At 35.6% G+C, this 798,405-nt stretch carries 766 protein-coding genes, 1 tRNA gene, 1 other RNA gene, 23 pseudogenes, 5 riboswitches and 8 other annotated features (1 of these 804 cut by a window edge); of the genes and pseudogenes, 611 read left to right on the forward strand and 180 right to left on the reverse strand.

The window, feature by feature from the left end:
- From AAFN87_RS01135 to AAFN87_RS01205, 15 genes and pseudogenes are all read left to right on the forward strand, one after another.
- Positions 1 to 348 carry the 3' portion of a succinate dehydrogenase cytochrome b558 subunit gene (locus AAFN87_RS01135; protein ID WP_347789152.1) on the forward strand. It extends 267 nt beyond the left edge of the window, so 348 of the gene's 615 nt are visible here — the last part of the coding sequence; its start codon lies off the left edge, out of view; it ends in the stop codon at positions 346 to 348.
- A gap of 71 nt (positions 349 to 419) precedes the next feature.
- Entirely contained in the window at positions 420 to 2,177 is a 1,758-nt protein-coding gene (gene sdhA / locus AAFN87_RS01140; protein ID WP_347789153.1) for a succinate dehydrogenase flavoprotein subunit, read from the forward strand.
- Between the two features lie 2 nt (positions 2,178 to 2,179).
- Positions 2,180 to 2,959 carry a succinate dehydrogenase iron-sulfur subunit gene (gene sdhB / locus AAFN87_RS01145; RefSeq protein WP_347789154.1) on the forward strand — a complete coding sequence of 260 codons (780 nt, stop codon included), beginning with the start codon at positions 2,180 to 2,182 and terminating at the stop codon, positions 2,957 to 2,959.
- A 162-nt stretch (positions 2,960 to 3,121) separates the two neighbouring features.
- Complete coding sequence (locus AAFN87_RS01150) at positions 3,122 to 3,568, forward strand: acyl-CoA thioesterase (RefSeq protein WP_347789155.1); 447 nt, start codon at positions 3,122 to 3,124, stop codon at positions 3,566 to 3,568.
- Between the two features lie 70 nt (positions 3,569 to 3,638).
- The gene (locus tag AAFN87_RS01155) at positions 3,639 to 3,866 is read left to right on the forward strand and encodes a helix-turn-helix domain-containing protein (protein ID WP_347789156.1); all 228 of its coding nucleotides are present in this window, start codon (positions 3,639 to 3,641) and stop codon (positions 3,864 to 3,866) included.
- Positions 3,867 to 3,934: 68 nt separating this feature from the next.
- Positions 3,935 to 4,378, forward strand: a complete 444-nt coding sequence (locus AAFN87_RS01160) for a MarR family winged helix-turn-helix transcriptional regulator (protein ID WP_347789157.1) — start codon at positions 3,935 to 3,937, stop codon at positions 4,376 to 4,378.
- A 16-nt stretch (positions 4,379 to 4,394) separates the two neighbouring features.
- Positions 4,395 to 5,189, forward strand: coding sequence for a glutamate racemase (gene racE, locus AAFN87_RS01165; RefSeq protein WP_347789158.1), 795 nt, complete (start codon positions 4,395 to 4,397; stop codon positions 5,187 to 5,189).
- Positions 5,190 to 5,310: 121 nt separating this feature from the next.
- Positions 5,311 to 6,066 (forward strand): ribonuclease PH, encoded by a 756-nt coding sequence (gene rph, locus AAFN87_RS01170; RefSeq protein ID WP_347789159.1) that lies wholly within the window; start codon positions 5,311 to 5,313, stop codon positions 6,064 to 6,066.
- Position 6,067: 1 nt separating this feature from the next.
- A complete protein-coding gene (locus AAFN87_RS01175; RefSeq protein WP_347789160.1) occupies positions 6,068 to 6,658 on the forward strand; it encodes an XTP/dITP diphosphatase in 591 nt (196 codons plus the stop codon).
- Positions 6,659 to 6,671: 13 nt separating this feature from the next.
- Positions 6,672 to 7,175 carry a metallophosphoesterase gene (locus AAFN87_RS01180; protein WP_347789161.1) on the forward strand — a complete coding sequence of 168 codons (504 nt, stop codon included), beginning with the start codon at positions 6,672 to 6,674 and terminating at the stop codon, positions 7,173 to 7,175.
- 178 nt (positions 7,176 to 7,353) lie between these two features.
- A tRNA-Arg gene (locus AAFN87_RS01185) sits at positions 7,354 to 7,427 on the forward strand.
- 155 nt (positions 7,428 to 7,582) lie between these two features.
- Positions 7,583 to 7,834: pseudogene (locus tag AAFN87_RS01190) on the forward strand (hypothetical protein); the annotation flags it as partial.
- An 863-nt stretch (positions 7,835 to 8,697) separates the two neighbouring features.
- The gene (locus AAFN87_RS01195) at positions 8,698 to 9,516 is read left to right on the forward strand and encodes a sugar nucleotide-binding protein (RefSeq protein WP_347789162.1); all 819 of its coding nucleotides are present in this window, start codon (positions 8,698 to 8,700) and stop codon (positions 9,514 to 9,516) included.
- A 467-nt stretch (positions 9,517 to 9,983) separates the two neighbouring features.
- The gene (locus tag AAFN87_RS01200) at positions 9,984 to 10,847 is read left to right on the forward strand and encodes an AraC family transcriptional regulator (RefSeq protein WP_347789163.1); all 864 of its coding nucleotides are present in this window, start codon (positions 9,984 to 9,986) and stop codon (positions 10,845 to 10,847) included.
- Positions 10,848 to 11,071: 224 nt separating this feature from the next.
- Entirely contained in the window at positions 11,072 to 12,940 is a 1,869-nt protein-coding gene (locus AAFN87_RS01205) for an LTA synthase family protein (RefSeq protein ID WP_347789164.1), read from the forward strand.
- A gap of 308 nt (positions 12,941 to 13,248) precedes the next feature.
- On the opposite strand, the gene AAFN87_RS01210 is transcribed toward AAFN87_RS01205, so the two are convergent.
- From AAFN87_RS01210 to AAFN87_RS01220, 3 genes are read right to left on the reverse strand one after another with little or no spacing between them, the layout of a single operon-like run.
- Entirely contained in the window at positions 13,249 to 14,352 is a 1,104-nt protein-coding gene (locus tag AAFN87_RS01210; protein ID WP_347789165.1) for an ABC transporter permease subunit, read from the reverse strand.
- Positions 14,349 to 15,230 (reverse strand): ABC transporter ATP-binding protein, encoded by an 882-nt coding sequence (locus tag AAFN87_RS01215; protein ID WP_347789166.1) that lies wholly within the window; start codon positions 15,228 to 15,230, stop codon positions 14,349 to 14,351. The genes AAFN87_RS01210 and AAFN87_RS01215 overlap by 4 nt, the downstream gene beginning before the upstream one ends.
- Positions 15,227 to 16,489: an ABC transporter permease gene (locus tag AAFN87_RS01220; protein WP_347789167.1), complete on the reverse strand. Its 1,263-nt coding sequence runs from the start codon at positions 16,487 to 16,489 to the stop codon at positions 15,227 to 15,229. Before AAFN87_RS01220 ends, AAFN87_RS01215 begins: the two co-directional genes overlap by 4 nt.
- 240 nt (positions 16,490 to 16,729) lie before the next feature.
- Here AAFN87_RS01220 and AAFN87_RS01225 point away from each other — a divergent pair, with 240 nt between their 5' ends.
- Entirely contained in the window at positions 16,730 to 17,254 is a 525-nt protein-coding gene (locus AAFN87_RS01225) for a hypothetical protein (RefSeq protein ID WP_347789168.1), read from the forward strand.
- Positions 17,255 to 17,315: 61 nt separating this feature from the next.
- Here the strand turns inward: AAFN87_RS01225 and AAFN87_RS01230 are convergent, their stop codons facing one another.
- Positions 17,316 to 17,633 carry a hypothetical protein gene (locus AAFN87_RS01230; RefSeq protein ID WP_347789169.1) on the reverse strand — a complete coding sequence of 106 codons (318 nt, stop codon included), beginning with the start codon at positions 17,631 to 17,633 and terminating at the stop codon, positions 17,316 to 17,318.
- Between the two features lie 397 nt (positions 17,634 to 18,030).
- On the opposite strand from AAFN87_RS01230, the gene AAFN87_RS01235 reads away from it, so the two are divergent.
- The 4 genes from AAFN87_RS01235 to AAFN87_RS01250 are packed head-to-tail and all read left to right on the forward strand — an operon-like array spanning position 18,031 to position 21,978.
- A complete protein-coding gene (locus tag AAFN87_RS01235; protein ID WP_481886426.1) occupies positions 18,031 to 18,930 on the forward strand; it encodes a polyprenyl synthetase family protein in 900 nt (299 codons plus the stop codon).
- A gap of 9 nt (positions 18,931 to 18,939) precedes the next feature.
- The gene (comX, locus tag AAFN87_RS01240; protein ID WP_347789171.1) at positions 18,940 to 19,101 is read left to right on the forward strand and encodes a competence pheromone ComX; all 162 of its coding nucleotides are present in this window, start codon (positions 18,940 to 18,942) and stop codon (positions 19,099 to 19,101) included.
- Positions 19,098 to 21,386, forward strand: coding sequence for an ATP-binding protein (locus AAFN87_RS01245; protein ID WP_347789936.1), 2,289 nt, complete (start codon positions 19,098 to 19,100; stop codon positions 21,384 to 21,386). Before comX ends, AAFN87_RS01245 begins: the two co-directional genes overlap by 4 nt.
- Positions 21,355 to 21,978: a response regulator transcription factor gene (locus AAFN87_RS01250; RefSeq protein WP_347789172.1), complete on the forward strand. Its 624-nt coding sequence runs from the start codon at positions 21,355 to 21,357 to the stop codon at positions 21,976 to 21,978. Before AAFN87_RS01245 ends, AAFN87_RS01250 begins: the two co-directional genes overlap by 32 nt.
- Before the next feature lie 40 nt (positions 21,979 to 22,018).
- On the opposite strand, the gene ku is transcribed toward AAFN87_RS01250, so the two are convergent.
- On the reverse strand, positions 22,019 to 22,846 hold the full coding sequence (gene ku, locus AAFN87_RS01255; protein ID WP_347789173.1) for a non-homologous end joining protein Ku: 828 nt from the start codon (positions 22,844 to 22,846) through the stop codon (positions 22,019 to 22,021).
- A gap of 112 nt (positions 22,847 to 22,958) precedes the next feature.
- Between ku and AAFN87_RS01260 the strand changes: the two genes are divergently transcribed.
- The 7 genes from AAFN87_RS01260 (at position 22,959) to AAFN87_RS01290 (ending at position 29,399) form a co-directional block, all read left to right on the forward strand.
- The gene (locus AAFN87_RS01260) at positions 22,959 to 24,794 is read left to right on the forward strand and encodes a DNA ligase D (RefSeq protein WP_347789174.1); all 1,836 of its coding nucleotides are present in this window, start codon (positions 22,959 to 22,961) and stop codon (positions 24,792 to 24,794) included.
- 64 nt (positions 24,795 to 24,858) lie between these two features.
- Positions 24,859 to 25,284, forward strand: coding sequence for a VOC family protein (locus tag AAFN87_RS01265; RefSeq protein WP_347789175.1), 426 nt, complete (start codon positions 24,859 to 24,861; stop codon positions 25,282 to 25,284).
- Positions 25,281 to 25,658 (forward strand): VOC family protein, encoded by a 378-nt coding sequence (locus AAFN87_RS01270; RefSeq protein ID WP_347789176.1) that lies wholly within the window; start codon positions 25,281 to 25,283, stop codon positions 25,656 to 25,658. The genes AAFN87_RS01265 and AAFN87_RS01270 overlap by 4 nt, the downstream gene beginning before the upstream one ends.
- Positions 25,659 to 25,907: 249 nt before the next feature.
- On the forward strand, positions 25,908 to 26,513 hold the full coding sequence (locus AAFN87_RS01275; protein WP_347789177.1) for a DUF5052 family protein: 606 nt from the start codon (positions 25,908 to 25,910) through the stop codon (positions 26,511 to 26,513).
- A gap of 324 nt (positions 26,514 to 26,837) precedes the next feature.
- Positions 26,838 to 27,362 (forward strand): D-glycero-alpha-D-manno-heptose-1,7-bisphosphate 7-phosphatase, encoded by a 525-nt coding sequence (locus tag AAFN87_RS01280; protein WP_347789178.1) that lies wholly within the window; start codon positions 26,838 to 26,840, stop codon positions 27,360 to 27,362.
- Between the two features lie 52 nt (positions 27,363 to 27,414).
- A complete protein-coding gene (locus AAFN87_RS01285) occupies positions 27,415 to 28,881 on the forward strand; it encodes a protein adenylyltransferase SelO (RefSeq protein ID WP_347789179.1) in 1,467 nt (488 codons plus the stop codon).
- Between the two features lie 371 nt (positions 28,882 to 29,252).
- The gene (locus AAFN87_RS01290) at positions 29,253 to 29,399 is read left to right on the forward strand and encodes a DUF2639 domain-containing protein (protein WP_347789180.1); all 147 of its coding nucleotides are present in this window, start codon (positions 29,253 to 29,255) and stop codon (positions 29,397 to 29,399) included.
- A 122-nt stretch (positions 29,400 to 29,521) separates the two neighbouring features.
- On the opposite strand, the gene AAFN87_RS01295 is transcribed toward AAFN87_RS01290, so the two are convergent.
- Both AAFN87_RS01295 and AAFN87_RS01300 read right to left on the reverse strand, forming a co-directional pair.
- The gene (locus tag AAFN87_RS01295) at positions 29,522 to 30,145 is read right to left on the reverse strand and encodes a hypothetical protein (protein ID WP_347789181.1); all 624 of its coding nucleotides are present in this window, start codon (positions 30,143 to 30,145) and stop codon (positions 29,522 to 29,524) included.
- 291 nt (positions 30,146 to 30,436) lie between these two features.
- Positions 30,437 to 31,078 (reverse strand): hypothetical protein, encoded by a 642-nt coding sequence (locus AAFN87_RS01300; protein ID WP_347789937.1) that lies wholly within the window; start codon positions 31,076 to 31,078, stop codon positions 30,437 to 30,439.
- 203 nt (positions 31,079 to 31,281) lie between these two features.
- On the opposite strand from AAFN87_RS01300, the gene AAFN87_RS01305 reads away from it, so the two are divergent.
- The 3 genes from AAFN87_RS01305 to AAFN87_RS01315 are packed head-to-tail and all read left to right on the forward strand — an operon-like array spanning position 31,282 to position 35,018.
- Positions 31,282 to 32,442: an endospore germination permease gene (locus AAFN87_RS01305; protein WP_347789182.1), complete on the forward strand. Its 1,161-nt coding sequence runs from the start codon at positions 31,282 to 31,284 to the stop codon at positions 32,440 to 32,442.
- The gene (locus tag AAFN87_RS01310; protein WP_347789183.1) at positions 32,418 to 33,863 is read left to right on the forward strand and encodes a spore germination protein; all 1,446 of its coding nucleotides are present in this window, start codon (positions 32,418 to 32,420) and stop codon (positions 33,861 to 33,863) included. Before AAFN87_RS01305 ends, AAFN87_RS01310 begins: the two co-directional genes overlap by 25 nt.
- A gap of 3 nt (positions 33,864 to 33,866) precedes the next feature.
- Entirely contained in the window at positions 33,867 to 35,018 is a 1,152-nt protein-coding gene (locus AAFN87_RS01315) for a Ger(x)C family spore germination protein (RefSeq protein WP_347789184.1), read from the forward strand.
- A gap of 74 nt (positions 35,019 to 35,092) precedes the next feature.
- On the opposite strand, the gene AAFN87_RS01320 is transcribed toward AAFN87_RS01315, so the two are convergent.
- Entirely contained in the window at positions 35,093 to 35,962 is an 870-nt protein-coding gene (locus tag AAFN87_RS01320) for a helix-turn-helix domain-containing protein (protein WP_347789185.1), read from the reverse strand.
- Between the two features lie 858 nt (positions 35,963 to 36,820).
- Here AAFN87_RS01320 and AAFN87_RS01325 point away from each other — a divergent pair.
- The 15 genes from AAFN87_RS01325 to AAFN87_RS01395 all read left to right on the forward strand — a co-directional run bounded on the left by AAFN87_RS01325 (position 36,821) and on the right by AAFN87_RS01395 (position 49,753).
- Positions 36,821 to 37,291 (forward strand): flavin reductase family protein, encoded by a 471-nt coding sequence (locus AAFN87_RS01325; protein WP_347789186.1) that lies wholly within the window; start codon positions 36,821 to 36,823, stop codon positions 37,289 to 37,291.
- 23 nt (positions 37,292 to 37,314) lie between these two features.
- Positions 37,315 to 38,790, forward strand: a complete 1,476-nt coding sequence (locus tag AAFN87_RS01330) for a 4-hydroxyphenylacetate 3-hydroxylase family protein (RefSeq protein WP_347789187.1) — start codon at positions 37,315 to 37,317, stop codon at positions 38,788 to 38,790.
- A gap of 24 nt (positions 38,791 to 38,814) precedes the next feature.
- The gene (locus AAFN87_RS01335; RefSeq protein ID WP_347789188.1) at positions 38,815 to 39,567 is read left to right on the forward strand and encodes an IclR family transcriptional regulator; all 753 of its coding nucleotides are present in this window, start codon (positions 38,815 to 38,817) and stop codon (positions 39,565 to 39,567) included.
- A 19-nt stretch (positions 39,568 to 39,586) separates the two neighbouring features.
- Entirely contained in the window at positions 39,587 to 40,141 is a 555-nt protein-coding gene (locus AAFN87_RS01340) for a 3-hydroxyanthranilate 3,4-dioxygenase (protein WP_347789189.1), read from the forward strand.
- The gene (locus tag AAFN87_RS01345) at positions 40,132 to 41,163 is read left to right on the forward strand and encodes an amidohydrolase family protein (protein ID WP_347789190.1); all 1,032 of its coding nucleotides are present in this window, start codon (positions 40,132 to 40,134) and stop codon (positions 41,161 to 41,163) included. Before AAFN87_RS01340 ends, AAFN87_RS01345 begins: the two co-directional genes overlap by 10 nt.
- Positions 41,138 to 41,599, forward strand: a complete 462-nt coding sequence (locus tag AAFN87_RS01350; RefSeq protein WP_481886427.1) for a RidA family protein — start codon at positions 41,138 to 41,140, stop codon at positions 41,597 to 41,599. Before AAFN87_RS01345 ends, AAFN87_RS01350 begins: the two co-directional genes overlap by 26 nt.
- 90 nt (positions 41,600 to 41,689) lie before the next feature.
- Positions 41,690 to 43,156 carry an aldehyde dehydrogenase gene (locus AAFN87_RS01355; RefSeq protein WP_347789191.1) on the forward strand — a complete coding sequence of 489 codons (1,467 nt, stop codon included), beginning with the start codon at positions 41,690 to 41,692 and terminating at the stop codon, positions 43,154 to 43,156.
- Positions 43,157 to 43,170: 14 nt separating this feature from the next.
- Positions 43,171 to 43,950 carry a 2-keto-4-pentenoate hydratase gene (locus tag AAFN87_RS01360; RefSeq protein ID WP_347789192.1) on the forward strand — a complete coding sequence of 260 codons (780 nt, stop codon included), beginning with the start codon at positions 43,171 to 43,173 and terminating at the stop codon, positions 43,948 to 43,950.
- 14 nt (positions 43,951 to 43,964) lie between these two features.
- Entirely contained in the window at positions 43,965 to 44,852 is an 888-nt protein-coding gene (locus AAFN87_RS01365; protein ID WP_347789193.1) for an acetaldehyde dehydrogenase (acetylating), read from the forward strand.
- Positions 44,852 to 45,862 (forward strand): 4-hydroxy-2-oxovalerate aldolase, encoded by a 1,011-nt coding sequence (dmpG, locus tag AAFN87_RS01370; protein WP_347789939.1) that lies wholly within the window; start codon positions 44,852 to 44,854, stop codon positions 45,860 to 45,862. The genes AAFN87_RS01365 and dmpG overlap by 1 nt, the downstream gene beginning before the upstream one ends.
- Positions 45,862 to 46,632 carry a 2-keto-4-pentenoate hydratase gene (locus AAFN87_RS01375; protein WP_347789194.1) on the forward strand — a complete coding sequence of 257 codons (771 nt, stop codon included), beginning with the start codon at positions 45,862 to 45,864 and terminating at the stop codon, positions 46,630 to 46,632. Before dmpG ends, AAFN87_RS01375 begins: the two co-directional genes overlap by 1 nt.
- 13 nt (positions 46,633 to 46,645) lie before the next feature.
- On the forward strand, positions 46,646 to 46,843 hold the full coding sequence (locus AAFN87_RS01380; RefSeq protein ID WP_347789195.1) for a 4-oxalocrotonate tautomerase: 198 nt from the start codon (positions 46,646 to 46,648) through the stop codon (positions 46,841 to 46,843).
- A 17-nt stretch (positions 46,844 to 46,860) separates the two neighbouring features.
- A complete protein-coding gene (locus AAFN87_RS01385) occupies positions 46,861 to 47,931 on the forward strand; it encodes a TRAP transporter substrate-binding protein (protein ID WP_347789196.1) in 1,071 nt (356 codons plus the stop codon).
- Positions 47,932 to 47,951: 20 nt separating this feature from the next.
- Positions 47,952 to 48,476, forward strand: coding sequence for a TRAP transporter small permease (locus AAFN87_RS01390; protein ID WP_347789197.1), 525 nt, complete (start codon positions 47,952 to 47,954; stop codon positions 48,474 to 48,476).
- A complete protein-coding gene (locus AAFN87_RS01395) occupies positions 48,473 to 49,753 on the forward strand; it encodes a TRAP transporter large permease (RefSeq protein ID WP_347789198.1) in 1,281 nt (426 codons plus the stop codon). Before AAFN87_RS01390 ends, AAFN87_RS01395 begins: the two co-directional genes overlap by 4 nt.
- Before the next feature lie 263 nt (positions 49,754 to 50,016).
- Here the strand turns inward: AAFN87_RS01395 and AAFN87_RS19990 are convergent, their stop codons facing one another.
- The gene (locus tag AAFN87_RS19990; protein WP_481886428.1) at positions 50,017 to 50,394 is read right to left on the reverse strand and encodes a CotD family spore coat protein; all 378 of its coding nucleotides are present in this window, start codon (positions 50,392 to 50,394) and stop codon (positions 50,017 to 50,019) included.
- Positions 50,395 to 50,682: 288 nt separating this feature from the next.
- Between AAFN87_RS19990 and AAFN87_RS01405 the strand changes: the two genes are divergently transcribed.
- Complete coding sequence (locus AAFN87_RS01405; RefSeq protein ID WP_347789199.1) at positions 50,683 to 52,272, forward strand: FAD-dependent oxidoreductase; 1,590 nt, start codon at positions 50,683 to 50,685, stop codon at positions 52,270 to 52,272.
- A 21-nt stretch (positions 52,273 to 52,293) separates the two neighbouring features.
- Here AAFN87_RS01405 and AAFN87_RS01410 read toward each other — a convergent pair whose 3' ends face one another.
- Positions 52,294 to 52,554 (reverse strand): hypothetical protein, encoded by a 261-nt coding sequence (locus AAFN87_RS01410; RefSeq protein ID WP_347789200.1) that lies wholly within the window; start codon positions 52,552 to 52,554, stop codon positions 52,294 to 52,296.
- A gap of 419 nt (positions 52,555 to 52,973) precedes the next feature.
- On the opposite strand from AAFN87_RS01410, the gene AAFN87_RS01415 reads away from it, so the two are divergent.
- The 5 genes from AAFN87_RS01415 to AAFN87_RS01435 all read left to right on the forward strand — a co-directional run bounded on the left by AAFN87_RS01415 (position 52,974) and on the right by AAFN87_RS01435 (position 57,115).
- A complete protein-coding gene (locus AAFN87_RS01415; RefSeq protein WP_347789201.1) occupies positions 52,974 to 53,621 on the forward strand; it encodes a YdeI/OmpD-associated family protein in 648 nt (215 codons plus the stop codon).
- Positions 53,618 to 54,055 (forward strand): DUF1801 domain-containing protein, encoded by a 438-nt coding sequence (locus tag AAFN87_RS01420; protein WP_347789202.1) that lies wholly within the window; start codon positions 53,618 to 53,620, stop codon positions 54,053 to 54,055. Before AAFN87_RS01415 ends, AAFN87_RS01420 begins: the two co-directional genes overlap by 4 nt.
- Positions 54,052 to 54,597, forward strand: coding sequence for a glycerol-3-phosphate acyltransferase (locus AAFN87_RS01425; protein ID WP_347789941.1), 546 nt, complete (start codon positions 54,052 to 54,054; stop codon positions 54,595 to 54,597). Before AAFN87_RS01420 ends, AAFN87_RS01425 begins: the two co-directional genes overlap by 4 nt.
- A gap of 1 nt (position 54,598) precedes the next feature.
- On the forward strand, positions 54,599 to 56,128 hold the full coding sequence (locus tag AAFN87_RS01430; protein WP_347789203.1) for a GNAT family N-acetyltransferase: 1,530 nt from the start codon (positions 54,599 to 54,601) through the stop codon (positions 56,126 to 56,128).
- A gap of 102 nt (positions 56,129 to 56,230) precedes the next feature.
- On the forward strand, positions 56,231 to 57,115 hold the full coding sequence (locus AAFN87_RS01435; protein WP_347789204.1) for a DUF6612 family protein: 885 nt from the start codon (positions 56,231 to 56,233) through the stop codon (positions 57,113 to 57,115).
- Here the strand turns inward: AAFN87_RS01435 and AAFN87_RS01440 are convergent.
- Complete coding sequence (locus tag AAFN87_RS01440) at positions 57,108 to 57,569, reverse strand: hypothetical protein (protein WP_347789205.1); 462 nt, start codon at positions 57,567 to 57,569, stop codon at positions 57,108 to 57,110. The genes AAFN87_RS01435 and AAFN87_RS01440 overlap by 8 nt on opposite strands.
- A 291-nt stretch (positions 57,570 to 57,860) precedes the next feature.
- On the opposite strand from AAFN87_RS01440, the gene AAFN87_RS01445 reads away from it, so the two are divergent.
- Positions 57,861 to 58,334 carry an NUDIX hydrolase gene (locus AAFN87_RS01445; protein WP_347789206.1) on the forward strand — a complete coding sequence of 158 codons (474 nt, stop codon included), beginning with the start codon at positions 57,861 to 57,863 and terminating at the stop codon, positions 58,332 to 58,334.
- 68 nt (positions 58,335 to 58,402) lie between these two features.
- Here the strand turns inward: AAFN87_RS01445 and proC (AAFN87_RS01450) are convergent, their stop codons facing one another.
- Positions 58,403 to 59,200 carry a pyrroline-5-carboxylate reductase gene (proC, locus tag AAFN87_RS01450; RefSeq protein WP_347789207.1) on the reverse strand — a complete coding sequence of 266 codons (798 nt, stop codon included), beginning with the start codon at positions 59,198 to 59,200 and terminating at the stop codon, positions 58,403 to 58,405.
- A gap of 753 nt (positions 59,201 to 59,953) precedes the next feature.
- Between proC (AAFN87_RS01450) and AAFN87_RS01455 the strand changes: the two genes are divergently transcribed.
- From AAFN87_RS01455 to AAFN87_RS01530, 16 genes are all read left to right on the forward strand, one after another.
- Positions 59,954 to 60,940 (forward strand): tetratricopeptide repeat protein, encoded by a 987-nt coding sequence (locus tag AAFN87_RS01455; RefSeq protein ID WP_347789208.1) that lies wholly within the window; start codon positions 59,954 to 59,956, stop codon positions 60,938 to 60,940.
- A gap of 106 nt (positions 60,941 to 61,046) precedes the next feature.
- Positions 61,047 to 62,333: a trigger factor gene (gene tig, locus AAFN87_RS01460; protein ID WP_347789209.1), complete on the forward strand. Its 1,287-nt coding sequence runs from the start codon at positions 61,047 to 61,049 to the stop codon at positions 62,331 to 62,333.
- A 182-nt stretch (positions 62,334 to 62,515) separates the two neighbouring features.
- A complete protein-coding gene (gene clpX, locus AAFN87_RS01465) occupies positions 62,516 to 63,784 on the forward strand; it encodes an ATP-dependent protease ATP-binding subunit ClpX (protein ID WP_347789210.1) in 1,269 nt (422 codons plus the stop codon).
- Between the two features lie 184 nt (positions 63,785 to 63,968).
- Positions 63,969 to 66,305, forward strand: coding sequence for an endopeptidase La (lon, locus tag AAFN87_RS01470; RefSeq protein ID WP_347789942.1), 2,337 nt, complete (start codon positions 63,969 to 63,971; stop codon positions 66,303 to 66,305).
- Between the two features lie 4 nt (positions 66,306 to 66,309).
- Positions 66,310 to 66,891, forward strand: a complete 582-nt coding sequence (gene yihA, locus AAFN87_RS01475) for a ribosome biogenesis GTP-binding protein YihA/YsxC (RefSeq protein WP_347789211.1) — start codon at positions 66,310 to 66,312, stop codon at positions 66,889 to 66,891.
- 145 nt (positions 66,892 to 67,036) lie between these two features.
- Positions 67,037 to 67,210, forward strand: coding sequence for a YjfB family protein (locus tag AAFN87_RS01480; RefSeq protein ID WP_347789212.1), 174 nt, complete (start codon positions 67,037 to 67,039; stop codon positions 67,208 to 67,210).
- Between the two features lie 104 nt (positions 67,211 to 67,314).
- Entirely contained in the window at positions 67,315 to 68,982 is a 1,668-nt protein-coding gene (locus AAFN87_RS01485; RefSeq protein WP_347789213.1) for a hypothetical protein, read from the forward strand.
- A 75-nt stretch (positions 68,983 to 69,057) separates the two neighbouring features.
- On the forward strand, positions 69,058 to 70,491 hold the full coding sequence (locus AAFN87_RS01490) for an S-layer homology domain-containing protein (protein WP_347789214.1): 1,434 nt from the start codon (positions 69,058 to 69,060) through the stop codon (positions 70,489 to 70,491).
- Between the two features lie 14 nt (positions 70,492 to 70,505).
- Positions 70,506 to 73,502, forward strand: coding sequence for a VWA domain-containing protein (locus AAFN87_RS01495; protein ID WP_347789215.1), 2,997 nt, complete (start codon positions 70,506 to 70,508; stop codon positions 73,500 to 73,502).
- A 504-nt stretch (positions 73,503 to 74,006) separates the two neighbouring features.
- Positions 74,007 to 75,353: a glutamyl-tRNA reductase gene (gene hemA / locus AAFN87_RS01500; RefSeq protein ID WP_347789216.1), complete on the forward strand. Its 1,347-nt coding sequence runs from the start codon at positions 74,007 to 74,009 to the stop codon at positions 75,351 to 75,353.
- Positions 75,354 to 75,555: 202 nt separating this feature from the next.
- Positions 75,556 to 76,383: a cytochrome c biogenesis protein gene (locus AAFN87_RS01505; RefSeq protein WP_347789217.1), complete on the forward strand. Its 828-nt coding sequence runs from the start codon at positions 75,556 to 75,558 to the stop codon at positions 76,381 to 76,383.
- Positions 76,384 to 76,402: 19 nt separating this feature from the next.
- Positions 76,403 to 77,332 carry a hydroxymethylbilane synthase gene (gene hemC, locus AAFN87_RS01510; protein WP_347789218.1) on the forward strand — a complete coding sequence of 310 codons (930 nt, stop codon included), beginning with the start codon at positions 76,403 to 76,405 and terminating at the stop codon, positions 77,330 to 77,332.
- Positions 77,325 to 78,071 (forward strand): uroporphyrinogen-III synthase, encoded by a 747-nt coding sequence (locus AAFN87_RS01515; RefSeq protein WP_347789219.1) that lies wholly within the window; start codon positions 77,325 to 77,327, stop codon positions 78,069 to 78,071. The genes hemC and AAFN87_RS01515 overlap by 8 nt, the downstream gene beginning before the upstream one ends.
- A gap of 2 nt (positions 78,072 to 78,073) precedes the next feature.
- The gene (hemB, locus tag AAFN87_RS01520; protein ID WP_347789220.1) at positions 78,074 to 79,054 is read left to right on the forward strand and encodes a porphobilinogen synthase; all 981 of its coding nucleotides are present in this window, start codon (positions 78,074 to 78,076) and stop codon (positions 79,052 to 79,054) included.
- A gap of 1 nt (position 79,055) precedes the next feature.
- Positions 79,056 to 80,345, forward strand: coding sequence for a glutamate-1-semialdehyde 2,1-aminomutase (gene hemL, locus AAFN87_RS01525; protein WP_347789221.1), 1,290 nt, complete (start codon positions 79,056 to 79,058; stop codon positions 80,343 to 80,345).
- Positions 80,346 to 80,697: 352 nt separating this feature from the next.
- Positions 80,698 to 81,423 carry a hypothetical protein gene (locus tag AAFN87_RS01530; RefSeq protein WP_347789222.1) on the forward strand — a complete coding sequence of 242 codons (726 nt, stop codon included), beginning with the start codon at positions 80,698 to 80,700 and terminating at the stop codon, positions 81,421 to 81,423.
- Here AAFN87_RS01530 and AAFN87_RS01535 read toward each other — a convergent pair.
- Positions 81,403 to 81,597, reverse strand: coding sequence for a hypothetical protein (locus tag AAFN87_RS01535; RefSeq protein ID WP_347789223.1), 195 nt, complete (start codon positions 81,595 to 81,597; stop codon positions 81,403 to 81,405). The two genes, AAFN87_RS01530 and AAFN87_RS01535, sit on opposite strands and share 21 nt — an antisense overlap.
- Before the next feature lie 77 nt (positions 81,598 to 81,674).
- Positions 81,675 to 81,958: a binding site (T-box leader), on the forward strand.
- Positions 81,959 to 82,163: 205 nt separating this feature from the next.
- Here AAFN87_RS01535 and AAFN87_RS01540 point away from each other — a divergent pair.
- From AAFN87_RS01540 to AAFN87_RS01650, 23 genes are all read left to right on the forward strand, one after another.
- The gene (locus tag AAFN87_RS01540; protein ID WP_347789224.1) at positions 82,164 to 84,815 is read left to right on the forward strand and encodes a valine--tRNA ligase; all 2,652 of its coding nucleotides are present in this window, start codon (positions 82,164 to 82,166) and stop codon (positions 84,813 to 84,815) included.
- A gap of 55 nt (positions 84,816 to 84,870) precedes the next feature.
- On the forward strand, positions 84,871 to 86,139 hold the full coding sequence (locus AAFN87_RS01545; RefSeq protein WP_347789225.1) for a bifunctional folylpolyglutamate synthase/dihydrofolate synthase: 1,269 nt from the start codon (positions 84,871 to 84,873) through the stop codon (positions 86,137 to 86,139).
- Entirely contained in the window at positions 86,136 to 87,386 is a 1,251-nt protein-coding gene (locus tag AAFN87_RS01550) for a bifunctional folylpolyglutamate synthase/dihydrofolate synthase (protein WP_347789226.1), read from the forward strand. The genes AAFN87_RS01545 and AAFN87_RS01550 overlap by 4 nt, the downstream gene beginning before the upstream one ends.
- Before the next feature lie 93 nt (positions 87,387 to 87,479).
- A complete protein-coding gene (locus tag AAFN87_RS01555) occupies positions 87,480 to 89,162 on the forward strand; it encodes a sensor domain-containing diguanylate cyclase (RefSeq protein ID WP_347789227.1) in 1,683 nt (560 codons plus the stop codon).
- Positions 89,163 to 89,525: 363 nt separating this feature from the next.
- The gene (locus AAFN87_RS01560; RefSeq protein WP_347789228.1) at positions 89,526 to 90,149 is read left to right on the forward strand and encodes a hypothetical protein; all 624 of its coding nucleotides are present in this window, start codon (positions 89,526 to 89,528) and stop codon (positions 90,147 to 90,149) included.
- A 96-nt stretch (positions 90,150 to 90,245) separates the two neighbouring features.
- Entirely contained in the window at positions 90,246 to 90,833 is a 588-nt protein-coding gene (locus tag AAFN87_RS01565; protein WP_347789229.1) for a Maf family protein, read from the forward strand.
- A gap of 21 nt (positions 90,834 to 90,854) precedes the next feature.
- Positions 90,855 to 91,547 carry a RadC family protein gene (gene radC / locus AAFN87_RS01570; protein WP_347789943.1) on the forward strand — a complete coding sequence of 231 codons (693 nt, stop codon included), beginning with the start codon at positions 90,855 to 90,857 and terminating at the stop codon, positions 91,545 to 91,547.
- A 302-nt stretch (positions 91,548 to 91,849) separates the two neighbouring features.
- Positions 91,850 to 92,869 carry a rod shape-determining protein gene (locus AAFN87_RS01575; protein WP_347789230.1) on the forward strand — a complete coding sequence of 340 codons (1,020 nt, stop codon included), beginning with the start codon at positions 91,850 to 91,852 and terminating at the stop codon, positions 92,867 to 92,869.
- A gap of 12 nt (positions 92,870 to 92,881) precedes the next feature.
- A complete protein-coding gene (gene mreC / locus AAFN87_RS01580; protein ID WP_347789231.1) occupies positions 92,882 to 93,793 on the forward strand; it encodes a rod shape-determining protein MreC in 912 nt (303 codons plus the stop codon).
- Positions 93,793 to 94,320, forward strand: a complete 528-nt coding sequence (gene mreD, locus AAFN87_RS01585; protein ID WP_347789232.1) for a rod shape-determining protein MreD — start codon at positions 93,793 to 93,795, stop codon at positions 94,318 to 94,320. The genes mreC and mreD overlap by 1 nt, the downstream gene beginning before the upstream one ends.
- Positions 94,321 to 94,352: 32 nt before the next feature.
- Entirely contained in the window at positions 94,353 to 95,021 is a 669-nt protein-coding gene (minC, locus tag AAFN87_RS01590; RefSeq protein WP_347789233.1) for a septum site-determining protein MinC, read from the forward strand.
- Between the two features lies 1 nt (position 95,022).
- A complete protein-coding gene (gene minD / locus AAFN87_RS01595) occupies positions 95,023 to 95,820 on the forward strand; it encodes a septum site-determining protein MinD (protein WP_347789234.1) in 798 nt (265 codons plus the stop codon).
- Between the two features lie 78 nt (positions 95,821 to 95,898).
- The gene (locus AAFN87_RS01600) at positions 95,899 to 96,435 is read left to right on the forward strand and encodes a hypothetical protein (protein ID WP_347789235.1); all 537 of its coding nucleotides are present in this window, start codon (positions 95,899 to 95,901) and stop codon (positions 96,433 to 96,435) included.
- A complete protein-coding gene (locus AAFN87_RS01605; protein ID WP_347789236.1) occupies positions 96,436 to 97,047 on the forward strand; it encodes a site-2 protease family protein in 612 nt (203 codons plus the stop codon).
- Positions 97,048 to 97,087: 40 nt separating this feature from the next.
- Positions 97,088 to 97,177 (forward strand) — a sequence feature (ribosomal protein L21 leader region).
- 14 nt (positions 97,178 to 97,191) lie between these two features.
- A complete protein-coding gene (gene rplU / locus AAFN87_RS01610; RefSeq protein WP_347789237.1) occupies positions 97,192 to 97,500 on the forward strand; it encodes a 50S ribosomal protein L21 in 309 nt (102 codons plus the stop codon).
- 19 nt (positions 97,501 to 97,519) lie between these two features.
- Positions 97,520 to 97,876: a ribosomal-processing cysteine protease Prp gene (locus AAFN87_RS01615; protein ID WP_347789238.1), complete on the forward strand. Its 357-nt coding sequence runs from the start codon at positions 97,520 to 97,522 to the stop codon at positions 97,874 to 97,876.
- On the forward strand, positions 97,873 to 98,172 hold the full coding sequence (gene rpmA, locus AAFN87_RS01620; RefSeq protein ID WP_347789239.1) for a 50S ribosomal protein L27: 300 nt from the start codon (positions 97,873 to 97,875) through the stop codon (positions 98,170 to 98,172). The genes AAFN87_RS01615 and rpmA overlap by 4 nt, the downstream gene beginning before the upstream one ends.
- 166 nt (positions 98,173 to 98,338) lie before the next feature.
- Positions 98,339 to 98,863 carry a Spo0B domain-containing protein gene (locus tag AAFN87_RS01625; protein ID WP_347789240.1) on the forward strand — a complete coding sequence of 175 codons (525 nt, stop codon included), beginning with the start codon at positions 98,339 to 98,341 and terminating at the stop codon, positions 98,861 to 98,863.
- A gap of 5 nt (positions 98,864 to 98,868) precedes the next feature.
- Entirely contained in the window at positions 98,869 to 100,158 is a 1,290-nt protein-coding gene (obgE, locus tag AAFN87_RS01630; protein WP_347789241.1) for a GTPase ObgE, read from the forward strand.
- 17 nt (positions 100,159 to 100,175) lie between these two features.
- The gene (locus AAFN87_RS01635) at positions 100,176 to 100,631 is read left to right on the forward strand and encodes an ACT domain-containing protein (protein ID WP_347789242.1); all 456 of its coding nucleotides are present in this window, start codon (positions 100,176 to 100,178) and stop codon (positions 100,629 to 100,631) included.
- Positions 100,632 to 100,858: 227 nt separating this feature from the next.
- Positions 100,859 to 101,728 (forward strand): prephenate dehydratase, encoded by an 870-nt coding sequence (gene pheA, locus AAFN87_RS01640; RefSeq protein WP_347789243.1) that lies wholly within the window; start codon positions 100,859 to 100,861, stop codon positions 101,726 to 101,728.
- 1 nt (position 101,729) lies between these two features.
- Positions 101,730 to 102,122 (forward strand): thiol-disulfide oxidoreductase DCC family protein, encoded by a 393-nt coding sequence (locus AAFN87_RS01645; protein WP_347789244.1) that lies wholly within the window; start codon positions 101,730 to 101,732, stop codon positions 102,120 to 102,122.
- A gap of 158 nt (positions 102,123 to 102,280) precedes the next feature.
- Positions 102,281 to 104,212: a GTP-binding protein gene (locus AAFN87_RS01650; protein ID WP_347789245.1), complete on the forward strand. Its 1,932-nt coding sequence runs from the start codon at positions 102,281 to 102,283 to the stop codon at positions 104,210 to 104,212.
- 122 nt (positions 104,213 to 104,334) lie between these two features.
- Here the strand turns inward: AAFN87_RS01650 and AAFN87_RS01655 are convergent, their stop codons facing one another.
- The 3 genes from AAFN87_RS01655 to AAFN87_RS01665 form a co-directional block, all read right to left on the reverse strand.
- The gene (locus tag AAFN87_RS01655) at positions 104,335 to 105,213 is read right to left on the reverse strand and encodes a hypothetical protein (protein WP_347789246.1); all 879 of its coding nucleotides are present in this window, start codon (positions 105,211 to 105,213) and stop codon (positions 104,335 to 104,337) included.
- On the reverse strand, positions 105,213 to 105,752 hold the full coding sequence (locus AAFN87_RS01660) for a sigma-70 family RNA polymerase sigma factor (RefSeq protein WP_347789247.1): 540 nt from the start codon (positions 105,750 to 105,752) through the stop codon (positions 105,213 to 105,215). The genes AAFN87_RS01655 and AAFN87_RS01660 overlap by 1 nt, the downstream gene beginning before the upstream one ends.
- 97 nt (positions 105,753 to 105,849) lie before the next feature.
- Positions 105,850 to 106,380, reverse strand: a complete 531-nt coding sequence (locus AAFN87_RS01665) for a transcription repressor NadR (RefSeq protein WP_347789248.1) — start codon at positions 106,378 to 106,380, stop codon at positions 105,850 to 105,852.
- Positions 106,381 to 106,518: 138 nt separating this feature from the next.
- Here AAFN87_RS01665 and AAFN87_RS01670 point away from each other — a divergent pair, with 138 nt between their 5' ends.
- The 8 genes from AAFN87_RS01670 to AAFN87_RS01705 all read left to right on the forward strand — a co-directional run bounded on the left by AAFN87_RS01670 (position 106,519) and on the right by AAFN87_RS01705 (position 113,824).
- Positions 106,519 to 107,724, forward strand: coding sequence for a LysM peptidoglycan-binding domain-containing protein (locus tag AAFN87_RS01670; protein ID WP_347789249.1), 1,206 nt, complete (start codon positions 106,519 to 106,521; stop codon positions 107,722 to 107,724).
- A gap of 1 nt (position 107,725) precedes the next feature.
- Positions 107,726 to 108,556 (forward strand): phosphotransferase, encoded by an 831-nt coding sequence (locus AAFN87_RS01675; protein WP_347789250.1) that lies wholly within the window; start codon positions 107,726 to 107,728, stop codon positions 108,554 to 108,556.
- 229 nt (positions 108,557 to 108,785) lie between these two features.
- Positions 108,786 to 109,406: a Holliday junction branch migration protein RuvA gene (gene ruvA / locus AAFN87_RS01680; RefSeq protein WP_347789251.1), complete on the forward strand. Its 621-nt coding sequence runs from the start codon at positions 108,786 to 108,788 to the stop codon at positions 109,404 to 109,406.
- 18 nt (positions 109,407 to 109,424) lie between these two features.
- On the forward strand, positions 109,425 to 110,426 hold the full coding sequence (ruvB, locus tag AAFN87_RS01685; RefSeq protein ID WP_347789252.1) for a Holliday junction branch migration DNA helicase RuvB: 1,002 nt from the start codon (positions 109,425 to 109,427) through the stop codon (positions 110,424 to 110,426).
- A 17-nt stretch (positions 110,427 to 110,443) separates the two neighbouring features.
- Positions 110,444 to 111,481, forward strand: a complete 1,038-nt coding sequence (gene queA / locus AAFN87_RS01690) for a tRNA preQ1(34) S-adenosylmethionine ribosyltransferase-isomerase QueA (RefSeq protein ID WP_347789253.1) — start codon at positions 110,444 to 110,446, stop codon at positions 111,479 to 111,481.
- A gap of 27 nt (positions 111,482 to 111,508) precedes the next feature.
- Positions 111,509 to 112,654, forward strand: a complete 1,146-nt coding sequence (gene tgt, locus AAFN87_RS01695) for a tRNA guanosine(34) transglycosylase Tgt (protein WP_347789254.1) — start codon at positions 111,509 to 111,511, stop codon at positions 112,652 to 112,654.
- A 126-nt stretch (positions 112,655 to 112,780) separates the two neighbouring features.
- Positions 112,781 to 113,041, forward strand: a complete 261-nt coding sequence (yajC, locus tag AAFN87_RS01700; RefSeq protein ID WP_347789255.1) for a preprotein translocase subunit YajC — start codon at positions 112,781 to 112,783, stop codon at positions 113,039 to 113,041.
- Between the two features lie 141 nt (positions 113,042 to 113,182).
- Positions 113,183 to 113,824, forward strand: a complete 642-nt coding sequence (locus AAFN87_RS01705) for a DUF421 domain-containing protein (protein ID WP_347789256.1) — start codon at positions 113,183 to 113,185, stop codon at positions 113,822 to 113,824.
- Here the strand turns inward: AAFN87_RS01705 and AAFN87_RS01710 are convergent.
- Entirely contained in the window at positions 113,804 to 115,297 is a 1,494-nt protein-coding gene (locus tag AAFN87_RS01710; RefSeq protein ID WP_347789257.1) for a putative polysaccharide biosynthesis protein, read from the reverse strand. The two genes, AAFN87_RS01705 and AAFN87_RS01710, sit on opposite strands and share 21 nt — an antisense overlap.
- A gap of 95 nt (positions 115,298 to 115,392) precedes the next feature.
- Between AAFN87_RS01710 and AAFN87_RS01715 the strand changes: the two genes are divergently transcribed.
- The 7 genes from AAFN87_RS01715 (at position 115,393) to dtd (ending at position 124,500) form a co-directional block, all read left to right on the forward strand.
- Positions 115,393 to 115,701, forward strand: coding sequence for a post-transcriptional regulator (locus AAFN87_RS01715; protein WP_347789258.1), 309 nt, complete (start codon positions 115,393 to 115,395; stop codon positions 115,699 to 115,701).
- 284 nt (positions 115,702 to 115,985) lie between these two features.
- Complete coding sequence (secDF, locus tag AAFN87_RS01720; RefSeq protein WP_347789259.1) at positions 115,986 to 118,253, forward strand: protein translocase subunit SecDF; 2,268 nt, start codon at positions 115,986 to 115,988, stop codon at positions 118,251 to 118,253.
- 114 nt (positions 118,254 to 118,367) lie between these two features.
- The gene (locus AAFN87_RS01725; RefSeq protein WP_347789260.1) at positions 118,368 to 118,748 is read left to right on the forward strand and encodes a LapA family protein; all 381 of its coding nucleotides are present in this window, start codon (positions 118,368 to 118,370) and stop codon (positions 118,746 to 118,748) included.
- 75 nt (positions 118,749 to 118,823) lie between these two features.
- Positions 118,824 to 121,136 carry a single-stranded-DNA-specific exonuclease RecJ gene (recJ, locus tag AAFN87_RS01730; RefSeq protein ID WP_347789261.1) on the forward strand — a complete coding sequence of 771 codons (2,313 nt, stop codon included), beginning with the start codon at positions 118,824 to 118,826 and terminating at the stop codon, positions 121,134 to 121,136.
- A 26-nt stretch (positions 121,137 to 121,162) separates the two neighbouring features.
- Positions 121,163 to 121,675 (forward strand): adenine phosphoribosyltransferase, encoded by a 513-nt coding sequence (locus tag AAFN87_RS01735; protein ID WP_347789262.1) that lies wholly within the window; start codon positions 121,163 to 121,165, stop codon positions 121,673 to 121,675.
- Positions 121,676 to 121,845: 170 nt separating this feature from the next.
- On the forward strand, positions 121,846 to 124,041 hold the full coding sequence (locus tag AAFN87_RS01740) for a RelA/SpoT family protein (protein WP_347789263.1): 2,196 nt from the start codon (positions 121,846 to 121,848) through the stop codon (positions 124,039 to 124,041).
- An 18-nt stretch (positions 124,042 to 124,059) separates the two neighbouring features.
- Positions 124,060 to 124,500, forward strand: coding sequence for a D-aminoacyl-tRNA deacylase (gene dtd, locus AAFN87_RS01745; RefSeq protein WP_347789264.1), 441 nt, complete (start codon positions 124,060 to 124,062; stop codon positions 124,498 to 124,500).
- A gap of 151 nt (positions 124,501 to 124,651) precedes the next feature.
- On the opposite strand, the gene AAFN87_RS01750 is transcribed toward dtd, so the two are convergent.
- A complete protein-coding gene (locus tag AAFN87_RS01750; RefSeq protein WP_347789265.1) occupies positions 124,652 to 126,235 on the reverse strand; it encodes an N-acetylmuramoyl-L-alanine amidase family protein in 1,584 nt (527 codons plus the stop codon).
- Between the two features lie 208 nt (positions 126,236 to 126,443).
- Positions 126,444 to 126,682, forward strand: a binding site (T-box leader).
- A gap of 85 nt (positions 126,683 to 126,767) precedes the next feature.
- On the opposite strand from AAFN87_RS01750, the gene hisS reads away from it, so the two are divergent.
- The 21 genes and pseudogenes from hisS to AAFN87_RS01850 all read left to right on the forward strand — a co-directional run bounded on the left by hisS (position 126,768) and on the right by AAFN87_RS01850 (position 146,245).
- Positions 126,768 to 128,036, forward strand: coding sequence for a histidine--tRNA ligase (gene hisS / locus AAFN87_RS01755; RefSeq protein ID WP_347789266.1), 1,269 nt, complete (start codon positions 126,768 to 126,770; stop codon positions 128,034 to 128,036).
- Positions 128,037 to 128,061: 25 nt separating this feature from the next.
- Positions 128,062 to 129,834, forward strand: a complete 1,773-nt coding sequence (gene aspS, locus AAFN87_RS01760; protein WP_347789267.1) for an aspartate--tRNA ligase — start codon at positions 128,062 to 128,064, stop codon at positions 129,832 to 129,834.
- Between the two features lie 861 nt (positions 129,835 to 130,695).
- A non-coding RNA gene (gene ssrS, locus AAFN87_RS01765) (6S RNA) lies at positions 130,696 to 130,890 on the forward strand.
- A 238-nt stretch (positions 130,891 to 131,128) separates the two neighbouring features.
- Entirely contained in the window at positions 131,129 to 131,851 is a 723-nt protein-coding gene (locus AAFN87_RS01770; protein WP_347789268.1) for a GntR family transcriptional regulator, read from the forward strand.
- A 141-nt stretch (positions 131,852 to 131,992) separates the two neighbouring features.
- Positions 131,993 to 132,262 (forward strand): HPr family phosphocarrier protein, encoded by a 270-nt coding sequence (locus AAFN87_RS01775; RefSeq protein WP_347789269.1) that lies wholly within the window; start codon positions 131,993 to 131,995, stop codon positions 132,260 to 132,262.
- A complete protein-coding gene (gene ptsP, locus AAFN87_RS01780) occupies positions 132,256 to 133,968 on the forward strand; it encodes a phosphoenolpyruvate--protein phosphotransferase (RefSeq protein ID WP_347789270.1) in 1,713 nt (570 codons plus the stop codon). The genes AAFN87_RS01775 and ptsP overlap by 7 nt, the downstream gene beginning before the upstream one ends.
- A gap of 50 nt (positions 133,969 to 134,018) precedes the next feature.
- Complete coding sequence (locus AAFN87_RS01785; RefSeq protein WP_347789271.1) at positions 134,019 to 135,194, forward strand: GNAT family N-acetyltransferase; 1,176 nt, start codon at positions 134,019 to 134,021, stop codon at positions 135,192 to 135,194.
- A gap of 274 nt (positions 135,195 to 135,468) precedes the next feature.
- Positions 135,469 to 135,780: a PTS sugar transporter subunit IIB gene (locus AAFN87_RS01790; RefSeq protein ID WP_347789272.1), complete on the forward strand. Its 312-nt coding sequence runs from the start codon at positions 135,469 to 135,471 to the stop codon at positions 135,778 to 135,780.
- A 14-nt stretch (positions 135,781 to 135,794) separates the two neighbouring features.
- Positions 135,795 to 136,115, forward strand: coding sequence for a PTS lactose/cellobiose transporter subunit IIA (locus tag AAFN87_RS01795; protein ID WP_347789273.1), 321 nt, complete (start codon positions 135,795 to 135,797; stop codon positions 136,113 to 136,115).
- Positions 136,116 to 136,366: 251 nt separating this feature from the next.
- Positions 136,367 to 137,653 carry a PTS sugar transporter subunit IIC gene (locus tag AAFN87_RS01800; RefSeq protein ID WP_481886429.1) on the forward strand — a complete coding sequence of 429 codons (1,287 nt, stop codon included), beginning with the start codon at positions 136,367 to 136,369 and terminating at the stop codon, positions 137,651 to 137,653.
- A gap of 28 nt (positions 137,654 to 137,681) precedes the next feature.
- Positions 137,682 to 138,767 carry a DUF871 domain-containing protein gene (locus tag AAFN87_RS01805; RefSeq protein ID WP_347789275.1) on the forward strand — a complete coding sequence of 362 codons (1,086 nt, stop codon included), beginning with the start codon at positions 137,682 to 137,684 and terminating at the stop codon, positions 138,765 to 138,767.
- 250 nt (positions 138,768 to 139,017) lie between these two features.
- Positions 139,018 to 139,779 (forward strand): tRNA threonylcarbamoyladenosine dehydratase, encoded by a 762-nt coding sequence (locus AAFN87_RS01810; RefSeq protein ID WP_347789276.1) that lies wholly within the window; start codon positions 139,018 to 139,020, stop codon positions 139,777 to 139,779.
- Between the two features lie 342 nt (positions 139,780 to 140,121).
- Positions 140,122 to 140,526, forward strand: coding sequence for a hypothetical protein (locus tag AAFN87_RS01815; RefSeq protein ID WP_347789277.1), 405 nt, complete (start codon positions 140,122 to 140,124; stop codon positions 140,524 to 140,526).
- A 214-nt stretch (positions 140,527 to 140,740) separates the two neighbouring features.
- Positions 140,741 to 141,235, forward strand: coding sequence for a hypothetical protein (locus AAFN87_RS01820; protein WP_347789278.1), 495 nt, complete (start codon positions 140,741 to 140,743; stop codon positions 141,233 to 141,235).
- 190 nt (positions 141,236 to 141,425) lie between these two features.
- A complete protein-coding gene (locus AAFN87_RS01825) occupies positions 141,426 to 141,875 on the forward strand; it encodes an NUDIX hydrolase (protein ID WP_347789279.1) in 450 nt (149 codons plus the stop codon).
- Between the two features lie 33 nt (positions 141,876 to 141,908).
- The gene (locus tag AAFN87_RS01830) at positions 141,909 to 142,529 is read left to right on the forward strand and encodes a histidine phosphatase family protein (protein ID WP_347789280.1); all 621 of its coding nucleotides are present in this window, start codon (positions 141,909 to 141,911) and stop codon (positions 142,527 to 142,529) included.
- Positions 142,530 to 142,550: 21 nt separating this feature from the next.
- The gene (locus AAFN87_RS01835; RefSeq protein ID WP_347789281.1) at positions 142,551 to 143,075 is read left to right on the forward strand and encodes a GrpB family protein; all 525 of its coding nucleotides are present in this window, start codon (positions 142,551 to 142,553) and stop codon (positions 143,073 to 143,075) included.
- Positions 143,076 to 143,199: 124 nt separating this feature from the next.
- A complete protein-coding gene (locus AAFN87_RS01840; protein WP_347789282.1) occupies positions 143,200 to 143,862 on the forward strand; it encodes an HAD family hydrolase in 663 nt (220 codons plus the stop codon).
- A gap of 36 nt (positions 143,863 to 143,898) precedes the next feature.
- On the forward strand, positions 143,899 to 144,417 hold the full coding sequence (locus AAFN87_RS01845) for a GNAT family N-acetyltransferase (RefSeq protein WP_347789283.1): 519 nt from the start codon (positions 143,899 to 143,901) through the stop codon (positions 144,415 to 144,417).
- Between the two features lie 102 nt (positions 144,418 to 144,519).
- Positions 144,520 to 144,644: pseudogene (locus AAFN87_RS19995) on the forward strand (IS91 family transposase); the annotation flags it as partial.
- Between the two features lie 407 nt (positions 144,645 to 145,051).
- A complete protein-coding gene (locus AAFN87_RS01850; RefSeq protein ID WP_347789944.1) occupies positions 145,052 to 146,245 on the forward strand; it encodes a NupC/NupG family nucleoside CNT transporter in 1,194 nt (397 codons plus the stop codon).
- A 195-nt stretch (positions 146,246 to 146,440) separates the two neighbouring features.
- Here AAFN87_RS01850 and AAFN87_RS01855 read toward each other — a convergent pair whose 3' ends face one another.
- On the reverse strand, positions 146,441 to 147,730 hold the full coding sequence (locus AAFN87_RS01855; RefSeq protein ID WP_347789284.1) for a replication-associated recombination protein A: 1,290 nt from the start codon (positions 147,728 to 147,730) through the stop codon (positions 146,441 to 146,443).
- Between the two features lie 314 nt (positions 147,731 to 148,044).
- On the opposite strand from AAFN87_RS01855, the gene AAFN87_RS01860 reads away from it, so the two are divergent.
- Positions 148,045 to 148,467 carry a hypothetical protein gene (locus AAFN87_RS01860; protein WP_347789285.1) on the forward strand — a complete coding sequence of 141 codons (423 nt, stop codon included), beginning with the start codon at positions 148,045 to 148,047 and terminating at the stop codon, positions 148,465 to 148,467.
- Positions 148,468 to 148,619: 152 nt separating this feature from the next.
- Here the strand turns inward: AAFN87_RS01860 and AAFN87_RS20000 are convergent, their stop codons facing one another.
- Positions 148,620 to 148,934 (reverse strand): DUF7010 family protein, encoded by a 315-nt coding sequence (locus AAFN87_RS20000; RefSeq protein WP_481886444.1) that lies wholly within the window; start codon positions 148,932 to 148,934, stop codon positions 148,620 to 148,622.
- A 200-nt stretch (positions 148,935 to 149,134) separates the two neighbouring features.
- On the opposite strand from AAFN87_RS20000, the gene cymR reads away from it, so the two are divergent.
- From cymR to AAFN87_RS01880, 4 genes are all read left to right on the forward strand, one after another.
- On the forward strand, positions 149,135 to 149,557 hold the full coding sequence (gene cymR / locus AAFN87_RS01865; protein ID WP_347789286.1) for a cysteine metabolism transcriptional regulator CymR: 423 nt from the start codon (positions 149,135 to 149,137) through the stop codon (positions 149,555 to 149,557).
- 13 nt (positions 149,558 to 149,570) lie between these two features.
- Complete coding sequence (locus tag AAFN87_RS01870) at positions 149,571 to 150,713, forward strand: cysteine desulfurase family protein (RefSeq protein ID WP_347789287.1); 1,143 nt, start codon at positions 149,571 to 149,573, stop codon at positions 150,711 to 150,713.
- A 60-nt stretch (positions 150,714 to 150,773) separates the two neighbouring features.
- Positions 150,774 to 151,895, forward strand: a complete 1,122-nt coding sequence (gene mnmA, locus AAFN87_RS01875) for a tRNA 2-thiouridine(34) synthase MnmA (RefSeq protein ID WP_347789288.1) — start codon at positions 150,774 to 150,776, stop codon at positions 151,893 to 151,895.
- Between the two features lie 83 nt (positions 151,896 to 151,978).
- Positions 151,979 to 152,638 carry a tetratricopeptide repeat protein gene (locus AAFN87_RS01880; RefSeq protein WP_347789289.1) on the forward strand — a complete coding sequence of 220 codons (660 nt, stop codon included), beginning with the start codon at positions 151,979 to 151,981 and terminating at the stop codon, positions 152,636 to 152,638.
- A gap of 66 nt (positions 152,639 to 152,704) precedes the next feature.
- Here the strand turns inward: AAFN87_RS01880 and AAFN87_RS01885 are convergent, their stop codons facing one another.
- The 5 genes from AAFN87_RS01885 to hisA form a co-directional block, all read right to left on the reverse strand.
- Entirely contained in the window at positions 152,705 to 153,073 is a 369-nt protein-coding gene (locus tag AAFN87_RS01885) for a cupin (protein ID WP_347789290.1), read from the reverse strand.
- Entirely contained in the window at positions 153,070 to 153,612 is a 543-nt protein-coding gene (locus tag AAFN87_RS01890; protein WP_347789291.1) for a GrpB family protein, read from the reverse strand. Before AAFN87_RS01890 ends, AAFN87_RS01885 begins: the two co-directional genes overlap by 4 nt.
- A 245-nt stretch (positions 153,613 to 153,857) precedes the next feature.
- The gene (locus AAFN87_RS01895; protein ID WP_347789292.1) at positions 153,858 to 154,523 is read right to left on the reverse strand and encodes an HAD family hydrolase; all 666 of its coding nucleotides are present in this window, start codon (positions 154,521 to 154,523) and stop codon (positions 153,858 to 153,860) included.
- Positions 154,524 to 154,829: 306 nt separating this feature from the next.
- Complete coding sequence (locus AAFN87_RS01900; RefSeq protein ID WP_347789293.1) at positions 154,830 to 155,117, reverse strand: hypothetical protein; 288 nt, start codon at positions 155,115 to 155,117, stop codon at positions 154,830 to 154,832.
- An 18-nt stretch (positions 155,118 to 155,135) separates the two neighbouring features.
- Positions 155,136 to 155,891, reverse strand: coding sequence for a phosphoribosylformimino-5-aminoimidazole carboxamide ribotide isomerase (gene hisA, locus AAFN87_RS01905; RefSeq protein ID WP_347789294.1), 756 nt, complete (start codon positions 155,889 to 155,891; stop codon positions 155,136 to 155,138).
- 158 nt (positions 155,892 to 156,049) lie between these two features.
- On the opposite strand from hisA, the gene recD2 reads away from it, so the two are divergent.
- From recD2 to mtnN, 15 genes are all read left to right on the forward strand, one after another.
- A complete protein-coding gene (recD2, locus tag AAFN87_RS01910) occupies positions 156,050 to 158,518 on the forward strand; it encodes an SF1B family DNA helicase RecD2 (RefSeq protein ID WP_347789295.1) in 2,469 nt (822 codons plus the stop codon).
- 240 nt (positions 158,519 to 158,758) lie between these two features.
- Positions 158,759 to 160,795 carry a bifunctional diguanylate cyclase/phosphodiesterase gene (locus AAFN87_RS01915; RefSeq protein ID WP_347789296.1) on the forward strand — a complete coding sequence of 679 codons (2,037 nt, stop codon included), beginning with the start codon at positions 158,759 to 158,761 and terminating at the stop codon, positions 160,793 to 160,795.
- Positions 160,796 to 160,867: 72 nt separating this feature from the next.
- Positions 160,868 to 161,099, forward strand: a binding site (T-box leader).
- A gap of 77 nt (positions 161,100 to 161,176) precedes the next feature.
- Positions 161,177 to 163,837 carry an alanine--tRNA ligase gene (gene alaS, locus AAFN87_RS01920; protein WP_347789297.1) on the forward strand — a complete coding sequence of 887 codons (2,661 nt, stop codon included), beginning with the start codon at positions 161,177 to 161,179 and terminating at the stop codon, positions 163,835 to 163,837.
- A 197-nt stretch (positions 163,838 to 164,034) separates the two neighbouring features.
- The gene (locus tag AAFN87_RS01925; RefSeq protein WP_347789298.1) at positions 164,035 to 164,307 is read left to right on the forward strand and encodes an IreB family regulatory phosphoprotein; all 273 of its coding nucleotides are present in this window, start codon (positions 164,035 to 164,037) and stop codon (positions 164,305 to 164,307) included.
- Complete coding sequence (gene ruvX / locus AAFN87_RS01930; protein ID WP_347789299.1) at positions 164,304 to 164,720, forward strand: Holliday junction resolvase RuvX; 417 nt, start codon at positions 164,304 to 164,306, stop codon at positions 164,718 to 164,720. The genes AAFN87_RS01925 and ruvX overlap by 4 nt, the downstream gene beginning before the upstream one ends.
- A gap of 268 nt (positions 164,721 to 164,988) precedes the next feature.
- Complete coding sequence (locus AAFN87_RS01935; protein WP_347789300.1) at positions 164,989 to 165,285, forward strand: DUF1292 domain-containing protein; 297 nt, start codon at positions 164,989 to 164,991, stop codon at positions 165,283 to 165,285.
- Between the two features lie 81 nt (positions 165,286 to 165,366).
- On the forward strand, positions 165,367 to 165,885 hold the full coding sequence (locus AAFN87_RS01940; protein ID WP_347789301.1) for a DUF1292 domain-containing protein: 519 nt from the start codon (positions 165,367 to 165,369) through the stop codon (positions 165,883 to 165,885).
- A gap of 779 nt (positions 165,886 to 166,664) precedes the next feature.
- Complete coding sequence (mltG, locus tag AAFN87_RS01945) at positions 166,665 to 167,783, forward strand: endolytic transglycosylase MltG (protein ID WP_347789302.1); 1,119 nt, start codon at positions 166,665 to 166,667, stop codon at positions 167,781 to 167,783.
- A gap of 339 nt (positions 167,784 to 168,122) precedes the next feature.
- Positions 168,123 to 168,755 (forward strand): O-methyltransferase, encoded by a 633-nt coding sequence (locus AAFN87_RS01950; RefSeq protein WP_347789303.1) that lies wholly within the window; start codon positions 168,123 to 168,125, stop codon positions 168,753 to 168,755.
- 5 nt (positions 168,756 to 168,760) lie between these two features.
- Positions 168,761 to 169,693 (forward strand): peptidase U32 family protein, encoded by a 933-nt coding sequence (locus AAFN87_RS01955; RefSeq protein WP_347789304.1) that lies wholly within the window; start codon positions 168,761 to 168,763, stop codon positions 169,691 to 169,693.
- Positions 169,694 to 169,709: 16 nt separating this feature from the next.
- Positions 169,710 to 170,987 (forward strand): peptidase U32 family protein, encoded by a 1,278-nt coding sequence (locus AAFN87_RS01960; RefSeq protein WP_347789305.1) that lies wholly within the window; start codon positions 169,710 to 169,712, stop codon positions 170,985 to 170,987.
- Positions 170,988 to 171,623, forward strand: coding sequence for a uridine kinase (udk, locus tag AAFN87_RS01965; protein ID WP_347789306.1), 636 nt, complete (start codon positions 170,988 to 170,990; stop codon positions 171,621 to 171,623).
- Positions 171,624 to 171,880: 257 nt separating this feature from the next.
- Positions 171,881 to 172,369, forward strand: a complete 489-nt coding sequence (gene greA / locus AAFN87_RS01970) for a transcription elongation factor GreA (RefSeq protein ID WP_347789307.1) — start codon at positions 171,881 to 171,883, stop codon at positions 172,367 to 172,369.
- Between the two features lie 109 nt (positions 172,370 to 172,478).
- The gene (locus tag AAFN87_RS01975) at positions 172,479 to 173,150 is read left to right on the forward strand and encodes a YrrS family protein (RefSeq protein WP_347789308.1); all 672 of its coding nucleotides are present in this window, start codon (positions 172,479 to 172,481) and stop codon (positions 173,148 to 173,150) included.
- A gap of 72 nt (positions 173,151 to 173,222) precedes the next feature.
- Positions 173,223 to 173,915 carry a 5'-methylthioadenosine/S-adenosylhomocysteine nucleosidase gene (gene mtnN / locus AAFN87_RS01980; RefSeq protein WP_347789309.1) on the forward strand — a complete coding sequence of 231 codons (693 nt, stop codon included), beginning with the start codon at positions 173,223 to 173,225 and terminating at the stop codon, positions 173,913 to 173,915.
- A 350-nt stretch (positions 173,916 to 174,265) separates the two neighbouring features.
- Here the strand turns inward: mtnN and sigK are convergent, their stop codons facing one another.
- Together sigK and pssA are read right to left on the reverse strand one after the other, a co-directional pair.
- Positions 174,266 to 174,967, reverse strand: a complete 702-nt coding sequence (sigK, locus tag AAFN87_RS01985; protein ID WP_347789310.1) for an RNA polymerase sporulation sigma factor SigK — start codon at positions 174,965 to 174,967, stop codon at positions 174,266 to 174,268.
- 108 nt (positions 174,968 to 175,075) lie between these two features.
- Positions 175,076 to 175,615 (reverse strand): CDP-diacylglycerol--serine O-phosphatidyltransferase, encoded by a 540-nt coding sequence (pssA, locus tag AAFN87_RS01990; protein ID WP_347789311.1) that lies wholly within the window; start codon positions 175,613 to 175,615, stop codon positions 175,076 to 175,078.
- Between the two features lie 139 nt (positions 175,616 to 175,754).
- Between pssA and AAFN87_RS01995 the strand changes: the two genes are divergently transcribed.
- The 12 genes from AAFN87_RS01995 (at position 175,755) to AAFN87_RS02050 (ending at position 185,359) form a co-directional block, all read left to right on the forward strand.
- Complete coding sequence (locus AAFN87_RS01995) at positions 175,755 to 176,537, forward strand: phosphatidylserine decarboxylase (protein ID WP_347789312.1); 783 nt, start codon at positions 175,755 to 175,757, stop codon at positions 176,535 to 176,537.
- A 31-nt stretch (positions 176,538 to 176,568) separates the two neighbouring features.
- Positions 176,569 to 177,090, forward strand: coding sequence for a YqeG family HAD IIIA-type phosphatase (locus tag AAFN87_RS02000; protein WP_347789313.1), 522 nt, complete (start codon positions 176,569 to 176,571; stop codon positions 177,088 to 177,090).
- Positions 177,087 to 178,190 carry a ribosome biogenesis GTPase YqeH gene (yqeH, locus tag AAFN87_RS02005; protein ID WP_347789314.1) on the forward strand — a complete coding sequence of 368 codons (1,104 nt, stop codon included), beginning with the start codon at positions 177,087 to 177,089 and terminating at the stop codon, positions 178,188 to 178,190. The genes AAFN87_RS02000 and yqeH overlap by 4 nt, the downstream gene beginning before the upstream one ends.
- Positions 178,191 to 178,337: 147 nt before the next feature.
- Complete coding sequence (gene aroE / locus AAFN87_RS02010; RefSeq protein ID WP_347789315.1) at positions 178,338 to 179,162, forward strand: shikimate dehydrogenase; 825 nt, start codon at positions 178,338 to 178,340, stop codon at positions 179,160 to 179,162.
- 33 nt (positions 179,163 to 179,195) lie between these two features.
- The gene (yhbY, locus tag AAFN87_RS02015) at positions 179,196 to 179,501 is read left to right on the forward strand and encodes a ribosome assembly RNA-binding protein YhbY (protein WP_347789316.1); all 306 of its coding nucleotides are present in this window, start codon (positions 179,196 to 179,198) and stop codon (positions 179,499 to 179,501) included.
- A gap of 11 nt (positions 179,502 to 179,512) precedes the next feature.
- Positions 179,513 to 180,103, forward strand: a complete 591-nt coding sequence (locus AAFN87_RS02020) for a nicotinate-nucleotide adenylyltransferase (RefSeq protein WP_347789317.1) — start codon at positions 179,513 to 179,515, stop codon at positions 180,101 to 180,103.
- A complete protein-coding gene (yqeK, locus tag AAFN87_RS02025; protein ID WP_347789318.1) occupies positions 180,072 to 180,632 on the forward strand; it encodes a bis(5'-nucleosyl)-tetraphosphatase (symmetrical) YqeK in 561 nt (186 codons plus the stop codon). Before AAFN87_RS02020 ends, yqeK begins: the two co-directional genes overlap by 32 nt.
- Before the next feature lie 6 nt (positions 180,633 to 180,638).
- Entirely contained in the window at positions 180,639 to 180,989 is a 351-nt protein-coding gene (rsfS, locus tag AAFN87_RS02030; protein ID WP_347789319.1) for a ribosome silencing factor, read from the forward strand.
- A complete protein-coding gene (locus tag AAFN87_RS02035; RefSeq protein WP_347789320.1) occupies positions 180,982 to 181,719 on the forward strand; it encodes a class I SAM-dependent DNA methyltransferase in 738 nt (245 codons plus the stop codon). Before rsfS ends, AAFN87_RS02035 begins: the two co-directional genes overlap by 8 nt.
- Before the next feature lie 81 nt (positions 181,720 to 181,800).
- Positions 181,801 to 182,418: a helix-hairpin-helix domain-containing protein gene (locus AAFN87_RS02040; protein ID WP_347789321.1), complete on the forward strand. Its 618-nt coding sequence runs from the start codon at positions 181,801 to 181,803 to the stop codon at positions 182,416 to 182,418.
- An 81-nt stretch (positions 182,419 to 182,499) separates the two neighbouring features.
- Positions 182,500 to 183,075, forward strand: coding sequence for a ComE operon protein 2 (locus tag AAFN87_RS02045; RefSeq protein ID WP_347789322.1), 576 nt, complete (start codon positions 182,500 to 182,502; stop codon positions 183,073 to 183,075).
- On the forward strand, positions 183,053 to 185,359 hold the full coding sequence (locus AAFN87_RS02050; RefSeq protein WP_347789323.1) for a DNA internalization-related competence protein ComEC/Rec2: 2,307 nt from the start codon (positions 183,053 to 183,055) through the stop codon (positions 185,357 to 185,359). The genes AAFN87_RS02045 and AAFN87_RS02050 overlap by 23 nt, the downstream gene beginning before the upstream one ends.
- Before the next feature lie 50 nt (positions 185,360 to 185,409).
- Here the strand turns inward: AAFN87_RS02050 and AAFN87_RS02055 are convergent, their stop codons facing one another.
- On the reverse strand, positions 185,410 to 185,580 hold the full coding sequence (locus AAFN87_RS02055; protein WP_347789324.1) for a YqzM family protein: 171 nt from the start codon (positions 185,578 to 185,580) through the stop codon (positions 185,410 to 185,412).
- Between the two features lie 172 nt (positions 185,581 to 185,752).
- On the opposite strand from AAFN87_RS02055, the gene holA reads away from it, so the two are divergent.
- Complete coding sequence (gene holA, locus AAFN87_RS02060) at positions 185,753 to 186,763, forward strand: DNA polymerase III subunit delta (protein WP_347789325.1); 1,011 nt, start codon at positions 185,753 to 185,755, stop codon at positions 186,761 to 186,763.
- A 485-nt stretch (positions 186,764 to 187,248) separates the two neighbouring features.
- On the opposite strand, the gene rpsT is transcribed toward holA, so the two are convergent.
- Entirely contained in the window at positions 187,249 to 187,497 is a 249-nt protein-coding gene (rpsT, locus tag AAFN87_RS02065) for a 30S ribosomal protein S20 (RefSeq protein ID WP_347789326.1), read from the reverse strand.
- Between the two features lie 161 nt (positions 187,498 to 187,658).
- On the opposite strand from rpsT, the gene gpr reads away from it, so the two are divergent.
- From gpr to lepA, 4 genes are all read left to right on the forward strand, one after another.
- Positions 187,659 to 188,675 carry a GPR endopeptidase gene (gpr, locus tag AAFN87_RS02070; RefSeq protein WP_347789327.1) on the forward strand — a complete coding sequence of 339 codons (1,017 nt, stop codon included), beginning with the start codon at positions 187,659 to 187,661 and terminating at the stop codon, positions 188,673 to 188,675.
- A gap of 55 nt (positions 188,676 to 188,730) precedes the next feature.
- Positions 188,731 to 189,552 carry a stage II sporulation protein P gene (gene spoIIP, locus AAFN87_RS02075; RefSeq protein WP_347789328.1) on the forward strand — a complete coding sequence of 274 codons (822 nt, stop codon included), beginning with the start codon at positions 188,731 to 188,733 and terminating at the stop codon, positions 189,550 to 189,552.
- Between the two features lie 383 nt (positions 189,553 to 189,935).
- On the forward strand, positions 189,936 to 192,815 hold the full coding sequence (locus tag AAFN87_RS02080; RefSeq protein WP_347789329.1) for a hypothetical protein: 2,880 nt from the start codon (positions 189,936 to 189,938) through the stop codon (positions 192,813 to 192,815).
- A gap of 655 nt (positions 192,816 to 193,470) precedes the next feature.
- Positions 193,471 to 195,297: a translation elongation factor 4 gene (gene lepA / locus AAFN87_RS02085; RefSeq protein WP_347789330.1), complete on the forward strand. Its 1,827-nt coding sequence runs from the start codon at positions 193,471 to 193,473 to the stop codon at positions 195,295 to 195,297.
- A gap of 314 nt (positions 195,298 to 195,611) precedes the next feature.
- On the opposite strand, the gene AAFN87_RS02090 is transcribed toward lepA, so the two are convergent.
- The gene (locus AAFN87_RS02090; RefSeq protein WP_347789331.1) at positions 195,612 to 196,523 is read right to left on the reverse strand and encodes a LysR family transcriptional regulator; all 912 of its coding nucleotides are present in this window, start codon (positions 196,521 to 196,523) and stop codon (positions 195,612 to 195,614) included.
- A gap of 189 nt (positions 196,524 to 196,712) precedes the next feature.
- Here AAFN87_RS02090 and AAFN87_RS02095 point away from each other — a divergent pair, with 189 nt between their 5' ends.
- From AAFN87_RS02095 to mtaB, 11 genes are all read left to right on the forward strand, one after another.
- The gene (locus AAFN87_RS02095; RefSeq protein WP_347789332.1) at positions 196,713 to 197,951 is read left to right on the forward strand and encodes an MFS transporter; all 1,239 of its coding nucleotides are present in this window, start codon (positions 196,713 to 196,715) and stop codon (positions 197,949 to 197,951) included.
- A 211-nt stretch (positions 197,952 to 198,162) separates the two neighbouring features.
- Positions 198,163 to 199,464 (forward strand): NCS2 family permease, encoded by a 1,302-nt coding sequence (locus AAFN87_RS02100; protein ID WP_347789333.1) that lies wholly within the window; start codon positions 198,163 to 198,165, stop codon positions 199,462 to 199,464.
- Between the two features lie 533 nt (positions 199,465 to 199,997).
- The gene (locus AAFN87_RS02105; RefSeq protein ID WP_347789334.1) at positions 199,998 to 200,327 is read left to right on the forward strand and encodes a geranylgeranyl pyrophosphate synthase; all 330 of its coding nucleotides are present in this window, start codon (positions 199,998 to 200,000) and stop codon (positions 200,325 to 200,327) included.
- 128 nt (positions 200,328 to 200,455) lie between these two features.
- Positions 200,456 to 201,601: a radical SAM family heme chaperone HemW gene (gene hemW, locus AAFN87_RS02110; RefSeq protein WP_347789335.1), complete on the forward strand. Its 1,146-nt coding sequence runs from the start codon at positions 200,456 to 200,458 to the stop codon at positions 201,599 to 201,601.
- An 89-nt stretch (positions 201,602 to 201,690) separates the two neighbouring features.
- Positions 201,691 to 202,710 carry a heat-inducible transcriptional repressor HrcA gene (gene hrcA / locus AAFN87_RS02115; protein ID WP_347789336.1) on the forward strand — a complete coding sequence of 340 codons (1,020 nt, stop codon included), beginning with the start codon at positions 201,691 to 201,693 and terminating at the stop codon, positions 202,708 to 202,710.
- Between the two features lie 22 nt (positions 202,711 to 202,732).
- Entirely contained in the window at positions 202,733 to 203,323 is a 591-nt protein-coding gene (grpE, locus tag AAFN87_RS02120; protein ID WP_347789337.1) for a nucleotide exchange factor GrpE, read from the forward strand.
- Between the two features lie 78 nt (positions 203,324 to 203,401).
- On the forward strand, positions 203,402 to 205,237 hold the full coding sequence (dnaK, locus tag AAFN87_RS02125) for a molecular chaperone DnaK (RefSeq protein ID WP_347789338.1): 1,836 nt from the start codon (positions 203,402 to 203,404) through the stop codon (positions 205,235 to 205,237).
- A gap of 250 nt (positions 205,238 to 205,487) precedes the next feature.
- Positions 205,488 to 206,609: a molecular chaperone DnaJ gene (gene dnaJ / locus AAFN87_RS02130; protein ID WP_347789339.1), complete on the forward strand. Its 1,122-nt coding sequence runs from the start codon at positions 205,488 to 205,490 to the stop codon at positions 206,607 to 206,609.
- Between the two features lie 18 nt (positions 206,610 to 206,627).
- Entirely contained in the window at positions 206,628 to 207,569 is a 942-nt protein-coding gene (gene prmA / locus AAFN87_RS02135) for a 50S ribosomal protein L11 methyltransferase (protein ID WP_347789945.1), read from the forward strand.
- Between the two features lie 67 nt (positions 207,570 to 207,636).
- Positions 207,637 to 208,380, forward strand: coding sequence for a 16S rRNA (uracil(1498)-N(3))-methyltransferase (locus tag AAFN87_RS02140; protein ID WP_347789340.1), 744 nt, complete (start codon positions 207,637 to 207,639; stop codon positions 208,378 to 208,380).
- 16 nt (positions 208,381 to 208,396) lie between these two features.
- Positions 208,397 to 209,731, forward strand: coding sequence for a tRNA (N(6)-L-threonylcarbamoyladenosine(37)-C(2))-methylthiotransferase MtaB (mtaB, locus tag AAFN87_RS02145; RefSeq protein WP_347789341.1), 1,335 nt, complete (start codon positions 208,397 to 208,399; stop codon positions 209,729 to 209,731).
- Positions 209,732 to 209,866: 135 nt separating this feature from the next.
- Here the strand turns inward: mtaB and AAFN87_RS02150 are convergent, their stop codons facing one another.
- Positions 209,867 to 210,163 carry an excalibur calcium-binding domain-containing protein gene (locus tag AAFN87_RS02150; RefSeq protein WP_347789342.1) on the reverse strand — a complete coding sequence of 99 codons (297 nt, stop codon included), beginning with the start codon at positions 210,161 to 210,163 and terminating at the stop codon, positions 209,867 to 209,869.
- A gap of 297 nt (positions 210,164 to 210,460) precedes the next feature.
- On the opposite strand from AAFN87_RS02150, the gene deoC reads away from it, so the two are divergent.
- From deoC to AAFN87_RS02260, 22 genes are all read left to right on the forward strand, one after another.
- Positions 210,461 to 211,129, forward strand: coding sequence for a deoxyribose-phosphate aldolase (deoC, locus tag AAFN87_RS02155; RefSeq protein ID WP_347789343.1), 669 nt, complete (start codon positions 210,461 to 210,463; stop codon positions 211,127 to 211,129).
- A gap of 111 nt (positions 211,130 to 211,240) precedes the next feature.
- Positions 211,241 to 211,414: a 30S ribosomal protein S21 gene (gene rpsU / locus AAFN87_RS02160; protein WP_004227078.1), complete on the forward strand. Its 174-nt coding sequence runs from the start codon at positions 211,241 to 211,243 to the stop codon at positions 211,412 to 211,414.
- A 489-nt stretch (positions 211,415 to 211,903) separates the two neighbouring features.
- Positions 211,904 to 213,235, forward strand: coding sequence for an NfeD family protein (locus tag AAFN87_RS02165; RefSeq protein WP_347789344.1), 1,332 nt, complete (start codon positions 211,904 to 211,906; stop codon positions 213,233 to 213,235).
- Between the two features lie 3 nt (positions 213,236 to 213,238).
- Positions 213,239 to 214,240 carry a flotillin-like protein FloA gene (gene floA / locus AAFN87_RS02170; protein WP_347789345.1) on the forward strand — a complete coding sequence of 334 codons (1,002 nt, stop codon included), beginning with the start codon at positions 213,239 to 213,241 and terminating at the stop codon, positions 214,238 to 214,240.
- Positions 214,241 to 214,275: 35 nt separating this feature from the next.
- Positions 214,276 to 214,746, forward strand: coding sequence for a hypothetical protein (locus AAFN87_RS02175; protein ID WP_347789346.1), 471 nt, complete (start codon positions 214,276 to 214,278; stop codon positions 214,744 to 214,746).
- 57 nt (positions 214,747 to 214,803) lie between these two features.
- On the forward strand, positions 214,804 to 215,037 hold the full coding sequence (locus tag AAFN87_RS02180) for a hypothetical protein (RefSeq protein WP_347789347.1): 234 nt from the start codon (positions 214,804 to 214,806) through the stop codon (positions 215,035 to 215,037).
- Positions 215,030 to 216,136, forward strand: coding sequence for a sporulation protein YqfD (locus tag AAFN87_RS02185; RefSeq protein ID WP_347789348.1), 1,107 nt, complete (start codon positions 215,030 to 215,032; stop codon positions 216,134 to 216,136). Before AAFN87_RS02180 ends, AAFN87_RS02185 begins: the two co-directional genes overlap by 8 nt.
- Before the next feature lie 2 nt (positions 216,137 to 216,138).
- Entirely contained in the window at positions 216,139 to 217,098 is a 960-nt protein-coding gene (locus AAFN87_RS02190) for a PhoH family protein (RefSeq protein ID WP_347789349.1), read from the forward strand.
- Between the two features lie 269 nt (positions 217,099 to 217,367).
- The gene (locus AAFN87_RS02195) at positions 217,368 to 219,530 is read left to right on the forward strand and encodes an HD family phosphohydrolase (RefSeq protein ID WP_347789350.1); all 2,163 of its coding nucleotides are present in this window, start codon (positions 217,368 to 217,370) and stop codon (positions 219,528 to 219,530) included.
- Between the two features lie 17 nt (positions 219,531 to 219,547).
- Positions 219,548 to 220,036 carry an rRNA maturation RNase YbeY gene (gene ybeY / locus AAFN87_RS02200; protein ID WP_347789351.1) on the forward strand — a complete coding sequence of 163 codons (489 nt, stop codon included), beginning with the start codon at positions 219,548 to 219,550 and terminating at the stop codon, positions 220,034 to 220,036.
- A complete protein-coding gene (locus tag AAFN87_RS02205; RefSeq protein ID WP_347789352.1) occupies positions 220,023 to 220,373 on the forward strand; it encodes a diacylglycerol kinase family protein in 351 nt (116 codons plus the stop codon). The genes ybeY and AAFN87_RS02205 overlap by 14 nt, the downstream gene beginning before the upstream one ends.
- A 31-nt stretch (positions 220,374 to 220,404) precedes the next feature.
- Positions 220,405 to 220,815, forward strand: coding sequence for a cytidine deaminase (locus tag AAFN87_RS02210; RefSeq protein ID WP_481886430.1), 411 nt, complete (start codon positions 220,405 to 220,407; stop codon positions 220,813 to 220,815).
- On the forward strand, positions 220,799 to 221,716 hold the full coding sequence (gene era, locus AAFN87_RS02215; protein WP_347789353.1) for a GTPase Era: 918 nt from the start codon (positions 220,799 to 220,801) through the stop codon (positions 221,714 to 221,716). The genes AAFN87_RS02210 and era overlap by 17 nt, the downstream gene beginning before the upstream one ends.
- A 379-nt stretch (positions 221,717 to 222,095) precedes the next feature.
- Positions 222,096 to 222,872 (forward strand): DNA repair protein RecO, encoded by a 777-nt coding sequence (recO, locus tag AAFN87_RS02220; RefSeq protein WP_347789354.1) that lies wholly within the window; start codon positions 222,096 to 222,098, stop codon positions 222,870 to 222,872.
- Positions 222,873 to 223,120: 248 nt separating this feature from the next.
- Positions 223,121 to 224,266, forward strand: a complete 1,146-nt coding sequence (locus tag AAFN87_RS02225) for an acyl-CoA dehydrogenase family protein (protein WP_347789355.1) — start codon at positions 223,121 to 223,123, stop codon at positions 224,264 to 224,266.
- A complete protein-coding gene (locus AAFN87_RS02230; RefSeq protein WP_347789356.1) occupies positions 224,263 to 225,336 on the forward strand; it encodes an acyl-CoA dehydrogenase family protein in 1,074 nt (357 codons plus the stop codon). The genes AAFN87_RS02225 and AAFN87_RS02230 overlap by 4 nt, the downstream gene beginning before the upstream one ends.
- The gene (locus AAFN87_RS02235) at positions 225,337 to 226,143 is read left to right on the forward strand and encodes an enoyl-CoA hydratase/isomerase family protein (RefSeq protein WP_347789357.1); all 807 of its coding nucleotides are present in this window, start codon (positions 225,337 to 225,339) and stop codon (positions 226,141 to 226,143) included.
- Between the two features lie 11 nt (positions 226,144 to 226,154).
- Positions 226,155 to 227,117 carry a TAXI family TRAP transporter solute-binding subunit gene (locus AAFN87_RS02240; RefSeq protein ID WP_347789358.1) on the forward strand — a complete coding sequence of 321 codons (963 nt, stop codon included), beginning with the start codon at positions 226,155 to 226,157 and terminating at the stop codon, positions 227,115 to 227,117.
- Between the two features lie 33 nt (positions 227,118 to 227,150).
- Complete coding sequence (locus tag AAFN87_RS02245; RefSeq protein WP_347789359.1) at positions 227,151 to 229,124, forward strand: TRAP transporter permease; 1,974 nt, start codon at positions 227,151 to 227,153, stop codon at positions 229,122 to 229,124.
- Positions 229,124 to 230,266, forward strand: a complete 1,143-nt coding sequence (locus AAFN87_RS02250) for a CaiB/BaiF CoA transferase family protein (protein ID WP_347789360.1) — start codon at positions 229,124 to 229,126, stop codon at positions 230,264 to 230,266. Before AAFN87_RS02245 ends, AAFN87_RS02250 begins: the two co-directional genes overlap by 1 nt.
- 76 nt (positions 230,267 to 230,342) lie before the next feature.
- Positions 230,343 to 231,113 carry an IclR family transcriptional regulator gene (locus AAFN87_RS02255; protein WP_347789361.1) on the forward strand — a complete coding sequence of 257 codons (771 nt, stop codon included), beginning with the start codon at positions 230,343 to 230,345 and terminating at the stop codon, positions 231,111 to 231,113.
- A gap of 194 nt (positions 231,114 to 231,307) precedes the next feature.
- A complete protein-coding gene (locus tag AAFN87_RS02260) occupies positions 231,308 to 232,060 on the forward strand; it encodes a GNAT family N-acetyltransferase (RefSeq protein WP_347789362.1) in 753 nt (250 codons plus the stop codon).
- A gap of 120 nt (positions 232,061 to 232,180) precedes the next feature.
- Here the strand turns inward: AAFN87_RS02260 and AAFN87_RS02265 are convergent, their stop codons facing one another.
- Genes AAFN87_RS02265 through AAFN87_RS02275 form a run of 3 tightly spaced genes read right to left on the reverse strand, consistent with a single transcriptional unit; the run spans position 232,181 to position 234,410 of the window.
- Positions 232,181 to 233,464 (reverse strand): FtsW/RodA/SpoVE family cell cycle protein, encoded by a 1,284-nt coding sequence (locus tag AAFN87_RS02265; protein ID WP_347789363.1) that lies wholly within the window; start codon positions 233,462 to 233,464, stop codon positions 232,181 to 232,183.
- The gene (locus AAFN87_RS02270) at positions 233,461 to 233,874 is read right to left on the reverse strand and encodes a PadR family transcriptional regulator (RefSeq protein ID WP_347789364.1); all 414 of its coding nucleotides are present in this window, start codon (positions 233,872 to 233,874) and stop codon (positions 233,461 to 233,463) included. The genes AAFN87_RS02265 and AAFN87_RS02270 overlap by 4 nt, the downstream gene beginning before the upstream one ends.
- Complete coding sequence (locus tag AAFN87_RS02275) at positions 233,859 to 234,410, reverse strand: sigma-70 family RNA polymerase sigma factor (protein ID WP_347789365.1); 552 nt, start codon at positions 234,408 to 234,410, stop codon at positions 233,859 to 233,861. The genes AAFN87_RS02270 and AAFN87_RS02275 overlap by 16 nt, the downstream gene beginning before the upstream one ends.
- A gap of 276 nt (positions 234,411 to 234,686) precedes the next feature.
- On the opposite strand from AAFN87_RS02275, the gene AAFN87_RS02280 reads away from it, so the two are divergent.
- Positions 234,687 to 235,151: a GNAT family N-acetyltransferase gene (locus AAFN87_RS02280; RefSeq protein WP_347789366.1), complete on the forward strand. Its 465-nt coding sequence runs from the start codon at positions 234,687 to 234,689 to the stop codon at positions 235,149 to 235,151.
- A gap of 353 nt (positions 235,152 to 235,504) precedes the next feature.
- The gene (locus tag AAFN87_RS02285; protein ID WP_481886431.1) at positions 235,505 to 235,702 is read left to right on the forward strand and encodes an N-acetyltransferase; all 198 of its coding nucleotides are present in this window, start codon (positions 235,505 to 235,507) and stop codon (positions 235,700 to 235,702) included.
- Positions 235,703 to 235,798: 96 nt separating this feature from the next.
- Here the strand turns inward: AAFN87_RS02285 and AAFN87_RS02290 are convergent, their stop codons facing one another.
- On the reverse strand, positions 235,799 to 236,407 hold the full coding sequence (locus AAFN87_RS02290; RefSeq protein WP_347789367.1) for a flavin reductase family protein: 609 nt from the start codon (positions 236,405 to 236,407) through the stop codon (positions 235,799 to 235,801).
- A gap of 15 nt (positions 236,408 to 236,422) precedes the next feature.
- Entirely contained in the window at positions 236,423 to 236,887 is a 465-nt protein-coding gene (locus AAFN87_RS02295) for a hypothetical protein (protein WP_347789368.1), read from the reverse strand.
- 295 nt (positions 236,888 to 237,182) lie between these two features.
- Here AAFN87_RS02295 and AAFN87_RS02300 point away from each other — a divergent pair, with 295 nt between their 5' ends.
- The 6 genes from AAFN87_RS02300 to AAFN87_RS02325 all read left to right on the forward strand — a co-directional run bounded on the left by AAFN87_RS02300 (position 237,183) and on the right by AAFN87_RS02325 (position 242,025).
- A complete protein-coding gene (locus AAFN87_RS02300) occupies positions 237,183 to 237,323 on the forward strand; it encodes a hypothetical protein (RefSeq protein ID WP_347789369.1) in 141 nt (46 codons plus the stop codon).
- A complete protein-coding gene (locus AAFN87_RS02305) occupies positions 237,316 to 237,906 on the forward strand; it encodes a dienelactone hydrolase family protein (protein WP_347789370.1) in 591 nt (196 codons plus the stop codon). Before AAFN87_RS02300 ends, AAFN87_RS02305 begins: the two co-directional genes overlap by 8 nt.
- Positions 237,907 to 238,353: 447 nt before the next feature.
- The gene (locus AAFN87_RS02310) at positions 238,354 to 239,619 is read left to right on the forward strand and encodes an MFS transporter (protein WP_347789371.1); all 1,266 of its coding nucleotides are present in this window, start codon (positions 238,354 to 238,356) and stop codon (positions 239,617 to 239,619) included.
- Positions 239,620 to 240,137: 518 nt separating this feature from the next.
- Positions 240,138 to 241,010 carry a serine/threonine-protein kinase gene (locus AAFN87_RS02315; RefSeq protein WP_347789372.1) on the forward strand — a complete coding sequence of 291 codons (873 nt, stop codon included), beginning with the start codon at positions 240,138 to 240,140 and terminating at the stop codon, positions 241,008 to 241,010.
- Between the two features lie 60 nt (positions 241,011 to 241,070).
- The gene (locus tag AAFN87_RS02320) at positions 241,071 to 241,487 is read left to right on the forward strand and encodes a flavoprotein (protein ID WP_347789373.1); all 417 of its coding nucleotides are present in this window, start codon (positions 241,071 to 241,073) and stop codon (positions 241,485 to 241,487) included.
- 49 nt (positions 241,488 to 241,536) lie between these two features.
- Positions 241,537 to 242,025 carry an NUDIX hydrolase gene (locus AAFN87_RS02325; RefSeq protein ID WP_347789374.1) on the forward strand — a complete coding sequence of 163 codons (489 nt, stop codon included), beginning with the start codon at positions 241,537 to 241,539 and terminating at the stop codon, positions 242,023 to 242,025.
- 300 nt (positions 242,026 to 242,325) lie between these two features.
- Here the strand turns inward: AAFN87_RS02325 and AAFN87_RS02330 are convergent, their stop codons facing one another.
- Positions 242,326 to 243,714, reverse strand: coding sequence for a glycine--tRNA ligase (locus AAFN87_RS02330; protein WP_347789375.1), 1,389 nt, complete (start codon positions 243,712 to 243,714; stop codon positions 242,326 to 242,328).
- Between the two features lie 377 nt (positions 243,715 to 244,091).
- On the opposite strand from AAFN87_RS02330, the gene ccpN reads away from it, so the two are divergent.
- From ccpN to AAFN87_RS02390, 12 genes are all read left to right on the forward strand, one after another.
- Positions 244,092 to 244,730 (forward strand): transcriptional regulator CcpN, encoded by a 639-nt coding sequence (gene ccpN / locus AAFN87_RS02335; protein WP_347789376.1) that lies wholly within the window; start codon positions 244,092 to 244,094, stop codon positions 244,728 to 244,730.
- Between the two features lie 9 nt (positions 244,731 to 244,739).
- The gene (locus AAFN87_RS02340) at positions 244,740 to 245,552 is read left to right on the forward strand and encodes a pyruvate, water dikinase regulatory protein (RefSeq protein ID WP_347789377.1); all 813 of its coding nucleotides are present in this window, start codon (positions 244,740 to 244,742) and stop codon (positions 245,550 to 245,552) included.
- A 210-nt stretch (positions 245,553 to 245,762) separates the two neighbouring features.
- Positions 245,763 to 247,583, forward strand: a complete 1,821-nt coding sequence (gene dnaG, locus AAFN87_RS02345) for a DNA primase (RefSeq protein ID WP_347789378.1) — start codon at positions 245,763 to 245,765, stop codon at positions 247,581 to 247,583.
- A gap of 32 nt (positions 247,584 to 247,615) precedes the next feature.
- The gene (rpoD, locus tag AAFN87_RS02350; RefSeq protein WP_347789379.1) at positions 247,616 to 248,743 is read left to right on the forward strand and encodes an RNA polymerase sigma factor RpoD; all 1,128 of its coding nucleotides are present in this window, start codon (positions 247,616 to 247,618) and stop codon (positions 248,741 to 248,743) included.
- Between the two features lie 153 nt (positions 248,744 to 248,896).
- Positions 248,897 to 249,454, forward strand: coding sequence for a hypothetical protein (locus tag AAFN87_RS02355; RefSeq protein ID WP_347789380.1), 558 nt, complete (start codon positions 248,897 to 248,899; stop codon positions 249,452 to 249,454).
- A gap of 461 nt (positions 249,455 to 249,915) precedes the next feature.
- A complete protein-coding gene (locus AAFN87_RS02360; protein ID WP_347789381.1) occupies positions 249,916 to 251,058 on the forward strand; it encodes an acyl-CoA dehydrogenase family protein in 1,143 nt (380 codons plus the stop codon).
- Between the two features lie 143 nt (positions 251,059 to 251,201).
- Positions 251,202 to 251,546 (forward strand): cytochrome c550, encoded by a 345-nt coding sequence (cccA, locus tag AAFN87_RS02365; RefSeq protein ID WP_347789382.1) that lies wholly within the window; start codon positions 251,202 to 251,204, stop codon positions 251,544 to 251,546.
- Positions 251,547 to 251,636: 90 nt separating this feature from the next.
- Positions 251,637 to 252,335: a tRNA (adenine(22)-N(1))-methyltransferase gene (locus tag AAFN87_RS02370; protein WP_347789383.1), complete on the forward strand. Its 699-nt coding sequence runs from the start codon at positions 251,637 to 251,639 to the stop codon at positions 252,333 to 252,335.
- Positions 252,332 to 253,453 (forward strand): Nif3-like dinuclear metal center hexameric protein, encoded by a 1,122-nt coding sequence (locus AAFN87_RS02375; RefSeq protein ID WP_347789384.1) that lies wholly within the window; start codon positions 252,332 to 252,334, stop codon positions 253,451 to 253,453. Before AAFN87_RS02370 ends, AAFN87_RS02375 begins: the two co-directional genes overlap by 4 nt.
- Before the next feature lie 47 nt (positions 253,454 to 253,500).
- Entirely contained in the window at positions 253,501 to 253,704 is a 204-nt protein-coding gene (locus tag AAFN87_RS02380) for a hypothetical protein (RefSeq protein WP_347789385.1), read from the forward strand.
- 333 nt (positions 253,705 to 254,037) lie between these two features.
- The gene (locus tag AAFN87_RS02385) at positions 254,038 to 254,250 is read left to right on the forward strand and encodes a helix-turn-helix transcriptional regulator (RefSeq protein ID WP_347789386.1); all 213 of its coding nucleotides are present in this window, start codon (positions 254,038 to 254,040) and stop codon (positions 254,248 to 254,250) included.
- Positions 254,247 to 254,645, forward strand: coding sequence for a hypothetical protein (locus AAFN87_RS02390; RefSeq protein WP_347789387.1), 399 nt, complete (start codon positions 254,247 to 254,249; stop codon positions 254,643 to 254,645). The genes AAFN87_RS02385 and AAFN87_RS02390 overlap by 4 nt, the downstream gene beginning before the upstream one ends.
- Positions 254,646 to 254,837: 192 nt before the next feature.
- Here AAFN87_RS02390 and AAFN87_RS02395 read toward each other — a convergent pair whose 3' ends face one another.
- The 3 genes from AAFN87_RS02395 to AAFN87_RS02405 all read right to left on the reverse strand — a co-directional run bounded on the left by AAFN87_RS02395 (position 254,838) and on the right by AAFN87_RS02405 (position 256,531).
- Entirely contained in the window at positions 254,838 to 255,335 is a 498-nt protein-coding gene (locus AAFN87_RS02395; protein ID WP_347789388.1) for an LURP-one-related/scramblase family protein, read from the reverse strand.
- 104 nt (positions 255,336 to 255,439) lie between these two features.
- Positions 255,440 to 256,015: a DUF402 domain-containing protein gene (locus AAFN87_RS02400; protein ID WP_347789389.1), complete on the reverse strand. Its 576-nt coding sequence runs from the start codon at positions 256,013 to 256,015 to the stop codon at positions 255,440 to 255,442.
- A gap of 9 nt (positions 256,016 to 256,024) precedes the next feature.
- Positions 256,025 to 256,531 carry an NUDIX domain-containing protein gene (locus tag AAFN87_RS02405; RefSeq protein WP_347789390.1) on the reverse strand — a complete coding sequence of 169 codons (507 nt, stop codon included), beginning with the start codon at positions 256,529 to 256,531 and terminating at the stop codon, positions 256,025 to 256,027.
- Positions 256,532 to 256,732: 201 nt separating this feature from the next.
- Here AAFN87_RS02405 and AAFN87_RS02410 point away from each other — a divergent pair, with 201 nt between their 5' ends.
- The 4 genes from AAFN87_RS02410 to AAFN87_RS02425 all read left to right on the forward strand — a co-directional run bounded on the left by AAFN87_RS02410 (position 256,733) and on the right by AAFN87_RS02425 (position 260,004).
- Entirely contained in the window at positions 256,733 to 257,239 is a 507-nt protein-coding gene (locus tag AAFN87_RS02410; protein ID WP_347789391.1) for a sigma-70 family RNA polymerase sigma factor, read from the forward strand.
- Positions 257,236 to 258,558 (forward strand): DUF4179 domain-containing protein, encoded by a 1,323-nt coding sequence (locus AAFN87_RS02415; protein WP_347789392.1) that lies wholly within the window; start codon positions 257,236 to 257,238, stop codon positions 258,556 to 258,558. Before AAFN87_RS02410 ends, AAFN87_RS02415 begins: the two co-directional genes overlap by 4 nt.
- 313 nt (positions 258,559 to 258,871) lie before the next feature.
- Entirely contained in the window at positions 258,872 to 259,249 is a 378-nt protein-coding gene (locus AAFN87_RS02420; RefSeq protein WP_347789393.1) for an SET domain-containing protein, read from the forward strand.
- A gap of 551 nt (positions 259,250 to 259,800) precedes the next feature.
- The gene (locus tag AAFN87_RS02425) at positions 259,801 to 260,004 is read left to right on the forward strand and encodes a cold-shock protein (protein WP_172772242.1); all 204 of its coding nucleotides are present in this window, start codon (positions 259,801 to 259,803) and stop codon (positions 260,002 to 260,004) included.
- Positions 260,005 to 261,341: 1,337 nt separating this feature from the next.
- Here the strand turns inward: AAFN87_RS02425 and AAFN87_RS02430 are convergent.
- Positions 261,342 to 261,545 (reverse strand): cold-shock protein, encoded by a 204-nt coding sequence (locus AAFN87_RS02430; RefSeq protein ID WP_172772242.1) that lies wholly within the window; start codon positions 261,543 to 261,545, stop codon positions 261,342 to 261,344.
- Between the two features lie 573 nt (positions 261,546 to 262,118).
- Complete coding sequence (locus tag AAFN87_RS02435) at positions 262,119 to 262,400, reverse strand: hypothetical protein (RefSeq protein ID WP_347789394.1); 282 nt, start codon at positions 262,398 to 262,400, stop codon at positions 262,119 to 262,121.
- Between the two features lie 480 nt (positions 262,401 to 262,880).
- Here AAFN87_RS02435 and AAFN87_RS02440 point away from each other — a divergent pair, with 480 nt between their 5' ends.
- Positions 262,881 to 263,111 (forward strand): helix-turn-helix transcriptional regulator, encoded by a 231-nt coding sequence (locus tag AAFN87_RS02440; protein WP_347789395.1) that lies wholly within the window; start codon positions 262,881 to 262,883, stop codon positions 263,109 to 263,111.
- The gene (locus AAFN87_RS02445; RefSeq protein WP_347789396.1) at positions 263,111 to 263,413 is read left to right on the forward strand and encodes a hypothetical protein; all 303 of its coding nucleotides are present in this window, start codon (positions 263,111 to 263,113) and stop codon (positions 263,411 to 263,413) included. Before AAFN87_RS02440 ends, AAFN87_RS02445 begins: the two co-directional genes overlap by 1 nt.
- Positions 263,414 to 263,686: 273 nt before the next feature.
- On the opposite strand, the gene AAFN87_RS02450 is transcribed toward AAFN87_RS02445, so the two are convergent.
- Together AAFN87_RS02450 and AAFN87_RS02455 are read right to left on the reverse strand one after the other, a co-directional pair.
- Positions 263,687 to 263,866 carry a hypothetical protein gene (locus tag AAFN87_RS02450; RefSeq protein WP_347789397.1) on the reverse strand — a complete coding sequence of 60 codons (180 nt, stop codon included), beginning with the start codon at positions 263,864 to 263,866 and terminating at the stop codon, positions 263,687 to 263,689.
- Between the two features lie 211 nt (positions 263,867 to 264,077).
- A pseudogene (locus AAFN87_RS02455) lies at positions 264,078 to 264,443 on the reverse strand (IS1595 family transposase); the annotation flags it as partial.
- Positions 264,444 to 264,463: 20 nt separating this feature from the next.
- On the opposite strand from AAFN87_RS02455, the gene AAFN87_RS02460 reads away from it, so the two are divergent.
- The 11 genes from AAFN87_RS02460 (at position 264,464) to AAFN87_RS02510 (ending at position 274,412) form a co-directional block, all read left to right on the forward strand.
- Positions 264,464 to 264,823 carry a 5-methylcytosine restriction system specificity protein McrC gene (locus tag AAFN87_RS02460; RefSeq protein ID WP_347789947.1) on the forward strand — a complete coding sequence of 120 codons (360 nt, stop codon included), beginning with the start codon at positions 264,464 to 264,466 and terminating at the stop codon, positions 264,821 to 264,823.
- Between the two features lie 191 nt (positions 264,824 to 265,014).
- A complete protein-coding gene (locus AAFN87_RS02465) occupies positions 265,015 to 266,481 on the forward strand; it encodes a transglutaminase domain-containing protein (protein ID WP_347789398.1) in 1,467 nt (488 codons plus the stop codon).
- A 417-nt stretch (positions 266,482 to 266,898) separates the two neighbouring features.
- Positions 266,899 to 267,459: an HAD-IIIA family hydrolase gene (locus AAFN87_RS02470; RefSeq protein WP_347789948.1), complete on the forward strand. Its 561-nt coding sequence runs from the start codon at positions 266,899 to 266,901 to the stop codon at positions 267,457 to 267,459.
- Between the two features lie 14 nt (positions 267,460 to 267,473).
- Entirely contained in the window at positions 267,474 to 267,812 is a 339-nt protein-coding gene (locus AAFN87_RS02475) for a cupin domain-containing protein (protein WP_347789399.1), read from the forward strand.
- 128 nt (positions 267,813 to 267,940) lie between these two features.
- A complete protein-coding gene (locus AAFN87_RS02480) occupies positions 267,941 to 269,686 on the forward strand; it encodes a glycoside hydrolase family 35 protein (RefSeq protein WP_347789400.1) in 1,746 nt (581 codons plus the stop codon).
- 226 nt (positions 269,687 to 269,912) lie between these two features.
- On the forward strand, positions 269,913 to 270,116 hold the full coding sequence (locus AAFN87_RS02485) for a hypothetical protein (protein WP_347789401.1): 204 nt from the start codon (positions 269,913 to 269,915) through the stop codon (positions 270,114 to 270,116).
- A gap of 87 nt (positions 270,117 to 270,203) precedes the next feature.
- Complete coding sequence (locus AAFN87_RS02490; protein ID WP_347789402.1) at positions 270,204 to 271,070, forward strand: arylamine N-acetyltransferase family protein; 867 nt, start codon at positions 270,204 to 270,206, stop codon at positions 271,068 to 271,070.
- Between the two features lie 66 nt (positions 271,071 to 271,136).
- Positions 271,137 to 271,895, forward strand: a complete 759-nt coding sequence (locus AAFN87_RS02495) for a class I SAM-dependent DNA methyltransferase (protein ID WP_347789403.1) — start codon at positions 271,137 to 271,139, stop codon at positions 271,893 to 271,895.
- Positions 271,896 to 271,962: 67 nt separating this feature from the next.
- Positions 271,963 to 272,289: a MazG nucleotide pyrophosphohydrolase domain-containing protein gene (locus AAFN87_RS02500; RefSeq protein ID WP_347789404.1), complete on the forward strand. Its 327-nt coding sequence runs from the start codon at positions 271,963 to 271,965 to the stop codon at positions 272,287 to 272,289.
- 409 nt (positions 272,290 to 272,698) lie between these two features.
- Positions 272,699 to 273,241, forward strand: a complete 543-nt coding sequence (locus tag AAFN87_RS02505; protein WP_347789405.1) for an RNA polymerase sigma factor — start codon at positions 272,699 to 272,701, stop codon at positions 273,239 to 273,241.
- Positions 273,231 to 274,412 carry an anti-sigma factor family protein gene (locus AAFN87_RS02510; RefSeq protein ID WP_347789406.1) on the forward strand — a complete coding sequence of 394 codons (1,182 nt, stop codon included), beginning with the start codon at positions 273,231 to 273,233 and terminating at the stop codon, positions 274,410 to 274,412. Before AAFN87_RS02505 ends, AAFN87_RS02510 begins: the two co-directional genes overlap by 11 nt.
- Before the next feature lie 387 nt (positions 274,413 to 274,799).
- Here the strand turns inward: AAFN87_RS02510 and AAFN87_RS02515 are convergent, their stop codons facing one another.
- Together AAFN87_RS02515 and AAFN87_RS02520 are read right to left on the reverse strand one after the other, a co-directional pair.
- Positions 274,800 to 275,084 carry a hypothetical protein gene (locus tag AAFN87_RS02515; protein WP_347789407.1) on the reverse strand — a complete coding sequence of 95 codons (285 nt, stop codon included), beginning with the start codon at positions 275,082 to 275,084 and terminating at the stop codon, positions 274,800 to 274,802.
- Between the two features lie 72 nt (positions 275,085 to 275,156).
- Positions 275,157 to 275,915, reverse strand: coding sequence for a GNAT family N-acetyltransferase (locus AAFN87_RS02520; protein ID WP_347789408.1), 759 nt, complete (start codon positions 275,913 to 275,915; stop codon positions 275,157 to 275,159).
- A 148-nt stretch (positions 275,916 to 276,063) separates the two neighbouring features.
- Here AAFN87_RS02520 and AAFN87_RS02525 point away from each other — a divergent pair, with 148 nt between their 5' ends.
- The 4 genes from AAFN87_RS02525 (at position 276,064) to AAFN87_RS02540 (ending at position 278,676) form a co-directional block, all read left to right on the forward strand.
- Positions 276,064 to 276,798: an HAD-IIB family hydrolase gene (locus AAFN87_RS02525; RefSeq protein ID WP_347789409.1), complete on the forward strand. Its 735-nt coding sequence runs from the start codon at positions 276,064 to 276,066 to the stop codon at positions 276,796 to 276,798.
- 186 nt (positions 276,799 to 276,984) lie between these two features.
- A complete protein-coding gene (locus tag AAFN87_RS02530; RefSeq protein WP_347789949.1) occupies positions 276,985 to 277,554 on the forward strand; it encodes an AAA family ATPase in 570 nt (189 codons plus the stop codon).
- A 254-nt stretch (positions 277,555 to 277,808) separates the two neighbouring features.
- A complete protein-coding gene (locus AAFN87_RS02535; RefSeq protein WP_347789410.1) occupies positions 277,809 to 278,294 on the forward strand; it encodes a tetratricopeptide repeat protein in 486 nt (161 codons plus the stop codon).
- A gap of 202 nt (positions 278,295 to 278,496) precedes the next feature.
- A complete protein-coding gene (locus AAFN87_RS02540; protein ID WP_347789411.1) occupies positions 278,497 to 278,676 on the forward strand; it encodes a hypothetical protein in 180 nt (59 codons plus the stop codon).
- Between the two features lie 383 nt (positions 278,677 to 279,059).
- Here the strand turns inward: AAFN87_RS02540 and AAFN87_RS02545 are convergent, their stop codons facing one another.
- The 3 genes from AAFN87_RS02545 to AAFN87_RS02555 all read right to left on the reverse strand — a co-directional run bounded on the left by AAFN87_RS02545 (position 279,060) and on the right by AAFN87_RS02555 (position 280,543).
- A complete protein-coding gene (locus tag AAFN87_RS02545; RefSeq protein ID WP_347789412.1) occupies positions 279,060 to 279,341 on the reverse strand; it encodes a hypothetical protein in 282 nt (93 codons plus the stop codon).
- Positions 279,338 to 280,006 carry a hypothetical protein gene (locus AAFN87_RS02550; protein WP_347789413.1) on the reverse strand — a complete coding sequence of 223 codons (669 nt, stop codon included), beginning with the start codon at positions 280,004 to 280,006 and terminating at the stop codon, positions 279,338 to 279,340. Before AAFN87_RS02550 ends, AAFN87_RS02545 begins: the two co-directional genes overlap by 4 nt.
- A 132-nt stretch (positions 280,007 to 280,138) precedes the next feature.
- Entirely contained in the window at positions 280,139 to 280,543 is a 405-nt protein-coding gene (locus tag AAFN87_RS02555; protein WP_347789414.1) for a MarR family transcriptional regulator, read from the reverse strand.
- 143 nt (positions 280,544 to 280,686) lie between these two features.
- Positions 280,687 to 280,944 (forward strand) — a binding site (T-box leader).
- A gap of 26 nt (positions 280,945 to 280,970) precedes the next feature.
- On the opposite strand from AAFN87_RS02555, the gene AAFN87_RS02560 reads away from it, so the two are divergent.
- Together AAFN87_RS02560 and AAFN87_RS02565 are read left to right on the forward strand one after the other, a co-directional pair.
- The gene (locus AAFN87_RS02560; protein WP_347789415.1) at positions 280,971 to 282,176 is read left to right on the forward strand and encodes an MFS transporter; all 1,206 of its coding nucleotides are present in this window, start codon (positions 280,971 to 280,973) and stop codon (positions 282,174 to 282,176) included.
- Between the two features lie 22 nt (positions 282,177 to 282,198).
- Positions 282,199 to 283,053: a LysR family transcriptional regulator gene (locus AAFN87_RS02565; protein WP_347789416.1), complete on the forward strand. Its 855-nt coding sequence runs from the start codon at positions 282,199 to 282,201 to the stop codon at positions 283,051 to 283,053.
- Between the two features lie 345 nt (positions 283,054 to 283,398).
- On the opposite strand, the gene AAFN87_RS02570 is transcribed toward AAFN87_RS02565, so the two are convergent.
- The 4 genes from AAFN87_RS02570 to AAFN87_RS02585 form a co-directional block, all read right to left on the reverse strand.
- Complete coding sequence (locus tag AAFN87_RS02570) at positions 283,399 to 284,151, reverse strand: class I SAM-dependent methyltransferase (RefSeq protein ID WP_347789417.1); 753 nt, start codon at positions 284,149 to 284,151, stop codon at positions 283,399 to 283,401.
- 255 nt (positions 284,152 to 284,406) lie between these two features.
- On the reverse strand, positions 284,407 to 284,985 hold the full coding sequence (locus AAFN87_RS02575; protein ID WP_347789418.1) for a YitT family protein: 579 nt from the start codon (positions 284,983 to 284,985) through the stop codon (positions 284,407 to 284,409).
- Positions 284,986 to 285,258: 273 nt separating this feature from the next.
- The gene (dctA, locus tag AAFN87_RS02580; protein WP_347789419.1) at positions 285,259 to 286,509 is read right to left on the reverse strand and encodes a C4-dicarboxylate transporter DctA; all 1,251 of its coding nucleotides are present in this window, start codon (positions 286,507 to 286,509) and stop codon (positions 285,259 to 285,261) included.
- Between the two features lie 262 nt (positions 286,510 to 286,771).
- Positions 286,772 to 287,824: a DctP family TRAP transporter solute-binding subunit gene (locus AAFN87_RS02585; protein ID WP_347789420.1), complete on the reverse strand. Its 1,053-nt coding sequence runs from the start codon at positions 287,822 to 287,824 to the stop codon at positions 286,772 to 286,774.
- A 63-nt stretch (positions 287,825 to 287,887) separates the two neighbouring features.
- Between AAFN87_RS02585 and AAFN87_RS02590 the strand changes: the two genes are divergently transcribed.
- Positions 287,888 to 289,486, forward strand: a complete 1,599-nt coding sequence (locus tag AAFN87_RS02590; RefSeq protein ID WP_347789421.1) for an ATP-binding protein — start codon at positions 287,888 to 287,890, stop codon at positions 289,484 to 289,486.
- A 10-nt stretch (positions 289,487 to 289,496) separates the two neighbouring features.
- Positions 289,497 to 290,195 (forward strand): response regulator, encoded by a 699-nt coding sequence (locus AAFN87_RS02595; RefSeq protein ID WP_347789422.1) that lies wholly within the window; start codon positions 289,497 to 289,499, stop codon positions 290,193 to 290,195.
- 247 nt (positions 290,196 to 290,442) lie between these two features.
- On the opposite strand, the gene AAFN87_RS20005 is transcribed toward AAFN87_RS02595, so the two are convergent.
- The 4 genes from AAFN87_RS20005 to vrrA all read right to left on the reverse strand — a co-directional run bounded on the left by AAFN87_RS20005 (position 290,443) and on the right by vrrA (position 293,216).
- On the reverse strand, positions 290,443 to 290,997 hold the full coding sequence (locus AAFN87_RS20005) for an ISL3 family transposase (protein WP_481886432.1): 555 nt from the start codon (positions 290,995 to 290,997) through the stop codon (positions 290,443 to 290,445).
- 59 nt (positions 290,998 to 291,056) lie between these two features.
- Positions 291,057 to 291,464: a helix-turn-helix domain-containing protein gene (locus tag AAFN87_RS20010; protein ID WP_481886433.1), complete on the reverse strand. Its 408-nt coding sequence runs from the start codon at positions 291,462 to 291,464 to the stop codon at positions 291,057 to 291,059.
- Between the two features lie 148 nt (positions 291,465 to 291,612).
- Positions 291,613 to 292,581, reverse strand: a complete 969-nt coding sequence (locus AAFN87_RS02605; RefSeq protein ID WP_347789423.1) for a 4-hydroxy-3-methylbut-2-enyl diphosphate reductase — start codon at positions 292,579 to 292,581, stop codon at positions 291,613 to 291,615.
- 68 nt (positions 292,582 to 292,649) lie between these two features.
- Positions 292,650 to 293,216 (reverse strand): VrrA/YqfQ family protein, encoded by a 567-nt coding sequence (vrrA, locus tag AAFN87_RS02610; RefSeq protein WP_347789424.1) that lies wholly within the window; start codon positions 293,214 to 293,216, stop codon positions 292,650 to 292,652.
- A gap of 232 nt (positions 293,217 to 293,448) precedes the next feature.
- Here vrrA and AAFN87_RS02615 point away from each other — a divergent pair, with 232 nt between their 5' ends.
- The 3 genes from AAFN87_RS02615 (at position 293,449) to dacB (ending at position 297,230) form a co-directional block, all read left to right on the forward strand.
- Positions 293,449 to 294,750 (forward strand): DEAD/DEAH box helicase, encoded by a 1,302-nt coding sequence (locus tag AAFN87_RS02615; RefSeq protein ID WP_347789425.1) that lies wholly within the window; start codon positions 293,449 to 293,451, stop codon positions 294,748 to 294,750.
- A gap of 12 nt (positions 294,751 to 294,762) precedes the next feature.
- Positions 294,763 to 295,647 carry a deoxyribonuclease IV gene (locus AAFN87_RS02620; RefSeq protein ID WP_347789426.1) on the forward strand — a complete coding sequence of 295 codons (885 nt, stop codon included), beginning with the start codon at positions 294,763 to 294,765 and terminating at the stop codon, positions 295,645 to 295,647.
- A gap of 158 nt (positions 295,648 to 295,805) precedes the next feature.
- The gene (gene dacB, locus AAFN87_RS02625) at positions 295,806 to 297,230 is read left to right on the forward strand and encodes a D-alanyl-D-alanine carboxypeptidase/D-alanyl-D-alanine endopeptidase (RefSeq protein WP_347789427.1); all 1,425 of its coding nucleotides are present in this window, start codon (positions 295,806 to 295,808) and stop codon (positions 297,228 to 297,230) included.
- A 236-nt stretch (positions 297,231 to 297,466) separates the two neighbouring features.
- Here dacB and AAFN87_RS02630 read toward each other — a convergent pair whose 3' ends face one another.
- The gene (locus AAFN87_RS02630) at positions 297,467 to 297,706 is read right to left on the reverse strand and encodes a hypothetical protein (protein ID WP_347789428.1); all 240 of its coding nucleotides are present in this window, start codon (positions 297,704 to 297,706) and stop codon (positions 297,467 to 297,469) included.
- Between the two features lie 102 nt (positions 297,707 to 297,808).
- On the opposite strand from AAFN87_RS02630, the gene AAFN87_RS02635 reads away from it, so the two are divergent.
- The 13 genes from AAFN87_RS02635 to AAFN87_RS02695 all read left to right on the forward strand — a co-directional run bounded on the left by AAFN87_RS02635 (position 297,809) and on the right by AAFN87_RS02695 (position 309,076).
- Entirely contained in the window at positions 297,809 to 298,555 is a 747-nt protein-coding gene (locus tag AAFN87_RS02635) for a metal ABC transporter ATP-binding protein (protein ID WP_347789429.1), read from the forward strand.
- A gap of 12 nt (positions 298,556 to 298,567) precedes the next feature.
- Positions 298,568 to 299,425 (forward strand): metal ABC transporter permease, encoded by an 858-nt coding sequence (locus tag AAFN87_RS02640; RefSeq protein WP_347789430.1) that lies wholly within the window; start codon positions 298,568 to 298,570, stop codon positions 299,423 to 299,425.
- A 5-nt stretch (positions 299,426 to 299,430) separates the two neighbouring features.
- The gene (locus AAFN87_RS02645; RefSeq protein ID WP_347789431.1) at positions 299,431 to 299,847 is read left to right on the forward strand and encodes a Fur family transcriptional regulator; all 417 of its coding nucleotides are present in this window, start codon (positions 299,431 to 299,433) and stop codon (positions 299,845 to 299,847) included.
- Between the two features lie 157 nt (positions 299,848 to 300,004).
- Positions 300,005 to 300,197: riboswitch (cobalamin riboswitch) on the forward strand.
- A 146-nt stretch (positions 300,198 to 300,343) separates the two neighbouring features.
- A complete protein-coding gene (locus AAFN87_RS02650; RefSeq protein WP_347789432.1) occupies positions 300,344 to 300,889 on the forward strand; it encodes a hypothetical protein in 546 nt (181 codons plus the stop codon).
- Positions 300,886 to 301,845, forward strand: a complete 960-nt coding sequence (locus AAFN87_RS02655) for an ABC transporter substrate-binding protein (protein ID WP_347789433.1) — start codon at positions 300,886 to 300,888, stop codon at positions 301,843 to 301,845. Before AAFN87_RS02650 ends, AAFN87_RS02655 begins: the two co-directional genes overlap by 4 nt.
- A 73-nt stretch (positions 301,846 to 301,918) precedes the next feature.
- Positions 301,919 to 302,470, forward strand: coding sequence for a bifunctional adenosylcobinamide kinase/adenosylcobinamide-phosphate guanylyltransferase (locus tag AAFN87_RS02660; protein WP_347789950.1), 552 nt, complete (start codon positions 301,919 to 301,921; stop codon positions 302,468 to 302,470).
- Positions 302,471 to 302,477: 7 nt separating this feature from the next.
- Complete coding sequence (gene cobS / locus AAFN87_RS02665; RefSeq protein WP_347789434.1) at positions 302,478 to 303,248, forward strand: adenosylcobinamide-GDP ribazoletransferase; 771 nt, start codon at positions 302,478 to 302,480, stop codon at positions 303,246 to 303,248.
- A complete protein-coding gene (locus AAFN87_RS02670) occupies positions 303,221 to 303,811 on the forward strand; it encodes a histidine phosphatase family protein (RefSeq protein WP_347789435.1) in 591 nt (196 codons plus the stop codon). The genes cobS and AAFN87_RS02670 overlap by 28 nt, the downstream gene beginning before the upstream one ends.
- Positions 303,763 to 304,170, forward strand: a complete 408-nt coding sequence (locus AAFN87_RS02675) for a bifunctional adenosylcobinamide kinase/adenosylcobinamide-phosphate guanylyltransferase (protein ID WP_347789436.1) — start codon at positions 303,763 to 303,765, stop codon at positions 304,168 to 304,170. The genes AAFN87_RS02670 and AAFN87_RS02675 overlap by 49 nt, the downstream gene beginning before the upstream one ends.
- Positions 304,171 to 304,172: 2 nt before the next feature.
- The gene (locus AAFN87_RS02680) at positions 304,173 to 304,670 is read left to right on the forward strand and encodes an ECF transporter S component (RefSeq protein ID WP_347789437.1); all 498 of its coding nucleotides are present in this window, start codon (positions 304,173 to 304,175) and stop codon (positions 304,668 to 304,670) included.
- Positions 304,667 to 305,347 carry a hypothetical protein gene (locus AAFN87_RS02685; RefSeq protein WP_347789438.1) on the forward strand — a complete coding sequence of 227 codons (681 nt, stop codon included), beginning with the start codon at positions 304,667 to 304,669 and terminating at the stop codon, positions 305,345 to 305,347. The genes AAFN87_RS02680 and AAFN87_RS02685 overlap by 4 nt, the downstream gene beginning before the upstream one ends.
- A gap of 164 nt (positions 305,348 to 305,511) precedes the next feature.
- Positions 305,512 to 305,688: riboswitch (cobalamin riboswitch) on the forward strand.
- A gap of 126 nt (positions 305,689 to 305,814) precedes the next feature.
- Complete coding sequence (locus AAFN87_RS02690) at positions 305,815 to 308,025, forward strand: ribonucleoside-diphosphate reductase subunit alpha (protein ID WP_481886434.1); 2,211 nt, start codon at positions 305,815 to 305,817, stop codon at positions 308,023 to 308,025.
- Between the two features lie 13 nt (positions 308,026 to 308,038).
- Positions 308,039 to 309,076 (forward strand): ribonucleotide-diphosphate reductase subunit beta, encoded by a 1,038-nt coding sequence (locus AAFN87_RS02695; protein WP_347789440.1) that lies wholly within the window; start codon positions 308,039 to 308,041, stop codon positions 309,074 to 309,076.
- Positions 309,077 to 309,190: 114 nt separating this feature from the next.
- On the opposite strand, the gene AAFN87_RS02700 is transcribed toward AAFN87_RS02695, so the two are convergent.
- On the reverse strand, positions 309,191 to 309,721 hold the full coding sequence (locus AAFN87_RS02700) for a hypothetical protein (RefSeq protein ID WP_347789441.1): 531 nt from the start codon (positions 309,719 to 309,721) through the stop codon (positions 309,191 to 309,193).
- Between the two features lie 79 nt (positions 309,722 to 309,800).
- Positions 309,801 to 310,289: a hypothetical protein gene (locus AAFN87_RS02705; protein WP_347789442.1), complete on the reverse strand. Its 489-nt coding sequence runs from the start codon at positions 310,287 to 310,289 to the stop codon at positions 309,801 to 309,803.
- A gap of 150 nt (positions 310,290 to 310,439) precedes the next feature.
- Here AAFN87_RS02705 and AAFN87_RS02710 point away from each other — a divergent pair, with 150 nt between their 5' ends.
- On the forward strand, positions 310,440 to 311,060 hold the full coding sequence (locus AAFN87_RS02710) for a DUF3298 and DUF4163 domain-containing protein (protein WP_347789443.1): 621 nt from the start codon (positions 310,440 to 310,442) through the stop codon (positions 311,058 to 311,060).
- 743 nt (positions 311,061 to 311,803) lie between these two features.
- Here AAFN87_RS02710 and AAFN87_RS02715 read toward each other — a convergent pair.
- From AAFN87_RS02715 to pgeF, 3 genes are all read right to left on the reverse strand, one after another.
- Positions 311,804 to 312,796 carry an HAAS signaling domain-containing protein gene (locus AAFN87_RS02715; RefSeq protein WP_347789444.1) on the reverse strand — a complete coding sequence of 331 codons (993 nt, stop codon included), beginning with the start codon at positions 312,794 to 312,796 and terminating at the stop codon, positions 311,804 to 311,806.
- Positions 312,783 to 313,130 carry a PadR family transcriptional regulator gene (locus AAFN87_RS02720; RefSeq protein ID WP_347789445.1) on the reverse strand — a complete coding sequence of 116 codons (348 nt, stop codon included), beginning with the start codon at positions 313,128 to 313,130 and terminating at the stop codon, positions 312,783 to 312,785. The genes AAFN87_RS02715 and AAFN87_RS02720 overlap by 14 nt, the downstream gene beginning before the upstream one ends.
- A 139-nt stretch (positions 313,131 to 313,269) precedes the next feature.
- Complete coding sequence (gene pgeF, locus AAFN87_RS02725) at positions 313,270 to 314,016, reverse strand: peptidoglycan editing factor PgeF (protein ID WP_347789446.1); 747 nt, start codon at positions 314,014 to 314,016, stop codon at positions 313,270 to 313,272.
- A gap of 288 nt (positions 314,017 to 314,304) precedes the next feature.
- Between pgeF and AAFN87_RS02730 the strand changes: the two genes are divergently transcribed.
- Positions 314,305 to 314,628 (forward strand): heme oxygenase, encoded by a 324-nt coding sequence (locus tag AAFN87_RS02730; protein ID WP_347789447.1) that lies wholly within the window; start codon positions 314,305 to 314,307, stop codon positions 314,626 to 314,628.
- 355 nt (positions 314,629 to 314,983) lie between these two features.
- Here AAFN87_RS02730 and AAFN87_RS02735 read toward each other — a convergent pair whose 3' ends face one another.
- Positions 314,984 to 315,589, reverse strand: a complete 606-nt coding sequence (locus tag AAFN87_RS02735) for a hypothetical protein (protein ID WP_347789448.1) — start codon at positions 315,587 to 315,589, stop codon at positions 314,984 to 314,986.
- 223 nt (positions 315,590 to 315,812) lie between these two features.
- Here AAFN87_RS02735 and AAFN87_RS02740 point away from each other — a divergent pair, with 223 nt between their 5' ends.
- Positions 315,813 to 316,502, forward strand: a complete 690-nt coding sequence (locus AAFN87_RS02740) for an O-linked GlcNAc transferase (protein ID WP_347789449.1) — start codon at positions 315,813 to 315,815, stop codon at positions 316,500 to 316,502.
- A 159-nt stretch (positions 316,503 to 316,661) separates the two neighbouring features.
- Here the strand turns inward: AAFN87_RS02740 and AAFN87_RS02745 are convergent, their stop codons facing one another.
- Complete coding sequence (locus tag AAFN87_RS02745) at positions 316,662 to 317,147, reverse strand: HPP family protein (RefSeq protein ID WP_347789951.1); 486 nt, start codon at positions 317,145 to 317,147, stop codon at positions 316,662 to 316,664.
- Positions 317,148 to 317,410: 263 nt separating this feature from the next.
- Here AAFN87_RS02745 and AAFN87_RS02750 point away from each other — a divergent pair, with 263 nt between their 5' ends.
- Positions 317,411 to 317,971, forward strand: a complete 561-nt coding sequence (locus AAFN87_RS02750; protein ID WP_347789450.1) for a DNA helicase — start codon at positions 317,411 to 317,413, stop codon at positions 317,969 to 317,971.
- Between the two features lie 11 nt (positions 317,972 to 317,982).
- Positions 317,983 to 318,630 (forward strand): alpha/beta hydrolase, encoded by a 648-nt coding sequence (locus AAFN87_RS02755; RefSeq protein ID WP_347789451.1) that lies wholly within the window; start codon positions 317,983 to 317,985, stop codon positions 318,628 to 318,630.
- A gap of 217 nt (positions 318,631 to 318,847) precedes the next feature.
- Here AAFN87_RS02755 and AAFN87_RS02760 read toward each other — a convergent pair whose 3' ends face one another.
- The 3 genes from AAFN87_RS02760 to AAFN87_RS02770 all read right to left on the reverse strand — a co-directional run bounded on the left by AAFN87_RS02760 (position 318,848) and on the right by AAFN87_RS02770 (position 320,418).
- Positions 318,848 to 319,090, reverse strand: a complete 243-nt coding sequence (locus AAFN87_RS02760) for a hypothetical protein (RefSeq protein WP_347789452.1) — start codon at positions 319,088 to 319,090, stop codon at positions 318,848 to 318,850.
- A gap of 195 nt (positions 319,091 to 319,285) precedes the next feature.
- On the reverse strand, positions 319,286 to 319,729 hold the full coding sequence (locus tag AAFN87_RS02765) for a helix-turn-helix transcriptional regulator (RefSeq protein ID WP_347789453.1): 444 nt from the start codon (positions 319,727 to 319,729) through the stop codon (positions 319,286 to 319,288).
- Between the two features lie 191 nt (positions 319,730 to 319,920).
- Positions 319,921 to 320,418: a 23S rRNA methyltransferase gene (locus tag AAFN87_RS02770; protein ID WP_347789454.1), complete on the reverse strand. Its 498-nt coding sequence runs from the start codon at positions 320,416 to 320,418 to the stop codon at positions 319,921 to 319,923.
- A 254-nt stretch (positions 320,419 to 320,672) separates the two neighbouring features.
- Between AAFN87_RS02770 and AAFN87_RS02775 the strand changes: the two genes are divergently transcribed.
- The gene (locus AAFN87_RS02775) at positions 320,673 to 320,801 is read left to right on the forward strand and encodes a hypothetical protein (protein ID WP_347789455.1); all 129 of its coding nucleotides are present in this window, start codon (positions 320,673 to 320,675) and stop codon (positions 320,799 to 320,801) included.
- Positions 320,802 to 320,883: 82 nt separating this feature from the next.
- Here the strand turns inward: AAFN87_RS02775 and AAFN87_RS02780 are convergent, their stop codons facing one another.
- The 4 genes from AAFN87_RS02780 to AAFN87_RS02795 all read right to left on the reverse strand — a co-directional run bounded on the left by AAFN87_RS02780 (position 320,884) and on the right by AAFN87_RS02795 (position 323,567).
- Entirely contained in the window at positions 320,884 to 321,459 is a 576-nt protein-coding gene (locus AAFN87_RS02780) for a 5' nucleotidase, NT5C type (RefSeq protein WP_347789456.1), read from the reverse strand.
- Between the two features lie 9 nt (positions 321,460 to 321,468).
- A complete protein-coding gene (gene ispG, locus AAFN87_RS02785; protein ID WP_347789457.1) occupies positions 321,469 to 322,581 on the reverse strand; it encodes a flavodoxin-dependent (E)-4-hydroxy-3-methylbut-2-enyl-diphosphate synthase in 1,113 nt (370 codons plus the stop codon).
- Positions 322,582 to 322,676: 95 nt separating this feature from the next.
- On the reverse strand, positions 322,677 to 323,009 hold the full coding sequence (locus AAFN87_RS02790; RefSeq protein WP_347789458.1) for a hypothetical protein: 333 nt from the start codon (positions 323,007 to 323,009) through the stop codon (positions 322,677 to 322,679).
- Positions 323,010 to 323,060: 51 nt separating this feature from the next.
- The gene (locus AAFN87_RS02795; protein ID WP_347789459.1) at positions 323,061 to 323,567 is read right to left on the reverse strand and encodes a DUF1189 family protein; all 507 of its coding nucleotides are present in this window, start codon (positions 323,565 to 323,567) and stop codon (positions 323,061 to 323,063) included.
- A gap of 159 nt (positions 323,568 to 323,726) precedes the next feature.
- On the opposite strand from AAFN87_RS02795, the gene AAFN87_RS02800 reads away from it, so the two are divergent.
- The 5 genes and pseudogenes from AAFN87_RS02800 (at position 323,727) to AAFN87_RS02815 (ending at position 327,447) form a co-directional block, all read left to right on the forward strand.
- Entirely contained in the window at positions 323,727 to 324,203 is a 477-nt protein-coding gene (locus AAFN87_RS02800) for a DUF456 domain-containing protein (protein ID WP_347789460.1), read from the forward strand.
- A gap of 190 nt (positions 324,204 to 324,393) precedes the next feature.
- A complete protein-coding gene (locus AAFN87_RS02805) occupies positions 324,394 to 324,999 on the forward strand; it encodes a superoxide dismutase (RefSeq protein WP_347789461.1) in 606 nt (201 codons plus the stop codon).
- A 202-nt stretch (positions 325,000 to 325,201) separates the two neighbouring features.
- Entirely contained in the window at positions 325,202 to 325,945 is a 744-nt protein-coding gene (locus tag AAFN87_RS02810) for an amidohydrolase family protein (protein WP_347789462.1), read from the forward strand.
- 16 nt (positions 325,946 to 325,961) lie between these two features.
- Positions 325,962 to 326,123: pseudogene (locus tag AAFN87_RS20015) on the forward strand (DUF6526 family protein); the annotation flags it as partial.
- Between the two features lie 34 nt (positions 326,124 to 326,157).
- Complete coding sequence (locus AAFN87_RS02815) at positions 326,158 to 327,447, forward strand: MFS transporter (protein ID WP_347789463.1); 1,290 nt, start codon at positions 326,158 to 326,160, stop codon at positions 327,445 to 327,447.
- 169 nt (positions 327,448 to 327,616) lie between these two features.
- On the opposite strand, the gene crcB (AAFN87_RS02820) is transcribed toward AAFN87_RS02815, so the two are convergent.
- The gene (gene crcB, locus AAFN87_RS02820; protein WP_347789464.1) at positions 327,617 to 327,952 is read right to left on the reverse strand and encodes a fluoride efflux transporter CrcB; all 336 of its coding nucleotides are present in this window, start codon (positions 327,950 to 327,952) and stop codon (positions 327,617 to 327,619) included.
- Positions 327,949 to 328,311 carry a fluoride efflux transporter CrcB gene (crcB, locus tag AAFN87_RS02825; RefSeq protein ID WP_347789465.1) on the reverse strand — a complete coding sequence of 121 codons (363 nt, stop codon included), beginning with the start codon at positions 328,309 to 328,311 and terminating at the stop codon, positions 327,949 to 327,951. Before crcB (AAFN87_RS02825) ends, crcB (AAFN87_RS02820) begins: the two co-directional genes overlap by 4 nt.
- Positions 328,312 to 328,616: 305 nt before the next feature.
- On the opposite strand from crcB (AAFN87_RS02825), the gene AAFN87_RS02830 reads away from it, so the two are divergent.
- From AAFN87_RS02830 to phoU, 7 genes are all read left to right on the forward strand, one after another.
- Complete coding sequence (locus AAFN87_RS02830) at positions 328,617 to 330,818, forward strand: penicillin-binding transpeptidase domain-containing protein (protein ID WP_347789466.1); 2,202 nt, start codon at positions 328,617 to 328,619, stop codon at positions 330,816 to 330,818.
- Positions 330,819 to 331,138: 320 nt separating this feature from the next.
- Positions 331,139 to 331,552: a response regulator gene (locus tag AAFN87_RS02835; RefSeq protein ID WP_347789467.1), complete on the forward strand. Its 414-nt coding sequence runs from the start codon at positions 331,139 to 331,141 to the stop codon at positions 331,550 to 331,552.
- A gap of 326 nt (positions 331,553 to 331,878) precedes the next feature.
- The gene (locus tag AAFN87_RS02840; RefSeq protein WP_347789468.1) at positions 331,879 to 332,847 is read left to right on the forward strand and encodes a PstS family phosphate ABC transporter substrate-binding protein; all 969 of its coding nucleotides are present in this window, start codon (positions 331,879 to 331,881) and stop codon (positions 332,845 to 332,847) included.
- A gap of 62 nt (positions 332,848 to 332,909) precedes the next feature.
- Positions 332,910 to 333,851, forward strand: coding sequence for a phosphate ABC transporter permease subunit PstC (gene pstC, locus AAFN87_RS02845; RefSeq protein WP_347789469.1), 942 nt, complete (start codon positions 332,910 to 332,912; stop codon positions 333,849 to 333,851).
- Between the two features lies 1 nt (position 333,852).
- Positions 333,853 to 334,731, forward strand: a complete 879-nt coding sequence (pstA, locus tag AAFN87_RS02850; protein ID WP_347789470.1) for a phosphate ABC transporter permease PstA — start codon at positions 333,853 to 333,855, stop codon at positions 334,729 to 334,731.
- A 12-nt stretch (positions 334,732 to 334,743) separates the two neighbouring features.
- Entirely contained in the window at positions 334,744 to 335,571 is an 828-nt protein-coding gene (gene pstB / locus AAFN87_RS02855) for a phosphate ABC transporter ATP-binding protein PstB (RefSeq protein ID WP_347789471.1), read from the forward strand.
- A gap of 13 nt (positions 335,572 to 335,584) precedes the next feature.
- Positions 335,585 to 336,244 carry a phosphate signaling complex protein PhoU gene (gene phoU / locus AAFN87_RS02860; RefSeq protein WP_347789472.1) on the forward strand — a complete coding sequence of 220 codons (660 nt, stop codon included), beginning with the start codon at positions 335,585 to 335,587 and terminating at the stop codon, positions 336,242 to 336,244.
- A gap of 372 nt (positions 336,245 to 336,616) precedes the next feature.
- Here phoU and AAFN87_RS02865 read toward each other — a convergent pair whose 3' ends face one another.
- Positions 336,617 to 338,176, reverse strand: a complete 1,560-nt coding sequence (locus AAFN87_RS02865) for an amidohydrolase (RefSeq protein WP_347789473.1) — start codon at positions 338,174 to 338,176, stop codon at positions 336,617 to 336,619.
- A 252-nt stretch (positions 338,177 to 338,428) separates the two neighbouring features.
- Here AAFN87_RS02865 and AAFN87_RS02870 point away from each other — a divergent pair, with 252 nt between their 5' ends.
- From AAFN87_RS02870 to AAFN87_RS02895, 6 genes and pseudogenes are all read left to right on the forward strand, one after another.
- Positions 338,429 to 339,169 carry a hypothetical protein gene (locus AAFN87_RS02870; RefSeq protein WP_347789474.1) on the forward strand — a complete coding sequence of 247 codons (741 nt, stop codon included), beginning with the start codon at positions 338,429 to 338,431 and terminating at the stop codon, positions 339,167 to 339,169.
- 49 nt (positions 339,170 to 339,218) lie between these two features.
- Positions 339,219 to 339,418: a binding site (T-box leader), on the forward strand.
- A 52-nt stretch (positions 339,419 to 339,470) separates the two neighbouring features.
- The gene (trpE, locus tag AAFN87_RS02875) at positions 339,471 to 340,841 is read left to right on the forward strand and encodes an anthranilate synthase component I (protein ID WP_347789475.1); all 1,371 of its coding nucleotides are present in this window, start codon (positions 339,471 to 339,473) and stop codon (positions 340,839 to 340,841) included.
- A pseudogene (locus AAFN87_RS02880) lies at positions 340,838 to 341,433 on the forward strand (aminodeoxychorismate/anthranilate synthase component II). Before trpE ends, AAFN87_RS02880 begins: the two are co-directional and overlap by 4 nt.
- Positions 341,434 to 341,589: 156 nt before the next feature.
- Positions 341,590 to 341,961, forward strand: a complete 372-nt coding sequence (locus AAFN87_RS02885) for a carboxymuconolactone decarboxylase family protein (RefSeq protein WP_347789952.1) — start codon at positions 341,590 to 341,592, stop codon at positions 341,959 to 341,961.
- Positions 341,962 to 342,175: 214 nt separating this feature from the next.
- On the forward strand, positions 342,176 to 342,712 hold the full coding sequence (locus AAFN87_RS02890) for a hypothetical protein (protein ID WP_347789476.1): 537 nt from the start codon (positions 342,176 to 342,178) through the stop codon (positions 342,710 to 342,712).
- A 155-nt stretch (positions 342,713 to 342,867) separates the two neighbouring features.
- Positions 342,868 to 343,296: a universal stress protein gene (locus AAFN87_RS02895; RefSeq protein ID WP_347789477.1), complete on the forward strand. Its 429-nt coding sequence runs from the start codon at positions 342,868 to 342,870 to the stop codon at positions 343,294 to 343,296.
- A gap of 182 nt (positions 343,297 to 343,478) precedes the next feature.
- On the opposite strand, the gene AAFN87_RS02900 is transcribed toward AAFN87_RS02895, so the two are convergent.
- Together AAFN87_RS02900 and AAFN87_RS02905 are read right to left on the reverse strand one after the other, a co-directional pair.
- Positions 343,479 to 343,949 (reverse strand): glutathione peroxidase, encoded by a 471-nt coding sequence (locus tag AAFN87_RS02900; RefSeq protein ID WP_347789478.1) that lies wholly within the window; start codon positions 343,947 to 343,949, stop codon positions 343,479 to 343,481.
- Positions 343,946 to 344,392, reverse strand: a complete 447-nt coding sequence (locus AAFN87_RS02905) for a MarR family winged helix-turn-helix transcriptional regulator (RefSeq protein WP_347789479.1) — start codon at positions 344,390 to 344,392, stop codon at positions 343,946 to 343,948. Before AAFN87_RS02905 ends, AAFN87_RS02900 begins: the two co-directional genes overlap by 4 nt.
- A 256-nt stretch (positions 344,393 to 344,648) precedes the next feature.
- On the opposite strand from AAFN87_RS02905, the gene AAFN87_RS02910 reads away from it, so the two are divergent.
- Positions 344,649 to 345,497 carry a DegV family protein gene (locus AAFN87_RS02910; protein ID WP_347789480.1) on the forward strand — a complete coding sequence of 283 codons (849 nt, stop codon included), beginning with the start codon at positions 344,649 to 344,651 and terminating at the stop codon, positions 345,495 to 345,497.
- A gap of 23 nt (positions 345,498 to 345,520) precedes the next feature.
- On the opposite strand, the gene AAFN87_RS02915 is transcribed toward AAFN87_RS02910, so the two are convergent.
- Entirely contained in the window at positions 345,521 to 346,735 is a 1,215-nt protein-coding gene (locus tag AAFN87_RS02915; RefSeq protein WP_347789481.1) for an MFS transporter, read from the reverse strand.
- A 135-nt stretch (positions 346,736 to 346,870) separates the two neighbouring features.
- On the opposite strand from AAFN87_RS02915, the gene AAFN87_RS02920 reads away from it, so the two are divergent.
- Complete coding sequence (locus AAFN87_RS02920; protein WP_347789482.1) at positions 346,871 to 347,749, forward strand: LysR family transcriptional regulator; 879 nt, start codon at positions 346,871 to 346,873, stop codon at positions 347,747 to 347,749.
- 121 nt (positions 347,750 to 347,870) lie between these two features.
- On the opposite strand, the gene AAFN87_RS02925 is transcribed toward AAFN87_RS02920, so the two are convergent.
- Positions 347,871 to 348,371: a hypothetical protein gene (locus tag AAFN87_RS02925; RefSeq protein WP_347789483.1), complete on the reverse strand. Its 501-nt coding sequence runs from the start codon at positions 348,369 to 348,371 to the stop codon at positions 347,871 to 347,873.
- A complete protein-coding gene (locus AAFN87_RS02930) occupies positions 348,371 to 348,802 on the reverse strand; it encodes a hypothetical protein (protein ID WP_347789484.1) in 432 nt (143 codons plus the stop codon). Before AAFN87_RS02930 ends, AAFN87_RS02925 begins: the two co-directional genes overlap by 1 nt.
- A gap of 161 nt (positions 348,803 to 348,963) precedes the next feature.
- Between AAFN87_RS02930 and rpmG the strand changes: the two genes are divergently transcribed.
- The 4 genes from rpmG (at position 348,964) to AAFN87_RS02950 (ending at position 352,253) form a co-directional block, all read left to right on the forward strand.
- Positions 348,964 to 349,113: a 50S ribosomal protein L33 gene (gene rpmG / locus AAFN87_RS02935; protein WP_008408521.1), complete on the forward strand. Its 150-nt coding sequence runs from the start codon at positions 348,964 to 348,966 to the stop codon at positions 349,111 to 349,113.
- Positions 349,114 to 349,181: 68 nt separating this feature from the next.
- Entirely contained in the window at positions 349,182 to 349,760 is a 579-nt protein-coding gene (locus tag AAFN87_RS02940; RefSeq protein WP_347789485.1) for a 5-formyltetrahydrofolate cyclo-ligase, read from the forward strand.
- Positions 349,761 to 349,765: 5 nt separating this feature from the next.
- Positions 349,766 to 349,966, forward strand: a complete 201-nt coding sequence (locus tag AAFN87_RS02945; protein WP_347789486.1) for a YqgQ family protein — start codon at positions 349,766 to 349,768, stop codon at positions 349,964 to 349,966.
- A gap of 391 nt (positions 349,967 to 350,357) precedes the next feature.
- Positions 350,358 to 352,253, forward strand: a complete 1,896-nt coding sequence (locus AAFN87_RS02950) for an LTA synthase family protein (RefSeq protein WP_347789487.1) — start codon at positions 350,358 to 350,360, stop codon at positions 352,251 to 352,253.
- Between the two features lie 173 nt (positions 352,254 to 352,426).
- On the opposite strand, the gene AAFN87_RS02955 is transcribed toward AAFN87_RS02950, so the two are convergent.
- Positions 352,427 to 352,606: a DUF2759 domain-containing protein gene (locus tag AAFN87_RS02955; protein WP_066163721.1), complete on the reverse strand. Its 180-nt coding sequence runs from the start codon at positions 352,604 to 352,606 to the stop codon at positions 352,427 to 352,429.
- A 167-nt stretch (positions 352,607 to 352,773) separates the two neighbouring features.
- Between AAFN87_RS02955 and AAFN87_RS02960 the strand changes: the two genes are divergently transcribed.
- Complete coding sequence (locus AAFN87_RS02960) at positions 352,774 to 353,418, forward strand: MBL fold metallo-hydrolase (RefSeq protein WP_347789488.1); 645 nt, start codon at positions 352,774 to 352,776, stop codon at positions 353,416 to 353,418.
- A gap of 206 nt (positions 353,419 to 353,624) precedes the next feature.
- Here AAFN87_RS02960 and AAFN87_RS02965 read toward each other — a convergent pair whose 3' ends face one another.
- Together AAFN87_RS02965 and AAFN87_RS02970 are read right to left on the reverse strand one after the other, a co-directional pair.
- On the reverse strand, positions 353,625 to 353,864 hold the full coding sequence (locus tag AAFN87_RS02965) for a DUF2626 family protein (protein WP_347789489.1): 240 nt from the start codon (positions 353,862 to 353,864) through the stop codon (positions 353,625 to 353,627).
- Positions 353,865 to 353,985: 121 nt separating this feature from the next.
- Positions 353,986 to 354,699: a helix-turn-helix transcriptional regulator gene (locus AAFN87_RS02970; RefSeq protein ID WP_481886436.1), complete on the reverse strand. Its 714-nt coding sequence runs from the start codon at positions 354,697 to 354,699 to the stop codon at positions 353,986 to 353,988.
- A gap of 286 nt (positions 354,700 to 354,985) precedes the next feature.
- Between AAFN87_RS02970 and comGA the strand changes: the two genes are divergently transcribed.
- The 10 genes from comGA to gcvPB all read left to right on the forward strand — a co-directional run bounded on the left by comGA (position 354,986) and on the right by gcvPB (position 363,594).
- Positions 354,986 to 355,996 (forward strand): competence type IV pilus ATPase ComGA, encoded by a 1,011-nt coding sequence (comGA, locus tag AAFN87_RS02975; protein WP_347789491.1) that lies wholly within the window; start codon positions 354,986 to 354,988, stop codon positions 355,994 to 355,996.
- A complete protein-coding gene (gene comGB / locus AAFN87_RS02980; RefSeq protein ID WP_347789492.1) occupies positions 355,977 to 357,047 on the forward strand; it encodes a competence type IV pilus assembly protein ComGB in 1,071 nt (356 codons plus the stop codon). The genes comGA and comGB overlap by 20 nt, the downstream gene beginning before the upstream one ends.
- A gap of 11 nt (positions 357,048 to 357,058) precedes the next feature.
- Positions 357,059 to 357,373 (forward strand): competence type IV pilus major pilin ComGC, encoded by a 315-nt coding sequence (gene comGC, locus AAFN87_RS02985; RefSeq protein ID WP_347789493.1) that lies wholly within the window; start codon positions 357,059 to 357,061, stop codon positions 357,371 to 357,373.
- On the forward strand, positions 357,370 to 357,807 hold the full coding sequence (gene comGD, locus AAFN87_RS02990) for a competence type IV pilus minor pilin ComGD (RefSeq protein WP_347789495.1): 438 nt from the start codon (positions 357,370 to 357,372) through the stop codon (positions 357,805 to 357,807). The genes comGC and comGD overlap by 4 nt, the downstream gene beginning before the upstream one ends.
- Positions 357,797 to 358,099 carry a hypothetical protein gene (locus AAFN87_RS02995; protein WP_347789497.1) on the forward strand — a complete coding sequence of 101 codons (303 nt, stop codon included), beginning with the start codon at positions 357,797 to 357,799 and terminating at the stop codon, positions 358,097 to 358,099. The genes comGD and AAFN87_RS02995 overlap by 11 nt, the downstream gene beginning before the upstream one ends.
- Positions 358,084 to 358,530: a competence type IV pilus minor pilin ComGF gene (locus AAFN87_RS03000; RefSeq protein WP_347789498.1), complete on the forward strand. Its 447-nt coding sequence runs from the start codon at positions 358,084 to 358,086 to the stop codon at positions 358,528 to 358,530. Before AAFN87_RS02995 ends, AAFN87_RS03000 begins: the two co-directional genes overlap by 16 nt.
- 195 nt (positions 358,531 to 358,725) lie before the next feature.
- Complete coding sequence (locus AAFN87_RS03005; protein ID WP_347789500.1) at positions 358,726 to 359,238, forward strand: shikimate kinase; 513 nt, start codon at positions 358,726 to 358,728, stop codon at positions 359,236 to 359,238.
- Positions 359,239 to 359,415: 177 nt separating this feature from the next.
- Positions 359,416 to 359,508, forward strand: a riboswitch (glycine riboswitch).
- A gap of 165 nt (positions 359,509 to 359,673) precedes the next feature.
- Positions 359,674 to 360,774 (forward strand): glycine cleavage system aminomethyltransferase GcvT, encoded by a 1,101-nt coding sequence (gcvT, locus tag AAFN87_RS03010; protein WP_347789501.1) that lies wholly within the window; start codon positions 359,674 to 359,676, stop codon positions 360,772 to 360,774.
- Positions 360,775 to 360,794: 20 nt separating this feature from the next.
- The gene (gcvPA, locus tag AAFN87_RS03015; protein WP_347789502.1) at positions 360,795 to 362,141 is read left to right on the forward strand and encodes an aminomethyl-transferring glycine dehydrogenase subunit GcvPA; all 1,347 of its coding nucleotides are present in this window, start codon (positions 360,795 to 360,797) and stop codon (positions 362,139 to 362,141) included.
- The gene (gene gcvPB, locus AAFN87_RS03020; RefSeq protein ID WP_347789503.1) at positions 362,134 to 363,594 is read left to right on the forward strand and encodes an aminomethyl-transferring glycine dehydrogenase subunit GcvPB; all 1,461 of its coding nucleotides are present in this window, start codon (positions 362,134 to 362,136) and stop codon (positions 363,592 to 363,594) included. Before gcvPA ends, gcvPB begins: the two co-directional genes overlap by 8 nt.
- A gap of 243 nt (positions 363,595 to 363,837) precedes the next feature.
- Here gcvPB and AAFN87_RS03025 read toward each other — a convergent pair whose 3' ends face one another.
- Positions 363,838 to 364,221: a rhodanese-like domain-containing protein gene (locus AAFN87_RS03025; RefSeq protein WP_347789504.1), complete on the reverse strand. Its 384-nt coding sequence runs from the start codon at positions 364,219 to 364,221 to the stop codon at positions 363,838 to 363,840.
- A 101-nt stretch (positions 364,222 to 364,322) separates the two neighbouring features.
- Between AAFN87_RS03025 and AAFN87_RS03030 the strand changes: the two genes are divergently transcribed.
- The 9 genes from AAFN87_RS03030 to AAFN87_RS03070 all read left to right on the forward strand — a co-directional run bounded on the left by AAFN87_RS03030 (position 364,323) and on the right by AAFN87_RS03070 (position 373,663).
- Positions 364,323 to 365,153 carry a lipoate--protein ligase family protein gene (locus AAFN87_RS03030; RefSeq protein ID WP_347789506.1) on the forward strand — a complete coding sequence of 277 codons (831 nt, stop codon included), beginning with the start codon at positions 364,323 to 364,325 and terminating at the stop codon, positions 365,151 to 365,153.
- A 260-nt stretch (positions 365,154 to 365,413) separates the two neighbouring features.
- The gene (locus AAFN87_RS03035) at positions 365,414 to 367,981 is read left to right on the forward strand and encodes a vitamin B12-dependent ribonucleotide reductase (RefSeq protein ID WP_347789508.1); all 2,568 of its coding nucleotides are present in this window, start codon (positions 365,414 to 365,416) and stop codon (positions 367,979 to 367,981) included.
- A gap of 476 nt (positions 367,982 to 368,457) precedes the next feature.
- Positions 368,458 to 368,940, forward strand: coding sequence for a DUF2975 domain-containing protein (locus AAFN87_RS03040; RefSeq protein WP_347789509.1), 483 nt, complete (start codon positions 368,458 to 368,460; stop codon positions 368,938 to 368,940).
- An 11-nt stretch (positions 368,941 to 368,951) separates the two neighbouring features.
- The gene (locus AAFN87_RS03045) at positions 368,952 to 369,167 is read left to right on the forward strand and encodes a helix-turn-helix domain-containing protein (RefSeq protein WP_347789511.1); all 216 of its coding nucleotides are present in this window, start codon (positions 368,952 to 368,954) and stop codon (positions 369,165 to 369,167) included.
- 48 nt (positions 369,168 to 369,215) lie between these two features.
- Positions 369,216 to 370,463: a DUF4153 domain-containing protein gene (locus tag AAFN87_RS03050; protein ID WP_347789512.1), complete on the forward strand. Its 1,248-nt coding sequence runs from the start codon at positions 369,216 to 369,218 to the stop codon at positions 370,461 to 370,463.
- A gap of 531 nt (positions 370,464 to 370,994) precedes the next feature.
- Positions 370,995 to 371,792, forward strand: a complete 798-nt coding sequence (locus AAFN87_RS03055; RefSeq protein ID WP_347789514.1) for a phosphotransferase — start codon at positions 370,995 to 370,997, stop codon at positions 371,790 to 371,792.
- Positions 371,793 to 372,018: 226 nt separating this feature from the next.
- Complete coding sequence (locus AAFN87_RS03060; protein WP_347789516.1) at positions 372,019 to 372,510, forward strand: RNA polymerase sigma factor; 492 nt, start codon at positions 372,019 to 372,021, stop codon at positions 372,508 to 372,510.
- A gap of 4 nt (positions 372,511 to 372,514) precedes the next feature.
- The gene (locus tag AAFN87_RS03065) at positions 372,515 to 372,997 is read left to right on the forward strand and encodes a hypothetical protein (RefSeq protein ID WP_347789518.1); all 483 of its coding nucleotides are present in this window, start codon (positions 372,515 to 372,517) and stop codon (positions 372,995 to 372,997) included.
- A gap of 18 nt (positions 372,998 to 373,015) precedes the next feature.
- Entirely contained in the window at positions 373,016 to 373,663 is a 648-nt protein-coding gene (locus AAFN87_RS03070) for a YesK family protein (RefSeq protein ID WP_347789520.1), read from the forward strand.
- A gap of 311 nt (positions 373,664 to 373,974) precedes the next feature.
- On the opposite strand, the gene AAFN87_RS03075 is transcribed toward AAFN87_RS03070, so the two are convergent.
- Complete coding sequence (locus tag AAFN87_RS03075) at positions 373,975 to 374,778, reverse strand: MerR family DNA-binding transcriptional regulator (protein WP_347789953.1); 804 nt, start codon at positions 374,776 to 374,778, stop codon at positions 373,975 to 373,977.
- A 131-nt stretch (positions 374,779 to 374,909) separates the two neighbouring features.
- Between AAFN87_RS03075 and AAFN87_RS03080 the strand changes: the two genes are divergently transcribed.
- A complete protein-coding gene (locus AAFN87_RS03080; protein WP_347789521.1) occupies positions 374,910 to 375,542 on the forward strand; it encodes a GNAT family N-acetyltransferase in 633 nt (210 codons plus the stop codon).
- Positions 375,543 to 375,671: 129 nt separating this feature from the next.
- Here AAFN87_RS03080 and AAFN87_RS03085 read toward each other — a convergent pair whose 3' ends face one another.
- Positions 375,672 to 376,442 (reverse strand): TSUP family transporter, encoded by a 771-nt coding sequence (locus tag AAFN87_RS03085; protein ID WP_347789523.1) that lies wholly within the window; start codon positions 376,440 to 376,442, stop codon positions 375,672 to 375,674.
- Between the two features lie 142 nt (positions 376,443 to 376,584).
- Here AAFN87_RS03085 and AAFN87_RS03090 point away from each other — a divergent pair, with 142 nt between their 5' ends.
- From AAFN87_RS03090 to AAFN87_RS03100, 3 genes are all read left to right on the forward strand, one after another.
- The gene (locus tag AAFN87_RS03090; protein ID WP_347789525.1) at positions 376,585 to 376,953 is read left to right on the forward strand and encodes a DUF4181 domain-containing protein; all 369 of its coding nucleotides are present in this window, start codon (positions 376,585 to 376,587) and stop codon (positions 376,951 to 376,953) included.
- 138 nt (positions 376,954 to 377,091) lie between these two features.
- The gene (locus AAFN87_RS03095; protein ID WP_347789526.1) at positions 377,092 to 377,607 is read left to right on the forward strand and encodes an RNA polymerase sigma factor; all 516 of its coding nucleotides are present in this window, start codon (positions 377,092 to 377,094) and stop codon (positions 377,605 to 377,607) included.
- Entirely contained in the window at positions 377,567 to 378,433 is an 867-nt protein-coding gene (locus tag AAFN87_RS03100) for a hypothetical protein (protein WP_347789528.1), read from the forward strand. The genes AAFN87_RS03095 and AAFN87_RS03100 overlap by 41 nt, the downstream gene beginning before the upstream one ends.
- Before the next feature lie 176 nt (positions 378,434 to 378,609).
- Here AAFN87_RS03100 and AAFN87_RS03105 read toward each other — a convergent pair whose 3' ends face one another.
- The gene (locus AAFN87_RS03105; RefSeq protein ID WP_347789530.1) at positions 378,610 to 379,548 is read right to left on the reverse strand and encodes a DUF1385 domain-containing protein; all 939 of its coding nucleotides are present in this window, start codon (positions 379,546 to 379,548) and stop codon (positions 378,610 to 378,612) included.
- A gap of 131 nt (positions 379,549 to 379,679) precedes the next feature.
- Between AAFN87_RS03105 and AAFN87_RS03110 the strand changes: the two genes are divergently transcribed.
- The 12 genes from AAFN87_RS03110 (at position 379,680) to accC (ending at position 388,428) form a co-directional block, all read left to right on the forward strand.
- A complete protein-coding gene (locus AAFN87_RS03110) occupies positions 379,680 to 380,129 on the forward strand; it encodes a hypothetical protein (protein ID WP_347789532.1) in 450 nt (149 codons plus the stop codon).
- Positions 380,130 to 380,162: 33 nt separating this feature from the next.
- The gene (aroQ, locus tag AAFN87_RS03115) at positions 380,163 to 380,591 is read left to right on the forward strand and encodes a type II 3-dehydroquinate dehydratase (RefSeq protein ID WP_347789534.1); all 429 of its coding nucleotides are present in this window, start codon (positions 380,163 to 380,165) and stop codon (positions 380,589 to 380,591) included.
- 24 nt (positions 380,592 to 380,615) lie between these two features.
- Positions 380,616 to 381,674, forward strand: a complete 1,059-nt coding sequence (locus AAFN87_RS03120; RefSeq protein WP_347789536.1) for a M24 family metallopeptidase — start codon at positions 380,616 to 380,618, stop codon at positions 381,672 to 381,674.
- Positions 381,675 to 381,689: 15 nt separating this feature from the next.
- Positions 381,690 to 382,247, forward strand: a complete 558-nt coding sequence (efp, locus tag AAFN87_RS03125; protein WP_347789538.1) for an elongation factor P — start codon at positions 381,690 to 381,692, stop codon at positions 382,245 to 382,247.
- 261 nt (positions 382,248 to 382,508) lie between these two features.
- Positions 382,509 to 383,528: an NAD(P)H-dependent flavin oxidoreductase gene (locus AAFN87_RS03130; protein WP_347789540.1), complete on the forward strand. Its 1,020-nt coding sequence runs from the start codon at positions 382,509 to 382,511 to the stop codon at positions 383,526 to 383,528.
- Positions 383,529 to 383,765: 237 nt separating this feature from the next.
- The gene (locus tag AAFN87_RS03135; protein WP_347789541.1) at positions 383,766 to 383,975 is read left to right on the forward strand and encodes a stage III sporulation protein AC; all 210 of its coding nucleotides are present in this window, start codon (positions 383,766 to 383,768) and stop codon (positions 383,973 to 383,975) included.
- A 3-nt stretch (positions 383,976 to 383,978) separates the two neighbouring features.
- On the forward strand, positions 383,979 to 384,356 hold the full coding sequence (locus tag AAFN87_RS03140; protein ID WP_347789543.1) for a pyruvate formate-lyase: 378 nt from the start codon (positions 383,979 to 383,981) through the stop codon (positions 384,354 to 384,356).
- Positions 384,357 to 385,268, forward strand: coding sequence for a stage III sporulation protein AE (locus AAFN87_RS03145; protein WP_347789545.1), 912 nt, complete (start codon positions 384,357 to 384,359; stop codon positions 385,266 to 385,268).
- 191 nt (positions 385,269 to 385,459) lie between these two features.
- Complete coding sequence (locus AAFN87_RS03150; protein WP_347789547.1) at positions 385,460 to 385,834, forward strand: hypothetical protein; 375 nt, start codon at positions 385,460 to 385,462, stop codon at positions 385,832 to 385,834.
- The gene (locus tag AAFN87_RS03155; RefSeq protein WP_347789549.1) at positions 385,831 to 386,364 is read left to right on the forward strand and encodes a SpoIIIAH-like family protein; all 534 of its coding nucleotides are present in this window, start codon (positions 385,831 to 385,833) and stop codon (positions 386,362 to 386,364) included. Before AAFN87_RS03150 ends, AAFN87_RS03155 begins: the two co-directional genes overlap by 4 nt.
- A 194-nt stretch (positions 386,365 to 386,558) precedes the next feature.
- Positions 386,559 to 387,053, forward strand: a complete 495-nt coding sequence (gene accB, locus AAFN87_RS03160; protein ID WP_347789550.1) for an acetyl-CoA carboxylase biotin carboxyl carrier protein — start codon at positions 386,559 to 386,561, stop codon at positions 387,051 to 387,053.
- A 13-nt stretch (positions 387,054 to 387,066) separates the two neighbouring features.
- Positions 387,067 to 388,428 carry an acetyl-CoA carboxylase biotin carboxylase subunit gene (gene accC, locus AAFN87_RS03165; protein WP_347789551.1) on the forward strand — a complete coding sequence of 454 codons (1,362 nt, stop codon included), beginning with the start codon at positions 387,067 to 387,069 and terminating at the stop codon, positions 388,426 to 388,428.
- A 759-nt stretch (positions 388,429 to 389,187) separates the two neighbouring features.
- On the opposite strand, the gene AAFN87_RS03170 is transcribed toward accC, so the two are convergent.
- Entirely contained in the window at positions 389,188 to 389,430 is a 243-nt protein-coding gene (locus AAFN87_RS03170; protein ID WP_347789552.1) for a hypothetical protein, read from the reverse strand.
- A gap of 513 nt (positions 389,431 to 389,943) precedes the next feature.
- A complete protein-coding gene (locus AAFN87_RS03175) occupies positions 389,944 to 391,071 on the reverse strand; it encodes a DUF4261 domain-containing protein (protein ID WP_347789554.1) in 1,128 nt (375 codons plus the stop codon).
- Positions 391,072 to 391,424: 353 nt separating this feature from the next.
- On the opposite strand from AAFN87_RS03175, the gene AAFN87_RS03180 reads away from it, so the two are divergent.
- From AAFN87_RS03180 to AAFN87_RS03200, 5 genes are all read left to right on the forward strand, one after another.
- A complete protein-coding gene (locus tag AAFN87_RS03180) occupies positions 391,425 to 393,467 on the forward strand; it encodes a S9 family peptidase (protein WP_347789556.1) in 2,043 nt (680 codons plus the stop codon).
- Between the two features lie 332 nt (positions 393,468 to 393,799).
- Positions 393,800 to 395,026, forward strand: a complete 1,227-nt coding sequence (locus AAFN87_RS03185; protein ID WP_347789558.1) for a WG repeat-containing protein — start codon at positions 393,800 to 393,802, stop codon at positions 395,024 to 395,026.
- 257 nt (positions 395,027 to 395,283) lie between these two features.
- Positions 395,284 to 395,733: a hypothetical protein gene (locus tag AAFN87_RS03190; RefSeq protein ID WP_347789559.1), complete on the forward strand. Its 450-nt coding sequence runs from the start codon at positions 395,284 to 395,286 to the stop codon at positions 395,731 to 395,733.
- Between the two features lie 131 nt (positions 395,734 to 395,864).
- Entirely contained in the window at positions 395,865 to 396,146 is a 282-nt protein-coding gene (locus tag AAFN87_RS03195) for a hypothetical protein (RefSeq protein WP_347789560.1), read from the forward strand.
- A 404-nt stretch (positions 396,147 to 396,550) separates the two neighbouring features.
- Positions 396,551 to 397,036 carry a DUF4825 domain-containing protein gene (locus AAFN87_RS03200; protein WP_347789562.1) on the forward strand — a complete coding sequence of 162 codons (486 nt, stop codon included), beginning with the start codon at positions 396,551 to 396,553 and terminating at the stop codon, positions 397,034 to 397,036.
- A 176-nt stretch (positions 397,037 to 397,212) separates the two neighbouring features.
- Here the strand turns inward: AAFN87_RS03200 and AAFN87_RS03205 are convergent, their stop codons facing one another.
- Genes AAFN87_RS03205 through AAFN87_RS03215 form a run of 3 tightly spaced genes read right to left on the reverse strand, consistent with a single transcriptional unit; the run spans position 397,213 to position 398,909 of the window.
- Positions 397,213 to 397,614: an alpha/beta fold hydrolase gene (locus tag AAFN87_RS03205; protein ID WP_347789564.1), complete on the reverse strand. Its 402-nt coding sequence runs from the start codon at positions 397,612 to 397,614 to the stop codon at positions 397,213 to 397,215.
- A gap of 33 nt (positions 397,615 to 397,647) precedes the next feature.
- Positions 397,648 to 398,289 (reverse strand): alpha/beta fold hydrolase, encoded by a 642-nt coding sequence (locus AAFN87_RS03210; protein WP_347789566.1) that lies wholly within the window; start codon positions 398,287 to 398,289, stop codon positions 397,648 to 397,650.
- Between the two features lie 17 nt (positions 398,290 to 398,306).
- Positions 398,307 to 398,909 (reverse strand): TetR/AcrR family transcriptional regulator, encoded by a 603-nt coding sequence (locus AAFN87_RS03215; protein ID WP_347789568.1) that lies wholly within the window; start codon positions 398,907 to 398,909, stop codon positions 398,307 to 398,309.
- 591 nt (positions 398,910 to 399,500) lie between these two features.
- Between AAFN87_RS03215 and AAFN87_RS03220 the strand changes: the two genes are divergently transcribed.
- The 7 genes from AAFN87_RS03220 to AAFN87_RS03250 all read left to right on the forward strand — a co-directional run bounded on the left by AAFN87_RS03220 (position 399,501) and on the right by AAFN87_RS03250 (position 404,728).
- Positions 399,501 to 400,451: a DNA/RNA non-specific endonuclease gene (locus AAFN87_RS03220; protein ID WP_347789570.1), complete on the forward strand. Its 951-nt coding sequence runs from the start codon at positions 399,501 to 399,503 to the stop codon at positions 400,449 to 400,451.
- Positions 400,452 to 400,919: 468 nt separating this feature from the next.
- The gene (locus tag AAFN87_RS03225; protein ID WP_347789572.1) at positions 400,920 to 401,540 is read left to right on the forward strand and encodes a hypothetical protein; all 621 of its coding nucleotides are present in this window, start codon (positions 400,920 to 400,922) and stop codon (positions 401,538 to 401,540) included.
- A gap of 358 nt (positions 401,541 to 401,898) precedes the next feature.
- Positions 401,899 to 402,222, forward strand: coding sequence for a hypothetical protein (locus tag AAFN87_RS03230; RefSeq protein WP_347789574.1), 324 nt, complete (start codon positions 401,899 to 401,901; stop codon positions 402,220 to 402,222).
- A 71-nt stretch (positions 402,223 to 402,293) separates the two neighbouring features.
- The gene (locus AAFN87_RS03235; RefSeq protein ID WP_347789576.1) at positions 402,294 to 402,728 is read left to right on the forward strand and encodes an SgcJ/EcaC family oxidoreductase; all 435 of its coding nucleotides are present in this window, start codon (positions 402,294 to 402,296) and stop codon (positions 402,726 to 402,728) included.
- 145 nt (positions 402,729 to 402,873) lie between these two features.
- Positions 402,874 to 403,269 carry a hypothetical protein gene (locus AAFN87_RS03240; RefSeq protein ID WP_347789578.1) on the forward strand — a complete coding sequence of 132 codons (396 nt, stop codon included), beginning with the start codon at positions 402,874 to 402,876 and terminating at the stop codon, positions 403,267 to 403,269.
- A gap of 339 nt (positions 403,270 to 403,608) precedes the next feature.
- Entirely contained in the window at positions 403,609 to 404,100 is a 492-nt protein-coding gene (locus AAFN87_RS03245; protein ID WP_347789580.1) for a hypothetical protein, read from the forward strand.
- 199 nt (positions 404,101 to 404,299) lie between these two features.
- Positions 404,300 to 404,728, forward strand: a complete 429-nt coding sequence (locus tag AAFN87_RS03250) for a hypothetical protein (protein WP_347789582.1) — start codon at positions 404,300 to 404,302, stop codon at positions 404,726 to 404,728.
- Between the two features lie 156 nt (positions 404,729 to 404,884).
- Here the strand turns inward: AAFN87_RS03250 and AAFN87_RS03255 are convergent.
- A pseudogene (locus tag AAFN87_RS03255) lies at positions 404,885 to 406,122 on the reverse strand (IS110 family RNA-guided transposase).
- A gap of 478 nt (positions 406,123 to 406,600) precedes the next feature.
- On the opposite strand from AAFN87_RS03255, the gene AAFN87_RS03260 reads away from it, so the two are divergent.
- Together AAFN87_RS03260 and AAFN87_RS03265 are read left to right on the forward strand one after the other, a co-directional pair.
- Positions 406,601 to 407,293, forward strand: coding sequence for an ABC transporter ATP-binding protein (locus AAFN87_RS03260; RefSeq protein WP_347789584.1), 693 nt, complete (start codon positions 406,601 to 406,603; stop codon positions 407,291 to 407,293).
- A complete protein-coding gene (locus AAFN87_RS03265) occupies positions 407,290 to 411,492 on the forward strand; it encodes an ABC transporter permease (RefSeq protein WP_347789586.1) in 4,203 nt (1,400 codons plus the stop codon). The genes AAFN87_RS03260 and AAFN87_RS03265 overlap by 4 nt, the downstream gene beginning before the upstream one ends.
- Before the next feature lie 133 nt (positions 411,493 to 411,625).
- On the opposite strand, the pseudogene AAFN87_RS03270 reads toward AAFN87_RS03265, so the two are convergent.
- Positions 411,626 to 411,892 (reverse strand): annotated as a pseudogene (locus AAFN87_RS03270) (DUF3888 domain-containing protein); the annotation flags it as partial.
- 208 nt (positions 411,893 to 412,100) lie between these two features.
- Here AAFN87_RS03270 and AAFN87_RS03275 point away from each other — a divergent pair.
- The 5 genes from AAFN87_RS03275 to glpK all read left to right on the forward strand — a co-directional run bounded on the left by AAFN87_RS03275 (position 412,101) and on the right by glpK (position 417,134).
- Entirely contained in the window at positions 412,101 to 412,430 is a 330-nt protein-coding gene (locus AAFN87_RS03275; RefSeq protein ID WP_347789590.1) for a hypothetical protein, read from the forward strand.
- Positions 412,431 to 412,655: 225 nt separating this feature from the next.
- The gene (locus AAFN87_RS03280) at positions 412,656 to 413,060 is read left to right on the forward strand and encodes an Asp23/Gls24 family envelope stress response protein (RefSeq protein ID WP_347789592.1); all 405 of its coding nucleotides are present in this window, start codon (positions 412,656 to 412,658) and stop codon (positions 413,058 to 413,060) included.
- Between the two features lie 122 nt (positions 413,061 to 413,182).
- Complete coding sequence (locus AAFN87_RS03285) at positions 413,183 to 414,817, forward strand: glycerol-3-phosphate dehydrogenase/oxidase (RefSeq protein WP_347789594.1); 1,635 nt, start codon at positions 413,183 to 413,185, stop codon at positions 414,815 to 414,817.
- A gap of 15 nt (positions 414,818 to 414,832) precedes the next feature.
- Positions 414,833 to 415,630, forward strand: a complete 798-nt coding sequence (locus AAFN87_RS03290) for an MIP/aquaporin family protein (RefSeq protein ID WP_347789596.1) — start codon at positions 414,833 to 414,835, stop codon at positions 415,628 to 415,630.
- Between the two features lie 13 nt (positions 415,631 to 415,643).
- The gene (gene glpK, locus AAFN87_RS03295) at positions 415,644 to 417,134 is read left to right on the forward strand and encodes a glycerol kinase GlpK (RefSeq protein ID WP_347789598.1); all 1,491 of its coding nucleotides are present in this window, start codon (positions 415,644 to 415,646) and stop codon (positions 417,132 to 417,134) included.
- 133 nt (positions 417,135 to 417,267) lie between these two features.
- Here glpK and AAFN87_RS03300 read toward each other — a convergent pair whose 3' ends face one another.
- Both AAFN87_RS03300 and AAFN87_RS03305 read right to left on the reverse strand, forming a co-directional pair.
- A complete protein-coding gene (locus AAFN87_RS03300) occupies positions 417,268 to 417,552 on the reverse strand; it encodes a hypothetical protein (RefSeq protein ID WP_347789600.1) in 285 nt (94 codons plus the stop codon).
- Between the two features lie 395 nt (positions 417,553 to 417,947).
- Entirely contained in the window at positions 417,948 to 418,298 is a 351-nt protein-coding gene (locus AAFN87_RS03305) for a DUF6176 family protein (RefSeq protein ID WP_347789602.1), read from the reverse strand.
- 347 nt (positions 418,299 to 418,645) lie between these two features.
- Here AAFN87_RS03305 and AAFN87_RS03310 point away from each other — a divergent pair, with 347 nt between their 5' ends.
- The 3 genes from AAFN87_RS03310 (at position 418,646) to AAFN87_RS03320 (ending at position 421,394) form a co-directional block, all read left to right on the forward strand.
- Complete coding sequence (locus AAFN87_RS03310; protein ID WP_347789603.1) at positions 418,646 to 419,434, forward strand: MBL fold metallo-hydrolase; 789 nt, start codon at positions 418,646 to 418,648, stop codon at positions 419,432 to 419,434.
- A gap of 233 nt (positions 419,435 to 419,667) precedes the next feature.
- Positions 419,668 to 419,988, forward strand: coding sequence for an NUDIX domain-containing protein (locus tag AAFN87_RS03315; protein WP_347789604.1), 321 nt, complete (start codon positions 419,668 to 419,670; stop codon positions 419,986 to 419,988).
- Positions 419,989 to 420,689: 701 nt separating this feature from the next.
- On the forward strand, positions 420,690 to 421,394 hold the full coding sequence (locus AAFN87_RS03320; protein WP_347789605.1) for a class I SAM-dependent methyltransferase: 705 nt from the start codon (positions 420,690 to 420,692) through the stop codon (positions 421,392 to 421,394).
- A gap of 228 nt (positions 421,395 to 421,622) precedes the next feature.
- Here the strand turns inward: AAFN87_RS03320 and AAFN87_RS03325 are convergent, their stop codons facing one another.
- A complete protein-coding gene (locus AAFN87_RS03325) occupies positions 421,623 to 422,681 on the reverse strand; it encodes an ATP synthase beta subunit C-terminal domain-containing protein (protein WP_347789606.1) in 1,059 nt (352 codons plus the stop codon).
- Between the two features lie 442 nt (positions 422,682 to 423,123).
- Here AAFN87_RS03325 and AAFN87_RS03330 point away from each other — a divergent pair, with 442 nt between their 5' ends.
- The gene (locus tag AAFN87_RS03330) at positions 423,124 to 423,456 is read left to right on the forward strand and encodes an ArsR/SmtB family transcription factor (protein ID WP_347789607.1); all 333 of its coding nucleotides are present in this window, start codon (positions 423,124 to 423,126) and stop codon (positions 423,454 to 423,456) included.
- 4 nt (positions 423,457 to 423,460) lie between these two features.
- Positions 423,461 to 423,703, forward strand: a complete 243-nt coding sequence (locus AAFN87_RS03335; RefSeq protein ID WP_347789608.1) for a hypothetical protein — start codon at positions 423,461 to 423,463, stop codon at positions 423,701 to 423,703.
- 235 nt (positions 423,704 to 423,938) lie between these two features.
- Here the strand turns inward: AAFN87_RS03335 and AAFN87_RS03340 are convergent, their stop codons facing one another.
- Positions 423,939 to 424,247 (reverse strand): YfzA family protein, encoded by a 309-nt coding sequence (locus AAFN87_RS03340; RefSeq protein WP_347789609.1) that lies wholly within the window; start codon positions 424,245 to 424,247, stop codon positions 423,939 to 423,941.
- A 332-nt stretch (positions 424,248 to 424,579) separates the two neighbouring features.
- Entirely contained in the window at positions 424,580 to 424,978 is a 399-nt protein-coding gene (locus AAFN87_RS03345) for a hypothetical protein (RefSeq protein WP_347789610.1), read from the reverse strand.
- A gap of 118 nt (positions 424,979 to 425,096) precedes the next feature.
- Here AAFN87_RS03345 and AAFN87_RS03350 point away from each other — a divergent pair, with 118 nt between their 5' ends.
- The 10 genes from AAFN87_RS03350 (at position 425,097) to AAFN87_RS03395 (ending at position 437,341) form a co-directional block, all read left to right on the forward strand.
- Positions 425,097 to 428,249: an AfsR/SARP family transcriptional regulator gene (locus AAFN87_RS03350; RefSeq protein ID WP_347789611.1), complete on the forward strand. Its 3,153-nt coding sequence runs from the start codon at positions 425,097 to 425,099 to the stop codon at positions 428,247 to 428,249.
- A gap of 203 nt (positions 428,250 to 428,452) precedes the next feature.
- Positions 428,453 to 429,691 carry a substrate-binding domain-containing protein gene (locus tag AAFN87_RS03355; RefSeq protein ID WP_347789612.1) on the forward strand — a complete coding sequence of 413 codons (1,239 nt, stop codon included), beginning with the start codon at positions 428,453 to 428,455 and terminating at the stop codon, positions 429,689 to 429,691.
- Positions 429,692 to 429,780: 89 nt separating this feature from the next.
- Positions 429,781 to 430,539, forward strand: a complete 759-nt coding sequence (locus AAFN87_RS03360) for an ABC transporter ATP-binding protein (protein WP_347789613.1) — start codon at positions 429,781 to 429,783, stop codon at positions 430,537 to 430,539.
- A complete protein-coding gene (locus AAFN87_RS03365) occupies positions 430,532 to 431,239 on the forward strand; it encodes an ABC transporter ATP-binding protein (RefSeq protein WP_347789614.1) in 708 nt (235 codons plus the stop codon). The genes AAFN87_RS03360 and AAFN87_RS03365 overlap by 8 nt, the downstream gene beginning before the upstream one ends.
- A 13-nt stretch (positions 431,240 to 431,252) precedes the next feature.
- Positions 431,253 to 432,116, forward strand: coding sequence for a branched-chain amino acid ABC transporter permease (locus tag AAFN87_RS03370; protein WP_347789615.1), 864 nt, complete (start codon positions 431,253 to 431,255; stop codon positions 432,114 to 432,116).
- Positions 432,117 to 432,122: 6 nt separating this feature from the next.
- Positions 432,123 to 433,148 (forward strand): branched-chain amino acid ABC transporter permease, encoded by a 1,026-nt coding sequence (locus AAFN87_RS03375; RefSeq protein WP_347789616.1) that lies wholly within the window; start codon positions 432,123 to 432,125, stop codon positions 433,146 to 433,148.
- A complete protein-coding gene (locus tag AAFN87_RS03380; protein WP_347789617.1) occupies positions 433,145 to 434,161 on the forward strand; it encodes a 3-oxoacyl-ACP synthase in 1,017 nt (338 codons plus the stop codon). Before AAFN87_RS03375 ends, AAFN87_RS03380 begins: the two co-directional genes overlap by 4 nt.
- The gene (gene phaZ, locus AAFN87_RS03385; protein ID WP_347789618.1) at positions 434,161 to 435,069 is read left to right on the forward strand and encodes an intracellular short-chain-length polyhydroxyalkanoate depolymerase; all 909 of its coding nucleotides are present in this window, start codon (positions 434,161 to 434,163) and stop codon (positions 435,067 to 435,069) included. The genes AAFN87_RS03380 and phaZ overlap by 1 nt, the downstream gene beginning before the upstream one ends.
- 39 nt (positions 435,070 to 435,108) lie before the next feature.
- Positions 435,109 to 435,840 carry a 3-oxoacyl-ACP reductase FabG gene (fabG, locus tag AAFN87_RS03390; protein WP_347789619.1) on the forward strand — a complete coding sequence of 244 codons (732 nt, stop codon included), beginning with the start codon at positions 435,109 to 435,111 and terminating at the stop codon, positions 435,838 to 435,840.
- A gap of 16 nt (positions 435,841 to 435,856) precedes the next feature.
- Positions 435,857 to 437,341: a class I adenylate-forming enzyme family protein gene (locus AAFN87_RS03395; RefSeq protein ID WP_347789620.1), complete on the forward strand. Its 1,485-nt coding sequence runs from the start codon at positions 435,857 to 435,859 to the stop codon at positions 437,339 to 437,341.
- A gap of 59 nt (positions 437,342 to 437,400) precedes the next feature.
- Here AAFN87_RS03395 and AAFN87_RS03400 read toward each other — a convergent pair whose 3' ends face one another.
- A complete protein-coding gene (locus tag AAFN87_RS03400; RefSeq protein WP_347789621.1) occupies positions 437,401 to 438,027 on the reverse strand; it encodes a hypothetical protein in 627 nt (208 codons plus the stop codon).
- 290 nt (positions 438,028 to 438,317) lie between these two features.
- Here AAFN87_RS03400 and AAFN87_RS03405 point away from each other — a divergent pair, with 290 nt between their 5' ends.
- The 15 genes from AAFN87_RS03405 (at position 438,318) to spo0A (ending at position 452,582) form a co-directional block, all read left to right on the forward strand.
- Positions 438,318 to 438,509 carry a hypothetical protein gene (locus tag AAFN87_RS03405; RefSeq protein ID WP_347789622.1) on the forward strand — a complete coding sequence of 64 codons (192 nt, stop codon included), beginning with the start codon at positions 438,318 to 438,320 and terminating at the stop codon, positions 438,507 to 438,509.
- Positions 438,510 to 439,069: 560 nt separating this feature from the next.
- Complete coding sequence (locus AAFN87_RS03410; protein ID WP_347789623.1) at positions 439,070 to 439,354, forward strand: CD3324 family protein; 285 nt, start codon at positions 439,070 to 439,072, stop codon at positions 439,352 to 439,354.
- A 142-nt stretch (positions 439,355 to 439,496) separates the two neighbouring features.
- On the forward strand, positions 439,497 to 439,928 hold the full coding sequence (locus AAFN87_RS03415; RefSeq protein WP_347789624.1) for a GNAT family N-acetyltransferase: 432 nt from the start codon (positions 439,497 to 439,499) through the stop codon (positions 439,926 to 439,928).
- 36 nt (positions 439,929 to 439,964) lie between these two features.
- Positions 439,965 to 440,543: a GNAT family N-acetyltransferase gene (locus AAFN87_RS03420; protein WP_481886445.1), complete on the forward strand. Its 579-nt coding sequence runs from the start codon at positions 439,965 to 439,967 to the stop codon at positions 440,541 to 440,543.
- Between the two features lie 824 nt (positions 440,544 to 441,367).
- Positions 441,368 to 441,751 carry a transcription antitermination factor NusB gene (nusB, locus tag AAFN87_RS03425; RefSeq protein ID WP_347789626.1) on the forward strand — a complete coding sequence of 128 codons (384 nt, stop codon included), beginning with the start codon at positions 441,368 to 441,370 and terminating at the stop codon, positions 441,749 to 441,751.
- 26 nt (positions 441,752 to 441,777) lie between these two features.
- Positions 441,778 to 442,638 (forward strand): bifunctional methylenetetrahydrofolate dehydrogenase/methenyltetrahydrofolate cyclohydrolase FolD, encoded by an 861-nt coding sequence (gene folD / locus AAFN87_RS03430; RefSeq protein WP_347789627.1) that lies wholly within the window; start codon positions 441,778 to 441,780, stop codon positions 442,636 to 442,638.
- Between the two features lie 105 nt (positions 442,639 to 442,743).
- Positions 442,744 to 444,096 carry an exodeoxyribonuclease VII large subunit gene (gene xseA, locus AAFN87_RS03435; protein WP_347789954.1) on the forward strand — a complete coding sequence of 451 codons (1,353 nt, stop codon included), beginning with the start codon at positions 442,744 to 442,746 and terminating at the stop codon, positions 444,094 to 444,096.
- A gap of 3 nt (positions 444,097 to 444,099) precedes the next feature.
- A complete protein-coding gene (gene xseB, locus AAFN87_RS03440) occupies positions 444,100 to 444,327 on the forward strand; it encodes an exodeoxyribonuclease VII small subunit (RefSeq protein WP_347789628.1) in 228 nt (75 codons plus the stop codon).
- Entirely contained in the window at positions 444,328 to 445,206 is an 879-nt protein-coding gene (locus tag AAFN87_RS03445) for a polyprenyl synthetase family protein (protein ID WP_347789629.1), read from the forward strand.
- 91 nt (positions 445,207 to 445,297) lie between these two features.
- Positions 445,298 to 447,199, forward strand: coding sequence for a 1-deoxy-D-xylulose-5-phosphate synthase (gene dxs, locus AAFN87_RS03450; protein WP_347789630.1), 1,902 nt, complete (start codon positions 445,298 to 445,300; stop codon positions 447,197 to 447,199).
- Positions 447,196 to 448,014, forward strand: coding sequence for a TlyA family RNA methyltransferase (locus AAFN87_RS03455; protein WP_347789631.1), 819 nt, complete (start codon positions 447,196 to 447,198; stop codon positions 448,012 to 448,014). Before dxs ends, AAFN87_RS03455 begins: the two co-directional genes overlap by 4 nt.
- Positions 448,015 to 448,243: 229 nt before the next feature.
- Complete coding sequence (gene ahrC / locus AAFN87_RS03460) at positions 448,244 to 448,693, forward strand: transcriptional regulator AhrC/ArgR (protein WP_347789632.1); 450 nt, start codon at positions 448,244 to 448,246, stop codon at positions 448,691 to 448,693.
- A 13-nt stretch (positions 448,694 to 448,706) separates the two neighbouring features.
- Positions 448,707 to 450,398, forward strand: a complete 1,692-nt coding sequence (gene recN, locus AAFN87_RS03465; RefSeq protein ID WP_347789633.1) for a DNA repair protein RecN — start codon at positions 448,707 to 448,709, stop codon at positions 450,396 to 450,398.
- 185 nt (positions 450,399 to 450,583) lie between these two features.
- Complete coding sequence (locus AAFN87_RS03470; protein WP_347789634.1) at positions 450,584 to 451,513, forward strand: SpoIVB peptidase S55 domain-containing protein; 930 nt, start codon at positions 450,584 to 450,586, stop codon at positions 451,511 to 451,513.
- A 262-nt stretch (positions 451,514 to 451,775) separates the two neighbouring features.
- Positions 451,776 to 452,582 carry a sporulation transcription factor Spo0A gene (gene spo0A / locus AAFN87_RS03475; protein WP_347789635.1) on the forward strand — a complete coding sequence of 269 codons (807 nt, stop codon included), beginning with the start codon at positions 451,776 to 451,778 and terminating at the stop codon, positions 452,580 to 452,582.
- Positions 452,583 to 453,418: 836 nt separating this feature from the next.
- Here the strand turns inward: spo0A and AAFN87_RS03480 are convergent.
- Entirely contained in the window at positions 453,419 to 453,868 is a 450-nt protein-coding gene (locus AAFN87_RS03480) for a GNAT family N-acetyltransferase (protein WP_347789636.1), read from the reverse strand.
- 349 nt (positions 453,869 to 454,217) lie between these two features.
- On the opposite strand from AAFN87_RS03480, the gene AAFN87_RS03485 reads away from it, so the two are divergent.
- Positions 454,218 to 455,789: a DUF342 domain-containing protein gene (locus AAFN87_RS03485; protein ID WP_347789637.1), complete on the forward strand. Its 1,572-nt coding sequence runs from the start codon at positions 454,218 to 454,220 to the stop codon at positions 455,787 to 455,789.
- A gap of 207 nt (positions 455,790 to 455,996) precedes the next feature.
- Here the strand turns inward: AAFN87_RS03485 and AAFN87_RS03490 are convergent, their stop codons facing one another.
- Positions 455,997 to 456,230 carry a DUF2627 domain-containing protein gene (locus tag AAFN87_RS03490; protein WP_347789638.1) on the reverse strand — a complete coding sequence of 78 codons (234 nt, stop codon included), beginning with the start codon at positions 456,228 to 456,230 and terminating at the stop codon, positions 455,997 to 455,999.
- Between the two features lie 289 nt (positions 456,231 to 456,519).
- Between AAFN87_RS03490 and AAFN87_RS03495 the strand changes: the two genes are divergently transcribed.
- From AAFN87_RS03495 to AAFN87_RS03540, 10 genes are all read left to right on the forward strand, one after another.
- The gene (locus tag AAFN87_RS03495) at positions 456,520 to 457,614 is read left to right on the forward strand and encodes a Glu/Leu/Phe/Val family dehydrogenase (protein ID WP_347789639.1); all 1,095 of its coding nucleotides are present in this window, start codon (positions 456,520 to 456,522) and stop codon (positions 457,612 to 457,614) included.
- A 63-nt stretch (positions 457,615 to 457,677) separates the two neighbouring features.
- Entirely contained in the window at positions 457,678 to 459,099 is a 1,422-nt protein-coding gene (gene lpdA / locus AAFN87_RS03500) for a dihydrolipoyl dehydrogenase (RefSeq protein ID WP_347789640.1), read from the forward strand.
- 27 nt (positions 459,100 to 459,126) lie between these two features.
- Positions 459,127 to 460,125 carry a thiamine pyrophosphate-dependent dehydrogenase E1 component subunit alpha gene (locus AAFN87_RS03505; RefSeq protein WP_347789641.1) on the forward strand — a complete coding sequence of 333 codons (999 nt, stop codon included), beginning with the start codon at positions 459,127 to 459,129 and terminating at the stop codon, positions 460,123 to 460,125.
- Positions 460,125 to 461,108, forward strand: a complete 984-nt coding sequence (locus tag AAFN87_RS03510) for an alpha-ketoacid dehydrogenase subunit beta (RefSeq protein WP_347789642.1) — start codon at positions 460,125 to 460,127, stop codon at positions 461,106 to 461,108. The genes AAFN87_RS03505 and AAFN87_RS03510 overlap by 1 nt, the downstream gene beginning before the upstream one ends.
- Before the next feature lie 12 nt (positions 461,109 to 461,120).
- The gene (locus AAFN87_RS03515) at positions 461,121 to 462,437 is read left to right on the forward strand and encodes a dihydrolipoamide acetyltransferase family protein (protein ID WP_347789643.1); all 1,317 of its coding nucleotides are present in this window, start codon (positions 461,121 to 461,123) and stop codon (positions 462,435 to 462,437) included.
- Between the two features lie 118 nt (positions 462,438 to 462,555).
- Positions 462,556 to 464,244: a methylmalonyl-CoA mutase family protein gene (locus AAFN87_RS03520; RefSeq protein WP_347789644.1), complete on the forward strand. Its 1,689-nt coding sequence runs from the start codon at positions 462,556 to 462,558 to the stop codon at positions 464,242 to 464,244.
- Positions 464,241 to 466,388 carry a methylmalonyl-CoA mutase gene (scpA, locus tag AAFN87_RS03525; RefSeq protein ID WP_347789645.1) on the forward strand — a complete coding sequence of 716 codons (2,148 nt, stop codon included), beginning with the start codon at positions 464,241 to 464,243 and terminating at the stop codon, positions 466,386 to 466,388. The genes AAFN87_RS03520 and scpA overlap by 4 nt, the downstream gene beginning before the upstream one ends.
- Entirely contained in the window at positions 466,388 to 467,473 is a 1,086-nt protein-coding gene (gene meaB, locus AAFN87_RS03530) for a methylmalonyl Co-A mutase-associated GTPase MeaB (RefSeq protein WP_347789646.1), read from the forward strand. The genes scpA and meaB overlap by 1 nt, the downstream gene beginning before the upstream one ends.
- 99 nt (positions 467,474 to 467,572) lie before the next feature.
- Positions 467,573 to 468,013 carry a BrxA/BrxB family bacilliredoxin gene (locus AAFN87_RS03535; RefSeq protein ID WP_347789647.1) on the forward strand — a complete coding sequence of 147 codons (441 nt, stop codon included), beginning with the start codon at positions 467,573 to 467,575 and terminating at the stop codon, positions 468,011 to 468,013.
- Positions 468,014 to 468,076: 63 nt separating this feature from the next.
- Entirely contained in the window at positions 468,077 to 469,072 is a 996-nt protein-coding gene (locus AAFN87_RS03540; RefSeq protein WP_347789648.1) for an aromatic acid exporter family protein, read from the forward strand.
- Here AAFN87_RS03540 and prli42 read toward each other — a convergent pair.
- A complete protein-coding gene (gene prli42 / locus AAFN87_RS03545; protein ID WP_347789649.1) occupies positions 469,069 to 469,164 on the reverse strand; it encodes a stressosome-associated protein Prli42 in 96 nt (31 codons plus the stop codon). The genes AAFN87_RS03540 and prli42 overlap by 4 nt on opposite strands.
- 100 nt (positions 469,165 to 469,264) lie before the next feature.
- On the opposite strand from prli42, the gene mce reads away from it, so the two are divergent.
- The 7 genes from mce to AAFN87_RS03580 all read left to right on the forward strand — a co-directional run bounded on the left by mce (position 469,265) and on the right by AAFN87_RS03580 (position 475,563).
- The gene (mce, locus tag AAFN87_RS03550; protein ID WP_347789650.1) at positions 469,265 to 469,675 is read left to right on the forward strand and encodes a methylmalonyl-CoA epimerase; all 411 of its coding nucleotides are present in this window, start codon (positions 469,265 to 469,267) and stop codon (positions 469,673 to 469,675) included.
- A gap of 2 nt (positions 469,676 to 469,677) precedes the next feature.
- Positions 469,678 to 471,237, forward strand: coding sequence for an acyl-CoA carboxylase subunit beta (locus AAFN87_RS03555; RefSeq protein ID WP_347789651.1), 1,560 nt, complete (start codon positions 469,678 to 469,680; stop codon positions 471,235 to 471,237).
- A gap of 281 nt (positions 471,238 to 471,518) precedes the next feature.
- A complete protein-coding gene (locus AAFN87_RS03560; protein WP_347789652.1) occupies positions 471,519 to 471,974 on the forward strand; it encodes an AraC family transcriptional regulator in 456 nt (151 codons plus the stop codon).
- A gap of 111 nt (positions 471,975 to 472,085) precedes the next feature.
- A complete protein-coding gene (locus AAFN87_RS03565) occupies positions 472,086 to 472,598 on the forward strand; it encodes a cysteine hydrolase family protein (RefSeq protein ID WP_347789653.1) in 513 nt (170 codons plus the stop codon).
- A gap of 322 nt (positions 472,599 to 472,920) precedes the next feature.
- Positions 472,921 to 473,898: a hypothetical protein gene (locus AAFN87_RS03570; RefSeq protein WP_347789654.1), complete on the forward strand. Its 978-nt coding sequence runs from the start codon at positions 472,921 to 472,923 to the stop codon at positions 473,896 to 473,898.
- Between the two features lie 50 nt (positions 473,899 to 473,948).
- A complete protein-coding gene (locus AAFN87_RS03575; RefSeq protein WP_347789655.1) occupies positions 473,949 to 475,058 on the forward strand; it encodes a M20/M25/M40 family metallo-hydrolase in 1,110 nt (369 codons plus the stop codon).
- A 22-nt stretch (positions 475,059 to 475,080) separates the two neighbouring features.
- Positions 475,081 to 475,563: a chemotaxis protein CheW gene (locus AAFN87_RS03580; RefSeq protein ID WP_347789656.1), complete on the forward strand. Its 483-nt coding sequence runs from the start codon at positions 475,081 to 475,083 to the stop codon at positions 475,561 to 475,563.
- A gap of 88 nt (positions 475,564 to 475,651) precedes the next feature.
- Here AAFN87_RS03580 and AAFN87_RS03585 read toward each other — a convergent pair whose 3' ends face one another.
- Entirely contained in the window at positions 475,652 to 476,281 is a 630-nt protein-coding gene (locus AAFN87_RS03585) for a TetR/AcrR family transcriptional regulator (protein WP_347789657.1), read from the reverse strand.
- Between the two features lie 128 nt (positions 476,282 to 476,409).
- Between AAFN87_RS03585 and AAFN87_RS03590 the strand changes: the two genes are divergently transcribed.
- Entirely contained in the window at positions 476,410 to 477,159 is a 750-nt protein-coding gene (locus AAFN87_RS03590; protein ID WP_347789658.1) for an SDR family NAD(P)-dependent oxidoreductase, read from the forward strand.
- A 315-nt stretch (positions 477,160 to 477,474) separates the two neighbouring features.
- Positions 477,475 to 477,774 (forward strand): hypothetical protein, encoded by a 300-nt coding sequence (locus AAFN87_RS03595; protein WP_347789659.1) that lies wholly within the window; start codon positions 477,475 to 477,477, stop codon positions 477,772 to 477,774.
- Between the two features lie 234 nt (positions 477,775 to 478,008).
- On the opposite strand, the gene AAFN87_RS03600 is transcribed toward AAFN87_RS03595, so the two are convergent.
- On the reverse strand, positions 478,009 to 478,656 hold the full coding sequence (locus tag AAFN87_RS03600; protein WP_347789660.1) for a VTT domain-containing protein: 648 nt from the start codon (positions 478,654 to 478,656) through the stop codon (positions 478,009 to 478,011).
- Positions 478,657 to 478,807: 151 nt separating this feature from the next.
- On the opposite strand from AAFN87_RS03600, the gene AAFN87_RS03605 reads away from it, so the two are divergent.
- The 5 genes from AAFN87_RS03605 to AAFN87_RS03625 all read left to right on the forward strand — a co-directional run bounded on the left by AAFN87_RS03605 (position 478,808) and on the right by AAFN87_RS03625 (position 483,023).
- On the forward strand, positions 478,808 to 479,314 hold the full coding sequence (locus tag AAFN87_RS03605; RefSeq protein ID WP_347789661.1) for a DUF1648 domain-containing protein: 507 nt from the start codon (positions 478,808 to 478,810) through the stop codon (positions 479,312 to 479,314).
- Positions 479,315 to 479,569: 255 nt separating this feature from the next.
- Positions 479,570 to 480,133 carry a DUF6609 family protein gene (locus tag AAFN87_RS03610; RefSeq protein WP_347789662.1) on the forward strand — a complete coding sequence of 188 codons (564 nt, stop codon included), beginning with the start codon at positions 479,570 to 479,572 and terminating at the stop codon, positions 480,131 to 480,133.
- A 666-nt stretch (positions 480,134 to 480,799) separates the two neighbouring features.
- Positions 480,800 to 481,654 carry a hypothetical protein gene (locus AAFN87_RS03615; protein ID WP_347789663.1) on the forward strand — a complete coding sequence of 285 codons (855 nt, stop codon included), beginning with the start codon at positions 480,800 to 480,802 and terminating at the stop codon, positions 481,652 to 481,654.
- Positions 481,655 to 481,701: 47 nt separating this feature from the next.
- Entirely contained in the window at positions 481,702 to 482,025 is a 324-nt protein-coding gene (locus tag AAFN87_RS03620) for a pyrophosphohydrolase domain-containing protein (RefSeq protein ID WP_347789664.1), read from the forward strand.
- A 2-nt stretch (positions 482,026 to 482,027) separates the two neighbouring features.
- Entirely contained in the window at positions 482,028 to 483,023 is a 996-nt protein-coding gene (locus AAFN87_RS03625) for an HNH endonuclease (protein WP_347789665.1), read from the forward strand.
- Between the two features lie 228 nt (positions 483,024 to 483,251).
- On the opposite strand, the gene AAFN87_RS03630 is transcribed toward AAFN87_RS03625, so the two are convergent.
- Positions 483,252 to 484,322, reverse strand: a complete 1,071-nt coding sequence (locus AAFN87_RS03630; protein ID WP_347789666.1) for an NERD domain-containing protein — start codon at positions 484,320 to 484,322, stop codon at positions 483,252 to 483,254.
- Between the two features lie 405 nt (positions 484,323 to 484,727).
- Between AAFN87_RS03630 and AAFN87_RS03635 the strand changes: the two genes are divergently transcribed.
- From AAFN87_RS03635 to AAFN87_RS03655, 5 genes are all read left to right on the forward strand, one after another.
- On the forward strand, positions 484,728 to 485,405 hold the full coding sequence (locus tag AAFN87_RS03635; protein WP_347789667.1) for a response regulator transcription factor: 678 nt from the start codon (positions 484,728 to 484,730) through the stop codon (positions 485,403 to 485,405).
- 81 nt (positions 485,406 to 485,486) lie between these two features.
- Positions 485,487 to 486,410 carry an ABC transporter ATP-binding protein gene (locus tag AAFN87_RS03640; RefSeq protein ID WP_347789668.1) on the forward strand — a complete coding sequence of 308 codons (924 nt, stop codon included), beginning with the start codon at positions 485,487 to 485,489 and terminating at the stop codon, positions 486,408 to 486,410.
- A complete protein-coding gene (locus AAFN87_RS03645; RefSeq protein WP_347789669.1) occupies positions 486,403 to 487,185 on the forward strand; it encodes a hypothetical protein in 783 nt (260 codons plus the stop codon). The genes AAFN87_RS03640 and AAFN87_RS03645 overlap by 8 nt, the downstream gene beginning before the upstream one ends.
- 13 nt (positions 487,186 to 487,198) lie before the next feature.
- Positions 487,199 to 488,077, forward strand: coding sequence for a sensor histidine kinase (locus AAFN87_RS03650; protein WP_347789670.1), 879 nt, complete (start codon positions 487,199 to 487,201; stop codon positions 488,075 to 488,077).
- Between the two features lie 138 nt (positions 488,078 to 488,215).
- Positions 488,216 to 488,692, forward strand: a complete 477-nt coding sequence (locus AAFN87_RS03655) for a nucleoside 2-deoxyribosyltransferase (protein ID WP_347789671.1) — start codon at positions 488,216 to 488,218, stop codon at positions 488,690 to 488,692.
- Between the two features lie 233 nt (positions 488,693 to 488,925).
- Here AAFN87_RS03655 and AAFN87_RS03660 read toward each other — a convergent pair whose 3' ends face one another.
- The 4 genes from AAFN87_RS03660 to AAFN87_RS03675 form a co-directional block, all read right to left on the reverse strand.
- Positions 488,926 to 490,254 (reverse strand): MATE family efflux transporter, encoded by a 1,329-nt coding sequence (locus AAFN87_RS03660; RefSeq protein ID WP_347789672.1) that lies wholly within the window; start codon positions 490,252 to 490,254, stop codon positions 488,926 to 488,928.
- Positions 490,255 to 490,610: 356 nt separating this feature from the next.
- On the reverse strand, positions 490,611 to 491,423 hold the full coding sequence (locus tag AAFN87_RS03665; protein WP_347789673.1) for a PP2C family serine/threonine-protein phosphatase: 813 nt from the start codon (positions 491,421 to 491,423) through the stop codon (positions 490,611 to 490,613).
- Complete coding sequence (locus tag AAFN87_RS03670; protein ID WP_347789674.1) at positions 491,416 to 491,868, reverse strand: HIT family protein; 453 nt, start codon at positions 491,866 to 491,868, stop codon at positions 491,416 to 491,418. Before AAFN87_RS03670 ends, AAFN87_RS03665 begins: the two co-directional genes overlap by 8 nt.
- Positions 491,869 to 492,460: 592 nt before the next feature.
- Positions 492,461 to 492,865: a pyrimidine dimer DNA glycosylase/endonuclease V gene (locus AAFN87_RS03675; protein WP_347789675.1), complete on the reverse strand. Its 405-nt coding sequence runs from the start codon at positions 492,863 to 492,865 to the stop codon at positions 492,461 to 492,463.
- A 94-nt stretch (positions 492,866 to 492,959) separates the two neighbouring features.
- On the opposite strand from AAFN87_RS03675, the gene AAFN87_RS03680 reads away from it, so the two are divergent.
- The 5 genes and pseudogenes from AAFN87_RS03680 to AAFN87_RS03700 form a co-directional block, all read left to right on the forward strand.
- Complete coding sequence (locus AAFN87_RS03680) at positions 492,960 to 493,838, forward strand: GNAT family N-acetyltransferase (RefSeq protein WP_347789676.1); 879 nt, start codon at positions 492,960 to 492,962, stop codon at positions 493,836 to 493,838.
- A 63-nt stretch (positions 493,839 to 493,901) separates the two neighbouring features.
- On the forward strand, positions 493,902 to 494,867 hold the full coding sequence (locus tag AAFN87_RS03685; protein WP_347789677.1) for a DUF4003 family protein: 966 nt from the start codon (positions 493,902 to 493,904) through the stop codon (positions 494,865 to 494,867).
- Between the two features lie 105 nt (positions 494,868 to 494,972).
- Complete coding sequence (locus AAFN87_RS03690) at positions 494,973 to 495,446, forward strand: DinB family protein (protein ID WP_347789678.1); 474 nt, start codon at positions 494,973 to 494,975, stop codon at positions 495,444 to 495,446.
- A gap of 48 nt (positions 495,447 to 495,494) precedes the next feature.
- The gene (locus tag AAFN87_RS03695) at positions 495,495 to 495,938 is read left to right on the forward strand and encodes a GNAT family N-acetyltransferase (protein ID WP_347789679.1); all 444 of its coding nucleotides are present in this window, start codon (positions 495,495 to 495,497) and stop codon (positions 495,936 to 495,938) included.
- Between the two features lie 110 nt (positions 495,939 to 496,048).
- Positions 496,049 to 496,255, forward strand: a pseudogene (locus tag AAFN87_RS03700) (aldehyde dehydrogenase family protein); the annotation flags it as partial.
- A 222-nt stretch (positions 496,256 to 496,477) separates the two neighbouring features.
- Here AAFN87_RS03700 and AAFN87_RS03705 read toward each other — a convergent pair.
- On the reverse strand, positions 496,478 to 496,930 hold the full coding sequence (locus AAFN87_RS03705) for a GNAT family N-acetyltransferase (RefSeq protein WP_347789680.1): 453 nt from the start codon (positions 496,928 to 496,930) through the stop codon (positions 496,478 to 496,480).
- 82 nt (positions 496,931 to 497,012) lie between these two features.
- Here AAFN87_RS03705 and AAFN87_RS03710 point away from each other — a divergent pair, with 82 nt between their 5' ends.
- Complete coding sequence (locus tag AAFN87_RS03710; protein WP_347789681.1) at positions 497,013 to 497,849, forward strand: MerR family transcriptional regulator; 837 nt, start codon at positions 497,013 to 497,015, stop codon at positions 497,847 to 497,849.
- A 70-nt stretch (positions 497,850 to 497,919) separates the two neighbouring features.
- On the opposite strand, the gene AAFN87_RS03715 is transcribed toward AAFN87_RS03710, so the two are convergent.
- Entirely contained in the window at positions 497,920 to 498,849 is a 930-nt protein-coding gene (locus AAFN87_RS03715; RefSeq protein ID WP_347789682.1) for an alpha/beta hydrolase, read from the reverse strand.
- Positions 498,846 to 499,466, reverse strand: a complete 621-nt coding sequence (locus AAFN87_RS03720) for a YesL family protein (RefSeq protein WP_347789683.1) — start codon at positions 499,464 to 499,466, stop codon at positions 498,846 to 498,848. The genes AAFN87_RS03715 and AAFN87_RS03720 overlap by 4 nt, the downstream gene beginning before the upstream one ends.
- A 224-nt stretch (positions 499,467 to 499,690) precedes the next feature.
- Here AAFN87_RS03720 and AAFN87_RS03725 point away from each other — a divergent pair, with 224 nt between their 5' ends.
- The 4 genes from AAFN87_RS03725 to AAFN87_RS03740 are packed head-to-tail and all read left to right on the forward strand — an operon-like array spanning position 499,691 to position 503,663.
- Positions 499,691 to 500,992 (forward strand): sugar ABC transporter substrate-binding protein, encoded by a 1,302-nt coding sequence (locus AAFN87_RS03725; protein ID WP_347789684.1) that lies wholly within the window; start codon positions 499,691 to 499,693, stop codon positions 500,990 to 500,992.
- A gap of 53 nt (positions 500,993 to 501,045) precedes the next feature.
- Positions 501,046 to 501,978 carry a carbohydrate ABC transporter permease gene (locus tag AAFN87_RS03730; RefSeq protein ID WP_481886446.1) on the forward strand — a complete coding sequence of 311 codons (933 nt, stop codon included), beginning with the start codon at positions 501,046 to 501,048 and terminating at the stop codon, positions 501,976 to 501,978.
- A 27-nt stretch (positions 501,979 to 502,005) separates the two neighbouring features.
- A complete protein-coding gene (locus AAFN87_RS03735) occupies positions 502,006 to 502,809 on the forward strand; it encodes a carbohydrate ABC transporter permease (protein ID WP_347789686.1) in 804 nt (267 codons plus the stop codon).
- A gap of 2 nt (positions 502,810 to 502,811) precedes the next feature.
- Entirely contained in the window at positions 502,812 to 503,663 is an 852-nt protein-coding gene (locus tag AAFN87_RS03740) for a Gfo/Idh/MocA family protein (RefSeq protein WP_347789687.1), read from the forward strand.
- Here the strand turns inward: AAFN87_RS03740 and AAFN87_RS03745 are convergent.
- Positions 503,660 to 505,000, reverse strand: a complete 1,341-nt coding sequence (locus AAFN87_RS03745) for a hypothetical protein (RefSeq protein WP_347789688.1) — start codon at positions 504,998 to 505,000, stop codon at positions 503,660 to 503,662. The genes AAFN87_RS03740 and AAFN87_RS03745 overlap by 4 nt on opposite strands.
- A gap of 108 nt (positions 505,001 to 505,108) precedes the next feature.
- On the opposite strand from AAFN87_RS03745, the gene AAFN87_RS03750 reads away from it, so the two are divergent.
- The 6 genes from AAFN87_RS03750 to AAFN87_RS03775 are packed head-to-tail and all read left to right on the forward strand — an operon-like array spanning position 505,109 to position 510,884.
- Positions 505,109 to 506,125 carry an NAD-dependent epimerase/dehydratase family protein gene (locus AAFN87_RS03750; protein ID WP_347789689.1) on the forward strand — a complete coding sequence of 339 codons (1,017 nt, stop codon included), beginning with the start codon at positions 505,109 to 505,111 and terminating at the stop codon, positions 506,123 to 506,125.
- Positions 506,125 to 507,180: a dihydrodipicolinate synthase family protein gene (locus AAFN87_RS03755; RefSeq protein WP_347789690.1), complete on the forward strand. Its 1,056-nt coding sequence runs from the start codon at positions 506,125 to 506,127 to the stop codon at positions 507,178 to 507,180. The genes AAFN87_RS03750 and AAFN87_RS03755 overlap by 1 nt, the downstream gene beginning before the upstream one ends.
- The gene (locus AAFN87_RS03760) at positions 507,180 to 508,181 is read left to right on the forward strand and encodes a zinc-dependent alcohol dehydrogenase (protein WP_347789691.1); all 1,002 of its coding nucleotides are present in this window, start codon (positions 507,180 to 507,182) and stop codon (positions 508,179 to 508,181) included. The genes AAFN87_RS03755 and AAFN87_RS03760 overlap by 1 nt, the downstream gene beginning before the upstream one ends.
- 17 nt (positions 508,182 to 508,198) lie before the next feature.
- The gene (locus AAFN87_RS03765) at positions 508,199 to 509,251 is read left to right on the forward strand and encodes a Gfo/Idh/MocA family protein (protein WP_347789692.1); all 1,053 of its coding nucleotides are present in this window, start codon (positions 508,199 to 508,201) and stop codon (positions 509,249 to 509,251) included.
- A 14-nt stretch (positions 509,252 to 509,265) separates the two neighbouring features.
- Complete coding sequence (locus AAFN87_RS03770; protein ID WP_347789693.1) at positions 509,266 to 509,913, forward strand: hypothetical protein; 648 nt, start codon at positions 509,266 to 509,268, stop codon at positions 509,911 to 509,913.
- On the forward strand, positions 509,910 to 510,884 hold the full coding sequence (locus AAFN87_RS03775; protein WP_347789694.1) for a Gfo/Idh/MocA family protein: 975 nt from the start codon (positions 509,910 to 509,912) through the stop codon (positions 510,882 to 510,884). Before AAFN87_RS03770 ends, AAFN87_RS03775 begins: the two co-directional genes overlap by 4 nt.
- A 39-nt stretch (positions 510,885 to 510,923) precedes the next feature.
- Here the strand turns inward: AAFN87_RS03775 and AAFN87_RS03780 are convergent, their stop codons facing one another.
- The gene (locus AAFN87_RS03780; RefSeq protein WP_347789695.1) at positions 510,924 to 511,517 is read right to left on the reverse strand and encodes a hypothetical protein; all 594 of its coding nucleotides are present in this window, start codon (positions 511,515 to 511,517) and stop codon (positions 510,924 to 510,926) included.
- Between the two features lie 95 nt (positions 511,518 to 511,612).
- Here AAFN87_RS03780 and AAFN87_RS03785 point away from each other — a divergent pair, with 95 nt between their 5' ends.
- The 3 genes from AAFN87_RS03785 to AAFN87_RS03795 are packed head-to-tail and all read left to right on the forward strand — an operon-like array spanning position 511,613 to position 515,198.
- Positions 511,613 to 513,316: a hypothetical protein gene (locus AAFN87_RS03785; RefSeq protein ID WP_347789696.1), complete on the forward strand. Its 1,704-nt coding sequence runs from the start codon at positions 511,613 to 511,615 to the stop codon at positions 513,314 to 513,316.
- Between the two features lie 33 nt (positions 513,317 to 513,349).
- Positions 513,350 to 514,309: a GNAT family N-acetyltransferase gene (locus AAFN87_RS03790; protein WP_347789697.1), complete on the forward strand. Its 960-nt coding sequence runs from the start codon at positions 513,350 to 513,352 to the stop codon at positions 514,307 to 514,309.
- Between the two features lie 10 nt (positions 514,310 to 514,319).
- Positions 514,320 to 515,198: an ROK family protein gene (locus tag AAFN87_RS03795; protein WP_347789698.1), complete on the forward strand. Its 879-nt coding sequence runs from the start codon at positions 514,320 to 514,322 to the stop codon at positions 515,196 to 515,198.
- A 42-nt stretch (positions 515,199 to 515,240) separates the two neighbouring features.
- Here AAFN87_RS03795 and AAFN87_RS03800 read toward each other — a convergent pair whose 3' ends face one another.
- Together AAFN87_RS03800 and AAFN87_RS03805 are read right to left on the reverse strand one after the other, a co-directional pair.
- Positions 515,241 to 516,338 carry an ABC transporter ATP-binding protein gene (locus AAFN87_RS03800; RefSeq protein ID WP_481886437.1) on the reverse strand — a complete coding sequence of 366 codons (1,098 nt, stop codon included), beginning with the start codon at positions 516,336 to 516,338 and terminating at the stop codon, positions 515,241 to 515,243.
- Between the two features lie 124 nt (positions 516,339 to 516,462).
- A complete protein-coding gene (locus AAFN87_RS03805) occupies positions 516,463 to 517,317 on the reverse strand; it encodes a PucR family transcriptional regulator (RefSeq protein WP_347789699.1) in 855 nt (284 codons plus the stop codon).
- A gap of 75 nt (positions 517,318 to 517,392) precedes the next feature.
- Between AAFN87_RS03805 and nagA the strand changes: the two genes are divergently transcribed.
- The 9 genes from nagA to AAFN87_RS03850 all read left to right on the forward strand — a co-directional run bounded on the left by nagA (position 517,393) and on the right by AAFN87_RS03850 (position 529,008).
- Positions 517,393 to 518,538: an N-acetylglucosamine-6-phosphate deacetylase gene (nagA, locus tag AAFN87_RS03810; protein WP_347789700.1), complete on the forward strand. Its 1,146-nt coding sequence runs from the start codon at positions 517,393 to 517,395 to the stop codon at positions 518,536 to 518,538.
- A gap of 51 nt (positions 518,539 to 518,589) precedes the next feature.
- Entirely contained in the window at positions 518,590 to 520,158 is a 1,569-nt protein-coding gene (locus AAFN87_RS03815; RefSeq protein ID WP_347789701.1) for a sensor domain-containing diguanylate cyclase, read from the forward strand.
- A 747-nt stretch (positions 520,159 to 520,905) separates the two neighbouring features.
- Positions 520,906 to 521,415, forward strand: a complete 510-nt coding sequence (locus tag AAFN87_RS03820) for a P-loop NTPase family protein (protein WP_347789702.1) — start codon at positions 520,906 to 520,908, stop codon at positions 521,413 to 521,415.
- A 225-nt stretch (positions 521,416 to 521,640) separates the two neighbouring features.
- A riboswitch (glycine riboswitch) is annotated at positions 521,641 to 521,718 on the forward strand.
- A 186-nt stretch (positions 521,719 to 521,904) separates the two neighbouring features.
- Entirely contained in the window at positions 521,905 to 523,248 is a 1,344-nt protein-coding gene (locus tag AAFN87_RS03825) for an amino acid permease (protein ID WP_347789703.1), read from the forward strand.
- A 296-nt stretch (positions 523,249 to 523,544) separates the two neighbouring features.
- The gene (locus AAFN87_RS03830) at positions 523,545 to 524,138 is read left to right on the forward strand and encodes a hypothetical protein (RefSeq protein ID WP_347789704.1); all 594 of its coding nucleotides are present in this window, start codon (positions 523,545 to 523,547) and stop codon (positions 524,136 to 524,138) included.
- Between the two features lie 172 nt (positions 524,139 to 524,310).
- The gene (locus AAFN87_RS03835) at positions 524,311 to 525,543 is read left to right on the forward strand and encodes a DNA polymerase IV (RefSeq protein WP_347789705.1); all 1,233 of its coding nucleotides are present in this window, start codon (positions 524,311 to 524,313) and stop codon (positions 525,541 to 525,543) included.
- A gap of 14 nt (positions 525,544 to 525,557) precedes the next feature.
- Positions 525,558 to 526,499: a ribonuclease Z gene (rnz, locus tag AAFN87_RS03840; RefSeq protein WP_347789706.1), complete on the forward strand. Its 942-nt coding sequence runs from the start codon at positions 525,558 to 525,560 to the stop codon at positions 526,497 to 526,499.
- 184 nt (positions 526,500 to 526,683) lie between these two features.
- Positions 526,684 to 528,672, forward strand: a complete 1,989-nt coding sequence (locus tag AAFN87_RS03845) for a methyl-accepting chemotaxis protein (RefSeq protein WP_347789707.1) — start codon at positions 526,684 to 526,686, stop codon at positions 528,670 to 528,672.
- Positions 528,673 to 528,777: 105 nt separating this feature from the next.
- Entirely contained in the window at positions 528,778 to 529,008 is a 231-nt protein-coding gene (locus tag AAFN87_RS03850) for an acyl-phosphate glycerol 3-phosphate acyltransferase (RefSeq protein ID WP_347789708.1), read from the forward strand.
- Between the two features lie 71 nt (positions 529,009 to 529,079).
- Here the strand turns inward: AAFN87_RS03850 and AAFN87_RS03855 are convergent, their stop codons facing one another.
- From AAFN87_RS03855 to proC (AAFN87_RS03865), 3 genes are read right to left on the reverse strand one after another with little or no spacing between them, the layout of a single operon-like run.
- On the reverse strand, positions 529,080 to 529,985 hold the full coding sequence (locus tag AAFN87_RS03855) for a transglutaminase domain-containing protein (protein WP_347789709.1): 906 nt from the start codon (positions 529,983 to 529,985) through the stop codon (positions 529,080 to 529,082).
- Positions 529,986 to 529,997: 12 nt separating this feature from the next.
- A complete protein-coding gene (namA, locus tag AAFN87_RS03860) occupies positions 529,998 to 531,011 on the reverse strand; it encodes an NADPH dehydrogenase NamA (RefSeq protein WP_347789710.1) in 1,014 nt (337 codons plus the stop codon).
- Positions 531,012 to 531,026: 15 nt separating this feature from the next.
- A complete protein-coding gene (proC, locus tag AAFN87_RS03865) occupies positions 531,027 to 531,833 on the reverse strand; it encodes a pyrroline-5-carboxylate reductase (RefSeq protein ID WP_347789711.1) in 807 nt (268 codons plus the stop codon).
- A gap of 40 nt (positions 531,834 to 531,873) precedes the next feature.
- Positions 531,874 to 532,082, reverse strand: a binding site (T-box leader).
- 127 nt (positions 532,083 to 532,209) lie between these two features.
- Here proC (AAFN87_RS03865) and AAFN87_RS03870 point away from each other — a divergent pair.
- Together AAFN87_RS03870 and AAFN87_RS03875 are read left to right on the forward strand one after the other, a co-directional pair.
- Positions 532,210 to 533,151: an MBL fold metallo-hydrolase gene (locus AAFN87_RS03870; RefSeq protein WP_347789712.1), complete on the forward strand. Its 942-nt coding sequence runs from the start codon at positions 532,210 to 532,212 to the stop codon at positions 533,149 to 533,151.
- Between the two features lie 9 nt (positions 533,152 to 533,160).
- A complete protein-coding gene (locus tag AAFN87_RS03875) occupies positions 533,161 to 533,568 on the forward strand; it encodes a hypothetical protein (protein WP_347789713.1) in 408 nt (135 codons plus the stop codon).
- Positions 533,569 to 534,141: 573 nt separating this feature from the next.
- On the opposite strand, the gene AAFN87_RS03880 is transcribed toward AAFN87_RS03875, so the two are convergent.
- Both AAFN87_RS03880 and AAFN87_RS03885 read right to left on the reverse strand, forming a co-directional pair.
- Complete coding sequence (locus AAFN87_RS03880; RefSeq protein ID WP_347789714.1) at positions 534,142 to 534,606, reverse strand: site-2 protease family protein; 465 nt, start codon at positions 534,604 to 534,606, stop codon at positions 534,142 to 534,144.
- Positions 534,607 to 535,404: 798 nt separating this feature from the next.
- Positions 535,405 to 535,800, reverse strand: a pseudogene (locus AAFN87_RS03885) (insertion element protein); the annotation flags it as partial.
- 199 nt (positions 535,801 to 535,999) lie between these two features.
- On the opposite strand from AAFN87_RS03885, the gene AAFN87_RS03890 reads away from it, so the two are divergent.
- The 4 genes from AAFN87_RS03890 to argH all read left to right on the forward strand — a co-directional run bounded on the left by AAFN87_RS03890 (position 536,000) and on the right by argH (position 540,274).
- Complete coding sequence (locus tag AAFN87_RS03890) at positions 536,000 to 536,452, forward strand: RrF2 family transcriptional regulator (RefSeq protein ID WP_347789715.1); 453 nt, start codon at positions 536,000 to 536,002, stop codon at positions 536,450 to 536,452.
- A 266-nt stretch (positions 536,453 to 536,718) separates the two neighbouring features.
- Positions 536,719 to 537,468 carry an SDR family NAD(P)-dependent oxidoreductase gene (locus tag AAFN87_RS03895; RefSeq protein WP_347789716.1) on the forward strand — a complete coding sequence of 250 codons (750 nt, stop codon included), beginning with the start codon at positions 536,719 to 536,721 and terminating at the stop codon, positions 537,466 to 537,468.
- A 175-nt stretch (positions 537,469 to 537,643) separates the two neighbouring features.
- Positions 537,644 to 538,834, forward strand: coding sequence for an argininosuccinate synthase (locus AAFN87_RS03900; RefSeq protein WP_347789717.1), 1,191 nt, complete (start codon positions 537,644 to 537,646; stop codon positions 538,832 to 538,834).
- 66 nt (positions 538,835 to 538,900) lie between these two features.
- On the forward strand, positions 538,901 to 540,274 hold the full coding sequence (gene argH / locus AAFN87_RS03905) for an argininosuccinate lyase (protein ID WP_347789718.1): 1,374 nt from the start codon (positions 538,901 to 538,903) through the stop codon (positions 540,272 to 540,274).
- Positions 540,275 to 540,596: 322 nt separating this feature from the next.
- Here the strand turns inward: argH and AAFN87_RS03910 are convergent, their stop codons facing one another.
- Together AAFN87_RS03910 and AAFN87_RS03915 are read right to left on the reverse strand one after the other, a co-directional pair.
- Positions 540,597 to 541,535, reverse strand: coding sequence for a nuclease-related domain-containing protein (locus AAFN87_RS03910; RefSeq protein ID WP_347789719.1), 939 nt, complete (start codon positions 541,533 to 541,535; stop codon positions 540,597 to 540,599).
- A 156-nt stretch (positions 541,536 to 541,691) separates the two neighbouring features.
- Positions 541,692 to 542,426: a glucose 1-dehydrogenase gene (locus AAFN87_RS03915; RefSeq protein ID WP_347789720.1), complete on the reverse strand. Its 735-nt coding sequence runs from the start codon at positions 542,424 to 542,426 to the stop codon at positions 541,692 to 541,694.
- Positions 542,427 to 542,996: 570 nt separating this feature from the next.
- Between AAFN87_RS03915 and AAFN87_RS03920 the strand changes: the two genes are divergently transcribed.
- From AAFN87_RS03920 to AAFN87_RS03930, 4 genes are all read left to right on the forward strand, one after another.
- Positions 542,997 to 543,878: a hypothetical protein gene (locus AAFN87_RS03920; protein WP_347789721.1), complete on the forward strand. Its 882-nt coding sequence runs from the start codon at positions 542,997 to 542,999 to the stop codon at positions 543,876 to 543,878.
- A gap of 181 nt (positions 543,879 to 544,059) precedes the next feature.
- Positions 544,060 to 545,220 (forward strand): toxic anion resistance protein, encoded by a 1,161-nt coding sequence (locus AAFN87_RS03925; RefSeq protein WP_347789722.1) that lies wholly within the window; start codon positions 544,060 to 544,062, stop codon positions 545,218 to 545,220.
- Complete coding sequence (locus tag AAFN87_RS20020; protein ID WP_481886438.1) at positions 545,221 to 545,412, forward strand: alpha/beta hydrolase fold domain-containing protein; 192 nt, start codon at positions 545,221 to 545,223, stop codon at positions 545,410 to 545,412.
- 174 nt (positions 545,413 to 545,586) lie between these two features.
- Positions 545,587 to 545,982, forward strand: a complete 396-nt coding sequence (locus AAFN87_RS03930; RefSeq protein WP_347789723.1) for a hypothetical protein — start codon at positions 545,587 to 545,589, stop codon at positions 545,980 to 545,982.
- A gap of 38 nt (positions 545,983 to 546,020) precedes the next feature.
- Here the strand turns inward: AAFN87_RS03930 and AAFN87_RS03935 are convergent, their stop codons facing one another.
- Positions 546,021 to 546,398 carry a hypothetical protein gene (locus tag AAFN87_RS03935; protein ID WP_347789724.1) on the reverse strand — a complete coding sequence of 126 codons (378 nt, stop codon included), beginning with the start codon at positions 546,396 to 546,398 and terminating at the stop codon, positions 546,021 to 546,023.
- A gap of 191 nt (positions 546,399 to 546,589) precedes the next feature.
- Between AAFN87_RS03935 and AAFN87_RS03940 the strand changes: the two genes are divergently transcribed.
- From AAFN87_RS03940 to AAFN87_RS04010, 15 genes and pseudogenes are all read left to right on the forward strand, one after another.
- Entirely contained in the window at positions 546,590 to 547,492 is a 903-nt protein-coding gene (locus AAFN87_RS03940; RefSeq protein WP_347789725.1) for a DMT family transporter, read from the forward strand.
- Positions 547,493 to 548,083 (forward strand): pyroglutamyl-peptidase I, encoded by a 591-nt coding sequence (locus AAFN87_RS03945; RefSeq protein ID WP_347789726.1) that lies wholly within the window; start codon positions 547,493 to 547,495, stop codon positions 548,081 to 548,083.
- Positions 548,084 to 548,182: 99 nt separating this feature from the next.
- Complete coding sequence (locus AAFN87_RS03950) at positions 548,183 to 548,899, forward strand: N-acetylmuramoyl-L-alanine amidase (RefSeq protein ID WP_347789727.1); 717 nt, start codon at positions 548,183 to 548,185, stop codon at positions 548,897 to 548,899.
- A gap of 416 nt (positions 548,900 to 549,315) precedes the next feature.
- Complete coding sequence (locus AAFN87_RS03955) at positions 549,316 to 549,489, forward strand: hypothetical protein (RefSeq protein WP_347789728.1); 174 nt, start codon at positions 549,316 to 549,318, stop codon at positions 549,487 to 549,489.
- 617 nt (positions 549,490 to 550,106) lie between these two features.
- A complete protein-coding gene (locus tag AAFN87_RS03960) occupies positions 550,107 to 551,003 on the forward strand; it encodes an ABC transporter ATP-binding protein (protein WP_347789729.1) in 897 nt (298 codons plus the stop codon).
- A complete protein-coding gene (locus AAFN87_RS03965) occupies positions 550,996 to 552,228 on the forward strand; it encodes an ABC transporter permease (protein ID WP_347789730.1) in 1,233 nt (410 codons plus the stop codon). The genes AAFN87_RS03960 and AAFN87_RS03965 overlap by 8 nt, the downstream gene beginning before the upstream one ends.
- Positions 552,229 to 552,577: 349 nt before the next feature.
- Positions 552,578 to 552,868, forward strand: a pseudogene (locus tag AAFN87_RS03970) (hypothetical protein); the annotation flags it as partial.
- 258 nt (positions 552,869 to 553,126) lie between these two features.
- Complete coding sequence (locus tag AAFN87_RS03975; protein ID WP_347789731.1) at positions 553,127 to 554,878, forward strand: ABC transporter transmembrane domain-containing protein; 1,752 nt, start codon at positions 553,127 to 553,129, stop codon at positions 554,876 to 554,878.
- A gap of 1 nt (position 554,879) precedes the next feature.
- Complete coding sequence (locus AAFN87_RS03980; protein ID WP_347789732.1) at positions 554,880 to 556,667, forward strand: ABC transporter ATP-binding protein; 1,788 nt, start codon at positions 554,880 to 554,882, stop codon at positions 556,665 to 556,667.
- A gap of 510 nt (positions 556,668 to 557,177) precedes the next feature.
- Positions 557,178 to 557,375: riboswitch (cobalamin riboswitch) on the forward strand.
- Positions 557,376 to 557,543: 168 nt separating this feature from the next.
- Positions 557,544 to 562,157 (forward strand): S-layer homology domain-containing protein, encoded by a 4,614-nt coding sequence (locus tag AAFN87_RS03985; RefSeq protein ID WP_347789733.1) that lies wholly within the window; start codon positions 557,544 to 557,546, stop codon positions 562,155 to 562,157.
- A gap of 69 nt (positions 562,158 to 562,226) precedes the next feature.
- Positions 562,227 to 563,786: an S-layer homology domain-containing protein gene (locus AAFN87_RS03990; protein ID WP_347789734.1), complete on the forward strand. Its 1,560-nt coding sequence runs from the start codon at positions 562,227 to 562,229 to the stop codon at positions 563,784 to 563,786.
- Positions 563,786 to 564,688: a DUF4430 domain-containing protein gene (locus AAFN87_RS03995; RefSeq protein ID WP_347789735.1), complete on the forward strand. Its 903-nt coding sequence runs from the start codon at positions 563,786 to 563,788 to the stop codon at positions 564,686 to 564,688. The genes AAFN87_RS03990 and AAFN87_RS03995 overlap by 1 nt, the downstream gene beginning before the upstream one ends.
- A complete protein-coding gene (locus AAFN87_RS04000) occupies positions 564,688 to 565,569 on the forward strand; it encodes an energy-coupling factor transporter transmembrane component T (protein WP_347789736.1) in 882 nt (293 codons plus the stop codon). Before AAFN87_RS03995 ends, AAFN87_RS04000 begins: the two co-directional genes overlap by 1 nt.
- Positions 565,542 to 567,188, forward strand: coding sequence for an ABC transporter ATP-binding protein (locus AAFN87_RS04005; RefSeq protein WP_347789737.1), 1,647 nt, complete (start codon positions 565,542 to 565,544; stop codon positions 567,186 to 567,188). The genes AAFN87_RS04000 and AAFN87_RS04005 overlap by 28 nt, the downstream gene beginning before the upstream one ends.
- On the forward strand, positions 567,173 to 567,868 hold the full coding sequence (locus tag AAFN87_RS04010; RefSeq protein WP_347789738.1) for an ECF transporter S component: 696 nt from the start codon (positions 567,173 to 567,175) through the stop codon (positions 567,866 to 567,868). The genes AAFN87_RS04005 and AAFN87_RS04010 overlap by 16 nt, the downstream gene beginning before the upstream one ends.
- A 683-nt stretch (positions 567,869 to 568,551) precedes the next feature.
- On the opposite strand, the gene AAFN87_RS04015 is transcribed toward AAFN87_RS04010, so the two are convergent.
- The gene (locus AAFN87_RS04015) at positions 568,552 to 569,259 is read right to left on the reverse strand and encodes a Dph6-related ATP pyrophosphatase (RefSeq protein WP_347789739.1); all 708 of its coding nucleotides are present in this window, start codon (positions 569,257 to 569,259) and stop codon (positions 568,552 to 568,554) included.
- 438 nt (positions 569,260 to 569,697) lie between these two features.
- Entirely contained in the window at positions 569,698 to 569,910 is a 213-nt protein-coding gene (locus AAFN87_RS04020; protein ID WP_347789740.1) for a hypothetical protein, read from the reverse strand.
- Between the two features lie 127 nt (positions 569,911 to 570,037).
- Between AAFN87_RS04020 and AAFN87_RS04025 the strand changes: the two genes are divergently transcribed.
- From AAFN87_RS04025 to AAFN87_RS04070, 10 genes are all read left to right on the forward strand, one after another.
- A complete protein-coding gene (locus tag AAFN87_RS04025; RefSeq protein ID WP_347789741.1) occupies positions 570,038 to 570,403 on the forward strand; it encodes a DUF5412 family protein in 366 nt (121 codons plus the stop codon).
- A 161-nt stretch (positions 570,404 to 570,564) separates the two neighbouring features.
- The gene (locus tag AAFN87_RS04030) at positions 570,565 to 570,894 is read left to right on the forward strand and encodes a DUF3889 domain-containing protein (RefSeq protein ID WP_347789742.1); all 330 of its coding nucleotides are present in this window, start codon (positions 570,565 to 570,567) and stop codon (positions 570,892 to 570,894) included.
- Between the two features lie 165 nt (positions 570,895 to 571,059).
- The gene (locus tag AAFN87_RS04035) at positions 571,060 to 571,815 is read left to right on the forward strand and encodes a hypothetical protein (RefSeq protein ID WP_347789743.1); all 756 of its coding nucleotides are present in this window, start codon (positions 571,060 to 571,062) and stop codon (positions 571,813 to 571,815) included.
- Positions 571,816 to 571,965: 150 nt separating this feature from the next.
- Complete coding sequence (gene rarD, locus AAFN87_RS04040) at positions 571,966 to 572,877, forward strand: EamA family transporter RarD (protein WP_347789744.1); 912 nt, start codon at positions 571,966 to 571,968, stop codon at positions 572,875 to 572,877.
- A 74-nt stretch (positions 572,878 to 572,951) separates the two neighbouring features.
- The gene (locus AAFN87_RS04045; protein WP_347789745.1) at positions 572,952 to 573,581 is read left to right on the forward strand and encodes a GIY-YIG nuclease family protein; all 630 of its coding nucleotides are present in this window, start codon (positions 572,952 to 572,954) and stop codon (positions 573,579 to 573,581) included.
- A gap of 96 nt (positions 573,582 to 573,677) precedes the next feature.
- Positions 573,678 to 574,055 (forward strand): hypothetical protein, encoded by a 378-nt coding sequence (locus AAFN87_RS04050; RefSeq protein ID WP_347789746.1) that lies wholly within the window; start codon positions 573,678 to 573,680, stop codon positions 574,053 to 574,055.
- Between the two features lie 174 nt (positions 574,056 to 574,229).
- Positions 574,230 to 574,940 carry a cytochrome c biogenesis CcdA family protein gene (locus tag AAFN87_RS04055; RefSeq protein WP_347789747.1) on the forward strand — a complete coding sequence of 237 codons (711 nt, stop codon included), beginning with the start codon at positions 574,230 to 574,232 and terminating at the stop codon, positions 574,938 to 574,940.
- Between the two features lie 60 nt (positions 574,941 to 575,000).
- Entirely contained in the window at positions 575,001 to 575,372 is a 372-nt protein-coding gene (locus AAFN87_RS04060) for a response regulator (RefSeq protein ID WP_347789748.1), read from the forward strand.
- 24 nt (positions 575,373 to 575,396) lie between these two features.
- Positions 575,397 to 575,879 (forward strand): CcdC family protein, encoded by a 483-nt coding sequence (locus AAFN87_RS04065; protein WP_347789749.1) that lies wholly within the window; start codon positions 575,397 to 575,399, stop codon positions 575,877 to 575,879.
- A 340-nt stretch (positions 575,880 to 576,219) separates the two neighbouring features.
- On the forward strand, positions 576,220 to 576,429 hold the full coding sequence (locus AAFN87_RS04070) for a hypothetical protein (protein ID WP_347789750.1): 210 nt from the start codon (positions 576,220 to 576,222) through the stop codon (positions 576,427 to 576,429).
- A gap of 223 nt (positions 576,430 to 576,652) precedes the next feature.
- On the opposite strand, the gene AAFN87_RS04075 is transcribed toward AAFN87_RS04070, so the two are convergent.
- The 3 genes and pseudogenes from AAFN87_RS04075 to AAFN87_RS04085 form a co-directional block, all read right to left on the reverse strand.
- Complete coding sequence (locus tag AAFN87_RS04075; RefSeq protein WP_347789751.1) at positions 576,653 to 577,039, reverse strand: rhodanese-like domain-containing protein; 387 nt, start codon at positions 577,037 to 577,039, stop codon at positions 576,653 to 576,655.
- 2 nt (positions 577,040 to 577,041) lie between these two features.
- A complete protein-coding gene (locus AAFN87_RS04080; RefSeq protein WP_347789752.1) occupies positions 577,042 to 577,470 on the reverse strand; it encodes a MarR family winged helix-turn-helix transcriptional regulator in 429 nt (142 codons plus the stop codon).
- Positions 577,471 to 577,625: 155 nt separating this feature from the next.
- A pseudogene (locus AAFN87_RS04085) lies at positions 577,626 to 578,242 on the reverse strand (transposase).
- Between the two features lie 176 nt (positions 578,243 to 578,418).
- On the opposite strand from AAFN87_RS04085, the gene AAFN87_RS04090 reads away from it, so the two are divergent.
- Complete coding sequence (locus AAFN87_RS04090) at positions 578,419 to 579,285, forward strand: alpha/beta fold hydrolase (protein WP_347789753.1); 867 nt, start codon at positions 578,419 to 578,421, stop codon at positions 579,283 to 579,285.
- 841 nt (positions 579,286 to 580,126) lie between these two features.
- Here AAFN87_RS04090 and AAFN87_RS04095 read toward each other — a convergent pair.
- Positions 580,127 to 580,354, reverse strand: coding sequence for a hypothetical protein (locus AAFN87_RS04095; protein ID WP_347789754.1), 228 nt, complete (start codon positions 580,352 to 580,354; stop codon positions 580,127 to 580,129).
- Positions 580,355 to 580,699: 345 nt separating this feature from the next.
- On the opposite strand from AAFN87_RS04095, the gene AAFN87_RS04100 reads away from it, so the two are divergent.
- The 7 genes from AAFN87_RS04100 to AAFN87_RS04130 all read left to right on the forward strand — a co-directional run bounded on the left by AAFN87_RS04100 (position 580,700) and on the right by AAFN87_RS04130 (position 585,816).
- Positions 580,700 to 581,401, forward strand: a complete 702-nt coding sequence (locus AAFN87_RS04100; RefSeq protein WP_347789755.1) for a hypothetical protein — start codon at positions 580,700 to 580,702, stop codon at positions 581,399 to 581,401.
- Between the two features lie 96 nt (positions 581,402 to 581,497).
- Entirely contained in the window at positions 581,498 to 582,037 is a 540-nt protein-coding gene (locus AAFN87_RS04105) for a DUF1572 domain-containing protein (RefSeq protein WP_347789756.1), read from the forward strand.
- Between the two features lie 205 nt (positions 582,038 to 582,242).
- Positions 582,243 to 582,788, forward strand: coding sequence for a lipoprotein (locus AAFN87_RS04110; protein WP_347789757.1), 546 nt, complete (start codon positions 582,243 to 582,245; stop codon positions 582,786 to 582,788).
- 127 nt (positions 582,789 to 582,915) lie between these two features.
- The gene (locus AAFN87_RS04115) at positions 582,916 to 583,611 is read left to right on the forward strand and encodes a Type 1 glutamine amidotransferase-like domain-containing protein (RefSeq protein ID WP_347789758.1); all 696 of its coding nucleotides are present in this window, start codon (positions 582,916 to 582,918) and stop codon (positions 583,609 to 583,611) included.
- A 42-nt stretch (positions 583,612 to 583,653) separates the two neighbouring features.
- Complete coding sequence (locus AAFN87_RS04120; RefSeq protein ID WP_347789759.1) at positions 583,654 to 584,334, forward strand: NIF family HAD-type phosphatase; 681 nt, start codon at positions 583,654 to 583,656, stop codon at positions 584,332 to 584,334.
- Between the two features lie 359 nt (positions 584,335 to 584,693).
- On the forward strand, positions 584,694 to 585,413 hold the full coding sequence (locus AAFN87_RS04125) for a nucleotidyltransferase domain-containing protein (RefSeq protein ID WP_347789760.1): 720 nt from the start codon (positions 584,694 to 584,696) through the stop codon (positions 585,411 to 585,413).
- A gap of 103 nt (positions 585,414 to 585,516) precedes the next feature.
- Positions 585,517 to 585,816: a hypothetical protein gene (locus tag AAFN87_RS04130; protein ID WP_347789761.1), complete on the forward strand. Its 300-nt coding sequence runs from the start codon at positions 585,517 to 585,519 to the stop codon at positions 585,814 to 585,816.
- A gap of 68 nt (positions 585,817 to 585,884) precedes the next feature.
- Here AAFN87_RS04130 and AAFN87_RS04135 read toward each other — a convergent pair whose 3' ends face one another.
- The gene (locus AAFN87_RS04135) at positions 585,885 to 586,247 is read right to left on the reverse strand and encodes a hypothetical protein (RefSeq protein WP_347789762.1); all 363 of its coding nucleotides are present in this window, start codon (positions 586,245 to 586,247) and stop codon (positions 585,885 to 585,887) included.
- A 187-nt stretch (positions 586,248 to 586,434) separates the two neighbouring features.
- Between AAFN87_RS04135 and AAFN87_RS04140 the strand changes: the two genes are divergently transcribed.
- Positions 586,435 to 587,166, forward strand: coding sequence for a DUF5694 domain-containing protein (locus tag AAFN87_RS04140; protein ID WP_347789763.1), 732 nt, complete (start codon positions 586,435 to 586,437; stop codon positions 587,164 to 587,166).
- Between the two features lie 195 nt (positions 587,167 to 587,361).
- Here AAFN87_RS04140 and AAFN87_RS04145 read toward each other — a convergent pair whose 3' ends face one another.
- On the reverse strand, positions 587,362 to 587,796 hold the full coding sequence (locus tag AAFN87_RS04145) for a DUF2621 domain-containing protein (RefSeq protein ID WP_347789764.1): 435 nt from the start codon (positions 587,794 to 587,796) through the stop codon (positions 587,362 to 587,364).
- Positions 587,797 to 587,918: 122 nt separating this feature from the next.
- On the opposite strand from AAFN87_RS04145, the gene AAFN87_RS04150 reads away from it, so the two are divergent.
- The 4 genes from AAFN87_RS04150 (at position 587,919) to AAFN87_RS04165 (ending at position 589,338) form a co-directional block, all read left to right on the forward strand.
- Positions 587,919 to 588,140 carry a DUF1659 domain-containing protein gene (locus AAFN87_RS04150; RefSeq protein ID WP_347789765.1) on the forward strand — a complete coding sequence of 74 codons (222 nt, stop codon included), beginning with the start codon at positions 587,919 to 587,921 and terminating at the stop codon, positions 588,138 to 588,140.
- Positions 588,141 to 588,172: 32 nt separating this feature from the next.
- A complete protein-coding gene (locus AAFN87_RS04155) occupies positions 588,173 to 588,391 on the forward strand; it encodes a DUF2922 domain-containing protein (RefSeq protein WP_347789766.1) in 219 nt (72 codons plus the stop codon).
- Between the two features lie 59 nt (positions 588,392 to 588,450).
- A complete protein-coding gene (locus AAFN87_RS04160) occupies positions 588,451 to 588,585 on the forward strand; it encodes a YvrJ family protein (RefSeq protein WP_347789767.1) in 135 nt (44 codons plus the stop codon).
- A gap of 138 nt (positions 588,586 to 588,723) precedes the next feature.
- The gene (locus tag AAFN87_RS04165; protein ID WP_347789768.1) at positions 588,724 to 589,338 is read left to right on the forward strand and encodes an SCO family protein; all 615 of its coding nucleotides are present in this window, start codon (positions 588,724 to 588,726) and stop codon (positions 589,336 to 589,338) included.
- A 172-nt stretch (positions 589,339 to 589,510) separates the two neighbouring features.
- On the opposite strand, the gene AAFN87_RS04170 is transcribed toward AAFN87_RS04165, so the two are convergent.
- The 3 genes from AAFN87_RS04170 to mscL all read right to left on the reverse strand — a co-directional run bounded on the left by AAFN87_RS04170 (position 589,511) and on the right by mscL (position 592,498).
- Positions 589,511 to 590,668 carry an aminotransferase class I/II-fold pyridoxal phosphate-dependent enzyme gene (locus AAFN87_RS04170; protein ID WP_347789769.1) on the reverse strand — a complete coding sequence of 386 codons (1,158 nt, stop codon included), beginning with the start codon at positions 590,666 to 590,668 and terminating at the stop codon, positions 589,511 to 589,513.
- Entirely contained in the window at positions 590,669 to 591,784 is a 1,116-nt protein-coding gene (locus AAFN87_RS04175; RefSeq protein WP_347789770.1) for a methionine biosynthesis PLP-dependent protein, read from the reverse strand.
- 330 nt (positions 591,785 to 592,114) lie between these two features.
- Positions 592,115 to 592,498, reverse strand: coding sequence for a large conductance mechanosensitive channel protein MscL (gene mscL / locus AAFN87_RS04180; RefSeq protein WP_347789771.1), 384 nt, complete (start codon positions 592,496 to 592,498; stop codon positions 592,115 to 592,117).
- 138 nt (positions 592,499 to 592,636) lie between these two features.
- Between mscL and AAFN87_RS04185 the strand changes: the two genes are divergently transcribed.
- On the forward strand, positions 592,637 to 593,356 hold the full coding sequence (locus AAFN87_RS04185) for a lytic transglycosylase domain-containing protein (protein WP_347789772.1): 720 nt from the start codon (positions 592,637 to 592,639) through the stop codon (positions 593,354 to 593,356).
- A 23-nt stretch (positions 593,357 to 593,379) separates the two neighbouring features.
- Here the strand turns inward: AAFN87_RS04185 and AAFN87_RS04190 are convergent, their stop codons facing one another.
- Positions 593,380 to 593,637: a GlsB/YeaQ/YmgE family stress response membrane protein gene (locus tag AAFN87_RS04190; protein ID WP_347789773.1), complete on the reverse strand. Its 258-nt coding sequence runs from the start codon at positions 593,635 to 593,637 to the stop codon at positions 593,380 to 593,382.
- A 106-nt stretch (positions 593,638 to 593,743) separates the two neighbouring features.
- Positions 593,744 to 594,286, reverse strand: coding sequence for a cysteine hydrolase family protein (locus AAFN87_RS04195; protein ID WP_347789774.1), 543 nt, complete (start codon positions 594,284 to 594,286; stop codon positions 593,744 to 593,746).
- 333 nt (positions 594,287 to 594,619) lie between these two features.
- Here AAFN87_RS04195 and AAFN87_RS04200 point away from each other — a divergent pair, with 333 nt between their 5' ends.
- The 19 genes and pseudogenes from AAFN87_RS04200 to AAFN87_RS04290 all read left to right on the forward strand — a co-directional run bounded on the left by AAFN87_RS04200 (position 594,620) and on the right by AAFN87_RS04290 (position 615,966).
- Positions 594,620 to 595,798 carry an alanine racemase gene (locus AAFN87_RS04200; RefSeq protein ID WP_347789775.1) on the forward strand — a complete coding sequence of 393 codons (1,179 nt, stop codon included), beginning with the start codon at positions 594,620 to 594,622 and terminating at the stop codon, positions 595,796 to 595,798.
- The gene (locus AAFN87_RS04205; protein ID WP_347789776.1) at positions 595,786 to 597,102 is read left to right on the forward strand and encodes a D-arabinono-1,4-lactone oxidase; all 1,317 of its coding nucleotides are present in this window, start codon (positions 595,786 to 595,788) and stop codon (positions 597,100 to 597,102) included. Before AAFN87_RS04200 ends, AAFN87_RS04205 begins: the two co-directional genes overlap by 13 nt.
- A 318-nt stretch (positions 597,103 to 597,420) precedes the next feature.
- Complete coding sequence (gene ilvD, locus AAFN87_RS04210; protein ID WP_347789777.1) at positions 597,421 to 599,091, forward strand: dihydroxy-acid dehydratase; 1,671 nt, start codon at positions 597,421 to 597,423, stop codon at positions 599,089 to 599,091.
- Between the two features lie 377 nt (positions 599,092 to 599,468).
- The gene (ilvB, locus tag AAFN87_RS04215) at positions 599,469 to 601,217 is read left to right on the forward strand and encodes a biosynthetic-type acetolactate synthase large subunit (protein ID WP_347789778.1); all 1,749 of its coding nucleotides are present in this window, start codon (positions 599,469 to 599,471) and stop codon (positions 601,215 to 601,217) included.
- Complete coding sequence (ilvN, locus tag AAFN87_RS04220) at positions 601,214 to 601,726, forward strand: acetolactate synthase small subunit (protein ID WP_347789779.1); 513 nt, start codon at positions 601,214 to 601,216, stop codon at positions 601,724 to 601,726. Before ilvB ends, ilvN begins: the two co-directional genes overlap by 4 nt.
- 58 nt (positions 601,727 to 601,784) lie before the next feature.
- Positions 601,785 to 602,798: a ketol-acid reductoisomerase gene (gene ilvC / locus AAFN87_RS04225; RefSeq protein WP_347789780.1), complete on the forward strand. Its 1,014-nt coding sequence runs from the start codon at positions 601,785 to 601,787 to the stop codon at positions 602,796 to 602,798.
- A gap of 2 nt (positions 602,799 to 602,800) precedes the next feature.
- Entirely contained in the window at positions 602,801 to 604,342 is a 1,542-nt protein-coding gene (locus AAFN87_RS04230; protein WP_347789781.1) for a 2-isopropylmalate synthase, read from the forward strand.
- Positions 604,343 to 604,429: 87 nt separating this feature from the next.
- The gene (leuB, locus tag AAFN87_RS04235; RefSeq protein WP_347789782.1) at positions 604,430 to 605,530 is read left to right on the forward strand and encodes a 3-isopropylmalate dehydrogenase; all 1,101 of its coding nucleotides are present in this window, start codon (positions 604,430 to 604,432) and stop codon (positions 605,528 to 605,530) included.
- Between the two features lie 16 nt (positions 605,531 to 605,546).
- Complete coding sequence (gene leuC / locus AAFN87_RS04240) at positions 605,547 to 606,953, forward strand: 3-isopropylmalate dehydratase large subunit (protein ID WP_347789783.1); 1,407 nt, start codon at positions 605,547 to 605,549, stop codon at positions 606,951 to 606,953.
- Positions 606,954 to 606,966: 13 nt separating this feature from the next.
- The gene (gene leuD, locus AAFN87_RS04245) at positions 606,967 to 607,557 is read left to right on the forward strand and encodes a 3-isopropylmalate dehydratase small subunit (RefSeq protein WP_347789784.1); all 591 of its coding nucleotides are present in this window, start codon (positions 606,967 to 606,969) and stop codon (positions 607,555 to 607,557) included.
- Positions 607,558 to 607,930: 373 nt separating this feature from the next.
- Complete coding sequence (locus AAFN87_RS04250) at positions 607,931 to 608,419, forward strand: NUDIX hydrolase (protein ID WP_347789785.1); 489 nt, start codon at positions 607,931 to 607,933, stop codon at positions 608,417 to 608,419.
- Between the two features lie 73 nt (positions 608,420 to 608,492).
- The gene (locus AAFN87_RS04255) at positions 608,493 to 608,939 is read left to right on the forward strand and encodes a hypothetical protein (protein ID WP_347789786.1); all 447 of its coding nucleotides are present in this window, start codon (positions 608,493 to 608,495) and stop codon (positions 608,937 to 608,939) included.
- A gap of 234 nt (positions 608,940 to 609,173) precedes the next feature.
- A complete protein-coding gene (locus tag AAFN87_RS04260) occupies positions 609,174 to 609,614 on the forward strand; it encodes an NUDIX hydrolase (RefSeq protein ID WP_347789787.1) in 441 nt (146 codons plus the stop codon).
- Positions 609,615 to 609,975: 361 nt separating this feature from the next.
- Positions 609,976 to 611,310 carry an amidohydrolase family protein gene (locus AAFN87_RS04265; protein ID WP_347789788.1) on the forward strand — a complete coding sequence of 445 codons (1,335 nt, stop codon included), beginning with the start codon at positions 609,976 to 609,978 and terminating at the stop codon, positions 611,308 to 611,310.
- A gap of 385 nt (positions 611,311 to 611,695) precedes the next feature.
- A complete protein-coding gene (locus tag AAFN87_RS04270) occupies positions 611,696 to 613,552 on the forward strand; it encodes an MFS transporter (RefSeq protein ID WP_347789789.1) in 1,857 nt (618 codons plus the stop codon).
- 195 nt (positions 613,553 to 613,747) lie between these two features.
- Positions 613,748 to 614,362: a YqeB family protein gene (locus tag AAFN87_RS04275; RefSeq protein ID WP_347789790.1), complete on the forward strand. Its 615-nt coding sequence runs from the start codon at positions 613,748 to 613,750 to the stop codon at positions 614,360 to 614,362.
- A gap of 249 nt (positions 614,363 to 614,611) precedes the next feature.
- Entirely contained in the window at positions 614,612 to 615,142 is a 531-nt protein-coding gene (locus AAFN87_RS04280; RefSeq protein ID WP_347789791.1) for a ClbS/DfsB family four-helix bundle protein, read from the forward strand.
- 172 nt (positions 615,143 to 615,314) lie between these two features.
- A pseudogene (locus tag AAFN87_RS04285) lies at positions 615,315 to 615,410 on the forward strand (GNAT family N-acetyltransferase); the annotation flags it as partial.
- 64 nt (positions 615,411 to 615,474) lie between these two features.
- On the forward strand, positions 615,475 to 615,966 hold the full coding sequence (locus tag AAFN87_RS04290; RefSeq protein ID WP_347789792.1) for a GNAT family N-acetyltransferase: 492 nt from the start codon (positions 615,475 to 615,477) through the stop codon (positions 615,964 to 615,966).
- A gap of 404 nt (positions 615,967 to 616,370) precedes the next feature.
- Here AAFN87_RS04290 and AAFN87_RS04295 read toward each other — a convergent pair whose 3' ends face one another.
- Positions 616,371 to 617,276: a DUF4261 domain-containing protein gene (locus AAFN87_RS04295; protein WP_347789793.1), complete on the reverse strand. Its 906-nt coding sequence runs from the start codon at positions 617,274 to 617,276 to the stop codon at positions 616,371 to 616,373.
- A gap of 1,044 nt (positions 617,277 to 618,320) precedes the next feature.
- On the opposite strand from AAFN87_RS04295, the gene AAFN87_RS04300 reads away from it, so the two are divergent.
- Together AAFN87_RS04300 and AAFN87_RS04305 are read left to right on the forward strand one after the other, a co-directional pair.
- Positions 618,321 to 618,845, forward strand: coding sequence for an SMI1/KNR4 family protein (locus AAFN87_RS04300; RefSeq protein WP_347789794.1), 525 nt, complete (start codon positions 618,321 to 618,323; stop codon positions 618,843 to 618,845).
- Between the two features lie 169 nt (positions 618,846 to 619,014).
- A complete protein-coding gene (locus AAFN87_RS04305) occupies positions 619,015 to 619,623 on the forward strand; it encodes a uridine kinase family protein (protein ID WP_347789795.1) in 609 nt (202 codons plus the stop codon).
- 177 nt (positions 619,624 to 619,800) lie between these two features.
- Here the strand turns inward: AAFN87_RS04305 and AAFN87_RS04310 are convergent, their stop codons facing one another.
- The gene (locus AAFN87_RS04310) at positions 619,801 to 621,024 is read right to left on the reverse strand and encodes a NupC/NupG family nucleoside CNT transporter (RefSeq protein WP_347789796.1); all 1,224 of its coding nucleotides are present in this window, start codon (positions 621,022 to 621,024) and stop codon (positions 619,801 to 619,803) included.
- Between the two features lie 571 nt (positions 621,025 to 621,595).
- Here AAFN87_RS04310 and AAFN87_RS04315 point away from each other — a divergent pair.
- The 4 genes from AAFN87_RS04315 to AAFN87_RS04330 all read left to right on the forward strand — a co-directional run bounded on the left by AAFN87_RS04315 (position 621,596) and on the right by AAFN87_RS04330 (position 624,684).
- Positions 621,596 to 622,117, forward strand: coding sequence for a sigma-70 family RNA polymerase sigma factor (locus AAFN87_RS04315; RefSeq protein ID WP_347789797.1), 522 nt, complete (start codon positions 621,596 to 621,598; stop codon positions 622,115 to 622,117).
- Positions 622,110 to 623,477, forward strand: coding sequence for a DUF4179 domain-containing protein (locus AAFN87_RS04320; RefSeq protein WP_347789798.1), 1,368 nt, complete (start codon positions 622,110 to 622,112; stop codon positions 623,475 to 623,477). The genes AAFN87_RS04315 and AAFN87_RS04320 overlap by 8 nt, the downstream gene beginning before the upstream one ends.
- 248 nt (positions 623,478 to 623,725) lie before the next feature.
- Positions 623,726 to 624,088: a hypothetical protein gene (locus tag AAFN87_RS04325; RefSeq protein WP_347789799.1), complete on the forward strand. Its 363-nt coding sequence runs from the start codon at positions 623,726 to 623,728 to the stop codon at positions 624,086 to 624,088.
- Positions 624,089 to 624,324: 236 nt separating this feature from the next.
- Positions 624,325 to 624,684: a hypothetical protein gene (locus AAFN87_RS04330; RefSeq protein ID WP_347789800.1), complete on the forward strand. Its 360-nt coding sequence runs from the start codon at positions 624,325 to 624,327 to the stop codon at positions 624,682 to 624,684.
- A gap of 213 nt (positions 624,685 to 624,897) precedes the next feature.
- On the opposite strand, the pseudogene AAFN87_RS04335 reads toward AAFN87_RS04330, so the two are convergent.
- Positions 624,898 to 625,211: pseudogene (locus tag AAFN87_RS04335) on the reverse strand (transposase); the annotation flags it as partial.
- A 486-nt stretch (positions 625,212 to 625,697) separates the two neighbouring features.
- Between AAFN87_RS04335 and AAFN87_RS04340 the strand changes: the two are divergent.
- Positions 625,698 to 626,246 (forward strand): GNAT family N-acetyltransferase, encoded by a 549-nt coding sequence (locus AAFN87_RS04340; protein ID WP_347789801.1) that lies wholly within the window; start codon positions 625,698 to 625,700, stop codon positions 626,244 to 626,246.
- A 207-nt stretch (positions 626,247 to 626,453) separates the two neighbouring features.
- Here AAFN87_RS04340 and AAFN87_RS04345 read toward each other — a convergent pair whose 3' ends face one another.
- The 4 genes from AAFN87_RS04345 to asnB form a co-directional block, all read right to left on the reverse strand.
- Positions 626,454 to 626,870 (reverse strand): universal stress protein, encoded by a 417-nt coding sequence (locus tag AAFN87_RS04345; RefSeq protein ID WP_347789802.1) that lies wholly within the window; start codon positions 626,868 to 626,870, stop codon positions 626,454 to 626,456.
- Between the two features lie 13 nt (positions 626,871 to 626,883).
- Positions 626,884 to 628,299, reverse strand: coding sequence for a SulP family inorganic anion transporter (locus tag AAFN87_RS04350; RefSeq protein WP_347789803.1), 1,416 nt, complete (start codon positions 628,297 to 628,299; stop codon positions 626,884 to 626,886).
- Positions 628,300 to 628,389: 90 nt separating this feature from the next.
- A complete protein-coding gene (locus AAFN87_RS04355) occupies positions 628,390 to 629,388 on the reverse strand; it encodes a C39 family peptidase (RefSeq protein WP_347789804.1) in 999 nt (332 codons plus the stop codon).
- A 16-nt stretch (positions 629,389 to 629,404) separates the two neighbouring features.
- On the reverse strand, positions 629,405 to 631,231 hold the full coding sequence (asnB, locus tag AAFN87_RS04360) for an asparagine synthase (glutamine-hydrolyzing) (protein WP_347789805.1): 1,827 nt from the start codon (positions 631,229 to 631,231) through the stop codon (positions 629,405 to 629,407).
- 482 nt (positions 631,232 to 631,713) lie between these two features.
- On the opposite strand from asnB, the gene AAFN87_RS04365 reads away from it, so the two are divergent.
- On the forward strand, positions 631,714 to 633,552 hold the full coding sequence (locus AAFN87_RS04365; RefSeq protein WP_347789806.1) for a dynamin family protein: 1,839 nt from the start codon (positions 631,714 to 631,716) through the stop codon (positions 633,550 to 633,552).
- Positions 633,553 to 633,741: 189 nt separating this feature from the next.
- Positions 633,742 to 634,686, forward strand: coding sequence for a hypothetical protein (locus AAFN87_RS04370; RefSeq protein ID WP_347789807.1), 945 nt, complete (start codon positions 633,742 to 633,744; stop codon positions 634,684 to 634,686).
- Between the two features lie 213 nt (positions 634,687 to 634,899).
- Here AAFN87_RS04370 and AAFN87_RS04375 read toward each other — a convergent pair whose 3' ends face one another.
- Positions 634,900 to 636,192, reverse strand: a complete 1,293-nt coding sequence (locus tag AAFN87_RS04375) for an MFS transporter (RefSeq protein ID WP_347789808.1) — start codon at positions 636,190 to 636,192, stop codon at positions 634,900 to 634,902.
- Between the two features lie 193 nt (positions 636,193 to 636,385).
- Here AAFN87_RS04375 and AAFN87_RS04380 point away from each other — a divergent pair, with 193 nt between their 5' ends.
- Positions 636,386 to 637,633, forward strand: coding sequence for a helix-turn-helix domain-containing protein (locus AAFN87_RS04380; RefSeq protein WP_347789809.1), 1,248 nt, complete (start codon positions 636,386 to 636,388; stop codon positions 637,631 to 637,633).
- 37 nt (positions 637,634 to 637,670) lie between these two features.
- Here AAFN87_RS04380 and yfkAB read toward each other — a convergent pair whose 3' ends face one another.
- Positions 637,671 to 638,774, reverse strand: a complete 1,104-nt coding sequence (gene yfkAB / locus AAFN87_RS04385) for a radical SAM/CxCxxxxC motif protein YfkAB (protein ID WP_347789810.1) — start codon at positions 638,772 to 638,774, stop codon at positions 637,671 to 637,673.
- 348 nt (positions 638,775 to 639,122) lie between these two features.
- Positions 639,123 to 641,060: a right-handed parallel beta-helix repeat-containing protein gene (locus tag AAFN87_RS04390; RefSeq protein WP_347789811.1), complete on the reverse strand. Its 1,938-nt coding sequence runs from the start codon at positions 641,058 to 641,060 to the stop codon at positions 639,123 to 639,125.
- Positions 641,061 to 641,315: 255 nt separating this feature from the next.
- Between AAFN87_RS04390 and AAFN87_RS04395 the strand changes: the two genes are divergently transcribed.
- The 6 genes from AAFN87_RS04395 to AAFN87_RS04420 all read left to right on the forward strand — a co-directional run bounded on the left by AAFN87_RS04395 (position 641,316) and on the right by AAFN87_RS04420 (position 652,634).
- Complete coding sequence (locus AAFN87_RS04395; protein WP_347789812.1) at positions 641,316 to 642,146, forward strand: DUF2785 domain-containing protein; 831 nt, start codon at positions 641,316 to 641,318, stop codon at positions 642,144 to 642,146.
- 313 nt (positions 642,147 to 642,459) lie between these two features.
- Positions 642,460 to 645,165 carry an aconitate hydratase AcnA gene (gene acnA, locus AAFN87_RS04400; protein ID WP_347789813.1) on the forward strand — a complete coding sequence of 902 codons (2,706 nt, stop codon included), beginning with the start codon at positions 642,460 to 642,462 and terminating at the stop codon, positions 645,163 to 645,165.
- A gap of 405 nt (positions 645,166 to 645,570) precedes the next feature.
- Complete coding sequence (locus AAFN87_RS04405) at positions 645,571 to 647,772, forward strand: 5'-nucleotidase C-terminal domain-containing protein (RefSeq protein ID WP_347789814.1); 2,202 nt, start codon at positions 645,571 to 645,573, stop codon at positions 647,770 to 647,772.
- A 324-nt stretch (positions 647,773 to 648,096) separates the two neighbouring features.
- On the forward strand, positions 648,097 to 650,325 hold the full coding sequence (locus tag AAFN87_RS04410; RefSeq protein ID WP_347789815.1) for a 5'-nucleotidase C-terminal domain-containing protein: 2,229 nt from the start codon (positions 648,097 to 648,099) through the stop codon (positions 650,323 to 650,325).
- A gap of 208 nt (positions 650,326 to 650,533) precedes the next feature.
- Positions 650,534 to 652,219, forward strand: a complete 1,686-nt coding sequence (locus AAFN87_RS04415) for a methyl-accepting chemotaxis protein (RefSeq protein WP_347789816.1) — start codon at positions 650,534 to 650,536, stop codon at positions 652,217 to 652,219.
- Between the two features lie 160 nt (positions 652,220 to 652,379).
- On the forward strand, positions 652,380 to 652,634 hold the full coding sequence (locus tag AAFN87_RS04420; RefSeq protein WP_347789817.1) for a hypothetical protein: 255 nt from the start codon (positions 652,380 to 652,382) through the stop codon (positions 652,632 to 652,634).
- A gap of 64 nt (positions 652,635 to 652,698) precedes the next feature.
- Here AAFN87_RS04420 and AAFN87_RS04425 read toward each other — a convergent pair whose 3' ends face one another.
- Entirely contained in the window at positions 652,699 to 652,992 is a 294-nt protein-coding gene (locus AAFN87_RS04425) for a YxcD family protein (RefSeq protein ID WP_347789818.1), read from the reverse strand.
- The gene (locus tag AAFN87_RS04430; protein WP_347789819.1) at positions 652,980 to 653,450 is read right to left on the reverse strand and encodes a hypothetical protein; all 471 of its coding nucleotides are present in this window, start codon (positions 653,448 to 653,450) and stop codon (positions 652,980 to 652,982) included. Before AAFN87_RS04430 ends, AAFN87_RS04425 begins: the two co-directional genes overlap by 13 nt.
- Before the next feature lie 391 nt (positions 653,451 to 653,841).
- Between AAFN87_RS04430 and AAFN87_RS04435 the strand changes: the two genes are divergently transcribed.
- From AAFN87_RS04435 to AAFN87_RS04450, 4 genes are all read left to right on the forward strand, one after another.
- Positions 653,842 to 654,822, forward strand: coding sequence for a diaminopimelate dehydrogenase (locus AAFN87_RS04435; RefSeq protein ID WP_347789820.1), 981 nt, complete (start codon positions 653,842 to 653,844; stop codon positions 654,820 to 654,822).
- 127 nt (positions 654,823 to 654,949) lie between these two features.
- A complete protein-coding gene (locus AAFN87_RS04440; RefSeq protein WP_481886439.1) occupies positions 654,950 to 655,210 on the forward strand; it encodes a YhdT family protein in 261 nt (86 codons plus the stop codon).
- Positions 655,210 to 656,655 (forward strand): sodium/pantothenate symporter, encoded by a 1,446-nt coding sequence (gene panF / locus AAFN87_RS04445; RefSeq protein WP_347789956.1) that lies wholly within the window; start codon positions 655,210 to 655,212, stop codon positions 656,653 to 656,655. Before AAFN87_RS04440 ends, panF begins: the two co-directional genes overlap by 1 nt.
- Before the next feature lie 529 nt (positions 656,656 to 657,184).
- Positions 657,185 to 657,637, forward strand: coding sequence for an NUDIX hydrolase (locus AAFN87_RS04450; RefSeq protein WP_347789822.1), 453 nt, complete (start codon positions 657,185 to 657,187; stop codon positions 657,635 to 657,637).
- Between the two features lie 70 nt (positions 657,638 to 657,707).
- Here AAFN87_RS04450 and AAFN87_RS04455 read toward each other — a convergent pair whose 3' ends face one another.
- On the reverse strand, positions 657,708 to 658,208 hold the full coding sequence (locus AAFN87_RS04455) for a hypothetical protein (protein WP_347789823.1): 501 nt from the start codon (positions 658,206 to 658,208) through the stop codon (positions 657,708 to 657,710).
- Positions 658,209 to 658,659: 451 nt separating this feature from the next.
- Positions 658,660 to 658,877, forward strand: a binding site (T-box leader).
- Positions 658,878 to 659,075: 198 nt separating this feature from the next.
- On the opposite strand from AAFN87_RS04455, the gene argS reads away from it, so the two are divergent.
- The 3 genes from argS (at position 659,076) to AAFN87_RS04470 (ending at position 662,164) form a co-directional block, all read left to right on the forward strand.
- On the forward strand, positions 659,076 to 660,749 hold the full coding sequence (gene argS / locus AAFN87_RS04460) for an arginine--tRNA ligase (RefSeq protein ID WP_347789824.1): 1,674 nt from the start codon (positions 659,076 to 659,078) through the stop codon (positions 660,747 to 660,749).
- 223 nt (positions 660,750 to 660,972) lie between these two features.
- Entirely contained in the window at positions 660,973 to 661,377 is a 405-nt protein-coding gene (locus AAFN87_RS04465; protein ID WP_347789825.1) for an NUDIX hydrolase, read from the forward strand.
- Between the two features lie 73 nt (positions 661,378 to 661,450).
- Positions 661,451 to 662,164, forward strand: coding sequence for a metallophosphoesterase family protein (locus tag AAFN87_RS04470; protein ID WP_347789826.1), 714 nt, complete (start codon positions 661,451 to 661,453; stop codon positions 662,162 to 662,164).
- Between the two features lie 204 nt (positions 662,165 to 662,368).
- Here AAFN87_RS04470 and AAFN87_RS04475 read toward each other — a convergent pair whose 3' ends face one another.
- On the reverse strand, positions 662,369 to 663,160 hold the full coding sequence (locus AAFN87_RS04475) for a DUF2935 domain-containing protein (protein ID WP_347789957.1): 792 nt from the start codon (positions 663,158 to 663,160) through the stop codon (positions 662,369 to 662,371).
- Between the two features lie 125 nt (positions 663,161 to 663,285).
- Here AAFN87_RS04475 and AAFN87_RS04480 point away from each other — a divergent pair, with 125 nt between their 5' ends.
- Complete coding sequence (locus AAFN87_RS04480; protein WP_347789827.1) at positions 663,286 to 663,699, forward strand: NUDIX hydrolase; 414 nt, start codon at positions 663,286 to 663,288, stop codon at positions 663,697 to 663,699.
- 15 nt (positions 663,700 to 663,714) lie between these two features.
- Here AAFN87_RS04480 and AAFN87_RS04485 read toward each other — a convergent pair whose 3' ends face one another.
- Entirely contained in the window at positions 663,715 to 663,978 is a 264-nt protein-coding gene (locus AAFN87_RS04485) for a YqhV family protein (protein WP_347789828.1), read from the reverse strand.
- A gap of 132 nt (positions 663,979 to 664,110) precedes the next feature.
- On the opposite strand from AAFN87_RS04485, the gene corA reads away from it, so the two are divergent.
- Together corA and AAFN87_RS04495 are read left to right on the forward strand one after the other, a co-directional pair.
- Positions 664,111 to 665,067, forward strand: coding sequence for a magnesium/cobalt transporter CorA (corA, locus tag AAFN87_RS04490; RefSeq protein WP_347789829.1), 957 nt, complete (start codon positions 664,111 to 664,113; stop codon positions 665,065 to 665,067).
- An 85-nt stretch (positions 665,068 to 665,152) separates the two neighbouring features.
- Positions 665,153 to 665,626, forward strand: a complete 474-nt coding sequence (locus tag AAFN87_RS04495; protein ID WP_347789830.1) for a hypothetical protein — start codon at positions 665,153 to 665,155, stop codon at positions 665,624 to 665,626.
- Between the two features lie 121 nt (positions 665,627 to 665,747).
- Here AAFN87_RS04495 and AAFN87_RS04500 read toward each other — a convergent pair whose 3' ends face one another.
- A complete protein-coding gene (locus tag AAFN87_RS04500) occupies positions 665,748 to 666,128 on the reverse strand; it encodes a nucleotide excision repair endonuclease (RefSeq protein WP_347789831.1) in 381 nt (126 codons plus the stop codon).
- Between the two features lie 395 nt (positions 666,129 to 666,523).
- Between AAFN87_RS04500 and AAFN87_RS04505 the strand changes: the two genes are divergently transcribed.
- On the forward strand, positions 666,524 to 667,078 hold the full coding sequence (locus AAFN87_RS04505; RefSeq protein ID WP_347789832.1) for a GNAT family N-acetyltransferase: 555 nt from the start codon (positions 666,524 to 666,526) through the stop codon (positions 667,076 to 667,078).
- A 767-nt stretch (positions 667,079 to 667,845) separates the two neighbouring features.
- Here AAFN87_RS04505 and AAFN87_RS04510 read toward each other — a convergent pair.
- The 5 genes from AAFN87_RS04510 to AAFN87_RS04530 all read right to left on the reverse strand — a co-directional run bounded on the left by AAFN87_RS04510 (position 667,846) and on the right by AAFN87_RS04530 (position 672,919).
- Positions 667,846 to 668,829, reverse strand: coding sequence for a C40 family peptidase (locus AAFN87_RS04510; RefSeq protein WP_347789833.1), 984 nt, complete (start codon positions 668,827 to 668,829; stop codon positions 667,846 to 667,848).
- 105 nt (positions 668,830 to 668,934) lie between these two features.
- Positions 668,935 to 669,096 carry a hypothetical protein gene (locus tag AAFN87_RS04515; protein ID WP_347789964.1) on the reverse strand — a complete coding sequence of 54 codons (162 nt, stop codon included), beginning with the start codon at positions 669,094 to 669,096 and terminating at the stop codon, positions 668,935 to 668,937.
- 347 nt (positions 669,097 to 669,443) lie between these two features.
- Entirely contained in the window at positions 669,444 to 670,475 is a 1,032-nt protein-coding gene (locus AAFN87_RS04520; RefSeq protein WP_347789834.1) for a sensor histidine kinase, read from the reverse strand.
- The gene (locus AAFN87_RS04525; protein WP_347789835.1) at positions 670,475 to 671,149 is read right to left on the reverse strand and encodes a response regulator transcription factor; all 675 of its coding nucleotides are present in this window, start codon (positions 671,147 to 671,149) and stop codon (positions 670,475 to 670,477) included. Before AAFN87_RS04525 ends, AAFN87_RS04520 begins: the two co-directional genes overlap by 1 nt.
- Positions 671,150 to 671,173: 24 nt before the next feature.
- Positions 671,174 to 672,919, reverse strand: a complete 1,746-nt coding sequence (locus tag AAFN87_RS04530; RefSeq protein ID WP_481886440.1) for an ABC transporter ATP-binding protein — start codon at positions 672,917 to 672,919, stop codon at positions 671,174 to 671,176.
- Positions 672,920 to 673,167: 248 nt separating this feature from the next.
- Between AAFN87_RS04530 and AAFN87_RS04535 the strand changes: the two genes are divergently transcribed.
- The 3 genes from AAFN87_RS04535 to AAFN87_RS04545 all read left to right on the forward strand — a co-directional run bounded on the left by AAFN87_RS04535 (position 673,168) and on the right by AAFN87_RS04545 (position 676,384).
- On the forward strand, positions 673,168 to 673,746 hold the full coding sequence (locus AAFN87_RS04535) for a hypothetical protein (protein WP_481886441.1): 579 nt from the start codon (positions 673,168 to 673,170) through the stop codon (positions 673,744 to 673,746).
- A 348-nt stretch (positions 673,747 to 674,094) separates the two neighbouring features.
- Positions 674,095 to 675,234 carry a glycerate kinase gene (locus AAFN87_RS04540; protein WP_347789837.1) on the forward strand — a complete coding sequence of 380 codons (1,140 nt, stop codon included), beginning with the start codon at positions 674,095 to 674,097 and terminating at the stop codon, positions 675,232 to 675,234.
- A gap of 16 nt (positions 675,235 to 675,250) precedes the next feature.
- Positions 675,251 to 676,384: a 2-keto-3-deoxygluconate permease gene (locus AAFN87_RS04545; RefSeq protein ID WP_347789838.1), complete on the forward strand. Its 1,134-nt coding sequence runs from the start codon at positions 675,251 to 675,253 to the stop codon at positions 676,382 to 676,384.
- Between the two features lie 76 nt (positions 676,385 to 676,460).
- Here the strand turns inward: AAFN87_RS04545 and AAFN87_RS04550 are convergent, their stop codons facing one another.
- A complete protein-coding gene (locus AAFN87_RS04550; protein ID WP_347789839.1) occupies positions 676,461 to 677,540 on the reverse strand; it encodes a CdaR family transcriptional regulator in 1,080 nt (359 codons plus the stop codon).
- A gap of 264 nt (positions 677,541 to 677,804) precedes the next feature.
- Between AAFN87_RS04550 and AAFN87_RS04555 the strand changes: the two genes are divergently transcribed.
- The 4 genes and pseudogenes from AAFN87_RS04555 to AAFN87_RS04570 form a co-directional block, all read left to right on the forward strand.
- A complete protein-coding gene (locus AAFN87_RS04555) occupies positions 677,805 to 678,356 on the forward strand; it encodes a uridine kinase family protein (protein WP_347789840.1) in 552 nt (183 codons plus the stop codon).
- On the forward strand, positions 678,353 to 678,889 hold the full coding sequence (locus AAFN87_RS04560) for an ECF transporter S component (protein ID WP_347789841.1): 537 nt from the start codon (positions 678,353 to 678,355) through the stop codon (positions 678,887 to 678,889). Before AAFN87_RS04555 ends, AAFN87_RS04560 begins: the two co-directional genes overlap by 4 nt.
- A 13-nt stretch (positions 678,890 to 678,902) precedes the next feature.
- On the forward strand, positions 678,903 to 680,165 hold the full coding sequence (larA, locus tag AAFN87_RS04565) for a nickel-dependent lactate racemase (RefSeq protein ID WP_347789842.1): 1,263 nt from the start codon (positions 678,903 to 678,905) through the stop codon (positions 680,163 to 680,165).
- A gap of 384 nt (positions 680,166 to 680,549) precedes the next feature.
- A pseudogene (locus AAFN87_RS04570) lies at positions 680,550 to 680,696 on the forward strand (IS5/IS1182 family transposase); the annotation flags it as partial.
- 23 nt (positions 680,697 to 680,719) lie between these two features.
- Here the strand turns inward: AAFN87_RS04570 and AAFN87_RS04575 are convergent.
- Both AAFN87_RS04575 and AAFN87_RS04580 read right to left on the reverse strand, forming a co-directional pair.
- A complete protein-coding gene (locus AAFN87_RS04575) occupies positions 680,720 to 681,208 on the reverse strand; it encodes a 3-isopropylmalate dehydratase small subunit (protein WP_347789843.1) in 489 nt (162 codons plus the stop codon).
- Positions 681,205 to 682,458, reverse strand: a complete 1,254-nt coding sequence (locus AAFN87_RS04580; protein WP_347789844.1) for a 3-isopropylmalate dehydratase large subunit — start codon at positions 682,456 to 682,458, stop codon at positions 681,205 to 681,207. The genes AAFN87_RS04575 and AAFN87_RS04580 overlap by 4 nt, the downstream gene beginning before the upstream one ends.
- Positions 682,459 to 682,725: 267 nt before the next feature.
- On the opposite strand from AAFN87_RS04580, the gene AAFN87_RS04585 reads away from it, so the two are divergent.
- The 11 genes from AAFN87_RS04585 to AAFN87_RS04635 all read left to right on the forward strand — a co-directional run bounded on the left by AAFN87_RS04585 (position 682,726) and on the right by AAFN87_RS04635 (position 694,145).
- Positions 682,726 to 683,433 (forward strand): isochorismatase family protein, encoded by a 708-nt coding sequence (locus AAFN87_RS04585; RefSeq protein ID WP_347789845.1) that lies wholly within the window; start codon positions 682,726 to 682,728, stop codon positions 683,431 to 683,433.
- Between the two features lie 27 nt (positions 683,434 to 683,460).
- Complete coding sequence (locus tag AAFN87_RS04590; RefSeq protein ID WP_347789846.1) at positions 683,461 to 684,843, forward strand: dihydroorotase; 1,383 nt, start codon at positions 683,461 to 683,463, stop codon at positions 684,841 to 684,843.
- A 12-nt stretch (positions 684,844 to 684,855) separates the two neighbouring features.
- The gene (locus tag AAFN87_RS04595; protein ID WP_347789847.1) at positions 684,856 to 685,605 is read left to right on the forward strand and encodes a DUF4437 domain-containing protein; all 750 of its coding nucleotides are present in this window, start codon (positions 684,856 to 684,858) and stop codon (positions 685,603 to 685,605) included.
- Positions 685,606 to 685,665: 60 nt separating this feature from the next.
- Positions 685,666 to 686,715, forward strand: coding sequence for a DUF1838 family protein (locus tag AAFN87_RS04600; protein WP_347789848.1), 1,050 nt, complete (start codon positions 685,666 to 685,668; stop codon positions 686,713 to 686,715).
- Positions 686,716 to 686,812: 97 nt separating this feature from the next.
- The gene (locus AAFN87_RS04605) at positions 686,813 to 688,051 is read left to right on the forward strand and encodes an MFS transporter (RefSeq protein WP_347789849.1); all 1,239 of its coding nucleotides are present in this window, start codon (positions 686,813 to 686,815) and stop codon (positions 688,049 to 688,051) included.
- A gap of 30 nt (positions 688,052 to 688,081) precedes the next feature.
- Entirely contained in the window at positions 688,082 to 689,149 is a 1,068-nt protein-coding gene (locus AAFN87_RS04610; RefSeq protein ID WP_347789850.1) for a nitrilase-related carbon-nitrogen hydrolase, read from the forward strand.
- A complete protein-coding gene (locus tag AAFN87_RS04615; RefSeq protein WP_347789851.1) occupies positions 689,146 to 690,558 on the forward strand; it encodes an aldehyde dehydrogenase family protein in 1,413 nt (470 codons plus the stop codon). Before AAFN87_RS04610 ends, AAFN87_RS04615 begins: the two co-directional genes overlap by 4 nt.
- Before the next feature lie 35 nt (positions 690,559 to 690,593).
- The gene (locus tag AAFN87_RS04620) at positions 690,594 to 691,037 is read left to right on the forward strand and encodes a DUF3598 family protein (RefSeq protein ID WP_347789852.1); all 444 of its coding nucleotides are present in this window, start codon (positions 690,594 to 690,596) and stop codon (positions 691,035 to 691,037) included.
- 149 nt (positions 691,038 to 691,186) lie between these two features.
- Complete coding sequence (locus tag AAFN87_RS04625) at positions 691,187 to 691,933, forward strand: IclR family transcriptional regulator (RefSeq protein ID WP_347789853.1); 747 nt, start codon at positions 691,187 to 691,189, stop codon at positions 691,931 to 691,933.
- A 39-nt stretch (positions 691,934 to 691,972) separates the two neighbouring features.
- Positions 691,973 to 693,190: a CaiB/BaiF CoA transferase family protein gene (locus tag AAFN87_RS04630; protein WP_347789854.1), complete on the forward strand. Its 1,218-nt coding sequence runs from the start codon at positions 691,973 to 691,975 to the stop codon at positions 693,188 to 693,190.
- 16 nt (positions 693,191 to 693,206) lie between these two features.
- On the forward strand, positions 693,207 to 694,145 hold the full coding sequence (locus AAFN87_RS04635; RefSeq protein WP_347789855.1) for a hydroxymethylglutaryl-CoA lyase: 939 nt from the start codon (positions 693,207 to 693,209) through the stop codon (positions 694,143 to 694,145).
- 190 nt (positions 694,146 to 694,335) lie between these two features.
- Here the strand turns inward: AAFN87_RS04635 and AAFN87_RS04640 are convergent, their stop codons facing one another.
- Positions 694,336 to 695,202, reverse strand: a complete 867-nt coding sequence (locus tag AAFN87_RS04640; RefSeq protein ID WP_347789856.1) for an MBL fold metallo-hydrolase — start codon at positions 695,200 to 695,202, stop codon at positions 694,336 to 694,338.
- On the reverse strand, positions 695,202 to 696,608 hold the full coding sequence (gene nhaC / locus AAFN87_RS04645) for a Na+/H+ antiporter NhaC (protein ID WP_347789857.1): 1,407 nt from the start codon (positions 696,606 to 696,608) through the stop codon (positions 695,202 to 695,204). Before nhaC ends, AAFN87_RS04640 begins: the two co-directional genes overlap by 1 nt.
- Before the next feature lie 875 nt (positions 696,609 to 697,483).
- Here nhaC and AAFN87_RS04650 point away from each other — a divergent pair.
- From AAFN87_RS04650 to AAFN87_RS04680, 7 genes and pseudogenes are all read left to right on the forward strand, one after another.
- Positions 697,484 to 698,188: an SAM-dependent methyltransferase gene (locus AAFN87_RS04650; RefSeq protein WP_347789858.1), complete on the forward strand. Its 705-nt coding sequence runs from the start codon at positions 697,484 to 697,486 to the stop codon at positions 698,186 to 698,188.
- Between the two features lie 120 nt (positions 698,189 to 698,308).
- Positions 698,309 to 698,783 (forward strand): annotated as a pseudogene (locus tag AAFN87_RS04655) (DinB family protein).
- Positions 698,784 to 698,860: 77 nt separating this feature from the next.
- Positions 698,861 to 699,847: a phosphotransferase gene (locus tag AAFN87_RS04660; protein ID WP_347789859.1), complete on the forward strand. Its 987-nt coding sequence runs from the start codon at positions 698,861 to 698,863 to the stop codon at positions 699,845 to 699,847.
- Between the two features lie 146 nt (positions 699,848 to 699,993).
- Positions 699,994 to 700,515, forward strand: coding sequence for an NUDIX domain-containing protein (locus AAFN87_RS04665; protein WP_347789860.1), 522 nt, complete (start codon positions 699,994 to 699,996; stop codon positions 700,513 to 700,515).
- A 626-nt stretch (positions 700,516 to 701,141) separates the two neighbouring features.
- Positions 701,142 to 702,413: a RidA family protein gene (locus AAFN87_RS04670; protein WP_347789861.1), complete on the forward strand. Its 1,272-nt coding sequence runs from the start codon at positions 701,142 to 701,144 to the stop codon at positions 702,411 to 702,413.
- Between the two features lie 343 nt (positions 702,414 to 702,756).
- Complete coding sequence (locus AAFN87_RS04675; protein ID WP_347789862.1) at positions 702,757 to 703,434, forward strand: response regulator transcription factor; 678 nt, start codon at positions 702,757 to 702,759, stop codon at positions 703,432 to 703,434.
- Positions 703,422 to 704,900, forward strand: coding sequence for a HAMP domain-containing sensor histidine kinase (locus AAFN87_RS04680; RefSeq protein WP_347789863.1), 1,479 nt, complete (start codon positions 703,422 to 703,424; stop codon positions 704,898 to 704,900). Before AAFN87_RS04675 ends, AAFN87_RS04680 begins: the two co-directional genes overlap by 13 nt.
- A gap of 136 nt (positions 704,901 to 705,036) precedes the next feature.
- On the opposite strand, the gene AAFN87_RS04685 is transcribed toward AAFN87_RS04680, so the two are convergent.
- The 3 genes from AAFN87_RS04685 to AAFN87_RS04695 form a co-directional block, all read right to left on the reverse strand.
- On the reverse strand, positions 705,037 to 705,819 hold the full coding sequence (locus AAFN87_RS04685) for an ABC transporter permease (RefSeq protein ID WP_347789864.1): 783 nt from the start codon (positions 705,817 to 705,819) through the stop codon (positions 705,037 to 705,039).
- A 14-nt stretch (positions 705,820 to 705,833) separates the two neighbouring features.
- A complete protein-coding gene (locus tag AAFN87_RS04690; protein ID WP_347789865.1) occupies positions 705,834 to 706,661 on the reverse strand; it encodes an ABC transporter permease in 828 nt (275 codons plus the stop codon).
- A 76-nt stretch (positions 706,662 to 706,737) separates the two neighbouring features.
- Positions 706,738 to 707,460 (reverse strand): ABC transporter ATP-binding protein, encoded by a 723-nt coding sequence (locus AAFN87_RS04695; protein WP_347789959.1) that lies wholly within the window; start codon positions 707,458 to 707,460, stop codon positions 706,738 to 706,740.
- 150 nt (positions 707,461 to 707,610) lie between these two features.
- Here AAFN87_RS04695 and AAFN87_RS04700 point away from each other — a divergent pair.
- The 4 genes and pseudogenes from AAFN87_RS04700 to bsh all read left to right on the forward strand — a co-directional run.
- A pseudogene (locus AAFN87_RS04700) lies at positions 707,611 to 707,803 on the forward strand (cysteine hydrolase family protein); the annotation flags it as partial.
- A 389-nt stretch (positions 707,804 to 708,192) separates the two neighbouring features.
- The gene (locus AAFN87_RS20025) at positions 708,193 to 708,333 is read left to right on the forward strand and encodes a linear amide C-N hydrolase (protein ID WP_481886447.1); all 141 of its coding nucleotides are present in this window, start codon (positions 708,193 to 708,195) and stop codon (positions 708,331 to 708,333) included.
- Between the two features lie 260 nt (positions 708,334 to 708,593).
- Complete coding sequence (locus AAFN87_RS04710) at positions 708,594 to 708,746, forward strand: hypothetical protein (protein ID WP_347789866.1); 153 nt, start codon at positions 708,594 to 708,596, stop codon at positions 708,744 to 708,746.
- A 491-nt stretch (positions 708,747 to 709,237) separates the two neighbouring features.
- Positions 709,238 to 710,227, forward strand: coding sequence for a choloylglycine hydrolase (bsh, locus tag AAFN87_RS04715; protein ID WP_347789960.1), 990 nt, complete (start codon positions 709,238 to 709,240; stop codon positions 710,225 to 710,227).
- A gap of 581 nt (positions 710,228 to 710,808) precedes the next feature.
- Here bsh and AAFN87_RS04720 read toward each other — a convergent pair.
- Positions 710,809 to 711,543: an ABC transporter ATP-binding protein gene (locus AAFN87_RS04720; RefSeq protein WP_347789867.1), complete on the reverse strand. Its 735-nt coding sequence runs from the start codon at positions 711,541 to 711,543 to the stop codon at positions 710,809 to 710,811.
- Positions 711,536 to 711,835: pseudogene (locus AAFN87_RS04725) on the reverse strand (ABC transporter ATP-binding protein C-terminal domain-containing protein); the annotation flags it as partial. The gene AAFN87_RS04720 and the pseudogene AAFN87_RS04725, both read right to left, overlap by 8 nt.
- A 22-nt stretch (positions 711,836 to 711,857) precedes the next feature.
- On the opposite strand from AAFN87_RS04725, the gene AAFN87_RS04730 reads away from it, so the two are divergent.
- The 9 genes from AAFN87_RS04730 to AAFN87_RS04770 all read left to right on the forward strand — a co-directional run bounded on the left by AAFN87_RS04730 (position 711,858) and on the right by AAFN87_RS04770 (position 722,502).
- Positions 711,858 to 712,295 carry a condensation domain-containing protein gene (locus tag AAFN87_RS04730; protein ID WP_347789961.1) on the forward strand — a complete coding sequence of 146 codons (438 nt, stop codon included), beginning with the start codon at positions 711,858 to 711,860 and terminating at the stop codon, positions 712,293 to 712,295.
- Entirely contained in the window at positions 712,219 to 714,303 is a 2,085-nt protein-coding gene (locus AAFN87_RS04735) for a non-ribosomal peptide synthetase (RefSeq protein ID WP_347789868.1), read from the forward strand. Before AAFN87_RS04730 ends, AAFN87_RS04735 begins: the two co-directional genes overlap by 77 nt.
- A gap of 50 nt (positions 714,304 to 714,353) precedes the next feature.
- Positions 714,354 to 715,427, forward strand: a complete 1,074-nt coding sequence (locus AAFN87_RS04740) for a condensation domain-containing protein (protein WP_347789869.1) — start codon at positions 714,354 to 714,356, stop codon at positions 715,425 to 715,427.
- A complete protein-coding gene (locus tag AAFN87_RS04745) occupies positions 715,417 to 715,680 on the forward strand; it encodes a hypothetical protein (protein ID WP_347789870.1) in 264 nt (87 codons plus the stop codon). The genes AAFN87_RS04740 and AAFN87_RS04745 overlap by 11 nt, the downstream gene beginning before the upstream one ends.
- Before the next feature lie 460 nt (positions 715,681 to 716,140).
- A complete protein-coding gene (locus tag AAFN87_RS04750; protein WP_347789871.1) occupies positions 716,141 to 716,899 on the forward strand; it encodes a thioesterase II family protein in 759 nt (252 codons plus the stop codon).
- 256 nt (positions 716,900 to 717,155) lie between these two features.
- Positions 717,156 to 718,481 carry an MFS transporter gene (locus AAFN87_RS04755; RefSeq protein WP_347789872.1) on the forward strand — a complete coding sequence of 442 codons (1,326 nt, stop codon included), beginning with the start codon at positions 717,156 to 717,158 and terminating at the stop codon, positions 718,479 to 718,481.
- Between the two features lie 53 nt (positions 718,482 to 718,534).
- Positions 718,535 to 720,889 (forward strand): FtsX-like permease family protein, encoded by a 2,355-nt coding sequence (locus AAFN87_RS04760; RefSeq protein WP_347789873.1) that lies wholly within the window; start codon positions 718,535 to 718,537, stop codon positions 720,887 to 720,889.
- A 33-nt stretch (positions 720,890 to 720,922) separates the two neighbouring features.
- A complete protein-coding gene (locus tag AAFN87_RS04765; RefSeq protein ID WP_347789874.1) occupies positions 720,923 to 721,732 on the forward strand; it encodes an ABC transporter ATP-binding protein in 810 nt (269 codons plus the stop codon).
- Between the two features lie 89 nt (positions 721,733 to 721,821).
- Positions 721,822 to 722,502, forward strand: a complete 681-nt coding sequence (locus tag AAFN87_RS04770) for a 4'-phosphopantetheinyl transferase family protein (protein WP_347789875.1) — start codon at positions 721,822 to 721,824, stop codon at positions 722,500 to 722,502.
- Positions 722,503 to 722,656: 154 nt separating this feature from the next.
- On the opposite strand, the pseudogene AAFN87_RS04775 reads toward AAFN87_RS04770, so the two are convergent.
- Positions 722,657 to 722,805: pseudogene (locus AAFN87_RS04775) on the reverse strand (integrase core domain-containing protein); the annotation flags it as partial.
- Between the two features lie 495 nt (positions 722,806 to 723,300).
- Here AAFN87_RS04775 and AAFN87_RS04780 point away from each other — a divergent pair.
- The 3 genes from AAFN87_RS04780 (at position 723,301) to AAFN87_RS04790 (ending at position 726,120) form a co-directional block, all read left to right on the forward strand.
- Positions 723,301 to 724,020 carry a YqeB family protein gene (locus AAFN87_RS04780; RefSeq protein ID WP_347789876.1) on the forward strand — a complete coding sequence of 240 codons (720 nt, stop codon included), beginning with the start codon at positions 723,301 to 723,303 and terminating at the stop codon, positions 724,018 to 724,020.
- Between the two features lie 394 nt (positions 724,021 to 724,414).
- Entirely contained in the window at positions 724,415 to 725,437 is a 1,023-nt protein-coding gene (locus AAFN87_RS04785) for a serine hydrolase (RefSeq protein ID WP_347789877.1), read from the forward strand.
- Positions 725,438 to 725,733: 296 nt separating this feature from the next.
- Positions 725,734 to 726,120 carry a hypothetical protein gene (locus AAFN87_RS04790; protein WP_347789878.1) on the forward strand — a complete coding sequence of 129 codons (387 nt, stop codon included), beginning with the start codon at positions 725,734 to 725,736 and terminating at the stop codon, positions 726,118 to 726,120.
- 158 nt (positions 726,121 to 726,278) lie between these two features.
- Here the strand turns inward: AAFN87_RS04790 and AAFN87_RS04795 are convergent.
- Positions 726,279 to 726,650, reverse strand: a pseudogene (locus AAFN87_RS04795) (transposase); the annotation flags it as partial.
- A gap of 15 nt (positions 726,651 to 726,665) precedes the next feature.
- Here AAFN87_RS04795 and AAFN87_RS04800 point away from each other — a divergent pair.
- From AAFN87_RS04800 to AAFN87_RS04810, 3 genes are all read left to right on the forward strand, one after another.
- A complete protein-coding gene (locus AAFN87_RS04800) occupies positions 726,666 to 726,824 on the forward strand; it encodes a hypothetical protein (protein ID WP_347789879.1) in 159 nt (52 codons plus the stop codon).
- A gap of 75 nt (positions 726,825 to 726,899) precedes the next feature.
- Positions 726,900 to 727,244 carry a DoxX family protein gene (locus AAFN87_RS04805; RefSeq protein ID WP_347789880.1) on the forward strand — a complete coding sequence of 115 codons (345 nt, stop codon included), beginning with the start codon at positions 726,900 to 726,902 and terminating at the stop codon, positions 727,242 to 727,244.
- 15 nt (positions 727,245 to 727,259) lie between these two features.
- The gene (locus AAFN87_RS04810) at positions 727,260 to 727,901 is read left to right on the forward strand and encodes an LLM class flavin-dependent oxidoreductase (RefSeq protein WP_347789881.1); all 642 of its coding nucleotides are present in this window, start codon (positions 727,260 to 727,262) and stop codon (positions 727,899 to 727,901) included.
- Positions 727,902 to 728,137: 236 nt separating this feature from the next.
- Here the strand turns inward: AAFN87_RS04810 and AAFN87_RS04815 are convergent, their stop codons facing one another.
- Positions 728,138 to 729,433, reverse strand: coding sequence for a VanZ family protein (locus AAFN87_RS04815; protein WP_347789882.1), 1,296 nt, complete (start codon positions 729,431 to 729,433; stop codon positions 728,138 to 728,140).
- A 159-nt stretch (positions 729,434 to 729,592) separates the two neighbouring features.
- Here AAFN87_RS04815 and AAFN87_RS04820 point away from each other — a divergent pair, with 159 nt between their 5' ends.
- From AAFN87_RS04820 to AAFN87_RS04840, 5 genes are all read left to right on the forward strand, one after another.
- Positions 729,593 to 730,276, forward strand: a complete 684-nt coding sequence (locus AAFN87_RS04820; RefSeq protein ID WP_347789883.1) for a response regulator transcription factor — start codon at positions 729,593 to 729,595, stop codon at positions 730,274 to 730,276.
- Entirely contained in the window at positions 730,270 to 731,541 is a 1,272-nt protein-coding gene (locus AAFN87_RS04825; protein WP_347789884.1) for a sensor histidine kinase, read from the forward strand. The genes AAFN87_RS04820 and AAFN87_RS04825 overlap by 7 nt, the downstream gene beginning before the upstream one ends.
- 661 nt (positions 731,542 to 732,202) lie before the next feature.
- Positions 732,203 to 733,849, forward strand: coding sequence for an AI-2E family transporter (locus AAFN87_RS04830; protein WP_347789885.1), 1,647 nt, complete (start codon positions 732,203 to 732,205; stop codon positions 733,847 to 733,849).
- 11 nt (positions 733,850 to 733,860) lie between these two features.
- The gene (locus AAFN87_RS04835; protein ID WP_347789886.1) at positions 733,861 to 735,027 is read left to right on the forward strand and encodes a hypothetical protein; all 1,167 of its coding nucleotides are present in this window, start codon (positions 733,861 to 733,863) and stop codon (positions 735,025 to 735,027) included.
- Positions 735,027 to 736,148, forward strand: a complete 1,122-nt coding sequence (locus tag AAFN87_RS04840; RefSeq protein WP_347789887.1) for an AAA family ATPase — start codon at positions 735,027 to 735,029, stop codon at positions 736,146 to 736,148. Before AAFN87_RS04835 ends, AAFN87_RS04840 begins: the two co-directional genes overlap by 1 nt.
- 314 nt (positions 736,149 to 736,462) lie before the next feature.
- On the opposite strand, the gene AAFN87_RS04845 is transcribed toward AAFN87_RS04840, so the two are convergent.
- On the reverse strand, positions 736,463 to 738,457 hold the full coding sequence (locus AAFN87_RS04845) for a hypothetical protein (protein ID WP_347789888.1): 1,995 nt from the start codon (positions 738,455 to 738,457) through the stop codon (positions 736,463 to 736,465).
- A gap of 85 nt (positions 738,458 to 738,542) precedes the next feature.
- Between AAFN87_RS04845 and AAFN87_RS04850 the strand changes: the two genes are divergently transcribed.
- From AAFN87_RS04850 to AAFN87_RS04955, 22 genes and pseudogenes are all read left to right on the forward strand, one after another.
- Positions 738,543 to 739,721: a lecithin retinol acyltransferase family protein gene (locus AAFN87_RS04850; protein WP_347789889.1), complete on the forward strand. Its 1,179-nt coding sequence runs from the start codon at positions 738,543 to 738,545 to the stop codon at positions 739,719 to 739,721.
- Positions 739,722 to 739,735: 14 nt separating this feature from the next.
- Positions 739,736 to 740,266, forward strand: a complete 531-nt coding sequence (locus tag AAFN87_RS04855; RefSeq protein ID WP_347789890.1) for a hypothetical protein — start codon at positions 739,736 to 739,738, stop codon at positions 740,264 to 740,266.
- Positions 740,267 to 740,669: 403 nt separating this feature from the next.
- Positions 740,670 to 740,942: a hypothetical protein gene (locus AAFN87_RS04860; protein WP_347789891.1), complete on the forward strand. Its 273-nt coding sequence runs from the start codon at positions 740,670 to 740,672 to the stop codon at positions 740,940 to 740,942.
- A gap of 178 nt (positions 740,943 to 741,120) precedes the next feature.
- The gene (locus AAFN87_RS04865; RefSeq protein WP_481886442.1) at positions 741,121 to 741,603 is read left to right on the forward strand and encodes a GNAT family N-acetyltransferase; all 483 of its coding nucleotides are present in this window, start codon (positions 741,121 to 741,123) and stop codon (positions 741,601 to 741,603) included.
- Between the two features lie 85 nt (positions 741,604 to 741,688).
- Positions 741,689 to 742,570 (forward strand): ABC transporter ATP-binding protein, encoded by an 882-nt coding sequence (locus AAFN87_RS04870; RefSeq protein WP_347789892.1) that lies wholly within the window; start codon positions 741,689 to 741,691, stop codon positions 742,568 to 742,570.
- Positions 742,567 to 743,286, forward strand: coding sequence for a hypothetical protein (locus AAFN87_RS04875; RefSeq protein ID WP_347789893.1), 720 nt, complete (start codon positions 742,567 to 742,569; stop codon positions 743,284 to 743,286). The genes AAFN87_RS04870 and AAFN87_RS04875 overlap by 4 nt, the downstream gene beginning before the upstream one ends.
- 1,466 nt (positions 743,287 to 744,752) lie before the next feature.
- Entirely contained in the window at positions 744,753 to 745,319 is a 567-nt protein-coding gene (locus AAFN87_RS04880; RefSeq protein WP_347789894.1) for a GNAT family N-acetyltransferase, read from the forward strand.
- 167 nt (positions 745,320 to 745,486) lie between these two features.
- The gene (locus AAFN87_RS04885) at positions 745,487 to 745,663 is read left to right on the forward strand and encodes a hypothetical protein (protein ID WP_347789895.1); all 177 of its coding nucleotides are present in this window, start codon (positions 745,487 to 745,489) and stop codon (positions 745,661 to 745,663) included.
- Between the two features lie 358 nt (positions 745,664 to 746,021).
- Positions 746,022 to 746,204 (forward strand): hypothetical protein, encoded by a 183-nt coding sequence (locus AAFN87_RS04890; RefSeq protein WP_347789896.1) that lies wholly within the window; start codon positions 746,022 to 746,024, stop codon positions 746,202 to 746,204.
- A 381-nt stretch (positions 746,205 to 746,585) separates the two neighbouring features.
- A complete protein-coding gene (locus tag AAFN87_RS04895; protein ID WP_347789897.1) occupies positions 746,586 to 747,416 on the forward strand; it encodes an alpha/beta fold hydrolase in 831 nt (276 codons plus the stop codon).
- A gap of 630 nt (positions 747,417 to 748,046) precedes the next feature.
- Complete coding sequence (locus tag AAFN87_RS04900; protein WP_481886448.1) at positions 748,047 to 748,478, forward strand: YoqH family protein; 432 nt, start codon at positions 748,047 to 748,049, stop codon at positions 748,476 to 748,478.
- Between the two features lie 512 nt (positions 748,479 to 748,990).
- The gene (locus AAFN87_RS04905) at positions 748,991 to 749,251 is read left to right on the forward strand and encodes a hypothetical protein (RefSeq protein WP_347789899.1); all 261 of its coding nucleotides are present in this window, start codon (positions 748,991 to 748,993) and stop codon (positions 749,249 to 749,251) included.
- A gap of 114 nt (positions 749,252 to 749,365) precedes the next feature.
- Positions 749,366 to 749,899 carry a hypothetical protein gene (locus AAFN87_RS04910; protein ID WP_347789900.1) on the forward strand — a complete coding sequence of 178 codons (534 nt, stop codon included), beginning with the start codon at positions 749,366 to 749,368 and terminating at the stop codon, positions 749,897 to 749,899.
- A 244-nt stretch (positions 749,900 to 750,143) separates the two neighbouring features.
- Positions 750,144 to 751,184: a DUF1835 domain-containing protein gene (locus AAFN87_RS04915; protein WP_347789901.1), complete on the forward strand. Its 1,041-nt coding sequence runs from the start codon at positions 750,144 to 750,146 to the stop codon at positions 751,182 to 751,184.
- A gap of 663 nt (positions 751,185 to 751,847) precedes the next feature.
- The gene (locus AAFN87_RS04920) at positions 751,848 to 752,264 is read left to right on the forward strand and encodes an immunity 70 family protein (protein ID WP_347789902.1); all 417 of its coding nucleotides are present in this window, start codon (positions 751,848 to 751,850) and stop codon (positions 752,262 to 752,264) included.
- A gap of 181 nt (positions 752,265 to 752,445) precedes the next feature.
- Positions 752,446 to 753,066 carry a rhomboid family intramembrane serine protease gene (locus AAFN87_RS04925; RefSeq protein ID WP_347789903.1) on the forward strand — a complete coding sequence of 207 codons (621 nt, stop codon included), beginning with the start codon at positions 752,446 to 752,448 and terminating at the stop codon, positions 753,064 to 753,066.
- 226 nt (positions 753,067 to 753,292) lie between these two features.
- Positions 753,293 to 754,866: pseudogene (locus tag AAFN87_RS04930) on the forward strand (IS3 family transposase).
- Between the two features lie 358 nt (positions 754,867 to 755,224).
- Complete coding sequence (locus AAFN87_RS04935; protein ID WP_347789904.1) at positions 755,225 to 755,632, forward strand: hypothetical protein; 408 nt, start codon at positions 755,225 to 755,227, stop codon at positions 755,630 to 755,632.
- 184 nt (positions 755,633 to 755,816) lie between these two features.
- On the forward strand, positions 755,817 to 756,194 hold the full coding sequence (locus tag AAFN87_RS04940; protein WP_347789905.1) for a hypothetical protein: 378 nt from the start codon (positions 755,817 to 755,819) through the stop codon (positions 756,192 to 756,194).
- Positions 756,164 to 756,502 (forward strand): annotated as a pseudogene (locus tag AAFN87_RS04945) (Mu transposase domain-containing protein); the annotation flags it as partial. The gene AAFN87_RS04940 and the pseudogene AAFN87_RS04945, both read left to right, overlap by 31 nt.
- Positions 756,502 to 757,260, forward strand: a pseudogene (gene istB / locus AAFN87_RS04950) (IS21-like element helper ATPase IstB). The pseudogenes AAFN87_RS04945 and istB, both read left to right, overlap by 1 nt.
- Positions 757,261 to 757,815: 555 nt before the next feature.
- A pseudogene (locus AAFN87_RS04955) lies at positions 757,816 to 757,953 on the forward strand (DMT family transporter); the annotation flags it as partial.
- Between the two features lie 129 nt (positions 757,954 to 758,082).
- Here the strand turns inward: AAFN87_RS04955 and AAFN87_RS04960 are convergent.
- Both AAFN87_RS04960 and AAFN87_RS04965 read right to left on the reverse strand, forming a co-directional pair.
- Positions 758,083 to 760,428 carry an ABC transporter permease gene (locus AAFN87_RS04960; protein ID WP_347789906.1) on the reverse strand — a complete coding sequence of 782 codons (2,346 nt, stop codon included), beginning with the start codon at positions 760,426 to 760,428 and terminating at the stop codon, positions 758,083 to 758,085.
- Complete coding sequence (locus AAFN87_RS04965) at positions 760,428 to 761,135, reverse strand: ABC transporter ATP-binding protein (protein WP_347789907.1); 708 nt, start codon at positions 761,133 to 761,135, stop codon at positions 760,428 to 760,430. Before AAFN87_RS04965 ends, AAFN87_RS04960 begins: the two co-directional genes overlap by 1 nt.
- A 414-nt stretch (positions 761,136 to 761,549) precedes the next feature.
- Here AAFN87_RS04965 and AAFN87_RS04970 point away from each other — a divergent pair, with 414 nt between their 5' ends.
- The 12 genes from AAFN87_RS04970 to AAFN87_RS05025 all read left to right on the forward strand — a co-directional run bounded on the left by AAFN87_RS04970 (position 761,550) and on the right by AAFN87_RS05025 (position 793,198).
- Entirely contained in the window at positions 761,550 to 767,369 is a 5,820-nt protein-coding gene (locus tag AAFN87_RS04970) for a type I polyketide synthase (RefSeq protein ID WP_347789908.1), read from the forward strand.
- Between the two features lie 17 nt (positions 767,370 to 767,386).
- On the forward strand, positions 767,387 to 776,533 hold the full coding sequence (locus AAFN87_RS04975; RefSeq protein ID WP_347789909.1) for a non-ribosomal peptide synthetase/type I polyketide synthase: 9,147 nt from the start codon (positions 767,387 to 767,389) through the stop codon (positions 776,531 to 776,533).
- Positions 776,534 to 776,689: 156 nt separating this feature from the next.
- Positions 776,690 to 784,636, forward strand: a complete 7,947-nt coding sequence (locus tag AAFN87_RS04980; RefSeq protein ID WP_347789910.1) for a non-ribosomal peptide synthetase — start codon at positions 776,690 to 776,692, stop codon at positions 784,634 to 784,636.
- A 57-nt stretch (positions 784,637 to 784,693) separates the two neighbouring features.
- The gene (locus AAFN87_RS04985; protein WP_347789963.1) at positions 784,694 to 785,389 is read left to right on the forward strand and encodes a thioesterase II family protein; all 696 of its coding nucleotides are present in this window, start codon (positions 784,694 to 784,696) and stop codon (positions 785,387 to 785,389) included.
- A gap of 101 nt (positions 785,390 to 785,490) precedes the next feature.
- Positions 785,491 to 786,435, forward strand: coding sequence for an acyltransferase domain-containing protein (locus AAFN87_RS04990; RefSeq protein ID WP_347789911.1), 945 nt, complete (start codon positions 785,491 to 785,493; stop codon positions 786,433 to 786,435).
- Between the two features lie 94 nt (positions 786,436 to 786,529).
- On the forward strand, positions 786,530 to 787,375 hold the full coding sequence (locus tag AAFN87_RS04995) for a 3-hydroxyacyl-CoA dehydrogenase family protein (RefSeq protein WP_347789912.1): 846 nt from the start codon (positions 786,530 to 786,532) through the stop codon (positions 787,373 to 787,375).
- Between the two features lie 31 nt (positions 787,376 to 787,406).
- Entirely contained in the window at positions 787,407 to 787,676 is a 270-nt protein-coding gene (locus AAFN87_RS05000) for an acyl carrier protein (RefSeq protein WP_347789913.1), read from the forward strand.
- A gap of 14 nt (positions 787,677 to 787,690) precedes the next feature.
- Positions 787,691 to 788,824, forward strand: coding sequence for an acyl-CoA dehydrogenase family protein (locus AAFN87_RS05005; protein WP_347789914.1), 1,134 nt, complete (start codon positions 787,691 to 787,693; stop codon positions 788,822 to 788,824).
- 26 nt (positions 788,825 to 788,850) lie between these two features.
- The gene (locus AAFN87_RS05010; protein WP_347789915.1) at positions 788,851 to 789,894 is read left to right on the forward strand and encodes an HAD-IIIC family phosphatase; all 1,044 of its coding nucleotides are present in this window, start codon (positions 788,851 to 788,853) and stop codon (positions 789,892 to 789,894) included.
- Positions 789,895 to 789,975: 81 nt separating this feature from the next.
- Positions 789,976 to 791,043, forward strand: coding sequence for a pyruvate dehydrogenase (acetyl-transferring) E1 component subunit alpha (gene pdhA, locus AAFN87_RS05015; RefSeq protein ID WP_347789916.1), 1,068 nt, complete (start codon positions 789,976 to 789,978; stop codon positions 791,041 to 791,043).
- Positions 791,044 to 791,072: 29 nt separating this feature from the next.
- Positions 791,073 to 792,038 carry an alpha-ketoacid dehydrogenase subunit beta gene (locus tag AAFN87_RS05020; RefSeq protein ID WP_481886449.1) on the forward strand — a complete coding sequence of 322 codons (966 nt, stop codon included), beginning with the start codon at positions 791,073 to 791,075 and terminating at the stop codon, positions 792,036 to 792,038.
- Between the two features lie 14 nt (positions 792,039 to 792,052).
- The gene (locus AAFN87_RS05025; RefSeq protein ID WP_347789918.1) at positions 792,053 to 793,198 is read left to right on the forward strand and encodes a dihydrolipoamide acetyltransferase family protein; all 1,146 of its coding nucleotides are present in this window, start codon (positions 792,053 to 792,055) and stop codon (positions 793,196 to 793,198) included.
- A 374-nt stretch (positions 793,199 to 793,572) separates the two neighbouring features.
- On the opposite strand, the gene AAFN87_RS05030 is transcribed toward AAFN87_RS05025, so the two are convergent.
- From AAFN87_RS05030 to AAFN87_RS05045, 4 genes are all read right to left on the reverse strand, one after another.
- Positions 793,573 to 793,992, reverse strand: a complete 420-nt coding sequence (locus AAFN87_RS05030) for a 4'-phosphopantetheinyl transferase family protein (protein ID WP_347789919.1) — start codon at positions 793,990 to 793,992, stop codon at positions 793,573 to 793,575.
- Positions 793,993 to 793,996: 4 nt separating this feature from the next.
- Positions 793,997 to 794,275 carry a 4'-phosphopantetheinyl transferase family protein gene (locus AAFN87_RS05035; protein ID WP_347789920.1) on the reverse strand — a complete coding sequence of 93 codons (279 nt, stop codon included), beginning with the start codon at positions 794,273 to 794,275 and terminating at the stop codon, positions 793,997 to 793,999.
- Positions 794,276 to 794,578: 303 nt separating this feature from the next.
- Positions 794,579 to 794,872, reverse strand: coding sequence for a LytTR family transcriptional regulator DNA-binding domain-containing protein (locus tag AAFN87_RS05040; protein WP_347789921.1), 294 nt, complete (start codon positions 794,870 to 794,872; stop codon positions 794,579 to 794,581).
- The gene (locus AAFN87_RS05045; RefSeq protein WP_347789922.1) at positions 794,869 to 795,180 is read right to left on the reverse strand and encodes a response regulator; all 312 of its coding nucleotides are present in this window, start codon (positions 795,178 to 795,180) and stop codon (positions 794,869 to 794,871) included. Before AAFN87_RS05045 ends, AAFN87_RS05040 begins: the two co-directional genes overlap by 4 nt.
- A gap of 78 nt (positions 795,181 to 795,258) precedes the next feature.
- Between AAFN87_RS05045 and AAFN87_RS05050 the strand changes: the two genes are divergently transcribed.
- Positions 795,259 to 795,882, forward strand: coding sequence for a site-specific integrase (locus AAFN87_RS05050; protein WP_347789923.1), 624 nt, complete (start codon positions 795,259 to 795,261; stop codon positions 795,880 to 795,882).
- Between the two features lie 714 nt (positions 795,883 to 796,596).
- Positions 796,597 to 797,310, forward strand: coding sequence for a hypothetical protein (locus AAFN87_RS05055; RefSeq protein ID WP_347789924.1), 714 nt, complete (start codon positions 796,597 to 796,599; stop codon positions 797,308 to 797,310).
- A gap of 193 nt (positions 797,311 to 797,503) precedes the next feature.
- On the opposite strand, the gene AAFN87_RS05060 is transcribed toward AAFN87_RS05055, so the two are convergent.
- On the reverse strand, positions 797,504 to 798,405 hold a 902-nt coding region (locus tag AAFN87_RS05060), incomplete at its 5' end, for an IS110 family RNA-guided transposase (protein ID WP_347789925.1).

The raw sequence follows: 798,405 nt of genomic DNA on the forward strand, positions 1-798,405 counted from the left end.
TTCGGTACATTCCGTAACTGGATGTTCAGTTTACAACGCTTTACAGGTATCTTCCTAGTTGTATTCATTGCTTGGCATATTTTCCAAACGCGTGTTCAAAAAGCGTTTGGTGCTGAAGTTAACTTCGATATGATCCAAGAAATCGTTTCTAATCCGTGGATGCTAGCATTCTATATTGTAGGTATCTTATCTGCAACATTCCACTTAGCGAATGGTGTTTGGTCATTCTTAGTAAGCTGGGGTATTACTCAATCACCTAAATCACAAAAGATTGCGACTTACGTATCAATGATAATTTTCGTTATTTTAAGTGTAATGGGTGTTGGAGCAATTTTAGCATTCGTTTAATTTGAGCAAAACTATTCTATTAAAATAGAAATAGAAGTTTTCTAGTGAAGAAAGAGGAGTGAGAAGAAATCATGGCGAAAAGCAAAATCATCGTTGTTGGTGGTGGATTAGCCGGCTTAATGGCAACGATTAAAGCTGCTGAAGTAGGCACTGAAGTTGAATTATTCTCATTAGTTCCAGTGAAGCGCTCACACTCTGTTTGTGCGCAGGGCGGAATTAATGGCGCGGTAAATACAAAAGGTGAAGGGGATTCTCCATGGATTCACTTTGACGATACAGTTTATGGTGGGGACTTCTTAGCGAACCAACCGCCTGTAAAAGCGATGGCTGACGCTGCACCTGGCATCATCCATTTACTTGACCGTATGGGGGTAATGTTCAACCGTACGCCAGAAGGATTACTTGACTTCCGTCGTTTCGGTGGTACGTTAATGCACCGTACAGCATTTGCTGGTGCAACTACAGGTCAACAATTACTTTACGCATTAGATGAGCAAGTTCGTGCACACGAAGTTGCTGGTTTAGTAAATAAATACGAGCACTGGGAGTTCCTTGGTACAGTTATCGATGACGAGGGCGTTTGCCGCGGTATCGTAGCGCAAGATTTACGTAGCGAAGAAATAAAATCATTCCGCGGGGATGCTGTTATTATGGCAACTGGTGGTCCTGGTATTATCTTCGGTAAAACAACAAACTCTGTTATTAACACTGGTTCAGCGGCATCGATTGTTTATCAACAAGGTGCATCATACGCGAATGGAGAGTTCATTCAAATTCACCCTACAGCTATTCCTGGCGACGATAAAAACCGTCTAATGTCAGAGTCAGCTCGTGGTGAAGGTGGACGTGTATGGACATATAAAGACGGTAAGCCTTGGTACTTCTTAGAAGAAAAATACCCAGCTTACGGTAACTTAGTACCACGTGATATCGCTACTCGTGAAATTTTCGATGTATGTGTAAATCAAAAACTTGGTATTAACGGCGAAAACATGGTATACCTAGACCTTTCTCATAAAGATCCACATGAACTTGATATTAAACTAGGTGGTATTATCGAAATCTACGAAAAATTCGTAGGCGATGACCCACGTAAATTACCTATGAAAATCTTCCCAGCAGTTCACTATTCAATGGGTGGTTTATGGGTAGATTACAACCAAATGACTGAAATTCCTGGTCTTTTTGCTGCTGGTGAGTGTGATTACTCTCAGCATGGTGCGAACCGTCTAGGAGCAAACTCATTACTTTCTGCTATTTATGGTGGTATGGTTGCAGGTCCAAATGCAGTGGACTATGTAAAACATCTTAAAAAACATGCGGAAGATCTTCCAGAGTCTATCTTTACTGCACGTGAAGAAGAAGAAAAAGCGAAGTGGGAAGCTATCCTTAACATGGATGGAACTGAAAACGCATACTTATTACACAAAGAGCTTGGCGAGTGGATGACAGATAATATGACTGTAGTACGTCACAATGATCGCCTTGAACAAACGTATGAGAAGTTAACTGAGCTTCAAGAACGTTGGGAAAAAATCAACATTAATGATACGCAAAAATGGAGTAACCAAGGTGCTCACTTTACGCGTCAGTTGAAAAATATGTTATACCTTGCAAAAGTTATGACAAAAGGTGCTTTATTACGTAATGAATCACGTGGTGCGCACTATAAACCAGATTTCCCTAACCGTGATGATGAGAACTTCTTAAAAACTACAATGGCGAAATTTGATCCAGCTACTGGTGAACCTCAAATTTCTTACCAAGAGGTTGACGTTTCTCTAATCCCACCACGTAAACGTGACTACTCTGCGAAAGGGGATAACTAATCATGGAAGCAGTAGTAAACACTGGTAAAATGGTTGAAATTGAGATTTTACGACAAGATACTGAAAACGGCGCTACTCGCTTGGAAAAATTCAGCGTACCTTACCGTCCAGGTATGAACGTAATTTCTGCTTTAATGCATATTCAAAAGTATCCTATAACAGCAGATGGTAAAAATACTACTCCAGTAGCTTGGGATATGAACTGTTTAGAGGAAGTTTGTGGTGCGTGTTCGATGGTTATTAACGGTCGCCCTCAACAATCTTGTTCTGCATTAGTAGATAAATTAACACAACCAATTCGTTTAGAGCCAATGAAAACTTTCCCAGTAGTACGTGACTTACAGGTTGATCGTAGCCGCATGTTCAATGCACTGAAAAAAGTGAAAGCATGGGTTCCAATCGATGGTACTTATGATTTAGGTGAGGGTCCACGTATGCCAGAGCGTAAACGTCAATGGGCTTATGAATTATCTAAATGTATGACTTGTGGTGTTTGTATGGAAGCATGTCCAAACGTTTCTGAAAAAGCAGATTTCATTGGTCCAGCTCCACTTTCACAAGTTCGTCTGTTCAATACACACCCAACTGGTGCAATGAACAAGGACGAGCGTTTAGCTGCAATTATGGGAGATGGCGGACTTGCTAACTGCGGTAACTCACAAAACTGTGTAGCAGCATGTCCAAAAGGTATCCCTTTAACTACTTCTATTGCTGCACTTAACCGTTCAGCAACAGTACAAATGTTCAAGAACTTCTTTGGTTCTGACCATATGGTAGACTAATATTGAACTTAGAGCTAGTTTTCTCTTCTAGAGAAAGCTAGCTTTTTTGATTTTTATAGCATTTTTGTTATTTTCTAACCGATTTCTACTTTTACAGTGCTATAATGAATACGTATTCATTTCCCGAAGAGGAATACATACTATTGTTAAGGGGTGGGTTTTTTGCGTGCAACATATATAGAGGATGTTCAACAATGGGTTGAGGAATTTCAGTTTTCAGTGGATGTGAAAGTTCGTTTTAGTGAAACAGATATGTACGGCCATTTAAACAATACAGTACCGTTTACTTATTTTGAATTTGCTAGAATCGAATATTTTAAATCTCTTGGTTTAATGAGTGAATGGGCATCTACAAACGGAGACAATATTCCTGTTGTCGCTGATTTGCAATGTGATTATTTGCAACAAGTATTTTTTGATGAAGAGTTACAAATTTACGTGAAAACTGCAAAGGTAGGTACAAGCTCGATTGATATTCACTATGTAGCAAAAAACGACAAAGGTCATCCTGTTTTTACTGGACGAGGTACAATTGTGCAAATTTGTCGACAAACAGGAAAAGGGACACCTTGGACAGAACAAGAAAAGCAATTATTGCGTGGGAAATAGTGAAAACGCCCTCACCGCAAGCCGCCTAGTCACATACTTTACTAAGAACAGAATAGGAGGTTGTTGCGATATGGGTAGCTCACAATCACGCTTGCTACTTACAAAACGAGAGCGTGAAATATTTCAGCTATTAATTGAAGACTACTCAACAAAAGAAATATCAGAAAAGCTTTCCATAAGTGAAAAGACGGTGCGCAATCATATTTCGAATACGATACAAAAGCTAGGTGTATCAAGCCGTACTCAAGCATTAATTGAATTGTTGCGTCTACAGGAGTTAAAGCTAAACGGATTGTAGACTTGCTATTTCTATAGAAACACTTCAAAATAGAACTATGAATTGTATTTGAGGAGTGAACTAGTTACATGAATGATAACGAAAGACATAGCTTTGAATCCATAGCTAATTTAGAAAAGGAATTACGTTTTATTTCACACTTAATAAAGCAAAAAGGTCGTGAAATATTAAGTAATTACACTATTACACCTCCACAATTTGTAGCTCTACAATGGTTACATGAGTCTGGCGATATGACGATTGGTGATTTATCGACAAAAATGTATTTGGCATTTAGCACAACGACAGATTTAGTCGATCGTATGGAGAAAAATGAACTAGTGCAGCGTGTGCGAGATGAACAAGACCGCCGAGTTGTAAGGATTCACTTACTGCCAGAAGGGGAACGTATCATTCAAGAAGTAATTGAAAAGCGTCAAAATTACTTGCGTGACATTTTGGGGCATTTTGATGAAATTGAAGGAGCAGATTTAATACGTTTATTACAAAAATTACATTTATTAATGAAATAGGATTGAGGCGGTTTATGTGAATGCCCCGATTGGTGTAATCGATTCTGGTGTTGGCGGTTTAACAGTAGCAAAAGCAATTATGGAACTTTTGCCGAATGAAACAATTTATTATATTGGTGATACAGCTAGATGTCCATATGGTCCGCGTACAAAGCAAGAAGTACGTAATTTTACGTGGCAAATGGCTAAGGCGTTAGAAAAAATGAATATTAAAATGCTAGTAATTGCTTGCAATACAGCAACTGCGGTAGCACTTGAAAGCTTGCAAAAAAATATGCCATTCCCTGTTCTAGGTGTAATTAATGCAGGGGCTCGTGCTGCTATAAAAAAAACAAAGCGCAATGAAATTGTTGTGCTAGCTACAGAAGGTACAGTTAAAAGTGCTGCTTATGAAACAGCATTACATTCTTTATCAACAAAAGCGAAAGTAATTCCGCTTGCGTGCCCAACATTTGTACCACTTGTAGAAAGTGGCGAATACGAAGGTCAGTTTTCTTATGATTTAGTCGCTAATGGATTAAAGCCGCTTGAAGATGAACGTTTTGATACGGTTATTTTAGGCTGTACCCACTATCCAATTTTGCAAAAGCAAATAGAAGCAGCTTTAGGGGAAGGTGTGCACGTATTGTCTTCCGCAGAAGAGACAGCTCGTGATGCAGAAGCGATTCTTTCTTACAACAATCAGCTTCGTACAAATGATGAGGCACCTCACCATGTCTTTTTTGCATCTGGCTCAGTGCCTATTTTCCGTTCAATTGCTGAGAGATGGCTAGAGCAAGAAAACATAGATATTCGACGAATAAAATTTTAACAATTCGCCCGATTGGATACACTTCCATTCGGGCTTTTCTTTTTGGAATTATAGACCTTCATCTTTTTTGACGTAGCATTTTATGATAAGATTAGGGCGCGAAAGTATAAGGAGGACAATCATGACTAGACACGACGAACGAGCTGTGAACGAATTACGTACAGTTCAAATTGAAAATAACTATTTAATGCATCCAGAAGGTTCTGTGTTAATTACTGTAGGCAACACGAAAGTAATTTGCACAGCAACAATTGAAGATAAAGTACCTGGTTTCTTACGTGGTCAAGGAAAGGGCTGGATTACTGCAGAATACTCAATGCTACCGAGAGCGACAGCACAACGTACACAACGTGAATCTTCGCGTGGTAAAGTTAATGGCCGGACAATGGAAATCCAGCGCTTAATTGGACGTGCATTGCGCGCTGTAGTGGATTTAGAAGCATTAGGAGAAAAAACAGTGTGGATCGACTGTGACGTTATCCAAGCAGATGGAGGAACGCGTACAGCCTCAATAACAGGTGCATTTGTTGCGATGACACAAGCAATTGCTAAACTAGGTGAAACAAAACCGTTTGCAACATTCCCGATTGTTGATTTTTTAGCGGCAACAAGTGTTGGTATGATTGATGAAATCGGCGCAGTTTTAGACTTAAACTACGTTGAAGATGTTGATGCAGCAGTAGATATGAATATTGTCATGACAGGTGCTGGTCGCTTTGTCGAATTACAAGGCACTGGTGAGGAAGCGACATTCTCACGTCAGGAATTAAACGAGTTATTAGCGCTAGGCGAAGAAGGTATTGCGCAATTAATCGAAATTCAAAAACAAGCGCTTGGTGAACTAGCTTTACTAGTAGGTTCTAAGGGGGAAGCATAAAATGAAGCAAGTTGTCATTGCAACAAAAAACAAAGGCAAAGCAAAAGATTTTGAAGCACTTTTTGCTCCACTAGGTTACGAAGTTGTTACGATGTTTGAGGTTGCACCGGATATGGAAATCGAGGAAACAGGTACAACATTTGAGGAAAATGCTGTATTAAAAGCTGAAACATTAGCGAAAGCATTAAATACAATTGTTATCGCAGATGATAGTGGATTAGCAGTAGATACATTAAATGGTGAACCAGGTGTCTATTCAGCGCGTTACGCAGGTGATCACGACGATGAAGCAAATATTGTAAAAGTGTTAGAAAAGTTAACAGGTGTGCCAGAGGAAGAACGCACAGCACGATTCTGTTGTGCACTTGCCATTGCAGGTCCGGAAATGGAGACGTTTACGGTATTCGGCACGTGTGAAGGCGTTATTTTAGAAGAAAAACGTGGTTCAAATGGCTTTGGCTATGATCCAATTTTCTACGTACCACACTTAGAGCGCGCAATGGCTGAGTTGTCTCCTGAAGAAAAAGGTTCGATTTCACACCGCGGCAATGCTATTCGTAAACTTGCAGAAGCTTTGCCAACATTAATGTAAAGGATGTGTGGCAATGAAGCTATTAATCATGAGTGATACACACGGAGATGCAGAGGTCATACGCCAAGTACGTGATTTTCATACGGATGTGGAAGCAATCATTCATTGTGGAGATAGTGAATTACCGTATGACCATCCGTATTTAGAAGGAGTTGCGCGAGTGCGCGGAAATTGTGATCGCAATGATGACCGTTTCCCCGATGAGCTACTTTTAGAGCTTGGCAAGACGAAAATTTTTGTTACACATGGCCACTTATTTAATGTGAAGTCTTCATTATTATCGCTAACCTACCGAGCTAAAGAACTAGACGCAAATATTTGCTGTTTTGGTCATTCGCATTTGCTTGGTGCTGAGATGATTGATGATATATTGTTTATCAATCCAGGTAGTCTACTTAAACCACGTGGACGCGATGATAAGAGCTATGTTTTAGTGAATATTGAAGATAACGTGTATAATATAAATTGTTATTCAAATATAAATAAATTACTTGAAATGATTCGATTCGAACGTTAGTAAAATCACCTTGTTTCTGTATTGGAGCAAGGTGATTTTGTTATTTTGAACAAATGATTTTATAGAAAAAATAAATTATTTGAATGTAGGGATTTTTTTAGGGAAACGTATTGACTTTCTTTCTGTTTATACATATAATAAATATTGTCTTTCCTATTAGATACACGGAAAACACTTTGTCTCCATAGCTCAGCTGGATAGAGCACGGGCCTTCTAAGCTCGCGGTCGTAGGTTCGAATCCTACTGGGGACGTAAATACAGAAAATCACTGGTTAGAGAGTGATTTTAAAAGCGTTAGAAATGTTGATACATCAACGTTTCTAGCGCTTTTTTCTTTTTCTTGGAATACGGTGGTTTTTTAATAGTAGGTATACAAAAGGTATACAAAGTAAACATCTCAAACTGATACAACTGCTAAAAAAGCAATGGTACTCGCTAATGATGCTTACTACCAAAATTTAAAGCACATCATCATGACTGCGGAAGGCTTATACCGAGAACTGGATGAAGATATGCGCACAGTCGTTGACATGCGTTATTGGGACAAGGACGGTTGTTATGAATGGGAAGATATAGCGGATAAATTATATATGTCACGACATAAGGTATTACGTAAGCGAAATATTCTTATTGATAAAACAGCGGAAAGGATTGGTTAGGTGTAAATGCTAAGATCAATAAAAGAAAGGAAAATAAAGAAAGTAATATCTAGCGTAATTGGGTTTGGAGTTGTATTAGCGATATTCATCTCTTGGATTGTCAATAAGTCAATACTGTGGGCAATTATTCACGGTATTTTCGGATGGCTGTATGTGATTTATTTTGTAATAAAAAAGTGAACTTCTTAACACTAGCTAAGTTCGCTAAAAAACATTAATAAAGCATTAGGGGAAGTAGCTTTGGAACAAAGTAGACTTGATAAAGTTTTTGAAGTATGGTGGAAACCATTAAACGAGTCCTTATCAGCCTTGAAAAGAACTAGTAGCGTCTGTTGATTCTGATGGAAACAAGGAGGAAAGGAACCAACCCAAAAGCACTGCAAATTCTTTGTTATCAAAGCTTTGTAGTGTTTTTTCTATTTCAGAGAATAAGTTAAAAAATACTACAAAACGAAAAGTTATTACACAAGAAAAAATAGTTGTAAGACGCTGCCTGTAGATTTCGAATCAAATTTCATAAATTTTTAAGACATGAAGGCAGTAGTGATTTAATTAAGATAAACATTTTGAATCATTACTGAATAAAAAATAACAGGTTAGGCATACTAATAAAGATTCCACTTCCAATCGAACATGAAACAGGAGGGTTACTAAGATGATGAATTCTGATAAAAAAGATTCAAAATCGCAAGATGATCCACCACGTTACAATTCGTAAAGGACTAAGTGTAGTCGAGAGGCTTTCCTTAAAAAAAGGAAAGTCTTTTTTTTATTTAGCTAAAAAAGTCACAGTATTGGCGTGTAATGAGAATAATAGTGTAAAATTGTTATAGTTAGAATTTTCTGTATTAGGGGGAGTTAATATGAAGAAATTATTCATTATTGGTGCTAGTGGATTGGTAGGGAGAGCGATCGCTGCAGAATGTTTAAATGATTTCGATGTATACGGAACTTACTTTTCATCAACAACAAATCTTGAGGATGACAAGCAATTTTACTTAGACATTCAAGAAGAAGGAACGATACGTGAAATACTTAACTCAGTTCAACCAGATATTGTTATTTCATGTTTACAGGGGGATTATGATGCGCAATTTAAATTTCACAACAAACTAGCTGAAGAACTAATAAATAGAGACAGTGTTTTATACTTTTTCTCAACGACAAATGTCTTCGATGGAGATTTGTCTAAGCACCATAACGAAATGGACGAACCTATCTCAAAATCAGATTACGGTCAATATAAAATAAATTGTGAGAAAATGTTAGTCCAAATATTGGGGAATCGTGTTAGTATTGTGAGAATCCCGGGCATTTGGGGGAAAAATTCACCTCGACTCAATAATATTAAAAAGAATATTTCAAATTCTATTCCCATTCAAGCTTATAGTAATTTAGAATGGAGTTTTTTATTGGATACTCAGTTAGCGCGTCAAATGCACTACATTTTAAAAAATGAATTGAGCGGAGTAATGCATTTAGGAGCAGTAGATATGATAACTGAAAGTACATTTGTAAAAGAACTAGTAAATAAACTAACATCTGAAGAAATAAATATTCACGATAAACCTTATGAAGATGAAGTGCAGACTTATTATTTTGGTCTTGTGTCAAATCGAAAAGATCTTCCGAGGTCACTACAAAGTACTAACGAGGAAATTATCTCTTGTTTAGTAGATTGATGAGATCTTAATTTGAAATTTCATTTATATGGAGCTAGCTTCATAACGTAATCTATACGCTTAGAAATCCAAATATATTAAATAACAAGGGAGAGAATGATGAAAAAGTTGACAGCATTACTCTTTATATTAGTTTGTCTGTTATTAACGATTTTGAACATAAACATAACTATTAACAATAATATAACTACTAATAATTACAACAAGTAATACAAGTTAAGTAATCTATAATGGTTGAGACCTAATACTCAAGTGCATCATTTGAGGTGGGTCTTTTTTGTTGATCGAATACAAGAAAACAAAGGTACAACGTATTTATTAAATATGATGATGTCTTGTTAAAATTCGGGAGATATAATGAATATAGTTATTAAATGCCCATTCACCTTACCAGTCCAAACAAAGCATAAAATGACAGGATAAGATGTAGGCAAAAATATATGATACATACAAGGAGTGAGTCGTACTTGAGTTGGATAGAATCGATACAAAAAGCAATAAATTATATGGAAGAGCATTTATTAGATGACCTTACAATAGATGAAATTGCGAGAGAAGCAAATTCTTCGGTATTTCATTTTCAACGAACATTTTCTATTTTAACGGATATGTCTATCGCTGATTATTTAAGACGAAGAAGACTAACTTTAGCTGCACAAGAATTGATGAATACAGATAATAAAGTTATCGATTTGGCCTACAAATATGGCTATGACACTCCAGAAGCTTTTACAAAAGCATTTCGTAAACAGCATAACGTAACACCGAGTGAAGCAAGAAAGAAGCAAGGAAAACTACAATCATATAACCGCCTAGTCATTCAGGTGAGTTTGAAGGGAGCAGAACCAATGAAGTACAAAATTGTAGAGAAAGAAAAATTTCAAGTTGTCGGCGTGAAAAGAACTTATAATTGCAAAATGGGTGAAAATACACAAGGCATTCCTTTATTTTGGGATGAAATGAATAGCCAAGAGATGGATAAGCAATTATTTCATTTAAACAATGGTGATATTAAAGGGGTGCTTGGCGTTTGTGTTGCTGATCGAAACTATAAAGACAATAGTTTAATTGATTATTGGATTGCAACAGACCGTGTAGGGGATGTACCAGAAAATTTATTAGCAATGGAAGTTCCCGCATCAAAGTGGGTAGTTTTTGAAGTACACGGCCCAATGCCAGACGCAATGCAAAATACATGGAAGAAAATTTACTCTGAATGGTTTCCTTCCAATCCTTATGAGCAATCAGGATCGGTTGAACTAGAAGTATACACCGATGAGGATCCGTTTAGTCCAGATTTATATTCTGAAATTTGGATTCCGATTAAATAAGACTATTTAATACTGTAAAGTTTGAAATACTTGAAAAACACTTCCAATCCTTAAAAGGAGGAAGTGTTTTTTTGTTGATAAGAAAAAATAAAATTCCCTATCGTCCATATGTTCACTTGGATTTTAAATAATATATAAATATCTAGCAAATTCAAAAATAGCGGCATGTAACTTTAAAGCATCCGTTCACGTAGCAAAAAAATAAATGCAGGGTGGTATTAAAGATGATAAAACTTAGAAAAAATTCTAGTGAACAAATTGCTTTTAAGAGTAAACTGCAAAATTTAAGTATAACAATGGGTTTATTATTAATTGCTCAGTTCATATTTATACTTTTTCAATGCCAATTTAATTTGCAAGATGTATTGTACTATACACAAAACTATTGGCATAATTATATTTTCAATATTATTTTGCTATATTTCTTTTATTTAGCTTTTCTCGTCATATTTAACCGAAAAACTTATGCTTCGTTTTTGCTTCTCGGTACAACACTACTTTTCTCCATGGCCAACTTTTTGAAAATAAGTTATCGAAATGAGCCAGTTTTACCAAGTGATTTTTCTATGATCCATCAACTGAATCACATCATCCTAATGATAAATAAAGTGCATATGATTTCTAGTGTAGCGGTTATTTTATTTTTAATAGCAGCCTTTTTTTTCCTCAAAATATTTAAATCTAAGCCCATCTTCACAATTCAACAAAGACTTCTACTATCATTTATATTGTTTTTCGTATTTTATAGTTTCTTCAATAGTAACCACTCAAATAATCCATATAAAATAATCGCCACATCATTCGGTATTACAAATATCTACTGGGATTTGAAGGAGGATTATAGTTCGAACGGTCCTCTAGCTGGGTTTATAAAAAATTTAGATATTCAAGTAATGGAAGAAGTACCTGCAAACTATTCCTATGAAGCAGTCAGTGAAATTGTCGAAAAATATAAAGGGAAATCTACGGAAATAAATTACGACAAAGAAACATTAGAAGATCAAACAGTTATCTTTATTTTAAGTGAAAGCTTTATGGATCCTTTACGCATACCTGGATTAGAACTATCCGATGACCCCATGCCGTTTATTAGGTCTCTAAAAAATGAAACGACTTCAGGTTTAATATTAGGATCTAGCTACGGGGGCGGGACAGCGAATGTTGAATATGAAGTATTAACAGCATTTAGTACGAATTATTTTCATTCGTCATTACTAATTCCATACACATTATTAGTACCGAATTTACATGAAGTACCGAACGTTACAAACATTTTTAATAAAAAAATCGCAGTGCATGCATTTAATGCGAATTTATATAGAAGGAAAGAAGTGTTTGAGAAGTTTGGATTTGATCCATTTATATATGAAGGAAGTAATGTCGATCTTACTTATAAAGATAAATTGGACAATAGTAATTACATTAGCGACGAATCAGCCTATCAAGAAGTACTAGACATTGTGGAAAATGATGAAGAAGGCGGGTTATTCATATTGTTAACGACAATGCAAAATCATGGGCCATATGAGAAAGATAAGTATGACAATCAATTTCAAGTATTAAATGATTTAAAAGAACGTGAAAAAACTCGAATAGAAACATATATTCAAGGGGTACATTATACAGATTTGGCTACAGAAAAATTTATTGAACAAATTGATGCAATGGATAGACCAATAACTGTTGTCTTTTTTGGTGATCATATGCCATCAGAAGTGTTTGAAGGCTTTGATGATGGTAATGATGAAACGAATTTGGCATTTTATGAAACTGATTATTTTATTTATAGCAATTTTGAAACAGAAACATTAGATTATCCAATCGTTAGCCCGAATATGATAAGCTCGATTGCCCTTGAACAAGTGAATGCTACCTTAACGCCGTATTATGCGCTTATGTATGAGCTTCAAAAAACAGTACCTGTTATTAGGTGGGGAGAGTACTATTTATCGGAGGAAGAAATTCATGTATATGAAGATGAATTACCAACATATGTTCATGAATTAATTAATGATTTTCGTATGATTCAATATGATATTACGGCAGGGGAGCAATATTCAGTTGAACTGGGGATGTTTGATTTTGGTAGTTAATAGCTTTCATCTTTCCAAAAATAGCATTGCATTATAAGTCTACTAATGGAGAAAGTGCATCTAGCATACGTTATTCTTTCCATTACAAAAAGTTAAACCATAGGATGTATAGCGCATCCTATGGTCATTTTAAAAAGATAAGAACGTATAAGTTTCTGGAGTTTGAGCAGTGTCTAGCTCCAGCGCCCAGCCCCTCGAGGTCGCTTCTGTCCCTCAATCGAAAGCGGAAAAATGCTTTCGTTTGAGAGCCATCCAGCGCTTGTCGGGGCTATACGGGGCTCTTGCGCTTTTCTAAGTAGATGAAAAAATTAGCTTCCACTTGTTCTGTTTATTTTTACTATAGAAAGCCAATACAAAATAATTGCCAACAAAATGATAATAGGAATGCCATAATACCACTCACTGCCTACTTGTTGAATTGAAATCCCTGCAAGAACGGATTGGAAAGGGTCAAACCACGAATTTTTGATTAATGGTAGTGCCTGCATCCCAAAATAACCACCAATGAGTATGAGCACAGTTGATAGTAGTGTAATGATGGAGTTTTTAAAAATAAGACTTAACAGTAAACAAAGGGAAATAACGAACAGAATTATGCTAGTCGTGCTAAGTAAACTCCACTGTACATATTGCGCAATCGTAATAAAAGAAATATTTTCTTTTGTTTCTACCATGACTGGATATAAAAATGTACCTGATTTCCCTCCAATATAGCCGAGTAGCCAAGTAAATACATAGAGACATGCGGTAATGATGATATAAAATACAGCTGCACTAGCCCATTTCACATGTATAATAGAAGATTTTTTTAATGGCTGCGTATATAAAAGCCGAATACTTCCGTTTTCAAACTCCATCGTTAACATATCACCTATTATTAGAAGGAGAAGGATAATTGCGCCGAAATTTACATATAAATCGGTTATTTGTTTCATAAAGTTTGGCAATGTGATGCTATAGTTTTCTGATTTTGGTTCAATACCTTGTGACAGTAGGTGCTCATTCCATACTAAAGTACGATTTAAATCTGTTGTAAGTAATGAAAACTCTCCACCAACTTCTTTATAGGGAATAATAGCTGATATAAAAGCATTTTCTGCTTGAAGTCGTGCTTGCCAATCCTCAGATTTAATAAGCGGCTTCCATTCATACAGCATATTTAAAGCGTTTGCCAAATACTTAATTTGTTCCGTAATAGCTTCAGTCTCTGGGGCTTTAGTTAGTACTCTCAAGTGACTTTGTGCTTCTTGTGTGTAGAGGGTAACTTGTCTTTCTTGTTCTTCTACAACTAAATCTTGAAATGCCACATTACGTAAATAAAGTCCTAGGATAAAAATGAATAAAACTAAAAGGGTATATGAAAATCGCCGGCTAAACACTGTTTTCTTAAGCTCAAAAATGAAGAACTTCATGATTTCAGCTCACTTTCAAACAGTTCCATATATCTTTTCTCTGCCCCGATTTTCCTGTTTTCAATTTGGTGAATTTGTATACCATTTTCATAGAGAACTTCAATGGCTTGATTTAGTGGCAATGTCGCTTCGCTAAATGTAAAACTATCAGACTGTCGTTCTACATGTAGCTTATTACTTTTAAAAATCTCATTTACTTTATCGGGTTCTGACACATGAAGCGTATAATGAGGGATATTTAAATTTGTCAAAGATTCCTCTAAAATCTCGCCATCCTTCATGAAGTAAATCGTATTCGTCATTTTGTCAATTTCCTCAAGATTATGGGAGGAAATAATGACTGTCGTTCCTTTAGCGTGCAAGTCCATTAAAATATGACGCATATGGATGGCACTTGTTGGATCTAGCCCGTTAATCGGTTCATCTAGCAATACTAGCTTTGGATTATTCAATACAGCCATTGCTAGTAATAAATGCTGTTTCATTCCAAGTGAATAACTACGCACTCTTTTCTTTGCATAGCTTGCCATACCGATATATTCGGCTACTTCCTTCGCTTTTACAGCAGGCAGCTTTTGAACATGGCAAATAAATTTAAGGTGATCTTCTCCTGTCAAATCACCGTACAATACACGATTATCTTGCAAGTAAGACACTTCATAAAACAATGATGGATCTTTATGGCTTTTACCAAGGATCGACACTTCGCCTTCTTGAAATGGAAGTAGATTCATCAAACAATTCATCATTGTTGTTTTTCCAGATCCATTAGGACCAACTAGTGCAACTATTTTAGGCTCTTCAATTTGAAACGTAATATTTTTCAACACTTCTTGTTTCTTGTAGCGTTTTTTTAATCCTTGTACGTTGATAATCATGACATAACCCCTTTTCTCAACTTCACTGCACTAAACGTGATAAGTAATAAAATGAGCGTACTGAGCGATAGAGATAAAATGGCCTGCTGATAGGTGAATATCGGATTGTCTGTAGTTATCGCATACTCGCCAGATAAAATAGGATACACTTCGATGTAATGAAACGGTAACCAATGCACCCAGCTTAAAAGGCTAGCCTGATCCGTTAATGTTTGACCGATAATAATAGCTATAACAGTTAATCCGATTGTGAGAATGGCACGGTTCGTTAAAATTGAAAATAAAAATAGGAGAGTAAAACTAAATGCCAGTACAAGTAAAAATAGCAGTAACGATTTACCTAAAAATTCGGCTATCGGTAAAAAAGAATATGTTCGATCAGGTCCATAAATAAGAATTGGATAATCCCAATCACCGAATCGATTAAATATTGTACCAAGGGTTACGCCGACAATTGTAATGCAGCAAATGACAAGGAAAGAGCCTCCTATAACAGTAAACGCTTTAGAAAACCAAAATGTAGATCTTCTAATTGGCACTGTACGCAGCATTTGAATCGGACCGTTTCGCCCAAAGCCTTCTTTTGTCAAAATATCGGAGAAAAGGAATAAAAAGAACATGAGACCGATAAACCCGAACCCATAACTGAATAAGTGGTAAATAAAGTGAATTCCTGAAGTGGAATATTTTTGAGAATATTTAAGTGCAATTTCTTTAGCAATCGGTTCACTAAATTCTTCATCATATAAGCTGAGCCAAGTAAGACTTCCTGTTGGGAAAATAGGCTGAATCGACCTTTCCTCCATCCAACGCATTTGGTCCATACCTGAAAATATAGTAAAGGGGGTAGGGTACGTATAACTCTTTGCTACGAACTCCAATTCTTTCTTTTTAGTTTCTTCCCAAAAACTGTTATTTAAAATTTCCCCTTGCCAATATAAAGACCAGTTTTTATTAGTGAATCCTTCATGCATCATTTTGAAAGCATTGTATTGTCTTTCAGAGGCATTTAAATTGTTTTGTAATATCCGGTCAGCTTTTCCATCTTTCTCGTCTAGTTCTTTTTTTGCGGACTCGTACCACTCTAGATGGGATTCAAGATTAGTAATTATATAGGCTTCGGCCTCTTCTAACTTTGTTTCTTTACGGTCAATATAAAAAAAGTAAATACAAAGTGATACGAATAATACGAATAGCAAGACATAGGTAAAGCGTGAGCGTTTCATTTTTGTAAACTCTAAACGTAATAAGTGAAGCATACACAACCCCCATTTATCTAAACTATTAAAAATTCTGAAAATCAATCAGCATCTGGTTTTAATCCACTTTTTTCCTTAAGTTAATATAAATCTATCACTACAAACACCGACAGTTCAACCGACAATTTTTCTGTCGGTATCAATTTAATTTTAAAAAATCAAATTGAAACACATTATATATTTACTTATTTTTCTTTTTATGTATAGTTTTATATAAAATCAAAAAGTGGAGGGGAAAGAATGAAGAAAATGATAGCGTTATTGTTGACTAGTATTTTTTTAATAGGCTGTCAGGATCCAAAGGTGGAAACAGAACAAGAGAAAGTATCAAATGTTGATACACGAACAGTTTACGAATCCAATAGTAAGCCGAGGTATATTCAATTGCACTTGAAAGAAGTAGATTATGGATTAAACCCTATATTACTAAGTTATTGTTGGAATGAAGATTTAGCTAACTGCCCAACAGAATTGAAGATTTTGCCTGATGAGGATACATTAGATGGGCAAAAAAGATTTATATTGCCCCCTAATACAAATATACCATTTATTATAGATTCTGACCCCCAGAAAACATTGCCTTTTCCAAATAATATAGAGCTTTTTTTAGTGGAAGATGAAGCATTAACTCCAGTGACGATTACTAACGATAGTTTTACACTTCCTCAAGAAGAAGGAAGTTACACATATGTTTTTAAAACGACTTATAACGAGGATATAAAAGGGATTGCATTTTATGGTTTTCATTTAAGGGTGAGGAATTAAATGAATATTAAAGAAAAGTGGAATAAAAGGCTATATGCCTTTTACTCCACTTTCTTAAAAATTACTCTACTTCAGTCTTAGTCATCCCACATGGTCCGGAACAAGTTACAGTTCCAGAATAAGTAACAAGCCAATGGTCTACTGCATCAACCATATTAGTCCGATATAGAGTCCCACTCCAGCCTGCTACATTATAAGAAATTGATGAAGGGACAAATGCACTTTTTAAATATACTAATGTTTGAGTTTCTGTTCTTGAGTAACTCGCAGCTTCAACTACATTTGATGAATCACTCGTTGCCCCAGCTTGCATTGGTGCGTTAAAGAAGCCACCAAAAAGTAAAGCAACAGAAAAAATTCCAACTTTTATCTTTTTCATAGAATATCCTCCTTTATTAATTTCTAAATTTTTTATTGTAGGCGCTATAGCAAATAAACATTTTTCCCTCGAGGTAATTTAACTCTATCATTACAAATACCGACATTACAACCGACAATTTTTCTGTCGGTATCTGAATATTTTCAATAGAAATATAAATAAAAGTAGATTTAGTATTATTATTAGTAAACATTAATTTAAAATTCTGCCATTTATAGGTTATAGTATATTTGATAAGTTAATTTCCTTTATATCTATTATTTTCTTATAGTTTTTATAGGGCTTGATATTTTGTGTAGAGAGATTTCCAGAATCAAAACAAAAAACCATTTATTTTCATTGTTAGAAATTAACTTTAAACCAAATTGATGAAAAACTATTAGATAAAAAAGAGGTGATGCTATTGGAAGAATCAAGTAAACAAATTAGTACTAGATTAGATGAAATCATCAATAATAATCTATTAATTAGTGAAGAGTTACGAACTATGTTTCGATCATTTAAAGAAGTGAAAACAGAATACCCTTTTGGTAGTTTATGTTTGATGCATTATCAAGATTATTCAACTACTTTTAACGAAGAGATTTATACAGTTGCAGCTGCAATTGAACTCATAATATTGTCGTTTGATATTATTGATGATTTGCAAGATCAAGACTCTGATTATATATGGACAAAAACACCAGCATTATCTTTAAATGTAGTTTTATCTATGCTAACTCTCGCTCAAAGGCTCATACGAGAAAGCACTTTTGAATACCGATATGCTGCATTAAACATTATTGAGGAATATACATTAACTAGTATTAATGGACAACATTTAGACATTTTAAATCTATGTAAAGATGAAGCATCCTATTTGCAAATGATTGAGCAAAAATCAGGATCATTGACCGCCATGAGTGCAATAGTTGGTTTTATAATGGCAACTGGTAACGAATCTAGTGAAGTTGCACAATATTCAAAGGCGCTAGGTGTCATACAGCAAATTAAGAATGATATTCAGAGTCTAAAGGTATGGAATAATAAAAATGATTTATTAAATAAAAAATTTTCTTTACCAATCATTTATCTACTTTCATTACAAAATGATACTTCAATCGAAATAAAAAAATATTATAAAAATATGACTAGAGAGTTATCTCAATATAATATCAACTCGAATTTATTAAATAGTGGAGCTATCCATTACGCACTTGCAATTAAAAACGTATACAGAAACAAAGCATCAAATATTATTCACCACACGAATTTAAATAATAAAAATAAAGACTACTTAAAAAACATAATGAAATGAGGAATAATCATGTTAAAAATCTTTCAATTTTTACAAGAGAATATAAATATTTTAGAATTGTTAAGTGAAGAAAAAGTTTGCATAATAGGAGTTACTGAAGAGGAGACTAAAGCTATTTTAGAAGCCTTTGCGGAAGAAATAAGCATTGAAAAATCAAATTATTGGCAATGAAATTTTTAAAGTACAATTTATTTTGGCCACTTATTTGTATATACATTATTGGAGGGATTTATGTACTTTATGTTTCTTATGCAACTCCTTTTATAAATATCGATTTAAAAAAACAAGAGGAAGAATGGAAAATTGAATCGATTAGTTATAAAGACTGGGCAAATGAAGCGGGTATATCAATAGGGGATCGTATTTTTAAAATTGATAACATACCGATAAATAATATTGTTAGTATTGAGTATAATCCATCCATTCGAGGTGCAACTGAATTAACTGTTCAGAAGCCTAGTGGAATCATATTAAATATTTTTGTGAAACATAAAGATATTCCTTATCAATTTTTTATGCATTTCATATTTCCGAGTATTTATTTCATGTTAGCTTTATGTGTCGCAATCTATTTACATTGCTATAAAAAAGGCATTCGAAATATAAATATTCTAGTTTTCTTTATACTAACAGTTGCTCTTGCTTACATTAGTAGTGGAGCTTCATCAAGAGCAGATAATATTGGGATCATTATTAATAGTGTCTGCCTAATCAGTTGTCCTATTTTACTATTGAGCTTTTTTAATAATTACTATGTATCTTCTAAAAATAAGTTATTAATAAAAAATAAAACGTTTTTATATGTAATTCCTTTATTTACAATTATCCTTTGTATTGTCAGAATAGTTTATCCTGAAATAGGATCTATTAGCTCTACTATTGTTCTAATCCTATTTTTATTATTGCTCGTAATTAACCTTATAATTTTATTATATTGGTATACCAAACATAAAGTTGCGCAATTAAGAGCATTATTTCTAGGTTTGATTGTCCCCTTTCTCCCTTTTCTCTTGCTTTTTGTACTACCAGAAATATTACTTAAGCAACCTTTCATTGCTGCAGATATATGCGCATTATTTTTGTTGTTGATTCCTTTTAACATTATTTTTTTACAATTAACAGAGCGTTTATTTGATCTAGACTATCATATTTCAAGGGTTCGATATTATTTCACGATGGCTTCATTTTTTACGTGCTGGCTAGTAGTTGGCATTTATTTCATGAATGATTTATCACTCACTAAGCTTGTTTGGATTGCACTTTTTATATTTGCGTCAATGTTTATTTTCTTCTATCTAAAAGAAAAGGTCGATTATAGGGGACGAAAAATTTTGTTTACTACGAAGGGCAATCATATTCATAAGCTGTATCAAACTATCCAAAAGCTCAGTACTTCTTATCATGTTGATCAAATACTACAAAAGTTAACGGAAGAAGTGTCGAAACATTTAGAAGTGCAAGAAGTAACTGTTGTCACATATGAGTTTGAAACTAATCATTTTCAATTTACGAATGATCAAGTTTCATTTATAGAAATATCTAAAATACAATCAATAGCTGTAGGTAACATCATAAAACATGAAAATCTTTATATTGCATTGATTCATCAAGATGCGAAATATAAAAGATGGTTAGTGATAGACAGTCACAAGTCAATTAGATTAAAAGCGGAAGAATTATTATGGCTAGAATTATTACTTATTTACACAAACACGCTGTTGGAAAGTATGAAAGTTATCGAAGAACTCGTTAATGAATTGCAGCAACAGCAGCGAGTGAATACAGCCGAGCCTATGTGGCTAAAAAAGTTAATTTGGATGAGGGTAGAGGAAGAAAAATTTCAATTTGCACAAGAGTTACATGATACTTTTCTACAGGAGCACCTTCATATTGCGAGACAAATGAGTTTAGTAAACTTTGAAAAAGATCCGATTGCAGCGCGGGTATCATTAGTAAGCCTACAAGAACAGTTCATCCGTTCAATAAATAACTTAAGAACTTATTGCGAAACATTAAAGCCTACATTATTAACGAATATAGGGTTACATGCTGCTCTTGAACGACTTGCTGAGCGAACAGAAGAACGTGCAACCTTTACACTTACTACAAGTTTTGACCGTTTGTACTTAGAGGATGAACAATTGACATTAATGATTTACCGCATTATTCAAGAATTACTCAATAATGCACTTAAACATTCACTAGCGAGCAATGTAGAATTAACTCTCCAAGAATGCGATAACGGCTTTGTCATTACTTACAATGACGATGGGGTCGGTTTTGATACGAATACCATTCAACATTCTGAATCATTAGGTATACAAGGAATAAGAGAAAAAACGGAAGCTTTTAACGGCCATATTACGCTTGAATCCGAACCGAATAAAGGGTTGAATATGCAAATTACCATTTACGAGGGAAGTGATGAATTTGATTTCAGTTTTAATAATAGATGATCATCCAATCGTTTTAGAAGGAACTAAAGCTTTATTTCAAAAACTAGATGACATGTATATTGAAACAGAAGGTAATCCTGAAAATGTATTAAATAAAATACAACAACAGCATTATGACGTATTTTTAATAGATATTAATATGTCTGTATTAAATGGAATTTCGTTAGCTGCAAACATAAAAGCACAGCAAAAAAATGCTCGGATTATTTTATATACAGGAGAAGATATACGTTCATATTATCCTTTAATTGTTGAGAAAAAAGTAGATGGGATTTTATCGAAAACAGCATCACAAGAAAGAGTCATCCAAACGATTCGTTCCACTGTACATGGAGATTTAGTTTTGCCGTTTGATTTTATTGATTACATTTCAAAAAAAATGCAGAATAAATATGATAATCTAAAACTAACTAATAAAGAAAAGCTATTGATGAATATGGTAATTGAAGGCTATACAAATAAACTAATTGCCGAGAAGTTAGGCGTTGCCCAGCGAACAGCTGAACGCTATTTATCACAGTTGTTTTCATTGCTTGATGTTACGTCTCGAGGAGAAGCGATAGAGCTTGTTAAACAGAAAAAATTGATGTGAAAAAGGTTCCGTCTGAAAAGGATTTGAGACGGAACCTGTTTTATGCCTTTTTCTTCGTTTTCGTTGTTGTTCTCTTTCTAGTTGCAGGCTTTTTAGTTTTATCTAATGATGCCTGTAACGCTGCCATCAGATCTGTCACATTATCAGGCAGAGGCTTTTTGTCAGTTGCTGTATGTGTAACGGTATTATTAGCTTTCTTTTCTTCAATCAATTCCATTAGTGCAGTTCGATATTCATCTGTGTATTTTGATGGGTCAAATACGGTAGTTAGCTGTTCCACTAACATGAGCGCGGTATCGAGTTCTTTTTGTACGACTATATTGACGTCAGGAATATTTGGCACATCACTAACACTGCGTACTTCATCTGGATAATGGATTGTTTCCATTACTAACGTATCTTTGTACACTCTTACTACAGCTAATTGTTCTTTAGAGCGAATAATAATTTTGGCTACACCGATTTTACCCGATTGTTCTAACGTTTTTCTTAGTAAAGCGTATGCCTTCGCACCTGTCGTATCAGGCGATAAAAAATAAGTTTTCTCGAAATAGATTGGGTCAATTTCTTCTAACTTTACAAAATCAATGATTTCAACAGCTTTATCTTCGTTTTCTTTTCTTAAGTTTTCGATATCTTCGTCATCTAGTACAACAAATTTATTTTTGGAGTATTCATATGCTTTTACGATGTCTTCATCTGTTACTTCTTTATTACAGCCTTCACATACTTTTTTATAGCTGATTGGGGTATTACATTCTTTGTGTAGCTGCCTTAATTTAATGTCTTTACTTTCTGTTGCAGCATGCAGTTTCACAGGTATATTGACAAGACCAAAGCTAATGCTTCCTTTCCAAACAGTATGCATTTCGAACACCTTCTTTTTTCGTTATCAATTTATTATTTAGATATTTGCTTTTTTTATGTATTGGCGATGTAGATTTATCAAAAGATAGGGTTAAAAAGGATGGTTTTGCATAATGAAACCAATGCTTTTAACTGAATCAGCCGAATTGCCAGTAGGGGAAGAATGGATTTTTGAAGTAAAGTATGATGGCTTTCGATGTACTTTAGAATGGGCTATTGGAGAACCTGCTCCCGTTTTGAAAAGTAGAAATGATCATAATCTGAATGATATGTTTCCAGAAATACTTTCGTTTTGTGAACAAATGTATGAACTTATGAAGCCCTTTTTACCTCTTGTGCTGGATGGTGAATTAGTTTATTTAGTAAATAACTATCAAAGTAAATTTTCGGTTGTGCAAAAGAGAGGGCGAATGCGCAATGCCGAAACAATTGCAGCACATGCAAAACAATTTCCATGCCATTACGTCATATTTGATTTGTTATTACTAAAAGGAGAAGAGCAACAAAATCGGTATTTATCTTCTCGAAAACAGTCTTTAATGAAATGGATGAGTGCAGTGAAACTTCCTGCCAGTGTTCAGTATGAAAAACATCAACGCCTCCAAGCAATTGACGTTATTGACAATGGTCAAGCATTAACGTACTTAGTTACATCACATAATGGTGAAGGAATTATTGCCAAGAAAAAATCTAGTAAATGGATCAGTGATATGCGTTCAAAAAGCTGGTTAAAGATTAAATTGTGGAAGTATGTCACAGTAGTGCTTACAAAGTATGATCAAGCGAATGGCTATTTTGTAGGTGGGATTTTTCATGAGGAACAATTTATCGACATTGTAACATTTAGACACGGTATGTCGGATGAGAAATTACGGACAGTTGTTACTTTTTTTCAGTCGAAAGGAAAACAAAATAAAGATTTTTGGGAAATTGAACCGTCTATTTGTGTTGATATTGCCTGTATCGACTTTGATGGTAGTAAATTAAGAGAACCAAGATTTTCTGCGTTTCGGTTTGATGTGGACCCTATGCAATGTACATGGAAGCAAATGCATAGACAGCTTCAACCAATTCCAGAAACTGTGCAAATCACACATCCAGAAAAGCAAGTCTTTCCAGCAATTCACCTATCAAAAGATGATTATTTATTATATTTACAAAACGTGGCGCCAATGATGCTGCCATTTCTAAATAACCGACTTTTAACGGTTATTCGTTATCCACATGGTGTACCAGGTGATAGCTTCTATCAAAAAAATAGCCCAGAAGGTACCCCGGACTTTGTTACAACTTTTCAAGCTAATAAAATCCAATATATTATGTGTAACAATATCGAAACATTATTGTGGCTAGGAAATCAGTTAGCACTAGAGTTTCATATACCATTTCAAAATGTTCAAACTGAAAAACCGATGGAAATTGTATTTGATTTAGATCCTCCGTCAGTGCACGAATTTGGTTTGGCAATTGAGGCTGCTTTGAAAATGAAAGTTATTTTTGATCAGTTTAACATGCAATCATTTGTAAAAACTTCTGGTGGAAAAGGGATGCAAATTTACATTCCTATACCTTTTAATACTTTTTCATATGAGGAAACAGGAGTATTTACAAAATTTGTTTGTGAATTTTTAGTTGAACAATATCCTAATTGGTTCACAATAGAGCGTTTGAAGAAAAACCGAGGGAATAAATTATATTTAGATTATGTTCAACATCGTGAAGGGAAAACGATTATTGCACCTTATTCTGCTAGAGGAAATGAAGGAGGATTAGTAGCAACTCCTTTAATGTGGGAAGAAGTAAATCAAACACTAAAACCTGAAATGTTTACAATACGAACAGTCATGAATCGCATTAATGAAATAGGGAACCCATTCCGAGATTTTAAAGTAGTAGGTGAAAAACAAGACTTTGCAAAAGTACTTCAACAATTAAATGGATTAACATAAAAACCAAAAGGATTTATTAAAGGAAAGGAGAATTTATATAAAAAATATAGTTGGAGGTAGTATTATGATTGAAACATTAGTAAGAATAGGAACAGTTTATATTCCGGTCAGTAATCTCGAGCTTTCATGTGAATGGTATGTAGAAAAGTTAGGAGCAAAGTGTACGTATCAAGACGAAGATAAAGCGATTCTGAATTTAGCTAACATGAGTATATTTCTTGTTAGAGCGATGAAAGAACAAAGTGCAAACTTTATTGATAGTTATGGTAATGAACGCTTTTCGATTACTTTTGAAGTGAATGGAATACAAGCATTGGAAACGATGCATGAGGAATTTATAGCTACCGGAATAACAGCAGGTGACATTGAAGATAGAGGACATAGTGGTCGGAATTTTGTTTTTATGGATTTAGACGGCAATAAATTTGATGTGTGGAGTGAATTAAGTCCTTCTTTTAAAAAACTAATGGAGACTGGAGATACAATATGATTAAACCTTTATTGGACGGAGTAGAGGCTATCTTCATTCCTATTAAAGATCCACATATCTCTGCGAAATGGTATGAGGAAAAGCTGGGATTTACTCTTCTTTACATAGAAGAAAATGCAGCCGTAATGAAAATCAATGAGCATTCTCAAACGGTAGTAACTTTAGTCAAAACGGAAAATCATCTACCCATAATATTTCCAGGAAATCCGTTTGGAGTAGGGAAGTATTTTAACTTTTTATCACAAAATATCGCAGACACTTATAAAAATTTGCTTGAAAACGGTGTGAAGGTCAATGAAATAGGTGGTGAGGGTGATACAAAATTTTTCACTTTCTATGATCCAGATGGAAATCCATTAGGTGTTTGTCAATAAGGTGTTTAAAGGCTGTCCAGAAAACGGAGATTTTCTGAGCAGCCTTTTTTGAGAGCTATATTTTAGTAGATTTTCATGAAATACAAAAAACATACTGCGTGATTTTGTACGCCTGCTGTATTTAAGTCGAATTTTTCTTTATTCGTAGGAGCGTGCCTCTTTATAATTACCATTCATATGAAACTATTTGTCTCTCTCCCCGTATTTATATAGAAAGTATTTAAATACATAGAAGAAAGAGGAATACATATGAAAAGAATCCTTCACCTATTCATACTTGGCGCATTACTTGTTGTTTTATCTGGATGTAATATTTTTTCGTGGGGAGTAGGCAATTTAAAAGAACAGTTCAAGGGAAGAGAAATTACAATTCAAACGTATGATGAAAATAGTCAATTAATAGACCAGATTAAAGGGAAAAGTGTCAGTATAAAAGCAGATGATGAATTTGCACTAAAAGATATTGATGGGAAAACAGTTGAAAAATCTTCCGTTCTAAATATTACTGTTGGTGGGAATCAAATGTTACATGTAGGGAGTAGCTTAATTGCTTATGAAGATGGTTTAACAAACATTTTCGATGAGTATTCAAAATCGGTGGATATACATAGTTTTGATCGCTCTGTCCCATTTGTTAATCGTATGGTTAACGATATGAAAAACTTAACTACAGGTATGGATAAAGTAATTTTAATTCGTTCTCAATCAGGACAGCCACTTGCTACTTTTGCAGGTGATGATGTTAGTTATTTTGCTACTGAAATTGATAAATCGACTGGCCTTTTAATCGATGGCAAGTATTTATTCATTTATCGTTGTGATTATACAATTTATGATACAGCTTTACTTCAATAATATAGAAAGTGTGTTGTTTTACCTTTTATTGTTACATTGCACTAAAAATACGTTGATTTCCGCTACGGCTAACTCGCTTTCCGCAGGCACGGCTTCAACTAATTTATTTCGGCAAGTACCGAAATAAATGGATTTTCAGCTCGTGCATTTCCTGCTCCTGCGGTTACTCGTCGCAAATAAGAATTGCAGGAGTCGAGTTGCCTACGCTCCAATCAACTAACAAATGTCTTATATCAATTATTCTAAAAGAAAATTTATATGGCAACAATATAGCTATGCGTTACGTTTGTTTAATCTAAATTAATTAATAGAGGTGTGACATACATGAACAAAGCTGTATTTTTAGATCGTGATGGTGTCATTAATGAAGTGCTAACAAAGCGTGTAAAGTTTGTTAATAAGCCAGCTGATTTATATTTTTTACCACGTGTTCCAGAGGCAATAAAAAAATTAAATACGTATTTTGATTATATATTTGTCGTAACTAATCAAGGTGGCGTTGGTTTAGGTTTTATGAAGGAAGCACAGTTACAAAAGATTCATGACTATATGATTGCTCAATTAGCCAAAGAAGGTGCGATTATTCATGAAGCAGTCTATTGTCCTCATAAGCCGAAAGCTGGTTGTGCCTGCCGGAAGCCTAGCAGCAAAATGATAATCGATCTCGCTGAAAAGTATAATATTGATTTAGGTAAATCATACATGGTAGGAGATACGGATACAGATATTATTGCAGGAAAAAATGCAGGTGCAAAAGGAGTATTTTTAGGGAAAGATGACCCTCGTGCTGATGCCATTTTCCCTGATTTGTATAGTGCAGTGGATTGGATGATTGTCGATTCTCAATGAAGTATAGTTGCTTCTTTCAGGATATACTATTAAAGAATGAAAGGGGATAAATATGACAAAAAATGAGGCGCCAATCGGGTGGCATATTGATAATAGCTATGCCCGTTTACCTAATTTATTTTATACAAAAATGAACTTAAATCCAGTGTCCTCACCGGAGCTCATTATTCTCAATGAAGAGTTAGCTAAATCATTAGGATTAAATAGTCATGAGCTGAAAACTGAAGAGGGTGTTCAAATACTCGCTGGTAATGAAAGTCCTATTCAGGCTGATCCTCTCGCACAAGCTTATGCAGGACATCAATTCGGTCATTTTACGATGCTAGGAGATGGACGAGCTATTTTATTAGGGGAGCAAATTACCCCTCAGCATGAACGATTTGATATTCAGCTAAAAGGCTCGGGAAGAACACCTTATTCACGTGGAGGAGATGGTCGGGCTGCACTTGGACCGATGCTACGGGAATATATTATTAGTGAAGCTATGTACGGATTGCGTATACCAACTACTAGAAGTTTAGCTGTTGTCACAACTGGTGAAAAGATTCTTCGAGAAACAAAATTAATCGGTGCAATTTTGACACGTGTCGCAAGCAGCCATTTGCGTGTTGGTACATTTCAATATGCTGCACAATGGGGAACTGAAGAGGAACTTCAAGCATTAGCAGATTATACGATAGTACGACATTATCCAACTATAGAAGGTGCACGAAACCAATACCTTCAACTACTACAAGAAGTAATTCAGCGACAGGCTTCACTAGTAGCAAAATGGCAGCTCGTCGGTTTTATTCATGGCGTGATGAATACTGATAATATGACAATTAGTGGAGAAACAATTGATTACGGTCCTTGTGCCTTTATGGACACATATGATCCTGAAACCGTATTTAGTTCCATTGATACTTACGGGCGATATGCATATCAAAATCAACCTCAAATAGCGGGCTGGAATTTAGCAAGATTTGCCGAAAGCTTATTGCCTCTTTTACATGACAATGAAGAGGAAGCTCTAGAGTTAGCGCAAGCTGCTATACAACAATTCCCCGAGCTATATTATACAAATTGGTTAAATGGCATGCGGGCAAAGCTAGGGATTTTTAATGAAGAAATGGAAGATGCACCATTAGTGGAAGAGCTTTTACATTTAATGCATGTACAAAAGGCGGATTATACGAATACTTTTCTTGCGCTGACTTTTAAACAGCAGGAAGACATTACAATGCTTAAAGGTGAAGAATTTAAACAATGGTATCATAAATGGCAAGAAAGATTAACGAGACAACCGCAGTCAAAAGCTGAATCAGTCGACTTAATGAAAAACAATAATCCAGCAGTAATTCCACGTAATCACCGAGTAGAGGAAGCATTGGACGCAGCACAACGAGGTGACTTAACTGTAATGGAGCGCTTATTAGCTGTACTTGCTAATCCATTTGAACACTCAGCAGAACAAGCACAATACGCTACGCTTCCAGCTGCACAAAACTGTCGCTATCAAACGTTTTGTGGAACGTAAATTAGTAGTGGTTAGAAATAACTGATAAAATCTTTAATCAATATTAAAAAATATCAAATTGTCTCATTTGACCAAAATGACATACGACTTAATTTTAAATAAGCGTCAATTGCTTGGAATTTGCTCTTGTAGCACTTATTTATTATTAAGTTGTATATGAATTTCGGTAAATCGGACAAAATGCCTTTCTAATTTAGAAACAAAATTAGAAAGGTATTTTTTAATTGCCCATTTTTTCTGTAACGCATTTTATTACAAGGAATCAACAGATTACAATTAAATATAAAATATAGTACGAGCCGTAATGGTCACTTCTTCCGTTGCATATGATAACAACAGAAAATCAATATGTATGTGGAGGAGACAAGATTATGCACAAGTATTCAAAAGGTTGGTATATTAAACAATTACGAGATAAAGGTATATTAGTTCACCCGCAATTTCGTACACATTTAGGACAATCGAGAACTTCTGAGTTACGAGGTTTATATTTTAGATTAGTAGAAAAGGAAGAATAATGCACTGTGTGGAAATAGCCGTGCCTGCGGAAAGGGAGCACCTGGAACGGAAATCGACGGTTTCTTACTAATTATTCTAAAAGAAAAAAGACCGTAGCAAACTCAAATTTCTATGAGTTTGTCTACGGTCCAGATTTCACAAAATTTTCAACTTCAGATGCCTTTTTACCATTCAATAGATACGTCACACCATATAATTTGCCTTTTCCGTTATGGTTGACTGCAACGTCTATATCATTCACAATCTGCTTCATATATTCGAATGCTTGGCGCGTGAATTCATCAGTCGGTGCCCATTGGTCAACGAGTTCTGTTGATTCCTTCGCCTCACCATTAGGACCTAAATGTACCGTGCGGGCGAATTGCTTATGCGATATATAACTTGTTAGTAAGAACAAATTCGAATGGTCCTTTTCCATCTCATTGCTTGCATTAATCAATTCGTACGGAAATTCCCCCATGACTTTTTCTGCCTTCAAGTAATATTCGAAACCTTCATCGTTGTTCGCTTCCTTTAATTTAGGGTCGTCTAGAGGTTCAGAAAGCATCGCGTTCATTTTAGAAGCCCAATCACCTAATTCACTATACAATTCAGTTTCACGTGCTTCCTTAACGACTTTAAAAAATTGATTATTTCTTGATACCTCTTCATCACCTCCATGTGCGAAACTAATGAATTCACGAATTCCCAAAATTGCAATTATGATAACGATAATAGTAGACCATAGTAAAAATTTTGTTTTCATCCACACCCACCCCTTTACCAATTAAGTGAAGTATAAATAACAAAATTTGGATTTGCAAATAAAGTAGTACGATCTTTTTAATAACCAGTTGCTTGACCGGTTGTTCTATGATCCCCGTCATTTAGCTTTTTGGGGGCGTGGAACTCTAAATAATGAAGATATTGAATGTAATATAAAGACAACTGGCACCTTCTGTTTGATAAACAAACAAAAAGTGCCATTTTTTATTTGAAGATGTAAGTTATTCAGGACCTTAATAGAGTACGTGGATATTTAGTACTCATAAGTTGATCAATAACAACAACATTGGAAAGTAGGATAGAAAAATTGCTTAACGATAGCGGATGCAATCATATCTGACATGGCCATTGCCTCTGCTTCAATTTTATCAAAAACCTCAATATCCGCTTCATAGTTTTTCTGAAGCATATTAACGGCTTCTTCTTTTGTTAATGATAGATGTGAGTAAAACATTTTCTGTAGCTCCTGTTTGTTGATGAACGGGTTAATCGAGCTTAAAAATGCGACAATTTGATCTGCATTTTCATACCATGCTTTTTCCTTTTGCTGCGCTGTTTCATTATCTCCTTTTGCTGCTGCGGTTACTAACTCAGCTGCAATAACTAGATGTTCTTTAATTAATTCCGCATAATGATTTGCTATTTGATCCCCATAAAATGGACGTAGACAATTACCTAAATCCGTAGCATTTTTTAATAATCGTTCTTGAACAAACGGTAAATCGGGTAAGTTAAAAACAATCCCCATAATCGTCATTCTCGTCCAATTGACATGCTCCATCCACAATAATCTATTCATTGCCATAAAATCGGCTTCAGTTTTACTTATACATCGATAATCAGGTAAGTTCGACTGCATGCTTAAAAAGTAGCGTATAGGTGCTGTATATTGTGTGGATAGCGAATTGTACATTAAACTAAGTGGATTTGAGTAATAGTTACTTAGGTAATGATACAAAAAAATTCCTCCTTTTTTCATTAAATGGGCAAAATCTAAACTTTATCATTAGAATATTCGATGTTTATTTAATTTGTAACTTTTGTACATTATTTTTTATAAATCTCCCTACAATTGTCAAAGCTAAATCGTAATAAATAATGTTAGAAGGTTTTATTTTGAAAAATAATGGCTTAATCAGTATTTTACATGTCATTTTACTATGTATTACTTTTATTGGAATAAAAAACCATGTATCAATTCTGCCTGCAATTTTAAATGCCGTTGGAAGAGATGGTTGGATTTCTGTTCTATTGGCAGGTTTATTTACATTCCCTTGGTTTTTTTTGTTAGTTTATATTCACCGCAAAACAAATCAGGAGCCAATTAAAGATTGGCTAAAAAAGAAAATAGGAAAAGTAGGTTCTGCCATTGTACTTTTTATAATAGCCATTTATTTACTTGTTCTAGCGGGGTTTTCAATGCGGGAAACGCTATTATGGGTATCGACAACTTTTTTAACTGAAACACCGATAATAATTCCATTAATCATTTACATTATTCTTTGTATTACGTTAATGGCAACGAATATTCAAACTATTGTAATGGTCAATGTGATGGTTTTGTTAGTATCTGTAATTTTGGGATTCTTTATTTCTTTTGTAAATATTCAAGTGAAGGATTATGAACTATTGCAGCCCTTTTTAGAGCATGGATTTCAACCTGTCTTGTATGGGATGATTTTTCCAGCTTCCGGGTTTGTTGAGCTATTATTACTTTTATTCCTTCAACATAAATTTAAAGACCGAATTAACTGGAAACACTATTCTATTCTATTATTTATTTTTATTGGTCTTACAATTGGACCACTAATTGGTGCGATTGTAGAATTTGGACCAGAGGAAGCTGCAAAACAAAGGTATCCAGCCTACGAGGAATGGGGTTTAGCGACAATTGGTAGTTTTGTTGAGAATATAAGTTTTTTTTCGGTATATCAATGGCTAACAGGAACATTTATTAGAGTTGTGGTTATTTTATATATCGTAGCTGATATTTTAAATATAGCTGAAAACAAAAAAAAGATTTGGACAATGCTTGCACCTCCATTTTTCTTTATCACTTTATCTTTATTTTTAATTAAGGATAAAGTCTTTCTTGAAATTAATGAAAAAGGTTTCTTAAAAATCACTTTTGTTTTCTTTATAATAATTTCTTTCTTTTTGGCGATTGTAGCTATTATGAAAGGAAAAAAAACAATAGATCAAAATTTAATAGAGCAGAATCTCCAAAAAGGCGATGAAAGGGGTGAAGACCAGTGGAATCCACGAACAAAACAATAGATATCAATATAATTAAGCAACTCTTTCAAAAATCAGCAGACATTCAATTTCAGGAATATACCTTTAAAAATAGTAAAGTGTATTTTATTACATGTGAGGCGATGATTGACGGTCAACTATTCAATGAAGTAATCGTTCCTAATATTCAACAATTATGTGAAAGCAATGAGAGTGAATCATTAGAAAAGGCAATTGAATCTGGGTTACACATTCCAGATATTAAAAAAATTGGTGATAAAGAAGAGTTAATAACATCCGTATATAGAGGAAATTTACTCCTTTATTTTGAGGATGAACAGCTTTTATATTCGAGTAATATTTCTAAAAAGCCGAATAGAAATCCTGAGGAAACAAAGTTAGAGGTAATGGTAAAAGGACCAAGGGATAATTTTATTGAAGATATAGCGGTAAATATTGCTTTAATAAGGAAGCGTGCTCCAACGAATTCATTATGTGTTGAAAAAATGGAAATCGGAAAACGTTCGAAAACTTCAGTGGCTATTTTATATTTTGACGACATCGCTAATAAAGATATTTTAAATCAAATAAAAAAACAAATGGCAAATATTGATACAGATATAATAGTTAGTGGTGACTCGTTGATGGAAAGAATTAATAAAGACGCTTCGTTGTTTCCGAGAACGAATTATACAGGAAGAGCAGATTTTGCCTTGCAATCTCTTGTAAGAGGAAGATTTCTAATTTTTGTAGACGGTGTTGCGTATGGTGTGATCGTACCAATCAATTTGTTTTTTTTACTAAAGACAGGTGAAGATAGTGAATATCCACTCGCCTTTAGTTCAGTGGAACGATTATTACGCATTGTAGGTTTATTAATTGGTATGTTGTTACCAGCATTTTGGCTTGCTTTAACGACTTTCCATCAAAATCAATTACCATTACAGTTATTAGCTACTATAGTACTAGCCAACACAGGACTCCCACTACCAACTGCTATGGAAATGTTAATAATGCTCGGAATGTTTGAGTTGTTCCGGGAAGCTGGTTTGCGATTACCGTCAGTAATTGCGGGTACAATAAGTGTTGTAGGTGGATTAATAGTTGGTGATGCAGCAATTCGAGCTGGTATTACTAGTCCGGCAATGGTCGTAATCATTGCCATTTCAACAATTGCAACATTCACACTAGTCAATCAATCCTTAGTGACGGCTGTTAGTTTAGTGCGTGTAATATTTATTTTGATGACTGCTGCTTTAGGTTTATTTGGCTTTTTTATATCAATTTATTTTTTACTCGTTTACTTATCAAGTATAAGAACTTTTGGTGTTCCATATATGGATATTTCAACGGATTTAAAATGGTCTACAATTAGTAAATCCTTATTTCGAATGCCATCAAAAAGTTATAAAGAAAGACCAACCATGTTAAAAACCAAAGATAAAACGAGAAGTAAGGATTGACAGATGAAAAAAAAAATAATAATTATTCTTACGTTGCCTCTAATCATTCTCTCTGGTTGCTGGGATGTAAATGAACCCGAGCGGATGCTTTATGTTCTTGGAATTGGTGTAGATTATAAAGATGATCAATACGAAATATATTCCCAAATTATTGACTTTACTAATGTAGCAAAATCAGAACAGCCCCCAAATCAAGAGGCCATTCAAGCTGAAGTTGGCCTTGCTACAGGAAGAAATATAGATGAGGCTTATTTTAATTTGTATCATTCGATGGATCAAAAATTATTTTGGGGTCATTTTTCGTATATCGTTTTCTCTGAAGAAGTATTAAAAAATGAGCGTGTGAACCCAATAATAACTAGCTTCATGCAATTTTATAATACGAGATATCAAACTTGGATATACAGTACAGAAGATGACGTAAAAGATGTAATGTTAGCAAAACCAATTATCAATAAATCGATTACTTTATCGAAATTATCTGACCCCATGAATTCTTATAAACAAGAGTCCTTTATTGAACCAATTAATTTTCGGAAAATGATTTTGCGATTAAATGAACCGGGACATGAAGTGAATATTCCGTATGTTAAAATTTCTGAAAATTGGGAATCGGTAAAGGGTGCACAGAAAGTTACACATATAGAAGGCGTAGGTATACTTTCTAAAGAAGAGTTTAAAGGGTTTATTAAAAAGGATAAAGCTAAAGGATTACAATGGATGACAGATGATACAAAAAGAGGGGAAATTACGATTCACCATGAAGAAGCCGGTCTTCTTACAGTAATACTCGAAAAAATAAGGGTGAAAGTAAAGCCGATAGTAGACGGTGAAAGTGTACAGTTTGATATTGATTTTAAAGCGAATGCAGTATTAAGTGGCTTTTCTGGAGAAGTTACAAATAAAATAATTAGAGAAGCAGTTGAAAAAGCGATAAAAAGGGATATTGAAGACACTTATGAAGAGGCATTGAAAATGGGAGCTGATGTTTACCGTTTATCTGAAATTGTCTATCGTAAAGAATTGAAGACCTGGAAGAAGATTCAGGAAAATGGTCTAATTCCTTTAACGGAAGATTCCATTCGAAATATTGAGGTTCATCTTGAAGAGATTAGTTCGGGTAGAAAGTCATTTAAGGAGTCGATTAATAAATAATGTCAGCAATGTTAGTTTTATCTTATCTCACTATAATTAATAGGAAGAAAACGCACTAATTTCTATCAGAGAAATTAGTGCGTTTTTTGTTCGTGTTTTTTAATGGTCTCCTCTAAGTAATTACTATGGAGAGTATAGTTCCCGTGCGATTCTGTAATTTGTAAAAAAGATAAAAAATTATTACAAATGTTGATTCCTTCTTCATGATTACCACTAGAAATAAGTAGAATACCATGCCAAAATTTACAGAGCATTTTTTCTAATATAAATTGCTCAGAAGGCTTTGAGTTATTAATCATATTTAAAAAATATTGTGCATCATCAAATCGACCTTTTTTGATGCAAATTCTAATCGTATTAAAAATAACACCATACATATCACGGCGATAATTAAGTAAGCGTGTATACAAATGCCCTTTATTAAAAATTTCCTTAGATAATAAGATGACTGAGTCAACAGGTAAAATATGCAGTGAATTTCCATATAGAGTTATTTCATAATCATGCCAGTATTCAACTGACCACAAATAATTTGTTAAATACTCGATATCTCCTATATCGACAGGCTCTCCTGTTAAATCCGCTAAAATTGATTTAATCATTATAATATTTAGCCGTGAATCTATTAAGTCGTCAGAGTTTTCTATTTCTTGGTTAAGCCTATTTTTTATTGCCTCAACATTACCTTGTGTATACTGCTGTCTTAATAAAGCTACAAATTCTTTAAAATTATCTCTTGTATATTGATTATGTATATACATGAATTCATTTAATGTAACATTAATTCGTTGTAATAATTTATTGAAATTTGGGAAAGTAAGTTCACATTCATTTCGTTCAAACTTGGATAATAAAGAAACGGATGTAATTCCTTGTGTAACATATTTTAATGTCATTCCCTTGTACGTTCTTAATTGCCGAAAAGTCTCACCGAAATGCTCCATAATAACCTCCTATTATTCTAGGGTATTGTTACTACTAAAATAACATAAATTAATTAAAATTATAATATATGAAAAAAATTTTTATATTTAAGATATTAATGTATTATTAACTTATAAATGGTAACGTTCGAAAAAGAGAAATGATTGTTTTTTCAAAGGAGCATTACTTTATTTAATTTTGTCAAATTAATAACAAATGAAAAGGAGGAAAACTATATGAAACACATTAAAAAAATATTTATGACTGCAGTAGTAATTTACATTGTAGGCGGCGATGATATTATCGATGGACTATCTTTATTTAATGGCACTTTCTAATTCATAGGAACCCTCCCTAACTAAAGCCCATGTAGATTACATTTAAATGTGATCTACATGGGCTTTGTTTATGTTCAGGGGACTATTTCAGTTATTAAAGGAATCTCTTAATTTTGGATTTTTATTAGTAAAATAATCTATCATTTTCACCCAAAATATAGCACTTTCACTTTTATTCAGTTTTACAATACTCCGTTATGTGAGTTTTGGCGAATTGAACTATTAGTGGAAGTGCTTTTTTTTATCTATTAGAGTCTTTGGATAAGTTATTTTACTTACTCGAAATATAAAAAATTTTGTTTTGAAAATAGAGTGTTTTGGTATTTTCTTAATCAATAATTCATAGATATAAATAAGGATTTATATTTGAAAAATAGATTTGAATATTGCAACATAGAGTGAAATATATATATAAACTTCAAAATTCGAATTATTTAGAAAAATTTTTATAAGATTTCACTATTTGAAATTTCAGGCATTTTTAAATTGAAAAACATTGCTATTATCTGTGTAACAAATTGAAAAGGAGGTGTGAGTATAGTGGATATAAAATTGTTAAGACAAACTTTCGGTAAGTTCGCAACTGGTGTAACAGTAGTTACTTGGTACGACGAGACTGGTATTAATGGGATTACTGTAAATTCATTTACTTCCGTTTCTTTAGAGCCTGCTTTAGCTTTAGTGTCAATTGATAAAAAAGCAAATTCACTTACTCAAATGCAGGATAGGGCATTTACAATAAATATTTTGTCCGATGAACAAGAAAGCATAGCGTGGCAATTTGCTGGGCGTCCTCAAACAGGTATTGACATAGGTTGGATTACTTCAGGTATTGCACCAAAAATTGAAGGAGCAGCTGCTTATATTGAATGTAAGCCTTGGAAAGAAGTAGATGCAGGTGACCACGTATTATTTATTGGAGAAATTATACATTTTGAAAGAACTGATAAGGAAGGCCTAACATTTTATGAAGGCAAAATGGGTTCAACAAAACAATTAATCCAACTATAGATTCCAAAAGTGAGGGAGAAGAAATGGGCATTCGTACTGGAGAACAATATATTAATGGATTGAAATCTAGAAAACCTGAAGTTTGGTTGAATGGGAGATTAGTAGAAAGTATTGTTGATGAGCCTTATTTTCAACAACCTATTTTAGAAATTGCAAAACTTTATGACATGCAACATGATAAGGAATTTCAAGATGAACTTACACATATTTGCGAAGAAACTGGGGAACGTGTAGCAAATTCATTTCTTTTCGCAAGAACGTATGAAGATATTATGCAACGTAGTAAGGCGTTTGAAATTGTTGCTCGTCAAACATATGGGTTAATGGGGAGAACACCTGATTTTTTAAATACAGTTGTGACTTCTTTAGCGCAAAACTCTTGGTTTTTAGAACAATACAATAAAGATTGGGCAACGAATATTGAAGATTATTATCGTCATTTACGAGATAACGATATTTTTCTTACTCACGCCATTGTTAATCCACAAAATGATCGTAGTAAAACGTCACATGAGCAATCTGACACATTTACACATTTAGGAGTAGTGAAGGAAACACCAGAAGGAATTATTGTCAGAGGGGCTAAAATGTTAGCTACGTTAGCAGCATTAACGGATGAAGTAATTATATATTCTTTCCCAGGCTTTGCTCCTGGCGATGAGCGATATGCGTTAGCGTTTGCTGTACCAGTTGATGTTGCTGGTTTAAAAATCATTTGCCGCGAGCCTGTACAAGATGGAACGCGCTCTACATTCGATCATCCACTCGCGTCGCGTTATGAAGAAATGGATGCGCTCCTAATTTTTGAAGATGTTCTCGTTCCTTGGGATAAAGTCTTTTTATACAACAATGTGGAGGCAGCCAATTTACTATATCCGATGACAGGTATCGCTGAACAACCAGCCCACCAATCGGGTGTACGAGGTTATATAAAGCTAGCATTTGCTGTAGAAGTAGCTTGTAAAGTGGCTGATTCAATAGGTGTCGATCAGTTTTTAAATGTACAACGTGATTTAGGGGAACTAGTGCAATCAGTGGAAGTAATTCGGGCATTGCTACGTACAGCAGAGCGTGAATTTACGGTTACACCGCAAGGAGAAGCACGTTTAAATCCTGTAGCATTAGAAACAATTCGGGGGATGATGCCGGAAATGTACCCTCGTGCAATCGAGGTGATGCAAACGATTGGTGCAGGTGGACTTTTAATGATGCCAACAGAAGCAGACCTTTATCATCCTGATTTAAAAGAAAGTATTAATCGCCATTACGGTGGTCGTGCTGGTGTAAATGCCGAACAACGTATCCAAATCTTTAAGCTTGCTTGGGATTTATGTGGAGAGGCGTTTGGTATGCGTGCATTACAATATGAGCGCTATTATACGGGCGATCCAATTCGTAAACGTGCAATTTTTTATAATAAATTTAAGAAAACGCATACATTTGAGCTAGTTGAATCGATTTTAAATAAAGAGCAAGAAAATGCTAAACAACCAATCTAACAAAATTTGATAGGAGTGGGGCAATTGATCGCATCAGTTTCAAAAATTGCAAGCATTATCGAGTTGCTTTCTGTTGGAGAGCCTTCATTAAGTAATAAAGAAATTGCAGATAAATTGAACTTACCACCAAGCTCCGTCCATCATTTTTTGAAGGCAATGTGTCATGAAAATATATTAATACAAGGCAGTGATAAACGTTACCGGCTCGGGTGGAAGATTTTGGAGTGGAGTAATAATGTCATGTACCTTCAAGAAATTAATATAGAAGCAGCACCTATTATTAGCAAACTAGTAACGAGATTTAAAGGGACATCTCATATTGGCATGTTTGACGATGGAGAAATTCGTTTTATTTTTAAAACGATGTCACCACATGTAGATGTAGTGCCAACGATTGTAGGGATGACAAGATTTCCTGCTTATTCAACGAGCATTGGGAAAGTGCTACTTGCATTTAATAAAGGCTTTGTAATGCCAATGCTAGCTAAAGGGATGATTAAAGCAACGCAAAATACAATTACATCATTAGCTGAATTAGAAGAAGATTTAAAGCTTATTCGGATGAGAGGCTACGCCATTTGTGATGTGGAAAATGAAACACACACATACGGTATTGCAGCCCCGATAAAAACTTATAATGGGCAAGTCGTTGCTGCGTTAAATTTAGTTGGTGATAAAGAGTATATGAAAAAAGAAAAAGCGGCCATCATTCGGGAAGTTGTACATTGTGCGGATTTAATTTCGCGCCAGTTAGGATATATGACAATCAATTATTAAAAATTCGGAGGGATTTTGTATGTCAAATCAAACATCAGTAAGTAAATTACAAGCTCGTTCTCAAAACATTTTAAAAATCATTGAGGACAATAAAGATTTATTAAAGCCACCTGTGAACAATAAAGTGCTATGGGAAGACTCGGAGTTTTTAATTATGTTAATCGGTGGACCTAATGCTCGCCGTGAGTTCCATGTTGACCCTTCAGATGAGCTATTTTATCAAATTAAAGGCTCTTGTTATGTGGAAGTTATTAATGATGAAGGGAAACGAGAAGTAGTAGAAGTAAAAGAAGGCGAAATGTTTATGCTACCGGCCAATGTACCACATTCACCACACCGTGTGGCAGATACGTATGGCATCGTAGTAGAACGTAAACGCAAACAAGGCGAGCTTGAAGATTTAGTATGGCTATGTAGCGAGTGTGATCACGAGTTACACAAAGTAACATTACAAGTGACGGATATCGGTAAGCAAATTGGTGAAGGTATTGCTCACTTTAATGCTTCTGAAGATTTACGTACATGTGACAATTGTGGTCATGTTATGCCTGAAACAGTGAGTGAGTGGAAATGAGAATTGACTTCCATACACACATCTATCCAGAGAATTTACCGAATCTTGCGAAAAAATACGGGAATGATCGTTGGCCCGTTTTAGAAAATAAGTGCTCATGTGGCGCGGACATTATGGTGAGTGGCAACGTATTTAGAAAGGTAGATGCAAACGTATGGGATGCTGAAAAGCGGATTCAGGATATGGAAAAGGAAAATGTTGATATGCAAGTGCTTTCGCCAGTTCCTGTAACGTTTTCTTATTGGGCGCCTGCAGAACAAGCTCTCGAATTAGCGCAATACCAAAATGATTTTATAGCGAAAATAGTAAACGAATATCCAAATAAATTTATCGGGCTAGGAACAGTGCCGATGCAAAATACGGAAGTAGCCGTTGCCGAGCTTATAAGATGTAAGGACATAGGCTTATCAGGTATTGAAATCGGGACGAATGTGAACGGTGAAAATTTAGATAATGAACTATTTTTACCATTTTTCCAAGCAGCAGAGCAATACGAAATGCCACTGTTCATTCATCCGTGGGAGACAATGGCTAAAGATCGTACACCTCGCCACAATTTCATGTATACAGTAGGAATGCCGAGTGAGACGGCGTTAGCTGCAGCGAGTCTTGTATGGAGTGGCGTAATGGAAAAATGCCCAAACTTAAAGATTTGCTTTGCACATGGGGGCGGTTCATTCCCTTATATATTGCCGAGATTAGATCAAGGGTGGGAAGTTTGGCCACATATTCGTCAAACAGAGCACCCGCCTAGCTACTATACTAAAAACTTCTATTTTGATTCATTAGTGTATGAGCCACAAAATTTGCGTTATTTAATTGAACGGTTTGGTATAGACAAAATTATTATGGGCTCAGATTATCCATTTTTATTACGAGAAATTGATCCTGGAAAAGTGGTAGATGAACTAGAGCAATTAACTCAAGCTGAGCGAGATGCTATTTTAGGTGGCAATGCTATGTCCTTTTTAAATGTTGAAAGGAGTGCAGTTGTTCATGGTGAATCAGCTAAAGACTCCTGAAGAAAGATTGCGGGAATTAGGCATTGAGCTTGGACAGCCACGCCAAGCTGTAGGAAATTATGTTAGCTGTGTAAGGACAGGAAACTTAATTTTTACATCTGGCCAAGGTGTGGATCAATACAAAGGAAAGCTAGGAATTGATTTAACAGTTGAGGATGGCTATGCCGCTTGTCGAGAGTCGATGATCAATTTATTGACAGTGTTAAAAGCGGAGCTAGGCGATCTATCAAAAGTTAAACGTATTGTGAAAATTTTAGGCATGGTGAACTCCGCAACGGATTTTACAGACCAACCGAAAGTGATGAACGGAGCATCCGACTTACTCGTTGAAGTTTTTGGTGAACGAGGTAAGCATGCACGTTCAGCTGTTGGAATGGCTCAATTGCCAAATAATACAGCGATTGAAATTGAAATGATTGTTGAAATAGAAGACTAAAAAGATTAACGACTTTAAGAAGAACGAACGAAAATATACGCTTCGATTTCTTAAGGTCGTTCTTATTATCTTTAAGGGAGTGAAAGGTGGATGCAGGACTTATTATCATCAACTAAAAGCATCAACTGCCGAAATTTCATCAATGGAAAATTTATTGATGAAGTGGAAGAAAGGAAGTTTGCGAATATTAATCCAGCAACTGAGGAAGAAATCGGTTGGGTAGCAGAAGCAACGAAACAACAAGTTGATGAAGCTGTTGCAGCTGCAAAGCAAGCTTTACAGGGACCGTGGGGCAAATTTACTGTAAAGCAGCGCTCAAACATACTGCGTCGTATAGGAGACTTAATTCTTGAAAACGTAGAAGAGTTAGCGGCACTAGAGGCAACGGATACTGGAAAACCATACTTATTAGCTTTAGAAATGGATATTAAACGAGCTGCACATAACTTTCATTTTTTTGCCGACTATGTGACTTCATTAAGTAATGATTCCTACAACCAAGATAATATTGCGCTTCATTACACAGTGACGCGACCAGTCGGTGTAGTAGCTATGATTAACCCGTGGAATTTACCACTGTTATTACTCACTTGGAAATTAGCACCGTGTTTAGCAGCAGGATGTACGGCAGTAATGAAACCAGCTGAGCTTACTCCAATGACAGCGACCCGTCTTGTAGAGCTGTGTCAAGAAGCGGGCTTGCCAGAAGGTGTTGTGAATTTAGTCCATGGATTTGGAGCGGATTCTGCCGGCGCATTTTTATCAGAACATCCTAATGTAGATGCGATTACCTTCACAGGTGAAACGAAAACTGGCACAACGATTATGAAAGCAGCAGCCCCTACATTAAAGAAAGTGTCATTCGAATTAGGAGGAAAAAACCCGAATATCATTTTTGCGGACTCGGATTTAGATGAAGTAATTGACACGACTTTGAAATCGAGCTTTATGAATCAAGGGCAAGTTTGCTTGTGCGGATCACGAATTTATGTAGAACGTTCAGTTTATGACACTTTTTTAGAAAAGTTTGTTGAAAGAACAAAAGAATTAAAGATTGGAAACCCTTTTAATGAGGCGACCGATATTGGGGCTGTAATAGGTAAAGAACATTATGAAAAAGTATTAAGTTATATCGAGCTAGCGCAAGAAGAAGATGGTCACATTTTAACAGGTGGAGGACGACCTGCCTCAATACCAAAGGGTTACTTTATTGAGCCTACGATTATTACAGGCCTCACTCAGCAATCTCGCTGTGTGCAAGAGGAGATTTTTGGTCCCGTTGTAGCGGTCCTACCTTTTGACAGTGAAGAAGAAGTGTTAGCTTATGCCAATGATACTAAATACGGTCTAGGAGCAACGATTTGGACAAATGATTTGCGCCGGGCACATCGAGTAGCTGCACAAATAGAATCAGGCATTGTATGGGTAAATACTTGGTACCTCCGTGATCTTCGTACACCTTTTGGAGGTATGAAGCATAGCGGTATTGGACGCGAAGGAGGCTCTCATAGCTTCGAATTCTATTGTGAAGTATCGAATGTAACAATCAAACTATAAGAGGGGCGATAGGAATGATCGTAAATTTAATAGAGTGGTCAGATAAACTATTAGAAGCGGAACGAAACCGTGCAGGAATGCCACCAATTACAGAATCAATAAAGGATTTGTCTATTAAGGATGCCTATTTAATTCAATTAGAAATTGTCAATGAAAAACTATCGCAAGGGCATTCGATTACCGGTAAAAAAATCGGCCTAACTTCAGAAGCGATGCAAAAATTATTGAAAGTAAATGAGCCCGATTATGGTCATCTGTTATCGAATATGGAAATTACAAATGGCCAAACGGAGCGCGCGGATTATTTAAAACCTCGGGTAGAGGCGGAGATAGCATTTGTATTAAAAAAACCTTTAAAAGGGCCCAATGTAACAGTAGATGATGTGTTAGATGCTACTGATTACGTTGTTGGAAGTATAGAAGTTGTGGATAGCCGAATAGAAAACTGGCAAATCAAATTACTAGACACAATTGCAGATAATGCATCCTCAGCGAAGTATTTACTTGGGAATGTGAAACACCAAATTGAGGAAGTAAATTTACGAGAAATTGAAATGTCCCTTTATAAAAATGGAGAACAAATGAATACCGGAAAAGGCAGTGATGTTTTAGGAGACCCTGCTGCTTGTGTAGCATGGCTTGTGAATCGCCTAGCTGATTTTAATATCGGCATTGAAGCTGGGGAAGTTGTGTTATCAGGGGCATTATCAGCTGCGCTTGATGCAGAGCAAGGGGATATCTTTGTTGCAGATTTTGGTGAAGCATTTGACAAAATCGAATTACATTTCGTATAAAGGGTGGAAAATAGATGAACAAAATTAAAGTTGGTGTCATTGGATCAGGGAATATTGGGACGGATTTAATGATGAAAATTCAGCGATCACCGTACATAGAGATGGCGGTCATGATCGGCATAGATCCTGAATCAGAAGGTTTACAACGAGCAGAAGCAGCTGGTGTAAAAACAATTACAAATGGTATTGAAGGTTTTTTACAGCAACATGAGCTTGCTGATATTTTGTTCGATGCTACATCAGCAAAAGCGCATGTGCTTCATGTAGAAAAATTAAAAGGACTAGGTAAAAAAATAATCGATTTAACGCCAGCAGCTATAGGACCATTTGTCATCCCTACCGTGAATTTACAAGACCATATAGAAGTAGATGTAGTTAATATGGTTACTTGTGGTGGGCAAGCGACGATACCGATTATCCATGCTATAAATTCGGTACAACAAGTCGAGTATGCTGAAATTGTAGCTACTATTGCTTCGAAAAGCGCGGGTCCGGGCACACGGGCAAATATAGATGAGTTTACCGAAACAACTTCATTAGCTATTGAAAAAATAGGGGGAGCTACTAAAGGAAAGGCAATCATTTTATTAAATCCTGCAGAACCTCCACTTATTATGCGCGATACGATTTTATGTACATTGCAAGAACAAGCACAAGAAGAAGCAATCATGGAGGCAATTCATGAAATGGTTGCTAAAGTGAATGAATTTGTACCAGGCTATCGTTTGAAAATGGAGCCTTTAATTGACGAGAAACAAGTGTCGGTCTTTTTAGAAGTAGAAGGTTTAGGTGATTATTTACCTGTATACGCAGGCAATCTAGATATCATGACAGCCGCAGCACTAAAAGTGGGAGAAGAAATAGCTCAAGCTATGATTGCAGAGGAGGCCCAAATACGATGATGCCTATTTATATTACGGAAGTGGCGATGCGGGATGGCAGTCATGTCGTTGGACATCAGTTTACGAAAGAGCAAGTTCGAAATATTACCTCACAATTAAGTGCAGCCGGAATGCCTTATATCGAGGTGACACATGGAGACGGACTAGGTGGCTCTTCGTTGCAGTACGGCCTATCTAAAGAATACGATATTGAGCTCATTAAGGAAGCGGCTTTAGTAGCGGGTAATTCTAAAATTACTGTATTGCTCATTCCAGGTATCGGAACAATTAAGGATTTGAAAGAAGCTTATGCGGCTGGTGCGAAAGCGGTAAGAGTAGCGACACATGTCACGGAAGCTGATGTTTCAAAGCAGCATATTGAAATGGCGAAAAGCTTAGGAATGGAGGCATTTGGTTTTTTAATGATGGCTCATTCTGCACCGCCTGAAAAAGTGTTAGAGCAAGCTTTATTAATGGAGTCTTATGGCGCAGATGCTGTATATGTGACGGATTCTGCAGGCGCAATGTTACCGTCAGATGTACGAAATCGCATCCGATTACTACGTGAAAATTTGAATATTGAAGTAGGTTTTCATGCCCATAACAATTTGAGCTTAGCGGTTGCGAATACATTAGTCGCCATTGAAGAGGGGGCTACACGTATAGACGCAAGCGTTTGTTGTTTAGGTGCCGGAGCAGGTAATACACAAACAGAAGTATTAGTAGCGGTATTAAATCGTATGGAAGTGGAGTCGGGTATCGATCTTTATAAAATGCTCGATTTAGCAGATTACGTACGGGCAGAAGTTTTACCACATCCTCAAGACATTACGACTGGTAGCTTAGTAATGGGGTATGCAGGTGTGTATTCTAGCTTTTTGCGACATGCAAATATCGCAGGTGAGAAAGTCGGAATCGATGCTCGAACAATATTAGTTGAGTTAGGAAAACGGCATATTGTTGGGGGGCAGGAAGATATGATTATTGAAGTAGCTCAACAAATAGCTAAGCAGAAAGTAGGGATAGTGTAATGTCTTTATTCACATATGCCGAGCGTATTGCTAATGCACAGGCAACAAAGGAACCAATCGAAAAAATAACAATTACGAATCCAACGCTAACGGTTGATCAAGCATATGAAATTCAAAAAATTAGTATGGAACAAACGTTGACGGCAGAGAACCATTTTATTGGGTGGAAAATGGGCTTAACAAGTGTAGCAAAACAACAACAAGTAGGTGTAGATTCACCGATTTACGGTCGCCTTACTTCTTCCATGAATTTGCGACGAAATGAAATTATAGCTTCTGACTATATTCATCCACGTGTTGAAGCAGAAGTAGCATTTGTGTTTAACAAGGCTGTTTCAGGTGCGAATTTAACACCTTTAGACATTTGGTCATCAGTTGAAAGTGTGTATTTAGCATTGGAAGTGATAGATAGTCGTTATCAAAACTTTTCTTTTACATTGCCGGATGTTATTGCGGATAATGCTTCTTCTACAAAGATTTGGCTTAGTGCACAAGCCTTTTCACCTTATGCGCTAGATTGGTCTGCGGTGAACGTCGTATTAAAGCAAAATGGTGAAGAAAAACTATATGGTAATGGGGCTGCTGTACTGGGGCACCCAATCCATTCCGTTATTGAACTATTAACATTACTTGCAAAAGAAGGGCGCGGTATATTGCCAGGGCAACTAGTGTTAACTGGTGGGATAACGGATGCAATCGCTGTTCAAGCTGGTGATGTAATTGAAGCTGATTATGGACAATTAGGAAAACTGACTTTGTTTGTGAAATGATGAGGGATGCTATATGCCGATAATTCAAATTCAACTGCTGGAAGGCCGTTCTGACAAGCAGATTAGAGAAATTATTAGTAGTGTCACAAATGCCGTAGTGGAAACAGCGCATGTCCCAGCCGAAAATGTGCGAATTATCGTTACAGAAATAGCGCACTCGCATTGGGGAGTAGCTGGTAAGACAAAGGCCGAAACAACAAATAACCATTAAAGTAGGAGGATCATGTTATGAGTAAAACGTTGAAATGTATTCCAATGGCCATGTTATTGTTAATAGTTTTCGTTTTAGCAGCATGTAGCTCAGATAAAAATACTTCATCAGATGGTGAACAAAAGAGTTCGAGTGATTCTAGCAGTTCAGGGACTACTACTGCTTCGGTTGATTTAGATTTACCGAAAATTACTTTTAAACTTGCACATATAACGCCAACAGATCATATGTGGCACAAAGCATCTGAGAAGTTTAATGAGGAGCTAAAAGCAAGGTCGGGTGGAAAAATGCAAGTAGAAATTTATCCTGCTAGCCAATTAGGAACAGAAGCTGATATGGTTCAGCAAGTTGAAGCTGGATCAATTGATTTTGCCCTCATAACTGGAGCCTATTTAAGTGCTAGAACTCCTGAAATGGCTGCTTGGTTTGCACCATATGCATTTGATAGTTTACAAGATGCCTATAATACGAGTCAATCTGATATTGGTAAGGAAGTACTAAGTAAAGTTGAAGGAACAGGCTTAAAAGGACTGGATTATTTATTTGCAGGTCAGCGTGTAATGATATTAAAAAATAAAGAAGTGAAGCAAGCATCCGATTTATCTGGTTTAAAAATGCGTGTAACACCTAGTCCACCACTAACTGCATTTTATAAATCAACAGGAGCTGCACCGGAAGCATTACCACTACCGGAAGTATATTCTGCGATTCAAACAGGGGTCATCGATGGAATGGATATGGACTTAGATGCCACTATTACGAATAAATATTCTGAAGTAGCTAAATATGCAGCTGTGACAAATCATATGGTTTGGCCATCTGTAATTATAACAAATGAAAAATCATTTGATGGACTGTCAAAAGACGCACAGCAAATTATTATTGATTCATTAAAAGTAGCTTCATTATATGCAGTAGAAAATCGAGCAGCACAAGAGGAAGATTTTAAATCTCAGCTCACTAGTCAAGGTATGGAAGTGTTTGACTTAGATGCGAGTGTATTTAAGTCTCAAATTGAAGCCTTTGATGCTGAATATAGCGCACAATCAGAGTTAATTAAGCGATTTATTGAAACTGTAAGGAAATAGGTTCAAGGGGGAGAGAGATCATGACAGGCGTACTTGTAAAAATTAGTAGTGTTCTAACAAAAATTGAAGAGTACATTATGGCTATATTAATGGGTGCACTGACAATAATAATGATCACAGCGGTAATTTACCGTTATTTCCTAAAGGACCCTATTACGTGGGCTGGTGAAGTATCGATCTTTCTCCTTATTTGGACATCATTTATAGGTGGAAGCTGGGGGCTGAAATATGGCACCCAAGCTTCCGTTACTTTTCTTGTCGATGCAGTTGCAGACGACAAAAAGAGATGGATCCGAATGGCTCAAGATATCATAATGCTTCTCTTTTTAGGTATTTTAATAGCTTATTCCGTGAAATGGATGATGCTACCTTCAATGCTTATCCAAAAATCCAGTGCTTTACAACTGCCAATGTGGATTCCATATAGTGCTGTTCCTGTCGGGTTACTATTTGCATTTGTACATATTTTAACGCATTTAGTAACGAGAATAATGAAAAAAGAAGAGCTATTTCTAAAAAAGCCTAAAGGGGGAGAAGGGAAATGACGTATATAATTATCGGTGTTTTCTTCTTACTATTACTATTAGGCATTCCGATTGCGATGGTGTTAGGGATAACGACCGTAATCTATTTTATTATAAATGGACAAACGATATTGTTAGATTCCACACCACTGCGTATGTATTCGGGTTTAGAGAATTTTGGTTTATTAGCTATCCCTCTTTTCATGTTAATGGGTGAAATTATGAATGAGGGAGGCATAACAACGCGTTTAGTAAAGTTTGCTAGAGTGTTAATCGGACACTTTAAAGGTGGGTTGGCATATGTAACGGTTGTGGCGAATATGTTTTTAGCTTCCATTTTAGGTTCAGCGAATGCTCAAGCAGCGATGATGAGTAAAGTGATGGTGCCTCAAATGGAGAAGGAAGGGTACAAACGAGAATTCGCAGCTTCTATCACATTAGCATCATCCATCATAGCTCCAATTATTCCACCTAGTATGATTTTTATTATTTATGGGACTTTATCAAGTACTTCAATAGGTGCTCTTTTTACAGCGGGGATAATTCCAGGGATTATTTACGGTTTAGTTTTTATTGCCGTTATTTCAATTATTGGTATGAAGCAAAATTTCCCAAAAAGCGAGAGAGCTTCGTGGAATGAGATTTGGAAAAGTTCATTATATGTCATTCCAGCATTACTGATTCCAATTACTGTTGTAGTAGGCATTTTAACCGGTGTATTCACAGCTACTGAATCAGCGGCTATTGCATGTTTAATCGCCTTAATCGTAGGTTTGTTTTTATATAGAGAATTAGATTTAAGAAAACTCCCGAAAATGTTAATTAATACTGTAACAAATACAGCGACAGTTACTTATTTAATTATTATGGCGAATATTTTTGGTTGGATGATCGCATTTGAACGCATTCCACAATTATTAGTTGATAGTGTGTTAAGCATTACGGAGAGTCCTTTAGTCTTTTTATTATTAGTAAATTTAGTGCTATTAATCGTAGGGATGTTATTAGATGGTATTGCTGCGTTAATTATTTTAGTACCAGTTATGATGCCACTTGTGACAGCACTCAATATTGATCCTGTCCATTTTGGTGTCATCATTTGTATTAATTTAACGTTAGGCTTATTAACACCTCCAGTAGGAACGGGGTTGTTTATCGTATCATCCATGGCAGAAGTTAAATTTGAAAAGCTTGTCAAAAGTGTATTTCCATTTATCATTATTTCATTTATCGTGCTACTATTCTTAACTTATATTCCTGATTTAGTACTCTTTATCCCGAGATTGTTGGGGATGTAGAGAAGTTAGGTTTTGCCCCTAAATATAGATTGAAAAGAAAAAAATGGTTAGTGTTTATCTGCATTTATTGGTCGTAGTACGAGCTTTTTTTGTCTATATTAGCAACGATTTTTTTAAACGAAAATGCTACTATGTTTTTTTCCAACTACACTTTTTATAACGCAATTTTTAGCGTCCCGTTTGATCGATTATTAAAAATACACCTCGAATTCAATTGAGTTCGAGGTGTTTATTATTACGTAGTTATTAACAACTGAGTTTTTCTAAAAACCGTGTTTTCTTGGGTGGCATTTACAAGGATTATAAGGCATACCGCATTTTGTATTTGTAACATGGCATTCATTTACTACGGATTGAGTATGTGGGAAAAAGTGCTGATTATTAATATTATGTCTATTCACTATAGTAGTATGTGAAGGGTGTATATGTGGTACTACCGTGTTAGAAACATTTGTTTGAACAAATTGTCTAGTCGGTGAAACGATTGGTGGATCATATTGAGTAGGGGATACTTGAGTAGGTAGTTGTTGTGGGTGGTGTCCATGATGTCCATGATGTCCATGTTGTCCATGATGTCCATGTTGTCCATGATGTCCACAGCCTTTTCCCCATTGGTCGTGACCCCAATTGCCTTTATTCATAAAAAGACCTCCTTCTTCTAAAGTTGTAATTCCTTTCTAACATATGAAACTCTGGACTTAAGGAGCTATTTGTATGCCTATTTATTATCAACTTAAATTTTTCCCGTTATTAATGTTAGCTTAAAAATGTAATTCCAAACTTGGTCCAACTGTAGTAGTATCAAAGGGAAATATACTTTAGTAATTGTGTCCATTGTTCTCTTCTAATCTTTAAATAGCTACTATTTGAACAATAGTTGTTGGTATACTGTATATTACAATACATAAAAAGGAAATAGGGGGGTTAAAATGGATTTTTCGCAATTGTATTACTATAAACCTGTAACAACACGGTGTGAAAGAATAATTGAAGCGGATGTTGTTATTTACGGAGGGACACCTGCAGGAATTGCTTGTGCAGTGCAACTGAAACGTAATGGCGTATCCGTTGTCATAGCGGAGTTTAGCAAGCATTTAGGAGGCATAACAGCAAGTGGGTTAGGGGCTACCGATTTAGGGGCTGAAGCAGCAGTTGGTGGCATTGCAAAAGAATTTTACGATGCAATAGGTACCCATTATGGAAAAACTAAGCAATTTCAATTTGAGCCGAAAGTTGCGAGTCAAATTTTTAAAGGTTGGATAGAGCGATATGAAATCCCATGTTATTATGAGCAGCATTTAGAAAAGGTTGAGAAAGAAAATACAAAGATTACTAATATTCATATGGAGGACGGTACAATCTATAAAGGTAGCATGTTTATTGATTGTACGTATGAAGGTGATTTACTAGCTAGAGCTGGTGTTTCTTATTTTGTTGGACGTGAAAGTAATAGTATGTATAAAGAAATTTATAATGGCATTCAATTTGGTGCGCCTCATCATAAATTCGAGAAATGGATTGACCCTTATGTAATCGAAGGAAATCCTTCTAGTGGGTTGTTATTTGGTATTTCCAATGAGCCAATAAGTGAGTTAGGGTTTCAAGGACAGGGAGATCAACGGATACAAGCATACAATTTTAGAATTTGTTTAACGAAAAATAAGGACAACAAAGTGCCAATCCCTAAACCGAACAATTATGATGCGACTCGTTATCTATTATTACTACGTTATATTCAACAAGGGATTTGGGATGTTATGAAGTTACATACACCATTACCAAATGATAAAACAGATTTGAATAATTACGGAGCATTTTCAACCGATAATATTGGTAGAAATTATAATTGGCCAGAAGGAAATTATTTAGTAAGGGAAGACATATTTCAAGACCATGTAACATATGATATAGGATTGCTTTATTTCCTGGGCAATGATGAACTAGTACCAGAAAACATTCGAAATGAGGTTTCACAATGGGGACTTCCGAAAGATGAGTTCGTACTTACAAATCATTGGCCACACCAACTATATATTCGTGAAGCAAGACGAATGATTTCTGACTATGTGATGACCGATAAAAACTGTTTACAATTTGAAGAAGTACAGGATTCTGTAGGGCTTGCCTCTTTTCATATGGATTCCCATAATGTAAGGAGAGTAGTGATCGATGGTCGTGTTGTAAATGAGGGTGACGTTCAAGTGCCTATTCCGCCATTTGCGATATCGTATCAATCTATTAGACCTAAAAAAACGCAATGTTCAAATTTATTAGTGCCTGTTTGCTTATCGAGTTCTCATATTGCATATGGCTCGATTCGAATGGAGCCGGTCTTTATGATTTTAGGCCAATCAGCAGGTATTGCAGCTACTATTGCGATACAACGGGATTTAGCAGTTCAAGATATAACGTATAATAATCTTAAAGAGGAATTAATTAGTGCGGGGCAAATTTTAGCTTGGGATGACACAATTCAAGATAGCCCTACCGAAAGGATGAAAGAAACATTCGGTAAATAATTTAGAAATAGGATTGTTTACTTATATACCCCGCCGTTCCAAGCGACAAATTCGTTTAGATAAAGAATCAATTTGTCGTTGCATTTGCTGTAGCTGTTCCTCGTAATTTTGTTGGATAAGTGCCGTTTCTTCTTCTTCAACTACTTGGATATCTAGCAGATCACCAATGGCAGCAACTGCATCACCAAGAGTAGATATATAAGTTCCTATAATTGAAAGCTTAGCGGCAAATGTATCTGATTGTACAATATTGTTTTGTGTTTTTATTTGGTTCTCTTTCAAAACGATCCCTCCTCTAAATGTAGTTTATGTGCTATCCATAAATAAGGTGAGCCTTCATAAAACTGCCAGGGGTTTGCTCCTTTACGATAAGGATAGTGAATCTTAATATGACCAGGTGTCTCAAGAATAATTATTGCGAAAATACAGGGCTTTCCTGTGAGTTTTTACTTACTGGATAGCCTTTTTTACATTCAATTATTGGTAATTTTGCAAATCCCCAATAATCGGCGACTTAATAAGCCCGATTCGTGGGGAAAAAGAGTTCAAATATTACATCCTTGAATAAAAAGACGTTTTTTCATATGCATAAACATTGCTATTTTTCCGTTTATTAATAATAAATACTTTTTGTTTGATGTACTATTAACATGCAAAGTCGATTTTGTAGTATTCTGTCATTAATGAGGAAGGTGTAATCTGTGGAAAAGAAATTTAAATTACAAAACGATCTACAAGTATATGTCTATAATGCTACACAAGATTTTAAAATAGTAACGAATGCCATGACGGGGCCGTATGACCGAATAATTGCGTTCGTATACTCTATAGAAGAGTTAACGAGCTATTTACAAAAAAGTATTGATGAACAACTCGTAAAAGAACAAGGCTATTTGTTTTTTGTTTATCCGAAAAAAGGTAATAAAAAATATGAGCAATTTATTCATCGGGATGCTATTTTTCCAGCTATAGAAGTTAATGATGCAAAATATATTAGAGGTAGTGATTATAAATTTGCTAGCTTGCAGTCACTTGACGAAACGTTCTCAATTTTAGCGATAAAAGTGGATGCAAAACAAAAAGGTAAGAAGAAAACTGCGGCTAGTCAATGTGTTTCCGACTACGAAAATATGGTAGAGCCGTTAAAAGAGCGACTTAGTACAACTGAAGTGGCAAATTTTTACGAATCATTAACACCTGGTTATCAAAAGGACTGGGCGCGCTATATTTACAGTGCGAAGCGGGAAGAAACGCAGGAAAAACGTTTTGAGGAAATGATTGATATTTTAAAGAAGGGTTTTAAAACAAAGGAGTTATACCGCCAACATGAAAAGGAGCAATCAAAATGATCGAAACTTACATTGAACAAATGGAAGATAAATGGCGTGATGCCTATATTTCATTAGTTGAAACAGTTGACGCTAACTTGCCAGAAGGATTTGAAAAAACGGATCAATACAATATGCTGAATTATGTTGTACCGCTATCAACATATCCTCCTGGTTACCATTGTACACCTAATACGCCTTTACCATTTCTTGCAATTGCCGCTCAGAAGCGACATTTAGCTATTTATCATATGGGAATTTATGCAGACCCACAATTACTAGCTTGGTTCGAGAAAGAGTATGCAAAACGTGTACCAACGAAATTAAATATGGGGAAAAGCTGTATACGCTTTACATCGACAAAACATATACCGTTTGACTTAATAGCTGAATTAGTACAAAAGATGACACCCGAACGTTGGGTGCAATTATACGAGCAAAATGTAAAGCGATGACCATTTTATATTTAGTTTTTAGCTATCTTCTGGGCACGTGCATGACAGCGTGGTTTGTAGGGAAGTTGTACGGTGTGTCATTGCAGGAACGAAACAGCGGTAATTTAGGAGCGCGCAATGCAGGGAAAACACTCGGGAAAAGCGCATTTATTATTACAGCTGTAGTAGATGGTTTAAAAGGGTTAATAGTAGTTGTCGTAGGTCGCTATTTTGAGTTTAGCGATACGGCTATTGCAGTTGCAATTGTCTTTGTATTACTTGGCCATTTATATCCATTTTGGCTGAAGTTTAAAGGTGGCAAAGGGGTAGCAACAATTATTGGAGCTTTGCTAGTATTTAACCCACTGTATTTTTGTGTATTTCTAATTGGATTTCTAGTTACAATGATAGCGACAAAAAGCTTAACATGGGGCATGCTAGGTGGATTTATTGTATATAGCGTTTATGTGTTGCTATTTAATACGATGGATTGGCCAATTATATGTAGTGTAGTTCTTGTTTTATGGAGGCATCGCCAAAATTTCAGAGAAAGGCTGACATAATATGTATTGGTGTAAAATCGCAGCAACAGAAAAAGAATTTGATGCAATCGCCGCATTGAATTATGAAACATTTGTGGAGGAAATTCCTCAACATACTGCCAATAAAACACGGCGCCTTGTCGATAAATTTCATGGTGAAAATACATATTTAGTCGTTTACAAGGAGCAGCAAATAATAGGCATGCTCGCGCTTCGTGATAAGCGCCCATTTTCAATTGACGATAAAATTGGGTCAGTAGAAAAATATTTATCGGCAGAAGATTGTAAGAAATTATGTGAAGTTAGATTGCTTGCGGTCAAAAAGTTATACCGTAATGGACGTGTATTTTTGCGTTTAGCACAAGCGTTAGTAACGTATTTATTTGAGCGTAAATATACAGCGTGTGTCATTTCAGGGACGACACGCCAAGAGAAATTGTATAAACAAATGGGCTTTAAGCAGTTTGCAAATGCGGTTGGAACTGAGCAAGCGATGTTTTTGCCAATGGTATTAACACGTACAAATAGTACACCTTTGAGGAAGCGATTAGCTAGAAATGACTTAACGTTTTATCCAGGTCCTGTGCTACAAGAACAGCCATTACTTCAAACTAATTTATCTCACCGTTCTTTTAGATTTAAGTTGTTATTTGAGGAATTGCAAAGTCGTCTACTAAAATTGTCTCATGCGAATTATGTGACAACTTTAGTAGGTACTGGCACACTTGCGAATGAAGCAATGCTAGCACAATTAAAGTCCGATTTCCAAGTAGGTAAAGGGCTTATCATTACGAATGGTGAGTTTGGAAAACGTTTGGAGAAGCAGGCAACATATCAACAGTTATCATTTGATACGTTAGAGTTTGATTGGTATGAAGTAATTAATGTTGCTCGCGTAGAACAAGTGCTTCAACAAGGGGATTACAGATGGTTGCTATACGTCCACGGTGAAACATCAACAGGTATGTATAACGACGAACATTTAGCTGAGCTTGGTGCGCGCTATAACGTAGCGGTATGTGCCGATTGTATTAGCTCATTCGGTGCGTTGCCATTTTCGTTAGCTCCATTTTATTTAGCGACAGCCGTTAGTGGGAAGGCTGTTGGGGCATTAAGTGGCCTAGCGTTTGTGTTTTCAAGTGACCTACCACGTAACAGTAATGCACCGTTGTATTTGAATTTAGCTTATTACTCAGATAATCAAATCCCATTTACATTACCTGCTGCATTAATAGAAAATACGTTAACTGCGCTAGCGAATTATCCAGAACGTTTTAATGTACTTGCACAAAGATTTAATAGTGTAATATCATCTTCATTGTATAAAGGTCATGCTAGGCAAATAAATCATTATCCGATGATTGTATCTTTGCAAATACCAAGTGTTTTGAAAAATTTTAGTGCAGATTTAAAATTAAATGGTATTTATTTGCATGATGATAGCGTATATTTGCAGGAGCGAAAAATCATACAGTTAAGTGTTATTCAGCCAAATTTTGAAGAAGCGTTTAAGAGGTTACTCGAAATTTATTCGTACTATAATAGTATTTAAATTTAAAACTGTGTTGCATGAAAATGTGGCGCGGTTTTTTTAGAAGAAAAGAAAATTCATTTGGCTTTTCCGTGTTTTTATGATTTAGGAAGGGGCGAGATAATGAAGAAAAAAATACTTCTATTTATTGTCGTATTATTGTTAGCTGCATGCTCGGAAGAAGTAACTGAACAAAAAACTAAACTAAAAAATGAACAACAGTCATCTAAACCAAATACGAATACTATTACACAATATGTTGGTGAAAATTTACAAGCGGAGGATATAATTAACGAAGCTCTAGCTAGACGACAAAAAATAACAAGTATACAAGGACATATGTTATTAGAAGATTATCTGGAGGTCGATTTTGTTGAGGGAATGAATATTATGCTCATGTCTTCGAGCGTGGATATGCAGGCCACAAACATACCTTTAGAAACATTGTACTTAATGAATACGCATCAAGAAGTAAATGAAGAAATTTCAAATGCACAGACGTATGTCTATTTAAAAGAAGACAATGGACAAAAATATAATGCTCAAAATAAAATGTGGGAACCTCTTCCAAAAGATAGTGTTCGGAATTTCCACAATGTAGCGCGTGAAGATTTAGATGTGACAAAACATTTACAGGAAATACTCAAAAATGCAGATAAAATCGACATAGTTGAAAAAGAAAATATGTATCTTATAGTGTTCGATGTTGTGAATACAATGGATGATGCTTATATAAAAGATGTATCGCCGATTACACAAGGCATATGGCAATACATTGAACCCAGCTATATTGACGCAGATTCGCTAGTTTATACAGAAGCCATTTATGAAGTGATGATTAATATGGAAACTTTCGATGTAGAGTCCCTTAATATTTTTGTCAAAATAGAAGGTACGACGGTTAATGGGGAATTGGTGAAGCATTCTGCGTCTAATCAATCACAATTTTCTTCGTTTAATGAATTAAAACAAATCGATTTACCTGAAGGCGTATGGCAGCTCAACTAGCAGAGAGTGAATAATAATAAAATCGCAAATTATTAAACGCGCTATAAATTGACTCTAAATTGCTGTAAATTGTATTAGCAGAGATGAAAATAATAGCTATTCCTACGAGTACAACAGGAGTAGTTAACCAACTAAATTTAAATATGAAAAGAAACGATAAGATAAGATGTGTTAATAGTAAAGACGCGCAAGCCGATTGAAAAATAAGCACATCTTTTTTTGTTCTATCTAATAACAATTTGTATGATTGAAGAAGGGATGTGTTTTCAGTTTTTTGTTCAATTGTTACGGGTACGCCGTTATAAGATATAGTCCAAGTTGAGTTTGTATAATTATATGAAAAATCACGTACATTTTTTGCACCTGCTTGAGCTTGAGCAATAGTTGTAGGTGTAAGTACTAAAAAAACGGCAATAAAAAATATTAATGTAAGTATCGAACTTATGTATTTCATATGTATTTGCCTCTTTCATAAACATTTTCATAATATTTTAGCATATATTTACATGTGTTGTTAGGATATATAATTAGAGAGGCGGGCTAATCTTTATATGGACAGTGAATATTTAAGAAAAGGGCAGGTGAAAAGCATATTAAGTAGAAAATTATTTGCGCCTTTATAACTGTTATTTGTTATTTTAAAGTCTCTTTTTCTTGATTGACTATATAGAACGCTTTGAAAATAGAAGTACCTAATAGATTGAACTTGTTTTTTAGTATGACCAAAAAATGAGGAGGGAATAGTATGAAGAAAGAAAGTTCAGTACCTTTAAAATGTAATGGTATTGCAGTAGTGTTATTAAAAAAAATAGATAACGACTATAAAGTCCTTTTATTAAAGCGAGCAACGCCTATTTTACGGGATGTTTGGTGTTACATTGGAGGGAGTATTGAAGAAGGTGAAAAGGCTTGGGAAGCGGCTTTAAGAGAAATTGAAGAAGAAACAGGTATTACAAAGGTATCGCTATACATATCTAATAAATTTGACCAAATTTACTCACCGTATGAAGAGTACATTTATATTGCACCTGTATTTGTAGGGTTTGTAGATGACGGACAAGGTGTAACTTTAAACGATGAGCATAGTAAATATAAATGGTTGACTATTGATGAAGCAATAAATCACGTCACATTACCAGGAAATGATGAAGTTCTTTGGTCTATTGAAAGACATTTTGTGAAAAGGAAACCTTTAGAATACTTGCGTATCGGAAAATAAAAACAAAAAAAGAGTGTAGGTAAAGTCGCTTTTGACTTGTCTACACTCGGATGGAATACCAGATTTTATTATTTAAAACTACGATCCTTATTTGTTACTGCGGCTACCGCGTCATAAATCGTACTTTCGAAATGATTAATTTGTAAAGATGTAATACCTTGAATGGTTGTACCACCTGGTGAACATACTTGATCGATTAGTGCCCAAGGATGCTCGTCTGATTGTAATACCATTTGTGCGCTACCAAGTACCGAGCTCGCAGCAATTTCAAGTGCCATTTGTTTTGGCATGCCCTCACGAACCGCGGCTCTAGCTAATGAGTCAATGTATAGGTATGTGAACGCTGGTGAAGCACATCCAATTGTTGTGAAAATCGAGAATAAATGCTCTGGTAGTTCGACAATTGAGCCGACCGTTGAAAATAGTCGCTCAACTAATTGCTTATGCTCGCTCGATGTTGAACTATTCGTAGTGTACGAGCTAGTTGAGGAACCAATCATAGCATTAATATTAGGCATTACACGGAAAATCGTTGTATCTTCATATAAATTCTGCTGTAAATAATCAAGCGTTTTACCAGCAGCTAGAGAAATGACAATGTGGTTATTACGCAAATGCTCACGAATTGTTGGAAGAACATCTGGCAGCATTTGTGGCTTCACACCAAGTACGATTACGTCTACTGTTTTTACGAGTTGCTCAATCGTATCACACGCGTTAATGCCTTGTTCTGCAACTAATTTATCTGTTTTTGATTTTGTACGATTCATACCGTATATAGAAGTTGCTTCAAATAAATTTGAAGCGATCATTCCTTTAATAATAGCCGAAGACATATTGCCAAGGCCAATAAATCCGTATTTCATATTAAAACTCCTTCATTTAAAGCATAGCATTTATTATAGCACAATAAGTTTTCGGAAGGGGCTTCTATACTGAATCGCTATAGTTCTTTAAAAATGTGTAAATTAATTATTAAATAGATAGAATGTTTAGTGCAAAAATCATTATGAGAATCTATATCATATTAGTTTTTACATCTAACATAGTTATTTCATTTTTCTTCAGGTGTGTTGATTATACAAATATTAGTAGATGAAGAGCGTGATTTCTCTAGTAGAATAATTGATAAAAGACACTTTCTAGTTGATAGGAGCGGAGGTGACTCGACTCCTGCAATTCTTATTTGCGACGAGTAACCGCAGGAGCAGGAAAAGCACGAGCTGAAAATCCATTTATTTCGGCTCTTTCCGAAATAAATTAGTTGAAGCCGTGCCTGCGGAAAGCGAGTCAGCCGTAGCGGAAATCAACATATTCTAAAACTGTAAGTAATAATAAAAGGTAAATCAACACGCTTGATTTTTCTTAAGACTATCACGTACTTCATTCGTTTAAATCATAAGCTGAAAATCGATTGAAATTTGTATTTGCGGGAATCATTGTAGTAAGACGAGAGGAAGTTCAGAACAATTTATTTGAATTAGTTCGCTTAAATAATGATATAGATAATTTTGCTTCATTTCAGTAAAATATATCATTTCTTGTTCGCAATGCATTTCACATGTAAAATAATGATGAAGAGGGCATAAATAATGACCTTAACCGGGAGTGAGACGTCTTTGAAAAAGAAACATAGTATTAAGAAATTCGAAAATGTCGTAATGTTTCCTGGAACGGTAGAACGTTTACTTACACAAGCGCATACTTACGCGGAGAACTATCAATATGATCTAGCTAACGAAGCTTTTGCCGAAGCTCTGAAATATACAGAAGGTGACGAAATGACACTGAGTGTTTATGCGTATTCATTGTACGAAGCAAGGGCTTACGAACAGGCAAAAGTAATATGTGAAGAGTTACTTGCTCTTGGGCCAGTAATGTACTTTGAAGCAATGGAATTATATTTAACAATTTCGATGCAGCTTCGTGAGTTTAAACAAGTCGAGAAAATAATTGAGACATTACTCGACGAAGGGGCCATTCCAGACGAACAGCTTGAAAAATTTCAACGATTAAAAAATTTGAATTCAGAAATTGCTCAAAATAAATTAGTACAGCAGCAATCACATGAGGAAATTGACGTAGATGTATTATCACTTGCTCATTTTTTATCACTTACCCCAAATGAACAATTAGTGATTGTGCATGAGTTAACGACAGCGAATGTTCGTCCAGTTGCTGAGCAATTAAAAGCAATTGTAGAGCATGAAGATACAAATATGTTTATTCAAAGTTTAATATTAATTTTACTTGTCGAACAAGAAGTATCAATGTTAGTAACAGTCAAAAAATTCGAACGGGAAATGACTATTAATCCAGCGGAACTCGAACTACCTACGAAAATGCCACAGTTTCAGCAAGTGTCCTCATTTATTATTGAAGCGCTTGAACAGGAGCCTTCGACGCTTGAAATGGTAGAGTTTTTAATATCGAAGCATGCGATTGTTACGTACCCATTTGAATGGTTAGATTTTGACGCAGAAGATGTTGCGACAAGCTATATTGATTATGTACGAATGATGTTTGGAAAAGTACAAGAAATGGATTATGAAATTATCGGTTTTTTGCAACAGCTAGAAGAGCTTACAGAATTACAACAAATGTGAAAAAAGTTGAAACATTGCTCATCTATGATATACTAAAATGGTTGTCAAAATCGTATGAAACGAATACTTTGCAAACATTGTAATCTTAATTTTGGAGGTAATATAAATGTCAGTAAAATGGGAAAAACAAGAAGGTAACGAAGGTTTATTAACAATTGATGTACCAGCTACAGAGGTTGATAAAGCTTTAGATCAAGCTTTCAAAAAAGTAGTAAAACAAATTAACGTACCAGGTTTCCGTAAAGGGAAAATGCCTCGTCCGATGTTCGAAAAAATGTATGGTGTTGAGGCGCTTTATCAAGACGCTTTAGAAATCATCATTCCAGAAGCATACTCAAATGCTATAGACGAAGCAGGTATCGAGCCAGTAGACTTCCCAGAAATCGCTGGAACTGAAAATTTCGCAAAAGGTCAAGACTTCACATTTACAGCTACTGTAACTGTTAAGCCAGAACCAAAACTAGGTGAATATAAAGGTCTTGAAGTAACTAAACTTCCAACTGAAGTAACAGATGAAGAAGTTGAAGCACAAATCCAAGACCAATTAGCTAAAAAAGCTGAGCTTGAAATTAAAGAAGACGAAGCAATCGTTGAAGGTGATACAGCTGTTATCGATTTCGAAGGTTTCGTTGGTGATGAAGCTTTCGAAGGTGGTAAAGGTGAAGATTACGCACTAGAAATCGGCTCTGGTTCATTCATTCCAGGCTTTGAAGAACAATTAGTAGGCGTTAAATCTGGCGAAGCAAAAGACGTAGTAGTTACTTTCCCAGAAGAATACCATGCTGAAGAATTAGCTGGTAAAGAAGCTACTTTCAAAGTAACAGTTAAAGAAGTAAAAACAAAAGTACTACCAGAATTAAACGATGAGTTCGCAAAAGAAATCGACCCTGAAGTTGAATCAGTGGACGCATTACGTGCGAAAATCAAAGAAAACACAATCGCACAAAAAGAAGCTGAATCAGAAGGCGCTTTACGCGATGAATTAGTAGAAAAAGCTGCTGAAAACGCTGAAATCGTAATTCCTCAAGCGATGATCAACACAGAAGTTGATCGCATGATCCAAGAATTCGGTCAACGTCTTCAAATGCAAGGTATGAACCTTGATCTATACTACCAATTCTCTGGTCAAAACGAGCAAGCTTTACGTGATCAAATGGCTACAGATGCAGAAAATCGTGTACGCGTTTCATTAACTTTAGAAGCAATCGCTGCTGCTGAAGCAGTTCAAGTTTCGGAAGAAGATATTGCTGCTGAGTTAGAAAAAATGGCTGCTCAATTCGGTATGACTAAAGAACAAATCATTACTGCTTTAGGTGGTACTGCTGTTCTTGAAAACGATATCCGCACTCAAAAAACAGTAGAATTATTAGTAGAAAACGCTAAAATTTCTTAATTAATATAACAAAAGGATAAAACAAGGTGCGTCAATCGTACCTTGTTTTATCACATATGTTAATTGTTCAGATATACATATTTTTTAAAAGTGAACTACATAGATGCAATATGCACAATCATTATATTTGATAAACACAAGATAATCTTGTAAGATTGAAGCTTGAATAGGGGTGAAACAAATTGTTTAAATTTAATGATGAAAAAGGCAATTTAAAGTGCTCTTTCTGTGGAAAACCACAAGAACAAGTTCGTAAATTGGTTGCAGGACCAGGCGTATATATTTGCGATGAGTGTATTGAATTATGCTCAGAAATCGTAGTAGAAGAGCTAGGCGTAGAAGAGGAAATCGAGTTCAAAGATATCCCTAAGCCAAAAGAAATTTTAAGTATTTTAGATGAGTACGTTATTGGCCAGGAGCGCGCGAAAAAATCTTTAGCGGTTGCTGTGTACAATCACTATAAACGTATTAATTCAAATTCAAAAATCGATGATGTTGAATTATCGAAATCAAATATTGTGTTAATAGGTCCAACAGGTAGTGGTAAAACTTTATTAGCTCAAACGTTAGCACGAATTTTAAATGTACCGTTTGCAATTGCGGATGCAACTTCTTTAACAGAAGCTGGGTATGTTGGGGAAGACGTTGAAAACATCTTACTAAAACTTATCCAAGCAGCGGATTATGATATTGAGCGTGCTGAAAAAGGGATTATTTATATCGACGAAATTGATAAAGTCGCTCGTAAATCAGAAAATCCTTCTATTACGCGTGATGTGTCAGGTGAAGGTGTTCAGCAAGCCCTTCTTAAAATTCTTGAAGGAACAGTTGCTAGTGTGCCTCCTCAAGGTGGACGTAAGCACCCGCATCAAGAATTTTTACAAATCGATACATCGAATATCTTATTTATCGTAGGTGGCGCATTTGATGGTATCGAGCAAATTATTAAGCGTCGTCAAGGCGAAAAAGTAATTGGTTTTGGTTCTAATCCAAACAAACCGGAAGAACAGCAAGGCTCATTACTTTCTCAATTAATTCCGGAAGATTTATTAAAATTCGGTTTAATTCCTGAATTTATCGGGCGTTTACCTGTTTTAGCAAGCTTAGAGCAGTTAGATGTTGACGCATTAGTAAAGATTTTAACAGAGCCTAAAAACGCTTTAGCGAAGCAATATCAAAAAATGCTAGAGCTAGATGGTGTTGAGCTTGAATTCGAAGACGATGCTTTAGAGGAAATCTCTAAGCTAGCGATTGAGCGAAAAACAGGTGCACGTGGTTTACGTTCAATTATTGAAGCCACAATGTTAGATGTAATGTTCGAGTTACCATCACGTGATGATATCGTGAAATGCATCATTACAGCCGATACAATTTTAGACAAAGCAACACCAAAATTATTATTAGCTGACGGTACTGAATATAAAAAAGATAACGAAAAAACATCTGCATAAGGGCAAATTTCGTATAATAATGACGAAGGAAAAATAGCTGGCTTCGAACGTGCAAATGCACAAGTAGGTAGTCAGCTTTTTCTTACAAATTGTATACATAAATAAGAATCGTTATGGATTAGAAATAAAGTATTCAGTTTAAACACATACTACGAAAAATGCGGGTTGTTGCGGATTGACTTGGATGGAGGTGAATACCCGCGTGAAAAATACAAAAGAAAAAATTCCTTTATTACCTTTAAGAGGCTTACTAGTATACCCATCTATGGTGCTACATATTGATGTAGGACGGGAGCGTTCTGTTGCAGCACTTGAACATGCAATGTTGAATGATAGTCATATTTTTTTAGCAACACAGAAGGATATGCGAGTAGAAGCACCTGATAAAAAAGATTTGTATAGTGTTGGTACATTTGCGATTATTAAACAAATGTTAAAATTACCAAATGGTACACTGCGCATTTTAGTAGAGGGCGTTTGTCGTGGACAAGTGAAAAAATATCATGAAGATGAAACGTTTACATTTGTTGATATAGAACTCTTTGAAGATGATCCACATAAAGATGCTGAAACTGAAGCGCTTATGCGTACATTACTTACTTATTTCGAAAAATATGCAAAAACATCGAATAAAATTACATCGGAAACGATCGAATCTGTTATGGATATCGAGGATCCGGGTCGCTTAACTGATGTAATTTCTTCACACTTGCCTTTTAAAGTAGTGGAAAAGCAAGAAATTTTAAATATTTTCAACGTCAAAAAACGTTTAGACCACTTAATTATTCGACTTCATGATGAACAAGAAGTATTAAATTTAGAAAAGAAAATTAATACAAAAGTTAAGCAAGCAATGGAACGTACTCAAAAAGAATATTTCTTAAGAGAACAGATGAAAGCTATTCAGACAGAGCTTGGTGATCGTGACGGGAAAACTGGCGAAGTAGCTGATTTGCGTAAGCGTATTGAGGCTTCTGGTATGCCCGAGTCGACAAGTAAAGTGGCTTATAAAGAGCTGGATCGTTATGAAAAATTACCTGCTGCTAGTGCAGAAAGTGGTGTTATTCGTAACTATGTGGAATGGCTTGTGTCTATTCCTTGGAGTGAAACAACGACGGACCGCCTAGACGTTGCATATGCAGAAGAGATTTTAAATCGCGATCATGATGGTTTAGAAAAAGTAAAAGAACGTGTGTTAGAGTATTTATCAGTTCGTCAATTAATGAATTCACTGCGCGGACCAATACTATGTTTAGCAGGTCCTCCTGGTGTTGGTAAAACAAGCTTGGCACGTTCGATTGCAGAAAGTTTAGACCGTAAATTCATTCGAGTTTCGTTAGGTGGAGTACGCGATGAATCAGAAATTAGAGGGCACCGCCGAACATATGTAGGAGCAATGCCAGGGCGTATTATTCAAGGAATGAAAAAGGCTGGTACGAAAAATCCAGTATTTTTATTAGATGAAATTGATAAAATGTCGAATGATTTCCGCGGAGATCCATCTGCAGCGATGCTAGAAGTATTAGATCCGGAGCAAAACAACTCATTTAGTGATCATTATATTGAAGAACCGTATGATTTATCGAATGTATTATTCATTGCAACGGCGAATGATTTAAGTACAATACCTGGCCCTTTACTTGATCGTATGGAAGTTATTTCGATTGCTGGCTATACAGAAATGGAAAAAATGGATATTGCAAAAAACCATTTAATACCGAAGCAAATGAAGGAACATGGTTTAAAGAAATCGCAGCTTGTAATGAAAGAAGAAGCGATTTTAGATTTAATTCGCTACTATACGCGTGAAGCAGGTGTTCGTAGTTTAGAACGCCAAGTTGCGACGGTTTGTCGAAAAGTCGCAAAAGTAATTGTATCGGGTGAAAAAAAACGCGTTACAATAAATGCAAAAACTTTAGTTGACATGCTTGGTAAACATCGTTTCCGATATGGGCAAGCAGAAACAGAAAATCAAATCGGTATCGCAACGGGCCTTGCTTATACAACAGTAGGTGGCGATACTTTACAAATTGAAGTTTCACTTACACCAGGTAAAGGGAAACTACAGCTGACTGGGAAGCTCGGCGATGTTATGAAGGAATCTGCACAAACAGCACTATCCTATGTGCGTTCGTTGACACATAAATTAGGCATTGATGCAGACTACTTCGACCTGCATGACTTACACATTCACGTTCCAGAAGGTGCTGTACCGAAAGATGGTCCTTCTGCGGGTATTACAATGGCTACTGCAATTGTATCAGCTATTACGAATAAACCGATAAAACGTGAAATCGGTATGACAGGTGAAATAACATTACGGGGGCGTGTGTTACCAATAGGTGGGTTGAAGGAGAAATCACTAAGCGCACACCGAGCGGGCTTGACAACGATCATTATTCCGCGAGACAATGAGCGTGATATAGATGATATTCCTGTGTCTATTCGTGAACAGCTCACATTTAAACTTGTATCGCAAGCAGAAGAAGTACTTGCGTTAGCACTTGATGGAGGTTTTTAAGTAAATGAAAGTCCATAATGTCGAAATGGTCATTAGTGCCGTTAGACCAGAGCAATATCCAGAAGATGGACTGCCAGAATTTGCATTAGCCGGTCGTTCAAACGTAGGGAAATCCTCGTTTATTAATCGTATGATCGGTCGGAAAGCGATGGCGCGTATTTCGTCAAAACCAGGTAAAACGCAAACATTAAACTTTTATAAAATCGAAGAACAATTATTTTTCGTCGATGTACCTGGGTATGGGTATGCAAAAGTTTCAAAGTCTGAGCGTGCAGCTTGGGGGAAGATGATTGAAAAATATTTCACAGGACGTGAAATATTAAAAGCTGTCGTATTGATTGTTGATTTGCGTCACTCTCCAACTGGAGATGACTGTATGATGTATGATTTTTTAAAGCATTACAACATTCCATGTATCGTTATTGCAACAAAGGCAGATAAAATCCCAAAAGGTAAGTGGGATAAGCACAAAAAGATTGTGAAAGAAACATTAAACATGGACCCGAATGATCCTTTAATCGTATTCTCTTCTGAGAAGGGAATTGGTTTTGAGCAAGTTTGGGTGGAAATTGAAAAACGAATGTAAAGTTTTTAGGATATTACCGTTTATCGTATTGTACGAAAAAAACGGTAATATCCTTTTTTTGTATGCTATAATTTATCCTATGAAAAATGATAGAAAACCTTGATGTTAATAATTTTTGACCGATAAAAAGGTAGGAGGTGCTACTATGGATATCGCAGCATTATCAATCGCTATGCATCAATCGCAATTAATGCAAAATGTATCGTTAGCTGTAACGAAACAAGCAATGGATTTTCAAGAACAAAGTACGGAACAATTAGTTGAGATGTTGGACGCTCCGCATCCGACAGCTGGACATACAATCGACGTTTCGATTTAATGGCAAAAGGAAACACTGCATAGCAAGTGTTTCCGGTTAAATCAAAAATATGTTAGTAAAGTCATATAAATTTTATTTGAAGTAATTTGAAGGAGGAGAAATCATTGCTTAAAAGACTAACAATGATTTTTGTAGCAATTGCTGTGCTATTCTCTATTTTACCAATAGGTAAGCAAGCGCAGGCAGCTACAACATATATGTTCGTTAACGTTACATACAATGAAACAGTAGCGAAGGATGGTACTGTTACTAAAACACTAAGTAAAGTTACGCTAGAAAATAGTAAAGGAAAACGATCTACTTTCAATATCGATTCGAATGCGAAGTTATATATTAATAATACTTTAACGACGATCGAAGGTTTTAAAGCTGGAATGGAAGTGACAGTGCAATTAAATTTACGTAGAGTTAAGGAAATGCGCGGTGTTTCAGATGTAGAGCAAGGAGCTATCGTGCCAAATAGCAAACAAAAATATGGTACGGTCACAAAAATTGACCCAAATGGTTTATATGTAACAATTAAACTAGACGGCGCGAAAGAAAAGGATTTCTACGTAAATAAAAATACGAATTATATTAAAGGGTCATCTACATATGATTTAAGTGCACTTTATGAAGGGGACCGCGTTAAAGTAAAATTTGCATCCTCATCAACTTCTGTTATTTCTGAAATGGAAATTATCGTAACGGGTGTACTAGTTGAAAATGTGTATAAAGCGAAATTACAAACAGTCAATGCTACATCAAATAAATTTACTGTTCAAAATGCTCAGCCGTTTACAAACTGGCTATTTGGCGCTTCTACAAAAACAGATATGAACACGTTTAGCTTTAATAACAATACATCTATTTATGCAGGCAACGAGAAAATTACGAAAAATGAATTAAAAAAATATCAAAACAGTGAGATGTATTATGTTACGACAAAGCAATTTAGCCAAGAAGTCGTTAAGAAAATCGTCGTGCTAAAAAATAACGAGCGTACCTATTATGAACCATTATCAGCAGTCAATCCATCATTAAACTTCTTACGTTTAGGTTCTGCAGGTCAGCTCTACTTCCATGATGGGTCAATATTAATCCGCAACGGTCGATTAGTAGAACCATCCACATTAACTGCTTACGGTTCAGCATATGTCATTGCTGATGGTGGTACAAGCAGTAAGTATGCACATGTTGTGAATATTACAAATGATAGTTTCACATCGCCAAACTTAGCGACACACGGGCTGTATTTTGGTCAGTTAGCATTTGTTGACATGGACAATTATTTAGTAGAGTTAGATGAATTAGAAAAAATCGAAAACAATTACTGGGTACCTCAATCGCTAGCGACGATGTCTTATAGCAATAGCACAAACGCAGTAGCCAACTTTGGAAACGGTGTTTTATCAGTTGTACCGAATATGGATTTAATCGAATATGAAACGGAATACGGCTATTTCTATGTAAAGGATAACCATATTCAAGCAATGCACGTATTAGACTCCTCGCAAAAGAAAGCGCAACTTGTCTTAACAGGTCGCATTCAAAACTTGCGTAACATTACGAGCAATGGTCAAACATCATCATTATTGAATGTGAAAAATGTAAGCCAGTGGTTAAATGGCGAGTGGATTGATATGGGATCATTGACAAATATTGATTTAGAACAGACGATGATTATTAAAAATGGTAAAGTAATTGAAGCTTCTGAATTAAAAGCATCTGATCGCGTAGTTATCTTTGCAAACTCTACGTTTGATGCACATGTTATTTTAGTAAATGAATAATACGAATGAGGCATGTAGTATACGCTACATGCCATCTCCGTTTTTAAATATAGAAGAAAAGAGGGATCTAACAGCGTGAAGGAATTTCTGAGATGGCCATTAATATTCGTACTATTTCTAAGCGTATTAGTCTTTTATGTACCTGAGCGTACTGCTGCTCAAACCATTGATTTATATGGCGGTATTAAAAATGAAAAGACATATGAAGAAGTGTTATTTTTAACGGGGAAACCTATTAAATTTACAGGGAATAGTAAAAATGCATCTGTTACGATTAAGGAAAGTAAGGGGAAGTTAACGGAGACTTATAAATTTACGTTATCTGGTCCGAGTGGAGAAAAATTAACACGTAATTTTACATACGTATCTGATGTAACAAACTATGATCAAATAGGTCAAAGTACGGCTACTGGAGAAGTGACGAAGTATACAGAGAAAATCACAATTGGAAAAGCGACTTACACATTGTCAGATTACCAGCTATCTCAAAGTTCAGTGACAGATAAGCGTCCTGCATCAGATTATTTTTCTGGTAATGCGATTGCTCGAAAAACTTACACTGTTACAAACGGTAAACAAACAGGTGAAATTGTCGTAAACGTTGATAGCCGTAATGAAGGATACGAAAACTTCTGGGGTGCAACAGAAACACAAATTACAGAATACGAAATGATCTTTGAAGACGGTTCAATCGGTACAGTGAAAAACCGAATGTCAACTTCAAAATCTCGCACACTAACTTATGAAGAAAACGATGCATCATTATCTAGCTTTTATGGTGGCTATGTTGTCGTTAGTTCGGCAGATTCTATATCAGAATACACATATAATTTACCAAAAAGCTCTGGTACAGTTGCAATCGATACCGAAAATATGCCGCGCCTTGAACGTTTAATAGTACCAAAATTTCGCGATTTAGCTAATCATCAAGCGAAGGATGCAATTAATAAATTATATTCTTTAGGTATTTTTAACGATCAATCTAATTTCTTCTCACCAAATACGCCGATGCAACGTTATGATTTTGCGGTAGCTATAGGTAAAGCAATTGACTTGCGTGTATTAGATGAAGAGCCGACGAAAAAAGGAACTAAAAGCATTTTTAAAGACGTTAAACGGACAGCGAAAGATTATAACTATTTAGAATCAGCCGTAAATAAAGGTGTAATAAAAGGAAGTTCTTCTACTACATTCGACCCTGAAGGATTTTTAACACGCCAACAAGCAGCGACTATTTTAGTACGAGCATTAGGACTTGAAGAAAAAGCACCAGATCCAGGCTACAGTACGGATTACAAGGACGATTATAAAATTTCAGATTACGCACGTGATTCAGTCTATGTCGTATCTGAGCTTGGGCTAATGACAGGTGATTCTGTAACAGGGAAATTTAATCCGAAAGAGCGTTTAACACGCGCTCAATCTGCGTTAATTACAATTCGCTTCCTAGAATATTTAGAAAACGATTTAAAAGAAAACTACCGCGACGATATTTTGTTCTTTGAATAAGGAGGAGCAGCTACATGACTACATTAAAAAAAGCAATAGCCATAGTATTAAGCGCGGTGTTGTTGTTTGCCACATGGGCACCTTTGAAACAGCAAGTTGAAGCCGCGACAAATGAAATTACTGATATTAAAAAAAATAGCGAAAAATATACAGCTGCAAAATGGGCAGTTGACCAAGAATTAATGCAATTATTTACGGGAGGGAAATTCCAACCGAGTACACCCGTTACAGAATTGCAAATGTTAACGATGTTAGCAAAATTGGATCGAAACTATAATTTTAGTTATAGCAGCGATATGCTGTATACGTATTACGGTGATCTAAATATTCCTCTATACGGTACGAAAAATAATAATAAACGTACTGCAAATATTTCGCGAGGTCATTTTGCGCGACTATATGCTGCGATGAATGGTTTGGATTTATCAGACCCTCAAGCAGTACAGTATTTGTACACACATGAAATAACTAAAGGGATGAACGGTAAAAAAACATATGATGACTATGCACCGAAAAATAATATTACACGTGGTGATCTAGCATTATTTTTATACCGCATAGCTAAAAATGGTGGTATTGCAGTTGAAGGCTTAGCATCATCACCAACTGGAAAAGACGATAGCAAAATTACGTTGCCTTTAAACTTTTTAAGCTCAAATGGCACAGTGGATTTAACACCGCCACCTACTTCTGGTAACGGCAGTTCTAATAATCCAGATGCGTTTAAAGCTGTCCAAAGCATTGATGTATCTAATGAGGAACTAACTGCAAATGGTATTGATGCAGCTCAAATACAAATAAAATTAAAAGATAGCTTTGGAAACGATATTCCTTATGATACATCATTACAATTTAAAGTAAAATCTAAGGTTGGGGCACGTATTGTAGAAACTCCACCAACTTCAGGTTCACATGCACAGTCAAATCCTGGAGGTAGTACAACAACGATTTACTCAGATGGTCCAGAACTGAATGCGTATGTTATTGCACCAACATTAAAAAAATCAGAAAAAGATGTCATTACATTTGAATTAGTTGATACTTCAGATCCAAAATATGCAAGCTACCGTAATCACCAAATAGAGGTAGAATTACGTTACGTGCCGCGAGCAGAATTGCGTATTTCATACGAAGTATATGATCCGGATCAACCAGACTGGAATGGTGGTAACGTAGTTGGGGGACCTAAACCTCTGCCAGCTTTACCTGTAGGAGTTATTCAATCAGATAATAATCAAATTCAACAAACAGTACCATTCACTCCTAATGGTATAATTGAAGTTCGTGATTTCGATGTTGATGAATTAACTTTCGATGGATATAAATGGGAAAATTACACAACAAGTTCAGGGCAAGTAGTAAATGGGCGTGTAAGAGACGACGCTATACAATATGAAAATGCTGATTTGCGTATTGATAATCAACCAATTTCAGTTTGGTTATTTGAGCAAATTTTAGATCGTATGATTTATGGTGATGCTGCAGGAAATGGCGGATACGGTAAAGTGAATGTTTACTATACTATTAATAGCGATGGACGCGCGGTATATAATTTACAAGATGTTATGGATGATAGTTTTACAAGTCAATTTGAATCGAAAATTCATGCATTAGTTGTCCATTTGTTAACATATTTCCCGAAAAACACAAATGATTTAACGATGGTTCACTACGATAGTGTAAAAGCAGTAAAAGCGATTTTTGATTCATTAAGTAAGGCGGACCAAGACTATTTAGCGAAAAACTATAAAGATACAGTCGGAAATTTAAATGGTTATAATGCTAAAGTTGATAGTTTAAAAGAGAGTCAAGAGATTGTAGACCGACCAGAAGGCATGGAGCGATATACAAAAGTAATAGTTAACGTTGTAGCACCGAGTGGTCAAGTAATAAAAGATTATAAAGGAACTGTGGAAATAGAATTTAATGGTCAACGCAAAGTTGTATCATTTAATACGAATACTACAGATTACAATACGGGAACTGGCTATGCTGGCTCTGCTGTTGGATATTTTGATTCGATCGTGTACGGTAAGTCAACAGCAACGGCAACTTTAATCAAATCTAATATCGACCCACGCTATAAAGATATGTTAAAAGATATTACAGGTGTAACTGTTAAACAGTCGGTGTTTACTAATCCGAAATTCAATAAAAATGTATGTTCACTTACGACAGAAGTTTCGTTTGTTGTAGACCAATCGGGTTCAATGCGAAAGTTAGATCCGAATAATTATGTAGCAGAAAAAACAAAACAATTAATTCGCCAAATCGGAGCAAATAATACGACAGTCATTCCTTTCGCTTCTAATACAGGTTCGGTTGTCAAAGGAACTGCAGCGAATATAGTGAATAATACTGGTTTACTAGATTACGAAAATATGAGATCTAGAGGGACTAATATACCTAAAGCATTAGATGTAGCATTAAATAATTTTGATACAGATAGCAAAACAGCGAAATCAATCATTTTAATAACAGATGGTAAAACAACTGAATCGAAAATAGATAGTATGATTGAAAAAGCGAAAAAAGCTAATATTAAAATCTATACAATTGCTGTAGGAAATGCGAAAAATGTGAATTTACCAGTGCTTAAGAAATTATCCTCTGAAACAGGGGGTCAAAGCTTCCATATAACAGAAATAGAAAAATTACACAGTGCATACCAATCGATTGTTGACTCAATTTTATGTGCTAAGTTCGTATCTGACGCAAGCTGCGATACAAGCGCGGGCTTATTCAATTCAGCGACAGTAGACATTACGCGTTCAACTGTTATTATGACAGCGGAAATTAGCCAAAACTGTACAAATGTTCAGGCAGTGCAAGTGCGCTTTAGCTCGTATAGCGGAGATGTGAACTATGATTTAATTGCGCGAGGTCAAAATGTATTTAAAGCAAGTCGAGCAATTAAGAAATTTGACCGTTTCGACTTGTATAATGAAGTGTTCTTCCGTGCATTTGATAAAGACGGAAATTTAATTGTAGAAAAGCAAGTAGATTTATAATGAAGAAAAGCTAGTAGGTGCGTCCTACTAGCTTTTTGTATGGGCATTTTTCTACTGAGCATAAAAATTAGGGTTCTATAATATTTGTTTGGGTATACACACAATTTCGTACAAAAAAAGGACAAGCTCACTCTTTTTTATATACTTGAATTGACGAGAAACAAGTAAAGGAAAAGTGAGTTGTGCTATATGAATATTAACATGAATATCCCAGGATTAAAAAATGTCATCATTGATCAGATAGAAGAACGCAAGGAGCGTATGTAGCGTTCTGCTTTATTTGCAATAATAAAATTTAAAGCAAGAGTATACAGCTTTCCTTATTCGCTAAAACTGTTTACTAAAGTAACATTGAAAATGTTGTCGGAATTTGTTAAGCTTACTTTATAATAATTCTAAAATAAAAATTCATTCATAGCATGTTCACATGTAAAACAGTGGAAATGCTTTCTTTTATGTTACAATAGGACGTATGAATTAGAACGTGTGAGGTGTGAGGGGTTCATGCATACACTAGTAGTAGGCTTGAATTATAAAACAGCGCCAGTTGAAATACGTGAAAAGCTATCATTTATTGAAAGCGATTTACCAAATGCAATGGCAGCTTTACAACAGCAGAAAAGTATTTTGGAAAATGTCATTGTATCGACTTGTAACCGAACAGAAATTTACGCGGTTGTCGACCAATTACATACAGGTCGTTATTATATTAAGCAATTTTTAGCAAACTGGTTTAACATACCAATAGATCAATTTGAATCACATTTATTTATTCGTGAAGAAGATGACTCAATCAATCATTTATTTAAAGTAACTGCGGGTATTGATTCGATGGTGCTTGGTGAAACACAAATTTTAGGACAAGTTAAAAAGAGCTTTTTACAAGGCCAAGAAGTAGGTACAACAGGTACTGTATACAATCAGCTATTTAAGCAAGCGGTGACTTTTGCGAAACGTGCACATAATGAAACAGCAATTGGAGAAAATGCAGTTTCAGTTTCGTATGCAGCTGTCGAACTTGCGAAAAAGATATTCGGCTCATTAAAGCGCAAGCATGTGGCGATTTTAGGTGCTGGAAAAATGGGTGAGCTTGCTATTCAAAACTTATACGGCAGTGGTGTTGAGAAAGTAACGGTCATTAACCGTACGTTTGAAAAAGCACAAACACTTGCGTCAAAATTTGAAGGCGATGCAAAATCAATGCAAGAATTACAATGTACTTTACTAGAAGCCGATATATTAATTAGTTCTACTGGTTCGACAGAATATGTAATCGACTATGAACTTATGCAATATGTAGCAAGTCTTCGTAAGGGACAACCATTATTCATGGTAGATATTGCCGTTCCAAGAGACTTGGACCCACGTATCGGTGATTTACCGAATATTTTCCTTTATGATATTGATGATTTACAAGGCATCGTACAAGCGAACTTAGCAGAGCGTGAACGTGCTGCAAGCGAAATTACGACTTTAATTAGCCAGGAAGTTATACAGTTTAACGAATGGTTTGCTACTTTAGGTGTTGTTCCAGTGATTTCAGCACTGCGTAAAAAAGCGAATCGTATTCAAGAAGAGACGATGATTAGTATCGAAAATAAAATGCCAGATTTAACAGAGCGTGAACGCAATATTTTAAATAAGCATACGAAATCAATCATTAATCAATTATTGAAGGACCCGATTCTTCAAGCAAAAGAAATGGCTAATTCCTCAAAAGCGAATGAGCAATTACAATTATTCCAAGCAATTTTCGGCATTATAGAAGATGTGCAGGAAGAAGTTGTACAACAAACACAAAAAAAGGCACAGCCAAAAGATGCAACAATTCGACCTGAGTTGTCATTTTAACTAGCAGATAGGAAAGTAGTAAATTTAGGCTATCTGCATAAGAAAGTACGTCATCTCGCTCTATTTGCAGCGAGAGATGTCTTTCAAAAATAAACGAAGCGTTTTCGTATCTGTGTGGTAAACTAATAGATACTGAAGGCGCTTTTTTCTTGCTATAAAAGCAAGTAGCCTAATTATTTGGATGATAAAAGAAGGGTTGCCTATGTCTGAAGTAATAATGACGAGAATTTACGAAGTGATGGTCGTATTATATGCAATTAGTCTCGTATTTTACTTTACCGATTATTTATACAAGCGTGTAAGAGCGCGCCGTATTGCTTTCTGGCTCGTGTCCATTGTATGGGTATTACAAACAATATATTTTGTATGGTTTATGTTTGAAATAAATCGTTTTCCGATATTGTCCTTATTTGAAGGTGTATACTTTTATGCATGGCTGTTAACTACATTATCAATTGTACTTCATTGTATTGCACGCGTTGATTTGCCAGTATTTTTTATTAATGTTCTAGGTTTTATATTTGTAACAATTCACTTATTTGCACCGAATGATGTTGTTCAGCCTGTTCGGGATTCTTTAATTTCGGAAATGCTATTTATTCATATTAGCTTTGCAATTGTGTCGTATGCTGCGTTTTCATTGTCGTTTGTCTTTTCAGTATTATATTTAATTTTATATCGCATGCTGAAAGAGAAGAAATTCCACCATTTATGGTCAAGACTCCCGAGCTTACAACAAACGAGTAGCTGGATGAGCAATTCGATTTTAGTTGGTGTACCTTTATTATTTGTAAGTTTAGTACTCGGCTTAGGCTGGGCATTTTTATCATTAGAAGGCTTATCAGTTTTTGACGCAAAAATAATCGGTTCTTTTATTTTAACCGTAATTTATCTTACAATTTTATTATTACAACGTAGTGGAAAGTTAGTAGGAACGTCATATGCCTGGATACAAATTTATACTTTTTTATTCGTTGTCATTAATTTCTTCTTAGGTAGTAAATTATCAAACTTCCATTTATGGTATTAACGAAAGAGGTAGGGATATAGTGAGAAAAATTATCGTAGGTTCACGAAAAAGTAAGTTAGCAATTACACAAACGAATTGGTTTATTAATGAGTTACGTGCTGCAGGTGTGCCTTTCGAATTTGAAGTGAAAGAAATCGTTACAAAAGGCGACCGAATATTAGATGTACAGCTATCAAAAGTTGGAGGTAAAGGTTTGTTCGTGAAAGAAATTGAGCAAGCACTTTACGATAAAGAAATCGACTTCGCTGTACATTCGATGAAAGATATGCCCGCAGTACTTCCAGAAGGCTTAGTAATCGGCTGTATTCCACCACGTGAAGATGCGCGTGATGCGTTCATTTCGAAAGGTCATGTCAAATTTGCTGATCTTCCAAAAGGTTCGGTAATTGGTACAAGCTCACTTCGACGTAGTGCACAACTTTTACAAGTCCGTCCTGACCTAGAGATCAAATGGATTCGAGGTAACGTTGATACACGTTTAGCTAAGTTAGAAACTGAAGAATATGATGCGATTATTTTAGCGGCAGCAGGGCTAAAACGTCTTGGCTGGAGTGACGAAGTTGTTACTGAATACTTAAATATTGATACTTGTTTACCAGCAGTGGCACAAGGTTCTTTAGGGATTGAATGTCGCTCTGATGATGCGGAATTGTTAGCTGAGCTTGCTAAGTTAACAGATCCTGCTACTTGGAAATCTGCACATGCCGAGCGATCTTTCCTGGCAGCTATGGACGGAGGATGCCAAGTACCAATTGCGGGGTTTGCAACGGTAAATGGTGAAGAAATTACGTTAACTGGTTTAGTAGCAGCGCCTGATGCCTCAGTTACATATAAAGAAACTGTAACAGGAACAGATGCTGTAGCGGTCGGAAAAGAAGTTGCAGAAATTTTAACGAAACAAGGAGCATTTGACTTAATACAAAAAGTGAAGGCTGAGCAAAATGCTTAATGATTTGCCCCTTGCACGGAAAACTATTTATGTGACAGGCACTCAAAAAGTACAAACGATTGAGGAGCTTGTACAAGCGAATGGTGGTAAGGTTAAATCCTTTCCACTTATTGATGTACAGGAATGTATTGCAGCAGATGATGCCGAAAAATTAGCGCATAGCAAATCATACGAATGGCTTATTTTTACAAGTCAAAACGCAGTGGAAAGTTTTGTGAAGAAGCTACATAGAGCAAAGCAAAATGTAGATACATTTCTTTGCAAAATTGCAGCAGTTGGCACAAAAACAGCAAAAGCTCTTGAAAACAGTGGCTTTACGGTTGAATTTATGCCAAGTATTTTTAGTGCGGACGTATTTGTTAAAGAATTTCCACTAGTTGCTGGCAAAGGCCGTTGCCTGTTTTTGCGCGGAAACTTAGCAAAGACAACAATTCGAGACGCTCTTGCTTGTGATGAGTGGACAGTATATGAAACTGTTGAATCGACAAAACATATACAAGCACTCGCGGAAAGCTTAATACAGGAAGAAGAACCAATTGTCATTTTTGCTAGCCCTTCTGCTGTGAAAGTTTATGCACAATACATTGTACCCGACTTTGATTGGAGTTATATTACGATTGCATCGATAGGTCATATTACGACAGCTGAATTAAAAAGCTACGGTGCAACGGTCGATGTACAACCGGACACGTATACGATGAAAGCTGTTGTTGAACATTTAATTATTGGAGGACTTTAACCATGACAGAACTATATTTCCAAAGACACCGTCGCTTACGTCATAGTGCAGGAATGCGCGCAATGGTGAAGGAAACATACTTACACAAAGAAGATTTAATTTACCCAATCTTTGTTGCTGAAGGTGAAAACATTAAAAATGAAGTGCAATCAATGCCTGGCGTATTCCAATTTTCATTAGATCATTTAGGTGCAGAGATTGACGAAGTTGTGGCACTAGGCATTCCAGCTGTTATTTTATTTGGCTTACCTGCAGAAAAAGATGCAGTTGGTTCAGGTGCATATCACGATCACGGTATTGTCCAAAAAGCTACACGCTTTATTAAGGAGCGTCACCCTCAGCTATTAGTCGTAGCAGATACTTGCTTATGTGAATATACAGATCACGGTCACTGTGGTGTAGTGGAAGGCGAACAAATTTTAAATGATCCTTCATTAAATTTATTAGCACAAACTGCGATTTCTCAAGCAGAAGCAGGTGCTGATATTATTGCACCTTCAAATATGATGGACGGTTTCGTTACAGCTATCCGCGCAGGCTTAGATGCTGCAGGGTTTGAGCATATTCCGATTATGTCTTATGCAGTAAAATATGCTTCTGGCTATTACGGTCCATTCCGCGAAGCAGCAGATGGTGCACCGCAATTTGGTGATCGTAAAACATATCAAATGGACCCATCAAACCGTATGGAAGCAATTCGTGAAGCAACATCGGATGTTGAAGAAGGCGCTGATTTCTTGATCGTTAAGCCAGCTCTTGCGTACTTAGATATTATTCGTGATGTAAAAAATAACTTCCCGTTACCAATCGTTGCGTATAATGTATCAGGTGAATATGCGATGGTAAAAGCGGCTGCAATTAATGGGTGGATTGATGAAAAATCCGTTGTAATGGAAACTTTACTCGGCATGAAACGTGCAGGTTCTGATTTAATTATTACGTACCACGCAAAAGATGTGGCACGCTGGTTGGAGGGAAAATAATATGCGCTCTTATGAAAATTCTAAACAAGCATTTGTAGAAGCAATTGATTTAATGCCAGGTGGTGTAAACAGCCCGGTTCGTGCATTTAAATCAGTAAATATGGACCCGATTTTCATGGAATCTGGCCATGGTGCGATTATTAAAGATATTGATGGCAATGAATATATCGACTACGTATTATCTTGGGGGCCGCTAATTTTAGGTCATACACATCCGGAAGTAGTAGAAGCAATTGCAAAGCAAGCAGCTAAGGGCGCTTCTTTTGGATCGCCGACACTTTCGGAAAATAAATTAGCAAAGCTAGTTTTGGACCGTCTACCGTCTGTTGAAATGATTCGTTTCGTATCATCTGGTACTGAAGCTACAATGTCGGCATTACGTTTGGCGCGTGGTTATACTGGTCGGGACAAAATATTGAAATTCGAAGGTTCTTACCACGGACATGGTGATTCACTACTTATTAAAGCAGGCTCTGGCGTGGCAACTTTAGGTTTGCCTGATAGCCCTGGTGTACCAGCAGATATTGCGAAAAACACATTAACAGTTGCTTATAACGATTTAGAATCTGCGAAATTAGTATTTGAAAAATACGGTGACGATTTAGCTGCTGTAATTTTAGAGCCTGTTGCAGGGAATATGGGTGTTGTGCCACCACAACCAGGATTCCTACAAGGCTTACGCGAATTAACAGAAGCAAACGGCACGGTATTAATCTTTGACGAAGTTATGACGGGCTTCCGTGTAGACTACGGCTGTGCACAAGAGTACTTCGGTATTAGACCGGACCTTACTTGCTTAGGTAAAGTAATCGGAGGCGGGCTTCCTGTAGGAGCCTTCGGTGGTAAACGTGAAATTATGGAGCGAGTAGCACCTGCTGGACCAATTTATCAAGCAGGAACTTTATCGGGTAATCCACTTGCTATGACTGCTGGATACGAAACATTATCTCGTTTAGATAAAGAATCCTATGCGCATTTCCGCAAACTAGGCGATCAACTTGAAGTAGGATTCCGAGAAGCTGCAACGAAATACAATATTCCGCATACAGTAAATCGTGCTGGCTCTATGATTGGTTTCTTCTTTACAAATGAAGAAGTTATAGATTTTGAATCAGCTAAAACATCTGATTTACAATTATTTGCTGAGTACTTTAAATTAATGGCTGAAGAAGGCATCTTCATACCACCGTCTCAGTTTGAAGGGTTATTTATTTCAACTGCACATACGGAGGAACATATTGCAAAAACTGTGCAAGCGTTTAATACAGTATTTGCGAAATTAGCAAAATAAAAATATCCGAGGCAGGGACAAAATAAAAAACCATCATTTTTCCAATGAGAAAAATGATGGTTTTTTACGTTTAGATAATTGATTTCCGTTCTGGGGACTCTTTCCTGGGGCACGGCTCTAGCCTGTAGTCTCTCACTCGTGCGACTGTCGCTATGCTTTCGTAACAGGTAGTAAATTGCTGTTCCCGAAGGAGTCGTCCTTTCACTCCAATCAATTAAGAACATCAAATTTTTAGTATAGATAGTTCGTGCTTTTCATAAAAACCACGCTTATGTCCCAGCCTAGTATTTAATTGGCCAGTTTCATAAGTTTTTTTGTCTATACATACATTAGTATGTATAGGAGGGAAGCAATGAAAACAATTACATGGGATATGGTAGAGCAATTCACATTTCCGGTAGGGCTAGGTGCGATTGAAGACGTCGTATCAGTTCAAGTTACACCTCAGTGGGAGCAAAGTGATGACGGTCAGTCCATTCGTTTATCTGGTATTTATCATGTAATGGCATCTGTCCAGTTTAATCCGGTTCAGCAAGTAGAACAAGTAGATGGAACTTATATCGAGCATATCGATATTGAGCAATCGACAGGTTATTTTGAATACGCATTGCCACTGGATGTAGATTTACCGAGCGATAAAGTAGTTGGTCCGATAACACTCGCAGTAAATGATATAAAAACTTCGAGTGATGCTGCTAGCTGTCAATTTACGTGGCAAGTACAGTGCAATTATACTGATCCTCAAGCAGAGGTAATTGAAACATTGCAACTAGAAATCGCGCAACATGAGCCGACAGTAAAGCAACAAGAGCCAGTAAAACAACAAGTTGCGGAGCAAGTAGTTGAACACCAAGAGCCAGTAAAACAACAAGCCGCGCAGCATACTATTGAACACCAAGAACAGGTGCAACATACAGTCGTACATCCAGAAGTAGTACAGCAGGAGCCAGTTGCATATCAAGAAAGTAGCTTGAGTCAAATAGAAGTGCACAAACCCTCATTACAAGATGAATTTTTTGCCGATTTGACAGATACTTATAGTGTGTTCAATGCTAATTTAAATAATATCCGTAGTTAGTAAATATGTGATTACTAAAAGAAGAATGAGGAGAATCAAATCGCCTGTTGTCGGGAATAAAAATGTTCTAACACCTTGGAACACCGTAATTGGTATAATGATTGTTTTACAATAAAATCTAGTCTTTCGTAGCCAAGGCGGTAATAAGTACGGATTATAACTTTTCCTACGCATAACAGCACATCCTTTCAATTTTAGACTTAAGCTTGAAAAACCTCACTAAATTATATACAATATGTACTATCTAAATACTTGATGCCATGATGAGGAAGAGTAAAATGATATTGCTTGGTTAGAGAGGGAACGGTAGCTGAAAAGTTTCTACAACGCAACCATTTGAAAGTAGCCTAAGAGCAGTTTTTGTGAACTAATAGTAGCAAACGCCGGTTAAACACCGTTATCGAATTAAGAGCCAGTAAAGGTGAGTTATTTTGCGCTCATATGATTATTCTTTTCTCATATAGCAAGCGCTTAACTTAGCACATTACTGGAATTAAAGGTGGTACCGCGAACTTAAAACTCCTTCGTCCTTTTTATAAGACGATAGGAGTTTTTTTATTTACAAAAAGGAAGCGTAAATTTCTGGAGTTCGAGCAGCGTCTAGCTCCAGCGCCCAGCCCCTCGAGGTCGCGGTCTGCCCTCGGTCGAAAGCGGAAAAGATGCTTTCGATTCGGGGCTTCCAGCGCTTGTCGGGGCTAAACAGGGCGCTTGCGCTTTTCTAAAAAAAGGAGGAATTCATTATGACAGAACAACAAGATTTATCAATGCCAACGAAATATGATCCACAGTCAATTGAAGCGGGTCGCTACGAGTGGTGGCTACAAGGCAAATTTTTCGAAGCACAGCCTGAAAGTGGAAAAGAGCCATACTCAATCGTAATCCCACCACCGAATGTAACAGGAAAGCTACACTTAGGTCACGCTTGGGACACGACATTACAAGATATATTAATTCGTATGAAGCGCATGCAAGGTTATGACGCACTATGGTTACCAGGTATGGACCACGCGGGTATTGCTACACAAGCTAAGGTTGAAGAAAAGTTACGTGAAAACGGTGTATCTCGTTATGATTTAGGCCGCGAAAAATTTCTGGAAAAAACATGGGAATGGAAAGAAGAGTATGCTAGTCATATTCGCCAGCAATGGTCGAAAGTAGGGTTAGCATTAGATTATTCACGTGAACGTTTCACACTTGATGAAGGTTTATCAGATGCTGTAAAAGAAGTTTTCATCAAATTGTATGAAAAAGGGTTAATCTACCGCGGTGAACGTATTATTAACTGGGATCCAGCAGCAAAAACAGCACTTTCAGATATTGAAGTAATTCATAAAGAAGTTGAAGGCGCGTTTTATCATATGGAATACCCATTAGCGGATGGTTCAGGTAAGCTTCAAGTTGCTACTACACGTCCCGAAACAATGCTTGGAGACTCTGGTGTTGCTGTACATCCAGAAGATGTGCGTTATAAGCATTTAATTGGTAAAACAGTTATTCTGCCAATCGTTGGCCGCGAAATCCCGATTGTTGCTGATGATTACGTTGATATGGAATTCGGTACAGGTGTAGTTAAAATGACTCCAGCACATGATCCGAACGACTTTGAAGTAGGTAACCGTCATAACTTAGAACGTATTTTAGTAATGAATGAAGACGGGACAATGAATGATTTAGCAGGCAAATATGCGAATATGGATCGCTTCGAATGCCGTAAGCAAATCGTTAAAGATTTACAAGAGCAAGGTGTTTTAATCAAAATTGAGCCACATGTACACCAAGTAGGCCACTCTGAACGATCAGGTGCAGTTGTTGAGCCTTATCTTTCAGCACAATGGTTTGTAAAAATGGGACCTCTTGCGGAACAAGCTCTATCAATCCAAGATAATGAAGATGAAAAAGTACACTTCGTACCAAACCGTTTTGAAAACACATATAATCGTTGGATGGAAAACATTCACGATTGGTGTATTTCTCGTCAATTATGGTGGGGTCACCAAATCCCAGCTTGGTACCACAATGAAACAGGTGAAGTATATGTTGGTAAAGAAGCGCCAGCCGACAAAGAAAACTGGACACAAGATGAAGACGTATTAGACACATGGTTCTCTTCTGCGTTATGGCCATTTTCGACGATGGGTTGGCCAGATACAAATAATGAAGAATTTAAACGTTATTACCCAACGAATACGTTAGTAACAGGTTATGATATTATTTTCTTCTGGGTATCACGTATGATCTTCCAAGGAAAAGAATTTACAGGTGAACGCCCATTCAAAGATGTACTTATCCACGGTTTAGTACGTGACGAAGAAGGTCGTAAAATGAGTAAATCACTAGGCAATGGTGTTGACCCAATGGAAGTCATTGAAAAATATGGTGCAGACTCGTTACGTTACTTCTTAGCTACAGGATCATCACCAGGCCAAGATTTACGTTATTCTACAGAAAAGGTAGAAGCTACTTGGAACTTTGCCAATAAAATTTGGAATGCGTCTCGTTTCGCTCTTATGAATATGGAAGGCTTAACATTTGATGAAATCGATTTAACAGGTGATTTATCTGTTGCAGATAAATGGATTCTTTCTCGCTTAAATGAAACAATCGACCGTGTAACATCGCTTTCTGATAAATACGAATTTGGTGAAGTTGGTCGTGAGCTTTATAATTTCATTTGGGATGATTTCTGTTCTTGGTATATTGAAATGGCGAAACTACCTCTGTATGGTGAAGACGAAGCAGCGAAGAAAACAACGCGCTCAGTGCTTGCACATGTATTAGACCAAACAATGCGTTTATTACACCCAATCATGCCATTTATTACAGAAGAAATTTGGCAGCACTTACCACATAAAGGTGAATCTATTACAGTAGCTGAATGGCCAACTGTAAATCCTAATTATAACTTTGAGGAAGATGCGCAAAGTATGAAACTTCTTATGGATATTATACGTTCAGTGCGTAATATCCGTGCTGAGGTAAATACACCAATGAGCAAAAAAGTGCCACTTTATATTTCTGCGAAAGATGCTGTGACAGCAAGTATTTTAGAAGCGAATAAAGCGTACATCGAAAAATTCTGTAACCCAGATACACTAGTAATTGGGGAAGGAATTGAAGCTCCAGGTCAAACGATGTCAGCGGTTGTGTCAGGTGCGGAACTATTCTTACCGCTTGCAGGCTTAATTAATGTAGATGAAGAAATTGCTCGTCTTGAAAAAGAGCTTGAAAAATGGGCAAAAGAGGTTAAATTAGTTTCTGGTAAGCTGTCAAACGAAAAATTCGTTTCAAAAGCACCAGAAGCATTAGTAAATGCAGAACGTGAAAAATTAGCAGACTACGAAGAAAAGTATGCTACGGTTGAAAAACGTTTAACAGAATTAAAAACTATGTAATAAAGCAGGGTTCTCTCAACTTGGGGGAGCCCTCTTTTTGAATGGAGTGATGATAATGTTTCAATCGATGGAAGAATGTACACAGTTTATTTTTGGGTTAAAGGCAAGTATGTATAAAGGGGAGCCGCTAGAGTCAGCGAAAAAAATATTAAATGCATTAGGCAACCCTGAATGTAATACGAAGTTTATTCACTTTGCTGGTTCGAACGGGAAGGGCTCTACATTAAATGCTACAAGGGAAATATTAATGGCACACGGGCTGACAGTTGGAGCATTTACATCTCCGCATTTAGAGCGCGCAAATGAACGTGTGACAATAAATAAAACAGAAATTACAGATGAACAGTTTTTACGCTATGCAAATAATGTTGCATTAATTGTTCAAGACCAGCTAGACGGTAAATTTCCTAGTTTTTTTGAAATGGTAACAATTATAGCGTTGCAACACTTTGCGCATGAAAAAGTCGATATTGCTTTAATGGAAACAGGTATTGGTGGACGACTTGATTCGACAAATGTTATTACACCAGAAGTGAGTGTTATTACGACCATTTCATTAGAACATACCGATATGCTTGGTAATACATATGCTGAAATTGCTTATGAAAAAGCTGGTATTATAAAAGAAGGTAAGCCCGCGGTAATAGGTGTAAAAAATTTAGAAGCGTTACAAGTGATTAAAGAAGTTGCTCATGAAAAAGACTCCGAATTGTATATTTTAAGTGAAGAAATATTTGTGGAAACTTTAGTAAATGGGCAATTTAATTATAATGATGGGGCAGAAATTAAAAATTTGGAGCTCGCAATGGAAGGGGCGCATCAAATGGACAATGCGGCACTCGCAATGAAAGCAGCTGCCCTTATTCTTGGGGAACTGGATGAGAAAAAATTGCGATTGGCGTTAAAACAGGCAAAATGGCAGGGGCGCTTTGAGCGTTTCGGTGAGCAAATTATTTTAGATGGTGCACATAATTCAGAAGGGACAGCTGCTCTTCTCGAAACTTTGGCGCAAGTTGAGCCGAATAAATCATACACATTTGTTTATGCAGCATTGCAAGATAAGGATCATGGACTTAGCATTGCGATGATGGATAAAGCCGCAAAGAAGATGATTTTTACCGAAATAGATTTACCGCGTGCTGCAAAAGCAGAGCAATTATTTGAACAAAGTAATCATAAAGAAAAACGTGCTATACGAAATTGGCAATCGTTTATTCTCGAAAAATATGAAACACAAAAAGAAGATGAATTGCTAATAATTACTGGTTCACTTTATTTTATAGGTGAAGTACGAACATTTCTACAAAAAAGAGGGGTAAAATGATTCCAAAATTTGATGTCTATAAAGAACGATGGCAGCTAAAAAGTGATGATATGATTAAACCGGGATTAGATAGTATGAAACAAGCGTTAAAATTGCTCGGTCATCCAGAACAGCACCTTGCTGTTGTACATTTAGCGGGGACGAACGGCAAAGGGTCAACGCTTACATTTTTAGAGCAAGTTACCCGTGCGCACGGCCTATCTGTCGGTAAGTTCATGTCGCCATGTATTGTAGATGTGCACGATCAAATCCAAGTTAACGGGGAGCCTATTATGAAGCAGGAGCTCGACTATGTGTTTCAGCAAATGGTAGAAGCAAATTTAAGTAGCTTACTTACTGATTTTGAATTATTAACATGTGCGGCCATTTTGCATTTTAATAATACACAGGTGGATGTAGTATTGCTAGAAGCTGGGATGGGCGGTCGCGAAGATAGTACGAATGTTGTAACACCGATTGTATCTATAATCCCTAGTATTGCACTTGAGCATACGAACTTTTTAGGAGATACATTAACAAGTATTGCAGGACATAAGGCGGGTATTATAAAAAATGGCAAACCTGTTGTGACAGGGGTCTTACAAGAAGAAGCCTGTAAAGTAGTAAAGCATGAAGCTTTTACTAAAAAAGCGCCATTGCTTATGCTTGGTGATATTTTTGAAGTGAAAGAAAAAGAAGGAGAGACTATTTATAGTAATGACGAAATGGGCATAGTAATAGACGGCTTATATCGGCAGCTACAAGGTCCGCATCAAGGGCAAAATATGGCACTCGCTATTACCTCATTTTTTGAAGTGGCAGAAGCATTGCGTATCCCTATAGATTTTGATGCTATTCGTCTTGGTGTGCGCAGAGCGAAAGTTCCGGGACGGTTTGAAGAAATACTGCCTAATTTATATTTTGATGGCGCACATAATCCTGCAAGCGCAGAAATGCTCGTACAAACGATTAGAGGCATATTCCCAAATCAGAAAGTAGAATTTATTATAGGAATGTTAGCTGATAAAGATGTTCAAGGAGTATTGTATATTTTATCAAGCGTAGCCAAAAAGTTTACGTTTGTAGATTTCGACAATCCAAGAGCGATAAAAGCTGAAAAAATGCTTAATATGTCTAATGGTGTAGAATGTGTAGTTAAAAAGATAGATGAAATAAACTTCAGGAAAGAAAATGAGGGGTCTGGTATTAGGATTGTAACAGGCTCGTTGTATTTGATTAGTGAATTGAGAAATTTAATAAAACTTTAGGATAGTTTTCAATCCCATTTAGTGACAGATTAAAATCGAGTTGATATGATAATTTTAATATATAAGCAATTTGTATCACTTAGGGGGGATTAGATGCTTGAATTCGGGAAAACTAGATGGGTATTATTCAGTGTTTGGTTTAGTGTAGTTTTTCTTGCATTTATTGTAGTAGAAAAATATACAATACATGTACCTATTCCACCATTCGTTTTTTTAACATTTTGTACAATAGCTATAATTGCGGCATTTTGGCCAGTTTCGGTCGGTCATAGAAAATTTTTGATTATACAATGGCTCACTGTTCCGATTATGATGAATTATGGGGTTATCGTTGAACTATTTTTGTATCAAATAGCATTAATCCCTTATTTATGGCGTGTGAACACAAAAGTTGCAAATTTACGTACACTACCTATTTACTCGCTATACTTTTTCTTTTTACCACTCTTTACCTATATTATTTTGTATTTGGCTGGTTTGAAAGTAGGGTTATTATCCTTTAAAGAAGTAGTATTTTACGCGACTCTTAATCAAGTAATTTTCGTTTTATTAGGCTATGCCTTTGTCAATCTCTGTCTTTTCCGAGTGAAACATACTTTCCAAGTGAAAAAAGAATTATTAATCATGTTATTTGCCATTCCTTTTATGATCGCTTTATATTATTTAATTCATAATATTAGCCCGCTAGCTAGCCTCTTTGCTTTAATGTGTTATTTACCTTTATCAGCACTTATGCGTTCTCTTGATACATCATTAATGGTTAATGAAAACTTACATTTAGCAGTGAAATTAAGCCAGAAACTATCTGTTTCAAATTCAAGGGAACAAGCATTATCTTTATTTATGGATAAGCTATTTGACATCGTTTCAGTAGATGAGGCTTATTTAATTCATGATAGGGACGAGCTTTTTGAGCTAGTATATGCCAGAACCTCTGAACCGAATGTGCAATATTTACATGAAGAATCAAATTATATAGCAGATGTTTATAATACTGGTAAAGTAATTTACTTATCGAATCATCGTCAATGGATTTTAGAAAAATGTCCGTTTCCTTTTCGGTTTATGGAATCGCTTGCTATTATTCCTCTGAAACGTGATGAGCATGTTGTCGCAGCTTTAATTGTAGGGAGTAAAAAAAGCCAGGCATTCGAGCAGTTTCAAATTAATTTAATCGATTTACTAGCGACAAATTTAGTTCTATCTTTAGAACGAATTCGCTTTATTGAAAATACGATTTCAAAAAGTGAGCGCTGTGCTTTAACGAATATATATAATTATCGCTTTATTGATGAGAGAATTAGTGAAATGACGCGTTTATTCGATAACGGTTCGTTGAAGAGTGTATCGTTGATTATGTTAGATATTGATTATTTTAAAGTGATTAATGATACGTATGGTCATGAAAGTGGCAATATTATTATTAAAACATTTGCAAAGCAGCTTCAATCTCTAGTGGAAGATGATATGATACTTGCTAGATATGGTGGAGAAGAGTTTGTTATATTAATGCCTAATACAACAAAGGAAGAGGCACTAATATTTGCTGAGGAAATCCGTCAAAAAACTGCTTTGACAACATACAAAGTTGTTACTGAGTTAGATGATCAACCAGCTGAAGTTTCGATATATATTACGCTAAGTATCGGTGTTTCATCTGCCCCGGAAGATACGAATGATGTGCAACGTTTAATAGCAAATGCGGATCGAGCCCTTTATGTAGGAGCAAAACGGAATGGTCGAAATCGAGTGGCTTCCTATCGAGACAGTATTTAGGGGAAAATATAATAATAAGTTAGTTTTGTGTAATTGAATATTATGGAAAATAGCTGTCTCATGAGCAAAGTGAGACAGCTATTTTTGGGTTATAAGATAATTGCAGTAAGTTTTTGCTTTTGGAGAGGAGTTAATAAGTAACGGCGTCACGCTCTTATAAGAATATCATTTTGTATAATTAAATTAATTGTAAATAATGTGATTTTAATACAATGCTCTAGTTAATTTTCAAAAAAATAATTAATTTAAGTGACGTAAGTTAGCATGTTTGTATATTTTATAACATATAATATATTGGAAATAGTAGACGATAGAAGTTTCGTCTTTTTATGTGCAAATTGTCAGTACATAGAGGTGATATAAATGCCAGTAAAGCGTTATAGAAAAAATGAATGGATTAGTGCGGTACTATATGGGAGTTTAACAGGATTCGTTGGAGTAGCTCTTTTTATATTAGTGTTGCAGTTAGCTAATAAAGCGCCAGATGAAGAATCAATACCGGTACAACAACAGCAAAATCAAGAGCAAGATCAAGAACAAGATGAAGTAGGAGAACAAACAGAAGTAGAATTTTTTGCTAGTCAACATGGTTTATTTTCTAGTTTAGATGCAGCAACTCAGTTTATTAATACTGATCCAACGTTAAATAAGGCTGCTATTGTTGAGGTGGACGGGCAGTTTTATGTATGGTCTTCGCTAGCAGTAGAAAAACAATTGCCAGTATCTCAGTCTACATCCTTTTTTAAACCGTTAATTGTAGGCGCAGCATGCAGTAATAGTGCATTGCAAAATTTGCCACTCCGATTGCAAGATGAAAAATATTTAAAAAATTATTTTGAACTAGAGCATAAAGAAGGAGATGTACCAAGTGACTGGGCATCTTTACTTCAAGCAACGACAACGCTTTCAAAAGATGTTAATGTTATTCGCCTACATCTTTTAGCGCATTATTATAGCGAAAATGACTGTTTGAAAATTAAATTTTGATAGGTTAATTTGCATAGAAATATAATATTTCGACTTTACTGTAGATTGTTCAAATTTCTATTTCTCCGCTATGATATTTAGTAGGAGGAGATATTCATGAAATTTATTACTAAAGAAACGTTTGTATTAGCTTCTGCATCACCTCGACGAAAGGAATTGTTTTCGACACTTGGTGTACCGTTCGAAATCGTAACGAGCGATGTAGAAGAAACAAGCGTTCAGGCGGATTCAGTACAGAAATATGTACAAGAAGTAGCGCTTTTAAAAACACGAGATGTTGCGGGAAAGTGTGCAGGAAAGACCGTCATCGGTGCTGATACGATTGTTGCATTTAACGGTCGTTTATTACATAAACCGATAGATCGTGAACAAGCAATTGCTCATTTACAATCATTATCAAATAACAAGCATAGTGTTTTAACAGCAGTTGCAATTATTCAACCTGACGGAACAGAAACTGTTTTCGTAGAAGAAACAACAGTCATATTTAAACGATTATCCCGCCAGTTAATCGAAGCGTATGTTGATTCAGGAGATCCGTTTGATAAAGCAGGTGGCTATGGAATTCAAACGAGCGGTGCATTATTTATTGAACGAATTGAAGGTGACTATAATAATGTTGTCGGTTTACCGCTTGCCTCGCTTTTTGAGCAACTCGTAACAATGAATTTACTGAAAATATAATTAGGATGTGAAAAATTGACAATGACCTTATTTCCAGAGTTGAAAATTCGAGACGTTCATGAAGCAGATCGACCACGGGAAAGGCTAATACGCCAAGGTTCACAAAGTTTGTCAAATCAAGAATTACTCGCTATTTTACTTCGTACAGGAACAAAAGAAGAATCAGTACTCGCTTTATCAAACCGAGTACTGATTAATTTTGAAAAACTCCATGCACTGAAGCATGCCACGTTAGAAGAAATTACATCTATTAAAGGAATAGGTGATGCGAAAGCGGCGCAGCTACTTGCTGCCATTGAGCTAGGTAGACGCCTTGCGCAAAAAGAAATTGACTCCCGTTACACAATTCGTTCCCCAGAAGATGCTGCCACATTCCTTATGCCCGAAATGTCCGCTTTGAATCAAGAGCATTTCGTCGTTCTCTTCCTAAATGTAAAAAATCAAGTTCTCCATAAGCAAACGATTTTTATAGGCAGCTTGAATGCCTCAATCGTACATCCCCGTGAAATTTATCGTGAAGCTGTGAAGCGATCAGCTGCCTCGATTATTTGCGCTCATAATCACCCAAGTGGAAATGCTACCCCTAGCCCGGAAGATATAGAAGTGACAGAACGCCTACATGAAGCGGGCTTAATAATAGGTATCGAGCTACTAGATCATGTAATTATTGGCGATCACCAATATATTAGTATGAAGGAAAAAGGGTATATGTAATATTTGAACCTTAAACTGCTAATAATGCTGTTTAAGGTTTTTTTGTATATAGTGAACCTTTGTAAAGTTATTTCGTCATAATTTTGCAATGTAATTGTAATAATGAAAAGTAATTTTTCATTTGTTTATAGAGATAATAACCAATAAAATAAGTAAGTGGGTAGAAAAGTGCGTAATAAATCGATTTTTGTCGCGTAACAGGTCATGTGACACTATAATTTTACGAATCAATCCGCTATAATAAAGCGTATCGTTTTAGATAACTTACTCAGAACGGCTTATATAGAAAGGGAGTACACAAATTGTTTGGACTAGGAAATAAGGATGTCGGGATAGATCTTGGCACAGCGAATACACTTGTATTTATTAAAGGAAAAGGTATCGTTTTACGAGAACCTTCAGTTGTAGCAAAAAACACAAAAACGGGAGATATCGTTGCAGTAGGTAATGACGCAAAAAATATGATTGGCCGTACACCAGGTTCAATTGTTGCTATTCGTCCGATGAAAGACGGAGTTATTGCTGATTTCGACATTACAACAGCGATGATTCAATATTATTTAAAAGAGGCGTTGAAAAATTCTGGGTCAAACTGGAAAAAACCGAACGTAATGATTTGTGTTCCATATGGTATTACATCTGTGGAACAACGTGCAGTTATAGACGCTTCTCGCCAAGCGGGTGCAAAAGAAGCATTTACAATTGAAGAACCTTTTGCGGCTGCAATTGGTGCAAATTTACCTGTTTGGGATCCAACAGGGTCAATGGTAGTTGATATCGGTGGTGGTACGACTGAAGTTGCAGTTATTTCACTTGGTGGTATTGTTACTAGTGAATCTGTACGTGTTGGTGGAGATGCAATGGATCACGCAATTATAGCGTACATTCGTAAAACATATAATTTAACAATTGGTGAGCGTACAGCTGAAGCAATTAAAGTTGAAATTGGTACAGCGCGTGCAGAAGGAAATACAGCTACGATGGATATTCGTGGACGTGACCTTGTAACTGGCTTACCAAAAACAATTGAAGTTACAGCAAAAGAAATTTCAGAGTCATTACGTGAATCAGTTTCGGCAATTATTGATGGTGTTAAGAAAACATTAGAACAAACACCACCAGAATTATCAGCTGACGTAATGGAGCGCGGTATCGTATTGACAGGCGGTGGAGCACTATTACAAAACTTAGATAAAGTAATAAGTGATGAAACAAATATGCCAGTATTTATCGCAGAAGATCCGCTTGACTGTGTAGCAATCGGAACAGGTAAAGCATTAGATCATATTGATTTAATTCGCTCACAACAAATTAAAGGGTAAGGAGACGACACAATGCCACATTTTACAAATAAAAAATTAATAGTGCTGTTAGTAGGCATAATTTTCCTTGTGGCATTGATTAGTTTCTCGTTACGTGATCGTCATAATGCAACGCTACCCGAACAAATTATTAAAGATACAGTTGGCTTTGCGCAATCGATTGTTGCTAAGCCAACCAACTACATAACAGGTATTTTTAGCAATATCGAAGCCCTGCTAAATACGTATGAAGAGAATAAGCGTTTAAAAATGCGCCTGGAAGATTTTGCGGCTCTACAAGCTGAAGTGAATGGTTTGAAATCAGAAAACAAATCGCTTCGTGAGCTTGTTGATAAAGAAGAGAGTTTGCGGGATTACAATCCAATTCATGCAACGGTCATTGCGAGAAACCCTGATCAATGGGAAGAGAAAATTATTTTAAACAAAGGCTCAGTTCACGGTGTTGAAAAAAATATGGCCGTGATGACAGCGCGAGGCTTAATTGGTAAAATTATTCTAGTTACACCTTTTACTTCTGAAGTGGAGCTTCTTTACACTCATAATGCAAATTATCGTGTATCGGCTATTATACAAAGTGAAAAAGAAGATATTTACGGACTGATTGAAGGGTATGACGAGGAACGTAACGAATTAATATTAAAGCGCATTGATTCGAGTTTAGAAATTAAAAAAGGCGAACAAGTTGTTTCTTCTGGGAAAGGTGGTATTTTCCCGAAAGGCATTTTAATTGGGGAAGTAACGGAAGTAACTACAGAAGATTACGGTTTGACAAAAGTGGCATATATTAAGCCTTCAGCAGATTTTTCAATGCTTGAGGATGTAATTATTGCTAAACGAAGCATTACATCAATCGACGGTTTAGATGGTGACGGTACAAATCAAGATTTATCGAACGAAACAATAAAAAGTGAGGAGGAAGAGTAATGTTTATTCGCCTCCTCATTCCAGCAGTAGCGATAGTATTGTTTTTACTTGAGCCTGAATTTGCGATGTTTTCTCCTATCATTTGGGCTGGGAAAACAGTTTTTTTAGTACCGCGATTTTTAATTTTATATTTAATTTTCATTTCTATTTACTATAATCGCAACAGAGCGGTATTGTATGGATTACTTTTTGGGCTCTTGTATGATGTGTTTTACATTGATATTATTGGATTATATTCAGTTTTGTACCCATTGCTATGCTTTATTGCTGGTTGGAGTGTGAAATATATTCATCAACATTTGGTTATTACAACGATACTAGCTGTGGTGCTTGTAGCATTTATGGAAGTCGTATTGTACCAATTCTTCTTTTTAATTGATTTCACCTCAATGCCATTTGATACATTTTTATACAGTCGCTTAGTGCCGACAATTATTGCGAACTTATTATTTTTATTAATGCTTGGCTGGGCATTTAAATACTTAATCAATGCACGGGTACTACAGCGTGCACGCAATATGTCTTAAATTAGTGGAGCGTGTGAGGTGTCACTTTATTTATGAAAAAACAACTTGTCCATATTAAAGGGACAAAGGATGGTTTAGTACTTAGGCTAGATGATCAGTGCGCGTATGTTGATTTATTAGAAGAGCTACAAAGAAAAGTTTCTGAAGGCGGAATTGATGGGAAAGTAGATGTACAAGTGCATCTAGGCAATCGTTACTGCACGAATGAGCAAAAGAAGGAGCTTATTCAAATTGTGCAAGGACTAGGCAAAATGCTCGTATCTAAAGTACAAAGTGATGTTTTAACAGTAGAAGAATGCAACCAAAAAATGCTACAAAAAAACTGTGATACGTATGTTGGTATAGTTCGTTCTGGGCAGATTTTGCGCGCTACTGGTGATATAATTGTCATAGGCGATGTGAATCCTAATGGTCGTATTGAGGCTGGCGGCAATATATATGTCCTCGGTAAGCTAAAAGGAATTGTCCATGCGGGTGTTTCAGGCAATGCAGAAGCTGTCATAGCAGCCTCTCATTTCGAACCGACGCATGTACTTATCGCAGACCGTGTCGAGACAATGTCAAATGAACAACAGTTTGTTCAAACACATACAGAACAATTATGTGCTTATATTGATGAACACGGTATAATTTCTTATGATCATATACAAGAAGTAAGAAATCTTCGTCCATCTTTTACAACGTTTAAAGGAGGAAGCTAATGTGGGTGAAGCAATCGTAATAACTTCAGGTAAAGGCGGGGTAGGAAAGACAACGACAACTGCCAATCTTGGAACTGCATTGGCTCTTCAAGGGAAAAAAGTATGTTTAGTAGATACAGATATTGGCCTTCGTAATTTAGATGTAGTTTTAGGTTTAGAAAATCGCATCATTTACGATTTAGTCGATGTAGTAGAAGGTCGCTGTAAAGTGCACCAAGCGCTTGTGAAAGATAAGCGTGTCGACGAAAAACTATTTTTATTGCCAGCTGCTCAAACTACAGATAAAAATGCTGTAAATCCAGAGCAAATGAAGAGTTTAATTGATGAGTTAAAGCGTGATTTTGATTATGTATTGATCGATTGTCCAGCAGGTATTGAGCAAGGCTATCGCAATGCAGTTGCCGGTGCAGATCGCGCAATTGTTGTAGCAACGCCAGAAATTTCGGCTGTTCGTGATGCAGATCGTATTATCGGGCTTTTAGAGCAGGAAGAAATTGAACCACCGAAGTTAATAATTAACCGCATTCGTAAACATTTAATGACAAGTGGTGACACGATGGATATTACAGAAGTAACTGCGCATCTTTCAATCGATTTACTAGGTATAATCGTTGATAGTGAGGACGTAATCAGTTCTTCAAACAAAGGGGAACCAATTGTTATGGATCCAAGTAATAAAGCATCGCTCGGTTATCGTAATATTGCCCGTCGTATTTTAGGTGAATCTGTACCGTTAGTCGCATTAGAGGACGAGCGTAAAGGGATGTTCGCAAAAATAAAATCGATTTTTGCTAAATAAATTTTAACCGCATTTGCCTAGGCAGTGCGGTTTTTTTTATTTTCGAACATATACTACTAAAAAAGATTGGATGGTGACTTGAGAAAGTGGCAATGGGCTATAGCCTTTGTAATTTGTGTTATCGTTTGGGGAACGACACTTGTACCAGATAATAAAGCAACGAAAGTTATTGAAAGAGTCGTTTATAGCCAAGATGATTTAACATTTATGCGCAATGCAATTAGAACCGTATTCGTATCTAAAGATAGACAAATAGAAGTGGCTGCTTATCCAGGTGCGAAGGAGTTACTTAGTTTTGTATCGGTACAACCAAATGGGAAAGGCTATTTATTAACTTTTGAACAAGCTATCCGTATTTTTGCCTTGCAAAATGGCATAGTAGTCTTTACGGGTCATACGAAGCAAACAGGCAAAACGATATCTATCTATTATGATGATGATACGACCGTTACATACGGTTATGTCGATCATTTCTCACTTTTACCATATACAGCAGTGGGCATAGGTGAGGTGCTCGCAACAAAGCAATCAGGAGAGCTTTATATTGAAATCGAACAGCGCGGTGTTATCCTCAACTTAGAACAAACCCTTAAATGGTTAAAAGAGCACGTCTAAATGATACGCATTACGATTCATCCTCTGCTATTAGTCGTGTTACTTAGTATGGTTTTTACAGGGAATATCGCCCTTTATAGCATCATCCTATTTTCACTATTACTACATGAATTAGGGCATTTACTGGCGGCACGTATTGTTCGTGTGAAAGTGAAAAGTTGTGTCATTATGCCGTATGGTGGAGAAATAGAGTTAGGGAAACAAGAAGTAACTCACCTGCAACTACTCATTATTGCATTAGGTGGACCGCTTGCGACAATGATTGGAATGGCAAGTTGTATGTTACTGCCCCCACTTATTGCTACGCTGTTTTTCCAAGTGCAAATTTATTTATTATGTGTAAATTTATTGCCTCTATTACCACTAGATGGAGGGAAAATTATTTGTTATGCATTGTTAGCAATTTATCCGAAAACAAAAATTTACGAACGCTTTTTATCGTTTTCTCTCCTCCTTCTAACTATACTAGTTATAGTAACATTACTAATGCTACCACAATCTATCGTCGTAGTTTTGTATAGTCTCTTTTTGTGGAGTAAAGTAATAGGAGAATGGAAATACCGAAAATACCATTCAGCATATGAAAAAATTGTGTTGAACAGGTTGACGTAATATTATCCATGTGGTAGTATTTTAATGTTATTGTTTGTAGCACCCGCTACAACCGCACTGGTAAGGTTCACAAGTACTTGCGTTTACTCGCGAGTCACCTTAATAGTAACAGGCGAGTCTTAGTCTAAGAGGAGGTGCATTTTAATGTACGCAATTATCGAAACTGGTGGTAAACAAATCAAAGTTGAAGCAGGTCAAGAAATCTATGTTGAAAAACTAGGTGTAGCTGCTGACGAAGTAGTAACTTTTGACAAAGTTTTATTCGTAGGTGGAGAAACAGTTAAAGTTGGTGCTCCAACTGTTGCTGGTGCAACTGTTACAGCTAAAGTTGTAAAAGAAGGTCGCGCTAAAAAAATTACTGTTTTCAAACTGAAAGCGAAGAAAAACTACCGTCGTAAACAAGGTCACCGTCAACCGTACACTAAACTAGTTGTTGAATCAATCAACGCTTAATTAAGTGGAGGTGGATCAGTTGATTACTGTTACGATTCATCATGATGAAAATAGACATGTATCTGCTTTCGAATTTTCAGGACATGCTGAGTACGATGAATCAGGTAAAGATTTAGTTTGTGCAGGTGCGTCTACAATTGCCATTGGCACTGTAAATGCTATTTATGCATTATTAAATCTTGAGCCTAAAATCGAACAAGCCGCTGAAGGTGGAGGCTACTTAAGAGTAGATTTACCGACTGATTTAGACGAAGCAGTAGATTCTAAATTACAATTTGCTGTCCAAGTAATGACTGCCCAAGTGTATTCTATGGTGCAAAATTACGGACAGTATATCCAAATCAACTACAACCAAGTAGGAGGTGCAACGGAATGAACTTATTATTAGCATTAGACTTACAACTTTTCGCATCTAAAAAAGGAGTAGGTTCTACAAAGAACGGTCGTGACTCTGAGTCTAAACGCCTTGGAGCTAAACGTGCTGATGGTCAATTCGTAACTGGTGGTTCTATTCTTTACCGTCAACGCGGTACAAAAATTTACCCAGGTACAAACGTAGGCCGCGGTGGTGACGATACTCTATTCGCTAAAGTTGACGGCGTAGTTAAATTCGAACGTATGGGCCGCGACAAGAAAAAAGTATCAGTATACCCAGTAGCTCAAGAAGCATAATTCTTGCAATTAAGGACTGCATTTATTGCAGTCCTTTTTCTGTTTAATGCATGGATGATTGAAATTTTCTTAAAGTATTTATGCACAACATTTGTATGAGGTTTTAGGGGAAAAATGTTGAAAAACTTGCTATACTAGTAACGATAACTTTATTGGAGTGAACGACATGACTGTTAAGCCGTTAACAATAAATGAGGTATTACGTTTTGCCAATCATGATTTTTTAAATCATTTGCATTTAATTCAAATGAATTTAGATTTAGATCAAGTTGAGGAAGCAAAGGAAATTATTCAAAATATTTCAGACCATTGTAAAATACTTTCGAATTTAAACAAAACACAATTAACAAGTACTTTAGAATGGTTGCAAACATTTGCATGGCGTTATCCGGCAATTGAACTAACATTGACAAGCAATGTATTGCAAGCAGTTAACACCAAGTTTGACGAGGACATTGTGCAATACTTGGAAAATACAATTATTCATGTATATGATGAGTTAGATCCATTTACGGAGCAACAGTTACAAATAGCAATCGAATCAAATGCGGATCAATTTCAGCTAACTTTTGATTTAAAGGGAAATTGGCATGCAACGCAATTCAATAAAGAAATTAAACAAATGCATATTAATATGATAGAGGCAACAAATAAGTCGTTGCACTATATATTAAGTGCAAAACAGGAGTGAAAGTAATGTTTGTCGATCACGTTAAGATTTATGTAAAAGGTGGAGACGGTGGGGACGGTATGGTCGCGTTCCGTCGTGAAAAATATGTACCAAATGGTGGACCAGCTGGTGGAGATGGCGGTCATGGTGGTAACGTAGTATTCCAAGTAGAAGAAGGCTTACGTACATTAATGGATTTCCGTTATAAACGTCACTTCAAAGCTGAACGCGGTGAGCACGGAATGAGTAAAGGGATGCACGGACGTAAAGCAGAAGATTTAATCGTTAAAGTGCCACCAGGAACAGTTGTAATAAATGCAGAAACAAAAGCAGTAATTGCTGACTTAGTTGAACACGGTCAAACGGCTATTATTGCTAAAGCAGGTCGTGGCGGACGCGGTAATTCACGCTTTGCAACTCCAGCAAATCCAGCACCCGAACTTGCTGAAAAAGGTGAGCCAGGACAGGAATTAGATGTTATATTAGAATTAAAAGTATTAGCAGATGTTGGTTTAGTTGGATTCCCTTCAGTAGGAAAATCAACATTATTATCTGTTGTTTCAGCAGCAAAACCAAAAATCGGTGCTTATCACTTTACAACAATCGTGCCGAACTTAGGAATGGTTGAAACGGAAGATGGTCGTTCATTCGCAATGGCGGATTTACCAGGATTAATCGAAGGTGCACACCAAGGCATTGGACTTGGAATGCAATTTTTACGTCATATCGAGCGTACACGAGTTATTGTACACGTAATTGATATGAGTGGTATAGAAGGCCGCGATCCATACGACGATTACGTAACAATCAATGAAGAGCTAAAACAATATAACTTACGTTTAACAGAACGTCCTCAAATTGTTGTAGCGAATAAAATGGATATGCCAGATGCAGAAGAAAATTTACAAGCATTCCTAGAAAAAGTAGGAGATAGTGTAAAGGTATTCCCTATCTCAGCAGTTTCACGTCAAGGGTTAAAGCCAGTGTTATTTGAAATTGCTGACCTACTTGAAGTAACACCTGAATTCCAGCTTCATGAGATCGAAGAAGAGGAATCAGATGCAACAGTTCTTTATAAATATGAGAAAAAAGGCGAGAATTTCGAAATTACACGTGATGACGACGGTGCTTTCGTTTTATCTGGCTATTCAATCGAACGTTTATTCAAGATGACAGACTTCAGTCGCGAAGATGGTATTCGTCGCTTTGCACGTCAATTACGTGCAATGGGCGTAGACGAAGAATTGCGTAAGCGCGGAGCTGAAAATGGCGATACAGTTCGTTTAATGGAATTTGAATTTGACTTTGTAGATTAACGCTCGGGGGGAAAATTATGAAAAACGTTGCCAATCAACGATATTATTTAGTACGTGAAGACGTCTTAACAGATGCGATGCAAAAAACTTTAGAAGCAAAGCAGTTATTGCAAAAGGGTGCGGTCGCCTCTATTTGGGATGCTGTTAAGGAAGTCGATTTATCACGGAGTGCCTTTTATAAATATCGCGATGCCGTTTTTCCTTTCCACTCGATTGTGCAAGAACGTATTCTCACAGTGTTTTTACAATTACAAGATCGTAAAGGTACACTCGCGAAACTACTAGAGACGATTACAGATGCACATTGTAACGTCTTGACGATTCACCAAACGATTCCAATTCAAGGTCGTGCAAATGTAACATTATCACTTGATGTAACAAGTATGACAGTTGACCTAGATGACCTTATTCAAGTATTAAACCGTCTCGATTTTGTAGAATCAGCAGAAGTGATTAGCTCAGGGGCATTATAAATAGAAAAAAATTCATGCCCGTTTACATTCGACAAGCGCTGGAGCCTCCACAAAAATGTGTTTGCACATATAGGATGGAGGCGAAGCGATCTCGAGAGTGTGTCATGAATGTATAGACAATTTTTATATGAGGATATATAGCTTTTACGGAAGCGCAAGTTGTTGCGCTTTCTTTTTTTACATAATATTAACTGAAAATTTAGAATGGTATTAAGGGGGCAAAACAAATGACAGTACAAACTTTGGAAAAACGAATCGCTTTTTTAGGACCGGAAGCTTCGTTTACATATTTAGCAACGAAAGGTTTATTCCCAAATGACTGGCTAATGCCGCAAGCATCAATCCCGGAGTGTATTGAAGCAGTTGCTGAAGGGAAAACCGATTTAGCCGTTGTACCATTGGAAAATGCTTTAGAAGGTTCAGTGCCACTGACAATCGACTATTTATTCCATGAGGCAGACCTGTATGTCGTTGGAGAAGTAACATCTAAAATTCAGCAGCATTTAATGGTCAATAAAACACAAGTAGAAAACTGGCAAAACATAACGGCGATTTATTCGCATCCACATGCATTAGCGCAATGTCATAAATATTTATTTTATCGTTTTAGCGGTGTGCCACTTAACCAGTATTCATCAACTGCTGCTGCGGCAAAGCTAGTATCGGAATCACCTAATGAATGTATTGCGGCGATAGCGAATAGCTCAGCAGCAGAAAAATACGGCTTAGAAATTGTTGAGAAAAATATTCATGACTTCCAATTTAATCATACACGTTTCTTTGTCCTATCGAAGGAAAATATTCGTTTACCGCAAGGAAATAATGATACGAAGAAGACAACTTTTATGATTACACTACCTTCTGATGTTTCGGGGGCGTTACATCAAGTATTGTCGGTGTTTGCGTGGCGTAAATTGAACTTAAGTAAAATTGAGTCCCGTCCATTGAAAACAGGACTGGGAGATTATTTCTTTATCGTGGACATTTTAGCTGATGAAGAAGAGCCAATGATGAGAGGTGCTGTAGAGGAATTAACTGCGCTCGGTTGCACAGTTAAATCACTTGGTACGTATTATTCATTTACTACACCAGAATGAGGTGAGCGCTTTGCGAATCGTGCTATTTGACGGAGAATGCCATTTTTGTGATGCGAGCGTGCAGTTTATTATTAAACGAAATCCAACTGCACAATTTGTTTTTGCATCTTTACAAAGTGATAAGGGAAAGGAATTGCTTTCACGCTATAATATTCCAGACATCGATAGTTTTGTATTAATTGAAGAAGGACATTGTTTTGTGAAATCAACAGCAGCTTTGCGAATAGCAAAACGGTTAAAAGGTTTATGGCCATTAACTTATTGTTTTATTATTGTACCACCTGCAATTCGGAATATTTTTTATGGATTTGTGGCTAAAAATCGTTATAAATGGTTTGGTAAAAAGGAAGTGTGTGAGCTACCTTCACCTGAAGTTCGGAAACGGTTTTTGTAAGTAATTTTTTGTGAGTAATTTGATAAAAAATGAGATAAGGTCAATAGAATTCGAAATGCAAAAATAGCAAAATATAGATGAAAAAGATGTCTATTTAGTTCTGATGTGAACTGGTAGGGCATCTTTTTGTTATACTAGGAGAAAAAGACGGTGGCACAATGTTTAAAACTATTGGTGTTTTAGCACATGTAGATGCAGGGAAAACGACTTTTTCAGAGCAGCTATTATTTCATACAGAAAGCATAAAAATGCGTGGGCGTGTCGATCATAAAGACGCTTTTTTAGATAATCATGAACTGGAGCGTGCGCGTGGCATTACAATATTTGCTGAGCAGGGTCGCATTCATTATCAAGGAGATACATATACGCTAATTGATACGCCGGGGCATGTCGATTTCTCACCTGAAATGGAACGTGCTATTCGTGTGATGGATTATGCCATACTAATTGTCAGCGCGGTTGACGGGATTGAAGGGCATACGGAAACAGTTTGGCAGTTACTTCGAAAAAATAATGTTCCCACTTTTATTTTCTTAAACAAAATGGACCGGGACGGCGCAAATATCGAGGCCGTATTGACAGCCATGCGGAAGGATTTCAGTGAAAATATCGTCTTTCTTGAAAAAGGCTACGCCGATACATCTGTTAAAGAATGGTTAGCAGAGCGTGATGAGGAGCTTCTTGAGCTATTTTTAGACGAAAAGCTAACAAATGAACTTGTACTCATGACATTGCAAAAGAAAATAGCAAATGAACAAACATTTATTTGTATGGCAGGCTCAGCCTTAAAAGATATTGGTGTACTTACATTTTTCGAGCAACTAGCAGCGCTGACAGTAACTAAATTTGATATAGCTGCTCCGTTCCAAGCAGAAGTATTTAAAATTCGTCATGATGAAGGGCAGCAGCGCATCACGTTCATGAAAGCTTTACAAGGGAATCTCAATGTTCGGGATACTTTTACTTTTGGAGAAAGCACAGAAAAGGTAACAGAAATTCACTATTATAACGGAGCCAAATTTGAAATAACACAGCAAGTAGTAGCGGGAGAAATTTTTGCAGTAAAAGGTCTCACACAAGCAGAAATAGGGGATATTGTAGGCGCTTTAAGAAAATCAGAACCATTCGAACTTATCCCTACATTACAGGCGAAAGTTGTTTACAACGGCAATTTGCATATGAAAGATGTGAGGCAGAAATTCCGTTTATTAAATGCAGAGGAGCCGTCACTGCGCGCGATATGGCATGAAAAATTTCAAGAAATCCATGTGCATGTTATGGGTGTGATTCAATTAGAAGTACTAGTTAATATCGCTAAAGAACGATTTGACTTAACGATTTCTTTTGAAGACCCTAAAATTCTATATATGGAAACGATTGCGACTACCGTAACAGGCTATGGTCACTTTGAGCCGCTAAAGCATTACGCTGAAGTGCATTTATTAATGGAGCCTGCTCAGCGCGGAAATGGTATTCGATTTGTGAATGCCTGTCATGCAGACGATTTATCGGTAGGGCATATGCGGTTAATTGAACAGCATTTATTTGAGCGCGAGCACCATGGTCTTTTAACAGGTTCAGCGCTAACGGATGTTAAATTTACTTTACTTACAGGACGAGCACATAATATGCATACAGAAGGTGGAGATTTTAGAGAGGCGACATTCCGTGCGTTGCGCCAAGGGTTAGAGCAAGCGGAAAATGTCCTGTTAGAACCTTATTATAATTTTAAGATGAAAGCATCTATTGATTTTATAGGGCGTATGATGAACGATGTACAGCAGGCAAATGGTATATTTGAAGCACCTGAAATGATAGAGGATACGGTTGTTTTAGTTGGTAAAGTACCCGTCGCAACTTTTATGAATTATAGTACGACGTTTGCTGCGTATACGAATGGCAAAGGATTGTTAACATTAAAATTTGCAGGCTATGATGTTTGCCATAATAGGGATGCAGTTATAGAGCAAATAGCTTATAACAAAAATGCAGACCCAGAATACACATCATCCAGCATTTTTTGTGCAAAAGGGAAAGGCTATTCAGTTCCATGGGATGAAGCCGAGGCAGCGATGCACTGCTTGAAATAGGATTGGATTTGGTTAAAGATAAATAACTTTGCAAATTTGATAAATAGCCAGTGACATTAGATAAATAACTCACGGAATTAGAAAAATAAAGCACGACATCAGATAAATAAAAAAGGAAGCGGCTATTCGGCTGCTTCCTCTTTTAATGATAAAACAAGTGTGTCATAGGAATCTCCCGTTATTACTATTTCATAAAAATCACTGTATGAATTATCTAAAATAAACGGCTCATTTAATTGAATGCGCTGTTGTACATTTTGAGAATCCATAAAAGTAATTGCGACATCAAATTTTGCTGTTCGATGAACTGTATTGCGATCTCGGGAAATTTCCAAAGGCAATGATTGGCCGTTTGCTAATGACTTACCTGAACCATCAGCACTCACGTAACTTTCATCCTCTGTTACAAGTTCGATAGCAAAAATGTTAATATTGGACTCATTAATGAATTTGATTTCATAAGACTTACTTAAATAACTTGATGAGGAATATTTCTTGCCATCACCGTCTTGTACAATTCTGGGAGCTATTTTTTCAAGTGTCATAAGAAACTCATTATTAGTATATATGGTATACATATTGCCAGATGTTTGCACTTTGATGTTGTCAAAATAAGGTGTTGGATAAGATGGGGCATATGGGTTTTCCTGTATTTTTGGAACAATATTAGAGTTGAATTCCTCTAAGTGAGTATTATAAAGGAAAAGTTGTGATTCAGAAAATAATATATCTGGTCCGTTGCGTAAATTTTGGAAAAACACATCCTCTAAATCATGGTCCATAGCTCGATAATTCGCAGAACGCTCCTGCTCCATATAAATTAAACTAACGGCTACAATAGTCATTACAAATAACGTAAATACAACAGTGGGCGCAAAATGGAAACTTTTTTTCTTTTTAATTTTTCCCCGAATAATTTCTTTTTGCTTGTTATTAAAATGAGCTTCCTTAAAAACAGTATGATCCATAGAGTCGCGTAAATTTTTCAACTGATTATTCATTAAATACCACTTCCTTCTAGCTTATTTTTTAATTGCTCGCGCCCACGCTTAAGTCTTGTTTTCACCGTATTTTCACTGCAATTCAAAATGTGAGCGATATCCTTCACAGCAAGTTCCTCGTAATAATAAAGTAAAATGACTTCACGGTATTTTGCATCAAGGTCAAGGACGGCGTGGGAAAGGGTTGTGTCTGCTTCTTGCTGAATCATTTGATTTTCGATAGTAAGTCCAGGCGCTACTTTATGGTGAAACCAATTATTCATCACAACAACACGCTTAAACCATGCTGTTCGATAGTGATCCTTTGCACGGTTAATCGTAATACGGTAAATCCATGCTTTATAGGATTTGATTGTATGACGTTTATGATATTGCGTGTAGCAAGTGATAAATACATCTTGGACGATTTCCTGCGCTTTCCCCCAGTCGCGCACATATGTAAAAGCAAGTTTTGTTAATGGCTCACCGTAAGTATTCATTAGTAAATCGAGCCATTGTTCTTGAGTAGTTGCTATTATCATTTCATCCAAATATTCCATATTTTCACTTCCTTTCATTTCCCCTAAGACGACTATAAAGGTAGATGCGTTTCAAAATAAGAAAAAAAGATTGCGACAGATGCCACAATCTTTTACATTAATTTTCAACTAAATAGCCTTTAGCTCGTAATTTCTCTTCAACTAAATCAAGATTTTTTTCTGATGAAGCGCTAATGACGTGTAAATGTGTACCGTCTGTTAAAGCAGATAAATAGTTAGCCTTTGTTTCCTCTACTTTTTTTATAAACTGTTCTACTTCGAGGCGATTTGAAATCATAACCGATGCAGTAATTTCGCCATAAACAGGATGTTCTACAATCACGTTCTTAACCTTCACACCGCAGTCTACAATCGTAAGAAGCTCATCTTTTGCCTGCTCGGCAGTATGGCTGCAAACAATTTTCCGCTCAAAGGTTTTATTACTTTCTTCTAATTGCATATATAAATAGCCTTGACTCGTCGCCACAATTGGTTCATTCCGTGCCTTTAGTAAATTCATATCATTCACAATAACTTGACGTGATACATTAGCATATTTTGCTAAATCTGTTCCTGTAATCGGTCCGTTATTATTTCTTAATAAGGATAGCAGCTCATAACGGCGCTCTTCACCTAACATTTTTTTCATTTCATCACCTCAAGCATTTTATGAATATAGACAATCATTCATTACATAGTGTAACACGAGTCTTTCATTGTGCGCCTAAAAGTTTTGTGTCCATTTTTACTTTTCGACATATGATAAAACGAGAAAAGGAGGATGCCCATGCGTGTTCACATCGTCCAAAAAGGCGATACTTTATGGAAAATCGCGAAACAGTATGGTATTGGCTTTGAAGAGTTGAAACGATTAAATGCCCATTTGGCCAATCCAGATTATGTAGTGCCAGGAATGGAAATTTATTTACCCGAAGAAAAAAAAGTAAAGGAGAGGGTAAAAGAGAAGATGGAAAGTCCAATTATGCCAAAGCCAGTTCCGTTACCGACACCAACTCCAACTCCTTCAATACCACCAGTAAAAGAAGCACCATCTATACAATGGCAGCCTCAAATGCCGGTTTGGCCAGAAATGAATATCTATATGCCGTGGCAAATTGAATTGCAGCAAATGCAGCAAATGCAGCAACCGATGCCACAACCGATGCCAATGCCAATGCCAATGCCACAACCAATGCCACAACCAATGCCACAACCAATGCCGCAACCGATGCCACAACAACAGCAGCAACAGCAGCAACAACAGCAACAACAGCAACAACAGCAACAACAACAGCAACAGCAGCAACAACAGCAACAACCAATGCCGCAACCAATGCCGATGCCGATGCCAATGCCAATGCCACAACCGATGCCAATGCCAATGCCAATGCCAATGCCGCATATGCATCATCCGATGATGTGTTGTTGTATGATGCCACAACACCATTGCGGGCACGCGCACATGATGCCACAACACCATTGCGGGCACGAGCACATGATGCCATATCATCATTGTGGATCCGAGCAAATGATGCCGCAGCAATGGGGATCCGAGCAAATGATGCCGCAGCAATGGGGACCCGAGCAAATGATGCCGCAGCAATGGGGACCCGAGCAAATGATGCCGCAGCAATGGGGACCCGAGCAAATGATGCCACAGCAATGGGGACCCGAGCAAATGATGCCACAGCAATGGGGACCCGAGCAAATGATGCCACAGCAATGGGGACCTGAGCACATGATGCCACAGCAATGGGCGCCTGAGCAAGAAATGCCACAACAGTGGATGCCACAGCAAGAAATGTCGGAATCGGTAAATCAACCTTCATCAGGTTTTCAAAAAGAAGAGTTAATGCAAAATTATTATGAAGAAATGAAGCACATGGAGCATTCGCCTTGCCCATGCCCAACACCTTGCCCATCATGTTCACCAATGCACCCAATGCACCCAATGCCTATGCATATGATGCCATACCCACCATGGCGATGGTAATATGCACATCAAGCACAACTGCTGGAAATGTGAAACGGCATCAGGAGCGTATTTCGTAAAAAAGTATGAGGATATTTTAACTGAACAAAAAGTAAAACGTATCCATCAGAAACTTAGTGAAATTCAGTTTCCTTATCATATTCCAATTGCAAAACAAAGGTCGGGCTTATTAGTTCAACATTGGTTGGAAGGGCGCAGTGTCAGTTTTGAAAATCAGCAGGAAAGAATAGAAGCAGTAAATTGTTTGCAAGCGCTTCACAAGACGAATGCGAAAATAGATTGGCAGCAGGAACATTTACCAAGACAAAAATTAATACAAAAATGGATTGTACGTTATGAACGATTTTTGAGTAATGAAGATGAACTGCTGCCATATTTAAATTATGATTTTTATACAATTGCTAATACTGCACATAAAGCAATCAATCAATTAGCTATGATAGCTCAGCCGACAGAGGAGCAAACATTGTTACATGGCGATGTTGTCCATCATAATTTTTTTTTCACTGATGGTAAGGTGACGTTAATTGATTTTGATTTAGCGACATTTGGATCACCTGTAGATGAAATGTTATTATGGTTGCATAGAGCTTTGCCAAATGCGAATTATGAATTAGGAACTTTACTTAAAGAGCATCCTTACACAAAAATTTGTTTACCTCGACTCGCATACGTTCAATATCCGAACGAATTGCTTAGAGAATGGCTGTATATTTTACAGCTTGATGAAAGTGAAAGACAGCCTTTTTTAGATTATTTAATGCCCTTTACAAAACAAGCTCTAAAAGCATGGCCAAAATTAATCAATCAAATTGAAAAATATGCGGTGTAATAGGATTCTGTTATTGATTATGTTAAAATAGGTTGAATGAATAGGGATGTTCCCAAAGTCTCTTACTGGCGACTTTCGGGGCATTCTTTTGTTTTTACGTTCTGAAGTATATGGATGGAGGTAGCTTTCATAAATACAGCTACATTAAGCGTTTTGTTATTGAGTATGCAACACATAAAAATACGAACATCTATGCTATAATCTAAAGCAGTGAATGTGAGGGATAAATATGTACGATTATTTAAAAGGACAAGTAACGCGAATTACACCGGAATATATTGTATTAGAGCAGCAAGGGATTGGCTGGCAATTGTTTACGCCAAATCCATTTGCGTTTCGTATGAATGCTACCGAACAACAAATATTTGTACATATGTATGTGCGTGAAGATGCGCAAATATTATACGGTTTTACGAACTTAGATCAACGCGAATTATTTCGTAAATTGATTCAAGTATCAGGCATTGGGCCAAAAGGGGCACTTGCAATTTTAGCAATGGGTAATCCAGCACAAGTAATTCAAGCAATTGAAATGGAGGATGAGCCGTTTCTAGTGAAGTTCCCAGGTGTTGGTAAAAAAACGGCGCGTCAAATGATTCTCGATTTAAAAGGTAAACTCGGTTCGTTATTAGATACAGTCGTGCTACCGAGTACCGAGGAAGAGCTACCGCTATTTGGTGTCAATCCACATAAGCATGAGCTTGAAGAGGCGATGCTTGCATTAACTGCGCTAGGCTATTCAGAAAAAGAGTTAGACAAAGTGAAGCCGCAATTAGAAAATGACGAGTCATTATCAACGACAGATGCTTATATGAAACATGCGCTGAAACTATTGTTAAAACTAAAGTAATGAAAGGAGGAGATGGCAATGACAGACCGAGTAATGTCTAGTGACGCGAATGAGGCAGAAGAACAGTTGGAATATTCACTGCGCCCACAGCAATTATCGCAATATATCGGGCAGCATCAGGTGAAAGATAACTTGAAAATTTTCATTGAAGCCGCGAAACTACGTCAGGAAAGTCTAGACCATGTGCTCCTGTACGGTCCTCCTGGTTTAGGGAAAACGACGCTAGCTGTAGTTATTGCTAATGAGATGGGTGTACAAGTTCGCATGACGAGTGGACCAGCTATTGAAAGACCTGGTGACTTAGCAGCAATTGTAAGCAGCTTGGAGCCAGGGGATGTATTATTTATTGATGAAATTCATCGCCTGCCACGAGCTATTGAGGAAGTGTTATATCCTGCGATGGAAGACTTTTGCTTGGATATCGTTGTCGGTAAAGGACCGGAAGCTCGTTCCATCCGCCTTGATTTACCACCCTTTACTTTAGTTGGTGCGACTACACGTGCAGGAGCTTTATCTGCACCGTTACGTGACCGATTTGGTGTTTTACTGCGCTTGGAATATTATGATGAGGAATCACTCGCTGAAATTGTTGCACGAAGTGGTCAGTTATTCCAAGTAAATATTGATCAGATGGCGGCTTATGAAATTGCAAGACGCTCCCGAGGGACACCGCGTATTGCCAATCGCTTATTAAAACGAGTGCGAGATTATGCTCAAGTGATTGGAGATGGTGATATTACACTTGATTTAGCACAGCAGGCTATGGAGTTACTACAAGTCGATCCACGAGGTTTAGATCACATCGACCATAAATTAATGGTGGCAATGATTGAACGCTTCCAGGGTGGTCCAGTTGGGCTTGATACACTTGCAGCATCTATCGGTGAGGAGCGTGTAACGATTGAAGATGTGTACGAGCCATATTTAATGCAAATAGGCTTTATTCAACGTACACCTAGAGGTCGCATCGCAACAAATTTAGCATACGACCATTTTGGATATGAGCCACAACAATCTTAATAGAAGGAAGTTTTTTCATGAAAGTAGAAGATTTTGATTTTCATTTACCTGAGCAATTAATTGCACAAACACCATTACTAGATCGTACAGCAAGTCGTTTATTAGTTGTCAACCCGTTTTCAACAGAGCTTGAGCACCATCAGTTTGGTCATATTATAAATGAATTACATGCTGGGGATTGCCTAGTGCTAAACGATACACGTGTATTGCCAGCTCGATTAATGGGAATAAAGGAAGATACAGGCGCAAATATTGAAATTTTATTATTAAAGCAAACTAATGATGATGAATGGGAAACGTTAGTAAAGCCAGCTAAACGGGTGAAAATCGGCACAATTGTAACATTCGGTGAAGGCTTACTAACAGCGGAATGTATCGGTGAATTAGATCATGGTGGGCGTATTTTTAAGTTTAGCTACGAAGGAATCTTTTATGAAATTTTAGACCAGCTAGGTGAAATGCCATTACCACCGTATATCCGTGAAAAATTAGATGACCAAGATCGCTACCAAACAGTATTTGCAAAAGAGCGTGGATCAGCCGCAGCACCGACTGCTGGCTTACATTTTACGAATGACTTACTTGATGCTATTCGTGCAAAAGGTGTAGAGGTCGTTTTTGTGACGTTACATGTAGGTCTTGGAACATTCCGTCCTGTCAGTGTAGATTCAATCGAGGAACACGATATGCATTCAGAGTTTTACAGTGTAACTGAAGAAACAGCAGAAGTGATTAATCGTACGAAAGCAAATGGTGGTAAAGTGATAGCGGTTGGGACGACTTCTACACGAACACTGGAAACTGTTGCATCAAAGCATGACGGAAAAATTGTTGCAGAGCATGGCTGGACAAATATTTTTATTTACCCTGGCTATGAATATAAAGCAATCGATGGGCTTATTACCAATTTCCATTTACCAAAGTCAACGCTTGTTATGCTAGTTAGTGCACTTGCAAGTAAGGAAACAATATTACATGCCTACGAGGAAGCTGTAAACGAGAAGTACCGCTTCTTTAGCTTTGGTGATGCGATGTTTATTCGCCCGAAAAAATAAAGTTTATTTGAGAGGAATTTATTATTTATGACACAACCAGCAATTCGCTATGAATTAATTAAAACATGTAAGCAGACGGGTGCTCGTCTTGGTATAGTTCATACACCACATGGTTCGTTTGAAACACCAACATTTATGCCTGTTGGAACGCAAGCAACAGTAAAGGCAATGTCTCCAGAAGAATTAAAAGAAATGAATGCGGGGATAATTTTATCAAACACATATCATCTATGGTTACGTCCTGGTAATGATATAGTAAAAGAGGCTGGTGGTCTGCATAAATTTATGAACTGGGACCGCCCAATCTTAACGGACTCAGGTGGCTTCCAAGTATTTTCACTTAGCCAATTCCGTAAAATTGAAGAAGAAGGTGTCTATTTCCGTAACCATTTAAATGGGGACAAGCTATTTTTAAGCCCTGAAAAAGCGATGGAAATTCAAAATGACTTAGGCTCTGATATAATGATGGCATTTGACGAATGTCCACCGTACCCTGCGACTCATGAGTATATGCTAAAATCAGTTGATCGTACGACACGCTGGGCGAAGCGTTGTAAAGAAGCGCATCAGCGTCCAGAAGATCAAGGATTATTTGGTATTATTCAAGGTGGGGAATACGAAGATTTACGCCGCCGTTCTGCAGAAGCGTTAGTAGAACTAGACTTCCCAGGCTATGCAATTGGTGGACTATCAGTAGGGGAACCGAAAGACGTAATGAACCGTGTACTAGAGTTCACAGCACCTTTAATGCCGGCAGATAAGCCACGCTATTTAATGGGCGTTGGATCACCTGACTCTCTTATCGATGGTGCGATTCGTGGGATTGATATGTTTGATTGTGTATTACCGACACGTATCGCGCGTAACGGTACATTAATGACTTCTGAAGGGCGCATGGTTATTAAAAATGCAAAATTTGCACGTGATTTCCGCCCGATTGATGAAAACTGTGATTGCTACACATGTAAAAACTATACACGTGCATATGTGCGCCACCTATTACGTACTGAGGAAACTTTTGGTCTTCGTTTAACGTCATATCATAACTTGCGCTTTTTAATTAATTTAATGGAAAATGTCCGTCAAGCGATTCGTGAAGACAGATTAGGTGATTTTAAAGAAGCGTTTTTCGAAAAATATGGCTATAATTTACCTAACGCAAAGAATTTCTAGTTACTAGAGCAGGAAAATTATTCGTAGTATAGGAAAAATATAAAAAAGTACATGATTCCGATCGCTTTTTTAATTGATTTTATACTATACTAAAGAAGTGAGATTTAGAAAGGGGGAATAATTCCTATGGAACAATTTTATAGCTTTATACCTATTATTTTGATGTTTGTTGCGATGTGGTTTATTTTAATCCGCCCAGCGCAAAAAAGACAAAAAGCGACGTTGGAAATGCAAAATAATGTTAAGCGCGGAGATCGCGTAGTAACAGTTGGCGGCTTACACGGTGAAGTAGATGCAATTGAAGATACTGTAGTGTATCTAATTATTGCGGATAACACACGTGTGAAATTCGAGCGCCAAGCAATCGGTCGAGTTATCGTAGATTAATTTTCGATACGTGCGTTAAGAATACTTAACGGTAAAAGCTTACCTTATTATAAATTGACAGTTGTCATTTTATAATAGGTAAGCTTTTTTGTATGAATAGCCCCCTTTCTGCCCACAATGAAGAAAAAAGAGGGTTCGCTTGTGCAAGAATATGTGATTATTTTTTCTAGGACAATTTTTTTATATTTGCTTGTGTTACTCGTTTTTCGTTTAATGGGAAAACGTGAATTGGGTGAGCTGAGCATTTTAGACATTGCAGTGTATGTGTTAATTGCTGAAGTAGCAGCTATTGCATTGGATAATTTTGAAAAGAGCTTTATGAAATCAATATTACCCATTCTCATATTATTCTCGATTCAATATATAAATGCTGTTTTTATTTTAAAAAATAAACGAATACGTGATGTTATTGATGGAGATCCAGCTATCGTTGTGCGAGATGGTATTATTTTAGAGAATGAAATGAAAAAGCAGCGCTACAACTTAGATGATTTATTTCAGCAGTTGCGAGAACAAGGAATAAGCTCTGTACAAACGATTGCCTTCGCATTTTTAGAACAATCAGGAAAGCTATCTATTTACCAAAAGGATGGCCCAACTTTTATATTGCCGCTTATAGTTGACGGTTATTTAGATAAGAAGCATTTACGTTTAATTGGAAAAACAGAACAATGGCTAGAAGAAGAGCTTCGAACACAAGGAATATTTAGTGCTAAGCAAGTGTTTTATTGTAGCTATGAAAACGGTAAGTTATATGTGCAATTAAAGGCGCGAAAAAATTGACCGTAAGTAACGAATATCACTAAAACGAATTTGTTTAGTTAGGATCAATAAAATCGTAATAAGCGAGAGCGTAATGACACTATTAAGAAGTAAATCCCCTTGTATTGGAATATACGTTTGCAGCGCACTGACTATAATAAAAACCGCATATGGTACAACAAAAATTTGAAAGCCGACACCGATACGTGGGTGATGGCGAAGTGTTGCGATATGTAAAAAGGATGTAATGAGTACGCCGAAGCCAATTGCTATAATTGCGCCCGTTTCTTGAATAAATGGTTGAGACGCAAGCGCAAATAAAATAAAGAGTTTTGCTAAACCACCATAAATCGAGTTCATCATTGCCGCTTTGGCCTCATCGACCGCTTGCAAAATGGAATGTAGCGGGCTTTGAATATAATAAAAATAAAATATCGGTGATAATATACGCATAAAACCTCTGTTTTCCTCTAAGTGAAAGAGGCGCATTGCTAGTTCGTCACCATACAAGAAAAAGTATGTAGCGGCAAAGCATCCAATTATCGAAGATAGTCTCATTGAAATCGATACACGATCGGTGAGCAAACGATTATTATTTCGCGCAACTGCATCACTAACTGCAGGGATTAACACTATAGCAAGGGCATTTGGAATGAATGAAGGGAATAATAAGAGCGGAATATGAACACCGGAAATAACACCGTATAAAGTTGTTGCAGCGGTGGCAGTTAGCCCAGAAACAGTTAATGCCTTTAAAAAAATAATTGGTTCTAAAAACCAAGTAAATGTGCCGAACATTTTACTGCCTGCTGATGGAAGCGCTATGCGAAATAACGGGGCTACTGGGTATCGCCCTGTTTTTTTGTCATACTTCACTTTCATGTAATGAGCACCTAAAAACAGCAATGAGAAAATTTCCCCAAACAATGTCACGACCATTGCAACCGCAGCAGTTATACTTGCATCCTCGTTAACGAAATAAGGCAAAAGCAATGTAATCAGTGCAATGCGTACAGCTTGTTCAAGCAGCTGTGCCCAAGCTGTCGGTGTAATTTTTGCTAAGCCTTGTAAATAAGATTTGATTAAACTAGAATACACGACAATAGGTACAGTAAATAATGAGATTTTTAATGTAAGTGCGATTGCCTCATTTTGAAAAAATACGCGTGCAAGAAATGGGAGCGCAAAGTAAAGTGGTGGTAATAATACAATAATTGCTACTGTAGAAATAAAGACAGCTGTTGACATAACAGCCTGTACATCATTACTTCGTTTTTTAGCGTGAAACTCGGCAATGAGCTTTGCAACCGCAATCGGTAAACCGAGCTGAACTATGGCAATAAAAAATATAAAAGTAGGGTAGGACGTCATATAAATACCGACAGCTTCTTCTCCTGCTATACGCATAAACTGCATACGGTAGACAAAGCCAAAAAGTTTTGATATCAATATTACAAACATTAAAAAAATTGTACCTTTTAAAAATGATCCCATACTTCCAATCCCTTCTCATTTCCAACGTTTTCATATACAATATTTGTATGCACAAAGACCAATAGTTAAAACTTTGATGTCCGAGGTGATTCAAAATGATAATACGTTCTCAAAATCTGTTTGAAAAAGTTCAACCTGTATTGCAAAGTAAGGTAGAAGAATTCAAGTATTATAACTACAACGCTATTTCAAAGGAACAATTGTGGAATTACTGTATCGATAAAAAATGGCGTAAAAAAAATATTGAAGAACTTGCATTGTATGAAATAGTGGCAACTATTTTTGCTATTACACCGTCAGAAATAGTGAATTATCAGCATATAACTGATTTTAAAACGGCTGAATGGTTTACTGAAACAAGTCAAGAAGAGCTTGAAATGCTTCTTAAAAAGCATGAGGAATAATAGTTGATGTGGAAATACAATTTCTGCAAATCATTTCTCTTCATTTGACAGGTAGAGTAACGTGTTTCATAATAAGCATATTGTATGCGTTCGTCATTTAGAATTGGTTTTATCATCGCTTACGCCGCTAAAGCTTTTATAACTTATTTGGTAAGTCAATAAAAATGTTGCAACGCAAAAATTAAGTCACTTTGTACATTAGCTACATAGTTCAAACAAAGAGGCGCATATGCGCTTTTTGTCGTGTGCAAATTCTGCACACGTAATTTGAGGAGGATTTACAGATGAAATTAGTAAACCGTATCATTACTTTCATTCTCGTAGTAGCCTTGTTATTTACGGGCATGGGTACAACGGTTCAAGGAGTTTTAGATAAAGTAAAACTCGGCTTGGATTTACAAGGTGGTTTTGAAGTACTTTATGAAGTAGAAACATTGGACGGCTCGCCTGTTACTCAAAGTGTTTTAACGGATACACAAGCCGCACTTAATAACCGTATTAATGAATTTGGGGTAAGTGAGCCTAGCATTACAGTTGAAGGCGAGGACCGTATTCGTGTTCAGCTAGCAGGTTTGGATGACCAATCTTCTGCACGTGAACTTTTATCGAGTACAGCGAATTTAACATTCCGTGATGTGAACGACAATGTTCTACTTGATGGTACAGACTTAAAAGAAGGTGGTGCTGCACCATCATTTGACCAACAAAACCGACCAATCGTTACATTAACATTAAAAGATGCGTCAAAATTTGCTGAGGTAACACGAAAAGTTTCAGCAATGCCTCCAGGACAAAATTTACTAGTTGTTTGGTTAGACTTTGAGGAAGGCGTTGACTCTTACGCAGAAGAGGCAAAAAAGGAAAAACCAAAGTTTCAATCAGCTGCATCTGTTAACGAAGTACTAAATACAACAGATGTTATGATATCTGGTAACTTTACTGTAGAGGAAACAAAACAATTTGCATCTGTATTAAACTCAGGTTCATTACCAGTTAAACTAACTGAAATATATTCAACTTCAGTTGGTGCACAGTTTGGTGAAGAAGCATTAACAAATACTGTCTTTGCGGGTATTGTCGGTGTAATTTTAATCTTTATCTTTATGTTATTGTATTACCGTTTACCAGGGTTTATCTCAATCATTACCCTTGCAGTCTTTGCATATTTAGTATTAGTCGTATTTAACGGTATTAATGCAGTATTAACATTACCGGGTATTGCAGCGATCGTACTTGGTATCGGGATGGCTGTTGATGCGAATATTTTAACTGCCGAGCGTATTCGTGAGGAACTAAGAGTTGGGCATACGCCAAAAGAAGCCTTTAAGTTAGGCTCAAAACAATCATTATCTGCGATTGTCGATGCACAGCTTACAACTTTACTTGCTGCCATTGTATTATTCTATTTTGGTACAAGCTCAGTTAAAGGTTTCGCAACAACATTAATTATTTCGATTTTACTAAGCTTCGTAACAGCTGTTTGGGGTTCTCGATTATTACTTGGTTTACTTGTAAACAGTGGCTACTTCGATAATTCGACTTGGTACGGTATTGCAAAATCGAAACAGCATAAGCTAGAAGAAGGCTTTAAAACACTAGATTTAACAACGAAATTTGATCGTATTAATTTCGTGTCTAATAGAAAAAAATTCTATTCATTATCGATAATTATATTAGTTGTCGGGATGATCATTTTAGGTATTTTCAAATTAAATTTAGGAATAGATTTCGCAGGTGGTACACGAGTTGAAATTCAAGCACCTAATGAAGTAACACAACAAGAAATGCAAGATTATTTTGATAAAATAGGCTTCCCTTCTGATGAGAATGTTGTTATTTCAGGTCAAGAAAAAAACATCGCAGTAGCACAATATAAAGAAGATTTCTCACAACAAGAAATTGCAGATTTCAAAGCGCAAGTAATGAAAGATTACGGCAGTGAACCAAGTGTGAGTACCGTATCTTCATTAGTAGGTAAAGAGCTTGTAGAAAATGCTATTAAAGCATTATCTTTAGCGGCGATAGGCATTATTATCTATGTAGCAATTCGTTTTGAATGGCGCATGGGTGTTGGTGCAATTGCTTCATTATTACACGACGTGTTCTTCATGGTAGCGATATTCAGTCTATTCCGTCTGGAAATAGATATTACATTTATTGCAGCTGTATTAACAATTGTCGGATACTCAATTAATGATACGATTGTAACGTTTGACCGTATTCGTGAAAATATCGATCACCAGGAAAAAGTTACGACAAAAGAAGAACTGGCTAATATTGTGAATAAGTCACTTCGACAAACGATGGGACGTTCTGTAAATACAGTATTAACAGTTATTATCGTTGTAGTTGCATTAATATTCTTAGGTGCACCGGCTATCCAAAACTTCTCAATCGCATTACTAATCGGTTTAGTAACAGGTATGTATTCATCGATTTGTATTGCAGCTCAAATTTGGTATTCATTAAAAGTACGTGAAATGAATAAAAAAGGCGGCGCAGTAGTTAAAAAAGAGAAAAAACAATGGGGTTCAGACGAGCCTGTCGTATAAGTAAGAAGGAAAATCCCGAAAGTCAAAAAATGCTTTCGGGATTTTTTTCGATTGCATAACTTTTCGCTGTAGAAAAAGCATAATAGTATAGAAATACCACAAGGGGATGATTTGTTGAAAACACAATGGTCATTAGTACTTGGGCTTGTTTTTGCTATTATTGTTGCGATTTTTGCGAGCTTAAATGTATCGGAAGTAAGTGTGAATTATTTATTTGGTAAAGCATATTGGCCACTTATATTAATAATTCTCGGTTCAGCTCTAGCCGGGGTGTTCATAAGTGCTTGCTTTGCTGCAGTTCGTACAATTAGTTATAGAAAAAAAGTGGGGCAGCTAGAGAAAGAGCAGAGAGAGTTAGGGAAATTATTAGCAGAGAAAGATCAGCAATTAGAAGAAAAAGAAGCAGAACTAACACTTTTAAAACTTACAATAACAGATAAAGAGGACGTTGAGGTAGTGAATGAGGATGAAGAAGACACAGGATCTAACCGGTAAATCAATTACCGGTTTTTTTAAATGGAGTTTAATAGAAAAGTTTCGGTATAATGAAGTAGATAAGGAAGTGACATAATGATTGAACCAGTTAAAAAATGGATTATCAAACATCCAGATAAACAGCTTTTCTCACAACTACAAAGTGAATTAAAAATGTCTGCTATTGCTACCAAAATATTGGTTGCGAGAGGGTGTCAAACGGCAGAACAAGCACAGGCGCTTTTATCGATGGACGAGCGTGCTTTACATGACCCATTTTTAATGCATAGTATGGATAAAGCAGTCGCAAGAATTGAGCAAGCATTAGATAATGATGAAAAGATTTTAGTATATGGCGATTATGATAGTGATGGTATTACTAGTACAACGGTTATGATGAATGTTTTAATTGATTTAGGGGCGGACGTAGAGTATATAATTCCTAATCGTTTTATACATGGTTATGGACCGAATGAGCAACTGTTTCGTGAGGCCTATGAGCGCGGTGTCAATTTAATTATTACAGTAGATAATGGCATTAGTGGTATTGAACCGATTCGTGTAGCAAAAGAACTTGGCATGGATGTAATCGTAACAGACCATCATGAAGCAGGAGATACATTACCAGAGGCGGATGTTATTATTCATCCACGCGTTCCAGAAGGCCATTATCCTTACGGGGATCTGGCGGGAGTAGGTGTAGCATTTAAACTTGCACACGCTTTATACGGAGAAGTACCAGATCATTTATTTGAATACGTTGCAATTGGTACGATTGCCGATTTAGTCCCACTTACAGGAGAAAACCGTTATTTAGTAAAGCAAGGCTTGAAACATTTGCAAATGTCGCAAAATCCGTGGGTAAATGCTTTAAGTGAAGTTGCTGGGGCATCACAAAAGGATATTAATGAAGAAACGGTCGGTTTTTACTTTGCTCCACGCCTAAATGCGATTGGGCGATTAGGTGAAGCTGCACCGGGTGTTGAATTTTTAATGAGTGAAGATATTGCTACTGCAAAAGAATATGCAAAATTACTCAATACAAAAAATGCTGAACGAAAAGATATTGTCAATTCGATTATGGAAGAAGCGATTGCCCAAATTGAGGCTAATGACCATATTAAAAATTCCCTTGTTTTAGTTGTAGCAAAAGAGGGCTGGAATGCGGGAGTTGTTGGAATTGTTGCATCTCGATTAGTAGAGAAATATTATCGTCCAACCATTATTCTTTCACTAGATCCAGAAAAGGGAACAGCAAAGGGTTCAGCACGTAGTATTGAAGGCTTCCATTTATACAATGAACTTGCAAAAAACCGAGAAATTTTGCCACATTTCGGGGGTCATCCGATGGCAGCTGGGATGACGCTTGCCGCTGAAAATGTAGATGTCTTACGCGAACGTTTACATGTACAAGCAAAACAGTGCTTAACAGAAGAACATTTAACGCCAAAGCTCTTTATTGACGTACCAATTGAACTGAGTGAAGTAACTGTTGAAGCGATCGAAGAAATTCGTCAGCTTGGGCCATTTGGTGCGGAATTTGCAAAGCCAGTATTTGCATTCGAGCAAGTAAAGGTTAGCTCCATGCGTAAAATTGGCGCGAAAGAAGATCATTTAAAGCTAGAGTTAGAAGATGAATATGGCTCAATTGATGCTATTGGCTTTAGTAAAGGACATTTATATAATGAAATTTCTTACGGAGTAGAGTTATCATTCGTTGGAGATTTACAAATCAATGAATGGCAAAATAAAAAAAAGCCACAATTTATGATACAGGATGTACAGTCAAACGAATGGCAGCTTTTCGATTTTCGTGGTAAGAGCCAAGTGTCAAACTGGCTAGCAAAAATTCCGATAGCGCAAACGGATTTTGTGGCGTTCCATGCAAATACGGCAGAGTATTTCGAACAATTGTTACAAACAACTGTGCAAGTTGTTAATAATGACATGCCAGAGTTAAAGCCGTATATCGTATTATTAGATTTACCATCTAATGTGGACACGCTAGAAACCTTGTTGCAAACAGGAAAGCCGACACGCATTTATGCACACTTTTACACCCCAAATTCACAATATTTTAGCGGAATGCCAACCCGTCAGCATTTTAGCTGGTATTATAGTTTTTTAAAGAAACGACCGGCATTTAACCTAAAACAACATATCCAACAATTATCACAACACATTGGATTAAATATTGATGTAATTAATTTCATGACAAAGGTGTTTTTTGAGCTAGGATTTGTTAAAATAGAAGATGGTCTGACGACTGTTGTCGAAAGTGCACCAAAACAAGCACTAGAAACAGCATCATCGTACAAAGCACGTATAGCCCAAATTGACTTAGAACAAAAACTATTATATGCAACTTATATAGAGTTAAAACAATGGCTTGATGAACGAATGAATTGAGCAGATTCCTAAGGAGGAACAATCGAATGGATTTAAAGCAATATGTAACAACAGTTGAAAACTGGCCGAAAGAAGGTATCAGTTTCAAAGATATTACAACAATTATGGATAACGGCCCAGCTTACAAATACGCTACAGACGAAATCGTTAAATATGCAAAAGAAGTTGGCGCTGAAATTATCGTAGGTCCAGAAGCACGCGGTTTCATTATTGGTTGTCCAGTAGCATACGCACTTGAAATTGGCTTTGCACCTGTTCGAAAGCCAGGTAAACTACCACGTGAAGTAATAAGTGTAGACTACGGTTTAGAGTATGGTAAAGACACTTTAACGATGCATAAAGATGCTATCAAACAAGGCCAAAAAGTTTTGATCTGTGATGACTTACTTGCAACAGGGGGTACTGTTGAAGCAACTGTACGCCTAATTGAGCAGCTTGGCGGTGTTGTAGCAGGTTGTGCATTTTTAATCGAGTTAACAGAGTTAAATGGACGTGCGAAAATTGGTAATTATCCTATAAAAACATTAATCCAATATTAATTATTTTCAAATCCTTTTTGCATCATCGCAAAAAGGATTTTTCAAATATTATTCACAATTGCATCTTGCGGAAAAGTAATAGCGAACGTGTCTTTACAATGTAGATATATTTTTTATACAATTGAATTTATATATAAAATGTGAAAAATTACGTACAAGGTGGACAAACAATGGCGAAAGAACAAATAATGACGCCCGAAGATGTTTTCGAGCTCGTCAAACAGTATATGAATGGTGAACACGTTGCCTTTGTTGTAAAAGCGTATGAGGTGGCGAAAGAAGCACATAAAGAGCAATTCCGTAGTTCAGGTGAACCATATATTATTCACCCTGTTCAAGTAGCGAGTATTTTAGCAGAGCTGCAAATGGACCCTGAAACGGTAGCGGCGGGTTTCTTACATGATGTAGTAGAAGATACTACGGTGACGCGTGAAGATTTAGTGCGAGAGTTTAATGAAGAAGTGGCGATGCTTGTAGATGGAGTTACGAAGCTTGAAAAAATTAAATATTTGTCAAAAGAAGAGCAACAGGCTGAAAACCACCGTAAAATGGTTGTTGCGATGGCACAGGATATTCGAGTAATTTTAATTAAGCTTGCAGACCGTTTGCATAATATGCGTACACTAAAGCATTTACCTACTGAAAAACAGCGCCGTATTTCCAATGAAACGCTTGAAATTTTTGCGCCACTGGCACATCGTCTTGGAATTTCAACAGTGAAGTGGGAGCTTGAAGATACAGCGCTTCGTTATTTAAACCCGCAGCAATATTATCGCATCGTTAGCTTGATGAAGAAAAAACGCAACGAACGCGAAGCATATTTAGACAATGTTATGGATGAGATTAAATCACAGTTGCATGATGTGGAAATCGATGCCGATATTTACGGTCGTCCAAAACATATTTATAGCATATATAGTAAAATGGTGCTTCAAAAGAAACAATTTAATGAAATTTATGATTTATTAGCGGTACGTATATTAGTAGATAGCATTAAAGATTGTTATGCCGTATTGGGAATTGTGCATACATTATGGAAACCGATGCCAGGACGCTTTAAAGACTATATTGCGATGCCAAAACAAAATTTATATCAATCATTGCATACAACGGTTATTGGTCCTTACGGAGATCCACTTGAAGTTCAAATCCGCACGAAAGAAATGCATAAAATAGCAGAATTCGGGATTGCTGCACACTGGGCGTATAAAGAAGGGAAATCAGTTGAATATAGCAAGGAAAGCATTGACCAAAAATTAACATGGTTCCGAGAGATTTTAGAGTTCCAAAACGAATCTTCAAACGCAGAGGAATTTATGGAATCATTAAAATTCGACTTATTTTCAGATATGGTATATGTCTTTACTCCTAAAGGTGATGTAGTTGAGTTACCTGCTGGCTCTGTACCAATAGACTTTGCTTACCGTGTACACTCCGAAGTCGGTAATAAAACAATTGGTGCTAAAGTAAACGGTAAAATGGTGCCGCTTGATACCCCATTAAAAACAGGAGATATCGTTGAAGTATTAACGTCAAAGCAATCATTTGGACCAAGTCGCGACTGGATTAAAATTGCCCAAAGCTCGCAGGCGAAAAATAAAATAAAACAATACTTCAAGAAAAACTTACGTGAAGATAATATTATTAAAGGTAAGGAAATGGTTGATAAAGAAATTAAGGCGCAAGAATTTGATAGTAAAGAAGTGCTAACAAATGAAAATATTAAGCGCGTTATTGAAAAATTCAACTATACACATGAAGATGATTTATACGCAGCTGTTGGGGTCGGAGGCATTACGGCACAACAAATCGTTAATCGCCTTGCTGAGAAAATGCGTAGAGAGCGTGAGCAAGAAGAGGCGCTTGAAAAAATTGTTAAAGAAATGCAAAATCCAACACCTAAACGTCGTACCGATTCAGGTGTTGTTGTAAAAGGAATCGAAAACTTACTTATACGTTTATCTCGCTGTTGTACACCGGTCCCAGGAGATGAAATTGTTGGTTTCATTACGAAAGGGCGAGGTGTTTCGGTACACCGTGCAGATTGCCCAAATATTCAGGAAGACGGTAGTGCCGAGCGTTTAATTGAAGTGGAATGGGAAAGCGGTTTAGCACCTGCTCGTAAGGAATACCCTGTTGATATTGAAATTTCAGCATTTGATCGTGCTGGTGTATTAAATGACGTCATGCATGCCGTTAGTGAAGCAAAAACAAACATTTTAGCTGTAACAGGACGTGTTGATAGAGATAAAATAGCTACAATTCATTTAACGATTGCCATTTCTAATATTTCTGCATTGCACAAAGTCGTAGAAAAAATTAAACAATTGCCCGATATTTATTCGGTGCAACGTGTTATTAATTAAAAGATTGAAGGTTTTATTATGAAAGTTGTCGTTCAGCGTGCAAAAAATGCAACAGTAACAGTTGACGGTGTAATAACAGGGGCAATAGAAAGTGGATATATGCTTTTAGTTGGCATTACACATACAGATACATTGGAAGATATTCAATATGTCGCTAAAAAAATTGCCGAGCTACGCTTATATGAAGATTCTGAAGGGAAAATGAATCACTCGATTACTGAGATGGGTGGAGCGATATTATCTGTATCGCAATTTACATTATATGCTGATACGAAAAAAGGACGTCGCCCAAGCTTTACAGATGCAGCACGTCCGGATGTCGCTAAGCCGTTATGGGAAGCGTTTAACGAAGAGCTTCGTCAATATGATTTGCAAGTGGAAACAGGTATTTTCGGTGCGATGATGGATGTGGCGTTTATTAATGATGGTCCTGTCACAATCATTGTCGAATCAAAATAGCGCACAGTTTGCCTATATTGCCATACACTAACACTAGGACCACTAAATATGTAAAAAGAGGGTTCGTTCAGCGTGCAATACGCTTTGAACGGACCCTCTTTGTTGTTATACATGTATAAACAATCGTAGTTTTACCAAGTAGTGGATTTCATCATTGTAGCTGTGCATCAAAATAATTCAAAATCCCTTCGTAAATCCCAAGTGTTGCTTGCTCGCGGTAGAAGTCAGTTGTAACAGTACGCTCCTCAGTCGGATTACTTAAGTAGCCTAGCTCTATTAATACCGCTTGTTGACGGTTTTCTCGTAGTACTAAATAATTTCCTTCTTGTGCACCACGATCTCTTAAATCAACTTTGCTAGCAAGACCAGCATTAACCGCTGCAGCTAGTTGCTGTTGTAAGCTATTATAATAATAAGTCGTAAATCCAGAAATTGAACTATCGTCCGTTGCATCGTAGTGAATACTAATAAAAGCATCTGCATTCGTTTGATGAGCGACAGAAACGCGTTTTCTTAAATCAACATATACATCTGCTTCGCGTGTTAATTCTACCGTTGCACCGGCTGCTCGGAGCTTTAATTTTAATAGCTCTGCTGTTTTTAAAGTAATTCCTTTTTCTTCAGTTCCTCGTGCCCCTGTAGTACCGTGATCATTTCCACCGTGTCCGGGATCAATAACAATTGTGACTCCCTTTAAAGTTCCCTTTTTACGAGGCTCTTTATTTTCAGACACTACCTTTTCGTTATTTAATGTTACTACTGAGTTTGCTACATAGGCAAATCCTTGTGAGACTGCAACTTTATTCCAATCACCTTCTTTTTCTACAATCGTAAACTGTTCACCTGCATTCGCACGTTGTACAACATTTGCTGATGTCGAAGGAGATTCACGTAAGTTTGTACCGTTATAAATAATGGTTACTTTTTCATCGATAGGTATTAATGGGTCAGAGGGTTGCTCTTGCTGAACAGTAAATGACCCATAGAAGCTATATACCCACCCCTTTTTCTTTTTCGTATATTGAATTTGCACCCAATTATTTTTTCGGTCGAGCACTTTAAATTGTTGCCCTTTAGTTGCCACACCTAGCTTTTTTGAATTTAAATCTGGTTTTTTACTAATATTCACTTCATTTACTAAAATGGTAAAAGTGTTTGGATCATTTTCAAACGTAATAGGCTCTTCTTGTGTATCAGGAGCTTCCGTATCTTCGACAGTCTCTGCTGGGGTTTCATCAAGTTCATTGACTGTTACATAAGATGCGGAAACCCAACCAATGACCTCACCGTATTGTATTTGCACCCAATCGTTTTCCTGTTTTAAAAATTGTGCCTCTGCTCCGACGAAAAGCTGTGTATAAACAGTAGCGGAAAGAGAGGGCTCTGAGCGCACATTAAGACGATCAACTTGAGAAATGACTATTTTTTGCGTTGCTACTTGCTCTTCCATGCTAGCTGACACGTTTTTCGTTAGCCAAGAAGCAACCCACCCCTCTTCACCATCTACAGTTACATGAATCCAATCTCCTTTTTTTTCAATCGACGTTAAAAGTTGTCCTTCTTTTAGCGTCGTTAATATCGGATATGATAGCCCTGGCCCTTCACGTAAATATAATATTTCTGCAGTCACGACTAAATCATCGGTCACTGCTCGTGCAGTATGTATTAATGGGGGCATTGCAGTTGATGATAAGAGCAATATGCTACAAATAAGTATGAATATAGACCGTTTCATAAAATGTCTCCTTTCAAATTCCAAACATTTGCAATATAGCTTAGAATGGTTTGCTTGAACAAGTTGTTCTTTTAAGTATGTATTAACTTTTTGCGAGTTATGTTTCTTCTATATTTTAAAAGTAATTATGTACTAAAATCTATAGTTAATTTAAAAATAGTTGACATTATGTTAGCACATCATTAAGATAAGGTATAATCTAAACATACAATCGCCAGTGACCAAGCAAGTAGCAATGACTATGGCTGACACAGAGAAGGAAAGACAAAGGCTGCAATCTTTCCTACAGTACGTTAATTGCGAATAACACTTGAGAGGCTTTTTCTCGAAATGCATACGCATAGTAGGGAAAAACGGAATCGGCCGTTATCCGAATGACGAGAGGATGTAGTCTTACATCAACTAGGGTGGAACCGCGGAAGCAGCTATATAGCTTTCGTCCCTTGCAATTTTTTTGCAGGGGACGAAAGCTTTTTTTGTTCTCCAAAATATAGAAGTATGTAAAGTTTAATATTAGAAAGGGGAGCTTGTCATGAGCTTTAAAGTACCTAGAGGAACACAAGATATATTACCGGGACAATCCGAAAAATGGCAACAAATCGAAGGCGTAATTCGCGAATTGTGTCGTGTCTATCGCTATCAAGAAATCCGTACACCAATGTTTGAATCAACAGAATTATTTCAACGCGGTGTAGGGGATACAACAGATATCGTACAAAAAGAAATGTATACTTTTGAAGATCGTGGGGGACGTTCCTTAACTTTACGTCCTGAAGGCACTGCAGCAGTAGTTCGTTCATACGTGGAGCACAAAATGTTCGGCCAACCAGACCAGCCAGTAAAGCTTTCTTATATGGGGCCAATGTTCCGTTATGAGCGTCAGCAAGCAGGGCGTTACCGTCAATTCGTGCAATTTGGTGTAGAGGCTATCGGTTCAGCTGATCCGGCAATCGATGCAGAAGTGATGGCACTCGCAATGGATATTTACAGCACAATGGGCTTAAAAGATTTAAAGCTTGTTATTAACTCTCTTGGTGATAAAGAAACGCGAAACGCTCATAGAGAAGCGCTTATACAACACTTCGAACCAAGTATAGGGGAATTTTGCTCAGATTGCCAAAAGCGCTTAGAAAAAAATCCATTACGTATTTTAGATTGTAAAGTAGACCGTGACCATCCTTTAATGGCGACAGCTCCAGCATTAACAGACTATTTAACAGATTTTTCAGCTGAGTATTTTACAAAAGTGAAAATGTACTTAGATACGTTAGGTATTCCGTATGAAGTTGATCCAAACTTAGTGCGTGGATTAGATTATTACAATCATACAGCGTTTGAAATTATGTCGACAGCGTCTGGCTTTGGTGCAATAACTACGCTTTGTGGTGGAGGTCGCTATAACGGTTTAGTAGAAGATATCGGTGGACCTGATATGCCAGGTATCGGTTTTGCATTATCAATTGAACGCCTTTTATTAGCACTTGAAGCAGAGGGCATATCACTTGAAGTTAGTAACGGGCTAGATATTTTCGTAGTGGCAATGGGCGATGAAGCAAAAGTAAAAGCAGTTGAATTACTAAGCTCATTCCGGGCAAAAGGCATTTCAGCAGAAATGGATTATATTGACCGTAAAATGAAAGCGCAAATGAAAGCGGCAGACCGTAACGGAGCAAAATTTGTAATCGTTTTAGGGGAAACAGAAATTGCAGAAGCTGCGGTAAACGTAAAAGAAATGGAATCCGGCAATCAAGAAAAAGTAGCTTTCCACAATTTAGTGAACTACTTGCTTGAGCATAAATAAGAAACAACAATTGGAGGAACAGTCAATGGCACAGAGAACACATGCTTGTGGTGAAGTTAATGAACAACACCAGGGTGAAGAAGTTGTATTAAAGGGTTGGGTACAAAAGCGTCGTGATTTAGGCGGACTTATTTTCGTAGATATGCGTGACCGTACAGGAATTGTACAAATTGTTTTCGGAGACGAGGCACCAGAAGCGCTTGCAACAGCTGAAAAAATTCGTAATGAATATGTTATTGAAGTAGTAGGTAAAGTAGTACTACGTCAAGAAGGACAATTCAATTCAAATCTTAAAACAGGTAAAATTGAAGTAATGGCTACTTCCTTAACAATTATTAATGAAGCGAAAAACCCTCCATTTGCAATTGATAACAACTCGGAAATTGCAGAGGATTTACGCCTAAAATATCGTTACTTAGATTTACGTCGTCCGGTTATGTTTGACACATTTAAAATGCGCTCGGATGTTACACGTACGATTCGTAACTTCTTACAAAACGAAGGCTTCTTAGAAGTAGAAACACCAATTTTAACGAAATCAACACCTGAAGGAGCACGTGACTATTTAGTACCTTCTCGTGTACACGAAGGTGAATTTTATGCATTACCTCAATCACCACAGCTATTTAAGCAATTATTAATGGTTTCAGGTTTCGAGAAATATTTCCAAATCGCGCGTTGTTTCCGTGATGAAGATTTACGTGCTGACCGTCAACCAGAATTCACGCAAGTCGATATTGAAACTTCATTCATGACAATGGATGAAATTATTGCGATGAACGAACGTTTAATCCAACAAGTAATGCGTGATGTAAAAGGTGTAGAAGTAGAAGCACCATTCCAACGCATGAGCTATAAAGAAGCGATGGATCGCTTTGGTTCAGATAAGCCAGACGTACGCTTTGGTTTAGAGCTAAAACAGCTATCAGAAATCGTGAAAGATTCAGCATTCGGTGTATTTGCTAATGCAGTAAAAGCAGGCGGCGAAGTAAAGGCTATTAATGTAAAAGCTTCAGCAGATAAATATTCTCGTAAAGATATCGATGCTTTAGGAGAATTTGCGGCTCGCTATGGTGCGAAAGGTCTTGCATGGCTAAAAGTAACAGAGGACGGTTTAAACGGCCCAATCGCTAAATTCTTTGAAGGCGATGCAGCTGCTGCAATAATTGAAGCAACAGAAGCTGAGGCTGGCGACTTACTTTTATTTGTAGCAGATAAATCATCTGTTGTAGCAGACGCACTTGGCGCATTGCGTACTAAGTTAGGTAAAGACCTAGAATTGATTGATGAATCTCGCTTTGCATTCCTATGGGTTGTGGATTGGCCATTATTCGAATACGACGAAACAGACGGTCGCTATTACGCGGCACACCATCCATTCACTCGACCTTTCGATGAAGATCTTGAGTTAATGAACACGAATCCAAAAGAAGTACGTGCACAAGCATACGACATCGTCTTAAACGGATATGAACTTGGTGGTGGTTCATTACGTATTTATGAACGTGATTTACAAGAAAAAATGTTTGAACTTTTAGGCTTCACTCAAGAAGAAGCAAAAGCACAGTTCGGTTTCTTACTAGAAGCGTTTGAATACGGTGTTCCTCCACATGGTGGATTAGCATTTGGTCTTGACCGCTTTGTAATGTTACTTGCAGGTCGCACAAACTTACGTGATACTATTGCGTTCCCTAAAACAGCATCAGCTAGCTGCTTATTAACATCTGCTCCATCTGGTGTATCAGATGCACAATTAACAGAGCTAAGCCTAGCTGTTATGGCAAAGAAAGAAGATTAATATGTAACAAGCTTTAAACTGAACCCTGAATAGTTGACCATTTAAAAAGGTGTACCAAAGGGGCTCTGAAAAAGTCTTTAAAGTAGTTAAGCCAGTACTTGAACGAGACATCGTTTAAGTACTGGCTTTTTTCTGCGATGTCGTTGATTTCCGTTGCGGCGAACGCTTTTCTGGGGGCGAGTTGCCTCGTGAAAAAAGCAGTCCCGCGGAGCAATAGATGTCCCATGGGCGAAAAGTATGATCCCACGAGCGAAAAGCGGGTTGCCCGGTAAAACGCGAGTTGCCATGTGAAAAAAGCGGTCCCGCGGAGCAATAGATGTCCCACGGGCGAAAAGCATGATCCCATGAGCGAAAAGCGGGTTGCCACGGGCGAAAAGTGGGTTCCCACGGGCGAAAATTAACCTCCCGCGGGCGAATTGTTACTTTTGTCAGGGAATACATTAAGAATTTGACAGATTATTAATTGCTTTTAACAGTATATATTTTTGATTTCAAAATAAATTCCATCAGCATGGATACAAAACAGTCAAATCAGCAGGGCTATTTAGCATGAAAATACAAGGTGTCACAACAATATTTGCCGTCAATCTGAAGCGAATAGTGAAACTGCTAAATGAAAAAGAGTAAGAAATAGACAATGGAATAAAGCACTTTCTATTCAAATCGAAAAGAAAGTGCCTGATATTAAAGTGAAAACCAATTACCTGCCTAAAAATCGAATGTTTTTCAGTGCCCTCGATTTCAGGGCACGTATTTAAACCAGAAATTTGTCGAAGCTTAATAAAAAAATCCATTGTTTTTTATATTTTAAGAGTATTTTAGTTTGAAAATTCTGATTTTTGTGGTAAGATACATTTAACGCGAATCCTGAAGTGTTCGTTAAGAATTAATAATTAAAAGTTTTGACCGAACACTAAATCGTTGGGAGCCTTTATTTCATTTACTGCAAACATGCCCCATTTGTAGCGGGAAGTTTAAAGTAGCGAAGCGGGCACCCCCCTGCTAGAGCGCGGGTTCAAAACGATATTTTTACAAAACGGCATATTTGGGATTCGTTTAACTAATAATTAATAACTTACTAGTCATTGTAATAATGGCTTTTTTTTATGGGGAAAAACATATCTTAAAAGAGTAAATGGGGTTATTTAGAAAAAAAGCCGAAATCGACAAAAAGTTTGTATTTTCAAAACATTGAATTATAATTGGTATAGACAACTATACCGAGGAGGATGAAACAATATTCTATTATTCTATGTAGAATAGTATTAATGAAGCAAGAAGGAGGGGATAGAGAGTGTTAGACAAAAATTCACATACACCAATCTATATCCAAATAGAAGAAATATTAAAGCAACGAATTTATTTGGAAGAATACAAAATAGGAGAGAATATTCCTTCTGAAAGAGAGCTGTCGATGCAGTTTGATGTAAGTCGAATGACAGTTAGGCAAGCGATAACGAGCTTAGTTAACAGTGGTTTACTTTATCGTGAAAAAGGGAGAGGCACTTTTGTAGCAAATCCTAAATTAGAACAGGTTTTAATTGGGTTAATGGGTTTTACTGAGGATATGCGTGCCAGAGGAATGGAGCCTAGCAGCAAAGTGCTGCGGTTTGAAAAAATAATACCACCAGTTGATATTGCAAGGGATTTAATGTTAGAGCATGGGGAAGAAGTTTTCTTTGTTGTCCGAATACGAAGTGCAAATTTAAAACCTATGTCATTAGAAAGAACTTATATACCTGTAAAGATTTATCCTGAATTAGATGAAAAGAAAATTATGGGTTCACTGTATGCATTAATTGAAGCGAAATTTCATCAAAAAATTGGTAATGCCATTCAACAGATGGAAGCAGCAATTGTAGCAAAAGAGGACAGTAAGCATTTGCAAGTAAATACTACAGCTCCTGTTTTAATTATTAAGCGAATCAGTTACTTAAGTGATGGATATCCGTTTGAGTTAGTAAGAAGTACGTACCGTGCCGATCGTTATAAATTCATTAGTGAAATAAAAAGGTGATACTATGCATGCTTATTTCCAAAGTGTTCAAAAACTATTTCAACAAAATAGAATAGGTAAGGAGTAGTTAGAAATTGCATCGGAAATAGCGAAAGCATTCAAGACATCGAATTGACTTTGAGTAAAATGGAGGGGAAAGAAGTGGAGAAAACTTTTAAAATCACAACATCAGAAGGATTACATGCAAGACCTACAGCGTTATTAGTTTCTACTGTGATGCCATTTAAATCTGAGGTACAGCTAACGCATAAGGATAAGACTGTAAATATGAAATCGATTATGGGAGTAATGGCACAAGGTATTACGCCAGGGGGATTAATAAACATTTCTGCAAACGGAGAAGATGCGGAGCAATTGATGGAGGCAGTTACAGAAGTCATTATCACTAAAGGAATTGGTGAAGAATGTTAGATTATCATGGGATTGCTGTATCTAGTGGGGTAGCAATAGCTACGGCCTACTGCTTGATTGAACCAGATTTATCATTTGAACAGTCGACTATCTCGGATGTAAATGCAGAAATAAAACGTTTGCAATTAGCAGTTTCACAAACAAAAGAAGAGCTTCAGGAAATTCAAGCATTGGCTGAAAATAAGTTTGGAAAAGACAAAGCAGCTATTTTCGCTGCACATATATTATTGCTTGAAGATCCGGAAATGTTAGCTGCTATTGAAGTGAAAATTGCAAATGGTGTCAATGCGGAATCCGCTTTACACGAAGTAGCTTTAATGTATATTCAAATGTTTGAAGGAATGGATAATGCCTATATGCAGGAGAGAGCAGCGGATATTCGAGATGTCTCAAATCGATTATTAGCCCATTTACTAGGTGTAGAGATACCTGATTATAGTCGCTTATCGTCAGATGTCATCATTGTAGCAGAAGATTTAACACCTTCAATGACTGCTCAATTAGACACAAAGTATGTAAAGGGTTTTATTACAGATATCGGTGGAAAAACCTCACATTCGTCCATCTTAGCTAGAACAATGGGAATTCCAGCGGTTGTTGGAACAAAAATAGCGACAAAACAGATTCAGCATGGGGAAAAAGTCATTTTGGATGGAGTGACAGGTAAAATTATTGTAGACCCAACAAAAGAGGTTATCGAATATTATAATAAACGGCGCAATTCTTATGAACAATTAGAACAAGAGCTGGTCCAATATCGTTCATTAAAAAGTATAAGTGCGGATGGTTTTGCTATTGAAATTGCTGGTAATATCGGCAAACCTGAAGATGTGGAACGAATTATTACGAGTGGTGGAGATGGTGTAGGGCTGTTCCGAACAGAATTTTTATATATGGATCGCCAAGACCTACCAAACGAGGAAGAACAGTTTAATATATATCGACAGGTGCTAGAAAAAATGCAAGGAAAGCCTGTAGTAGTACGTACTTTAGATATAGGAGGAGATAAAAATCTACCATATTTAAAACTACCATCAGAGACAAACCCATTTTTAGGGTATCGTGCAATACGCCTTTGTTTGAATGAACAGGAAATATTCCGCGTTCAAATAAGAGCTTTATTACGTGCAAGTGTTTATGGGAATTTGAAAATTATGTTCCCGATGATTGCGACGCTTGATGAATTTAGAGCTGCAAAGGAAATTATACTAGAGGAAAAAGGTCTACTATCTAGTGCTGGTATCGCAGTTTCAGACTCAATCGAGATCGGATTGATGATTGAAATTCCTTCAGCAGCAATTATTGCGGATTTATTTGCTCAAGAAGCTGATTTCCTGTCTATTGGGACGAATGATTTAATCCAATATACTTTGGCTGCTGATCGGATGAATGAAAATGTAGCGTATTTGTATCAACCATATCATCCAGCGATTTTAAGGCTTATTAAGATGATAATTGATGCTGGACATAAACATGGAAAATGGGTTGGTATGTGTGGTGAAATGGCTGGAGATGAAATAGCCATTCCTATTCTACTCGCACTTGGGCTCGATGAGTTTTCAATGAATGCGTCATCTATTTTAAAAACGAGAGCACAAATTTCAAAACTTTCTAAAGAACAATTAGAATCGCATATTGAACATTTATTAATGTTATCGACTGCTTCTGATGTTGAACAATATGTATGTACACATTTAATTGTTTAAGATTTAAGTATTACAGGATTTTAATACTTGAAGGGTGTTGAAAAAAGAGTATGAATATAAAAATAGTTCCACAAGAAGATTATGAGCAAATACATCGACTAAGAGATTATAGCTTTCCAAATAAATATGAAGGTAAGCGCAGGCAAGACTTCCACTATTGGATCGAACATAGTACGACACTTGGAGCATACGATTTTAATAAAGTAGTTGGGCAATTATTAATACTACCACTTAATATGACAGTACACGGAGTAAATTTACAAATGGGTGGCATAGGTTTTGTAGCGACTTATCCTGAATATCGAAACCAAGGCATTATGAAAAAACTCATTGTTCAGGCGTTGAAGGAAATGCGTAAAAATGGACAACTAATTTCTGTACTTGCCCCATATTCCGTATCATTTTATCGATATTTCGGGTGGGAAATATTTTTTGACAAGCTAAAATATTCGATTCCAGTTGAAGCATTCCCAAACTTTGGTCGACAAAACGATACGATGAAGCGCACTAGTTTTGAATGGATAGACGAAGAAATTTTTCAAGACATACAGCAATTTCATAATGAGCATGCGTTAAAAAGTAATGGTGGTATGACGAGAGATAAAGCGTGGTGGCAAAGATTAGCTAGAAGAGAGCCTGACAATCATTTAGCTGCCTACTATAATGCAAACAAAATAGCTGGCTATATTCGTTATAATATTACAAGTTTAACATTTAGTATAAAGGACTTTGTTGCAGATGATTTATATGCAGAACAAGCAATTTGGCGTTTTATTACGTCACATAAAGCTAGTGTGGAAAAAATTGAGGGTGCTACATCTATAGATAGTCACATTGGCTTTAATTTCGATCAACCACAATTTAACAGAGAAGTGTCTCAAGATGTCATGGTAAGGATTGTAGATGCGTTTGCCTTTATGCAGAACTATCCGTGGCAAACAATTCATCAGCCATTGTATATTCAACTCGAAGATATTTTTTGTCCGTGGAATGAACACCTTTACAAAATAAATAAAGATGGTCATGTAACAATAATCGAGGAAAAATCAGTAGAAGATGTGCATATGCTAAAACTATCCATTAATCTTTTTTCTGCTATGATGGTCGGTTATCTTTCTTTAATGGATGTTCTAAAATATTCGCAAAAAGTTATGTCAGAAGAATGTTTAGTAAATTGGCAAAGAGCTATTCCAGTAGATTTCCCTAAATTTTTTGAATATTATTAAAAAGGGAGTTGGGGGAATAAAAAATTTTCAACTTTTTTCTGGACTATACCAATTTTAATGAACCTAGTATTTGCAAGTATTAACGTATTAGACCAGTCATTTCAATGCATTCGAGTGAGATTAAACGGTTGAAAAAACATATTGTGGTATATACCAATAGGTGCTATTCTCATTGTATGAAAGCAGTTCCATTTCAATTGTTTGATAATAGCTCAATTGGAAAACTGTTAAACTAAAAATTTTCAATATTCTTTTAATAATAAGGGGGATTTCAATGAAAAACATTATGTTGGTTTGTGTAGCAGGAATGAGTACGAGTTTACTTGTAACAAAAATGAAAAGAGCGGCACAAGAGCAAAATATCGAAGCTGATATTTACGCTATTGCGGAAAATGAGGTGGATAAAGTATTAGCGAATAAGAAAGTAGATGTTCTATTACTTGGGCCACAAGTTCGGTACCTAAAAGGAACATTTGAAGCAAAATACAAACATCTTAATCTGCCGATTGACTCGATTCAAATGACAGATTACGGCATGATGAATGGCGAAAATGTGTTGAAACAGGCACTAAAACTCATTGGATAAGGGGTTTCGAATTTATGGAAGATAACATTGTGATGGAGTCCATTATGGGCTTGATTGTTCAAAGTGGTAACACAAAAAGCGAATGTATGGAAGCTATTCAATTGGCGAAAATAGGGAAAATTGATGAAGCAAGAGAGAAAATTATGCTTGCAAATGAAGCGCTGACAGAAGCACATCGCTCACAAACGTCTTTACTGACACAAGAGGCTAGAGGGGGAAAAGTTGAAGTGTCAATGCTGCTAATTCATGCACAGGATCATTTAATGAATGCGATTACATTTAGGGACCTTGCAAAAGAAATGATTGATTTGTATGAACGTATCAACGGGGAATAACATCTAATTTAGATGTTTAATAATGGCTGTGTTAAGCTACATTGTTGGTTTTTTATATAGCACTGACTTCAGCTGTAAAGTGGCGGGAATTTACAGCAAGAAAATAGACTAAAACTGTCATATTCTTACACTGCTTTTGTGAATAACATCCTGATAGTTTGAGGATACTCGACTGTTCACTTAGAGAAGAAAAATTATTTTTCGGGAATATCAACAATACAACATAACAGAGCCAAATAATAAAAAGGGGAGTGTCAGCAATGTTCAAATTTTTAGAAGAAAAATTTGTGCCTGTCGCTGCAAGAATAGGTAGCCAGCGTCATTTAGTAGCTATACGTGATGGATTTATTGCCATTATGCCACTTACAATTGTCGGTTCTTTAGCAGTATTAATGAACAATCTACCAATTGATTTTTATAAAAATACGCTAAATTCTATTTTTGGTGAAGGTGTTTGGACACAATGGGGCGGAAATATTTGGGGAGCTACATTTTTTGTCCTTTCGCTCTTATTATCTTTTACAATTTCATATAATTTAGCGAAAAGCTACGGCAAAGATGGTCTTTCAGCAGCGGTAATTGGATTTTCATCTTATTTGACGTTTGGTACTATTGGTGAAAGTGGTTTTACAGGTTCAACAACAGGTACAGCTGGAATATTTATTGCTATTATCATATCATTATTGTCTACCGAAGTATTTTGCCGATTATCAGGTAGTAGTAAACTATTAATTAAAATGCCAGCTGGAGTACCACCTGCTGTATCGAAATCATTCGCTGCATTATTGCCAGCTATGATTACAATCGGTTTATTTGCCTTAGTTCGTACGATTATTTCAGCAGGGTTTGATATACCAGATATTATCGGTTCATTCTATTCAGCAATTCAAGAACCATTTATGGGCTTAACAAATTCTTGGGTCGCAGCATTAATTTTAGCATTCATCCCAGCGTTTTTATGGACACTCGGTGTGCATGGCGCAAATATTATTGAGCCATTTATGCAAACAATTAATGCCGATGCTGTTGCAAAAAATTTGCAAGCGCTTGAAGCGGGTCAGGCGGCGCCATACATTATTAATAAGCCTTTCTTCGACGCATTTGTGAACATGGGCGGTTCAGGAACTACAATCGCTTTAATTATCGCAATATTCATATTCGCCAGAAAAAACAAGCAATACAAAACGGTCGGGAATTTATCTGCAGCACCAGGTCTTTTCAATATTAATGAACCATTATTATTCGGGTTACCTATCGTATTAAACCCAATCTTATTTATACCGTTTATTTTAACGCCAATGGTCAACGTTTCAATTGCTTACTTTGTGACAAAGTTTGGGTGGGTGCCAGCAGCGACAATACAAGTGCCGTGGACGACTCCACCGATAATAAATGGTTTATTAGCAACAAATTCTTGGCAGGGAGCCGTATTAAGTGGAGTATTAATCGTTGTAGCAGTATTAATTTATTTACCATTCGTTATGATGGCCAATCGCATGGCTAAAGTAGAAGTTAGTAAAGAAAATGCACAAGAATAGTGTTTAAGTGGTCAACGGAGGTAGTCAAATGAGACGCTTAGGAATTTCAGTCTATCCGCAGCATAGTAGTTTACAAGAAATGCAGCGCTATATACAGCTTGCGCATGACAATGGTTTCGATCGGATCTTTACTTGTTTAATGTCACTCAGTAATGAAAAAGAGAAACAAAAATTACAGCAAATTAATAAGTTTGCGAAAGAACTAGGTTTTGATATTTCTGCTGATATTGCACCTTCAGTATTTCAAGAGCTAGGGCTAACTTTTAAAGATATTGGGTATTTGAAAGAACACTATCATTTAGCGGCGTTACGCTTAGATATGGGATTTTCTGGTCAAGAAGAAGCCTTTATGTCGTTAGATACTTGTGATTTGAAGGTAGAATTAAATATTAGTAATGGCACGAAATATGTTGAAAATATTCTATCCTACCAACCAAATAAAAATAATATTATAGGATGCCATAACTTTTATCCGAGAGCTTATACAGGGCTTTCCCGTAAGCATTTTTTAGCAACATCTGAAATATACAAATCGAATCATATTCGTACAGCTGCTATGATTTCATCTCAACATGCCAAATTTGGACCTTGGGAAGAAACATTGCATGGATTACCAACGTTAGAGGAACATCGTCATTTGCCTATTACAGTGCAAGCTAAAGATTTGTGGAATACCGGGATGATTGATGACCTTATAATCGGTAATATGTTTGCATCAGAAGAAGAGTTAAAGGCTTTAGGACGATTAAATCGTCATAAGCTAGCGTTGAAAATCGAGCCCGTAGCTGAATTATCGCATTTAGAGAGGGAGATACTGTTTAACGGGCCCCATTTTAATCGGGGGGATGTTTCCGATTATGTCATTCGAAGTACACAATCTCGGGTGAAATATAAAAATGGTGAGTTTAAACCTCACAATGTTCAACCACTTATGCCTGGTGATGTGACGATTGATAATAATTTAGATGTACGTTATAAAGGTGAGCTCCAAATTGTCTTAAAGGAAATGCCAAACTCAGGCTCAACAAATATTGTAGCGAGAGTTGTTGAGAAAGAAAGGTTTTTACTACAGCAAATTCAACCTTGGCAATCATTTAGTTTTATCGCAGATTAACGGCAGTAAGACCCCCACTGATTGAAGATTCACTTTATAAAATAAGGAATTAGGATTGTGCGAGTTTGATTCGCACAATTCTTTTTTGTAGGAATTAATATAGTTTTCACTTTAGGTAAATTTATACATAACAGACGATAATATTTTCACTTGAAGAAAATCGTGTTAAAATATATTTCAGATTTGATTTTTTCTTAGTATTTAACTAGGTTTACTTTTATAAAGTTATTTTGAAGGTGGAGAGTGTATAATGTTACATCAATTTTCAAGAAACGAGCTAGCTATAGGGACAGAAGGGCTCGATAAATTAAAAAACACAACAGTTGCGATTTTAGGAGTTGGCGGTGTCGGATCATTTGCTGCTGAAGCCTGTGCACGTAGCGGAGTAGGTCGCATTATTTTAGTCGATAAAGATAATGTTGATATTACGAATGTAAATCGTCAATTAGTCGCTTATTTATCGACAGTTGGGAAGTCAAAATCAGGGGTGATGAAAGAGCGTATTGCGGATATTAATCCTGAGTGTGAAGTAATTGATATGCATATGTTCTATACAGAAGAAACATACGAACAATTTTTTGCACAAGGCATTGATTACGTCATTGATGCGAGCGATACGGTTATTTACAAAATTCACATTATGAAAGAATGTTTAAAACGTAACATCCCGATTATTTCTAGTATGGGTGCTGCTAATAAAATGGATCCAACTCGTTTCCAAATTACAGATATTTCGAAAACGCATACAGATCCACTTGCAAAGGTAATCCGTACAAAACTTCGTAAAGAAGGAATTAAAAAAGGTGTTCCTGTTATTTTCTCTGATGAGTCACCGATTGTAGTGCGTCCAGATGTTGTGGAGCATGTTGGTAAGCCAGATGCAGCAATTCGTAAAGCAAAGATGCCACCTTCATCAAACGCGTTTGTACCGTCCGTTGTAGGCTTATTTGCCGCGAGTTGGGTTATTAATCAAATTGTAAAAGATGTCCCTATTCGACGAGTTCAAGGGTAAAATAAATATAGCAAGGATTCGGCGATTTAACCGCTGAATCCTTGCTTTTTTGGTTCTATAATATTTGTTGGGGTATACACACAATTTCATACAAAAAAGCTCAAGCTCACTCTTTTCTTTATACTTGAATTGTCGAGAAACAAGAGATAAAAAGGTGAGTTGTGTTATATGAATATTAACATGAATATCCCAGGATTAAAAAATGTCATCATTGATCAGATAGAAGAACGGAAAGGAGCGTATCGTATTTTTTGTCATTGTTTATCGTTAGGGGAATGATGACTATTTTTGTCGAATATTATCATGATAAAATAAATTTAAAGATGAAAGGTGCATTTAAGCATGAAATTGAATGAATTGGAATATAAAGGATTAAATATATTTGATGAAATTAGTACAGTAGAAGTTGCATTTGATGCAAGACAAAATACAATACATGTATTCGATACGAAAATGACTGTTGAGCCCGAGTATAATTTTGTAGCAAAACAATATGATTGTAGTGAAGGCTTTTTAAAAATGGCAGGTGTATTAAAAGACAAGCGCTATTTAGCAGCAGCAAGTAATGAAACAGTGGATGAGTGGATGTGCCGTATTACATGGCAGTTTTATTGTTCAAATTGCAAAATTATTACGTTAAAAGCAGGAGTTTTTACGAAATATGACGTTAAAGAGTTTAGAGAATTTACTAATGAGCAATTAGTAGCTCGTGATTTTTATCCTAAATATGTGGAAAGATTATTGTGACCTAAATATTGTTGAAATTTCTAGTATTTATACACTTTTAGCAATAGTCAGAATTAAGGAGTTCACAATATTGTCAAATACGCAAAAAATAGTCCTTAATATACCATTTTTTTCGTTAGTTTTTATTTTCTAAATTTAGAATCTATTTTTTTGATATAGTAGGAATAAGTATAAAGATTACGCATGCTTTTGGATTCGAAGGGGGTTGGTGAATGTGTTAAGCATTCCGGTGACGAATAATATATTGAATGTAGCCCAACTACAAGAAAATATGAACGAAACAGTATTTAATTATATTGATAGTACGCAAAATTGGCATAAAGCGTATAGCGAATTAAACAATTTAGTGCATCAAGTTACTCAGTATTTTAATAACTGGGTTGAAAAAGAAGGGGAATTACCAAAAGGCAGCACATACTGGACGATTTTTATGGATATTGTTGCACGTTTAATATATTTTTATGGTCTTGCACAAGAATATTTAATTGAAGAGCAAGGTGAAGCGTTAAAAGAGGAAATTTTGAATATTTATACGGTTGCAGCGAATTGTATGCCTGATGTTCAAAGTGAGGATAATCAAGACTTTTTAGAAGAAATTAAAAAAAGTTATTTACAATTAAACACGACAGAACATAACACATTATTATTAAATCCAAGAACAATAAATAATTGTATAGCGACATTCAGTGAATTTAGTAAAAATAATTAACGCTATCTTTTTATTTAAATATACTAACTTGTGCCGATTCCTTTAAAAGGAATCGGTTTTTTGAATTGATAAATGAAAGTGGAATACTCTTCTGTAAGAGAACGGAGAGGTTGTTTAAAATTTTTGTTGAAGTTATTATTTACAGTATGAGGTAATTTATTAACTATTAGGAAGTGAAGGAGAGATTAAAATGTTTATTGTGAATGTGGAAGGAGCAATACGAAGAAACGATAAATGGTTAATAATAAAACGTAGTGTTCACGAAGAACATGCTGGTGGATTACTTTCATTAGTAGGTGGAAAAGCCGAATTCGAAGGTGCGAAATCAGCAGTTCTTGAAGATACCTTAAAAAGAGAAATTTTTGAAGAAGTAGGAATCACTATTGCAGATGAAATGTACTATGTGATGAGTACTTCATTTTCAACAGATAAAAACGAACACGTAATAAATATTATTTATCTTTGCCTAAGTAATGAAAATGAGCCTTATTGCAAAAGTGAAAATGAAGTGGAAGAATTGTTTTGGCTAACAACAGATGAAGTATTATCAAACTCTAATAGTCCAGTATATTTGAAAGAAAGTATACAAAATGCGGATAAAATCTACCGTGCAATTTCTTTGGAAGAATCTAGATATTAGAAACGAAATAATTAATTTAAGGTGGGAGATTATATGTTAACGCTATACATAACAAGGCATGGGGAAACGGAATGGAATAAAGAAAAAAGAATGCAAGGTTGGTTAGATTCCAACTTAACTGAAGATGGAAAGAACAGCGCTATCTCTTTAGGTGAAAGATTGAAAGATATCCAGTTTACAGCTGTTTTTTCAAGTCCGAGTGGTAGAACTAAAACTACGACTGAGTTAATACTGGGCGATCGTGAAATACCAGTACATTATGATGAAAATCTTAAAGAAATGAACCTGGGACAATGGGAAGGCAAAACACAAAATTCAATCTATGAGGCGAATCCTTATGAATTTGAAGCTTTTTGGGACTCTCCACATTTATTTAGCGCGATTGACGGCGAAAACTTCGACGAAACGCAAGCAAGAGCTTTAAAAGTATTAAATAAAATAAAAAAAGATTATTCAGACGGTAATGTACTCATTGTCACGCATACAGTCATTATCAAATGTTTATTATCTATTTTTAAAAATGACTATATAGAAAACCTATGGGATGGTCCATATATTCATGATACGAGTTTAACAAAGGTTCAAGTATCGGAAAGTGGCTACACAATTCTTTTAGAAGGCGATATTTCTCATAAGCAATTGGATAAAGTGTAAAGCGAAGAGGAAGGGAACCGAGTGAAGATTAGATTAACGAACTATCAGGAACATTGGCCATTAGACTTTGAAAAAGAAGTATCGTTTTTACAAAGTATTTTTCAAAATGTAGAGATAAGGTTTGAACACTTTGGAAGTACAGCTGTGAAAGGAATGAAAGCGAAGCCTGTAATTGACATTATTGCAATTGTACAAGATATAAAATTTATTCTTTCGTATGACAATCTGTTAATTGCTAATGGGTATGAAAGCGCTGGTGAGTGGGGGATCGAAGGTAGACGTTTGTATCGAAAAGGTGGAGAGAATCGAACGCACCATATACATATTTACCAATTTGATAATCCTCAAATTGAACGTCATTTAGTCGTTAGAGATTATTTAAGAGTACATCCATTAGAGGTAGAGACTTACAATCAAATAAAAACAGAACTTGCCGCAAAATGTGATGACACAAGAGAATATAGTAGAGCAAAAAAAGAGTTTGTTAATGAATTAGAAAAACGAGCATATAGCTGGTTTATAAACGAAGTGAAAAATGAAGTGTGAATAAAGGTTGATTTGATTTTTTGATGTAATTCGGTAATATCGCGTATTGCGTTTTATAAATTTTGTATGCAACAGCATCTTGATGAAATTAAATATTTGGACTTAAATTTAGGAGGCTTCTGCCATGTTAAAAGCAGCTATATTTGATTTAGATGGAACATTATTGAACAGAGATGCTTCTGTGCTAGAGTTTATTAACAAACAATATGAACGACTTTCAAAACATTTTTCGCATATTCCAAAAGACATTTACATGAAAAGATTTATTGAGCTCGATCATCATGGTTATGTTTGGAAGGATAAAGTTTATGCACAATTGATAGAAGAACTGGATATTACAAGTTTAACAGCGGAACAACTGTTAAATGATTATCTTCTTGAATTTAGAAATCATTGTGTCCCTTTTAATAATCTGCGAGAAATGCTAGAAGACTTGAAAAAACAAGGGTTATCCTTAGGCATCATAACGAATGGCTATGGACATTTCCAATTGCATAATATTAAAGCACTTGGCATTGAGCATTATTTTGACGTTATTTTAATTTCTGAATGGGAAGGAATCAAAAAACCTAATCCCGAAATTTTTGAAAGATCTTTATCTAAACTGCAAGTGAAGCCAGAAGAAAGCATGTTCATTGGAGATCACCCAGTAAATGATGTTGAAGCAGCAAAAAACATAGGTATGGTTACCGTATGGAAAAAGGATGGAGCTTGGGACATGCCGAACGCAGACTTTATGATAGATCAACTAATGGAACTGCCTTCGATTGTTCGAAAGTTAGTGTGAATTATTAGGGATACTTTAAGTGCAGGAGGAAGTATAGTGTTTATCAATACGACTCGGTTAATAATACGTAATTTTGAAGCAAATGATTGGCAAGCTGTTTATGAATACACTTCTAATTCAGTAGTTATGAAGTACATTCCTGAAAATGTTTTCAACATTTCTGATGCGAAAAAATTCGTTGAAGAAAATCGAGGGGAAAAGGCAGAGAAATTTGCGGTAGTTTTAAAAGAAAGTAATGAATTAATTGGACATATTGCCTTTTTTAAATATTTTGGTGAGCATACGTATGAAATTGGGTGGGTATTTAATCCGAAGTTTCATAGTAGAGGCTTTGCTACTGAATCTGCGCAAGCAATGATCGACTATGGCTTTATTAAAATGGACTTACATCGTATCGTAGCAACTTGCCAGCCTGAAAACATCTCCTCTTGGAGAGTGATGGAGAAACTAGGGATGAGAAGAGAAGGATTTTTCAAGAAATGTATCCCGTGTGATGATGGTTGGTGGGATGAATATTATTACGGCATATTAAAAGAGGAATATGTAGCGCTGTAAACGGATGTAATAGAAAGATAATAGGCACTTAATTATTATGTTACTAACTCGTAAGAAAACTAGCGAAAGTGACGCCTTGCATTATTGAAGGATTACATACATTTGTTAAGAAAGCAATGGCAAGGAGTGGTATTTAAATTGATTCGACGAGATGTGACGGAACAGGAAAAGAAACGATTTCAACCTAAACTACAAAAGGCTTTTTTGTAAATGGAAAAGGCTTCTATAAGGACCGGGCGTGGTTTTGCCCGGTTTTTTTTATTATACGCAACCTTATTAAATGCTCACGTTGGTTTCTTTATTTGTTTTAAGGTCAAGTGAAGGAAGAGGATTTTGAGAATTGTTTAACCCTACATTTGATGTGACACTAAATGATTTGATTACATAAAAAGGGGTTATTGGGGCTTATGTACAGAGAGTTTTAATAATTAATTTTAATTAAATGTTATATTGATATATTTATCAAAAAAGTATTATAATTCGAATGGAGAAATTAAAGAACATACACTTTGCAAATTACCGTTATTATTTTACGGAGAACAAGTATTAGGAATGTAAGACATTTAAATAATTAGATTACCTTGTTGCTATGTTTGGTTTGTTAAGAGTTAGTAGGAGGAGGGAATAAATGGGCATATATCTGGTTATTAACATCCTTGGTATATTTGCGTTTATTGGATTTGCCTTTTTGTTTTCAAAGGACAAAAAGAAGATTAATTGGAAGGCTACGGGAATTTTAGTATTATTCAATGCCTTCTTGGCTTGGTTATTAATTGCCTTTCCATTAGGTAGATGGTTTGTTGAAAAAGTTGCTCTAGGTTTTAGTTGGTTAATAGGAACTGCTTTTGAAGGTGTTGGTTTTGCTTTCGCTAGCATGGTCAATGTCGAAAATATGGATATGGTATTTAGTGCATTAATGCCAATATTACTTGTTGTTCCACTATTTGATATCCTTACATATTTTGGTGTTTTCCCGAAAATAATTAAAGGGTTAGGTTGGGGACTTTCTAAACTTACTAGACAACCTAAATTTGAATCTTTTTATGCAATTGAAATGATGTTTCTAGGCAATACAGAAGCATTGGCAGTATCGAGCGGCCAGTTAAAGTCAATGAGTCAGGAACGTTTACTGACAGTATCCTTGATGTCCATGAGTAGTGTTTCAGCAGCAATGATTGGGGTATACATACAAATGCTGCCAGCTCAATTTGTATTAACGGCGATCCCCTTAAATGTCATTAATGCAATTATAATTACAAATATTTTAAATCCTGTAGTTGTAAAAAAGGAAGAAGACGTTATTTTTGAAATGACTAAAGAAGAAAAGCCACCATTCTTTTCTTTCTTAGGAGATTCTATTCTCGGAGCGGGTAAGTTAATTTTAATTATTACAGCCATGCTGATTTCGTTTGTAGCACTATCTGCTCTTATCGATAAAGTTTTACATTTATTCGCCCCGTGGTTATCACTAAGTAATATATTGGGTGTCATCATGACTCCATTCTCTTTCCTCCTTGGTTTGCCGTTAGGGGAAGCTTTTCAAACGGCCCAATACATGGGTACTAAGATAGTGACGAATGAATTTGTTGTTATGGCTGATATTATGTCGATTTTGGATTCGTTCAGCCCGCATATGATGGCAGTTCTTTGTACATTCCTAGTGTCATTTGCAAATTTTTCTACTGTTGGTATGATTCTGGGCTGTTTTAACGGTATTGTAAAAAAAGAGCAAGCAGATAACTTATCCAAAGGTGTTTGGATGATGATACTATCGGGAACACTAGTCTCTTTACTAAGTGCGGCAATGGTCGGCCTATTTGTTTGGTAATAAAAATGTTGATTAAATAAAGAGGGCTGATCTCTGTATTAAAAGCCGAGGTCCAAAAGTATTTACCCAACCAGGTGTCGGTATTGTACCGGCGACTGGTTGGGTAGTTTTGTTTGTATTTGGATATAGTAATAATACACTAGTTTTACATAGCAAGTTTACGCGTTCAATTGTTAAAGTATATTTGAGATCTCACTATTCTTGCTCTTTTTTAAATGATTTTAATTTCTCATAAATGCCTGCCATGCGCTTTTCTTCTCCTGCAATAACGGGCTTGTAAAATTCTGTGCCGACAAGAATGTCTGGTAAATATTGTTGGTCGGCCCATCCACCAAATGTACCGATTGGTGTGTCGTGCGGATACTTATAGCCAACATGCCCCAGCTCTTTAGCACCAGCGTAATGAGCGTCCTTTAAATGATTTGGAATATCGCCAGTTTTGCCGTTATGGATGGTTGCTATTGCAGCATCAAGTGCCTTGTAAGCAGAATTAGATTTATCGCTTAAACACATTTCGACTACTGCAGTTGCAAGAGGGATACGTGCTTCCGGTAAGCCAAGCTTTTGGGCAGCATCCGTAGCAGCGTTCACGTGAGCGCCGACAGCCGGATTAGCAAGACCAATATCTTCATATGCCATGACGAGTAGTCGTCTACATACTGCTACTAGGTCACCTGATTCTAGTAAATGGCCTAAATAATACAGTGCGGCATTGACATCACTGCCACGAACGGATTTTTGTAGTGCCGACAATAAATTATAAAAATGTGAGCCACCCTTATCACCATAAACACCAATTCGTTTTGCAAATTGTTCAATCGCGCGGTCGTTCAGCTTAGTTACTCCACCAACTTCATCTGATGCGTAGTAAACTGATTCTAATAAAGTGAGCGCTTTTCTAGCATCACCATTACAAGCTTTAGCAATTTTGCTAAGCTGTTCCTCTGTCGCAGCAACGTTTAATTTTCCTAGCCCTCGTTCTTCATCTTCAATCGCCTGCTTAAGTAAAGAAGCAACATCATCTACAGTAAGCCGTTCTAATTGCAAAATTTCACCACAGCGGGAACGAATAGCGGGGTTCACATCATGAAATGGATTTTCTGTCGTTGCCCCGATTAACACGATGGAGCCATTTTCTACATGAGGTAATAAAGTATCTTGTTGCAATTTATTAAAGCGATGGATTTCGTCTAAAAATAAAATAACTTTACCTGACATTCTTGCATCCATCACGACTTGCTCGACATCTTTTTTTCCTGCATGAGTGGCATTTAGGGCGAAAAATGGCAGCTTTGAAGTACCTGCAATAGCGCTCGCAATTGACGTTTTGCCAATGCCAGGTGGTCCGTATAGTAGCATCGAAGGGACATGACCATTGGCTATCATTTTGTACAATGCGCTATCTTTACCAATAATAGCTTGTTGCCCTACGATTTCATCTAAATTTCGTGGACGCATTTTATAGGCTAACGGTTCATTGTGCATCAATGTCACCTGCTTTCTAATTTAATATAAATTTCCGAGTAATTTAGAGAGTTCATCACCAAAAGTTTGGGTTGCTATATATGTACTGCACACTGTACTCTGAGCGGATGTTTCTTTCCTGTATAAATCTAATCTAGCTTTTATGATAACACGGCATGACTATGACATGAAACAAGTGGATATATGTAATCGATTTTAGCTTGCTGGCCGAATTTATCAATGATAGGAAAACACTTTTAAATTTAATCTAGAAATTAGGAAGCAGTTGTTGTTAAAATATTATGGGGAAAAATAAAAGGAGATGTAATGAAAGAATGTTTAAAAAAATGATTCCTTTCATTGCTGCAATGGTAATATTAACAGCTTGCAGTGATAATGAAGTAACTAAAACGAATAGCGAGGTTGCGGATACAAATCAGGAAACCGTAACATCTAATGAAAAAGTTGATCAACAACAGAATAAAGAGCAAAAAGAAAATGACGAACAACAATCTAATGAAGTTATAGAAAATAGTGAATGGACTGCGTTACCAGAGTATAATAAAATCGTTGAGCAAATCGACAACCAAGAATATACTTTTGAAACAGTAACAGATAACGAGGGGAAACGAGTATTAAATATTATTGATAAAAATGGAAAAAAACAATATAAATCTATATTTATTAAAAATACAAGTCGTTTAAAAATAATTAAAATAGATGGTGGCGGACAAATTTTCAATGAAACTTTGTCCTAATATAGAAAAAAGAAAAAAGTCATACCTTACTAGGTGTGATTTTTTCTTTTTATCTTGTCAAAATTAATTGGGATAAAAAATCAGTCAAGTTTAGTGATAATTTTATAGAAACTAAAATGACGGTCGTTGGATTTCATAGAGAAACTAGGTGATTAAACAAGACTGACTTTAAGTTCTCTTTGAATTAAAAGAACACTAATTCCATATACAATAGAAATTGCTAAAGGTACAAGAGTGAAAGCTTGATCAACAAAGAATCCACCTAAGATTAGAGCAGAAAAACAGACGCCTAAAGTAACAAATAAATAAGCTTTACTTTTATAAATCCATATATAAGGAAGAAAATGGGACCCCGCAAGTAAACCTATTGTGAAGGGAAGGTATTCAGGTATTTTCATATACACAATGATAAATACGGGTATGTAAAAAGCTTGAGGAGCTCCAACTATTCCTCCTAAAGTGGGAATTTCCTAAGAAGAATGACAACTTTATAAGTTTTTTAGTGCCCTTTTACATAGCGAAAAGTGTAATTTGATTATGCTTTGATCTACGTTAATATAGCTTTGAATTTCAAAATGTATGAAAGATGTAATCATTTCCGAGTGGAATAAAAGGAGTTATGATATACTTGAGCATATAAATGGACTAGATAAACAGAGGTGTTATAATGAAAATTTCTACAAAAGGTCGTTACGGGTTAACGATTATGATTGAATTAGCAAAGCATCATGGTGAGGGACCGATTCCGCTCCGCAAAATTGCTGCGGAAAAGGATTTATCAGAAGCTTATTTAGAACAGCTAGTTTCTCCACTACGAAATGCAGGTTTAGTAAAAAGTGTACGCGGGGCATACGGCGGTTATATGTTAGCACACCCACCTGCAAAAATCTCTGCAGCAGACGTTATTCGTGTACTGGAAGGACCTATTCAACCAGTTGAAGGAATTGAAAACGAGGAAGCGCCACAACGAGAGCTTTGGATGCGTATTCGTGATGCTGTAAAAAATGTATTAGACACAACAAATCTTGAAGATTTAGCACAATATACAGAATCATCAGAGCCGGCAGATGGCTATATGTTTTATATTTAAGGGAGTTAGGACAATGGAAACAATTTATCTTGATCACGCCGCGACAGCACCAATGACAAAAGACGTTATTACAGAAATGACATCTGCAATGACAACGGTTTACGGTAATGCATCAAGTATTCATACAGCAGGGCGTGAAGCGAGAAAGCATTTAGATGCTGCTCGCGATTCTTTGGCTAAGCAAATTGCAGCTAATCCTGCTGAAATTATTTTTACAAGCGGTGGTACAGAAGCGGATAATATGGCGATTTTCGGAACAGCTTATGCACGTCAGCACGAAGGGAAGCATATTATTACAACTGAAATCGAGCACCACGCCGTACTTCATGCATGTGAGAAGTTACAGCGAGAAGGCTTTACAATAACGTATTTACCTGTTGATCAAACAGGGCGCGTATTAGTAAGCGATCTAGAGAAAGCGTTAACTGATGATACGATTTTAGTAACGATTATGTACGGCAATAATGAAGTAGGTACAATCCAGCCTATTAAAGAAATTGGTGCGTTATTAAAGGACCACCCTGCAACTTTTCATACAGATGCGGTGCAAGCATTTGGTATTGAAACGCTTGATGTGAACGAACTCGGAGTGGATTTACTTAGTGTGTCCAGCCATAAAATAAACGGTCCAAAAGGTATCGGCTTTCTTTATGCAAAGACAGGTGTGAAGATAAATAGTTTATTGTATGGTGGCTCTCAGGAGAAAAAGCGTCGTGCAGGTACAGAAAATATTCCTGCAGCACTCGCCTTTGCGAAAGCTGCTGAGCTTGCTTCATCAAACCGTGAACAAAATCGCACTAAATATAAACATTACAAAGTGCTTTTAACAGAGCAATTCGAGAACGCGGGAATTGATTTTACGGTGAATGGTCATAGCGAATTGGTGTTACCGCATGTGTTCAACGTTACATTCTCTGGAACAGATGTCGAGTCATTTTTAATCAATTTAGATATGGCGGGCGTCCTTGTATCAAGTGGCTCAGCTTGTACAGCAGGTACAGTTGATCCATCACATGTACTAGTATCGATGTTTGGCAAGGAGGCACCTGCACTGCGCAGCTCCATTCGCTTTAGTTTCGGACAAGGATTAACAGATGAGCTTGTAAGTGAAGCCGGAAAGCGCACAGCCGCAATTGTTAATCGTCTCGTGAAATAATAAAAATAAATGCTTCGCGCCTTTTACGCGAAAGGGTTTAGATCGGAAAAGGTGATTATTATGGTAGAAACAAGAAACCCCTCACAAATCCGCGTTGTTGTCGGAATGTCAGGTGGAGTTGATTCATCAGTAGCAGCGTATTTATTAAAACAACAAGGCTATGATGTTATCGGGATTTTTATGAAAAACTGGGATGACACAGATGAAAATGGTGTATGTACAGCAACAGAAGATTACGAAGATGTAATCGCTGTATGTAACCAAATCGGTATTCCTTATTATGCAGTTAATTTTGAAAAACAATATTGGGATAAAGTATTTACGTACTTCTTAGAGGAGTATAAAGCAGGTCGTACACCAAACCCTGATGTAATGTGTAATAAAGAAATTAAATTTAAAGCATTTTTAGAGCATGCGATGAATTTAGGAGCAGATTACCTTGCAACAGGTCATTATGCGCGAGTAGAAGAGCGTGATGGTGAAGTTGTCATGCTTCGTGGTGTAGATAATAATAAAGACCAAACGTATTTCTTAAATCAATTATCACAAGATCAATTAAAGCATGTCATGTTCCCGATTGGTAATATTGAAAAGAAAAAAGTACGTGAAATCGCAGAGCAAGCTGGTCTTGCAACAGCGAAAAAGAAAGACTCAACAGGGATTTGCTTTATTGGTGAACGTAATTTCAAAGAGTTCCTTAGTCAGTACTTACCAGCACAACCGGGCAATATGGAAACATTCGATGGTAAAGTTATGGGCAAGCATGATGGTCTTATGTATTATACATTAGGTCAACGCCACGGTTTAGGTATCGGTGGCGACGGGGAACCTTGGTTTGTGCTAGGGAAAGATTTAGAGCGCAACGTTTTATATGTTGGACAAGGCTTCCACAATGATGCTGTATATTCAACGGCTTTAACTGCAGTAAAAATGGGCTTCACAACGAATAAAGAAATGCCAGCTAAATTTAACTGCACAGCTAAATTCCGCTACCGTCAAGAAGATTCACCTGTCACAGTGGAGCTTCGCGAAGACGGCACAGCTTACATTGAATTTGCAGAACCAGTACGCGCCATTACACCTGGACAAGCAGTAGTTCTATATGACGGTGAAGTATGTTTAGGTGGCGGTACAATTGATGAAGTATTTAAAAATAATGAAAAGCTGACGTATGTAGGATAAGATACAACATTATTTTACTACTGAATAAATACGGCAAAGGCTGCTCGGTGGGCGGTCTTTTGCTACGTTAGAGGAGTATATTTATGACTTTTAATGAACAAGGTATTCAAGCTTTTAAAGAAAAACGCTATGAAGATGCGGCGCAATTTTTTACTCAAGCGATTGAAGAAGCACCGGAAGAAGCAATTGGTTATGTAAACTTTGGTAACTTACTTGCAACATTAAACGATACGGAACGCGCGGAACGTTTCTTCCAAAAGGCGATTACGATAGATGAAAAGGCGGCTACAGCATATTATGGCTTAGCGAATTTGTATTATAATGCCGAGCGCTATATTGAAGCAGCTAAGCTTTATCAAAAATCAATCGAGCACGGTATTGAAGGGGCAGACGCTTACTACATGCTAGGCAAATCATTTGAGCGTGATGAGAAATATAAATTGGCATTACCATATTTGCAGCGCGCGGCAGAGCTTGCACCGAATGATTTACAAATTCGACTAGCGTACGGCATTTTACTTTGCACAATGGAAATGTTCGAACAAGCAAAGGCAGAATTGCAATTCGTCATTGATGAAGACTGGAATAATGCCGATGCACATTATAATTTAGGTGTCTTGTACGCAGTATCGACTGATAAAACAGAAGATGCGATGTACCATTTAAAGCAGGCTTTCACATTGCAACCAGAGTTTGATCAAGCAAAATACATTTACGATATGATTAGCCAGCGATTGAACTAGGCTAAATAAAAAAAAGCTCGGTGCTACTTTTTAGTAGTAACCGAGCTTTTAAGTTTGAGGGTTAAATTACATTTTTATAAATAGCTCATCCATTAAAATACAATTAGTCTCGATTTCCTTGCTTTCAATTACTAAAGCAATCAATCCGGTTTTTGTTTTTGTTTCGTGCCACTCATCTTTGTCCCACAACACTGCCTCGCCCTTTTTAATAAAAGTGAAATCACTGGAATTGCTGCGTACATAACCTTCGCCATCTAATATGACTAACATTTGTGGTACTACAGCCTGATGATAACCGACGACACCATTTTCCTCTAATGTCATCAAAGCAATTTGTGCTTCGGAATTTGTTTGGATTATTTTATTCATAAAGAAATGAGAATTAAAATGAGTAACAAAATTTCCTTTGGTACTTGCAAACTTATAAAATTTCATTCACTTACCCCCAATATTCTTTTTGAAAAAATCCGCATTACAAAATCTTCTTTGAAATTTGTGTAATCATTAATTCCCGTTGCGCGGGTTTCTAAATAAGCCTCTTTCAACTGAATATATTCAAGTTTTGCATCTTCATGTTCATTTAAATAATTTCTAAAGAAAAGGAGATTTTCCCAAAGATCATCTTTGAAATTTACGACGTGGATAAAATGCGTTTTTATTTCAAACGTTTCATCTTTGAATTTCGCAAACACTACTTCATTTGGTCTCGCTACCCGTAGACGATAAAAGCCGATTGAACGGAGTGCTTGTTCGAAGTCTCGGTTAATCTCTGAAATCTCTTTAACACCTACCAATATATCGATAATAGGCTTTGCTTTCATTTCAACAATTGCTGTACTGCCGATATGCTCAATCTGATTGTCATTTATGTTTGTAGTTTGTAAAATAGCGACCTTTATACGATCGAATTCGTTTTTCCACTCAGCATTATAAGGAACTATTTTTACTTCATCCTTTGTCAGTCCAAGTTCCATCTAACAGCCCCCTTTGTATCGACTATCGTACTTAAAATAATATTTAAAGAACAGTCTGAAAATTTACGGAATATTATGCTATAATTGAATTAACGAAAAAGGCTGTCTCAAGGAGTGGTTTACCACTTCAGTCCAGCTATATAAAAGCAAAGAAAAACGCCAGCAAGATATAATAATCCTGCTGGCATTTTTGTTATTATTAAAAAAGTAATGTTCCTTCGGTATTACTATAGGCACGAAAAACTTTAGCTTATTTCGTATGTATTAAAAAATTCTCCCAATTTCTCAACACTATCAACGATATATGTTGCCCTGGCTAGCTGCAATTCCTCGTTAGATCCGTAACCGTATGTAACCCCAATTGATTCGATGTTATTTTCAATCGCGCCGATAATATCATGCTTGCGATCACCAATCATAATAAAATACTGCGTGCTATATTGCTCAAAATGTTGCATGACAAACGCAATAATTTCGCCTTTTGCAGAACGCGTACCGTCTAAATTGCTACCGCCGATAATATCAAAATAGTGATCGATATCGAAATATTTTAATATTTCTTCCGCAAATACTGTCGGTTTTGAAGTAGCGATAGCTAGAAGATAGCCTTGTGATTTTAACATTTTTAGAAGCGTAGGAATGCCTTTATATAAGGCGTTTTCAAACATCCCAAACTTTTTGAAACGTTCGCGGTAATAGGCGATTGCTTGTGTTGACTCCGCTTGATTGAAGCCGTAAAATTCGCTGAATGAAACTTGTAGAGGTGGTCCGATAAAAGGCTCTAAGTTATTGATGTTAGGCTCGTTAATACCCATTTTCTCTAAAGCATATTGTACCGATTTTGTAATACCGATTTTCGGATCAGATAATGTACCATCTAGATCAAATAAAATGACTTTATAGTTTTTCATGAAATAACCTCTTATGTTTGAAGATTTTTGTAGTAAGTTTATTCTTAAATTTGGAATTGATTTAGTTGTGGCAACTGAAGGGCACCATATCATAAGTGCTCTTTCCTAGTACATCGCGTAAATATCGTTCGCTCAAAACCTATTTTGTTAGCTAGGAAAGCCATAAGCTATGTTTTAAATATATTCGCAGGAGCAAAATTCTATCTGTTAAGTAAGAGATGCGGGAGGCACCGAAACGAATACGATATCTATTCTTAATGCCTTACCACACTATTTAGCGTAGAACAATAATTTGAAAGCAGTTTCTTATTTTTCAATCGTCGCGTTTAATTTATAGCGTTTATTAAATTCATCTAGGAAAATGTTTAAATCGATTGTTGTAATAATAAACGGCTCTTTCTCGTAATCTTGCAGCAAACTACAAGTCGCTTTTAATGATTTTGAAAACACTAGAAGCATCATTTCGCTTTCTAAATGAATACGTAGTTCTTGTGGTGCATCACGTAAATTAATTTTGAAATAACGATCGTCAATAATACGCTCAAGGTTTGTTTCTTTAAAAGGGAATACTAAATTTTCATATATGATATTCATATTTCGCACGTCCTTTAATTATTTTTTACAATAAGAAACTACATCTGCATAGGCAAGGTCACCACCAAAAATATCGAGAGCAGAACCGATTGTGACGTGCAATTTGCCTCTAGCAATTACTTCTAACCTTTGTAAGTCCTCGATGGAGCGAACACCACCTGCGTAAGTTGTTGGAATCGATGTCCATTCGGCTAAATCACGCACTAAACTTTCCTGCATGCCACTCCGTTTGCCTTCCACATCAACCGCGTGAATAAGAAGCTCATCACAATATTTTTCAATAATACGAATCTGCTTGGCATTCACTTCGAAATCGCTAAATTTCGTCCATTTATCCGTTACGACGAACCATTTTCCATTACGAATTCGGCAGCTTAGATCAATGACGAGCTTATCTTTGCCGACTGTAGAAACTAATTTTTCAAGACGGTCCATATCGAGTGCGCCATCATGAAAAATATAAGAAGTAACTATGACGTGTGACGCACCTGCTTCGATAAATTTAGTGGCATTTTCAGCGGTAATACCTCCACCAATTTGCAATGCGTTCGGATAAGTTTTTAGTGCCGTAAGAGCAGCATCTTCATTCCCGTTGCCAAGCATAATAACATGCCCACCGGTTAATCCGTCCACTTTGAACATGTTTGCAAAATAACTTGAATCATTTTCTGAAATGAAGTTTTCAACAACTTCTTTGTCCGTGTGACCAAGTGTACTACCGACGATTTGCTTCACTTTACCATCGTGTAAATCAATACATGGTCTAAATTCCATCGTCTACCACAACACTTTCTGAATATTATTACATTTATCATACCATTCACCGATTGTGCTTTGCATAAAAATGTTATTATTCGCATGAAACATGTCATTAACTATGTGACTATGATAAAATATTCGATACAAGAAATGTTAGTTAGGGGCGAAAATAGATGGCGGAAAATCTTAATTTATTCGAATTGAATAAACTATTTGTTTTAGGTCGTCCCATCGTAACTATTTTCCATAATGCGACGAATATGTATTCAATTATTCGTGTAAAGATTCAAGAAACGAATTTGCAGTATGAAGAAAAGGAAATGATTGTAGTCGGGTATTTCCCGCCTTTAGTAGAGGACGAAATGTACCGCTTTACCGGCAATATGAAGACACATCCGAAATACGGTGTGCAATTTCAGGTAGATACATTTGAAAAAGAAGTACCAGCAACAGAGCAAGGGATTGTTCATTATTTATCGAGTGATTTATTTACAGGCATTGGACGGAAAACAGCAGAAACAATTGTCGCAAAGCTTGGTACAAATGCGTTAAAAAAAATTATGGAAGATCCGAATGCTCTTGATGTTGTGCCAAGACTATCAGAAGAGAAAAAGCAAATTATTATACAAACGATTGAACAAAATCTTGGTTTAGAGCGTGTCATGATTCAGCTAAATGAATGGGGTTTTGGCCCGCAGCTCGGTATGAAAATATACCAAACATACAGAGAGGACACAATTTCCTTATTATCTGAAAATCCGTACCGCCTAATTGAAGATGTGGACGGTGTAGGTTTTGGCCGAGCAGATGATTTAGGCGCAAAGCTAGGTATTACAGGCAATCATCCTGATCGAATAAAGGCAGCTGTATTTCACGTATTAACGAATGCGGCTCTTTCTGATGGGCATGTATATATGGAGGCTGAGCAAGTACTGCCACTAGTAAAATCGATGCTAGAGCAAAGTCAGCGCATTGAAATCCCATTTGCTGCAATTTCACAAGCTTGTATCGAAATGCGTGAGGAAAGTAAAATTTGTGGCGAAGAAACACGAATGTATTTACCGTCCTTATATTTTAGTGAGGTTGGTATTGCATCAAAAATACTAGAGCTAGTTGAACAAAATAAAAAGCAGGAAAACTTCTCGAAAGATGAGATTCGCAAAGCAATAGGTGAAGTTGAAGAACGGTACAATGTAAACTATGCACCTACTCAAGTTGAAGCGATTGAACGTGCGCTAAATTCCGCTGTCATGATTTTAACTGGTGGACCGGGTACAGGGAAAACAACTGTTATTAAAGGGCTAGTTGAAGTGTATGCGGAATTACATGGTTTGTCATTAAATCCAAAAGAATATGCCCAAAAGGAAGAGCCGTTCCCAATAGTTCTTGCTGCGCCAACAGGACGTGCGGCAAAGCGATTAGCTGAGTCGACAGAGTTACCTGCAATGACAATTCACAGACTCCTTGGCTTTACGGGTCAGGAAAAGGAAGAAGAAACAGAACGCGAGGTTGCAGGACGGTTAATAATTATCGATGAAATGTCGATGGTCGATACGTGGCTAGCACATCAGCTACTAAAAAGCTTAGCTGAAGATGTACAAGTCGTATTCGTAGGGGATCAAGACCAATTGCCACCTGTTGGACCGGGGCAAGTGTTAAAGGATTTGCTCAGCTCAAAGCAAGTTCCGACAGTTGAGTTAACAGACGTGTATAGACAAGCAGAAGGTTCTACGATCATTGATATTGCCCATCAAATTAAAAAAGGCGTCGTACCGCAAACTTTAACAGACAAAACTGCAGACCGTTCGTTTATCAAAGCGTCAGCAGATCAAGTAACGAGCGTCGTTACTCAAATTGTGAAAAGCGCGGTAGCAAAAGGCCAAGCCATTCGGGATATTCAAGTGTTAGCACCGATGTATAAAGGTCCAGCAGGCATAGATGCACTAAACAAACAAATTCAAGAGCTCGTTAATCCAAACGATGGTACACGTAAAGAGCTTGTTTTTGGAGATACAATATATCGTATTGGTGATAAAGTATTACAGTTAGTGAACCAACCAGAAAGTAACGTGTTTAACGGCGATATGGGTGAAGTTATTTCCATTATTAAGGCAAAGGAAACGATTGAAAAACAAGATTTGCTTCTCGTTTCTTATGACGGGATTGAAGTAACTTATCAACGTGGTGATTTAAACCAATTGACGCTAGCTTATTGCTGTTCCATTCATAAATCACAAGGCTCGGAGTTCCAAACGGTTATTATGCCCATCGTTCGAGGTTACTCTAAAATGCTACGCCGTAATTTGTTGTACACAGGCATTACACGTGCAAAAAACTTTTTAATATTATGTGGGGAGCCGGATGTACTTGCGCAAGGATTAGCGAAAACGGATGATTTAATGCGATTAACAAGTTTAAAAGCGAGACTAAATCCTATGGCCGTTGGAGATGTCGTAGTGGAAGATGCCCCACCTAAGCCGGTACAGCAAAAATCACAGCCTACTCAAATAGAAGAACAACAAGAAATATTTACAGTAAAAGGGGAAGCACTGCCATCTAGTTTAACTATTGAAACGGCTCCGTATGTGCACCCGCTTATCGGAATGCAAGGTATTACCCCATTTGATTTTATGGAAGAATAGGTTGTTTGTAGAGGGAAAATCAATTTAATATTTCATGGTAAATTAATTATGCTTAGAGGTAATTGATTGGCAAAAAGTAGAGCGTGTAGACAAAATCAAAATTTGTATTTGTCTACACGCTTTTTTTGAAAAGATGGTAAAAGTAATGATTAACTTGTAAAATTTGTGTTCCTCAAGCATTTCAATTAAACTATATTACGGCTCTAGTTCATTTGTTTTAGTATGCTGGGAGGTCTTTTTGTGCATTTACATATAACTGCGATACCTGAAGGATATAAAATTATTTCAGGGGAATACGCTTTGCCATTAGTTATTTTATCAGTTTTTTTCGTATGTCTATCATCTTATACGGCCATTACTATGAGTCTGCGAGCGAATAATGATAGTTTTATTAACCGCTACATTTGGACTATTTTAGCATCAATTGCAATGGGTTTTGGAATATGGTCATTACATTATGTAGGTATGCTCGCCTTTGCGCTACCTATAAAAATTGAATACAATTTAGTGTTAACAATTCTTTCGATTATCCCAGCTATGCTAGCAGCTTTTTTTGCTTTTTATTCAGTTAATAAACAAGGAACTTCACTTAAACGTGCAGTTTATAGCAGTTTACTTATGGGAATTGGAGTATGTTCCATGCATTTTATTGGCATGGCTTCGATGCAAGTAGAGGCAAAGCATACATATAATGTTGTAGGGCTAGTTATTGCAGTTGTAGCATCATTCATTTCTTTTTTTGTTTTTAGTATTTTCTATACATATATGAATCGTCAGTTTGTCCGTGTTATTATCGGGATTGTAATGGGGATATGTATTTCTATAACGCATTATGTAGCAATGTTATCAATGAAATTTTATGTACAGAATGATGTTGTTATAAAGGAACATGTAATAACGGTAGTAGATAGGTATAATTTAGCGTTGGAATTGACAATTTTATTACTAATTCTAGTAAGTTTTTTATTGTCTGCTATTTTTGCAGATAAATATGTTGAATATCGTGCGAAAAACTATGATCCACATACACATTTACCGAACTTTAACATTTTCGAAAAACGCTTAGCAAATAGAGAATATAAACAAATCGCAGTATGGCATTTTAATGAATGGACAAATATTAATCAGCAATTTGGCTATATTTTTGGTGAAGCATTTATTAAGAAAATTGCAGCAAAGTTTTTAACATTTAAGTCTCATAATGTTGATGTATACCGCATTTCACAAGATCAATTAGCCATTGCAACGAAGCAAGGAGGCAAAATGTTTGAAGTGGAAATGCGTGAGCTAGCCAAAAAGTTTGAGTACCCGTTACAAGTTCGTTCAGAACAATTGCCGATTTCAGTCGCCTGTGCGTTATCGCAGGCAAAAAATAATATTGATCCAGCAAAGCTTTATGACAATGCAATGAGTATATTCCGGCAATCTCCATCTTATAAACAGCAAGTAATTATTTATGATGAGACGGTACATAGCTCAGCGTTTGAAGAAGAGCTTGAGCAAGACATTGTGACAGCATTAAAACAAAATGAATTGTATTTAGTATATCAACCTAAAATTAATTCACTAAAAAATGAAGTCGTTGGTTTCGAAACCTTATTACGCTGGCAACATTCTAAATATGGTTTCGTTAGCCCAGCTGTGTTTATTCCGATTTTAGAAAAAACGGATAAGATTCAGCTTGTAACAGATTGGGTCATTGAAAGAGTTTGTCAACAAATTATTAATTGGCAAAAACAGCATTTACAATTCCATCATATTGCAATTAATATCCCGGGTAATTATGTTACTTCACAAAATTTAGTCGGAGTTTTAGATGAAACGATTTTACGTTACGGTGTTTTACCACAACAATTAGAATTAGAAATTACAGAAACAAGCTTTGTAAACAATGTACAAGAAGCAATTAGAGCAGTCGAATTGTTCCGTGAAAAAGGCTATTCTGTAGCACTTGATGATTTTGGTACAGGTGTTTCCTCATTATCTTATTTAAAACAAATGAATATTTCAACATTGAAAATCGATAAATCATTTATTGATGATATACCACATTCAGTGAAAGATGCATCGATTTTACGAGGAATTATTGCAATTGGTGAGTCACTAGAATTGAATATTGTTATTGAAGGTGTAGAAATAGCCGAACAAGTACAATTTATTGAAGAACATAGTATAAAGCCAATTATTCAAGGGTATTATTTTGCTAAGCCACTTGAAGCAGAGCAAGTATATAGCTGGTACGATCAATTCAATCAAAAAACTTCGCTAACGGTGTAAGAAAAGTAGTGAGCATTAACGATATTACATTGACAGCATGTGAACAATTTCATATAATTTAAGGCATAATAAATGAAAACGATGATGGAAAAAGTACGTTTTAAAGCGTGTATAGAAAGAGATTCCTTAGGCTGAAAGAATCTCCACGAAGTAAAGCCGAACAGCTACTCCAGAGTGCAGCTAATCCCTGCCGTTTGCTGACGTTACAAGCATATGAGAGATAGTTTAAAGTGTGCAGTTATTGCCGCAGTTTTAAGCTATAACTAGGGTGGTACCGCGAAAACATACAGTCTTCGTCCCTTTTTGGGATGAGGGCTTTTTTATATTCTATTCATCTTTTCAAGAGCTATATTAAACAAAATATTAGGAGGAATTTTCACTATGAAAGCATCAGATATTCGTCGTCTTTACTTAGAATTCTTTAAGGAAAAAGGGCATCACCATGAGCCATCAGCGCCGCTAGTACCAATTAATGACCCATCATTATTATGGATTAACTCAGGTGTAGCGACGTTAAAACCGTATTTTGATGGTCGCATTATTCCAGAAAATCCACGTATTACGAATGCGCAAAAATCAATTCGTACAAACGATATTGAAAACGTGGGGAAAACAGCGCGTCACCATACATTCTTTGAAATGTTAGGGAATTTCTCAATCGGTGATTATTTCAAAAAAGAAGCAATTCACTACGCTTGGGAGTTTCTAACAGATGAAAAATGGATGGGCTTTAATCCAGACTTATTAACGATTACAATTCATCCAGAAGATCAGGAAGCATATGATGTATGGCATAACGAAATCGGTATCCCAGAAGAACGTTTAATTCGTTTAGAAGGGAATTTCTGGGATATAGGAGAAGGTCCATCTGGTCCGAACTCAGAAATTTTCTATGATCGCGGCGTTGAATACGGTACAGATGAAAATGATCCAGAAATGTACCCAGGTGGAGAAAACGAACGTTACTTAGAAATTTGGAATTTAGTGTTTTCTCAATTTAATCACAACCCTGATGGCACATATACGCCACTTCCGAAGCAAAATATCGATACAGGGATGGGCTTAGAGCGTATCGTATCAGTTGTTCAAAACGTACCAACAAACTTTGATACAGATTTATTCATGCCGATTATTGAAAAAATCGAAGAATTCTCTAATCGTAAATACAAGCGACCAGGTGAAGTTGCGCTAAGTGAGATTTTTGGTTCAGAGGAAGATATTAATACACCATTTAAAGTAATTGCAGACCATATCCGTACAGTTGCATTTGCTATTGGTGATGGCGCATTACCATCAAATGAAGGCCGCGGCTACGTATTACGTCGTTTATTACGTCGTGCAGTTCGTTATGCAAAACAAATTGGTATTGAAAAGCCATTTATGTTTGAATTAGTTCCAACTGTTGGGGCAATTATGCAGGATTTCTATCCAGAGGTTACTGAAAAAACCGAATTTATCCAACGTGTGATAAAAAATGAAGAAGTGCGTTTCCACGAAACATTAGATGGTGGTCTATCTATTTTCAACGAAGTCGTAGCAGCACAAAAAGCAGCCGGCAAAACATTTATTCCAGGTGCAGATGCATTCCGTTTGTATGACACGTACGGTTTCCCGGTCGAATTAACTGAAGAGTATGCTGAAGAAGTGGGCATGACAGTTGATCATGAAGGCTTCGACGTGGCTATGGAAGAACAACGTGAACGTGCACGTGCTGCTCGACAAGATGTAGATTCGATGCAAGTACAAAATGAAGTATTAGCAAACTTAAAAGAGGAAAGTACATTTGTTGGCTTCGATACGTTAACAGCAAATACAAAAATTGCTGCAATTGTAGTAGATGGACAAGTAGCAAAAGTAGCTTCAGAAGGTCAGGAAGCATTGATTATCTTAGCTGAAACACCATTCTACGCTGAGATGGGTGGACAAATTGCAGATCACGGTTATATTTCAAACGATAGCTTCACTGCATTTGTAAAAGATGTACAAAAAGCACCAAATGGGCAACCTTTACACACAGTAGTCGTGGAATCTGGTGAAATGCAAGTTGGTGAAGACGTACATGCTGCTGTAAACCGTGAAGAGCGTAATTTAGTTATAAAAAACCACACGGCGACACATATTATGCAACGTGCGCTTAAAGATGTGTTAGGTGACCATGTTAACCAAGCTGGTTCTTATGTTGGTCCAGATCGTCTACGTTTTGACTTCTCCCACTTCGGTCAAGTTACGAAAGAAGAGCTAGCGCAAATTGAACGTATAGTAAACGAAAAAATTTGGGACGACATTGAAGTTGTGATTGCTGAAATGCCAATCGACGAAGCAAAAGCAATGGGCGCTATGGCATTATTCGGTGAAAAATACGGCGATGTAGTACGCGTTGTAGCAGTAGGTGACTATTCAATCGAGCTTTGTGGTGGTATCCACGTAAAACGATCTTCGGAAATCGGCTTCTTTAAAATCGTATCTGAAGGTGGTATTGGCGCAGGTACTCGACGAATTGAAGCGGTAACTGGAAAAGGTGCATATTTTGCTGCAAAGGAAGAAGAAGCAATCTTAGTAGAAGCTGCTAGTCATTTCAAAGCGAATCCAAAAGATCTAGTTGCGCGTGTAACAGGCTTACAAGCAGAATATAAAGAATTACAACGTGAAAATGAATCGTTATCACAAAAAATAGCTAATGCTCAAGCAGGGGCAGTGCTAGATGCAGCACAAAAAATAGGTGATGTAACAGTTCTATCAACTCGTATTGATGCAAAAGACAATAATCAGCTTCGTCAAATGATGGATGATTTAAAAGGGAAAATGGAACAAGCAGTAATCGTACTTGGTGCTGTAGACGGCGAAAAAGTCATGTTATGTGCTGGTGTAACAAAAGATTTAGTAGGTAGCAATTATCACGCAGGTAATATTGTTAAATTAGTAGCAGAAGCATGTGGAGGCAAAGGTGGCGGTCGTCCGGATATGGCTATGGCTGGTGCAAAAGATGGTTCAAAACTTGATGAAGCATTAAATTCTGTGTATGATTACGTTAAATCCATTTAATTTTGTTCAGTTGACTGAACGAAACTAGCGTGTGTCATTTATGTGAAAGCATAGCGACAGACAATATTTTGATTCGTGCGATTACATTTATATGAATTTAATTTAAATTCATTTAATTCAGCTGATAAATCGGGTATAATAAAAGAAATGGAGATGGCTATGTCCATCTCCTTATTTCTGAAAGCGAGGTGCTGGTCTTGAGTTCGTTTGATCAAACAATGAAATTTAGTTTTCCGGAAGAATCAATGGAACAAGAAGTAAAGCAAGTAATGTTAAAGGTGTACGCTTCATTAGAGGAAAAAGGCTATAACCCTACGAACCAAATTGTTGGGTATTTACTATCTGGTGATCCGGCATACATCCCTCGCCACCAGGACGCACGAAATTTAATCCGTAAGCTAGAACGAGATGAAATTCTCGAGGAGCTTGTAAAATTTTATATTAGGAAGAATACCGAGGCTACAAAATGAGGATTATGGGATTAGACGTTGGCTCGAAAACGGTCGGCGTCGCAATAAGTGATGCGCTTGGTTGGACTGCACAAGGAATTGAAACAGTTAAAATTGATGAAGAGCAACAACAATTTGGTATTGAACGTATCAAAGAGCTTGTAAAGGAATATGTTGTTACAGAGTTTGTTGTTGGCTATCCAAAAAACATGAATAATACTGTTGGCCCTCGTGGTGAAGCTTCTGAAAACTATAAAAAGCTATTAGAAGATACTTTCGGCATGCCAGTAAAACTATGGGATGAACGACTGACAACGATGGCTGCAGAACGTATGCTCATTGAAGCAGACGTAAGCCGTAAAAAGCGTAAACAAGTCATTGATAAAATGGCAGCTGTCATGATCCTACAAGGATATTTAGATAGCAAAAATTAAAAATTCTCTCATAGAGAATTTTTAATTTTCTGCCCCGAAAGTGAAACGCCAGGGGTAAAAACAAGGATTTTCTGCCCCGAAAGTGAAACGCCAGGGGTAAAAACAAGGATTTTCTGCCCCGAAAGTGAAACGCCAGGGGTAAAAACAAGGATTTTCTGCCCCGAAAGTGAAACGCCAGGGGCAAAAACAAGGATTTTCTGCCCCGAAAGTGAAGCGCAAAGGGGCAACTAAGGATACTTCCTTAAAATAACAGAAGAGGTGACCGGTAATGGAACAAGAACAACGTAATATTACAATCGTAGATGAAAGCGGCAACGAACAACTTTGTGAAATAATTCACACATTTGATTCAGAGGAATTTGGTAAATCATACGTACTATACTCATTAGTAGGTGCTGAAGAAGATGATGAAGGCCAAATCGAAATTTTCGCATCTTCATTCGTACCATCTGAAAACGGTGAAGACGGTGAATTAGAACCAATCGAAACAGAAGCTGAATGGGATTTAATCGAAGACGTATTAAATGCATTAGAAGATGAATTCGGCGACGAAGACGAAGAGTAATTTAATAAGAATATAAACACTTAATTACAACAGGGGAGGCAATCTTGCCAACTCTGTTTTCTTTTTAAGGAGGAAATGATAATGGATGAACAATTTTTTAAAGTGTTAAATGATGCAGGTGAGGAAGTACTTTGTCGTGTAATTTTTACGTTTGATGCAGAAGAATATTCATATGTATTGTATACAATTGAAGGTGAAGAAAACCCGGAAGTATCGGCATTGCGTTTTGAATTAGATGACAATGGAGAAATAGGTGAGTTATCGCCACTCGAAACAGAAGAAGAGTGGGAAATGGTTCAAGAAGTTTTAAATACGCTTGTTGATGAGTTTTCTGATGATCAAGATAATTATATGACGATAACAAATGAAGCTGGCGAGGATTTAATTTGTCATATTTTACATCGCTTTGATGCGAACGGTAAATCGTATTTATTTTATGCAATAGATGACGAGGATAATGAAGGTGAGGCACCATCAGAAGTATTCGCATCTGCATATATTGCAGGAGATAATGGCGAAGTTTCAGAGTTGTTGCCTATCGAATCTGACGAAGAATGGGCAATGATTGAGCAAGTACTTGCATCATTAGCAGAGCAATAATCAACTTGAAAAGTGTGAGGATTAGGTATTTAACCCTAAACTTCACACTTTTTTATAGTTTTAATGACTAGGGTGGTTTCAAAATTTAACGCAAAAAATTAATAAAACAGTGCAATCACGCTAAGTGCACAAATCATATGAACATGCACCTAAGATGACTCATCGCAAAGAAAACCTTACTAAGCTGTGTTACTTGGTACGTTATCGTGTTCAATGGAATAATTCAAATGGTTCAAGTGGAAATATATATAATTAAGGTGTATTCCAAAAGAATATTGTGACGACAATAGGCTGCAACACCATTAAATTAATTTATCAAGTTAAAAAAGCCTTGAGATAAATAACTTCCAATATTATATAAATAACTCATTGAATTAGATAATTAATACTACGAATTAGATAAATAACACCTGAAATCAGATAAATAAACAATGATTCACATGTAATCGAGGAAGCAATTTTGGAGTTAGATAAGAAGGTAGAGGTGTCTCCCCCGACACTCTTTTACAAGTCGCTGTAGCTCTCGGTACAAATACGTTTTTTTCGAAAACTGACGGCTGAAACCCCGCACTGAGCTCTCTTTACAAATGAAGTAGGCTGGGCAGTCAGTCGATGTTCAATTTACGGCGAAGTTAGGGTAGCGATGCATGAGCAGATACAGGACGGATGCAATAATTATTCTCGATACTATACACCAGAATTAACATAAAACCTTTTTTATTTGTCACGTTTTACATTATCTTGTATCATATTGAAAGAGAATTAAAGGGGGTTTACCCGTGGATAATGAAGAAAAAAAGAAAGAAATGTTTACGAAAATGAAAAATAGAAAAAAAGAAGTAAAAGTAGTGCGTCGTATAACAGGTGTCATTGCAATTATCGTACTTACTATTCTTATAGCAGTCGGATTTTTTAGCTATAAATATGTAACATCAGCGTTAAAGCCAGTGAATCCAGAAGCAACAAAAGAGATTGCAATTGAAATTCCAATGGGTTCAGGGATAACATCCATAGCAGCTATTTTAGAGAAAAATGGCATTATCAAGGATGCAAGAATTTTTAAATACTATACGAAATTTAAAAATGAATCACAATTCCAGGCTGGTAACTATACGATGACTCAAGCGATGACTTTAGATGAGATTATCGAAAGCTTAAAAACGGGGAAAGTGTACCGTGAACCGGTCTTTACATTAACAGTTCCAGAAGGGTTAACACTCGATCAAATTGCCGCGGTAGTAGCGAAAAAAACAGATTATACGCCCGAGCAATTTATGGAAAAAGTAACGGATAAAGCATTTATCGAAAAGTTAATGGGAGATTTTCCAAACTTACTTACGGAAGAAATATATGGTGAAAATATTCGCTATGCATTAGAAGGTTATTTATATCCAGCAACATTCCCGTTCTATGAAGAAAACCCTACTTTAGATGAAATAATCAAAGTGATGGTTTCTGCAATGAATAATATCGTGTCAGAATACCGTTCTGCGTTGGAAGAAAAAGAAATGACTGTGCACGAATTATTAACATTTGCTTCACTTCTTGAGAAAGAGGCGACTGCACAAACGGATCGTGAAACAATCGCGAGCGTTTTTTATAACCGTTTAAATATCGATATGCCACTGCAAACAGATCCAACGGTGCTTTATTCATTAGGGTCACATAAGGAACGTGTATTGTATGAGGATTTAGAAATTGATAACCCATACAACACGTATAAAAATGTTGGATTACCGCCTGGGCCAATCGCTGGAGCAGGGAAGGTTTCAATTGAGGCAGCGTTAAATCCATCGAATACGGATTATTTATACTTCTTAGCAGATGAAAGTGGGACAAACCATTTTGCTAAAACATATGAAGAACATTTAGCAAACATCGCTAAATATTTAAAATAATTTTATTTTATTGAAAAGGAATCGAATAATTACTTTATAGTTCAGTCTAAAGTAGGAACTTATTTTATACACATTTCGAGATATAATGACGATATGTGTTTATTACGAACAATGTATCTGAGTAAAGTGCATAAAACAGGTGCACAGTTCTTAATGATCCATTGCTTCTCTTGCTTTAGACATAGGACTTTTAGTAAACATTATTCGCATTCCTTTTGTTTTCATGCTATTATAAATTGTGATTTTTTGTCCTTATATATGACAAGCGACGGGCGCAAACATCATCGTTTCGCTTTTTTCTTTTGGCGAAACAATTGTCCGTGCAAAGGAGCTTTAACAATGGAATTATCAGATACGTACATTGAATCGTTCATTCAACCGCGTAATGAGCTACTGCAAGAGATGGAACAATTCGCTAAAGATAATCATGTACCTATTATGCAGCTTGCAGGCATAGATGCACTAAATCAGTTACTGCGCATACAAAAGCCGTCGTCGATTTTAGAAATTGGAACAGCTATTGGCTATTCGGCGATGAGAATGGCATATGCTTTACCTGAATGTCGAATCGTGACGATTGAGCGTGATTCAGATCGTGTACAGTACGCGAAAAACTTTATCGCTCGTTCAGAAGTGGCAGATCGTATTACTGTCATAGAAGGAGATGCACTGGAAGTAGAAGTGGAATCGATTCGCTCTACTTATGATGCGATTTTTATTGATGCGGCAAAAGGTCAATATCAAAAGTTTTTCGAAAAATACTCGCCGCTCGTACCATCTGGTGGCGTGCTTTATATTGATAATATGTACATGCACGGCTTATCAGATTTAGATATTAAAGATGTTCCAAGAAGAAAGAGAACGATGATTCGTAATTTAAAACATTTCACAGACTGGATTATGCAGCACCCGGATTATACAAGCGCATTTTTCCCTGTCGGTGATGGTTTATTAATTTGTTTGAAGAGGTGATTTAGGTGAAAAAACCTGAACTATTAGTAACACCGCAATCGATTGAGCATGTGAAAGCTTTAATCGAGGCAGGTGCAGATGCATTTGTCATTGGTGAGCAAAAATTTGGCTTGCGTTTAGCAGGAGAATTTAACGTATCAGAAGTAGAACAAGCAACTGAAATTATTCATGCAGCTAATAAAAAAGTATATGTAGCAGTGAATGCACTTTTCCATAACGATCGTTTAGATGCACTTGATGCCTATTTACAAGAAATGCAACGTATTGGCGTTGATGCTCTACTTTTCGGTGATCCTGCTGTTGTCGTAGCAGTGCGCGAATTAGGTATTACAATTCCGCTACATTGGAGTCCAGAAACAATTGCGACAAACTGGTTCCAAGTAAATTACTGGGGAGAACGCGGTGCAAAACGTACTGTTTTAGCACGTGAGCTTTCTCTTGACGAAGTGTTGGAAATTAAAGAAAATACAGAGCATGAAATTGAAGTACAAGTTCAAGGTATGACTTGTATGTTCCAGTCTAAACGTTCACTTTTAGGCAATTACTTCTTATATCGCGATGAAGTAATGGAAATCGAAAATCGTAAAGAAAATAAAAATATGTTTTTACATGATAAAGAGCGTAAAAATAAATATCCAATTTATGAAGATCTAAATGGAACACACATTTTCTCTCCAAATGATATGTGTGTTATTGATGAACTACCAGAGCTATTTGAAGCGGGTATTGACTCATTAAAATTTGATGGCGTATTGCAAAGCTTTGAGTATGTTGTGACAGTTACAAACTTATATCGTCAAGCGATTGATGCATATTTCGATGAAGGCGAAGATGCATATGAAAACTTAAAAGACGAGTTAGTCGCGAAAATTGAAGAAATTCAACCTGCATTACGTCCTTTAGATACAGGCTTTATCTTCAAAGAAACAGTTTACTAGAAAGGGGCGGCAAACAATGCTTCAATTAATTCAAAATGAAAAAATTCGTGAAACTATAGATGGCAAACGTGTCATTACGAAAAAACCAGAACTTTTAGCACCAGCAGGAAGCTTAGAAAAATTAAAAGTTGCCGTTCATTACGGAGCAGATGCCGTTTTTATCGGTGGACAAGAATTCGGCTTACGTTCAAATGCAGATAACTTCACGATTGAAGAAATGGCTGAAGGTGTAGAATTTGCAAAAAAATACGGTGCTGTAGTGTATGTAACAACTAATATTTTCGCCCATAACGAGAATATGGACGGTTTAGAGGAATATTTACAAGCAATTGAAGGCGCGGGTGTAAAAGGGATTATCGTAGCAGACCCACTTATTATTGAAACATGCCGACGAGTTGCACCAAAGCTAGAAATTCACCTTTCCACTCAACAGTCTTTATCTAACTGGAAAGCTGTGAAGTATTGGAAAGATGAAGGCTTACACCGCGTTGTACTTGCACGTGAAGTAGGCGCAATCGAAATGCAAAAAATGAAAGAGGAAGTAGACATTGAAATCGAGGCATTCGTGCACGGAGCAATGTGTATCGCTTATTCTGGACGTTGTACACTATCAAACCATATGACAGCACGTGATTCAAACCGTGGTGGCTGCTGCCAATCTTGTCGTTGGGACTACGATCTTTATGAAAACGTAGATGGTGAAGAAAAAGCATTATTTAACGAAGGTGAAGCTCCGTTTGCGATGAGTCCGAAAGATTTAAAATTAATCGAATCAATTCCTCACATGATTGAGTTAGGTATCGATTCATTAAAAGTTGAAGGTCGGATGAAGTCAATTCACTATGTAGCAACTGTTGTTTCTGTATACCGTAAAGTGATTGATGCATATTGTGCAGATCCTGACAACTTCCAAATTAAAAAAGAGTGGTTAGAGGAATTAGCGCGCTGTGCAAATCGTGCAACTGCTTCATCATTCTTTGAAGGTGAGCCAAGCTATAAACAGCAAATGTTCGGTTTCCATTCACATAAAATGAAATGGGATTTTGCAGGTCTTGTGCTTGATTATGATGCAGACACACAAATGGTGACGATGCAACAACGTAATTACTTCAAGCCAGGTGATACAATTGAATTTTTCGGCCCAGATATCGAAACATTCGAAATGAAAGTTGGTCAAATTTGGGATGAGGAAGGCAATGAGTTAGATGTTGCTCGCCATCCATTACAAATTTTAAAATTCAAAGTAGATCGCCCAGTATCGAAATTAAATATGATGCGTAAGGAGAACGTGTAAATGAAAAAACGCCCAGTAGTTATCGGGATTGCAGGTGGTTCATGCTCAGGGAAAACGAGTGTAACACATGCCATTTATGATGTTTTTCGGGATCATTCAGTTGTAGTTATTGAACAAGATTATTACTATAAAGACCAGAGTCATATGACGTTTGAAGATCGTCTGAAAACGAATTATGACCACCCGTTGGCATTTGATACAGATTTGTTAATTGAGCATGTGCATTCTTTATTAGATCGTCAAGCAATCGATAAACCGGTATATGATTATGTACAACATACACGCTCTACGGAAGTGATTCATGTAGAGCCAAAAGACGTAATAATTATTGAAGGCATTTTAGTGCTAGAAGATGAGCGTTTACGTAATTTAATGGATATAAAATTATTTGTTGATACAGATTCAGACTTGCGAATTATTCGACGCATCCAGCGCGATATTTCAGAACGTGGTCGGACAGCAGATTCAGTCATCCATCAGTATTTAACAGCAGTGCGCCCAATGCATAATTTGTTTATTGAGCCAACGAAGCGATATGCGGATGTTATCGTTCCAGAAGGCGGCGACAATGAAGTTGCAATTGATTTAATGGTAACAAAAATTAAAACAATTCTTGAAACTGATCCAAATGTATAATATGATGGGTAGGTATTTACATTATTTTCATTTAAAAAGCATTGTTATTTGCAATGCTTAATACGGTACGAATAAAAAATTCGGTAGTAGTTAAAATGAACGAGCGGCTTCTAAGGAAGTCCGCTCATTCATACATTTAACTAGCGACCGGGTTTTTATGCTATGTGCCTATTATTTTATAGACAAAAGAAAACGATTGCATTTTAAGTTCTAAGGTGTATATTAGTGTTTTCGAGGATTATTAAGGAGTGATTGCTTTGTCAAATGAAAAACAATACCCGATGACATTAGGGGGAAAAGCGAAGTTAGAAGAAGAATTAGAGTTTTTGAAAACTGTAAAGCGTAAAGAAGTTGTTGAGCGTATTAAAGTTGCTCGTAGTTTCGGGGACTTATCTGAAAACTCGGAATACGATTCGGCGAAAGAGGAGCAAGGTTTCGTAGAAGGCCGTATTTCAACAATTGAGTCGATGTTACGAAACGCTTTAATCATTACAGAAGATGAAACTGGAAGCAGTACTGTAACTTTAGGTAAAACAGTTACTTTTGATGAGTTAATCGATGGAAAGCGTGCTGATTTTGAAGAGTCTTATACGATTGTTGGTTCAGCAGAAGCAGATCCTATGGAAGGTCTAATTTCAAATGATTCACCAATCGCAAAAGCTTTAATGGGCCATCAAGTCGGAGATGTTGTGAAACTAACAACTCCAGGTGGAGATATGGAAGTAGAGATATTAAAAATTAGCTAATTAATTGTCCGAAAAGTAGTAATTACTTTTTGGACATTTTTTTCTAGTGATTTGAAGACATATTTACTTAGAAACTGTTAAAATTGCTGTAAGTAAGGGGGCAATGTGTATGTCAGAAAATGAACGTAAATACTTTTCACGATCGGAAAATACGCAACGTCAGCGGCAAAATAAAAAATTGGATCGAATACTAAATTATTTAATTGCAATAGTAATCGTTTTAATTTGTTTAAGTAGTTATTTTATTTTCTTTAATAAGGATAAAGAGGAAGCACAGGATAGTCACGAAATAGAGCAAAATGATCCAGTGGAAAATGACGATACTAATCAATCTCAAACAGCTAATACAAGCACCGAAAATAAGCAACAAGTAGAAGGGAAAAATGAGGATACAGAGGATACAGAGGATACGAATGTTATTGACGAGTCTTCTTCGGCGGTTGTGACAACTTCTAATGATCCACTCGTTGATGAAGTAATCGTTGATCCAAACTGGCAACCAACTCCGACAGTACAAACGGAACCACATACATCAGTATTTGCAGACGGACATATCGATTACGAAGAAAAACTAGCTACGATTTATGCAGTAACATCACTATCCGCTGAAAACAGCATTCTTTGGAATATTAAAAATAACGGTAGCGCTGATACAGCAATTGCAGTTATTTCATCGAAAGATAAAGAGTTAAAATATCGAGTTAGTATTGAATGGGTTAAAGAACAAGGTTGGAAACCAGTTAAAGTAGAAAAATTAAATACGACTGAAGGCACTTTCTAATTTTGAATAAAGGACATTATTTGTCTTGAATTATTTTTTTTAGTAAGGGTTTAATTAATGGAGGAAAATATAATGAAAATCGCCGTAATTGGAGCAATGGAGCAAGAAGTAGAGCTACTACGAAACGCCTTAACAAATACAGAAGTAACAACAATATCAAATAGTGAATATACGACAGGCGTATACGAAGGAAAAGAAGTCGTATTACTTAAAAGCGGCATTGGAAAAGTCAATGCAGCAATGTCTACAACGATCTTATTAAATGAATTTCAACCAGATGTTGTCATAAATACAGGCTCTGCAGGTGGTTTTGACGAAGCACTTGAGGTTGGTGCAATAGTCATTTCAGATGAAGTACGTCATCATGATGTAGACGTAACAATTTTCGGCTATGAGATTGGTCAAATGGCGGGCATGCCAGCTGCGTATAAATCAGACGAAAAACTAATGGAAATTGCTAAGCAAGCTGTAACTGAAGTAGGTGAGCATCAATACGGAATTGGCTTAATATGCTCTGGTGATGTGTTTATGAACGACCCAGCGCGTGTTGCAGAGGTGCGTAAACAATTCCCGCAAATGAAAGCTGTTGAAATGGAGGCGGCTGCGGTTGCTCAAGTTTGTTATCAATTTGGTACACCATTCGTCGTTATTCGTGCCCTGTCAGATATTGCAGGAAAAGAGTCAAACATTAGTTTTGATGAGTTTTTACCTGTTGCAGCGAAACATTCAACAGAAATCGTGTTAAAGGCGATTACGAAGTTATAAGTTCATAATTCTTTCACAAAAACGAGGGACTAGTGTTAAAAAAATCACAGTGTTATTACGCAATCGATGATAAGATATTGCTACATGAAACGTCTTTAAAATAGGGAGGCATGTTAGATGGTATTTATTATGGCGATGGCTGTATTAATAACAGCGGTTTTAGGGTTAATTATTTCAGCGGATATAAGTGAAGGTTCTAAATAAAAAAGATAAATTAAGCGCATTTAATGGCGAGGCCCGCTGTTAAATGCGCCTTTTTCATATTTCGTTGTCTTTAAATTACTAGTTTTTTTGAGTTTGAGCAGTGTCTAGCTCCAGGCTAAAACGGGCGCTTGCGCTTTTCTCATAAGTTAATCTTTTTGATTATGCTTGAATTGCTGATATAGTTTAATGAGTGCACGTTTTTCTATGCGGGAAACATAGCTTCTTGAAATGTTCAGTTTTTTTGCGATTTCTTTTTGAGTTAGTGGGTCGGCGTGCTGCAAACCGTAACGATACGTAATGATTTCAAGTTCACGAGGTTCAAGAGTATTTAAATATGCATAAAGCTGAGAAAACCGTTCTTGTTGCTCTAGTACATCGATGGCCGGCTGCTCATCTAATTGCAGTAAATCTCGGATTTGGAGCGATTGACCTTCTTTATCAACGCCGATTGATTCAAAAAGAGAAACATCTTTTTGTACTTTTTTTTGCGCGCGCAAATGCATTAATATTTCATTTTCAATACAGCGAGCTGCATACGTAGCAAGTCGTGTTTTTTTGTCTGGTGTATAGCTTGCAACTGCCTTCATCAGACCAATTGTACCGATTGAAATATAGTCATCTAATTGCTCGTGAGGCGGGTGGAATTTTTTTACGACATGTGCAACAAGGCGCATATTACGCTCAATTAAATCAAGACGCGCTTGTTCATCACCTGCTAAATAGCTTTCAATTACTTTTGCTTCTTCTTCACGCGTAAACGGCTTTGAAAACGCCTGACCTTTTAAATAGCCAAGTAATGAAGGGAAATCAAGCCATAGTTGTATGAGCGAAAAAAAGATGCCGCTCATCACTTCATCCTTTCCGCTTTTTAGCAGTATATGTCGACTTTTGTTACTTCATGAAAAAGTAGTGATAAACAAAAAAACAAACCCCGCTCAGGAGTTTGTTATTCGTTATTACACTTTTTTTAATGTGAAAGTACTAACCATTAATATAGCTAAAATCGGGAATAAGAACATATAAAAGGCCAGTGGTGCAATATGAACAAAGAAAAACGTAAATGTTAAAATTGTACCTGCAGCTGTGATTGGTAGGCCAACAAAATAGCCTGTAGCATCCATTACATTAAAACGAGCTAATCGAAGCGCGCCACAAGCAATGTATAGAATAGTCATGAACATGCCTGCAACACCGAATTCAAATAATGCTATTTCGTACATAAGTAACGCTGGCGCAACGCCAAATGATATAATATCACCCATGGAATCTAATTGTTTGCCTAGCTCCGATTCTTGGTTAAATTTACGTGCCACTTTTCCATCGTACCGATCTAAAAAGGCTGCAATAAAAATAAATAATACACTATAGCTATATGCTTCATTTAATGTGGCCATAATTGATGCTCCACCAAAGGATAAGTTACAAATGGTTATTAAATTGGCAGCGTTCGATTTTATTTTCTTCATAGTTGAATCTACTTTAGAGAGAAGAAACATTGGAAACACTCCTTTGCACTAATATTTTTTAATTATACTTCTAAAGAGGGAAAATTGGTATAGGTTCGAAAAATATATCCTTTTCATACAGAGTGTAACACTATATAATATCCTTTTATTAAATTACGGAGGTTTATTGATGAAAGAGAGATTCTATCAAAACTTAATTGAGTTAACGAACGGTAAGACTAGTTCGAAAATACTGCAAAGCATCGCAAAATCCCCACTAAGTAAAAAGTTTATTCGAAGCTACAGTAAAGTATACGATATTAACATAGATGAAGTTTCAAAAAAACTAGAACATTATACAAGCTTACATGATTTTTTTACAAGAGAATTAAAAATAGATGCTCGTCCGATTGCAGATCAGGCATCCTTAATTGCCAGTCCTGTCGACGCGAAAATTGAGGCGTTCGGAAATATTCGTGACAATATTATATTAACTGTAAAAAATAAACCGTATTCGCTCGTTGATTTGCTTGGTAGTGAGGCGAATGCGAAGCGTTATGAACGTGGACAATACATCGTATTTTATTTAAGCCCAGCTGATTATCACCGTATACATAGCCCGCTAGATGCAACGGTTGTAAAACAATATGTGCTTGGTAAAAAATCTTATCCTGTCAACCAAATAGGGTTACAATACGGCAAAAAACCAATCAGCCATAATTATCGTATGATTACTGAGCTTAATTATGCAAATAATACCTATGCAGCGTTTATTAAAGTTGGTGCCACATTTGTCAATTCCATTGTACTAACAAATACTTCGTCAAAATGGAAAAAGGGCGAAGAAGTTGGCTATTTTACATTTGGCTCGACAGTTGTCATGCTATTTGAAGAACATACTGTGACGTTTAATGAAAATATAGTGCAAGGTCATGCGATAAGAATGGGAGAAGCATTCGCAACTATGCTATAATGATTGAATAAAAATTAAAGGGGAAAGTGCTTTGTATAATTTTTTATTACCAGATGAGTTCGTTAATAGCGTTCATGAAATTACACCAGAAAAACTAAATGCACTCGGTATAAAAGGAATAATTACCGATTTAGATAATACTCTTGTTGAATGGAACCGGGCAGATGCAACAGAAGAAATAGCGAATTGGATGCAATCATTACAAGCAGCAGGCATTCGTGTTTTAATCGCATCAAATAATAATGAAGCACGTGTAAAGCACTTTGCTGAGCCGTTAAACATTCCGTACATTCACCGTGCGAAAAAACCATTAGGTAGCGCGTATTATGCAGGTCTTTTACAATTGCGCATGAGAAGGTCTGAAGTAGCGATGGTAGGAGATCAATTATTAACAGACATATTCGGTGCAAAACGCCAAAAGCTATATACATTTTTAGTTCGACCTGTTGCAGAGTCGGATGGTTTTGTTACGCTTTTTAACCGCTTTGTAGAGCGCCGCGTATTTAATGATTTAAAACGAAAAGGTATTAAAACTTGGGAGGAACAAAGATGATCGAAATGCCACAATGTATTGGCTGTGGAGCAGTAATTCAAACAGAAAATAAGGACGAGCTAGGGTACGCACCAGCTTCTTCATTAGAAAAAGAAATGATTATCTGTCAAAGATGTTTCCGTTTAAAAAACTACAATGAAATTCAACCAGTTAGCTTAACGGATGACGATTTTTTACGTATTCTAAACGGACTTGGTGAGCAGGAAGGTCTTATCGTAAAAATTGTAGACATCTTTGATTTTAACGGCAGTTGGTTACCAGGCTTGCACCGTTTTGTAGGGAAAAATCCAGTATTACTAGTAGCGAATAAAGCGGATTTATTACCGAAATCAGTGAAAGAGAAAAAAGTAATTAATTGGCTTAAGCGCGAAGCAAAAGCGCTTGGTTTAAAACCTATAGATGTGATGCTCGTTTCTGCGCATAAAGGGCGCGGTATGGCAGAAGTTGTAGAAGCTATAGAAGAATACCGTAATGGAAAAGATGTATTTGTTGTTGGTTGTACGAACGTTGGAAAATCAACATTTATTAACCGCATTATTAAGCAAGCGACTGGCGAAGGTGAAGTAATTACAACATCTCATTTCCCAGGTACAACGCTTGATATGATTGAAATTCCACTTGACGATGGTGCCTCTCTTTTCGATACACCAGGAATAATTAATCATCACCAAATGGCTCATCATATTGACTCAAGCGAGTTAAAATATATTATGCCTAAAAAAGAAATTAAGCCAAAAGTTTTTCAACAACATCCAGGACAAACATTATTTATTGGTGCTCTATCTCGCTTTGATTTTATACAAGGTGAACGTTCAGCATTTACAGTACATGTAGCAAATGATCTACCAATTCATCGTACGAAACTTGAAAAGGCAGATGCATTATATGCTGAGCATAAAGGTGAACTACTTGCACCACCAACAAAAAAATATATTGAAAAGTTACCTGAATTAGTGCGTCACGAGTTTTCGATTAAGGAAGCGAAAACAGATGTTGTATTCTCAGGACTAGGTTGGATTACTGTCCAGCATGCAAATGTTGTCGTTGCTGCATATGCCCCTAAAGGTGTACAAGTATTTATTCGACCGTCATTAATATAAAAGGTATTTACGCTCGTCCAGCCGCGACAAGCACTGGAGAACTCTGACAAGCATGTAAAACATGCGTCATAAGAGTTTGAAGTGACCTCGAGCGGCTAGTATTTACGTTTGTAGCGTTATGTAATTTAGAGCAAAGGAAGAATTGCGATGAAGAAATGGTTTGCGGTTATTGGTGATCCAATCAAGCATTCAAAATCACCTGATATGCATAATGCTTGGTATAAAGAAATGAATGTAGACGCTACTTATATCCCTGTGCATGTAACATCTAATAATTTGGAGCAAGCAGTTGCCTCCCTAAAATGTCTCGGTGCATCGGGCTGGAACGTGACAATTCCGCATAAACAAGCGATTATTCCTTTTTTAGATGAATTAGATGAGCAGGCAGAAAAAATGGGTGCGGTGAATACGGTTGTGCTTACTGCAGAAGGTAAATATAAAGGTTATAACACGGACGGAGCAGGTTTTGTAAGATCCCTTGAAGATGTCATTAGTGCTGGGCATAAACATAAGGCCGTGTTATTAATCGGCGCAGGTGGAGCTGCTCGTGGTATTGCTTTTGCACTCGTTGCAGCAGGCTACAATAATATTACAATAGCTAATCGTACAGTGAATAATGCTGAAGCGATTATTCAGGAGCTGCGTACTGGTAATGCTATATCGCTAGAACAAGCTGAACAATCATTAAACGATTATGAAATCTTTGTCCAAACAACACCAGCAGGACTAGTAAACGGCTCGCTTCAGCTTCCTTTTTCTTTGGAAAAGTTTCCTGAAGGCGCAATTGCGGCGGATATTGTGTATAATCCATTAATGACGCCTTTTTTACTAGCGGCTGAGGAAAAAGGGGCAACGATTATTAACGGACTCGGAATGTTCGTTCATCAAGGAGCCATTGCCTATAATTATTGGCTTGGTCATTATCCAAAAACAAATTCAACAATGGCTGACTTAACAGCACAGTTACGATAAACAACTGGCTAGCCAAGGAGGAACTATTTATTTATGTTAACAGGTAAACAAAAACGCTTTTTACGTGCAGAGGCACATCATTTAGACCCAATTTTCCAAGTAGGGAAAGGTGGCGTAAATGACGCAATGCTAACACAGCTTCGAGATGTGTTAGAAGTACGTGAATTAATTAAAGTGCGCATTTTAGATAATTGTGAAGAAGATAAGCATGAAGTAGCAGAAGCATTAGCAAAAGGAACGCGTGCAGAGCTAGTTCAATTAATTGGTCTAACAGTAGTATTGTATAAAGAATCTCGCAATAATAAAAAAATTGTATTACCAAAAGTGGCTAAAAAGTAAGGTGACGAACGATGAAAAAAGTCGGGCTGTTAGGTGGTACTTTTAATCCGCCGCATATCGGTCATTTAATAATGGCAAATGAGGTGTTTCATGCACTTGATCTAGATGAAGTGCGCTTTATGCCCAATGCTAATCCACCGCATAAACAAACTGCAGGTGACGCAACGAATGAACAGCGAGCAAAAATGGTAGAGCTAGCCATTGCAGAAGCCAGTCATTTTAAATTGGAACTGTTCGAGTTGAAACGCGGTGGTGTATCTTACACATTTGAGACAATGCAAGCTATGTGTGACAATGAACCACAAACCGATTTTTATTTTATTATCGGTGGTGATATGATTGACTCACTTCATACTTGGCATCAAATAGATGAGCTAATCGAGCTTGTCCACTTTGTTGGAGTAAATCGCCCAGGAACGAAAGCTGAAACTTCATATGATGTGCAAATGGTGGAAGCACCTGTAATCGACTTATCATCAACATTTATACGTAAGAGGATACAAACTGGCTATACGCTTGATTATTTATTACCGCAAGCAGTAGAAGCATATATTAGAAAGGAAGGTCTTTATGGAGCGACAAATGCTACTCAACGCGATTAAAACACGCATGCCTGAAAAACGTTATATTCATACGCTAGGTGTGATGGAAACCGCGATACAGCTAGCACTCCGTTACGATGAAGACCCGAAAAAAGCTGAAGTCGCAGCTATTTTGCATGATATTGCAAAATATGCGGACGAGGATTGGATGCGCCAAATTGTTCATGAAAATGGGCTAGATTTACGATTAGTAGAATGGGGATCCGAAATTTTACATGGTCCTGTAGGGGCATGGATTGCTGAAACTGAATTCCAAATCAATGATGAGGATATGCTAAATGCAATTCGCTACCATACGACAGGTCGTGCCGGCATGACAAAATTAGAGAAAATAATTTTTATAGCAGATATGATTGAGCCGAATCGCAAGTTTCCGGGTGTCGATAAATTGCGTACGAAGGCGGAAAGTGATTTAAATAAAGCCATGCGCGCATGTATTAGACATTCAATCGCACACTTAGTAGAGACGAAACTTGCTATTTATCCGACATCGATCGAATGTTATAACGATTATATGAGAAAGGATTAAACATTAATGAACGAAACGTTATTACAATTAGCTTATAAAGCAGCAGATGACAAACATGCGGAGGACATCGTTGTATTAAATATGCAAAGCATTTCATTATTAGCAGATTATTTCATGATTTGTCACGGTAACTCAGATAGACAAGTGCAAGCAATCGCACGTGAAATTCAAGAAAAAGCAACGGAAAAGGGCTTCGATGTGAAACGCACTGAAGGTTTTGATTCTGCACGTTGGATTTTAGTTGATTTAGGGGATGTCGTTGTACACGTATTCCATAAAGACGAGCGCGCATATTACAACTTAGAGCGTTTATGGGGAGATGCACCACAACTAGACGCGTCACAAGTAAATGAATAGTTACGAACGTTTTGCGGAAGTATACGATGAATTAATGACCGATATTCCTTATGATGAATATGTGGAATGGATTCAAATGTATGCCCCACAAGCAGATTATTCAAAGCTATTAGATATAGGTTGCGGTACAGGAACGCTTGCTTTTATGCTCGATGAAGCTGGATACAAAGTTGCAGGTATTGATTTATCTGAAGAGATGTTAGCAGTAGCGAATGTGCGACTTGCAGCAGCAGGGAAGTCAATTCCATTATTTGCGATGTCGATGGACGAATTAGAAGGCTTTAGCGAGTTTGATATAGCGATTATTCCGATTGACTCAATAAACTATTTGCGCGAGGAACAAGCTGTTGTAGAAACGTTACAGCGTATTTATTCCAGCTTGCGTAATGGTGGGCAATTGTTTTTTGATGTGCATTCGTTAAATAAAATGGATCATATTTTTTTAAATAGTCCGTTTACGTATGATGATGGCAATATTACGTACGTATGGCATACTGAGCCTGGCGAAGAGCAGCACTCGGTGTATCATCAAATGGCTTTCTTCGTTCGAATGGACAATGATCTTTTTGAACGTTTTGACGAAGAGCATTTCCAGCGTACGTTCGCGCCAGAACAATATGAGGCGTGGCTTCGAACAATCGGTTTCTCAGAAGTACACATTACAGCAGACTGGTTAAATGATGCACCAGATGAAGAAAGTGAACGCATTTTTATTCGCGCTGTAAAATAACCCTTTTCAGAAGAAGGCAAATTTTGTATAGTGGAGGTAACTCCATATGATTTGCCTTCTTTTTTGAAAGGGTGTTTTTTTATGCAACCATTTCTAAAGAAGTATGGAAAGCGAGTGCTATTCCCCGGCGCTCTTATCATTGGACTCCTCTATTTTTTTCTTCAACAAAATGAATCATCATCAATAGAAATTATCCCAGCCATTGCCAATGAACAACAACCCGAAATTGAATATGTCGAGCCAATAATCACACCGCTAGTGCTTGTCGATGTAAAAGGACAAGTGAAGTTTCCAGGAGTTTACGAATTAACTGCGGAAGATCGCATTATTGATGCAATCAATTTAGCGGGAGGCTATACAGATTTAGCAGAAACGAAAATGATTAATCATGCACAGCGCCTGCAAGATGAAATGGTCATTTATATCCCTCAAAAAGGTGAGGAAGTAGAAATCGAATTCGTTGTTGTTGCTGGCATTTCGACAAACGGCTCTACTAGCAGTAGCGGCAAAATAAATATTAATAAAGCTGATGAAACAGAATTACAAACGCTTCCCGGTGTAGGTCCTGCTAAAGCGCAGGCTATTGTCGCTTATCGTAGCGAAGTAGGAAAGTTCCAATCGATTGATGATTTGAAAAAAGTTTCTGGTATTGGTGAAAAATCGTTCGAACGTCTAAAAGACTTAATTGATGCAAAATGACAAACACAAGTGAATCTGACATTGCACCATTCGTCAGGAAAGACTACACTTACAGTAGTTATATATTTTGGAGGTTGTCATATGGAGCGGATTACGTGGGATCAATTTTTCATGGCACAAAGCCATTTATTAGCATTAAGAAGTACGTGTACAAGACTTGCGGTTGGCGCCACAATCGTAAGGGAAAAACGTATTATTGCAGGGGGGTATAACGGTTCGATTTCAGGTGATGAGCATTGCATCGAGCAAGGCTGTTACGTCGTTGATAACCATTGTGTTCGTACTGTACATGCAGAGACAAACGCTCTATTACAATGTGCAAAATACGGTACACCTGCGAATGGGGCAGATTTGTATGTAACGCATTTCCCTTGCCTTCCTTGTACGAAAACAATTATTCAAGCAGGTATTAAAAATGTGTACTACGCAAAGGACTATAAAAACAATCCTTATGCAATGGAGTTATTCGCCAAAGCAGGCGTCAATGTGGCACACATACCATTCGACGAAGCGAAAATTGATTTTTTACAAGATGATAAATTACAATTAACGCTAGATATGCTTGAAAAGTTACGTACTTTCGGTGCTTCTCCTGAGGAATTGGCTCCTCTTGAAGAGAAGGTGGATAAATTATTTGGTCAATTACTTAAAGTCTAAATGGATGTATTATGCCATAGCGGTTCTCGTTGCAACAGTTGCAGCGTACGAATCGGTATGGCTTTTTTTATGGCTTGGAGTGTTATTGCTCTTTTGTGTATATAAGCGTTTAGCTCGTGGACATTTGATAGCATTGACAATTGTTAGTGCCGTAACGTTTAGCTATGTTTCGTGGCAATTAGATAAGCTATATGAGCCGTTTAGCGTGCCTGCTGAGCTTATTTGGACAAGTGAGTATAAAATTAACGGTTCTACGTTACGGGGCTTTATGAAGGACACGGCAGGGCGTAACATATATATTATTTATACATTTAGTTCGGAGCAGGAAAAAGCATACTTTGGCGGTATGCAGCTAGCTGGTCAACATTATTTTGTTACGGGGAATATTGAAGCACCAGATTTACCTGCACATGAATACGGCTTTAATATGCAAAACTATTTAAAAAGTAAGAATGCGCTAGGCATTTTAGAAATCTCGTCATGGCATTATATTGAGAAAGATACGACAATAATGCAAAAGCTGGCCGAGCAACGATTTCGTCTCAAACAGCATATAGAGCATACTTTTCCTGAATCACTTGTTGCTGAGGCGCAAGCTTTATTAATCGGATTACAGGAAAATGTCGAATATGAAACGTCTCGAGCCTATCAAAAACTAGGTATTACACATTTGTTTGCAATTTCAGGATTGCATGTAGCGCTCGTATCGTTCATGTTTTTTCAGGGACTATTACGGCTAGGAGTACGCAGAGAGCTTGCAACAGTCATATTAATCGCGATATTACCGATTTACGGGGTAGTGGCAGGTGGCGCTCCATCAGTTTGGCGTGCGGTGTCAGTGGTTGAATTCGTTATGCTGGCGGGTTATTTTAGATGGCGCGTTTCCTTAATAGATGCACTTGCAATAAGTTTTATTGGTTTTGTAATATTACAGCCAGGTGCAGTGTTTCAAATCGGGTTTCAGTTATCTTATTTAGCGACGCTGAGCTTAATTTTTTCAAGTCGCCTATTAGCGAGTATGCCGAATTGGTGGGCACAATCTTTTATGATAACATTCGTTTGTCAGCTTCTTGTATATCCGCTATTGCTCGTGCATTTTTATGAGCTTAGTTTGTCTTCTTTTCTAGCAAATATAGTTTTTGTTCCGTTATTTTCACTAGTTATTTTACCTTTTAATTTCTTGCTTCTTGTAGCAACATATTTGCCGATTCCAATTGATACATGGCTTTTCTCCTTATACGAACCTTGTCGCACTATGTTAACAAAGCTCATTATGTTTTTACAAAGCTTGCCGTATCAAATGTGGATTCCCGGAAAGCCGGGTGTTGCAGTAATGATTGTGTGCTATATAAGTGTATTAGTGACGTTGTATTATGCGGAAGTGAGAAAATGGCGTTTAATGTTGCCGGTACTACTCATTCCTGCGATAGTAGTTCAATTAATACCGTATACGAATAAAAATTTAATTGTCTCTTTTATTAATGTCGGGCAAGGAGACAGTATTTTAATTGAGCTCCCCTATAGAAAGGCAGTGTATTTAATTGATACGGGTGGTTTGCTACGTTTTGAACAGGAGGCTTGGAAGGAGCGCAATGATTTATACGAAGTCGGACGGCAAATTGTCGTTCCTTATTTGAAAGGGAAAGGTATTGCAAAAATTGATACGCTAATATTAACACATGCTGATGCAGATCATGTTGAAGGGGCGGAAGAAATATTACGAGAAATAGCTATACGAGAAGTCCACGTAACACCAAATTCATTAGAAAAAGCAGTGATGAATGACTTCCTAGAAGAAGTTGCTAAGAAGAAAATAGTTATTCGAGAACAGCTTGCAGGGCATAATTGGGAAATTGGTAACACGGTCTTTCGCTATATATGGCCGACGGAAACCGATTATGAAGGAAATAATGATTCGCTCGTACTTGTAATGGAAGCAGGTCCGTTTAAAGCGTTATTTACAGGTGATTTAGAAAAAGAAGGAGAGGCGGCACTTGTAAGTAGTGCATATCAAGACATAAAAAATGTTACGCTATTAAAGGCTGGCCATCATGGCAGTAAAACTTCTAGTACAGAGGACTTTATTAATGCCGCGAATCCACAGCTGACAATATTTATGGCAGGGAAAAATAATCGCTATAAACATCCGCATAATGAAGTTGTAGAACGCTTTAATATGCACGGCTTCAAACACTTAACAACAGGTGAAGTGGGAACTGTAATAGTCATATGGGATGGGGAAAATACGCATTATAAAACGTCTAATAGGTATTTCGAACAATAAGAAAAAGACTTTGTCAGCGCCGACAAAGCCTGTTTCTTACTCACTAAAAATTAGCGAGTAGCAACTTCTACGATCATCGCGATGATGAACATTGTTGCGAAGAATCCGAATGATACTACGAAACCAACGCCACCATCGATTGCGTCGTTACGTTGAGAAGCACGGCCTCGACCTTCGAATGGGTTTTCAGCTACGTAATTTGGATCATTATGTCCTGCCATATATATCCCTCCTACTCCTCATCAATTATAAGTCAAGTCGTACTAAAAATCCATATAGATTACAATAATTCCTACAACTAACATGTGTGAAGTTGTCGCAATTTAATCACATTCGCTCGCATTTCAAAAAACATGTATACTATGATAACAAGAAGTAAGAGGGGGATCCCTAATGGTAACGAAAGTATGGAATGATATAAAGAAAGGACAATTTGCACCGGTATATTTAATTGTCGGTGAAGAATCCTATTTTGTAGATGAGACGATAAAGCGTTTAAAAGAAGCTTTACATAGTGAAGAAGAAGTAGAAGTAATGACATTCGATTTAGCGGAGCAGCCTGTCGATTATGTAATAGATGAAGCAGACACAATCCCTTTTTTCACAGATAAAAAACTAATCATTGCGAAAAATGCTTCGTTTTTAAAGGCAACTGAAAAAGGCAAAGAAAAAATTGAACATGATGTGAAGCGTCTAGAAAATTGGCTTGCCCATCCGTCTGATACATCAATTACAGTATTTATCGCCCCATATGAAAAACTAGACGAACGTAAAAAAGTAACTAAGCTTATGAAAGAAAAAAGCTTAGTTGTACTTGCTGTAACGCCGCAAGACAATGACTTATACGTGTGGATTCAGCATGAGATTGGTAGCTATGGTAAAGCAATTACAGATGCAGCCGCAGTTAAACTAGTGGAAATGGTCGGGGCAGATATGCTGCAACTGAAAATGGAGCTTGAAAAATTAGCACTATATTTAGGTGAGGAGCATGAAATATCAGTGCAACTTGTAGAAGAGCTAGTTGCAAAAACACTCGAGCACGATGCTTTCAAAATGTTAAATGCCTATTTAGCGAATAGACAAGCAGAGGCACTAACGATTTATCATGATTTGCTACGTCAAAAGGAAGAGCCAATTATGCTAGTAGGCTTGCTCGCATCAAATATTCGCACGATGAGTAATGTCTTTTATTTACTGAAAAAGGGCTATCACCCACAGCAAATCTCTAAGCAGTTAAAAGTCCATCCATATCGCGTGAAAATGATGATTGAACAACGCAATCGACCATCTGAGGAGCGATTATTACAAGCTCTCTATGCTTTAGCAAATGTCGATTTACAATTAAAATCGGTAAGCGGTAATCGAGAACGGTTCCTTGAAATGTTTTTATTAAAGCCGCTTTAGAAATACCTAAAGACGTAGATAACTTACGCTGCATTGTATTTAAATATGAAAAGCAAGAACTGTTTAGTAAGAAATTACTTATAACATAGTTCTTGCTTTTTTGTTCTATACTGAAACGGTTATGTTGGATTATTATGATGAGCTTCTTACTGAACGGCCCTTTTTTTATCCATCTCAAATTTTTATTATGGATATGGGCAGAATAGGAGAGTATCGTTCATTTGAATTTTTAGTTACGGTTTAAGTGACACCTGTAATTAGGTCACATATTGCAGTTGGTAAAGACTAGTTACATTTAATATTAATTCAGATGGAGTAAAGCTTAGAAAATTTAATCATATAGAAACATACGAAGATCTGCCACCTAATTGGAAAAATATTAAAAAGAAGAAAACTTTCAATGAATTAAACAAAATAACAGTGAAAATACTTGGAGAAATCACATGAAAAAAGGCCAGCTTTAATAGCTGGCCTAGGTTTCATTATTAAGCTTTTTTAGCTAAACGTGATTTTTTACGTGCAGCAGCGTTTTTGTGGATAAGACCTTTAGTAGCAGCTTTATCTAAAGCTTTAGAAGCAGCAACTACTAGTTCTTGTGCGTTTTCAGCACCTGTAGCTAGAGCTTGTTCAGCTTTTTTTACAGTTGTACGCATAGCAGACTTCGCTTGAGAGTTTGCTTCTTGTGCAGCAGCATTAACTTTTACGCGTTTAATAGCAGATTTAATGTTTGGCATAACTTTCACCTCCTAATTATAGGTACGAGATGAGTATTCTCACTAATTTCTTGTGTCAATACAACAAAAATCATTCTACCAAACAGTAGCGGTAATTGCAATACATAAACGCAAAGAATATTTACTTGACAGTTTGTACAAACTAAAAATGAGGTGAAATAATGGAACAAGTAAATTTGAGTCGTACAGATTTAATTGATGAAGCAGAAGAAGTAGTCACATATGAAACGCAGCATCAAAAAGAAAAAATTGAACAAAAAAGCGGTGTTGTCGTTGAAGAACTAAGAGAAAAGCGTGTCGAAATTACAAAAGTAATTGTTTCGGATGTTGGGGAGGAACAAATCGGTAAAAAACAAGGAACATATATTACCTTATCTATCCCTACACTTCAGCCGGACGATAAAGAGGGCTTCTCGCAGATGGAAGAAGTGTTAACTAAATATATAAAAATGTTTCTAAAGGAAATCCGGATAAAAAAATCAGATAAAATTTTAATAGTTGGTCTTGGCAATAAAACGATTACACCAGATGCCATTGGTCCGTTTGCGATCGACTCTATGCAAAATGAATTTGTTGATAGGCCGAATGAACAATTTGTTATGTATGCTCCGGGTGTAACAGGGCAAACAGGATTTGAAACGAGCGATTTTGTTAAAGCGTTAGTAGATAAAATTCAACCAGCAGCCGTCATAGTAATCGATGCACTTGCAACAAGAGGCAGTAAACGTTTATGCCGTACTATTCAATTAACAGATACAGGTATTCATCCAGGCTCAGGGGTTGGTAACCAGCGCGCGGAAATATCAAAAGAAGCACTCGGTGTACCTGTATATGCAATTGGCATTCCGACTGTTGTGGAAGCGGCAGTTTTACTAGCTGATGCCATCGATTCTGTATTCCGTAATATTGCTGCAAAAATTGATGAAAAAGATAAACCGTCTAGCAAGCTTTCAGTTACAGGCTGGCAATCCAATGTCCAAAACGCGAATTTAGAGCTTGTAAAACCAATATTCGGAGAATGGTCTACATGGTCAATTGACGATAAGCGTAAATTATTCGAAGAAGTGTTTAATGCACAGGAACGTTTAATTGTCACACCTAAAGAAGTGGATGTTTGGTTAATGCAATACGGTCTTCTAGTATCTAATAGTCTTTTTAGTGTAGCAAAATCTATTTAAAAGTTCTAAATGCACCTCTCTTTCCATAATGTAGTGCAAGGAGAGGATGCATGTTATGAAAATCATTCAACGTTTTATTGTCTTGTTATTCTTTTTATTTTTGCTACCAATTGTTACAGGACAGCTCCCTTTTCCAAACAACAAAATAATCGAAAAGCCTGTCCCTGAAAAAGCAATTGTTTATGCGGCAACACCGACACCTGATACCCATATGCAAGTTACCCCTATGCAAGTTACTCCGAAACAACCAAAAGTTTTATTTGTTTATACTCACTCGCATGAGGCGTATAAACCAGCAGTACAAACCGTTTCAGGTATGGAAGCTGTATATGATGATCAAACAAATATTTTTTCCTTACAACAAGCGATGATCAATCATTTTCAACTAAATAGTATAGAGGTAAATGTTCTCGATATGGATGTGCAGAACGTTATGAATCAAACTGGTGCTAAGTTTCATGAAGCATATAAAACTGTTCGCCCAGTATTACAGCAAGAGTTGGCAACGAATATGTATGATTTAGTCATCGATTTTCACCGCGACGCAGTTGGTGCATCTGCTACTACTTTAATAACACCTGATATGAACTTTGCGAAAGTAGCATTTGTCGTAGGTGCTGAACACCGAGGCTACGAAGCTAACTTAGCTTATGCAGAGAAGTTGAATAAAACATTGAACACAATAGTTCCTGGTATTTCACGTGGGGTTATGATAAAAGAAAGAAAAGACGGAGACGGTGTTTATAACCAAGATTTATTCCATAAGATGCTACTCATAGAGCTTGGAGGTATAGATAATACCGAAGAGGAAGTTTTACGTACAGTGGCAGTACTAGCGCAGGCAATTGCAAATACAATTGTAAGCGAGCAATTATAAGTATAGTTACAAATAGAAAATGTTTTCTCTCGTCTAGTTTTTTTCCACTCCAACATAGCTTAAATGTCTATGACACTAGTAGTTAAAAAATTCAGGAAAATCATATATATTGAGACTTTGGAGCGTGCGTGGCTAGTAATTAGCCCTGCACGTTCTTTAGATTTGACTAAAAACAATTTTGCTGATTGTTCAACTATTTCTTTCAAGACATAGTCGTATAGTTTATACATCGAATATACAGTTCCATCCAAATCAAGAAGGAAATACGTTTTGAAATCAAGTGGAAAATACCTTTTATTATGTAGATTGTGTGAAATAAATAAAATTACACGGAATGTTACCGATAAACTTTTTTAGATGGACCAAGGAGGACTGAACAACTATTGAATAAAAAATTACTTTTCACAGCCGCAACTATCCCGGCAGCATTTATTGTTCCAGCAGTAGCAGGGGCAGAAGAATTAGCGACGATTTCGATTAAAGGAGATGCCCTTGTAAATAAAACGCTATCAGCATCCATTACTGGATTACCTGCAGGTACGATAATAAATGGCTACCAATGGTATTATGTTGAAACATCAGAAGCTGATGGTACAACATCGAAAAAACCAATTTCGGGTGCTACACAAGCTACTTTTAAAGTGCCAGTCGAAGCGGCGGGAAAAACAATTACAGTTGAAGCTACATCAACAACAGGAACTGTTTTTAAAGGGGATTCTCGTGTAATTAGTTCCTTATCACTTGCTATTACGGCACCTACTTTTGAAGGCTATTCAGATTCAAAATTTGTAGCACCAGGAGAAACGGTAAAAGTATCAGGAGCGAAAGTAACTGATAATTCTGGGGCTGACATAGAAAGTAGTCAAATTACATATAGCTATGAATGGTTTTATAAAGTAGGAGAAGTATTTACAATTATCGATGGTGCGTCGGGTGGTACTTATACAATTCCTAAAGATGCAATCGAAAAAGGCACGATAAATATAGCTGTCAAAGTAACAGCTAATGTAGGGGCATCAGTTGTAATGTCTGATCTTTCAGATGTGTTAACAGTATCTAATGAACCATCGAATACATTGATTGAGTCTATCAAAACTTTACGTGTCAGCGATGTTAAATATAAGGTGACAGATTTTGAAGCATTTAAAGCTGAAGTAAAGGCATTAGATAGTCAATATCAATCCCTATCGGCCGCTGCAAAGGCAAATGTAACAAATTATGGTGTACTTAAGCGAGCAATTGCTGATATAGAGGCTATAAGTGAGTTAAATGACAAAGTAAATAAAGCGGGCGAAGTTGTTGAGAAAGACAAGCCAAAATATTTAAAGGACATTGAAGAAGCATACGATAAGTTTGATTTATTACAACGTAGCTTAGATGTAGGGGATACGTTATTTAATAGTATTAAGGATATGTTGAAAGCACCTACTGATATTGCAGACATTGCAGAAGTTAGAAGAATAAATCAAGCAATTACTGAATTACTAAAATATAACAATTTCCTAATTAAGTACGAAGCTGATAGCATTGAGTCATTAAAAGCACAAATTGATGTAATTGAGTCGGATATCGAAAAGATATCTAAAAATTACCAATCCTCTGTGCAAGATCAAACGTTAAAAGATGCAATACAAGATATTAAAAAAATTGAACAATTTCTCAAACTATTCGACAAATTATCGACAAGTAGTACACCAAACAAGCAAGTAACAGTTGCAAAATCAATTCGAACTGAGTATGAAAAACTAACATACAAGCAACAACAGCTAGTGCCGGCAGAATATATTACGAAATTGCTCGATGCAGAAATTGCTGAAGAAAATCAAGTTAATCGTTTAAATGCTGAAATTGAGAGCTATCTTGATGACGAAAGATACCCAATAAATCCGTCAGCGGAAACATGGAAAGACCATGTGACGAATGTGAACCGTATTATTTCGGAGTATAAAACTTTAACGAAAACTTCGGCTGCTAAAATTGTTGGCTATGAAGGTGTTATCCAGTTACAAAAGGACTTAAAGACAGCTGAGAAGGTCATTAAACAAATTGAATCGTATACTTTACTTTTAAATACGAGTGGTGTGAAAGAAAGTAAACTAAAATCGAACTATAACAGTGCTTTAACAGCTTATAATAAACTAACAAGTTTGCAGCAATCTCTTATATATAATGAAGATCAGTTATTAAATAATCCACCGAATGTGACGATTGATGATAATGGGAAAGTACCAGTTGATAAAGCAGCGGCAATTGAGCTAAAAGCTGATATTGCAAAGTTTGCTAACACAACAAAATATTCGTTCGCGGAATTAGAAAAAGCAGTAAATACAGCAACAACAAAATATAAAAACCTTTCATCAACTGCAAAAAAATATGTCACGAACTATCATTTGTTAACTGCTGCTAGTAAAGATGTAAAAGGTGTCGTTTCTTTCCATAAGAAAGTACAGGCCGCTCGTGAAGAAACAAACTTTGAGAAACAAGCGAAAAAAATTGAATCTGTAGAAAAGGCGTATACAAAATTGCCTGCAAATCAGCAGCATTTAGCAAAACCACAATATGAAGATTTGTTAGAAAAACGTCTTGTAGATGAAAATGCACCAAACATTTCAGAGTTAATCAATAATATCGAGGGACTTGTCGTAAATGGGCTATATACAGCTACGGTAGCAGAGATTAAGCAACTTTCTAAACAATATAGTAGCCTTAGCTCCAGCGACAAAAAGCTTGTCAAAAATGTTGCGGTTTTAAAAACAGCAGAAGCAGACGTGAAAAAAGTAGAGTCATTTATGAAGCAGTATGATAAATCGTTTGCTAGTAATCCAACAACAGTCATTAAGGCATTTGCTAAGCTAACTGCAAAGCAAATGAGTTTAGTGAGTGAAGATGTGCGTCAAAAAATTATTGAAGCGGAGAAAGAGCTACAAGGGTCTAATGAAACAGCATATAGTATTGTGGAATCAATCGATTCACTTCTTCAAAGTGGCGTATACAAATCGAATTTGCAAGCCGATGTATCGAAAATTCGAGAAGCTTATGACAAGCTAAGTGCCTCTGAAAAGAGCATCGTGAAAAACTACTCGAAGCTAACGCAGGCTGAGGCAGATCTGAAAAAGGTAGCAGAGGTACATGCCTTATATAAAGCCATTCCAGAAGAAAACGGTGATACAGCCCGCAAAGCTTGGGAAACAGCTTTTGCGAAACTGTCGAAAAAATTAGAGCTACTTTATACGGATATGTATAAAGAGATAACAAGGGTGTAATAAAAAAGCTAGCATTCAGTAAAGAGGCTTGCGGTAGACTGTAGATAAACTCATTTAAGATGGGATTATCTACAGTTTTTTATTGCCCTGAAAAGTAAGCATTGTACATGCTCTAACTAATCTGCGAGTGACCGATGCTTGCGTTTGAGAGCTGAAAGTTATGACAAATATTTGGTTCATCATCAAAAATCGGGGTTGCTAAATATGGCACTGCACACTGCACTCCGAGCTGGCGCGCATCCAGGGCATGGTTCAGTCCCAGAGCCTTTAAACAAACACATTTTTGTACACACTCTCGCCATATTTTATGTGTTCGTAACAGCGCCATTTTTAGCCATAAACAGCCCCACTTTTGTGCTTATATAGGCATCGATTTGCAGAGAATAAGAAACATAAATCAGATTAAATATTGATTTAACAGCATTTATCCCGTTCTAATGTTGTAGTTTACATACCGTTCATAGTATAATTCAAAATAGCTTAAATTCGTTCAGAAAATGTTTCACTAAAGAAAGCAAAGAAAAACATGCTTTCAAGCTTCTTTAGTTAAGAAGCTGAATGGATTTAACGTTACCAGTGGAGTATTCATTGCCCTAAAAAGCAACTAGATTCACATTTTCACTGGGGCGTATTTGATATAGGAGTGGACATATACATGAATCGAGAAGAACGTTTAAAACGCCAAGAGAATATTCGGAATTTCTCTATTATTGCCCATATTGACCACGGTAAGTCGACTTTGGCTGACCGTATTTTAGAAAAAACTAAGTCAATTACTCAACGAGAAATGAAATCGCAATTATTAGATTCGATGGATTTAGAGCGTGAGCGTGGTATTACGATTAAATTGAATGCTGTACAATTGAAATATAACGCTAAAAACGGTGAAACATATACATTTCACTTAATCGACACACCAGGGCACGTCGATTTTACTTATGAAGTGTCTCGCTCTTTAGCTGCATGTGAAGGGGCAATTTTAGTTGTCGATGCAGCACAAGGGATTGAAGCGCAAACTTTAGCTAACGTTTATTTAGCATTAGATAACGATTTAGAGATATTGCCAGTAATTAATAAAATCGATTTACCAGCCGCAGATCCAGATCGCGTTAAACAAGAAGTTGAAGATGTTATCGGGCTGGATGCATCTGAAGCCGTTCTTGCATCTGCGAAAGCAGGAATCGGTATTGAAGAAATTTTAGAACAAATCGTTGAAAAAGTACCAGCACCACAAGGCGATCCAGATGCGCCATTACAAGCATTAATTTTTGACTCTGTATATGATGCGTATAAAGGGGTTATTATTTCTATTCGTATTATGAACGGTACTGTTAAGCCAGGCGATAAAATTCGCATGATGGCTACAGGTGCAGAGTTTGAAGTAATCGAAGTCGGCATTCATACACCTAAAGCTGTGCCACAAGCAGAATTAACAGTAGGGGATGTTGGTTATTTAACAGCATCTATTAAAAACGTTGGTGACACACGTGTAGGGGATACAGTAACATTTGCAAGTCGTCCTGCTCCAGAAGCATTAGCTGGTTATCGTAAATTGAACCCAATGGTATATTGCGGTCTGTATCCAATTGATACTGCTAAATATAATGATTTACGTGAAGCGTTAGAAAAGCTAGAGCTTAACGACTCAGCACTACAATACGAGCCAGAAACGTCCCAAGCGTTAGGCTTCGGTTTCCGTTGTGGTTTCTTAGGATTGTTACACATGGAAATCATTCAGGAACGTATCGAGCGTGAGTTTAATATCGATTTAATTACGACTGCACCTTCTGTAATTTATGAAGTGTTTATGACAGATGGCACTTCGATTAAAATCGACAACCCTTCAATGATGCCGGACCCACAAAAAATCGATCGTATTGAAGAACCATACGTAAAAGCGACAATTATGGTGCCAAATGATTATGTTGGAGCTGTAATGGAGCTTTGCCAAATAAAACGCGGCAATTTCATGGGCATGGATTATATTGATACTTCACGTGTTAACATTCAATATGAAATTCCGCTTGCTGAGATTGTTTATGACTTCTTCGATATACTGAAATCGAATACAAAAGGTTACGCTTCATTTGACTACGAGTTAATCGGTTATAAGCCGTCAAAACTTGTGAAGATGGATATTTTATTAAACGCGGAGCAAGTCGATGCACTAAGCTTTATCGTACACCGTGACTTTGCATACGATCGCGGTAAAGTGATTGTGGAAAAACTAAAAGAATTAATCCCACGTCAACAATTCGAAGTACCAATCCAAGCAGCGATTGGTCAAAAGATTGTGGCGCGTTCAACAATTAAAGCAATCCGTAAAAACGTACTTGCTAAATGTTACGGCGGTGACATTTCACGTAAACGTAAACTTCTAGACAAACAAAAAGAAGGTAAAAAACGTATGAAGCAAGTAGGATCAGTTGAGGTTCCACAAGAAGCGTTCATGGCTGTGTTGAAGATGGATGATTCGAAGTAAGTTAGTTTTTGAGACGTCTTTAAATTCTGTAGTGTGGGTAAAATGGTTGCATGCACCGTCAATTTCCCGCAATTTAAAATAGCGTCAAAGAAACTTCTAGCATTTCTGATTATTATAAATAAGGTGGACATAGCGGTCTTTTAGCGGTAGCTAAACTGCTATGTCCTATTTTTTTATACTGTGTATAATGGCGTATCATTTTCAATCGATGTTATTGTATATGTGCAAGAAAGTTACTAATTGTTTCTATCGTATAATATTTAATTACGTTAAGTGTGCAGTGCTACTATTTTTTTATTAAGCACTATATTCGGTTAACGAGTATTCTTTGCACATGACCACTCACGCGCATGTTTCAAAGTAATTTCGATAAACATAGTTAAAGCTGGGGAGATGCATTTGTTTTTGTGATAAGCGACTTGGGAGAAAATCTGTGTAAAGCCACCGACACATTGGATTATTTTCAACTTTCCTTCTTGGATTTCATCCGTAACAGTCATTAATGGTAAATAAGAAATACCAAGCCCGCTCATTACACAACGTTTTATCGCCTCTATACTCCAAAGTTCCATCGTGGAGTAGGGTGCAATTCGCTGTTCTCGAAGGTATTCTTCAAATACTCTTCGATAACTACATTCTTTTTCGTTCGTAATCAAACATTCGCTTATTTTTTGATTTTCGTAGCGGCTATCAACTATATTTAACGAGCAATCAGGGCTTCCAACGAGGACAATAGATTCGTCTAATAGCTGATGTACGATTAAATCTGAATCCTGCATCTTTGGCAACATGACAAATGCAATATCAGCACTACCATTAAGTATTGCCTTCTTGTTATCTCCGCATGTAGCGTTAGTTAAACTGATGCTTACATTAGGGAACTTTTTTCTATATTCTCTTAATATTGGTTCTAAACGATATACAGTTAGTGATTCTGGAGCCGCAATCTTTAACTCTCCTTTTATATCCTCTTCACTACTTGTAATACTCTCGATTTTTCCATAAGTATCTAAAATCTCTTGTGTATAGGGTAATAATTTATTGCCAATGTCAGTTAAACTTACCTTTCTCCCCATCCGATTAAACAGCGGTGCACCTAAATGTTCTTCAAGCGCATGGATATGAGAAGTCACTGTGGATTGAGTGTAACCTAAATTTTCTGCCGCTTGTGTAAAACTTCCCATTTCAATAACTTTTTTAAACGTAATAAAATGGCGTATTTCCATTATTTCACCCACCTTTATTTTCCTTTTTCTTTTATAGTATCAAAAATTCCGATGGATAACTTCATAAACTTCAATTTTACTAATGATTAATTGCAAGTTAATGTTAAGGAATATAGGAAACAGATTTAAACAGATGGATATTAAACGAATGCGATATATAAATATTATCCATAGGAAATGGGGGAAGTTATGAAACGTATACATTATAGCTGGTTTATTCTTGTTATTACATTTTTCTCTATTATTGCAGCTGGAATCGTCATTTCTTCATCTGGAGTTTTTATTAATGCTTTCGAAAGTGAATTTGGCTGGGACCGATCTGTTATTGCACTAGCTTTTGCCATAAGTCTGTTTTTATATGGTATATCAGGCCCGTTTATGGCAGCGTTGTTAGAGGTTATTGGGGTAAAAAAAATGATGTTAGTTTCAATGGCAACTTTGATAACGGGTACCACACTAACATTAATTATGAATAAATCATGGCATCTAATCATCATTTGGGGTGTGATTATAGGCCTTGGTGCAAGTCTTTTTTTAACGGTAGTGAGTCCATACGTCTCGAATCATTGGTTTAGAAAAAGAAGGGGACTTGCATTAGGGATACTATCTGCAAGTACAGCAACCGGACAATTAATTTTACTTCCCGTCTTAGCTGCTATTATTGATAATTATACATGGCGTTGGGCAATGGGATTAATAATAATCCTTTGTTTCATTATGCTAATAATAATTTATTTATTTATGAAAAACACACCGAATGATGCAGGCATTCTTCCATATGGATTTGAAGAAGAGGTGCAAGTTAGCGATGGAGGGCAGAAGGGAAACCCGATTGTTTTGGCTTTTAAAGGGTTATTCATAGCTGTGAAAGTGAAGGAATTTTGGTTATTAGCCGGTAGTTTCTACATTTGTGGGCTTTCAACGAGTGGTTTAATTGGTACACATTTTGTTTCTTACTGTATCAGTTTTGGAATACCTTTAGTTACAGCGGCTTCGTTACTTTCGTTTATGGGGGTCTTTAATCTAGTAGGAACTACTCTATCAGGGTGGTTGTCAGATCGTTTCGATAATCGATGGTTGTTATTTTGGTACTATAGTTTAAGAGGGGTTTCTCTAGTACTACTGCCATATTCGTTGATGGAAGGTTCTTATATTTTGCTAGCTATCTTTACCGTATTTTATGGATTAGATTGGATTGCAACGGTACCACCGACTATTGGTATAACGAGGCAAATTTTCGGTATAAATAATAGTGGTATTATCTATGGTTGGATTTTTGCATTTCATCAAGCAGGAGCTGCAACGGCTGCTTTTGGTGGCGGTTTAATTTATAAATTTTTCGATTCTTACACGTGGTCATTCTTTTTAGCAGGTGTTTTCTGTGTATTGGCAAGTCTATTTGTCGTAATAATAAAAAAACAAAATTGAATCAAATTAGTTAAAGAGTAATCTGCATACAAGAAAAGTGATTCGCTCGTAAATTGGGGAAATTATACAAAATGGACAATAAATTATTTGGATGTAATCAAATAATTTTGAGAATAATGACTTTGAGAAAAAGGGTTGAATCCGACCTTAAAAACGAATATTATATTTGATGTTAAAAAAAATGTTCGTATTTAAGAAAGAGGGTATGTAGATGTTTCGTTTGAAAGAACATGGTACAAATGTAAAGACTGAACTTATTGCAGGAATGACTACATTCCTTACTATGGTATATATCGTTGTAGTAAACCCGATTATATTATCGGATGCAGGTGTACCACTTGACCAAGTGTTTATGGCAACTATTATTTCTGCTGTAATCGGTACATTATGGATGGCAATTTGCGCAAATTATCCAATCGCAGTTGCTCCTGGTATGGGATTGAATGCATATTTCACATATGCTGTTGTTTTGGCTTCTGATGGTAAGATTGATTATTTAACAGCATTTGCAGCCGTATTTGTGGCAGGGATTATTTTTATAATTTTATCATTAACACCATTACGTGAAAAACTTATAACAATAATTCCTAAAAATTTAAAGCATGCCATTACTGCTGGTATTGGTTTATTTATTGCTTTCCTAGGGTTACGCATGGCAAATATAATTGTTGCAAGTGATAGCAATTTAGTTATGCTAGGTGATTTAACTTCTCCAGGTGTACTTCTAACGTTATTCGGTTTAATAATTACTGTTATTTTAATGGTACGTAATATTAATGGTGCTTTATTTATTGGTATGGTAATCACTGGTATTGTAGCAGTGTTAACAAATCAATTACAGATTGAAAAAGTGGTAGCAATTCCAGATTTACCAGAAGGAATATTAATTTGGAATCCGATTGAAGCAATTGGTCAAGTTATTTCTTATGGATTATATGGAGTTGTATTCTCGTTTATTTTAGTTACACTTTTTGATACGACAGGTACTATGGTTGGAGTCGCAAAGCAAGCAGGTTTAATGAAGGGCGACCAATTGCCTCGTGCGCGGAAGGCATTATTAGCTGACTCAGTTGCTACAACAGTTGGTTCTATGTTTGGTACAAGTCCAACGACAGCATTTATTGAATCTTCAGCTGGTGTTGCTGCAGGTGGTCGCACAGGTTTGACAAGCTTAACTGTAGCTATTCTATTTATTATTGCATCGTTCTTTGGACCGTTAGTAGGTGCGGTATCTGGTGTTGCTGCTATCACGTCACCGACTTTAATTATCGTTGGTACATTAATGATTGCTTCAATTAAAGAAATAGAGTGGCATAAATTAGATGAAGCGTTCCCTGCTTTTTTAATTATTTTACTAATGCCGCTTACTTCTAGCATTTCAACTGGGATTGCTTTTGGTTTTATCACTTATCCTATCTTGAAAATAGTGAAAGGTGAAGCAAAAAAAGTACATCCAATGCTTTATGTTTTTGCAATACTTTTTGCGTTTCAATTACTATTCTTACCTCACTAATTAAAAAATGCCCACTGCAAATTTAGATGCAGTGGGCATTTTTTTGTATTAATATTTTCAGTGCTGTGTATTGTTACAAGATAGTATAATCATGATGTTGTTATATAACAATTGATTTAATAATTATTCTATTTTTATTAAAAGATAATCATGAAATGCAGAAAAATAAAAAGAAATTCCTTTAAACTACTATAAAGGTACTGTAATTAAACAAAAGTGTTTTAGGTATATTTAATTGCCTTAATATTAATAATAGTAAAAATATTTTTATAAATTAAACTTTTAATAATTTTATATTGTAGTACAATAGAGTTAAACGTATCTTAAATAGTTGCATATAGCCCATTAAAATATTGCGATATATAGTACAAATGAAATAAAACTCGCGGTGAATTAAGTTAAGTATAATACTTAATCATAGGTTTTTGGGATAATTGTATATTTTTATTTGGATTATCGAAACACCATCACAATCGTGATTTTCTAAATATATGGTGAGAAAAAATGAAACTATCAATTGGGGGATGGATTTTATGAATAAGCAAATCGAAATTAATATTCCTGAATGGTTTGAATTAGATGGACTTAGTACATTACAAGTTGTAATAAGTCCAAATACAGATAATGTGGGGATTATATTAGCTGGGGAAAACCTTGATTTAACGAAAACTTGCTGTCCTACTATACGCATGTATTTAGTAAATTTGATTAACGGAAAATACGAGCTAACGAAAGAGCTTGAAGCTTTTACATTCAATTCAAAAGAGGAAGCGCTTCAGTTTTCAGAAAAGCTACCTGAATTAACAGCGATTGATTTAGTAATGATGTTAAACAACCAAACACCTGTTTTTGCAATGTCGTAAAACTCGTAAAATATTGAATCTATTTACAAAGTTATCCGTACTCTTAATTGAGTACGGTTTTTTATATTTTAATTTCGCCAATAATAAGTACAATAGATAAGGGAATAATAGAAAAGGAAGTGATTTTTATGGCTAGAGGTGTTTATATTCATATTCCTTTCTGTCATCAAATTTGTAATTACTGCGATTTTAATAAAGTGTTTTTCAAAAATCAGCCAGTAGACGAATATATAGAGGCTCTTGGGAAAGAAATGGAAATGACGGTGCGTGCTAATCCAACAGCATTTGAGCAAATAGAAACGATATTTTTAGGAGGTGGAACGCCAACAGCTTTAACAGCTATGCAAATTACACGCCTTTTACAATTAGTACGTTTGCATATTCCAATGCATAATGTGACTGAATTTACGTCAGAAGCTAATCCAGATGAGTTAACAGTTGAAAAATTACGAGCTCTTTATAATGGCGGTGTTAACCGGTTGAGTATGGGTGTCCAGTCATTTGATCAAAGCTTGCTTGAAAAAATCGGTCGTACGCATTCAAATGAACATGTATATGAAACAATTGCTAATGCGAAAAAAGTTGGTTTTGAAAATATTAGCATAGATTTAATGTACGGTTTACCGAATCAAACGATGGAACAGTGGCAAAATACTTTACAGGCCGCATTTGCACTTAAGCTTCCTCATTATTCTGCATACTCCCTAATTGTGGAGCCGAAAACTATTTTTTATATTCAATATGCAAAAGGGAAATTACCATTACCATCTGAGGATTTAGAAGCGGATATGTATGATGTACTCATGCAGCAGATGGAAGTACATGGACTTCACCAATATGAAATAAGTAATTTTGCGCAAGAAGGCTTTGCATCAACACATAATAAAATTTATTGGGATAATGATGAATATGCAGGATTTGGTGCTGGAGCTCATGGCTATTTAGCTGGTGTACGTTATTCAAATGTCGGTCCAATTAAGAAATATATAGAAACTGTACAAAGTGGAGAGCGACCACTAATTCACGAACATAAAGTAACGATTGCTGAAAAATTAGAGGAACAAATGTTTTTAGGGCTTCGCAAAACAGCTGGTATAACATATAAGGAATATGAAGAAAAGTTTAGTGAACATATGTTTAACCGTTATAAGGAAATAATAGAAAAGCTTGTTAAAGAAGGGCTTTTAGAGCAGGATGATGTCGGAATTCGCCTTACAAGAAAAGGACGTTTTGTTGGAAATGAAGTTTTTCAACAATTTTTATTAGAAGATTGAGCGATTCCGTTGACATAAATTTAGAGATTTGCTAATTTAATAATAGTATTAGCACTCCGGTAACTCGAGTGCTAACAGAGGTGATAAACATGCTAACAAATCGGCAGTTACAAATATTGCAAGTAATCGTTGATGATTTTGTGACGTCTGCCCAGCCTGTTGGATCACGCCAAATCTCGAAAAAAGATTGGATTACTTTTAGTCCAGCTACAATTCGAAATGAAATGGCAGACCTTGAAGAACTTGGGTTCCTTGAAAAAACACATACATCTTCAGGTCGTGTTCCATCTGAGAAGGGTTATCGTTTTTATGTAGATCATTTATTACAGCCTCAAATTATTCAAGCTGATGAAGCGAATCAAATCCAATCTGTTTTCAAACAACAAATGATAGAGATGGAGCAACTTATTCGTGAGTCAGCAAATATATTGTCGGAGCTAACGACATATACAACGATTTTACTTGGACCAGATGTGCAACAGCACAAAGTGAAAAAATTCCAAATTGTCCCGCTTACGGAACAATCAGCTGTAGCGATTATTGTTACGGACAATGGTCATGTGGAAAATCGACTATTAACTTTACCAAATGGATTTAGCCCCTCTGATATTGAAAAAATGGTCAATATTTTAAATGATAGGCTGACAGGTGTACCGCTTCAGGAACTACATTTAAAACTTGAAGTTGAAGCATTAGAAATACTAAAGCAGCATGTGAAAACAGCTGATACAGTTATTCAATCATTACTTAACGTTTCAACTGGTCAAAAAGAAGGTAAAATTTATTATGGTGGTAAAACAAATATGTTGAACCAGCCAGAGTTCCACGATTTAAATAAAATCCGCATGCTAATGGATTTAATGGATAAAGAAAGCCAATTGCAGTCTTTATTCAAGCCTAAAGATAAAGGTATTCAAATTCGCATTGGCTCGGAAAATAATCATATGGCAATGGAAAATTGTAGTGTGATTACTGCACCGTTTTCTGTAGGTGAAGAGCAGTACGGCGCAATCGCTATTATTGGACCGACAAGAATGGATTACAAACGTGTCGTTACATTATTAGATATGATGCGCAATGGCTTGTCACGTGCATTGACGAAGCCGTAGCAACTATGAGGAGGATTAAGACGTGACTGAAACGACTAAAAATCAAGAATTAGAGCAAGAAACAACTGTTGAAAAAGCGGACGAAGTAGCTGTTGATGAAACAGTTGAAGAAGCGAAAGAAGAAGTTGTAGCTGAAGAAGCAGTTGAAGCAGTTGATGAAAGCGAGCAAAAAATAGCGGAACTTGAAGCAAAGCTAAGTGAGGAAGAAAACCGCTACTTACGCCTTCGCGCAGATTATGATAACTTGCTTCGCCGCAATAAGCTTGACCGCGAAGCAGCGGAAAAGTTTCGAGCTCAAAGCTTGTTAACAGATTTAATGCCTGTGTTAGATAATTTAGAGCGTGCATTACAAGTTGAGGTGACATCTGAAGAAGCAACTTCATTATATAAAGGTGTTGAAATGGTGTATCGCCAATTCGTAGAAGCAACAAATAAAGAAGGCCTAGAAGCGATTGCATCTGAAGGAGAAATGTTTGATCCAAACTTCCACCAAGCAGTAATGCAAGAGCAAGATAGCGACAAAGAAGCAGGCATTGTATTACGTGAACTTCAAAAGGGCTACAAACTTAAAGATCGTGTACTTCGACCTGCTATGGTATCAGTAAACGAATAAGTATTAAAAGGCATTCGAGAGCCACAATAAAAACATATATAACACAATCCGTGTTTAAATATTAGGAGGAAATTTCAAATGAGCAAAATTATCGGTATTGACTTAGGAACAACTAACTCTTGCGTAGCTGTACTTGAAGGTGGAGAACCAAAAGTAATTCCAAACCCAGAAGGTAACCGTACAACTCCATCTGTTGTATCATTCAAAAACGGTGAACGTCAAGTCGGAGAAGTAGCAAAACGCCAATCTGTAACAAACCCAAATACAATTATGTCAATCAAATCATTAATGGGTACTGCTGAAAAAGTAACTATTGAAGATAAAGAATATACACCACAAGAAGTATCAGCAATGATTTTGCAATATTTAAAGGGCTATGCTGAAGATTACTTAGGGGAAAAAGTAACAAAGGCTGTTATTACAGTTCCTGCATATTTTAGTGATGCTCAACGTCAAGCAACAAAAGACGCTGGTAAAATCGCAGGTCTTGAAGTAGAACGTATTATTAACGAGCCAACTGCTGCAGCTCTTGCATACGGTTTAGATAAACAAGACGTAGATCAAAAAGTATTAGTATTTGACCTTGGTGGCGGTACTTTTGACGTGTCGATTCTTGAATTAGGTGACGGTGTATTTGAAGTATTAGCTACAGCTGGTGATAACAAGCTTGGTGGGGACGATTTCGACCAAAAAGTTATCGATTTCCTAGTAGCTGAATTCAAAAAAGAAAACGGCATTGATTTATCAAAAGACAAAATGGCAATGCAGCGTTTAAAAGATGCAGCAGAAAAAGCGAAAAAAGATTTATCAGGTGTAACTTCTACACAAATTTCATTACCATTCATCACAGCTGGCGCAGAAGGTCCACTACACTTAGAAGTAACATTAACTCGTGCTAAATTTGATGATTTAACTCGTGATTTAGTAGAGCGTACAATCGTTCCTACTCGTCAAGCTTTATCTGATGCTGGTTTATCTGCTTCTGAATTAGACAAAGTTATTTTAGTTGGTGGTTCTACTCGTATTCCTGCAGTAGTAGAAGCAATTAAAAACGCAACAGGAAAAGATCCACATAAAGGTGTTAACCCTGACGAAGTAGTAGCGATGGGTGCTGCTGTTCAAGGTGGCGTATTAACTGGTGATGTACAAGATATCGTATTACTTGACGTAACACCATTATCATTAGGTATTGAAACAATGGGTGGCGTGTTCACGAAATTAATCGACCGTAACACAACGATTCCAACATCTAAATCACAAGTATTCTCTACAGCTGCTGACAACCAACCAGCAGTAGACATTCACGTACTACAAGGTGAACGATCAATGGCTGCGGATAACAAAACTTTAGGTCGCTTCCAATTAGCGGATATCCCACCAGCACCACGTGGTATCCCACAAATCGAAGTAACATTTGACATCGATAAAAACGGTATTGTATCTGTTAAAGCGAAAGACTTAGGTACAAGTAAAGAACAAACAATTGTTATTCAATCTGATTCTGGTTTATCAGATGAAGAAGTTGAACGTATGGTAAAAGACGCTGAAGCAAATGCAGAAGCGGATGCAAAACGTAAAGAAGAAGCAGATCTTCGTAACGAAGCAGATCAACTTGTTTTCCAAGTGGACAAAACAGTTACTGATCTTGGCGAACAAATTTCAGAAGATGAGAAAAAATCAGTGGAAGATGCACGCGACGAGCTGAAAAAAGCGCTAGAAGCTGGCGAAATCGAAGGCATTAAAGCTGCTAAAGAAAAATTAGAAGGTGTTCTACAACCTTTAGTCATGAAAGTTTATGAGCAAGCAGCAGCTGCGGCTCAAGCAGCACAAGGCGGCGAAGCAGGTCCAGAATCGAATACAAAAGACGACGGTATCGTAGACGCTGACTTTGAAGAAGTTAAAGACGACAAATAATTTGTAACAGCATGTAAAATGAAAAGCCAAAGACCGCTTGCGGCTTTGGCTTTTCTTTATTAAAAATACGCAACTCATTTTGAGCAACCAAAATAAGCTTGCTAATAATGTTTGGATTTAATGAATCAAAAACTAATTTATTTATTAAGCGGGAAGAATGATGAAGGCGTATTAATGGATTAGAAAATTAAGGCGTATTTTGTCGATGCGTGTTACAATAGATTTTATGCAAAAGAGCGGAGAGTGAAGTATGAATAAGCGCGATTATTATGAAGTGCTTGGTCTTCAAAAGGGAGCAAGCAAAGAAGAAATTAAAAAAGCATATCGTAAATTATCAAAACAATATCACCCAGATATTAACAAAGAACAAGGTGCAGATGAAAAGTTCAAAGAAATTGCAGAAGCGTATGAAGTGCTGTCAGATGAGCAAAAACGTGCACGTTACGATCAATTCGGTCATGAAGATCCAAGCGCAGGCTTTGGTGGAGGTGGATTCGGAGGCAATGGTTTCGGCGGCTTCGAGGATATTTTCAGCTCATTCTTCGGAGGTGGCGGACGCCGTCAAGATCCTAACGCCCCACGGAAAGGCGACGACCTACAATACCGCATGAATATAAATTTTGAAGATGCTGTGTTTGGGAAAGAAACAGAAATCGAAATTCCAAATGAAGAAAAATGTGATACATGTAACGGCTCTGGTGCAAAACCAGGAACTACACCACAAACGTGTTCGCAATGTAATGGTGCAGGGCAAATTAATCAAACAGTGGACACTCCATTTGGACGTATGGTAAATAAACGTAGCTGTCCAAGTTGCCGTGGCGCTGGGAAGATTATTGTTGAGAAATGTACAACATGTCGCGGTGCTGGCACTGTACAAAAACGTAAAAAAATTAAAGTTACAATTCCAGCAGGAGTCGATGATGGTCAACAACTGCGCGTAGCAGGTCAAGGTGAGCCAGGTATTAACGGCGGTCCGGCAGGAGATTTATATATCGTCTTCTCTGTACGTAATCACGAATATTTCGAACGTGACGGCGACGACATTTACTATGAATTAAAATTAACATTCCCACAAGCTGCGTTAGGTGATGAAATCGAAGTACCAACAGTGCATGGGAAAGTAAAATTAAAAATTCCAGCGGGTACACAATCAGGTGCACAATTCCGCATTAAAGATAAAGGTGTAAAAAATGTTCACGGTTATGGAACAGGTCACCAATACGTAGTTGTAAAAGTGATGACACCTACAAAATTAACTGAAAAGCAAAAGCAATTATTACGTGATTTTGCAGAAATTAGTGGCGATATTCCAGAAGAGCACGGTAGCTCACTACTCGATAAAATTAAGAAAAAATTAAAAGGCGAATAAAAGAGGGGATGATTGCAAGTGAAATGGACAGAGCTATCTATTTTAACAACGCATGAAGCAGTAGATGCAGTATCGAATATTTTACATGAGGCAGGCGCGAGCGGCGTTGTTATTGAAGACTCAATAGAATTAACAAAAGAAAGAATTGATCAGTTTGGAGAAATTTATGCATTGAATCCTCTTGATTTCCCAAAAACTGGTGTCATAGTGAAGGCATATTTATCCGCAACGAGCTTCTTAGCTGAAACTGTTGAAGAAATCAAACTTGCAATCGCCAACCTTGTAAATTTCGATATTAACATCGGTGAAAATATTTTAACAACGAGTGAAGTAAACGAAGAAGATTGGGCGACGGCATGGAAACAGTACTATCACCCCGTGAAAATTTCGGAGCGCTTTACAATTGTCCCGACATGGGAGGAGTATGCACCTGTCTCTACGGATGAGCTAATTATTGAGCTTGATCCCGGTATGGCTTTCGGTACAGGTACTCACCCAACAACAGTTATGTGTTTACAGGCGCTAGAAAAGGTAGTACAAGCTGGCGATACAGTTGTAGACGTTGGAACGGGTTCTGGTGTGCTATCTATCGGTGCTGCAATGCTAGGAGCAAAAAGCGTGCATGCGCTTGACCTTGACGAAGTAGCAGTTCGTTCTGCGCGTGAAAACGTAGAGTTAAATAAAGTAGAAAATACAGTTGAAGTATTCCATGGCAATTTGCTTGATACAGTAAAAGAACAAGCAGATGTTGTTGTAGCGAATATTTTAGCAGAAATAATTATGACATTCACAGATGATGCGTTCTCGATTGTTAAGCCAGGCGGACTTTATGTGACATCTGGTATTATCGGTGCGAAAAAAGATGATGTTAAAGCGGCACTTGAAAAAACAGGCTTTATTATTGAAGAAGTATTAATGATGGAAGACTGGGTTGCAATTATTGCCCGTCGTCCGAAATAAAGGTTGTAGTAAATCAGCAGCTACCAGTCGTAGCTGTTGTTTTTCTATGTGAAAAGGAGAAATTAATATGCAGCGATATTTCGTTGAAACACCTTTTAATGATATTGGACAGTGCACAATTTCTGGAGAAAATTCGCGCCATATTAGTAAAGTAATGCGTATGACAGTTGGCGAGGAAGTTATAGTTGTAAATAATAATACGGCGTTTGTTTGTGAAATAACTAACCTCGACACAGATGTTACAGTGCAAAAAACAGGCGAAGTCATTCCTTCTTCAGAAATGCCTATTCACGTAGATATTGCTTGTGGCTTACCAAAAGGTGATAAGTTAGAGCTCATCGCACAAAAGGCAACTGAGTTAGGGATGCATGCCCTTATTCCATTTTCTGCAGAACGCTCTATCGTAAAATGGGATGATAAAAAAGGGGAAAAGAAAACAGAACGTCTTCAAAAAATTGCACAAGAAGCTGCTGAACAATCGCATCGAACGCATATCCCGAAAATATATAGTCCAATAACGTTTAAACAATTACTATTAATTATTCCAAATTACGATGCAGTCTTTATAGCGGATGAAGAAGATGCTAAACAGGAAATACGCACAAGATTTGCGGATAAGCTAAAAAAAGTGTATGATAATGAATTGAAATCAATTTTATGTATTTTCGGTCCCGAAGGTGGTATATCACGTAAGGAAAGTGAGAGCTTACTAGCAGCAGGCGCTCAAACAATGTCACTCGGTCCAAGAATTTTACGGGCAGAAACTGCGCCATTATACGCATTATCTGCAATATCATATGAATTTGAATGAAAGAGGTGTACAAGCCTTGTCAACAGTGGCTTTTCACACATTAGGCTGTAAAGTAAACCATTACGAAACAGAAGCAATCTGGCAGCTTTTTAAAGAGCAAGGATATGAACGTACTGAATTTGAGCATCAAGCAGATGTTTATGTCATTAATACATGTACTGTAACAAATACAGGGGATAAAAAATCACGTCAAGTCATTCGACGTGCTGTTCGTCAAAACCCTGATGCTGTTATTTGTGTGACAGGTTGTTATGCACAAACTTCACCAGCAGAAATTATGGCGATTCCAGGTGTTGATATCGTCGTTGGGACACAAGACCGCGAGAAAATGCTCGGATTAATTGACGAGTTCCGTGTAGAGCGTCAACCAATTAATGCTGTACGCAATATTATGAAAAACCGTGTATATGAGGAATTGGATGTTCCTGCATTTACAGACCGTACTCGTGCTTCATTAAAAATACAAGAAGGCTGTAATAACTTCTGTACGTTTTGTATTATTCCGTGGGCACGTGGTTTAATGCGTTCTCGTGATCCTCAAGAAGTTATTCGTCAGGCTCAGCAATTAGTAGACGCTGGTTATTTAGAAATCGTACTAACTGGTATTCATACAGGAGGTTACGGACAAGATTTTAAAGACTATAACTTAGCACAATTACTACGTGACCTAGAATCTCAAGTAAAAGGTTTAAAACGTTTACGTATTTCATCAATTGAGGCATCACAATTAACGGATGAAGTGATTGAAGTATTACGTGATTCAAAAATCGTTGTAAATCATTTACACATTCCGATCCAATCGGGTTCTGATACAGTGTTAAAACGTATGCGTCGTAAATATACGATGGAATTTTTCGCAGAACGTATTACACGTTTAGCAGAAGCACTACCAGATTTAGCGATTACTTCCGATGTCATCGTTGGTTTCCCTGGAGAAACGGAAGAAGAATTTATGGAAACGTATAATTTTATTCGTGATCATAAGTTTTCAGAGCTGCACGTTTTCCCATATTCTAAACGTACAGGAACTCCTGCAGCACGTATGGAGGACCAAGTAGACGAAGAAGTGAAAAACGAGCGTGTGCACCGTCTAATTGCGTTAAACGACCAATTAGCAAAAGAGTATGCTTCTCGCTTCGAAGGTGAAGTGTTAGAAGTTATTCCAGAAGAACGTTTTAAAGAATCGGAAAACGAAAATCTTTATGTGGGGTACACAACAAACTATTTAAAAGTTGTATTTGAAGCAACAGAAGAAATGGTCGGCAAATTAGTAAAAGTAAAAATTACAAAAGCTGGTTACCCTTACAATGAAGGTCAATTTGTGCGTTTACTTGAAGAACAAGTGCAATAATAGATAATATAACAAACTGTAAATTATATAAAAAAACGTCCGTTAGCATCTCCTTTAGGCTTATTATAGGAGATGCTTTTATTTTGTAGATTTTTGATTTTCCCAATAACACAATATGTGCCAATGTGAGAAGTATTATTTCTCACACGCTATTCCATCTTTATCATTGTCTAAGTGAGTGTTCAATTTATATAGGTTGGCATTTACTACTGCTTTAGTTGCTTTGTAATTAGTTTTCTTTTCTTTCTTGCTAAATACTGCATTCTTTGTATCCTTTGAAGTTCTTACTCCATTAGTATAGACTTTATTTAATTCCTTACATGTACTGTATTTCACTTCTTTTGTTGCAGCCTCTGCTTGATCAAATTGCGTCGATGTTGCCAAAGTTAATCCTAATGCTAAAGACATTGATAGTAATACTGATTTTTTCATTATTATTCGCCCCTTAGAATATGATTAGTTAATTTATCTACCAATACAACTTTACTATAATTAACCGAAATTACAATATCGTGGATTTTGTCACTGAATTTATTCCTAAGTTATGGTGAAGAGCCGGTTCACCACTAATTTGAGCAATAAAGCAAAAAAACAATAGTAGTTTAAGCGTATCTAATTAACCATATACTAATTGAAAAACTAGTCTGTTTATTTATTTTAATTTATAATGAATGATATGATATAGTTGTACGTACAACAGATAAATATATTAAAAAAGGGGCTATTTACATGACTCAAAATTATGCAGAGATGATTGATCACACTTTATTAAAAGCGGATGCAACGCGTGATCAAATTACACAAATTTGTGAAGAAGCAAAAAAATATGTGTTTGCATCAGTTTGTGTTAATCCGACATGGGTAAAATATTGTGCAGAACTTTTAGATGGAACAGCAGTGAAAGTTTGTACTGTAATAGGCTTCCCTTTAGGCGCATCTACGTCGGCTGTAAAAGCATATGAAACAAAAGATGCAATTGCTAACGGTGCAGGTGAAATCGATATGGTACTAAATATTGGTGCTTTAAAAAATGGCGAGTACGATTTAGTACGAGACGATATTAAAGCTGTAGTAGATGCAGCAAACGGTACATTAGTAAAAGTTATTTTAGAAACATGTCTACTAACTGATGAAGAAAAAGTAAAGGCTTGTGAATTATGTGTAGAAGCTGGTGCTGATTTTGTAAAAACATCAACAGGCTTCTCTACTGGCGGTGCAACGGCTGAAGATATTGCTTTAATGCGAAAAACTGTAGGACCAAACATAGGCGTAAAAGCTTCAGGTGGCGTTCGTAGCTTAGAAGATATGCAAAAGATGATTGAACATGGCGCAACTCGAATTGGCGCAAGTTCTGGTGTTGCAATTATGAATGGTTTAACTTCAGATTCTAATTATTAAATATAATAGTTTCTATTGACTGCATTAAAACATTACGATATAATCTTTTAGTACACACTAACAGCTAGTTAGTGCTTGTATTGACGTGTGTTCGGAGGGAGGGAAAGAGAGATGTCAAAAACTGTCGTTCGCAAAAACGAATCGCTTGAAGATGCTCTTCGCCGCTTCAAACGTACTGTATCAAAAAGTGGTACAATTCAAGAAGTTAGAAAGCGCGAGTTCTACGAAAAACCTAGCGTTAAACGTAAAAAGAAATCAGAAGCTGCACGTAAACGTAAGTGGTAATTTTTTCCTATAAAATCCCTACGTTCAAAACACGCAATTTTATGATTCACTGAGCAGACAACAATGATTAACCCACAATGTGCATAGCATATTGTGGGTTATTTTGTTTTGTAAAGAGAAATTTTAATAAAGTTCTATACAATCAGTAAAGCTGTTTTAGCCGACGTAGGTGTAATTGTCGAAATATAACTTAGCGAAAAGCTTGATGTTACTGAAAAAGTAAAAAAAGTAGCTGCACATTTTCTTAATAAAGCAGTCGATAAATATCTCGCTCAATAATATAAATATCAAAGTGAGTAATAATTAATAGGTATTAATTTTATTATCTATTATTTTCTATATATTACAATTTAACCTGCATTTTGCTTCGTTTCTTAATCTCAAATAGTGTAATATATAAAAAAGAGCCTTTTTTTCACTTTCTTGAAACTTTTCTGCATTTAAGTCGTATATGTAGCTAACAAATAATTTAAGAAAGGAGAGAAACGAGTGAAAAAGACACGAATGATTGGTTGGCTGTTACTATTAATCATGTCATTAGTATTAATTGCTCCATCAATGACATTTGCGAGTAGTAAGGTGTATCATGTCCCAATCGAAGGAGAAGTTGAGAAAGGGCTACAAGCATTTTTACAGCGCGCATTTAACGAGGCATTAAAGAATAATGCTGAAGCAATCGTGTTGGAAATACATACACCTGGTGGCTTCACAGATGCAGCTGATGAAATTGCAAAACTCATGGACCAAGCACGATCTAAGCTGAAAGTAATCGCCTTCATTAATACGAAAGCGCATTCAGCAGGTGCGTTCCTAGCCCTACATGCTGATGAAATCTATATGATGCCAAGTGCAACAATTGGAGCTGCAGGAATCATTGACTCTGCAGGAAACGCAGCAGAAGAAAAAGCACAAAGCGCATGGATTGCCCAAATGAAAGCAGCAGCTGAATCTTCTGGACGTAAACCAATCTATGCAGAAGCGATGGCGAATAAAAATATAGATATGGAAAAATATCGTGCTCCAGTAGGTAAATTTTTAACATTATCTGCGGAGGAAGCAAAAGAAGTCAAATATTCCAATGGCACTGTACACAATATGCAAGAAGTACTAGAGCATGCTGGTTTAGCAAATAGTGAAGTCATTGATTTGAATCCTATGATTGCTGAGAAGATTGTACGTATTATTACGAACCCAGTTGTTGTGCCAATTTTACTATCTATTGCCAGTCTCGGTTTAGTGTTAGAATTGTATTCACCAGGATTTGGCGTACCGGGTATAATGGGCTTATCATCACTCGGACTATTTTTCTTTGGTCATACAATAGCTGGCTTTGCTGGCTATGAGACGATTATATTATTTGTTGTTGGTTTAGCACTTTTAATCGCGGAACTCTTTATACCAGGTGGCATAATTGGTATTATAGGTGGTGCATTAATGATTATTAGTTTATTATTTGCAGGCGCTAACTTTGTGCATATGGCGTATTCGATTTTAATTGCAATGTTTATTGCAGTTATAGGAATGGTGATTATTATGAAATTCTTTGGCAAAAAGCTGCATGTTTTCAATAAGCTTGTATTAAAAGATGCAACAACGACAGAAGAAGGATATGTGTCGAATGTTAATCGCATTGAGCTCATCGGCAAAATAGGTACGGCGTTAACACCGCTTCGACCAGCAGGCGTAATTTCTGTAGGTGCTGAACGCATTGATGCTGTATCTGAAGGTAGCTATATTGATGTAGAAAAGAAAGTAGAAGTTATTAAAGTAGAAGGCTCGCGTATCGTTGTGCGAGAATATAAAGAAAAAGCGGGGGAATAGAAAATGGATATTGCAATTGATGCTGGGGTAATTGGTTTAATAGTTACAATAGTAATTGTCTTTATCGCACTAGCTGTATTTTTCACATTCGTACCAGTTGCACTATGGATTAGTGCACTAGCAGCAGGTGTTCGTGTAAGTATTTTGACATTAATTGGGATGCGATTACGTCGTGTAATTCCGTCTCGTATCGTCAATCCGTTAATTAAAGCTCATAAAGCTGGGCTTGATGTATCCATTAACCAATTAGAGTCTCACTACCTTGCAGGAGGTAATGTAGACCGCGTAGTTAACGCTTTAATCGCTGCGCACCGTGCAAATATCGAATTATCATTTGAACGTGGAGCAGCAATAGACTTAGCCGGACGTGACGTATTAGAAGCTGTACAAATGTCAGTAAACCCGAAAGTGATTGAAACACCATTTATCGCTGGTGTGGCTATTAACGGTATTGAAGTAAAAGCAAAGGCGCGTATTACAGTTCGTGCAAACTTAGACCGTTTAGTAGGTGGTGCGGGTGAGGATACAATTATTGCCCGCGTTGGTGAAGGAATTGTTTCGACGATCGGATCATCTATATCACACTCAAAAGTATTAGAAAATCCAGATTTAATCTCACAAACAGTATTAGCAAAAGGATTAGACTCAGGTACCGCGTTTGAAATCTTATCGATTGATATTGCTGACGTAGATATCGGTAAAAACATCGGTGCAGAACTACAAATCGAGCAAGCGCAGGCGGATAAAAATATCGCACAAGCTAAAGCTGAGGAACGTCGTGCAATGGCTGTAGCAAACGAGCAAGAGATGGTAGCAAAAGTACAAGAAATGAAAGCAAAAGTAGTTGAAGCGGAAGCAGAAGTACCAATGGCGATTGCAGAAGCATTACGATCAGGGAACTTTGGTATTATGGACTACATGAACTATAAAAACATTCAAGCTGATACATTAATGCGTGATTCAATTGCTAAATCTACAGATAAACCAGATACTTCACAAAAATAATGAAGATCATAGGTAGAAGGGAGTGTGTTTGCTAAATGGAATCGTTAATTATAATTATAATCATCGGGATTATTTCTTCAGTCTTTAGTAAAAAAGGAAATCCTAAAGAAACGAAGCAAATGCCACCATTTAGTCAGCAACCGGTTCCTAAACAAGAACCTCGGCAAGCTACTACAGCTGCTCCTAAATCACTTGAGGACTTTGCCAATGAAATATTCGGTCGGCTAGAACAAAAGCAACCAGAAGTTGTACGCGAAGTACTAAAACCAAAGCCAGTAGAAGTACAACAGCCGGAAACTAGAAAGCAAGTAGTAGCAGAGCCAGTGAAAAGGCAAGAAAGAAGTCAAAAGCGTGAAAATATTGAGCAAACTGCTAGAGTGAAGCAAATACAAGAAAAAACTAAGCCTGTATTTGTAACACCTACTACGCAACAGGCGCTTATGCAGGCGGTTATTACTTCCGAAATTTTAGGACCTCCGAAAGCGAAACAAAGGCCAAACCGATAATCCTATACATGCCTTCTTTTGCCGTCGCATATAGTACGTCAAAAGGGGGCTTTTTAGTTGAAAAAATTATTTCAAAATGCGCCTATTCTTGAAATAACGGACTACAAGCAATTTAAGTGGCATGGTAATTATACACTTTTGAACGCCACTGAAACTGCGTGTACATGCATGCTAGACGATTTTATGGTGCATATTAACGGAGAACAAGTAACAGTTAATGTGTTGGCGACAAATGGTTTTAGTGTAACGTGTAAAAAATTGCATAAGGTGACGATTGAACGGTATGTATAATTTCAATTATCGCCGTATTCGTGTAACTGTGCAAAAGGATGATCGGATGCATGAGCTGCTACAGTATTTACATAGTCACCACGTAACAATTCGCCATGTGCAAACAAAAAAAGAAACATTACAATTCGAAATATCGAGTAATAAATTACATGTACTCCGCCAAGCAAGAAGGAAATATAGATTGAAATTAAAGCTGCGCTACACTGCACCAGATGTATTATTGCAAAAGCAGCTAACGACATTTATTGGGCTATTATGCTTATGGATTGTGCCCATTGTATGTAATGAATGGATGTGGACAATTGATGTACATGCTGAGACACCAGAAAAAAAAGTTGCTGTTGAAAGATTACTGAAAAATGAATTTACAGCACCGTTACTTAAAAGAGGTTTGCCTTCTGACACTGAAGTGCGCCAACTAATTATGCAGGAGTTTCGGGAGTTTTCCTGGGTGCATGTCTCAAAAATCGGTAGCAAAATGACAATTACTCCACAACTTGCTCCTGAAAATATCGTAAAAGCTGAAAAGGATGCTTACTATCATCTAGTGGCTGGGAACAGTGGTGTTATTACACATTTTAATATTACGAGCGGTGAAAGAAAAGTAACGCCAAACACAACCGTATATACAGGCGATACATTAGTTTCCGGCGTAATTGCCCAAGGAGATAATTACTTAATCGTTGGAGCAGTAGGTGAGGTGTATGCTGATTATTGGCTTGAAACAGATTTTACGGTACCTTCTACTGTAAAATATGAAGTCGTAACGGCAGAGGATTGGAAGGTAACTTTTTTTGATAAGTCACCCGAAACAGCTTTGAAAAAAATACAATTGCCATCATGGTTAGATCCATATATACAAATAGCCGAAGTGGAAACAAGACAACAAATAGTTGAAACGTTAACTGAAGAAAATTTAGAGTCGCGGATACTACCATTATTACACGAAAAAATGATTCAATCTTTACCAGCAAAGAGCAGGATAAAAAAAGAAAACCTTTTGCACGTCACTTTTGAAGATGGTAAAGTAAAAGGGAAAGTCCTATTTTTGGTAAATGAAAATATTGCAAAACGATATCCTATTGATCAAGGAGAATGATGATGTCAGATAATATGTCAGAATTGCAAGTTGATAATCCAAATGAAGCTGTAATGCTGCTCGGGATGTCAGATGCGAATATTAAATTAATTGAAGAAACATTTGAAGTACAAGTTATTACTCGAGGCGAACTCATTCAAATTGGTGGTCAAGACCCTACGAAAAAAGAGCAAGCAAAACGTGTATTGCATTCACTTTTGCAAGTTATTCGTAAGGGTATTAATATCGACCAACGTGATGTAGCAACTGCAATTGAAATGTCTCATAAAGGAACGATTGAATATTTTGCTGAGCTTTATGATGAGGAAATCGCACGTAACACGAAAGGAAAGCCGATTCGGGCAAAAACAATCGGGCAACGTGAGTACATAAAGGCGATTCGTCATAAAGACCTAATTTTTGGGATTGGTCCAGCTGGTACTGGTAAAACGTATTTAGCTGTAGTAATGGCAACGCAAGCTTTAAAAAATGGTCATGTAAAACGAATTATTTTAACACGTCCTGCAGTAGAAGCAGGGGAGTCACTAGGGTTTTTACCAGGTGATTTAAAAGAAAAGGTGGATCCGTATTTACGCCCATTATATGATGCTCTCCATGATATTTATGGCCAGGAACAAACGCAACGACTAATTGAGCGCGGTACAATAGAAATTGCACCACTTGCTTATATGCGTGGACGAACATTAGATGATGCATTCGTGATTTTAGATGAAGCACAAAACACAACACATCAACAAATGAAAATGTTTTTAACGCGCTTAGGTTTTGGCTCGAAAATGGTGATTACTGGAGATAAGACACAAATTGACTTACCAAAAAACACAGAGTCAGGTCTCATAATTGCAGAACGTACACTGAAATACGTTAAGGATATTCACTTCCAAATACTAGAGCAAGGTGACGTCGTTAGACATCCACTTGTAGCAAAAGTAATCCAAGCATATTCAGATCAAGAATTGTAGTATAAGGGGGCGTCCGAAAAGTTATTTTGGGGCGCCTCCTTTGCAACGAGGATGGTGCTATTTTGATGTGATCACAGCAGGAACAATGGTTTTTAGTGAATACTTATTACCAAATAGAAAGGCTGTACAGAAAAGATTTCTTTCTGTACAGCCTCTTTAAAATTTTTCGAAAAGTCATTCGTCATAATTGGTCAAAAAATATGATTCTATTTCATGAAATTATATTAATAAATTGGTAAACTAGTAGTAGGAATATATGGAGGTGTATGATGAATAACCAACTGAAAAAATTAATCGAATTAATTAATTTCCGATACTTTTTAATAATTGTCCTCCTCTTAACAGCGATTGTCCAATTTCTCTTTATGGTTGGCAACGTTCGAGGTATTACATATGATATACAATTATTGCAACTTGCACCTGAAACAATTCGCTCAGTAAAAACAATTGAAGATACTGAGAAAACAGAGCAAGAGCGCGACAATGCTGAAAAAGCAGTTGATGAAATATACGTTTTTAATAGTGAAGTAGCAAATCATCGTTCAGCACTTGTAACATCTATCTTTGACATTGCTTTAGATGTTCGAAATGATATAGCTGAAAAAAAAGAAAAAGAAAAAGAAAAAGAAAATGATGAAAGAGATGTTCTACCATTAAAAGTACTACCATCAAAGGAGAAACAAATTGAGCTATTAAGAACAAAACTAAAAGATATACTAAAAACACAATCGGGACTTGTTCTTACTGATGTTCAGCTCGATGCATTACTAACAGCAGATGAAACATCACTACTAAACACCCGTGATAGTTTAGCAAATTTAGTGAAAGTAAACTTAGAAAAGCCTATTCGTAAAGAACAAGTTCCGACCTTAAGAAATGAATTTGAAAGCAAAATTCGTCAGCACCCAGCAATTGCTGAGTCGCTTCTAAACACGTCTATTGCTATTGGGCGCGCCGCAATTGTTGAAACGGAAGTGCTAAATGAAGAAAAAACTGAATTGCGTAAACAGCAAGCACGTGAAGCAGTTGAACCAACTCGTATATTACAAGGGCAAATAATTGTACAAGAAGGCGAGCTCATTAGCCGAGAAGTCTACCGTCAACTAGAGCTTTTAGGTTTATTAAATACAAAATCGTCAATAAAACCAATTATCGGACTTGCTATACTAATTTTATTACAAATGTCCTTTATGTATATTTTATTTGATCGTTCAAAAATGGAGTTGTCAAAACGACGTAGTGCGCTACTCGTAACAACTATTGTTTATACTATTTCAATTACTATTATGAAATTAATGAGTTTAGTAGCAGACAATTTTGATGTTATGATCGCTTATTTATTCCCGTCTGCACTTGCAACTATGCTAGTGCGTCTGCTGGCTAATGACAAGGCGGCATCGGTCGTAACAATTATGACAGCTGCTTCTGCAGGTGTGATTTTCCATAGTGGCTATGCTGCTGTATTACAAATGGATATCGCGCTTTACATTATTTTTGGTGGCTTTGCAACGTTATTTTTCATGCGTAGTATAGAAAAAAGAGCGTATTTATTACACGCTTGCGGTATTTTAACGATCATCAATATTTTATTTATTACATTTTATTTACTCATGTCTCAATCAGGATATGGAATAGCCGAAATTGGCTTCTATATTACGGCAGGCATAGTATCGGCTTTACTTTCAGGGGCATTAACAATGGGCTTATTACCATTCTTTGAATCTGCTTTTGGATTACTATCAACGATGCGTTTAATTGAGTTATCTAATCCAAATCATCCGTTACTGAAAAAGATATTAACGGAAACACCTGGAACGTATCACCATAGTATTATGGTCGCGAACTTAGCTGAAGCCGCTTGTGAAGCTATTGGTGCTGACGGACTTCTTGCGCGTGTAGGATGCTATTATCATGACGTTGGAAAAACAAGAAGGCCAGCATTTTTCATTGAAAACCAAATGTCGGGTATCAATCCTCATGACTCTTTACCGCCTAAATCGAGTGCTGATATTATTATTGCACATACGACAGACGGGGCTGAATTGTTACGTAAACATAAAATGCCGCAAGAAATTATCGATATTGCACTACAACACCACGGGACAAGTTTATTGAAATTCTTCTTATACAAAGCGAAAGAAGAGGGGAATAATATAGATGAGTCGGCTTTTCGCTATCCAGGTCCAAAGCCACAATCGAAAGTAGCAGCCGTCATAAGTATTGCGGATAGTGTGGAAGCAGCTACGCGTTCAATGAAAGAACCAACAGCAGAGAAAATTCAAAAGCTTGTACAGGCAATTATTCAAGATCGAGTGCAAGATGATCAATTTGATGAATGTGATATTTCATTGAAAGAATTAAAAGTTATTGAAAATGTATTATGTGAAACGCTCAATGGGACGTTCCATTCTCGTATTGAATACCCGAAATGAGCATAGGAGGTTTTTGTATGTTATTAAATATTGATTTTTTAGATGAAACAAATGAAGTACAAGAAGGGCATATTGAGCTTGTAGAAAAGCTACTACAACACGCCGCAAAAGTAGAGAATATAGAAGAAGGAAGCGAAGTATCAATTACATTCGTTACAAACGAAGCAATTCATGAAATTAACCGTGAATATCGTGATAAAGATCAACCAACAGATGTTATTTCCTTTGCACTTGAAGAATTAGGCGAGGGAGAAGTTCAAATCATAGGAGAAGGCATTCCACGAGTATTAGGCGATATTATCATTTCTACAGACCGTACAAAAGAGCAGGCAGAAGAATACGGTCATTCTTTTGAAAGAGAGCTAGGCTTTTTAGCAGTACACGGATTTCTACATTTATTAGGATATGATCATATGAATGAAGCAGATGAAAAGGAAATGTTCGGCAAGCAGGATGTTATATTAGCATCATTTGGCTTAGATCGTGATGACAATGGACGTTCGTAAATTTTTTCGTTCTTTTAATTTTGCAATGCAAGGAATTTTTACTGCTGCAAAAGAACAAAATTTCCGTTTTCATTTTCTAAGTGCGGTCATCGTCATTATTGCAGGATTATTGACAGGGCTTACTATAATGGAATGGCTCATACTTATTATAGTCATATCACTTGTGATTGGAGCTGAGATGATGAACACAGCTATTGAGCGTGTAGTCGACTTAGCATCACCAGAAATTCATCCACTTGCCAAAGACGCAAAAGACATTGCAGCAGGTGCGGTACTTGTATTTGCCGTAAGCAGTGTTATAATCGGATTACTCATTTTTATTCCGAAGTGGTTTTAAAAGGAAGTATATTGAAAAGGAGGTTCATGTAATGGATAAAAATTCATTATTAGAACAATCGAAAATCGCACGACAAAAGGCATATGTACCTTACTCAAAGTTCCCTGTTGGTGCAGCACTTTTAGCAGAAGACGGAACAGTGTATCATGGATGTAACATTGAGAATGCAGGGTATAGTATGACTAATTGTGCAGAGCGTACGGCATTTTTTAAAGCAGTATCAGAAGGTGTCACGAAATTTAAGGCTATTGCAGTCGTAGCAGATACTGATAAACCTTGCGCGCCATGTGGGGCATGTCGCCAAGTAATGAGCGAATTTTGCTCGCCGGATATGCCGGTTTATTTAACAAATTTAAAAGGTGATGTACAGGAAACAACAGTTGGTGAGTTGTTGCCGGGTGCATTCACACCGGGGGATTTAGAATATGCAGCAAGTAAGTAATGGTTTTAAATCGGGATTTATCTCGATTATTGGTCGACCAAATGTAGGAAAGTCGACGTTTTTAAACCGTGTTATCGGACAAAAAATTGCGATTATGTCCGATAAGCCGCAAACAACACGGAATAAAGTCCAAGGTGTTTTAACACAAGATAACTCACAAATGATTTTCATCGATACACCGGGTATTCATAAACCAAAACATAAATTAGGTGAGTTCATGCTTAAAGTGTCGAAAAACACTTTGCGTGAAGTCGATGTCATTATGTTTATGGTGAATGCTGAGCAAAAAATCGGTAAGGGCGATGAGTTTATTATTGAGATGCTTGAAGGCAATAAAACGCCAGTCTTTTTAGTCATTAATAAAATTGACCAAGTGCACCCTGATGAATTAATCGGAATTATCGAGTCTTATAAAGATAAATTTGAGTTCGCGGAAATTATTCCGATTTCAGCATTACAAGGCAATAATGTTGAAAACTTACTCGCTACAATTGATAAGTACTTACCAGAAGGACCACAATATTATCCGGCAGATCAAGTAACGGATCACCCGGAACGCTTTATTATTTCAGAGTTAATTCGTGAAAAGGTATTACATTTAACGCGTGAGGAAATTCCTCATTCAATTGCTGTTGTTATTGATAAAATTAAACGCGATGAAGAACGCGAAGATATGATTCGTGTACAAGCAACAATTATGGTTGAGCGCGATTCACAAAAAGGTATTGTAATAGGTAAACGCGGTGCACTACTTAAAGAAGTAGGTACGCTTGCCCGTAAAGATATCGAAATGCTACTCGGCTCAAAAGTATATTTAGAGCTATGGGTAAAAGTGCAAAAGGACTGGCGCAATAAATCTACACATTTACGCGATTTCGGTTTCCGTGAAGACGAATACTAAATCAAAAGTCCACTAATCTAAGGTAGCTACATTCATGTAGCTGCCTTTTTTTAAAGATAAGAATGTATAGGCTTTTGGAATTAACAGTATGTAGAAGCATTTGTGCCACATTGTTGATGGCACTGCTGTATTCTCTCGGCGCTTGTCACAAAAAAATTAGCGTTAAAATGCTTTACTTAAAGAATAAAAAAGTCTTAACTTTAGGATTTGAAAGATTGTCTAGGGAATCGCGCCAGTTGCTCGAGGTCGCTTCGAAAAGGTGTCTGCGCGTGGCAAACACGTTAGTAGCCTATCTCCAGCGCTTGTCGCAGCTAAACGCGCGCGAATCCGCTTTTCTTGTGTATAATAGATTCATATTAGCCAAAAAGGATGTGCCTTTATGCTTCATAAATGGGAAGGCATTGTGTTAAAAGCGCGTGCTTACGGAGAATCGAATAAAATTGTGACCCTTTTGACACGAGAGGCAGGCAAAGTAGCAGTTATGGCGCGCGGTGCAAAAAAGCCGACAAGTCGATTAGCAGGTGTTACGCAGCCATTTATGTACGGTTCCTATTTAGTGCAACGAACGAGTGGCATGGGGACATTGCAGCAAGGCGAGCATTTTAATGCAATGCGGACGGTGCAAACAGATATTATGGCAACTGCCTATGCGAGCTATATTGTTGAGTTAGTCGATCGTTTAGTTGAGGAAGGAGAGCCACAACCGTTTGCATTTGAAGTATTGCAACAAGCGCTCACTGCAATTGATGAAGGGTATGACCCAGAAGCAATTGCATTATTTGTTGATTGGAAGATGCTACCGTTTACGGGTGTTCAACCAGTTTTGCATGGTTGTACTAGCTGTGGGGCAGCGGAAGGCGAATTTGCATTTTCATTTTCACAAGGTGGATTTTTATGTCATCGCTGTTTCCATCATGATGCCTATATAATACGTTTATCGCCAACACAGCTTAAACTTATTCGGATGTTTTATATGATGCCGATTGATCAAGTCGGCAAGCTAGACTTAAAGCAGCAAACGAAAAGCTTTATTAAAAAAATAGTGACAACAATATATGAGGAACAAACTGGCCTCCGATTAAAATCTAGGTCATTTATTGAGCAATTGGAAAGAACACCAGAAATGCTACCAAAAAAAGTAAATACTGAAGAATAGCAAATCTCCTTATTAGTGTGAACTAATAGGGAGATTTTTTATATTAAAATAACAAATTAAGCTAAGCCTCTCCTAAACTCGATGTTCAATAATTGTCTAATAAGCAATTAAATTCTCTAATAAACTTAAATTCTGTAAAAAAAATTGTATAAAAATGTTTAAAATAGTTTGACAATTAAAAATGCCACGCGTAAAATTACACATATACAATATCGATTACCGCAATTGCGTAAAAGGGGGATGGGGAAATGAAAATTCCGACAGTGCAGTTTACGGAAGAACAAGAAAAATTCCGAATAGAAGTAAGAACATTTTTACAAAGCCATATGAACCAAGGACCATTTAAAGCGAAATGTGATTCATGGTTAAGTGGCTGTGATCCGTCATTTTCAAAATTAATTGCTGAACAAGGCTGGATTGGTATGACATGGCCAAAAGAGTATGGTGGAGCAGAACGCAGTACAATTGACCGATATATTTTAACCGAGGAATTTTTAGCAGCTGGAGCACCAGTTGCCGCACATTGGTTTGCAGATCGTCAAACAGGTCCGCTATTGCTACGTTTTGGTACAGAAGAACAAAGACAATTTTTCTTACCTAAAATCACGAAAGGCGAGTGCTTCTTTGGCATCGGTTTGAGTGAACCAAATAGTGGATCTGATTTAGCATCAGTTAGTACACGTGCTGAGAAAGTTGATGGAGGCTGGGTTGTGAATGGGGCGAAGACATGGACGAGTAACGCACATGATGCACATTACATGGTCACACTTGTACGCACAGAGCCGTTCGATGGTGAGAAAAAACATAAAGGTTTAAGCCAGCTTATTATTGATCTCCACGCAGAAGGGGTATCAATTACACCAATAAAATACTTAACAGGTGAACGTCATTTCAATGATGTGTTTTTCGAAAATGTCTTTGTACCAGATAGTATGGTAGTCGGTACATTAGGCAATGGCTGGGCACAAGGATTAGCAGAGCTTGCCTTTGAACGTAGTGGCCCAGAGCGTATTTTAAGTACCTTCCCGTTATTAAATGAATTAGTTGCAGAGCTGAAAGAAGGCGGTGATGTAGCGGGGTTAGCTGAAGCATCTAAGCTTATTGCAGAAATGTGGAGCTTACGTAATTTATCAATTGGTGTGGCAAAAGTACTGGAAGAAGGCGGAGAAGTAGCCATTCCAGCCGCACTCGTTAAAAGTATTGGTACAAAATTCGAACAAAAAATACCTGAAGTCGCACGGCTACTTGTGCAAACCTTCCCACGACTAGATGCGGAACGGAAGCTAGACCGATACATGGCTGAATCGATTTTACATTCTCCAGGTTTTACAATTCGTGGCGGTACATCAGAAGTGTTATACGGAATTGTAGCGAAAGGGGTTGTCGCTGGATGAGTGAAATGAAGGAAATGATTTTTGAAGTAGTTGAAAAGATGTTTAAAAATCATGTTGAAAAGGAAACGGTCGATTTACTAGAAGACGGCAAGTGGGTATCAGATGTATGGGGGATTTTACAAGACAATGAAATGTTAAATGTTGCAGTAGCTGAACAGTATGGCGGTGCAGGCGGCGATTTGGATGATTTATTTTCACTGTATAAACTAGTTGGAAAATATGCAGTACCTGTTCCGTTTGTTGAGCACACATTAGCAAACGTCATACTAGAAAAAGTAGGTTTAACACCGTCAACAAATAAAATTACAGTACTAATTGATGAAATGCAAACGCTAACATTACAAGCCGATTCAGTAAGTGGTGAGCTTTATAATGTTCCTTGGGCAAGGCATGTACAAGAGCTTGTTACGCTAGCGAAAAATGGCCAAGGATTACACATTGTCAAGCTATCGTTTGCGCGTACTAGTAGTATTACACCGCAAAGTAATCTAGCAGCAGAACCGCGAGATAAGGTAGTGTTCGAGCAAGTGCAAGTATTAGAGCAGGCCGTAATAGATGTTCAGCAACTTACACAAATTTTAAAGCTTTTAACAGCAGCTACTGTTGCAACAATGGCTGGAGCAATTGACAAAGCATACGAATTAACAATTCGTTATTCAAAAGAACGCGAACAATTTGGACGTCCAATTCATCGCTTCCAACTCGTACAGCAGCATATTGCCGTATTGGCGGGAGAAGCAGTATTAACGGATGCATCGGTTGATAATATGATAACTGCATTGGCTGAAGGTCGCGAGCAAAACGAAGTTGCATTTGCGCGTTTGCGTATTGATGAATCAAGTAAAATCGTTGCGACTTCTGCTCATCAAGTACATGCGGCAATTGGCGTTACACATGAACATAGCTTGCACCAATATACGAGACGACTTTGGGCATGGCGTGATGAAGGCTATACATCGCTTTACTGGAAAAAACAAATGGCACAAACGTTGTTACAGTCAGACATGGATTTATGGACGTTAATGACACAACCAAAACAGATGTACGAAACACAAATTGGAGGGATTTAAATGGCAGATTTACTTTTCGACATAAAGGACGGAATTGCGACGATTACATTAAATCGACCTGATAGTATGAATGCATTTAGTGAAGAAATGATGCTGAACTGGATTCAAGCACTTGAAACAGTCCGGGATTCAGATGAAATTCGCGCCGTTATTGTGAAAGGCAATGGCAAATGCTTTTGTGCCGGCGGAGATATTAAAGCAATGGCAGCAGGCAAAGGATTTTTTGAAAGTACTGAAGATGTTACGTCTACAGGCTTAGCTAGGAAGAATTCGTTATGGAAGCGCGTGCAGCGTGTACCATTATTACTAGAGGAAATTGATAAACCAGTCATCGCACAAGTTCATGGATTTGCATTTGGCGCAGGACTCGATATGGCCTTAATGTGCGATATTCGTATTGTTGCAGAATCTACTAAGTTCTCAGAAAGTTATATAAATGTAGGCATTGTACCAGGGGACGGAGCTGCTTACTTTTTACCGAAGCTAGTAGGCATCGACAAGGCACTAGATATGCTATGGACTGCACGCGTATTAAATGCAGTAGAAGCAAAGGAAGCAGGTTTAGTAACATTTGTTGTGCCAGATGAGGAGCTAGAGCAGTTCACATTGGACTATGCGAAAAAACTTGCGAGTGGTCCAGCTACAACAATCCAGTTGATTAAACGAGCAGTTTACCAAAGTCAAACGATGTCTTTACGCTCATCACTTGATTATATATCCTCCAAAATGGGACTCGTAACAGAATTACCAGATTTCAAAGAAGGTGTGCAAGCTGTCGTAGAAAAGAGAAAACCGAACTTTAAGTAGGGGGAATTAGAATGTCTAAACGTCGAATTCAATTTGTTTCACTAATTGCCGTATTAGTATTTGTTTTAGTAGGTTGCACTAAAAATGAAGCAGAAGAAAACTTGATTTTTACTACAGGGACAACGACGGGGGTATTTTATTCCCTTGGCGCAGTTTTATCTACAATTTGGGGAAATGAACTTGATCAGCGCGTTACTTCTCAAGCGTCAAATGGAAGTGTTGAAAACTTAAAGTTAATGCAAAAAGGGGAAGCGAATATTGGGTTTACAACAGTAAATATTGCCTATGAAGCGTATAATGGTGAAAATTCTTTTAATGAAAAAGCATATAGTGACGTTCGTATTTTAGGTAACCTATATCCGAATGTTAGCCATTTTGTAACATTAAATAATGGAAAAGTAAATTCAATTGAAGATATTGCGGGTAAGTCATTTGTATACGGAGCTGCAGGTAGTGCAACTGAAATCGAGTCTAACTTAGTATTAGACGCTCATGGTGTTGATAAAAGTACTGTAAAAGCAAACTATGTAGGCTTTACTGAAGCAGTAGATTTAATTCGTAATGGCCAAGTCGATGTAGTAAACATTTATTCAGGTGTTCCATCTGCTGCAACAACGGAGTTAATTACTACATTTGATTCAAAAGTGCTGAATTTTTCTGATGAAGCGATTGAAAAGATGACTAAACAATACCCATGGAATTTTAAATATGAAATTAAGGCAAACACATACGATAAGCAAACAGAACCAATTATTACAGTAGGACAATATAGCGCTATCGTAGTTGATGCAGGCCTATCTGACGAAACTGTGTATGAATTAACGAAAATATTATGGGAAAGTTTAGAAGAAATAGAACAAGGTCATTCGATTGCAAGCCAATTCGATCCAGCAGTAGCGGTTGAAGGTACGGCGGGTATTCCTATTCATCCAGGTGCCGAGAAATATTATAAAGAAAAAGGTTTCTTAAAATAATTTGTTTTTTAGATATTTGTAGGGGGTGTGTCCATGGGAAATGAAGGATTAACAAATAATCATATTAACGAATTATTGGAATTAGATGATGAAAAAGCGAATATAAGATCCTATATTGGTCCAATCCTAAAAGTGATAACAATATTGTCGCTAATATGGTTTATTTTCCAACTATATATGAACAGTATTGGAGTTATGGATGCTATTAAACTACGAGGATGGCATTTAGGATTTCTATTAGTATTCAGCTTTATTTATTATCCTGCGACGAAGAAAAGTATAGGAAAACGCAAACTACCCACTTTTGCAGATTTAGTATGTATATTAGGTTCAATCATCGTAATTAGCTATTTTTTAATTACTTATGATTCTTTCGTTCGTGAACGTAGTGGCCAAAATACATTTATGGATTTAATTATCGGTGGAGTTGCCATTGCATTATTACTAGAAGCAAGCCGTCGTGTAGTAGGAAGTGGATTAACAATAATTGCTGGATTTTTTTTAGCTTATAATTTCTTTGGGGCCTATATTCCAGGGATACTTGGGCATTACGGATTCAGTATAGAGCGTGTAATCAATATTATGTTTTGGGGTGGGCAAGGAATTTTTGGAACTGCTTTAGGTGTATCATCTACTTATATTTTCATTTTCGTACTATTTGGTGCATTTTTGAAAAATAGCGGATTCTCAGATTTTATTAATGATTTAGCGTTAACAATTGCAGGGCGTACAGCAGGTGGGCCAGCAAAAGTGGCCGTATTTGCTAGTGCTTTAATGGGGACGGTAAGTGGCAGTGCTGTGAGTAACGTCGTGACAACTGGTACTGTGACAATTCCGATGATGAAAAAAGCTGGATATTCACCTCGCTTTGCAGGTGCTGTTGAAGCTGTAGCATCTACGGGAGGATTAATTGCCCCACCAGTAATGGGTGCTGCCGCTTTTATCATGGCAGAATATTTAGGAGTATCCTATTCCATTGTTTTGTTAGCAGCTATTATTCCCGCTGTTTTATATTATTTAACACTTTTTATGATTGTGCATTTTGAAGCAAAGAAAATGGGGTTGTCTGGTATTTCAAAAGAGAATATCCCTGACGCGAAAAAGGTTTTAAAGGAAGGCGGACATTTATTTATCCCATTAGCCGTTCTTTTAGGACTATTATTTACAGGCTACTCACCGTTATATGCAGCTATTTTTGCATTATTAATTACACCAATTGCAGCTGGTCTTCGAAAAAGTACACGGATGAGTTTACAATTAATAATGACTTCAGTAGTGGAAGGTGTACGAGGTGTAGTTAATGTAGGGATTGCCTGTGCAGTAGTTGGAATTGTAATCGCTACAATTAGTTTAACGAGTGTCGGTTTAATCGTTGGTAATAATGTTATTGGATTAGCTGGAGATAATGTATTAATCGCGGCTATTTTAACGGCTGTCATTAGTATTGTACTAGGCATGGGCGTACCAGCTACAGCAGCATATATTATTGTTGTAACAATTTCTGTACCGATTTTAACTAAATTAGGCGTTGAACCGATTGCGGCACATATGTTTGCCTTCTATTTTGCTGCTTTATCAAGTATTACACCTCCAGTAGCACTTGCTTCCTATGCAGCAGCGGGTATTGCAGGTGAATCTGCAAATAAAGTATCGTTTGAATCTATACGCATTGGGATTATCGGATTCATCGTACCTTTCTTCTTTATCTTTAATCCTCATTTGTTGTTAACAGGTGGAACAATATTTGAGTATATTTTTGCAGCATTTACGGCTATTGTTGGTGGTGTTGCAATCGCAGCCGGCGTTAAAGGTTATTTTGTACGTGAAACAACAATATTAGAGCGTCTACTTTTCGTTATAGGTGGGGCTATTTTAATAGATACAACTTTCGTTTACAATATTTTTGCTTTTGTTTTACTAGGAGTCGCATTAACAATGCAATTTGTAATTAAGAAAAATATAAAAGTATCGAATAAAGACAGTATATTGAATTTAGGTGATAAGTAATGTTACAACCACTAAACGGGATTCGAATTTTAGATTTATCGCGAGTTTATGCAGCACCAGCTGGATCAATGCTACTTGCTGATTTAGGAGCTGAAGTTATTCGAGTAGAACATCCGCAAGGTTCTGATAGTATGCGTGATTGGGGACCATATATCAATGATCAAAGCACGTATTATGTTTGTGCAAACCGTAATAAAAAATCTATGTTATTGAATTTGAAAAGCGCCGAGGACCGCAAACTGTTTTTACAGCTTGTGGAAACAGCAGATGTTGTATTGGAAAATTTCAAAACGAATGATATGAAAAAAATGGGACTTGGCTATGAGGAATTACGTCGTGTTAACCCGCGTATAATTCATTGTGCTGTGACAGGTTTTGGGCAAACAGGTACGCTTGCTGAAGAGCCAGGCTTTGACCCCGTTGTGCAGGCGATGAGCGGATTAATGTCTGTCACTGGTGCAAAAGGCGGTGAGGCTACGAAAGTCGGAATTCCGATTGCCGATATTTTAACTTCTCACTATGTTGTCATTGGTATATTATCTGCACTGCGTATGCGTGATCTAACAAACGAAGGGCAATTTATAGATCTTTCATTGCTGGACGTACAAATTAGTAGTTTAGCAAATGTGGCAAGCAGTTATTTGAATGCTGGCGCAATAACTGAACGACTTGGTAATAGCCATAATAATGTCGCACCATATCAAGTATTTGAGTGTGCGGACGGTCCACTCATGATATGTGTTGGTACGAATGGACAGTTTGACAAGTTTTGTACAATGATTGATCGCAAGGAGTGGGTTCATGACGACCGATTTAAAACGAACACATTACGCAAGGAAAATGAAAAGGAGCTCATTGCTTACATTTCAGAAATTATGTTACAAAAAACACGTGATGAGTGGCTTGAGCAATTACGTGCACATAAAATTCCAGGTGGTCGAGTGAATACTATTGAAGAAGCGCTTAGTCAGCAACAGGCAATGGATAGAGACATGATTGGAGAAATTGAGCATCCAAGCTACGGTTCTATGAAATTCGTAAAAAATCCACTAAGGTTCTCTGGATTGAACATTCAATACAATAAAGCCGCACCGCTTCTTGGTGAACATACAGAGGAAGTGTTAAGTAGTTTAAATATATAATATATGATAAAATATTCCTATAGAACTTGCTATTTCTTAATATAATTCAAGAAATGTTAATAGGTAAGGTGATGGAATGGATCAGGAAAACTTCCAAAAAAATTATACGATGCAATCTGTCCATAAGGCGATTCAAGTATTGCGTGCTTTTAGTAAAGAAGAGCCAAGGCTGTCTTTAACAGAGCTACATAAAAAAACTGGCATTGGCATTTCAAGCTTGCAGCGCTTTGTATCGACATTAGTATATGAAGGCTTTTTGCATAAAGACGAGCGCACGAAGCAATATCAACTAGGGATGTCACTATTATATTTAGGGCGACTTGTAGAACAAGAATCGAGCTTACTAACTGTATCAAAGTCGATTTTACAAAAAATAAATGAAGAAACTGGCGAAAGTGTTTGTCTTAATATAATTGACGGTGATGAACGTCGCTGCTTGCTTAATTTTGAAAGTACGCATGCACTAAGTACAAAGTTTTATGTAGGAGATACTGCACCACTTTATGCAGGGGCATCATCGAAAAGTTTGCTTGCCTTTTTACCTGAAGCGGAACTTGATGCTTATTTTGAAAGAGTTCAGTTAACTAGTATTACTGATAAAACAATTCGGGATAAAGCGACTTTACAAAGCGATTTACAAACGATTCGTGAACGAGGCTATGCAATTAGTTTCGGTGAACGTGTTGTAGGAGCATATTCTGTCAGTGCACCTATCCTTACTCCAATAGGACGCCCTGTAGCATCTGTTACGATTATTTTGCCGTCAATTCGTTGCGCCGATTACCAGGAGCATCTTCTTATTGACTATGTAATGGATGCCAAAAAACAAATTGAAAAACAACTATAGTAGAAACGCACATGTAAAAAAATTGCATGGTGCGTTTTTCTATATGTATCATTCGAAATTTTATTACAAAATTATTAATATTCGTGTAAAATTTTATATATGTATTAAAGAAAGTTCAATTATCGATATGTTATAAACTATAAATCTGCCTGCACGAAAATTACTGAATAGATTGACAAAATGGAGGAGAAGGAATGAACAGTATTACATTTGAACATATACATAAATTAGGACACATCATTACCGAAAATGAAGAGTTTCAGCAATATCATTTTCCAGAGATGTTGAGCCGCTATAGCAGCAATTTTATAGAATTTAAAAAAATGCCGACATTAGCGCAATTTCAAGAAAGGGAACATACATTACGTGATTTTCATAAACAACATGGGCAGCAACATATAAAATTCAGCTTCCCAGTAAATGAAATGATTTCGGACGACATTAAAGTATATTTGACCGCAGCAAACTATGATATTGGGTTTTTAGAGCTATATGCTATCAGTCCAAGCGAATTTCCAACTACGAAAAATTCAACAATTGATGTGCAGCTTGTGACAAATGATAATATAGATGCATTTTTACAATTGCAATACGATGCCGATTTGAAATATGGTGAAACATTCGCAAAAGAGAAACAAGCTATACTACATCATCAATTTCTTGATGGGAGTAAACATCAAATCATAGCCTACTATGCCGGCATTCCAGTTGGATCTGTTGAGATTATTGAACAATCTGAAACGGCAGAAATCGATAATTTATTTGTAGTAGAAGCGTTTCAGCGAAAAGGCGTAGGTAGTCAAATTCAGCAATTTGTAATGGAAAAGTTTCAAAATAAAACGGTTATTTTAGTAGCAGATGGCGAAGATACGGCAAGAGAAATGTATCAAAAGCAAAATTATGTGTATTTAGGATTTCAGTATGAAGTGTTAAAAGTTGAGGAGTAAAGCAGTTGCTATATACAATAAGAAGCGAGATATTAGACGATTGGCTAATACCTCGCTGGACTATATCGATTTTGCTACGCCTTTTTTACCCTTCCATTTTAATTATTGCATTAAGTATTTTTACGTAATCAGTAGGCTTTTGCGTCGATATACACTTAGTGCGATACCAACGATAAAAGAGCTCAAGATAGTCGGCATTAAACCGTGACTAATAAAGGGTAATGAAATGGATGTAATCGGTACTAGACCAAACGTCATGCCGATATTATATAAAAATTGCGTGCCGAAAATTGTAATTCCACCGGTTATGAGTTGCTTTCCAAAAGGATCTCGGATTGATCGTGAAATTCCAACCATTCTAAAAATACAAAGTGTCAACACTATGAGTAACACAGCTCCGATGAAATAGCCGTAATATTGTATGAGACTAGCAAATACTAGATCCGTATGCGCATCTGGAAGTTGCAGCGGCTCATTTGTTCCAAACCAACTAGCGTTTGCTAAAACTTTTTGCAATTGTAAATAGAGATAGCCTGCACCGTCCGCATATTTTTCCGGTGTAAAATAAGCGAATAATCGGTTCAATTGATATTCTTTTATCGGTCCGTAAATGACTGAACCGATTACAAATACACAGAGTGTAAAAGTGGTGATGCCTGCACCGATTGTTGTCCACATTTTTTCTTTACGAGAAAACTGACTTTGCCAAAACATAACGAATACCATCACAGTATACAAAAATAGTGTTGGAAGGGTAGACTGAATTGCAAATAGCAAAAAGGAAAAGCAAAAAAGGACGACGAATTGCCAAAACTTAAATCTTTTTTGACTAAAAAATGAAGCCCATGCAATAAAAAAGAGTGGCACAGCCATTAGCGCCTCTATTTTGATCGGTCCCACTATATATAATACTGGTTGCCCGTTTACGGGTGTATGAGAGAATTGAAGTAGAAATAGTAATAGTACACCAGCACCATATAACACATAGCTGTATTTTTGTAATTTGCCAAAATCAAAAAACATAATAGTTAGCAAAATGCCAACACTTAAAGCAATATAAATTACTTTATTTGTAAATAAAATAGATGTGTCCAAATAGCTTGTTGGATCCAAAGCAAGGAGTGGCAGAATACTCATGATGAATATAGCCACAACTATTCCAATGAGCAGCCAATCGATTTTCGGTTTATGTACTTTGTTTAATGAAAGACCGAGAGAAACAGGGCTGCCCATATCATTTATTGCGTGTTCTTGTGCTTCAATTGGAGACATCCCCTTATTCACATTAGCGTTTACTGCATGATTTATATGTTGTTTCAGTTCAACCTCGACAAATTGCCTTGCTTCTTTTGACCGTATGTGACTTGAGACAACTTGTATGAATTGTTCTATGCGACTCGTCATCTAAAGTCCTCCCTAAGTTTACTGAAAGGAATTTGTTTTTTGCTATGAGTCTTTTTCTCGTTTTGTAGCACTTTGAATCCTTTTTCCATTAGCTGATAATATTTATTCCCATCCAGTGTCCAGCGCCCTTGAATAGTTTGAGACAGCTCAAGCTCATGTAAAAGGGTATAAACTTGACCTTCATTGTTTGCAATGTGTTTCATACCCCTTGCATGAAGAAGTTGTGTTAGTTCATAACCGGTTTTTTCTTCCTTCAGTAATTGCAAAATAGAAAGTTTCACATTTTCCTCTTCTGATTGTAGCTGTTCGATTTTTTTATGAACAAGCTGGCGATGAGCATCTGAAAATTGAAGATTTTTGAAAGTCGTTTTTTCTATTGATTTGCGGAGATTCTTTAGTCGGTCATCCATTGTTGTCCCTCCAGCGATTTTTTTAATAATTGTTTCCCTTTGCGAAGTCTTGTTTTAACTGTGTTTTGATTGGCACCAATAATTGCTCCAATATCTTTAATTGGCTGTTCTTCAAAGTAAAACAAATAGATGACTTCTCGGTATTTCACGGGCAAATTAATTACCGTATCTGCTAGTTGTTCATCTTCCTCTCGCTGAATAACCGTTTGCTCAACGTTTATAGCGGCTGCATTTAAACTGATTGTGTCATAATCAGTAGTAGTTACTTTTCTCCTATACCAGCTTTTTAAATAATCTTTACTATGATTAATCGCAATGCGCCAAAGCCAAGTTTTAATGGACGATTGTTCTTTGTAGCTAGTAAGTGATTGATAGCACTTTACAAAAATTTCTTGTGTTAAATCTTCAGCAATTGTTTCGTTATGTACATATGTATAAACTAAGCGCAAAATATCTTGTCCGTATGTATGCATGAGCTCATCAAGGATTGCTACTTTGTCACAAGTAGCATCTAGCTGTATCGTTAATTCCTCCAACTGTATCCCTCCTTTACATACATTAGACGAGGCTGAATATGGAAAAGTTTTCTTGTGTATAATAGAAATATTTTTTTGTTTGAATACATGGTACATTTTGGTATTGTGAATGTATTGGAAAGTTTTGAAGAATAGTATAGTTTCTTATTAGTGCACCTAATTTTAATGATCTGATGAGCTTTTCTGTAATAAACTTTATATGAATGTATTAGAGCGTTAAACCGAATGATAAAAACGAACAGAAACTATAAAGTAGCAGAATAGGGGGATTTTTTAATGAAGTTACGACTAGCAAAAAAAGAGGATATAAGGGAATTAGTACAAATGAGATGGGATTTTACTTTGGAGGATTACCCTAATACTTTTAACGAACAGGACTATGTAGGCTTTTCAGAAGAATGCACTGCTTTCTTACAACAAGCGATTGATGGTGAAAGTTGGTACATTTGGGTTGCTGAAATAAACGAACAAATCGTTTCTCACATTTACATCGAGCTAATACAAAAAGTACCAAGACCTGGTAGAATAACTTATCCATTCGCTTATATGACCAATGTATATACAAAAGAAATGTATAGAGGAAAAGGAATTGGCTCTCAACTTCTTTCCAAAATAAATCAATGGGTGAAGGACAACAATTATGAATTTGTTATCGTTTGGCCGAGTGAAGAAGGTGTTGAATTTTATAAAAGAAATGGCTATGTAAATTGTAAAGAAGCGTTAGAGTATTTTCCTACTTAATACTCTATAAGAAATAGAAATATAATCCGGACAGCTAGTAAAGCATCGAAGAGCGAGTAAAAGCCTACTGAAAGCAAGTAAATGGCATGGGAGAGCGAGTAAACCCATTGGGATAGCGAGTAAAGCAGTGAAGAGCGAGTAAAAGCCTACTGAAAGCGAGTAAATCGCATTCAAGAGCGAGTAAATCCATTGGGACAGCGAATAAAGCAGCGAAGAGCGAGTAAAATTCATCTGAAAGGGAGTAAATCGCATTCAAGAGCAAGTAAAACCATTGGGACAGCGAGTAAAGCAGTGAAGAGCGAGTAAAAGCCTTCCGAAAGCGAGTAAACCACATGCAGGAGCGAGTAAAACCATTGAGACAGCGAGAAAAAACGTCCCGACAACCTGAATTTGTTCAATTACATTTTCCAGAAGTAAATGAAATCGTTTTAGCCGTTAATATTGGAAATCTGGCCGCACAAGGATTATATGAAAGATGTGGGTTTGTTGATAAAGGGGTTAGAACGATGGGGTCAAAAGGTGAACTAATTGTCATGAGCTATGAGTTATAGGGTTATGTTGATTTTTTTAGTATCTATTTTTTCGTGAAACAGGTGTTGCAAGAGCTAGTTCTATTAGGAGAACTAGCTCTGATACTCTTTCTATTATTATTCCGGTCGCTCAATCTCAAATAAATCCCCAATTTTCGCATAGCTATTGCCAGCTAAACGGCTAACTGCAGCAAGCTCTAGTGCATCAATTTTTCCTTCATTGTAGATGGCATCGTCTATAAAATAATGCTTCACGCGGCCAATGATAAAATCGCACCCAGCTTGTTCTTCTGTACCACCTAGTACAATCATTTGCTCAAGCTCGCATTCGAAACGTACTTTTGCTTCTACAACGCCTGGTACATTAACTTTTGTACTGTCAATCAGTGTAAATTGTGCGCGGTCAATTTCACTTTCATCTGGCGGTAAATTTGCAGCAGTTTCATTCACTTTTGCGACATTTTGTTCATTGACGATATGTACAACAAATTGTTTGTTCGCCGCGATATTACGGGCAGTATCTTTCATTACACCGCTTTTTCGTTGCACAGAAACTGAAATCATAGGAGGATTCGAAGAAACGATATTAAAAAAGCTAAACGGTGCGCCATTAACAACACCATCATCTGAGATGGATGTAACAAAAGCAATTGGCCTTGGAATAATCGATCCTGTTAGCAACTTATAATTTTCTCTTTCTGTAAGGTCTTGTGGGTTTATATTCATATAGCAATTCTCCTTTTACTGCGTTAGCTCATGTAATACTGGTAGAATATCCTCTTTTAGAGCCGCAAAAAATAATTGTTTATTTGAAGCATCCAGTATTTGCACGGTTGTCATTAATTGATTATAGCAGTATATTACTACTTCTGATTGAAAACGCAGTCGATGATTAAAATGCTCGCGTTCTTCTTCCAAACTAAGTGCTACATAGCTATCCACAATTATTTGCAATTGATTATATTGCTTAAGGGCATTGTCGTTGGCAATTTTATGAAAGCGACCAATTGCACAATCAACATTTCTCTCCTTGTAATGAAAATCCTTTGCTTCTTGTAGTTTTTGTAGTTTTACATTTGCCGAATACAAAATATGATGCGTAGCACTTGCATCAGGTAGTTCAGCTCTCAATAAAAATGTTACAATCGTTTTTAATTTCTCATATAAGTCGAGCTGTACCGCTATCTTCTTAGTTTGAAAAAACATACATACCCCTCCAATAAGTTCCCCTTAAAACAAGTATACTGAATGGGTATTTTAGAATCATCAATTAAAGTTAAATTTTGTATAAAAAAATTGGAGACGAGACATAGGTCCTTTCCTCATTCTATATGGAGTATTTACAATAGAAGTATAGCGAGGGTAAGGTGAAAGAAATAAAGAGTTTATCTAAGAGGGGATATTTAAGAGTGAGAAAAGTGGCATTGTCATTGCAGATGCCTTGAAATTAATGAAAAAAGCACAACAAAATATATTTGAAATGCAATAGGGAGGTAGTTATATGGAAATTTACATTTTTGATTTTGATGGATGCGCGGTTACTTGGGGCAGTCATGCAAAAGATAAGCTAGCGCAGGAACATCCGACATATATTATTGACGAAGTGTCGATGTTATTGAAGTTAGGCGATGAAAATGTTTGAATTGAAGTGCAATGCCACTAAAGTGGTTATTGTGTTGCATGAAATATATGGTGTGAACGATCATATTAAATCGTACGCAAATTTTTTTGCGGGCATGGGTTACGTTGTTGTCTGTCCAAATTTACTACAAGATGGATTAGTATTTTCTTATGAAAATGAACAACAAGCGTATGACAATTTTATGGAGTATGTCGGTTTTAAAGAGGCAGCTTCGCAAATAAAAACACTTATAAATGAGCTGCAACTTCAATATAGCGAAATAATTATTGTCGGGTTTAGCATCGGTGCAACGATTGCATGGCTTTGTAGTGAGGAAGCGGGTATTCAACAAATAATTGGTTATTACGGCTCGCGAATTCGCAACTATTTAGAAATTGAACCACAATGCCCAGTAACTTTGTTTTACGGTAAATCAGAAAAATCATTTGATGTTGCGAATGTAATCGAATGCTTACATAATAAAGAAGTACAAGCATTTGTGTTTGATGGTGAGCACGGCTTTGCTGATGCACACTCGGCGAAATACAATGCTCTATCAAGTGACGAAACTTTCAATCATGTACGAAGGATTTTATATAGATAATTTAATATAAAGGGATAATGGCCTAGCAGAATTAATTCTGTTTGGCCGTTTTTTTTTTAATTCACTGTATCTTCTCGCGATTTTATGATTACGGGGTTCATTTTTATAATTAGACATTAACAACAATGTAATTATAGATAATTTAGATTTATCCTATAATTCTCGCAACAAATATTTGAATTTTTTTTGTCAAATTATTTCCGTTCATAATATTGACACATTCTAAGTATAGAGTTATTGTTGTTACATAAAGTAACCGAGGTATTAAAAGTTACCAAATTTATGGAGATTATTTTGTTTTAAGTAGAATAATTGATCACATTAAATTGATCAGCATGCATGCTCTTTTATTATCGGTATTCTACTAATTTATCATCTTTTAAAATATAACAATATTGCTATTTTGCTAAACAAAGTAGTATTCAATTATGAATCGAGGACAACATCATGAGTCAGTCAAAGAAAAAAATCCACTATGCTTGGTGGGTATTATTAGGATTAGTTGTAATGGTCGGAGCTGCTAAAGGTGGCATTATGACGACTGGTGGATTATTTTTAACATCAGTAACTGAAGATTTAGGTATTGGAATGGGAAGTTTAACATTGTACTTTAGTATATCATCAATTGTTACAATGATTTCTTTACCAATCGCAGGTAAGATGGTGACAAAATATAATATTAGAGTACTTTTAGTAGTAGCAGTTATTTTAGAAGCAGGTTCTTTTGCTATGTTTGGGTTCATGAACTCTGTTTGGGGTTGGTACTTATTTGCTATTCCAATGGCGATGGGTTCTGTAATAGTTACTCAATTGGCAGGTCCCGTACTGATTAATAATTGGTTTAAAAAACACAAAGGCTTGGCATTAGGTATTATGGTAGGCGCTGGTGGTTTAATTGGGGCTTTTCTACAACCGGTTGCAGGAAATTTAATTGCTAATGAAGGTTGGCGAAATACGTATTTTATTTTAGGTATTGGGGTAATGGCGGTCGTTATTCCGGTCGTAATATTAACGATAAGATTTGCTCCACAACATAAAGGTTTACAGCCGTATGGTATAGATGAAGTTGAACAAAATGAAGAAATTCCAGTTCAAAAAAGTACAAATAGCGGTGTCGCTTTTGGAATAGCAAAAAAATCGAGTGCATTTTTCTTTTTACTAATATTCTTCTTCTTTGATACATCAATAGGTGCATTTAACCAACATGCTGCGCCATTTGCAGTGAGTTTGGGCTATGATATTAAGTTTGCAGGGAATGCAATGGGCGCTTGGTCAGTAGGTGTTGTAATAGGTGCACTATTTTTCGGTTTCCTTAGTGATAAAATTGGAGTGAAAAATACAGCGATTGCCGCAATGCTAATGGGGTTAGTACCAGTGGCAATTTTGTTAACTGTTCCCGAAAATCCAATGATGTTTACATTGGCTACTGGTTTATATGGATTCGTTGTTTCATCTCTTGGAACATTAGGGCCTCTTTTAACATCAGCTCTATTTGGTAATAAAGAGTTTAGCAGAATTTATGGACTTGCTATAACAGGATTAGCAGTTGCAGGTATTGTTGCGTTACCTGGATACGGATTTATTTTTGAAATAACAGGTAGTTACACTTATGTGTTATACGCGATTTTTGGTATGTTTATTTTGAATGTAGGAGCTATTATTTTTGCATTTAAAGGTAAAAAGAAACTAGAAAAAGCAGGATTGTGGAATTAATTTCGAAATTAAATATGGATTATATATACTTTTAGAAAGTATTAAGTACATATTTATTTCTCTCTGTGCGGAAGAGTTAAGTGCGATCAGCTTAGGTGTTTTAATTATCACAGAGTAATAGGGTGTCTAGAAAGTTAATCACTTTCTAGATACCTTTTTTCTATACATAACTAACGAATTCAATGGATCTCTTTGATTTTTTTACTTAATAATTCAATTTGGAAGAACGAGCACTTGATTGGCAATTGGAAGCGACTCCTATTTGTACTAAGCGCTATTATGTGACAAGTAGTTCAATTATAAACCAAAATTATATAGAGAAAATTTCGACCTAACAGAAATCAAACTGTTAGGTCGTTTTTTGAATTCAAGCTCTTTTTGATATTCGGGTGAAGGTATGATTACACTTGTGTTTTATTGCTCTTTTTTCTAAACGACTATTATGATGAAAGTAGAAGAGGATATTTCAACTAAAAAATAGAATATATGTTAATTAGATCAATAAAGGGAGGTTACATATGGAGGAGTTGCAAGTTTTATATTTAGATAAAGTATCGTTTCATTTGATAGAGAAACATAACTTCCAATGGCTTAAAACTTTTGGAGAAGTATTCACTGTATTTGCTGAACAAGATTCAGGGAATATATGTTTCGGTGTAGAAAAAGATGGTATGAAAAAGTTTGTAAAATATGCTGGGGCGAAGACGAAAGAATATTCAGGACAACCTGAAGATGCAGTAGCAAGGTTAAAAAATTCAGTTCCTATTTATAAAGATTTACAACATAAACACTTAGTAGATCTACTTGACCATTTAGAGGTTGAGAAAGGATATGCGTTAGTTTTTGATTGGTTTGATGGCGAATGTCTTCATTCCCATTGGTCTTTTCCTCCGCCACATAAATATACGCACCCTGATTCTCCTTTTTTCCGATATAAACAGTTACCGATTGAAAAACGTTTAGAATCATTTAATAGTATATTAGAATTCCATGTAAATATGGAACAAAATAATTATGTAGCTGTTGACTTTTATGATGGGAGTATTTTATATGATTTCGAAAATAGTGTAACAAAGATTTGCGACATTGATTTTTATAAGAAAAAACCATTTATAAATACAATGGGAAGGCTTTGGGGTTCATCAAGATTTATGTCACCAGAGGAATTTGAATTAGGTGCTGAAATTGATGAAAGAACGAATGTATTTAACATGGGAGCAATAGCTTTTGGGCTGTTAGGCGGAGAACTCGATCGTTCAATTATAAAATGGGATGCGGGGCAAGAGCTTTATGAAGTAGCTATAAAGGCTGTAAAAATAGAGAAAGAGGAACGATATTCTTCAGTAGAAGAATTATTCAGAGCTTGGAAGTCAGCATCGAAAATATATTAAGTGATGATACATACGTAATGGTAGAGAAAATAAAATAGCTGTTTACGGAGGTATTAAAACATGAGGTCATTTCGAGAGTTTCTAGATTACTATTTGAATATATGGAGAGAGTCATCTTTAATAGATTTGAAAAATATTATTTCTTCAGATTATAAAGCAAGAGAAATAAGCAATGGGGTAGTTGATGATTTCGGCTTTACAGAATCTATTTTAGGTTGGGAGCAGGGCTTTAATTATGCAATCGAAAATAAGGCGAAGTGGGATATTCAAGAACTGGCTATTATCCCTTTAAAAGATGATGAAAAAATGGTCATTCTATCCGCTACGATGATTATTGATAATAAAAGCTTAGATTCAGCGAATATATTTTTTCAAACATTTAAGCGCAATACCGATAATAACTGGAAATTAGTAAGAAGCTATATTGAAGCTGGCATTTCAACTTCAAATATAGCTGAAATTAATTTTTTTAAGTAGCCATATTTCATCAATCGAAGGCAGAAAATACATCAAACAGGAGGAAACTATGAAACCTATTTTTGCAAACTGGGGAGGGCATAATGTGAAACTAACATGGATGCCTCAAATGAAAATAAGTGAGTCTACAACTATTACAAGTGTTCATGCAGTATGTATTCAGGACAGTAAAGTATTATTAACCCATATTCAAAATAGAGGCTTTAATTACTTGGGGGGACATTTAGATGAGGGAGAAAGCCTAGAGGAAGCGATTGTTCGAGAAGTATATGAAGAGGGTTACGTGAGGGGAACGATAAAATACATAGGTGCTATTGAAGTGAGTCATGAAGAAAACTCTAAATTTGATCCAAATGGAAAATATCCATTAATTGCATATCAAGCGTTTTTTAGAATGGATATTACGGAATGCTTACCTTTTCTCCGTGAACATGAATCAATTACGCGCATTTGGGTTGAGCCGACAGAAGTCCCATATATCCTTGATGATCATGAATTATCGACAATCATCTTGAAGGACGCAATAGCGCTGAGTTAAGGCTCCTGTGGTTATTCAGGACATATAGGTTGTAGAAATACACTAGAGTGAATTTCTTTATGTACTATTCGCAAATCCGCATGCAGCTAAAAAAGAGCTTATCTCGCATTAGCGAAATACGCTCCTAGTCATTCTAGAATTGTAGATGCTTTTCGATATAAGATTTAACTTCTGAAATAGGCATGCAAAAAGAAGTGCTCCTGCGGTTGTCGTGCTAAAGCACCACAATCCTCGTCGCAAACACGCATGCATCAATAGAAAAGGACTTGGCTCACATTGTGAACCAAGTCCCTAGTACTACTAGAATTGCAAATGTTTCTCGATATAAGCTTTAACTTCTGAAATAGGCATGCGTGTTTGCTCCATACTATCTCTATGGCGGACTGTTACTTGGCCGTCTTCTTTTGAGTCGAAGTCGTATGTGATACAGAATGGTGTGCCGATTTCGTCTTGGCGGCGGTAGCGTTTACCGATTGATTGAGACTCGTCAAAATCAACTGGGAATGCTTTGCGTAATTCAGCCCATACATCGCCAGCTTCTTCACTTAGTTTTTTAGAAAGTGGAAGAACAGCTGCTTTGAAAGGTGCTAGTGCAGGGTGGAAGCGTAAAACTGTACGCTTGTCATCGCCTTCAAGCACTTCTTCGTCATAAGCATCACATAGGAATGCAAGTGTAACACGGTCTGCACCTAATGATGGTTCGATACAGTATGGCACATATCGTTCATTCGTAATTGGGTCAATATACGTGAAGTCTTCACCAGAGTGATCCATATGTTGTTTTAAGTCGTAGTCTGTACGGTCAGCGATACCCCAAAGCTCGCCCCAACCGAATGGGAAGCGGAACTCGATATCAGTTGTTGCATTTGAGTAATGAGATAACTCATCATCTTCGTGATCACGTAAGCGCATAGATTCTTGTTTCATACCTAGGTTTAATAACCAGTCTTTACAGAAGTTTTTCCAGTATGTGTGCCACTCAAGGTCTTCACCTGGCTTACAGAAGAATTCAAGCTCCATTTGTTCGAATTCACGTGTACGGAATGTGAAGTTACCAGGAGTGATTTCGTTACGGAACGATTTACCAACTTGTGCTATACCAAATGGTGTACGTTTACGCATTGAACGTTGAACATTTTTAAAGTTAACGAAAATACCTTGAGCTGTTTCAGGGCGTAAATAAATTTCATTCGATGAAGATTCTGTTACACCTTGGTGTGTTTTGAACATTAAGTTGAATTGACGGATGTCAGTAAAATCTACTTTACCGCAATCTGGACAAGCAACTTCAAGCTCCTCCATTTTTGCTTTCATTTGATCAAAGCTCATACCATCAACGATAATTTCTTTACCTGTTTTTTCAAGTGATGCATCTTCAATTAATTTATCTGCACGGTGACGCGCTTTACATGCTTTACAGTCGATCATCGGGTCGTTGAAGTTACCTACGTGACCTGATGCTACCCATGCTTTTGGATTCATTAAAATAGCTGCATCTAAGCCTACATTATGCTCAGATTCTTGCACAAATTTTTGCCACCAAGCTTTTTTTACGTTGTTTTTTAGCTCTACACCTAGCGGACCGTAATCCCAAGTGTTTGCAAGACCACCGTAAATTTCAGAGCCTGGGAAGACAAATCCACGATGCTTCGCTAATGATACGATTGTTTCCATTGATTTTTGTGTCATGAAAAATTCCTCCTATTTGTATGCCTCGGCAGAATGAATATAAAAAAGCATCCATCTCCGGGCGTATGATGCCCGGGGACGAATGCTGTAGTGACAGATCCGCGGTTCCACCCCGATTGCTCAAACAAATAAGTTTGAACCTCTTTTAAAAAGTTAGCTCCCGAGTGCCGTTTCTCTTTTCGATGTAGGCTTTCACCAGATCCTACTCGCTTTATATGAAAAGATACTTATTTCTCGTTCATCGCTTTAGTATTAATGTCAGTTGTACATTATAAATTATTCTATGTCAATATTGTAGCATGCAGTTGTTTTCTTCGCAATATCGAATGAAATAGTATATAATAATAACCGAAACAGTATAACACTATTTAAAGCGGGTGAGTCAAATCGAACTCAATAAACGTCAAGACGCTATTTTACAAATTGTAAAAGAAAATGGTCCTATAACAGGTGAGCAAATTGCCGAGCGTTTAAATTTAACAAGGGCTACATTGCGACCTGATTTAGCCATCTTAACAATGGCTGGCTTTTTAGACGCAAGACCACGAGTAGGGTATTTTTACGCTGGCAAGAAATCAGTAGTATCCTTAACAGAGTCTATGATGAATTTAAAAGTAAAGGATTTTCAATCAATGCCAGTCGTCGTTTCGGAAAATATGACTGTGTACGATGCAATTTGTCATATGTTTTTAGAGGACGTTGGTACATTATTCGTGGCTGATAAAAATAATCATCTACTAGGGGTTCTTTCTCGGAAAGATTTACTGCGTACTAGTATCGGGTCTCAAGATTTAAATAAAATCCCTGTACATATTATTATGACACGTATGCCTAATATCGCGTATTGTTCGAAAGCAGAATCTCTAATATTTGCAGCCAAAAAGTTAATAGAACGTGAAATTGATTCATTGCCTGTCGTAAACGAAACTGAAACAGGATTAGAAATTGTCGGTCGGTTAACGAAAACAAATATTACAAAAGCTTTTATTTCCTTAGCAGAAACACATGAACTGTAGGTGAATGAAGTGAAAAAACTACGGATTTTTGTCGTGTCTGACTCAGTAGGTGAAACAGGAGAACTAGCAGCTAGAGCTGTTGTTAGTCAATTTAGACCGAATTTTGATAATGTATTCATTCAACGTTTTCCTCATATAAATTCGATTGATCATATTGAAAAAATCGTACATATGGCGAAAAATCAAAAAGCAGCTATTATATACACGCTAGTTGAAAAAGAGATGCGTAAAGCAATTTATTCTTTAAGTGTTGAAAATAATATAGCGGCGATTGATTTACTAGGGCCAATGATGGATTTAATCCAACGCTCAGTAAATGAACAGCCACTAGAACGACCTGGAATCGTTCACAGATTAGATGAAGATTATTTCAAAAAAATTGAAGCGATTGAATTCGCTGTGAAATATGATGACGGACGAGATCCTCGTGGTATTATACTAGCAGATATCGTATTGATTGGTGTATCAAGAACATCGAAAACACCACTGTCACAATATTTAGCGCATAAAAGTTTAAAAGTTGCTAATGTGCCGCTTGTACCAGAAATTGTACCGCCTGCGGAACTTTTTAAAGTTGATCCGAAAAAATGCTTCGGACTTGTCATCTCACCGGATAAACTAAATAGTATTCGTAAAGAGCGGTTAAAAACACTTGGGCTAAGTGATAGTGCTATTTATGCGCAGCATAATCGTATAGAACAAGAAATAGAGTATTTTAATGCAATTGCTAATCGAATTGGCTGTGAAGTAATTGACGTGACAAATAAAGCAGTAGAAGAAACTGCGAATGTCATTCTTGAAAAAGTACAATGCAATCTATAGCCGCCTCTGTCTAAAGGAGGAGGTTTTTTTCTCTTTTTTATGAAAAAAGTATGGATAAATATGACCCGTTGTTTTATAATAATAAAATTGTGGTAAAAATATTCTTAAAGAGAGTATTTGTGAAAAAAAACTCAATTTTTTGTCGTAAAATAGAGGGATTTTAAAATAAATCTCGAAATGTGTATTTTAGTAACTGAAGATGGTGATAGAATGACTGGGAAAATACCTGAACAATTGATTGAACAGATTCGTTCGCAGTCTGATATAGTCGATGTGATAAGCGATTATATGCAGTTAACTAAGAGAGGACGTAACTGGTTTGGCTTATGTCCATTTCATGGTGAGCAAACACCCTCTTTTTCCGTGTCACAAGATAAACAAATCTTTCATTGCTTTGGATGCGGTGCAGGAGGAAATGCCATAACATTTATTATGGATATTGAAAACATATCATTTCCTGATGCAGTCGTGAAACTCGGAGAACGAGTTGGCGTCCCTATAGATGTACAGCTAACGCCTAGTGCACTACCTGCAAAGCCTGTTTCAAAAGCTGAAATGAAAATGCGTGAGGCACATGAGTTCGCTGTTGAATTTTATCATCATCTATTGATAAATACAGAAGATGGGGAAGAAGCCTTACAGTATTTGTTAAATCGAGGTTTTACACGAGAGCAAATTGAAGTGCATAAAATTGGTTGGGCGCTCCCTGCTTGGGATACGCTATCAGTACTCCTTGAACGTAAAGGCTTTTCTTTAGAAGAAATGGCAGAATGCGGTCTCGTTATTCATAAGGAAAGTGACGATTCTTATTTTGACCGTTTTAGAGGACGAATTATGTTTCCAATTCGTGATGAAAATGGGAAGGTAATTGCCTTTTCAGGGCGAATTTTAAATAGTAACGCTGATGAAGCAAAATATTTAAATAGTCCTGAATCACCAATTTTCCATAAGAGCCAAGTTTTATACAATTTAGATAAAGCAAGGGCCGCGATTCGAAAGACACGTCAAGTTGTGTTAATGGAAGGTTTTGTCGATGCACTCGCTGCTAGTAATGCAGGCGTTGTCAATGCCGTTGCAACAATGGGTACGTCGCTCACGCCACAGCATATCCAAAAGCTCAAACGCTTAGTGGAGCAAGTTACGATTTGCTATGATGGGGATAATGCTGGTATGGACGGGGCGAAACGTTCCGCAGAGTTGTTAAAGGCTGAACGCATTAAGGTAGAGGTTGCCGTTTTACCGGACAAGCTAGATCCAGACGATTACATTAGACAATACGGTGCTGAGGCATTTAAAAGTAATATTATTGAAAAGCCCCATGCTCTCATTGCTTTTATGATGATGCATGCAAGACGTAACAAAAATTTTCAATTTGAAAATGATGTGCTGCAATATATCCAAGAAGTTTTAGAGCACCTTGTTGGTACGTCTTCACCAATCGAACGCGATTTATATATAAAACAGCTTGCTAGCGAAACGAATATTTCGCAAGATGCAATTTATGCACAATATCGTAAGCTTGAAGCGGATCAAGTAAAGCAAATTAAGCGTGAGCAACCGCGTGAACGAGAGTTTGTCGAACAAAAGCAACATAGACAACCGTTAACAGCAACTGAGCGCGCGGAACGTCTATTGTTGTCACATATGCTCCATAGTGTGCATATCGTCGACAAAATAATGCAAAGTGGTGAACAACCCTTTGTTCGGGATGAATACACGGCAGTGTTTATCCGGTTAATTGGTTTCTATGAAGAGTATAGTACAGCAGATTATCAACGCTTTGTCGAAGTACTAGACGACGCGGAGCTGAGGAAAATCGTCATGGAGGCAGCGCTTGTCGAGCGTGATCCAGATCATGCTGAAGCAGAAATTGCAGATTGCTTAAAGCATATTAAAAAGCATCGCATTCAAATGGAGATTGACACATTATGTCATGATCAAAAAGAAGCGGAAAAAATGCATGAATATAAGCGGGCCATGGAAATCATGCAGCGCATTATTCATTTAAGAAGGTCAATAACAGCGATGTAACCCCGAGTTGGTTGTTAGAAGGAGGAAGGTTTATGGCGGACAAGTCAGAACGTTCGAAAGAAACAGTAAATGAGCTTGCTTTAGAAGAGGTAAAAAAACTTCTTCAAGCAAAAGCAAAAACAGAAGGCGAAATTTCTATGAAAGAGATTTCAGATAAATTGGCCCCATACGAATTGGAAAATGAAGAGGTTTTCCACTTTGCCGAAAATATTGAAAGTACATTAAGTATTACAGTAGAAGGTAAAGAGGAGTTTGAGGAGGATGCATTATCGAAGCAAGAAGCTAGTGATGAAGCATTCGATTTAAATGATTTAAGTGTACCACCTGGCGTTAAAATAAATGACCCAGTACGTATGTATTTAAAAGAAATCGGCCGAGTAGACTTACTTTCTGCAGAAGAAGAAATTCGTCTAGCAGAGCGTATTGAGCAAGGAGACGAAGAAGCGCGTAAACGTTTAGCAGAAGCAAATTTACGTCTTGTAGTTTCTATTGCAAAGCGTTATGTAGGTCGCGGTATGCTATTCCTAGATTTAATTCAAGAGGGGAATATGGGTCTTATTAAGGCGGTTGAAAAGTTCGACCACCGTAAAGGATTCAAATTCTCAACTTATGCAACTTGGTGGATTCGTCAAGCGATTACACGTGCAATTGCTGACCAAGCGCGTACAATTCGTATCCCAGTGCATATGGTTGAAACAATTAATAAGTTAATCCGTGTTCAACGTCAGTTGTTACAAGATTTAGGACGTGAACCTTCACCAGAAGAAATTGGGGAAGAAATGGATTTAACACCTGAAAAAGTGCGTGAAATCTTAAAAATCGCACAAGAGCCTGTTTCACTTGAAACGCCGATCGGGGAAGAAGATGATTCGCACTTAGGAGACTTCATCGAGGACTCGGAAGCGCAATCACCATCTGATCATGCAGCTTATGAATTATTAAAAGAACAATTAGAAGATGTCCTAGATACATTAACAGATCGAGAAGAAAACGTATTGCGTCTTCGTTTCGGTTTAGATGATGGTCGTACACGTACGTTAGAAGAAGTAGGGAAAGTATTTGGCGTAACGCGCGAGCGTATTCGTCAAATCGAGGCAAAAGCATTACGCAAATTACGCCACCCGTCTCGCTCTAAACGTTTAAAAGACTTCCTTGAATAATATATTAAGCATTCCGGCTATCGCTGGAATGCTTATTTTTTATTGATATAGTCAAATAAAATGCATGATGATGATACTTTTTACGGATGTATAATTAAAGCATTTTTATTATTATAGTTATATACATAATTAAACAGTTGTGGAGATAACCATATGTCAAATCAGAAAAAGCAAATCATCTTAAATGAAATTACATTTTGGAAAAAAAACAAACTATTACCTGATCATTATTGTGATTTTTTATTGACGCTTTATACAGAAGGAAATAACGAAAATGAAGAATTAAAAGGTAATGCATCACAAGCAATTAAGGTGAAAGAGAAACGAAAAAATATTAGCTTGTACTTAATTGTTCCGGTAGTTGCCATTTTTTTAGTTGTACTATTATTTACATTAAATTCGGTGTGGTTGATTGCTGCTATTGCAGGAGCCGTTGCTATCGCATGCCTAGTAGGAGCGTTTTATTTTGCTAAGAAAAATCAGCTATTAACGCCAATATTGCATGTAAGTGCTGCACTTTTGTTTTTAGCAGTAAGCGTACAAATATGTTTAACGTATTACCCGGAAAATAATGCAGTACTATACGGAGCATTAGCTGCAAACTGTGTCATGTGGTTAGTATCCGGACTGAAACTAAAAATCTCTTATTTCACAGTTTCAGGTGGATTAGGTATTGTTGCTATAGTCGTTTTTGGTTTTGTAAAAATGTAAAAATAAAACTGTCTAAAAGTAGCTAGAAAACTTTTAGACAGTTTTTTATTTTGTTATCTAAAAAAAGTAGTATAACGTATTTTTCTGTCGTTTTTAAATGAGTTAATTTCATAAATAGTTATGTTATTAAAAAATACGAGTATACTTAAGAGCAGAAGTTGGTGAATGTATATATCGGCTACGCCCGCGGAAGGCATCTACCAGAAGCGTAATAGCAGGAATAATAATATTATATTGTTCAATTAAATTCGTAATAATTATTGATAAAAAAAATAATTATATTGAACAAAATAAATTTAAATTCATGAAAAAATAATATTCCTATAAAGTAATATAGCATAATTGCTTAAATAGGCTCACTGAAGATATTTTCTCTTATGTACGCTTAAATTCTGTTAAAATACGATATTTTCTATTAGAATGAAAGTTGTAAGACAATGTCAAAAAAAGGGGTGGGCATTATGTACTTTGATTTAACAGATGAGCAGGCGATGATCAAAAAAACAATGAAGGAATTTGCTAATGAGGAAGTAGCTCCAGGGGCAATTGAGCGCGACCGAACGAAAGCGTTCCCAGTAAATATTTTCAAACAGTTATCACAGATGGGAATGATGGGTTTACCTTTTCCAGAGGCTTACGGTGGTGCAGGAGCGGATACTATAAGCTTTGCTATCGTAACAGAAGAGCTGAGCCGCGTTTGTGCATCAACTGGAATCACGTATTCTGCACATATTTCACTTGGTGGCGCACCGCTGCATTTATTTGGTACTGAGGAGCAAAAGCAACGTTATTTAGTACCCATTTGTACAGGGGAATCATTCGGAGCATTTGGTTTAACTGAAGCAAATGCAGGATCTGATGCAGGAGGAACGGAAACTAGAGCCGTGTTAGCTAATGGTAAATTCACAATTAATGGATCTAAAGTATTTATCACAAATGCTAGCTATGCAAAGCACTTAGCATTAACAGCAATTACATCATTGCACGATAGTAACAAAGAAATTAGCGCGATTATTGTTCCGACAAATGCACAAGGGTTTACTATCAAAAGTGAATACGAAAAAATGGGTTTAAATGCTTCGAACACTACAGAGCTAATTCTTGAAAATGTCGAGGTACCTGAAGAAAACTTACTAGGTGTGCGAGGGAACGGCTTTAAACAGTTTTTAACAACTTTAGACGGAGGTCGCATCGGCATTGCAGCGATGGCTGTAGGTATTGCACAAGGCGCGATGGATAAAGCTTTACAATATGCTAAGGAGCGAAAACAATTTGGACATCCACTAGCACATTTCCAAGCAATTCAATTTAAGTTAGCAGATATGGCAGTGAAAATCGACATTGCTCGTAATTATGTGTATAAGGCAGCTTGGTTAAAAGATCAAGGTCGTGCGTTTAGTAAGGAAGCGGCCATTGCTAAATATTACGCATCAGAAATGGCAATGGAAGTTTGTGATGAAGCGATTCAAATTCATGGTGGATACGGCTATATGCGTGAATACGAAGTCGAGCGCTATATGCGAGATGCGAAATTGCTCGAAATCGGGGAAGGTACTTCTGAAATACAAAAACTTGTTATCGCAAGATATATTTTGAAAAGCTGACATATAAATGTCGAATTTGTTACAAACAAGGTAAAACTTATACTTTAGGGCTTTTCGTTTTGCCATTAATGCAGTACAATTACATTTGTTGACTAGATTCTATATTTATAGAAATAGACTAAATATATGGAGGAGGGTAACATATGAAAAACAATCCTATTATTCCTTACATCTTAATTATGGCATTCGGTATCGGACTTATTTTCTTTATGTCATTAAATGGTGCAGGAAAAAACAAAGAAGAAGCACAAAATGGCGAAACTGGTGGAGCTACTCAAGAAATCAACGGAGAAGCAATCGTACAAAAATCTTGTATTGGTTGTCACGGTGGTGACTTAACTGGCGGTATGGGTCCAGATTTAACTAAGGGTCTTGACGCTGAACATGTTAAAACAGTAGTAATGAAGGGTCAAGGTGGAATGCCAGCTGTTGTTACAAACGAAGCGGAAGCTCAAGCTGTTGCTGATTATATTTCAAGCTTAAAATAATCAATTTTAATAAATCCTTAGTTGTTTAGGCGACTAAGGGTTTATTTTTTTATATAATACATATGAGAACTAGTAGAAATGAGGAATATAATGAACGCACAAAAACTTTCAAAACGATTAGAAACGGTAGCATCATTTGTACCAACAGGTGCTGTAGTTGCTGATATTGGTAGTGACCATGCCTATTTACCGTGCTATTTAGTACATAAAGGAATGGTAAAGCGCGCAGTAGCTGGTGAAGTGGTGAAAGGCCCTTATGAATCGGCAGTTCGCCAAGTGCGCACTGAAGGTTTAACGAACAGTATTACCGTGCGTATGGCAGATGGATTAGCAGCGATAGAAGAAAGCGATCATATTGATACTGTAACAATTGCTGGTATGGGTGGTCCTTTAATAGTGTCGATTTTAGAAAAGCATCCTGAAGCACTGAAATCTGTTACACGTTTAATTTTACAGCCAAATATTCATGCAAAAGTTATTCGTGAATGGGCATTAGCGCACGGCTGGGCAATACTTGACGAAGCAATTTTAGAAGAAGACGAAAAAATTTACGAAGTGCTAGTACTACAACGTGGCAATATGACGTTGTCAGAAGCTGAAATACTTTTAGGAAATAAATTAATCGCGAAGCGTTCAGAAATTTTTATTAAAAAGTGGGGACATGAACTTGAAAATTGGCGACGTATATTGAAGTCAATTGAAAAAGCAGATGCTACAAGTGAAATTGAAGCAAAACGTGCCGAACTAAAAGCTCTAATTGCCCTAGTAGAAGGAGCGATTAATGAATGAAATCCGTAAATGGTCATGAAATCATTCAAATATTTGAAAGCTGGTCACCTAAAAAACTAGCATGTATGCCGAATGATCCAATCGGTTTAGCAATAGGTACTTTAAATAAAAGCGTATCAAAAGTTTTAGTTACACTGGACGTTACTGATGCAGTAGTAGAAGAAGCAATAGCGCAAGGCTGTGAGTTAATTATTGCGCATCATCCGCCGATTTTTCGCAAGCTAAGCAATTTGCGTACGGACAATCCAGCAGGGCAGTTATATGAAAAATGTCTTAAAAATGATATTGCTGTTTATGCAGCACATACGAATTTAGATGTTGCAGCTGGTGGAGTGAATGATTTATTAGCTGATGCATTGCAACTTGAAAATCGTCAAATTTTAGAACATACGTATAGTGAGCAAATGATGAAGCTAGCAGTATTTGTACCAAATGACTATGCAAATACTGTGCGTGCTGCATTAGCAACTGCAGGGGCAGGTCAGATTGGTAATTACGATACGTGCAGCTATACTGTAGAAGGGGAAGGGCGTTTTCGTGCGTTAGAAGGAGCAAATCCTTTTATCGGTAAATTAGGAGAAGTGATTGTTGAACCTGAGCAAAAAATCGAAGTTATTTTCCCAAGCTCACAAAAAAATCGTATATTGAAGGCGATGTTAAAGGCTCATCCATACGAGGAACCTGCATATGATGTGTTCGAACTAGCTCTAACTACGAATGAAGCAGGCTTAGGCCGTATTGGTACATTATTAGAGCCGATGACATTACAGCAATTTGCTGAGTTTGTAAAAGTTCAATTAGATGTGCCATTTGTACGAGTTGTAGGATCACTAGATCAAGTTGTTTCAAAAGTAGCCGTAATTGGTGGTGACGGTAATAATTACATTCATACAGTAAAAAGAGCAGGGGCAGACGTCTTTGTAACGGGGGATATCGGCTTCCATATGGCACAAGATGCTGAAGTAAATGGTCTGAACATTATTGACCCTGGCCATCACGTAGAGAAGGTAATGATACAAGGTGTAGCTCGGAAAATGAAGGCTTTATGCGCGGATAAAAAACTTCCAGTCGAGTTTATCGAATCCACTATTCATACAGAGCCGTTCAAATTTATATAAGTACTACATTTACACATCATTCTCTCATGAAAAAGGGGTAATAGAATATGGATAATAACGGTAAAGTGTGGATAGTAATTGGTGGAGTAATTGCGGTAATAGGACTTGTATTTACGATAGCAATCGGTATATTAAACGATAAGCAAATAAAAAATCTAGTTACTTCATGTGAAAATGATGGTGGCGAGGCAGTCGTAAAAGAAAGCGGCTTTATTTTTACTACATCTTATGAGTTTAAGTGCAACCGATAAAAGTATATGACAAGCATATACAATATTATATAAGAGGGCTAGGTTTGCGTTATTTGCAGGCCTAGCCCTTTCAGTGTAATTTAGGTTGCAACCCAATCTTTGATGTACCAAGTCGTTCTTGCATTTGTTTCATGAAGCCTAAAATTTGTTCTTTTTTTAGTGTATTTATCTAATACCCGGAATTATTTATCTAAAGAAGTTTTCGTAAACTTTGTTGTTTTCCAATTGTGAATTGGAGTCCTCAAGTATAAAATGTAAAGAAATCTTTACAAAAATAAATTCTTATGATACAAATAATGTAAAGTAATCTTTACATTTTAGGCGGTGAAATAAATGCCTGTTAATAACAGCATAAGGAACATCAGGAAGGAAAGATGTATTAAGCAGCTGCAAATGGCAGAAGATTTGCAAGTGACACGTCAAACTTTAACTGCTATCGAAAGTTGCAAATATAATCCGAGTTTAGAACTCGCTTTAAAAATAGCAAAATACTTCAATCTTACTGTAGAGGAAATCTTTATTTTAGAAGAGGAGGAAATAAAATGAAAATGCAAATACAAAAGTGGAATTTGGCTTTTGTCGCAGTTAGTACAGTTATTGGTGGATTATTGGGCCAAACAATTATTTATAGCATCAAAGGAGAATTTAGTTTTAGTGTCATACTTGGCTTCTTGACAGGTGCAACTATACTAATCGTTATCAATATCATTAAGATATATCTAAAAAAGGATAAAACGCCTGATATAGATGAACGAACAAGAAATAATGTGCTAAATTTTCTTGTATTTTCATCAAATATATTTTTAGGACTTCTCTTTGTCGCACTTAGCATTATTAGTATCATAGGTATGGAAAGCATAGCGATTAAAAACTTATGGATAATAATGATTGCCTATTTATGGATTATTGGAATTGGAGCATTCATCGTAAGGCGTAGATAGTGAGATTACAAAAATAAACGTATTCCAAATTTCCTCGGATACGTTTATTGTTTATTTTGATCAAGTTAAACAGAGCTTTACATTAAAAAAAGGCTAGAGGGTTATTGACGTTAAAATTATGCCAATGTCATCTTGTATAATGATATTTCAAAAGTTGTTTTATTTGATTACCAAAGATGTTTCTTCAACATATTAAATAGACGCTGCTGAGGAAGCTGCTGCGTTATCAGCCTTCACGCAATCAATAGCAACAACAAGTGCAATCATAATAGTTTCCATTTCTTCATTTATTATTTGTACTTTGTAGCTGTCACCCCAAGTGAACCACTCTTTACTCACTGTGCCAATGACTTCCCCATACTGTAAAACTTGAAAATTCATATCCCACCAGTTACCTTGTACTTCAATACTTGCCGCATCAATCGTATAGCGTGCTTTAAAGAAAGAAAACTCCTTCTTTATCGTTAACACCTCTCGACCATTCACTTCAACAAAAAACTTTGGTAAAAAGCTGAATATCTTTTTCGTAATAAGCGCAACTTCATCTCTCTTATTATTCAGAATGGAGAAGGTTTTAGGAATTTGCATAAAACTTCCTTCTACGAAATATACATCTTTCTCCTGTTGGTCCTTTACGGTAAATTTCCCACTTATACTAAACACCTTTTGCTTAATATAAAGTTGTTTCATAAAATTACCTCCTTCATATGTTTCAAAACCCAAAATACGGTTTACAAGATAAGCAAAGTCATTTATTTAGATATAGTATATCTATTTAAAATTTCATGAATTAATTAAAATGTATCATTCAATTGGGGCTGATATTTTTCAACCAGCTGATTTAACCACTCACTTGGAAATTCATCCTGATTCAATGTATTTAATATTGTAATGAAAGCCTTCATTGCTTTTTCGTAATGATTTTGAGATAGGATGTCATTTGAATAGGCAAAATGGAATTCGTCCATATCCAGTACTTTGTAGGAGCCATCGCGTTTTACTGAAATATCCAAAAAGATATCATGCACGCAGTATATATTTTCTTCAATTTCCTCAATATCTACAATATCAATTAACCACCAGCTATACTTTTTTTTATGGCCTAAAGAGAACTGCAATCCACTTTCGATACAATAGATAATAATAAAATAATCGTTAGACTTTTGGGGGGATATTTCTATTAATGTATTATCACCATGTTGAAAAAATTGATTTTTAGCTTCCTCTTTACAACGTTTTAATTTCATTTCTAGCGTTTGTTTTTTTATGTATTCAGAGTTTTTTTGGATAGTAGGAGTATAAGTTATTTCGCAATGTTCTCTCCCAATATGATTCCAAAAAATCTTGATGTTTTTATTAATGGGAATCACTTCCTTTAGTCATATGAATTTTTTAAGCTCTATTAAAACAAAAGTTTCACGGGGCACCCATCCATTTTTTCCTGAATCGTTCATGAGACTTTCATTTTGCCTAATAGCTTCATCAATGGAAACCCATTTCGGTGTAAATTGTTGAATGTATTCATAGTCATCTAATTGTTGAGTTATTTTCTCTTCATTCATTAATTCACAAAGATAATAATGCGATCTCATTTGGAATAAGGTATTCTCGGAATATTCGTCCATTTTCATTTCACATATGTATCCTATTTTGTTATGAACTTGGCAATTTATGTAACCAGTTTCTTCTTTTACCTCACGAATAAGTGCTTCACAATGACTTTCTTTTTCCTCAATACCACCGCCTGGAAATTTATAATCACCTTTATTTGAATGAATTAAAAGAATTTTATCGTTTTTTACAATAATGGCTCTAACTGCTTCCCTTATTTTAGTATTGTTATAATTAGTAATATTTGCTGCTTCTACTATTTTGGAGAATTTCATTTACTCACTTCCTTTTTGATACATTTTACCATAATTTGTTTTTACAACTTGTTATACGGATAAAAGTAGAAAAAGTTCCTAAAATAGAAAAATGCATTATAAAGAGAGTTGCATTACAAATTCATAATTGGAATGATTTTTTTCAAAAAAAGTGAACGAACTAGTCGATTGGTGCATCTAATCATTAAAGGGGGTATGGAAATGGATGAAATCGAACTTGCAAAACAAGCGATTAATGGAAATGAGGGAGCCCAACTTCAACTCATTAATTTATATAAAGAATCTATGTATCGTGTTGCTTATAGCTACATGCGAAATGAACATGATGCCAATGATGCTCTCCAAGAAATGATGTATCAATGCTTAAAAAACATACATAAAGTCCAGACACCTGAATATTTCAAAACATGGCTAGTGCGCATTGTCATTAATACTTGTTTAATGATGAAACGCCAGCAAAAACGAATTATTGTGACGAATGATTTAGTGGAACAGCCACAATACATGGAAGAATTATTTGAACTCAATGATGTCATTTCGCAGTTATCAATTGAGCAGCAGGAGCTCATACATTTAAAGTATTTTAAAGATTTAAAGAATAGTGACATTGCCACGCTACAAAATATTCCTGAAGGTACAGTGAAATCGAGATTACATAAAACGTTAAAGAGGCTTCGTCGCTTATTAGGAGAGGGGGGCATGTCATGAGTCAGTTTGATGAAAAACAACAGCAAAGATATATGGAACTACTTGACTCAGTACCAATGAAAAATTTGGAGGAGAAAGCACAGGTTACTGCCTACAAACGAATAAAACAAAGAACTCGACAAAAAAGGTTAATGCAATGGTCCATTACAGCTGCAATTATCGTGATAGCCTTTATTGGATCCATTCGGGTGTCCCCAACTATTGCACATGCATTCGCCCAAATACCCGTATTAAAGCCACTTGTTGAAATGATTGTTTTTGATAAAGGTATTGAGGATATTGTAAATAACGAATATTATGAACAAATCAATGCAAGTCAAACGATTAATGGCAAAACGCTTACAGTTACAGGTGTTGTGGCGGATGAATCGGGGATGATCATATCGTATAGACTAAATTCAAATGAAGATTTAGCAAATTTCATAGGTGTTCGAACGGAATTGAAACAGAAAGATGAACTAGTGCAGGCAACAGTAGGTGGGAGCTGGACTGCAAAGCCTAAAGGAACATACGAAGTGGAAGATACTATTAATGTAGCTGCAAGCGAAGGAATGGATTATTCTTCTAAGGATTTCGAGCTAATATTATCGCTAAGGGATCATCCAGAAACAGAATTTGAAATACCATTCACATTAAAAAGTGAACTGAAACCATCTAAACGATTTACAATTAATAAAGAAGTAGTAGTAGATGGGCAACGCTTTACGATTCACGAGCTTATTATTTCACCGCTTCGATCGGAATTAAAAATGTCCATTGATCCATCCAATACAAAGAAAATACTTAGCTTTGAGGATATTCGTATATATGATGAGCAACAAGAGGAATGGGGCAAGATTAAAAATGGTTTCGTTGGTTTCGGTCAATATGAAGAAGAGCAATTTAGTATTATGTTAGAAAGTAATTACTTCCGCATTCCAGATAGTATAACAATTGAGCTGCGAGAAATTGAAGCAATTGATAAAGCGGATGAATTTATTGTAGTAGACTTCGATCAAAAAACAGTGATTAGCCAGCCTGAAAATATTGAGGTCGAGCTCGAAATAAAAGATCTTTATGAAATTCAATATAAAGTAAAGCCGTATAAAAAGAACGAACATAAAGGGGTGTTTAACAAACTTATTGATGCTGAAGGTAATATTTTTTATGCATACAGTACATGGATTTCGTTTCCAGTGTATGAGAACTATATGTTAATTGGGCAATTTTTTGATATGGAAAATGTAGAAAAGCTTCCAGTTAATCCTGTAAAGCTGGAAATAGCGCGCTATGAGCAATATTTAAATGGAACTGGACGTTTAGAAGTTAAACTTAATTAAGACGTAATGTGGGTTAAATTCCATCCTTATATATATTGGCTCAACTTTCTGTGAAATCAGAGGTTGAGTTTTTTTAATATAAAAGCGATACTGCTTCATGGTGGGTAGTAAATGGAGTTACCCTCGGATATGGCGAAATCTAAAGAGCCAAAATTTAATTATGAGATTTTTTAATGTGGATGATTAACTTGTCTGGGACAATGCAGGTCTTAAAATTGTAATAAAGTTGTTTAAAAACAAAATAAAAGACCACAATGTTAAAATTAATGTTACAGTTAGAAAGAACATTTTAAAGTGAAATAGGAGAACAAACATGATTGAAATAAAAACATCTCCAATAAGTGATGGAGAATTCAATAGAGGGGTATTTACTACAAGTGATATCCAAAAAGGTGCACTTTTACATCAAGCACCTGTCATTTCTTACCCAAATGAACAGCATCAATACATTGAGCAAACTATGCTAGCTGATTACGCATTTGAATATGGGATAGGTCAATCGGCTATACTTCTTGGTTATGGAATGTTGTTTAATCATTCGTATGAACCTAATGCAATGTATGAAATTAATTTTAAAAACCAGACATTTGATTTCTTTGCTTACAGAGATATAAAAGCAGGAGAAGAAATTTTAATCAATTATAATGGCGACGTTGATAACAAAGATCCACTGTGGTTTGATGAGGAATAAAGGATTTAGTGGCGTACGTCTTATGAAATGAGCCAACTGTATTAGAATTGAATAAACATTTTAAAAACCATTTATCAAATAAATTGATAGATGGTTTTTATGTTTTAAGGATCAAAATCAACCAACTTTATTATATAAATAAGGATGTAAGTAACAGTTGACCCTCCATTTGTTTTCAGTATGAGTTTGGAAAAAAAAGGTGGATTGTAATTGCGTGATGGGGCTACTAGAGGTTATTCGGCCGTTTCGAGAAGCTTGTAATTGTAATACCTTGTGTTAGAGGAGGGGAGGGCGTACTACATTCTGAAATATCTTCAGAATTCAACTTAATAACTATCCGCATATTGTTGATAATAATTAATTTCGCTTTTGCACTAGACAAATAGGATTCTTCGTTATATAATAAATGTAATAAGATCGTTACCGAAGAAACAATGAATTCACATATTACAAAGAGTAATCATGTTTTGTTCGATACTTTTTGTAATATGTGAATTTTTTCTTTTGAAGAATTATGATATTATTTAATACAATTAATGGAGGTCATTTAAATGACACAACAAGGTACAGTAAAATGGTTTAACGCAGAAAAAGGTTTCGGTTTCATCGAAGTAGAAGGCGGAAACGACGTATTCGCTCACTTCTCAGCTATCCAAGGTGAAGGTTTCAAATCACTTGACGAAGGTCAAAAAGTTGAATTCTCAGTAGAAGAAGGCCAACGTGGACCTCAAGCTACAAACATCGTAAAACTTTAATTTTAATGATGTAACCATAAAAAAGAGGCATCCTTTCATTAGGATGTCTATTTTTGTATATGTATTTTACATAGTATTCTGTTCGCGAACTAATCATCATTACTAAACACCACTTTCTAATTTTTTATTAACGGTATTATAAGTGTATGCTGAAATCAAATAACGAAAAAGAAGGTGAAGATAATTAATAAGAAAATAGCATATTTATTAATTGCTATAGCTGCGTTTTGCTTATTTATTAATGTATTTCTTCATAAACAATATGTTTTTTCAGAGGTAGAAAATGATCTATTAGTTGAAGTAGAGGTGAATAATTACTTCTTTTTTTATACTTCATTTAAAACGACAATATACAATCACACAGATGATGAAATTATGGTATTGGAACCTATAACTAATTTATATATCAGTTCTGGGGATTATCTACCTGAAATTAAGGAGGATATAGGAAAGTATACAACTATAATCTGAAATAGTAGTATAAATGGTAAAAAACACGCAAAATTTATTAATCCCAAAAATTTAGGGATTGCAACAAGTATTAACTATAAAACCAAGGTAAAGATTTTTCAATACAATTAAGTCATTTAATAAAATAATAAACTAAATTGTATCTATAAAAATAGCTTAAAGAGAATAAAACCCAATCATCCAAAGATTTAGAGATCTATTTTTAAATAAAGTTACAATACCTAACGTATACAAAAAAACGCCTATATTTTTCGAAAGAATGAACAATTTTAGCGAAGAAATTTTTTCCGCTCCTGCTGAGGCCAACACGATGTTGGTCACGAATACGTTGTCACATTATGTGACGTTTTTAGTATTCGTTCCAATACTTTCTCGAGCACGGCTCCCGCACGTGCAACTGTCACTACGCTTTCATCGCAGAAAACATTGCTGTTCCCCAGAAGTCAGCTGCCCTTCGCTCTAATCAACATAATCATTCTAACAAAGATGCGCTCCTACATTTGTAGTTACATAATTAAAATCCACCTCTTTCGCAAGAAGAGTGCAGTGAAATTATTCACTACACACCAACATTTAATTTAGGACCTTTATAAAAAGTGCTCGTAACTATTTATGTAATTTGCTGGCATAATATATGAAATGAAATTGCAGAAGGGGACAAATGGAAGACCGAACCCGATATTGGAATGACAATAATAAATTGAACAATAACTATCAGGTCTGCTGCTTGAATTTCACTGGCATTAGTTAGCCATGTATTTCGTGATTTCAATTACAGTATCTGCATTACAATATTGTAAAATACTTGCGCAAAAAGAGGCATCCTAATGAAAGGATGCCTCTTTTATATGGTTACATCATTAAAATTAAAGTTTTACGATGTTTGTAGCTTGAGGTCCACGTTGGCCTTCTTCTACTGAGAATTCAACTTTTTGACCTTCGTCAAGTGATTTGAAACCTTCACCTTGGATAGCTGAGAAGTGAGCGAATACGTCGTTTCCGCCTTCTACTTCGATGAATCCGAAACCTTTTTCTGCGTTAAACCATTTTACTGTACCTTGTTGTGTCATTTAAATGACCTCCATTAATTGTATTAAATAATATCATTTTAATTCGACAGAAAAAAATTCACATATTACAAAAAGTATCAAACGAAACATGATTACTCTTTGTAATATGTAAATTCGATGTTTCCGTACAAACGATGTTATTACATTGATTATATAATGAAAAATCATATTTGTCTAGTGGAGAAGCAAAATTATAAATTATTAGGCTATGTTAAAGGAAAAGGTTGATTTACAACGTTAAGGAATCGGCTGCTTATGCAAGATTTTATTCAAAACGTGCGCTAGTTCAGTTTCTTTTGAACATCATTAAAAACCTTGTTATATATAGTTTCCTTCAATTATGCATAAAAAACTGTATATGAATGAAATAAAGAAAAACACTTAAAACATTGATATAACGATGTTTTAAGTGTTTTATTGTGTTCCAAAACTTTCGTTTGGGAACGTTATTTAATTTTATTTTGTATACTTTATAAATCATTATTGCACTAAATCCTCCATTAGTTGAAGAAGAAAAGTTAAACATATTCAACAATCGCGCCCGTTAATTAAACATTTGTTACCTTGTTCATTCTAAAAAAAATCCAAAACGTAAGGGTATATGTATTGTAAAGTCAGAATAAAAAGAGCAATCAAGCCTATTGTGGATATTAAAAACACCCAAACTTTTTTTATCCTTAACTGTACAAAAGCAGATACCAACACAAGAATATTAAAAATCACAATCATTGAAACCCAAACCCCATAAGTTTGATCTGGGTCTGGTGAAGCAATGCTAAATGCTGGGCCTAAACCAATAAGAGTTACTAATATGAATATCAATCCGTGTACCAAATATACTGCTGCCTTAAACAATTAAACCACCTGCCCTCTCCAATCTCGATCGTGAGTAAAATAATCCTTACTCCGTTAAATGGCCCTATTGTTGAAGATTATCAAGCAAATCATCTCCTTTAAAATAAACTTCAATGAACCTATTACTTTTAATACGCCCGAAATGATTTTAAGTTCCATATATAAATAAATTTACCATTTAAAATTAACAAAAATCCACCTACGCTTATTGAGTGTTATTTTCTATAAAAAACAGCGACAAACACCGATTTAACAGTGTTTGTCGCTGTTTGAAATGTTACCAAGCTTTAATTTGGGAACGTTATTTTGAATGAGTTTGTATATTTTAAATCTATGTATTAATAGTGCTCGATGTTCTTTTAGGTGACATAAGAATTACTAATTTTATGTGATTTTTAAAATTAATTGTAAAGCAAACTTTACTTATAGTTAAGTCTGTTTTACAATTGTGTAAAGATGTTTTGCTAAAGGAGGATTTATATGGGAAAAGAGGGGTATTTATTATCGAATCGGATTCGTATTTTAAGAGCTGAACGAAAAATGACTCAACAGGATTTAGCTGAAAAAGTCGGGGTTAGTAGACAGACAATTATTTCTACAGAAAAAGGTAACTATACCCCCTCATTATTACTAGCTTTTGAAATTGCAAATGCTTTTAATGTTGGGATTAATGATGTATTCCAGTATGCAAAAAAAGAGGAGGAGTTATAATGGCAGTGTTATTATTTATTGGCATAATCACATATGTATTGGTCTTTTTTGTTTCGGTGTTCTTTAGTGTAAAGTTCCAATTTGGAGAAGAAAGTAAGGATGAGAGAGGAAAGAATATATTAAACACATCTTACACAATTGCTTTCCCAATATTTATTTTAGGATGGTTCATTATTTATTTAATTGATGAATTTATAACACCATTTTCTCTTGAAAGTTACAAAATGGCTATATGGTTCGTCCTAACTGGGGCATATATTATTCACGCTGTTAGTTTGTTCAATTTGAAAAGGACATCATAATTTTAAACACATAATTTTCTAGAGGTTCAATCACTGAATGAAGTGGTTTCTTATAGAACTAACGAGGGCATTTATTTAAGTACAAAGATTCCCTAATCATGGTTTGGGGACATACTGTTCATTAGCAGCCAAAATACCCCCCTCATTCAATTGAATGGGGGGTTATTCCCTAACTTGCATTTGGGAACGTTTTTTAAATGTAAATCTTATAAATATTCATTGTAGAAATTATTCTACGGATTATGTGATATAGGTTAAAAAGTTAATACTAATTTATTCTTTATTAGTAAACCATTTTTCATTTAAGTATTGAGAACACCCGAAAATAATCGTAAAACTAATGCCAATTAAAATAAATCGTATATCATTATTAGGGAAAATTTTATTTGCTATAAAAACAGAAATAAATAAAGTAAGTGCAAATGTAAGTGAAAATAATATTTTTTTCAGCATTCGTTACACCAACTTTTTTGATATATTGTTTATCATACCAATTTTTGGGTTGTTTTTTCAATAGTATTTAGCTTCCCAAAGCGTCGTTTGGTAACATTACAAAATGCCACTGTCCCAGCATTTTATTAATCCGTATATATATGACAGGACTCCTTATTGTACTAAGGGAGTGCATTATTAATTTCCTATAAAAAACGAATAATCTTGGCACTTAGAATGCAAAGCTTCTCAGTCGCAACTTATCTGCCGTTTCCCAAGTTCCATTGACACTTGCCAAGATAAGCATTTGCTTTTTCTTGCTCAAATCGCTTTCCATTTTTCTATTGTCGAGGAATTGAAACCACACTAAATAAAGTTGTAAATATTTCGTAGAAACACCATTAAAACGACTTATCCATTTCTTTAAACGGGAATGGTAATTATTAATATTATTGAGGTGATAGATGCCTTTCTTTATATATTCTTTATTACTGCCGTTTATGATAACGTGTTCCACATCGTTATTTGACGTATAAGACTTGTAAGAATTGTGAGCATCGGAAATAAGCACCGTATCACTCTTAAAATGTGAGGTAAGGGTCTGCCCACAGATTATTAATAAATGAACGAACAAATCGAGGGATTTTCCTGTCACGACCAGATTTAGTCATTGAAAATGATGATACTCAAATAGTAATGGATACGAAGTGGAAAAGATTAAAAAATATGAATCGTAAAGGTGTCCAGCGTGAAGATTTATATCAGATGTACGCATATGTTTCAAGATATAAAAAAGCAAAAGCAGCCATTTTGCTTTATCCGTATACAGAAGAGATGAAAAATGAGTCATTCCCAATCGAATATTGGTCAATTGAAGACGAACCTTCTAAAAAAGTTGCAGTCCATATGGTCACCCTCCCCGATCGTACTGAAACCATTGCCCAGCTAAAGGAATTAGTGGATTTTCATATGAATTAGAGGCTTTGGCTAGATTTCGGCTTAATATATTTTCACATACACATTATTAGTCAATTTCTAAATTTGGAGATTTGCTTTTTTATTATTTTTTTCTGTTTTATTGGCAATTCATATGTCCATACTTTCCATTTAATTGTATAATTTGAAAATGCGCACTAGAAAACACAGTTATATGAGAATGGAGATGTTACATGAAGAAGCTATTAGTATTAATAACTACAGTAATCATTATTTTAAGTTCATTGCTGATTACTCCTGCTGAAATATCAGCATCAGATTTCAAACAAAAGGAAGAAAAAGGTGTTAACTCCTGTAAACCATATACATACAAATCAAAATTTAAGTGGGGCAATCTTAATTTAACACATGAAACTGGTGGTTTTGATGACGAAAGTTTGAAAATAACAATTCTAAAAGATACTCCTGTATACGTTTTAACATATAAAAAATCGATGAAAAATGGTATGGAGTATCATGAGGCAGTTAAAGGAAATCAAGTTAGTATAGCTAAAAAAGGAAATGAATACTTACTATCGCATGGTTATGGTTTAACAAGTAGATATTCTAATGTTGTTGTGTTAAACGATGGGCTATATTATAAGGATTCTCCTTCCTATTTCTATAAAGACCCTAAAGGATCACAAAATTACCATTTGATAAAAGTAGATCCAAAGAAAATAAAAGAAGAACACTTCACACAGCAATTAGTAACAAAATTAGATTGTGCGCGGAAGGATTATGAGGCGAGACAGGACAAGTTATATGCACAAGGTTCCAAAATAATAAAGCAAATAATTAATCCTAAAATGACTGAATTTGAACAGGTCAAGGCTATTGCAGATTACGTAGCAAGTATTTCAGAATTTGACACAACGACAGGATATAAAAACATTCCGCATACTTCTTTTAGTAAAGAAGGGGTTTTACAAAAAGGAGTTGCTGTAAGTCAAGGTTTTGCAGATGCAACGGCGTTCTTACTAGATATAGCGGGGATACGAAACAAAGAAGTACGAGGTGAAGCATACGGATGGAGCCATTATTATTGGAATGCCGTCAAGGTCGATGGAAAGTGGTATCACTTAGATGTAACATATTTAAATAAAGTACTTGAGTTTAATGATTATATAATAAACGCTAACTATGAAAGCTTGCTTTTGGAAAATCCTTATAAGTTTTTCCTTGTGTCGGATCAGTATATATCGAATGATTATAAAAAACACTGGTTCCCATATATAACGGATACTAAATATGATGATTATTTTAATGAGCAGTATGGAGTAGATTTGTCTACAAATGAGGAAAGTTTAGATGACAGCTCTAATTTGGACTTTCATGAAAAACAAGATTCAAAATTTAATTATGACATTCAAAATATCAATATAGCGCAAGATAGTAATAATCCTGACTCTGTTGAAGCTACATTTGATTTCCTGAACTATACAAATAATGATTATTACGTATCCTTTGAAGTGTCAGTTATAGATGAAAACGGTGAAATTCTCGAAACGAGGTATGCTGAAAATATTCTTCAGAAATCTATAAATAACTTAAGTAACGACGATTCAACCGAGGCATATTGGTATTTCGATGTATCTCCTCTATATGTTGAAAACTATAAACTTCAAATAGTTGTATGGAAGTCGGTAATGGTTGAGTAATATTGATTATGGCATACAATAGGGTCTTTAGGCAGATCATTTAAAAATTAGTAAGGAAAAGAAAAGGGTCCTTGTAAACTGTGAAGGAGGCGTCTGAAAAGTCATTTTTGGACACCTCCTTTTTGACTGTAACGACATTATAGACATCCGTTTTAGATATAAAGATTACAGTGAAAAATTAATTAACTATTCTAAATGGCAAAGTGCGCTTATTTATTAAAAGGTTTTCCGTTCTATTAATAGAAAGTAAATACATAAGTGGAAAAACGCACTAAAATACTAATAAAAAAGTAACTAACTATCATTTGAATGCTAAACCACAGCCAATCCAATAATAATGATTTTATTTTTTAAAGATTGAAACTACTTAAATAAACGAGTGTAAAATTAAATCATAGAAATGGGGGAAGTAAAATTATTGCTGTATTTTTAGATCGAGACGGAACAATAGGTGGGCACGGAGGTGGCGAACATCCACTTGAGTTTTGTATGTATGAATTTACTCCAGCCGCCATTCGATTACTAAATGATTTAGGAATAAAAGTATTTATTTTTACTAATCAAAGTAGAATAGCTCGAGGTTACTTTACTGAAGAAGAGTTAATGGAGCGTTACAATAATCTCCAAATAGAGCTTAAAGAGCACGCAGCTAAGTTTGATGGTATTTATTATTGTCCGCATAAAATTGAGGATTTCTGTGAATGTCAAAAACCTAATATAGGAATGTTATTGAAAGCACAGCAAGATCATCATTTAGATTTAGCAAAATGTTATATTGTCGGTGATAACGGCAGTGCGGATATGGTTGCAGCACATAAAGTAGGTGCAAAAAAAATATTAGTTAGGACTGGATGGGAAGTAAGCTCTCTTACAACATATAGAGACAGCTGGAGAGAAGTTGAGGCTGATTTTGTTGCTACTAATCTATTACATGCTGTTCATTGGATTATTGAAGATATGAGACAAACTACTGAATAAAAGGAATGATGGTCTTGAAGATTAGTAAACAAAATGCCGAGCATTACATATGGGGAGAAAACTGCGATGGATGGCATTTAGTGAAAAATAAAGAATTAAGCATTATTCATGAAAGGATGCCTGCTAACACAACAGAAGTAATGCATTATCATCAGCAAGCTCGCCAATTTTTCTTTGTATTATCGGGGGTTGCTACTATTGAAATAAATGGTGAAGTGATCACGTTAAACTCTCAAGAGGGGGTAGAAGTACCACCACTTATTGAGCATCAAATGCGTAATGATTCCAATGAAGATGTGGAATTTTTGGTCATTTCACAACCAAATAGTAGAGGTGACAGGGTTAATAAATAACGGAACAAAACTATCAGGTGATGGATTCCCACTGGTCTACTAGATAGCACAGAGGCAATTTGGCATTTCATTTGAGCGGCGAAAAATATTCTTGCACAAACTCACAAACATAAAAGGAGAGAAGTCATTTGTCTAATTTAACGGTAAGAGGTAAAGATTTATATTTGAATGGAGAGCCATTTCAGCTTATTTCTGGAGCAATCCATTACTTTCGAGTCGTTCCACAATACTGGGAGGATCGGCTACTAAAACTGAAAGCATGTGGCTTTAATTGTGTAGAGACGTATGTGGCCTGGAATTTGCATGAGCCGAGAGAAGGGGACTTTAACTTTTCGGGAATCGCGGATATTGAAAAATTCATTCGGATTGCTGAAAAAGTAGGCCTATATGTCATCGTCCGCCCAAGTCCTTATATTTGTGCGGAGTGGGAGTTTGGTGGTTTGCCAGCTTGGCTACTAGCTGATCGAAATATGCGCGTTCGTTCATACTATGGGCCATTTTTAGAAAAAGTGGATCGTTATTATGATGTTTTGTTAGAAAAAATGCGTCGGCTGTTATCATCAAATGGCGGGCCGATAATTGCTATGCAAGTAGAAAATGAGTATGGAAGTTTTGGTAATGACCAAGCATATTTAAAGCATTTGCGAGACGGTATGATTTCGCGTGGCATTGATGTGCTATTGTTCACATCAGATGGTCCAACTGATTTAATGCTAAAGGGTGGAACAGTCGAAAATGTTTTAGCAACCGTAAACTTTGGTTCGAATCCAGAACAGGCTTTTGGAAAATTGCAGGAACAATTCCCTGATACCCCTAATATTGTTATGGAGTATTGGAACGGATGGTTTGACCATTGGGGTGAGAAGCATCATACACGGGATCCTCATGATACAGCTAAAACCTTTTTTGAAATGATTGAACAAGGAAATTCGGTTAATTTTTACATGTTCCATGGTGGAACGAACTTTGGTTTCTATAATGGTGCTAATTATGACCGTAAGTATATGCCTACAGTTACTAGCTATGACTACGACTGTCCAATCAGTGAGGCAGGAGATATTACTCCAAAATTTTATGCTGTTAGAGAGGCGCTTGCTAAACTTCGAGACATTGGTGATCTTGTATTGCCGGCACCGATACCGAAAATCAATTATGGTTCCGTAAAAATGGAAGAATCTATTAGTCTATTCGATGCACTAGAAAATATTTCTCAGCCAATTCAACGTGCCAATCCAGAAACAATGGAAGAATTAGGTCAGGATTACGGATTTACATTGTATCAAACTTTTATAAATGGACCTCATGAAAAAGCTCCATTAACTATTAAAGATGTGAAAGATCGAGCACTTGTATTCGTTAATAGACAATATATCGGTTTAATTGATTGTTGGGACAACAATTCGCTTGATATTGAGATTCCTAAAGAAGGTGCTACTTTGGAAATTCTCGTTGAAAACATGGGGCGAGTGAATTATGGACCGGAGTTATATGATAATAAGGGGATTACCCGTGGTGTTCGATTCCGTTATCAGTTCCTATTCGATTGGACAATTTATACATTGCCTCTCGATAATATTGAACAACTTGTTTTTAAGAAAAACGCCGTTAAGCATAATAGTCACCCGAGCTTCTACCGTGGAAAGTTTGATGTTGAGGAGATTGGGGATACATTTGTTGAGTTGTCTGGCTGGAAAAAAGGGGTTGTATTCATTAATGGATTTAACCTCGGGAGATATTGGGAAGTCGGTCCGCAACAGACCTTATACTTACCTGGTCCACTATTGAAAAAAGGTGAAAATGAACTGATTGTCTTTGAACTCCATGAACATGATAATGATAGCATTTCACTCATTAATGAACATAAATTAGGCTAAACAAGAAATCCAATAAAAACGATTATTCAAGCTGATTCAAATAACGAGTGCAATAGTAGGAAATTTTGAGCTGTCGTAACAGCTGACTCAAGTGAAATTAGCGCTGTAATTAAGGACATTGTCAGCAAAATTTTGGTCAAAAATCAGGGGGAAATAACTAATATCTAAGCTGCGTTCATTGCATTTTCTGTAGCCGCACGATAAAATTTGACGAGAGGTGAAGGAAATGAGCTTAGGGTTAGCAGGATATTTAATCTCTATGCAAGGTCTATTAGTAGTGTTATTGACGATTTTTGGCGTATTGCCAACTACATCAAAAACGATGGAAGTCGTCTTTATTGCTATAGGCATGGTGTTTGCTTTAGGCGGTAGTATACTCCGCTTTACTGAATATAAAAAAGAGCGTAAACGTACACAACAAAAAATGTAATGGCAGCAGCTTGTGAGTAAAAATAAATCACAAGCTGTTTTTATTTTCCAATTTACAGTAAAATTATTAGTTAATGAGGTGACTAATTTGTTATCAAAAGTAAATGTAGAAAAATATTTAAATAGACTTGGAATTTTAGAAATTCAACCACCGACTATAGATTTTCTGTTCGAATTACATCGTGCGCATGTTGAAAAAATATCATGGCAAACTCTTGATATATTTACACGAAAACCAGTTGGAATTGATAGTAAACAAACAGTAGAGTTGATGACAAATAACAGAAGTGGTTATTGCTTTCATTTAAATGGAGCATTTGCTGCTCTATTAAATAAACTAGGCTTTAAAGTCTCTTTGCATAGAGCAGGAGTACAAACGAGTGGTACTTGTCCTAAAATTGATTCATTCCATGTAGGGTTAACGGTAAACTTACAAAATACAAATGGTGAGGATGAACACTATTTAGTAGATGTTGGATTAGGTGATATGCCGTATGAACCGGTTCATCTTTGCCCAGGGAGCTACACACAAGGACCATGCATCTATGAAGTAACCACGTCGAGTGTTGATCCGAATGGGTGGAGATTGAATAATGACGCGAAAGCCTCCTATAAAGGTGTTGATTATGCTGTTGAAACCATATCGACCATTGAATCATTTCAAATGCAGCATCAAATTTATAGTGAATCCGAAAATTCCCCTTGGATAAACTTTTTAATTTTTAAAAATAGACATGCCAATGGGAGCAATGAATTAAAAGGCTGTATGCTGACAAGAAGAGTCAATGATCATATTGAAAGAGTAGAAATAACAAAACAATCACAATGGTTAGAAGTACTACATAGTTTATTTTATGAACAATTAGTGCACTATACGAAACTTGAGCAACATTTGATTTGGAAAAAAGTTTTTCAAGAACATGAGGTATGGAAGAAATCACTAGAAACAAAATAAATCTATTGAAATTAACTATTAAAGTATATAATAGAATTTTATAATAATAGGATAATGAGGTAAAGTATGGAACGATATTTTGAGGAATACGATGATACATCTCTTTATGATAAAGAAAATAGAGGTGGCGAAGATATAGAGTTTTTAAAGGAAGTTGTAAGAAATATAGATGGCGTCATAGTTGATATTGCATGTGGGACGGGACGCGCAACAATACCTTTAGCTATAGAAGGAAAACAACTCATAGGGATAGATGTACATAAAGGTATGTTAGATGCGGCTACTAAAAAAGGCTTGGAGAAAAACGTTTCTATTGAATGGATAAAGGAAGATTGTACAAATTTTGATTTAGGATTGAAAACTAAGCTCATCTACTCAGTCGGAAATTCTTTTCAGCACTTTTTAACAAATGAAGATCAAGATGGATTAATAAGCTCTGTGTCTAAGCATTTAGAAAAGGGTGGCTTATTTATTTTTGATACAAGATTTCCAAGTGCAGACGAACTGCTGCAACCACCTACTGAGGAATATTGGACGAGCTATATAGATCCGGAAACAGGGCAAAAAGTTGAATTATCAACGATTAGTCACTATGACAATTTAGAGCAAATTCAATATTATACAACAATTCGTAGGTACTTAAACGAAGGTAATGTAATCAATGAATTGAAAACTAGAATAAAATTACGCTACGTGTACCCAAAGGAAATGGAACGTTTATTAGAACAGCACCAACTACAAGTAAAAGAAGTTTATAGTGATTGGAAAAAAACGCCGCTCCATTCGAAGAGTTATTCTATGATTTATGTATGTGAGAAAATATAAGATGCGTATGAATTAGCCATAATTAAAATATTTATATGTTATGAAAATAACGGGAGGTTTAATAGAAATGGACCAACTCACATTGCATGATTTACAGTGTTACTTAGCATTAAAATACAAAAAAAGAGGTACCTCAGCTGCCTTGTTCATGAAACTAGTAGAAGAAATTGGTGAGGTAGCCGAAGTATTAAACCAATTAGAAGGACGAAAAGCAAATACAGCAAATGCTTCATTAGAAAAAGAGTTAGTCGATGTTATACATTACGTAGTAGCTATTGCGAGCATTAATAATATTGATTTAACAAAGTCTATTATCGAAAAGGATAAACAAGCTTCAGTTAAATACAATCAATCTCCAAATTTAGCGGAATTTTTAGTGGCACTTAAAAAATAAAAGTGTTATGCAATACATAGTCATTAACGTTTGGGAACTCACTTAAAAGCCTTCAAGTACTGATATATCAGCATTTGAAGGCTTTTTTATGACACTAGATCCCATCACTGACAAGTTTTCTTTTATTACGCATATTAGAAGTTGTATTGACTAAAATTAGATGATTATTTTAATTAAAAAGTAAGCTAGAATGATAAAAAATCGCACCTTATACTGGTGCGATTATTTTTATCTGAAAAACAAATCTGAAATGTAAAACGTAATTTTTTCAGCAGCCTCAAGCACTTAGGAGGGCTTGTTATTTTGTTTACAGAATAACAATTGTCTAAATTCGAAATTGGAGAAAAAATATAAAATATTTGAGAGGAAATGAAAATTTTTCCGTTATAGTAGTAGGGAGGTGAAACCAATGGAGATGGATGAAGTAATCACACGAGTAAAGAATGGTGAAAGTCATCATTTTGTACATATTGTAAAACATTATGAGCAGAAAGTTTTTACCACTGTCATAAGAATAGTAAAAAATCGTGCTGCATCTGAAGATATCGTACAAGATATTTTTATAAAAGTATTTTATAGCCTACATAAGTATAAAAAAATAGGCTCATTTAATGGATGGCTATACCGAATTGTAGTCAATAATTGTTTCGATTATTTACGGATTCATAAATTACAAACGATACGAATCGACAGTGATGTAATGGATAATCGTTATCCTGAAAAAGTATTGTTGTTACATGAAAGAAATGAGCAGTTAGAAAAACTCCTTTTACAGTTGGATGAAACAGAGTACATGGTATTGTTACTGAAATATGTAAATGAGCTAAGCTACGATGAAATAAGCGAAGTGCTTCAAATTTCTTTAAATGATGTTCGTAATAAGTTACACCGGAGTAAAAGAAAACTTAGGTCAATCACAATGACAAAAGGAGGTTATTTTTATGAAATGTGATTCGAATTTATTGGAAGATTATGTTGAAGGTTTTTTAGATGAGGTTGAACAAAAAAAAACAGAAGCCCATTTGCAATTCTGCGAAAATTGTCAACGTGAATATGAGCAATTAGTAAATGAACAAAAAATATTATTTGCACAGCTCAATAAGCCAATGATGACACATAGTCAAGATGATGCTATTATGCAACGTATTCGAACTAATACGAAGCGTAAAAAATCTTTGTATACTTTAAAAATTACTGTAATCAGTGCAGCCTCTATTATGCTAAGTTTTGCGTTTTATTATTGGAATCGTACACCGATTGAAGTGACACAGCCGATTGATGAGCCAACACAATTAGTAGAAACGAATAGTAGCGAGCAGGAAGAACATTTAAATGGTGAACAAGTCTTAAATTATAATGAGCCATTCTTGGATGTTTCTATTGATAAAGTTGTCGAAAATGGGGAAAATTTTGATATTCATTATCGAGTTAAATTTAAAGAACAATACCAGCTAGATCAAGATAATTTATATAAGCAACAATTAAATAAATATCAATCTATTGAAGTGGCGAGCGTTCCAAAATTATACGATGAACTAGATGCCTTTTTCGGTAATGTAAGATCAAACGTTCAATTTGAAATTCGTGATGAAACAGGACAATTAATTGTATCTACCCAACGTAAAGGACGTGATGGCGAACAGCAAATGATTTCAGAATTTTCAGGTCCTAGTGGTGGCGGCACAGATGTATTGGGCGAAATGATTTACACAATGTCCATCCCAAAGTATACTAACCCCGCAACGTTTGAAGTGCTTCAAATGGAAGCTTCTGTGTTAGATTTATTTGAGACAGAAGTGAATACAGCACAATTACAGCCGTTTCAATTTAATAACGTAACGTATACAATTGATTCATTAGAAATCAAACAAGACACATTACATTTACAAATTTCTACGGAAGGTAATCCAGATATTCGTGCAGATGGTTGGGGGATAGTTATTAATGATCGTTTAGTTTTATCTGACCGAACAAGTGGACATTTTAATGACCGATTCGAGAATCGTACCTTTTATAAATTACAGTTTGAGAATTTCGAACAAATCCCAGCTATTTTTAAACTAGTGCCAACTACTGTAAAGATAGAAAAACAAATTGATTCAATTGTGTTAGATTTACACTAACAAAAAAGCTCTCGCTGTGTATATTGTTTAAACGAAAGTCTAGTAACTTAATATGATTTTAAAATTGTAATTGTGTTTGTACTTATATCTAGCTAAATTTGTTACCTTTTCGGTAAGAACGATGAATGGCTGTCTACCTAATACCTTTTAGATAGATGGCTATTTTATACAGGTAACTTGGATATTTTTCGCTAGTTCTTGCACCCATAGGTATGTTCAATATGCTGGATGCGCATGGTTGTTTATTTACGTAATTTGATTACGGGCTTACTGTTCAAAACCCAAGTGGCGCACCCATTACTTCATATTGGTGATTGCTTCAAATTTTACATATTCATCATCAATAAATACTCTTACATATTCCGCGGTATTTTGCTTTGTAAGTTTTTATATATAAGTTTTTACCTCACTAGAATTTGATGGTTCTTCAAATAATGATAATCGGACTGCATTTCCATCGTTTCCAATTAAAAATTGCACATCATTTTCTGTGCGATAGATGATATAGCAATGATTTTGATTTTTATTAATTAATTGTAGCCTAAGTTCGGGTTGTATGTATTTATCAACTTTTCTCGGCAACTCATCTAGTTTACTTACATTAACTGTTGATATTTTTACACATCCACTCAGTAAAAACACGACAAAAGTGAATAACACCCATTTTCTCATTTCACTTCTCCTTTATGAAGATGCCTACTCTTAATAGAATCATAAAGAGTAAGTGTAGCCTCTCGTTTACATCTAAAAATATTCTTTTAATCGCTTCGTAGCAGAATGAACAGTTAGTCGATGATAAGCAATTAATTTATTTTTATAAATAACGCCGTATACCCCATATGGAGTAGGGGAAAGTCTTAACAATTCTTCTCTACTTTTGATATCAATTACCTGTGCATCCAATCCTAGTTTCTTTGCTCCATCTACAACATTATCAGCTGCGATAGAAAGGAAAGGGCATTGTTTTGTTCGGATAATTGTTAGCTCTGTAAAAGGCTTTAAACGTTCATCCCAGTCATTCGGAAAATACGGATTTTGAGCATCAGTAAGTTTATAAACAAGTAATTCAAAATGATACGGTGCATTGTCCATTTCAACAAAATTATTTTTTATAAAGACATCTTTACTAGGGGTCCAAGATGTGTCAGGGTTTGTTATCACAATGACACCATCTTTTTGTTGCTGCTTAGCATCCTCGATACATTTGTTAATTAGCTGTGTAGCATATCCTTTGCCGGTAATATTCACCCATAAGCAATGAATTACTAAATAATTTTCTCCATCTACAACTCGCGAACTATACTCAATTGGGGCGTATTCAATAAATCCAGCCTGTTTGTCATTCTCCATAATTTTTATATACTGTAAACCTTCATTAAATCTTTCTATTAACCAATCGCTTTTATTTATGTAACCTTCAGATTTCGGTTTGCTTCGGAGGCAATAACAACCTTCTTCGTGTGAATTTTTATTATCTACATGTACTATTTCAACCGTTCCCAAATAATTTCTCTCCTTTAATATGTATCTACTCGTATGTATGTTCGATAAATAGAGTGCAAATCCTTCTAATGTTAAAAATTTGTATAGTAATTATTTGAAATAAGGGTAAAAATGGTATTATTGAAAGAGGTATAAAGGAGAGGTCTATATGATATTTGTTTTCGATTTAGACGGTACGATTTGTTTTAAAGGTCGTCCATTAACAGAAGAAATTTGCGCGGCATTGGATATGTGTACTATCCATGGGCATGAGGTTGTTTTTGCTTCGGCTAGGCCGATTCGCGATATGCTACCCGTACTACCAAAACGTTATTATCACTATCGAATGGTAGGGGGAAACGGAGCATTTACATTTGTCAAAGGTGATGTTCAATTACAATCCTTTTCAGAGCAAACGATTGCAGAGTTAAAAACAATAATAGAAAAATATAACCTGCAATATTTAATAGATAGTGATTGGGATTATAGCTTTACAGGTGAAGAAAGCCATCCGATTTATCAAAATCTAGATCCTTTAAAAACAGCCACTAATAAACCATTAACAGAACTACATTCGATTTCAAAAGCAGTTTTATTTACTAATAATGAAGAAATCAAAGAACACCTGAAAAAGTTACCAGTTACATTGTATGAGCATGGAGATGAAGGTTTGATCGATATTAGTCCGCAAAATGTCCATAAAGTAGCTGGCTTGCAAAGACTAGGGATTGAACCCAATACATATATCGCGTTTGGCAATGACCAAAATGATCAGGAATTATTTCAACATGCACATTATAGTGTGTGTGTCGGAAATCATGACGTTGCGCAGTTTGCAAACGAACAAATAATGGTTGAAGATGTACCACAACGAATTAAACAATTAGCTAAGAAGTTTTCATAGTTGGTAATGCGTTTAAAGCACTGTTGATAGCTTTGTCATATTCACCCAATGTTTGCATTAATTTTTTGTGAAAGGGTACAAATTGACATTAAAAAAAGAGTTTTTTCTGTATAGAGGATTGGATTTAATAAATATTTCACATAGTTTTTGACTTCGATAAATTGTAACGGGATAGGGGACGAAATGATGAAAAGATTAGTTATTATGACTGTAGGTAAAACGCATAGTGGAAAAACGACTTTTGCAATAGAGTTAGAAAAACAACTAAGTAACTCATTTGTAATGGATCAAGATAACCAAGCTGAATTCATTAATACTTTCTACAATAAATTACAACCTAAAACAGGTCCTAATACACTTAAACATTCTTTATCACAATTAATTGTAGATCACGCAATAAAAAATACAGATTTACATTTAATTATTAGCAATTCGAACCGCAGTCGAAAAAGTCGATTAAATTTACTTGAGACATTGTTTAATAAAAATCAGTTTATTCGTATTCTTGTTCATTTTGATATTCCTGATGAAATACTACGAGCTAGAGTAACTATGAGCGAACGTAGCACGAATATTTTTAGAGGAGCATACTCAAATTTTGAGCAAGTTCTTGAAAAGCAGCAGATTGAATCACTTCATGAAGATGTAGTTGACCCAGTAGAGGGCGAAGTAGACTATTTATTTGTTATTAAAGACAATAATGAAGCTAATTTTGTTATTCAAAAAATTATACATATTGCGGATAGGGCTTATTAATAGTTCATCACCAAAAGTCATGGATGACATTATTTTTAAAGCATTATTGCTTAGAGTGGTGCCAGCGTGACTCTTTAGGGATTAGCGTTAAATATGAACAAAGGCTAGGATCTTCACATAGTGTGACAACGCCTTCGTGACCAACATCATGTTGGCCTCAGCCGCAACGGAAATCAGCCTCAAGTTATGGTGAAGTAGCTTATCAAAACTTAAAAAGAATATTTCTATCTTGGATTATAAAGGAGCAAATTCAATTGGACAAATTATTCCAACAAGCAGTGGAGTTACGGAAAAGTGGTAAAGTAAAAGAAGCACTCAATATTTTTAAAGAACTATTGGACGACCACCCATATCATGCAGAAGTCCATTATCAATATGCTTGGTGTTGTGACCTTTTAGGTGAAGAAAGTAGTGCTGTACCATACTATGAAAAAGCAATAGCACTTGGATTAACGGATGAAAGTTTGAAAGGGGCAATGTTAGGTTTAGGTAGTACTTTTCGCACTTTAGGTAAATATGAGCAATCGAAAAAAATATTAGAACAAGCAATTGATCATTTTCCAGATCAAATCCAATTTCAAGTGTTTTACGCTATGACACTTTATAATGTACAAGAGCATACAAAGGCAATGAACTTGTTATTAAAATGTATAACAAATACAACTCAAGACGAAGAAATCCTAGCTTATAAAAACGCAATTAATTTTTATGCAGATAAGCTTGATCAAGTTTGGGATTAAAAAATAAAGCAGACAAACTTTTTAATAGGTTCGTCTGCTTTTTATCATTCAGAAGAACTTATGTTCGTTTTTTAGTGCACTTAAAATAGAAAGGTTTTTCCTTTGGTTTCCATACTCCTTTACATTTGGAGAGATTGTTCGTTCACCCGTAATTCATAATTTTGTTAGCCAATATGCTCCGGAAAATGCAAGAGGGCAATACATGGCCGCATCAAGATTACAATTTACTATTGGCAGATTTTTTGCACACATAACAATTTATTTAGCAGCATTTACTACACCGATTATAGATTTTAGTTTTATTTTAAGTTGTGCGTTAATTAGTTTAATACTATATTTAATTGATTTTAAAACAAATACAGTGCCAAAAAACAGTTATTAGCAGAATGGGGTACGTAATTAAAGGCATTCAAATCGATTCAAATACCTTTTATTTTAATAACTGATCTATATGAGCAATTTTTTATTGATATTTGTTTATAGACTAATTAACTAAAATTGTTGATTGGAGTGGAGCTAGCGTGACTCCTTGGGGATTAGCGTTAAATATGAACAAAGGCTAGGATCGTCACATCATGTGACAACGCCTTCGTGACCAACGTCCTGTTGGCCCTAGACCCCGCAACGCAGTGAGGAGGCTCATCGGACGCCCCCAGGGATTTTGGAACGAAGGCTAAAGTCGTCACATCGTGTGACAACGCCTTCATGACCAACATCATGTTGTCCTCAGCCGCAACGGAAATCAAACCAGCTAGAACAAAATCATCAAAATCTAAGCTTTGATACACAGAATACAATCGAACGTTTAACATAAGTGGAACAGAAAAATAGTAGTAAAGAAATGAAGAGTGAGAATGGAATACTAAAAGCTACTGGAAGTTCAACACCATTCCAAATGGTCATTTTTATTTGGTCGATACCGAGAGTTCTTAAAAAGCCTGCAATTATGGACAAGAGCGCACAAAAGAGTACCCCTGTATATAAAACGGATAAAACTAAAATGCTTAGGGAACAAAAAAAGGCGAAAATAATCTTTAAAACTTTCATTCCTTTTCCCTCCGAATAATATGTTGCACCTTCGCATTTGGCGAAATTGTATAGCTATCTGTGTAATAAAGCGTTTGTATAATACATTTATCTCCTATAATTACTTCATCTCCGTCTATACACTCTGCAATTGTAAAAGAAATGTTTAGCTTTTTCCCTTTAATATGTTTACATTTCAGCCTTTTATAAAAAATAGAGAAAGATAATTTATCTTTTTTGACAAATAAACTGTCAGCAAACAGCTCATCAATTATACTTTCACCAGACATAGTTAAATGAAAATGTTGTGCTTGAATTTTTGAAGCGTTCACTATACCATTTGCGTTTATTTCCCCTGCTTGTAAACTCTGTTCAATTGTAATTTTTCCTGAGCTATTCAAAGTTGTTATTTGCCCATCTCTTATTAATAAATTTCCCGTATTATTAATCTCATTAATTTGACAATTATCTTTCAATTTACATGTACCTGATGTTTTTAAAAATTGAGCTACAACATTTGAATAGAAAGAGCTGTATCCATGTATAGAAATTTTTTGTAAATGAAGTTCTTGGTGTATTGCAACAGATCCACGAATATTTAGTTGTTCTATGTTTCTCGCAATGTCTTTAATTTTTCCGCTATTAACGGTAATGCTTCGCGAATTTTGAATTAGTTCATGTTTCAAAATTAGTCACCTCAATTTAATTTTAAAAAATATATATTTTAAAAATTAAAATATATATTAATTAAACTTATTTTTGTGCCTTTTGTCAATAATTAACTGAAAATAAAAAAAGGATTTCATTTTCATGAAATCCTAAAAAATATTTTTCATTAACTGATTAACATTAAATAATACTTCTGCTATTTCTGTAAGTTTTTCTTGTGGGAATTTCAAAAATATTTCTTGAACTTGAACTTCACCTTTATCCGTTAATTTCATTTTCACTACACGACGGTCATCGTCTTCTCTAATTCGATGTACTAAATTTAATTTTTCGAGTTTATCACACATCGATGTTACCGCTCCAGGTGTAACACTGAAAAATTCAGCTATTTCAGTTGGTTTCATACCTCTATTAATTTTTAGCTGAATGAGAAGAATGAGCTGGTTTTGAGATAACGATTCTCCTTCAGAGAGTAAGTTGACAAACATTTTTGATTTATGCTGTATTTCAAGCATTTCTTTCATAATAATTTCTACATAGTTTGTATTTGACATATAATCACAGCCTAATTATTATTTACTAATTAAAATTTATAGTAAGTATATAATTTATTTTACTTTCTGCCAACATTACTACATTCTTTTGAGTTTATTACTTATTTGGTGTTGAAAATAATTTGGAATTTTGTTACTATTTCCGAAACACTATGAAGAGAAGAGTAGGTTTAGGAAGTTTCTTAACAGAGAGCTTGAATTGGTGAAAGCAAGCAGAAAAGCCTATACTGAAGCAAGTCTTGGAGTGGTATGTCGGATTGAATTTGATGACATGACGGGAGCTCCCGTTATAGAGCAGCAGTATAAGCATACAATTGCCGTACTGATAAAGGCTATAGCGGTAATGCTATAGTGAAATAGGGTGGCACCACGTTTCGTTCATTTACGAATCCGTCCCTAAGATAAAACATCTTAGGGAGGGGTTTTTTTGTATATAAAGAAAACCGATTTAAAAAGCAATGAAGTACTATTGTTAAGTAGTATTTGGGTTTCAAATATAGGTGAATGGATTTATTTTATTGCACTAAATTTAATAGTGTTGCAACTGACAGGCTCTGCTATTGCCGTTAGTGTCCTATATGTATTACCCTATATCGCTACAATAATAACAAATAGCTGGGCCGGTAGTTATATTGATCGCTGCAACCAAAAACAATTAATGATTATTCTTGATATAGCGCGAGCCATATTCATCTTTTTAATGGCTCAGTTCTCTTCTGTTATTGTGATTTACTTATTTAGCTTTATCATTCAAATGATGAACAGTATTTTTCAAACAACTTCTTTTGCTTGTACAACTCATATTGTTGTAGCCGAGAAACAGCAAAGATTCAATGCTTTGAAAAGCTTTGTGCAATCTTCTGGTTTTGTTATAGGTCCAAGTGTAGCTGGGTTACTTTTTCTTATTGGTAGTCCCAGTAAGGCGATGTATGTAAATGGGATTGCTCTTGTATTGTCTGCTTTTCTTTTGAGCTTTGTACAGTATGCTTTTAAATCAAATTTAGTTAAAGTAAAAATAAATTCTGAGACAATTAAGGAAGATTGGAGCGCTGTTTACAAGTTTGCGAAAAATAATCGTTTTACTATATTTGTGTATGGATTTGTTAGTACAACAGTGGTCCTAATGGTTGCACTTGATTCACTTGAAGCAGCATTTTCAACTCAAACACTTGGTTTAACGGAAGAGCGTTATGGTTTATTAGTAAGCATTGCTGGTTTAGGTGTCATTTTCGGATCCATCATTAATGCAAAAATGAGTTATAAGTGGTTAGATACAAGTTTAATTCAATACGGCTCTATTTTCACAGCGATAGGCTATGTCATTTATGCATTTGCAACAGATTTTTCTTTTGCGGCAATTGGTTTCTTTGTTTTAACATTTACACAAGCATTTGTGAATGTAGGCTTTTTAACGTTTAGACAAAAGCAAATTCCGAAAAGTATGCTCGGAAGAGTGGTTAGTGTTTGTTCATTTTTCGAAGCATTTGTTGGTGTTATTTGTATAGTCATTGTTGGGATTTTAACAATTTCTTATTCTTTAAGAATTTTAGTTGTAGGAATAAGTATCATTTATGTGCTTTCGAGTTTTGGCTATTTAATAGTTTGTAAAATAGTAAAAGTAAAGGTTGTTTAGTTTCGGATAGGGGGAGTAGGAAATGGATACTGATTTGCTCAAAACATTTATTGTAGCAGCACAAAGGCAAAACTTTCGTGAAACGGCTGAGCAGCTAATGATGACACAGCCTGCCGTAACAAAGCAAATAAGAAAACTAGAAGCGCTATTAAATTTACAGCTATTTGATCGAGTACAGCAGCGTATCCATTTAAATGCCAATGGACATTACTTCTTACCGAGAGCTCAAAAAATGGTTCAGTTGGAAAATGAAATCACGGAGCAATTAAGGGCGTTTCAAATAGGCTATACCGAAAAAGTTACACTAGGTGTTGCACCGCAAATTGCCAATTCCACATTACCTTTAATAGTGAAAAAGTTTAATAAGCTTCATCCTGATATTAAGATAGAAATTGAAATCTTACCGTCGAATGAAATAGGAGAGGCGGTGTTTAGGCAGTATATTGATATTGGAATTTCGAAGGTTCCTTCAACAAGAGAGTTAATCTCGATTATCATTGCCAATGAACCCGTTATGCTTGTTGCTGCACGACCTTTCGATAAGGGAAATTACGATGTTTTAATTAAAACATCGCCGATTTATACACATTCATTTTCACCGTATTGGGAAAAGGTGGAGCAGCATTTGCCAAAAGAGTGCAAAATAGAGCGATTAAATCAAACAGAGGTTATTAAAAATTTTATTAAACAAGGCATGGGCATTGCGTTTTTACCGAAAAGTGTTGTGCGGACCGAAGTACAGAGGGGAGAACTTTTTGCTCAAGTTCCTCCAATTCAAGGAGAAATTCAGTCTGCAACATACATGCATACAAAATATACGTGTGCTTTATTTGAGCAGTTCACAGACATATGTATAGAGATTTATAGTCTAGGTTAACGTGTGAATTCAGTTCTTACGGGCGAAATTGTGGTTCCCATGGGCGAAATCGAGGTTCTCACGGGCGAAATTGTGGTTGCCATGAGCGCAATCAAGGTTCCCACGGGCGAATCATGACTTTCGGCAGGGGAGGTATTAAGAATTTGTGCGAATTCAAGCTCACCTAGTTTACATTCCTACCTAAATCATCACACATCACCGAAAAGCCCTTGCTACAACACAAACTACTCTAAGTACAGTGAGGAATGGTCTACGGTAATATGAGATTTGTAGAAATCGATAGTTTTATTACCGAATATATGCAAAAAAAGCAGCTTCGAAAATGATGAAGCTGCTTTTAGCGAGTTATTTAATCGCAATGAAACGAATCCGCCAGTAATCCGCGATCCAAGTATTATCTTTATACAATCGCGGTCGTAGTATATTTTCACATTCTGTATAAAGTGCTTCTTTTTCCTCACTTGATAGGTTATTAAGCATATTATTGGAAAACATATCAAGCCAATTGCGAATGCCATCTTCACCAATTAACGGTGTTGGTCGTTCATAATGATCGATTGCAATTATTTCAAAACCTGCATTTTCTAGTAGTTCGGTCATTTCTTTCTTTGTTGGAAAAACCCAAGGAAATAACTCTTGTTTATAAGGTATGGCTAAACGTTCAGCGGCACCCTGTATAGCATTAATAATCGATTGAATATTTTTAGCACCGCCTAATTCCGCGACGAAACGCCCACCAGGCAACAACGCATCATAACAATTTTGGATGACAGCTTGTTGATTTTTCATCCAGTGTATAGCAGCATTTGAAAAAACGGCATCAAACTGTGCAGGGAAAGAAAAGCTCTCACCATCCTGCACGGAAAATGCGATAGTAGGATATTTTTCTTTTGCTATTTCAATCATCGAACCGGCAGCATCTATGCCAGTTACGGTTGCCCCAGATTTAGCAATGTCATTTGCTAAATCTCCTGTCCCGCAACCAACATCAAGCACTTTCTCACCTTGTTGTGGCTTCAAAAGAGTAACAAGGCTCTCTCCAAAAGTTGATACAAAATTATGCTTTTCATCGTATAGTGTAGCGTTCCATTGAGTCATTTTATGCAGCTCCTTTTTCTTAGTAAAATAAGCGTATCACGAGCTGCAGTTTCAATCTAATAATGATTATTAGGTTAGTTGATTCTGAATGGTTATTAATATTCGAGCAAATTACATAAATAGATTTTTTCTACAAGTGAATCCTTATGTAGTAAACAGCGAAACATTGGTCTTTTTTCTCACAATTATGATTTACATCACGGTAAGAGCATTTTAAATTGCATATTTATTTTTGCTACGTTGAATAATCTTTGTTTATCCAGAGACCTTTTCCTTCATTATCAAACTGGTCGTAATGCTAACGACTAGTATCATTATGATAGATAGTAATAGTGTTCTAGTAGATAATAACAGTCCACCAAGTAAAATAACTGAAGAGTCTATTATGAAAATTAAAATTCCGACATTTATGCCTGTTTTATCACTTAGAAACTGGGCGATAAGATCGGTACCACCTGTACTTGTTTTAAATCGTAACATTAAACCAATCCCGCAACCTATAAAAATACCCCCAAAAATGGAGCTATAAATTGCATCAATATGAATAAAAGAACGAATAGGCTTCAATAAATCAATTAATAAAGAAGAAATAATTAACCCATGCAAGCTATTGAAGAAATAAGCTCGATATTTAAACCATGCAATAATAAAAATAGGCATACTTAAAATAATGATCATAAGTCCGATTTTTAAGTTGTACAAATAATGCAAAATTAGCGCTAACCCAACAATCCCGCCGTCTAATATTTCATAGGGCGTTAAAAATAAATTAATCCCTAAAGAAATAAAGATACTACCAATAATGATAACTAAGCCTTTCGTTAGAAAATACATACAACCTCCCAATAATACTGGACATGTATTTATCGTATGTGAAAAATGAACTGAACATGTTAATGGATACATGTTAAGGTGAACTATGTTTATAGCTGTTTTATTATGCTGAAGTTGTTAATAATGTTAGGATATAACATCATTTTTTAGCAGTCATATAACCAAATATTAATATTCGGGCTCGGAAATATAAAAAAACCGCACCAGTACGATGCGGTTTAATGAAAGAGTATGGAATTAGAAACCCTACTTACCAAATTAGTTCTAAAAAAATTATGCTTTTGAAGGGATTGCTTGTGCCGCCATTTGTTCGTCAAATTCATTTTCTGATTTTGAAACTACGACACATGCTACACTGTTACCGATTAAATTTGTTACTGCACGTGCTTCAGACATGAAGCGGTCAACCCCAATTAGTAGTGCGATTCCTTCAACAGGTACCATAGGGAAAGCCGCAAGTGTTGCCGCAAGTGTTATGAAACCTGAACCAGTAACACCAGCTGCTCCTTTTGATGTAATCATTAGTACGCCTAGAAGTGTAATGATTTGAATCAATGTTAAATCAATCCCGTAAGCTTGCGCAATGAACAGGGCTGCCATAGATAAGTAGATTGATGTACCATCTAGGTTGAATGAGTATCCAGTTGGCACTACTAAACCTACTACTTGCTTAGAGCACCCATAGTTTTCTAATTTACGCATAATTGATGGTAGTGCGGATTCGGATGAAGATGTACCAATTACTAGAAAAATCTCATCTTTAATATAACCGATGAATTTGAAAATATTGAATCCGAAGTATTTTGCAATTGAACCTAAAACGAATACTATAAATAAAAACATCGTGATATATACTGCGCCCATTAATAAACCAAGTGATTTTAATGAGCCTAAGCCAAAGTTACCGATTGTATATGCCATCGCTCCGAATGCACCAATTGGTGAAATACGCATTACCATACTAACGATTTTAAAGAAAATTTCTGAAACTTGCTCAAAGAATGTAATAACTGGCTTTGCTCTTTCTCCAAGAGAGGCAGCTGCTAAACCAAATAATACAGCAGAGAATAATACTGGTAATAAATCACCGTTAGCTAGTGCGCCTACTACATTGTCTGGAATAATATTGAAAATGAAAGCACCTAAGCCTTGATCTGATTCCTCAGCGGCAGCAGTATATTTCGAAATATCTGCTTCCTCAGCTTTTGATGTATCAATGCCTGAACCAGCGTTAACTAGAAGCGCTACAGTGATGCCAATTGCAAGGGCAATTGTTGATACGATCTCGAAATAAAGTAATGCTTTCCCACCGATTTTACCAACCTTTTTCATATCACCCATGCTGCCTATACCAACAGCGACAGTTAAGAAGATAATAGGTGCAATTAACATTTTGATTAATTTGATGAATAAGTCTGCTAATATTTTTAGGCTTGCTCCAAATTCTGGGAAAATAGCTCCTACGATAATACCTAGAATAATGGCAATAATAACTTGAACTGTGAGATTTTTAAGTAGTTTCATATTCCGTTCTCCTTGTGTTATATGTTTTGGTATCGCTTTCACAAAACATATACTAGCAAAGAATTTTCAGAAAAGGATGTTTTGTTTTTAAAGGATTTAACGTTCTTTTCGTTAATTATTCGAAGAGAAATTTAGGGAATGTTAATATATCAATGGTTACGCCTGTTATAATACTGATATAGAATTATTTATTTTTGTACTATAACAAATAAAAAAGACAATCAATTTTGATTGATTGTCTAGTTTTGTTCTTTTTGTTCATTTATTTGTTATTTTGAACTTCTAAATCATTAAGCAATAGCTTCATATATTTTTTATATCTTTGTGCGTATACGTCATAAATAGGGCGTACAGCTTGTTGCCATTTGAGGGTTTCTTCTTCATTCATAGTATAGAGAGAAACCTCTTTATTGTTTTCGAGCTTGTGTAAGTTTTCTTCGTTTAACTCAATAGCTAATTCGTGCTGCCACTCAGACATTTCAGCAAGTGAGTCTGTAATTATTTGCTGTGTTTCGGTATCTAATTCCTCCCAAAATCCTTCATTTATCATAACTGCGTAGGATAAAATCCCGTGATTAGATAGTGTGATATTAGCATGAGTTTTATGATATCCTTTTGAGAATAAGTTTGAAATTGTATTTTCCTGAGCGGCGATTTGCATTGAATCCAGCTCTTCATAAATGTCAGTAAAAGGAGTGGTGATAGGGATCGCATGCATAATTTCATATTGCTGCTTTAACATATTACTCGGCATTGTGCGGATACGTAAGCCTTCGAAATCTTCAATGTTAACAATAGGTGTATTGGCAGCAATTTGTTTGAAGCCACTGCTCCAAAATGTTAAACCTTTAATATGTAAAGAGTCGAGTTCTTCTAGGAGAGATTCACTTAGTTGGCCTGTCAGAGCAGCTGCCACTTGTTCATCATCTTTGAATAAGAACGGTAAATCAAAAAGCTGCCAAGAAGGTAACTTATTCGTCATATTGGAAATAGAAGGGGCTATCATTTGAACATTTCCGTTTTGTAACGCCTCTAATTCGTTCGAGTCATTATATAAAACGCCATTTGGATGGATGTAAACAATTACTTTCCCACCACTTTTTTTGTTTACAAGTTCTGCAAAACGAGTTGCAGCAAGTCCCTTAGGTGTGTTTTCAGCGACAACATGGCTAAAGTTAATAACCACTTGCTCGTCTAATCCGGCTTGCTCGTCGTCATAGGGAAGTGACTCAGGTTGAAAAATATTTTGACGATACGCAAGAATACCTATTAAGATAATGAAGGCTGAAATAACACCAAAAATAAAATTACGCAAGAAAATCACCAAATTTCAAATTGTTTGTATAGATATATTATATAAGAAAAGAGCGAAAGTGCCATGAAAATAAGAAAGTTAACTATGAATACGAAAATTATCTTGCTAACATTTTTTATACTAGCCTTTTCTTTTCTTGTGTGCGGTATTTTGTTAATAGGAAACTTATTAAAGGAACAGGAAACTACGATTGGACAGACAGCGATGCTTGTCGCTAGGACGATTTCCGATTTACCTGATTTGCAACAACTTGTGCAAAGTGATGATATTGACAGTGCTGCTGAAAAAATAAATAGTATTGTGGAAAATATTCGAGTCATTAATGGTGCTGAATATATTGTTGTTATGAATATGGACCGTATAAAGCTTTCCCATCCTTCTCCTCAAGAAATAGGGAAGCCTAGTCAATCTACAGATATTCATGCAGCTTTTGCTGAACATTACTATACTTCTAAAGCAAAAGGAGAATCCGGTACGATGATTCGTGCGTTAGTGCCTATCATCAATGAAGACAAAGCACAAATTGGAGTTGTTGTAGCTGGGTATTCGTTGCCGACGTTATGGGAGTTAGCTCAAAAATATAAATCTGAAATTTTGTTTTCTGTAGTATTGTCTCTGATATTTAGTGTATGGGGAGCACATACATTAGGGCGGCACATTAAACGACAGCTATTTGGGTTGGAACCACACGAAATTGCTAAGTTGTATGTAGAGAGGACTGAGACATTCAACGCCATGCATGACGGCATTATTGCAGTAGACAAGAATCTAACAATTACAATTTTTAATAAAAAAGCAGCTGCAATTTTAGGCGTTGAGGACAAACCAAAGAAGTATATAGGAAAAAAGATTTTTGATATATTGCCGGATACACGCCTTCCCGAGATTGTAGAGAGTGGAAAGTCAGTTTATAACCAAGAGCTTTATATAAATAAGCATAGCATTTTAAGTAACAGGATTCCGATACGTGTAAAGAATCAAACAGTAGGGGCGGTTGCAGTATTCCAAGATTTAACGGATTTTAAGCAATTAGCAGAAGAATTAACGGGGGTAAAGGCTTTTGTTCAAGCACTGCGTATTCAAACACATGAATACAAAAATAAGTTACATACAATTGCAGGTTTGCTGCAACTTGGTCATGCAAATCAGGCACTTGAATATTTATCAGAAGTGCAAACACAGCATGACCGTGTAACGAAATTTTTAAACGAACGCATCTACAATGAAAATATTTCTGGTTTGCTTCTTAGTAAAATAACTCGTGGTAGTGAATTAGGTATACATGTTGTCATTGATGAAGAAAGTAAGTTAACTAATTTCCCTAAGCAATTAGACCATCATGATTTTGTTATATTATTCGGTAATTTAATCGAAAATGCGTTAGATGCTTTACAAGGAGTACAGCGAGAACAAAAAGAAGTTACGATTTCAATTGATGATAATGATGGCATTTTAGCCATTGAAATTGCTGATAATGGTGCAGGAATGTCAGAAGAAGTAGTGCAAAACATCTTTGAAAATGGCTTCTCAACAAAGAAAGGTACACATGGAGGTATCGGGCTATTTTTAATTAAGGAAATTGTAGATAAGGGTAAAGGCTCAATTGAAGTTATTAGTGAAGAAGGAAAAGGCTCAACGTTTATGATTACGTTTGAAATTTAGGTGGGGTTTTATGGAGAAAAAAACAGTATTACTTATAGAAGATGATCCAATGGTACGTGAAGTAAATCGACAGTTTATCGAACGTGTAGAAGGATTTGAGATAATAGAAATGGCAAGGAATGGACTTGACGGAATTGAAAAAATCAAAGAATTACAGCCTCATTTAGTATTATTAGATATTTATATGCCAGAACTTGATGGTATGGAGGCTTTGCGTCTTATTCGCCAACAAAATTTGCTTGTCGATGTCATTGCAGTCACGGCGGCTGACGATTTACAGACTATTCAAAAAATGATGCATCTCGGGTTATTTGATTATATAATGAAGCCTTTTACATTTGAGAGAATGGAGCAAACGCTCTTGAAATATCGGACATATAAAGAGCAAGTGGCAGGTATTGATCATTTAACTCAAAAGGAATTTGATGATTTAATGCAGCAAGGGCAAGCGAAAGAAATACCACAAACGATAACCCGGCATGAGGAACATGAGTTACCAAAAGGGTTTAATCGTACTACTTTAGATAAAGTGTTGAATTTTCTAAAGGAAACAAAGAGTGGTGCTTCTGCGGATGAAGTTGCAGCCGGGATAGGGGTAGCACGTGTAACAGCCCGACGTTATTTAGACTTCATGGAAAAACGTAATTTGATAAAAGTAGATGTGCAGTACGGAAGTATTGGACGTCCTATTAATCAGTATTTTATATAGAAAAGGTTCTAATATAAATGTTGGGGTGTAGTGAATTCTTTCACTGCACTCTTTCTTGCGAAAGAGGTTGATTTCCGCTCAGGGCAGCACGCTTTTCGCGGGCACGGCTCCAACTAAATTGTTTCGGATGGAACCGAAACAATTTGATTTTCCGCCCGTGCTGTTCCCGCAGAAGTCGGCTGCCCTGAGCTCCAATCAACGTAATCTTTCTAACCAAGATGCACTCCTACATTTTTATATACATAACTCAATAATATCTTTGCTTTAAAATGTTCATACTTTCGAAAACCATAAGCGTTTCTTTTAATGACTTTAGAAGTATTGTTAATCCCTTCCAAAAACCGTTCGAATAGCCGAACGCGTAACTATTTAGAATTTCAACTTGCCAATTTTTAAACGTTTTAATAGCTTTTAAGAAGGCTGGATTTTTAGTCTCTTCTACCTTACGGTAAAAAGCTTCTAAACCAGCTTTCACGACAGAAATATTCTCTTCTTCTTTCGCACTCTCTTGCCACTTCTTATACAGTTCCTTTAATTCATACGCTTCTTTCAATTCTTGTGACATGTCGATGTATCGTTTCAAATACCACCGTTCTTTCGGTGTTAAAGTTTCAGGTGATTTATGTAATACGTAGCGCATTCTTTTCGCTTTTTTACGATCATATGCATGCCATTGTTTCTGTACTTTACGACGTACTTCATCCACTGCCCAGTGAATATAGCGACAGTAATGAAAACGATCAGCGACAATAACCGGACGATTCAATGCCTTTTTCACAGCAGCCTTAAAACTTGGGTTCATGACCATACTACAATTTCTACATTCGCTCCGTTCTCTTGTAAATACTGCTTAATTGTTTCTTAACGGCGGTTCGGTAAAATATCAATTGGCGCATGAGTCTCGGCATCCGCAATAATCAACTGATACTTACCTGCATCCGTATCTGCTTTGTATTCATCTATCGCAATGGCACGTGGTAACTGAACATCACTTGGAAGGGTTGTCACCAAATGCTTAAAACGACGAATCACCGTTGTTGAAGAAGTACCGAGTACCTCCGTTGCTTCTTTTAACGTTTTCGCCTTCATTGAACGAATCCGAACAACCTGATTCCATTCCTTAGTAAAACGCTGATAGAGGTTTATAAAACGTGGTGTTCTCAGAAAAACGTTTGCCACAAGTACATGCATACCGATGACGCTTATAAAATAAAATCGTAAGGCATTCAAACCATTTAAGATGCTAAATTTTTTGCATCCGATAATCATGTACTTTACTTGTTTCTCGTCAATTCAAGTATATAAAAAAGAGTGAGCTTGTGCTTTTTTTGTGCGAAATTGTTTGTATACCCCAACAAATATTATAGAACCATAGAAAAAAGTATGGTTCGGAATTCCAAACCATACTTTTTATTGTTTAATAAGGCAAAATTTTCTCGACAGGTTTTGGTTCTTTAATTTTCGGTAAAATTTTATCTAGTGTAACCGTGCGAACGATTTCATGTGTGGCAGGATCTGCTGGATCATATTTCTCTAAAAAATTAATCACTTCTTTTACGATTGGCGTTGGCGTTGAAGCACCAGCTGTAACGGCAACCGTATTGATACCTTCCAACCATTCTAGTTTAAGTTCACTAAGATCAGCTACGCGGTAGGATGGTGTGCCCGCAATCTCTACTGAAACTTGTGTTAAACGATTTGAGTTATTAGATTTTGGATCACCTACTACAATAAGTAAATCTGCGACACCAGCTTGCTCAGCGACCGCTTCTTGACGTACTTGTGTTGCTAAACATATTTCTTTATGCACTTCAATATTCGGGAATTTTTCTTTCAAGCTTTCCATTAAGAAAGCAACATCCCATTGACTCATAGTCGTTTGGTTTGTCACTAAAATTTTATCATTATTTATTGTTAAATTATCGATATCCTTCATCGATTGAACAAGATGAACATGGTCTGGTGCTACACCTATAGCACCCTCAGGCTCAGGATGTCCCTTTTTACCGATGTAAATGATGTCATATCCATCTGCTGATTTTTCACGTATTAAATCGTGTGTCACCGTAACATCCGGACAAGTTGCATCAATAGAAACAAGTCCTTTACGTTTTGCAATTTCACGAATTTCAGGTGAAACACCATGTGCCGTGAAAATTACAGTGCCTTCTTCTACTTGCTCAATAATATCTTTACGGTTTTCACCATCTAACGTTATAATACCATCTTGCTCAAATGCGTCAGTTACATGTTTATTATGAACAATCATGCCTAAAATATAGATCGGTCTAGGTAATGTTTTATCCATTGCGGCATTTCTTGCGATAACCATTGCATCAACAACTCCATAACAATAACCGCGTGGATTAATTTTAATAACTTGCATCGTTCAAACTCCTTTCGCTTCACTGCCCCCATTATAGCAAACTGGGTGCGGTGAATACAAAAGTTCGGTTAGAAAATGTCAAAAGGCGGTTGATAAATACGTGGAACGGATGGTTTTGGTGTTAAGTCTACGCGTTTTTCAGTCTTTTTCCTTCCACGAATATTGTCAGATTCACTTCTTTCGTCAAAATTGCTGGAATCTCGTATATTCCGTGACTCTCTTTTTGTAGGAATCGTACTTGACTCATCTGAAGATGAATTTGAGAAACCTCGATACATACGCCAAAGAGCTGGTAAATTTTTGAACATCGGCGCGGCTTGCTGAACGTACGGTGTAAATTTCTGAGCATTATTCATAAATGAATTAGCTGTTTGTAAAATAGAATCAAGCTTTGGTACGGGTGCAGCTCCGGGTATGGCCCCTGAAACTGCTCCAGACATTCCAGGTATTCCAGATATTCCGGGCATTCCAGACATTCCAGACATTCCATGCATTCCAGGCATTCCAGGCATTGCTCTAGGCATGGGCATTCGTTGCATAAAACCAGGTGCGCGCATAAACGGAGAGAAGCCACCTGGCATCATGTTATATGGATTCATTTGGTATTGTGCAGGGTAATAACTAAACGGACGCATAAATTTCTCCTTTCTTCGCACAGTTACTATTGGACTCATAGGGGGATTTAAAGATATGATATGCAAATGGTCACCTTCGCGTTCAGCAATTATATAAATACAATTCAATTCAATTCAACTCTAATTGTAGATGTAATATTATTTTAAAATATTTTGCTTGAGTTTGTACACGTAATCACACGTAAATGGATGAATCATGATACAATAGAAAAGATGTAAGGAGGTACGAACAATGTCGAAATATACTGATTATCAATTTAAGCCATTTTTGCAGGACGCAATTGCAAAACTCGGCTTCATTGAACCGACACCGATTCAAAAAGAAATGATTCCACTCGTACTAAAAGGAAAGAGTGCAATCGGACAAGCGCATACTGGGACAGGGAAAACACATAGTTTCTTATTACCAATTGTGCAACGAATAGAAGAAAACAAACAAGAGGTGCAAGCGGTAATTACTTCACCAACTCGTGAGCTTGCACAGCAAATTTTTGACGCCCTAAACCAATTAATAGAAGGCACAGAAATTCAAACGAAATTATTTATCGGTGGAACAGATAAGCAACGCTCGATTGATAAGTTAAAAAATCAGCCGCACATCGTTGTTGGAACACCGGGGCGCATTAAAGATTTAGTGAAAGAAAATGCGTTACTTGTGCATACAGCTAATATTCTTGTAGTGGATGAGGCAGATTTAGCATTCGATATGGGCTTCATAGAAGAAATCGATGGCTTTGCAAGTCATATGCCAGAAAAACTAGAAATGTTTGTATTCTCAGCAACTATTCCTGAGAAATTACAGCCATTCTTAAAGAAATATATGGACTCACCAGTTCATATTCATATGAATGATAAACGTCCAGTTGCTGAAAATATTGATTTCGTATTAGTTCCTGTTCGTTCAAAATCACGTAACACTCGTTTACTTGATGTTATTAAAGGGATTAATCCTTTCTTAGCTGTTATTTTCTGTAATACGCGTAAAACTGCTGAGCAAGTAGCAGGCTTTTTAGCAGAAAATGGCGTACGTGCTGGTCAAATTCACGGTGATTTAAGCCCGCGTGAACGTAAACAGATGATGAAACAAATTCGTGATTTAGAATTCCAATATATCGTTGCAACAGATCTTGCTGCGCGAGGTATTGATATTCAAGGGATTTCGCATGTTATTAACTACGAAATTCCGGATGATTTAGAATTCTTCATTCACCGAGTAGGTCGTACTGCGCGTGCTGGAAATAAAGGAACAGCTATTACATTATTCCAGCCTGAGGACGAGGATGCTTTAGCACGTATTGAAAAAATGGGTATTCCATTTGTTCAAAAAGACGTGAAAGATGGTGAATGGACGGAGTTAAAAGATCGTCACCAACGTAAAAATCGCGTGAAGCAAGAAAATGAAATAGATGCAAAAGCTAAGTCAATGGTACGTAAGCCTAAAAAAGTAAAGCCAGGTTATAAACGTAACATGAAGTGGGAAATGGAAAAAATAAAAAAACGCGAGCGTCGTATTAAAAATCGTGGTAAAAAGTAGGGGGTAACGAGAATGTTGCTAGGTTCACACGTATCAATGAGTGGCAAAAAGATGCTACTTGGGGCAAGTGAAGAGGCACATAGCTACGGTGCTAACACATTCATGATTTACACAGGCGCACCTCAAAATACGCGTCGTAAAGCAATTGCAGAGCTAAACATCATGAACGGTCTGTTGCATATGAAGGAACACGGCTTAAGCAATATCGTTGTGCATGCACCTTACATTATTAATTTAGGGAATACGACAAAGCCTGAAACTTTTCGTTTAGGTGTTGATTTCTTACAAGAGGAAATAGCGCGTACAGCGGCACTAGAAGCAACACAAATCGTGCTTCATCCAGGTGCTCACGTTGGCGCGGGTGTAGATGCAGGTATTGCAAAAATAGTTGAAGGCTTAAACGAAGTACTATCACAAGACTATCCTGTACAAATCGCACTAGAAACGATGGCAGGTAAGGGTAGTGAATGCGGTCGTACGTTTGATGAAATCGCTAAAATAATAGATGGTGTTACAAATAATGAACGCCTTTCTGTTTGTTTTGATACTTGTCACGTTCATGATGCAGGTTATAATGTAGTTTCAGATTTTGATGGTGTATTAAACGAATTCGATAAAATTATAGGCATCGATCGACTTAAAGTACTTCACATTAACGATTCTAAAAATGTGCGCGGTGCAGCGAAAGATCGACATGAAAACATCGGCTTCGGAGAAATTGGTTTTGATGCACTAAAATATATTGTGCACCATGAACAATTAATGCACATACCAAAAATTTTAGAAACGCCTTTCGTTGGTTCGGATGCTAAAACAAAAAAAGCGCCATATTTACACGAAATTGCAATGTTACGTGACGGTGAATTTAGACCGGAATTAATAGACGCAATGCGCTAGTAAACTATAAAACTAAAAACTTAGGCAGTACAAACTAATAATTTAAAGTTTGTACTGCTTTTTTATATGGGCAAATAGGCAAAATATTACTTTACTTCTTCAATATATTGATGTGTAATTAGGTGAAATTAATATACAACAGAAGGGGTTTAAAATGGATGAGGAAAATATCAATCTTTATGCTATTATTTTTATTACTTTTCAATATGCCAGTGTCGGCAACTGCAAATGTGCTAGATTCATCCGTTACGGAAAATTTAGGTTCCTCTAATGTAAGCGTGTCATTACGATCGCTATCAACTGGGCATGTTTTATACGAGCATGGTGGAAATACATTAATGAAACCAGCATCAACATTAAAGCTGTTAACAGGAGCGACAGCATTATCAGTGCTCGGGAATGATTTTAAATTTACTACAAAATTATATATTGATGGTGAAATAGAAAATGATGTTTTATATGGGGATGTATACATAGAAGGCAGTGGTGATCCTACATTACAAAAAGGTGATTTTATTACATTTGCCAAAGTACTAAAACGAAAGGGTATTCGAACTATAAACGGGCATATTTACGGTGATGATTCGTTATTTACTGGTAGTCATTTAACACCGGGAATTGTCAAAGATGACGAAACGGAATATTATGCAGCCAGAACGACAGCTTTAACGATGTCACCAAATGAAGATTACGATGCAGGGACGATTATTATTAATGTGACAGGCACTACAGCAGGGAAAGCACCTATTTTCACTGCATTACCAAATGCAAGTGGAATGAAAATTGTAAACAAAGCGCGTACGGTTAGTCGAGGTGCTCAAAATACAGTAACTGTTAAACGGAATTATGGGACGAATACGGTTGTAATTGCAGGAAATATCCCACAAGGGAGTACGGTAAAGGAGTGGGTCACGTTAAATGATCCGACGATTAATACTTTACATGCGATAAAGGATACTTGGTTATCAGCTGGAATAAGATTTTCAACAACTTCTAATTTGAAGCGGCATAAAACGCCTAATACAGCAAAACTTTTATATACGAAACAGTCAATGCCACTCGACAAGCTATATCCAATTTTTATGAAGCTAAGTAATAATAGTATTGCTGATATTTTAGTGAAAACTATAGGGAAAAAAGAGCGCGGTATTGGCAATACGGAAAGTGGCTTAGTAGTTATGCGTGATTATGCTAAGACAATCGGGTTGGATGTAACAAAATGGCGTTTTGAGGATGGCTCAGGTATGTCACATAATAATAAAGTGTCGGCTAATGAGCTAACATCTTTATTATTTATTATGCAACAGCAGCCTGTCTATAATAATTTTTACAATAGTTTACCTATAGGTGGGCAAAAAGATCGTTTTGTAGGGGGAAGCTTGCGCAAACGTTTTGATACAGCTGAGCTTCGAAATCGAGTTGTTGCAAAAACAGGTAGTCTCACACAAGTTTATACACTAGCAGGCTATGTAACGGCAAATAGCGGTCGAAAATATGCATTCTCTATTATGGTAGAAAATAAAAGTCCTGCTGCTATAAACGGTATTGACCGAGTAGTAGAATCGATAATAAAAAATTATTAAAATAAATGGACTTTCTTAAAGTAATTTGAAATGGAGTTATTTGCTGTTTTGCGTTTAAGAAGGTTATAAAATAGAATAGTCTTTAAATCGTTTTACACTAGTATGCTAAAGTTAAATGTTAAATGAAAGCGCGTCTCTTTTCGAAGATGCGCTTTACACTATAGTTAAACTAAAAATTAAGTCATTTTATGGAGTGTAAGCAAGAAGCGTTATATCTTCTATTAGTAAATAATAATTTACTCGATTAATTTCATGAATTTTTTTAGTTTTGATTTACCTATTACTTTTTCTGCATCCTTCAAAACTGATTTTGGAATACCGCTGAAAATCCAACTTACATTTGCCCCTGCCATTAATGGGCGTAGCTGTTTTACCTCACCGATTGATAACTCAATATTTGTATTTTTCAAAACGAATGCCTGCACTTCTTTATCACTTGCTCTCATTAAATAATTATAAAATTCAATTGCTTTCAAAAAATCATCCTTTCAGGTAAATTACCTTTACAAAACACATCAAGTAAACTATACTAACACATTGTAAATCGTAATGATTTTGAATTAGAAAGAAGAGATATAATGAGAAAAACGATGATAGAATTAAAAAATGTATCGTTTCAATATGAATACACGCAAGTGCTGAAAAATATTTCATTCCGTGTTGAGGAAGGGGATTTCCTTGCTCTACTCGGTCCGAACGGCTCAGGGAAATCTACATTATTAAAATTAATATTAGGCTTACTAAAACCGATGAGCGGGAATATTGAGTTATTTGGAGAAAATGCTAATACGTTTAAGCACCGTGAGTGGATTGGTTACGTTTCCCAAAAATCGAATGCTTTTAACTCAGGCTTCCCAGCGACAGTGGAAGAAGTCGTGAAAAGTGGGTTAGCAAAAAAAACAGGATTATTTAAAAGATTGCCAAAGGATGTACATGATCGTGTATTAAAAGCGCTACAATCTGTTGGGATGGAACAGTTTGCAAATCGTAATATCGGGCAGTTATCGGGCGGTCAACAGCAGCGTGTGTTTATCGCAAGAGCACTTATTGCGGAGCCGAAGCTACTAATATTAGATGAACCAACTGTCGGAATTGACCATGAAAATGTACAATCATTCTATGATATGCTAGCAAAATTAAACGAGGAACGACAAATGACTATGATATTAGTAACACATGATGTCGACACTGTATCGGATCGTATTAGTCACGTTGCTTGTTTAAATCAAACAATTCATTTCCACGGTTATAAAAATGATTTTGATGTCATCTCTCAGCAAGAACTTGATGCTTGGTATGGCCATAAAGTACGAAAGATTCATTAAAGGAGAAGGCATATGATTGAAGCAATATTACACTATGAATTTTTACAAAACGCCTTTTTCTCAGGGCTTATTATTGGGGTAATCGCCCCTTTACTTGGTGTCTTTATCGTTGTTCGAAGATTGTCGCTAATTGCAGATGCATTGTCACATGTAACGCTTGCGGGGATTGCAGGCAGTCTTTACTTAAGCCAGTCTGTTACAGCATTAGCATTTCTAAATCCGATTTATTTAGGGATTATCGCATCGGTAAGTGGTTCGATTTTGATTGAACGTTTACGTAGACTTTATAAGCATTATGAAGAACTAGCTATTCCGATTATTATGTCGGGGGGCATAGGTATTAGTGCTATTTTTATTTCTTTAGCAAGTGGTTTTAATACTGATTTAATGAGCTATTTATTCGGGTCTGTATCCGCGGTTTCGAGGCAAGATTTAATGGTTGTAGTTGCAATCGCAATTGTTGTTATTATATTTTTGACATTATTTTTTAAAGAGCTATTTGTACTATCATTTGATGAGGAATACGCAAAAGCAAGTGGACTCCCAGCAAAATGGATACACTTGTTATTCATGATTGTCGTAGCACTTGTTATAGCAGCAAGTATGCGTATCGTTGGGATTTTACTTGTGTCAAGCTTAATGACATTACCTGTTGCAGCAGCAATGCGCTTGGCAAAAGGTTTTAAAGAAGCAATTATTTTAGCTATTGTTTTTGGTGAATTATCAGTATTAGTTGGTCTTGTTAGTGCGTATTATTTAAATTTAGCGCCTGGCGGGACAATTGTTGTGACATCAATCCTAATTTTACTAATTGTCATATTCTTGAAAAAACTTTATATGCAATTTACGGCGACATCAAAAGGAGTGTAGTAACTGTGAATGTAACACGCGCATGGGAAATTTTAAAAGAAAACGGTTATAAAAAAACAGACAAACGCGAACTGATTTTACACATGTTTTCGCAAACCGATAAATATTTAACAGCACGTGATTTATTATCAGTACTGAAACAAGATTTTCCTGGAATGAGCTTTGATACGATTTATCGTAACTTAGCAACATTTGTAGACCTGGGTATTCTAGATGAAACAGAGCTACATGGTGAGCGTAATTTTCGTATGCATTGTGAATCGGATCATCACCATCATCATTTTATTTGTCGTGATTGTGGAAATGTTAAAGAATTAGCAATGTGTCCGATGGAAATGCTTGGTGAAAAACTACCAAACTACGAAATCGAAGCACATAAATTCGAAATTTATGGAAAGTGCCCGGATTGTAAAGAATTATAAAATTATTTGGCAATATGCTTTATCCAGATTTATCTTAAGAGTAGGCAACATTTTGATGAGGTAAATGTAGAGTTATAGTTGTTTTTTGTTTAAAAATTCATAAAATATGGCAATATTATAAATTGACTCTATAAAATTTGTATTAAATATGATACATTTTTAATCAGGTGAATAAGTTTGCAAGGAAAAAGATGCTTTTTGCATAAAAGGGAATTCGGTGAAATGCCGAAGCTATGTCCGTAACTGTATGCGCTATTAATTTAAGATTATGCCACTGTTCAAAAGAATGGGAAGGTACTTAAATGAACGAAAGCGTGAGCCAGGAGACCTATCTTTTTCTCATCGTCACAAAAACTCTTCGGAATTAAAGAGAATGTACGGCAATGAAATGAATTACTTATATTTTAATATGTAATTAACTACATGCCATCGTTCTTTGCGGTGGTTTTTTTATTGTCTGAAGGGGTTTGAAAATCCTGGAAAAGGAGGGGAAATAGTGAAAAAAGATATGCGCTTTTCATGTTATCCATTTATGCGTGAGAAAAGCTGCTTAGTAGATTATGAAATTCGGACAGATTCATTAACGACACGCATAGGCTCAGTTTTTCCTAAACTTGAAGGAGAAGAAGTACAAGTAATTGTGGACGATTTAAAAGTTATTCATCCAATGGCATACCATATAAACGGTTCTGTTCGTGGTAAGCTAGCTGTTACAGAAGAAGATTTACAGTTTTTAAGTGACCGTTATGATTTCTATTTACAGCATGTTGGTGAGCAATTTAATCGTTTTGTACTTCCTCAAGGTGTGGAAGCAGCGGTAAGACTACATATTTGCCGAAGCGAGGCAAAAAAATCATTTCGTGCACTCCATAAAGTAAGTGAAGAACGTGAAGTACCAGAAATTTTATTTAATTATTTAGGATTATTAGCAAATGTCTTTTTCCTTATGACACTTTACGTGAACAAAGTGAGTAGCCAGCCAGAAATCGAATTTGTTAGTAAATCATACCCAATAAAAAAACGAAAAGAGGAAGTAAAATGAACAAGTTCAAAAGTAAATGGATAGCACCGCTTGCAGCAGCATTATTATTAGCTGCATGTGGCACACAAGACGCAGAGCCAGAAAAAGAAACTGGATCAGCTGGACAACAAGCAGCAGAGGAAGAACAATCAGGTCCTTATACAGTAAAAGATGACCGTGGAATTGATGTAACATTTGATGAAGTGCCAGAAACAATCGTAACATTACAACCAAGTAATACTGAGATATTATTCTCTTTAGGAGTAGGCGATAAAATTATTGGTGCAACAGATTATGATAATTATCCTAAAGAAGCACTTGATATTGAACGCGTATCAGATTCATACACAATTAACGGTGAGCGCGTAATCGAGTTACAACCAGACTTAGTTGTAGCGTATACAATGGGTGATCCAGTACAAATTGAACAGCTTGAATCAGCGGGTTTAAAAGTATTTGTTATTAATTCAGCAACATCATTTGATGATGTTTATAGCGATATTATTCAATTATCAGAAGTTATGCGTGTTGAGGATAAAGGTCAAGAAGTAGTTGAAGAAATAAAAAATCAAGTAGCTACAGTTCAAGAAAAAACGGCTACTTTAACAGAAAAGAAAAAAGTGTACTTTGAAATTGCACCATCTCCAGACATTTGGTCAGCAGGTAAAGGAACTTTCCAACAGCAGATTTTAGAAATAGCTGGAGTTGAAAATATTTTTGCTGACCAAGAAGGCTGGTTTAAAGTATCAGAAGAGAGTATTATTACTGCAGACCCTCAAGTAGTTTTAACTACGGTTAACTACAATGGTGATCCAGTGGCAGAAATTTTAGCACGTACTGGTTGGGATAAAATGCAAGCGATTGTAGGTCAACAAGTGTATCTACTAGATCCTGATGTTTTAAGCCGCCCAGGTACACGCATTGGCGACGCAGTAGAACTAGTTGCAGAAACAGTATATCCAGAATTATTTAAATAAGTTGATTGAAGGGATGTGAGCATATGCTCGCTCCCTTTTTCCTGTAAAGAGAGGGAATAAAAAATTGGGGAGAATGGTGTTTATTACAGGTGGTGTTCGAAGCGGAAAAAGTGCTTTTGCTGAATACTATGCAAAAAAACTATACTCTGTCTATAACAAAAAACAGCTATTGTATATTGCATCGGGTGTAGCGATTGATGATGAAATGCAAGCACGGATTGAACGCCACCAAAAAGATCGTCTGGAAAGTGACATCGTCTGGCAAACAATCGAAGTATCAGATGTATTGCCAAGCCAGCTTGAACAGTTTACTACTGGAACAGTTATTTTATGGGACTGTATTACGACATGGCTTTCGAATGTATTATACAAAACGGAGAATATTCTAGGTCGTAATGAGGCAATACAGCAATATATCGTGACATTTCAACAGCAACTAATGAGTTGGAAAGCAAGCAACGTATCCGTTATTATTGTATCGAATGAAGTATTAGATGAACAAAAATCGCATTATGCAGATGTAGAATTATATAAAAAATTGTTAGGCGAGCTTTCACAATGGCTAGTCGTATTTTGCGATGAAGCATATGAAATTGATCACAAGCACGTGAATCGCTGGAAATAGAGGTGTCATGATGAAAAACTTTGCCACTGGTTTATTGTTATGCTTTCAATTTTTCACTGCAATACCGGTGAAAAAACAGCTACCATTAACAGCAAAATCAGTAACTGCTATGTATGCAAATATGCCATTTCTTGGGCTTCTAATGGGTGTAACCTCTATATGTATTATCCAAATAAATGAACATTTTTTTCATTTTTCAACGCTTTTACTAGCCATCTTATTAATTATTACAAGTATTATCATTACGGGCGGTTTACATGTCGATGGATTAATTGATACAGGAGATGCTTTTTTTTCATACAAAGATCAACAAAAGAGACTAGACATTTTAGATGATCCACGTGTCGGAGCATTCGGAGTACTAACGATTGTATGTGCGTTGTTGTTAAAACTAGGATTCTTTTATGAAGCACTAACTAGGGATGTTCATTTATTCTATTTTATTGCGATTCCATTGCTAGCTCGTCTAGCCATGCTGTTTTATTTTGTAACGATGAAAACGGCAAAAACTACAGGACTTGCTGCCTATTTTAAAGGACTAGTGAATGCGAAACAAATACTTTTAATTTGTACTCTTTTTTTACTTGTATTACTAGGCGTTGCAATTTATTTTGGACAGTGGAATATGTTCATTTTAGCTCTTTTTATGCTTGTCATCATTGTCCTATATCGCCATTGGACGAAGAAAAATTTCGGTGGTATGACAGGGGATTTGTTAGGAGCATTGTATGAAGGGACTGAAATAATATTATGGGCAATGCTGTTACTATTCATTTAATCCGGCACGGAAAAACACAAGCAAACATTGAACGTAAATATATCGGTCATACAGATGAACCACTCGTAAATGTTGAAGCTGTGAATATGCCTTTAGATGCAAAAATAGTGTATGGTAGTGATTTATTACGGTGCAAGCAAACCGCAAATTTATATTTTCCAAACGCAAATTATGTCGCTAATTCCAATTTGCGAGAGTTGGATTTTGGACATTTTGAAATGAAAACATATGAAGACTTGAAAAATGATGCTGAATACAGAGCGTGGGTAACTGATCCTGAAAATGTTACACCACCGGATGGAGAAAGCTTTCAACATTTTAAAAAGCGAGTATTTACTGCTTTAACTGACATTATATGTGAGCAAGGAAATTATACATTTATCATTCATGGTGGTGTCATAAGAGTTTGGCTTGCAGCATTTTTACATAAACCATTTCAAGATGTTACTGCCAAGCATGACACTATTTATACTTGTTCTTGGAAAGAATTTTTCTCATGGAAGGAGGGCACCCAATGCACGTCTATATCGGAGGTGCCTATAACGGTAAAAGAAAGTTTGTAATGGAAAAATTCAAGGGTGATGGACATATTCACCTGTACGATGGGGTATTACCAGAACTAGCTGATTTTCTACCGTCTGATATTGTCATCGTTAGTCGGTTTGAAAGTATTATTGCAAATGCTAGCTTACAGTCTGAAGATCAACTAGTAGATTCAATAATGGAGCGATTATTATTAATTAACAATTGCACAACGTTAATTTGTATATGTACCGATATCGGACGTGGTATCGTTCCACTTGATAGACAACAGCGATTTATAAGAGATACTTGCGGGCGTTTGTACCAAGCGTTATTTGAAAAAAGTAGCACGGTTACACGCATATGGTACGGTCTACCACAGGTGCTGAAAGGAGAATGATTATGAAGCAAGATAAATTACGTTATTTATTATTAGCAGCACTCATATCAGCTATTTGTGTAATTGGAAGCTTTATAAAGGTGCCAGGTTTTATCACAACTGCAGCGCTTGATTCTGCACCTGCCTTTTTATCCGTCTTTTTTTTACCTCCACTCTATGCTGGAGCAGTCGGGACTATTGGCCATTTAGCTACAGCATTAACATCAGGGATGCCACTCGGGCCATTTCATTTATTAATTGCAGTAGAGATGTTTGTCATCGTCTTTATTTTTGCCAAGCTACATCAACACAATTTTAAATGGACAAAGTGGCCATTTTTAATATTGGCTAACGGAATCTTATCCCCGCTGCCGTTTTATTTCCTTATATCACCAGCTTTTTATTTAGGCGCATTACCTTCTCTGTTCGTGGCAACAGTTATTAACGTTGTAATCGTTATGGCTTGTGTGCCAGTTATTAGTCGTGTAAAAAAAATGATGAAATGGGAAACGAGTAAATGAGAAATGCCATTAAAATTGATGCGACAACATTTGTGACAATTGATAATGCGGCTTGTATTGGTGAAAAAGAGGCTGATGTAGTTTATGTACCTAATGAAATTGCCGCCTATTTTACTGCTCGAACTGCTATTTTAGAACAGTGGTGCGCGGGTGCAATGCCGATTCAGTTGCTATTAGCGAATTTTACTAGTGATACTGCATGGGAAGAATATGTTAAAGGCTGCGAACGTGTTTTCCGAGAGATTGGACAAAAAATGCCACCAATTACTGGCTCCTCTGAAACAAATTTTGCTCCTTTACAATCGGGCCTTAGCTTAACAATGATTGGCAAGCAGCAATTTACACCATCAAAAATGCAATGCCGTTTTTTTGTTATTGGCAAACCACTAGTTGGTCAGCAAGTCATCGACCAACCAGAAAATGTTGCTAATTTAGCAGAAATCTATTCTCTTCTATCGACCGGCGTTATTCAGCAAGTTTGGCCAACTGGTTCAAAAGGGATTGGGGCTGAAATAATTTCTTTTGTAGGTGAAAACTTCACATGTGAAATAGATTTAACTCACTCTGCTGGACCGTCAGCAGCAGTACTCGTTGCCGTTCAAGAGCAAAATATTGACAAGCTTTACAGTAAGGTTTCGGCACCGATTACGGAAGTGGCTCCGCGTAATGAAATGTAATATGAATCTGTCAATAAGTCGTTTTATCCATGAAAATAAATATACTTGGAGAAATGCCATCATATCAACGTATAACCATTTGTACAAAAAAGTAAAAAATATAATGCTTGTTGCAGGGTAAACGACTATGATACAATGACAATAGTTTCGAAATATACAATATATAGTGTGTTGTTTAATTAGGTTCTACTATATGTAGATGAAAAGGGAAATCAGTGCAAATCTGATGCTGTCCCCGCAACTGTAATGCTGACGACTGTTTTATGCCACTGAAGTAATTCGGGAAGGTAAACAGGAGAATGAAGCTAAGCCAGGAGACCTGCCTAGTAAAACAAAATGCGCATTTCTTCGGGGGCTAAGAAATGGGAGCAGAGAATGATCATTTTTTCGTCTGCTTCCATTTCATTACATAAGCTACCTTCAAATGCGAAGGTAGCTTTTTTATTATGCAAAAAGGATGTGTCAACGTGGTTGAAGTAGTAGAACAGCAATTATTAGGCCAATTAATCAATGAATTTGGTGAGGAAGACTTAGAAAACTTAATTCGTTTTTCAAGCAAATGGAGTGCAAAAAATGAGCAAGCACCATTTGAGCAATGGATAGAAGCTTGTATTTTAGAAACGTTAAGCTTTATTGATGAGGACGAGCCTTACTGGACATTTGTAGCTGCTCGATTATTACGTGAAAAAATTTATAAAGAGCAGCGACAAAAGCGCGGATATGATGATGTATATGGCCAGTTTAGCCATTTACTTGAAAAGCTTGTTGAAAAGGGTCTTGTTAATCCAGCATTAATAGAAAACTATTCAAAAGAAGAACGAGATGCATTAGGCAAATTAATTGAACCTTCACACGATGAAAAATTTACGTATATAGGTCTTCGAACATTAATGGATCGTTATGTAGTTCGTGATTTTGATGGTACACCAGTAGAGTTACCACAGGAACGATGGTTAGTCATTGCAATGACATTAATGATGAATGAAACTGATGCACGTTTTGATAAAATTGCTGAAGCTTATTGGGCGCTAAGCAATTTATATATGACTGTTGCAACACCGACATTATCAAATGCCGGCAAGACACACGGGCAATTATCGAGCTGCTTTATTGATACAGTCGATGATAGTTTGCAAAGTATTTATGATACGAATACGGACGTAGCGACATTATCGAAGTATGGTGGCGGAATTGGTGTGTATATGGGCAAAGTGCGTAGTCGTGGCTCATCTATCCGAGGCTATAAAGGGGCATCCAGTGGTGTTCTACCTTGGATTAAACAACTGAATAATACAGCTGTGTCAGTTGATCAGTTAGGGCAACGCCAAGGTGCAATTGCAGTTTATTTAGATGTGTGGCATAAAGACATTTTCACATTTTTAGATTTGCGTCTTAATAATGGTGATGAACGAATGCGCGCACACGATATTTTCACGGGTGTTTGTTTACCAGATGTATTTATGGAAACAGTGGAAGCGCGAGGAGACTGGTATTTATTCGATCCACATGAAGTAAAAAATGTAATGGGCTTCTCTTTAGAAGATAGCTATGATGAAGTCAAAGGCGACGGCACATTTAGACAGCGCTATCATGCTTGTGTGAATCATCCTCTATTATCGAAAGAAACTGTACCGGCAATAGATATTATGAAGCGAATTATGCGCTCACAATTAGAGACGGGTGTACCATTTATGTTTTATCGTGATGAAGTAAACCGCAAAAATCCGAATAAGCATGAAGGCATGATTTATAGCTCGAATTTATGTACTGAAATTTTCCAAAATATGTCCGCTACACAGTTTGAATCTATTGAAATAGAAGAAGACATTATCGTGACAAAACGTAAACCAGGTGATTTTGTTGTATGTAACTTATCGTCTATCAACTTAGGACGTGCAGTAATGGAAGATGTTTTACCTCGACTAATTGCAATCCAAGTGCGTATGCTTGATAACGTCATTGAGCTTAATACTATTCCTGTTCCACAAGCTGACCGAACAAATCGTCGTTATCGTGGTATTGGGCTTGGGACATTTGGCTGGCACCATTTACTTGCATTAAAAGGCATTGCATGGGAAAGCGATGAGGCGGTTGCATTTGCAGATTCTTTATACGAGGAAATTGCTTATTTAACGATTCGTGCATCTAATGCACTCGCTCAGGAAAAAGGCGCGTATCCATTATGCCAAGGCTCAGACTGGCATACTGGGCGTTATTTCGAGAATCGTGAATATACGAGTGAAAAATGGCAGGAATTAAAGCAGCATGTCATGACTCACGGGATGCGAAACGGCTATGTAATGGCCATTGCACCGAACTCATCTACTTCGATTATCGCAGGCTCTACTGCAACAATTGACCCGATTTTCCAAAAGAGCTATTCGGAGGAGAAAAAGGACTACAAAATTCCTGTAACTGTGCCTGATTTGAATGCCCAGACAACATGGTTTTATAAATCCGCGTACTTTATCGACCAACGCTGGACAATTAAACAAAATGCGGCACGTGCTCGCCATATTGACCAAGGGGTTTCTTTAAACTTATACGTACAAAATACTATTAAAGCGAAAGATTTACTACAGCTACATTTAGATGCATGGGCAAGTGGAATTAAAACGACGTATTATATCCGCTCGACTTCAGAAGAAATGATTGAATGCGAATCATGCTCTAGCTAAGGAGGAACTATAAGTGCAAGTTACAAAACGAAAAATAATGGATAAAGAAGCACCAAACCGCTCTACATCAATAGTTAACGGTAGGTCTTCCAATATTTTGAACTGGGATGATGTTCGCTTTAGTTGGGCTTATCCTAAATATAAAAAAATGCTCGGTAATTTCTGGACGCCTTTTGAAATTAATATGAGTACAGATGTGAAACAATTTCCTACACTGACTGCTGATGAACAAGATTCATTTTTGAAAATTATTGGACTATTAGCATTACTAGATAGTATACAAACGGATTTTGCAGGGAAAGTAGCGGACTATTTAACGGATTCTAGCTTAAACGCCTTAATGATTATTTTAGCGCAGCAAGAAGTTATTCATAATCACTCTTACTCGTACATTTTATCGAGCTTAGTACCAAAAGATGTACAAGATCAAACATTCGATTTTTGGCGAACAGTACCTGTTTTACAGGAGCGCAATGATTTCGTAATTAAAGGGTATGAGGCTTTTGCTGAGGAAGCGAATGTAGAAAATATGTTACGTGCGATTGTTTATGACGTGATTTTAGAAGGATTATTTTTCTATTCGGGCTTTGCGTATTTCTACCATTTAGCACGCAAGCAAAAAATGGTCGCTACAAGTACGATGATTAACTATATTAACCGTGATGAGCAGTTGCATGTGGATTTATTCGTGAAAATTTATCAGGAGCTGTTAGAGGAATATCCGCAATATAAAACAGCGGAATGGGATGCTGAAGTACAAAAAATCTTTAAAGAAGCAGCGGAATTAGAGGTTGCGTGGGCAAGGGAAGTTATTGGCGATAAAATTGAAGGCCTCGATTGTGAAGATGTAGAGGCTTACGTATACTTCTATGCAAATGTTCGTTGTAATCAGCTTGGCCATGAACGTCCATTTGAAGGCTACCGTAAAAACCCGTTAAAATGGATTAAAGCTTACGAGGAAGTCGACTTAGGGAAAACAGATTTCTTCGAACAACGCTCACGTCAATATACGAAAATTAATATTGAAGATAACGGTTTCGATGATTTATAGTGTTTATTCTTACAATATTTCGATGTAGACAAAGTCTTTGTTAACTTTGTCTACACAAGTTTAGCTACTTGTTGTGCAAACAAGTAGCTATTTTTATGTCTTATCTTATTAATTCTAAAAGCATTGGAAGGATCGAATATTGTTAGAATTGATAATATGGAAAATCCAACCGAATCTGCCCCAACGGAATCCATAAACGACATTTCTTATTACAAGTGTAGGGAAGAACCAAAAGCTACTTCCATCCCACATCCAAATATACGTATTACGATATAAGCAACTTCTTATACCACCTGGACCGTGCTGCCATGTTGGAAATGCTGGCGTAAAATGCGGCGGTGGACCCATTGGCTGTGGGTGTTGCTCTCCTGGTGGCCCTCCATGAGACGGTGGCCCCCCGTGAGATGGTGGCCCTCCAGGAGGAAACGGCATTGGTCCTCCATGTGATGGTGGTCTTGCCGGAAGTGATGGCGTTGGTCCTCCGTGAGAAGGTGGTCTTGCCGGAAGTGATGGCGTTGGACCTCCAGGAGAAGGTGGTCTTGCTGGAGTAGGTAACATTGGCGTAAATTCAGTAGGCAATGGGTCGCTAAATGGATTGAAGCTAGGTGAATCTTCGTCATAAGGATAAAACGGGTAATTATTCAAATGATACTCTCCTTTCTACATAAACTCTTTTTAATTTATGAGGATAGCGTTGAAAGGTGAAAAATGTAGAAACGACAATTTAACATAGCACTATTATTTTCATAGGTGTCGTTTGTGCTGGAATACTTCTGGTAGTAGCGCCATAAATAACGATTAAATTACGATTTGCGGGATTTCCTATAAAGGCTTGAGAATTTGTTAGTAGTAACTGTGTAAACGGTGAAAGATTTAATTGCAATTGACCATCACTACTTATTAGTCGACTATTAAAAAAATCAACTTTTACATTTTGGTGCGGATGATCCTTCACAATAACGAGTGCTTGGTATTGTGGTGGATAAATAAGCGGTACAGGTGCGTTACCATCATAGTAACCAGTTATACGGTCCCCAACAACAATTGTTGTATGATCAACAACATACGTAGTTGGCGACACAACAAAATTGACGATAGCCCCGGAATTGTTTGTTACAGTAAATAATTTATTACAACCCGATTGGTCATTTGGTGTAACCATAAAATCACTAATCTTTGTTACAGTACCATGAAAAGAGTAAAACTGTGTCAATACAATACCCCCATTACAAAGTAAGCATATCTTTATTTAAAATATGCATAACAATAAATTTTGTGTTAGTTTTTGATAATGGCAATGTGTAGAACTCACATCTTCTATTTGTATGAATACAATGGGGAAAATTAAAAAGGATCGATACACATGTCTATTTCTTTTCCAGTTTCTATTCAAACGATGAATGTTTATAGTGACCAACAAAAAGTCGTTTATTATCCGCAAGTTTGCTCTATGCAAAATTTAGAGCTAGAGAAATATATTAATCGTCTCATAGTTCGAGAAACACAACAATTAATTGATAAGCAAGTAGGGAATATGCCTACAATAGTACAAGAAATGCTTGGCTCTTATGAAATCAAAAACAATCAGCGCAATGTACTAAGCCTATCGCTTTCGAACTATACGTATCATTATCACGCAGCACATGGTATGACATATATTAAGTCTCTCACATTTGATTTGCAAAAAGGTGTTTATTGTCAGCTGAAGGATCTATTTAAGCCTGGAAGTGATTATGTGAGAAGACTTTCACTATTAATTCATGAACAAATAAAACAGCGCAACATACAGCTCTTGGAAGATTTTACAGTCATTCGCCCAGACCAAGATTTTTACATTGCAGATAAGGTGCTAGTGATCTATTTCCAACTGTATGAAATAACGCCGTATGTGGAGGGCTTCCCAATGTTCCCAATTTCAGTTTATGATATACAGGATATAATAGATGAAGAGGGCCCCCTTGGAAGAATGGCGCAAAACAATTAGGAAACTAATAGAGTTGGCACATGTATAAGAACTAGGCGCAGAAAACAGCTAATGCTGGTTCCTGCGCCTCTTGCTCTTAGCGTGATTGCATTGTACATATTATCAATAGAATTTGGTTCATCACCAAAAGTCGGGGTTGCTATATGGACACCGCACATACACTTTGAGCGGACGCTTTCCTCGGGCATGGCTTCAGTCTCCTCGTCGTTCGTGCCTCCCTGCTCCTGTCGCTGCGCTTTTGTCGCAAATAAATTTCCTGCGGGGCCCTCAGCTCATGCGACTGCCGCTAACCTTTTGTCACATAAAAAACATTGCTTATCCCGCAGGAAGCTTTGCTCTGTAGCGAAAGGCGCAGCCGACAGCTACAATCGCCGCTCTCCGTTCCATGTGCTAACAATTAATGATAAATCATTCTAGATAATACATTTTGCTAATTTTCATCATATTATAGCGAACAGGCGGTAATATGTGCGTATTGGATAAAATGGCTCTTTATTAAAAATTAGAAGATGAAATTATAAATAAAGCGTTTGTTGATTGGAGTGGAGCCAGCGTGACTCCTTGGGGATTAGCGTCACAGATGAGACCCTGGAGCGAGCATAGCGAGTGAAGCGGCTCATCGGACGCCCCCAGGAAAGCATGCTGGCGCAACGGAAATCACCCCCTAGTTATGATGAAGATACAAGGATTTAGTAAAATATCCTTATACCGTAAATTGTGAAATATAACTACAATCTCGATAATCAGTATTTCGCTTTACGGAAGCCGTTAAATACATCGAGAATATTTGTCACGATGAAGATTGCTACACTAATCCAAATAATCCTTTCGGTGAACAATTCTACTTTAGATGATGTAATCTGCAACGTATCAGCCATATAAGGAATAAATGCTTCATTTAGTAAATGGGGGTTATTAGCTATGAAGATAAATACGATAGTCCCTAATAAATTAACAACTAGATTAACAGCTGCAATCTTTGTAGTCCAATTACGTATTTTAAATTTATAGATGAGCATAGCGTATTGTAAAATAATTAAAAATATAATAATTGGAGCGTAAAAAATTAATGTGTCTTGATTGAAAATTGGTAAAACAAATGTCAAATTACCATTGTCAGCTGTTTGATAAACTCCTACAAGTCGATCTGCATAAAAATAAATGATTGTAAAAAAAGTCATTCCGATAATGCCGAAAATAATGTCACTTAACGGAATTTTTTTATCTTTAGGAATAATTTTTACATTTTTTAAATCATCAGGTGTCCAAGCTTTTTTTTGCGTAATATTTAATCCATCAGTTCGTTCCACAATTACAAAACCAAGTGTAATCCAAAATAACACTTGAAATACGACAGAAACCAGATTAACAGTAGTAACTGTGATGGCATTAATAATTGAAGACAATAGAGCCTCTTCTACACTAATTAATAAAACATTCTCGACAATATGCACAAGAAGAGCAATTACAATTGCCCAAGGAACAACTATTTTGATAGTTCCGATGTAAGTATCGTATAAATTCGGCCCGATTAAATAATTTGGTTTATCTTTGTAGCTTGCAGCAAGTTCTGCTGGACTGCCAAGCTTTGTAAGTGTTTGCTTTATTTCTTCCTCTGTATATTCGTTGGGTAGCATATCTTCTATTGTTGATTTTAGCTCGAGCGCAATATCATCTCGGTTTTTTTCAGGTAATCTGCGTGTCACTTCATAAATATACTTATCAATTAGTTTCATTTTCCGCATCTCCTTTAAATAAAGAATCAAGCTCCAATGTCATCGCAACCCACTCATTTTTTAACTGCTCAAAAATTTCAATACCATATTCACTAATGACATAATATTTTCTAGGTCTGCTTTCTGTTGTATCCCAGCTACTAGTGACAAGCTCTTGTTTTTCTAAACGTCGCAGTAAAGGATATAAAGTACTTTGCTCAATGACAATGCCGGCTAACTCTAATCGTTGGACGAGCGAATAGCCGTATTGCGGTGTTCCTAATTGACTTAAAACAGCGAGTGTTAATGTACCTCGTCGTAGTTCGGTTGTAAAAGATTCGAGTAAAGAACTCATAGCATTATCTCATCTCCTTATACTGTATAACATACACTATTGTACGATATAAAACAATATATGTTACACTTCGTTATGTTAGAAGGCTTTTGTACCAGAAATGCACATAAAAAAACGGAGTAGGGCAGGGCCCACTCCGTTATTTCCTTACGACAAAAGTTAAATGTCTACCACATTGTTTATCCTGTCTATAAGAAAAGCCGTTTATCGCATTAAATGTGCAAGTCGAATCAACCGTAATTTGCTCTGTTGGGATCCCAGCTAGCTCACATTGTTTTTTTACCGTTAATTGATTGTCGATATGGTATTTGTTCGTTGACTCATTATAATACATAAATTGATCTGCATAGCCAAGGGCCTTAAACTTCAAATACACATCCTCATCTACTTCAAATTTATCCTGACTAAGCGCCATACCAATTGTAATGTGCAAATCGCGTGGATTATTGCCTTCAAGAATTACATGTTGCAGTAGTTTAAGTGTTATTTCTTTAACAGACCCTTGCCATCCGCTATGCACAACCCCGATTAGCCCTGTTTTGGCATTCGTCAAAATAACTGGCACACAATCAGCTGTAAAAGAAGTGAGGACGATTCCTTTTTCGTACGTATAAAGAGCATCAGTATCCTCAATTGCTGTATCAAGCGAATAAGCACCTTTTCCTTTATCCGCAGCTGTTACTTTGTAAAAATTTGCACTATGTGTTTGCTGTGTGCAGACGAAATCATCTAGTGTATATCCAATTTGTGCTGCAAGCTCTTGACGATTTTTTTGTACAACATCAATGCTCTGGCAAATATGGAGTGCTGTATTATTTTCTTCGTTTGTGTTTTCCTTTACAGTAATCCCTGCGAGGAAGTTTTCATTGTTAATATACGTTTTCATAATATCACCCGCCCTTACTATACAGCATACGAACTGTAATAGAAATAAAAATCCTCACAAGTTAAGGAGAGCGTAGAAGTAAAAAGTATTACAGCTTACTTTTCATGTTTTTTAGTATATATTGAGAGAATATGAGCCATCTATTAGTAGATTACATTGAGGGGAAAATATATATCTATTAAAGTTGCACATTTGCAACTTTAGTGTTGTAATTAGATGAGGTAATAATCATTATCACCTTTAGTCACTCACGCTAAAAACTATTCCATTGAAAAAGGAGCAGACAAAATGATTACAGTTACAAATCGAATTCAAGTGAAAAAAGGGATGGCAATGAAGATGGCACCTAATTTCACACAACCAGGTCCTCTACAACAATATGAAGGTTTTCATAAAGTGGAAGTTCACGTATCAACTCAATTTGATGAGTATGATGAAATGAATGTTATGATGTATTGGGATAGTATAGAAGCGTTTGAGGTATGGCGCAATAGCGAAGATTTTAAAGCAACGCATAAACGCCCATCTGCTGGCGACGAGCCAAATCCAAACAGCCCTTTAATCAAAAGTTTAATTGTTATTTCAGAAATCGCATCTTCTATTTCGAAATAATGTGAGGAGGTTGTCTCATAATTGAGGCAGCCTTTTGTTTTGAGTTTTATGATGTAATTTTACGCATTAGAAAATAGTTGATAGGGCCGAGGTATGAAATCCTTAGGGCAAGTGTCAAACACATAAGCAGATTTATAGTAAATGGGCTAAGCAAGCACTCATTATGTAATGTTGTTAAATTGTTAAATGAGTAAATTAATAGATATTATAAAAAATACGAATAGTCTATAAAATCGAGAAGTAGCAAGTGTACATCTGTCGGATACTATTTGTGATTCAAAAAGCGTCCACCTGGAGTATAATAATGCGAACGCTTTATAATATTGGTTTACGTTCGTAATTATTAAAGAGAAAGTTATTTGTGTAATTGATTAAAATAGTTTTTTTCATATAAAAATGTTGCTTCGTCACAGCATTTTTTTATTAACCGTTCAATTTCCTTTGTATTTGCTATGATTGGTATGATTGCTTTAACGAACAATGCCTGATCTTTAATAAATTGTTTAACTTCTTCATCTGTCCCCATATGAGCTTTAAAATAAGAACGTGTTCGGTTGCGTTCTAAAATGCTTGAAATGTTTTCCCTTATCATTACATCTGCAATCCACTTATTTAGCCCTTCAGCTATATTTAGAGCAGTTAAATATAAAAATTCAGGAGTTTTCTTCGTAGAAGTTCTTATGTATTTAATATGATAGTCATTTTTCATTGCATTAAATATTATAAAATTAGAGGAATAGTATATTGTTTTTTCTGCAGACTCAATAATGTTATATTCATCAGGCTGTAACATTAACCAAATATTAAACGCAATAATCCACGCATCCTCTTTATTTACCCCACCAGCATGTAAAATATTATTAAACATCGACATTTTTTGTGCAATTTCTTTAAATTGAAATGCTAATGTATCATCCTCAATAAAGAATAAACTTGTTTCAGCTGTAATTGCCGTATACATAGTAAACACCTCATGCTATATTCGTATAGTAGTTATTATAATTGTACATATATTTACTATTATTACAACAATAATCTAGTTACTATAAAGAAACTGAGTCTTAGTAAAATATATTAGTGTGTTGATTTATCTTTTATTGTTGGGGATTATTTGATTTCACTTTAGTCGAATAAAACCTTCAAGTATACTCATTTTATAATTAGTTTGTAAGGAGCCACAAATAATGAATATAGAACAACTTTTTTACGATGGTCAAATACATGCTTGTTACAAGGAGGCAATCGACAATACAGAAGATGTGTTCGCACATCAAGTAATCGAACTTTATGCACGTTTTAATCTAGCTTCTATTCCTCATTTTACTGTTCCTGAGCAGCCAAGTATCGAGCGCGAAAATGAAACATATGTTGAGCAGGATGTAGTGAAAGAAATTCGGGAAATAGCTGATGAAGGAGAGTTTAATGAGTGTATTAAGCATCTAGAAATGACAGCTAAATTCGGGTCAGTCGAAGAAAAAGCACAATCATTTTTCACACAAGCCCAGTTGTTTTTATTTGCACATCAATACGATGAAAGTGTGCATTGTTTTATTCAGGCGGCTAAATGTAATCCTAATCAAGCATTATTTTATGGGATGGCTGCACAGACGATGCAACGCTTTGATTATTCCCCGTTCGAAATACTTGGCTATTTGGAGAGAGCGATTGAGCTAGATGTTGAAAATGCGCGATGGTATTGGAATAAAGCGCTTGTATTGACAGAGTTGTATAAAGATTTGCAGCAGGAGCCGTTTTTAGGACAAGCGTTGATTACGCTAGAACAAGCAATTGCATGCTGCCGACCAGAACAAAAATCATTAAAAATCGCAATTGAAAACACGCTTGAAAATATGCGTGAATATCTTTTCCAATAATCGAGTAATTGAAGTAATTTCATAAATAGTTATTTTGGAAAAGCACCCACGTGGAGCATACGAACGATATAAGTATATGGTTTAATTTCGTTTGTGTTTATAGTGTGAAATTGAAGGTGTAGCTACAGTTAATATTACAATAGTAGCTACGTCTTTTATTTACCAAAACAAAGGATATTTTCGGTTCTGTCTAATATTATTTATTATTAATGCATACACGACAATAATAATTGAACCAATTAAAACAGGTGTAATTAAATAACTCCAGCTATAGCCATTTAATAAAATTATGAGAGGATTTGCTCCAGCAGGGGGATGAACTGTTTTTGTCATCATCATTAGAAAAATAGAAATACATATAGCGAAACTAATAGAAAATGTTGTAGCACCTAGAGTGTTATATGTAATAATGCCAATTGTACTAGTTAACAGATGGCCACCAATAATATTTCGTGGTTGTGAAAAAGGTGCATTCCAAGCGCCAAACACTAACACGCAGCTGCCTGCTAAAGTGGCCATAAGCCATTGCGCACCTGTTAAACTTGTTAAAAGTAGCAATGTACCTATGCTCAAAAAGCCACCTAATGCTGCAGTAAAAGCATCTGCGAAATTTGTACGATGTGATACTTTTTCGCCACCTTTCATTTTTGTAAAATAAGCTTTTAACCAATGATCTTTTTTCTCGGATACTTGTTTTTCAGATAGTATAATTTTTTGCATTATTTGTTCTCCGTCTATTTTATAATAAAAATCCATTTTTTTATTATAACTGCAAAAAATCGTATTAGAAACTAACAATTTCGTGATTGCAAAAAATAATGATTTATTTTTATAGTTAGGAAAGTGCCCAAATGCTAAATGAATGGTACGATAGAGGAGTTATATTTGATTTTAAGGAAGTGTGAAATATGCGTACACAAAAAGAAGTGAATCACTATATTGAAGAGCTAATGTTTTTTTTAACACAAAAAGCAGATGTACAACAATTTGAGGAAACGATTAAAAACAATATAGTGATGAAAAAACAATCTGCTAAAACGGAAGAAGAGTTTTTTGACAGATTGATGCTGAACATTACGTATTTTGTAGAAAATAAAGCGATCTGGGCCAAAATTTTCCGGGATACATACGGTAAAGGACAAGTGCCTAAATTGTCGTATGTCGAAAATGAGATGATAGCGCAGCAAATGCGCATTCGTCAATTTGTTTCAGAAAAAATGGACGAATATACAAAAATGTTCCATAGTCAATATATAGCATTAAAAGTTACAGAAGAGCAGGTTGTGTATGATTATGCTTATGCATCAGTAGAACATTCATTGCGTTTTGATTTTTTAACTTACTTAACGATGCAGCCTCAGGCACAGATTGTTTTAGAAGGAAACTTTGATGAAACATTTAATATTATCGAAGGTTATGTTGCGTATTATGCCGATCAATTTGTCAACCGCATGGAATTAATAGATTAAGGAGAATATTTATGCAATCACCATATAATTTTACACATATAGCCCCGTTAGAGAAGGGCAAGCAGCCTGCGATTTTTCTTCTACATGGGTTGGGAAGTAATGAGCACGATTTGTTGCAATTAGTTGGAGATTTAAAATCGCAATGTCATATTTTCTCGTTACGAGGACCGATTGAGCATTCACCAGGCTTTGCTTTTTATACATTTGAGGAGGAGGGCAAGCCAAACCGTGAAGTTTTTGATAAAGTCGTACAATTTACACGCTTGTTTATTGTAGAGGCAATAAAAGAATATAATTTAGACGAACAAAAAATATATGTAGTAGGCTTTAATCAAGGGGCGGCAATTGCTCAAACATTGGCAGTTGTTATGGGACAGTTAATCCGTGGAACTATTGCACTGAGCGGTTTTATTCCGGAATTTGTAGCAGTTGAATATAATAAACTACCAATGAATAATTCCAAAATTTTTATTTCACACGGTGAATATGATTATGTGTATCCAATCGTTTGGGGAGAAGGCAGTGCGGCTTTCTTCACAGACTTTGGGGCGGACGTAACATTTAAATCGTATCCTGATGGTCATGGCGTTACACCAGAAAACTTAAAAGACCTTGTTGATTTTATAGCACAAGATTTAACGACGACAATTACTAATTAATTAATATTAGGCTGTCCCAAAGTACTTAAAATAAAGCAGGTCGAGAAAAACTAACAAAAATTAAAGTAGAATAAGATAATGAGATTCAAGAAACATTGAGACAATAATATCCAAAATATAATAATAGTCGTAATTGTTAGCAATTTGCCAAATCTAAATAGCGTAGACTGTAGACAAACTCATACAAATTTGAGTTTGCCTACGGTCTTTTTTCTTTTTAGAATAAATAGTAAGAAACCGTTGATTTCCGTTCCAGGCGCTCCCTTTCCACAGGCACGGCTTCAACTAATTTTTGCGGCGGATCGCCGCAAAAATGGATTTTCCGCCCGTGCTGTTCCTGCTGGAGTGTCGCGCCTTCCACTCCAATCAACTTGCATTGGCTAATGATAAAATATTCTACTCTTAACTTGCTGAAAATATTTGAAGTGATGATAAATATGATGACGAAAAAATAAATCATTGAGCGTGTACAACTTGAAATGCTGACAATGGAATAGCTTGTACCGAAAGACCATCTTGTAAGTAAACTAAATTCAGTGATTGATTTCGATTTTTTTTATTAGTAGAAAACTTGTCGATACCAAAGGGTGCATTAAACAGTGATTACTCAAAATTATACTCCAACATTTTACAGAGAGTCAGTTAAACAGAGCTATTATAAAGAGTTCCACTTTTCCCGAATTGCTTTTTCATCGAATGAGCTAAATAAACGGAATTTTTCTTCATCTAAAATCCGGAAATGATGACTCAATACATTTTGCTGTAATTTATAGCCATCACGTTCTTCCACATTTCTCCACCAAATATAGCCACCCATTGTTTTTTCCTTAGGCCGAATTATGACGTTATGTGCTGTTAGTTCGATTACATCCATTGGATCGCCGCCAAAAGTATGTTGTAAAATAGTGCTTTCACGAAAAAGTGCACATACAGCAACAGAAGTTGTCCAACCAGCAGAAATACGTCCTTTTTCAATTTGCACGAGCGTTTTTTTAGAAATGCCGAGAATTTCAGCCATTTTATCTTGTGTGAAGTCATTTTCTGTTCGAACTAATTTTAGTTTTTCAGAAATTATTAAAATTACGTCCTCACGGTTCATTTTGTTCACCTTTTCTATGTAAATTTACTCTTTAATCGTACTTCTCTTAATCGAAAAAGGAAAGTAATTGCATAAAAATGAACAAAACTTTGTAAAGAGAGCTCACTTGAGTAAGGAGACTCGCAGTTTTCAGTTAAATATTTCCAAGCCTATGTTGCGATACAGAGATTGAAATCTCTTACAATAGACACTTATTTTACATATATATCATAAAATTGAGTAAGTGCTATTTCGCCGTGTTCCTCTACAACTATTTCACCATTGAGTTCCATCTTTAAAGATGTCTCTTCCGATTGTATATTGCCATTCTTAAACGTTAAAACAACAGTAACTTTACTAGATTCCACTAATTCTTTCTTGAATGCTTCTTCAAAATCATAGTGTGCAAAAAGCGGTTCCTTCCAAGTACCGGTTACTTTTAATATGTCTGTTGCATCACTTTGTTCATAATGCCATTGTACGTCGCGTAAAATGGATTTAAATAAGTCGTTAATAGTAAAATGTTCATCTTTATAGTGAATGTCTGTTGCACGTAATGTATGTACATCTTGCGAAATAGCAGTTGCTGCATTAGTAGCAGCTGAATTAATACCAGAAGCGGCATTTTTAATATCGTTTAATGTATCATCACACCCACTTAAAAAAATTATCGCCAATGTTATTGATAAATATGAACTAATCCTACGCATAATGTCCCTCCAATAATACGAAAGCTTTCTTTAATCATACTGTTTTAATTGACAAAGTGGGCATGTTGTATGTGAAGATTTTGTAACGAAAGTGAATGTTATAACCAGATTGCCCATTACTTAGTTTGCAATATAAAAAATGGATCATTGTATTCTTAATGAAACTAATTACGGAATAGGGATTTACTGCATAGTCTGTGTGGGAAATGGAGAGTATTGTCTCATCATGATATTGAATAGAGAGGATGAAGTTGGTGAAAATAGACGATGAGATGTTAGAAAAGTTAGGCACTTATTTTGTTTATCATGAAGTATATAGCCGCTATGGAATTACATTTGAAACTTTTGTTGATCGTTGGGTGAGAGGAATATTAGAGCTTTAATGCCCAAGTAGCAACATAAGATGAGGCAATTAAAAGAACATAAATAAAAGCAACTTTGGAAAAAACCAAAGTTGCTCTTTTTTTAAAAGTTTTTTTTGATCCATTCGTTCGCTTCAATCCAGTTGTGAACACGAATGACTTGATTGGGTATTGGTAGTTGATTGTATGGGGTATCAAATAATACGACCGGAATATTTAACTCCTCGGCAATCATCACAGCATTATCATGTTTGTCTTCAAAAAATGCGTGGACACCGTGTTTTTTAGCAGTTTGAATTTTGTCATGACTACCAATAAGCTCGATATGATCATACGGGATGTCATTCGTATGGAACCAATTTTTCGTAATGTCATACACATTTTCACCGCGAGCGGAAATATAAAATAACTCATAACGATTTTGCCAAGCAGTTAATATTGACTTTGCATCACTTGCTAGCTCACTTGCTTCATACATAGATGGCTCATTAGCTTTAAACCAAGTATTAAACTCCGCCCGATTGACAGGGTGAGGGAATGCGCTTAAAAAATCGTATTCTACTACGTCGGCTAATGTAATATTGACATTGTATTGTTTATTAATATGTGGAATGAGTGTTGAAGGACAAGTAACTGTGCCATCAATATCAATGCCAAAGCGCGGTTTCATTGTCATCATTACTACTCCTTATTGTGCGTTTGATGCTTCATTTGCTGCACGCTTTTCTTCCATTTCTGCAGCGAGTTTATCGATTTCTTTTTTCAACTCTTCTACCATTGTATCTTCTGGTACTTTGCGAACGGTTTTACCTTTCATAAATAGCAAACCTTCTCCACGAGCACCTGCAATACCGATATCTGCTTCACGAGCTTCACCTGGACCGTTTACTGCACAGCCAAGAACAGCTACTTTAAGTGGTACATTTAATTTTGAAATATATTCCTCTACTTCATTAGCAATTGATATTAAGTCGATTTCAATGCGTCCACAAGTTGGGCAAGAAATCAAAGTTGCCATATTAGAAGCAAGACCGAATGATTTTAATAATTCACGAGCTACTTTTATTTCCTCTACTGGGTCAGCAGAAAGGGAAATGCGCAGCGTATTACCAATGCCTTTAGATAGTATTGCACCAAGACCAGCAGCTGATTTTACTGTACCTGCAAACAATGTACCAGATTCAGTAATTCCTAAATGTAGGGGATAATCAAATGCTTTTGATGCTTTTTCATATGCTTCGATAGCTAGATTTACATCTGAAGCTTTCATTGACACGATAATATCATGGAAATCCAGATCTTCTAAAATTTTAATATGGTGAAGTGCAGATTCGACCATCCCGTCAGCAGTTGGATAACCATATTTTTCTAATATATGGCGTTCTAATGAACCTGCATTAACACCGATACGAATCGGAATGCCTTTAGCTTTAGCTGCATTAACAACTGCCTCTACTTTTTCGCGGCGACCAATGTTACCTGGGTTAATACGCACTTTATCGATGCCGTTTTCAATAGCTTTTAATGCTAATTTGTAATCGAAATGAATATCCGCTACTAGTGGGATATGGATACGCTTCTTAATTTCAGCGATTGCGTCTGCTGCGCGCTCATCTGGCACGGCAACACGCACGATTTGACAGCCTGCTTCTTCCAAACGAAGAATTTCTGCAACTGTTGCTTCAACGTCATGTGTTTTTGTAGTACACATACTTTGAATGAATAATTCATTACTACCACCAATCGTTAAATTTCCTACACGTACAGGACGCGTTTTTGAACGGTGAATAATTTCACTCATGAAAGTTCTCTCCTTTTCGGGCCATTCTAAAAGCCGTCACTGAAAACTATTTTAACAGTGTCGCAATGTAAGGACAAGGTAGAAACATTAACAAATCAATTTAAGCATTTTTCAACCGTTTTCGTATAAATTGGGAGCAATATGAGTTCACCAGGGACAAGTGTTTGTTGTTGAAGATGCGGGTTAGCTTTATAAAACTCTGCTAAACGCTCAGGGAAAGCTGCTTTTGTTGGTGTTGTCGTAAATAAACTATATATTGTATCGCCTTGTTGAACACGAACAGAAACAGTTTGCCAAACGTATTCTACTGTTTTTGTGCATTGTTCCTCAGAATAAAATGCAGCAAGAGGTAGTGTGCCCTCTTGCAAATCTATTTTAATAATCGTCGCAACGAGAAAAAAACAAATTGTAAAAACTATATACCGCAAAAAAATCCCTCCTTATTTCAATATATGAAAAGAGTTAGGATTCATGCATTGTTATTTTTGCGGTAGTTTGGGATATTTAGTTAAGGCAATTATTAATAGAACCATCGTAATAAAAACTCCGATTAATGTAGGGACAGAGCTAGGAATCAGAATAATCGTAAAGACAACTGAAAGAATAGTAGACCATGTAATCGCAAAGGCTGCTGTTCGCCAAATTTGACGATATTCTCCCCGGCGCTTAATCGACTTCACTAAAAGTAGACCTGCTAGAGCATATAAACTAATACGAATAAAAACTAATAGAGACGTCATAACAAATAAAAAGATAAACGCAAAAGGATATAGTAGCCACTGAATATCCGCTATGTATTCTGTAAGTCCATCAATGTTAAATAAATCTTCTGTTACACCACTCGAAAATCGACCGAATGAAAATACTGTCACAAAAGTAATTAATAAAAAAACGTATTGAATTACTTTTCCGATAGGCATAATTCTGTAAGCAGCTAGTTTTTTAGGATTGATTAAGCTATCAATAAAAAGTTGTGAGTGTTTCATTTTAATTCTCCTCCAAAAGCCATTTTAACATGAATTGAATAAATCGAAAACGAAGAGGAGTAGAATTTCAATTAATAGAGTTTTTGGTAGAGGGAAATTAGTTGTTTGAAACTTTCGGGTATCGTATTTCGTAAGTATTGTAAGAGAAGGAGTGGGAATATGGAAGTTATAGCATGGGTATTAATTATTGCTAGTTTTATTATTGCATTTATCGGACTCGTTTATCCGATTATCCCATCAGTGTTATTTATTCTAGCTGGATTTACTGTTTACGGTTTATTTTATAGCTTTAGCTTGCCGTGGTGGTTTTGGGCGATTGAAATTTTATTTGTCGTGCTATTATTTGCAGCAGATACAGTATCGAACTTAATTGGAGTGAAGAAATTCGGCGGTTCCAAAGCCGGAATGTGGGGGAGTACGATTGGATTGTTGATCGGCCCATTCGTCATTCCGTTTGCCGGTATTTTATTAGGCCCATTTTTAGGAGCGGTCATCGCAGAGCTAATTGTAGAACGTACTTCAGTACAACAGGCAATTCGTACAGGTATAGGATCTGTAGTCGGTTTTTTAACATCTGTGGCAGCAAAAGGAGTTATTCAAGTAGTAATGATTGTTATTTTCTTCATAGCAATTTAGTAAATTATATGAGTATGATATTGCAAAATTTGTTTATTGCCGTGTGCAAAAACAATAATGTTATTTTAGTCGTATGTTCCGTCAAAAGGCTGAAATGCTTGTTCGTGAATAATTTTAATTGAATGGTTTTGCCAATTTTGATAACCTAGTACATGTATTATAATTATTTAATCCTTAGGAGGAACTGAAAATGGCTTATGAATTACCACAATTAACTTACGCTTATGACGCATTAGAACCACATATCGATGCAAAAACAATGGAGATTCACCACACTAAACACCACAATACTTATGTTGCTGGTTTAAACGCAGCAGTAGAAGGTACTGAATTTGCAGGGAAAGATCTTAACGAATTAATCGCTAATATCGATGCACTTCCAGCTGACAAACAAACTCCAGTACGTAATCATGGTGGCGGTCACTCTAACCACTCATTATTCTGGGAAGTAATCGCTCCAGGCGGTTCAAATACTCCAGTTGGCGAAGTAGCTGCTGCTATCGATGCTAAATTCGGTTCTTTTGATGCATTCAAAGAAGAATTCACTAAAGCTGCAACTACTCGTTTCGGTTCAGGTTGGGCTTGGTTAATCGTTGATGGTGACTCAGTTGCTGTTACTTCAACTCCAAACCAAGACTCTCCAATTATGGAAGGCAAAACGCCAATCTTAGGATTAGACGTTTGGGAGCACGCTTACTACTTAAACTACCAAAACCGTCGTCCAGACTACATTGGTGCATTCTGGAACGTTGTAAACTGGGACGTTGTAGAAGCTAAGTTTCAAGCTGCAAAATAATATATAGCTAGTTTTATGCCAGCTAGTTCAGACTGTAGGCAAACTCGAAGAAATACGAGTTTGCCTGCAGTCTTTTTTCATTTACAATAGTAATAAAAGAATTTGAAATAAATAGGGTAAAATGAATTTCTTTTTCATTTGTGTAAAATATTTAAGATGTCCAAATTTGAAATAACTAGCTTATAAAAAGGGGAGAGTTAAAATGAGGATTTTTGATGCACATTTTCACATTATCAATTACGATTTTCCAGTTGTCGAAAATCAAGGTTATATGCCACCGAACTACATAGTCAATAATTACGAAAAAGAAGTCGCTAATCTTAATGTTCGAGGTGGTGCGATTGTATCGGGTTCCTTTCAAGGTTTTGACCAAGGCTATTTATTGGACGCTCTTAAACAAATGGGACCATCATTTTGTGGTGTAACTCAACTACCAATAACTGTAACAGATGAAGAGATTTTAAGCTTACATGAAAAGGGAGTAAAGGCATTACGTTTTAATATAAAGCGAGGAGGTTCTGAAGATTTATCGAAGCTTGATACATTTGCAAGACGTGTATTTGATTTAGTCGGCTGGCATAGTGAGCTTTATATCGATTCAAAACACTTACCAGACATTATGACTATACTAGAAAATTTACCTGCAGTTTCAATTGACCATTTAGGAATATCTGAAAAAGGACTACCATATTTATTAAAATTAGTCGAAAAAGGTGTACATGTGAAAGCGACTGGCTTTGGTCGAGTAGAACTAAATGTAGAAAATGCTTTAAGATCCATTTATAGTGTTAACCCAGATGCGTTAATGTTTGGTACTGACTTGCCATCTACGAGAGCGAAACGACCTTTTGACTATAACGATATCTTATTGATTCAACAAATTTTTGATGAACAGGAAGCAGATAAAATATTGTACACGAATGCTTTAAATTGGTATTTTAAATGATTAAGTTACTAATAAGCGTATAGATGATCGCATCAAGTCGAAGCAACTAATTGCATTACGTTGTGCATCAAATGAAGAGTATGTAAATCTAGTAGAGAGAATATTAGCTGAAAACCTATCACGAGTAGTTACAATCATGGAGAGTGGACTATTTTCGAATGTAGATTTTTATACCTAGTTGGGAATAGAGTGTGTAAAAGAAAGGTGATTTTATGAACTATAAAGATTCTGCCGTAGTTAATCAGTATGTACAGACAACTGAAGCACAGCAAAAGCTCTATAAGCGTACGTTAATTATCGTATTAATGTCTCAAATATTTGGTGGAGCTGGGCTTGCGGCGGGGATTACTGTTGGAGCTTTACTTGCGAAGGATGTGTTAGGGACAGAAAGCTTTGCGGGGTTACCTGCTGCACTGTTCACACTAGGCTCGGCATTAGCAGCTTTTATCGTAGGTCAGCTTTCTCAACGTTTTGGACGTAGGTACGGGTTATCTTTTGGTTTTATAGCTGGTGGAATTGGTGCGATAGGTGTCATAATAGCTGCTAATATTAATAGTGTAGCTTTATTATTTATAGCCTTATTCGTTTATGGAGCCGGTACTTCAACAAATCTACAGGCACGCTATGCGGGGACAGATTTAGCGAATGAAAAACAGCGTGCAACGGCGACAAGTATAGCGATGGTTGCGACAACTTTTGGTGCAGTTGCAGGTCCAAATTTAGTAACGCCGATGGGCAAAGTTGCTGAAGCAATCAGTATGCCATCATTAGCTGGGCCATTCATTTTAGCTGCAATAGCCTATATTTTAGCTGGTCTTACATTATTCATATTTTTGCGTCCAGATCCGTTATTAGTTGCTAAAGCGATAGCTGCAAAACAGCAAGAGCAGCATAAAGTAGCTGGGAAGGCTCGTTCGGTTCAAAGTGAAGTTAATCGGCTCGGAGTTTTCGTAGGAGCGCTAGTATTAGTGCTTTCACATGTTATTATGGTAGCGATTATGACTATGACACCAATCCACATGCAAGGTCATGGCAGTAGCTTAAGTGCGATTGGTATGGTTATTGGATTACATGTTGCAGCAATGTATTTACCATCGCTAGGTACTGGATTACTTGTTGATAAAATTGGTCGAACATTTATAGTAATCGCTTCGGGAGTTACATTGGCAGTAGCAGGGTTAGTAGCAGCTTTTGCACCTGGCGATTCCCTATTTTGGCTATCAATTGCCCTTATGTTATTAGGGCTTGGATGGAATTTCGGGTTAATAAGCGGTACAGCGATTATTATTGACTCAACGACGATAAATAATCGTGCAAAAACGCAAGGTTCTGTAGATGTAACGGTCGCATTAGGTGGATCTGCTGGCAGTTTATTATCTGGTGTCGTAGTAGCTTATTCAAGTTATGCAATGTTAGGCTTTATCGGTTTGTGCTTAGCCTTACTTTTAGTGCCGGTCGTAATTTGGGCACGTATAAAACAAAAGAATAATATGGCTATTTAATACTATATATTTTACAAGGCCTGTCCGGTCGCTTTCGGTACAAAGTCGATTTGCTAAAAAACGACTTGGCAGTAAGTCGATGGAAGTGAGGGACAGGCAAGGGAACAGATGCGATAAATATTTTCGATGCTTACCCCAACATTAAACGTTGAACCAAAAAACTAGCGGTTCATAAGGCGAGTAAATAACCAAACCATACTCCGAAAATCGCAATACTACTTGTACTGATTACATAAAATACAGCTTTAAAATATTGTCGTTTTTCAAAAAGTTGAATTGTTTCAAAACTAAATGTGGAAAATGTCGTAAAGGCACCTAATAATCCCGTTGCCAATAGGTAGTACCACGTCTTCGAAACGTCTAATCCAACAACGATACCAAATAAAATGGAGCCTGTAATATTAATAATAAAAGTAGCGATAGGAAACGTTTGAATACGTAAAAGAGAGCTAATGAAGTAACGTACGATGGCACCAAAAAATCCACCAATGGCAACTAATATCATAGGCTCCCCCCTTTAACAAGAACAGTACCAATTAAACTAGCACTTAAGCCACCCAAAATCGAAATCATGATATATACAATCGCTAGCCAGCTGTCGGTATGGAATAACGTAAATGTTTCATAGCTAAATGCGGAAAACGTTGTAAAGGCACCTAAAAATCCAGTAGTTAGTAAAAGCTTTAATTGTTTATTTTGGATTAAAGATTGGCTCGTCAATAGTACGGCTAATAAAAAACTACCAACTATATTAATTAAGCAAGTTGCTAAAGGAAATCCGCCGCTATACGGAATCACTGTACAAATTAAATAACGTAAAGATGCACCAACTGCACCACCAATTCCGACAATGAAATAGTTCAAACTCGTCACCCCAAAAATAAATTTCTTTTTATTTTCCCCCAACTTATAAAAAAATGAAACCTTTCTTTAAAAATCCCGTCACAAATGTTGAACTTCAGTATGAATATACTTTTTTCTAACATGCGCAAATGTTATACTAAAATGCATGTATTCATTTGTTTCCGGATTGCCTTTTTATATTTTTATTAAAAGAAAAAGTTTTGACTAGGCATTCGCGTACTCCACCTCAAGCTGCTTAGAATAATCTAACTCTTGTCGTGGACAAACAGACGCTAAAACATTTTTTATAGAAAGGGGAGTTTGACATGCGAAAGTTACCGCAAAAAAATCGCGCTTCGAATGGAAAAGCGAAGCCTCGGGCTAACTTGTCATTTCGGATGAACGTCCTTTTCTTCTCAATATTTTTATTATTTTCAATGCTTATTTTTCGACTTGGTTACTTACAAATTGTCAAAGGTGAGGAATATGTGAGCGAGATTGAACGTAAAGAGGAAGTGCGTGTTAATACAAGTGTACCTCGCGGACGTATTTATGATCGATACGGACGCATTCTCGTTGATAATCAGCCTGAAAATGCAATTACTTATACGAAAATGCCAACAACGAAGCAACAGGAAATGCTAGACATTGCAGAAGAGCTTGCAACATTAATTGAGCAACCAACAGATCGTGTTACATATCGAGACAAGCAGGATTTTTGGATTTTACGTAATAATGAAGAAGCGATGAAGAAAGTAACGAAAGAAGAAATGGATGCTTATCGGAAATCAGATGAAACGCTAGAACAAAAAGATGTTAATGCAGAAATGGACCGCCGCATTCGAGAACGCATTACGGATGAAGAACTAGCACAATTAACAGATTTTGATTTAGAAGTTCTGGCGATTTATCGTGAAATGGTATCGGGGTATAATTTATCACCACAAATTATTAAAAGTGAAGGGGTAACAAATGACGAATTTGCGCGTGTTTCGGAGCGTTTAGCGGATTTACCAGGTGTAAATACGACAACGGATTGGAAGCGAGTGCGTCAGTCGCCGTTAGCAGTATTAGGTCGTACAACTGTACCAAGCAAAGGGATTCCTAAAAATAAGCTGGATTTCTACTTAGCCCGAGATTATTCACGTAATGATCGTGTTGGTGAAAGTTATTTTGAAGCCCAATATGAAGAAATTTTACAAGGTGAAAAATCTGTCGTAAAAAATCTTGCGAATAAAAAAGGTCAAATTGTTGAAACAAAAACGACGTACCCTGGGGAGCCAGGAAAAGACTTAATATCAACACTTGATATTGAATTGCAAGCTGAGGCAGAACGTGTAGTCGAAAAGTATTTGTTGGAATTAAAATCATTGGGAAGTTCAAGCTTACTTGATAGAGCATTTTTGGTCATGATGAACCCAAATACAGGTGAGCTTTTATCTGTTGTTGGTAAAAAAATCGAAACTGATCCTGAGACAGGTAAAAATACAATTGTGGACTACTCATACGGTACCTTTACAACGGCGTATGAAGTAGGTTCAAGTATAAAAGCAGCAACAGTCTTAATGGGTTATTCAGAAGATGTTATCGATATTAATACAACATTAATTGATCAGCCGATTAAACTTTTAAATACAGAACCGAAAAGTTCCATCTTTAACCGAAACAGTCGAATACCGATGAATGAATTGTCCGCATTAGAACAATCTTCTAACTCGTATATGTTCCAAATTGCGTTAGGTATTGGCGGTAGTAACTATTATTATGATATGCCTCTTAAATTACGTGATGGAACATTACAAACGATGCGTAATGGCTATGCACAATTTGGTTTAGGTGTGCCTACGGGGATAGATTTACCGGGCGAGTTTGCAGGTTATCAAGGATTTATGGATAACCCTGGTAAGATTTTGAACTTAGCAATAGGACAGTTCGATACGTATACACCTATGCAGCTCGTGCAGTATATTTCAACAGTGGCGAATGGTGGATACCGCGTACAACCACGCATGTTAAAGGAAATTCGCAAACCTTCAGAAGATGGGGAAACATTCGGACCACTCGTACAAGAAGTGCAGCCGACGATTTTAAATCGTATTTCCAATTCTGAAGCTGAAATAAACCAAGTAAAAGAAGGTTTAAGAAGAGTTTATACAGGGGCAAAAGGTACTGCTCGTAGTGTATTCTATGATACACCGTATACAGCCGCCGGTAAAACAGGTACTGCTGAAGTAGTATATTATGGTCCGCAGACAGATAAATATGGAACAAATACTACTACACTTACGCATGTCGGCTTCGCACCGTATGATAATCCTGAAGTGGCCTATGCAGTTGTCGTTCCTTGGGTGACAACAAATTTTGACGTACATCTACGTCAAGGTAATCTGATGGCACGTGAAGTATTAGATTATTATTTTGAATTAAAAGGAAAATATGCGCAAGAAGGCATTTCTGCAAGTTCACCAAATCAAAAGATGCTACCTGCTTTCTCAGAAGAAAAATTAAATGAAGATGAGGAAAAATAAGCAATCAGCGAGTAATAGGTAAGCTTAAGCTTTGTGTTATGAAATACTTGATTTAAGTTGAAAGCTTAGTAGATAAATTTTGTTGAGGCTAACGGTTAACATACCTATCTTTCATAGAATAAAGCACAATTCTCCCGATTTAATATACTTGAAATGTAAAAACAAGTTATAACAAGGTGAATTGTGCTTTATCATTTTTTATACGTAATTATATTACATAGTTTGGCCTTTACTTAAAGGGAAGAACACTACATAAATATAAATATTTTTTAATTAGCTCAAATGTGCTCCATTTGAAAAACTATTGAAAGGGACATAAGATGAAGAAATTATTATTTCAACTAATTATTTTAATAGGTGCATTAAGCAATGCTATTGTCATGACAATGATTGGTGCATCAACAATACTAATAATTAGTACAACGATTGCCTATATTGTAATTTTTGAGCTCCTAATATTATTTTTAGAGCCTCGCCTAGCATTAGCTGAGCGGAAACGTAACTTAACAAAGTATCCTTTTTTAAGAGAATTAATTAATGCGAATAAGGCGACAGTAACACTAGTAACAGGTGAGAAAATTTATAACGCAACATTTGCTGGCTACATTAACGAAAAAGATGCCAAAACAATAAAGCTAAATATTACTACGCCGAAAACAAAAAAAGAGCCTGAAAAAGTATGCGGCAGAGACATACTGTTAACACAAATAAAAGAAGTAAAGAAAATAGCGTAATGGGATATCCAGAGGAGAAATCTTTTCTGGATATCTTTTTTTATTGTTAATGAAAAAAATTCTGGAGTTCGAACAGTGTTTAGCTCTAGAACCTAGACTTTCGAGGTAGCTTCTGTCCCTCAAACGAAAGTGAAAAAGACGCTTTCGATTGTGGCATTCAAGCGTTTGTCAGGGCTGAGTAGGACGCTTTTCGCATTTTGAATTTACAAAACATCAATAACGATTTACAGACCATTAACAATCCGTTCAAATGGGCTCAACAAACTACGATTATAGTAAAGCTTGTAAGAGAAACTTACTAAGAAAGTTATTGGAGGAAATGACAAATGAAAAAGTGGAAGTACTTAAGCCAGGCAGCAATTCTAGGTTCGGCATTATTTTTAGCAGCATGTGGATCAACTGAAAGTAAAGATGATGCAACGAATTCAAAAAATGGTGCAGCATCTGCTGAAACAGGACAAGCGCAATTAACAGGAGATGTTGTTGGTGACGGTTCTTCAACAGTAGCGCCAATTACAGAGGCCCTTGTGGAAGAATATGCAGCGGTACAAAAAGATGTGCGAGTATCAGTAGGCGTATCAGGTACTGGTGGTGGATTTGAAAAGTTCATTAACGGCGAAACAGACTTCTCGAATGCATCACGTCCAATTAAAGATACAGAAAAAGAAAAATTAGTAGCTGCGGGAATTGATTATACAGAACTAGCTATTGCATATGACGGATTATCAGTAGTTATACACCCAGAAAATACTTGGGCTAAAAATTTAACAGTTGAGCAATTAAAACAACTTTGGATTGAAGATGGAACGACAAAAAAATGGTCTGATATCGATCCATCTTGGCCGGATGAAGAAGTAGTATTCTATTCACCAGGTGCTGATTCAGGTACGTTCGACTACTTTGACGAAGTCATCCTTGATGGTGAGGATTTAGTAAAAACAGCTACTTTATCTGAAGATGATAACGTTCTTGTGCAAGGCGTTATTGCAGATAAAAATGCGATTGCATTCTTCGGGTATGCATACTACTTAGCAAACGAAAGTAAATTACAAGTTGTTTCAGTTAATGGTATAGAGCCGAACAATGAAACAATTGAGTCTGGTGAATATTCACCATTATCACGTCCACTATTTGTATATGTGAAAAATAAAGCTATGGCTGAAAATGAAGCTGCATATGACTTTATTAAATACAGCTTAGAGAATGCTGGAAATATGGCGGAAGCAGCAGGTTATGTACGTCTACCAGATGTTGAATACGAAAAAGGTCTAGCAGCACTTGAAGCTTTAAAATAATTTAGCGGAATGTGTGCGTTAGCACGCATTCCTTCCTCATTTTGAAAGGAGTTTGCACAAAAATGACTTCAAAAGCTAGTGAGCGATCTGTTCAGCAAATGATTGCAAAGTCTCGCGCTAAAAGAGGCAAAAAAATAATAGAAAAATCAATGCCTAAACTGTTGTTTTTAGCAGCGGCACTTTCTGTATTAACAACATTCGGTATTGTATTTACACTTATTTTTGAAACGTTTGAGTTTTTTCAGAGAGTATCAATAACCGATTACCTATTTGGTACTGAATGGTTACCGTTTTCAGGGAAAGAGCCTTTATACGGTATTTTGCCGTTAATAATGGGGACCTTGAAAGTTACAGGAATTGCGATATTAGTAGCTGTACCATTTGGGATTGGGGCAGCGATTTTCTTAAGTGAATATGCATCTGATAAAACACGTCGTATCGTAAAGCCTATTTTAGAAGTGCTAGCTGGTGTACCGACAATTGTCTACGGATTTTTTGCGTTAACATTCGTCACACCCATTTTACAGCAATTGATACCGTCGCTGAAAATATTCAATGCGCTAAGCCCAGGAATTGTCGTAGGGATTATGATATTGCCGATGATCGCCTCATTGTCTGAAGACGCGATGAGTTCTGTACCAAACTCGATGCGGGAAGGTGCACTTGTACTTGGCGCCACAAAATTTGAAGTAGCAATCAAAATAGTTCTACCAACCGCATTATCAGGAATTATCGCTTCGGTCGTATTAGCAGTTTCTCGTGCGATTGGTGAAACAATGATCGTATCACTTGCCGGTGGATCAACACCAAAATTCGATTTTAGTGTAACTGATTCGATTCAAACGATGACAGCATACATCGTACAAGTGTCAACAGGAGATGCAGGATATGGTACAACTATTTACTACTCTATCTATGCAGTCGGTTTCACGTTATTTATTTTCACCTTATTAATGAACTTATTCGCTCAGTACATTTCAAAACGCTTCAGAGAGGAGTATTAAAATGAAATATTTAAATAATACAATCGTTATGAAGCGGATGAACAGACGTTTGAAGATGAATACAGTGTGGAAAACGATCTTCATTTTTGCAACAAGCTTTGCCTTATTAACACTTGTCATTTTACTGGCTCGTGTTTTTTCTCAAGGGCTAGGTTATTTAAACTTTGATTTCTTAACCAATTTTGCATCGCGTCTTCCTGAAAAAGCAGGGATAAAAGCAGCATTAGTCGGTTCAATATGGTTAATGGCAGTTGTTGCACCCGTTTCAATTATTCTAGGTGTCAGTACAGCCATTTATTTAGAGGAATATGCACAGAAAAATAAATTAAATGATTTTATTCGCATGAACATTTCAAACTTAGCTGGTGTACCGTCCATTGTTTTCGGGTTACTAGGATTAACTATTTTCGTTCGTTTAATGGGCTTAGGGAAAAGTATATTAGCAGCGGGTTTAACGATGAGTTTATTAATTTTACCGATTATTATCGTCGCTGCCCAGGAAGCGATTCGCGCAGTACCACAAGATCAGCGAGAAGCATCTTACGGGATGGGGGCGACTAAATGGCAAACTATTATGCGTGTCGTCTTACCAGCAGCTATCTCAGGTATATTAACAGGCAGTATATTAGCTCTCTCACGGGCGATTGGTGAGACAGCACCGCTCGTTGTAATCGGAATCCCAGTCATCCTGCAATTTTTACCTGAGAATCTATTAAGTGCATTTACCGCATTACCAATGCAAATTTTTGACTGGGCAAAACGTCCACAAGAGGAGTTTCAATATGTTGCAGCAGCAGGCATTATTGTGCTGATGATTTTACTCGTCTTTATGAACTCGATTGCAATCTTTATTCGAAATAAATTTCAAAAACGTTATTAACGGAGGTTTAGCATGGTACAACTATCAGAACGTACGACGAAAATTCAAGTTGTGGAAAAATCACCGGTTGTTTTACCGAATAGTAAACAAACAGTATTTGAAACAAAAAATTTTGATTTATGGTACGGCGAACATCACGCCTTAAAAAATATAAATATTAATATAAAGGAAAATGAAGTAACCGCGGTTATCGGTCCATCTGGATGCGGTAAATCAACGTATGTAAAGGCATTAAATCGTATGGTCGAGCTTGTACCGATCGTTCGTACTACAGGTGAAATTAATTACCGAGGCAGTAATATTTTTAGCTCAGATTATGAAGTGGAAGAACTACGTACGCATGTCGGTATGGTATTCCAAAAACCCAATCCATTCCCAAAATCTATTTACGATAATATTGCGTATGGGCCAAGGATTCATGGAATTAAAAATAAAAAGATTTTAGATGAAATCGTCGAAAAATCTCTGCGCGGTTCAGCAATTTGGGATGATGTAAAAGACCGTCTGAGCCAAAATGCATACGGTCTATCTGGGGGGCAGCAGCAACGAATTTGTATCGCGCGTTGTTTAGCCATTGAGCCTGACGTAATTTTAATGGATGAACCAACATCAGCACTAGATCCTATTTCAACATTAAAAGTGGAAGAATTAGTGCAAGAGTTAAAAGATAATTATTCTATTATTATTGTAACGCACAATATGCAACAAGCTGCTCGTATTTCTGATAAAACAGCATTTTTTTTAAACGGAGAAATTGTCGAGTTTGATCAAACAGATAAAATTTTCTCAACACCAGCTGATCAACGTACAGAAGATTATATTTCTGGGCGTTTTGGATAAGGGGGGATACAAAATGGCCGTGCGTGAACGTTTTGAGCATGATATGAAATCAGTGCAAGAAAACCTAATGGAGTTATGTAAGAAAAGCATCGAAGCACTTGAAGTTTCGTTTAAAGCTTTTATTGAAAAAGATATCGACCTAGCATTATCGATTATTGATAATGATGTGTACATTAACCGTTTAGAAGAAGCGATAAATGATCGAGTAATATTATTAATTGCTAAGCAGCAACCTGTTGCAACAGATTTACGCCGCTTAATGACAATGGTTAAAGCAGCTAGTGATATGGAGCGCGTCGGTGATTACGCGGTTAATATTGCAAAAGAAACAATCCGCATAGGAAAAGAGCCGTTTATTACAACCGTTGAAACGTTGGAGCAAATGTGTGCCAAAACAACGTCGATGCTACGACAAATTATCGAAGCATTTATCGATGAAAATACGACGCAAGCAAAAGAAATAGCTGAACTAGATGATCAAGTAGATGATTTATACGGTCAAACAATTAGCCATTTAATGCATCTATCAAGTGTGAAGCCAGAAAATGTATCACAAATTATGTATTTATCATTTGTTAGCCGCTATTTAGAGCGTTCTGCTGATCATGCTACAAACATTGCGGAGCACCTATTTTACTTAGTGAAAGGCCAGCATTACGAGTTGAATAATTAATACAAAACATCTTCTTAATTGAGTTTCTGTGAGGCTGGGACAAAACAAAAAACATCATTTTTCCAATGAGAAAATTGATGTTTTTTTGCGTTTAGAAAATTGATTTCCGTTACGGGGACGCTTTCCGGGGGCACGGCTCGAGCCTGTAGTCTCTCACTCGTGCTGTTCCCCCAGGAAGCTTTGCTCTGTAGCGAAAGGCGCAGCCGACAGCTACACTCGCCCCTTCACTACAATCAATTTAAAGAAAATCAAACTTTTAGTATAAATAGTACGTACTTTTCATAAAAGTTACACTTATGTCCCGGTCGCTTTTTATTCAAGGGGTATTCGATCACTTGCGATGTGCTAATCAAAGGGAATTTACCCGGAAACTTATTTCGTATTTTTGTCATAAACAATTTGCCCATGAACAACTGTTTTAGTGACCTGCACATGTGGAATTTGTTCGACATCGACAGTAAAAATATCGCCATCAAATACAGTGAAATCTGCCTCAAAGCCAACTGCGATTTGACCGCGAAGCTTTTCCTTACCAATTACTTTTGCGGGTTCTGTCGTATAAAGTGATACTGCTTCATAGCGAGTAATACATTCTGCATCATTTAGAATTGTTGAAGAATCGATTGCTTTACGAGTGATTGCCGCATAAATACCGTATAAAGGATTTGGAGTTTCTATCGGCGCGTCCGATCCACCTGCACATACAATTTTACGATCTAATAATGATTTTAGGGGATATACATAACGTAAACGCTCTTTACCAAGCCTACTTTCTAAAATCCCCATATCTGACTGAATAAATTGTGGTTGTACATCGACTATAATAGGTAGTGCACTAAGTCGATCTAGTAACCGATCATTCACAACACTACAATGAATAATACGATCCTTTTGCCCTTCAACTGGCGGGTACATCTCAAAAATATCTAATATTAAATCAATCGCAGCATCCCCAATAACATGTACCGCAACGGTCGATTGCTTGGCTCTTGCTTGTTGAACGAGCTGTTCGAGCGTATCTTTTGAATGGAGAAACATGCCATTATTAGTTGGATCATCAGCATATGGCTCAAATAATGCAGCTGTTCGTCCACCGAAAGCCCCATCGATGAAAATTTTCATTGCACCAAGCTCCACCCAAATTGAAGGTGTAAAATCTATTTGACGTAATTCATTCCAAACAGAATGATGTTGAAGTAAATGTGCTTTAAAATTTCGTTTCTCAGTTATATGTTCATAGCTTTTTAACGGTACAGATGGGTGACCGTAATAACTTAAATCTTCAGAATGCCCACCAACTAATCCGTATGAAAGTAATGAAGTAACCGATTTTTCTAGCGCATCATTAACATAACTTTGAGTCGTAGTAGGCATATTATTCACGACTAAATAAAGGGCATTGTCTTTTAAAATCCCAGTTAGCTTGCCGTCTTGCTTTTCAATAATACCGCCAGAAGGATTGTCGGTTGTGTCGTCAATATTGGCGTATGTTAGTGCTTGATGATTTGCCATAATTAAATGATGACAGCTTCGTTTAATGACAACATAGCAACCGAGTACATTAATTTCTTCTATTGTAGGAAATGTGGCATGTTTATTTTGTCCTTCGTTATAGCCAATCGCTACTAGCCAGTCATCTGCCTTTAACATAACAGCTTCTTGCTGTAAGCGCTCAAGTAAATGTTGCTTCGTTGTAATAGCACTCACATCAATATTTTTCAGTTTTTCCCCGTAACCAATAATATGTAAATGGCTATCGACAAAGCCTGGATATAACACATCGCCGCGTAAGTCGATATAAGATTCCGCCTTATGCTGTAAATCCGCAAAACTACCTGTTTCAATAATCATGCCACCCTTCTCCAAAATTGCCTCAACAGTATGTCCTTCGTATTGCATCGAATAAATAATGCCACCATGCCATAAATTCATTGCTATCCCTCGCTTTTTCTTCTTTTAAAAATACTATCAAAAAAGATTGAATATTCCTATTGTTTTTGTAAACTTTGATTAGTATTTTAGTTAACTTAATCTGCATTTGTTCCAATACCTATTATGATTAGTGCATATTAAAATTTTGTGAAAAGTAATAAAGAAAAGAGATGTTACAAATGAAATCACTATAATATCGAGAATTGTTCCGCTATACTTACAGATAATATTTGATAAACAGAGGTGTTTAGTATGACGATAGCAACTTTACTAACTGACGAAATGCTTCGTTATGTATATAGCAGTGCAATGTTCCAACAATTAACCGAACAGGAGCAACATGCTTTTTTATGTGCATTCCAGGATAATAAATTATTTGCAAATGTATTAGAAATCGCGATGTCAATAAATCAATCAATAGCAGAAGTAGAAGCGATCATGCCAGTACTGCTTAATAAAGATTCGATATTAACAGCAGAAAAACAAATGCATTTAAAAAGTAATACGACTATAGAGGGCAATGTTATTTACTATCCATTTGAACAAAAAAATGCACCCTATGTAGTTTGTTTGCAACACTTAGAAGATCCCGAATTGCGTGCGTTAAGCATAGGTTTATTATTGCCGTTATTCTCGATATGTACAGGAGACTGTCGCGACTTAGTTATTATTCCATTTTCAGAAGAAGCGGAGGTACTTACATTTGAATGTGGCAAGCCGACAGTTGATGGTTTTCAAAAACTTTTAAATAATGACCCTAAAAATCAAACTGTTATGTATCAGGCACTAACTAAATCGATTGAAATAACTGGTCAATTGAAAAATGCGGAAATTTTCATTATCACAAACAATCAAATTGCTGATTATAAAAAGGTAGTACAACATGATTTCAGTAATGTACAAGCGGAAATTTCGGTTATTGCGCTAAGCGAGTCGAAATTTGAGCAAAGTCCGTTACCGTTTGCTCAGAAAATATTTTTCGCGTTACAATAGTTTTTAGAAAAATTATTTGAATAATTAGATTACTCGAGCTAAAATGACATTAGAGGCGATAATGAAAAAATAGTAATGAGTTATTTTGCTAAAGAGAGCTAGCGGTGGGTGAAAGCTAGTGCAAGTAATTCATGAATGGGTTTTCTAGCTGCAGGGAGGAAATGCCTTGCCGTCATGCTCACGTTACGAGATTTTGAGTGGACTAATTATTAGTCAATAAAGGTGGCACCACGGCTCTCCGTCCTTTAATGAACGGGGGGCCTTTTTGTGTGCAAAATGAGCTGAGAGAGGATAGTTGAGGATGACAGTTGAGATGAGAGATTATGTAATGAGAAAGCTACGAGGGGATACATACACCCCGATTAGTATTTATGAAAGCTTGGAAGGCAAGAACAAAGTATTATTTGAATCAAATGCAAAATATAAAGAAAGTGGACGCTTTTCCTTTATTGCAATGAATCCAGTTGGTGAATTAACAGGAGACGGTACAACATCAATTTATAATGGAGAAGTGTTTGCCATTTCTGTAACAGAGCGCTTAAAGCAAATATTACCGATTCGTAAACAAAGTTATCCATTTGCTTTTTTTGGTGGGGCAATCGGCTATTTTAGCTATGAAACGGCTTTTCATTTTGAAGAAATCGGTGAAATCGTGAATGATGTGTACAATATGCCGGATGTCCATATATATTTTTATGATACATTTATTGTCATTGACCATTTGGAACAAACCGTGACGCTCGCTGCCATTGATTTATTTGGTGGTCGGACGGAAGAGCAAATGAGTATGGCGCTTGACGTGTTAGAGCAGCAAATTAAAAATCCGGTTCCTCAAGTCGAACATGCCAAAGTAGAAATCCAGTTTTCATCTACAATTGATGAAGTACAGTTTACTAAAATGGTGGAAACGGCACAGGAGCACATTAAACGCGGAGATATTTTTCAAGTTGTATTGTCACAAACATTTGAAGCCGAATTTAGTGGTAATCCTTTCACACTTTATCGCAAGCTGCGTACAACTAATCCTTCTCCGTATATGTTTTATATGGACTTCGGCGCGTATACAGTACTTGGTACATCACCAGAAAGCTTAGTAAAAGTACAGGACGGGGTAGTTACAACTAATCCTATTGCTGGAACAAAGCCGCGTGGAAATACACCTGAAGAAGACAATGCTCTTGCAACCGAGCTATTACAAGACGAAAAAGAACTTGCAGAGCACCGCATGCTAGTCGATTTAGGGCGAAATGATATTGGGCGGGTTTGTGAAATCGGCTCTGTCCGCGTTAGTCGCTATATGGTAATAGAAAAATACAAATATGTGATGCATATCGTATCAGAAGTAATTGGTAAGCTGAAAGATGAAGTTCATGTTGTGGATGTACTTGCATCAAGCCTGCCTGCAGGAACAGTTTCAGGTGCACCAAAAATACGCGCAATGCAAATTATTCATGCCCTTGAGCAAAAAAAGCGTGGCATTTATGCAGGCGCAATTGGGTATATTTCAACGACAGGTAATATGGATTTAGCGCTCGCGATTCGTACGATGGTCGTTAATGATGGGAAGGCTTATGTGCAAGCGGGAGCAGGTATTGTCTATGATTCTATTCCGAGTTTCGAATATGAGGAAACTTTAAATAAAGCACGCGCATTACTGGAGGTACGAAAGTGATTTTACTAATCGATAATTACGATTCATTTACTTATAATTTATACCATCAACTGTCCTCGTTTGGGCATATAGTGCAAGTTATACGTAATGATAAACTATCAATTGATCAAATCCGTACGTTAAATCCGCAGGCAATCATTATTTCGCCTGGACCAGGTAAACCGAGTGAGGCTGGAAATTTAATTGAAGTCATTCAAAACTTTTATCAAGAGCTACCGATTTTAGGTATTTGTTTAGGCCATCAAGCGATTGGTGAAGCATTTGGAGCAAATATTATTCGTGCGCAAAATATTATTCACGGAAAGACGAGTATGATACAGCATGACAATCAAGGCTTGCTGATCAATGTACAAAACGATGTGGAAGTAATGCGCTATCACTCTCTAGTTATTGATGAGGCGACTTTATCCGAGGAGTTTTCAATTGTTGCAAAATCTGCAGATGACGGTGAGATTATGGCGATTCAGCATAAAAAGTATCCTTATACGGCTTGCAATTCCATCCTGAGTCAATTGGGACAAAAGAAGGAAGAAAAATGGTCAGTACATTTTTAGAAACGCTGTACGAAGAGGTTCATAATACCGAAAGATAAATTTGCTATGGCCGTGATTGAGCCAAGTTGTATCAAGATTCAGTAATGTAAGTCGTGCCATTGCTAGATCAATTACTGGACTCACGTGTAGCAGAATTCGAACTAGACGAAGTAGACATAAAATCGTTGTAATAATATTTAGGAGGAGAGAGAATGATGACTAATCGATTTGACAGAGGGCTAGAAACATTAAAGCAATATGTAACAGAGGAAGAGGCGGCGAAGCTTGTAGACTATGATGCGTTAGCGATTACTGCACCTGATTTACGTAAAATGATTGTAGAATTTGCTTATGGTGATATTTATTCACGCGAAGGTTTAGACGTGAAAAGTCGTGCATTAGTCGTCATTACATCAGTAGTTACGCAAGGAGCTGCACCGCAAACAAAAACGCATATAAAGCGCGGCTTACACGCGGGGCTTTCACAGCGGGAAATCGTCGAGGCATTGTTACAGCTCATACCGTATATTGGCTTCCCTCGCGTGCAAAATGCACTTTTAATTGCACAGGAAGTATTTGGAGAATAGGACAAAGTAGGCTGTCTTGTAAGTAAAAACTTATGAGGCAGTTATTTATAGGTAATCATGTTCTCGTAGGAAATGCAAAATACAGTCAGCTAGTATACCTAATTGTTTTTATTACCTTGAAGTAAGTAAATAAACTTCTTATAATTAACATTAGTTGGGATGATTCCCATTAAATTAAGACTTCAATAAAAAATATAATAATGAGGTGAAATAATTGAAAGAAGATTTAACGAAACTTCTAGAAGCAAAGATGATTATAGAAAAGTTGGCGAATGGGGTAAATCCAATCGATCAATCACAAATTGATTCTAGTCATTTTTTGAATGATTCAAAGATTATTAGATCCTTGTTTTATTTAGTAAATTATTTAAATGATGAAATTAGCAATAGTAAAATTATTGGAAAGCCTAAAAGATTTATTATTACGGAAGAACAAATAGCCAAAATTCAACTGCCTACTGGTAAATTAGGGCTTAATGATTTTGCTGCTGCTGTGAATGAAGTGATTGACCCATTATTTACAAAAAAATTAAGTGGAGCAATAGTTAGTAAAAAATTAAAAGAACTAGCAATACTAAGTGAGACTGTAAATGAAGATGGTAGAAAAAGAACAGTTACAAATGAAATTTCGTCAAGCTATGGAATTGAAATGATAACCCGATTTTACGACGGAAGGCCATATAATCAAGTTGTATTTGATGAACTTGGTAAAGAGTTTTTATTAAATAATTTAAACAGGCTTTTTGAATGATGATCTTTTGATTTTGATGATTGTTTTTGAGGACTTTGAACAAGTAAGTCATTTTCGGGAAAAAAATCGTTAACTATTAGATATATTCTACACTATTTGTTAATAATACCCTTATTTTTGTTATAATAAATACTATATAGAGGAGGTTGAATACGTTGAATACTCAATATAGTAATATAGCAGTGGCGGTTGATTTTTCACAACAATCACTTGTAGCTTTTGAGCGCGCAGTGGCACTTGCAAAACAACATAGTGCTGGATTACATTTAATTAGTGTTGTAGATACACGTTCATTTGGATCGATTGAGGCTTATGATTTGAAGTACGCAGAACGAGTGAAAAAAGAGCGTCAAGAAATGATTGAACAATTGAAAGTGAAGGCTTTGGATGCCGGAGTTGCTCATGTACATACGAAGGTTGAACTAGGCTCTCCAAAAGTAATTTTGTTAGAGCAACAAAATATTAATTTAATCGTTATTGGCGCCACTGGTTTAAATCGAGTAGAAAAGATGGTGCTTGGTTCAGTATCAGGGCAAATTGTACGCCATGCTAAATGTGATGTATTAGTAGTACGTTCATCATAATATTGCAAATAAGCGAAGCGACTCATTCAGTGTGAATTTGTCCTTCGCTTGTTTTTCGTTTAGTTAAATATTAGTCTCGTTCTAGGGAAGGTCAATAGAATCCGGAATATGGTCAATAGAATCCCAAAATCCGAAACAGCCTCAATAAAACCCGAAATTATACCCTCTCTAGCTTAGAGCTTCTATAAGTAAGTAACAATTTCCTTTTCAAACTTTAATGGTTTATCTGTCGGTGCGAAACGTTTTACGATTTTGCCATCGCGGTCCACTAAAAATTTCGTAAAGTTCCATTTTACATTTTTGCTGAAAATGCCTTTAGTTTCTTCTGTTAGTAATTTAAATAACGGGTGCGCATTGCTACCATTTACAGCGACTATTTCATGCATCGGGAAAGTAACACCATATGTTAAACGACAAGCTAAAGCTGCTGCACTACCCGTTGCAACTTCTTGCTTAAATTGGTTCGAAGGAAAACCCAATACAACAAGACCTTGATCGGCATATTTCTTATACAGTTTTTCTAAATCTTCAAATTGCCCAGTTAACCCACATTTTGAAGCCGTATTTACAATAAGCATTACTTTTCCTTTATAGCGCTCTAATGTATACACTTCACCATCTTCGCTTTTTACTTCAATATTATAAATAGTCATAGTGATTCCTCCCGATTCATCATCGATAAAAATGCATTTAACTCTTGTAATTTTTGTTTAAGCTCGGGTCCTTGCTCAGGTAGAAAATCAAAACAGCACATTTTTTCCATTATTTGTGTTTGGATTTCTTCTTCTGCATTTTTCGCCTTGTCTGTTAATGATAGTATAGAGGCTCTTCTATCCTTTTGAGAAAGTGTTTTATAAAGCCATTTTTTATCAATTAACTTTTGCAAAATGGGATTCAACGTACCAATACTGACTCCGATACGATCGCAAATTTCTGTACTCGTTAGACCGTCCTCATCCCATAGTGTGAGCAGTACTAAATATTGCGGATATGTCAGCTCATACGGTAGTAATGTTTTCGCATAAAGCTTAGAAAATTGGTTTGCAGCTTTATACACCTCAAAACAAAGCTGTGTATTTAATTTAGAAGTTGTCATGACATCATCACCTTTTTCTCACAAATTTACTGAAGGGATTCCCAATTAACAGAAGTTTTATTATATATATCGTAGACGATGTATTTAATAATGTAAAATGAAAGCATTTTCAACGAGCGAAAAGTGTCAGGAATATGTCGAATAGTGTTGAAAAAATAGGTCAATATGACAACTGTCACTTAATAAAAATAGTGTTTTTTTGTAGTGTTTACATATATGAATTTCTAAAAAAGAAACATTATAAAGGGGATTTTAAATGGCAAAGAAAATTGCATGGGTTACTGATACAGCAGCATTATTAACAAAGGAATTTATACAGCAGCATAATGTGCATGTATTGCCATTAAACATAGTATTTGAAGAAGGCTCGTTACGTGAAACGGTCGATATGACAAATGATGAGTTTTACGAAAAATTGCGTGCTGCAAAAGTACATCCAAAAACTTCTCAGCCTGCATTTGGTGAACATGTTGCATTATATGAAAAACTTAAGCAAGAGGGCTATGATTGTGCTATTGCAGTACATACTTCGGTACAATTATCAGGAACTTATGTTAGTGCTTTTATGGCAAGTGAGCAAGCAGGTTTTAAATGCTATCCAATCGATTCGAAAATTGGGTCATTTCCTATGATGAAAATGCTTGAAGTAGGTATGCAATTGGCGAATGGAGGGAAAGAAGTAGAGGAAATTGTACAAGAATTGGAAAATATGACGGAGCGTTCAGAGCTAGCATTTATTCCGGCGAGCTTAGCCCAGCTAAATAAAAGCGGACGCGTATCAGGTACAGCTGCATTATTAAGCCAATTATTAAATATAAAGCTAGTTATTTCATTCGATAATGGTTATTGTAAAATGATAGATAAGGTGCGATCAGATAAACGCGCAAAAAAATATGTTGAGAATTTACTAGATGAAGCACGTAAAAAATCAGACGTATCCGAAGTGGCAGTTATTCATTGTAATAATGAAGAGGGTGCTAAAGAATGGTTACAACGATTACAACAACAATATGCTGACATTAAATTTATGGTATTACCATTGTCAGCATGTGTAGGTGTACATGCTGGTGAGGGGACATTAGGTCTTAGTTGGGTACGTAATTAAAAAAATGCGCTTAGGTAACTAGCCTAGGCGCATTTTGTTATATCCGAAGCATTTTTTGAGCGATTTAGGAGCATAAGAGTAAACGTTAAACCAATAGCAATAAACAGGAAACTTGAAATAAATCCTACTATACCAGCCCAACCATAGTGTACCCAGAAAAACCCACCAGCCGTTCCGCCAATACTTGAGCCTGTATAATATCCAAATAAATATAGTGAGGATGCCTGTGCTTTATCTTTTGTAGCTCGCCTACTGACCCAGCTACTAGCAGTTGAATGTGCCCCGAAGAAACCGAATGTAAAAATCGTGATACCGATAATTTTGACAAATAAACTAGTTGGTAATGTGAACAAGGCACCGGTTAGTGTAATAACTATACCTACATATAGAACACGTTGACGTCCGAATTTATCAGCTAAACTACCGAACCAAGTAGAACTAAATGACCCTACTAAATACACAATAAAAATCCACCCTACTAATGTTGCGCTTAAATTATAAGGAGGGGCAAGTAATTTATAGCCAATATAGTTGTACAGCGTCACAAAAGAACCCATTAATAAAAAGCCAATTACAAATAAACATATTAAACCTGCATCTTTAAAATGATGCAACAGTGATTTTGTTAACTCTTTAACTTGTAATGGTCGTGGTGTAAAGTGTTTGGATGCTGGTAATGCCCAAACAAAATAGGCACAAATAATTAAACTAAGAAGCCCAATTGCAAGCATTCCGATATGCCAGTTAAATAAATCAGTCATCGTTCCCATAATAATACGCCCTGTCAATCCACCGATAGAATTACCGCTTATATAAAGTCCCATTGCTATTCCTAGACTAGAAGGGTCCATTTCTTCTCCTAAATAAGCCATAGCAATTGCTGGTACACCTGCAAAAACGAAACCTTGTACAATGCGCAGTGCAAGGAGTACTTCAAATGTAGGTGAAAAGGCGAGCGCAATAGTTAATATAGAAGTAGCAATTATGGAAATCGTCATGAGCCTTTTACGTCCCCATGCTTCTGACAGTGAGCCGAATATTAATAAGCTGATGGCCAGTGAAATGGTCGCAACGGAGAGCGATAAGCTGGCAACGGCTGGTGACACACCAAATTGCTCTGAAAACTGTGGTAGTAAAGGTTGTGTTAAATACAAATTTGCAAATGTAATAAAACCAGCTGCAAATAAAGCTAAGTTAGTTAATGTGAATTCTTTAGTTCCTTTTTGTATGTAATTCATGGTGAAATCCCCATTTCGAATATTGACAGTTTTTTGAACATTACGTTATCGTTAATTATAGTATTCAAATCTATATAAAGATAATTCATTGTATTTATGTGTCTTATAAAAAAAAGTTATAAAGGGGATGCACAAATGGAAATGCAACCACTCATTTATTTCCGTACTGTTGCGCGTCTTGAAAATATGTCTCGCGCGGCTGAACAGCTACATATTACACAGCCTGCCCTTAGTAAATCGATTGCTCAGCTTGAAAGAAGTTTAGGTGTAGAACTATTTTATCGAAATGGTCGCTCTATTCATTTAAACCGTTACGGGCAATTTTTTTTAGAGCGAGTTGAGGTGATTTTGCGAGAGTATGATCAAGCACGTGAGGATTTGTTACATTTAATCGCACCAGGACAGGGCGAAGTTTCGATTGGTTTTATGCATACACTCGGCTTGCAAGTAATTCCAGCGCTTATGACGGATGTTAAAACCGTTTACCCACAAATGCGATTTCAGCTGACGCAAAATAATTCTGGCCTATTGCTGAAAAAACTAGCTTTAGGGGAATTAGATATATGCTTAGTTGCATCTCTTGATATGAGCGGCGACATCCATTGGGAAAAGCTATGGGATGAGGAATTATTTTTAATTGTGCCGAAGCAGCATTCGCTTTCATCGAAAAAGAGTGTTTCGATTAAAGAATTTGCAAAAGAACCATTTATATCTATAAAAAAAGGTAACTCACTAAGGAAAACAGTTGATACCTTGTATAAACGAGAAGGGCTAACACTCAATGTTGCGTTTGAAGGAGAAGAAATTCATACTGTGGCGGGGCTTGTCGAAAGTGGTCTAGGTGTATCGCTTATCCCGCATATTAAAGGGCTTGAGCAATATAATGTACATGTCATATCTGTGGATGCGGAAAATTGTAAGCGTGAAATAGGTTTAGCTTATTTGCAAACTCGCTTTATGAGTCCGGTGACAGATCAGTTTATCAATTATTTACGAGCATATTTTGAGGAATAACTTAAAATACGTGCGTGATTTTAAGCTAGATATGGAAAAAAGACTGTAGGCAACTCAAAATCCTTTGAGTTATCTACAGTCTGTAACCGGTCTCGAAAATAGAGACGATTCATTTGTTGCATTATTGTGTTACTTTCTTCCCTGTTATAATTCGAGACATTTGCTCGAGAGTCATATTAGAATCTAGCTCAAATTGCCCTTTTTGAATAGACCTAGAATATTCAGGCTTAGATAAAAATAATTCAAGCTCACGCCCATTCTCTAGTACGCCTGTATCTTCAACTTGTTTGCCGATATCATATAAAGTCATGCCTTCGTAAATAATAATAGTACCTGTTTTGAAGTTTTTATTATCTTCTTGTTTAGAAGAAGAGCTAGTATTTTCTGTTGCATTTGCTGTTTGGCTATTTGATGTTGCTCTATCTATACTTTCAGCGTTTTTCAACTTTGCAATTTCAGCATTTGCTAATGCAAGTTGCTTTTCCAGTGCAGCAATCTCTTTTTGTGCATTTTCGTCAGAATTGGAGCTGCTAAATGTTGCTGTTTTGCCAAAATTACTTACAGTTAAAACAGCGCCAACTAAAAACACGCCAACCCCAAATGCACGTAATGATTTTTTCATTAGTGTCCTCCTGTAGCGAGGATTTGAAGAACTTGCTCCTCTGCCAATGTCGAAAGCTTACTAATTTCAGAAATAGCTAATCCTTGTTTATTTAATTCAAGAACTTGGCTAATTAAAATACTATTGATCGGTTTACTAGGAGATGAAACCGACATATATGTAGGTGAAGCCTGTTGTGCCACATATGTTTGTGCTGCAGATTGCTGGAACGTGGTAGCTTTTTTGGGTGCTCCTACTTGAAAATTTGGTTCAAGTAATAATTCTTCCTCGACAATTTTCAGACGACGTTTTAAATTATTCGTTTCTTGGTAAATGCTGATTGACAGCTCTTCTACTTCTTTTTCTACTCGTTTTGACGAATCTTTTAAGAAGAAGGATATAATGATACAAAGTATGCCGACAATCATAATGATTACTGATAAATCCACCATCTTCTCTCCAATCATGCTTTTTACTTTCATTCATTTTAACATAATGAAACTTAATAAGAAATGATGCTAGATTTTTTTTTAGTTTATGTTATAATGGGTAAGTCGTATAAATCATGCTCAAATTTAATTAGAATTCTTGATTTAGAGTGGGAGGGTTAATGATGCGCGTAAACATTACTTTAGCTTGCACAGATTGCGGCGAACGTAACTACATTTCTAAAAAGAACAAGCGTAACAATCCAGAGCGTCTTGAACTTAAAAAATATTGCTCTCGCGAGAAGAAGTACACTCTTCACCGTGAAACAAAGTAATCGCTCAATTAGCCAAAGCCACTCGTGGTTTTGGCTTTTTACTTTTAGGGAGAATGCGAGGATTTCAAATGGATAAACATACAATTCGTCAACAAGTACGAGCGGTAATAAATAATATACCAAATGAACAATATCAAGAGCGCTCATTTATGATGAGAAAGCAATTATTAAAAGAGCCTTCTATAATAGAAGGGAAAACGATTGCTGTTACAATTTCAGCATTCCCAGAAGTTGATACTATTGCGATTGTTGAAGAATTATGGAGACTAGGCAAAACCGTTGCAGTGCCGAAATGTCATCCAAAAACAAGAGAAATGTCATTTTATGCAATTGGAAATTTTAATCAGCTTGAAACGGTATATATGGATTTAAAAGAGCCGATAACTGAAAAAACAAAGCTAATTGCAAAAGAAGATATTGATACAATAATTGTGCCAGGAATCGTTTTTGATGAAAAGGGATATCGCATAGGCTATGGAGGAGGCTATTATGATCGTTATTTACAAGGCTATAACGGCAAATTAATAGCTATTGCTTTCAAAGAGCAGCTTGTTAACCATGTACCTACAGAAACACATGATTTGCCCGTTCATACTATAATTACAGAAACTGGTCGCATAAATTGTGTAGCAAATCGAAAGGAGTAATGTACATGAAATCAATGATTGATATATATGATTTATTGAAGCAATATGGCACGTATATTTACACAACTGACCGTCTTGGAGATTTATCACTAATGGAAGACGAAATTCGTGAATTATATAAAGCACGTGTTCTTGAAACGCAGGACTATCAAATGGCACTTTTACTACTTCGCCAAGAAGCTACGAGACTTACTACTGGAAAATAATTTTGTTTTCTTGTATAATTGAATGTGCATTTTAAAAAATATTTTTGACACATGTCTTGTTCTTTGGAAGGTTTTCGCAAAGGCTAAATGACATTATCCTTTGTGAACAGTGGACTCGTCCGCTGTTTTACTATTTTATGAAACCTTTTATATATTAAAACGTACTAAGTAAAGGGAAAGTAAAAATCACGTAAGTCTCTAAAATATTCTGCCTATTAAATTCGGACGTATTTTATATTGCTAATTGATTTAAAAAGGCTTAATATATATTTTGTTTCGATGCGAGATGTTATCGAGAAAATAATATTTATTTTACAATATCGAAACAATTTAGAAATTGTAGCATATGAAGCTACATTATTTAACGGAATACAGAAAGGATGTTAAGGAAATGAAATCTTTTAAATGGCCTAAACATTCGATATTAGCTTTTGCAGTTCTTGCAACATGGATCAAAACAGTGATCGTATATCACACTAGCTTTGATATGAAAATAGAAAATGGCATGCAACTATTTATTTTATGCATAAATCCATTGAGCTTCGTGCTTTTTGCTTATGGAATATCGCTATTTTTCAAAAAAGCGAAAAGTCGAAATCGTTATATTTTAATAGTGAGCTTGCTTTTATCTATTGTTCTTTATGGGAACGTCGCGTTTTATCGTTTCTATAATGACTTTATTACGCTCCCTGTATTGTTCCAAACTAGCAATTTCGGTGATTTAGGTACTTCAGCCGCTGCGATTGTAAACGTATCAGATATTTTATTTTTCGCAGATGTCATCTTATTATTCGTATTATTAAAATTGGTACCGAAATTCAAAGAGGAAATTACAATTCGAAAAGAAGTTCGAAGTGTATATTTCGTTCTTTCAGTAGCAATTTTATTATTAAATTTAGGGCTTGCTGAAACAGAACGCCCACAGCTTTTAACACGTAGCTTTGACCGTGAATTATTAGTTAAAAATATTGGTATGTATAACTACCATTTGTATGATTTATATATTCAGTCAAAATCGTCAGCACAAAGAGCGCTAGCGGATGGCAGTGAGCTAGTGGAAGTAAATAACTATATCCGTGCTAATCAAGCAGAGCCAAATGTAGAAATGTTCGGGAAGTATGCTGGACGTAATGTGATTTTAGTTTCTCTTGAATCATTGCAAAACTTTGTAATTAATAATGAAATGAACGGTCAAGAAATAACGCCGTTTTTAAATTCATTAACAAAAGATAAAGATACGTATTATTTCAACAATTTCTACCATCAAACAGGTCTTGGTAAAACGTCTGACTCTGAGTTTATTGTAGAAAATTCATTATTCGGATTAGGACGTGGTGCGGTATTCTTTACGCATGGCGGTAACACTTATAACTCAATGGCAGAAAGCCTTGGTGATAATGGTTACTTCACTAGCGTAATGCACCCGAACAATAAATCATTCTGGAATCGTGATATGATTTATCAATCATTGAGTATTGATAAGTTCTACGATGTAGATTCGTATAATGTAGGTGAGGGTGAGGCAGTAAACTGGGGAATGAAGGATATCCCGTTCTTTGAACAGTCTGCACAGTTAATGTCAGAAATGCCACAACCGTTCTATACTCGTATGATTACATTAACAAATCACTACCCGTTCTATTTAGATCCAGAAGACATTATGATAGATGAATACACATCTAATTCTGGAACGTTAAATCGCTACTTCCAAACAGTGCGTTATATGGACGAAGCTGTGAAGTTATTCTTCGAGGATTTAAAAGAGCAAGGCTTATATGAAAACTCAATTATTGTTATGTATGGTGATCACTACGGTATTTCAGAAAATCATAATAAAGCAATGGCGATGTATTTAGAAAAAGATGAGATTACTCCATATGATAATGCGCTATTACAATCAGTACCGTTATTCATCCATATCCCAGGTTCAAATGATGGGCAAGTGGTGGATGAAGTTGGTGGGCAAATTGATATTCGTCCAACAATCTTACATTTATTAGGTATTGACACTTCAAAAGATATGCAGCTTGGTTCAGATCTTTTCTCAGAAGATCATGAAAATCTAGTTATTTTCCGCGATGGTCGCTTTATTACTGATAAAGTTGTTTATGCAAGTGAAGTTTGTTATGATCGCGCAACTGGAGAAGAAACTGATATCAATGCATGTAAGCCGTATATTGAAAATGCAACAGCTGAATTAGATTATTCAGATGCCATCATAAACGGAGACTTACTGCGATTCTATGATGATAAAACAGGGAACTTAATTCAAGGTTCTGTGAAATAGGACAGGGGGCTATACGCCTCCTGTTTTTTGTTATTAAGTAGCAAGAACATGATGCTAAATTCCTGATTATTATGAGCAGATGCAGAATATTTATTAGTAATTTAGAGAAAAAATTTACAACAAAAATAGAAAAAGACGAGTTACCATAGTGGCAACTCGTCTTTTTTTAGCTATTAGTGCAATTTAGGTGGGTACCCAGCATTAAGAACTGTCATGACTACGAACCATCCGAAGATAGCCGCTGCACCTAGGTTGAAAACGATACCTAGAAGATTTTTTTCCTTAATTGCTTGGAATGTGCCTACTACAGCAAAGATAGCTACTAAACCAAAAATAACCATTAATAAGTTCATTAAAAAAGACACTCCTTTCGACATCCGAAAATGAATGTCGCAAACAATATTCCTCTTCTATTGTATATTTTAATTAAACGTTTGTCGAGTGGAAAAAATGACGTTTATTTGAACTTCTTCCATATCAAATTTACTAGAGCATTGTATAATAGATTGGAGGTGATTGCATGTTAAATGTAAGGAAATACTGTTTGGGTCCAGTCCAAACGAATTGTTATATTATTAGTAATAAAAATAAGGATTGCTTAATATTCGATCCAGGTGAGGAAGCAACTCGTATTATTAAAGAAATTCGGGTCAATGGTTTAAAGCCTCTTGCAATTTTTTTAACACATACGCATTTTGACCATATTGGTGCGGTTGATGAAGTACGAGCAGCCTTTGGATTGCCTTTGTATGTACATGAGAAGGAGATTAGCTGGTTGCGTGATCCAATGAAAAATGGCTCTGTTAAGTATGCGGAGCTACTTAATTATATTGTAGGAGAACCTGAGGACTCACATATTATTCGTAAGGAACAGCAGTTTGACTTAAGTGGTTTTAAATTTAAAGCGGTATTTACGCCGGGACATTCACCAGGAAGTATATCGTTTATTTTTGAAGAGGATGGCTTTGCAATCGTAGGGGATACGTTATTTGAAGGTAGTGTTGGTAGAACAGATTTGCTAGAAGGTTCTATGAAAGTGTTACTAAAATCGATACATGAAAAATTACTGACATTACCTGAGGATACTATAATCTATCCTGGTCATGGTGAATATACAACACCAGCAGCTGAAATGGAAACGAATCCATTTTTAAACGGATTCTAAGAACAAATGCGCTAAAGTGCTCATTTACATATGTTGAGCGCTGGAGAGTCCAAATCAACAGTAGAGCTTTACTACTTTTGCCGGAGGGGGCGAAATAACCTCTAGACGATTGCGCTGTAGCTTAACGACAACGAGTATTAAGTAAAAATCTATTGTTTTCTTAACGAATAAAAAACCGACTGAATAGTCAGTCGGTTTTTTATGTATTAATGTCCGCCAGGTGTGTGCATAAATGTTGTATAGTACGTAAACCCAGCAAAGAAAACAGTTAGATAAGCACCGAAAATGTACATGTACATACGTTCTGAAAGGTTTAAGAAGCCTAATAATAAGAACAAACCAGTATTACCTACGAATAATAGCGAAACCTCGTTCATACCACCAAGGTAGAACATAACGGCGAATATACCTGTCCAGAAAGCCATAACTTTATACATATTACTCATGAAAGATTCCCCTCCTTTTACATGCAAATACAATAGTCTCCCATATATTATAAATGATTGTAGTTAAGAATGTAAACCGCTACTTAAAGTCAGTTTGTGACAAACAAGTGGACTTTAATTATTATTCATTATTAGGAACAGTAATTTCATATGTACAAACGTCGCATTCGTGGATCATACTGCCAATTTGTAAAAATTCACTACTTAAAAATAATGCGTCAACTTGCCCGCGTAAGTATGACTCGTGTAATAAACATGATATTTTGCTATATGTTGGTAATTGATTTTGGAAAGGGCAATTGTAAATAACAAATTGTATTTTTTTAACATTGCCAACTTGTTCAACAACTGGAGTATAACCAATCATTGCTGCGCTATCTGTCAGCAGTTTTATTTTTTCATCAAAAGTTTGCGCATTACTTCTCACTTCTTTCGACAACATCATAGTTTTCATCATAGCATGACCATCTGAGTAACTAATTTCTTGTACTTTTTCGATTGCTTCTTCACCAAGTGTATCAACTAATTGTAATAACCAATTTAATAAAAGTGGTTCATCTCGTTTAGGGAATGTTAATGAAACTCCCTGTTCAGTAGTTTTATAAACACGACCTGGTCTACCGCCTTTACCAGTTTTTACATAATCCGCGGTAATTACATTGATTTCATGTAGTTTTGTTAAATGAAGACGGGCTACATTAGGATGGATACTGAATTCATCGGCAATGTTTTGTACGGTGAAATTCTTTTTATGTTTTAACATATACTCATAAATTTGATAACGCGTTTCATCGGCTAGAGTACTTGTAATTTTTAATGGATGTAGCAAGATCATCACCTCATAATTTAGTGTAAATAAAAAACAATTACATTTATTATAGGGTATTTAAGGATGTTTTACATGTTATTTTGTAGAAAAATGTTAGAAGTTGTGACTGTTTAAAGTAAACTTGCTCAATGTTTTTTGGAAAAATTAAAAAATTACTCAAAAATTATATTTGGCTAAAAAAACAGTAGTCAAATATTTAATTTAGAAAAACCGGTTTTTTATTAAATATTTAGACTTTATAATAGCGCTAGATAGCAAATTGGTTCGAAAACACAAAAGCGAGGTGTGTTTAATGGAAATAGAATCAATTATTGTATCAAAAAGTGAAGAATTAATCGGAAAAGCGTTATCTTATGGGGCGTCTGATATTCATTTAGTTCCATCCAGTGAAAACTATGCAATTCTTTTTAGGAAATACAATAAATTAAATCATTTTGGAGAGTTCCCATTTGATTTAGGGTTACGAATTATTACTTACTATAAATTTTTATCGGCGCTAGATATTAGTGAAAAACGTAAACCTCAAAGTGGATCATTTCAAAAGGAACTTGCCCAATCCGTTTATGCATTTCGTATCTCTACATTACCTTCTGTTACAGGTAAAGAAAGCCTTGTTATACGTATTTTAAAGCAAGACGCAACTTTACCACTCTCTTCTCTATGCTATGACCCTACTGTTGCTCAAAAAATAGAGCAGCTAATTCACCATCAACAAGGATTGCTTTTATTTAGCGGAGCAACTGGCTCTGGTAAAACTACATCATTATATTCACTTATTCATTATTGCTGTATGGAATTAAATCGACATGTTATTTCGTTGGAAGATCCCGTTGAAAAAAGTCATGAACAAGTACTGCAAATTCAAGTAAATGAACGCGCAGGGGTTACTTACTCTGAAGGCTTGCGTGCTATATTACGGCATTCGCCAGATGTCATAATGATAGGGGAAATTCGAGACCGCGAAACAGCTCAAATTGCTGTGCAAGCTGCATTAAGTGGACATCTCGTATTGTCCACAATTCACGCGAAAGATACAGTAAATAGTTTATACCGTTTAATGGATTTAGGTATTTCCATTGAAGATCTTCGCCAATCTGTTATAGGTGTTATTGCGCAATCTTTAATAAAATTAGAAGATTCTGATGAGCGCAAGGCGATATTTGAAATATTAAGTGATGTGCATCTTTACGAGGCGATAAAAGCTGTTATTCGAGGTGAATTTTATGCGTTAAATTTCGATCGCACACTTGAAAGTCAATTGTATAAGCTGGAAGGTTTCCATTATGCTCGCTCAATTAAATAAATGGACATACACTGACATTCGTTTTCGCAGACAAATTCAAGTGAGGCAGTTACCTGATTTCTTTCTCCGAATGAGTACTCTTTTAGAGGAAGGTTATACGTTTGCAGATTGTATAGCCATGCTTCTACCATACCATGTGAAAAATTATACGTACTGGGAAGAATTGATTTACAATGCTTTTCGAGATGGTGCTGGTCCAACAAAGATATTTCAATTATTTGGAGTTGATAGGCAGTTTTTAGTAGCCATTCAATTAGCAGAAACGACAGGATTACTTGCAAGTACGCTTCGTGTTGTAGCACATCAAATGGAATTTCAAGAAAATATGAAAACCCGATTAATAAAGCTACTTATGTATCCGATATTACTTTTTATCTTTTTAGGAGGGCTGTTCATTGCTTTTCGACTCTATTTCTTACCGAATATTGAACAGATGGTGTATTCAAGAACACCGACCGAAAAAGCATCTAGTATTCAGTGGACAAAATTTTTCTTACATGTACCTGATTACTTTGTTGTCATATTTGTTTGTGCTGTTGCTATGATTGTAGGGGGATTTTTGTATATCCAGCGCAAGCGTGTCGATATTCAGCTGCATTTACTATTTAGGTTGCCTTTAATTGGTTATTGCTGGCGCTTAGTTTTAACAAGACAGTTTGCCCGCTCACTCGGTAATTTACTAGTGACAGGTATGTCTTTGCAACAATCACTTGAACAACTAAAAGAGCAAATGATTCAGTCCCAACTGGCATATGTGGCATCAGTTATTGAGCGTCGAATTATATTTGGTGATAGCCTCGCGAATAGTGTTAAGGCACTGAGCTTTTTCTTCCCGCATTTTGAACAATTTATTGATCATGGAGAAAAAAGCGGCTTACTTGGGCGTGAGTTGTTAATTTATGCAGAATTACTCGACGAAAAACTTGAAACGATATTAAAATCCGCAACGTTGTTTGTTCAACCAATATTGTTTCTAGTCATTGCTATATGCGTCATTGCAGCATATTTAAGCATTTTATTACCAATGTATCAACTACTCGATATTGTATAAGGAGCGAATGTATGAGAAATGAACGAGGTTTTACTCTAGTAGAAATGCTAATTGTTCTGTTGATAATTTCAATACTAATAATAGTTACAATACCGAATGTAACAAAGCACTTTGCTTCGATTGATAGTAAAGGCTGTGATGCGTATGTCCAAATGCTACAAGGCCAAGTAGAAGCATATAAGATTGACCATATGAAAACGCCTACATTCGATGAATTAAAGGATGAGGGCTATATTGGGGATTCAAAAGCTGAGTGTCCTAGTGGTACTGCGGTAAGTATTGATGGTGATGGTAAGGTAAGTGCAAATAAGAGTGATAGCGATTGAAAAATAATGAACGGGGATTTACGTTAATTGAAATGCTTCTCGTTCTAGCTATTTTCGTTATTATGAGTTTTATCGTTTTTTCTTTCTCACTTGCACACTTGCAGCCGGATCCTTTTGAACGAGCAGTTCGACAGTTTGAATTAGATGTACGTGAAATGCAAGCTTATGCAATGCAAAATAGAGCGCAAATTACTTGTTGGGTCATTAGTGAGATAGAATTTCAATCGTATAGATATGTAGATGGACATTTAATATTAAGGCGCAAATTCCCACCAGGAATGACGGTGAAAATTCACACATATGATAAACGCATTGTATTTAAACCAAGTGGGTCAATTGTAAATTTTGGTACGGTTGAATTCAATTATAAAGATCAAACGGTAAAGTATTCGATTAATTTAGGAAAAGGGAGAATGCGTTTACTTGAGCAATGAAAAAGGGTTGTCATTTATTGAAATATTGTTATCAATCGTTATTATCATTTGCATATGTGGAACGTTACTTCCGTTTAGCTATCATTTGCAAAGAACAACAATTAATAAAGAACTTGAGCTGCATGCTAGTGAAGTAGCGTTAAACGGTGTTAGAATCGTACAACTATATGGCATTACTGGAGGTGTGATAAACATACAACAAGTTGAATACAAGTGGAATTATACTCTTGGGGAAATTTGCGTAAGTTTTAATAATCTTAATGAAGAGAGAGTAAAATGTGTAAGTATATAAAGCGTGTTAGAAACGACGCGGGCTTTACATTTTTTGAAGCATTATTACAACTTGTTGTTCTATTAATATTTTCACAATTACTCTTACTAATTGTGCTATCCATTCCGCGCTTTGATTCTACTGAAGTTTTAGTAGATTTAAACTGGGAATTATTTATTAATGATCTTCAGAAGTATGTTTTAGTTGCTGATGAAATACAAGTTAGAAATAACGGCGATGAGCTGCTGATTGTTCAAGGAGAACAGAAAAATTATATTAGCCAATCAAATGAGATGATTCGTACACAATTGAATTCAGGTAATGAAGTATTGTTTGTCGGTGTTGAATCAATTCAGTTTCAGGAGAATGATAATGAGATAAAGCTAGTTGCTCAATTATTAGACGGCAGAGAAAAGGAGCGGATATTTATTGTACCGCCACCTCAAGAATGAAAAAGGAATGCTATTTCCTATCACGATTGTTCTATTATTTCTAATTACCGGGCTATGTGTGCCATATGTTGCCAGCTATCAAGCACAAATAAAAGCATATAATTCATTGGAATTCGTCAATGTTCGTGCTACGATAAACGTACTAATACAATTGGGAAGTTAGAACAGCTTTTAGTGATAAGAAGGTGATGGGAATTGCGTAAGGTTTATTTAGTAGGGTTCATGGGATGCGGAAAAAGTGCAATTGGGCGTAGATTAAGCTATTTTCTTAAAATGCCATATTACGACATGGACCATGAAATTGTAAGACAGCAAGGAATGACAATACCAGAAATTTTCGAAAAATATGGAGAAGCTCATTTTCGGAAGCTCGAAACTGAGTTTTTACAAAATTTTCGTAATGAAACATGTATTATCGCTACAGGTGGTGGCGTAGCGATGAACAGAGAAAATCGTAAAATTATGCGTCGTACTGGGCTTGTCTTTTTCTTAGATGCAACATTCGAAGATATATATATGCGTATAAAAAATGATAAAAATAGGCCAATTGTAAAAAGCTCTACAAAAGAAGAATTACATCAACTTTACGCAGATAGAAAGAAATTTTATCGAGATGCTGGACATATTCAAGTATTAACGGGAGGACGATCATTAAGAATGATTGTTGAATATATTGCCTTCCAAGTAAATCGATTGAAAGGCGAATAATGTCTGTTTTTTGATTTTGAATGTTCGTCTTTTGATTGATTTTAAAAAAAGATTGCGTTATTGCAATATCTAATGTTAGGATATTGCTAAGAAGTAGTCATTTTGTTTAAAACATAAGTAAAACTTCCTTAAATAGGAGTCTTACTACCTGCTAATGCAGGTAAATAGTCATCGCGGATGATTGTACGGGGAGAGAACGTGAAGTCGCGTCGCCGAAGGAGCAAGTAGGAGAACTATGAATCTCTCAGGCAAAAAGACTCGTACAGGACGCATCTCTGGAGAGTGCTACAAATAGTAGCCACCAAAGGGGAAAGCCTATGATGTGACAAGAGTCAATGATAGGTGTAACTTTCAGGTGCAAGGACAGGGGGATTCCAAGAAAAGGGATTCGTCTGTCTTTTTTTATGCAAAAAACTTTTAAAGGAGGAACTTGGAATGACACAATTAAAACGTACACCGTTATTTGATGAGTATTTAGCTTACGGTGGTAAAACAATTGACTTTGGAGGTTGGGAATTACCGGTTCAATTTTCGTCTATTAAAGAAGAACATGATGCCGTTCGTAACCGCGCAGGATTATTTGATGTATCGCATATGGGGGAAATTTTTGTCGAGGGGGAAGGTGCACTAGACTACTTACAAAAAATCCTTTCAAACGACATTTCAAAAATCCAAATAGGCGGGGCACAATATAGTGCTATGTGTTATGAATCAGGCGGTATTGTAGATGATTTACTTACATATCGTTTAGCCGAAAATCGTTATTTGCTATGTGTAAATGCTGCAAATATTGAAAAAGATTTTGACTGGATGCAACAGCATATAACAGAAAACGTATCGATTACAAACCGCTCAAATGAATTTGCACAAATCGCATTACAAGGTCCACTTGCTGAACAAGTATTGCAAACATTAACAAATACTAATTTACAAGATATTAAGTACTTCAAGTTCCAAGACAACGTAGAAATCGCAGGTCATTCAGTACTAGTTTCACGCAGTGGATACACTGGTGAGGATGGCTTCGAACTTTATGGCGCACCAGAAGCAATTAAAGATCTATGGAATAAAATTTTAACAGCAGGTAAAGATCAAGGAGTTGTACCAGCAGGACTAGGGTGCCGAGATACACTTCGCTTTGAAGCATGTCTACCGTTATACGGTCAAGAGCTATCAAAAGATATTTCTCCACTTGAAGCGGGCATTGGCTTTGCGGTGAAACTTCAAAAAGAGCCGAAATTTATTGGTCAAGAAGCATTAATCGCTCAAAAAGAAGCTGGGCTTGCGCGGAAATCAATTGGAGTGGAAATGATCGGTAAAGGTATTCCACGTCATGGCTATAAAGTATTTAAAAATGGTGCTGAAATTGGTGAAGTTACAACTGGTACTCAATTACCTTTATCGAAGCGTAATATCGGTCTTGCATTAATTGACGCAAAATTTGCAGAAGTAGGAATTGAGCTAGAAATCGAAATTCGCGGCAAAATGGTTCCTGCGGTTACAGTGGCGACACCTTTTTATAAACGTTCAAAATAATATTTGAAAAGAGGGTTCTTATGAAACATCGTTATTTACCAATGACGGAACAAGATAAACAAGAAATGCTAGCAACGATTGGCGTTGATTCAGTAGACGCTTTATTCTCGGACATTCCAGAAAAAGTGCGCTTCCAAGGCCTTTACAATATTAAAGAAGCAAAATCAGAGTCAGCATTATTAAAAGAATTATCACAACTGGCTGCCAAAAATGCGGATACACAAGCGAATGCATCGTTTTTAGGCGCTGGTGTATACAATCACTACAAGCCAGTAATTGTAGATCATGTTATTTCGCGTTCAGAGTTTTACACAGCGTACACACCTTATCAACCTGAAATTTCACAAGGTGAATTGCAAGCGATATTTGAATTCCAAACGATGATTGCAGAGTTAACAGGCATGGATCTTGCAAATTCATCTATGTATGACGGTGGTACATCTCTTGCAGAAGCAGGTATGCTAGCAGCTGGTCATACTCGTCGTAAGAAAATTTTAGTGACTGGCGGGGTACATCCAGAATATAAAGATGTTGTAACAATGTATGCTTACGGACAATCAATTGAAATCGTTACAGTGCCAACAAAAGATGGCGTTACAGATATCGAAGCTTTAAAAGGCTTAGTAGACGATCAAACAGCAGCGGTTATGGTTCAGTATCCTAACTTCTTTGGTCAAATTGAAGATCTTCAAACAATTGGTAATATTGTACACGAAGCGAAAGGTTTATTCGTTGTTTCAGCAAATCCTTTAGCTCTTGGAGTTTTAACACCTCCAGGGAAACTTGGTGCTGATATTACAGTAGGGGATGCACAAGTGTTCGGTATTTCTGAAGCGTTTGGTGGTCCGCACTGTGGATATTTCGCAGTTACGAATAAATTAATGCGTAAAGTACCAGGTCGTTTAGTTGGTGAAACAGTTGATCAGGAAGGCCGTCGTGGTTATGTATTAACATTACAAGCACGTGAGCAGCATATTCGTCGTGATAAAGCGACTTCAAATATTTGTTCAAACCAAGCTTTACTAGCTCTTGCTGCATCTGTTGCAATGACTGCTCTTGGTAAGCAAGGAATTCAAGAAATGGCTAAACAAAATATTGTGAAAACACGTTTTGCGAAAAATGCATTCGAAGCAGCTGGCTTTGAAGTACTTTTCCAGGGCGCTCACTTTAATGAAATTGTAGTGAAAACAAATAAATCTGTAACAGAGATCAATAAAGGTTTACTGGAGAATGGTATTATCGGTGGCTTTGACTTAGGTCGTGTTTATCCAGAACTTGAAAACCATGCATTAATTGCCGTGACAGAGCTACGTACTAAAGAAGAAATTGAAGCATTAGTTGCAGAGATGGGGGCTTACAATGCATAACGAAAACCAATCACTCATTTTTGAAATTACAAAAGAAGGTCGTGTTGGCTACAATCTAGAGCCACTTGATGTACCGGATATCGATTTAGCAGACCTTATACCAACAGGATATGTACGCGAAGAAGCTGCAGAATTACCAGAAGTATCTGAGCTAGATATTATGCGTCATTATACTGCACTTTCTCGCCGTAACCACGGTGTAGATTCAGGTTTCTATCCACTTGGTTCTTGTACGATGAAATATAATCCGAAAATTAATGAAACAGTTGCAAGATTATCAGGATTTGCTAATGTTCACCCATTACAAGATGAGTCAACAGTACAAGGGGCAATGGAACTTTTATACGACCTCCAAACATCTTTAGTTGAAATTACAGGTATGGATGAAGTTACATTACAACCTGCTGCTGGTGCTCACGGTGAGTGGACGGCATTAATGATGATTCGTGCGTATCACGAGGCAAATGGTGAAGGGCACCGTAATAAAGTAATTTGCCCAGACTCAGCTCATGGTACGAATCCAGCATCTGCAACAGTAGCTGGCTTTGAAACTATTACAGTAAAATCTAATGAAGATGGTTTAGTAGATTTAGAAGACTTACGCCGTGTAGTAGGTCCGGATACTGCTGCGCTTATGTTAACAAACCCGAACACATTAGGTCTATTTGAAGAAAACATTATCGAGATGGCTGAAATCATTCATGAAGTAGGCGGTAAGGTGTACTATGATGGTGCAAACTTAAACGCAGTAATGAGTAAAGCACGACCTGGCGATATGGGCTTTGACTGCGTGCACTTAAATCTTCATAAAACATTTACAGGTCCACACGGTGGCGGTGGTCCAGGTTCAGGTCCAGTTGGGGTAAAAGCTGACTTAATTCCTTTCTTACCAAAACCAGTGCTTGTAAAATTAGAAGATGGTACATTCCATTTCGATTACAACCGTCCGCAGTCTATCGGGCGCGTGAAGCCTTATTACGGTAACTTTGGCATCAATGTACGTGCTTACACATACATCCGCTCAATGGGTCCAGATGGCTTAAAAGCGGTAACGGAATATGCGGTATTAAATGCTAACTACATGATGCGCCGTTTAGAAGAATATTATGACCTACCTTACAACCGTCATTGTAAACATGAGTTTGTATTATCAGGTCGTCGTCAAAAGAAACTAGGCGTACGTACATTAGACATTGCAAAACGCCTGCTTGACTTTGGCTACCATCCACCGACTGTATACTTCCCGTTAAATGTAGAGGAAGGTATTATGATAGAACCAACAGAAACAGAGTCTAAAGAAACGTTAGACGCGTTCTGTGATGCGATGATCCAAATTGCGAAGGAAGCAGAGGAGAATCCTGCTATCGTTCAAGAGGCACCGCATACGACTGTTGTATCACGTTTAGATGAAACACGTGCTGCACGTACACCAGTGCTTCGCTATACAAAATAAGAGGCATAATAATAAATGCCCCTGTTAGATGTCAAACATCTTACAGGGGCTATTTATATAGGTAGAAAACCATTGTAAAGCTATAAAATATAAAACTTTTGAGGTAAAGTTGATATTGGATTAATAGATTACAACATAAGATACATCCACCAAAAACTATTTTCGATATTTTACCCCAACTTTTTGAAAGATAATCGAAAAAATAAAAAGGAAGTTTCTCTTGTTAGAGAACTTCCTCTTTGCTTATGCTTTTGATTTCACTTTACCTGTCCAAGTTTTAAAACCGCCTTGAAGTTGGTAAATTTGGTTATAGCCTTTTTTCTTTAGTTGCAATGCAGCACGTGCACTTCGACCTGTGTTTTGGCAGTATAAGTATACAGGAAGATCTGGGCGGATTTCTTTGTATCTCGTATTAAACTGCGTCGATGGAATGTTGCGAGCACCTAAAATATGTCCTGCATCGAATTCTTTCGGTTCACGTAGGTCGATTAATTGTGCTTTACGGTATCCTTGTATAAATTCTTCTTGTGTTAAATTCGTTACAGCTTTTTTTAGTCGCATCGAGTTGATTAGCACATATACAACGATGACCGCAAGAATGATAATAATTGTAATGAGAATATTCACTGCTTGTAAACCCCTTTCTATCTACAAAATCTATTATAAAAGAGATTGTGGCGATAGTCGAGTAAGTTTGCTAAAATGTATATTTTGAGGAGATGAAAATAATGGAGAGTTGGTATTTTATTAATTCAGGACCGTGTACGCCTTCATTTAATATGGCTTTAGATGAGGCGTTACTTGATTGGCATAGTAATGGAGATATTCCACCTATTATTCGTTTTTATGAATGGAATCCTGCTACATTATCTATTGGTTACTTTCAACAAGCGGAACGGGATATTAATTTAGATGAAGTGAAACGACAAAATTTAGGTTTCGTTCGACGCCCTACAGGTGGACGTGCCGTATTACATGATCAAGAGCTAACTTATTCCATTATCGTCACAGAAAGCTATTCTAATATGCCACAAACAGTTACAGAGGCGTATCGTGTGCTTAGTGAAGGGTTATTAATAGGTTTTCAAAATTTAGGACTAGATGCTTATTTTAGTGTGCCAGATACTAAGGAAAAACAAGCAGATTTAAAGCAGCCGAAAAGTGCAGTTTGCTTTGATGCGCCAAGCTGGTATGAGCTTGTAGTGGAAGGGAAAAAAGTAGCAGGTAGTGCACAGACACGTCAAAAAGGTGTTATTTTACAGCATGGAGCTATTTTACTTGAATTGGACGAAGAAAAATTATTGTCCGTTTTTAAATTTCCTTCAGAAGAAGCAAAAGATAAGATGCGAAAAAAATTACCTGAAAAGGCAGTGGCAATGAATCGCCTGTCTTCTACACCATTTACAATTTCGCAATGTGTTGCAGCATTTAAACAAGGGTTCGAACAAGCACTACATATAGAGCTTGTACCATATGAATTAACGAAAGAGCAATTAGAATACGTGGAACAATTAGAAAAAACAAAGTATGCAAATGATTTGTGGAATTATAAAAAATAATAAACGAACATTTGTTTTATTGATTGAAAAAAAATTTCATTTGAAAAATCCTTGTATAATATGGATTGGCTGACATTTTAAAAAAATCAAGACCTTGCGAAGAAAAAGATTTTGATGTAATCTTTTAAAAGTGATTAAATGAACTATATATAGTGCGTTCGTCAAAAATAAAAACACTACATATTGTGTTTTATTGTTTATTTCTCTAAAAAAGGGAAATAGCTTGTTTTAAGAGCATTTTAAAAGAGGAGGCTAGGTAGATGGTAACAATTAACAATCAAACAACTATCTTCGTAGACCAGTTAAACAAGGATATTGAACAATTTCCACAAGTACACCCAGTTACACCGGATATGCATATTACACATAAAGGGGTATCACGTCTTGTGATGATTGACCGCTATTCTTTTAAGGATACGGAGAAGAAGACATTAAAAGCAGGAGATTTCGTCGTTTTAACGGTTAAGGAAGATCCTAAATTCCCAGCACGAGGGTTAGGTATTATTCAATCGATTGATACGGTTGCTAAAAAAGCGACAATTTTAATTGAGGAAGATTTCCGCCATGTCCTCGATAACCCAGAGGAGCAACAATCCGGTATAATTGTCCGTTCACTAGATATTATTGAAAAACCACTTGAAATTTATTATGAGCAAATTGCGAAACGTAATGCTACAGGACTTTCTAGTGTAGAGAAAACAGAGGAAGACCGTCAAAAATGGTTCAATAAGTTTTATGAACAGCTTGTAAGTTTAAAGTTCATTCCAGCCGGTCGTGTAATCTACGGAGCAGGCTCTGAGACGGATGTAACATTTTTTAACTGTTACGTAATGCCATTTGTGGCGGATAGCCGCGAAGGTATTAGTGACCACCGTAAGCAAGTAATGGAAATTATGAGCCGTGGTGGTGGCGTTGGTACGAATGGTTCTACACTTCGTCCGCGCAATACTTTAGCACGCGGTGTCAATGGTAGATCATCTGGTTCTGTATCGTGGTTAGATGATATTGCTAAGCTAACTCACCTTGTTGAACAGGGTGGCTCAAGACGTGGGGCACAAATGATAATGCTAGCAGATTGGCATCCAGATATTGTGGAATTTATCATTTCAAAAATGCAAAATCCACGTATATTACGTTATTTAATGGAAAATACGACAGATGAATCTATTATCCGTTTAGCGAATGAAAAATTGAAATTCAAGCCTTTATCGCAACAAGAGGAAGCGATGTATCAAGGCATTGTAAATTATAAAAATATCGAAGGTTTCGGTGGATTTAACGAAGCAATTATTCGTGATGCTGAAACAAAACTGCGTGATGGCGGAACTTATTCTGTTCATAATCCTGAGTTTTTAACGGGTGCTAATATTTCAGTAACATTAACAAATGAGTTTATGGAAGCAGTTGAAAACGATGAAGATTTCGCACTACGTTTCCCAGATGTTGCAAATTACTCACCAGAAGAAATGGCTATTTACAACGAACAATGGCATGAAGTTGGCGATGTTCGTGAATGGGAAGCAATGGGACATGCTGTTCGCACTTACCGTACAATTAAAGCACGTGAGCTATGGAATTTAATTAATATTTGTGCAACATATGCTGCAGAGCCAGGTATTTTCTTCATAGATAATGCCAACGAAATGACAAATGCGGTAAGCTATGGTCAAAAAGTAGTTGCAACGAATCCATGTGGGGAACAACCACTTGCACCATATTCTGTATGTAATTTAGCAGCTGTGAACTTAGCGCAGTTTGCTCAAAAAGATACGAAAACTGTCGATTACGAGGCACTACGCGAAACGGTTCGTGTTGGAGTACGTATGCAAGATAATGTAATTGATGCAACACCTTACTTCTTACCTGAAAACAAAACGCAAGCACTAGGTGAGCGCCGTGTTGGTTTAGGAGTAATGGGATTAGCAGATTTACTTATTTATTGTGAAAAAGAATATGGTTCTGAAGAAGGTAATAAGCTTGTGAATGACATTTTCGAAGTCATTGCAACAGCAGCTTATGAGCAGTCGATAGAGCTAGGTAAAGAACGCGGCAGCTTCCCGTTCCTACAAGGTGAAAATGCGGAAGAAACAGCACGTTTACGTCAAGCGTTTATTAACACTGGTTTTATGCAAAAAATGCCGGAGCATGTGCGCCAAGGCGTCCTAGAAAACGGTATTCGTAACTCGCATCTATTAACAGTAGCGCCAACTGGTTCTACAGGAACGATGGTAGGGGTTGCGACAGGTCTTGAGCCATACTTCTCATTCACTTATTACCGTTCAGGTCGCTTAGGTAAATTTATCGAAGTGAAAGCAGAAATAGTTCAAGAATATTTACAAAATAATCCTGATGCAGACGAGCAAAACCTACCAGAATGGTTTGTTTCTTCGATGCAATTATCTGCAGAAGCGCATGCGGATGTGCAATGTATAATTCAAAAATGGATTGATTCTTCAATTTCTAAAACAGTAAACGCACCAAAAGGGTATACAGTAGAGCAAGTACAAAAAGTGTACGAGCGCTTATACCATGGTGGTGCAAAGGGTGGTACTGTGTATGTTGACGGCAGCCGTGATACACAAGTATTAACACTAAAAGCTGAAGAGAATACGGAAGAACAAATGTCATTTGGAGAAGAGTTTGTTCAAGAGGAGATTGCACGACCAGTTGTTTTAGTTGATACAATTGCGCCTCTAGCACAAACAAACGTTACAATCGGTTCAGAAGTAGGGAATACATGCCCGGTATGTCGTCAAGGAACAGTCGAGGAAATGGGCGGCTGTAACACATGTACAAACTGTGGCGCACAATTAAAATGCGGTTTATAAAATAACGAAAGTAGTACGTAGTGTAGATTTGAAATAAGTCGTACCGTATAGCCCCTTTAGATTTTAGTAATCTAAAGGGGTGTTTTTATGTCAAAAAGAGCTAGAATACCACAAGTCTAAAAATGGAATAAAGAAGGTCGTGCTACAGAGATAGGTGCATAACATGGGACAAACAAAAACACCTTTCATTGAATAACGGGTATTTAAACCCGAAATACTCAATGTAGATGTGTTTTTTTATGGGAACAAGATAAGGTTTTCTTACTGTCTAGAAAAAGACAGGCAGTGTCACGGTTAGCTGTACAAGTTATTAAATTAATAGTTTAAAGTTAAAGAGCATTTCTTTGCATGAGGAATGTTATTTTTTTTTCTTTAAACAGCAACCTACAATAAAAATATTATTTAATTTAATAAAAATTTATTGTAAAACGATAAAATGTGTATTAAAATCAGAATAAATATGTGAGGTGTTTTTTATGGAAAAAGTAACAACGTTGTTTTTAAAAATAGCTGTTATTCTTTTAGGGATCCCAATTATTGCTCTGTGCATCTTTTTGGTGCCTGAGATGGCGAATTTTGTAGCAAAATTGCTTCCAGAGTTTGCTTTTTTAAAATATCTTGTTTTCATCGCTTTTGATGCATCGGCGATTCCTTTTTATTTTGCTGTGTATCAGGCTCTCAAACTCTTACGCTATATTGACCAGAATAAAGCTTTCTCCGATTTATCTGTAAGAGCTTTAAAGAAAATCAAATACAGTGCAATCACAATCAGTATTTTGCATGTGCTAGTTTTGCCGCTCTTCTATATCTTTGCAGAAGTAGACGACGCACCGGGAGTTATCTTTGTTGGATTAGTTGTTCCTTTTGCATCGATGGTTATCGCAGTCTTTGCGGCTGTTCTCCAAAAACTTTTACAAGAAGCAATTGATATCAAATCAGAAAATGATTTAACGGTCTGAGGTAAATAACAATGGCAATTATTATTAATATTGATGTAATGTTAGCAAAAAGAAAAATGAGCGTTACAGAACTTTCGGAGCAGGTTGGCATAACAATGGCGAACCTTTCTATATTGAAAAATGGAAAGGCAAAGGCGATTCGATTATCCACTTTAGAGGCAATTTGTAAGGCTTTAGAATGTCATCCTGGAGATATTTTAGAATACAAAAGTGACGAAGACAGTTAAACATTGTGGAGGAAACTTAATATAAAAATTATTATGGGAGGTATAACAATGGACATTAACAATTTGATTATTAAAAATATTGATAACCCTCATGAGCTGGAGAGAATGTATAGAAAAGATCCGAAAGGTTTTAAAAAATCATTCTCTCATGCATGGGAACAAAATCCTGATTCTCAGGTACTTGGCGTTTGGTATGAAAGATTGCATTTCAAGGAGGTAGAAAATACAGAGAAATCTACCTTTCTTCAAAAAGGTTTCTTATTCATGGGCATTCTAGCTATTCTGGCCGGGATAAGCACAAGGGTCATTTTCCATTTTGTCGAACAGGAAGCAATTGCTCCAATAAACCTGGCTTTTGGTATAATTCCCTTTATTGCTGCGTATTTTGTTTACAATAATACTCCGAAAAAAAGTGTTATTTATTCCCTTGCAGCGTTGTTCCTAATTTCCGGTTTTTATCTTAATATGCTGCCATTAAATTATAAAGATAGTATTATCCTTGCTTATTTACACCTTCCCATATTCTTATGGGTATTGGTAGGGGTTGCATTTACAGGAAATGAATATTCAAAAGGCAGTACAAGATTAGCCTATATTAAATTTAATTTGGAATATTGTATTCTCTACGCCAGCATGGCAGTTAGCGGAATGGTGCTAGCAGCATTAACGATGCAATTATTTAGCTTTGTTGGCTTGGATATAGAAGACTTTTATTTTAGTAATGTCGTATTATTTGGTGCTGCCTCTCTCGCTATTGTGGCTGCATACCTAGTATCAACGAATTTTAAACTTGCTAAGAATATTACACCATATTTAGCTAAAATTTTTAGTCCTCTTGTCCTGGTTACATTGGTGGTCTATCTTATAACGGTTATATGGGTCGGAAAAAATCCATTCTTGGACCGTAACTTCCTGATAGCTTTCAACGGAATACTCCTCGGTGTATTGGCCATTACCATATTTTCCATTACCGAGAGTGACTCAGACGAGAAAAAGAACATTTCAGATTATATAAATTTTGCCTTAATTGTTCTTGCGCTTATCATTGATAGTGTGGCTTTGTCAGCTATCGTGTTCAGACTTTCTTCTTATGGGATTACGCCTAATAGACTTGCTGTTTTAGGAGTAAACATACTTATCTGTGGAAATCTAATTTGGATTATGCTCTCCTATATGCGTTTTCTACAAAACAAATCGGGACCTTCAACTATCCAAGATGCCGTTACTAAGTATTTGCCAGTATACGGACTTTGGGCAGCTTTCGTTATATTTACTTTTCCTATAATTTTTAATTAGAAAGGCTCTGTTAATGTAACGAAAAGCTAATCTTCTATAACGTATAAAATTTTTAGAGCCGATATTATGCAGCTTTTTGTACAGAGTTGCATAGTTTTGGCTTATTTTCATTATTAAAGTGAATGTTATGTATGCCCTAAAATGTGGGTTTAAATATAGCTGTATGCCTCAAATCCTGAAAAGCTCAATAAAATTTCTATTAAATAGGCAAACTTGAACAAGATACTTTTAATGGTATTGAACTAAAAGGAAGTATTTAGTAATGTGTAAATTAGAGATGTAAAGAAAGGGGAATCTATATTACACATATGGAATACTTTGAACTGATTACTTAATTGGATAGAGAGGCGATGGCGATTCTTGATTTTAAGGATGCGTTTATTTGTCTATCTGAAATCATTCAAGGGATTCATGGTGTGGACAATTAAATTCCCATTACCAAGCAGATACCTTTGTATATCTGCTTTTAATTATGGGTAAAAATACATCTCTATTGGACAATAGTAGCGTTCCTATATTGGGGGGATTTTAATGACAAGTCAGTACGAAAACGAAGAAATACTAACAGGAGGGAATGTCTCTGACGTGTATCGTTCAGGAGATACTGTGAGACGAGAATTAAAGCCAGAAAGTCCTAAAATCCATAAGCTATTAAAGCATTTGGAGAGCAAAGGTTTCAGTTATGCACCAAAGTTTTTAGGTATTGATGAAAAAGGAAGAGAGATATTATCGTTTATTGAAGGAGAAGCAGGGAATTATCCTATAAAAGAGTACATGTGGTCTAATGATGTCTTAATAGAAATAGCGAAAATGCTCCGTCTTTATCATGATTCTGTAAGTGATTTTTCATTTGATGATAGCTGGCAATCATTAGATAACACTCCCCAACAATTTGAGGTCCTATGCCATAATGATTTTGCAATATACAACATTATATTTAAGCATGAAAGACCAATAGGTATTATTGATTTTGATGTTGCTGGACCTGGTCCAAGACTTTGGGACATAGCATATACTCTTTATACTTGCGTCCCCTTAAGTAGATATTTTCTTCCTGAATCAGATGAGGAAGTAGTTTATTATAATTCCTTACAGCATGCTAACCGTATAAAACAAAGAGTTAGATTATTTTTTGAATCATACGGTGAGGAAATAGAAGAAGATTATTTGGAAATGGTATTGCTACGATTAAAAGGGCTATGTAATACAATTACGAGAAAAGCCAGTGAAGGCAACATTGCTTTTCAAAAGATGGTAGATGAAGGGCATGTTGAACATTATCAAAACGAAATTAAATTCATCCGCAAGCATGGGAAAGAATGGATATAATAAAGTTTTGAACTAAATGAATAGTAATAGCGTTAGGCCTAGCGGGTTTAACGCTATTTTTGTTTTTTAGAACGTGACTACTTATGTTTATTTGAATACTCCGATCTGCCGGAAGTGTATTTTAGGTATTTTTTACAATAATACTAAAAAATAAATAAATAATTGCAACTATTTTAATTATGAATCGACTCATTTGTAAGGAAGATGATGCAGGGAGCTTAAAAGTATGTCTAAAAACAATCCATTAGAACTGATTGAGGAAGTATACAATGAACATTATCGTTATTTGAGGAACTTATTAATAGGGTTAACGAAGAGTAATGAAATTGCTGATGATATTATTCAGGAATTGTTCGCAAAGATTTTAGTTACGCCAACAAGTATTCTTAAAGTGAACTATATGAAAAGTTGGTTAGTCAAAAGTGCAAAAAATACACTGATTGATTACTACAGAAAAAAGAAACCTGAGTTGTTAAGTGACGAAAATATTATTGAATTATTATTGATTGACAATTTTACTCCAGAAGTAAGTGTAATTATCAATAACGAATTAGAAACAATTTTAAATGAGTTTTCTGCTACTGATAAAGCGATTATCCTTGCTAAAGAACATTATGGTTATAATTATCAAGAAATTAGCGAACTGTTAAATTTACCTGTATCCACGTTAAAGTCCAGAGTTTTTAGAATAAGAAAAAGTATAATTAAAGAGAGGTAGTCAAATGAATGAGTATAAAAAAATTCATCTGTTAGCCCATGAATTAATCCCAGTGATTAATGATTTAGATGATGAACCTAAACAAATTATTTTGGATCATATTAAAGACTGTGATGATTGTAAGGGACTATATATCAATACTTTGGAATTTGATGCAAGCATTCCTACGCTAGATTATTCGAATGAGGTAGAATTAAAGCCTTTGAAAAAATTAGTACAGTTTAACACTGGGCTGAAATTATTATTGATTGCGATCCGGGCAGTGATTTTGTTCTACATTTTATATTCAAGTTTTAGTTTTTCTAGTGTGGATTCGGTGGATCTTTCTTTCATCCAGTCAGCTTTATTTTTATTTTATACACCTGCTGCAATCTTTCTTTTGATATTCACGTTCACTTTTTTCACAAAAAAATGGTTGTGGATTTCCTTACTAACTGATTTATTTCTCGTCATGTTCTTGAGTAAAATTTTGCAGTTATTCTTTTGAAAAAGGGGAGGTATTCACATGGTGTATTTAATTATTCTAATTGGGATGTTTTTAGGATTTATTTTTTTTACATTCACTTTTATTGCATCGAAAAAAAATGGTAAATATTATTTAGCGCCAATTATCACTTTCCTGATGGCTATTGGCATTACCGCATATGGAATTTTCTTTATTGGTGGATTTGAAGGTATGGGTTATGGATTATTGGCAACAGGATTTCTATTTATTAGTATTATTGGGACGTTATTATTACCTTTATTCATTCGGAAAAAATCTTCACAGCAATTTAAAAAAGGCGATAAAATTAGTCTTTTCATTTTACCAATCGTGTTTTTCTTAACAATCGGATTGATAATTTATTCTGATAAGGGATATTGGATAATTGAACAAGGAGAAACTAGCGGAGAAAAAGAAGGCTACAGAATTTCTACTATATTGGAAGGTAGAAAAGAAGTTTTATTAATATTAGGCGAAGAATATTTAGGAAAAGAAATTGTGGTAAAGAAAGTAAGTCGACGTGGTCCTACAAAAATCACGGTGGAAATTGTTGAAGGTAATAATAAAAACAAAGCGCCTTTTATTAAGATAGGTCTGGATGAAATTAATGAACCTTTAAAAGTTCAAACAACAGATGGCGTTATTTTCAATTCAATAATGGTTAAATAAGCAATTAATGTATCTAGTTTTATAATTACACCAATTACATCAACTTTTGAAGCCGATAGAGCGTATTAGTTATTTAAGAGCAGAATAGCCAATACAAGTTGATTGAAGTGGAAGGCGCGACACTCCTGCGGGAACAGTACGGGCGGAAAATCCATTTTTGCGGCGATCCGCCGCAAAAATTAGTTGAAGCCGTGCCTGCGGAAAGGGAGCGCCTGGAACGGAAATTAACGGTTTGTAATATATTTTTTGGGGGGGATAATATGCTAATGTACTTGATTAAATTCCTCAAACTACTAGCTGGATTAACTAAACTAATTCTCTTCTAAAAGCATTTGTATCTGACAACTATAGTATTCCGTATTTAAAAAATCATTGAATAACTCTACTTCAATGCAGCTTTTAACATTAATATTATTTTCTTTTATATAATTGAGCATTTTGTTTATATTTTCCTTCTCGTCATCCTTACTATAAGATAAGGTTAAATACTTGCCCTTAGGTAATATCATTATACTATTATCATCTTCTATACTATAATTTTGCTTTAGCCCATTAAATACATAAATCGGTTCTACATCTCCATTATTATTAAAATTATATATTATTCCTCTCTCCATAGTCATTTTTAAATTATGTTCTGTAATAACTTTATCTAAATCAGAATAATAAAGTAACTCCTTAAAACTACCCACTTCTTTACATGGAGCAAAAATTATATAACGCTCTTCTAAAACTTCGATTTTTATTTCATGATTATTTAATATTTCCTTAGAATGCTCGACAAAAGTATTAAAATCATCAATATTATTAATTACTTCTTGCATCTTATTTATATTTTCATGTGCTTCACATTTTTTTAGTTTTAAAAACTCTAATAGCTCATCCGTATCACATTTTTTAAAAACCTCTTGAAGTTCCGCTATACTAACCTCTAAAACTCTACACCATTTTATAACATCAATATAAATAAATTGATCTAAAGAATAGTATCTATAACCAGTTGTATCATCGATATATCTAGGGATAAGAATACCTACCTTATGATAATATCTTAAAGCTTTTATTGTAATTCCTTTGATTTTAGCAACTTCACCAATAGAATATAAATTTTTAATTAAAATCACTTCCTTATATTTCAAAATAATTTATTGTAGACTCTACCCTTAGGGGACATTTTATTATAGCTATATGCTAGTTACAACATACTTAAACAAATTTTATTTATATGAAAGGGTAGTGTAAAAACATGGATAACTTAGCATATAGAGAATTAACTAAAAAAGATTATGAACGTGTTAAAGAATTGATTTGTGAAGCATTTGGGTTTGGTGAATTTATTGAGGATAAGAATTTTTTAGATTCAATATTAAATATTTATCTCCATAGTTGTATTTTAGATAGTTCGTTTAGTAAAGTTGCAGTAAAAAATAATAAGGTGATCGGTGTTATTTTAGGTAGTGCAAAAAAGGATAAAAAACGCCTTCCTAAGTCTCAAAGTATTTTAGTCATAGCCGCTGCATTTTTTAAATTAATGATAACTAGCAAAGAGAATAAAAAATTATTTAAAGAATTTATAAAAATCCAAGAAATTTATAAAGAAATTATCCAAGGAAAACAGGATTCTTTTCAAGGGTGTATACAATTATTTATTGTATCCGAAGAATCTAGAGGGCTAGGTGTTGGTAAAACTTTGATCAATTATTTATCTAATTATATGCAAAGTATGGAAGTGGAGTCTATGTATCTATATACAGATACTAGATGTAACTATGGATTTTACGATAGCCAAAACTTTAATCGCTTAAATGAAAAGGAAATATATTTGGATTCAATCCAGGAAAACCTCCATATATTTCTATATAGTTACGACTTCAATTAAGATAAATATAAGAGGCTCTGGGTTGGTACGTCGTATTATGTAGTTTAAAGTCTGTACTTGAAAAAAGGTTTAGGAAACCTGTGCTGTAAACCAATTAGACGTCTATTTCTATTCGAAATAGACGTTTTTTTATTGTGTCACATAATCAAATATGTTTTTTGCGATTAATACACTTGTCATTACTATAAATAAAATTCTAACATATGTAGTGCCACGTTTTAATGCAAAGTGTGTACCGAAAAAAGCACCTACAATCATCGCAAAGCCCATAATAAGCCCGTATGTAAAATTCACTGCACCGAGTAATAAAAACATTAGTAGCGCGGCAATATTACTCATAAAATTCAGCAACTTCGCATTCCCAGACGCTTGCAGGAAATCAAAGCCCATTAATAAAAAAGCGAAAATAATAAAAGAGCCAGTGCCTGGTCCTAAAAACCCATCATAAAAGGCGATGAAAATGAGCGTTGCAAAAAATAATAGCTTACGTTTTGCGGTCATCACTTTCGGAGCTGCCACACCACCAAAATCTTTTTTAAAGACCGTATAAATTAGCACTACAATAAGCATGACAAGAACTAGTGGTTTTAATAATTCAGCTGATAAGTAATGCACCGTCCAAGCACCTAGCATAGAGCCTAAAAAAACGAGAGGCAAAATGGGTCCTAGAAGTTTGAAATCTATTTTCCCTGCTCGTAAGAATGTAAGCATGCTAGTTAAATTACCCATCGAAGCAGCTAGCTTATTTGTCGCAATCGCAGTAGCAGGAGGGAGCCCAACGAACATTAGCGCAGGCAGTGTAATAAGTCCGCCTCCACCGACAATCGCATTAATAAAGGCACCTAGAAAACCGAACACAAATAATAAAATGACTGTTAATAAATCCATATCTAGTACCATAGTAAATTGCTCCTAAAATAGAATGTATTGAAAGCGTACCTAAATTATCGAATAATGTAAATAGTTGTTAGGGTAATCACTTCTATTTATCTAGCTAATTATGATAAATTAGATAGAATAATGTAATGAAAAGAGTGTTGAAATGGAGTTTTTAGTATTATTTGTGATAGTTGTATTGTATCAGTGGTTTTTTATCCCAATTTTGAAAAGAAAAACAGGGTATTTGCGTGGGGAACCGACATTATTTTATGATTATAAAACGAAATGGCAGCTACCATTTGAGTTATTAGTAATTGCGCTTGTTGTTATTTGTATTGCTACTTTAACACCTGTGCTACAGTTTGGAACGGTTTTATTTATTCCAACGGGTTTTATATTAATATTAGTGATGCGCGGTATTCTAGAGAAAAAGTATATGGCTGATATGCGTCATCATATTATTTCCTTTACACAAGCTTTTTCCATAGCCCTCGTGTTTATAGCCATATTAATTTATGCATTTATTCAGTAGATAATCGATATTTTAATAGTTATTCAATTTCTCTTATTAGGGATCGCAGTCTAAATCCATCATTTTTTGATGGATTTTTTTAATACTACTGATTCCAATGATGCGGTCGATCGTCTATTGAGGTAAGGAGGGAGATTAGTGGATCGTATATATAATGAGCATTACGCACTCATTTTTAAATACATATTATACTTAACTGCCGATAAAGAGTTAACACATGATTTGCTGCAGGAGACATTTTATCGGTTTTATAAAAATACGCGCCAAGTTCAGCAAGAAAAAGCACTGCTTGTCAAAATTGCTCGCAATCTAGTATACGATTATTTCCGTAAAAAGCGCTTGTTGTCCTTTATACCTTATCAAAAAGATACACGTATTGATGACAAGCCGCTGCCAGAGGAAATAGTGGAGCGCGGTGAAGAAATTGTAGCGCTATACAAAGCTCTTCAGCAGATTAAGTTATCTTACCGTGAAACAATTGTATTACGGTACATTGAGGAGTTTTCAGTGAAAGAAGTAGCGACAGCGCTTAATTGCAGTGAAATTCAAGTGAAAAATAATACAGCGCGCGGACTTAAGGCACTAAGAGCGTTGCTAGAAGGGGGAGAGAGCGGTGGAAAAACGGCTACAAGAACTTTCCAACATTCAGATTGATGAGCAGCAAAAGCAACAATCATATGCACAAATTAACCGGCGGTTGCAACGACAAAGTTGGAAAATCCCAATGATCATCATTAGTTTTTGTGCTATTTTTATGTTGCTTGTAGTAACAACTCCCGAACTTCAGCAAGCGCAAAACGAGACACAAATATCTAAAATAGTCGTTGCACAAGGAGAAGCTAATGTAGTAAGTGCATGGCAGTTTGGTGTTCGACAAATTGTTGATGAGCAGCAATTACTAGACTTTGCCGCTATTTATGAGAGGCTACATAAAGTTGAAGATTTAGAGCTATTACAAATGCCTAGTTTTACGATAAAAATAATATTTTCCGATAAAACATCGAAAAGATATAAAATTTATCCATATGATGGAAGAGAATCAAGTATATTTTATGAAATAGACACATCAACTTATTTCCAAACGGCGGAATCTACTTTTGGAGATGTATATGATACATTGGATAGCCGGATAGAAAATAATCTTGTTCTACTCTGGTTTGTGCCATTGGGGTGTTTTATGTATATCCAACTTAGAATAAATAGGAAAATGCGCGTTATAGGAGAAAAAGACCGTAAACTGCCGCGTCATTCAACATATTGGCAAAGTGTTAGCGCAATAATTACGGGTATATTAGTCTTTTCTTTAATAGGTAACAATTTACATTTTGGATGGATAGTATTGATTTTGTTACTCAATCTCGTCATTTGTTTATTTCTTGAATCACGCTATGGTAAAAATCAATGGCGTTATGTTGCATTTGTAATGGATTCAGTATATGTTCTATTCTTTTTCTTTTTATATTTTTATATCATTTACTAATTCATTAAAAAACGACCAAGCAGGGGCTTGGTCGTTTTTCATAGGAATTTATGTGCTAATAAGGGTTTCGTGAAATATATTAATATATCGTGAAATTCTAGCGATATATCGTGAAATAAATCAATATATCGTGAAATCCTAGCCATTTATCGTAAAATCAATTAATATGCCTTCATTTAGTCATGATGTAATGTAGCGGCGATTTCTGGATTGCGTTCCACTTCATGCAATTTCTTAAATGAAGCGATTGCAACTTCTACTTGGTCGTCTTTTGGTTCTTTTGTCGTTAAAAGCTGTAGCCATAACCCAGGGTAGCCTAAATAGCGTAGTACTGGGACGTTACGTAGGGCATTTGTTGCTTGTAACACTTCAAATGAAATACCGATCACGACTGGTATTAATAAAATACGGCTTACTAAACGAACCCAAAATGGATCAGTCGGTACTAGGAAGTATACAAATAAACCGACAAAAACAGTGAATAGTATAAAGCTAGAACCGCATCGGTAATGTAGGCGAGATTGCTTTTGTACATTCGCAACCGTTAATTCAAGCCCTGATTCATAACAGTTAATTACTTTATGTTCGGCCCCGTGGTACTGGAATACACGTTTAATAATGGGCGCCATCGAAATAACGTATAAATAAGCAAACAATAAAATTAATTTAAAGCCGGACTCAAGTAAAATTTGAACGGTTTTTCCAGGGAACCAAGGCTTTAAAAATTCAGCTAAAAACATTGGTACTAAAGTAAAAACAAATTTACCAAATAAAAAAGATAATACACCGACAACCGCTACTCCTAAAATCATTTGTAGTTTCGAAGTTTCTTCTTCTGAGTCTTCATCTTCTTCACCTGGGTTGACATCATAACGCTCACTAGCAAACTGTAAATGCCTTGAACCAAATCCTGCTGATTCAATAAGTGCAATGACACCACGCAAAAACGGTATTTTCTTTAATTTTTGAAATAATGGTTTCTTCTCTTTAGTCACATGGAAATAATCGATTGAGTCATCGTTGCGACGAATCGCTGTCACCATATGATCTTTCCCCGCAAACATAACACCTTCTAAAAGTGCTTGCCCGCCATATACAGGTGCTTCCTTGCTCACGTATGTACACCACTCTCTTTTAGTATCAGAATATTAACTTCATTATTGTACTAAATTTTCGTGAATACGACTACGAAAACGCATATCATTTGTTAAATTTGGTGAAACTAAAGTGAAAAGGAGGTTTTTTTTTGTTATTAGCAGTTATTACAAGTATTGTAAGTGCAATTTGGCTTGCCGGTTCTCTAAAAATTTTACATTATTTTTCTTTAATCGATTGGCATCCTGTAGGTTTTACGAAAAAGTGGGATATAGCAGAAAACGCCTTTTCGTCATGGATGATATTAATCCTTCTTTTATTTATTGGTTCACTTATTCTCTATCTATTGATGCAATATTCATGGAAGGTACCTGCGTTTTTAACATCACTTGTTATCGGAGTGGCGATTGCAATTGTTGCAGAGTGGATTATTTATGATTTGCCAGCAGAAAATGAATCATTTCAAGAATTATCGATTCCTTTTATAATTATTGTCGTAATAACATGCCGATTTATCATTGAAACAGCGAAATTCCATTATCGTACAAAAAATGTCGATAGTCGAAATAAGTTGATGTATAAAGACTCTATGATAAAATAAAACCATGTCGTCATTAAGAAGGAGAATGGTCATATGAAGCTATTCGTTTTAAATGGTCCAAACTTAAACAGACTTGGTAAGCGGGAACCGGAAATATACGGTAAGGAAACATTAGAAGATATAAAAATACGATTACAATTGCTTGCAGAAAACTTTAATGCAAGCATTGATTTTCGTCAATCGAATCACGAAGGGGAGCTTATTGATTGGATTCACGAAGCAGAAGATAGCGGCATAGCTGGCATTGTTTTTAATCCGGGTGCATATACACATACGAGTATTGCGTTACGTGACGCGATTGCAGCAGTGAATGTGCCGGTAATTGAAGTACATATTTCCAATATTCATAAACGCGAAGCATTCCGCCACCATTCAATGCTAGCTGCAGAGTGTGTAGGTCAAATTTGCGGTCTGGGTACAGTTGGCTATGATCTTGCAATCCGCAAGTTTTTAGAAAAATAATATTAAACAAAGGGGAAATTAAAAATGAAATTAGTAAAATTACGTCAAGCTTTAATCGATAATAACATCGATGCATTGTTAATTACAAATGAATATAACCGCCGTTATATGACTGGTTTCACAGGTACAGCTGGGGTGGCAATTGTTTCTAAAAAAGATGCTGTATTTATTACAGATTTCCGTTATACAGAGCAAGCGGCAGCGCAAGTGAAAGATTTCCGTATCGTTCAGCATACCGGAACGATTTTTGCAGAAGTAGCAAATCAAGTTGCGCTAATGGGTATTAAAACATTAGGTTTTGAGAAAGATACCCTTACATATGGTATGTATGAGCTTTATAAATCTGCAGTAAATGCTGAATTTGTACCTTTTTCAGGTTTAATTGAAAAAATTCGCTTGATTAAGACAGAGCAAGAGATTAATATTATTAAGGCTGCATGTGAAATTGCAGATAATGCTTTCACACATATATTAGGCTTTATTGAGCCCGGTAAAACAGAGCTTGAAGTTTCGAATGAATTAGAATTTTTCATGCGCAAACAAGGTGCAACAAGTTCATCTTTTGATATTATTGTCGCAAGTGGTATTCGTTCAGCATTACCACACGGTGTTGCGACTGATAAAGTAATTGAAAAAGGTGACTTCGTAACACTTGATTTCGGTGCTTTATATAACGGCTATATTTCAGACATTACACGCACAATAGCAGTTGGACAGCCTTCTGACAAGCTAGTAGAAATGTATAATGTTGTACTAGAGTCACAACTTCTAGCACTTGAAAAAGTTGGTCCTGGCATGACAGGTATCGAAGCTGATGCAGTAGCACGTGATTATTTAAAATCAAAAGGCTATGGGGAAGCATTCGGTCATTCAACTGGTCACGGGATTGGTTTAGAAGTGCATGAAGGCCCTGGACTTTCATTCCGTTCTGAACAAGTATTAGAACCGGGCATGGCGGTAACAATAGAACCAGGAGTATATTTACCGGGTATCGGCGGTGTCCGTATTGAAGACGATATTTTAATCACAGAAACAGGCAATGAAAAATTAACTCATTCTACAAAAGACTTAATCATTTTATAATTTGGAGGAATACACATGATTTCAGTAAACGATTTCCGAACAGGTTTAACTATCATCGTTGATGGTCAATTATACCGCGTACTTGATTTCCAACACGTAAAACCAGGTAAAGGTGCTGCATTCGTACGTTCTAAATTACGTAACCTACGTAATGGTACTGTAAACGAAAAAACTTTCCGTGCTGGCGAGAAAGTAGAAAAAGCAATGATCGAAAACCGTAAAATGCAATATTTATACGCTCAAGGTGATGAACACATTTTCATGGACCTAGAGTCTTATGAGCAAACAGAAATTCCTGCAGTTCAAATTAAAGATGAATTAATGTACTTACTTGAAAATATGGAAGTACACATTCAATCATACCAAGGTGAAATGCTAGGTGTTGAATTACCAAACACGGTTGTACTTGAAGTAGCTGAAACGGAACCAGGTATTAAAGGTGATACAGCTTCCGGTGGTTCTAAACCAGCTAAAATGGAAACTGGTTTAATGGTCAATGTACCTTTCTTCGTAAACCAAGGGGACAAATTAATTATTAACACAACTGAAGGTACTTACGTATCACGTGCTTAATCTAATTAAAATTCAGCTTTAAATCGAAATGCATCGAGAGATTACTCTCGGTGCTTTTTTTTATGTGAAGAGATAGTTGGAATAATTGTAAAATAATTAGTGAATAGCATTAATTTTTGGATTAAACGAATAAAAATTGTTTCGTTTATTCACTGTTTTCATTATTCTGTTCATACTTTTTTTAATGATTGTAAATTTATATAAACTATATATAGCGATAATGTAAAATAGAGTTTACAATTTAAGGTAGAGGTGATAAACATGTTACAGCAATTTAATATTCATAAACCAATTATTCAAGCGCCAATGGCAGGAGTTACGACACCGAAATTAGTAATCGCTTGCTGTGAGGCAGGAATTTTAGGGTCGATTGGTGCAGGTTATTTAAACGGTGATGACACTAGAGCTTTTATCCGAGAAGTGAAGAAAGGAACGGATAAACCTTTTGCTGTCAATTTATTTATTCAAGAAGAACCAAACATTGATGTAAATGTATTACAACAGGCGAGAGCGGCATTGCAACCGATATATGAAGAATTAAATATTCCTGATCAGCAAACTGTTATTTCGGATGAATTATACGCCGATCAGCTTCAAGTAGTGATTGATGAGCAAGTGCCGATTTGCTCGTTTACGTTTGGTATCCCTACAGCTACGGATATTCAGTACTTAAAAGAAGCAAATATTTATACAATTGGTACGGCAACAACATTGCAGGAAGCACTTGCAGTTGAGGCGGCTGGACTTGACGCAGTTGTTGTGCAAGGGAGAGAAGCGGGAGGCCACCGCGGCTCGTTTATCGAACCGATGCAGCTCATTTCGCAGCAAGATTTACTAGCTCAAGTAATTGATAGAGTGAAAATCCCAGTAATTGCAGCGGGTGGGATCATGACGACAGAGCATGTAAGTACTGCGCTAGAAAATGGTGCAGCCGCTGTTCAACTCGGTACGGTTTTTTTGGTTGCGACTGAATCAGAAGTTTCTACCGTACATAAAGTGGCTATTTTACAATCTAAAGAGCAAGGCACGACATTAACAAAAGCGTTTACAGGAAAAATAGCACGTGGATTACAAAACGACTTTACAGAGCGCTTAAAAGATGCTGTTGTCGCTCCGTATCCATTGCAGCATCATTTAACACTCGCTATTCGCAAAGAAAGTGCAAAACAAATGCGCCCCGAATTTTTATCGCTCTGGATGGGGGAAAATAGCTATATGGCAAAAAAAGCTCCTGTAGAAACTATTGTAGAAACATTACTAAAAGATGTTGTACTCCGTTAAGAAGTAATAGAAAGGGGTTGTCCAAAAAAGTGAAAACTTTTCGGACACCCCTTTCAATCCTTTATAATCCCAATCAAAATATATTACTCCGGCGTTGGTCTCATTAAAATACCACTACTTGGAGAGTAAAGGTGCCGTCTCAAAATAGCTTTTCAGACGACACCTTTTTTCTATGAGCTAAGCTAGTTCTACTAAAACATCCAACCTCATATAATGCGTTACGTGAGGAGGTCAAATTTGGAGCTTCAAGATGTATTGCGCGTGGCAGGGGTTGGCCTTGTCATTGCTCTACTACATGTTTTTTTTGATCAAACTGGAAAAAAGGAATTCTCCTTTTTCCTATTTTTCATTGCGTATTTGTATATGACGGCAGAGTTAATTAGATTTTTACGGTTGTTTTTCAATGAGATTATCATTTTCTTTCAGTGGTTAACTTCCACTAGGTAACATGTGACAACTCTGTTTTCCGCCGTCATATTACTGTTACTACTCCTTTTCCTTAGACAAGCAATACCAGCTTTACATCCACTATTTGCCGTTATTTTTTTCTTTGTATTTTTTCAATTTGTATTTTTTCAATCACTTATCCCTTTTGTGCGTCATTTTATCGGACTCGTTCAACATGTACCGTATGCTGTATCACTAATTTACACTGCCGCACTATTTCTACTTGGTGAGCTTTTGTACACGCTATTAGTTGAAAATGAATACGAGGCGATTGGGGAATTATTGTTGCTAGTAGTCCGAATTACACTAATAATGTATTGGATATCAGAGCTAGAGCCAGTTATTCAATCATTATCAAGTCTCTTAAAAAGGGTGCAATAGATGGAAATAATATTTGCCATATTTCGTGATCCTATTGCTAATGTATTGTTTATTTTTACAGTAATCATGGCCTATGTTTTTATTTTTTTACTACTAGAAGCATTTGTTCCAACCTTTAAAGATTGGCTCGATCCGTTATTTATTCTACTACTTACTTTAACTCTTAGTAAAATTATTTTTGACTCGTTTCAGCTAATGAAACAACTTGCAGAAGTATTCTCTGCTTTCTTTTTAGCATTAATTCCAGTATTGACGTCTGTGATGATCGTGCTCCAATCCGTACTCGCATTCGTCGCATGGAGCCCAATTGTCTTGTTTTTAATGCAACTCTTAATGCATCTCAGTAGCAATGTACTCATTCCGGCTTTATTTACTTCACTCGTATTTGATTTCTGTACACGATTTTTGCCGAATATTTCTTTTAAAAAGCTTGCTGATCTAATACGTATGATGAGCATGGCTATGATTGCCGCATCGTCCCTAGCCATATCAATGGTATTAACGTTTTCGGGTGTTGCATTTTTTACTGTCGATGCGGTCGTATCTTCTCCGTTAAAAAAAATGGTGGAACAGACAATTCCTTTCGTCGGATCCATTGTTGTGCAAGGATTTTCGTTATTTCAAAAATTCCAAGGGACAGCGACGACAATTACTGGCTTTACGACGATTACAGCTTTTTGGGCAGCCGCCTTTTATCCAGCAGGAACGCTTCTTGTCTACGCATTTAGCTGCAAGTTTTTAGGTGCTATTACAGAGCCTTTTACGAGCGGGAATGTAAGTGGCTTTATTGACGATATTGGCAATACATTATTTGTATTATGTGCAGTCGCTATAATAATTGGTTTTACGTTTGTTTTTATATGGTTGTTATTATTTATGATTGTACAGTTAGGGGTGGGGAAAAGCTTTTGATGACAATACTTGCTCTTATTATAATAGGCCAATGTTTACTACTGTTAGCAAATGAAAAACGTTTTCTAGTTTATATTAGATTAGCAATATTTCTCTGTTTCTATTCAATTGCTATTAGTTTTTTCAGCATATAACAAGCAATTAGTTCATACAATGTGATGACTTTTAAGAAAGGGGGCGCCTGCTAATATGTGGAGAAGAAGCGATTAAGTCGTCCTCTTCTAATCGTTCCGGTCATTATTTTCGGTATCTATCTTTTCATGACGCAAAATAATTCCGCGTCAACGGACTCCGGTGCAGAAACTTTATTAGAGCAAACGCTGCAGGAGATGGAAGGTGTTGGACAAGTAAAGATTTACGTTCATTACGAGCAGCAAACACAAGCTTTACTTAGCGATTATTTTCGTTCCAGTGAAGGTGGTGTCACAGGTGTACTAATTGTCAGTGAAGGAGCGGTGGAGCCGAAAGTGCAGCGCGAATTATTACAAGTGGTTAGTCGTGTAATGCAAATACCAGCACACCGAATTATGATTGTACCGATGCGAAAAAAAGGAGATGAATCATGAAAGTAAAACGTAGAACAGTGTGGTTATTAACTTTAGTGAGTTTAGCGGCAGTAATTTCTGTCTATTATGTATTTGAAAGGGATAGTAAACTGAATCTAATGGCGATTTTTTCTGGTGATACGATGCAAGAAACATCGCTAACAGGTACAGATGAGACGACACCTGTCCAATCAGAAAGTCATTTATTTGAACAAATGCGTATGGAAATGAGCCATCAACGAAGCCAGTTACGCGAGCAATACACACAGAAAATCGGTTCTGATCAATATACAGCTGAAGAAAAGAACGTGGCATTTAATGACATGAATGCTTTAATAAAACAAGAATCATCTGAAGCAATGTTAGAAATGTTAATAAAGTCATTAGGTTATCCTGATGCGTTTGTCCGTGTAGAAGATGAAAAAGTTGCTGTAACGGTAATGTCTGATGAAATATCAAAAGCACAAGCAAATGAAATTGCTTTCATTGTGATGTCTGAACAAGGAGAAGGCGTCAAAGTAACGGTAGATTTCAAATCAAATTATTACTAAAAAGTACGTAAGAAAGCCTAAAATTTTCTGCTGTGTTATATAGCAGAAAATTGCGGAAATGTATACTTTTTCGAATTGAATGCGCTAACTTATGTGTATTTTTATTATTTTTGAATTTATCTATTTCAAAATGTTCAAATAAACTATAAAATAGAAATCGTAGTTATAAAATTACACATAAGGGAGAGTTAATAATGTTCAAAATTCAAGAAATTCGTGAAATAATTAAATTAGTTGACGCTTCATCAATAGATGAGTTCGTTTATGAAGAAGGCGGAGCTAAAGTTAAACTTAAAAAGAACGGCGGAGTAACTGAAGTTGTAGCGCCTAAAAAAGAAGTAGTAGCACCTCCTGTTGTACAACAAGTACCAGTAGCATCTGCGCCAGTAGCACCGACTCCAGTAGCGGCACCAGTAGCAGAAGCAACACCAGTGAGTGAGGATGTATCACTACATAAAATTACATCTCCGATGGTAGGTACTTTCTATCAATCACCGAATCCAGAATCTCCAGCATACGTAAAAGTAGGCGATAAAGTTGGCGAAGAGTCGATCGTATGTATCGTTGAAGCGATGAAATTATTCAATGAAATCGAAGCTGAAATTAAAGGTGAAATCGTTGAAGTTCTAGTGAAAGACGGCCAATTAGTAGAATATGGTCAACCTTTATTCTTAGTGAAAGCTGAATAAGGGAGTGACTCCAATGAAAAAAGTATTAATCGCAAACCGTGGCGAAATTGCTGTACGTATTATTCGTGCATGTAAAGAGCTAGGTATTCAAACTGTTGCAGTATATTCAGAGGCAGATTCAGAAGCACTACATGTAAAGCTAGCAGATGAAGCGTATTGCATAGGCCCTAAATTGTCGAAAGATTCTTACTTGAGTTTCCCAGCTTTACTTGGCGTAGCACAAAAAACAGGCGCTGACGGTATCCACCCAGGATATGGTTTCGTTTCTGAAAATGCTGATTTTGCTGAAGCTTGTGAAAAAGCAGGAATTAAATTCATCGGTCCATCATCTGATTCTATTAAAATTATGGGTATTAAAGACGTTGCACGTACTACAATGGAAGCAGCAGGTGTTCCACTTGTACCAGGTACTGGTATTGTGCCAAATATCGAAACAGGTAAAGAATGGGCTGCAAACATTGGCTACCCTGTTATTATTAAAGCAACAGCTGGTGGTGGCGGTAAAGGTATCCGTGTAGCACGTACTGAAGAAGACCTTGTTAAAGGCATCGAAATTACGCAAAAAGAGGCTGCTGCAGCATTCGGTAACCCAGGCGTATATTTAGAAAAATTCATCGAGTACTTCCGTCACTGCGAAATCCAAGTATTAGCGGATGGATATGGCAATGTAGTGCACTTAGGTGAACGTGATTGTACAGTACAACGCCGTATGCAAAAACTTGTTGAGGAAGCGCCGTCTCCAGCATTATCTGCTGAGCGTCGTGCCGAAATGGGTGCAGCAGCGGTAAAAGCAGCACAAGCATGTAACTATGAAGGTGCTGGTACAATTGAGTTTATTTATGATTACCAAGAGGACAAATTCTACTTCATGGAAATGAACACTCGTATCCAAGTAGAACACCCAGTAACAGAAATGATTTCTGGTGTCGATCTTGTTCAACAACAATTGAAAATCGCTTCTGGTGAGAAATTACCTTTCGCACAAGAAGATATTAAATTAAACGGTTGGGCGATTGAATGCCGTATTAATGCTGAAAATGCTTACAAAAACTTCATGCCTTCTGCTGGTAAAGTAACTGATTACTTAGCACCAGGTGGCTACGGAGTGCGAGTAGACTCAGCAGTATATCCAGGTTATTCAATTCCTCCATATTATGATTCAATGGTTGCTAAGCTTATTGTTCATGCAGATACACGTGAAGAAGCTATCGCAAAAATGAATCGTGCATTAAGTGAATTCGTAGTTGATGGTGTTCATACAACAATTCCATTCCACGAAGCACTAATGAACAATGAAGTATTCAAATCTGCTAAATTCAATACGAAGTTCCTAGAAGAGAACGACGTTTTAGGTGTTTCACAAACTACTAAGTAATTACTTAGGGAGTTTAGTGGAATAGAATAGGGAATAGAACGCATTTCAAATATCGCAATAAAATTACCTTCTAACATTCAATTGTTAGGAGGTTTTTTATTTGGCTAGACATTTGAGCGTGTTATACAGCGCTTAAACGCAGACGGTGAAATAAAGGGAGAAATTGAAGGTATGTTCTATGATGTGACTGCAACCCATTCAGTGGACTTCAACATATTTATGTCCTGTATGGCAAATAAGGATTTTATTTGTACAGTTGGTTATAGTACAAGAAAGATAGGTTTGGTGGCTATGATGTTCCCTTATCTAAGTTATCTGCTGAAGCAGGCATCGTTAAACGAACATCGATTAAGTATATGGACTTCTTGAAGGGTTACCGAATGATTGAGCATAAATTTAATCAAGAGTATTTTGTGGTCGGAATGTTTGATAAGGATAGGAAAGCTGGATGAACCTCCACCATTTAAGAAAATGGAAGTCATGAAGCGCGAAGTTTATCTTGCCATCAAGTACTGAATTAGCAAAACATTAAGTTGGTTTGCTTATTCTATTTCAAGCGCTACAAAACAACATTGAGAGCAATCGAGATTCGTTCAAGTGGATGGATTGTTCACGTGGATTAATCTTACAGTTGGTTCAATGAAGCGTTCTTGTGATTGTTGAGGAAGCATAACAAAAGCACTTGTGCTGTATAGTTGTTTTATACGCACAAGCCCTTAGATTGATGTATTGGCTAGGCATTAGATTATTGAAAACAACTCATAAAATTATTTTTTCTCCAAGATTATCTAAATCTCTTTTTAAGTTAAAAATAATAAGTATTCTATGAGACCTTTCTGTAACTCGACCAAAATCTACAACTTGTTGTATTTCAACTATGTCATTTGTATAAATTTTTTGTGAGTCTCTAACTTCGGTAATCTTTTCACCTAAACTGTCAATAGCATCCCAATTCATTATCCTAAGTTCAACTACTCCTTGATAAGAAGTTTTTATATTCAAATCATCATCTCCTTGCGTCTTAAATAACTGGAAATTATTACTATAAAGAATCATAACACAATAAAGTTTGAGTTGGTAGAAAAATGGTAAATTAGCGGCGGATGAGATTTACTGTTACTCCTAACCGACACGACGTTCATTCGTGAAATAAAAATCATAAAGATGGATAACATAAGGATAAAAGATAAGTCTGTATTTTAGTAGAAATCGTTTACAAATAATAAAGTTATTTCATTTGTTTGAAAATAAAAGTCTTGTTACATTTACTTAAGTAACAAGACTTTTAAAAATCGTTTAATGTATAGAAATCTTCAAAAATGAATAATAAAGTATTTAATGACTTTTATTTAAGGCTATTAGTCATTAATAACTAACATATTGGATTCACGAAATTCCTAATCTTCTCCAAATCAAACTTCCTAATATTATCCATCAAGGTCGGTGAAATAGCCACCATATCCTCCCCGATCATTCTTTTTAGGCTCTTTAATAATTTTAACTTTTAGAATGTGACTAGTATTTGATTTTAATAGTATCCCCATCGAGATAAACTCCCTCGGAACGGGAAATTGGCAGTTTTTGCTCTACTGTGAAGCCTATAGTTTCTCCATCCCTTAAAGTGACGTTTTCTTCCACAATATACCCTGAAATATCAATCAACATTTCACGCAGTTCGGCAGGGGATACTTGGCTGTCCAGTATTTCAATCTCATCCTTGCCAAAGGCTCTTAGTCCATACGTATATCCATCTATCCCTGTTTCCGTTCCTACCAGGCCGAAATAAACAAGATTCAGAATAGGAAACATGTCGTCATTCTTCATGACTTCAGCCATATCTATAAAAAGTTCAGGCTGAAATACGGTACCGCTTGTATAGATCCCTATTGCGTTAGGAAGCTTTAGACAACTAGCCGCCAGCTTGGTGTATAGCCTGCCGCTATCTAGCGGGGAGCCGGAACGAGTAAATACAGCCAGGATGATTTGAGCTACATGCGTTTTAGTAACCTCCACGGCTTCCTTCCACAAGTAGTTTCCTTGTGCATAATGCTCAGCCTCACCATCTGGTATTGGGGCATCGACAAAACTTACTGCTAAAAGGCAGTCGTCCACTTCAAAGGCTATGGTTCCTTCCTTTGTTTCTCCCGAGGTTTCCTCATCCTCTTCCGAAGAGCAGGAGATGTTCCAATCTTTCAATAGGTTAGCTTTTACTTGATCAAGATCACATTCCGCTGAGTTAAGCAGAACGAACCCGTTAAAAATACCAGTTCCATTGTCTTGCGTTTCCATCTCGTTCGCCTCGGATTGTGTAGATTCATAAGCTGCTGCCTGCTTCATCCAGTATTCTCTGATCATTTCTACCATCTTAACAGCTTCTTGCTCTGCAGTCGCTGGATCATAGGGTTGCATCTCGCTGAATATATGGCCGCAATGCTCGGTGTCAGACTGATCCTCATAGCCTCCGCATACCCCAAGGAGCCATTTTCCAAGCATCGCTTTTTTATACTTGAATATGTAGTAGTGCATATCATGTAAATCAAATTCTCCCGCAATTTCAATTTTGCTAGGTTGTTGCCCGAGTTCACGTTCATCTGCGAGCCATTCAATCATGGATTGCATTGCTGCTTGTTGTTGAGCTGTCATTTATTTCTCTCCTTTATAACTGTAGGATTACACAATTATACTACCAACATTTGGAACGATAAATGGTAAATAAATACCATTTATCTGTTAGGTAGATCAATTCAGTTTCAATTTTTAATCGAGTTCTACAACAATGAAAAGAAGAGAAAACAGAGAAAGGATTGTTAAAAAAAGACCCGGAAATCGAACCCAAGTTTATCCCTTCATTTTGTTTTTTATTGTAGGATTCACCCAAGTATTAGCCATGTACTTTAAGGTATGTAGAAATATTTTTTGTAGGTTGTAAATGTATTTAAGAGGAATTTAAGTAAATTTATAGAATTTATATTGATATACAGAGAGGAGAATTGAATTTGAATAAACTAATTGCAAAGCAAATTCCTCATACATTCGAACTGCACGGGGACGTTCGACATGATGAATATTATTGGATGAAAGATAAATCCAATCCAGAAGTCATCGCTTATTTAGAGGACGAAAACAGCTATTATGATGAGGTCATGAAGCCACTTGAAAGTTTAACAACTGAACTATATGAAGCCATGGTGGCACGTGTACCCGCTTCAGAAAGTCAAGTGCCCATTCAAAAAGGGCCTTACTATTATTACTACCGTCAAGAAAAAGAAAAACAATATCCAATTTTCGCACGTAAACGGGCAGAAAATCGGGCGGCGTTAGCATCTTCTGAAGAGGAAATTACAGTAGATGAAAATGAACTTGCTAAAGATCATGACTATTTAAGTGTTACTGAGCAGCGTTATTCTATAGATCACCGCTATGTTGCCTATTTAGAAAATCGCGACGGAACAGATAGCTATACGTTATTTGTGAAAGATTTGCATACGGGGGAGCTGTTAGAAGATACAATTCCAAACGTTTATCTATACAGCAGCGTTGAATGGAGTAATTGCGGAAAATACATTTTTTATGTGAAGCTTAATGAATTACAGCGTCCATATCAAGTTTGGCTTCATGAAATTGGTACTAAATATACCTCAGATGAGCTTTTATTTGAAGAAACGAACGTAACGTTTGATTTATTTATTGAAAAATCAAAAAGTAATCGTTTTGTTTTCGTAGTTTCGAAATCAACGACGACAACAGAAGTGCAAATTATTGATGCGGATGAGCCGTTATTAGCACCACAGTTATTTGAAGCACGCCGCGAAGGCATCGAATACGATGTAGAGCATTGGGAAGACGAACTTTTACTATTAACGAATGAAAATGCATTGAACTTCACGTTACTTCGTTGCCCATTGGATAACTTCAATGAGCGTACGGCTGTTGTTCCGTACGACGAGAAACGTTTTATCGAAAATATTTATCCATTTAAACACCATGTTTATGTAACGGGTCGCGAAAACGGGTTAGAGCAAATTTGGCGTATCGAGGGTGATTCTCTTAATCAGTTAGATTGGGATGAAGCAATTTATTCGGTATCGCTTGTTCCATATCAAGACTATGAAGCTTCTGAAGTTTTAATTCAATACCAATCATTTTTAACGCCGAAAACGACAATACGAATCGATATTGAATCGGGGGAAAAGGAAGTTTTGCAAGAGGCATCGGTTACAGGCGATTACGACCGTGAGCAATACGTGCAGCAGCAAGTTTGGGCAACAGCAGCAGACGGTGTAAACGTTCCAATACTTCTACACTATAAAAAAGATGCGCTCGACAATGGTCCAGTGCCGCTTATTTTAGATGCTTACGGCTCATATGGGAATAGTAGCGATCCGTTTTTTAGCGCTTATCGTCTACCGATGCTTGAAAAAGGTGTGATAATGGCGATTGCGCAAGTGCGCGGTGGTTCAGAACTTGGGCGTACGTGGTATTTTAACGGCAAAATGCAGAATAAACGCAATAGCTTTACGGACTTTATCGATGCAGCGAATTATTTAATCGAGCAAGGCTTTACAACAACCGAACTTATCGCAGCCCGTGGTGGAAGTGCTGGTGGATTGTTAGTAGGCGCTGTATCTAATATGGCGGGCGATCGTTTTAAAGTCATTGTTCCAGAAGTACCGTTTGTCGATGTTATGACGACGATGCTAGATGATTCGATTCCATTAACAACTTTAGAATGGGATGAATGGGGTAACCCGCAAAACGAGGACGATTATTTCTACATGAAATCTTATAGTCCGTATGACAACGTAGAATCAAAGCCGTACCCTAATATGTATATTACGACAGGCTTAAATGACCCGCGTGTCGGTTATTGGGAGCCTGCGAAATGGGTAGCTCGCCTGCGTGAATTAAAAACAGATGACAACACACTTGTTTTAAAAACAAACATGGGTGCAGGCCACTTCGGCGCATCCGGTCGTTTCAACCAGTTGCGTGAAATCGCGGAGTGTTACTCATTTATTTTGAGTAAGTTTGGTTTTTAGCCTTTTGCTCGATATAACAAAACGCATCTTCATTCGTGAGGATGCGTTTTCAACTTTATGCTTTATTTAATCCTGTCTTTGTTTTTTACTGAATTGGCAGTTCATTTGCTTCCTCTATTTACTTTCCTAAAACTTCCTATGCACTCATTAGTATTCTCCCCCCTAGAAGCGACAATCTGGGACGGAAATAAACCCATGTTACGGCAGTGAACCGCAATATATACATAACAGTTAAAATAATACTTTAATTACTCATTAAATATATTAAATTACTAATATTTCCTCTATACTGAAAATGGTAATCCGATATTTAGAGGAAGAGGTTTGATTAAGTGAAAAAATACTCCAAAAAAAATTCGACAATTATTGTGTTTGCTTTTTTATTTTTCATTTCAATACATAATAATTCATACGCAGATAATACAAATGTTGACAGTAAAGTTTCACAAACTAATGCAACATCAACAGAAAATTTTATCCTTGAGCCACAATACACAGGGGCAGTGGGAAGTTTTAGTGAGGGTTTAGCTTTTATAAGCGGATATTTTATTGATAAAACAGGAAAAGTAGTTTCACATATACCGATAAATTACTATTCTTATAGTAGAGATGGTACGTATGAATTTAAAGATGGTGTTGCCAGAATTAAAGATCTATCTAGTTATGGAGTGATTGATACATCTGGGAACTTTGTAGTACCTATGAAGTATAAATATATTGGGGAATTTAATAATGGATTTGCTGAAATTTATAATAATGGAAAATTTGGTTTTATCAATAAGGCGGGAGAAGAAATTGTAAAGCCACAATATGACGGATTTGGGGGATTTAGCGAAGGATATGCGGTCGTCGAAAAAAATTATAAGTATGGATTTATCAATACTACAGGTAAAGTCGTTATTTCATTGAAATATTCTATTAGCAGAAATTTTAGTGGTGGCTTAGCTGCTATTTCTGTTCCATCAAATATTGACTTTAAGTATGGTTTCATAGATAAAACTGGTAAAAAGGTTATTGCTCCTCAATATGATAAAGTATCTGATTTTAATGAAGGGGCTGCTGTAGCACTAATTAATGGAAATCAATATATTATTGATAAAACGGGTAAGAGAATAGCAAAAAGTGAACGCTATTATTTCTACGAATCAGATGTATTTAATGATGGGCTTTTTAGAGTGACTAATACCGACCTTAACCGCGATGCATTTATTAATAAAAAAGGAGAACGTATTTCAAAATACTATACCCATGTTTCTAATTATAAAAACGGGTTCGCTAGAGTTACAGGTGAACCGGATTTTCTTACTGATAATAGTAAAATTGGGTTCATTAATACAAGTGGTAAAGAAATTGTCTCACCCAAATATACATCTGCAAAAGATTTTAGTGAAGGCTTAGCGGTGGTAGAACTAAACGGCAAATATGGATTTATTAATACTAATGGTAAAGAAGTAATTAAACCAAAATATGAAGATGCGCTAAGTTTTAGTGAAGGCTTGGCTGCGGTTAAAATAAATGGCAAGTGGGGATATATTGAAAATCCATTGAAAAAAAGGTGATGTAGCCTCGTTCAATGATTGAATTTAGCCTTTTGAACGCACGTTTTAACGATGCATTTAGTATATTATTATTTTGCGGAATACGTTCTTAATTCATGATCGAACAACAATTCCTTTCCACGAAATTCCTAGAAGAGAACGACGTAATTAGATGTATAAATAATTACTTAGGGAGATTAAAACCTTCTGACATTTGTCAGGAGGTTTTTAAATACTTTGTATGGAAATTTAAAACTGTCTTTTTTGGAGGTTTCATTTTGAAAAAATATTATAAAATGTTATTACTTATTTTGGCTTGTATAGGAAGTCTTATGATTTTGAGTTTAATCGTTGACTTTCCTCTATGGATATTAAGCATTTTTTTCACAGTAGGGGTATTGGGATTATTAATTCAAAGAGGGATGTATAAATCTTTACTTGACCAGTTCGGTTTTATTGAAAGGAAATTAATAAAATTAAAAATTAGAGTACCTCAGTTTTATTATAAAATTAGAGACATAGGTATGGAATTAACATTTATTTTTCTTTTAGCAACTATAAGTGTGAATCCAGTTACAGATTTTATCGAAGGTAATATAAATATTAATTTTTCACCTAACATGCTATTTATTGATTTAGCAATCGTATCATGTTTCTTCGCAAATATGCCTATAATTATATACACATTTTACTCTATAATAACGGCACTAGATCGACAGAATATTTAACCATACTTAAAAATTTACTTATAGAATTAGAGAAGTTTTAGAAATCATTCTTTTATGAAAGGATACTAAACGAGGGTTTGGGAACAACTTAATTACAATTTATGTCTATATTGAAAAGGGGAGGCATAATTATGTGGTTAATAATCGGTCTTATTGCTATAGTAGCAACTTTAATAAATCTTTATATGTATGGAACAGGCAGAGATTATAAATTGGCAATGGCAATGGGGTTATCATTTACAGCATTGACACTCTGTGCAGAACATAGCCTTGTATCTAATTGGATAAAAGGTGAAGATTGGTCGGCTTTAAGGGAAGTACCTAATATGAATAAGGCGTTTTGGTTTCTGACAATTGTTTCTATCTTACTAAATATAGCACCTATACTTTTAGAATTAAAAAATAAAAAATAATTTCTTTAATTTGAAAATCACATGTGGGTACAGGAGGGTTGTATGTGGAGTTTTAGCACTTTTAAGGACAAACGTTACTGGATTCTTTTGATTCCAGCAATAATTATCTTGGTCTTGTTCGCTGTTTTTACCCCTGATTATATTCTTGAAAAAACTTACGTTGTACCATTTTCAATATTTATATCTACAGCTTTATTCTGGTCGACATACTATCTTTGGAAGTATATTGGTGATAAAAAGAAGAGGAATAATACGGATGACAGTTGCGATTTGTAACTTGCTTGTTCAAGTACCGGGCGCGATACTGTAATAAGGAACAGCGCTCGTTTTCATTAAAGGGCCTTTTTGTAGAGCAATATGATAAATTTTATGGGTGAGTAACTAATTGATTTGGAGCGAAACGAATGAAACAAATGCTTAAATTTTTATCCCTGTCATTAGTGGTAATTTTAATTGTAAGTGGATGTAACACAAATAACGGGAAAGAGGATGGGAAGGAAGATATATTTAAATTTAAAGATTCCCTTGTTGGCGATAACAGTGCGGTAGGGAACATCGTAAATCAATTGCAAGGTGCGGAACATTTAAAAGGGTTCGAGCTTGAAACAAAAGAGAAGCCATATGGAATTATTTTAAATTACGATTGGTCAGAGTCAGAACAAAACTATAAAAAAACAGCCGCTTTTAACGCTACATTTTTATTTACATTAGTTCAGAATGCAGATTGGATAGCGTTTAATTTTGATAATCAAGAATACAAAATAACGAAAGAAAACCTGCAAAATTGGTATGGAGAAGATTTTAGTGAATTGAAAAATGAAGATGATTTGAAGGCACTTACGCAAAAACATCTTGAGAATGAAGATAAGGTGAATCAGTTATTTAAGTAAAGGACTATTCCAGAATCGGGCACAATTCTTGAAGATGAATTGTGCCTTTTTCAGCAATAGGACCATTTAGTTGTATAAGAGCATTTGACATATATTGTGAAGCCTATGCATACTGACTTGGTTGAGATATTCGAGTCCCATTCCATCATGGTGCTATGATGGAATGGCTTTGGTAATTAATGTTTGATTTGATCGATAATGTCGAATAAAGCTTCGTTGAATAACTCCTTCTGATCAAGCATCGTCACATGTCCAGCATTTGGTATGGAGTAAAATTGTTTCATGGGCGCCTTGAGTTGATCAAAGTATGTGCGAGCGAGAGAATAAGGAGTTTGCCAGTCATCCTCGCCATGGATATAGAATACTGGAACTTGATAGTCTGAAGTTACCATGTTCAGATCATAGGACTTAAACAAAAATTCCAGAATAGCACGTTGTTTTATTTCTAGTACATCGCTCATTAACATGTATTTAATATCTTTGAACGAATAAAAGGGAGAACTTAGTACGCTCATAACTAGTTGAAGTGATGGTTGCATCGCAAGCTTATACTTACCTTGCAACTTACGAAGTTTCATAAGCTTCTTGACCATGGCATCACTAAAATGGTGCTAGGGATAAGGACTTAAAGATTGTAAGGTGCTAATATCTTTCTGATTTTTTACTTGTCTGCTGCATTCCAATGCTTTCTCGTAGCCAATTCGTTCGTTTTCAAACATATTTACAACTTGTCCAACTCCAATATAGGCTTGAACCATCTGCGGATATTGCATGGTGAATAGACTACCTAAGATAGAACCCCATGAATGACCAAGCAGAAGGATTCTTTCTTGGTTATATTTCTTTTGTAAATAGCTCACCACTTCATATGTATCCTGTAACGCTTGTTCAATCGTTGTTGTTGGCGTGACTTTCTGTGGATCATTCGCAAAGAAGGTTTTACCACTGTTTCGTTGTTCCCAGTGGACAACGGTTACTTTATCTTCCCAAGGAAACTGAAAGTCTTGGGCAAAAGGAAGCATTGGACTGCCAGGACCTCCATGCAGGAATAAGAGGACGGGGTGATCCTTATTTTCACCACGATGATATAAAAACTGCTGGATTCCACCGATCGTCACATACTCGCCCTCATCTATTCCGTTTGGTGTATCGATATGACAAGCTGTTGCACGCTTCTTTGTATTGAGAAACCAATAAATCGCCATACTGATGCAGGCAATAGCCGCTATGAAAATAATCAAAGATTGATTCATATGAATGCCTCCTCTAGTTATTTTTGGTTGAATTGCTTGCACTTGCTTAGATATTCCGCAATTGCATCTACAAGAATGCTTAATGCTTGTGTCCTTCCTTGTTCACCGTATTGGTTTTGATTTGAGGCGATAAAATGTAAGCCATCCATTAAATTCGCAAGTACGCTATAATCACATTGAACATCCTCTATTCCCAAGCCATTCATTGTACTCTGAAAATTAGTTTTGGATTTATCCTGTTCCTTTTTGTTAAAAGAATCTGGAAGCTTGCGCAGCAAATATTCTAGGTCCGATGGCTGAACATAGAGTGCAAGACTATCTGGCGCCAAGTAAATTTCATGAAGTGCATGCGTAATCTTGTCCTTAAAATGTCCCGAGCTAGCTCCGATTTCAAGAACTCGGTCAAGTAAAGCTTGCTCATTTTGCTTCATAATGTGATAGAGATATTCTTCCTTGGAAGGATAATAGGTATAGAAGGAACCTTTGGCTATTTGCACAGCTGCTGTAATATCTTCAACCGTAACTCGCTTTATGCCTTTCTTCCGAATAAGCTCTATTCCTTTGATATACATTGCATTTTTGATATGCTCCTTCTCCTGCTCACTTATGATTTTAGGCATATGTTCTTCTCCTTTGGTGACTATTTGTAATAAATTGAGTCAATATAAAAATAATAAGACTAGACCCTTGTAAGAGTCAATGATATCAGGTAAAAAATAGTTGAATTAAAACTCGGAATATTTTATCCAAATTAGATACGCTGCACATACATGAGCACTTAAAGGAGATTAATTTCTTTGTTAAGGATGAAAAGGACTAAACGAAGGATAATGTGTAATAAAAGAGGGGGTGCTTCTGCAATTAACGGGCACAATTCTTTAAGATGAATTGTGCCTTTTTCAGTACTAGAACCAATATTACTAAATAACATCTTTTTTAAAACTGAATATTGATATAAAAGTATAGGTAAGATAGTGAAAGTAGTTATTCCGCCATAAGCAAGTACTAGCTAAATTTAATATTTGAAAAATATAATGCAATGGACTCTACTAATCTTTATTGAAAGTTAACACTACATACTTCGAACTAAGTATCTACTGTAATAAAATTAATATTGTAATATACTATTATATATAGTTTAACAATGTTAATTTATGTTTTATTCAAAGATCTCTAGAATGTTCTGTAAAAATACTATAAGGAGTCCTAAAATGAAAAAGAAAATAAATTATTTAATCTTACTTTTAACTGCCATCTTTATAGTTGGTTGTACTAACGTAGAAGATGCATCCGTTACAGATAAAGAAACAGATTCACAAGATGTAACCACAGTTGAAACAAATTCAAATAATAGTGAAAAAGAAGAGGCGGTCACTACGGTTGTAGATGAACCAGTAGTGAAAGAAACGCCAACCAAACAAAATAATGACCTGTTCTCGGGATACAAACTTATTAAAGTTGATGGTGGTGATTTGTCAGGATATCGTGAACCTAACGTTGTTGTTGACATTGGTTATGGGGACCGTGAATATTGGGCCTTCACGAATGAATACGGGCAACTAGTACGTGTCATTGCTGACGAAATTATTCTACAAGATGACAGTAAGGAACCTGTATTATCGAATGGCAGATACTATGCTGATGAGGCAAAGGTTCCTGGCGTCGAAAGTAAGTTTCTAGATGAAGGACATGTAATTGCAGATTCTCTCGGAGGAGTATCGAATGCTTATAATATTACCCCGCAAAATAGTACATTAAATCGACATGGTGATCAGGCCTATATGGAAGACGCAATTCGTAAAGCAGGTGGAGCTACTAATTTTGAAGCAATTATTACATATCCGAATACGCAAACGCAGATTCCTTCAAGTTATCAGTATACTTATACAATAAACGGAAATGTCATTACAGATTCATTTGAAAATGTGAACCCTGATGAAGTAAACGAATCTCTTGGACTAAACGGAAATAATGAGTCCGAGTCCAAATCATCAAGTTCTTCAACAAATGAAGGTGATCTTTCTAGTGTTGATACAAATGGTAATGGTATCGTGACTATAGATGAAGCAAAAGCAGCTGGTTTCAGTATGCCAATAACTAGAGAACACTGGTTGTACAAATATATGCAAGATCGTGATAACGACGGTATGGTAGGTGAATAAGCCCCTAGAACTTTGAGGCAAATTAAATGAACGAAAGAACATTTTCCTCGTTGGACGATTTATAACAATTTGCAAATGAGTGTCTGTACAGGAACCACTAAATTTAAACAACTTTATTACTATGTTTTTCAGTGCATTGAGCATCTGACATCAAAAATTAAACAAATATATTTTAACCCCGTCCTAACTTAGAACGGGGTTATGTCTGTTTGCGGCTTTAAAATTTTATTGCCAATTTACACCTTTAGAGGTGAGATGATTTTTTTGTTGGATTTTTATGTTACTATCTTTGTAAAGTTTGTGAAGAAATGTACTTAAGCTAATATGGCAGAATATCGGGCCATTTAATGGAGGAAGAATCTTAAGAAAAATTGAATACATATGGTAATGCTAGAGTGGTTTTTGTGTAAGATTGTACTTAAACTATAGAGCAGAAGAGCTTAACAAGTGAAACTAAGGGGGATATTAATGAAGTACAAATTTGCGCTTTTTTCAGTAATTATTTGGACACTTCTAATTTTAGCTGGATGTTTAAACAATAAATCTGAAGAATTATCCGTAGACCTGTCTGACATTCCACATATGAACATAGGTTCCGAAATGCCCCGACTTTTATATGCCAATGACAACATAACGGTTATTCAGGGTACATTTGGAGTCATTGTATATAATATGCAAAATTCACTTGTTACGAATCGAATTTCATATGAACATATGAAATCATATGACATCTCCATGATGTTGGCATCTGTATCTCAAGATGGTACAACAATCTATATTGGAAATATTGATAGGCCTTTTTCTAACGAAATTCTATATACCCATCAATACGATATTAATTCTAGAGTCATCAAAGAAACTAAGGAACAGTCTTCTGGTGTGTTTATAACAAATACTGTTGAAACACCTGGTCATAATGAACAGTACGATAAATATTTCGATTTACAATATCTTACTAGTGACAAAATTGTAGAGTTGAATAATTCGTTTATATATTTACGTTCCTTAGACTGGAATATAAAAAACTTACAAATTGTTATTTGCCAGTATGAAGATGGTGAAAGTAAAGTTTTTGATGTGTTTAAATGAGAGGTTGGAACAAAAGAAGAGGATGTGCTTGTTCAATTAACGGGTGGCGTTAGTTCAAGAAGAATTACGTATTTTTATGGCTAAGATCATATTTCAGTTATTCCATTAAAGGGCGCTTTTCTGTAATAAGTAAAGCGTCTTTCTTCATGAAAAGGACCATTAACAAGGGGATGTTTATTGCGAAAATGGAGGTAAATTGAAATAATTTAATGAAACATGGATTAATTTGGGAATAAAAAATGCGACACTTTAAAGGCTACTGCTTGTTTATAATTTTCACCTTGTTGTTAACAGGGTGCGCAGGTGTAGAAAAGAAAAATCTCCATCTAATACTAAAATATCCATAGAGTTATACAACATGAGTGAAAAAGAAAGATTGCTCATTAGTAAAACAGGTGTGGAGCAAATTGAATTTTTCAAGCTAAATGGCACTTTAAAAGAAGATGATGATTTGCAATTTTCAGTGGAGGTGTTTGAAAAGGGTAAGTTTAAAGAGGAGTTGCTAAAGACTTGGGATGGACCCGAAACAAAATATAAAGATAGCCTCATTTCTTTTGGAATAAGTGACACTAGAGATGAAGACCATTCTTTAAAACTGATAAATGGTATTCCTACCGGGCTTGCAATCGGGCCATATTGTGGCGCAACTCTTATATTGCGTAGTAGACTAAATACTGTGTAACACAGGCTAGAGCGTCGTTAGATTACAAAGTGTATTTTTAAAGATAAATATAGAAACTTGGAGGTATATATATGTTTAATGAACAAAATGAATCGGCTGCAATTAAAGAACTGTTAAATAGGATGGATACCGCTTGGGGGAAAAATGCAGAGTTGAGTATTTATAGTTCTTGTTTTACGGAAGATGCTGATTATGTCACGTTCCAAGGATTACGGTTAAAAGGAAGAAATGAAATTACTGAGGTACATGAAAAACTTTTTAAAGGTATTTTAAGGGACTCGAAAATGGTGGTAGTTGAGCAAGAACAAAAATTTTTAACTCCAGATGTAGCAATCGTTCATAGAATTGGCGCTGTTCTGATGAGGTGGCAAAAGAAAACACCAAAAAGCAGATTATCCATAAATACAAATGTAGTTGTTAAACAAAATGGGGAATGGAAGGTTGCTGCTTTTCAAAATGGCCGTGTCACTGGCCAAAGTTTCATGGAGAAATTATTTAGCAAATAGGGGTCTCGCCAGATTTATGCGGATTTACAACGGTAAGGCAAAAAAGTTACCAAACCACGCTTTGGTAACTTTATTCCATTTAATTCGTTTTAATTAATATCATGTTAAAATTGATAAAAATATAATTTTGAAGTGAGATATATAAATGCAAAAAAAATCAAAGTCAATTTTTATCCTACTTGTCATCAGCTTAGTATTAAATTTATATTTTGGAATTAACAGTTATATCAAAAGTACATATACGCCGAACTTAGATGATCAGGACATTTTAGCGGAAATGACAAGCATGGTCATTCAAAGCAAACGATATAAGGAGATTGCTTCAAGAGAAACGGTTTATGCAATTAAACAAGGGGTCAATCGATTTAAAGTTGCGAATCCATCGTCTATTTATCATTATGGAATTTATGTAAAAACGGAAAAGCAGACGTATATGTTTAGCTGTACGGATAAAGCTTGTACAGACGTTTCGAATGAAGGTTGGACTTATTCAAGATATAGTGAAGAAGAACCTATATTACCTTTGGAAAAAACTGACTAATGTATTTCCTATGGTTAAGGATTTATTAGGTATACAAAACAAACCTAAAAAACATTCCCAAATGTAAGTTTGGAAATACACAAAAAGCCAAGAAATATTGTGAAACCAACGTTTCTTGGCTTTCCCTTTTAATTTTTTTATGCAGCTTTTTATGCTAAGGTATATAAACATAGCTACAATAAGAATACTTCCAGGTACTTTAGTTGAATAACCATCTTCAACAATCGGGCGCTTTTCTGAGGAAAGCGTTTTTCTTCATGAGAAGGGCCATTTAACGGAATACGAGATAATTATCGTATTTGTACTCGTAGACAATTGATAAAGGAGCAATCCCACCTTATGTTTAGTTTTTTTAATAAAGCAAAATTAAAAAAAGATAATTTAATTGGCATTGCAAAATTAATTTATCAGGATGTATCAGATGATTCATGGGATAAAGAGAACCTTACTAAAAGAAATTTAGACTTCACTATTGAAAGTATTCGATATATTGATATCTATGCAAAAAGATTAATGAATACGGAGTTTGGTACTGAACTCTTAAATAAGCATTTTGATAATTTTGCGGAACGTATTGGTGCTTATATTGGTGAGGTTATTAAAAATAACATTAATCAAGACTTTTACTGGTATGAACCTGATTCTGTACTAAATTATTCGCCCAATCTTGATAGAGAATTTAGAAATAGCAATACACAGAGTGTTCTTTATTCTAAAAAGAGGGATATGGTGATATTACCATTGAATGTGGTATCACAATTTTTGAAAGGAAACTCCCCATACAATAATCTTCTTACTTACGTAGAAGAAACGATTAAGAAAAACACTTAAATAACGCATGTTACTCAACTAACGGAGTCAATAGTAAAAGAATATTATAATTGCATTTTTAAGATTATCTTGAAATCAAGTCTTCTGTTAAAGGGCGCAATTCTTGAAGATGAATTGTGCCTTTTTCAGCAATAGGGCCAGATTCTTGAGGAAAATATTGAATTACTTATGGTAAAGTATGGTGGCGGAGGGGATAGAATTGAAAAAAATATTGATGTTGTTAGTGACGCTATTTCTATTTGCTGGTTGTTCGAACTTAACAGCCAAGAATGAAGAAAATACAGATTTACGAATTGCTGATATTTCGACTTCTATTGGTGGAGTTGGTGAAACATTTGAAAAGCAAAAGTTAAATTATGAAATAACTATTATTAATAAAAAAAATATATCAATTATTGATGACTCTATTGAAACTGTTTTAATTGACTGGATTAATGAAAAACTAATAGAACAGGAAATCACAGAGAAAAGATTTGATGAAGATAAAATAATAGTTAAGGGCTATGTAATTTTCGAGTCTAAAGATTTAACTAAGAAAGATATTATAGAAAATGAACCATTTATAAATGGAATTAAAATAAGGACTAAGAATGATGAGGAAGTCTTAATTAAACATAAATTTAATTAACTTGTGAAGTATTGCACTTCAACTAAACCAGCTAATAGAATGTCAAGAAAAACATTTTTAATCAAAAAACACTTCATGTTATACTAAAAATGTGCAACACAAATAACCCTCCTCATTCAATGTGGAAGGTTTTTGTTCTATTTGAAAATGCTGCTACTAGATGGTTTCTTGGAACGGCGTTTTCGTTTTTAAAATCGCATAAATCCAGTGTAAAAGCTTATTAGCACAAGCTATAATGGCTACTTTATACGGTTTACCTTCCTCGCGTTTCAAATCATAGAAGGCTCTTAATCGTTTATTTCGTGCAATAGTTTCATCGGTTGTTATCTTTTTACGACTATCACGAATTGAACAGCGAACGGCTGTGTAAAGCATATGCCGAAGCCTAGCTGAACCGCGTTTGGTAATGTGATTGTTCGTGCCTTTAAAGCGTCCGGATTCAAATACACTGGGATCTAGTCCCGCAAAAGCTACTAACTTTTTGGGATGATTAAACCGGTCAATTTCTCCAATTTCTGAAAGTATCGTGGCAGCGATTTTTTTCACCTACACCTGGAAGTGACTGGATTAATTCATATTCTTCGAGTTGTGCCGCCAATTGATCAATCTCACGCTCTAACGTAGACAGTTGTTGGCGGTACGCTTGAAGTAAATCAATATACATATTCAGACTAACGAGAAGGCTTTGATAAAGCGTTGACTGAAATGGGTTGCGTTCTGCGGCTGCGATTAATACCTCAGCTCTTTCATGCGGCCCAATTAAATGAACGTGCTTTACAATGCTTATCAATAAATTGTGCAATCTCTTCTACACCTGCGTCTAGTGCTGATTCAGATGTAGGGTAGGACTGTAAAGTCATTAAAGAAATCTCGGCGTACAAATCACCAAAAACTCCTATATACTCAGGGAAAACTTGATCTAATACAGCTTGAAATTGTAGCTTTGTTTGAACCATAATTCCCGTCATATTTTCGTGTTGCCTTGTCAGATGCCGAAGGTTTAAAAGCTTAATACCACGCTTTTTCTGAGGCTCTAAATCCTCTTTGTAATACAATTCACCTAAGTGATAGGCATCAATTGCATCTGTTTTAGTCTTTCGTAAATTAGAGCTTTTTGCTCGATAAGATATTAGAGGTTTTACGATTATGACAATGTACTCTCTTGCCTCTAAAAACTGTACTACTGGGGCATGATAGTGACCTGTCGCTTCTAAAACAATAGGTGGTTTCATACCTGTTTGACGCTCTAAATCTAGTAAATAAGAGTGTAACTCTTCTAATCCCTCCACCGTATGATCAACTTTCACACTGTTTTTATAGGGCATTTTTTTATCCAAGAACATTTGAACCTGACTTTCACCTTTTGCGATATCCAGGCCAACAACTGGATTCATAAATTATCTCCTCCTTAGGTAGTGGATTGACCGGTAACCTCTATCTAGCTTGTTATTCATATCTTCGCTTGTTATACGAGATCGTAATGTCCCAACCAGCCTAATCATGTGTTAACAAGTAGAGGGCGAACAGTTTAGTTGTCGGGTTCAAGTCCCACGGGTGCTTCCGTTCTACCCCGGCTACTATCAATCTATAAATTGAATAAAAAATAGTCAACCAGATTTCTCTAGTTGACCTTATAATACGAAGGGTAGCTTTAGTTCAATAACGATCTTCAACAATCGGGCGCAATTCTTGAAGATGAATTGTGCCTTTTTCAGCAAACGGGCCAATTAACGGAATTAAAGTTTTAAACATAACTGGATATTTATGTTAACTTTTAGGCGAGGTTATGGGACAATGTATTTAAACGCAACAAATTTGCACAAAATTCAACTGCCAAGTCATTCGATTGATTAATTAAAACGGAGGGATAAAATGGTTAACCTTATCACTTGTAGTCAATTAGAAAAAACGTTTGAAGGCGATGGCTCGAAAACGTATGCGCTTAAAAGCACATCACTTACGTTTGAAAAAGGCGATTTTATCGCCATTATCGGCCCATCTGGATCTGGCAAATCAACACTACTAAGCTTAATTGGTACATTAGACCAACCTTCAAGTGGGACGATTCATTATGACGGTGAAGAAGTCATCACAAAGAACAAAAATACTTTAGCCGATTTTCGCTTTGAAGAAATCGGTTTTATCTTTCAACAATTCCACCTACTCCCTACTTTAACGGTACTTGAAAATGTCATGATTGCTTTTTACGGAAGAAAAGTAAATTATGATAAGCTCGCTCGTGCGAAAGAAGTATTAATACAAGTAGGGTTAGAAGATAAATTCAACGCTCTTCCCTCTCAGTTATCCGGCGGTCAGCAGCAACGGGTTGCCATCGCTCGTGCCATCATACATAAGCCGAGCTGGTTATTAGCCGATGAGCCAACTGGAAATCTCGATAGTGAAACGGGTGAAAAGATATTCCAACTACTCGTTTCACTTCAAGAACAAGAAAATTGTGGGGTTATTTATGTAACACATGATCCCGCCCTCGCCTCTCGTGCAAAACGGATCATTACAATGAAAGACGGTGCTGTCATACATGATGCACAAGGAGTATCTGTATGATTAAATTTATTTTTCAAAATTGGTGGCGAAGGAAAGAGCGATTTTTCCTCTTACTAGTCGGTGTAATCATTATCAGTGCAGGACTAACCTATTTGGTCGGCTTATCAAGTCAAAGTAAAGGAACAGTAGTCGATACATTGCAGGAACGTTGGACTGCCTCGTATGACATTGTTGTTCGTCCACAAGGATCACGCTCCGTTACAGAAAATAAAAGTTTACTAGAGCCCAATTACATGAGTGGTCTTAGTGGCGGCATTAGTATGAAGCAATATGAAATCATTAAAGGAATTGAAGACGTTGAAGTTGCCGCTCCCATCGCGATGCTTGGCTACAGTAACTATAATGTAAATTTCGGGGATGCTACTACTTTACTTGAGCCAGGTATTTATCGAAGAAAACTAACGCAGCAAATAAACAATGGTTTAACTACTAAAGAAGTAGAGTCATATACTCACTTTACGTATCCAGATGGTGTTTGGAATTATATGAATAAGGATGGTTCTTATGGGGCAGGCGCACCGTCCATTGATTATACGGTCTATTCACATGTTTTATTAGCAGCGATTGATCCTGAACAGGAAAATAAACTGATTGGACTTGAAAATGCCATTGTCCAAAAAGGAACGAGTCGTTATTTCAACGAAACAGACCGCTATAATTTAGTAAATCGCCTCGGAAATAATTTACATGAAATTCCAATTATCGTAAATGCACAAAACTTTGTAGATTCTACAACAAATATTTCATTTGAGCGCGTGAATATTCCTTTTACACAAGAAAACGCAAACGAAACAATGGAAATGATAAGGGAAAATGGGGGGAGAGAATACTTACAATCACTTGAGACAACAGTCGTTGAACAAAAAAATTGGAGCCAACAGGATATTTTCCATCAATTTGTATCGAACACAACAGGTATCGATTGGGAATCGGGTGAGCAAGTAATAGCTGCTCCATATGAATTTGAACCAGGTCGTACAATCGGTATATTATACAAACCAAATCCAATTCAATACGAGGAAATGACAAGTCCATTCGCTGAACGCTGGCCATTTTCTTATCAAATTGTACCAGTAGAAAATGGAGACGATGCAATTGGCAGTTATCGTAATGTACAAACGTATCGTGTGCCTCATTTAGCGGCAGAGGAGTTTATTGATTTACCAAAATTAAACCCGAAATTTATCGGCTTTTATGATGCAAGCAAATTAAAGTTATCGATGGACCCAACAACTGAATTACCGATGGAAACATACCGCCCTGCTTCGGCAAAATTTGTAATGGACAACGAAGGAAATCCGATTAGCCCAGCGATCGACGTATTGCCAACAGATGACCCTTTAGACTTTTTAACGAATCCACCTGGCATGTTAACGACGTTAGAAGCGGCTGAAGCTATATTAGGTGAGTACCCCATTTCAACAATCCGAATTAAAGTAGCGAATGTTTCAGCGTTAAATGAGGATAGCCAGCAAATTTTAGAGCGGGTAGCACAAGAAATTGAAGAGAAAACGGGCTTAATTACAGATATTACATTAGGCTCATCCCCACAATTAGCCTTAACATATGTGCCAGGGTTAAATGATGAAGACGCAATTGGATGGATCGAACAACCATGGGTAAACATTGGCTCTTCCATTTCCATTTTTAAAGAGGCGAATATTGGCTTTATCGCATTAATGATTAGTGTGGTCGTTGTTGCCATTACGTACGTTTGGAGTGCAAGTATCGTCAATGTGCTCGCTAGACAAAAAGAGTTTGCGGTGCTTTTAGCAATCGGTTGGCGACCATCTCAATTATACCGAATGCTGTTATTAGAAGGTGTTTTAATTGGCCTATTTGCAACTGCCATCTCCTGGTTAATTTTAGGGATTATTAGTGTGACGTCACAAGATGCCGTGACGCCGGTACGTTTTTTATTAACAGGCCTATTTGCGCTTATGGTTTATATTATCGGTGCACTTTTACCGATGAATATTGTCCGTAAAATATCTCCGTATGAAGCGATGCGTGAGGGTGAAATTACGGTGAACGGAAAACGTATTTTACGCGCTAATTCTATTTATGCGATTGCAGCGAATCATTTCCTAACAAAATGGAAGCGCAGCGCCTTATCCGTAATAGCGATTGCTTTACCCTCAACTTTACTAGCAGTCTTTTTATATATTACTGTCCGAATGCAAGGTATCATGTTTACATCACTTCTTGGCGAGTATGTAGCATTTGAGGTCGGTACGTTCCATTACGTAGCGATTGCAATTGCCCTACTCATTGCTCTTTTAACGACCGCTGAAATTAACTGGCAAAACGTGTCTGAAAGGCAGCAAGAAATTGGTGTTTTACAAGCAATTGGTTGGCGAAGACATTCTATTCGGAAGTTGATCTTAGCTGAAGGTTTATACACAGGATTAACCGCTATGATCTTTGTTGTCATTGTTGCAACGGGAATTGTATTCTTCTTATACGGGGAATTTACCTTATTTGGTGTTACTTTAATCGTACTATCATCATTCGTTCCAATTGTAACAGGTGTTATCGGAACACTTATTCCAGCAGAACGTGCAAGCCGTTTAACCCCAATGAATGGGATTCGAGGCGTTCAAAAAACGAGTGTTAAAAAGGAAAAGCTCATACGAAGAAGTATGGTCGTTGCGATGGCCGTTTTCATTATGGCATTTGGCACAGTCATGACTCAAGTAATTATTAACATTGCTAAAACAGAAGATAGTAAAGTTGCGGTCGACTACACTCCTACTGAAGGAGGAACTGCAACACCTGTATCATCCGGCTCTACAAGTAACAATTCCACTGAAGTAGAAAGTCCAAAAGCTGATTATGTGCCTCTTTCCGCCAGTGATTATGATTTTGAAATTTCATCAAAAATAACGAGTGATGATGCACACCAAAATGACTTATTTTATTTTGAAGCGAAAAAGGTGAATGAAAGTCCATTAACGATTGAGTACACGTTTGCAACACGAGATAATCTTGGCTATTACATGAGACCAAAAATGCATCTTTATATTAAACAAAATGATGAAAAATATCGTCCGAAATCTGTAAAAATAGTAGAAGTTGTCGGGTTAGATGAGGAAAATTATTTAGAGGCATATGGGAATGGTATGATTCGAGCAGTGTTGACGTTTGAAGACATTGATCCATCGGAAGAATTCTATTTTGTATATGATAACAACAGAGAAACAGGCCGTGGATATGCGGTTCGATTTGATCCTACTGAAGGAGGAACTGCAACAACATTATCATCTGACTCTACACGTAACAATTCAACTGAAGTAGCAAGTCCAAAACCTGATTATGTACCTTTTTCCGCCAGTGATTATAATTTTGAAATTTCATCAAAAATAACGAGTGATGATACACCCAAAAATGATTTATTTTATTTTGAAGCGAAAAAGGTGAATGAAAGTCCATTAGCGATTGAATACACGTTTGCAACACGAGATAGTGGTCACTATTACATGAGACCCAAACAACATTTTTATATTAAACAAAATGATGAAAAATATCGTCCGAAATCTGTAGAAATAGTAGAAGTTGTAGGGATAAGTGAGGATTATATGTTAGATTCATATGGGAATGGAATGATGCGAGCAATGTTGACGTTTGAAGACGTTGATCCATCGGAAGAATTCTATTTTATCTATGATAACACCAGACAAACAGGCCGTGGATATGCGGTTCGATTTGATCCTACTGAAGGAGGAACTGCAACACCCGTATCATCTGGCTCTACAGCTAACAATTCAACTGAAGTAGAAAGTCCAAAACCTGATTATGTGCCTTTTTCCGCCAGTGATTATAATTTTGAAATTTCATCAAAAATAACGAGTGATGATACACCCAAAAATGATTTATTTTATTTTGAAGCGAAAAAGGTGAATGAAAGTCCATTAGCGATTGAATACACGTTTGCAACACGAGATAATCTTCCCTATTACATGAGACCCAAACAACATTTTTATATTAAACAAAATGATGAAAAATATCGTCCGAAATCTGTAGAAATAGTAGAAGTTGTAGGGATAAGTGAGGATTATATGTTAGATTCATATGGGAATGGAATGATGCGAGCAGTGTTGACGTTTGAAGACGTTGATCCATCGGAAGAATTCTATTTTATCTATGATAACACCAGACAAACAGGCCGTGGATATGCGGTTCGATTTGATCCTGAATAAGGGCTATAACCACATAAAAAATCATGCCGCTTAACTCGTAATTTTGGAGTTTGGCGGCATGTATTTATTTTGTAGTAAATAGTGAGGAGCTATCTTAATGTAACTAAAACGAAATTCAAATCAATGTGTTATTTTAAGTCATAACCTCAGGTCCAGATGAAATTTCATAGGTCATTCGGTCTTTGCCTATTGGAATCCATTGCCCTCCATCGGTAGGCTCTATTTCAAATGTAATTTGCAATAGTAAGCCACGAAAGCCATTAACTCTTCTTGTTTCTAACACTTTAATTTTTCCAAGGGACGACAATAGGCGGAAAACCCTTTATAATATTTGGATAATAATAGTTACGCAAATCTTTTCAATATAAGGAGTCGGCATATTCATAAGCATATTTGAAATAAGCACATACTTTATTCAAAAGGGGATAATACAACTAATTAATGATATTTTCACTATAAGGGAATCATATCGTAGTTGAAGTAATTCGTATTGTATACCGGATGATTATACTGGGAATTCCTATATTGTAAATAGTTGTATTAGTAACAAACCTTTACTAAAATACACTTCTATCTTACAATTATTAGTAAATATAGGGGGTGTTCGGGTGATGAATGTAAAAATAAACAAAATAACAGCTAACAATATAAATTGGATTACAAACTTATCAGAAGAATCTCAAAAAAATGTTCAGTTAAAACTTGAGTTGATGAGTAAAGTAATCGATCTCAAACAGCGAATTGAATTGATTCAATATGCTATTGATAACAACAGAAGCTCTCAAGATTCACTTCATTATATGGAACAAGTAAAACAAATAACTTTAGATCAATTAAAAGAAATAGAAAAACATCTTGTAGAAACAAAAAAACTGATACAAAGCCAATATGATTTAATTGACCAGCTAAATAAAGCTAAAATTAATTTATTTGAGTAAAGTATATATTTTCATCTTCTTATATATTTTCTTTTTTCTAATAAACAATAACAAATGAATAAATTAATAGGTGCCAAAAAGAGGTAACTTTTTTATATTCAAGTGATGTGTAATTTAAGGATCAATTTCAAGCGCACTTTCTTAAAATAATGTAGTATAATATGTATAGTGATAAGTAAATACTGCACGAATATTGTAACTTTACATAAAGAGAGGATGTCTTATATGGCTGAAAAACAACCAACATCATTTGTACAACCAACGCCAATTGGAAAAGACGAGCTAGGTCAAATCGAGGTAGCACCAGAAGTGATCGAAGTGATCGCAGGTATTGCTGCGACAGAAGTAGAAGGTGTTGCATCAACACGAGGTAATTTTGCTTCAGGTGTTGCAGAACGATTCGGTAAAAAAGTGCACTCTAAAGGTATTAAGTCAGCAATGTCAGAGGGTGGGCATATCGTTATTGATGTTTTTTGCTCTGTTAAATATGGCTACGCAATTCCGAAAGTAGCAAAAGAAATCCAAGTTGCAATTCGCCAAGCCATTTTAACGATGACATCAATTGAAACTAGTGAAGTAAACGTTCATATTACAGCAATACATTTTGATAACGCAAAAGATAGCGAATAATCTTCTTGATCAATAACGAACAGGCATGTTGAGTAATCAACGTGTCTTTTTTTTTATGCCAAAACATATAGTTATGGTAAAAATGGGGAAGAACTAGAGCAAAAATAAAAGGGGGCAAAAAAGTGAAAACATTTTCGATATTAGATAGGGAATCCCAATTGTTAGGAATATCAGATGAAGTAGTAGATTTACTTATTATCGGTGGAGGGATAACAGGTGCTGGGATAGCGCTCGATGCAGCTGCCAGAGGTCTTTCAGTCGTTCTCGTAGAAATGCAAGATTTTGCAAGTGGTACATCAAGTCGTTCTACAAAGCTTGTACATGGCGGCTTACGATATTTAAAACAGTTTGAAATAAAAGAGGTAGCAGAATTGGGACGAGAGCGTGCAATTGTTTACGAAAACGGCCCGCATGTTACAACTCCAGTATGGATGCTACTCCCTTTTCATATAGGTGGTACATTTGGACGATTATCAACTTCACTAGGGTTAAAAGTATATGATTTGTTAGCCGGTGTAAAACGACATGAACGCCGTTATATGTTAACAAAGGAAAAGACGCTTGAAGTAGAACCACTTGTAAAAAAGGAAGGCCTGTTAGGTGGAGGGATGTATGTTGAATACCGGACAGATGATGCAAGGCTCACAATTGAAGTTATAAAAGCAGCGAATGACCGTGGTGCGCATCTTTTTAACTATATGCAAGCTGTTGCAATTGATACGAAAAATCTGGCATTTACAAATGTGACTATAGTAGATTTATTAACAGGAATTAATTATGATATAAAAGCGAAAAAAGTTGTAAATGCAGCAGGCCCATGGGTTGACCGGGTACGAGCTCTTGACACTGAAGTTAGAGGCAAGCATTTAATTTTATCAAAAGGAGTTCATTTAGTATTTGATGCTTCTAATTTCCCTCTGAACCAGGCCGTTTACTTTGATACCCCAGATGGCCGAATGGTATTTGCCATCCCTCGTGCAGGTAAAACATATGTTGGCACTACGGATACATTTTACGAAGGAGATCCGCAAGATTTACGAATTACTGACGAGGACACGGCATATATTTTACAAGCAATTGCTTATATGTTCCCTACCCTAGAGCTCAGTAAAGCGCACATTGAGTCGGGTTGGGTAGGAGTGCGCCCGCTCATACATGAAGATGGTAAGAGCCCATCTGAAATTTCTCGAAAAGATGAGATTTGGCAATCTGAACACGGAGTAATAACTATAGCGGGTGGTAAATTAACAGGTTATCGCAAAATGGCAGAAAAAATAGTTGATTTAATTTGTCAACAGTTGGAAGAAGAATACAACAAAACCTATTTACCTTGTATAACAAAACATCTTCCTATTTCAGGTGGAGATTTAAGTGGCTCTAAGTATTTTGAACAATACGTCAACGTAAAGCGCGAGGAAGGGGAGATGCTTGGATTAGCGGAGGATAGTGAAAAGCTAGCTCGTCTTTACGGCACGAATACTGAAATTGTACATCAATATGTAAGAGAAGCAACTGGAGTGTTACCACCTGTAGTATACGGACAGCTTATGTATAGTATTTACAATGAGTCGGTTGCTAAACCAGTTGATTTCTTCATTCGCCGTACAGCTGCAATGTTTTTTAATATATCTTTCGTTGAGCAATATAAAGACAATGTAATTGAAGAAATGAGCGCCATTTTTAAATGGTCTGCACAGCAAAAACAAGCATACCTGGTAGAGCTAGAAGATGAAATGCGTAGGACGAAAGCTCATTAAAAAGGAGGAAATTTTTTGTCTGCTTTTTTAGGCGAAGTTTTTGGTACGATGATTCTCATAATATTTGGTGGCGGCGTTGTTGCGGGTAGTTTGTTAAAAAAATCAAAAGCTGAAAATAGCGGCTGGGTAGTTATTTCGATTGGATGGGGTCTCGGGGTAGCTATAGCGGCATATTCTGTAGGCGGTTTTAGTGGTGCTCATCTAAATCCTGCACTGACACTTGGCCTTGCTACAATCGGGGAATTTGCATGGGCAGATGTACCGCTATATATTGTAGCGCAATTGATTGGTGCAATTATCGGGGCAGTTATTGTCTTTTTTGCATATAGTGCTCATTGGGGTATTACAAATGATGCGAATTTAAAACTAGCAGTATTTTCAACGGCTCCGGCTGTACGTAATCCAGCGGCAAACGTTGCGACAGAGGTAATTGGCACGTTTGCACTAGTCCTTGGTATACTTGCTATTGGAGCAAATGAATTTACAGAAGGCTTAAATCCGCTAATCGTTGGTGCACTAGTTATCGGAATCGGGATGAGCTTAGGTGGTCCAACAGGGTATGCAATTAACCCAGCTCGTGATTTAGGTCCACGTATTGCGCACTTCTTCTTGCCGATTCCTGGCAAGCGTGATTCTGATTGGTCTTATTCTTGGGTACCAGTAGTTGGCCCGATTCTCGGTGGTGTGTTCGGGGCATTATTCTATAAACAATTTTTCTTAGGTGAAAACACGGTAGCATTCTGGATTGCATTAGTAGCCGTATTATGTGTTTTCATATTTGCATATAACTCAATGGCAAAAAGTAGAGCATAGGGGGATTTAATTAATGGAAAAATTTATTATGGCACTTGATCAAGGAACGACTAGCTCAAGAGCAATTCTATTCGATAAAAAAGGAAATGTGGCACATGTTGCACAACAAGAATTTAAACAACTTTTTCCGAAATCAGGTTGGGTAGAGCATAACGCTACAGAAATTTGGAGCTCTATTTTATCTGTCATCGCAATAGTATTATCAGAGAATAATATTCAACCTAGTCAAATAGAAGGTATCGGAATTACGAATCAACGTGAAACGACTGTCGTATGGGATAAAAATACGGGCGAACCAGTATACAATGCAATAGTTTGGCAATCCCGACAAACAGCGGGCATTTGTGAAGAGCTAAAAGAAGCGGGCTATGATGATATGGTTCGCGAAAAAACTGGCCTACTTATCGATGCCTACTTCTCAGGTACGAAAGTAAAATGGATTTTAGATAATGTAGAAGGCGCACGTGAAAAGGCAGAAAACGGGGATTTATTATTCGGAACAATTGATACATGGCTTATTTGGAAACTAACAGAAGGTGAGGTACACGTAACCGACTATTCAAATGCTTCACGTACACTCATGTATAATATTTACGATTTAAAATGGGATGACGAATTATTAGATATTTTAACAGTCCCTGTTTCGATGCTACCAGAAGTGCGTCCTTCTTCTGAAATATACGGAGAAATTTCAGAAAAGCATTTCTTCGGTAAAACAGTCCCTATTTCAGGTATTGCAGGCGATCAACAAGCAGCATTATTCGGGCAAGCATGCTACGACAAAGGTATGGTGAAAAACACGTACGGTACGGGTTGCTTCATGTTAATGAATACGGGAGAAGAGGCAGTTCGTTCAAAGCATGGGTTGTTAACAACAATAGCATGGGGCGTAGATGGTAAAGTTGAGTATGCGCTAGAAGGCAGTATTTTCGTTGCTGGTTCAGCTATTCAGTGGCTACGTGACGGGATGCGCATGTTAAAAGACTCGCCGGATAGTGAAAGCTATGCGACAAAGGTTGAACATACAGATGGCGTATATGTTGTACCAGCATTCGTTGGCTTAGGCACACCTTACTGGGATAGCGACGTACGTGGTGCAGTATTTGGCTTAACACGTGGCACATCGAAGGAACATTTTGTACGTGCTACTTTAGAATCACTAGCATACCAAACACGCGATGTTTTAGACGCGATGCAATCCGACTCAGGGATCGACTTAAAAACATTACGTGTAGACGGCGGCGCGGTAATGAATAACTTTTTAATGCAGTTCCAGTCTGATATTTTAAATGTGCCTGTAGATCGCCCAGCAGTTAATGAAACAACTGCACTTGGAGCAGCCTATTTAGCAGGGCTAGCAGTTGGCTTCTGGGAAAGTAAAGAACAAGTAAAAGATCATTGGAACTTAGATAAAAAATTCGAGCCAAATATGGAAGAAGAGCAACGTGAAGAGCTATTTAATGGTTGGCATAAAGCGGTAAAAGCAGCACAAGCATTTAAATAAAATTAATAAAGGCGTGTGAACTCAATATGTTCACACGTCTTTTCGTTTGAAGAAAAATATTAATTATTAAAGAGCAAAGATAAATAACTCGAGAAATTCAATCAATCGCTAATGCACTTCTCGTAGTCATTATTTATTGTTCACTTTCTAATCGTTCTGCTAATTGTTGGAGGTATAGAGTGTATTTTACGAGAGCAATTGGGATGAGTGTGAAAATGCAAATGGTTGTGATTAGTAGTATAGATATGTCTTGTACATTGTAAACGAAAGCATAAATTAATCCTATTACTGCAAATAACAAAATGACTAATAAGGACGGAAATCGAGGGAATAAAAAACTAATCAAGCCACCTACCATCATAAGAATCATCACTAATACAAAAAAATGCCAATTGTTTAGTAAGAAAAATAACAACATCTCTAATACCATCCTCCCTTTGGAATGCAGCAATTTATCGAAGTAATATTTTATTCCGAAGTTACTGCAATTATTCTATTCAGAAAACCTCATGTATTTTAGTTTATTCATGAAAACTATTAATCATAACTAAAATATCACATTTGAGGCATAGGAATATTTAAGTAAATATATGGAACGGTAGTAGAGATGAGTGAAGTGTTGTCTATTATTAATTTGTTAAAGATATTTTGCGGCGTAAATAAAATAGTATGCAATGGTTTGCAAAATAGAGTATTAACTTCAATGCAATTACGCTAAGTGAACTAATAAAATAAACCTGCTCCTGCATTTCCACGTAGGCGAGATTCGAAAAAGGTTATCTTCTCATCTTGGAAATCACGCCTCGAGAATTGTTAATCTACCATTGCATTTTGTACTTTTTTAGGGATCATGATAACCTCTGTTTCTAAATCGACTGGTCGATAAGTTGAATCAATACAAGCATCCCAATATTCTAAATGCTTTCTATCAATCCAATGATCAGAATCATCGACATCTATTCCGCCTTGCCCTCGAACAGAGTACCAATACAAAAATTCTTGCCCATTGCTAACTTCTCTAAATATTGTTTCCACATACATTTTTTCTTGCTCTAACGTAACTAATACGTCCTTCATATTGGCATTTAAAAATTGTAACCATTCCGTAACTGTGGAAGACATGCCTTCTTTCACTCGATAGCGAGTACATTCAACCATTAACATAAAACCAGCTCCTTGATATGTGATAAAACAAACAAATTGAATGAATGTTTGTTTATATAATGATATTTATGTAAATATCTACATAAATATATTTCGTTTTTTGAGATAAGTCAACCTTTATATGGACCTATTGGTATTATTTGTGAGATAATGCAGGTTGGAGCTTGGGTGATTTATTTGTCAAATCAATCGCTCTAGCGCACGAGTATTTATGCTGTGTAGTACTGTCTTATACGACTCGTAATTGTTCATGCAAGGCGCGATTGATAAAGTAATTTCTATCTAATGCAGTACCGCAACCTGCCAAATGATCACCATCTATTTAATAGTTAAGGAGGTTTTAATTAATGGTTAAAATTATGGATTCGTGGTTTACTGTAAATCAATTAGATGATACAACATTTGCTATTAGTGAATATGGACATTGGGAAAAAGTTCATTCTTATTTATTAATTGGTGAAGAGAAAGCTGTACTAATTGATACGGGGCTTGGAATTGATAACATCAAGAGGATTACTGACCAGCTGACAAACTTACCGATTATTGTTCTAACAACTCACGTCCATTGGGATCATATTGGAAGTCACGGTGAGTTTAAGAATATTTATGTCCATAAAGATGAGGAAGATTGGCTAATTAATGGTATTAAGAAACTTCCAATCGAGCAAATTAGAAAAGATGTAAGCCGTGATATAACAATACCCACTCCAAAATCTGTTAGTCCAGACACTTATAAACCCTTTCAAGGAAAGCCAACAGGTTTATTAAATGATGGAGATGAAATAGAAATAGGTAATAGGAAATTGACTATTTTCCATACTCCTGGACATTCTCCTGGTCATATTTCAATTTTTGATAATCGTTGTGGTTATTTATTTACAGGTGATTTGCTTTATGATAAGACTCCAGTTTATGCTTTTTTCCCAACAACCAATCCAACTGAGTTAGTGCAATCGTTAAAGAAAATAACCGATATTCCCAAAGTAAAGAAGATTTTTGGTGGACATAATACAATTGGCCTTGATGCAAGTATTCTGCAAGAAGTGAGAAATGCAGTTAAAGAGCTTATAGAAAAAGACTTGGTAAGATTCGGGACTGGAATACATAAATTTGAAGGATTTAGTGTGCAATTTTAATCATTCTAGTTGTATTAACTGAGCAAAATGCAAAGATTTTTTCTATGATAATAATGTTATTTAAGTTCATACAACTAAGTAAATAAATTAAAGTGAGGGTTTGAATTGAACACATTTATCAATAATGGTTTTGACTTTATGGAGTTTATTGCAATTAATGATATTAGCGAGTCAGATTATCACCCTATCAAAGGTTCGTACATTGTTATTAAGTCGAATAATAAATATTTAATGTGTTACAACAAATATCGAAAACAGTGGGAATTACAGCTGGAAAACGAGAAGAAGGCGAGACACCTCTTGAATGTGCACTACGTGAATTGCAAGAAGAAACTAGTCAAAAGGCAACCGATTTGACCCTAAGAGGTTTACTAAAATCGATTAATAAACAAGATGGGCAAATGAAATATAATCCTGTATTTATAGGAGAGGTAAAAGAATTGGTACCATTTGAGGAAAATGAAGAAATAGCGGCTATTACTTTATGGGATTTAAAAACAGACATTGGTCGAATTGATGAGTTAGATTTCCGACTTTTTAGTTTTGTAGACTAGGGTCAAATAAAGGCTGTTATTATTGAACAATTTGGTAGACCAGAAGTATTACACTATTGTGATGTGCCAATGCCTCACTTAGAGAGCGTGAAGTCCTTATCCAAACAACTTATACGAGTTTCAACTATGCAAATATAAAAAATCAGATATAGAGTAAAGCAAAAGGTGGATTTCCGATGACGCTCTGGTGTTGTAGATGAAAAAACACTGGCAACGAATAATCTTAACAGCGAAATATTGCCAAAAAAGTCCGTGGATTTAAACTTGCGAGTGAAAAAATATTAATACTAACGATTATTAGAGTTCACGGGATCATGTTTACTGTGATTTTTTTATTTATCTCAACAAAGCCGTCCATTTATAAATGTCACATACTACAAAAAAGCAAGTAGTAGGATACTCGGCAATTGTAACGGTGTTGTAATACTTGTAATACACAGCGTGCTTTGGGAATTTTTGCACCTCATTAATAGTTATTAAATGAGGCTACATTGTAATTATTGATGAGATAATGCTATGCCATTAACTTATGTCTACAAATTAATGTAAGGTATGTAAAGGCTATATACGATCAAAAAAAAATGCAAAGACACATTGTGCATTTTAAAAGAAATTATATTTATGTAATATGGATGTAACCAACTACAAGACCTATTTTTTTACAATTAAATAGTAAATAACATTGGAATGGTGGTTGAATTATGAACGAATTTATTACGAGTAGCGAAGATGTTTTAAATATGTTAGATGATTTACTACGCGATCCTACTGAATTTTGGAATGAGTTTTACAAGGATAGAACAAAGGAAATTCCATTTTTTATTAATGCACCAGATGAAAACTTAGTTAGTTATTTTACAAAAAATATTGTACAGGCAGGGAGAGTGTTAGAGCTAGGTTGTGGGGCAGGAAGAAACGCGATTTATTTGGCGCAGCAAGGTTGTTCGGTTGATGCAGTTGATTTATCCGAAACTGCACTTTTTTGGGCTAGGGAACGAGCCGCTGAGAAAAAGCTAAATATTCAATTCATTCATGGAAATTTATTCAACATGGATTTCCCGGAAAATAACTATGATTTTATTTACGATTCAGGTTGTTTCCATCATATTGCTCCACATCGACGTTTGCATTATGTTGAAATTGTGCAGCGCGCTTTAAAGCCAGGGGGGCATTTTGCACTTAACTGTTTTGCTGAAAATGGTGTATATGGTGGGGCGGCATTGTCTGACTGGGATGTTTATCGCAATCGCAGTTTGCAAGGCGGGTTAGGTTATACGAAAGAAAAGCTGCAGTCCATATTTAAAGATTTTCAAGAAATCGAAATTCGCGAAATGCAGCCAATTGAAAAACCGAATGCACTATTTGAATTAGAAGGTTTTATTGTTAGTATTTTTCGAAAGGGATAATGAAGAATAACAAACAAAGAAATACAATGGATTCTATTTACGGAAAATGATCAAAAAAAGAAACTAGTAGCACAAGCCATCATTTGGATTATGCTACTTTTCCATTGTGGCAATAATTTATTAAACTTCATATTATCGTTGATTGATCAAAGTTAAGATAATTTGATTAATAAACCCCAAATTAAAGCAATTAACACTTATGTGCCGACGAAGACCTCTATCTCAATTCTAGGATTGTAAACTACCAATAAATACTAGTTCTGATACATCTTTAAAATCGAAAGCACCGTTCATAATTTCTTGTACATCTTTCAAAGTAACTTGAAGGCTAACAGATTGGCCAACCTTTTTTGTATAAGGTTCGGTAATATAAAAAGGCTGAGTTAAATATGCTTCAAGCTTTTCTCCTCTTTCATATGTTTGTAATTCAGATGTCGGAATTCGTTCAATCCCGCTAACATTCACTAATGAGCGGAGTTCCCGATAGCGGCGAAGAAGTTTTAATGCTTTTTGTTGAATTGTAAAATGCTCCTGTTCTAGATGAGCGCCTTCGAGAACAGATGATGTTGAACTAAGAGGATTAACGGCTGGATAGCGATGTCTTGCAGCAAGATCAGCATCGAATTGCCATAAGGTTTCAAGTGGTCCATAAGGTAAATCTTCGTCAACAACTTCGCCTGTCAAATCAACGAGAAAAGTTGTAACAGAATGAATTCCAACCCCTTGAAGATTCTCTTGCAGTTGTTGGATGCCTCCTGTTATTACATGGGTTCTGTCTGCAACGAAAATAATATCTTTGTCTCCACCAATATTCGCGATACTCTCATACGTGTCTTCAATTGTGTTTGTAATGATTTCAACATTTTCAACGAGATCGTTTAAACCTTGGTGTTCACCCTCGGGCATTAAAAGGATTGTTTTATATGCTTCATTTTTAAATCGATAGAGCAGTTCTGCTAATACAACGAGCTGCCCCATTCCAGGGCGCGCAACCAAACCGACAGTACCTCCTTTTGCTAATGGAGCAAATAAATCTAAAGTTTTGATTTTAGTTTCAATCATCTCAATTTTCTCTCCTCTGATAATCAGTTCATCCAAACTGCAATCGGCTAAAGATGCTAGGGCAACTAAAGTTCGAACCTCAGCTCTGCCAACAGGTATTTTTCCTGTGCATAGGTTAGAAACGGTAGCTGGTCGCAAGCCAACTTGCCGGGCAGCACTTGTAAGATTTGGTACTTTCCTGCGTAGTAAGCTTACGTTTAATCTTAAGTCATCTAACTTTTCCATAATTAACCTCCTTTGAATTATATAGTAAATTAAATGCGATTATATTGCAATAAAAATTACTCTTGAATGTAATTTTAATTACTCTTATAAGTAAAAGTATGCGGCACTATCAATGGTAATTTGCTTTAATTTAGGTTATATAAAAGGAAAAGGTTGATTTACAACGTTAAGGAATCGGCTGCGTATGCAAGATTTTATTCAAAACTTGCGCTAGTTCAGTTTCTTTTGAACATCGCTAAAACCTTGTTATATATAGCTTCAATCAATTGTGCATAAAAAACTGTATATGGATGAAATAAAGGAAAAACACTTAAAACATTGATATAACGATGTTTTAAGTGTTTTATTGTACCCCAAAACTTTGATTTGGGAATGTTTAATTGAATACTTTTGTATTTACTGATATTGACAAAATAAACTATATGTAATAAATTCATTACATATGAAACATATTAATAATGGCGATGAATTACTTTTGTTTTTGGAAGCTTTATCTAATCCTCATAGATTAAGAATTATTAGCATTTTGTCTAATGGTAAACAGTACGTTAGTCAGCTTGCTAGAGAGCTTGGTATGAGCAGACCTCTTTTGTATTTGCATTTACAAAAGCTTGAAGAAGCAAACATTGTTTCAAGCAATATGGAATTACTAGAGAGTGGTAAAGCTGCGAAATACTATATGCTAAATTCTTTTGAATTACGGTTAAATGAGGAGCTTATTTCAAAGTTAGAACCAACGCTTACTCTCAAAAAAAATAAGAAGATGGAGGATTAAATCAATGTCTCATAGTGCTACAAGTGTAAATGTAGGAGATATAGTGGCAACAATCTTTACGTTAGGATTTATGATAATTCCAATTATTTTAGTCGTTTTAATTTACAGAGCATACAAGAAAAATGGGAAACGTGCAGAGGAACGATTAAATGTTGAAAAACAACAAACAATTAATTTACAAAAACAAGTAGATGAATTAAATGAACGAGTAGGTAAAATCGAAAGTTTATTAAAAGAAGTAGATTAATAGCTAACAAAAGCCTTTTTCCGAAATGATTGGAGAAAGGCTTTTAAAGTTCCCAAAGTGTGGTTTGGTAACTTACTGATCATAAACAGCCAAAAACAAACACTCCAATTCAATTGAATGGGGTGTTTGTTTCCATAACTTACATTTGGTAACGTTTATTAAATTTATTTTGTATGCTTTAAAATCATTGTTGCTCTAAAGCAACCTTTGGCATAGGAACATCTTTTCACAAACTTTATTCATTTTCAGTGACTTTAGGTGAAAAAACGTTTTTTACCGCACCTATTATTCCAGGCACTAAAAATACGATACCAAAAAAGACTGTAAGTAAATTGAAATGTGGTGTTTCATAAAAAGTAAACCACTCTCTGAAAATCGAGGATTCAGTAATTCTTCCAAATAACGTTCCATCAATATCTCTATAATTAGGTATCCATCTTGTTGCTTCACAAATAATAAAGACTATTTGTGACAATAAAAATACACCAATAGAAGATACCCAAGTTCTTTTCAAAAATGGAATAGGATTTTGTTTATTAACCAAGTAATAGTCCCCCCTCTCCAATAAATACCATTTATATAGCTATACGCAAAATTAAGGTACAAGTTTCATTATTAAACATAATTCACCTTTTTTATTCTAAAAATCTCTAATTTATTATTGTTTATTTTTTTATTGGACTAACGACGGGTTAGTTAAATAAAAAAAATGCACCCAAAGCATAGTGACAGGAATTAACTAGCACCAGTTGAATGATAACCAAAATAATAATAGTAATTTACTAAGAAAAATGACGACTATTTTGTTATTCAGTACCCGTATTAGTGATGGACCATTCTTTTGTTGATCTCAATAGAATAAGTATGAATCGCCTCTTAAGCGCTTTTTCCTAAATTACGCAATTTCCATATGCTGAGTCCAAAGATCAGGCCAGCAGATAAGAAAAAGGCGTGGAATAACATTGCCTCAGGTGAAAAAAGAGTTTTGTAGGAAAAGTCACCAAAACTAGCCAAAATAAATGAAGTAGGAATAAAGAAAACAAGCATACATCCTAATGGATAGAACAAAAACTTGTATTGTTTGGTTACTTTATCAATGAGGGTAATGACCAATAAATAGATAGGACATGCAATTATGAAAAACGCTATCGCCCCCCAAAACAAAACAGCGAAAGTATCTCCGCCTAATGTTTGATCCCAAACGATTTTCAATGTAAGAATATAACATCCAATACCAGCTAAATATGAAAGTATTGCTGCCACAACAAAGTGCATAATATTTTCCCCCTTATATATTTTCTTCTAGTTTAATATACTTCTAGTGAATGAATTTCTGTAGATTATTAACAAATATGCTAAAATAAATAATAATTAGCTAAAAGGGGTGAAGCGGATGGAGCATATTTTTGTTTCAAAGTTGATTCCTCCGACACCGGCAAAATATTATTTGCGACGGGCGCGGTTGATGAAAAAACTTGCTGATCGTCATCATGCGAAGTGTACTATTTTGAAGAGTAGTGCTGGCTACGGTAAAACATCCGTGTTGAGTCAATATGTCCACGATCAAAAGTTACGCTGCGCATGGTATCAAATTACGGCAGATGATGATGCGGTTTATCCGTTTTTTAGACATGTTATTTTTAGTATTCAGCAACAAATTCCGAGCTTTGGTCAATCGATGAAAGGCTGGGATATGACGTTAAAATTCCATAATGCTGAGGAACTGCAGCAAGTAGCGAAGCAATTGGTGTATGAATTGCACTTAGTACCAGAGCCTCTTACGATTGTTTTTGACGATTTCCATCATGTACATCACGTATTTTCTATTAACTTTATTATGAATCAAGTAATCTTACATCTACCTTCTCATATTCATATTATTATTGCTTCAAGAAAAATGCCGGATTGGAATTGTCTGTTGACGATGCGCATGAATGGACAACTTATAGAATGTCGAGAAGAAGATTTTGTTTTTTCAGCAGAAGATATACATTTTTTATTTGATGCGTATTTTAACCGCCAATTAACGGCTGAAGAAATACACTTTGTAATGCAAATGACAGAAGGCTGGGCAATAGCGATCATGTTACTTGCCTATCAAGCTAAATATACGAATAAGCAGCTTATTGACATTGCCCAACGTTCTGTAACCGATTTTTTCTCGTATTTATCAGAAGAAGTATTTGAAAAGTTAGATGAAGCAACTCAGGTATCGTTATTGAAATTAAGCACTTTTTCAACATTTTCGTTACAGCTGTTATCAGAATTGTACGGGGAACAATGGTGTAATGAAATAAGAGATAAACTGCCGTCAATAGCGTTTATAACACAGCTAGCTGGCACGGAAGATTATCGTTTTCATGCATTGTTTCAGCAATTTTTACAGCAACGATTGCGCGAGCGAGAGCCAATATTATTTGAGCAATATCATTCGGAAGCAGCAAGTTATTTTGCACAAAAAAATTTGGGTGTGCAAGCAGTATCACATGCTGCGGTGCTACGTAATGCACAGTTGACCGTCGAATTATTAATTCATTTTGCACCACAGTTCATTACAGCTGGGCAATTTGATTATTTACTAGATCATATAAAAGAAATTCCTGATGCAGATAAAGTGTATACGCTTAGTTATTACGAAGGGGAATGTCAGCGTTACCGAGCGCAATATGAAAAGTCGAAACAAGCTTATTTGAGGTGCTTAGAGCAAGCAAGAGAAAAAGAAGACGTGTTATTAGAAATTAGATCGCAAGTAGGGCTAGCGAATATATATCTTGATACGCTACAGCCTGTATTTGCAGCACCCCATTTGGAGGCGGCGATTACTTTATTACCGCATGTTGATATACAAGAGAAAGAGCGTCAAGCGGTATATGTACAATTTACTGAAAACTTAGTGAATCTTGGTAAGGCGGGTGAGGCTGAGCGCTGGGTAGTAGCTAATGCGATTTCAACTGAAGCGCTACGGCTGCATAATATTGATGTACGAATGTTACTTAGACAAGGGAAATTACAGCAAGCTAAAGATCTATTATTAAGTAGGTCATTGCACCAAGAAATATGGCAGGAAGCACATCGAACATCAGAACTATTACTCGTACTAATTGATGTACTAATTGGAGAAAATGAAGCCGCATTTACTCGAATAATTAATATGAATGAAGAGTACCAGCTTGAGATGCCATTTACTCAAGCGGTTACGCATCTACGAAAAGGACTAACTTTATTACAATTAGTTCCGCAAAATTTAGAGTTTGCAAAACAAAGCTTCGACAAAACGCTACAATTGATGGATCAAATTCATGTTAAACGTGTAAAAGCTGAATGTTATATGGGGTTAACTTTGCTTTATAGTAATCAGCCAATAGAAGCAAAACAACATGCTTTGAATGGTTTAAATGAAACGAATAAAGTACAAGATCACTGGATGTCAGCGTTACTCATGACGGCATTGGGAAAAGTGCTAGCTGAGGTCGGTGAATTTGAAGAGGCGTTACATTATATAAATCAAGCGAAGCAATTTTATATGCAATGTGAAGATGATTATGGTCAAATGATTGCCGAATTTTGGTTAGCGTATATTGCGTGGAAGCAAGGCGATATTTCTTTGTTACAACTGCATTACTCCCAATTTATACATTGGTGCATAACACAAAATCATTTTTACTTTGTACAGAAGCGCACTCTCTTTGGGCCGGCGCAACGAATTGTTTTTCAACAACTTCATCAAGCCGCGCAGCTTAGTAATACAAATGAATTTGAAAAATTAGCAAAGCTAGCCCCATATTCAACTGTAAGTAATATGTTTCAAATTACGTTTTTTGGACCAGTCGAAATAAAACAAGGCACTATCGTTATAGAAGACAAAGCTTGGAAACGAATGAAGGCGAAGGAGTTATTTTTGTTTTTTTATTTGCAGCGTCAACATTTTGTGTCTAAACAGAAATTAACTCAAGAGCTTTGGGATAATGAAGTTGATACGATGAACAACGATTTTAAAGTAGCGTATAATGCGCTATTAAAAACGTTAGAGCCGAATCGAACAGCGCGTGAGGAAAGTAGTTTTATAGAACGTAAGCAGCAATTGTATCGTCTTGATACGACGTGGATCACTAGTGATTTGGAGCGTTTTGACCGGTTTGCTGAGCTTGGCCTACAAGAAACACAAGCAAAGGCATCAAGTGAATGGCTACAACTAGCAATGTCCCTCGTTACAGGTGAGTTTTGTGCTGATTTAGACAGTGAATGGGTGTCACTCCCTCGCGACTATTATAACGAACAAATCATAAAAGTAATAGAGCGTCTAGCACAAAATTATATTCGTTTAGAGCAATTTGACGATGTGATTGAGTGGGCAACTCGTCTTGTATCAATAGATGAATCATATGAGGAAGGTTATCGCTTGTTAATGCTCGCATACTATTATCAAGGAAATCGCTACAAAGCATTACGTATATATGAAAAATGTGTGGATGCTTTAAAGCGTTTTTATAATATTGCCCCAATGGAAACGACAGAACAACTATATGAAATGATACTGAAAATGTGAAATGAGGGGGGAGCTAGAGAGTTTTTACTTTCTGGATACCCCCTCTCTTATTTTTATATGTTAATGTTTCATGCTCCTCTGGTGGTCACGTCAAAACGTCACCAACCTCGTCGCACTCTTGTAACTCATTTGTAACTGTATTTTTATAAAGTACGAGTAAGGCAGAAAGATATGCTCAAAATTTAAACAAGGGGGATTCGTAGATGAAAAAACATGCATGGTGGATTTTTCTCGTTTTCACTTTAATGTTACTTGTAGCTTGCAATGGTGATGATGAAGAAGTAACAAAAGAAGAAGGGAATAAAGAAAGCGATACAACTGAAGTAGCTAAACCGCAAGAAGTGATTAAAGTCGGAGTGTTAGCTTCATTAACAGGAGCATTGGAATCATACGGTAAGCAAACTCAAAAAGGATTTGAACTTGGATTAGAATATGCGACAGCAGGAACGATGGAAGTAGCGGGCAAGAAAATTGAGGTTGTATGGGAAGATACCGAAACAAAGGCAGAAGTAGCAGTACAAAAAGCTACGAAACTATTAGAAGACGATGCGGTTGACTTTTTAGTTGGTTCATCAAGTTCGGGGGATACATTAGCCGTACTTCCGCTAGCAGAGGAATATAAAAAAATAATGATTGTTGAGCCAGCGGTAGCTGATAGTATTACAGGTTCAGAGTTTAACCCATATATTTTCCGTACGGCACGTAACTCTTCACAGGATGCGTATGCTGCAGCTGCTGCAATTGCCGGTGAAGGAGTTAAAATCGCAACATTTGCACCAGACTATTCATTTGGTTGGGATGGTGTATCTGCATTTAAAACAGCTGCAGAAAAATTAGGTGCAGAAATCGTACTTGAACAATACGCAGACCCAGCGGCAACAGACTTTACATCTAATCTACAAAAAATCGTAGAAGCAAAACCAGATTATTTATTTGTTGTATGGGCTGGAGCGAATTCACCTTGGAACCAAATTGCGGATTTAAAACTACAAGAAAAAGGGATTAAAATTTCAACAGGTGCACCAGATATTATTGCACTTCAATTTATGCAGCCATTAGTTGGTATGGAAGGGTTCACTGTTTATTATCATACATTACCAAATAATAAGGTAAATGATTGGTTAGTAGAGGAGCATAAAAAACGTTTTAACGGTGAAGTACCAGATTTATTCACACCAGGTGGCTTCTCGGCAGCTGTAGCGATTGTAGAAGCGCTTAAATTATCGAACGGTGAAGCGGATGGGAATAAGTTAATTCCTTTAATGGAAGGAATGTCCTTTGAAACGCCAAAAGGCAAAATGACATTCCGTAAAGAGGATCACCAAGCATTGCAACCAATGTATTCGATTCGTTTAGAAACAGTAGATGGTGTAAATTATCCGGTTCCTGTACTTATTCGTGAATTATCGCCTGAGGAAACAGAGCCACCGATTTTAAACTAATTAAAAGGGACAGATGACAACATTGTCATCTGTTCTGCATAACAACTTTTACGAAGGTTGTTATGCAGAACAAAAGAGGAGGGACACGGGTGCAACCAATTATACGTACTGAAAATTTGTCGATTCAATTTGGTGGACACTTGGCAGTAAACGGTGTGAATTTTGAAATGCCAGAAAAGCATTTTAAATCTATTATCGGACCAAATGGGGCAGGGAAAACAACTTTTTTTAATTTACTCAGTGGGGAGCTCACTCCAACAGCAGGCGAAGTGTTTTATAAAGGTGCTTCTCTTGCTAAAAAAACGGCGGTAGAGCGCACGCGTATGGGCATTGGACGCTCATTTCAAATAACGAATGTATTCCCTAACTTAACGGTCCTTGAAAATGTACGCCTTGCTGTGCAATCAAAAGAAAAGGTGCGTTTCCAAATGTTACGACATTTTCTTCATTATGAAAAAATTACTCAGCAAGCGATCGATATTTTAGAGCAAGTATTATTAAGTGGCAAAATGAATCAGCTAGCGAATCAATTATCACACGGTGAAAAGCGCAAACTAGAAATAGGTATGCTACTAGCACTTGATCCTGAAATACTACTACTAGATGAGCCGACTGCTGGGATGTCACTTGAAGAAGTACCTGCAATTTTAGATGTAATTCATGCCATAAAAGCGCGAGGGGATAAAACAATATTATTAATTGAACACAAAATGGATATGATTATCGATTTGTCGGATTCTATTATGGTGCTCTTTAACGGTTCGTTGCTAGCAGATGGTACACCGCAAGAAATTATGCAAAATGAAACTGTTCAGCAAGCGTATTTAGGAGGGCTGTACAATGACTAGCTTATTAAAATTAGAGCAAGTAGAAACGTATATCGGCCAATATCATATTTTACAAGGCATATCATTTGAGGCAATTGAAGGTGAGGTTTCCGTATTATTAGGTCGTAATGGAGCAGGGAAAACGACGACACTAAAAACTATAATGGGATTAACGCCCGCTTCCAAAGGAAACATTACTTTTTTAGGAAAGCCTATTGAAAAACTTGCGCCATACCATATTGCCAATGGTGGCATTGGCTACGTACCTGAAGATCAAGGCATTTTTGGCGACTTGACTGTTGAGGAAAATATGCGTGTTGCGATGCGCAAAGAAACAGAAGAGGCGATGCGTAAGCAAGATTATGTGCTAGAGCTCTTTCCTGATTTGAAAAAGTTTTGGAAGAAACATGGTGGGCATTTATCTGGAGGGCAAAAGCAAATGCTAGCAATGGCAAGAGCTTTTGTGAATGATAGTAAGCTGCTGCTAATTGATGAGCCTTCTAAAGGGTTAGCACCAATTATTATTGAGAAAGTAATGGAAGCGATAACGGAGATGAAGAAGCATACGTCTATTTTACTTGTAGAACAGAATTTTATGATGGCCAGTAAAATTGGCGATACATTTACGTTAATAGATGATGGACGAACGGTGCAATCAGGAGAAATGAATGCACTTATCGAGGATGAGCAGTTAAAACGCAAATACTTAGGTATCGGCTAAGGGAGGCGAAGACATGGATTTATTAGTTAGTTTAACGATAAATGGTTTAGCGACAGGCATGCTCATTTTCTTACTAGCTGCCGGGTTAACGCTCATTTTTGGCTTAATGGATGTGCTGAACTTTGCACATGGTGGACTTTTCGTATGGGGTGCTTATACAGGGGTGTTTTCCTATGCTTGGAGTGGTAGCTTCCTAGTTGGTATAGTTGTTGCAATTGTAACAGGTCTTGTACTTGGTTTTATTACAGAGAAAATCATTATTACGCCTGTGTACGGCAATCATGTGCAACAAATATTAATTACGCTCGGTTTTATGCTTGTGCTCCAAGAAATGATAAAAGTAGTATTCGGTCCAAATGGTGTGCCAGTGAGCGTACCGGGCTATTTTGCGGGTAGCTGGGAAATTGGCGATGTCATTATTATTAAATATCGAGTGTTTATTATCGTTATTGGGTTCACGTTATTTGCCATTTTACAGTACATTTTAAAACGTACAAAAATCGGTTTAATCGTGCGCGCAGGTGTGATGAATAAAGAAATGGTGCAAGCATTAGGCATTAATATTAAACGTGTATTTTTACTCGTATTTATGGTCGGTGCGGCGCTTGCTTCACTCGGTGGTATGTTAATGGCACCGTATTCAGGTGTCGTTTATGCAGAAATGGGAATGGAATATGCGATTTTAGGATTTATTGTCGTAGTCATAGGCGGGATGGGTAGCTTTTCTGGTTCACTAATGGCAGCTATTTTAGTTGGACTTGCAGGGAGTTATATGGCCTATTATGTGCCGTTTTTATCTCTTGCAGTAAATATGATTTTAATGGCGATCGTACTCATATTCCGTCCTCAAGGCTTATTTTCAACGGTGAAGGGGTGATTCATTATGAAGCAACCAGCTTTTTTTTCTAAAACTAATATCATTTATTTTCTTATTTTACTAGTGATGATTGCTGTCCCGTTTATTCTCGATTCACGTACTTTCACGATTTTATTAACACAAATTTGTATATTCGCTATTTTGGCGATGAGCTATGACGTGTTACTCGGTTATACAGGAATTGTGTCATTCGGGCATGCGATGTTTTTCGGAGTAGGCGCGTATACAACCTCCGTTATGTTAAGTAGGATCGAGCCAACAATAACAGTCTTTATCGGATCAATCGCAGTTGGCATGTTGTTAGCAGCGGCTTTAAGTGCGGTTATTGGATTATTAACGCTACGTTTAAAAAGCCATTATTTTGCGATGTTTACACTTGCTATTTCTGGGTTACTACTCGTAGTTGCTGAAAAGTGGCGCACAGTGACAAAAGGTAATGACGGTTTTACATTTCGAGCACCTGAATTTTTCCGTGACCGTATTTATTTTTACTTTTTTGTGCTTATTTGTTTAGTCATTGTGTTTATAGTTTTGAAACGTTTTGTCGCCTCTCCATTAGGACGTGTGTTAATTGCGATACGAGAAAATGAACAACGTACGAGATCACTCGGATTTAGAACGCTCGGTTACAAAGTAGTGGCATCAATAGTTGCAGGCGTAGTAGCAAGTTTAGCAGGCTCACTGTATGCAATATCATTACGCTTCGTTAATACAAGCGTAATGACAATTGATATAACACTAGATGCACTACTCATGACAATTATTGGTGGAGTCGGTACATTAATTGGGCCGATTATTGGTGCAGGCGTTATTGAATTTGCCCAACATTATTTATCTGGCCTAGCTCGCGAATACCCTATTTTTGAAAGATGGATTATTTTCTTCGGTATTTTATATGTAGTGGCCGTTATTTTCTTCCCAAAAGGCATTGTTGGAACAGTGTATTTGAAATATAACTCGTGGAAAACAAAAAAACAGCAAGCAAAATTACAAACTGTAGAGCTTGTAAAAGAAAAGGAGCAGTTTGAATGATTGGTATAACTGGGTTAGGAGTTTATTTACCTGAAGAAAGAATGACAGCTGCTCAAATTGCTCATCTGGCATGTATTCCACAACATATTGTCGAGACAAAAATGGGAATTGAAGAAAAAGTGATAGCAGGAGATGATGACCATCCGGTTGAGATGAGTGTGAAAGCCGCTCGAGAAGCGATTCAAGAAGCACAAATCAACCCAAAAGCAATCGATGTCATTATTTATATTGGAGAAGAACATAAAGAATATCCATTATGGACTGCCGCTATCAAAATTCAAGAAGAGCTAGGGGCGGTCAATGCATGGGCATTTGATGTTCAACTCCGATGTGGAACAGCCATTATGGCAATAAAGGTAGCTAAAAGTTTAATGCTGGCAGATGATACGATTCAAACCGTGTTATTAGCGGGTGGCTATCGCAATCATGATTTAATAGATTACAAGAATGATCGTACACGCTTTATGTTTAATTTAGGTGCTGGTGCAGGAGCTATTTTATTAGAAAAAAATACTAACCAAAATGCAGTATTAGAAACACATATCATTACGGATGGTTCATTTTCAGAAGATGTCGTCGTACCAGTGGGTGGAACAAAGCAGCCACTTACGGCAGAAATTTTGCAGCAAGGCTTGTATCGTTTAGATGTGCTAGATCCAGATGGCATGAAGGCTCGTCTTGAACAAAAATCGCTCGATAATTTTTTGAAAGTTATTCGTAGCTCACTTGAGAAAAGTGGTTTCCAAGAACAACAGCTTTCATACGTGGCAATGCTACATATGAAAAAATCTGCACACGATTTTGTTTTACAATCCCTCGGTTTGCAGCCGGAACATTCGATTTATTTATCAAAGTATGGACATATCGGTCAAATTGATCAAATTTTATCGCTTTATTTAGCAAGGAAAGAAGGTAAATTACATGATGGTGCCATTGTCTCACTTGTGAGCGCAGGTATTGGATATGCATGGGGAGCTGTAACAATAGAATGGGGACAAAGGAGTGTAGATTGATGGAAACATTACATGAAGTACCTTTACCAAATGGTGAAACAATGACTTATCGAAAGCGTGATGGTGGTAATGAAATAATCGTCCTAGTCCATGGCAATATGACATCATCGAAGCATTGGGATTTGTTAATGGAATCTTTGGACTCGAAATATACCATTTTTGCGCCAGATTTACGTGGCTTTGGTGGATCTAGCTATAATACTCGCATTACACATATTAAAGATTTTAGTGATGATTTGAAAATGTGGGTAGATGCGCTTGAACTGAAACATTTCACGTTAATAGGTTGGTCTACAGGTGGGGCGGTAGGTATGCAATTTTGCGCGGATTATGCAGGTATATGTGAAAAACTCATTTTGCTCGCTTCTGGTTCCACAAGGGGCTATCCATTTTTTGCATCAAATCCAGATGGCACGCCAAATTTCACAAAACGCTTTACGACTGTAGCTGAAATTGAACAAGATGCCTTTAGAACAATCCCAATGCAGGCGATGTATGATAGCGGCAATAGAGCCGGATTGAAAATTGTTTGGGATAGCGCTATTTATACAGATAATAAGCCAGAATCTAGTCGGTATGAGGCGTATGTAGATGATATGCTCACTCAACGTAATTTATCCGATGTATACCATGCACTAAATACATTTAATATAAGCGCTGTCGATAATGTAGCAGCACAAGGTACAAATCAAGTAAGCCATATTAAGATCCCAGTACTTGTGTTGTATGGGGACCGGGACTTAGTCGTACCAGAAATAATGGCACAAGAAATAATTGAAGATTTTTCAGGTCATGCTACAGTCCAACAATTAAAAAATTGTGGGCATTCACCTTTAGTCGATGATCTTAGTCAATTAACAGCAGCGATCGAACAATTTATATCAGATGAACACACAATAAATCTTTGAAAAATAAAAGGTTAAATCGGGATAAGGGAGAGAATGGAAATGCGTTTACAAGGGAAAGTAGCTATGATAACTGGTGCAGCGAATGGAATTGGTTTAGCATCTGTAAAACGATTCACCGAAGAGGGTGCGAGAGTCGTCATGGTTGACTATGATGATAAAACAGGGCAACAAGTAGCACAAACATTTGGCGAACAAGTAAAGTTCTATGCGGTTGACGTATCAAATCGTCAGCAAGTACAAGAAATGGTTGAAGATGTAGTTGCATCATTCGGGCAAATCGACATTTTAGTTAATAATGCTGGTATTACGCGTGATGCTATGCTCGTAAAAATGACCGAGGAAGATTTCAACCATGTCCTTCAAATAAATTTAAATGGTGTATTCAATTGTACACAAACTGTGGTGCCATACATGATTGAAAAAGGTACAGGTAAAATTATTAGCACTTCTTCAGTGAGTGGCGTGTACGGCAATGTTGGTCAAACAAACTACGCTGCTACAAAAGCGGCAATCGTAGGAATGACAAAATCATGGGCGAAAGAGCTAGGGCGCAAAGGGATTTGTGTAAATGCTGTTGCACCGGGCTTTACAGCGACAAATATGGTTGAAAAAATGCCTGATAAAGTTAAAGAACAAATGAGCAGTATTATTAGTTTACAACGGCTAGGTAAACCAGAAGATATTGCAAATGCCTATTTGTTTTTAGCATCAGATGAATCAAATTACATTACAGGGCATGTGCTCCATGTAGATGGGGGCATTATGATGTAAAAGGTAGGTGGGGAGTATGCAGCAACTAGAAATGTGGATTGTTAAACGAGCTCAGCAATTTCCAAATCAACTTGCTCTTATTCAATTAGATACAAAAGAAGAGTGGACATATGCACAATTGTTACAGTATATTTCTTCCTGGTTGCACTATTTTACATCTAAACAATTCAAACAAAATGAGCGTATTGCTGTATTAATGGATAATTCGATTCATAGCTTTGCCATTCTATTTGCTTGTAGGCTTGCAAATATAATATATGTACCGCTAAATTGGCGAATGGCCGATGAAGAATTACATGCTGTACTGCAAGATTGCACGCCAGCCTTACTAATTACAGATGAAGTGAATGTCGCACGAGGTGAAAAATTATTCGCTCATAGTTTGCTAGTTTATACTACTGTGGATATTGTCCAAAAGGAGTTAATGTATACTTGGCAAAACAACCCTAACCAGCCTTGGATGATGATTTATACAGGAGGAACAACTGGGAAATCGAAAGGCGTAGTGCTTTCATATGAAGCGGTAACGGCTAATGCGATTAATACAGTAATAAGTTGGGGGCTAAACGATCAAGATTGTACACTAAATTATATGCCACTTTTTCACACGGGAGGTATTAATGCGCTATCTCTACCTGTGTTACTAGCAGGAGGTACGGTTGTTATTGGCAATAAATTTGATGCTGAGCAAGCAGTTCGTGCATTAGACGTGTATAAAACGACCATTTCTTTATTTGTACCAACGATGTATCAAGCGATGGTGGAAACGAACTATTTTCAACAGTCTGCTTTTCCGACAGTTAAAGTATTTTTATCAGGTGGTGCACCTTGTCCGAAAACAATATATAAGCGGTTTGCAGAACGAGGTTTGCGTTTTAAAGAGGGCTACGGTTTAACAGAGGCAGGACCAAATAATTTTTATATTGATGCAGAAGTAGCGGCAAATAAAAATGGTGCTGTTGGTAAAAGTATGCTGTTCAATGAAGTGAAAGTAGTAAATAAGCGCGGTGAACTATGTAAGAGTGGCGAAATAGGGGAGCTTTATGTGCGCGGCAGTCATGTGTTTTCTATGTATTGGAACAATGATGAAGAAACGCGTAATGCCATGTGTGATAGCTGGTTGAAGACAGGTGATTTAGCAAAGTTTGACGATGAAGGTGACTATTTTATTGTCGGACGAAAAAAAGAAATGATAATTACTGGTGGAGAAAATGTATATCCGCAAGAGGTAGAGCAATGTCTTTTTGCACAAGATTTTGTGGAAGAAGTGGCGGTCATAGGTATTCCAGATGATATATGGGGTGAAAGTGTAACTGCGTTTGTTGTGACAAAGGCGCCTACAGAATATTTAGAAGAGTTGTTAAAAGCAGCTTGTGCAGAACGTTTAGGCAAGTATAAAGTGCCGAAACGATTTTACTTTTTACCAAGTCTACCTAAAACGGTTGTTGGCAAAATCGATAAAAAGCAATTATTCTCTTATGCCCTAGATCATCATAAATAATAATGATGTTGTTAGTCATAACGGCACTTTGCGAATGAAAATGCCTTGGAAAGCATTTATTATACTTTCCAAGGCATTGTTTTTTCTATACTTTCAAAAAAATAATAATTCGTGTAACGCTGAATTCCGCGAGAAGCTTCGATTGCCTGTTGTTTTTTTGCGTGGTAGGTAGGTGATTGTTCACGGTAAGCTAAAACTGCATCAATACATGCTTGCTGCCACATATTTTGTAAATTGATAGATGTTGCATTTTCCCGATCCCCTTGCAATGCGTAAATAAGCGCAATGCCGTATTGCCCTAATGGTTTTTCCGCAATATTCTCCACTTCTCTCATCGCTAACTCAAAATCACTTGTTAGTAAAGCGCGGTTCATTTTATAAATCGCCTGCATATATGGCGATTTATATTTAGCTAAAAGTACATCAATTGCGGTTACTTGTTCATTAACAGATCCATTTGCTGTTGAGAACGCATAAGCATAAAGCGGATGTTTTTTATTTTTTTCTATGTATTTAGCAATTGCTTGCATGTTTTTTGAACGATAAATAGTGTATAAGTTATAGCCCAAATGAATAAATGAAATGCCAATAATAACTACCACAGCGGTCCAAAAAGGCAAATTGAACATCGCAATAACGATACCTAAAATAATGGCTGTAGAAAATAACAATACATAATACAACATACAAACCTCCTTTTCTTTGATACTCATAATATTAACAAAGTATTCCGCTTTTTTACAGAGTGGGGGAAAGTTAGTGAAGTAAAAAAGCTGAAGGTTGCCGAGGAAGAAAAAGAATCATATCAAGAAGCTTGTAGTAATAAGGCGCAAATCTTGTAGATGAATTTTGCCTTTTTGAGCAATAGGGCCATTTTATATAAAAGTTTACAAACTACGCTTTGGGAACTTTATTTTGTAAATTTATTGAAATATACTATATATTAAGAAATTTACAAAATGGGGTGGGGAATTATATGGTAAATGAACCTACAGAAAAAGAACTAGCTGATATGGCAAAAAAGTTGGGATTAAATAAACCTAATTTTGAATCTAAATCTTACGGAACTCCTCTGTTTCAAGGTGACTTTGGACATAGTATAGACCTTCGTTTTCTAATAACAGTACTTATATTGTTTTTTTATAGGTATTTTTGGGATTATTTATAAAAAGAAGAAGCGTAAGTAATATTCCTACCCTACTTTGTTCACACAGATTTATAAAGTATGCAAAATAAACTTAAATAACGTTCCCAAATGAAAGTTTGGAAATACAAAAAAAGCCAAGAAATGCTGTGAAACCAACGTTTCTTGGCCTTCCCTTTTAATATTGTTTATACAGCTTTTTATGCAAAGGTATATATACATAGCTACAATAAGACTACTTCCAGGGCTTTTAGTTGAATAACGATGTTCCACAATCGGGCGCCATTGTGGAAAAGGAAAGACCAAAAGGCATTGACAAACTCGCTGCACCCGAAAAAAAGGATAAATAAGTTTTATTTAAGTTAAAGTAGTGTTCACTGACAATAATGTTTTTACATGGTTCGCGATATGGTATAATATGGATTTATATTAATGTGGAGTTATATAAATAATCAAAATGCAAGGAGGATTGATTGAATGAGAAGGAATGTTATTTTTGCATAGCAAAGGCTATTGCATATTAAAATAAATAATAATAGCCTTTGCTCTTCCTAAAAGAAATATTAATATTTAGGAGTGCAAAAATGAGCTATAAAAAAGCAAACAATTTTCTACTTGCTGAGTTGATAGAATTGATACAAAAATATGTTGATGGTGAATATATATACATCCCGCGAAAAGAAGATAATAAAAAGAGTTGGGGGTCCAGTACTACAATAAAAAGAGAATTGGATCTAAGAAATTCAAAAATTTATCATGATTATGTAGCAGGAATAGATACAACTACTTTGAGCACAAAATATTATTTATCATTAAAAAGTATTCAAAGAATCGTACTAAAAGAAAAAAGAAAACGAACAAATATTTAAAATAAGTCAATGTGGTTTTTACCGCATTGGCTTATTTTCTTTTATGAAATAAGTATGAGGTTTTTTCCAGTAATGTAAGTCAGATATAATCTAATTAACTCGTATAAAGATTGTTTTTAATAAATAAAAGGGGGCAATGAAGATGAGTTTGTATATTACTAAAGAGTCCAATAAATTGGATAAACAGAAAATTGAGGATGCGCTTTATAAATTTAATTTAAAGCATTTCCCAGTAGATTTAGGAGGTAGATATGAGGAAATCAATTTGTTTTTGAAAGACGATAACGACGATGTTCGTGGAGGAATACTCGCTGAAGTATGTTGGAATTGGTTAGAAATTCAAGTGTTAATAATTGATGAAGAAATACGAAAGTCGGGTTATGGAACGAAATTATTAGTAGAAATCGAGAAGATAGCTTTAGAAAAAGAGTGTGATTTTATTAAGGTAGATACATTAAGTTTTCAAGCTTTAGGTTTTTATGAAAAAAATGGCTATAAAGTGTTTGGGAGTATAGACAACGTAGGTAGAGATTATGAGCATTACTATTTGAAAAAAGATTTAAAGAATTATTAATGTTATAGAGCGAGAAGGGGAATGATAGGAATGAATATGGACAATTTATTTTCAATTGATTGTGGTGAAATATACTTGAGAGAGTTTAGCATTGACGATGTAGATGCTATATATGAACTTACTTCGCAACCTGAAGTTTATGAATTTTTACAAGATTGGCGTTCCACAAGAGAACAACGATTGCACTGGATGACAAATGATGAAATACCGAATAATAAAAAATTTATAGCAGCAGTACCAAATGTCAGCGGCGTAAATTGCTTGATGCTAGGAATAATATTAAAGGAAACAGGTGATTTTATCGGTTTTTGCAATACATGTATTAAAGAAGAACTGAATGAACCAAACCGAGAAATTGCTTATGCTATTTCTAAAAATTTTCGAAACAAAGGGTACACAACAAAGGCTGCAAAAGGGCTAATCGATTATTTATTTGAAAATACAAATGTGGAACTACTCAATACGGTTGTTCTGCCACATAATGTAAGCTCCAATCAAGTTATAAAAAAATGCGGATTCCGTTATAGGGGAGATATTGAAATTGAAGATCAAACGCACTATCACTACACTCTAAACAAAGAAGATTGGAAAAAACAAAGTAGACAAGATTATTGAAGTATTGAATTAGTAGAGATTTGCGCGTAGTCTCAATCTCAGCGTTCATACCGCACATAAAACCCGCCAAAAAATAATAGAATCCCTTCTAATCAAGATGGGAAATACGATTGTACTTTAATAGAAACGCTTTAACAACAGGATTAGAAAGAAATTACTTTATCAATCGCGCATATCAAAAAGTGCAAAATCGAGTCGTATAAAACAGTACAACGCAGCTTTAAGTCTCGTACGCTAGCACGATTGCCATGACAAATAAATCAAAAGAATATTTTACCTTTTTGTTTCAACACCAAAACTCGGTTACGACAATTTATTATAGCGTTTGTTGATTGGAGTGGAGGCAGCTTGACTCCTTGGGGATTAGCGTCACAGATAAGACCCTGGAGCGAGAGTAGCGAGTGAAGCGGCTTATCGGACGCCCCCAGGAAAGCACGCTGGCGCAACGGAAAACAACCCTAAGTTATGGTAAAGAGTCCTTTTTTAGTTGGAAAGTATATTTCTATCATAAAATTTTAGAAAAATACACTTTTTCAGTCCCCTCTATCGTAACAATTACGTTTTTTTCCTCAATTTTATAGCGATTACCTCCTAATTCTTTAAAAACCTCGATCTCATGAAAAGCACCTGTTTTTCGTATTTCATCGATTTACTAGTAATGGAATAGGTTAAAATCAGAATATTATTAAGAGAGTGGATTTCATTCCTGTATTTAAATGCCTCTGTGTAAACGTTTTAATTTTCAAAATTTATCCCAAACTGTGCTATGACAATAAAATTATGCTATGATAAGACCTAATGCTACTTAAGAAGGAGTTTTCACAATGAAACGACATGATGCGCGACAAAAAGCGTTGCAAGTTCTGTTTCAGTTAGATAGCACGGAAATAGCACTTGAAGAAGCGATCGAGCATGTTCTAGAAGAACAAAAGTCAGATGCATTCTTTGAGAAACTAGTACGTGGCACTGCTGAACATAAGGAAGAAATCGACGCAGCGCTAAGCGATAAGCTAGAAAATTGGACATTAAATCGTCTACCTAAAATTGAAAGAACTGTTTTACGTTTATCAGTTTACGAATTACTATTTATGCAAGATACACCGAACCGTGTAGTACTAAACGAAGCAATCGAGCTTTGTAAATTATACGGCGATGACAAATCAAGCAAATTTGTAAACGGTGTGCTTTCTAAATTTACACAACAATAGTAGTGAACATTGGAAGGAGTAACAACATGTCAAGTGCAATTATTAATGGTAAAGAAATCGGTCAAGAAATTCGTAAGTCAGTCGCAAGCCAGGTAGAGGACCTAAAAGTAAAAGGTGTAACGCCTGGTTTAGCGGTAATTTTAGTAGGGGAAAACCCTGCATCGAAAACATATGTTGCAAACAAACAAAAATCTTGTGAAGCAATCGGTATGTTTTCAGAATTAATCAAACTACCTGAAGATATTTCTGAAGAAGCTCTACTACACCAAATTCGTGAATTGAATGTTCGTAATGATATTCACGGTATTCTTGTACAACTCCCATTACCAAAACATATTAATGAAGATGCGGTCATCGCAACTATTTCTCCGGAAAAAGATGTAGACGGCTTCTCACCTGTAAGTGTTGGGAAAATGATGTTAGGACAAGAAACGTACTTGCCATGTACTCCTTATGGTGTTATGAAATTATTAGAATATAGTGGTATTGAAATTGCAGGGAAACACGCTGTAATCGTTGGCCGGAGCCATATCGTTGGAAAACCAATGGGGCAGCTACTACTGCAAAAAGATGCGACAGTTACATATACTCATTCCAAAACACCGGATTTACCATCGTTTACAAAACAAGCTGATATTTTAATAGCAGCAGTTGGTCGTCCGAACTTCATTACAGCAGAGCACATAAAAGAAGGCGCAGTTGTTATTGATGTCGGCATTAACCGCGACGAAAATAATAAATTATGTGGTGATGTAGATTTCACAGCGGTAGACGGAATTGCATCACATATTACGCCTGTACCAGGTGGAGTTGGTCCGATGACAATCACAATGCTGCTAGCAAACACTGTGCAATCAGCAGAAAAAACATTATTACACGACAAATGATTTTAAAACATGTAAAATAAGTAAGACGGAAGCTGTTTTTCGTAGGAGAAACAGCTTTTGTCTTGTCAAAAAATACATAAAAAATATGGAGTAAAGGAGCCGACTATGAGCGCGTCTTCTTATTTAACAGTTAAAGCATTAACTAAATATATTAAGCGTAAATTTGATGCAGACCCTCATTTACGTGATGTGTATGTAAAGGGCGAGCTTTCCAATGTGAAAATTCATAGCTCTGGACATATTTATTTCACTTTAAAAGACGATGCATCGCGTATTCAAGCAACGATGTTCAGAACTCAAGCCACTAAACTTTCATTTAAGCCTGAGGAAGGTATGATGGTGTATATTCGTGGTGACGTCAATGTATACGAAACAAGTGGATCGTATCAGTTGTATGCACAAACGATGGAACCAGATGGCATTGGCGGGCTTTTTGTTGCGTTTAATCAATTAAAAGAATCGCTACAAAAAGAAGGGCTGTTTAATCCTAACTTTAAACAACCAATTCCACAATTCCCTAAAACTGTTGGTGTGTTAACCGCAACAACAGGAGCAGCTATTCGAGATATTTGCACAACAATTAATCGCCGGTATCCACAAGCGGAAATTCAAATTTATCCAACACTCGTACAAGGAACAGGTGCAGCGGCGAATATTGCAAAAAATATAAAGTTAGCAAATGTCCATGCACAGTGTGATGTTCTAATTGTCGGTCGAGGTGGTGGGTCGATTGAGGATTTATGGGCGTTTAATGAGGAAATTGTAGCGCGTGCCATTTTTGAAAGTCGTATTCCTATTATTAGTGCAGTTGGACATGAAACGGATACGACAATTGCCGATTTTGTTGCGGATTTACGCGCACCGACACCTACAGCTGCAGCAGAGCTCGCTGTACCGAATCAACAAGAATTATTCCAACGAATTTTAGCTAGTCAAACGAGCTTGCATCAAATAATGACTGCGCAACTCCGCTTTGAACGAAATCGTCTAACTAAATATAAGCAATCATATCCACTTGCAACACCGGAGAGACTTTACAGGCCGTTTACAGAACGTCTTGCACAAACAGAAATGCAACTACAGCAAGCAGTGCAAGTTTATATGATGAAAAGACGAAGTGAATTGGATAAACTAGCAGCAAATATAAAGCTTTATTCGCCAGCGCAAACAATCCGACTACATCAGCAAAAACGAACGCAACTTCAAAATCAGCTAACAAGTGTAATGCACCATCATCTAGCACAAGAAAAAGCAAGACTTGTTGCAAACATTAGAACACTAGCTGCATTAAACCCGTTAACGATGATGGAAAAAGGATTTAGTGTAACATATCATAATGAGTCAATCGTAAAACAAGCTTCGCAACTAACAACAGGCGATACTGTACAAATAAGGTACCAGGACGGATTAGTGAGCGCTACAGTAACAAATATTGAACTACAACAGAAAGGGGAATAGACGATGGATAAATTGACATTTGCCCAAGCAATGACAGAATTAGAGGAAGTTGTACGCAAATTAGAGCAAGGTGACGTGCCACTTGAAGAAGCAATTGATTTATATAAAAAAGGAATGGAATATTCCCAATTTTGTAATGATAAACTACAAAATGCTGAACAACAACTAATATCAATCGTAGGTGAAAATGGGGAGAAACAGCCGTTTAACGCGACAAATGGAGAGGTTTAAATGAGTGAATTAAAAGCATTTATTGAAACGCATGTACCAAATATCGAAAATGTAATGTATCAATTAGTTGAACAATTAAATGCACCTGCAAAATTAAAAGAATCTATGCTGTATTCATTAAAGGCGGGCGGTAAACGTATTCGACCACTATTTGTTACAGCGGTATGTGATTATTTTGGCCATAATAAAGCAGCTAGCTATACAATTGGTGCTTGTGTAGAAATGATTCATACGTATTCATTAATACATGATGATCTACCATGCATGGATGATGATGATATGCGCCGCGGTAAACCGACAAACCATGTCGTATTTGGCGAAGACTTAGCTACACTTGCAGGCGATGCATTAAACACATTTAGTTTTGGTGTCATCGCACGTATGCCAATCGCCGCAGAAACTAAAGTTGAGTTGATCAATTTATTAAGTGTTGCTGCTGGTGCAGAAGGTATGGTTGGTGGCCAAGTGCTTGATATGGAAGGTGAAAAACGTCAGTTAAATATACATGAGCTTGAACAAGTACATGTCAATAAAACAGGCGCATTACTTCGTTTCAGTATTGAATCAGGTGCAGTACTTGCAGGTGCGACAGAAGAAGAACGTGTTGCCCTTGTTGACTATGCACATCATATCGGCCTTGCTTTCCAAATCCAAGATGATATTTTAGATATCGAAGGGACAACAGAGCAACTTGGTAAAACAGCAGGAAAAGATATTGCTAGTGATAAGAGCACATACCCTGCATTGCTGACATTAGATGGTGCAAAAGAAAAACTAAATGAGCACTATGAGCTTGCATTAAAAGCACTTGAAAACCTAACTGGAGACAGCGAGCTACTTCGCGATTTTGCGAATTACATCGTACGCAGAAGCAATTAAGAAGTGAATAACTTTTTTCTATGACAGTACACTGTTATAATAGAAAAATCACGATACGGTGAATATTTTAATGAAAAGGTGTGTGGATGAGGTGGATTTAAATAAGATTTCTAGTCCATCCTTTTTAAAAAACTTAAACCAGAAGCAATTAGAGGCGTTAGCTGGAGACATACGCTCTTTTCTAATTGAAAAATGTTCTGCTACTGGTGGACATATTGGGCCAAACTTAGGAGTCGTTGAATTAACTATTGCGCTACATAAAGCGTTTAATAGTCCAACTGATAAATTTTTATGGGATGTAGGGCATCAAGCATATGTCCATAAAATATTAACAGGACGTGCAAGCCAATTTGACACACTCCGTCAATTCAAAGGCTTATGCGGTTTTCCGAAGCGTGTTGAAAGTGAGCACGATGAGTGGGAAACAGGACATAGTTCAACTTCTTTATCAGCTGCGATGGGAATGGCAGCGGCTCGAGATATAAAAAAGGAAAAAAATTACGTTGTCCCAATTATTGGTGATGGAGCGCTAACTGGTGGGATGGCACTAGAGGCTCTCAATCATATTGGACATGAAAAAACAAATATGATCGTTATTTTAAACGACAACGAAATGTCGATTGCACCGAATGTTGGCGCACTTCACAGCGTATTAGGTCGTTTGCGTACGGCGAAGGAATATTCAAAAGCAAAAGAAGAACTAGAGTTGCTTATGAACAAAATTCCTGTTGTCGGTGGCAAGCTAGCTAGTACAGCAGAACGTTTAAAAGATAGCTTAAAATATTTAGTTGTATCTGGAATTTTCTTTGAAGAATTAGGCTTTAAATATTTGGGGCCAATTGATGGACATGATTTTGAAGCATTAGAGAAAACTTTAGAGTATGCAAAAAAAGTAAAAGGCCCAGTACTCGTTCATGTCATTACGAAAAAAGGCAAGGGCTATAAACCTGCTGAGGATGATACAGTTGGTACTTGGCATGGAACAGGTCCTTATAAAATGGAGACAGGTGATTTTGTAAAATCAGCTGTAACAGGACCTGCCTGGAGTAGTTTAATTGCTGAATCCGTTCGTAAATGTATGAAAGAAGATGAGCGCATTGTAGCAATTACACCGGCAATGCCAGTTGGCTCGAAGCTAGAAGGTATTCAAAAAGATTTCCCGAATCGTTTCTTTGATGTAGGAATCGCAGAACAGCACGCTGCAACAATGGCAGCTGGACTTGCTACACAAAAAATGAAACCGTTTTTAGCGATTTATTCGACGTTTTTACAACGTGCGTACGATCAAGTTCTACATGATATTGCACGTCCAAATTTAAATGTCTTTATCGGGATTGACCGAGCTGGCTTAGTTGGTGCAGATGGTGAAACACATCAAGGTGTATTTGATATTGCGTTTTTACGCCATATCCCGAACATCGTTTTAATGATGCCTAAAGATGAAAATGAAGGGCAACATATGGTTAAAACGGCATTAGATTACGACGGAGGTCCAATTGCACTCCGTTATCCACGAGGAAATGGTATCGGTGTAGAAATGGATGCTGAAATGAAAGCTATTCCAATCGGTACATGGGAAGTTTTACGTGACGGTCAAGATGCAGCTATTTTAACATTCGGCACCACAATTCCAATGGCGATGGAAGCAGCAGAACAATTAGCGGATCAAGGTGTTGATGTGAAAGTTGTGAATGCACGCTTTATTAAACCATTAGATGAAAAGATGCTCCATGAAATAATGGGCGCAAATATGCCAATCTTAACTATAGAAGAAGCCGTTTTACAAGGTGGATTTGGAAGTGCAATATTAGAATTTGCAGCAGATCATCAATATAATGTATCTATAGATCGAATCGGTATTCCTGATCAATTTATTGAGCATGGGAATGTAGATCAATTATTAGAGGAAATCAATGTAACGGCTGATGAAACGGTAAAACGTATTAATAAACTCGTTGCAAACAAAAAGCAGGTAGGTTCTAGAAAAATATGACGAAACAACCGAAAGAACGTGTTGATATTTTATTAGTAGAGCGTGGTCTTTGTGAAACACGTGAAAAAGCAAAGCGCTCTATTATGGCGGGACTCGTTTTTTCCAATGAAGTACGTATCGATAAAGCAGGAGAAAAAATTGCAATCGATTCCCCACTTCAAGTAAAAGGCTCGCAACTAAAATACGTTAGTCGTGGTGGCTTAAAGCTAGAAAAAGCACTCGCTATTTTTGATATGTCAGTAGAAGGCAAGTTAATGCTAGATATCGGCTCATCGACAGGAGGCTTTACTGATTGTGCATTGCAAAATGGCGCCAAGCATTGTTACGCGCTTGATGTTGGTTCCAATCAATTAGCTTGGAAAATCCGTTCAGATGAGCGTGTAACGGTAATGGAAAAAACAAACTTCCGTTATACGAAGCCAGAAGACTTAGTAGAAGGCTTACCGAATTTTGCAACGATTGATGTATCTTTTATTTCTTTATCACTTATCTTACCAGTTTTAAAAACAATTTTAACTCCTGGTGGAGACGTTATGGCATTAGTTAAGCCACAATTTGAAGCTGGTAAAGAAAATGTTGGAAAGAAAGGTATAGTGCGAGAACCTAAAATTCATTTAGCGGTGTTAGAAGAGACAGCTAAAATGGCAACAGAAGTTGGTTTTGTTGTAAAGGCTGCTTCTTATTCACCAATTACTGGTGGAGAAGGAAATATTGAATTTTTATTCCATTTAGTGAATCCTCGCGAAGGTGAGGAAATTCCAGCATTTACGGACTTTGAGGCGCTCGTAAAGCAAGCGCATAGTGAATTAAAATAGAGTTTGCTTTTTCTCAGTAAGAAATGAAAATCTTTATCGTATTGTTGTTGTAGCTTCGACACTGGAAAAGTTTTTCGATTTCTTTATACATGAAACTTACCGCTTCGTTTTCTGCATAGAAAATAGGTACTGACAAGAACTAGTCAGTGCCTATTTTTTCTTGTGCTTTTATGCATGAAATGGTAGTGTATTAATACGAATACATAATTATTCATATGAGGTGAAAAACATGAATAAAGGTCAACGTCATATTCGCATTCGCGAAATTATTTCAAATAATGAAATTGAAACACAAGACGATTTAGTCGATCAATTAAAAAAAGCGGGCTATAACGTTACACAAGCGACCGTTTCACGTGATATTAAAGAATTACATTTAGTGAAAGTACCTATGCAAGACGGGCGCTATAAATACAGCCTACCTGCAGATCAACGCTTTAACCCGATTCAAAAACTGCACCGTGCACTTGCGGATGCTTTTATAAGTATAGATGGCGCGACACATTTTTTAGTTATGAAAACACTACCTGGTCATGCAAATGCTATAGGTTCATTACTTGATCATTTAGACTGGCAAGAAATATTAGGAACAATTTGTGGTGATGATACGATTTTGATAATGTGTCGTACAGAGCAAGAAAGAGAACTTATTAAAACCCGATTATTAGAAATGCTGTAAGAGGTGGGTAATATTGTTAAGAGAGCTAAGTATTCGAAACTTTGCAATTATCGAAGATTTAACAGTTAGCTTTGCAGACGGTTTAACTGTACTAACTGGTGAAACAGGTGCAGGGAAATCGATTATTATTGACGCGGTACATTTACTAGCTGGTGGTCGTGGTTCTCAGGAATTCATACGACATGGAGCAAAAAAAGCGGAACTGGGTGGCTTGTTCCAAATAATGAGTGACGATCATCCTATATATGGAAAACTTGAAGAAGCCGGAATTGAAGCCGAGGAAGGCACAATTATTTTACGCCGCGATTTAAATGACAACGGGAAAAGTATTTGCCGTGTAAATGGCAAGCTTGTACCGATGTCTGTTTTACGTGAAATAGGCGGAAGTTTAATCGATATACATGGACAACATGAAAATCAGGAATTAATGGATGAAAAGCAGCATATTCATCTACTTGACCATTTTGCCCAAGATCAGCTAGAACCACTCATGACAAATTATACAGAACGTTACAATGCGTATCGTGAATTAAAACGAGAAGTTGCCTCGTTAAATTTAGATGAACAGCGTATGGCACAGCGTATTGATTTATTTCAGTTCCAATTAAAGGAGCTTGAAGAAGCTAGTTTAAAACTTGGTGAGGAAGATTTGTTATTAGAGGAACGCCGTCGTTTAATGAACTTCCATAAAATTTTCGAACGTGCAAATGTAGCTTATGAAGCAATTTCAGGTGAATCGCGCGGGCTAGATTACATAGGCAATGCAATGAGCGCTCTTGATGATATTGCCACATTGGACGAGCAATTTAAAGAGCCTTCTGAAGCTGTCACAACTAGTTTTTATGCATTGCAAGATGCGGTGTATCAAATAAAAAACGTATTAGATGAATTAGAGTTTGATCCCGAACGCTTAAATGAAGTAGAGCAACGTTTAGGACAATATCAAACGATGAAACGAAAATACGGAACGACAGTTGAAGAAATTTTAGCTTATAATGAAAAAATCGAAGAAGAGCTAATGCAGCTTATGAATCGTGATGAAACAATTCAACAAAGTGAGCAATTACTGCGTAAAATGGAAGCTGATTTAAACGAGCTGGCAGGGCAATTAACGGCTGTTCGAAAAGAACATGCAGTTTTACTTAGCGAAGCAATTATGGAGCAATTGCGGGTGTTGCATATGGAAAAAGCTAAGTTTATCGTCAACTTTGAAGCGCTTGAAACGTTTGATGCGAGTGGTAAAGATTATGTAGCTTTTTATATTTCTACAAACGTTGGTGAACCACCAAAATCATTACCAAAAATAGCCTCAGGTGGGGAATTATCCCGAATGATGCTAGCGTTAAAAACAATTTTTTCTTCTTCAAATGGTATTACATCCATTATTTTCGATGAAGTAGACACAGGTGTTAGCGGACGTGTTGCTCAAGCGATAGCAGAAAAAATTGCCGCTATTTCTATTCAGTCACAAGTGTTGTGTATTTCTCATTTACCGCAAGTAGCTGCAATGGCCGATCAACATTATTTAATTAAAAAGCAAGTTGAGCATGATCGTACATTTACAACAGTAAAAGAAATAAAAGGACATGCTCGTATTGAAGAAGTGAGCCGTATGATGAGCGGTACCGAAATTACCGAATTAACGCTTCAGCATGCAAAAGAACTTGTAGAAATTGCTAATACAAGAAAACAAAATTTGAATTAACAAATGTCGTCAAAGTGATTATGCTTTGACGACTTTTTACATGGAGCTTAAAGAAAAAATTTGAATTAAAAAAAGTATGTAGTTTATAGCATGCCCTTTTAAGAGTTATACCGACAAATATTTACCGTTCATAACTCAGCTAATGTCCGCACATAGTATCGATAAGATGAAAAGGAGGTGAACATATGACATGCCATTTGCGTAATCTTTTACTCGTGCTGCTTATCATGTTAGTACCGCAATACGTCAGCGCTAAAGAGCTTATTCCAATGGGACAATCAATCGGTATTCAGTTAAAGCTACCGTTTGTATATGTCTCGCATGACATTTTGCTCCCGAGTGGTGAATGGCTGAGACAGGGCGATAAATTAATGAAAATTGACGGAGTATCTATCCATGATACGAAGCAGCTTGAAACAAAGCAAGGGACAGTAAAGTTACAACTAGAAAGGGCCAACAATGTAAAAATATTTGTGTTATCGAAAGAAGAAATAGCACATATTATGCCCTTTTTAAAAGATGAAACAGATGGCATAGGTACACTCACATTTATAGATCCCGACACGAATGAATACGGTGCACTTGGCCATCAAATTGTTGATGGGGCACTAACAACTCCGCCTCCTTTTTTAAGAGGAGCAATTTTTTTAGCATCGATATCTCAAGTGAAAAAAAGTGAGCCAGGACAGCCGGGATACAAAATTTCCATTGTCGATAAAGAACGGGAACGATTAGGAAATGTTATGTATAATAATGTATACGGCGTTTTTGGAAATTGGGAGCAAGATTTAAAACAAAGTTTGCGACAACCAATAGAAATTATGCGTGAATCGGAAATTAAGCGTGGAGAAGCGCAAATTTTCACCGCGATTGAAGGCGAAAAAGTCGAATCCTTTACGATAAATATCGAAAAAGTTGAAGGTACAAATATTGTTTTTCATGTCACGGATAATATCTTATTGAAAAAAACAGGTGGCATTTTACAAGGGATGAGCGGCAGTCCAATAATTCAAAATGGACGCTTTGTTGGAGCAGTAACTCATATGTTTGTCGAAGAACCATCGAAAGGTGCCGCTATATCAATAATCGAAATGTTGAAAAAAACACCGAGTTAAGGTATAAATGACTACACTTCTAGAAAAAGTGTAGTCATTTATGCATTTTTTTAATAAAATACATAGTAAAGTTAGTATTGTATATGAAGGGAAATTAAGTAATTTGTCGTGTTTAGGAGAAATTATAAGACTACTTACTTATTTTTGAGTAACTTAAAGGAATTTCTGGCACTATGTCGAAATAGTCAGAATTGTATTAAATGCCAAAATTTGCATAGGGGAAATAGTTTGATACAATCAACATACTTAAGGGGGATTTAATTTGTCGAAAGTAAAAATTGCAATTGCTGATGATAACCGTGATTTAGTGAAAACGATGGAAAAATATTTTGCTAATCATCCTGAAATTGAACTTGTTGCAACTGCATCGAACGGGAAAATCTGTATTAAAATGTTAGAAGAATATCAACCGGATGTGCTTTTATTGGATATTATTATGCCGCATCTTGACGGTTTAGCTGTATTAGAAGCGATGTATAATGACGACCGCTTATCAAATACTCAAGTCATAATGTTAACTGCTTTTGGACAAGAGGATGTAATGAAACAAGCGGTTACTTATGGTGCATCTTATTTTATGTTAAAGCCATTCGAATTCGAGCAATTAGTAGCGAAAATTTTACACTGTGCGGGTCAGCAAAAGCCGGAACAACCAAAAAAAGAGCGGACAAGCATATTGCAGCCTGCTTCAGGTGGTTCAGAGAAAATCAACCAACGTCAATTAGACACTACGATTACGGCTATTATTAAAGAAATTGGAGTGCCAGCACATATTAAAGGGTATTCATATTTACGTGAAGCAATTCAAATGGTTTATTACGATATCGAGTTGCTTGGTTCGGTGACGAAAATACTATATCCAGAAATCGCAAAAAAATTCAACACAACACCATCACGCGTAGAACGTGCGATTCGTCACGCAATTGAAGTCGCATGGAATCGAGGAAACTATGAATCTATTTCAGAAATGTTTGGGTACACAGTTCATCATTTAAAATCAAAACCAACAAATTCCGAATTCATCGCCATGATTGCGGACAAAATTCGTATTGAGATGGTTGCGAGTTAATGTTGGTGTGACGGTGTTTGTTGTATGTTGATTATAAAATAATTAAGCAATGAGGGCTATAAACAACGAAATAATAAGCAATGAAGTGAAAAGCACTTCTATTTGTCGGTTTTGTCAAAAAACAATGAATAGAGGTGCTTTTTTTCGTTGAATTGTTGATAAAAAATAACGGAATTGGATTTACAGTTAGATTCTTTCATGTTGTATTGCGACACTAAACATTTGTCAACAAGTATTTCTTTCACCCAGAGAATGGTGATTAATGTTAATTGCACATGATGTGACGCTTTTTTCGTGAATATATCACGTGGATACAACTAATTGATTTTTGATACATAGAAACGCGCACGATCCAATGGTCATGAAGACACACAAAGTAATGGGGTTGGCCATTTTAATAGAGCGTCAGAAAAACTATGTTGACAGCTTGTGTGACCATAATAAAAAGTACTTGTCGTATACCAATAATTATTTATCAGGTGTGTTAATTATACAGATATCGGTAAATGAAGAGCGTGATTTCTCTAGTAGAATAATTAATAAAAGGCACTTTCTAGTTGATTGGAGCGGAGGTGACTCGACTCCTGCAAAGTAATTTGCGACGAGTAACCGCAGGAGCAGAAAAAGCACGAGCTGAAAATCCATTTATTTCGGCTCTATCTGAAATAAATTAGTTGAAGCCGTGCCTGCGGAAGTATTAGAACGAATACTAAAAGCGTCACATCGTGTGACAAAGTATTCGTGACCAACATCTTGTTGGCCTCAGCCGTAGCGGAAATCAACGTATTCTAAATACTGTAAGTAACAATAAAAGGTAAATCAACACGCTTTATTATTTATAATTCCTTTTCAAAAAAGATTAGCGATAATCGTTCATTTACTTTAAATCCTTTAATTTTATTAAAGCCATTCTTTATATAGAAATTAACAGCAGGGGTGTTTTTTGAACCTGTAGCTACTTTTACTTTTTTAACATTAAATTTACTAATTACGAAATTTAACAAAAGTTGGGCAATACCTTTTCTAAAATGGTTAGGATGTACAATTAATCTATGTATATCAGCAACATTTTCATCTGCTTTTAGTGAAATTGCGCCACAAAGTTCTGTATTTTCATAAAAACCAAAGAAAATTTCTTCGCATTTTTGTAATTTATCAATAGTATCTTTTAATGGCGGTAATTCATAGTAGTCGATTATTTTAGCCTCTACTTCATAAGATGGTATTTGAATTGACAAAACATCTTTTGCGTTATCTTTATTACTAATGTCAATTAATTTAATCAATTTAACCCCTCCATCTAATTTTTTAAAATTTCTGATTTTTTAAATAACCGAGTATAATTATGGTTAAATTATAACATGGAAAATTACGGAATAATAGATTGGTGACATATGATTGAAACGGAAATCAACCCTAGTTACGGTGGGAACAGGTAAATTTCTTGAAAAAATAAAATTACAACATATCCTATCATTTTGTTTTAATTGGTAATAATGATAATAGATTATTTACAGTAATTTTATTAGAAATTCCCTTATTTATTTAAAGAAAATTAAGACTAATGTGAGAATCGTCCCTAAACAAATGAAAGTTAATTGTATATACTAGAACTTAGGAGAAAGGGGGATTTGTGTGATCGTTTATTTAAATGATTTTTTTGAAATTACAGAACAAGATGGGAAAGTATACATTAATACGATAAAACCTGGCTTCCTTTTGAAAGATTTTGATAGTGTATTACGTTCCAACCCTCGAATAAAATTAACAAACTTTGCTGTATTAAAAAATGTTCTTTCGAAGCAGAGTACGGGCTTGATTGAAATTGGTACTTGGCAACCGAATATTGAAATTGAAGTTTCACGTGACAAAATGTTTGCCTCACTTTTTGTGTATGAAACAGCTGATTTCCTTAAACAAAACTACGAAGAAATAAAGCAGCAAATTCAAGATTTACTCAAGGAAAAAGGAATTACGCACGGTATTCAAGATTTGTTTTTAGAAAGTATTGTACCAGGTAAAGCATATTTAATTGCTCAAGGTACACCAGCAGTTAAAGGTGAGGATGCACAAGTTACATATTTAGAAGTCCCAGAGCGCAAACCGGTTATTCGTGAAGATGGTAAAGCAGACTATTATGATATGAATTTTATTTTTGAAATAAAAGAAGGTTCATGGCTTGGTGAGAAAATTCCGCCAAAGCTAGGTGAAGAGGGCTTTACAATATACGGTGACATTCTTCCTGCTCCTAAAGGGAAGGACGTGCCATTAAAATACGACCGTAAATCCGCATATGAAGTAGAAGAGGATGGGAAAATCATCCTTCGTTCAAGTATTTCGGGTGTACTAGAGCATGTTCAAGGGCTTATTTCTGTTAATCATCACTTACCGATAAGCGGTGATATTGGCGTTGAAACAGGAAATATTGAATTTGAAGGCTCTGTCAGTATTCGTGGAACAGTTCAAAATGGATTTTCAGTAATTGCCAAAGGGGATATTTCAATCGAAGGTCCAGAAGGCGTATCTGGTGCGAAATTAATTCGCTCATTGGACGGAGATGTATTCATACGTGGAGGAATTTTTGGTCTTGGTGAAACACGAGTTGAAGCAGCAGGAAGTATTTTCGTGAAGCACGTAAACGAAGCAAATTTAGTTGCAGGACAAGATATTAATATTGGCTTTTACTCAATAGGCTCCAATTTGAAAGCGCATTCGATATTAGTGGATGAACGAAAAGGGAAAATTATCGGAGGCACAGCAATTGCGAAAAATGTAATTGTTGCGGCAATTTCAGGGAATAGGCTTGAACGTCGAACAGAACTAATTATAAATAGTGTAAATAAACAGGAAGCCTATGTACTTATACAAGATAAGGCAGGAATCTTGAAAAATAAACAAGAAGAGATATTGCAGTTAGATTCACAAGTGTCAAAAATTATGGTGATGCAAAATCAATTAAACAAACAACAAGCTGCGGCGTTTGAACAAGCAAAGCAAATGTTAAAATCTTTAAATGAAGAAGTCGTACTCATAGATCAAGAAATTAAATTATTAATGAATGACCTTCGAAATGCAGGAAAAGAAGAAATAAGTATTACGAAGGAAGCATATCCGGGTACATACATTCAAATCGGAAAAAAATCTTCAATTTTATCAAATGTTACAAAAGGAAAGTTTGTTGTAGAGTTTGGAGAGTTGAATATTTAATGTCAAACGACAGGTTAGGTAAAAACTACCGAAAAAGCAATTGCAGAATTGTCGAAAAACAGTGTTCGATTAACCCAAAAATGAAAGGACAGGCTAACGTTTTGATCGTTAACCTGTCCTTTTGTAAATTTATAAGCAATGAATAATGTTGCAGGCATTTCCGCTATGTATATTGTCGCTCAATGAATAGGAGAGCTTGTGCTTATATTATTTTAGCCAGCGTTCTGCCACTTTTCCTTTTTTGCGGTCTCGATGAAATAAGAATCCTGCAAAAAATCCAAAACCAAGTATGAAAAACAAAATACCAACAATAAATTGTAGCCAAATCCAAGGAAATGGAGAAATTAAAATACCAAACAATGTATCACGCATAAATTTAATTCCTGCAGCGGCCATTACACCTGGAATTAATAGTACGATAAATGCGGCCATTCGAGCCATGTGCCTACCTCCTAACAGTTACCTTTAATTGTACAATGAGCAAAAGGAAAGTCAAGAATACACAATAAAATAACTGGTGAACAATAGTAATTTAGCACGCAGAATAGTTTGAAAATTCTCAATAAAAGCCTTGTGCGTAATAATAGTTGCTTAATAAACAAATTGAAAGTATTGTAAAAATAAGCAACAAAAAAATAGCTTAATAGTAAGAAATTTCACGTTTTGTAGCGAAATCGTTTTTTAAACGAGAAAGTAAACGCTTACTTTAATTCGGAAGGGGATTTTGGGGATGGAAATTTTTAAGTATATGGAAAAGTATGATTATGAGCAATTAGTATTTTGTCAGGATAAAGCTTCAGGTTTAAAAGCTATTATTGCTATTCACGATACAACGTTAGGACCTGCTCTTGGCGGATCACGTATGTGGACATATGCATCGGAGGAAGCTGCAATTGAGGATGCACTTCGATTAGCAAGAGGGATGACATATAAAAATGCAGCTGCTGGCCTGAATTTAGGTGGCGGTAAAACGGTAATTATAGGTGATCCATTTAAAGATAAAAACGAAGAAATGTTCCGAGCATTAGGGCGCTTTATTCAAGGCTTAAACGGGCGCTATATTACTGCAGAAGATGTAGGGACAACAGTTACTGATATGGATTTAATTCATGAGGAAACGAATTATGTAACAGGGATTTCTCCGGCATTCGGTTCATCAGGAAACCCTTCACCTGTTACTGCATATGGTGTGTATTTAGGGATGAAGGCCGCAGCAAAAGAAGCGTTCGGTGAAGATAGTTTAGAAGGTCGCACAATTGCAGTACAAGGTTTAGGCAATGTCGCATATACATTATGTGAGTACTTGCATAAAGAAGGAGCAAAATTAGTCGTAACGGATATTAATAAAGAAGCTGTCAAAAGGGTTGTTGATACATTCGGGGCAACTGCAGTAGATCCTAACGACATTTACAAACAAAATGTAGATATTTTCGCACCTTGTGCACTTGGCGCAATTATTAATGACGATACAATTCCACAATTAAAAGCAAAAGTAATTGCAGGTTCTGCCAATAACCAATTGCAAGAATCTCGTCATGGCCAAATTTTACATGAACAAGGTATTGTTTATGCACCTGATTATGTAATAAATGCTGGTGGTGTTATAAATGTAGCGGACGAGTTGTATGGTTATAATCATGATCGAGCTATGAAACGTGTTGAAACGATATACGACAGCATTTCAAAAATATTAACGATTTCAAAAGAACAAGACGTACCAACGTATTTAGCTGCCAATAAGCTAGCGGAAGATCGTATTGCAAGAGTGGCGAAATCACGTAGCCAATTTTTACGTAATGAGAAAAACATTTTAAACGGCCGATAATTTAGATGTAGGAAGTGAAGTAAAGTCAATCTTTACTTCCTTTTTTAAAAAGGGGGTTTTCGTATGGCACAAGAGTATGATGTTGTTATTTTAGGTGGAGGAACAGGGGGATATGTTGCAGCTATTCGCGCGGCACAGCTCGGATTAAAGACAGCTATGGTCGAGCAAGCAAAACTAGGTGGTACTTGTCTGCATAAAGGCTGTATCCCGAGTAAGGCTTTGCTAAGAAGTGCAGAAGTGTACCGAACAGCTAAACAAGGAGCTTCCTTTGGCGTAGATGCTACAAGCGTAACGCTACAATTTCCTAAAGTACAAGAACGCAAGAATAATATAGTTAAAACACTACATGCAGGGATAGAAGGCTTGATGAAAAAAGGGAAAATAGATGTGTACAACGGGCTAGGTCGTATTTTAGGGCCATCCATTTTCTCACCAATGCCAGGTACTATTTCAGTTGAGATGGCGGATGGCTCTGAAAATGAAATGCTTGTCCCTAAAAACGTTATTATTGCAACTGGCTCTAAACCAGCATCTCTTGAAGGGATTCCTGTTGATGGCCAGTTTATCTTGAATTCAGACCATGCATTAGAGCTGGAAAATCTCCCAGCATCCATGCTCATTATCGGTGGAGGGGTTATCGGAATTGAGTGGGCTTCGATGTTATGTGATTTTGGTGTTGATGTAACCGTTTTAGAGTACGGAGAGAGAATTTTACCGACAGAAGATGCCGATATAGCAAACGAAATGACAAAAGCTTTAACAAAGCGTGGGGTAAAAATAATCGTCAATTCCCGTATGCAAACGGACTCATTAATTGTAAATGATGGTGTATCGATTACCGTTTCTTCAAACGAAGACACAAAAACATATCAAGCAGAAAAAATGCTTGTAAGTGTTGGCCGCACTGCGAATAGTGAAGGAATAGGAATAGAAAATACAGAAATAGTTTTAGAGCGTAATTTTATACAAGTGAATGATCATTTCCAAACAAAAGAAAGTCATATATATGCAATTGGGGATGTTATTGGAGGCATGCAGCTAGCACATGTTGCTTCACATGAGGGGATTTTAGCTGTGGAGCATATAGCAGGGGAAAAAACGACACCAATTAATTATGCCAATGTCGCTCGTTGCATTTATTCTTACCCAGAGGCGTCAAGCGTTGGCTTAACCGAGGGGCAAGCAAAAGAACAAGGGTACGATGTGAAAGTTGCAAAGTTTCCATTTAAAGCAATTGGAAAAGCTCTTGTTTATGGGGATACAGACGGCTTTGTAAAAATGATTGCGGATAGTAAAACGAATGATTTACTAGGCGTGCATATGATAGGGCCGCATGTAACAGATATGATTTCTGAATCTGCATTAGCACTTTTACTGGATGCAAGTCCGTGGGAGATAAGTCAAACGATTCACCCGCACCCGTCGCTAAGTGAAATAATAGGGGAAGCGGCACTTGCTGTAGAAGGCAAGGCAATTCATTTTTAAAGAGGGAATACGAAAGGGGATGTTCGTATGTTGAAACATGAAGATCTAGGATTAACAAATGAAGATGTACTGAAAATGTACGAAACGATGTTACTGGCAAGACGAATTGATGAGCGGATGTGGCTACTTAATCGTGCGGGGAAAATACCTTTTGTCATTTCGTGTCAAGGACAAGAGGCTGCTCAAGTAGGCGCTGCGTTTGCACTCGACAATGCTAAAGATTATATTGCGCCATATTATCGGGATATGGGTGTTGTATTACATTTTGGTATGACTGCAAAGGAATTAATGCTTTCAGCGTTCGCAAAAGCAGAAGACCCGAACTCTGGAGGGCGTCAAATGCCTGGACATTTTGGGCAAAAGAAAAATCGTATTTTAACCGGCTCATCTCCAGTAACGACGCAAGTACCGCATGCAGTAGGAGTGGCACTTGCGGGTAAAATAAAGCAAGAGGATTTCATTACATTTGTTACGCTTGGAGAGGGCTCTTCTAACCAAGGGGATTTTCATGAAGGTGCAAACTTTGCTGGCGTGCATAAATTGCCAGTTATTATAATGGTAGAAAACAATCAGTATGCAATTTCAGTACCTGTTGAGCGTCAGTTAGGCTGTGCCAAAGTATCTGACCGAGCAATAGGTTACGGCATGCCTGGAGTAACAGTAGATGGTAAAAATCCACTCGAAGTTTATAAAGTAGTAAAAGAAGCTGCTGATCGTGCGAGACGCGGTGAAGGACCAAGTTTAGTTGAAGCGGTAACTTATCGTTTAACAGCACACTCTTCGGATGATGATGACCGTCAATATCGTACTGCAGAAGATATCGCTGAAGGTAAAGCAAACGATCCGTTACAATTATTCGAGCAATACCTACTCGAGGCAGGAGTAGCGACAGCTAGTACATTCGAACAATTAAATAGTAAAGTGGCTGACATTGTCAACGAGGCAACGGATTATGCAGAAGCCGCACCATATGCAAAACCAGAAGATGCACTGAAATATGTTTATGCACAAGGAGGGGACGCGTAATGGCTGTAATATCATATATAGATGCAATTAACTTAGCTATGAAGGAAGAGATGGAACGAGATGAGAACGTCTTCATATTAGGCGAAGACGTTGGTCGAAAAGGTGGGGTATTTAAAGCGACAGCTGGACTTTACGATCAGTTCGGTGACTATCGAGTGCTTGATACACCACTTGCTGAAAGTGCGATTGCGGGTGTAGCAATTGGAGCCGCTATGTACGGTATGCGCCCAATAGCAGAAATGCAATTTGCAGATTTCATCATGCCAGCAGTGAACCAAATCGTTTCAGAAGCAGCTAAAATTCGATATCGCTCTAATAATGACTGGTCATGCCCTATCGTTGTACGTGCACCGTTCGGAGGAGGTATTCATGGGGCGCTTTATCATTCGCAATCGGTGGAAGCGCTTTTTGCAGGAACACCTGGTTTAAAAATTGTTATTCCTTCAACTCCATATGACGCAAAAGGATTACTGAAGGCGGCTATTCGAGATGAAGACCCGGTATTATTTTTCGAGCATAAACGAGCATACCGTTTAATTAAAGGAGAAGTACCGGATGAGGATTACACATTGCCAATTGGTAAAGCAGATGTGAAGCGTGAAGGTGATGATATTACGGTTATTACGTATGGATTAGCTGTTCACTTTGCAATGCAAGCAGCAGAAAGATTAGCAGCAGACGGGATTGAAGCGCATATACTCGATTTACGTACGGTATATCCACTTGATAAGGAAGCGATTGTCGAAGCTGCAAGAAAGACGGGTAAAGTATTACTTGTAACTGAAGATAATAAAGAAGGTAGCATAATGAGTGAAGTAGCGGCTATTATTGCAGAACATTGTTTATTTGACCTAGATGCACCTATTAATCGTCTTGCGGGACCAGATGTGCCTGCTATGCCTTATGCACCAACAATGGAAAAATATTTTATGATCAATCCTGACAAAGTTGAGCGAGCGATGCGTGAGCTTGCTGCGTTTTAAGGAGGAATTATGATGGCTATTCAAAATATTACAATGCCTCAACTTGGTGAAAGTGTTACTGAAGGAACGTTAGAACGCTGGTTAGTGAAACCGGGCGATAAAGTAGATAAATATGCACCACTCGCTGAAGTAAATACCGATAAAGTAAATGCAGAAATCCCGTCGTCGTTCACAGGGATTATTAGTGAACTAATTGCAGGCGAAGGAGAAACATTACCGGTCGGAGCAATTGTTTGTACAATAGAAGTGGAAGATACAGTCGTTGCACCACCACCTGAGAAAAAATCAAATATTAGCTCGGCAATATTAAATGCGGGAGTACAGCGTAAAGAGGAGCAACAAAAACCAATTGTAAAATCTAATGAGCCGAAAGTGCAGCGCGATAAAGCGAGATACTCACCAGCAGTACTGACACTTGCCGCAGAACATAATATTGATTTAGCTGTTATTACTGGTAGTGGTTTAGGCGGTCGCATTACCCGAAAAGACATCCAAGCGATCATCGAATCGGGCAATTTCCCAACAGTAGGAACAGAACAAACTAATGCAGAAGCACCAGTAGCACAACCGTCGCAATCAACAGCTCAAACAGAAATAAAAGCTGTCCCACCAGTGCCACAAGCAGCTGGAGATATCGAAATCCCTGTATCATCTGTTCGTCGTGCCATTGCCAATAATATGTTACGTAGTAAACAGGAAGTACCACATGCGTGGATGATGATGGAAGTAGACGTTACAAATTTAGTCGCTTATCGTGACTCAATAAAAGACGACTTCAAAAAACGAGAAGGCTTCAATTTAACGTATTTTGCCTTCTTTATGAAAGCTGTTTCGCAGGCGTTAAAAGAGTATCCGATGATGAACTCTATGTGGGCTGGAGATAAGATTATCCAAAAGAAAGATATTAACTTATCAATTGCCGTTGCAACGGATGATGCATTATTCGTGCCAGTTGTAAAACATGTAGATGAAAAATCCGTAAAAGGCATTGCCCGAGAAATATTCGACCTATCACAGCTAGTGCGCACAGGCAAATTGCGTTCTGAGCATATGCAAGGTGGGACATTTACTGTGAATAATACAGGCTCTTTTGGATCGGTCCAATCGATGGGGATTATTAATTATCCTCAGGCGGCAATTTTGCAAGTGGAAGCAATTGTAAAAAAACCAGTCATCATGAACGGTGGAATGTTTGCGGCACGTGATATGGTGAATTTATGTTTATCACTCGACCACCGAGTGCTCGATGGTCTGATTTGCGGCAAATTTCTAAATAGAGTGAAAGATATACTCGAAAACGTTAGTAAAGAGACGATGTCAGTCTACTAATATCTAATGGAAGCCCGTGAAATCTGGCTTCCATTTATTTTTTTTCTTTATTGTCTGAACTTTCTCATGTAAAATACTATTTAGAAAAAGGTAAGGGGGGAAGCTGTTTAGCGTCCACATGTCAACTAACATGAAAGAAATCGAATTTCCATCTGCTAGTTATGAGCAATGGAAAGAAGAGGCAATCAAAGCTTTAAAAGGGAAACCTTTTGACTCATTATTTTCAAAAACTATTGAAGGTGTGACACTTGACCCGTTATATACACAGGCATCTTTAACGGAAAAATTAGGTGAGCAACTAGATAAACAAGTGGCAACAATTCGTACATTAAAAACTACAGATACGTTTGAAGTAGCACAACAAATTTACGGCGACTCACAAGAAGAATTTATTGCAAATCTAGAAGATAGCTTAGCTCGTGGCAACGAAATTATTACAATTGATAGCCGCGTTGCATTTGAGTGGAATGATTCAATTTTAAACAAGATAGCGGATTATTTAACTGAATATTCGTTTAAATTGATTGTGACTGATGGAAACGACCCACTTCTAAAAGCACTTTCAAAAATTGAAGATAGCAAAAAGGCTGGAGTAGAAGGTTTTATTGTTGCGGAGAAAGCGGTTACATTACCTGATTTCCCGAAAGTTCGCACATTAATCGGTAATACCGTTAAATACCATAATCAAGGTGCAAACGCTGTACAAGAACTTGCGATTGCATTAGCAGAAGCAAGTCGTATAGCGAAACAAGTAGAGAGCTATGAAGCTTTGGCAGCAAAGTTTTTCGTGAATTTTGCTATTGATACTCAATTCTTCATGGAAATTGCGAAATTACGTGCATTCAAAGTGTTATGGAAAGCGTTTTCGCAAGGTTTAGGCGCTGAAGCAATTGCCGTACCGGTCGTAGCTGAAACATCAGTAAGAAGCTTCTCTAAACTAGATGTGTATGTAAATTTATTACGTGCTGGTAACGAAGCATTTGCTGGCGTTATTGGAGGTGCGGATGTATTTACTGTACACCCTCACGACGTATTAACTAAACCAACAGATCAATCAATCCGTATTGCACGTAACGTATTACTCGTAACAAATGAAGAATCTCACGTATTAAATGTAGTCGACCCATCAGGTGGTTCTTACTTTATCGAGTCACTGACAGCAGATTTAGTGAAGGAAGCATGGGCTTTATTCATCGAAATTGAAGATGCTGGCGGTTTAGAAGCGTACGATATTAGTAAAAAAATTGATGAAATATATGCAATACGTGAAAAAGAAGTACAAACTCGTAAAAATTCTTTAATTGGTACGAATATTTATGCAAATCCTACTGATGAAATTCCAATGGAAGAAAACGTTCAGTTTGCAGATGTGAAGCGTTTAGCTATTCCATTTGAAAACTTACGCCGTGATTTTGCGCAAATAGATGCAAAAATCGCAATTTTAACATTTGGTGAGCTGAAAAACTATAAAGCTCGTGCAGATTTCGTAGCCGGTTTCTTTGCGACTGCTGGTGTTGAGGCAGCACAATCTGGAGTACTTGAAACAGTAGATGCTGCACAAGCGTGGTTAACAAATACTGATTTTGATTATGTAGTTATTGCTGCAAATGATGAGGATACAAAAACTGTAGTGCCTGCTTTACTAAAAGCTAAACGTGCATCTCAATTACTTGATGTAGCTGGTAAATATAAAGAAGAGGAAGCAGATTGGACAGCAAATGGTCTAAACGGCTTTATTTTCGCAGGTCAAAACATCATCGAAAAGCTAAATGTAGTAACTGCTAGCATGAAGGAGGTTCAACGATGAACGCAAACTTTAAATCAGTTGTTATCGAAGACGTGCTACAAGCAGAACAATTACAAGCAACAAGTAAGTTTTTGACAAACGAAGGCATTGAAGTAAAAAATGTTTATACAAAAGAAGATGTACAACATACAAAACATTTAAAAGATGTGGCTGGTATTGCGCCAAATACGCGTGGACCATACCCAACGATGTATGTTGCTCGTCCTTGGACAGTGCGCCAATATGCAGGTTTCTCTACAGCAGAAGAATCCAACGCTTTCTATCGTCGTAATCTTGCGATGGGGCAAAAAGGCCTTTCTGTAGCATTTGACCTTGCGACACACCGCGGCTATGATTCTGATCACCCACGTGTAACAGGTGACGTTGGTAAAGCCGGAGTTGCGATCGACTCTGTAGAAGATGCGAAAATTTTATTTGACGGCATTCCGTTAGATCAAATGTCTGTATCGATGACAATGAATGGCGCGGTATTACCAATCCTAGCATTTTACATCGTTGCTGCTGAAGAACAAGGTGTGACACCAGAAAAATTGGCGGGTACAATCCAAAACGACATTTTAAAAGAATATATGGTGCGTAATACATACATTTACCCACCTGCAATGTCGATGAAAATTATTGCAGATATTTTTGAATATACAGCGAAATTCATGCCGAAATTCAACTCGATTTCAATTTCGGGTTACCATATTCAAGAAGCGGGTGCAACAAATGATATCGAACTTGCTTATACGCTTGCTGACGGACTTGAGTATGTTCGTACAGGATTAAAAGCGGGCATTGATATAGATGCCTTTGCACCGCGGTTATCATTTTTCTGGGCAATCGGTATGAACTATTACATGGAAGTTGCTAAAATGCGTGCAGCTCGCCGTATTTGGGCGCAGATGATGTCAACATTCAATCCGAAAAACCCTAAAACATTAGCATTGCGTACACACTCGCAAACGTCTGGCTGGTCTTTAACAGAGCAAGATCCATTCAATAATGTGACTCGTACATTAATCGAAGCAAATGCAGCGGCAATGGGTCATACGCAATCACTTCATACGAATGCACTTGATGAAGCAATCGCATTACCGACTGACTTCTCTGCACGTATTGCCCGTAATACGCAATTATTTTTACAAGAAGAAACAGGCATGACAAAAGTAATTGATCCTTGGGGTGGTTCTTACTACGTGGAAAAATTAACAGAAGAGCTAACTGAAAAAGCTTGGGCGTTAATCGAAGAAATTGAAGACCTTGGTGGTATGGCGAAAGCGATTGAAACAGGCTTACCAAAAATGAAAGTCGAAGAAGCAGCAGCGAAACGCCAAGCGAAAATCGATTCAAAAACAGAAACAATTGTCGGCGTAAACAAATACCGTCTTGCTGAAGAAGAACCAATCGATATTTTAGATATCGACAATGCGGTAGTACGTCAGCAACAAATTGAGCGTTTAGAAAAAATGAAAGCAAACCGTAATGAAGAAGAAGTGCAAAAACATTTAGCACGTCTTACACAGGCAGCCCAAACAGGTGAGGAAAACTTACTAGCTGTAGCAGTAGATGCGGCTCGTGCGCGTGCTTCTCTAGGGGAAATTTCAGACGCAATTGAAAAAGTATCTGGTCGCCATAAAGCGGTTATTCGTTCGATTTCAGGTGTTTACTCTTCAAACTTCTCGGATGAAGAGCAAATTAATGAAGTAAAACAAATGACAGAAGAATTTCTTGAAAATGAAGGCCGTCGTCCACGTATTTTAGTAGCTAAAATGGGACAAGACGGGCATGACCGCGGTGCGAAAGTAATTGCTACTGGTTATGCAGACCTTGGTTTCGACGTAGATATTTCACCATTATTTATGACGCCAGAGGAAACAGCACAAATGGCTGTTGAAAATGACGTGCACTGTGTTGGCGTTTCTTCACTTGCAGCGGGACATAAAACATTAGTTCCTGAATTAGTAGGCGAACTGAAAAAACTAGGTCGCGAAGATATTATCGTTATTTGTGGTGGTGTCATTCCTGCTCAAGATTATGAGTTCTTATATGAAGCGGGTGCGGTAGCTATCTTCGGTCCTGGTACTGTAATCCCGGTATCAGCTCAAAAAATTATCGAAGAAATTTATAAACGATTAGGCTATGAGGAAGTGTCAGAGTAATGGATAAACGCTTGGGACAACAGGAAAGTGCATTATTTGTAATGGACGGTGTTAAAGGTGGTCATGACGGTATGAGTTATTCAGCACCAAAAAAATTCCGCAAAAAAAAGCAAGAGTCACTTAATATCCCGAGTTTAGCAGACGAAATACGTGCGGGTAGCCGTACTTCGCTGTCAAAAGCCATTACACTTATCGAAAGCTCAAATGCAGCGCATAAAGAACAGGCGCAAAAGTTATTACAAGAGCTACTCCCACATACCGGCAACAGTATCCGTATAGGAATTACTGGTGTTCCTGGAGCAGGGAAAAGTTCGTTTATTGAAGCGTTTGGAACGATGCTTTGCGATATGGGGAAAAAAGTGGCAGTACTTGCCATCGATCCGAGCTCGTCTATTTCAGGCGGTAGTATTTTAGGTGATAAAACACGTATGGAGGAACTTGTCCGTAAACCAAATGCCTACGTTCGTCCATCTCCAAGTGCAGGGACGCTCGGAGGGGTGCATAAAAAAACACGTGAAACGATGCTCCTTTGTGAGGCAGCAGGCTATGATGTGATTTTAATTGAAACAGTTGGTGTTGGGCAAAGTGAAACATACGTGCGCGGTATGGTAGATTTCTTCCTTTTACTTGTTTTAACAGGTGCAGGAGATGAGCTACAAGGCATGAAAAAAGGCATTATGGAGCTTGCTGACGGGATTATTGTGCATAAATGTGATGGAGATAATGTCCGCCCAGCACGCAAAACTGTACAGGAATATAAGCAAATCCTTCATTTCTTGCAACCAGCTACACCAGGTTGGTTGAGTACGTCATTACCTGTTTCATCCCTTGAAAAAACAGGTCTAACTAATACGTGGGATATGATTATGGAGTTTACAGAGACGATTCAAAAATCAAACTTCTGGACAACTCGACGTAATGAGCAAACGCGGGATTGGTTCCATACGATGATTACAGACCATTTAATAGATTCGTTTTATCAAAATGCGGACAAAAAGATGCAAGTACGTTCACTAGAGCAAGACATTTTAAATGGTAGAATAACGGTCACGCAAGGTGTCAATGAATTATTTGATAATAACTAGCAGTTTCTGTTATAAAAAATCCAATTCTGACGAAACAGTTCTTTGCAGATAGCCAACTGTCCTGCTATGATTAAGTGGTATGAAAGGAGCGATAAGCTTATGAATATGGACTATGATTTATTTATGCAACAAATTACAACGACTGCACGTGCTGAAATGGAAGCAGCAGGGTATGAACAACTACGTACTCCTGAAGAAGTGGAAGCAGCATTCGCTCGTCCTGGTACAACATTAGTAATGGTAAACTCTGTTTGTGGGTGCGCAGGCGGCATTGCTCGTCCAGCAGCTGCACATGCAGTTCATTATGATAAACGTCCAGACCATTTAGTAACTGTTTTTGCTGGTCAAGACAAAGAAGCAACTGCAGCTGCTCGTTATCATTTCGGTGAAGATCACCTTCCATCTTCTCCTTCATTTGTACTTCTAAAAGATGGACAAGTTGTAGCAGAAGTAGGACGTTATGAAATCGAAGGACATGACCCAATGTCTGTCGTAACTAACTTACAAGGTAATTTCGAAGAGTATTGCGAAGAAGTTTAAGGTGCACATGTAGGCTCTATTAAAGAGCCTACAATTTCCTAAAATAATAGGGGAGTGGTCGATATGAAGAAATTTTCAATTGGCTATCGCACACTAAAAACCGCTATTGGTGCTTCGCTTGCGATAGCAATCGCACAATTTTTCGATTTACACTTTTTCTCAGCTGCTGGAATTTTAACAATCCTATGTATACAGCCGACAAAGAAAAAATCGGTTCATGCAGTATATACAAGATTTGTTTCAAGTATTATTGGTATACTGCTGGCATTTCTCTTTTTTGAAACGCTTGGTTATAATCCAATCGTTTTTGGAGTAATGTTAGTACTATTTGTACCAACCATCGTATCACTAGGCGTATCGGCAGGATTTGTGTCTAGTGCGGTCATCATAATGCATATTTATACAGAGGCTCATTTTACTTGGGCTCTTTTAGCAAATGAACTGAGCTTAATGGCGATTGGTTACGGCGTAGGATTAGCAGTTAATATGTATATGCCCGATATCCGACAACAACTAGACCGTTATCGTTTACAAATTGAGGCCAATTACCAGAAAATATTTTCTGAAATTGCGCAATATTTACGGAATGGTGACACATTGTGGGACGGTAAAGAGCTCATTGATTCAGTAAATATATTAAATAAAGCGAAGGCACTCGCCTTTCAAGATGTAGAAAACCATTTAACGCGAAAAGACAATATATACTATGTCTATTTTGATATGCGGGAAAAGCAGCTTGAAATAATCGAGCGTGTGCTACCAAAAATTACTACCTTGCCTGTTATAGTACAACAATCAGAATTAGTAGCTGTGTTCATGGAAGATATAAGTGAGCATGTACATTCAGGCAACACAGCAAGTCATTTTAGAGAAAAACTTGATGATGTAAAAGAAGAATTTGCAAAAATGCCACTGCCAAACGACCATCAAACATTTATAGCGATGGCAGCACTGTATCAATTTATTGAGGAAATGGATGCATATTTAGAAATAAAACAATCGTTTAAAGGTTTAAATAAAAAACGAGCGGATGCGAACGTTTCGCACCCAACTCATTAACCGATCATAGCTAAGCCCATTGCAATTGTAGAAATTACCATAATTACTACCATTGAATATACAACGATTTTTTGAAACTTTTTATTGCTCATCCTAAATCGCTCCTTCTTTTATCTTTAAATAGTTTATCAAATTTAAAAAAATTCTCAAGTACTATAATTGTTTATTGCCATATAAAGGGGAGTTTGTAAAATGGAAAAAGTGGACCATATTGGAATTGCGGTACGAAATATCGATGAACGAATTACATATTACACAGAAACGCTTGGTCTTAAGCTATTAAAGCTTGAAGAAGTAGAATCACAACAAGTGAAAGTCGCTTTCATCGACGCAGGAAACGTGAAAATTGAGCTATTAGAGCCAATGAGCGAAAAAAGTGCTATCCATGGCTTTTTAGAAAAGCGCGGTGAAGGAATCCATCATGTAGCATTCGGTGTAACTGGTATAAGGGAGCGCATGGCTGAACTACGTGAAAAAGGTGTTCGCCTTCTTTCAGATGAACCAGGACCTGGTGCAGGTGGGGCTGAAGTAGCGTTTTTACATCCGAAAGATTCATTCGGTGTTCTTTATGAATTATGTGATAAAAGTGGAAAAGGGGAATAATCATGACATTAACACTAGATATGTTCGATAAAATTAATGAACTATATGATCGCAAAAGCATCATTGAACTAGGTGGCGGTGATGCTCGAATTGATAAGCAACATGAAAAAGGTAAATTAACTGCTCGTGAGCGTATAAATTTATTAGTTGACGAAGGTACTTTCGTTGAAATAAACCCATTTATTACACATCGTACTGTTGATTTCGGTATGGATAAACTAGAAGGACCTGGTGATGGCGTTGTTACTGGCTTTGGTAAAGTAAATGGTCGCAATATTTACTTATTTGCTCAAGATTTCACAGTGTTCGGTGGAGCACTTGGTGAAATGCATGCGAAAAAAATCGCAACAGTAATGGATTTAGCTGCGAAAAATGGCACACCTTTCATCGGTATTAACGATTCAGGTGGTGCGCGTATTCAAGAAGGCGTACTGTCACTTGATGGCTACGGTCATATTTTCTATCGTAACGCTATTTATTCAGGTGTAATTCCACAAATTTCAGTTATTATGGGACCTTGTGCGGGTGGCGCAGTATATTCGCCAGCCATTACAGACTTCATTTTAATGGTTGATAAAACGTCTCAAATGTTCATTACAGGACCAAAAGTTATTGAAACAGTAACTGGGGAGAAAATTTCTTCTGAAGGTCTTGGAGGCTCAAAAGTGCATAATTCAATTAGTGGTAATGCGCATTTCCGTGCACCTGATGAGGAAGCTGCAATTGCTCAAATTCAGCAACTACTAAGCTATTTACCTCAAAATAATAAAGAAAAAGCGCCGAAAGTAGAACGTCCAGCAGGTGATGACTACCGTTCGGAACTTGTTGATATCGTACCAATCGACCAAACGCGTTCATACGATGTGCGTAAAGTAGTAGAACAAGTAGTGGACGAAGGATCATTCATGGAAGTTCAAAAAGAGTTTGCGAAAAACGTCGTAGTAGGTTTCGCACGGATCGCTGGGGAATCAGTAGGTCTTGTATGTAACCAACCGAAAGTACTTGCTGGAGGATTAGATATCGATTCTTCAGATAAGCTTGCACGTTTTGTGCGTACATGTGACGCTTTCAACGTACCAGTTATTACATTTGAAGACGTTTCTGGCTTCTTCCCAGGCGTTAAACAAGAGCACGGCGGGATTATCCGACACGGCGCGAAAATCCTTTATGCTTACTCAGAAGCAACTGTACCGAAAATTACTGTTATTTTACGTAAAGCATACGGTGGTGCGTACGTAGCACTGAACTCGAAATCAATTGGAGCTGACCTTGTATTCTCTTGGCCAAACGCTGAGATTGCAGTAATGGGTGCAGCTGGTGCAGCAAACATTATCCACGCTTCTGAAATCGCAAAATCAGATGATCCAGAAGCAACACGTGCAGCAAAAATCGAAGAATATAAAGAAAAATTCGCTAACCCATACGTAGCAGCATCTCGCGGTATGGTAGACGATGTCATTGATCCTCGTGAAACACGTATTAAGCTGATCCAAGCATTAGATATGCTTTCTACAAAACATGAAGATCGTCCATTCAAAAAACACGGCAATATTCCACTATAAGCAAATTCAAGGCAAAACCGGGCAATTGGTTTTGCCGTACAGACTGTAGACAAACCCGAAAATCGGGCTTGTTTATAGTCTTTTTCTTTTGCAATGGTATTAACCATCAGGAGTCGCCCCTTCTTTTCTACCAACAAACAGAGATTTTATACTTTAAAAATCCGAATAATGAAATTTGTGTATTTATTATAAAAATTTTAAAAAATGTTGTGCAATCTATTTTAAACCGTTGTAACCTTGTAATGGGCAAGTTGTTTATTATTGGAAGGAGGGATAATGTTATGAATATTATTATTGAAACGATGCCGCCATATCGGATTGCTTACTTCAGAGAGATTGGTCCTTATGGAAAAAACAATGCACGAACAATGGGGAAATTAAAAGAATGGGCAAAATCTAATCATTTATTTAATGAAGAATCCATTATTTTTGGCATTGCTCAGGATAATCCTGAAACTACTAAACCTGAAAATTGTCGTTATGATACATGCATAGTTATTTCAAACGACTTTACAGTAACTGATAGCTTTGTAAATGAAAGTATTATTGTTGGAGGGAAATATGCTGTATTTATAATTGATCATACAGCAGAAGCAGTTCAGAAAGCGTGGTTGGATATTTTTCCAGCATTAACAGCACAAGGTTATCAATTTGATGTAGCAAGACCAATCATCGAAAGGTATGTAGTCAAAATGGTCAATAATCATCAATGTGAAATATGTGTACCGGTGTATTGAAGTAGTAATTGAATGTATTCTAATTCGTTCGATGCAATAAAGCTAAAGTGTTTATGACGTAATAGAATGATAGAATCATTAATAGATTGAAAATAGGAGAGGTAAAAAATTATGCAGACTTGTGCAGATGTTTTAATTGTTATCGATTTACAAAATGGCGTATGTTACAGCGGAGAGCATTTATTTGATTTAGAAAATTTACTCACTACAGTAAATAATAGAATCGCATTATATCGAGAATTGCATAAACCAATTATTTTTGTTCAACACTGTGATGAAGAATTAGTACCTGGGGAAGAACTTTGGGCTAACAATGCTAATCTAAATGTTCAAGAACAAGATATTTTTGTAAGAAAAACACATGCAAATTCTTTTTACAAAACGAACTTAACTAATATTTTAGATCAATTAGCTGTATATCGTATTGAATTTTGCGGCGCTCAAACAGAATTCTGTATGGATGCTACGATTAAATTTGCTCATGGATTAGGATACGAAAACTTCATGGTACGAAAGGCAACCTCTACTTTGAATAATCAATTTATGTCAGCAAAAGAGACGATTAATTTTTATGAAAATATTTGGGACCACAGATTTTTAGAATTGATAGAAGATGAGTCTTAAAATGAATGTTTAATTAAATTTTATTAATGAAATCTTAATATTACACAGCGAAATTGCAAACACATTTTAATGGATAAAAATTAAACAACTGTAAAGAGCCTTGCTACACTTAATTTGTAGTGAGGCTCTTATGTTTATATAAAACAATTAAAACAACCTTAATGTCATAATACTAAAAGGTATTTTTTTAGCATAACCCAAATACAATTTCCTTCGTGAATTTACACTATGCCATCCTAATTTAGGAAGGTATTATTAATGTTTTTTAGAATTTTTAGACTTTATTCCACTTTCATATTAAACTAATAATTAAGGGGGCGTTATGATGAACTGGCAGCAATTACAACAGCAACACGAAACTCTTCAACTTCAATTACTTAGTGCTGAAAAACTAAAAAAACAACAGCAAGCATTGGAACGGCAAATTTTGCATACAGAAAGTGAAATTGAAAAATTGACGCAACAATTAAATAAAACAAGACAGCAATTAAATAAAATGGAAAAATTCTCTTTCGTTAATTTATTTCGCAATTGGACAGGGAAGCAAAGTGAATTGCTAGAAGAAAAGTTAGATGTCGTAGCTACAAAAGAATTAAAGCTAATTGAAACACAATTAATACGAGAAGATTTGCAAGATGATTTAGTTGATACGATGTTTAAAATTAATGCAATCAATGAACAATACATACAACAAGAGCTAGAAAAATTAACACGACAAAAGGAATATTGGTTAATGCAGCATGCCCCACAAGTAGCAAAGCAGCTAAATGCTTTAATAGAACAAGAACTGCTTGTAAAACAGTTGAAAACCGAAATACATGAAGCGATTGATGCAGGGAAACAGGCTTCAATTACCTTAACAGATGCTGCAAAATCATTGTCTGACGCAAAATCTTTTTCTACATGGGATACATTTTTCGGTGGGGGTTTCATCGTAACTGCTATGAAGCATGACAAGCTAGATAAGTCGAATGCATACATTCACCAAGCACAAATAGCCTTACAACGCTTTCAAAATGAATTATTAGATATTCAAAATATGAGCCAAAAATCAACTACTATTGAAGTGGACGGGTTTGTAAAATTTGCTGATTATTTCTTTGATGATATTTTTTCGGCATGGTCAGTCCATTCGAAAATTGCAACTGCTACCGATCAAATACGAAGAGTACTCGATGATATTTCGAATACGATATTTGAATTAAAGACAAAATTAGCTTTAGCAGTGGAAAAAGAACAGGAGATTGATGATCAGAAGCGAGCGATTTTAAAAACAGAGGATCCATCATTGTTTTTCTAAAAGCTGAAGCGTAAAATAAAAGCTATATTTGAAAATAAAGGAGTTTATTTATGAGCCGTTTAGTTAATGAATTTTTAGAACTTGTACAAATTGATTCGGAAACAAAGCATGAGGAAGTAATCGCACCGATTTTAGTTGAAAAACTTAAAGATATGGGCTTTGAAGTGTTCCAAGATGATGCCCATACACGCAACGGTCATGGGGCAGGAAATATTATTGCTACATTAGCTGGCACGTTTGATGTGGAGCCAATTTACTTTACGGTACATATGGATACAGTCGTACCAGGAGTAGGTATCAAACCTGAAATTCGTGAGGACGGCTATATATATTCAGACGGTACAACAATTTTAGGTGCCGATGATAAAGCAGGTATGGCGGCATTGTTCGAAATGGCGCGTCGCTTAAAAGAGCAAAATATCCCACACGGTACAATCCAGTTCATTATTACAGCTGGTGAGGAAAGTGGATTAGTTGGCGCGAAAGAATTAGATCCAACACTAATTCAAGCGAAATACGGCTTTGCGGTAGATAGTGATGGAAAAGTAGGGGGTATCGTTACTGCAGCACCTTTCCAAGCGAAAATCATAACGACTATTTTCGGTAAAACTGCTCATGCAGGAGTTGCTCCAGAAAAAGGAATTTCGTCTATTACTGTAGCTGCTAAAGCGATAGCACAAATGAAGCTAGGTCGTTTAGATGAAGAAACAACCGCAAATATTGGGCGTTTTGAAGGCGGCAAAGCAACAAATATAGTTTGTGATGAAGTGCATATATTAGCTGAAGCACGTTCGATTAATGAAGAAAAATTGAATGCCCAAACTGCGCATATGAAAGAAACATTCGAAAAAGTAGCAGCGGAAATGGGAGCACGTGCTGAAGTAGAAGTAAAATTAATGTATCCTGGTTTCCGTGTAACAGAATCAGATAAAGTCGTACAAGTTGCGATGGCAGCTGCAAAAGCAATTGGTCGTGAGCCACAACTAGGTATTTCTGGCGGCGGTAGTGATGCAAATGTAATCGCAGGCTTCGGAATTCCAACTGTCAACTTAAGTGTAGGCTATGAAGAAATTCATACGACAAATGAGCGCATGCCAGTAGAAGAGCTTGAAAAATTAGCAGACTTATTAGTAGAAGTTGTAAAAAATACAGCAAAATAAACATAAAAGGAGCTCGTACTAAATGGGGTTTGAGAAATCAGTTGTATTCGGGTGCGGCCAAGAGGAATATGCTGTACCCGTTGAACAAGTTGTATCTATTGAAAAATTAGAACATATAACACCGATTCCGCATTTACCAAACTATTTACTAGGCTTTTCACGCATGCGCGGTGAGTTAGTGCCAGTGCTCGATTTCCAACGCATTTTATATAATCAACCAAGTACCGGTGATTTAGTACGTGTCATTGTATTAAATACAGATGTTGTTAATTTCGGACTTGTCGTAACAGATGCTCGTGAAATTTTAGACTTTAATGACGATGTATTACGTCAGGTCGGCTTAGTAAATTACGCTAAAACGCAATATTTTACAGCCGTTGCCAATTTGGAAAACCGTATGATTACGTGTGTAGACCCGAAAATACTAGTAAATTCACTAGAAGGTATTCGCGAAATTATACAGTATTTACACAAAATGTTAGAAAACGAAGAAGTAAATAGTTAATAAATGAAGCTGTCCCAAAAGGATCGTAAATAACGATTCTTTAGGACAGCTTTTCTATCGTTATTGGAAGATGATTTCCATTGCGGTTTTACGGCTTTATCGATTTTAAAAATAATTCCATCATTATTTGTTGCTGCATTTTGTTTGTCATATCATCTGGTAATTCCGCAAGACTTTCGTGCAGTGAGAGCTTAGCTGTAAATTTACCGAAGCAATTAATAATAGTAAATAACGTAGATTTAATATCGAGCGCAGCATTGATCGATCCATCATGCTGTCCTTGTTCGATAATAAACATTAATTGTGCAATCATTGAACGTTGTACTTGTTGGTAATGTTCAATATTTTCTAATGGCTCTGCTCGAAACGATGCATAGCTTTCAAAACACTCTCTGAAGCGAATCAATTGTTTACTATCTTCATTAGTAAAAGTTAAAAAATAATGTAGTAGCTCTTCAATTTTTTCGTAGGCAGTTATTGGCTTTTTAGCAATGTTCGCGAAAGCTTCTTCAAATTGTGACATTACCCCACAAGCTACTGCAACAATGATTAATTCTTTTTTCGGAAAGTAACGAAATAGTGTTGCAATACCTATACCCGCAGCATCAGCAATATCTTGCATTTGAACATCATATAGTCCTTTTTCTGTAAATATTGTCGCGGCAGAGTTAATAATGTGTAATCTCTTTTTTTCCTTATTTTGTATTCTTGTATTCATTTATTGTTCACGTCCTCAAGTACATTATAAGCCTAGTCTTTATTGTTGCAAATTTATTAAAGTTGGTATAATATGAACTTGTGAAAATGATAGTTAGACTATCAAAATATTCGAATGAGGTGTTCATAATGGCTCGATTACAAAACAAAGTAGCAATTATTACAGGTGCAGGTAGTGGCATGGGAGAAGCGACAGCTTTAACATTTGCACAACAAGGCGCAAAAGTAGTAGCAACAGATATTAATACAGCAGCAGTAGAAGCAGTTGTAGCACGTATTAAAGAAGCAGGCGGAGAGGCAATCGCGGTTTCACATAACGTAGCTGCTCGTGCGGATTGGGAAAATGTTTATGCTCAAGCAATTGAAGCTTTCGGTGCTGTAAATATTTTAGTAAACAATGCAGGTATTTCATTACCTACACCATTTGAAGAACAAACTGAAGCAATGTGGGACAAAGTATACAATATTAACATTGATAGCGTAATGTTAGGTATGCAATTAGCAGTGAAACACATGGAAGAAAACGGTGGTTCAATCGTTAATATCTCATCAACTGCAGCGTTAACAGGTATGGCAGGATCTGGTGCATATACGGCTTCTAAAGGTGCTGTATCAGCAATTACACGTGCAGCAGCAGTAGAATTCGGTAAGAAAAATATCCGTGTGAATGCAATTAACCCAGGTTATATCATCACACCAATGAGTGCACCTCAAATGGAAAATCCAGAATACAAAGCGCATTTCTTAAACGGTATTGCACTTGCTCAATTAGGAACTGCTCAAAATATTGCAGATTCTGTAGTATTCTTAGCTTCAGACGAAGCAGGTCATATTTCAGGTGTTAACTTAGCTGTTGATGGCGGTATGACAATTAAATAATTAGCGAAAAATATGAGCTGCACCCCTATTGGTAGATACATCTATCAGTGGAGGTGCAGTTTTTTTGTCGAAGCGCCCGTTACAATACTGAATTCATATCTTTAAAGCTGCCTAAAGAAAAGCTGTCTAACTGTGTAGGCATTGGTATGGTGGTGACTTTTTTGGTTTTATGATTATAAAATAGCCCGCCGATTACGACTATAAAAATCCTTTTTGTAAATATTTACAAAAATAATTATTGCGGTAAAATAGAAGGTACATTTTGTTTTAGAGTAATTGCTTGAAAAAGTACAAAGTAAAAGGAGGTTGATGAAAATGTTTAAAGTGAAAAAAGTAAGTAAACCGATTGTTGTTTTATCTACTGCAGTATTATTAGCTTTTGGTGGAATTGGGATTGCAAGCTTTACATTCGTTTATAAAAACCACACACTTGTGTCAGAAGAAAATAAGGTGGCAACGTTAGAACTTGGCGAACTAGCCAAAGAAGATACTAATGGGTCTTACCACTTATATTCTGTCAAATTGTCAGATGAAACCAAGTTTAGAAAAGAAGACTGGGTGAAAATCCTTGAACAAATTGAAAATGGCGAAGTTGTTTTAGAGGAAGAAAACTAAGGAGTTGTAATGCGTCATTAGTAGTTAAAAAGCGGATAGATAGAGCGAATTTTAAGCTCTTCTACCCTTTTAATTTCTATACATATAATGTGTGACATTAAGTAATAATTTACCACCCATAATAGTTTCAGCTTATATTTTGGCCTTCGCCTGCGATTCTTACTGTTAATCATAATGAAAATCTTAATGCTATTTGCATTTCTGTACCTCTAATTCAAACCCCTTAATTAATCGTTAGGCGGTTTTTACTTTTATCATTTGCCTTATATAAGCGAAAATTGTTGGGATTAAAACGACTAATGTAATCAATGATAAAGTTAATAATAGGTTATTAGCAACCCATGGAATATTACCGAGGGCATAGCCACCACCTAGCCATACGCATGTCCAAATAAATGCTCCTAATACATTATAACGCACAAATTTTCGGTATGAATAACCGGAATATCCAGAAATAAAAGGTGTCATTGTACGCATTAGAGGTACAAAACGAGAGAATGTAATTGCTATTTTCCCATATGTTTCTAAAAAACCATATGCTCGGTCAACTGCATTGTTAGGTAAATATTTCATGAAAATGTTCTTTATTTTTGGCTGTTTTTCAAATAACTTTCCAATTAAATAATTTTGACTATCCGCTAATGACGTAGCAACAAAAAATAAAATGAATAAAATCCACACATTTAAATGATTAGTAGCAGCAAGTGTGCCACTCGTAAACAGTGCAGAGTCTCCAGGTAAAAATGTCAAAATAATAAACGCTGTTTTACAATAAACAATGAGAAAAAGTATAACGTAAATAAAGTAACCAAATTGATCTATATAATAGTATAATTCTGTATCGAGATATCGTAAAAAATCAATTAAATCGGTAAAGCCCATAACATAGCTCCAATCTACATATTCGTCTAAAAAAAGTACTGAATTACTTCTGGAAAGAAGAATAGTTTCCTCACATAAGGGCAATTTTGAAACTTTTGATTATTTTACCCGTATTTATAATATGAATACATAGAAGAAAGAAGAGATTTGTATGTTCAAAACACCGTATCGACCGAAATTAGATATACCGAAAACAACTGGTGAAATAATAGCTGACATTATTGGAATAGGGGCACTCCTTTTAGCAATATTGTTTATTGCACTTAATTGGTCTAGCCTGCCAGCTGAAATTCCTGCACATTTTAATGGAGCAGGTGATGTTGATCGTTGGGGCTCTAAATTTGAAATCCTCATTTTACCCGCTATTAGTATCGGTTTATTTGCAATGATGTATGTATTAGAAAAAAAACCGCATGTACATAATTATCCAGACCGTTTAAACGAAACGAATGTCGAGGCATTTTATACAACGAGTCGTAAAATGTTAAATATAATGAAAAACTTGATAAACATTCTTTTTGCATATTGCATATATGAGACAATTCTTGTTGCACAAGAAAAGGCAGACGCTCTTAATATGTTCGGTATGATGGTGTTTTTGGTTCCTATCTTCGCCGTTATTATTATTGGGATGATTAAAATGATGAGAATTAAATAAACGCCCTGTTACCAATACTAGAGTTCAGAACAGATATTAACATTGAATACGTTAATATCTGTTCTAATTTTTTATTAGTGTTCTCTGTAAATAGAGAAATTGATTACAAATGACTTTTTTTCATGTCAATTTTATTACTTTCTCCATAAATCCCCATACTTAATAAGGGGCATTTGAACATATAAATAAAAGGGCTGCATATAACAACCATTAAGGCTATGAAATAAAGACGTACGGTTAAAAGGGGGAAGGGAAATGGACGAGGAAAACAGTCATAGAGAGTATAATACCCAAAGAACAGTAGGAGTATGGCTCGTTTATATTGGTGTTATTATTATTCTTTCAGCTATTACAGGGGGAGATTTATTCATACAGCCTTTTATCATGGGATTTGGTTATTTTATTGGCTATTTCCTGATATTTGGTTTGCCTTATGTAAACAATAAACTTTCATATGGAAAGAATTCCAAGTTTCAAGATAGGATGGATAACTATTCGATCATTTTTACCGTAATTCTATGTACGCTTTGTGGACTGGTTATCGGCTTTGATAATTTAAGATTACTATGGTTATGTATATTTATCGTTATTGGTATTCATTTCTTTGGTTTTTATTTTTCTCAAGGAAAGCTAATGCTCTTGTTAGGCATATTAACAATAGTAAACTCCCTAGTCGGCATACTCTTAATCAGTGTCCCTTTCTTAGTGTTCGCAGTGATTGACGGTATTATAAAAATTATCATTGGGGTCAAAATGTTATTTATGAGACCTCAGTTGAATAATTCACTTAAAGTAAAAACTGAAGTATTTATTTCTTGAGGAATTAGGCACACCTCCCACGGATTGAAGATTCACTTAATAACAAGTTGTACAGATAAGTTCGTTAAATCTTTCAGTTACGCAATAGTAGCTTTTATAAGAATCCTTTCTGTGTTTAGGTTATCGTGTAGTAACCTTTGCAGAATTGGATTCTTTTTTATTTATGTCGTAGCCAGTGATGCGCAAAAAAAGTCGTATTAGTTTTTCACGAGCAAATTCAATACAACAAAAATTTTTTAGAAATATCTTTCAAAAGGTAAAAAGCCAATTTGTCAAAATCGATATACGACTTATTAATAAATAAGTGCCAAACTAGGATTAAAGATCTAAAATGGCGCTTATTAAAAAATAAGTTGTATATCAAAATCGATTATTTGAAAAAAATGATTGTTTAAGTCGTTTTTAAAAATTTCCTCTCGTAACTTTAGAGTGAATGAAAATATTATTAGAGTTCAATTTTTTCTTTCTTGGAATCGGAAGTATATCACTATCAGAAGTTTACACGGGTTTATACATTATTTTATTAATTTAACGGAATATATAGAAAATTCATAGTTCAATATATGTAAACTAATGTATAATACTAATTAATAGATTTGAACTACCGCATACATAACATCAGTCATCTTTTGTATTCCAATACGAATGAGTAAAGGGTGATTTAATATGCTAATTGCTGAAGCAAGGCTTATTAAAAATGCAGAGGAAAAGCTAATCAATATTTGGGAAGTATCCAAGCAGCTATATGTTCATAATTTACGAGGTTTTTTGTATTGTCCAACACCTGGTTGTCCAGCAAAGCTAGTGTATATAAATAGTGAACGGGCGCATTTCCGCACATGGAAATATCATTCACATCATGAAAGGTGCGTGTATCATTTTGAACGAAGATGGGTTGAAAGGAATTATCAATTTGCAGATGTCACGGTTGGATTTGAATTCCAACGTCGTCAAGAGGCATTAAGTAGGGCCTACCGAGCGATGAGATTTCCCGAAGAGTCAACCCCCATAAATGCTGTAAAAAGAACAACAGTACCTGCTCAAAAACCGACACTTTTTAGGCGCAAAAGTAAAACAGGTATACAAACAACTTTGTTTGATGATGAAACATGGCAAAGCTTAATGAGAAAAAGGCCCCCTTTAAGAAGAAAATACGTTTCAAAAATAAATGAGAATGATATAGGTCAACATAAGCTCGTCATGGGTTTTGTTCAAAAGGTAGAGCTTATAGAGGATGCCGCAAAGATCACGTTATTAGAAAGTGACAAAGAAATTGATATTGTATTTGAACTAGCATTTACCGCGGAATCTAAAAATAACAGCTATTTAAATAAATTCGGTGTCATTCAACACTTTGCCGATCAAAACCCAGAACCTACCTTTGCGGGAATCGGGGAAGTAAGATTTAATCACAAAACCAATCGCTTCGAACATCAAATTTTCTTCGGTACTGATTTTAGAATTGAGGACATGGACTTGTTGGCGTTGTCGGCAAAAATGGCATTGAGTGAGCTGGAGTAGGTAGAGACATTGAGTTTAAAGCGATTAAATAAGGAGATACAAACTACATGCCAGTATACAATAAATTAGTACGAGATAAGATACCGCAAATTATTGAAGCAAGCGGAAAAACATGCAATACGCGAATTTTGGCTGCCAGTGAACATTTAGGAGAGATTAAGAACAAGATGCAAGAAGAAGCGCTTGAGTTCCAGCAAGCTGCTAATGAAAAGGATGCAGTAGAGGAACTGGCTGACATTCTAGAACTTGTCTACGCGGCACTTGATGTGTACGGCGTGTCATATGAGGAACTGGAAGCAATACGCATGCATAAAAAGGACAAGCGCGGAGGATTTGCAGAAGGGGTTTATTTAATGGAAGTGGAGGACTGAGCATGTCACATGATTTGAAAATCGGTGAAATACGCGAATTGTATGTGACAGAGGATGTCATTTGGCAGCACTTGAATAATTTTTATTATCGATCAGCAGTCTCTACTTCTTATAAGTACGTTTTTTTCAAGTCGCTGTTAGAGAATTTGTACAATGTGAATGACGAATTATCGCTCAGTTATGACCAAATCTTCTATTCTTTCACGACAATATATTGGAATTTGGTTATCCATCATGACTTAGAACAATCCCATAACAAAAATAAACCAGCTCGCGCACAAACGATTTTGAAGAAATACGCAAAAGAACAAGGTATACCATCAGATTGGCAATTTGATCAACTAGCTGACTCATTGCAGCTTAAAATCGCAAACGAAGTAAAACGTGACTGCAAGCAAAATGTCATAGGTGCATTTTATGGCGACACAGCTGGCGTATTTTATGAATTTGATATTAAAAGAGCACATTTTCGTTTCAACCCAGAAGTCTATCAGTTCATGAAAAAATACCAACGAATTCTTATCAATTTAACGAACTATCATTTAGTGAAGTATCTAGAAAAAGTAAATGAAGTAACTAACACTATAAGTCTACTATCTAAAATTGAGATTATTTCCAAACGCAGTTCGTTGGAGTCATTTTACAAGGTGCTCACGCAATTTGAACAAAATCGTTGCTTCTACTGCAATCACGACTTATCTCAAAGCCGCCGCAAAACCCATGTTGATCACTTCATTCCATGGAGTTTCGTCCAAACCGACAATCTATGGAATTTAGTACTGGCTTGTAACAACTGTAATATGAAGAAAAGTGACAAAATTACAACACGCCCTTTTTTAGAATCCATGCTAGAGCGGAATGAAAGCCTCGTTTCGGTAGTAGGGGAGGCAAGTGATTTCTATACATATGAAGATATGAAGCTAGTGGATTTGTATGACTATTCGATAATGAATGGGTATACGGTGTTGTGGGAGCCAGTTACAGTTTATAAGTATTAATATGAATTTGAATTGATAAGATACTTCTCCTTATTTTTGTTTCGTTATTACTTTACTATGCGACTGCATAACAGCTATTTTTCTAAAGCCAAAACCACCTCCGAATTACAATATTAAATTGGAGGTGGTTTATGTAAATTAAGTAAATCTTTTGACAGCATTGTCTTTTTGGTAAGAAATAAATTTTATAGGAAAACTTAATGAAGTTTGTGAATTGATAGTGAATTATTAGTGATAAAGTTTAATAATCTCTATAAGTTCATCCCCAAATTCTTGGATTTTGACTTTACCAATTCCGTGGATGTTTTTTAATTCTTCTAATGTGACAGGCATTTGTATAATGAGTTCATCTAACGTTTTATTAGAGAAAATATAAAATGCTTTTACATTTTGTCTAGCTGCTTGTTCTTTGCGAAATTGAATTAATTTTTCTTGCAGTTGTTTAGAATTCTTCATTGTTTCCATAGGGGTAGGGAATTCTGACTTTACAATATTATCTTCCTCATTATGCAATAAAATCGTTTCTTCTAGTAGTTTTTCTTCGTTGATATCTAAATCATTTATCGCTTTTGATTGGTGTTGAGAAGATATATAAGTACTCATTTCCTCCATATGTTTATCTAATAAATGAATGGGGGAATTTTTCTTTAATTCGTTAGTTAAATATCGCACTAATTGATCGGCTCTTAAAATTTTTTCGTTTACTTCAATACTTGCATTATTTGCATCAATCAGTGTGCGTTTATTAGAGAAAACAACTACGTATTTAATTGGCATTTTATTGATTACTTCTTTGTCTTTTAGTAACATTTCTAGAACATGAACTTGACGTTGTACTTGTCGAATCGGGCTATAAAAACCTTCTTTAAAAACTATTCTATTCCTTTGGCGTACTTTACGAACAAATTCATCTTTTTCGGTAATTTCAATATCTCCATAGTAATTTTTCACTTCGATAACTAAAATAAATCTCCTTGTGATGACGACAAAGTCAAGCTGTGCGCTTAAATCTTTATGTACAATCCGCAAATCATGGATTATATGTATAGGAAGAAAGGAGTTTTGTAGTTCGAATAGGACGCTTTTTTCACCGTGAATACCAAGCTCTATGATTCTTTTTTGCTTTTCTAACTGTTTAAGAGGCATTAAATTTTCAGTAGTAGTAATTTGTTGTTCAATTTGATTCAACTTTTGTAAATCGTCAAATGCAGCCTTAGCTATAATAGGTGATGTCTGTTTTTCATAATCAGTTAATGCAAAAGCAACACGTTCCATAAAGCTACGTTTTTTATATGTCATTGAATACACCTCACATATTTCTAAATTTATTATATCTCACTTACCATATAAATTAAATATTAGTAAAATATTACAATCCAACTCAAATCTATCCCGTAACTATTCTTTAAAGCATATTTATAAAATCAATTGAAATTACCAGTAGAAAATCCTTTTCATCTTTTTACAAATCCAAAATTATGTGAATTAGGGTATATCAATACTCAACATAATTTTGCTAAGTGAAATTTTGTATAGCCCAAGTATTTTGGCACTTATTTTGGAATAAGTAGTATGTCGATTTAACTAAATAGTCGAAAGCACGATATTAAATATAGATAAAATAATTGCATTATAAAATTATTAGTACGTGGAACTGAAAAGCTAGTTCTTATAAGAAAGTCATTTAATCAAAGGCGTGATTGCATGGTGAATATTTTAATAGTTGAGGATCATGAAGATGTGAATGCAATGTTAACGGAATTATTTGAGCAAGCAGGCTATCAGGTGACCAGTGCTATGAATGGCTTAGAAGGTTATCAACTATTTATGCGTGAAACATTCGATATTGTGCTTCTTGATATAATGTTGCCGTTTAAAAGTGGGGATGAGCTCTTAAAAGATATACGAGTTAATTCCAATGTGCCAGTTGTGATGATTTCAGCAAAAGATTTAGTGTCAACGAAAATTGATTTGCTACGTTTAGGTGCAGATGATTATATTACGAAACCTTTTGACCTTGGGGAAGTGCTAGCGCGGATAGAGTCCATTTTACGCCGGATACATAAACAAGTATGGCCGATCAAGCAACTCCAATATAAAGATGTAATTCTTGATGATGACTCAAAACGTGTCACAGTTAATGGTGGTGAAGTCATTCTTACCGCAAAGGAATATATGCTTCTGAAGCTATTCATGGAAAACCAAGATAAAGTGTTCACGAAAGCCAATTTATATGAATCAATTTGGCATGTAGAATATTTTGGGGATGAACATATTATTAAGACGCATGTAAGTAATCTCCGCCAAAAATTAAAAGCTTTGAATCCTCAGGCTGATTATATTGAAACACTTCGGGGGCTAGGATATCGCCTACGTAAGTAAATCGTTCGTAATCCATACGTCATCTTTACGTTATCTTTACCTTTCCACCGTAATGTAGAGATATGAAAGGATGGTGCCATAATGGGAGAAATCATATTAAAAACAAATGATTTAACAAAAGTATTTAATAAACATAAAGTGCTGCAAAATGTATCGATTGAATTAAGGGAAGGTCGTATTTACGGACTTATCGGAGAAAATGGAGCGGGTAAATCAACTTTAATGAAAATTATTTCAGGGATTAGTTTTCCAACTGAAGGTTCATATGAGCTATTTGGTAAATCGACTGAAAGGGAAATTCAAGCACAACGTAAACGTATTGCCAGTATGATCGAACAACCAGCGATTAGCCCGGATATGACAGCAAAGGGGAATCTAAAATATCATCGTTTAATGCGCGGTATTCCAAATGAGGAGCTTGAAGATGAAATACTGCAGCTAGTTGGTTTAGCACATACAAATAAAAAGAAAGCTAAACATTTCTCACTTGGTATGAAACAGCGGCTAGGGATTGCCATTGCGCTATTAACAAATCCAGAGCTTTTAATTTTAGATGAGCCGGTAAATGGGCTAGATCCAATGGGGGTCGTTGAAATTCGACAGCTTTTACGTCGCCTTTGCGAAGAGCGTCAAATGACGATTTTAATTTCGAGTCATAATTTACCGGAGCTTTATCAAACAACAACGGATTATATCATTATCCATAAAGGGCAAATTATAAAACAACTAACTCAACAGCAGTTAGATGATGCGTGCAGACATTATATTCGCATCGGTTGTACTGCACCAGAACATTGTGCGAGTGTGTTAGAAACCGTACTTGCTACCCAAAATTTCCAAGTAATGCCCGATCAAACGATTAAACTATATGACTATTTAGATAATCTTGGCCTTGTATCGACGACATTATTTAAAAACGGTGTTGTCATTACACAATTTAACCTTCAAGGAGATACGTTAGAGAATTACTTCCTAACATTAATTGGAGGTGAGCGCCATGTTTAATTTAGTACGCTCGGATCTCTACAAAACGACGCATTCTAAAATATTTTGGATTTTACTAACAATTACAATTGCTTGTTCTATCGCCATGTTCAGTATTTCATATGGAATTGGTAATAACTCGCTAAATATGAGCTTAGGTAGTGTTGGTTTTTTAATATCTGATATGAATATGATGACAATCATCGGAGCGGTACTTGCTACATTCCTCATTTGTTCAGATTTTGACACGAAAAATATACATCACCCTATTATAAGTGGTTACTCAAGAATGCAAATTGTTGTGAGTAAGGCAATTGTCTTTTGGATTTTACTTTTCACACTAGCAATTCCATTTATTGTTGTAACTTTCATTGGTTTAACAATGGATACGACGTTTAGTATGGGAGGGGTTGCAGCTGGGTATTTAAGTATTCTAACAACTTCTACAAGCGGCACTTTTGGTCAATCTATAGTTATTTTATTGATAATGACAATGGTGTATTTTGCACAGTTATGTGTCTGTCTTTTGTTAGCATTTACTTTAAGGAAAGCAGTGCTAGTTGTAGCAGGATACTACATGTTATCCATGTTCCTTGGCCAAGTAGCAAGCTTTCCAGAAACATTTGAGTTGCTGCATAATATCATTTCATATACGCCTTTTGCGGGAAAATACATTACAATGCATGTCGGTATGAGCTCGGCAGATTTAACAATTGCATTATTCACTTGTATGATTTTCATGCTAGTCGTAATGTGGCTAACTTACATGTCATTTAGAAAAGCAGAAATTAAGTAAGGAGATGTAGGCGATGTGGATTTTGCTTGTAGCTGTCATTACAGGATTATTATCGTATATATTTTATTTGAAAAGGCAGTTACGCAGTATTAACGAACAATTGATACAACGCCTACATGAACAAAACACTCAGCCGATTACCGTTGAGTTATTAAATAAAGAGTTAAATTCACTCGTGATAAATATTAATCGTGTATTGTTTGATGCTCAACGATCAAAATCGTATATTAAGCGTGAGGAGAAGTACTATAAAGAAATGGTGTCTAATATATCACATGATTTACGAACACCGCTCACTGCAATTAAAGGTTATCAACAGATGTTGTTAAAAGAACAGCTAACAGATGAACAGCTAGCTAAAATAAAAATTGCACATAGCCATGTAAATAGGCTCGAACAATTATTAGAAACATTCTTTGAATTCTCTTATTTACTTAGTAATGAGGATGAACCTAATAGGGAACGAATTAATTTAACAAATATCCTACTTGAAACGGTAGCAGGTGCTTTTGCACAATTTGAACAAAAGGGAATAGAGGTAAACTTGCCTGATTCGGAGCCGTTAATTATTCACTCGGATGAAGAAATGGTTTTACGCATTTTGCAAAACCTAGTTCGAAACAGTATTATGCATGCGGAAGGCAATGTAACAATTCATACTTGGGTAGACAAAGAATTTGCCTACATATCGTTTGGAAATACGATGAAAGATGATTTTAAAATAGATCCTAATCAGCTATTTGAGCGCTTTTATACAACTGATAACTCTCGACGTAAAAGTAGCGGATTAGGGCTGTCTATCGTTAAGTTGCTCGCTGGAAAATTAGGTGGAAGTGCTACTGCAAAAATAGAAGATGGAATGATTGAGTTTTTAGTGATAATAAAGAAATGATTTGGAAAGAAGGTTTGTTGAAGAGGCTGTCCGTCAAACTTTTTTTGTTTTGGCACAATACTACCGCGTTATCACTTATTAAAATGTTCACTTTATGTTATGCTAAAAAAGCAAATTATACATAAAGGACGTGGCAATATGAAAGCATATTTAGCAAATGGATTATTTTCAATAGGGGATCGCTATGTTAATGAAGTTCTAGCAAAAGCGATTAGACAGGCGGTTCCAACGATTGATTTATACGTACCACAGGAAAATGATGCGATTAACGATAAATCGTCATTTGCCGATAGTTTAGCAATAGCAGAGGCAGACCTTACAAGCTTACAGCAAAGTGATGTGCTTATTGCGGTGATTGATGGGGTGGAAATTGATTCGGGCGTTGCTGCGGAAATTGGTGCATTTTCAAGCTATAATCGTCCAATAATTGCGCTGTATTCCGATGTGCGTCAACAAGGGCGCGACAATGTGAAAAAAATTGATGCACTTATTGCAGATGGTACAGAAAATCAATTTATTTACCGCAATCTTTTCGTAGTTGGACTTATTAAACGTAGCGGTGTCATTGTGAGCTCAATTGAAGAAGTTGTTTCAGAAATTGAAAAACTCGCTTAATAATTTTGCATTAAAAGTTAACAATTAATTATTAATCACATAATAATCATTAAAATCGGCAGAACTCATAGTGGTTCTGCCATTTTTAATTGTTAGAATGGTGAGATTGTAATCGGATTATTAGGTTCTCGTAACGTTGAACTAATCAAAATTCAAAATCTGGACGATATTACTCCGAGATAGATGTAATTGATAAATAATGACGAGTAAAGAACTAAAAGTAAATTCGAACATTAGCTATTCCACTTCCGATGATAAAAATAAATCGTCATTAATACGATGAATTCAGATGTAGGGATTGCGAGCCAGATGCCTGTTATTCCAAATAATTGTGGCAAGATCATAAGTAAGATGAGTAAAACGACAATTTCCCTAGCGGCGGTAATCCATGTGGCCATTCGGATTTGACCAATGGATTGATAATATGTCATCATGACAAAGTTAGTACCCGTAAAGAGGTAGGCGATAAAGAATAGTTTTATACCTGAAACTGCCAAAGTCATCACATCTTCAGGGAAATCACCGAACAAGCTGACTATCTGTGTTGCGGCAAATTGACCAATTAACATAAAAAAGATACCGGCACCTAAAGATGTCCCAATCGCTAACCTTACTGTTTGTTTCATCTTTGTTTCATCTTTGGCCCCACTATAATAACTAATTAGTGGTTGGATGGCAGACCCCATACCTAAAAATAATAGCAACATTACACTATGAACATAATTCAAAATTGTAAATGCTGATACACCAACAGTTCCTGCGAAATGTTTAAATGCAAGGTTGTGCGAGATTGTAAACACCGAAATCCCGACTTCTGAAAGAAAACTCGGAAAACCGATGATTAAGATTAGCAAAGCAAGCTTCTTGTCAAATTTAAAGCGTACGAAACGTAAGTTGGATTTTTTTCTGAAAAAATGCGTACTGAGTATAATTAGTCCAGTAAACGCACCAAGGATTGTCGCAATAGCTGCACCTTCAACTCCATAATCAAGAATAAATAAAAATACATAGTTTAAAATGATATTGACTATTGACGTAGCAACTAGGGCAATCATTGCTACATTAGGCCCACCATCATTTCGTACTAAAATACTGAAAGCATTTTCTACAGTGAAGACGAAACCAAATAGTAACATGACGTTTAAATACGCTGATGTGTATTCAAACGTATCGGCATTTGCACCTAGCAAATACGCAAGTTCTGTCCTAAAGTAAAAGGCAGTGAGTCCAATAATTATCGTCAAGATAAAAATAGAGGAAATCGCATGTGAAAAAATGATTCGTGCTTGATCTGGCCGTTTAGCACCCATCATTGCAGAATAACGGGTCGCTGCACCAATCCCAATCCATAATGACATGGCGACAAAAATTGTATAGACTGGCCCTGCAATACCTACACCAGCTAGTGCGACCGGACCTAACTTGTTGCCTACCATAATTCCGTCAACTACAATATTGACAGCCATTAGTAACATCCCAACTAATGAGGGTATTAAATATCTAAGGAAAGATTTTCCGACGGATTCTGTATCTAACGGGTTTACTACTTGTTCTTGTTGCATTACTATTTCAAATCCTTTTCTATGCGTTGTTACGTGGAATTAAAAAACTATTTTGGCTTTTTAGTTTTAAAGTAGAAAAGAAACTAGCATATTACGTGCAAGTATACTCATCATTTTTATTAATCATCAATCCATTTAATACACATCTACAATCATTTAAAACCATTGCATTATTGAGATACTTTGCCCTAAAAAGAATAGTCTATCCATTGATGTCCGTAATGCCACTATGCAGAGTTCTTTAATGGATGCGTGAATGATTCGCGTCTTCAACTCATAAATAAACAATAGAAAAAGAGGTGCGATTCACACCTCTTTTTTGTATTTAGATTCGTAATTAAAATAGAAATACATGATTACTGATTACTTGCTCTAGTGGGTTCCTTGGATATATTTACTTTCCAGGAAACGATAGTAGTGCTATCTCTTACATCATTATCTTGAATATGCGTCAACATTGCCATAATACTTTCATCTTCTTTAGAGTTAAAGACGGTAGTATATATGTTTTTCGGATTTGAATACGGATCATTGGGACATTCAATTAAACCATCCGTAGTTAGAAAAAGACGATTTTCTCCTTTTCTTAATTCCTTTATCCCGCTACTATAACAAGGAACCTCCTGCTCAAAAGTATTAACTTGTCCTATCCATTCGTAAAATTGTCTTTGATTTAATTGATATTGACCTAGTGCGGCTAATTCTGGGTGAAATAAATATAAAACACAATCTCCAACTGAAAACCACCACACATATTTATCTTTTCTTACAACAATTAAGCAAGCAGTTTCTCCAGTCACATTTCGGCATGCAGCTAAGAACTCTTCAGATTGAAACATATTTAAAATCTTTTCTTCTAGCTTTTTAAAAGTTTGTTGAGTTGTCGGCAAAGATAATAAATGTGTAATTGGAGATTTTTCATTATTGAATTGTTCTATAATGATTTCAGCGCTTTCGGCAGTATTATGTGCGTCTAGAATAATGATGAATTCCCAATCCTCTTGTTCATTTAACCAAACTAAACAACCATCTTCATTCTTATATTGCCCTACATTCGAATTACCGCCAAATCTCCCTACAACAATATTATTATGTTGTTGAACACTTGGCTTATCAACAAAATGTTCTTGGCTACCTACCCAGCTGAAACAATCAGTCAGATTACTCATATGAATTATTCTCTAAATATGTTTTTAAACGAGTACAAAGTTTAATAACATCATCGTTATCGCCTTTTGGTGCATCTTCCCAATCGTAAACTGCCATTGGTCCCCAATACTCTTTTGGTGTATTCGGGTAACGAGCAACGATGTGCATATGAAGGTGTGGAACTGAATTTCCAGAAACAAGTGAGTAAATATGTTCAGCTTTTTCAGACTCGATGAGAGCTTTGCTGACTCTCGCCATAATTACCCCAAATGCTTTTGCTTCATCCACTGTCATATCAGCAAGAGTTGGAGCATGTCTTTTTAAGTCAATCATAATATGACCTAGATAATTTGCGTCTTCGTTACTATCAATATGCCCAACGTAAACGTAATCGTCTTCGTAAATCATTGCTCCTGAAGTTTGAATATTTCCAGCATGTTTATTGCAAATAAAACAATCGTTCACAGAAATTCGCCCCTTTTTTTGTATTTCTAGAATTATAATACAAACACACTGTTATTAATATAGTTATCTTCCAAAATGTGGTTTATCAACGTAGCTTGGTGTTGATTTCCATTTCAGTTGGTCGCTTTCCGGGGGGGCGTCCGATGAGCCGCTTCCTTCGCAAGCTCAGTCCAGGGTCTCATCTTGGACGCTAATCCCCCAGGAAGCTTTGCTCTGTAGCGAAAGGTTTACCGACAGCTACACTCGCCCAACTTCCACTACAATCAACACGCACTTTTATTATTTTGTTGTCATACCCGATTTTTGGTTATTAACCCAAAATATCGAAATCGAGTACTAAAATAACCACTAAAACTGGTAAGATTGATATGTTAGCAGATAAAATAAATAATTTACAACATTTGATAAATAATGCAAGAAATTAGATGGATAATGGATAAAACTGGATAAATAACTCAAGGGATTTGAAAAATATACCATGCTACAACCGTTAACGAAAGGTCAGGCAAAGGAACAAATTCGGCAGCTATTCTCCATGACTTTCCGCAACATGTCACGCTCAACCATATGGAGAAAAAGGATTGAATTTCTCTTATGTGTGACGAATTACTTCTTTAAAGTATTCATCGAGCTTTTGGAAAAGTGCCGCATCATAATCCTTTTGACCACGAATAAACTTTTCCTTTAAATTGTAATAGCAAATTTCTAAATACTCGTCATCATGATGCAGCTTAAAAGGCGTCACCTCTTTTACAGCACCTAATTCAGCAAAATAGCGCTCCATCTTATCAAGTGTACGTATTTTATAGCCACGAGCTTTCATTTCCTCCATTATTTTCTCCGAATAAATATATAAATCATCTTTTGGATACTCGTAAATATAATTAATTAAAATATGCTTATCCTCTTTTGCGAAAATGCTGTTTAGCTCCCGCCACTGGGAAAGGAGCTGTCCTTTCGGTAAAAAGGGAATTAAATTTGTATGCCATAAACGCATGGATATTTCTTCCTTTCTAGTCCGGTTATTGTTAAAAAATAGTATACTATGTGTATGCATTAAAATAAAACGATGCTGCAAAGGGGAAATCGAAATGACAACACTACAGCTTGTTCAAAACTACCGAGAAAATAAACAATTACGTGAAAGCTTTTTTACATTAGCAACGAAAACGTTTAATTTACATTTTGAGGAATGGTATGAAAAAGGCTTCTGGGGTGACTCTTTCAAATGTTTTTCAATTGTAGATGGTAGTAAAGTCGTCGCGAATGTTTCGGTAAGTGAAGTGGGTCTATTAATTGAAGGAAAGAGCTACAAAGCACTGCAAATTGGCACAGTAATGACAGATCCTAATTATCAAGGGCAAGGGCTATCAAAGCAATTAATGAATGCATTACTCGCGCAATATGAAGAAGAAATTGATATTTACTATTTGTTCGCGAATGAAACTGTACTGCAATTTTACACGAAATTTGGTTTTGAAAAACGTAGCCAAAGTACGTATACAGTGGATGCGAACAGTGTAGCCAAAGGAGAGGCGAGCTTCCGAAAGTTAGAGATGAATAATGATGATGACCTCGCATTTTTATATTATATTGTGAAAAGCCGTACACCGATAAGTCAAACGTTTACAACAGAGAATGCAGCAGATTTAGTGATGTTCCATAGCTTATTTAGCTATCGTGATCATATTTATTATAACAAAGAGCTAGATACTGTAGTTATGTATAAGCAAAGTGAAGAGGCGGTCATTGTCTACGATGTTATTTCTAAAAATGCGGTACCTTTACTAGATGTACTGGCTACATTAAAGACACAAGCAGTGAAAAAATTTGAACTATGCTTTACTCCAAATGATGATGTTCCTTATGACAAAGGTGAGTTCATTGATACTGGCGCGCTGTTTGTTAAATGCCGTGCAGGTGCCGATTATCCGAATAATGTTTTATATCCTTATACATCATTAGCTTAAGTTTTACATTTCACGAATCCTTTCTCATCTTTCACCGTAAATATAAGAAAGGGGTGAATGAAAGTGGAACAAATAATACAACTCTATGAAACGAATTATAAAAAAATTGAGAATTATTTAAGCTGGACTGTAGATAAAAGAATATTAATAATGCTTGCTTCTTTCTATACTTCTCGTCAAGAAGAGGTTGATGTGCGTGCCTTTCAAGAGGTGATCGACGCCATTAAAGAAGAGGCACATTGGCTATCTGCGCCGCGTACGAATTCGTTGTTACAATACACCTATGCTATGCATTTTTCAAAGGAAGAAGATAAAAAAGCGGCAATCCGTGAAGTATTGCAAAATCATAAGGTTTTACGCGCGGAAAAGTTCCCAAATACAACGTATACGTATATTGCTGCGTTATTTTTTACAGCACAAAATACAGAGCAACAGGCGAAAAATGCACGTGCTTTATATGCAGAAATGCGTAAACAACATAAATTTCTAACATCTTATGATGATGTTCCTGTTGCCGTAATGCTAGCCTCAGATGGCGAGAGTGATGCTTTAGTTCGTGCAATCACGATGCGTCGTTATTATGATGAGCTGCGTGAAGCTAAGTTTTCCCAAGGGAATCAGTTGCAAACATTATCGCAAATATTAACAATCCCGAGCACCGATTATAATGATCAGCTCGTACCGTATATCGTTAAAATAAAAGAAACGCTTGAATCAAATGGCATTAAAATAAAAACATCTATGTATACTCAGCTTGGATTTTTAGCGTTAATTGGCGTAGATCAGCAAAAGATACAAGAGCTAATAGCTTTACACGAAGCGTTCGCTAAGAAAAAGTATTTTAAATGGTATAAAAATGAAGTACTTGGAATTGCGATTCAACAGTTATTACCAACAATGGATCGTTCAAAATTCGAAATGCTTTCAGTTGTATCGCTTGAAATGTTGTTGCAAATGCAATATGCAATTATAGCCACAACAGTAGCTGTTAGTGTTGCATCAACATCATCTGGCGGCGATGGCAATTAAATAAATGATAAGTAGCTTGTGAAAGAATTCTAATTTTTCGCAAGCTATTTTCCTTATGGATAAAACGTAGGAAGTAAACAACTCAATAATAATATAGGAGGATGTATGAATAGTTATTGTCAAAATACATTGCATCAAATTGAAGTAGCTGTACAGTCAATAGTCCAACTGATTGAACAAATAGAAGAACAAGATTTATTAAAAAGACCGACGCCATCCAAATTTTCAGTAGGAGAATTATTATTACATATTGTAACAATTCCAAAAGCTGATTTATTAATCGCGAATAATATTTCTGAGGAACAACTTAGTAAGTTTTATGAAAAACAAACTTACATATTAACGAAACAGCAATTAAAATATGCACTGCTCGCAAATTATAACGAGCTCAGAGCAGCATATGAAAATTATTCAGAAATAGAATTACTAGAGCTGATTCCTGCATATTGGGGGGTTACTTATACTCGTTATGAATGGCTAATTGAAATCGTTGCACATCTTTATCATCATAGGGGGCAGCTACACGCTATGCTTACTCACTGTTATAACATGAAGTTGGAAGTAGCTTTATTTGAATAATAAAACAATTATTAGAGGAAATTTACCGAATAGGTAGGAGGATAAATAATGGACATCCAAACTAGAATGCTTCGAAATAGTGATTACGATAAAATAACAGATTTATTAGCAGAATTAGGCTACCCGATGACATTAGAAGATGTAACAATGCAATATGAAGAATTACAGAAGCACCCTGATTATGAAACGATAGTAGCTGTGAAAAATGATAGTATAGTTGGAATTGCGGGATTATGTAAATCCTATTATTTCGAAAGAAAAGGAACATATGCAAGAATTTTAACCTTTGTAGTTAGCGAGGCTGAACGACAACAAGGCATTGGGACAAAGCTCTTACAAACGTGTGAGCAATGGGCCATAGAACAAGGATGTAATAGTATTGCATTGAATAGTGGTAACCGGAAGGAACGTCAAGCAGCACATGCTTTTTATATCGCAAATGGGTATGTTGGGAGAAGTACAGGGTTTTCGAAGAGTATTGGTGATATGTAGTAAATTGCAGTTGGGAATAATTTCTGGTAGCACACGTATAGATCTGTAATACACTCCTTTTACGAATATCCAGGAATTTGTCAAGAATCATACCGTAACAGGATTTAGAGAAAGCAATGCGCGTAGTTAGCAAAATAAAGGCCGGTATCACATGGGTCAATTGTTATCATGTTGCAACAGTGCAAGCTCCATGGGGTGGTTATAAACAAAGTGGAGTTGGACGAGGTTTAGGGGTCTTTGGACTAGATGAATTTTCTGAACAGAAACAAATTAATATTAGCTATAAAGCAAAGCCTGTTGGATGGTTTTCTAATTAATCTTTTAAGTAATGAAGGAAGTTTAAGGAAGGTATAGATGTCCAAGAGCAATCAAATACAACCCCTAAAGTACGAGGGTAAGGGGATTAGGACAAAAAAACTCCATTTTGAATGGAGTTTTTTTGTTGTTAAATAAGCATTTAAGAGCCCTAATTAATCAAACTTTATTCCAAATCTACAACACGTGCATAATTTTGGTCTATTGATATTCGATTAATTCCATTATTGTATTACCCGTACCATTACTTTTTCTCCTTTAATATCGAGCTCACCATTAAAATGAAAATCAAGCTTTTTATACATATTTATCGCTATTTCATTGTCTTCGTAAACACTTAAATAGATTTTATTACATCCATATTTTTCTGTTAAGAATTGAAGAAGGTGTTCACAAAATAGCTTCCCGTAGCCTTTTCCTTGATAGTGCGAATCAATAAAGTAACGGTCTAACCAAATACGTCTACCTTCTATGTCGTCTGGGAATTCTCCGTACATCGCAAAACCTACAGGCGTCTCTTCAACATATAAGCCGACAGGGATATAGTGTGTATCTTGTTTTGCTTCCTCTAAGCATTCTTCTGGTGTTTCCACATAGTTCGCCTGTTCTTGCGCTACATGAAGTGCTAAAATTTCCTTTACGTTGTCTACAGTTATGTCACGAATTTCAGTGTTCATGACGATCAAAACCTTTCTGATTGTTATTTCTACTGCTTCAATGTAAGATATATAGTTACTATATAGTCAAGGAGAAACGTCTATGGGGAATGAACAAAATGATAAACTATTTACAACAGGCGAATTTGCGAAGCTATGTAAAGTAAATAAACAAACATTAATTTATTATGATCAAATAGGTTTATTATCACCTGCAGTTAAAAATGATAAAGGGTACCGTTTTTATACCGTATATCAGTATGAATTTTTTAGTGTAATTGAATTGTTAAAAGATGTGGGCATGTCACTGAAAAATATCAGGCAATTTATGAATAATAAATCACCTGAAAATTTTTTATCATTAATGAATGAACAATTAAAACAAGTTGAGCGTAAAAAGCAGGAGTTAGAAATAATCGAGCAAATAATAAAAAAGAAAATTGACTTAACGACTACAGCATTAGCACTCGACTTTAGCAAAATTGAAGTCGTGCATTATCCAGAATCACATTTATATTTGAGTAACAATATACAAGATTGTAATGAACAAGATTTTTTCAAAGAAATTTCTGATTTCATTGACATACTTCACCGTTCCAAATTAGATACGGGTTATCCAATTGGGTCTATTACAAATAAACAACAAGTCCTAGCTGGTAATTACACTAATTATACGTATCTATATATGAAACAACCAAATCCAATAGAACAACGTCAGTATTTTCATGTTGATGAAGGTGATTTTGTCGTCGGTTATCATGTAGGAAGTGAAGAAAAAATTGCGGACACATACGAAAAGATGCTCGCGTTTATCGATGCTCAGCAACTAACAATGCGCCATTATATTTACGAGGAATATATTTATGATGCGGTAGTAAAAGATTATGAAAAAGAGTATGTAACAAAAATTATGATTGAAGTAGAAAGTAAAAACGTGTAAATAGAAAAAACAATGAGCCAACATTACATCAACATGTAATATGGCTCATTTTTAATTATTGTTATTAAACCTAACAATATCTCTCTATATATTGCTTCGTGACGGCAAGTAGCTGCTCCTTTGCTTGGCGTCCGATTGTTGTGTTATCTAAATCAAAGCCGTGCGTACAGCCATTATACAAATGGAATTCAACAGGCACTTGTGCAATCGTTAATCGTTGTACAAAATCCATTACTTCATCACGGAATAAATCGAGAGTTCCGACGAATGTGTACGTTGGGGGTAAACTTTCATAATTCTGTGCATAGCTCGGTGACGCATAGCTATCGACTTTATCCGCACGATGTAAATACATTTCCCAAGCTTCCTTGTTTTTGGAATGATTCCATACAAGGGGTGTCGTCAACTCCAAATTAGAAGGGCGGTTGTTTTGATAGTCGAGCATCGGATAGAGAGGCAACTGAAAGGCAATAGCTGGTCCTTTTTTGTCACGCGCCAGTAAACTAACGGCAACACATAAATTCCCACCTGCACTGCCACCCGCAACGATGATTTTTTTTCGACTTATGTTTAACTGGTCGGCATTGCGGTCTACCCAAAGTAGCGTATTATAGCTATCGAAGAGACCAGTTGGATACGGGAATTCAGGCGCAAGTCTATAATTTGGAATGACAACAATTGCTTTAAAACGTCGCACAAAATCAAGCATGTAGCCAACGCTATCATCCGGAGTACCAAATACCATACCACCACCATGATACCAAATAATACAAGGTGCATTTTCCATTGGCAGACGAGGCTTGCAAATAATTACTCGTAGAGGATAACTATTTGAATCGATTGTACTTTCCGAAACAATCACATCAGTAAAATCAATCTCTTGCTTCGAAAAATGTGTAAATGGTCGTTTACTTACAATGTCACGAATAGAATGAAGAGTTGGTTCAGCGTCTACAAATTGAGCAGCTAACTCAGGATGTAGCTTTGAAAAAAATGTCATGAAGCCACCTCACTCAATTTTTTCTTTTCTATTTTATTAAATGCTTTAATTGAAAGCCTCATGTTTAAATATGCGAATAAACTTATTGCAAATAATGGAATAGCACCTGGTAATAAGTTAAATACCCCATATAAAGCTACTAAATAGAAAACTAGTAAAAAAAACGTTAACGGTGATACGAGACCTATTAAAAACGCTTGCTTAATATATTGCCAATAAGACAATTCAAAATGCACATAAACTGGGAAGAAAAACAGTATTGTACTAATGACAATATAGAGTACGATAAATAACGGAACAACGAGAAGTTGTAGCGTACCTTCTAATGTATATACGACATAAAAATCAATCGCTAATATGAAAATTACAGCGTATGTAATCCACGCGTAGCCATTTGTTTTGAAGAATTCTGACTTATACGTTTCCCAAAATAACTTTGAAATGGAAACTTGATCGGTTGTAAGTAATTTCCGTAAGACGGTAAACAGTGCAATAGTTGCTGGAAATAGTCCGAATAAACCTAGACCTAAAACAGTAAATAACAGCCATAGAAAATTTACATAAATAAGCTGCACTACAACTGTAGAAAAGCGATGAATTCCTTCCCAATAATTCATTATTCCTCAACTCCTTTCTCCAATCATTATAAGACAAAAATTTCAAAAAAAACTGATAATATATTTAAGGACTATTAATAGACTTGAGTTAAGCTATGTTTTTCAGTAATCTGAAAAAAATAGCTGTTATACTTTTTTAAGAAAATATAACACTATTTACCTTTTGTTTTTTTTACAAGAAGGGTTTTTTAGTTAGGGGAAAATATAATTTGAAAGGGGTTTCAATGATGAAAAAAATGGGATGGTTTTTGTTAGTCATGGTCCTTGCTGTATTTATGGTCGCATGTAGTGATAGTGAAAAGGAAGAAAATACAAAAGAAACGACAGCAGGCACTACAGGAACAGAACAAGAGCAAGGCACTACAGAATCGAAGCCTGCATTATCAGGTGAAATTACAGTTTGGGCACACCCTTACACTGATGGTACTGGTGGAGAAGGGGATATGTGGAAGGAAATCGTAGCAAACTTCGAAACTGAAACAGGAGTAAAAGTAAATTTCGAACAAATTCCTTGGGCAAACCGTGATCAAAAAATCTTAACGGCACTTTCAGCGAAGCAAGGTCCAGACGTATTCTATTTAATTCCTGACCAAATGCCGAAATATGCTGAAGAAAATATGTTATTAGATTTAACTCCTTATTTAACTCAAGAAGATCTGAGCGGTTTCGTACCGTCTTCACTTGAAGCGACAACATGGAAAGAAAAGCAATACGGTCTACCTATTTTACAAACAGCCGAATCTTTAGTTTATAACGTAGATGTTATTAAGGCAATCGGTGAAGACCCAACAAAACTACCAACAACTTGGGACGAATTTAAAGTATGGGCTCAAAAAGCAAAAGACGCTGGTTACTATGCATTTAGTTTTGCTGGTGGCGGATCATTAAATAACACTTTATATCCATTCCTATGGCAAGCAGGTGGGAATGTAATCGATGAAAATAGCAATATTTTAATTAACAACGAAGCTGGTGTAAAAACTTTTGAATTAATAAAAGAAATGTATACAAACGGCTGGATTCCACAAGACTCAATTACTGCATTGGAGCATGACTCATTGTATTTAGGTGGGAAAATGTTAGCGGTAAATGGCTCAGGTATTTCTGTATCAACATTATTATCTGAAAAACCATTTGAATTTGTTATCGCGCCACCATTAAAAGAAACAGCACAAGCAACTTATGGAACTGTAGGGATGTTTGTAGGCTCAGGCTTATCTAAAAATCCAGATGCAACAGCAGAGTTCATTAAATTTATGACAAATGTTGAAAACCAACGTAAATTCAATGAAATTACACAATACATTCCAACACAAGAAGCAGCGAAAGATATCTTTGCTTCACAGCAGTATTTAGCGCAACTTGCGGAATATACGCAATACGCAAAACCGGGTATTATTCACCCATCAGGTCGTGATATTATGCCTTTAATTCAAGCAGAACTACAAGCAATGCTTGAAGGAAAGCAAACAGCACAAGAGGCTGCTGACAAAGCTGCAGCTTCTATTGAAAAGTTGATCAAATAATAATCGAGGGAGTTTGATCGAATACCGGTCAAACTCTCTTTTCCGAAAGGGTGATAGTTCTGGCTAGCGTCACTTCAAACAAGCATAAATTACCTTTATCGACACGTATTAAACAAGAGCTAAACAGAAACTTACTCGTTTATGTCGTTCTAATACCAGTAATAATTCATTTTTTAGTGTTTCAAGTATATCCATTTGCACTTAGCTTCTACTTAACATTTATGGATTGGAAAATAATTGGGGAACCACAATTTGCTGGTTTAAAGCATTGGAAAGCATTTTTTAATGATGAAATTGCATGGAAAGCACTCTGGAATACAGTGAAGTTTTCTATCTATTATATAGTACCAACAATGGCATTAGGGTTAGTATTAGCACTAATTATTAACTCAGGTATAAAGTTTGCAAATTTCTTTAAAGGTTTATTCTTTTTACCAGTGGTGACATCATTCGTTATTATCGCAGGTATTTGGGGATGGTTATTCCGAGGTACAGAAGAAGGATTTGTTAACTATTTAATTGGATTCGTAGGGATTGATCCACAGCTATTTTTATCTAGCTCAAGCCAAGCTTTAATCGTATTAGCAGGGTTAAGTATTTTTAAAGTTGCAGGTACGACAATGATTTATTATTACGCAGGTTTACAATCGGTTGATAAACAGCTATATGAGGCTGCACGTATTGACGGTGCAAATTCGTGGAAAATCTTTTGGAAAATTACCTTTCCTTTATTAAAGCCAATTCACTTTTACGTTGCAATTACGACAACAATCGGCTCATTCCAAGTTTTCGACTCCGCATTCTTGTTAACGGGTGGGGGACCGAACTACGCAACGACAACAATTGTTTATTACTTATATCATCAAGGATTTACTAGCTTAAATTTAAGCTATGCTGCGGTATTATCGTATGTACTTTTCTTTATCATTTTAGCGATTTCATTAGTGCAACGGAAATATATCGGGCAAGATCCGAAACATTATTAAGCTAGTGCTGGAAAGGAGGAATTATTCATGAAAAAAATTATCTCATATACAGCGTTGGCGATCTTAAGTATTTGTTTTTTAATGCCGTTTGTCATTATGGTGTTTGGGTCGTTGAAGGAAGTTAAGCAGGCACAAATCGATCCGCTTTTCTGGCTACCAACCAATCCTTCTATTCAAAACTATATTAATATTTTTACAAATGGTATCTTCCTACGTTGGATTTGGAACTCAATAGTTATTACAGTTATTCCTGTGTTTACACAAATGTTCTTTGCTGCAATTTTAGGCTATATTTTTGCAAAGAAATCGTTCTTCGGAAAAGAAGTTGTTTTTTGGACGTTCATGGCGGTTATTATGATTCCTCAACAATTATTTATTATTCCGAAATACATTATGTTTGCTGACTTTGGCTGGATTAATACATATTACGCTTTAATTGTGCCTGAATTATGGGCAATTATGGGTGTCTTCTTAGTCCGCCAGTTTTTACAAGGTATACCGAAAGATTTAGAGGAAGCGGCGTTTATTGATGGAGCAAATGATGTTCAAATTTTCTTCAAAATTATTTTGCCGCTATCATTCCCTGTAATTGCAACAGTTGGGACATTTGCCTTTATTTCAAACTGGAACGATTTATTCCAGCCACTTATTTATTTGACGAATGAAAAAATGTTCCCGGTAACGCTCGGTTTAGCATCGATGCTTGGCAAAGAGGGGAATTTTGGTTTAGAAATGACAGGGGCTACGATATCCTTCATTCCGACTTTTTTAATTTTCATCTTCTTCCAACGTTATTTCACGGAAGGTATTCAAATGTCTGGTATTAAATAGAGGTGAAAGTTTTGAACATTGGCATCATTGGTTTAGATACATCACATGCAGTAGCTTTTACTGAGTTGCTGCATAATGAAAATTTGCCATATTATATCCCAAATGCGCGTATTACTTGTGCGTTTCCAAGTGGTTCACCAAAAACAATAAGTCAATCGCGAATAAATGAGTTTACGGAAACAGTGCGATCTTATGGTGTGGAAATTGTTAATACGGCAGAGGAAGTAGTGAATAACTGCGATGCAATATTACTTCTATCAGTAGATGGTGGACAGCATTTAGCGCAGTTTTCAGAAATTGCACAGTACGGAAAGCCCGTTTTTATTGATAAACCTTTAGCATTATCAACTAACGAAGCACAGCAAATTTATAAGCTTGCTAAATTGTATAATACGCCAATTATGACTTGCTCTGCATTGCGATTTGCTGAAGATGTAATGCATATACCTAGACAAGATATTTTAGCAGTAGATTGCTACGGACCAATGCCTATGCTTGAACAATGGAATTATTTTTGGTACGGCATCCATACAGTAGAGATACTATTTTCATTGTTAGGTCCAGGTTTCAAGCAAGTTGAAAAAATACCATGCACGACAGGTGATTTTTTTATTGCCACTTGGCAGGATGGCAGAACGGCAACGATTAGAGGGCACCGAAACGCAAATCAACGCTTCGGCGCAACGATCCACTATGCTGAGGATTCTTTAGCTATACAAGTGCAAAATAAAAGTAAACCATTTTATGCAAGTTTACTAGAAGAAATCATTCGTTTTTTTACTACAGGTGTTTCACCAATTTCTGAACAAGAAACGATGGAAATCATCTTGTTTTTAGAATCAATGAACGATTAATTCATAAAATCATTAAAAAATTTTAGTCGATAAATTCGGCGTGGGCGTCCTTTGTAAGCGACTTTTTCTTCTCCGATAATTTCGACTAAATCGGCGTCCATCCATTTTAATAATATTCGATTTGCGCTGCGTAGTGTCATATGGAGTGTATCAGCTAGTTCTTGCGCAGTGTAATCTATCTTTTTATGCTTTGCAATACGCGCCATAAGCTTGGACATATACGTAGCGGACATTCCTGCTTTTTCAGCACGTTGTAGCGATTCATGATCTGTTACAACGAGATCGTATCGCTCATAGTTTGCCTGGGTAGACATATCAACAGGGCCAATAACACTATTGTCTTCGCGTACGATATAGCAAACGTTACCAGCTAGTTCAATTGATTGTTGTAATGCTTGCTTTGCATGGGTGCCAGATTCTGAAGCAGTGAGACCGAAGCCTATACCAAGACTGACTGTTAAACCGTACGCTTCTTGTAGTAGCTGCACTAAGGGCATGTATTTATAGCCTCTTGTTTCACGTTCAAAAATACCGCGCATCGTAATAAAAGCAAAATGGCCGTTCTGTAAATGGATGAGATGACCGTCTAAAGTTTGGATATATTGCTGCAATGTTTGCGTAATTTTATTGTCGAGTAAATGCGGTGTTTGCGTACATGCTTGTAATTGATCTTTATTATGTAAGTGAATTAAACCATACACGATTTGCGTTTCTTTATTGCGACGTGCATCTGTAGATAGAAGTGCCCGTTCAAAAGCGACAATCATATCCTGCTCAGTTGGAATGATGAATTCTACAGCAATATTTTGTGCTCGAAGCTGCTCGGCAACTGTTGGAATAGCTGTTACAACATATGCCTGTTGCAGTTCATTACAATCGATATGGTGTTTAATAATGTCATCAATCGGTACAGCATTATTTGTATTAAAAATAGAATAGTTCATATTTGGATGTTGCAGTTCTGCTAATACACGCTTTAAATATTTTTCTTCTATAGTATCTACACTTAAATAAGTAGCATCATAATTTTTTAGCACTTTTAATAATGCACGGTACAGACCATTGGATATACTTGGCATTTGATGAACTGGAATAGAAAAGTTGATATGTTTTTTTGCAAGTTCATACGTATATGAATCTGTAAACATTAAAACTTCAACCTTCGACATCAAATTCTCGATAGATTCGTAAAAGTCTACATCAAAATTGGCAATTAAAAAATGTGGTTTTAAATTTGGAAAGTCTTGTAAAACTTCGCGAATTTGGATGATAAGCGATTGAGGACTAATAATGCCAATAGCGATTTCTGTTTTAAGTTGCTTAGAAACGGTGCTCATTTTTACCCCCCTTGGAAAACTATTAACCTTTATAGTACTTGACATCTTATGGGATTGTCAAAAAAAGTAATTATAATTCTTTTAATATAAAGAAAGAGGTGTTCATGTATGAAAGATTTGTATGAGCTAGAGCAGCTAATGACAAAACCGTCTGCTGCATTGATTGAGGATATTATTAAAATAGATGGTGACATTTTAATATTAGGCATTGGTGGAAAGATGGGTCCTACCTTAGCGAAAATGGCCAAGCGTGCAATTGATGAAGCGGGCTTAGAAAAACGCGTTATTGGTGTATCTCGTTTTTCATCGGGCACATTGCAGCAGGAGCTAGAGGATTTCGGTATCGAAACAATTGCTGCTGATTTACTAAATGAAGAGCAACTACAAGCACTACCAAATGTAAAAAACATTATTTATATGGCTGGTAATAAATTTGGCACAACAGGAAATGAGCATTTTACATGGGCAATGAATGCTTATTTACCTGGACGAGTAGCAGAAAAGTATAAAAATTCTCGTATCGTCGTGTTTTCATCAGGTAATATTTACCCGTTTTCAGACGTATCTAAAGGCAATTGTTCGGAAGATATTGTGCCAAATCCAATTGGGGAGTATGCACAATCTTGCCTTGGTCGTGAGCGTGTATTTACAAACTTTTCGATGCGTAACGCAACGCCTATCGTTTTATTCCGCTTAAATTATGCGATTGATATGCGTTATGGTGTATTACTAGAAGTGGCAAAAGCAGTTTATGAAGAGCGCCCAATCGATTTAACGACGGGCAGTGTTAATGTTATTTGGCAAGGTGATGCAAATGAATATGCGTTACGATCTCTTCTGCATTGTTCAGCCCCTCCGAATATTTTAAATGTAACAGGTCCAGAGACGATTTCCGTTCGTTGGCTAGCAAAAGAATTCGGTAATCGCTTTAGTAAATCGCCAATCTTTGAGCATGAAGAGCAACAAACAGCTTTACTCAATACGGCTTCTAAGGCGCATCAATTATTTGGCTATCCGCAAGTTACTTTGCAGCAAATGATTGATATGACTGCTAATTGGATTGTCGGTGGTGGTGAAACGTACAATAAGCCAACGCATTTCCAAGAAAGGAAAGGGGCGTTTTAATGTTACATTCTGCTGTGAAAGATAGTTTACTTGCGGGCGCATTTATTCCTGCGCATCCACTTGCGTTAAATGAAGACCGTACGCTTGATGAAAAAAGTCAGCGCGCCTTAACTAAATATTATATCGACGCTGGTGTCGGTGGAATTGCTGTTGGTGTGCATACGACGCAGTTTGAAATTCGCGATCCGCAATTTGGATTATTTGAACGTGTTTTAGAACTAGCGATGGAAGAAATAAAACGTGCAAATGTACCCGACTCGTTTATTAAAATTGCTGGTGTTTGTGGGCCGACAGAGCAAGCGGTACAAGAAGCTACATTTATTAAAGAAACGGGATATGATTTGGCACTTTTAAGTATGGGGGGGCTTGCTGATTTATCAGAGGAAGAGCTTTTACATCGTACAAAAGAGGTAGCAAAAATCATTCCAGTAGTGGGCTTTTATTTACAAAATGCTGTTGGTGGACGCAAGCTTTCATACGATTTTTGGCTACAGCTGGCGAATATAGAAAATGTATATGCAATAAAAATAGCACCGTTTAATCGCTATCAAACATTAGATGTTGTCCGCGCTGTATGTCATTCGGAGCGCGTAAATGATATAGCAATTTATACTGGGAATGATGATAATATCGTCATTGATTTGCTCACAACTTATCGTATTCCTGTGAATGGACAAATAATTGAAAAGCAAATTGTCGGTGGCTTACTCGGTCACTGGTCAGTATGGGTAAAGACGGCAGTTCACTATTTTGAACAGTTAAAAAAGCACCGTTCGAATGAACAAATTCCTGTAGAACTTTTAACATTAGCAGTTGAAATGACCGATGCAAATGCTGCCTTTTTCGACCCGCAACATGACTTTAAAGGAAGTATAGCTGGTATTAATGAAGTACTTACGAGACAAGGTTTACTTCAAGGGAATTGGTGTTTAATGGAGCACGAAAAACTTAGTCCAAATCAAGCTGATGAAATTACACGTGTGTATGAAGACTACCCACATTTACATGATGATGCATTTGTAAAGGAAAACTTAGCGAAATGGAAAGATGCGTAATGATGAAAACCATTATGGCGATAAATGGCAACGTAGAAGTCGTAAAACAACAAATTCCGGAGCTTGCGCCAGCTTACGTATTAGTCAAAACGAAGTACACAGCTATATCTCCAGGTACTGAAATGCTTTTACTTGGAAATAGTATCGATAATTCATTACGACTTGGCTATAGCGCGGTTGGTGAAGTTGTTGAAGTTGGGGAGCAAGTTGACAATGTCGAGGTAGGCGATATTGTAGCGTGTTACGGCGCACCATATGTAGGACATTCTAGCTTTTTACATGTGCCAAAAACTTTAGTTGCGAAAGTACCGGCACATATTCCGATGCAAAACGCAGCATTTGCAGCTCATGGAACTATTGCTATTCACGCCATTCGTAAGGCAAACCTGCAATTTGGTGAATCAGTTGCCATCGTCGGTCTTGGTGTTTTAGGGCAAATGATTGCGAAAATTTGTAGTGCAGCGGCATATGAAGTAATTGCGTACGATAAAATGGCAGAGCGAGCGGCAATGATTGACGGTCATAATGGCATAAAAGCGTTCTCTACTATAGAAGATTTTGAACGAGCAATTGCTGACACAACAAATGGTTTTGGAGTAGATGCCGTACTCCTTTGTGCAGGTGGCAAGCGTTCTGAAACGACAAGACGTAGCTTATCGTGGATTCGTAAACAGGGGAAAGTTGTCATTGTTGGCGATGTAGAGCCTGATTTTGACCGTGAAGATATGTTTAGTAAAGAAGCGGAAATTACGATCTCGCGAGCAGGTGGTCCTGGTCGCTACGATCCAATCTATGAGCAACAAGCCGTAGATTATCCATACGGGTATATTCGCTGGACAGAAGGGCGAAATTTACAAGAATTTATTCGCCTTCTTGCGAACAAGCGAATAGATGTTGCTCCGTTTATTTCAAGTATCGAATCAGTTGACGATGCACCGCTCGTATACAAAAATTTAATGAAAAATCCGCAAGAATTAACAAAGCTTTTTATATTTGAATAATAAAGGGGTAGACAACAATGTTAAAAGTAGGAGTTATTGGCGGAGGTTCTATTTCAGAGTTTCATATTCGACCATATGTGGCAAACAAAGATGCCGACCTCATTGCATTATGTGATCAAAACGCTGAACGGTTAGCGCGAATGGGAGAAACATACAATGTAGCGAATTTATATACAAACTACGAAGAATTGTTAAATAATCCAGAAGTAGATGCGGTCAGTATATGTACGTGGAATAACTCGCATGCCGAAATTGCCATTAAAGCACTTGAGGCAGGGAAGCATGTGTTAATAGAAAAACCACTTAGTACTACTGTACAAGAAGCACTTGCTGTAGAAGCTGCGGTGAAAAAATCAGGAAAGCTACTACAAGTCGGATATGTACGCCGTCATGCATCCAATATTCATGTATTAAAGAAATTTATCGATGCCAATGAACTTGGAGAATTGTACTACGCAAAAGCATCTTGCTTACGTAGATTAGGTAATCCAGGTGGATGGTTTAGTGATATTTCTAAATCAGGCGGTGGACCGTTAATGGATTTAGGTGTACATATGGTCGATATTTGCTGGTATTTAATGGGTAAACCGAAGCCGGTAAGCGTCGTCGGCAATACGTACAAACGTTTAGGCAATCGTAATCATATTGAAAACTTATCATTTTACAAAGCAGCAGACTACGATGCATCACATAACGATGTAGAAGATTTAGCGAATGCTATGATACGTTTTGAAAATGGCGCGTCATTAGTTGTCGATGTGAGCTTCACATTGCAGGCGGTGAAAGATGAACTATCGGTAAAATTGTACGGTGAAAAAGGAGGGGCAGAAATAGAGCCAGCTCTTGCCATTGTTACAGAAAAACATAATACGATTTTAAATATGACACCTCAAATTGATCAACTAGGCTTTGATTTTGCTGGCGCATTCCAAAATGAAATAAATCATTTCGTCGATTGCTGTGTCAATAAAACGGAATGTATTGCCCCAGTAGAAGATGGGGTAGCAGTGATGAAAATGCTATGTGCAATATATGAGTCAGCAAGTACTGGCCGAGAAGTACGCTTATAGAGGATGGTGTGTTTGTGATGACAACAATTGTTGTGACGTCTTTAGAAAAAATTCAAACGAATCACTCATTATATACAACACAAATCGTTGATAATAGCACGTCTACTAATGTAGATATTGCGATTACAACAAACGCTAGTATTGTAGCTCACAATAAAATACTGCCGTTTAATAGAGATTTAGCTGAAGGGCAAAAAGTATATTTTGATTTAGCTGCATATTCATTTTTTGAGCATATCCATGCAGCGATTTCAGCACAAGAAGAAAAATGTGGAGTGCTACGCTTTAGACGGAGCGGTGAAAAAAATGGGCTAGTTGGCGACCTATTTGTTCTTACTCAGCTATTTGGTACTATGCAGCAAGTTCATATATCATCGCGCGAGCTTGCTGAAAAAAAGCATATCATTGTCTTATGTAAGCTTGGTGACAATGTCATGGCCCATATTGAATACACAGCTACAGAGCAAGAGCGCATTGAATTTGAATTTAGTAGTCCGCAACATATTATCGAGTTTGATAGTGCGGAAATGGTGCCGAATAACCCGTATAAAGCCCCGCAATACAATATCGACACTATTAATAAATTTGCTGTAAACATAGATGATATTTTACTAGAAAAATTACATCATCTCGAGCAATTAGTAGGAGGGGAATGCGTATGAACATCGGAATTATGAGTTTTGCGCATATTCATGCAACAAGCTATGCCAATGCTATTAAAAGAATTCCGGGTGTAACCCTAACAGCTATTTATGATACGGATATTGCGCGCGGAGAGGCTGCTGCCAAGGAATATGGAGTGCCGTTTTATGCAGATCGCGATGCTTTTTTACAAACGGACATTAGTGCTGTCTTAATTTGTAGTGAAAATGTGTTGCATAAAGAAATGGCTGTCGCTGCAGCGTATGCAAAAAAGCATATATTATGTGAAAAGCCTATTGCGACAACGGTAGAAGATGCTGAAGAGATGATTCGAATATGTGAAGAGCAGCAAGTGAAGCTACAGATTGCGTATCCAGTTCGTTTTAGTGAACCGATACGTGCTTTAAAGCAAGCGATTGATGCAGGTGAACTAGGCGAAATTGTAGCAATCAGAACGACAAATCGCGGGCAAAATCCAGGCGGCTGGTTTATAGAAAACGACTTGTCAGGTGGTGGCGCACTACTGGATCATACAGTGCATATGGTCGATATTATGCGTTGGTATTTACAAGATGAAGTGCGCGAAGTAACAGCTTTTGCTGATCGATATTTTACCGATATTCAGACAGATGATGCGGGGATTATGACATTGCAGTTTAACAACGGTGTCATCGCTTCCCACGATGCAAGCTGGTCCCGTTTTCCGCAATACCCGACTTGGGGTGATGTGATGATTGAAGTTATTGGTACGAAAGAAACGAGAAAAGTAGATGTTTTCAAAGAGCAATTCCGTTTATATGGAAAAAATGTCCGTTCCCTTGAGCATGTTTATTATGGGAATGATACAGATTTTGATTTAATTGTCGATTTTATTCGTTGTTTACAGCAAGATAGCGAACCTTCAATCACAGGAACGGACGGCTTAAAATCTTTAGAAATTGCGCTCGCTGGCTATGAATCTAGTGAACAAAAAAAGTCCGTAACATTATAAACTGAAGGAGCTGTCTCATTAAGTGAGGCAGCCCTTTTGTTATAAAGTTTTGTAATAAGTATACGACCTCAGTAATTCATCGTGGGGAGCTAGTATTTGCGTGTGAGGAGCTAGTATTTGCGTGCGAAGAGCGAGTATTTCATTGTGAAAAGCTAGTATTGTGGCAAGAGTTAGTATTTTATCCGGAATAGCGAGTAATCCGTCGTGAGGAGCTAGTATTTGCATGTGAAGAGCGAGTATTTCGTTGTGAAAAGCTAGTATTGTGGCAAGAGCGAGTATTCTATCCCGAAGAGCGAGTAATTCATCGTGAATAGCTAGTATTTGCGTGTGAAGAGCGAGTATTTCATTGTGAAAAGCTAGTATTGTGGCAAGGGCTAGTATTCTATCCGGAAGAGCGAGTAATTCATCGTGATGAGCTAGTATTTGCATGGAAAGAGTAAGTATTTCATTGTGAAAAGCTAGTATTGTCGCAAAAGCTAGTATTCTATCCGGAATAGCGAGTAATTCATCGTGATGAGCTAGTATTTGCATGGAAAGAGTGAGTATTTCATTGTGAAAAGCTAGTATTGTGGCAAGAGCTAGTATTCTATCCGGAAGAGCGAGTAATTCGTCGTAAGGAGCTAGTATTTGCATATGCAGAGCTAGTATTTCCTCAACAGGAGCTAGTATGTTGCTATAGCGAGTATTTCATCGTGAGGAGTTTTGCTTTCAGAAAGGAAATGGATGAGATGGCGAAAATATATTATGGCGAACAGCATATGACAATTGACTTTGCCGTTAGTGAATTACAGCGTTATGTAGATGCCGAAATAGAATTAGTTTATGATTGGGCGCAACTTCAGCAAATAGAGGATGAACTGCAAATTATTTTAATAGACGAGCTTTCCTATAAGGAAATATTCGATGTGCAGTTTACACAATGTATTTCTACGGATAGTTTTACAATAATTCAACAGCAGCAAACATATTATATTATTGCTAAAAATGCTCGTGGTTTGTTGTACGGGGTGTACGGGTTTTGGCAGCATATTTTAGGTCTTGTTGCTTTAGAGTTAGGAGAGCCAGAAGTACGTGTAGGAGACTGCAAGCTATTGGAAAAAACCCCGAACATCATAAACCATGAACCATTATTTAGTCGCAGGGGAAATGTGCTAGAAACAATTAATGACGCGACGTATGTTAGTAATTTGATTGATTGGGGTGTGAAGAATGGTCATAACGAATATTTTTTCACGTTCTTTTTGTGGGATGAATTAAAAGCAACAATTGAACCATTATTAACAAAACGTGCTGTAAATGTCACATTAGGTGGGCATAGTTTACGGTATATTATGGCGCAATGCTCAGCGCAAAATGAGAACTTGAGTAGTAAAGCAATAGAAGGAGCAGTAGGGGATTTAATAGGATCAAAAACATCTTTTGCAAATGATTTTAGTATAAAAAATAGTCATTTTTTCGAACAAGGAAATGTAATTCAACAGCAAGTCATTAATTATATCGTAAAAGTTTGCCAACAAACACCAGTCATATACCGTATTTCACTATGGCCAGAAGATGTAGGTATTGAACCGCATATGGCTAAGCAATTTTTACAGGCATATATCACGTTTACAGAACGCTTGCAGCAAGCATTGACGGAAGCTGGATTAGCTGTGCAAGTGGAGCATATTGTCTATAACGCGGGGTTAAGCTGGGACATGCTTGAGCGCGGTGAAGCAAAGGCATCCGTTACTTCAGATGTTTTATATGCATATTGGGGAAGAAATTACGCTGCTCATGTAGCTGAAACAGATGCTAGTAAACGTGCATTTGAGGCATTACAAGACTGGCGCAACGAATCGACAAAAGCACTCACAGTATTCGAGTATTATAGCGATCATTTTATGTTAAGCGAGTTATTTCCACCGTTATTATCGCGCATCCAAGAAGATTTAAATGTTTATCAGTCATTAGGATGTGAGGGGGTTATTAACTTAATTGTGCCTTTGCATAAAAAAACGCAGCAGCAATGGCCAGCTTACAATTGGCGTTGGAATCACCATTTGAATAATGTAATATACTCTCGTCTTACTTGGGGAGATAAGTACGAACTTATTATCTCGCAATATTTCCAACAATTTGGCGAAAGGGCAGATTACTATAAACAGCTTATTTTATTGCTAGAACAAGACTTAGCACCAAATACGCAGTGGAATCGAGCATTATTTCCTTCTAGAGTAGTAGATGTGCAACAAGTGGGGAAATTTGACGCGTCACTACAAATTGCTGACCAATTAGCGAAAGTGATTGAACGATTAGCAGATTTGAATGAAATGGTAGGAAATAATACGGCCGAAGAGCATTTACTTTCCTATTTAAAGGATATTAAAGAGATTGCTACACTTTATGAAAGTGCGTGGCGTATGAAAGTAATTATAAGCAACAACGCATAAAAAACGGTATTCATAATCGAAAGGATGGATTTCATGAACTATGTACCTTTTCAAGAACAGTATATCGATGATGCAATCATGCTTTGGAATAAACAGTGGCAACATGAATTTCCGCTACGAAAAGAGCTTTTTATACAAAATAGTGTAGATGATGTAAATATTTATCCACAGGGCTGTTTTGCCGCAATAGATAAAGAAGGAATTTTAAAAGGATTTGTTATCGCGAAAAAATGGCAAGAACAAGTAGACGTTAAGATGGACACGAGACGAGGCTGGATTCAAGTAATAATTGTAGATGAAGCTATACAACGTCAAGGAATTGGTACGAAACTACTGGAACTGGCAGAGGATGCATTACAGCAAGTAGGAATAGAAGAAATTCAGCTAGGTGGCGATCCGTTTCATTATTTTGCTGGAATTCCTTCAACGAGTACAGCTGCACAGGCAATGGCAGAAAAGTTTGGCTATGTAAAAAGAATTGACACACATGATTTAGTCAATCATCTATCGAAAGAATATGCAATGCCAGCAGGTGAACATCTTGAATATACACTTTTACAGCCAGATGAACAGCAAGATTTATATGAGTTCTTTGCTCGCTGTTTCCCAGGGCGATGGGAATACGAGGCAATGAAATATTTTGAACTGGGTGGACAAGGTCGCGAATTTGTAGTGCTGAAAAAACATGGGCGCATTATTGGTTTTTGTCGTATTAATGATGACGACTCGCCGATGATTGCGCAAAATGTATATTGGCGGACTTTATTTCCACATGCAGTAGGTGGTATAGGACCGCTTGGTATTGACGAAAAAGAGCAAAAGCAAGGGTATGGACTTGCCATCGTACAAGCAGGAATGGCTTTTTTACAACAACGTAAAATGGAAACTATTATTATTGACTGGACAAATTTAGTAGAGTTTTATGAAAAACTTGATTTTAATGTATGGAAAACATACGGTATTTATTTAAAAGATGTGACAAAGGAAAAGTAGGTGTGTAATTTTGGCATATATATTATCGGCTGATATAGGAGGGACAAAGCTTGCAACCGCATTATTTAATAGTGAGCAGAAAATTGTCCAACGGCAAGAATTACCGAGTGAGAAAAACGATGGTGAACAATTATTTATTCAATTAATCGAGTCCTTTTTTCTGCTTTGTGAGGAACAACAAATAGAAATAAATGAAATAGAAGGAGTCGCTGTCGGCTTACCTGGATTGCTCAATATTCAAGAAGGGATTGTGCTATTCCAAAATAATTTACCTTGGAGAGATTTTCCATTAGTAAGGCGTCTTCAAGAGTTCTTTCCACAGGCTAAAATATTTATGGAAAAAGACGTAGATATGGCAGCAATTGGGGAGTATGCAGTTCGGCAATACAAAGAGGAAACATTTATTTACGCAACATTAAGCACTGGTATTTCCTGTAGTACAATTGTACAAAATCGTATAATTCACGGTGCGGGTATGGCTGGCGAAATAGGCTTCACTTTAACGGGGAAAGAACTATCATTGGAACAATTCGTTGCTGGACCGGCACTAGAACATCGTGCACGTGAAGCATTTGGAGATACACGTGAGCTAAAAGATTATATGGAAGATTACTATTATAATCATCCGAAAATGCAAGTCATTATTGATGATGCAATGGAGCAGTTAGCGAAGGCACTTTTCCAGCTCTTCATCGTTTTTGACCCTCATACGATTGTGCTTGGCGGTGGCATTTTTAATCATCATCCTTTGTTAATTGAGAAAGTTAAGGGCCGGTTAAAGACATTATTCGTTCATCCGTTACTCGCAGGGAAAGAAAGTAGAGTAGAAGGAAGTATAAATAAAGGCGAGGCAGGATTAGTTGGTGCAGCAAGTCGCGTTACAATGTAAAAAAAGTTCCGTAAACTGATAAAAGTTTACGGAATGTTTTCGTTAGCGAATTCTTTTTTCTGTTTCCGAATCAAAGAAATGTGCTTTTGTTAAATCGAATGCAAGCTTGATTTGTTGCCCTGCTTGAACAGGCGCATCAGCGTGAATGCGTGCTACAAAAGCTTGTTCATTCAGTGCCGAATAAATCATTATTTCAGCACCAGTTAATTCAGCCACTTGCACAGTCGTTTCAACAGTTGACTGAGGGAAATTGGCTAATTCATTTAAGTCACCCAAAATATTTTCAGGACGAATACCTAAAGTAATATTTTTATTTAAATAGTTTTGCGCTTGTAATAAGTCGATTTTATTTTGTGGTATCGCGATTTTATATGAACCTGTAACAAAATGACCATCAATTACTTGACCTTGGAAAAAGTTCATCGCTGGAGAACCAATGAAGCCGCCAACAAAAATATTTTCCGGATAGTCATATACATCGCGCGGTGTACCTATTTGCTGGATAAAACCGTCTTTCATCACGACAAGTCTAGAAGCCATCGTCATTGCTTCTGTTTGGTCATGCGTTACATATAACGTTGTTGTTTTCAAACGTTGATGTAGCTTAGTAATTTCTGAACGCATTTGTACACGCAGCTTCGCATCTAAGTTTGATAATGGCTCGTCCATTAAAAATAGTTTTGCATCACGTACAATCGCACGTCCTAGAGCAACACGCTGACGTTGACCACCTGATAATGATTTTGGTTTTTTTGTGAGTAATTCTTGTAAGCCTAATATTTCAGCGGCATTTTTTACACGTTCATCAATTTCTTGTTTATTTAATTTTCGTAGCTTTAAGCCAAATGCCATGTTTTCATATACGGTCATATGAGGATAAAGCGCATAGTTTTGGAATACCATGGCGATATCACGATCTTTTGGTAAAACTTCGTTAACTCGCTTGCCTTCTATACGTAGTTCACCTTTAGATACTTCTTCTAGTCCTGCAACCATACGTAATGTTGTAGATTTACCACAACCAGAAGGACCAACTAATACGATAAATTCTTCCGACTCAACCGATAAATGAAAATCAGTTACAGCAACATAACCATCTGGATATTCTTTGTATAAATGATCGAATTCTAACATTTTCATGTATATACACCCCTATCTTTCGTTAAGAAAATATTACCAAAATCGATTTGATGTAAAAATGGGCAATGTGCACAAAATTAAAACTTACTTTTTGTGCAATAAAGTGAATGGCACATTCAGTTCGTTACTTTAAAATAAATTTAGTTAAATAAGCAAGTAATGCACCGTCAAACTGTCTAATTGGAAGAGCGGTTAATTCTTGAAATTTATTCAGTCGATAAAGTAGGGTATTACGATGAATATGCAATGCTTTTGCAGTCGCACTAGCATTAAATCCATGCTCAAAGAAAGAATGAACTGTTTGTAATAATTCAGGCTCATGTGCAATTTTTTGTACAATTTCAATATGTATTAATTGTTTCGCAGTTGGTGTTAGCATTTTTGAAAAGTAGGTCATGAACAACGACTCCATCGTAAAAACCCGATCATTTGTATAAGAAATTGAACTTTGCTCGAACCAAGCTTGCTCTAAGCTAAATTTTTTTGGGAATTCAGCATTACATGGATGAAATTTACCGATATAAACAATGGCACGTATGAAAAAGTCACTTTCAAGCGCGGCTAAAAATGATGCATAATCATTTGACGAATAAGGTAGTGCTGATTCTAGTTCTATAAGGAGTGCACTTTTATTCGAAATAGAGAGGATGACAAGCTCTTCATTAAAATAAGCGCTAACTGCGGTTTTCAAACTCGACAAATCAAGTGGCTGCGTACTATAAAGCTGAGCAATTCGTAGCTTTTTGCTGACAGGTGGCATACCTGTATGAAATAAAAATTGCTCCCAAGGTGAATCAACAATATTATCTTCTAAAAACAGTTGCTGTAACCACTCGTAATCGCGTTGGCTAACTTCTGATTTTTCAATTTGAAGCCAGTTTTGTTCAGTACGACTATAAAATAAAAAATAATTTGGTTGGTGTAAAGGTTTTTGTTGAAATAGATGAAGAGATGGGAAAAGAGAATGTAAATTATTCATCTTCGTTTCACACGCTTTCGGTTAAATTTAGAGTATAAAAATACTATAACAAACAAATAAAGGGAGTGGATAGTTATGACGCTATTAATTAAAAATATAACTTTGATTGATCCTGTTAAAGGGGAGTTAACTTCATCAATTTTTATTGAGGATGGAAGCATTGTAGAGGTTGCACCAAATATTAATAGAGAGGCACATACTATATTAGATTTTAGTAATGAACAAGTTAAAGCGGTACCAGGGTTTATAGATATACATATACATGGGTCAGCGGGCTATGATGTGATGGATGCGACACCGGAAGCATTAAAAGGCATCGCACAAAGTTTACCGAAAGAAGGAACCACTTCTTTTTTAGCGACAACAATGACGCAATCTGTTGACGCCATTAGCAGGGCATTAGAAAATGTGGCTTCATACAAGCGAAATGACAAGGAAGCAGAAATAATCGGAGTTCATCTAGAAGGGCCGTTCGTATCAAAGAAACGAGCAGGTGCACAGCCGATGGAATTTATTATTGAACCTTCTATTGAGTTATTTGAGCAATGGCAAACACTAAGCGCTAATAGCATTAAAGTAATTACAATTGCTCCGGAAGTAATAGGCGCATTACAATTCATTCAAGAAAAATCTTCTGAATTGATTGTATCGTTAGGACATACTGATGCGGCGTATGATGAAATGGCTTGTGCAGTACGAGCAGGTGCACGCCATATTACACATCTTTATAATCAAATGAGCCCTATTCACCATCGTGATATTTCTGCAATCGGGGCCGCATTACTCGAGGACCAGCTAATGACGGAACTCATCGTAGATACGATCCATTCACATGAAAAGGCTGTGGAACTAGCTTTTCGAATGAAAGGTGCAGATAAAATTATATTAATAACTGATGCGATGCGAGCTAAACAAATGCAGGCAGGAAATTATGAACTAGGAGGACAAGCTGTAATTGTATCTCAAAAAGATGCAAGATTAACAGATGGTACGCTTGCAGGGAGCATTTTGACGATGGAGCAAGCCGTAAAGAATATGCGCACGATAACATCATGTAGTGATATGGAATTAGTGAAAATGTCCTCCTATAATGCGGCACAACAACTGCATTTAAAAAAAGGACGACTGCAAAGTGGCTTTGATGCGGATATTACGATTGTTAATAATCAATGGGATGTGCTCTATACATTTTGTAAAGGACAATTAGCATATAAAAAATAGTTAACATTTGTTACAATATAATTTAATAAATGAACTATTTAGGGGAATCAAATGAAATCTATTAAAATTAAACTAAAGTACTTAATTATGGGCGTTGTTATTATTGCCTTTTTAACAACAATGATTAGTAATTTATGGAGTGCCTATCGTATTAATACCGATGCACTTACATACAATACGCTCGAAACAAATGAAGTGTATGCACAGAAACTTGCGACAACAGCAAATAATTACATTCACGATACATTCACAACTCTTCAATTCACGGCAAATTATATTGCCGCTCGCATGGATGATGATGAAATATTGATGAATGAGGCGAATCGCTTACGAACACAAAATAATATGTTTAACTCAGTTGCTATTGCAGATGCAGAAGGTACTGTAATAGCGGTATCGCCTCCATCATTAGAAGTTAAAGGTGTGACACTTGATTCGGTCGGTGCGCAGGAAGCTATAGAGAAGAAAATACCTTTAATTTCAAAGCCTTTTGAAGCAGTTACGGGTCGTCTAGTAATTTTTATATCGTACCCCATTTTCTCTAGTACCGGAGATTATTTAGGATTTGTTGGCGGTACAATTTACATAAAAGAGCAAAATATGTTTTATTCATTATTAGGTCAACATTATTATGATGATGGATCCTATGTATTTGTAGTAGATGGTGACGGTAAAATCATTTATCACAAAGATGCTAGCAGGCTAGAAGATGTTGTTATGGACAACCCTGTAGTGAAAGCCGTTACGTCTGGGAAGCAAGGATCGCAAAGTGTGGTCAATTCAAAGGGCATTGACATGCTTGCAGGTTATAGTCCGATTTCAGTGGCAAACTGGGGAGTAATAGTACAGCGACCAACCGAGGCAGCGCTTGCACCTGCTGGGGAATTAGTAAAACGTCTTGCAAGTATCGCATTTCCGTTCGTGTTGGTTGCATTTATTATTGTACTATGGTTGGCTGTGAGAATTGCTAAGCCGCTTCAACAAATGGCGACATTAACAGAGCAAAGTATGGAAACAAGAAATGTTGATGAGTTAAAGGATGTATCAGAATGGTATTTTGAAACCTACCAATTGAAAAGTGTATTAGTTACTAGTTTATCAATGCTTCACGGGCAAGTATCGTTTTTCCAAAAAGAGTCGACAACGGATCCATTAACAGGCTTAACGAATCGTCGAACGATGGACCGCTATTTAAAAAAATGGACGGAAGAAAGCAACCCATATGCACTGCTCATTATTGATTTAGATCATTTTAAAAGCATAAATGATACATACGGTCATTCTGTTGGTGACGAAGTATTAAAATATTTAGCAGCAAAAATGAAAGAATATGCTCGCGCTGAAGATATATGTTGCCGGTATGGTGGGGAAGAGTTCATCATGCTGCTGCCTAATACTAATGCTGAACAAGCATTTGAAATTGCAGAAGCTTTACGCCAAGATTTAATGGCTACTATTAGTCCTTGTGGTCGCGCAGTTACAATGTCTGGTGGGATAGCTGAATATCCGAAAAACGGCAGTTTACCAGCGCAAATTATTGAAGAAGCTGACCAATCTTTATATAAGGCAAAGCAAGCAGGGCGAAACCAAGTTCAAATAGCATCAGTTTACCGAAAATAAAAAATGATTAGCGCCGTAAAAAGCAGACAGTTATAAATAAAGCGATGATAGTTTCACGTAAAGAGATATTCAGGGGGTTTTCGATGAATATCTCTTTATTTCTTTTTAATGTAGTTCTATAGTTGTTTTCCGAAGCTTACCGCGGGTGTAGGATTTTGCCTCCTCAGGTGACGGGTTGACGTGTGTGGGAAAGCGTGGTGCTACGGTGCTATTGATATCCCGCGGGCGAAAAATGGATTGCCATGGGCGAAAAAGCGTGTCCCACGGGCGAAAAGTGGTTTGCCATGGGCGAAAACCGAGTTGCCATGGGCGAAAATTAACCTCCCACGGGCGAAAACCGGGTTCACATGAGCGAAAAGGGGTCCCCTGGTGCAATCAATATCCCATGGGCGAAAACCAGGTTGCCACGGGCGAATCATTACTTTTATCAGGTTGCATAGTAAGTATTTGCTCAAGGGATTTCATAAAAAATATATCGGGCCATGTTTAAAAATAGCCAATCAAGATAGTAATTTTTTTGCTGCATCACGTCATGAAATATTGCATAGTATGCGAAATTACTCGTCTGTGATTTTTGAGTCAATTAATAAACGATAGTCCTCTAGTGCATAGAAGTAAGTATACTTATCTTTAACGTGACATCTATTACATAAGAAGTACCGCATCTAATATGTATTAGTTTCGATTGTATACCAAAACAAATCCTCTTTTGGTATAATTTACTAATATCGAAATTGGAGGTGTATTATGCGACATAAACGAATACTTATTATTGGCTCATCGGGTGCTGGGAAATCAACGCTTGCACGAATTTTACATCAACAACTGGGTCTACCATTAGTACACTTGGATCAGCTTTATTGGCAACCAGGCTGGGTCGCAACAGAGAAGCCTGTTTTCCGTGAAAAGATGCTCGTAGAACTTGAAAAGCCTGAGTGGATAATGGATGGCAATTTTGATTCTACCCTCGGATTACGAGCGCAATATGCAGATTTAATTATCCTGTTGAATTACCCTAAATACATTAGTTTTACACGCGCAATGAAGCGTTATCTTATCCATATCGGACACACACGTGAAGATATGACACCTGGCTGCCAAGAGCAAATGGACTGGGAATTTGCGAAATGGATTTGGACGTATAATACAAAGGCACTCCCTCCTATCCTACAATTTTTATCTACAGTGCAGATTGATTCGGTTATTATCAATCATCCAAAGCAATTAAAAAAATGGCTTAAAGATTATTGCGAATAGTTCGAATTGTTTGTTCTGGTTTTTTTAATACTGCTGAAATAGTACTTTCTTATGTACAATTACAATGCTAATTATCGCTAATTTACTATTTTAAGAAAATACAAATAAAAAATTCCCTTGTGAATAGTTTATTTCACTGCTAAGATAAAACTATCTTGAAATAATACATAATCGTTTTCAAGTAACGATTCAAAAGCGACGAATGCTATGGATAACACTATAGCAGGAGCATTTTCTGGAGAGAGCGCACAAAAGCGCCGCCGAAGGGTTCACTATCTCAGGCAGAAGGACAGAAGGGTAATAAAATGGCGCATGCCAAGCCAAACGCTAATGTGATGAAAGTTTTTCTTTATTCATATAAAGAGACAACCTATCATACATTTTCGTATAAGGTTTTGTTATTCTTACGTTTTAGAGACTAGTGATATTGCTAGTCTCTTTTTTGTTTGTGTTATTTCAAGTGATGTAGAAATCTTGGAGGGATCAAACTTGGCAGGACAACAATTAAAACGTGAGTTGAAAAACCGCCATGTGCAATTAATTGCTATTGGCGGAACAATTGGAACTGGGCTATTTTTAGGATCGGGAAAAGCGATAGCACTCGCTGGACCATCTATAATTTTAGCTTACTTAATAGTAGGGATCGCTGTGTTTTTCGTTATGCGAGCACTTGGCGAATTATTATTATCGAACGCAGGCTACACAACGTTTACCGACTTTGCAACAGAATATATCGGTCCTTGGGCAGGATATGTGACAGGCTGGACATATTGGTTCTGCTGGATAATGACAGCTATGGCGGATATTATTGCAGTAGGTGTTTATACACAGTACTGGTTTGATATACCGCAGTGGGTTCCTGCGCTCGGTTGTTTAGTTATTTTACTGTTTTTAAATTTATTAACTGTAAAATTATTCGGTGAGCTAGAATTTTGGTTCGCGTTAATTAAAATTATTACGATTATCGCACTTATTGCAATCGGTATTTTTATGCTAATAACAGGCTTTGAAACAGGTACGGGGAAAGTTTCCGTTGAAAATTTATGGGCATATGGAGGCTTTTTCCCGAACGGAATAGCAGGATTTTTAATGGCTTTCCAAATGGTCGTGTTTGCATTCGTTGGGGTAGAGCTTGTCGGTGTTACCGCTGCCGAAACAGCTAATCCAAAGAAAAATATTCCTTCGGCAATAAATAAAATCCCAATGCGCATTTTATTATTTTATGTAGGTGCATTATTCGTTATTTTATGCATTAACCCGTGGAATACAATGTCGGCTAGCAGTAGCCCGTTCGTACAAGTATTTAGCTTAATAGGTATTCCGATTGCTGCAGGTATTATTAATTTCGTTGTATTAACTTCAGCTGCATCAGCAGGGAATAGTGGTCTATTTTCAACAAGTCGCATGCTCTTTAATTTAGGTAAAAATAAACAAGCATCAAAATCATTTGCGAAATTAAATAAAAATAGTGTGCCGAGCAATGCACTTGTTGTTTCTACAATTGTCGTATCAATCGGAGCACTTTTAAGCAAATTAATGCCAGAAAATGCATTTAGCATCGTTACGACAATTAGTGCAATCTGTTTCATTTGGGTATGGAGCATTATATTAATTTCTCATATTATTTATAAACGTAAACGTCCAAAGTTGCACAAATCATCTATTTTCAAAGCACCGTTTACACCATTTATTAACTATGTTGTGCTAGCGTTTTTCTTATTTTTATTAATTGTTATGTTCTTTACACCATCTACACGACAAGCATTATTGCTGACACCAATTTGGTTTATAATTTTACTTGCTATTTACAATTTAAAACGAATAGATAAATAACTCTTGAGAGCACAGCATGCATGAAATTTTATTTAGTGAATCATGAATTTTAGATTTAATCGTTTGCTCATTAGCCGCATAGGGTGCAAGTACGAAAGCATTACAAAATGTATGTAGGAACACTCCAAAAAGAGCGATAATTCCTATATTATTCGAATAATTAAAATAATACGACTTGTAAGTTTTTTCCCTTTCGTATAAAATATGATAGAAAAATATAGTATTAATTTTTCTATCGTTAAAATCTAACTTATATGAAATTTTCATGTGAAGTTTACTATGGGGGCCGCCAATCCATGAACTGGGAGTTATCAATTGAACATGACAGTATTTTTGTCATAAAGCCCGAACTGTTAAATGAGTTTAAGTTATTTGTGAATGAATGGAATTGTTGTGTATTACCGCTTCCGTTAAAATACAATGCCCAAAAGGAACTACAGGAATTCATTTTTAATTTTTGGTTATTAAACGAAAGCAACCAACATGAAGGGATACTGGATCCATATAAGTGCATGGAGTTTTCAATTGAAATGATGGCGGTAAATATTGTGAATCAAAATGACTTATATAAAGGCTGTATTGATGAATCCTCGTCTGAAGAGCGCTTTTTATTTTCCTATTATTTCGGCTTTTTATTTTTAGAAAAGCTATTGGCACTAATGAATATTGAAGGGAAAATAGAATATATATTACAGCTAAGACATGAATATTTTGAAGCAAAAGCGCAAGGAAAATCAATTCCTCAAGCTGAAGAGTTTTTTCAGATTCAGGCTTTCGGTACAAAGCTAATCGTGGAGCAATTTAAAAATAATGAATCGCTGAATTGCTTAATATTAAAAGCACTTTCTCAAGTTAAGGAATCACAAGAGAAAAAACAATTTAATACTTAATTGTACATGTAATAACAATTGGAAGCGCCTATTTCGTAGTATAATCCTGCGAAAAGAGCGCTTCTTTTGTATTGAAGGAAATTGAATTTGCTTATAAAATATGTAAAAAAGAATTGATGTTCGCTTTTTACGTTTTCGCGTATAATAAATAATAAAAAGTGTGGTGACATAAGTGGCAAAGCGCATCGTTTTACACATTGATATGAATTGTTTTTATGCTTCTGTAGAGCAAATTTATGATGAAAGTTTGAAGGGGCAGCCGGTTGCAATAGCCGGAAATCCGCAAGAAAGGCGCGGCATTATAATCACGTGCTCCTATGAAGCTCGGGCTTTTGGAGTGAAGACTACGATGACGATAGGTGAGGCAAAGCGTTTATGTCCACAGCTCATTACATTACCGCCTAATTTTGACCGTTACCGGCATAGCTCTAAACAATTTTTTGATTTGCTACGTGAATATACGCCGTTAGTAGAGCCTGTTTCAATTGATGAAGGGTATATCGATATTACAGATTTATGTGAACAGCGGCATGCCCTTCAAATTGTCGAGGAAATACAACAGCGTATTTATTCAGAGCTAAAGTTGCCTTGCTCAATTGGAGTAGCTCCGAATAAATTTCTAGCAAAAACAGCATCGGATATGAAAAAACCAATGGGCATTACCGTATTAAGAAAGCGTGATATCCCTAATATTCTTTGGCCGCGCCCGGTCATTGATATGCACGGAATCGGCAAGAAAACGGCAGAAAAATTAACGACTATTAAGGTCGAAACAATTGGGCAATTAGCAAATGTCGAGCCGCATCAAATACGGCAGCTGCTCGGTATAAATGGGGAGCGATTACGAGCGCGGGCAAATGGGGACGACGATCGAGCGGTTGATCCTAATTCCATTTATGATACGAAAAGTGTTGGCAATTCCACTACATTACCGCGTGATGAAACGGAATACTATATTTTAAAAGAAACGATTGAAAAGCTATGTACAAAAGTGGCAGAACGTTTACATGCAAAACGGTTAGCTGGGACAACAGTTATTTTATATATACGGGATGCTGATTGGCATAATCAAACTCGAAGTAAATCAGTGACTAATGCAATTGCTAGTAAGGATGATATTTTCGAAATTGCTTGGGCACTTTTTCAAAAGCATTGGGATGAGTCACCTATAAGACTGCTTGGTGTGACAGTATCAAATGTCATTGATCAGCACCAGTCCACGCAGCAGCTGAATTTATTTAATTTCGAGGAGTATATTAAGGATGAGCCGATTATTGAGCTAGTTCAAAATTTAGAGAAAAAGTTTGGTAAAGGTATTATAAAGCGCGGTATAGATGCGCCGAAAATAGGCAAATATCATGCTAATACGAGTTTTAGTAAAGATTTTTTAGATGATCACACATAAGGAGTGGTGGGCAAATGCAGCTACAATTTTTAGGAACAGGTGCAGGAATGCCCTCAAAAGAACGCAATACAAGCGCACTGGCAGTCAAACTATTAGAGGAACGCGGTACAATTTGGCTATTTGATTGTGGGGAAGGGACGCAACATCAAATTCTACACACAACGATTAAGCCGCGAAAAATAGAGAAAATTTTTATTACACATTTACATGGAGACCATATTTTTGGTTTGCCTGGCCTGCTGAGCTCCCGGTCATTTTTAGGGGGAGAGGACACATTGACAATTTACGGTCCGTCTCGTTTAAAGGAATGGATTGAAGCGACACTTGCTACAACGAACACACATGTAACGTATCCTATCGAATATGTAGAAGTGCAAGAAGGCATTGTATTCGAGGATGAGCAATTTGTTGTAAGTGCACTACCTCTTGAACATGTGATTCCTTGTTTTGGCTATCGAATCGAGCAAAAGGCACTGCCGGGTGAGTTATTAATTGATAAAGCATTGGCGTACGGTGTACCGAAAGGACCTTTACTTGGTATGTTGAAGCGTGGTGAAAATGTAACGCTCCCAAATGGAGAAATCGTCCTTAGCAGTGATGTTACAGCACCAGAAAAGCCGGGATTTATTTTAACGATATTAGGTGATACAAAATATTGTGACAATGCAATTCGATTAAGTAAAAATGCAGATATTGTTATCCATGAAGCAACGTTCGATCATTTAACAAAGCATTTAGCAGCAAGTTACGGGCATGCAACAAATACAGAAGCGGCAACAGTGGCAAAAAAAGCAAGTGCAAAATATTTAATATTAAATCATATTAGTGCAAGATTTTTAGCAAATGACTTAAAGATATTATTACAACAAGCACAGGATATTTTCCATCACACATATATTGCTGATGATTTCGCTAGTTTTGAATGGAAACTGCAGAAACTAATTAAAAACGGTTAAAAAATACGCATTTAGTAAAGAGAAATTTTTGTGTCTATTTTCATTAAAAAGCAACAAAATATAGTAAAAAATGAAAAAAATAAATAAAAATCCTCCTTAATATACAGTAAAATATTAGTAATAACATACATTAATAGTAAGTTATTACTACGTATTATTATTCGCGTTATTTAGGAGGGCTCCAATGTTCAAGTCAATGAAATGGAAGATGATGACACCTATTATTATATCGATAGTGCTTATTATCGGGGTATTATCAACATTTATTTACACTACGACTAATAATAATATTCAAAAACAAGGTGAGGCACTTGTTGAGTCTATTAAGCTTGGTTTGGAAGGTGCAATTCTTTCTCGAGAAGTTTCGGAACAAATAATGGAAGATGAAATGGTAGCTGAATCGGTACTAGCATCATGGATTTTTGCCAATGGAGGTACTCATAAAGATTTTAAAAAGCTTGCTGAGCTTGGAGGAATTGATGAAATTTGGAGTACAGATGATCAAGGAAATACAACAGTGACATCGATTGCCCCATCAGTCAATTTTAATTTCGGTTCAGACCCGAATGGACAAGCTTATGAATATATGAAGCTTCTTACAGGTGAAGTGACTTCAGTCGTTCAACCTGCCCAAATTAGAGATGTTGATGGGGAATTTTATAAATTTGTAGGTGTTGGAGGCTGGAATTCACCTCAAATTATTCAAGTTGCGCGAAATGGACAAAATTTACTCGACCTAGAGGCTCAAATTGGGAAAGAGTTTTACATGAATGAACTAAATACGCATTTAAACGAAACTGTATTATATGCAGCAGTAGTCGATGAGACTGGGACAGTATTAGCAGCTACAAATGATAAACCATTAACTGATGCAGGGTTTATGCAAGCAGAAGTGATAAGTGGGCAAAAAAGTAATGGGCCGACTCACTTTGATGGTAAGAGAGCCTATAATTATGTTACTCCTTTATCAAATGGTACATATTTACTTACAACTATTTCGAATACAGTTTTATCGAATATTTTATTTGCAACGCTTGTAGCAGCAATAGTTGCTGTATTATTATTAATGATCGTAGCTAATTTTACGATAGAACGACAAGTGAAACGTATTTTGCGAGTTCGAGATTCTTTGCTTGATATTAGCCAAGGTGAGGCTGATTTGACGAAGCGAATCGAATTAACATCACATGATGAAATTGGTCAATTAGTTGATGCGAGTAATGCAATGATGAATAATTTCCAAGTGATTATGAAAGAGCTAAAAGAGCAGGCACAGTATATTTACGGTGCCTCTGATGAAATTCAAAAATACTCGAAATATACAATGAATTCGTCAAAAGATATTCAATCCGATTCGATGAGTATTGAAAATGATGCAAAAATCCAGCAAAAAAATATTGAGGAAAGTGTTTTTGCATTGGAAGAATTGGCCAGTGGTATACAGCATAGTACAGAATCAATTATGGAAATCGCACATATTTCACATAGCACTGAACAAAATGCTACAAATGGTATACAAATAATTGATAATTTACTGAATGAGCTATCGAACTTGCATAAAAAAACAGAACAATCCGTAGAGCGAACACATTCTCTTATTCAGCTATCCAATATGATAGGTGATTTTACTACTGTTATTACCGGTATTTCTAATCAAACGAACTTACTTGCGTTGAATGCATCAATCGAAGCAGCGCGTGCTGGTGAAGCCGGTAAAGGATTTGCAGTTGTAGCAGACGAAGTACGTAAGCTAGCAGAAGATTCGAAAATAGCGTCTGAGCGCATTTCTAAAGTTGTAACTGACGTGCAAAATGAAACAAAACAAATTGTTGACGCTATTACGTTAACTTCGCAAGTGCTAGAGGATGGGCGTATTATTGCAAATCAAGCACAGACATCATTCCATGAAATTGCTAAAGGTATAAAGGTGATTTCAGATCAAGTAGATCTCGTATCAAGTGCATCTGAGCAAATGACAGCAAAAACTGAAGAAATTACGGCTTCATTTGGAGATGTTTCTCAACTTGTGAAACAAACGACAGATCGAATTGAAATGGTTAGTGGTCGCACAAATGCACAAGTAGAAGGAATAACAACAATGAGCCTTACTGTCGAAGCTTTGTTCGGTATTTCAAATGAATTACAAAATACGACAGGTAAATACAAAATGTAAACTAGAATTGGCAATATTCCACTTTATTTATAAGGTTGTTAATAGAAAATAATAGTAAAATAGAGAATATAATGTTTATAATATAGTAAAGGGGAGGGTATGTTCATGAATCAACCGCGAATGAATCCAGCAGTTTTACGTTTACTTGTCATTTTTCCAAATGTTTTAAGTTACATATTATTATTTGGGGTACTCATTTTTATCGCGACTAACTTTGCGGCATTAAAACAAGCTGAAGCATTAACAATGTGGGTTACTATCGCATGTGTACTCGCACCAATGGCTATATATACAACATATTCGATCGTCAAGCGGATTAAAGCTGGGGTATTATAATTAAATGTAAAAGGGTTGCTCATGGAAAAATGGGCGACCCTTTTCCTATAAATAATTTTGCCAAAGGACTTTTATTTTGCCTCAGGATAATATTTTTGCTCCCAAATATGTGTACCGCTCATGAGCTCATCCGTTAATAAATAATATGCTTTGCTCACTTGATTATCGAAAGCATTACCACGGTCATTTAACGTAGAGTCAACATGCCTCCAAACACCATCTATTTTAACTAAATTCCAAGCATGCCGTGTATCTTTTTCAATGGCTGTTTTAAGTTCGCCACCTACAAAGCGAGTTTCGATACCCGCTTCTGTTAATAGCATATACATCGCCATTGCATAGGCTTGACAAACACCACGTTCGTAAAGGAAAAATGCTGCTGGTGAATGGTTCAGCATCTTGTCTTCATTATAAGCATAATCCATCCCCTCAATAACGGCCCTATGTATTAATTCAAGCTTTTCTCGTTCTGTTTTACCGTTAAGTTGCAATGAATCTAAAAGGGCGTCTCTTGCAGGGATAATGCTCGCCATCTCTATTTTATTAGTCATGAATTTTGAGTTAATGTCGATAAAATAACTATCCTCAAGTTCGGACACAAAATAATCCGAAGTGTAGAGTGTACCATTAATGACATCTTGCTCATTCACAAGTTTATTCATAATAGAGTCAACTGCACTAGTAGGTATAACTTCCCCTGTATAAATGACCCCGATACGTTGGTCAAAAGTAGATAATTGCTGTATCAAAATTTCTTCAAGCTGTTCTTCTGTAGCAGCTGTGAACACCGACCCAAAGAGTTGCTCGACGAGGCGCTCATCTATAAGCACTTCATTAATAGTTAATTCGGCTTGTTGATTGGCAACTTCTGTAGAACTGTTCACTTGCTGTACTGCCTTAACTGTGTCCGGTGTTTTTACTTCTTGTGGTGCACAGCTAGCGAGTAAGCATGCGGCAATAATAATGAACTTTTTCAATGAAATCCTCCTTTACCACCCACGCTTATACACAGCTACTGTAGGTTCTAGGTCAACTCCTAGCTGTTTTGCTGCACGGTATGGGAAATACGGGTCACGTAATAATTCTCTGCCAATAAAAATTAAATCTGCGCTGCCTTGCTGTAAAACTTGTTCTGCTTCTGTACCCGTTGTAATTAAACCGACTGCACCTGTTTGCACATTTGCGCCAGCTTTAATCGTTTTAGCAAACGGAACTTGGTACAGTGGGTACGATACAATATTTGCGGGCACAACACCGCCGGAAGAAACATCGATTAAGTCCACTTCCTGTGGGGCCATCCAGCGTGAAAATTGTACAAAATCAGACGCTTCCAGTCCACCAGGTGCAAAATCATTGGCAGATACGCGAACAAATAGAGGCCCATCCCATACAGAGCGTATTGCATCAATTACTTCACGTAAAAATCGATAGCGGTTTTCCTCGCTACCACCATACTCATCATCGCGTTCATTTGTTAAAGGTGATAAAAATGAACTAAGCAAATAGCCGTGAGCTGCATGAATTTCAAACACATCAAATCCAGCTTCCTTCGCTCGAATCGCTGCATCCGTATATGCAATTACGATGTTTTGAATATCTTCAGTAGTCATTTCATTTGGTGTTCCGTAAGTTTCATTAAACGCGATAGCTGAAGGGGCAAGCAAACGACCATCAACAGTAGCTTTACGACCAGCATGTGCGAGCTGGATCGCAGTTTTTGCTCCATAAGCTTTCAATTGAGAAACTAGCTGCTGTAATCCATTAATATGCCCGTCATTCCAAATGCCGAGATCTCGTGGCTGTATTCTTCCTTCTCGTTCAACAGCAGTAGCCTCTAGCATTATTAAGCCAACTTCACCCATTGCCCGTGAAGTGTAATGGACAATATGGAAAGGTTGAACCTCACCATTTTCTGATGCTTCATTCGTACACATTGGTGCCATGACAATACGGTTTTTTAACGTAACACCTCGAATTGTGAACGGCTCAAATAGTTTTGTCATCTGCTTTCATCCTTTCTAATTTCCCTTTGCTAATTCTCTAGACCTTGCCTCTGCACTTTTAATACAAGCTGCAATTGCTTCATTAAAATGATGTTCTTCTAATGCGCGTATACCTGCTTCTGTTGTACCACCAGGGCTCGTTACTTTACGTCGAAGAACAGATGGCTCCTCTTTTACAGATTGTAGCATAGCAGCAGAACCTGCAAGTGTTTGAACCATTAATGTACGAACAATCTCTTTTTCTAAGCCCACTTCTGTACCGACTTTTTCAAATGCTTCAATTAAGTAATACAAATAAGCAGGACCACTACCGGATAATGCCGTAATCGCATGTAGTTGGTCTTCAGCTACTTCAATAACGATCCCTACTGCACTAAGCATCTTTAAATAAATCGATTTCAATTGTTCATCGACTGCTTCGTTAAATGCAACTCCACTAGCGCTCATCCCAATTGTTGCAGACGTATTTGGCATTACTCGTGCAATGGGTCTAACTCCAAGTGTTGCACTAATCGTTTCCATAGAAATACCAGCGAGTACAGAGAGCACTGCTGTATGAGAATGAAGATAGGGTGCTATCGTAGTCATTGCAGCATGCGCATCCTTTGGTTTGATAGCTAAAATAATTAAATCTGCTTGTGCAAGAGTAGTAATATTTCCTAAAATTTGTACACCGTATTTAGATTGTAACGTTTGAAGTCGCTCTGTATCAGATTTATTCGTAATAAATATTTGCTCGTTACTCACACAATTATTTTCAATCCAACCATGAATGAGCGCTTCTGCCATAGAGCCCGCGCCGATAAATACAATGTTGTTCATGCTCATTTCCTCCTCAAATAAAAAAGTGCTTCCGTCCTTATATAAGGACGAAAACACTGTCATTTCCGCGGTACCACCTTAGTTCACATTTTGTGCAACTTATATCCTTTTTAACGCAAAGGTAAACGGTTATGTTGTCATAACTGCTCAAAAGTAGGTTCAATAAATGAAGCGGGTAAGCTACTTTCACCATTTATAGCTTTCTCTTTGACCATTCATATATTTACTTGGCTTTGTCAACGCTAAATATTTAGAATAATCAAATTATATGAATGAACTACATTATTGTCAACCTCCAAGCGTGACGAAATCGAGAAGAAGGAGTAAAATGTAATGAATGGATATTCATTTTTGAAATTTGAAGGGGTTGTTTAACGTGGAAGTACATAAAATTATTATTCCAACGCCGTTTGCTGTTGGCGATGTCAATGCATTTTTAGTAAAAGGGGATGCGCTATCATTATTTGATGCGGGTCCAAAAACGGAGGATGCATATGAAGCGCTAAAATGGGGGATTCGTGCAGCGGGTTATAATATGAGTGATATTGAACAAGTCGTATTAACACATCATCATCCGGACCATGCAGGTTGGGTAGATGCCTTTCCGAAAGCAGAGCTGCTAGGTCATCGATATGTCGATTATTGGATGCGCCAAACAGATGACTTTTTACAATATCACACAACATTTTATAGAGAGCAACTTCAAAAAGTGCATGTGCCGCCAAAAGATATCGAGCAAATTATAAAAGTGATGGCTGAGATTGAGTTTTTCGGCACACGCCCACTGACGCAGTTTTTAACTGATGATGATGAAGTACCAGGGCATCCCGGTTTAATCGCCTATGAAACACCAGGCCATGCACAGAGTCATTTAATTTTTGTAAATGAAAAAACAGCAGAAGCAATCGGTGGGGACCTATTGCTGGATCGAGTTTCAAGTAATCCGTTAATTGAACCGCCAGTAGACTTACAAGGTGACCGTCCAAAATCGTTACTTCAGTATAATGCTTCGTTAAAAAAATTGCGTGATTTACATATCAAAAAGTTGTACACGGGGCATGGGGAAAATATCTTAAATAGTAGCGAACTCGTAACAGAACGTTTAGAAAAACAACATCAGCGTGCATTAAAAGTGTTTCAATTACTACAACGATCACAAACTGTTTATGATGTAACGTGCGCGTTATTTGGAAAAGTGTATGATCAGCAACCTGGATTAACTTTATCTGAAACACTTGGTCAGCTTGATTATTTAATCGATGAGGGATTAGCAAAGTTAGAAATAGAGGATGGACTTTATATTTATAAACAAGCATAGGAGGCAATAATGAAAAAAATAGTAGTCATAATGGCAGTCTTATTTTTATTTGCCTGTTCTTCCAAACAAACTATGCCAGATTATAATAAATTGACACGTCTCAATTTTCATTATACTAGTGAAAAAGTAAAAATGATTAACGATGTCGAACCGCTAAAGGGAGTCTTTAGCGAAATCAAATGGCAAGAAGGTATGCCAAAAATGGCACGTAAACCTGATGTTACGGCTGTCCTGTTTATTATGAACGATGAAACGAAGACGGAGCGCTTATACACTTATGAAATTTTGTATAACGACGGTGGAACTGCAACGGTCATTGATGAAGAGAACTCATTAATTGGTAGTCTTGCAAAAAATCCAACAATTCAATTGAAAAGTGCATTCTCGTGTGAAAATGGATGTACAGATGCTCCATAAAAAGAGGCTTAAGGAAAATCCTACCGGGTTCGGTTGATGGGGAGAAAAACTATAAAAGCAAAGTAATTAACAACCCAATAAACATGCATTTTAACAGTATATTAGCAATGTAAATAGCAAGCAAAAACGCTCAGTAGTTTAATCTGAGCGTTTTTCGGTATTAGTTACTGTGCTTAATAGCTAGAACAATACCTTTATGTTTATATTTCGTTTTTTAATAGAAAGACGTAATAATAGCGATTAATAATGGAATAAAATCAAAGAAAGCACTTATACTTGCCAGGATGAATATCAACATCATAATGTTGACTAGATTGCTTAACAGGTATTAATTCTTTTCGCTAATTAAAACGCTAACTAGTTCAGAGATAATAATAAATCTTATAAACATTCCCGCCGAAATAAACACAGTACCAACTAAAACTATCATTAGCCCTAGTGTTGTTGCAAACGATATTCTCAGCGGTGGATGGACCTGTTAAATTGAATTCTTTTGTTTCTGAAAAAACACTAAGTTTATTTTTCCTTAATTTCACAATTATATCCATTTAAAGAAACTAATTTCCCACTCTGTTATGCTCCTTTATTTATACTTTTTATTAAGTTTAAACATTGCAATCCATCACTTTCCAATTCTTCATCCCTTATTGGATGTTGCATTTTATATGGATAAATACTGAAAAAACCAATAGCATATGACAAATAAATAAATGATCTGTACCAATCTGCATATTGAGTATCAGCAAAAATCCAAATAATCGTAGCACTTGAAATATTAAAAATAAAACCACCTAGAAGTATTAGAATTTCTTTCCAACTTTCTAATTTACCAATATTCCACCCGCAATAACCTCTCCACCATTCGTTTTTTCGTATACTTAATTTCTTAAATCTAAATATTTCGTTCCCAACACCTAAGCTAATTATATTTATATTTCCTTTAAATAACTTAACAAAGGTTGCATGGCCAAATTCGTGAATTAACGTAACTATTGGTGCGTATAGAAGGCATGTTATAACCGCTGTTAAAAATTGCAAGTACTATTGCCCCTCCTTTTTAATATGTAGAAAAATATGTTTTTGATGAAACCCCTCTATAAATGTTGATATATCGATGGTTCACATCATTTTTTATAAAAAAGTATCTTTTGACTAGCACACTATATTGTTCCATTTTTAGGTCCCTACATCGTTTATGATGACGGATCCCCCATGTCTCTAAAACGCGTACATTCCATTACTCGATCGCAAAGGCTGACAATGACTTTAGAGACTCTTGCTGTTTACACACGGTCGGATGATGAAAATAATGTTGGATTCTCCGTTCCTTCCTTTTATTTTTGACTTCTTCTGGTAATGCTCATGCATCCCTTTGAAAACAAACGAAATAGATTGGGACGCGTTTGGTATAATGTGTAAATAATTACCGAAAAGATGGGTTATGCAAAATTAACTACATCCTAACCCTGAATAGGAGAACGCGTAATTGGTTCTACCATAGGTTGGATATTCTCTTTGATCCTCTTTGTAAGCTAGAAGAATTTTCATGTAATAAAAGTCTTACTTGCTTGATTAATTGGCATAGACCCTCATATTGTGTGAAAAAACTGTCTTCTGAAAGTAAATAGACAATCAGTTGCTCCGATATCCCCAAAATTTAAATTTGTTTTGAAGAAGACAAAGATTAATCCAATAAAAATATATATCATAACTAAATCCGCCCTCATTAATAGTAACGTAACGGTTTGTGGAATAATATTCCAATGCCATATTAATAATTCTGCATAAATTTCCATTTCCCTTTTAAAAAAATAAGTTCGCTAGATATTAAGCGAACTACCATAGATAAATTATATTTTTTAAATCGAACTTTTTATCTGTAATTCCCAATCTTTGTGCAGGTGTTTTCATTGTTTCGTTAGATTTAAAGGCGAAACAAAAGTTGTAATAAGTTCGCAGGATTGTGATAGCCATTTGAGCATATTTAGGATTAAAATTGGATTAAATATTACTTTTCCCGTAACCTCTTGCCGTAGTCAAAGGTCTTTCTAAAATGGATTAGCTTCTTCGAATGTGTTGAATAAAAGTATTCGTTGCATTGTTATTCACATTCATCATTAAAGCAGCGATGTCTTTCGACTCCAAGGTAGAGAGATTTGTTGTGCAATCAACTGAACGTAATCCTCTATCAATTGTAGCAAGGGGGTGTAGAATGGGGTTGTCTGCAAACTCTATTGAATTCGGTGTGTGTGAGAAGCAACTCCTTATATTTTGTATACCGCTCAGCTCAAATACTAAAAGCAATATAAAAATACATGTCTAACAAAACTGACTCAAATGTAGTATATAAAATACATCTTTAAATTGAAGCTAAATTTCAGGAATTCTTGTAAATCAATGCTATACTGACATATAGAAAGTTGGTGGAGAAGTGCGCTTAACAGTATATACAGACTATTCGCTGCGTGTGCTCATGTATTTAGGCGTGCGCGGTCAAAACCATTTAGCGACGATACAAGAAATTGCAGACACATATCAAATCTCAAAAAATCACTTAATGAAAGTAACATATGATCTGGGACAACATGGATTAATAGAAACCATTCGTGGGAGAGGTGGGGGTATACGGCTTGCTGTACCACCAGAAGAGATTAATATTGGCGCTGTTGTAAGAAAGACGGAAGAAGATTTCCATTTAGTTGAATGCTTTAATCCAGAAAATAATTTATGCAAAATTTCAGCAGAATGCCAATTAAAGCATGCATTAAACGAAGCTCTTCTCGCTTATTTAGCGGTGCTGGACAAATATTATATTTCCGATTTTCTACAATCAAAAGATTCGTTATTAAAATTATTAGGTATTAATTATGAATCTAAAGAATAGATATTATCGCTAATTTATGTGAAAAGTATGTATGATAATTAATATCATGCATATTTTTTGTTTTATTTTGATTTTCTTGATACTGAATATGAGATTCTTTGCTTATTGTATAAATAATCAAGGGCTATTTTTTGGCGTTTCTGAAGTGAATAAGGTAGCCTAATTAAATAAGCCGTACTGTCGCTACATGCCTTTCGGGTGTGTAGCTTTTTTAATTTTGATTATAATAATAGAGATAAGAACAGGTAGAGGAGTATACAAATCTAATGAATAAAAAAACAATATTTGTCACAGGTGCCACGAGTGGTATTGGGCTTAAAATTACAGAATTATGCATTGCGAAAGGCTATACAGTATACGCAACTGGACGCAATTATGCATCGCTAAACAGATTAACTACTATTGGAGCGATTGCGATACAGGCAGATTTACGCCAAAAGGGAGATATTGACCGAGTTGTATCTGAGTTACCTTGCATTGATGTAGCCATATTAAATGCAGGGCTTGGTATTTTCGAAAATGCATTTGATTTAACGGACGAGCACATTGATGAAATGATTGATGTTAATGTACGGGCGCCAATTTATTTAGCAAAACGTTTAATACCTAAAATGATGGAGCATCAAAATGGACATATGATTTTTATTAGCTCCCAGGCAGGGAAGGTTGCTACGAGAAAGGCGAGTGTTTATGCGGCGACAAAGCATGCGATAACAGGATTTATTGATGGCTTAAGGCTAGAAGTAGCTCCTTATAATATTAAAGTGACGGGCATTTTTCCTGGACCAATTGATACGCCGTTCTTACAAAAAGCAGATGCAACGAATGCCTACAGAGAAACAATCAAACGTTTTTTATTAGCACCGGAAGAAGTAGCAAATGCAGTTGTGAAAACGATTGATAAACCAGTGCGTGCTGTTCATTTGCCACGTATTATGTCGATTACGAGTAAACTTTATGCAATTGCACCTTCATTAGTAGAACAGCTTGGAAGCGGTTTTTTCAATAAAAAATAATACATGAGCGAGTAGATGCATAACCGTATGTAAAAGAAGTTTTTTGTACAATCTAAAAAGTCTAAATTTTTATATAAATACACTTGTTTTTATTTTTATTCCATGATACTATTCGTGTATAAACTATTAATCCAATGTATAAACATACATACGAAATATCGGAGGCGCGAGTTACATGGCAAATAAAAAAGTGGTATTAGCATATTCAGGCGGTCTTGATACATCAGTAGCAATTCCGTGGCTAAAAGAACAAGGTTGGGACGTAATCGCAGTATGTCTTGACGTAGGTGAAGGGAAAGATCTTGATTTCATTAAAAATAAAGCACTTCAAGTAGGTGCTGTTGAATCATATATGGTCGATGCAAAAGATGAGTTTGCTGAAGAATATGCACTAATTTCACTTCAAGCGCACACTTGGTATGAGCAAAAGTATCCTTTAGTATCAGCGCTTTCTCGTCCATTAATCTCGAAAAAATTAGTAGAAATCGCAAACGAAACAAATGCAGACGCTGTAGCGCACGGCTGTACAGGTAAAGGTAATGACCAAGTACGTTTTGAAGTTTCTATTAAAGCATTAAATCCTAATTTAGAAGTTTTAGCGCCAGTTCGTGAATGGGGCTGGAGTCGTGACGAGGAAATCGAATATGCAATGAAACATAATGTGCCGATTCCAGCAACACTTGACTCACCATTCTCGATTGATCAAAACTTATGGGGGCGTGCAAACGAAGCTGGTGTAATGGAAGATCCATGGGTAGCACCACCAGAAGAAGCGTACGGTTTAACGAAAGCGCTTGAAAACACGCCTGATACACCAGAAGTAGTAGAAATCGAATTCGTAGCAGGTAAACCAGTATCACTTAATGGTAAAGAAATGAAGCTTGCAGATTTAATTCAAGAATTAAATGCTGTAGCAGGTGAGCACGGTGTTGGCCGTATTGACCACGTAGAAAATCGTTTAGTTGGTATTAAATCACGTGAAGTTTATGAAATCCCTGGTGCGAAAGTGTTATTAACTGCGCATAAAGAGCTTGAAGATTTAACATTAGTAAAAGAAATGGCTCATTTTAAACCAGTTATCGAGAAAAAACTTACAGAAATCATTTATGAAGGTTTATGGTTCTCACCTTTACGTCCAGCTTTACAAGCGTTTTTAGCTGAAACACAGCAATATGTAAATGGTACAGTACGTGTAAAATTATTTAAAGGCCATGCGATTGTTGAAGGGCGTAAATCTCCAAACTCTCTTTACAACGAAAAACTGGCTACATATTCTAAAGAAGATATGTTCAACCACGGCTCTGCTGTTGGCTTCATCGAATTATGGGGTCTACCAACAGTTGTAGCAGCAGGCATTAATAAATAATATTCATTCATTGTGAGCAAGAGGCGTACTGCTTCTTGCTCCGATTTTTAATAAGAGGTGGTAAGTATGACAAAATTATGGGGTGGCCGTTTCCAAAAGTCTGCTGAAGCTTGGGTAGACGAATTTGGCGCATCAATTGGCTTTGATCAGCAATTAGTAATGGAAGATTTAGAAGGTAGTATCGCCCACGTGACAATGCTAGGAGCACAAGAAATTTTACCAGTAGAAGACGTTGCGATGATTCTTGATGGTTTAAAGCAGCTACAAGTAAAAGCGGAAGCAGGGGAGCTTGAGTTTACTGTAGCGAACGAAGATATTCATTTAAATTTAGAAAAAATGTTAATTGATTTAATCGGTCCTGTCGGTGGTAAATTGCATACGGGGCGTTCACGAAATGACCAAGTTGCAACAGATATGCACTTGTTCCTGAAAAAACGTGTTGCAGAAGTAATCGGTTTGATTGAGAACTTCCAAAAAACGCTGCTTATTCAAGCGGAACAACATGTCGAAACGATTGCACCTGGCTATACGCATTTGCAACGTGCACAGCCTATCTCATTTGCGCATCATTTAATGGCATACTTCTGGATGTTAGAGCGTGATAAACAACGCTACCAAGAGTCGATGAAACGCATTGATATTTTGCCTTTAGGCGCTGGGGCAATGGCGGGGACAACTTTCCCAATCGATCGTTTAAAATCCGCAGAGCTTCTTGGCTTTGCGAATGTTTATGCAAACTCAATGGATGCAGTAAGCGACCGTGATTTTATCGTAGAATTTTTATCGAATTCTTCATTATTAATAGCTCATTTATCTCGATTTGCAGAAGAAATAATTTTATGGTCAACAGATGAGTTCAAATTTATTGAACTAGATGATGCTTTCTCAACGGGTTCATCGATAATGCCTCAAAAGAAAAATCCAGATATGGCAGAGCTGATCCGCGGGAAGTCTGGGCGTGTTTTTGGCAATCTAATGGGCTTATTAACGGTATTAAAAGGCACACCACTTACGTATAACAAAGACATGCAAGAAGATAAGGAAGGTATGTTCGATACAGTTCATACGGTTCTTGGCGCCCTGAAAATTTTCGATGGGATGGTTGCGACGATGACAATAAATACTAAGCGTCTCCATGCAGCAGTTCATAGTGATTTCTCGAATGCGACCGAACTTGCTGACTATCTTGCAACGAAAGGTATGCCATTCCGTGAAGCGCACGAAGTAACTGGGAAGCTTGTGTTTACTTGTATTCAACGTGGTATTTATTTATTGGACTTGCCGCTTGAAGATATGAAAGTGGAAAGTGAACTAATAGAAGCAGATATTTACGAAGTTCTTGCACCAGAAGCAGCTGTGCGCCGTCGTAATTCATTAGGTGGTACAGGCTTCGAGCAAATAAAAATTCAGCTTGAAAAAGCAAAAGCATGTTTGTTCTAATCGTTTGTGATTTTGCATCTGCAAATTTCGCATAAAAGCTCGCTATTAATGTTGTACAGTGATGCACTATAGTGATGATTACTTTTAAAGCCAGAGGGTGAAAAAAGTAATAACTACCGCTACTCCGGAAGATATTGGGGTAGTGGTTTTTTGCGTTTAATTACGGCGCCGCGGGAGAATAGGTGTGCAGTGGGAAAAAGCGAGAAGCCCTGTGAAAAAGATCGGTCCCACGGTGCAATCGATGTCCCATGGGCGAAAAGTGGGTTGCCATGGGCGAAAAGCATGTTCCCACGAGCGAAAACACGTGTCCCACGGGCGAAAATTAACCTCCCATGGGCGAATCATTACTTTTGTTATGGTACATAGTAAGTATTTGCGCTGGAATTTCATAATAAGTGTATCGCGCGTGCTTAAAAATAGCCAATTTAGATAGTAATCTTTTTGCTGCATCACGTGATGGAATATTGCATAGCTTACGAAATTGCTCGTTTGAAATTTTATTATCAACTAATAAACGATAATCTTCAAGCGCATAGAAATGAGCATACTTATCTTTAATGCGACATCTAGGGCATATAAAAGTACCAGATCTAAAAATCATTTCTTGATTAAAATCGCATTTTGGACAAAATACGCCAATCTTTAATTGTTGTAATTTGAATTTAATATTTATGGAATTTAAGATGTGATTACGCGTAAATGTATGATAGATTTCATGCATATCAATTGTATTTTGGTTGTATTTCTCGAAGTTGTGTTCAATAAAGCTAGTAACGTAGTCTGCATGAAAAATAGGAATACGGGGACTTTTTTTGTTGATTATTGCATTCCGATTAGCGATAACAACCGCACTTTCAATTGGAACATTTGGTAACATTGTGGATAGTAAACGAACATGGCGTGTAATTTGTTCAATCGGATTTTGAAAACGATCAACAGAACCATCAGCGCGGGTACGTAATAATTGAGATGCTTCATCGTCGAAATCTAGTATTCCCGTAATATTTTTTACTTCCAAGCAAATTAAAAAAGATGGAAATATGAGTAGAAAATCGATTTCATATTTGTGATTTGAGGGGCCATTCAGACAAAGATTTCGAATAAGCAGATGGGGGACTGTGAGTTCTTGTAAATAATAGTGCACCGAATTTTCTCCTGCAATACCGGCTACTGTCATTTTGTGTTGCTCAGAACAGTATTGATAATCTATATGTGATGTATCTAATCGCCGCATAATTGCTGCAAGTTGTGCTAATTTCACTTCAAGCACCTCCTCAATTCAACATACAGAAAATGTCTAATAATTGGAATGAAATTAGTGCGGAAATAGCATGTTATAAGTCGAATAGAGTCTGACAATAGTTCGAACAAATAAATAAAAGCTAACTATTTTTCAATAGTTAGCTTTTGCTTTTAATTATCGTGCAGTCATACCGCCATCGATAACGAATTCAGAACCAGTTGAATAGCTTGATTCATCTGAAGCTAAGAATAATACAAGGTTTGAAACTTCTTCAGATTGAGCAATACGTTTCAATGGGATGAATTGTGAAATTTGTTTAATTTGTTCTACAGCATCGCCTTCTGTTACCATTGGTGTTTCAATTACACCTGGGTGTACAGAGTTTACGCGAATACCGTAATTACCAAATTCTAATGACGCAGCTTTAGTAATACCACGTACAGCGAATTTTGTATCAGTGTAGCCAACTGCGCCGCCTACTAAACCGTTCATTGATGAGATATTTACAATTGAACCGCCTTCTACTTTTTTCATTGAAGGAAGAACAGCTTTCATACCTAAGAACACAGATACTTGGTTAATTTCTACGATTTTGCGGTATAAATCTAAAGTCATATCAGAAATAGATTTAGAAATACTGATACCAGCGTTGTTTACTAAAACGTTTACAGGACCAAATGTAGCTTCTGTTTCTTCGATTACTCGAGCCCAGTCTGCTTCACTTGTTACATCTTGTTTTACGAATTTTGCATTTTCGCCAAGCTCAGCAGCTAATGCTAAACCTGCTTCTTCATTTAAGTCAGTAATGACAACTTTTGCGCCTTCTGCGATAAATTTACGAGCGTGAGATTCACCCATGCCTCGTGCAGCACCTGTAATAATTGCTACTTTACCTGCTAAACGTCCCATATAAAATCTCTCCTTAATAAAAAAATGATGTTAATACTTTTTCATTATAGAAAGAAATATATCAAAGTGTCAATTGATTGGCTTCACAAAATTGTTAAATTTATAGCTTTGTAGAGTATTGTTATTTTGTACTTTTAAGGTTATTTAGAAATAACTCTATAGTATTCCATATATTAGTTAGTAGTTTCATTATTATAGTTTTTATCATTCCAGACGATTAGATGAATATCAAAAAAATGTTAAAATATTCCGACACGGTAGCCAGGAAAACCATATCACTACCAATACTACTATTTATTGTAATTTATTGGGCTGTAATATACTATTGGTAGTGTGGTGCGGATGTTAAGTGAACATGGAATTGGCTGATGATTAGCAACGAAAAAAATGGTCTAATGCTAGTCTCAGGTTTTTGTATGAAATAAAAGTATGCTTTGCAACAAAGAATAATAGTAGCACTGTTGAGAATGATTTTTTTCATAGTATGGGCAGATTTCGGAAAGAGCTGCTTTCCACAACTTTTTAATAATGCAACTATATAAAATTTATTGAGAAAAGGGTGAGGGAATTTTGCAAATTAAACCGTCAAAAGAAGTATTACATTCATGGATAGATAGTTATGTTCCAAAAAAAGATCTATTCTTTTTATCGAAAGAAAACCTCAATCACGAAATGGATTTAACAAATGTCTTATTAATGCCAATTGATGAATTCGAAAATCATAGTACATATAAACAATTAAATTACGTAAATAGTTATGAATATTGGAATATTAAGAATGAGGAATATGTAATAATCGCTGAGAAAGATTGGATTGAAAGTATTCCTACAAAAACAAGACAATTAATTTTAAATTCACAAATCCAACATGAAAGAGGTCTTGTGATTCCTGCGTCCTTTATAGATAACATAGAAAATATACCTTCAGACTATGTGATGAATAATCATGTAGTTATTCAACGTGCTATGTGGGAGAGACTTAGTGTTGAATGCAAAGAACAGTTACTAACTACTATGGTTTACGAATGGTGGGATAAAGGTGAATGCGAGGAATCTCCACTTGATTTAGATGATTTTTTAAAACCCTTTGTCAATACTTTTAGTGATGTACAGGGAGCAAATTGTTTGGCTGCAGTTTTATTTGCCATTTCAAATGGAGAACAAGAATGGTTTATATACGAATGGATTCATCAAAAAACTTTTCTAGAAAAATTGAAACAATATGATTATGAAGAGTCTTCGAGTGAAGAGTTAAAAAAAGGTGATGTAGTTGTTTGGTTAGATGTGAATGATATTATTCAACATGCAGCTTATTATATTGGAGATAATTGTTTCTTCAATAAGCATGGTCAAACAATATTTAATCCATGGAAAATTCTTTCGAAGGAACTTCTATTTAAAGAATGGAGTCATTTCAGATATAGTACATACAGCAGTAGAAATCGTAAATAATATTTGCATACGATTAATATTTACTTGCTACCTTATACTATTCTCAAATCGTTTCGTACAATATTCTCGAAATAAACGAAACCTTTTTCTCATTTATTCGTATGTTTACTATGGAAGAATAGGGTAAAATAGAGTAATGAACAATGAACAATGAACAATGAACAATGAACGGGGGATTATTATGTCAGAATTCAAAAATCCATTATTTGATGATTTAGATGCACGTACGGAGCAACAAGCACAGCCTGTACATGAAATAAAGGAAGCACAACCGCAACAACTAGTATCCACTGAGGAACTATCGCAAATTCGTAAACGTCAACTCGCATTAAAAGAAGAGCCTCAAGTACAAGCGCTTGCGGAAAAAATTGATGTAAAAAACCAAATTGCGGTACTTGAATTTGGTAAAGATACGGCGAAAGGAATTTCTACGTTTTCTGATCGCATGCTTGCAACAATTAAAACGAGCAAGCTTGAAAAATCAAGTGAGCTTTTAAATAATTTAAATAAAATAATGGACCGCTTTGATCCGAAAGATTTCCAAGAGGAAGAGAAAAAAGGCGGACTCATTAAACGATTTTTCTCTAAAAGCAAAGAACAGCTCGAACGCTTGCTATCAAAATATGACACGATGAATAAAGAAGTAGATGTTGTTTACAATGAAATTCAAAAGTACGAAATTGAAATGAAGCGTAACACAATTGAGCTTGAGCAAATGTACGATGAAAACTTAAATTATTTCCATAGCTTGAGTGAGCATGTCGCGGCTATTGAAGTGAAGGTTGAGGAGTTACACAAGCAATTACCAGAACTAGAAGCTCAAGCAAATACTGGTGACCAAGTAGCTATTTTAGAATATGAAACAGTGCAACGTGCAATACAATTATTAGAGCAACGTCGCTACGATTTAGAAATGGCGCAGCAAGTTTCGTTCCAAGCTGCACCACAAATTCGTTTAATGCAACAAGGCAATAATCATTTAATCGGAAAAATAAACTCTGCTTTTGTAACGACAATTCCTATTTTTAAACAAGGACTTGTTCACGCTGTGACGATGCAACGTCAAAAGCTAGTGGCGGATTCGATGGTTGAGCTTGATAAACGAACGAATGAAATGCTTGTTCGAAATGCGCAAAATGTTCGCCAAAATTCAGTGAATATTGCACGTGCAGCAGGTAGCCCAAGCATTACAATCGACACGATCGAAACAACTTGGCAATCAATCATGGCCGGAATTGAAGAGACTAAGCAAATTCAGGCTGAGACAATTCGCAACCGTGAAGAAGGACGCAAACGTATTGAGCAATTGCAATTAGAATATGAAAAATTAAAGAAAATGTAAGTGTTAACCTGTAGCATCTCTTTGCTACAGGTTTTTTGCTTCTATGGAAGTGGCATTGCCAAATCGAAAGTTGAAAAAGCCCCGCCACCGTTTATAGTCGTTGCGGAACATGATGTGTTGCGGGATGAAGGTGTCGCATACGCGGAAAAGCTGCGAAAAGCAGGAGCTAAAGTCGAGTTACAAATTGCCTAAGGTTTAGTGCATAGCTTCTTTACAAAAAATGATGTATTTGCAGTACAAATAAAAGAAACAATTGAGCAAATTCAACGATTCCTTACAGAAAAAATATATAAATAGTAAGTAAATTTGTGCCTCGAGTAGAAAAAATGGTAAAATGATGATCATGGAAATAACGAGGTTATCAAAATGCTGAAACTTTTTTTACGAAAATTACTAATCGCAATTGTAGCGACTTTAACGTTTAGCGTAATTTTTAGTTATTTTAGTACTACACCAGGCGAGGGGCAGTTATTTACATTTGGTGGGTTATTTGGCTTTATTGCGTTGATGAGTGCCCCGATGTATATTTTGGGGGGCATCCCAGTTTCGATTATGATTGATCGCTATTGGAAATGGCCATCGCTAGAAATCTTAATATATGCGCTTTGCGGTGCACTATTGATGCTCCCTTATTCATTTATTGTGTTTAGAGTTTCTGGTGGGCAATATATCGTTATGATGATGTTTGGCGCAAGTGCAGCAATTATATTTTATTTTGTTAAAGGGTTATTGCATAAGTTATTTAATAAATATGGCTTTTAATAAAACTTCCGAGTATGTAGTTGTGTACTCGGAAGTTTTTATTTGTAAAAATGTGCATGCAATTTTTTTGAGTAACCCGTACACTCACTACTTCCACCTAACCAAAGAGGAACTAATGATGAAAGATCAGGCTTGCTTTTCACCTTGCAATCTTTTGTTAATATTTTTTCGAAATCTCGTAAAAAATCCCCGAATGATATAGGCAAATCTTGCTCTAAACATAGCTCGTAATCTTTCGTTAATTTCCGTAATGCATGAAAAGTAGACTCCCTCATATTAGTATTCAAGATTGCGTTGTATAGTTTCAATTTATTAGGGTCTACAATAATATTTTGTAATAGCCTTATTTGAAAAGCTTGTTTCTCTACTAAAAATTCTAGCTCTGTCAGCCGTTCTTCTACCGTTTTAAACATCATATCGCCCCCATCTATATTATTAACATATGCTGTATTAGCTGAATTATGTTTAGTAAATGTACTGCAAGCATCTTACATATGACGTAATAAAGTAGAAAAATACTATATTTAGAATATTGTATACTAATTAAAAGAAGCAAATGATAAAATAGTTGTCATAGTAATTCACGGTTCACTAAAGGAGTGTTTGTATGAACCGGTTAAAAGGGATATTAATGATTATAATAGGGGCCATGTTTTGGGGTGCAACAGGGCCAATGATGGAGTACATGCTGAGCAAAACGAATATGACTGCTGAATTTATGCTATCGGTGCGTTTATTAATAGCGGGGCCTTTATTGCTCCTACTCCTGTCAATTCAAAAGCAAAATATATGGGCAATTTGGCAACAAAGCATATGGCGCAATCAATTGCTTATTTTTAGCGTTGTCGGCATGCTCGGCTTACAATTTACATTTGTAAAATCAATTGAAGCAAGTAATGCAGTAGTAGCGACGTTATTACAGTTTTTAGCACCGATTTTTATTATTTTCTATGTAGCATTAATACATAAAAAATGGCCACCAAACAAACAATTGATTGGGATAATCGGTACTTTGTTTGGACTGTTTTTATTATTAACAAACGGTTCTCTAAGCACGCTATTAGTGAGTAACGAAGCGCTTATTTGGGGGTTATTTCTAGGGTTAACATATGCTTTTTACACATTATATCCAGCGCGTATGATGGCTGAGTGGGGTGTGTTAGTCGTCGTGGCATGGGGAATGCTACTAAGCGGTAGTGTGCTTGCAGTGACTGGACGCATTTGGCTATCAAATGACTGGTCATTACTCGTGCATCCACCCATTTTTTGGATGATGGTAGCTCTTGTCATTTTAGGTGCATCCGCATTTGTGTTATTTTTAAGTAGTATGAAATATATTTCAGCGGTCGAAACAAGTGTGTTATCGAGCTTTGAACCACTTACTGCAATGATTATTTCTGTATTTTGGTTCGGTTCCGTAATGCAAAGCTGGCAATTACTCGGTATGTTGTTAATGCTTGTTTTCGTAGCTTACTTATCGATTGCTGGGGAAAAAGGGGGAAAGGCATAGATGAAAAAATTATTAGTAACAGGTTTTTGTCCTTTTTTACAATTTACTTTAAATCCTACAGAGGAAGTTGTAAACGCATTACATAATACGGTTATTGGTGATTACGAAATTATCGGCAAAATTTTACCGGTTGAATTTGCAGCAGCACAAAAGAGCGTACGACAATTGTTAGCAGAGGAACAGCCAGATGCTGTAATAGCGCTCGGTTTAGCAGGCGGCAGATTTAAAATTACACCTGAGCGAATTGCTATAAATGTTATGGACGGAGCAAAAGATAATGCCGGTCATACGCCGACAGATGAAGAAATCGTTGAAGGAGGAAATGACGGTTATTTTTCAACTTTGCCAATTCGTAATATGGTCAATCGCTTAACAGAGGCAGGCTACCCAGCGGAAATTTCCAATACTGCTGGCACGTATGTTTGTAATTTAGTCATGTATACGCTGCTACATGAAACAAAAGGTACGATTCCAGCTGGATTTATTCATATTCCTGCTTCACATCAACTAGCAATCGAGCATGGTAAAGTAGCGAGTTGGTCTCAGCAGGATTTAACAGAAGCGATTAAGCTTTGTATTGAAACACTATAAAAATTTGGTCTCGGAAGGTAATTCTTTCGGGATTTTTTTAGTTTTTGTCCCTTTTTACTTAATAAATCGGTATATAAGTTTATAAAGGGGGATGGAAGAATGAATATTAGTCCAGGTCATTGGCATGTTGGAACAGGGGCTATTGGAATAATTGATGAGGTGACAGAGGCTAGAAAAGTTGTGAGCCAAGTTCGAAAATTGCTAACTGAAGCGGGTATTGATGTAAGGCTCGTAATGGACGACACGTCAACGAATCAGCGTGATAATTTACAGTATTTAATACAGGAACACCATAAAAAACAACAGCTAAATGTGAGCGTGCATTTTAATGCTGTAAAAGAAGCGACGAATAGTAGTATTGGTACTGAAGTATTGTACAAAAACGATCATATGAAGCAGCTTGCATTAAAAATTAGCGATGTAATAAGTAATGTGAGTGGATTGAACAATCGCGGGGCAAAAAAGCGAGTAGATTTAGCTTTTTTAAACGCCTTACAAGACGCCATTTTAATTGAAGTGTGCTTCGTTAATTCCGAGTTGGATGTGGCGCTTTATAAGCAGCATTTTCATGCGATTTGCCGGGCAATCGCAGTTGAACTGCAAAATTATTGTAAGCCGCAGCTTGCAATTTCAAGTCCAGCGCTTCTTGCGAAAGTTGAACAAATATTACTATCAGAAAGTATGATGCGAGCTGCAATTGAAAAAGGTGTACATGAAGATGTGTTTCACCGAAGCTGGCTAGCTCGTTTTGAACAAAAGCAGTTAACGCCAATTGATTTCCTCGCCTTATGTACATTACTAGCAACGGTAAAGTAGATCACATTTTGTAATAAAAAAGGTAAGTAGTTTTATAAAATGGATTGAACTCATTATCAAATACTTATAAAGTTACAAATATTAATAAAGTGTATATTACTAATTATTATTTTAGTGGTGTACATTTTTAAATTTAACAAAACAGAATGAATTAGTTAACATCTGGTTAATCATTGAAAATCTTGAAAACAATTAATTATAAAATCAGTTCAAAAACAATAGGAAGGCATCGTTTTGATCAATCATTAGTCAAAGCGATGGCTTTTTGCGTGTAGGAATATTTAGGTATCCCAATGCTAGATATTTATATCGACTGACGACAGGAGGTAATTTCCTATACAACAACCTTTAACGGAAGGTGTTTATAATATTTTATTTTCTTTTCTTTGTATGAACCGAGACATGGTTATGGCATTATGCAATTCACGGAAGAGATTAGTAATGGTCGTGTGAAGCTAGGTGCTGGTACGATTTATGGTGCAATAAAGACAATGTTAGATAAAGGTTGGATTGAGGCCCTTGGAGGAAATGATAGGAAAAAAAATATGTCATTACGAATGAAGGGACAGAAATGGTTGCCTATGTATTGATTAGATTGGAATAATTGGTTGAGAATGTAAAAAAATTTTAAAAAAGTGAAACATAATACTTTCGTAAACGTACAGTTAAGGGGGACTCTTATGAAAAGAATAAAATTTTATTTAAATCATGAAAAAGTAGAACGCTGGATTAACGAAATGTGCATGTAAGGTTGCATTTGAAAAAATTTAACGGATGTTTGTTTCGTTTGAAAGTGGCGAACAAGAAAAGTATATTTACAGAAATGAATTTATCGGTTTTTATATGAGTAAACAAAAAAATATATTGAATTCATAGAGGAATCTGGAATCGAGGTTGGCACTGTGTTTGCGGGATGGATGTATTGTCGACAACCAAAAGAATAAGGCTCATTTCAGCTATACTTAGACAATTCTTCCAAAATCAAATATATCAATCGATTGCTAACGATTTTTTCGACATTTTTTGTATTAAATATATTACTAGGTATCGTCAATTTAACTTCATATCCACTACATGTCGAAGAGTTTCTAAGTGGAGTGCATACCGGTATTGCTGCAACATTACTAATACCGATTTACATCAATTTCAAACTCCGTCAAAAATTAAAACAGCAGCAATTGTTTCATGAATAGAAAGGGGTATTTGAATGTTAGTTCTAAAAAATGTAACGAAGCGCTATACGGATTTTACTGCAGTACAAAGCTTGAATTTTACGATTACACCAGGTGAAATATTTGGACTAATCGGTCAAAATGGAGCTGGAAAAACGACAACTTTCCGTATGATATTAGATTTACAGGAAACGACGGAAGGTACTATTACGTGGGACGATACACCTGTCAAAAAAGTGAATCGGGACCTACTTGGCTATTTGCCGGAGGAGCGCGGTATTTTTCCACAAATGAAAGTAGAGGAGCAACTACTCTTTTTCGGTCAGCTGCGCGGTATGACGAAAGAAGATTGCAAACGAGAAGTTGATTTTTGGATTGAGCGATTTGAGCTGGAGGAAAAACGTAACGATAAAGCGGAAACTTTATCAAAAGGGAATCAGCAAAAGGTACAGCTGATTGCAAGCTTTATTCACCGTCCGAAATTTTTAATATTAGATGAGCCGTTTAGTGGACTTGACCCTGTAAATAAAGACTTACTGAAAAATGCAATTTTGTTTTTAAAGGATAAAGGAATGACGATTTTATTTTCTAGTCATCAAATGGATAATGTCGAAGAGTTATGCGATCATTTATGCTTATTAAAGCGCGGCGTATCATTATTTTCAGGCTCGCTCATTGATTTGAAAAAACAGTATGGCAAAACAAAATTAACGATTCGTACTGAGCTCGATGAAAGTGCGCTACAAAAGTTACCGGGTGTAAAATCGGTAAAGCAAGAACGCGATCAATATGTTCTTACATTGGCTGATGAATCGTATGCTAAAGATATTTTCAATGTTGTATCAAACGGTGCGTACATTGAAAAATTCAGCTTAGATTACTTATCTCTAGATGAAATTTTCAAAGATCAGGTAGGTGGCGTGCATGTCTAAATTTATGATTTTACTCAAACAAAACTATAGGCAAAAGCTAAAAGCGAAATCATTTATTATTACAACAATCATTTATATTCTTGGTATTTCTACTTTTATTTTCTGGTCCGATATAAAAGAAGCGTTATTTTCAGATGAGCCAGAAAAAATGGCTTATGTGAATGAAACAAATTTTGATGTGAGTGGATTTTTTGTAAATGATGGTGCGACTTGGACAGCTGAAAAATCTCGTACTGAGGCAGAAAAAGCATTGCAAGATGGCGATTACGAGGCGGCGATTATGTTCAATGAGCAGCAAGGGACATTAGTAGCGGATGTAGTTTCATTTGACCCGCTACCACTTAAAATGCAGCAAATGCTATCAACAACAATAAGTGGTATCGGCCAGTTTTACGCGATGGACCAAGTGAATTTATCTGCAGAGCAATCAGAAAAATTACTAAACTCGGCACCTGTTATTTCAATGGTCACTTTAAATGAAACTGCGGTAGAAGGTAAATCTGAAGAGCAAAAATCAGCAGGTATTATTGCATCGTATATTGTAGGGTTTATCATTTACTTCTTTATTATTTCGTATTTATCCATTATTACGACAGATGTAGCGTCGGAAAAAGGCTCACGTGCATTAGAAATGTTGCTTGTTAGTGTCAAGCCAGAAACACATTTTAAAGCAAAAGTAGCGAGTATATTTGTTCTTGCCATAACGCAATTTGTCATTTTATTAGGGACATTTTTTGTACTATTAAAACTATCAGGTGACGTTGATAAATTAGAAATGGTAAGTTCTTTGCTTGCAGATTTATCGGGGCAATATGTGATGTATGTAGTCGTTTTCTTATTTGTTACGATTTTCTTGTTTTTAATAATTGGTGCGCTTTTTGGCTCGCTCGTATCGAAAGTAGAGGAAGCATCACAAGTTATGACGCCTGCAATGATTATTATAATTGTAGGATTTTATGTCATGATTTCTGCAACGTCTAATCCAGATACAATTCTTATCAAAGTGTTCTCTTATATTCCGTTTACGTCAGGGATGGTTATGCCGATGCGTATAGGGGCGACAGATCTTGCTGCAATAGAACCAATCCTATCATTAGGCTTGTTAGTAGTGTTTACAATCGGTATGTATTTACTAAGTATGTCGTTTTATAAACGCAGTGTGTTAACATATTCAACTGGTGGCTTAATGCAAAAAATTAAAACGGTATTTAAAGTAACAACTTAAATGTAATGTTAACGGTTCTCATTTGAAAACCGTTAAGACTGTAGACAAACTCATTAAAATTTGAGTTTGCCTACGGTCTTTTTTCTTTTTAGAATAAATAGTAAGATAACGTTGATTTCCGTTCCAGGCGCTCCCTTTCCGCAGGCACGGCTTCAACTAATTTTTGCGGCGGATAGCCGCAAAAACGGATTTTCCGCCCGTGCGACTGTCGCTTTGCTTTCGCCGCAGAAAACATTGCTGTTCCTGCTCCTGCGCTTACTCGTCGCAAATAATATTTGCAGGAGTGTTGCGCCTTCCACTCCAATCAACTTGTATTGTCTAATGATAAACATGATGACGAAAAAATAAAATCAATGAATGTGAACAACTTGAAATACTGACAATTGAACAGCATGTACCAGTAGAGCATCTTATATGTAAATTAGATGCAGCGATTGATTTCAATTTTATTTAATTTTTCCATTAATGGAAAACTTGTGCGCTACTGTTGGGTGACCGAGTATTGATCGCGTTGGGCTATTCAAAAGGACATTTATTTGAAGCAAAACCTCAGGAAGAATTGAATGAAGATCGAATTAATCATGGGAAGAAACCATTTCCACCTAATAAATTTGAAAAAGAAGAAATAAAGGAAGTTAAGGGCTGATGACGAAGATGATTCGCTTCTTCCATGTACTGTGCCCCTTTAGCGCAGCCTCTCTATGTCGCGGTCTGCCCTCGGTCGAGTGAGAAAGAGAGTCTGCGATTAGCTGCTTGGGGCTATGCAGGTCGCTTTCGCTTTTTTTACTCCTTTAGACTGAAATATTTCAAAATTCGAAACAAATAGTCATTTACCTATTCACCTACATAGAAAATTTTGTTAAAATAGGCAAGTCTGATTAATAAAGTAGGTGGAAAAATGAAAGTGTTTTTTAAACTCGGTTGGTTTTTTAAAGAACGAAAACGAGAGTATGTTTTAGGTTTAATAATGTTAACATTTGTAGCGGTTTTACAATTAGTACCGCCAAAAATTATCGGCTATACAATCGATGAAGTTGGAGCGGGTACGTTAACGAAGGAATCCCTTTTTATGTGGCTCGGTATTATTGCAGCTGCTGCGGCGTTCATGTATGTACTTCGTTATTATTGGCGTAAAATGATTTTCGGTTCGTCTAACTATTTAGCGAAAAATTTACGTGAAAAATTATTTCGTCATTTTACGAAAATGTCGCCATCGTTTTACCAACAGCGCCGTGTCGGGGATTTAATGGCGCATGCAACAAATGATATTTCAGCTGTGCAACAAACAGCTGGCGGTGGCGTATTAACGCTTTTTGACTCCATCACAACAGGAAGCTTCGTTATTTTAGCGATGGCCATTACAATTGACTGGCGTTTAACACTAATCGCACTCATTCCGATGCCCGCAATGGCGCTTTTAACAAGCTATTACGGTAAATTACTACACTCCAGATTCCGTAATGCACAAGCTGCGTTCTCAGATTTGAATGACAAAACGCAGGAAAGCATTTCTGGTATGAAAGTGATTAAAACATTTGGCCAGCAACAAGATGATGTGGAAGATTTCACACGTCTTTCCGATGATGTTGTAAAGAAAAATATGCATGTCGCAAAAATCGATTCATTGTTTGATCCAACGATCAGTTTAGTTGTCGGCATTAGTTTTTTCCTAAGTCTTGCATTCGGAACAAAATTTATTGTAGATGGTGCGATGTCAATTGGAGATCTAGTCGCTTTCACAACATATTTAGGCTTACTCGTATGGCCGATGCTAGCTATCGGTATGTTATTTAATATTGTAGAGCGCGGTTCTGCATCGTATGACCGTATTGAACAATTGCTCAATGTACCAGTGGAAATCGATGACAAACATAGTGCAAAAAATACGCGACCACAAGGAGACCTAGCTTTCCATGTAGATTCCTTTACATTCCCAGGAGATGAAAACCCGTCATTATCAAATGTTCATTTCGAGTTAAAGCAAGGGGAAACGCTAGGTATTGTTGGAAAAACAGGATCAGGAAAGACAGCCATTTTAAAATTATTACTAAGAGAATTTGAGGGCTATACAGGGGATATTTCGTACGGTGGTGTGCGCATTGATGACTATAAAATGCTCGCATTACGTGAGGCGATTGGCTATGTGCCGCAAGATCATTTTTTATTTTCATCAAGCATTTATACAAATATTGCGTTTACAAACCCGCAAGCAGATCGCGAAAAGGTCGAGCATGCTGCGAGCTTAGCACATATTCATGAAGATATTTTAGGCTTCACAGAAAGCTATAGAACAATTGTTGGTGAGCGTGGCGTATCGCTTTCGGGCGGACAAAAGCAGCGTATTTCAATAGCTCGTGCCTTAATGACAGAGCCTGAGCTACTTATTTTAGATGACTCTTTATCTGCAGTAGATGCAAAAACGGAGGAAGCTATTTTACAATCATTGAAAGCATCACGCAAAGAAGCAACGACTATTATTACATCTCACCGTCTCAGTGCGATTCAGCATGCACATGTCATTCTTGTGATGCATGAAGGAACGGTTGTAGAAAAAGGAACACATGAGGAATTAATGATCTTGCGAGGTCGTTATTTTGATATGTATGAATTACAGCAATTAGAACAATTAGTGGAACAGGGGGGCATGTAGTATGGATAAACAACCAACCTTTTCACGCAAAGAGCAAAGTGCCATTATAAGACGATTGCTACGCTATTTATTGCCACATAAAAAAGCTGTTGTACTCGCATTGTTGTTACTTGGTTTAACAGTTTTAGGAGCGGTTCTTGGTCCTTATATTATTAAAGTATTTTTAGATGATCATGTAGCAGTTGGCAATTTTGAAAAAGGTCCTATTGTCTTTTTAGCTGTATCGTATATGACCATCCAGCTATTAAATGTTGTAATTAGCTATTTCCAACATTTGAAATTCCAAGAGATTGCACTAAAAATTATTCAACAGCTGCGAATTGATGTATTTTCTAAAATTCATCAGCTCGGTATGCGTTATTTCGATCAAGTTCCAGCAGGGTCTATCGTATCACGCGCGACAAACGATACGGAAGCGATAAAAGATATGTATGTTGGCGTATTAATTACTTTTGTGCAAGCCGGATTTTTAATAATCGGTGTGTATATCGCGATGTTTTTATTAAATCCTATGCTTGCGGCATTTGCGCTCGTACTACTACCAATCATTATTTACATCATTTACTTGTACCGTAAACATAGCTCGGTTGTGTATATGGAAATGCGTGAAAAATTAAGCGAGCTCAATGCAAAGCTTGCCGAATCTTTATCGGGTATGAGTATAGTGCAAGCATTCCATCAGGAAAAGCGTTTTAATGATGAGTTTGATGGAATAAACAATAAACATTATGTAGCGATGATGAATAATACAAAGCTGAATAGCTTACTACTTCGACCTGTAGTTGATTTAGTTTATTTTGCTGCCATTATGCTAGTTTTATATTATTTTGGTCAAACATCGCTTCAAACGGCTGTCGAAGTAGGAGTTGTATATGCGTTTATTACTTATATTAATCGCTTCTTTGATCCGATTAATCAAGTAATGGAGCGTCTTGCTATATTCCAGCAAGCACTTGTAGCTGCGTCTCGGGTGTTTAAGTTATTAGACGAGGAAGAAGTAGAGCCCGCTCAATTAAATAGTGCGGCAAAAATTTCGAACGGTCTTATTGAATTTAAAGATGTCACATTTAGCTATGACAATCAAAAAGATGTACTAAAAAACATTTCATTTACCGTTAATCCGGGCGAAACGGTCGCGCTTGTCGGTCATACAGGTAGTGGAAAAAGCTCCATTATCAATTTGCTTATGCGTTTTTATGAATTCGAAAAAGGGGATATTATGATTGATGGCCAGTCCATAAAGTCATTTAGCCAACAAGAAATTCGTGAAAAAATGGGGCTTGTGCTACAAGATCCGTTCTTGTTTTACGGTACAATTGCCAGCAATATTCGCTTGCACAATCATACACTGACGACAGCAGATGTACAGGCGGCGGCTGAATTTGTGCAAGCTGATCAATTTATTGATACGTTGCCAGAAAAATACGAGCAAAAAGTGACGGAGCGTGGTTCGACGTTTTCGAGCGGGCAGCGTCAATTAATCGCCTTTGCACGTACGATTGCGACGAATCCGAAAGTGCTTGTACTAGATGAAGCAACGGCAGCTATTGATACAGAAACAGAAGTTGCAATTCAACATTCTCTTGAAAAAATGCGCAAAGGTCGCACAACTATTGCGATTGCGCACCGCCTATCGACAATCCAAGATGCAGAGCAAATTTTAGTGCTACATCAAGGGGAAATCAAGGAGCGCGGAACACACCAGGAGCTACTCGCCCAAAAAGGGTTATACCATAAAATGTATTTGCTACAAAATGGAGTGGAAAATCTCAGCCGAATCGAAGCTTAAGGTATAGGCATCTCAGACTATAAACAAACTCAAAAAATTGGGTTTGCTTATAGTCTTTTTCTTTTAAATAGTAATATAAAAGATTCCTTCTATTTACATTTTAGTTGAGTAATTTCAATTTTAATTAAGAGGGAACCGGAAACTATAGCGGCACTATCTCATATGGTAGCTGCTGCAAAAGCTCTGCGTCATGAAGTACAATATTCCATGAAATAAACTATATGTTTGGCTTCTATTTAAGAGGTCAAGCTTTTTAAATTTGCTTTTTTTAAATAATTAATGATATGGCATGATAAAAAAAGGAATAATAAGATTAAGTTACAAATTCAGTTTTGGATTTGTTTAAATGGGAAGAACGGTGAAAATACGGCGCTGTCCCGCAACTGTAAATGGGAGCACTTTTAACTTCTTGGAGATATACTTCTACTATATTTTTCTAGAAGTGTAACTCTTTTTTTATCGAATTATTTGGAAAATAAAAAAAGTATGCTAAACTTAACTACAAGTGAATAGCAATTGCAGAATAAAGGTGCTCTTTTAAGAGCTTAATAGGGAATTCGGTGCAAAGCCGAAGCTGTTTCCGCAACTGTAAGTGTAGAAGAATGTGCAACATATGCCACTGTCCGACGAGGAAAAATGCCTCCAGTAGATGGGAAGGTTGGTACAGGATACATGAGCCAGGAGACCTACCTTTATTTGATCGTATAAACTCTCTTCGGAAATTAGGAGAATGTATGGCAAATAGACGGATAGGTATGTATTTTTTATATGCTTTTCAAACTGTTTACCGCCATTTCTCTTATAGTGAGAAATGGCGTTTTTTTGTCGTGGAGTGAACGATGCAAAGTATTCATAAAAAAATTGGAGGTTTTGCAAGTGGAATTTTGGAAAAAGTGGCTTCATATTGCAGCCGTGCTTGTTTTGACGCTATCGCTTCTATCGCCAGCTGCTGTTATGGCAGAGACAGATGGATTAATAGAAAATGAGTCAGAGCAAATAAATGAAGGGTTGGAGGGAAATGAAGAAGGGGCTTTATCTGATGAAGGAGATAATAATTTAGAGAAAGATATAACCAAGGAAACCGAAATCGAATTATCTCCTGTTACTACTGATGATAGTGCGTCGATAAAATATTCTGAACCAGCAGGTCATGTGACGGTTTCTGTTGAGAAGTTTACCCTTGGACAAGGATACACAATTGAGCCAATTCAAGTGCCTTTCTATGAAAAGGAAATGGTAGGTCATGTAGTTGCTAGAGTGCTTGGAAGTGGTAATTATAATGATGGATATGATCAAGAAAATATTGGTTACTTAGCGAATATTAAAGATAGTGAAAGTGACGGTAATATTCCTCAATATATACTGGATGTAATGAAAGGAAATAATCAGTCGATTACGGGAAGAAATAAAGTAGGATGGCTAGGACAGCGTGACTATAACTCATCGTCTGGTTGGATGTATACAGTAAATAATGTATTGCCTAATGATGCTTTGGCGAGTTATCGAATTAATGATGGTAATGTAATTCGCTTGCAATTTACTGTAGCTGGTTTAGGTCGTGATCTTGGCTTTGGCAAGGAATGGGGATCACAACCTTATATTGAAGCAGCTAACAAAGACGCACTAACAGCAGAAATTGCTAAAATTAATAGTGCTGCAAATAAAGAAGAAATTTTAGCAGATGCAAATGTATTATCTGCTTATGAAGCTGCTTATGAACAGCTAACGAATATGGAAAGTATCCAACCAAATGTTGATGACGCCCTTGATCAACTAATTGCTGAGCTAAATGGAAACGGCGGAGAAGACGGCAAAATTGATAAAACAAAATTAAAAACAAAGATTGTTGATGCTGAAGAAAATAAAAACTCAGTAAAAGTTAGCGTAGACGGGAAAGATGTATACCTAACAGAAAAATGGGTAACACAAACTGCACTAGATGCTTATGTAAATGTCATCGAATCTGCGCAAAATCTGATTGAAGATGATAAAGCAATACAAGAAGAAATTAATGCGAAAGTATTCGCACTAAATCAGGCTAAAGTTACATTTGAAAAAGCTAAAAAACCAGGGACGAAATTTAATGATTCTGAACGAGCTGGTTATGTGACAGTTTCTGTTGAGAAGTTTACCCTTGGACAAGGGTATGCAATTGAGCCAATTCAAGTGCCTTTTTCTGAAGGGGAAGAGGTAGGGCATGTAGTTGCTAGAGCACTTGGAAGTGGTAATTATAATGATGGATCTGATCAACCAAATATTAATTACTTAACAAATATTAAAGATAGTGAAAGAGACGGTAATATTCCTCAATATATACTGAAAGAAGCGGGGAAATATGGTGAGTCAAATACAGGAAGAAAAAATAAAGATTGGCTTGGAAATAGCGACTATTATTCATCGTCTAATTGGATGTATACAGTAAATCATAAAATGGTTGATCATGTTATGGGTGGCCATCAAAATAAAGATGGTGATGTAATTCGCTTGCAATTTAGTGTAGTTGGTTTTGGTCGTGATCTTGGCTTTAACTATAGTTGGCAGGGAACACCTTTTATTGAAGTAGCTAACAAAGACGCACTAACAGCAAAAATTGCTGAAATTAATAGTGCCTCAAATAAAGAAGAAATTTTAGCAGATGCAAAAGTATTATCTGCTTATAAAGCTGCTTATGAACAGCTAACGAATATGGAGAGCAAACAAGAAGATGTAGATGTAGTTTTTAAGCAATTAGATTCTGCATTAGAAGAAGTAAGAGATATTACTAAAACTGCATTAGAAGAAGCAATTACTAAAGCTGAACAAAACAAGGCTTCCATAAAAGTAAGTGTAGATGGAAAAGATGTAGACATAACACAAAAATGGGTAACACAAGCTGCACTAGATGATTATGTAAAGGTTATCAAATCTGCGCAAGATCTGATTGCGAATGAAGCTGCAATACAAGAAGATATTGATGCGAAAGTATTAGCACTAAACCAGGCTACTGCTGCATTTGATAACGCTAAAAAACCGGGAACAAAGTCTAATATAAATACACCAACTCAAAAGGCTTATAATACTGTTGGTAAATACATGGTAGATCGATTACCTACACCTAAGTTTGGTAGTGAATGGTGGATTATTACATTAGCTCGTGGTGGTTATGAAGTACAAGCAGGCTATTACGACACGTATTACAAGAATGTTGTTGATTATGTAGTTGCTAAAAAGGGTGTATTAGATAAATGGGCATACACTGAATATTCACGTCTAATTATTGCCCTTACTGCTATCGGTAAAGATCCGACAAATGTCGGTGGCTACAACTTAGTTGAAAAGCTATCAGATTTCGATCAAGTTGTTTGGCAAGGTGTAAATGGAGCTTATTATGGGTTAATTGCTCTTGATACATGGGACTTTGAATTACCGAAAACGGCAACGACAACACGTGAGAAGTTAATTGATTTTATTTTAGATAAGCAACTTGCTGACAAAGGCTGGGCACTATCGGGAACTAAAGCAGACCCGGATATGACAGGGATGGCAATCCAATCGTTAGCACCATATTACAACAGTAATCCGAAAGTCAAACAAGCTGTTGATAATGCACTAGCTACATTATCTACTATTCAATTAGGAAATGGCGGATATAGCTCATGGGGGTTAGAAAATGCTGAAAGTGCAGCTCAAGTTATCACTGCATTAGCTAGCTTAGGTATTGATGCAAATAAAGACCCTCGTTTTAACAAAGTTATTGCCAATATTATGACTTATTACAGTTCAGAAGATGGTGGCTTTAAACATGTTCTAACTGAAACAAAAGCAAATGGTATGGCAACGGAGCAAGTTGGCTATACATTAGCTGCTTATCATCGTTTGCTAAATAAACAGACAGCACTTTATGATACATCTGATACGAAATCGAACAATCCATCTAACCCTGGTGAAGGTGGAAATAATCCTGATGGTGAAGACGGAAATAATCCAGGCAATGGCGGAGAGAACAACAATCCAGACGGAAATATCCCATTTGGAAAGACAACGTTCTCAATTCGAATTTCATCTTCGGAAATTCCATTAAGAGCAACAACTGCTGAGTTATATCTAGGAGAAACAGTATTCGACGTATTAAAACGTGTGACAGATGAAAATGGTATCTCACTAAGCTATCGTGAAACTCAATATGGTGCTTATATTGAAGGAATTGCTGGTCTCTATGAATTTGACCGCGGTCCTTTAAGTGGCTGGATGTATCGTGTAAATGGTAAATTCCCTTCTTATTCTGCGGGACTTTATACTTTATCACCTGGTGACGTTGTTGAATGGCTATATACACTCGATTTAGGAAAAGATATCGGTGGCTATGTGGACGGGATAGAAAATGGTGAAGCTCCTGGTGGAGGAGAAAATGGAGAGTGTAAGGAAGATACAGAAAATTGTAAAGAAGAAAATAAATGTACAGATGAAGATGAACAATGCACAGAAGAAACAGATAAGGATGAGGAGAATGGCGAAGAGAGTAAAGATAGTGCAGATGCTGAAATAACAGTTGGAGAAGGCAGTGACAAAGCAGTCATTACTGCTGAGAATATTCAGCAATATCTTGAAAACGACATTCAAAAGCTTGTTATTAAAATTAGGGATAATATTATAGAAGTTCCTACATCTTCCTTAAAAGACATTACACTTGCTGAAGATGAAAAAGTAGTTGCTTCTATTATTTTAGATCTTGAGAGCAAAGAGTTCACTGTGAGTTTTGGGGTTGAAACTGCTAAAGGTTTAATAAAGCCAATTTCTCTAGGTAAAGACTATTTAAAAGTTACGCTATCAGCTGACGATTTAAAACCAAATACTGTTGTTTTACAGCTTGTTGAAGGAGAATATAAGCCTGTTCCACATAAAATTGTTAACGGTGAAATTGTTCTATTCACAAAAACAAGCGGCACATTCAACGTAACTGAAAAACATGTTACGTTCAAAGACATTGAAAAGCTAGCAAATAAAGATGAAATTGAGTTTTTAGCAAGCCGTCTCATAATTCAAGGTGTGACTCCTGATAAATTTGAGCCCAATAAGCAGATTACACGTGCACAATTTGCTGCTTTTATAAGTCGTTCGCTTGGCTTACAAACTTCAGGTGAAAATTCATTTAGCGATACGGCTGGTAAATGGTATGCAAATGATGTACAAGCACTATACGAAGCAGGTATTACGAAAGGAACAACTGCTTCAACATTTAATCCTGAGGCACCAATTACACGTCAGCAGGCAGCTGCATTTATGGCACGTATACTAGAGTACCTAAATGTAGAAGCTCAAGTAACTGTTGAGGCTAACTTCAAAGATATTAGTAAAATTAGTGATGAATATTTACCTTATATTGAGCTATTAAATAGCCTTGATATTATGACTGGTAAACAAGATGGCTCATTTGATCCAGGAGCACATTTAACGAGAGCGCAAACAGTAAAAATTATAAAGCGTACGTTAAATATATCGGATATGATGTAATTTTTATTACTAACCCAAATGCATTTTGCCTTTGGGTTAGTAGCTTTTAATAGAATGGAGGATAAGTGAATGAAGCGAAAATTATCGATGTTTTTTATGCTGCTACTTGCTATATTATTTATCGTTACTCCCGTTTCTGCGCAAAATATTTCTACAATAGATGCTTATAATACAACTGGACAATATATAGTAAAGCATGCGCCGAACCCTAAGTTCGGAGATGAATGGTTTATTATTGCACTTGCGCGTGGCGAATACGATGTTCCGAAAGATTATTATGAAAAATATTATGAAAACGTTATGAAGCATGTTCAGTCAGTGAATGGTGAATTGCACAATCGGAAGTATACAGAATATTCCCGCTTAATTATTGCTCTTACTGCAATTGGGAAAGATCCAACAAATGTAGGGGGTTACAATTTAGTAGAAAAATTAGGTGATTTCGATAAAGTAGTTTGGCAAGGTCCAAACGGTGCTTATTTTGCATTAATTGCGTTAGACACTTGGGGCTTTGAACTTCCCAAAAACGCAACGACAACACGTGAAAAATTAATAGAGCATATATTATCAAAGCAATTAGCTGATGGCGGATGGGATTTATCGGGAACGAAAGCAGACCCAGACATGACAGCGATGGCAGTTCAAGCACTTTCTACATATAAAGATCAACCAGATGTAAGAAAATCGATAGAGAGAGCGTTAGCAACATTACAAATAATGAAGGACGTTCATGGTGGTTATAAAAGTTGGGGGACAACTAACTCAGAAAGTGTAGCGCAAGTGATTACGGCCCTTTCTAGCTTAAATATTGATCCCCAAAAAGATGCACGATTCTCTAAAGTATTAAATAGTTTTTTCACTTTCTACAATGAAAAAGATGGTGGATTCAAGCATGTATTAACAGAAACAGCTTCTAACGGAATGGCAACAGAGCAGGCTTCTTATACATTAGCAGCCTATAATCGACTTCTATCTGGCAAAACAAAGCTATATGATATGTCAGATACTAAAGAATCTAATCCCACCATACCAGTTGAAGAAAATAAGCCCTCAACACCTAGCGAGCAAGAGAAACCAGTTATACAAGTAAGCTTTAAAGATATTCAATCGCATTGGGCGAAAGAAGATATTGAAGCTGCTGTAGCTAAAGGTTTATTAAAGGGGTATGAGGACAATACATTTAAACCTAACAATTATTTAACACGTGTGCAAGCTGTTTCCATTTTAGTTCGTTCATTAAATTTGACAAGCACAGGTCATGCACCATATACAGATTTACAAGGTTACAATGAGAGTACGAGAAAAGAGATTGCCGCTGCGTATGAGGCAAATCTTTTAACAGCAAATTCAGGTAAATTTTCACCTTCTACACCTATTACACGTGAAGAATTAGCGATTATGCTTAATCGCGCCTATACCTTCAAAACTGGTCAAGAGTATGCACCGAGTAAGGTTGCACCATTAAATGATATCGGGAAACTTTCTAATGAATCGAAGAAGGCAATTACTTTATTATATGATTTAGAAATTGCCCAAGGATCAAATGGAGCATTTCAACCATTAAATTCTTTAACACGAGCGCATGCTGCAAAAATGTTTATTAACTTTTTAAAGGTAGTGGATAAATAATGAAAAAAACGATGCACTACCTTGCTGTTGCTATTTTCGTATTTTTATTAGCGGCATGTAATATTCAATCAGTTGAGCAATATGAACAGATGCAAGAGCATGAGCGTAGTCTCGATTCTAAGTCTACGCTAGAGCAAGAGCAGCAAGCTAATCAAAAAATATTAAATGCAGAGCAAAATGATGAAAATGTTGACCAAAAAGAAATCGAATCAGAAGATGAAGAGGATGAGCTTGTAAAGAAAGAGGATGCCTCTACACAAAAAAATAATGAAAAGCAACAACAAGTAAAAAAGCAGGAGACGGAAACAGAAGAAAAAGATGTAGTAAGTGACAAGAAAAAATCTGAGCAGCCGACTAACAAAGATTCAGTAGCTACAAAGCCAAATAGCAATGAGCAAAAGTCAAAAACTGAAAAACCAAAAGTGGAAAATCCAAAGCAACCACCTGTTGAAATTACAGAAAAACCAGCTGAAAAAAAGAGAACTGTAACAATTGCTATCCATGTTGACACTTTGCTCAAACATTGGGATTTGTTAGAACCAGCACTGCAAAATGAAAAATATGTGCCGAAAGACGGTATCGTTTTAAAACAAACGACGTATGAGCTCTTATCAGAAAAAGATACTGTTTGGGACATCTTACAACGTGCGACAAAAGAACATAAAATTCAAATGGAATACCAGGGAGCAAATGAAAATATTTACAATAGTGTATATGTAGAAGGAATTAATCATCTATATGAATTTAGCGCGGGTGAATTAAGTGGATGGATGTATAAAGTGAACGGTGTTTATCCTAATTATGGCTGTAGCCAATATGTTTTAAAAGATGGTGATGTAATAGAGTGGCATTATACGGTCGATTTAGGTCGCGATTTAGGACATTTCTGGGACGGTAATTAATGAAATCGTTTGAAACTTTTCATCCACTAGTAATTTTCACTTTCTTTGCCGCATCAATCGGACTATCAATGTTTTTTATGCATCCCGTTTATTTAGTGATTACGATTTTTTTAGCAATCTGCTTAAATATCGCTTTACGTAGAGGTCGATTTTTAAAAGATTGGAAGCTTTATGTTCCGCTTTTTTTCTTAATGGCAATTATTAATCCGTTAATTAGTCATAATGGAAAACTTGTGCTGTTTTATGTCAATTATAATGCCATTACAGTTGAGGCGATTATGTACGGCATTGCTATTGCTACTATGATTGTTGCGATTATATTATGGTTTAGCTGCTATAACGAAACGATGACGACGGATAAGTTTATTTATTTATTCGGCAAAATTTCTCCGGTAATCTCTTTAACTTTATCGATTGCATTAAGATTAGTACCACGTTTTCAGCAGCAATTAAAGCAAATCGCCAATGCACAAAAAGTAATCGGTATGGATTTTCGAAGCGGCTCATTTTTACATCGTATTAAGTGTACGCTACGTATATTATCGATTTTAATTACATGGGCGTTAGACAATGCGATTGAAACAGCGGATTCTATGAAGGCAAGAGGATATGGTGTAACTAAGCGCACGTCCTTCTCTTTATTTATTTTTGAACGTCGCGATGGAATGGTGCTAGCTTCTATTATTGTTCTTTTTATTATAAATATATTTGCGAGCATATTCGGTGTAACGACTTTTTACTTTTATCCGACTTTTTCGGACATTCAATGGGATTTGGCATGTATACTTTATTATAGTAGTTACTTTCTTCTGCTCTCTATCCCATTAATAATCGAGATAAAGGGGGGAATACAATGGCGATTGTTAAAGTCGAAAATGTAAGTTTTACTTACCCAAATGAAACAAAACCTATTTTAAATAATATCCATTTAACGATTGAGCAAGGTGAGTTTATTGTTTTAATTGGACAATCAGGTTGTGGGAAAAGTACGTTTCTCCGCCATTTTAAAAGAGAAATTTGTCCACATGGAAAGAAATTAGGCAAGATTTTTTATGATGAGCAGAAATTAGATGAGCTTTCGCCCGAAAAGGCGGCTTCAGAAATTGGCTACGTCTTTCAAAATCCAGAAAATCAAATTGTAACTGATAAAGTTTGGCATGAATTAGCTTTTGGTTTAGAAAGTTTAGGGATTGATGAGCAAACGATACGCCTGAGAGTAGCTGAAATGGCAAACTTTTTTGGTATTCAAAAATGGTTTCATCAAAAAACATCTGAGCTATCTGGAGGACAAAAACAGTTATTAAATTTAGCTTCTGTTATGGTGATGCAACCGAAATTATTATTATTAGATGAACCAACATCGCAGCTTGACCCAATTGCTGCAATGGAATTTATTCAAACCTTAAACCGTTTAAATAAAGAATTAGGCATTACTATTATTTTAATTGAGCATCGTCTTGAGGAAGTCCTTCCTATTGCAGATCGAGTTCTTATTATGGAAGATGGGAATTTATTATTTGATGGTAATCCGCGAGAAATTATTAAAGCTTTACCTGCAAATCATGCGATGATTACAGCATTACCTGCAGCTACAAAAATGTATCATTTATTAAATTGCGAAGGACAGATTCCTCTTACTATTCGCGAAGGGCAAAAGTGGCTTGCGACAAAACAAGCCGATTTACATAAAGGTAATCAGCTTCCTATAGCTAGGAATGTGCAAAGTACAGTTGTATTAGAAGCAAAAGATGTAGCCTTTCGTTATGAAAAAACTGCTACTGATATTGTACATCACTTGAATTTACAAGTAAAAAGGCAAGAGTTTTTGACGATTATCGGTGGTAACGGAACAGGAAAATCAACGGTTTTGTCATTATTTGCAGGCTTACAAAAACCATATCGAGGAAGAATTTTATTATATGATAAAGTATTGAAAAATTATCGCAATAAAGAGCTCTATCAAAAGCATTTAACTTTATTGCCGCAAGATCCTAAAACATTATTCGTCCAAAAAACAGTAAAGCAAGAATTAGAAGATATGGCGAAGTATCATAAAGTTTCAGTTGTAAAAGTTGCGGAAAAGACCGAACAATTTCAGTTAACTAGTTTACTAGAGCGCCACCCTTATGATTTAAGTGGTGGGGAGCAGCAAAAATTAGCATTGGCAAAGCTATTATTAATGGAACCGGAAATATTACTTTTAGATGAGCCGACAAAAGGACTTGATGCTCATGCAAAAGAAGAACTTGCTGCTATTTTGAAAAATTTACAAGCAAAAGGGATGACGATTATTATGGTAACGCATGATATTGAATTTTCCGCGCAACATAGTACCCGCTGCGCCTTATTATTTGATGGAAATATTGTTTCGGAGGCTGAGCCACGTTCGTTTTATATTGGTAATAACTTTTATACAACTGCTGCTCACCGGATTGCTAGAGGAATAATAGATGGGGTAATTGTATGTGATGATGTGGTGACGTTATGCAAAAAAAATTAAGCTTCATCATTTCTTTAGTTGTCATTTTTATTTTCATCCCATTAACTTTATATGTTGGCATTAATATTTTTGCAGATAGAAAATATTATATTATTTCAATTGCTATTATAATGTTAGCTTCGATTCCCTTTCTCCTTTCATTTGAAAGAAGAAAGCCTCAACCTAGGGAAATATTAATTATTGCAGTTATGTCAGCCATATCAATTGCAGGGCGATCTTTATTTGTTATTATACCGGGTTTTAAGCCTGTTGCAGCAATTACGGCAATAACAGGTTTTTCTCTAGGAGCAGAGGCGGGCTTTGTAACAGGTGCTATTTCTGCTCTTGTTTCGAATATGTTTTTTGGTCAAGGACCTTGGACCCCTTTTCAAATGTTTATGTGGGGAATCATCGGTTTTATTGCTGGGCTATTAGGAAAGACTGGAGTCATGCATAAAAAAATTCCACTTATTTTATTTGGGATTTTTGCGGGCGTTCTTTTTTCTTTTGGTATGGATATTTGGGGAACGATGTCTTTATATGGAGTGTTTAGCTTAGAAGCATATATCATTGCACTAACTTCAGCAATTCCATTTACTATTATTTATGCTGTTTCCAACGTGATTTTTTTACTAATACTTGCAAAGCCTATTCGTGAAAAATTAGAACGGATTAATAATAAATATGGAATATTTCAGTAAAGCGGAAGTTAGAAATTGAATAAAAATAGATGAAAAGCAATTGCCATGACACTTCATGATGCAATTGCTTTTTTAAACTCTAAATCTAATAAGGTTGTTTCTATAATATATTGGGGCCGGTAATATGTTTATCTCATCGATAAAAGATACTTTGATGGATTATTATTTGTGCTGTAATTGCTAGTGGAGGTTGGAGATTCTATATGAATCAATATTTGTTCGGTTAGATATTATTGGTATTATCATAAAGCTTTTAATTATTTTTTTTGTCGCATGTCTTTGGTTCTACCTCGAATTGTTGGATGGAATCTGTCAAGAGTTGTTACAGTTTATAAGTAGAGGGAATACAGTTATATGTCTATCCAACAAACGTACCTATATTTATCGACAGATCGAGTTTGGGAACCTCCCAAACTCAGTAGGCATATACTGATCATATATGTCGATTTGAAAGGACGTCTTGTACATGTCTCCTTATCTTCATGAAATTCATCAATTCCTCTATCCTGAGTATAGGTTTATGCCCCACGGTTATTATTACCCTTATTCTGAAGGATGGGGGCTCTGGAACAATAGTGACCTTGCATCGGATGGAAGATACCGACTGGCAGAGCTGTATTTTTTGTAAATAGAGTAATAGTTCAATCTCCCTTATTATCTCAAGGTGAATCGCAGTTAATTTTTTAATTATCGACACTTGCCATCTGATCAAGTTCCAATGGTAAGAAAGCATAATCTCCGTCTTTAATAATCTCACATTTCCGAACTGGAATTGGATATTTGAAAATTGGCCCATCTATTACTGTCGTATGGAACTCGCCACCTTCTCCGCACGGGTCAATCTCACGAGCTTCAAGTTCTTTTATGTATTCATGGGTTAACGTTTTCCCTAAATCGTCCTCACGCATTCCTAATGATAGATTAACTGTTACAATGATCGTTACAAATCCTAGATTTATGAACTCCTCGACAGCATCACGATGGTTCATTTCCCATAAAGGCATCCCGAGCTTTAATCCGGCATTTTTTGAAACCTTATCATGCCAACAACCATGGGCAGGCATATCTAAGTCTCCAGTTACTAACACTTCTGCTCCTTGATTTTTTGCCTTTTCTAAAAGGTCCATAAACACTTCTTCATAATCTGTCCAGCTTGAAGATGCCGTATATACTGGCAAACCTATAGATTTAGCTTGCGCACGTATGAGTTCAGGGGGCATTCCATGAGATCTAGAACGTTTGCCTTCTTCCTCTAGCATGACGATTAGTCCAATTGCTTCTCCAACCTTTTTTGCTTTATATAACGCTAAAACACTATCTTTTCCACCGCTAAAAGATGCAATGAATTTATGTCCACGAGCATTATTTTTCCAATAATTTAATTCTCCCATTCGTATCTTTCTCCTTTATTCTAATGAATTTAGACTATTTCATTTCATAGTTCTGTTTGTTTGATTTTATCACGATTTAGTTTTTTATATAGGATATTTGTGGATTTCAATTCAAAAAACTTGAAGTATCACTCATGATAGTAAAGAAATCCATTTATTCAACTGAGAAATGATTAATTAAACCGTTTAAGGGAGCATTTTCTCGAAATCAACACTAGAGATGGCATTAAAGATCGTATTTTAAGGTGATCAATCTGTTAATAAATTCGGCACTCTGAAACGATGCCTAAGTTTTTCTTAGGCATCGATAAAATATAGGAAGTGATGGCTATGTTAAAAAAAGGGGAAGTATTAATAAATAGTTTGGATTAACATAGCCATCATAGAGGATGAAAGGAAAAAATTATTCATTATATGCTATTCAATTAAATAGGGCAGCTATTTATTTTTATTAGATTGCTGATTTTTATCGTGATTCGTTTTATTGTCTTTATTTTTTGCTTTTGCATCCCATTCTGCTGCAAATTCTTCATTTAAGTTATCGTTCGGGTTATTGTTATTACTATTCGTATCATCTAAATCCAAGCTTTTATAAAGACCAAATGGATTATGCGTTCTTGAATTCATCGTTTGTTTACTGTTTTTATTCATCCAATGTCACCTCCTAATGAGTAATTTGTGCACTATAGTTCGTTTTATTCTCTGGATTTATCGAACTTCTTAAAAGAAAATCCGTCTATAAATAGTAAAAAAGTATTTTTTTGGAGGTTTTTCAGAGGTGATAAAACTACAAATACCATTGTTACTTGTGTTGGTTACCGGTTTTTTATTAGGTGCAATGTATTTATTTCAACTATTAAATCCGACATTAAACAGCATCCAAGTTTTGGAATCGAATAAAGAAGGCACTTATCTTTCACCAGATGGAAAGAAAAGGATCACGGTATATTTCAATGGTGGATTAATTTTCTTTACAGATTTATCATACATTGGCGTGTTAGAGGATTTGACAACTGATTCGAAAAAGAATTTGTTTTTAATCTCTCCGAATGTGAAAGAAGTGCAGTGGATTAATAATGAAATAATCGCTGTTAACGGAATAGAAATAAATATAGATGACACGTATGATTTTAGGTATGAATAAGTCTGAATTTAGCTCGATGGAGAGAAAGATTTGCGCAAAATGCAAGTGGATATTTGATAGAAAATCAGCAGTATGTAGAAACTGTGCCATTAAAAAAACGTTTTGGTATAGCATTTTTTTAAACAAATGTCTCATCTTATAAATAGGAGATGAGATTAATTATGAGAAAACCATTGATTGTAGTCGGAATAATGATTATTTTTTATTTGGCACTAACCTATATCCCAAAAATAAATCACGCACAACAAGAAACGCCTGCCTACGCTAAATGGGGGACACTCGCGATTAAAGAAACCCAATCTAAGTACCCTAATGCGAAAATAATTGATTATCTTCATGTGGGGAGTGAAAATCAAGCGGAAACAACAATTGAAACGTTTAAGCTATGGTTAAAAGACCCTGACAAGGAATTCGGTGTTTATATTAAAATATCGTATGTGAGTGAAACTGAAAAAGTAAATAATATTGAATTTCAAGAAACCTCTAGGTAATGGAGCTTATTCAGCTATTAAAGTACAGTGATATTTAATTTAAATCATTTGCTGCTTAATAAATGCGTTGCTTTGCAGAAAATCGCCCTGAATTTGGATATTATCCTTAATTTGTATATTAGCAGTCCGATAATATATAAAGATGAATGAAGGGGCGTGTATCTTTTGATGAAAATAACTAATTTGCTGCAAATAAATTCTTTAAAACCTTCCATTATGAATAAATCAGTTGACGTAAAATCTGCTAGCTCGCTGTTAGCTGAAAAGTACACAGCTAATAAACAAAGTGAAAATAGTCGTAATAATATTAGCAATTATTCTTTACGTGAAGTGGTACGTAATACAATTACAGATCCAGCGCCTATTCGCGGAATGCAACCACCTAACTGGGAGAGAATACCTACGAAAGGTATGAAGGTTCTCCCGATGGACGAGTTGATCGAGCGAATTAAGGAACTAGGGGTAAGGTTATCAAAAGCTACAAGTGAAGAAGAACGAGATCTTATATATTACCAAACGGACCAATTGCTTGCACAATTTGTTTCACCTGTGTCACCAGACCGGAAACTACTTTATAAACAAGCAATGCAGGCAATTCGCGCTCACGAACAAGAGGAAACCAAGCCATTTGGAGAAAGTACGTTAGTCGATTATTTAAATGAATATGATGGCATTAAAACGGCGCAAGGTTATCTACTTGCTAGTGGTGGTACAGTCGAGCCGATATATCGAACTGGTGGTGGATATGATTATAATATCAATTTCGGCGGTAATACGGTAATGAGGAGTATTAACGGGCAGTGGGGTTGCATGTTAACGCCAGCTGAATTAGCTCTGAAGGATGATTTCTATAAGATTTTTTGGTCGTCTTTCGAAACAGCAAAGCAAGAAATAATTGCAAATTCGAATTCTCTTGATTGAGAGTGTTTATAAGAGCCCATTTTAAGCAATCATTGTTTAAGATAGGTTCTTTTTTTTATGTAATCACAAAAAATAAGACTAAATATTCACATTTACAAGGAGAAAGCCTAGCATTATAATAGGTCTTATTTACATTAAGAAGGTGTTTTTATGAATGAGGAAAAGAAGGGCATACTGGATGCCTTTTTTGCATACGCGATTTGGGGCTTTTTTCCGCTTTACTGGAAAATGCTTGAGCACGTCAATAGTATGGAAATCCTACTTGGACGTGTTATCTGGTCGTTTGTTTTTACGTTCGTGTTTATTATCATTATTGGCCAACGAAGTAAACTAAAAGAAGATTTACACTATTTGTGGCGTAATAAAAAGCAATTTTGGTCATTAGCTGCTGCATCATTTGTTATTGCGATTAATTGGTATATATACATTTATGCGGTGACACATGACCATGTATTGGATTCTAGTATGGGCTATTATATTAATCCACTTATTTCGATTCTATTCGGGATGATTTTTTTCAAGGAAAAGCTATCTCGCGCCCAGCTATTCTCTGTTGCGATAGCACTTTTTGGTGTGTTAGTCATGACGATAAATTATGGACAAGTACCTTGGATTGCGTTATTACTTGCTATATCGTTCGCGATTTATGGTGTATTAAAGAAAAAAATAGTGCTAGATGCTACGCGCGGCTTAGCAATTGAAACGCTCTTTATTTTACCGTTTGCACTCGCGTATTATGTATTTATATTCAATACAGGTACAATTTCGTTTTTACATATAAATATGAAAACAGATGTATTAATGATTGTTAGTGGTATTATCACTGCAATTCCACTCGTTTTATTTGCAAAAAGTGCTCAGCGTATTCCGTTATATTTGTTAGGATTTATTCAATACGTTTCACCGACGATTGTACTATTTTTAGGTGTATTACTTTATAAAGAACCATTTACAAATGTAGAGCTTGCTGCTTTTTCATGTATTTGGGTAGCATTAATTATTTTTTCCATATCAAAATTCTTTGAAGCGCGTCGTTCAAAGAAGCTATCAGAAGTTAAGTGATTTTTCCTTTTAGGAAGGATTTTCCTTATTTATGTCGAATTTTTGATTAGTGTAGACATAAAGGGGGGCGAAAAATGCATGTAACTATTGGGGAAAAACGATTTGATTTTCAAAAAATCGACATAAACGTTTTGGAGACGGGGATTCAGAACGCTTTTGCAAAATTTGATAAAATGACACTTAGCCAGCTGTTAACTAAAAAGAAGTATACACATTTAAAACAACATACTGAAATGAATTTTGGAACACTACTGTCATTGCCAGCAGGGGAAGCTCTACTAGAAATGAAAGTCAGAGGAGATATGTTTTATAAACAATTTTTGAATAACTACGGGGATATGGTTTATTCAAGATTTGTTGCAGCAAAGCAGCAGGAGCTATCGCAAAAAAAAGGCGTCTATACAATTATCGTCAATAACGAGCTTGTATTTGCTGGTGTATGCGCAACGTCGTTTAAGGAGCGTTTTAATCAACATATCGGTAATATTTCTGCAAAGGGCTGTTTTAAAGATGGGACAGCGACACATTGTCATATAAATGCACGTCTCACAGAAGCTATGAAATTGTGTAAAGCACATTTTTCTATTTGCCCGATGCTAGAAACAAAAGAGATGACCGCACTAAAAAATGCTATAATAATGCGTTTTGAGCCAGTATGGAATTTAAGAGTTGGAAAAGAGTTAGATTATAGCTATAACTATTGAATAAAAGTCTGGTAAAAGTAATATGCTTTTATCAGGCTATTCTTTTTTTAAAAGAGAAAATATAGAGCCTATACTATTAAAAGATAGGTGATTCATATGAAATCAGCATTTACTTTTTACGGGAAGGTGCACCGAGAATATTGGTGGCTACATGCAATATTTTTCGTCATATTAACAATTACCTCTGTATTTTGGTTTATTTTACCTTTTTTTATTGTGAGTTATGGTTATTATGAACCATCACTTATATTAAATATTATTTTAGCGCTCTTTTTACTAGTGTCGCCGTCTATGTTTATTACGTTGCATTGTTGGTTTATCAGCTATAATGCTGCAAAACGATGGGAGCTACAGTACCCGCAAGAAAATAGGTGGTTATGGCTCGTTATTTTTCAAACAATGGCTTTTTTAGTCGTTATTTTATTCACATTCATTATTTTTTCGCTATTTTTCTTCATAGATTTGATAAGATAATAAAAAATATTTTGAACAATTGAGTATAAATTTGATACAATCATTTACGGATAGTTCGTTCGTTTCACACGTAATACACAGTTTCGCCATAAAACTTTCACAAACGGAACATGCGCTTTTTCATGTGGAATTTGATACGATGAAAGCATTAACATGAAGGAGCGAGAACTCACAATGAATACTGATATTAATATGTTTATAGCGTTTGGTGCAGGGTTCTTAAGCTTTATTTCACCTTGCACATTGCCGCTATATCCCGCATTCCTGTCTTATATAACAGGAATGAGTTTAGATGATTTAAAGAATGAAAAAGGTATGATGCAAAAACGTGCTATATTACATACGCTAAGCTTTCTAATTGGTTTTTCCATTATCTTTATCGCAATAGGATTCAGTGCTTCACTTGCTACTAATTTTTTTGTTCAATATCAAGATTTAATGCGTCAAATCGGGGCAATTTTAATTATCGTATTTGGGTTGATGATTGTTGGATTACTACAAGTCGATTTCTTAATGAAGGATCGTAAGTTCCAATTTAAAAATCGCCCAAGTGGTTATTTCGGTTCCGCCTTAATCGGATTTGCCTTTGCTGCAGGTTGGACACCTTGTACAGGACCAATACTGGCGTCGATAATTATGTTAGCGGGAACGAACCCTGACGCAGGAATGTGGTATATGCTAGCTTATTACTTTGGCTTTGCTATTCCATTTTTCATTATGTCATTCTTTATTTCTAAAATGGGGTGGATCAGAAGAAACAGCCAAAAGATCGTCAAAATTGGTGGTTTCGTTATGATTGCAGTAGGTATATTATTATTCTTTGATGGATTAGAATATATTATTCGTATACTGTCTCCAGTCTTTGGTGGATTTACTGGCTTCTAATATCATTATTTTGAGTACAGTATTTTCGTTAGTTAATAGCGGAGGGAGAAATGTCATGCCATGCCTACAGTAATGATTGTCGACGACGCACTATTTATGCGCGTTATGATAAGTAATATGTTTGAACAATGGGGTTTTACAGTTATTGGTCAAGCTGACAATGGTGAAAAAGCAGTAAAACTTTATCGTGAATTGCAGCCAGATATTGTGACAATGGATGTAACGATGCCGGGTATGTCAGGTTTAGAAGCAGTAAAACAAATTATATCTGAATTTATGGAAGCGAATATTATTATGATTACGGCTCTTGGACATCAACGCAATATCATCGATGCAATTGAAAGTGGAGCAAAAGATTTTATTACAAAACCATTTGAAGTAGAAAAACTTAAAAAAATAGTATATAATATTTTAGCTATAGAAGAATATTAAAGATGTAACTGGAGGAGGGATTCTATGTTTAGTTCGATACCCTCTCAATATTTAATAATTGGCTCTACAATAATGGCCATTTTGATGGGTACTTTCGTAATGTTTGTCCGAGTTCGCTCGCAAAAAAAGCCGGTGAGTGTTAAAAAAATCATAATCCCACCAATCGCAATGTCAACTGGGGCATTGATGTTTATTTTTCCAGAATTTCGCGTTGCACCATTGCAAATTTTAGAAGCAGCGGTAATCGGTATTTTATTCTCAACTGTGTTAATTGCCACTTCGAAATTTGAAGCTCGCGAAGATGCGATTTATTTAAAACGATCAAAAGCTTTTTTCTTTATTTTGATTGGTTTGTTAATACTTCGCATCATATTGAAACTCGTATTTTCAAATAGCTTAGATGTTGGTGAACTTGGCGGGATGTTTTGGATTTTAGCATTCTCTATGATTGTGCCATGGCGATTAGCTATGCTTGTACAATATGTAAAATTAAAAAAACAAATTTAGTAGATTGAAAAGTTGTGTAAAAGGGTATTAAATTCCTTTAACACAGCTTTTTTGTTTTAATCAAATTTTTTGTCTCCTGGCAGTAACATGAAAGGGGTCGATGTGGGAAGAATCACGTAATTTTGCGTAGCATGCCATCTCACAGACCGAAAGAGACGAATATGCTACCAGAATCTATTTTGCTATCCGAGACAGTTGAATAATATGTCTTACATCTGTTTAATTGTTTACTAGCACATGTTATAATGAATAGCTTAAGACAAAAAATACTATTATTTTTAATTGAACGGACGCCAAGAAAAGCCTCCGCACATTGATAAAATATGGAGGAGATAATAGAATGAATAAAAAATGGACGATTGGTAAAATTAAAGAATTTGTTGAGAATAATTCGGAAAGTAAGTTGCTAACGACGGAATATAAAGGATTTTCTCAAAAGTTACAATTTAAATGTGCTTGTGGAAGCAATTTTGAAAAAACATTTACGAAATTTAAAAATAATAACCAACGTAAATGCGATGTATGCCAACCTCCAAAAGCGTCACGCTAATCATATAGCTTATTTTGAAAGAACTGATAGATGTCAGTTCTTTTTTTATTGCTGTTTTCTCAAAGATTGTTGCTATTATGATTGATTGAAAATAAGAATAGAGGTTTAATCCACAAATCGTGTAGATTAAACGTCTAATTTTATTCAAGTATTTAACATAATGTTTGTTTACTTAAAACTCTCTTTTAGTTGATTAAAGAAAAAATAAAAACATAAGCATTCTTTAACAACCACAGCCTTGGTCCTCATTATTTATCAATGGAATCAAAGGGAAACCCATAGTCTTCCAAGCAGCTATACCACCATTCAACTCTTTTACTGAGTATCCGTTTTCAATTAACATTATAGAAGCCTTTGCAGCTGTATTACACCAAACATCCCAACAATACAAAACGATTTCTTTGTCTTTAGGTATTTCATCTAACCGCATTTCTAATTCTGAAAGTGGGATTTCTAAAGCACCTTGTATTTTTTCTTTTTTCAAAGCAGGAGCGCCATTCCTAACATCAATTAATAAATAATTTTCTGGTTGCCTTTTTTTCTCCGTCATATAATCCATAGGACTGAACGTTGATTCAACGCGATTTTTAAAATATGAGATTTGATTCATTATTATTTTTCTCCTATCCTTTTCACTATTTTAATTAAATACTTCTTAAACGCATCTTTTTCCTCATCTTCTAATGCTGACAATACTTCTCGCTCAGACTGATTCATTAACTCCCAACAATCATCTATGGTTTTTCTACCTTTTTCCGTAAGATTAAGACAGTAAGACCTTCTATCTCTCAAGTTTTTGTCTCTATTAATATAGTGAAGAGATTCCAAACGATCTACGTGATCCACCATAGATGTTCTGTCTATTTTTAAATCTTCTGCAATTTCTTTCTGAGATGTATTAGGACGTTCCTTTATTCTAATCAGGACTCCGAATTGTCTTGCATTTATACCATAAGGCTTCAACTGTTCTATAAAATCTTCTTCTAACATTTGTTCTACTTTTCCAGTTAAAAAACCAAATGATTTAAATATATCACTCAATTTTATACCTCCTATCAATTAGTCACCTGATATGATAATCAGTATATCTGACTAATTGGTAAATGTAAATATTTTGAATAATTAATTGTAAAAATTATTTACATTTACTTCTTACAGATGTTTTAAAGTCATTTAACAACAAATAAATCTGCTGCTTATACTGAAAATAGGTGATTATTGTTTTCTCGTAATGATGTTACTGTATAATAGTTAGATTTTTGACAAGCTGAAATAAGCATTTGCTCTACCCGATTTTCAAATGCCAAGTTTTTATGTATCTCCAGCCAACGATACCAGTAGAGGTAACTATCCAAATAATACGTACCAACGCCTTGAAATCGTTCCATCCATCCTGTTAAACGACGATGGAAGTATCTTGTGTTTCCAATAAAATGCGGTAGATATATGAATTTTTAAAGAGTCTGAAATCTTCCGTAATGTAACACCGTTTATCATCATTTTAATGTAATTAATCCATTTTTCCGGATAACGCGAACCTGAAAACGGAGTATTTGTCATATCATTAAATGATTTTCCACAATCCTTACATAAATATCTTTGTCTAGAACGATATTTACCATTACGTTTTACGGCAGTACTTCCACAATAAAGACAACCTAAATCAGATGAAAATCGAGACTCTTGTTTCTAGGAGGTAATCTTTCCATTTATTTTTTTCTTTTGGATATAGGTCTTGCTTCATTGCCTTAAATAAGGCTAGTTGTTTTGCTTTTTTTAATTCTCCGACTGCTTCATACAAATATCTCCACATAATTGAACGCCTCCTGAAACACTTAAATTAGTTAAAGATAGAGATTCGCTTTTTAGTGTAAGATTATGTAAAATATTTCGAGAGGGATTATTAAGCTGGGAGCGATTGTTCAATTAGATATAAAGAGCATAGCAATAATAGAGGTCTATAATTGTGCCTAAAAGTGAGGGGATATTATGGAACGAAAAATTGAGGTTTTTTCATCAGAAGGTATTTCAATTGAATACTCGATTGTTGGTAAAGGAGAACCTATTTTTGTCATGCATGGTGGACATTCAAATTGCAATGAAGAATTTGGATATAATTCATTAATAGAGAATGGTTTCTCGATAATCACACCTTCAAGAGCCGGATATGGAGGTACATCTAAAGAGGTTGGAAAGAGCCTTTCAGTAGCTTGTAAGTACTATTTGAAGTTATTAAATCATTTAAATATTCATAAGGTTCATCTGCTAGCTATATCTGCTGGTGGTCCCACTGGCATTTATATGGCATCAAAATTTCCAGAGCGTGTGGCCACTCTTACATTGCAATCAGCAGTTACAAAAAAATGGTTAATGCCGAATGATAAAGAATACAAGGCAGCAAGGAAATTATTTCATCCAAATGTCGAAAATTTTACTTGGAGTCTAATTTCTTTTATGAATAAAATATTCCCCCGATTTATTTTCAAACAAATGTTTCCTTCATTCAGTAAACTAAAGTATAACGATGCAACTGAGCTAGTAAGTAATGACGATATTAATGCAATTAGAAAAATGAATTGTCGCCAAAGGTCGGGTTATGGTTTTTTTATAGACTTGGCACAAATTAATGAAATAACCATGCAAGATTTACGTGCAGTTACTTGTCCAACACTTATTATGCATAGTAAACATGATGGTTCTGTACCATTGGAACATGCATATTTTGCTCAAGAAAATATTCCTTCATCAAAACTTTGTCTACTTGAATCATGGGGACACTTAATTTGGCTTGGCAAATCCTCAAATGTAACAGATGAAAACATTGATGAATTTTTAAAATCAAATAAACTACTATAATTAGTATATATTGAAAAAATGTGTACATTGCATATATAACCCTTAATTTTATCGTGTCTAAAGTATGGAAACAAAGGGAAGAGTGGTTCTCTAAAGAAGAAATGGATGAAATGAAACGGGAGACCATTATGATTTCCTTACCTTAATATTGGTAAAGTGTGATATGCAAACTGAATAGCCAAAGTTTATCCGCATATTACTTAGTCGTGACGTGTGCAACTCAATCGATGAGGAATAGCTAGTCGTGATTTAAAAAGAATTGGGCTCCTGTTGTAAAACGGTTTCAATTGAATTTCCTATGTACTTTTTTAGTACTAAAACAAAAGAACCCGGAAAAAATTTTCCGGGTTTGATTATCACTTACATTTATTCCTCCATGACACACTGCCTCGCTTCCGTATTGGATCTTAAGATTTACCTAAGACAACAGTACTTTAGCTCACTTCAGTATTGATGGTCCTTCAGAGCTATCGGTCATCCTTACTCATCGGGTTAACCCTCCTAGTCACTTGGATTAAAAGTGAAATCTTTAATAGTATACAACAATTTTCGTTTTTTATACTCTTTATTTTGAGAAATTAATATTTCGTTTTATTTTATTTGGAATTAATAAAATACGAACAATTAAGTAACTGGAATTTCCGATAAAATCCAGTAATAATGCAATGATACTAGTTCTTTTGTTGTCAAAACGGGCAAAAAATCATAAAGGATAGTTTAAGTTCGATTGGAGAAAATATATCTAAAAATAAGCTGGAAGGAAATACCTAATGTTGTCTATTAGACACTTTGCCGGTCACACACTGCAGTAATAGTTGAACGGAGTAACATGCACTTGATATTAGTCCATTGATAAATTGATTGTGTCGTTCGCTACTATTCCATCACCGATTGCTTGAATGTGTAAATGGTCATGGAGATAAGGCATATTAATATGCCAAGTCAATGAAAAGTGATGATCGTTTTGGTTTTCTTGAATATCATATCCAATGAGTTTTCTTTCTGTCCATGTTTGAGTACCTGTTGGAATCAACCAAAATAAAACAGTATCTGTATTTTCTGCTTCCACATGAATAGAAATTTTCTTTGTCCCTTTTGGGATTTATACCCATATTCCATCTTTCGGAAAGTCCGTTGTAATACTTTTTATTGCAGGTCTAGGAGTAGTATTTTCGGTTATTAGTAAAGGAAATGCTGCTAACATATTTAAAGCAAGAAATAAATTTAATACCATGGATGTCACCTCAATAAATATTATTTCAATTATGAGGTTGATTATGCATTATGTAACGGATGGGCTTGTTGGTTTAGAAGAATAGATGCTCTGTTGTTTTGTTTGGTTTCTTCACTATCGGCGTAGCTTAGAGTAATAAACATCAAGCTATAGAGAACACTAACGATGAGGTGATCTCTTATGAAAAAAATGATTATATTAATTTTTGTCATTACGCTCTTAGCTCCTTTATCGAAAGCAAACGCAATGAATTCTGAATATGTTGAAGTTGCAAAGTCTGATACAGTGGATGTTTCGCTGTATGCTAAAAAGACGAATGGAATGTATACAGATTTTAAAATTGATTTTCAAGGTAGCATCCTTTCAAAACCGAGTTGGGAAAACGTAGCAAATCCTACATGGTCTCCTCAAATTATTAGTGCGGACATAAATCAAGATGGGGTAAATGAGTTAATCATCATTTTGACTACAGGTACTGGTACGGGAGTAATTGAACGAGAAGCTCATGTTTTCCATCTGCAAAAACAAAGATTAAGAAAGAAACTTGTTGAAGTTCCAGTTGAAGTGCTTGTAGATGACCCGATTGCTATCGTGTTAAAAAACGTGAAGACAGAGTTATACCCTAGCCAAGCGAATATTAATATTGGTAATAAGAAGTATTCAATTGATCTGAAACCATTTAACATTGAACCAGAGCATTTGTTTAACAATATAAATTTTGGCAATATGATCAACTTTGAAGTACAGGACAACCAACTGATTGCGAAAATCGGTGGGCAGATTGCTCCAGCAGGTGGTTATATAGGCAATATTATTATTACGTATTGGCTAAAAGATAACATGTATCAAGCAAAGTCAATTGTGTATGAACAATATGAATAATTGTCAAAAGGGTATGGTGTTGGTCCAAAGAGGATTAACACTTTTTTTGTTGAATTTATTAAAATAAAGGTAATTAAAAAAAGGAAGTGGTTAGGGATGAATGTTGGTAACGAATATTTGAACATAGTAGTTGAAAGATTTAAAAGTGTAAAAAGTCTAGGAGATAAGACGATTTCGCAGTTATCGGAAAAGGACATACATTGGGCTTATAATAACGAATCAAATAGTGTTGCTATAATAGTAAAGCATTTGAGTGGAAATATGATTTCAAGGTGGACAGATTTTTTAACTTCAGATGGTGAAAAAAATGACCGAAATCGTGATGACGAATTTTTAGATGATCTATCTTCTAAAACTGAGCTATTGATAGTTTGGGAAAAGGGATGGAAAGAGTTATTGGATACATTAACTAGTCTAAGCGAAGAAGATTTATTAAAAAAAGTAACTATTCGTGGTGAGGGTCATTTGGTTATAGATGCTATTGAAAGACAAATGGCACATTATGCTTATCACGTAGGGCAAATCGTTTATATAGGTAAACAGCTGAAAAATGATGATTGGAATAGTCTCAGCATTCCAAAAGGGAAATCAGAAAAATATTTAGAACAAATGTTGAAGAAACACCAAGACAAATAAACAAATATAGTATGCTTACATTTATTGTATTGACTTTATTGGTAGTTCCTTGCGTTTTATCGAGGGGATTGCCTTACTTGTTGTGATACTTGGATGCGATTGTTCAACTGAGCAATCGCTTATTTTGCATAGGAAGCAGAATGTTTGAATAGCACGCAACCAAAATATGGTATAATGCGTTTCAGATGAAAAGGGGTGATATTTTTTGAAAAAAATAATTTTCTTTATTGTATTCACCTTCATTCTAAGTTCGTGTAACCAATTAAATAAAGAGTCAAATGAAGTTGAAGTTTTGCATTCAGATGAGAATATTTCTACAGTATTAAATATGCCACATGACTTTGGGTTTATTATTCAGTTTGGTGTGGGAAAGAAAAATGAAATCAATACATTCGAAAATACAGTGACCAAAGATTTAATATCAGATGGAACCGCAACGGCAAATGTAGCTTTAACTGATAAGGAATTAAATAATATTTATGAGAAAATGAAAGAAATTAATATTGAAGAATCAAAAAATTTCATTCCTAAACCTATTAACGGATCGATCTGCGTAATGGAACCTCATGAAGAGGATGAATGGGAAATTACGATTAACGGTGAAACGATTACTCATTCTATTTCAGGGGCTTACTGTGATCCGACCAAAGATGCACAGCAACTAATTGAGCTGCGAAATTACGTATTTAATATTATTAAAAGTAAGGAAGAATATTTAGTACTTCCGGCATCGAATGGATCGTATGAATAACTGGGGGCTAATACCCACAATAGCCATCGCTTCTTGTCCTAACGCTGCACGGTCATTCCGCAAGAACTTCCCTATATATTAAGTAGAATTGTTTGTTATGAATCTCAAATTGAAAGGATGTTGAATGATGAAACAAATTATTGCTCTTGGTGGTGGTGGCTTTTCGATGGAGCCAAATAATCCTTTGATAGATACATATATTTTAAATCAATCTAGAAAAACAAATCCAAAAATCTGTTTTATTGCAACGGCAAGTGGCGACTCGGAAAACTATATTTCTAGGTTTTATGAATTCTTTGAAAAGCAGCCTTGTCAGCCTTCACACTTATCTTTATTTAGTCCATCCACAAGAGATTTAGAAAGTTTTTTACTAGAAAAAGATATCATTTATGTTGGTGGGGGCAATACGAAAAATTTGTTAGCTCTATGGAAGGAGTGGGGGTTAGATACCATTCTGAGAAAGGCTTGGGAACAAGGAATTATTTTAGCTGGTATTAGCGCTGGTTCCATTTGTTGGTTTGAAGAGGGAGTTACAGATTCTTTTGGAGAGGGACTAGAACCCTTAAAGTGTTTAGGGTTCATCAAAGGTAGTAATTGTCCGCACTATGATGGTGAATTGGATAGAAGACCTTCTTATCAAAGACTAATCGCCTCCAATAAAATTAAACCTGGATTTGCAACAGATGATGGTGTGGCTATTCATTTTATTGATCAAGAAATAAAAAAAATTGTAAGTTCACGGCCAAATGCTAAGGCATATCAACTTTATTACGATGAAAAAGTGATAGAAATAGAACTTGAAACTAACTATTTAGGTTCTTAGTCCTCTAACTGTATTGAAAAATACAATAAAGGAGCGAAAACAATGATACAATCCATTATTTTTGATATGGACGGCACTTTATTTCAAACAGATAAAATTTTAGAACTAGCGCTAGATGATACATTTAACTACTTACGGTCACTAAAAAAGTGGGATACAATTACACCGATCGATCAATACCGAGGAATTATGGGGGTACCTTTACCGAAAGTGTGGGAAGTGTTGTTACCTAATCATTCACAGGAAGAAAGAGAGCAAACGGATGCTTATTTTTTAGCACGATTAGTTGAAAACATAAAAAGTGGAAAAGGTGCTTTATATCCTCATGTAGAGGAAGTTTTCCGTTATTTAAAAGCGAATAATTGTTCAATTTACATAGCGAGTAATGGGTTAACCGAATATTTACAAGCTATAGTAAGCTATTATAATTTAGATAAGTGGGTTACAGAAACGTTTAGCATACAACAAATTCAAACGCTCGATAAGGGTGATTTAGTTAAAAGCATCATAAAAAAATACGATTTAAAAAAAGCAGCAGTCGTAGGAGACCGTCTATCTGATATAAATGCGGCCAAAGCGAATGGTTTACTTGCAATTGGATGTAATTTTGATTTTGCACAAGAAAATGAACTTGCTCAAGCAGATTTTGTAATAGATGATTTAATGGAGTTAAAACCAATTATAGCTAAATTCGAAATCGCTCAAGGCAATACAGGCTCTTAGATGTGTAATTTACGCATATAAAACCTTAGATAATTAAAAGTTAATAATATATATGGAGGATAATATGACGAAAAATAGTTGGAGAAAGATAGTATTTTATACGATTATTTTCCTGTTGGTCATCATAATTTTTAAGATTTTTAAATGATCATTTCTTAGTTGCATTGAAGATTTATGTTTAAAGATGTTTAAGAAGACTATTAAAACATATTGCATTATTAAGAGCAAATACTGCAAATTAAGACTGTCGCTGAGCAGTCTTTTTTGCTAATTAGATTGTTAAGGAGAGACATATTAGAGTGTTTTCCTTATTATTGAAAAACTATTAAAGAAATTTTATTATTTTGGAGGGGAAATCAGTGAGGAATGGCGATAAGTTATCACCAATTGAAGCAGCTCATCAATTTATCAAGGAGCATTTTCCAAATTGTCAAGGAGCCTTATTAGCTGGGAGTGTTGTTCGTGGTGAAGCTACAGAAACATCTGACTTAGATATTGTTATTTTCGATAATAAAATTAGTTCATCTTACAGGGAGTCAGTAATTGCTTACAGCTGGCCAATAGAAGTCTTTGTACATAACTTAACCTCGTATAAACAGTATTTTAAAACGGATTATGAAAGAGCAAGACCTTCAATGCCAATGATGGTTTCAGAAGGAATAATCCTAAAAGATAATGGAATGATTGATTCTATAAAAAAAGAGGCTATGGAAATATTATCTATGGGTCCAGAAGAGTGGTCAGAACAAACTATAAAGATTAAGCGATATTTTATTACAGATGTACTAGACGATTTTATAGGTTGTTCTAATAGAGCAGAAGAAATATTTATTGCTAACACACTTTCAGAATTATTAAGTGAATTCGTTTTGAGAACAAACCGTCAATGGATTGGCACATCAAAATGGGTATTTCGTACATTAAAAAAATATGATGAAGAGTTTGCAAATAATTTTGTAAAGGCATTTGATATTTATTATAAGACGGGTAACAAAAATGAAGTTATTCAATTAGTTGATTATGTTTTGCAACCCTATGGAGGAAGGTTGTTTGATGGTTTTTCTTTAGGTAAAGGCTAGATAATATGTTCTGCTTATTTTGTATTCCATTATTAGAAGAAACGTCTTTGAATTTTTGAGCAGAATAGCTTAGTTATTTGAAATATTGAAAGGAGTTTTTCATATGGATATAAACTGGGTAAATGGGCAATACGCGGAGGATACTAGATTATTTGATTCATTGCATGAAGCATATGAATGGACTGACTCATTATATCAAGATTTTTCTCATTCCTTTTATAGAAGAGAAAGGGTGGGTTATGCAACACCTGATGAAAAAGTAATTGATTATTTAACGGACTTTCTACCTGAATGGGCAAGTTTCATAAACGTCCAAGTAAATGTCCATAAGGAAAAATTACGAGTAAGTGACAACTTCATTTTTAGAATTTGGGTAACGTATAATGATGAGGATTTAGGATAATCGTAGTAGTGTTATATTTGTTGACAAGATGCGATAGCATTCAAAATAAAAGAACGCGATTAGAAGTCCTACTCGCCTAGCATATAACCAATCACTTTTTTTGCATTCATATCTATAAGTATTACTGGTGTACCAACTACAACATTCTTTTTATTTTCAAAGGAAACTGATAGTGCCTCCTTACCTTTATATGAATCATCTAATAACTTATATTGATTATTAACAATGACTCTACTTACTTCTGCTTCCTGCCAATTTCCTTTTGCAGAATCAATCCAACCTTGGTCATTTATGAATTTCCAAGCGACTTCCTTAACTTCATTAAAACTATCAGTATCATGTTGAATGTCTACGTTTTCATTTACAGAATTTGAACAAGCACAAATTATTAGCAAACAATAACATGCAATGAAGAAAAAGAACTTTTTCATGAATTCACCTCTTAATGAACGCAATTTTTAGTAAAGTACTAGAAATGAGGACGACTAACACCACATAGTTGTTAAGTAAATTTTGATAGATAATTGTATTCCAAAATTTGACTTTATGATAACGTGAAACGTATAGCAATAATTACTATTTTTTACTATTTATTTTTGTGGGGAGTGAAGTGGTATTATGAGTCCAGAAGTGATGATCGTCGGGGTGTATCATTTAGGAGACACACCGGATTTAATCAAAGTTGAAAGCAAAGATGATAATGATATAAAGCAACAAGCAATGGAAGTTGTTGACGCACTTAGTCGATTTAATCCGACAAAAGTGGCGGTCGAAGCTGTATGTGAAGATCAACCGAGGATAAATGAACGTTATCAAAAGTATCAATTAGATGATTCGAACCCTTTGAAAAATGAAATCGATATGATTGGTTTTCCTTTAGCTGAAAAATCGGGTATAAGCGAAATTTCTTGTGTCGATTGGATGGGAGACGAAGATGATAGCACACCATTAAACGATATTCTTCATTATGCGAAAGAAAACGAACCCGAACGATATCAGAAAATAATGACAACCTTAGAATCGTTGCAACTTGAATTTGAAGAATTTTCCGGACTGTCAATTTTAGAAGGCTATAAACGTATTAATGAGGCAGAAACTATTAAATGGGGACACCAAATTTACATGGAGCTCGCGATGATTGGAGAAAAGAAAGATTATTACGCAACTAGTTGGTTAACTTGGTGGTATAAACGAAACTTAATCATTTATTCAAATGTGCGAAGATTGATTTCAAGTTCAGAGGATCGGGTTTTGCTTTTAATCGGCGGCGGACACGTTCATCTTGTTAAACAGTTTTTGGAAGAGTCCGGGGTGTGTACGGTTGTTGAGGCGAATGAATACTTAAAATAAATAGGTGGCGTGTTTTTTGGTGGGAACCTAAAATTGGACATGAACATCCAAAACCTAATATCAATTGCTTCATGACTACTTTTAGGGACACCAAAAATCATCCATAGTAAAAAAAGATGCTGCAGTAGCATACATATAGTGAAAATAAAAAACATCAAAACAAAAAGGCCAGCTGCTGGAACCGACCCCACTTTCTTAAAACAAATGCTCATACGGTGCTACATCGATTTTCATTTCATCGAGTTTTTTGCGTAAAAACTTATGATCACGCTTAGGCGTAGCTTGAATATAACCGCGAATAATTAAATCATCGTTAATTTTAGTTGCATGTTCATCAAGCGCTAGCTCTCCAATTTTACCTGCGATTTTTTCCTTTGCTACTTGCCGGAATAGTTCTGGTACAGGAGAAGTTAACTCATTTAATAAAGATTTTGCATCTTCACCCCATAAATGAATAGTTTTATCTAAATAAAACTCCTGCCAATCTAAATCCGATTTACCATCTTCTTTTGGCATTCTCTTTAAAAACTTCCGGAACATGAAAAAACCGCCAATTGACATGAGTCCAATCATTAAAACGACCCAAAATAATATAAACCATACAAACCAACCATCTAAACTTGCACCCAAAACGTTCACCTCTTTACTCTCTCTAAACTCTATTATAATAGCTTTTACAAATTATATCATAAAAATTGTCCCTTTTTACTATGTCAAAATGTATATAAGTTATTGAAGGGGGGGGAAAAGAGATGGCAAACTTCGAGTTAGAGCAAGTCACATTAGCATTAAAGTTTGAAGTTGGTACGAATGACAATGATGACCCGATTTACAAAACGTCAGCTTACCGCAATATTCAAACAACTGTAACTGCTGAACAAGTAGCTGCCTTTGCTGGCGCTATCGCAAGCTTAACAACATATCCGTTAGCCGATATTTCAAAAACGGATAAGCAGCGTGTAGCGACGCTTTAATTGGCAAATGAAGAAAAGAAAGGAGGGATCATATGTCACAAACACTTCAGCTCGTATTTGAAATGCCAGAAAATAAAACGATGACTTTATCTGTTGCGTCACCAAAGCTAGATTTAACAGCTGGACAAGTGTCTGCTGCGATGCAAACAATTGTCGACCAAAATATTTTTATGAAAGATGGTTTATCGATACTTGCAAAAAAATCAGCGCGCATAGTTGACCGTGTAGTTACTGATTTTGATGTAGTGTAAAAGATTAGGGCCGGTAAAGGGGACTTTGCCGGTCTTTTATAATAGAGAGGAGGATATTTATGGATCAGTGGGTTTCATTAGTCCAAGAAATTGGTTTTCCAATACTCGTATCGTTTTATTTACTATACCGTATTGAAACAAAATTAGAAGCGATTCATGAAGCACTACTATCAATTAGATTACAAAAAGATTAGTAATTTGATACGAAATATACTAATTGTGAAATAGGCTTTCACAAATTAGTCAGAAACCTTTCACTAATACAACTATTGTATAAACAATGCCAATTCGTTAAGATAAAATTAATGAAAACAGAGTGGAGAGAGAAATAGATGAAAAAAAAACTACTTGGCGTTGTAATGATGTTGTGTGTAGCAAGTATTTTAGGTGCATGTAGCAATTATAAATTTAAACCGACAACATCTTATGAAATTGAAGACTTCGAATTTACAAATCAAAATGGTGAAGCAGTGTCACTTGAAAGTTTAAAAGGGAAGCCGTGGCTAGCGATGTTTGTTTTTACTAACTGTAATACGGTTTGTTTTCCAATGATGAATAATATGGCTGAAATCCAGCAAAAATTAGTAGATAAAGGGGTAGAAGACTATAATATTGTAGCCTTTTCTGTAGACCCTGCAAATGATACGCCTGAAGTATTGGCAGAGTATTTAAAACGATATTCAGTGCCGGACGAGTCGAAATGGCAATTATTAACTGGCTATGATCAAACATATATCGAGCAGTTCGGTAGAAAGTCATTTAATACATTTATTAAAGCTGTAGAAGGCGAAGAACAAGTGACACATATGAATACATTTAATTTAGTTGATGAAACAGGAATAGTTGTTAAAACATATACAGGCGCTTCAGAAGCAGAGGGCGGCGTGCCAATAGATACAATTGCAATCGATTTACAAACATTAATTGAAGAACGTTTAGGGAAATAATGAAGAGGGCGTCTGAAAAGTAATTTTGAGATGCCTTCTTTACGACCACAGCAGGAGCAATATTTCTTGATAGATAATTATTGTAAGAAATAATGGGGGTGTTCTGAAAGTTTTCGACTTTCGGGACACCCCCAATTTTTTATTTCAAGTTGTTAGAAACTAAGATTTACTCTTAAGGCTGAGCGGCTTTTTCTAAAGCTTGCGCAAAGTCAGCAAGTAAATCGTCCTCGTTCTCTAAGCCGACAGAGAAGCGCAATAAACCGTCTGTAATGCCTCGCTTTGCGCGTTCAGCAGGCTCCATTGCAGCATGGCTCATTTTGGCAGGGTACGATAAAATCGATTCGACCCCTCCTAAACTTACTGCAAATACAGGGATTTTCATAGCTTCCACGAACTTTTTCGCTACTTCATAATTTGGTAGGTTAAACGATAGTACTGCACCGGGAGATGTACTTTGCGCAGCATGAATTGCATGGCCAGGATGTGTTGTCAATCCTGGATAATACACTTTCTCCACAAGTGGATGAGCCTCTAGATACTCGGCAATTTTCATTGCAACACGTGCTTCTTCATTAAATCTTACAGATGTCGTTTTCATATTTTGAATAAGGGTGTAACTATCTTGTACACCGAGCACAGAGCCGAACGAATTTTGGATAAAGTAAATTGTGTCACTAAGCTCAGGTGTTCTTGTCACAACTAAACCTGCCACAATATCAGAATGTCCCGATAAAAACTTCGTTGCACTATGAATGACAACATCTACCCCTAAATCAAGTGGGCGTTGGTGTAGAGGGGTCATAAACGTATTATCTAAAAATGTAAGTGCACCCGAATCATTAGCAATTTCTACTACACCGCGAATATCGGTAATACCGAGCGTTGGATTTGATGGTGTTTCTATATAAATAAGTTTTGTTTCCGGTTTCACTGCTGCGCGCACAGCTTCTAAATCAGTAAAATCTACAAATGTATGCGTAATACCGAAGCGTGGTAATACTTTTGTGACGAAGCGATATGTTCCACCGTACACATCTTCTGTAATGACTATATGGTCGCCGCTCGACAGTAACATAAAGCATGCTGATACCGCTGCCATACCTGTAGAAAAGGCAAAGCCGCGGTCACCACCTTCTAATTCTGCAATTGCACGTTCTAGAGCATTGCGAGTAGGATTGCCAGAACGAGCATAGTCAAATTCGCCAAATTCATCGATTGATTGTTGATGAAATGTAGATGATAAATACATTGGTACATTGACAGCACCTTTTTTATCAGCATAGCCTTCGCGAATTGCGCCGTGTATGAATGTTGTTTCTAAATTTGTCATTTAGAATCCATCCTTTCGCAGCATGTCAAATACTTGCTCTAAATCCGCTATTAAGTCTTCTGCTTCTTCTACACCAACTGAGAAACGCAGCAAACGGTCACAAACCCCACGTGCCATCCGTTCCTCAAGCGGCATATCTGCATGTGTTTGCGTAGCAGGGTACGTAATAAAGCTTTCTACACCACCTAGGCTTTCTGCAAATGTAATGAGCTTAATGTTTTGTAAGAAAGGATCGACCATCGCCGCGTCCTTCACACGAAATGCTAGCATCCCACCTTTTCCTGTATATAATACATCCGAAACAAGTGGCTCTTTTTCAAGATAAGCAGCAATCTTTTTTGCATTCACATCATGCTGTTTTAATCGGAGGTGTAATGTTTTCATGCCACGGATTAATAACCAGCAATCCATTGGTCCCAATACCATTCCTATGCCGTTATGCATAAAAGCAAGGCGCTCACAAAGTGCATCACCTTTCGCTACGACAAGACCTGCAAGTACATCATTATGTCCTCCGATATATTTTGTCGCACTATGTACAACGATATCAGCACCTAATTCAATAGGGCATTGGAAATAAGGTGTATAAAATGTATTGTCGACGATAAGAAGTAAGTCGTGTTCTTTTGCAAGTGCAGCATATTTTGCTAAATCAATTTCCTGCATAAGTGGGTTTGTCGGTGTTTCGATAAATAATGCTCGAGTGTTTTCTGTAATAAGAGCTGCCACTTCATGTACTGAAGTAAAAGGAGAATAAACTGGCTTAATATTATAGCTTTCTGCGTACGTTTTAAATAATCGGTAAGTTCCGCCGTATAAATCTTCTGGAACAATTAACTCATCATTCGGCTTAAACAATGACATGACCAATTGAATCGCAGCCATCCCAGAGCTACACGCAAAGCCAGCGTCGCCACCTTCAAGCTTTGCAATACCTTCTTCTAAAATATCCCGCGTAGGGTTTTTAGTACGTGTATAATCATAGCCAGTAGATTGACCAATACCATTATGTTTGTATGCTGTTGAAAAATAGATTGGGGGATTGACCGCACCAGTTTTTAAGTCGCTTTGATTGCCAAGTTGTACTAATGTTGTGTCGATATGTTGCTTTGTCATACACTCACTCTTCCTATTTTTAATTTACGAAACATTTAGAATGAATCGATTATTAACTCAATTTATCATTTTAAGTGAGCTGGTTCAATAGTGTTGCAGAGGAATAGGGGAAATTCAGATGGAAATGGTAAAAAAAATAGCCTCACGTGTTGAACATGAGGCTACAAGCGTAAAGTAGTTGAACATATTATGTTGAAAAGCTGTGTGATAAATAATTTTTGGGGTAAGGTAGATATGTCCGCAAATTAGATAAATAACTCTTGATATTTGATAAATAACTCAAAGAATTAGATAAATAAACGAAAGTTGATCATAATGAGGCTGTTTTGACTAAGCTTGTTTTTTTAGTAAATCACGAATTTCTTTTAGTAATTCTTCTTTTGTGTCAAGCGTTGGTACGGGTTCTTCGACAATAACTTCTTTTTTACGATTTAATTTATTTAATAGGCGAAGTGCCATAAAAATTGCAAAAGCAATAATTAAGAAATCAATGATCGATTGGATAAATGAACCGAACATAACTTTAGCATCACCTACTGGATAGATGAAGTCGTCTTCAAAGTTAATACCACCAGTAATTGCACCCAGTAATGGAGTAATAATATTTTCTACTAATGAAGTAACGATTTTACCGAATGCGGCACCGATAACGACTGCTATAGCTAAATCCATTACATTGCCACGCATTGCGAATTCTTTAAAGTCTTTCCACATTTGTCTACATCTCCTTATGTATTATAATATAAGTATGACTATGTATTTTATACTTTTTGAAATAAATTTTCAACTCTGATAGATTATGGGAAGTTAAGTTATAATAAATCATAAATAAATTTTAGTTAGGTGACGTCTATGGCAAAAAATAAGAATAAACCGAAAAAACCTTTGCTTTCTCCAGCGGTTAAGCTGTTTTTAATACTGTTACTTGTCCCAGTAGCGATTACTGTTTATTTTTTTGCGTTTCTCGCTTGGCAAGAGCTACGCGAACTACCTATTTTCGAGCAAGCTGACGAAATGGCAGATCTCGAACATATACAATCTAATTTTGATATACAAATTCCAATTGAGTACATCCCGATATATATGTCAGCGGGAGAAAAATACGATGTTCCTTGGACTCTTCTTGCGGCGCATCACCGAATTGAAACGCGTTTTTCAACGATGAGCAAACTTATTTCGCCAGTTGGTGCTGAAGGGCATATGCAGTTTATGCCATGTACATTTGTCGGTTGGAAGCATCCAACATGCTCTGGGCTTGGACAAGGTGAAATTACGCAAGCGGAAAAAATAAATCCAGCAATTATTAAAAAATATGGTGGCTACGGTGTAGATGCGAATGGTGATGGAAAGGCCGATCCGTTCGATATTGAAGATGCGGTTTATTCTGCTGCCAATTTTTTATCAAAATCAGGTGTTGCAAAAGGGGAACTGAAAAAAGCAATATTTCAATATAATCATAGCGAGAAATATGTAGAAGATGTTTTGTATTATTATAAATTATATCGTAATTATAGTATGGATTTAGAACGGATTGCACTCGGAGATACAACAAAAGCGCCAACTCAAAATTAATGAGTTGACGCTTTTGTAAAATTTTAAGTCGTTTTATGCATCGATTTCATAATTAAGCTTACAATGAATATCAATATAACTGCTCCGATTAATGCAGGGAATACATAAAAATCTGACACTCGCCATCCCCAGTTTCCAAGCACCATACTACCTATCCATGAGCCAATTACACCAGCAACAATATTTCCGATGACACCTCCTGGTATGTCTTTACCAAGAATCACACCAGCTAACCATCCTAAAAGACCGCCAATAATAAGGTACCAAATAAAGCTAAACATGAGTTCATCTCCTTTGTAAAACAAGTAATAATATCGCCTACTTATTTATGTCCAATTACGTAAGGATTTAAACAGAAAATGAGCATTTATAGTATTTATTTGGTTTTTATTTCACAGTTGCACCGAGTGTATGCTCGAAGTGACCTAGAGCCCAGTCATGACCAGCTTTATTGAAGCTAGCGACACCACCCTTATAAATAATAGTTTTATATGATAAATTATATGCGTCTACTGCCGTGTGCAATACACAAATGTCCGTACAAACTCCAACTAAATGAATTTCATTAATGCCACGTTCTTTTAATAATAAAGCTAAATTCGTACTAGCAAAAGCACTATAACGTGTTTTATCTAAAGAAATATATTGTGCTTTATTTTCTTCATACTTAGTTTTGACTTTTCCGTATAATTCACGGCCTGAAGTACCAAAAATATTATGAGGTGGAAAAAGCTTTGTTTCCGGATGGTACAAATCACCTTCAAAATGCACATCATTTGCAAAAACTACCAATTCCTTTTGTTCGGTGAATGTTTCAATTAATTCTACAATTTTGCTTTCGATTGCTTGCCCTGGTTCCCCACAAGTAAGCTTACCATCAGCAGCGACGAAATCATTTGTATAATCAATAACGATCAAAGCTTTTTTCATATTAGTACCTCCAGCATTTTCTTATATTATGCCATTTGGAATACAAAATGTGTAAAGAACAGACTAAATTAACTATTCTGAATTTTTTGCAAATCGAACGGCTGTGTTGTATATTTAAGGAAATAAATCAATGAGGTGATGGATATGGATTTAGCGTTAACGGAAAGATTAAATCGCCAAGGATTAATTTTCGCTGTATTACACGCTGTCATTTTAATAAACCTCGCTGTAGATTTTATATTTGTTACTTAATTTGAAATTAGAGGCTTAGCAACCTGCTGCTAAGCTTTTTTGTTTTTTCGCTATAACAGATTTTTTTAAGGAGTGACTAGGATGCAAAAATTTGAACGTGCCTTTCACATGCTCGAGAGGCCATTTGCGTGGCTTGATTACGATGCGTTAGATTTTAATATTAAGTTCGTCAATGACGTTGCTACAAAGCCAGTTCGCATAGCTACAAAGTCTATTCGGTCGGTAACAATTTTGAAGTATATTCAATCGAAATTGAAAAATTGTGTGGGCTTTATGACATATACTGCTGCTGAGAGCGTGTATTTACTTGAGCAAGGGCTAGATGATCTTTTACTTGGTTATCCCACGTATGAAACAAAGTCGATTGAAAAGCTACTTCATTATAGTCGAACAGGTAAAAACATTACTTTTATGGTCGATGCAGTAGAGCAAATTGTGCTTTTGCAACAGTGCGCGGAAAAGATAAATACAGTTGCTAATATTTGTCTTGATATCAATGTTTCGACGGATTTTAAGTGGCTTTATTTTGGAACGAAACGCTCGCCGCTCAATACAATTGAAAAATTAATTGATTTTGTAGAAGAAATAATGCAGTTCCCAAATATTTGCATACGAGGAGTGATGGGGTACGAGGCACAAATTGCAGGAATACCTGATTTGCAAAAAGCTACAAATAAAAAATTGCGTATAAAAGGGTTCCTAATTCGCAAACTTAAAGGTAAATCTCTGCAGAAAGTGACTTCGTTCCGTCAGTTTGCTATCGCTCATGTAAAATCGGTAACGCCGTTGTCTTTTGTGAATGGAGGAGGCTCTGGAAGTATCGATTTTACTTGCCAGCAGCCAGAAGTAACGGAAGTAACAGTTGGTTCTGCCTTCTTTGCACCCGTCTTATTTGATGACTATGAATCTTTAAATATATTGCCAGCAGTTGGTTTTGCATTACGTGTCACAAGGCAATTTGATGACAGTACTTTCGTTTGTCATGGCGGTGGTTATGTCGCATCTGGAGCAGCTGGTGCGGACCGTTTGCCTGTGTTTTTGAATAAAGAATATACATTTTTACCATTAGAAGGACCGGGAGAAGTGCAAACGCCATTTCGTGCGCCGTCGGGTACGTTAAAAATAGGCGATACGGTGTATTTACGTCATGCAAAAGCAGGGGAATTATGTGAACGGTTTAATACGTTACAAAGTGTAAGAGGAACAAAATTTCAAGGTCCTATCTTAACATATAGAGGTGATCAACAATGTTTTCTATGAAAAATTGGCAACAAGGGAAAGCGTGGACAAATTGGTCAAATAATGTTGTGTCTTATCCAAATACATTTTACGCACCAACTTGTATTGAAGAAGTACAGCAAATTGTACAGCAGGCAAATGAACAGCAGACTATTAGGGTGACAGGTGCGGCCCATTCATTTAGCCCTGTTGCAATGCCAGAAAGCGCGGCTTTAACATTGCATCATTTGCGTGGTCTAATATCAATTGATAAGCAGCAGCATAGCGCTACTTTTTATGCAGGTACATATTTACATGAAATTGGACCAATATTAGCAGAGTACGACTTAGCGCTTACTAATATGGGGGATATACAAACTCAAACATTAGCGGGCGTCATTGCGACGGGTACACATGGCACAGGAATAACGCTCGGCTCCTTTTCTTCAATGGTAACAAAATGGGGATTTGTTAATGGTTTAGGTGACTATATCGAACATGAACGGAAGGATGATGAATTATCAGACGCGTTGCATGTTTCAGTCGGCTTATTAGGCATTTTAGTTACGGTAACTATTAAAGTTATCCCGTTATATAGCTTACATTACACTTCTACACGCTCATATTTTTCAGAGGAGCTTTCTCGCTTCCAGCAAACGATTCGTGAACATCGCCATGTAGAATGGTTTTACTTTCCGGGTAGTGACCTTATTCAAGTGAAAAAAATGGATATTGTCGCACCGCAAGAACAAAATAAATGGCAACAAAAGGTCGATGAACTGAAATTACAATTGCTTGAAAACGGTGCTTTTTATGTTGCTTCAGAAGTGTGCAAATGGCAACCACGTGCAAGCCTTGCTGTAAGTAAACTCAGTTCAAAACTTGTTTCTGAAGGGGAACGCATAGGACTTTCTTATATGATTTATCCTTCACCGAGGAGCGTCAAATTTAATGAAATAGAATATGCCATCCCGCTCGTCAATTTCGAAGCATGTATGGAAGAAGTACATCATACGTTAAAACGTCAGCAATTTAATGTCCATTTCCCGATCGAATGCCGAACGACAACGGGGGAAAAAGGTTTTCTTAGTCCAACGCAAGGGCAAGAAAGTGCTTTTATCGCGTTTCATATGTATAAAGGAATGGACGAAACGGCTTATTTTGAGTGGGTACGGACGATGATGGGAAAATACGGTGGCAGACCGCATTGGGGCAAAATAAATGACTATCATGCTAGTAATATTCGCTCGTATTATCCACAATTTGAACAATTTGCGAAAGTGCGTCAAAAGCAAGACCCGCACAATATTTTTTTGACATCTTATTTTCGGCACATTTTTCAATAATTAAGTAATTAATTCCATTTAAATTAAACGAAAAATTAAATATTTTAAATAATTTTGATTTTGTCATAAATTCGAAAAAAATACTTTAATGAGCATTTTCCTTACAGTAATCATGATGAAAACGTTTTCTAATAGTTTGAGTTTTTTAAATTGTGTAAATAATTAAAAAAATACTGTTGACGCACTACTACTTTTCGTACTATGATAGCAACAATTTAATACGTTCGTTAGTTACAACGAACACCATCATGTAACAAAAGTATTTGGAGCATTAACAGATTAGTTAATGGTGCAATGCGTGAGGGGCGTTTTAGAAAAATGAGAAGTGATATGATTAAACTAGGAGTTGACCGTGCTCCTCACCGTAGTCTTCTTTACGCTACGGGCAAAGTGAAGGCAAGAGATTTAGATAAGCCTTTCATCGGTGTTTGTAACTCATATATTGATATAATACCTGGACATGTTCACTTACGAGAGTTCGCGGATGTCGTCAAGGAAGCCATTATTGAAGCAGGCGGCATTCCGTTTGAGTTCAATACAATTGGTGTAGATGACGGTATTGCAATGGGACATATCGGAATGCGTTATTCGCTACCGAGTCGTGAAATCATTGCAGATTCTGCTGAAACTGTTATTAATGCCCACTGGTTCGACGGTGTATTTTACATTCCGAACTGCGATAAAATTACACCGGGAATGCTAATGGCAGCTGTTCGTACAAACGTACCTTCTGTCTTCGTATCAGGTGGCCCGATGGAAGCAGGTACATCTGCAAGCGGTAAACAACTTTCATTAACATCAGTTTTTGAAGGGGTTGGCGCTCATAAATCAGGCAAAATGTCAGCTGAGGAATTACTAGATATTGAAAATAATGCATGCCCTACATGTGGCTCATGCTCTGGTATGTTCACAGCGAATTCAATGAACTGCTTAATGGAAATGCTCGGTGTAGCACTTCCGGGGAACGGTACGATCGTCGCAACAAGCGAGGAACGTCACCGCTTAATTAAAGAAGCAGCAAAACATTTAGTACGTATGATTAAAGAAGATGTGAAGCCACGCGACATTATTACGAAAGAAGCAATTGATGATGCATTTGCACTAGATATGGCAATGGGTGGTTCTACAAATACTGTTCTCCACACACTTGCAATTGCAAACGAAGCTGAAATCGACTATAACATTGAAGATATAAATAAAGTAGCTGAGCGTGTACCGTATTTAGCGAAAATTATGCCAGCTAGTGATATTTCGATGGATGATATTAATAAAGCAGGTGGAGTGCAGGCAATTATTAATGAGCTTGCAAAAATACCAGGTGCGATTCATCCAGACCGTCCAACAATAGCAGGTGTAACAATGGGCGAATTAGTAAAAAATGATCATATTACAAATGATCAAGTTATTCGTACGAAAGATAACCCATATTCACCAGTTGGCGGATTATCAGTCTTATTTGGCAATATTGCGCCAGAAGGTTCAGTTATTAAAGTAGGTGCTGTAGACCCGTCGATTAAAGTGTTTACGGGTGAAGCAATTGTGTTTAACTCTCAAGAGGAAGCACAAACTGCGATTGATGAAGGGACTGTTCGTGAAGGGCATGTTGTCGTCATTCGTTACGAAGGGCCAAAAGGTGGTCCTGGTATGCCAGAAATGCTTGCCCCAACTTCTTCTATTCAAGGTCGGGGATTAGGAACTAAAGTCGCGCTTATAACAGACGGACGTTTCTCAGGTGCATCACGTGGTATATCAATCGGACATATTTCACCTGAGGCTGCAGAAGGAGGTCCAATTGCATTAGTCGAAAACGGCGATACAATTGTAATTGACCTACCAAATAGAACGATTAATTTACAAGTTTCTGAGGAAGTTCTTGCAGAGCGTCGTCAAAACTTGCAACCATTTGAGCCAAAAATTAAACGCGGCTGGTTAGCTCGTTACTCAGCTTTAGTAACGAATGCTTCACAGGGCGGCGTCATGAAAATTTAATAACCAAATCGTTGATGAGGTTAAAGGTGCTAGAGATTTGTATCTACCAGAGAGTCGGTGTTGCTGGAAGCCGACGATACAACTAGTTCCGACATCCCCTCGGAGTGAGCTATTAAACGCGGTACCGCCATTAGATAGCTCCGGGCATATTCGAAGTGCTCGTTATTAATGGATAATGTTCCTATTCTCAGTTGCACACTTTTTTAGTGGAGGTAGGGAGTCTCACATTATTCACGAGGTAGCATTTATTTTGAATGCTATAAATTAGGGTGGTACCATGGAAAGTCTTTTTCATCCCTGCGCAAGAGGTCTTATTTTGCGTGCGGAGAAAAAGGCTTTTTTATTATCTTTTTAAACATGTAGGGAGGAGACAAATAATGAGTGCAAATGTTTCGATGAATGAAACGCAAGAAGCAGTAGCAGAAGAAGTAAAAAAACCACGAGATGGTGCAGATATTTTAGTGCAGGCATTACACGATCAAGGTGTTGAAATAGTTTTTGGTTACCCTGGTGGAGCCGTTTTGCAAATTTATGATGCGATGTACCGTAATCCTATTCGCCATATTTTAGCGCGTCATGAACAAGGTGCGATTCATGCAGCAGAAGGTTATGCACGTGTCTCTAATAAAGCGGGTGTCGTAATCGCTACTAGTGGTCCTGGAGCAACAAACTTAGTAACAGGTATAGCGGATGCAATGATTGATTCAATTCCACTTGTTATTTTCACTGGCCAAGTAGCAACTTCTGTTATCGGGACAGACGCTTTCCAAGAAGCGGATATTATGGGCATTACAACACCGATTACAAAGCATAATTACCAAGTGCAAGATATTCGTGATATTCCAAGAATTGTGCAAGAAGCGTTTCATATTGCTAACACTGGACGAAAAGGGCCAGTACTAATTGATTTCCCAAAAAACGTTTCTCAGGCTATTTTTGAAGATGGCGATATGCCTGAAACACCAGATGAAATCTATTTACCTGGATATCAGCCAACATATCAGCCAAATTATTTACAAATTCAAAAGGCGATTCAAGCGATTACTTTATCGAAAAAACCGCTTATTTTAGCTGGTGCGGGTGTATTATTTGCCGATGCGCGCGAGGAATTAACTGAATTTGCAGAAAAATACAAATTGCCGATTGTTAATACTTTATTAGGCCTTGGTAGCATCCATGGACAGCATAAACAATTTTACGGAATGGCTGGGATGCACGGTACAGCAACGGCGAACGATGCCATTACTAAATCAGATTTACTAATTAATATTGGGGCGCGTTTCGATGATCGTTTAACAGGTAATTTAGCAACATTTGCACCGAACGCAACAATCATTCATATCGATATCGATCCAGCTGAAATCGGGAAAAACGTACCGACAGATATTCCAATTGTGGCAGATGCGAAAGAGGCTTTAAAAGCACTCATGAAAAAAGACTTTGAAGGTCCAAATACGACAGCTTGGCTGCAATATTTAGATGAAAGTCAAATGGAAAACCCCCTTTGGTATGAAGAAGATGAGAAAGAAATATTACCTCAGCAAGCAATCGAAATAATCCACCGATTAACAAATGGTGATGCGATTGTTACAACAGATGTTGGCCAGCATCAAATGTGGGCTGCACAATACTATCGTTTAAATAACGATCACGGCTGGGTAACATCTGGTGGACTTGGTACGATGGGCTTTGGTTTCCCAGCGGCAATAGGTGCCCAGTTTGCAAAGCCGGATAAAAAGGTAATCTCGATTTGTGGTGACGCCGGCTTCCAAATGACAGCACAAGAACTATCGCTGTTACAGGAATTTAACTTACCGGTAAAAATCGTCATTTTAAATAACGGCTGCTTAGGTATGGTTCGCCAGTGGCAGCAAACTTTCTATGACGAACGCTACTCTTCATCACTAATGCCTGTACAGCCTGACTTTGTGAAGTTAGCTGATGCTTACGGTATTAAAGGCTACTTAATTGAAAAGTTAGAAGACGCAGAACGCATTTTTGCTGAAGCAATCAACTCAGATGAGCCAGTAGTAATCGACTGCCGTGTGAAACAACTTGAAAATGTTTATCCTATGGTAGCTCCTGGAAAAGGATTACATGAAATGATTGGGGTGAAAAAGCTGTGAAACGAGTAATTACGGTAACCGTTATTAATCAAAGTGGTGTATTAAACCGCGTAACAGGTCTTCTTATGAAACGACAGTTTAATATTGAATCCATTACTGTCGGTCATACTGAGCAACCGAATTTCTCTAAAATGACATTCGTTGTAAATGTAGAAGACGAAAGAAAAATCGAACAACTCATTAAACAAGTATCAAAGCAAATAGATGTACTTAAAGTAAATGACATTACGGATAAATCCATTGTCCTTCGTGAGTTAGCTTTAGTGAAAGTCATTTCACCACCTAATTTGCGCTTAGAAATGAATTCGATAGTTGAACCTTTCCGCCCACAAATTATTGATACAGCGAAAAATGTAGTGACGTATCAAGTAGTAGGGAATCCTGAAAAAATCGACGCATTTATCGAACTAATCCGTCCATACGGCATTAAAGAATTAACACGTACAGGGGCGACCGCAGCTGTCCGTGAAACACAAAAATCCGAAATACCGCAGCTATCTATTTTGTAATAAAAATTCAAAATAGTTTGCATATAAACAAAAAACAACATATTAGGAGGAATTTTAAATGGCAACTATGTATTATGAGCAAAACATCAACGAGGAAGTTTTAAAAGGGAAAAAAATCGCAATTATCGGGTACGGCTCTCAAGGTCACGCACATGCACTTAACTTAAAAGAATCAGGTTTTGATGTAGTAGTAGGTATTCGTCCAGGTAAATCATATGACGCAGCAAAAGAAGATGGCGTTGAAGTAATGACAGTTGCAGAAGCAGCACAAGCAGCAGATGTTATCCAAATTTTACTTCCAGATGAGCGTCAAAAAGCAGTATATGAAGCAGAAATCGCGCCTTACTTAACACCTGGTAAAGCACTTATGTTCGCACACGGTTTCAATATTCACTTCGGTCAAATCGTACCTCCAGCTGACGTAGACGTATTTTTAGTAGCTCCAAAGGGACCAGGACACTTAGTACGTCGTCAATTCACTGAAGGTGCTGGTGTACCAGGATTATTCGCTATCCACCAAGATGCTACTGGTCAAGCAAAAGAAATCGCACTTGCTTACGGTAAAGGGATTGGTTCAGCGCGAGGTGGTTTACTAGAAACAACATTCAAAGAAGAAACAGAAACAGATCTATTCGGTGAGCAAGCAGTACTTTGCGGTGGCGCAACGGCTCTTGTGCAAGCAGGTTTCGAAACATTAGTAGAGGCTGGCTACCAACCAGAGCTTGCTTACTTTGAAACATTACACGAATTAAAATTAATCGTTGACCTAATGTTCGAAGGTGGTATGGCTACTATGCGTTACTCAGTTTCAGATACAGCTGAGTGGGGCGACTATGTAGCAGGTCCACGTCTTATCGACGATTCAGTAAAAGCTCGTATGAAAGATGTTTTAACAGATATCCAAGACGGTACATTTGCTAAACGTTGGATCGCTGAAAACGAAAACGGTCGCCCAGACTACACTCGTTTCAAAGAAGCTGGCGCTAACCACCAAATCGAGGAAGTTGGAGCAAAACTTCGTGCGATGATGCCATTCATTAATTCAGGTAAAGAGAAGGTCGTGGTGAAATAGTAGTGCGCAAGATTGATATATTTGATACAACGCTACGCGACGGCGAGCAATCAGCTGGTATTAATTTAAATACTACTGAAAAAATAGAAATTGCAAAACAACTTGAACGTCTAGGTGTAACAATTATTGAAGCAGGTTTTCCTGCTTCATCGCCTGGCGATTTCGATGCCGTAAACCGCATTGCAAGCACAGTGAAAAGCTCTATTGTAACGGGTTTAGCTCGCTGTGTGCAAAAGGATATTGATACGACTTGGCAAGCGCTTAAAGTAGCGGAGCAACCTCATATTCACGTCTTTTTAGCAACATCTCCAATTCATATGGAGTACAAATTAAAAAAGACGCCTGAACAAGTACTAGAACAAGCTGTTGAAGCAGTAAAATACGCTAAAAAGTTTTTCCCACTCGTACAATGGTCAGCTGAAGATGGTTTCCGTTCAGACCGTGATTTCCTAGTGAAAATTATCGGTGAAGTCATCGCTGCCGGAGCGACAACAATTAACGTACCAGATACAGTTGGTTATGCGTCACCACAGGAATACGGTGCACTCTTTACATACCTTCGTGAAAATGTGCGCGGTGCAGACAAAGTCAAATTCTCTGCTCATTGCCATGATGACTTAGGAATGGCTGTAGCGAACTCCATTGCAGCAATACAAAACGGTGCAGATCAAGTGGAATGTACAATTAACGGTATTGGTGAACGAGCTGGTAATGCGGCTCTAGAAGAAATTGGTGTAGCATTGCATATTCGTAAAGATCTATACAATGTAGAAACGACTTTAAATTTAAAAGAAATTAAACGCTCATCTCAAATGGTTAGCCGTTTAACAGGCGTTGTCATTCAACCAAATAAAGCTGTCGTAGGGAAGAACGCTTTCGCTCATGAGTCAGGCATTCACCAAGACGGCGTACTGAAAAATCCTGAAACATATGAAATCATTTCACCGGCTTTAATCGGGGAAGAAGATGTGCCATTAGTTTTAGGCAAACATTCAGGCCGTGCTGCATTCCGTGATCGAGCAGATAAAATGGGCTACGAATTATCAGACGAAAAATTAAACAAAGCGTTTGCAGAATTTAAAAAACTAGCAGATCGCAAAAAAGAAGTAACAGAAGAAGATTTAGTAACACTACTAACAGAGCAACAAGTGTCAGTGGAAGATATACCGTTATTCGAACTTAAAAGCGTACAAGTGCAGTACGGAACTGAAAATATTCCAACTGCAACTGCTTCAGTTATAACTCCAGATGGCGTTGTAAAGACACTCGCTTCAACTGGTTCGGGTTCTGTAGAAGCGATTTTCAATACGCTTGAACAATTAGTAAATGGCACAGTTAATATATTAGATTACCGTGTGTCATCTGTTGGCAAAGGACGCGACGCATTAGGTGAAGCAGTTGTTAACTTGCGTTATAACGGCTATACATCAACAGGGCGTGACGCAGCACAGGATGTTTTAGAAGCATCTGCGAAAGCATATTTAAATGCGATCAACAGACAGTTAATTCAAGGAAGTATTCGCGCGAAACAGCTAATCGTATAGACAAATTTGCGCCATCAAATTGTATATTTGGTGGCGTTTCTACAAAGACAACGCGACGACATACGCGAGAAAGAAAGGTGTTTTCAAATGGAAAAGAAAATTACAGTATTGCCTGGTGACGGGATTGGTCCTGAAGTTATTGCTTCTGCAGTGAAAGTATTACAAGTAATCGGAAAGCGTTTCAATCATACATTTCATTTAGGCTATGGTGCAATTGGCGGTGCAGCAATCGATCAATTTAATAATCCACTACCAGATGAAACAATTGCTATGTGTGCAGAAAGCGATGCGATTTTACTCGGTGCAGTAGGTGGACCAAAATGGGATAATAATCCGACAGATTTACGTCCGGAGAAAGGGTTACTAAAAATCCGTAAGCATTTTGATTTATTTGCTAACCTTCGTCCTGTAAAGGCGTTTCCAAGCTTACTCGCGTCTTCTCCATTAAAGCGTGAAGTTGCAGAAAACGTCGATTTAATGATTGTTCGCGAATTAACAGGTGGTATTTACTTCGGTGAACCACGCAAAAAAACAGCAACAGGTGCAGTTGATACTTGTGTATATTCCCGTGAAGAAATCGAGCGCATTATTGATAATGCATTCGAGCTTGCACGTTTACGCAGTGGTAAACTTTGCTCTGTAGATAAAGCGAATGTGTTGGATACATCACGTTTATGGCGTGAAATTGTAGAAGAAAAGAAAAAGCTATATCCAGACGTACAAGTAGAGCATAATTTAGTCGATTCGGTAGCGATGAAACTAATTACAAACCCTGGTCATTATGATGTAGTCGTGACTGAAAATATGTTTGGAGATATTTTAAGTGATGAAGCATCCGTTATTACAGGTTCTTTAGGGGTACTTCCTTCAGCGTCAATTCGCGGTGATAGCTTCGGCTTATATGAGCCGGTTCACGGTTCAGCACCGGAGCTTGCTGGTCTTGGTGTAGCAAACCCAGCGGCGACAATTCTTTCAGTAGCGATGATGTTGCAATACTCATTTGGCTTAATAGAAGAGGCGGCAGAAATCGAACGTGCAGTAAGCGCGGTATTTGATGATGGGTACTTTACAGCGGACCTTGCACAAGACGGTACACGCGTTTTATCTACAGATGAATGGACAGATAAAGTCATTAACGAAATCGATACTAGCTTTGTTTCTGAAAGCATTATGATTTCATACATTTAAGGGATTGGTGAATATAATGGCAAAAAATATTATTGAAAAAATTTGGGGAACACACGTCGTACATCGAGAAGAAGGCAAGCCGGACTTACTATATATAGATCTTCATTTAATACATGAAGTAACAAGTCCACAAGCATTTGAAGGGCTACGTTTAGCAAATCGTCAAGTGCGCCGTACAGACCTTTGTTTTGCAACGATGGATCATAATGTGCCGACAAAAAATTTACCGACAATTAATGACCCAATTGCAAAAAAACAAATTACTACACTTGCTGATAATGCAAAAGAATTCAGCGTGCAACTAGCTGATATCGGGCATCCAGACCAAGGTATTGTCCACGTTATCGGACCAGAACTTGGGTTAACACAGCCTGGTAAAACAATAGTGTGTGGGGATTCACATACAGCGACTCACGGTGCATTCGGCGCAATTGCATTCGGTATCGGGACATCAGAAGTAGAGCATGTCCTATCAACACAAACATTATGGCAATTAAAGCCGCCTACAATGGAAATCCGTGTAAACGGTAAATTAGGTGTTGGCGTTGCCGCAAAGGATATTATTTTAGCGATTATTGCAAAATGGGGTATCGGAATTGGTACAGGTCATATCGTGGAATATACAGGTGAAGCGATTCGCGCGTTATCAATGGAAGAGCGTATGACAATTTGTAATATGTCGATTGAAGCAGGAGCAAAAGCAGGCTTAATTTCTCCCGACGAAACGACTGTTGAATTCCTACGTGGTCGCCGTTTTGCTCCACAAAAGCAATTCGATGAAGCAGCTGCTTACTGGTTGAGCTTAGCATCCGATCCTGGCTGCGTATATGATGTTCTACTAGAAATCGATGCAGACGAAATCGAGCCAATCGTTACTTGGGGTACAAACCCAGCTATGGGGGTTGGGGTGTCAAAAACAGTGCCGGTGCGCGAAGATTACGATAATGAAACAGATCGTGCAGCATTAGATAATGCATTAGCATATATGGATTTGAAGGAAGGTCAGCCGATAACATCGATTGACATTCAACATGTTTTTATCGGTTCATGTACGAACTCTCGTTTATCCGATTTACGTACAGCTGCAAGCATTGTGGAAGGGCAAAAGCTACATCCTAGTGTGCAAGGTATTGTTGTACCAGGCTCTCACACTACGAAAAAACAAGCAGAGGCAGAAGGTTTACATAAAATCTTTACCGACGCTGGTTTTGAATGGCGTGAATCAGGTTGTTCTGCATGTTTAGGGATGAATGAAGATGTTATTCCTTCAGGTGAACGCTGTGCGTCTACTTCTAACCGTAACTTTGAAGGTCGACAAGGAGCTGGGGCTCGTACTCACTTAGTAAGCCCAGCAATGGCCGCTGCAGCAGCAATTCACGGTCATTTCGTTGACGTTCGAAAATTAGTGAAGCAAGAAGCATAAGGGAGAGTATACTATGGAACCAATTAATATCGTCAACAGTGTGTATGCACCACTTGACCGCAAAAATGTAGATACAGACCAAATTATTTCTAAAGAATTTTTAAAGCGTATTGAACGCACAGGATTTGGCCAATATTTATTTTACCATTGGCGTTTTGATGAACAGGGTAATGAAATGACTGATTTCGTTTTAAATAAACAACAATATAAAAAAGCTGAAATTTTGGTTGCCCAAGATAATTTCGGCTGCGGCTCTTCACGTGAGCATGCACCGTGGGCTATTTTAGACTACGGCTTCCGCGTTGTAATCGCACCAAGTTTTGCGGATATTTTCCATAATAACTGCTTCAAGAACGGCATTTTACCTATTAAGTTAACAGAAGCAGAATGTGATGAATTACTTGCGCAAGGCTTATCAGAAGCGCAGGCCATTGAAGTTAATCTTGAAGCACAAACCGTAACTTCTGCAAGTAAAGAGTACCACTTCAAGATCGACCCTTATTACAAAGAAATGCTATTAAATGGCTGGGATGAAATTTCGTTAACGTTTAAGTACGAGGACGAAATTGCAGCTTACGAGGCTAAGAGAGTAGTATTTGAATAATAGTTAACCTCCTTGAGAAATGAAATCAGGTTTCGACTGTAGAAAAACTCGGAAAAACGAGTTGTCTACAGTCTTTTTCTAGTTTTCCGAAACTTATCGCTCACTTTCCCATAGGAGTTCAGTAGGCTATTCTAAACAAGATATTACCTTTCCATATACTTCTCTTTATGAATAAAATATCTTCAAATAATTCCCATAAACTAAAAATAAGGTAATATAAGATATAACGAGAAATCATGAACGCTAACATCTAGATGTAAATTGTGCCTTACAAGTAAATAGCATCTGCATCAACTTTATGTTTTTCATGTTTTCTTCTACATAAAAAAAGAATTAAATAATGAGTCTAATTTAAGAGAATGGGGAGTATATAGTGCAGAAATTACAAAATTACCACCGAGCTTTTGGTGTATATGGTATTTGTGTGGAAAATAATAACCTATTAGTAATAAATAAAAATGGGGGACCTTATATAAACCGTTATGATCTGCCAGGTGGTAGCTTAGAAACGGGTGAAAGCTTATCAAATGCAATGAAAAGAGAATTTCTTGAAGAAACAGGCGTTGAAATTGAAATCCTAAAAAATATTGGTGTTTTAGATTTTCAACTACCTTGGGACTGGAAAGGTTTTACTGATGTTCATCATATCGCCGTATATTATTTAGTTAATAGAATTGGTGGAGAATTGAGTGAACCACTACAATTTGAAGGCCAAGATTCACTTGGCGCTTTATGGGTATCGGAGGAAGATGTATCAGTTGATAATGCTTCACCATTAGTTCTTAAAGCATTTGAATGGATAAAAACAAACACGCTAGGTATAGACGCTGAATGTTATAAAGAATGGAAAGTGTATAAATGAATTTTTTGTTCTAGTAAAGCTAACGGCGTAGTTTATTGGAATTAGATATTTTAAAACAATAAGGGGGAAGTGAATGAAAAAGTTTTTTACTTCTTTATTAGCCGTTGTTGTGTTGATAGTGGGAATTTATTTTATTGATGGGTTATTTAACTTGAAACCACCTAAACCAACTATAACTATTGAAAGTAATAAAGTAGAAGTGGCACAAGGTTCTTATTGTTGGAGCGGGGTTATTACCGCTAAGTGTGTCGATATTATTGCTCCACCAGAAATAATTGAGCATCAAGAACTTAAACCGGTACTTGTATCACCTGAAGCTAAAATAAAAATAGAATTTAATCGTGAACCAAAAGAATTGGGCGTTAATAAATGGTCTAGTCACGACGAAATAGAAGACGTCCCATTAAACGAAGACGACGTATTTTTAGTGCCAAAAGAAAAAGGTGTTTATATTTATAGTGTGTATGGACAATGGAAAAAGGGCAGTTCCAGTTATGTCTTTGTAATTGAAGTTAAGTAGTCTTGTCAAACTAATTGAGGCGATTGTTCAAGTAGAGCAATCGCTTCTTGCATGTGGAAGTCGAAGATAAAAGAAATTGTAAAATAGGCGAGATATTTCATTGGATAATTATTACAATACAACTATATAATTGTGAAGAAATGTACTTAAGCTAACAAAGTAGGTAGTTGATTAAGGGATAATCCATAGTGTAAAGAATTATTTAAAGTAGTAGTAATACTTGAGGTGAAAAAAATGAAAATTCAATTTTATGATATGGGATTAGTTAATGAAAATGAGTTGAAATTTGCAGTTATAAGTACTATTTATAAGGATAAGTGGCTATATGTAAGACATAAAGACCGAAAGTCGTGGGAAATTCCTGGTGGACATAGAGAACCTGGAGAACTAATTATTGAAACAGCTAAAAGAGAGTTATTTGAAGAAACAGGGTGTAAAATAGTTGATTTAGTTCCGATTTGCGACTATTCAATGGATGATTCTACTAGTAAGGTTTTTGGAAGGTTATACTTTGCGAAGGTAAAGGAAATTGGTCAAATGCCAATATCAGAAATTGACGAAGTGAAATTATTCAATAATCTACCTAATAACCTTACTTATTTTGAGGTTCAACCAAAATTGTTTGAAAAGACACTAGCTTTCTTTGAACATTGTAAAGATTTGCACTTAAAGTAACAGGGCAATTATATAATTAGAGCAATCGTTTCTTGTAATAATGACGCAGTTTAGTTGAACATCAAACTAATTGCTGCTTAATTGCTTGTTGGTCCACGGTTCCATTATTTTTCCAAGAATATTTTCAGGATTATAGTTTTAGTGTTAGAATAAACGTATAATTCTGAAAATTTATACCACTAACGGAGCAGGATTGTTTTAGTAAGTATAGTAAATTAGGAGAAAAAATGTGAAAATGCCAACACACATTGTACACATGGCAAGCAACGGTAAAAAACACATCATTTCCTCTAACTCTTTAAAAAACTACTACATGAATAATCATAAAAATTAAATAGACCAAATTTCAGGAGGTAAAAAAATGAGAAATTTTATTATTAAAAATGGAACAATCATTGATGTGGAAAATGGAGGTTCTTATGTAGGTTCAATTGAAGTAGAAAGAAATATGGTAAAAAGAATATATAAAAAAGAAGACGTGTTACCAGAAGGGGTAAATACGGTTGATGCTCAAGGTAAATATATTATTCCAGGCTTAATCGATATGCATTGTCATATTAATGATCGATTTGCTCCCCATTTCGTTGCATCAGGGGTAACGACAATACGTAATACTGCAGGTAATGTCCTTTTACTAAAGAACTTAATTGAACAACCTGATGATGCACCAACACCACGAATTTATGCATCAGACAGAATGATTGACGGAACACCTGGTCAATGGGGTCCAACTAGTTTTGGTGCTCTCGTAACAGACGATCCAGAAGAAGCGAGAAAAGAAGTTCGTAGACAAGTAGAAGTAGGCGCAAAGTTTGTTAAATTGTATGGATGGATTAAAAGAGACGTGATGGAAGCGGCTGTAGATGAGGCGAAGAAGTATAACTTGGAAGTTGCTATTGATTTGGTGAATTCTAAAGATTTAACTGCTTTAGATGCAGCTGAGTGTGGGGTTACTTGGATTGAACATGCATCTGGTTTTGCACATGAGATGTATAAGGGATGGAATCTATTTGTAGACCAAGAGGAATGGCTTCATATCGATTGGGAAAACCCAGATCAAGAAAAAATTAAGGAACTTTGTGAAAAAATGTTGGCATACAATGTGAAATTATGCCCAACAATGGTTGTTTACGATCAATCTATCAAATATCCTGAATTTTGGTCTCCTAAAAATATTATCATAGAATCTGCTTCAAAGATAAATTACATTATGCAATATTGGAATCAACAAGCGGAACATGTAGAGTCGATAAAAAAATATAATGCCAAAACACATAACTTAGATAAAGCCATTGCTAAAATCTACTATGATATGGGTGGAACAGTAGTTGCTGGAACGGATACGCCTGCCTTAATGTATACATACCCGGGAATGGCCTTACACCGTGAACTTGAAATATTTGTGGAAATTGGCTTTACTGAAATGGAATCTTTACAAGCAGCGACAGTAAATGCGGCAAAATCGATCAATCTGGATGATATTGGTGTAATTAAAGAAGGATTTATTGCTGATTTAGTTATTTTAAACGACAATCCATTAGATAATATTAAACATACACAGGATATCCATACCATCGTGAAGGGCGGTAAAGCGTATACGCAAGAGGATATACTGAGCCATATTCCGAGTGAAGAGGAAGTGGAAAAATCAATAGCTGAATTCACGAAAGTATGGGAAGCATTAGGAGTGGATTAAATGAGAGGGACTGTCTAATGGCTATAGTTATGATCAGCCAGAAATTAATGTGGATATTATGAGCAGAATTTGATGATGTTTTTACACTAAATTCTTGGATAAAGCTCCCTTTACCTTTGTAGATGTACAGATATAATATATAATCGTACAGTTATGAAACTGAATCCCTGCAAAAGAACTTAGTATTATTTGAACTGCCCCGTAAAAGTTAGACATCAATCTAACTTTTACGGGGGTTTTTTTATGGCAAAAGTAATAATGAAATCGCATCCTTCCTTACCTTTTTGTCATAAATAAACATACTTAGCTCTTGAAACTGACACTACTGTCATTTTATAATAATGACAATAGTGTCAGTTTAAATTTCGTGAATGGGGGAATGAGGATGACTAGTGGTTCTGATTCAAAACGTCTATATAAAAATAAGGCTTTTTTGTATTTGATTGCCTCCCAGAGCGTTTCGGCTATTGGGAACTGGTTGGATATTTTGGCTGTAATTACTTTGGTTGCTGTAAAGTGGAATGCTTCACCAATTGCAGTGTCTGGTGTAATGCTATTGTTTGTAGGTCCTATGGTTTTGTTTGGCCCTTTGAGCGGGGTGTTAAGTGATCGTTTTGACCGACGTTTAATTATGTTGATTTCCGATCTATTTTGTTTAGTCCTTGTTCTTGGAGTTGCATTTTCAACGCAACTATGGCAAGTATTTATATTATTATTTTTAAAAAGTTCGTTTGTAGCATTATTTATTCCCTCAAAAAATGGTAAATTAAAAGAAATCGTAGAAGATGATCAAATGCAGGCTGCAATGGGAATCAGTGGGATGATTGATAATGGGGCAAAAATAATTGGTCCAGTACTTAGCGGAATGATTTTTGCGACTGCAGGCATCCAATTGGCATTTTATATTGATGCTCTTACGTTTGCTATATCAGCACTCTTTTTACTTGGAGTTCCAAAGGACCATCGAAATGTTATGGTTGAAGAAGACGAACAGCAAAAATTGAATATTACTTCTAATTTCCTGGTAGAAATGAAAGAAGGATTCTCTTTCTTAAAAACAATTCCTGTCATTTTAGTTAGTTTAATTATTACTACATTGTTGCTTCTAGTTTTACAAATCGCCGATACTCAATTCATGGTCCTTTTAAGGGGTATCTTTAAAGATCCTGTAACCGTGGCGGGGTATAGTATGGCTGCTAGTGGCGGCGGTATGTTTGTAGCATCAGCAATATATACAAAAAAGCATATTCGTTCGACACTAGGTTGCATTTTTTTCGGTGCATTAGGACTTGGAATTTCACTAGTAGCTCTTGCTCTTATGTCTCATCTTCCCCCTACATTTCTTTCAATTGCATATCCTATACTATTTTTTCTAGCTGGTTTTTCTTTTGGATCGGCGATTATACCTTTAAACATAATTGCACAAAAAAGTACTCCTGTAGATAAAACTGGCCGTGTCTTCGGAATAATCAACAGTATGACTACACTTGGGACATTGATTGGAATGGTTTCAGGTGGAATTCTTTCCGAATTGTTTGGTGTTATTACGACATTTATTGTGTCAGGCACATCTTTAATTGCAGTTAGCTTGTTAACGATCATAATAAAATCTCCTATTGAAAGAAGGATTCGAATGTCACCTAAAGTGTCGAAACAATACAAAGAAAACCGCAAGCTTGAAATATTGAAGGCTGCAGAAACTGTGTTCTGTCAGAAAGGTTTCGAACCTACAACTATGAAAGACGTTGTTGAAGTATCTGGGATGAGCCGAGGCGGGGTATATCAATACTTTTCTAGTACAGAAGAGATGTTTAAAAGCATCTTGAATGAAAGGGACGAACAGTTTGAAAAGAAAATTCATAATCTTATCCAAAGTAATCAAACTGTTTGGGAAACTATAGAGTCTATTTTAGATGAGTACAATAAAGATTCATTTCATAAAATTAGTGCAGTTACTTATGAATATTTCGTCACAGGATGGCGTAGTGAAGGAATGGAGCGTGTTCCGTATTTACTTTCACGTTTCAATCGTGCAAGGGAGAACTATATCAAAATGCTTCAAAAAGGAGTGGACACAGGTGAATTTAATCCAAAACAGCCCCTAACTACAATTGCTACCTTTATGATAAATGTTACCGATGGTATTTTATTGGAGACAAATCTTGCTGGAAAAAAAGAAGCTGACACAGAAGGACAGATAAAAGCTTTGAAATTATACCTTCAAACTGCGCTGCAAATTTAAACTAATATCCTGGAAACGGGTGCATTTCCGTTTTAGGAATAGCGTCTTTTTTGCATGGAATGGCCAGATTATTAGAACAACACCTTTTAATGTGTCTAGATTTTCTGTTTTTTTTTTAAAAGTACAGTTCCATTCACTTTTTTCATGCCCTATTAAACTATGAATTGCTTCAATGGGGGCGCCATCGTTTAATAAATGGAGGATTTATCCATCGTACGAACGGAGCGGTTTAAGAGATTTTCTAATCATAAGTGGGTTTCACTCATAACTAAAATTACGGATTTTTTAAATTCCACATTTGGCGAATGGGCTACTTTATTATTAATTATTATCGGGCTAGTTATTGGATTTTTTTTAGTAATAATATTGTTGAGCAAGAGTCCAACAGTATCAATTTCAAATTCCAGCATAGTAATTGATAACGGCTTAGAGAGTCTTACATTCATTCGAGACGAAATACAAGAAATTTATTATGACGAAGATGAACTAGTAATAGTGGGCACCTCTGGTCACGAACTACTACGTGAATCTTATGATATAAGAAAAGAAACTTTGAAAAATGCATTTAGAAATTATAGTTATCCATTCAGTTTAATTGATCCATATAAAACTTGTTTTAAGTTATGGTCAGCGAGCACAGAAGAGTTATCAACCGCTGCAAATGCATTGATGAAAGCAAGAGCACTTGCTATAAAGAACAAAGAGAAAGACGAAATAATAGATATTAGTGATGAATTATCCAAACTAGGGGTAATAGTAAAAGATGATGATACAAAGCAATATTGGAGGTTTGTTACACCAAATCTATAAAGGATTTTTCATTAGAACTAATGATTACATAATATATTTCAAATAAGTTTATAAAGCAAACGGGCGCAATTCTTGAAGATGAATTGTGCCTTTTTCAGCAATAGGGCCATTATCTGGAATAAGGTATATTCAACTAACAGCATAAATTGAAAAAACAAAATCAGCTTAAATCATCAATATTTTAACTTTAAAATCAAAATTAAAAGGTAATATCTGTTAAAATATAACAAAAGGGAGGGGACTACCGAGGTGACTAGAAATGAAAAAGAAATTCTATTACTGAATAGTGACAAAAACTTTAATACATTACTTGAGATAATTGAATCCGTACCTAGTAGAAAAAGGGGGATTTCCATTGAAACTCAAGAAAGGGATAAGAGTTTTCGCGATGTTTTAATGCACCTGTATGAATGGCATGCAATGCTGGAAAGATGGTATAGAGAAGGAATGAATGGTGATATCCCTTTTATGCCAGCACCTGGTTATAAATGGCGTACTATAGGGCTACTCAATATGCGAATTTGGGAAAACTATCAAGATGTAACATTAAATCAAGCTATAAAAAAATTGAAGTTAAGTCATGAACGAGTGATGGAACTAATTCAATTACATACCAATGAACAAATCATGACAAAAAAGCATTATAAATGGACAAAAACAAGTAATTTATACAGCTATTTTGCAGCAAACACTTCCGACCATTATATTTGGGCTATAAAAAAATGTGAAGTAATTGCAAAGTCTATAAAAGAAGTGGAAGAGGACCAGTTTGTAAAATAATGTACTCAAACTAACTGTGCTTTTCTTCAATTACAATCTTCCGCAATCGGCGCGTTTAGGGAATAAGGATTTTTATTTACTATGGTAAAATATGTAATCAAGGTAAAATCTAAGAAGTTTTAAATACTATAAAAAATGTTTTGTAGAATGAATGTAAGGGTGGAGAGCTAACTTGGAAATCACAACAGAAAGATTAATAATTAGACCTTTTAAGAGTACTGATTTACAGGATGTATTTGATATTTATAATAATGATGATACATGTAAAATTGATAGTTGGAATGTCTTATGCCGTGTGTGAAAGTGGCTTGACTTAGAGAGGAGATAAAAAGATGATTGAATTACGAAAAATAGACGGGGATAACATAGATGAAGTAATAGCGCTTGATGTTGAAGAAAACCAGGAAGACTTAATAGAAACTACTAACCTCAGAAGCTTTGCAGATGCTCATATGTTGAACGCAGACGGGATACCAGCGACTCCACTAGCCATTTATGTTGATGATACTATGGTTGGATTTTTGATGTATATTTATGATACGACGGATCATGAATCATTTCAAAATGAAGTTTATTACGGGAAGAAGACCTATTTCATTTGGCATTTTATGATTGATAAGAGTTATCAGGGGAAAGGATATGGCAAGCTTGCATTTGAAAAAATGTTGGCGGATATTGAAACTATGCCAAATGGGGAAGCACAATATGTAGACCTCTTTTATCATAAAAGTAATGTCATAGCTAAAGAATTATACGCTTCATTTGGTTTTGTAGAAACAGGCATCATTCAGGATAATTCGGTGCATGCGAAATTAGAAATCTAGATGGGAAAATAAAGGAATCCTTGTAGAATAGCATTTATCTGAAAGAAATATAAGCTATCAACGCTTGCCCCATAATAAACACAAATATCCAGAAGAAAAAACCGGTTTTGTTAACTCTGTCTTAGCAAAAATATAATATTTATACCACATTCGGGCGCAATTGTGAAACATAAAATAAAAGGGATGCTACATATTAGCCATGTATAATATGTAGTATCCCTGATTTTTTTCGATTTAGACCTTGATAACGTATGATATTATCTAAGGGGCCCTATTAATAAAGTCTAAGCATTAGACACAAATTTTGATAAAACTAGTACTCAAAGATTAAAACCGTTGAAATTAGGTTCCGCACTTTTGGTTGTATTGAAAGGACCTACATCACTACATACCCAAAGGAGCAACTATTCTTCAGACCCACCTTGGTGACCTGCATAGTTGCCCTCACCGGGATCAAAATCAATGACTATGCGGTGCGGAACAGCCAATGCATATTGATGCTCGCAGCGCCAACGCATCTCCTCTGTAAAACCCATCGTTTCTCCATCTGTGATAATATCACCTTGCTTAAACAAATAATAAGCAAAGTTAGTCAAGCAGTCTGCAACCTCATTGGTATCCATATCATAGAAGTGGCATTGCACATCAGGAATACCTAGTGCAGCAAGCCCAATGGAATCCATGAGACATTCCTGGCGGTCACTGCCAGTCCCCTCAACATTGTAGAACCGAATGTTCAATGCACCATACAATATTTCGCCATCATCAATAGCAGCCAAAAACATGGATGGCTCGACCAACTTATTGCTTTCTCTAAAATAAATCGCAGCGCAAGGGACCGTTTCCACTATTGCACGAAGAACATTCGTATGTAGCTCCAATCTTTTTTGGGGCTCCAGTCCAGATGCCATCATATCGACAAGTAACAACGCGTGACTACACTCTTGCAACGTTTGACCTGCTTCATTCCAATGCCAACTTTGCTGCAAAGCGGCTTCGTAATCAGATATCGGACCTATATTCATGCCAGTAAGCGTTGTTTGTGCAGGCAATTCTCCTTCTGCATATTTCACCATATAATTCAAATGAAAGAAGTGAAGCATTTCGCCGTTCTCCTGTTGCTCATAGGGCTCCCATACTGCCAGCGACCCACTCATTTCATTTTGTGGTCGATCTGTTTTCCCCATGTATTGTTCTATCTTGCTGTAGAGTAGTTCGCGGTCCACTACTGGCTTTTCTTTAAACAGCAGTTCAATAGCATAAACTCTAGCAAACCCGAAGTCTTTCTCCTGCTCTATGATTTCATTCATAAGGCACTCTCCTTCATTCTGTATTGTTTTCTTAATCATATATTGATATGTTCATCCACTTCATCAAGAATACACGAAAAATTACCAACCGCCCATCATACTTTTTCCTTATTATTTCCAATTGTGATTGTCGAAATATTTTACATCTTTCAATTTTCTATATAAAAAATTGACTTGAGTTTAACATATGGTTTTGAAATAATTGGTATTATGCAATCGGACGAGATTGTTGGCGATTCTAGAGAAGATGAAATTTTATTGAAAAGGCGTTTTTTGAGATACAAGCGTTGGTAGTTATTGAAAGACAACAAGAATTGATTGATGGTAATGATAAAAAGAAAAATGTTTTTAATAAAACACCTCTGCCGGATAACATTAAATCAGTGGTAAAAAGGCATTAGCCTCAGATAGTTTAGTTAAGTAGCTGAAGGTAAAGGATTCGAAGCTCATCAAGATATAGATATCCTTCCTTGAAGATCATTGAGTTGCATATGCAGCTCTTTTTTCTATATTGAACTAACGGTGCCGTTTAGCTGAACAAGCACCTTCTATTGCATCCTCGACCAAACATGTGTAAAACCACTATGTTAAATAATATAAAGTTATGGATGGCTAAAGGTTCCGGAAAAATTAATAGGTTGGTGGTGAAATCAAATATTAGTTTCTTTTTATATTTTAATGGTAACGTGGGTTATTATATTTACTATGTTTTTATACAGTCAGAATAGAAAAGGTAAATTAAAGAAGATTACTTTTAATCGATTTGCAATAGTGTGCTTAATTTCTTTTGGGTCAATGATTATAACAATTGGATTTTTGAGTCTAATGGGATAAAAGGAATGTTGAGAGAGACGTATTTCACTAACGGGGACGTTACTTTAAGAACACTGAGCTGCTTAGACAGCTCTTTTTTTTATTGTGCTAATCCAGCAGGATACTTTAATAATATTAATGGGTTTTTATGGTAAAGTATATTTATAGAAAAAAATCTAATTTTGAATAAGAGAAAATTCACATTTGAGACATGAGGGGAAGATTAAAAATATGATAAATCAAGCTGAGCGGTTATGGAAACGTATTATTGAAAGAGGTTCAAATAACGGAAGTAACTTTAAAGAATTATTAAATCTTCAGTCGGGTGCAAGTGATGAAGAGTTTCAACTTCTTGAGGATACACTGGGTGTTATACTGCCTGAAGAAATGAAGAGCTTTTACAGGGTATATAACGGACAAGTTTGGGAAACTGGGGTGAATCCATTTGTGAGAAATTTGACTCTATCACCTACTTCTGAAATTATAGATAATTGGATTTTTTTACAAGAAGAATTCGATCCAGATGATGATTTAGAGCCAGATATTGAAAAAGAGCTTAAGCCGTTTCTTTGGAACTCAAAATGGGTTCCAATTGCAGTTAATGGTGGTGGTGATTATCTTTGCATTGATACAGATCCATCTGAAGCTGGGGTGGTAGGACAGGTTTTATACTTTTGGCATGATTGGGGAAGTCGTTCTATTGAGGCAAAGAATATTTTTGAATTTATAGAGATTTGTTTGAATGAAGAAATTTAATATATATTAAGGGATTGTGAAAAAAACAATTAAACTAACAAAGGGCGATTGTTCAATTAGCGCAGTCGGTTTTTGGGCTAACGGAGCAGTTAAATTTAATAAGTAAAGGTCTTATATGACGGATAGAGAACTAACAAAATTTGTGAATAACATGAGGTGATGAAATAAGATGAATTTTAAAATAATAAAAGGGCAATTTAGTTCTTTCAAACAATTAGTAAATGGTATAAATGCAATTTCTAGAAAGCAATCTACACTCTTGATAGGGATAGACGGTTGTGGAGGTTCTGGAAAAAGTACGTTTGCTGACAAAATAAAAGAAGACTGTTCTAATGTAACGATTGTTCATAAGGATGATTTTTACCTTCCTTCCTCTGAAATTATAAATACACATCCGACAAAAAAAACTATTGGTGCTGATTTTGATTGGAAACGTCTTTTAAATCAGGTGCTGGAACCAATTAGCCAAGAAAAAGAAGGGCATTATCAACGGTACGATTGGGAAACGGATAGCTTAGCAGAGTGGCATACTGTTCCTGTTGGTGGCATTGTAATAATCGAAGGCGTATATTCTATTCGAAAAGAATTAGTAGATAAATACGATTTCAAAATATGGGTTGATTGTCCAAGAGAAAAACGTCTTTCAAGAGGTCTAGATAGAGACGGAGAAGAAGCCCGTGAAATGTGGGAAAATAATTGGATGATTTCAGAAGATATTTATGTGGAAAAACATAAGCCATATGAAAGTGCTGATATTGTTGTTGACGGAACTAAGTAAAAGAGAAGTTTTCAACTAACGGGGGGTCAAAAACAAGCGAAGTATTCCTTAAAATAAAACAAACGACATTAATGGAATTTAATGTCGTTTGTTATTCACGATATTCATTTTTTAATAATTAATAAGCATAGTTATAAAGTAATAATAATCTCGATTACCTCTCAATTATCTCTTTTATTATCCAATAATCATACCTGCAATAGCTGCGCTTAAACAAGATGCTAATGCACCAGCTATAATAGCTTTTACACCTAAACGGGCGATGTCAGGTCTGCGTTTTGGTGAAAGCTTTCCAAGTCCTCCAAGTAATATACCTAGAGAAGAAAGGTTCGCAAAACCACATAAGGCAAAACTGATAATGATCACTGTTTTTTCAGATAAAGTATCAATAATCGGTCCAAAATTACTGTATGCAACAAATTCATTTATGACTAGTTTTTGACCGATAAAGTTTCCTGCTATTAAGGCTTCATCCCACGGTACACCAATTACAAAAGCTAAAGGTGAAAAGATATAGCTTAAAATTAATTCGATAGATAGTTGATCAAAACCAAACCAACCACCAACTAAACTTAAAAATCCATTAAGCAATGCGATTAAGCCTATAAATGCAAGAAGCATTGCACCAACGTTAAGTGCTAATTGAAGACCTGTTGATGCACCATTTGCAGCGGCATCAATTACGTTTGCAGATTCTTCGTCATTTGACATATCAGAGTCTTCCGCATCTTCGTGGCTTTGTTCCGTTTCAGGAATCATAATTTTAGCAAGTACTAGTCCAGCTGGTGCTGACATTACGCTTGCCGCAAGTAAATATTCCAAAGGAACACCCATTAAAGAATATCCTACTAATACACTCCCCGATACAGAAGCTAAACCGCATACCATAACGGAGAACAATTCTGATGTAGTTAATTTGTTAATGAAAGGTTTTATCACTAAAGGAGCTTCAGTCATACCTACAAAGATATTTGCAGTCGCAGAAAATGTTTCAGCTTTTTTTGTGCCTAACAGTTTTGAGAGGGCACCGCCAACATATTTGATTACAAACTGCATAATTCCTAAGTAATACAAAACAGAGATTAATGCTGAGAAGAAAACGATAATCCCTAAAACATTAAATAAAAAAACATGGGTAATACCTGATTCTGGTGTATAAAGACCACCAACTAGGAAGTTAATTCCTTCATTTGCGTATCCGATAATCGCATTAACGCCATCGGTTATTTTTTGAAAAGCTGCGCGTCCTAGTGGCCATTTTAACACAATAAACGCAAAAGAAATTTGTATTGCTAGTGCCACCGCTACCGTGCGAATATTAATTTTTCGTCTGTTAGTAGAGAAAAGAAAGGCAATACCTAAAATACATAAAATCCCTACTATTCCCCATAAATAATTCATTATGTCACCTCATGATATTATTAAACAGTAATATAATTTTTATGCGAAATTAATATATCAATACAATAATTTTTTTGCAAGAGGGGAATTTTAAAAAAATATAAAATTTATCGAGTAAAATCTGGAAATGTACATATTGTCAAGGGTGTCATTTAGGCAGCTTAGCGTAAGAAGGGATTAATAACTTTTTATAGAAACTGTTAATTATCGGGAATGGGTGGATGTTCACGGGGCATTTTAGTGTAAAAGGGTTTTGGCTGGAATTGTCGAATAATATAAATGTTGAAAAATGTTTATTTGGATTGAAATATTATATGGCTACAGCAGAAACGGTAAGGGAAATGTTGGATTAGTATAACAATAATGGATTTTTAAATGAATCTATTCTTGTAGCATTAAATACAAGTTCCAGTTCAGTAAAGTGAACTGGACTTTTTAATTTTATAAATAACAGGCAATGTACGGTGATAGGTTATAAAAAATGAATATTGGGAAATATTTCTTTTCTTTCTAAAACTTTTTTCGAAGTTGTAGGTCTAATATATAGGGACATATGAAAAGAGGTGAAATTTTGGACGAGAAAATACTAGTGAAGAAAGCGATTAAAGGTGACAATGAGGCATTTCTAGCATTAATGCATTCATATGAGGAAGCATTATATCGAACAGCTTTCTCATATTTGAAGAATGAAGGAGACTCACTAGAAGCTATCCAAGAAGTGACATATAGAGCTTATAAAAGTATTAAAACGGTGAAGGAGCCTACTTATTTTAAAACTTGGCTAATCCGAATCATGATGAATTATTGTCAAGATGTCATCAAGAAAAGTAAGAGGGAAGTGCTGGAGGAAAGAATACTTAGTATACAAGGAATAACCGAAGATTTTACTTTTTTAGAGGTTGAGGAGGCACTTTTAACTTTATCCGATTACGAAAGAGAGTTATTGCATTTGAAATACTTTGAAGAGGTGAAAATAAAGGAGATCGCCGTTATGTGGAATACCCCTGAAGGAACGATTAAAACACGCCTACATAAAGCATTGCGGTCTCTAAGGGCAAGATTTGAAGAGAAAGGAGAGGTTAAAAGTGTTTGAGGAGGAAAAAAAGAAGTTGGAGCAGAGAAAGAAATCAATTGATCAAGTCGAAGTATCAAAGGACAAGTTATATTCTGCCGTACAAAGTGGGTTCGAGAAAGCAAAAAAAGAACGTTTGTTAAAAAGAACCAAGTTAATAAAACGGAGTTCATGGTCAATAGGTATTGTCGCTATCCTTCTCATCTCGTTTATCACATCTGTGAATGTATCCCCTGCTTTTGCTAATAAGTTTGCATCTATACCAGGGATGGAACGTATTGTTGAACTTATAAAACAAGATAAGGGCTTAACCGCAGCAGTTGAAAACGACTTTTATCAACCATTAAATCTTTCTCAAAATAAGGGGGGGATTACAGTGACCCTTGATGGGGTAATGGCGGATAAGAAAGGTATGGTTATTTTTTACTCTGTACATTCAAAAAAGAAGAATCTACCTTTAGAAATCGATTATTTAAAGTTAAATAATGAATATAACAGAGAATTACCTGTAAGTGATACTACATTTTGGAGTTCGGCTCCACCAACTATTGAAGAAAAAGTATTTAGTTCCATGATGACACTTGAAACTTATGAAAATCATATATTATGGGATGGTAATCTTTTATGGTCAATTGGCTTAAAGAATGGAGATAAAGTTGAGCAATTCCAAATTCCATTTAAGTTAAAAAAGACTGATGTAGTAAGTAAAACAATTGATTTAAATAAGGAAGTTACGATTGAAGGGCAACGAATTAAGGTTGAAAGAGTTACGATCAACCCTATTCGTGCAGAAGTAAAATTAAAAATCGACCCGAATAACTCCAAAAAAATCTTTTCTTTCCGCAATTTGAAATTTATTAATGATATTGGTGATGAATGGATTTTCAATAATATTGGGACTGCTTTTAGAAGTATAGATGGAAATGAATGGACTATTTCACTCCAAAGTCCTTACTTAAATAACTCTGATAACTTAAAACTAGTGTTTGGAAAAATAGAAGCAATTGATAAAGATGATGCTTATATCCTAATTGATACTGAATCGAAAAAGTTTTTGAAACAGCCCGAAGAGTCGATTTTTACAAATCTAGAAGTTGAGAATAATAAAGTTAGTTTTATAATGGATGTGCAGGGGGATTACACAATGTTAGTATCCTCAAGTTTTGTAGATAATGAAGGAAAAGAATTTTTTATAAAGTACGACCATACTAACCCAATGCCAAAGGTAAGGGATGTAAATGGATCATTGATGAAAACGGCTGAAAAAGGAATAAAACTCGAATTTGAACTTCCGAAGGATTCAATTGAAAATCCTTTACGATTCGAATTACATTCTTATCCAACCTGGATAGAAGAAGATGTGGAGATAGAAATTAAATAGAAAAATGGGGTTTTGGATATTTTTTCATTTTCAGGCAATAACAAAGAGCTGTTTTTTTAAAATTACTGGTAAATTAATTAATGAAGATCAATTAAAAAAAAGAAAATTGAGATTGTGAATAATTGTACTTAAACCAACAAGTGCGTTACTTTAAGAACATTAAGCTAATTAGACGGCTCTAAAGAGGATCATAAAGGTGTTTTTTGAAAAAAGAGGATACAATCGTAAAACTTAGGAGATGTGTTAATTTGGCTTATATCCACGAGTTTGGAATAGTTGAATGTATTGAAAAAAATAAAGAGTATGTTAGTTATGAACCTGAAAAATATGATTGCATAGGTGTAGATGGTGACCTTTTTGATGAACTTATGACTAAGGATTTTGGTGAAAAAATGCATCAACTAGAGACATTCGCACATAACACTAATAGATCATATAAAAATCTCGCCTATTTTGGCATAACATTGATACCACCTAGTTCTCATAGACAATTTTTAAATATTGTTTATGAAGCAAACGATGAGTACAAATCAAAAGAACTTGAAGAATTGATGAAAAAAATAGCTGAAGCAATAAAAGAAAGTAAATGGATGATTCATTTTGGTGTTTAATTTTGTAATAAATATGCTAAAGAGGTGATTGTTCAATTAGAGCAATCGCCTCTTGTGTTATAGAAGCGGTTTAGTTGAAAAGTGTTATTTAACTGGTGTTCAACTAGGACCAGGTTGTTGAGAAATCCTTTATAAAAAGAGTCGGTTATTTATGTTAAAATATTGCGAGTGAAATTAGATTCTTATATCAAATATCTAGCAAAATAATTAAGAAACGAAGAAAGGACAGTCCTATTATGGAAACCGTATCAAATGAAGATAAATTGGAATCAATAAAATCTTTACAATCCACAAAAAGTAAACTCGAAAAAGCATTGTCCCAGATGACTCAGAAAGGGGTAAGTACTACCTTAGTAAAGAAACGACTCAAAGCTGTTTGCACCGGCTTAGCAATGCTAGAAAACGTTTGGAATCAAAGTCCTCATTATTACACCCAAGAAGATTTAGCAGAAGCTCGCAAAGTTCTTATTGGTTTATTTCCTTCAATTGAGAATGTTTATGTTAAGTCAAAGCCTGGTAGTTCCCAAAGAACGCTTTTAGAAAGAAGAATTAAAGCTTTGAAACTAGCAATTCAAGCGATTGACGATAACTTATAACTACATAGGTAGGGGGCAATAGCAGAAGATAAGCTGTCATTTAGACAGCTTCAGATTGTCGACAAAAGGTCTTCAGAACGGTCTCGTTCTAAAGACCTTTTGTATTTTTGTAAGTATTTTGGGTATTCTAAAGTCTTATTTTAATCAAAAGAACCCTACGAGTATTCTGATTTATACCATTTCTGGAGCTTGCCATGTCCAATTGGCAAGCTTAGAATAGTGCGGTACTTCCGAATGAAATCCAAATCCTAAAAACCAACGATAAGCCAAGGTCGTTTCAATTTCTTTTATAGTTTGACGCATTGAACGAATACCAAATGTATATTAAATAAATGTCATTTTGAATAGCACAACGGGATCAATACTTGGTCGCCCAACTGTAGCGTACAAGTTTTCTACTAATGGATAAATAAAATTGAAATCATCGCTGCATCTAGTTTACGTACAAGATGGTCTTCTGGAACAAGCTGGTCAATTGTCAGCATCTCAAGTTGTTCACGCTCATTGATTTGGTTTTTCGTAATCATGTTTATCATCACCTCAAGTATTTTCAGCAAGTTAAGAGTCGAATATTTTATCTTTAGCCAATACAAGTTGATTGGAGTGGAAGGCGCGACACTCCTGCAAATATTATTTGCGACGAGTAATCGCAGGAGCAGGAACAGCAATGTTTTCTGCGGCGAAAGCAGAGCGACAGTCGCACGCGCGGAAAATCCATTTTTGCGGCGGTTCGCCGCAAAAATTAGTTGAAGACGTGCCTGCGGAAAGGGAGCGCCTGGAACGGAAATAAGCTGTCATTTAGACAGCTTATTTTGCTATGGATTAAACTTGGCAGGTTAGTATAAGAACTTAATAGATAAAACGGAAGTAAAGAAATGAAATAGACCAAGTTTCGTTTTTTGTTAATATTTATAATTATTAGAAAGTTATTGTATATCTAGTTGAAATATTTTACAATTATTAGAAATACGAAAGAATAATTGATATACAAGATTTTAGATGGGGTGAAAATAATGATTTATACTGAAGCAGAAAAAACAATTGAAACGGATCGATTACTTCTACGTCTCTTTAAACAATCTGATGCAGAAGATGTTAGCAGAATGTGTAATAATTACAATATTTACAAAAGTACTTTAAATTTACCGTATCCTTATCCTTTAGAATGTGCGCTCTCATGGATTGCAAATCATGAGCAAAATTTTGAAATGGATCGAATGTATGAATTCGCTATTACAGATAAAAATAGTGGGCAGTTATACGGAGCTATTGGTATATCCAATCATAAACAACATAAAAATGGTGAGATTGCTTACTGGATAGGAGAAGAATATTGGGGTAAAGGATATGGAACAGAAGCAGCCAAAGCAATAATAGAGTTTGTTTTTAAAGAGAAGAATTATCATCGTGTTTATGCACGTTATTTTACATCAAATCCTGCATCGGGAAAGATCATGGAGAAGTGTGGAATGACATACGAGGGTACTCTAAAAGACCATGTTTATAAAAACGATTCTTTTGAAGATATTGTTTTTTACGGTATTATTAATCCGATGAAATAGTTCTAGATTTTTATAATAAATTACGACTTACCTAAACAAAAGAATTCGCGACACTTCTGCAGGAAAAAGCCAAACGAGACACTACTACCCATTATTTTGGGGAGAAGAGACTTGGCGGTTCTCTCACTGAAAAGGGGGTGAATTCTTTTGCATATCATGATTTTTGTAACTACGTTGAAAAATAGCTAGTTCCCATTATCAATCGATTTATTTTACGATTAGAGCAGGGCAGTTTACTCGCTTCAGTACTTTATGAGATACACTACCGAGCATCATTTCCTGCAAGCTATTTAAGCCTCTGCTGCCGATCACTACAAGGTCAACCGCATTGTTATTTGTATAATTAATAATTTCAGGACCAGCTATTCCTCGCAAAATTTCTATCTTATACGGGATCTGTTGTTCACGCAATAAGTTTTCTATATTGCTGAGTTTTTTTCGTCGCTCCATATATAAACTTTCAGCTGAAGTAGCATGTAATACATCAGTTTTTGATTTTTCAAAATCCGCAACATAAATAATTGTTATGCGACCATTGCTTAATTTCGCGATTTTAGCAGCTTCAGTTGCTGCACGAAATGCGTTATCTGAGCCATCCGCAGCTACTACTATATGTTGATACATTAGTAATACCTCCTTATTTTTTATCCATTATTTGTCTCATAATAGCGGTACTCGATTGATCCATTCCAATAAAATGCACTTCACAAGGTAGCGTATGCTTCACCTTCAATAGGGCTCCCACTGCTGAGTCATCCCAAATGCGACTATTGGAAAAATCAATTGTAATAGACTCTTGTTCAATAGATAAATTCTTGAAATAGGAGATAAAACCTTCTGTTGAGGCGAAAAATAATTGACCTTCAACATAATGAATATTATTTTTTTCGTGAATAGTAATACTTGAAATTTTACTAATAAAAAATAAGGCACTTACTAATACACCAGAGATAACACCTATTGCTAAGTTATGTGTATAAATAACAACCGCAATAGTTAGTAACATGACAAAAACATCTTGTTTTGGTGCTGTTACTACGTATTTAAATGAACTCCAATCGAATTGGGTAATACAAACAACTATCATTACACCAGCTAAAACAGGCATCGGAATTTGAACAACATAATCACCTAATACAAGGATTAAAAACATTAAAAAACTACCTGCAACAAATGTGGAGAGCCTACCTCTTGCTCCAGATTTAACGTTAATGACCGATTGTCCAATCATCGCACAACCAGCCATACCACCGAAAAAGCCGTTTATTATATTGGCAATACCTTGTCCACGAGCTTCCTTATTTTTATCACTACTTGAATCGGTCATATCATCTAAAATGGCCGCTGTCAGTAATGACTCCATTAATCCGACAATAGCTAATGCAATAGAATAGGGGAGAATGATTTGCAATGTCTCCAAATTCAACGGCACATCGGGAATGAAAAAGGAAGGTAAGCTTTGTGTAATGGTACCCATATCGCCAACAGTTTTTAAGTCTGCACCAAAAAAGACTGCTACAACCGATAAAATTACGACTGCAATAAGCGGAGCCGGAATTCCTTTAATAATAAATGGAATGACATAAATAAGGGCGACGGTAATGAGTAAAAACAGCCAAGTCATCATACTACCACCGATAAAATGTGGAGTTTGTGCGATAAAAACTAAAATGGCTAAAGAATTGACAAACCCTATCATGACCGCATTTGGGATGAATTTCATTAAACGTGCAATTTTGAAAACACCAAATAAAATTTGAATAACTCCAGTTAAAATGGTCGCTGCAAGTAAGTATTGCAAACCATGATCTTTTACTAATGACACGATAACTAATGCCATAGCACCGGTTGCGGCAGAAATCATTGCGGGTCTACCTCCCACAAAACTAATCGTCACTGCAATGACAAACGAGGCGTATAATCCTACCATTGGATCGACACCTGCTAAAATGGAAAAAGCAATTGCTTCAGGAATAAGTGCTAGTGCGACAACAAGTCCAGCTAAAACATCAGCACGCACATTCCCAAACCATTGCTTACGTAATGAATACATGAAAAATCTCCTTATACAAAAAATAAATTTACTTCAATTTTTCCTTCATTAGAAAAGGTAGTGTGCTGTATTTTCATTCAGCATACTACCTTATTTAATGACTACAGCATGGGATCCAAGACTTTCATAGCTATCGAAAAACGTATTTATATCTATAGTTTCATAGCCTGTTAATGGATTCATTATGGTTACATTATTACCTTCAACACCTGTTAACACAACAGCGTGGAGATTACTATAAATCGGATGTCGTTCACCTGTCGTTTCTACTAGCCAAAAGCTATTTGTGCGAGGGTTTTGCCAGTCAATTGTTACCCAAGTTAACACAGGATAGCCTTCATTAACTAAATTAATAAGTTCATTTCTTGTGGCACCTGTTTTATTTTGCGCGGCTAACTTGCTATTATTCTCAAATAATATTTGGTTGGCAGCAATAGCGATCGGTTCAGCAAAAACATAAAAACCGTCTGTTGCACTAGCGGGGTTGCCAGCATAAGCGATTTCTGGGTCTGGACCGTAACGCTTGCCATCACGTATTTCGGTTTTCTCACGTGGTAAATAATCTCGCTTCATTGTCATTTTATCTACTACTATACCGAAATAATTTAACATAGCTGTCAAAGATGTAATTTCACAGCCATTAGGAAGCTCCGGATTTTGTAAAACAATTGGTACAGCTAAACCGCCCTCAGCATGCGGATAAAATGTTTCGACAAATACATGTGGCTTACTTTTATCAAATACAAAAGCTTGCCGAGATTGCTCAGTTCTTATTCCATTTTCAACACGGTATATAACTGCTTCGTAAGCCTCGTTTTCTATCAGCATATCAAAAATTGCAGCGCCATCACTAGATGCAAAGGCGCTACCTATTTCTTCTTTTGTCTCAAAATTTTCAATGGCAATTTCAATATTTTGAATCGCTGTACGACTATAATATTCCACTGCATATACTGTCAAATCATCAGAAAAATTGGCGATTTCATGATTACTAACAGCCCGCAATGCAAGCTGATTATTTTGACAGCCAACAAGTAAAGCTATGCATAAAGGCAACGTCAGCATATAAGAGTGTTTCAGTTGTTTCATACATAGCCTTCCTTTCTTATTGCTTTACGAAATATTCGTTATGCCAAACTAAAAACATGTAAATCGACCAAATTTTTCGTTGGCTATTTGTTGTTCCTGATACATGTGAATCTAGGAGTGCTAAAATTTTGTCACGATCGAAAAATTCAGCTGCTGCGTCACTGCTAAACATAGCGCGTACATGTGACACATATTTTTCATCGCGTAACCAATGGCGAATCGGTACAGGGAAGCCGATTTTTTTACGGTTTGCCCATGCTTCAGGTAATGCTTCACCGGCCGCTTTACGGAATGCGTATTTTGTATTTTCGTCATTCACACGGTAGCGCGTAGGAACCGTAGCCGCCACATCCATAACTTCACGGTCAAGTAACGGTACACGCAATTCAATTGAATGCGCCATCGACATTTTATCTGCCTTCAGTAAAATATCATCTACTAACCATAAATTTAAATCGAGTAACTGCTTTTTCGTTACATCGTCATGCCCTTGGAATTTTTTATAGTACGGATTCACAATGTCCGCAACAGAAGGGGCATTGTTATAGTCAGCTTGTAAAATAGCTGCTGATTCGTCCTCTTCAAAAATACGTGCTTGGCCGATAAATGACTGCTCAACTGGCATTTTTGCACGCTTTACTAAGCCACCAATTTTACTATTTGGCATAATGGCAGCTGCAATTGATGCTAATGCACGAGCAGGGGCAGGCATGCTTTTAAATTTCTTCATATTCGGTGTATCTGTATATTCATCATAGCCACCGAACAATTCATCAGCACCTTCACCAGAAAGTACAACCGTTACGTGCTGACGTGCTAAACGTGCTAAAAAGTATAACGGCACAATGGATGGATTTGAGTGTGGCTCATCCATCATGTATTGAATTTTCCCAAGGTCTCCAAAACATTCGTCAGGATTCAAAATTTCATTAACATTTTCAATGCCAAGCTCTTTTGAAAGTTCCACAGCATTGTCAATTTCAGAGAAGTTTTCTGCGCTAAAACCGACAGTAAATGTTTTGTCTGGGCGTAATACACTTGCCACATAGCTTGAGTCCACACCACTCGAAAGGAATGAACCAACTTTAACATCTGCAATTGTATGCGCAGCAACAGACTCACGTACAACATCATCAATATCTTCAATAATTTTTTCAAGAGGGCGTTCTTCCGCATTGTATGTCGGTTCCCAATAACGCTCAACATTTAACTTGCCATTTTCATACGTCATAAAATGCGCAGCAGGAAGCTTATAAACGCCTTTGAAAAACGTTTCATTTAACACAGGATATTGGAATGTTAAATACGGCTTTAATGCTTGCTTATTTAATTCCTTTGTAAAATTCGGATGCGGCAAGAAGCTTTTTATTTCTGAACCAAAAAACAATGTGCCGTTCATTTGTGCATAATAAAATGGTTTAATACCAAAGTGGTCACGCGCAGCAAAAAGCTTTTCATTTTTACGATCCCAAATAACGAACGCGAACATTCCGCGTAGTTTTTTTACTAAATCTGTCCCATATTCTTCATAACCATGAATCAGTACTTCACTATCCGTATTCGTTTTGAAAATATGGCCTTTCGTTAATAAGTCGTCGCGAATTGTTTGGAAATTATAAATTTCCCCGTTAAATGTTAATACAAGTGATTCATCTTCATTATATAAAGGCTGTGAACCATGCGCTAAGTCAATAATACTTAGTCGTCGGAATCCAAGGTTTGCTGGCCCTTCATTAAATTTACCTCCGCTATCTGGTCCGCGGTGTAAAATTTGATTCATCATATTTTCAAGTACGGTTGAGGCGTTATTTACCTCACCGATAAATCCAGTAAATCCACACATAGTTTCTATTCTCCTTAATTCATGCATTTTCATCGTGAGGATGTCATTCATTCATATTAATCTTTTCGAGCTTAAGTAATGTGGCGCATTTGCCTTTTCGTATTAAATAAACTCTTACTGTTGTATTATGCATAAAAATTTCAACTTTTTAAAGCTTTTAGTAGCAATTTGAGTAGATAATCAAAAAAAAAGTTGTAACTTTGCTTTTGCTATTACAAAAGGGCAGCTCTACTCAAGGTGAAAGTTCTTTTTCAGACCCTAATACTTCCACTGGATGGCTCGAATTATATAATGCTATATATAGTCTGTTGTTTGAAATTTAACATTATCTCCTTATTGAGATAAGATGAATGTCCTAATTGTGACGATAAGTTATGAGTAAGACGATTCAATTTTAATATTCAATAGCTCTTCCATATTTAAGTAAATAATCTAAATCTTTATAATAGAAATGAAAGATAGAATAAGGGAGCTTGATGAGGATGAGTGAGGTTAAAGACCAATTACAACAAACTGTAGAACAAGATACATCCAAATCCTTACAGCAATTAATAGAGCGTTTAAAACCACTACATGTTATGCTATCACAAAATACTTATGTAAAACATACGACATCACGTTTAAAGAGAATTATTGATGATGCGCAAGCAAAAATCACGGTGCTTTTATTAGGAAAAGAGCGTGTAGGGAAAACAACGATTATTAATGCGCTATTAGGACGTGAATTACTATCTGCTAGCAAGACAAACCCAACAAGTGCCAACACATTCATTAAGTACGGAGAAGAGGAATGTGTAAAAGCTGTGTTTTTAGATGGCATGGTTGCTACTTTTGATATCGGTAAAATTGAACTTTTAACGACGTCCGATGCCTTTTGTGCTCAAATTATTCGAGAGCATATGGATTATATCGAAATATATATTAAACATGATTTACTAAAAACAGTAACAATTATTGATTCTGTAGCACTCGAAATTGGCGGCAAAAATACAGCTTATTTTTCTGAAATACTATTAGAACGAGTAGATGAAATTTTATGGGTATTAAATAATGGCTCGCCAGCAACTGATCCGGAAATAAATTTATTAACAAAGCTAAATCAACGCGGTATGAAACCCCATTTTATCATCAATGCAATTGATCGTTCCCCAAGTAGCGTAGGCGAATTTTCGAAGCAAGAGATGGCTAAATATGGAGATAAATGTGCTTCGATGCTTGGTATTTCAGCATTGCAGGCTATTGAAGCGAAGAAAACGAATAGTGTGCAACAATTAATTGATTCACAGTTTACACAATTTACACAACTCATTCAACAACTATCAAATAACAATGAAAAGAAGACGCATCACACGATAGAGCGTTTTTTAGATTGGCTACATCGTTTGCGTAATGAAATTGAAGGTCTTCCGATGCGCGAGCCGTATTTATCGGCTATTAAAAGTATTGAGCAGTATACAGAGGATAATAACTATGAATATTCATTGCAACAACGTGATATGGCCATCGTCACTGCATATGAGGAAGAATATGTACATGTTAGTGGCGTTTTAAAATCCGTGCAAACGCTCTATCAATTATTACAAATTTTAACGACGGAAATATATTTGCGCGATGATGTAGTGGAAATTTTCGAAGAGCGAGCCGTACGCTATCAGCAAGCCGTTCTTGACTACCGGAAACTCCATTCTGAATATAGTCAAGAATACAATCGACTAGAGAAACATTATTCGAAAACATATGGAGCAAGCTTAAAGCAAGGATTTACAACAGGTAGTAACCATTCTAAAAATTTCAAGGAGAGGGCTGAACAGTTAAATATCCTTCAAGCGAAATGTAGCGACCTCTTTTTGTTAATAAAAGACTATGAAAAAGAAGTATTGGAGCATTTATACAAAACACAAAATCATATTACAGGCCTTGCTGAAAAGCGCCTTCAAAGCATTGTACAACAAGTAAATGATTTAAATATCCAAAGAAAACGCGAACGCTCCAATATCAAATCATATGCCGATAAATTAAGTGAATTTACATGTATTGTGGAAGCACAAAACTTTATACGGGATGCTTTAAAACCGTTTTTATTAAGTGATGCAATTCCTTTAACAGACAAGGAACGCAATCAAGTTATCAACACTATCGACTGTATATGTGCGGTAGGCTTATCATACGGTGTATCAAAAGCACGGATGACACCACAAACGGATCAACAGCTATACATTCAAAGTGATTTTCAATCGAATTATCATCTACAAGCACTGCGCTTAACTGAAGCTGATGTCATATCTGTTTTACCGAACATTCCAGAAGAGATTATGATGTAACGTTAATAACTATGTAAAACTAGCTTGAATATTTCAGGCTAGTTTTTTCGTAGTGTATTACAAGATTTATAATTTTGTGCTGAACCGATTTGAAAATCCCTTTAAGGTAATCTTTGACATTTACCCATATTATTACTAATGTAGAATTCATACTTATTTAAAATGCTGAAGTGTGGAGGATGTATAAAGATGCAATGTTCAAAAGTGGAATTTGAAAAATCAAGTAAATGGATAAAACGTAATGCGAGACCACTAGAAGCTGCGCGGTGGGCATACCATTTTGAAGGTGGCTCAAAGGAGTTCGTTGTGCAAAATTTATCTGCCTTTCAAAATGAAGATGGGGGATTTGGCAATGGCATCGAGCCGGATTTTTGGTTGCCTTTATCTTCTCCAATGGCAACTTGGGCAGCGGGACAAATTTTATTGGAGATAAATGTTGATGCAAATGAGCCAATTGTTCAGTCTATAGTTAAGTTTTTAATGACTACTTTTAATCCGGTAACTGGGATGTGGGCTTCTGTTTTGCCGGAGTATAATGATTACCCGCATGCACCTTGGTGGAACTGGCAAGAGGATGTTCAAAATAATTGGATGTTTAATCCGAGTGCAGCACTTGCTGGCTACCTTGTTCATTGGTCTTCGGAAAATAGCGCAGGAGCACAAATCGGTTGGGCATCTATCGAAAAGGCTATCGCGTATCTCATGAGCAAAGATGAAATGGATAAGCATGAAATTCAAAATTTCCAGCAACTGATTCGAATTGTGGAACCTTTTGAAGATAAATTTAATGCTACAAATCAATTTACGTATGAAGAGGTTTGTCATAAAGTCCATCAGCTTGCCGAACAATGTATGGAGAAAGACGAAACCCAGTGGAGTACAGGTTATAAACCGTTACCATTAGATTTTATTGATAGTCCAAACTATCCACTTTATAAAAATTTAGTTTCTCTAGTTGACCGAAACTTGCAATATTATATAAAACAAATGAAGGATGAAGGCTATTGGGATATTACTTGGGGATGGGGCAGTTATCCTGAGGAATCCCCAATCGCAAGAAGACAATGGCAGGGGATCTTAACGATAAACCACTATAAACTATTAAAAAATTTTGGCTTGCTGGAAATAGATTAAATTAGAAACCTAAAAAAGCAGGGGAGATTTATTAAATATCCTCTGCTTTTGGTCCTATAATATGTGATAAAGTAACCACATAAGAATGAAGATCAACATTATCATGCAAAAAGGGTGCAGTGAAATTATTCACCGCACCCAATTTTTGTAGTAGAACTTTTTTTATTAGTAGATCTAGAAACTTAGTGTCTAATCGGCACAGTATTCACCTCATTACCGAGCAGGTTCTACTGTCTCTTTCATCATTTGTGTTTTTAATTCCGGATGCGCTGTTTCTAATACCGATTTGCGCAGTGTAATTAATGTAATAGCGATTAAACACGCACTACTTACTAGGAAGAGCGCTGAAGCTGGTACATAATCAAATAATACCCCGTACATGATTGTTCCTAGTGGCATCATACATGTACCCATCATTTCCATAATGCTGAATACTCTGCCTCGATAATGCTCGTCAACTTCTGTTTGAAGCATGATCCCAATAGGCGTATTTGTTAACACACCAAGTGTTCCGAAGCCAAACATCAATACTAAATAATAAGCGAAATCCCCGTAATAAGGGAGGGCTATTAATAATGGAATGGCAGCTGCCCCGATTAATATAGACATTCCTAAAATACCACGTTTAGAAAATTGCAATGGGAATTTTATTTTCGAACGGCTCGCAATATAAATAGAAGTAATGAGCATCCCAATAGCTCCAGCACCTTCAATAAAGCCAATATGTTCTGGAAGTAATTTGATTTTCTCTAATAACACAAAACCACCACCGACACTTAAACATGTGAAAAATAAATTTAACCATAAAGCCGTCCATAAAATACTTTTTAGAACGGGTTTTCCCTGTAAATAATTTATTCCTTCTTTAATACTACTCATCATCGTTTCTTTCTGTTCTGTCACGGCTTTTTTAACATGGAATAACTTAAAGTTCATCGTTGATTCAAGTGCAGCTGTTATGATGAGTGCGCAAATATTAATAATTAAGAAAATCTCCATCGACACGAAGCCGAATAACATACCCCCGACAACCGGACCACCAATACCCGCTATAGACATAGATAATTGGTTAAAGGACATCGCTTTTTGTATGCGGTCCTGATCAACTAAATTCCCGACTGAAGCTGAAAACGCAATACCTGAAAATGTTGCAAATAAATTATAAAACACCGTAGTGATGTAAATAGCCAAAATTGTCAAATCGTTTAGCGTTGTATACAGTAGCAAACTACTAATCGTTAATGCCATCCCTATTTGCCCACCGAGTACAAGCAGCTTACGAGGCAATCGGTCAACAAGCACACCTGCTATTGGTGCTAAAATAGTGCGTGGTAAAATACTTAAAATTAAATTGGTCGCGAAGCTAAATGACGAACCTGTCATCGATAATATATACATACTCATGCCAAATGCATAAACGTTGGCACCAATAGATGAAACCATTTTGCTAAATAAAAAAGTATATAAATGATACGTCGCTTTCTTTAATTTTACTTCATGATCCATAATCCCACTCCTTAATGTTTAATTTCGTTAAACTTATAATATGCCATTTGGAAAATTTGCGCAAGTGAAAAGTTAAATTAAATTAAACTTTTTTATTTGCCATTTATCTTATTACCTATCATAATGTTTAATAAGATTAAAATAATTCACGTAAAGGCATTCATTTGATAAGATGAGGAGTGAGGTGCTAGCAATGAATGAATTAGGAGTTACAATAAAAAAATATCGAAAAGAAAAAAAGATGACTTTAGCAGAACTTGCTGGTAATCGTTTAACGAAGGGCATGCTGAGCTTAATTGAAAATGGTAAAGCACAGCCTTCAATGGATAGTCTACATTATATTGCAGAACGCTTGCAGGTCGATGTGGCACAGCTGATGAATGACGGTCAAAATGAGCAATTGCGAGAGCTTTTAGTGGAAATGGAACAACAAATTGATGGCATGCGTTATTATTATAGTGAATCCGAGCAGGATAAAATTATGCAAAAAATGGTTGTAGAAATTGAACCATACATCGATCAATTACAAGGCAATACGTTTGAAGAGGTACGTTTGTTAGATATTTACACGAGGGTAAGTATGCATTTACAGAAATCCTTTAATGTACAACAATGGTATGACATTATTGCGCAGTATGAAAAACTACATGTTTATAGCTGGGTGCTTAGAACATATACCTATTTAGCTTTAAAAATGTTTGGTCAAAAAGATTATTTAGGTGCACTTGCTTATTTAAAGGATGCAGAAAAAAAAATGCAAGACTATATCTTCCTAATCGATGACATGATGAAACTGGATTTATATTATAATTTAACAATCATGCATGCAGCGGTCTTTCAAAAGGAAGAGGCTAAAAAATATATCGATTTAGCACTCGACATTTCAAAGACGAAAAAATTGTATTATCGACTTGATGATTTTTATCGATTCCTTTTTATATGGGCTGTGGAAGAGGAAGATCAAGAAAAATGTGCCTACTATTTACGTAAATTGAAATTGCATGCTGAATACTCTGAAGAAGAAATGGCGCAATCTTTTGCGGCTTATGTGGAAATCCATTACGCGACGATGATTGAAAAAGATTATGAGAAAGCCGAAACTTTATATCAGGAGCTAATTCAGTTAAAGTCCTTACATCCAGATTTGAAAAAGTCACCAATGTTGGATAGTGAGAGAGCTTATGCGTTTTGGTGTAGGGGAATGTATGAAGAATGTATAGAAGTAGTGAAGGATTTGGTCTTGCCAGAATATCAAAATCACCCAATCGATTTATCGATTCTTTATAAAGGCTTTGCAATTCGTGCTTTATGCTATAAAGAATTAGGAGATATTGAGGCTGCGAAACGTGATATTTTATATGCAGTAGATGGTGTGAAAGAATTTAAGCAAACGATTTATACTGATTTTATCCAACAAGCGTATGATTCTATTATGAAATAAGCTACCTGCTCGCAAAAAAGCGAGCGGTAGCTTTTTGTCATTTCACAGAGCCACTAACAAACGCAGCATCTTGATAGTACATATTTTTCACGAGCACGTTTGGTCCTAAACATTTCACAGCAGGGCAATGGCAGTTTAATGATTTTGCCAAATCGCTTTCTAGCCACTTGTCAAAAATAGCCGGCATGGAATCAGTTTTCATATTGCCAAGTGCTGGTGCATCGCCGAAATCTGTGACAATCACTTCACCTGTGAAAATATTAATGTTTAAACGTGAACGCCCGTCTGGATCATTGCGTAACGTTACATTTTTCGCCTCGCGCAGTCGTTTTAAAAGAGCCTGATCTTCGTCATTCATGCTACAAGGGTAAAACGGCAATGTTCCAAATAGCATCCAAGTATTTTCATCGCGTACATCAAGTAAATGATGGATCGCCTGACGTGTTTCTTCCAGTGATAGCGATGTTAAGCTGCTCGCAAAATCTGAAGGGTACATTGGATGCACCTCGTGACGAGCACATTTCATTTCATGGATAATTTGATGATGAATATGCTCTAAATAGGGAAGTGTCTTTTTGTTTAGCATCGTCTCAGCAGATACCATAACCCCGTTTTCCGCAAGCATGCGTGAATTATCAATCATGCGTTGGAAAAGGGCAGCACGCTGGTCAAATGTTGGTTTACGTTCCATCATCGCAAAGCCTGTTTCCACAAACTCCTCAATCGTACCCCAGTTATGTGAAATATGTAGTACGTCTAAATACGGCGCGATGTCTAAATAGCGCGCACCGTCAATCGTTAAGTTCGAGTTCATTTGTGTACGAACACCGCGTTCATGCGCGTATTTTAAAATTGGTAGCACATAGTTTTGCACCGATTTTTTGCTCATCATCGGCTCGCCACCAGTAATACTTAGTGTTTTTAAGTGAGGAATTTCATCTAGTCGTTGTAAAATCAAGTCTATTGGTAATGCCTCAGGGTCTTTATTTTGCAATGTGTAGCCAACTGCACAATGAGCACAACGCATATTACATAAAGTCGTTGTTGTAAACTCAATATTTGATAAAGTTAAGCCCCCGTGTTGTTCAACATCTAAATAAGCCTCCCACGGGTCATAGCTTGGTGTAATTTGTCTTGTCATAATCCGTAACTTCCTTTCTAACGTGTACCATTCTCTCACATTCTAGTCAATTCGCAAACTAGTTCGCTACAAAAAAGGCAAATCTATTTATGAAAAGAAAAAACGGCGCTGTCCTAAGTGACTAATATACGCATCTTAGGACAGCTGATTTTTGTGATTTTTTATGCTATGAAAAAGGATCCGTTTGATTTAGTGTACAATGCCAATCATGCTATGCGTACCTCGGGTGATAAAGTTGATAAATTAAGCAGATTAGATAAATAACTTACAACTTTAGATAAATAACACAAGAACTTAGATAAATTATTCATGCGGCTCACGTCAATACTGGAGCAAAAACAATAATGATCAATAGTCCACTTCATCTAAATAATGAGTAATCGAACTATTGATATCAAAAAAATAGCTTTCTCCTATACGATTTTCAATAAGCGAATTATGAAGATCCACTTTAGATTGGAAAATGGCTTGAATATTTAATGGGAATTTATCGTTTTGGATAATACATTTATCAACATGTACTGATGATTTATTTTGTACATATAAATCGGATTCGCTACCTTCAGTAAGGTGTGTATGTTTCATTTCTACATTCGATTCTAAATCAATCCAAACTTGTGGGTATAAATGCTTTGATATAAAAGAATCTTGAATAAGTGCTTCGCTATGATTTTCAATAATAAATCCATTTCGGTTACCATTTAATAATTCACTGTCTTTAAAAATAAGTGAACTATCATTTATAACAACTTGTGGCATCCGATGTTCAAAAATTTGACTTCCCTTAATGTGCACCTCAGAATTACGTAACGCCTTAATACCATTTGAGGCACCGCTATAAACTTGAGAATCTACTAGATGCAATTTTGTATGATCAGCTACTTCTATTTGCACACCCTCACCATCATAAATAGCGCTTTCCGTTACATATAATGAACAATAGTCTAAAACATATAGACCTTTGCCTCGGACAAGTTCACTTTGATTAAGTGTAATGTCCGATTTTGTTTTTGCAGCAATATGAGGCATTGCATTATCGGAAAATTTTGTCCTATCAATAGTCACCTTTGCCTGCTGGACAGCAAGAATTCCGTTGCCATCATTGTTTGAAATGTCACAACTCATCGCAACGAAGTCACTATCAATAACTGAAATGGCAGAATTAGCATGATTAATAACTTTGCTATTAATTAGCGTACAGTTCGCATTTTTGTCTATAAAAATGCCGACATGTTGACCTTCATTAAATGTACATTCTTTTAATGAAGCAATAGATTGTTCAGTAACAAAGAGCTGTGCTAATGTTTGATCTGCAAATGTAGTATTGAAAAAATTAGCGATGGATTGTTCACGTAATTGAACACCTACACCTTTGCAATGATGTATGTTCGTGTCTTCGATATTTAGGCGCGAACTAAGCGTTGCTTGGATATTGGCAATTTTATGATAAGCAATAAAACAGTGATTAAGAGTAGCCTCAGTGTAATCCCGAAGCATAATACCTGATTCCTTTCCGTACTGTACATCGCAATGATTTGCATGAAGCGTACTTTCTTGGATCCATATTTGTGGTAAATCATGGTGTCTTATTATCGTACCTTCAAGCGTGATATTACTTTGATTGATCGCGTAAATGCCATTTCCTTGCCCGTGTTCAATAATGCTATTAGAGTCTTCAAATATCCCGTTTTCTTGGACAATGATTTGTGTGCCTGTATGGTGTTGAAATTTAACATTTTTCGTTTCCGCTGTAGATTTTGATTTTATCCATAATGCATGCGTCGACTTTGAAAGGTCGCTATTTGCTAGTTGAAGCTTGGAATGCTCAAGTAAAAAATGTGATTTTCCGTTCGCTTCAAACATACAATTTTGAATTGATGCAACGCTATTATTCATAAGTGCAATGCCGACTTCCTTTGCTAACTTAACCATACAATTGTCCATAGTTAACTGTCCGTTATTGGCGGATAATATAATATTTGCCTCGCTACCGATAAAAAGACAATTATGAAAAATGGCATTCCCCTCAATATATATTGGGCTAGTCGGTTGTAACGTCAATTCTATAAATTGGACTGTCGTATTTTTGGGAATAATGATAAGTCCTTTAATAATTGTCGATTCTTTTTCTTTCCCTTTTATTGTTACATATTTATCTATGTGCAAAGACTCCTTATATTTCCCGGCAGCAAGAGCTATTTCATCGCCGCGATTAGCTTTTTCAATCGCGCGGTTAATTGTTTTTATTGTAGAAAATATAGAGGTAGACACTTTAATGATGGCCATTCAATCCCTCTTTTCTAAACTGTTGTACTTCTTATTTTCACTCAAAAATTGAAAATTAACCCTATGTAAGGAAATTTATTTCATTTGGCGTCGCTTCATGATAAAAAGTAGCTGTATTTTCAAAATATATGCATTAGCCTTTAAAAAAATCGTCTAATTTATAAGTTGTTTTAAATGAAATTGCGCATTATGTAGGAAAAACGACATTTCTCGATTACAATTACTTTATACATAATAGATTGCAGGGGGATTAGTATGTCAGCAGTATATACACCATTAATGACAATGGATTTAAGCGAACGAAAAATTTATATGGAAGAGCAAGGGGATCTGGTACTTTCGGAATTATTAAAAGATATTGGTGACCCTACAAATGAGTTACACGATAAAATTGTATTTCGCCTTTTTGTTGAATTATTAGCACACCAGATGTGGACAGAGCAACAGTTAAAAAAGTTAGCTACTAGCTTACCTACAAGTGAATATTTATTTGCGAGTATTGGTGCTACTGGAGATGATACCGTATTTAGACGATCATTCTCGGCATTATGGCTAGCACACATACTTCAATACGACAGACAGTTTGGATTGTTAACAGAGCAAGAGGCGGTTCAAGTAATGGAAGCGGCATCCTCTTATATAGCTAAGGAACGTGATGTGCGCGGATTTATTGATGGGAAAGGGTGGGCACATAGTATGGCGCACGGAGCCGATCTAGCTGTTGCGATTGTGACGCATCACCATTTCCAACAAAAATTTGCACCAGTCATATTGCAAAGTGTGAAAGCCGCGTTTTGGAAAGGAACTGTATATATTGATGATGAGGAAGAGCGTTTTGCACAAATTATTGAGCAACTACTTGCGATTAATTTCCCTGAAGAAGTATTAATTGAATGGGTTGAGCAAGTGTTCGATAAGCTTGACGCGCATTTAAATGAAATTGGCTATACACCTGCTTTTTTCCATGCCCGCACGAATACAATGCGCTTTATGAGAACATTATATTTTACAGCGAAATTTTCCAATAAAGCGAAACAGCTACAAGGCGTGACATCTATATTTATTAGTAAATGGGCAAAATTATAATACATTAGGATATTAGATTGCTTTTTAGTTTTGCAATTCTTAAAAATTAAAAAGTAATTTTTCACCACTCAAATAAAGTGTTAATGATATATTAGTATAGTAAATACATAGGTTTTTTTTGTTAATTAAATGCAGTAAGAACAGTCTCATGTGTATAAAAGGTTGTTTCTTTTGAAGGGTCATAAAAAAAACTTATCGCAAAAGATAATATTAATGTAATTTACTTATGTTAAAAAATAAGCTATTATTGTTGGTGGAGAAAAGAAGCTTTTACAACATCTTTTCAATTATGAAAATATAGGGGGAACACAAAATGGCAAAAGAGAACTTACACAACAGCCGCGCTTCATTCGAAGTAAACGGAAAGTCATATAATTACTACCGTTTAGCAGCAATCGAAGAAGCTGGAATTGCAAATGTTTCACGCCTTCCTTACTCAATCAAAGTATTATTAGAATCTGTATTACGTCAATATGATGGCTACGTAATTAAAGAAGATCACGTAAATGAATTAGCTAAATGGGGTAAAGATGCTAACACTGAAGCAGAAGTACCATTCAAACCATCACGCGTAGTTTTACAAGACTTCACTGGTGTACCAGTAGTAGTTGACCTTGCATCTTTACGTTCTGCAATGAAAGAAATGGGCGGAGATCCAAATAAAATCAACCCTGCTATTCCAGTTGACCTTGTAATTGACCACTCAGTACAAGTTGACAAATACGGTAATGCAGCTGCATTACAAGCAAATATGGACTTAGAATTTGAACGTAACGCTGAGCGTTATAACTTCTTAAAATGGGCTCAAACTTCTTATGATAACTTCCGCGCTGTACCACCAGCAACTGGTATCGTACACCAAGTTAACTTAGAGTATTTAGCACCTATCGTACACGTAAAAGAAAATGCTGACGGCACTTTCGAAACATTCCCAGACTCAGTAGTAGGTACTGACTCACATACAACAATGATCAACGGTATCGGCGTTCTTGGTTGGGGTGTAGGTGGTATTGAAGCTGAAGCAGGTATGCTTGGTCAACCTTCATACTTCCCAATTCCAGAAGTAATCGGTGTTAAACTTGTTGGCGAACTTCCAAACGGAACAACTGCAACTGACTTAGCACTTAAAGTTACACAAGTATTACGTCAACGTGGTGTAGTAAACAAATTCGTTGAGTTCTTCGGACCTGGCGTACCAGCTTTACCACTTGCTGACCGTGCTACAATTTCAAACATGGCTCCTGAATACGGTGCTACTTGTGGTTTCTTCGCAGTTGATGAAGAATCACTTAACTACATGCGTCTAACTGGCCGTGACGAAGAGCACATTGCTGTAGTAGAAAACTACTTAAAAGCTAATGACATGTTCTTTGATCCAACATTAGAGCCTGTTTACACAGACGTTTTAGAAATTAACCTTGCAGACATCGAAGCAAACCTTTCTGGTCCTAAACGTCCACAAGATTTAATTCCTTTAACTCAAATGCGTAACGTTTACCGTGAATCAGTAGTAGCTCCTCAAGGAACTCAAGGTTTCGGTTTAACTGAAGCTGAATTTACAAAAACTTCAACTGCTAAATTTGCAGATGGCGATGTAGAAATCCCTGCAGGTGCTGTAGCAATCGCTGCAATCACTTCATGTACAAATACATCTAACCCATACGTACTTTTAGCTGCTGGTTTAGTAGCGAAAAAAGCAGTAGAAAAAGGTATCAAACCTGCGAAATGGGTTAAAACTTCTTTAGCACCAGGTTCAAAAGTAGTAACTGGTTACTTAGAAGATTCTGGCTTACAACAATACTTTGATGCAATCGGCTTCAACACAGTTGGTTACGGTTGTACAACATGTATCGGTAACTCAGGTCCATTACTTCCAGAAATCGAAGAAGCGATCAAATCAAATGATTTATTCGTAACTTCTGTACTTTCTGGTAACCGTAACTTCGAAGGCCGTGTTCACCCACTAGTAAAAGCTAACTTCTTAGCTTCACCACCACTAGTAGTAGCATACGCTTTAGCTGGTACTGTAGATATCGACTTACAAAATGACTCTTTAGGTAAAGACAAAGATGGCAACGATGTATTCTTCGCTGACATCTGGCCATCAACTGAAGAAGTAAATGCTGTATTAAACAAAGTTGTTACTCGTGAATTATTCCAAAAAGAATACGAAACAGTATTCACTGCTAACGAAGCTTGGAATGCAATCGAAACATCAACTGAGTCTCTATACACATTTGATGATAAATCAACTTACATCCAAAACCCACCATTCTTCCAAGGTTTAGCGAAAGAACCAGAAGCTATTAAAGGCTTAAATGGCTTACGCGTAATCGCGAAGTTCGGTGACTCAATTACAACTGACCATATTTCTCCAGCAGGTGCGATCGGTAAAGATACACCAGCAGGTAAATATTTAATCGAAAACGGCGTTGCAATTCGCGACTTCAACTCTTATGGTTCTCGTCGTGGTAACCATGAAGTGATGATGCGTGGTACATTTGCAAACATCCGTATCCGTAACCAAGTTGCTCCAGGTACAGAAGGTGGATTCACTACTTACTGGCCAACAGGCGAAGTAGAGTATATCTATGACGCATGTATGAAATATCAAGAGCAAGGTACTGGCTTAGTTGTATTAGCTGGTAACGACTACGGTATGGGTTCTTCTCGTGACTGGGCTGCAAAAGGTACATTCCTACTTGGCGTGAAAACTGTAATTGCACAATCTTACGAGCGTATCCACCGTTCTAACCTAGTAATGATGGGTGTACTTCCTTTACAATACTTAAACGGTGATTCAGCTGAATCTCTAGGTTTAACAGGTAAAGAAGAAATCTCTGTAAACATTACTGATGACGTAAAACCACGCGACATCTTAACAGTAACTGCTAAATCTGAAGACGGCACAGTTAAAACTTTCGAAGCTTTAGCTCGTTTCGACTCAGAAGTAGAAGTAGACTACTACCGTCACGGTGGTATTTTACAAATGGTATTACGCGCGAAAGCAGCTGAATAATATTTGTAAGCAAAAGGTAAGAAGCGAACATAATGTTCGCTTCTTTCAGACTGTAGGCAAACTCAAAGAAAATTGAGTTTGCCTACAGTCTTTTTTCTTTTATCCGAAACTATTTAGTTGGAGCCGTGCCCCCAGGAAAGCGCCCGCCCCGGAATGGAAATCAACGCCCCTATTCAAAAAGGGTGCAATAAATTTAATCCCAAAAATTACTACACCCAAACACTATACTGAGAACCTTTTTTGAATAAATTGAGTATATGAACCCTGTTAACAAAAAAATATAATCAGAATTTACGAATTTGCAACAAAAAAATAATAATTATCATAGAAATCTACTGATCTTTCGTGTAAAATTTAGTTGTAAGACTCATAATATTTAACTATCTTTTATGGAGGCGGATTAGTATGAACAAAAAACGTAACAAATTTTTCACGGTACCTGCAACGGTATTAGCAGTAACAGCAGTAGCGGTAGTGCCTGTAACGGCTTCAGCTGCAGCTGCATTTTCAGATGTAAGTAAAGAAAACACGCATTACGATAGCATTAATGCACTTTATGAAGCAGGTGTTATTAGCGGTTATTCGGATGGAACATTTAAGCCTGGACAAGATGTAACTCGCGGTCAAGCTGCAAAAATGATTGCGGGTGCCTTAAAACTAGATACGACAAATGTAACAAATCCAAACTTTGCTGATATTAATCCTTCAAATCAATATTATGGACCAATTGCAGCATTAGCAGCTTTAAACGTAATTAGCGGTTTTGAAGACAATACATACCGAGCGAATGAAACAATTACACGTGGTCAAATGGCAAAAATGATTGCAACAGCCACAAAATTAACTGCAAAAGGTACAAGCCCGTTCACTGATGTACCAGCAGATAACCAGTATGCTAATTATGTAACTGCATTATATGAAAATGGGATTACAACAGGCATTTCGGCAACTGAATACGGTGTAAAAAATAATGTTACACGTGGTCAGCTAGCAACATTCATTGTTAGAGCACAGAACAGCATAGACAACCCAGCCGAAGATTCATTTAAGCTTTCTATCATGCATGTAAATGATACACATGCTCGCGCTGATATGTTACCAAAATTAGCAACAGCTGTTAAAGAACAAAAAGCAGCAAATCCAGATTCCCTTATACTACATGGAGGAGATGCTTTCAGTGGTACATTGTACTTTAATGAGTTTAAAGGACAAGCTGACCTTGCATTATTAAACAAAATCGGCTTTGATGCAATGGTACTTGGTAACCATGAATTCGATTTGGGCAGTTCAGACGAAGGACACCAGGCTTTAGTAGATTTCATTACAGCAGCGAAATTCCCGATACTTGATGCGAATATTGATTTCTCAGGTGATGATAAATTTACAGGGTTATTTACAGATTTAATCTCAAGTGAACCAGAGAATGGAAAAATTTATTCTGGTATCGTCAAGGAAATTAACGGTGAAAAAGTAGGTATTTTCGGTTTAACGACAGAAGAAACGAAAGATATTGCCTCACCTGAAAAAGTGAAATTTGAAAACTACATCGAAGAAGCAAACAAAGCAGTAAAAGCATTTGAAGGTTTGGGCGTAAATAAAATTATCGCTTTAACTCATATTGGTTATGATGATAATCCAAATATTGATAATGATATTTTACTAGCTGAAAATGTTGAAGGTATTGATGTAATCGTTGGTGGACATAGCCATACTAAATTAGCTGAACCGGTTGTCGTTAATACAAATACAGTTGGTGAAGCGAAAGATACAACGTTAATTGTACAAGCAAATGAATATGTAAAATACCTTGGAACACTTGATGTTACATTCGATAAAAACGGTGTTGTAACGGAATACAATGGTGAGTTGTTAGATCTAGGTAAAGTCGCTGATGATGCTGAATTAGTAGAATTATTAGCACCATATAAAGCAAAAGTAGATGAAGTGAATAATAAAGAAATTGGTGTTTCTATTGATGAAGATTTGGTAAATCCTCGTGCTTCAGATACATCATTAGTGAGTGTTCGTAGCTCTGAAACAGCGCTTGGTAACCTTATTACGGACGGTATGTTAGCAAAAGCTCAAAAGTATACTGATAAAAAAGTAGTGATGGCATTACAAAATGGTGGTGGTATCCGCGCAGCCATTCCAGCTGGTAATATTACAGTAGGACAAGTCATTACAGTACTTCCATTCGGTAATACATTAGCACTTATGGATGTGACAGGTGCAGAGCTAAAAGCAGCATTTGAAGTGTCTGTAAATAATGCGCCAAATGAAAACGGTGGCTTTTTACACATTGCAGGTGGAAGACTACAGTATGATTCTTCAAAAGAAGTAGGCTCACGTGTGATCTCTGTAGAGTATTTAGATGAAACAACAGGGAAATATGTAGCTCTTGAAGATGACAAAACTTATACAGTAGCAACAAATGCTTACACTGCAAAAGGCGGAGATAGCTATAATATGTTTGGAAAAGCATATTCAGAAGGCCGTGTAACAGATTTAGGATTATCTGACTGGGAAAACTTAATGGAGCATTTACAATCACTACAAGAAGTGAAAACTACTACTGAAGGCCGTATTGTAGATATTTCAGCTAAATAAGCTTTATTTATAGAGGCTGTAACATGAAAGCCGGATAATTTTAAAATATACAAAATAAAATAACAGAAAACCCGAACTATTACAAAACCCTTAATAAGAGTTTAGTAAAATAGTTCGGGTTTTTCATTGACTAAACTCCTATTGTCCCAGCCTCTTTATCTTTATTTATCCTTTGATACAAAATATTTCGAATACAAAAAATTCAAAAATCCTAAAATTCTAAAAATAGAATACCAAATTTGTAGCATTCTACCAAATTATCATATAATATTTAGTTGTAAGACATTTTACATCTGACTACTACATTACTGGAGGTAGAAAAGTATGAAAAACAAGCGCAATAAGTTTTTAACTGTAACTGCAGCTGCATTAGCAGTTTCAGCTGTAGCAGTAGCACCGGCTTCTGCTGCGAATGTATTTTCCGATGTCAACGAAAAGAACGTTCATTTTGAAGGGATTTCTGCTCTTTACGAAGCTGGAATTATTAAAGGGTATCCAGATGGTACATTTAAGCCGGCGCAAGAAGTGACACGTGGACAAGCAGCAAAAATGATTGCGGGTGCTTTAAAGCTAAATACAACAGATGTAACAAACCCAAACTTTGCTGATATTGATGCGGATAACCAGTATTATGGGGCTATTGCCGCGTTAGAAGCTTTACAAGTATTTGATCATAAGGACGAAAATACATTCCGTCCCAACGACTCAATTACTCGTGCAGAAATGGCAAAAATGCTAGTTTCAGCTTCTGGCTTAACTGCAGCAGGTACAAGTCCTTTCACAGATGTTCCAGTAGATAGCGAGTATGCTAGTTATGTAACAGCGTTATATGAAAATGGAATTACGACTGGTATTTCAGAAACAGAATTCGGCTTACATGAAAAAGTAACACGCGGTCAACTTGCGACGTTTATTATGAATGCACAAGCAGCTTTAGTTGCAATACCTGAAGAACCAAAAGAAGAAACAGAAACAACAACTGACGATACATTTAAACTATCAATCTTACATGTTAATGATACACATGCTCGAGTTGAAGAATTTCCTAAATTAGCTACAGCCGTTAAAGAGCACAAAGCAGCAAATCCAAATTCATTATTACTACATGCAGGTGATGCATTTAGCGGTACATTGTATTTTAATGAGTTTAATGGCCAAGCTGACCTTTCTTTATTAAACGAGATTGGTTTTGATGCAATGGTTTTCGGTAACCACGAATTTGATTTAGGTGTAACGGATGAAGGACATCAAGCATTAGTAGATTTCGTTAAAGCAGCGAAATTCCCAATAGTTGATGCAAATATTGATTTCTCAGGTGATGATAAATTTACAGGATTATTTACAGATTTAATATCAAGTGAACCTGAAAATGGGAAAATATATAGTGGTATTGTTAAGGAAATTAACGGTGAGAAGGTAGGTATTTTCGGTTTAACGACAGAAGAAACAAAAGATATTGCATTCGTAGGTAATGTAAAATTTGAAAATTACATCGAAGAAGCGAAAAAAGCTGTAAAAGCATTTGAAGACATGGGTGTAAATAAAATTATTGCCTTAACTCATATTGGATTTGATGATAATCCGAATGTTGATAATGATATTTTACTAGCGAAAAATGTTGAAGGAATCGATGTAATTGTTGGCGGACATAGCCATACAAAGTTAGATGAACCATTTATCGTTGACACAAACACAGTTGGCGAAGCGAAAGATACAACATTAATTGTCCAAGCAAATGAATATGTAAAATACCTTGGTACAATTGATGTGACATTCGATAAAAATGGTGTTGTAACGGAATACAATGGTGAGTTAATAGATCTTGGTAAAGTCGCTGGTGATGCTAAATTAGTAGAGCTATTAGCGCCGTATAAAGCAAAAGTTGACGAAGTGAATAATGAAGAAATCGGTGTAGCTATTGCTGAAGATTTAGTAAGTCCGCGTGCTTCAGAAACTTCTACAGTAAGTGTCCGTAGCAACGAAACAGCATTAGGGAACATTATTACAGACGGTATGTTAGCAAAGGCTAAAAAGTACACAGATAAAAAAGTTGTGATGGCATTACAAAATGGTGGCGGAATTCGTGCGGCTATTCCAGCTGGTAACATTACAGTTGGTCAAGTAATTACTGTACTTCCATTCGGTAATACATTAGCACTTATGGATGCTACAGGTGCAGAGCTGAAAGCAGCATTTGAAGTTTCATTAAAAAATGTACCTAAGGAAAATGGTGGATTCTTACACATTTCGGGAGCAAAATTGCAATATGATTCAACAAAAGAAGAAGGTTCTCGTGTTGTTTCAATCGAGTACTTCAATGCAGAAACGAATAAATACGAGCCACTTGTAGATGACAAAACTTATACTATAGCAACGAATGCCTTTACTGCAAAAGGTGGCGATGGATATGACATGTTTAAAAAAGCCTATGAAGAAGGACGCGTAACAGATTTAGGTTTATCTGATTGGGAAAACTTAATGGAGCATTTACAATCTTTGAAAGAAATAAAAACGACAACTGAAGGACGTATTACAGATATAGCAACTAAATAAGTACTAGACAAAAGAATTCGGATTGAATGCCGAATTCTTTTTTAAAAATTTTATATTATACCGGAATTAATTAATATGAAAGATTATGAAATTATTTCAAAAATCTATTTTTTTCGGAAATAGAAATAGTTTTTATGTTTCTAACATTGACATAGTTAAAAATAAATGAATATAATGTAAGATGATGTAAATAAGGGGGAACTATGTCATGAGTATTGGTAAGAAATTATACATATCTTTAGGCACACTAACGGTTATAATATTTTGTGTTTCTTTATTCAGTTATTCTCAGATGTCTAGTATGAATAATAAGTACAAAGATTTAATTGATAAGCGACTAGAACAAGTGTATGTTGCTGCAGACTTATTAACGAGTGCGGGAAGCCAAGGAGCTTATTTACGACAATATGTACTTGCTAAAGGGTCAGATGCATTATTGAGCTTAGAAAAAGAGCAAGCAAAAATAGCAGCAAATTTGCTAACTTTAGAGGAAACAGCTACTGAAGAAGAAATGCAAGTGTTATTTACACAATTAGATGATGCAAATAAAAATTTTGACGAAGCAGCTAAACGAGTTATACAACTAGTTGATAATGGAGAAGTGGATAGTGCAATAGCTATACTTGGTGTTGGAGTAAGGAAAGCAAATAATAATCTAATTGCTGCAGCGAATGAAATGCTCGCTTATAATAAAGAGCGTTTTGCACAAACATCTGATGAAACTGATCAACAAGTAAAAAATGTATCTATGATTTTAATAATTGCTTTAATCGCTAGTGTCGTCATAGGGTTATTAAGTGTGTTCATTATGATACGAGTAGTTGCCAAACCGTTAAAACGAATGGCAGCAGCAGTTGATAGTATTGCAGCAGGAGATTTAACGATAGATGATGTTAAAGTAAATTCGAAAGACGAGGTAGGCACAATTGCCAAGTCCTTCAATCAAATGAAATATTCGTTACGAGAAGTAATTACAGTTGCAAATAATAACGCAATGCAATTATCGGTTATTTCAAAAGAGTTAAATGCGAGTACAGCACAAGTATCTGTAACTTCATCGCATGTTGCAGAAAATGTAGAAGATATTTCGGCTGTTACAATTGTGGCGTCTTCAATTGCGAATGATACATCGATTGCCATGGATGAAACTGCAGCTGGAATTCAGAATATTGCAGAATCTACACAAGATGTGCATACAGAGGCACAAAATACACGTACAGTAGCAGATGAGGGCATTAGAAATATTGAAGATGCAAAAGAACAAATGCAAAGTATTTACGAATCAACAAAATTAACAACAGAGCTCATTGCAAAACTAGCGACACATTCTGAACATATTCAAAGTATATCGAGAGTCATTACAGATATTACAGATCAAACAAATTTACTAGCGCTCAATGCAGCAATAGAAGCAGCGCGTGCAGGTGAACACGGTAAAGGCTTTGCTGTTGTTGCAGATGAAGTTAGAAAACTGGCTGAGCAATCAAAATCGTCAGCAAATTCTATAGTCGGTTTAACAACTGAAATCTTACATGAAACGAGAAATGTAGAGCTTGCAGTAACTGAAGATCTAAAACGTGTTGAGTCTGGTGTAGAAGTTATTGATGTAGCAAGAAACTCTTTCAATAAAATTACGAGTGCTGTAGAAGATATAACGACAAGAATAGCGGATGTTTCAGCTGTAACTGAACAAATCTCAGCTGCGACTGAACAAGTATCAGCATCTGTTACAGAGCTTGCAACGAACGTAACCGGGGCAGCAAAAAGTACAGAAGAAATATCTCAAGATATGGAAGAGCAAGTAGCTTCGATTCAAGAAATCAATGCCATTTCAAGTAATCTTGAATCAAAAGCGAATGAATTAGCTACAGCAATTTCGAAGTTTAAATTATAGATAAAAAAACGTCTTGCTAGGAGGAGCTGTCCCTTTTACAAGACGTTTTTCGTATAAACGACAAATATTTTAATTTAAAGATAAATATTAAATTAGTATTATGTAATATGTTGTATAATGTTGTAAAATGGTAGAATGATAACTAGTTAGGAGGCTCAATATGGGAAGATATGTAGTTGTCGCTAGATTAAAAGATAATCGAAACTTTTATATAACTTTTTCAAAACAAGCCATTTTAGATTGTTTGTATTCGTTTCCAACAGATAAAGGATTAGAAGTATTACTCGAGTGGCCACTTGATCGGGAAGTAGAAGTAGAGTTTTTCTTAGAGCTGATTAATAAAAATGTGCAATATTATTTTATTAAAGACCGTGAAACAGAACACAAAGAATGCGTTCATTTTAGCTCCTTATAATGATAGATTATATGTCAGCAAAATAAAACCCAAAAAGTATAAACAATTACTTTTTGGGTCACTTTTACCATGAAATATTTGCAATTATACCTTCTTCATCGTCTAAATCTAGTACGATGCGAGCGCCCATTGAATCTCGATTTAATTGTTCATCGATATATAAACGTAGGGCAGTAATAAAGTTTACAGTATTATACAGCTCGACTTGTCCGTTTACGTGCGCTTCCGCTGTAAAGCCTGCAAGATCGTCATACATTAACTCGACTTCAATATCTTGCGGTTGCACATTTTTAAAGCGTGCATGGAAAAGGCATAATGCATTAATAATTTCTTGTTCAAATAATGTTATTTGTTCCATGTATCCGTTGCCTCTTTTTTCTTTTTACGCGTTATCATATGGTAGATTTTCACGCATAAGAATACGATTAGCATAATGGCAGCAGCATTAATCATAAAGCCTAAAATAGAGCCCATTAAGCCCATATCACCAAATAAACCACCGAATAACATGCCCGCTAAACCACCGATAAATAAACCTTTCATTAAACCGCCAGCAGAGAAGCCGCCTTTAGAAGCAGTTGTTGTATCATTTTTTGGTTTATTTGTGGAATTATTTGTCGTATTGTTAGTTGTCGAGTTATTGTCTTTGTTTTGGATGTTCGAGCTTTTATTGTTATTTTGATTCGAGTTAAAGCCCTTCTTTCCAGATTTATAAGATTTTGCTTCTACTTGGTGATCCTCACCAAAGAAAAGATTGGCGCCTACACTTGAGAACATTAGTGTAAAAGCTAGAAAAATTGCTGCTAGTTGTTTCATTTTTTTCCTCCATTCAGTATAAAAAACATCTATTTCATAACTCTTGTAGTATAGCAAAATTCCAGTTTGAATGAAAATAAATACACTGATTTTTTTGACCAACATAACATTTTCCGGTTATTTGAACATAAAATAAATAGTTCGAATTCAATAATGAGCCGCATTGAATGGAAACCAGTTATTCATTATTGTGAATATCAGCAGTTATGCTTATCCGAAAACTTTATTCATTATTGCAACTATAAATCTTTTTTTCTTTTGTTTATTTTTCAATTTTTCTTGTGTATTTTTTTTCTAAATTGTATGATAAATATTAAATTTACGGGTAATTCAGAATTAAAATAGATATGTGAATATTATGAGTTAGTACCGTTAGCTTGGAGGCTGAAAAATGAGTAAAACACGAATTGGGATTGTAGGTTATGGAAATTTAGGACGCGGTGTAGAAGCAGCAATATCGCAAAATACGGATATGGAATTAGTAGCAGTATTTACTCGTCGTGACCCAAAAGCAGTAAAATTAGCTTCAAATACACCGGTTTATTTAGTAGATGACGCGCCAAAATTTAAAGATGAGATCGACGTATTAATTTTATGTGGTGGTTCTGCAACAGACTTACCAGAACAAGTACCACATTTTGCACAATGGTTTAATACGGTGGATAGTTTTGATACACATGCAGCCATCCCAGCATTTTTTGATAGTGTAGATAAAGTAGCTGAGGAAGCAAATACTGTATCGATTATTTCAGTAGGCTGGGATCCGGGCTTATTTTCATTAAACCGTTTATTAGGTGAAGTTGTTCTACCTGTTGGCAATACATATACGTTTTGGGGGGATGGCTTAAGCCAAGGTCACTCGGATGCGGTGCGCCGTATCGAAGGTGTTAAAAATGCAGTTCAATACACTTTACCAATAAAGGATGCAGTGAATCGTGTCCGTAATGGAGAAAACCCAGAGCTAACAACGCGTGAAAAGCATGCACGTGAATGTTTTGTCGTACTAGAAGATGGGGCGGATGCAGTGGTAATTGAACAGCAAATTAAAACGATGCCAAATTATTTCTCAGATTACGATACAACAGTGAACTTTATATCTGAAGAAGAATTAGCAGCAAACCATTCAGGGATGCCACATGGCGGATTTGTCATTCGTTCAGGAGAAAGTGGTGCTGGCGACAAGCAAATTCTAGAATTCTCACTTAATTTAAAGAGCAATCCGATGTTTACATCTAGCGTACTAGTGGCTTATGCACGCGCGGCACATAAACTAAGCACGAAAGGTGATAAAGGGGCAAAAACAGTATTCGATATTCCTTTTGGTTTACTTTCACCAAAATCTGCAGCAGATTTACGTAAGGAATTACTATAAGAGGTAGGGGACAAAATCACAATCCGTGGTTTTGTTCTTTTTTTAGTATAAAATAAATTTAGCTTTATAAGTAGAAAATAAACAATTATGATAGAGTAGTTACTTTATATTGAAAGGATGGATAGAGATGCGAGATAAGCGTTTTGCCATCGCACATAAAGAAGCTTTAATTGGTGTAGGACTCGTCATTATTAACTTTGCGATTTGGTACGGCTTTGCATACGGACTCGGAAGTGGTGATCCAACTGAATATAAATATGTACTCGGTTTTCCTGCATGGTTTTTCTATAGCTGTATAGCAGGCACGATTTTTATGTTTATATTAATATGGCTAACGATGAAGCTATTTTTCAAGGACGTTTCATTTGAAGAGGAGGATGACAGATGATTCATTGGCAAGTCATAATCCCACTAATCATTTTCCTCATTATCATATTCGGTATAGGTATTTGGGCAAATAAGCAAGTGCGCTCATCTAACTCATTTATGCAAGAATACTTTTTAGGTGGCCGTGAAATGGGCGGCTTCATACTTGCGATGACAATGATGGCAACGTATGGCAGTGCTTCAAGTTTTATTGGTGGTCCTGGAGTTTCTTATAATTTAGGACTTGGCTGGGTACTTCTTGCAATGGCGCAGCTTCCTGCAGGTTATTTTGTGTTAATGATTTTAGGGAAAAAGTTTGCGATTATTGCAAGACGCTATGAGGCCATTACGTTAATTGACTTCTTAAAGAAGCGTTACAACAGCAATGTAGTCGTTATTATATCAGCTATTAGTATAATAGTATTTTTATTTGCTTCTATGACAGCACAATGGGTCGGTGGTGCACGTTTAATCGAGTCGTTAACAGGCTTAACATATACAGCATCCTTGCTTATTTTCGCAGCAGCTGTGCTTATTTATGTCGTAATTGGTGGTTTCCGAGCAGTAGCGTTAACAGATGCGTTGCAAGGCTCAATTATGGTTATTGGGACGATCATTTTATTAATCGGCACTATTATCGCTGGTGGTGGTTTAGATAATATTATGCAAAGTTTAGTTGCTGAAAACCCTGCATTTCTATCGCCATTTGGTGCTGATGGTTCTTTAACACCACTTTATGTATCTACGTTTTGGATTTTAATTGGACTAGGTGTCATTGGTCTACCGCAAATTGCAGTTCGGGCGATGAGTTATAAAGATTCGAAAAGTCTGCACCGCGCCATCATTATAGGCACAATCGGTATCGGAACCATTATGTTCGGGATGCATGTCATCGGCATTTTAGCGCGCCCTGTTGTACCTGGCATCGAAATTGGTGATAAAGTTATGCCGATTTTAACTCTTGAAGTATTGCCACCACTTTTGGCAGGTATTGTACTCGCTGCTCCAATGGCGGCCATTATGTCAACTGTTAATGCACTACTTATATTAGTTAGCTCTACAGTTGTGAAGGACATTTATTTAAACTTTATCAATCCAAATGCTAGTGAAGCAAAAATAAAATCAAGCAGCTTCTGGGTAACGACAATTATCGGTTTAGCAGTAGTGCTCTTTGCAATCAATCCACCTGATTTTTTAATTTGGTTGAATTTATTTGCATTCGGCGGGTTAGAATCCGCATTTTTATGGAGTGTCGTTTTCGGCCTGTACTGGAAAAAGGCAAATAAATACGGTGCAATTGCTTCGATGATTGTCGGATTAACGTTATATATCGGCATTGACCGTTTTGCAAAACATGCATTTGGGATGCATACTGTAACTTTACCAATTATCGTGTCACTAATCGTCTTTGTTGTTGTTAGCTTATTAACGCAGAAAAAAGACAATAAAGGCGCACTAGATATTTAATTTTTGAGCAAATAGTGAATACTAAGCAACATTTTTAGAAAGCGATTGTAGAATTGTCTGCAATCGTTTTCCTTTTTGTTTTGGAGTTTAATACCATTTATTCTCTGTGAACTGTATAATGAAAATGTGGTCATCACCATAAGTCGTGGTTACCATATAGACACCGCACACTCCACTCTGAGCGGACGCTTTCCGCGGGCATGGCTTCAGTCTCCTCGTCGTTCGTGCCTCACTCCTGCGGGGCCTTCAGCTCATGCTATTCCCGCAGGAGTCGCCGCTCTCCGTTCCGTGTGCTAACAATTACTGATAAATAATTCTAATAGTGCATTTTGCTTAATTTTATAACCAAATAATAATGTAGAGACGGCAATATGTGCCTACTGGATAAAACATCGCGCTTTATTAAAACTTTTTAAAAAAATTAAATCACCCCCCAATTGGTGAAGAGACAAAAATAAAAAGGGTCTGTTTTATTCTACTAATCAAAAGATCAGACGTATTTAAGTTAAAATAAATTGTGAGGTACTGTATGCATCCAAGAGCAAATACTTTAGGCATTCTATTCAATGAGAATTCCATTTTATTAGAAGAACAAGAGGGAAAACACTCGCAAGGTACAGGTATTTATTATCGTCCAATAGGCGGAACAATAGAATTTGGTGAAAGATCCTCAGATGCATTAATACGGGAATATAAAGAAGAACTTGGTGTAGATATTAATATCAAACAATATTTGACATGTGTAGAAAATATTTTTCAAATCGATGAAAAAATCGGGCACGAAATCACACAATTCTACATAGTTGAATTTATAGATAAATCCCTATATCAAAAAACACAGTTTCAAGTAGTTGAACTTAATAAATGTACCGTAGCGAAATGGATTCCAATAGAAGATATTTTGCAAAAAGATTTCGCTTTATATCCAGCAGGATTATCAAAAATAGTAAATAATTATGTGGAAATTAATCACCTCGTTTAAAGTGCTTGTTGATTTTCTGCAAAATAATAAGCGTATCGAAAAATACGAATACGCTTATGAATCATTGAGATTACTGTATATCTAAAGCAAACACATAAGTACCAGTACCTTCTTCCCAAGTACCTAATAATTCAATTACATATTTCCCTTTTTCTTTTATTTCTTCATATGTCTCGTATGTGTTGATTATTTTTTTATCTTCCCAAACTCTAATTTCAAAGTTAGTTGGCTCTTTTTCGAAATTTAATTTGATGGGCTCATTTAAATTTACACTAGTAGACTCTTCAATATTTACCATGTCATACGGTGGTGCGTGGTCAGCTACAACATTTACTAATTGTCCTGTTTTTTTATCAATAAAACGCCAATTATATGTACCCATTTGATTTTTAATTACTTGGTCACCAATTGTCATTATTAAAGTTGGTGGTTTTTCATCTGAACTATTAAAGATGCTATCAACTTTTTGTTCATTTGAATTTTTGTTTGATTCTTCAACCTTGTCATCGCTACATCCGAAAAGAGTAAATAGAAGTGTCAAAAATAGCCCTGTTCGAAATATACTTTTCATAACATCCCTCCTATAAATTAGTCGTTATTATTTGAGTAAAGTTTCAAAAAATTGGCTATTATACAATGATTTTACTCTCCGTCGATTGTTTTTCATTTTTTAAGTGAATGAAATATCCACCAAAAAACAGAGAATTCAACTTTTTGTCCGGTGTTTACTGTTTGTTAGTGAATTATCTGGTTCATCACCAGAAGTCGGGGATGACTATTAAAAAAATATAATGCGTTATGATTGAAGTGGAGGTTGGACGCCTCCCCGGAAAGCGCACAACTGCTCCTGTCGCTTCTCTTTCGTCGCAAATAAATTTGGAACGGAAATCAACTACAAGTTACGGTAATGAACCAATATCTGGAGGTTAGTTACGGGGAAATTAATAAAACGTGAATTATTAAGTCAATTTACTTGTTGACTTTTTGAAATACATTCGGTAAAATCACAATTAATTTAAATAACAAATTCGATGAAGAAGAGAGTAGCTAATATGAGTTGCCAAGCGAGTTAGGGTTGGTGTGAGCCTAATGCAACAAATAATAGTGAAGCGCACTTTGGAGAAGTTTCTTGAACTGCAGTAGAGAATATCGGGGAAGACACCTCGTTATCAACGAAAAAAGCGGTCACATATGTGGCAACTAGAGTGGTACCACGGGAATCTATGCTCTCGTCTCTTATTTAGAGACGGGGGCTTTTTTATTTTATAAAGTATAGGTTTCTGGAGTTTGAGCAGAGTCTAGCTTAAGCGCCAAGCCCCTCGAGGTCGCTTCAGGCAAGCAATCGAAAGCGGAAAAGATGCTTTCGTTTGTGACCTTCCAGCGCTAGTCGGGGCTAAGCAGGGCGCTTGCACTTTTATATTATAGGAGGAAAATAACAATGAAAAAACAATTAGCAAAAGTCATTAATGAAGCATTACAAAACGATTTATCGATTGAGGAAGTAGAAGTATTATTAGAAAAACCAAAATATGATCATTTAGGGGATGTCGCTTTTCCTTGTTTTACATTAGCTAAAAAGTATAAAAAAGCACCACAAATGATCGCGACAGAGCTAGCATCAAAAATAAAGGCAGATTTTATTAAAGAAGTAAAAGTCGAAAATGCCTATGTCAATATTTTTTACAAGCCGCTACCAATTGCACAAAATGTTGTGGCAAATATTGTAGAACAACAAAATAACTATGGCTCTAAACAACAAAATGGGGAAAACATTGTACTGGATTTCTCATCACCAAATATTGCAAAGCCATTTTCAATGGGGCATTTACGTTCTACTGTAATTGGTAATGCTTTAGCTAATATTTCAGAAAAGATGGGTTATAACGCAGTACGTATTAATCATATTGGCGACTGGGGAACACAATTTGGTAAATTAATTGTTGCTTATAAATTATGGGGCGATAAAGAAAAAATCGAACAACATCCTATCCAAGAATTATTGAAAATCTATGTTAAATTCCATGATGAAGCTGAGCACAACGAGGCGCTAAATGAAGAGGCAAGACAAGCGTTTAAAGCGTTAGAAGATGGTGATGAGGAAGCTACAAACTTATGGAAATGGTTTAGAGATGCTTCATTACAAGAATTTAAAGAAATTTATCAATTGCTGAATGTCTCATTTGATTCGTATAACGGAGAAGCATTTTACAATGATAAAATGGACCGCGTTATTACAGAATTAACAGAAAAGCAATTACTTGTACAGTCAGATGGCGCTAACATTGTACAATTAGACAATATGCCTCCATGCTTAATTACAAAAAATGATGGTGCGACGTTATATGCGACTCGTGACTTAGCAGCAGCCATTTATAGACATGAAACATACAATCCAGCAAAAGTATTTTATGTAGTAGGACACGAACAGTCTCTTCATTTTAACCAATTCTTTGCGGTATTAAAGAAAATGGGCAATCAATGGGCTGATCAACTACAACACGTACAATTCGGCATGATGTTAATGGGTGGTAAAAAAATGTCTACTCGTAAAGGGAAAGTCGTACTATTAGCTGATGTGTTAAAAGAAGCAGTAAATGCCGCAATGACAAATATCGTTGAAAAAAATCCAACTTTAGTGAACAAGGAGCAAGTTGCAAATGAAGTTGGTATTGGAGCAGTTATTTTTAACGATTTAAAAAATGATCGTATGCATGACATTGAGTTTGATATTGATCAAATGGTGACATTTGAAGGGGAAACAGGACCTTATGTGCAATATACAAATGCGCGTATTCAAACACTGCTTAAAAAGGGTTCATACAATGTAAATAACGAACCGCTTAATTACCTAGACGAAGAAGCTTGGTTAGTTATAAAACAACTTGAAGAATTCCCGATCATTATCGAAAAAGCATTTGCTAATGCAGATCCATCTCAAATAGCAAAATACAGTTTACAGCTAGCAAGAAGCTTTAATAAATACTACGCAAATACGAAAATCATTAGTGAAGATAGCAAGCAACAAGACCGTTTAACTGTTGCTTATGCAGTCTCAACCGTTTTACAAGAAAGCCTTCGTTTACTTGGCTTAGCAAGTCCGGAAGAAATGTAAGTAGAGGATTTGCTCGACCTGATGTAATTTCGAAATTACATCAAAATCTCGTTTATCAATTACGATAAACGAGATTTTTTATATTCAATTGTTTTAATGATTTTCCAAAAAATTGTATTATTTGCTATGATGTAGAGAGGTACTAAAAAAACGTGTTAGCTTTTGAGAAACTTATTTTAGAAAAATCATTTCATTATAATTTAGTTGTTAAGGATGTGGCCGAATGAGTAGTACATTAATAACTTGGAATGGTGCAGCTGCGATTACCGTATTAAACGATAAATTGCTTATGGTTAGAGGCAAGGGTACAACAAGTTGGGGTGTTCCTTCTGGGCAAATTGAAATTGGTGAAACCGCCGAACAAGCATGCATTCGGGAAGTAAGCGAAGAAACGGGCTATACAGTAATGATAAAAGAAGCGTTGCATACAAAAAAGACGGTTATCGGAAACTATGATGTAACAACGTATTACTTTTTATGTGAAGTAGTTTCAGGGCAAATAACTTATCATGATCCAGACGAAATTATTGAAGAAATAGCTTGGAAAACATATGACGAATTAGCTTCGTTACAGCATGACTACCCAGAGGATAAAGAAGTTTTATTATCATTTGTTAATGTAAGGTGAATAATTTTGGTTTTAACAAAATAACTAGTCCCAATGAGAATAATTAATAACTTTCTATAGAGGGGAAATGGATTTGACAGAGATTAAGTTTGCTATTTTGACAGATATTCATGGCAACGCTGAAGCATTAAAGGCTGTATTACGAGATATAAAAAAGCGCAATGTCCAGGAAATATATTGTACAGGTGATTTAATCGCAATTGGACATCAGACAAACGAAGTGTTAGAAATATTAACATCTTTAGAAGATTGTTTTATTGTAACAGGTAATCATGATGATCAGCTACCATATCCTAAGAACCATGAACACACTAGAAAACATCACGAATGGATACTTAACAATTTAGATCAACAATATATTCCTTTTTTAAAGAAACTACCTAGAGAAATAATAAAACAATTTGGTTCGAATAATTTTTTATTTACACATTATGCATTGAAAAATAAGGATTTATTATTTCACGAAGGCCCATTTGAATCCATTAAAGTACCTTCTCTTGCCAATATGGAAACATTATTTAAAAGCTATCCAGTATTTGATTGTATCTTTTTTGGTCATCATCACCCTAGACAATACTTTAAAAATCAAAAAACAATGTATGTAAACCCAGGTGCGCTAGGTTGTAATAGTGGGAGAAAGGCAAAGTATGCAATCTGTACAATCAATAACAAAATTGAAATTGAACTTAATGAAGTTGAATTTGATTATGATAGTTTTATTGAAGATTTCAAATCTACAGATATTCCTGAGAAAGAGTTTATTTTGAATACATTTTTCAAAATATAAAAGGATTATTGGACTTGACGAGAGGATAGACTGAAAATTCACTTGTAAAGTAAATACATTCTTCTATTAACTACTCTACTCATTAGAAGGCAAAATTAAAAGAGGCTATCCTGGAAGTCCTTTAGGAATACCTCTTAATGAGCAGTCAATATATAATTATCCGAAAGTCTTATTATTTATAATTTGCTATTTTATACGGAGTATTTATCTTTTCTGAGCAGTAAGATGGGCATCGAACGCATCAATAATGTGAAGAAAATGATCTGCTTCACGGTATACATGGTCTGCGAGAAGTGGATGAATAATGCTTTTTATTTTACAAGCTTCAATTAAATCTCTCGCTGATTTCTTGAAGTCACGTAACGCCACGACAGATACTCGATTTTGATCAAGGAATTGGTCTAAAAGCGGCCTTGTTTCAGATTGAGGACGCATATGATCTAAATCTTGTGCCTGGTAAAGTAGTTGGTCGAAATCATGGCTAAATTCACGTGCTTGATCTACTAATTTTCTTTCTGAAGGATCTAGTAAATGCCCGATGAATTTCGAATGATCGGCCATGATTTTTAGGAAAAATACATTTTCTTGAATAATTGCTTCAGGTAAAGGTATTAATTTACCTTCGTTTAATTCTTTTAAACGCTTAGCAAAATAATATGCTTCACGGCTTGTATGATCTACTAATAGGGGGAAGTTATTACTTATTATTTTACAACTTATAATAAGCCCTAGTACTTTTCTTTTATAGGCCCAAATATAAGTAGTAGCTTGGTATACTTGAATGTTGAACTGTTTAATTACTTGGGGATCTGTTGTTTCATTATAGATACTTGCTTGCTCCTCAATCCGTTCAAATACAGGAATAAATTGTTTTGCTTCTTGTATAAGCTCTGTTTGATCAGAGGTAAATCCAAGACTTAAAAAGAAAGCATGTTCCTTCATAATTCGAGACCAAAATCGTATTTCCTCCAAAGATTGCGTTACAAATGTAGGAATTTAATATACCTCCTAAATTATATTAACTGTCACTTATTGTATTCAGGATATTTTAGGTTCATGCTTTTAATAAGCAGTATTTTAGTAAAGTGCAAGGAATGGTGTTCTTGCGGAAAGGAACGGTAATGAACGAAATCATAGTAGCAGTTAAAGGGATTGTAATAGAAAACAAAAAAATATTAATTGTGCAGCGATCTAATATTGATTCAATTGGTGCAGGCACATGGGAAACAGTCGGCGGAAGTTTAGAGTTTGGCGAAACAGCTGAAGAAGCATTAAAAAGAGAGTTTCTAGAAGAAGTAGGGCTTGAAATTCAAGTTCAGCAAATTCTTTATGCAACAACTTTCAACACTAAGCCGACACAGCAGATTGTGTTACTTTTATATCTTTGTAAGGCACATTCTACTCAAATAACACTTTCCAAAGAGCATGATCATTTCAAGTGGGCTTGCCGGTCCGAGCTGGAGGAGTTATTACCGCAATCAATTTTAGATGAATTTAAAAAGCATGATGTATATAGCCTTTTACAGCAATGCTAAAAGGCTGCATAACATTTATTTCATACGTAAACTAATAAAAATTAATAAAACACCACTAAAAAGACAGATCATTTTCAGAAATGATACTTTATCACTAAGGCCTGCTAAACCAATGCCAGTCGTGATAATAAAAATAAATGGTCCAATAAGTGCAAGAGATGAGTTAACAGTAAATGCCTTTTCTAAATTGTTCAATTTGTACATAATAAATGCAGCCATAATATCGATGCTACCTGAAAATATACGTAATAATACGATATATAAAAGTGCTGTTTGCATATATTTACCACCTTTTTTTCTTTAATGTTTTTTAAAATGTATGATTGTCCATTTTCAATTATTTAAAAGAAAAATAATTCATGTGTGAAAAAACGGACAAAGGGGCAAATTAAAGTAAAAAAGGTGTAAAAGATGATCCATTTTATTGGTATTACAAATGATAATCAGCTGGAAAAGGGGATTATTATTAATGAAGAAAATCTGAAAAAATATAAATGGTATTGGGCGGATTTTAGCGAACCAACAACAGAGGAGATGCAGCAATTAGCTGACATATTTCATTTTCATCCACTAGCAATTGAGGACTGTATTCAGGAAATCCAGCGACCAAAGTTAGATTATTATAATGACTATACATTTTACGTTACACACATTGTTCGCGAAGAAGAAAACACTATACTAAAGGATGAACTTGATTTTTTTGTCGGAGAAAATTTTATCGTAACATTTCATCATGGGGCGTCCATAGAAATAACCAACGTTTGGAATAAAGTGCTCGCACAGAAAAATCTTGATAAATGGAATCCGTATTTTGTGTTTTATGAAGTACTAGATAAAATTGTCGATAATTATTTTCCTATCCTTTATCGGATAGAAGAAGAGTTACGAAAACTTGAAGATGAAACGCATAAAAAGTCAATGGATCAATTATTGAACGGATTATTCGAAACTCGAAATATGCTTTTAATACTACTCCATACAGTGAACCCTATGCGTGATTTACTTTATCGAATGTTAAATTCACAGCATTTAAATAGAATTGTGGAGAGAAGAGAGTATTTTTCTGATATTTATGATCATCTGTTAAAACTTTCCGAAATGGTTGCATCTAACCGGGAAGCGACAGCTGATATTCGGGATAGTTATCTTTCACTTAACTATCATCAAACGAACAAAGTAATGAAGATATTAACAATCATTACATCTATATTTGCGCCATTAACATTTATTGCAGGAATTTACGGCATGAATTTCGAGAGAATCCCAGAATTATCATGGGTAAATGGATATTTTTATATTCTAGGATTGATGGGCATACTCGCTTTGACGATGATCGTATTTTTTGTAAGGAAGGGCTGGTTTAAATAATTAGCTTTTCTTTACTTGTGTATTTCTTGCGTTATTTATCTTTAATTGATCGCAAAAGGAAGATAGTAATAATTGGAGGTGCGAAATGAAGAAATCGGTGTTAATTATAATTGGGGGAATTGTAAGTGCTTTATTAATAGGGTGTAATACGACCAATGAACGGCAGGCACAGCAGCTAATTGAAAACTATTACAATGCAATGAAAGAGCGGCAATATGAAATAGCATTTGACCAACTATATATTTTTGATGATCATTATACAGATGGTCCTTCTTTTTTATCCGAGCAAGAAGCTAAAAATCTATTTAATAAAAAAATAAATATTCTTGAAGAGCAAGATTATTACATAAAAGATTTTGAAATTGTAAATGTAGAATATGAAGATGGACACTCATTTTGGCATCATATTAATATAGTCGTAGAACAAAAAGGGCAGCGTTACGAATGGGAGGAAGTTGCTCAAATGTACGAAGGCAAATTAATTGTAGACGGAAAAAATGACCCTTATGTGCAATATAGGAATGGACAAATGAACGTTAATTTTGAGTTTGAAAGTTAGATAGATAATTGAGCTTGAAATAATAGTAATGTAAAAAATGCCTTCCTATTATACAATAGAGGAAGGCATTTACAATTGAATCGCTTATTATATGCGCGGTAGATTTTAACTTCTTGCTAAATTAGTTCTCTAAATAAAATACTTTATCGATATTATATTTTGCGCGTAATGTATTAATCGCGTATGTCTCATAGATTTCGCGTTCCATTGGATCATCAATTTCGTATACTTCGATTTTAAAAATTTCATCACGGTGTTTTTTCATTGGAGAAACATTATCTTCGAAGTGCTTTTTAATACGTTGGCGAATTTTGCGTGCTTTCCCAACAAATAAAAGCTCATTTTTTTCGTTATAAAAGAAGAAAATACCGCCTTTTTCACGAGTGATTTTATGGAAATCAATAAAGCCATGGAAAGGCGTAATTGGTACGTCTCCATCTTTAAGTACTTGCTCACGTTGGCGTATAACAAGATCTGGTTTTGGTAATTCAATTTTAATCAAAACTATTCACGTCCCTCTACTTAGTAAATATTTATAATACCATAATATCCTCGATTTTACTATCGCTATTAACTTTACGTCAACTATTTTAGGATAAAAAATATATTAAATCCGGTTATAAAACACATCAAATTTATGCATATTATCCGACACTACGAAGAGACATTTATTTTATCTCTCGCACGAATATATATTATTACAAATTTATTTCACGAATTGTAATTAATGAGGAAAACGCTATGTAAGATTTTTTCTAAATTACAACACCCCGTAAAGCTTACAAACACAATTTCTTTTTAAGTTCTTAACTAAATTGTAAGTAATGTTCAATAAGCATAACCGATAGTGAATGTGGTATTATTGTTAAATAATGGTTATTAAGAGGGGGTAAACTGGTGAATAGCAATTTAAAAGGTAGAAGAGTCATACTTAGAGAAATGATAGAAAATGATTGGATAGATGTTCATGCATATGCATCTCAACCTATTGTTTGCCAATATCAACCTTGGGGGCCCAATTCAGAAAAAGAGTCACAAGAATTTGTAAAACAAGTTATTGTAGAGTCGAAACAGGATCCAAGAAGTCGATTTGTTTTTGTCATAATCGAAAAGGAAATGTTAATTGGTGCAGGAGAGATCAATATTCGAGATTTCACGAATAGGGAAGGCGAGATAGGTTATATTGTTAATCCAACTCACTGGGGAAAGGGATACGCGACAGAAGTAGCAAAACTCTTGATTGAATTTGGATTTGGAACATTAAATCTACATCGTATATTCGCTACTTGTGACGCAAGAAATATTGGCTCATCAAAAGTATTAGAAAAAATCGGTATGACGAAAGAAGGCAGAATCCGAGAAGATATGTTATTAAGAGATGGTTGGCGAGATTCTCTTTTATATAGTATTTTAGAACATGAATGGATAAGCGCTGAAATTACTGCCAAATAACAAATGAAACTCGCACTTGGATTAATTTAATTTCAAGTACGAGTTTTTTGTTATTATAAAATCATCTTTTGTGTATCGCTTGATGGCTTATTATCGATCAAAGCACCTCCATTTTAATTAAAAAATGTATGTTTTCATTAAAGAATAGGGGTCTTATCTTAACTGTACCGGTGACTAAATAAGAGAAATTTATTAAAAAAGAACAATAATATAAGGTGGTTTTTCTCGTAAACAGGTGATTATTTAGGTGAAAAAGAAAAAAAAGAGCGCTTTTTTGAGAAATACATCTCCAGTCCAAGCGATCCTTATATGTCTTATTCATATACGTATACACAAAAAAGACATTTTCTTTTTTAATCCTATTAAAAATATACTTCAACTAATATTTTTTTATCGAAAATTAATAGTTTGCTCTTTTTATAATCGTCAAAATTGATTTCGTCGATTTTGACATACAACTTAAATATAAATAAGTGCCATTTTAGTTAAATAGAACTAACGTGTCACTTATTTTAAATTAAGTCGTATATCGATTTCGCCAAATGGCAAAATCGGAGTTAAAATTTAAGCATTTTATTTGGATAGAAAAATTAATCTCATTTATAAATCTTATAGCTACTTCTATTTTGCATTATGCCCTAAACATTCAGGCTCTATGAGATATGATATTCATCACAATAGCAAAATGAAGATGCTGTCATCAAAACTCTTTATGACTTTTGAGACAGCATCTTTCTTTGAAATATCAATCAGATTTTAATAACTAATTAGATTAAGCGACCATATCCAGTGAAGTGATTTTCCCAATAGGCACCGTCAATATTACTAATTTGTACGTGATATCCACTAGCAGCAATCATTTTATTATTGCCAATATATATACCGATATGTGAAATACCAGATTTATATGTATTGCTAAAGAATACTAAGTCGCCGATTTTAGGTTTAGATACCGGTTTAGCTGCATTGTAGAAGCCTTCCGCTGATAATCGAGACGTTGAAATTCCTGCTTTATTATAAACATATGAAATAAAACCAGAACAGTCAAAACCACTTGGTGATGAACCACCAAATATATATTTAGTACCTATGTATTGTTTTGCAATCGAAACAATACTATCACCAACTGATGGATTTGTTGATGTTGTTGAACTACTAACAATTAATTTTTGTCCAACAGAAATTGCTGTAGAAGATAAATTATTTAATTTCATAATTGTTTTATACGAAATGCCATATTTATTTGCTATTTTAGATAAAGAATCTCCTGGTTTTACTATATATGTAGATGTTTTACCTGAACCAGAAGGATTAGAGACTGAATTAGAAGTATTGGATTCTGAATTTGAAGTAGTAGAACCTTTTACTACTAACTTCTGTCCAACCTGAATTACAGTTGAAGATAAATTATTCCATTCCATTAAAGTTTCACTTGAAACACCATACTGACTTCCAATTTTAGATAACGAATCTCCTGGTTTTACTGTATATGTAGTCATGGATCTTGAATTTGAAGTAGTAGAAATTTGATTTTCACCAATAATTAATTGTTGTCCAGGAATAATTAAAGTAGATGTTAAATTGTTGGCTTTCATAATTGTTTTATATGAAATGTTATGTGCTTTTGCTATTTTATCTAAAGAATCTCCTGATTTTACTGTATAAGAAGCTGCTGAAGCTTGACCAACAGATGTTAATAAAACAGTTGTTCCTACTGTTAACGCTGCTAGTTTTGATGACCATTTATTCATAAAATTATATTCTCCTAAATTTACTATTATTCTCACCTATTATAATAACATTTTGATATAACAAATTAGTGTCAAAAATATAACAAAATTATATCAAAAGTAATTCTACTCCTGATAAATACAATTTTCGGTTACATTTAATGGATAAATGTAATTGAAATCAATCGCTGCATCTAGTATACGTACAAGATGGTCTTCCGGTACAAGCTGTTCAATTGTCAGCATTTCAAGTTGTCCACGCTCATTGATTTGATTATTCGTCCTCATGTTTATCATCACCTCAAGTATTTTCAGCAAGTTAAGAGTAAAATATTTTATCATTAGCCAATACAAGTTGATTGGAGTGGAAGGCACGACACTCCTGCGGGAACAGCGCGGGCGGAAAATCCATTTTTGCGGCAATCCGCCGAAAAAATTAGTTGAAGCCGTGCCCGCGGAAAGGGAGCGCCTGGAACGGAAATCAACGGTTTCTTACTATTTATTCTAAAAAGAAAAAAGACCGTAGGCAAACTCAAATTTCTATGAGTTTGTCTACAGTAAATTAGTTTCGGTTGGATGCATATTCATCTGCCATTTATTCAAGAATAACCAATTAGATAAGGGGAAAGGGATTGTTAAAATACAGGTATTGTAATAATAAATGTCGTTCCTTTGCCCATTTCACTTTGTACAATAATCGTTCCGTTGTGCATTTCTACAATTTTTTTTACTATTGATAGACCTAAGCCACTTCCACTATTCGAACGGACTCTTGCTACATCCGCTTTATAAAAACGCTCGAAAATGTGTGGCTGGTCTGCTTTCGAAATACCGATACCAGTATCTGAGATTGTAACAACTGCTTTATGGACCTTCTTTTCCAATTGAATAGTAATCTTCCCATGTTCAGGAGTGAATTTAATGCAATTATGAATGAGGTTTGTCCATACTTGGCTCATTAAATCTTCATCCGCTAATAAAGTTATTTTTTCTAAGTGGATATCAAATTCAATGTTTTTTTGATCCCAGTGCGGTTCACACGCTAAAATAATTGCACGTAATTGTTGATCGAGGGGATAGTTCTTTTTTTCAAACGTATGATTTTCCGATTCAAGCGATGTCAGTTTCATTAAATTATCACTTAGCTTCGATAGTCGACGACATTCGGTTTCGATAATATTCAAATAGCGCTGATGCTGCTCTTTAGAAAGTTGGTTGTTTTGCAATGCTTGCGCGAAACCTATAATTGACGTTAATGGTGATTGAATTTCATGGGATACGTTTGAAATAAACTCTTGACGCATATCCTCCATCTGTTGTAATTGCTTTACCATATGATTAAATTGATCAACTAGTTCTGTGAATTCATTACGTTCATTCATTTTAATATCTAAATAGACATTAAAATCTCCACTAGAAATTTTACGTAATGCTGAAATGACTTCAAGATAGAAGTTTTTACGCCTATTAGGCAATATAAAATGTATAATAGTAGCCAATAAAAACATAAATGAAAAACCAGTAATTATTGTAAAGATAAATTGAAAATATCCTGAAGTTTGAATAGGGATACGTTCTATTAAGAAATAAGCAATCGAAAAACTACTTACAATATAAAGTATAAAGAACATTAAACCTTGTATTAGCTTTATTATTTGCCTCTTCATTATTCAATTAGCTCCAAGCGATAGCCCAATCCCCAAATCGTTTTTATACGAAATGAAAACTCATCTTCTGGGAATTTTTCTCGCAATCTTTTAATATGAACATCCACAGTTCTTTCATCGCCTTCATAGTCATAACCCCAAATATCTTCTATCAACTGTTCACGTGAAAAAGTTTTACCGGGATAATTGCCAAGTTTATATAACAACTCAAATTCTTTTAAAGGAATCGTATATTCAGTTTCCTTAAAGAAGACCTCATACGTTTTACGATTCATTTTTAGCTCACCAATGTTGAGGGTTTGCGAGAGGTTGATATTGTAGCGTTTTAATAATGCTTTCACACGCATCACCAATTCGATTGGTTCAAATGGTTTCACGAGATAATCATCTGCACCAAGTTCAAAACCTTTTACTTTTTGAGAAGTCTCCGCTTTAGCCGTCAACATTAAAATTGGAATATCACTGAAATCTCGAATTTCCTGACAAAGCTGCCATCCATCCATATTTGGCATCATAATATCGATAATCGCTAAATCAACTTTTACTTTTTCCAATAAAGTCATTGCTTCTACACCATCAGATGCTTCATAAAGGTCAAAGCCTTCCTTATACAAAAAGAGCTGTATTAGCTCTCGTATATGTGCATCATCATCGACAATTAATAATTTGGTCATGCAATTTCATTCCTTTCGAGTGATCTAAGCTATTTCAATTGAGTGTAATTGCTGATCTGTAAATTCGCGATATAGCGCATGTGAATGATAAAGTTCCGAATGTCTACCAATACCTGTAATGGATCCTTTTTCAAGGAATATAATTTGATCTGAATCAATTATTGTAGATAAGCGATGCGCAATGACTATCGTTGTACGTCCTTTCATCAAATCATTTAACGCTTGTTGGACGACTTTTTCAGATTTACTATCAAGACTTGAAGTGGCTTCATCTAGCATTAAAATTTTTGGGTTTCTTAAAAAGGCGCGAGCAATCGCAATTCGTTGTCTTTGGCCCCCTGAGAGTTTCATCCCTCTTTCGCCGACTTCTGTATTATAACCATTTGGAAGATCAGCAATAAATTGATCTGCATACGCCATTTTTGCAACGGTAATTAATTCCTTATCTGATACAGCTCGATTTAAACCATACGTAATATTATCTCGAATTGTTCCTGAAACGATAGGGCTTTCTTGTGATACATAACCAATTTGACTTCTCCATGATTGTAATGAAAACTCTTCAATGGATTTTCCACCAATTGAGATCATGCCATCATTTGGTGTATAGAAACGTTCGAAAAGAGAGAACAGTGTTGTTTTCCCGCTACCACTAGGACCAACAATGGCCGTTACTTTTCCGGGCTCCACATTAAATGTAATGTCTTTTAATATTTGTTCTTTATTATTGTAGCTATAGTTGACATGTTCAACTTTGATGATTTCATTCATATTTTGTACTTCATCAGCTGCATCTTTTTCTTCGTCAGCTTCTAAGATGGTAATAATGCGTTCTGTTGCACCAGTTGCTTTTTGAAAATGCGTAAAGAAAGTAGCCATTTGCGCCATTGGCATTATTATTTGGAACAGATACATAATGAAGGCGACTAATGCACCTGTAGTTAGAGCACCTGTAGAAACACGCATACCGCCATAACCTAGTAATAAAACAAGTAGAGTCATCATGACTAAGCTTATGATCGGTCCGAGCACAGATTGGACTTTTGCTTCTCTTAAGCCAAAGTGAAACAAGTTCGTAATTCTTTGTTTCCCATTTTGATATTCAATTTTTTCTGCATTAGAAGATTTCATAAGACGAATTTCGGATAATACTTGTTGAAGAACTGCAGTGAATGTAGCTGTTTCATCTTGCAATCCTTTAGAAATTTTATACATTGTTTTACCAAGGGGTATTAAAATTAATGCAGCTATAGGAAATGCAATAAATATCATTGATGTCATTTTCCAATCAAGGACGAATAAGACAATGATGGAACCAATAATGGAAATCGTTCCAGAAATGAAGTTTGCTAAATGCTCTGAGATTAATTCCTTTACGACGGATGTATCATTCGTCATACGACTAACCGTTTCACCTGAAGGATGTTCGTCAAAATAACTAACAGGTAATACAAGCAACTTTTTCCAAAGCTTCTCCCGAATACTTGCAACAACATATTGACCAATTCGATTTAACAAATAGATTGAGACTCCACTTGCTAACGCTTGTGCAAGAATCGCTATAACGAGGATAGAAATATTAGCTGAATTCAAAGAGCTAATCGAAAAATCATTGACAAGATTCGATGTGAACAACGGTACTAATAATCCAACACCTGTTGTTGTTAAGCTAAGTAGTAATGCTATACAAATCATTATTTTAGAAGGTTTCGTTTCTACAATCAATTTTAGAAACTGACTAAACCCTTTTTGTTTTTTATCTTTTTTCATTTTTATACTTCCTTTCACTTCTGTATACAAGTGAAGTATAAAAAGAAGTTGTGAACTGAATATGAACTAATACTTAGTAATTAGCTATTACGAATATTTGGAGAAGCATGATTACTACTATTTCTCACAATCTAGATAAAGATTCGTTTGTCTAGGAATGCGTGTTGAGTAACCTATAGTTGAAGGGAAAATAAAAGGATAGTTTCAGTTGACATGGAGAAAATAATCCTAAATATTATTTAGGAGCGATGAATTTGAATAAAATGGTTCCACCTTTGTTGTCTTTATTTTGCATATTAATTTATGGATTAGGCAATGGTTCAATATATGCGAATAAAATAGAAACTCCTCAACATCAACCTTTTGAAGAAATATTTACTGAAGGAGGATATAAAACAATAGGGGAAGCAGTGCAAGATTTTGAATCACATTATAATCAAAAGCTTAAACTTCCGCTTAGAGTGCCTCCGATTAGTTTTACGCATCATTTTGGTCGATTTAGTAACTTAGAAGGCGACATAAACGATTCTTTAGATATGAAATTGATTAGTGACCAATCACCTGAAAACCAATTTAGTATTAATGTTCGCCATATTAAGTATAAAATTGATTTTGGTAATAAGCACATTACGGAAGTATATAAATTAAACAATGGAATCGAAGCGAAATATATCGAATTGCCAAACTCCGGTTTTAACATGTTAGTGTTCGAAATAGATAATTGGCAATATACGTTCGATATTGATCGAAGAGTAGCAGAAAAAGTAACTCCAGACATATTGGTACAGATAGCGAATTCTATTGATTTTAAAAATGAAAGACGATAATTTATTGAAGGTACTTTGAAAAAGGGGGTCCAACATTTTGTGAAGTTACTAAGTAACTGATGAAAAAATTGTAAGTTTACAAAATAATATAGTAAAAGTAGGCCGTAAATCTTTGTTTATAACAAAGATTTACGGCTTTTCATGTTGCATACAGAATAATTTCATCCGGATCATATTTCCATTTACAACAAGCTCTATAATAAAAACTCTTGTGAGTATTTTGTGAAAATTAATAAAAACAGCCTATAATTCTCTCTATATTTTTGTTCCAATTAACATAGATTAGTTCCCCGAATATTCATATAATTTCAAGTATATATTGGAAGCGTTTTCTAAAAGGGGGATAATATGAAGATTATTATAGCACCAGACTCCTTCAAGGGAAGTCTAAGTGCAGTAGAAGTATCGAACTATATAGATATCGGCATTAAACAAGCTTTTAAAGATGCTCAAACCATTAAACTTCCTGTAGGTGATGGTGGAGAGGGCACAATGGAAACTTTAGTTGCTGCGACTGGTGGTACGATAAAAAATATATCAGTAGTAGGACCATTAGGAAATGCAGTACAAGCATCCTATGGTGTGTTAGGAGATGGGAAAACTTGTGTAATTGAAATGGCAACCGCATCAGGTTTACATCTAGTCCCAGAAGGACAATTATCTCCTTTAACTACTACTACTTATGGTACAGGTGAACTGATAAAACAGGCATTAAATGATGGTTACAAATCTTTTATTATCGGATTAGGTGGTTCGGCAACAAATGATGGCGGTGCTGGAATGCTACAAGCATTAGGCATGAAATTATTGGATCGTGATGAAAAAGAAATTGAATTCGGAGGAGGTGAACTAAATAACATTAATGAAATAAATTTAGCGCATTTCGATGAACGAATTAAAGATTGTAAGTTTTTAATAGCTTCAGATGTTCAAAATCCATTAGTAGGTCCAACTGGCGCTTCCTTTGTATTTGGACCCCAAAAAGGCGCTTCTATGGAGGAAGTAATTATCTTAGATAACAATCTAACGCATTGGGCCGACATTATTGAAACAACAACAGGTATCCAGCTTCATGAAAAAAAAGGTGCAGGTGCAGCAGGCGGTATTGGCGGAGCATTTCAAGCATTTTTCCCAGTGGAATTTCAAAGAGGCGTAGATGTAGTTTTAGATTATATTCAATTGGACGAAAACTTAAAGGATGCAGACTTAGTTATCACAGGTGAAGGAAAAGTTGACAATCAAACAGTCTATGGAAAAACACCACTTGGGGTAGCACAAAAAGCGCAATCAAAGAATGTGCCGACAATTATATTAGCTGGATCGACGGGGATAGGTTTTGAAAGCTTATATGAATATGGAGTTGTAAGTATTAACAGTATTATTAATAATCCTATGAGTCTTAATGACGCAATTGATCAAGCAGGTGAATTATTAATTACAACTACAGAGCAAGTAGTTAGAACATTTTTTTATTATAAAACAAATTAACTAGGGGGTTTTTCTTTTGAATATTAAGGATACTATTGAAAAAGTACCAGGTGGTATGATGGTTGTTCCTCTATTATTAGGTGCTACTTTAAATACAATTGACCAATTGCATATTCCATTTGTAATGAATATATTAAAAGGTTTAGGCACTGCACCAACAAGTGATGGTTACTATGAGTTTTTAAGAATAGGCGGCTTCTCACAGCATTTATTTAAAGATAGTGCACTAGTACTTATCGCATTATTCTTATTCATCGTTGGAAGTCAAATGAATTTAAAAGTTGGTGGAAATTCATTGAAAAAGGGTGCACTATTAACAGCTACTAAATACTTTGGTGGTTTAGGTGTAGGTATGTTATTCGGAATGATGTTTGACCCATGGACTGGTGTACTAGGGCTTTCTACTTTAGCTATTATTGCAGGTATGACAAATAGTAACAGTGGTATGTACGCAGCTTTAACTGGACAATATGGTAACCGTTCTGATGTAGGTGGTTTATCTATTCTAGCAATCAATGATGGTCCATTTTTAACTTTAGTATCTTTAGGACTTTTAGGAACAGCATTCCCAGTAATTTCATTTATCGCAGTTTTATTACCAATCGGAATTGGTATGATTTTAGGTAACTTAGATCCTAAAATTCGTGAATTCTTAAAGCCAGGTGAGTCAATTCTAATCCCATTTTTCGCCTTCTCATTAGGTGCAGGAATGAACTTATCAAACTTCTTGAATCCAGAAGTACTTGCAGGTGGATTAGTTTTAGCAATTTTAACATTCGTAGTTACTGCTATTACTGGTATGCTAGCATTTAAAATTTTCAGAGAAAAAAGCTTTATTGCACCACTTGCAGAAGCATCTACAGCTGGAAATGCAGCTGCAACACCAGCAGCAATTTTAGCCGCAGCAGCAGTTGCAGTAACATCAGGTGCAATGAGTGCTGCTGAATATGCAAAGATTGAAGCGATTGTACCTATTGCAACAGCACAAATTTCAATCTCGACAATTACAACGGCAATCCTTTGTCCATTAGCAGTAATTTTTATGGATAAATACCAAAGAAGAAGAGGCATTATTGGTACGGATGAAAACCCAGGGGAAAATAATACTGCAACAAAGCCAATATCTAAAAAAATATTAAAAGATGCCTAATTTATAGTTGGCTGTATCATAAACTGCTGCAGCCAACTTTTTTCTTTCTGGAAGAAGTACTTTCAGAAACAGGGTTTTAGGAAGTAAATTGGTTAAGCAATAAAATAATTTTAATAATAATAACATCGTCTATGTTACGAGTGTCTAAATTTGTTTCTTTTTGAATTTTGTTTAAACGATATTTTAAAGTGTTTGGATGTATAAATAATTCTTTAGCTGCAATACCAACATTTAAATTTGATTTAATGAAAATAGTAAGTAACTCTTTATGTTTAATAATGATTTGATAATCTGGATTATTTAAAAACTTTTCAATAGTATTTAAAGGAATTTGAGACAGCATTCCTTCCAGTTGATGACTTTCATAATTAATAATATTTTGATTAATATTTAAATTTAAAATCAAATTACATTCTTCATAGGCTGATTTTAAGTATGTAATATTATTTATAGGCGTAGTATAAGCAATTTTTAATTCGTCAAATAAATTTGTGAATTTTGTAAAGAGATTCAATAATGTTTCAACAGATTGTTTTGAAAGATCGAAAACTAATAAATAACGATTAATTGAGATTTTTTTATGTAATATAGTTCTAGTAATTAAATCATTAGTGAAGTATAGATGATTTCTTGTATTTTTTTCAAATTGATTAGTAGTTTCAATTAACACGATTAGATAATTTTCTTCTATAGGAATACTTAAATTAAATAACAGACGCTTTAAATTGATTAGGTTAATTTCTGGGTGTAGAAGTTCTTCGATAATTAAAGCTTGTTGAATATTTTTCCATTCATTGGCAGATGTTAAATGTGCTTGTTTTAATAATAATTCGGCCAACATTTTTACAACATTTGAAATTTCTTCGATTTTATTAGGATCGCCAGTAATACCTATTGTACCAACAATTTCATTACTAAATTCAATAGGGATATTAATACCTTCCTGAGCGCCGCGATATTTTTGGGTATCTTCTTTGAAAATCTTAATCGCTGTTTTCGTTTTTTGTACCATTAATGCACCCTCATGAAACTGAGAAATTCTAGAAGGGTCCTTAGAAGCTATAATAATACCTTCTAAATCCATAATATTAACATTTAATGAAAGTACTTTTGAAGTTTCGTTTACAATCGTTTCAGCTAAAATCTTAGTTAACATACATACACCTCGAATAACTGTAAATTTAGACAAATCTTTCTTGTAAATTGTAGTGTATTTTATCTGAATTGACAAATATTTCTCTAATTGTAGTTGATATAATAATATGTAAGCGGTTTATAATAAATTTTGCTTTTATCACTATATTTATGATGTATAATGTTAAAAGTCTGAAAATACTAAATATATTTTATATTGCATTTATAATAAAATGCTTTTTTAAAATAACAGATAAAATATGAAAGATTGAGGGAGATTAAATTTGTGAAAAAAATATCGGATATTAAACTAGTAATTCAACAGTCGCTCCAGCAAAATGAGCCTACAATTATAGCTATAGATGGTCCAGCAACGAGTGGAAAATCAACTATGGCTGAAAATTTAAAAAATGAATTTGATATTGTTGTCATTCCAATGGATCATTTCTTTTTACCAATGACTATGAAAACAAAAGAGAGACTTTCGGAAATTGGAGGAAATGTAGATTATAAACGAGTAGAGGAAGAAGTTTGTATTCCTTTTAAAAATGGAGAATTATCACTTTATCAATCTTTTAATTGTCAAACGAAGAATTATGAAGAAAATAAAGTGCAGCAAAGTTCTGTTTTAGTTTTAGAGGGAGTATATGCATTACATCCAACGCTTCAAAAATATGTAGACTATGCATTATTATTAGAAATTTCACCGTCTGAACAGATGAATAGACTTGAAAGAAGAAACACACCACAAATGGTTGAGAAATTTATTAAAGAATGGATACCACTCGAAAATAAATATTTCGAATATTTAGAGCAAATGGAAGGTTGGGAAATATGAAAACTCGCTATTTAATTTATACGTCACTATTTATTGCTATTGCTATTGTATTGGCACAAGTTGTAAAAATAATTCCAATTGGTACACCTGGAGCAGTGTTATTACCACTCCATATACCAATTTTATTGTGTGGCTTTGTATGTGGAAAAAAATATGGCTTATTAGCAGGTATAATTACGCCACTTGTTTCCTTTTTAATTACAGGTATGCCAATGATTTTCCCTATTGGTCTTAGTATGATGTTTGAATTAGGTACATATGGATTTATGGCAGGATTTTTATATAAAAATTTAAAAGTAAATCCTTATATTAGTCTTTTAGTTTCAATGCTAGTAGGTAGAGCAATTTATGGAATTGCTGCTGCTATTTTATTTAGTTTTGCAAACTTTGACTTTGGCTTACAAATGTTTATTCAAGCTGCATTTGTTGTGGCTTTACCAGGAATTATCATTCAATTAATCATTATTGTACCTTTAGTAAAAGCGATCGAAAAAATAGAAAAGCGAAACAACTTTTCACAAGTAAATGCATAGAGGAGGAAATTTAGTGGAAGTTTCTTTATTGTATGGAAAAGGGAATTTGAAAATTAATGTACCGGATCATTCTGTTGTGTTAGAACCAAAAAATATTCCTGGATTGTCAGATGAGATGGAAGCATTAAATAATGCATTATTAAACCCGATTGGTACATCACCAATACATGAAATGGCAAAAAGTACAGACAAAGTTGCAATCGTTATTAGTGATATTACACGTCCTACTCCAAATGAAAAAATAGTTCCGGCTATTATTAAGGCACTACCACATGTCCCAAAAGAGAACTTTGTCATTATAAACGGTACCGGTACGCATAGAGATCAAACAGAAGAAGAATTCATTCAAATGCTAGGTGAGGATGTAGTTAATAATATTCGTATTATTAATAATAGCTGTCATGATAAATCAACCCAAACAAAAGTGGGAACAAGTCGATTTGGCTGTGATGTGTGGTTGAATTCTGAATATGTTGAAGCCGATTTTCGTATTGTAACAGGATTTATCGAACCACACTTTTTTGCAGGGTTCTCTGGAGGTCCAAAAGGGATAATGCCAGGTATTGCTGGTATTGAGACAATTATGACATTTCATAATGCCAAAATGATCGGGCATCCGTTAGCAACATGGGGGAATATGATTAATAACCCATTACAAGATATGACGCGTGAAATTAACGGCATGTGTAAGCCTCATTTCATGCTAAACGTTACGTTAAACCGAGAGAAAAAAATTACGAATGTGTTTGCTGGGGAATTAATTGAAGCTCATGATTTAGGCTGTGCCTATGTTAAAGAACATACAATGGTAAAGTGTGATGAGCGTTTTGATGTAGTCATTACGTCAAATTCTGGTTACCCATTAGATCAAAATTTATATCAAGCAGTAAAAGGAATGAGCGCCGCGCAAAAGATCGTGAAAAAGGGCGGAACGATTATTTGTGCAGCTGAATGTATAGATGGTTTGCCTAACCACGGGAACTATGCAGAAATACTACAAATGAGAAAAACTCCGCAAGAATTACTTGATATGATTAATGATCCGAACTTTAAAAAATTCGATCAATGGCAAGTACAAAAACAAGCAGTTATTCAAGTATGGTCAGATGTGCATTTGTACTCAACTTTATCGCAAACACAAGTTGAAAACAGCATGTTAAATTATTCAGATGATATCGAAAAAACTCTTGAGCAATTGAAGGACAAATACGGTCCAGATTATTCCATTGCAATACTACCAATTGGCCCATTAACTATTCCTTATGTGGAAGAGTAGAATCATCTTGAAATTGTATTTAGCGATATTGTAATAAGAGATTAGTTATTTCAGAATTAGCAAATTAATGTTTCAATTTGTATCCGTAAATAGACTAAAAGACCTTCCGTTTATGGAAGGTCTCAGACTGTAGTCAAAACCATAGAAATTTGATTTTGACTACAGTCCTTTTAAAAAAATAAATAGTAAGAAACCGTTGATTTGCGTTTCAGGCGCTCCCTTTCCGCAGGCACGGCTTCAACTAATTTTTGCAGCGGATCCGCCGCAAAAATGGATTTTCCGCCCGTGCTGTTCCTGCAGGAGTGTCGCGCCTTCCACTTCAATCAACTTGTATTGGCTAATGATAAAATATTCTGCTCTTAACGTGCTGAAATACTTGAGGTAATGATGAAAAATCAAATCAATGAACGTGAACAACTTGAGTCACTGACAATTGAACAGCTTGTACCAGAATACAATCTTGTACTTAAACTAGATGTTGCGATTGATTTCAATATTATTTATCCATTAGTAGACAAAAGGCCTTCCGTTAAGGAAGGTCTTTTTTTATGAATTTAATAAGAATTATATTTTTTTAGATAATTTACTAATCCATTTTCATTTAGAATTCGTACCATTACATCAGGGAGTTTAGCAGCTAAAAAAGTTTGCTGATTTTCTAAATTGTGAACTTTTCCCTCAGTTAAACTTATTTCTAACATATCACCAGATTGAATATTATAATTTTTTAATTCAATTAATGGAAGTCCAATATTAATCGCATTTCTAAAAAAAATACGAGCAAATGAATGGGCAATAATTACTGAGATTCCTGCTGATTTTAAGGCGAGTGGCGCTTGTTCACGTGAAGAGCCACATCCAAAGTTTTCCCCTGCAACTAGAATATCGCCTTGTTTCACTATTCTATGAAAAGCAGGATCTAAGTCTTCTAAAACATGATTTGCCAACTGTTGCATATCCAATGTTTTTGTATATTTTCCAGGTATTATTCGATCTGTATCAATATTATCACCGTATACATGCGCTTTTCCAATAATATTCATCGGACAATGGCACCTCCTTGAATTGCTAAATTGGGATTTATTATTTTGCCATGTAATGCAGCTGTTGCTACAAAAGCGGGGGAGCCCAAAAAAATATTGGATTCTCTGTTGCCCATTCTTCCTTGAAAATTCCGGTTAGTAGATGAAACGATATTTTCTCCGTTTCCTGGAACACCTTGATGAGTTCCGACACAAGGTCCACAACCCGAAGGAAGAAATGTAGCGCCAGCTGCCGACAATATTTCGATCGTTCCATCTGCTAAAGCCTTTTGAAACACATTTCTAGATGCAGGAGCAATAATTAATCTTACTTGAGGGTGAATTTTTTTCCCTTTAAGTATATCTGCTGCTACATGTAAATCTTCTAATCTACCATTAGTGCAACTGCCGATAAATGCTTGTTGAATGGATATTTCATTAACTTCTGAAATTCCTTTTACGTTGTCAGGTGAGTGTGGGATGGCAATTTGTTGTTCAATATCACTTACATCAATTTCAATTGTTTTTATATAATTTGCATCAGGGTCTGCTTCGATTGCTGTGAATTCATAAGGTAATTTTAATCCCTCTAAATCAACAAAACCTGCTTTAGCTCCCATTTCAATAACCATATTGGCCATTGTCATTCTACTGTCTAGACTCATCGTCTTGATTACCTCACCAGTAAATTCGATAGCTTGATAAGTAGCTCCTTGAATTCCCACGATACCTACAATGTGTAGAATTAAGTCTTTTGCATATACCCCTTTTTGCAATTGGCCACTCAATACAATTTTAATTGTTTCAGGTACCTTTAACCATGTTTTACCCGTTAACATTACGCCTGCTAAATCAGTAGATCCAACGCCTGTTGCAAAAGCGCCTACAGCTCCATAAGTACAAGTGTGAGAATCAGCCCCCAGTACTAATTGTCCAGGCAAAACATGATGGTTGTCTATCATTAATTGATGACAAATACCATCTCCCACGTCATAAAGCCTTATACCATGTTTGACAGCAAATTCTCTAATTAAGTCATGGAGTACGGCAATTTTTTGATTGGGTGCTGGAGAAGCATGATCAATGACAAGCTTTATTTTATCTGGGTCCCAAACATTAGTACCTCCCATTCTTTCAAAAGCTTGAATCGCTAGAGGTCCAGTAGTGTCTGTTGCCATAATTAAGTCAACATCTACAATTGCAATTTCACCGACTTTGACTTGCTCAGTTGAATGATTTGAAATAATCTTTTCAATGATTGTTTGCCCCATTGTTTTCACCTTTCCCTTTCCCTAGAGTAGAATTAGGTTTAGTTCCACTATACGAAACGCGTTTTACTTTGAAGTTTATTCAATCGTATTTGTAATTTAGAATGTTGTCAATATACAAATAATTAATTATCAGATTATTTAAAATAAAAAGATTTTTCATTGACTTTCAATTTATTGTTAGTTTAATATGAATTTAATCAATATTATAAAACGCGTTCCATAATACGGAACGATTAATTTGTAAACTAAAAAGGGGGAAATTAAATAATGAGTTTTGTTTGGGAAAATGCACTTTCTGTGACAGATCGTCTTGTTATAGAAAAAGGAGGCTATGGTGAGAAAAGGGGATTAGGTGAAAACCCATTACTCGTAATCATTGATGTTCAACATAATTATGTAGGGGATGACAAACCGATTGCCGATCAACTTAACGAGTGGCCGAGTGGTGGTGGAGAAGAAGGATGGAAAGCCATTCGAAAGATTCAACTGTTAAAAAAAGCTGCTAAAGAAAATAATATACCAGTTCTCTATACTAGAAATGTTCAAAAAAGAACAAGTTTTTTTGATTCTTTTGCTACTAAAGCAAAAAGAGATCATACCAAATATATTGACGGGCGACCAGAGACACAAATAGTTTCAGAGCTTGAGCCAGATGTAATGGATATTGTTGTTGATAAAAGTTATGCGAGCGCTTTCTTCGGGACACCATTAATAAGTTATTTAGTAAAAATGAAAATAGATACATTAATAATAGTCGGAGGTTCTACAAGTGGATGTGTAAGAGCAACTGCCATTGATGCTGTAACTCATAATTTTAATGTTGCAGTTGTTCAGGACGGTGTTTATGACAGAATAGAACTTTCTCACAAAGCAAGTTTACTAGATTTGTGGATGAAGTATTGTGATGTTGCCACTTCAAGTGAAATACTCCAATACTTTGACAATATAACAGAAAAACAAACTTCCAATTTGTAAATAGACTTTAGTGAAGGGGGAAGTAAGTTGAAAGCTGATTTATTAATTAAAAATGGTTTAGTTGTTTTTCCTAAAGAAGGTGTACGCAATGTACATATTGGAATAACTGATGGACTAATATCGGGTATTTACTCAAGTGATGAGGAGATTGAATCCAACGAAGTACTAGATGCTTCAGGTCTTCATATTTTTCCTGGATTAGTTGATACTCACGAACATTTAGGCATTTACAATAGCGTAGAAGCTGATTTTCTAGATACAAAACAGCATGCCATTGGTGGTGTTACAACAATCGTAAACTATGATCGCCAAGTTGAAAGCTATCTTGATTTCTTTCCTAAGGTTCAGGAGATTGGAGAAAAAAATAGTTATATTGATTTTACCTATAGCCTAGGAATTTTAACGGAACAACATATTGATGAATTAGAAGAAACAGTAGAAAGATTTGGTTTAACATCATTTAAATTTTTCAGAAATTATGAGAGGCAACTAAACGATAAATTTAAAATTAATAATGGAATTGATCTATCATCTTATGATTTAATGAGACTTTTGGAAAAACTTAAAAGCATCTCTCCCAAGTTATTATTGGCAATTCATTGTGAAAATATGGATATCAATCGTAAATTAATTTCGAAGTATGAAAATGAAGGTCAGGACAATGGTTTAAAAACCTGGTCTTTAACAAGCCCCGGCTATGCTGAAGCAGAATCACTATTAAGTACCTTGTATCTTAACAGTATTGTCGATGGGAATGTATATATCGTTCACCTTACATCTGCAGCGAGCGTCGATATTTTAGAAAAAATGCCTTGGTTAATAGAAAAGGGAGTTAAAGTGGAAACATGTGCACATTATTTATGCTTAACAGAAGATTCTAGTGTGGGTCTAAATGCAAAAGTTGGTCCACCAATTCATACTATGCACGATTCAGACAGACTTTGGGAAGGAATTAAACAGGGATGGATTAATGCAATTGGAACAGATCATGTGCCAAATAGCCTGAAAACCAAATACAGCAAAGGCGAGGGCGTATTCGATGCTCTTTACGGATTCCCTAGTGTCGGTTCATTACTACCCATCATGATTAGTGAAGGATTTGTAAAGCGAGGGTTACCGTTAGAAAGAATCGCGGAGATAACTTCTTATCAGCCTGCTGAGTCCTTTAATTTACCATCTAAAGGAAGAATAGAAGTAGGTGCAGATGCAGATTTTGCTCTTGTTGATTTAACAAAGAAAAAAGTAGTTTCTCCTCAATTAATGTATTCCCATTCAGACTATAGCGTCTTTGATGGGTTTGAAGCAGTAGGTTGGCCAGTATATACGATTAGTAGAGGTGAAATAATAGTTAAAGATGGTCAACCAATTAAAGAAAATGGACGTGGGAAATTTATTAAAAGATTAATCTAAATGAGAAAGGAAGTGGATATTAATATGCCTCGTGATCATATAGAATTTCTCAATACACAAGAGCAAAAATGGCAATCACATGATTTTCCTGGATTTTCAACAGAAATAAAGCAAAAACTATTAAGTAAAGACCGTCAAACAGGTGCAATCACTAGTCTTATATCTTTACCCGTTGGACAAAACACTATAGGAGGAAGCTACAATCATTCAATTGAAATACTTTTATTAGAAGGTATTCTGAAAATTGGAGATGAAATACTGGGTGATTTGACCCATGTATATGTAGAAAAGGGTGCAGAATTACCTTCATTAACTAGCCTAACTATGTGTGAATTACTCATTATGACAGAAGGAACATTGGAATTTCAAGAAAACGTTCATGGGTACGAGGATAAAGAAATGAGAATAAAAAAAACCAGTGAATTGCCATGGGAGGGAACCATAACTCCAGGATTTCCAACTGGAGCAATGAGGAAAAGTCTTTTTAAACATCCAGAAACAGGCGCAAGTTCTTGGCTACTAGGGGTTTTGCCCCAATTTAAAGATTCTCGTTATGAAATTCATCCAGTTGTCGAAGAAGGCTATCAAATCTATGGCAACTTAAATACAAGCCGTGGCAACTTTGGAGAAGGTCACTATTTTTGGCGACCAGCTGAAATCCCTCACGGAGATTTTAATACCCAAAAGGGGTGTTTAACTTTTTTTAGAACAGATGGTCCTTTGCAAACTACTTATATTGAAGCGTCAGATCTTATTAAATAGTTTTAAAATGTGCATTTCTAATGTTGCTATGAAAAGTTCAAATTCTTGGGAGGAATGATTTTGAAAAAGGGAAATGTTGTGTTTCAAATTGTTTTCGTAAAGCTTTTGATTGTTGTTAGTCTGCTATTAGGTGTTCATACTACATTTGCAAAAGAAATTAAGAATGATACATCACCAAAAGTTCTGAATCCAGGTTCTCTTTATTTACAAATTAAGGATCCACAAGATAGGTTATTTTTTAATGCACTTGCCCGACCTGACGGAAAAGATATGGTATACCACATAAAAGGGAAAGCTTATGCTTATGTTCCAGGCGATATTTACAAATCCAAGTTAAATCATGGAGCAGCACTCTTCGGTATTGAAGGGTATAACATCCGTAAAGCCGTCCAAATAGAAGGAACAAATGATGTCATCGTTTTGACTAGAGAGATTGTTTTTTATACGGACTTAAAAACGGGTGAAATTTTGGAAAAATGGACAAATCCTATAACTGGTAAAACGTATCCCGTATCTCATATCGAAAATGATCATGTGAACTTCCATTATAGAGTTGAAGATGGAAAATTGAAGACCGTAATTAATAATGGAAACAGAGAGATTGGTGCTTTTCCTATTGCAGCACCAGAGTCGTTAGGAGATTTGTTAGTTTATCATGCAGATGCGTTTCCTCTTTATAATTTAAATGAACGTTATAACATTAATGATTCTATGAACTTAAAAAACGAAACTTATACTTCGGCTGAATTTTTTGATTTTTTAGTTTCGGATAAATATGTAAACCAAATGAAAGGGAATCAAATTCCGAAAGGTTCCGTACCTTTTACAAATTCTTGGACTAGGGTAAGCCCATGGACTCCTTGGATGGGTTTAGATGAAAATGAGTACGCTGGAAATCTGACTTTCCATGCTCGTAGCGAAGTATTAGACGGGTTCGATGATTTACCGGAATGGATAAAGGAAGAAGTAAAAGAAAATTATCCTCTTTATACATCTTCTTTAGATTCGATAGATTCTTCTCCGAATGCAACAAGCTGGACCTCTTTTTATGAAAGCGTTTTAAAACCTATAAATAAGACTTGGAAGGAATGGTTAAAACTATATCCGTAAGAAATCTGCATGCACCTGTCTTAAAGCAAATGTTATTGGGAAGTTCAAATAGCCTCTAGAATAGACAAAATGTATTAAAAAAACAGGAGGGACTAAAATGAGCGTTTTAAAAAACATTGGGAAAAATCAAAAGTTTATTATAGCAGTACTATTTTTAGGGGCAGTTATTTCCATTTTCGATCGCATGGTGATGAGCTTAGCTATCAATGGAATTGGTAAAGAGTTTGGGCTTGATCCAGCAATGCAAGGTGTAATATTAAGTAGTTTCTTTTTAGGTTACGCGATTATGACTATTCCAGGAGGATGGCTAGCAGATAAATATGGCGCGAAACTTGTTATTGTTATTTCTATTATTACCTGGTCTATTTTTACTGGACTAAGTGGTTTAGCTTGGTCGGTTGGTTCATTAATTGCAATTCGCTTCCTTTTTGGTTTAGGGGAAGGTGGATTCCCTGCTGCTAGTACGAAAGCTATTGCGGAATATATACCTAAAGGTAAAAGACCAAAATCACAGGCGTTTATAAAATCAGGTGATCCAGTTGGTTTGACTATAGCACCACTGATTGCAGCACCACTAATTGTATTACTTGGTTGGCGTTATATGTTTATCATTATTGCAATCGTAGGAATATTTCTAGCACTTGCGTATTTAATTATTCCTAAGCGCGATAAACTAGCATTAGATATGGAAAATGCTCAACATCCGAAAGTTTCACTAAAGGAACTAGCAAAGGTTAAAGGGATTTGGAGTTTTGTAATAGCTTGGTTTGGTGTCTGTATCTATATGTGGGGCTTTGCTAGTTGGCTTCCATCTTATTTAATGATGGAACGTGGATTAAACTTATTTAATGCAGGATTATTATCAGCAATTCCTACAACAGTCGGAGTTATTGGAACTATATTAGGCGGGTTTTTAGTAGAGAAAATTTTTTTAGGAAGAGAGCGAATCTTATTCATAATTGCGGGTCTTTTTGGAGCGATATTCATTTTTGCAATGTATAATACTGCTTCACTCGCAATGGCTATTTTCTTCCAGGCATTAGTTGGGCTCTTCATGCAAGCTGGAATGGGTGGATTCTGGGCTGTAACACATAAAGCCTTCCCATCTCAAATAATCGGTTCAGCTGCAGGTCTAATAAACTTCTCCGGCCAAATTGCAGGGTTTATTTCCCCAATGGCAATTGGATTTTTAATTACAGCTTTGAATGGATCTTTTGCTGCAGGGATTGGTTTTTTAATCTTTGGAACAGTCATATTTATGATTGCTTCAATTTTCATTAAAGTGGGAAACAAGACTAATGAAGTACTAGATGAAAGCAGTACTATATTAACATAATGGAATGAGAGAGAATTGAGGTGGGTGTCTGTGGAAGTACAAGCAGAACAACAAAGTAGAGAGAATGTAGCTAGCTTATCTTATAGAGCACTTGCATTACAAGTTACTTGTAATGCGGTTAATCAATTAACATCTCGAGACGAAGTACGCAAAAGTATGATGGAAACAATTAATAGATTAAGTAAACAAATTCGTGCAAGTATAAATTTTATAGGAAAAGATACACGTTTGGTAGTGCTACCTGAATATTTTTTAACTGGGTTTCCAATGGGAGATACAATTGAGGATTGGAGAGGTAAAGCTTGTATTGAAATGGACGGAGCAGAATATGATGCTTTAGGTAATGTTGCGCAAGAAAACAATATATTCTTATCAGGAAATACCTATGAGCTTGACCCTCATTTTCCAGAAATCTATTTTCAAACGAGCTTTCTAATAAATCCTGCTGGTGAAGTAATCCTACGTTATAGAAGGTTAAACTCAATGTTTGCTCCAACCCCGCATGATGTGTGGGATAAGTATTTGGAAATTTATGGTATAGAAGGTGTGTTTCCAGTTGCTGAAACGGAAATTGGAAATATTTCCTTAGTAGCTTCCGAAGAAATTCTTTATCCAGAAATAGCGAGAGCATTTGCAGTGAGAGGAGCAGAAATATTGCTTCACTCCTCATCTGAGGTGGCAAGTCCAAAATTGACTCACAAGCATATAGCCAGACTTGCACGGTCTATCGAAAATATGTGCTATGTTATCTCTTCTAATTCAGCGGGAATAGTTAATACAGATATTCCAATTGCATCAACTGACGCAGGATCCGCAATTATTGATTATAATGGACAAATTCTTGTTGAAGCTGGTTCTGGTGAAAGCATGGTTGCTAATGCAGAAATTGATGTTACAGCACTTAGAAGACATCGACGAAGACCAGGAATGGGTAATTATTTATCTCGTCAACGATTCGAATTATATACACCTACTTACTGTGAAAATATTTTTTATCCTGCAAACAGTTTAAAAGAAAAGAAGGCAACTAGAAATCATTTTATTCAAACACAACTAGATGTTATTACTAAATTAGTGGAGCAGGGGGTTATTAGGTGAAAACCTTTGAAGTTAGAAACCCTAGAACTGGTTTAGTAGATTATCAAATACAGCCTCCAAATTCAGAACAAATATCTGAATATTGTTTAAATCTAAGAACTTACCAATTTACCTGGTTTAATCTTGGTTTAGACAGACGTATTAATTTGTTACAAAAGTGGAAAGAAGAATTAATGGATGCCAAAAATGATATTATAACTCTTTTAGTGCATGATACTGGAAGAAAAAGTGAGACAATACTAGAGTTTAATTCCATTATTGCGATGATTGATCGCTGGTGCAAGCAAGCTCCAGAACTATTAAAACCTGAGGAAAGAAAAATATCTTCTATTCCATTTTTAAATATTGAAGGACAATTTGTGCCGTATCAACTAGTAGGAGTGATAAGTCCTTGGAATTTTCCGCTACTACTTTCTTTGATTGATGCTATTCCAGCTTTATTAGCTGGAAGCGCAATAATAATAAAACCTAGCGAATATACCCCACGTTTTGTAGAGCCATTAATGAAAACAATTGAAAAAGTAGAACATCTTAATAGTGTTCTAAAAGTTGTAGTAGGTGCTGGAAATACAGGAGAAGATATTATTAACAATGTAGACTTAGTTGCTTTTACCGGTAGTGTAGATACGGGTAGAAAAGTTGGGGAAGCATGTGCGAAAAGATTTATTCCTTCTTTTCTGGAATTGGGTGGGAAAGATCCGGCGATTGTTCTAGATACTGCGGATTTAGATAGAGCAACTTCTGCAATCTTGTGGGGATCGGTTGCTAATGCAGGACAATCTTGTTTATCAATTGAAAGAGTTTATGTAGATAGAAAGATAGTAAATAACTTTGTGAAATTACTTTTACAAAAAGTAAATAAATTACAGTTTGCCTATCCAACTCCTGATGATGGACAAATTGGTCCGATAATTACGAAACAACAAGCTGCAGTTATCAAAACACAACTAATAGATGCAATCGGTAAAGGTGCAGTTATTCATAGTGGTGGGGAAATAGAGGACAAATCAGGCGGAGAATGGTGTTTTCCAACAGTGCTTTCAAATGTAAATCATCAAATGAAAGTAATGGTTGAAGAAACATTTGGCCCTTTGATCCCAGTTATGAGTTTTCAAAATGTAGATGAAGCAATTTCACTTGCAAACGAATCTAGTTTTGGATTAGGTGGAGCAGTTTTTGCAGGTAGTGAGGAAGAAGCGCTTACAGTTGCAAGCAGATTAGAAGCTGGTGCCATTAGTATTAATGATGCAGCACTCACAGCAATAATGTATGAAGGAGAGAAAAATTCCTTTAAATTTTCAGGAATGGGTGGTTCCCGCATGGGACCAGCATCTATCCGACGTTTTATTCGAAAAAAAGCTTTTTTAATAAATACAGGTGCTACAGATCCATGGTGGTATGGAGTTTGATAGTATTTAAAACACATTAATAGGAGGAATTACTAATGAATATTCGTAACGAAATGCCAGTATTCGCAAAACATGAAGGTGAATGGAAAGGGGTATACACAGTTGTTGATCCAAAAGGAAATGTACTAGATAAACATGATTCATACTTAACTTGTTATTTTCAAGAAGATGATCATTTTCCTTATATTCAAACAAACACATACTCTTGGGAAGATGGTAGAAACGAAAAGTTTAGTTTTCCTGGATCGTTTAAGGATAAAAAAATTATATTTGATACCGAAAGAATTAATGGTTACTCCTGGGAAATAGATGAGAATACAATCGTCTTAACATGGAAATATGTAAATGAACCAAACAATTATCTTTATGAAATGATTAATATTAGTCCTGATGGGAAACATCGAGCTAGAGTATGGCAGTGGTTTGAAAATGGAGAGTTAACTAAACGAACAATTATTAAAGAAGAAAAAGTTGTTTAATAAAAAATAATGTAAAAAGCTGTTTGAACATACAAAAGGATATTCTTATAGTGTTGGGATATCCTTTTTTTATAATGTTTATTAAAAATTTAACTTATACGTATAAAATCAATAACAAAGATATTGTAGAAAAGAAGTGAATTATAACTATGAATAAATCATTTGAAAAAATGTTTGATATATTGGCGTTATATTCTATGGAAAGAACAAGTCTGTCTATTAGCGAAATTCAAAAAGAACTTGGCTATCCTAAAAGTACTGTGTTTCGTACTCTAAATACGATGCAAGCTTATAACTATATTCAGCAAAATCCAGACAATCAAAGGTATTCTTTAGGTTTCAATTTTTTTAGATTAGGTAGTATTTATCAAAGCCAAATGGATTTTCGGTCGGTTGCTTTACCTATTATGAAAGATACGATGGAAAAAACAAGTGAGACAGTGGAGTTGAACATAATTGATGGTTTAAATCGTATTTGTGTTGAAAAGGTAGATAGCCCGCTTGATGTACGTAATTTTGTACGTATTGGGGATAGAAAGCCAGTGTATCTTGGAGCCTCAGGGAAAGTGTTAATGGCTTTTCAAAAAGAAGCAGAGCTGAAGAAAATAATCGAAAAGCTTTCTAGTGAAGAGTTGAATATAAGGAATCTGAAAAAAGATATACAAAATATTAAACAAAATGGCTATGCCCTAACTAAGGGGGAAAGAGTTCCAGGTAGCTTCGCTATAGCTACACCTATTTTTGATAATAAGGAAGAACTGGTTGCAAGTTTAACAATCGCAGGACCTATTCAACGCTTATCTAAAGAGCGTGAAGAACAATTGATTTCTATATTGTTGAAGGCAGCGAAGGATATTTGTGAGAAGTTAGGGTATTTCAAATTCGAATTCAATTAATAGATAAGTTTATTTATCATCCTATTTGGAGGGCTGAAAATGAAAAATAATACTAATAACAGGAATGGGCCATTAGAGGGTATCCGTATTTTAGATATATCAACTATGATAGCTGCTCCATATGGGGCCAGTTTACTCGGGGATTTTGGAGCGGAAGTGATAAAAATTGAAATCCCCAAAATAGGTGACTCATTAAGAGGAATGGGACCGTTTAAAGATGATGAGCCCCTAAGATGGTCGACCCTTGCTAGAAATAAAAAATCACTCACTCTCGATCTACATGATGAGGAAGGTCAAAATATTTTAAAAAAGCTTGTTGCAAAATCAGATGTTATTATTGAAAATTTCAGACCAGGAACTCTTGAAAAGTGGAATTTAGGCTATGAGGACCTAAAAAAGGTTAATGACAATTTAATAATGATTCGTGTTACGGGATACGGCCAAACAGGACCTTATTCTCATAAAGCCGGATTTGGTACTCCAGCTACAGCATTTAGCGGTTTTACTTATTTACATGGTTATTCAGATCGCCCGCCGATAAGCCCTTCTTTTTCTTTACTAGATTATATTACGGGTGTTTATGTTGCATTTGCTACTTCAACAGCTCTATATCATAGAGACGCAGGTAAAAATGGAAAAGGTCAATATGTAGATATCGCCTTATATGAGACAGTTTTTCGTATGATGGAATTTTTAATAGCAGATTACGATCAAAACGGACTAATTAAAGAGCGTTCACCGGGACTAAGTGGTCACTCTAGTCCAGCTGGTACTTTCCAAACAAAAGATGGGCATTGGGTAGTATTAGTTACTAGTTCAGATAGAACATTTGAACGTCTAGCTGAAGCAATGGGGCGTAAGGATATGCTGACGGATGACCGATTTTATTCGAATGCAGTACGCCTTCAACATTTCGAATTGACAAATGGTATTGTAGCTGAATGGGTAAAAACAAAGGATCGTGAAGAGCTACAAGCTTATTTGGATAGCTACGGAGTTCCTATAAGCCCAATTTATAGTATTGAAGATATTTTCCAAGATGAACATTATAAAGCGAGAGAAAATATAGTAGAAATAGAGCATCCGAGACTTGGCAACATTAAGATGCCTGGGATTGTGCCAAAGTTTTCTGAAACTCCTGGATCCATTCGAAATATTGGTCCAGAATTAGGTGAGGATAATGAAGAAATATTAAAAAGTGTAATAGGATTATCAGAGGAGGAAATTTCTCATTTGAGAGAATTGAACATTATTTGATGAAGGAGCATGACAAATGGCGGAACAAAAAGAAATAGTGATTACCGAAGTTTGCCCAAGAGATGGGTTTCAAAGTCTTCCGATAATACCAACCGGAGTTAAAGTTGAAATTATTAATGCTATCTTAGCATGTGGTTTTAAACAATTAGAGGTCACTTCTTTTGTTCATCCTAAAGCAGTTCCACAGTTAAGTGATGCTGACGAAGTTTTAATGAAAATTAATCGTCCAGAAAATGTAATATTACGGGCACTCATTCCTAACTTACGCGGGTTAGAACGAGCTATATACGCCCAAGTGGATAAAGTTAAGGTTATGTTGTCTGCTACTGATTCCCATAGCATTAACAATGCCAATTCTAAAACATTCGATGCTATGAGAGAATTTGCACCTCTTGTTAAAAGAGCAAAAGAAACAAATATGCATATTGGTGGATCAATTTCAGTCGCTTTTGGCTGTCCTTATGAAGGCATAGTTCCAATGGAGCGCCTTATTGAAATATGCAAACGATATGAACAGTTAGGTATTACTGAAATTTCTTTGGCTGACACAACAGGAATGGCTAATCCAGTAAGTGTTAAACGTGTTATTAGCAATGTGAGAGATAAATTTCCGGATTTCCGCTTTTCTCTGCATCTTCACAATACAAGAGGCATGGCCTTCGCAAACGCGGTAGCTGGCTTTGATGAAGGAATTAGAGATTTTGACAGTTCCATAGGTGGCTTTGGGGGATGTCCATATGCACCAAATGCAAGTGGTAATATATCCACGGAAGATCTTGTTCACGGATTCGAGGAAATGGGGATTAATACTAATTTAAATATTGATAAGATTATTGAAGTAGCTAAAGATTTACAAAAACGGTTTCCGGAGTATTCAGATAGTTTTATTCTAAAAGCCGGGAAGATTTCAGATCTACATTTAGCTCCCCCTGGCCAAGTAAAATTAGGTGAATAATTTTAAATGGAACCACCTTTTCACATGAATGAACTTCGTCAATTTTGGGGAAGGAGAAGGACAGAGATCATCCTAATATGTTGGAAAAATGTCTATTCAACAGACGTGCTCATTTAATATTTAACGTAAAGAAGTAGGTCGAACAAAATCATTTGTCCGGCCTACTTCTTTATATGTACATCTTCTTCTATTATATTGAAAACTCCATTCCTTCCTCCGCGATATGAAAGCCCTTAAGCTCAATCTCATTTCGAATTGTATTATCAGCATCGAGAACGGGATTCGAGTGATTAAGATGAATGAAATAAATTTCAGTTTGTTCAACTAAATTTTGTAATCGATTCATAGTTTCTGTCATAAGCGGGTGAGGGATTTCTCGATAATCACGGCCAATATTTTCAAGGTCTTTAGCGGAATGGAAAGTGCCATCAAGTAAACAAATATCAGCTTTTTCACACTCTTTATAAATATCCTTGTCCCATTGTTCCCATCGATCGATATCCGGGATGTAAAGAACTTTCTTCTTCGTTCCTTCAATCCAATAAGCAAAAGTCTCTGAAAATTCATTTCTATGAGGGACATTAACAGGTGTGACCTTGGCATGAGGCGAAACCCGAATCGCTTGTCCATCGCTAATTTCTTGCACATCAATATTATGAAGTTTTGTTAGTTGGCTCCAAGGTGCTTGTTCTTCTAACATTTTCTTCATTTTGGTTCCTGCCATGACAGGAACCATGTTTGCACCAATTGCTTCTTTTCCTAAAAACAATAATCCTGGATAATGGCCTAAATGGGCATGAGTCAAAAAAATGCTCGCCATTAGTTGACCTTGCATCTTGTGTTTAATTTGTAGTCTTACCATTTGCTCTTTTAAATCTGGTGTTGCGTCAACCAAATGCCAAGCCCTTTCTTCGGGTATTACTATTGCTAATGAAGCTGCAGAACGTCTTAACTCTGGATTGCTGATTGCATTTGTACAGTTTTTACAAAAACAATTCGGTTGCGGAAGACCTGCGTCTTGTGCTGTTCCTAATATATGTAAAATCATTTCACTCATTATGATATTTCTCCTTTAGTATTTATTTCATTATAATTCTTCTTAGTAATAGTCCAGCCAGTGAAACCAAAAATGATATTGATGAGCGGGACGAGAAATGCGAAGAAAGCTAATGGGATGAATTCACCTGGGCTGACATTAAGAAGGTCCGCGGCAAAAATGACAGGAACACTCCATGGGACTAAGTTAATCCCAACTGTGCCCGCTGCTTCAACACATCTCGAAAGATTTTTTGTGTCAATCCCCATCTTTTTGTATGTTTTGACAAATGTTCTTGCCGGTAAAATAATTGCTAAAAACTGTGCACCACTTGCAAATGCAACTGCAAAAGTTGAAAAGATTGTCGAGCTGATCAATGTTCCACTTGAGCGTACATTTTGCATCATACTTCTTGTTAACACTTCGAAAGAGCCAGTTTCTTCTAAAATTCCCCCAAGCGATGTCGCGATGATTAACAGTCCAATTGTTGGTAACATGGACATGAGACCACCACGATTAAGCAGCGAATCCACTATAGCTACACCCGAGTCCACTGAAAATCCACTCGTCATTACTTTAACAATCGAGGAGAATGTAACCCCTTGAACTAACACCGCTAGTGCCGCACCTAAAAACCCTACAATTGCTAAAGCTGGAATCGCAGGTACACGTTTCATCATTAATAAGATCGTGAAAACTGGCATGAGTAATAACAGTGGGTGTATTACAAATGAGCTTTCCAGTCCTTTAATAATCAAATCAACTTCACTAGTATCAGCAGTATTGTATGCTAGGGTATAATTACCTATTAACCAATATATGAAAATTGAAATGATAAATGCGGGAATCGTGTCCCAGAGCATATGCTTAATATGACTAAACAAATCTGTTTCTGCCATGGCAGGAGCAATATTAGTTGTATCGGAAAAAGGCGATAATTTATCACCAAAATACGCTCCTGAAATGACGGCACCTGCAATTAGCCCCGGAGCAAAACCAAGTCCTTCTCCAATCGCCATAAAAGCAAGCCCAACAGTAGCAATTGAAGTGAACGAACTTCCTAATGTTATTGATACAATTCCAGTTATTATAGCAACAAGTGGTACAAATAGTGACGGTTCTATTATAGATAGGCCATAGTAAATCATCGTAGGGATAACTCCACTTGCAATCCAAGTTCCAACAATAATTCCGATAATAAGTAAAATAAAAACAGCGGGTAATGCACGTGATACCCCATTGACCATCATTTTTTCTACTTCATGCCAACTCCAACCAGAAATAAGAGCAATGATGGAAGCAACGATGACTCCAATCATTAACGGAATATGCATTCCAGCTTTCCAAAAAAATATAGATGAAGCAGCCGAGATAATTAATGTAAGTATTGGGATAACTGACATTAAAAAAGATAGTTCCTTTTTCATTTATTGCATCTCCTTAAACCTTTATATTGGATTTGTATTTATTCAAATATGGATGATGTGTTTTGCCCACCATGTTTAGTAGGTGGTTACATTTCATCAAACTTACTTAAATGACCGCTGAGTTAGGTTAGGGAAAAATGAATACAAAAAACTCCTACTATCCCTTAGAAAGGGACGAAGGAGTTCTCCGCGTTACCACCCTAATTGATGATCCGTTTTTGGTCAGTTCATCCACTTCATTCGTAGTTTGAGAATAACTGATGGCGTTCTTCATATATATTACTGCCTGAATTCTCACCACTCATTCAGTCTCTAGTTGCTGCACGCAATATAATTACTTAAACATCTCTCAAATATATTAAATTTTGACTATTCTCTATTTTACGATAGTTTGTGAAATTTATAATATCATATTCAGATTAAAAGATAAAGGTATTTATGGATGTAAAAAAATAAGGCTCAAGCTGATATCGATTGCCTTTTTCAATTAACGGAATGCTTTACTTGAAGATCATTGAGTTGCATATTCGGTTCGTTTTTTTTTATTGAAATATAACGTAAGTAGAAAAAATCCCTGCTTTCAATATAAAGTAGGGATTTTGCGTTTAAATAAACTTAGAGATATGTGAAAAATAGGGGGTCTTAATGAAGAAACCCTCCCGAACCCCACTGTTGGTTTGTTGTCTCCATACATTTGACATTAACAAAATAAATTCCTCCAAAAACAGAGGAATTATTTCCAGATTACTAGAAAGAGTATACATAGAAAAATAATTAAGTCACTAACGTATGCAGTTTAGTTGAACAAGAAGAAAAGAAAGAGGTAATTATTACAAATTTTCCGCAATAATATATGTAATCAGAGGTGAGTATAATTGAATAAAGTTAAACAGGATACAAAGTTAGATTTAGAACGTATTGTTTTTATTGGGAGAACCTTTGAAGAGTATTTGGATATATTCTCGCTTTCAGAGGAAGAACTAAAAGGAAAGAAAATGCTTGATTGTCCAGCAGGAGCTTGTTCATTTACTGCAGTGGGTAACAAATCTGGTTTAGATGTAACGGCTTGCGACATTGCCTATTATCATTCGGGCGAAGACTTAAAAAATAAAGGTCTCCAGGATATTGAACACGCAATGCACAATATGGAAAAAGCAAAAAGTAATTATATATGGGATTATTTCGAAGATGTTGAAGGTCTTAGAAAACATCGTTTAAGAGCCCTGCAAAATTGTGCCAACGATATGAGGGAATTCAGCGAAAGATATATTCCCGTCATTTTGCCATCATTACCATTTAAAAATGAAGAATTTGACATTGTTCTCTCGGCACATTTTTTATTTATGTATGCGGACAGATTGAATTATCAATTTCATATCGAAACACTAAATGAGTTATTGAGGGTTACGAAAGAGGAAGTTCGTATTTTCCCTTTGGTCGATTTAGAGGGAGAAAGATATGAGCATTTAGATAAAATAATAAGTTACATGACTGATGTCGGCTGTACAGTGGAAGAAGTTAAAGTAACATATGAATTTCAGAAAAATGCAAACTCGATGTTGAAAATAAAAAAAGATTAGTAAAGATAGAGGAATGTGAAGGCGTTGTCCCTATCCCTAGTGAGCTAACTGGGTGCGTTAAATTTAAAAAGTACTTCTAATAGATTGATATAACTATTAAGTATTGGAGTGTTTACATTGATAAAATTTTTTTGAATATAACTGGCAAGTAAGAGACGAATGGTTTGAGTGGTGTAATCAACTATCCAATAAAGAGTTGATAAAAGACCGGATTGGAGGAGTAGGAAGTATATTATATACCCTTTTTCACATTATTGATGTTGAATATAGTTGGATTCGTGGCATACAAGGTAAAGAAGATGTGGTAGTTGAGTTTGCCGAATATGATACACCTGAGAAGGTTAAACATCTTTCAGATACACTCCGAAATGAAATAAATGAATTTCTAAAAATAAATTTAGATGAATTTAAAAAGAAAGTTGTATGTGTTCCCTGGGATGAAGGTAGTTTTACTGTTGAGGAAATATTACATCATATAATTGCTCATGAGATTCACCACATTGGTCAACTCTCTGTATGGTCAAGAGAATTAAAACTCGCCCCCGTACACTCTAACTTTATTGGAAGAAAGTTCAGTTCGATTCATTCATATTAACTAAAGAAGCAAATTAGTCCAATTAAATTGGGCTTTTAATACGTAATATATTAATACGAAGGAGTCTTATTTACAAAATGAAAAAATCATCTAGTGATATTTATGAGGAAATTAAAGAAACCGTTGAATCCCTTTTCAATTTGAAACTCCGTAATGAAGTTCCGCTTCAGTTAGGTCTACTAAATCTTAAATGGAAGGTTGAATCTGACGGTGGGGAATATGTAATAAAGCAATTTAGTAGAGAAAGGTACGAAAGATTTGACATAGGGGAAGTAGCAATTGAACAAGAAGTCGCACTTAGAGAACAGTTAAGACAATATTATAAAGGTACCCCTTGTCCAAGAATATTAACATGCAATGATAAAGTTATACATATGACACGAAATGAAGAAAGATTTACTATTATGACCTATTTACCTGGTGAAAATTTATTGCCTGGTACTTTAAATGAAGCACAAATGTTTAGCTTTGGTCAAAGAACAGGACAAATGCATAACATTTTTAATGATGGCACTAATGAGAAAGGTGTTCCAAAGTTTATTCCCCCATCTACCGAACAACGCCTACAATATTGGGAAATATTGAAAGAAGAGAATAATGATAATCTGCTATTAATTAATAGTATTGAACAACAGATTTTGGCAACTAAAGAGTTTAATCTTGATGAGTTAAATGAATATGAATCGGGTTGGACTCATAGGGACTTGTGGGTAGATAATGTATTATTTAATAGTAACGAATTGTCTGCGATTCTTGATTTTGATCGAGTTGCTTATGATTATTTGGAATTGGATATTGCTAGAGCAATTATGTCAGGAGCATTAATGGGAAATGTTCTTAATTTAGCTGCAGCTAAATCTTTTTTAAATGGATATAGAACTAGAAGGAATTTCGAAAAAGGGGCTTTGGTACGTTCCCTAAAATTATTATGGTATTTAGAGAGCACCTGGTGGATAACCCCTAAAATCAATCATAATAGATATCAGGAAATTCAATTTTATAATGAAATGGTCTGGTTAGGTGCAAATTTCCCAAATCTTGAAAAATTATTTGGAGATTATTAAGAATATCTAAATGGTTGCAGAGACGTTATGAGTTCTTTGCTTGAAGGATCTTATATGGGATTTAACTTAATTCTTTTTGTTCAACAAACAATGATTCAGTTAAAAAAAAAGAATAGATTATTTAAATCAAATCAGGGGTGAAATTTTTGAAACTTAGACAAATGGCTGTTGCTTTCCTTTTAAATGAGGAACAAGAAGTTTTATTTCTTCAAAAAAAGCAAAAAAACACATTTCTCGCAGGCTTTTTAGTTCCAATTGGTGGTCATATAAAAGACGATGAAATAAATGAACCTCAAAAAGCCTGTTTCAGAGAGATTGAAGAAGAAACGGGTTTAAAGAAAGAATGCATAGACAATCTTACACTTAAATATATTGTGCTTAGGTTAAAGGACAATCATGAAATTCGAATACAATATGTTTTCGTTGGACATGCTTCAAAAAATTCTACTTTAATTGAGAGTGAGGAAGGATCGCTTTCTTGGATTGGTTACAATGGTATTCTTCTGAACGATAATGTATCAGCTACTAGCAAAGAAATAGTTAAACATTATGACCAGGTAGGCAAGTACAATGAAAAAGTATATGTAGGTTCGATGAAATCTTTAAAAGGAAACCCTGAAGTTACTTGGGGACTTTTGGAGGATTGGGAGTTACCGATTTTCACCTAAAGGGTGCGATTCTTTCTGCGGGGGCGTTTCTTTTTTTAGTTTTGGTGTTGTACATAATAATTAGTTTTTTACAATTTGTAATAATTCAGTTATTAGCCTTTTATAGAAACTTTAAATAAGTTAATTTATGCTTCAGAATCTTTGTTGGCACGGTAATGATTTATTTTTATTTGAAGCAAATAACAGCGATGGATTAAAACTTGTAAATGTCCTGTTAAAAAACGCCGCAATAAGTAAAACGGTTATCTTTAAGGAATTACCTCCTAAAAGATAAGCCGTTTTTTTATGAGAAATATTAACTGGATGTATTAAAAAAGAGAGATCTGTTAACACTGCTACTGTAAACTTGGAGCTCTTTTGCAAGGCGAAACAGAGACAAGAGGCCGATATGAAGAAAACCTCAGTACTTTAGCGGATGCCATATATTTGAATGTTTTTAGCATCGTAAAGGATTGTATCTGTACTGAGCACAGCTAGGCATTCTTTTTGCTTGTTGCGGTTTTGTACGAACACGACTCTCACTTCGAATCCGTTTTTCGTCCTTGTAATCATGGAACCATGGTTTAGACCAGTTTTTTCGGTGCGAAACATGAGTCAATAAATATATCTAAAAGGGGACTATTATTATGAGCGGCTTTAACGAAGTATTAGCAAGAAATACGGAAAATGCTCCAAACGGTAAAGGTCTATATTCACAAACTGTAGCTTTCTCTCATTACAATAATCTTTCAGCTCAATTACCTATCGATCCAAAATCCGGTAAATTGGTTGCTGGTGGTATAAAAGAACAGGCTGAACAGTGCTTTAAAAATATTAAGGCAATTGTAGAAAGCATTGATCATGTTATGAGCGATGTTGTTAGAATTACTGTTTTCGTTAAGAATATCAAAGATGTTGACGCTGTAGACGCAGTTTATAAAACATTCTTCCCAACCTATGTTCCTGCGCGGACAACTGTTGCAGTTGCTGCTTTACCTATGGATGCTTTGGTGCAAATTGAAGCACTTGTTACAAACGGTGAAGGTACCATTCCAAATGCACCACAAGCTGGCGATCTCATAAAACTTACAAATAACACGGCAAATGCACCAACATGTACCTTATCTACACAAACCGTATCTTTCTCACATTACAATAATCTTTCAGCTCAATTACCAATATGTCCTGAAACTGGTAGAATAGTAACTGACTGTGTAAAACAGCAGGCTAGACAGTGTTTAAAAAATATCAAGACCATTTTAGAAAGTATTGATGTTCCTTTTGACGATATTGTTAAAATTAATATCTTCCTTAAAAACCTCTCAGATATTGAAGCCGTAAATGAGGTTTATAAAACATTTTTCCCAGACTCGGCTATCGCGAGGGCCGCAACATATCTCCCTGCACGGACAACAGTTGCAGCTTCAGCTTTGCCTATGGATGCTTTAGTACAAATTGAAGCAGTGGTGTCACACGGAGATGGCACACCTCCACAAGCTATTGAAGACAGGCATGGAATCGTTATATGGGCAAACAACACTGAAAATGCACCAAAGTGTTCTCATTCTACACAAACTGTAGCGTTTTCTCATTACAATCACATTTCAGCTCAATTACCTTTGGACCCAAAAACTGGTGAAATGGTAGCTGGCGGTGCAAAAGAGCAGGCTGGACAGTGCTTAAAAAATATTAAGGCAATTGTAGAAAGTATTAATCACGTTATGGAAGATGTAGTTAAAGTGAATATCTTCCTCAAAAATATTGCAGATATGGATGCTGTAGACGAAGCTTACAAAACATTCTTCCCAGGCGGTGTTCCTGCACGAAGAACAGTTGGCGTATCAGCTATACTTAAAGATGCTTTAGTCCAAATCGATGCTGTTGTATCAAACGCTGAAGGAACACCTCCAAAAGCATAACGGTATTTATTTGAAAATACAGGAACTATCAAAGTTACTTGGTAATGTTGATGGTGAATTCTAAATCGCATATCCTATTCATAAAAAGGGGCTGTCTCAAATGAAAATTGGGGCAGCTTCTTTTTGACATTAGCAGATGGAAAAGTATCGAGAGTTGCCGATTATGGCAGAAATTTCGAAATGGCTGCTATATGATACCTGTGCCATCGCACAATGGGGTAATATATATTCTAAAATCGAGTCAAAGTTTTTTGTTGGATAATTATTCTAATTTTACTATATAATTGTGAAAGTTATGTATTTAAACTTACGCGGTAGTATAGTGAAAGGAGGGGATCTTCAATTGAGGGGGAAAATACTTATCGTAGATGATAATGAAGACATTATTTCTTTCTTAAAACCAGCACTAGAAGTAGAGGGTTATATTGTAGACTATGCTTTAAATGGAAAAGAAGCTTTAGGTAAAACAAAGGAAGAATTTGATATCATATTATTAGATGTTGGACTTCCTGATATAGATGGCTTCACAGTTTGTGAAGAAATTAAACAAGTTAACTCCTGTCCGGTTATTTTTTTAACAGCAAAGGGTCTTGAGCAAGAAAGAGTTAAGGGTTTCTTAGTAGGGGGAGTTGATTATATTGTCAAACCTTTTTCTTTGAAAGAGCTGATGCTCAGGGTAAAAGTACATATCAATCAATTAGATCGAAAATATGAAAGAACATTCATTAAATCAGGGGAAGTTGAAGTTGATATTTCAGCGAAGAGTATTAAGATAAACGAACAACTAATTGACTTTACGAAAAAAGAATATCAAATTATAGAACTTCTATCTACTCATCCAGGGCAAGTGTTTTCTAAAGAAAAAATCTTCGAATTAATCTGGGGATATACTAGCGATAGTGATATTAATACTATCACTGAGCATATCAGAAGAATTCGTTCTAAAATTTCCACGAATACATCCTTTGATAACTGTTATATAAAAACGGTATGGGGGGTCGGATATAAATGGGAAGATTGAAATACATAAATAGAAATTTAAAGTTAAAAACGCAGTTTCTTCTGTTTTTCATATTAAGTGCTTTCTTAGCTGCTTTCCTTAGTATCATAGTTCTCTTAATTTGTATTATCTTATTTCATGATCTCAAACAAGTCAACGAAATAAAGGATTATGTTGAAATAAATGCTGAGAATGTTTTGAATCAGAACTATCAAAAAGAACTGAAAAGTAGGATACCAGACGACTTTGATTATTGGATTTTTTTAACTGAAGATAATATATCTTATACCTCCACGTCTAATTCCATGCCTACTGAACTATCTAATATTATACAAAATCGCCCGACAGAGGAGGTTAATATAGTAACAGATGAAAATCATATAATTTCTTATATACCAATACACAGTGAAAATATAGATGGTGCCTTTATATTAAAGTATAAAAACAAGTTATTTCTTAATTCGAAATTTATTAATAAGATGATTAATAAAACAAGCTATACAGCTTTTTTTAATCTGTTTGTATTTTTCCCCATATTGATACTTTGCCCTTTTATCACAGCATTTATCTTTTCTTTATTGTTTGCTAGGGGCATTAATAAGCCTTTAAAAGAAGTAATTAAAGCAAGTGAAACAATTAAACAAGGTAGATTAGATTTTGCAATCAATACCTCTTACAACAATGAAATAGGACAAGTATTAAAATCGTTTGACGATATGAGAAAAACTCTCCAAGAGTCATTAAAAAAACAATGGACGATGGAAGAACAACGTAAAGACATGATTCTCTCTCTAACACATAATATTAAAACACCAGTAACCATTATTAATGGCCACTTAGAATTAATATCTAGTTATGAACAAAGTTTAACAAGTAAACAAAAAAAAGAATCTATGGACATTATAGTTCATAATGCTGATAGAATACGGGTTATGATTAATCAGTTAAACGAGATTTGGGACTTGGAAAGAACCAATTTTTCATTGTTTATTCAAGATGTATCTTTAAGTAAGTTTACAAAGAAAATAAAAGATAACTTTGATCAAATTTGTTCAAAGGAAAATATTTCGTTTAAAATCGTATCATCTATTCATGAAGAAGATACGTTCAGCTTTGATCCTATAAGAATGAATGAAGTATTTGAAAATATTATATCAAATTCGATTAAATTTACTAATAATGGTGAAATAAAATTTGATATAAAGGAAGAAGAGGCTGGCATATCTTTTGAAATTTCTGACACTGGAAATGGGTTTAATGAGGAGGAGCTTGAATACATATTCAATAAAGATTATAAAGGTGATGAAGGAATTAAGTCTACCAATAGTTCAGGGCTTGGTCTCTATATTTGTAAGCTCATTGTAGAAAAACACAATGGAAAGATTAAAGGCTTTAATAATTGTTTGGGTGGTGCGAGTATCGAAATTTTCTTACCACGATCATTAAGGAATAAAACTAAAATACAAACTCCACATACCTATGATTAATAGATTAATTTGATGCCTTATTTATTAACAAACACCCCAATAACGAAAATTAGGGGTGTTTGTCATTATTAGAAGATGCAACTATTATCGTTTTTGAAAGTACTTAGCCAACACTACGGAAACAAAGGTAGGCTCTTTATACAATACTACCTATTCGTTTGTTCCACATCCATAAAGATACACCGAATATTAATAAGGTAACTAGTATAAATATCAACATATTTATAAGTTCGTATGTTCCTCCTATGATAGAATAAGCAACATCTGGTGTATTAAATAGAATGTTTTGTAAAGGTAAGGATATATACATACCTCCAATCATTAGTGCTATGCTTCCAAAGAAGGATAGTATTGTTTTTTTGAAAGCAATACTTAATATTGAAATTATAGGGAGAACAGCTACATGCACCATTAAAATAATTAAATAGAATTTTAAATTATAAATCATAGAATCAAAAAGGTTTAGTTTTTCATTAATATTGTAATAACTTGTGAATTCTACATGAGGCAGGAATAGATTCCCAATCAAGAAATTAATAAGAAATACGCATAAGAGCATACTCATATATGTCAGAACTAAAACAATCCACTTACCTACTAAAAGCTTCCATTTTTTGAACGGTCTAAGTAGAATCATTTTGTACCCGCCAGAATCGATTTCGGAACTTAAAGATTCGCTAAAAAATAGTGGTAATATAATAAAAAGAACTAAAAAATTATATTCGAGCATTTGAGTTACTGGGTAATTAAGATTGTTTAATGAGTATTTTACTCCATTAACAATATAATAGTCTGTACCCCAACGTTGTTGAAAAAAGTAGAAAATTAAAACTGGAAATAAAGCAGTAATTAGGAATATGATTTTTGTGCTTTTTTTCGAGAATATTCTCCCGAATTCTGATAAAATAATTCTTAGCATAATACAGTCCTCCTTTATTCTAAATAATTTTTATTCGTAAAAGCTAAATACGATAATGATTTGAAAATTAAATACATGAAAATTAAGCTATACAAAAAAACATCTGTAATTCCAGAAGCAAAATAAGCTACTCCTTTTGCTTGGACAAACACAAAAGATAATGAATTATATTTTAGTACCAGCGGGTCGCTAACTGGATAGTTTTTAAAAAGGAAAGAAACGTAAGAAATATAAATAAAATTAAGAAATACAAAACCTAAACTTAGGCCTAAAACACCTGCTATCGATCTGGATTTAATAGATAAAAATTCAATAATACTCCCGAAAGTTAACAGACTAAAATATGCTAAAAAGTAGTATTTTATAGAAAAGAATACGACGTCACTTATCCCGTATAGTCCTTCTTTAAAATATAAAGGTGAAGTACTAGTTTTAGGAAGAACTATTAAAGCAATAAGTAATGAAATTATAAGGTGAATTATTATTGTCAAAAGAATATTTAGACTCATTACTAAGGATTTTGCGATATATAATTTTCTTATAGAAATCCCCCTCATGAATGTCATTCTTAAATAACCTTTTCTATATTCTTCATGGAAGCTTAAAATACAAAATGTTATTACAATTGCATTAAAAGCCGTTAAAAGCATTTCTTGTAAACTAGTTATGTGAAAATTAAGACTTGAATTGAATACAATATCTGTCATATCTGCTGTTTTATTAGATTGTAAAGCAAATTTCAATGATAATAAATTAACAATTAGTATTGCAATAAGACAGACAATATTTATCTTTTTAAACCAAAACTTTTCAAACTCATATATAAATAATGATCTAAACATTAAAACAGTCCTTTGTTGTAAATGTATTAAAGATTTTTGGGTTTTTTCATTACTTATCATCTGACAAAAAAGGGAATTATCCCATAAAGTCTAAAAAAACATCTTCTAAGTCTTTTTCCTTTTCTTTATCCTTTAGTAAACTATCAGCGTCTCCAATCCATTTAATACATCCCTCTTTAATAAATATATATTTATTGCAAATCTTTTGAAGCTCATCAAGAAGATGACTAGAGATAAAAAAAGTAATATCGAACTCTTTTGCAAGATTGAGTATTAATTCACGTAATTCCTTCATACCAATGGGGTCAAGCCCATTAGAAGGTTCATCTAAAATAACAATGGACGGATTGTTTAGTAGCGACTGTGCAATACCTAATCTTTGTTTCATTCCTAAAGAATAATTTTTTACCAAATCGTTGCCCCTATCTTTAAGTCCAACTAGTTCTAATACTTCTTCAACTTTTTTAAATTGTTCTTTACGATCCATTCCAATATTTAATCTTGCAAGATTTCTAAGATTTTTTCTTCCTGTTATATATTCAAAAAACACCGGGACTTCTATTATTGCACCAACTTCAAACAGCGCTTTTTCTCTATCCCTTTGAATATTAATTCCATTTATTAAAATTTCTCCTTCACTAGGTTTTATTAGTCCAGTGGCCATTTTCATTAGTGTAGTTTTACCGGCTCCATTCGGCCCGATAAACCCACATATATCTCCTTTCATAACATTAAAAGTCATATTTTGAATAACCTTTCGTTTGTTTAAAGTTTTACTTACATTTTGAACCTCTATCATGCTTTTCAATTTAAATCTCTCTCCTTCTTAAAAGATTTTTAGGATCTAACAATGCACATCCCTTCGTATAACTATAAAAACATAAAGTTATCAACTTTTTATCAACTATTTAAAATTTATTTTCTTAACAAGCAATCGATTCGATACTCCTCAAAGATAGTAAATAGTAGCTTTATTGGTTCAAATTTAGAAAAAAATTTATAAGCAAAAATATCAACAGTTGTGATCATTAGTTTGAAAACTCCTCATTTAATCAACTATAAGAATGAGTGGATATTTAGGTTTAAACACATACCTGATTTCAGATGCTACAGCAGCCTTTAGTTTGAAGGACCAAAATGATTAATATTTAGATGCAGAAGATATACATAATATCAAGCGTGTTGATTCACCTTTTTTTGTTACTTATAGTTTTAGAAAACGTTGATTTCCGCTACGGTTGACTCGCTTTCCGCAGGCACGGCTTCAACTAATTTATTTCGGCTAGAACCGAAATAAATGGATTTTCAGCTCGTGCTGTTCCTGCTCCTGCGGTTACTCGTCGCAAATTACTTTGCAGGAGTCGAGTCACCTTCGCTCCAATCAACTAGAAAGTGTCTTTTATTGTTTATTCTAATAGAGAAATCACGCTTTTCATTTACGAATATTTGGATAATCAACACACCTGGTACCTAACGGAAAAGAATTGATTGATTCAATAATGATTACCATAAGTACATAGGTTGTATAAAAATACATGACAATTACATCGGAGTTATGGCCAACAACCCTAGCTTCGATTGGCATTTAACTAACTTAAATGAGTATTTACATCTGACACCGACTTCACCAAAGGAAACCAAGGGGGTAAACCCTGTTCGGCAAGGAAGGTAATCTCATAATCATCTTCTTGATCGACTTGAACAACTTCAGGTTCACTATCTTTACCAAATGCTCGATAGTCTAATATCACGAGATAATGACAGGCTGAAAATGAATAGCATTTGGCTATGAATTATTTCACTAAGTTTTTACTGATATATGCAAGATTAAGCAGTATACTAATATAGTAATAAGGTTTACTTCAGTAATATAAGGTATATTATATTTGTTGAATAGATTCTCTTTATAGACAAGAAAAGTAGGTGAACAAAGTGGGGAAATATCAATTGGATACCAAAGGTCAGGTGGCTGTGGCAAAGTATCATGAAAAACACAAGCCTGCCAAATTTGATAAAAAGCAGCACCTTGAAAAAATACGTGCGGAGTATTTGAAAAAAAAACAAGAACAAACAGATAAATTATGAATGAAAGCATAGGAAGACTAAAATCTCCCTATGTTTTTATTATTCGAAGTTCTTTTGAAAAATTTAACAGGGTAGGACTTAGTCAATTCCTAAATCTACCCAGTAACATCTCTTTTGTTTTCACATATACACACACGTGGAGTCAGTTGTATTGCTAAACTAGAAATGGCCTTGAATTAAAGAATATCAAGGGTTTTAACTGAAGACAGAAGTGTTTTTTTAAGTTCCCGTAGACTATTGTTTACGGGAATTGTTTATATTGAAATGAAACGAGTAGCCAACGGAAAAGAATTGATTGAAAATATCACGCTTTATGAACTAATTGTAATAATTGAGAAGACTAATACTACAGAGAGTTTGAGTTAGACTACTGTAAAACCAAACTGATTCAATAATGGTTACCATAAGTACATAGGTTGTATAAAAATTGAAAAATGGAGAAAAATATAGTTGGAAAATAAGTGGTTAGGATAAAAATGAGGTGAGCCAATATTTGCACAGGATTAAGCATTCAATCTGAAGAGGGTAAGTGGTTTTTTGGAAGGAATATGGACATAGCATATTATTTCCGTCAAGCAGTTATGATTATTCCAAGAAACTATCAATATCAAGATAAAGTAACTGGTAATATAGTAACCAATAAGCGTGCTATTATTGGAATGGGGACGGTAATTGACAACCATCCTGTTCTAGCGGATGCTATGAATGAAGTTGGCTTAGCCTGCGCAGGATTAAATTTTGAAGGATATGCATATTTTGAGAAAGAACCGATTGAAGGAAAAAATAATATTGCACCATACGACTTTATACAATGGGTATTATCAAATCACGAAACAGTAGAAGAAGTTAAACAAGGAATTGAGCATTTAGAACTTGTGGATTGCCCAATCAATGACAAAACACCTGTTGCAATGCTTCACTGGATGATTGCAGATAAGACAGGCAAGGCGATTGTGGTAGAAAAGACAAAAAACCGCTTGGCTGTACATGACAATCTTATCGGAGTTATCGCCAACAACCCTACCTTTGATTGGCATTTAACTAACTTAAATGAATATTTACATCTGACACCGACTTCACCAAAAGAAACCAAATGGGGTGAGCGAACATTAAAAGCATTAGGCGTTGGAGCTGGAACATTAGGTATACCTGGTGACTTTGCTTCAGTTTCTAGATTTGTAAGGATTGCTTATATTCGCTCACATATGCCTAAAATTGAAGGAGACGGACAATCTATTGCACAATTTTTCCATATGTTGGATTATGTGAAAATGGTTAAAGGAGGGGTCCTTACAGATGAAGGGTTAGAAGATTTTACAACCTATTCTTCATGTATGGATCAAGAAAAAGGTGTTTATTATTATAAAACTTATGAAAATAATCGTATCAATGCGATAGATATGCATAAAGAACAACTAGAGGGGACAAATCTCAAAATTTTTAAATACCTTATAAACCAGGATATCAACTATCAGAATTAGATTCATTAATGTTGATAAAAGGGTTAGTTATAAGCGGATAGCAAAGTACCAGTACGAAAGAAGAAATAGCTTACAGGGTAATTACGACCAATTATCTTGTCACGTAAAAGCAGCTGACTTAAGTTAGCTTTAATAGGTGAGTACAGCGCCACATCGTAGTATGTTATTCTACCGTCAGCATTCATCACGTTATGAAGCGGTGGCTTGATTGGAGCTAGTATAACGATTAAGAACGAATTTCCGTTGAGAAATTCGTTTTTTATTTGCTATCTAAAAATAGGAATAAAGGTATTAGTGAGTGCTTTTCAGGAAGCGGAATTATACATCAAGCTTTAACAAATGAAAAGCTCAAAAATGGGGATTGAAAGACTTGTCCTTACTTTATGAGCGTAGATACTCAAGGGATTGAACCGCTGTATACGGAACCGTACGAACGTGTGGTTTGAGTGGTCGGCTAGCCAATTAATGGCTAGCCTCCTACTCGATACGAGAAAATGCCTTATATTAGAAGAATTGAATTACTGCTCAATAGGTAGTTAGCATTGTCTCTAATTACGTGCAATGTTACATATAAATTTATGTTATCTATTTAGTTCTTGTTTGAGTTTTCCAAAATAGGCTTCTTGTATTTTGGGGTTGTTTATTAATTCTTTAGCTGTACCCGACATTGTTATCTTGCCATGTGCTAATACGCATGCATTATCGGCAATCTTTAAGGCAGCTTTTACATTCTGTTCTACTAAAATAATTGAAGTGTTACGTTCATCACATAGTTTACGTAAAATATTCATAATATCTTTCACTATTAATGGAGCAAGTCCTAATGTTGGTTCATCAAGTAGTAAGACTTTAGGATTGGCCATTAAACCGCGTCCAATAGCTACCATCTGTTGCTCACCACCTGACAATAATCCAGCAGAACGATTAAGCATAGGCTTTAAGCGTGGAAATAACTCTATGATTTCATCAAAGTCATACTGAATAGTTTTCTTATCTTTTCTATAACGATGATAAGAACCTAATATTAGATTATCTTTTACAGATAGGGAAGAAAAAATTTGTCTTCGTTCAGGCACTAAACAAATTCCTTTGGAAACAGTCTTCTGTACACTGTCTTTTGTAATTTTAAACCCTTTGTATTCAATATTTCCGTTACTTGGTGTATACACACCTGCTAAAGTACCGAGTAGGGTACTCTTCCCAGAACCATTTGAGCCGACAATTGATAGTAATTCACCTTCTGATAATACAAAATCTAAACCTTTAAGAACATGTAAAAAGCCATGATAGGTATGCAAATTTTCAACTTTAAGCATTTGCAACACCTACTTCATTATCATCGCCCAAGTATGCTGCCACAACAAGTGGATTTTGGAAAATCTCTAAAGGTTTACCTTCTCCAATTTTTATACCATTGTCTACTACGATTAAACGATCTGAAATAGACAAAACAGTTTCCAAGTCATGTTCCACGAATAAAAATGTAATTCCATTTGCTCGCATTTTCAAAATAACCTCCACTAATTGTTTTGATTCTTCAGCGTTTAGGCCTGCCATTGGCTCATCTAGTAAAATAAGTTGAGGTTTTGAAATTGCAGCACGTGTCAAAGGTAAATTAGATCAGAAAAAAATCCAAAATTGCTTTTCTAAAGTCGTACAGAGACATGAAGCATTCAAAACCCGATTCGACATGGTGGATGGTGAAGTAGTTCAAATTATCGAAGAAAATGTAGATTTTAAAGTGATGTATCAAACGACTGAGAAAGAGAATTTAGAAGAAGCAATAACAGAAAATATAAAGCGATTTAACCTAGAAAAAGCACCATTATTGCGAGTAACTTTTATTAGCTTAAATGAGGTAGAACATGTAATGGTTCTTGATATGCATCATATTATCTCAGACCAGAGTTCATTAGGTATACTTCTAAAAGAAATCGGATTAATTTATCAATGTGAAGAACTTCCTGATTTAGAGATTCAGTATAAAGATTTTGCCAAATGGCAAAACGATTTTTACAAAAGCGGAAAAGTCAGTAAATCAAACTACCACGGATTATCCAGCACATAAAACGGTGTTAAATATTTTTGAAAAGTATGCCAGAGATACGCCAAATGCTATTGCTATTGAGTGGTTGGAGGAAGAAATTTCGTACAAACAGTTAAATAATATGGCAAATCAGTTAGCGGAAAAACTCAAAGAAAGAAATATTGAACATCAGGATAAAGTGGCAATACTTTTAGACCGTGGCTATATTCAAATTGTCAGTATGTTGGGCATTATGAAACTTGGTGCGGTGTATGTGCCAATTGACCCTAAATATCCTCCAGAAAGAATTGAGTATATTCTAGAGGATTGCAGAAGCAAAGTGATTGTAACAGATCATTCTATGGAAGAAAAAGTAAGTTCGGAAATTGAGAAATTCCTAATTGATGAAGATGAAAATACACTAAATAGAGAATATGATAGCGGGATAGAATCTAAGTATACACCGAAAAATTTCAATAGTGATGATCTTATTTATGTTATCTATACGTCCGGTTCTACAGGTAAACCAAAAGGAACATTAATTAAGCATAAAAATGTAGTTCGTGTAGTTAAGAGTACTAATTATATCGAAATAAGTGAAAATGACAGAATTATGCAAATATCTAATTATGTATTTGACTGTTCAGTATTTGATATTTATGCAGCTCTACTGAATGGTGCCAATCTTGTAATTATTCCAAGAGAGACCTCCCTTGATATTCCATTACTTGCAGACTTTATAGACAAGAAAAGAATTAGTGTTTTTTGTATTTCGACAGCATTATTCCACATGTTAGTTGACTGGAAGGTCGAGTTTTTAAAGAATGTGCGTAAAATCATTGTAGCTGGAGAACAGATTTCTCTAACACATGCGCAACAAACTGTAAAACAAATCGGTAAAGGAAAGCTTATTAATGCATATGGTCCAAGTGAATCGGCAGTATTTGCAACATATTATCCCATAGATGATATAGAGGATGTTTCTATTATTCCTATCGGCTATCCATTGTCTAATACAACGGTATATGTAGTCGACGAAAAGAAACAATTGGTGCCGATGAACGTTGCTGGTGAATTGTGTTTAGGCGGGGATGGAATTGGAGAAGGTTATCTAAATAGAGAAGCCCTTACAGATGAAAAATTTATTAAACTTGATGCGGTAGGCGGTAAAAGAGTGTACTGTACTGGTGATAAAGTCATATGGAACAGCAGTAGAGAACTCGTATTTTTAGGTCGCAAGGATTTTCAGATAAAAATTAGAGGATTTAGAGTCGAGCTTGGCGAAGTTGAGAGACATATTAAAAATATTGAGGGAATAAAAAATGTGATTGTTACTGCAGATAAGGATAATCTCGGAATATTATGTATGACGGCATACTATACCGTGAATGACGATAATCATAGTGAAAAATATGATGGAGATTATGTGCGAAATAATTTGATTAATAGATTACCTGAATATATGATTCCATCTAAATTTATGGTCTTAAAAGAATTCCCACTTAACTTTAGCGGCAAGGTTGATAGAAAAGCACTTGCGAAAGTTGAACACTATACTAATAAATCCACAGTGCATGATGAGCCAAGAACCCCATTAGAAAAAATAATTCTTAATACAATGCAGGTGATACTAGATGTTAAAGATTTTGGGATAAAGGATAATTTCTTCCATTTCGGCGGACAATCGATTAAAGCCATTGCTTTAATGAAGGCATTATCTAAAAAAGGTGTGGAACTAAAGATTAATGAAATTTTCCAGTATCAGACGGCAGAAAAAATTGCTGCATCGAAAGAACCGCTTTCGGAAGCTTTGCCTTCTATGAAAGAAACGATGAATACAATAAAAAATATAAAATTAAATGCAAAACAAATTAGTAGCCTCGTAAAGAATGTCACTGCTCGTATTGAAAGTGTTTCTGACATTATTACAGCATCTGATACAGTAACGGAGTTTTCTCTATCTCCAATTCAGAAAGGTCATATGTCCAAAGGGTCGAATCATAGTGGATTTATAAGTTTTATTTATGGAATATTTTCCGAAATAGTATAAATAATACTATTGAGGATGTGATAGGTAGGAATCAGTTGCTTCATTGCTCCTTGGTCGAAACCGATGGTGAAAAGAAATGGTGTGAACATGAAGTACAAAAATTTGCAACAATTATTAGTAATTATCTTACGTATGTAGATATATCTATGTATACAGAGAGTATAAAAACAAATATCATCAATAATCTTAGTGAAGAAATACTATTAAGAACATACTCAGATAATGAACTACTGTGGCGGATGTGTGTATTAAAAGAAAGTGATACGAGACATTTGATTATCTGGGGTGCAGATCATTTAATATTCGGTGGAATGAGTGCCGAGATTATCAAATTTCAGATTGAACAGGAATTAAAAGGTACATCGAAAATGGAAACACCTATTCGAAGTTTTAAAGAGTATGTTGATGTGCTGAAACAAGGACCAATAGGGATTAGTGAGAAGGAGCTAATTGAAAAATTTAATTTGGTGAAGTGGAGCGAAAATAACTGTAAGGTACTCGAACTACCAGAGAGTAATTATAATTTACGAAATAATGTGAAATTTATAATACCTCTACCGGATAAAAAACATTTAGATATTTGGTGGTATGCATTTGATTTCGTATCAGATATTTTAAGAGATTACACTGAAGCAGAAGTAATTCCCTTTGCAGTTCTTGAGTATGCAAGAAGTTATCGGGATAAGGATTTTTATAATAGCGTAGGCGAATTTTTAGATATTGTACCTATCGTTAGTGAAAAAGGGAAAAAAACATCAGTTGAAACTGCTATTCAGCTTTGTAAAGATCATTCCATTAATTATCTAACATTACTTGGGGAAGAACGATTTAGTAAGGAGTATCCAAATTTAAATCAGCTTCTTGGAAAATACTATTTTAATGATAAAAAGATTTGTAACTTCATCCTCTATAATTTCCAAGGTTTTGTTAAAGCGGAGGAGAAAAAAGCATTTGCTCACAATAATACAGAAAGCAGCATTGCACGGATGTCTGTAACATTAAATTATGATAGTGATAATCTTTACATTGAATTTGAAGATGTTATTGGAATTGATGAGGAGAAAATTGAAAAAATTGTAGAAAAAAGAAGCGAACAGGGGGAGGTTATAACAAATGAAAAATAAATATCTAACTATTTATTTAATTATTACATTTGGCTTATGTTGGGGGCTTGCATCAACATCTATGATTTTTGACGATTTTTTTACAAAAATTTTTGGTGAAACTTCATTTACTAACCCGATTGTAATGATAGCTTTGTATTCGCCATCTATTGCAGGTCTATATGTTTATTGGTTAATGGGCGGCGTTAAAGCACTAAAAAACCTTTTTAGTAAGTTTATTCCTAGGAAAAAAGATTTGATATGTTTCCCATAATTATCGGTATGTTTCTTATTTATGTAGGCAGTATTCATTTTGGTTCCATTGCAGCTGGTTTTGAAGTGCCTGAAATGACATTAACGTTCTTACAGGTCTTGTATTCGGTATCTATGTATTACTAGGATATGTAATTGAATCATTTGAATTGGCAGCAATTTTTCCATTGTACGTTATCCAGTTAATGTTATTCCTTATATTTGTTAGTTATATGTTTAATGCGACAAACGGAAATCTACTCTTTTACGTTTTATTATTCTGGCTAATTTCATCAGGTGCTAGACTTGAGCTCTATTATTTTAATGCACAGGTTCAACTATTACAGATTGCATTTTTTGCAGTTTCTGTTGTAATTATGCATTTCCTTATGAAGAAGAGGAGTATTGAACAGAAGCTTCAAGTATTACCCGAATATGTTGGGATTGGAGCATAATATTTAGTTTATATAGGAGAAATCATTATGGAGCTAAAAACATTTTTCAAATCCAAAGAAGGTAATAAAGGGCAGTTAATTTGTTTTCCTTATCTAGGTGGATATGTAAACTCGTTTTATGAAATTGTTCGTGCATTGTCGGAGGATGTTGAAATATGGGTGGCAAATCCTCCTGGACATTTTGGTTCTCAACTTGAATTAATTAGTGATATTAATGAACTGATCTCGTTATATTCTCAGGATATATCAAAAATTATTCGCCCAGGAAGCGCATTTTTTGGACATAGCATGGGTGGCATAGTGTCATATTTCTTGTTAGAAAGAATGATTCAAAATCAGGAAAAAATTCTTCCGAAAACATTAATATTATCTGCATCTGTTGCACCATCCAGCTTTGCGAATAAACAGTATAGCAAGTTTAGTGATGAAGACTTGATAAAACAAATACAGGTTTATGGAGGTATGCCAGAGGCTGTATTAAAAGACAAAGAGTTAATGAAAATTATGCTTCCAATATTTCGCGCTGATTATGGAATTTTAGAATCTTCAGCAAAAGCTCCATACAAAAAAATTGATATCGAAACACATTTGTTATGGGGAGAAAATGATAAATCCGAGAATTTTAGTTCAGCGATTATGTGGAATGATTACCTTGTTCAAGATTTAAATGTAACCTCTATGAAAAGTGCAGAGCATATGTTTATTCACAATATGGAAAATGAAGTTGTCAAATACATCAATCAGTTTATGAATTTAGAAGTGATGAAAGTAAAGGACAGATTTTAAGCTGTTCTTCCCAGGTCTGAGTAATCTTAGACCTGGGAATCGATTGTTGCATCTTGTTTAAACAAGGGCTTCGTAGACGAAAAGAGAGATTGCATACCGGCAAATTAATAAGAAGTATGATTTGCCTAAAAAAAACTTGAAAATGAGAAACAGATATTTTTGCTGTTTTGACATATGGGTAGTAATTTTAAAATTTTTATATGGTAAAAAATATATAAAATACAAATAATATTGATTAAGAAGGAGGATTCTAAATTTGAATGACATAAAGACAGATGATGGATATAAAAAATTCTTGGTCATCTGGATGGGGGACCTGATATCTAATATCGGTACTGGTATGACTGCTTTCGGTCTTGGCGTATACGTATGGCAACTTACGAAATCCGCATTGGATGTTGCTATGGTTGAAATGGCAGCGCTACTGCCCATGATCTTATTTAGTCCGGCTGCAGGAGTTCTTGCAGATCGATTTGATAGAAGACTCCTTATGATTCTTGGTGATTGTGTCTCAGGGTTGGGACTCTTTTTATTATTAGTGCTAATGAGTACAGGAAATATTCAAGTGTGGCAAATCTGCATTTGTATAGGATTTAGTTCAACGTTCTCATCATTGTTAGATCCAGCTTATAAAGCAACACTAACTGATTTACTAACAGAGGATGAGTATGCAAAGGCAAGCGGTATGGTTGGGATTGCTTCCTCTTCAAAATTTTTGATTTCACCAATTATTGGTGGTTTAATTTTAGCGTTTTACAGTATGGAAATAATTATAATTATTGATATTTTAACACTTGCTGTAACAGTTTCGACAATACTTTTTGTAAGAAAATCTCTTGCGGTAAAGCCTCAAGAAAAAAAAGAATTAGATTTTTTCAAGGATTTAAAAGAAGGATGGCAGATTATTGTTGAATCTAAAGGAGTTATGCTTCTTATAGTACTTGTTTCCGTTTTAATGTTTTATATGGGAATCATTCAAGTGCTATCAAAACCAATGATTTTATCCTTTACGAGTGAGAAAACAACGGGAATTCTTCAGACAATCGTAGCATGCGGTATGATGGTTTCCAGTATTTTGATCGGTATGGGAATCATTAAAAGAAATTTTGTAAAAGTGATGGTAGCTAGTTTTATTTTATCTGGTATTACTATGGCAGGATTCGGCGCCACAACAAGTATCCCAGTCATTATTGTTTCAGGATTTCTATTCTTTGCTTCATTACCATTTGCAACCACATGTATTGATGTTTTAATACGAAAATCCATTGACAACGAGAAACAAGGTAGAGCATGGGGACTTATTTCTTTAATATCACAAGTTGGCTTCGTATTTGCATACGTTTTTGCAGGTGTTCTTGCAGATTATGTATTTAATCCAGCATTAGTAGAAGGCGGTGTGCTAGCAAATACTGTTGGGAAAATTATTGGTACTGGTGAAACAAGAGGAATAGGTTTTTTGATCATTCTATCTGGGTTAGGACTAATAATTACGGCACTTTTTGTTTCTAAATCTAAGGGAATTCGAGAAATGGAGACACAAAAAGAAACTGAGATAATACAGACTGAAAATTCAGTTCAATAAATGAGAATTTTAAAAATAGTGAAGTCGTTTTGTTAGATGAAGGAGGAATAGCTTTGTTTCTGAAAATGGTAAAGAATGATTGCTACAGAAAGAAAATTGTTACTGCTACGATATTTATATTTATAATTATGGCAGTAATTTTGGGAGCTAGTGCAACAAATATCATTGCAAATTTAACGCAGTCAATGTCAGAACTGCAAAATAAAGCATTCCCGGCTGATATAACTCAGATGCATGCAGGAGATTATAATCAGCGAGATATCGATAGATTTACAAAAGAACACCATGAAAATATTGCGATGCAGGAAACGATGGTTCTTCTTACTTTAGATGGAAACAATATATATTTTGGAAACAATAATACAATGTCTGGTACTGTACAGGACATTTCATTTGTTGTACAAAATAAAAACTTTGACTTTATTTTGGATTTGAACAATAACAAGTTGGACGTAAAGGAAGGTACAGTCGCAGTTCCTATTTATTTTATGCAGCAATATAACTTAAAAATTGGTGAAACGATTACGGTGAAAAGAGGAGATTATGAAAAGGATTTTACAATTTCAGATTATGCTCGAGATTATGAAATGAATTCTTCTCTTACTTCGTCAAAACGTTTTGTCATCAATCAAGTTGATTATAATGAAATGCTTGTAAATCAAGTAGGCGAACGGGAATACCTAATTCAATTCAAACTAAATGAAAAAGGCGATGCTCAAGCTGTTCAGACAGCATATATTGATGCGGGTCTTCCAGCAAACGGTCCTACAGTTGGCGGGAAAATATTCTTATTGTTCAATGCCATGTCAGATTCGATAGTAGCAATGGTTATTATACTTATTAGTATTTTGCTAATTATTATTGCTTCACTCTGTATCAGACTTACGTTTCTGGCAACGATTGATGAAGATTTAAGAGAAATCGGAGTTATGAAAGCTATCGGAATATCCAAAAAAGATATTAAAAAGGTATATCTTAATAAATATAGAGCCATATCAGTAGTTGCTGGTATTGTGGGATATTTACTTTCCTTTGTAGTAGTAAATCTGTTTACTGGTAATATGAGACTTTACATATCTTCTGACTTATCAGGTAACTTAAAATATGTACTTTCTCTTATTGCTCCATTATTTGTTTATTTCATCATTACTATGTACTTCAAGAAATTACTAAAAAGAATTGATAAGATTTCTGCTGTAGAAGCATTACGCTCAGATATTATGCAGAGTGGAAAGAATAAAAAATATAGCTTCTCACTGCTTAAAAATAATTTTTTCAGTACCAATATTTATATGGGCATTAGAGATGTATTTAAGCGTTTCAAATTATATAGATTACTTATTGTTATATTTGTTATCTGTACATTCATAATTATACTTCCAATAAATGTTTTCAATACAATGAATTCACCGGAATTTTCCACATACATGGGTGTGGGGAAATCTGATATGAGAATCGATCTTCGAAAAACAGATACTATTTCACAAGATTTTAAAAAATTGCAGGAAGAATTAGAAAATGATCCGGATATTGAAAAATATGCTGCTTATATTACAGGCTCGTTTCAGGTTAAAAATGCGGAAGGTTCATGGGATTATATAAATATTGAAACAGGAGATTTTTCAGTATTTCCACTAAGTTATTTGGAAGGAAGAGCTCCGAAAGAGGATGGGGAAATTTCACTTTCTTATGCGAATGCGTCAAAAGATGGATTAGACAAGAAGGTGGGAGATAAGGTAACTGTAAAGGTTGCTGGAGCAGAAAAGACTATGAAAGTAAGTGGTATTTATCAAGATATTACAAATGGCGGGAAAACTGCAAAGGCAACTACTAGTCTTGAACTAAACGAAAATTCTATTCTATGGTATATCGTAAACATGGATGTGGCTAAGGATGTTAATATTCGTGAAAAAATGGATTACTATCAGTATAATTATGCCTCTGCACAGGTAAATGATATTAAAGAATATACTCAGCAAACTCTTGGCAATATTATTAGACAAATGAGCACCGTTGTAATAGGTGGAATTGCCATTGCATTAATAATTATTGTTTTAATTACAGCGCTATTCCTGAGAATGTTATTATCAAAGGATATGTCTCAAATAGCTATTATGCGAAGTGTGGGTTTAACCGCCAATAATATTAAACAACAATATATGGCGGGAACATTAATGGTACTAATATTAGGTATCGTAGTAGGTGTATTCGCTTCTAATTACTTAGGAGAGTTTCTTGTAAGTATGGGAATGTCTACTATGGGAGCTGCAAAAATAGAGTTAGTAAACGTTGTATGGCAGATTTGGCTACTATGTCCATTAGTATTAGTTGTAGTAGTAGGTATCACTATATCTGTGTGCTGTAAAGTAACCGTAAAAGATGATTTATCTGATATTTTAAAGGGTTAAGAAGTTGAAAGACTATGCAATGGAGGAATATATATGAATAACATTTTGGAAGCGACAAGTATTAACAAAATAGTAGAGTTAGGAAAAAATAATGAACTGCATATTTTAAAGGATGTAAATTTGGAAATTAAAGAAGGTGAGTTCGTATCCGTTATGGGGCCATCTGGCAGTGGAAAATCAACACTCTTATATAATGTAAGTGGTATGGATCGAATTTCCTCTGGCAATATACTATTTAAAGGTAATGAAATTGGAAAACTAACAGAAGAAAATCTAGCGAGGATTCGATTAAATAATATGGGGTTTATATTCCAAAATATAAATCTTTTAAAAAACCTCTCATTAATTGATAATGTTATGTTTCCTGCTCTTGTATCCAAAGATGCAGATAAAAATAAAGTATATAAAAGAGCGAAAAAATTATTTGAAACGGTAGGGATTGGAACGATTAGGAATAATAACATTAACCAGGCGTCAGGTGGACAGCTACAAAGAGTCGCGATATGTAGGGCATTAATAAATGATCCAGATATTATATTTGGAGATGAACCGACTGGAGCATTAGATTCTAAATCCGCTGCAGAGATTATGTCGCTTTTAACAGAAATAAATAAAAAAGGGACAACAGTAATGCTGGTGACACATGATGCAAAAGTTGCGGCAAAAACAGAGAAAATATTATATATGGTAGATGGGAAAATTGTAGCTCAAAAGAAAATGAGTAAATATGATGCGCAGATTGACAATATTAAGGAAAGAGAAGAAAGCATTTTGAAATGGATAGTGGAAAATACTGATTCTTATAACAACAAGGATGTATCTGAAGAGAAGATGACAAAGTAATCATTACTTTTGTATTTCTTGTTGGCGAATTATAATATAAGGTGAAATCTAAAGACCAGCAGTAATTAAATTTTTTACGGAGTACAATTATGATATATAAATATGCAATAAACATAACAGAAAAAGCTTATTTAGATGTATTCCAACAATTTGAGCTAATGATTTCTTCTGAAAGAAAAGAAAAAGTAAGCAAATTCCACTTTGATGAAGATAAAAAGCGCTCTATATTGGCAGAAGTTCTACTACGCCATTCTTTAAAGAAGAACTTTGGAATTACACATGACCAGATTCAATTCACTAATAATCAATATGGTAAGCCTAATCTTAAAAATTTTGACCAAATTCATTTTAATTTGGCACACTCAGGTGACTGGGTTGTATGTGTAGTGAGTGATGCTCCTATTGGAATAGACGTAGAACAAATAACTACGATTGATATGGGCATTGCAAAAGCCTATTTTACAAGCAGGGAGTATAAGGATATTTTAAGCCAACCAAAAGACAAACAAATACAGTATTTTTATAAACTTTGGACATTGAAAGAAAGTTATGTGAAAGCTGAAGGAAAAGGATTGTCTATTCCACTTAATTCTTTTTCGTTTTGCATTCAATCTCAAGCAATACAAATGTTTGAAAGTAACCAACTGTCAAAGAAATATAGCTTTCAAGTGTTCAATCTAGATGATTTTCATATAGTTGCCTTGTGCTCCAAGAAGTTTTCGGAAGAACCAATTTCCATTGTTTCTTTTGATCATATTGATATATGGTAAATTAAAAAATAACTACCCATTAATATTAAAAACGGGTTGTCCTAGTCATTGAACTGCGCCCTATAAAGTAGACAATTTAATAATAAGGAATGTTTCGCTACTATGCGGCAATTAGATGACTTCGGTAGGCTGCCGGTGTCATCTTTTTTAACGTTCATTGCTTTCTTGTATTATTGTAATGATTCATATAATCATGAATTAACTGCTTAAGTTCTATTAGACTTTCTGCTTTTTTATTATCTACATCGTCTTTTAGATGCCCGAAGAATGATTCCATGGGGCATTGTCCAAACAAATTCCTCTTCATGCTTCCCATTATATTATGAAATTTTTCCACAAATACTTAACGGAAATAGTTATTGATTACAAATTATAATCAAATAACTAATAACTGAAATATCTTAAGTATGATACAACTCTAGTTAAGTATGTGAAATGGTGTACTTAAACTATCAGGCGCTTTAGTTGAAGAAAAAACTGTTTGAAGATAAATAAAAAGGCTAGGTTCTACTATGGTAGGACCTAGCCAATTACCTAGACCCACCAGCACCCATGTGTTGCCACATACACTCTACACATATGGTATACGGAAACATAGTCTACACCTAAAATAATATTAATGTTGTAAAAATTTAGGGGTGAATGATTCTAATTCTTAGTATGAATAGACAAAAATATGATGATCAACAATCGGGCGCAATTCTTGAAGATGAATTGTGCCTTTTTCAACAATAGGGCCAGATTGTTAGATTGAAACCTTTTTAATATTTAAACGTAAATGTTAAAAGGAGGGATAGAATGCATAATGACTCAAATTATAATAACACCATAATTAGTATAGGTCGCATTGAGATATTTCTTTGGATTATAGGTTTTTCAGTAATTGGGGTAGTGGTGGGGTATTTTTTTTCAAATATACTATCTTGGGTAAATAGTATTGAGAGATTTTCTAATCATAAGTGGATTTCACTCATAACTAAAATTACGGATTTTTTAAATTCCACATTTGGCGAATGGGCTACTTTAGTATTTATAATTATCTGGCTAGTTATTGGATTTTTTTTAGTAATAATATTGTTGAGAAAGAGTCCAACAGTATCAATTTCAAATTACAGCATAGTAATTGATAACGACTTAGAGAGTCTTACTTTCATTCGAGACGAAATACAAGAAATTTATTATGACGAAGATGAACTAGTAATAGTGGGCACCTCTGGTCACGAACTACTACGTGAATGTTATTATCTAAGAAAAGAAACTTTGAAAAATGCATTTAGAAATTATAGTTATCCATTCAGTTTAATTGATCCATATAAAACTTTTTTTAAGTTATGGTCAGCGAGCACAGAAGAGTTATCAACCGCTGCAAATGCATTGATGAAAGCAAGAGCACTTGCTATAAAGAACAAAGAGAAAGACGAAATAATAGATATTAGTGATGAATTATCCATACTAGGGGTAATAGTAAAAGATGATGATACAAAGCAATATTGGAGGTTTGTTACACCTAATCTATAAAAGATTTCTAATTGTTACATAATGAAACAAGGATTTATAAAGTACACAAACTGAATACGGTCAATGAAAGCGAAATGAAATAGACTTTTAACGAAATTGGGGGATGGCTCGTGAATCTCATTACAGGTATAGTTGTTGCAGGGATTATGTTCTTTGCATCAAGACCTTTATTGAAAAAGGAATCAAGGACACAAACGGCTATAATTAAATTAGTACTTACATTCGTTGTTGTAATTGCTTTGATCGGGGCGATATATGTTTTTTTGTACCACCTCTTTACGCGATAATTGTCGCGTTGTTGGCAACTTTTTTTCTAAACGTTAAGTGGTATACAAGGAAAGGTTTAAAGATTTTAGTATGCGTTGTGGTAGTAGTCGGCGGAGGCATTTATTATTTGTTTGCACCAAATCCTGGTTATGTAATAAACCATCTTGCTAAACATCCAGAAAGTAGCTCTTTCATCTTAGCAAAGAACGGAGAAACACTTATTTCCTATCAAGCCGATAAGCGCCGGCCACTCGCAAGTACTATGAAAATTATCATTGCAGTTGAATATGCTGAACAAGCAGCAGCAGGCAAAATTGATCCACAACAAAAGGTTTCTTTGGATGAACCAAACCGTTTTTATTTAAAAAACACTGATGGTGGTGCACATTCTGCTTGGCTGGAAAAAATGAAGGAAGATAATCGGATTGATGGAGGTCAAGTCACCCTCCATGATATTGCTAAAGGAATGATTCGGTTTAGTTCTAACGCAAATACGGATTATCTTCTGAATGTTCTTGGCGTAGATCTAGTTAACGAGCGGATTAAAAAGTTGGGACTTGAAGGACACGAGCCCTTATATCCAATTGTTAGTTCTTTGCTTGTCCCAAACCAATTGAAGAATGAAGATATGGATGAAAACGAACTGGAATCGTTGTTACGCGATTTATCAAACAAAGAGTATAGGGAAATAACGCTAAAAATAAATCAAGAAATCCAATCCGGTGGGCTCCAGCTTTCTGGCTTAAACTCTGATGAGTCGCCTACGATAGAAAGAGTGTGGTCTGACCGTCTTCCTCGTGCAACAGCCAACGATTACTACAAATTACTGGTAATGATCAACGAAGACGATACATTCTCTGACGATAAGGAAAAATATCTACGCGACTTACTAGAGTGGCCTATGGAAAAATCGAGTACTAAGGAGCGATTTGTTCATTTTGGTGGGAAAGGAGGGTCAACTACATCTGTACTGACCCAAGCCTTGTATGCCGAAGATCATGAAGGCAACACCTATGAGCTTATTATGCTTGCAGAGGACATGTCGTTACTACAATTATATGACCTTCAGGGGAGCTATGACTACTTTCTCGATAAAATCTTCGATGAGCCTGATTATTGGAAGAAGGTACAGGAAAAGATATCTTCATAGGTTTTTACAGGCTATTGAAGAAAAATAACAAATGGGCGCTTTAGCTGAAGAATCATAAACGGATGTTATGTCGATTAGGGATGCATGTAACATACAAATATGAATTAAAGTAATAGGAGTCTAGTCAGACTTATGCTGATTTACAACGTTAAGCTAAGTGCTTAAAGTTACCAAACACCGCTTTGGGGACTTTTTATATTTCAACTAATGCTTAAATAAAGGAACTTTCCAATAATATGAAACTTATTTCTTTGCTAGGAAGTCTTAAAGGGAAAGGAAATAAATGGGGGGGTATAATGGGGTATTCAGAAATCATAGTAATTCTTATAGTTTATAGTGGACTGATTACGTTTTTTTTGCTTCCATTTCGAAGTGGAATGAACGTAATAAATCAGCAAAAAGGTCAGATAAAGTTCACTCAAATTTTTAAGGAGAATTTTATTGGAATTATTTTTCATAAGAAAGCGATACTTGCCATTATTCTACTAACTTTTACGCTATTTTGCGTTTGGTCAGCATACGCCGATACAGAATATCATTTTAATGCTCACAGTGGGTATCCTCCAATTAGTACAGAGCTAAACGCTATCTATTCTATGATTGGTGTGTTTCTGTACACAGTTGTACTTGCTTTATGTATAGCATTTTTGAAAACACTAAAAATAGTAAAGGCTGTACGTTAACAACAAGGTAAATGCAAGCACTACGCATATCTTCATTTGAATATGATATAAATTAAATAACGTTCCCAAATCAAAGTTTGGAAACACACTTAAAAGCCACGAATGTTGAGAAATGAACTGCTCCCTGTCAAGTAGACAGTGGAAATAATAAAAATGCTTTAAGCGGCTTGGGACCTGTATTCAAGGGGGCTCAAGCCGTTTAATGTTTCTTGGTAACGTTCTTTATTGTAGAACTCTATGTACTTATCAATGGCGTGCTTTAACGATTCATACGACTCATATTTATGTAAATAATACTTCTCTACTTTTAACGTTCCCCAAAATGCTTCAATCGGTCCATTATCGATACAGCGACCTACTCTCGACATACTGTGTGTTATATCTGCTTTGTCCAGGATTCGCTTAAATTCTTTGGATGTATATTGATAACCACGATCGCTATGTAAAAGCGGGAATTCATCATCTTTTAATGCTCGAATAGCCGGTCTTATCGTCTTAAAGACTAGTTCATTATTATTTGAATGTCCCAAACTGGCTTTGCCGAAATGAAAGCGATCGAAACATTGATTCATCAAAGTAGTGCTGATTGGACGGTTGTACGTATCGTGAACGCTAAAGTCAAAAGTGATGGCAAAGGTTATGCGGTTTTGCTTGGTGATACAAAGGGGCGTTTTAGCGTTTCAAGAAAAAACGTAGCCCTGTGAATGTATGATGGAATTCGTAAATCAGAATGGATTGGCAAAATGCCGATTGTCTTTAACGAATAAGGGGGAATTTGCATGACGATTTTAGCTTGGATTTTACAAGGGGGACTGGCAGTAATGTTTTTAATAGCAGGTACAGGAAAAACACTCGGTTCAAAAATGCACATTGAGGGCTTTAACAAATGGGGCTACCCACAATGGTTTCGTGTTGTAACAGGTGTGATTGAATTAGGAGCAGCCATTTTATTAATCGTCGGTTTTTGGAATGAAACAGCAGCCTTAATCGGAGCAGCTATTTTAGTAGCAGTGGGAATTGGCGGCGTCATTACACATGTTCGTATAAAAGACACAATGAAAGAAACAGCAACAATATTAATACTTGGTGTTTTAGCACTTATTTTATTAATTATCCTACTATAAAAGAAGGTGAATACGATGAACTTCGAATTTGGGGTTTATTCATTAGGGGAACGATTTCCAGATGCACATGGCAACGTCCTCTCTGCACAAGAACGAATTGAAAATATCATTCAAATGGCCAAATGGGCGGATGAAGCTGGGCTTAATGTGTTTGGAGTTTGTGAACATCACAATTTAGATTTTGTCACGTCCAGCTTTGCGATGATACTTGCAGCCATTGCACGGGAAATAAAAAACATAAAACTGACAAGTACACTATCTGTTATTAGTACAGCTGATCCAGTACGTGTCTACGAAGATTTTGCGACACTTGATTTATTAAGCGGTGGACGCACGGAAATTATTATGGGACGTGGATTGTATTTAGAAAGCTTTGAACTATTTGGTGAAAGCCTTGATGATTACGATAGATTATTTGAAGAAAAAATTAAACTCTTTATGCAGTTACAAGAAAATGAGATCTTGAATTGGCAAGGAGAATTTCGTTCGCCTTTACTCAATGCTCAAATTGCCCCTCGTCCAGTACAATCAAAAATTCTGATGTGGATTGGCGTGGGCGGAACACCAGGAAGTGCAATTCGTGCTGGGAAGCTCGGGCTAAATCACGCTCAGCACTCATGGCATTGTGAAGCCGTGGGTTGTTTGAAGTTAGTATAACGATTAATAACGAATTTCCATTGAGAAATTCGTTTTTTCTTTGCTCTCTAAAAACAGAATTAAATGTATTTTTGTTGAAGTTTCACCAAAAGAGTGGATTCTGCATTATGATTTAGTTTGATGGTAATTATTTGAATGATATTTGCTCATTTAGAGTTAATATTTGTGTATAAAAATTTTCGTCGAAGATATCTTTCAAACCAGATGTGAATCTATATAATGACGTCTATCAATTATTATTTAAACTCATAAATAATAATTGATGTAGCAATAAACTCTTCACCTTGTTTTACGCCCGTAATATGGAGTGATTGGTCTATCGCTAAATCCTCTTTAGTGGCTTTTGCATCTGTATAGGTTTTTCCCATATCTGTACTCGTTCGCTTTATATAATTCGTGTTATCATTTAGTTTTACATGGTATTTGACAATATTCTTACCTAAACCAACAAATGCTACGGTACTTCCATCTTCTAATTCTTGTGTTGTCGAAAGATTTATAGTTAAGTCTTGTCCGTTTATGTTTAAGATAATCCCTTCAATTTCTACTTTGGGAGCATTTTTTTTAGGTGCCTCTTTTTGTTCTAATTTTACAGTTTCTTGTAAGATTGAAGAATCACCATCTACAACAAATGACTCCCATATGACAATAACATCTGCTGTTTGTTGATCTTGTTGTAACCATAGCCTAATATTAGTATTTTGCTTTATTTTCTCAAATTCACTTTTTTTTATTTCTGTATATTTAATAACGTCTTTTGTTTTATCCGTTTCAAATGTTTGGACAAATATTTTAGTGTCACCATTTATTGTAACTGTATTTTTTTCTAGCGAGCCATTAATCATTTCATTATCAGAAAGAAAACCCTGGTAATACTCGATACTTAATGGATCTATTCTAACAAGTGACCCTTGTCCATCCGCCTCACGAGTGGGTATATTTTCATTCCCTATAAAATGCGTTGTACGATTCGTTAACCCTAGTAAACTTCCAAACTGAATCTTTGCTACGTAATAAGAAGGGACACTCATAAGCATTACGAAAATTAAAACAACACATTGAATGATAAATGTGTGTTGTTTCGTCATACGTGCTATTAAAAAATAGAAGAAGATACCTAATCCTCCACCAGCAGTATTCAATAATACATCATCTATGTCAGCGCTACCTAGTGAAAATGCATATTGAGAAGCTTCCAAAAGCACACTTATGCTAATCACTGTGATGATTACCAAAATATATCGATTTCTCATTTTCTCAAAGAGGCTAGGCAGTAATAATCCTAAAGGAATAAAAATAACGACATTTCCTAAAATATTTGATACGCCCCATAACCAATTATCGGATTGTAATACCGTTTTAAAATCAGCAAAGATTTGAAATGGAATGACATTATACGAACGAAACGTACTTAACTCTACAGTAAATAATTGAAGCAAAGAGATATTTTTAAATAATATGATCTTCAGTAAACAAACAATATATATCACGAAAATGATATACAATAATCCTGAAACTAGCTTCTTTTGCATGTTAAAACCCACACTTTCTCTATATGTTCACTTGATAGTATTTATTCTATTGATGAAATCTCTAAAGATACTGGAAACTTTCATATGAAAAATAAAGGATTTTTAGAGGATTCATTGATATACTATTTTTGAGATTCTAAACATATAAGGGAAGTTTTTATGCGCATATTACTTATAGAAGATGATATCGATTTATGCCAAACGATTTATTTACAATTATTGAACCAAGGATATTATGTGGACCGCTATCATAATGGAGAAGATGCACTTCATTACGCTCTTAAATCGGACTACGATTTAATTATTTTGGATCGCATGCTTCCAATTATTGATGGGTTAAGTATCACGCAAGTTCTTCGAAACAAACAAATCAATACACCTATTATTATGGTGACTGCCATGAGTGAAATTAACAATCGAATAGAGGGGTTAGATGCTGGAGCAGACGATTACTTGATAAAACCATTTGCTATGGAAGAATTATTTGCTCGAATTCGTGCGCTTGTTAGACGTCCCGCTAACATTGAAAATATTGAAATACTCACTTTCTCAAACATTACAGTAGATACTACGAATAAACTGTTGGTTTGTAATGATAAGAAACTCTCTCTATCAAAACGAGAAATAGAGTTGCTAGCTTTTCTCATCAAAAATAAAAATATCCCTGTTTCGCGGGATCGCATACTAGCCCATGTATGGGGGGCTGATACGACCGTAGAAATGGGGAATCTTGATAACTATATACATTTTTTAAGAAGAAGATTAAAAAATGTAGGCAGCGATGCAATTATAAAAACGATTTACGGTGTTGGCTATCAAATAAAGGAATCTGAATCATGCTGAAAAAGGCAAAAAGAAACCTCATTCTTTTATACACTGTTTCTACTGGAATGATTCTGACATTAGTAATATGTTTGCTTGTCAATTCTTCCATTAACCAAGCGATTACAATTGAGAAAAACTTATTTCAAAATACTATTTCGACATTAACTTATTTGACACAAAACAGTAAGGATATAACGCATTCACAGTTATCAGAAATCGAAAATCAAATGCATATAATGATTGATTTACAAGAATTAGACTCATCTAATAAAGGGCCACTGACACCCAAAACAAATAGAGAAACTTTATTCAAAACTTTAAAAAATGAGCTAAGTAAAATTTCGATGATCGCAAACTTCTCTGGAGATTTAGTAGATCTAAATTCTATTGTCAAGATAGAAGGGGATAAGCATGATTCATATTATGGAACCCGTTTGACACTCCCGAACACAAAAGAGGAAATCTACATACTTTATTACTTAGATTTATCTAAAATAATATCGATGGAAACAGTACTTTACTATGTATTTATTGAAGTGATTGGCTTAGTGCTTCTATTTCTTCTAAGTAAAATCCTAGTGAAGAAAGCTTTAATTTCTGTTGACATCAATATTCAAAAACAAAAAGAATTTATTGCAGCTGCGTCGCATGAATTAAAATCTCCATTAGCTGTTATTCAAGCAAATGCTTCTGCTATCAAATTCGATCCTTCACGAACAACTTTCTATATAAATGGTATTATGAATGAATCGGAGCGGATGTCTCGATTAATACAAGATATGCTATTCCTAGCCTCGAATGATTCACATAATTGGACAATCCAAAAACAGCCCATTGACACTGAAACATTTTTAATTGAAACATATGAAAAAAATCTGTCATGTTGTCATGAGAAAGAACAAGTACTTACACTTGATTTACCAGAAGGTGAATTACCATCTTTTCATGCTGATAAAGAACGAATAGAACAGGTACTTGCTATTCTTTTGGATAATGCCATTAGCTATTCGCCAAGAAAAAGTGAAATTACGATTCGTTCCTTGCTTAAAAAAGATACAATTTTATTTGAAGTTGAAGATTACGGTCCAGGTATACCTGAATCAGCAAAAGAAAATATCTTTAATCGCTTTTACCGAGCAGATCCATCTAGGTCAAATAAAAAACATGTTGGATTAGGGTTAAGCATTGCACTTGAAATAATTAAATTACACAAAGGGAAAATAACCTTAAAAGATACCCTGAATGGTGGGGCTACTTTTATTGTTGAACTTCCTATCAAATAAACTAAAAAGCTAACAGAAATTCTGTTGGCTTTTTCGTCTGCAAAGTTTCTAACATGTTGGTGATAGCTGTGTAGCGATAATAAAATCGTTTAATTTTATCCCTAGAAATGTACTCGACAACGAGATAGAAGATTTTGTGATTTTAGAACACGAATGAAGTAAACGTAAGGTATTGGACAAATATACTCGGAAGAAGGCAATTAAATTATGAACAACTCTTTAGAAACAAACAGCAATGCAACAGTTTAACTGCAAGTTTTGGCTTGGCAACTTTTCAAGAAAAGGATATAGCGAAAACGATGGTATTATGCAAAAAATGACTGAAATTTGGTCCTTACCTGAGGTAGATTCTCAAGCTGACAAAGGAACCGAGATAGTTATGAAATATTAGATTAAAAAAGCACAGGTGCTATCATATGAGTTTGTATTTTTATGGTCGAATTTAATAATAAATATAAAGGTATTATCATTATAGGAAAAACTTTGGCTTATCGTTTAAACCATTTCATAACATTTTGAATTTTAGATGATATAATGGATGGGACTTTAATGTCTAAAACCCCATAAAAAAGAAATATTTGGTGAAAAAGCGATTCATTAGCTATAAGCTTTAGAAAATATGTTTTCATACATATTTATTTCGGAAAGGATTACATAACCAATGGTTAATAAAAACGATCTAATGGCATTAGAAGATGATGTGTTAAATTTGGAAGAAGCGGAGGAGCTACTAGCCCAACAATTAGAAGATAGCTTTAAAGACTTAGAATTACTTAAAAATGACAAAGAAGTATTGAAAAATCCTGAAAATTTAGGAAAAGTCATTTTAGACGAAGTATGGAAACAATTCGGCAATCAAATCGGGTTAGATATTACAAATGAGACGTTAATTCAAAAGTATGATCGAGAGCATCCGGAAGCCTACCGTGACATCAAAGATTCAGTCTTGCAAGACCCCGCCTATAGGGAAGCTAATAAAGAAATGGCTGATCAACAAAAGGTAGGTACCTTAAAAGATACCTATACCGGTAAAGATTTGAAAGCGAACGATAAGGCGAATTTAGATCATGTTGTTCCCCGAAAAGAACTTTATGAAAACCAACGAAGAAAGCAAGCAAATAGGAGTGTTTCAGAGCTTGCAAACAAAAAAGAAAACTTAAAGCCAACGAATGAATCACTAAACAAAAGTAAAGGTGCGAAAAGTAATCAGGAATATATTGAAAAGCGGAAAGAACGAGAAGCCGATCTTATTAAACAAAACGAAAGAGCCAATAAAAAGATTGATGAATCGAACTTGTCGGATGCAGAAAAACGTGCCAAAAAGGAAAAAAATAATAAACGATTAAACGACAAGCTCGCTGCTGATGATGAATTGATGAAGCAAGCAGACAAAGAAGCACGCAAAGCAATTAACCGAGACATTCGAAAAAATGCCGCTAAAGAAGCTGGGAAAAAGGCTGGGAAAGATGCACTAAAAACAATGGCCGTTTCGGCTTTATTTGCGCTTTCGAAAGACATCATGAATGGGTTAATTCGATTTTTAAAGCTAAAATCGAAATCTTTCAAATCTTTTTTAGAAGAAATGAAGCAATCGTTAAAATCCTTCTTCTCTAAAATTACAAGCTTTTTAAAAACTGGTACTTCTACCTTCATTAGTACGATTATTTCAGAAATTTTCGGACCAATTGTCAGTATGTTTAAAAAATTGGCGAGTTTGATTAAACAAGGGGTTTCCTCTTTAATGGAAGCCATTCATTATTTGCGAGATAAAAATAATCGCAATAAACTGCTATCTGTCAAAGTAGCGCACGTCGGCAAAATTATTACAGCTGCATTAGCAGGTGGTAGCGCAATATTTTTAAGCGAAGTGTTTGAGAAATTTTTATTAACTGTCCCAGGCTTTCAAACCCCCATTCCATTAATGGGCACGTTAGCCAATATCATTGGATTATTTTTAGCAAGCTTAATATCCGGTGTCATGGGCGCAATCATTTTGAATTTAATCGATAGATTTATTTCGAAAAAATTAGATGCACAACAAACACAAGCGGTCATTGATCAAAATAATCAAATTTTAAATATTCAGAATGTCCAATTTGCTGTTGCGGAAGAGAACGCTACGAGGGTAAAAGAAAATGCGATGAAGGACATTTTTGAAACGAATGCTTACGCAAATAATATGATTGAACAATCCCTTCATAATATTTTTAAAAAAGACGTAACCGATGTAGCAGAACAACGACCAGTAATAGACGAAACACAAGCGAGATTATTAAAACTTCAAAAAGAGCTTGAAGATTTACTATAAGGAGAACACAAATGACGATTTTCAACAGAGAAGAACAAACAACAGCATTATCGGTTAACCCGGAACGTTTTATTAAAAAAATTAACGAACTAAAAGAATTTAGTGAGAATATACCGGAACAATCAAGTCTACCAACTTTCAAAGAAGCAGAAGGATTGTTTAAATGGTTTAAACAAGATATTAAAGTTAGTGATATCAATGACTTAACCGAAAAAATCCAAGATAAAATGATTCACCAAAATAAAGTGTTATTAAGAACGATTCAAGAATTTAAAAATGTATATGAAACCTTTTCGCTTTTAAATAAAGAATACATTTTAAAAATTGTCGCATCTGTCAAAGCAGCGGAAGAAGCAAATCGTAAGGCAGTATATGGCATCAATGAAATTCAAAAAAGCAATGTAGAAATTCAAAAAAATCAAACGAACATTGATTTATTAGTAGGCCAGCAAAGACTGGTTATTAATAGCCTGAAAAAATTTAAGCAAGAATTAGAAACGCTAAAACATTTAAAAAATATCGATGCCATGTTCGATACCTTATCTCATTTACAAATGGGCTTAAATGGTATCGATGCGACAGTGAATACGCACCAACAGCAATTAACGACATTATCAGAAGACACAAACGAGCTTCAAGTAATCGTTGCCCTTTATAAAAAGAACTTAGAAGAGCTAAAAACTTCAATCCAAGTACAAATCCAATCGGTCGAAGATAAAGTCGCTGAGCAAGAAAGTCTTTTAATGCAACTGCAAACTACTAGTGTGAAAAGCGTGACGACGACTAACCTTTTAATGAGAGAATTCGCAGATCATAAGCAAAGCTTTAACAACTATAAGGAAGATATTGCCGTCGATTTCGAAAAGTTGAATACGACAATGGGTAGCCATGTACAGAAATTTGGGGAAAGTATTGCGACGATTGTAGCGGAATTTCAAGCATTTAAAAATCAAGGGGAACAAGATATAGAGACATTACATAATAAAATCGAGGACGAAAACAAAAATATGACGGTATATTTTGAAAAAGAGTTTTCGAAGCACGAAAAGGAAATTGCAGACCTAAATCAATTAGTCGGAAATCTCTCAAATAAATTAAAAATGACAAAAATCATTTCTTATTCGGGCCTAGGTATTTTATTGATCCTCATTATTTTCCTAATTAGCGGGGTGTTGTAATGATTTCTGAGAATTATCAGCTTCAACTGCAAAAAGTTGGGAAGAAAATTGATCAATTAGTCCGGGAACAATCTGATTTCGAAAAATTAATTATGGAAATAACTGCTGATAAAAATGAGCGAGCGATTTTAATGTTAGTTAAAAAAATTGGCGTACTGCATCAAAATCAATCGTTAGCCAAAATTGGTTTAAAGCAAGAACAAATTATTGAATTGCTTTACAAATATTTAGGATCTTCCCATGTGGATGAGATATACGAAAATTTTAAAAGTATATCCAATTTTTCATTAGAGCAACTACTCACACAACTATATGAACTTATTGGGTTAGAAAACGTGAAGCAGCAAGTTCACGATTTAATGGATTACAATAAAATCCAATATTTAAGGGAAAAAAAAGGACTGAAACGCTCAAATAAAACGTTGCACATGGCCTTTTTAGGGAATCCAGGTACTGCGAAAACGACAGTTGCTCGCATTATCGGCAAAATGTATAAACAAATTGGCTTATTGAGCAAAGGTCATTTTATCGAAGCGAGCCGTACCGATTTAATTGCTGAATATCAAGGCCAAACCGCTATTAAAGTGAAACGATTAATTCAGCGTGCAAAGGGGGGCGTTCTTTTTATCGATGAAGCCTATAGCATTACGGAAAATGAAAATAGCGATAGTTATGGCAAAGAATGTTTAACGGAATTAACGAAAGCCCTTGAAGATTATCGAGATGATTTAGTTGTCATTGTTACTGGTTATCCCGATTTAATGGATCAATTTTTTCAATCGAATCCTGGGTTAAAGTCCCGCTTTAATACTTTTATCCATTTTAATGATTATACGCTTGAAGAGCTTCTTCAAATTTTCCAATATACATGTGAAAAGAATGATTATATTGCTGAAAAACACGCCCTCGAAAAGGTGAAAGAAGTCTTATCAAGTCAATTAAAAGAAAAAGATGAACAGTTCGCAAATGGGCGTTACGTTCGGAATCTTTTTGATGACATTACATTAAACCAATCAAAAAGAATATTACAAAAAGGCGTAGAACAAATTACGAAGGAAACATTGATGTTAATTACAGAAGAAGATGTCGTTGTATATTTGAATGCTACAATTTCGAATTAAATATTTCAATTCCTTATTAGTTATAGTGCATTAGAAGGTGCGTCGATTAAACTTTGCAAGAGAAAAAGATTGCTAAAACTTTAGCTTCTAGAAAAATAAAAAATGAAAAACACAAACGTTTTCATGAACTGCCCCGTAAAAGTTAGACACTCATCTAATTTTTACGGGGGGTTTACCGAGCTTAGGTACTTTAATTTTGCCTTTATCGTCGAATTGCCAAAGAACTGAAAAAAAGGGGTCTATGTATCGCACTATGACCAATAAATTCAATCAGGACGAGCAATTAGCCGTCAACGTCAAGCTAATCACTACATCTATTGCTTCATTAGCTGTTTACGCATTTTGTACATCAGTGCGTTGTAACGGGCGTCACGTTGCTGTTGTTGCTCGATGAAGTGCTCTGTATCTGCTGTAAAGTTAGCGAGTTGTGACTGCTTTAATAAATGGAAATCCTCAAGGATGTCCTGGACAAATGTAAAATCGGCTACCAAGTTATCTAACTGGTTTATTGGTACTTCAATGATCAGCTGTAAATAAGCTGCAATGCTTTGTTGTTCCTCTGTAGAACACCCCTTCATATAATCATGGATGCTCGTTATTAACGGTGATACGAGTTTATATAATAACGTTTGAACTTCGAGCTTTTCTTGTAAATCTCCACCTAATTGGAACGCAAATTTTTGGTGAGCCTCGACACGCTGCTTTTTAAATAATTGATAAATGTCGTAAATATAACTTTGTATATTTGTATTAAATTGCTCAAATGTGGCAAATGAGATGTTATTGGCTAAAAGATCGTTCAAAATCGGTATGAATAATTCATACTTAGACAGTAAAATCGCGTCCATTTCTGTAAGCCATTGCTCGTATTCTTCAGCATCAATTGCTTCAGCTTGCCATGCTGACTTTATCTCGTCTAATGGTTGCTGTTGGATTGCTTGAATAGAATTTTTATACCAATCCGTTAGCTGTTGAATGACTTCAGTATTGGCACCTAAATAGGTTATTTGTTCGAAATATGTATGGATCAGTTTTTCACTAAATTCAACTAATAATGAATAGCTAACTTTTTGCTGCTTCTCCAATATTATTAAATCCGTATACGTTTTAGCATTTTTAAGTTGCTGATGTAATGCAACAACATTTTGTTTTGAGTCGCTAATGAATTGAAGTGGATGGTCACCTTGAATCGATAAAGTATTTATTAATACGTCTAAACTACTTTGTAAAAATGGATGCTTTTGTTGTTCGAGTAATTCCTTTGAAGCGGCAGCGATGTTTTCATGTAATTGCTGTAACGTTTTTTCTGTTTCTACTATATAGTTTTCAGCTGCATGTAAAAATTCAAGAGCAGCTGGACAGTAAGATACTAATGAAGTGACAGATTTTCTTTTAAATTGGGTTGCATCAAATAGTGTAACCGTATGATGAGCTGACTTACTTGGTAATGATACTTCCACCTCGTCTGCAAGCTGTAGATGTAAGTTTAAATAGTTTACATAAAATAGCTCATAAAGTTGATTATGTGCTTGCACTGAAAAGTCTATGTTTAAATTAGCGTTATATATAAATAAAGCTAATCGCTGCTTATGTTCAGATATACCATCAATAAAATATCCATCAGGCTTAAATTGTTTACTAATCGGTAAAAACAATGCTGAGTCTGCATTGTTTTTTAATGAATTATTTAATAGCCTTAAACTAATTGCAATAGTAGCAGTAAGATCAGAACTATATTTATTTAAACTATTCGTATCAAAAATCGCGTCAACATCTGTGTCCTCAATCCAAATTTTTGTGAAATCAAAAAGCGTAGTTTTATCAGGATCAAATTTTATTGCACCAAAACGAGCAATTTGTGTGTTAAATAGTTGATCTAAATCGGATCGTCTAGGAAATTGCCAAGAGCTTAAATCTTCTAATTTGAAATCTTTTAGTACACGGTTACGTTCAGCTAAAGATAACGATGAATATAAAAAGTCCTTTGTGTTTTTAGGAAATAAAATCCCCGTCACGGAATCTAACAGAAGTAATGGATACTGTCTTATTGTGAAAAAGCGTTTTTTACTTAACGCATTTATAATTTCTTCAGGATGTTCCATCGTATTAATTAATAAATTAATGGAAGTATATAAATTTCCTTGAAATGCATTAATCGTTTCAGCATGAGTATTATTTTGTATGCGAGAATATAATTTATGTATTTTTTGCATTAACAGGGTAATTTTTCCTCTGCGTTTTGGATCAGGTTTGATTTTGTGATCTCTTTCGATTAATTCTATTTGCTCAATAATTTCTTTTTTTAACATAGTAAAACTCCTTAAATGAGATATAATTAAATTATACAACTTTTGTACTTTAATATTTACAATTTTTTTGAAAAGGTGAGTGGATTTGATAAATAAATACATAATGCCAACCACGAATTTTTTTGATATTGAACCTCAAGAAATATGGGAGTACATAACGCCTGTTAAAGGTAATCATATTCGCGTATCAAGAGGACTTTATACCCATCACGGTGTGTATATTTCAAATAATGAAGTCATTCATTTCACTGGCCAAGAAGACGACAACGTAATGGATTGGTCCAAAAATGAAGTGATTCAATCTACGCTTGAGCGTTTTTTGTTGAATGGGAAGCTAGAAGTTAAGTTGTACACAGATGAGGAACTTAACGATGTATATCCAGTAGATGAAATAGTTCAGTATGCTCGACATTGCATTGGAGATCAAGGTTATAATTTAATATTTAATAACTGTGAGCACTTTGCAAATGTATGCACACTAGGGAGATTTAAAAGTCATCAAGTAGAGAAGGTTTTAGGAGGAGTTCGTGTGGGGATTTTAGGGAAATTAGGGACAGCTATTAAAGGTTTGTTTGGGGGCAATAAAGGCGGAGGAAGTCGCTCAACGTCAACAACTACATATGAGCCAGACAAAGTGAAGGTAACTGAAATTGAAAAAGAAACAAAATTACGCTTAGCAGGCTTAGAAAATGAAAGAATTGAATTAGCGAAAGATGCACAGCTAGAGCTAATGGAAAAGCAGCTTTATTGCCAGGAAGCACTAATTGAAGCACAGGCAAGAGGTTTAGCGCATACAGCAACAGTATTAGTTTCGTTAGGTGAGCAGTTAAATGAATTGACGAAGCAGCGTTTAGAAATTATTGAATCGGGCTCAATGCAATTCATTCAACAATATGAAGAATTTTATGGTGAATTACATACGAAAATTCGAGAAGAATCTGACCAATTTGTGATTGTGAAAATGCCAGAATTAGCTGCACAGCTAGAACGCTTTGAACCAAATTCATCATCAGCTCGTATTTTTGAAAAAAGTATCGATCAGCTATTATCAGTTCAAATGCAAAGCTTTGCAGATCAGCTAGCAAAATTAAATGAACGTCATAAGGATGTTCATCAAAGTGTCCTGCAGTCCAAGCAGCAAATGCTTTCACATTCAGACACATTAACATTAGGTTTACTTGAACATATTCAACAGCAGCAAGTGTCATTAGGCTATGATAAAGAATCACGCCAAGCACTATTACAAAATACAGAACAGATTTAAAGGTGGGTGTTTTTATGAACTATAACGATTTAATTAGTAATTTACAAAAACAGGTATTACAGACGAATGATGAAGTGAAAGAGAAAACGCGCTTAAAGCAAGTAAAACAGGCAACAACAGAAAAACATTTAGATGAACAGTTTGAGTGTATATGCGCGGCATTTTATGCAGTCGAAAAGGATATTCAGCAAGGTACGGGCATTGAAAAACCGTTATTAAAACGAACGTATATTAGGGCAAGAGACGAGTTTACATTTTTCACAGGTCACCAATTTATGCTTAGCCGTATCGCCAATCTAATTGAAGACGATCCTATTTTCACGAAGCTACATATTGAAATTCCTTATGACTTGAAAAGTAAGGCTGAAATGCTGGACGGAATAAAGCTCGAGGATTGTCACTTACTATTGAAATACGATTTTGATGCTAAAATATTCGTCTGGAAAGATGAGTCTACCGATGCGGAAATTTCTGTCGAGACTTTAAAAGCGTACATCGCTTCAGTTTTGAACATTCGACTTTTAAATAACGCGAATGCGTTTTAAGTAAGTTCTAGATCGATTGTGCTTTATAAAGGTCACTGCCTGTCTTTTTTGTGACAGTAAAAAAACATAGTATTGTGCAGCCAGTTTACGGTAATTTACCGGAGACTGGCTGTTTCATTTTGTTTGAATACGGATAAAATTAAATAATTTATTGCCAAATTCAGATAATGATATTGCAAATATTTTTCACAAAGCCATCCAAAATAACGATGAATAATTGAAAAAATCTTGCATACAAATTGCGGACAAATCGTAAAAGCGAGGTGTAAGGGAGAAAGTCTTCCAAAAAGAAAAGCCTGTAAACGTTCATATATCAACGTTTACAGGCACTTTAAATGATGGTCCCGACAAGTCTCAAACTTGCGACCCCCACCTTCCATTTGATAAGGCCAAATTTGAAAGATTGTGGCAAGGATTAAATCCTAGTGTAGAAATGCAGCCAATTTTTTTGGAGCCGAATCAACCTTTAAAAGCATATAATTTTATAAAGGAAATATTGCTTCATGCTAAAAAGAAAATACAAGTCATGGATCCTTATTTTTACGGGACAATTTATATATTAATTGGTGAATTGAACGCTGAGGTACAGGTTCAATTAATTACGGAACGATCAATAGGTGATGCAAAGGTTGTTTATCATAAAATGAGGATAACGGGCAGATTTGTTAAAGAATGAAATTAAATTTAAGTAAGGGATTAGTAGAGATAATTAAAGAATTTTTTCGGAACTAATATTGAAACATGTTTTTATGAACATTAATATAATTTTCGACTAGCAAGTAAAATAAAATGTTTCTCGTGAGAATATTATGACTTGAAAAGGAGGTTATTAAATAACAAATAGATTCTCATCAATGAATTTTGAAATAATAACTGAACGGCTCTACTTGAGTATGTGGGAGGAATCAGATGCATCCTGGTATAGGGAACTTGTTGGGGAACGGGGCTTTGCCAAGCCAACTCTTGACGCTGCTCACGAAAAAGTTATCAGTTTTCGCGACAGAGCACTGGAAAGTGGTATAAGTCTACTAACGATCCGACGCAAAGATGAGGGAGATTTTATTGGATATTGCGGGTTAATCATCGGTCGTTCTACTCTAGAAGAGCCTGAAATCGCTTACGAACTGTTCCAAAGAGTCCACGGTAATGGCTATGCGACTGAAGCCGCATCGGCTATTTTAGAGGCTGCGGCCGCAACTGGAAGGCGGCGTCTGTGGTCTACTGTGCGTGCTTGGAATATTGCTTCCTTTCGAGTTCTTGAAAAGATTGGTTTCATTCGCCACCATAGTATATCGGACGAGAATGGAGAACTTGTTTGGAATATACATGATCTTTAGATAAAAAATGTTTGTTTAGAATATGGGTCCGTTTAGGGATGGATGTCCAAAAGATTATCCAATTAATTAAAAAGGAGACTCAATCATGATAGAAGTTAATCAGGTTCACTATAGTTATGATTCAACCAAAATATTGCATGACTTTAGTTTGATAGTGAGTGAGAAAATCATCGTTGGACTTTGGGGGCGAAATGGAACTGGGAAAACAACCTTTATGAAGTTGTTAGCTGGTCATTTAAAACCTGATCAAGGTGAGATAAACATACAGGGATTTAATCCTTATAACAATGATCGAACAAATAATCATGTATGTTATATGCAAGAAGATCACCCATTCAGTAAGCTTTGGAAGGTAAAAGATGCGTTACGTTTTGGTGATTATTACAATCCAAATTTTGATATGGATTTTGCTAAAGAGCTTTTAACAGTTTTTAATTTGGATGAAAACAAAAATGTGTCCAGGCTCTCTAAAGGTATGAAATCAGCACTGCAATTTATTACCGGTATTGCCAGTAATGCTGATATAACAATACTTGACGAACCGACCAATGGTTTAGATGCAGGCATGCGAAAGAAATTTAATAAAGTGTTATTGGAGAGTTATGAAGAAAACCCCAGGCTAATTTTTTTATCCTCCCATCATATCGAAGAAATTCAAACCCTATGTGATGTGTTGGTGGCGATCCATAAAGGTAAAGTAGATCTCCATGAAACAATGGAAACGATGCGGGAAAAAGGCATTTGGTTAAGCGGGGAGAAGACTACTATTATAAATATCATCCAGTCGCATACCGTGTTGGAGCAACAAGAAATGGGTTCGAAAATGAAAGTCATGATCGACGAACCTTATACGAACGAATGGAAGGATTTTGCGCAGTCTTATGGCTTATCAATTGAAGCAGCCGCCCTACATGATTATTTATTAAATAGAACGGAAGAACGAAATGTGGTGAACATATTAACTTGAACATTGGAACATTTAGGATGGTTTATGAAGAGACGCTATTTGCCTTCGGGAAGCTGCTTTTACTATATATAACGATCCCTTTACTTTTGTTATGGTTATTCATTGGATATTTCTTTAACTTGGGGGAAGATGTTGTCGCCGCCATCTCAGGACCAACTTACTTTTTTATTCTTCTGTTTGCAATTAATGGATTCAAAACTATTTTCCCTGTCGCAATAGGTATGGGAAGTACAAGGATCAATTTGTTGAAAACCTTTTATGTGGTAGGTCTAGCAAGTGTACTGGTTATCACCTTTATTTTAAACGTCTTTCAATGGATTCTCTTAACTCTTTATGAGCGATGGAACGTAGCGGCTCAAATATTACATCCAGCAACTTTTTTAAATCGAGAGTATACCTTCCTATCCTATTATTTAATAGATTTTATGCTAGGTATTTTTACTTTCTCCTTCTTTTTTCTGTTTTATACGATTTATTATAGACTTGGATTCAGGAAATGTGTGATCTGGTTGATGTTGTTTGTGATCATCGGAACACTATTAAAGTACAGTGATTTGATGAATTTTTCAATATGGGAATGGTTAGTAACACAGAACTTTCATGACATGGTGATATTTTTATTTTCTTTTGTAATTACTATTAGTCTGATTGCGTTGTTCATCACATATCACATCATGCGAAATGCACCGTTAACGGCTAAGTCGAAAAAGGATTAGAAAAAGACTTATAAGAGTGAACTCAATTAAAACAGTTTCTTTCCATCATAGGTGATTAATAATTCGCATGTTCGACAATCGGGCGCTTTACTTCAATATGCTTCACTATTTTCCACCAATCTCTAAATCTATTATAGAAACGAAGCAAGATATAAAATAAAAAGACTGCATCCAAATGGATGCAGTCTTATTTTTTTCTAAGCAGTTTATCCCCAAGAGGGATTCCAAATACAACAACCACAACCGTTAGAACTAACAGGGCTTGGAAAATAAAATACGCAACTTGATCGAACATCGTATCACTCCTTCTTTTTTTAATAATTCTTACCTTATATTCAGTAATTATCCAACTCCTATTGAAGAGTCAAACTAAACTAATAAAGCACAAAGTCATTTGTTCTTTATTAGTTTAGTTTATTTCATTACAACGTATGTATGCAGTCGTCACTTTTTATATTTTGTGATCTTCAACAATCGGGCACGTTTATTTAGGAACGCGCCTTTTTCAGCAATAGGGCCATATTGTGAAAGAAATAACCTAAAGAAGGGGAAGTGTCTTTTTTGTTGAAATAGGTACTAGTTAGCTAATATAAAATTTTATTCATTATGTGAGGAGATGATTTTTTGGTTAGCATGTTGGAAAACACCTTTCAAATATCAGCAGTAATCCTACTCATATGTGCAGTCTATTATTATAGACACTTTAAAAAAACTAAGAGAGAAAGAAAATTAACCTCATTTGAATTTTCAATTTATATCATAACTCGAATTGCGTTATATCTTTGTGCAGTTAGTTATATGCTTTTGTTTTTGGATAGAAATTATGGATAGACAATAATGAACAATCGGGCGCATTTCTTTAATAAGGATTGCGCCTTTCTCCATTAAAGGGCCATTTAATTGGAAAAATGTTTAAGGAGGAGGAGGTAATCACGTTAACGAAAAAAATATTTAAAAAAGTATGCTCGGTTATTTTTATAAGTTATCTCCTGTTCGGTTGTTCTGCTAATCAAACGAACCTTGAAAAAGTAAAAGGCGATAATCCAACGTTTAGTGAGTATTTTCATGCATATGATGGGCTAGATGAAAGGAAAAACATTAAATTCTACAAACCACTTTCGATATGATGAAGAAATGCAAGAGAAGATGCTGCAGTTTACGCGGGAATATATTTTGGGAAGTTCATCTTGACCTGTTTCAACTATTGGGCGCGATTCTGTAACAAGGATCAGCGCTTGTTTTCATTAAAGGGCCATATTGTGGAATAAGTGTGATCTTTATTTTTATAAGAATTTACAGGATAATTATGGAATGATAAACTTGGTTAGCCCTTAATAAAGGAGTGCAAAGTTTGTTGTCTATTTTTTGAGGAGTATATAAATAGGAGTAGTTGCCATTAAGATATCCTATTTTTATTTTGTTTTAGCCAATTAAATGGCTTTCAAATTATGATAGGAGTGTTAATTATGCTAGACTTAAACACTGATAGATTAAAGATGATTCCTCTGAAAGCAGAAAACTTAGCATTATTAATTAAAGATCAAAAACATATGGAATCAAATTTATCATTAAATGAATCGAGTAGTATTCTTAGTCACGAACTTAAGCAAGCTATGGAAGTTAGACTTTCAAAGGTTTTGGCTGATGAGAAAAATTATATTTGGTGTACCAATTGGATCATTGTTTCGAAAGATATAAACGAGATTGTCGGAGGAATAATGATAAAAGGAACTCCCAATGATAATGGTGAAGTAGTGATTGGGTATTACACTCTCTTTGAACATCAAGGAAATGGTTTTATGACTGAAGCTGTTACTAATTTGAAAAATTGGTTGTTAAATCAGGCAGAAGTTATTTATGTTATTGCTGATACGGAAAAAGATAATATTGCATCGCATAGAGTATTAGAAAAAACCGGTGCCGAAATGTATAAAGAATCTGAAGAATTGTTCTTTTGGAGATTTTCTACAAATAAACCCTGGCAGTTTCCAATTGTAATTAAATGTTATTTAATTACAGGGCGCAATTCTTGAAGGTGAATTGTGCCTTTTCCAGCAATAGAGCCATTTAATTGAATAACACTTCTAAATTAAAAATAGGATTTTATGTTAATCTTGATGTGAGTTTGTGAAACAATGTACTTAAGCTAACGCAGCAGGTTAACGGAATAAGATATGTTTTTTAAAAGGGGGTGTTCAAGGTGAAAAAACACCAAAGACGTTTCGTTTATATTTCAATTGCAGCACTTGCTTTCTTCTTAGTATTATCTTTAGTGACACAAAATTGGGGATTCTTTTTATGGAGTTTATTACCTGTTTTTATGGTTTTGATTACTACTTTTTCCACCATGATTGATAAGAAAAATAATGAAAAATAATGAAATCTTCTTAAACAAACGGGGGCTTTAGTTCCACAAGGCATAATGAAGTATACAAATTAAACCTAAATAACGTTCCCAAATGCAATCTTGGTAACATTTCAAACAGTACAAACACTGTTAAATCGGTGTTTGTTGCTGTTTTTTTTAGAAAATAACACTCTGAGACGCTACGAAAAATAATTTTAAAGAAGACTGTTCGGTCCACTTGTTCTGAATGGCGGTAACATATAAATAAAATCTCAAACGTACCTTTAGAAATATGGGGAGGTTTGAGTTTTTTAGTTTCTATTTTATTGTAAACTTTTTCGTGTTTATGTTAACCTTAAATGTAAATATTTGTATTTGAGGTGTGGTTATGAAAAAAAGAAACAGAATGATCTTAGCTCTAATTTCAAGCTTAGCTATTTTTGGTTTTGGTTTATATGGGTTATTAACTAATTCACCAGCAGATTTATTTAGTAAATATATATTTATTATCGGCGGAGGAATTGGAGCTATTGGTAGTGCAATAGAATTTTTTAAACTAAAGGAAGAATAAATTTGAGACTTTTATATTTATCTTTGTGATAATTAAAATTAAAACAAAAACAAAATTGTGAAACTTTACACTAAAACAAACGGGGAGCTTTAGTGCAACAAAGATGAAAAAACAATCTTCCGCAAAGGGGTGCGTTAGTTTAAGAAGAATTACGTATTTTTATGGCTAAGATCATATTTCAATTATTCCATTAAAGGGCGTTATTCTGTAACAAGGATTAGCGCTTGTTTTCGTTAAAGGGCCAGATTGTGGAATAACAACTTTTTATGAAAGATTACCAAACGACGCTTTGGGAATATTTCTTCTCCTATTGAGCAATTCAAAAGGTATAATATTATTTGTTAGAATATTACAATTTATAAAAAATAGGATGTGGCAAAGATGTGGACACAACAATTTATCAAAACGAACAGGGGAAATTTTGAAATTTTCGTGAAAGGCAAAGGATTACCAATGTGTATCACTCATATGTATAGTGAATATAACCATCTTGGCAATCAGTTTGCCAATCTATTCACAGAACATTATAAAGTCTTTTTGGTAAATCTAAGGGGTGCAGGAAAATCAGAACCCGTCGAGTCGGAAGAACAAATGGGATTTGAAGAAGCGATAAAAGATTTAGAAGCAATACGAAATGAGTTAAATATTACACAATGGGGGTTTGCTGGATATTCAGCTGGCGGAATGCTTGGCATGGCTTATGCTTTACGTTATGAGAAATCATTAACGAAGCTAATTGTCTGTTCTTCTTCTGCTTCGTGTAGATATGTAAGTCATCCTGACAGCATTTTCTGCAAGGAGCATCCCAAAAATCCTCGTCTCATGGAAATTCTAAGCATCATGAATGATTCTAAGTCTTCTATGGATAACCGTATAAAAGCAAATAGAGAATGGTCAATGATGTCCCTCTACCGACCAGAAAAACTCGATGAATATTTTTCAAAGCCAAGCAGCGGAAGTTCTGTTCCTAAACTACTTCATCACTTCGCTTACAAAGAGGTTTCAAACTTTGATATAACAAAAGCTCTACATAAGATAATCATTCCTACAACAGTTATAGGCGGTCTTTATGACGTCCAATGCCCATTTGAGTTTTGTGAAGAAATTGCACGTGAAATTCCTAACTCAAAACTATACACCTTCGAGGAAAGTAACCATGCACCATACGTCGAGGAAGAAGAAAAATTTGCACAAGTAATTGCAAGTATATAAAAGTTATTTTATATACACATAGAGAGCATAAATCCTATCTAGATATACTGGTGCAACGAAAAATATTAAATACAAGTTTTATTAAATCCAAGATTATTTTAGTTCTTAAAGACTTATAAAATATACAAAATAAAATTAAATAACGTTCCCAAATGCAAGTTAAGTAATACACAAAAAGGCACGAATGTTGTTAAATCAACATTCGTGCCTTTTTGCGAGGACTATTGTTTATACAGCTTTTATGCAAAGCTATATAAACATAGCTACGATAGGATTTTCCGAGATTTTTCAGAGTGTGTTATCTTAATAAAAACCTGTAAATACCGACAAAACGCTGTATACCTGCATTTTTTATCGTTCCTATATTTTAACCAGCTTTAGTTGAAAAACAATATTCCATAATCGGGCGCGTTTCTTTAACAAGGAATGCGTCTTTTCTCATTAAATGGGCTGATTATTGTTGAACAACAATAAGGTGTTTAGATAAAGGTTTAGAATAGATTGAGTAATTATGTACAAAATATATTAGCGGTCTGCTGCAATAAAGGTAATCTATAATTAGATCAATATAGGGGTAAATTAACCAAAATAATTGTAAGAGGTGTTAATGTGAAACAATTTGTTTTTGTGATGTTTATTGTCTCTTTATTTGTAATTTGTCCTTCATATTCAAAGGCGATAAATATGCCTTGTAGTATGATTTTGAACCCAATAGATAAAGAACTTAAAAATGCAAAGGGAGTAGCTTTGGTTTATAAAGTGCAGTTACGTCCACCAAGTTCTGCACGTACAAACATAAGTATTCTTGGAGTACATCTTCCCGAACCATCTTCTTATGGTGAATATGATAGCTATGAAGGATTTGCTTTTATATCAAAAGAAATTAGTTGGAGATTCAGACTGTACCCATCCCCTGAAATAGATAGTCCAACTTGGGCTGGAAGATTTGATGAAATTACAGCAGAAATGGATAATGTAGAAATACAGGTACGTCTGTCTAATTCGAAAACTGACAAATTAGGACCGAGCATATTAAAGAATAAAATCAAATATTGTAAATAGCTATCATGACAATGAATAATCTAGTTAATCAAGAACAAAACGATATTCAACAATCGGGCGCGATTCTGTAATAAGGATCAGCGCTCGTTTTCATTAAAGGGCCATATTGTGGCATAATACTTTAAATGAAATCTGGATATTTATGTTAAAATTTAGATAAGTTTTTAATAGGGCTATTAAAACTAAACATTCAGTACAAGGGGGAAAAGGGGGATATGTCGAGAGTAAAACGCTATTGGATAATTATGCCACCATTTTGTATAGCAGGGTTGATAACTATTAAATTTACTGGAAAATTTACTTGCGCATTTATAATTATCCTATTATTCCATTAGCTTTATTCACTATGGAATTATTATGCGGATAAAAAGAACAAGGATAATAGTTTTGAGTAAATCTTTTATTAAATTAAAGGGCCGTATTGTTGAATAAACGGTAAATAAAGTATGTAATTACTTAGTACGACTAATTAAAAGTAGAATTGTGTTAATTTCGATATAGTGAGGTGGAAAATGACAAATATTATTTTGTATTGGTATGTCGTCTTAGGTTTGTGGGTTTTATTAGCTTTATCAATTTTGTTTACAGGTTATGCTTTAAAAAAGGCATCGTGGCAAGTAATGCTTACATCCGTTATTTTCGCTATTCCTAATACGGCTGTCGTCTTGTTTGTAGAGTTAGAAAAAATAATGTACTTACTGTTGGTCTGGTTTATTGTTCAATTAGCATTATTGTACTTCCTTTATAAAAAACGTCCTCTTATTCAAGAATAGGGCGCTTTTATTTAGGAATGCGTCTTTTTCTTTTAAAGGGCGATTAAGTTGAATAAGTATAGTACGAATTGACTTGGTTAAAATAATTCAAGTAATAAATAAAGGGTGATTTATTTGAACAAGTTTATTCTACTTTTACTTATATCTATCGTGATTTGTGGAGCATTAAATAGTGGAAAAGTAAATGCAAATTCTCAATTCCAACCTCGGACTATTGAAGAAAGTTATCTTGAGATTGGATATAAATCAGTCGGGGAAGCTTTAAGAGATTATGAACACCATTATAAAGAGGAATTACAGCTTCCATTAAGAGTCCCACCTGTTGTCTATACTCACGTATTTGCTCGAACTATTGAAGGAGATAAGGGAGATCTTTTTGAAATGGAGTTTATAAATGAGAAATCGAATAAGAATAAATTCCTGATAAGTGTAGCGCCAAAGGATAGTTTTGAAATACTCGATAAAGAAGTTATAAACGAATTTAAACTTAAGAATGGAAACACTGCATACTTGTTGGATATAGGAAGGGCAATTTTATTGATTTTTGAAAAAGATAACTTGCAATATAGGTTCGGTATAGATAAAAGAATCTCGGAAAAGATTACTTCTGAAACTTTAGTTCAGATAGCTAATTCTCTTAATTATTGAATTAAGTCAAAAAACTCTCTTGTTTAACTAACGGGAGACTTTAGTTGATTAACGATCTTCCACAATCTGGCGCGATTCTATAACAAGGATCAGCCCTTGTTTTCATTAAAGGGCCAGATTGTTGAATAACTTTCTTTTAAGAATTGTTGCCAAACGACGCTTTGGGTTCGTTTTACTTTAATTAACAAAAGAGGCTATTTCTTATAAAATCCATGGTAAAATTTTCTTAAAGAGGGTTATTTAATTGTTTAATGAAATAAAAAATACGATTAATAATTTGGATGAAAAAGAATTAAAATCATTATTACTTCAATTCTTTTTGCGTATGCAAACTGTCGAGGAAAGAAAAGGCTATTCAGAGCAGCAATTCTTTTCAGATATAAAGAATACATATAACGGCTTGTTGGTGTACAAAAAAAATCAAGCTAGTGTCGAACAACAAACACAATTTCACAGTACGCATATTGTATTTGGAGATTCGCCTACCGGTAGCTTAAAAATAGCTTTAAAAGAGTTAGCTTTAAATCAACAAGAAAAAATTATTACCTTTTCCGATTTATTTTCAATCGGTTCAATTTGGAATTTACATGACTCACAAGGTGTTACTAATCGGTATGAATGGTTAAGTACACATATAAACATAGATGACGAAGTACTATTCAATTATGAAGAGAACTTTAAACAGACTATATTAGACATCGAACAAATTCCAAGACACCACCCGAATATTATTTGGGTTGGAGAAAATGCACATGAACAAACTGGGTTAAGATTTGTTCTATATTTATTAAAAGAGAAAATAAACGACGTCTTTACCATTAATACAAATGAGGCATATAAAACCCATTTTGATAGAACTGAAATTGATTTTACGCCATTACATATGGGCGAACTCTCATCTGAGCAATTAAAACAAATTTATGAAAACGAGAAAAATGGTAATGAATTAACTCAAACAGAACGTAAGGCATTTGAACAGCAATGGGAGCAACTATGTGAGAATAAAGAAGTTTTACGAATATGGGAAATTAATGAAATCATGAGTGTTCCTGAAACTTTCTACGATGAATACATCATCAATACAGTGAAGAAGTTCCATCAGAAGAAAAATCACAATGATTTTATAAAATCGGCTAGAATAATTGGCGAAGTAATAGGTCATTTAAATCAATATGTTGGCGACCAATTTATAGAATATCGCGTCAGACGTTTAATCGTAGATGGCATATTTGACATGGAAGGTGTTCCGAAGGCAATGCGATACTATAGCATTAAAATTCGATAATACTTCAACTTCTAAATTTAACTGTCATTTCAATAAGTTCCTAAAATCGGTTTGGATACAATTACTTATTGCAACATTAATTTGGAGAAAAACAAATTAGTAATTTTTAAATTATCAAGGGATTTAGTAAAGCATACAAACTAAATCTAAAAAACGTTTCCAAATACAAGTTAGGGAAGACGCCCGAAAACGCTGTAATTCTGAACTTTTTAACTAATATGATTTTCTATAAGAATCATCATCTATAGCTGAGTTTTAATCAATCATTATTCCAAGTCAACGCCATGGCCTTTAGTTGAATAACGATGTTCAACAAACGGGCGCTTTACTTTAATAAGGTCCGCTATTATTGATCAATCCCTAAGTCTATTAAAACGCTAAAAAACCCTACTTTTAAATTGTTTTATTAAAAGTCAAGAAATAAATAATACACTTAACATATTAGTATTTCTTATACAATGTGTAACATTATAATAAGCTATTTTTAGGCTGATCTAAATTTTGTATTTGTTCAGCTTTTATTTGTGATTAAAGATTTAATATTTATGAAATAAAGTATAGTATATGTAAATTTTTTTATCCCATATTCAACTAACGGAGCAGTTTAGTGGAACAACGAATTTATAGAAACATAGAACAAAAGTAAGAAATGAGGTTGAAGCAATGGCAGTTGGATTTCATTTTGATTGTTTCTTTTATCAGATAGGACACGGTGACTTCCTGCATTCTTTCTTTTCTACAATTAGTTATCATTTAGAACCAGATGGTTGGGGAACAAAATACCCTAAACTATTGAGTAATTTATATTATAAAAAACTAAATTATTCGGATATACCCCAAGCCATAGAAGAAACCAAGGAAATTAGAGATAAGCTTGCTAAATTTCCTCCATCTCAAGTTATATGGGATATAGACGATTTAACTGCACAACCCCCTTGGGGAGATAACATAAGTAAACAAATAACAAGTTTATCAAATTATTTTAAGACAAATGATGGTCGAAATTTATTTGATTTGCTACTTTTAGCATTAAATGATGCCTATGAAGATAAATTTGATTTAGAAATTCGTTCTTTATAATTGTAATTAAAGTAACGAGTGCTTTACTTCTATAAGGGGTCTCATTAGATTTACAACGTTAAGGACAAAAAAAGCACCCAAATCATTCTTTGGTGATTATAAGAGAAAATCTTACCAAAAGACGCTTTGGGAAGGTTTATGGTGTAATATGTAAATATAATGATTCAGGAGATAACTACATATGAGAAAAAGTAATAACGATATCCTAGAATTCTTAGGCGCAATTTATATTATTTATTTTGTTTATTCAATAATCGAACATTATAATACGCATCCCATTACACTAACATTAATTTGTATTTTTGCACTTATTTATTTTGCTGATGTATTAATATTAAAAGGTAAATTGTCTAAATGGGGAACTGGAAAGAGTTTTGATAATATGAGTAATACTGAATGGTACAGGCTTGTAACCTCTTCCTTTTTTCATATGAATTTACTGCATATGATGGCAAACCTTTTCGCTATATATTTCGTAGGTTCTTTTCTAGAAGACAAACTTGGCAGCGGTTTGTTTCTGCTTATTTATATGGTAGGAAACCTTTTAGTTTCTTTATTGTTTTCAACATTTTCTTCGTTTACTGATGGTACAGGAGCTTCGCCTGGCATATTTGCATTAGTTGGTTGTATTTTATATTTATATATACAAACACCTGAGTTAGTGGATTTAAAGTTTGGTACTTGGCAAACAAATTACATAATTCTCTATTCAACTCTAGGAAACTTAATAGGTCTTGGAGGGGCTATTTCTCATGTCCTGGGCTTCATCTTTGGGATATTGATGAGTACACTATTGTTTTAATTATTATTTCAGCTATAAAATGGTTATGTTTTCAAAATAACATACACAGACATAAACTTTAGTAAAACAAAAATTTATAAGACATACAAAACAAACCTAATAAACGTTCCCAAATCAAAGTTTGAAAATACACCTAGAAGCCACGAATGTTGTTAAATGATATGCTCCCCATTAGGTAGACAGATTAAAAAATAAAATCTGTTTATCAAAATGGGGAGTTTTTTTCATGCCTAAAAAATCATTTTCACCAGATGTTAAAATCTTAGCACTTCAATATTTAGAAGAAGGTCGTCATACTCTCGAAGAAATCTGCACAATGTTTTCAGTAAACATGACAACTCTACAAGTATGGCGTGCTCTGTATAAATATGGCGGGGTAGAAGCCTTAATTCGACCTAAGAAAAATAAGGTATACTCAGAGGAATTAAAGCGGAGTGCTGTAGAAGATTATTTAACAAAGAACTACTCCATGTTCGAGATCCTCGCCAAATACGGGATAAGTAGTTTATCAGTTTTCAAAAAGTGGTTGAAAATCTATACTTGTCATAGTGAATTAAACGATTCGGGTAAAGGAATGAGCCAAACTATGACTAAAGGAAGAAAAACAACTGTAGATGAGCGTATTGAAATCGTAAAAGCTTGCCTAGCGAGTGACAAAAATTATCAAGAAACAGCAGCGCAATATGAGGTATCTTACTAACAAGTTTACCTATGGGTACGTAAATTTGAACAAAATGGTGAAGAAGCACTTCAAGATCAACGTGGTCGAACAAAACCAGCTGAAGAACGAACACCAGAGGATGAATTACGCTTAAGAATTCAACAGATGGAACGTGAAAATGAACGATTACGTGCAGAAAATTTACTTTTAAAAAAGTTAGAGGAAATCGAAAGGAGGCGTCGTTAAGTAGAATTCGTATTCAAAACCGGTATATGGCGATTCAAGAACTAGCGAAGAATGAAAACTTATCAATCGTTTTATTATGTAAAATCGCCAAGGTATCCCGAGCAGCTTACTACAAATGGTTAAATCGTAAGCCAGCTGTGCAGGAACTGGAAAACCAACATCTAGTGGAGTCTATCCAACATTTATATACACAAGTAGATGGCATATACGGCTATCGTCGCATTACGATGACCATTAATCGCAAACGCGAAACCAAAGGTTTAAAGAAAGTGAATAAGAAACGAATTTATCGCCTGATGCAAATTTACGGTTTGGAGGCGGTTATTCGACGACGCAGGAAAAAGTACCCTAAAGTAAAGCCTGATTATGTGGCTGAAAATGTATTAGCGCGTGAATTTACTGCAGAAAAACCGAATCAAAAGTGGTGCACAGACGTCACAGAGTTTAAGTATGGCAAAGGGAAAAAGGCTTATTTAAGTGCGATTATTGATCTCTATGATAAGTCCATTGTGAGTTACGTATTGGGGCATTCGAATAATAATGACCTAGTTTTTAAGACGGTAAGACCCGCTATACGAAAATTAAACGAGAATGAATTCCCTCTTTTACATAGCGATCGTGGTTATCAATATACATCGAAAGAATTCAAGCAAATCATGGATAAAGCAAAAATGATTCACAGTATGTCTAGAGTAGGACGTTGCATCGATAACGGTCCTATTGAAGCATTTTGGGGAACCTTAAAAGTAGAGAAGTATTATTTATATAAGTTCGAGTCGTTTGAAGCATTAAAGCACGCCATCGATACGTACATCAAGTTCTATAACTACGAATGTTACCAAGAAACATTGAACGGCTTGAGCCCTTTAGAATACAGGGATCAAGCCGCTTAATGCATTTTTATTATTTCCACTGTCTACTTGACAGGGAGCAGTTCAAAATCAACGTTTTGTGGCTTTTCCTATGAATATTATTTATACAGCTTTTTATGCACGTTAGTAGAAACCGATTAACAGTAATGGTTTAGTGGCATTTTGATTACTGTATAAAATCATGCATGTTCTTGGCGTTGTATACCTGCATTTTTTAATCGTTCCTATATTCCACAATCGGGCGCATTTCTTTAATAAGGAATGCGCCTTCCTCCATTAAAGGGCCAGATTGTGGAATAAACTAATGGAGTTTTAAAGAAGTATAATAAAATAAAGTGTGGAAAAAGGGAGTTATATTTAAATAGGAGAAGACTAAATAATGACTGATTATTATCAAACCATAGTTTTTTCATCATTAGGCTTAGTGGCTACGGTTTTTTTGATTATTTATTTTATAAAAAAGCAAAGAAATCATAAGGATTTTTGGATAGTAATTACAGGTTTTTCAATTTTTGGTTTACTTTGTTTTAGTTTAGTAATCGGATACTTATTGGATTTACCTGAATTATTAAAGGGAGATTTTAAAACCGAAAATGGAGTTTGTGAGATAGTTGACTTAGGTTCTGGAGGGCGTTTTGGGTCAGATAATGGCTTACAGATAAGTGTTAATAATGTAACAGTTTCTGCTTCTAGAGACGATTTTGAATGGCTGGAAGAAGGAAAAGAAAATTGTACAATAAAATACTTAAATACAACTGATCAACTTATTGAAATTGAAATTGATTGAGATGGGCATGGAAAATTATTCGATAAATTCAGCGGATAGAAGCTGAACGGTATTCAATTATAGGGCTCATTTCTTGAAAAGGAATTGTGCCTTTTTCAGTAATAGGGCCAATTAATAAAGTAATTCATTGTGAACATAGGAGTAATATGAAATAATTCCTGACAAATTGATTGGAGGAGTAAAAATGCAAGGCTTTAAACGCTACTGCTCGTTTGTAATTCTTATCTTGTTGTTAACAGGGTGTGCGCGTGTGGAAAAAGATAAAACGTCCTCAAATGCGAAAGTAACTATTGAGCCATATAACATGAGTGAAAAAGAAAGTCTGCTTATTAGCAAATCAGGAGTAGGGCATATTGAATTTTTTAAACTATATGGCACTTTAGCCGAAGATGATGATTTGCAAATCTCAGTTGAAGTATTTGAAAAAGGTAAGTTTAAAGAAGAATTGCTAAAGACCTGGGATGACCCCGAAAAAAATTATAAAGATATCCTCATTTCATTTGGACTAAGTGACTTTAATGATGAAGTTCGTCCCTACTCCAGCTACCAACTGAAAAAGTAAGAGATTCCTATCGCATCAAACATACGCTTGTAAAAGTCAATGCATCCAACATGATTTCCTACAAATCGAACCAGTATTCAGTACCTGCAAAGTATGAAGGTAAGAAAGTAGGGTTACAAGTATATGATGATCAAGTATGGATTTATTATAACACGGAGCTCATCGCTCAACATCCTATAAGTCAAGCGAAATTAAATTACCAGGTGATACATTATCAAGAAGCACTAAGTGTATCAGTGCCTAACTATCCAGATATTGATGACTTAGCAAAACGTAATTTAGTAGCGATTGGAGAGGTGTATAAATAATGAATCCAACTACAACGAATTATCAGCAGCTATTGCAGAATTTGGAGTACCTAAAGCTCAAACAGATGTCTCTGCATTTAAATGAAGTCATAGACTTCAGTGTGCCTAACCAAATGTCTTTCGTTGATACATTGATTAAATTAACGACCTACGAAATTGATATGCGTGAACAAAATATGATGCATGTGGTGAAAGTGGGTGCATTTCCGCATTTAAAAGAGATCAAGGATTTTGATTTTAGTTTTCAACCGTCCATTAATGAGCAACAAATCTTAGACTTCTTAACACTTCGTTTTATTGGAGGAAATGAGAATATTGTCTTTTTAGGTCCAAGTTGTGTTGGAAAAACACACTTGGCCACTTCAATCGGAATTACAGCTGCGAAGAAACGGACGAGTACTTATTTCATTAAGTGCCATGATTTAATTCAGAATCTGAAGAGAGCAAAGCTCGAAAATCGATTAGAAAGCCGATTGAAACATTATACGAAGTATAAGTTATTGATTATTGACTAGATTGGTTACTTACCAATTGAACCGGAAGACGCGAAGCTCTTTTTTCAGCTCATCGATATGCGTTATGAAAAGCGTAGCACGATTTTTACAACAAATGTGAATTTCAAATCATGGGATGAAGTCTTCCAAGACCCAAAGCTAGCAAATGCAATATTAGACCGTGTTTTACATCACGCAACGGTTGTAACAGTCGTAGGCAGCTCGTATCGAATGAAGGGGCATTTAGCGAAAGAAAACGAGTGATTTTGTACAAGCTTACGCAAGCGAAAGTGCACATAATTGTGTTGACATTTATAGACAAATGCGACGATAGTCATAACGCCCCATATGATGATGGAAAAGTGTCTGGATTCTTTCTTTGATTGCTTTATATTTGTCTGGTGTTGCCCACTTTCGAAGGTGATAATAATACGTACTTTTTTGATGTTGGCGACTTTTAATAGAGCTAGAAGAGGAAAGTCCAGCCTTAGCTCATATACAGCTCTTACTTTTTCTTTGGTTTGGATGCATCCTTTTCTTGAACCAATGCTTTCAACTTTTTTAAATAGGCATTTTCAGCCTATGATGTTCCGCTATCTAAATTATCTGCTGAAACAGGGATTGCTAGACGTTTGCTTGCGAATAAATGGACTTCCTAAAGGGTTATCGGATGATTGAACATCAATTTAATTAAGAATATTTTGTAGTCGGTATGTACCATAATGACAGAAAAGCCACTTCCTACTACACAAATGTATACTATTTCTTTTTGGATGAACCTGAAACCTTCAAGAAAATGGAGGTCATGAAACAGCGTATGCCATTTGGGCAGGCATAGGTGCATTATGTGGAGAACTATTAGGTATGCTGTTTTTCAATGAATCTAAAGATTGGCGACTTGTGGCATGTATAGCTATTGTTTTAGGGGAAGCGATATGTATAAAATTGATATTCTGATGTAGAAATCAATATTATCAATATGTTAATTTTATAAAATAAATAACCAACCAGGCACCGTTTTATTATCGACGACTGGTTGGTAAGGATAACTAATTAGAAGATGTTGACAGTAAACTCAATTTCTATTTATTCTATACTTTTAAGTGATTCAATCATATCAATTTTCCTTACAGTTTTTCTTAAAAATATGTTACATAAAATAGTAACCAAGAAAGTGACGAATACAGGATATAGTATAGATCCTATATCTAAAGTAATAGGAAAGACCATATTATCAAGAGTGAATTTCTTTATAATGAGCATATATAGAGCAATACCTGTTGGTATACCAATAAATATACCAAAAATAGTAATGAAAATATTCTCCATAAATATAAGCTTATTTATTTTATTTCTTTGATAGCCTAGTACTTTTAATGTTGCTAGTTCCCTTATTCTCTCAGTAATGTTAATAACAGAGATGTTATATATGGCTGCAAAGGATAATACAATTGCACAAATAATCAGGACTATTATCATATTGTAAAGATTCTGCAAACCATTTTCAGTAAGCTCCTTTATTTCATTTATAGACTTAACCTCTTTTAGGTTCTGCATACTATTAAAGCTCTTATATATTTCGTCTAATTTAGTGGGATCTTTTGCTTGAATTAATAGTGTGCTTGGGGCGTAATATACTCCTAAAGTAGATAGGAGCTTTGGTGTAGCGAAAATTTCTTGATTTAAATATTGTTCAGATATATTTGAAATTTTCACTTCTATAGTTTTGCCTTTATACATTGAGTCTATTAATTTTAGTTGCAGTGAATCTCCGATTGACAAATTATACCTTTCTGCAAATCTTGTAGCGACTATTACACCTTCATCATCTAAAGGTAGTATGTTTCCATCTTTATCATAATTATTAATTAAATTATTTTCTTTATTTGTAATAAGTAGATTGCTATCTTTTTTATCTTCTATATTAGTAATAACTACGCTAGTTTGTGCAAGAGTATTTAAATTGATATCATTATACGGTATATCGTCACTTAAATATTCTATAGGGGTTTTATACACGACTCTAAGATCATAATTATATACTTCATTGAATTGCTTCTCTATTAATAATTCCCTAGAGCCTTTATACCCAAATGCAAGAATTAATAAAGTGACACAACAGACTACACCTAAAGAACTGTAAATGGCTCTTTTTTTGTTTATAAAAATATTTCTTAAAACAAGCTTATTACCGTAAGAAAGCTTTCTCCAAAAAGTTGTATTTCTTTCTATTAATATTTTTTTAACTTTTTTCGGTGGTTTGGCTCTCATTGATTCAGTAGTTCTTTCTTTTAAAATTATTTTACAAGACAGGAATGTTGCTAAAACACCAAATGTAATTGAAAAAAATATAGTGATTAAAATAAAGATGGGATATATACGTATTTCAAAGCCGGGAAGTGTTATTATAGCTCTTACCTGGTCCATAAATATCTTTGGAAAGAATATTGACCCTAATAACGATCCAATAAGACCTCCAACGAATCCTATTAATACTGCATATCCAAGATAATGAGTTAATATTTTTGAATTATTAATACCTAATGCTTTCATGATTCCAATTTGGGTTCTTTGTGAGTCTACCAGTCTAGACATTGTTAAAAAGGTAATGATAGCAGCAACTAAAAAGAATATAATAGGCAATATTTTTGCAAGTTCTTCTTGTTGCTTTATTTCTCCAGTAAATTGTTTATAGCTTAAATTTAAGTCTCTTTTTAATGTGTAGAAATAATTTAAATTAATTGAACTTTTTTCTATTTCATTTTCTATTACATTTAAATCTACCCCGTCGTCTACATCAATAACAACTTCATTATAAATTTTTTGACCTATAATATTACTCATCGTTTTTTCTGAAACGTATGCTATCCCGTATTCTTTATGGTTTGGAGGGAAATCTGAGGTATCCCTAGATTTAATAGTATATTCGGAGCTTTCACCAAACCCGGATATTTTTAAAGTAATATCTTTATAAGCTGTGCTTAAGTTTATTTCGTCACCAACAGAATAGTTATGTTCTTTTGCGTAATCTGCATCAAATAGAATAGAATTGGAGTTCGTTGGTCGAGTGCCTTCAATGAGGACTATTTGATTAATCAGATTATTTTCAGGAAGGGAATGTAATTTTAATGTTGTTTTAACATCATCCAATTTTTGATTACCTTCTAATACATACCGTCCTTCGATATTATTAATACCATCAATTTCTCCTAATTTTTGAATATCCAAAGGAGAAATATTGTCATAATAAACCCATAAATCAGCTAGATTAGTTTTTTTGAAATATTCCGAAGAATACTCACTAAGGTTTTTCGAGAAAGTAGAAAAACCTGCAAAGAAAAATCCTCCTACTACAATTACTAACGTAATTGCTATAAATTGCCCCTTATATAACTTTAAGTCTCTTAGTAACTTTAATAATAATTTATTCATTACCATTCAATATCCTTTATAAGTTTTTTATTCTTATTGATAGTAATATCCTCAATAACACCACTTTTAACTTTAATAACTTTGTCAGCCATAGGGGCAATAGCTGAATTATGTGTTATTAAAACGACACACTTTTTAGTTTCTTTATTTATATCTTCTAGAAGTTGCAATACAGCTTTCCCAGTTTTATAGTCTAAAGCTCCAGTAGGTTCATCACAAAGCAAAAGTAATGGATTTTTAGCAATAGCCCTAGCTATTGCTACTCTTTGTTGTTCTCCACCAGAAAGCTGAGATGGAAAATTATTCATTCTGTCAAATAAACCAACTTTTTTTAAAGTCTCTTTAGGATTGAGATGATTTTTAGATACTTCAACTGCAAATTCAACATTTTCTAGAGCTGTAAGGTTAGGTATGAGGTTATAAAATTGAAAAACAAAGCCAATATCTTTTGCTCTAAAATCCGTTAGTTTTTTTTCATTAAACTCTGTAATAACCTTTCCTTCGACAATTACCTTTCCAGAAGTAGGAATATCCATTCCGCCTAAAATGTTTAATATCGTACTTTTACCAGCTCCACTTGCACCAAGTATTACAACAAACTCCCCCTCCTCAATGATAAAATTCACTTCATTTAATGCTAATATTGGAACTTCACCTACAATATATTCCTTAGAAATATTTTTAAATTCAATTAAACTATTAGTCACTTATTTTTCCTCCTAAGTAAATAGAATAAATCACTATTTTTTGTTTTCTAGAAGCTACTGAAATATTATGCGGAATACGTATTATTTATTCCATTTGATGAATATTTTCCATTTCAATAACATATATAGATAAAAAGTAAATTTAAATAGTGAAGTGATATTAATTGTTATATTTAACTTTATTTACATGATAATAAAAATGGTGGTGGATTAAAAGTGAAGAAGCAACAATTAAATTAGAATAATCTTTTCTAAATCGAAAAAAGGAATAGATTCTAGCCTTTTTTCCCGATAATAATTTGAAATTTGAAGTATTCAATTATTAGTTTCTATTAGTGACAAGCGTAAAATATACCAAATTTAACTAAAGTGTCATGTGAAAATAAAATATTTTAGCGAAGGGAATGTTATTTAATGCAATTTATTAAATATTCAAAACAAAATATTTTATCTTATTTAGTAGAATTGATTGAAGAAATATTAGATGTAAACATTACAAACTATGATGAGCCATTTACTGATTTAGGTCTTGCTTCTATTGACATCCCATTATTCATTGAAAGGTTGTCTAAAAATTTTGAAATCGACATACAGGTGTCTTCACTGTTTGAATACACCAATATAAAAGAATACACTGAATTTTTATTTAATTTATTAAATAAAAAAGAAACTATGGTTAATAATACTCACGATAGTGATGATGGTGTAAATACTAATGATAAGGATTCTATTGCAATTGTAGGTCTTAGTTGCCGATTCCCGGCTGGCGGAAATAGTCCAGAGGAATATTGGGATATGTTAATTAACGGAAAAGATGTTATATCCAATGCTCCAGAAGAGAGATGGGAGATAGAGAAATTTTATAGTCCAGATAAAACTCAAGCTGGAAAATCATATACTAAAAAGGGTGGCTTCTTAAACATACCGATTGACCAATTTGACCCGAAATTTTTTAATATTTCTCCAAAAGAAGCTAATGCATTAGATCCTCAACAAAGATTGTTATTAGAGTTGACTTATGAAGCCTTTGAAAATGCTGGTATTAATATAGGAGATTATTTCGGTAGTAATACGGGGGTATATGTAGGCATTGCAGGAGAAGAATACTCATTTGCACATTATAAATCTGGGGATTTAAGTAAAATAGATGCTTATTCACTGACTGGAACAACTTTTAGTACAGCTTGTGGGAGAATTTCCTATACTTTTGGATTTGAAGGACCTTCAATGGTTCTTGATACAGCATGTTCATCTTCGTTAACAGCATTACATGTTGCATGTAAAGCATTAGAAGCTGGTGAAGTAGATACTGCGGTAGTAGCAGCAGTAAATTTGATGGTTACTCCAGCCGTACATGTATGTTTTTCTAAATTAGAAGCTATTTCTATAGATGGACATAGTAAAAGCTTTGATGCATCTGCTAATGGTTATGGCAGAGGAGAAGGTGGCGGGGTTCTTATTCTAAAACGCTTACAAGAAGCTAAGAAAAATGAAAATAATATATTAGGAATAGTCCGTGGTACCGCAGTAAATCAAGATGGAAAAAGTAATGGATTAACTGCACCTAATGGTTTAGCTCAAGAAAAAGTAATAAAAAAGGCATTAAAGGATGCCAATTTAAATGAAACAGATATAGATTATATTGAAATGCATGGAACTGGTACCAAACTAGGAGATCCTATAGAGGTAAAAGCTGTTGTTGAAACCTATTGTAAGAATAGAACAAAAGAAAACCCATTGAAAATTGGATCTGTTAAATCAAATATCGGACATTTAGAAGCAGCCGCTGGAATTGCCAGTATAATAAAAGTACTGTTATCATTTAAAAAAGATTTAATTCCTGGGAACTTGAATTTTAAAGATCCAAATCCATTTATCCCTTGGGATAACTCACCGGTAAAGGTTGTCGATACTAATACTAATTGGAAAAATAACGGTAGTTTAAGACGAGTTGGAATAAATGGATTTGGTTTTGGAGGATCAAATGCCCATATCATTATTGAAGAACCGCTAAAGGAAAAGCCTGTAGTAAAAACTGATAATGACCCAATATATATTTTAAAACTATCAGCAAAGAGTGAAAGATCACTGCGTAATAATATACAGAATTATTTGGACTATATGAATGGGAATGAAGTTGATATAAAAGATATTGTTTATACAAATAATCTATTCAGAGCTGATTATGATTATAGATTTACTGTTTTTGGGAGAAATAAGGGAGGAATAATTAAAAGGATGGAATCCTATTTAATGAATGAAAATAAAATAGGGATTTCAACAAATCTAAACGAGGTTATAAAATTCCAAAAAGAACCAGAGGTAGTATTTTTATTTACAGGTCAAGGCTCCCAATATTTAGGAATGGGAAAAGAATTATATGATAACAACTCAACATTTAGAGAAGTTTTTGACGAATGTGATAAATTATTCAAACCATTTATTTTGAAATCTTTAGCAGAACTTTTATATAGTGGGAAATATTCAAGTGAAGAAGTGGAAAGGACTTTATATGCACAACCACTAATATTCTCTATCGAATATGCCATTTGCAAAATGTGGGAAAAGCTAGGTGTAAAACCGAATGTTGTATTAGGCCATAGTATAGGAGAGTATGCAGCGGCTGTTGTATCAGGAATAATGAATTTAGAAGATGCAGTAAAGTTAGTCGCAATTAGAGGAAGGTTAATGGATTCAGCACCTGGAGAAGGGGCTATGTTATCAATTTTTGCAAATGAAAAAACAGTGAATAAATTAATAGAAAAATATAATGATGCATTGTCAATAGCAATATATAATGCTGAAAATAATATTGTTGTTTCAGGTGAGAAAAATGCAATAGAAGAACTCTCGAAAGAAGCTGAAAGACAACAAATAAAAATTGCTAGATTATACGTATCTCACGCATTCCATTCAAAATTAATGACACCTATATTAGAGGATTTCAAAGAAATTGCATCACAAGTAAAATTCAATCAATCCAGAGTGCAATTTATTTCTTCGACCTTTGGAAGAACAATAGGAGAAGATGAAATTTTAGATGCGAATTATTGGACAAACCATATCAAAGAAAAAGTTGATTTTTATCATTCTATTACATCAATTAAGGATTTAGAAAATAAAGTATTTTTAGAGGTTGGGGCAAATAAAACTTTATGTGCATTGTCTAAATTATCTTTAAGGGGAGAAATTAAATTATTAAACTCTTTAGATATGAAAAAAAGCGACTTGGAACAAATTTGTTATAGTTTAGGGGAACTATATTCTAGTGGTGTAAAGATTATTTGGGAGAATTTCGAAACAAATGAGAATAAAGCATTTAATCGAGTTCAATTGCCTACGTATTCATTTGATCGAAAATCATATTGGATGACACCTGTGTTCTCTCATGAAAGAAATTTACCTGAACAAGGAAATAGTAAACAACATCCAATTATTGGACAAAGATTTAGCACACCACAATTAAAAGATAGTTTAGTATATCAGAACACCTTCACAATGAATTCTCCATACTTTATGAAAGAACATATTATTTTTGATACGGCAATATCTCCTGCTGCAGCTCACATGTCGATGCTAGTATCTATTATTGAAGATTATTATAAATCATCAATATGTAAGATCGAAAACGTTGAATTTCACTCACCTTTAATAGCAAATAATGGTGATGAAAAAACGGTGCAATTTTTACTTGAAGATATGAAAGAGCCAAGGAAAAAATTCCAACTAATAAGTAAAGACAATAATTCGGAAAATGAAAATTGGACTAAGCATTGTCTAGGAAGTTTTACTGAAATAAATGACGAGACATTTGAAAAAAGAATAAATATAGATGAATTAAAAAACAGGTTTCCAGAAGACTTATCAGGTTTCAATATCTACGATGTGATGAGCAAATTTGGTTTTAATTTAGGCGAAGGATTTCAAAGAATTAAGAGAGTGTGGAAAGGAGAAGGTGAAGGAGTTTGCTTAATTGAGCCAATGAGAGATATTCCAAATTTGGAATCGTATACAGTGTATCCAGGCACAATTGATTCTATATTCCAATCTGTGTTTGCTGTATCAGAACTAAGTAGAAAAATGGATTCTGAAAGTGCAAATGAAGAACTAAAAACAACAATTCCTATCTCATTAGGAAAACTAAAGTATTATTATCGCGAGGCAGAAAGTTATTGGTGCCATGTTAAAGTTAATAATGATCAAAAAGAAGGCTTTATAGGAGATATAGATGTTTATAATGAAAAAGGTGAAATTGTATTTGAAATAGAAAGAATCATGGCGAAACTCTCAGATCGAAAAAGCTTGTTAAAGCAACTTAACTTTAGTGGTGATCAATTGCTTTATAACGTTGAATGGGTAGAGCAATCACTAAAAGAAAAAATAGAAACTGGTGATAAGGGAAGATTTATCATTTTATCGAATAATAATGAAATATGTAATAATATGCATGCGAAACTTAAGCTACATGGTATCGATTCAATTAGAGTCTTGTCTGATAAAAAGTATTTACAACTAGACAACGATACGTATTACATTTCCGATAATAAAAAAGAAGATTTATACACGCTATTAAAGGACATTGTAGATAAATATGATAAAGAAAAGTTAAACATTTTATTTATTTCTGAGTCTGATGTGGAAAGCATCAATCAAATAACTTTAGAGACATTAATGTCGAAAGAAAAAACAGATTGTAGTAGATTATTGTACCTTGTACAAGCAATAACAGACTTAAATTTAGTTGAAAAATTGAATTTAAAAGTTATAACAAATAATGTACATGATTTAGATGAAAACCCAATTTCTATTTATCAATCAACATTATGGGGCTTTTCACAAGTTATTCGCTTTGAATGTAAGCAATTGTGGGGAGGAATAATTGACGTTGATAGTAGCATGATGAATAAGGAAATTGATGATGTACTAATCAAAGAAATACTAGCGAACGTTGAGAAACAAGTTTGCTTAAGAAGGAATAATAAGAGATATGTTTCAAGATTGATTAAACATTCTGACACGAAGAATAAGCGTGAAAACCTTGATATAACCATTAAATCTGATGCAACTTATATTATTACAGGAGGAACTGGTAGTATCGGCATGCTTTATTCAGAGTATTTAATTAACAAAGGGGCACGTAATCTAGTTCTATTAAACAGAAATAAGCCTAAGGATATTATTCTCAATAAGATAAAGAAATGGGAAGAGAAAGGCATAAAAGTATTGGTATGCCAAGTTAATGTCAGTAGAGAATCAGAAGTCGTTGCTTTAATATCTGAAATTAATGAACATTTCCCAGAGATTAAAGGCGTAGTTCATACGGCTGGTGTTTTGGATGATAGGCTGATAAGAGATCAAACATGGGAAAGTTTTGAGCAAATGTTCATGAGTAAAGTTTTTGGAACATTCAATTTACATCATGCATTAAGAAATTGTGAATTGGACTTTTTCATTATGATGTCATCTATTGCTTCCGTAATAGGAAATATAGGACAAGCAAATTATGCAGCTGCAAATTATTTTATGGATGTATTTGCTCAATATAGAAGAAAATTAAACTTACCTGCATTATCGATTTGTTGGGGTCCATGGTCTGAGACAGGAATGGCCTCTAGAGATAAAGAGAATGTGAAACGAATAGAGAGACAAGGTATTTATAGCATTAGTACTGAATTAGGAATGAAAATAATTGATAAATTATTTAGCAAAAATGAATCTCTCATTTTAGTTGCTGACATGAATTGGAGTTTATATAATGAACACGCTAATTTAGATGAAATAACTACATTCTTATCTAAGCAAATAATATTAGATGATGTTACTACTATAAAAAATAAAAAAACTAATAGTAAGGTTAATATATTATCAACTTTAAAAACGTTAAAGTTTTCGGAAAGACAAGATTATTTACTAGTAAAACTGCAAAATATTACAGCGACTTTAATGGGCTTTGATGATGCTTCCCTTTTAGTATTAGATCAGTCACTAACAGAACAAGGAGCAGATTCGTTAATGATTTTCTCTATGAGGAATGAAATAAATAAATTATTAAACAAAGAGCTTGATATTTCTGTATTTTTTAATTATCCATCATTAAAAGAGTTAAATGATTATCTACTCATGGAAGTTATATCTTTCGAAGAAAATAGTGAATATGACAAGGATAATGAAAACGTAAGTGATTATGATAATATAGATGATTTATTATCAGAAATAGAGGCTTTAGTAGACTAGAAAGGAGGGAACAGTTTGTGACACAGGAAACGAGTAAATATAAAGAAGCTTTAAAAAAAGCAGCTAAAAAAATTGAAGAATTATCTCAAAAAAACAAAGATGATGATATAGCTATTATAGGGCATGGTTGCAGATTTCCTGGAGGTGCAAATAATCCAGAGCAGTTCTGGAATATACTTTCTAATGGGATTGATACTGTAACAAAAATTAAAAAGGACCGATTTAATTATGAAGAATATTATAGTGATGATGTAGACGAAATTGGAAAAATGTATACAAAAAACGGGGCATTTTTAAATGTCCCCGTTGATGAATTTGATAATCGACATTTCGAAATCTCACCTGTAGAGGCAAGTTCGATAGATCCACAGCAAAGATTATTATTAGAAGTAAGCTGGGAAGCGCTAGAGGACGCCGGGCTAAATCCGAATAATTTAAGAGGCAGTAATACAGGAGTATTTATAGGGTTTAGTTCTAGTGATTATTTTAGAGCTCATATGTATTCAGGTGATGAAAAAAAAATAACGCCTTATTCTGTTTCAGGTATAACTTATGGTGCTGCAAGCGGTAGAATATCCTATTTTTATGATTTTAAAGGACCTGCGGTAACAATCGACACAGCCTGTTCATCCTCATTAGTGGCAATAAATGCTGCAGTAGAAAGTTTGAAAAAAGGTGAATGCTCATTAGCAATTGTAGGTGGAGTTAATATGTTATTAACTCCTGAATCATTCATTGGACTCTCAAAGCAGCATGGTTTATCAAAGGATGGCAGATGCAAAACTTTTGATGAAAGTGCAGATGGCTTTGGGAGAGGAGAGGGCTGTGGTGTCATTGTACTAAAGAAATTGTCCCAAGCTAAAGCCGATAATGATTCAATCTATGCAATTGTGAAGGGCGTCTCGGTTGGACAAGATGGAAGAACAAATGGGATGACAGCTCCTAATGGAAGTGCGCAAAAAAAAGTAATAATGCAAGCTTTAAATCAAGCTCAAATGAAGATAGATGATATTGATTATATTGAGACACATGGGACAGGTACTCCTTTAGGGGATGCTATTGAAATTCAAACTTTAAATGAAGTTTTTAAAAATAAGAAAAGTGACTTATTAGTAGGCGCAGTAAAAAGTAATATAGCCCATTTAGAAGCTGCATCAGCAATGGCTGGGATAATAAAAATTATACAATCATTTAGAAACAACCAACTACCACCTAATCTTCATTTCAATAATAAAAGTTCTAAGATTGATTGGGGAAATATACAAGTGGTAAATAAGCTTGTTGATTGGAAATCTAGCGAAAAGATTAGAAGAGTAGGTATTAGTGCGTTTGGATTCACAGGCACTTTAGCGCATGCAGTTATTGAAGAACCACCATTAGTGAAAGAAAATAACGAAGGTAAGGAATTACCTTATCACTTGTTGACTTTATCTGCTAAAAATGAAGAGATATTGAAAGAATCTGTTATTAATATGAAAGAGTATTTATCGAATTCTGATAAATCAATTGGAGATATATGTTACAGCTCTAATATTTGTAAGAGTCATATGGATCATCGTTTTTCTGTTACTGGATCAAGTAAAGAAGATATTTTAAGTAATTTAGATAAATTTGATTATTTTAAAAGTAATTCTTCCAAGTATAAAATGAAAAATATTACCTTTTTATTTACTGGCCAAGGATCTATTTATAAGAATATAGGGAAAACATTATATGAAAAGTCATCCGTATTTAAAAAGGCATTAGATCAATGCAATGAAAAATTTTATAAAATATTAAATACCAATATTTTAGATATCATTTATGGAGAAGAAGATAATAATTTTGTAAATAAAGCTATTTATTCACAACCGATAATATTTTCTATAGAGTATGCGTTAACCAAGTTTTGGGAATCTCTTGGTATTAAAGCAAAAACAGTAATTGGTCATAGTATAGGTGAATTTGCTGCAGCATGTTATGCTGGAATATTAAATTTAGATGATGCGATAGTCATGATAGCTCATCGTAGTATGTTAATGGATACTCTCAATATTGATGGGAAAATGGTGGGTGTACTAACAAGTGAAGAAGTTGCAAGAGAAGCAATAATAGAGAGTGGATGTAAAAATGTTTCAACTGCTGCTATAAATGCTCCGGAAAATGTAACAATATCAGGGCTTAGTCAAGAAGTAGACAAAGTAATTGAAATCATTCAAACGAAACAAAGAGTATTTGTAGATGAGTTAAACATTACACATCCATTTCATTCGAGTTTAATGAAAGATTTTGTCAACATTTATAAGGAAAAAATAAAGAATGTTAATTTCTCAGATAATAAGGTTACTTTTATATCTTCTATTACTGGAAAACAAGAAAATAAAGACACCTTTGGTAATGCCACTTATTGGTCTGAGCATTTATCCAATACAGTTAACTTTTATAAAGCAATAGAAACGGCTAAGGATTTGGAAAGCAATATATTTATTGAAATAGGAGGAGACGCAACACTTTGTGGACTAGCTAATCAGTGTATTGATGGCGAGGAGCTATTTTTACCGTCATTAAGAAAAGACTTTAATGAATATAAGCAACTATTAGATTCTATATCTCAATTATATTTACATGGCGTACAAATTGATTGGAAATGCTTTTACAAAGATTATAATCATGTGAAAGTAACACTCCCTAATTATCCTTTTCAAAGGAAAAAATACTGGATTGATTTAAATGAAAATAAGAAAAATAACAATAAAGATTTTACTTTTGAAAATCCAGTAAAAATAGACAAAACCAATAAGCCAATTAAAAATAATCTTAGTAAATCTACTATAAGTTTAGATGATATAGAGCTTGAGATAAAAAATACTATTAATATTATAGCTGGATTAAAAGTAGAAGAGATAAATAGTGAAGATAATCTATTTTCATTAGGATTTGACTCACTATTATTATTAAACTTTAAAAAACATATAGATGATAAATATAAATTAGATATCTCTATAAATGAGTTCTTATTAACATTAAACACAGTAGGTTTAATAGCAGAATATATATATATAAATATGCCGGAGTTAGAGGTATTTGAAGAAGAAATTATACTACAACAACCAAATGTATTTGCAGAAGGTAATGACAATTACGGTGATGTAAGTCTGAATAATCTGGAAAGTCAAATCAACAACATCCAAATTCAGCTAAGTAATTTGAAGGATATGAGTCGGAATGTACTTTTAACAAATAAAGCAACAAATGTAAGGAAAACTTTCCCTAAACTAAATAATAACTCCATGATCTTCGAAGAAGACCCTTTAAATCATGAGCAAAAACAGTTTTTAGAAGATTTTATATTGAAATATAATAAAAAAACAAAAAGCTCTAAAAATCATGCGAAAAAGTATAATACTGTATTCACAGATTGGATAAATTCACTTAATTTTAGGATGACATTAAAAGAATTACTATATCCAATTATATCTAAAGAATCCCAAGGAACAAGATTTTGGGATATTGATGGAAATGAATATATAGATTTAGCAATAGGGTATGGAGTCCATTATTTCGGGCACAATCCTTCATTTATTACAAATGCAATCAAAGCTCAATTAGATAAAGGAATTGAATTAGGACCACAAAGTGAATTAGCTGGAAAAGTGGCAAAATTAACTAAAGAATTAACTGGAGTAGAGAGAGTTGCATTCTGTAATACAGGTTCAGAAGCTGTTATGGTTGCCTTAAGAATTGCAAGAGCATGTAAGGGAAAAGAAAAAATAGTAAAATTCGCTGGATCCTATCACGGTACCTTTGATGGTCTACTAACAGATACTGATGAAGAAGGTCCCTATCCTACTTCACTAGGTACAACATATGGGAATATTAAAGATACGGTAAGTTTACTCTATGGATCAAAGGAATCTTTAGAATATATTAAAGAAAATAAAAATGATATTGCTGCAGTATTAGTAGAACCTGTACAAAGTCGAAGACCAGGTTTTCAGCCAATAGAATTTCTTAAGGAATTAAGAGCATTAACAAAAGAATTAGATATTGCTTTAATTTTTGATGAAATGCTAAATGGATTTAGAATACAACCGGGTGGTGCACAAGCTTATTTTAGAATTGAAGCGGATATAGTTACTTACGGAAAAATAGTAGGTGGTGGACTTCCATTAGGCATAGTAGCAGGTAAGCAAGAATACTTAGATAGCATAGACGGTGGAAACTGGTCATTTGGGGATAAATCTAAACCTGATAAAGATATTGTAACTTTCGCCGGGACTTTTTGTAAGAATCCCCTTGTTATGGCTGCTGCACATGCGGTACTCTTACATTTAAAAGCGAATGGAGAAACTATTCAAAATGAAGTGAATGAGAAAACTAGATTTTTTGTAGAAGAATTAAATGAGTTTTTTGAAAGTGAATCTGTTCCTATGAGGATAAGTTACTTTGGATCACAATTCAGATTTGAATCATTTGGAAAATATGACTTATCACTATTTCCAATAGAAATGGATCTATTTTTCTATTTATTAAATTATAAGGGAGTATATACATGGGAGAGGAGAACGTGCTGTTTTAATACAGCAATTACTTATGAAGATATTAATATAGTAATAAGCAAAGTTAAGGAATGTATATATGAATTAAGAGAAGGTGGTTTTGAATTTTCGGATAGTACAAAACGGAACAATTCCAAAAAATCTGTTCCATCTCAAAACATAATACCAATGTCTTTAAATCAAAAAAGGCTCTTCTCAACAATTCAAATAAATGAGAATGACCCATATAACATAATCGGGACATTAGAAATAAATGGCCAAATAAACATTGAAAAATTAGAGACTATGTTCAAAAAAATAATAGCTAGACATGAAAGTTTACGTACAAAGTTATACATTAGAGATGATCAATTTGTTCAAGAAATTGTAGAGGATGTAGATTTTAAAATTTATGAAGTTGAAATGCAAGAATCTGAGAATTTAAATGAAGTAATCCGGAAAAATATTAGTAAGTTTGATTTATCCCTGGGACAAATGTTTAAAGTAACGTTTATTAAAGTTACAAACAATAGGGGAATATTGCTAATAGATTTACATCATACAATAGCTGATGGACGTTCATTAGATATTTTAGGTCAAGAGCTAATGAAATTATATTTAGGGGAAAATCTGGAGCCGATCAATTATCAGTATTCTGATTATGTTTTATGGGAGAAGGAATTTTTAAATTCTGAGGAAATCAAAAAAGATGAAGCTTATTGGTTAAAAAAATTATCGGGTAAAAGAGAAAAGTTAAATCTCCCTTTTGATTTTAACTATTCAGTTGATCAATTTACAGGAAATACTGTGAAAATGGCGATAGATTCAGATTTAGTATTCGATCTAAAACAATTTGCAAAAAAGTCAAAGTCATCACTGTTTATGGTATTAGTCGCAGCGTTTAATGTATTGCTTTATAAGCTTTCAAAATCCAAGGATATAATTATTGGTACTCCTGTTACTAACAGAGGAAATGGAGAGTTTGATAATAATATTGGTATGTTTACTAATACAATTGTTTTGAGAAATCAGCTTTCAAACGGAATGAAATTTTCCGAATTCCTGAACGATGTAAAACAAAACTCTCTTGAGGCGTATGTCCATATGAATTATCCATTTAATTTACTTGTTAATAAACTTAATGAAAAAAATAAAGGTGATAGAGACACATTAGTAGATGTTATGTTTATTTATGAGAATGTTGATGGAAGAATGTTTAAAATGGATGATGTTGAAATCAAATCATATAACAACTATCAATCAAAAATAGCAGAGTTTGATTTGACATTGGAAATACTTGAAGAAAATGGGGAATTCAACGTTAATTTAAATTATAAAACTGGATTATTAGAGGAAGATAGTGTTACACGGTGGGGGCAAAATTATACAACTATATTAGAACAAATTATTAATAATAATTCTTTATCTATCTCTGACATTCAACTTCTATCAAATAGTGAAAGGGAAAAAATTATTAAAGATTTTAATAGTACTCAGGTAAATTATCCTAAAAATAAAACAATCCAACAACTATTTGAAGAGCAAGTGAGGGTTGTGCCTAATGATGTTGCCGTTGTATGTAAGGATGTCAAATTGACTTATGATGAATTAAATAAAAAAGCAAATCAAGTAGCACTATTCCTTAGAGAAAATGGTGTAAAAAGTGATTCAGTAGTCGGTATTTATGTAGATAGATCCGTTCAAATGATCATTGGCATTATGGGGATTTTAAAGTCAGGGGGAGCTTATTTACCAATAGATACAAACCTTCCTAAAAGTCGAATTGAGTACATGCTTCAAGATTCAGGAGTAGAGTTTTTAATTACAACAAAGGAATTAGAAGATGATTTAATGTTTAGAGGTAATATCATTAATATTAATAATAAAGATAATGTTTCTAAAGATGATAATAATTTGAGTATAGTAAATGACACGCATGATTTAGCTTATATTTTATATACGTCAGGTTCAACTGGTAATCCCAAAGGAGTCATGGTTGAACATAAACAAGTAAATAATTTTATACATGGTATTGTAGATGCAACCGGATTAGATAAGAATAAAAGCATACTATGTATAACAACAATTTCATTTGATATTTTCGGTTTAGAAACTTTAGTTCCACTTGCACATGGAATGAAAATAGTAATTGCAGATGAAGAAGATGCAATTGACGGGGATAAATTATCAGAAGTTATTGTTGAAAATAAAGTGGAGGTAATGCAAAGTACGCCTTCAAGATTAAAATCCCTATTAGAAAGTGAAAAATTCAAAACATCAATAAAGCAATTAAAATCAATATTAATTGGTGGAGAAGAAGTTTCTGAAAATCTAGTAAGAGAACTAAATCGGGATAATAACGTGGAAATATTTAACGTATATGGTCCAACAGAAACAACCATTTGGTCAACATGTAAACGTTATACAAATGAGGATAAAAAACTTACAATTGGAAAACCAATAAATAATACTCAAGTATATATTCTAGATGAGGAAATGCAAATAGTCCCTATTGGAGTTCCAGGAGAATTATATATAGGAGGGGATGGAGTAGCAAGAGGCTACTTAAATAAAGAGGATTTGACATTACTAAGTTTTCTAGAAAATCCATTTGAAAAAGGGCTGAAGATGTATAAAACTGGAGATCTAGCGAGATGGAAGTCAAATGGAGAAATGGAATTTTTAGGTAGAATAGATAATCAGGTGAAAATTAGAGGATTTAGAATAGAACTTGAAGAGATAGAAAATAGAATTTTAAAATTTGAAAACATAAAACAAGCTGTAGTAGTGGGGAAAACGGTTAAAAATGTTCAAAAATATCTGTGCGCATATGTATTAAGTAGTAAAAAAATAAATATATCTGAAATTAAAGATTATTTATCAGCAACTTTACCTGATTATATGATACCCTCCATCTTTATTGAGGTTTCAGAAATGCCACTTAATTCAAATGGAAAAATAAATCGGAAAGCCTTACCAGATCCAGCTAACGAGGAACCTGTATTAAATAGCTATGAAGGTCCACGAAATGAGATGGAGAAAAAGTTAGTGGAAATTTGGGCTGAGATTTTAGGAAGAAAAACAATAGGTATAAACGATAACTTCTTTGATTTGGGTGGACATTCATTAAATGCGACGATATTAGTAGGCAGAATGCACAAATTGTTAGATGTGAAAATACCAATAAAAGAATTATTTAAGACTAAAAATATAAAAGAACTTACTAAATATATTAGTAAACTAGAAAAAAATAAATATGAAAAAATAGAGAAATTAGCTGCTAATAAAGAATTCTATACAACATCTTCTGCACAGAAAAGAATGTACATGTTACAAGAGAGATATAATGGCACTGCTTATAATATGCCAGAGGCTATAGAAGTAACTGGTAAACTAGATCTAAAAAAATTAGATAGTGTTTTGAGACAGCTTATAGATAGACATGAATCGCTAAGAACATGTTTTGATATCGTTGATGAAGAAATAGTACAAAAAATTCAACCAACGGAAGATATAAAATTTAAGATTGAAATGTTAGCAATAAATAACGAAGAGAAAATTCCAGAAAAAATAGATAACTTCATCAGGCCATTTAACTTAAAAAAGGCTCCGCTTATTAGAGTTGGGGTTATAAAAGTGGCGAAAGAGAGAAATATTATCATTTTTGATATTCATCATATTATTTCTGATGGAATTTCGGTTGCAATACTAACAAAAGAATTTAGCGATTTGTATTCCAATAAAAAGTTGGAACCTTTAAAAGTTCAATATAAAGATTATTCTGCTTGGCAAATAAAAAGATCAAAAAGTGAAGAACTTAAAAAACAAGAAAAATATTGGTTAGGCGAGTATCAAGGGAAATTGCCTGACACAAAATTACCAACGGATTATCCTGTGTCAAATAAACGAGACTTTAAGGGACATAGTATTGAATTTAAATTAGATAAATCTATTACAGATAATTTAATAGCAATTGGGCACAAGACTGGAAGCACACTATACATGATTTTATTAGCCAATATAAAAATTTTATTATCAAAATATTGCCAAGAAGAAGATATTATTGTTGGAACACCTGTCTCAGGAAGAACATCAGAAGAGGTTGAAAATGTAATTGGTATGTTTGTAAACACCTTAGCGATTAAGACAAAGGTAGATAATGAATTAGGATTCAAAGATTATTTGGAAATTGTTAAAGAGAAGGCGATGACGGCCTTTGATAATCAAGAATATCAATTTGATGAGTTAGTTCAAAAGGTTGGTGCATCAGGCGAATTAAACAGAAATCAAATATTTGATGTAATATTTGCCCTTCAAAATATGCAAGAAGATAAAATAGAAATGAATCAGTTAAGCGTTAAAGAATATCCTATAATACAAAATACGGAAAAATTCGATATTTCAATTGATTGTCAGGAAAGGGAAGGAGAATTATTAATAAATTTAAGCTATGCAACGTCATTATTTAAAAAATCAACAATAGAAAAATTTATAGAATACTTTATGAGTATTTTACAATTAACATCGAAAAATATGGATTTAAAGATTAAAAACATTGACTTAATTACTAATGAAGAATTAGATGCTCTATACAGTAATGTAAAGTCAAATAAATTAAACGAAGAAGATTTTGAATTTACTTTTTAGGTCGCTACTAGATATATTAAATTAATTAATTCTAAGGTAAAAAATGGTTCCCTCTGTGTATGGGATATACAGCTTATATAGTATATCCCATACCAAGGTCCATCTTGAATTAAAGGTTTCACAAACTCAAGAAAATAAAAGGAGGAGTGAGTTTGTATGAAGGTAGTAAATGAAGTGAAGGAAGTAAATGATGTAATAAATAAATCTAAAAGTTTTTGGAATGAAATGTTAGCTTTTGAGTTTGAACGTTTAGTTTTTCAGCAAAATAAAAAAAACAATGAATCTTATATTTTAGAAGTTAATATTGGTAAAGAAATGACAAATGAAATAAAAAATTTAACAAAAGACAAAAACGTAATGATATATACATTAGTATTAACAGTTTTAAAAATTTCCTTATTTAGAATGTTTTCATACTCACATTTTGCAGTTGGTATTCCACAATATTTTAAAGATGAAGAAAGAAAACCAAATATAGAATATCTTTTATCAAAACAATTATTAAATACAGATTTAGATTTTAAAGATGTTCTTTTAAAGGAAAAAGATATACTGTTTAACTCATTTTTATATCAATTTTATCCTTTAGAGCAATTGTATAAAAGTAACAATATTTACGAGAAAATTAATGTGTTTTGTATTATGGAAGAATTACATAGTGATTTCCAGATAGAGAATATTTTAAATATTCCTAATAATGATATTACAATGGGGATCAGTGTAAAAGGCGATTCGATTTTTTTGAAATTTTATAGTTTTAATTATACCGAGGAAAGCCAGGTCATCATTCTAAAAAATATATTTGTAAATATACTACAACAGGTACTAAATGATTTAACAATAAAAACAAATGATATCGATATTATTAGTGAAGAGGAAAAGAATAAGTTAATAGAATTTAATAATACAAGTATCCCTTTTCCTAAAAGTCAATCATTAAGTGAAATTTTTGAGAAACAGGTAGAAAATAATCCGAATCATATTGCAATTGTTTATAAAAATGAAAAGTTGACATATAAGGAAGTTAATGAAAAAGCAAATATTCTCGCACATAGACTTAAGGAAAATAACGTTAGAAAAGGAGATATTATTGGATTAATTGCTGATAAATCGCCAGAGATGATTATAGGAATATTAGCAATACTGAAATCTGGTGCAGCGTATTTACCTATTGATTATGAATACCCAGAGGAAAGGATAAAATATTTAATAGAGGATTCGAAATGCGAAGTATTGTTAGTGCAAGAGAAATTGAATAAATTTGACTTAGGTTGTAAAATAATAAATTTTGATGTTAAAGACAAAGTTAATAAATTAAATGCCAATAACCTCAATACTCTATTTAAAGGAGATGAATTGGCATATATCATTTATACATCTGGATCAACAGGTAAACCTAAAGGTACAATAATAAAACAATCAAGTGTCATTAGTCGTGTGGTTTTTAATAAAAATCTGAATACCGACGAAAATGATATCATCTTGCAGTTATCGAACTTTGTATTTGATGGATCTGTTTTGGATATTTTTGGTGCTTTATTAAATGGCGCAAGACTTGTAATTCCTGAAAAAGATCAAATTCTCGATATGGAATCCCTAGGTTCATTGATAGTAAAAGAAAGAATAACTTTTATGTTTATAACAACTGCGTTATTCCATTCTTTAGTAGATTTGAATTTGAAATCTTTGCGAAATGTAAAAACAATATATACAGGTGGAGAAAAAATATTTTTAAAACACGCCATGAAAGCATTCCATTTTTTAGGGCCTGACAAAATTACTAATATATATGGTCCAACGGAGTGTACTATTTATGCAACTTATTATCCAATAAATGATATAGAAGAGGAAGATATTCCGATTGGTAAACCTATTTCTAATACAAAATTATATGTTATCGGTAAAAACAATAAATTACAACCGATAGGGGTACCAGGTGAACTTTGTATATCGGGAGAGGGAGTAGCATCAGGATATTTAAATAGAATGGATTTAACAGAAACTCAATTTGTAAAAAATCCTTTTGAACCAGATAGCGTGATGTATAAAACTGGAGATTTAGTAAAATGGCTTCCAGATGGAAATGTTGAATTTATTGGGAGGATAGATCATCAAGTTAAAATCAGAGGATTTAGAATAGAGCTAGGCGAGATAGAAAATGCATTATTAGAATTCGATGATATTACTGAAGCGGTCGTATTAATAAAAGAGATAGAAGATAATAAATATATATATGCATATTATGTAGCAAAGAGTGATTATAGTAAAGATTTCTTACGAGAAAAATTAAAAGATTTATTGCCAAGTTATATGATGCCAACAAAACTCATTAAAGTAGAAAAAATACCACTAACTATTAACGGAAAAGTTGATAGGCAAAAGCTTCTACAGCTGGGAGATGAAAACGAATTAAGGGAATATGAACTTCCAAGGAACTATATAGAGAAAAAACTATGTGAAATATGGAAAGATATCTTAAAGATAAATGATATGGTAAGCATAAATGATAGTTTCTTTGACGTGGGCGGGCATTCTTTAAATGCAATAAATGTGATTGGAAGAATTCATAAAGAGCTGAATGTAGAAATTTCAATAAAAGATTTTTTCAGGCTTGGAAATATAAGAGATATTGGCTCATATATAGCTTCACTAAATAAAATAGAGTATAGAAAAATTAGTAAGGTACAAGAAAAGGACTACTATGAAGCATCATCAGCTCAAAAAAGAATTTACCTAATGCAAGAGTTAGATACAGCAAGTAATGTTTATAATGTTACAGAGGTAATGGAAGTAATAGGGGATTTAACCGTTTCAAAATTAACAAAAGGATTAATGAAGCAAATAGAAACAAATGAAATACTAAGAACTAGTTTTGATGTAATGGAAGGAGATATAGTTCAGAAAATTCATGATATAAATGAAATTGATTTTGAAATAGAAAGAATACATGTAGTAAATGAAAAGGAAATTGATAAGAAGATTAGGCAATTCGCAAAAACATTTTCATTGAAGAAAGCTCCCTTATTAAGAGTAGGAATCATTACTGTAGAGAATAATCGGCATATACTAATATTTGATATTCACCACATTATTGCTGATGGTACTTCCATTAATATTTTATTCGAACAATTAGCTAATTATATTAATGAAGAAGATTTCATGATGAATGAAATACAATATAAGGATTATTCTGCTTGGCAAAAGGAGATTTCTAATAATGATCAGATCAAGACCCAAGAAAAATATTGGCTTGATTTATTTAAAGATGAATTACCGATATTGAATCTACCTTTGGATTATAAAAGACCAAATAAATTTGTCTTTGAAGGAGATTCTATCACTTTTAAAATTGATCAATATACAACGAATAAACTAAAAACTCTAGCAAAAGAAAATGATTGTACGTTGTATATGGTTTTACTTGCTGCTTATTCGACGCTTTTATCAAAGTTTACAAACCAAGAAGATTTAATTATAGGGACACCAATGTCCGGTAGAAATCATTTTGATCTGAAAAATATGTTAGGAATGTTTGTAAATACTGTTGCAATCAGAAGTTATCCTGAAGCAAACAATACATTTAAAGGTTATTTAAAAGAAATAAAAGAAACAGTTTTGAAAGCCTTTGATAATCAGGATTATCAATTTAATGAGTTAATAGGAAAGCTTGGAATTAATCGAGATACAAGTAGAAATACTTTATTCGATACGATGTTTGCCTATCAAAATTTAGAAGAAAATAGTTTTGAAATTGAAGGAGTAGAGGTAAAAAGATACAACTATAGAAGTAGAACATCTAAATTTGATTTGACATTAGATTTAACTGAAGGAAAAAATGAAATTTATTGTGAATTTGAATATTATACAAAAATTTTCAAAAGAGAAACAATCGAAAGAATGAAAGATTGTTTTAATAATCTTTTATATTCGATTATAGAAAATACGGAACAGAGTTTACAGAGTATTAGCATATTAAATCAAAAAGAAAAAGAGAAAATAAGCAAATTTAATGATACCACTATAGAGTTTAACAATTATAAAACAATGCATCAATTGTTTGAAGAACAAGTAGAAAAAACACCTAATCAAATTGCAGTAGCTTTCGAAAATAATAGCTTAACATATTCCCAACTTAATAATAAGTCTAATCAGCTTGCAAGGATGTTAAGGGATAAGGGAGTAAAACGAGATACTATAGTTGGTATCTTTATCAATCGGTCTATAGAAATGGTAGTAGGTATATTAGGAATACTAAAAGCCGGTGGTGCATATTTACCGATTGATCCAGAATACCCTGAAGAGAGAATACGATATATTCTAGAAGATAGTAGAATAGAAATCCTCGTAACACAGGAGAATACAAATATTGATTTATTTAGAGATAAAGAAATCGTCAATATTTCGGACGACAGAGTATTTCAAGGTAATATTGAAAATTTAAATAATATAAATGAAATAAATGATTTAGCGTATATTATTTACACATCAGGGTCTACTGGAAAGCCTAAGGGAGTAATGGTTGAACATAAAGGTTTAGCTAATTTAAAATCCTATTTTGAAAATGAGTATAATGTTTGTGATAAAGATAACATTGTACAATTTGCAAATATTACATTTGATGCAGCAGTTTGGGAAATGGCCATGACATTATTAACAGGAGCAACACTATATATTGTTCCTAGACATGTAATTAATGATGTAAATGCCTTTGAAGCATTTTTGAATCAAAATAAAATAACAGTAGCTACGTTGCCTCCAGTTTATGCTTCAAATTTAAGTTCAAATAAAATAGAGCATTTAAGAATATTAATAACAGCAGGTTCTGAATCGAATCACGAGTTATTTAATAAGTGGAATGGAAAGGTACGGTATGTAAATGCCTATGGACCAACTGAAACTACTGTATGTGCAACAGCTTGGACAGATAATAGGATATACAAAGATACTAGAAAAATACCAATTGGAAGACCAATATATAATACAAAAATCTATATTTTAGATAAAAACGGTAATATGCAACCTGTAGGAGTTCATGGTGAACTTTGTGTTGGTGGTATTGGCATAGCACGGGGATACTTAAATAATCCAGAATTAACGAGAGAAAAATTTATTCCTAATCCTTTTAATGAAAGTGAAAAAATTTATAGAACAGGCGATATTGCACGATGGTTACCAGATGGAAATCTAGAGTATATTGGTCGAGAAGATTATCAGGTAAAAATTAGGGGCTATAGAATAGAATTAGAAGAAATTGAAAGAAGAATGTTGCTAAATAAACATATAAAAGAAGCAGTAGTTATGGCTATAAAGGATCAAACGCTAGAATACAATCTATCATGTTATATAGTAGCTGATAAAAAAATGACCCTTTCAGAAATAAGAAGTTTTTTATCGAAAGAGTTACCAGAATATATGATTCCTTCTTATTATATGCAGCTAGAGTCCATTCCTAAAAATCGAAGCGGGAAACCTGATAGAGCGTTTTTAAAGGGGGTAAAGGGTGATATATTCTTAAAAGAAGATCAGTACGAAGAACCTTCAAATGAATATGAATATTTAATGGTAGATATTTGGAAAAAGATATTTGAACATAGAAAAATAGGGATAAACGATGATTTCTTCAATTTAGGTGGAGATTCTATAAAAGCAATTAAATTTATTTATATGTTAAATGAGAAGAATTTAACATTAAAACTAAGCGATATTTTTAAATATAGAACCATTAAAAGAATTGCAGAAGTCATTAATTCACTTGAAACAAACCCAGAATCGATGAAACCTGCTCATGGTAAGTTCAAGTTAACTCCGATTCAAAAATGGTTTTTTGATTCATATAAAATTAGCCCAGAGCATTTTCATCAAGCAACTTTTTTAAAATGCAATGAAAAAATAAATGTGGATGTACTGAGTGATATTTTAAAGGAAGTACAAATGCATCATGATTCGTTACGAATGAACTTTACAACAGTAAACGATGAGGTAGTTGGGGAGATAGTAGAATCAGATTATCCTTTTAATTATCAAGTTGTTTACCTTGATGATTTAGAACTGGACAAATCAATTGCTTTATACAAAATAGTTGAATTACAAAAATCTGTAGATCTGAAATTAGGCCCAATGATAAATACAATTGTATTCAAAACAAACAGTTTTGATTATATATACATCTTAATTCATCATTTAGCTATTGATACTGTATCGTGGGGTATTTTACTAAATGATATCCAAAACTTATATAATCAGTTTTTATCTAAGAATGATTTTAATATTGCTCATCGAACTAATTCAATCAAAGAGTGGTCTGAAAAACTTTATGAATATAGTAATAGTGAAGAGTTATTAAAAGAAATGTCCTATTGGGGAAATATTAAAAAAAGAATAAATAGCATTCCTCTAGATTTTAATCACGATACGAATACGATGAGTGATAGTGAAACTTTTGAAATATCTCTTAATCTTGAGGAAACTAGAGCCTTGTTGGAAAAATGTTTAAAATCATACAATACAAGCATTGTTAATGTTTTACTATCTTCATTGTCTTATGTTTTACAAAAATGGACTGGGAATAAGGAAAATGCAATTATGTTTGAAGGGCATGGGCGAGAAGATTTATTTAATGATGTAAGTATTCAGAGAACAATAGGATGGTTTACATCTATCTACCCTATGATTCTAGAAGTCCCAGAATCTAATAATTTGATGGATTATTTAAATAGAACTATCTTGTTGAGAAATGCTATACCTAAAAATGGTATAGGCTATAATATTCTAAAATATTTAACTGACGACGAAAGTAAAAAAGATATTGATTGGCTTATAACTCCTCAAATTTGTTTTAATTACCATGGTGAAACAGATTTGGAAAATGAGAATGGTTTATTTGAAATAATTGAAGAAGAATATGGGCGTAGTATTAATAACAAAAGTGAAAGACATTTTGAGTTGGAATTAAACGGTAACATCAGCGAAGGAAAACTAAAAATATTTGTAACTTATAATACTAAAACACATAAATCTGAAACGATAGCGAATTTAACTAAAATTTATAGAGATACTTTATTAGAATTTATATCTTTAGATAAAACGCAATTAAATATAGACAATAATTTAGCGTTTTTCTTAAATAAATACAATGCTCCAGGATTGATTTTGGGAATAAAGACTCCTGATGGAGAGAGTACTGTTATGTCTAAAGGTTTTGCAAATATAAAGAGAAAAATAAATATGAAGCCTGATACTAATTTTAAAATAGGAAGTATAACAAAGACATTTGTAGCAACTATTATTTTACAGTTAGTGGAAGAGGGGCTTTTGGATTTAGAGGATTCTGTTACTCATATTCTTCCAGAAATATTAGACCAATATCAAAAAGAGAATCTTAATAACATTACCATAAGAAATTTGTTAAATCATTCTAGTGGCATACAAGACTTCGTAAAACATCCTAATTTTATTAAATATATAGAAAGTAATAGGGAATGGACAAAAGAAGAATTATTGTTTAATGGTTTATCTATACCTTATAATCAGAGCTTTAATAATAACCTTTGGATATACTCTAGTACTGGATATATCTTATTAGGCTTAATCATTGAAAAAATTACCCGTGTAAGTCTTGAAAAAAATATTCAAGATAGAATATGTAATAGATTAGGACTTAAACAAACGAAGTTAGTAAATGAGTTGCCAAATTTAGATATTTTCAGTAGATGTTATACTAATCCGGAGAAAAAAGACGTTACGAATTTAGCATTAAGTGCAAGTTGGGCCTCAGGTGGTATGATATCTAATGCAAGTGAGCTACTTAAATGGCTTGATGCATTTGTAGACGGAGTGTTATTAAGAAACAAGAAAATACTCCATGACTTTATAGATATATCAATAAATTATCCAACAGACTATGAGGTGAAGATGGGGTTAGGTATTTTTAAGGTAAATGAGTTGTTAGGACATGAAGGACATGGATTTGGGTTTCAAAATATTTTTTATAAATATAAAGGATACAGTATTGTAATTCATTTAAATCAAGATGCAATTGATAAAGGTGATGCTATAAGTGAACCTTTTAAAATATTAGAAGAACTTAAAACGCTTCTAAGGTGATTCAATGCTAAGGATCCTTGAAAACTAAAACATGTTAAACATAAAGGGGAACGGGTGATGTATTTATTTTGTTTGCCATATGCTGGTGGGTCGGAGTTGGTATACCGTAATTGGGGAAATTATATAAATCGAGATATAGAAATAAATGCTATTACATTAAAAGGTAGAGGAAAAAGGTATTGTGAAGGTTTTTATCAAAATTTAAACGAAGCGGTGGAGGATATTTATTGTCAAATACATGATAATATCCAACAAGAAGATTATGCAATATATGGACATAGTATGGGAGCGCTTCTAGCATATGAACTATATTATAAAATCATTAATACCAACATAAGAAAGCCAAAGCATTTATTTTTTTCAGGAAGATTTGCTCCTAATGTAAAAGGTAATATCGTTATTAGTCATAAGATGTCTGATAAAGAATTTATGGATAGGATCATAGCGTTGGGAGGAATTGCTGATGAGGTATTAGAATCGAAAGAATTGTTGGAGTTTATTTTACCAATTTTAAAAAATGATATAAAAATAGTAGAAAATTATATTTACAAAGAAAGGGATGAAAAGATTCAATGTAATATTTCAGTTTTAAATGGGATAGATGATAATATTGATTTCTATCAAAAGAAAAGTTGGGATTATTTATGTGATAAAGATTGTAAATTATACGATTTAAAAGGAAACCATTTTTTTATTAACAATAATATTAAAAATATAGCTCAAATAATTGAAGATAACTTATTAAACACATAATCACATACATTGGAGATAAGAATTATTCATAGCATTGATGATAACTTTATCATTGCTATGAATAAGCCAATAGAAAAAGGAAGTTAACTTTAAGGAGGGAAATGGTGGATTATTTAAAGAGTAGAAATGCGTTTCTTTTTCAAGGAGTTGGCTCAGACTATCAAAGTTTATTAAATTTACTAGATGAAGAGCAATTAAAATTATTGCGCAAATATTGTTCAATTGTGGAAAGTGAATTAGATTTAGACTTATGGAACTATATATGTCATTCTCAGGAAACTAAATACGACCATTTTTTTAATGATTGGATAGCAATTTATACCTGTGATAATTTAGTATATGATAAATATATTTCACTTGGTGTAAAACCTGAAATATTTCTAGGTTATAGTATGGGTTTAATTACAGCAATGGTATGTGGAAAGTCTATTTCTTTTGAAACAGGGTTGCATATGTTGCAATCTATATATGAATACCCAAAGAATACTTCGGGGCAAGAAGAGAGTATGGCTACTATTATAGGATTAAATTACCAACAAGTAGAAAATATAATTACAAATAATAACTTGTCAAAAAGTGTAATGATTGCAAGTGAAAATAGTAAGTACTGCATTGTGATAGCTGGAGATATAAGTGGTATAAACAAAATTTTATATAAATCTGAAGAAGAGGGAGCTATAAAGACTGTAAAAATAAATGTTCCCTATGCATTTCATACTCCATATGCTGAAAAAGGGATAGATAAATTTATAAATTTTGTTGAAAAAATAAAGATTGAGGATAGTACAATACCGATCATTTCTGTATTTAATCAAAAAATTCTTCAAAGAGCTCCTGATTTGAAGAATGAACTCGTGAAAAATACGCCAAGTCCAATGAATTGGAAAAACTCAATTGAAAAAGTGATTGAGTTTGATATAACTAGTTTTGTCGAAGTGAGTCTCGATGATTCACTTACTAAAATATCGAGAGTAATAGATACAGATTGTAAGTTCTTTTCCTATAGAAAAATTTTAAGGTTAAAAAACGTACAATTAAATGGTTAAATTTATTAAACATAAATAATACAGGTTGCAATAAATGCAAAAAAATATTCTGAAAATTATTAATAATTAGTATAAGGAGAGGGGGCAATTAACTATGAGGAAAATAGCCGTCATTGGAGCAGGGACCATGGGAATAGGAGTAGCTCAGAATTTTGCTCAAGAGGGGTTAGTTGTCATATTATTAGATATTTCTGAGGAAAAATTAGATTATGCAAAAAAAGAAATAAGTCAAAATGTTCGTTTTCACACATTATTTAATAAAAACAAGATAGTCGAAGAGTCGGAAAAAATTTTGTCAAGGATTAAGTTCTCTACAGATTATCAACTATTAGAACAAGTAGATTTTGTTGTTGAAAATGTTCCTGAGATATGGGAGATAAAAAAGTTTGTTTATGAAAAGATAGATAAAATTTGTCCAGATAACTGTATTTTTTTAGTTAATACTTCTTGTATTCCGATTACTAAAATAGCGGCATTAACCAACAGGGCAGAGAAGTTTATAGGAACACATTTTATGAATCCAGTACCGCTTATGACTACTATTGAAGTTATTAAAGGATACCATACATCTGAGGATACAATTATTCGAACAAAGGAACTTCTAAAACATATTGGTAAAGAGTGCATTATAGTTAATGATTTACCTGGTTTTGTATCGAACAGAATCTCTCATCTTTTTATGAATGAGGCAGCTTTTGTTGTACAGGATCAAGTAGCAGAACCTAAAGATGTAGATAATATATTTAAAAAGTGTTACGGACATAAGATGGGACCACTTGAAACAGCTGATTTAATTGGACTCGATACTGTTGTTAATTCACTCGATGTCTTATATCAAAACTTTCAAGATTCAAAATATCGATGCTGTCCTCTATTACGTAAAATGGTTGATGCAGGATTATACGGTAAGAAAAGTGGACAAGGATTCTATTCTTATTAAAAAAATATATGACAAAAGGAGTATTAATAAAATGCCTGAAACCAAGATAAAAATAAAATCTTACATTTCTAAATTTTCTAAAAATTATGAATTGACGGATGATGAAGATGTATTTTCGACAGGATTTGTCAATTCACTCTTTTCAATGCAGTTAGTTATGTTTATTGAAAAAGAATTCAATTTAAAGGTAGAAAATAAAGATTTAGATTTAGCTAATTTCAGAACTATTAATTCAATAGTCTCTTTTATTCACAAAAAGCACACTGAAACAACTAATTTAAATGAAGTAAATACTGATTGAATGAAGGTGCAAACATGAAAATAGAATTTACAGCAGAACAATTAAAATATCAAGAATCTTTTAGGAATTTTGTGAAAACTGAGATAATTCCTTTTGCTGCAAAGAATGATCGAACTGAATATTTACCTACAGAACTAGTAGAAAAAGTTGCAAAGAAAGGATACTTAGGGGCAACAATTTCTGAGAAATATGGTGGATTAGGCTACGATATGATTACTTTGGGATTACTTAATGAGGAAGTTGGAAGAGGGTGTTCATCAACAAGAGCTTTGTTGACAGTACATGGTATGGTAGCAGTTGCGATTGAAAAGTGGGGTACAGAGGAGCAAAGGGAATATTGGCTTCCTAAAATGGCTAAAGGTGAAATAATAGGAGCTTTTGGTTTAACTGAACCCAAAATAGGCAGCGATGCTAAAAGTATAGAAACGTCTGCCGTCTTATCAGATGGTAATTACATTTTAAATGGTAGCAAAAAGTGGATTACCATGGGTCAAATAGCAGATATTTTTATTGTTTTTGCAAAATTAGAAGGTAATCCGACTGCATTTTTAGTTGAAAAAAATAGACAAGGCTTTTCAACTAAAAAAATTCACGGACTTATGGGTGTAAGGGCATCTATGATTGCAGAATTATTCATGGATAATTGCTATATTCCTGAGGAAAATATGATTGGTAGAGCTGGCACTGGATTGTCTCATGTCGCATTATCTTGTTTAGATTATGGCAGATATACAATTGCTTGGGGATGTGTTGGTATTGGTCAAGAATGTATTGAGGAAAGTGTACTTTATGCAAATAAAAGAAAACAATTTGGATGTACATTGAGTCAAAATCAATTAATCCAAAAAATGATTACAGAAATGGTTGTTAATGTAAAAGCTGCGAGATTAATGTGTTTAAATGCGGGCTATCTGAAGGAAATTGGGGACCCCGAAACAATTATAGAGACATGGAAAGCAAAGTACTTTGCTTCTACAATGATAAATAAGGTTGCTGGTGATGCATTGCAGATACATGGGGCTAACGGGTTTAGCCAAGAATACCCAGTAGAAAGATATTATAGAGATGCAAAGATTAATGAGGTCATTGAAGGAACTACTCAAATGCATGAAATTTTGATTGCTAAAAATATTATGGGACACAAATAAGAGGGAATTGTTATAGGAGGTGTGAAATGGTAGAGATGGATTCACATGAAAGAAAAGTAAAGTGTGTTGTCTGGGATCTTGACCATACAATTTGGCGAGGTGTCTTACTTGAAGATAAGAATGTTAAATTACGTGAAGATATAAAAGATATTTTAGAAGAATTCGATAGACGGGGGATACTACAATCTATTGCAAGTAAAAATGAACATCATTTAGCAATTGAGAAACTTAAAGAATTTGGTATTGAGGAGTATTTTATTTATCCCCAAATTAACTGGAATTCAAAGGGAGCTTCTATTAAAAAGATAGCGAAATCAATTAATATTGGACTTGATACTTTAGCATTTATAGACGATCAGCCCTTCGAAAGAGAAGAAGTAAGTTTTACTGTGCCAGAAGTAATGTGTATAGATGCAACTGATTTAAGTAACTTACTTGATCTACCTGAAATGAATCCACGTTTTCTCACAAATGATTCTAAGAATAGAAGAAGCATGTATTTAAGTGATATAGAACGCAATAAAATAGAAGAAAGTTATGAAGGTGCAAAAGAGGAATTTCTGGAATCCCTAAATATGGTACTTTCTATATCTCCGGTCGATGATGGTGATTTACAGCGAGCAGAGGAATTAACTGTAAGGACCCATCAGTTAAATGCAACAGGATATACTTATTCATATGAAGAACTGGGAAGTTTTGTAAAATCCAAAAAACATAAATTATTAATAGCTGATCTTAATGATAAGTATGGGACATATGGAAAAGTAGGAGTTGTTCTGCTCGAATGTGACAAAGATGTATGGACTTTAAAGCTGTTACTTATGTCGTGCAGAGTTATGTCGAGAGGAATTGGTACGGTTATGCTCAATTATGTAATGCATCTAGCTAAAAATGCAAATGTTCAACTACGTGCTGAATTCGTTCCAACCAGTAAAAATCGAATGATGTATATGACTTATAAATTTTCTGGATTCAAAGAGATTAAGGAAAGTGATGATTTAGTATTATTTGAAAATGATTGTATAGACATTCAGCCTATACCAAATTATATAAAATTAAACGCTTATTAATATAAAAGATAAAAGTTTTAATTGTTGTCAAAATAAAAATTATGATTTGAAGTGATTAAATAAACGAGGGTGGTGGATTGTTTGGAACAACATTTTTCAATTAGAAGAGTGGTATGTGAAGATGGAATACTTTTAAATACTGATTACGAATCTCTCATTACAAAAGAATTAGTAGAAAAATTTTATTATCACTTGTTGAGAACTAGAGCGTTTGATAAAAAGGCAGTAAGTTTACAAAGACAGGGTAGGATTGGTACGTATGCACCATATGAAGGGCAAGAAGCATCGCAAGTCGGGAGTGCTCTAGCATTAAACGATAAAGATTGGTTAGTTCCTTCGTATCGTGACCATGGAGCATCAATAACTTTCGGCCAATCATTATTAAACTCTTTATTATTTTGGAAAGGGCGAAATGAAGGGTGTATTCCTCCAGAAAATCGCAAAATATTTCCCCCTTGTGTTCCTATAGCAACTCAAATTCCACATGCTGTGGGTCTAGCTTACTCTGAACAGTTAAAAGGAACCGATAATGCAGCAATTGTATATTTTGGAGATGGAGCAACATCTGAAGGAGATTTCCACGAAGGGCTTAATTATGCAAGTGTCCTAAACGCACCTGTCATTCTATTTTGCCAAAATAATTATTATGCGATTTCAGTTCCTTACGAAAAGCAAACAAATACGAAAACCATCGCTCAGAAATCTCTTGCTTATGATATAAAAGGAATTAGAGTAGATGGAAATGATGTTTTTTCAGTTTATTTCGAAACAAAAAAAGCCCTAGAAGAGTCTCGAAAGGGAAGTGGTCCCGTATTGATAGAGGCTGTTACATGGCGATACGGGGCACATACTACGGCAGATGATCCAAGCAAGTATCGGGATCAAAAAGAAAGTGAAAAAAAACGTAAATTCGATCCGATTTTACGTTTGGAACGGTTTATGAAAAATTATTATACCTTTTCTGATGACTGGATGCTTCAATTAGAAAAAGAAATTGACAATGAGATAGAAGAAGCAATTCTAGCGCTAGAATCATTTCCAAAACCTAATCCGAATAATGTAATAGACTATGTATTTAATACTCCGACGTGGATATTAGAAAGACAGCGCGAAAAATATATAAACGCAAGGGTGGGTAAAAACTATTGAAATCTGCTATTCAAACAGTGACATTAACAATGGTTCAATCTATTACAGATGCTATGCGAATTATGTTAAAAGAACATGAGGAAGTTATTGTATTAGGTGAGGATGTGGCCGTGAACGGTGGAGTTTTTAGAGCTACAGAAGGATTGTTTGAAGAATTTGGGGATAAAAGAATTTTTGATACGCCCCTAAGTGAAGCTGGTTTTGTTGGAACAGCGATCGGAATGGCTGTTAATGGATACCGTCCAATTATAGAAATTCAATTTTTAGGGTTTATTTATCCAGCATACGAGCAAATAATGACACATGCAACAAGACTAAGATCTAGAACGATGGGGTATTATAATGTGCCAATTGTTATACGTGCACCATATGGAGCAGGGGTTAAAGCACCCGAAATTCATTCTGATAGCATTGAGGCGATTTTCACACATATGCCTGGAATAAAAGTTGTTTGTCCTTCTAATCCCTATGATGCAAAAGGGTTGTTAATTGCAAGTATTGAAGATCCTGATCCTGTCTTGTTTTTAGAACCAATGCGTAACTATCGATCTTTTCGACAGGAAATCCCCGAAGAGAAGTACATTGTTGAAATTGGGAAAGCAAATATTTTACAAGATGGAGAGGATGTTTCTATCATTGTCTGGGGAGCGATGGTCCCAATTGCGCTAGAGGTTGCTGATAAATTAAAAGAAGAAAATAACATTTTATGTGAAGTAGTAGATTTAAGAACGCTATATCCATTAGATCAACATGTAATTTCGGCGTCGGTGCAAAAAACAGGACGTGCAATTATCATTCATGAGGGTCATGAAACTGGAGGTGTAGGCAGTGATATTATTGCTTTGATTAATGATACTTCCTTTTTATATTTAAAGGCTCCAATCGAAAGAATAACAGGTTTTGATACTCCTGTCCCATTCTTCTCCTTTGAAGACGAGTATTTACCCTCAGCGAGCCGCATAATAAATGCAGTTGAAAAAGTAATCAATTACTAGAAAAGAGGAAAGTTATGTTTGAGGTAAAACTATACGATATAGGTGAGGGATTATCAGAAGCTACAATTAATCATTATTATGTAAAAATTGGGGACTTTGTTTCAAAGGATCAGTCCGTTATTGAAGTTCAAACCGATAAGATGGCAGTAGATATACCTTCTCCTACATCTGGGGTTGTGAGAGATATTTTTCAACTTGAGGGTGACACTATTCCCGTAGGAACTGTTATGTTAATGATAGAATCGACAGATGGAGAAGCTAGTAATAAGAATAACGAACAGAATGAAAATAATAAGGAAAACCATAGTATTCTGGCTTCACCTTCTACCAGAAATCTTGCTAAAGCGTATAATGTGGATATTACAAAGATTAGAGGATCAGGGGCTGCTGGGAGAGTAATGGATCAAGATGTATTAAATTCTCTAAACAACCTAAGTGGTGAAAATCAGGATAGAATAAAAGGTGTTCCGAAAAATAAAAAGACAATAGCTTTTGATGGGAATAGGAAGAAAATAGCCCAAAATATAGAAAAATCAATTCGGATGATTCCTCATGTGACTCATTTTGAGGAAATTGATGTTACGAGACTAATAGAAATTAAGGAAGAAGTAGGGGCAAAGTATCAATCAATTTCTTTTACAGCCTTTTTTGTAAAAGCAGCTGCAATGGCTTTAGAAGACTTTCCTATTTTTAATTCGAAACTTGATGAAGAATTAGAACTTATTTATCTTATTGAAGACATAAACATTGGTATTGCTACGGATACACAAAAAGGACTACTTGTACCAGTGATTAAATATGCTAATAAAAAATCAGTAAAAAATATCAATTCCGAATCAAAAGAGCTGGTAAAAAAAGCCCGTGGCGGAAAACTCCCCCAACTGGATGTAATGCATGGTACGTTCACTATTAGTAATGTTGGTATGCATGGAAGTATAGGCGCAACACCGATTATTAATTACCCTCAAACTGCATTGCTAGCGCTTCATAAAACAAAAAAAACACCTGTAGTGGGAGAAGATGATAAAATCCATATTCGTTCAATAATGACAATATCTTTTTCGTTTGATCATCGCGTTGCAGACGGTGTAACAGCAGTGACTTTTACTAATCGTTTCAAGGAAATATTAGAAAACCCAAATTTATTTATTGTAAGTTAATATATTTCAATCCTAAAAACCTGTTTTTCTAACAGGTTTTTAGAGCTTTTTATTGATAACTAATGTTATTCTAAGATGTTTTAGTGAATATGATTAGCTACTACTCCATGTAAAGTAGCCAGCAATTCATTCTAAATCCATTCTTATTGGTCATATTTTCGGAAAATAACAATTTATCAAGGTTTATCGGTTGTTGCATTTAATATTGCAATTTAGCAAAGAATGAATTGTGAGTATAAAAATAATTTTTTTAAAGTTACTTTTTTGTTTTTTTAAATCGAACAGTATAGAGATTTTTATAAAAGATATTAATATAAAGGACTATGTTAAACTCCTTAAAGTAGAGTGAAACACCATTCTGGAATGAATTTTATTTAGATCGAGTTATTATTTAAAGCTTCTATCACCAAATCCTCAAAATCAATGTATTTAATATGAGGAAAAACATTATTACGCGCACAAACTGCAATCCGATAGTTTGAATCTATTAAATAATTTTTTAGATAAAATTCTATGCCTTGAGATTGGGACTCAATTATAAAATTTTGATTAAATCTATCTTTTATAATCGAGAAAGAGTTTAACGGAAGAGATAGACCAAGTCCTAATGCTTTGATATAGCTTTCTTTAAAAGTCCATATTTCAAAAAAGCGATTTAATTGATGGTTTTCTAAAGAGTAAATGTAATCACATTCTTTTTTTGTGAAGAATTGATGTGCTATCGTTATATCGATAATCTTTTGTTTTTCTATATCAATGCCAATTTGATTACTACTTACTGCACATATTACCAAATCTTCAGAATTGACTTAAATTAAAATCAAAGTTCTCTATTCCATGTAAATATGGTTTTCCGTAAGGGTTAATTGCAAACTCGAATTGATAATTATTACTAAGTTTTTTTTTTATAATAATATTTCGGATTAATATTTCAGCAACAAGACCTCTCATCGAATCTTCTATTCTAGTAAATTTTTTTAGCTTGGCTTGTTTAGTTTGTGGTAATAATTTTATAAGTTTTTCGTATGTTGAATAATGAATAGGATTATTAAAATTGACAGCAAATATTTCAATCATTTTATATCAATCCTTTACTATTTATTGTAGATATTTATTCTAGCTTATTAAAGCTTGAAAATACAATTTTTCTTATTTATAGATTTGGGTTTTCAAGCTTTAAAAGCAGTTGGAAACTGCTTTTAGACACTCATTTTTATTAATTATTTTTCAATATCTTTCGTCCATTCAGCAACTTATAAAAAGTAATTCAATGTTGTATATTTTATTATTTGATATTTGTTAGTCTTTTTTTAAGTTCACGTATTAATCGAAATGAGACAGGGCATTTAGCGTTGTTCTCCATAATCACAAAGCGATCCATCAGATTAAATTCAATAACATTATCCAATTAATTAAGTAGCTCTTATGACAACGATAAAAGTTATCCCCTAGATAAACAAGTTCTCTCAATGTACTATAGAATACATGACAGCCATTTTTTTCGTATAGTTCTAGTTTGTGTGGCACAGGGGATGTTTCAATAAAGTAGATATCTTGTAATTTAATATTCTTCACCTTTTCAACTACTTTTATTTGAAACCATTTAGATTGATCTAGTTCACCAATCTTCTGATATTTCGCGAAAGCAGCTTGCAACGCTTCAATAACTTTCACCTTAATTTGTTCGGGTAATTTTTCACTATAAAATCAAGTGCATGTGTTGTAACGAAAATAATATGTGCAAGTGGATCTTTTTCACGAATAGCAATTGCAATAATCATACCATTTTTGACTTCATTTAGTTCAATATCGAGTATATAACAATCAATTTGTTTAGATTGTATTATTTGAAGCAACTTATTTGGATTATCAGTACAAAATACGATTTCGATGCTTAGTTCATGAAAAAGCGCAAAATTATTAATCGCATTAAATATTAACTCTCGGTGATATTGATCATCCTCACATATTGCGACTCTCATTTAATCCCTCTCTTTTTATTACCATTGCTTGAATATCCGGTTAATGATGCTGATCCACCTGCTGTGATAAAAGATGAGATGAAAATTTGGTCTTTAGGACAAATCGACACGTTTCTTGAACATTGTAAGGGAGAAAGGCATTATTTAACTTTCATGCTTGCGATTTATACAGGATTGAGAAGAGGCGAAATTTTAGGTTTAAAATGGAGCGATATTGATTTTATTAATAAAACGATTAGTGTTCAACGTCCATTAGCATATATCCCGAAAAAAGGTTATATTTTAACGTCAACAAAGACTCGAAAATCAAATCAAATCGTACCAATTTCAGATATGGTTGGGAAAGAGTTAGTTAAATATCGCAAACAACAAGAAATTTGGAAAGAACAACTTGGTGAACTATATCAGGATGAGGATTTTGTAATTTGTACGGAAACAGGGTCAAAACAAGATCCTCGAAATGTGTTACGGGCGTTGAAAAGATTGATTATCACTTCAAACGTAACCCAAATTCGATTTCACGATTTCCGTCATACACATGCATCCATTTTAATTTCAAAGGGTGTTGATGTGGTGAAGGTGTCAAAACGTTTAGGTCACGCGAATGCTAAAATTACGTTAGATACCAATGCTCACCTCGTTCCAAATGAAGATAATGATTTAGCGGAAGTTTTTGAAAAAGCACTGAAAAAAATCTCGTGAGCAATTTGTGAGCATTACCTAAAATTTGAGATTTACTACAGGAAGTGTTCCGAAATTAAAAACCTGTAAACGCTGTTATATCAACGTTTACAGGCTATGGAAAATGATGGTCCCGACTGGTCTCGAACCAGCGACCCCCACCTTGTCGAATTTATCTGGTTAAATAAACTGAGTTAAACTGAATTCAATTAAGTTAAAAAAGTCTGATTTAATAAGGTTTTTGGAACCAAGCAAAATCAATACAGTTAAATAAAAATAGCACAAAAAAATAATTCTGCGGACAAATTGCGGACAAATTGCGGACAAATTGCGGACAAAAGAGTAAACAAGTGGTTTGTATTACTCTTTTTTTGTTTTTCTGTATTATCTGTATTAAAAATCTTTTGTCTGGATAGGTAGGGGGTCTCTGTGGTACCTTTATCGGTATTGGTGGAGGGATGTTGATGGGAGCCAGGACCTATTTTTTTGCTATACAAAGTCATGCAAAAAAGGCTCCTAAATAAAAGTTAGGGAACACTCTTGAAAGCCATGAATGATTACTTAACAGCGAATAACAAAAAGACTTGTGTGTATGGGGTCCCATCATATTTATGCAATTTACAACGTTAAGGCAAGAATAGTTGGTTATTTCGCTAGCTTCGGTACGTCCTTGATGATATTTGTTGACGCCAAATCATAAAATAGACATACCTTTTGGGAAAGGGGATTGGTTTAATGACAGTTGCGTTAAACGTAAAGGGCAAGGATTCCATTATTATGGCAATTGATAGTAGGGCGTCATGGAAAAATACCCCGGTCCACAATGATCAATGTCGGAAAATATTCATTTTACCGAATAAAGTGGCGATCTCTTTTTCTGGCAGCTTAACGCGTGTTATTTTCAATAAGGACACGAACGAGATTATTTCTCGATATATGGATATTAATGATTTAGTTTACGGATTGGAGCATTATCCGAATAGTGAATACATGACGATAGCTGATACGATTGAATATGTCATAAGAAAATTTTGCAGTTATTTTGCTGGATTTACGACTCAAATCCATCTAGGTGGCGCGGAGGAAGGGAATTTAGTGTTCGTATCGATGGAATTCAAAAACGGCGAACATATTAAAAATTATCCAATCCCTATAGATGAGTATGGTTTTAGATTTAGCGGGAGTGACCATGAGCAAATTTTTAGTAATATGATTACATTTACCGACCAACATCCAACAATAAGTTATGACGAGATGGCAGCCGCACTCATACAAAAAAGTAATGACGAGCTTATTGCATTTACGTATAACGTCATTGCGGAAGTGATGAAAGAAAACGTGGATAAAAGTAAGGAGCTGCAAACAGTTGGTGGAAATATTGATATTGTGCAGATTACAAAAGATGACACGGTTTGGATAAGGCGGGACGGGAAAGGTATAGTGAAGTAATTAAAAGTGCAAAAGGCAATAAACATCTATCTTATCTATTTAGGAAATTCCTTATTAAACTAAACCAGCTAATAGATTGTCAATAAAAATCTTTTAAATTAAAAATCACCTCATGCTATACAAAAAATGCACAACTCAAATAACCCTCCGAATTCAATTTGGAAGGTTTGTATTTTATTTGAAATTATTGTTACTAAAGAGTTTCTTGGAATGATGTTTTTGTTTTTAACATCGCATAAATCCAGTATAAGAGCTTATTAGCACAGGCGATAATAGCTACTCTGTAGGGTTTACCTTCTTCGCGTTTCAAATCGTAGAAGGCTCTTAATCTTTTATTTCGTGCAATGGTTTCATCGGTTGTTTTCTTTCTACGGCTATCACGAATAGAGCAGCGAACAGCTGTATAAAGCATACGGCGAAGCCTAGCTGAGCCACGTTTGGTAATATGATTTTTTGTACCTTTAAAGCGTCCTGATTCAAACACACTTGGATCAAGTCCTGCGAAGGCAACTAACTTTTTGGGGTGACTAAACCGATCAATTTCCCCGATTTCAGAAATAATCGTTGCAGCGATTTTTTCACCTACACTGGGAATTGTTTGGAGTAGTTCATATTCTTTAAGTTGTACCGCCAATTCATCAATCTCACGCTCCAACGTCGAAAGTTGTTGGTGGTAAGCTTGAAGTAAATCTATATACATATTCAAACTGACAAGAAGGCTATGATACAGGGTTGATTGAAATGGATTGCGTTCTGCAGCTACAATTAATTCCTCTGCTTTTTCATACGCCCAATCAATTGAACGTGATTTACAATGCCTATTAATAAACTGGGCAATTTCTTCCACACCAGCCTTTAAGACAGACTCGGAGGTAGGGAGGGTTTGTAAAGCTTTTAATGAAACTTCGGCATATAAATTTCCAAAAACACCTTTGTATTCAGGGAATACTTGATCTAATACTGCTTGGAATTGGAGCTTAGTTTGAACCATAATTCCCGTCATGTTCTCATGTTGCCTTGTCAGATGCCGAAGGTTTAATAACTGCACACCACGCTTTTTTTGAGGTTCTAAATCCTCTTTGTAATACATTTCAC

The organism is Solibacillus sp. CAU 1738, assembly GCF_039888725.1.
In the GTDB taxonomy this organism is placed as follows: Bacteria; Bacillota; Bacilli; order Bacillales_A; family Planococcaceae; genus Metasolibacillus.

What these genes read in the sequence shown, in the direction of transcription:
- AAFN87_RS03030 (WP_347789506.1), top strand. Translation starts at nt 364,323, where the DNA reads ATGGAGAGTTGGTATTTTATTAATTCAGGACCGTGTACGCCTTCATTT.
- AAFN87_RS02310 (WP_347789371.1), top strand. Translation starts at nt 238,354, where the DNA reads ATGAGTCAGTCAAAGAAAAAAATCCACTATGCTTGGTGGGTATTATTA.
- proC (WP_347789711.1), bottom strand. Translation starts at nt 531,833, where the DNA reads ATGAACAACATTGTATTTATCGGCGCGGGCTCTATGGCAGAAGCGCTC.
- AAFN87_RS04870 (WP_347789892.1), top strand. Translation starts at nt 741,689, where the DNA reads ATGATAGAAGTTAATCAGGTTCACTATAGTTATGATTCAACCAAAATA.
- AAFN87_RS02940 (WP_347789485.1), top strand. Translation starts at nt 349,182, where the DNA reads ATGGATAAACATACAATTCGTCAACAAGTACGAGCGGTAATAAATAAT.
- AAFN87_RS02040 (WP_347789321.1), top strand. Translation starts at nt 181,801, where the DNA reads ATGCAACCATTTCTAAAGAAGTATGGAAAGCGAGTGCTATTCCCCGGC.
- AAFN87_RS04100 (WP_347789755.1), top strand. Translation starts at nt 580,700, where the DNA reads ATGAAAAAAATGATTATATTAATTTTTGTCATTACGCTCTTAGCTCCT.
- vrrA (WP_347789424.1), bottom strand. Translation starts at nt 293,216, where the DNA reads ATGCGTCCGTTTAGTTATTACCCTGCACAATACCAAATGAATCCATAT.
- AAFN87_RS04455 (WP_347789823.1), bottom strand. Translation starts at nt 658,208, where the DNA reads ATGAAAAGTATATTTCGAACAGGGCTATTTTTGACACTTCTATTTACT.
- rpsU (WP_004227078.1), top strand. Translation starts at nt 211,241, where the DNA reads ATGTCAAAAACTGTCGTTCGCAAAAACGAATCGCTTGAAGATGCTCTT.
- AAFN87_RS01435 (WP_347789204.1), top strand. Translation starts at nt 56,231, where the DNA reads ATGAAGAAAAAAATACTTCTATTTATTGTCGTATTATTGTTAGCTGCA.
- AAFN87_RS03195 (WP_347789560.1), top strand. Translation starts at nt 395,865, where the DNA reads ATGTGGTTAATAATCGGTCTTATTGCTATAGTAGCAACTTTAATAAAT.
- AAFN87_RS01530 (WP_347789222.1), top strand. Translation starts at nt 80,698, where the DNA reads ATGAAAACAATTACATGGGATATGGTAGAGCAATTCACATTTCCGGTA.
- AAFN87_RS03145 (WP_347789545.1), top strand. Translation starts at nt 384,357, where the DNA reads ATGGAAATAATATTTGCCATATTTCGTGATCCTATTGCTAATGTATTG.
- AAFN87_RS02655 (WP_347789433.1), top strand. Translation starts at nt 300,886, where the DNA reads ATGAACAAGTTCAAAAGTAAATGGATAGCACCGCTTGCAGCAGCATTA.
- ruvA (WP_347789251.1), top strand. Translation starts at nt 108,786, where the DNA reads ATGTACGATTATTTAAAAGGACAAGTAACGCGAATTACACCGGAATAT.
- hemA (WP_347789216.1), top strand. Translation starts at nt 74,007, where the DNA reads ATGCATACACTAGTAGTAGGCTTGAATTATAAAACAGCGCCAGTTGAA.
- AAFN87_RS04780 (WP_347789876.1), top strand. Translation starts at nt 723,301, where the DNA reads ATGCATAATGACTCAAATTATAATAACACCATAATTAGTATAGGTCGC.
- namA (WP_347789710.1), bottom strand. Translation starts at nt 531,011, where the DNA reads ATGACAAAACTATTTGAGCCGTTCACAATTCGAGGTGTTACGTTAAAA.
- AAFN87_RS02230 (WP_347789356.1), top strand. Translation starts at nt 224,263, where the DNA reads ATGAGTGAAATGAAGGAAATGATTTTTGAAGTAGTTGAAAAGATGTTT.
- AAFN87_RS05010 (WP_347789915.1), top strand. Translation starts at nt 788,851, where the DNA reads ATGGTAGAGATGGATTCACATGAAAGAAAAGTAAAGTGTGTTGTCTGG.
- AAFN87_RS04205 (WP_347789776.1), top strand. Translation starts at nt 595,786, where the DNA reads ATGTTTTCTATGAAAAATTGGCAACAAGGGAAAGCGTGGACAAATTGG.
- AAFN87_RS03350 (WP_347789611.1), top strand. Translation starts at nt 425,097, where the DNA reads ATGGAGCATATTTTTGTTTCAAAGTTGATTCCTCCGACACCGGCAAAA.
- AAFN87_RS04865 (WP_481886442.1), top strand. Translation starts at nt 741,121, where the DNA reads ATGAATTTTGAAATAATAACTGAACGGCTCTACTTGAGTATGTGGGAG.
- AAFN87_RS03815 (WP_347789701.1), top strand. Translation starts at nt 518,590, where the DNA reads ATGAAATCTATTAAAATTAAACTAAAGTACTTAATTATGGGCGTTGTT.
- AAFN87_RS03875 (WP_347789713.1), top strand. Translation starts at nt 533,161, where the DNA reads ATGAAAAAAATAGTAGTCATAATGGCAGTCTTATTTTTATTTGCCTGT.
- AAFN87_RS02280 (WP_347789366.1), top strand. Translation starts at nt 234,687, where the DNA reads ATGAAGTTACGACTAGCAAAAAAAGAGGATATAAGGGAATTAGTACAA.
- AAFN87_RS04625 (WP_347789853.1), top strand. Translation starts at nt 691,187, where the DNA reads ATGAATAAATCATTTGAAAAAATGTTTGATATATTGGCGTTATATTCT.
- rpsT (WP_347789326.1), bottom strand. Translation starts at nt 187,497, where the DNA reads ATGCCAAACATTAAATCTGCTATTAAACGCGTAAAAGTTAATGCTGCT.
- AAFN87_RS02590 (WP_347789421.1), top strand. Translation starts at nt 287,888, where the DNA reads ATGAAAATAAGAAAGTTAACTATGAATACGAAAATTATCTTGCTAACA.
- AAFN87_RS04670 (WP_347789861.1), top strand. Translation starts at nt 701,142, where the DNA reads ATGAGCGGCTTTAACGAAGTATTAGCAAGAAATACGGAAAATGCTCCA.
- AAFN87_RS04430 (WP_347789819.1), bottom strand. Translation starts at nt 653,450, where the DNA reads ATGAAACAACTAGCAGCAATTTTTCTAGCTTTTACACTAATGTTCTCA.
- AAFN87_RS01560 (WP_347789228.1), top strand. Translation starts at nt 89,526, where the DNA reads ATGCCAGTAAAGCGTTATAGAAAAAATGAATGGATTAGTGCGGTACTA.
- AAFN87_RS02225 (WP_347789355.1), top strand. Translation starts at nt 223,121, where the DNA reads ATGAAAATTCCGACAGTGCAGTTTACGGAAGAACAAGAAAAATTCCGA.
- AAFN87_RS01995 (WP_347789312.1), top strand. Translation starts at nt 175,755, where the DNA reads ATGAAAGAGAGATTCTATCAAAACTTAATTGAGTTAACGAACGGTAAG.
- AAFN87_RS03410 (WP_347789623.1), top strand. Translation starts at nt 439,070, where the DNA reads ATGAGCTATAAAAAAGCAAACAATTTTCTACTTGCTGAGTTGATAGAA.
- AAFN87_RS02095 (WP_347789332.1), top strand. Translation starts at nt 196,713, where the DNA reads ATGAAACGTATACATTATAGCTGGTTTATTCTTGTTATTACATTTTTC.
- AAFN87_RS01430 (WP_347789203.1), top strand. Translation starts at nt 54,599, where the DNA reads ATGTATTGGTGTAAAATCGCAGCAACAGAAAAAGAATTTGATGCAATC.
- AAFN87_RS04825 (WP_347789884.1), top strand. Translation starts at nt 730,270, where the DNA reads ATGCTGAAAAAGGCAAAAAGAAACCTCATTCTTTTATACACTGTTTCT.
- AAFN87_RS03945 (WP_347789726.1), top strand. Translation starts at nt 547,493, where the DNA reads ATGAAAAAATTATTAGTAACAGGTTTTTGTCCTTTTTTACAATTTACT.
- prli42 (WP_347789649.1), bottom strand. Translation starts at nt 469,164, where the DNA reads ATGAGCAATAAAAAGTTTCAAAAAATCGTTGTATATTCAATGGTAGTA.
- ptsP (WP_347789270.1), top strand. Translation starts at nt 132,256, where the DNA reads ATGTTAGATTATCATGGGATTGCTGTATCTAGTGGGGTAGCAATAGCT.
- AAFN87_RS03055 (WP_347789514.1), top strand. Translation starts at nt 370,995, where the DNA reads ATGACAAGTCAGTACGAAAACGAAGAAATACTAACAGGAGGGAATGTC.
- AAFN87_RS05000 (WP_347789913.1), top strand. Translation starts at nt 787,407, where the DNA reads ATGCCTGAAACCAAGATAAAAATAAAATCTTACATTTCTAAATTTTCT.
- AAFN87_RS03265 (WP_347789586.1), top strand. Translation starts at nt 407,290, where the DNA reads ATGATTAAATTTATTTTTCAAAATTGGTGGCGAAGGAAAGAGCGATTT.
- pgeF (WP_347789446.1), bottom strand. Translation starts at nt 314,016, where the DNA reads ATGAAAACGTATATTAACAATGAAAACTTCCTCGCAGGGATTACTGTA.
- dnaG (WP_347789378.1), top strand. Translation starts at nt 245,763, where the DNA reads ATGACTGGGAAAATACCTGAACAATTGATTGAACAGATTCGTTCGCAG.
- AAFN87_RS02390 (WP_347789387.1), top strand. Translation starts at nt 254,247, where the DNA reads ATGAAAATGCAAATACAAAAGTGGAATTTGGCTTTTGTCGCAGTTAGT.
- AAFN87_RS02910 (WP_347789480.1), top strand. Translation starts at nt 344,649, where the DNA reads ATGGCAAAGAAAATTGCATGGGTTACTGATACAGCAGCATTATTAACA.
- AAFN87_RS03280 (WP_347789592.1), top strand. Translation starts at nt 412,656, where the DNA reads ATGGCTGAAAAACAACCAACATCATTTGTACAACCAACGCCAATTGGA.
- AAFN87_RS03365 (WP_347789614.1), top strand. Translation starts at nt 430,532, where the DNA reads ATGACTAGCTTATTAAAATTAGAGCAAGTAGAAACGTATATCGGCCAA.
- AAFN87_RS01385 (WP_347789196.1), top strand. Translation starts at nt 46,861, where the DNA reads ATGAGTAAAACGTTGAAATGTATTCCAATGGCCATGTTATTGTTAATA.
- pstB (WP_347789471.1), top strand. Translation starts at nt 334,744, where the DNA reads ATGGTACAACTATCAGAACGTACGACGAAAATTCAAGTTGTGGAAAAA.
- AAFN87_RS03990 (WP_347789734.1), top strand. Translation starts at nt 562,227, where the DNA reads ATGAAGCGAAAATTATCGATGTTTTTTATGCTGCTACTTGCTATATTA.
- AAFN87_RS02485 (WP_347789401.1), top strand. Translation starts at nt 269,913, where the DNA reads ATGAGCTTAGGGTTAGCAGGATATTTAATCTCTATGCAAGGTCTATTA.
- AAFN87_RS04390 (WP_347789811.1), bottom strand. Translation starts at nt 641,060, where the DNA reads ATGGCCATCATTAAAGTGTCTACCTCTATATTTTCTACAATAAAAACA.
- AAFN87_RS04585 (WP_347789845.1), top strand. Translation starts at nt 682,726, where the DNA reads ATGAGTTTTGTTTGGGAAAATGCACTTTCTGTGACAGATCGTCTTGTT.
- AAFN87_RS01825 (WP_347789279.1), top strand. Translation starts at nt 141,426, where the DNA reads ATGTTTATTGTGAATGTGGAAGGAGCAATACGAAGAAACGATAAATGG.
- AAFN87_RS01225 (WP_347789168.1), top strand. Translation starts at nt 16,730, where the DNA reads ATGAAGAAAATGATAGCGTTATTGTTGACTAGTATTTTTTTAATAGGC.
- AAFN87_RS03035 (WP_347789508.1), top strand. Translation starts at nt 365,414, where the DNA reads ATGGTAACAATTAACAATCAAACAACTATCTTCGTAGACCAGTTAAAC.
- nusB (WP_347789626.1), top strand. Translation starts at nt 441,368, where the DNA reads ATGAAACGACATGATGCGCGACAAAAAGCGTTGCAAGTTCTGTTTCAG.
- AAFN87_RS03515 (WP_347789643.1), top strand. Translation starts at nt 461,121, where the DNA reads ATGGCTATTCAAAATATTACAATGCCTCAACTTGGTGAAAGTGTTACT.
- AAFN87_RS03590 (WP_347789658.1), top strand. Translation starts at nt 476,410, where the DNA reads ATGGCTCGATTACAAAACAAAGTAGCAATTATTACAGGTGCAGGTAGT.
- AAFN87_RS04185 (WP_347789772.1), top strand. Translation starts at nt 592,637, where the DNA reads ATGGCAAAAAATAAGAATAAACCGAAAAAACCTTTGCTTTCTCCAGCG.
- AAFN87_RS04380 (WP_347789809.1), top strand. Translation starts at nt 636,386, where the DNA reads ATGAATGAATTAGGAGTTACAATAAAAAAATATCGAAAAGAAAAAAAG.
- AAFN87_RS02635 (WP_347789429.1), top strand. Translation starts at nt 297,809, where the DNA reads ATGAGAAAAACGATGATAGAATTAAAAAATGTATCGTTTCAATATGAA.
- AAFN87_RS03605 (WP_347789661.1), top strand. Translation starts at nt 478,808, where the DNA reads ATGTTCAAAACACCGTATCGACCGAAATTAGATATACCGAAAACAACT.
- AAFN87_RS02720 (WP_347789445.1), bottom strand. Translation starts at nt 313,130, where the DNA reads ATGAGTTCTTTACTCGAATCTTTTACAACCGAACTACGACGAGGTACA.
- AAFN87_RS04750 (WP_347789871.1), top strand. Translation starts at nt 716,141, where the DNA reads ATGGAGCTAAAAACATTTTTCAAATCCAAAGAAGGTAATAAAGGGCAG.
- AAFN87_RS04300 (WP_347789794.1), top strand. Translation starts at nt 618,321, where the DNA reads ATGATAAATCAAGCTGAGCGGTTATGGAAACGTATTATTGAAAGAGGT.
- AAFN87_RS03940 (WP_347789725.1), top strand. Translation starts at nt 546,590, where the DNA reads ATGAACCGGTTAAAAGGGATATTAATGATTATAATAGGGGCCATGTTT.
- AAFN87_RS02640 (WP_347789430.1), top strand. Translation starts at nt 298,568, where the DNA reads ATGATTGAAGCAATATTACACTATGAATTTTTACAAAACGCCTTTTTC.
- AAFN87_RS04925 (WP_347789903.1), top strand. Translation starts at nt 752,446, where the DNA reads ATGAGAAAAAGTAATAACGATATCCTAGAATTCTTAGGCGCAATTTAT.
- AAFN87_RS04690 (WP_347789865.1), bottom strand. Translation starts at nt 706,661, where the DNA reads ATGTTTAGATCATTATTTATATATGAGTTTGAAAAGTTTTGGTTTAAA.
- hisA (WP_347789294.1), bottom strand. Translation starts at nt 155,891, where the DNA reads ATGGAATTTAGACCATGTATTGATTTACACGATGGTAAAGTGAAGCAA.
- AAFN87_RS02195 (WP_347789350.1), top strand. Translation starts at nt 217,368, where the DNA reads ATGAATAACCAACTGAAAAAATTAATCGAATTAATTAATTTCCGATAC.
- AAFN87_RS04010 (WP_347789738.1), top strand. Translation starts at nt 567,173, where the DNA reads ATGCAAAAAAAATTAAGCTTCATCATTTCTTTAGTTGTCATTTTTATT.
- hemB (WP_347789220.1), top strand. Translation starts at nt 78,074, where the DNA reads ATGACAGAACTATATTTCCAAAGACACCGTCGCTTACGTCATAGTGCA.
- AAFN87_RS05050 (WP_347789923.1), top strand. Translation starts at nt 795,259, where the DNA reads ATGAAAATTTGGTCTTTAGGACAAATCGACACGTTTCTTGAACATTGT.
- mreC (WP_347789231.1), top strand. Translation starts at nt 92,882, where the DNA reads ATGCCACATTTTACAAATAAAAAATTAATAGTGCTGTTAGTAGGCATA.
- AAFN87_RS02865 (WP_347789473.1), bottom strand. Translation starts at nt 338,176, where the DNA reads ATGAATTTATGGCATGGTGGCATTATTTATTCGATGCAATACGAAGGA.
- AAFN87_RS02235 (WP_347789357.1), top strand. Translation starts at nt 225,337, where the DNA reads ATGGCAGATTTACTTTTCGACATAAAGGACGGAATTGCGACGATTACA.
- AAFN87_RS03755 (WP_347789690.1), top strand. Translation starts at nt 506,125, where the DNA reads ATGTTACATTCTGCTGTGAAAGATAGTTTACTTGCGGGCGCATTTATT.
- AAFN87_RS03575 (WP_347789655.1), top strand. Translation starts at nt 473,949, where the DNA reads ATGAGCCGTTTAGTTAATGAATTTTTAGAACTTGTACAAATTGATTCG.
- AAFN87_RS01740 (WP_347789263.1), top strand. Translation starts at nt 121,846, where the DNA reads ATGGCGAAAGAACAAATAATGACGCCCGAAGATGTTTTCGAGCTCGTC.
- AAFN87_RS02660 (WP_347789950.1), top strand. Translation starts at nt 301,919, where the DNA reads ATGGTGTTTATTACAGGTGGTGTTCGAAGCGGAAAAAGTGCTTTTGCT.
- AAFN87_RS03305 (WP_347789602.1), bottom strand. Translation starts at nt 418,298, where the DNA reads ATGTTAATGGTTGAATGTACTCGCTATCGAGTGAAAGAAGGCATGTCT.
- AAFN87_RS02605 (WP_347789423.1), bottom strand. Translation starts at nt 292,581, where the DNA reads ATGCAAGTTATTAAAATTAATCCACGCGGTTATTGTTATGGAGTTGTT.
- leuD (WP_347789784.1), top strand. Translation starts at nt 606,967, where the DNA reads ATGGAACCAATTAATATCGTCAACAGTGTGTATGCACCACTTGACCGC.
- AAFN87_RS03630 (WP_347789666.1), bottom strand. Translation starts at nt 484,322, where the DNA reads ATGACATATAAAAAACGTAGCTTTATGGAACGTGTTGCTTTTGCATTA.
- AAFN87_RS02830 (WP_347789466.1), top strand. Translation starts at nt 328,617, where the DNA reads ATGCGAAAGTTACCGCAAAAAAATCGCGCTTCGAATGGAAAAGCGAAG.
- AAFN87_RS04845 (WP_347789888.1), bottom strand. Translation starts at nt 738,457, where the DNA reads ATGTTAAAAAAAGAAATTATTGAGCAAATAGAATTAATCGAAAGAGAT.
- AAFN87_RS04295 (WP_347789793.1), bottom strand. Translation starts at nt 617,276, where the DNA reads ATGAATGAAATCATAGAGCAGGAGAAAGACTTCGGGTTTGCTAGAGTT.
- AAFN87_RS02325 (WP_347789374.1), top strand. Translation starts at nt 241,537, where the DNA reads ATGAAACCTATTTTTGCAAACTGGGGAGGGCATAATGTGAAACTAACA.
- rsfS (WP_347789319.1), top strand. Translation starts at nt 180,639, where the DNA reads ATGAACGAAACGTTATTACAATTAGCTTATAAAGCAGCAGATGACAAA.
- AAFN87_RS02270 (WP_347789364.1), bottom strand. Translation starts at nt 233,874, where the DNA reads ATGGATGACCGACTAAAGAATCTCCGCAAATCAATAGAAAAAACGACT.
- AAFN87_RS02140 (WP_347789340.1), top strand. Translation starts at nt 207,637, where the DNA reads ATGCAGCGATATTTCGTTGAAACACCTTTTAATGATATTGGACAGTGC.
- lepA (WP_347789330.1), top strand. Translation starts at nt 193,471, where the DNA reads ATGAATCGAGAAGAACGTTTAAAACGCCAAGAGAATATTCGGAATTTC.
- AAFN87_RS04060 (WP_347789748.1), top strand. Translation starts at nt 575,001, where the DNA reads ATGCCTACAGTAATGATTGTCGACGACGCACTATTTATGCGCGTTATG.
- AAFN87_RS02960 (WP_347789488.1), top strand. Translation starts at nt 352,774, where the DNA reads ATGTTAAATGTAAGGAAATACTGTTTGGGTCCAGTCCAAACGAATTGT.
- rpmA (WP_347789239.1), top strand. Translation starts at nt 97,873, where the DNA reads ATGAACTTATTATTAGCATTAGACTTACAACTTTTCGCATCTAAAAAA.
- AAFN87_RS04420 (WP_347789817.1), top strand. Translation starts at nt 652,380, where the DNA reads ATGGGAAGATATGTAGTTGTCGCTAGATTAAAAGATAATCGAAACTTT.
- AAFN87_RS05025 (WP_347789918.1), top strand. Translation starts at nt 792,053, where the DNA reads ATGTTTGAGGTAAAACTATACGATATAGGTGAGGGATTATCAGAAGCT.
- AAFN87_RS04550 (WP_347789839.1), bottom strand. Translation starts at nt 677,540, where the DNA reads ATGTTAACTAAGATTTTAGCTGAAACGATTGTAAACGAAACTTCAAAA.
- AAFN87_RS03000 (WP_347789498.1), top strand. Translation starts at nt 358,084, where the DNA reads ATGTGTAAGTATATAAAGCGTGTTAGAAACGACGCGGGCTTTACATTT.
- AAFN87_RS03930 (WP_347789723.1), top strand. Translation starts at nt 545,587, where the DNA reads ATGCTGAAACTTTTTTTACGAAAATTACTAATCGCAATTGTAGCGACT.
- AAFN87_RS02570 (WP_347789417.1), bottom strand. Translation starts at nt 284,151, where the DNA reads ATGACTCAATGGAACGCTACACTATACGATGAAAAGCATAATTTTGTA.
- udk (WP_347789306.1), top strand. Translation starts at nt 170,988, where the DNA reads ATGAAAAAACGCCCAGTAGTTATCGGGATTGCAGGTGGTTCATGCTCA.
- AAFN87_RS02020 (WP_347789317.1), top strand. Translation starts at nt 179,513, where the DNA reads ATGAAAAAAGTCGGGCTGTTAGGTGGTACTTTTAATCCGCCGCATATC.
- hisS (WP_347789266.1), top strand. Translation starts at nt 126,768, where the DNA reads ATGAGCTTTAAAGTACCTAGAGGAACACAAGATATATTACCGGGACAA.
- AAFN87_RS02410 (WP_347789391.1), top strand. Translation starts at nt 256,733, where the DNA reads ATGGATGAAATCGAACTTGCAAAACAAGCGATTAATGGAAATGAGGGA.
- hemL (WP_347789221.1), top strand. Translation starts at nt 79,056, where the DNA reads ATGCGCTCTTATGAAAATTCTAAACAAGCATTTGTAGAAGCAATTGAT.
- AAFN87_RS04855 (WP_347789890.1), top strand. Translation starts at nt 739,736, where the DNA reads ATGAACTATAACGATTTAATTAGTAATTTACAAAAACAGGTATTACAG.
- AAFN87_RS04375 (WP_347789808.1), bottom strand. Translation starts at nt 636,192, where the DNA reads ATGGATCATGAAGTAAAATTAAAGAAAGCGACGTATCATTTATATACT.
- mnmA (WP_347789288.1), top strand. Translation starts at nt 150,774, where the DNA reads ATGGTAGAAACAAGAAACCCCTCACAAATCCGCGTTGTTGTCGGAATG.
- AAFN87_RS04050 (WP_347789746.1), top strand. Translation starts at nt 573,678, where the DNA reads ATGAAATCAGCATTTACTTTTTACGGGAAGGTGCACCGAGAATATTGG.
- AAFN87_RS03260 (WP_347789584.1), top strand. Translation starts at nt 406,601, where the DNA reads ATGGTTAACCTTATCACTTGTAGTCAATTAGAAAAAACGTTTGAAGGC.
- AAFN87_RS02090 (WP_347789331.1), bottom strand. Translation starts at nt 196,523, where the DNA reads ATGGAAATACGCCATTTTATTACGTTTAAAAAAGTTATTGAAATGGGA.
- rpmG (WP_008408521.1), top strand. Translation starts at nt 348,964, where the DNA reads ATGCGCGTAAACATTACTTTAGCTTGCACAGATTGCGGCGAACGTAAC.
- AAFN87_RS02565 (WP_347789416.1), top strand. Translation starts at nt 282,199, where the DNA reads ATGGATACTGATTTGCTCAAAACATTTATTGTAGCAGCACAAAGGCAA.
- AAFN87_RS20005 (WP_481886432.1), bottom strand. Translation starts at nt 290,997, where the DNA reads ATGAACCCAAGTTTTAAGGCTGCTGTGAAAAAGGCATTGAATCGTCCG.
- AAFN87_RS02290 (WP_347789367.1), bottom strand. Translation starts at nt 236,407, where the DNA reads ATGAATATAAACCCACAAGACCTTACAGAAAGAGAAAATTATAAGTTG.
- AAFN87_RS02680 (WP_347789437.1), top strand. Translation starts at nt 304,173, where the DNA reads ATGAAGCAAGATAAATTACGTTATTTATTATTAGCAGCACTCATATCA.
- pstC (WP_347789469.1), top strand. Translation starts at nt 332,910, where the DNA reads ATGACTTCAAAAGCTAGTGAGCGATCTGTTCAGCAAATGATTGCAAAG.
- AAFN87_RS01280 (WP_347789178.1), top strand. Translation starts at nt 26,838, where the DNA reads ATGAACAAAGCTGTATTTTTAGATCGTGATGGTGTCATTAATGAAGTG.
- era (WP_347789353.1), top strand. Translation starts at nt 220,799, where the DNA reads ATGCAGCAAGTAAGTAATGGTTTTAAATCGGGATTTATCTCGATTATT.
- AAFN87_RS01360 (WP_347789192.1), top strand. Translation starts at nt 43,171, where the DNA reads ATGATCGTAAATTTAATAGAGTGGTCAGATAAACTATTAGAAGCGGAA.
- dnaK (WP_347789338.1), top strand. Translation starts at nt 203,402, where the DNA reads ATGAGCAAAATTATCGGTATTGACTTAGGAACAACTAACTCTTGCGTA.
- yqeH (WP_347789314.1), top strand. Translation starts at nt 177,087, where the DNA reads ATGATCGAAATGCCACAATGTATTGGCTGTGGAGCAGTAATTCAAACA.
- hemW (WP_347789335.1), top strand. Translation starts at nt 200,456, where the DNA reads ATGGCTAGAGGTGTTTATATTCATATTCCTTTCTGTCATCAAATTTGT.
- dmpG (WP_347789939.1), top strand. Translation starts at nt 44,852, where the DNA reads ATGCCTATTTATATTACGGAAGTGGCGATGCGGGATGGCAGTCATGTC.
- AAFN87_RS05005 (WP_347789914.1), top strand. Translation starts at nt 787,691, where the DNA reads ATGAAAATAGAATTTACAGCAGAACAATTAAAATATCAAGAATCTTTT.
- AAFN87_RS02260 (WP_347789362.1), top strand. Translation starts at nt 231,308, where the DNA reads ATGAACAGTATTACATTTGAACATATACATAAATTAGGACACATCATT.
- AAFN87_RS02510 (WP_347789406.1), top strand. Translation starts at nt 273,231, where the DNA reads ATGAAATGTGATTCGAATTTATTGGAAGATTATGTTGAAGGTTTTTTA.
- AAFN87_RS01795 (WP_347789273.1), top strand. Translation starts at nt 135,795, where the DNA reads ATGGAAGATAACATTGTGATGGAGTCCATTATGGGCTTGATTGTTCAA.
- AAFN87_RS04765 (WP_347789874.1), top strand. Translation starts at nt 720,923, where the DNA reads ATGAATAACATTTTGGAAGCGACAAGTATTAACAAAATAGTAGAGTTA.
- AAFN87_RS04830 (WP_347789885.1), top strand. Translation starts at nt 732,203, where the DNA reads ATGGTTAATAAAAACGATCTAATGGCATTAGAAGATGATGTGTTAAAT.
- AAFN87_RS04880 (WP_347789894.1), top strand. Translation starts at nt 744,753, where the DNA reads ATGCTAGACTTAAACACTGATAGATTAAAGATGATTCCTCTGAAAGCA.
- AAFN87_RS03175 (WP_347789554.1), bottom strand. Translation starts at nt 391,071, where the DNA reads ATGACAGCTCAACAACAAGCAGCAATGCAATCCATGATTGAATGGCTC.
- AAFN87_RS02810 (WP_347789462.1), top strand. Translation starts at nt 325,202, where the DNA reads ATGAGGATTTTTGATGCACATTTTCACATTATCAATTACGATTTTCCA.
- AAFN87_RS03445 (WP_347789629.1), top strand. Translation starts at nt 444,328, where the DNA reads ATGAGTGAATTAAAAGCATTTATTGAAACGCATGTACCAAATATCGAA.
- AAFN87_RS03080 (WP_347789521.1), top strand. Translation starts at nt 374,910, where the DNA reads ATGGATAACTTAGCATATAGAGAATTAACTAAAAAAGATTATGAACGT.
- AAFN87_RS04365 (WP_347789806.1), top strand. Translation starts at nt 631,714, where the DNA reads ATGAGTGAGGTTAAAGACCAATTACAACAAACTGTAGAACAAGATACA.
- AAFN87_RS03355 (WP_347789612.1), top strand. Translation starts at nt 428,453, where the DNA reads ATGAAAAAACATGCATGGTGGATTTTTCTCGTTTTCACTTTAATGTTA.
- AAFN87_RS02445 (WP_347789396.1), top strand. Translation starts at nt 263,111, where the DNA reads ATGGCAGTGTTATTATTTATTGGCATAATCACATATGTATTGGTCTTT.
- AAFN87_RS04805 (WP_347789880.1), top strand. Translation starts at nt 726,900, where the DNA reads ATGACGATTTTAGCTTGGATTTTACAAGGGGGACTGGCAGTAATGTTT.
- AAFN87_RS03765 (WP_347789692.1), top strand. Translation starts at nt 508,199, where the DNA reads ATGTTAAAAGTAGGAGTTATTGGCGGAGGTTCTATTTCAGAGTTTCAT.
- AAFN87_RS01655 (WP_347789246.1), bottom strand. Translation starts at nt 105,213, where the DNA reads ATGAATAATCAGTTGAAAAATTTACGCGACTCTATGGATCATACTGTT.
- AAFN87_RS04200 (WP_347789775.1), top strand. Translation starts at nt 594,620, where the DNA reads ATGCAAAAATTTGAACGTGCCTTTCACATGCTCGAGAGGCCATTTGCG.
- AAFN87_RS03235 (WP_347789576.1), top strand. Translation starts at nt 402,294, where the DNA reads ATGTTTAATGAACAAAATGAATCGGCTGCAATTAAAGAACTGTTAAAT.
- AAFN87_RS02515 (WP_347789407.1), bottom strand. Translation starts at nt 275,084, where the DNA reads ATGAGAAAATGGGTGTTATTCACTTTTGTCGTGTTTTTACTGAGTGGA.
- AAFN87_RS03090 (WP_347789525.1), top strand. Translation starts at nt 376,585, where the DNA reads ATGGAGTTTTTAGTATTATTTGTGATAGTTGTATTGTATCAGTGGTTT.
- AAFN87_RS04355 (WP_347789804.1), bottom strand. Translation starts at nt 629,388, where the DNA reads ATGAAACAACTGAAACACTCTTATATGCTGACGTTGCCTTTATGCATA.
- AAFN87_RS01505 (WP_347789217.1), top strand. Translation starts at nt 75,556, where the DNA reads ATGTCTGAAGTAATAATGACGAGAATTTACGAAGTGATGGTCGTATTA.
- AAFN87_RS04130 (WP_347789761.1), top strand. Translation starts at nt 585,517, where the DNA reads ATGGATATAAACTGGGTAAATGGGCAATACGCGGAGGATACTAGATTA.
- AAFN87_RS03555 (WP_347789651.1), top strand. Translation starts at nt 469,678, where the DNA reads ATGACATTAACACTAGATATGTTCGATAAAATTAATGAACTATATGAT.
- rplU (WP_347789237.1), top strand. Translation starts at nt 97,192, where the DNA reads ATGTACGCAATTATCGAAACTGGTGGTAAACAAATCAAAGTTGAAGCA.
- AAFN87_RS04190 (WP_347789773.1), bottom strand. Translation starts at nt 593,637, where the DNA reads ATGTTTAGCTTTATTTGGTACCTTATTATTGGCGGTCTTTTAGGATGG.
- accC (WP_347789551.1), top strand. Translation starts at nt 387,067, where the DNA reads ATGAAAAAAGTATTAATCGCAAACCGTGGCGAAATTGCTGTACGTATT.
- AAFN87_RS03950 (WP_347789727.1), top strand. Translation starts at nt 548,183, where the DNA reads ATGAATATTAGTCCAGGTCATTGGCATGTTGGAACAGGGGCTATTGGA.
- AAFN87_RS01235 (WP_481886426.1), top strand. Translation starts at nt 18,031, where the DNA reads ATGCTATTGGAAGAATCAAGTAAACAAATTAGTACTAGATTAGATGAA.
- AAFN87_RS04530 (WP_481886440.1), bottom strand. Translation starts at nt 672,919, where the DNA reads ATGAAAAAAGATAAAAAACAAAAAGGGTTTAGTCAGTTTCTAAAATTG.
- AAFN87_RS02500 (WP_347789404.1), top strand. Translation starts at nt 271,963, where the DNA reads ATGGACCAACTCACATTGCATGATTTACAGTGTTACTTAGCATTAAAA.
- AAFN87_RS03955 (WP_347789728.1), top strand. Translation starts at nt 549,316, where the DNA reads ATGCAATTCACGGAAGAGATTAGTAATGGTCGTGTGAAGCTAGGTGCT.
- pheA (WP_347789243.1), top strand. Translation starts at nt 100,859, where the DNA reads ATGACAGTACAAACTTTGGAAAAACGAATCGCTTTTTTAGGACCGGAA.
- AAFN87_RS03205 (WP_347789564.1), bottom strand. Translation starts at nt 397,614, where the DNA reads ATGAAACTTCGTAAGTTGCAAGGTAAGTATAAGCTTGCGATGCAACCA.
- AAFN87_RS02620 (WP_347789426.1), top strand. Translation starts at nt 294,763, where the DNA reads ATGTTGCTAGGTTCACACGTATCAATGAGTGGCAAAAAGATGCTACTT.
- AAFN87_RS03580 (WP_347789656.1), top strand. Translation starts at nt 475,081, where the DNA reads ATGGGGTTTGAGAAATCAGTTGTATTCGGGTGCGGCCAAGAGGAATAT.
- AAFN87_RS01710 (WP_347789257.1), bottom strand. Translation starts at nt 115,297, where the DNA reads ATGGGATCATTTTTAAAAGGTACAATTTTTTTAATGTTTGTAATATTG.
- AAFN87_RS04630 (WP_347789854.1), top strand. Translation starts at nt 691,973, where the DNA reads ATGAAAAATAATACTAATAACAGGAATGGGCCATTAGAGGGTATCCGT.
- ku (WP_347789173.1), bottom strand. Translation starts at nt 22,846, where the DNA reads ATGCATACTGTTTGGAAAGGAAGCATTAGCTTTGGTCTTGTCAATATA.
- AAFN87_RS01660 (WP_347789247.1), bottom strand. Translation starts at nt 105,752, where the DNA reads ATGGAATATTTGGATGAAATGATAATAGCAACTACTCAAGAACAATGG.
- AAFN87_RS02835 (WP_347789467.1), top strand. Translation starts at nt 331,139, where the DNA reads ATGAAGAAATTATTATTTCAACTAATTATTTTAATAGGTGCATTAAGC.
- AAFN87_RS02375 (WP_347789384.1), top strand. Translation starts at nt 252,332, where the DNA reads ATGAAATCCGTAAATGGTCATGAAATCATTCAAATATTTGAAAGCTGG.
- AAFN87_RS03635 (WP_347789667.1), top strand. Translation starts at nt 484,728, where the DNA reads ATGGTGAATATTTTAATAGTTGAGGATCATGAAGATGTGAATGCAATG.
- AAFN87_RS02385 (WP_347789386.1), top strand. Translation starts at nt 254,038, where the DNA reads ATGCCTGTTAATAACAGCATAAGGAACATCAGGAAGGAAAGATGTATT.
- AAFN87_RS04090 (WP_347789753.1), top strand. Translation starts at nt 578,419, where the DNA reads ATGGAACGAAAAATTGAGGTTTTTTCATCAGAAGGTATTTCAATTGAA.
- AAFN87_RS02240 (WP_347789358.1), top strand. Translation starts at nt 226,155, where the DNA reads ATGTCTAAACGTCGAATTCAATTTGTTTCACTAATTGCCGTATTAGTA.
- AAFN87_RS02175 (WP_347789346.1), top strand. Translation starts at nt 214,276, where the DNA reads ATGGAATCGTTAATTATAATTATAATCATCGGGATTATTTCTTCAGTC.
- AAFN87_RS03325 (WP_347789606.1), bottom strand. Translation starts at nt 422,681, where the DNA reads ATGGAAAAGTTAGATGACTTAAGATTAAACGTAAGCTTACTACGCAGG.
- AAFN87_RS02495 (WP_347789403.1), top strand. Translation starts at nt 271,137, where the DNA reads ATGGAACGATATTTTGAGGAATACGATGATACATCTCTTTATGATAAA.
- AAFN87_RS03760 (WP_347789691.1), top strand. Translation starts at nt 507,180, where the DNA reads ATGATGAAAACCATTATGGCGATAAATGGCAACGTAGAAGTCGTAAAA.
- AAFN87_RS02210 (WP_481886430.1), top strand. Translation starts at nt 220,405, where the DNA reads ATGGATAAAAATTCATTATTAGAACAATCGAAAATCGCACGACAAAAG.
- yqeK (WP_347789318.1), top strand. Translation starts at nt 180,072, where the DNA reads ATGGAGCGACAAATGCTACTCAACGCGATTAAAACACGCATGCCTGAA.
- AAFN87_RS03745 (WP_347789688.1), bottom strand. Translation starts at nt 505,000, where the DNA reads ATGAGCACCGTTTCTAAGCAACTTAAAACAGAAATCGCTATTGGCATT.
- AAFN87_RS03375 (WP_347789616.1), top strand. Translation starts at nt 432,123, where the DNA reads ATGAAGCAACCAGCTTTTTTTTCTAAAACTAATATCATTTATTTTCTT.
- AAFN87_RS04440 (WP_481886439.1), top strand. Translation starts at nt 654,950, where the DNA reads ATGCGAGATAAGCGTTTTGCCATCGCACATAAAGAAGCTTTAATTGGT.
- glpK (WP_347789598.1), top strand. Translation starts at nt 415,644, where the DNA reads ATGGAAAAATTTATTATGGCACTTGATCAAGGAACGACTAGCTCAAGA.
- AAFN87_RS03395 (WP_347789620.1), top strand. Translation starts at nt 435,857, where the DNA reads ATGCAGCAACTAGAAATGTGGATTGTTAAACGAGCTCAGCAATTTCCA.
- AAFN87_RS04620 (WP_347789852.1), top strand. Translation starts at nt 690,594, where the DNA reads ATGAATATTCGTAACGAAATGCCAGTATTCGCAAAACATGAAGGTGAA.
- AAFN87_RS04790 (WP_347789878.1), top strand. Translation starts at nt 725,734, where the DNA reads ATGGGGTATTCAGAAATCATAGTAATTCTTATAGTTTATAGTGGACTG.
- AAFN87_RS04425 (WP_347789818.1), bottom strand. Translation starts at nt 652,992, where the DNA reads ATGGAACAAATAACATTATTTGAACAAGAAATTATTAATGCATTATGC.
- AAFN87_RS01535 (WP_347789223.1), bottom strand. Translation starts at nt 81,597, where the DNA reads ATGCGTAGGAAAAGTTATAATCCGTACTTATTACCGCCTTGGCTACGA.
- AAFN87_RS19990 (WP_481886428.1), bottom strand. Translation starts at nt 50,394, where the DNA reads ATGAATAAAGGCAATTGGGGTCACGACCAATGGGGAAAAGGCTGTGGA.
- AAFN87_RS02920 (WP_347789482.1), top strand. Translation starts at nt 346,871, where the DNA reads ATGGAAATGCAACCACTCATTTATTTCCGTACTGTTGCGCGTCTTGAA.
- AAFN87_RS02265 (WP_347789363.1), bottom strand. Translation starts at nt 233,464, where the DNA reads ATGACGAGTCGCATAGAACAATTCATACAAGTTGTCTCAAGTCACATA.
- AAFN87_RS01330 (WP_347789187.1), top strand. Translation starts at nt 37,315, where the DNA reads ATGGGCATTCGTACTGGAGAACAATATATTAATGGATTGAAATCTAGA.
- recJ (WP_347789261.1), top strand. Translation starts at nt 118,824, where the DNA reads ATGATTGAACCAGTTAAAAAATGGATTATCAAACATCCAGATAAACAG.
- AAFN87_RS03050 (WP_347789512.1), top strand. Translation starts at nt 369,216, where the DNA reads ATGGACATTAACAATTTGATTATTAAAAATATTGATAACCCTCATGAG.
- AAFN87_RS01555 (WP_347789227.1), top strand. Translation starts at nt 87,480, where the DNA reads ATGCTTGAATTCGGGAAAACTAGATGGGTATTATTCAGTGTTTGGTTT.
- AAFN87_RS04140 (WP_347789763.1), top strand. Translation starts at nt 586,435, where the DNA reads ATGAGTCCAGAAGTGATGATCGTCGGGGTGTATCATTTAGGAGACACA.
- AAFN87_RS02925 (WP_347789483.1), bottom strand. Translation starts at nt 348,371, where the DNA reads ATGAAAAAATCATTACGTGCATTTGGGGTTGGCGTGTTTTTAGTTGGC.
- AAFN87_RS02595 (WP_347789422.1), top strand. Translation starts at nt 289,497, where the DNA reads ATGGAGAAAAAAACAGTATTACTTATAGAAGATGATCCAATGGTACGT.
- acnA (WP_347789813.1), top strand. Translation starts at nt 642,460, where the DNA reads ATGGCAAAAGAGAACTTACACAACAGCCGCGCTTCATTCGAAGTAAAC.
- AAFN87_RS02745 (WP_347789951.1), bottom strand. Translation starts at nt 317,147, where the DNA reads ATGAAAGGTGGCGAAAAAGTATCACATCGTACAAATTTCGCAGATGCT.
- radC (WP_347789943.1), top strand. Translation starts at nt 90,855, where the DNA reads ATGACCTTATTTCCAGAGTTGAAAATTCGAGACGTTCATGAAGCAGAT.
- AAFN87_RS01860 (WP_347789285.1), top strand. Translation starts at nt 148,045, where the DNA reads ATGTTTAAAAAAATGATTCCTTTCATTGCTGCAATGGTAATATTAACA.
- AAFN87_RS02425 (WP_172772242.1), top strand. Translation starts at nt 259,801, where the DNA reads ATGACACAACAAGGTACAGTAAAATGGTTTAACGCAGAAAAAGGTTTC.
- AAFN87_RS04405 (WP_347789814.1), top strand. Translation starts at nt 645,571, where the DNA reads ATGAACAAAAAACGTAACAAATTTTTCACGGTACCTGCAACGGTATTA.
- AAFN87_RS01350 (WP_481886427.1), top strand. Translation starts at nt 41,138, where the DNA reads ATGGTGAATCAGCTAAAGACTCCTGAAGAAAGATTGCGGGAATTAGGC.
- AAFN87_RS01160 (WP_347789157.1), top strand. Translation starts at nt 3,935, where the DNA reads ATGAATGATAACGAAAGACATAGCTTTGAATCCATAGCTAATTTAGAA.
- AAFN87_RS01735 (WP_347789262.1), top strand. Translation starts at nt 121,163, where the DNA reads ATGGATTTAAAGCAATATGTAACAACAGTTGAAAACTGGCCGAAAGAA.
- AAFN87_RS03120 (WP_347789536.1), top strand. Translation starts at nt 380,616, where the DNA reads ATGAAATTAGTAAAATTACGTCAAGCTTTAATCGATAATAACATCGAT.
- rnz (WP_347789706.1), top strand. Translation starts at nt 525,558, where the DNA reads ATGCAGCTACAATTTTTAGGAACAGGTGCAGGAATGCCCTCAAAAGAA.
- AAFN87_RS04160 (WP_347789767.1), top strand. Translation starts at nt 588,451, where the DNA reads ATGGATCAGTGGGTTTCATTAGTCCAAGAAATTGGTTTTCCAATACTC.
- rpoD (WP_347789379.1), top strand. Translation starts at nt 247,616, where the DNA reads ATGGCGGACAAGTCAGAACGTTCGAAAGAAACAGTAAATGAGCTTGCT.
- AAFN87_RS04685 (WP_347789864.1), bottom strand. Translation starts at nt 705,819, where the DNA reads ATGCTAAGAATTATTTTATCAGAATTCGGGAGAATATTCTCGAAAAAA.
- AAFN87_RS01515 (WP_347789219.1), top strand. Translation starts at nt 77,325, where the DNA reads ATGCTTAATGATTTGCCCCTTGCACGGAAAACTATTTATGTGACAGGC.
- AAFN87_RS02615 (WP_347789425.1), top strand. Translation starts at nt 293,449, where the DNA reads ATGTCGAAATATACTGATTATCAATTTAAGCCATTTTTGCAGGACGCA.
- AAFN87_RS02530 (WP_347789949.1), top strand. Translation starts at nt 276,985, where the DNA reads ATGAAAAGATTAGTTATTATGACTGTAGGTAAAACGCATAGTGGAAAA.
- argH (WP_347789718.1), top strand. Translation starts at nt 538,901, where the DNA reads ATGACAAAATTATGGGGTGGCCGTTTCCAAAAGTCTGCTGAAGCTTGG.
- AAFN87_RS01270 (WP_347789176.1), top strand. Translation starts at nt 25,281, where the DNA reads ATGATTAAACCTTTATTGGACGGAGTAGAGGCTATCTTCATTCCTATT.
- obgE (WP_347789241.1), top strand. Translation starts at nt 98,869, where the DNA reads ATGTTTGTCGATCACGTTAAGATTTATGTAAAAGGTGGAGACGGTGGG.
- AAFN87_RS03415 (WP_347789624.1), top strand. Translation starts at nt 439,497, where the DNA reads ATGAGTTTGTATATTACTAAAGAGTCCAATAAATTGGATAAACAGAAA.
- AAFN87_RS03470 (WP_347789634.1), top strand. Translation starts at nt 450,584, where the DNA reads ATGACATGCCATTTGCGTAATCTTTTACTCGTGCTGCTTATCATGTTA.
- AAFN87_RS02370 (WP_347789383.1), top strand. Translation starts at nt 251,637, where the DNA reads ATGAACGCACAAAAACTTTCAAAACGATTAGAAACGGTAGCATCATTT.
- AAFN87_RS01210 (WP_347789165.1), bottom strand. Translation starts at nt 14,352, where the DNA reads ATGAAGTTCTTCATTTTTGAGCTTAAGAAAACAGTGTTTAGCCGGCGA.
- AAFN87_RS04575 (WP_347789843.1), bottom strand. Translation starts at nt 681,208, where the DNA reads ATGAATATTATTGGAAAAGCGCATGTATACGGTGATAATATTGATACA.
- AAFN87_RS04895 (WP_347789897.1), top strand. Translation starts at nt 746,586, where the DNA reads ATGTGGACACAACAATTTATCAAAACGAACAGGGGAAATTTTGAAATT.
- AAFN87_RS01840 (WP_347789282.1), top strand. Translation starts at nt 143,200, where the DNA reads ATGTTAAAAGCAGCTATATTTGATTTAGATGGAACATTATTGAACAGA.
- AAFN87_RS02320 (WP_347789373.1), top strand. Translation starts at nt 241,071, where the DNA reads ATGAGGTCATTTCGAGAGTTTCTAGATTACTATTTGAATATATGGAGA.
- AAFN87_RS02305 (WP_347789370.1), top strand. Translation starts at nt 237,316, where the DNA reads ATGTTTGAATTGAAGTGCAATGCCACTAAAGTGGTTATTGTGTTGCAT.
- AAFN87_RS01365 (WP_347789193.1), top strand. Translation starts at nt 43,965, where the DNA reads ATGAACAAAATTAAAGTTGGTGTCATTGGATCAGGGAATATTGGGACG.
- AAFN87_RS02525 (WP_347789409.1), top strand. Translation starts at nt 276,064, where the DNA reads ATGATATTTGTTTTCGATTTAGACGGTACGATTTGTTTTAAAGGTCGT.
- AAFN87_RS01295 (WP_347789181.1), bottom strand. Translation starts at nt 30,145, where the DNA reads ATGAAAACAAAATTTTTACTATGGTCTACTATTATCGTTATCATAATT.
- AAFN87_RS01180 (WP_347789161.1), top strand. Translation starts at nt 6,672, where the DNA reads ATGAAGCTATTAATCATGAGTGATACACACGGAGATGCAGAGGTCATA.
- AAFN87_RS04305 (WP_347789795.1), top strand. Translation starts at nt 619,015, where the DNA reads ATGAATTTTAAAATAATAAAAGGGCAATTTAGTTCTTTCAAACAATTA.
- AAFN87_RS03215 (WP_347789568.1), bottom strand. Translation starts at nt 398,909, where the DNA reads ATGCCTAAAATCATAAGTGAGCAGGAGAAGGAGCATATCAAAAATGCA.
- AAFN87_RS03220 (WP_347789570.1), top strand. Translation starts at nt 399,501, where the DNA reads ATGAAAAAGAAAATAAATTATTTAATCTTACTTTTAACTGCCATCTTT.
- cobS (WP_347789434.1), top strand. Translation starts at nt 302,478, where the DNA reads ATGATGAAAAACTTTGCCACTGGTTTATTGTTATGCTTTCAATTTTTC.
- AAFN87_RS02100 (WP_347789333.1), top strand. Translation starts at nt 198,163, where the DNA reads ATGTTTCGTTTGAAAGAACATGGTACAAATGTAAAGACTGAACTTATT.
- AAFN87_RS03830 (WP_347789704.1), top strand. Translation starts at nt 523,545, where the DNA reads ATGAACTGGGAGTTATCAATTGAACATGACAGTATTTTTGTCATAAAG.
- AAFN87_RS03895 (WP_347789716.1), top strand. Translation starts at nt 536,719, where the DNA reads ATGAATAAAAAAACAATATTTGTCACAGGTGCCACGAGTGGTATTGGG.
- AAFN87_RS03980 (WP_347789732.1), top strand. Translation starts at nt 554,880, where the DNA reads ATGGATAAACAACCAACCTTTTCACGCAAAGAGCAAAGTGCCATTATA.
- AAFN87_RS01245 (WP_347789936.1), top strand. Translation starts at nt 19,098, where the DNA reads ATGAAATTTTTAAAGTACAATTTATTTTGGCCACTTATTTGTATATAC.
- AAFN87_RS01320 (WP_347789185.1), bottom strand. Translation starts at nt 35,962, where the DNA reads ATGGAGCATTTCGGTGAGACTTTTCGGCAATTAAGAACGTACAAGGGA.
- AAFN87_RS03495 (WP_347789639.1), top strand. Translation starts at nt 456,520, where the DNA reads ATGGAAATTTTTAAGTATATGGAAAAGTATGATTATGAGCAATTAGTA.
- aspS (WP_347789267.1), top strand. Translation starts at nt 128,062, where the DNA reads ATGGCACAGAGAACACATGCTTGTGGTGAAGTTAATGAACAACACCAG.
- comX (WP_347789171.1), top strand. Translation starts at nt 18,940, where the DNA reads ATGTTAAAAATCTTTCAATTTTTACAAGAGAATATAAATATTTTAGAA.
- folD (WP_347789627.1), top strand. Translation starts at nt 441,778, where the DNA reads ATGTCAAGTGCAATTATTAATGGTAAAGAAATCGGTCAAGAAATTCGT.
- AAFN87_RS04270 (WP_347789789.1), top strand. Translation starts at nt 611,696, where the DNA reads ATGACTAGTGGTTCTGATTCAAAACGTCTATATAAAAATAAGGCTTTT.
- AAFN87_RS02540 (WP_347789411.1), top strand. Translation starts at nt 278,497, where the DNA reads ATGGCCGCATCAAGATTACAATTTACTATTGGCAGATTTTTTGCACAC.
- AAFN87_RS20010 (WP_481886433.1), bottom strand. Translation starts at nt 291,464, where the DNA reads ATGATTATCGGATGCAAAAAATTTAGCATCTTAAATGGTTTGAATGCC.
- AAFN87_RS01540 (WP_347789224.1), top strand. Translation starts at nt 82,164, where the DNA reads ATGACAGAACAACAAGATTTATCAATGCCAACGAAATATGATCCACAG.
- AAFN87_RS01635 (WP_347789242.1), top strand. Translation starts at nt 100,176, where the DNA reads ATGAAAAACGTTGCCAATCAACGATATTATTTAGTACGTGAAGACGTC.
- AAFN87_RS02970 (WP_481886436.1), bottom strand. Translation starts at nt 354,699, where the DNA reads ATGATCTTGCTACATCCATTAAAAATTACAAGTACTCTAGCCGATGAA.
- ahrC (WP_347789632.1), top strand. Translation starts at nt 448,244, where the DNA reads ATGAATAAAGGTCAACGTCATATTCGCATTCGCGAAATTATTTCAAAT.
- AAFN87_RS04155 (WP_347789766.1), top strand. Translation starts at nt 588,173, where the DNA reads ATGTCACAAACACTTCAGCTCGTATTTGAAATGCCAGAAAATAAAACG.
- AAFN87_RS04770 (WP_347789875.1), top strand. Translation starts at nt 721,822, where the DNA reads ATGATATATAAATATGCAATAAACATAACAGAAAAAGCTTATTTAGAT.
- AAFN87_RS01790 (WP_347789272.1), top strand. Translation starts at nt 135,469, where the DNA reads ATGAAAAACATTATGTTGGTTTGTGTAGCAGGAATGAGTACGAGTTTA.
- AAFN87_RS01750 (WP_347789265.1), bottom strand. Translation starts at nt 126,235, where the DNA reads ATGAAACGGTCTATATTCATACTTATTTGTAGCATATTGCTCTTATCA.
- AAFN87_RS03565 (WP_347789653.1), top strand. Translation starts at nt 472,086, where the DNA reads ATGCAGACTTGTGCAGATGTTTTAATTGTTATCGATTTACAAAATGGC.
- AAFN87_RS04640 (WP_347789856.1), bottom strand. Translation starts at nt 695,202, where the DNA reads ATGAGTGAAATGATTTTACATATATTAGGAACAGCACAAGACGCAGGT.
- AAFN87_RS03995 (WP_347789735.1), top strand. Translation starts at nt 563,786, where the DNA reads ATGAAAAAAACGATGCACTACCTTGCTGTTGCTATTTTCGTATTTTTA.
- AAFN87_RS02715 (WP_347789444.1), bottom strand. Translation starts at nt 312,796, where the DNA reads ATGAAACTAATTGATAAGTATATTTATGAAGTGACACGCAGATTACCT.
- AAFN87_RS04695 (WP_347789959.1), bottom strand. Translation starts at nt 707,460, where the DNA reads ATGATAGAGGTTCAAAATGTAAGTAAAACTTTAAACAAACGAAAGGTT.
- AAFN87_RS03040 (WP_347789509.1), top strand. Translation starts at nt 368,458, where the DNA reads ATGGAAAAAGTAACAACGTTGTTTTTAAAAATAGCTGTTATTCTTTTA.
- AAFN87_RS02055 (WP_347789324.1), bottom strand. Translation starts at nt 185,580, where the DNA reads ATGGCAGGACATAATGATCCAAATTACGTAGCTGAAAACCCATTCGAA.
- hrcA (WP_347789336.1), top strand. Translation starts at nt 201,691, where the DNA reads ATGCTAACAAATCGGCAGTTACAAATATTGCAAGTAATCGTTGATGAT.
- minC (WP_347789233.1), top strand. Translation starts at nt 94,353, where the DNA reads ATGAAAAAACAACTTGTCCATATTAAAGGGACAAAGGATGGTTTAGTA.
- AAFN87_RS04415 (WP_347789816.1), top strand. Translation starts at nt 650,534, where the DNA reads ATGAGTATTGGTAAGAAATTATACATATCTTTAGGCACACTAACGGTT.
- lpdA (WP_347789640.1), top strand. Translation starts at nt 457,678, where the DNA reads ATGGCACAAGAGTATGATGTTGTTATTTTAGGTGGAGGAACAGGGGGA.
- AAFN87_RS01895 (WP_347789292.1), bottom strand. Translation starts at nt 154,523, where the DNA reads ATGAAAAACTATAAAGTCATTTTATTTGATCTAGATGGTACATTATCT.
- AAFN87_RS04015 (WP_347789739.1), bottom strand. Translation starts at nt 569,259, where the DNA reads ATGGGAGAATTAAATTATTGGAAAAATAATGCTCGTGGACATAAATTC.
- dnaJ (WP_347789339.1), top strand. Translation starts at nt 205,488, where the DNA reads ATGAATAAGCGCGATTATTATGAAGTGCTTGGTCTTCAAAAGGGAGCA.
- AAFN87_RS01805 (WP_347789275.1), top strand. Translation starts at nt 137,682, where the DNA reads ATGAGACGCTTAGGAATTTCAGTCTATCCGCAGCATAGTAGTTTACAA.
- AAFN87_RS01830 (WP_347789280.1), top strand. Translation starts at nt 141,909, where the DNA reads ATGTTAACGCTATACATAACAAGGCATGGGGAAACGGAATGGAATAAA.
- AAFN87_RS03625 (WP_347789665.1), top strand. Translation starts at nt 482,028, where the DNA reads ATGTCACATGATTTGAAAATCGGTGAAATACGCGAATTGTATGTGACA.
- AAFN87_RS04435 (WP_347789820.1), top strand. Translation starts at nt 653,842, where the DNA reads ATGAGTAAAACACGAATTGGGATTGTAGGTTATGGAAATTTAGGACGC.
- AAFN87_RS04820 (WP_347789883.1), top strand. Translation starts at nt 729,593, where the DNA reads ATGCGCATATTACTTATAGAAGATGATATCGATTTATGCCAAACGATT.
- AAFN87_RS02450 (WP_347789397.1), bottom strand. Translation starts at nt 263,866, where the DNA reads ATGCTGAAAAAAATATTATTTTCACTTACATTTGCACTTACTTTATTT.
- AAFN87_RS01445 (WP_347789206.1), top strand. Translation starts at nt 57,861, where the DNA reads ATGAAGAAAGAAAGTTCAGTACCTTTAAAATGTAATGGTATTGCAGTA.
- deoC (WP_347789343.1), top strand. Translation starts at nt 210,461, where the DNA reads ATGACTCAAAATTATGCAGAGATGATTGATCACACTTTATTAAAAGCG.
- cccA (WP_347789382.1), top strand. Translation starts at nt 251,202, where the DNA reads ATGAAAAACAATCCTATTATTCCTTACATCTTAATTATGGCATTCGGT.
- AAFN87_RS04255 (WP_347789786.1), top strand. Translation starts at nt 608,493, where the DNA reads ATGAAAAAGTTTTTTACTTCTTTATTAGCCGTTGTTGTGTTGATAGTG.
- AAFN87_RS03780 (WP_347789695.1), bottom strand. Translation starts at nt 511,517, where the DNA reads ATGCAAATACTAGCTCCTTACGACGAATTACTCGCTCTTCCGGATAGA.
- AAFN87_RS04370 (WP_347789807.1), top strand. Translation starts at nt 633,742, where the DNA reads ATGCAATGTTCAAAAGTGGAATTTGAAAAATCAAGTAAATGGATAAAA.
- queA (WP_347789253.1), top strand. Translation starts at nt 110,444, where the DNA reads ATGAAAGTAGAAGATTTTGATTTTCATTTACCTGAGCAATTAATTGCA.
- AAFN87_RS03085 (WP_347789523.1), bottom strand. Translation starts at nt 376,442, where the DNA reads ATGGTACTAGATATGGATTTATTAACAGTCATTTTATTATTTGTGTTC.
- sdhB (WP_347789154.1), top strand. Translation starts at nt 2,180, where the DNA reads ATGGAAGCAGTAGTAAACACTGGTAAAATGGTTGAAATTGAGATTTTA.
- AAFN87_RS04835 (WP_347789886.1), top strand. Translation starts at nt 733,861, where the DNA reads ATGACGATTTTCAACAGAGAAGAACAAACAACAGCATTATCGGTTAAC.
- yihA (WP_347789211.1), top strand. Translation starts at nt 66,310, where the DNA reads ATGAAAGTCCATAATGTCGAAATGGTCATTAGTGCCGTTAGACCAGAG.
- recO (WP_347789354.1), top strand. Translation starts at nt 222,096, where the DNA reads ATGCTTCATAAATGGGAAGGCATTGTGTTAAAAGCGCGTGCTTACGGA.
- nagA (WP_347789700.1), top strand. Translation starts at nt 517,393, where the DNA reads ATGACGCTATTAATTAAAAATATAACTTTGATTGATCCTGTTAAAGGG.
- ilvD (WP_347789777.1), top strand. Translation starts at nt 597,421, where the DNA reads ATGAGAAGTGATATGATTAAACTAGGAGTTGACCGTGCTCCTCACCGT.
- accB (WP_347789550.1), top strand. Translation starts at nt 386,559, where the DNA reads ATGTTCAAAATTCAAGAAATTCGTGAAATAATTAAATTAGTTGACGCT.
- AAFN87_RS01220 (WP_347789167.1), bottom strand. Translation starts at nt 16,489, where the DNA reads ATGCTTCACTTATTACGTTTAGAGTTTACAAAAATGAAACGCTCACGC.
- leuB (WP_347789782.1), top strand. Translation starts at nt 604,430, where the DNA reads ATGGAAAAGAAAATTACAGTATTGCCTGGTGACGGGATTGGTCCTGAA.
- AAFN87_RS03570 (WP_347789654.1), top strand. Translation starts at nt 472,921, where the DNA reads ATGATGAACTGGCAGCAATTACAACAGCAACACGAAACTCTTCAACTT.
- AAFN87_RS03620 (WP_347789664.1), top strand. Translation starts at nt 481,702, where the DNA reads ATGCCAGTATACAATAAATTAGTACGAGATAAGATACCGCAAATTATT.
- ybeY (WP_347789351.1), top strand. Translation starts at nt 219,548, where the DNA reads ATGTTATTAAATATTGATTTTTTAGATGAAACAAATGAAGTACAAGAA.
- AAFN87_RS03520 (WP_347789644.1), top strand. Translation starts at nt 462,556, where the DNA reads ATGTCAACTAACATGAAAGAAATCGAATTTCCATCTGCTAGTTATGAG.
- AAFN87_RS01815 (WP_347789277.1), top strand. Translation starts at nt 140,122, where the DNA reads ATGAAATTGAATGAATTGGAATATAAAGGATTAAATATATTTGATGAA.
- AAFN87_RS03610 (WP_347789662.1), top strand. Translation starts at nt 479,570, where the DNA reads ATGGACGAGGAAAACAGTCATAGAGAGTATAATACCCAAAGAACAGTA.
- comGB (WP_347789492.1), top strand. Translation starts at nt 355,977, where the DNA reads ATGCTCGCTCAATTAAATAAATGGACATACACTGACATTCGTTTTCGC.
- AAFN87_RS02360 (WP_347789381.1), top strand. Translation starts at nt 249,916, where the DNA reads ATGTACTTTGATTTAACAGATGAGCAGGCGATGATCAAAAAAACAATG.
- AAFN87_RS02555 (WP_347789414.1), bottom strand. Translation starts at nt 280,543, where the DNA reads ATGTCAAATACAAACTATGTAGAAATTATTATGAAAGAAATGCTTGAA.
- AAFN87_RS04135 (WP_347789762.1), bottom strand. Translation starts at nt 586,247, where the DNA reads ATGAAAAAGTTCTTTTTCTTCATTGCATGTTATTGTTTGCTAATAATT.
- AAFN87_RS03210 (WP_347789566.1), bottom strand. Translation starts at nt 398,289, where the DNA reads ATGAATCAATCTTTGATTATTTTCATAGCGGCTATTGCCTGCATCAGT.
- holA (WP_347789325.1), top strand. Translation starts at nt 185,753, where the DNA reads ATGGTAACGAAAGTATGGAATGATATAAAGAAAGGACAATTTGCACCG.
- AAFN87_RS04840 (WP_347789887.1), top strand. Translation starts at nt 735,027, where the DNA reads ATGATTTCTGAGAATTATCAGCTTCAACTGCAAAAAGTTGGGAAGAAA.
- AAFN87_RS02885 (WP_347789952.1), top strand. Translation starts at nt 341,590, where the DNA reads ATGACTAATCGATTTGACAGAGGGCTAGAAACATTAAAGCAATATGTA.
- AAFN87_RS02965 (WP_347789489.1), bottom strand. Translation starts at nt 353,864, where the DNA reads ATGAGTAATATGTATAAAGTTATGGCTTTCTGGACAGGTATATTCGCC.
- AAFN87_RS02905 (WP_347789479.1), bottom strand. Translation starts at nt 344,392, where the DNA reads ATGACAACTTCTAAATTAAATACACAGCTTTGTTTTGAGGTGTATAAA.
- AAFN87_RS01375 (WP_347789194.1), top strand. Translation starts at nt 45,862, where the DNA reads ATGTCTTTATTCACATATGCCGAGCGTATTGCTAATGCACAGGCAACA.
- AAFN87_RS04410 (WP_347789815.1), top strand. Translation starts at nt 648,097, where the DNA reads ATGAAAAACAAGCGCAATAAGTTTTTAACTGTAACTGCAGCTGCATTA.
- AAFN87_RS03935 (WP_347789724.1), bottom strand. Translation starts at nt 546,398, where the DNA reads ATGATGTTTAAAACGGTAGAAGAACGGCTGACAGAGCTAGAATTTTTA.
- AAFN87_RS03725 (WP_347789684.1), top strand. Translation starts at nt 499,691, where the DNA reads ATGATGAAAAAAATGGGATGGTTTTTGTTAGTCATGGTCCTTGCTGTA.
- AAFN87_RS04075 (WP_347789751.1), bottom strand. Translation starts at nt 577,039, where the DNA reads ATGAATCAAATCTCATATTTTAAAAATCGCGTTGAATCAACGTTCAGT.
- AAFN87_RS01935 (WP_347789300.1), top strand. Translation starts at nt 164,989, where the DNA reads ATGGAACAAGAACAACGTAATATTACAATCGTAGATGAAAGCGGCAAC.
- AAFN87_RS01230 (WP_347789169.1), bottom strand. Translation starts at nt 17,633, where the DNA reads ATGAAAAAGATAAAAGTTGGAATTTTTTCTGTTGCTTTACTTTTTGGT.
- AAFN87_RS03965 (WP_347789730.1), top strand. Translation starts at nt 550,996, where the DNA reads ATGTCTAAATTTATGATTTTACTCAAACAAAACTATAGGCAAAAGCTA.
- AAFN87_RS01195 (WP_347789162.1), top strand. Translation starts at nt 8,698, where the DNA reads ATGAAGAAATTATTCATTATTGGTGCTAGTGGATTGGTAGGGAGAGCG.
- AAFN87_RS04070 (WP_347789750.1), top strand. Translation starts at nt 576,220, where the DNA reads ATGAATAAAAAATGGACGATTGGTAAAATTAAAGAATTTGTTGAGAAT.
- AAFN87_RS04045 (WP_347789745.1), top strand. Translation starts at nt 572,952, where the DNA reads ATGCATGTAACTATTGGGGAAAAACGATTTGATTTTCAAAAAATCGAC.
- AAFN87_RS03800 (WP_481886437.1), bottom strand. Translation starts at nt 516,338, where the DNA reads ATGAAAATGTTAGAATTCGATCATTTATACAAAGAATATCCAGATGGT.
- AAFN87_RS03715 (WP_347789682.1), bottom strand. Translation starts at nt 498,849, where the DNA reads ATGACATTTTTTTCAAAGCTACATCCTGAGTTAGCTGCTCAATTTGTA.
- AAFN87_RS03735 (WP_347789686.1), top strand. Translation starts at nt 502,006, where the DNA reads ATGAAAAAAATTATCTCATATACAGCGTTGGCGATCTTAAGTATTTGT.
- AAFN87_RS05055 (WP_347789924.1), top strand. Translation starts at nt 796,597, where the DNA reads ATGACAGTTGCGTTAAACGTAAAGGGCAAGGATTCCATTATTATGGCA.
- AAFN87_RS04900 (WP_481886448.1), top strand. Translation starts at nt 748,047, where the DNA reads ATGTTTATTGTCTCTTTATTTGTAATTTGTCCTTCATATTCAAAGGCG.
- comGA (WP_347789491.1), top strand. Translation starts at nt 354,986, where the DNA reads ATGGAAATAGAATCAATTATTGTATCAAAAAGTGAAGAATTAATCGGA.
- AAFN87_RS04485 (WP_347789828.1), bottom strand. Translation starts at nt 663,978, where the DNA reads ATGCAAACAGCACTTTTATATATCGTATTATTACGTATATTTTCAGGT.
- AAFN87_RS03925 (WP_347789722.1), top strand. Translation starts at nt 544,060, where the DNA reads ATGTCAGAATTCAAAAATCCATTATTTGATGATTTAGATGCACGTACG.
- efp (WP_347789538.1), top strand. Translation starts at nt 381,690, where the DNA reads ATGATTTCAGTAAACGATTTCCGAACAGGTTTAACTATCATCGTTGAT.
- AAFN87_RS01665 (WP_347789248.1), bottom strand. Translation starts at nt 106,380, where the DNA reads ATGAAAAAAATGTTAGGTGAAGAGCGCCGTTATGAGCTGCTATCCTTA.
- AAFN87_RS03370 (WP_347789615.1), top strand. Translation starts at nt 431,253, where the DNA reads ATGGATTTATTAGTTAGTTTAACGATAAATGGTTTAGCGACAGGCATG.
- AAFN87_RS02945 (WP_347789486.1), top strand. Translation starts at nt 349,766, where the DNA reads ATGAAATCAATGATTGATATATATGATTTATTGAAGCAATATGGCACG.
- AAFN87_RS01340 (WP_347789189.1), top strand. Translation starts at nt 39,587, where the DNA reads ATGTCAAATCAAACATCAGTAAGTAAATTACAAGCTCGTTCTCAAAAC.
- AAFN87_RS01785 (WP_347789271.1), top strand. Translation starts at nt 134,019, where the DNA reads ATGAATATAAAAATAGTTCCACAAGAAGATTATGAGCAAATACATCGA.
- gcvPB (WP_347789503.1), top strand. Translation starts at nt 362,134, where the DNA reads ATGCATAACGAAAACCAATCACTCATTTTTGAAATTACAAAAGAAGGT.
- AAFN87_RS02190 (WP_347789349.1), top strand. Translation starts at nt 216,139, where the DNA reads ATGTCAGATAATATGTCAGAATTGCAAGTTGATAATCCAAATGAAGCT.
- AAFN87_RS01885 (WP_347789290.1), bottom strand. Translation starts at nt 153,073, where the DNA reads ATGAAATTTTATAAGTTTGCAAGTACCAAAGGAAATTTTGTTACTCAT.
- AAFN87_RS04260 (WP_347789787.1), top strand. Translation starts at nt 609,174, where the DNA reads ATGAAAATTCAATTTTATGATATGGGATTAGTTAATGAAAATGAGTTG.
- AAFN87_RS01300 (WP_347789937.1), bottom strand. Translation starts at nt 31,078, where the DNA reads ATGTACAATTCGCTATCCACACAATATACAGCACCTATACGCTACTTT.
- mce (WP_347789650.1), top strand. Translation starts at nt 469,265, where the DNA reads ATGGAAAAAGTGGACCATATTGGAATTGCGGTACGAAATATCGATGAA.
- AAFN87_RS01205 (WP_347789164.1), top strand. Translation starts at nt 11,072, where the DNA reads ATGATAAAACTTAGAAAAAATTCTAGTGAACAAATTGCTTTTAAGAGT.
- comGC (WP_347789493.1), top strand. Translation starts at nt 357,059, where the DNA reads ATGAGAAATGAACGAGGTTTTACTCTAGTAGAAATGCTAATTGTTCTG.
- mreD (WP_347789232.1), top strand. Translation starts at nt 93,793, where the DNA reads ATGTTTATTCGCCTCCTCATTCCAGCAGTAGCGATAGTATTGTTTTTA.
- aroE (WP_347789315.1), top strand. Translation starts at nt 178,338, where the DNA reads ATGAAGAAATGGTTTGCGGTTATTGGTGATCCAATCAAGCATTCAAAA.
- AAFN87_RS02405 (WP_347789390.1), bottom strand. Translation starts at nt 256,531, where the DNA reads ATGAAATTCTCCAAAATAGTAGAAGCAGCAAATATTACTAATTATAAC.
- AAFN87_RS02045 (WP_347789322.1), top strand. Translation starts at nt 182,500, where the DNA reads ATGGAGCGGATTACGTGGGATCAATTTTTCATGGCACAAAGCCATTTA.
- AAFN87_RS03380 (WP_347789617.1), top strand. Translation starts at nt 433,145, where the DNA reads ATGATTGGTATAACTGGGTTAGGAGTTTATTTACCTGAAGAAAGAATG.
- AAFN87_RS04535 (WP_481886441.1), top strand. Translation starts at nt 673,168, where the DNA reads ATGAATTTGAATAAAATGGTTCCACCTTTGTTGTCTTTATTTTGCATA.
- AAFN87_RS02150 (WP_347789342.1), bottom strand. Translation starts at nt 210,163, where the DNA reads ATGAAAAAATCAGTATTACTATCAATGTCTTTAGCATTAGGATTAACT.
- AAFN87_RS03790 (WP_347789697.1), top strand. Translation starts at nt 513,350, where the DNA reads ATGAACTATGTACCTTTTCAAGAACAGTATATCGATGATGCAATCATG.
- AAFN87_RS04065 (WP_347789749.1), top strand. Translation starts at nt 575,397, where the DNA reads ATGTTTAGTTCGATACCCTCTCAATATTTAATAATTGGCTCTACAATA.
- phoU (WP_347789472.1), top strand. Translation starts at nt 335,585, where the DNA reads ATGGCCGTGCGTGAACGTTTTGAGCATGATATGAAATCAGTGCAAGAA.
- AAFN87_RS04680 (WP_347789863.1), top strand. Translation starts at nt 703,422, where the DNA reads ATGGGAAGATTGAAATACATAAATAGAAATTTAAAGTTAAAAACGCAG.
- AAFN87_RS01960 (WP_347789305.1), top strand. Translation starts at nt 169,710, where the DNA reads ATGCTTCAATTAATTCAAAATGAAAAAATTCGTGAAACTATAGATGGC.
- AAFN87_RS02760 (WP_347789452.1), bottom strand. Translation starts at nt 319,090, where the DNA reads ATGATTTATTTTTTCGTCATCATATTTATCATCACTTCAAATATTTTC.
- AAFN87_RS04520 (WP_347789834.1), bottom strand. Translation starts at nt 670,475, where the DNA reads ATGAAGAGGCAAATAATAAAGCTAATACAAGGTTTAATGTTCTTTATA.
- AAFN87_RS04940 (WP_347789905.1), top strand. Translation starts at nt 755,817, where the DNA reads ATGCAAGGCTTTAAACGCTACTGCTCGTTTGTAATTCTTATCTTGTTG.
- AAFN87_RS02730 (WP_347789447.1), top strand. Translation starts at nt 314,305, where the DNA reads ATGATTACAGTTACAAATCGAATTCAAGTGAAAAAAGGGATGGCAATG.
- AAFN87_RS03600 (WP_347789660.1), bottom strand. Translation starts at nt 478,656, where the DNA reads ATGGGCTTTACCGATTTAATTGATTTTTTACGATATCTCGATACAGAA.
- AAFN87_RS03720 (WP_347789683.1), bottom strand. Translation starts at nt 499,466, where the DNA reads ATGAATTATTGGGAAGGAATTCATCGCTTTTCTACAGTTGTAGTGCAG.
- AAFN87_RS03615 (WP_347789663.1), top strand. Translation starts at nt 480,800, where the DNA reads ATGCTAATTGCTGAAGCAAGGCTTATTAAAAATGCAGAGGAAAAGCTA.
- leuC (WP_347789783.1), top strand. Translation starts at nt 605,547, where the DNA reads ATGGCAAAAAATATTATTGAAAAAATTTGGGGAACACACGTCGTACAT.
- AAFN87_RS02185 (WP_347789348.1), top strand. Translation starts at nt 215,030, where the DNA reads ATGTATAATTTCAATTATCGCCGTATTCGTGTAACTGTGCAAAAGGAT.
- AAFN87_RS01215 (WP_347789166.1), bottom strand. Translation starts at nt 15,230, where the DNA reads ATGATTATCAACGTACAAGGATTAAAAAAACGCTACAAGAAACAAGAA.
- AAFN87_RS01290 (WP_347789180.1), top strand. Translation starts at nt 29,253, where the DNA reads ATGCACAAGTATTCAAAAGGTTGGTATATTAAACAATTACGAGATAAA.
- AAFN87_RS04720 (WP_347789867.1), bottom strand. Translation starts at nt 711,543, where the DNA reads ATGCTTAAAGTTGAAAATTTGCATACCTATCATGGCTTTTTACATGTT.
- yhbY (WP_347789316.1), top strand. Translation starts at nt 179,196, where the DNA reads ATGTTAACAGGTAAACAAAAACGCTTTTTACGTGCAGAGGCACATCAT.
- AAFN87_RS04465 (WP_347789825.1), top strand. Translation starts at nt 660,973, where the DNA reads ATGAGTAGTACATTAATAACTTGGAATGGTGCAGCTGCGATTACCGTA.
- AAFN87_RS04995 (WP_347789912.1), top strand. Translation starts at nt 786,530, where the DNA reads ATGAGGAAAATAGCCGTCATTGGAGCAGGGACCATGGGAATAGGAGTA.
- AAFN87_RS02245 (WP_347789359.1), top strand. Translation starts at nt 227,151, where the DNA reads ATGGGAAATGAAGGATTAACAAATAATCATATTAACGAATTATTGGAA.
- AAFN87_RS01625 (WP_347789240.1), top strand. Translation starts at nt 98,339, where the DNA reads ATGACTGTTAAGCCGTTAACAATAAATGAGGTATTACGTTTTGCCAAT.
- AAFN87_RS02380 (WP_347789385.1), top strand. Translation starts at nt 253,501, where the DNA reads ATGGATAATAACGGTAAAGTGTGGATAGTAATTGGTGGAGTAATTGCG.
- AAFN87_RS02900 (WP_347789478.1), bottom strand. Translation starts at nt 343,949, where the DNA reads ATGACTATTTATAATATTGAAGTAAAAAGCGAAGATGGTGAAGTGTAT.
- xseB (WP_347789628.1), top strand. Translation starts at nt 444,100, where the DNA reads ATGGATAAATTGACATTTGCCCAAGCAATGACAGAATTAGAGGAAGTT.
- AAFN87_RS01380 (WP_347789195.1), top strand. Translation starts at nt 46,646, where the DNA reads ATGCCGATAATTCAAATTCAACTGCTGGAAGGCCGTTCTGACAAGCAG.
- AAFN87_RS01605 (WP_347789236.1), top strand. Translation starts at nt 96,436, where the DNA reads ATGATACGCATTACGATTCATCCTCTGCTATTAGTCGTGTTACTTAGT.
- AAFN87_RS03240 (WP_347789578.1), top strand. Translation starts at nt 402,874, where the DNA reads ATGCAAAAAAAATCAAAGTCAATTTTTATCCTACTTGTCATCAGCTTA.
- AAFN87_RS01550 (WP_347789226.1), top strand. Translation starts at nt 86,136, where the DNA reads ATGATTCCAAAATTTGATGTCTATAAAGAACGATGGCAGCTAAAAAGT.
- yajC (WP_347789255.1), top strand. Translation starts at nt 112,781, where the DNA reads ATGGAACAATTTTATAGCTTTATACCTATTATTTTGATGTTTGTTGCG.
- AAFN87_RS02750 (WP_347789450.1), top strand. Translation starts at nt 317,411, where the DNA reads ATGCGTACACAAAAAGAAGTGAATCACTATATTGAAGAGCTAATGTTT.
- AAFN87_RS02440 (WP_347789395.1), top strand. Translation starts at nt 262,881, where the DNA reads ATGGGAAAAGAGGGGTATTTATTATCGAATCGGATTCGTATTTTAAGA.
- AAFN87_RS04120 (WP_347789759.1), top strand. Translation starts at nt 583,654, where the DNA reads ATGATACAATCCATTATTTTTGATATGGACGGCACTTTATTTCAAACA.
- AAFN87_RS01275 (WP_347789177.1), top strand. Translation starts at nt 25,908, where the DNA reads ATGAAAAGAATCCTTCACCTATTCATACTTGGCGCATTACTTGTTGTT.
- AAFN87_RS03510 (WP_347789642.1), top strand. Translation starts at nt 460,125, where the DNA reads ATGGCTGTAATATCATATATAGATGCAATTAACTTAGCTATGAAGGAA.
- AAFN87_RS02950 (WP_347789487.1), top strand. Translation starts at nt 350,358, where the DNA reads ATGAAATCTTTTAAATGGCCTAAACATTCGATATTAGCTTTTGCAGTT.
- rarD (WP_347789744.1), top strand. Translation starts at nt 571,966, where the DNA reads ATGAATGAGGAAAAGAAGGGCATACTGGATGCCTTTTTTGCATACGCG.
- meaB (WP_347789646.1), top strand. Translation starts at nt 466,388, where the DNA reads ATGGATAAACGCTTGGGACAACAGGAAAGTGCATTATTTGTAATGGAC.
- AAFN87_RS04800 (WP_347789879.1), top strand. Translation starts at nt 726,666, where the DNA reads ATGAAAGCGATCGAAACATTGATTCATCAAAGTAGTGCTGATTGGACG.
- AAFN87_RS04970 (WP_347789908.1), top strand. Translation starts at nt 761,550, where the DNA reads ATGCAATTTATTAAATATTCAAAACAAAATATTTTATCTTATTTAGTA.
- pssA (WP_347789311.1), bottom strand. Translation starts at nt 175,615, where the DNA reads ATGTTTCTTCTCTCTAAAGTAGATTCAACTATGAAGAAAATAAAATCG.
- AAFN87_RS04560 (WP_347789841.1), top strand. Translation starts at nt 678,353, where the DNA reads ATGAAAACTCGCTATTTAATTTATACGTCACTATTTATTGCTATTGCT.
- floA (WP_347789345.1), top strand. Translation starts at nt 213,239, where the DNA reads ATGGATATTGCAATTGATGCTGGGGTAATTGGTTTAATAGTTACAATA.
- tgt (WP_347789254.1), top strand. Translation starts at nt 111,509, where the DNA reads ATGACACAACCAGCAATTCGCTATGAATTAATTAAAACATGTAAGCAG.
- AAFN87_RS04985 (WP_347789963.1), top strand. Translation starts at nt 784,694, where the DNA reads ATGTATTTATTTTGTTTGCCATATGCTGGTGGGTCGGAGTTGGTATAC.
- AAFN87_RS02295 (WP_347789368.1), bottom strand. Translation starts at nt 236,887, where the DNA reads ATGTTTTTTCAAACTAAGAAGATAGCGGTACAGCTCGACTTATATGAG.
- AAFN87_RS04330 (WP_347789800.1), top strand. Translation starts at nt 624,325, where the DNA reads ATGGAAACCGTATCAAATGAAGATAAATTGGAATCAATAAAATCTTTA.
- AAFN87_RS03335 (WP_347789608.1), top strand. Translation starts at nt 423,461, where the DNA reads ATGTCTCATAGTGCTACAAGTGTAAATGTAGGAGATATAGTGGCAACA.
- AAFN87_RS02420 (WP_347789393.1), top strand. Translation starts at nt 258,872, where the DNA reads ATGATTGAAATAAAAACATCTCCAATAAGTGATGGAGAATTCAATAGA.
- AAFN87_RS03845 (WP_347789707.1), top strand. Translation starts at nt 526,684, where the DNA reads ATGTTCAAGTCAATGAAATGGAAGATGATGACACCTATTATTATATCG.
- AAFN87_RS01315 (WP_347789184.1), top strand. Translation starts at nt 33,867, where the DNA reads ATGAAAAAAAAAATAATAATTATTCTTACGTTGCCTCTAATCATTCTC.
- AAFN87_RS04920 (WP_347789902.1), top strand. Translation starts at nt 751,848, where the DNA reads ATGGCAGTTGGATTTCATTTTGATTGTTTCTTTTATCAGATAGGACAC.
- AAFN87_RS04395 (WP_347789812.1), top strand. Translation starts at nt 641,316, where the DNA reads ATGTCAGCAGTATATACACCATTAATGACAATGGATTTAAGCGAACGA.
- AAFN87_RS04980 (WP_347789910.1), top strand. Translation starts at nt 776,690, where the DNA reads ATGAAGGTAGTAAATGAAGTGAAGGAAGTAAATGATGTAATAAATAAA.
- AAFN87_RS04000 (WP_347789736.1), top strand. Translation starts at nt 564,688, where the DNA reads ATGAAATCGTTTGAAACTTTTCATCCACTAGTAATTTTCACTTTCTTT.
- AAFN87_RS01395 (WP_347789198.1), top strand. Translation starts at nt 48,473, where the DNA reads ATGACGTATATAATTATCGGTGTTTTCTTCTTACTATTACTATTAGGC.
- AAFN87_RS01715 (WP_347789258.1), top strand. Translation starts at nt 115,393, where the DNA reads ATGATAATACGTTCTCAAAATCTGTTTGAAAAAGTTCAACCTGTATTG.
- AAFN87_RS02545 (WP_347789412.1), bottom strand. Translation starts at nt 279,341, where the DNA reads ATGAAAGTTTTAAAGATTATTTTCGCCTTTTTTTGTTCCCTAAGCATT.
- AAFN87_RS03245 (WP_347789580.1), top strand. Translation starts at nt 403,609, where the DNA reads ATGTTTAGTTTTTTTAATAAAGCAAAATTAAAAAAAGATAATTTAATT.
- argS (WP_347789824.1), top strand. Translation starts at nt 659,076, where the DNA reads ATGAAAAAACAATTAGCAAAAGTCATTAATGAAGCATTACAAAACGAT.
- recD2 (WP_347789295.1), top strand. Translation starts at nt 156,050, where the DNA reads ATGGCGGAAAATCTTAATTTATTCGAATTGAATAAACTATTTGTTTTA.
- tig (WP_347789209.1), top strand. Translation starts at nt 61,047, where the DNA reads ATGTCAGTAAAATGGGAAAAACAAGAAGGTAACGAAGGTTTATTAACA.
- AAFN87_RS03405 (WP_347789622.1), top strand. Translation starts at nt 438,318, where the DNA reads ATGGTAAATGAACCTACAGAAAAAGAACTAGCTGATATGGCAAAAAAG.
- AAFN87_RS03660 (WP_347789672.1), bottom strand. Translation starts at nt 490,254, where the DNA reads ATGCAACAAGAACAAGTAGTAAACCCGTTAGATACAGAATCCGTCGGA.
- AAFN87_RS02465 (WP_347789398.1), top strand. Translation starts at nt 265,015, where the DNA reads ATGAAGAAGCTATTAGTATTAATAACTACAGTAATCATTATTTTAAGT.
- mscL (WP_347789771.1), bottom strand. Translation starts at nt 592,498, where the DNA reads ATGTGGAAAGACTTTAAAGAATTCGCAATGCGTGGCAATGTAATGGAT.
- AAFN87_RS01900 (WP_347789293.1), bottom strand. Translation starts at nt 155,117, where the DNA reads ATGAATATCATATATGAAAATTTAGTATTCCCTTTTAAAGAAACAAAC.
- AAFN87_RS02430 (WP_172772242.1), bottom strand. Translation starts at nt 261,545, where the DNA reads ATGACACAACAAGGTACAGTAAAATGGTTTAACGCAGAAAAAGGTTTC.
- AAFN87_RS01425 (WP_347789941.1), top strand. Translation starts at nt 54,052, where the DNA reads ATGACCATTTTATATTTAGTTTTTAGCTATCTTCTGGGCACGTGCATG.
- AAFN87_RS01890 (WP_347789291.1), bottom strand. Translation starts at nt 153,612, where the DNA reads ATGGAACTTGGACTGACAAAGGATGAAGTAAAAATAGTTCCTTATAAT.
- AAFN87_RS02355 (WP_347789380.1), top strand. Translation starts at nt 248,897, where the DNA reads ATGTCAAATCAGAAAAAGCAAATCATCTTAAATGAAATTACATTTTGG.
- AAFN87_RS03585 (WP_347789657.1), bottom strand. Translation starts at nt 476,281, where the DNA reads ATGAATACAAGAATACAAAATAAGGAAAAAAAGAGATTACACATTATT.
- AAFN87_RS02415 (WP_347789392.1), top strand. Translation starts at nt 257,236, where the DNA reads ATGAGTCAGTTTGATGAAAAACAACAGCAAAGATATATGGAACTACTT.
- AAFN87_RS02575 (WP_347789418.1), bottom strand. Translation starts at nt 284,985, where the DNA reads ATGTATTTTCTAACGAAAGGCTTAGTTATCATTATTGGTAGTATCTTT.
- AAFN87_RS02915 (WP_347789481.1), bottom strand. Translation starts at nt 346,735, where the DNA reads ATGAATTACATACAAAAAGGAACTAAAGAATTCACATTAACTAACTTA.
- AAFN87_RS02685 (WP_347789438.1), top strand. Translation starts at nt 304,667, where the DNA reads ATGAGAAATGCCATTAAAATTGATGCGACAACATTTGTGACAATTGAT.
- ilvC (WP_347789780.1), top strand. Translation starts at nt 601,785, where the DNA reads ATGGCAACTATGTATTATGAGCAAAACATCAACGAGGAAGTTTTAAAA.
- AAFN87_RS04990 (WP_347789911.1), top strand. Translation starts at nt 785,491, where the DNA reads ATGGTGGATTATTTAAAGAGTAGAAATGCGTTTCTTTTTCAAGGAGTT.
- AAFN87_RS04510 (WP_347789833.1), bottom strand. Translation starts at nt 668,829, where the DNA reads ATGAATAAATGGTCATCAAAACTAGCAGCGTTAACAGTAGGAACAACT.
- gcvPA (WP_347789502.1), top strand. Translation starts at nt 360,795, where the DNA reads ATGAAACATCGTTATTTACCAATGACGGAACAAGATAAACAAGAAATG.
- AAFN87_RS01390 (WP_347789197.1), top strand. Translation starts at nt 47,952, where the DNA reads ATGACAGGCGTACTTGTAAAAATTAGTAGTGTTCTAACAAAAATTGAA.
- AAFN87_RS02395 (WP_347789388.1), bottom strand. Translation starts at nt 255,335, where the DNA reads ATGAAACAACTTTATATTAAGCAAAAGGTGTTTAGTATAAGTGGGAAA.
- AAFN87_RS04175 (WP_347789770.1), bottom strand. Translation starts at nt 591,784, where the DNA reads ATGACAAAGCAACATATCGACACAACATTAGTACAACTTGGCAATCAA.
- AAFN87_RS04745 (WP_347789870.1), top strand. Translation starts at nt 715,417, where the DNA reads ATGAAAAATAAATATCTAACTATTTATTTAATTATTACATTTGGCTTA.
- AAFN87_RS02205 (WP_347789352.1), top strand. Translation starts at nt 220,023, where the DNA reads ATGGACGTTCGTAAATTTTTTCGTTCTTTTAATTTTGCAATGCAAGGA.
- crcB (WP_347789464.1), bottom strand. Translation starts at nt 327,952, where the DNA reads ATGATATTAGTTGCCATTGGTGGATTTTTTGGTGCCATCGTACGTTAC.
- AAFN87_RS04055 (WP_347789747.1), top strand. Translation starts at nt 574,230, where the DNA reads ATGAATACTGATATTAATATGTTTATAGCGTTTGGTGCAGGGTTCTTA.
- AAFN87_RS01355 (WP_347789191.1), top strand. Translation starts at nt 41,690, where the DNA reads ATGCAGGACTTATTATCATCAACTAAAAGCATCAACTGCCGAAATTTC.
- AAFN87_RS01155 (WP_347789156.1), top strand. Translation starts at nt 3,639, where the DNA reads ATGGGTAGCTCACAATCACGCTTGCTACTTACAAAACGAGAGCGTGAA.
- AAFN87_RS01250 (WP_347789172.1), top strand. Translation starts at nt 21,355, where the DNA reads ATGAATTTGATTTCAGTTTTAATAATAGATGATCATCCAATCGTTTTA.
- AAFN87_RS01940 (WP_347789301.1), top strand. Translation starts at nt 165,367, where the DNA reads ATGGATGAACAATTTTTTAAAGTGTTAAATGATGCAGGTGAGGAAGTA.
- AAFN87_RS02710 (WP_347789443.1), top strand. Translation starts at nt 310,440, where the DNA reads ATGTCTATTTCTTTTCCAGTTTCTATTCAAACGATGAATGTTTATAGT.
- AAFN87_RS04450 (WP_347789822.1), top strand. Translation starts at nt 657,185, where the DNA reads ATGCATCCAAGAGCAAATACTTTAGGCATTCTATTCAATGAGAATTCC.
- AAFN87_RS01175 (WP_347789160.1), top strand. Translation starts at nt 6,068, where the DNA reads ATGAAGCAAGTTGTCATTGCAACAAAAAACAAAGGCAAAGCAAAAGAT.
- AAFN87_RS03540 (WP_347789648.1), top strand. Translation starts at nt 468,077, where the DNA reads ATGAAGAAATTTTCAATTGGCTATCGCACACTAAAAACCGCTATTGGT.
- AAFN87_RS04515 (WP_347789964.1), bottom strand. Translation starts at nt 669,096, where the DNA reads ATGAGGACGAATAATCAAATCAATGAGCGTGGACAACTTGAAATGCTG.
- AAFN87_RS03070 (WP_347789520.1), top strand. Translation starts at nt 373,016, where the DNA reads ATGGTGTATTTAATTATTCTAATTGGGATGTTTTTAGGATTTATTTTT.
- nhaC (WP_347789857.1), bottom strand. Translation starts at nt 696,608, where the DNA reads ATGAAAAAGGAACTATCTTTTTTAATGTCAGTTATCCCAATACTTACA.
- AAFN87_RS03645 (WP_347789669.1), top strand. Translation starts at nt 486,403, where the DNA reads ATGTTTAATTTAGTACGCTCGGATCTCTACAAAACGACGCATTCTAAA.
- AAFN87_RS03695 (WP_347789679.1), top strand. Translation starts at nt 495,495, where the DNA reads ATGGACATCCAAACTAGAATGCTTCGAAATAGTGATTACGATAAAATA.
- AAFN87_RS03975 (WP_347789731.1), top strand. Translation starts at nt 553,127, where the DNA reads ATGAAAGTGTTTTTTAAACTCGGTTGGTTTTTTAAAGAACGAAAACGA.
- scpA (WP_347789645.1), top strand. Translation starts at nt 464,241, where the DNA reads ATGAACGCAAACTTTAAATCAGTTGTTATCGAAGACGTGCTACAAGCA.
- AAFN87_RS03650 (WP_347789670.1), top strand. Translation starts at nt 487,199, where the DNA reads ATGTGGATTTTGCTTGTAGCTGTCATTACAGGATTATTATCGTATATA.
- AAFN87_RS03690 (WP_347789678.1), top strand. Translation starts at nt 494,973, where the DNA reads ATGAATAGTTATTGTCAAAATACATTGCATCAAATTGAAGTAGCTGTA.
- AAFN87_RS01420 (WP_347789202.1), top strand. Translation starts at nt 53,618, where the DNA reads ATGATCGAAACTTACATTGAACAAATGGAAGATAAATGGCGTGATGCC.
- AAFN87_RS03310 (WP_347789603.1), top strand. Translation starts at nt 418,646, where the DNA reads ATGGTTAAAATTATGGATTCGTGGTTTACTGTAAATCAATTAGATGAT.
- AAFN87_RS03225 (WP_347789572.1), top strand. Translation starts at nt 400,920, where the DNA reads ATGAAGTACAAATTTGCGCTTTTTTCAGTAATTATTTGGACACTTCTA.
- AAFN87_RS03230 (WP_347789574.1), top strand. Translation starts at nt 401,899, where the DNA reads ATGAGTGAAAAAGAAAGATTGCTCATTAGTAAAACAGGTGTGGAGCAA.
- AAFN87_RS03640 (WP_347789668.1), top strand. Translation starts at nt 485,487, where the DNA reads ATGGGAGAAATCATATTAAAAACAAATGATTTAACAAAAGTATTTAAT.
- AAFN87_RS01870 (WP_347789287.1), top strand. Translation starts at nt 149,571, where the DNA reads ATGGAAACAATTTATCTTGATCACGCCGCGACAGCACCAATGACAAAA.
- fabG (WP_347789619.1), top strand. Translation starts at nt 435,109, where the DNA reads ATGCGTTTACAAGGGAAAGTAGCTATGATAACTGGTGCAGCGAATGGA.
- AAFN87_RS04635 (WP_347789855.1), top strand. Translation starts at nt 693,207, where the DNA reads ATGGCGGAACAAAAAGAAATAGTGATTACCGAAGTTTGCCCAAGAGAT.
- AAFN87_RS02815 (WP_347789463.1), top strand. Translation starts at nt 326,158, where the DNA reads ATGAACTATAAAGATTCTGCCGTAGTTAATCAGTATGTACAGACAACT.
- AAFN87_RS05035 (WP_347789920.1), bottom strand. Translation starts at nt 794,275, where the DNA reads ATGATTGAAATATTTGCTGTCAATTTTAATAATCCTATTCATTATTCA.
- AAFN87_RS04170 (WP_347789769.1), bottom strand. Translation starts at nt 590,668, where the DNA reads ATGACAAATTTAGAAACAACATTCATACACGGCGCAATTCGCGAAGGC.
- AAFN87_RS01565 (WP_347789229.1), top strand. Translation starts at nt 90,246, where the DNA reads ATGAAATTTATTACTAAAGAAACGTTTGTATTAGCTTCTGCATCACCT.
- AAFN87_RS01675 (WP_347789250.1), top strand. Translation starts at nt 107,726, where the DNA reads ATGCACATCAAGCACAACTGCTGGAAATGTGAAACGGCATCAGGAGCG.
- AAFN87_RS03535 (WP_347789647.1), top strand. Translation starts at nt 467,573, where the DNA reads ATGAATATGGACTATGATTTATTTATGCAACAAATTACAACGACTGCA.
- AAFN87_RS01260 (WP_347789174.1), top strand. Translation starts at nt 22,959, where the DNA reads ATGAAACCAATGCTTTTAACTGAATCAGCCGAATTGCCAGTAGGGGAA.
- cymR (WP_347789286.1), top strand. Translation starts at nt 149,135, where the DNA reads ATGAAAATTTCTACAAAAGGTCGTTACGGGTTAACGATTATGATTGAA.
- AAFN87_RS01440 (WP_347789205.1), bottom strand. Translation starts at nt 57,569, where the DNA reads ATGAAATACATAAGTTCGATACTTACATTAATATTTTTTATTGCCGTT.
- corA (WP_347789829.1), top strand. Translation starts at nt 664,111, where the DNA reads ATGATCCATTTTATTGGTATTACAAATGATAATCAGCTGGAAAAGGGG.
- ilvB (WP_347789778.1), top strand. Translation starts at nt 599,469, where the DNA reads ATGAGTGCAAATGTTTCGATGAATGAAACGCAAGAAGCAGTAGCAGAA.
- AAFN87_RS01405 (WP_347789199.1), top strand. Translation starts at nt 50,683, where the DNA reads ATGGATTTTTCGCAATTGTATTACTATAAACCTGTAACAACACGGTGT.
- AAFN87_RS03805 (WP_347789699.1), bottom strand. Translation starts at nt 517,317, where the DNA reads ATGAATAATTTACATTCTCTTTTCCCATCTCTTCATCTATTTCAACAA.
- AAFN87_RS03710 (WP_347789681.1), top strand. Translation starts at nt 497,013, where the DNA reads ATGGGGAATGAACAAAATGATAAACTATTTACAACAGGCGAATTTGCG.
- AAFN87_RS04340 (WP_347789801.1), top strand. Translation starts at nt 625,698, where the DNA reads ATGATTTATACTGAAGCAGAAAAAACAATTGAAACGGATCGATTACTT.
- proC (WP_347789207.1), bottom strand. Translation starts at nt 59,200, where the DNA reads ATGAAATACGGATTTATTGGCCTTGGCAATATGTCTTCGGCTATTATT.
- AAFN87_RS03065 (WP_347789518.1), top strand. Translation starts at nt 372,515, where the DNA reads ATGAATGAGTATAAAAAAATTCATCTGTTAGCCCATGAATTAATCCCA.
- AAFN87_RS03505 (WP_347789641.1), top strand. Translation starts at nt 459,127, where the DNA reads ATGTTGAAACATGAAGATCTAGGATTAACAAATGAAGATGTACTGAAA.
- sigK (WP_347789310.1), bottom strand. Translation starts at nt 174,967, where the DNA reads ATGAGCGGCATCTTTTTTTCGCTCATACAACTATGGCTTGATTTCCCT.
- AAFN87_RS02505 (WP_347789405.1), top strand. Translation starts at nt 272,699, where the DNA reads ATGGAGATGGATGAAGTAATCACACGAGTAAAGAATGGTGAAAGTCAT.
- AAFN87_RS02755 (WP_347789451.1), top strand. Translation starts at nt 317,983, where the DNA reads ATGCAATCACCATATAATTTTACACATATAGCCCCGTTAGAGAAGGGC.
- AAFN87_RS01810 (WP_347789276.1), top strand. Translation starts at nt 139,018, where the DNA reads ATGTTACATCAATTTTCAAGAAACGAGCTAGCTATAGGGACAGAAGGG.
- AAFN87_RS04935 (WP_347789904.1), top strand. Translation starts at nt 755,225, where the DNA reads ATGACTGATTATTATCAAACCATAGTTTTTTCATCATTAGGCTTAGTG.
- AAFN87_RS03490 (WP_347789638.1), bottom strand. Translation starts at nt 456,230, where the DNA reads ATGGCTCGAATGGCCGCATTTATCGTACTATTAATTCCAGGTGTAATG.
- AAFN87_RS03455 (WP_347789631.1), top strand. Translation starts at nt 447,196, where the DNA reads ATGACGAAACAACCGAAAGAACGTGTTGATATTTTATTAGTAGAGCGT.
- secDF (WP_347789259.1), top strand. Translation starts at nt 115,986, where the DNA reads ATGAAATTAGTAAACCGTATCATTACTTTCATTCTCGTAGTAGCCTTG.
- AAFN87_RS04310 (WP_347789796.1), bottom strand. Translation starts at nt 621,024, where the DNA reads ATGAATTATTTATGGGGAATAGTAGGGATTTTATGTATTTTAGGTATT.
- AAFN87_RS03560 (WP_347789652.1), top strand. Translation starts at nt 471,519, where the DNA reads ATGAATATTATTATTGAAACGATGCCGCCATATCGGATTGCTTACTTC.
- ispG (WP_347789457.1), bottom strand. Translation starts at nt 322,581, where the DNA reads ATGAGTGAAATTATTCACCGTTCAAAAACGCGTCCTGTACGTGTAGGA.
- phaZ (WP_347789618.1), top strand. Translation starts at nt 434,161, where the DNA reads ATGGAAACATTACATGAAGTACCTTTACCAAATGGTGAAACAATGACT.
- xseA (WP_347789954.1), top strand. Translation starts at nt 442,744, where the DNA reads ATGAGCGCGTCTTCTTATTTAACAGTTAAAGCATTAACTAAATATATT.
- AAFN87_RS04265 (WP_347789788.1), top strand. Translation starts at nt 609,976, where the DNA reads ATGAGAAATTTTATTATTAAAAATGGAACAATCATTGATGTGGAAAAT.
- AAFN87_RS03200 (WP_347789562.1), top strand. Translation starts at nt 396,551, where the DNA reads ATGAAACAAATGCTTAAATTTTTATCCCTGTCATTAGTGGTAATTTTA.
- AAFN87_RS04960 (WP_347789906.1), bottom strand. Translation starts at nt 760,428, where the DNA reads ATGAATAAATTATTATTAAAGTTACTAAGAGACTTAAAGTTATATAAG.
- AAFN87_RS02740 (WP_347789449.1), top strand. Translation starts at nt 315,813, where the DNA reads ATGAATATAGAACAACTTTTTTACGATGGTCAAATACATGCTTGTTAC.
- dctA (WP_347789419.1), bottom strand. Translation starts at nt 286,509, where the DNA reads ATGAAACTACTTAAAAATCTCACAGTTCAAGTTATTATTGCCATTATT.
- dtd (WP_347789264.1), top strand. Translation starts at nt 124,060, where the DNA reads ATGAAAGTTGTCGTTCAGCGTGCAAAAAATGCAACAGTAACAGTTGAC.
- AAFN87_RS01880 (WP_347789289.1), top strand. Translation starts at nt 151,979, where the DNA reads ATGACTTTTAATGAACAAGGTATTCAAGCTTTTAAAGAAAAACGCTAT.
- AAFN87_RS01495 (WP_347789215.1), top strand. Translation starts at nt 70,506, where the DNA reads ATGACTACATTAAAAAAAGCAATAGCCATAGTATTAAGCGCGGTGTTG.
- AAFN87_RS03750 (WP_347789689.1), top strand. Translation starts at nt 505,109, where the DNA reads ATGAAAGATTTGTATGAGCTAGAGCAGCTAATGACAAAACCGTCTGCT.
- AAFN87_RS04030 (WP_347789742.1), top strand. Translation starts at nt 570,565, where the DNA reads ATGAGAAAACCATTGATTGTAGTCGGAATAATGATTATTTTTTATTTG.
- trpE (WP_347789475.1), top strand. Translation starts at nt 339,471, where the DNA reads ATGACAGTTGAGATGAGAGATTATGTAATGAGAAAGCTACGAGGGGAT.
- AAFN87_RS03850 (WP_347789708.1), top strand. Translation starts at nt 528,778, where the DNA reads ATGAATCAACCGCGAATGAATCCAGCAGTTTTACGTTTACTTGTCATT.
- AAFN87_RS04660 (WP_347789859.1), top strand. Translation starts at nt 698,861, where the DNA reads ATGAAAAAATCATCTAGTGATATTTATGAGGAAATTAAAGAAACCGTT.
- AAFN87_RS04525 (WP_347789835.1), bottom strand. Translation starts at nt 671,149, where the DNA reads ATGACCAAATTATTAATTGTCGATGATGATGCACATATACGAGAGCTA.
- AAFN87_RS03330 (WP_347789607.1), top strand. Translation starts at nt 423,124, where the DNA reads ATGAAACATATTAATAATGGCGATGAATTACTTTTGTTTTTGGAAGCT.
- AAFN87_RS04890 (WP_347789896.1), top strand. Translation starts at nt 746,022, where the DNA reads ATGAAAAAAAGAAACAGAATGATCTTAGCTCTAATTTCAAGCTTAGCT.
- mtnN (WP_347789309.1), top strand. Translation starts at nt 173,223, where the DNA reads ATGAAAATCGCCGTAATTGGAGCAATGGAGCAAGAAGTAGAGCTACTA.
- aroQ (WP_347789534.1), top strand. Translation starts at nt 380,163, where the DNA reads ATGAAGCTATTCGTTTTAAATGGTCCAAACTTAAACAGACTTGGTAAG.
- AAFN87_RS02670 (WP_347789435.1), top strand. Translation starts at nt 303,221, where the DNA reads ATGGGCAATGCTGTTACTATTCATTTAATCCGGCACGGAAAAACACAA.
- AAFN87_RS04810 (WP_347789881.1), top strand. Translation starts at nt 727,260, where the DNA reads ATGAACTTCGAATTTGGGGTTTATTCATTAGGGGAACGATTTCCAGAT.
- AAFN87_RS03300 (WP_347789600.1), bottom strand. Translation starts at nt 417,552, where the DNA reads ATGTTGTTATTTTTCTTACTAAACAATTGGCATTTTTTTGTATTAGTG.
- AAFN87_RS01950 (WP_347789303.1), top strand. Translation starts at nt 168,123, where the DNA reads ATGGAATTATCAGATACGTACATTGAATCGTTCATTCAACCGCGTAAT.
- AAFN87_RS03595 (WP_347789659.1), top strand. Translation starts at nt 477,475, where the DNA reads ATGTTTAAAGTGAAAAAAGTAAGTAAACCGATTGTTGTTTTATCTACT.
- alaS (WP_347789297.1), top strand. Translation starts at nt 161,177, where the DNA reads ATGAAAGCATCAGATATTCGTCGTCTTTACTTAGAATTCTTTAAGGAA.
- AAFN87_RS02955 (WP_066163721.1), bottom strand. Translation starts at nt 352,606, where the DNA reads ATGAACTTATTAATGGTTATTTTTGGTTTAGTAGCTATCTTTGCTGTA.
- lon (WP_347789942.1), top strand. Translation starts at nt 63,969, where the DNA reads ATGGAGGTGAATACCCGCGTGAAAAATACAAAAGAAAAAATTCCTTTA.
- AAFN87_RS03775 (WP_347789694.1), top strand. Translation starts at nt 509,910, where the DNA reads ATGAACATCGGAATTATGAGTTTTGCGCATATTCATGCAACAAGCTAT.
- AAFN87_RS01480 (WP_347789212.1), top strand. Translation starts at nt 67,037, where the DNA reads ATGGATATCGCAGCATTATCAATCGCTATGCATCAATCGCAATTAATG.
- AAFN87_RS02840 (WP_347789468.1), top strand. Translation starts at nt 331,879, where the DNA reads ATGAAAAAGTGGAAGTACTTAAGCCAGGCAGCAATTCTAGGTTCGGCA.
- AAFN87_RS04020 (WP_347789740.1), bottom strand. Translation starts at nt 569,910, where the DNA reads ATGAATAAAAACAGTAAACAAACGATGAATTCAAGAACGCATAATCCA.
- AAFN87_RS03345 (WP_347789610.1), bottom strand. Translation starts at nt 424,978, where the DNA reads ATGCACTTTGTTGTGGCAGCAATACTTTCATATTTAGCTGGTATTGGA.
- gpr (WP_347789327.1), top strand. Translation starts at nt 187,659, where the DNA reads ATGGAACAAGTAAATTTGAGTCGTACAGATTTAATTGATGAAGCAGAA.
- ruvB (WP_347789252.1), top strand. Translation starts at nt 109,425, where the DNA reads ATGACAGACCGAGTAATGTCTAGTGACGCGAATGAGGCAGAAGAACAG.
- AAFN87_RS02250 (WP_347789360.1), top strand. Translation starts at nt 229,124, where the DNA reads ATGTTACAACCACTAAACGGGATTCGAATTTTAGATTTATCGCGAGTT.
- AAFN87_RS02300 (WP_347789369.1), top strand. Translation starts at nt 237,183, where the DNA reads ATGGAAATTTACATTTTTGATTTTGATGGATGCGCGGTTACTTGGGGC.
- AAFN87_RS01855 (WP_347789284.1), bottom strand. Translation starts at nt 147,730, where the DNA reads ATGCACAATGAACCGTTAGCCTATAAAATGCGTCCACGAAATTTAGAT.
- AAFN87_RS02035 (WP_347789320.1), top strand. Translation starts at nt 180,982, where the DNA reads ATGAATAGTTACGAACGTTTTGCGGAAGTATACGATGAATTAATGACC.
- AAFN87_RS02105 (WP_347789334.1), top strand. Translation starts at nt 199,998, where the DNA reads ATGAATAAGCAAATCGAAATTAATATTCCTGAATGGTTTGAATTAGAT.
- AAFN87_RS03820 (WP_347789702.1), top strand. Translation starts at nt 520,906, where the DNA reads ATGCGACATAAACGAATACTTATTATTGGCTCATCGGGTGCTGGGAAA.
- AAFN87_RS01650 (WP_347789245.1), top strand. Translation starts at nt 102,281, where the DNA reads ATGTTTAAAACTATTGGTGTTTTAGCACATGTAGATGCAGGGAAAACG.
- AAFN87_RS02800 (WP_347789460.1), top strand. Translation starts at nt 323,727, where the DNA reads ATGGAAGTTATAGCATGGGTATTAATTATTGCTAGTTTTATTATTGCA.
- AAFN87_RS03705 (WP_347789680.1), bottom strand. Translation starts at nt 496,930, where the DNA reads ATGAACACTGAAATTCGTGACATAACTGTAGACAACGTAAAGGAAATT.
- AAFN87_RS01265 (WP_347789175.1), top strand. Translation starts at nt 24,859, where the DNA reads ATGATTGAAACATTAGTAAGAATAGGAACAGTTTATATTCCGGTCAGT.
- AAFN87_RS03900 (WP_347789717.1), top strand. Translation starts at nt 537,644, where the DNA reads ATGGCAAATAAAAAAGTGGTATTAGCATATTCAGGCGGTCTTGATACA.
- AAFN87_RS03060 (WP_347789516.1), top strand. Translation starts at nt 372,019, where the DNA reads ATGTCTAAAAACAATCCATTAGAACTGATTGAGGAAGTATACAATGAA.
- spoIIP (WP_347789328.1), top strand. Translation starts at nt 188,731, where the DNA reads ATGAAAATCATTCAACGTTTTATTGTCTTGTTATTCTTTTTATTTTTG.
- AAFN87_RS01670 (WP_347789249.1), top strand. Translation starts at nt 106,519, where the DNA reads ATGCGTGTTCACATCGTCCAAAAAGGCGATACTTTATGGAAAATCGCG.
- AAFN87_RS04165 (WP_347789768.1), top strand. Translation starts at nt 588,724, where the DNA reads ATGAAAAAAAAACTACTTGGCGTTGTAATGATGTTGTGTGTAGCAAGT.
- AAFN87_RS04540 (WP_347789837.1), top strand. Translation starts at nt 674,095, where the DNA reads ATGAAGATTATTATAGCACCAGACTCCTTCAAGGGAAGTCTAAGTGCA.
- AAFN87_RS04275 (WP_347789790.1), top strand. Translation starts at nt 613,748, where the DNA reads ATGGAGGATTTATCCATCGTACGAACGGAGCGGTTTAAGAGATTTTCT.
- AAFN87_RS03680 (WP_347789676.1), top strand. Translation starts at nt 492,960, where the DNA reads ATGACAACACTACAGCTTGTTCAAAACTACCGAGAAAATAAACAATTA.
- AAFN87_RS04290 (WP_347789792.1), top strand. Translation starts at nt 615,475, where the DNA reads ATGATTGAATTACGAAAAATAGACGGGGATAACATAGATGAAGTAATA.
- AAFN87_RS03915 (WP_347789720.1), bottom strand. Translation starts at nt 542,426, where the DNA reads ATGGGACGTTTAGCAGGTAAAGTAGCAATTATTACAGGTGCTGCACGA.
- AAFN87_RS03785 (WP_347789696.1), top strand. Translation starts at nt 511,613, where the DNA reads ATGGCGAAAATATATTATGGCGAACAGCATATGACAATTGACTTTGCC.
- AAFN87_RS02870 (WP_347789474.1), top strand. Translation starts at nt 338,429, where the DNA reads ATGACGATAGCAACTTTACTAACTGACGAAATGCTTCGTTATGTATAT.
- AAFN87_RS05045 (WP_347789922.1), bottom strand. Translation starts at nt 795,180, where the DNA reads ATGAGAGTCGCAATATGTGAGGATGATCAATATCACCGAGAGTTAATA.
- AAFN87_RS01285 (WP_347789179.1), top strand. Translation starts at nt 27,415, where the DNA reads ATGACAAAAAATGAGGCGCCAATCGGGTGGCATATTGATAATAGCTAT.
- AAFN87_RS02795 (WP_347789459.1), bottom strand. Translation starts at nt 323,567, where the DNA reads ATGAAACACTCACAACTTTTTATTGATAGCTTAATCAATCCTAAAAAA.
- AAFN87_RS04580 (WP_347789844.1), bottom strand. Translation starts at nt 682,458, where the DNA reads ATGGGGCAAACAATCATTGAAAAGATTATTTCAAATCATTCAACTGAG.
- sdhA (WP_347789153.1), top strand. Translation starts at nt 420, where the DNA reads ATGGCGAAAAGCAAAATCATCGTTGTTGGTGGTGGATTAGCCGGCTTA.
- AAFN87_RS03155 (WP_347789549.1), top strand. Translation starts at nt 385,831, where the DNA reads ATGAAAGTAAAACGTAGAACAGTGTGGTTATTAACTTTAGTGAGTTTA.
- AAFN87_RS02255 (WP_347789361.1), top strand. Translation starts at nt 230,343, where the DNA reads ATGGATCAGGAAAACTTCCAAAAAAATTATACGATGCAATCTGTCCAT.
- dacB (WP_347789427.1), top strand. Translation starts at nt 295,806, where the DNA reads ATGAGGAAAATATCAATCTTTATGCTATTATTTTTATTACTTTTCAAT.
- AAFN87_RS03675 (WP_347789675.1), bottom strand. Translation starts at nt 492,865, where the DNA reads ATGCGTTTATGGCATACAAATTTAATTCCCTTTTTACCGAAAGGACAG.
- AAFN87_RS03665 (WP_347789673.1), bottom strand. Translation starts at nt 491,423, where the DNA reads ATGAGTAATCTGACTGATTGTTTCAGCTGGGTAGGTAGCCAAGAACAT.
- yfkAB (WP_347789810.1), bottom strand. Translation starts at nt 638,774, where the DNA reads ATGACAAGACAAATTACACCAAGCTATGACCCGTGGGAGGCTTATTTA.
- gcvT (WP_347789501.1), top strand. Translation starts at nt 359,674, where the DNA reads ATGACACAATTAAAACGTACACCGTTATTTGATGAGTATTTAGCTTAC.
- AAFN87_RS04105 (WP_347789756.1), top strand. Translation starts at nt 581,498, where the DNA reads ATGAATGTTGGTAACGAATATTTGAACATAGTAGTTGAAAGATTTAAA.
- AAFN87_RS02765 (WP_347789453.1), bottom strand. Translation starts at nt 319,729, where the DNA reads ATGAACCGTGAGGACGTAATTTTAATAATTTCTGAAAAACTAAAATTA.
- AAFN87_RS02735 (WP_347789448.1), bottom strand. Translation starts at nt 315,589, where the DNA reads ATGTATACGGCAATTACAGCTGAAACAAGTTTATTCTTTATTGAGGAT.
- AAFN87_RS01975 (WP_347789308.1), top strand. Translation starts at nt 172,479, where the DNA reads ATGTCAGAAAATGAACGTAAATACTTTTCACGATCGGAAAATACGCAA.
- AAFN87_RS05020 (WP_481886449.1), top strand. Translation starts at nt 791,073, where the DNA reads ATGGTTCAATCTATTACAGATGCTATGCGAATTATGTTAAAAGAACAT.
- AAFN87_RS02315 (WP_347789372.1), top strand. Translation starts at nt 240,138, where the DNA reads ATGGAGGAGTTGCAAGTTTTATATTTAGATAAAGTATCGTTTCATTTG.
- AAFN87_RS04480 (WP_347789827.1), top strand. Translation starts at nt 663,286, where the DNA reads ATGAACGAAATCATAGTAGCAGTTAAAGGGATTGTAATAGAAAACAAA.
- AAFN87_RS04005 (WP_347789737.1), top strand. Translation starts at nt 565,542, where the DNA reads ATGGCGATTGTTAAAGTCGAAAATGTAAGTTTTACTTACCCAAATGAA.
- AAFN87_RS03045 (WP_347789511.1), top strand. Translation starts at nt 368,952, where the DNA reads ATGGCAATTATTATTAATATTGATGTAATGTTAGCAAAAAGAAAAATG.
- ruvX (WP_347789299.1), top strand. Translation starts at nt 164,304, where the DNA reads ATGAGGATTATGGGATTAGACGTTGGCTCGAAAACGGTCGGCGTCGCA.
- AAFN87_RS03320 (WP_347789605.1), top strand. Translation starts at nt 420,690, where the DNA reads ATGAACGAATTTATTACGAGTAGCGAAGATGTTTTAAATATGTTAGAT.
- AAFN87_RS02330 (WP_347789375.1), bottom strand. Translation starts at nt 243,714, where the DNA reads ATGACACAAAAATCAATGGAAACAATCGTATCATTAGCGAAGCATCGT.
- AAFN87_RS04115 (WP_347789758.1), top strand. Translation starts at nt 582,916, where the DNA reads ATGAAACAAATTATTGCTCTTGGTGGTGGTGGCTTTTCGATGGAGCCA.
- AAFN87_RS03400 (WP_347789621.1), bottom strand. Translation starts at nt 438,027, where the DNA reads ATGTTGTATTATGTATTGTTATTTTCTACAGCCATTATTTTAGGTATC.
- AAFN87_RS02930 (WP_347789484.1), bottom strand. Translation starts at nt 348,802, where the DNA reads ATGGTGGATTTATCAGTAATCATTATGATTGTCGGCATACTTTGTATC.
- AAFN87_RS04605 (WP_347789849.1), top strand. Translation starts at nt 686,813, where the DNA reads ATGAGCGTTTTAAAAAACATTGGGAAAAATCAAAAGTTTATTATAGCA.
- AAFN87_RS04150 (WP_347789765.1), top strand. Translation starts at nt 587,919, where the DNA reads ATGGCAAACTTCGAGTTAGAGCAAGTCACATTAGCATTAAAGTTTGAA.
- AAFN87_RS02805 (WP_347789461.1), top strand. Translation starts at nt 324,394, where the DNA reads ATGGCTTATGAATTACCACAATTAACTTACGCTTATGACGCATTAGAA.
- AAFN87_RS01545 (WP_347789225.1), top strand. Translation starts at nt 84,871, where the DNA reads ATGTTTCAATCGATGGAAGAATGTACACAGTTTATTTTTGGGTTAAAG.
- rph (WP_347789159.1), top strand. Translation starts at nt 5,311, where the DNA reads ATGACTAGACACGACGAACGAGCTGTGAACGAATTACGTACAGTTCAA.
- AAFN87_RS04350 (WP_347789803.1), bottom strand. Translation starts at nt 628,299, where the DNA reads ATGTATTCATTACGTAAGCAATGGTTTGGGAATGTGCGTGCTGATGTT.
- AAFN87_RS03655 (WP_347789671.1), top strand. Translation starts at nt 488,216, where the DNA reads ATGAAAGCATATTTAGCAAATGGATTATTTTCAATAGGGGATCGCTAT.
- AAFN87_RS04815 (WP_347789882.1), bottom strand. Translation starts at nt 729,433, where the DNA reads ATGCAAAAGAAGCTAGTTTCAGGATTATTGTATATCATTTTCGTGATA.
- AAFN87_RS02780 (WP_347789456.1), bottom strand. Translation starts at nt 321,459, where the DNA reads ATGATGACAATGAAACCGCGCTTTGGCATTGATATTGATGGCACAGTT.
- AAFN87_RS03960 (WP_347789729.1), top strand. Translation starts at nt 550,107, where the DNA reads ATGTTAGTTCTAAAAAATGTAACGAAGCGCTATACGGATTTTACTGCA.
- AAFN87_RS03130 (WP_347789540.1), top strand. Translation starts at nt 382,509, where the DNA reads ATGTTACAGCAATTTAATATTCATAAACCAATTATTCAAGCGCCAATG.
- AAFN87_RS02770 (WP_347789454.1), bottom strand. Translation starts at nt 320,418, where the DNA reads ATGCGTAGGATTAGTTCATATTTATCAATAACATTGGCGATAATTTTT.
- AAFN87_RS04495 (WP_347789830.1), top strand. Translation starts at nt 665,153, where the DNA reads ATGAAGAAATCGGTGTTAATTATAATTGGGGGAATTGTAAGTGCTTTA.
- asnB (WP_347789805.1), bottom strand. Translation starts at nt 631,231, where the DNA reads ATGTGTGGATTTACTGGATTTATCGGTGAGGTAAATAACGCCTCAACC.
- AAFN87_RS02675 (WP_347789436.1), top strand. Translation starts at nt 303,763, where the DNA reads ATGCACGTCTATATCGGAGGTGCCTATAACGGTAAAAGAAAGTTTGTA.
- pstA (WP_347789470.1), top strand. Translation starts at nt 333,853, where the DNA reads ATGAAATATTTAAATAATACAATCGTTATGAAGCGGATGAACAGACGT.
- AAFN87_RS04905 (WP_347789899.1), top strand. Translation starts at nt 748,991, where the DNA reads ATGACAAATATTATTTTGTATTGGTATGTCGTCTTAGGTTTGTGGGTT.
- AAFN87_RS03420 (WP_481886445.1), top strand. Translation starts at nt 439,965, where the DNA reads ATGGACAATTTATTTTCAATTGATTGTGGTGAAATATACTTGAGAGAG.
- AAFN87_RS04195 (WP_347789774.1), bottom strand. Translation starts at nt 594,286, where the DNA reads ATGAAAAAAGCTTTGATCGTTATTGATTATACAAATGATTTCGTCGCT.
- AAFN87_RS04345 (WP_347789802.1), bottom strand. Translation starts at nt 626,870, where the DNA reads ATGTATCAACATATAGTAGTAGCTGCGGATGGCTCAGATAACGCATTT.